The sequence below is a fragment of the Kribbella solani genome, from assembly GCF_014205295.1.
In the GTDB taxonomy this organism is placed as follows: domain Bacteria; phylum Actinomycetota; class Actinomycetes; order Propionibacteriales; family Kribbellaceae; genus Kribbella; species Kribbella solani.
On record NZ_JACHNF010000001.1, the window covers coordinates 1,945,983 to 2,868,728 of the forward strand.

Sequence of the window (922,746 nt, forward strand, 5' to 3'; positions counted from 1 at the left end):
TCGCCGACCAGGCACCGGCAGTGCCACCCCAGCCCTTCGCCCCCCTCACCGACCGCGAAGAGCAGGTCCTCACCCTGCTAGCCCGCGGCCGCACCAACGCCGAAATCGCCACCGAGCTCTACGTCGGCCTGAGCACCGTCAAGTCCCACGTAGCCTCCCTGATGACCAAACTCGGCGCCCGCAACCGCGTCGAAGTCGCAATGTGGGCCTACGACACCAAACGGAACTAATGGCTACCTGATGCGCATACCGCTGATCGCCGCGCGATCACCAACCTCTGAATCTCAGAGGTGCCTTGGCACAACGACCAGGTCCTCTCCCTGCCGTCGCTGGCAGTCTCCAACTCGCGCATGCGCGTGATTGGTCGAGATGACCCGCTCACTTTCCGCCGGAGACTTCGCGACGGCCCTGTTCCCGCGGTAGGTGGCCGGTTCAGGGGATGAACTCGATTTCCGGGTATCGCCTGGATGGTTGGGACAGTAGGTGGTGGTCGCGGTGGCGCAGGTGTAGGTCGAAGAATGCGCCCAGGTACGCGCGTTCTGCCGCGACGGCTCGATCGGCGTCGATTGTGCCGACGGCCTCGGTCAGCGCGGCGACAACCTGCGGCGGGATCGGGAGGGCCGCTTCCAGCTGCTGCACCAACGGAGACTGGTCCGTGAAGGTCTGATGCCCGGATTCGCGCAGGCGCAGGTTGAGGCGCCAGCCGCGAAGGTGTGACCAGAACAGTGCCCAGGACGGGTCGTTGTCGCGTCCGTGGCCGGCGTTGCTCATCAGCAAGAACGGCCGGTCGAGGCCGGTGGCAGCGACAGTGCCGCTGAAGCTACCGTCGAGATTCGCACCGGCGGCGATCCACGGGTTTTGCGCCATGGCCTCGGCGGCCGTGTCCCCGCCCAGGGAATGGCCGAAGACGCCGACCCTCGACAGGTCCAGAGAGCTTCGCAGGCCGGGTGGCAGCCGACGGTTCTCGGCGTCGGGGTTGCCCCCGGAGGCCAGCCTCGCGAGCTCACGCAGTACGAACCTGACGTCGCGTCGGCGTACGTCCAGCGCGGTGCTGATGTCCTGCTCCGTCGGCGAGGCCGGTTGCCGGCTGAGCTCCAGACGCCCTCCGGGGAACTCCACCATCGACGCCTCGTGCGTGTGATCGACTGTCACGACCACGAACCCACGGCTCGCCAGGTCCTCGACCAGCGCGGTTCCCAGCGCCCGCGGCGTACGGTACGCCGGAGAAAAGAGCACCACCGGATAGCCACGCAGACCGGCGCGAGCGGGGGCGTTCTCGTAGGCATGAGTCACCGGAAAGTCGACAGCGTCCAGCGACGTGTGCAGACCCGCGCTGACCTGCTGCCGGTAGAGGGCAGTCGCGGCCGGCGGAAGCCACGCCGCGCGCCGGAAACCGCGAGTGTGTTGCGCCGGATACCACAGGCTGACCATCAGTTCGCGCCGCGCCGGCGAGGTCCACGGATCCGGACGTGAGTGGTCGATCAGCTGCAGCGACATCGTCCCGACTGGCAGCCGGCCGTCCGGTCTCGGCAACGTCAACTGCACACGGCTGCTCCGTCCGATGGAAAGGGCACGCTCAGTGCCGTCCCCGCCGGCAACAGCAACGCCCTCGGTCGCGCACATCAGGCCCGCGGCCCCGGCCGCAGTCAGCACCGTTCGGCGCGAAGGCCGGAAAGTACGTCCGCTCATCTGGACTCTCCATAGTCAAACAATGCGACGACGATTATCCGCCCAGGATGGCACCGCGCCCGAGCGCCCGACGGACCGACAACCAAACCCCAGGGCATGACTGGGGATGGCCCTGACACCCGCTGCAGCGCGGTTGCACAAGGGTGCGTGTGAACCGCTGGAACCGCAGTACCTGCCGCACGGGAACCTGGTGATCTCCACTCGGTGATGGCCGCTTCCAACTCCGATTCCACGAGCTACCTCCGTTCGTCCTGTGCCGCGCCGAATCGCTGTAGATACAGCTGGAATTGGCGTACGTCGTCGGCGGGCCACCCGGCAGTGAGTTCGGCGAACACGGAGTCCTGCCAGCGATGAGCGAAATCGAGGAGTCTGTCCCCTTCATCGGTGACACGCAGGAGGCGGTGGCGGGCGTCCGAGGGCGAGGCAACCTTGTGCAGGTAGCCACGTTCGACGGCCTGACTGACGAATCGGCTGGCCCCGGACTGATCGATGCCGAGTTCGTCGGCGACCTGATTGACGGTTGCGCCGCTGCTGCCCTGAAGTCCCGCGACGGCCTCGGCGACCATCACGTCCCGCCCTCGCTCGACGTCGACGGCCTGGCCCGCGCTGGTCCACCTGCGCGACCAGTACCGCACCACGCGGAAGAGCGACTGGCCAGGGTTGTGGCCCGCTGGATTCGAGGTGCCCATGAGCCAAGTGTATGCGATTCGCATGATAATATGTATGTAACTCGCATGGATTGAGGAGATCATGGAGACGAGTTCGGAGCTGTCGAGTGGGCGCTCGGCCGTCGCGCCCAAAACAGAGCTTGCCTTCTTCGCGCTCATGCTGGGGATGCTGCTCGCACAGCTGGATACGAACATCGTCGTCGCCGCGCTCCCCCGGATCGGCGCCGACCTGCAGGCCGGATCGGCGATTGCGGGTGTGACCGCCGCATATCTGCTCACCGTCACCGTGACCACGCCGATCGCCGGCAAGCTCGGCGACATCCTGGGACGTCGCGCCGTGTTCGTCGGCGCCGTTCTGACGTTCGCGGTCGGTTCGCTCGCCTGCGCTCTGGCACCGTCAATGCTCGCATTGGTTGCCGCTCGCGCGCTTCAAGGCGTCGGCGGCGCGGGGCTGATCGTCACGGCCGTCAGCACCCTTGGCGTCCTCTTCGATCGGACCGAGCTGATCCGCCGGCAGATCTGGCTCACCGCCGTCATGGCGATCGCGGCATTGGCCGGGCCGCCGCTGGGCGGCTACCTGACCGAGTCCGCGGGCTGGCCCGCGATCTTCTTGGTCAATCTCCCCGTCTGCGTGCTTGCCATCGCGATCGGGTACCGCGGCCTGCCCGGCCGGGACGGCACAGCCGGCATGCGCGGCTTCGACATTCGCGGCGTGGTGTTGATGCTCGTGGCGACCTCCGGCATCGTCGTACTGGGATCGTTCGACAGCGTCGCCAGATCCGTCGTACTTGCCCCGGCCGTTCTGATCCTCGCAACCACCGCCGGTGTCGCGTTCGTCCGGCAGGAACACCGGGCCACCAATCCGCTTGTCCCGCCTGCCATCTTCGCCTCACCCGGTCTGGCGCGATCGATCATCGTCACCGGGATCAGCGGCACGGCCCTGTTCGGTACCTTCACGTTCGTGCCGTTGGCGGTCATCGCCGGGACGGGATACGGCATCTCGACAGTCTCGACGATGCTGGTCGCACTCACGGCCGGGCAACTGGTCATCACCGCAACCTTCTCGATCGTGGCCCGCAAGTTCCCCCGCGTGGCGGCGTGGGGGCGGCTCGGCCTCGTACTCGGCGTACTGGGCCTTGGACTACTTGCAGTCCTGCCACGTATCACCGCAGCACCAGGGCCTGTCGTCCTGGCGATCGCGATCACCGGTCTCGTGCTCGCGGGAGCCGCCCTCGGCCTCTCGATGCAGGCATACACCCTTCTCGGCATCACCACCGCACCACCAGAACACTTCGGCTCGGCAATGGCGACCCTCACACTTTTCCGGCTACTCGGAGGCTCGATCGGTGCCGCGATCTTCGGCTGGCTACTCATCACCATGTCAGGCTCGACAGCCGCTCTGACCGCCGTACTGGGCACAGCTGCACTCCTGCTCGCCGTCGCGATCCCCCTCGCGCCCCGGCAAGACCCCGAACCCCCAACAGACCTCGTCATCTGATGCGCATGCCGGACATCGCCTGGACGGCGAGGACAACCGGGTGGTGGTCACCGCGGCGCAGGTGAAGGTCGAGAAATGCGCACAGATACGTCCGTGCAGGTTTGATGCCCGGATTCAGCGGGCGCGGGTACATCACGAACAACGACCCACGGTCCCCGCGTCACACCGCGGAAAGGCGCGCGGGACACATAACGGCCGCTGTGAAGCAGCAGGCGGTCATTGGGCCGGTCGGGGCTTCAGAGGGCTGATGAGCCGACGAGTTGGCCGAGGGCGAAGGTGACGGCCATTGCGAGGGCGCCGCCGATCACGAGGCGGGCGACGGCCGGTGCCGGGCGCGACTCGCCCAGACGGGCACTCAAAGCTCCGGTTCCGGCGAGCGCGAGCAGCACGATGGCGAAGGTGACCGGCACCCGGATCCCAGGTCCGGGGAGGAGGATCGCAAGCAAGGGCAGCAGCGCGCCGACCGTGAATGCGAGCGCGGAGGCACCGGCCGCGTGCCAGGGGTTCGTCAGCTCATCGGGACGAATCCCCAACTCCGCCTCGGCGTGAGCCACCAACGGATCGCGTTCGGTCAGCTCCGCCGCCACCAGCTCGGCCGTCTCCGGCCGCAAGCCCTTGGCCACATAGATCGCGGTCAGCTCGGCCAACTCGTCCGCGGGCGCTTCGGCCAGCTCGGCTTCTTCCTTCGCCAGCAGGGATCGCTCGGTGTCACGCTGACTGCTCACCGAGACATATTCGCCCAGCGCCATCGACACCGCGCCGGCGCTCAGACCTGCCACGCCCGCGGTCAGGATCGCGGTCGACGAGGTGGTCGCGCCAGCTACTCCGACCACCAGTCCCGCCGTCGACACAATGCCGTCGTTGGCGCCCAGAACCCCGGCCCGCAGCCAGTTCAGTCTTCCGGCCAGCCCGCCACGATGCGGTTCGCCGGGATGTGCGGACACCTCATCGAAGTCAGCCACGTTCATCGACCTCCGGAAACGGCGCGGATGTGACACTACCGTCCCAGCAGACGCCGCTCCTCAACAACCGATCCCGTACCCGATGGTGAGGGACTTTCGGCCCTACTGCCGGCCGCGCCCGGCGGCGACGGTGGGTGGAGACCGCAGGAAAGGCCCACCGATGACTGCCGCGACGCACCGATTCGATCATTCACGCCTGGAGATCGTCAGCCGGGCCGAGTGCCTGCGGCTGCTGCGCTCGGTCCCGTTGGGACGCCTCGTCTACACCGCCGGTGGCCTGCCCGCGATCCGGCTCGTCAACTTTCTCCTGGATGCGGACACGATCGTGTTCAGCTCCGGGCAGGGTGACAAGTTCCGGGCCGCCGAACGAGGTGACGTGGTCGCATTCGAAGCGGACGATGTGGACCTGGACCGCCATATCGGCTGGACGGTCACCGCGATCGGTCACCTTTCGGTCGTCAGTCCCGATGAGGCCGCCGAGTTGCGCCGCACGCTGCCACTGCACTCCTGGCTGCCGATGGAGGACCCGCAACTGGTCCGGGTCGGAATGGAATCCGTGCACGGGCGGCGGCTGGTGCCTTGGGGCAAGCGCCCGCGGGAAGGCTAGACATATTGCGCGGAATCCGTAGGCTGGCTCCGTGGCAGGTGATGGGCAGACAGGCCATGGGACCTGGGACGAGGGGGCACTGGAGTACGGCGGCCTGTCCCGGGTGCGGCTCGATGCCCTCCTGCAGGAACTGCTCGGCCGGGTCGACGAGATCATGGAGTACCAGGAACGGCTGCGCGCGCTGCTCGACGCGGTCGTCGGTATCGGAACGGATCTCGACCTGAACAGCACCCTGGACCGGATCGTCAGCGCGGCCTGTGAACTCGCCGGCTCCCGGTACGGCGCCCTCGGCGTGGTCGGGCCGGACGGCAAGCGCCTGGTCCGGTTCATCACCCGTGGCGTGACCGACGAGGAGATCGCGGCGATCGGGCCGTACCCCGAAGGGCACGGCATCCTCGGTCTGCTGATCGAGCACCCGGAGCCGATCCGGATGCACGATCTCGCCGAGCACCCCAGGTCGTACGGCTTCCCGGCGAACCATCCGCCGATGAAGAGCTTCCTCGGGGTCCCGATCCGTACCCGCGAGCATGCCTACGGCAACCTCTACCTGACCGAGAAGACCGACGGTGCCGACTTCACCGAGGACGACGAACGCACGGTCACCGCGCTCGCGGCGGCGGCCGGGGTCGTGATCGACAACGCCAGGCTGTACGCCGATACCGAGCAACGCCGGCGCTGGCACGAGGTCAACGCCGAGATCAACCAGCTGATGCTCGGCGAGTACGACCCGGACCAGGCGCTGCAGCTGATCGCGCAGCGGGCCCGGGAGATCTCCGGTGCGCGGGTGTCCGGTCTGCTCGTCGCCGACGGTGACGAACTGGTGGTCCGTGCGGTCGACGGCCCGGCCGAGTTCGGCCGCCACCTCGGCCGGCGGGTTCCGGCCACCCTCCCGGTGCTCGGCGCGGTCGCGTCCGGGGACGAGCAGGTCGTCGTGATCGAGGACCTCGCGCAGGTCCTGAAGGATGTCGGCGCACTGACCGACTTCCCCGTCGGCGCCGGTCTCGGCCGGACGACCATCGCCCCGCTACCGGCCGGCCGAACCGGTACCGGTGGCATCCTGGTCGTGGCGCTGGGACAGGGTTCGAGCACCGGCGCCGGCGAAGGCGCCGACCTGGTCCGGATGTTCGCCGGCCAGGCCACCCTCGCGCTCGAACGGGCGCAGGCCCAGCAGGACCGCGACATGCTTGCCGTACTGGAGGACCGCGACCGGATCGCCCGCGATCTGCACGATCTGGTGATCCAGCGGCTGTTCGCGACCGGCCTGCAGCTGCAGGGCATGCACCGGCTGGCCCGCCCCGAGCACCAGGACCGCCTCAGCCGCGCGGTCGACGACATCGACACCACGATCCACGACCTGCGCGCCGCGATCTTCGAACTCCAGCAGCCACCGAACGCGAGCTCACTGCGTGGCGACCTGCAGGCCTTGATCTCGGAGTACGCCGGAGCGCTGGGCTTCCGGCCGCAGCTGACCTTGGCCGGGCCGATCGACACCGCCGTAGCTCCGAATGTCCGGCCACAGATCCTCGCCGCCGTCCGCGAATCGCTGTCCAACATTGTCCGCCACGCCGAGGCGTCGCAGGTGACCGTCGAGGTCGTCGCCGATGCGGCGCAGGTTGTCACGCGCGTCTCCGACAACGGCGTCGGCATCGGTGCCGAGACTCGTCGCAGCGGCCTGCGCAACCTGACCGAGCGGGCCCAGGCCCTCGGCGGATCGGTCCGGATCAGCGACAACCAGCCGCACGGCACCGTCGTCGAACTGACCGCGCCGACTGACTAACGGCCCCTCAGGTCGGGACTCTTGACCGCGGCGCCGCCTTCCTCCCGGCGGCCAAGCTGGAGTGGAGAACCAGCGGGAGGAGCCTCCAGTGTCCGATCAATTGCCGGCCGGCGACATCGACATCCTGCTCGCCGCCGCGGTCGCGGCGCCGAGCATGCACAACACCCAGCCCTGGCGGTTCGAGATCGAGGGGCACGTGATCGACGTCTACCTGGACGGGTCGCGGACACTCCCCGCCGAGGATCCGACCGGCCGTGCGATGCGGATCGCCGCCGGAGCAGCGAGCTTCAACCTCCGTTGCGCGGCCGAGACCCTCGGGTACGGCACCTGGTACGGACTGTCGCCCTACCCGGAGGAACCCGGCCTGCTGGCCCGGATCGTGCTCGAACCCGACGGCATCGGCAACGACGAACTGCGCGATCTCGCCGCCCAGATCCCGTACCGCCACACCGATCGCAAACCTTCCGACTCGGTTCCGCTGGCCGAGAACGTGCGAGTGGAACTGCTGCGGGCCGCGTACGCGGAGGGCGCTGAGCTCACCTGGTTCGGGGCGGCCGAGATCGACACCGTACTCGACCTCGTTCTCGACGCCGACCTGCGCGAGATCAGCGACTGGCACCGGCGCGCCGAACGGGCCCACTGGGTCGGCGGCGACCGTGCGGCCGACGGTATCCCCAGCTCCGCGCTCGGACCACGATCGGCCACCTACCCCGCGGCGGTCCGCGACATGGGTACCCGGCCGCTGGACCGGCTGCGCCCGGAGACCCGGTTCGAGGCCGAGCCCGACATCGCCGTGCTGTCCACGGAGCACGATGGGCCTGCCGACCAAGTGGCCGCCGGCGCCGCGCTCGAACGTGTGCTGCTGACCGCGACCCGGGCCGGCGTCAGCGCCTCCTTCCTCAATCAGCCGCTCGAGTACGAGGACCTGCGCCGAAAGGTGCAGCGCCTCACCCAGCGACCGGGGCACGCCGACATGATCATCCGCTTCGGCCGTACCCGGTCCCACCCCGCGACCGCCCGCCGGCCGATCGCCGACTTCGTCCCGAAGGAGCCGTCATGACCACACTGGGTCAGGAGCTCGACCGCTGGCAGGCCGACCTCGAAAACCTCGCCGAGACCAGCATGACCGACAACTGGTTCCTCGAAGAACTCCGGCTGGCCGAGGCACAGCACACCCTGGTCGCGTTCCGCGGCCGCATCCTGCCGGCCATCGCCGCGGAACAACCGCACGACGCGATCGTCGCCGACGAGATCGAACACCTGCTCGACGGCCTCGAGGACGTCCGCAACGACCTGTTCCGGACCGTCCACCCGAGCGACTCGCACCGCAAGATCGCCGAAACCATCGCCGCACTCCGTGCCCTCGCCAACGTCGCCCTCCGCTTCGAGCGAACGTCCGTCTAGCCCGCTACGAGCCGGACCTCAACCGCGTGGGTGTTTCTTCGCGTGTTCGACGGCGAAAACCGCGGCCTCGGTACGGCGTTCCAGCTCGAGCTTGCGGAGCAGGGACGACACGTAGTTCTTGACGGTCTTCTCGGCCAGGTACAGGGACTGTGCGATCTGGCGGTTGGTTTTGCCTTCGGCGATTTCGGCCAGGATGCGGCGCTCCTGATCGGTCAGGGACGCGTACCGCGGGTCCTCCGCCTCGGCCGGGTGCCGCAGGCGTTCCAGGACCTTCGCCGTCATCGACGGATCCAGCAGCGACTCGCCGGCCGCGAGGCGGCGCACGGCGTCGATCAGCGCCCGGCCGTTGATCTGCTTCAGCAGGTACCCGGCCGCGCCCGCCATGATCGCGGTGAACAACGCCTCGTCGTCGGAGAACGACGTCAGCATCAAACAGGCCGGCGGCTCGTCCATCCGCGAGCGAATCTCACGGCACACGCCGATACCGTCACCGTCCGGCAACCGTACATCGAGCACGGCGACATCCGGCCGGACAGCAGGAATCCGGGCGATCGCCTCCGCCGCGGTCCCCGCGTCCCCGACCACCTCGATGTCCGGCTCCGCGTCGAGCAACTGGTGCAGCCCCAACCGAACCACCTCGTGGTCGTCAAGCAGGAACACCTTGATCGTCATCACGTCTCCTTCGGCCGCACCGCGTACCCGCACCCGAGCGGGCGCCTCCCCAGCATGCCGCGCGGACCACGCTGCCCGCCAGGGACCACGGTCCCGGCCCATCCGGGACCTTCGGCGCGCGCCCCGCCGACCGGCCCGGGAATCCGTGACCTCGGACCCTGACCGGCCGGCCGTTCGGCTGATTGGCTGGAACTGGAAGCTCAACCGGAAAGGCGGATTCCCGATGGACACACAGATTGCGGGTGGGCCGGGCAACCTCGGTCTCCGGATCCGGCACCGTCGGCAGGCTCTCGGTCTCAGTACGAGGGAGGTGTCGAACCGCACCGGCCTGAGCACGGACCGCATCGAACACATCGAGACCCGGCCCTTCGCCCTCACCGGCGCGGAGCTGGTCCGGCTGGCCCACGCCCTCGATGTCACGGTCGACGAGCTGACCGGACCGCGGCACCCCGGACCTCCCCATCAGCCGCCGAGGGCGCCGGTCCTCGAACCGATGCGGAAAGAAGAGTGCGTCGTCCTGATCAAGTCCGGCACCATCGGCCGGATCGCGTACACCGGCGTGGACGAGGTCGTCGTCGTCCCGGTCAACTACTGCTACCGCGACGACCTCATCATCTTCCGGACGGCAGCCGACAGTACGGTCGCCCAGTACGATCTGGCCCCGATCGCGTTCGAACTCGACCACCTCGACGAAGGCATGCAGGACGGCTGGAGCATCCTCGTCAACGGCATGGTCCGCCCCGCCACCGATCTCGAGATCGAGGCCACCAAGGGCCAGATCACGCCCTGGGCCGGCGGCACCCGGGATACGCACATGGTGGTCGAACCCCGCCGTGTCACGGGCCGCCGCATCCGCTCCTGGTAGCCGTTGCGCTTCCAGGAGCGCCTCCTGACAACCCGCCGCTACGGCGCTGGTCGCAACGGAGCGGCTACGGCGGTACGGCGGGATGCGGGCCGCCGGGCTTGTTCGGCGGAGTCCGGGTGATGCGGCACGATCGCGACCGGGCAGGTCATCGCGGCCAGAGAGCGGCGCGCGACCGGGTCGATCGGGAGCGGGCCGGTGTGTGCGCCGACGACGACCAGACCGACATCGCAGCTCTCGTGTACGAGGGCCGCCGCCGGTGGCCGGTTGGTCAGATAGCGGGTCACCTTCACGGTCGGGAACCGGCTCGTCCACGGGTCCAGCGTCTCCGACAGCATGTACTCCGCCCGGCTGATCCACGAGCACTCCGGATCCTCTTCGGTGAACGGGCGTTCGGCCGGCAGTCCGGCGTGGACGACGATCAGCCCGCCCTCCCGTACGGTCGCCGCCGCGAACGCGAACTCCAGCGCCTCCACCGACAGCGACGTACCGTCGACGCCGACGGCAACCTTCCGGTCCAGCAGTGACGGCTTCCAGGACAGCGGTACGACGACGACCGGGCAGCCGGCCCGTGATGCCAGGGTCAGGTGCGCCTGCGTGTGCATCAGCCGCTGCGGACCGCGGCTGCGCGGCCTGGCGACCACCAGCATCCGTGCCTTCCGCGCCGCGCGCGCGAGGACGCGGCCACGTGGTCCTTCACCGGCGACGGCCGCGAGCTCGATCCCGTAGCCGTTCCGGTGCCGGACATGCGCGACCGCGGCGCGCAACGCCGCGTCGGCCAATTCGGCGGGCGGCTTCGGGGCGTACCCGGGCGTCATCGGATCGAACGCCGCGTGTGCCGAGTACGGCGCCACCAGCACCAGCTCGGCACCGGACCGTAACGCCTCGGCCGCGGCGTAGTCGACGACCCGCAAATTCTCCGCGCTGCCGTCCACCTCGACCACGACGGGCCCGGTCCGGTTCCAAGCAGACATCTTCCTCACCTCATTGCTGTAGACGGGCGACCAACGGATACGGCTACTCGAGCCCCTGCTCGCCGAACAGGGCGACCTTCAGGGCTCCGGTAGTGGCCGGGTCGGCGAAGACGTCGTACGCGTCCTGCATCTCGTCGAGGCCGAAGCGGTGGGTGATCAGGCCCGGCAGCTGCAGCCGGCCGGCGGCCAGCATGGACAGCAGCCGCGGCGTCGAGAAGGTGTCGACCAGGCCGGTCGTGATGGTCACGTTCTTGATCCACAGGTCCTCGAGGTGCAGCGTGGCGGGCGCGCCGTGCACGCCGACGTTCGCGACCGTGCCGCCCGGGCGGACCAGTCGCGTACACAGCTCGAACGTTGCCGGTACCCCGACCGCCTCGATCGCCACGTCCGCGCCGAGCTCACCCGTCAGCTCCCGGACCTGCGCCGGCACGTCCTCGTCCGGCCCGAGCGCGAGATCCGCGCCGCGTTCCAGCGCCGCCTTCCGGCGCGAGTCCGCAGAGTCGACGACGATCACTCGTGACGGCGTGAAGAGCTTGCTGGTCGCCAAGGCGGCGAGCCCGATCGGACCCGCGCCGACGATCACCACGGTGTCGCCGGGCTTGACCTTGCCGTTCAGTACTCCCACCTCGTACGCCGTCGGCAGGATGTCGGCGAGCAGCACGGCCTCCTCGTTGCCGACATTGTCCGGCAGCTTGTACACCGACCGGTCCGCGAACGGTACGCGGACCTGCTCGGCCTGCGTACCGTCGATGCGGTGGCCGAGGATCCAGCCGCCTCCGCCGAGGCACTGGCCGTAGCGTCCTTGCCGGCAGTACTCGCACCGGCCGCAGGCGGTGATGCACGAGATCAGCACCCGATCACCGACCGCGACACCGCGGACCCCGCTGCCGGCGGCCGTGATCGTGCCGACCGCCTCGTGCCCGAGGATCCGGCCCGGCCGCACCGTCGGCACGTCGCCTTTCAGGATGTGCAGATCGGTACCGCAGATCGTCACCGCGTCGACGCGGACGATCGCGTCCTCCGGGTCCTGGATCACCGGGTCCGGTACCTCGCGCCAGCTCCGCTGCCCGGGACCGTTGTAGACCAATGCCTTCATCGCAATCCTCCCTGAACGAGACTTTCCACCTTCGACACTGGTCCACCCGCCGGTTCCGCGCAGCGGCCGAAGACCATTCGTTCACCAGGACCTTCGGGTCTTTCCGGTCGGGACCTTCCGCCCTGCCCGTACGTCGCCGGCGCCCGTTGACTTGAAGTGCAGATGTACGAGCTCCGGGAGGTGCCCGATGGTGACCGAATCCGCGGAACTACCGGTACTGGTAGGAATCGACGGGTCGCGTGACGGCCTGATCGCGCTGACCTGGGCAGCCGCGTACGCCGCCGTCCAGAAGGCGCCGCTGCATGCGGTGTACGTGGTCGACGACGATCGGCACGTACCCGCTGCCGCACCGCCGGACGGACTCGACGACGGCAGCGAGGTGCTCCGCGACGCGCTCGACGAGCTCACCCGGCTCGGGTTCCGGGCCGCGTCACTCGAGGTCCGGCGCGGGCATCCGGCGCAACTGCTGCTCGAACTCTCCGAACGCTCTCAGGCGCTGGTCGTCGGCCGGCGCGGCATGGGCGGGTTCGCCGAGCTCGTGCTCGGCTCGACCTCCCAGATGTGCACGGCGCTCGCCACCGACGTCCCGCTGATCGTCGTCCCCGACACCTGGGATCCCGCCGCGCCCGCGCACGGCCGGTACGTGATCGGCATCGACGGTTCCGTCGACGGCCAGGACGCCCTCCGGTTCGCCTTCGAATTGGCGGACGCGACCGGCGCGGAGTTGCTCGGCGTGCACGCGATCGAGGTCCGCGAGACCTACCCGGACCCGAACAACTGGTTCGACCCGGCCCGGCAGCCGTGGATCACCACCGCCGACGAACTCCTCGGTCAAACCCTCGAAGGCTGGTCCGCGAAGTATCCGGACGTCAGCGTCCAAAGTCACGGGGTCGTCGACCACCCGGTTCTTGTCCTGGCCCACGAGTCCAAGGAGGCGGACCTGGTGGTGGTCGGCGGCCTCGGCCGGACCGCGTTCTCCGAACTGCGGATGGGATCCGTCGCCCGCGGCCTCCTGTACCACTCACACTGCCCGGTCGCCGTCATCCACCACCAGGGGCGCTGACGTGACGAACCACGAGACCGTCATCAAGACCCGTGGCCTGACCAAGCGCTTCGGCCGCCGTACCGCCCTCGACCGGCTCGATCTGGAGGTACCGGCGGGTGTCATCGTCGGGTATCTCGGGCCGAACGGCGCCGGCAAGACCACCACCATCAGGCTGCTCGCCGGCCTGATCCGCCCGAGTGCCGGGTCCGCGCTGGTGTTCGGCTTCGACGCCGCCGACCAGTACGACACGATCCAGCGCCGGATCGGCTACCTGCCCGGGGACTTCGTCGCCTATCCCGACCTCACCGGCGCGCAGTACCTGGAGTACTTCGCGCGCCTGTACGGCGGCGTCGACCGGAACCGGATCGAGTTGCTGGCCAAGCGTTTCGACCTCGACCTGACGGTCCGGATCGGGACGCTGTCGCGCGGCAACCGGCAGAAGGCCGGGATCATCCAGGCCTTCATGCACGAGCCGGATCTGCTGATCCTCGACGAGCCGACCGCCGGCCTCGATCCCCTGATGCAGCGGGAGTTCCGCGCGCTGCTGCGCGAGACGAGGCAGGCCGGGCGGACCGTCTTCCTCTCCTCACATGTGCTGTCCGAGGTGGAAGCAGTCGCCGACACGGTCGCGATCCTGCGCGCCGGCCGCCTGGTCACGGTCCAATCCGTGCAGGCGCTGAAGGACCGGGCTCGCCGCCGCCTCGACCTGACGTTCGCCGGCAGCCCGCCGGCCGGCCGCATCCACGCCGTACCAGGGGTTCAGCAGGTCACCCTGGACGGCCACACCGCCCACGTCGCGGTGACCGGATCGACGGCCGAGCTGATCAAGGCGGTCGCACCGTACGACGTGACCAACGTCCTCAGCCACGAAGCGGACCTCGAGGCCGTCTTCCTGGACTTCTACGACGACCCGGAGGCACCATGACCACGCTGATGTTCAGGAACGTCTTCCTGAAGTCGCTGTACGACGCGCGCCGCGGACTGATCGGCTGGTCGATCGCGATCGCTGCCCTCGTACTGCTGGAGTCCGCGCTGTGGCCGTCGATCCGTGACATGCCGAACCTGCATCAGCTGTACCAGTCGTTTCCCGAGGAGTTGCGGAAGTTCTTCAACCTGGACGCGATGACGACCGGCCGTGGGTTCCTCAACGCCGAGTTGTTCACGCTCCTGCTCCCCGGCCTGTTCCTCGTCTACGGGATCGGGCACGGTGCCCGCGCGCTGGCCGGCGAAGAGGAACGTGGCACGCTCGAACTGTTGCTCGTGACACCGATCTCCGGCGCCCGCGTCGTTGTCGACAAGGCGCTCGCACTGGCGGTGTCGGTCACCACGCTCGGCGTTGTCCTCTTCGTCGCGACCAGCATCGGCAGTCTGGCCTTCGGCCTCGGCATCTCCGTCCCGGACGCCGCGGGTGGTGCGCTCGCGATGACCCTGCTCGGCCTCGAGTTCGGTGTACTCGCGCTCGCGGCCGGCGCGCTGTTCGGCCGTCGTAGCACCGCCGTCGCGGTCGCGTCCGCGGCTGCCACCGCGGCGTACGTCGTGTACGCCGCGGGCCTCGTCCTGCCGCGCTTCGCGTCCTGGCAGCCCTACTCGCCGGTCCATCAGGCGTTCCACGACGGACCGCTCGGCGCCGGGTTCCAGGTCAGCTATCTCTGGTTGCTCGCCGGCTCGGCCCTGCTCGTGGTCGTCGCACTGCCGACTCTCGACGGCCGCGACATCTCCACCGCGCACGGCAGCTGACGACCACGCCCGGCGAGTGCGGGTCAGGGCTGCGAGGCCCAGTCGCTCCAGCTGGCCTTGGCCCCGGAGTCGCCGATGCGGACGACGTCGTACACGGCGGCGCCCGCGACCAGGACAGCGCCGACGGTCACGACCGCGGTCAGCGCACTCGAGCCGGGGACCAGGAACGTACGCCGCAGTGGCGTCCGGCCGGTGCTCTCCCGCTGGCGCCACCAGACGATCAGGGCGAGCACCGCGACGCCGATCGCCGCGTAGATCGCGGTGTCGCCCAGTTCGGTGTGCTTATGGATCAGCGGGTTCGGGGTGAGCCGGTGCTCCAGCCATTCACCGGCACTCGTCGTGATCGGCACCAGTACGACGACCAGCAGCGACAAGATCAGGTTCGGTCCGGCGAGTCGGCGTCTGGCGGCAGGCCACAGAGCGGTCAGCGCGAGCAAGGCGGCGGATAGCGGGAGCAGTACGACGACAGCGTGCACTAGCAGCACGTGGGCGGGGAGGCCGTTGACTGTCTGCATCACGTTCCTTCCGTTCGATCCGGTACGGAACGCCCAGGCTCGCAGCGAGTTCTTGGTGAATTCTTGGAACTCCACGGCTCGCACCGCGAAGACGCGGAGCTACCGACCGCTACGGCGCGTCGTCAATCCTGGTGCCGACGGACGATCGCGACCGGCGAGTCGGCGTGGTGCAGGAGGCTCTGGCTGACCGATCCGAGCAGCAGTCCGGAGACGCCGCCCCGGCCGCGGGAACCGACGACAACCAGCGACGCGGTGTCCGACAGCGCGATCAGCCGCGTACTCGCCCGCCCCTCGACGACCGAGGCACGGACCTTCACCGCCGGATACTTGTCCCGATAGCCCATTAGGCTCTCGGCGAGCCAGTCCACTAACAGCTCATGCGTACTCTCGGCCGGCGCAAGGTGGCCGGCCTGCGGCTGCCAGCAGTACACGACCTCCAACGGCTGACCGGTCCGGTCCGCCGCGTCGAATGCGAACTCGACAGCCTCCTCCGAGTCGGGCGATCCGTCCGTACCCACGACCACCGGGCCGGTCCGGTGCTCACCGCGAACGACAACGACCGGGCACGGCGCCTTGGCCGAGACCGACGTCGCGACCGAGCCGAGCACGGCGGCGGACATCTTGTTCCGCGACGTAGTCCCGACGACCACCATTTCGGCGTCGGCTGCCTCGAGCAGCAGCGCGCTCGAGGGATCGGAGTTCGCCAGCCATCCGGAGCCGCCATAGTAGCCGAGCCGGTCCCGCGCGTACCGCACCGCGTCGTCCAGTTCGTGCTGGTACCGGTCGAGCGGCATCGGCGGCGGGACATAACCCTCGACTCCGATCGCCGGCCAGCGGCTCGCTTCGTTCAGGTACGCGCGAATCACCCGAACCGGCGCGCCCCGCCCGGCAGCCGCCTCGACCGCCCAGTGCAATGCGAGCCGGCTCTCCGGCGTGTCGTCGACACCCACGAGAACGTACTTCTTCATCTCTCCACGTCCCTCTCTTGCCGATCCTGATCTCGTCGGTCACCGGAGCCAGCGCGGGGCGATCTCCCGCCACTCGGTGTCCCAGTCCTGGAGGCGGCGGCGGTTCAACGGCACGCAAGCGAGCCGGAACAGGCCCCAGAGCAACAGCCAGGAACCGAAGACGACGAAGAACCCGGCGGTGCCTCCGAACGCCCGGTTGTCGGATTCGCTCCGCGGCGCCGTCACCGGGTGACCCGAGCTGTCGAGCCAGACCGGCACCGTCGCACCCGCCGGCGTGCCGGTCACGACACTCGCGAGCACCTCGTGTTCGGTACCTTGCGGGTCGACGTACGAGACCTGCGTCAACGACAGCGGGCTCCCAGGCGCACTGGGAAGTGTGCCTTCGGTACCAACCACGGTCCGTCCCTGCACCTCGTGCAGGACCGCCCGTTGCCGGGCGGCGGACGCCTCGAGCGAGTGCGAGACACCTGTCCCGATCGCCGCGGCGGCCGGAATCATCAGCAGCGCCAGGACCAGCGCGCACCACAGCAGAACGGTCTCGGCGTGGTCTGACCAGCGCCGCAGCGGGTTCTTCCATCCGATCCCCAGCCGACGGACCTGCATGAGCACCCACAGCTCGCCGGCGCGTTGCTTCCCGGTGCTCATCACGGCCTCCTCCAGCTGGTCCGCTTGGATACAGGGGACCGGCTCTCCGGACCGGTGTCCGTCTTGACGACGGTGGGTCTTGCGGCTTGTCGCCGCCCCTTTGGGTCCGCTTCCGGCGAGCCGGTGATTCCCCTGTGAATCCAGAGTCGGCCTCCGCGGACGGCACCGGTCAGGGCCCAAGGTCCCGATCGTGCGGACCACCCGGCCCGGCCGGTCGCGGACCCGGAAGATCGCCAAGGTCCAAGGTCCCGCGAGCTGGGGACCGAACGGCCGGTGCGGATCGTGACTCAGCGGCCGATGCTCGGGTGAGATCGACTCGGAGGTGGACCGTGGGCACACAAGTCAGGGCGGTGCCGTGGGTCCGGCAGCTGGTGATCGACACCGGTCGCGCCGCCCGCCGCAGGCACGCCATCCACGGACTCTTCGAGGCTGATGTCACCTCGGCACGCTCGGCTCTTCGCCGTGACGACGCCACCCGGCTGTTCACCGCGTTCGTGATCCATTGCGTCGCCGCCGCGGTCGCCGCGGAGCCAGGCGTCCAGGCGTACCGCGACCTGCACGGCCGGGAGATCGTCTTCGACCAGGTCGACATCGGTGTCCCCATCGAGGTCGACGTCGACGGGAAACCGTTCGCGTTCACCCACGTACTCCGGGACGCGAGCCGGCGGACGGTCCGGGAGCTGAACGACGAGATCCACGCCGTGAAATCCGATCCGCACCTGAGCCCGTCGGTCCGCAAGGAGCCGTGGGTGCACGCGTATCTGTTGCTGCCCGGCTTTGCCCGGGTCGCACTGCTCGGCGCCCTGCACCGGCTGCCCCGCCGCCAGCAGTCGCTGGCCGGAACCGTCGGCGTCACCGCGGTCGGGATGTTCGGTGCCGGAGCGGGCTGGGGTATCGGCTTCCAGCTGCACACGCTGAGCGTCGTCGTCGGCGGCATCGCCCGGCGACCGATCTTCTTCCAAGGTGTGCTCGTCGAACGCGAGTTCCTGCAGCTCACCGTCAGCGTCGATCACGACATCGTCGACGGCGCACCCGCCGCCCGATTCGTCCGCCGGCTGCGCGAACTACTGCTGGCCGGCGACGGGCTGCACGAATCCAGCACCGCGAAGGAGCAGGTATGAAGCACAAACCGGTCGTCGTCGGTATCGACGGCTCACCCGCCGCCGGCATCGCGATCAGGTGGGGCGCCATCGAGGCCGCCGCGCTACGCGGTCCACTGCACCTGGTGTACGCGCTGACCCCGGGCGGCTCGCCCTCGCTCGCCGGCGACGTCGTCTACAAGGCCGTCGCGCAGGCACGTGGGCTGGAGCCCGGGATCGTCATCGACTCCCGGATCGAGACCGGTCCCCCATCCGCCGCCTTGGTCAAGGCGTCCGGCACGGCAGCCGTCGTGGTGATCGGCAGCCGCGGACTCGGTGTCATGCTCGGCGCGCTCGTCGGCTCCACCGGCCTGGATCTCGCCGCGAACGCCCACTGCCCGGTGGTCGTCGTACGCCCCGACCTCGGCACGATGGCCGGCATCCGCGTCGTGATCGGGTACGACGGTTCACCCGACGGCGACGCCGCCCTCGTCTTCGGGATCGACTACGCCCGCCGGCACAAGCTCGCCGTACGGGTCGTCGCCGCCCAGCCGGCCGGCACCGAACTACACCGGATCACCGAGCCGGAGCTCCGCGCCGCCGTCCACCGGCGCGGCGGGCACGACGCCGAACTCGTCCAGATCACCGGCCATCCGGCCGAACACATCCTGCGCCTGGCCGCGGACGCGAACCTGATCGTCCTCGGTGCCCGCGGCCGCGGCGGCTTCGCCGGCATGCTGATCGGCTCCGTCAGCCAAACCGTCCTCCATCATGCCGACTGCCCCGTCGCCATGATCCCGACCACCGCCGTCGGCGGCTGAGTGATCCGTCAGATGAAGAGGAGTTGGGCGCCGTTGGTCTTTTCAATGAAGTCGGCGGCGCTGATGATGTCCTCGACGTCCTCGTAGAGGTCGGACTCGTCGAGGTGCATCATGTCGGCCGACAGCCGGCAGGCCCAGAGGTGGCCGCCGGAGGCGACGATCTGCTCGAGGAAGTCCGGTACGTCAGGGACGCCGATCTCCTCGATCTGCTTCTTCATCTGGTGCGTCGCCATCGCCGTCATCCCGGGCAGCCCGCCGAGACCTTGCGGCAGGTGCGTCGCGGTGTTGCCGAGCATCGTGAACTTCAGGTCGTGCATCCGCGACTTCGTGATCATGTCGAAGCCCCAGAACGTGAAGAACAGGTGCGTCTCCACACCTTCGCCGAGCGCGGCGTTGGCCAGGATCAGGCCTGGGTACGCCATGTCCAGGTTGCCCTTCGAGCAGATGATGGCCAGCTTGCGGCCCTGCGTCGCCTCGTCGCCGAAATCGGGGACGGTCAGTGGTGCCGTGGTAGTCATACCGGTGCCTCTCTCACACGCAACCGCGTGGCTTCGGCAGGCCGGCGACGTACGCCATCTTCTTGGCCGGTTTGCCGGGGAACAGGACGAACAACTCCTTGACCGGGATCCCGGCCAGCGTCGACACCCGGCGCAACGTGGCGGTCTCGCCGTGCGTCAGGTAGTCGGCGCGCAGGAACCGGATCGCCTTCCAGTGCTCGTCGGTGAGCTCGATGCCGATCCGCGCCGCGAGCTCGACCGCGAGCTCCTCGGACCATTCACCGTACTGCGTCATGAAACCCTCGGAATCGACCTGAACGGTCGTCATGGCCGGACCTCCTCCTTCGGTCGGTACTTGCCTTTCATCGACATCGCCGTCGGCACCGGCAACCTGCGGCCCGGAAGCAGCAGGTTCCAGTAGATCCAGCGGAACGCGACCTTGCCCCAGTGGTTCGCCTTTGTCGGCCGGAGCAGCGACAGCGGTCCCAGCCAGGACAGCGGGAACCGCCCGGGCAGTGGCTCGGTGTCGTAGTTGAAGTCGATCAGCAGCCCTTTTCCGTCACCGGTCTCGACGAAGCAGTTCGCATGCCCGTCGAACCGATGCGTCATCGCCACACCGTCGACGTACTGCAGGAAGTTCTCGACGAAGACCTCGCTCGAGAAGTGCGCCACCGAACCCGCCTTCGACGTCGGCAGATCGTTGGCGTCACCAATCGCAAAGACGTCCGGGTACGCCGTCGACTGCAGCGTGTGCTTGTCCACGGCAACGTAGTTCAGCTCGTCGCCAAGGCCGGACGCCGCGATGAAGCCGGCGCCCATGTTCAGCGGGACGGTGACCAGCAGGTCGTACCCGATCTCGCGCTCGTCGTAGCTGACCAGCGTCTTGCGTTCGGCGTCCACCCGCTCCACCAGGAAGTCGGTCTCGACCGCGATCTTGCGCTCGTCGAGCAGCCGGCCAAGGTACCGCGACGCGATCGGTTTGGTGAACGCGCCGTCCAGTGGCGTCACGTACACGAGCTCGACCTGGTCCCGCATCTCGCGCCGCCGGAAGAACGCCTCCGCGAGGAAGGTGAACTCCAAGGGCGCGACCGGGCACTTGATCGGCTGGTCGACCACCTGGACGACCACCCGGCCGCCGGTGAATCCCTGCAGGGCGTCGCGCAGCGCGAAGGCACCGTCGTAGGTGTAGAAGTCGTGGATGCTGCGATGCCATTCGGGTCCGAGCATGCCCGGCGTCTGATCCGGCCGCGGACTCGTACCGGTCGCGATCACCAGGTAGTCGTAGCGGAGCAATTCCCCATCCGTGAGCCGGACGTGCTTGGCGACCGGGTCGACTCGCTCGATGTCGCCGTTCACCAACCGGATCCCGTCCCGCAGCAGCCGGCGGCGCGGCCGCAGCAGATCCTCGCGCCCGCCGAACGGAACGAACAGCAGACCCGGCTGGTACAGATGCTCACCGTCGCGGTCGATGACCGTGATCCGCCACTCCCCCGCCGGCAACCGGCGCCGCAACTTGTTGGCCACCATCGTCCCGGCCGTGCCACCGCCAAGGATCACCAACCGCTTCATCTTCAAGTCCTTTCGCGGATCCGGCCCGGTCAGGTACGCCTGGCCGGGCCGGATGTGAATCAGTCGGTACGTTCGATCGGGATCGTGCGCGTCTCGGCGGGCTGCGCCGAGATCGGCACGGTCACCTCGAGGATCCCGGCCGTGTACTTCGCAACGACCGCCTGCTCGTCCGCTCCGTCCGGCAGCAACACCCGACGGGTGAGGGCGCCGTAGTGGAACTCCGAACGAGCACCGTCGTGCTCTTCCTGCTGACGAGTCGCGGAGATGGTCAGCATCCCGTTCGCGATCTCGACCTTGATGTCGTTGGCCGGGTCCAGGCCGGGCAGCTCGGCCCGCACGACGTACTTGCCGTCGGCGGCGAACTCCTCGATCCGGACACCGCGCAACGAACCGGGCAGCATGGCCGGCGTGGTGAACAGGCTCGGCAGGCCCTCGGCCCAGTCGAACAGGTCCGCGAACTGCCGCCGACCGTCCCGGTGCTGCAACGTGGTCGCCATCGTGACTCCTTCCTGTCGCTTCCTTCCACCTCCAGCTCAGCTCGCCGGACGCGACGGCAGCAGGGCCCTCCGCACCGAAATCCGCCGGACTTTCGGCCCTGCCCGCGGGCCGCCGGAGCGGCGGTTCGGCCGGTCAACGGTGGACGTGTACGGGCCGGTGCGTGACTGCCTCGATGTCGGAGGCGGCCGCGTGCAGCAGCTTGTGGGCCAGATCCGACAGTGCGCGGGCCACCGCCAACTCGTCGCCGACCTCAGGGATCTCGGTGTCCTCGGGACTCCGGTGGGCCACGCCGCGCCCGATCAGGTGGGTCTTGTCGTTCGTGTGCAGGCGAGCTTCCGCGTGCGTGGTCCGATCGTCGTCGTGCTCGTCGACGTAGATGTCGACGCGCCACCGCCTGCTCGTGATCGTGGTGGTCATGGTCCTGTCCTTCCGCCCGGAGATTTCCCCTGTCGCGGCCATCGTCGGAAATCCACCGCCCGCCGGACAGGGCCGTCCGGTCCAACCGGCGCGGGAACTTCTGCCCTGCTTCCTGGGGTACCCGAGCACGATCCACCGGCTCGAAGCCGCCCAGCTCGGCGTCGCGGACGATGCTCGCCCGGTCCGCCGCGACCTCGTGACGCGGCCCGGACAAGGCGTCGTCCTGGCTGTCGTCGGCGGCGCGCTTGCTCAACTCCACGACCCGTCCCGCGCACAGCGTGGCGTCGGACCCGGCCTGAGCTGTCACCAGCACGGCGGCACCACCCGCGGCCGCTTCGTGCAGCAGAGCCGGCAGCACCTGGCGGGCGGCATCGTCCAGCTCGGTCATCGGGTCGTCCAGGACGACCAGCTCGGGCTCGTGCATCAACGCCTGGACGATGCCGAGCCGCCGCAGCTGACCGTGGCTCAGGACGCTCATCGGGCGATCGAGTTCCAGTCCCAGCCGGCCGGCAAGCTGGTGCGCGTGCGCCGTACCGCAGCCACGCACCGCCGCGCAGATGTCCAGGACGTCGCGGGAGGTCAACGACCCCATCGTCTCCAGATCCTTGACCAGGTAGCCGATCCGCCCTTTCAGGTCGGCCGTGACGGGGTCGGTGCCGAGCACCTGGACCGATCCGGCGACCGCCAGTTCGCCGACGACCGCCCGGCTGACGGTGCTCTTGCCGACGCCGTTCGGGCCCGTCAGGACGACGACTTCGCCGTACCGCACGACCAGGTCAGTGAACCGCGCGCCGTACACCGACACCGCTGCCAGCCGTACTGCGTTGTCCGACCGCTCCACCGTGTCCATCACAAGCCTCCCCATCGCTTGCTTCGAGTCTCTCCGGCGGGCTGTGAGCCGGGCCACAGCCATCCGGCCCGACTCCTTCGGACCCAAGCCCCCGCGCGGCACAGCCGGATGGACCGTCCGGTCAGGGTCCTTCAGCACCCCGGCAGAACTCTCGTCGCGAGGTGTCTGGGCGACCCGCGCGGCGTCAGCGGGTCAGGTCGCGACGGGTGAACCGGACGACGGCCGCCACCCCCGCGACCACGGGGATGGCGGCCAGTACGACGAGATCGCCTCCTGCTGCCGTGCCGCCCAGCAGGTCGACCGGCCGGAAGTAGTGGAACGGTGAGGCGAAACGCAGGCCGCTGATCCCGTCGATGAGCAGCGCGATGAAGTTCAGGAAGAACCAGCCGACCACGATGCCGACCGTGATCCCGATCGCCCGGCCGCGCAGACTGGACGCGGCCGAGACCAGCAGGCCGACCATCGCGACGCCGGCGAACAGCAACCACGAACCCGCGAACGCCCGCAGCACCGCGGCCATCGGCAAGGACGACACCCCGGTGATCGTCTGCCGGGCGACCAGGACGGCGGCCAGCCCGCCCGCCTCCGCGGCGGTCACGGCCACGATCGAGGCGGCGGCTTTCGCGGCCAGGAAGCGCACCCGCCCGACCGGCCGGGTAAGCACCAGGTCGATGGTGCCCCGCTCGATCTCGGTGGCGACCGAACCGGCCGCGACCAGCAGCGCCGACGAGGTCAGCAAGGCGAGGACGACCGGGTGGGTCATCCCGAGACTCAGCCATCCGCCGGGATGGAAGAAGTCGGCCGAGCCACCGAGGAACGCGGTCATCGCCTTCGGCGGGGACTGCAGGAACGGCACGCTCGGCGCGTCCTTGGTGAACGACGACGAGGCGAAGAGGACCAGGTAGAAGAACACTCCGGCACCGAGGCTCAGGACACCGATGGTCCGGCGTACCTGCCGAAGTGTCTGCCGGAACACCACCAGACTCATCGCGCGTCTCCGTAGATCTCGAAGAACATCCTGGCGAGATGTTCCGGCTCGCAGCTGAACTCCTGGACGGCGAACGTGCCGAGCCGCCGCATCAACGGCTCCATGTCCCCGCGGAACTCGAAGCGGTACGACCAGCCGTCCCCCTCCAGCGCCGAGACGCCCGCGATCGCGAGCTCTCCGGCGGGAACCGGCTTCTTCAGCACCAGCGTGCACCGGCGGACCCGTTCACCGGTCAGATCGGCCGTCGCCCGGGTCACGACGATCCGGCCGGCCTTGACCACCGCGACCCGCTCGGTCGTCTGCTCCACCTCGGACAGGATGTGCGAGGACAGGAAGATGGTGCCGCCGGCCCGCCGATGCTCGTCCAGCAGCCCCGCGAACCGCTCCTTCATCACCGGGTCGAGGCCCTCGGTCGGCTCGTCGAGCACCAGCACCCGCGGCTCGTGCTGGAACGCCTGTACCAGGCCGATCTTCTGCCGCATGCCTCGCGAGTACAGCCTGACCTGGCGCCGCAGATCGATCGACGACAGTTCCAGCCGGTCACACAGCTCCTGCCGGCGTACCGGCGGACGCCCTTGCAGGTCGCCGAGGTACTCAAGACACTCGATGCCGGTCAGCTGCGGCCACAGACCGAACTCTCCCGGCAGATGGCCGACGTCCGCCAGTACCTCGCTGAGATCGGTGGCCACATCCCGGCCGAGTACCCGAATCGTTCCGGCCGTCGGCCGCACCAGGCCGAGCATGCTCCGGATCGTGGTCGTCTTCCCGGCGCCGTTCGGGCCGACGTACCCGAAGGCCTCTCCCTCCGGCACCGTGAAGGACACACCGTCGACCGCCACCTTGTCGCCGTACCGTTTGACCAGCCCGGTCACCTCGATCGCTGCGCCCACCGGCCACCTCCGCCCCTGTCGGCAGCCATCGGCTTCCTGCTGCGCCGCGGCCGCGCGTGTCTCGGCCCTGCTATGTCGACGGAACCGCCGGCCGGACCGTCCCGACAGAGGCCGATTCCCCGATTCCGGTGGTCCGTTGGTCCCGCGGGCCGGGACTCTTGACCCCGGTGCAAGGTGCCGGTCCCGCGGCGAGCCTGGAGGAGAGCGAAGGAGTCAGCCATGATCAGAGCGCAGGACACGCCATGAGTACGCTCACGTTCCTCGGCGCGGCCGGGACGGTGACCGGCAGCAAGTTCCTGCTCGAACACGACCGGCAGCGGATCCTGCTCGACTGCGGCATGTTCCAGGGCGAGGCCCAGTGGCGCCGGCGGAACTGGGATCCGTTCCCGATCGACCCGGCGACGCTCGACGCCGTCGTCCTCACGCATGCGCACCTGGACCATTGCGGCTACCTGCCGAGCCTGGTCCGGCAGGGCTTCCACGGCCCGGTGATCTGCACCCCTGGTACGGCCGGGGTGGCGGCGATCGTGCTCCGCGACGCCGCCCATCTCCAAATGGAGGACGCCCAGCACGCTCGCGCCGGCGGCTACTCCCGGCACGATCCACCGCGGCCGCTGTTCGACACCGAAGACGCGGAGATGGCGATCCGGCTCTTCCGCCCCACCGACGGCCGCGTCGAGCTCGGCCCGGCCGCGGTGACGCTGCACCGGGCCGGCCACATCCTCGGCTCCGCGTTCGCCGAACTCGAACTCGCCGGACGGCGGCTCCTGGTCAGCGGCGATCTCGGCCGCCAACGGCACCCCTTGCTCCGCCCGCCGGAGACTCCCCCGGCCGTCGACACGGTGCTGATCGAATCCACTTACGGCGACCGCCGCCACCAACCGCTCGACCACGCCCAGCTAGCCCGGCTGATCAGCACCACCGCGGCCCGCGGCGGCGTCGTCCTGATGCCGGCATTCGCGATCGACCGGACCACCGTCCTGCTGCACGAACTGGCCGGCCTGATGCGAGCCGGCCTGATTCCGCACCTGCCGGTGTATGTGAACAGCCCGATGGCGCTGGCCGCCCTCAACGTCTACCGCGCCGCCGTCACGAACAAGTCACCCGAGCTCCGCCCCGAGATCCTCGGCGGCCCGGACCCCTTCGACCCCGGCACCCTCCGGCTGGTCCACTCCGTCGAGGAGTCGATGCGGATCAGCGATCCCGGCCGCCCGTCCATCGTCATCTCCGCGTCCGGCATGGCCACCGGCGGCCGCGTCCTGTACCACCTGGCGCGACTGCTGCCCGGCAAACGCAACACGGTCGTCCTGCCCGGCTTCCAGGTGCCCGGAACCCGCGGGCGCGCACTGCTGGACGGCGCTCGCACGGTCAAGATCCACGGCCGCTACGTCCCGGTCCGCGCCCAGATCACCGGTCTGTCCGAGTTCTCCGCACACGCCGACGCCGACGAACTGATCGGCTGGCTGTCCGCCGCGCCCGAGGCGCCGGAGACGGTGTACGTCGTGCACGGCGAGGACCACGCCCGCGCCGAACTCGCCCGCCGGATCCAGGACGAGCTCGACTGGACCGCCGTCACCCCGGCCCACCTCGAGCGGGTGCGGCTCTGATCCTGGCCTGTCTGATACCGGCCTGGGTGATTCCGGCCTGGGTGATCTGGTACGGGTGATCTGGTCCGGCCGTCGAAGGTCCCGCTGGGCCGGGCCGTTCGGCACTGCTCCAGGCACAGTACGGCCTGATGTGCTTGGTACGACTCGAAGGAGGCTGCGATGTCGAAGAAGGTACTCGTGGCGTACGCCAGCAAGATGGGCGCGACCGCCGGCATCGCCGAGGCGGTCGGGGCCGAGCTCCGGGCGCATGGGCACGACGTCGAGGTACTCGATGTCGCACTGGTCAAGGACGTCACGCCGTACGACGCCGTCGTCCTGGGCAGCGCGATCTACCTTCGGCGCTGGCGCCGCGAAGCCGTCCGGTTCCTCAGCCACAACGTCGAGGGGCTGCGGCACCGCCAGGTCTGGCTCTTCCACAGCGGACCGGTCGGCCCCGACAAGGACCAGGACCAGGTGATGCCACCGGCCGTCCGCCACCTCGCCCACGAGATCGGGGCCACCCCGGCCGTCACCTTCGCCGGCCGCCTCGAACCGGCGACCGCCACCGGCTTTCTGGCCCGCCGCCTGGCCTCCGGCAACCTGGCCGGCGACTTCCGCGACTGGGACCGGGTCCGCCGCTGGTCGGCCGACATCAGCGCCGCGATCGAAGCCACCCAGCGCAGCTCCTGGCACCGTCCGCCCGACGTGGCACCCAAACGCACCGGCAAGCACCCCGCCGGCCACTTCCTCGGCTGAGCCCGGTCGAACCCGCGTACGTCCCGCCCTGGCCCGACCGCCGCGCCGGCCCGGACGCGCCGGGCGGCTGCCGCGCGGTCAGGCGAGGGCGAGGAAGAGCTTTTCCAGCTTGGCGGTGTCGACGTCACTGTTCTCGTCGGTGAGGCAGCGTTGCAGGCCGGTGCTGACGATCGCGTACCCGGATCGCGAGAGCGCCTTGTTCACCGCCGCCAGCTGGGTCAGCACCGACTCACAGTCCGCGCCCTCCTCCAGCATCCGGATCACGCTGCCGAGATGCCCGTGCGCGCGCTTCATCCGAGTGACGATCGGCTTGATCTCGTCCGGCTCGAAGTCCATCGAAACCCTTCCCGTTCCGTCCGTCGCGGCGTCCGGCCGGGCGCCACCGGCCGCCATTCTATATCCCCCTGGGGGGATCTGTTAGCATCGTCTAGAACCCCCCAGGGGGATGCACCGCAGCCCAGCCAGTGAGGACACGATGCCCGGCCAGCACAGCCAGCCCGCGACCAGCCTGATCGTCCGGACCGTCGAGACGCCGTCGCTCGGCGACCGCAGCTACCTCGTCCACGACGGCGAAGTCGCGTTCGTCATCGATCCGCAGCGCGACATCGACAGGATGCTGGCGCTGCTGCGGGTCGAGGAGGTCCGGCTGACCCACATCTTCGAGACTCACATCCACAACGACTACGTGACGGGCGGACTGGCGCTGGCCGAGGCGACCGGGGCCACCTACCTGGTCAACGCCGACGACGAAGTCGCCTTCGAACGCACCCCGCTGCGCGGCGGCGACGTCGTCCGGATCGGCGACCGGATGCAGGTCCGCGCCATCCACACCCCCGGTCACACCTTCACGCACCTGTCCTACGCCCTCACCGACAACGACCAGCCCATCGCGGTCTTCACCGGTGGTTCCCTGCTGTACGGCGCAACCGGCCGGCCCGATCTTCTCGGCCCGGACCACACCGACGCGCTCGTACGCCACCAGCATGCCTCCGCCCAGGAGCTCGCCCGGACGCTGCCCGACGAGACCAGGATCTTCCCTACCCATGGATTCGGCTCGTTCTGCTCGGCAACCCAGTCCGAGGCCACCGAATCGACCATCGGGCAGGAGAAGCTCGGCAACCCGGCCCTGACTCAGGACGAAGCCGACTACGTCCACGATCTGCTCGCCGGCCTCGGCGCCTGGCCCGCGTACTACGCGCACATGGCCGCCGCCAACTCCGCGGGCCCGGATGCACCGGATCTCGCGCTACCGGAGCGCGCCGATGCCGCCGAGCTCCGGCGCCGGATCGAGGCCGGCGAATGGGTCGTCGACCTGCGGACCCGCACCGCCTTCGCGGCCGGCCACGCACCCGGCACCCTCAACTTCGGCCTCGACGGCGCGTTCGCGACGTACCTCGGCTGGCTCATCACCTGGGGCACCCCTCTGACGCTGCTCGGCGAGACCGCCGCCGACGTCACCCAGGCACAGCGCGAACTGGTCCGGATCGGCATCGACCGGCCCGCGGCGCACGCCACCGGCGACCCCGGGCAGTGGAGTGCCGGCGCTCCGGTTTCCTATCCGGCCGCCACCTTCGCCGACCTGGAGCTCGTCCGGCACCATCGCGACGTCGTGGTTCTCGACGTCCGCCGGGCCGAGGAACACCGCACCGCCCGGATCGTGGGTGCGGTCAACATTCCGGTGCATGAGCTGCCGCGCCGCCTCGGCGACGTACCGCCTGGCGAGGTGTGGGTGCACTGCGCCGCCGGGTACCGCGCCTCGATCGCCGCCTCGCTGCTGCACGCGGCCGGACGCACCCTTGTTGCCGTCGACGACCAGTTCGAGAACGCCGCAAAGGCGGGCCTTCAGCTGGTAGCCGGAGAACTCTGACCGGCGTACACCCCAACCCCAGAAGGAGAATCTCTATGTGCCGACCCGTCACCTGCAAGACCTGCTCCAAGACCACCTGGGCCGGTTGCGGCCAGCACGTCGGACAGGTCAAGGCGATGGTTCCTGCCGATCAGTGGTGCCCCGGCCACCCGAAGGCCGAGCGCCAAGGCAGCTGGCTCGACCGCCTCCGCGGACGGTGACCGCCACCGCCCGCGGAGCGCGCCCGTTGTTCGTCAGGTTTGGTGGCGGTAGTAGTTGCGCCAGATCAGGCGATGCACGGGCACCCAGCGCGGGATCGACCGTACGCCGGGGATGAACGGCACCAGGATCAGACCTAGGGTCAGGACCATCATCAACGCCCAGACCTGGGCGTCGGCGTTGTCGGAGGTCGAGAACGGCTTCACCTGGTACCAGAACGTGTACAGCCACATCCACGGCTGGCCGGGGTAGTTGCCGGTCTCGTTCATCATTCCCCACTGGTCGCCACCGAGGTTCCGGGCGCGGGCCTGGTCCTCCAGGTACGCGCCGTCGGACAGCAGCAACAGCCCACGGGTCGCATCGCCCTTGTAGAAGTTGCCGCTGGCATCCAACGCGCCCTCGAGCCCGCCGGCTCGCGCGAGCTGAAGGAACTTCGCGGCAAGCACCGGAACCGGACCGAACCCGGCGGACGGTTTCACCGCGGCGGGATTGCCGTCGGGCGCGGCGGTGAGCGCGTTGGCGTACGCGGTCGCCCACTTCGTCTGCTGATCGCCCGCCGCCGAACTCCAGGTGCTGACCGCGCCGGCAAGAGCGGCATCACCCTCGACCGCGCGCAGCGGTGTGATGACCAGGTCCTGCGCGGAGTCGACCGGGATCCGTACGCCGGCCCACTTCTGCAAGGCGATCGGTCCCAGCGCCTGCCCGGTCGCCGCGTTGTTGTACGGCGGCCCGTACCCGGCGCTGGTGGTCGTACCGGCGAGCTCACCGGCCGCTGTCGCCACCACGTCGTTCGGAGCCTTCTTGGCCCAGTCGGACAGCGTGATGGACTTCTCGTCCGGTGACGAGAACACCGCCGCCAGCACGGTCGTGAGAACAGCCACCACGATCAGGGCGACAACGAACTCCTTGACCAGGTCGTACGGCCGGGTCGGGAAGGTGTGGGCGTCCGGCGTACGCCGGCGGCGCGTGGTCGTCGCGGTCATGACGCACTCCCAGGGTCGTCGTGGGACGGGCCGTCGTGGGGCGCGTCCGCGTCGATCGGCGGTACGACCCCATGGCGGCGGACCAGGACGATGTGCAGCACCACCAGGACGCCGACCGCGGCCGGCAGCAGGGCGATGTGCCACATCAGCATCTGCCCCGGATCGAGGACGTTGAACCAGGCGCCGATGCCGACCGCGTTGAGCCCGTCCTTGGCCTGCGAACCGATCCATTGCGAGTCGAAGTTGGACTGCGACAGGTAGCCCGTGAACGCCGTTCCGATCGAACCGAGGAACGCGACCACCCCGGTCATCCAGGTCAGCGCGCGCCGGCCCCGCCACGCGGCCATGAAGAACTTGCCCCAGAGGTGAATGACCATGAACGCGAAGAAGAGCTCCACGCTCCACAGGTGCAACGAGTTCACGAAGTGCCCGGTCGAGGAGGTGTGCCACCAGGTCGCGCCACCGAGCGCGAGCACGGCGCCGGAGGCCAGCACCACCAGGAGCGCGGCCAAGGTCAGTACCCCGAAGACGTAGATCCAGGAACTCACGTACGCCGGTTGACGATCCGGGAGCAACTGTCCGGCCGGCACGGTCCGGCCGAGCCGCGTACGCAGCGCGGCTGTCCAGTTACTCTTCGCCGGATCGCTGTGTTCACCGGACGCCACGCGGCTGACGAAGGACGTCATGATTCGTCCTCACCCTCGTCGCCGGAGTGCGAACCCGGGAACGGGACGACGATCGCGAGGACGAACACCACGACCATCGCCACGATGATCACCAGGTTGGTCACCGAGATCTGAACAACTCCCCAGTGAATGTAACGGCCGGCCATCACGCCACCTCCGAACAGCTGATTTTCTCTCACCATCCGCACCGGCGCCGGGCCCGAACAGGGCCGTTCGGCCCGGCTCGGCAGGGCCAATGCCGAATTCGGCTGCCCGCTACTCGCTCCTGATGAACCTGGCCGGATCGCCGCCCGCGCTCGCCGCGGACGACAGCCACGCATCCAGGCCCGCTGGGTCCCGGCGGCCCAGCTCGTCCAGGCAGCGCTGGCGCTCCATCACGATCCGGAGGCGCTGGTTGTCGGTCTTCGCGTGGCGCAGTGCTTCGTAGCTGTCGCGCCATTGCCGGCAGAGCTCCGCGGTACTGCGATTCGGGACGTGGCGGCGCCGAACCTCCGGACCGAATCCCAGTCGCGCCGCGCTCCATTGCACGACCTGCGGCGAGCCGGCAGCCAGCAGTACGACCAGCCACACGATCGCCGGGCCGATCGCCACGGCGAGACTGACGACCAGCGTGGTCACCCCGGACACCGAGGTCACCGCGGTGACGACCTGCCGACGTGTCCAGCGTCGGCTGATCGCACCCTCGCCGTCGCCACTGCCGTACATGCTCGCGGCCGTCGTACCGGCCACGACGGCGATCAGAATCGCCAGCACCAAGGTTTCCGCGGGCAGCAAGAGGGCCGCGGCGATCACGGCGAAGACCAAGAACGCCCCGCAAGACACCCGCCAGACAGCTCGATAGACCGCCAATTGCGCGCCCAACGCCCCCGCACCATCGACTGCGCTCATCGCCGTGCCTCCGTGATCCAGGCTCGTCCCCTCCCTCCACTTTCGGCGGCAGACCCCGTCCCGGCCAGGGCCGAAAGTCCTGGCTCCGGGTCAGGACCTTCGGCTCTGGGGACGGATGCCGGGGTGCGGCAGGCTGGATCGGACGAAGGAGGTACCGAGATGACGACCACCACCGGCGGGCCGGTGACACTTCGCTCCTTCCCGGAGTTCGGGTGTTACCCCACGCATCATTGCGTGACCGGATCGCTGAAGCATGTGTACGGGTTCCACGGCTACCAGATCAGTGAGGAACTCCTGCTCGGCCTCGGCGCGGGGCTCGGGTTCGCGTACTTCCACTTCAAGGGCGGCGATCCCTTCTACGGCGGCCGCGCCAACAACGCGAGCCCGAAGAACGAGGGCTTGGAGAAGACCGTGGGCCGCCGTACGGGCGTCGCCGTCGCAGCGCACGTCACGACCAGTTCCCGGGTCGCACAGCAGGGACTCCGGCAGCTCCTGCTCGCCGGTGAGCCGGTACTGGTGTACGTCGACATGGGTCTGCTGCCGTACTTCGGTCTGCCGCCCGGCTACCACTTCGGTGGACACGTCGTCGTCGTGGCCGGCTACGAACCCCGGACCGAACAGGTCCTGATCGCGGATCGTGACGAAGAACTTCACCCGGTCGACTGGGACGTCCTGGAACAAGCCCGCGGCTCGGCCTGCCGGCCGTTCCCGCCGCGGCACACCTGGTACACCTTCGACTTCGGCAAGGCCCGCGACCCGCGTCCGGAAGACGTCCGGGCCGCGATCGCCGAGGTGTGCGACGGCATGCTCGACCCACCGATCGCCAATCTCGGTGTGCCCGGGATCCGGAAGGCGGCCGAACAGACGCTGCGGTGGCCGGAGGCGCTCGGCACGGCCGCGCTCCGCCGTACCTGCTTCACCACCGCGCTGATGATCGACGCTCGCGGCGGCACCGGCGGCGGCATCTTCCGTTACCTGTACGCGCGCTTCCTGGACGAAGCCGCGATCATCACCGGCGACGTGCACCTGGCCGAACTCGGCTACGAGCTGACCGCGATCGGCGACCGGTGGGAGGACGTCGCCGCCACCTTCGCCGCGGCCGCGGAACTCGACGACCCAGCCGTCGCCCTCGAGTCGGCCACCACCCCGCTGCACGACATCGCCGACCGTGAGGAGTTCGTCTGGCAGCGCCTGCGGGCCCTGGTCAACCGCGACATCACCTGACCTTCTCAGTCACCCGGGTCGATCGCGATCGATTGCCTGGGAACGCCGACCCGCAGCGCGGCAGCACCGGCGCCGGCCTGGAGCTGGATCGTCCCGCGCCCGACCCACTCGGTGATGTTGCTCAGCATGATCGCCACCACCTGCTGCGACGCCGCCGCCGGGGCCGGGAAATTCCAGTTCGCCGGGCACCGGCGGACCAGGAAGCAGCCGTACGCGAACGACGAGCCGTTGAACACCCGCGCTCCGGACGGCGCAACGAACGCGGTCGCTTGCATCGGAGCCGCCCGCCCGTTCGTCCGGCAGGTACCGGTGCCGCTGGCAACGATGTCGAGTCCTGGCTGTCTGTACAGTCCCGGCCAGACATAGTCGATCTCCCCCGCCAGGAACCCCGGCACCACGGTACCGGCCGCGATACCGCGGAAGAGCCAGCTGTTGCCGGTCCGCAAGGTGTTGCCCAGGTCCGCACAGACGTACTCTGCTCCGAGCAGCGGCTGCGACGCATAGCCGTCACCCAGGTACCGCCAGATCGTCGAGTCGTACCCGGCGGTGTACCGGTCGATGTCCCAGTACCGCCGGCTGCCATCGGTGAACGTGATCCGCCGGTACGCCGCGTTGGCGCCGAGGTTGGCGACATTGACGCCACGGGTGATCGCCTGGCTGAGCGCGGCCCGCATCTGCAGCGAGTAATACTCGTCGTGACCGGGCAAGTAGATCGTCCCGGCCCGCGCCGGCAACTGGCCACCGAACTGGTCCAGGTCGTTGTCGGTCCAGTAGGTCACGTCCAACCCTTTGGACTCGGCCCAGAACACGAGTCCCTGCTCCAGCGGCAAGTACTGCCCGGAGCCTTGGCCCTCGGTGTACGGACGGTCGAACGTCAGCCGGCCGGAGCCGGTGTTCAGGCCGCTGTAGAAGCTGACACCGCCCCAGCTGTTGTACGCCTCCCAGGTCGTGTTCGCCTGCTGGATCAGCAGCGCGTGCTTGGTCCCGGTGTCGTCCCGGACCGTCAGCGGCGCGTACGACGCGTACGTTCCGTCGCTGACCCTGATCAGGTACGTTCCGGGCACCCAGTCCTTCGTCACCGGAACCGTCAGCGTCTTCGACCACTGGGCCGCCGACGTCATGCGCAAGGGGTGACCGTTGGCCGTACCACCGGTGGTCGGCGCGGGCTGCACGACCGTCGGCACACCGTTCCGGCGCCAGATCTCCCGCGCTCCGAGGCCCTGGTAGTACCCCATCCGGTACGCCACCACGCTGACCGGCCGGCCGGAAGTCACCTTGAGGTCGACGGTGTCGCCACAGGTCACGGACACCTTCGTGAGGTAGGCCGACAACGGGCCGTTCATCGTGCTCGGGATCGCCCACTGGCTGGTTCCGGGCTTCGCGTTCTCGGCGACCGTCGACGGCCACGAGGACGGGCAGCCCGCGGGGATCGGCGCGAACGGCGCGACCGGGACCGCCGGCATCGGGGCCGGCGGCGCGATCAAAGCCAAGGTTCCGGTGCCGGACATCAGGGTGCCCGCCGACATCGCGAGGCTCAGGATGCCGCCGTACTTCGACAACAGCACTCCGTAGACCGGAATCGACAGCCGCGCACCGGCGCGAACGCGCAACGGAACACGCGGCTGCCAGATCGCGTACCCCTTGGACGTCGACAACGTCCCGTTCACGCTGGTGACCCGCCCAGCGGCACCCGTGGGCAATTGCATCCGGACCGCGGTCAGAACACCCGCGGTTCCGGCCGTCCCCGCGTAGTACAGCGCGGTCCGTTGTCCCGGGATCGGGTTGGAGGCGGTGATCCGCACGTTCGCGGCGATCGGGCGGCGCACGGCCGCCGTACCGGAGGACAGGATCGCTCCGGTCGTTCCGGTCGCCATGAAGCCCACTGTCCACGGCCCGCCGCTCGGCAGCCGTACGCCGTAGAAGGGGATCGCGAAGCGAGCACCTACCGCGACCCGCACGATCTTGCCCGGCACCCACCGAAGGACGCCGGGTGCCACGGTACGGACCGTGCCGTTCGCCGACGTGATCCGTCCGGCCGAGCCCCGGGGAATCGACACCGTGACGTCGCGCAGCTGCCCGGCACGGGTCGCCGTCGCGCGATAGGTCAAGGTCGCGGTGCTGCCCACGGCCGTCGCCGTGACGGTGACATTGGCGGCAACCGCGCTCGCGGGCGCCGCGATCAGACTCGCCGGAACAAGCAGAACAGCCGCGGCCAACGCGGCCCGGCGGCGTACCGGTGACGAGTTCGAGCGGCGTACCACCACGGTGACGATCTTCACGGTTTCTCCCCCAGGTCATTGCGGAGGAGCGTCAGACCGGACCGTCATCCCCCACCCGCACCCAGCCGATCCGTCCGACGGCCCCCTCCGGTGCGCTGTGGCAGCACCCTCGCAGACCAGCCCGCACCGGAACAGGGACCAACGGCCCTTTACGACGACCCGAAAGTCCCGCCGCCCGTTCCGCGGTGCAGCTTGGGACCAAAGGCCCTGTGCGGGTTTGGCGTGCGGGCTGAGGGTGGGAGGGTACGGAAGGGGTACGAGATGGGCAGGCTTGACGATCGGGTCGCGTCGGTGACGGGAGTCGCCGGCGGGTACGTGGCCCGCTGATGTTCTCCTGCGGGCGTGGGATCGCGGACATCACCGGCGAACCGGCGGACACCGGCATGCTCGGCTACGGCAAGTCGAGCCAGCGCAGCGACGGCATCCACCTCCGGCTGCGCTCCCGCGCCTTCGTGATCGCGACCGGTGAACGCCGGCTCCTGCTCGTCGTCAACGACCTGCCGATGGTGTTCGACAGCGTCCGGCGTGCGCTGCTCGATCGGCTCCGGGTGTTGTACGCGGAGCTGTACACCGAGCAGAACACCATGGTCACCGCGACCCACACCCACTGCGCGCCCGGCGGCTATTCGCATCATCACCTGTACCACTCGAACACCGGCGGCTTCCGCCCGAAGACGTTCACCGCGATCGTCGACGGTATGACCGAAGCCGTCGTCCGTGCCCACGACGACCTCGCCCCCGCCACCCTGACACTGATCCACGGCGAGCTGCGGGACGCGAGCGCGAACCGCTCGAAGGTTGCCTTCGACAACAATCCGGCGGCGGACCGGGACCGGTTCCCGGACGCGGTCGATCCGCAGACCACCGTGCTGCGGATCGACCGCGCCGGTACGCCGGTCGCGGCGATCAACTGGTTCGCCGTGCACAACACCAGCATGACCAACGCGAACACCCTGATCAGCGGCGACAACAAGGGGTACGCCGCGTACCACTGGGAGCGTCTCGTCGCCGGGGTGGACTACCGTGACCGCCGGCCCGGAGACTTCGTCGCCGCCTTCGCGCAGACCAACGCGGGCGACCTCACCCCCAATCTCGACCTGCGGCCAGGGCACGGTCCGACCGGCGACGAGGCCGAGAACACCCGGATCATCGGACTGCGCCAGTACGAGGCCGCCGCCCGCCTGATGACCACGAGTGGCACGGTGCTGACGGAGGACGTCGACTACCGACTGACGCATGTGGACCTCAGCGACGCCGTGATCCGGCCTGAGTTCACCGGTGACGGCCGGGTACATCGCACCGGTCCGCCGATCGGCGGCGCGGCGGCGCTGGCCGGCAGCGAGGAGGACGGTCCGGCGTTCCGCGGCTTCCACGAGGGCCGGAATCCCTTCTGGGACCGGGTTTCCAGCCTGATCTACAGCCGACGGCCAGGACTGCGCGACGTACAGGCACCGAAGGCGCTCGTTGTCGCCGGACTCCGCGGGCACTACGTGGCCCGGCGCGCTCCGGTGCAGCTCCTGCGCATCGGGCGGCTGTATCTCCTCGGCGTACCAGCCGAAGTCACGATCGTCGCCGGGCTCCGGCTCCGCCGCACCGTCGCGGCGATCGTCGGCGCCGACCTGGCCGACGTGCTGGTCGCGGGCTACAGCAACAGCTACCTGCACTACATCACCACGCCGGAGGAGTACGACACGCAGCAGTACGAGGGTGGCAGCACGCTCTTCGGCCGCTGGACCCTCCCCGCGCTCCAGCAAACCGCCAGTGACCTCGCGACCGCGATGCGGGACGGTAAGCCGATCCGGTACGGCGACGCGGAACCTGACGTACGGCGACCGCGCACCGCCCGCCCGCGAATCCCCCGCGACAAAGCACCGGCCGGCCGCGAGTTCGGCGACGTGCTGCTCGAACCACGACGCCGGTACCGGCCCGGGGACACCGTCACCGCGATCTTCGTGGCGGCGTACCCGAACAACGACCTGCGCCGCAACGGCAGCTATCTGGAGGTCGAACGCCGGACTGCCGACGGCTGGCAGCCTGTCGCCGACGACGGCGACTGGTCCACGACGTTCCGCTGGCGCCGGACGCGTACCGGGCAACTCGCCGTCGTCACGTGGGTCGTACCCGGCGACGCGACCGGTGAGCACCGGATCCGCTGTCACGGAAAGGCTCATCGGCAGGTCCTTCGGCCCTACACGGGCACCTCGCGGCTGTTCACCATCGAGGGCAGAGGAGGACGCCATGTGGACCAGATCTGACGGCCGGCGCGTCGTCGGCCTTCCCGACGAGCGGGCCATGATGCCGTTCATCATGCGCCGCCGGAGCGAGTCGGCGGTGTACTTCGAGCAACTGGTCGACATCGCCGCCGCGCGGGACTGGGTCGAACGCTGGAACGCGGCCGGCGGACCGCACTTGAGCTTGTTCGTCCTCGTCCTGCACGAACTCGCCGGCCTGCTGCACGCCCGGCCGCGGATGAACCGGTTCGTCGCCGGCCGCCGGCTGTACGACCGCGACGGTGTCCACCTGTCCTTCGGGGCCATGAAGGAGTTCTCGGACGACGCCCCGCTGGAGATGATCAAACGCCGGTTCGAACCGGGCGAGTCGCTCGCCACCGTGATCAGCAGCCTCGAGACCGCGGTTCACGCGGCCCGCGCACACGGCATCGGCGATCTGGACAAGGAAATGAAGTACTTCCTCGCGCTGCCGGCGCCGGTGCTCGACGTCGCCGTCTCGGTGTTCCACTGGCTGGATGCACGCGGGGTCCTGCCGTCAGCCATCACCCGGTCCGATCCGATGTACTCGTCGGCCGTGGTCTCGAATCTCGGCAGCCTGAAGACCGACGCGGCTTTCCATCACCTGTACGAACACGGCAATTGCCCACTGTTCCTGGTGGTCGGCAGGATCCGGCCGGTGCCGGTCGTCCGCGACGGGCGCATCGAAGCACGGCAGATTCTCCCGCTGCGCTGGACGTTCGACGAGCGGATCGAGGACGGTCTGTACGCCACTCGCTCGGCCGAACTGCTCCGCGACCGGCTGGAGGACCCGATCCGGTACCTCGGGTTACCAGAGGACGCGGTCCGGCCTGACGGCGTACGGAAACCGGCATGACGGCGCGGCAGGTCGACGATCTCGGCGCGATGTACCTGGCCGCCGAGAACGATCGCGTCCGTACCCACACGGCGGCGCTCATCACGATCGACCCGGCCGCGCTCCCCGGCGGTGTACTCACCGTCCAGCGGCTCCGCGCGTTGCTGCGCGAGCGCCTGGAGCTGGTGCCGGTGTTCCGCCGCCGGCTGGCCGGCGTTCCGCTCGGGCTGGACCGGCCGTACTGGATCGAGTGCGAGGCCGACCTGGAGTTTCATGTCCGGGAGATCGCACTGCCCGAACCCAGCAACGACGAACTGCTCCGCGAGCAGGTAGCACGCATCTTCGCGCGTCCGCTGGATCGCTCGCGCCCACTCTGGGAGATGTACCTTATCCAGGGCCTGAGCGGCGGCCGGGCCGCCGTACTGACGAAGATCCACCACGCCGCCGCCGACGCCGAGTCGGCGCTCGGGATCGTCGCCGCCCTGACCGACACCACGGCCCACCCCCGCCGCCGTCCACCCTCATCATCATCATCAGCTCCGCCGGCGAATCCGCCGGGCATGGGGGCAATGCTGTTGCGTGGCTTGGGTGCCGTCGTACGCCAGCCGGTCCGCGCCGTGACCGGACTGCCCGCCGCGCTGTCCGGCGTGGACGAGACGCCGGTCTTCGGCACCATGCCCGGAGCCCGTCTGATCGGAGCGACTACTGCCCTCCTGACCCGCCGGCGCCGGCATACACCGATGCCGCGGGCGCCCCGAACCTCGTTCAACCGGACGATCTCCCCGGATCGCCGGATCGGCATCTCCGACGTGCCGTTCGACGACGTCAGGCGCGTCAAGCAGCACTTCGCGGTCAGCGTGAACGACATCGTGATGGCGATCGCCGCGGGCGCGCTCCGCCGCTGGCTGCTCGACCACGCGGAGCTCCCCGACCGCTGCCTGACCGCGATCGTGCCGGTCTCGCTCCGGACTCCCGGCTCGGGGCCGGACGGCAATCAGCTCAGCGCCGTCGTCGTACCGATCCCGACGGACGTCGACGATCCGGCCGCCCGGCTCGGCGTCGCGCACCGCGCGATGCTGTCCGCCCTGCGGGACCTCGGCACCATCGCGCCGGACGCGTTGACCGACACGATCCGGATCGTCCCGCCCGCGTTCCTCGTCCGTACCGTCCAGTTCCTCACCCGCCTCAACACCTGGGCCCCGCTGACACCGGCGATGAACGTCAACATCTCGAACGTCCGCGGGCCCCAGCAACCGCTGTACCTGGCCGGCGCGAAGGTGGAGTCGATCGTCCCGCTGGCAGGTATCACCGACGGCCTCGGCCTGAATGTCACCGTGCTGAGCTACCACGGCCGGCTCTCGATCGGCGTCGTCGCCGACCGCCACCAGGTCCCCGACGTCCAACGGATCGCCGCCTGGATGGGCGACGAGCTCGCACTGCTGATCAAGTTCGCGCGCTGAACGACCGGACCTTGGCAGCGAGCAGGCGCTGGACGTGGCGGTCGGTACCCATGCCGTTGTGCGTACCGCCGACCTCGATGTGCTCGGCGGCCGGATCCAGGCACGCATGCCAGTCCACGACCGCGTCCTGGCGCGAGTACAGGGACACGAACGGCAGGCCGGCCGGCCACGGCGACTCGAGCAACGCGCTCGTCCGCTCCGCGCAGCCGCCGCTCAGGCAGTCCGTCGTCAGCAGCCACGGCCAGCCGCAGACGTTCAGCCTCGCCATCAGCTGGACCTGATGCACCAGCGCCTGAGTGGTCGCGAGCTGGTGCAGCAGCGGAGACGCCAGCGTGACCACACCGGCCAGCAACTCGGGCCGCCGTACCGCCACCATCCGGCAGAGCGTTCCACCGCGGCTCTGGCCGACGACCACCACCGGCCGCTCCGCCGCGGCGACAACGTCCTCGAGACGCCGCTCGAGCGACTCCACCAGCATCTCCGTACAGCCGGAGTTCACCGTGATACCGCTGGTGAACGTGGCATGCCCGGAGCGGCGCAGGTGCCGCGCCAACGGGATCATCGACCAGTCACCCGTCAGGAACCCAGGAACCGTCAGCACCGGAACCGGCCCGGACCGGGCGTCCACCGCCGGAACGCGCGGCCCGACCGCCTGCAGATAACCGAGCCAACCCAGCATCTCGCGCCGCCGCAACGCGGCCGGCGGACTGAACGGCTCCCAGACGTCAACCATCGCCCTCACACTCCTGTTCGAAGTGTAGATCGGATGGTCCCACGGTCCAGTGACGACGTACCGGCCGTGATCGGCGGACTGCAGACCCTCGGCGTTCGGGTCAGGCACGGCCGCGCCTGGACACCGCGTCGACCGTGACGGCAGCGACGAGGACCAGACCGGTGACGATGAACTCCCACTGCACCGACAGGCCCTGCAGATACATGCCGTTGTAGATGCCTCCGATCACCAGGCCACCGAGGATGCCGTGCACCGCCTTGCCACGGCCGCCGAACAACGAGGAGCCACCGATGACCGCCGCCGCCACCGCATACAGGACGAGCTGGCCGCCGTTGACGTTGTTGGACATGCCGCCCAGGTACGACGCGTACAGCAGACCGGCGACGCCCGCGGTCACCGAGCACAACACGAACGCCCACGTACGGATCACCGGCACGTTCACACCCGCCCGGCGAGCAGCCTCCGGATTCCCGCCGATGGCGTACACGTAGCGCCCGAAGCGCGACCTCTGCAGCAGAACGGTCCACGACACCAGTACCCCGAGCACGATGAACAACGCCCACGGAACACCCTGCAAGGTACCCAGCGCGGCCCGGTTGACGTTGCACACGGCAACAACCGCCGCACCCAGAACGGCGACCACCGCGACCTTGGCGAGCGTGACGCCGACCGGTGGCGCGACCAGCCCGTTCCGGCGGCGGCGCGCGTCCCGGCGATAGCTGTTGACGCCGAACACCGCCACGACCAGCGCCAGCGCGATCCAGCCCTGTACCGGCGTGACGTGCCCCCACATGAGGTCGTACAGCGCCTTCAGATTCGGCCCGACGCCACTCAGGCTCGGATAGCCCGAGAACGGCCCGAAGCCGAGCACGATCAGCAGTACGCCGTTGAACACGAGCAGCCCACCCAGCGTCACGATGAACGACGGCAGATGCAGCCGGGTGATCAGCGTGCCCTGGACGGCGCCGATCACGGCACACACCAGTAGCGCGACCGCGATCGCCGCCCACCACGGCCAGTGGGTCGTCGCCGGCTGGACGAGCTGCACGGCGATCACGCCACCGAGCGCGGCGACGTACCCGGTCGACAGGTCGATGTCGCCGAGCAGCAGCGCGAACGTCTCGGCCATCGCGAGCACCATGAACACGGCACTCTGCAGGAACAGGTTCACGATGTTGCCGGCGGAGAGGAACACATGCCCTGGGCTGACCGCCTGGAACACGATCACGATCGCCAGCAGGCCGAGCAGCACCGGCAGCATGCCGCTCTCGCCGCCCTTCAGCCGGGCGACCTGGGCCCTGCCGTACTCGCGAAGAGTCTGTGCGGTGACGCTGGGTGGCACCAGCGCCGGACTCACTTCGGCCGCGGTCTGGTCCGCCGCGGCGCCGAGGTCATCCTTCGGCATTGCCGTCCCCTCTCTGCACGACACCGGTCGTCATGTACTCGACGACGCGCTGCCGGTCGACCGTTGCCGCCGGCACCTGAGCGGCCATCCGGCCGAGGTGCAGCACGGCGATCCGGTCCGCGACCGCGAAGACGTCGTTCAGGTTGTGCGAGATGATCAGGACCGCGAGACCACGGGCGCGCAGGGCGCGGACGAGATCCAGCACCACCGCGGTCTGCTGGACCCCGAGCGCGGCGGTCGGCTCGTCCATGATCACCAGCTTGGAGTGCCACATCACCGCCTTGGCGACCGCGACCGACTGCCGCTGCCCACCGGACAGCGAGGCCACCGGCTGGCGGATCGACCTGACCGTCGTCACGCCCAACTCGCGCAAGGTGCCGGCCGCGGCCTTCTCCATCTCGTCCTCGTCCAGCAGCCGGTGCCGCAACTTCTCCCGGCCGAGGAACATGTTCTGCACGATGTCCAGGTTGTCGGCCAGCGCCAGGTCCTGGTACACCGTCTCGATCCCCAGCTCGGCCGCGTCCCGCGGACTGTGGATACGGACCGGCCGCCCGGCCCAGATGATCTCCCCGTGATCGGGTTCGTGGATCCCGGCGATGCATTTGATCAGCACCGACTTGCCGGCGCCGTTGTCACCGCACAACGCGGTCACCTGGCCCGCCGGGACCTCCAGATCGACATCGGTCAGCGCCTGCACCGCACCGAAACTCTTGGAGATGCGGCGCAGGCTCAGCAATGTGCTCATCGCTACGGCGTGATGCCCGCGGCCGTGCAAACGGACGCGCTGACCGTCGCGCACAGGGCTTTGGCATCGATGAACTTGTCCTTGATGACCGTCTTGGCCAAGTTGGCCGACGTCACCCACACCGGGGTCAGCAGCGACGCCGGCTGCTTGTTCCCGGCCACGCCCTTCGGCGGCGTCGTGGTCGAGTTGACCAGCGTGGCGGGCGGAGTCTGCTTCGCCCGCAGGTACGTCGCCAGCGCGACCGCGTCCTGCGCCTCCAGGTAGATCGGTTTGTACACCGAACCGCACTGGTAACCCTGCAGGATGTTGGTCATGCCTTGGATGGTGGCGTCCTGACCGGTGGTGGGGATCTTCTTCGCCCCGACACCCTTGTTCTTCAGGACCGTGACCACCGCGTTCGCCAGTCCGTCGTTGGCCTCGACGGTCGCGTTGATCTCGGGGTGCGCGGTGAACTGCTGCGTGAAGATCGTCGCACCGACGGCGTTCACCCACCCGGGCGTGATCTTGTCACCGATCAGCGTGTAGCCGGTGCTGCTCTTCGTACCGGCCGGCAGTGGCGTGGTCTCGGTCCCCCAGATCTTCGAGTTGTACCCCTGTGCGAACGACACCGCGTTCGGGTCGGTGTCCTGACCACCGTCGAGCTGGAACACCTTCGGCGCGGTCACGTGCCAGTCCTTCACACAGGCGTTGAATCCGGCCCCGATCAGCTTGCCCACCTGGACGTTGTCGAAGCTGACGTAGTACGTGTTCGTCCCGGTGAAGGTCGCGCGGTCGTAACTGATCAGCGCGACACCGTGCGACGCGGCGTACGCCTGAACCTGCGCGCCGACGGTGCTGTCGATCGGGTCGAAGATCAGCACCGACGCGCCCTGGGCGATGTCCGCCTGCGCCAGCGCCAGCTCGGTGGCGTCGACCCCTTGCGCGTTGTCGATCTTGTAGTCGCCGGCCGAGTAGCCCGCCGTCTTCAGTGCCTTCTCGATGTACGGCGCGTCGAAGTCGATGTATCGCGTCGACGACGTGGTGTCCGGCAGGATCACGCCGACCTTTCCCTTACCCGCCGCGGTGGTCGACGTCAGCTTCGACATCGCCGCGAACGACAGGTCGAACGAACTCACGCTCAACGCGGGGGGAGAGCTGGACGCGGACGGCTGTGACGACGGCGACGTACCGCCACCACCGCACCCCGCGACCAGCAACACCGACAGCCCGACCGCTGCCTGCCCCATCCTTTTGCTCACCCTCATGTCGTTGCCTTCCTCCCCTATCCGGCCGTACACCGGCCTGTACTCCGGATGGTCCGAGGCAACGGGCCGCGACCCTAGGGACCAAGGACCCGCGCGGAGCAGCCGATGGACCCGGACGGACGCGGCCGCCGGGTCCCGCGTAAACAGAACATCACTGTCCGAGTTCGTGCTAGGCTAAGTTGAACACCACTGTTCGAGAACGAGATCCCCGGGGGCACGATGACCGACTCGGAGCACTCGCCGCCGGCCGCCCGATGGCGCCGGGTGGTGCCCTGGCAAGGAAGCGCGGGCCCGGTCGACTTCGCGCTGATGAGCGCGATCCTCGGCGTGGTCCTGCTCGGGCTGGCGCTGCGGCCGGTCAAGCCGTTCCTGCTTGCCTCGCACCCGATTCTCCTGGAGTTCCTCACCGGCGATCTGACCGCGATCGGCGCCGCCGCTGCCTTCGCCCGGGTCGGCGACACACCGCTGTGGGTGGTCGTCGCCGTCGGCGCGGCGGGCATGGCGAAGTTCGACTGGATCACCTGGTGGACCGGCCGGCGCTGGGGCCTCGGCATCATCCGGATGTTCACCACCAGCCAGCGCGCCCTGCGGTTGGCCGGCCGGGCCACGGAGCTGAATCGCTGGACCGTCCGCGCGGCCGTCGTACTGGCCGTCTTGCCCGGCGTACCCACCGCGGTGGTCTACGCGATGGCGGGCTGGGCCGGGATGCGGCTGACCGTCTTCCTGCTCCTCGACCTCGCCGGCACCGCGCTGATGGCCGGACTGGTCGCGGCGATCGGCCACCAGCTCGGCCAGCGAGCAGTCGACGTCGTCCTGCTGATCGACCGCTACGCGACAGCAGTGAGCCTGACGCTGATCGCCGCCGCCGTACTCCTGCCGCTGGTCAAACGACTCGCTCGTCGGCGCGGCTGACGTTCTCCGGCCGGCCAGGCCGGCTACCGGACGGTGCCATTGGGCGGCGCGTTCGGGGTGAGTTGGCTGACGAACTGTGGAAACGCCTGGGCGAAGGCAGGCGCCGCGAACTGCCAGACGTGGCTGCCCGGCGAGATGATGAGCTGGGTCTTGATGCCGACCTTGGCCGCGGCGCGGGACAGGTCACCCGCCTCTCTGATGTGGATGGTCTCGGTGTTGCTGACCAGGAACAGGCCGGAGACGCCGGTGTAGGGGCCGTGGGTGCGCATGACGGTTTGCGGATCGTGCAGCGCACGATCCTTGGTCGATCCGCCGTAGAGGTCGGACAGGGTTTGGGTGGGGTTGCCGCTGTTGGGGGTGAGGTCTCCGGAGATGTCGACGAAGTGGCGGAAGGTGTTGGGGTGTTCGACAACGAGGCTGAGTGCGCAGGTGCCGCCCATGGAGAAGCCGGCGATGCCCCAGCGGTTGGGGTCGGTGGTGGTGTCGAAGGTTTTGGTGATGTAGTTGGGGATGTCTTTGACGAGATGGTCTTCGGCTTGGCCGCGGGGGCCGTTGACGCATTCGGTGTCGTTGGAGAAGCCGCCGGTGGCGTCCGCGAAGATCAGGATCGGGGCGTAGCCGTTGTGTTGTGCGGCGTAGGTGTTCGCGGTTTGCGGGGCGTTGCCGAGGCGTACCCAGTCGGGGGGTCCGCCGCGTTCGCCGCCGATGAGTTCGACTACGGGGAGTGTGTGCCGGAAGGCCGGGCCGCGGAACCAGGCGGGTGGGAGGTATACGTATTCCTCGCGGTGCGGGAAGCCGGAGTGGGTGGACGGGATCGTGACAGCGACCAGCTTGCCCTCGGCAAGTATTTTCCCGTCGGTTGGTGGCTGGTGCTTGATGCTGCTGATCGAGGTCACGCCGGGTAGTGGTGTATGTGTCCAGTCGTTCCAGACGGCGCCGATCGTCGGGTAGTACCCGGTGAACTGGTTCAGGCCGTTGGCGCAGACGAACGCGGCGAGGAGGGCGGCGAGGAGGGCCGTGCCGCGTCGCCACCATCTGGCGGAGCGCCAGCCGAGGACCAGGACGAGGACCGCGCCGATCGCGCACCCGGCCCAGATCCAGACAGTGGCGGGGAGTGGGTCCGTGATCCCCAGCAGCGCCACGCTCTCGCGCTTCAGAATCAGCGTCGCCACGACGGCAAGCACACCGGCGACCGGCAGCCAACGCACTCGCCAGCGCCGATCGCGCCACCCGATCGCCAGCAGCAGGACCCCCGCCGCGAGGATCTGCGCGACCACCGGCAGCCAGCCCCCCAGCAGCGAAACCCCCAGCATCAGCGATCCTCTCCCGGCACCTTCCCGGCACCGAAATCCAAGGTCACACCACGAGTATTTGACCACACACGCTGCCTTGCGCCGGCCTACCGTTCCAGGGCCGAACGGCCCTGCCGAACCGGAACTCCGGCACCAAATCTGGGGGTGTCAGCACCGTCGAAGGGACCGGAAATGATCATCGCGGGAGTCATCGTCGTCGCACTACTGTTACTGCTGCTGTCGTGCGTCCGGATCGTCACGCAGTACGAGAAGGGCGTCCTGTTCCGGCTCGGCCGGCTGAAGGCGGTGCGCGAACCGGGATTGCGGCTGATCATCCCGTTCGCCGACGTACTGCGGAAAGTCTCGTTGCGGGTCGTCACCCGGCCGATCCAGTCGCAGGGCATCATCACCAAGGACAACGTCAGCGTCGACATCTCCGCGGTCGCCTACTACCAGGTCGTCGACGCCGCGAAGTCGGTGCTCGCGATCGAGAACGTGGCCGCCGCGATCGACCAGATCGCCCAGACGACCCTGCGCGGCGTCGTCGGCCGGCACACCCTGGACGAAGCCCTGGCCGAGACCGAGGTGATCAACGCGAACCTCCGCGAGATCCTCGATCAGACCACCACCGACTGGGGCGTACTGGTCACGCTGGTCCAGCTGAAGGACATCCAGCTGCCCGACACCATGAAGCGGGCGATGGCCCGGCAGGCCGAAGCCGAGCGGGAGAAGCGGGCCAAGATCATCGCGGCCGAAGGCGAGGCCCTGGCCGCCGCGTCGCTCGGTGCGGCGTCCGACACGATGATGGCGCATCCGCTCGCGCTGCAGCTGCGCAACCTGCAGACCCTGGTCGAGATCGGTGTCGACAAGAACTCGACGGTCGTCTTCCCGGCCCCACTGATGAGCACCATCGGCGAACTCGGCACCTTCCTGAACCGCGAAGCCGCATCCGCGTCCCGGCCCGCCGCGGACAGCCTCAACGGCCTCACCTCCACGATCAACCACTGACCCCAGGGCAGCGGGCAGCGCACGCGGCGTGATCGACAAAAGGGAGCGAAAGCGACAGGGGAGGTCCGGTCACGGCGAGCTTCTGACATTCGGTGGATGAAGGTCACCGCCGGGGGAAACGAAGGTCCTTTGGCAGAGGGGTGGAACGGCCCTGTTTTCGGGGATCGGGGCTTCATACGGTCGAAGGACAAGACCGGATGACGAGGAGCTGGGGGAAATGAGACTTGGACAGAAGGAGGTCCTGGGCCGGACGGGCCAGGAGACCGAATGCGTCGGCGGCTGGCCGGAGCGGGCCTGTTGCTGCTCCGCCGCGCCAATGGTCAAGGTGTTGCTACCAAGCCCGCGGGGCACCAGCCACGTGGTCGACCTGTACCTGTGCGGCCACCACTACCGCCGGTCCTTCGGGACCCTGGTGGAATCCGGCGCGACCACACTCACGCGGGACCAGGCGACGGTGTCGCGCTGAGCACCGCCAGCCCACCGCGCTACTGGCCGGGATTCGGCTCAGTGGCGCGGTGTTCGTGGACGACGGCGATCGGGACAGTGGCGTGGTGCAGTACGCCCCGGGCGACCGAGCCGATCATCAAACCGGGCAGCCGGTGACGGCGGCCACCGACCACGATCAGCTGGGTGCCGGTCGCGTCCGCCGCGTCGAGCAGCGCGACGACAGGATGCGACTGCCGCAGTTCATGCCGCAGGTCGACGTCGGGATGCTTCTGATGCCATTGCTCGGCGACCGTGTCCAGCCACTGCCGCGCGGCCTGCTCCCATTGCTCCCGCATGCCATTCGCGACTGGGGCGTTCCACGTGTACGGAGCGGGTACCTCCCACGCGTGCACGAGCCACAGCGGTACGTGATGTACGGCCGCCATCTCGAACGCGAACTCCAGCGCGGCGTCGTTCTGGTCGTGATCGTCCACGCCGACGACGATCGGGGCGCTCGCGTGCTTGGCGGGCTGCCAGCCATTCGGTACGACGACCACCGGGCCGTCACCGTGGACAGCCGCGGACTCCGACGTGGAGCCGATCAGCAACCGGGCGAAGCCGCCGATACCGCGCCGCCCCACGACGGTCAGGCCCGCCGACGCGCTCCGCTCCGCGAGCCGATGACCCGGGGCTCCGATCATCAGGTCGGCGGCCAGGTCCAGTGCCGGGTCGGCGCCGGCCAGGTACTCTTCGAGCTCGTCGACCAGCCGACGGTCGTTCCTCGGGATCGGCGAAGGCCTGACCACCTGGCCGTCCAGCCTGATCGGCGCGAAGTCGTCACTCCGCAGGGACTCGTCCACGACGTGTACCGCCCGGAGTGGCCGCCGGCGAAGGCGGGCCTCGTGCAGTCCCCAGTCGAGTGCTCCCGACCTGCGCCAGGCAGCGTCCACACCGACGACGATCTCGTCCGGCTTCATGATCAGCTCCGTCTCAGGGGTCGGCCAGGGAAACGTCCGGCCCCGCGGCGCCGCCGTCGTCGGCGCCCCGCGAGGCCGAAGCGTCCCCCTGTGTCTTCATGACATAGCGGGCAGTGCCCGCGGCACTAGGGACGAAGGTCCCGGAGCCCCGGACCGAAAGCCCCACGGCGGGTCTGATCACCGGTTCGAGTGCACTGCCGACGGATGGCCGGCCGAGAGCGTGGTTGACCAGCCTGAATACGCGCATCGTCGCCTTGCACAGCTCGGATGCCTGGGTGTCCGACAGGACGTCACAGATCCAGTTCCAGTGCAGTGACACCACATCACCGGGCTGTACGTCGTACGCCAATCGGTAGCCGCGTGAACCGGTCAGCATCCGCTGTACGGCGGGCTCGCCGAGCCGGAGTCGGCCATGGTCGTACAGCAACGGGCGGACTCGGACGTCGGCCATCTCGCCGTCGACCGCGGTGACAGTCCCCCAGGAGATGCGGCAGCTGTTCAGCACCCGCAACGGCTCGGCCGCCGGGCCGGCCCGCAACAGACCGGTCCACGGATACACCGCGAATACATGGAAGTTGTGATGCGGTCGCCCACCGAGCAGCGCCAGCTGAACCGGGTCGGTGCGCGCGGCCGCGAGGCCGCGGCCGAAGCGGTCGCTCAAATGCGCCGCCAGCAAAGCGCCTGGTACGTTGCGGAGCAGCTGATTGCCCACCCAGTACGCCTCGACGACGTCCGTGTCGAGTGGCTGCCGGCCGGACGCGGCAGCGATCAGCGAGAGGTACGGCCAGGCTCCGAGGAACCGGTGCGCGATCGCCGCGAGACCACGGTCGACGACGCCATTGCCGGCGTACTCCAGCAGCTCGCCGGAGTCGCCCGGACCGCAGTAGCCCATGGAGTTCGGCGGATAGGCGTACCTTGCGAACAGCAACGGCCCGGGAGTCATCGGGCCAGTGCCGTCGTACGGCGGGACCGTGCGCCCATGACCAGCCCGGCACCTGCCGCGAGGAGTGTGATGCCAAGGACGGTCTGTGGCGTGACGGCTGTGCCGTTGACGACCGCATCGAGGGTTGCCGTGACGACGGCGGCGACCACGAGCACGGCGGTCACATCCACCGCGGGTGCCAGCGCCAGCGCGCGGTACCACGTCGCAACGTACCCGCCCAGCAGGATCCCGGTCAGCAAGGCCCAGCGCCAGCCTTCCGTCGTCAGCGCTGTCAACGCCGCCCAATGCCCGCTCACCGACACCCAGCCGACCAGGAGCACAACGCCGAGCCCCATTCGTGCCACCGCAAGGACATCAGGCGGAATCCCGCCGACCATCCGCTTCACCAGGATGACCTCGACGGCCCACAGCAACGTCGCGGCGAGAATCATCCACTCCCCGCCGCCGAAGCGGAACCCGGACAATCCACCGCCGAGCGCCGCCTGCCCGACGAGCAAGAGGCCGATCGCCGCGTAGTGCAGGACTCCGGGCCGTTCACCCAGAAGGGGTACGGCGAGCACCGCCACCCACACCACCAGGGTCTTCTGCACGAACGCCGCATGCACCGACGACTCCCGCGCCAAGCCGCTGAAGAACAGTACGAACGGCACCGACCCACCGATGACGGCAATCGCCAGCAAGCCCAGCCACGACCGCCGGGGCAGCCGAAGCACAGGTCTCGACGTGCTGGTACCGACCAGCAACAGCACCAGTACGACGGCGGCGACCAGGTTCTTCGCGGTCGTGTACACCGTGGCGTCCCGGACGGCGCGGACGCCGTACGAGTTGACGAACACCGACACCCCGCTGATCAGCGCCGTCGCGAACGCCAGTGCGATCCCACGTCCTCTGGAGCCTGTCATCGCATCCCCTCGTCGTCGTCCGCCAGCCGATCGAGCGCGTACCCGGCATGCACCAGCACGACGTCGCCGACGGCCGCATCCGGCAGATACACGAAACACACCTGCCGGCGCCCCTCCGTCGTTTCGACCGTGCCGGTGGGTGCCACGGGCGAGGCATCGGCGTCGAGCTCGACCACCCGCCCGACGATCCCCACACACATCTCAGCGGACCGCGGCTCGAGTGTCGTAGCTGCTGACCTCGACGACGCTGCCCGCGACGTCGCGGATCACGTGCCGGAACCCGTTCCAGCGGGCGACCTCGACGCCGATCGCGATCATCCGCTCCCGGCTCACCCCGGACGCGAACGGCTTCTCGGAGTCACCACGACGTGTGTGCCATCGGCCGTCGAGATAGTACGTCTCGACCTCGGCCGTACCCGGCGCGGGCTGTGCGGTCATCGGAAGCCTCCCCTCCCTGCTCGGAGTCAAGCAGCCGGCGCCAGGACCTGGCAGGGCCAAAAGTCCTGCATCCGGCTCGATCGGGCTCAGGGCCTTAGGGCCCGGTGCTTCGGGACTGTTGCCGCTGACGGTGCTGGTCCAGGGGGCGAGACGCTGCGGTCATGGTGCGGAAGGAGCGGCCATGAGTACGACGCAGTACCTGACGAGAGACGAGGTGGGCATCCTGCTCACCGCGGCGGCGCATGCCCCGTCGATGCACAACACCCAGCCCTGGAAGTTCGAGATCCAGGGGCCGGTGATCGACGTACTGCGCGATCCGGAACGCGCGCTGCCGGTGGCGGACCCGGGTGGACGGATGAGCCGCATCGGCCTCGGCGCCGCGGCCTTCAACCTGCGCGTCGCGGCGGCCCTGCTCGGCCATGAGACCACGCTGGCGCTCGAGCCCGATCCCGCGCGGCCGGCCGTCGCGCTGCGGATCTTCCTGGCCGGCCGGAGGGTCCCGGTGCCCGGCCTCAGTTCGCTGTACGGCGAAATCACCCGTCGGCACACGTACCGCGGCCCGCTGCTCGCTGTCCCGATGCCGCCCGTACTACGGCACGAACTCACCGTGGCGGCTCAGGCCGAGGAGGCTGAACTCGACTGGCTCGACGGCACCCGACGGACCCAGCTCGGGCGCATCATCCACGATGCCGACGAGCGTGAGGTTCATGACGAGGACCGGCTGCACGAACGGATGCAGTGGATCGGCGGCCGGCGCGACGACGACGGCGTACCCGCCGCGGCGCTCGGTCCGCTCCCCCAGACACCCGCCTCGGTGCGTGATCTGGCCGCGGGCTTCGAGGTACCGGACCGCGGTCGCGCGAGCTTCGAGACCAAGGCGGCGGTCGCGGTGCTCAGCACGCCGGCCGAAGACAGCCACGGCTGGCTCCTGGCCGGGATGGCGTTGCAGCATTTGTTGCTGACAGCAACTGCTCACGATCTCACCGCCTCGTTCCTCAACCAGGCGCTGGAGTACACCGATCTCCGCGACCAGGTCCGAACGCTGATCGGGCGCCGGAGCTGGCCACAACTGATCCTCCGCTGCGGCTATCCGGCGGACAGCGCCGGTCACACCCCGCGGCGGCACTGGAACGACACACTCGGCACCCGAGTTACCCCGGAAGGTTCGGAGCCATGGAACAAGTAGTGGGGTGGCCGGACTGGCCGACGGACGAGCTGGGGCCGCGGTCGGTGACGATCCTGCGGCTGGCCGGTGGAGTCCCGGCCGTCGTGGCGGTGGACAACACGACGCTCGGCCCGGCGATCGGCGGGGTCCGGATGCGGGCGGAGGTCACGCCCGCCGAGGTGGTCCGGCTGGCGCGTGGGATGACGTTGAAGAGCGCGGCCGTCGGGCTGCCGAACGGCGGTGCGAAGTCCGGGATCGCGGCACCGCCCGGGTTGCCCGCGGACCGGCGGGAGGCGCTGATCCGGTCCTTCGCGACCTGCATCGCGGGGATCACGGACTACCTGCCCGGACCGGACATGGGTACCGACGAAACCGCGATGGCCTGGGTGCACGACGAGATCGGCCGAGCGGTCGGACGCCCGGCCGCCTTGGGCGGGATCCCGCTGGACGTCCTCGGTGCCACCGGGTACGGGCTCGCCGTCTGTGCCGAAGTACTTCAGGAGCACGGCCTGCTGCGGCTCGACGGCGCCCGGATCGCGATCCAGGGCTTCGGCGCCGTCGGCCGGCACGCCGCCCTGCGGCTGCATCAGCGCGGAGCACGCGTGATCGCGGTCTCCGACATCGACGGCGCGGTAGCGAACCCCGACGGCCTGGACATTCCCAAGCTCACCGACTTCTGCCAGGACCACTCGCCGGCCGAGTTCCCGGGTGGCGCCGCGATCGACCGCGACGACCTGCTCGGGACAGCGTGCGACGTCCTGATCCCGGCGGCGCAACCCGACGTACTCGATCGCGTCACGGCCGGACAGGTGCGGGCCCGGATCGTGCTGGAAGGCGCCAACATCCCGGCGACCGGTGCGGCCGAGCAGGCCCTGCGCGACCGTGGGGTCCTGATCGTGCCGGACATCATCGCGAACGCCGGCGGCGTCATCTGCGCCGCCGCCGAGAGTCGTGGCCTGACCGCCACGCAGGCATTCACCGACATCGCCGAGCGGCTGCGGACGGCGACCACCGAGTGGCTCGGCCGGGTAACCGCCGGTGCCACACCCCGGCAGGCGGCACTGGACATGGCGACCGCCCGCCTCACGACCGCGGCCGGCTATCGCCGTTCCTTCTAGCTTCTGGGGAGTTGTCATGAATCTTCGCCGCACCCGGGTCACGCTGATCGCCGTGCTCTTCGCCCTGGTGGCGTCACTCGGTTTCGCCGCTCAGCCGGCCGGCGCATCGACGAGCACCGCCACCACGACCGCTGCGGCCACAACCACCAAGTACGTGTACCTCACGTTCGACGACGGGCCCTGGTATCCGTACACAGGACAGATCCTCAACATCCTGCGCCAGTACGGCGTCCACGCCACGTTCTTCGAGGTCGGCCAACAAGTCGCCCGGTACCCGTGGCTGACTCGGGGTGCGTATCTGCGGGGCATGAGCGTGCAGAACCACACCTGGTCGCATCCCGATCTGCGGTACGTGTCGTGGGCAACGTTCAAGTACCAGGTCCAGACCACCGACCGGTACATCCGGAACCAGACCGGCTACACGCCACGATGCCTGCGGCCGCCGTACGGTGCCGTGAACAGCAGGGTCCGCGGCCGCGCGGCGCTGCTCGGCAAGCAGATCCGGCTGTGGACGGTGGATCCTCGCGACTGGTCGCGTCCCGGTACATCGGCGATCGTCCAGCGCGTGCTCGGCAACGTACACAGCGGATCGATCATCCTGATGCACGACGGCGGCGGTAACCGCAGTCAGACCGTCGCCGCGTTGCCGACCATCCTCCGCACCCTGAAGGCCCGCGGGTACGTCTTCTACCGGATGTGGTGTGCATGACGGCCACCGCGTCGGCCGCGCGCTAGTGGCCACGATCTCGACGGTGGCTCAGCCGTCCGCCTTGACGGGGCGGGTGGCCGGTGCCCTCGCGGTGCCGGAAGTGCTGGACCGGCTGCGTACGACGCACGGCGGGCTGTCCAGCGCTGAAGCCGCCCGCCGCCGTGCCGTAGTGGGCCCGAACGCGCTCCGAACCCATCATGCGCAGGCATTCCTGGTCCTGGTCCGTCAGTTGCGGTCGCCGCTGCTCCTGCTGCTCGCGGTCACCGCGGTCGCGTCGTTCTTCGTGGGAGAACGGACCGACGCGGTGATCATCGGGGCCATCCTGTTCGCGTCCGTCGGCCTGGGGTTCGTGAACGAGTTCCGAGCGGAGCGGGCCGCCGAGGCCCTGCACGATCAGATGCGCCACCACACCCTGGTGATCCGCGACGGCGCGAGCGTCTCGGTGGACGTGGTGGATCTGGTCCCTGGTGACGTGGTGATCCTGCGCCTCGGGGCGGTGGTACCCGCGGACCTGCGCCTGCTGGCGGCCGACGACCTCGAGTGCTCGGAGTCGGTGCTGACCGGCGAAGGGCTGCCGGTCACGAAGACGGTCGAGCCGGTATCGGCCGAGAGCGGTCTCGCCGAGCTGACCAGTTGCGCCTGGATGGGTACTGTCGTGGCGGCCGGCGTCGGCCGGGGCGTGGTGGTCGCCACCGGTGGCCGTACCGAGTTCGGGCGGATCGCGGTGGGCCTGGGACAGCGGCAGCCCGAAACCGAGTTCCAGCGCGGCCTGCGGCGGTTCTCGATGCTGCTGGTCAAGGTCGCCGCGGTGCTGACCGTGGGCATCTTCGCCGTCAACCTCGCGCTGCACCGGCCGATCCTCGACGCGCTGCTGTTCTCGCTCGCGATCGCGGTCGGGATCTCACCCCAGCTTCTGCCCGCGGTGGTGTCCACGAGCCTCGCGTCCGGCTCCCGGTTGCTGGCTCGGCGCAAGGTTCTGGTCAAACGGCTGGTGTGCATCGAGGACCTCGGCGACATCGAGATCCTGTTCACCGACAAGACCGGCACCCTGACCGAGGGCCGGATCGAGTTCATGCGCGCCCTGGCACCGGACGGCGCTCAGGTCCAGCTGCTGGGCATGGTGTGCTGCGACATCCCCGACGGCAACCCGCTCGACGCCGCCCTCTGGTCCGCGCCGGGCGCACCAGTAGCGGAAGCACGCCGGTACACGAAGGCCGGAGTCCTGCCGTTCGACCACGACCGCCGTCTGGTTTCCGTGCTGACCGATCAGGGATTGCTCATCACCAAAGGCGCGCCGGAGGCAGTACTGAGTCGCTGCGCCGCCGTACCGCCTGAGGCTCTCGACCAGCTCCAGCACGAGTTCGAGGCCGGCCACCGGGTCATCGCCGTCGCCACCCGTGACGGCGTTCCCGAGCTCGGCCCGGACGCCGAGCGGGGCCTGAGTCTGCAGGGATTCCTGGTCTTCTCCGACCCACCCAAGACCACCGCCCGCGCCGCCCTGGGCGAGCTCGCCCGGCTCGGGATCGCGGTCAAGGTGATCACCGGCGACAACCCGGCCGTGGCCGCCCGCGTCTGCGCCGACCTCGGCCTTCCGGCCGGCGACGTACTGACCGGTCCCGATCTCGACGCGCTCGACGACGAGCACCTCGACGAGGTGGTCGCCCGGACGACGATCTTCGCGCGCGTCGACCCGGAGCAGAAGGCCCGCATCGTGCGGGCACAGCGGCACGCGGGGCTGGACGTGGCGTTCCTGGGCGACGGCGTCAACGACGCGCTGGCGCTGCACGCGGCCGACGTGGGCATCGCGGTGGACTCGGGCGCCGATGTGGCCAAGGACGCCGCCGACGTCGTACTCCTGGAGAAGGATCTGCAGGTGCTCGCCGACGGTGTCAGCCAGGGGCGGCGGGTCTTCGCGAACACCGTCAAGTACGTGCTGATGGGTACGTCGAGCAACTTCGGCAACATGTTCAGCGCGGCCGGAGCGTCGGCGTTCCTGTCCTTCCTGCCGATGCTGCCCTCCCAGATCCTGCTCAACAACCTGCTCTACGACAGCAGCCAGCTGGCGATCCCCACCGATACGGTCGATGCCGAGCAGCTCGCCCGCCCGTCCCGCTGGGACATCGGCCTGATCCGCCGGTTCATGCTGGTCTTCGGGCCGATCAGCTCGCTGTTCGACTTCGCCACCTTCTTCGTCATGCTCCAGCTCTTCCACGCCGGCCCGGCGCTGTTCCGGACGGGATGGTTCGTGGAGTCGCTGGCGACCCAGACCCTCGTCCTGTTCGTCATCCGCACGCGCCGCAGCCCTTTCACCCGCAGCCGGCCCAGCGTCCCGCTGCTGCTGGCCGCTTTGACCGTCGTCGCCGTCGGCGCCCTGCTGCCCGCGACCCCGCTGGCCGGCGACCTGGGATTCACCGCCCTGCCCGGCGGCTTCTTCCTGACGCTTCTGGCCATGGTCATTGCCTACCTGGCCCTCGTCGAACTCGGAAAGCGCCGCTTCTTCCGCGCGACGGCGCCCGCGCCGACGTCGCGCCCGCACCCACCCGGCCACCGCATCCATCGCCGCGCCGCCCGCTTCAGCACCACGCCGTGAGTGCCTTACCGCACCGTCCGACGGCTCGCGGCCCTGGCAACCCACTGCACGTGCCGAACCGACCGCGCCGACGGGACCTTCGGCTCTACGCGAGTACCGAGCGGCGGCGCAGAGTCAGGGACATGAACCCGTCGCCGGAGTGGATTCTCGCGTTCAGCGGGTACGACCCGGCCGACGAGCGCCGGCGGGAGGCGCTGTGCACGGCCGGGAACGGATACTTCGCCACGCGCGGGGCGTGGGCGGGGTCGACGAGCGGCGAGCACCACTGTCCGGGGACGTACCTGGCCGGTTACTACAACCGGCTGACCGACACGATCGGCGAAACGACCGTCGAGAACGAGAGCCTGGTCAACGTACCCGACTGGCTGCCGCTCACGGTCGCGATCGGCGACGGGGACTGGTGGACCCCCGACAACAGCGAGGTCCTCGACTACGGCCTCGAGCTGAACGCCCGGCGCGGCGTGGTGACCCGGCGCTTCACGCTCCGGGACGCGGCCGGCCGCGAACTGCGCGGCGTCGAGCGTCGCTTCGTCAGCATGGCCGACCCGCATCTCGCCGGGCAGACCCTCGCCGTCACGGCGGTCAACTGGTCCGGCCGGCTGCGGGTGGGTTCCGGCGTGTACGGCAACGTCACGAACTCCGGCGTCGAACGGTACCGCAAGCTCGGCGCCCGCCATCTGGCCGATCTCCGCCCACTGGCCGACGGCGATCTCCTGGTCACCGCGACCCTCAGCCAGTCCCGCCACCGAGTCACCGTCGGCACCCGAACCGTTGCCTCGCACAACGGATCTCCGCTGCTCTGGAGCACCTCCACCGACGGCACCTCGGCGTACGCCGAACTGTCGGTCGACGTGACGGCCGGAGACGTCGTCGGCATCGAGAAGGTCGCCGCGATCCACGGTTCCCGCGACGTCGGCATCTCCGAACCGAAGCTGGCCACCCGGCTCGCCCTCGACAACGCACCGGGTGTCGCCGGTCTGCTGGAGGCCCACGTACTGGCGTGGTCCCAGCTGTGGCGCCGGTTCGAGGTGGATCTCGAGGAGGCGTACGACGGGACCTTGGGCGCGCTCCGGCTGAACATCTTCCACCTGTTGCAGTCGGTCTCACCGCACAGCGGCGACACGGATGCCGGTGTACCGGCCCGCGGGCTGCACGGTGAGGCGTACCGCGGCCATGTCTTCTGGGACGAACTCTTCGTTTTCCCGGTCCTCACTCTCCGGCTGCCCGAGCTGACCCGCGACCTGCTGCGCTACCGGTGCCGCCGTCTCCCCGCCGCCCGGCTGGCGGCTCGCGAACTCGGCCTGCCCGGGGCGATGTTTCCCTGGCAGTCCGGCAGCGACGGACGCGAGGAGAGCGCGCGGATCCACCTGAACCCGCTGTCGGGGCATTGGACCGAGGACGCGTCCTGCCGGCAGCGGCACATCGGGCTCGCGGTCGCCTACACGATGTGGCAATACGTCGAAATCACTGGCGACCAGGACTTCCTGTCCGACCATGCCGCCGAGGTCATCGTCGAGGTCGCCCGGTTCTTCGCCGGTCTCACCGAGTACGACGCGGGCCGCGACCGGTACGTGATCCGTGGCGTGGTCGGCCCCGACGAGTTCCACCCGTCCGTCGACAACAACGCCTACACCAACGTGATGGCGGTCTGGCTGTTCGGCGTCGCGGCACGCGCCCTGGACCGATTGCCGTCCTGGCAGCGCATCGAAATCGCGGAGTCCCTCGGTCTGCGGCAGGAGGAGCGCAACCACTGGGACGAACTCACCCGCCGCATGTACGTACCGTTCCACGACGGGGTCATCAGTCAGTTCGAGGGCTACGAGCAACTGGCCGAGCTCGACTGGACGGCATACCGCCGGCAGTACGGCGACATCCGGCGACTCGACCGGATCCTCGAGGCCGAAGGCCATGACGTGGCGTCGTACCAGGTCTCCAAACAGGCCGATGTCCTGATGCTTCTCTATCTGCTGCCGCACAGCGACCTGTCCGCGTTGATGGATCGGCTCGGCTATCCCCTGTCCGCCGCCGTCGTCCGCAGAACCGTCGAGTACTACCTGGCACGCACCTGCCACGGTTCGACGCTCAGCGCACTCGTCCACGCCTGGGGGCTGGCGACGCTCGACCCGGACCACGCGCTGACCTTCCTGGAGCAGGCACTGCACAGCGACGCCGGCGACGCGGTGCGGACCGGTACCACCGCCGAAGGCATCCACCTCGCGGCGATGGCCGGCAGCGCCGACCTGATCCAGCGGTGTTTCACCGGGCTGACCACGACCAGCGACGTACTGCGCTTCCGCCCCCACTGGCCGTCCAAGCTCGGGACGCTCGGGATGGCGTTGCGCTACCGCGGCCGCCGTCTGGTCGCGGAGATCTCGAGCGCGGCCGTCACGCTCACTGTCGATCCCGAGCCAGGACCGGCCATCGAAGTCCGCTGCTACGGACGCTCCCGGCAGCTCAAGCCGGGCGACAGCCACACCTGGCTGCCGACAAGCTGAGGAGGGACCAGGAATGTTGCTTGCCGGATCCACACTGAGCAGCTACGACGAGGCCAGACAGGACTTCTCGTGGGCCGCCGCCACGCAGCTGCTCAGCGGGCTGCCGGAGGGCCGCGGCCTCAACATCGCGTACGAGGCCGTCGACCGGCACGTCGCCACCGGCCGGGGCGGCCACGTCGCGGTCCGGACCGTCGGGCGGTCGGGGACGCGCGACCTGACGTACCGGGAGCTCAGCCTGCTGTCCAACCGGTTCGCGAACCTGCTGCACTCGCTGGATGTCGGGCCGCGGGCGCGCGTCTTCACTCTGCTGGGCCGGCAACCCGAGTTGTACGTCGCGGCGCTCGGCTGCTGGAAGAACCTCAGCGTCCTGTCGCCGCTGTTCGCCGCGTTCGGCCCGGAGCCGATCCGCAACCGCCTCACGCTCGGCGATGCCCAGGTGCTGGTCACCACGACGGCCCTGTACCGGCGCAAGATCGCACCCCAGCGCGACCGGCTTCACGGGCTACGCCACGTACTCCTGATCGACGCGGCGGAGGACCCGCCGGACGGCACGCTCGACCTGACAGCCGCGCTCGCGTCCCAGCCCGACCACTGGACGATCCCGGCGACCAGCCCGGAAGCGATGGCACTGCTCCACTTCACCAGTGGAACCACCGGCACCCCGAAAGGCGCCGTGCATGTGCACGACGCCGTCGTCGCGCAGCACATCACAGCCGGCTTCGCACTCGATCTCCGGCCCGACGACGTCTTCTGGTGTACCGCGGACCCCGGCTGGGTGACCGGCACGTCGTACGGGATCATCGCGCCGCTCACCCATGGCGTGACGCTGCTGGCCGACGACGGTGACTTCGACGCGAACCGCTGGTACCAGGTTCTGGCCGACCACCACGTCACGGTCTGGTACACCGCGCCCACGGCGCTCCGGATGCTGATGCGGGCCGGCGCCGAGCTGGCCTCCCGCTACGACCTGTCCGCACTCCGGCACATCGCCAGCGTCGGTGAGCCGCTCAATCCTGAAGTGGTGGTGTGGGCACGGGAAGCGTACGGGATACCGGTGCACGACAACTGGTGGCAGACCGAGACCGGCGCGATCATGATCAGCAACTATCCGTCGATGCCGATCCGGCCCGGCTCGATGGGGCGTCCGATGCCCGGTATCGACGCCGCGGTACTGCGGTGCGGCGACGACGGACGTGCGGCGGTGACCGGCGGCCAGGTGTCCGTGCTGGGCACCGATCAGGTGGGTGAGCTGGCGCTGCGGCCAGGTTGGCCCTCGATGTTCCGCGCCTATCTGCACGACGACCTGAGGTACCGGCAGGCGTTCGCGGGCGGCTGGTACCTGACCGGTGACCTGGCCCGGGTCGATGCCGACGGCTACTTCTGGTTCGTCGGCCGCGCCGACGACGTAATCAAGTCTTCCGGGCATCTGGTCGGCCCGTTCGAGGTGGAGAGCGCGCTGCTCGAGCACCCGGCGGTGACCGAGGCCGGCGTGATCGGTGTACCGGACGAGGTCGCCGGCGAGATCGTCAAGGCGTTCGTGACGCTCCGGCCGGGGTACGAGCCGGACGATGCACTTCGGGCCGAGTTGATCGCGTTCGGCCGGCGCCGGCTCGGCGCGGTCGCGCCGCGGGACGTCGCCTTCGACCAGCACCTCCCGCACACCAGTAGCGGCAAGGTCATGCGCCGCCTGCTCAAGGCGCGCGAACTCGGCCTGCCAGAAGGTGATCTGTCCACATTGGAGCGACCACGATGACCACAGCTGTTGTCAAGCAACACACCGACCTGCTCCGCCAGATGCTGCGGATCCGCAAGTTCGAGGAGGCCTGCGCCGAGCTGTACAGCGCGGCCGAGATCCGCGGCTTCCTGCACCTGTACGTCGGCGAGGAAGCGATCGCGGCCGGCGTCCTGAGCGACCTGACCGCTGCCGACGCCGTGGTGACGACGTACCGCGAACACGGCCATGCGCTGGCCCGTGGGATCCCGATGGAGGCGGTACTGGCCGAGATGTTCGGCCGCACGTCGGGGTGCAGTCGCGGTCGCGGCGGGTCGATGCACCTGTTCGACGCCAAGCGGCGGTTCTACGGCGGAAACGCGATCGTCGGCGGTGGGCTGCCGCTCGCGGTCGGGATCGCGCTGGCCGACCGGATGCGCGCCGACCTGCACGTGACCGCATGCTTCTTCGGTGACGGCGCGGTCGCCGAGGGCGAGTTCCACGAGTGTATGAATCTCGCGGCGCTGTGGAAGCTGCCGGTGCTGTTCTGCTGCGAGAACAATCTCTACGCCATGGGTACGGCGCTCGCGCGGGCCCAGGCGCAGACCGACCTGGCGTTACGCGCGTCGTCGTACGGCATGCCGGCCTGGGCGGTCGACGGGATGGACGTCCTCGCCGTCGAGGAGGCAACGCGGCGGGCGGTCGAGACGATCCGCGGTGGCGGCGGGCCCGGCTTCCTGGAGTTGCGGACGTACCGGTTCCGGGCGCACTCGATGTACGACTCCGACCGTTATCGCGACAAGGCGGAGATCGCGCGGTGGAAGGAACGCGACCCGATCGAGGCGATGGTGCGGCGGATGCAGCTCACCGACGACGCGCTGAAGGCGTTGCACCGTGAGGTCGACGACGAGATCCAGCGGGCCGTCGCCGCCGCGGCGGAGGGGCCGCTCGAGCCGGTCGAGGACCTGACCCGCTTCGTGTACGCGGAGAAGTCATGACGACGTACCGGGAGGCGCTGCGGGAAGGGCTCCGGGACGCGCTGCGGCGCGACGAGCGGGTGTTCCTGATGGGCGAGGACGTGGGGGCGTACGGCGGGTGCTTCGGGGTCAGCCTGGGGCTGCTCGAGGAGTTCGGGCCGGACCGGATCCGGGACACCCCGTTGTCGGAGTCGGCGTTCGTCGGTGCCGGGATCGGGGCGGCGATGGCCGGGCTGCGGCCGATCGTCGAGATCATGACGGTCAACTTCAGTCTGCTCGCGCTGGATCAGATCCTGAACAACGCCGCCTCACTGCGGCACATGTCCGGCGGACAGCTGGGCGTACCCCTGGTAATCCGGATGACGACCGGCGCCGGCCGGCAACTGGCCGCGCAGCACTCGCACAGCCTCGAGGGCTGGTACGCGCACATTCCAGGGCTGCGGATCGTCGCGCCGGCCACACTGGCGGACGCGCGCGGAATGCTGTGGCCGGCGCTGACCGACCCGGACCCGGTCCTGCTGTTCGAACACGGCTCGCTCTACAACCTGGCGGGCGAGCCGGAGGCCGACGGGCCGGTCGATATCGATCATGCCGCGATCCGTCGCCCGGGGACCGACGTGACCCTGGTGACGTACGGCGGGACGCTCGGCAAGACCCTGGACGCCGCCGAACAACTCGCCGCCGACGGCATCTCGGCCGAGGTGATCGACCTGCGCACTCTGCGGCCGCTCGACGATGCGACGTTCATCGAGTCGGTACGCCGGACGCACCGTGCCGTCGTGGTCGACGAGGGATGGCGCAGCGGCAGCCTGTCGGCGGAGATCAGCGCGCGGATCACCGAGCAGGCGTTCGAGGACCTGGACGCGCCGGTCGACCGGGTGTGCAGCGCGGAGGTCCCGATGCCGTACGCGAAGCACTTGGAGGATGCGGCGCTGCCGCAGCCGGCGGGCATCGTCGCGGCGGTCCGGAAGGCGGTCAACGGCAATGGCTGAGTTCCGGATGCCGTCACTCGGCGCGGACATGGACGAAGGCACCGTGATCGAGTGGCTCGTCCAGCCCGGCGACATCGTCGGCAAGGGCGACCCGGTTGCCGTCGTGGACACCGACAAAGCCGCCATCGAAGTCGAGACCTTCACCGCCGGCACCATCGGCCAGATCCTCGTCCCGGTCGGCGAACGAGTCCACGTGGGCACCCCACTGGCCATCATCGACGGCACGGAGCCCAAGACCGGCCGGGCTCATCCCGCAGGGCAACAGCCTGGCCAGGCTGTGCATCCGCCGCAGTCCGAAGCCGGCACCCGGCCGCCGGCGGGAGCGGACGCGGCCCGCGGCGCGGCGCCGGAGCGGATCAAGGCGTCGCCGTACGCACGGAAACTCGCGCAGACGCTCCACGTCGAGCTCGCCGCCGTACCAGCAACCGGACAGCGCGGCCTGATCACCTCCGAGGACGTCCGCCGCTTCGCCGGGACTATCCCCGCCTCGGACCACCGCCGTACCCCTGTCACACCGCAGACCGGCCCGGCCGCGCAATCGACGAAGGCGGCACCTCAGCGGGCGCCCGCTGCGCGGCACGTCGTGGAGAAATCTCAGCGGGCGGCGATCGCGCGGCTGATGGCCCGGTCGGCGCGCGAGATCCCGCACTACCACCTGTCCGGCACCGTCGACCTCGCCACCGCCCTCGACTGGCTGACCCGGACGAACCGCGAGTTGCCGGTCACCGATCGCCTGGTTCCGGCAGCTCTGTTGCTCAAGGCAACCGCATTGGCCGCGCACCGGCATCCGGAGCTGAACGGGTTCTGGACCGAGCACGGGTTCCAGGCCGCCGGCCAGGTCCACCTCGGTGTCGCGATCTCGCTGCGCGGCGGTGGACTCGTCGCCCCGGCCCTGCACGACGCCGCTGACCTGCCGGTCGGTGAGGTGATGGCAGGACTCCGTGACCTGGTCGAACGCGCCCGCTCCGGGCGGCTCCGCCGTACCGAGCTGACCGACGCGACCATCACCGTCACCAACCTCGGCGACCAGGGCGTGGAGAGCGTGCACGGCATCATCTACCCGCCCCAGGTCGCGCTGGTCGGCGCCGGGCGGATCGTCGAGCGTCCGTGGGCGGTCGACGGCCTCCTTGGCGTCCGGCCGTGCCAGACCCTCACGCTGGCGGCCGACCACCGCGCGACCGACGGCTTCACCGGCGGCCGCTTCCTCGCCACCATCGAACACTTGCTGCAGACACCGGAGGAGCTATGACCCTGACCACGCAGGATGCCCGGGCACTGGTCGGCGACGCGTTGCTACGCATCGTCCCCGACGCCGACCTCGACGCGCTTCCGGACGACGCCGCGTTCCGCGACGAGCTCGAACTGGATTCCCTCGACTTCCTCAGTTTCGTCGAGTTCCTCAGCGCCGGCGCACATCGCCGGATCGACGAGGACGACTACCCGCGCCTCCGGACGATGGCCGGCTGCATCGCCTTCCTCAGCGCCTGAAGGGCCTGCCGGGGAGATGACCTTCGGCCCTTCGAGGTGGTGGCGGGACCGGATTGACTGGAGATGGGCGAGGGAAGTCAGGCGCCGGCGTACGGCGCTGCGGTTCCCCCAGGCCGTTCACCGTACCTCCCGGCTCGCCGCGGAAGCGCGCAGCCGGCTTCCCTCGTACCCCGTCGCCGATTCGGTCCGCCGGTCATCGTGCCACCGTTCTTGCCGACTTCAGTTCGGTCAGGACGGCGTCGACCAGCCTGGGCAGGGCCGCGGCCACCGGAGCAGAGAACTCGGTGCCGAAGGAGACGTCCGCCGCCTCGACCGCGTAGACGACCAGGCGTCCGGGAAGACGCTCGACGGCTTGCCCGAGGCGGAGCGCGTCCGGGATGCCGAGGCTGTGGGAGCCGGCCGAATGCGGGTGTGCCCCGGCGCCGGGCGGCTCGGTAGGGGCGGACGGCGCGGCGCCTGGGTGGTCGAGCGGAACCTCGGTGCGGTAGAACTCGCCCGGAGTGGACGGGTCGCACAGTACGGCGTCGACGACGATCGCGAGTGGTACGCCGGCCCAGTCGTCGATCAGCCGTGCGGGTTCGCCGTCCGACCCGATCAGCTTGACCGCGGGCAGCCACCGGTCTTCCAGCGCGGCCACCAGGGCGGGACCGATACCGTCGTCGCGGCGGTATTCGTTGCCGACACCGATCACCACCGCCGTCGTCACGACCGCTCCACGGTGAGTTCGAGGAAGTGCGTCGAACAGGAGATGCAGGGGTCGTAGTTACGGATCGTCCGCTCGCACAACCCGGTCAGCGGTTCGTCGCCGAGGTGCAGGTTGGCCGCCACCGTTCGCCGCAGGTCTTCCTCGATCGCAGCCTGGTTCTGCGCGGTCGGGGGCACGATCGTCGCCGACCGGATCAGCCCGTCGGCGCCGATCTCGTACCGGTGGTACAGCAGCCCGCGCGGTGCCTCGCTGAGTCCGTGCCCCACTCCGTCCCGAGCCGGTACGACGACGTACGACGGCTCCGGCGGCTGGTAGGACGCGATCAACCGCAGCGCCTCCTCGACCGCGTACACGGTCTCGATCGCCCGGACCACGATGCTCCGGAACGGGTTGCGGCACTCGCTGCCGAGGCCGGCGTCCGCCGCGAGCCCGAGCGCCAGTGGTGACAGCTGGTCGTGATTGAGCGTGTACCTGGCCAACGGCCCGGTCAGGTACCGCCCGCCGTCCAGGGCGGCGTGCAGCGCGGTCGAGTACGGGACCTGCTCCTCGACCACATGGTTGCTGAAGGCATCGACCTCGAAGTCCGGTCCGGCGCTGCGGCGCACCGTCGTACCGCCCTCGATCGCGTACCCCGCCGGGTCGTGGACGGCGAGCAGTTCATGGTCGGTCTCCAGGTCGGGGAAGCCGAATCCGGCCACCCAGCGCACGGTCTCGATCGCGGCGTCGAGCGCGGGCCGCAACTGCCCGGCCAGGTGGTCGAGCCGCGCCCGGCCCGGGGCCGCGTAGAACCCGCCGACGCGAACGTTGACCGGGTGGATCGCCCGGCCGCCGACCAGCTCCAGGATCGCGTTGCCGGCCTTCTTCAGCAGCAGCCCGCGCTCGACGATCTCGCGATGATCGGCCGCCAGCGCGATCGCGTCCGGGTAGCCGAGGAAGTCCGGCGCGTGCAGCAGATAGATGTGCAGCGCATGGCTGGAGATCCACTCGCCGCAGTACAGCAGCCGCCGCAGTTCCCGGATCGGGCCATCGATCCGTACTCCGCAGGCGTCCTCGATCGCATTGCACGCGCTCGTCTGGTACGCGACCGGGCAGATCCCGCAGATTCGCGCGGTGATGTCCGGCGGCTCGGTGTAGCCCCGCCCGCGCAGCAGCGCCTCGAAGAACCGTGGCGGTTCGTAGATCTGCAGGTCCGCGCGCTCCACCACGCCGTCCCGGACGGTGACGCGCAGCGCGCCCTCCCCCTCGACCCTGGCCAGCGAACTCACCTTCAACTGCCGCGCCCGGTGACTCACGACGACCAGCCTCCGGACGCGGCGTTGAAGGTACGGAAGACCCGACCCACCTCGTCTTCGGACATCCCCGCGGCCCGCAACCGCGGTACCAGCGCGGCCACGTTCGGCGAAGCCATCGGCCCGAAACAGCCGAAACAACCGCGCCGGTACGCCGGGCACAGCGCGCCGCACCCGGCGTGCGTGACCGGCCCGAGGCACGGCGTACCGTCCGCGACCAGCACACAGGTCAGGCCACGACGCTTGCACTCGGTGCAGACCGAGGTGTCCGGCAGATCCGGCTTCCGGCCGGCCAGGAAGGCGGTCAGCACTTCGAGCAACTGACGCCGGTCGATCGGGCACCCGCGCAACTCGAAGTCGACCGGGACATGGTCCGCGATCGCCGTCGAGGTGGCCAGTGTGTCGATGTAGTCCGGCCGCGCGTACACCACCGAGGCGAACTCGGCCACGTCGCCGAAGTTCCGCAACGCCTGGATCCCGCCGGCGGTGGCACAGGCACCGATCGCCACCAGCACCTTCGACTCGGCACGGATCTGCCGGATTCGCTCGGCGTCGGCCGGCGTGGTGATCGAGCCCTCGACCAGCGTCACGTCGTACGGACCGGGCCGGACCGCGCTGGACGCCTCCAGGAAGTGGGCGATCCGGACCCGTCCGGCCAGCGCGAGGAGCTCGTCCTCGCAGTCCAGCACGGTGAGCTGGCAACCGTCACACGAGGCGAGCTTGAACACCGCAAGCGTCGGAGTATCCATCGTCTGCGAGCACACCAGACGGGCCGCCCGGCCGCCAGGGACGGACGGCAGCAGCGGCCGGGACCTTCGGCCCTTGGCCGGTACGGCGGTCCTCGGCACGATCGCGCTATGAGCCAGGCGATCGTGGACGGACTGACCCAACTGGTCGAGGTACTGATTGCCGACGGGTACCAGGTCATCGGACCGACGGTGTCGGGCGGCGCGATCGTACTGGCCGAGCTCACCGGCGCCGGCCAACTGCCGGCCGGCTGGGGTGTCGAGACGGGTCCGGGGTACTACCGGCTGCGGCGCCGCGACGACGACGCGCTGTTCGCGCATTCGGCCGGACCCCAGTCGTGGAAGACGTTCCTGCACCCACCGCGGCGGAAGCTGTGGTCCACGGACACGAACGGCCCGTTCGAGCCGGCTGAGCCGGATCGGCCGCGGTACGCGCTGCTCGGCGTCCGCGGCTGCGACCTGGCCGCGATCGGCAAGCTTCGGGACGTGCTGCGGCTGGACGGAGCGTTCGAGGCCCGGCATCAGTCGCTGTTCGTCGTGGCGGTGAACTGCACCGAGCCCGGCGGGGTCTGCTTCTGCGCTTCGATGGGGACCGGGCCGGCCGCCGGCCCCGGCGCGGACCTGACACTCACCGAACTGACCGGCCACTTCGTCGTCGAGCCCGGTACGGACGCCGGCCGGGCGCTGCTCGACCGCATCGATCATCGCGACGCGCACGCGGACGAGGCCGGGAACGCGCGGGCGGCAGTCGACGCCGCGACGCAGCGGATGGGGCGCGCCATGCCCGAAGTCGACCTGCGGGCCTTGCTGGCCGGCAGCCGCGAGTCGCCGCACTGGGCGGACGTCGCCGAACGATGCCTGATCTGTGGCAACTGCACGATGGTGTGCCCGACCTGTTTCTGCACCACGACCGAGGACGTCACCGACCTGACCGGCGACCACGCCGAACGGTGGCAACGCTGGTCCTCGTGCTTCGAACTCGACTTCTCCTACCTGCATGGCGGCAGTGTCCGGGCCTCCGGCGAGAGCCGCTACCGGCAATGGATCACCCACAAACTCAGCACCTGGTACGACCAGTTCGGCGGCTCCGGCTGCGTCGGTTGTGGCCGCTGCATCGCCTGGTGTCCCGTCGGCATCGACATCACCGAAGAAGCCGGGCGGCTCGCCGATGCCTGACCTCTACGACGGCCTGACGGCGCACGAACGCGAGTACGTGCTGACGCGACAGCTGATGGCCGTACTCCTCGATCGGCTGCAGTCGACACGTGCGCGGTTGCTGGACCTGTACGCCGATCATGGCTGAGCCGATGCTTCCGGTTCGGTACCGGGTGGCCGGGCGCACGATCGAGAACCAGGACTCGGCGACGCTCCGGCTGGAGCCGGTCGATCAGCCGCTGGCTCCGTTCCGTCCGGGTCAGTTCGCGATGCTCTACGCGTACGGCGTCGGCGAGGTACCGATCTCGATCAGCGGCACCGCCGGCGGGACGCTGCTGCACACTGTCCGGTCGGTCGGAGCGGTCAGCCGCGCTCTGCACGACGCCACCGTCGGAACCGTGATCGGTGTCCGCGGACCGTTCGGTACCACCTGGGCGCCGGAAGATGCCATCGGCAACGATCTGGTCATCGTGGCCGGCGGCGTCGGGCTGGCACCGCTGCGTCCGGTCGTACTGGCCGCGCTGGCCGGGCGCCCGGCGTACCGCGGAGTGGTGGTGATCGCCGGTGCGCGGACCCCGGACGAGTTCTTGTTCCGCGCCGAACTGGACGCCTGGGCGGCACGCGACGACGTCGACGTCGAGCTCACCGTCGATGCCCCGGCGGCCGGATGGGACGGCACCGTCGGGTTCGTCACCGAGCCGCTGGCCCAGCTGCGGCTCGATCCGGAGCGAACCGTCGCGTTCCTCTGCGGCCCGGAGCCGATGATGCGCTTCAGCGCCCGCGTCCTGCGCCGCGCGCGGGTGCCCGCCGAGCGGATTCAGGTGTCGCTCGAACGGTCGATGAAGTGCGGAATCGCGCTGTGCGGGCACTGCCAGCTCGGACCGTTGCTCGTCTGCCGCGACGGTCCGGTCGTGACCTACGCCGTCGCCGCACCACTGCTCGCCGTACCGGAGCTGTGACCCGCCGAAGGTCCGCCGGAACCGGTGACGTTCGTCCCTACGGCCTTGCCCGCGGCCGGACCACGATCGAAATGAGGGGACCGATCGCTCCGGTCGGCCCGCCGGGAAAGAGAGAGGGAGATGAGCGACATGGCAGACATTCAGTCGACTGCCTGGACGCGCCCGCAGGACTGGCTGAGCCTGCTCGCGGGCCTGTACCTGGCTCTGTCGCCACTGTGGGTCACGGTTGACACCACCGGGACCTGGGCGATGTCCGTGATCGGAGGGGTGGTCGCCGTGCTGGCGCTGATCGCGCTTGCCATGCCGGGCGCCTACTTCGACGAAGGTGTCACCGCGGTCGGTGGGGTCGCGGCGTTCATCGCGCCGTGGGTGTTCACCTACACCGACGCGACAGCGGCCGCGTGGACCTCGTGGATCGCGGGTGGTGTGGTGGTTCTCGCCGCACTGGCCGCCATGCCGGCCAGCCGGTCGGTCTACCGCCACGAGCACCACCTCGCCTGACCGCGATCGGCCGGATGCGCCGGCGATCCGGCGCATCCGGCGCGGCCTGGGTCTACGGGGCCGTCGCTTGGCCGCAAAGAGTCGCTTGGCCGCAAAGATCTTTCACGATTCGTGCCCGCGACGGGCTGCCCAGCGCAGCCTGACGTTCTCCTCCCGTTCGGACTCGTCGAGGCGCTGAACGAGCACGGTCAGCTGCTGCTCCAGCTTCGGGATCCAGCGCAGCTGGAGCGCGCGCTGCTGCTGCCGGGTCAGCGCCAGCTCCGCCGACAGCAGGACGACGGCCCGTTGGACGGCCGCGAGTTCGAGCGCCGCCGCCAGCGCCGTACGGTGTTCCCGGATGGCCTGGACCAGAGCCGAACTACCGGCCGGGTACGGTTCCGGGCCGAAGGTCACGCCGACACCGGCCGGGTGCCTGATGCCCATCGTCACGTCGTACTCGACGGCGACCTCGACAGTTGCCTCCGGCAGCGACGCGAGCAGGGTCCGCTCGCCGTCCAGGGCATTGCTTCGGCGCAGCCACAGCGCCGCCGTCCGCGCCTTGCGTTCGAAGTCCTCGGCGGCGCGGCCCGCCACCAGCTCGAGCCGCTCGCATTCGACGGCGAGAGCACGCTGCTTGCGATCCAGCAGTTCCACCGCCCGCCGGGCCGTCGCCAGCCGGGCGGTGAGGACGAGACGCCCCGACCTTCCGCTGTTCATCGGTCCCCCAGATGCTCGTCCAGCAAGGCTTCCGAAACCATCGTCAGCTCGCGCCGCGGCAGTACCGACACCGCCGTCCACAGCCGGTCCAAGGTGTCGCCGAAGCCGCGCGCTTCGTCCGTTCGCTGGCGCAGCAGCGCGTCCTCGAGCGCGGTCGCGTACGTCAGATAGCCGCGATCGGTGCCGCTCAGCGCGCCGGTACCGATCAGATCGGCCAGCTCCGCGGCCTGCCGTGCCCGGGCCAGCGCCGCGATGGCCTGCGCGGCGAGCTCAAGATGATCGTCGCGGGTGCGGCCCGGCCCGGCGCCGTGCCGCATCAACCGGGACAGCGATCCGAGGACGTCCAGCGGCGGGTACAGGCCGCGGGCGTGCAGATCGCCGGCCAGCACGATCTGTCCCTCGGTGATGTAGCCGGTCAGATCGGGTACCGGGTGCGTGATGTCACCGGCGGGCATGGTGAGTACCGGCATGATCGTCACGGAGCCCGGCCGCCCACGGATCCGGCCGCACCGTTCGTAGAGCGATGCCAGGTCGCTGTACAGATACCCCGGGTACGCCCGCCGCGCCGGGATCTCCTGACGCGCCGCCGCGACCTCGCGGACCGCCTCGCAGTAGCTGGTCAGGTCGGACATCACCACCAGCACGTGGCTGCCGCCCACGAACGCGAGGTCCTCGGCGATCGTCAACGCGACCCGCGGCGTCAGCAACCGCTCGATCACCGGGTCGTCGGCGCTGTTCAGCACCATCACCAGTTCACCGGCGGCGGCCCGCGGCTCCAGCGCCGTCCGGACGAAGTCGATCTCCGCGTGCGGCAGCCCCATCGCCGCGAACACCACCACGAACGGATCGCCGCCGGCCGACGCCTGCGCCCCGATCTGGGTGGCTAGCTCGAGGTGCGGCAGTCCCGGTACGGAGAAGATCGGCAGCTTCTGGCCGCGGACCAGGGTGGTCAGCGCGTCGATCCCGGAGACCCCGGTCAGCACCGGCTCGCGCGGCGACTCCCGCTCGACCGGATTGAGCGGCCATCCGTTCACCGCGGCCGTCTCCGCGCCGGTGACCGGCGGGCCGCCGTCGAGCGGCTCGCCGCGTCCGTCGCAGGTCCGGCCGAGCCAACCCCGGCCCAGCGGTATCCGGAACGCGCTGCCGCTGAATCGGACGCCGGCTCCCCCGCGCCGCAGCCCCACCGTGCCCTCCAGGACCTGGACGACGGCGAGATCATCGGCCACTTCGAGGACCACGCCATGCCGCTCGCTACCGTCGTCGGCCTTGATCACGGCCGACTCGTCCCAGCCGACGCCACGGACGCCACGCACCACCAGGAGCGACCCTTCCAGGGACCGCACGTCGCCGTACTCGATGTCCGTCATGGCAACGCCTCGAGTGCCGCCATCACGGTGGCACGGCAGGTGGACAGGTCCGGCGCCTCCTCGCGCGCCCGCACCAGCGGGCCGAAGTCGAACTCCTCGATCGCCGCCGCGGCAATCCCCTGATCGATCAGAGCCAGACAGCGGTCGATCACGTCCAGGACGAGCTGCAGCAGAGCCGCGCCGCGCTCGGCGGAGCAGGTCGCGTCGACCGCACTCAGCGCGCTCTGTGCGAGGACGGCGTCCCGGATCAGCCGGCCGCCGAGGATCGTCATCCGTTCCCGGCCGGGCAGCGTTCGGGTCCCGACGATCTCGGCCAGTTCGCTCAGCCGCGCGGCCCCGGCGAGTACGTCCAGAGCACGGGCCCGGCGCGCTGCCCAGCCGGCGTTACCGTGGCCCGCGTGCCAACCGGCCACCGCACCGGCGTCATGCGAGTACGAGGCCGACCAGCTGACCGGGGGATAGTGCCGTGCGTACGCGAGGTCGCGGTCCAGGCACCACACGCCGCGGACGAACCGCTCGGTCGCGGTGGTGACCGGCTCGGTCAGGTCCCCACCGGGCGGCGACACCGCGCCGACGACGGTGACCGCCGCGGTGCGCCCGCCGTGGGTACGGACCCGGCCGGCGCGCTCGTAGAACGCCGCGAGCGACGAGGACAGGTCTGCCGGATACCCCTCCTCCGCGGGCAACGCGCCGGTCCGCGAGGCGAACTCGCGCAGCGCCTCGGCCCACCGCGAGGTCGAGTCGGCGACCACGACCGCGTGGTACCCCATGTCGCGGAAGTACTCGGCGACCGTGATCGCGGTGAAGACACTGGCCTCCCGCGCCATCATCGGCATGTTCGACGTGTTCGCCAGGATCACCGTGCGGTCGATCATCCGGCCGCCGGTCCGGGGGTCGGTCAGCTCGGCCAGATCGCCCAGTACGTCGGCCATCTCGTTGCCCCGTTCGCCGCATCCGACGTACACGATGACGTCCGCGTCGCACCATTTCGCGAGTTGCTGCAGCAGCACGGTCTTTCCGGTGCCGAAACCACCCGGTACGGCGGTACTCGAACCAGCCCCGATCGGGAACAGCAGATCCAGTACCCGCTGCCCGGTCCGCAGCGGCGCGAAGGACTCTTCCCGGGCGGCGAACGGCCGCGGCCGCCGGACCGGCCACTGCTCGAACAACCCGATCTCCGTGGCGCCGATCCGGGCGACCACCTCGTCCTCCGCCAGCTTGCCGGCGCTCGCCACGAACCGCAGCTCACCACCGGCGCCCGGCGGTACCAGCACGCGGTGCTCGATCGAGCCCGCATCGGCGACCGTGCCCAGTACCGCACCGGCCGCAAGCTCTTGCCCAGCCGCCGCACTCGGTACGAACTGCCACCGGGCGGACGACTGCTCCGCGGGGACCAGGGGCTGCGGGGAGAGCCAGATCGGTGCCGACGACAGCGGCCGCAACAGGCCATCGAAGACCCGCCCGAGCAACCCCGGCCCCAGCCGCGCCGACAGCGGGCGCCCGGTGCGGCGAACCGGATCGTCCGTCATCAGCCCGCCGGTGTACTCGAACGCCTGCAGTGTGACCGTTCCGCCGTCGATCGCGACCACCTCAGCCGGAATCCGCCGGTCACTCAGCTCCACCACCTCGTACATCGCCGCGTCCGGTATGCCCACCGCCTCGACCAGCGGCCCGTTGACCCGGCGAATCCGGCCCATCCGCTCTCCGTCCGGCCGCGTCATCGCGTCCACAGCCCGGCCACCTCCGATCCGGATCGAGCCAGCGCGCGATCGGCCAGCACGGGCAGGCTCAGGTCGATCCGCTCGCTGCCGGCGGACGCCACGATGCCTCCGTCCGGGCTCTCCTCGACGGCCGCCCCGGCGCCGAGCTGCCTGCGCGCCGCGTCGATCAGCAACTGGCGGAGGCCGGCGTACTCCGGCGTTCCGGCCAGTGCCGACGCGGCCGTGCGGCAGCGGCGACGCAACTCGTCGTAGAGTTCCCGCTGCGCGAACAGGGCCGACCGCCGGGACTCCCGCCGGGTCTGCGCCATTCGGGCCGCCAGCGACGCGTTGGCGTCGGCCGCCCCGGCCGCGCGCGCCTCCGCCACGAGATGGTCCGCGGTACGGCGCGCCTGATCGAGCAGCTCGTCTCGCTGCGACTCCGCCTTGCGCGACATGTCCGCGGCATCGGCGCGAGCCGCGGCCAGCAAGGCCGCCCGAACCGTATCCAGCGCCGCGCCGGCCCCGGCCGGCGCGACCGCGCGCGGGTCACTCATCGGGCAGCACCACCGTCAGCACGGCTGCTGTGCCGAGTCGCTCCGGACCGAGCGCATCGGCTGCCGCCGCGGTCAGCAGCACGACGCCGACCGCCGCGGGCAGCCTGGACCACTGGAGCCGCACCTCGTCAGGTGTGGTTGCCATCAGCAACCTTGCGCCCGCCAGTCCGTAGCCGGCCGCACGGCTCGGCGCACCGAGGACGGCCACCTGTGTCATCCGGGTCATCAGGGTCATCAGGCCTTCCCCACCAGGATGATCGCGACGATCAGGCCGTAGATCGCGATGCCCTCGGCCAGACCGACCACCACCATCGCACGGCCGAACAGCTCCGGCCGCTCGCTCATCGCGGCCAGCGCGGCCGCGCCGGTGTACGCGACCGCGACGCCGGCCCCGATCGCGGAGCCGGCCATCGCGATCGCCGCGCCGATCAGGGCCGAGCCGTTCGGCTGTCCGGCGGCCTGCGCGACCTGGACGGCCTGGACCGCGGTTGCCGCCGCGTCCGGCCGGCCCGCGGCGACTCCCCAGTCCGCGGTCACGACCGCGATCAGCACCGCGACCGCTCCGGTGAGCAGGACGACATTCAGCACAGCCAGCAGGACCGCCGCCCGCCGATGCCGGCGCAGGAATTCCTTCACGATGTCACCTCCGGTTCGTCCGCGGGCAGCCGCCACGGACGGAACGGCCGCCCGTCCAGGTCGAACACCCGCGAGAAGAGTTCGTAGTACTCGAGCCGCAGCGCCTGGATACCCGCCACCAGCGCCTCGAGAGCGAACGCGACGCCGGTGCCGGCGATCAGCACCAGCACCGCACCCAGCCGCTCCGGCACCGAACCGCCGTTCCACAACGCGACGGTGCCGGTCCAGACGATTGCCCCGAGCGCGGCGTGCGTCAGGCCGAACGCCGCCAGCCGGGCGAACGAGACCACGTTCGATCCCAGCCGGACAACGACGTCGAACAGTTCGACGATCGCCTGCAGCACGCCGGCGCCGCCGCCGTCCGACGCGGCGAGCAGTCCGGCGAACGTCAGCAGCAAACCGGCGATGCCGAGCAGGACCGAGCCGGCCAGCAACCAGTCGCTGCCGAAATAGATGCCCCCGGCAACGCCGCCCAGCGCCAGGAACAGCAACGCCCCGGCGATCCCGGTCCGGGCGTAGAGCGCGTACCCCCAACCGCCTTCACGGTACCGGTTGACGATGCCCAGGGCGTACGCTCCGGCGAGCAGCACCGCCCCGGCACCGATCGCGGTCAGCAGCAACGGGACGGCGTTGTCCACCGGCGACAACCACACCACCGGTACCAGGCCGGTCGGGCCGAACATCTCGCCGTACAGCACACCGAACACGACGCTCGCCGCGCCCGCGCCGGCCAGGAACGGCCACGCCGGCTTGAGCCTGGCCAGCCGGCCGACGCGGCCACTCCGGACGATCACCGCACCGAGCAGCAGCAACAGTCCGTGGCCGACGTCGCCGAACATCATCCCGAACATCGCGACGTAGGCGATGCCCGCGGCCAGCGCTGGATCGACATCGACATACGGCACCGTGGTGTACGTCCCCACCAGCACCTCGAACGACTGTCCGCGGCCCTTCTGCCGCAACAAGGTCGGTGGCTGCACGCCGCGCGGTGACGGAAGCGGTACGGCAGCGCCGCCGACGGGTGCCAGCGCATCCGCCAACTCGCCGAGCTTCGCCGCCGGCGTCCACCCCAGTAGCGCGGTCACCGGTCCGTGCGGGACTGCCTGAGCCGTGCGCCGGCGGAGCTCCAGCTCACGATCCGACCAGTCCGGCCGGCGCTCCGCGACGACCGCCGCCTCGATGTCGGGCCGTAGTGCGTCCAGTTCGACAACGCCCGCCGAACTCACCCGATCGAGCAGTGCCCGTTGGTGCATGCTCGGCACGACCAGCGCGATCCGCTGCATCCGTACCGGCCGGACGGCGTCACGCCATGACCCCGAAGACGTCGAGTGCATCGAGCACCTCCCCCGGGCCGGCGCCGTACGCCGCGTCTCCGAGTGCGACCCGCACCCGCCAGCCGTCAGCTGCCAAGACCGCCACCGCACCCAGAACCGGTGTCACGCCCGGCGTTCCGTCGCGGAGCAGCCGGAACCCGTCGGACTCGATCCGGGCTGCCAGCCTCGCCTCGGCCCGCCAGAGCTCGCCGGGTGTGGCGATGCCGTCCAGGACCCACCGGCCCGGGACCGGCGTCGCGGCGCGCAGGTCCGGGACCGACCGGGCCCGCTCCCAGCCCGATCCGATCAGCGGCGCGGCTGCCCGCACCAGCCTCCCGGCCGGGCCACTTGTTGCTACCAGCAACTGTTTGGCGATGATCAGGACCGCGGCGCCGGTCACCCATTCGGCCGTCTGCGGCGCCGCGGCCACGATCATCCCCAACCAGCGCAGGACCAGGACGTCGTGCAGATTCGCGGCCCAGTCGTCGCCAGGATCACCCCACGGCGAGGCAGCGAGCGCGGATCGCAACTCCACGGGCGACGTGGTGGCAGCGATCCGCGGCCAGGACAGCGCCAGGCTGCCCAGATCCTGGTACGCCGGCCACCGCCCCGCACCAGGCGACCCAGGTACCGCGGCCAGCACCCGGGCGTGTGCTTCGATGTTCATGAGTTCGTAGCGCGCGCCGAGCGCCCGGGCCAGACCGGCCGCGGACCGCGGCAGCCAGCCGGCCAGGACGCGCAACTGCCACAGCTCCACGGCCGCGACCGCCCATTCCACCTCCGGTAGCGTCGTACCTGCTGCTGCCGGACGTGCGTACGTCGTACCCGGGACACCCGCTCGTGCATACGCGGTGCCGTCAAGCAGACCGAGCGCGTCGGCGAAACTCTGGGCCGACGCGATCCGGCGGGCAGCGCCGGCGCCGAGTCGACGGCGGGCCATAGCCTTCGCGCGGACGGTCGCCGCAACCCAGCCCGCGCTCACCGGACCAGCCCTTGCACGTCGGCCCGCAACCGGTCCAGGACCAGTGCGACAAAGTCGTCCATCCGCTGCGAGCCGGCCTGCCGGAGGTCTCCGGTGTCCTCCGTCGCGGTGGCTCGCGTCCGCGCCACCTCCGCATCGCCACGGGCCTGAATCGCCGCGGCGATCTCTGCTCGCTCGCCGACCGCCTGGGTACGCGCGGCGGCCACCAGCGCGGCCGCGTCGGTCCGGGCGGCCGCGACCATGCCCGCGGCCTCGTGTCCCGCGTGGGCACGCACCTCATCGCACTCCGCGATCGTGGCATCGAGGGCCACGAAGACGCCGGCGAGTTCCGCCGGTACGCCGGAGCGCGCGTCCTCCGGTACCCCGACCGGACCCGCGCCACCCGGCGCACCGACCGGACGGAACCGCCACAACCGGTCCAGCATCGTGCTCATCGCGCGGCACCTCCGCGCAGGAGTTTGGCCGCGGTGTCGACGAGCAAGAGGACGATCGCCGCCGCACCGGCCAGCAACCAGCCCAGGGACGACGGCCAGCCGCCACCGAGCAATCGCGCCACCGGGGGCAGGCCGAGGAAGATCATCAGCAGGACGACCTCGATCGAGAGCGCCAGCAGCAGCGGCCGGTTGGTCGTGAAGCCGACTCTGAAGACGGTGCTCCGCTCGCTACGGCACGCGAACGCGTTCGCCTTCTGTGTCAGGGCGATCACCGCGAACGCCGTACCGGAAGCAACCGCCAGCGCGGCGCTGGACGGGTGGGCTCCGAAGTGCCAGCCATGACCGGACAGGATCAGCAGGAACGCCACCATCGTCAGCATTGCCTCGGTCATCCCGAGCAGACCGAACGCCCGGATCAGCAGCCCGCGATCGACCAGCCGACGATGCCGCGCGGGGCCGTCCAGGACCCGGGGACCGGGCCGTTCGACGCCGAGTGCCAGCGCGGGCAGCACGTCGGTGCCGATGTCCAGGGCCAGCACCTGCAGGACGCCGATCGCGAGCGGAATCGACCCTCCGGACAGCGCCCAGGCCACGAACGGAGCGAGTTCGGCCACGTTGTCGGCCAGGTGATAGGTGAGGAAACGCCGTACGTTCGAGAACGTCGCCCGGCCGAGCCGGATCGCGGTCACGATGCTGGCGAAGTGGTCGTCGAGCAGTACCAGGTCGGCACTGGCCCGCGCGACGTCACTGCCCGAGGCGCCCATCGCCACCCCGACGTCGGCCTCGCGCAACGCCGGGGCGTCGTTGACGCCGTCGCCGGTCATCGCGACCACGTGGCCGCGAGCCCGCAGCGCCCGCGCGATCCGCAGCTTGTCCGCCGGCGTCACCCGAGCGACCACGACACCGTCCGCGCGGTCGAGCAGCGCGCCCAGCTGCTCGTCGTCCGCCGGAAGTTCGTTGCCGGTGACAACCAGTCCGTCAGGTCCGAGCAGGCCGACCTCACGGGCGATCACCGCCGCGGTGGCCGCGTGGTCGCCGGTCACGACGGCGATCCGGACACCGGCCTGACGGCAGGTCGTCAACGCCGTGTGCACATCGGTTCGCGGCGGGTCCTCCAGCCCGACGACGGCCAGCAGCTCGAGGGCGCCCGGCGCCAGCCGCAGCCGGCCGTCCCGGACCAGCACTCCGGGCGCGGCCGCCACCGCGAGCACCCGGCGGCCACGCCCGGCCAGATCCTCGACCGCGGCCGCGGCGGCGCCGTTGGCCCGGCAGTACCGCAGCAGCGCGTCCGGCGCGCCGATCACCTGTGTGTTGCCATTGGCAACTACCGCGCTGTGCCTGGTCTCGCTGCTGAAGGTCACCCGGTGGCTGATCGCGTCCGGGTCGACGGCCGGTACGCCGAGCCGACGGGCCAGTACGTCGAGAGCGACCTCCATCGGATCGCCCTCCGCGATCCATCGGTCCTTGGACCGGACCGCCCGGCCCCGGATGCAGGCGATCGCCGATGCCGCGGCGCGGGCCGCCGCCTCGATCGCCGCCGGTTCCCCCGCGGCGGTACCCTGCGGGTCGTAGCCGTGCCCGTTCAGCGTGACCCGCCCGCGCGGGGTCCAGACCTCGAGGACCTCCATCTGGTTCATCGTCAGCGTTCCGGTCTTGTCGGTGCAGACGTACGTGGTGGCGCCGAGCGTCTCGACCGCGTCCAGCCGCCGGACCAGGGCATTGCCGTGCGCCATCCGCTGCGCGCCGCGGGCCAGCGACAAGGTCACGGTCGGCAGCAGGCCTTCGGGCACCAGGGCGACCATCACTCCGACGCCGAACAGGAACGCCTCGGTCAGGCGGAGGCCGAGCAGCATCGAGACCGCGGTCAGCGACACGCCGACCGCTACCGCGATCACCGCGATCACCCGGATCAGCCGATGCAGTTCGACGGTCAACGGGCTGGCCGGACGCCGCGCACTCTCGGTCAGCGACTGGATACCCGCCAGCCGGGTCTGCCCGGCCACCGCGGTCACGACCGCCTCGGCCTCGCCCTGGACGACGAACGTCCCGGCGTACACCTGGGCGCCGGCCGCCGGCCGGACCGGGACCGATTCGCCGGTCAGCATCGACTCGTCCACCGCGAGCGCGTGCACCGTGTCCAGACGCAGGTCCGCCGAAACCCGATCGCCCGCGCTCAGCAGGACGAGATCGTCACGAACCAGCCGCGTGGCGTCGATACTGCTGACCTGACCGTCCCGGATCACCTGCACCTTGGCCGGCAGCAGGTCGCGCAACCGCTCGGCGGCCCGGTCGGCGCGGTACTCCTGCGCGAACGCGAAGACGCCGTTCAAGATGATGATCAGCACGATCGCGATCGCCAGCGGGGCGAGTCCGCCGGCCAGCGCCAGCACCGCCGCCACCCACAACATCAGCGCGAACAGATGCGTCAGCTGCCCGGCGAGCAGTTTCCAGGGCGCGGGCCGCCGCGGCGCGGGCAGTTCGTTCGGCCCGTCGGCGGCGAGTCGTCGGACCGCATCCGCTGCCGACAGACCACGAAGGCTCGACGACTGGACGCTGACCATGCCGACAGCCTCGCGGCGCGCGTGGTACCCAGGTCAGGGCCTAACGTCCCGACCTCAGGGCCCGGAGTGCCTGCTCATGCCGGCGCGCCGGATCAGGTCGGAGACCAGTTCCTGGGCCTCGCCGAGCGTCGCGTCCAGGATCTTGAGGCCGGCCTCCAGCTGACCGGCCTCCAGCGACCACCGGGCCGCGGCCATACCCTGCACCAGCGAGTCGTTGATCTCGATCGCTTCCTGATGCAGCAGCGCGCCGGCCTCCAGCTGCCGGCGTTCCGCCTCGGCTTGACGCTGCCGGTCCGACGCCCTGCCCAGCAACAGACCGAGCATCACCAGCGGTACCACCCGGGCTCCCCAGCCGCCGGCACTCAAGGACACGTCCCGCAGTGCCACCCAGCCGATGACGAGGGCGACAGCGGACAGCCCGGCCACCGTCCCGGCGCGCGAACCGAACGTGATGGCGATCAGCGCGACCGGAAAGACGTACAGGAAGAAGTAGTCGTCGCCCGGCTTCCCCGTGAACACGGTCAGCGAAAGCACGCCTGCGGAGAGCGCGATCGCGACTGCGAGGGCCGTACGCGGGTGCAGCCGGAACCACGGATCACGCGGTGCCGGCAAGACCGGAGACCAGGCAGGGTTGGTCATACAGCAAGCTGTAGCCCGTCGCACGGTCCCGGCACAGGGACGAAAGTCCCCATCATCGCGGGGAACTCCGGAGCCACGCCGGTCCCGGTAAGACGGGCCCTTCGGCCCTGCGCTGGTTCGGGTTCGGGCCGTGTACTGGAAGTGGGCGGAGGAAGCCGCGGCAAGCAGGTACGGAGAAACGGACCCCAAGCCGTGCACCGTACAGCTCGGCCCGCTGCATCAGCGGCGGTTGACTTCCTCCGTCCCCCGGCCGGCAGGAGGGCACATGAAGCAGACGATTCGGTTCGGCCGCATCTCAGGCGTGGAGGTCGGAGCGAACTGGTCGCTGCTCGTGCTCATCCTGCTGGTCGCCGACGGGCTTGCGACCGCGGTCCTTCCGCAGCTGGCACCCGGCTATTCGTCCGGCGCGTACTGGACGGCCGGTGTGGTCTGCGGACTCCTGATCGCCGGCTCGCTGTTGCTGCACGAACTCGCGCATTCGGTGGTCGCGCAACGAGCGGGGATTCCCGTTCAGCGCATCACGCTGTGGATGCTGGGCGGAGCGAGCGTGCTCGACGGCGAGCCGGCCACACCCCGGACGGCGTTCTGGATCGCCGCGTCCGGCCCGCTCACCAGTCTCGGTCTGGGCCTGGGCTCGGGGACGATCGCGGTGCTGCTGAATCGCACCGGAGTGCCGGGGCTGATCGTCATGTCGCTGTGGTGGCTCGGAATCATGAACGTCTTCCTCGCCGTCTTCAACCTGCTCCCCGGGCTGCCACTCGACGGCGGCCGGATCCTGCGCGCCGCCCTCTGGTGGCGCTCGGGCGACCCGAACCAGGCCGCGATCTCCGCCGGGCGCGGCGGCCAGGTGATCGGCTATCTCCTCACCGGCCTCGGTTTCGCCGAGTGGCTGAGCGGCTCGCTCACCGGCCTCTGGCTCGTGATGATCGGCTTCGTCATCATCACGTCGGTGACCGCGGAGTCGCGGCTGACGCGGCTGCGGATCAGCCTGGGACAGACCACGGTGCGGGCGGCCATGTCGCAGCCGGAGGTGACGGCGTACGTCGCGATGCCGGTCGAGCGGTTCGTCACCGAAGTCGCGCCACGGACCCGGGAGGCCGTCTTCCCGGTCGTCGACCTCGACGGTGCACCGACCGGCACGGTCGCACTGCACCGGCTGGCGCGGGTTCCGGCCACCCGTCGTGCTTCGACCACGATCGCGGACGTCCAGCGGCCGCTGGCCGACGTACCCGTCGCGCACCCCGACGACCTGCTTGCCGACCTTGTCAGCCGGATGTCACCGGCCCCTGACGAACTGGCCCTCGTCATCGAGCACGACCGGCTCGTCGGCGTCTTCCGCGGGCAGGACATCGCCCGTTTGGTCCACCTCGCGGCCTTCCGCCCAGCGGCACAAGCCACCTGACCTACGGGCGGCGGCGGGATTCGGGTGACGGCTGCGGGTTCGGCGTGGCTGCCAGGTCGTCGTACACCCAGGTCAGCTGGTTGTCGACATCGACCACGCCGTCGATCTCCCGTGTCAGCTTCGCGGCCACCGCGGCCGTACTGCGCTGGTCGACCTCTCCCGACAACGTCACGACACCGTCGTGCACGGTGATCTCGATGCCGAACGGATCGTCCCAGAGCGCGTGCACGACGACATCGCGCCGGATCCGCTGCAGGATCCGGTCGTCCGGCTCCAGGAACGCCTTCAGCAGGTCCGACCTGGTGACGATCCCCGCCAGGACCTCGCCGTCGGCGGTGGTGACGACCAGCCGGGTGATCCCACGCGCCGCCAGCAACCGGGCCGCGTCGGGAATCGTCGCCGTCTCCGCGATCGTCACCGCCGGATGCGACATCACCTCGCCGGCCCGCGCGCCGGCCGCCTTGGACCGGGTCGCGGAGCCCCACCAGCGCAGCAGCCACGGTGACGGCCGGCGCCGGAACTCTTCCTTGCGGAGCAGGTCCGTCTCCGAGACCACGCCACCGATGCCGCCGTACCGGTTGAGTACCGGGACCGCGCTGATGTGATGGGTCGCGAGCAGCGACACCACTTCCTTGTACGGCGTGTCCTCGGTCACCGTGATCACCTCGCGGGTCATCACGTCCGAAACCTTCAACGGATGCCTCATCTCGGCCCTCCTTGTACCTCGTGCCGTCAGCCTGGCTGGTCGGAGCGGAGGTGGCGGGCGTACCAGTCGGGCTCGGGGGTGGCCGGGGTCAGCCGGACCCGGATGTCGACCGCGAAGGCGCCCGCCGGCGTCGCGGCCAGCGGGTTGATGTCGAGCTCGGCCAGCTCGGGGATCACGCCGGCCAGCCAGGCGATGCGGTGCATGACGTCCAGCACGGCCTCCTGGTCGGCAGCCTGGGCCCCGCGGTAGCCGGCCAGCAGCGGCGCACAGCGGAGCGAGTGGAGCATCTCGCGCGCGTCCAGATCCGTGAGCGGAAGACCACGCCACTGCCGGTCGGCCAGGACGTCGGTCAGTACGCCGCCGCTGCCGGCCATCAGCAGCGGCCCGAAGAGCGGATCCCGGACCACGCCGATCGCCAGTTCGGTCCCGGCCGGCGCCATCGCCTGAACCAGCACCCGGGGATCTCCGGCGGCCGCCGCGATCTGCTCGTACGCCTGCCCGAGCTCGACCGCGTTCGCCAGCCCGACCCGTACGCCGCCGATGTCGGTCTTGTGCAGTACGCCGGGCGCGGCGGTCTTCAGCGCGACCGGATACCCGGCCGCCTCCGCCGCCTTGACCGCCTCCGCGCGCGAAGCCGCCGCCCGGACCGCGAGCACCGGGATTCCGGCGCGCCGCAGCAGGCGGCTCGCTTCTTGTGGGTCCAGCCAACCACCCGCGGGTGATCGCCGGAAGAACCGTTCGGCCACCCGGCGGGTGCCGGCCGCGTCGACCCGAGCCAGCTCCGGTACGGTGCCCTGCGGCCGGGCGCGCCACTCGGCGTACCGCACCGCGTGGGCCAGCGCCCGGACCGCGTTTTCCGGGAACGGGAACACCGGCAGCCGCCGGCCGGCCGGCAGTGTGATCTCCGGGGCGGCGTGCCGCGACCCGACACAGTTCACGACGATCGGAAGCTCGGCCGCGTCCGCCGCGGCGGCGATCGCCCGGTAGATCTCGTCGACGTTGCCGGCCCGCGTCGCGGCGTAGTTCACCACCACGCTGTCGACCTCCCCGCTCGCCAGCAGCACTTGCAGGGCCCGCCGCAAGCTGACTGGTGACGCCGCCGCGCCGAGGTCGACCGGATTACCGGTGCCCACCGCTCCCACCTCGGCGAGCTGGTCCTGAACGGCCTGGCTCAGCTCCGGCAGTTCGAGGCCGAGACGCGCGGCCGCGTCGGCGGCCAGGATCCCGGCGCCACCGGCGTTGCCGACGACCGCGACCCGGCGGCCGCGCGGCAGCGGCGGCACGGCGAGGACCCGGGCCGTCTCGACCAGTTCCTCGACGGTGTCCATCCGCAACACCCCGGACTGCGCGAACAGCGCGTCGACCGCCGTCTCCGGGGTGGCGGCGGCCGCCGTATGGGAAACTCCGGCCCGCCGGCCACCGATCGAGCGGCCGCCCTTGACCACCAGGATCGGTTTGGTCCGGCCGATCATCCGGGCCAGCCCACCGAACTTGCGCGGGTTCCCGAACGACTCCAGGTACAGCCCGATCACCGCTGTTCGTGGGTCACCCCACCAGTGCAGCAGCACGTCGTTGCCGCTGACATCGACTTTGTTGCCCAGAGAAACGAATTCGGAGATCCCCAGTCCGGTCCGCCCGGCATGCTCCAGTACCGCGATCCCGACCGCGCCGGACTGTGCCGCGATGGCGAGCGTGCCCGGCGTCGGCGCGACCTCGGCGAAGGTCGCGTTCAGCAGCACGTCCGGTGCCGTGTTCACCAGGCCGAGGCAGTTCGGCCCGATCAGCCGGATGCTGTGCCGGCGGGCGATCGCCAGCAGCTCACGCTGCAGCTCGCGGCCGGTCGCTCCGAGCTCGGAGAACCCCGCGGTCAGGACCACCGTGCCGCCGACCCCGCACTTGCCGCATTCGGTCAGCACGTTCAGGACCTGCTCGGCCGGAACCGCGATCACCGCCAGATCGACGGGCCCCGGAACGGCCGAGATCGACGGGTACGCCGGCACGTCCGCGATCTCGTCCGCATGCGGATTGACGGCGTACGCCGAACCGGTGAAGCCGCCCTTGACGATGTTCCGCAGCAACTCGTGCCCGATGCCACCCGGCTGCCGCCCGGCTCCGATCACCGCGACGGTGCGGGGCGCGAACAACCGTTGCAACGAGCGGTTCTCGGCCGCCCGCTCGCGATCGGCCATCTTCTCCAGGGTCGCCGGATGGTAGGCCGTGTCGAGCACCAGCTCGACCACGCCGCTGTCCAGCTTGCGGACCTGCTCGAAACCCGAGTTGGTCAGCACCCGCAGCATCTTGGCGTTCTCGCCGAGGGTGTCGGCCCGCAAGCGCGCGATGCCGTTCTCGCGGGCCGTCGCCGCCAGCTGCTCGAGCAGCAAGGTGCCGATCCCCCGGCCGTGGACCGAGTCCTGCAGCAGAAAGGCCATCTCGGCCTCGCCCGTCCGCAGCGTCTCGTAGCTCGCGATCCCGACCACGTTGTCGCCGTACTCCGCGACCAGCGCGACGTGACCGTCGTGATCCGTGGCCAGATGATGCGTGTACTCGTCGGCCATGGTCCGGCTGATACCGAAGAAGCGCAGGTAGATCGACTCGTCCGACACCCGCCGGTTCATCGCCGCCAGCGCCGGTTCGTCCTCGTCCCGCACCGGCCGGATCCGTACCACCGACCCGTCCGACGCCAGTACGTCCCACCCCGCGCCCGGCCGGGCGTCCTGCTGCTCGATCGCCGTCATGGCTCTCCCTCCGCCTCCCGTCCACCCCACCTGACGACGGCCACGGCCGGCCAGTGCCGTTGGGGCCCTGCGGCCCGGGACCTTTGCCTCTAGGCCGTCACCGGTGGTCACCAGGACTCTGAGGACCATGGATGCGATCGATCTGGCTCGGTGGCAGTTCGGGATCACCACCGTTTACCACTTCTTGTTCGTGCCGATCACCATCGGCCTGTCGGCGCTCGTGGCCGGCCTGCACACGGCCTGGTACCGCACCGGGAAGATGAAGTACCGGCAGCTCACCCAGTTCTGGGGCAAGTTGTTCCTGATCAACTTCGCGATGGGCGTCGTCACCGGCATCGTGCAGGAGTTCCAGTTCGGGATGAACTGGAGTGCCTACTCGAAGTTCGTCGGCGACATCTTCGGCGCCCCGCTGGCGATCGAGGGCCTGCTCGCCTTCTTCCTCGAGTCCACCTTCCTCGGGCTCTGGATCTTCGGCTGGGACCGGCTGCCGAAGAAGCTGCACCTCGCCTCGATCTGGCTCGTTGCCATCGGCACCCAGCTGTCGGCGTACTTCATCCTGGCCGCGAACTCCTGGATGCAGTGGCCGGTCGGATACACGTACAACAAGGCCTCCGGCCGGGCCGAGCTGCACGACTTCGGTGCGGTGCTGACCAACAAGGTCGCGCTCGTGACCTTCCCACACACGATCGCGGCGTGCTTCCTGACCGGTGGCGCGTTCATGCTCGGGATCGCCCTGTGGCATCTGCTGCGCGGCGGCAAGGAGCGCACCGAGCTGTTCCGCCCGGCGGTCAAGCTCGGCGCGATCACCGTCCTGGTCGCCGCCGTCGCGGTGCTCGTGACCGGAGACATCCAGGGCAAGATCATGACCGAGACCCAGCCGATGAAGATGGCCGCGGCCGAGGCACTGTACGACACGGCCCAGCCGGCCGGCTTCTCGCTGCTGACCATCGGCTCGCTCGACGGGCAGCGCGAGGTGTGGTCGCTGACGGTGCCGCACGGGCTGTCGTTCCTGGCCACCGGCACCTGGAACGGCAAGGTCCAGGGCATCAACGACCTCCAGCAGGCGTACGAACAGCGCTTCGGCCCGGGCAGCTACAAACCGAACATCCCGGTCACGTACTGGACGTTCCGGTTGATGATCCTCTTCGGCGCCCTGTCGGCGCTGATAGCGCTCATCGCGCTGTGGTACATCCGCGCCGGCAGCCGTTCCCCGTCGAAGTGGCTGGTACGGTCCGCGATCGCGCTGCCGCTGCTTCCCCTGGCCGCGAACAGCTTCGGCTGGATCTTCACCGAGATGGGCCGCCAGCCGTGGATCGTGTTCGGCCTGATGCAGACCCGCGACGGCGTCTCACCGACCGTCGGGGCCGGCTCGGTCCTCACCTCGATGATCACCTTCACCGTGCTGTACGGCGTACTCGCGGTGATCGAGGTGGCCCTGTTGCTCCGCTTCGCGAAGGCCGTACCGGCGGCACCCGCCGGTCCGGAGTCCGAGCTCGCCGAACCCGACGCCGCCTTCCTGTACTGAGGAGTCTCCGTGCATCTCACCGACATCTGGTTTCTGCTGATCGCGGTCCTCTGGACCGGCTACCTGGTGCTCGAGGGCTTCGACTTCGGGGTCGGCATGCTGCTGCCCGCGGTCGCGAAGGAACCGGTCGACCGCCAGGTCACGCTCCGGACCATCGGTCCGGTCTGGGACGGCAACGAAGTGTGGCTGCTGGTCGCCGGCGGCGCCACCTTTGCTGCCTTTCCCTTCTGGTACGCCACGCTGTTCTCCGGCTTCTACCTGGCGCTGCTCGTCATCCTGGTGGCGCTGATCGTGCGCGGTCTCGCCCTGGAGTACCGCAACAAGCTGCCCGACGGCGCGTGGCACCGGCGCTGGGACCTCGCGATCACCATCGGCAGCGCGGTGCCGGCGCTGCTGTGGGGCGTCGCGCTGGCCAACATCGTTCGCGGCGTACCCCTGGACGCACAACACAACTTCACCGGCAACTTCTTCACCCTGCTGAACCCGTACGCCCTGCTCGGTGGACTCACCACGCTGGTGCTGTTCGCACTGCACGGCGCGATCTTCCTCGCCCTCAAGACTCATGGTCCGGTTCGCGACCGGGCCCGTGCCCTGGTACTGCCGCTGGGCGGCGCGACCGCGCTGCTGGCGGCCGCCTTCCTGATCTGGACGCAGTCGTACGACGGATCGTGGATCACCTGGACGCTCGCAGTGCTGGCGGCAGTGTGTCTGCTCGGCGGGATCATCGCCTCCCGCGCGGGCCGCGACGGCCTCGGCTTCCTCGGTACGGCGGCCACGATCGTCCTGGCCGCGGCGACGCTGTTCGTCACCCTCTACCCGAACGTCCTGCCCTCCACCACCGACCCGGCCTTCAGCTTGACCACCACGAATGCGGCATCGACGCACTACACCCTGACGATCATGACCTGGGTCGCGGCGGTGTTCACGCCGATCGTGCTGCTCTACCAGAGCTACACCTACTGGGTGTTCCGCGGGCGGCTGACCCGCGACGACATCCCCCAGGCCGCCCGGCAAGCCAGGGCGGCCTGATGCCGGCCGTCGATCGGCGACTGCTCCGGTACACCCGCGGCACCAGGATCTTCCTGGTGCTGTCCGGTGTGATCGGGACCGCGCAGGCCCTCCTCATCCTGCTCCAGGCCTGGCTGCTCGCCGGGATCATCGCCGGCGCCTTCCTCGACGGACTCGACCTCGGCCGGCTCCGCGGCCGGGTGATCGCGCTCGCCTGCGCCCTGCTCGGCCGGGCCGTCCTGTCCTGGGTCGCGGAAGTCGTCGCGCAGCGATGCTCGGCGGCGGTCAAGTCCGAGCTGCGGATGCGGTTCCTGGAGAAGATCACCGCCCTCGGCCCGCGCTGGCTGACCGGCGAGCGCAGCGGCGAGCTGACCACGCTGGCGACCCGCGGTATCGATGCCCTCGACGACTACTTCGCGAAGTATCTGCCCCAGCTCGTGCTGGTCACCGTCGTACCCCTGGTGGTCGCGGCCCGGATGCTGACGGCGGACTGGCCGAGCGCGCTGATCGTTCTCGTCACGCTGCCGCTGATTCCGCTCTTCATGGTGCTCGTCGGGCTCGCCACCAAGGCGGCGACCGCGCGGCAGTGGGCCACCCTGCAGACGCTCGCGCAGCACTTCCTGGACGTGCTCGCGGGCCTCGGCACGCTGAAGGTGTTCGGCCGTTCCCGCGCCCAGGTCGAGACCATCCGCCGGTTGTCCGACCAGCAGCGCCGGACGACGCTCGCCACGCTGCGGATCGCCTTCCTGTCGTCCCTTGTCCTTGAACTCGTCGCGACGCTGTCCGTCGCGCTCGTTGCCGTTTCGGTGGGCCTGCGACTGGTCGACGGGCGGCTCCCCTTGCAGACGGCGCTGCTGGTTCTGATCCTCGCGCCGGAGGCGTACCTGCCGTTCCGCCTGCTCGGTGCGCACTATCACGCGAGCGCGGAAGGCCTGGCCGCGGCGGACGAATTGTTCGCCGTCATCGAGCAGGCCGCGCCGCCGCGAGGCGGTCAGCTCGTGGCTCCGGCCGCCGGGCTCGTCCTCCGCGGTGTCACGGTGCACGGCCGGCCACGGGACTCCGGCCGCCCCGGGGAAGACAGGCTCGACGGGCCCGAGCAGCCGGTGCTCGACGAGGTCTCATTCGTGATCCCGGCCGGGCAGGTGACCGGAATCACCGGCGCCAGCGGCGGTGGGAAGAGCACGCTGCTCGGGCTCCTGCTGGGCACGATCCGTCCGGACCGCGGCCAGGTGCTTGCCGGCGGCATCGATCTCGTCACCGCCGATCCCGGGCACTGGCGGCGGGGCGTCTCCTGGATGAGCCAGGACCCGGTGTTGTTCGCGGGGACGGTCGCCGCCAATATCCGGCTCGGAGACGGTGGTCGTGGCGCCGCCGATGACGCCGCGGTCCGGCGGGCCGCCCGCGCGGCGCGGGTCGACGTACCGCTGGACCTTGTCCTGGGTGAACGCGGTGCCGGCGTCTCGGCGGGTCAGCGCCGCCGGATCGCACTGGCACGGGCGATCCTCCGCGACGCTCCGTTGCTGCTCCTCGACGAGCCGACCGAGAGCGTCGACCCCGGGACCGAGCAGGCCTTGCTCGAATCGCTTCCGGCCGCGTTCGCCGGCCGCACCGTCGTCATCGTCACTCACCGCCCGGCTCTGCTCGGCCTGTGCGACCAGGTCATCCAGCTCGACCGGACGGCGGTACCGGCATGAGTACGTTCCGCTGGCTGACCTCAGTCGTCCGGCCCGAGCTCAGGCGGCTCGCCGCCGCCGCCCTGCTGGGAGCGCTCGCGATGGCGTGCTCGATCGGCCTGATGGCGACCTCGGCCTGGCTGATCTCGCGGGCCGCCCAGCACCCGCCCGTGCTGTACCTGACGGTGGCGATCGTCGCAGTCCGCGCCTTCGGCATCGGGCGCGGAGCACTCCGGTACGCCGAACGGCTCGTCGGCCACGACGCCGCCTTCCGCGTACTGGGCCGGACCCGGGTGCGCGCCTGGATCGACCTCGACCGGGCCGCGCCGGCCGGCCTCGGTGGTACGCGCGCCGGCGACCTGCTCACCCGGGTCACCCGCGACGTCGACGCCATCCAGGACCTGCTCGTCCGCGCCCTGCTCCCGCTCGCGGTCAGCCTGCTCACCGGGATCGCCGCCGTCGCACTGCTCACCGCTCTGCTGCCGGCCGCCGGAGCCGTCCTGCTGATCGGGCTCGCGGTCGCGGGCCTGGGCGCGCCCGTGGCGGCGCTGCTGCTGCCGGCCCGCGCCGAGCACCGCTTCGCGTCGGTCAGGTCGCAGCTCACTACCGACGTCCACGAACTGCTGACCGGCCTGCCAGATCTCACCGCGTACGGCGCGACCGATCAGCGGCTGGGGCAGATCCGGCGGCAGGACGCCCGGCTCACCGGCATTCTGCGCCGCTCGGCGTTCTCCGACGGAGTCGGCGCGGCGGTGGCGAACGCCGCACTCGCGTGCACCGTGACAGGCGAGATCCTGGTCGGTGTCGCCGCGGTCCGCGACGGCCGGCTCGCGGGCGTCGTGCTCGCCGTACTGGTCCTCACTCCGCTGGCGGCCTTCGAGCTCGTCACTCCGCTGCCGGCCGCGGCAACGCACCTGGTCCGTGGCTGGCAGGCTGCTGGGCGGTTGCACGCACTGGCCGGCCTCCCGGCCCCATCAGTTGCCTGGGGCACCGACCCGGTCCCCGCCCAGGCACTGTCCGCGACCGCCGGCGCGCTGTCGGCGAGCCGGCTCATCGTCCGCTGGCCCGGTGCCGCCGCCCCGGCGGTGACCGGTGCCGACCTCGACCTGCGGCCGGGCCGGCGGGTCGGGCTGATCGGGCCGAGCGGCTCCGGGAAGAGCACCCTGGCGGCGGCCCTGATGGGCTTCCTCACGCCGGAGGCGGGCCAGGTCACATTCTGCGGAACCGGCCTGGCCGGGCTCGACGAGGCCGCGTACCGACGGCTTGTCGTGCTGTGCGGGCAGGACGATCACGTCTTCGACGCCACCCTCCGGGAGAACCTGCGGATCGGCCGCCCGAACGCGACCGACGGGGAACTGTTCGACGCCCTCGACCGGGTCCGCCTCGGCGCCTGGGTACGACGGCAACCGGGCGGGCTCGGCACCACCGTCGGCGAGCGCGGCGCCCGCCTTTCCGGCGGCGAGCGTCAGCGCCTCGTCCTCGCGCGCGCACTGCTCGCGGATCCCGCCGTGCTGATCCTCGACGAACCCACCGCGCACCTGGACGGCCCGACCGCCGACGACCTCATCCATGACATCACCCGCGCCACCGAGGGGCGGGCCACGCTGCTCATCACCCACCGCCACCGCGATCTCGAGGCGGTCGACGACATCGTCGGCCTCTCGGAGGAGAACCCATGCACGAACTCACCGGAAAGCCCTTGTCCGCCGAGGAAGCCGCCGATCTCGACGCGTACTGGCGCGCCGCCAACTATCTCTCCGTGGGCCAGATCTACCTGCTGACCAACCCGCTGCTGACCGAGCCGCTGCAGGCTGAGCAGATCAAGCCACGGCTGCTCGGCCACTGGGGCACCACACCCGGACTGAACCTGCTCTACACCCATCTGAACCGGGTGATCCGCCGCCGCGATCTGACCATGATGTACGTCATCGGCCCCGGGCACGGCGGGCCGGCGATCGCCGCCAACACCTGGCTCGAAGGCAGCTACAGCGAAACCTGTCCGGACGTCTCCCGGGACGCGGCCGGGATGGCGCGGCTGTTCCGCCAGTTCTCGTTTCCCGGCGGCATCCCGAGCCACGTGGCACCGGAGCTGCCGGGATCGATCCACGAGGGCGGCGAGCTCGGCTACTCACTCAGCCACGCGTACGGCGCCGTACTCGACAACCCGGAGCTGGTGGTCGCGTGTGTGATCGGCGACGGCGAGGCCGAGACCGGCCCGCTGGCGACCTCGTGGCACTCGAACAAGTTCCTCGACCCGGCGACCGACGGCGCGGTGCTGCCGATCCTGCACCTCAACGGCTACAAGATCGCCAACCCGACGGTGCTCGCCCGGATCGGGGACGACGAGCTGACCCGGCTGCTCGAAGGCTACGGCTACCGGCCGTACCTCGTCGACGGCGCCGAGCCCGAGCACGTACACCAGGCACTCGCCCTCACGCTCGACCAGGCCCTCGACGACATCACCGCGATCCAGCAGGAGGCACGATCCGGCCGGCCGGTGAAACGACGGCCCTGGCCGATGATCGTCCTGCGTACGCCGAAAGGCTGGACCGGGCCGCGCGAGGTCGACGGCGTACCGGTGGAAGGAACCTGGCGCGCTCATCAAGTGCCGCTGGCCGGTGTGCGTACGTCGCCGGAACACCGGCGGATGCTCGAGGACTGGCTGCGCAGCTATCGCCCGGAGGAACTCTTCGACGCCGCCGGCCGCCCGGTGGCACGGCTGCTGCAACAGGTGCCCGCGCACCCGATGGGTGCCAGTCCGCACAGCAACGGCGGACTGCTCCGGCGCGACCTCGAGCTGCCGCCGCTCACCGGATACGCCGTGCCCGTGCGGCATCCTGGCGAGTCCGAGCACGAGCCGACCCGGGTCCTCGGGTACTACCTGCGCGACGTGATGCAGGCGAGCCTTCCGTACCGCAACTTCCGGGTCTTCGGGCCGGACGAGACCGCCTCCAACCGGCTGGACGCGCTGTACGACGTGACCGGCAAGGCCTGGAACGCCGAGGTACTGCCGACCGACGAGCACCTCGCGGTCGACGGCCGGGTGATGGAGATACTCAGTGAGCACACCTGCCAAGGCTGGCTGGAGGGATACCTGCTGACCGGACGTCACGGCTGGTTCTCCTGCTACGAGGCGTTCGTCCACATCGTCGACTCCATGGTCAACCAGCACGCCAAGTGGCTGAAGGTCACCCGTGCACTGCCCTGGCGGCGACCGATCGCGTCGCTGAACTACCTCCTCACCTCCCACGTCTGGCGGCAGGACCACAACGGCTTCTCCCACCAGGACCCCGGATTCATCGACCACGTCGTGAACAAGAAGGCCGAGGTCATCCGCGTCTACCTCCCGCCGGACACCAACACCCTGCTGGCGACCGCCGAGCACTGCCTGCGCGGTACGGACTACATCAACGTCATCGTGGCCGGAAAACAGCCGCAGGCCGACTGGCTCGCGCCCGAGGCCGCCGCGCTGCACTGCGCCCGCGGCATCGGTGTCTGGGAGTTCGCGAGCAACGACGCCGGCGAACCCGACGTGGTGATGGCGTGCGCGGGCGACGTCCCGACACTGGAGACGCTCGCGGCCGTCAGCCTGTTGCACGAGCACCTGCCGGCGTTGAAGATCCGCGTCGTGAACGTGGTCGACCTGATGCGGCTGCAGCCGGCCAGTGAACATCCGCACGGACTGCCGGATGCCGATTTCGACGCGCTGTTCAGCACGGACAAGCCGGTCATCTTCGCGTACCACGGCTATCCCTGGCTGATCCACCGGCTCACCTACCGGCGGACGAACCACGACAACCTCCATGTCCGCGGGTACAAGGAGGAAGGCACCACCACCACGCCGTTCGACATGGTGGTACGCAACGACCTCGACCGGTTCCATCTCGCCCTCGACGTCATCGACCGGGTACCCGGCCTGGCCCAGCGCGCCGCGGACGTACGGCAATGGCTGATCGACCAGCGTGCCCGGCACCACGAATACATCCTCGAGCACGGCGAGGACCTGCCCGAGATCCGCGACTGGCACTGGCGAAGGAGGCCGGCATGACCGGGAGAAAAGTTGTCGTAGGCATCGACGGCAGGCCCGACTGCGAGAACGCGATCCGCTGGGGCGCGGCCGAGGCGGCCGCGCGCGGAGTCGAGCTGCAGCTGGTGCATGCGTTCGTGTGGGCCGAGTTCCGGGTGCCGCTCGGGCCGAGCGACCTGGCGCCGGGGCTGCGGGCCCAGGCCGAGAAGATCGTCGCGGATGCCGTCGAGCTGGCCCGGAGGTGCGAACCGGCCGTTTCGGTGACGGGTCGGTACGTCGATGGCTTCCCGCCGGCCGTACTGCTCGCGGAGTCGGCGACCGCCGGGCTGATCGTGATCGGCAGCCGCGTGACCGGACGTCTGCTCAGCCTGCTGGTCAGCTCGGCGGGCGTCGAACTGTCGGCGAACGCGCTGTGCCCGGTGGTCGTCGTACGGCCTGGTGACGACGCCCTCGCCGGCAGCCGGGTGGTGGTCGGGTACGACGGTTCGCCGGCCGCCGGCGCCGCCGTCGAATTCGGGCTCGCGTACGCGGACCGGCACGACCTCCCGGCCCGGATCGTCGCGGTCCTGGACGGCGAGGACGACGACCACGACCTGCTGGCCGGGATCCGCGCTCACGCGCAGGCCGGCCGGGCCGAGCTGATCGAGGTGGACGGGCACCCCTCGGAGTTGCTGCTCGAATGGTCCGCCGACGCGCAGCTGCTGGTAGTCGGCTCCCGCGGCCGGGGCGGTTTCGCCGGCCTGCTGCTCGGCTCCGTCAGCCAGACCATGCTGCACCAGGCACCGTGCCCGGTCGCGGTCATCCCCCAGGCAGCTCTCGAAGGTCCCGCCTAGCCGCAACGGCCGAAGCCACCCCCGGCACGATCACAGCTGCCGGCGCGCCACCGCTCCTGGTGCAGGCGCAGCTGCTTGTGCAATCGCAGCTGCTTGTGCAATCGCGGCTGCAAGTGCAAGCACAGCTGCTTGTGCGACCGCGGCTGCTGGTCGGCCGGCTCAGATGTCGAGCTCGTGCTCACGCAGCCGGGCCCGGGCGTCGTCGAACTGCTCCTGGGTGAGCTCGCCGGCCGCGAAGCGGCGTTCGAGGATATCCAAGGGTGACGGGAGCCGGACCGGCGGGTGCCGGCGGGACTGCCGGATCATCCGCACCGTCACCCAGCCCGCACCGCCGACGATCAGGAGCCAGAGCACAACCATGATCACGGACCAGAACACCGCGTCCGCCGTCGAATTCATCATCGCTGGTCCACTCCCCTCAGGCAGCCTTCGCCGTACCGGTCAGCAACCGGCCGAGCTCCGCGCCCCAGCTCCGCGCACGCTCCAGCTCGGCCGCTTCGATCGGTCCGGTGGTCTCGTGCACGAAGAAGCTCTCGGACGTGCTGAGCGGCCGGTAACCCAGCCGGCGCAGCAGCTTCGCCGCCGACCGCGCCGCCGAGCCCGGCAGCCGCCGGACCCGGGCGATCCGGGTGTCGAACGTGGCCACCCGCGGCGCCTTCGCGCCGGCCGGTGGTTTCAGAACCGCCAGCCACTCGCGGATGCCGACCTCGACCGGCATCACCAGGTCACCCTGTTTCACGGCTTCCTGCCGCGTCGACAACCGGCTCATCGAGAACGCGTGCGTCGGTCCCCCGACCACCACCAGCCGGACGCCGTCGGGTACGGCGTCCGGCGCGCGGTTGACCGGCACGGTCTCGGTCTCGACGTACTCCCGCAACCCGTCCCGGACCGCCCACGCGATCCGCTCGGTGTTGCCGAACATCGACTCGTACACGATCAGTGCACGGACAGCCATCGCTTGCTCCTCTCAATGCCTCCGCACGCACCGGCGGTTACACCGGCACGACGGCCAGTGGACAGGTGGCGTGGTGCAGTACGCCCCGGGTCACGGTGCCGAGCAGGGCGGCCGTGACGCGGGCGTGGTGGTGGGCGCCGACGACGATCAGCTGCGCGTCGGCCTTCGCGGCCCCGTTCAGTACGCCGTCGACCCGGTGGCCACGCCGGACGTCGACCTCGATGGTCACGTCCGGGTACTTCTGGTTCCACTCGGCGGCCACGTTCTCGAAGTGCCGCTCGGCCTGCTCGCGCATGTCGGCACTCACGCCCTCGGCATTCACTGCCTCCCAGCCATACAGGCCCGGCAGGTCGAAGACGTACACGATCCGGACCGGCACGTTCCGCTCGCTCGCCGCGGCGATCGCGAACTCCATGACCGGAGCGTGATCGTCACCCTGGTCGAGGGCCACCACCACCGGTCCGGCGTGGTCGGACGGCTTCCAGCGGTCCGGCACGATCACTACTGGAACCGTGGTCTGGGCGACGACCGCTTCCGACGTCGATCCGATCAGCAGCCGCTTGAACGTTCCCATCCCGCGACGGCCGACGACCAGCATCCGGCTGTCGGCAGCCGCGTCGGTGAGGGTCCGGGCGGGTGGGCCGAGCATCAGCTCGGCCTCGTGGTCGAGCAGACCCTGACCGTCGTCCGGGCTCGCGTCCAGTCCTTCGCCCAGGCCGGGACCTTGGGCTTCGTTCCGGTGCTCGTCCAGGTAACCCTGGACGGTGTTGACGAGCTCCGTCGCCTGGTCGTCGACCAGGTCCGGCGGAATGCCGGCGACAGTACGGATCCGCTCATCGATCACATGCACCGCCTGAAGCGGCTCCCGCCGGAGCAGCGACTCCTGCAGAGCCCACTCCATCGCACCGGTGTCGCGCCACGAGTCGTCGACGCCGACGTGGATAACCGCCTTGCTCATCGCACTCACCGCATCCACGGGTACTTGCGGACGAAGTCCTGGCTGCTCCACCACTTGCCGAAGCCCCACACGTTGCCTGCGGCAACAAGAGCCAGGACGACGACGGTGACGGCGCCGATGATGTGGTCGTCCAGCACCGGGTTCGTCGTCGGCGGCAGGTTCGAGGACCACATCATCAGGTACAGCAGGACGCCGCTGACCGCCGCGACGCGCATTCCGATGCCGAGAGTCAGCGCCAGCCCGATTCCCGCCAGCGCGATCATGAACAGCGGGCTGACCCACCAGTCACCGGCCAGCGAGTGGTAGAAACCCTTCAGCGGGCCGGTCGACCCCTTCAGGAAGCCGGCGGTCACGTCGGCGCCGTCGATCCAGGCCTTGCCGGACTTGGTCGAGTAGCCGAGGCCGAAGAGCTTGTCGAAGAACGCCCACAGGAACGTGAGCCCGTAGACGATCCGCAGTACGGCCAAGGCACGCCCGGCCGCGGTGGTGATGATCGGGTGCCGATCGCCGTCCGGTTCCATCGCGGGTGCGGGCAGGTGCTGCCGGTGCGCCCGGTGCGGCGTGGTGGTCATGATGTCGTCCTTTCGTTCGATTCCGACACCTTGATCGTCGAACGTCGCGGTCTTGACGGTCAGAGCCGTTGTCACCGTGTGCGGGAGCCGAACGGCCCCCTCGGCCCGGGACGTAGGTCGCTGCCGGGCGGGCCGGCCGCGGGCAAATGCTGGAGTCAACGGCTGAACACCCAGGAGGTCAGACCATGACGACACACCCTGCCCCGATCGTGATCGGGTACGACGGCTCGCCGGGAAGCGTGTCCGCGCTGGAATGGGCCGCGGCCCAGGCCGGCCGCGCGGCCGCGCCGCTGCGGATCGTCGAGGCCTTCGAAATCGTCATCATCACCCGCCCGTCGCCCGGCAAGGTCGTACCGCTGGAGGCGGTCCGGACAGCGCGCCGGCAGCGGCTCGACGAGGTGGCGGCGAAGATCCGGGTCGAGTACCCCGGTCTGCGCGTCGAGACTGCCCTGATCGGCGGAGCCGCCGCGAAGACACTGGTCGACGCCGCCCAGGACGCGCGGCTCGTGGTGCTCGGCTCCCGCGGACTCGGCGGCTGGAGCGGACTCCTGGTCGGCTCGGTCGCCGTCCAGGTGACCACCCACGCAGAGTGCCCGGTCGTGGTGATCCCGCACGGCTTTCAGCCCCGCGCCGCGCAGGCACCGACGGTGGTCGTCGGTGTCGACGGCTCCAAGTACTCGGCCCGGGCCATCGACTTCGCCTTCGAGCAGGCCGATGCGATGCATGCCGAGGTCGTCGCCCTGCACGCCTGGACGAGTCCCTACCTCACCTACCACGACGGCGAGTCGATGCTGGAGTTCGACGAGGACAAGGTTCGCGAAGAGGCCGCCCTGCTGGTGGCCGAGTCCGTTGCCGGCGCCGCCGCGGCACACCCCGACGTACGCTGGAGCACCGAACTGCCCGAGGGCTCCGCGGGCCTGGCCCTCATCCGGCACTCCGAATCAGCGGACCTGGTGGTGGTCGGAACTCGCGGGCACGGCGGATTCACCGGCCTGCTGCTCGGTTCGGTCGGCCAGAACGTCCTGCACCACACGCAGTGCCCGATCGCGGTCGTGCACTGATCGCCATGCCTCAGTTCAGGTTCCACAGCGAAGAAGCGACCGCCGTCCGGCGGTCGCTGCTGGTCCGCGGGGATCTGCGGGACTGGGTTCCGGCCACGTGCGCCCTGGTCGCCGAGCACCTGCGGCACCACGGCATCGCGCCGAACGGTTTCCCGTTCGCCCGTTGGCACGCCCTGCCGGCCGGAGTGATCGCGGTTGAGGCCGGGTTCCCGATCGCCGCGCGGATCACTGGCGCCGGCTTGATCGAGCCGTCCACGCTCCCCGCCGGGCCGGTACTGGCCGGCTGGCACACCGATCCGGACCAGCAGCTGGCCGCGACGTACCGGCTGCTCGACGAATGGCTGGAGACCGAGGGCGCCATCCGGGCCGGCGACAGCTGGGAGATCTACCACGATCTCCCAGCCTGTGAGGGCCTCGGCGTCCGGATCGAAGTCGTCCAGCCCATCACCTTCGCCCACGCCACGACCGCTCGGCGCTAGTAGAAGATGCCGCCCGGGGTGCGGGCGGTGTCGTCCAGGCGCCAGGTCAATTTGTTGTGCACGGCAACCACACCGTCGACGCCTTCGACCAGGGTGGTCGCGAACGCCACCGTACTGCGCCGCTCCACCTGGCCTGTCAGCGTCACCACGCCCTCCTGCACCGCGACCTCCACCGCCTGCGGGTCGTCCCACAAGTGGCGGTCGACGACGTCACGGTGGACCCGGGCCAGGATCTCCTGATCGGAGGCCACGTACGCGCTGAGCAGGTCGGAGCGGGACACGATGCCGACGAGTTCGGCACCGTCCATCACGACCAGCCGGGTGATGCCGCGGGCCGCCATCAGCCGGGCGGCCTCGTCCAGCGTGCAACCGCCCTCGATCGTGACCGCCGGACTCGTCATCAGCTGCCCGGCAGTCACCGCGTCCGCCTTGGCCCGCGCCGTCCGGTGCAGCCGGCCCGGCCGCTGCTTCGCTTCCTTGCGCAGCAGATCCGACTCGGAAACCACCCCGGTCACGCGGCCGTACGCGTCCCGGACCGGCATCGCGCTGATGTGGTGCTCGGCAAGCAGACCGGCGACGGTCTTGAACGGCGTGTCTTCGGTGACCGTGACAACGTCCTTCGTCATCACGTCGGAAACCACCAGGTAGTGACGCATCATGACTCCTTGTGCCGGCCGGCGATCACGACCGGCGAGTTCGCGTGGTGCAGCAGGCTCTGGCTGACGGAGCCGAGCAGCAGGCCCTTGACTCCGCCACGGCCACGGGAGCCGACCACGACGGTCGAGGCGGTGGCCGACAACTTGATCAGCTCGGTACCGGCCCGTCCCGCCAGAACCGCGGCCCGTACCTGCACGGCCGGATACTTGTCCCGGTACGGCGCGATGCTCTCGGCCAGCCAGTCCTTCAGCAATTGTTCGGTGCCGGCGACGGCCGCCGCGTACTCCGTTTGCGGCAGCCAGCAGTACACCACCCGCAACGGCTCTCCGGTCAGCGCGGCTTCCTCGAACGCGAAGGTCAACGCGTCGTCGGAGTCGGCCGAACCGTCGGTCCCGACCACAATCGGTCCGGGCCGCCGTTCGCCCCGGACCACTACCACCGGGCACAGCGCTTTGGCGGTGACCGCTGTCGCGACCGAGCCGAGGAAGGCTGCCGACATCTTGTTCGGGGATCTCGTCCCGACCACGACCAGCGCGGCATCGCCGGCCTCGCGCAAGATCGCGTGGGCCGGGTCCATGTCCACCAGCGAACCGGACACGCGATCCTCCCCGAGCCGGTCCCGCGCGATCCGGATCGCCTCGTCCAGCTCCTGCTGGAAGGTGTCCAGCGCTATCGGTGGCGGCACGTACCCGGCCATTCCGATCGCGGGCCACCGGTCCAGATCGTTCGCGTACGCCCGCACCACCCGGATCGCGAGATCGCGCCGGACGGCCGCGTCCACGGCCCAGCGCAACGCGGTCCGGCTCTCCGGGGTGTCATCCACCCCGACGAGGATGTAGTCCTTCATCACCGGCATTCCCTTCAGTCGCTCGGATGCTGCACGAGGATTTCTTTCAGGCCGTCGACGAACGCCAGCGATTCGTCGTACCCGCGCTGCCAGACGTTGCGGCCGAAGATCAGGCCCAGGCCGCCGGCGTCCATCGCCTGCTCGGCCTTGCGGTACATCGCCTCGTCACCGGCGCGCTCGCCCCCGGAGACCAGCACGAGGGTACGGTTCGCGGACCGGACCACACCGTCGATCGCCTGCTGCGGCGTGAAGATCTCCTCGTACGGCGGCTTGACGTTGTCGCGCTTCGACGGCTGCGGGAAGTTCACCTTCACCACGTCCGCGCCGAGCTCGCTGGCCACCCGCGCCGCGTAGTCGACGGCGTAGAAGGAATCCTTGCCACCCTTGCTCTCGATCGCCGCGCCGCGCGGGTACGCCCACACGATCACCGGCATGCCGAGCCGCTCGGCGTCCGCGCGGATCGTCCGGTACTGGGTGAAGTCGGTTTCCTGCGCGGGCGATCCGACGTACAGCGTGTAGCCGACCGCGTCCGCGCCGAGCCGGACGGCGTCCTCGACACTCGCGTGCACCGGCGACAACGCCGCGGCGTCCGGCGGGATGTCGGTCTTGCCGTTCAGCTTCAGGATCAGCGGGATCTCACCGGCGTAGTCCCAGAAGAACTTCTCCGCCAGCCCGATCTGCAGTACCACCCCGTTGAACTCGCCGGCTTGCGCCAGCTTCATCACGTACGCCGGGCCGGACGCCGCCGGGTTCGCGAAGAAGTCCCGCGGACCGTGCTCCAGGCCCTGGTCGTACGGCAGGAACAACGCCGTACCGTTCCGCAATCCGTGGTCGAACAGGATCCGGCGCAACCGGGCCTTCTTGCCCACGCTCAGACCGAGCTCGTTCAATGCCGCACGCTTCTGCATGGCTGTCATCTCCCTACTCCCACTCTCGGCACGCCGGCCCGGAGGCGGCAGAGGCGTCGGTCCCGGACCGGCCGGGACCTTCGCCTGATCCTTGTCAGTTGTGGTCAGTTCTGGTTCGCCTGCTGCCGGATCGCGGTGATCGCGAACGCCTCGACCCGCTGGTAGTGACCGCCGGTGGAGGCGACGATCGTCAGCGCCGGATCCGTCCCGCCGCGGAACGTCACCTGCGCCGACCACGGCTGCGCGGCTCCGCCCGCGGCCACGCAGCAGAAGGTCCCGAGCCGGTCTCCGGTGGAGGCCTGGCGTACGTCGACGCGGACCGCCTCGTCGACGCCGGTGATCCGGCCGCCGACTGTCAGCGGGGACCGGGCGACCGCGCCGTACGACGGACGCGTGAGTGTGAGACTGCTGTCGCGCGTCCCGACGACCTCCCAGGGCGCGTCGTCGCCCTGGCCCAGCCGGGCGAGGTGGATCGTCGCGGCGACCGCGGGCGGATTCTGCTCCGGCCGGTAACCGACCGAGACATAGGCCTCGTCGCCTTGGACGGACTGCGACACGACCAGGTTGATCTCGTCGAACTGCAGGAATCCAGTGGTGAACGAGAGCGCCGTCTGCCCTGGGTCGAGGTGCCAGGGCTGCTGTCCGCCGCTTCGGTACGCCTGCTGCCATCCGGCCGCCGCGGCTTCGGAAGTGAAGGGCCACAGCGGCTGGTACCGGAAGGTCCGGTGAACCGGCGTACTCGGGGCCGGCTTCGGGCTGGTGGTGACCGTCACCGTCGGACCCGGTTGGGTGACGGTGGTTCCAGGCGACGGCGACGTACCGGACGGCTGCCCCGAATCGTTGACCAGGACAACCATCGCGACCGCCAGCGCGATGATCGCCAGAACGGCGACGGCAATCGCCCACCGCGCCCTGACATCGGTGACCTGCCGCTCCGGGGGCCGCCCAGAACCGTTCTCAGCCATGTCCTTACTCCTCGCTCTCACGTTCTCCGGACCCCTCGTCCGCCGCGGACGAGACCACGACCGTGGCCTTCGCGCGGCGGCCGGAGCGCGCCCGTTCGCGCAGGTCGGTGAATTGACGGCGAAGGCGGTCGGCTGCCTCGTCGACGGCTTCGATCAGGGACGCGGCCGACGCGTGCACATGAAGGGGCACCCCACCGACGGCGGCCGCGGCCTCGACCGTGGCCGGTGCTTCGTTGGCCGGATTCGCGGCAACGGTCAGTACGACGTGAATCCGGTCGACGCTGGGCGTCCGGCTGACGGCGTGCTGGATCTTGCCAAGCGCGTAGCCGGCATCCTGCTCCGAAACCTCTCCCCGAACCGTCATTTGCACGTTGGTCATGGCTTCTCCCTCACCTTCGCTACGTAGACCGCCGCAACAACCAGCAGAGTCCCCACCGCGAGCAGCACCAGCGGCGCCGCCAGCTGCCCGGGAAACCATTCGGTGATCACGGCGGGCAAGATGTTCAGCGCACCGACCGCACCAACCACGAGCAACAGCAGGTCGCGAATCACGACCGCCACGACGACCACCGCGACGAGGGTGCAGATCGCCAGCACGCCTCCGGCGCCGGTGGGCAGTGTCATCAAAGTTCCGGTCAGGGCGACGGCCGCCGCGAGAGCCAATACCGGGCGCCGCGGCTTCACCTTGCCGAACCAGCCGAGGAGGAACCAGACCACACCAGTCCCCCAGACAGCCAGCCCCGGCAGGTGCGGACGGGTGACCAACTGCGCAACCGCCGTCGCAGCCACCAGCGCGATCGCGACGAAGAACGCCGTCTGCTGCGCGAGAACTGGCAACCGCCACCACAGCAGCGCTGCCAAGGTTGCAGCGCCCACGCTCGCTGTCAGCCCCACGGCAGGGCCGTCGAACCTCAGCACTCGGTCGGCGAACAGCGCGAAGAACCCGCCGGTACCCGCAGTCGCGAGCAGCCACAGGACAGCACGCAGCCGAACATTGGCGGGCCGGGGCGCTTCGGGTACGCCGAATCCGGCCAGCAGCAAGGCTGCAGCGGCTCCTCCGGCGATTCCGAGCCGCGCACCGTCCGCCAAGGAGCCCCAGTACCGCGCCGCGATCAGCGACGCGGCAACCAGGACGATCACCCCACCGAGGTACGCGAGCGCTTCGACCACCAACGCCGTACGCCGGTGTCCTTGGCCGGTTCGCCCAGTGACAGGTGCGGGCTCGGTCAGACCGAGGTCGCCACGCATCCGGCCGGCCTGCGCGGAGGTGATCAGCCCGTCCGCCACCCAGCGATCGATCAGCGCCGGCAGCGCCGCGCGCTCGTCGGTTGATGCCCTCATACCTTCACCGTCGAGTACGTGCCGCACCCCCGGCAGGGCCGAACGGCCTGTGCTGACCAGGGCCGACGGGTCAGCGCACGACCGCGATCGGACAGGCGGCGTGGTGGAGAACGGCGCGACTGACGGAGCCGAGCAGGAGGCCGCGCAGACGGCCCCGGCCGTGGGAACCGACCACCAACAGGGATGCGTCCCGCGATTCGTCCACCAAGACCGTCGCCGCGATGCCGTGCACCAGTTTCTCGGTGGTCTTCACGTCCGGGTGATCGACGGCTTGCCCCGCCACGGCCTCGCCGAGAACCGCGGCGCTGTCCTCCTCGAGGGCGTCCGGATCGGTCACCGGGAACCGCATGTCACCCGGCCCGGTGGACTGCGGATCGTGCCAGGCAAGCACGGCCCGGACGGACTCGCCGGCTTCTTCGGCGAACCGGAACGCGAACCCGATGGCGTTCCGGCCATGCGCCGACCCGTCCACGCCGACGACCACGTCGCCAGGACGAGGCGACCAGCCCGCCGGCACCACCACAACCGGGCCGGTGGCGTGGGTCGCGACGTGGGTCGTCACCGACCCCTCGGTGAGCTCACGTACCTCACCGAGTCCACGGGAGCCGAGCACCAGCATCGCCGCGCCGGCACCCGCCCGCAGCAGGCTCGGCACCAGATCGCCGATCGTCACCTCGGCCTCGATCGCCACCTCCGGGTACCCCGACCGGAGGCGCCGGCACGCCTTCTCCAGCAGCCGCTCGGCCGCGCGTTCGAGTACCTCCCGGCCGGCCAGCAGCGAGGCGCCACTCGTACTGCGAATGACCGGCCACGGCATCACATGAATCATCCGGACCCGCCGGCCGAGACGTTCCGCGGTACCGGCTGCCCAGCGCGCGGCCGCGTCACTCGCCGCCGACCCGTCGTACCCGACCACGATCGGTGGTCCAACCAACGGCCGGATCGTCCCGAACTCGTCCACGACGGCTCCTCTCGACCGCACCTGCTCCTACTCGATGCTGCACGCCGTACGGTGGTGTAGGACAGGGACGAACGGCCCTGCTTCAAGGCTCGATTGGCCTGTCCCGGACCCCTGCCGAGCTACTGAGTGGGCCGCTGAAACGCGGCGCGGATATCGGCGGCGGTCGCGGTGGTGGTGACGACCAGGACGGTGTCGCCGGGGGCGAAGCGGTAGTCGTTGCCAGGGACCACAGGTTTGCCGTCGCGGACGACGGCACCGACGACGGTGCCGCCAGGCAGGCTGAGCCCGCCGGGCGTCGTGCGGACGGCGGCCGAGTCTTCGTCGAGGTGAGTCTCGATCACGGAGACTCCCGCGGCAGCCAACCGGATCAGGCCGACCGTGTCGGTGGCGCCAGTTGCTTCTTCGATCAGCGAGATCAGCGAGGCCTCGGCCGGCAGCGCGACGTCGACTCCCCAGCGCTCGTCGAACAGCCAGGCGTTGCCGGGATCGTTGATCCGCGCCAGGGTGCGGCCGACGCCGAACTGCCGCTTGGCAAGCAACGCGATCACCAAGTTGTCCTCGTCCTCGCCGGTCGCCGCGAGGAGCAGGTCCGCGTTCAGCGCGCCCGCGGTTTCGAGGATCTTGGGCTCGCACGCGTCACCGTGGACGAGCCGGTACGGCGCGTCGCCGAGTTCTTCGAGCCGCGCCCGGCGCTGGTCGATGACAGTGACCTGGTGACTTGTCGCGGTCAGCAGCTGAGCGGCCTGGTCGCCGAGCCGTCCACCGCCCGCGATGAGCACCTTCATGTCCCGAGCTCCTTGTCCAGAAAAGACCGCAGCCGCCCGAGCGCCGTGGCCGCGACCGCGAGGCTGACCCGATCGCCGGGCTCGGCGGTGGCATCCCGGCGGGGCAGGAACGAGTGACCACCACGGGTGATCGCGACGACGCGCAGCTGGCCGTCGACTTCGAGCTCGTGGATCGGCCGGCCACCCAGCCAGGGCGGCAGAATCTCCGTGACGAGCAGGGTTTCACCGTTGCCGAAGCTGCTGTCGGGGTGCAGCTGGCGATGCTGCAGCATCTGATGAATGCGATCTGCCGTCCAGCGGACACTGGCCACGGTAGGGATGCCCAGGTCGTGGTAGATGTCGGCGCGGCGGGGATCGTAGATCCGGGCGATGACGTGCGGCACCCGGTAGTGCTCCTTGGCGATCCGGGCACCGACGATGTTGGTGTTGTCGCCGGAGGTGACGGCGACGAAGGCATCCGCGGTGGTGATCCCGCAGGATTCGAGCACGCTCCGGTGGAAGCCGTTGCCGACCCTGAAGTCGCCGGGGTACGACGCCGGCAGCAGCTCCCGCGATTCCGCGTCGCGATCGATCACGCTGACGTCGTACCGCTCGAGGGACAGTTGCTGGGCGAGGGTGGAGCCGACCCGGCCGCACCCCATGATAATGGCTTTCATCCGCTGAACTCCTTCCGGCGGTCGCCGTACCGGAGTACGGCCTTGCGTGTCTCGTCGGCGACGAGCACCAGCGCGCCGACCGCCGCGAGCAGCACCCAGTCCGACAGCGCCAGGGGCGCGGTGTGGAAGATGGTCTGCAACGGCGGCACATAGCTGATCGCGCACATGATCGCGACACCGGCGCCTTCGGCGACGACGAGTCGCGGGTTCGACAGCACACCGATCTGGAAGATGCTGAGCCGGTCGCTGCGGACCGTGAAACCGTTGAAGAACTGGCTGCAGACGATGCCCGCCTGCGTCATCGTGATGGCCTCGCGGTAGACCCGGTTGTCCGGGGTGAATGCATGGAAGCCGACGCCGGCACCGTGGAGGTGCCAGAAGAACAGCGTGGTGACACCTATCGCCTGGACGGAGCCGAGGAAGAGGAAGCGCCGGACGACCGCGCCCGAGAACAGGTGCTGGTCGCGCCGCCGGGGTGGCTGATCCATCACGCCGCGTTCGGGCGGTTCGGAACCGAGGGCGAGCGCCGGCAGGACGTCGGAGCCGAGGTCGATGGCGAGGATCTGTACGGCGGTCAGCGGGACGAGTGGGAAGCCGGCCAGCGTCGCGACGAGGATCGGCACCAGCTCGCCGATGTTGTGGCTGAACAGGTAGATCAGGAACTTGCGAATGTTCTGGTACACCGAACGCCCGAGCTCGACCGCCGTCGCGATGGAGGCGAACGAGTCGTCGAGCAGCACCATCACCGACGCCTCGCGGGCCACGTCCGTACCGGACCTGCCCATCGAGATGCCGATGTCGGCGCGTTTGAGGGCGGGCGCGTCGTTGGCGCCGTCGCCGGTGACGGCGACCACCTCGCCAAGACCGGCGAACGCGGCCACGACCCGCATCTTGTGCTCGGGTTTGACTCGCGCGAACAGCAGGTCGTCCGGTCCCGCCAGCACCGCGCGCAAGCCGGCGTCGTCCGTACGGTCCAGTTCTTCCCCGGAGATCGTCTTCGGGTGCCCTGGCGGCCGCAGGATGCCGACCCGGCGCGCGATGGCCTCGGCGGTGAGCGCGTAGTCACCGGTCACCATCACGATCCGGATACCGGCCCGGTGGCACGACTCGACCGCGGTGACAACCTCCGGCCGGGGCGGATCGAGCATGCCGACCAGGCCGAGGAAGGTCAGGTCGTTCTCGGCTTCCAACTGCCCGGCCTGCTCGCTGCCGACAGTCCGGACCGCCACCGCGAGCACCCGTAGCGCCGAGCGGGCCAGGTCGTCGTTCGCCGTCAGGATCTGCTTCCGGTCGAGGTCTTCCAGTCCGGCACAACGGGCGAGCACTTCCTGCGGTGCACCCTTGACGTACGCCCGGATCCGGCCGTCGTACCGATGCAGCGTCGTCATCAGCTTCCGGACGGAGTCGAACGGGAACTCACCGACCCGTGGTGCCAACGCCTGCTCGGCGTCCAGATCGATCCCGGCCTTGACCGCGGCGACGAGGAGCGCCCCCTCGGTGGTGTCACCGAGCACCCTCCAGCCTTCCTGGCCGGACGGTGGCAGCAACCGGGCATCGCAGCACAACGCGGCGACGCGCAGCAGGTCACGGACCGGTTCCGGGTCCTCGACCGTGCCGTCCGGCGCGTAGCCGACACCGGTGATCGCGTGGGCGTGCCCGTCGGCCCAGACCACCTGGGCGGTCATCTCGGCTTTGGTCAGAGTGCCGGTCTTGTCGGTACAGATGACCGTGGTCGATCCCAGCGTCTCCACCGCGAGGAGTTTCTTGATCAGCGCCTGCCGGCGCGCCATCCGCCGGACGCCGACGGCCAGCGTGACCGACAGCGTCGCCGGAAGCCCTTCGGGGACCAGCGCCACCATCACGCCGAGCGAGAAGACGAACGTCTTGACCAGTGGGTCACCGGCGGGCAGCCGGACGAAGAAGAGCAACGCGCCCAATGAGAAGGCCGCCGCGGCCACTCGTTTCGCCATCAACGCGACCTGCTTCTGCAGCGGACTGCGGTCGGACGAGGTCTGCTCGGTCAGCCGGAAGATCCCGCCGAATTCAGTCGCCGCCCCGACAGCGGTGACCACCGCTTTGCCGACGCCGTCGGTGACCGTCGTGCCCATCCACGCCAGGTTGCGGGCCTCCAGCTTGGGGACCTGCGCGCCGACCGGATCAGCACTCCGTCCGACCGGATCGCTCTCACCGGTGAGCGCCATGTTGTTGACCTTCAGGTCGTGCGCGTCGACGAGCCGGCAGTCCGCCGACACCGCGTCGCCGGCCTCCAGGGCGACCAGGTCGCCGACCACCAGCTCGACGGCCGGCACCTCGATCCGCTCACCGTCCCGGACCACGCGGCAGCGGTGCGGCACCATGGCCTGGAGTGCCTCGGCCGTGCGCTCGGCCATGTACTCCTGGCCGAAGCCGATGGCAGCGTTCAGCACGACGACCGCGACGATCGCGATCGCCAGCTGGAGGTTGCCGATGTCGGGCGGAGTACCGAGCAGATACGCCAGGAACGTGATCACCGCCGCGACCTGCAGCACCACGGCCATCAGATCGGTGAACTGGGCGGCGAACCGCAGCAGCAACGGCCGCCCTCGTGTCCGGGGCAACTCGTTGCGGCCGTGCTCCGCCAGCCGCGTCGCGGCCTCCGCGGCCGTCAGTCCACGGCGCCCCGACCCCAGCATGGTGAACACGGCGTCGACCGGCTGCCGCTCGACCGGTGCCGGCTCCGGCACCGCCGCGACCTTCCCGTCGGGTGCCAACGTTCCTCCCCAGCGATCAGGAGCGTTCACGGATCATCGTGATGGCTCCGCTGGGGCACTCGGCGGCGCAGAGACCGCAGCCTTTGCAGAAGTCCAGGTCGATCTCGTACCCGTTGCCGGGGCCGAGCTTGATGACGGCGTTGTCGGGGCAGACGCCGAAGCAGTTGTCGCACTCCAGGCAGTTGCCGCAGGACATGCACCGGCGGGCCTCGAACAGCGCGTTCTCCGCGGTCAGCCCGCCGGTCACCTCGTCGAAGGTCGTGATCCTCCGAGCGAGATCCAGCTGTGGCCGGAGCGTCGCCGGCGCATCCGCGTAGTACCAGGTGTTGAGGCGGTCGTACGACGCGGGTTCCGGCCGGTCCGGGTGTTCGTAGACCGCTCCGCTCAGCCAGGCGTCGATGTTCCGCGCGGCCTGCTTGCCGTGCCCGACGGCGACCGTGACGGTGCGCTCGCCCGGAACCATGTCGCCGCCGGCGAACAGCCCGGCCCGGCCGGTCATCATCCGCCCGTCGACCTGCACCACCCCGTCGGCAACCGCCACGTCCGGCAGGTCCCGCACCAGCGCGAGATCCGCTTGCTGCCCGAGCGCGAGCACCAGCGAGTCGGCGTCGAGGTCCTCGAACTCGCCGGTGGGTTGCGGGAACCCGGTCTCGTCGAGCCGCATCTTCTCGATCCGGATCCGGTCGGTTCCGGCATACACCACGGTCGACAGCCATCGCATCCGGACGCCCTCGTCGGCTGCTTCACGGACCTCGATGTCGTGGGCCGGCATCCGTTCCCTGGTACGGCGATAGACCACGACCGCGTCCGCCGCGCCGAGCCGCCGAGCGGTCCGCGCGACATCCATCGCGGTGTTGCCGCCGCCGTACACCGCGACCCGGCGCCCGAGCAGCGGCTGCTCGCCCTTCTCCAGGCCGGCGAGCAGCGACACCGCGTCGATGATCCGCGCCGAGTCACCGGCCGGGATGTCCGCGCGGCGGCCGACGTGCGCGCCGACCGCGAGAAACACCGCGTCGAACTCGGCGAGTGCGTCGTCCAGGGACGTCACCGGTGTCTCGAGTTCCAGCCGCACGCCGAGACCGGCGATGCGCTGGATCTCGGCCTCGACCACATCCCGCGGCAGCCGGTACGACGGGATGCCGTACCGCATCATCCCGCCGGCCCGCGGCGCGTCGTCCCGCACCGTCACCCGATGCCCGCGGAGCGCCAGGTGGTACGCCGCCGACAGTCCGGACGGACCGGCGCCGACGATCAGTACGCTCTTGCCGCTCGGCGCGGCCTCGACGGCGACCGACCAGCCTTGTTCGATCGCCTCGTCGCCGAGGAAGCGCTCCACCGAGTTGATCCCGACCGGCTGGTCCAGGGTCGCGCGGTTACAGGCGGTCTCGCAGGGCCGGTAGCAGACCCGGCCCATGATCGCCGGGAACGGATTGTCGGCCATGATCTGCCGCCAGGCCGCCTCGTAGTCGCCTTCCTCGGCTCGCGCGAGCCACTCCTGGACGTTCTCGCCCGCCGGGCACGCGTCGTTGCACGGCGGCATCCGGTCCAGGTAGACGGGCCGCTCGGTCCGCCACGAACCGGTCTTGTTCGCGCGGCTGGAACCTACGTCAAGAGTGATCGCGTACGGACGCTTACTTGCCTCGGGCATCTACTCCACCACCAATCCGAAGCTGCGGATGTTGCGATCTGCCTCTGCCTGGAGTCTGCTGACCACGTCCGCGGCAGGCGTCTCGCCGAAGCGGCCTTGCAGGCTCAGGTAGTCGGCGACCGGACGCGGACGGCGGATCGGCGTCACCTCCGTCACCTCGCCGTCGATCGCCTCGAAGACCGGGAAGAACCCGCTCTCCACGGCCATCCGGGCCACGGAGACGGTCTTGTCCGAGGCGGTCCGCCAGCCCAGCGGGCACGGCACCAGGACGTGCAGGTACCGCGCGCCGTGGAACTCCATCGCCCGGGCCGCCTTGTACTCCAGGTCGCGTAGGTCTGCGACGGTCGCGGTGGCGACGTACGGGATCCGGTGCGCCATCGCGATCAACGGCAGGTTCTTACCCTGCCCGAACGAGTTCCCGGCCGGGGTCGTGGTCGTCACCGCACCGTGCGGTGTCGCGCCGGACCGCTGGACGCCGGTGTTCATATAGCCACCGTTGTCGTAGCAGACGTACAGCACGTCGTCGTTGCGCTCGAACATCCCGGACAGGCACGCCAGGCCGATGTCGACGGTGCCACCGTCGCCGCCCTGGCCGACCACCCGAACGTCCGTCCGGCCCTTCGCCTTCAGCGCCGCGGCGACCCCGGTGGCGACGGCCGGAGCGTTGCCGAACAACGAGTGCAGCCACGGCACCCGCCACGACGATTCCGGGAACGGTGTCGAGAACACCTCGAGGCAGCCGGTCGCGTTCACCGTGACCGCACGGTTGCCGGTGGCACGCATCACGGCATCCAGCACGTAGCGGGCACCGAGCGCCTCGCCGCAGCCCTGACACGCACGATGACCCGTCGTCAGCGAGTTCGTCCGGCCGGCGTCGGACTGCACGGTCCGCTGCTCCGGTTTCAGCAGCCGGTTGCCGACCGCGAAGCTGCCGGTCTGGTAGAACTTGATCCGTTGTCCTGACATGACTAGGTCAGCTCCCTCTCGACGACGTCGCGCTTGAGGTCCAGGAAGGTCAGCGGCTCCAGCTGATCCGCTCCGGTCAGCAGCTCGCGAAGCGCCGCCCTGGTGATCGGGCGACCGCCCAGGCCGGCGATCACCGTCGAGATCCGCGCGGCCGGAACGCTCCCGCGGACGTCCGCGGTGACGATCCCACCCATCCCGGTCCCGAGGGCTCGCTCCAGCACGATCACGTGGCGCGCGTCCCGGAGCGCGGCCCGCACGGCGTCGTACGGGAACGGCCGGAACGTCGTCAGCCCGAGTACGCCGACGCGCACACCGCCGGAGCGCAGCTCGTCGACGGTGTCCTTCAGCGTGCCCAGCACCGAGCCGAGCGCGATCACCACGATCTCCGCGTCCTGGCAGCCGTACGGCCGAACGAGTCCGCCCGAGGTGCGGGCGAACTCACGGGCGAAATCGCCGGCCACCCGGGGGATCACTTCGAGCGCCTTCAGGTGTTTCGCGTGGGCCAGGTAGCGGACCTCCGTGAAGGCGTCCGGGCCGACCATCGCGCCGATGGTGATCGGTGCGTCCGGATCGAGCAGCTGCCGCGGCCGGTACGACGGCAGGAACGCGTCGACCTGTTCCTGGGACGGTACGTCGATGCCCTCGACCGCATGGGTCAGGACGAATCCGTCCATGCACACCATCACCGGCAGCGACAGCTCCTCGGCGATCCGGAACGCCTGCACGTGCAGGTCGGCCGCCTCCTGGTTGCTCTCCGCGTACAGCTGGATCCAGCCCGAGTCACGCTGCGACAGCGAATCGCTCTGGTCGTTCCAGATGTTGATCGGGGCACCGATCGCGCGGTTGGCGACCGTCATCACGATCGGCAGGCCGAGCCCCGAGGCGTTGTACAACGCTTCGGCCATGTACAGCAGGCCCTGACTGGCGGTCGCCGTGTACGCCCGGGCGCCGGCTGCCGAGGCGCCGATCGCGACCGACATCGCGCCGAACTCCGACTCCACGTTCACGAACTCGCACGGTGCCAGGGTGCCGGCGGCGACCAGCACGCTGAGTGCCTCGACGATGTGGGTCTGCGGCGAGATCGGGTACGCGCACACTACCTCGGGCCGGCAGCGCGCGACCGTCCGCGCGACCGCGCGTGAGCCTTCAATCTGTGCGCGCACGAGCGGTCTCCTCGAGGGCCAGGCCGTACGCCGAGCGCGCTGCGGTGATGTTGCCGACGGCAACCGCACCGGAGAACCGCTCGCGGATCGCCGCCAGCACCGAGTCGAGCCTCACCTGCCCGGTGAAGGCCGCGAAGGCACCCAGCAGCACAGCACCCGGCAGCGGGCGGCCGAGGTGTGTCAAGGCAAGCTCCGTCGCCGGGACGGTCAGCACCCGGGCACTGGGGTCCAGTCCCAACTCCGCCGGCGTCCGCGCGGAGTTGACGAGGAGATACCCGTCCGCCGCGAGCCCGGTCAAGACGCCGGGAAGACGAAGCAGCGTGGCGTCCTGGACGATCAGCGCGTTCGGTGCCGCGATCGGATCGTGAGAGCGGATCGGGTGATCGCCGATCCGGCAGAACCCGACCACCGGCGCGCCAGTCCGCTCCGATCCGAACGTCGGGAACGCCTGCGCGTGCCTGCCCTCGGCGAACGCCGCGACCGACAGCAGTTCGGTCGTCGTCACGACGCCCTGACCGCCGCGGCCGTGGAACCGGATCTCGAACATCGGTGTCACCCGTACTGTGGTTCGGGGACCGAGCTGCCGCGGTCCTGGATCGTCACCTCGGCTGCCACGCCCGGCCGGACCTCGACGACGTACAGACTGCCGGTCTGGCCGTCCTTGGCCCACTCGAGCGTCATCGGGTGCCGGAAGTGTTCGTCGGCGACGACCGACCACCGGGCGAGTTCTTGAAGCTCCTCGTCGGTGAGTACGAGGCCGGCGCGTTCGGCCGGTGTCGTCGGCACCGTGCGGGTACCGCGCGGGTCGGCGTACACGGTCTTCGTCAGCTTGGCGCCACGGTGCCGCACGACCAGCGGGCGGGCACCGGGATGGACCGAGTACAGGTCCGAGTCAGCGTGCGAACCGATCCCCCACGACGCGCGGACGCGGACGAAAGTGCTCTCGCCGCGCGCCGTACCGGACCCGCCGAGGCCGGAGCGCACCATCGGCTGGACGACCACCGGCATCGCGACCCGGAGCTGGTCCACTCCCAGCGCCTCACGGTTGCCGACCGCAACGGTTCCGTACAGCGAGGCGAAGCACCGCCGGCAGGCAGCCAGCACGTCCTGCACGGTCGTCAGGTGCAGGAACACCTCGTCCTGGACACCCTCGGCCGCCGTCCGCGGGCTGCACCGGACGGCGACGTCCGTGCCGTCGCCGCCCAGCTCCGCGTACGCGGCGACGATCTCGTCCACCACCACCGGCGGCAGCCACGCGTCGCGGAACGCGGTCCGGATCTCGGCCGCGGCCACCACCAGGTCACGCCCGGCCCGGAACCTCCGGATCGCCTGCGCGATCACGGGCCCCAGCCGGGAGTCGACGATGAACTCGCGGTACGCCGAGGCGGTGACGGCGAAACCCGCCGGGACACGGACTCCCTGCTGCGCCAGCTCCGCCAGCCAGGCAACCTTCAGGCCGACCCGCGCCGGATCGAGCGCTGCCTTGGCCTCGTCCGGGTCCACGTCGTCGTTCAGCCGCACAACGTACTCGCCGCTCATGTCTCCTCCTGCTTACAGCGCGGCGGCGACGAGCTCGGTCAGGTCGACCAGGCGGCTCGTGTAGCCCCACTCGTTGTCGTACCAGCCGAACACCTTGACCAGATGGTTCTGGACCTGGGTCAGCGACGCGTCGAAAATGCACGACGCCGGGTCGCCGATGATGTCGCGGGACACGATCGGATCGGTCGTGTACCGCAGGATCCCCTTCAGCGGGCCGGCGGCCGCGTCCGCGAACGCCTCGTTCACGATCTCGGCCGTGACGGCCTCGTGCAGCTGCACCGACAGATCGGTGAGCGATCCGTCCTCGATCGGAACCCGCACCGCGACGCCGTCGATCCGCCCGGCCAGCTCCGGAATCACCAGACCGATCGCGCGGGCCGCTCCGGTACTGGTCGGGATCACGTTGGCCGCGCCGGACCGGCCCCGCCGGATGTCCTTGTGCGGCGAGTCCAGCAGCACCTGATCGTTGGTGTAACTGTGGATCGTCGTCATCAGCCCGTGCTCGATCCCGAACGCGCTGTGCAGCACCGACACCATCGGCGCCACGCAGTTCGTCGTACACGAAGCGTTCGAGATGACGTCATGGGCCACCGGGTCGTAGTCGTCGTCGTTCACGCCGAGGACGACGGTCGCGTCCACGTCCTTTCCCGGCACCGACAGGATCACCTTGCGGGCCCCGGCGGCCAGATGCGCGCCGGCCGCCTCCCGAGTGCGGAACTTACCGGTCGACTCGATCACGATCTCGGCTCCGACAGCGCTCCAGTCGAGCTTCGCCGGGTCACGCTCCGCGGTCGCGCGGATCATCCTTCCGGCCACCTTGATCGCGTTCGGCGTGTACTCGACCGATTCCTTCAACGGCCCGTACGTCGAGTCGTACCGGAGCAGGTGCGCGAGCGTCGCCGGCGACGCGACATCGTTGATCGCCACCACCTCGATGTCACCTGCTCCTCGTTCGAGCAGGCAGCGCAGATAGTCCCGCCCGATCCGCCCGAACCCGTTGATCCCCACTCGCACACTCATGATCGATCCCTCTGCTCGCCGGCTTCCGTCGTACTCATTCCACCGGTGGCATCGGTGGTGCTTGCAGGGCCGAAGGTCCCTGGTCCGGCGGGCAGAAGCGGTTCGTGGAGTTCGGTCGTCCCCGGGTCGTCACCGCCCAGGTCCAGGCGGAACGGCGGGTACTGATCGACCATCAGACCCGCGTACGCCGCGACGCGCAGCGCCCAGCGGTTCATCCCGAGGACCAGGTCGAACACCGGCCGCGGGTACCGCCCGGTGAACAGCAGCACCACCGCCGCCACCACGACCAGCAGTCCGACGAGCCCGCCGCTCCAGCCCCACGCGCGATCGTCGGCCCGCGAGGCGTACGACGTGCCGGCGCCGACGAAGAAGCCGACCACGAGGTAGTGCGGGATCGCCAGCAACCACCACTTCACCAGCACCAGCCCGCGGGACAGGTGTTCCGGGTACTTCACCTCGAGATGCGCCGGGTACGAGGGCACGTCCCGCAGCGTGAACGGCGGGTACCTGTCCGTCCCCAGCGCGCCGTACGCATAGAACTGCACCCGCCACCACCACCGCAGGACCCCGACGTTGAAGTCGAAGATCCGCCGTGGATAGTGCCCGGTGAACAGAATCGCGAAGAACGCCACCACACTCAGTACCGCGAACGCGATCCACAGCAGGAACAGCACCAGCAGGTGCGGGATCGCCAGCAACCACTTGACCAGCCACAACCACCGGCTCAGCGGTTCCTCGAGTGTTCCGTCCACCCGAACCGGGTACGCCACCACACTCATCACGCCCTCCCGACACTCGTCCGTCCCAGCCAGCGTCGAACGGCCCGGGCCGCCGGAGCAGAGGCGAAGGTCCTGGTCGCGCCAGGGCACGGTCAGTCGGGGATCAGGACCTCCGCGATGGGGCGGCGCGGCGTCGGCGGTACGGGTGGGCCGTACCCGAACCGGATCACCGCCTGTGGACGCTGCCACGGTTCGAGCGGATCGCTGATCTGCGGACGGAGCTCCTCGTGCTCGACCGCCTGGTTCAGCAACGACGTCGCGACCCCGCGCGCGGTGGCTTCGAGCAGGACGTGCTCCAGCGCCTGCCCGGCGCGGAGCCACTCGATCGGGCCGTCGTACCGGGTCGCCAGCACCGCCAACTGCGGCTCCCGCTCGAAGTCGGCCACCGGTCGCGCCTCGTCGGCCACCGTCGCGGCGAGCTCACGGACGACCGGATTGCCGCCCGCGACTCGCGAACCGAGCGCGCTGGACGGCACCCCGTCGGACGCCCGATCGCCGCCGACCCACTGCCGGCGCTCAGCCGTCCGGGCCTCGTCGTCATCGTCCGCGGCCGCTGCCTCGTTCGTCGCGATCCGGGTCCACCACTGCCGGGACTTGGTGTCGAGCCATTGCAGGACGGCGCCTTCGACGCGCGCGCACAGGTCGAGCTCCACCCGGACCTGACCAGGTAGCCGCTCGGCCGCGAACGGTTCCCGGTTCGTCCGTCGCTGCGACAGGTACGGGGCGAGCCCGGCCATCGATTCGCTCGGCGGCCCGCCCAGTTCGACGACGGCGACCAGGTCCGGCCGTTGCTGATCGACCAGATGGCGTACTTCCGATCCGGACCCGCGGGCGGCCGCCGCGACCCGAAGGTTGAAGATCGCCGCCCCGAGCGACACGAACAGCATCCGCCGGGACGGATCCTCGGCCGGCAACTCCCGCGTCCGGTCCCGGTACACCTCGACCGTCTCCCCCACGAACCGGAACCGCCACGGTTGCGTGTTGTGCATCGACGGCGCCAGCACCGCCGCCCGCAGAAGCGCGTCTCTGTCCATCACCGTCTCCCTCGACTGGATGGTTCGAGCGAACGCCCGTCCATACTCCGCTCGTAGGGCCGAAAGACCCGTCCACGGTGTGACTGCCGTGATCCGCGCGACAGCCGGGGCGTCCTTGGGGAGGAGTGCCGGAGCAGCATGGACTTTCGGCCCTGCTGGGGAGCCGGCGGCGCACCGATGCTTGAAGTGCGGAAGGGAGCAAACATGTCCAAGCCGTCGACCGGAAGCCCAGCAACCGAGGCACGCCGGATGCCGCCGTCCTCCACCGGATGGTTCGTCTGGATGACCGGCTTGTGGATCGCATTCTTCGTGCTGATGCACAACGGCCGGCTGGACGGCCTCGCGTCCTGGATCCGTGATCTGCCGATCGTGGCCGAGATCCTCGTCTGGATCGTCTTCTTCCCACAGGTACTGGCCACCGCGGTCTGGACCAGTGGGTGGTCCGAAGGCCTCCGGGTCACGCTGGTCGTGCTGTTCGCCGCGGGCTGGACCCTGGTGTCGCTCCCGCGGCCGAAGACCACCGGCCGGAGGTGAGTGCGGTGCGCCTGCGTGGTCGCGATGTCGTCGCCCTGATCCTGCTCGGCTCCGTTCTCGCCACCTACTCCGGCTACCTCGGGTACGGCGAGATCGCGATGATCCACACCGCCCGCGCGATGGCGTCCGTCGGCCTGATACTCGGCGGGATCGCCTTCGTGGTGATTCGCGGCGGGCACCGCCCAGGGCGGCTGGGACGCGCCGAAGGCGGAGCAGCAGTGGTTGCCGTCGTGCTGTACGCCGTGACGGTCGGACTCGCCGAGACGAGCGCGGCCGAACTGCTGCTCGCGGCGTTCCTGCTCTGCCTGATCCTCGTGTTCGCCCTCGACCTGCTCGACAGCAGCGGCACGCGGCACGAGCTGGAGTTGCACCGATGACCGTTCAGCAGTCCGCGCCGCGCGGCCTCTCCACGAGCCAGGCCGCGGTCGCACTCACCGAACACGGGCCGAACACGAATCCCGCGCCCCGTCCGCCCTCGCCGTGGCGGCGCGTCCTCCTGCAGTTGCGGGATCCGATGATCCTGCTGCTCGTCGGAGCCGCCGTCCTGACCGCGAGTCTGCACGACTTCACCGATCTGACCGTGATCCTGGTCGTCGTCGTCCTCAACACGACCGTCGGCGTGGCACAGGAGATCCGCGCGGAGCACGCGCTCACCGCGCTGAACCGCTTGGCGGCGCCACAGGCCACCGTACGCCGCGACGGCCGCGCCACCGTCGTACCGGCGGCCGAGGTCGTGCCGGACGACGTGGTGCTGCTGCAAGCGGGTGACATCGTGCCCGCCGATCTGCGGTTGTTCGACGCGGTCCGGTTGCAGGCCGACGAATCCGCGCTCACCGGCGAGTCCGTTCCGGTCGAGAAGCAGACGCCGGACGAGCTCTACGCCGGGACGATCGTGACGCGGGGCCGCGGCTCCGCCGTCGTCACCCGCACCGGCCCGAACAGCGCGCTCGGCAAGATCGCGGCGCTGCTGTCCGGTCAGCGCCCGCGCGCCACGCCGTTGCAGCGCCGGCTGACCGGGCTCAGCCGGGTGCTGAGCATCGCGGCGGTCGTCCTGTCCGCGATCGTCGCCGCCGCCGGCCTGATCCGCGGGCTGCCGCTGCCGAACATGATCGTCACCGCCGTCAGCCTCACGGTCGCCGCCGTACCCGAGTCGCTGCCCGCGGTCGTCACCCTCGCCCTCGCGATCGGCGCGCACCGGATGGCACAGCGCGCCGCGCTGGTCCGCGCGCTGCCGGCCGTCGAGACCCTCGGCGCGGTCACCGTCGTCGCCACCGACAAGACCGGCACCCTGACCGAAGGCATCATGCGGGCCGAGCAGCTCTGGACCGAAGCCGGATCGCTGTCGGCGAGCGGCCCGGGCTACGACCCCGCCGGTCACCTCGCGCCGACTCTGCCGGCGTCCGTCGAGCGGCTGGACAGCGCCTCGCCCGCCGTCCGGCGGCTGCTCCGTGATGTTGCCCTGTGCAACGATGCCGGCCTGCGGCCGCCGACTGCCGACGACCCGGTCTGGCGGCCGATCGGTGACCCGACCGAGGCCGCCCTGCTCACCCTGGCGCACCGCGGCGCCGTCGCGCCCGAAGAGCTCCGGGCCGCGTACCCACGGACGCACGAGCTGCCCTTCGACAGCACCCGCAAACGGATGACCAGCTTCCACGAACAACCCGGCCGGGACGACCTGCTCGTGATCGGGAAGGGCGCGCCCGAAGTGATGCTCACGTCCGTCGTCACGCCGGACGGCGACGTCGATCGGGCGCAGGCGGTCGCCGCCGAACTGTCGGCGGCCGGGTACCGCGTCCTCGCCGTCGCCGACAAGCTGCTCGCGCCCGGTACGCCCCGTACCGAGGACGGCCTGCGCCTGGCCGGTCTGGTCGCGATCACCGACCCCGTACGGCCCAACGCCGCCGAGGTCGTCGCCACGTTCGGCCGCGCCGGTATCGACCTGCTCCTGATCACCGGCGACGCGCCCGGCACCGCACTCGCCGTAGCGAACCGGATCGGCGTCCACGACGGCGGCGTCGTCACCGGCGCCGACCTCGACGCCGGCCAGGACCCGGCCACCGGCCGCGTCTTCGCCCGCATCCGCCCGGAACAGAAGCTCGGCATCGTCCGCGCGTGGCAAGCGGCCGGGCACGTCGTCGCGATGACCGGCGACGGCGTCAACGACGCGCCCGCGCTCCGGCGCGCCGACATCGGCGTGGCGATGGGCAAAGGCGGGACCGAGGTCGCCCGCCAGGCCGCCGACCTGGTCCTTACCAACGACGACCTCGGCACGGTGGAAGCCGCGATCGAAGAAGGCCGGCGGATCTACGCCAACATCCGCACCTTCCTCCGCTACGCGCTGAGCGGCGGCCTCGCCGAGATCCTGGTGATGCTGATCGGGCCGTTGCTGGGTTTCGCCGTCCCACTGCTGCCCGGCCAGATCCTCTGGATCAACATGCTCACCCACGGCCTGCCCGGCGTCGCCATCGGCGCCGAACCCGCCGATCCCCGGACGATGCGGCAGCCACCCCGTTCACCCCAGGAACAGATCCTCGGTGCGGGCCTTTGGCAACGAATCGCCGGAACCGGAACCCTGATCACCGCCGTGACCCTGACCGCCGCCCTCTGGGCCCGAAGCACCGGCGCCGCCTGGCAGCCGATGACCTATCTCGTTCTCGGGCTGGCCCAGCTCGGGGTCGCGCTGGCACTGCGCCGGCCGAGTCCACCCGGTGGCCGACGGCTGCGCTTCCTCGATCTCGCCATCGCCGGAGCGCTCGTCGCCCAGCTGCTGCCGCTGGCGTTCGGCCCGTTGCGGAACCTGCTCGACCTGCAACCAGTAACCGGCACCGAGGCCGGGTACGCGCTGGTCCTCGCCTCGGTGCCGGGTCTGGTCACCGCACTCGGCCGGTTCAGCCGGCGCGGTACAGCGAGCCGCCGCCGGACACGGCGATCGCGGTGACCTTGCCGCCCACATTCAGCGAGACGACGAACGTCGTGCCGGACCAGCGGGTGCTGTAGGTGACTCCTCCGGTCGCGCGGACCGGTACGACGAACGACAGGATCGACGCGCTCTTGCCGGACCTGGCCATCATGACCGTCGGTGCGGACTTGCGGACGTAGCTGGTCGGGTACGTCCAGCCCTGGATCGGACTGCTCTGCCCCTGTTTCACCAACGTCGCACCGGCCGGCAACGCCTGCTTGAACGGCACCTGGAAGAGCACCGTCCGTGTGCTGTCGCCAGGGGCCATCGCGGTCGCGGTCGTTCGGGAGTACACCGTCGCGCGCTGATCCGCCGGAAGGTGCCACAGCGTCTGGAACGCCTGCGCGGTTCTTGCCGAGGCGGTGTCCCAGGTGACGATCAGGTCGGGGTCCTTCAGCACCAGCACACGCCGTACCCGGCTGATCCCCGTTCCCGGTACGTCACTGAACTGGTACGACTCCGCGTTCGCCTTCACCGCGTACGCGGTCAGTTTCGTCACCGGATTCAGATCGGTCGACATCGGCGTCGTCAGCATGCTCTGGGCGCTCGGGCTCACGGTCCAGGCCCGCCAGGCACCGGCGTTGTACGCGGCGTACCCACCGTTGATGATGATGTCCCGCCCGCGGGCGGTGTACGTGATGCCGGTGTGGTCGCTGTGCCCGTGGAACGCCCGCGCCGACCCGAACCTGATGCTGTACGCCGACTCGTCCCCGAACCCCCGCGCCGGGTCGGTCCCCCATCCCGTACGGCCGAACACGTAGCCGTTCGAGTAGACGCCGACGCGCCACGGCGGGACCGTACCTCGGCTGCCGAGCGACCCGGCGTACTCCATCGGCGTGCCCGCGTACGGGTAGGTCGCCTGCAGTTCGGTGTCACCGATCTGCGGCAGCTTGCCCAGCGAGTTCGTTGCCAGCGTCAACCACTTGGCCAGCAGATCCCGGCGCGCCGAGATGGTCGTCCCGGGATCGACACCGCCGTTCCGCAGCACCGTGATCGCACGGCCCCAGAGCGAGTAGTTGAAGGCGGCGTACCCGGCCGACTGTTCGTTCGTCGAGCCTTGCGCGTCGATCGACGTGGTGATCCCGGCGGCCAGCCGCTGCACCGCGAGGTTCTTGTAGTCGGCGCGGTTGAGTGTCACGCCCACGCCGAACAGCGCGATGCTCTCGTCGGTGCCGTGGTTCCACGCGCCGCTCCAGTAGTTCGTCAGGAACCGCGCATGGCTGAGCAGCGCCGTGTCGAGCCAGGCGTACCGCGTCGGCAGCGTGGTGACCTGCAGCCCGGACAGGATCGCCTGGCGCAGGCAAATCAGGACATTGGTCCGGTGCATGGTGGACTCCCAGGCGCCGACGTTCGCCTTCCACGAGTACGGGTTGTCGCGGTACCAGTCGTATGCGATCGTGTTCACCCGGGTCAACGCGGTCAGATCACCCTTGCCGGCGGCAATGATCCCCTGTCCCAGCCAGCGCAGCGAGTGGAACCACATATACCAGCTCGCGTTCTTGTACGGATTCAGTGACCAGTTGATGTTCCCGCCACCGTTGCCGACCCGGTACGGCGCGTACGGCGCCCAGGTGAACTTGTCGGCGTACAGGTTCGCCAGCGGGTTCTGGGCGTCCAGCCCGCTGAACCCCGGGCACGCGTAGAACGGTGCGGCCGCGGTCCGCAGCCTGACCTTGCCGATGTCGGTCGCCGGCGCGGCCGTCGCGGGAACGACGTTGCTCGCGCCGGGCACGAACTGCGCGTCACCCGGGCCGGCCGGTGCGGGCGCGATCGCGATGCCCGGTGTGGACACCGGAGTTGCGCCGGCCGCGGTTCCCGCCCCCAGCACCAGCCCGGCGATCCCCAGGACCGCCCCTGCCGTTCGGTTGAACCTCATCAGTCTTCCCCTCCCCCACCGCCGCCGGACGGCCGCGGTTCAATCGAGGGTCAGACTGATCAGCGGCGCTCTCCAGAGCCCAAAGTCCTCACCGGACCAGGCCGGTTAGCGATGGGCGCGCTCCTCGCGGCCGTCCGGCTGTGAGCCAGGGTCATCCGGTCCACCACGGCCGGGAACTTCTGCCCTGCCCGGCGGCCGGGATCCGGCGTGTGCTGGTACTGCGAGAAGGGAAACGGCCATGAGTGAGATCGAGAAGGCCCGCATCCAGCGCGACGCCCGCCGTACTTCCGCGGGCCGCCGGGCCACCGGTTCGTCCGGCCCGGCCCAGGCGGTGATCCGCCACCTCGGTGTCGAGCTGTACCGAGAGCGGCACCGCACCGAGCAGCCGCCGAGCGAACCCGGGCCCGGAGAGGCCCGCGAGGACCACGGGAACCCTGATGCATGAGCGCAAGCCCGACGACCTCCCGTGGTGGAGCGGCCTGGTACGCGTCGCGATCCTTGTCGTCGGGCTGGCCGTGGTCGGCATCTTCGCCGCCCTGACCGTCGTCCGCCTGCTCAACCCGTAGAGGAGCATCCGATGACCGTTCTGATCACCTACGCGACCAAGATGGGCGCGACCGCGAGCATCGCCGCGGCCATCGGCGTCGAGCTCCGCGCCGCCGGATTCACGGTCGACGTGCACGAACTCGGCGCGGTCCAGGCCGTCACGCCGTACGACGCCGTCATCCTCGGCAGTGCGATCTATCAAGGTCGCTGGCTGCCCGAGGCGGTCCGGTTCCTCCGGAGGCACGAGCGTCAGCTCCGTACCCGGCGGGTGTGGCTGTTCCACTCCGGTCCGATTGGAACGGGCAGCCGGCCGGACCAGCCCGTACCGGCCGATGTGGCCCGGCTGGCCCGCGAGATCGGCGCTCCCCCGGTCAAGACCTTCGCCGGCGACCTGCAGCCCGACGCGGTCCTGCATCACGCGGACCTCGAACGCCTCGTCGGCGACTCCAGGGACTGGCAGGACGTCCGCGCCTGGTCTCACCACATCGCCACCGCCCTCGAGACGCCCCCGGCCGACTGACCACGCCGCCGCTCGTCACCGCGTGTCGCTTCCGGCCGAACTGGAAGCCACCGCGACCCGCCCGGCCGTGAGCCGGGCGATCGGAATCCGGAACGGGGAGCACGAAACGTAGTCGAGTCCGGCCGCGGCGAAGAACTCGATCGACGCCGGGTCGCCGCCGTGCTCACCGCAGACGCCGACGACCAGACCGGGGTTGGCGTCGCGTCCCTCGGCGACCGCGAGCCGGACCAGCCGCCCCACGCCCTCGACGTCCAGCGACTCGAACGGCGAGACCTCGAAGATCCCGGCGTCGAGATAGCGCGGGAAGATCGACGCTTCGACGTCGTCCCGGCTGAACGCCCAGGTCAGCTGGGTCAGATCGTTGGTGCCGAACGAGAAGAAGTCCGCGTGCCGGGCGATCCGGCCGGCACCCAGCGCCGCCCTTGGTACTTCGATCATCGCCCCGACGCGAGTCGGGATCTGGCAACCGGTCCGGCTCCGCACTTCGGCCAGGACGGCCTCGATCTCCTGCCGTACGAGACGCAGCTCCGCGTCGCCCGCGATCAACGGGACCATGATTTCCGGCCGCACCGTCGTACCTTCCGCCGCGACGATCGCCGTCGCCTCCGCGATCGCCCTGGTCTGCATGGCGAACAATCCCGGAACGGCGATCCCCAGCCGTACGCCTCGCAGCCCTAGCATCGGGTTGCTCTCGTGCAGCCGCCGGACCGCGGCCAGCAGACCTTCCGCCTCCAGATCGGGAGCGGTGGTGGCCCGGCCGACGGCCGCCCGGACGGACAGGTCGGTGAGGTCCGGCAGGAACTCGTGCAACGGCGGATCGATCAGCCGCACCGTGACCGGCAAGCCGCCCATCGAGCGGAAGATCTCGATGAAGTCCGCGCGCTGCAGCTGCAGCAGGTCGTCGAGGACGGACTGCTGCTCGGTCGCCGTCCCGGCAAGGACCAGCCGCTCGACCAGCTTCCGCCGCGCACCGAGGAACATGTGCTCGGTCCGGCACAACCCGATGCCTTCGGCACCGAACCGGCGGGCCCGGGCGGAGTCCGCGGGGGTGTCCGCGTTCGCGTGCACGCCGAGCTTGCGGCAGGAGTCCGCGTGCCGCAGCAGCCGGTCGACCGCGCGGACCAGGTCGTCGGCCGCGGCGAGTTCGAGCCGGCCCTCGAAGTACTCGACGATCGGTGACGGTACGACCGGAACCTCGCCCCGGTGCACGACACCCGTCGTACCGTCCAGTGAGAGTAGGTCGCCTTCCTCGATCACCACGTTCTCCGCGGTGACGGCCCGGCGTGCCAGCGGGTCCACCGCCAGGCTTTCCACACCGCAGACACAAGCCTTGCCGAGACCGCGGGCCACGACCGCGGCGTGCGACGTCTTCCCACCGCGGGTGGTCAGGATGCCGCCCGCTGCCAGCATGCCCGGCAGGTCGTCGGGGTTGGTCTCGCGGCGGACCAGCACCACCTGCCGGCCGGCGGCGGCGAACCGTTTCGCCGCCGCCGAGTCGAACGCCGCGACGCCGACCGCGGCACCCGGCGAGGCGCCGACGCCACGGGCCAGCGCCGGTACGCCGTGCCCGGCGCGGAAGCGCGGAAACATCAACTGGCCGAGCTGACCGCCGGTGACGCGCAGCAGCGCCTCATCCAGGGTGATCAGGCCCTCGTCGACCAGTTGGACGGCGATCCGGAACGCCGCTTCGGCGGTACGTTTGCCGACCCGCGTCTGGAGGATCCACAACCGGCCACGTTCGACGGTGAACTCGATGTCGCACAGGTCGCGATAGTGCTGCTCCAACGTGGACATCGCGGCCATCAGGCCGGCGTGGCTGACCGGATCGATCGTGGCCAGCTCGGCCAGTGGGACCGTGTTGCGGACCCCGGCGACCACGTCCTCGCCCTGCGCGTCCTGAAGGTAGTCACCGTAGCTACCAGGCGCGCCCGAGGCGGGATCCCGGGTGAACGCGACCCCCGTTCCGCTGTCCGCGCCACGATTGCCGAAGACCATCGCCATCACGTTGACGGCGGTGCCGAGGTCGCCGGGAATGTGCTCCTGGCGCCGGTACAGCTGGGCGCGCGGAGTCGACCACGACCGAAAGACGGCGCGGACCGCCAGGTCCAGCTGTTCGCGCGGGTCCTGCGGAAACGGCCGACCGGCATGGCCGGCGATCGCCCGCTGCAGTTCCGCGCAGGCCCGTTCGATGGCAGCGGCGGGCAGTTCCTCCGGGGTTCCGGCACCCCACTCGGCGTACTCCGCGGACACCGCGGTCCGGAGCACCTCGTCCGGGACGTCGAGAACCGTGCGCGCGTACATCTGCAGCAACCGCCGGTACGAGTCCCAGGCGAAATGCTCGTCACCCGAGCGCTTCGCAAGCCCGTGCACCGACTCGTCGGTCAGCCCGATGTCGAGGATCGTCTCCATCATCCCGGGCATCGAGAACTTGGCGCCGGAGCGTACCGAGATCAGCAGCGGGTCGGCCGGATCGCCCAACCGCCGGCACATCACCTCTTCCAGCCGGGCCAGGTGCGCCGAGATCTCCGTACTCACCCCGGCCGGCAGATCGCCGGTCTCCAGGTACGCCCGGCAGGCCGTGGTGGCGATCGTGAATCCCGGCGGAACCGGCAACCCGAGCCGGGTCATCTCCGCGAGGTTGGCGCCCTTTCCCCCCAGCAGATCCTGCTCGTCCATGCTGCCTTCGGCGAAGTCGAACACGAAGCGGCCGGTCGGCAATGTCGTCATCAGTCGCACCTCCGCCTCCCAGCCTCACGAGCCCGCCCGGCCACCAACAGGGCCGGAAGTCCCACCCACACCGGGCCCACCACCAACTGGCCCCAATCGGACGACGGGACCGCAGCCGGTCACGTCACCTGATGCGCATACCAGAGATGGCGCGGGCGATTACCAGGCGCTGGCGCCACCCCTTGTGCAGCGACAGTAGGTCCAGTGCTCGGGTGACCTAGAGCCCGTCGCTGCCGGTGGTTCCTGGGTGATGCGAACAGGCAAAACTGGTGATAACCGGCTTCGATTTGCAGGCTCAGCCGCGGCTCCGTCACCCGGTGAAGTCTATCTGGAAGGGGTCGTGAGCGAGCACGCGCTGACTGCGGTAGAAGCCGATCAAGGTGCCCCCGGCGGACTGGTTCTGGGTTCTGTTGATGAAGCAGCGGCTGAAACCACTCGGCCCGCAGCCCGCCGGGTCGGGCATTTGACACCCGGGCCAGCTGCAGTGTCACCGTTCTTCTTGTTCAGCGCAGGATCGGTCAGTCGATGCAGATAGGTACCGGTACTGGCAAGGCCGGGCAGACCGGACAAAGTCGCGCGGGAAACGTGGTTGACGAACTCCGGCACCACCGCCCGATTGAACGACACAGTCGCCGGGATGTTCCAGTACGAGCCGGTGACGGCGCCGTACGACAGGTTCGACGCGACGCGGTTTGTCGGGCAGATGACGAAGGTCGCGGTCGTGCTGGTGGGCCGGCCGATCGGTGCGGTGGACGAGGCGACTCTCAGGTCGATCGGGATGGTCCAGTTGGCGGCTGTGGTGCTGGCGGTGACCGAGCGACACAGTTCTTCGGCGGGTCCTGCACGCGGCCGGCCTGCACCTTTGCGGCGAGCGCCTGGCAATCGGCCAAGGTCCGCGACGTCGGAGCCGGCGTAGCCGCCGTCGGTATGACCATCGAGCGCTTGCCCCTGGAACCCGGCTTCGCGCTCTTGTACGGCGTTGGCTGCGGCGGCTTCGGGGCTCCTGGCTGAACCGATGGCGACGCTGATATCGACGCTGTTGCAGGTGGCGCTGCCGGCGATGCCGCAGCTGCGGCGCAGCTGGGTACCGCTGCCGTACTGATCAAACCTGCTGTCACGAACAGGGCCATCAAATGTCGGCGCACAGAATCCTCCCCAGATCCCGGATGTGCCCATCCGGATCTCCGTAGAACCCTGCCGCCCGATGTACGGGGGCGATTGTGGGCGATGTGCAACTGGCAGATGGCGAGCCTCAGCTGTTCGTTGACTGGAACGGCGGGGCGAGGTGGGCTGACGATCCGGACCACCTACTCCCATCGCGTCAACTGCCCCGCCAACAGTTGAAGCATAGGACTCGTTACCAGCCGCGTTCGGCGTACGGCGGCTTCGGACGGGACATAACTCTGCCTATGTCCCGCCGCACTCGCGGCCTGAACCACCAAACAACGGCTGGGGAAGCAATTCGTCTTCGCGCTGCGGTTGTACACGCACATGCTCCCGTCCTCCTACGACTGCGCGCGGCAAGCTGTCGACCGGCGGTTGCGGGCACTGGCGTCAGGGCTGACGGAGCAGTCACGGAGCAGGGACCTCGGGAGGCCCGATGACCCGGACCCCGAAGGAGGTCCGGGACTGGTCTGAGGAATGCGATCGCGGACGCTCAGGGCCCTTGCGGAGCGGGGTTCCGCGTCATCTGATGCGCATGCCGGAGATGGCGCGGGCGATTACCAGGCGCTGGATTTCGGAGGTGCCTTCGAAGATTGTGTAGATTTTGGCGTCTCGGTGCATGCGTTCTACCGGGTATTCGCGGGTGTAGCCGTTGCCGCCGAGGATTTGGATGGCTTCTTCGGTGGTTTTCACGGCTACTTCGCCGGCTTTGAGTTTGGCCATGGAGCCTTCGCCGTGGCGGTAGTCGGGGGTTTCGCCGCGCATGAGGGCGGCGGACATGTTGGCCGCGCGCCAGACGAGGAGGCGGGCGGCGTCGATTTCCAGGGCCATGTCGGCGAGTTTGAAGGCGATGCCCTGGTTGTCGATGATCGGGCGGCCGAACTGTTCGCGGGTCTTGGCGTAGTCGAGGGCTACCTCGTACGCGGCGCGCGCGATGCCGATCGCCTGGGCGCCGACGATGTGGCGGGTCATCTCGAAGGTCGCCATCGAAGCGTTCCGGCCGGCGGCGCGAGCGGTCCCGGCGGCGGCTTCGCGGGCGCGGGCCAGGCGCTCGTCGAGTTTCGGCTTGCCGCCGAGGACGTTGGCGGCCGGGATCCGGACGTTGTCGAAGAAGACGTCGGCGGTGTGCGACGCGCGCAGACCGTGCTTGCGTAGCTTCGTGCCCTGTTCCAGACCGTGGACCTCGGACTTGGGTACGACGAACGCGGCCTGACCCTTCGTACCCAAAGCAGGATCGACCGTGGCGACCACGACGTGGATGTCCGCGATCCCGCCGTTGGTGGCCCAGGCCTTCTGGCCGTTGATCACCCACTCGTCCGCGGCCTCGTCGAACACGGCGCGGGTACGGATCGCGGACACGTCCGACCCGGCGCCGGGCTCCGACGAGCAGAACGCCGCGACGCGTACGTCATCGGGGGTGCCGTAGCAGCGCGGCATCCACTGGCTCCACTGTTCCGGCGTACCGTTCGAGAAGATCGCCGACGATGCCAGCCCGGTGCCCTTCAGCGACATGCCGATACCGGCGTCGCCCCAGAACAGTTCCTCGTGGACGAGCGGCATCAGCAACCCGGACGGATCGACGAAGAGGTTGATGTTCGCGTCAAGCCCGTACAGGCCGATCTTCGCGGCCTCCTGGATGACCGGCCACGGCGTCTCTTCGCGCTCGTCCCATTCGGCGGCCGCCGGGCGGATGACGTCGGCGGCGAAGGCGTGCGCCCAGTCGCGGATCTCCCGCTGCTCGTCGTTCAGCGCGAGCGAGAACGGGCTCCAGCCCGGCTTGGACCGTTCGGCCCCGAGCTCTCCGGCCAGCGCCATCACGTCAGCCGAAACCTCCGGCGTGGCAGGCTTGGGATCCGTCATCAACATCCTCCAACAGCGGCGGAACAACATCAGCGGAACAACACCGGCAGGACAACAGCGCCAGCGCAATGTTACCGACGAGTGTAACTGTCGTTTGCACCAGGTGGTACCGGTGTGGCTAAGATCGATCCATGAGCTCCGCGCTGCTCGCGATCGGACGCCGCCGGACCACGGCGGAGCGTCGTCGCGACCGGGAGCGGGACATCATCCGCGCCACCCGCGAGCTGTTCGACGAGCGCGGCACGATCGACGCCCAGATCGACGACATCGCGAAGCGGGTCGGGATCAACAAGGCGCTGATCTACCGGCACTTCGCCGGCAAGGAGGAGCTGTTCGCGCTCACCCTGGTCGATTATCTGGCCGAGCTCGACACCCAGCTCAGTAGTCAGGACAGTCCGCGCAAGGCGCCGCTCAACCGGCTCCGCCAACTGAGTGAAACGTTCGTCGACTTCTGTCTCACCTACCCGGCGTTCACTGACTGCGCAATGAGTCTGCTGCGCCGGACCGGCGAGGAGCTGTTCGGCGAGATCACCGAGCCGGTGATGGTCAAGCTGGGTACGGCGATGGCCGCGCCGCTCGGCCGGATCGCGACCGTCCTCGAAGCCGGTCAGCGGGCCGGCGTGTTCGACCAGGTCGACACGGCGTACCTGGCCAACCACCTGTACACGCAGACGCTCGGATCGTTGCACATGGCAAGGGTCGGGTTGATCGTGTCGGGCAATGGACCAGGCCACCCGGTGGTGCATCATGCCGATGTCGGTACCGTCCGCTCGACTGCCATCACCGCGACCCTGGCCACCGCGGTGGGCCGCAAAGCACTCGCGGGCCGAACCACCCGCTCCACTAGAGCAGGAGAGAAATCGTGACCGAGACCCGCAAGGTGGCCGTCGTCGCCGGCAACCGGATTCCGTTCGCCCGGCAGGACAAGACGTACCGGCACGCCTCGAACTCCGACATGCTGACCGCCGCCCTGAACGGTCTGGTCGACCGGACCGGGCTCGGTGGGCAGGAGGTGGGCGAGGTGGTCGCGGGCGCGGTGCTCAAGCACGCCCGCGACTGGAACCTGGTCCGCGAGGTGGTCCTCGGTTCCAAACTCGCGCCGACCACCCCCGCGTACGACCTGCAGCAGGCGTGCGGCACCGGTCTGGAGGCGGCGATCCTGGTCGGTAACAAGATCGCGCTCGGCCAGATCGATGCCGGTATCGCGGGTGGCGTCGACACCGCGTCGGACGCGCCGCTGAGCGTCAACGACCATCTGCGCGGCGTACTCCTCGACCTGAACCGCGCCAAGACGTACCCGGATCGCCTGAAGGTGCTCGCCCGCGTCCGCCCGAAGGACATCGTGCCGGAGATCCCGCGCAACGCCGAGCCGCGTACGGGCAAGTCGATGGGTGAACACGCCGCGCTGACCGCGCTGGAGTGGGGCATCACCCGCGAGGCCCAGGACGAGCTCGCGTTCAATTCCCACGTCAATCTCGCCAAGGCGTACGACCGGGGTTTCCAGCAGGACCTGATCACCCCGTACCTCGGGCTGGAGAAGGACCAGAACCTCCGCCCCGACACGACGCTGGAGAAGCTGGCGAGGCTGAAGCCGGTGTTCGGCAAGGGCGAGACCGCGACGATGACGGCCGGCAACTCGACTCCGCTGACCGACGGCGCGTCGACCGTGCTGCTGAGCACCGACGAGTGGGCCGCCGAGCACGGTCTCCGGCCGCTCGCCTACCTGACGCACTCGCAGACGGCCGCGGTCGACTACGTGAAGGGCGCCGAGGGGCTGCTGATGGCACCCGCGTATGCGGTGCCGCGGATGCTTCAGCGGGCCGGGCTGACCTTGCAGGACTTCGACTACTACGAGATCCACGAGGCGTTCGCGTCGCAGGTGCTGGCTACGCTGAAGGCCTGGGAGGACCCGATCTTCTGCAAGGAGCGGCTCGGCCTGGACGCGCCGCTCGGCGAGATCGACCGGGACAAACTGAACGTGAACGGGAGCTCGCTGGCCGCGGGCCACCCGTTCGCAGCGACCGGCGGGCGGATCGTCGCCGCGCTGGCCAAGCAACTGGACGAGAACGGCGGCGGCCGGGGCCTGATCTCGATCTGTGCCGCGGGCGGCCAGGGTGTCGTCGCCATCCTCGAGAAGTAGGAGCTGAGATGACGGATCGCTACCAGACCTTCACCCGGACGCCGCTCGGCAAGACCCTGGTGAAGAACCTCGGTCTGCCCGACCCGCTGCCGCTGCCCCGCTGGATCGAGGGGTCGCCGGTGATCGACGGGCCGGTCGTCTTCGGCGCGATCGGCGAGACCGACGCCGGCAAGGCGATCCAGGCGCTGCTGCGGGACATCGGCGCCGCGTTCAGTACGGCGAACGAAGGTGTCGCGTCCAGCGAGATCCGGCCGAAGGCGCTCGTCTTCGACGCGACCGGAGCGACCTCGACGGCCGATCTGTCCAGCCTGCAACGGTTCTTCTCCCCCGTCGTCCGCCAGCTCGCGCCGGCCGGGCGGGTCGTGGTCGTCGGCCGGACGCCGGAGCTGTCGAGCAGCCCGGAGCAGCAGATCGCGCAGCGCGCGCTCGAAGGCTTCACCCGGTCGCTCGGCAAGGAGGTGAAGCGCGGCGCCACCGTCAACCTCGTGTACGTCGCGCCGGACGCGCATGAGCAACTCGACTCGACGCTGCGCTTCTTCCTCTCCCCCAAGTCCGCGTACGTCGACGGTCAGGTGGCGAGGATCGGCACCGGCCCACTCGTCAGCAACGACCCGAACCGGCCACTCGCCGGGCGTACCGCCCTGGTCACCGGCGCGGCCCGCGGTATCGGCGCCGCGATCGCGGACACACTCGCCCGTGACGGCGCGACCGTCATCGGTGTCGACGTACCGCAGAACGCGGACCCGCTGCGCAAGGTGATCTCCCGGATCGGCGGTACGGAACTGCTGCTCGACGTCACGTCGGTCGATGCCGCGCAGCGGATCGCGGCGCATGCGCAGGAGCAGCACGGCGGCCTCGACATCGTCGTACACAACGCCGGAATCACCCGGGACCGGCGGCTGGTCAACATGCGTACGGACGTGTGGGACGCCGTCCTCGACGTGAACCTGCGGGCGCCGGAACGAATCACCAAGCACCTGGTCGACACCGGCGCGCTCCGCGACGGCGGGTCGATCGTGGGCGTGTCGTCGATGGCCGGGATCGCCGGGAACAACGGCCAGACGAACTACGCGACCTCGAAGGCTGGTGTGATCGGGCTGGTCCAGGCGCTGGCGCCGAAGCTGGCCGAGCGGCAGATCCGGATCAACGCGGTCGCGCCGGGGTTCATCGAGACCGAGATGACCGCGAAGATCCCGTTCACGATCCGCGAGGTCGGCCGCCGGCTGAACTCGTTGCAGCAGGGCGGTCTGCCGATCGACGTGGCCGAGACGATCGCCTGGTTCGCGGACCCGGCGTCGGCGGGCGTGACCGGCAACGTGGTCCGGGTCTGCGGCCAGAGCCTGCTGGGCGCCTGACATGCCGACCCGGCGGTACGACGACTCCCCCGGCCTCGGTTCGCTGTACGCGCGGACCGTCAAGGCGACCCTGCGCCGCGCCGACTACGAGCCGAACGAGGACGGCCTGACGCTCGAGCTGCCCCGCTCGGCGGTCAACCAGGACCACCTTTCGACCTACCGCGACGTGACCGGGTACGCGGCCGGTCCCGCGCTGCCGGTCACCTACCCGCACGTGCTGGCCTTCCCGCTGCACCTGGACCTGATGTCCGACCCCTCGTTCCCGTACAAGCCGATGGGGATCGTGCACCTGTCCAACACGATCACGCAGCACCAGCCGATCCCGCTCCACGCGGAGCCGTCGATCCGTGTGCACGGTACGGCCGAACGCCCGCACCCGAAGGGCACCGTCTTCGACGTGATCAGTGAGGTTTTCGTCGATCACGAGCTGGTCTGGACCGATCTCACCACACTGCTCAGCCGCTCCTCCGGTGATCCCAACGCGCATGCCGACCTGCTCACCGACCCGGTGCTCGGGCCGAACGCGTGGTGGGACCTGCGCGGCAACCTCGGCCGCCGGTACGCCGCCGCGTCCGGCGACCGGAACCCGATCCACCTGTTCAAGCTGACCGCGCAGGCGTTCGGGTTCCCGCGCCAGATCGCGCACGGGATGTGGGCGAAGGCGGCCGCGCTCGCGTCGCTGGAGCGGGCCGGCGAGTTGCCGGACGCGTTCACGGTCCGCGTGGACTTCCGGAAGCCGTTGCTGCTCCCGTCCCGGGTGCAGTTCGGCCACCAGCGCTCCGGCAAAACCCTCGACTTCGCGCTGTACGACGAAGCGCACGAGCTGACTCACCTGGTCGGTCAGCTACAGGGCTGAATCCGCGGGTCCGCGCAGGCTCAGCTCGCCAGGGCTTCGTCGATCGCGATGGCCCGGGGAATCGCCTCCCGCCGGATTTGATCGAGCACGGACCCGATCGCGGCGGCCGCCCAGCGGCTGCCGTCGCGTTCGCGGACGGCCAGCTCACCGGCGGCGTCCTCGCGGGCGCCGATCACTGCCTGGTACGGCGCCAGCCGGTTCTCGCGGATCCGCGCGCCCAGGCTGCCCTCGTCCGCGTGCGCGACCTCGACCCGCAACCCGCGGTCCGACGCCCGCCGCGCGACCTCGGCGGCCCGCTGCTCCTCGTCGTCCGAGATCGGCAGCACCACCACCTGCACCGGCGCCAGCCAGGCCGGGAACGCCCCGCCGTGTACCTCGATCAGCTGCGCCATCGCCCGCTCGATGCTGCCGACGATCGCCCGATGCACCATCACCGGCCGATGCTTGTTGCCATCGGCACCGATGTACTCGAGCCCGAACCGCTCCGGCTGATGGAAGTCGATCTGTACGGTCGACAGACTGAACTCCCGGCCGGCCGAATCCATCACCTGGATGTCGATCTTCGGCCCGTAGAACGCCGCGTCGCCCGGCGCGTCCTCGTACTCGACTCCGGCGTCCTTCAACACGTCGCGCAACAGGTCGGCAGCCGCGGCCCAGCTCGCCGCGTCCCCGACGTACTTGCTGGCCGGACTGTTGAACTCCGCATCCAAAGCCGGCAAGGCCAGCACGAATCGGGACGCGACGATCCCCAGGTCGGCGTAGGCAGCATTGATCAACCCCAACGCGGCAGCAGCCTCGGCGGCGACCTGGTCGAGCCGGCAGAAGATGTGCGCGTCGTTCAGCTGCATCGCCCGGACGCGGCTCAGCCCACCGATCGCGCCCGACAACTCGGCGCGATACTGCCCACCGAGCTCCGAGATCCGCAGCGGGAGTTCGCGATAGCTGTGCGACCGCGACCGATACATCAGCGCGTGGTGTGGGCAGATACTCGGGCGCAGGACCAGTTCCTCGCCACCCATTTCCATCGGCGGGTACATGTCGTCGTGGTACTTCGCCCAGTGGCCGGAGATTTCGTAGAGCTCGCGCTTGGCCAGCACTGGTGAGTACACCTGCTGGTACCCGGCGCGTCGTTCTACTTCGGCGATGTAGCTCTCGAGCGCGTGGCGTACGGCGGCGCCGGCGGGCAGCCAGTACGGCAGTCCGGCGCCGATCAACGGGTCGGAGTCGAACAAGCCGAGCTCGCGGCCGATCTTGCGGTGGTCGTACATGGTGGTCTCCTCATTGAGAAGGGCGAGGGACCACGGGAACGTCACTGCATCTATTGATGACTGGCCCGGGGCACTCGCCCCGGGGCTTCGGTCAGACAGTCAAGTGTCAGCGCGCCGGGACATACTCCGGCGTCGTCGTCACAACAGCGCGCTTCAACATGCTTTTACGGTAGCAGATCGGCGTCCAGGCCGACCGGGCGAATGAGTCCCTCCTGCGCCACGGAGGCGATCAGGCTGCCGGACTCGGTGTACAACCTGCCGGTCGCGAAACCACGTGCGCCGGACGCGGACGGCGACGACTGGTCGTACAGCAGCCACTCGTCGGCGCGGAACGGGCGGTGGAACCACAGCGCGTGGTCGAGCGACGCGGGCTGGATGCGGCGGTCGCCGATGACGATGCCGTGCGGCAGCAGGCTGGCGCCGAGCAAGGTGAGATCGCTGGCGTACGCGAGCACGCACGCGTGCAGCGCCGGCTCGTCCGCGAGTTTCCCGGCCGCGCGAATCCAGAACTGACGACCGGTCACGCCGGCCAGCCGGACATCGAGCGAGGACCACTCCCGATCCCAGTCTGCGGCGGGACGACCCGACTGCGCCTCCAGTACGGTCGCGAGCCGCGGCGCTTCCTCCGGCGGTACGACGTCGTCCGGCATCGGATCCTGGTGGTCGAGACCCGGCTCCGGGCGCTGGAAGGACGCCGACATGTAGAAGATCGGCTTGCCGTTCTGCGACGCGACCACGCGGCGGCTGCTGAACGAACCACCGTCCCGCGTCGCCTCCGCCCGGTACACGATCGGTACGGACGTGTCGCCGGCGCGCAGGAAGTATCCGTGCAGCGAGTGCACGACCCGCTCCGGGTCGACCGACCGGCCGGCGGCGGCGAGCGCCTGTCCGAGCACCTGCCCGCCGAACACTCGTTGCATCGAGGTCTGCGGTTGCCGTCCCCGGAACAGGTCGACGTCGATCATCTCCAGGTCGAGCAGCTCGACCAGGTCCTCCAGCGACTCAGGCATGCCCTATCTTGACAGGCCGGGCCTGTCAGTCGTCATCCCGGTTCAGCTCGGCGAGGAACTGCTCGACCTCGGCACCGAGCTCGTCGGCCGATGGCGTCGAGTCCGCGAGCAGGCTCTTCCGGCTGACCGAACCGGCGGCCGCGTCGTACTGGGTCTCCAGCGACTTCACCACCGCGCTGGCGTCGTCCGACGCCTCGACCTGCTCGTCGACCAGGCGGCCGGTGACCGCTGCCTCGTCGAGCAGGGCCTTGCTAGGGAGCAGCAGGCCGGTGGCCGCGGAGATGGCGTGTACGAGGGCCAGCGCCGCGCCGGGGAAACGGTTCTCGGCGAGGTAATGCGGCACGTGGACGGCGAAGCCCATCGCGTCCCGGCCGGCCTCGCCGAGGCGGACCTGGAGCATCGTGCCGGCGCTCGCGGGCAGCCGCATCTCGCCGTCCCAGATGTTCGAGCGGGTGACCAGCTCGGGCCGGGTGGCGTGCGCGGTCAGGCCGAGCGGCCGGGTGTGCGGCACGCCCATCGGGATGCCGTGGACGCCGATGGTCAGCGTCACGTTGTACTGGTCGATCAGCTGCCGCACCGCCCCGGCGAACCGGTCCCAGTGGTTGTCCGGCTCGACGCCTTCGAGCAGCAGGAAGTCGACGCCCGCGTCATCGGTGACCAGGTGCAGGCTCAGGTGCGGCGGGGTGTAGTCGGTGAACCGGTCCTCGGCGAACGTCACCTCGGGCCGCCGGGCCCGGTAGTCGTGCAGGAGGTCGACGTCGAAGCGTGCGAGCAGCCGGTGCTCGAGCACCTCGAGCAGATGGTCGGCGGTCACCCGGCCGGCCTGACCGGCGTCCATGAACCCGTCCAGCGCGTGCACCAAGACCTTCGGCGTCGCCGCCGGGCCGGTCGCCACCGACTCGTCGACGATCTCGTAGAGGTCGTCCGGTCGCAGCATCGTCGTTCTCCTTCGCAGTGGCCGACAGGGCGGGTAGGCCCCACTATCCTGCCCTTTCCGAGGTCAACGCCCCGCGGCGGCGGACAAATTCCGGCGCCGAGAAGATTTCCGGAAATACCAAGACCCGGTCGTCGGCGCGACAGTTCGGAAAGCGCTTGCTAAGTTGTCTGGCGTGAGTACCGAACCGACTTCCGCCCTGACCGTGATGCTGGCGATGAACGACACCAGCCGGGAGCGCGTGCTGGTACCGCGGGTCCGCGCGCGGCTGGAGGCCGTCGCCACCGTGCTGCCGGTCGGGCCCGGGACCAGCTTCCTCGCCGATCCGGCGGTCCGGGCGGCGCTGCCGGACGTGGACGTGCTGCTGACCGGCTGGGGCTGCCCGCGGATCGGCCCGGACGTACTGGACGCGGCACCCAAGCTCCGGGCCATCCTGCACGCCGCGGGTTCGGTGAAGGCGATCGTGGACCCGGCCGCGTTCGACCGTGGCATCCAGGTCTCGTCAGCGGCCAGCGCGAACGCCCTGCCGGTCGCCGAGTTCACCGTCGCGGCGATCGTGCTGGCCGGGAAGCGGGCGTTCCGGCTCGCGGCGCAGTACCGGCTGGAACGGCGCAAGAGCGACCCACACTCGATGCCCGGCAGCTACGGCTCGACCGTCGGCCTGCTCGGCGCCTCCCGGATCGCGAAGATGGTCGCCGAGCGGCTGCGTACGCTCGACCTGAACGTCCTGATCAGCGACCCGTACCTGACCAGCGGCGAGGCGGCGTCGCTTGGCGCGGAGCTGGTCGACAACGACACGTTGTTCCGGCGCAGCGACATCCTCAGCGTGCACGCGCCGCTGCTGCCCGAGACCACTGGTTTGGTGGATGCGCGGCTGCTGGGCCTGCTCAAGGACGGCGCGGTCCTGATCAACACCGCCCGCGGCAAGATCATCGACCCCGGGGCGCTCCTCAGCGAATGCGCCTCCGGCCGGATCGACGCCGTCCTCGATGTCACCGAGCCCGAGCCGCTGCCGCCGGACTCACCCTTGCTCGACCTGCCCAACGTGTTCATCACCCCGCACGTCGCCGGTGCCGTCGGCAACGAGATCGCCCGTCTCGGCGAGCTCGCCGTCAGTGAACTGGAGCACCTCGCCGCCGGCCGGCCGCTCGACCACGCCATCAGCGCCACCGAACTCGGGAGACTCGCATGAGCCGTCTGATCCTGCCGGACACCGACCGTGAGCTCTCCCGCCAGACCGGTTGGGCGCGGGCGCACTGGGAGGCACTCGCGGACCACCTGCTCGACTCGCTGGTGCCGTACTTCTCCCCCGGCGCGTCGCTGGTCGAGCTACCCGGCCGGGCGAGTCGGTCCGGTACGGCGTCGGACGCGCTCGAAGGTTTCGCGCGGTCGTTCATGCTGGCCGCGTTCCGGATCGCCGGCGTACAGGGCAAGGGCTGTGAACAGCTGATCGAGCGGTACGCGCGCGGCGTGGCGAACGGTGCGAATCCGGATCACCCGGAGGCGTGGCTGCGCCTCACCCCGAAGTCGCAGCAGATGGTCGAGGCGGCCGCGATCGCGGTGTCCCTGCACGAGACCCGCGAATGGATCTGGGACCGGCTCGACACCCGCGCCCAGGAGCACGTCGCGGAGTGGCTCGGTGGCTTCAACGGATCGACGACGCACGACAACAACTGGCGGTTGTTCCAGGTGGTCAGCGAGCAGTTCCTCGCGTCGGTCGGGGCGCCGTACTCCCAGGACGACATCGACGGCGGGCTGGACCGGATCGAGGACTGGTACGTCGGTGACGGCTGGTACTCGGACGGCGACGGACAGAACTTCGACAACTACATCGGCTGGGCGATGCACCTCTATCCCGGGCTGTGGGCGCGGATGGCAGCCGCGACGCCCGGCGCGCAGTACGAGGACCGGCTGAAGCTCTACAGGGAGCGGATCAACCTCTTCCTCGCGGACGCGGTGCACCTGGCCGGGAACGACGGCGCGCCGATCTACCAGGGCCGCTCGCTGACGTACCGGATGGCTGCCGCGGCGCCGTACTGGATGGGTGCGCTGCTCGACTCCAGCCCGTTGACTCCCGGCGAAACGCGCCGCCTGTGTTCGGGGATCGCGCGGCATTTCGTACAGCGCGGGGTGCCGGACGAGCGGGGCGTACTGACGCTCGGCTGGTACGACACGTTCTTGCCGACGACGCAGCAGTACTCCGGACCGGGATCGCCGTACTGGGCCTCGAAGGGTTTCGTCGGGCTGATCCTGCCGCCGGAGCATCCCGTGTGGTCGGACCCCGAAGACGCGATCCCGCTGGACAACGCGGATCAGGTCCGGGCGATGCCGAAACCCGGCTGGATCGTGCACGCGAGCCGGCACGACCAGGTCGTTCAGTTGGTGAACCACGGCGCCGACCATGCGCCTGTCGCGGAACCGTCCGGCGTGGAGCCTGACGGCGATCCGCATTACAACCGCCTGGCGTACGCGAACCACGCGGGACCGGACCTGTCCGACCACGAGCCGCCGGTGGACAACCTGATCTCGCTTGTCTCCCCCGACGGTCCGGTCAGTGGGCGCGGGCGCATCCGGCGACTCGGGGTCGATGAGCGGACGGCGTCCTCGTGGCACCGCGCCTGGCTCGGAACCGACGGTCCTTGGGCGATCGAGATCACCTCCGTGGTGCACAACGGGTGGGAGATCCGGTGCGCGCTGGTCGAAGGGCCGGACGGCGCGCTCGTACGCAGCGGCGGGTTCGCGGTCGCCGGCGAGTCCTTGCCGGGGGCAACCACCAGCGCGACGGCCGCGACCGTACGTAATGCGGACGGGTTGGTGTCGGCGGTCGTCGGCCTGCACGGGTACCACACGGCCGGCGTGCATCGCGGGCTGGGCGTCAATCCGTTCGGGGTCCATTCCGGTACGCCGTACCTGACCGCTCCGCATCGCGGTGCGCCGTTGGTGCTGGTGAATGCCGTGCTGCTGACCCGGGACGCGATCCGCCCGGAAGCACTTGCCGAGGGCATCGATGTGGCCGTCGAAGGCAGCACGGTACGGCTCGACGGGGGCCGTACGGTGGTCGAACTCGGGCGGTCCCGACACGGTTAGGTCAGGCTCGCCAAGCGTGTACATTCCGCCGGTGGCGTCTAGATTGACGGAATGAGCACGTACGAGAAACTTCTGCAGGAGCAGATCCGGAACGAATTCACGGCGTCACAGCAATACGTGGCCGTCGCTGTCTGGTACGACGAACAGGATCTGCCGCGGCTCGCCGCGCACTTCTACAAGCAGTCGCTGGAAGAGCGCAACCACGCGATGATGATGGTCCAGTACCTGCTGGACAAGGACGTCCGGCCCCAGATCCCGTCGGTGGATGCGGTCGAGTCCGACTTCAAGTCCGCGCTGGAGCCGCTCGAGCTCGCGCTGGCCCAGGAGATCACGGTCACCAAGCAGATCGAGACCCTGGCCCGCGCCGCCCGGGACGAGAGCGATTACATCGGCGAGCAGTTCATGCAGTGGTTCCTGAAGGAACAGGTCGAAGAGGTCGCCGCGATGAAGACCCTGGTCAACGTCGCCAAGCGCGCCGGCGACAACCTGTTCAACCTTGAGGACTTCCTGGCCCGCGAGGTCGTCGGCGACGCCGGCAACGACCCGACCGCGCCTGCCGCGGCCGGCGGCAGCGTCTAGTCACCAACTGCCGCCGCCACCGCCACCTCCGCCACCGCCCGATGAGGAGGAGGACGAGGACGAGCTGGAGAAACCGGAGGAGGACCCTCCTCCGGTGGACTGGCTCGGCGGCTGCGCGAAGCTGGTCGAAACCGTCGACGTGATGCTGCTCGCGGACCACGACGAGTCGTAGTAAGAGGTCGTGCCCGCGTACCAGGCCGGCGACGCGGTCAGCCGGCCGGACTGGACCAGCTGGTGGCAAACCTGCTGCCAATGGTCGGCCAGGCCGAGGACGAGCGCCCACGGCAGGTACTTGCTGAAGATGTCCTCGCCGTCCTCGAACCGGAGCTGATCCGCCTCCGCCGTGCTCAGGTACTGACGGAAGCCGAGCACCTGGTCGGTCAGCGCCCGCCCCAGCGCCGTACGCCGACCCGCCCGCCGCGCGAGCACCACGTCGAGGAGACCGTTCAGTAGCGCGATCGCCGGTACGCCGAGCACCAGCGCCGGCCCGAGCCAGGTTGGCGCACCGAACTTGATCATCCAGGCGATCAGCGAGATCAGCCCGACCAGCAGCGCGAGGAACACTCCGCAGCCCAGCGGGACCCAGCCGTACCCAGCGGACTCCACAACCTTCACGCGGCGTGGCATCCGGACGTACCAGTTCTGCCGCTCGACCTGCTCGCGGAGCCTGTCGACCATACTCTCCGCCGCCTTCGCGGGTCGGGTGTCGCCGACCGCGGGCGCGACCAGGCGGGCCTCCGAGCCGGGCTGCTGTTTCGGGAACAGGCCCTTGAGCAGCGCGGACTCGTGCGGGGCGGTCGCGCGGCTGGGATCGACCAGGACGGCCGTCTGCAGGTCGTCGGTGCCGTCGATCCGGATCGCACCTCGGACCGCCAGGTCGACCAGCGTCGCCGCGACCTCGGTGGTGTCCGCCTTGCCGTCCACCAGCAGGCCGCCCTCGGCAGCGGTGATGGCCGGCGGCGCGAAGGCCACGGGGAGCAACTTGTCGGCCAGCCGGTTCCGGACCGTACGCGGCGCGAGGCCTTCAGGCGGTACGGTTCCCGGCGGCAGGTCGGCGTACCGCAGATCGCCGTGGCGACGGGCGAGCAGTTTCCCGGCCGCGACCAGGATGAGCGTGACCAGCGCGGACAGCAGCACCACCGGCAGGGTCAGGCCGTAGCGGGCCAGGAAGCCCGGCGGGTCCACCACGATCGGCTGATCGTTGCTGACGGCACCGGCTGCGAGACCGGCGACGATCGTCAGCCCTTGGCCGCGGGGAACGGCGGCCTCCTGCTTGTACATACCCTTGCCCGCGCTGACGGTCGCCGTGTCGCACGGCTTCGTCGAACCGGGCGGTCCGGCGTAGCAGGCCACCTTCCGTACGCCCTGCGGAGCGGTGACCGTGATCGACGCTTGGTAGATCGCCGCGTCCCAGTTCAGTCCGGTCGCGTCCCAGTACAACTCGCTGTGGTCGGCGAAGTGCCGGAGCGCGCCGCGGACTTCATAGCTGATCTTGTACGTCGCGTCGCGGCCGGCCACGGTGTCATCCGACGAACCGATCTTGATCCGCAGCACCTGGTCGCGCCGCTTGTTCTTGTAGTCCGTGGAGGTGCTGAACTTGCTCGGCGCGCCGGACGGCGACGACACCTGGATGTTCGACACCTCGTACTTCTGGTCCTTGGCCTTGTCGTCGACGTACGGCTCCCGGATCACCAGATCGCGATAGATCCCGTGCCGATCCGGGTCGCCGAAGTGGTACTCGATCGTCTCGGTGACCTGCAGTACGCCGTCGGGAGTGACCGTGTAGTCGATCGTCATTGCGTTGACCCAGTCACCGGGCGCGGCCGACGCGGGTACGGCGAAACCGGCCAGCGTCAACGCGACCACGAGCATGCTGACAACTACCCCGAGAGTACGACGCATGCTCGCGACACTACCGAGAGTGGGGGCCTACCAGCTGCCGCCGCCTCCACCGCCGCCACCGCCGCCGGACGAGCCGCCGCCACCGAAGCCGGAGGAGCTTCCGCCGCCACCGCCCGAGCTGGACGGGGTGGGCGGCGGGTCGAAGCTGTGCGCGACGGTCGAGCTGACGGCGCCGGCGGTCCAGCCGGAGGTGTAGTAGGACGGGCCGTAGTACCAGACCGGGTCGGGGGTCAGTTGGCCTGCCGCGACCAGCTGCTGGCAGACCTTCTGCCAGCGGTCGGCGAGGCCGAAAGCGATGGCCCAGGGCAAGTACTTCGAGAAGATGTCCTCGCCCTCCTCGAACCGCAGCTGCTGGGCCTCAGCGGTGGCCAGGTACTTACGGAAGCCAGCCACCTGGTCCGTCACCGCGCGCCCGGCCGGGTTGCGCTGACCGCGGCGGCGGATGGTGATCCAGATGCCGATGGCAACGACCACGGCGATCAGTGGCACCGCGAGCACGATCTTCCGGACCGGCAGGCCCGCGCCCGCCCCGGCGGCGACCGTACTCATCAGACCGGCCCCGACCACCCAGATCGCGACCATCCCCAGGCAGGCGCCACGGAAGCCGTTCTTGAACAGCGAGCCACCGGCGGCGCGCGGCATCCGCAGGTACCAGTTGCGCTGCCGCACCTGGTCCCGCAGCGCGGCGATCATCGCGTCGTGCGCCTTCCGCATGGTGTGGTCGCCGACCGCGCCGCGCTCCAGCGTCACCTCGGAGCCGGGCTGCAGGTTGGGGAACAGGCCGGACATCAGCGCCTGCTCGTGCGGCGCGGTCGCGACCGCCGCGTTCAGCAGGACCGCCTTCTGCGCGTCGCCGGAGTTGTCGATCCGTACGCCGCCGCGGACCGCCAGGTCGATCAGGGTCGCGGCGGTTTCGGTGGTGTTCGCCTTCGCGTCGATCAGCAGACCGCCCTCGGCGACCGGGATCTTCGGCGGCGCGAACGCGACCGGGAGCTGGTCCTCACTCAGGTCGTTCTTCACCGCGGGCGCCGCCGCGCCGGCCGGCGGGAACGTACCCGGGGGAAGCCCCGCGAAGCGCTGGTCCTTGTTGCCGAGTTTCGCGTACAGCGTGGCGAGGACGAGCGCGACCAGGCTGACCAGGCCGGAGCCGATCAGCGACGGCCAGGACAGGCCGTTGCGCTGCATCCAGTTCGGCGGGTCGACCACGATCGGCGTGTCGTTCTGTACGGCGCCGGCGGTGATGCCCGCGACGATCGTCAGCTGCTGTCCCCGGGCCAGGCCGGTCGCGCCGAAGACGCCCTTCTCCCCCAGTACCGACTTCCGCGGGCAGGTGTCCTTCGATCCGGCCACGCCCGCGAAGCAGTCGACCCGCGTGACGCCCTGCGGGACCTGCACGTTGACGGTGACGTTGTTGATCGGCGCCTCCCAGGCGCTTCCGGTCGCGTCCCAGTACAGCTCGCTGTGGTCGGCGAAGTGCCGCAGCGCGCCTCGTACGTCGTACGAGATCACGTAGGTCGCCTGGGTACCGCGGACCGTCTCGTCGGCGGAACCGATCTTGATCTGGAGGTTCTCGTTGCGGCCGTTCTTCGACGTGAAGGACGTCTCGGTGAACTTGGCCGGCGCTCCGGTCGGTGACGACACCTTCAGGTTCGTGACCTGGTACTCCTGGTCCTTCTTGTCGTCGTCCTTGTACGGCTCGCGGACCACCAGGTCCCGGTAGATGCCGTGCCGGCCGCTGGTCGCGAACCGGTAGTCGATCGTCTCGCTGACGTGCAGCACGCCGGCACCTGACACGGTGTAGTCGATCGTGTAGTTGCTGATCTCGTCACCGGTCTCGGCCGGCCCGGCTGAGGCCGGCGCCGCGAAACCCGCTACGGCCAGCACGGCGACAAGCGTGCTGATGACTACCCCGAGTGCCCTGCGCATGGCCGCGACCCTACCCACCGTGAGGGTCCGCGGCGTGGCGGGCCTTGTGCGAAGTGGCCGCAAGGGGAATCGTGGGTGGACCAGGAGGAAACGTCATGGCAGACAAGACGAACACTTCCCAAGGCACCGGAGCCGCGCCCGCTGTGGACAGCCCGGCCGCCATCCGCAACGTGGTGCTGGTCGGCCCGTCGGGCGCCGGCAAGACCACTCTGGTCGAGGCCCTGCTGGTGGCCTCCGGGGTCCTGAACAGACCCGGCACCGTCCTGGACGGAACCACGGTGTGCGACTTCGACGACGCGGAGATCCGGCAGCAGCGCTCGGTCGGCCTGTCGCTGGCCTCGCTGCCGTCCGACGGCGTGAAGGTGAACCTGATCGACACGCCCGGGTACGCGGACTTCGTCGGCGAGCTCCGGGCCGGGCTCCGCGCCGCCGACTGCGCGCTCTTCGTGGTCGCGGCGAACGAAGGCGTCGACGAGCCGATCCGGGCACTCTGGCAGGAGTGCGACGAGGTCGGGATGCCACGCGCGGTGGTGATCACCAAACTGGACCACGCCCGGGCGAACTACGAGAACGCGCTGGCCACCGCGCGAGCCGCGTTCGGCGACAAGGTGCTCCCGCTGTACCGGCCGGACGGCGACGGGCTGATCAGCCTGCTGAGCCAGTCTGACGAGGCGCTGATCGAGGGCATCATCGAGGAGTCCGAGGACGAGTCGCTGATGGACCGGTACCTCGGCGGCGAGGAGATCGACCGGAAAGTGCTGATCGACGACCTGGAACGGGCGGTCGCGCGCGGCTCGTTCTTCCCGGTCATCCCGGTCTGCAGCGGCTCCGGCGTCGGTACGGCCGAGTTGCTCGAAGTGATCACCAGCGCCTTCCCGTCACCACCCGAACACCCCATCCCGGACGTGTTCAACCCGCACGGCGTCCCCCGCAAGGGGATCACCTGCGACACCGGCGGCCCGCTGCTCGCCGAGGTGGTGAAGACCACCTCGGACCCGTACGTCGGCAGGGTCAGCCTGGTCCGGGTGTTCTCCGGCACCATCAGGCCCGACACGACGGTTCACGTGTCGGGCCATTTCACGTCCTTCTTCGGCGAACACAACTCCCATCAGGACCATGACGAGGACGAACGGATCGGGACGCTGTCGTTCCCCCTGGGCAAGACGCAGCGGCCGGCCGGTCAGGTGGTCGCCGGTGACCTGTGCGCGATCGGCCGGCTGACCCGGGCCGAGACCGGTGACACGCTGTCCGACAAGGCCGAGCCGTTGCTGCTGAAGCCGTGGAGCATGCCCGAACCCTTGCTGCCGATCGCGGTCCAGGCGCACGCGAAGACCGACGAGGACAAGCTCGGGATCGGCCTGCAGCGGCTGGCCGCCGAGGACCCGACGCTGCGGATCGAGCAGAACCCGGAGACGCACCAGATCGTGCTCTGGTGCATGGGCGAGGCACATTCGGACGTCGTCCTGGACGCGCTCGCGAACCGGTACGGCGTGACGGTCGACACGGTCGAGTTGCGGGTGCCGCTGCGGGAGACGTTCGGCGGCGCGGCGAAGGGTCACGGACGGCATGTGAAGCAGTCCGGCGGCCACGGTCAGTACGCGGTCTGTGACATCGCGGTCGAGCCGTTGCCGGAGGGTGGCGGGTTCGAGTTCGTCGACAAGGTGGTCGGTGGCGCGGTGCCGCGGCAGTTCATCCCGAGCGTGGAGAAGGGCGTCCGGGCGCAGATGGAGAAAGGCGTCGGCGCCGGGTACCCGATGGTCGACATCCGGGTGACGCTCCTGGACGGGAAGGCGCACAGCGTCGACTCGTCGGACATGGCGTTCCAGATGGCCGGTGGGCTGGCGTTGCGCGAGGCCGCGGCGGCGTCGCGGGTGGCGATGCTGGAGCCGGTGGACCTGGTGTCGGTGCTGGTGCCCGACGAACTGGTCGGCGCGGTGATGAGCGATTTGTCCGGGCGGCGCGGGCGGTTGCTGGGTACGGACAAGATCGGCGACAACCGTACGCTCGTGAAGGCCGAGGTGCCCCAGGTGGAGATCACCCGGTACACCATCGACCTGCGTTCGCTGTCGCACGGCGCGGCGTCGTTCACCCGTCACTTCAGCCGGTACGAAGCGATGCCGGAGTCGGTGGTGGCGAAGCTGAAATGATCAGGTCAGCCGGCGGCGTACGTCACGGGACTTGAGGTACGCCGCCACGTCGTCGTAGCGCTCGCTCTGGTTGGCGAACTCGATGTACGAGCGGACGCGGTGCAGCCAGTCGAGCGTGGACGGCTTCACCGCGGTCAGCGCGCCGGCGAGGTGCCGCATCGCGAGCGGCGGCTCGCCACCGGTGGACAGCGCCTCGTCGATCACCTTGTCCACGCCGCGCTCGATCAGCGCGCGCAGGTCCGCGCCGCTGAACATCGGCGTCTGGCCGGCCAGCGCCTTCAGATCGAGGTCGTCCGCCGGTACGTCCTTGGTCAGCACGCTCAGGATGTCGGCGCGGGCCGGTTCGTCCGGCGGCGGTACGAAGATGACCCGGTCGAAACGGCCCGGCCGGAGCATCGCCTCGTCCACGTCCCACGGCGCGTTCGAGGCCGCGAGCACCAGCAGGCCCTCGTTGTCGGAGCCGATCGCGTCCAGCTCCTGGAGCAGTACGTCGACCAGCCGCCGCGACTCGGAGCCGCCGTGCTTGTGCCGCGCGAACGCGAGCGCGTCCAGCTCGTCGAGGAAGAGTACGCACGGACCGTTCGCCCGGGCGCGCTCGAACGCGGCGTGCAGGTTCCGCTCGGAGACGCCGAGGTACGGGTCCATCACGTCCTCGATCCGGACGTTGACGAACGGCAGACCGCACTCCCCCGCGGTCGCGCGGGCGAGCAGCGTCTTACCGCAGCCGGGCGGGCCGTAGAGCATCACGCCGCCGCCGGACTTCCGGCCGTACTTCTCGTAAAGCTCCGGCCGGCTCAGCGGGAGGATCACCATGCGGTGGATGATCCGCTTGATCTCCTCCATGCCGCCGACCTGGTCGAAGGTGGTGCTCTCCTTGATGGCGTCAGCGGTCAGCGGGTCGTACTCGGACTCCGGGCCGACCTTGATGCGTACGCCGCTGCGCTCCGAGATCATCCCGTCGACGAGTTGCTGCAGCCGACCGGTCCCTTCGACGATGCCGCGTTGCCGAGCCGCCTCAAGCAGGTTCCGCAGCAGCGCGAGCCGTCCGTTCGCCGCGGCCAGCTCCCCGACCGGTACGAACTGGTCGTCCGGCAGCCCGTGCTGGTCGAGCAGCACCACGTACTGATCGAGCGCCTCCTCGATCTCGGCGGCCGCGGTCAACGACTCGGCGAGTACAAGGCGCAGCAGCACGTCGTCGGGATTCGTGTCGACGGCCTTGCGGAGGGCCTCGATCCGGTCGTTACTCACTCACGATCCCCATTTCCGGTTGAGCCAGCGGCGGACCAGTGGTGGGACCACCCAGGAGTACACGCAGAATGCCAGCCAGATCATCGCGAACGCGAACGACAGCGGCGCCAGGCCGGCCGCGCGGAGGCCGTAGATGACCGCGACCGCGCCGATCCAGACGATCAGCGGATTGATCCGGGCGAACGGGCGCAGCGGACGCATCAGCGGGTGGTTGATCAGCTTCGCCTCGCGGGCGGCGGCGCGCAGGTCCGGGTCGCCGGGATGGGAGGCGGCCGCGGAGGCGAGCGACGTGTACCCGGAGCGCGGATCGCCGGTCAGCATCGCCGCCGTACCGTGCAGCGCCCGCGCGTTCGGGTCCTCGGGATCGTGCGACAGCGCCTCGGCACTGTGCCGGTGCATGTCACGGTCGTTGCCGAGCGCAAACGCCACCTGCGCGCGGGCCGCGGACACCGCCGCGCTCTCCGGCGCGTGCGACGCGGCCCGCTCGACCAGCGCGCTCGCCTTCTGCGCCTGGCCCGCGGTCAGGCACACCAGCGCGTAGCCGATCAGCAGATCCGGGTCGTTCGGGTCCAGGCTCAGCCCCTGCAGGAACGCCGCCTCCGCCTCGGGCAGGCGGCCCTCCGACCGGAGCGCCGAGCCGAGGATGTGCAGCATCCCGAGGAACGGGCCGTGCAGCGCAAGACCATCCCGGAGTACGTCGATGGCCTCCTGGTTCCGGTCGAGCGAATGCAACGCGGCACCACGGAACAAGTACGCCCGGTAGTCCAGCGCTGCCTCGCCGGTCAGCCCCTGGAGCTCGTCCAGGGTCCGCTCCGGGTGGCCGATCCGCAGCCAGTGGCCGGCCATCCGCAGGCGGGCCTCGGTCGGTTCGCTCACAACACCACCATCACCAGGATCAGTACCTCGACCAGCGCGCCGCCGACCGTCGCCGCGATCCCGACCACCCACAGCGAGCGGTATTCGGAACCGCGGAGCTGGAACGCGCGATCCATCGGCCGCTGCAGCCGCAGCTGGGCTATGCAGCAGACGACCGCGACCACCCGCGTCAGCACCCGCAGCTCCGTGGTCACCCCGGAGTCGTCCGCGAGCAGGGCGACGATCCCGATCACCGCGGCCAGACCGCCGAGCCCGGACAACAGGATCAGCCTGCGCTTCGCCGCGTCCACGCCCAGCCGGCCCGCGTTCAGGTACGCGACGACCGTCGACGCGATCACGCCACCGAAGAACGCCACGTACGTCTGCGACATCAGCCGCCACGGGCGTACGGTCAGGTCCACGCCGGTGCCGATGGTCGGGCGCAGAAGATCGTCCGGCATCGGGCTCCTCGTGTCGCGTGGGGGGCACTGTACAGCTCGCGCAGTGTATAGCCTGTGGCGATGAGCGAGAACTGCATCTTCTGCGGGATCGTGGCCGGCACCATCCCCTCGACCCGGGTCGAGGAGACCGACCGGGCGATCGCGTTCATGGACATCTCCCCGGCAACCCCCGGGCACCTGCTGGTGGTCCCGCGTACGCACTCCACCGATCTCCGCGAAGCAGCGGCCGAGGACCTGACCGCGGTGACCCTGCTCGCACAGTCTCTGATCGGCCGGGTGATCGACCGGCTCCCGGAGGCCACCGGCGCCAACCTGCTCAGCTGTATCGGGGCGGACGCGTGGCAGTCGGTCTTCCACACCCACCTGCATGTGATCCCCCGCTACCCGAATGACCCGATGGTGCTGCCGTGGAAGCCGGAGGCGGGCGATCTGGACGAGATCAACGCGGTACACGCCAAGCTGATCTAGCGCGCCACCAGCTCGTACACCGAGAGCAGCTCCGGTAGCAGCGCCGACCAGTCGTAGCGCGGCACTGCAGCCAGCCCGGCGGACAGCAGTTCTTCCCGCTCGGCCGGCCGCCGGAGCAGCCGCAGAGCGCGCGCGGCCAGTTCACCAGAGTCGCCCGGGTCGAACAGCTCCCCCAGCCGGCCACCGTCCAGCACCTGCCGGAACGCTGCCAGGTCGCTGGCAAGCACTGGTGCACCAGCCGCCATCGCCTCCAACAGCACGATGCCGAAGCTCTCCCCGCCGAGGTGCGGTGCGACGTACACGTCAGAACCGGCCAGCATGTCGGCGCGCGCCTCATCGTCGATCGCACCGAGGAACAGCACGCGGTCGCGGTACCGGGCCGGTAGCGACCGCCGCGCCTCGTCCGCCTGCCCCGCGCCGGCCACCAGTACCTTCAGCCCGGGGCGCTCCGCCAGCAGCGCCGGCACGGCGTCCAGGAGTACGCCGAGGCCCTTGCGCGGCTCGTCCAGCCGCCCGAGGAAGCTGATCGTCCCGTCCTCGCCCATCCACTCCGAGCGCGGACTGCCCTTGAAGCGGGACGTGTACAGGCCGTTCGGGATCACCACCGCCTCGCCACCGATGTGCTGCACCATCATCGAGCGGGCGTTCTCACTGACGGCGATCCGGGCGTCGATCTTCTCCAGCGCCGGCCGCAGCAGGCTGGACGCGGCGCTCATCGCCCGGGACCGGACCTGCCAGGTGTGGAAGGTCGCGACGAACGGCCCGTCGGAGGACCAGAGCGCGATGATCGACGCGCTCGGCGTGGTCGGCTCGTGCACGTGCACCACGTCGAAGCCGCCGTCGGCGAGCCAGCTCTTCACCCGCGCCGCGGTCCGCGGGCCGAACGTCACCCGCGCCACCGACCCGTTGTACGGCACGCCGACCGCCCGCCCGGACGAGACCACGTACGGCGGGACCGCGTCGGTGTCGTCGACCGGCGCCAGCACCGAGATGTCGTGACCGAGCGAGAGCAGCGCCTCGGCCAGGTCGCGGACGTGGTTCTGCACCCCGCCGGGCGTGCCCAGCGAGTACGGGCAGACCACGCCGATCCTCACGGGACAATTGTCCCTCGGTGGTTGCTAGTTCAGGAAAATCCGTTGCAGCATGTGCCAGTCCCGCGGGTGCGCGGCGATCCCGATCGCGAACGCGTCGGCACAGCGCTGGGTCATCTCGGCCGCGGTGTCCGGCTCGATGGTGTCGTGGAAGGTGATGACGAGCTCCGGCCCGTCGTAGTGCAGGGTCGCCGGGATCAGCGGCGCGCCGGTCTTCAGGCTCAGCGCGGCCGGGCCGACCGGCATCCGGGACGGTTGGCCGAAGAACGTGACGGGTACGCCGCGCTCGGACAGGTCCCGGTCGGCTACCAGGCAGACGAAACCGCCCGCACGCAGGCGATCCGCCAGTACGCCGGTGACGTCCTGGTCGCTGCCGGTCAGCGGGAGCACTTCCATGCCGAGCCGTTTGCGGTACTCGATGAAGCGGTCGAACAGAGATTCCGGTTGCAGGCGTTCGGCGACGGTCGACACCGGCATGCCGGTCAGTCCGGCCCAGGCGCCCGCGTGGTCATAGTTGGCCAGGTGTGGCAGCGCGCAGATGACGCCTCGTCCGGCCGCGTGGGCGTCGCGGAGCAGTTTCTCGTTGACCGTGCGTACGCGCCCGACGACCTCCGCGTCGGTCCACTCGGGCAGGCGGAAGGCTTCCTGCCAGTAGCGCAGGTACGAGCGCATGCCCGCGCGGGTGAGGTCGTCCAGCTCGGCGTCGGTGGCGTCCGGGCAGACGATGGCGAGGTTGCCACGCAGCCGCCGTACGCCCCGGCCGTTGCGGCGGTAGGTGCGGTCGGCGGCTTGCCGGAAGAGCCAGCTGACAGTGCTTTCGGGCAGCCTGCGGACCAGGGTCCAGGCGAGCGCGAAAGCCAGGTCGACCGCCCGGTGCCTCAGACCGTCCATCGTCAGTCGGTCTTCGGCTCCGCCGGCGGGGTGTCGAGCCCGGCGTTCGCGGGGTCGGCCAGCACCTGCTTGCGGACCGACAGCGAACGCTGGACGACGGTGATTGTGCTCGCCGCCGCGACGTACCAGATCACCAGCTCGAGCAGGATCGGCAGGTTCAGCAGGTCGGAGAAGAAGGCCAGAATCAGCGTGAAGACCAGCCGGTCGGCCCGCTCGGCCAGCCCGCCGCTCGCCTTCAGCCCGAGGCTCTCCGCCTTGGCTCGCGCGTACGAGGTGACGGCGCCCATCACCAGCGCCCACAGCGTGACGGCGGCCATCAGGGTCGAGTCACCGGCCCGCGAGTTCGCGTAGTACAGCACCAGGCCGCCGTAGATCGCGCCGTCGGCGATCCGGTCCAGCGTCGAGTCGAGGAACGACCCCCACTTCGACGACGTACCCGAGGTCCGGGCCATGTAGCCGTCGATCAGGTCCGAGAAGACGAAACAGGTGATCACCACCACGCCGATCCAGAGCTGACCGCGTGGGAAGAAGATCAGCGCTCCGGCGGACACACCGATGGTGCCGACCAGCGTGACCATGTCGGCACTCACGCCGAGCTTGAGCAGGAGGGTGGCGATCGGCGTGATCACCTTGGTCCAGAACTGCCGGAATCTGTTAAGCATGGCGACGCGATCGTAGTCCAGCCAGATCACCATCCGGTGACAGGCTCCCCGCCGCGGCCAACTTTCCGGTCCAGACCAGCATCCAATCTCCATTCACACAGTGGAGGGGGAACCATGAACACCTGGACCAAGTACTCCGGCCTGCTGGCGGTCGGCGTACTCACGACTGGGCTGCTGCAGGCGACGCCTGCGACGGCGGCCCAGTACACGACGACGGCGACGGCCTGCCGGATCTCGGCCGGCGCGATGACCGCTCAGGGCGACCACCGGATTCAGACCTTCGCCGCGACCAAGCCGATCACCCGGACCGAGAACCGGACGGTCGCGAAAGGCCTCTGGCCGGCCGGACTGGTACGGCTGAGCAGCAGCTGGTTCAAAGGACGCGGCGCCGAGAATCCAGACATCGGCCATCACGGGCTGGTGGTCGACACGCAGAACACCCTGTACGACGGGCAGTACGCGATCACCAGCAACGGCGGGCTGTACCCGCACTGGGAACGGATCGGCGGCGGCTGGGGTGGGTACCGCGCGATCGAGCGATCGCAGGTGCTGCTGTCGCCGACAACCGAGCGGCAGACGGCGTACGGCCTGGCGGGCGACGGCACCTTGCACCGGTGGAACATCACGTCCACCGGCGGCCGGCAGTCCTGGAAGCCGAGCGGGACGGCCGGTGGGTACGCGGGGGTGAAGAGCATGGCGCTGATCAGTCAGACCAAGACGTACGACACGTTCCTGATGAACGGGAAGGACGGCGCGCTGCTGACCGTACACATCCCGACGACATCGCCGATGAAGCCAGTGGTGAAGAAGGTCAGGACCGCCACGTGGCAGGGCTTCGAGGCGATGATGGGCGCCCGGTGCGGCACCAACGGCACGCTGCTACTCGGCATCGACAAGGACACCGGCGCCGGCTACCTGTACGCGGTCGGGCATGGCGCGACCGTGATCCAGGGCCTCGGCAAGGCACCGGGTACGTTCGCCGACCCGGTGCCGTTCGCCTGGCACGAGAACAGCGACCCGAAGCTGTTCGGTGAGTAACTAGGGCCAGGACTTCGCGAGCAGGGCGCGGGTGTCGGACAGCAGTTGCGGCAGGACCTTCGTGTGCGCGATCGCGGGCATGAAGTTGGTGTCACCGGCCCAGCGCGGTACGACGTGCTGGTGCAGGTGCGCGGCGATCCCGGCACCCGCGATCTCGCCCTGGTTCATGCCGATGTTGAAGCCGTGCGCGCCGGAGACGGTGCGTACGGCCTGCATCGCCTGCTGGGTGAGCGTGGCGACATCGGCAACCTCCGCGCCGGACAGCTCGGTGTAGTCGGCCACATGCCGGTACGGCACGACCATCAGGTGACCCGGGTTGTACGGGTAGAGGTTGAGCACCGCGTACGCCGCCTCGCCCCGATGCACGATCAGCGCATCGGCGTCCGGCTGACTCGGAAGCCGGCAGAACGGGCAACCCGATCCCGCCTCGGCGCTGGTCGGCTTGTTCTCACCCTCGATGTACGCCATCCGGTGCGGCGTCCACAACCGCATGAACGGATCCGGCACCCCGACCCCGTCCTGCCGCACCAACTCCTCCGGCTGGTACGGCGAGGCGGGACGGTCTTCGGTCATACCTGGACGCGCTTCTTGACGGCCTCGACGATTTCGGCGACGGCGGCCGCAATCGGTACGCCGTTCTTCTGGGTGCCGTCGCGGTACCGGAACGAGACCGAACCGGCGGCCATGTCCTCGTCACCGGCGATCAGCATGTAGGGCGTCTTGGCCCTCTGCGCGTTCCGGATCTTCTTCTGCATCCGGTCGTCGGAGGCGTCCACCTCGACCCGGATGCCTTCTGCCTTGAGCTGCTTGCCGATCTCGAACAGGTAGTCGACGTGGCCGTCGGTGATCGGGATGCCGATCACCTGGACCGGCGCCAGCCAGGGCGGGAAGGCGCCGGCGTAGTGCTCGGTCAGCACCGCCACGAACCGCTCGATCGAACCGAACAAGGCCCGGTGGATCATCACCGGCCGCTGCCGGGAGCCGTCCGGCGCGGTGTACTCCAGCTCGAACCGCTCCGGCAGGTTGAAGTCCAGCTGGATCGTCGACATCTGCCAGGTCCGGCCGATCGCGTCCTTGGCCTGGACGGAGATCTTCGGGCCGTAGAAGGCCGCGCCGCCCGGATCCGGGACCAGCTCGAGACCGGAGCCCTCGGCAACCTCCCGGAGCGTCTCGGTCGCCTCCTCCCAGACCTCGTCGGAGCCGACGAACTTCTCCGGGTTCTTGGTGGACAGCTCGAGGTAGAAGTCGTCCAGACCGTAGTCGGCGAGCAGACCGAGCACGAACGTCAGCAGGTTCCGCAGCTCGTCGCGCATCTGCTCACGGGTGCAGTAGATGTGCGCGTCGTCCTGCGTGAACCCACGCGCCCGGGTCATCCCGTGCACCACACCGGACTTCTCCAGCCGGTACACGGTGCCGAACTCGAACAGCCGCAGCGGCAGCTCCCGGTACGAACGGCCCCGCGCGGCGAAGATCAGGTTGTGCATCGGGCAGTTCATCGGCTTCAGGTAGTAGTCCTGGCCCTGCTTGCGGATCTGCCCGTCCGCGCCACGCTCCTCGTCCAGGTGCATCGGCGGGTACATGCCGTCGGCGTACCAGTCCAGGTGGCCCGACGTCTCGAACAGCTGGCCCTTGGTGATGTGCGGCGAGTACACGAACTCGTAGTCGTCCTCGACGTGGCGCTGGCGGGAGTAGTCCTCCATCACCTTGCGCAGCACGCCGCCCTTCGGATGGAACACCGCCAGCCCGGAGCCGATCTCGTCCGGGAAGCTGAACAGGTCGAGCTCCGTACCCAGCTTGCGGTGGTCGCGCTTGGCGGCCTCCTCCAGGCGGCTCAGGTACGCCTTCAGCTCGTCCCTGCTCTCCCAGGCGGTGCCGTAGATGCGCTGCAGCTGCGGGTTCTTCTCACTGCCCCGCCAGTACGCCGCGGCGGTCCGCATCAGTTTGAAGTTGCCCAGGTAGCCGGTGGCGGGCACGTGCGGCCCACGGCACAGGTCCTTCCAGGCGACGCTGTCATCGCGGCGGATGTTGTCGTAGATGGTCAGCTCGCCACCGCCGACCTCGACACTCGCGCCCTCGGCCGCGTCCGCCGCGGAGCCCTTGATGCCGATCAGTTCGAGCTTGTAAGGCTCCTTGGCAAGCTCGGTGCGCGCGTCGTCGTCGGAGACCACCCGGCGGCTGAACCGCTGCCGCTCCTTGATGATCTGCTGCATCTTCTTCTCGAGCGTGGTCAGGTCCTCGGGCGTGAACGGGGTCTCGACGTCGAAGTCGTAGTAGAACCCGTTCTCCACCGGCGGGCCGATGCCGAGCTTGGCGTCCGGGAAGACTTCCTGGACCGCCTGCGCGAGGACGTGCGCGGTCGAGTGCCGGATGATCGCCCGGCCGTCCGCCGAGGCGGCCTTGACCGGCTCGATCCGGTCGCCGTCCGCGACCACCCGGGACAGGTCCCGCGGCTCACCGTTGACCCGGGCGGCGATGGCGGAGCGGTCCTGGCCGAAGATCCCGGCGAACAGCTCCCCGATCGTCGTCGTCTCGGTCACACTCCGCTCAGCCTCGCCCTCGACGCCGACCAGCTGGACCTTGACTTCCGACACGTTCACTCCTCAGGTCTCGCCCGGCGGAAATGCCGGTCACGCACAGATGGTATCGACTGACCTGACGAAAGTAGGGGTCGGGACCAGCCGCTCGTCCGATGTGCCGACCTGCTCTCTCTTCATAGGTTCGTTGCTATGAGCGAGCGAAGCGAGGTCATCATCCAACACAGCGTGACTCGTGCCTCATCCGCGCCCGGAGCGAAGCGAGGACGTGGATGAGTTCCGCGATCCTGCACTTCGCCGGGGAACTGATGTCTTCGTGGTGGATCTATCTCGCGCTGTGGGGGTTCGCGGCGCTGGACGGGTTCTTCCCGGCGGTCCCGAGCGAGACTCTCGTCGTCACGGCCGGTGTCTTCGCCGCGTCGACCGGCGAGCCGAACCTGTTCGCGGTGATCGCGGTCGCGGCGATCGGCGCGTTCATCGGCGACCACATCTCGTACGCGCTCGGGCGGGGTGCCGGTGGGCGGATGCTCGACCGGGTGAAACCGGGGACCAAGCGGCACAACGCCGTGATGTGGGCACGTACCGCACTCGCCGAGCGCGGCGGGCTCGTCCTCGTGGTCGCGCGGTACGTGCCTGGTGGCCGGACCGCCGTCACGCTGACGATGGGCTCGGTGCGGTACCCGCTGCGCCGCTTCTCGCCGTACGCCGGCCTCGCGGCGATCAGCTGGGGCGTGTACTGCACGCTGGTCGGCTACATCGGCGGGAAGGCGTTCGAGGACAACCCGTTGAAGGGCGTCATCCTCGGCATCGGCCTCGCCCTCGGCGTGACCCTGGTGGTCGAACTCGTCCGGCACCGCCTGAAGAAGAGTCAACCTAAGGTCGAGCCTGAGCCCGAGATGACCTCATCCCAAGCCTGAGCGAACGACTCCTCCGCCAGCGGTTTCAGGTCAGCCAGGCTGTCGACCAAGCCGGTCAGCGTGAGCTCGGCGCGGATGAACGTGACGTGCTGGACGCCGTGGTTGGTGAAGTACGCCCGCAGGTACGGCGTCTGGTGATCCCAGCCGGCCCGTGGGGTCCCCGCGCCGTAGGCTCCCCCGCTCGCCGTGATCACCACAACCTTGGTGTCGTGGAGTGCTCCACCGGCGAACGCCCCCGGGAAGCTGACCCTGTCGATCCACGCCTTCAGTGCCGCTGGCAGCGAGTAGTTGTACAGCGGCGTCCCGATCAACAACAGCTCGGCCGCTCGTATCTCATCGATCAACGGACGAGTGAGCTGCCACGCCTCCCTCTCAGCCGCTGTCTCCACGAGCTGATCGACTGCCGGCAGCGGAACCGTGCCAAGGCTCTCGGAGCGGCGGCCGAGCTGGCAGTACGCGGTGTCGATCGGGGCGATCGGCTCGGCGGCGAGGTCGCGGTAGCGGTAGTCGGCCGAGCTGTGTGATGCCAGCCAGCGGTCCGCGTACGCGCGGGTCAGCTGCCTGGTCACCGACTCGGCGGTGTCATTTGCACTGCAGTCCAGGTGGAGCACGGTGGTCACCTTCGTTGTCTCGTGGTCGTCAGACTGGGTGACGGCATACGGCGTGGAAAGGTGACCGGTGAGCGACGGACTGATCGAGGCGTTCGAGGCGGAGCGCGGCAAGCTGAAGGCGGTCGCGTACCGGCTGCTCGGATCGCATGCCGAGGCTGAGGACGCGGTGCAGGAGGCGTGGATTCGGCTGCACCGCACCGATGGTGTGGACAACCTCGGCGGCTGGCTGCGCACTGTGGTCACCAGGATCTGCCTGGACGAGCTGCGTGCGCGCAAGATCCGTCCGGAGCAGTTGTCCGGTCCTGAGGAGCTGCAGGAAGTGCCCGCGCTACGTAGTACACCGGAAGACGAGGCGCTGGTCGCGGACTCTGTCAGCCGCGCGCTGCTCGTCGTACTGGACACACTCGAACCGGCAGAGCGGATCGCGTTCGTACTACACGACATGTTCGCCGTACCGTTCGCGCAGATCGCTCCCATCGTGGAGCGGACACCAGTGGCCACCAAGAAGCTGGCCAGCCGCGCGCGGCAGCGCGTACAGGGCACTCCGGCCGTTTCACCAACTGAACTGGCCCGGCAGCGTCGGGTGGTGTCTGCGTTCCTTGACGCGGCCCGGGCAGGCGACCTCGCCGCCGTACTCGCCGTGCTGGCTCCGGATGTCGTACGACGCGTTGACGCGGCCGCACTGGCTCCTGGAATGTCGGCGGAGCTGCGCGGTGCACGGGCAGTCGCAGAAGGGACCGTGCTGCTGTCGAGCCGCTCTCAGCTGGCAGAACTCGCGCTGGTCAACGGCCAGGTCGGACTGGTGCTGGCACCTGGTGGACGGCTGTTCTTGGCTATCTCGTTCACCAGCGAGGCGGACCGGATCACGTCGTACGACGTGGTAGCTGATCCGGACCGCCTCAGCCGGCTGCGGCTTGCTGTTCTCAGCGCGGAGTGTTCAGCGACTTCGTGATCTGCTCGGACACCCTGGCCGCCAGCTCCAGTGCGGCGCGCCGGGTGGCCGGCTGCAGCGCGGAGTGGTCCAGCGGACCTTCGGCGGCGATGTGCATGTCGGTCGGGATGTCCACGACAGCGGCAGCGCGGGAGTCGAAGTACGGCCGGAGCTGCTTCTCGACCTCCTTGTTGACGTCGCCGGGACCGTTCGACACCGCGATCACGGCACGACGGATCAGCCGCTGCGCCTCCGGGCCCTGGTTGTCCAGCTCCTCGAGCATCTGCACGGCCGCGGCGCAGGACAGGCTCTTCCACTTGATCGGGATGACCAGGGCATCGGCCGCCTTCATCGCCTCGCGCCAGTTGCTGGAGCCCTCGTTGTTCCCGGTGTCGATCACCAGGACCTTGTAGAACCGGCTCATCAGGCGGTGGATCTGGTCGAAGTCCTTGGCCTCGATCTGCGCATACGTCGTGGTCGCCGAGGTCAGCACGTCGTACTGGCCCGACACCTGGTGCCGCAGGTACGCCGCGACGTCACCGAGCCGGGCGTCCGGCTGGGTCAGCATCGGCATCGCCTGCAGCATGTCCGTGACGGTGGACCGCGAGTTCGTGTCGTGCGTACGCAGGTGCATGTTGCCGCGCAGCTCGTTGTTGTCCCAGGCGACCACGCCGCCGCCACGGGCCTGGCCGAGCGCACCGGCGAGCAGCAGCGTGGTCGGCGTCTTGCCGGAACCACCCTTCGGGTTCGCCACGACGATCGTCACCGGGCGACGGAACGCGGTCGCCGCGGTTGCACGGGCGATCCGCTCGGAGCGCTCCGAACTGCCCGGGCGTAGCTTCAGTACGCTCCGGACACCCCGCTCAGCCGGAGCCTCCCGCGGCAACGGAAGCGCCTGCAGCAGCTCGTCCGACCGGTACGAAAGGTTCTGCGGCTGCTGATGCTGCTGCCCCGGCACCCCCTGCGGGAAAAACGCCTGCGCCGCCGGCGACAACCCCTGCCCACCAGCCCCGGCCTGCCCGGCCTGCGCGCCTTGCCCGGCTGCACCAGCCGCAGCACCTGAACCAGCCTGTCCGCCTTGCCCAGCCAGACCGCCCTGCCCAGCTTGCGCGTCTTGCCCAGCCAGACGGCCCTGCGTGTCTTGTCCTGCCAGTCCGCTCTGCCCAAGCTGCGCGTCTTGTCCGGCCGGACCGCTCTGCCCGGGCTGCCCGCCATCGCCGGTCAGGCCGCCTTGGCCGGCCTGGGTGTCCTGCCCAGCCAGACCGCCCCGCCCGGACTGACCTGCCTGGCCGCCTTGGCCAGGCTCGCCACCGGCGGGCTGCCCGAACCCCGCATCGTCCGGCCCAAGACCGCCGCCCGCGCCGCCCCCGGTCGAGAACGACGAACCGCCGAACGCAGAGCCACCTGCCCCGTGCTCACCGTCCCCGTCCTCCCCGGCCCGCGCGCCAGCGCCGCCAAGCCCATCGGCCGCCCGCGACAGCGCGTCGTCTTCTTCCTCCGGCTGCGTCCACGACGCGGCAGTGGGGTCCGCGGCGGGCTGCGCCCACGACGCGGTCGGCGCGGCGGGAGCCGGCTGGTTCGGCTGCGTCCACGGTGCCGGCTGATTCACCGGACGGGACCAGTTGGTGTCACCGGAGGAGAAGTCCTCCGACAGCGCGTCGGTCTCGGTGTCCTCGGCGGACTCGGCGTCGGCGTTCGGGTCCGGCTGGGTCCAGGAGGGGGTCGGCTGCCACATTCTCCGGACCTCGGCCGCCGCCGCTTCCCGGTCCTTGTGCTGTCCGGAGTTGTGCGAGTCGGTCACGACCTGGGTCCCCGATTCTGCTAGAGGGGGCGGGTTGGGCCCCTGAGGCTTGCTGGTGGTCCGGAGGGTGAGGTCTCCGGGAGGGTCCACTATCCCATGACCCGGTGTCCTCACAACGTCACCACCCGGAGCGTTTGTTCAGGTCACCAGTCCGGCCTCGTACGCCACGATCGCCGCCTGGACCCGGTTCTTCACACCGAGCCGGAGCAGTACAGCGCTGACGTACGCCTTCACTGTCCCCTCGACCAGATACAACCGTCTCGCGATCTCCCCGTTCGACAACCCCGCTCCGACCAGTCCGAGTACCTCTAGCTCCCGTGGCGTCAGTGCGCTGACCTGCTCCTTCGCGGCAGCAGCCCGTGCCATCGCACCACCGCCTGCACCCGAGCTGAGCTCAGCGATCACTCGTTGCGCGACCCGCGGCGACAGGTACGCGGCACCTTCAGCAACCGCCTTCAGCCCGGCAATCAGCTCCCGCGGATCGCCTGACTTCAACAAGAACCCACTGGCGCCGTCACCGAGGGCTCTGGCGATGTACGCGTCTTCGGAGAAGGTCGTGAGGATGACCACGGCAGTGTCCGGACAGGTACGCCGGATCTCGGCACCGGCTGCCAGACCGTCCATTCGCGGCATCCGGATGTCCAGTACGGCCACATCGGGCCGATGCTTCAGTACCGCGTCAACCGCTTCGGCCCCGTCGGCTGCCTCGGCAACAACGTCGATCTGGTCGTCAGTACCGAGAATCGCGCGCACACCGGCTCGTACCATCGCCTCGTCGTCGGCCAGTACCACCCTGATCATCTGTTTCCTTCCGGCGTCGGTGTGACCGATCCACTCTGTACAACTGCCTTGTCAACCAGTGCGCCGTCCGAGAAGCACAGCCGGTACACGTAGGTGGCGGAGAACGGTGGCGCCGGCCTGTAGTACCTGCAGCTCCACGCGGCCGGCGGTCGCTCGCGCTCCGCTGGCGGATCGACCATCTCCATTCGTGGCAGTACTTTCGCCACGTCAGCCTCCGACTGGCCGACGGTCAGCCCGGCGTACTCGGCCGGTCGCAGGATCGCGCTGTAGCCGGCGATCAGGTAGTAGCCAAGGGCAACCGCCCCAACAGCCGCACCGAGTAGTGCGGGCGCGGCGATCGCAGTGATCAGACCGCGCCGCGCACTCCGTCGTACCGTGGCGCGTTCTACCGCAGCGGTCTGCGGCTCCGGTCGGCCACCGGCACGCGGCATGGTTGCCGTCACCGCGAACCCACTGGGCGTACGCGGTCCAGCAGTGAGCGTGCCTCCGGCCAACCGGACCCGCTCACGCAGACCGGCCAGACCGTGTCCACCGGACGGTGCGTCTACCGAACGCGTCGCACCGCTGTCCAGGACCTCCACCTGTACGGCGTCCTCACGCGAGGTCACGGTGACAGTGACCGCGGCGCCGGGCGCGTGCTTACTCGCATTGGTCAACGCCTCCTGTACTACCCGGTGCACGGCGCGGTCCACCATCGGCGCCAGCTCACCGTCGGCCTCGTCGACCAGCTGCACGGCCAGCCCGGAGGCGGCTGCTCGCTCGACCAGTGCCTGCACTGATTCGTCGTGCGGCATCGTCGGTGCGTCCTGATCACGGAGCACTCCTACGATCTCGCCCAGCCGCTCTGTCGCCATCGCAGCGGACTCCCGCAACTCCCCCGCCGCCCGGCGGTGCTCCTCGGGCAGTGTGGGGTCCAGCTCCAGTGCAGCTGCGCGTAGCGCGATCAGACTCAGCTCATGACCGACGGAGTCGTGCATGTCTTCCGCGATCCTGGACCGCTCGCGCAGCCGTTCCTGACCGATCTCGAGCTGCTGCTCGCGTTCGATCCGCTCCGCCCGCTCCCAGCCCGCAGTAGCCAGTAGGGCCTGCTGCGCCCGGTAGCGCCCGATCAGCCACGGCAGTACAACCAGTAGCAGTGCCAGCAGGAGCATCAGCAGCCACGTCAGTACGGCCTCAGTGGCTTGCGCGTCCTTCCGCATGGTCAGGGAGAGCACCAGCATGCCAACCAACGAGCCGACACAGAGCTGTACGAAGTGCCGGAGCTGTGTCTCCCGCCGTCCGGCCAGATAGCTCAAGAGACTGATCGCTGGAACCAGTGCGATCTGCACACCGCTCGCCGTACCGAGTGCGAACGCCAGAATGATGATTTCGGTCCAGGCGACCAGTACGAGCGCTGCCAGTGGCCATCTACGCCGAGTGACAACCGCAACTGCCAGCACAGCGAGACAGGACGCCCGGAACCAGAACGGGTCCTGCCGCGCGCCGCTCTCCGCGAGTACGAGCAGACTGGCCGCGGCCCACAGACCCACGTCCCCCAGGCGCCGCCACATCATGGCGTAGACGCTACACAGCCGCGGCGACCGCCTCCTACTGCCGAAAGTCAGGTTCGCTCCGGGTCAACCAGCTCGAACGGTACGTACGAGAGGTTCTGCACCGGTTCGTCACGCAGCTGCGCGAGTAGTAGGTCGACCGCTCGGCGTCCCATCTCGGTCTGGTTCTGCCGTACGTGCAGGAACGGCGGTCCGCCGATGGAGTCACCCGGTGAGTCGAAGCAGGCGACCACGCGGTCACCCCCGAGCGCCCGGTCGACCATCCGGGCCAGGTTGTACTCACACGCGAAGTACGCGGTCACCTCCGGGCGGCTGTCGCGGAATGCACGTAGTACATCCATGTCCGCTCGGACGCTGTCCGTGGTGGTTGAGCCGGGGAGAGTGCTTCGCAGGTCAGTCAGCTCGTACGGGTGACCACGCTCGCTGAACGCCGTACGGAAGCCCTCCAGCCGGTCCTCGATGGAGGACGTGTTCACGGGAGGCGGGGAGACAAAGGCGATGTGCTCGTGGCCCTGGTCGAGCAGGCGGGTTGTCAGCGCGCGGGCGGCTGCCACGTTGTCTGTCAGTACGGCTGCCACGGGGATGCCGGACAGGTGGCGGTCCACGAGCACCACCGGGTACCCGTCGAGCACCTGCCGCAGCAGACTGGCGTTGTAGAAGTCACCGTGCACCGGGAAGACGATCAGACCGTCCACAGTCGAGACCAGCGAGTCAACAGCCTTCTCCTCGTCGGACTGGCGTCCATGCGTACGCCGAACGACCAGGTGCGCGCCGTACTCCGCGCAGCGCTCTTCGATGGCGTTGAGCAAGTCCAGCCCGTACGCCTCCGACATGTCCGGGACGATCAGTGCGATCGACCGCGCGTCCCGGCGCGTGCCCGGCCGGAGCGGCACGCTCAGATCGGTCAGGTCAGGCAGCCGGCGTACGACGAACGTGCCTTTGCCACGGATGCGCTCCACCAGCCCGGCCTCGCGCAATACCTCCAGCGCCCGCTTGGACGTGATCCGGCTGACCCCGAACTGCGCCGCCAGCTCCATCTCCGACGGCACCCGGTCCCCCGGCCGCAACGCCCCACGCCGGAGCTGCTCCAGCACATGACCACAAACCCGCTCGTACAGCAGCACCACGCCAGCGGTCCCCTCACGAGTAATCCGGTCAACCCATCCAATCATCCCTCCACGCTCCAGCCGGCTCTCAGCCCTTCGGCTTTTGATCTGGCGGCGGGACCTGTCGGCTGACAACATTCCGGGCATGACCCGCCTGTCGGTGCCTGCTTTTGCCGCTCGGCCCGTGCTGGCCGTGGCTGTAGTCTTCGGTGCCGTGCTGACCGCGCTGTCCGGCCGGTACGGCTACCACCGCGACGAGCTGTACTTCCTGGTCGCCGCACACCATCTCGGCTGGGGGTACATCGACCAGCCGCCGCTGACGCCCCTGATCGCCCGTGTCTCCACCACGCTGTTCGGTGACACCGTGATGGGCCTGCGGGTGCTGTCGACGCTGAGCGCGGTCGTGACAGTCATCGTGGTCGCGCTGATCGCCCGCGAGTTCGGCAGCCACCGGCGTGGACAGGTGCTGGCCGCCGTCTGTGCGGCCGTGTCCGGGTACGTGCTCGGCGTCGGGCACATGGTGTCCACCTCCACGTACGACCTGCTCGCCTGGATGCTGATCGGTCTGTTCGCGGTCAAGCTGCTGCGCACCGGTGACGGGCGCTGGTGGCTCGCGCTCGGCGCTACTGTCGGTATTGCGCTGGAGAACAAGTACCTGGTCGTGCTGCCAGTCGGTGCATTGCTGATCGCGCTCCTGGTCGTCGGACCGCGCGGCGTACTCCGGTCCTGGTGGCTGCTCGCCGGGGTCGCGCTAGCGGGCCTCATCGCGCTGCCGAACGGCCTCTGGCAGTTCCAGCACGACTGGCCGCAACTGAAGGTGGCCGGCGGCATCAGCGAAGACGACGGCACCGAGAACCGCATCATGTTCATCCCACTGCAGATCCTGCAGCTGTCGCCGTTCCTCGTACCCATCTGGATCGCCGGCTTCCTCCGTATCTGGCGCCACCTCCCCTGGGCCCGCTCCATCGCGTTGGCGTACCCGGTGCTGTGCATCGCCGTACTGGCCACCGGCGGCAAGTCGTACTACGCCCTGCCCCTGTTGCTCGTGCTGGTCGCGGCCGGCTGCGAGCCGCTCATCGGCTGGGGCGACCGGCACCGCGTACGGGCTGTGGTCGGGCTGGTCCTGACCGCGCTGACGTCAGCGCTCTTCACGCTCCCTCTTCTACCTGCATCGGCGGCTGATCTCGTCATCCCGGTCAACAAAGAGCAGGGCGAGCAGATCGGCTGGCCGGCGTTCGTGTCGACCGTCGCCGCCGCCTGGGCGAAGGTCCCGCCGTCGGAGCGGTCGACCGCGACACTCTTCGCCGGTAACTACGGCGAGGCCGGGGCCGTGGTGCGCTACGGCGCCTCGTACGGGCTGCCGCAGGTGTACTCCCCGCACATGAGCTTCGCGGACTGGGCCCGCCCACCGGACTCCAACACCGGCCCGGTCCTACTCATCGAACTCGACCGGACCCCTCGCTTCGAGACGTACTTCCGCAACTGCACCCAGGTCGGCAAGATCGACAGCATCGTCTCGAACGACGAGGACGGCACCGCACTGGTCCTGTGCGACGGGCCCACCGAGCCGTGGTCCACGCTGTGGCCGAAGGTCCGCCAGTTCTACTGACCGCCGTACGGCTGGACGATGCTCGACCTGGTTGACATCCCAGCCGGCCTGATCTTCCTCCGCGACGACCGCACCGGCAGACGCTGGCACATCGACCTGCCACCGTTCCGGCTCGCCCGCTACCCGGTCACCCGGCCCGACGGACTGCCCCGTACCGACATCAGCTGGTACGAGTCGATTGCCCTATGCAACCAGCTGTCGAAGGACGCCGGCCTGTCCCCCGCATACACGATCGACGGCGAGGACGTGCACTGGGACACCACGTCCACCGGCTAACGCCTCCCCACCGAAGCCGAATGGCAACACGCCTGCACCGCCGGCACCCCCGCCTGCCGCTACGGCCCCCTGGACGACATCGCCTGGTACGCCACCAACTCCGCCGGCCACCTCCACCCACCCGGCCAGAAACTCCCCAACCCCTTGGGCCTCCACGACATGCTCGGCAACCAATGGGAATGGTGCTGGGACCTCTACGACCCTCACACCTACGGCCCCTACCGAATCTTCCGAGGCGGCGGCCACGCCGACCTCCCCCGCTCCATCGGCTCCACAGTCCGCCGCCGCTCCCACCCCACCCTAAAAATAGAAGACCTAGGCCTCCGCCTGGCCCAATCCATCCCCACCCCCAACACCCCTAACCCCAATCCCCACCAACGCCAGCCTCACGCTCACGCCTGACGCCATTCCCCACGCCAACCGCCGAACGCCTACCCCAACGCCATTCCCCACACCTAACGCCTAACGCCTAACGCCTAACGCCTAACGCCTAACGCCTAACGCCTAACGCCGCGATCATCACCCCCACCCGGCCCCAGCCCAACCACCCTCAACCAGCAGGTGTCCGCGCGTACACCCCGGTGTACGCCACGCGCACCGCCCACGGACCGGAAGCCCGACCACCCCGGCCAACCACAACCAGCAACCACACGCGGGAACCTGACCGCGATGAGCAACCTCCGCGGGAGAGCCGACCGCGACGAGTAACCACTGCCGGAGAGCCGCGCGTGATGGGTAACCACCGCGGGAAGCTGACCGTGGCGCCCAGCCACCGTCTGGGGGGTGCCGAGCGAAGCGAAGGCACGAACGGGGGTGCGGGTGGCGGAGCCCCCGCCCGCGGCAAGCGAAGCGCAGCCGCACAAACGACGAAGGCGAGGCGGCGAGCATCCGTAAGGATGCCGCACACCTCGCCCATCGCCTTCGTGGACGATACTGGGATCGAACCAGTGACCTCTTCCGTGTCAGGGAAGCGCGCTACCGCTGCGCCAATCGTCCAAGCTGTTGGAGCTGATGTAGCTGTTGGAGGTGGAGACGGGATTCGAACCCGTGTACACGGCTTTGCAGGCCGTTGCCTCGCCTCTCGGCCACTCCACCACAGAGGCCGTGCCATCTTCGAGGAAGGTGACTCGCCGAATCCTCTCCGAGCGGACGACCGGGTTCGAACCGGCGACCTCAACCTTGGCAAGGTTGCGCTCTACCAACTGAGCTACGTCCGCATCACTCCGGGCTGTACTTCGTGCTGTCCAACTCGGTGCGAGAGCAGAACAGTAGCGCACTTTTGGCCGGGTTAAAAACCGGATTCCGCAGCACCCGGCGACCCCCACGCCGAGCCTGGAAATCGCCTCTGAAGTCACACTGGTCCCACCCGTTCTGTCCACTCGCCACGCCGCCGTTTCAGCCCTTCAAGGGCACCAGATCGACGTTCTCGAGGTACGCCGGATCGCCTCGGAGTTCGAGCTTCGCGACACGCCCGCCGGCGACCGTGAAAGAGAACACAATCAACGGTTCGCCGCGCCGCATCCAAACCAGGCCAGGGATTCCGTCCACGAGTACGAGCCGGGCGGCCGCGGCCCGGCCGAGGAACATCCGGGCGACGTCGGCGGCACCGGACAGCGTCGTCTCGGTTCCGTACTGCGCGGCGCCGGCGTCGGCGTGCAGGACGATCTCGGGGTCGAGGACTTCGAGCAGCGCGGTGAAGTCGGCGTGGCGGGCGGCGGCGAGGAACGCGTTCACGACTTCTTTCTGCCGGAGCAGGTCGGCGCCGGCCGGTTCGGGCGTACCGCGAACCCGGCGCCGGGCCCGGCTGGCGATCTGCCGCGCGGCGGCCGGTGTCTTGCCGATGATCGGCGCGATGTCGTCGAACGGTACGGCGAACAGATCATGCAGGACGAACGCCAACCGCTCCGCCGGCGTCAGCGTCTCGAGTACGACGAGCAGCGCGAGCCCGACGGAATCGGCCTGTACAGCGGCGAGTTCGGGGTCCGGCGCCACCTCGTCGGCGATCGTCGGCGAGTGGTCGTGCACGGGTCGCTCGGGCCGGACGCGACGGGACCGGAGCATGTCGAGGCAGATCCGCCCGACCACTGTCGTCAGCCAGCCGCCGAGGTTGTCGATGGTGGCGGTCTCGCTGCGGCTGAGCCGTATCCACGCCTCCTGCACCGCGTCCTCCGCTTCGGGCTCGGAGCCGAGGATCCGGTACGCCACGGACCGCAGGTGGCTCCGGTTCGCTTCGAACCGTGTCGCCAGCCAGTCCTCGCCACTCATTTGAACCACTTCCTCCGCATGTCACACTGACCGGCCGAGCGCCGTCATCCGATTGACGGAGTACCGACGCCAGATGTGACACCGGAGGATCAGTTGATGACGGCATCACCGCGCCCGCTGCCAGCACGCAAGCAGGACACGCTGCACCGGCTGGAGCAGGACGTCGACGCCTGGATCTCCACAGCCGCGCCGGACGGCACGCCGTACCTGATGCCGCTCTCGTTCTTGTGGAGTGCCGGGACGCTGTTGCTGTCGACGGCCAGGACCAATCCGACCGGCCGGAACCTGCTGGCCAATCCGGTGCTGCAGCTGACGCTGGGGGAGGTGCGGGACGTCATCCACGTGAGTGGCACTGCCGCTGTGGTCGAGCCGACGGAGGCGGAGGGCGAGGCGTTCGCTGTGAAGGCCGGCTTCGATCCGCGTCCGCTGGCGAACTACCCGTTCTTCCGGGTCACGCCGACGCGCATCATGGCCTGGCGCGAAGTGAACGAGCTGAAGGAGCGCGTACTGATGGATGGCGGCCGTTGGCTGGTGTGACCTCTGTCCTGCGACAGATAGGTGAGTAGGTCGCGGGACAGAGCCGCAGTGCCGAAGTTAGGTCTGCGCACCGATGAGTTGGAGTGTCTGCCGTACCTACGCTTCCGGCGTCATGTACCGACGTAGGAGGCTCGAGATGCGCATCATCGGCACGGCTGTGGTCGCTGGGTTGTCCCTGTTGCTACCAGGGACTGCACCCGCGCAGGCGGACCAGCTGGCGTGGCACAAGTGCAGCACAGGACCGGAGGACGAGGTCGGCACCAGTCTGGACACAGCGGGAGCGCAGTGCGCAGAGCTGCAGGTGCCACTGAACTACTCGGCTCCAAACGGCCGCAAGATCACTCTGGCGATCGCGCGGCGCAGTGCGACCGACACTGCGCACAAGCAGGGCACGCTAGTGGTGAATGTCGGCGGACCGGAGGCGTCGCGGCAGGGCGTGACGTGGTTCCTGGACAAGAACCCGTCGCTGGCCGCCAAGTACGACGTAGTAGGTATCGATCCACGCTTCTTCGGCCGTAGTACGCCGCTGGAGTGTGGCTACCCGACCAATCTGTACCTGCAGAGCGTCCAGTACGGCAGTCCGACCCGGGTGGACTTCCGGAAGAGCACCGCGGTCGCGCGTGACCTGGCCGCGCGATGCGCTCCGTACAAGGACCTGCTGCCGTACGCGTCGACTCGGAACATTGCGCGCGATCTGGATGCCGTACGCGAGCAGCTTGGCGTACCACGGCTCTCGTACTTCGGCGTCTCGTACGGCACGTACCTCGGTGCGGTGTACTTGCAGATGTTCCCGGACCACGCCGATCGTTTCGTACTGGACAGTGCGCACGCACCAGACAACTACGGGCCGAACTGGACCCGCGAGACCGCACCGGCCGATGCAGCCGCGCTGGCGGACTGGGCCGGTTGGGCAGCTCAACGCAACGCGCAGTACCGGCTTGGTACTACCAGAGCTGCGGTACTCGCCGCAGTCGACCGGATCGCAGCAGCCACCAGGCGGGGACCAGTGCAGGTCGGTACGCACCAGGTGACCGCTGCGATGCTGCCTGGTCTGTTGCTGACCGTTGACGACACTGATGCGTCGTACGCCGAGTTCAGCGCCCAGGTACGCGTACTGCGTGATGCTGCTGCCGGACTGGTCGTCACACCGACGCCGTCACAGGAGCAGCGCTTCCAGCTGTACGACCTGACCGATGTGATCCCGGAGTTCAGCTTCAGCGCAAACACCGCCAACCAGTGCGCCGACCGGGCCACCTCCCGCGACCCGGAGACGTACTACCGCGACATCCAGGCACACCGGACAACCGAACCGCTCTACGGCCCGCTGGCTAGGGACATCAACCCCTGCGCGTTCTGGCCGACCAGTCCGGTCGAGCAGCCGACCACCATCGCCAACAGCCGTCCGGCCCTGATCCTGAGCGCCTCCGGCGACCCAGCACTGCCGTACCCCGGCCAGCTAGCCATGCACCATGCCCTACGCGGCTCCCGCCTGATCACCCTCCAAAACAGCTACCGCCACGGCGTCTACGGCGCCTCCCCCTGCGCCGACACCCCCACCAACAACTACCTATCCAACGGCCACCTCCCACCACGAGACCTAACCTGCTGACAACTCATGCTCGGCCGGGACTGACCAGTCCGGACTCATAGGCGAACACCACGGCCTGTACGCGATCCCGCAGCCCGAGCTTCGCCAGCACACTGCTCACATGTGTCTTGACCGTCCCGGCCGACACCGTCAGCCGCTCGGCAATCTCCGCGTTCGACCAACCACGCGCGATCGCCTCTAGTACCTCCCGCTCACGCGCAGTCAGCCCCGCCAGCGCCCGCGCGGAGACCGGGTCAACGGCAGGCGCAACCTGCTGAAGCAACTGATCCAGCAACCGCCGCGTAGTAGACGCAGCAAGCACCGCATCCCCCGCATGCACAGTCCGAATCGCCGCCAGCATGTCCTCCGGCGGCGCATCCTTCAACAAGAACCCACTGGCCCCCGCCCGAACAGCAGCCAACACATACTCATCCAAGTCATAGGTAGTCAACATCAACACAGCCGGCCGCCCCCACCCCAACCCACCCTTCCCACCGTCACCCACATCCAGCCGCCCACCACCCACACCAACATCCAGCCCACCATGACCACCTGCACGGACACCCAGCCCGCCCCAACCGCCAGCACCGGCACCAGCGCCTGGCCCGCCCGGACCGGCGGCACCTGCATCGCCACCACCGCCCTGACCGGCGTCCCGACCACGGGCGCCCGGCCCACCTTGACCGGCACCGCCGCTACCGCCCTGACGAGCGTCCCCGGCACCGCCTTGACCGCCGGCACCGCGTTGACCGCCGGCACCGCCTGGACCGGCGCCGCCGCCACCACTCTGACGAGCATCCCCGGGGTTCGGCTGGGGAAGATACGGCTCGCCCGCCATGATGCGCGCAGTGGCTTGAATCCCATCCAGCTTGGGCATCCGGACATCCATCACAACCACGTCCGGCCGCAACCGCCGTACCGCCTCAACCGCCGCCAGCCCATCACCGGCCTCACCAACCACGGTCAGATCCGGCTGCGAGTCAATCACCATCCGAAACCCGGCCCGCACCATCTCCTGGTCCTCAACCAGCAACACCCGCGTCATGCCGCGATCATGACCCCCCGCCCGCCTCAGACCAACCCCGCCACCCCGCCGACCCCTCAGCCACCGGAACAGTAGCCATCAGCAACCATCCCCCCGCCCCCTGCCGCCGTACCCCAACAGACCCCCCATACACCGCAACCCGCTCCCGCATCCCAACCAACCCATGCCCCCCACCAACCCCAGCCCCCACCTCAACCCCAACTCCCGCCCGGGCCCCCGCCCTTGCTCCCACCTCGGCTCCTGCTCCAGCTGCTACCTCGGCTCTTGCTCCGGCTGCCGCTCCGGTGTCCGCCTCTGCTCCAACTCCCGCCTGCGACCCGCCACCGTCGTCCGCGACCGCAATCTCCACACCCTCCGCAGTCCAGCGAACCGTCACTTCAGCCGTCGCCCCCACCCCGGCATGCTTCATAACGTTCGTAAGCCCCTCCTGCACGATGCGATAAACCGTCAGCCCCAGCCCCGCCTCAACCGGATACGGCGGCTCCTCCACCTCCGCCACCACCGTCCACCCACTAGCCCGGACCTGCTCAATCAACCCACCCAACTCCCCAACCCCAGGCACAGGCCCCACCAGGCGCCCACCATCAGCCCCCACCACACCCCGCGCGCGAGATGCCGGACGTTCACTGCCAGCGCCCACCACACCCGCTGCGGGAGATGCCGGACGGCCGCCGTCGGTGCGCAGTACGCCGAGGATCTGCCGCGTCTCAGCCAGCGCCTCACGTGCGTGTTTGCCGATCGTGCCAAGAGCAGTCATAGCCGGATCATCAGCTGCATGGGTCGACGCGTACCGTCCGCCGTCCGCCTGCGCGATCACCACCGCCAGCGAGTGCGCCACCACGTCGTGCATCTCCCGCGCGATCCGAGCCCGTTCAGCCAGTACGGCGAGCTGGTCGCGCTGCCCACGCTCCACCTCGAGCAACTGCGCCCGCTCGACAGCAGCAACCGCCTGCCCGCGCCGTACCCGCCCCAGCGACCCAACCGCCCACGCCGCCACCACAATGCTCGCGAACAGCCCACCAATCACCAGATGAGCAACTACCGAATCCACTAACCGCGGCCAAGCCACCCCACCAAGCACGGCACCCACCAGCCCAGCCACCAGCCCCGTACGCGCCACCCACACCGCCCCGTACGCAGCAGCCGCATGCACCGCAATCGGCACCGCCACATCAGCCGGCAGCGCCCCCACCGTGTCCCGAACCACCACCCACTGCGCTAGCCCCACCACCCCCACCACAACCAAACAAACCCCCGGCCACCGCCGCCGAACCCCCACCGCCCCCAAAAGCAACACAGAGAACAAGTAGTAGGCACCAGGAGCCCGAACCGCCCACCCAATCCCCAAACTCACCCCCACCAGCACCCCAGCACCTACACCATCAACAACACCCCGATGCGACCCCAACCACCCCTCAACCCGCTCAACCAGCATCCCGCCACTATAAAAGCCACCCACCACCCCAACCCGTTCCAACAGAACGACGCCCCGCCGGCCGACGAAGTGGACCGCGAGGGGAAACCACCGCAGTACGCCACTCCCTCCGAGCACCCCAAAGCCAAGCGAAGGCACGACACACTTGCGACGCTGCCTCGATGTACGGAAGGACGGGTAATGGCCCCCGACCCACACACCTCCCACCTGCCCACCACCCCCGCGCGACACCCAGACGACCAACCACTACCCGTCCGTCAGTACATGGCGGCCATGACACGGAACTGACCGCAACGGGACGCACCACCGGGAGGCCAACCATGGTGAGGAACCATCGCCCGAGAGCTGACCGCGAGGGCAAACCACCGCGGGTAAGCCGACCGCGAGGGTGAACAACCGGCGGAACCCAACCACGACGCAAACCACCGCCGAAATGCCGATCGCGAAGGCAAGACACCGCCGGTGACCCAGCTGGGCTGGCCAACCACCGCCGGAGAGCCAACTGCGCGGGCGAACCACCGCCGGAAACCTAGCCGCGATGCCCGGCCCCAGCAGCCGAGCCAACTGCGCGGGCGAACCACCGCCGGAAACCTAGCCGCGATGCCCAGCCCCAGCAGCCGAGCGAAGCGAAGGCGAACGGGGGTGCGGGTGGCGGAGCCCCCGCCCGCGGCAAGCGAAGCGCAGCCGCACAACACGACGAAAGGCGACCCGCTCCGCGCTCTCCGCGGACACGAGTCGCCATCGACTTTCGTGGGCGATACTGGGTTCGAACCAGTGACCTCTTCGGTGTGAACGAAGCGCGCTACCACTGCGCCAATCGCCCAGCGTGGTGCTGGTGTTTCTGATGTGGTGTTGCGGGTGAAACCATAGCGCATGATGCAGCGACGATCTAATCGGGCCGGGCTACTCTTGGCGCAGGACGGAGATCCCGTCGCGTTGGAGACGTGATTGTGACTTTCTCGCACGACACCGAGCAGGCGCTCGGGACGCTGGTCCGGCTGGTCAACACCATGCCCGGGCCGAACAGCCAGGTCGATTCGCTGGAGGCACTCGAGGAGCTGGAGAAGTTCGTTCACGAGCGGGAGTTCAGCGCGGTCGAGTCGCTGTCGGAGAAGGACCTGGCCGAGGTACGGGATCTGCGGCCGTTGTTCGCGCCGGTGTTCACCACGGAGTCGGATGCGGAAGCGGCGTCGATGATCAACGCGATCATCGCCCGCGGTACGTCGACGCCCCGGCTGACGAACCACGACGGGCACCCGTGGCACATCCACTATTCGCGGGCCGGCGCGTCGCTGGCGTGCCGGATCACGGTGGAGTGCGGGATCGCGCTGGCGCAGGTGATCTCGGCGGGGGAGCGCGAGCGGCTTCGGCGCTGCGAGGCCCCGGACTGTGACGACGCGCTGATCGATCTCTCCCGAAACCGCTCGAAGCGGTACTGCGATGCGCGTACTTGTGGCAACCGTTTGCACGTGGCCGCGTACCGCGAACGCCGCAAGGCTTCCGGCGAGTAGGCGCCGCGGGCGTTTGCACCGCCGCACACCACACGGCGCTGGGCGGAGGCCGGGCGGAGGATGTGGCGACGCTGCGCGGGATCAGGACGTGCGAGCAGCTGGCGCGGCCGATCGCGTCGGCTGGCTCTGGCTTCCGGTTAGCCCTCTCACGGCGGTCGCGCCGGCCACGCCGTTTTCCAGCAAGCCCTCTGACCGGCGATCGCGCTGGATGGTTCGCGGTGTGGGCGAGGTGCCCGGACCGCATCACCGTCGACGACAGCGAGGCCCAGCGGATCCAAGGAAGAGGGCAAACCGATCGCCTTGGTCGTCCGTCCAGGTCTTCGGCCCCGGCCGTGTGTGGTTATGGGTTGGGGTTGGTGGCTGAGCAATCGGTGAAGACTTTGGCTACCTGGGATGTGATGGTGCCGGGGGCCGTCAGGATGCGGGTGTCGGCGCGGTGGATGGCCTGTACGTCGCGGGTGGTGGATGTGAGGAAGATCTCCTCAGCCTCGGCGAGCATTTCCATGGGTACGTCGCGCTCGACGCCGCCGAACCACTCCAGTACGAGACCGCGCGTGACGCCCGCCAGCGCGCCTGAGTCGAGCGTTGGTGTGATCAGCTCGCCGTCGTAGACGCAGAAGATGTTCGAGCCGGTGCCTTCGGCCAGGTTGCCGATCGTGTTCGCGAAGATCGCCTCGCTGCCGCCGCGCTCCTTCGCGTACGCGAGCGCGCGGACGTTCTCCGCGTACGAGGTCGTCTTCAGGCCGGCGACCGCGCTGCGCTCGTTGCGTACCCACGGGACGGTGACGATCGCCGACGTCGCGGCCGGGCGCTGGATCTGCTGGGACGCGATCAGCACCGTCGGGCCGGCGGTGCCGCGGTCCGACGACAGCGGCGACACGCCGCCGGTGTACGTGATCCGCAGCCGCCCGAACGGGATACCCGGGTCGGCCGCGACCACCGCGTCGATGCCGGCCTCGATCGCCGCCACGTCCGGGGTCGGCAGGCCGAGCCCGACCGCCGAGCGGACCAGCCGGTCCAGATGCCGGCGGACCGCGAACGTGCGGCCGTTCTCGAGCTTCAGCGTCTCGAAGACGCCGTCGCCGGTGGTCAGCCCGTGGTCCAGCGGGGAAACCGCCGCCTCGTCGTCGAGCAAGGCGCCGTTCAGCCAGATACGCATGTGGTGCTCCTTCCGCCGAACACCTTAGTGCGCAGGCGATCGGGTACCGCGAGGGTGCCCGCGGGTGGCCTCGCAGGTGACCGGGTGATGACCGTACGTCGACGGCCCGGTGGACCCCGATTTTTGAAGTCGGGCGTCGATGGGCTAATGTTCTTCTCGCGCCGGGGAGACAAAAAACCGGTCGCAACGCGGACGTAGCTCAGTTGGTAGAGCGCAACCTTGCCAAGGTTGAGGTCGCCGGTTCGAACCCGGTCGTCCGCTCGGAGAGGATTCGGCGAGTCACCTTCCTCGAAGATGGCACGGCCTCTGTGGTGGAGTGGCCGAGAGGCGAGGCAACGGCCTGCAAAGCCGTGTACACGGGTTCGAATCCCGTCTCCACCTCCAACAGCTACATCAGCTCCAACAGCTTGGACGATTGGCGCAGCGGTAGCGCGCTTCCCTGACACGGAAGAGGTCACTGGTTCGATCCCAGTATCGTCCACGAAGGCGATGGGCGAGGTGTGCGGCATCCTTACGGATGCTCGCCGCCTCGCCTTCGTCGTTTGTGCGGCTGCGCTTCGCTTGCCGCGGGCGGGGGCTCCGCCACCCGCACCCCCGTTCGTGCCTTCGCTTCGCTCGGCACCCCCCAGACGGTGGCTGGGCGCCACGGTCAGCTTCCCGCGGTGGTTACCCATCACGCGCGGCTCTCCGGCAGTGGTTACTCATCACGGTCGGCTCTCCCGCAGTAGTTGCTCGTCGCGGTGGCTCTCCCGCAGTGGTTGCTCTTCTCTTGTTTCTTCTTCTGTGGGGGTTACATGCGGAGGTGGGAGGCGCCGTTGAAGTCTAGGATTGTGCCGGTGGCGAATTCGGCTGCGGGGGACGCTAGGTAGAGGATGGCGGCTGCTACTTCGGTGGGGGCCGCGATGCGTTCGAGGGGGCTTTCCAGACGGCGGCGGTCGTAGTCGGGGCCGGTTAGGTTGGGGGCGGCCATGTCAGTCAGGGTCCAGCCGGGGGCGATGGCGGTTACGGCGATGCCTTCGGGGCCCAGGGCTCTTGCGAGGGACTGGGTCAGGGAGACCAGGGCTGCTTTGGAGGCGCCGTAGGCGGGCTGGTTGGGTTCGCCACGGAAGGCGCCTCGGGAGGAGACGTTGATAATGCGGCCGCCGCGCGGCATGTGGCGGACGGCGCACCAGGTGGTGTTGGCGGGGCCGAGCAGGTTCACGGACAGGGTGTCGGTCCACGCTTGTTGCCATTCGGCGTACGTGGTTTCGCGGATGCGGTGCGGGTGGTAGACGGCGGCGTTGTTCACCAGTACGTCGATACTGCCCAATGCGCGCGCGGCGTCGTCGACCATCTGTTCTGTCGCCGCCGGGTCGGCCAGATCGGCTTGCACCATGACATGTCCGGTGCCGGGGAGATCCTTCAGTAGCTGGGCTGCCGCGTCGGCGGAGGCGCCGTAGTGGATTGCTACGCGATCACCTGCCTCGGCGAATGCGCGGGCGGTTGCCGCACCGATGCCGCGGGAAGCTCCTGTCACCAGCACTGATCGGTTCATGCGACCGATCCTGTCATCAGGAGCGGGGCTTCCAGTCGCGCCGGTACGACTTGGTGGCACGCACTGCCTCCTCCTTCGCCTCAGTGCGTGCCCGTACGTCCGCCCGGCGCGCCATGTACGCCGCCTCGCGCCGCAGCTTCACCCAGCTGTCGTAGCGCCGGTACGGCAGCGAGCCGTCCTCTAACGCGTCCCGTACCGCGCAGTCCGGCTCCATGACATGCGAGCAGTCCTTGAACTTGCACTGCGCCGCCAGTGCGGTGATGTCCGGGAACGCAGCTGCCAGCCCCTCCCCTGACTCCTGCAGTCCGATCCCCCGCAGCCCAGGCGTGTCGATGACGACCCCACCGCTCGGCAGCACGATCAGCTCACGCCGTACGGAGGTGTGCCGGCCTTTCCCGTCTTCACGGATCGCCTGTACGTCCAGCAACTCCACGCCGGCCAGTGCGTTCACCAGCGACGACTTGCCGGCACCACTGGAACCTAGCAACGCCAGAGAGGCATTTCCATCAAGCAACGTGCGTACGGAGTCCATGCCCGCACCGGTGGTCGCACTGCACACCAGCACGTCCGCACCGGGCGCAGCCAGTGCCACGTCCTCGGCCAGTGCATCCGCGTCGCCAACCAGGTCTGACTTGGTCAGTACGACAACAGGACGCGCACCGCTCTCCCAGGCCACTGCCAGGAAGCGCTCGATCCGTACGATGTTGGGCTCTGGTACCAGACCTACGACGATGGCGATCACATCGACGTTCGACGCGAGCACCTGCCCACGTGACGATCCGCCGACCTCCGCGCGAACGATCGCGGAGCGACGGGGCAGTACTGACTCGACGGTGATCCGGTCGTCCGGCCAGTAGCGCAGTACGACCCAGTCCCCCGTACATGGACCGGCCTGTGCGTCGGCAGCGATCGTGGCGAGCAGGGCACCGGACCAACTGGCGCGGACCGGACCATCGGCGGTGAGAACCACCGCCAGGCCCTTGTCGACCCGGGCGACGCGCCCCGGCACCAGGTCCGCCGGAACGGACTGCAGAACCTCGGCCGTGGAACCGTCGAGTCCCAGGGCCTGGAGTGTGGCTGACATGCGGCGAACCTTTCGGAGGGTCCGGCCGCGAGATCAGCTCAGCGGACGGACGGTGTGGGAGACAACGGCCCGTCGGGCCACGTCGTAGCTCATGGCGGGCTGCCTCCCTTCCAAGTCCTTGGCCCGAGCAAAGGGCCGGTTTCGCGATGCCCTCAGCCTAGGTCGTCGGTATCCGCCTGCGCACCGGATTTTCCAACCGCCGCCCGCTTCCGCTCCGCCGCGGGCACATCCTCCGGCTCCTCCCGCCGAGCGGCCTCCTTCGAGTCCCGCGGCGCCTCCGCCGGCAGGTCCTTCGCCGCCGGCTTCGCGGCGGTCTCGGCGGGTGCGGGAGTCCCCTCCGCCAGCTTCTCCACCTTGGCGGCCGCCGCGACCCCCGGGTGCTCCGCCGCCTCCAACGGAGTCAGCGGGTGTGCATGGTGCTGCTCCGGCTCGGCCTTCATTACCGGCTCGACGGCCTCGGCCTCTTCCTTCACCTCCACCACCTGCGCCTTGTGCGGCCACAGCCGGTCCACCACCGCGTTCAGCGCGGCACCGATCAGTACGGCGATCGCGGTCATGTACAACCACATCAGCACCGCGATCGGCGCGGCCAATGGCCCGTAGATCGACGTACCGCCGACCGTGCTCTGCAGCACCCACCGCAGTACGAAGCTGCCCAGAATCCAGATCGACAACGCCAGGAACGACCCAGGCAGATCGGACACCCACGGCGTCCGGATCGGCACCGACAGGTGGTACAGGGTGTTCAGGAAGCCCGCGGACAGGATCGTGACCACCGGCCAGTAAAGCTGGTTCAGGAAGTCCAGCCGGTGCGGCAGCAGGGCGTCGACGGCGCTCGGACCGGCCAGCACCAGCGGCAGCACGATGACACCGATGACCAGCGCGGCGCAGTACAGCGAGAACGACAGCGCGCGGGTACGGATGATGCCGCGCTTGCCGCCCATCCCGTACATGATCGTGATGGTGTCGACGAACACGTTCAGCGCGCGGCTGCCGGACCACAGCGCCAGCAGGAAACCGATCGAGATGACATCGGGCCGGCCACCGTTCAGTACCTGGTCGAGGGTCGGCGTGATCACGTTCTTGATCGAGTCGTCGGTCAGCGCCCGCGCGGCCAGGTCGACGATCTGCTGCTTGACGTCGTTGATCGTCTCGACCTCGAACCACTTGCTGGCGATGTAACCGAGACTTCCGGCCAGCCCGAAGATCAGCGGTGGCAGCGAGAGGATGGCGAAGAACGCCCCCTCGGCGGCGAGCCCGGTGACGCGGTAGCGCATGCAGACGCCGATGGTCTGGGTGAGCAGCTTCCAGGTCGTCGCGGGGATCCGGCGAACCCATGAGAGGGAGCTCCCACCAGTGGGTCCTGCCCCGATACGTGCCATACCGCTTACCGTACTGACATGGCGGACCCATTCGCGGTAACGAATCAGGCTCCCCCACTGCGGGGCGTGAACTTCTTCACCCAGGACGTCGGCCTCGGTGACGCTCTGCGATCGTACGCGGACCTGGCCGAGGATCCGGGCCTGCGCCGGATCGGCGAGCTCGCCGGGTCCGAGGAGGCCCGCGCGCACACCCTGCCGGCGAACCAGAACCCGCCGGTCCTGCGCACCCACGACCGGTACGGGAACCGGATCGACGAGGTGGACTTCCACCCGTCCTGGCACTGGCTGATGACACAGGCCGTCGGCTTCGGGTTGCAGGCCGCGCCGTGGACCAGCGACCGCCCGGCGCCGCATCTGACCCGCGCCGCCGGGTTCTACGTATGGTCCCAGGTGGAGGCGGGGCACGGGTGCCCGATCTCGATGACGTACGCCAGCGTGCCGGCACTGCGCGCCGACGAGCGGCTCACCGCCGAGTGGGTGCCGCGACTGGCAGCCACCGAGTACGACGTGCGCCGGCTGCCGCCCGCGGCGAAGACCGGCGTACTTGCCGGGATGGGGATGACCGAAAAGCAGGGCGGGTCGGACGTACGCGCCAATCTGACCACCGCGACACCGATCGGCGACGACGGCACGTACCAGCTGAACGGCCACAAATGGTTCTGTTCCGCGCCGCAGGTGGATGTGTTCCTGGTGCTCGCGCAGGCGCCGGACGGGCTGAGCTGCTTCGTCGTACCGCGCGTCCTTGCCGACGGCAACCGGAACCCGTTCGCGCTGCAGCGGCTCAAGGACAAGCTCGGGAACCGGTCGAACGCGTCCTCCGAGGTCGAGTTCCACGGCACGATCGGCCACCGGCTCGGCGACGAGGGTGCCGGGGTGCGGACGATCATCGAGATGGTCGCGGCGACCCGGCTGGACTGTGTCCTGGGGTCGGCGGCGCTGCAGCGGCGGGCGCTGGTCGAGGCGATCTGGCACGCGCGGCACCGGTCGGCGTTCGGTGGACCGCTGATCGACAAGCCGGCGATGCAGAACGTACTGGCGGATCTGGCCATCGAGTCGGAGGCGGCGACGGCGCTCGGAATGCGGTTGGCATCAGCTGTCGATGCCTCGGGAGCGGGCCAAAGCGATCAGGCAGCAGCGTTCCGGAGGATCGGATTGCCGCTGGCGAAGTTCTGGGTGTGCAAGCGGACCCCGTTCATGGTGGCCGAGGCGATCGAATGCCTCGGCGGGAACGGGTACGTCGAGGAGTCCGGGATGCCGCTGCTCTACCGGGAATCCCCGCTGAACTCGATCTGGGAGGGCTCGGGCAACGTCAACGCCCTCGACGTACTGCGCGCGCTGCGCCGGCCCGAGTCGCTGGACGCCTGGCTGCTGGAAGTCGCCTCGGTGCAGGGCGCCGACGCCCGCCTGGACGCGGCGGTCCACGACGTACTGCAAGCGCTTGCAGATCTGGACAACGCCGAAGCCGGCGCGCGCAGGCTGGCCGCGCGGATGGCCCTGTGCCTGCAGGGATCGCTGCTGATCCGGCACTCGACGCCCGAGGTCGCGGACGCGTTCGTGGCGTCCCGGCTGGCCGGGGACTGGGGTGGCGTGTTCGGTACGTTGCCGCGGACGACGCCGTTCGAGCGGATCGTCACGCGCGCGATAGGGTGAGCGTGCCTTTTCAAAGGGGCAGCGACTGGCGCGCTGAAGGTGGAGAACCACCGGGGAGCGAAACCCGTCGGCACCGTGCGCCTGGGTGCCGTCGACCCACTGCGACCGCAGGAGACAACGATGACTCAACCCTTCGACGCCGCCGCCGCGTCGGCCGCGTACAACAACGCGCTGCAGGTGATCGCCGCGGTGGAGCCCACCATCGCCGGTGCGATCCGGTCCGAGCTGGCCGACCAGCGCTCGTCGCTGAAGCTGATCGCGAGCGAGAACTACGCTTCCCCGGCGACGCTGCTGACGATGGGTAACTGGCTCTCGGACAAGTACGCCGAAGGCACCATCGGGCACCGCTTCTACGCCGGCTGCCAGAACATCGACACCGTCGAGCAGACCGCCGCGGACCACGCGCGGGCGCTGTTCGGGGCGCCGCACGCGTACGTGCAGCCGCACTCCGGGATCGACGCCAACCTGGTCGCGTTCTGGGCGATCCTGGCCCAGCGGGTCGAGTCGCCGGCGCTGGCCGAGGCGAGCGCGAAGCACGTGAACGACCTGTCCGAGGAGGACTGGACCAAGCTCCGCAAGGCGCTCGGCGACCAGAAGATGCTCGGCATGTCGCTCGACGCCGGCGGTCACCTGACCCACGGTTTCCGGCCGAACATCTCCGGCAAGATGTTCAACCAGCACTCGTACGGCACCGACCCGGAGACCGGGCTGCTCGACTACGACGACGTCGCCCGCAAGGCCCGCGAGTTCAAGCCGCTGATCCTGATCGCCGGCTACTCGGCGTACCCGCGCAAGGTGAACTTCGCGAAGATGCGCGAGATCGCCGACGAGGTCGGTGCCACCCTGATGGTCGACATGGCGCACTTCGCCGGCCTGGTCGCGGGCAAGGTCTTCACCGGCGACTTCGACCCGGTGCCGCACGCGCACGTCACCACCACCACCACGCACAAGTCGCTGCGCGGGCCGCGGGGCGGCATGGTGCTGTGCCAGCCGGAGTACGCCGAGTCCGTCGACCGCGGCTGCCCGATGGTCCTCGGTGGGCCGCTCAGCCAGACGATGGCGGCCAAGGCGGTCGCGCTGGCCGAGGCGCGGCAACCGCAGTTCCAGGACTACGCGCGGAACGTCGCGGACAACGCGGTCACGCTGGCCGAGGGCCTGATGAAGCGCGGCGTGAAGCTGGTCACGGACGGTACTGAAAACCACCTGGTGCTGCTGGACGTGTCCTCGTACGGGATCACCGGCCGGCAGGCGGAGTCCGCGCTGCTGGACGCCGGCATCGTCACCAACCGCAACGCCGTGCCGCGCGACCCGAACGGCGCCTGGTACACCTCGGGCGTCCGGATCGGTACGCCGGCGCTGACCACGCGGGGCTTCGGCGCCGACGAGTTCGACCGGGTGGCCGAGCTGATCGTGGACGTGCTGTCCGCGACCACCCCGACCACGACGTCCGCCGGTGCGCCGTCGAAGGCGAAGTACGTACTCGCCGACGGCGTCGCCGACAAGGTGAAGGCCGCCTCCGCAGAAATGCTCGACAAGCACCCGTTGTACCCGGGCCTCGAGCTCAACTGACAAAGCACAGCGCCCGCTCCTCCACGGGAGCGGGCGCTGCTGGCGCTCGGTCAGGTGTCTGAGGGGACGCCCATCAGCGCGTCCCGCGGTGCCTTGGTAGCTCGCTTCGGCATCAGGAGCGCGGCGAGTACCGCGCCTGCGAGCGCGATCCCACCGGACACCCACATCGTGGTGTTCAGGCTGCTCATGAACGCATCTCGTACGTTCGCGAGCAGCTCCGGCGAGCCGGTTTGTCCCGCCACCGCGAGCCCGCCGCCGAGGCTTCGTTCAACTACGTCGGCGGCGGCCGCGGGCAGTCCGCTCGTGTCGACGCCATGCCGGTACACCGAGTTCAGGATCGTACCGAGCACCGCGACTCCGACCGTGCCACCAACCTGGCGGAACGCCTGCAGCAGCCCCGATCCGGTACCTGCCCGCTCGGGATCGAGTACGCCGAGCGCGGCGTTCATTGCCTGTGGCATCGAACATCCAAGACCGAACCCGACCACCACGAACCAGACCGCCGTGTACCCGTAGCTGGTGCTCAGATCGGTGAACGCGCCGAGTACGAACCCAACCGCCATCACCACGAATCCGGTCATCACGACCAGCCGGGTACCGACCTTCGCCTCCACCGGCTCGGCCAGCTTCGCGCCGACCGTCATTCCGCCGATGAACGGCAGCAGCTTCAACCCGGTGTGCAGTGCATCCGATCCGTTGATGCCCTGGAAGTACTGCGGCATCGTGAACAGCAGTCCGAAGATCGCGAACACCGACACTGTCAGCAGTACGGCTCCCCCGGTGAACACCCGCTCGCTGAACAACCGCAGCTGAATCAGCGGTTCGCGGGACCGGCGCTGCCAGAACAGGAAGCCCGCGATCAGTACGACGGCAAGGCCCAGGAACAGTACGGTCGTGGCGTCGCCCCAGGAAGACTCGCCCGCCTTGGTCACGCCGTACACCAGCGCGGCGAGGCCCGTACTGGACAGCACGATGCCCAGCCAGTCGATCGCCGGGCGGTTCGTACTGCGCGATTCCGGGATCAGCAGCGTGACCGCGACCGCGGCGATCAGCGCGATCGGGACGTTCATCAGGAAGATCCACTCCCAGCCGGCGTGGTCGAGCAGCAGCCCGCCGACGATCGGGCCGAGCGGCATCCCGATGCTGTTCGCGACCACGAAGAACCCGATCGCCTTCTTCCGTTCGCCCTCGCTCCGGAACAGTACGGTGATCAGCGACAGCGCGACCGGCACGATCATCGCGGCGCCGATCCCGAGGAACGCCCGCGCCGCGATCAGCGCGCCGGCCGAGGTGGCGAGGGCGCAGGCCAAGGACGCGGCGCCGAAGAGGGTCAGCGCGATCGCGATGATCTTGCGCCGCCCGTACCGGTCGCCGAGCAGACCGGCCGGCAGCAGCAGCGCCGCGAGAACCAGGTTGTAGCTGTTCGCCATCCACTGCAACTGGCTGGTCGAGGCGTCGAGGTCCTTGGCCAGGGTCGGCAGCGCGACGTTCAGCACGGTGGTGTCCAGGCCGAGGACCAGGACGGCGAGGCACAGCGCGATCAGTACGCCGAAGCGGCGCCCGCCGGTGAGCGCCGGCGCCGTGGTGTCGAGAGAGGAGGTCATGAATTCAAATTATCAGAACTTTGTGATAGTTGCGATAAATCAGATTACTGTAAGCTTCAACCATGACGGCGGAACCCAGTCCGGAGGCAGTGAGCCAGTTCGTCGAGCGCTTCGCGGGCGTGCTGGCGAACAGCGGCGTCCCGACCATGTCCGCCCGGGTGATGGGCGCGATGCTGGTCAGCCCCACCGGCACGATGACCGCCGCGGAGCTGGCCGAGGCGCTCACGATCAGCCAGCCCGCGGTCTCCGGCGCGGTCCGGCAACTGCTCCAGGTCTCCTTCATCTCCCGCGAACGGCTGCCCGGCTCGCGCAAGGACCACTACCGCATCCGCGAGGACGTCTTCGCTGCCATCCTGGAACGCCGCAACCAGGCGCTGAGCGAATGGGAGTCGATCAGCCGCTCCGGCGCGTCCCTCTTCGGCTCCGGCTCCCCCGTCGGCACCCGGCTGACCGAGGCCGCCGACTTCTTCGCCTTCATCCACACTGACATGGAGCAGATGATCAAGAACTGGCGCACAGAGCATCCGCGGTGAACCGCCGCGAGGCCAAGCGCCTCGTCGGGCCGGAGTGGCTCGACAGCGCGTCCGGGCGACCGGCCGGCGTCCTCGGGGCGCGACCCACAGTCACGATGACGCGACCGACAGCGAGAACCTCGGCATCCTGGCCACGGGTTGGCAAGAGCTCGGACGGCCGTGTGAGCCATCTCTCGGTCACGGACCGTTCGGACCGCCGAAGCGCTCGAATCAATCTCCAGCAGGCTGGTACACATAACCACATCGTGAGATTAGATCTCAGGATGTAGGAATGGGAGTTGATTTGTCAGGCGTTGGCGCTGACGCTTGTGGACATGCTCGCTGCCCGATCCACCCACCTCGTAGGTCGCATTCATGTCGACCTCGGGCGGATGCGCAGTGCCATCTGTTGTCCTTCGATGTTCTGACAGCCACCCTGCCCGGGCCACTGACGGCCCCCTGATCTCTCCCGATCACCGCTGGGTGCGCACCGCGCGGAACGCATCGAATCGACGACGCTTCGATCTCGCCGCCCGCCGGTGGGCACCTGTCACGAGGACAAGGACACGCCCCCGATGACTGCTGGCGTCACCGCACCTGCCCGCAAACCGGCCCGCCCCCGCAAGGGCAAGAGCGAAGGTCAGTGGGCGCTCGGCTACCGCGAGCCGCTGAACAAGAACGAGGAGAACAAGAAGAACGACGACGGCCTGAACGTCCGGGCCCGGATCGAGAACGTGTACGCGCACCGCGGCTTCGACTCGATCGACCCGGCCGATCTGCGCGGGCGGTTCCGCTGGTGGGGGCTGTACACCCAGCGCAAGCCCGGGATCGACGGCGGCAAGACCGCGACGCTCGAGCCGGAGGAGCTGGACGACCGCTACTTCATGATGCGGGTCCGGGTCGAGGGCGGGCAGCTGACCACCGAGCAGCTGCGGGTGATCGCGGAGATCTCCACCGAGTACGCGCGGGACACCGCCGACATCACCGATCGGCAGAACATCCAGCTGCACTGGATCGCGATCGAGGACGTCCCGGCGATCTGGCAGCGGCTCGAGGCGGTCGGCCTGTACACCACCGAGGCCTGCGGTGACGTACCGCGGGTGGTGATCGCCAGCCCGGTCGCGGGGATCGCGGCCGACGAGATCATCGACCCGACGCCGGCGATCGACGAGATCGTGTCGAAGTACATCGGGTCGGACGAGTTCTCCAACCTGCCGCGAAAGTTCAAGACCGCGCTCACCGGGCATCCGTCGCACGACGTCGTACCGGAGGTGAACGACATCGCGTTCGTCGGGGTCGTACACCCCGAGCACGGACCGGGCTTCGACCTCTGGGTCGGCGGCGGCCTGTCGACGAACCCGATGCTCGCGCAGCGGCTGGGCACGTGGATTCCGCGCGAGGAGGTGGCCGAGGCGTGGTGGGGTGTCACCAGCATCTTCCGTGACTACGGCTACCGCCGGCTGCGGAACCGGGCCCGGTTGAAGTTCCTGGTCGCCGACTGGGGCGTGGAGAAGTTCCGTGAGGTGCTTGAGGAGAAGTACCTGAACCGGAAGCTGATCGACGGGCCGGCGCCGGAAGTGCCTGCGGTGCAAGGCGACCACATCGGCGTACACAGGCAGCAGGACGGGAAGTACTTCGTCGGCATCGCGCCGGTCGTCGGCCGGGTTTCCGGTACGTCGCTGGCGAAGGTCGCGGACGTGGTCGCACGACACGGGTCGAACCGGATTCGTACCACCGCGCAGCAGAAGCTGCTCGTACTGGACGTGGACGAGGCGCAGGTGGACTCGCTGGTCGCCGAGCTGGACGCACTGGGGTTCCAGGCGAACCCGTCGGCCTGGCGGCGGAACACGATGGCCTGCACCGGAATCGAGTTCTGCAAGCTGGCGATCGTCGAGACCAAGGCGAAGGCGGCCCGGCTGATCGAAGAGCTCGAGGAGCGGATTCCGGAGCTGGACGTACCGATCACGGTGAACCTGAACGGCTGCCCGAACTCCTGCGCCCGGATCCAGACCGCCGACATCGGCCTCAAGGGCCAGCTGGTGCTGGATGCCGACGGCAACCAGGTGCCCGGGTACCAGGTGCACCTCGGCGGCGGCCTCGGGCTGGACGCCGGCTTCGGCCGGAAGCTGCGCGGTCACAAGGTGACCGCCGACGACCTGACCGACTACGTCGAGCGGGTCACCCAGAACTACCTGAAGGAGCGCAACGAGGGCGAGCGCTTCGCCCAGTGGGTCACCCGAGCGGACGAGGAGGCACTCCAATGAGTGAGCGGGCTGCACCTCTGTACTGCCCCTATTGCGGAGACGAGGACCTCCGGCCCTCCGACGAAGGCCACGGTGCGTGGGAGTGCCGGCCGTGTGCGCGGGTGTTCCAGCTGAAGATGATCGGACTGCGGGTGACGGTGGAATGAGTACGGACCTGAAGACGCTCGCCGAGGAGGCGAACGAACGGCTCGCGGACGCGTCGCCGGTGGAGGTACTCACCTGGGCGCGGGAGACGTTCGGCGACCAGCTGGTGGTGACCGCCTCGATGGCCGACGGCGCGCTCCCCCACCTCGCCGCCGCCGCGGCGCCCGGCGTGGACGTGCTGTTCCTCGACACCGGCTACCACTTCGCGGAGACGATCGGTACCCGGGACGCGGTCGCCGCGACGCTGCCGATCCACCTGATCAACGCGCTGCCGAAGCAGACCGTGGCCGAGCAGGACGCCGAGTACGGCGAGAAGCTGCACGACCGCGAACCGAACAAGTGCTGCGCGCTCCGCAAGGTCGAGCCGCTGAACCGCTACCTGTCCGGGTACAAGGCGTGGGTCACCGGCATCCGCCGCGAAGAGGCGCCGACCCGCGCGAACACTCCCGTCGTCGAGTACGACGAGAAGCGCGACATGGTGAAGCTCAACCCGATCGCGCCGTGGACGCAGGACGACCTGGACACGTACATCCAGGACAACGGCGTACTCGTGAACCTGCTGCAGTACGACGGCTACCCGTCGATCGGCTGCGAGCCGTGCACCCAACGCGTCGCCCCGGGTGAAGATGCCCGCAGCGGGCGCTGGGCCGGTACCGGCAAGGTGGAATGCGGGTTGCACACATGACCGCGACGGTGACAGAGCTCGACGCTCTGGAGAGTGAATCCATCTTCGTGTTCCGCGAGGTGGCGGCGGAGTTCGAGCGGCCGGTGATCCTGTTCTCCGGTGGCAAGGATTCGATCGTGATGCTGCACCTGGCGCGGAAGGCGTTCGCGCCGGCCGGCGTGCCGTTCACGTTGCTGCATGTGGACACCGGGCACAACTTCCCCGAGGTGCTCGCGTACCGCGATTCCGTGGTCGAGCAGCTCGGGTTGCGGCTGGAGGTCGCGCGGGTCGAGGAGTACCTCGCCGACGGCCGGCTGCGGGAGCGTACCGACGGGACGCGGAACCAGTTGCAGACGATTCCGTTGCTGGACGCAATCAACGGGCACCGGTTCGACGCGGTGTTCGGCGGCGGCCGGCGGGACGAGGAGCGGGCCCGGGCGAAGGAGCGGATCTTCAGCCTGCGCGACGAGTTCGGGCAGTGGGACCCGCGGAACCAGCGGCCGGAGTTGTGGTCGCTGTACAACGGCAAACACCGGCCGGGCGAGCACGTCCGGGTGTTCCCGCTGTCGAACTGGACCGAGCTCGACGTCTGGAACTACATCGAGCGCGAAGGCATCCCGTTGCCGTCGATCTACTACGCGCACGAGCGGGACGTGTTCGAGCGCGACGGCATGTTGCTTGCCGTCGGCCCCTACTCACGGCCGCGCGACGGCGAAACAGTTGCCCAGCGCACCGTCCGGTACCGGACCGTCGGCGACATGTCCTGCACCGGCGCGGTGGCCAGCGACGCGACGACGGCGGCCGAGGTCGTGATCGAGGTCGCGGCCAGCGAGATCACCGAACGTGGCGCCACCCGCGCCGACGACCGGGCCAGCGAGGCCGCGATGGAAGACCGCAAGCGAGAGGGGTACTTCTAATGGGCGCCGCTGAGCACACCCTCTTGCGTCTTGCGACCGCGGGATCGGTCGACGACGGCAAGTCCACGCTGGTCGGCCGGTTGCTGCACGACTGCAAGGCGATCCTCGCCGACCAGATCGCGCACGTGAAGACCGTGTCCGAGGCGCGCGGCGGCGACTTCGACTTCGCGCTGCTCACGGACGGTCTCCGAGCCGAACGTGAGCAGGGCATCACGATCGACGTCGCGTACCGGTACTTCGCCACCGACAAGCGGTCCTTCATCCTGGCCGACTGCCCCGGCCACGTGCAGTACACCCGGAACACCGTCACCGGCGCATCCACCGCGGACGTCGTGATCATCCTCGTGGACGCGCGGCACGGCGTACTCGAACAGACCCGCCGGCACCTCGCGGTCGCCGGCCTGCTCCGCGTACCGCACGTGGTGCTCGCGGTGAACAAGATCGACCTGGTCGGGTACGACGAGGCGGTGTACACCAAGATCGCCGAGGACGTCGGCGAGGTCGCCGACCAGCTCGGGATCGCGGACCTGCAGGCCATTCCGGTGTCCGCGCTGGTCGGTGACAACGTGGTGGAGCGGTCCGCGCAGACACCCTGGTACGACGGGCCGACACTGCTCGAGCTGCTGGAGAACGCAGGAGGGCGTACTGACACCTCGCAACAGCCGCTGCGCTTCCCGGTTCAGTACGTGATCCGGCCGCAGACCGACGACCAGTACCGCGACTACCGCGGGTACACCGGAACCGTTGCCTCCGGCACCGTCACGGTCGGCGACCAGGTGATCGTGCTGCCGGCCGGCCGCCGTACCTCGGTCGCCGGCATCGACCGGCCCATCGTCACCGCGACCAGCACCGCGGTGGCCGAGCGGCCGTCCGCGGTCGCCGGCGAAGCGGTCACGGTCCGGCTCGCCGACGACATCGACGTCGCCCGCGGCTCGGTCATCGTCGCCGCGGAGGCCTCCCCCGGTACGCGCCGGGAGCTGGCCGCCACCGTCAGCTGGCTGTCCGACCGGCCACTGACCGTCGGGGCCCGGGTGCTGATCAAGCACACCACCACCAGCGCGCAGGCGATCGTCACCAAGATCACCGGCGCGCTGGACCTCGACACGCTCGGCGTCATCGACGCCGCCGAGCTCCACCTGAACGACATCGGCAAGGTGCAACTCAAGATCGCCGCGCCACTCGCCGCCGACCCGTACTCCCGCAACACCATCACCGGATCATTCCTGCTGATCGACGCCCACGACGGGTGGACGCTGGCAGCCGGCATGATCGACGACGAAGAAGGGGAACTGCTGTGACTGCTCCAGCGCTCGTGATCCTCGCCCACGGCAGCCGCGACCCGCGCTCGGCCGCCACCGTCCACTCGCTGGTGAAGTGCCTGCGGGAGATGCGTGCCGACCTGCGGATCGAAGCCTCCTTCCTCGACCACTGCCCGCCGACGCCGTTCCAGGTCCTCGGCAAACTCGCCGCCGAAGGTGTCGAGGAGATCGTCGTCCTGCCGCTGCTGCTGTCGGCCGCGTACCACGCGCGCACCGACGTACCCGCCGTCATCGACGAGGCCCGCGCCCGGTACCCGCACCTGCGGATCATCGCGTCCGACGTGCTCGGGTACGACGAGACGCTGCTCGAGGTCCTCGACCGGCGGATGCGCGCCGAGCTGAAGGACGGCCGCGTACGCGAGCTGGACGCGCTGGTCCTGGCCTGCGCCGGTTCGAGCGACTCGCACGCGAACGCGAGCGTCACCCGCCTGGCCCGCCTGTGGGGCCAGCGGCACAAGCTGCCGGTCACCGCCGCGTTCGTCTGCGCCGCGTCGCCGTCACCGGCCGAGGCCGTCCTGCAGTGGCGGCTGGAGGGCCGTCGCCACGTGGCGGTCGGTTCCCTCTTCCTCGCGCCTGGTGTCCTCCCGGACCGCGCCGAGTCCACGTCGCGTCGAGCCGGCGCGGTCGCCGTCTCGCGCCCGCTGGGCGTCAGCACCGAGGTGGCCCGCCTGGTCCTGCTCCGCTACGGCGTGGCCGGCCTGGACCTGCTCACCCTGGAGCCGGCGCCGCGCCCGGTCCTCGCCCGCCCCGAGCTGGTGCGTACCGCCTAGAACCGGTGTGGATCGACGAAGGAGGCGTCCGCGAATGGCGTCTCCTTCGTCGTCACCTGGGCGAGCAACTCGCCGATCCCGGCGCAGTGCTTGAAGCCGTGCCCGTTGTCACCGCCGGCGATCACCAGCCGCTCGTCGTACCGGCCGACGAGGAACTGCCCGTCCGGCGTGTCGGTCACCATGCACGGAATCGCCTTCACCGGCGCCGGATCGAGCCCCGGAAACGCCCGGCCGACCGCGGCCGCGAGCTCCGCGATGTCCGCCACCGGATGGATGTACCGATCCAGCTCGTCCGGGTCGAAACCGGTCCGGTGTGACCCACCGTCGAGTCCGACCTTCACACCGAATCCGTCGTCCGACCCGTGCCCCCACAGCCCGCGGCCGTCCGCGAGCTCCCAGATGAAGGACGGGAAGTTCGCCAGCCGGAACGCCTCCGACTCCGGGTCAGCCGGCTGGAACCAGAACAAGGGCGTACGTCGCGGGGTCGCCGGCAGACCCGGAACCAGCTTGCCGAGCCATGCACCGGCGCAGACCACGACCTGTTCGGCCGCGATGTCCACGGTCGGCGTCCGTACGATGACCTCGTCCGCGCGTACGTCGATCTCGGTGACCATCGTGTGTGGGTAGACGGTCGCGCCCAACCGCCGCGCCTCGGCAACCTGCGCGCGTACCGTCGGCTCCGCGTAGCAGATGCCCGCGCCCGGGTCCCACACGGCGACATCGCCAGGCTCCAGGTTGTACTGCGGGAACCGGGTCCGGAGCTCCTGGTGGGACAGATCGCCGGTCGACGCGCCGATCGCGGCCGCCTTGCGCGCGCCCGTCACCGGTGCGCTGGTAAGGCTGCCGACGTTGAGCGATCCGGTCTGGCGGACGTACGTCTCTCCCGTACGCTCACCCAGCTCGGTCCACAACGCGAGCGACTTGCGAGCGAGCTCGGTCAGCCCCGGATGCTCCATACACGCGACCCGGAACAGCCGCGTCGTCCCGTGCGACGACCCGAATGCGTGCCCGATCGCCTGCCGCTCGATGCCGACCACCCGCACCCCTCGCGCCGCCAGCCGCCACAACGCCGCCGATCCGAACGCCCCCAACCCGACAACCACCACATCAGTCCGCATCCCCTTACCCTCCCCCACCCGGCGCGGACGCGTAAACCTAAGGTGCTGCCGGTCAGGTTGCCGCCAGGCGCTTCTTCTCCTTGGCGACGTCGAAGTCCGCGGTCGGCCAGTCCGGGTTCAGGTCCTTCAGGGTTTCCAGAAGGATCGTCGTGACCGCCCAGTTGCGGTACCACTTGCGGTCGCTCGGGATCACGTACCAGGGCGCTTCGTCGGTGTTACAGCGCTCGATCGCCGCGTGGTACGCGTCCATGTAGTCCGGCCAGAGCATCCGTTCGTCGACGTCACCGGGGTTGTACTTCCAGTGCTTGGTCGGGTCGTCGAGCCGGGCCTCCAGCCGGGTCTTCTGCTCCTCCGGCGAGATGTGCAGGTAGCACTTCACGATCGTCACGCCGCTCGCGGTCAGCTCGGCCTCGAACTCGTTGATCTGGTCGTACCGCCGGTTCCACACGTTCGGCGTGACCAGCTCGCGGACGCGCGCGATCAGCACGTCCTCGTAGTGCGACCGGTCGAAGATACCGATCATGCCGTGCCCGGGAACGGCCTGCCGAATCCGCCACAGGAACCCGCGCCGCTTCTCCGCCGGCGTCGGCGCCTTGAACGACGTGATCTTCAGACCCTGCGGGTCCATCAGCCCCGCGCCGTGCCGGATCACCCCGCCCTTGCCGGAAGTGTCCATCCCCTGCAGGACCAGCAGGATGCTCCGCTCACCACCGCTACGGCCCTCGGCGAACAAGCGCTCCTGCCAGTCCGACACCTCCGCGCCGAGGTTCCCCAGCGCGACCTTGCCGTCGTCCTTGCTGCCGTCGAACCCGGCCGTCGAGCGGGTGTCGTACGTCGTCAGGTCGATCTCGCCGAGCGGTACGCGCAACTGGTCCCGGAGTCCCGCGGCCTTCGCCTTCTTCTTCGCCATCTCCACATCGTGCCTCATCCGCGGCCGAGTTCCACGGAAGTCAGGACGCGCGGGCGAGTGCGATCAATCGGGACAGCGCGCGCAGGTACTTCTTCCGGTACCCGCCTTTCAGCATGTCCGCGGAGAACAGCTGATCCAGCGGTACGCCACCGGCGACGAGCGGGAGGTCTCGGTCGTACATCCGGTCCGCGAGTACGACCATCCGCAGCGCCACGTTCTCGTCCGTGAGTGGACGGATGTCGGTGATCCCGACCGTTTCGACACCGTCCAGCAGCGCGCCGTACTTGCTCGGGTGCAGCTCGGCGAGATGACGGTGCAGGTCGACAAAATGGTCACACGACGCGTACGGGCGCTCGGCCGCCGTCCGCTCGACCTTCTCGTCCGGCCAGGGGTCCGGCGCGACGGGCAGTCCGCGATGGCGATAGTCGGGGCCGTCCACCCGGCGTACGTCGAAATGCGCCGCTAGGCCCTGGATCTCGCGCAGGAAGTCGACCGCCTGGAACCGGCCCTCGCCGAGCTTGTCCGGCAAGGTATTCGACGTCGCGGCGAGCTCGACGCCGGCCGCGACCAGCTGGCCGAGCAGGCGCGAGATCAGCATCGTGTCACCGGGGTCGTCCAGCTCGAACTCGTCGATGCAGATCAGCCGGTACGACGACAGTGCCTCGACCGCCGTACGCAGACCGAGCGCGCCGACCAGGTTCGTGAGCTCGACGAACGTGCAGTACATCTTCGGGCCGGACGACTCGTGCCACAGCGACGCGAGCAGGTGCGTCTTGCCGACGCCGAAGCCGCCGTCCAGGTAGATGCCGGGCTTGCCGGGGTCGGCGCGCGGCGCACGGAAACGGGACCAGAGCGACGGTGCCCGCCGGGGCGTCGCCAGCTTCGCGGCGCGGTCGGTGAGCAGCTCGAGTGCCGCGGTCTGCGACGGCTCGTCCGGATCCGGGCGGTACGTGGCGAAGCGCACGTCCGCGAACCGGGGCGGCGGCACGCACTCCGACAGCAACCGCTCCGGTCCGACCTCCGGCCACCGCTCGCTCAACCGGATCACCATGCCGCAACCCTAGATCACCCTTGACCTCAACTATCCTTGAGGTCCTAGCGTTCTGGCTGTGAAAGCAATCAGACTGCATGAGTTCGGTCCGGCAGAGAACCTGCGCTACGAGGACGTACCCGACCCGGTACCCACTGCCGGGATGGTGCTGCTGGACGTGGAGGCGGCCGGGGTACACCTGGTCGACACGATGATCCGGACAGGTCCGGTGCCGGACAGCCCGTTCCCCGTACCCGAGTTGCCGACGATCCCCGGTCGCGAGGTCGCCGGGCGGGTCAGCGCGGTCGGGCCGGACGTCGACGAGGCGTGGATCGGCAAGCGGGTCGTGGTACATCTCGGGATGGTGCCCGGCGGGTACGCCGCACGCGCGGTGGCGAAGGTGGAGTCACTGTACGAACTGCCCGGCCATGTCGACGCCGCCGACGCCGTCGCCGCGATCGGGACCGGGCGTACGACGGCCGGCATCTTGCGGGAGGCGAACCTGACCGCCGACGACGTGGTCATCGTCACGTCCGCGGCCGGCGGGATCGGGAGTTATGCGATCCAGTCCGCACGCAACGTCGGCGCGGTCGCGATCGGGCTGGCCGGTGGACCGGCGAAGGTGGAGATCGTGCGGTCGCTCGGCGCGCAGTACGCGGTCGACTACCGCGATCCGGACTGGGTGCAGGTGCTCAAAGGCGAGCTTGGTGATCGGGAGCCGACCCTGCTGCTCGACGGCGTCGGCGGCGAGAACGGGCAGCGGGCGTTCGAGTTGCTGGGGCATGGTGGCCGGGCGTTGCTGTTCGGCGCTTCGGGTGGCGGGCCGATCCAGTTCACGCAGGACGACCTGATCGCTCGCGGTTTGAGTGTGAGCTGGACGCTCGGCGCGAAGATGGCCCGCCAACTCCGCTCGCTCGAACGCGAGGCGGTCGACGAGACCGTAGCCGGACGATGGAAGGCGCTCACCACCCCGTTCCCCCTCGCCGAAGCAGCCGCCGCCCACCAAGCCCTCGAAACCCGCGCAGCCACCGGCAAGGTCGTCCTGATCCCCTGATCCAGGCGAGTACCACGACGGCTGGCCGGTTCGGGTGACTACTGCGGTTGGTCGGTCCAGGTGAGGATGTATTCGACGGCGCCGAAGCTGATGTGGTCGCCGGGGCGGACTCTGACCGGTGTGGTGATGCGTAGTCCGTTGACCTCGGTGCCGTTCATGGAGCCGAGGTCGCGGACCATCCAGCCGTCGCCGGAGTGCCGGAGCTCGGCGTGGAACCGGGACACGGAGATGTCAGCCATCCGCAGCGTCGCCCCGGCGCCCCGTCCGATCCGTACCGTCGGAGAACCTGGCGCGGGAAGAGCCAACGCGGGCGGCGGAGCCGGATCAGCAGCACGCAACAACCGCAACCGCGGCAACTGCAACTGAGGCAACCGAAACCGCCGAGCCGCTGACCTCGGCCGGTACGACGCGGACGAAGCAACCGGCTCGGCAGCCAGCGAGCCACCCGGTGCGGAACCGGACGAAGCACCCGGCGTGGAACCTGACGAAACACCCGATGCGGCACCCCAAGCGGCACCTGGCGAGCCATTCAGTTGGATGTCCCGCGAGGCATTCGGCGGGGCCTCCCGCGAGACAACCGGTCCAGCTACCGCCGCGTACGGATCGAACTCTTGCAGAACCCCGCCGCCGACGGCCGGCCCACCGTACGGAACGTCCGGCGCGCCGTACGAGGTGGGTGGGGTTAGGGCGGTGGTGGGGTGGTTGGGGGTGCGGTCGAGGGTTAGGCGGGGGACGTGGGTGCGGAGGGTGCGGAGCCAGATGCGGGCGCGAGGTTCGGGGTGGGGTAGGTCGCGGATCGCGTCGGTCAGTTCGCCGCGGCTCTGGGCGTTCAGGACGAAGTTCATCCGGCGGACGAACGTGTCGTGCGACAACCGGCCGGAGCCCGCGCCGTCGCGGAGGACGGCGAGCGCGCGGTCCCGTTCGGCGTCCGACGGACGCGTCCCCACCGGTACCGAGCTCATACCGTATTGTCCGTGCCGCGCCGGTCCACTGTCCACCACCCCACGCTGACGGCGCGCGCACACCGAGTGACCTTTCTGGCCGGTGCCGGCTCGGTGGGACAGAATGGCGGGATGCGACTGCCTGTGATGCCGCCGGTGAAACCGATGCTTGCCAAGCCGGTGAAGGGGATTCCGCGCGGGGATCTGTCCTACGAGCCGAAGTGGGACGGGTTCCGGTCGATCATTTTCCGCGACGGCGACGAGGTGGAGATCGGCAGCCGGAACGAGAAACCGATGACGCGGTACTTCCCGGAGCTGGTCGAGGCGGTGAAGGCGAACCTGCCGGACCGGTGCGCGATCGACGGCGAGATCATCCTGATCGGCGGCTCCGGTGACCGCCTCGACTTCGAGCTGCTGCAGCAGCGCATCCACCCGGCGGCGAGCCGCGTGAACATGCTGTCCGAGAAGACCCCGGCCCGCTTCGTCGCGTTCGATCTGCTCGCGCTCGGCGACGAGGACTTCACCGAGCGCCCGTTCGCGGAGCGGCGTACGGCCCTGCTGGACGCCCTCGCCGACGTGCAGGCACCCATCCACGTCACGCCCGCGACCGCTGATCATGACGTCGCGGAGCGCTGGTTCGAGCAGTTCGAGGGCGCCGGGCTGGACGGACTGATCGCCAAGCCTCTGGACGGTCCGTACCAACCGGACAAGCGGGCGATGTTCAAGGTCAAGCCGGAGCGTACGGCCGACTGCGTCGTCGCGGGGTACCGCCTGCACAAGAGCGGCCCGGACCGGATCGGCTCGTTGCTTCTCGGCCTGTACAGCACCGACGGCACGCTCGCCAGCGTCGGCGTGATCGGCGCGTTCCCGATGGAGCGGCGCAAGGAGCTCTTCACGGAGCTGCAGTCGCTCGTCACCACGTTCGACGAGCACCCGTGGGCGTGGGCGAAACAGGAGGAGGGCGTGCGTACGCCGCGCAACGCCGAAGGTAGTCGCTGGCAGGCGGGCAAGGACCTGTCGTTCGTACCGTTGCGCCCGGAGCGGGTCGTCGAGGTGCGGTACGACCACATGGAAGGCATCCGGTTCCGGCACACCGCGCAGTTCGTCCGCTGGCGCCCGGACCGTACGCCTGAGTCCTGCAACTACGAGCAGTTGGAGGAGCCGGTGAAGTTCGACCTGGCCGACGTACTCTCCAGCGCGCGCCGCTGATGCTGTACGGGCTGTACACCCGCCGCCTGCGCCGCCAGCTCCGCGGTCTGCCGGTCCCCCGCCATGTCGCGATCGTGATGGACGGCAACCGGCGCTGGGCCCGCGGCGCCGGGTACGAGGACGTACGGATCGGGCATCGCTTCGGCGCCAATCACCTGGAGCAGTTCCTGCTCTGGTGCGCGGATGCCGGCATCACCTGTGTGACGGCCTGGGTCGCGTCCGCGGACAACATGCGCAAACGCGACTCGGCCGAGGTCGGGTACCTGATGGAGCTGACCGAGAGCGTGCTGGCGGCGCATGTCCGGCGCGACCACCGCTGGCGGCTGCATGTCGCGGGCCGGCTGGATTTGTTGCCGGACACAACGGCCCGGGCGCTGAAGGAAGCGGCCGAGCTGAGCCGCGACCGGACCGCCGGTGACCTGACGCTGGCGATCGGTTACTCCGGCCGGCTCGAGGTGCTGGACGCGGTCCGCTCGGTGCTCGACGACGCGGCCGCGGCCGGCCGGTCACTGGACGACGTCGCCGACACGCTGTCCGAGCAGGACATCAGCAGCAACCTGTACGTGCCTGGGTTGCCCGATCCGGACCTGGTGATCCGCACCAGCGGCGAGCTGCGCATGTCGGACTTCCTGCTCTGGCAGACAACCGGCTCCGACATCGAGTTCTGCGACCTGTACTGGCCCGCCTTTCGCGAGGTCGACCTCCTCAGAGCATTACGCACTTATGGACACCGCAGACTAGAACGATCCAGATGAATACTTCGGCCGCGTCCGGGGGCACTATGTAGGCAAGACCGACCCAGGAGGTGGCGCGATGTACGACGTCGTACTGCTCGTCGAACAGGAACTGTCCGAGCCCGACGCCAAGCGCGTCGTCGAACTCCATCAGGACATGCCCGAGCCGGTCCTGTACCACGTGCTCGTGCCCTGTCACAACGCCGAAGCCGGGGTCGAGGCCTCGATCAGCGCGCTCGGCACCGCGGATCTGTACGGGCCCGGGCTGGCCGGTCAGCGCGAGGATCTCGCCGAGGCACAGAAGGCGATCGACAGCGAGGCCAAGGGCTGCACCGGCCGCAGCGTGCAGCGGCTCCGGGACCTCGGGTACCAGGCCGAGGGCGGCATCTCGCACGACCGGCCGATCGACGCGCTGGTCGCGACCGTCCAGGCCTCCGGCGGCCAGGAGGTCATCATCCTGACCCGGCCGCACATCGTGGCGGAGTTCTTCCATCTGGACTGGACCAACTCGGCCCGCCGGCACCTCGGCGTACCCGTCCTGCACCTGCTGGAGCACGACCCGCAGGAAGCCGCCGCGGGCTAACCGCTCGCTCCCCTAAACTCCGGCCGCGGACCCGCTCTCGCTGAACTGCGTGTGGTACAGGTCGGCGTACTCACCGCCGGCCGCCAGCAGCTGCTCGTGCGTACCGCGCTCGACGATGTTGCCGTGGTCAACGACCAGGATCAGGTCCGCGTCCCGTACCGTCGACAACCGGTGCGCGATCACCAGCGACGTACGCCCCTCGAGCGCGCTGTCCAGCGCCTGCTGAACGGCGACCTCGGACTCGGAGTCCAGGTGCGCGGTCGCCTCGTCCAGCACGACGATCTTCGGTGCCTTGAGCAACAACCGGGCGATCGCGAGCCGTTGCCGCTCGCCACCGGACAGCCGGTGACCACGGTCGCCGACGACCGTGTCGAGCCCGTCCGGCAACGCCGCCACCAGCTCCCGGATCTGCGCCGCGTCGAGTGCGGCGTACATCTCGTCGTCGGTCGCATCCGGCTTGGCGTACCGCAGGTTGGCGCGGATCGTGTCGTGGAACATGTGCGCGTCCTGCGTCACGTACCCGATCGTGTCGTGCAGGGACTGCAGCGTGACGTCGCGGACGTCCTGCCCTGCTACCCGCACCGCTCCCCCGGTCACGTCGTAGAGCCGCGCGACCAGGTTGGTGATGGTGGTCTTGCCGGCGCCGGACGGACCGACCAACGCGACCATCTGACCGGGCTCGACCACGAAGCTGACGTCCTCGAGCACCTGCGCGGAGACGCGCTTGTCCAGCACGGCGACCGACTCCAGGCTCGCGAGCGACACCTGGTCGGCCGTCGGGTACGCGAACGCGACGTGATCGAACTCGACGCTCGCTCCGTCCGCCGGTAGTTCGCGTGCGTCCGGGGCGTTCTTGATCATCGGCTCCAGGTCGAGCACCTCGAAGACGCGCTCGAACGACACCAGCGCGGTCATCACGTCGACGCGCACGTTCGACAGCGCGGTCAGCGGCCCGTACAGGCGGCCGAGCAAGGCAACCAGGGCGAGCAAGGTGCCGACGGTCAGGGTTTGGCGTACGGCCAGGTTGCCGCCGACGCCGTACACCAACGCGGTCGCCAGCGCGGCGACCAGAGTCAGCGCGGTGAAGAACACCCGGCCGAGCATCGCGATCCGGATGCCCAGGTCGCGGACCCGCCCGGCGCGCTCGCCGAAGTCGCGGTTCTCCAGCGCCGGGTGGCCGAACAGCGTGACCAGCAGCGCGCCGCCGACGCTGAACCGCTCGGTCATCGCGGTCGACATCTCCGCGTTCAGGTTCATCTGCTCCCGGGTCATCGCGGCCAGCCGGCGGCCGAGTACGCGGGCCGGGATCAGGAAGATCGGCAGCATCAGGATCGCGACCACGGTCAGTTGCCAGCTCAGCGCCAGCATCGCGCCGACGACCAGGATCAGGCTGATGATGTTCGAGACCACGCCGGACAGCGTGGTGGTGAACGCCTGTTGCGCGCCGATCACGTCGTTGTTCAGCCGCGACACCAGTGCGCCGGTCTGCGTACGCGTGAAGAACGCGACCGGCATCCGCTGGACGTGAGCGAACACCTTCGTCCGCAGGTCGAAGATCAGCCCTTCGCCGATCCGCGCCGAGAACCAGCGCTGGACCAGGCCGAGCAGCGCCTCGACGACCGCGAGCAACGCGACCACCAGCGCGAGCGCGGTGACCAGACCGGCGTTCCCCTTGGCGATGCCGTCGTCGACGATCTTCTTGAACAACAGCGGCGAGGCGATCACCAGGAACGCCGAGCCGACCACCAGTACCAGGAACAGCGAGATCTGCAGCCGGAAAGGCCGCGCGAACCGGAAGATCCGCCGCAGCGTGCCGCTGGCCAGCTTCCGGTTGACCACCGACGCGTCCTGCCGCCGCCACCCGGGCATCCCGCCACCCATCATCGGTCCGGACATCCGGCCCCCTCTCGCTCCTGCTGGTGCAACACCTGACGGCCGACCCTGCTTCCCGCAACTTATGGTTGCGCGTTCGGCCGGCCCTGGTCTAGAGTCACATGCAACCAAAGGTTGCGAAAGGACGAGGGCATGAGCAGGAGCATCGAGCGGGAGATCCAGGTACAGGCCAGCCCGGAGGTGGTGTACGAGGTGATCAGCTCGCCGAAGCACCTGCGGGAGTGGTGGCCGGAGGAAGCCGACCTGGTGGCCGAACCCGGCGCGACCGGCACGGTCACCTTCCGGCGGCCGGAAGGCGACAAGATCCAGCCGGTGACGGTCATCGAGGCCGACCCGCCGCGGCGGTTCGCGTTCCGCTGGTCGTACACCGACGAGCCGGCCGTCGAGGACAACTCGCTGCTGGTCACGTTCGACCTGATCCCGGCCGGCGGCGGCACGCTGCTCCGGTTCGCCGAGAGCGGGTACGACGTGGCGAACAAGCCGGACGAGATGCTCGCGGACCACACCAGCGGCTGGGACTACTTCCTGCCCCGGATCTCGCCGTACGCCGCCGGGCTGGCGCAACGGCCGTGATCGACGACGAGCTCTGGTCGGCGATCGGCGACCCGACCAGACGGCGGATGCTCGACCTGCTGCTGGCCGACGGCGGCGGCACCGCGACCGGGCTCAGCGAACGGCTGCCGGTCACCCGGCAGGCCGTCGCCAAGCACCTCGGCGTACTCGACCGGGCCGGGCTGGTGCACTCCAGCCCGTCCGGACGTGAACGCCGCTACATCGTGGACGAGGACCGCCTCGCCCACGCCATCAGTCAACTGGCCGACGTCACCGCGGCGTGGGACCGGCGACTGAACCGGATCAAGCGGATCGCCGAGGCGATCGAGCGCGATCGGCAATCCTGAATCGAGAGGCAAGTTCCATGAGCGACATCCTGCACAGAGTCGGCATCATCGCGTCCCCCAAGGACGTGTACGACGCACTCACCACGATCGACGGCCTGGCCGGCTGGTGGACCGAGGACACCACCGGCGACGTCGACGGCGTGATCGCCTTCCGCTTCGCCACCGCGGGCGGCGACGGGTTCGACATGTTGGTCCTGGAGAAGACCCCCGGCGAGCTGGTCCGCTGGGAGGTCGTCGCCGGTCCGGAGGAATGGATCGGCACGCACGTCAGCTTCCAGCTCTCCCAGACCGACGACTACACCATCATCCTGTTCAAGCAGGAGGGCTGGCGAGAGCAAGTCGAGTTCATGTACCACTGCAGCACCAAGTGGGCCACGTTCCTGATGAGCCTCAAACACTACGTCGAAACCGGCAAGGGCGAGCCCGCCCCCAACGACGTACAGGTCAGCAACTGGCACTGACACGAAAGGACGAGCATTGACGAGAAGCATTGAGCGGGAGCTCCAGGTAGACGCCGCCCCGGAGGTGGTCTACGAGGTGATCAGCTCACCCCGGCACCTGCAGGAGTGGGGTCCGGACCAGGCCGAGTTCGAGCCCGTGCCTGGGGCGACCGGCGTGGTCGTCTTCCGGCGCGACGGCGACAAGGTTGAGCCGCTGACCGTCGTTGACGCCGATCCACCGCGCCGCTTCTCGTACCGCTGGAGCTACACCGGTGACGCCCCCACCGAGGCCAACTCGCTGCTGGTCAGCTTCGACCTGACGCCGGCCGCCGGCGGGACAGCACTGCGGTTCACCGAGATTGGGTACGACGAAGCCGGCAAGTCCGGCCAGACGCTCGCCAATCACATCGCCGGCTGGGACCACTTCCTCCCGCGACTCGCACCGTACGCGGCCCGGCTCGCGCGGTCCTGGCCAAGCGGGCTCTAGCCGTTGAGTGTCGCCAGGAGGTCTTTTAGGCGGCGGGTTTGGGCCTCGCGTTCGGCCTTTAGTTGGTTGTCGTATGAGCGGTCCGCGGCGCTGAGGAGTAGGGCCTTGGTTTCGCGGATCGCTCCTGGCAGTGGGCCGAGCAGTGCGTCGGACAGGTCCTTCACGGTCGCGGCCAGCTCGTCGGCCGGTACGACGATGTTCGCGAGACCGAGTTCCTTCGCTTCGGCCGCCTCGACCCAACGCGAGGTCGCGCAAATCTCCAGCGCCCGCGAGTAGCCGATCAGCTCCACGAGTGGTTTCGTACCGCCGAGGTCCGGGACCAGGCCGAGCGCGGGCTCGCGCATGCTGAATCGCGCGTCCGGGGTGACGACCCGCAGGTCACAGGCCAGCGCGAGCTGGAACCCGGCGCCGACCGCATGCCCTTGCACTGCCGCGATGCTGACGATCTCCGGCCGCCGCAGCCAGCAGAACCCGGACTGGAACGTCGCGATCAGCTCCAGTACCTCGTCGGTCGGCTTGGCGCCGAGGGTCAGCAACGGCTCCTGACCCAGATCGTTCTCACCCATGATCAGGCGCCGGTCGAGTCCGGCCGAGAACGACTGCCCCTCCCCCGACACGATCACCACCCGGACGTCGGCCGGCAGCGCCGCGCCGAACTCCGCCAAGGCGCTCCACATCGCAGGTGTCTGCGCGTTGCGTACCTCCGGCCGGTCCAGCACCACGCGCGCCACCGGGCCGTCCACCGTGAACCGCAGTCCGAGATCCGTCATACGCCGGATATTACTGGGAAGTAATCAGGCGAGCGAGACCAGGTCGGCGTAGTCGTTCGTCCACAGGTCCTCGACGCCGTCCGGGAGCAGTACGACCCGCTCCGGCTCGAGCGCCTCGACCGCGCCCTCGTCGTGGGTGACCAGGACGATCGCGCCGGTGTACGAACGGATCGCGTTCAGCACCTCGGCGCGGGAAGCCGGGTCCAGGTTGTTGGTCGGCTCGTCCAGCAGCAGTACGTTCGCCGCCGACACCACGAGCGTGGCCAGGGCGAGCCGGGTCTTCTCGCCGCCGGACAGCACGCGAGCAGGCTTGTCCGCGTCGTCGCCGGTGAACAGGAACGAGCCGAGCACGCTACGGGCCTGCGTTTCGTTCAGGTCCGGAGCGGCGGACTTCATGTTCTCCAGTACGGTCCGGTTGACGTCGAGCGTCTCGTGCTCCTGCGCGTAGTACCCGAGTTTGAGGCCGTGGCCGTCGAGCACCTGCCCGGTGTCCGCCTTCTCGATCCCGCCGAGGATCCGGAGCAGGGTCGTCTTGCCGGCGCCGTTCAGCCCGAGTACGACCACGCGGGAGCCCTTGTCGATCGCCAGGTCGACGTCGGTGAAGATCTCCAGCGACCCGTACGACTTGGACAGCTCGCGCGCCATCAGCGGCGTCTTCCCGCACGGCGCCGGGGTCGGGAACGCGATCTTCGCGACCCGGTCCTGCGCGCGCACCTCGTCCAGCGACGACATCAGCTGCTCGGCGCGGCGCAGCATCTGCTGCGCCGCGGTCGCCTTGGTCGCCTTGGCACGCATCTTGTTCGCCTGGTCGACCAGCTGGGTCGCCTTCTTCTCCGCGTTCGCCCGCTCGCGCTTGCGGCGCCGCTCGTCGGTCTCGCGCTGGCTCAGGTACGCCTTCCAGCCGACGTTGTAGATGTCGATCTCGGCCCGGTTCGCGTCCAGGTGGAAGACCCGCGTGACGGTCGCCTCCAGCAGGTTCACGTCGTGGCTGATCATGATCACGCCACCCGGGTACGACTTGAGGAAGTCGCGCAGCCAGACGATCGAGTCCGCGTCCAGGTGGTTGGTCGGCTCGTCCAGGAGCAGCGTCTCGGCCTGCGCGAACAGGATGCGGGCCAGCTCGACGCGGCGGCGCTGACCACCGGACAAGGTGGCCAGCGGCTGACCGAGTACGCGGTCCGGGAGACCCAGGTTGGCCGCGATCCGGGCGGCTTCGGACTCGGCCGCGTACCCGCCGGCGGCGTGCAGGTCGGCCTCGGCCCGCTCGTACCGGCGCATGCCCTTGGCGCGGGTCTTCTCGTCCGTACTGCCCATCGACTTCTCGGCGCTGCGCAGGCGGCGTACGACGTCGTCCAGGCCGCGGGCGGAGAGGATGCGGTCGCGGGCGAGCACCTCCAGGTCACCCGTACGCGGATCCTGGGGCAGGTAGCCGATCTCGCCGGAGCGGGTCACCGAACCGTCGGCGGCCAAGCCCTCGCCGGCCAGGATCTTGGTCAGCGTGGTCTTGCCGGCACCGTTCCGGCCGACCAGCCCGACCTTGTCGCCGGGACCGACCCGGAACGACGCGGGCGCGAGCAGCTGGCGGGCACCGACGCGAACCTCGAGATTGGAAACAGTGATCATCGGGGTTCGGGGGCGTCCTTACGCTGGGCTACTGGCTGGCTTGGTGGTCACGGGGCGTCACGGGGTGTCCCAAGGTGTTACGGCACGCCGGAATCCCCCGCTCTCAGGACTAGTGTATGTGCCGTGAAATTCAACCCGGATGCGGATCTCGACACCAGCGGTATCGAGGACACCCGCGGCAGCGGCGGCGGCCGTGGCGGCGGCGGTCTGCCCGGCGGCATGATCCCGGTCGGCGGCGGCATCGGCGGCATCATCCTGCTGGTCGTCATCCTGCTCCTCACCGGCGGCCTGCCGGGCGGAGGTGGCAGCGACCAGCCGGCCGTACAGAACACGGCCGCCGGCAACCTCAACTCCTGCAAGAAGGGCACCGACCTGCAGTCCAACTCGGACTGCAGGTTCGTCTTCTACCAGAACTCGATCCAGACCTTCTGGGCGACCGAGCTCCCGCGGCGCGGGAAGAAGTACACGCCGGCGCCGATGCGCGTCTTCAGCGGCTCGGTGAACACCGGCTGCGGTCCGGCGACCAGCGCGGTCGGGCCGTTCTACTGCCCGCCGGACAAGCGCGTGTACCTGGATCTCGGGTTCTTCCAGACCCTGCAAACGGACCTCGGCGCCCGCGGCGGCGAGTTCGCGGAGGCGTACGTGATCGCGCACGAGTACGGCCATCACGTCCAGAACCTGTACGGCATCCTGAACCGGATCAAGTCCCGCAACGGCCCCACGTCGGACTCCGTACGCTCCGAGCTCCAGGCCGACTGCCTCGCCGGCGTGTGGACCCACCACGCCACGACGGTCCCCGGCAAGAACGGCAAACCGCTGATCACCGACCTCACCCAGGACGACATCGCCCGCGGCCTCGACGCCGCCGCCTCCGTAGGCGACGACCGAATCCAGCAGAAGACCCAGGGCCAGGTAACCCCCGAATCCTTCAGCCACGGCACCGCGGCCCAACGCATGCGCTGGTTCACCAAAGGCATGGACACCGGCGACATGACCGCCTGCGACACCTGGACCGCGAGCTCCCTGTGACCATGGACAACGAAACCGCCAAGGACGTGGTCCGCCGCGGGTACGACACGCTCGGCCGCCGGTACGACCTCGTGTACGACAGCGAGACGAAGTACCGCGACTGGCTCGACGAGATCCTCGACCGCTTACCCAGCAACGGCCAAGTACTCGACCTGGGCTGCGGCTCAGGCGTACCAGTGGCCCGCGCCCTGACCGAGGCGGGTCACCAGGTGACCGGAGTCGACCTCAGCGAGATGCAGGTGAACCGAGCACGATCTCAAGTGCCAACGGCAACCTTCATCCACGCCGACGCCACCAAACTCGACCTACCCCCGGCGTCCTTCGATGCGGTGCTGTCGTTCTACACACTCATCCACATCCCACTCGACGAACAACAAGCCCTGCTTCGCCGCGTGGCCAGTTGGCTCCGCCCCGGCGGATTCTTCGTCGCAACCGTCGGCTCCACAGCCTGGACCGGCACCCAGGACAACTGGCTCGGCGGCGACATCCCCATGTGGTGGAGCCACCCCGACGCCGCCACCACCCGAACCTGGCTCAAACACGCCGGCCTCCTCGTACAAACCGAAGACTTCATCCCGGAAGGCACCAACGGCCACACCCTCTTCTGGGCCAACCGCTACTGAGGCAACAGAAAACCGCCCCACACCTGTTGGTGTGGGGCGGTTTGTGGTCTTAGGCGACCTGGGCGGGGCGGTGGTAGCCCGGGAGTAGTTCGTCGATGAGGGCGTCGGTTTCGGGTTCGGGGCCTCGGGGGGCGCCGTGTTTGGTCAGGGCGGTGTAGAGCTGGGTGGCGACGTTGGTTACGTCGGCGGTGGTGCCGAAGTGGGAGGCCAGGCGGAGGGTGGCTCGCCAGAGGTCCTCCGAGGCGGGGGCGAAGCTGAGGCCGGTTTGGAGGGCGGTGCGGGCCAGGTTGCCGTCGTTGTGGTTGAGGGAGGCTTCGGCCAGGCGGAGGGCGGCGTCTACTACTGCCTCGGCCATCCGGCGTTCGATTCCGGACGCGGCGAGCCAGGAGTAGCGGCCGCCGGGCAGGTTCGACCAGGCGGGGCCGTGGACCAGACTGAGCGCCGTGGACAGTAGGCCGCGTGGGTCGTCGACCATCGTCGCCTGCTTGGCGAGCGTACGGAACACGTCCCAGTCGACCCGCACGATGCTCCGGTTCAGCATCCAGCGGCCGGACTCGTCGGCGTACATCGCGTCCACGCCGACCCAGCGCCGGGTGTGCTCCAGCGCCGCGTCCCGCAGTTCCTCGCTGATCCCGCGCGGCCAGATCGCCCCGGCCAGTACGTTCGGGTGTACGCCGTAGTCCTGGCTCGCCAGGAACGCGATGATCTCGCTCGACAGCGCCACCCGGCCCTCGTCGATGACACCGCGCGCGTCCACCTCGACCGGACCGAGCAGATCGACCTCGACCGGCGCCGGCTGGCTCAGGTCGGTGGTCGAGAACTCGTACGCCGGCATGTCCTGCTCCGAACGGCGCTTGTCCCGCGCATCCGCCTCGGCCGCGTCGAACAGCGCGACCAGGTTGGCGAACTGCTCCGGGTTGACGCTGTGCGCGTCCACCTCGAGACCGAGCAGCCGGCAGACGGCCTGGTTCTTCTCGTCCACCACGAACCGCCACGGCGAGTTCATCACGTCGCCGACCACGACCACCGCGATGCTGCGCTTGGTGTCGGCGGCCAGCCGGTTCAGCTGGTCCTCCTCCTCCGGCGACGGCGGCGCGGACACGAAGATGATCTCCGCGCCCCACAGCGCCGCGTCCGGGTGCGACAGCCGCGCCTCGGCGACCGAGCCGGCGTTCCGCCGCTGACAGGCCTGCACCTGCGCGTCGGTCCGCCGGGTCACCTCGGCCAGCGCGTCGTCCAGGCGAATCCAGTAGCTCAGCCGCGTCGGCGACAGCGACGACAGGTCGTCACCGAAACCGACCATGCTGATGTGCGCGCCCTCGGACCACAGGTTCGTCGCCAGCTCGACCGCGAGCGAACCGACCACGTCCCGGGACGCGTTGTTCACGCCGCCGAATGCGACGATCCCGTTCGCGGTGTCGAGGTCGATCAGTACGGTCGCGCCGTCCGCGTTCTGGCCGACCGTCACCAGCGTCGGGTACGGCGCCGGGGCGTTCACCTCGCCACTCGGACCGTACGCCCGCCGCAACGTCCAGCGCGTACCGTCCGCGATCGCCTGCCACGGACCGGGCGGCGCGGGCTGCGCACCGTACGGGTCGAGTACGAGCGTGAGCGCGCGATCGGTCGCCAGCGCGGCGACCACCTTCGGCATCGTCCGCTCGAGCTGCGCCATGTCGGAACCGAGCTTGCGCAGCGAGTTGTCGACGAACTGCGCCGTCGGCACGTCGGACGCCAGCCGCAGACCGATCTCGGTCTGCCGGTGACCGGCGGCCTTCGGGCCGGGACCCTGCGCCCAGCCGCGGCGCCGCTTCAGCGCCAGCGCCAAACCGGCGGCGAGCAGCGTCGCGCCGAAGCCGAAGATGCCGGCTTCCTTGAGGCCGATCCCGCCGTCGTGGGCCGCGACCGGAACCGCCGTCGGCACCCGGACACCCCCGCCAGCGGGCTCACCCTGCTCGGGCTGCCCGGCACCCGGGCCGTGCGGCTCCACGGTGACGTTCGGCTGGCCCGGCTTCGCGTTCTTCGCGCCCGGGTCGGTCTTCGCGGTCCCGATCACGACCTTCGAGCCCGGCTCGATGCCCTGCTCGGAGAACCGGCTCGGGCCGGACTTCCCGGCACCCGACTTCGCCGTGCCCGACTTCTCGGTGCCGATCGCCGTCCGGGCCTTCGACTCGGTCGTCGTCTTCGCGGACGGCTTGACCGACGGCCTCGCGGTGCTCTCGGTGGTGGTCGTCTTCGGCATCACCGTCGTCTTCGTGGTGCCGTGGTCGTCGACGCTGACGCGCACCGTGTGTACGCCCGGGCCCTTCGCGTCGCTCGGCAACCGCACCTGCCAGCCCGGCATGATCAGATCCGGGTTGGTCAGCCGGCGGCCGTCGGGCTGCAGCTTGTTCTTGTTGAGGTCGTAGATCTCCTTGTACCGGCGGCCCTCGCCCAGGTACCGCTCCGCGATGTCCCAGAGGCAGTCGTAGTTCCGGCCCTGCGGCGGACGGACCTCCGTGTACTTGACGACCTGACCCTTGTGATCATGGTTCGTCCGCACGCCGGTGGTGGTCTTCGTACCCGTCATCAGCTTGCTGGCGGCCTCGGTCTGGCGGAACTTCGCGGTGTCGCTCTGCTCCTCGCCGTGCCGCTGGCTGACCGAAACCGGAGCGGCCGGACCGCTGGTGGTGGCCGCGCTCGCCACCGGCAGGCTGACGCCCGCGCCGGCGGCGATCAGTACGACAGTGCCGATCAGGCGGCGAGCGAGGGCCTGCGAGCCGCCGCCCAGTGGGACGCGTGGAGACAGGCCATGGCCGCGGATCTCGGCCACCGCCTCGGCGATCAGGCAGACCACGAAGTGCAGCCAGGCCAGCCAGATCACGACCGCGATGATCCCGAGCACCGTCTCGATGCTCAGCTCACTGAACAACATGTCCCGGCTGGGCATCTTGTCCGGCCACGGCGCACCGAAGAACCGCACCAGCACATACGGCACCCCGCCGACGATCGCCAGGATCGCGAGCAGCGCGACGAACCCCTTCAGCCGGTCCGCCCCCGGACTCCCCTGCGCCCGCTGCGGCAACCGCGCCGCCCGAACCGGCTCGTTAGTCCTCACCATCGCTCCTCCATACCCCCACGCATACCCCGACGATCAGCCACCGATGGCCTGAACTTCCTGCACCGGCAGCCGCTGTACGGCGGTGACGTCCGCTGTCCCGATCGACTTCCAGCCACCCGCGTCCTTGCCGATCCAGTAGAAGGCTTCCCAGGTAATCGTCAGCTTGACCGTGTACATCCCGTCCGGCTGACTCGCGCTGGACTTCTTGTAGATGTGCTTGCACGGGTTGATCTGCTGATCCGGGTCCTTGGTCTCGTCATATCCGTCGGGATCGTCCACCGACGTCACGCCCATCGGGCACTTGAACGCCGGAGTGCCGTCACCGGGATCGACAATCATCTCGACGACCAGCGCGCGCATCGACAGGTTGTGCGTCGGGTTGATGTACCCGCTGTAGGCGCCTGGGTTCGCCTTCGGGTCCGCCTCGACCTTCGCGCTCTCCGCGGTCAGGGAGAAGTAGGCAGGTATGTTGACCCGGGGTGAGAACGTCGGCATGACCACCAGCGACGGCGGCGGGTAGTTGCTCTTGAAGTAGTACCAGAACGGTTCCATGTAATCCGGGAACGGGCACTGCGCTTCCTCGGCCGGACCGACCGGGACGTAGGCACGCTCCAGATGCGCGTCCTTACCACCGTCGTACGTGTTCAGCTTGTAGTCGGTGATCGTGACCCGCAGAACCCACTTCTTGCCCTCCGGCGCCTGCGGAAGCCGAATGCCGGGCGGGATCGGGAAGTCCCGGCACGGGACGAACGGCCGGCCACGCAACCGCTCCTCCCACGTGGGCGGAGGCTTCGCAGCACCGCCCAAATAGGGTTGGCCGTTGCTGCAGTACGCGCCGAAGCCGATCGAGTTGATGTACATGTTGCAGACCGAAGCGCCGGTCTGGATGGTGTCGGCGAAGGCGGTGGAAGTGGGGCCGACCGTCAACAGGGCAAGCACAGTGCCCAGAGTGAGTAGTGTGCGGGCGACTCGGTTGTGCATCCTCACTCCCCAGACTTGGCTATTCGCAGATTATCTTCGACCAGGGGCATCATGCCCGTTGGCGAGTACCCCGTCACCTATTCGGAATGTTCAATTCAATGTTCCGAGCTAGGCCGGATAGTGCACCTTCGCGCAGTTCACGCCCTGGGCCGACGCCAGGCGGTACGGGAGCCAGCCGACGCCGGTCTTGATCATCTCGATCACCTCGGCGGAACCCTTCGGTGTCACCACCGTCCAGCGTTTGCCGCGCGGATCCCAGTACTGCGTGGTCTGCGAGCGGCAGGTCTGTACGGCGATCGTGTCGTCCTTCGTGCTGTGCGCGCCGACGACGACCACGCTGCCGGGTGGACGCATGACCCAGCCGTTGCGTTGCGCATCGAAGATGCCCTGGGACACGTCGGAGTAGAAGAACGACGGGAACCGTTGTTTCAGGATCGTGTCGTCCTTCGAGACCAGGGCCTGGAAGTAGAGCGGGTAGCTGCTCACGAGGCCTTGGACGGCGGGGTTGGTGGCGTAGTTCCCGGCGACCACGATCACCTGGTCGGCCTTGGCGGTGGGTTTGGTTGCCGTGGGCTCGGGTGGTTCGGTGGGGGCGGCGCTGGTCTTGGTCGGCGCGGCGGTGGGCGTGGCCGAGGTCGTGACCGGGCCGGCGTCGCCGCCGGCGGGCACCGGGAGGCCGCCGTCGTTCGAGCCCTTGCTGCACCCGGTGACCAGTACGACCCCGGCGAGAAGTGTGGCCGGAAGGGCAAACCTACGCACGAAAGAACAGTCCTCCGGTGTCTAACGCCGGCCGGTCGGCGGGCTCGAGGGTGGCGGGGTGCCGGTGGACGGGCCGCCGGTCGGTGGCGTGCCGGACGGCGGGGTCTCGGACGGGTCGGGCGTCGGGGTGATGTTCGGCGAGCAGGTCGCCGGGAACGGGAACGGCGACAGCGTCCAGGTCGGCGTCGGTGAGCCGACGGTCCAGCTCGGGCAGGGCAGGTCGATCGTCGGCGGCCGTGCGGTGGTGATCGGCGCGCCGGGTCCGTCGGTCGTCGGGTTGACCACGATCGGCGGAATGGTCGGGCTGTCGTCGGCCTTCTCCACGCCCTGTTCGGCGTGCGCCTGCCCCGTACCGGATGCTTTCAGCGAGGTCTTGCCGATCAGCCCGAGGAACGTGGTCTTGTTGGCGATGTCGACCTGGATGTCGATCTCTTTGTCGGTCAGCACGGTCGGGCCGCAGTTGGTGACGGCCGGGTCGTTGGCCCGGACCTGGCCGCAGAACGCGGCGACCGCCGCGGCTGCCTTCGCCGGGTCGATCTTCGCCTCGGCCACGTTCAACTGGATCGCGGCCGCGCCGACCCGGGCGGCTTCCTGGGCGTACCCGACCGCGCGCGACCGGGCGCCGAGCTGCCGGCCGCCGTCGATGACGAGGCCGGCCAGGGTGAAGATCATCACCGCGAGGATCGCCACCGCCGGGCTGAGCGCGCCCCGGGCGAACAACCGATGGTTGCCGGGCGCATCGATCCGCAGAAACTCGACGAGCCGCGACCGGTGCCGCTCCCCCGGCCCGGCGGGCGTGCAGGCAGTACGGGACCGCCGCGCGCCGGGCGTGCTGTCAGGAGCCGTCACCGCGCACCCCCCGGTACGGGTCGAGGGATGACGTGAAGCGCTTGGTGATGGTGGTGTCGCCGCCGAGTCCAAGCAGGCCGAGATCCTTGTAGTTGATCGTGCAAGTGACCTCGACGGACAGCGGCTGCCCGGCCACGAAGCCGGTGGTGATCGACCCCGCCGCGGTCGCCTTGCAGGACTTGACCCCCTGGCCCATCGCGTCGCTGACGGCCTGGTCCACCCGGCTCTGGGCCTCGGGCAACGATCTCGCCTGGCTGGCGCCGCGGGCACCGTCGCGGGCCGCGCTCTCCAGCAGCGACGAGGTCTGGAAGTACCGCCCGCAGGCAAGCAGGAACATGAACAGCAGGAGCAGCACCGGCGCCAGGATCACCATCTCCAGCGCCATCGTGCCGCGCTCGCGGCTCCCCAGCGTCATCTGTTCGCTCACTTGTCGGCTTCGAACTGTTCTATCCGGCCGGTCGCGGTCCGGCTCACCTTCAGCGTCAGTCCTGGTACGAGCGACACGGTCTCACCGGTGACGGTGAACGAAACCATGCCTTCCGGGCTGTTGTACGACGGGAACGGCACCTCCGTGTGCTGCAACGTGGTCCCGCCCAGCTGCGCCGCGTACGACTGGATGTCGGACCGCACCTTCTCCCCAACCCCGGTCGTGTACACGGGTGGCTGCACCAGCCGCAGCCGGGAAACGCCTTCCTGGGCGGCGTTGAGCGCGACGGACCGCCCGTACAGCCAGAGCGCGGTCTGGATGGACAGGAAGATCAGCGTCAGGATGGCCGGCGCGAGAATCGCCAGCTCCAAGGTGCTGACCCCACGCTCCGACCGCCGTCGCCCCCGCCACCAGCGGGTCGGGCGGGTCCGTCGTCCCAGCCGCATCGGTCGAGCCGTCAGCCCTGGTCGATGTCGGCGGTGTGCTTGCTGATGACCTTCTTCACCACCACGCCGATCGCGAGCGCGGCGACCACCAGGATGCCGGAGATGATCGCCCACTCCAGGGCGGACGCGCCCAGCTCGGTGTGCCCCTGCCGGGCCCGGGCCCGCTGGGCCTTCGCCCGCGCGACCGCGTAGCCGGTCATCGCGCGCCAGAACATCAACTCCGAGGTCATCCGCATGCCTTCCAGATCGTGAGGCCGAAGCAGGCCCCAGTATGCCGTGTTGGACGGGCGACTCGGCCCGAAAGATCCCTTCTCCAGATCACTGTTCGGCCTAACTTCCGAGGATGGCCACGCCGGCCGGGAAGGCCAGGAACAGGAAGAACGCCGCGATCATCACCAGCTGCGCGACGAGCATGGACTGAGAGCGCTCTCCGGCCTTGCCTTCGACGTCGGCGAGCTCCTTCCGCCGCAGCGACGCGGCCCGGGCCAGCAGCGAGGCCCGGATCTTCGCGCCCTCGTCGCCGGCCAGCGCCAGCGCGGAGGCGAGGTCGCGGAGCTCGTCCACGCCGAGGTCCTCGCCGAGCCGGGCCATCGCGTCCCAGGGCGTGATGCCGATCAGCCGCGCGTTCGCGAGCGCCTGCCGGATCCGCGCCATCGCCCAGTGATCGCCGATGGTCGACGCGGTCATCAGCGCCTCCGGCAGGCCGCGGCCGCCGGCCAAGTTCATCGCGACCAGGTCCAGGAAGCTGCCGACCACGTGCCGGAAATCCCGCCGCCGCTTCTCCGCCTGCTGGCGCAGCGTCAGGTCGGGCAGGAAGAACGCGAGCGCCATGAAGGCGACCGTCACGATCGCGGGCGCCGCGCCCGGTGCGCTGAACCCGATCGCGGCGAACAGGAACAGCACGATCGGGATGAAGATCAGCGCGCCGAGCGCGAAGAACACCTTGGTCGCGAGCATCGCGGCGAACGGCTGGTTCATCACCGCGAGGTCGCGGCGCAGCTTCCCGAACGCCCAGCCGCGCGCGTTCGCCTCGGCCTCGAGCCGCCGGCCGAGCGTCTCCCGGGCCCGGTCGACGCCGCCCAGTACGCGCTCGCCGGCCGCGCTGGTGGTGGCGCCACTGGTGTACCCGCCGCGGCCGGCGTCGATCCGCGCGATCGTGGACAGTACGTTGGCCCGCGGTTTGATGAACATCCGCACCAGCACGTACACGCCGAGTCCGGCCAGGCCGCCGGTGATGAAGGCCCAGGTCATCCGCTCACCACCTCCATCCGCTGCTCGCCACTCCCGTTCATCCGCTGGTCCTTCGCCGTACCGATCAGGAACCGCTCCGGTACCTCGATCTTCGCCAGCCGGCGCAGCCACAGCAGGCCGAGGGCGTACAGGCCGATGACGATGCCGAGTACGACCTGCCCGATGAAGCTCGTGTACGGGGCCATGTACGTCGGGTTGAACAGCACCAGTCCGGCGGCCATGATCAGCGTGATCGCGACCACCACCTGGACGCTGCGCCGGGTGGATCGACGCTCCGCCGCGACCTTCCGGCGTACGTCCAGCTCCTCGCGGGCCGAGTCGGCCAGCGCGCTGAGCACCTCGCGCAGACCGGGTCCCCGGAGCCGGGCGTTCAGTACCAGGGCCGCGACGATCAGGTCCGCGGACGGGTCGTCGAGGTCGTCGGCGAACCGCATCAGGGCCGAGGGCAACGGTTCGCGGATGCGCAGCCGGTCGACCAGCAGGTTGAGGCTCGGCTTGATCGCGGGGGCGGCGTTCACCGCCGTGGCCGGGATCGCCTGCTCCAGGCCGACCGCGCCGGCGATCGTGTCGCGGAGCGCCTCGGTCCAGGTGGCGAGCGCGTCGAGGCGGTCGATCGCGCGCCGTTCCTCACCGGTACCGCCGAAGAAGCGGTCGGCCATCGCGGCCAGCAGACCAAGGGCAACCGCGAGTACGAGCCAACGCGTCACCACCAGTACGAGCAGCCCGACCGCGACGCCGGCGCCGAGGCGGATCAGGTTCCGGCGGTGTTCGGTGCTCCGGTTGCGGAACAGCGACGGGGTGTCGTCCTTCGGTTCCGTACCGCGGAGCGCGACGATCAGCAGCATCACCGCGCCACCAGCTACTGCCCCGCAAAGCAAGGCCGCCAACGTACTTGGGCTCATCGCATCACGCCCAAGTTCCGTGAACCAGCGGCTGGTAGCCGAAGTGTTCGAGCTCGTCCATGCAGGCGATCGGCGCGTGCGCCGCGGCCCGGCCGTCCGGTCCGGCCGCGAACACCTCGCCGGACAGCACCCGGCCGTCCCAGCCGGTGACCTCGCGGATGCTCTCCACGTACCGGCTCAGCCCACCGCCGCGCTGGTAGTCGTTGTGCTTGCGGATGAACACGACGAAGTCGAGCGCACCGGCGATCAGCATCTGGGTGGCGTCCATCGGCAGCCGTTCCATCGCCTGGATCGCGTACGTGCTGATCCGGTTGAACACCTCCATCGAGCTGTTCGAGTGGATCGTCGACAGCGAGCCGTCGTTGCCCTGGCTCATCGCGTTCAGCATCGTCACGATCTCGTCACCGAGCACCTCGCCGACGATCACCCGGGACGGGTTCATCCGCAGCGATCGGCGGACCAGGTCGGCCATCGTGACCTCACCGACGCCTTCGGAGTTCGGCAGCCGTTCCTCGAACGCGACCACGTTCGGGTGCAGGTCCTTGAACTCCCCCAGGCCGAGCTCCAGCGAACGCTCGACCGTGATCAGGCGCTCGTGCGGCTGGATCTCGTTCGCCAGCGCCCGCAGCAGCGTGGTCTTCCCGGAGTTCGTGGCGCCGGCGATCATGATGTTCTTCCGGGCCGCGACCGCCGCCCGGAGGAACGAACCGACGTCGTCGGAAATGGTGCCGTTGGTGACCAGGTCCTTGAGGAACACGCGGCCGAGCCGGGCCCGCCGGATCGAGATCGCCGGCCGCGACGTCACGCCCATCACGGCCGACAACCGGGAACCGTCCGGCAGCCGGAGGTCCAGCTGCGGGTTGGCCGAGTCGAACGGGCGGCTGGTCAGACCCGCGTGCGCGGCCAGCACCTGGATCAGCTCGACCAGTTCCTCGTCGCTTTCGGCGACCGGGCCGGGCGTCTCCTCGCGGCCGTCGCCGTACTGCACGAAGACCTGGTCGCAGCCGTTGATGTCGATGTTCTCGACCTCGGGGTCGTCGATCAGCGGCTGCAGCCGGCCGACCCCGAACAGCGCGGAGTGGATCGCGCCCGCGATCTGCGCGTCGTCGTCCGGCGTCGGCGGCGTCCGGCCCTCGGCCAGCTCGTACCGGGCGTGGTCCTCGAGTACCTGCACGATCAGCGACCGGGCGTACTCCCGCTCGTCCTCCGCGCTCATCGGCGGTACGCCGTTGACCTGGTCCCGGCGGCGCTGCTCGTTCAGCCGTTCCGCCACCTGCACCCGCAGCTTGCGGACCAGCTCCTGGTCAGCGCTCATCTGTGCTCACCCGGCGGAAAGGCGGCGTTCGCCATGTCGTAGTCCTGCGGCGCCGGGGCGGCGACCAGGGACGCCAGCTCGGCGGTGATTTCGGTAGCAGTCCGAATCAGGGGTGTCTTGTCCAGCCGGCCGTAGCCGCGCCCGTCGAAGAACGCCGCGCCGGCCGGGTCGTACGCCAGGTGCCAGCGGTGCCGGACGGGCACGGACATCGCGTCCAGAACGGACCACACCTGCTTGACCGCGTCGCGCTGCTTCGGATCGGCGACCACGACCACACCGAGCTGCGCGTCGACGTGATGGACCAGGCTGGACAGCCGCTCGCGCAAGTGGGCCACCGACGAGCCGGTCGCCGTACACACCATGACCACGAGGCGAGCGGACTGGATCACCGGAAGCTGCGGCGACGACGCGCCGATCCGGCCACAGTCGGCCAGCACGTCACCGTGCTGCATCTGGTTGAACGTGATGCCGAGCGGATGCCACAGGCCACCCATGCCACCGACCTGCTCCGGCGAGCGAACGCCGAGCAGTACGTCGAGACCGCCGTCGAGCTGCTGGCTGTGCGCGAGGATCACCTCGTCGCCCAGACCCTTCCGGCTCGCGGCGGCCAGGCTGACCAGGCCGCGGTCGGAGTTGAGTGCCGCGCCGCCCGGCCCGGTCATCCGGATCGCGACGTCGCTGCCGGCCGGGTCGCACTCGGCCAGCAGCACCTGCCGCGGCCAGAGCGCGCCGAAGACCAGTCCGGCCGTGGTCACTCCGGGCGAGCCCTTCGCGCTCGCCAGTGCCACCAGTGCCATCAGTTCGACCCGCTTTGCGGTACGTCGGGCGGCGTACCCGGCGGGAGCTTCGCGAGGATCAGCGACTTCGCGGCGGCGGCCGCGCTGACCACGGTGATCTTGTTGTCCGGAACCAGAATCGTCACGTTCAGGGAGCTGTTCGCGGACGTCTTCGCGTCAGTGATCGCGCCGGACACCGACGTCACCGTCGCGGCCATCACCAGCGGCGTGGCCGCGGTCTCCGAGTTCGCGGTCGGTACCCGGACCACCCGGACGATGTCGCCGACGAGCAGCCCGTCGGACGGCGCCCGGCCGGCCTCCAGGGTGACACCGACCAGCGCGCCACCCGGCGGGATCGGCTGCGTCGCGTCCTTGGTGAAGTTGTTCTTGGTGATGAACTGGTCCTTGTACAGCCAGGTCGTCGTGTACCGGCCGATGTACTTGCTCGCCTCCGACCACGGGACCAGTCCACCGGTCGCGCCGGCCAGGTCACCGCGAGACAGGTCCTTGGCCTCGAGCTTGTGGCCGGGCGGCAGCGCGTCGGCCGAGATGGCGACGAAGTCGGACCGGTTGCCACTGTTCAGCGCGATCAGCGCGGAACCGGCCGCGCCGAGCAGGATCAGGATCACCGCGAGCGCGGCGAGGGCGGGACGGCGCTCTCGGCTGCTCGGCAGGCGGGTCGAACCACCACCCGCCGATCGGCCCGCTGCGCGGGCGCCTTGGGCAGGGGTACGCGTGGAGGACGAGAGACTCACGCGCCTACCGTAATGGCAGTGAGGTACCAACCATGCACGTACGTGGGTGCTGTTACCGGGCCGCGACGCGACTGCGCTCTGTCGTAGTCAGCAGCTCGTCGAAAGCACCTGGTCCGCCGTACAACTGGTCTAGATAGCTGTACAGGGCGTGCAGCGCCTTGCCGAGCTCCTGCTGCCATCCGTCCCGCTCCTCCAGCCAGGTCGTCAGGGCCCGCCCGTCGGCCAGCGTGACGGCGGCGTTCACCGGCTGGACCAATCGCTCCCCCAGCGGGTCCGGTACGGGGTTCGGGCCGCGGACCGCACGGATCGCGGCCGTCAGTGCCTGCTGCTCCGGGCCGGTGCGGACGTAGTCGAATCCGGCCCCGCCGTGCAGCTCGTCCAGATAGTCACACAGGGCCAGAAAAAGCTCGACGCCGTCGTACTCCGGGCCGTCGTCCGCGACATGACGGAACCGTGCGACCCAGCCGCGCGCCTCACTGACGGACCACTTCGACGTACCCAGCTGGTCGACCATGCCGCGATCTTAGGTAACAGATCGTCGTGAATCGTTAACATTTCGGGTGGAAGGAGTAGCTGGCGAGTAACCAAAAATTTGCTAAGTTCCGGAACTAGACGGTCCGGGTGACACTGGTGAGCACCCGGACCACCTCAATGGGGAGGGGTGTGTCTGGTGACCACGCCCACGATTTCCGCCGCGGATGCGCTGCTGCGCGCCCGCTGGGCGGCGGGAACCGCGCTCGCGATCGTGCATCCGTCCGCCGTGCGGCTACGCAACGGCCAGGTCTGGCTGACGAGTCGCGACGACACGTTGTCCGCGCACACGATGCGCGGGCTCGAGGAGCTGCTCAGCCGCCGGGCGGCCGACCGGGTCTCGGACGAGCGCCTGCTCGCGGAGGCGGTCGGCGTACTCGGCTCCGAGGTGGCCCGGGCGCGCGGTGACCTGCCCGCCCGTGGCGCGACCGAGGCGCTGGACCGGTTCCTGCGGGCGCCGGGGCAGGATCAGAACCGGCGGACGGAAGCGGAGGCGATGCTCCGCGTCGCGCTCAGCGCGGCCGCCGCCGACGACCGGCAAGCGGCCGAACGGCTGCGCCGGCTGCCCGGGTCACAGGCTCCGGTGTCCTTCACCCGGATCGTGTCGGCCTCGGCCGAGATCGAGCGCGACGCGCAACTGCTCGGCGCCGCTCTCGCGCAGAATCCGGCCCAGAATCCGTCGCACCACCCGGGCCAGGCTTCCGGGCCGAACACGGGACGGTCCGGTCCCCGTCCGCAGGTCGGCAGCAACCACCGCCGCGCCGAGGGCCGGCGGGTCTTCACGCCGCGGGTCCGTGGCACCAGCCTGAACGCCGGCGCCAACCAGCGCCCGGCCACCGATCCCGTACTGGCCGCGACCACCGCGCTGCACACGCTCGGCGGGATGAGCCAGGTGGACCTGGCGTCCGCCTCGGTGACCGAGCCGCCGATCATCGATCTGCGAACTCAGCAGGCGATCCTGCAGACCACGGTCAGCGACGTGCCGCAGCACGTACACATCGAGGTCGGTTCGACCACTCTCGGCGCGACCGCGGAGGGCATCGTCCGGGCCGGCACGGCGCGGCAGCCGCACGTGCTTCGGCTCCCGCCCGGCCTCGGTGACGCCGAGGTCCGGTACGCACTGACGCATCAGCTGGCACTGCTGACCCAGGAGATCTCGGCCGCGCAGGCCGAGCGGCCGCGCGGGGTCTTCGGCCGGCTGCGGTCGGTCTTCGGCCACGATCGCCGGGACCGCCGGCTGCACGCCGACTACGCCGCCTTCCAGGTGACGGTCCGGGACTGGCACCAGACCCGGAACGAGACACTGGCGCACGGCCGCCCGAGCGGTCCGCGCAACCTCGCGGACCTGGAACGCGACCTGAACGGCCTGGCGCGGACGATCAAGCGCCGCGGCGGTGCCGCGCCGACGCTCCCCTGGGAGCCGGAGGCGATGATCGGCGCGGACGTGGCCGCCTTCGGCGTCGCCGCCGCGCGCGCCGACCAGAAGCCGCCGCGGAACTCCATCGCGCACCTGCGGGCGGAGGTGGTCAGTCAGGTCGAGTCGCTCGAGGCCGCGGTCGCGGAGCTGAAGCAGCAGTCGGAGACCAAGGCGACCACCTCCGAGGTCGCGACGGCGGAGGCCGACAAGAACGACGCCGACGCCACCGCGGAGGACCAGCAGCTCGATCGCGGCGCGCCCGAACGTGCCCGCGCCCTCCGTGGCACCGCCACCACCCAGCGGAACAAGGCCCGTCGCCACACCGAGATCAGCGGGGCGTACGCCGCGGCGGCCGGCGAAGCACAGCGTGCGCTGGACGCGTACCGCGACCTCCTGAGCGGTATCGACGCGGGCGACCCGCAGCTCCGCCTCAGCGCCCTGGCCGGTGCGGCGCACCGGCAGGTCGGCGTGTACGAACGCAGCCGCGAGGCCGCGCTTCCGGTCAAGGACATGCTGCTGACGGGCGCGCCCGAAGGCCGGCCGCTCGACCTACCGGTCGACGACATCAACCGCGCGCTGGCCGCCAACGGCATCCAGCGCCGGATGCCGACCCGCGGCCCGCTGCCGCTGATGGCCGCGGAGTACCGGCGGCTGCTGTCGGAAGACGGCATGGTGTTCAGCGTTCCGGGCGACGGTGACGGCGACATCGACCAGATGCCGCAGGTACGCCTCCGGATGCGGCCGCGCAACATCCGCGAGATCACCAACCGCGACTTCGACATGGCCGAGCAGATGTCCGGCACGCTCGGCGAGGGCGGTACGTCGGTCGGCACCACGAACACGCACTCCAGCGCGATCAACGTCGGCGTGAACCTGCAGCCGCTGCTCGCGCTGGCCGCGCCGGGTACACCGATCCACGCCGCCGCGCAGGTGCTTTCGCCGAAGGTCACGCTCAGCCAGGGCCGTACGCTGTCCGAGTCCGGCGGCGCGACGGGGCACTACCAGTCCGGCTGGGTCAGCGACAACCGCGGTGAGTCGGTGCTGTGCGAGTGGGACGGCGTCCTGGAGGTGGAGGTCCGCAGCTCGCCGTTCGCGGAATGGTCGCCGGTCGAGAGCATCGACGCCGGGACGCAGCAGACCTGGGTGTCCAGCGCGTACACCGTCAAGGCACCGGCCGAGACGGTCACGCTGGCCGAGGCCGGCTTCGGTCAGCACGTCACCGGCGAGTTCCCGCGGCACACCGTCGACAGCATCGACGGACTCCAGGGTGTCGCCGAGCGCCTGACCAAACGGGCCCAGGCACAGTACGGCGACCTGGACGAGGTCGCGTACAGCCACATCGCCGGCCTGATCGTGAACGACAGCCCGCGGCTGCTCCGTGAGCTGAGCCAGCCAGGCGGAATCACCCGGAGCTTCAACGGCCAGGACGGCACCGAGTACGAGCTGAGCTGGGAGCTCGAACCGGTCTGGAGCGATGTCCAGCTCAAGGGCGAGTCCAGTACCGAGATGTGGATGGAAGAGGTACTGGTCGACTTCGCCGGCAACAGCGCCGGTCAGACGTACGGCGCCTCCCTCACCGGCACCGGCTCACTCGGATTCCCTGGCGTCCTCGACAAGAAGCACCCGCTGGCGGCAGCGACCGCGCTGAACAACGTCTTCGGTTCCGGCGTGAACCTGGGGCCGAACGTGTCGGCCGGGCGGAACGTCACCCGGCAGGGCGGCCAGAGCGCCAGTACGACCACGATCACGCCGTTCGTCCACCGGTTCCAGGGGCCGACGCAGGGTGTCGTGGTCGGCTTCAAGGCACGCGCGTCGCTGCGCAAGGTCGGCGACGAACGGCCGCCGATCGTCGAGCGGGACCTGTGCAAGGGACACCTGCGGGTCGCGGAGAACGACCTGCTCCGGGCCGGTGGCCGCGCCGACGCGAAGGCGATCCAGCGGGACGCCTCGAAGGCGATCCTGACGGACGAGCACGGCCGGCCGCTGCTTCGCGGTGACGCGACGCCGGCGACCGGTCCGCAGACCGCGCCGCCGTGGATGGGCCGGGGCGAGAACAAGATCCGCGGCGTCGGCAAGGCGCTGGCACAGAACGTGACCGGCGCCGACGAGGCCCGGAACGACGCGCTGGCCAAGCTACGGGATCTCGGCCTGGTCCCGCGGATCGACGAGCACGGCCGCCCGGTCGGCAATGCCACCCGGGCGCAGCACGCGAACTACGAACGCGTGCTGACGAACATCAACGCGCCCCGGCTCGAGGCAGGTATCGACCAGGCCTGTCAGGGCGGCCTGATCGTGATGCTGGAGGACACCGGTTTCGCCGGCACGCCGCGCTGGCGGCCGTTCCGGCTGACGGTGACGCAGGACCACGACGAGGCGACCGGCGCGTTCCAGACCGAGGGTCTGGGCACCAGCACGAACGAGAACATCGTCAAGCTGGCGATCAGCTCCCAGGCCACCGGCCGGTCCATCACCCGCTCCAAGTCGGTCCCGTTGTCGGCCGGCGTCGGCGGTTCGCACGGCCCGGACACCGGGGTTCGTGGCTGGATCGGGAAGCTCGGCGTCAAGTTCAGCAAGACCGCCGTCGGCCGGGTGATGAGCTGGTCGGCGGACGACCGGATCAACCAGGCGCCGCTGACCGAGAGCGCCGAGCCACTCGACCGGGTCCGCGAAGGCATCCGGATCAAGTTCGCCGAGATCACCGACCAGGGCGACGCCGAACCCCTGGCCAACGTCCGCGGCACCATGGACGTCGCGTACGAGGCCTCGCTGGCGCGGGCGGCCGAGCCGGTGTTCGAGCAGAACCCGGCCAAGCCGAACGAGCTGGCGGTCCAGGAGGCGCTCCCGGTCGCGATCGACGCGGGCAACATCGCCGACGAGATCTGCGCGGCGATCCCCGCGATCCGGTCCGACTCGACCGCGCTGCCGGCGCTGCACGCCGCGCTGGCACCGACCAGCCTGGTCGCGAACCGGGAGTGGATGAACGGGAGCTACCGGCTGCCGTTCGTCGTCACGCAGGCGCCGGGCAACCCGGTGCATGCGTTCAAGGACGGCACGATCCTGCCGCAGGAGTACCAGGTCGTGATCCGCGGCGAGGCGGCCAGCCTGACCCATGTCGCGATGACCAAGCAGGTCACCGTCGACATCAACTTCACCATGAGTGCGGTCGGGCATACGTCCGGCACCGAAAAGTCCGGCAAGATCAGCGGCAATCTCGGCGGCGGGATGGGTGGCGCCGACGGCTCCGAGACCACCGGCGGCCTGTCCCTCGGCCGGAGCACCGGCACGTCCCAGTCGACGACAGTCAGCGAGACCTCGGGTGAAGAGCGGCTGCTGATCAACCCGGGGATGCACCACGAGTTCCTCGAGCGGCACAAGATGTACGCGGACATCACGCACAACGGCCAGGTGGTCCGGACCGTCGAGCTTCCGGACGCGCTCGTGCAGAAGGCGATGGCCGAGCGCCGGGCACTGGAGCTGTACGCGAGCCGCAAACTCGACCTGCCACTGTGGGTGGCCGAGGACGCCTGCGAGCGGTACCTGAACGGCAAGCTCGAGCTGCCGGAGCGGACCGCGAGCGGGTTCGTCCGCCGGTACAAGCTGGAGAAGGAAGGCACCACCACCGGGCTCGCGGCGACCCACACCACCGAGCGGCTGACCGCGAAGCTGCAGGAGCAGTACCGCACCGATCCGGACGAGAGCCTGACCGAGGACGATCGCCTCACCGCCGCCCTCGACAAGGCCGATGACATCGCGCGGCAGGTCCGCGCGATGCATGCGTCCGGCGCGTACGAGGACAGCCTCGGCGGCGCGGACATCGAGTCACTGGTACTGGCCGACGACCCGGACAAGATGGTCGACCTGCGGACCCAGCTCGAGCCGCAGATCGACCAGGTCGCCCCCGGGCTGCGCGAAAGAAGCTACGTGCTGCAGAGCGCGCTGGACGTCAACTTCAAGCCCCGCGGCTTCCACGGGCACCTCGAGAACATGCTCGGCCCCGACGGGGACTACAACCCGATCGAGGTGCCGATCCGGGGCCAGGCCGGATCCGACGTACTGCTGAACCATGTCACCGCGCGCTTCACCGGCGAGATCAAGGTGCACGCGGTTCTGGCCGACGAGGACGGGAACATCCTCCGGGACAAGGACGGCAAGCCGCGGCTTGCCAAGGAGGACGCCGGCGGGGTCGAGCAGGGTTACGACTACATGCAGATCGACCGGTCCGCGAGCAACACCAAGTCGATCACCGGCGGCATCGAGGGTGGCATGCCCGGCGCGACGGGGGCCGGCTCGGCCGGCCTTTCGACCGACCTGACCACGACCGACGGCCGCGGCGACGGCATCCAGAACACCGAACTGCGCCGCGGCGGTGTCTTCGTCCGGCACCTGGTCGAGCGGGAGGTGGTCTTCACCACCGAGGTGATCCGGATTCGCAACGCCGGCGCGGCGGCGATGGCGAGCGCCCGCTGGAAGCTCGGCAAGATCGACCCGAACGACGTGACGAGCAGCTCCGGCAAGCGCGAGCTGAAGGCCACGCTGTCGCTGATGATGCCGAAGGGCGAGCTCGCCGACGGCCCCCGGCCGGCCGAGCAGGAAGCCGCCCAAGCGGTCGAGACGGCGGCAGATCACCGGTCGTTCCGGCTGCCCGAAGGGGCGATCGCGCTCCGGTACGTACCGCACGGCCGGGGCGCGGCGAAGCAGGACCAGCTGTACCGGAACCTGACCGCGGTCCTGCGCCGGCCCGAGTACCTGGGCCGGCGGGGGATGGCGGAGTTCCGGCACTTCGTCCGGCCGATCCTGAAGCCGACCTCGCTGAAGGCGAAGATCGGGCGGCTGATGCACGGCGGGATCAAGCTGCCGCCGCTGGCCCGGCCCGGCAACGGGAACTCGATGGTCAGCGTCACGATCAGCGCCGAGCCGACCGGCCTGGAGCTCGACGGCGTGGACCACGACGGCGCGCCGACGGAGGGCCAGGAAGGTCACGTCTGGCGTAGTCAGCGGGTGGCACGGAAGTCGCACTCACGGAATCGGCGGACCCCGGTGGCCGCGAACGGCGGGATCGACGCCGGCCTGGTCTCGGTCGGCGGTTCGATCGGTGAACAGGTCAAGGAGCAGTCCTCGGACGGGTACGGCACCCGGCTCGAGGAGAGTCGCTTCCTGGAGGGCCAGCTGGTGACGGTCCGGATCCCGGTCCAGTTCGCCGCGACCGTCCGGACCACCAGCGACAACGGCCGTGGTGAGCAGGTGGTGCGGAACACCGACCGCTTCCCGAACCTCGCCCAAGGCCAGATGTACGTGAAGATGCTCGGCCACCGGTACCTCGAGGCGCTCCGGCAGATGGAGCAGGGCGTTTCGCTGGATGCCGTCCTGGCCGGCGCCCGCTTGCAGGCCGTGCCGGACAAGCTCGGTAAGCCGGAGCTGCGGGCGACCGAGTACAGGCAGGGTCAGGCAGGCACCGAGTACCGGCCGTACCGGCCGCTGCTGGACGCGATCGAGAAGGCGAAGGCAGAGCGCCGGGCGGTGGTCCTGCAGGTCACCGAATCGTACGGGATCGAGCGGCTGTACCAGGCCCTGCCCAACGGCACGATGCTCGGCGTGAACGACGGCGGTTACGCGGCCGCGTTCTCCAGCCTGCATCCGCACCTGGCGATGATGGCCGAGGGCAAGATCGACCTGCGCACGCTCTACAACACGTCGTCACCGGACGGCAGCTTCAGCGCGAAGGTCGCCGCCGAGCTGGAGCGGCAGGGCGTACCACGGGAGATACTGAAGCAGCTCGACTACACGACCGCGAAGGCAACCATGCCGAAGGCACCGCAGCACGGCGCCCGCCCATCGGCGGGTGGCGCGGCCGGGCACACCGTGACGACAACCAGTCACGGCCAGTCGATCGGGGGACCGTGATGACGAAAGGGGCGGAATGGCATTCGCGGTAGCGCGGACGCGGGACGAGGCACAGCTCTACCTGGAGTTGCATCCCTGCCCGGACTGCGGTTCGGACGAGGCGGACTGGGAGCAGTCACTGGTCCGGGTCAACGGCGAGCTCCACAGCCAGTACGCCGCCGTCTGTCCGGGCTGTTCGGCCGAACGTGAGTACCTGTTCGGGTTGCCGGAGCACGAGACGCCGGTGCACGGCTGGCCGACCTTCGGCGGTCCGGAGCCGTCCGAGATCCTCGATGCCGGGCAGTGGCTGGACGTCGCCGACCGGGCCGCGTCGGATGTACCGACGGATCCCGCCGAGGCCGGTAAGGTGCTGGCCGTCGCGTACGCGGCGGTCGTCGAGGTGATCAAGTTCGTCCCGGCCGGCCGGGACGCCGTACCGGAGGACGAGTTCTGGACCCCGGAAGGGCAGGCGGTCCTGGCGGCCGAACCCGGACGGTTCCGGCTCGAGCGGCTGCTGATCGCCCGCGACACGTACCAGGAGCTGGGCTCGGACATTGGCGACACAGGAGCGAGATAACCGATGCTGACCGCGAGGACCCTGACCGAAGCCCAGGTTTACGTGAGCCTGGTGACCGCCGCGGACCCGGACGTACCGGCGGTGCCGCCGGCCGGGCCGCAGCCGGGCGTGAACGTGACCGAAGGGCCGGAGGCCTGGACGTTCGCGTCCCAGGCCGGTGACATCACCATCCCGTACGACTCGGAGCGCGCGGCGACCACGATCGGCGCCCGGTTCGGGCTCGGCAAGTCGCGGCTGATCGACGCGGCCCAGTGGGCGGTCGTGTCCGCGTCGTTCGCCCGCCGCGCGCTGGACGCCGACATGGCGTACACGGGTGCGCCCGGGCAGGACGGGTCGGCGGTGGAACTGAACTGGGAGTTCGCGGCCGACGCGGTCGCGGAGGCGATCAAGTTCCTGCCGGACGGCGCCGACGAGGTGCCGGACACGGAGATCTGGACCGAGTACGGCCGGCAGGCGAAGGCCCGGCACCCGCACCTGGTCAGCCGGGCCAAGCTGTACGACGACCTCGAGTACTACCGCGGCACGCTGGAAGATTTCCGCGCCTTGTACAAGCGATCCTGATGTGAGAAACGGCACCGGCGATTGTTAACTCTTCTACTGAGATTTGTAGCGAAATATCGAAGAGTTGATTGCTAATGTCCCCGTCCACAGCAGCCGGTGACCGTTCGGTGGTGCCGGCGTGACGGACGGGGAGTACTGCCTTGGTATCTGCGGCGGCAGCCTCCCGCGCGCGGGCGCGGGAGGCGCTCGGGGCGGCGCTCGGACTGCTGGCGCCGGAGGCAATCGCGCTTCGCGATGGCTCGCTCCGCCTCTCGCACTCCAGCGAACGCCTCGCCGGTAAGACCCTCCGCAGGCTGGAACGCCGCCTGACCCGGCGCGCCGCGGGTTCTGCTGACACTGACGACCGGCTGGTCGGGGAGGCGGTCGCATTCCTGGGCGCGGAGCTGAGCCGTGCTCGCGGCGGCTCCCCTGCCGACGGCGCGACCGCCGCGCTGGACACGCTGCTGGACCTCCCGAGCCTCCCGGAGCTCCGCCGCGCCGAAGCCGAGGTGCTGTTGGAGAACGTCCTCGGCGGCAACCCACTGACCACCGACGCCGACCTCCAACGCCTCACGAACGCCCGAGGCCGCCGCCCCGGCACCCACCGGCCGTACACCGCGGACCTGCTGGCCACCGCACACTCGCTCGCCCGGGAGGGCGTCCGCGCCGCGGACCGCATCCCCGTACCCACCCCCGCGCCGATCCGCGATACCGAACTCCCGAGCGAATCCTCCTCGCCGCGGTTCGGCTCCCGGCGGCAGGCTTACCGGGCGGCCCGCGAACGCCGGGCCGAGGAGCAGTACGCCCAGTTCCGTGAGCTGAGCCGCGAATGGCACGAGGTACGGGCCGGCCTGCCCGGACGCCAGGTCGCGGCCATCGAGCAGGAGCTCGCGAGCCTGTCCCGCGCGATCCGTCGCGGCGGTCACCCGGCTCCGAGCCTCCCGGGTGCCGATCAGGTCCACCCCACATCCCAGGAACAGACGCCGGTCGGCGCGGAGGCGCAAGATCGCGTGCCCTCCGCGGCCGAGGCGCGGAGTCACGGCCGGTTAGGTCTGCTGGTCGGTCAGCTGGAGGCGGCGGCCGCGGATCATGCGCAGCGGGCCGAGGTGCGGACTGCCAGCGCGGCAGCGGCTCGGGGGCAGGCGGCTGGGCTGTTCGAGGAGGCGGACCGTCAGGGCGCTATGAAGGACGGCGCCGCGGGTGAGCGGGCGCGGCGGCTTCGGGTACGGGCGGTGGCGCGCGTTCGCGTTGCCGAGCGCCATACCGAGATTGCCGCCGCGTGTACCACCGCCGCCGAGCTGGCTCGCGCGGCCGCTGCCGCCTGCCAAACAGGGGACCAGACCGCCCAAGGCCAAAATTTCGGGGCGGTCGTTGAAGCGATTCAAGCGTACGAGCGAGCAAGCGCCGCGACCCTCCCGGCGGCGGATCTGCAGCACAACGGGCTGCCGTCCGGTCGCCTACCCCACCTCAGCGCGCTGTGCGGGCAACTGAACGCCGCGCTGGCGCAGCGCAAGGTGGCCTTCCAGTTCACCCCGGACGTACTGCACCGGACGTTGCGTGGTGAGAGCCGGCGGATGCTGTCGCCGGACGGCATCATCCTGACGATCGGCAACGACCCGCGCGCGAACGTCGACAAACTCGTCCAGATCCAGCTGCAACTCGACGTCGGTGAGCTGCACGAAGTGCTCGACAGTCCGCTCGTGTTCGACGAAGCGCAGGTCGGCCAGGTGGTTCAGGGCGGTTTCAGCGTCACCACCGCCTCGGCGCGGAACCTCGGCTCGTCCACCGACACCAGCCTGCGCGTACTCACCAACGCCCTGCCCGACGACAGCAAACTGAAGGCCGCGGCCGCGATCGTCTCCCCCGGCATCGAGGTCGGCGCCGGGCGTGGGCGTACGGTCAGCGGCGGCGCGACCGAGTACGCGCAAACCGGCGCGGTGGAAGCGCTCCGCGGCGAGTTCCTGCGCTACCGCTCGACCCGGCCGCGCTGGAACTGGCGGATCCGCGAATCGCCGACCGCCGAGTGGTCCGAACCCCACGTCGTCGACACGGGTACGGATCGCGACCGGACGACGCTCGAGCTCGGGTACATCCACACGTACACCGTGCCGCCGCCGGCCGAGACGGTCGACCTGAAGCGGCTCGGGCTGTCCGCCGAACGCAACCCGCGGATGCCGGAGGGGATGGCGACGCGGGTCGACGGCCTCGAGGAACTGTGCGACCAGGCCGTCAGGGAGCTGGATCGGCGGCTCGGCTCGCTGGATCGCGTCGGGCACGACCGGGTCCGGAGCCTGATCGTCGAGGACGGCACGATCCGGCTGGACGAGACGACCCGGCCGGGTGGGGTGTGGCGGCTGATCACGAACGGCGGCCGGCCGGTGGCTTGGGCGCAGCTGGAGACGGTCGCCGATATCGACGCGGCCGAGCTGACGAGCGACAGCTCACCGGACCACAAACTGGAGCTGTGGCGGGTCGGCAACTCGGGTGCGTCCGGCAGTCAGTCGTTCAGCAAGTCCCGATCCATCGGCGTCAACGCCACCTATGCCGGAACGGCGATGTCGAACCTCGGATCGACCACCGCTGACCTCAGCCCGGGCGTACGCGCCGGGCGGAGCACCAGTCAGCAGGACGCCGCGTCGACCGCCGATCTCGGTAGTCGTTGGAGCACCCAACGGATCGCGCCGACCGTCGGCGTGAAGGTGCCGCTGCGGCACAAGGTCACCATGCACCGGCTCGATCGGCCCGAGTCGTTCTCGGCCGACGGTGCCGGCGACGCCTGGCTCCGGCTGGCCGAGCGCGAGGCGTTCCGATACGGCCTGCCGGTACCGGCGGCGGCGCTCGTCCGCGACCCGAACGGCGAACCGAAGCGCGGCGCCGACGGCCGGTTGCTGCTGCGCGGCGATCCGCAGCCGCTGGAGGTACCGCTGCGGCTGCCGACCTGGCTGGGCTCCGGGCCGGGTCAGTTGCGGGGCGCCGGTCCGGCGATGATCCGCGAGCTGACCGGTGCCGATGAGGCCTTGCGCGGCTTCCTGCAGCATCTGTCCGACGAAAACCTGATCCCGCCGCTCGACGCCGACGGCAATCCGGTGCCGTCGGCACTCGCGGGCGAGGACCCGGCAGTGATCCTGAGCCGGACCGAGAACTGGGAACGCGCCTGCCAGCAGATCGCCAAACATCGGCTGGAGACCGGGTACGACCATGCCGCGCAGGACCGGCTGACGTTCCAGCTGACCGAGCACCGGACCGGGTACCCACCCCGGATCCGGTCCTTCCAGCTCAACCTCGAACAGCACTTCGACCGGGCCACCGCGCTCGGCGCGGCCGACAGCGACATGGTCGTCAACGTCGACATCGGCGTGAGTACGTCCGGCCGGTCCGGCAGCCAGTCGCAGAGCCTGCCGTGGTGGGCGAAGCTGAAACTGAGCAACGCACCGGCCGCGGGTCAGGCCGGGAGTACACCGAACGCGGGTGCGACGGTCGGCCGGACCTCGCGCGGCCGGACTCTGGGCTGGTCGGCCAGCCGCGGGGCGTACCGGATGACGGTGGCCGAGTCGAGTTCACCGGTCGCGGTGTTCGACATTCCGCACACGATCACGATCAGCGAGCTGACGTCGAAGGGTGCCTCGGTGCCGATCGCGTCGTCGGAAGGCAGCGCGCAGGTCTGGCTGGACAGCGAGTTCTGCGCCCGGCCGGAGCCGGCCGAGCTCGCGCTGCGCGGGCGGGTCGCTCCGAAGGTGATGGACACGGCGACGATCCACCACGTCGACGCCCGGGATCCGATCAAGAAGCTGACCGAGGCCATTCCGGACCTGCGGCGTGGGGACAGCTCCGCGCTGCATCACCTCAGCGCGTTCCTGGCGCCGCGGAACCTGATCGGCCGGCCGGAGCTGCTGACGTCGGAGTACCGGACCGCGCTGGCGGTCGGGAACGCGCCGTCCGATCCGCTGGAGACGATCCGGCAACGCGGCTTCGTGCCACGCCAGACCACGCTCAATGTCACGACCCGGGTGGAGAACCTCCGGTACGTCGGCAGCGGGCAACCGATCCTGGCCGAGCTCAACCTGACGCTGGCGTCCACCGGAAGTTCGTCGGGGACGTCCAGTGGCGTGACCGGCGGGGTCAGCGGCGGCTCCGGCTCGGCCGCGGCCGACGGGCATTCGTGGGCGGCGGCGCTCGGATTGACCCGGTCGAAGTCGGTTTCGTCGAGCGAGTCCCAGACCGCGAGTACGGCAGTCGAGCGGACGCTGATGCGGGACGGACGGCACTACCAGTTCTGCGGCGACCTCGTCTTGGAGGCGCAGCTCCGTTCCGGCGGCGCGGCTCCGCAAGCGATCCCGTTGGAGACCGGTGCCGTCGTACTCACGCTCCCGGAGCGCGATGCCCTGCGCTCGTACGGACGGCGGGAGCTCGACCTTCCGCTGCATCAGGTGTCCGACGCTGTTGAACGGATGCGGAACGGCAACCTGGTACTCCCCCGGCGTACGACGGTCGCGCTGCTGCGCCGGTATCAGTCCGAGCAGGGCAGAGCGCACGCCGACGAAGTACTGACGAACCTGGCCCACGAGGCAACCGGCCGCTCCGGACAGGTCTTCGGGCCGCTCGACCAGCGCCTGAACAGCGCACTGGCCGAGGCCGAGGCGCTGGCCCGGCAGCGGATCGAACCGCAACTCCCCCGGCACTACGAACGGATGCTCGGTCGCGCCCAGGTCGACTGGGCTTCGCTGCAGGACCAGGACGGCAACGACACGGACATGTTCCCCGAGGCGTGCATCGCGCTGGCGCAGCACGCCCCCGAGGCGCTTGACGACCCGGTCCTGCTGAACGCGCTCCGCGGTGACCTTTCCGGTACGCGGTCGCGCAACACGATGGACGACATGCTCGATCCGCGCGGTTTCGTCCGTGAGTTCCCGGTGCAGCTGGGGATGACCACGCGGAACGTCCGGGTTCGCGTCCGGCTGAGGTTCGTCGGGCCGCCGAGCACCGAGCCGGACGGTGCGACCGGTCAGAGCGGCAACGGCTTCGGGCTCGTCCAGTTGTGGAACTCGCGCGATCGTTCGCGGAGCGCCACCGAAGGCACTTCGTACGGTGGCACGCTCGACATCTCCGGCACCGGCGGAGCGTCCGTCTCAGGCTCGGCCGGTGCCGAACTGGGTACGTCGACGACCGCCGCGAGCAGCGAGATCAACTTCCGGATCAACACCGGACTGGCGGTCGCCACGGCTCGCGTCGAGCGCGACTTCGAGCTCATCATCGAGGTCGAGGACTCGGCGGCTCCTGGCGGTCCGCCGTCCGACAAGCGCGGGGTCACCCGGCGGGTGTCGACCGGGCGGATGAGTTTGGCCGTGGCGGAGTCGGTGCTCGACTCGGTACCGCCCGCGCCGGAAATCGACGCCCCGGACCACCGCGCGCCGGAGCTGCCCGACGGCAACTACCTGGTCGAAAGCACCCAGCCGTACCGGACCGGCGACGCGGAGGAGAACACGCTGGTGACGGCCGCCGCCACGTTGCTCGGGAAGAAGCAAGCGCTGACCGCGGCGGGCGTTCAGCGACATCTCACCACGCTGGAGTCGGCGCTCGGCGCGGCGAACCGGATGGTGACCTTCCCGGAAATGGTCAGCGAGTCAGGGTACGAACTGGTGCCGATGGCAATTCCGGACCAGACCTCGCGGGTCGTCGTGACCACGGTCAAGGCCGAGGTGTCAGGACTCGAGCTCGTCTCGGACCCTAAGGAAGGCGCGACCACGCAGCTGGGTGAGAACACGCGTCAGCTGCTGATCAGCCAGCTGACCGCGCGGAGCAACAAGGTGCTGCCCGGCTCACGTACCGTCGGTGGCACGACGCCCGGTGGTGAGTTCAGCGCGAACGTCACGGCGAGCCGGATGGTCAGCGACCAGGACACCGGCACGGTCGGCGCGCGGCACGAGACGGGCGTGTACGAGTCGGGCGAGGTCGTCACGGTCAAGGTGGACGTCGCCTATCACCTGACCTCCGAGCGGCTCCGGATCACCCGGCGCAACCGGCCGAAGCTCGAATGGTCCGAGACGGTACCGAACGCGGCGGCCGGCGAGACGTACCTGACGATGTTCCGGCACGAGTACGACGCGATGCGAGCGCAGATGGAGGCCGACCGCGCCCCCGAACGGCCGGCCGGGCGGGTGCGTACCGTGCAGGTGAATGTCGTTGGTGACCAGGACCATCCGTACCAGCCGCTGGTCGATGCACTCGCGCAGGCCCGGCGGGATCACGTGAACGTCCGGCTGACGGTGCGCGCACCGGAAGGCGGGCGGACCACGTACGTCGCGCGACCGGACGGGACGATGACGAGTCGGGGCGACGGTGGTTTCGCGGCCGCCTTCGCGACGCTGCACCCGCACCTCGCGGTGCTCGCCGAGGGACGGGTCGACCTGCGCGCGCTGCATGCGGCCGGCGCCGGGTCGCGACGGTTCACCGGCACGGTCGTCGACGCCCTGCAGCAGCACGGCATCCCGGCGTCCGCCCTCGCCGAAACCGACTCCCGGATGGGCAGATCCCACACCGGCGAAGACACCCCCAAAACCCCCGCCCGCCGAGGCCACACCGCCAACCCAGCCAACGGCATGACGATCTGACCACCGCGCGCCCACCTGCAACTCATCCGCCCGCCCAACTCACCTGGACGCGCCGACGGCCGAACCCTCCACTCGCGGGGGCATCCCCTGAGATGCAGGGTTGCCCCCTCGAATATTCAGGGGGCAACCCTCCCGTTGAGCGGGCAAGCTCGACCTACTCCGGCTGGTCGACCGTGATGCGGATGGCCAGCGCGTCGACGCCGGCCTGTTCGAGTACCTTCTGCTTCGGGTCGGCCACGCCGAGGAACGGCGGCCGCACCAACCCAGCCAGCTCCGTCAGCCGGGGATCCTCCAGCACGGTGTCGATCGCCCGCCGATCACCCCCACAAACGACCACATCCAGCCGCGCCGGCGCCAGCACCCGTACGGCCACCTCGGTAGCCGCCGCGAACGCCTCCCGAGCCTGATTGTCCCGCCGCCGCGCATACCGCTGCTGCGACCACCCACCGGCCTTGGTAGTCCCCTGCACATGCCGAGACCCAACCTTCGAGTCCAGAAGCTTGCCCCCAGCAAACACCCCGGCCCCGTACCCCCCACGCCGAACCAGCAAAACCCCCACCCGCCGCTCAACCAACACATGCGCGACCAGCCCGTCCCGCGAAAGCACCACCAGAGGCCCGAACGGCACACTCACAACAGCAGTAGCCCCATCCGCGGCCACCGCGGTCAGGCTCGCCGGCTGCACCTCGTACCGGACCGCCCCGTGCCGCTCGCCGAACCCGGTCAGCCACCTGTCCAACCGGGCCGGTGCGACCGAGACGATCCTGGTCACACGTTGAAGCCGAGGGCTCGGAGTTGGTCTCGGCCGTCGTCGGTGATTTTTTCGGGACCCCAGGGGGGCATCCAGACCCAGTTGATGCGGAAGTCGTTGACCAGGCCGTCGAGGGCCATCCGGGTCTGGTCCTCGATCACGTCGGTGAGGGGGCAGGCCGCGGAGGTCAGGGTCATGTCGATGATCGCGGTGCTGGTGTCGTCGACGGTGATGCCGTAGATCAGGCCGAGGTCGACGACGTTGATCCCGAGCTCGGGGTCGACGACGTCCTTCAGGGCCTCGTTCACGTCCTCCACCTTGGGTGGGGCGGAGCCGGTCTGAGCGGCCGTCAGGTCGACCTCGGGCAGCTCGATCTTCTCGTCCGTCTGGTCAGCCATTGCTCACTCCTTCTCTCGTCGCCAGGGCCTGGGCGGTGGCGTCGCGCCACGCGGACCAGCCCAGCAGCGCACACTTCACCCGGGCCGGGAACTGGGCGACGCCGGCGAACGCCACGCCGTCCTCCAGAACCTCTTCGTCCGGTTCGACATTCCCCCGGCCCTGCATCAGTTCCAGGAACTTCTCGTACGTGGCCATCCCCTCGGCCACCGGCTTGCCGATCACCAGGTCCGACATCACCGACGTCGCCGCCTGGCTGATCGAGCAGCCGACGCTGTCGTGCGTGACCGCCTTCACGGTGTCGCCGTCGAGCTCGACCCGGAGCGTGACCTCGTCCCCGCAGGACGGGTTCACGTGGTGCACCTCCACGTCGTACGGGTCCGCGAGCCCGGCGTGATGCGGGCTGCGGTAGTGATCCAGGATGATCTCCTGGTACAGGCTGTCGAGCTGCATATCAGTCCACCTTGAAGAAAGATCGGACGAACCCGAGACCGTCGACGAGCGCGTCGATCTCCTCGGGAGTCGTGTACAGGTAGAAAGACGCTCTGGTCGACGACTGCATTCCGAACCGCTCGTGCACCGGCCGCGCGCAGTGGTGCCCGGCTCGGACGGCGATCCCCCGGGTGTCCAGTACGGTCGACACGTCATGCGGGTGTACGCCGTCCAGCGCGAAGCTGATCGCGCCGCCGTGATCGGTCGCGTCGGCCGGCCCGAGCAGCGTCAGCCCCGGCACGGTCTTCAGCCCTTCCAGCGCGTACGAGACGATCGCGTGCTCGTGCGCGGCGATCTTGTCCATCCCGATCCCGGACAGGTAGTCCAGCGCGGCACCGAGCCCGACCGCCTGCGCGATCGGCGGCGTACCGGCCTCGAACCGAGCCGGCGGCGGCGCGTACGTCGAACCGGTCATCCGGACGACCTCGATCATCTCGCCACCACCGAGGAACGGCGGCAGCGACGCGAGCAGGTCGTACCGGCCCCAGAGCACGCCGATACCGGTCGGGCCGACGGCCTTGTGCCCGGTGAAGACGAGCAGGTCCGCGCCCAGCGTGGACACGTCGACCGGGAACTGCGGCACCGCCTGGGACGCGTCCACGACCACGGTCGCGCCGACCGCGTGCGCCTTGGCGGCGAGGTCGCTGATCGGGTTGATGGTTCCGAGCGCGTTCGACACCCAGGTCAGCGAGACCACCTTGGTGTTCTCGGTCAGCAGCTCGTCGAGGTTGCTGACGTCGAGCCGGCCGTCCTCCGTCACGCCGAACCACTTGAGGGTGGCGCCGGTCCGCTCGCAGGCCAGCTGCCACGGGACGATGTTGCTGTGGTGCTCCATCTCGGAGATCACCACCACGTCCCCCGGTTTCAGCCCGGCGCCGAGCGTGTGCGCGGCCAGGTTGAGCGCCTCGGAGGCGTTCTTGGTGAAGACGATCTCGTCCCGGTTGGTGGCGCCGAGAAAGGCGGCCACCTTGTCCCGGCCGCCCTCGTACGCGGCGGTCGCCTCGGCACCGAGCTGGTGCATCGCCCGGGCGACGTTCGCGTTGTGCAGCAGGTAGTGGTCCTCGATCGCCTGCACCACCTGGCGCGGCTTCTGCGACGAGTTCGCCGAGTCCAGGTACACCAGCGGGAACCCGCCCGCGAGCTCACGGGACAGGATCGGGAAGTCCGCCCGGACCGTGCTCACGTCCAAGGGACTAGAGAACCCAGTCAGCGGACTGCTACCTGAGGAGGTCCGGGCAGAGGTCACTTCGCGCCTGCCTTGAGGAAGCGCTCGTAGCCGTTCGCCTCGAGCTCCTCGGCCAGCTCCGGTCCACCCTCCTCGGCGACCCGGCCGTCGACGAAGACGTGGACGAAGTCCGGCTTGATGTAGCGCAGGATGCGGGTGTAGTGGGTGATCAGCAGGATGCCCTTGTCGCCCTGGCCGGCGAACCGGTTGACACCCTCGGAGACGATCTTCAGCGCGTCGATGTCGAGGCCGGAGTCGGTCTCGTCGAGGATCGCGATCTTCGGGTTCAGCAGCTCCAGCTGGACGATCTCGTGCCGCTTCTTCTCACCACCGGAGAAGCCCTCGTTCACGTTCCGGGTGGCGAACTCCGGGTCCATCTGCAGGTCGGCCAGCGCGGTGTTCACGTCCTTGACCCAGGTCCGCAGCTTCGGCGCCTCGCCGTCGATCGCGGTCTTGGCGGTCCGGAGGAAGTTCGCCACCGAGACGCCCGGCACCTCGACCGGGTACTGCATCGCCAGGAACAGGCCGGCCCGGGCCCGCTCGTCGACGGACATGTCCAGCACGTCCTCGCCGTCCAACGTCACCGAACCACCGGTGATGTTGTACTTCGGGTGCCCGGCGATCGAGTACGCCAGCGTCGACTTGCCGGAGCCGTTCGGGCCCATGATCGCGTGCGTCTGACCACCGGCGATGGTCAGGTCGACGCCGCGCAGGATCTGCTTCGGTCCGGCTTCGGTGTCGACCGACACCTGCAGGTCGCGAATCTCGAGTGTCGCCATGAGTGTCTATCTCCGTCGTTTGTTACAGGACTGTGCTTACAGGTTTGGTTGGTTGATGGGGTTCTTCACGTCGACCAGCAGGTCGCCGCCGTCGACCCGGACCGGGTAGATCGGCACCGGGTCGTACGCGGGCAGGCTGGTCGGTTCACCGGTGCGCAGGTCGAAGCGGGAGCCGTGCAGCCAGCACTCGATCTCGCACTCGCCGACGTCACCCTCGGACAGCTGGATCTGCGCGTGCGAGCACTCGTCCCGGACCGCGAAGTACTGCCCCTCGCTCTTCACGACCGCGACCTCCACCCCGCCGACCTCGACCGGGACCACGCCCTCGTCGGGTACGTCGGCGGTGGCGCAGGCGCGCTCGAAGGTGTCGCTCACTTGCCGACTACCGCCTCTTCGCCCGATGGGCGCAGTGCTGCCTCACTCAGCTCGGCGGCGCGGGCGAGCTTCTCCTCGATCACGTCGTGCAGGTGCTCGCTGACCTCGGCGACGCCGATCTTGCCGATGATGTCGTTGAAGAAGCCGGCCACCACCAGCCGGCGGGCGGCGTCCTCGGGGATGCCACGGGCCTGCAGGTAGAACAGCTGCTCGTCGTCGAACCGGCCGGTCGCGGACGCGTGCCCGGCGCCCTCGATCTCGCCGGTCTCGATCTCCAGGTTCGGCACCGAGTCGGCGCGGGCGCCGTCGGTGAGCACCAGGTTCCGGTTCAGCTCGAAGGTGTCGGTGCCTTCGGCCGCGGCCCGGATCAGGACGTCGCCGATCCAGACCGAGCGGGCCTGGTCACCGGCCAGCGCGCCCTTGTAGAGCACGTTGCTCTTGCAGTTCGTGGCCTCGTGGTCGACGAACAGCCGGTGCTCGTGGTGCTGCCCGGACTCGGCGAAGTACACGCCGACCAGCTCGGCGTCGCCGCCCGGTCCGGCGTACCGGACGTTGGTGCCGACGCGGACGACCTTGCCGCCGAGGGTGACGGCGACGTGGTGCAGCCGCGCGTCCCGCCCGACCAGCGCGTCGTGCTGGGCCAGGTGGATCGACTCGTGGTCGCCCTGCTGGATGGAGACCACCCGCAGGTCCGCGCCGTCGCCGACCTTGATCTCGACGTTCGTGCTCAGCTCACCGGCGCCGGTGTGGTCGACGATCACGATCGCCTTGCTGTGCCGCCCGGCCTCCACGATCAGGTGGCCGAAGCCGCGACCGCCCAGGCTCGCGACGTTCACGTGCACCGGCTCGGTCAGCTCGGCCTCGACCGGGATCCGTACGGCCAGCGCCTCGCCCGCGTGGTTCCAGGCGACCGCGGCCGACCGGTCCTGCGGGGTGAGCACCTTCAGCGTGTCAGCGGCGACGGTCTCGATCACCACGCCGTCCGGGCCGGAGGCGTCCAGCTTCGGCGTCTCGGTGCCGGCCGCGTCCTCGAACAGTGCCTTCAGCTGCTTGACCGGGGTGAAGCGCCACTCCTCCTCGCGCCCGTTCGGCACCGGGAACGCGTTGACGTCGTACGACGTCGGCCGCTCGCTCCGGGCCTGGAGCGGGACCGGGGAACCCGGCCCGTGCGAGTGCGCCTTGTTGCCGGTAGCAACAAGCGTTTCAGCGGACGACATCAGCCGACGGCCCCTTCCATCTGCAGCTCGATGAGCCGGTTGAGTTCCAGCGCGTACTCCATCGGGAGCTCGCGGGCGATCGGCTCGATGAAGCCGCGGACGATCATCGCCATCGCCTCGTCCTCGGCCATGCCCCGGCTCATCAGGTAGAAGAGCTGGTCGTCGCTGACCTTCGACACGGTCGCCTCGTGTCCCATCGCCACGTCGTCCTCGCGGACGTCGACGTACGGGTACGTGTCCGAGCGGCTGATGGTGTCGACCAGCAGCGCGTCACAGCGGACCGTGGACTTGCTGTGGTGCGAGCCCGGCGCCACCTCGACCAGACCACGGTACGAAGTACGGCCGCCGCCACGGGCCACCGACTTCGACACGATCGAGCTGGACGTGTACGGCGCGTTGTGCACCATCTTCGAGCCGGCGTCCTGGTGCTGGCCCTCGCCCGCGAACGCGACCGACAGCGTCTCGCCCTTGGCGTGCTCACCCATCAGGTAGACGGCCGGGTACTTCATCGTCACCTTGGAACCGATGTTGCCGTCGATCCACTCCATCGTCGCGCCCTCTTCACAGGTGGCGCGCTTGGTGACCAGGTTGTACACGTTGTTCGACCAGTTCTGGATCGTCGTGTACCGGCAGCGGGCGCCCTTCTTCACGATGATCTCGACCACCGCGGAGTGCAGCGAGTCCGACTTGTAGATCGGCGCCGTGCAGCCCTCGACGTAGTGCACGTAGGCGTCCTCGTCGACGATGATCAGGGTCCGCTCGAACTGGCCCATGTTCTCGGTGTTGATCCGGAAGTACGCCTGCAGCGGGATGTCCACCTTGACGCCCTTCGGGACGTAGATGAACGAGCCGCCGGACCAGACCGCGGTGTTCAGCGAGGCGAACTTGTTGTCGCCGACCGGGATCACCGAGCCGAAGTACTCCTTGAAGAGCTCCGGGTGCTCCTTCAGGCCGGTGTCGGTGTCCAGGAAGATGACACCCTGCTCCTCCAGGTCCTCGCGGATCTGGTGGTACACGACCTCGGACTCGTACTGCGCGGCGACGCCCGCGACCAGGCGCTGCTTTTCCGCCTCCGGGATGCCGAGCTTGTCGTAGGTGTTCTTGATGTCCGGCGGCAGGTCCTCCCAGGAGGTGGCCTGCTTCTCGGTCGAGCGGACGAAGTACTTGATGTTGTCGAAGTCGATCCCGGACAGGTCGGCACCCCAGGACGGCATCGGCTTGCGGCCGAAGAGCTTCAGGCCCTTCAGGCGCAGCTCGAGCATCCACTCCGGCTCGTTCTTGAGGGTGGAGATGCCTCGCACCACGTCCTCGCTCAAGCCACGCTGAGCGACCGCGCCGGCGGCGTCGGAGTCGGCCCAGCCGTACTGGTAGTTGCCGAGGCCTTCCAGTTCGGGGTGAGCGGTTTGCGTCATCGGGTAGTCCTCGCAGATTCGCCGTCGGTTACAGGGGCCACAGGGGCAGGGCCCGGGATGTGTGTCGTACAGACACCGTCGCCGTGGGCGATGGTGGCCAGGCGCTGCACGTGCTTGCCGAGGAGTCTCGAGAACACCTCGGTCTCGGCCTCGCACAGCTGGGGGAACTGCTCGGCCACGTGCGCGACCGGGCAGTGGTGCTGGCAGAGCTGGGCGCCGTGGCCCGCCTCCGCCGTGGAAGCGGCGTACCCGTCGGCCGTCAGGGCCTGCGCGAGCACTTCCGCCTTCCGGCTCTCGGGAGCCAGTGCGACCTGCTCCCGGTACCGGTCCTCGACCTCGGCGACGCGGCGCCGGGCGAACTCCGCGACCGCGTCGTCACCGCCGGCTTCGGCGATGAACCGCATCGCCGTCGCGGCCAGGTCGTCGTACGCCTGGTGGAACGCGTGCCGGCCGGTGTCGGTCAGCACGAACACCTTCGCCGGGCGGCCGCGGCCGCGCGGGCCGTAGACCCGCTCCTCGCGGGCCTCGACCAGGCCCTGGTCGAGCAGGTGGTCGAGGTGCCGGCGGACCGCCGCCGGGGTGAGCTCGAGCCGCTCGGCCAGCACCGCGGCGCTGGACGGGCCGTTGGTCAGGATCGAGCGCGCGACCCGGTCCCGAGTGGACTCGTCCCGCGCGCTGCCGGTGCCGTGGGAGGCGGCTCCGCCGGTCGCAGGATTTTTCACAACATCAGTGTCGCGTAATTCCCCGGGGCCTTCAAATAAGGCTCACCTAACCGGTTCGCGTCCGCAGGCGGGGCTCAGGGGGAGGCGTGAGCGAGGTCACTCCGGGGTGTTCTCTATGCTCAGCACGTGCCAGTCGCGGTGGAGATCGACAAGCTCGTCGTGCGGTACGGCGAGAAGACCGCGGTCGACGGCCTGAGTCTCACCGTAGCCGCCGGCACGGTGACGGCCGTGCTCGGCCCGAACGGGGCCGGCAAGACCACGACCGTTGAGACCTGTGAGGGCTTCCGGCGCCCGGATTCCGGCCGCGTCCGGGTCCTCGGCCTGGACCCACTCGCCGACCACGACGAGCTGATGCCGAAGATCGGCGTGATGCTCCAGGAAGGCGGAGCGTGGTCGGGCGTACGGGCGGTGGAGATGCTCCGGTACGTAGCGACGCTGCACGCCCATCCGCTCGACCTCGACGGACTGGTCGAGCGGCTCGACCTGGGCAGTTGCGGTCGCACCCCGTACCGCCGGCTGTCCGGTGGCCAGAAGCAGCGGCTGTCGTTCGCGCTGGCGATCGTCGGCCGGCCGGAGATCGCGTTCCTGGACGAGCCGACCACCGGGCTGGACCCGCACGGCCGCCGGGAGATCTGGCAGCTGATCCGCGACCTGCGCGACGATGGAGTCACGGTCGTACTCACCACGCACGCGATGGACGAAGCGGAGCAACTGTCCGACCAGGTGCATGTGGTGTCGGCCGGCACGGTGATCGCCTCCGGAACGCCGGAGAGTCTCACCGAGCACCACACCAAGTCCCTTGAGGACGTGTTCCTCGAGCTCACGAAGCCGGATGGCCGATGACCACGTACGCACCGCAGCCCGGCAGCGCGCCCTGGCCGCGCAAGGTGCTGAGCCACACCCGGATGGAGTTCAAGCTGCTCATCCGCAACGGAGAGCAACTGCTACTGGCGCTGGTCATCCCGATCGGCATCCTGTTGCTGCTCGGCGGTACCGGTCTGGGTGAGCGGCTGCCGCTCGGCAGCGGGCGGCCGATCGACGAGGCCGTCCCGCGCGTACTGGCGCTGGCGGTGCTGTCGTCTTCGTTCACCTCGCTGGCGATCGCGACCGGCTTCGAGCGCCGCTACGGCGTGATCAAGCGGCTCGGCGCCTCTCCCCTGTCCCGTACCGGTCTGCTGGCCGGGAAGATCGGCGCCGTGCTGATCGTGCAGGTGATCCAGCTCGCGGTCCTGATCGGCACCGGCTTCGCCCTCGGTTGGCAGCCGACCGGCGGCGCCCGGGCCGTGGCCGGTGTGATTCTCACCATTGTCTGCGGTACGGCGGCGTTCGCGTCGCTCGGGCTGCTGATGGCCGGCGTACTGCGCGCCGAAGCGACGCTCGCCGCCGCCAACCTGCTGTACCTCCTGCTGCTGGTCGGCGGCGCGGTGATGACACCGGTGGACGAGTACCCGGGCGGTATGCAGGGCGTCGTCCGCGTACTGCCGAGCGCCGCGCTGGCGAACGGCCTGGCCAACTCGACCGTGGAAGGGGTGATCCCGTGGGCCGCCGCGTTGTCGCTCGCGCTCTGGGCGGCGGTCCTCGGGTACCTGGTCTCCCGAACGTTCCGATGGGACTGAGCGTGATTCTGAGCTTTAGAGTGTGCCGGTGATGACGACGGAAACCCCGCCCCAAGAGACCGAGCCAGTGACCGGATTCTGGCGGCTGGTGCCCGAACCGAGCCTGGACGTGGTTCGGCGCTGGGGCTGGGCGTCGGTGGCGGTCAACATCGGCATCGTGGTCACCGGCGGCCTGGTCCGGCTGACCGGTTCCGGTCTGGGTTGCCCGACCTGGCCGTCGTGCACCGACGAGTCGTACGTGCCGCATGCCGCGCTCGGCGTGCACGGCGCGATCGAGTTCACCAACCGGATGCTCGGCTTCGTGGTCGCGATCGTTGCCATCTGCACCTGGCTGGTCGTGATGCGGTACCGGCCGATCCGGCGCGACCTGCGCAGGCTGGCGACGGCGGCCGCGCTCGGCGTACCGCTGCAGGGCCTGATCGGCGGCGTCACGGTGCTGACCGGGCTGAACCCCTGGATCGTGTCGGCGCACTTCATCGTCTCGCCGATCATCATCACGCTCGCGGTGTCGATGCTGCGCCGGTCGCGCAACAGCCCGTACCCGCACACTCCCCCGGTGGTCCGCGCGCTCGCTACCGCTGCCGTGGTGGCGGTCTGGCTGACCGTTGCCCTCGGCACGGTCACGACCGGCGCCGGCCCGCACTCCGGTGACCCGGAGACCGGCCGGAACGGGTTCAACCCCGAGCTGGTCAGTCAGCTGCACTCGGACGTCGTGTTCGGTCTGTTCGGCATCACGATCGCGCTGGTGATCGCGACCCGCGTCACGGCCACCTCACGTACGCTCCGCAAGCTGGCCGCCTGGTTGCTGGCGATCGAGTTGGTGCAGGGCGCCGTCGGCTTCACGCAGTACTTCACCGGGCTGCCGTGGCCCGTTGTGCTCGTACACATGTTCCTGGCCGGCCTGCTGATCGCCCTGGTCACCGCCGTGTACGGCGAACGCGGTACGCCCGCAACGTAGTACGGGCCCACCATCGGTCGAGGCCCTTGCCGGGTCGAACGAAGGGTTGCCCCCTGAAAATTCCAGGGGGCAACACCCTTCAGTTCAGGGGATGCCGCCTCAAACGGAGGGTTCGGCCCGGTTACCGCAGCCGGCCCCACGTCGTACACCCATCGGGCACGCCCAGAGCGGCGGGTACACGGGGCGGGGCAGGTGGGAGGAGCGCAGGCGGGGCAGGCCAGGAGATGAGCGGTAGCTGGTCGCCGGGGATGTTCGCCGGGGTGACAGTACGTAGGCCCACTGCCTCTCCAACACATACCCCGTACTGCTGACGTCCTAATGCAGCAATGGGTTCAGGACCGCGGAAGGTCAGCGCAGCTCAGAGCGTTCAGCGCAGCAGCGGGTCGATCGCGGCGGCGATGAAGAGCAGCGCCAGGTAGATGTTGGAGAAGTGGAACAGGCGCATCGGGCGCAGCGCCGCGCCATCGGCGCCGGTGTGGGCCCGCAGCAGCAGCCGTCGGGCTTCGCGGAGGAAGGCGAAACCGAGCACGATCGCGGCCAGGTTGTACACGAAACCGGTGCCGGCGACCGGCCAGAGCGCGAGCGAGGTCAGCACCATCACCACGGAGTACGCCATGATCTGCCGCGCGGTGGAGATCGGGGTGGCGACCACCGGGAGCATCGGCACGTCGACCGACGCGTAGTCCTCGCGGTAGCGCATCGCCAGCGACCAGGTGTGCGGCGGCGTCCAGAAGAACACCACCAGGAACAGCACGACCGGCGTCCAGGCCAGCTTGCCGGTGACCGCGGTCCAGCCGATCAGGGTCGGGAAACAGCCCGCGATCCCGCCCCAGACGATGTTCTGCACGGTACGGCGCTTCAGCAGCATGGTGTAGCCGAAGACGTAGAACAGGTTCGCCGCCAGCGCCAGGCCGGAGGACAGCCAGTTCACGAAGAAGCCGAGCTCCAGCGTCGCCAGCACGCCGAGGACGACGCCGAACGCGGTCGCCGAGCGCGGGCTGACCGCGTGCCGCGGCAGCGGGCGGCGCCTGGTCCGGCGCATCTGCTCGTCGATGTCGCGGTCGAGCACGCAGTTGATCGTGTTCGCGCTGCCGGAGGCGAGCACGCCACCGATCAGCGTCGCCACCACCACCTTCAGCCCCGGCACGCCGGCCGCCGCCAGGAACATCACCGGCACGGTGGTGATCAGCAGCAGCTCGATGATGCGCGGCTTGGTCAGACCGACGTACGCCTTCACCACGTCGCGCACTGACGGCCTCACCACGGCGGTGGCGTCCGGCAGCGGCGTCGGGTACGACGTCGTCGCGGCGGGACGCGGGTCGACGGCGGTCACGAACACCTCGAACATCTTCTGAGTTGCCGCCGGAGCTCCGGCGCTGACGATTCAGCAGTCTACGACGCCCCGTAGGAGGGGTTCTCGCACCCCCCTCATACCGGGCGCGGATCGGGGAACAGGCGGAGGTGCCGAACGGTTGACAAACAGTCGAGAGGTGCGCGGCGGAGGAAGCCCGTCACAGTAGGCTCATCCTTGGACCGAGTACTCAGAACAGCAGCATCGAGAGGAGCGCCGGCGGCGTGACGGAGAAGACCAGCCCCAAGCTTGAATGGACCGAGCTCGACCAGCGCGCGGTCGACACCGTGCGGGTGCTCGCGATGGATGCCGTGGAGAAGGTCGGGAACGGTCACCCGGGCACCGCGATGAGCCTGGCGCCCGCGGCGTACCTGCTGTTCCAGAAGGTGATGCGGCACAATCCGGCGGACCCGCACTGGGCCGGCCGCGACCGGTTCGTGCTGTCCGCCGGTCACTCCAGCCTGACGCTGTACATCCAGCTGTACCTGGCCGGCTTCGGCCTCGAGCTGGACGACCTGAAGTCGCTGCGGACCTGGGGCAGCAAGACCCCGGGCCACCCGGAGTACCGGCACACCAAGGGTGTCGAGACGACCACCGGCCCGCTCGGCCAGGGCGTCGGCAACGCGGTCGGGATGGCGATGGCGGCCCGCCGCGAGCGCGGCCTGCTCGACCCGGACGCGCCGAAGGGCGAGGGCCTGTTCGACCACAACATCTACGTGATCGCGTCCGACGGTGACCTGGAGGAGGGCGTCTCGGCCGAGGCGTCGTCGCTGGCCGGTCACCAGCAGCTCGGCAACCTGACGGTGATCTGGGACGACAACAAGATCTCCATCGAGGACGACACGAACATCGCGTTCTCCGAGGACGTCGCGGCGCGCTACGCGGCGTACGGCTGGGATGTCCGGACGGTCGACTGGACCGACGGCGGCACCGGCTACCACGAGGACGTGCAGGCGCTCTACGACGCGATCGAGGCCGGGAACGCGGTCACCGGCAAGCCCACCTTCATCAAGCTGCGGACGATCATCGGCTGGCCGGCGGCGACCAAGAAGGGCACCGGCAAGGTGCACGGGAACGCGCTCGGCGCCGAGGAGGTCGCGGCGACCAAGAAGATCCTCGGCTGGGACCCGGAGCAGAGCTTCCAGGTCGCCGACGAGGTGATCGCGCACACCCGCGAGGCACTCGGCCGCGGCAAGACGATCGAGACCGAGTGGACCGCCAAGTACGACGCGTGGAAGGCCGCGAACCCGGAGCGCGCCGCGCTGCTGGACCGGCTGTCGAAGCGGGAGCTGCCGGCCGGCTGGCAGGACGCGCTGCCGAGCTGGGACGCCGACGCCAAGGGTGTCGCGACCCGCGCCGCGTCCGGCGAGGTGCTGACCAAGCTCGCGCCGGAGCTGCCGGAGCTGTGGGGCGGTTCGGCCGACCTGGCCGGCTCGAACAACACCACCCCGAAGGGGCAGCCGTCGTTCATCCCCAAGGAGCACTCCACCGAGGAGTTCCAGGGCGACGAGTACGGGCGGGTGCTGCACTTCGGTATCCGCGAGCACGCGATGGGCGCGGTCCTGAACGGCATCGCCCTGCACGGCCTGACCCGCCCGTACGGCGGTACGTTCCTGGTCTTCTCCGACTACATGCGCCCGTCGGTCCGGCTGGCCGCGCTGATGCAGCTGCCGGTCACGTACGTCTGGACGCACGACTCGATCGGCCTCGGCGAGGACGGTCCGACGCACCAGCCGATCGAGCACCTGTCGGCATTGCGCGCGATCCCGGGTCTGGACGTCGTACGCCCCGGTGACGCGAACGAGACGGCCGCCGCCTGGGCGACGATCCTCAAGCACACCGACCGCCCGGCCGGCCTGGCGCTGACCCGGCAGAACGTGCCGACCTTCCCGCGTGGCACCGACGGCTTCGCCACCACCGAGAACGTGCACAAGGGTGGATACGTCCTGATCGACAGCGACGGCACGCCGGACGTGGTGCTGATCGGCACCGGCTCCGAGCTGCAGATCGCGGTCGAGGCCAGGACCAAGCTGGCCGAGGAGGGCGTCCAGGCCCGGGTCGTGTCGATGGTTTCCCGCGAGTGGTTCGACGAGCAGGACGACGCGTACCGCGAGTCCGTGATCCCGGCCGATGTCCGCGCCCGGGTCTCGGTCGAGGCCGGGATCGCGCAGAGCTGGCACGACATCGTCGGTGACTCCGGCCGGTCGGTCAGCCTCGAGCACTACGGGGCCTCGGCCGCGTACCAGACGCTGTACAACGAGTTCGGGATCACCACCGAAGCCGTCGTGCAGGCCGCCAAGGACAGCATTGCCGCCGCCGCCCGGATCAGCGGACCGGGCGTACCGCCGGGCCGTGCCGCCGCCGGGCCGGTCGGACCTGCCGACGCCCACGCCGCCAACTGACACCCGACAACAGAACATTCCGGAAGAAGGCATCGGAACCATGAACGATCGCTTGAAAGCACTCGCCGACGCGGGTGTCTCCATCTGGCTCGACGATCTGTCCCGGGAGCGGCTGACCAGCGGCAGCCTGCAGGCGCTGATCGAGGACAAGCACGTGGTCGGCGTGACCACGAACCCGACCATCTTCGCCAAGGCCATCTCGGACGCGGACGCGTACGCCGAGAAGGTCGCGCGGCTGGCAGCGCAGGGCGTCTCGACCGACGAGGCGATCCGGGTGATCACCACCGACGACGTCCGCGACGCGGCGGACGTGTTCAAGCCGGCGTACGACGACAGCGAGGGCCAGGACGGCCGGGTCTCGATCGAGGTCGAGCCGACGCTGGCGCACGACACCGCGAAGACGATCGAGCAGGCCAAGCAGCTCTGGGAGATCGTCGGCCGGGAGAACGTGTTCGTGAAGATCCCGGCCACCAAGGCCGGGCTGCCCGCGATCACCGCCACGCTGGCCGCCGGGATCAGTGTGAACGTGACGCTGATCTTCTCGCTGGAGCGCTACAAGGCGGTTGCCGCCGCGTTCCTGGCCGGGATGGAGCAGGCGGTCGAGAACGGCCACGACGTGACCAAGATGGCCAGCGTCGCGTCGTTCTTCGTCAGCCGGGTGGACACCGAGGTGGACAAGCGGCTGGACGCGATCGGTACCGACGAGGCGAAGGCACTGAAGGGCAAGGCCGCGATCGCGAACGCGCGGCTCGCCTTCCAGGCGTACGAGGAGATCTTCGCGACCGACCGCTGGCGCGAGCTGGAAACGGCCGGCGCGAAGCCGCAGCGTCCGCTCTGGGCATCCACCGGCACCAAGGACCCGGCGTACTCCCCCACCCTCTACGTCGACAACCTGGTCACCCGCGGCGTCGTCAACACGATGCCAGAGGCAACCATCAAGGCGGCCGAAGAGCACAGTGAGTTCAGCGGTGACACGGTGCGCGGCGACTACGCCGGTGACCGCAAGGTGATCGACGAGCTCGAGCGGCTCGGCATTTCGTACGACGAGGTGGTCCAGGTGCTGGAGGACGAGGGCGTGGCGAAGTTCGACGCGTCCTGGTCGGAGCTGCAGGACACCGTGACCGCCGCGCTGAAAGGTGCCGCCAAGTGACCGCTGTAACCACCCAGAACGGCGACTGGACCGAGGTCGTCGACAAGCTCGTGGCGGCGAAGATCGCCTCCCGGATCGCCGCCAAGGACGCCACCATCTGGGGTCCCGACGCCGAGGCCGAGGCGTCGATCCGGCTCGGCTGGGTCGACCTGCACGAGACCTCGCGGCCGCTGCTGGCCGAGGTCGAGGCGCTCGTCGCGGACCTGCGGTCCGAGGGCCTGACCCGGATCGTGCTGTCCGGCATGGGCGGCTCGTCGCTGGCCCCCGAGGTGATCACCCGGACCGCGGGCGTCGACCTGGTCGTACTGGACTCGACCGACCCGAGCGTAGTCGGGCGAGCGCTGGCCGGTGACCTGTCGAAGACCGTCATCGTGGTGTCCAGCAAGTCCGGTGGAACGGTCGAGACGGACAGCCACCGGCGTACGTTCGCGAAGGCGTTCACCGACGCGGGCATCGACGCCGCGTCGCGGATCATGGTGGTGACCGACCCGGGTTCGCCGTTCGAGAAGCTGTCGAAGGACGAGGGGTACCGCAAGACGTTCCTCGCCGACCCGAACGTCGGTGGCCGCTACAGCGCGCTGACCGCGTTCGGCCTGGTGCCATCCGGTCTGGCCGGCGCCGACATCTCCGAGCTGCTGGACCAGGCCGCCGAGGCCGCGCCGGCGTTGCAGGCCGATTCGACCGGCAACCCGGCCCTGTGGCTGGGCGCGGTGATCGCGGCCAGCGCCGGCCGGGACAAGGTGATCATCACCGCTGACGGTTCGGACATCGTCGGGTTCCCGGACTGGGCCGAGCAGCTGATCGCGGAGAGCACCGGCAAGCAGGGCACCGGCGTGCTGCCGGTGGCCGTCGAGGCCGGCGCGCCGGAGCTGCGCAGCGAGGCGACGGACCTGACCAACGCGCTGCTCGCGGAGAAGGCGACCAGCGGCGTCCCGACGGCGCTCACGTCGGGATCGCTCGGTGGTCAGTTCCTGCTCTGGGAGATGGCGACCGCGGTCGCGGGCTACCTGCTCGGCATCGACCCGTTCGACCAGCCGGACGTGGAGAGCGCGAAGAAGGCCGCGCGCGGTCTGCTCGACGCGCAGCCGGAGCCCGAGGCGGCCGCCTTCACCGACGGCGCGGTCGAAGTACGCGGCTCGGAAGGTCTGCTGGACGGCGTGGATTCGCTCCAGGGCGCGGTGGACGCGCTCCTCGGCAAGCTGGACGACATCGGGTACCTGGCCGTGATGGCCTACCTCGACTCCGAGCGGGACGCCGACCTGCTCGGCGTACGCCCGGCGCTGGCGGCCAAGACCGGTCGTCCGGTGACGTTCGGCTGGGGACCGCGGTTCCTGCACTCCACCGGCCAGTACCACAAGGGTGGCCACCCGGAGGGCGTGTTCCTGCAGATCACGGGCGCGCACCCGGCCGACGTGGAGATCCCGGACCGGCCGTTCACGTTCGGCACGCTGATCTCGGCGCAGGCAGCCGGGGACGCGAACGTACTGGCCGAGCGTGGCCGTCCGGTGCTGCGATTGCACCTCACGGACGTCGCGGCCGGCGTACGGCAGCTGCTGTCGCTGATCAAGTAACCGTTCAAGTAACTCTTACTACTCGGAGGAAGCGGCAATGACCGCTGAGCTCAACGAAGAGCCGGCCGCACCGGTGAACCCGCTGCGCGATCCGCAGGATCGCCGGCTGCCGCGGATCGCCGGGCCGTGTGGCCTGGTGATCTTCGGGGTCACCGGTGACCTGGCCCGGAAGAAGCTGATGCCGGCGGTCTACGACCTGGCGAACCGGGGGCTGCTGCCCCCCGGTTTCGCCCTGGTCGGGTTCGCCCGCCGGGACTACAGCAACCAGGACTTCGCTCAGATCGTGCACGACTCGGTCAAGGAGCACGCCCGGACGCCGTTCCGCGAGGAGGTCTGGCAGCAGCTCGCCGAGGGCTTCCGGTTCGTACCGGGTGACCTGACCGACGACGAGGCGTTCAAGCGGCTCCGGGAGACCGTGGACGAGCTGGACATCACCCGCGGTACGGGTGGCAACCACGCGTTCTACCTGTCCATCCCGCCGGGGCTGTTCCCGGAGGTGGTCCGGCAGCTGTCCGAGCACGGGCTGACCGACGAGAAGCCCGGCTCGTGGCGGCGGGTGGTGATCGAGAAGCCGTTCGGGCACGACCTGAAGAGCGCCCGCGAGCTGAACCACGTGGTCGAGTCGGTGTTCCCGCCCGAGGCGGTGTTCCGGATCGACCACTACCTGGGCAAGGAAACGGTCCAGAACATCCTCGCGCTGCGGTTCGCGAACGCGATGTTCGAGCCGATCTGGAACAGCAACTACGTCGACCACGTCCAGATCACGATGGCCGAGGACATCGGCATCGGCGGCCGCGCCGGGTACTACGACGGCATCGGCGCCGCCCGTGACGTGATCCAGAACCACCTGCTCCAGCTGCTCGCGCTGATCGCGATGGAGGAGCCGGTCAGCTTCGACGCCTGGTCGTTGCGCCAGGAGAAGAAGAAGGTCCTGAACGCGGTCCAGCTGCCGGAGCGCCTCGACCTGCACACCGCCCGCGGCCAGTACGCGTCCGGCTGGGCCGGTGGCGTCAAGGTCAAGGGCTACCTGCAGGAGGACGGCATCCCGTCGTCGTCCGCGACCGAGACGTTCGCCGCGTTGCGCGTCGACGTCGACACCCGGCGCTGGGCGGGCGTTCCGTTCTACCTGCGGACCGGCAAGCGGCTCGGCCGGCGCGTCACCGAGGTCGCGGTGATGTTCAAGCGGGCGCCACACCTGCCGTTCACCAAGACCGAAACCGAGGAACTCGGGCAGAACGCGCTGGTGTTGCGGATTCAGCCGGACGAGGGCATCACGCTCCGGTTCGGCGCGAAGGTGCCCGGTACGTCGATGGAGATCCGCGACGTGAACATGGACTTCCAGTACGGCGGTTCGTTCACGGAGTCCTCCCCGGAGGCGTACGAGCGGCTGATCCTGGACGTACTGCTCGGTGATCCGCCGTTGTTCCCGCAACACACCGAAGTCGAGCTGGGCTGGAAGATCCTCGACCCGGTGCTCGACTACTGGGCCCGGCACGGGAAGCCGGAGCAGTACGCGTCCGGCGACTGGGGACCGGACTCGGCGCACGCGATGCTCGCTCGTGACGGACGCGCCTGGAGGCGGCCTTGATCATCGACCTGACCGACACCACGTCCAGCGGGATCGCCTCGGCGCTGCTGAAGGCGCGCCGGAACGCCGGTTCGCCGGCCATGGGCATGGTCGGCACGATCGTGGTCGTCGTCGACGAAGCCTCCCATCACGACGCGATGAAGGCCGCGAACGAGGCCGGCCGCGAACACCCGTCGCGGGTCCTGGTCGCGATCCTGCGGCCCGGCAAGGGCGCTCCCGGGCTGGACGCGGAAGTACGGATCGGCGAGGGCGTGCCGGGTGAGGCAGTGTTGCTGCGGCTGCACGGTGAGCTGGCCAAGGTGCCGGAGTCCGTGGTCACGCCGCTGCTGCTGCCGGACTCCCCCGTCATCGTTTGGTGGCCGGGTGGCGGGCCGCGCGTACCGGCCGAAGATCCGCTCGGACGACTCGGGCGGCGTCGGGTGACCGATGCGGCGGCGACGCGGCGGGCGTCGGTGGACTACAGCGCGCGGGCCGAGGGGTACGCGCCGGGCGACACCGACTTCGCGTGGACGCGGCTGACGCCGTGGCGCGCGCTGATGGCGGCCGCCCTCGACCAGTACCCGACGAAGGTGACCGGGGCCGAGGTGTCCGCGGCCCGCGGGAACCCGAGCGCGGATCTGATGGCTGCCTGGTTGCAGTCGCGGTTGAAGGTGCCGGTCGAGCAGCGGAACACGTGCGGTCCCGGGGTGACGGCGGTGCGGTTGTTCACGCCGTCCGGGCCGATCGCGCTGACGCGGCCCGATGGTGCGGTCGCGACGTTCAGCGTGCCGGGGCAGCCGGATCGCCCGGTGGCGTTGAAGCGGCGTACGACGTCGGAGCTGCTCAGTGAGGAACTGCGCCGGCTCGACCCGGACGACGTGTACGCGAAAACGCTGGCGTGCATGGTCGAGCGGGACGCGCTTCCGGCCGAGCAGAAGAAGGTCGACGCGAACGCCCGGAAGTCGACCGCGGCGAAGGTCACCGCGGCCGGCCAGAAGGTGATCGAGCCGAAGAAACCCGCTCCGGCCCGGAAGACCACCGCGAAGAAGACCGTGGCTCCGAAGAGCGTTGCCAAGAAGGCTGCGGACAAGAGGACCGTGGCGAAGAAGGCGGCTGCCAAGCGGGCGGTGAAGAAATGAGCGAGCCGTTGGTTTTGCGGCATCCGGACGCCGATGCCCTGGTGCACGCGGTGGCGGCGCGCTTCATCACCGCGCTTGTCGATGCCCAGAGCAACGATCGGGTCGCCCAGGTGGTGCTGACCGGTGGGCGGGTGGCTGCCCGGGTGTACGCGGCGGTGGCCGAATCCCCCGCCCGGTTGGCGATCGACTGGCGGCGGGTCGAGTTCTGGTGGGGCGACGAACGCTTCCTCCCGGACGGTGATCCTGACCGCAACGAGACGCAGGCCCGGGACGCGTTGCTTTCACACGTAGACGTCGATCCGGCGCGGGTACACCCGATGGCTCCCGATACCGGGCAAGGCGCGGAGGCGGCCGCGGCGGCGTACGCGAAGGAGTTGGCCGCGGCCGCGAGCACGTCGACCAGCACTGCCGGCACCTCGACCAGCGCCGCTGCCGGTGCGGGCGGCGACGCCAGTCCCGTCTTCGACGTCCTCATGCTCGGGGTCGGGCCGGACGGGCATGTGGCGTCGCTCTTCCCGGGGTATCCGCAGTTGGCCGTGACGGATGCGTCGGCGGTTGCCGTGCACGACTCGCCCAAGCCACCGCCCACGCGGGTTTCGCTGACGTTGCCGGTGCTTGACCGGGCGCGGGAGGTTTGGTTCGTCGTCTCCGGTGAAGACAAGGCTGAGGCAGTCGGCAAGGCACTCACGGGCGGAGACGTACCCGCCGCCCGGCCGAAAGGTCAGGAGCGGACGCTGTGGCTCCTTGACGAGTCCGCGGCACAACAGCTGGGCTGACAGGCGGCTGACTTCGGCGTTGGCCGAAGTGTTGGGGTGGCAGACTCGCGGGTATGACTAGCTTCCGGGAGTTACACGACGGCCGGTTCGTGATGCCGAACGCTTGGGACGCGGGGAGCGCGGTGATCCTCGCGGCGGCCGGGTTTCCGGCGATCGCGACCACCAGCGCGGGCATCGCGTTCTCGCTGGCCAAGGGCGATCACACGCTCCCTGACGGCGCGCCGGCGGTGTCGCGGGAGCAGATGTTCGATCGCGTCCGGGCGATCACGGCCGCCGTCGACGTACCGGTGAACGGCGACCTCGAAGACGGGTACGGCGCCGCGCCGGAGCGGGTTGCCGAGACGATCACGCTGGCTCGCGAGGCCGGTCTCGCCGGTGGAAACATCGAGGACTACGACGGCCGCGAGCTGTACGACCTACAGCTCGCGACCGATCGCATCACCGCCGCCCGCGAAGCAGCCGGTCCCGACTTCGTCCTCACCGCCCGCACCGACGGCCAGCTGCTGGGTACGCCGCCCACGCTGGCCGAGTCGATCGACCGGGCGAACCGCTTCCACGCCGCCGGCGCGGACTGCGTGTACGTGCCGGGGGTGAACGACCTGGAGACGATCGGAACCCTCGTACGCGAGCTCGACGCCCCGCTGAACGTCGTCCTCGGCCTGGGCCGATCAACCCTCACCGTCGCCGGCCTGCAATCCGTAGGAGTCACCCGCATCAGCCTCGGCGGCTCGATCGCCCGCTCCGCCCTGGCCTTCATCCGCCGCAGCGCGGAAGAACTGGCAACCCACGGCACCATCACCTTCGCCGCCGACCAGATCCCCCAAGCCGACCTGAACCAGCTCTTCGCCCGGCCCCGCACCACCACTCACCAACCCTGACCCACAGGCGGCGCAGATGGGTGAGCGGCCCCAGACGCCGTCGCGGGTACGCGCCTGGGCACCCCTGGTTCGGCGTGCCTGCACACGCACCGGTCGGTGCATGCCCACCCGACCGCTGGCTCGTGCGTGCCCGCCGGGCCGGTGGTTGGTGCATGCCAGCCGGGCCGGTGGTTGGTGAGTGCCCGCCGGGCCGGTGGTTGGTGCATGCCAGCCGGGCCGGTGGTTGGTGCATGCCAGCCGGGCCGGTGGTTGGTGAGTGTTGGAGGTCCGGGGGCTCAGCGGAGGTTTGCCTTGTAGACGGCGGGCATCGGGCCGCGGCGGGTTGTGCCTGCGCTTGTCGCGGCTGGGGCGGTGCTGGTGGTGGCTGGGGCGGGGCTGGTGGTGGCCGGGGCATCGTCGGTGGCGGCGTTGTCGGTGGCGCCGAGGAGGCGTCTGGTGAGGGCGTCGCGGGATGACAGGAGTTCAGCGACGGCCGCGCGTAGGTGTTCCGCGCCGGGCGTCTCGTCCGCTTGAGCCGCAAGCAGAACGGTCCTCCGCACCAACTCCTTCATGAACGAAGCAGTAGTGCCCTCCGTCAGTGCCACGATCTCCTCGACGACCCCGTCGTCCAACGTCAACGCGGGCCCGTACAGCTCCAGCAACCGCGCCCGACCAGCCCCATCCGGCAACGGCACCTCAACAGCCATGTCCACCCGCCCCGGCCGCTGCATCAGCGCCGGCTCCAGGAGATCAGCCCGGTTCGTGGTCAACAGGAACGCGACATCCGCATCCTGCGCCAGCCCGTCCATCTCGTTCAGCACTTGGAACAGCAGCGGGTTGTCCATCCCATGCGAGAAGTCCCGCGCCTCCGCGACCAGGTCACAGTCCTCCAGTACGACCAGCGCCGGCTGCAGCATCCGCGCCAGCGCACACGCGGACGAGATGAAATGAATACTCGACCCCGCCAGCAGTACGACGGTGACCTCGGGCATCCGCGACAGCAAATACCGCACGGTGTGCGTCTTCCCGGTACCAGGCGGCCCGTACAGCAGCACGCCCCGCCGCAGGTGCTGCCCGGCCGCCAGCAACCGCTCGCGATGCTCGGCGATCCCGACGACCTCCCGCTCGATCCGATCGAGCACACCATCCGGGAGTACGACATCAGCCCGCGTAATACCGGGCCGCGGGTGCAACTTGAACGGCCCCGCGCCCTGCCCGAACTCATGCCCCTCGAACGACACGACCTTCCCGCGGAACACGTTGTGCGCGCGGATCAACTCCGGCAGCGCGGCCAGGAACCGCTCGCCGGCTGACCGCTCGGCCGCAAGCACCTCGAGCTCGACGTTTCCCCGCCCGTACTGCTCGTTCGGCGCCCGGAGCAGTACGACCAGCCGATCGCCGTCCCGTACGCCGAGGTAGAACCCGAACGCGACGCAGTCCATCTCCTCGTCGATGTCGATCTGCATCCGCCGGTAGTCGACCGGCCCGATCCCGAACCGGTCGTACTCGGCCAGCTCCAGCAGCTCACCGAGCGAGTGGTGATCCCGGTTCGTCCCGGCCAGGCCGACCAGGTCGTACGAGTCGAAGCACGCTTCCAGTGCCCGTTGTACGTTGGGCAGGTCGTACGCCGGGTGCGCCGACGACACCACCGGCACCTGATCGGGCTCCACGCCGAGATGCTCACGCAACCGGTCCAGCAGGCTCTCCCGGCGCGCCCGCGGCTCCCCCGCCGCCCGCATCCGCTCCAGGAACCCCGTGAACAACCGCGCGAACTCGTCAACGTCATCCGGCATGGCAGCCGCACTCCTCTCGAAGCCCGGCCATCCGAAGGATTTCGCGAAGCCGGACAGAACTCACAGCATGCCAGCTCCCACGTTCACTGACGCCCTCTTCTTCATCCGCCCGCTTGAATGCGAAGGCCAGGCCAGCGCGACCACCGCGAGAGCAAACGAGCCGAACGACGCCCAGGACCGCACCAGGTTGAAGCTGTTCCACCGACCCTCGAACGCGGCCCGATCCCCATCGCTCGCCAGCGCTTCGTTCAGCGGCACATTCACCGACGCCGTCACCACGATGACCCCGACCAGGTAGACCACCGCCGCGACCGCGAACAACCACCCCGCGGGCGGCCGCCGGCGCATCAGCACCGCGGCCAGTACGGCAAGCACCGGCGGCGCCGCGAAGACCACCATGAACAACGGCGTCCGCACTTCCTCGTTGATCCGCTGAAACGCCGCCACATACACGTCATCCGAGGTCCGTGCCAGGCCGCGCGTGACGGAATCCGCGTAGGTGTAGAAGAACCCGGCCGAGAGTCCCGTCACCAGGACGGCGGCGGCTCCGGCGATACGCGACCACATAGGCGCCTCCCTAATCGAACTAGCTGGTTCCTTTTCAGGTGTTATATCGTACCCACGGGTTCGAATACAAGGAGGATCAGGTGCCCGGTACGCGACGTGGCCGGCCGAGTGCCGACGAGTCCGCCCGGCGGCGGGCGATCGTCCAGGACGCGGGGCGGGCGGTGCTCGAGGAGCGTGGATACGCGGCGACGACGATGCAGGAGATCGCGGCGCGGGCCGGGGTTTCGAAGGAGTCGCTCTACTCGTGGTTCGGCAGCAAGCAGCAGTTGTTCGCCGACATCGTCACGGCTGAGGGCAAGCAGACCGTGGAGCGGCTGAACCAGGCCCGCGCCGACGGACCGCCAACTGCCGAGTTGTTGCAGACCTTCGCCCGCGCGCTGCTCGAGTTACTGTGCGGTCCTTGGTCGGTGACGGTCAATCGGGCCGGGATGGCGTCGCCGGAGCTTGCAGAGGTGGTGCTCACGCACGGCAGGTATGCGGTTGGGCCGGTGATCGAGGAACTGCTGGCGGATCTGCACGCCGCGCGAATCCTCGACCTGCCTGACCCGGCAGCTGCGTTTACCGAGCTCTTTGGGTTGGTGGTGCGGGACAGCCAGATCCGGGTACTGCTGGGTGAACCGGCACCGGCGGTGCGGGCGTTGCGCAGGCAGGCCGATGATGGTGTGCGGATGTTCAGTCAGTTGCACGCGCCGGGCTGACGTTACCGGGTGGGCTATCCGGAGGGTCCTCCGCAATGCCGGATAGGATCGGGGCATGACAGCTTCCGAGTCCACCGATCGTCCGTACGGCGCTTTTCCGGTCCGGATCGGTTTGCAGGTTCAGCCCCAGCACGCTCAGTACGCGGATATCCGGCGAACCGTCGCCGCGGCCGAGGAGCTGGGTGTCGACGTCGCGTTCAACTGGGATCACTTCTATCCGCTGAGCGGTGCGGCCGACGGGCTGCACTTCGAGTGCTGGACCATGCTGGCGGCCTGGGCCGAGGCCACCGAGCGGGTCGAGATCGGCGCCCTGGTCACCTGCAACTCCTATCGGAACCCCGATCTGCTCGCCGACATGGCGCGGACGGTCGACCACATCAGCGACGGCCGGCTGATCTTCAGCATCGGGGCCGGCTGGTTCGAGCGCGACTACGACGAGTACGGGTACGAGTTCGGCACCGCCGGCCGCCGGCTGGACGCGCTCGGCGAGGCACTGCCGCGGATCGAGCAGCGCTGGACCAAGCTCAACCCACCGCCGACCCGCGACATCCCGGTACTGATCGGTGGTGGCGGCGAGAAGAAGACGCTCCGCCTGGTCGCCCAGCACGCGAACATCTGGCACGGTTTCGGCGACGCGGAAACGATCGCGCACAAGCACGCCGTACTGGACGAGCACTGCAAGGCGATCGGCCGCGACCCGGGCGAGATCGAGCGCTCCGCCGGCGTCGGCGACAAGTCCCCCGAAGTCATCGGCAAGGGCCTGCTGGACGTCGGCACCCGCCTCTTCACGGTGTCCTCGTCCGGCCCCGACTACGACCTCGGCCTGCTCCGCGAGTGGATCACCTGGCGCGACGAGATCAACTCCAAGTAACACCTCCACCCCGTACCCCCCACCCCTCCGCCCCGAGCCATTTCAGGGGTGAACCTCGCCGGTTGCCCGTTCATACCCCGCATGCGCGGGGTGAACGGGCAGGTTCAGAGGTGAACCTCTCAAATGGTTCGCCGGGTGGACAGCTAGGATTTCGGGCATGTCTACGTTGCCTGGGAATGGTTCGGTGCGGGCTATCACTCGGTGGGGTGAAGATGTCATGCATCGGCTCAATCAGCCCGTCACCGACTTCGGTGCCGAGTTGCAGACGCTGGTCGCGGACATGGTTGCCACGATGAACGCCGCCGAGGGTGTCGGCCTGGCCGCGAACCAGGTCGGCGTGGATCTGCAGCTGTTCGTGTTCGACTGCCCGGACAAGGAGGGCAATCGCGTACAGGGCGTGGTGTGCAATCCGGTGCTCGAGTTGCCGGAGGGCAAGGACCGGAACCTGGACGAGGGCGACGAGGGCTGCCTGTCCTTGCCGGGCGCGTTCACCAAGTGCGCCCGGCCGGACTACGCGAAGGTCACCGGGGTCGACCAGCACGGTGCACCGGTGACGTACGAGGGGAACGGCCTGCTGGCGCGCTGCCTGCAGCACGAGACCGATCACACGCAGGGGATGGTGTTCGGCGACCGGCTGTCGCGGAAGTACCGCAAGCGGCTGTTCGCGGAGGCCGAGGAGTTCGCGCCCGACTACCCGTCCGACTGGCCGGTGACCCCGATGGTCGACCACGACCACGAGGAAACCCCCGCCACCTGAGGCCGTTCCACCTGAGGCCGTTCCACCTGGCGCCCGCCCCCTGACGCCGTTCCACCTGGAGCGCGGCCGGCTGGGGCCGTTCGACGGTTACCAGCGGGCGGCGGGGAGGTCGGCGAGGATCTTGTCGACGGTCTGGGCCGGGGTCTGGCCGGTGGTGTCCAGCCACAGGCCCCGGCGCGGGATCTTGGCGAGCTCGGCTTGCAGCGCGCGGACCCCGTCGGCCAGCGAAGCGCCTTGTTCCTGCCAGTCGCGGTACGAGTTCGCGCCGCCGCGGCCGATCTCACGTTCCACGATCGACGCCACTGACGGCGTCAGCACGACCAGGTACGGCTCGACGCCGCGCAACCGCTCGAACCAGCGCTCGACGTCCGCGCCGAGGATGATGTCGCTGCAGACGAAGTCGAATCCGGCGTCGGCGTAGTGCTGCGCGACCATCGCGGTCGAGTCGTACCGCAAGGCGAGCTGCCGCAGCGCCTCCGGTGACGGGTCCGGCGTCATGTCGGCGGCGCCCGCGACCACCCCGCGGTAGAACACGTCGCCGTCGAGCGTGGCCGCCGGTGGCCCGAGCCGCTCGGCCAGCATCGGCGCGATCGTGGACTTCCCGGCGGCCTGCATACCGGTGACAAGAACTACTTTCCGCATGCGGCCTATTGGATCAGTGTCGTCCAGTGATTTACGGACGCGTCGCGTAGAAGGCGACGGCTGCCGACGACGCCACGTTCAGGGAGTCGACGCCGCCGGACATCGGGATCTGTACGGTCAGGTCTGCCTGGTTGAGGACGTTCGGTTTCAGGCCGTGGCCTTCGGTACCGAAGATCAGTACGAGCTTCTCGTCCTTCCGGGCGGACAGTTCGTCGAGGGTGATCGAGTCGTCGGTGAGCGCCATCGCGGCCGCGACGTACCCGTTGTCCTGCAGGTGCCGCAGGTCGCCGGGCCAGCTGTGCAGGCGCGTCCACGGGACCTGGAAGACCGTACCCATCGAGACCTTGATCGACCGGCGGTACAGCGGGTCCGCGCAGGTCGGGGTCACCAGGACGAGGTCGACGCCGAGCGCGGCCGCGGCCCGGAACCCGGCGCCGACGTTGGTGTGGTCAACGATCTCGTCGAAGATCGCGATCCGGCGGACGTCCGGTGTCAGCAGGTCGGTCAACGGGACCGGCGCCCGGCGTTTGTACGAGGCGAGCGCGCCGCGGTGGACGTGGAAACCGGTCACCTGCTCGGCCAGTTCCTCGGACACCACGTACACCGGTTTGTCCGGCCAGTGCGCGATGACGTCCTGCAACGAGTCCAGCCAGCGCGGCGCGAGCAGGAACGACCGCGGCTCGAACCCGGCGGCCGCGGCCCGGCGAATCACTTTGTCGCCCTCGGCAATGAACAGCCCATGCTCTTCCTCGAGCAACCGCCGCAGACTCACCTCCCGCAACCGCACATAGTCCGCCAGCCGCGGATCAGCGGCACCATCAACCGAAACCACCGTCACGCCGGTCCCCGCTTCCCCACACCGGCCGACCCCGACTCACCCGCACCAGCCGACCCCGGCTCCCCCGAACCCGCCACGCCCGACCCCGATTCCCCCGCCCTAGCCGACCCTGGCTCCCCCGAGCCCGCCGCGTCAGCGGCCGGTTCGGTTGCCTCGCGGGCGACGTCGACGACGTTGCCGATGACAACGATTGCCGGGGCGCCGACGCCTGCCTCGGTCATCGCCTCGGCGATCCCGGCGAGGTCCGACGTCACCATCCGCTGGCCGGGAAGGGTACCGTCGGCAATTGCCGCGGCGGGTGTGTCCGCCGGCCTTCCGGCCTCGATCAAGCGGGCCGCGATCGCCGGCAGGTTCTGCACCGCCATCAGCAACACCAGCGTCCCGTGCAACTGCGCCAGCGCGTCCCAGTTGATCAGCGAATCCGGATGCGACGGCGGAATATGCCCCGACACCACCGTGAACTCATGCGTCACCCCGCGATGCGTGACCGGAATCCCCGACACCGCCGGCACCGAGATCGAGCTGGTGATCCCCGGCACCACGGTCCACGGCACACCCGCCGCCGCGCACGCCAGCGCCTCCTCGAACCCGCGCCCGAACACGTACGGGTCCCCGCCCTTCAACCGGACGACGACCTTCCCCTCGCGACCGCGCTCGACCAGGATCCGGTTGATTTCCTCCTGCTGCGCCGCCCGCCCGCGCGGCAACTTCGCCGCGTCGTACAGCTCGACGTCCGGATGCAGCTCGTCCAGCAACTGCTGCGGCGCCAGCCGGTCCGCCACCACCACATCCGCTTCGGCCAACAGCCTCCGCCCGCGCACCGTGATCAGATCCGGATCACCAGGCCCGCCACCGACCAAGTACACGCCCGGTCGCCGGTCCACGTCCCGCGCCGCGAGCTCACCGATCCGCAGCCCTTCAAGAATCGCGTCGCGTACGGCCGCCGACCGCCGGTGGTCACCACCGCCGAGTACGCCGATCGTGACGTTGTCGTGCTGACCCGAAGCCGGCGTCCACGCGGTCGCACGGGACCGATCGTCGGACCGTACGCAGAAGATCCGCCGTTCTTCGGCCTCCGCCGAGACCTGGTCGTTCACGTCAGCGTCGTCGGTCGCGACCACCACGTACCAGGCCCCGTCGAGATCACCGGTCTGGTACCCGCGCTCGATCCACGTCAGCGAAGAGGTGCCGAGCAGGCCCTCGATCGTCGGCGTGATCGACGGCGAGATCAGGTCGATCCGGGCGCCCGCCTCCAGCAATCGCGGCAGCCGCCGCTGCGCGACCCCGCCGCCGCCGACGACGACCACGCGCCGCCCGTCGAGTACGAGGCCGGACAGGTACTGGTGCGTCACGAACTGATCCCCGCGTCCTCGAAGGTGGCCATCTCCGCGAGTGCACGTACCGCGCACGACAGGATCGGGTACGCGAGCACCGCGCCCGTACCCTCGCCGAGCCGCAGGTCGAGATCCACCAGCGGCTGCAGGCCGAGCGTCTTCAGCGCGACCGCGTGACCCGGCTCGGCCGAGCGGTGTCCGGCGACGCAGTAGTCGACCGCGGCCGGGTGCAGCGCCTGCGCGACGAGCGCGGCCGCGCCGGCGATCACGCCGTCGAGGATCACCGGGACCTGGTTGGCGGCGGCGCCGAGGATGTACCCGGCAAGCGCGGCGTGTTCGAGGCCGCCGTACGCCTGCAGGGCCTTGAGTGGTTCGGTCGGCGGCACGGCGTGGCGTACGAGAGCGGCTTCGACGATCGCGGTCTTGTGGGCCAGCGTGGCGTCGTCGATGCCGGTGCCGCGGCCGGTCACCACAGCGGCGGTGGCGCCGGTGAACGTGGCGATCAGGGCGGCCGAGGCGGTCGTGTTCGCGATGCCCATGTCGCCGGTGAGCAGGCAGCGGTACCCGTCGCGGACCAGGCTCTCGGCCAGCTCGAACCCGACCGCGACGGCGGCGCGGACCTCGTCCTCGGTCAGGGCCTCGGTCTGGGACAGGTCGCGGGTGCCGGGGCGTACGTTGGCGTGCACGATGTCGAGTTGGTCGACCGGGGTCGCGACGCCGACGTCCACCACGCGTACGTCGACGCCGTTGTTCTTCGCGAACGCGTTCACGGCGGCGCCACCGGCGGCGAAGTTCGCCAGCATCGCGGCGGTCACTTCCTGCGGCCAGGGCGAGACGTTCTGGGCGTGGACGCCGTGGTCGGCCGCGAAAACGGTCACCACCGCCGGGGCGGGTACGGCGGGCGGGCAGGTGCCGGTCATCCCGGCCACCCGGACGGACAGTTCTTCGAGTACGCCGAGCGAACCGGCCGGTTTGGTGAGCGCGGCCTGCCGCTCCTCGGCGGCCCGCATCGCCGCCGGATCCGCGGGGCGGATCCGCTCCAGGTACTCCTCCACCAGGTCCTCCACTCGCCTACGCCGGCTCATCGCACTCACCCCGCGGTCTCTCGCGGTTCTCGGATCGATCTTCGCATCTCTTCCGCCCGGCCCCGGGACAGCCCAGCGGTCCGTGGACAGTAATGTCGGACTCACCACACGTCACTCGCCGTTGGAGGGCTCACAGATGTCGCTCGATCGACCCGTCGCACCCGATCCGTACACGCTGCTCCCGAAGGCCGGTGCGTTCACGGTCACCAGCACCGATGTCACCGACGGGCAGCCGCTGGCGGACGCGCATGCCTTCGCGGGCGGGAACACGTCGCCGCAGCTCAGCTGGTCCGGGTTCCCGGCGGAGACGAAGGGTTTCGTGGTCACCTGCTTCGACCCGGATGCGCCGGTCGTGTCCGGGTTCTGGCACTGGGTGCTGGTCAACCTCCCGGCGACCGTCACGGAGCTACCGACAGGCGCCGGCGGCACGGATCGGCCCGACAACGGCGGTTTCCACGTCCGCAACGACTTCGGTACGAAGAACTACGGCGGCGCCGCGCCACCCGCGGGCGACCAGGTTCACCGGTACTACTTCGTCGTCCACGCGATCGACGTCGAGGCACTGGACGTGGACGCGGACGCCACCCCCGCGGTCGTCTCCTTCAACCTCGCCTTCCACACCCTGGCCCGCGCGATCCTGACCCCCACCTACCAGGTCACCGAGTAGCCCGAGGCCCCTGATACTCCTCAGCCCAGCGAGTGATCTGATACGCCGCACTGTCCACGGCCGGCGGACCACCGCTGAGCTCCGTCGACGACTGCTTGGGTGAGAAGTGCAGCCGATCGACAACGCCCGAGTACCGGTGGATCTCCAGGACGACGACACCGGGCGGCCTGTAGTCAAAGCGCGCCGACTTCACCGCCGCCCGCGGGATGCGCCTGGTGCCGACGACATCCCGGAAGATCAGCTCCTCGTCGGTCAACCGGAGCTCGACGCGCAGTATCGCGACGAGGAGGAACAGGGCGACGAGGATCGTCGGCCAGTACTCGGGCAGGATCGCGGTCGTCACGATCGCCGCCACCAGCGGAACCACCGCCAAGGCTCGGGTCACTCGGCCGGCGCGCCAGTGGTGGGGGTCAGAGGGCGGCGACATAGACCCATTCGCCGGCTTCGCGGGTGAAGGTGCTGTTTTCGTGCTGGATGCCGGTGGTGTAGTGGGCGTTGAACTCGACTGTGCCTTCGGTGTGGAAGGCGCTGCCGCCGGTTGTGCCGAGGATCTCCAGGCCGGTCCAGATCCGGTTCGGGAAGTCGATCCGCGCGGGGCGGGTCGTACGCGACCAGGTCTTCTGCAGGTATGCCGCGTCATGCCGTACGAAGGCGCTGTACCGCGACCGCATCAACTCCTCCGCGGTCGCCGCCGTCACCACACCCCGATGAAGCCGCCCACAGCACACGTCGTACGAGACACCACGCCCGCAGGGACAGGTTGGAAGAGCAGCCATGGCGTCGATTGTCCCTGATCCCGGATTCAGAGGGTGGTGCCGGTGACCATGTACAGGCCGATTGCGATGGCTAGTACGGAGAGGGTGGCGCCGGTTATCGCGAGGGGTTTGGCGGGGCGGCGGCCGGTTAGGGCGATGACGGCGAGAGCTATGCCGGGGAGGGCGAAGGGGAACGGGGCGTACTGGCGGAAGCCGGTCATGTCCGCGGGGACGAAGGGCGCGACGAGAGCGGCGAAGCCGAGAAGGAGTGCGAGGGCGGCGAATATCCCGGAACCGACGCGCTCCTGGGCCGCCGGCACCACCGCCCACTGCAAACCAGCCTGCGGCTGCGCATAATCAGGCCAAAGATGCTGCGGCGCCCCGTACTCGGCCGCACTGTGCTGATGCGGCGGGTACCGCGGCGCGCCGGGCTGGGGTTTCGCGGGCCACGGGGCGGGGTGATTGGGATCGGGTTCTGGTTGCGTCATGCCTTCTCCACGCTTGAGTTCGCCAACTGCCCGTCACCACCCACGGACACCAACAACCACCCAGACGCGCCAACCCCAAGCCCGGTTCCCCCACACAACCCCAAGGGCGCTGGCGGGCGGGGGTCAGGCGGACGCCAGCGTGGGTGTCACGGCGGCGGTGTCGCGTTTGAGGGCGGCCAGGACGTCCAGTTCGCGGTTGATTTCGCGGCGCTTGTCTTCCAGGCGCTGGACCTGTTGCGCGAGGAGCACTTCCAGTTCGCCGGTACGCTCCTCGGCCGGCGCTTCCAGGCACGGGAGCAGTTCACCGATCGTCACGGTACCCAGCCCGGCCGCCAGCAGGTGCTGGATCATCACGACGCGCTCGATCATCGTCGCGTCGAAGTCCCGCCACCCGCCCGGCGTACGTCCGGAGCGGATCAGGCCCTGTTCTTCGTAGTACCGCAACGACCTGGTACTGACACCGCTCGCCGCCGCGAGCTCACCGATGCGCATGCTGCCTCCCAGCGCCAAGTCTTGCACCTGACACCAATGTGAAGTTGCACAGTCTGAGGGTCGGGCTTCCATCGAAAGGACCCTCATGCACTGGCTCTACCTCGCCGTCGCCGTCGGCTTCGAGATCGCGGTCGCGATCTCGGCCGGCAAGGCGAACGGTTTCACCCACCGTGGCTGGACGATCACGACGCTCGTCACCGGCGCGCTCGGTACGTACGCGCTCAGCCGCGCCCTCCTGACCTTCCCGATCGGCACCGGGTACGCCCTGTGGACCTCGCTGGCCGGCGTGGGCATCACGCTCCTCGGCGCCCTCGTCTTCCACCAGCAGCTCAGCTGGCGCAAGGCCGTGGGCATCGCCCTGGTCATCACCGGCGTCGTCGGCCTCCAACTCTCCAGCTGACCCACCCGAAGGACCCACCCATGAACACAAAACCCTCCCCCACCACCCCCGACCACCCAACCAACCAATCCGCCACCCACCCCGCCACGACACCCACCGACCCCGCCGGCGCCACACCCACCAGCCCCCGCGCCAGCCGTTCTCAGGGCTGGCCGATGCTCCTGCTGGCCGGTGGGTTCGAGATCGGGTACGCGCTCTCCGTCGGCGGCAGCCACGCGTTCACCGTCTGGCAATGGTCGATCACGGCTGCCGTGTTCTTCCTGCTCACCCTCTGGGCCCTGAGTCTCGCCCTCCGGACCATCGACGTCGGCCTCGGGTACGCGGTTTGGGCGGGCACCGGCGCCGCCGGCACCGCCCTGCTCGGCCCCGTCTTCTTCCCGGAGTCCCTCACCCTGCCCAAGGCCCTGTGGCTGACCGTCATCATCACCGGCGTCGTCACCCTGAAGCTCGCCGACCGCCCGAAGGTCAGTCCTTGATACCCGATTGGGTGACGCCCTGGATCAGATAGCGCTGGAGGAAGGCGAAGATCAGCACCAGCGGCAGGATCGAGACCGCGACCGCCATGAAGAGCTCGTGGATATTGATGGTCTGCGCCGTGATGAAGGTGGACATCGCCACCTGGATGGTCCAGGACGACGAGTCCTGCCCGATCACCAGCGGCCAGAGGAACGAGTTCCAGTTGCCGATGAAGGTGATCGCGGCCAGCGCGGCGAAGAACGGCAGCGAGTTGGGTACGACGATCCGCCAGAACACGCCGAAGTACCCGGCGCCGTCCACCCGCGCCGCCTCCTCCAGCTCCTTGGGGAACCCGAGGAAGTACTGCCGGAACAGGAACGCCGCGAACCCGCTGAACAGGGTCGGGATGATCAGCCCGCGCAGCGACGAAACCCAGCCGAGCGACGACACCACGATGAACGAAGGGATGAACGTGACCGCGCCGGGAATCATCAGCGTGGCGACGATCGCGTAGAAGATCTTGTCCGCGTGCTTGTACGGGATGCGCGCCAGCCCGTACCCGGCCATCGATGCCAGCAGCAACTGTCCGGCCGTACCGAGAATGCCGACGACGGCGGAGTTGTACAGCGCCCGCGCCATCGGTACCTGGGTGTCGCTGAACAGCTCCTTGATGTTCCCCCATTGCAGGTGCGACGGGAACAGCGTCCACGACGGCGCGGTGATGTCGCCTTCGGTGGACAGCGCGTTGCGCAGGATCAGGTAGAACGGCAGCAGGAACAGCACCACCGCGACGAACAGCGCGATCCAGCGCAGCACCATCCCGACCCGGCCGAGCGGGCTGCGGCTGAACCCGATCGGCTGCGGGGTTCCGCTGGTACGTTCGCGGTTCCGTCCGGCTTTGACCGCCATCAGTCGCCCGCCTTTCCGAAGCCGAACAACCGGCTCTGCAGCAGTGTCACGATCATGATGATGGCTGCCAGGATCAGCGCGCCGGCCGAGCCGTGGCCGAGGTCCTGGATCTGGCCGAGCGAGATCCCGTACAGGTAGACCAGCGGCGGCCGCGCGTAGTTGACGTTGCCGATCAGGTTGTAGAACTCGTCGAACGCCTGGTACGCCGCGATCAGGTTGAGGATCAGTACGGCCACCGAGGTCGCCCGAAGTTGCGGCAACGTGATGTACCGGAACACCTGCCAACCGGGCTTCGCCCCGTCCACGTACGCGGCCTCGTACAGCGTCGGCGAGATCCGCTGCAGGCCCGCGATGAACAGGATCATGTAGAACCCGAGCTGCAGCCACAACCGGACGGTGATCAGCGGAATCCAGTACCAGGGTGGGCTGACCGTCGACAGCCAGGCGATGTTGTCGACGCCGAACCAGCCGAGCACCGTGTTCGCGAGACCGAACCGGACGCCGTTGAAGATCGACAGTTTCCAGATCAGCGACGCGACCACGTACGAGCACGCGGTCGGCAGGAAGAACACCGACCGGAAGAAGGCCCGCGCGATCTTGACCTGGTTCACCAGCAACGCCAGCAGCAGCGAGAGCGCGAACGTCAGCGGCACGATGAACACCGCGAAGATCGTGAACGTGCCCAGGCTGGAGAGAAAGTTGCGGTCGGTGAGCATGTCGACGTAGTTCTGCAGCCCGACGAACTTCGACGGCGTGACCGTGTTGTACGCCTCGAAGAAGCTGAGGATCAGGCTCCAGATGATCGGCAGGTAGGAGAAGACCAGCAGGCCGATCACGAACGGGCCGACGAACACCCAGAACCACAACGCGTTCCCGGCGATGCCCTGCTTCCGCCGCCGCGAACCGCGCCGCGTACCGGTCCCGGCGGGTTCGGTACGGGTCTTGGCCGGTGCGCTCATCCGAACAACCGGGAGAGCTCGGCGTTGACGGTCTTCTCGGCGTTGGCGATCTCGGCGGCGGGGTCGGCTCCCTTCTTGACGATGTTCGTCAGCATGTCGTTGTACGCGGTGTTCATCTTCGGCGTCCAGGCTGGGTCGTCGGTGTGCCCGTAGTCGGCGGTCAGCTTGACCGTATCGGCCGCGACCCCGCTCTGCAGCTTCGACGCCTTGGCCGCGAGGCTCTTCCGCGGCGGGATGTGGAAGCCGTAGTTCAGCGCCCAGTCCTCCTGGAAGTCCTGCTTGTCGAGCCACAGCCACTTGACGAACTTCTTCGCCGCGTCGATGTTCGGGCTCTTGGCCGAAACGAACTGGGTCCAGCCGCCGGAGTACACGGCCGGTTTGCCTTGCGCGTCAAGCTTCGGGAACGGGATCACCCCCAGATCATCGCCCAAAGCCTTCTGCATTCCCGGCACCGCCCACATACCGATCCACTGCATCGCGACCAGACCCTGGTTCAGCGCGCTCGGATCGGTCCAGTCGGTCGGCGAGCCGAGCAGGATGCTCTTGTCCGCGTACAGCTGGTGCAGCTTGCCGAAGGCCTGGGCCGCGCGCGGCGTACCGAAGCCCGGCTTGTGGTCCGCGGTCAGCCGGTCCCCGCCGGACGACCACAGCGCCGGCCCACCCATCGCCAGGCCGGCGTCGTTGCCGACGAAGATGCCCTTCACCTTGTTGGTGGTGAGTTCCTTGGCCGCGGCGATCAGGTCGTCGAGCGTCTCCGGCGGCTTGATGCCGGCCTTGTCCAGCAGCGACTTGCGGTAGTAGATCACTTGCGGGTCGACGATCATCCGGATGCCGTAGATCTTGCCGTCGACGGTATTGGTGGCCAGGTCGCCCGGCTGGAAGTCGTCCTTGACGTCGGCCATGATGTCGTCCAGCGCGACCACCTGGTTGCTCTTCACCATGCCGATGTTCAGCTGGCTCTCGAAGACGTCCGGGCCCTTGCTGGAGAGCAGTCCGGAGGAGAGCTTGGCGCCGTAGTCGCCGGGCGTCCACTGCACGGTGACATTCGCATCGGTGTACGCCTTGGCGTACTTGAGCGCCGCCTGCTGCGTACCGGTCTCACCGTACTGGTGGTACCACTGCGACAGGTTCACCTTGTCGCCGCCGCTGCCACCACCGGACGAGGGGCGGCCGGTGTTGCCGCCACAGGCCGCGGTGAACGCGGCCAGCGCGGCCAGGCCGCCGGTCCGCTTCAGCAGGTCGCGCCGGGTGAGTCCGGCGTTCGGAACATGAGCAGGCATGAGTTTCCACCTTCCCGGGGGCACACGGGGTAGGGCAGGTCAATCGTTGTAGAAGTGCCAGCACCATGGCGCAAAAGCGCGCCCGGCGCAAGACCGGGCGCGCTGTTCTTTGTTCGAATGTGTGGAATTTGCTTGAGTTGGTATCGGCTCGTGATCAGCCGAAGATCTCCCCCGCGGCCGCCTTCCGGACCAGCGCGGCCGGCGGCTCGAAGCGCGTCCCGTACGCCGCTGCCAGCGCACGCGCCCGGTCGGCAAAAGCGGCCGGGCCGTACGCGTTCACGTACTGCAACGCGCCACCGTGCAGCGGCGGGAAGCCGATGCCGAAGATCGAGCCGATGTTCGCGTCCGGCACGGACCGCAGCACGCCTTCGTCCAGGCACTTCACGGTCTCCAGCGCCATCGCGAACAGGAACCGCTCCTGCAGGTCCACGAGCGGAATCGCACCTGCACCCGCCGCCGGCTCGCGCTGGCCGAAGTGCTCCCACAAGCCGGGCCACAACCGCTTCGGGCCTTCGGCCGGGTAGTCGTAGAAGCCGGCGCCGGCCGCTTTCCCCCGCCGGTCGAATTCGTTGACCAGCCGGTCCGTAACAGCCATTCCCGGATGGTCGTCGAAGGCGCCCGCGCTGTCCCCGGCCGCCCGGGCCGCGGCACGGATCTTCTGCGGCAGCGTCAGCGTGACCTCGTCCAGCATCGCCAGCGGCGGCGCCGGGAACCCGGCCTGGGTGGCGGCCCGCTCGATCATGACCGGGTCGACCCCCTCGGCGACCATCGCGGCGCCTTCCATCACCAGCGTGCCGAACACCCGCGAGGTGAAGAATCCGCGGCTGTCGTTCACCACGATCGGCGTCTTCCGGATCTGCCGGACGACGTCGTACGCCTGCGCGATCGCCCGATCGGACGTCTTCGCGCCGACGATCAGCTCGACCAGCGGCATCCGATCCACCGGCGAGAAGAAATGCATCCCGACGAAGTCGTCGGGCCGGTCGATCCCGTCCGCGAGCGAGGTGATCGGCAGCGTGGACGTGTTCGAGCAGAGCAGCGCGTCCGGCTCGACCACGCCGGCGATCTCGGCGAACACCTTCTGCTTCAGCCCGGTGTCCTCGAACACCGCCTCGATGACCAGATCGCAGCCGGCCAGATCGTTCGGATCGCCGGTCGGCGTGATCCGGCTGAGGAAGGTTTCCACGTCCGCGGGAGTCGTACGCCCCTTCGCGACCTGCTTCGCCAGCAGTTTCTCGGAGTACTCCTTGCCGCGCGCGGCCGCCTCCAGCGAAACATCCTTGAGTACGACATCGATGCCCGCCTTGGCGCAGACGTACGCGATCCCGGCGCCCATCATCCCCGCGCCAAGGACACCGACCTTGCGGGCACGATAGGAGGGTACGCCGTCCGGTCGCGACCCGCCCGCGTTGATCGACTGCAGGTCGAAGAAGAACGCCTGGATCATGTTCTTGGCGATCTGTCCGGTGGCGAGCGAGACGAAGTACCGGGACTCGATCCGGGACGCGGTCCCGAAGTCCACCTGGCTGCCCTCGACCGCCGCGCTCATGATCGCGCGCGGTGCCGGGTACGGGGCGCCCTTGAGCTGTTTGCGCAGGTTCGCCGGGAAGGCGGGCAGGAAGGCGGCCAGCTTCGGCGAGGACGGCGTGCCGCCGGGGATCTTGTAGCCGTCGCGGTCCCACGGCTGCTTGGCGTCACCTTTGTACGTCGTGATCCAGCGGCGGGCCGCATCCAGCAGCTCGGCCGCCGGTACCACCTCGTCGATGATTCCGACCGACAGCGCCTGCGCCGGCTTCATCCGCTGGCCCTGCAGCAGCACCTTCATCAGCGCGTCCTGCAAACCGAGCATCCGGACCGTACGCGTCACTCCCCCGCCGCCGGGCAGCAGACCGAGCGTCACCTCGGGTACGCCGAGCTCGATGCGGTTGTCATCGGCAACGATCCGGTGGTGACAGGCGAGTGCGATCTCCAGGCCGCCACCCAGTGCCGACCCGTTGATCGCGGCAACGACCGGTACGCCGAGCGTTTCCAGCGTACGCAGTTGCCGCTTCACCTCTTCGATCATCCCGAACGCCTCGGCGGCGTCCGCCGGCTGGATCCGGGACAGCTGCCGCAGGTCGCCACCGGCGAAGAAGGTCTTCTTCGCGCTGGTCACGATCACGCCCTTGAGCAGCGCCTTCTCGGCCACCAGGCGTTCCACGATCGACCCCATCGCGGCGACGTACGCGTCGTTCATCGTGTTCGCCGACGCGCCGGGGTCGTTCAGCGTCAGGGTGACCACACCGGCGTCGTTCTTCCACTCGATCATGCCGCCAGCCTCTCGATGATGGTCGCGACGCCCATCCCGCCGCCGACGCACAGGGTCGCCAGGCCGTACCGGAGTTCGCGGCGCTCCAGCTCGTCCAGCAGCGTGCCGATCAGCATCGCGCCGGTGGCGCCGAGCGGGTGGCCGAGCGCGATCGCGCCGCCGTTCACGTTCACTTTCTCGTGCGGTACGCCGAGGTCCTTCATGAAGTGCATGACCGCGGCCGCGAACGCCTCGTTCATCTCGAACAGGTCGATGTCAGAGACGTCCAGACCGGCACGCGCCAGCGCCTTCCGCGCGGCCGGCGCCGGGCCGGTCAGCATGATCGTCGGGTCCGCCCCACTGACACCGGTCGCGACCACTCGGCCGCGCGGCGCCTGCCCGAGTGCCGCACCCGCCTGCTCGTTGCCGACAGCAACCAGAGCGGCGCCGTCGACGATGCCGGAGGAGTTGCCCGCGTGGTGTACGTGGTCGATGCGCTCGACGGTCAGGTACTTCTCCAGAGCGACCGAGTCGAACCCGCCGTGTTCACCGATCGCGGCGAACGACAGCGGCAACCCGGCCAGCGTCTCCACCGACGTACCCGGCCGGACCAGCTGGTCGTGGTCGAGGATCCGTAACCCGTTGCGGTCCACGACCGGTACGACGGAGCGCGTGAAGTAGCCGTTCGCCCAGGCCTTGGCGGCGCGGGCGTGCGACTCGGCCGCGTACGCGTCGACGTCGGTCCGGGTGAATCCGTCCAGGGTGGCGATCAGGTCCGCGCTGATGCCCTGCGGGACGAAGCCGGTCGCGAGCGCGGTCTCCGGGTCCATCGCCCAGGCGCCGCCGTCGGATCCCATCTTCACCCGCGACATCGACTCGACGCCGCCGGCCAGGATGAAGTCCTCCCAGCCGGACCGGACCCGCTGCGCTGCCTGGTTGACCGCTTCCAGGCCGGACGCGCAGAACCGGTTCAGCTGCACGCCGCCGGTGGTCTCCGGGTAGCCGGCCATCAGGACCGCGGTGCGCGCGATGTCCATGCCCTGGTCGCCGATCGGGGTGACCACGCCGAGTACGACGTCGTCGATCGCGGCCGGATCAAGCTCGGGATGCCGGGCCCGCAGCTCCTGCAACAGCCCGGTGATCAACTGGATCGGCTTGACCTCGTGCAACGCGCCGGCGGCTTTCCCTTTCCCGCGCGGCGTCCGGATCGCGTCGTACAAGAACGCTTCACTGGTCATGTAGCTGATTGTGACAGTAGAGCTGTCATGATGGTCAAGGACGGATCGTTATGATCTCCGCCATGTCGGATGCTCCGGGGGACGCGACGCTGACGGTGGACGAGTTGTCGGTGCGGGTCGGGATGACCGTACGGACCTTGCGCTTCTATGCCGGGCGCGGGTTGATCCCGCCGCCGATCAGGCGCGGGCGGGTCGGGTACTACGGCCCGGAGCACATCGCCCGGCTCGACCTGGTCCGTGAGCTGCAGGCGCATGGCTTCACCCTGCAGGCAATCGAGGGGTACCTGGAACGCATCCCCACCGACGCGACCCCGCAGGACATCGCGCTGCACCGGACGCTGCTCACCCCGTGGATGCGCGATCTCCCCGAAACCCTCGACCGGACCGCGCTGGTACGCCGCACCGGCCGCGACCTGACCGACGACGACATCGAGATGCTGGTCGCGCTCGGCGTGGTCGAACCGACGCCCGACGAGGACGTGTTCCGGGTCGCGACCGCGCACCTGAGCCTCGGCGTCGAACTGCTCGACCTGGACCTCCCGGTCGAGGCCGTCCAGGACGCCGGCCGTATCTTCACCGACCACGGCCGCGCGATCGCCGAGGAACTGACCGAGGTCTTCCGCACCAAGGTCTGGCCGCACTACCGCGACTCCGGCGGCCCACCCGAACACATCCAGCAACTCGTCCAGCGCTTCAAACCGGTCACCATCCAGGGCCTGGTCCTGGCCTACGAACGCGCCGTCGGCGAAACGCAGCGCGACACCATCCGCCGTACCAGGAACAAGCCCCGCTGACCGTCACACCCCGAGCGTGCGCCCCACGATTTCCTTCATGATCTCCGTGGTGCCGCCGTAGATGGTCTGGATTCGGGTGTCCAGGTACGCCTTGGCGATCGGGTACTCGGTCATGAAGCCGTAGCCGCCGTGGAGCTGGAGGCAGCGGTCGACGACCTTCTGCTGCAGTTCGGTGGTCCACCATTTCGCCATCGCGGCCTCGGCGACGGTGAGCGTACCGGCGTTCAGCTCCTGGATGCAGCGGTCGACGAAGACCCGGGCGATCTGGGTCTCGGTGGCGAGCTCGGCCAGTACGAAGCGGCTGTTCTGGAAGGACCCGATCGGGCGGCCGAACGCCTTCCGGTCCTTCACGTACGCGAGGGTGTCGGCGAGGACGTTCTCGCAGGCAGCGGCCGCGACCACCGCGATGGTCAGGCGCTCCTGCGGCAGCTTCTCCATCAGATAGCCGAAGCCTTTCCCCTCCTCGCCGAGCCGGTTCGCCACCGGCACCCGGACGTTGTCGAAGAACAGTTCGGCGGTGTCCTGCGCCTTCAGCCCGATCTTGTCCAGGTTCCGGCCGCGTTCGAAGCCGGGCATGCCGCGCTCGACCACGATCAGCGAGATCCCCTGCGCGCCGGCGTCCGGGTCGGTCTTGGCCACCACGACGACCAGGTCCGCGAGGATGCCGTTCGAGATGAACGTCTTCTGCCCGTTCAGTACGTAGTGGTCGCCGTCGCGCCGCGCGGTGGTCTGGATGCCCTGCAGGTCACTGCCCGCGCCGGGCTCGGTCATCGCGATCGCGGTGATCGTCTCCCCCGAACAGAATTCCGGCAGCCAGCGCGCCTTCTGCTCGTCGTTCGCATAGTCCAGCAGGTACGCCGAGTTGATGTCGGTGTGGATGGTGAAACCGACCCCACTCGCGCGGACCCGGGTCAGCTCCTCGATCAGTACCGTGTTGAACCGGAAGTCACGGGCGCCGCCACCGCCGTACTGCTCCGGCATCATGAAGCCGAGCAGACCCGCGGCGCCCGCCGCCGTCCACAGCTCGCGCGGGACGATGCCGGCCTCCTCCCAGCCGTCGTGGTGCGGCACGATCTCCTTCTCGCAGAACGCGCGGACGGACTCCCGGAAGGCATCATGATCGGCGTCGAAAAGCTGACGTTCCACGGGCGGATTCCTTTCAGAGGGTGTTTCCCAAAGACCCTTTCAGTTCTGGACGGCTGCGCCGGAGTCCAGCAGTGCGTCGAGGTTGGTGATACCCCAGTCGGCCAAGGCCTCGCGGGTGTGTTCGCCCGGGCGCGCCGGCGGCCGGTCCAGGCTGGTCGGCGTACGGTCGAACCGTGGCGCGGGCGCGGCCTGCCGGACGCCGCGATGCTCGACAAAGGTGCCGCGGGCAACGAGATGTGGATGCTCGCCGGCAAGGGGCAGCACCGGCGCGACGCAGGCGTCCGATCCGTCGAACAGCGCGGTCCACTCGGCCTGCGTACGCTGCCGGAACGTTTCCGTCAGCGCCTTCCGCAGCTCGGGCCACTGCGCCGGGTCATTGCGATCCGGCAGGTCGATCCCGAGTTTCTCCACCAGCTCGGCGTAGAACTGCGGTTCGAGCGCACCGACCGCGACGTGCTTGCCGTCGGCGGTTTCGTACACGTCGTAGAACGGCGCGCCCGTGTCCAGCAGGTTCGTCCCGCGCTCCTGGCGCCACGAACCGGCCGTCAGCGCGCCGAGCAGCATCGTGGTCAAGTGCGCCGAGCCGTCCACGATCGCCGCGTCCACGACCTGCCCGCGCCCACTGGTTCGCGCCTCGTGCAGCGCGGCGAGTACGCCGATGACCAGGTACAGCGAACCGCCCGCGAAGTCGCCGAGCAGGTTCGCCGGCACCTGCGGTGGGCCACCGGCGCGGCCGATCAGGTGCAGGGCGCCGGAGATCGCGAGGTAGTCGATGTCATGCCCGGCCGACTGCGCGAGCGGGCCGTCCTGACCCCATCCGGTCATCCGCCCGTAGATGAGCCGCGGGTTCAGGGCGTGACAGTCCTCCGGACCGAGTCCGAGTCGCTCCGCCACGCCTGGGCGGAATCCCTCGACCAGTACGTCGGCCTGCGCGACGAGGCTGCGTACGACCCCGACCGCCGCGGGCTGTTTCAGGTCCAGCGCGACGCTCCGGCGACCGCGGTTCAGCAGGTCCAGCTCCGGCGGGCCGAGCGACACGTTGCCGCCGGGACGGTCGATCCGCAGCACCTCGGCGCCGAGCTCGGCCAGCATCATGCAGGCGAACGGCGCCGGACCGATCCCGGCCAGCTCGACCACCTTCACGCCCTCGAGTGGACCCATGCCGGCTATTGTGACAGTTCCACTGTCAAAGTCGTCAAGTGGTCTTACGCACCCCGGCCAACGCCGTCAGCGGGACGAGCACCATCAGCCCCAGCACGATCGCAAGCGCGATCGACCAACCCCGCTGACCGCCCTCCAGATGACCGAGATGGAAGAACAGGTGCGGTCCGGCATAGCACCAGTCATGCGGGTGGTCCGGCGTCGCGTCCGGCGGCCACCGCGCGATCGTCCTACCGCTCGCGGAACGCCTCCGCTGCCCGCTGGATCGTCGCGTAGTACTCGCTCCAGCCCGCCGCGTCGAGCATATCGGCGTCCTTGCCGCCCTGCCCGTCGATCAGCTCCCGGAGGATGTCCGCGTGCCCGGCGTGATGTGCCGTCTCGTCCACCACCCGCACGAGCAGCGCACCGAACGTCGTACGCCGCTTCTCCTCCGCCCAGTGCGGAACCTCAGCCGGATGATCCAGCTCGAACTCGGCAATCGACTGATCGCCGCGCGCACACGCATCGCGGTACAACCCAGTCAGATACTCGGTCGACTCACTCGGCTTCGCCCACATGTCGGCGCCCTCCCAGACCGACCCGTCCGCCTCCCACGGCAGTATCTCGGCCGGCGGCCGACCAACGCTCGTGCCGAGATACACGTACTCGACCCCGGTCAGGTGCTTCACCAGCCCGAGCAGATTGGTCCCGGACGGCACGAGCGGGCGGCGGCGGTCGTACTCGCTGAGGCCGTCGAGCTTCGCGAGCATCAGCGCGCGCGTACTTTGGAGGTATTCCTGCAGCACGTTCTTCACGGGGCTCCTGGGGGTACGAAGGGCGCGGTGGGTGCGCCGTGTTCTATCAGCCGCAGCAGGGCCGCGGTGTCGGCGTGTTCTTCGATCAGGTCGGCCAGCCGGTCCAGCCGGTCCTCGCGCAGCGCGGTGAACGAGACGGTGCCGTCGGGCGCGGGTTTGCCGGTCAGAGCAGCCACCTCGGTCAGAAACGTGTGCCGGGCGGTGTCGTCGTCCAGCAACCCGTGCCAGATCGTGCCCCAGATGTTGCCGCGCCGGCACCCACCCGGGAACTCGTCGGCATCACCAACGACCTCGACCACCCCGTGATGGATCTCGTACGCGGTCGGCGCCGGCCGGGCCAGCGTCTTCTCCGGACGAAACACTGTTGTCACCGGCAACAAATCCAGCCCGGGATGATCGCCACCGGTCTCCACCCCGTCCGGATCGGAGACCAGCGAGCCGAGCGCCTGGTACCCACCGCAGATCCCCAGCACCGGAGCACCCCGCTGCGCGCGAGCGACCAGCGCGTCGGCCAGCCCGTGCGTACGCAACCACTCCAGATCCGACACCGTCGCCCGCGAGCCGGGCAGCACGACGAGGTCCGCGTCGCGTACTTCGGCCGCGCTGGTCGTGAAGAACACGCTGTTCGTCGGCTCGACCGCCAGCGCGTCCAGGTCGGTGAAGTTGCTGATCCGCGGGAACCGCACCACCGCGATCGTCAACAGGTCGGTCGGCGCGGTCCGGCGTACCGGGATGTCGAGCGCGTCCTCGGAGTCGAGCCAAAGATCGGGCAACCAGGGCAGCACGCCGTACGTCGGCCGCCGGGTGACAGTACCGAGCATGTCGATCCCGGGCTGCAGCAACGACACGTCACCACGGAACTTGTTCACCAGGAACCCGCTGACCAACGCCTGATCCGCGGCGTCGAGCAGCGCGACCGTGCCGAACATCGACGCGAACACTCCCCCGCGATCGATGTCACCGACAACCACCACCGGCGCGCGGGTGTGTTGCGCGAGCCCCATGTTCACGTAGTCGGACTGCCGCAGGTTGATCTCGGTCGGACTGCCCGCGCCTTCGCTGATCACCACGTCGTACCTGGACGCGAGCTCGTCGTACGCCGCGAACGCCGCCTTCGCCAGCTCCGCCCGTTCGGTCAGGAACCCACGCGCGGACAACTCGCCCCACGGCTGCCCCATCAGCACGACATGGCTGCGCCGATCACTGCCCGGTTTGAGCAGCACCGGATTCATCGCGGCCTCGGGTTCGGCCCGCGCGGCCACCGCCTGAATCCACTGCGCCCGCCCGATCTCGGTACCGTCCGCGCACACCATCGAGTTGTTCGACATGTTCTGCGCCTTGTACGGCGCCACCCGCACGCCCTGCCGAGCCAACCACCGGCACAACCCGGTGACAACCGTCGTCTTCCCGGCATCCGACGTCGTACCGGCAATCAGCAGCGAACCCACCCGGTCATCTTAGGGTTCCGGACGGGGAAGACGCGGTGCCGGACCTGCCGTCGGTGATCGTGGTTACAGTGGCGGGCATGGAGAACGAGATCGTCGTGGTGGACGCCAAGGAGCACAGCCGGTACGAGGCGCGGGACGCCGGCGGGCAGCTGATGGGATTTGTCGACTACCACCTGCACCCGGGCCTGATCACCTTCGTGCATGCCGAGACGCTGCCTGAGTTCCGCGGTCGCGGCGTGGCCGGGCGGATCGCGACCAAGTCGCTCGACGACGCGCGGGCGGCTGGTCTCCAGGTGAAGCCGGCCTGCCCGTTCTACCAGAGCTTCGTCGCGGAGCACACCGAGTACGCCGACCTGGTCAAGGACGCCCGATGACGGCGCCGGTGCTGGGCAAGCCCGAGTGGAAACCGGCCGCCGACGTACCGGAGCTGCTGGCCGCGCCGGTGCGGGACGCGCTCGGCGACCGCGCGGCGTACGCGACCCCGATCGATGCCGAGCTGGCCGACACGGCGGCGTTCTGCGCGGAGTACGACGTGCCGATGGCCGCCTCGGCGAACTGTGTGATCGTGCTCGGCAAGCGCGCCGGCGAGGAGTCGTACGCGGCCGTGATGGTGCTGGCGACCGACCGGGCCGACGTGAACGGCGTGATCCGCAAACATCTCGGCGTCCGGAAGATCTCCTTCACCGCACAGGACGACGCGGTCGGGCGGACCGGCATGGAGTACGGCGGGATCACCCCGATCGGCCTGCCGGCGGACTGGCCGGTGCTGGTCGACGAGGCGGTCGTGGCGGCCGGTCCGGTGGTGATCGGCAGCGGTATCCGCGGCTCGAAGCTACTGATCGACGGCGCCGACCTGGCGAAACTGCCGACCGCGACGGTCCTCGACCTGGCCCAGCACTGACCGGCACCGACCAGCACTGAGCTGTCTCCGGCCCACCGCCGGAGTGCCGATCGACGGGTAGCCGTGGACAGGCGGTAGCATCGCGGGCTGAAATGGGTAGATGACCGGGTGCGGGTCGAATGAGTGAGCAGGTGACGGTGAGCGGCGGTGGAGGCGACGGTGGGCCGACCGCGCTCCGGATCATGCTCGGTGGGCAGCTGCGGCGGATGCGTGAAGCCGCCGGGATCAGCCGTGCCGACGCGGGCTGGCAGATCCGCGCCTCGGAGTCGAAGGTCAGCCGGATGGAGCTCGGCCGGGTCGGCTTCAAGGAGCGCGACGTCAGCGACCTGCTCGAGCTGTACGGGATGGACGACGAGGACGAAGCCGCCCGGCTGATGGAGCTGGCCCGGGCCGCGAACAACCCGGGCTGGTGGTCCAGGTACGGCGACGTGATGCCGACCTGGTTCGCGAACTACGTCGGTCTCGAGGTCGCCGCGTCACTGATCCGTACGTACGAGGTGATGTTCGTCCCCGGCCTGCTGCAGACCGAGGAGTACGCCCGCGCGGTCGTGCAGCACGGCAAGTCGTTCCTGCCGCACAAAGAGGTCGCCCAGCGGGTCGAGCTGCGGGTGACCCGGCAGCAGATCCTCACCCGGCCGAACCCGGCCCGGCTCTGGGTGGTCATCGACGAGTCGGTACTGCACCGCCCGGTCGGCGGCGCGGCCGTGATGCGGTCCCAGATCGAGCACCTGATGATGTGGGCCGAGCAGCCGAACATCAGCCTGCAGGTGATGCCGTTCAGCAGCGTCGGCTACCCCGGCGCGGGCGGCGCGTTCAGTCTGCTCCGGTTCGCCGACGGCGATCTGCCGGACATCGTGTACATCGAGCACGCGGCCAGCGCGCTGTACCTGGACAAGCTGGAAGAAGTCGACGAGTACGTCGCGATCATGGAGGGCCTGACGATCGCGGCCACCCCGGTGTCGCAGACCGAGAGCCTGCTGAAAGAGGCCCTCGGCCGGTTGTAGCAGCCCGGTTGCAGCTCAGGCCGCCTCTCAGGCCACCTTGAGGTCCACGGCGATGTTGCCGCGGGTGGCGTTCGAGTACGGGCAGACCTCGTGCGCCGCGGCGACGAGCTGCTCCGCGACCGCGCGGTCCAGGCCGGGCAGGCTGACCACCAGGGCGACCTGCAGTCCGTACCCGGCGCCGCCGTTGATCGGGCCGATGCCCACCTCGGCGGTGACGGTCGACGCGTCGACATCGTGGCGGGCCTTGCGGGCCACCACCTTCAGCGCGCTGTGGAAGCAGGCCGCGTACCCGGCCGCGAACAGCTGCTCGGGGTTGGTGCCGTTGCCGCTGCCACCCATTTCCGCGGGCGGCGCGACGACGACGTCGAGCTTGCCGTCGTCGGTGGCGACCTTCCCGTCCCGGCCGCCGTCAGCGGTTGCACGAGCGGTGTAAAGAACCTTCTCGACAGCGATTGTCATATGGCTTCTCCTAGCGAGTGGGGTCGAGCAGGAGCTTGCCCACCGTACGGCGGGCGCGCATGTCCTCGTGGGCGGTCGCGACGTCGGACAGGCCGTACTCGCCGCCGACGATCGCCCGGAGCTTGCCCGCGGCGGTCAGGCCGAACAGCTCGGCGAGCGGATCGCCGAGCAGCCGCGGGTCCTGGAAGCAGTCGGCCAGCCAGAAGCCGGCGATGGTCTTGGAGCCCTTCATCAGCCGGCTCGAGTCGATCGGCGCGGCGGCCTGCCGCGACGCGGCGCCGAAGGTGACCAGCCGACCGAAGCGCCCCAGCGCGTCGAACGACTCGTCGAAGGTCGGTCCACCGACCATTTCCAGCACGATGTCGACCGGCCGGCCGTCGTTCGCCGCCAGGATGCGGTCCTTCAAACCTTCCGGCGTACCGTCGATGGCCGCGTCGGCGCCCAGCTCCCGCACCTGCCGGCGCTTCTCCTCGGTCGACGCGGTCGCGATCACGCGGCCGGCGCCCCAAAGCTTGGCGAGCTGGACCGCGAGCGAACCGACTCCCCCGGCACCGGCATGCACCAGGACGGACTCGCCCGGCTGCAGGTGGGTGGAGGTCTTCAGCAGGTGCCACGCCGTGGTCCCTTGCAAAACCAGCGCGAGTGCCTGGCCGTCGGTGACGCCCTCCGGCACCTCCCAGGCGTACGCCGATTGTGCGACCGCCTTTTCGGCGTACCCGCCGGAACCCACCAGCGCGACCACGCGGCGGCCGTCTTCGGTCCGGCCGACGACCTCGCCGCCCGGGATCAGCGGCAGCTGGGTGGCGGAAAGGTAGCTGTTCTCCACCTGGTGTGTGTCCGCGTAGTTGATGCCCGCGCGGTCGACCGTGATCAGGACCTGCCCGTCGCCGGCCACCGGCTCCGGGACCTCGCTGACCTTGAGGACCTCCGGCCCGCCGAACTCAGTGATCTGAATGGCTCGCATACACCGTACTATACACTGTACGTTACGAACGTAGAAGGGAGCTGGGTCACATGGCGCGGACGCCGCGGAACACCTTGAGCGCCGACCTGATCGTGCGTACGGCGCTGGAGCTGATGGAGGCGAAGGGCGCCGGCGCGTTCAGCCTGCGCGGGGTCGCGGCCGAGCTCGAGGTCGGCCCGATGGCCCTCTACACGTACTTCCGGAACAAGGACGACCTGTACGACGCGGTCCGGAACCACCTGATGTCGCTGCTGCCGCCGGTACCGCCCGAGGTGCCGTGGCCGGACCAGGTGCGAGCGGTGTGCCGGTCGCTGCGGCTGCTGATGCTCCAGCATCCTTGCCTGGTGCAACTGCTCGGCGGGCGGCCGTTGAGCGGGCACGAGACGGCGCGCGTCGCCGAAGGGCTGCTCGGCGTACTGCGGGCAGCCGGCTTCGCTCCGGAAGCAGCCGCCCGGACGCACACGACCCTGTTCACGTACGTGCTCGGGTCGGCGTCGTGGGAGATCCAGATGGCCGCCGAGCGGCGCGATCCGGAGGCCTGGCGGCGGCTGCGGGTGTCGATCGAGTCGCTGTCGGCACGCGAGTTCCCGGCCGTGGTCGAGCTGGCGCCGGAGCTGGCCCGGACCACCGGCGGCGACGAGCAGTTCGACTACGGGCTGGACCTGCTGCTGTCCGGGCTGCAGGCCAGGACAGCCTGACTCAGAAGAGCATCGTGACGATGGCGAGGATGCCGATGCAGACGATCAGCGCGCGGAGCGCGACGGGTGGCAGCCGACGGCCGTAGCGGGCGCCGATAAAACCGCCGATGGTGGAACCGACCGCGATCAGTACGGCGGCGAGCCAGTCGATCTCGTGCACGATCACGAACAGGATCGCCGCGACCGTGTTCACGACGGTGGCGAGGACGTTCTTCAGACCGTTCATCCGTTGCAGGTTGGAGTCCAGGCCGAGGCCCAGGATCGCCATCAGCAGTACGCCCTGGGCGGCGCCGAAGTACCCGCCGTACACGCCGGTGGCGAAGACCGCGGGGATCACCCACCAGGCGCCGCGATGCTGATGCGACGGCGCGCTGACCCAGCGCTTCAGCCACGGCTGGAACGCGACCAGGAGGCAGCCGAGCAGGATCAGCACCGGGACGACCGCATGGAACGCCGAGTCCGGCAGGGTGAGCAACAGCACTCCCCCGACGATGCCGCCGGCCAGTGACGCCGGGACGAGCCGCACCATCCGGCCGCGCTGCCCTTCGAGCTCACGGCGGTAGCCGATCGCGCCGGCCGCCGTACCGGGAGCGAGACCGACGGTGTTGCTGACGTTCGCGAGCACGGGCGGGACACCGACGGCGAGCAGCGCCGGGAAGGTGAGCAGCGTGCCCGATCCCACCACGGCGTTGATCGTCCCCGCGCCCATCCCCGCCACCAGAATGAACGCCGCCTCGAACCATGTCATCGCTGACCGACTCTACGCACCCAACCCCGCCCCCGCAGAACCCGTCCAACCGCCGAACACCACAACCTCGCCACCCCACCCCCACCCCTCCCCAAACCGGTTCGGGGAGCAAAGTCACCCGGACCGGGGAGTCCTGCTACCCGTTTCGGGTAGGTGGGATTCCCCGAACCGGTTTGGGGAGCGGGGTGGTTCAGCGCTGGGGTGGGTTGACGGACGGGGGTTCGGGAGCCGAGGGCTCCTGGGACGGGATGCTCGGCGTGGCCGGGGGCACCGCGGCGCGGTTGTTGCCGACGGCGGCTGATTCGGCGGCGGCGATTGCCTCGCGGACCGCGTTGTCGGCCTCGGCCACGGCGGCACCACCCGCACCCTCGCCGGCCGCGGCCGCGTCGAGCTCCGGCACCTCGCCGTCGCTCAGCTCCGGCGCCTTCCAGTCACCCTGCGCCTGCTGCGTGATGCCGGCCACCTGGCCGACCGCGCTGCCCAGACCCTTCAGCGCGTCACCGATCTCGCTCGGCACGATCCACAGCTTGTTCGCGTCACCCTGGGCGATCGACGGCAGCATCTGCAGGTACTGGTACGCGAGCAGACCCTGATCCGGCTTGCCGGCGTGGATCGCGTTGAAGACCGTGGTGATTGCCTGCGCCTCACCCTGCGCCTTCAGGATCCGCGCCTGCCGCTCGGCCTCGGCGCGCAGGATGCGGGACTGCTTGTCACCTTCGGCGGTCAGGATCGCGGACTGCTTCTGGCCCTCGGCGGAAAGCACGGCCGACTGCCGCATACCTTCCGCGGTCAGGATCGCGGCGCGCTTGTCCCGGTCGGCGCGCATCTGCTTCTCCATCGAGTCCTGGATCGACGGCGGCGGGTCGATCGACCGGAGCTCGACCCGGTTCACCCGGATCCCCCACTTGCCGGTCGCCTCGTCCAGTACGTAGCGGAGCTTCTCGTTGATCTCCTCACGGGAGGTCAGCGTCTGCTCCAGGTCCATGCCACCGATGATGTTCCGCAGCGTGGTCATGGTCAGCTGCTCGATCGCCTGGATGTAGTTCGAGATCTCGTACGTCGCGCGGACCGGGTCGTTCACCTGGAAGTAGATGACCGAGTCGATCGACACCATCAGGTTGTCCTCGGTGATGACGCCCTGAGGTGGGAACGCGACCACCTGCTCACGCATGTCGATGGTGTAGCGGACCTTGTCGACGAACGGGGTCAACAGGTTCAGGCCCGGCTGCAAACCGGTCTTGAACTTGCCGAACCGTTCGACGATCCCGACGGTCTGCTGCTGCACCACCCGGACGGACTTGATCAGTGTGACGATCACCAGTAAGGCGACCAGCGCCAGCACTATGAGGAACGCGGTCACTTCGACCCTCCACTCGGCAGAACCCGCAAGACACGGACAGTCTTTCCTATCGACGGGCCATCCGCCGCACCGGTTCCCCGCGCGCCGGATACCGATCCCGCAACTACTCCGGTCCCGCTTCCGACAGTACTGCGACCCGACCGCAGGACAACGGCCGGCCAGATCGGGGCCGGATCCAGGGTCCGGCCGCGGTCAGCCCTGCGGCGGGTCGGTCGGATTCGGCTGTGGCGGGTCGGTGCTCTCCAGTTGCCGGTCCAGCGGCTCGGCCACCGGGTACACGACCGCGGTCGCGCCGTCGATCGACATCACCTCGACGCGGGTACCCGGCGCGATCGTCGACACGTCGTCGTACGGCCGGGCCGTCCACAGCTCACCGCCGAGCCGGATCGAACCACCGCCGTCCGGGTGGATCTCCTTCACGACCGTGCCGGACCGGCCGATGACGTGCGCCGAGCCGGTCTTGAGCTCCTGCCCGTGATGGATCTTCCGGACGATCATCGGCCGGATCGCGGCCAGCATCGCGGCGGCGGTCACCAGCCCGACCACGATCTGCAACCAGAGCAGCCCCGGGAAGAACGCCGCCACCCCGGCCGCGGTGAGCGCGCCGGCGGCCAGCATCAGCAGCGTGAAGTCGAGCGACGCAAGCTCGGCCAGACCAAGCGCGGCGGCGACGATCAGCCACCCGGCCCACATGTTCTCCCGCAGCCAGTCCATCATCACCCAAGCCTATCCACCCCAAGGCCATCCCGCCCCACCACGCCGCCGCACCCCGCCCACCAACACCGGTGGATATCCACTGCTGTGGCGCCTTCTCCACCGTTACACCAGTGGAGAACTCACTAGCCGAGTGGATATCCACTCGTGTTGCCAGGCAGGTCAGAAGGCTCGGGCGGTGTAGCGGGAGTCCTGGTGGTGGAGGGTGAGGGCCAGGTCGAAGGTTTCGCTGAGGGTTTCGGCGGTCAGGGCCTGGTCGATCGGGCCGGCCGACACCAGGCGGCCTTGCTTGAGCAGCAGGGCGTGGGTGAAGCCGGGTGGGATTTCCTCGACATGATGGGTGACCAGGACCATCGCGGGCGCGCCGGCGGCGGTGGCGATCGAGCTGAGCGAGCGGACCAGCTGCTCGCGGCCGGTCAGGTCGAGGCCGGCGGCGGGCTCGTCCATCAGCATCAGCTCGGGGTCGGTCATCAGCGCGCGGGCGATCTGTACGCGCTTGCGCTCCCCCTCGGACAGCGTGCCGAACGTACGGTCCGCGAGGTGCGCGATCCCCAGCTCCGAAAGCAACGCGGTCGCCCGCTCGTGGTCGAGTTCGTCGTACTCCTCGATCCACCGGCCGAGCACCGCGTACGAGGCGGAGACGACCACATCGGACACGCGCTCGCTCTTCGGCAGCCGGTCCGCGAGCGCGGCGCTGGTGAGTCCGATCCGGGGGCGCAGCTCGAACACGTCGACGGTGCCGAGTACGTCACCGAGCAGGCCGACGACGCCGGCGGTCGGATGCATCTGCGCGGCCAGGATCTGCAGCAGCGTGGTCTTGCCGGCGCCGTTCGGGCCGATCACCACCCAGCGGTCGGCCTCGTCGATGGTCCAGTCGATCCCGTCGAGCAGACGCGCGTCCCCACGTACGACCGACACCCCGGCCAGCTCCACCACTGCAGTCATGCACAAAACCTAAGGGGTCGCCGTTGGCACCCGGCAGTTGGGTGGTGCGAGACTTGCGGGCGTGCTGACGACCTCCGCCTCCGTCCGGTTCACGGTCTGGACGAACGCGATGCTGACCGGCGCCTGCGACCCGGACACCGCCGCCCAGAAGATCCTCGGTGACGACGTCGGTCATCACGTCGCCGGGCTGGCCGGTCATCCCGAGCCGGCCACGCTGCCGGTCGCGCTGAACCTGCTGCGCGCCGCTGGTACGACGCAGGCGCACCTCGCGCTGCCCGTACCTGGCGATCCGATCGGCCTGGCCGGGCCGCCGCCCTTCAACGAGGCCGCGCTGGAGACGGGCGAGGCGGTGGTGCTGACCGGGCCGGAGATCGGGTTGATCCCGGCGTACGTCGGCCCGGCGGTGCAATGGTCCGTACTGCCGGCCGCGAGTCCACTGCCCGCGGACTTCGGCGAGGCGGATCGTGCGTTGCGGCTGGCGCTGATCGATGCGGCCGAGTCGCTGGCCGCGCTCGATGTGGCGCGGTGGAAGCCGGAGGTCGCCGATGCGCTGATCGACATCCGGAAGATCGGTCGGGGTAGTGGCGACGAGTTGGCTCCCGGGTACGAACCGCGGGCGGTGAAGGCGGCCGCGACGGCGCGGCGGTGCCTGGCGATCGCGGACGCGGCGCTCGAAGACGACGGCGCCGCGGTCACCGGCGCCGAGGCGGACGCCCGCCGCCGCGCACTGCTCGACCTGGCCGCCGCGGCCCGCCGAGCCCTCGTAGCCGCCTGCGCGCCACCCCCACTCACCTAACCCACCCACGCCTGCTCCGACCAGCGCAGCCGCCATTTGGGTGGTTAACCCCGTACGTTGCCCCTTAGCACCTCGCAGGCGGGAGGTGAAGAGGCGATTTGCGGGGTTAACCACCCAAACGGTGGGCGCGCTGGGTGACTGGGATTCGGACCGGGCGGCGGGGGTTCCGGGGATTTGGGTAGCGTTCGGGGTGCGATGACTGATCCCGGTGAGGTTGAGAACGCGGCCGAACGGCCGACGCTGCTGGTGACGTTGACGGGTACCGACCGGCCGGGGCTGACGTCCGCGGTGCTGTCGACGCTCGCGACCCGTGGGCTCGAGGTGATCGACGCCGAGCAGGTCGTGCTGCGTGGCCGGCTGGTGCTCGGCGTGCTGCTGTCGGCACCCCGCGACCACAAGAACCTGAAGGAAGAGCTGAAGGCGCTCGCCGACGTGCTCGACGTCGACATCTCGGTGAAGAAGGGTGTCGGCGACAACGAACCCCGCCGGCAGGGCCGCAGCCAGGTGACCGTGATCGGGCATCCGCTGACCGCCGCCGGGCTGGCCGCGGTGGCCGGCCGGATCGCCGACACCGGCGCGAACATCGACCGGATCAGCCGAATGGCCCGGTACCCGGTGACCGCGATGGAGATCGCCGTGTCCGGCGCCGAGCCGGAAACACTTCGCAGCGTGCTCGCGCAGGAGGGCGTACGCCAGCACCTGGACATCGCCGTCCAGGACGGCGGCCTGTACCGGCGGGCGAAGCGGCTGATCGTGATGGATGTCGACTCCACGCTGATCCAGGGCGAGGTGATCGAGATGCTCGCCGCCCACGCGGGACGGCTGGAAGAGGTCGCCGCCGTCACCGAGAAGGCGATGCGTGGCGAGCTCGACTTCGCCGACTCGCTGCGGCACCGGGTCGCCGCACTCGAAGGCCTGCCGGCGACCGCGCTCGACGAGGTGTACGCCGCGATCGAGCTGGCGCCCGGCGCGCGGACCTTGGTGCGTACGTTGAAGCGGCTCGGCTACCAGTTCGCGATCGTCAGTGGCGGATTCAGCCAGATCACCGACAAGCTGGCCGCCGAGCTCGGCATCGACTACGCGAAGGCGAACGAGCTGGAGATCGTCGACGGCAAACTCACCGGCCGCGTGGTCGGCGAGATCGTCGACCGTCCCGGCAAGGCGACCGCGCTGCGCGGCTTCGCGGTCCGGTCCGGTACGCCGCTGACGCAGACGGTCGCGATCGGCGACGGCGCGAACGACCTGGACATGCTCGCCGCGGCCGGTCTCGGCGTCGCGTTCAACGCCAAACCGGTGGTCCGCGCGGCCGCCGACACCCACCTCAGCGTCCCGTATCTGGACACCATCCTCTACCTCCTCGGCATCACCCGCGAGGAAGTCGAAACCGCCGACGCGGACACGCCGGCCTGACCGGCCGGTTGCCCCCGGCGGGCCCCTACGATCCGTGATCGTGACCGAAACCGCCGCTGCCGAGCAGCAGTCCGATCGACGACGGAGGGCGGTCACCGTGACCGGCCCGAACCGGCCGATGGTGCTGTCAACCGTCGTGAAAACCTTTGCCGACGAGGGCCTCGCGCCCACCGGGATCAACCACATGGTCGTCGGGGACCAGCTGATCTTCAGCCTCGAGGTCAACGAATCAACCGCCGGCGCCACGCCCGGCGGGGGTACGGCCGGCGGGGGTGCTGCCGCCGGCGGCACGGTGCAGGGCGCTTTGGACCGGCTTGCGCTCGGGCCGGAATTCACCGTCAGCGTGTCGGATGCCGGCGTGTCCGGCCAGCGACCAGTGGATCGCCATCGGGTGACGGTGTTCGGCGACCAGCTGAGCTCCGCGGGCGTGGCCGCGATCACCGGACGGCTGGCCGGTGCCGGTGGGCAGTTGGACCGGATTCAATCGCTCGCCGCGAACAACGCCGCGTACCAGCTCGACGTGTCCGGCGTCGACCCGGCCACGATCCGGCGGATCGTCCGCGGATTGCCCGAGATGGACGGGATCGACGTGGCGGTCCAGCCCGGCGCGCCGTCCGGACGGCACCTGATCGTGCTCGACGTGGACCAGACGTTCATCCAGAACGAGGTGATCGAGCTGCTCGCCGCGGAGGCCGGACCGGAGGTCGAGGCACGGGTCAAGGAGGTGACCGCGCGGGCGATGCGCGGCGAACTCGACTTCGCGGAATCGCTGCACGAACGGGTCGCCCTGCTCGAAGGGCTGGACGAGGGCGTGTTCGACCGGGTGTACGACAAGATCAAGCTGACGCCCGGCGTGGCGATGATGGTGATGACCGCGCAGGCGAACGGTGACGAGATCGGGCTGATCAGCGGTGGCTTCACCCAGATCACCGACCGGCTCGCGGACGAGTACGGCATCAACCGCGCGTACACCGCGGCGAACACGCTGGAGGTCGTCGACGGGAAGCTGACCGGGCGGGTCACCGGCGAGGTGATCGACCGGGCCGCGAAGGCGCGGAAGCTGCAGGAGTTCGCCGACCGGGCGAACATCCCGATGGACCGGACGATCGCGATCGGCGACGGCGCGAACGACCTGGACATGATCCAGGCGGCCGGCGTCGGGATCGCCTTCCACGCCAAGCCGATCGTCAACGCGGCCGCTCCGGCCACGATCACACCGAAGGACATGCGCGGGGTGCTGTACGTCCGCGGCGTACCGCAGGACCGTCACGCACGACCCAACCCCACCCACCCCACCACCGCCCCGGCCGCCGCATCCACCACCTCCCGCCCACCCCACCGCCCCGCCGACCGCACCGCCCACCAACGCTGACCAAGCCGACTTCGGGAAGCCACCGCGCATTTCCGGTGCCGAAAAGTGCGCGGTGGCTTCCCAAAGTCGGGGACGGACGCGGGGGGCGGGGCGGGGTTGGTCGGTGGGGGGTGGGATTGGAATTAAGCTTCGGGTATGTCTGATCTGCAGGGTGGGCCTGGTGCCCTGTTCGCCATCGGTGGTGCCGAGGACAAGCTGAAGAAGCGCACGGTGCTGCAGGAGTTCGTGCAGGCGGCGGGTGGGTCCAAGGCGCGGATCGTGGTGGTGCCGACGGCGTCCGCGCTCGGGCCGGACGTGATCGACGTGTACCGGGCGCTGTTCGCCGCGCTCGGCGCCGAGAGCGTGGTCGGCGTCCGCCCGGAGAACCGGGAGGACGCCGACGACCCCACCTTCATCGCGCCGCTGCACGACGCGACCGGGATCTTCATGACCGGCGGCAATCAGCTGAAGCTCGCCGGCGTCGTCACCGGTACGGCGTTCGGCCGCGCGGTCACCGCCGCGCACGCCCGCGGCGCGACCGTCGGTGGTACGTCGGCCGGCGCGAGCATCCTGGCCGAGCACATGATCGCGTTCGGCCGGTCCGGCGCGACGCCGCGACAGCGGATGAGTCAGCTGTCCGGCGGGCTCGGCCTGGTTCAGGGCGCGATCGTTGATCAGCACTTCGCCCAGCGCAACCGGTACGGCCGGCTGCTGTCGCTGGTCGCGCAGTCCCCCGGCCTGCTCGGGATCGGCGTCGACGAAGACACCGCCGCGGTCGTACGAGGGAGCCATCTTGAGGTCGTCGGCCGGGGCGCGGTGACGATCTTCGACGGTACGCGGATCAAGTCGAACGCGCACAACGCGAAGCGCTCCGAGCCGATCCTGGCCTCCGGCGTCGTACTGCACGTGCTGCCCGCCACCGCGACCTTCGACCTGCAGAACCGGGTGCTGCTGTCGTACGGCCCGCAGCCGCCTGCCGCGGAGATCGCCGAACTGGCCGCCGCCGAAGCGGACCTGCGGAAGCTCGCGAAGGAGATCGCCGCCGAGGGGGTGTCACCCAGGTACTACGCGGAACGGAAGCGGCGCGAGGACCGCCGGACCCGAGCGATCCGTCCGGTGGCCGCTGGGGAGTCCAGACCGGAGGCGACCGAGCCGATCCCGGCCGGCGCCGACCCCGACCTCCCCGACCGCACGCACCCAGGACAGTGAAGCCTCCGAATGACCGACACGCACGCCCCCGCCCAAGTTCCCGCGCCTGACCTGAAGATCATCGAGACCCGCGTCTACCGCGGCCCGAACATCTGGAGCTACGACCCCGCGATCCACCTCGTGGTCGACCTCGGCTCGCTGGAGAACTTCCCTTCGAACACCATCCCCGGCTTCACCGAGCAGTTGCTCGCCGACCTCCCCCGGCTCGACCAGCACCACTGCTCGCGGGGCCGACGCGGCGGTTTCATCGAGCGCCTGCACGAGGGCACCTGGCTCGGCCACATCGCCGAGCACGTGGCGCTGCAGTTGCAGCAGGAGGCCGGCCACGACATGCGTCGCGGCAAGACCCGCCAGGTCAAGGGCTCGCCCGGCATCTACAACATCACGTACGCGTACGCGGACGAGGCCGTCGGTCTTGCCGCCGGTGAACTCGCCGTCCGGTGCGTGAACCAGCTCGTCCAGCCGGACCCGGAGTTCGACTTCACCACCGAGCTGGAGAAGTTCATCAAGCAGGCGGAGCGGACCGCGTTCGGCCCGTCCACGCAGGCGATCGTCGACGAGGCGGTGTCCCGCGACATCCCGTGGATCCGGCTGAACAAGGCCAGTCTGGTGCAGCTCGGTCAGGGCGTACACGCGAAGCGCATCCGGGCCACGATGACGTCGGAGACCGGGTCGATCGCGGTGGATGTTGCCAGCGACAAGGACCTGACCACCCGGCTGCTCGCGTCCGCCGGGTTGCCGGTGCCGCGGTCGGAGTCGGTGCGTACGGTCGACGAAGCGGTCGCGATCGCCGGCAAGATCGGGTACCCGGTGGTGTGCAAGCCGCTGGACGGCAACCACGGCCGTGGCGTCTGCCTGAACCTGCAGGACGCCGGCGCCGTGCGCGAGGCGTTCCCGATCGCCGCCGAACAGTCCCGGCGCGGCTGGGTGATCGTGGAGAACTTCGTCACCGGCAAGGACTACCGGTGCCTGATCATCAACGGCCGGATGGAGGCGATCGCCGAACGGGTCCCCGCCCATGTGGTCGGCGACGGCGTACACACGGTGGCCGAGCTGGTCGACATCACCAACGCCGACCCGCGCCGTGGCGTCGGCCACGAGAAGATCCTGACCCGGATCACGATCAACAACGCGGCCCGGCAGCTGGTCCGCGATCAGGGCTTCGAGCTGGACGACGTACCGCCCGAGGACGAGATGGTGAAGCTGACGCTCACCGGGAACATGTCCACCGGCGGGATCTCGATCGACCGGACCTGGGAGGCGCACCCGGAGAACGTCGAGATCGCCGAGGAGGCGGCCCGGATGATCGGGCTGGACATCGCCGGCATCGACTTCATCTGCCCGGACATCACCCAGCCGGTCCGTGAGACCGGCGGCGCGATCTGCGAGGTGAACGCGGCGCCGGGGTTCCGGATGCACACCAACCCGACCATCGGCGAGCCGCAGTACATCGCCAAGCCGGTCGTGGACATGCTGTTCCCGCCCGGCGCGACCAGCCGGATTCCGATCGTCGCGGTCACCGGTACGAACGGCAAGACCACCACCGCGCGGATGATCAGCCACGTCTTCAAGGGTCTCGGCCGCAAGGTGGGGATGACGTCCACCGACGGCATCGTGATCGACGAGCGGCTGGTGATCCGGCAGGACGCGTCCGGCCCGAAGTCGGCGCGGATGGTGCTGCAGAACCCGCGGGTCGACTTCGCCGTGTTCGAGGTGGCGCGCGGTGGAATCCTGCGCGAAGGCCTCGGGTACGAGCGCAACGACGTCGCGGTGGTGCTGAACGTCCAGCCGGATCACCTCGGCCTGCGCGGGATCGAGACGCTCGAGCAGCTCGCCGACGTGAAGGCGGTGCTGGTCGAGGCGGTACCACGGACCGGGTTCGCCGTCCTGAACGCGGACGACCCGCTGGTACGCAAGATGCGGCGGAAGTGCTCCGGCCAGGTCGTGTGGTTCAGCATGGCCGAGCCGGGCAGCGAGGTCCGTGACTACATCGACGGGCACTGCCGTCGCGGCGGGCGGGCCGTCGTCCTGGAGCGGTCCGACCTGGGCGACATGATCGTGGTGAAGCACGGCCGCCGGTCGATGCAGCTGGCGTGGACTCATTTGCTGCCGGCAACCTTCGGCGGGCGGGCGATGATGAACGTGCAGAACGCGATGGCCGCCGCCGCGGCCGCGTTCGCGGCGGGTGCGCCGTTGCACGACATCCGGCAGGGGCTGCGTACGTTCAGCACCTCGTACTACCTGTCGCCTGGCCGGCTGAACGAGATCGACGTCGACGGGCGGAGCGTGATCGTCGACTACTGCCACAACGCCCCGGCGATGCGGATGCTCGGCGACTTCGTCGACAGGCTCGGTGAGAGCCTGAGCGCGTCGTCGGAGCTCGGCCGGCCGTCGCGGATCGGCGTAGTCGCGACGGCCGGCGACCGGCGCGATGACGACATTCGTGAGTTGGGTGAGGTCGCGGCACAGCACTTCGATGTGGTCGTCGTGCGCGAGGACGCGCGGTTGCGCGGGCGGAAGCGCGGCGAGTCGGCGGAGCTGGTGACGGCCGGGGTGCGGGCCGCGATGGCGGACGGCGCCCGGTGCCGGCGGGTTGAGGTCGTGCTCGACGAGCTGGACGCGGTCCGGTACTCGCTCGGGCTGTCCAATCCGGGCGACCTGGTTGTGTTGTGCGTCGACCAGCATCAGTCCGTACTGACCGAGCTGGAGTCGGTTTCGCACCTGGCCCAGGCCGGCGCGCGGTCCGGCGACGAAGGCGGCGACCCGGACTTCGTCCAGCCGGACGAGGTTGTCCAGCCGGACGAGGGGTCCGAGTCGCCGAGCCTTGCCGCGCCAACGGTCGTCTAGGCCGCCAGCGCGTCGACCGGAGGCGTCCAGAGGGTGCGTACGGTCGTCGGGAGCGTGGCGACGAACGCGAGGACGAACGCTCCGCCGACCACGCCGAGGTAGATCGCGAGCGGACCGCTCGGCAGCAGCGATCCGGTCCGCACCATGCTGTACGGCGCGACCATGACCGCGGCTGTGATCGTGCCGAGCACGGTCGCCAGCGCCCCGGTCAGGACGCTCTCGGCCAGCACCATCCCGAGTACCTGACCGCGAGTCGCCGCCGTCAGCCGGAGCAGACCGAACTCCGGCTTGCGGCGACGCGTGGCCGCGATCAGTGTGTTCAGGACCAGGATCGTGCAGAACGCCACGATCATCGCGACGACCAGGTAGTTCACCGATGACAGCTGGGCGGCGTCGTTCGCGGCGCCCTGGTTGACGCTGTCCTCGGTCGACTGCTGGTACAGCGTGCCGGTCGCGATGCCGATCAAGAGCACCAGTGGGGTCACGACCACGGCCGCCCGCCCGGGCTGTACGACGAGGGTGCGACCGGCGAGCCGGAGCGGCGCACCGGGCAGCCGGGTGGCGAGGCGGCCGAGTGCCGGGATCATCGCGGGGCTCAGGAGTGCGAGACCGACGGCCAGCGCGACTCCCGCGGGTCCTGCCGTGCTCGACAACATCGGTCCGTTCGGCATCGCGAAGGTGGTGCTGCCGAGGGCGACGCCGACGACTGTGCAGACCAGGCCGGCATTGCGGCGTACCCGGCCGAGTGCCTTTCCGCGGGTCATGGTCGCGGCGGCAATGGCGCGTACTGGTGGTACGGCGCCTGCCCGGCGGCCGGCGACGACTGCCGCCAGCACCGCGGTCGCCAGGGAGAGCACCGCGCCGGTGGCGATCGTCAGCGCGCCGACCTGCGCATCGAGGCCGTCCGGGACGAAGCCGGCGGTGCTCAGGCGGGACAGGACGAACGTACCCAGGCCGATGCCGGGGATGATGCCCAGGGCAATCATCGGGACGGCGACCGTGAGTACCTCGGCCAGGACGATGGTGCGGACCTGACCCGATGACGCCACGATCGCCCGGAGCAGGGCGAGCTCGCGTTCGCGCTGCTGGACGGTCAGGGCGATGGTCGACGCGACGCCGAAGGTGACGATCAGGACGGTCCAACCGCCGAGGATCGAAGGCAGGATGACCAAGGTGTCGGTGCCGTCAGCACCTGGTGAGAGTCCGGTTTCGAGGAGCAGGGCGAAGGCGGTCAGGAGCGTGGTGCCCGCGAAGAGCACCGCGCCCGCGGCGGCGTACGCGGTCCACCGCTTCCGGACCGTACGAAGAGCAAAGCGGATCATCGGGTCGCTCCGGTCATTGTGGAGTGCGGCGCGGGGCGGGCGCCTAGTTGCGTGAGGCGGGTGGCGATGGCTTCTGGGCCTGGGGTGTCTACGACGTCGGCGATCCGGCCGTCGGCGAAGAACACCACCCGGTCCGCGTACGCGGCGGCGACCGGGTCGTGGGTGACCATCACGACGGTCTGGCGGGACGCCGACTCACGCAGCAGCGCGAGGACCTCCCCGGCCGCGGTGGTGTCGAGGGCGCCGGTTGGTTCGTCGGCGAAGATCACGGCCGGTTCGGTCAGCAGGGCACGCGCGATCGCGACGCGCTGCTGCTGGCCGCCGGAGAGTTCGCTCGGGTAGTGGTCGGCACGCTCGGCCAGACCGAGGCGTTCGAGTAGCTGGTCGACGGCACCCGCGCGGGTACGCCGTCCGCCGAGCTCCTGCGGTAGGAGGACGTTCTGGCGGACGGTCAGCGTCGGAAGCAGGTTGAACGCCTGGAAGACGAACCCGAGCCGGTTGCGGCGGAGACGGGTCAGCGACCGGTCGTCCAGGCTGGTGAGTTCCACGCCGTCCACGACGACGGAGCCGGAGGTCGGCCGGTCGAGGCCGGCGGCGCAGTTCAGCAGGCTGCTCTTGCCCGAGCCGGACGGTCCCATCACGGCGGTGAAGCTGCCGGCCGGGAAGGCGATGGATACGTCGTCCAGAGCGGTCACGGCGCTGGGGCCTTCGCCGTACGTCTTGACCGCGTGACGCAGCTCGACGGCGGGTCCTGCGTATGGTGTACGAGTCATGAGTACACCGTACGCAGCGGCGGTTGCGTCACTCAGGCGTCGTAGCTCTACAAGCTTGGTGGTGGTAGGTCTACTGGGTCGCGCCGCTGGCGTGACGAAACTATAGTTGGTGGTGGTTTCGTCACGGGAGAGGTGCGGGATGGATACGTGTCAGGTGTGCGGGCGCGAGTTGGAGCGCAGCGAGGTGGGGAGACCGCGGCGGTACTGCAGCCGGGCCTGCCGATCGAAGGCGTACCGGCAGCGGGTCGCGGCGGCACCCACCAACGCCGACACAATGCATGTAGTAGGTGGCTCGGCGCCCGCTGCGGGTGGGTTGACGGTTTCGGGGATTGTGGGGGCGGCGGTCGCGCTTGGGGATCTGGAGGGGGCGGATGCGGTGTCGATGCGGCGGATTGCCGAGCGGCTGGGGGCTGGGGTGATGTCGTTGTACCGGCATGTGCGGAGTCAGGTGGAACTGGTCGACCTGATGGTCGATCAGGTGTTCGGCGAGCGGGAACTACCGGATCTCGCGCATTGGTCAGGCCCACCCGGCTGGCGGGCCAAACTGGAGCTGTCGGCGCGCACCGAGTGGGACGTGTACCGCGCCCACCCGTGGGTCGCCCGCCTGGTCGCCTCCACCACCCGTCCCCCGCTCGCGCCGAACCGGATGGCCTACACCGACTGGCGCATCCGCGCGCTCGACGACACCGGCCTCCCCTTCGCCACGATGGCGCAGATCTCCTTCGTCGTCAGCACCCAGGTACACGGCGCCGCGCTAGGCCTGGAAGCCGAGACGGAAGCGCTCCGCACCAGCGACCTGTCCCGCGACGAGTGGACCGCGAACCGTCAGGGTGCCGTCGAGCTTGCTCTCAGCACCGGCCGGCTCCCGATGATCGCCCGCTTCGGCCGGCCCGAGTACGAGGCCTCCACCCCGGACCGGATCTTCGACTTCGGCCTCACTCGCCTCCTGGACGGCATCGCTGCCCTGATACCCGGCGAGGCACCGGCTAGGTGACCGGATCGCGCCGAGCCAGGAGCCGCCGGCGAGGTTCCTGTTCGTCGATCCAGTCGAGGTCTTCGGAAAGGACGGCGTCGTTGGAGCGGTCCGCGTACGGGTCGGCCGGCGGTGGTGGCGGCGGAAGGGCACGGAGTTTGAGCGCGACCATCGGGATCGCCAGAAGTACGCCGACCACCATCCACGGCCAGTACTCGCGCAGCAGCGGCTCGAAGGACTGGAAGAACGCTTCGGTGGACGCGTTGCCGACGGCATCCATCGGCTTGCCGGACTGGCGGCTGACCAGCTGGATCGCATCGACCAGGCCGAAGCACACCAGGTAGGCAGCGGCGAGTGGCAGCCAGTACGACGCCGAGCGCCAGCCGCGCTTCCAGCACGCGAGGTACAGCAACAGCGCGAGGCCCGCGCCGACCAGCAACCCGTTGAGCTGCCACAGCCACTTCCAGTCGGCCAGTTGCTCAGCCGGGCGCAAGGCGTACCAGGCAACCGGAAGCGCCAGCGCGAACGCCGCAACCACCGTGCTCCGGCTCCCCCACGCGCCGAACGCTCCGCCGAGTGCGCTTGCCACCAGCAACGTGATCAGCAGGTTCCGCTCCGCGAACGAGTTCCCGGTCAGCCACCACATGCCCCCGGCAACGATGAGCACGATCGGTACGGCGATCCGGATCCGCCCGATCAGCAGCCCCGCCAGTACGCCACCGGCGAAGCCACCGAGGACGAGCAGGTCGACGCGCAACGGCACGAAGGCGGTCGTACCCTCCGGGAGACCCTTCAGGTACGTCGCGGAGAAGCCGCCCACGAACCAGGCGACCACCGCGGCCGGAATCGACCACAGGTAGCGCATCACAAACCCCGTTCCCACCCCGCCGATCCCATCGGAAGGGGCGGACGGGGTCAGTGCTGGGCTCTCTCGACCTTGCTCTTCAAGACTTCCGGTGTGTCGACAGTAGCTCCCTCGGACCGCAACCAGCTGTCAAGACTCGCCCGATCCTGCAGAGTCATGACGGCCACCACGTCCCCGGCCCGCGCCTCGGCGACCAGTGCCTGCGTCGCGGCCAGCTCGGTCGGGTACGCCGGCACGTCCTCGACGCCCACCGAGGCGGCACCCGCCCGGAACACCGCCTCCAGCTCCTCCGGCGGCCGGCCGCGCAGGTACTCGCTCTTGTGCCCGAGCGTGACCCGGTCCGCCGCCCGCGCACCCATCGCGCCGAGGGTCGCGACCATCTCGTCGGCCCGGTCCCCGGGCGAACCCATCGCCAGCATCAGCCGGCCGCCGGGCGGACGGACGCCGTTCATGATCTCGATCAGCGCCTCCAGCCCGGCTTCGTTGTGCGCGAGGTCGATCACGACGGTGAAGTCGCGCAGCGAGTACATGTTCATCCGGCCGGGGTTGTTCTCGTTCGGCGCGAACGTGGTCAGGCCCTCGATCACCGCCGCCCGCGGCAGCCCGAGCCCGAGCGCCGCCGACGCCGCGGCGAGGGTGTTCTCGACGTTGTAGTGCGACAGCCCGGACAGCGTCATCGGTACGTCGACCACCTTGACCAGCGGCTCCGGGTCGCGGGCCTGGTCGAGCACGGTGACGAACCCGTCCAGTACGGTCGTCGCCCGGCCGCCCTCGTCCAGTACGGTCCGGATCGACGGCGCGTCGGGGTCACGGGAGAACACCCAGCACTTCGCCGGCGAGCCGAGCCGCATCGCGAACGTCCGCGGGTCGTCGCCGTTCACCACGCACCAGCCGCGCGGCCGGGTGATCTGGGTGATGACCGCCTTCACCTCGGCGAGCTGGTCGATGGTGTCGATGCCGCCCAGGCCGAGGTGGTCGGCGGTCACGTTGGTGACGACGGAGACATCGTTGTACGCCACGCCGATGCCCCGGCGGAGGATGCCGCCGCGCGCGGTCTCGGTGACCGCGAGCTGGATGCCCAGCTGGGACAGCACCTGCCCGGCGCCGCTCGGCCCGGAGAAGTCGCCGTACTTGACCAGTTCGCCGTCGAAGTACACGCCGTCGGTGCTCGACCAGCCGACGTGCAGCCCGGCGGCGCGGCCGATGTGCGCGATCATCCGCGAAGTGGTGGTCTTGCCGTTCGTCCCGGTCACCGCGACCACCGGGACCTTCGGCCGCAGCGTCGGCGGCGCGTTGCCCGGCGGCTCGTTCCGGACCCGGTCGCCGACGGTCGCGATCAGGTCGCTCAGGTCGGCCTCGTGATCGGGGCGGAACGCGTCCAGTACCTCGACGATCCCGGCGCCGAGCGCGCGGGCGCGGCCCTCGTGCGCCCACGGGAACGCGACCACCAGCCGCCGGACGTCGGTCTCCGGGCGGACCCGGACGCCGATCCGGCCGATGCCGGCGGCGCGGGCGATCCGGCGGACCACGTGCCCGGCGACCCGGATCGCGAACCGCTGCCGGAACCCGGACCCGATCCGGCCCGGCCGGGTACTACCAAGCCCGATCGCCTGCGCGTACACCTTCGCGGCCGGCGCGGGCGCGTCCACCAGCGCCGACACGTCCAGGGTCAGCTTCACCGCGGCACGACTGAAGTACAGGTTGGCACCGTCGAGAACCCGGAGCTCGACCAGAGCTGTGGCCATCAGGCACCCATCGCGTGGTAGCCGCCGTCGACGTGGACGATCTCGCCGGTGGTCGAGGGGAAGAAGTCACTCAGCAGCGCCACGATCGTCCGGCCGGTCGGCTCCAGGTCGGTCGGGTCCCAGCCCAGCGGAGCGCGCTCCAGCCACGGGCCCTCGAACTTCTCGAACCCCGGGATCGCCTTCGCGGCGAGCGTCTTCAGCGGCCCGGCCGAGACCAGGTTGCACCGGATGCCCTGGGCACCGAGATCACGCGCCAGGTACCGGCTGGTGGACTCCAGCGCCGCCTTCGCGACCCCCATCCAGTCGTACCCGGGCCAGGCGACGGTCGCGTCGAAGGTCATGCCGACGACGCTGCCACCACGGCTCATCATCGGCGCGCACGCGACCGCGAGTGCCTTCAGGCTGTACGCCGAGACGTGGACCGCGTGCGACACGTCGTCCCACGGGCCGTCCAGGAACTTGCCGCCGAGGATCGTCTCCGGGTTCCCGTACGCGATCGAGTGCACCACCCCGTCCAGACCGTCGACGTGCTCGCGGACGGCATCCGGAAGGGCGGCCAGGTGGTCCGGATTCGTGACGTCGAGCTCCAGTACCGGCGGCTCGGTGGGTAGCCGTTTGGCGATCCGTCTGGTGATGCCGAGCGCGCGGCCGAAGTTGGAGATGAGCACGGTCGCGCCCTGCTCCTGCGCGACTTTGGCGGTCGCGAAACCGATCGAGGTGTCGAGCGTGACGCCCGCGACCAGGATGCGCTTGCCGTCGAGGATGCCCACCGGCGGGACCTTTCTAAGAACGAAACGGGATTGTCAGTTGCCCATGCCGATGCCGCCGTCGACCGGGATCACCGCGCCGGTGATGTAGCCGGCCTCCTCGGACGACAGCCAGCGGACCGCGTTCGCGATCTCCTCGGTCCGGCCGAACCGGCCGAGCGGGATCTGGCCCAGGTACTGCTTCTGGGTGTCCTCGGGCAGCACCGCGGTCATGTCGGTCTCGACGAACCCGGGCGCGACCACGTTCGCGGTGATGCCACGGCTGCCGAGCTCGCGGGCGATCGAGCGGGCCATCCCGATCAGGCCGGACTTGCTGGCCGCGTAGTTCACCTGGCCCGGCGAACCGAGCAGGCCGACCACCGAGGAGATGAACACGATCCGGCCCCTGCGCAGCCGCAGCATGCCCTTCGCGGCCCGGCGCGCGACCCGGAACGAACCAGTCAGGTTGGTCTCGATGACCGCGTCCCAGTCGTCGTCGGACATCCGCAGCAGCAGCGTGTCGCGGGTGATGCCGGCGTTCGCCACCAGTACCTCGACCGGGCCGTGCTGCTCGGCGATGGTCTCGAACGCGGCATCCACCTGCTCCTGGTCGGTGATGTCGCACTTCACCCCGAGGAACCCGTCCGGTGGCGGGCTGGTGTTGTACGTGACCGCGACCTGATCGCCGGCCTCCTTGAACGCCGTCGCGATCGCCAGCCCGATCCCCCGGCTGCCGCCGGTCACCAACACAGACCTACCCACGAACTCCTCCTCACACGTCACCAGTCGGCACGAACGGTATCGCGCCAGGGTTGCCCCTTCAGGTGGCGGGTTGCCCCCCGTGAATTCGAGGGGGCAACCCTGCGGCCGAGGGGATGCCCTCTGGAGTGGAGGGTTGTGCGGTCAGGAGTCTTCGAGGCGGAAACCGACCTTCATGCCGACCTGGTAGTGGTCGATCTGGTTGTCGACGACGTGCCCGCGGATCTCGGTCACCTCGAACCAGTCGAGATGCCGCAGCGTCTCACCGGCCCGCGCGATCCCGTTCGTGATCGCCTGGTTCACGCCTTCCTTGGAGGTGCCGACGATCTCGGTCACCCGGTACGTGCGATCCGTCATGAATCCAACCTTCTTCCATCCTGGCTGCGCCCGGGCGGAGGACGCGGCGTACCGTTGGTCCTGGTGAGGAGGATAGATGTCGAGACGCCATGAGCGGAGCGACGCGGACGTCATTTCGGTGACCAGCGCCCAGCCTGGCCGGTCCGAGGACCTGGACAGCCGGATCGTCAAGTACGCGTGGATGATGTCGATCCGGATCGTCTGTTTCGTGCTCGCCGTGCTCACCCCGTCGCCGTGGCGCTGGCTGTTCGTGGTCGGCGCGATCGCCTTGCCGTACTTCGCGGTCGTCCTCGCGAACGCGCACCGGTCCGCGGCTACCCCCGCCGCGGACCCGTACCTGGCCCCCGCGCGGCCCGCGATCGGGGAACGTCCGACGGTGGTCGTGCCCACGGATCAGGACGTGAGTGATGCTCGGGAAACCGACACCGAAAAGTGATCTGGGTCGGGACTGGAAAACATGTGCCAATCCGTGTCAGAATCTCCCGCGTGCTCTGAAGTTCGAGATAGAAATTCAGGGACTTGATGCGGCGTCGGACGGCTCCCCCCGTGGCTGTCCGACGTCGCTTCATTTTGTCCGGCGCTCAATTTGTCCACGCTATTGATTATTGAGGCATCAGGAATGCAGAGGAATGGCAGCGAAGTCTGCTCCGCGCGTGGCTGCGGCAACCCGGCCACCTGGGCCTTGCGCTGGAACAACCCGAAGATCCACACGCCGGACCGGCGGAAGACCTGGCTCGCCTGTGACGAACACAAGGAGAGCTTGTCCGACTTCCTCGGCCGGCGGTCATTCCTGCGCGAGACCGAACCATTCAGCTGACGAATGCACTGACCACCGGATAGCGAAAAACCGCATTTCCGGATTGGTCCGGTCTGGTCTCAACCGCCGATCGCGGACATCGGCCGGACCGGTTGCAGGAAGCTCGGGTCGTTGATGCCATGGCCGGGCAGTTTGTTCGCCATCGCGCGCCGCCACCGATCGGCAAGTTCGGCATCGTCGGCGCCGTCCCGGAGCGCGGTCCGCAGATCCGATTCGGTCCGGGCGAACAGGCAGTCCCGGACCTGGCCGTCGGCGGTCAGCCGGACCCGGTCGCAGTCACCGCAGAACGGCCGGGTGACGGACGCGATGATTCCCACCGCCCGCGGCCCGCCGTCGATCACGAACGACTCGGCCGGCGCGCTCCCCCGCTTCGACGCGTCGTCCGGCGTCAGCGTGAACCGCTCCGACAACTTCGCCAGGATCTCGTCGGCGGTGACCATCGTGGCCCGGTTCCAGCCGTGCTGCGCGTCCAGCGGCATCTGCTCGATGAACCGCAGTTCGTACCCGTGGTCGAGGCAGAACTCCAGCAGCTCCGGTGCCTCGGTGTCGTTCACGCCGCGCATCAGGACCGCGTTCACCTTCACCGGCGTCAGGCCCGCCTCCCGCGCGGCGGCGAGCCCGGCGAGTACGTCCTTCAGCCGGTCCCGGCGGGCGAGCTGCTGGAAGGTGTCCGGCCGGATCGTGTCCAGGCTCACGTTCACCCGGTCCAGACCGGCTTCCTTCAGCGCGGCCGCCTGCCGGGCCAGACCGATCCCGTTGGTCGTCAGCGAGACTTCCGGCCGCGGTTCGAGTGCCGTCGTACGCGCCACGATGCCGACCAGGCCGCGGCGCAGCAGCGGCTCGCCACCGGTGTACCTGACCTCGCGGACGCCGAGGTGCGTGACCGCGACCGAGACCAGCCGGATCACCTCGTCGTCGGTGAGCAGCTCGGGCTTGCCGAGCCAGTCCAGCCCTTCCTCGGGCATGCAGTACGTACAGCGCAGATTGCAACGGTCCGTGAGCGAGACCCGCAGGTCCGTGGCGACCCGGCCGTACCGGTCGGCCAGACCGTGCTGTGTCGTCTCCTGGATCGCCGTCATCACTCCAGCCTACGTGCCGAGTGCAGCTCATTTCAGGGTATGGCTTAAGTTCGAGATGTGGGTCGCATCCTGAATGTCCGCTGGATCACCGCCGCGCTGGCGATCCTGGTACTCGCCGCCGTCTGCATCGCGCTCGGCCGCTGGCAGCTGCACCGGCTCGACGAGCGCAAGGCGCGGAACACCGTCACCCGGACCAACCTGGCCGCGGCGCCCGCGCCGCTCGACCAGATCCTCGGCCCGCGGGGCGTCGTCGGCGACCAGCACGCCTGGCGTACGGCTACGGTGACCGGGAAGTACGACGCCTCGAAGCAGATCGTGCTCAAGTACCGCAACGTCAACGACAAGCCCGGCTTCGAGATCGTCACGCCGCTGATGCTGCCGAACGGCAAGGCGGTCCTGGTCGACCGTGGGTTCCTGGCCCGGCAGAGCTCCGAGCTGATGCCGCAGCACGTGCCCTCCGTTCCCGGCGGCGAGGTGACCGTGACCGGCCGCCTGCAGCGCAGCGAACGCGGCGGCCACACCTCGGGCGGCACGCCGGAGGACGGGACGGCGCGCCTGATCAACGGACCGGACTACGCCAAGGTCCTCGGCCTGAACCTGTACGACGGGTACCTGACGATCGACAAGCAGGAACCGGCCAACGACGCGGCGTTCGGCGCGTTCCCCGGACCGGAGATCGACGACGGGCCACACTTCTTCTACGCGCTGCAGTGGTTCTTCTTCGCCCTGCTCGCGGTCGGCGGACTCGTCTACTTCACCAGACAGGGAGGGCGCGATGACAAGTCGGAGGACGACGAAGTCGTCGAGCGGTCCGAAGCCCGTGCCGGAGCGGCGGATTGAGGACTACGCGCTGATCGGTGACCTGCAGACCGCCGCGCTGGTCTCGAAGCAGGGCTCGATCGACTGGCTGTGCTTCCCGCGGTTCGACTCGCCGGCCTGCTTCGCCGCCCTGCTCGGCAGCGACGACAACGGGCACTGGCGGATCGCGCCGCGGGACGCCGACGCCGTGAGCAGCAGGCACTACCGGGGCGACACGCTCGTACTCGAAACCGAGTGGTCGACGCCGTCGGGTTCGGTCCGGGTGATCGACTTCATGCCACCGCGGGACGCGGCCCCGGACGTCGTACGGATCGTGGAAGGCGTCAGCGGCTCGGTCGAGCTGCGGTCCGAGCTGAAGCTGCGGTTCGACTACGGTCACGTGGTGCCGTGGGTACGGCGATCCGATGGGCAGATCGACGCGATCGCGGGGCCGGACGCGGTTTCGTTGCGGTCCGACGTGCATCAGTACGGGCGGGATCTGACCACGTACAGCGACTTCCGGATCGGCGCGAACGACCGCGCGTGGTTCGTACTCACCTGGCATCCGTCGCACCACACGGTACCCGAGCCGACCGACGCGCTCGGGTCGCTCGAACCGACGGAGACGTTCTGGACCGACTGGATCGGGCGTACGAGCCGCGCGACCGATGTCAGCGAGGAAGTCACCCGTTCCGTGCTGACGCTCAAGGCACTCACGTACGCGCCGTCCGGCGGCATCGTCGCGGCCCCGACCACGTCCTTGCCGGAGGCACTCGGCGGCGGCCGGAACTGGGACTACCGGTACTGCTGGTTGCGCGACGCAACGATGACGCTGTCCGCGATGCTGCGGGCCGGCTACACCGACGAGGCCGAAGCCTGGCGGAACTGGCTGCTCCGCGCGATCGCCGGCTCCCCCGAGGACCTGCAGATCATGTACGGCGTGACCGGTGAACGCCGGCTGACCGAGTTCGAGGCCGGCTGGCTGCCCGGGTTCGGCTCGTCGGCGCCGGTCCGGATCGGGAACGCGGCCGCCGAACAACTGCAGCTCGACGTGTACGGCGAAGTGATGGACGTACTCGCCCTGGCCCGCGAGGCGCAGATCGGGGCGACCGACGAAGCCTGGCAGGTGCAGCGCGGCCTGATGCGCCACCTGGAGGACGTCTGGGACCAGCCCGACGAAGGCATCTGGGAGGTCCGCGGCGGCCGGCAGCACTTCACGTACTCGAAGGTGATGGCGTGGGTCGCGTTCGACCGGGCGGCGCGCGCGGTGGAGCGGTTCGGGCTGAGCGGTCCGGCGGCGGAATGGAAGGCGCGCGCGGCCGAGATCCACCAAGAGGTCTGCGACCAGGCGTACGACCCGGACCGGAACTCGTTCACCCAGGCGTACGGCAGCAAGGCGCTGGACGCGGCCGTACTGCTGATCCCGCAGGTCGGCTTCCTGCCGGCCGACGATCCGCGCGTGGTCGGGACAGTGGACGCCGTGCAACGGGAGCTGGCGTCGGACGGGTTCGTCCGGCGGTACCTCACCGAGCACACCGACGACGGCCTGGAAGGCGACGAGGGCACGTTCCTGATTTGCTCGTTCTGGCTGGCGGACTCCTTGGCGATGATCGGCCGGGTCGGCGAAGCCCGGGACCTGTACGAGAAGCTGGTTGCCCTGCGCAACGACGTCGGCCTGCTGGCGGAGGAGTACGACGTGAACTCCGGCCGGATGCTCGGCAACTTCCCGCAGGCGTTCTCACACCTCGGCCTGGTCAACACCGCCTGGCACCTGACCACCGCCGAATCACCGCTGCGCCGATCGGCCTACTGAGCACTTCTTGCCGTCGGCCACTGTTCGAGGTGCGCGGCCGGGGGTGGTGCGGCAGGATGGTGGTGTGGACCTTGGACTGCGCGACCGCACCTACATCGTCACCGGCGCCAGCGCCGGGCTCGGCTTCGCCACCGCGAAGGCGCTGGCCGGCGAGGGCGCCCGGCTGGTGATCTCCAGCCGGAACGAGGAGTCGATCGCGCGCGCCGCCGCCGAGCTCGGCGAGAACGTCGTCGGCATCCCGGTCGACAACGCCGACCCGGACAGCGCGGAGCGGCTGGCCGCGACCGCGATCGCCAAGTGGGGCGCGCTGCACGGCGCGCTGATCAGCGTCGGCGGCCCGCGGCCCGGCAGCGCGCTCGAATCCACCGAGGACGACTGGCGGGCGGCCTTCGACAGCGTCTTCCTCGGCGGCCTGCGGATCGCCCGCGCGGTCGCCCGGGCCGGCTCGGAGGATACGTCGATCGCCTTCGTACTCTCCTCGTCGGTGAAGGCACCGATCAGCGGCCTGGCGATCTCCAACGGCCTGCGCCCCGGCCTGGCGATGGTGGCGAAGACGCTGGCCGACGAGCTCGGCCCGAAGGGCATCCGCGTCAACGGCCTGATGCCCGGCCGGATCGCCACCGCCCGCCTGACCGAGCTGGACGGCAAGTCCGGTGACCCCGACGCGGCCCGGCGCGCCGCCGAGAAGACCATCCCGCTCCGCCGGTACGGCACCCCCGACGAGTTCGGCCGCGTCGCCGCCTTCGTCCTCTCCCCCGCCGCGTCGTACCTGACCGGCACGATCCTCCCGGTCGACGGCGGCGCCCTCCGCTCGCTCTGAGCACACCAGCGGATATCCACTGCTCTTGTGGGTTCTCCACCGGTGTACGGGTGGAGAACCCACGACACGGGTGGATATCCACTCGTGTTGTGGCCCGGGGTGCGGGGCCGGGTCAGCCCCACTGGCCGGGGACGTAGTCGCCGGCCGGTTGCTGGGTGAGGACGTTCAACCGGTTCCAGGTGTTGATTCCGGCGATCGCGACGACCAGCGCGGCCAGTTGCTCCTCGCTGTAGTGCTTGCTCGCGTTCAGCCACACGTCGTCAGGAACCCCTCCGGCCCCGTCGGCGATCCGAGTGCCGGCCTCGGCCAGCTCCAGGGCGGCGCGTTCCGCATCGGTGTACACGGTGGCCTCGCGCCAGGCAGCGACCAGATTGATCCGCACCGCGGACTCACCGTGGTGCGCCAGGTCCTTCGAGTGCATGTCGACGCAGACGGCGCAGCCGTTGATCTGGCTGACCCGAAGCTCGAGCAGCTCCAGCGTGGCGAGCGGGATTCCAACATCCATCGCGACCCGCGCACCGGCGTTGAAGTGCTTGACGAACTTCCCCAGCACCGGGTTGGTGAACAGGTCCAAACGGGCGTTCATAGTGATGTCTCCTTCGCGTTTTCGCTGACACCACTACGACGGGACACCTCCGCGAAGTGTCAGGTCTCGATCCGGTTGCCCTGCTCGTCCCAGTGCTCGGCGACCTTCTTGCTCGGCTGCACGCGAGGCGGTTCGCCCGGCATTTTCGGATAGTCCGGCGGGAAGTTCAGCTCGCCGCCCGGCAGGTCCTCCCACAACCGGAGCAGTGCATCCAGCGCGTACGCCGTGTCGTCGATGTCCGACCACGGATCACCGTCCGACAAGTACTCCGGGACCGTGTGCAGGTTGTACTTCCGCGGGTCGTCCACCTCCGCGAGGTGCGCCCAGCTCATCGGCGTACTGACCGGTGCTCCGGGTCGCGGACGCAACGACCAGGCGCCGGCCACGGTCCGGTCGCGGAGGTTCTGGTTGAAGTCGAGGAAGATCGACGCATCGCCCCGCTCCTCTTTCCACCAGGCGGTCGTCACCCGGTCGTCGCGGCGCTCCAGCTCCCGGCCGAGACCGATCGCCGCGTGCCGGACCTGGTCGAAGCTCCACTCCGGCTGAATCCGGACATAGATGTGAATCCCCCGGTTCCCACTGGTCTTCGGGTACCCTCGCAGGCCCAGCTCTTCGAGCAGCTCCTTGGCGACGCCGGCCACCTGCCGGGCGTCCGCGAAGGTCGCACCTGGTTGTGGATCGAGGTCGAGGCGCAGCTCGTCCGGGCGGTCCAGGTCGGTCTTGCGCACCGCCCACGGGTGAAAGGTCAGCGTGCCCATCTGCGCCGCCCACACCACGGCCGCGAGCTCGGTCAGGCACAGCTCGTCGATCGGGCGGCCGTTCGGCGTCAGTACGCGACAGGTTTCCAGCCAGTCCGGCGCGCCTTTGGGCAGGCGCTTGGAGTAGAACCCGTCACCGGTCTGGCGGCCGATCGAGTCGACCGACAAGGTCATCCCCTCGCGCCAGCCGCCGGGCCAGCGCTCCAGCGCGACCGGACGGTCGCCGGACGCGTGCATGAACGCCGGGCCGACGGCGATGAAGTACTCGCAGACCTGCTGCTTGGTGACCGCCGGCGCCCATTCGGTCGCCTCGTACACGACCCGGTCCGGGCTGGTGACCCGGACCTCCCGCTCGCCGACGGGGACCATCACGGCTGTGCTCTTCGCCATGCCGAGACGGTATCTCCCCGGGCCGACAAACCCCGGCAGCTCAGCATCTCGGCACCCGGGCCGGTCGGAAAGGGCAAATCTTCTTCACCTCTGGCCACGGTAGGTGACCGGGCGGTAACGTTCCATCACCTCGTTCCTGGGGCGTGAGGCCCCCGGGACACCTGACAAGGAGCGCGAGGATGAACAGATCCGCCCTGTTCGCCGCTGCCACCGCAGTGGTGACCACTACCACCCTCGGACTGACCAGCGCCACCACGGCAAGCGGTGCGCCAACCGGCTCCGCAGCCGCGAAACCCTCCCCGGCCGCGGCCGTCGCGGACGCGCGGGCAGCGATCAGCAGCAACCTCAACGCGTTGCGGGCCACCACGGCCGACGCGTTCGTGGTCAAGGACGTGATCGTCGACGCCGACGGCGCCAGCCACGTCCGGATGGACCGGACCATCGGCGGCCTGCCCGTACTCGGCGGCGATGTCGTCGTACACCAGGCCAAGGACGGCGCGTTCAGGAGCGCCAGCCTGACCCTGACCCGGAGCGCCGACGTCGGCCGTGCGCCCAAGGTGAGCGTCGCGACCGCGACCGCCAATGCAGTCGCGAAGGGCCTGACCGCGCAGGGCAAACCGAGTCTGGTGATCGAGGCCCGCAAGGGGGCCCCGCGGCTGGCCTACCTGGTCACCACCGCCGGCACCCAGAAGGACGGTACGCCGAGCCGCATCACCACCACGATCGACGCCCTGACCGGTGCCAAGCTGGTCAGCGAGCAGCACATCGAAACGGCCACCGGTGATGGCAAGAGTCTGTACTCCGGCACGGTCCCGCTGGAGACGAGTGCGGCGACCGGCGGCTTCACACTGACCGACGCGACCCGCGGCAACGGCTTCACCGCCGACGCGAACAACAAGACCGACTCGATCCTCTGTCAGCTGTTCCAGCTCGGCTGCCCGACGCCGACCCGGTTCACCGACGCGGACAACCACTGGGGTACGGGTACCAACGCCGACCGCGCTACTGCCGCCGTCGACGCCCACTACGGCGCCGAGACCACGTTCGACTACTACAAGAACGTGCACGGCCGGAACGGCATCTTCGGTGACGGCAAGGGCGTACCGAGCCGCGTGCACTACGGCACCAACTACGTGAACGCGTTCTGGGACGGCAAGCAGATGACGTACGGAGACGGTGACAACGTCGCCGCCGGACCGTTGGTCTCGCTCGACGTGGCCGGTCACGAGATGTCCCACGGCGTCACCGAGCACACCGCGAACCTCACGTACTCCGGTGAGTCCGGCGGCCTGAACGAGGCGACCAGCGACATCTTCGGCACCCTGGTCGAGTTCTCCGCGAACAACGCGTCCGACCCGGGCGACTACTACATCGGCGAGAAGATCATGAAGGACCGCCCGGCGCTGCGCTTCATGGACAAGCCGAGCAAGGACGGCAAGTCGCCGGACTGCTACTCCTCCGGCGTCGGCAACCTGGACGTGCACTACTCGTCCGCGATCGCCAACCACTTCGCGTACCTGCTCGCCGAAGGCACCGGCGCGAAGACGATCGGCGGGCTGCCGCACGACTCGACGGCCTGTGACGGTTCGACGCTCACCGGCATCGGTCACGACAAGCTCGGCAAGATCTGGTACCGCGCGCTGACCACGTACATGACCAGCGGCACCACGTACGCCCAAGCCCGAACCGCCACCCTCAACGCCGCCACCGACCTGTACGGCGCGACCAGCCCCGAGCGCGCCGCCGTCGCGGCCGCCTGGACCGCCGTCGCGGTGAACTGACCGAATGACGGGTTGTGTGACCGCTGGCGCGTTGCAGCAGGCCAGCGGTCACACAACCCGGTAGCGGCTGAGTGAATGATCACCCGTGCGTTCCGTGGCATCGCCGGGTGTTCATGTGTTGGGGCTTGGAACGGTCACTGGCCGGTGTGAGAATCCGGGCCATGTCTGCCCTGAACCGACCGCGACGCCGCCTGGGCGCCCTCGCGGTCACGACCAGTCTCTTCGCCTCCGGGCTCGCGGTGGCGATCGCCGCCGCGCCCGCGCAGGCCGTTTCGGCCGATGTGGTCATCACCGAGGTGTACGGCGGTGGCGGCAACAGCGGCGCGCCGTACACCAACGACTTCGTTGAGCTGACCAACAACAGCTCCGCCCCGGTCGACGTGAGCGGCTGGTCGATCCAGTACGCGTCCGCGGCCGGCGCGTCGTGGCAGGTCACGAAGCTGACCGGCAGTATCGCGCCGGGCGCCGCGTACCTGATCCAGGAGGGCGGCGGCGCCAACGGCCAGCCGATGCCGACGCCGAACGTGACCGGCACGATCCTGATGTCCGCCACCGCGGGCAAGGTCGCCCTGGTCACCAACCAGACCGCGCTCGCCTGCGGCTCCGGCTGCCACGCCGACCCCGCCGTCCGCGACTACGTCGGCTTCGGGACGGCGAACGACTCCGAGACAGCGCCCGCGCCCGGCCTGTCGAACACGACCTCGGCCGCCCGGTCGAACCCGAAGCAGGACACCGACAACAACAGCGCGGACTTCGTCGCGGGCAACCCGTCGCCGGGTACGCTGACCGGCGGGCCGGCCGAGCCGCCCGTGGACGCGAAGATCCACGACATCCAGGGCGCCGCGCACCGCTCGCCGTTGGAAGGCAAGCGGGTCGGCAACGTCACCGGCGTGGTCACCGCGAAGAGCGGCAACGGGTTCTGGTTCCAGGACACCCAGCCGGACGGCAACCCGGCCACCAGCGAGGGCATCTTCGTCTTCACCAGCTCCGCGCCGACGGTCGCGGTCGGCGACGCGCTGAACATCGAGGGCACGGTCGCCGAGTTCCGCCCCGGCGGCTCCGGCGGTACGACGAACCTCACCACGACCGAGCTGACCAACCCGAAGGTCACGGTGACGGGTACGGCCGCCGTGCCGGCTCCGACCATCGTCGGCGCGGGCGGCCGGGTGCCGCCGTCGACGGTCATCGACGACGATTCGAAGGGTGACGTCGAGACCACCAGCACCGCCTTCGACCCGCGGAACGACGGTCTGGACTTCTGGGAGTCGCTGGAGGGCATGTGGCTCGGCATCAACCAGCCTGAGGTCACCGGTCCGACCAGTTCGTTCCGGGAGATTCCGGTCGTACCGGCCGGTTCCGGCGTACGTACGGTCCGCGGCGGAATCCTCTTGCAGAAGACCGACAGCAACCCCGAGCGGGTCATGCTCGACGACGTACTGGCGCCGATGCCCGACGCGAAGACCGGCGACAAGCTGGCCGGCGTGGTGACCGGCGTGCTCGACTACTCGTTCGGTAACTACAAGTTCCTGCCGCCCACGACGCCGGCGGTGATCGACGGCGGGCTGAAGCGCGAGGTCACCAAGCCGTCATCGCCGGCGCAGTTGTCCGTGGCCACGTTCAACGTGGAGAACCTGGACCCGAACGACGGGGACGCCAAGTTCGACGGGCTGGCGCAGGTCGTCGTCCGTAACCTGGCCGCGCCGGACATCGTCGGGCTCGAGGAAGTGCAGGACAACGACGGCGCGATCAACTCCGGTACCACCGCCGCCGACAAGACCCTGAACCTGCTGACCGCCGCGATCGTGAAGGCGGGCGGACCGAAGTACGCGTGGCGGCAGATCGACCCGGTGAACAACGCGGAGGGCGGCGAGCCGGGCGGCAACATCCGGGTCGCGTTCCTGTACCGGACCGACAAGCCGCTGAAGTTCGTCGACACCCCGGGCGGTGGCTCGACGGTCGCGACCACGATCACCACCGACCGGGCCGGCCGCCCGCACCTGAGCGCGTCACCGGGCCGCGTCGACCCGGCCAACCCGGCCTGGGCCGCCACCCGGGTGCCGCTCGCGGGCGAGTTCAAGTGGCACGGCAAGACGGTGTTCGTGGTGGTCAACCACTTCAGCTCGAAGGGCGGCGACGACCCGCTTTGGGGCCGGTTCCAGCCGCCGGTTCAGTCCAGCGCGCCGAAGCGGCACCAGCAGGCCACCGCGGTCCGCGGGTTCGTGGACCAGATCCTGGCCAAGGACAAGGGCGCCAACATCGTCGTCCTGGGTGACCTGAACGACTTCGACTGGTCGCAGACCGCGGACATCCTGGTCGGCTCCGGCAAGACCGCGCTGGTCGACCTGCCCCGGACGCTCCCGCTCCCGGAGCGGTACAGCTACGTCTTCGAGGGCAACAGCCAGATCCTGGACCAGATCCTGATCTCGCAGAACCTGCGCCTGGCCGCGTCGTACGACGTGGTGCACATGAACGCCGAGTTCCCGGACCAGATCTCCGACCACGACCCGCAGGTGGTGAAGCTGATCCCGTTGCCGTCGTGGGTCCACTGACCTGACGGGACGCTTACGTCGTGGGGCCCGGACGTGCTTCGGCTTGTCCGGGCCCCGATACTTGAGACGTGACAGATTCCACCAAGGACTACGCCGTACAGAAGTCAGACGCGGAGTGGAAGGCGCAGCTGTCCCCTGCCGAGTTCCAGGTGCTGCGCAAGGCCGGTACGGAGCGGGCGTTCACCGGTGAGTACACCGACACCAAGACGGTCGGCGTGTACAAGTGCCGGGCGTGTGACGCGGAGCTGTTCCGCAGCGAATCCAAGTTCGAGTCGCACTGCGGCTGGCCGTCGTTCTTCGCACCGCTCGCCGAGGACCGGGTCGAGTACATCGAGGACTCCACCCTCGGCATGAAGCGCGTCGAGGTCCGCTGCGCCAACTGCGGCTCGCACCTGGGCCACGTCTTCGAGGGCGAGGGCTACGAAACCCCCACCGACCTCCGCTACTGCATCAACAGCATCAGCCTGACCCTCGGCCCAGCCTGAGTCAGACCACCGGTCACCCGGTCTGGTCCTAGACTGGGTCGGCTGGTGGCTCCTCGGAAGGGAAATTGGTGGCTGACGACATCCGTACACCGCGGGTTCTGGATGTGCTGGCGGCGGCGGAGCCGTGGGAGGTGCCGGCCGAGTGGATCGCGGGAGTCCGGGCCCGGTTGCAGGCCTGGGCGGGCGATCCGCACTCGCTCCGGCCGTTGCGCGGCGACGCGTTCCCGGATTTCGTCAAGGGCACCCCGGCCGCGGTCTGGTTCACCCATCAGGTGGCACCGCTGCTGACCGGCTGGATCCCGGTGCTGCACGGCGACTACGCGGACATCTCGTCCCACCTGACCCATGACTTCCACCGCTCCGCGACGCGGTTGGGTGGCTCCGGCCACGTCATCTACACGGCGCCGACCGACTGGCATCTGCAAGCGATCGCCGGCGCCCGCGGCTTCCGCGAGGCCGGCCGCAAGCAGGCACTGCAGCTGTCCCGCGACGTCGTCAGCCAGTTCGTGGACGCCCCGCCGATGGCGGCCCGCGCCGCCGCTCTGACGGCCGCCTTCGACCGCGCGCTCACCGACCGGCAGAGCGCCCACCTGCACATGACCGGCGAGTACGAGGAGATCGTCAGCTACTGGCGAAACGACGCGCTGAAGGACAGTGAGCGCGCCGTACTCCCCGAGCTGGCCGGCCCGACCGCCGCGCTGCGGTACTCACTGAACGCGATCCGCGACGCGCACGCCCGGCTGCTGATGACCACCCCGGACGAGTACGCGGGTGACTTCGCTCAGCTGATGGCCGAGCTGATCCTCGCCACCCGGCTGCGCGGCATCCCGCAATCGGTCGCGACGATCCTCGGCAGCGCGACCCAGGACGTCGAGAAGGCACTCAGCGACATTCACCAGACCTTCAGCGCGCAAACGTGGTTCGGTCATGTCCACCAGTGGCTGTCGCGCGCGATCCGGCACGACCAGGCGGACCTGGCGCGTACGTGGGGTGCCGCCGCGACCCGCGTTTCGATCCACCTGGCCGGCGTACTCAGCAAGGGCGCCTGGCCCGAGCCGGAGGTGCCGGACCTGACGTCACTGTTCCGCGTCCTCGACCGGGAGCGCTGGAGCATGGAGACCGCGGCCGGAGCGGATCAGGCCACCTCACTGTCGGATGCCTGGCACACAGTCCACGACGAGCCGGCGACCGGTTCCGCGGCGAGCGGCGGCGAGCTCGACGAGCCGCTGCCCGCGCCGGTCGACTTCAGCGAGAACCCGCTCGCCGAGCTCGACTCACTGATCGGCCTGGAGTCGGTCAAGGACGCGGTCCGCCGGATGGTGGCCGAGGTGAAGACCAACCTGCGGCGTACGGAGCTGGGCCTGCCCAGTCATGAGCGCGCCCGGCACATGGTGTTCGTCGGCAAGCCCGGTACCGCGAAGACCACGATCGCGCGACTGCTCAGCCGGATCTACCACCAGCTCGGCGTACTCGAGAAGGGCCATGTGGTCGAGGTCGACCGGTCCGATCTGGTCGGGTCCAGTGTCGGTACGACCGCCCCGATGACGGCCGGCAAGTTCCGGGACGCCCTCGGCGGCGTGCTGTTCGTCGACGAGGCGTACACGCTGGTCCCGGAGAACACTCCGGGTGACTACGGCCTGGAAGCGGTCGCGACGATCCTGAAGCTGATGGAGGACCACCGCAACGACTGCATCGTGATCGTCGCCGGGTACCACCGCGAGATGCAGCGGTTCATGGAGTCCAACACCGGTCTGCAGTCCCGGTTCCCGAAGCTGCTGTCGTTCAGCGAGTACGACACCGATCAGCTGGTCGCGATCTTCGAGCTGCAGGCCCGGCAGAAGGGCATGATCTACGGCGAGGAAGTGCTGGACAAGGTCCGCAGCGTGATCCCGCCGGCGCCGCGTGGGCACAACTTCGGCAACGGCCGGTTCATCCGGAACATCCTTGAGGAAGCGATCTCGAACCAGGCCACCCGGTTGTCGACGCGTAATCCGGACAGCCTGACCGAACGCGACCTGCGCGAGCTGATCCCGATCGACGTCAAGCCGCCGACGTCGATGCGCGCCGAGGACTACCTGCTGCAGAAGCCCGGGACGTAAACCTCCCCAAACCGGTTTGGGGAGGTTTACCCACCCGATTCGGGCAGCGGCACTCCCCGGTCCAAGTGGCACCCCTCCCCGAACCGGTTTGGGGAGGGTGGAGATGCGGGGGTGGGGTGGGGTCAGACCGGGGTGGCGAGGGCGACCGGGTTGCCTTCCGGGTCGGCGAGGTAGCCCTGGCGTTCGCCCCACGGCATCGTGGCCGGCTCTTGCAGGACCGGGTGGCCGGCCGCGCGGAAGCGCTCCACCTCGGCGTCGACGTCATCGACGTACACGAACAGCTCGAACCGCGGGCCGGTGCCGACGGTGATACCGAGTTGCGCCTCCGGCCAGTCCGCGACCGCGATGCCCAGCGACGAGTCGCCCCGCTCGAGCCCGACGTAGTGCGGGTCGCCCTCGAGCGGGAACTGGTACGTCGACTGGTAGCCGAGCAGCGTGTAGAACTCGACGGACCGGCGTACGTCGCTGACGTACAGGACCGGAAACGCCTTGCGGGTCATCAGACGAGATTGGCGATCAGTTCGGCGACGCCGGTGCGCTTGCCGGTGTAGAACGGCGTCTCCTCGCGGACGTGCCGGCGCGCCGTCGACGCCCGGAGGTCACGCATCAGGTCGACCATCCGGTGCAGCTCGTCGGCCTCGAAGGCGAGCATCCACTCGTAGTCGCCGAGCGCGAAGGACGCGACCGTGTTCGCACGGACATCCGGGTAGCCGCGGGCCTGCTGACCGTGCTCGGCCAGCATGAACCGCCGCTCCTCGTCCGGCAGCAGGTACCACTCGTACGAGCGGACGAACGGGTACACGCAGACGTACGCCCGCGGCTCCTCGTCGGCCAGGAACGCCGGGATGTGGCTCTTGTTGAACTCGGCCGGCCGGTGCAGCGCGAACTGCGACCAGACCGGAACCAGGTGCCGCCCGAGCCGCGAGCGGCGCAGCTGGTGGTACGCCTGCTGGAGCGCGTCCGAGGTCGGCGCGTGCCACCAGATCATGAAGTCGGCGTCGGCGCGGAACCCCTCCACGTCGTAGATCCCGCGGATCACCACGTCCTCGGCGGCGAGCTTCCCGACCAGGTCGTTCAGCTCGGCGGTCAGTTCGTCCCGGTCGGCGTCACCGAGCGGTGTCTCGACCTTGAACACCGACCACAGCGTGTACCGGATGACGTTGTTGAGTTCACGTGCTTTCGGCTTACCAGTCACGACTTCATTGTCTCCAATGCCTCCAGGTGCGCCCGCACCCGGGTGGCCGCCTTACCACCGGACGCGATACACGCGGCGATTCCGACACCACGGTAGGCCGCTCCGCAGACCGCCAGGCCGGGTACGCCGGCAACCGCGGTCTCGACCCGATCGACCCGGTCCAGATGCCCGACCGCGTACTGCGGAAGGCCGCCGCCCCAGCGCGTCACCAGGGATCCGATCACGGGTGTGTCCAGCCCGATCGCCTGCTTCAGATCCGACACCGCGAGCGCGACGAGCTCTTCGTCGGAGCGTTGCAGCACGTACTCCTCACCGAGCCGGCCGACCGATGCACGCAGTACGGCCAGGTCTCCCCCGGCCTCGGCCGACCATGCCCACTTCGCGTGCGAGTAGGTGGACGCCTTGATCGTGCGCCCTTCCACGGACGGCACCAAGAACCCGGACCCGGTCGCGCCGTCCGGCCAGTCGGTCTTACGTACCGCGAGCGTGACGATCGCCATACTCGCGTACTCGATGGTCGCCAGCTCGGTCGACGCGGCCGGCACCAGGTCCGTCAGCATCCGCGCCGCGGGCGCCGCCGGCACGGCGACGATCACCGCATCCGCGTTCAGGTACGTCGGCGCGGGCACCGGACCTGCCTCCAGTACGTAGCCGTCGGCGTCCTTGGTGATCCGGCGCACCGCGAGCTTGCGGCGGATGTCGACACCACGGGCGGTCAGGTCCTGCTCCAGGGCACTGATGATGCGATTCACGCCGCCGACCACGCCCGCGAACACGGGTTGACCGGCGCGTGTCTGACCCAGCTCACGCAGCTCGGCGGTGGCGGCGAGCAGGCTCGGCGCAGTGCGCAATTTCGCGTACAGGTCGGGCACCGCGGCCGCGAGGGAGATCTCCTCGGCCTTGCCGGCGTACACGCCGCCGAGCAGCGGGTCGATCAGCTTGTCGGTCACGGATGCGCCCATCCGCTCGGCGACAAACCGGCCGATCGCGACATCCTCGGTCAGCGCAGGCGCCGGCAGCTCGGCCTCGTGCGCGACCTGCTCCGCCGCATCCGTCCCGAGTACGTCGGTGGTCGCGGCGGGGTCCACGGGTACGCCCATCACGGTCGGCGGGATCGCGCGGATCCGGTCGCCGACCCACAGGCCCGCCGAGGTGGTCGCCGGGTGCACGACCTCGTCGCCGAGCCCGAGCGCGCGGATCAGCTCGATCCCCTCGGGCCGCCGGGCCAGCACCGACTCGGCGCCCAGGTCGACCGGTACGCCCGCGACCTCGCCACCGGCCAGCTTCCCGCCGAGCCGCGGTGAACCTTCCAGCACGGTGATCCGCGGCGGATTCGGTCCCGTCGCCAGTGCGTGCGCGGCGGCCAGGCCGCTGATCCCGCCGCCGACGACCACTACCCGGCTCACATGTCCGCCAAGATCAGCTCGTACTTCGTACCCGGCCCGAGGCTGGTGTGGGTGGACGCGACCGGCCGGAACCCGGCCTTGGTCAGGACCGCCTGGGAGGCCGCGTTGTGATTCGAGGCACCGGCCCACAGCGCGGTCAGCCCGTACTCGGTCGCGGCGATTCCGATCAGCGCCCGGACCGCTTCGGACGCCAGCCCCTGGCCGGTCCACTTCTCCGCGATCCGGTACCCGAGCTCGGCCGCGCCGTTCTCGAGATCGACCAGGTTCACCCGGCCGGCCACCGCGCCGGAGTCATCCACCAGTACGTGGAAGCGGCAGACGCCTGCCGCCTGCTCCGCGAGCAGGGCCGCGTGCCGGGTTGCGAAAGTGGCGAAGTAGTCGTCGCCACGGTCCGTGATCCAGGACGCGAAGTACGCCCGGTTCTCCTGCTCGAACGCAAGGACCGCCTCGGCGTGCTCCGCCGTCAGCAGTTCCAGGGTGACCGGGTGATCCGGCAGCCGGATCACTTCTTGGACTGGACGTACTTGACCACGCGGGTCAGCACGTCCGGGTCGGCGTTCGGGGGGACGCCGTGGCCGAGGTTGAAGATGTGGCCGGGCGCCGCCTTGCCCTCCTCAAGGATGCGGTCCAGCTCGGGCTCGATCGCGTCCCAGCCCGCGAACAGCAGCGCCGGGTCGAGGTTGCCCTGCACCGGCTTCGGCGCGCCCCCGGCGGCGGTGATCCGGCGGACGGCCTCGTCCAGCGGAACGCGCCAGTCGACGCCGACCACATCAGCGCCGGCCGCGCTCATCAGGCCGAGCAACTCGCCGGTGTTCACGCCGAAGTGCACCCGCGGCACGTCGTACGCCTTCATCGCGTCCAGGACCTTCGCCGAGTGCGGCAGCACGAAGCGTTCGTAGTCGCGCGGTGACAACCCACCGGCCCACGAGTCGAACAGCTGGATCGCCGACGCGCCCGCCTCGACCTGCACCGACAGGTACGCGATCGCGACGTCGGCCAGCCGGTCCGCCAGCGCGTGCCACAGCTCCGGGTTGCCGTGCATCATCGCCTTGGTCTTCGCGTAGTCCTTGCTCGGCCCGCCCTCGACCAAGTACGACGCGACCGTGAAGGGGGCGCCCGCGAAACCGATCAGCGGCGTACCCGCGAGCTCGGTGACGAGCTGTTGCACCGACTCGGTGGTGAACGTCACGTCGGCCGGGGTGACCGGGCGGACCGTGGCGACACCGGCGGCGTCCCGGATCGGGTCCGCGACCACCGGGCCGACGCCCGGCTTGATCTCGATGTCGAACCCGGCCGCCTTCAGCGGCAGCACGATGTCGGAGTAGAAGATCGCCGCGTCGACGCCGTAACGGCGGACCGGCTGCAGCGTTATCTCGACGACGAGCTCCGGCCGCAGACACGACTCGAGCATGCTGATCCCCTCCCGTACCGCCCGGTACTCGGGCAGCGCCCGGCCCGCCTGGCGCATGAACCACACCGGCGTGTGCGGCGGCCGCTCACCCCGGGCGGCCAGCAGGTAGGCGGAACGGTCGGCGAGCGGTAACGTCGAAGGCACACAGCGATGATCCCACGCGGTCCCCGGCGCCCGGACGGCTGGTCGCGCCCAGTTACCGGCGCGTCGTCGCAGGCGTCGGTGCGTAATCAGTCGTAGGCTGCCGATATGGGTGCCCGCAAGCAGGTCGACGCGCCACCCGCGGAGTTCGCCGAGGCAGTCTCGCAGTTACGAGGTGCCCGGTTCCGGCCCGAGGTTTTCGTCGAGGAGATGCCCGCACCGCAGCGGATAGCACCGCACGCGGCCGCGGTCAGCGCGGACGTGACGGTCGACGGTGACGATGTCGCCACCGGCCGCTTGGTCGTCCTCTACGATCCCGCGGGGAACGACGCCTGGCAGTCGACCTTCCGCTGTGTCGCGTACGTGCGTGCCGCCGTCGAACCGGAGATGGTGACCGACGCGCTGCTCGGCGGCGTGGGCTGGACCTGGCTGATGGAGGCGCTCGCCGACCGCGGCGCCGACTACCTGGCACCGAGCGGTACCGTGACCAGGGTGGTATCGGAGAGCTTCGGCGGGATGGCCGACGACGACGCGACCGCGGAGATCGAGATCCGCGCGTCCTGGAGTCCCGTGCCCGGCGCCGGTGGGCTGGTCGACGTGACCAGGCACGCCGAGGCCTGGGGCGAGGTGCTCTGCACGGCGGCCGGGCTGCCGCCGGTTCCGCCGGGGGTGGTCGCGATGCCGACCCGGCGCGGACAGCGGGGCCGATGAGTTCAGCCGACCCGCAACCGTCCACGCCCGCCATGCCGTCAGCGGCGGACGACCCGATCGCGAACCTGCCCCTGCTGGAGCTCAGGGACGGGCTCTCGGAGGTCGTCGACAGCGATCCCGCGCTCGAAGACACGGTCGAGGCGTTCCGGTCCGGCAGCGGCCCGGTCGCCGTCGACGCCGAGCGCGCCTCCGGCTACCGCTACTCGCACCGGGCGTACCTGGTGCAGCTGCGCCGCGAGGGCTCGGGCTCCGCGCTGGTCGACCCGATCCCGTTCGGGGACCTGTCCGCGCTGGGTGACGCCATCGTCGACACCGAGTGGATCATCCACGCCGCCAACCAGGACCTGGCCTGTCTGGCCGAGGTCGGGATGGTGCCGCGGAAGGTGTTCGACACCGAGCTCGCCGGGCGGCTGCTCGGCTACCCGAAGGTCGGGCTCGCCTCGCTGGTCAGCGAGGTCCTCGGCTACCGGATGCGGAAGGAACACTCCGCCGCCGACTGGTCGTCGCGACCGCTGCCGGCCCCCTGGCTGGTGTACGCGGCGCTCGACGTCGAGATGCTGATCGAGCTGCGGAACGCGATCGAGCAGGAGCTGCGCCGCGAAGGCAAATGGGAGTGGGCCGAACAGGAGTTCACCTCGATCCTGGACGCGCCACCGCGAGAACCGAAACCCGATCCGTGGCGGCGTACGTCCGGGATGCACCGGGTCCGCAACCGCCGCAGCCTGGCCGTCGTCCGCGCGCTCTGGGAGGCCCGGGACCAGATCGCCGAATCCGCTGACATCTCCCCCGGCCGGATTCTCCCGGACGCCGCCATCGTCGAGGCCGCGTCCGCGATGCCGGTCGACCGGGACACTCTGCAGCGCCTGACCGCGTTCAAAGGCCGGGGCGCGCACCGCCACATGCGTACCTGGTGGGAGGCCGTCGACCACGCGCGCCGGCTGCCCGAATCGCAACTCCCCAAACAAGGCCCGAGGTACGACGGCCCGCCGCCGGCTCGCGCCTGGGCCGACCGCGACCCGGACGCCGCCGCCCGCCTGTCGGCCGCCCGCGCCGCCGTCGCCGAGATCGCCGAGGCGCACCGCCTCCCCACCGAGAACCTGCTGGCCCCGGACACCATCCGCCGCCTCGCCTGGTCACCTCCCGAAGAGGTGAACCTCGAGGTGATCACGGCCTTCCTCCGCGACCACCACGCCCGCCCTTGGCAAATCGGCCTCACCGCCGAGGTCCTCACCGCCGCCATGACCTCCGAAGCCGCACCCCTCGACTAGACCACCTCCGCCTGCTGATCGCCGGTCGTCAGGTCCGCGCGGATCTGGGTACGAAGGGTCAGGACGATCTGGAGTACGCCGAGCAGGATGACCGTCGCGATGATCGCGAAGATCTGCCGGTAGCTGAGCAGACCGACGAGCAGACTGCCGAGCGCCAGCGAGATGGCTTGTGGGGTGGACACGAGCACATCGACCGCGGTCGACACCCGGCCGATCAGGTGCCGTGGTGATCGTCGCTGCATCAGCGTCGTGAAGGACACGAACGTCCACGGCAACCCGACCCCGCAGATGGCCGCGCCGACCAGTACGACGGTCATCGTCGGCGCGACGATACACACGACGGTCGAGGCGGCCAGGGCGGTCAGGCCGGCCGCACAGACGACGATCGCACCGAAGCGCCGGACCGCGGGCCCGGCCGTCAGCCCGCCGGCGATCGCGCCGACGCCCTGACAGGTCACGAAGACGCCGGAGAACGTCGGCGGCTTGCCGAAGGCATCCATCAGCGCGTAGATCGACGACTCGAAGAAGCCGATGACGAGGATCGAGATCGCCATCCCGGTGAGTACGTGCCGGAGTACTCGGTCGCCGGCCAGGAACCGTACGCCACCCATGACCTCATCGCGGAAGCTGTGCCGCTCCGGGGCCGGCGCCTCGGTCACCTTGATGGTCGCGATCAGCAGTCCGGCGATGGTGAACGTGGCCGCGTCGACCACCGCCACCAGCCAACCACCGGCCGTCGCGAAGATCGCGGCACCGACCAGCGGGCCGAACAGGCGGTACCCCTCCTTGATCGTGGCCAGGCTGGAGTTCGCGTCGACGAGCAGCTCGTCCGGCAGCAAGTCCTTGAGCAGTCCGTTCACCGCCGCGGGCAGTACGACGAACGAGACGCCGTACAGGAACGCGACGACCCAGATCAGCCAGACATCGCCGGCATCGCGGACAAGCACCAGCGGGAGCACCGCCACCGCGCTGGCGAAGTTGCCCCAGACCAGGATCGCCTTGCGCGGCAATCGGTCCACCCAGAGACCGAGCAGCGGCGCACCGAGCGCCGGCAGCACCATGAAGAAGAACGTCAGGCCGGCCATCGCGTTCGACCCGGTCAGGGTCTTCACCCACATGCTCAGCACGAGCAGCATCACCGAGTCGCCGAGCATCGACGTACTCAGCCCGCCGAAGAGGAGCGGGAATCCCGGCTGCGCGAACAACTTCCTCATGCCGGCTCGACCCCGGGAAAGTACACGGGTACGCCCCAGGAGACGAACTCGCACAGCCGGGCGCCCGCCGGCCGCTGCGCCGGATCGGTGAGCCGCTGCACGTGCCGATCCAGGACGGTGTTGATCGCGTCGTTCATCTCTTTGAGCTCGTCAGCGGTCAGCCAGGCGACCATCTCGACATTGCTCCGCGCCGCACGCCACTGCTCGGACTCCTCCGGCGCACGCTGCTGCGACTCCCGCAGCCGGTCGATCGCCCGGCTCATCACCACCTCGGACAAGGCCTGCGCCGCTCGCCGCTCTTCAAGGGAGGCCGCCGCGTGCTCCTCGTCCCAGCGAAACCCCAGCCCGGGCACCTGCCACGGCCGCTGCCGCCCCTTCCCACCCTCGGCCTCGACGACGAACCCGTGCTGCGCCAGCTTGCGCAGGTGCCACGAGCAGTTGGCGGGCGTCTCGTCCAGCCGCTCGGCCAGCTCGGACGCGGTCAGCGGTCCGTCGATCGACAGGATCTCGACGATCGCCATCCGGACGGGATGCGCCAGGGCATTCAGCTCGCGCGGGTCACTCAAACTCCGATGCGGTTCCGGCATGCATCGAAACTACCCTTTCGAAAGAGCTGTTGCAATGCATCGCGGCAGGCGTACAAATGAAGATCCCCGCCACGATGGACGTGGCGGGGATCCTGGAGCTGACGGGCTCAGCTGGTCGGGAGCTGGGCTTCGATCGCGGTGGTGATCTCGGTCGACTCCGGCTCGGTGCGGGGGCGGAAGCGGGCGGCGACGGTGCCTTCGGGGGTGATCAGGAACTTTTCGAAGTTCCACTGGATGTCGCCGGATTCGCCTTCGGCGTCGGGGGTCAGGGTCAGTTCGGCGTACAGCGGGTGGCGGGCGTCGCCGTTGACCTCCAGCTTGTCCAGCATCGGGAAGGTGACGCCGTACGTGGTCGAGCAGAACGTCTCGATCTCCTCGGCCGAACCTGGCTCCTGGCCGCCGAACTGGTTGCACGGCGCGCCGAGGACCGTGAAGCCGCGGGACCCGTACTTCTGCTGCAGCTTCTCCAGACCTTCGTACTGCGGCGTCAGCCCACACTTCGACGCCACGTTCACCACCAGGACCGCCTTGCCCTTGTACTCCCCCAGCGACGTGGCGGCACCGGACAAGGTGGTCAACGGAATGTCGTACAGGCTCATGCTCATCCTTCGGAGATAGGGAGATGACGGGCGAGAAAGTCCTCGGTACGGCGCCAGGCCAGCGCCGACGCCGCCGGGTGATGGAACATCGGCAACGGGTTGTCGAACGCGTGCCCCGCGCCGTCGTACCGGTGCACCTCGGCGCCGTTCAGGGCCGGCACGATCGCGTCGACGTCCAGGTACGCGTCGGCGTTGCCGAAGTGGTGCAGGCTGGTCGTACGCGGTCGCAGCTCGAGCAATCGCGGCAGCGCGGAACCGTAGTAGCTGACCAGTACATCAGGCGACGACACGGCGGCCACGTTGTACCCGAGCCCGCCACCGAAGCAGAACCCGACCACGCCGGTGGACCGGTCGCGCGCCCGCAAGTACTCCAGCGAGGCGACCGAATCACGCACGGCCTGATCCCAGTCGAGCCGGTTGACGGTATCCATCGCGCGCGGCAGCAGCTCGGGCGAGGACTCGTCGAGCTCGGTGTCGTCGAGCCGCCAGTAGATCTCCGGGGCGATCACGTAGTACCCGAGCGCGTGCAGGTCCGCCGCGCGCTGCTTGATGTAGCCGGAGACGCCGAAGATCTCCTGCAGTAGCAGGATTCCCGGCGCGCTACTGCCGGCGGTTCCCCACTCGTGGACTGGTATCAGACCCGTGCCGGTGTCGATCTCCCGTTGCTTCTGGGCAGTCACACCGTGAAGCGTACGGCCTCGGTGGTGACCGTTCGCGGCGCGGGTGCCGGCATCCAGGCCTTCGTTTCCTCGATCGCGTCGACCAGCAACTGGTACAGCCGTTCGTCCGGGTTCGGTACGCACGCCTGCGAAATGCCCTCGACGGCACACGACACCGCTCGGGGCGCGGTCCGGCGGGCGAAATCAGGCGTGGTACGACGGGCCCGGTGGGTGAACGAACGCGCCCACTTGGTCGCCGCGGGCACCGACTCGAGCGCGGCCAGCGACTCCGGCTGGATGTCGTGCAGCGGGCGGCCCTCCACCAGCGCGAGCTGCTTCTCCCCCACCAGCAGCGCGACGGCCAGGATGTACTGGCGCTCCTGCGACACGATCGGCAACGCGTGCCGGATCGTGCGCGCGGTCACCCGGGGTACGACGTGCGGGTCGTCCGGGGTCAGCCCGATCACCGACGGGATCAGCGGCGCGAGCCGGGACCGGCCGGCGTCGGTCGTGCAGTCGTTGACGTCGCGCGCGACGCCCGCGAGCAGTGGATGAGTACAGGCTGGGTGGTCCGACCACGGCTCACCGGCCAGGTACGACGCGAACTCCATGAAGCAGGCGCCCTTGCGTGGACTGCGGTGCTTCCCCCGGCTCAGAACCGGCACGGACAGATCGACATTGTTCATGGAACAACTCCTGTAGCGCGGTGAATACCAGCATGCGCCGAATCGCGGCCGGACGCTACGGGTAGCCGGATCCTGCTGTGAGCTCCCACACAGGCGGGGGTGCTTTGGAGTACTGTTACCGACGGGTAGCATCTAGCTAGATTTCCCGAACCCCACAGAGGAGGGCCGCTGTGCCCCGTGAGATCCGCGACGTCGTCTTCGTCGACGGCGTGCGCACCCCGTTCGGCAAGGCCAAGGGCCAGTACGCCGAGACCCGCGCCGACGACCTGGTGATCAAGTGCATCCGGGAGCTGCTGCGGCGCAACCCGGGTCTCCCCCCGGAGCGCGTGGACGAGGTCGCGATCGCGGCCACCACCCAGATCGGCGACCAGGGCCTCACCATCGGCCGCACCGCCGCCCTGCTGGCCGGGCTGCCACAGACCACCCCCGGGTACGCGATCGACCGGATGTGCGCCGGTGCGATGACCGCCGTCACCACCACCGCCGCCGGGATCGCGTTCGGCGCGTACGACGTGGTAGTGGCCGGCGGGGTCGAACACATGGGCCGGCACCCGATGGGCGAGGGCGTCGACCCGAACCCGCGGATCATCGCCGAGAAGCTGGTCGACACGTCCGCGCTGGTGATGGGTTCGACCGCGGAGAACCTGCACGACCGGTTCCCGGGGATCACCAAGCAGCGCGCCGACGCGTACGCGGCGGCATCCCAGGAGAAGGCGGCCAAGGCGTACGCGAACGACCTGATCCAGCCGGACCTGGTACCGGTCGCGACCCGGTCGGCCGAGCAGGGCTGGGGGTACGCGAACACCGATGAGCCGATGCGGCCGGGCACGACGGTCGAGGACCTGGCTGGTTTGAAGACGCCGTTCCGCCCGCACGGCCGGGTCACCGCGGGCAACTCGGCGGGTATCAACGACGGCGCGACCGCGTGCGTACTCACCTCGGCCGAGGCCGCGGCAGAGCTCGGGCTGACACCGAAGATGAAGCTGGTGTCGTACGGGTTCGCCGGGGTGGAGCCGGAGGTGATGGGCGTCGGACCGATTCCGGCGACCGAGAAGGCACTGAAGCTGGCCGGGCTGACGATCGACGACATCCAGGCGTTCGAGGTGAACGAGGCGTTCGCCGTGCAGGTGCTGGCGTTCCTGGAGCACTACGGGATCGCGGACGACGATCCGCGGGTGAATCCGTACGGGGGCGCGATCGCGTACGGGCATCCGCTGGCGTCGTCGGGGGTGCGGCTGATGAACCAGCTGGCCAAGCAGTTCGAGCAGCGGCCCGAGGTGCGGTACGGCCTGACCACCATGTGCGTCGGCCTCGGCATGGGCGGAACCGTCATCTGGGAAAACCCGAACTGGGAAGGTGCCGCGTGAGCGCAGCGAACCATTTGTACAGCAGTCACCAAGCTCACTTGAGCTCGGAGCGAAGCGGAGAGATCAAGTGAGTTTGAAGGAACTGATCGACAGCGCTGCTGAGCTGTCGACCGATGAGATCGTCACCGTTGCTCACTCGCGGGACATCGTGCTGCCTGGCAAGGCGGGAGTGATGGCGCTGATCACGCTGGACAACGGGCACGACCACACCAAACCGAACACGTTCGGGCCGAAGGGTCTCGGCTCGCTGAACACGGCACTGGACGCCGCGCTGGCCCGCGACGAGATCGTTGCCATCGGCATCACCGGCAAGCCGTTCATCCTGGCCGCGGGCGCGGACCTGACCGGCGTACCGAAACTGACCGATCGGGAGCAGGCGCTGGCGCTCGGCAAGATCGGGCACGGCGTACTGCGGAAGCTGGTGGACGGCGGCAAGCCGTCGTTCGCGTTCGTGAACGGGGTGGCGCTCGGCGGCGGACTGGAGGTCGCGCTGCATGCTTCCTACCGGACCGTCTCGGTTGCCGCGGGCATGCTGTCGACGCCGGAGGTCTTCCTCGGACTGATCCCGGGCTGGGGCGGCAACTTCCTGCTGCCGAACCTGATCGGCGCCGGCAACGCCGTGAAGGTCGTGGTCGAGAACGCCCTGAACCAGAACAAGATGCTCAGCGGACCGGACGCGGTGCAGCTCGGCATCGGCGACGTACTGCTCGACTCGGCCGACTTCCTGGAGCAGTCGTTGCTCTGGGCATCGAAGGTACTGACCGGCGCGGTCGTGGTCGAGCGCCCTGAGATCGATCGCGGCGAGGCGTGGGACGCGGCCGTCGCGCGGGGTAAGGCGTTCGCCGATCTGAAGGTGAGTGGCGCGGCACCGGCCCCGTACCGGGCGCTGGAACTGATCGCGGCGGCGAAGGACAACGACCGGGACCGCGGGTTCGCGGCCGAGGACGACGCGCTCGCCGACCTGATCATGAGCGAGGAACTGCGCAGCGGCCTGTACGCGTTCGACCTGGTGAACAAGCGGGCCAAGCGGCCGGCCGGTGCGCCGGACAAGTCGCTGGCGCGGCCCGTGACGAAGGTCGGCGTAGTCGGTGCCGGACTGATGGCCGGGCAGTTGGCGCTGCTGTTCGCGCGGCGGCTCGAGGTACCGGTCGTACTGACGGATCTTGATCAGGAGCGGGTCGACCGCGGGGTCGGGTACGTGCACGGTGAAATCGACAAGCTGCTCGGCAAGGGCCGGCTGCGCCCGGACAAGGCGAACCAGCTGAAGGCACTCGTGACCGGGTCGGTCGACAAGGGCGCGTTCGCGGACGCCGACTTCGTGATCGAGGCGGTGTTCGAGGAACTGCAGCTGAAGAAGACGATCTTCGCCGATCTGGAGAAGATCATCCGGCCGGACGCCGTCCTGGCGACCAACACGTCGTCGTTGTCGGTGACCGAGATGGCCGCGGACCTGGAGCACCCGGAGCGGGTCGTCGGGTTCCACTTCTTCAATCCGGTCGCGGTGCTGCCGTTGCTGGAGATCATCCGCGCGGACCGTACGGACGACGCGACGCTGGCGACCGCCTTCGCGGTCGGAAAGACGCTGAAGAAGTCGTGCGTACTGGTGAAGGACGCGCCGGCGTTCGTGGTGAACCGGCTGCTGACGCGCTTCCTCGGTGAGGTCAGCGCGGCGGTGGACGAAGGTACGCCGATCCCGGCTGCCGACAAGGCCCTGTCGGCGCTCGGTCTCCCGATGCCGCCGTTCGTACTCCTCCAGCTGGTCGGCCTTCCGGTCGCGCTGCACGTCGCGGAAACCATGAACCGCGCGTACCCCGACCGTTTCGCGGTCTCCCCGAACCTGGCGAAGGTAGTTGCCGCAGGCAAGACTTCCTTCTACCTCTGGCCCGACGGCAAGCCGGTCGTCGACCCCGAGGTCGAGGCGCTGGTAACGGTCGGCGACACCCCCTCCACCCCCGAGGACCTCCGTACCCGGGTGCTCACCGCCCTGGCCGAGGAAATCCACATCATGCTCGCGGAAGGCGTCGTCGCCGAACCCCAGGACATCGACCTCTGCCTGCTCCTCGGCGCCGGCTGGCCCTTCCACCTGGGCGGCATCACCCCGTACCTGGACCGCACCGGCCTGGCCGAGAAGACCAACGGCACCCGCTTCCTCCCCAAGGGCGTAGCCACCCTCCCCTAATACCGCTGGGGGGCGGTGCAGAGCCGGAAGCCCGCTCCGTCCCCCAGCACTCAACCCTTGAAAGACTTGGTGGCTTTCACCAGTTGGGCTGGGGTGAGGCCGACCGTTTTCAGAGCGGGGTCGCCTTTTTGGGACATTGCCGTGTAGAGGGCGGCGAGTTTCTTTTCGCCCAGGTGGTCGGCCAGGTATTCGACGATCCACCAGCTGGTGCCGTACGCGAGGTTCGGGTCGGACTGGAAGGTGGCGTTGGTGGGGAGGGACTTGAGGCCGGGGAGGTACGAGGTGCGGACGCGTTTGCGGTACGGGTCGACGGACCAGTGCGGGTCGTCCTCGATCGAGCGGCAGCGAACGTATTCGGCCAGGCCTTCGACCATCCAGATCGGGGCGGCCTGACCCAAGGTCGCGGTCGCGACGTGAGTCATTTCGTGGACCAGCAGGTCCTTGTCGAGTTTCTTGCGCAGGGCGGGATTGACGACGATCCGGCTGCCGATCGGGCGGCCGGCGGGCTTTCCGACCTGTTCGCCGTCATAGAGCGTCACCGCCTTTGCCGCGATCGTCCAGCCTTCGCCCGTACCGGTCGTCCACAAGGTCGAAAGCACCTGTACGTCAGGCATCGCAACGACCAGAACAGCGCCGTTCCACGGGCGTTTCCAGTGTTTCTGTACGGACTTCACGGCCCGCTGCGCCACCTGCGCGACCTTCGTACCGAGCGCCGCTTCGCGTTTGTCCACGACAACGACGACCGTGCCACGCCGTACCACCGCGACCGGTTCGAAATCCCACGGCTGCCGATGCCCGTCGCGGCTCAGGTAGTCGTCGGTCGACGTGTCGTCAACCAGCACCCACGCGCCACGCCGTTGCACGAACGTGTACCCGAGATCGGTCTGCACCGGCCGGGGGTCAAGCCCTTTCAGCTGGTACCGCATCATCACCCGCGTCGAGTACGTCGTCGGACCGTACTTCCCGACCAGCCCCGGCACCGGGCCCAAGGCATCCGCGGTGGCGTACTTCAACGACGCGAATCCGAACGTCCGGAGATTCACGAACAACAACCGCTGCCGCGCGACGAGTGCGGTCTGCTTCGCGTCGACAGGAGCCAGAAACCCGTTCAGGTCACCCTTCAGAACCGCCACGGCCCGGCGCGCAAGTACAGCGTCGATCCCCCGCGTACGCGCCGCCTCTTGATCCGCGGGCCCTTCCACGGCCGCGGCAGTGCTGCCGGGTGGCGCGTCACCATGCCGTACCCGGACAGCGACAACAGAGGCCGACGCGGTGAGTGCCAGCGCGGCGACGCCCGCGAGCAGGCGTTTCGGGTGCTTCATTGGTGATCCCCTCGAATGGTCGGCTGATCCTAGCGCCGGCCGGCCATTCGAGGGGTTCGGCCTCAGGCCTTCTGTACCTCGCCGGTCTTCTCTTCCAGACCGACCCGGCTCTTCTTGTAGCCGTACAGGAAGTAGATCCCGAAGCCGAGCGCCATCCAGATCAGGAACCGGATCCAGGTCTCCACCGACAGGTTCACCATCAGGTACACGCAGATCAGCGCCGCGACGATCGGGATCACCGGGTTCCACGGCACCGTGAACGAGCGCTTGATGTCCGGCCGGCTCTTGCGCAGCAACGGAACCGCGATCGACACCAGCGTGAACGCCGCGAGCGTGCCGATGTTCACCATTTCCTCAAGCTTGCCGATCGGCGTCACGCCGGCCACGATCGCCACCACGATGCCGATCCCGATCGTCAGGCGGTACGGCGTACCCCACTTCGGGTGCGTCTTGCCGAGCTGCCGCGGCAGCAGGTGGTCGCGGCTCATCGCGAACACGACCCGCGCCGCACCGATCATCAATGTCAGTACGACAGTGGTCAGACCGGCGACCGCGCCGGCCGAGATCAACGTCGCGAACCCGCCCTTGCCGACCGACTTGAACGCTTCCGCGAGCGCCGCCTTCGGATCGATCTCGTTGTACTTCACCATGCCCGTGATCACGATGCAGACCAGGACGTACAGCACCGTGCAGATGACGAGCGAACCGATGATGCCGCGCGGCAGGTCACGCTGCGGGTTCTTGGCCTCTTCCGCGGTCGTCGCGACCACGTCGAACCCGATGAACGCGAAGAACACCAGCGCGGCGCCGGACACCAGACCCGCGACACCGAAGGTGGACGGCGTGAACCCGAGTACGGCCTGGATCAGCGGCGTGGTCAGCTCCACCTTGCCGCCCGGGGACGGAACACTCGCCGGGATGAACGGCGACAGGTTCGAGCCCTTCACGTAGAACAGGCCGGCGACGATCACGAACAGCACCACGAACAGCTTGATACCGACCAGCACCAGGTTGACCCGCAGCGACTCCTTGATGCCGACCGTCGCCAGGATGGTCAGGGCGATCACCAGCAGCATCGCGAGAACGTTCACGCTGCTGCCGGGCCCGATCGACGACGGCCAACTGATGCCGATCTGGTCCAGGAACAGCGCGGCGTACTCCGACCAGCCCTGAGCCACCACGCTCGAGCCGAGCATCAGCTCCAGCAGCAGGTCCCAGCCGATGATCCAGGCGAAGATCTCGCCGAGGGAGAAGTACGAGAACGTGTACGCCGACCCGGACACCGGGACCGTCGACGAGAACTCGGCGTAGCACAACGCGGCCAGACCACAGCAGATCGCGGCCAGGACGAACGACACCGCGATCCCGGGACCAGCGTACTGAGCGGCTGCCTTACCGGTCAGCGTGAAGATACCGGCACCGATGATGACGCCGATGCCGAACACCGTGAGATCGATCGCGGTGAGGCGCTTCTTCAGCTGGTATTCCGGCTCGTCGGTGTCCGCGATCGACTGCTCGATCGTCTTCTTCCGGACAAGACTCACTTTCGCCTCCTCAACTCTGCCCTGATCGAGGGCATGGACGGAACCAGGAGGAAGACTGCACTCTCTGACAGTCCGAGGTCAATCCACCACTCAGCGTTGAGGCCGGTATGTTGCGAGTGCGTTCCAAAGTCCCGCTTCACTCAGGCCGGTGCGGCTCTGCAGGATACGATCGCGGGCAGCTTGGTCCGTACCGTTACGTGCCAGGTCCTCGTACAGTTCCTCGATCCGGCCGAGACCAAACCGTTGTACCAGGTAGCGCACGGCGATCCAGCTGACCCCGTAGACGTCGGCCGAGTTCTGGTAGAAGCCGGCGTCGGTCGGCAGCGCGGTCAGCTGCGGCAGCGCGTCGTCGATCACCTCTTGCTCCCACTTGCCGACGCCGGCCGGTCCGCTGAGTGCCTCGATCCCCCGCCAGGACACGTATTCCGCCGCGCCTTCGGCCAGCCACAGCGGTTCGTACCCGCCGAGGTCCGCGGTGGCGACATGGGTGATCTCGTGGGAGAGAAGTATCTCGTCGACCCGGTCCCGCTCGTTCGGGTTGACCACAATGTAGCCGCCGGCAACAGTTCCGTCGGCGGTGTCCTGACCGGGGAGCGAGGAGAACGTCGATCCGGTACTGGCCGCCGACTCGATGTCCTCATCGGCGAACCGCGCGTCCCGGACGTCGGTGTCGTCGAGTGCGATCACGAACACCGACCCGGCCCACTTCCGCGGCCAGTACGCGGCCACTTCGGCAATGCCTTCCTTCGCTGCCGCGACGATCGCCCGGCCGCGCTTGGTGTCGCCCTTCTCGACCACGACCAGCACCCGCGGCCCGCGCTGCACCTCGATCCGGCCCAGGTCCCACGCCTCGCGATGCGCGCCCGGGCCGAGGTCGGTGTCGAGCTCGTTGTCGGCCGTCAGCAGCCAGTGCCCGTCCCGGGCGACGAACGTGTACCCGAGCTCGGTCGTCACCGGCACGTGATCGACCTTCGGAATCTGGTACCGCATCAAGATCCGGACCAGGTACGTCGTACGCCCGTGGGCCTTCATGATGGCCGGGTTGAACCGCTCCTCGGCCTGGCTGTACCCGAGCTCGGTGAAGCCGATCTCCATCAGGTTCGCGAACAGGATCTTCTGCGCGGCGCGGAGCTTCGCGTTCGCCGGGTCCACGTCGGCCAGGAACATCGCCTCGTCGCCGGTCAGCACGGCCTGCGCGCGCCGGATCAGGATCGTGTCGATGGCAACCCGGCGGGCGGCGATCGCGGTGGCCAGGCGGGACGGCTTCGAAGTGGTCGACGGGGCCGGCGTGGGCGTCGCGGTGGCCGTCCGGGCGCGCGCGTCCTGCTGCCGGTCTTCAACGGTGTAAACCACTCCGCCCGAGACCAGCGCGACCGCCAGCAGCAGCCCCAGCCAGCGGCGGGGTCCGTGCGTGGGCGCGGATCTGGGCGTGTTAATGCTCACTTCGGGTCGTTCCCTCCGAGTACCCGATGGTCGCAGCCGGGCCACCCTACTCGACCGCCGCGCGTTCAGGCTGCCGCGGCAGCCTGCAGCGCGCGGAAAAGTCCGGCTTCGGTCAGGCCGAGATGCTCGGTCATGATCCGGTCCCGTTGCTGCTGCGTCGTGCCGAGCGCGGCCAGCTCGCGGTACAGGGTGCCGACCTCCGTACCCCCGAACCGGCTGAAGAGGTAGTCGAGCGCCAGCCAGGACAGCGGGTACGAGCTGTCGGCCTGGTCGAAGAACGTCGCGTCCGCGGGCAGGCTCTTCGCCTTGGCCAGGTACTTGGTCCGGACATCCAGCTTGTACTGGGCCAGGGCCAGCGGTTTCGCGCCGTCCATCGGCAGGAACTCGATGTACGTCGCGGCGCCCTCGACCAGCCAGCGCGGCGCGTACGGCCCGTACGGCGCGGTCGCCACATGGGTGAACTCGTGCGCCATCGTCCGCGCGTCGACCTTGTCCCGGTTGCGCGGGTTCACCACCACGTACGAGTCGGCGCGCTCCCCCGCGCCGGTCACTTCACCGGGCAGCGTGCGGTACACGAACGTCGCCATCGCCAGCGCGTCCTCGGCGTTCTTCGGCTGACTGTAGTCGGCGCCACGGACAATCTTGCTGTCCAGCGCGATCACGACGCCGGAACCATTCCAGCCGCCCGGCCAGCTCTTCGACACGGCCTTCACCGCGCTGACCGACATCGTCACCAGCCGGTCCGCGAGTGCCTCCTGCCCCTTGTCCACGACTACCAGGACGCGGGGCGCGCGCTTCACCAGTACGAGACCCTCGTCCCACGCCTCCTGATGCGACCCGCGCGGGAGACGCTTGTCGAGATCGGAGTCGGAGACCAGCATCCAGGTGCCGTTCGGCCGCTGGGTAAAGGTGTAGCCGAGCATGGCGCGTACGGGCACCAGGTCGATACCGCTGATCTGGTACGTCATCGCGACCGCCACCAAGTAGGTCGACGGGCCGTACTTCTGGGTGATGCCGTCGTCGTACTGCTGGCCGAGCTGCTGGTACGCGAGCTTGGCGAAACCGAACAGGCGAAGGTTCGTGTACAGGGTCTGCTGACGGCTGACGAGATCGGCGTCACCGGGATCGACGTCGGCCAGGAACTCCTTCACGTTGCCGCTCAGCACAGCCTGGGCACGCCGTTTCAGCACCTGGTCCACGGCGGCCGCGCGGGCAGCCAGGTCGACACTTGGCGTACCCGCCGCGGCATTCGCCGTACCGTCCGAGTGGTCGGTGGAGTGATGCAGCGCGAGCCCGCCGGCGACCGCGGCCGCCACCAGGACCAGCGAAATCAGCACCGGCCAGACCCGCGACCGGCGCCGCGCGGACGCATGCCTGCTGTGCCGACCTGCCTCCGCCACGACTCCCGTCCAGTACCGGGCTAGGCGTTACTCTGGCTCTGGTGGCCGCTGGCCGACTCGTTCAGCGCGTCGCCGTGCTGTTGTGTCATCAGTTCGGTGATCTCGCGGGCCAGCTCCTGACCGGTCAGACCGATCTGCTGCAGCACTGCAGCGCGCTTGGCGTGATCGAGGAACTGCTGCGGGATGCCGAAGTCGCGCACCGGCGTCTGAACACCGGCGTCGCGAAGCGCCTGCGCGATCATCGAACCGCACCCGCCGGCGCGGCCGTTGTCCTCGATCGTGACCAGCAGCTTGAACTTCCCGGCCAGCTCGACCAGCGCCGGATCGACCGGCTTCACCCAGCGCGGGTCGACCACGGTGACGCCGAAACCGTGCTGCTCGAGGCGCTGCCCGACATCCATCGCGGTCGCCGCCATCGCGCCGATCCCGACCAGCAGTACATCGTTACCGGAGCGCTTCAGTACATCGGCCGCACCGACGCGGTCGATCGCGTCGATGTCCGGGAACACCTCGCCCTTCGCGTACCGCAGCGCGGTCGGTCCATCCATCTCGACGGCCTCGGCGAGCAGCTCCTCGACCCGCTTGCCGTCCCGCGGCGCGGCCAGCCGGAGACCGGGCACGGTCTGCAGGATCGACATGTCCCACATGCCGTTGTGGCTCGGACCGTCGTCACCGGTAACACCGGCCCGGTCGAGTACGAAGGTGACGCCGCACTTGTGCAGCGCGACATCCAGCAGCAGTTGGTCGAACGCGCGGTTCATGAACGTGGCGTACAGGCAGACGACCGGGTGCAGACCACCGATCGCCAGGCCGGCCGCGCTCGTGACCGCGTGCTGCTCGGCGATACCGACATCGAAAGTCCGGTCCGGGAACTCCTTCGAGAACGCGTGCAGGCCGGTCGGGTGCAGCATCGCCGCGGTGATCGCGACCACGTCCTGCCGGCGGTGGCCGATCCGGACCAGCTCGTCGGAGAACACGTCGGTCCAGCCGCGCGGCTTGTTCGCCGGGCGGATCTGGTGGAAGTTGTCCTCCTCGTCCTGCTCGGCCGCGAGGTACCCGAAGCCCTTCTTCGTCACCGCGTGCACGATCACCGGGCCGCCGAAGGACTTCGCCTTCCGCAGCGCGTCCTCCATCGCCACCCGGTCGTGCCCGGCGACCGGGCCGATGTACTTCAGGCCGAGATCCTCGAACATGCCCTGCGGGGCGAGCATGTCCTTCAGGCCCTTCTTCACCCCGTGCAGCACCTCGTACATCGGCGGTCCGACATACGGCGTACGCGCCATGTTCTTCTTGATCAGGTCGAGGACCTTCTCGTACCGCGGGTTGGTGCGCAGGCTGGTCAGGTGCGTCGCCAGGCCGCCGACGGTGTCGCTGTACGACCGGCCGTTGTCGTTGACGATGATGACCAGCTTCAGGTCCTTCGCGGCGGCGATGTTGTTCAGCGCCTCCCAGGCCATCCCGCCGGTCAGACCGCCGTCGCCGATCAGCGCGACCACATGCCGGTCCTCGCCACGCAGCCGGTACGCCTTGGCCAGCCCGTCCGCGTACGACAGCGCGGTCGAGGCGTGGCTGTTCTCGATCACGTCGTGCTCGGACTCGGCCTGGTTCGGGTAGCCGGACAGGCCGCCCTCCTGACGCAACGTGCTGAACTCCGGCGCCCGGCCGGTGACCAGCTTGTGTACGTACGCCTGGTGGCCGACGTCGTAGAGCAACCGGTCCCGGGGCGAGTCGAACACGCGGTGCATCGCCAGCGTGATCTCCACCATGCCGAGGTTCGGACCCAGGTGACCGCCGGTCCGGGACACGGTCTCGACCAGCACATCCCGGATCTCCGCCGCAAGATCGGTGAGCTGCTCATCAGTCAGCTTCTTCAGGTCCGCCGGACCTTCTACCGCCTCCAGCACGCGCATCGAGCTCCTCCCGCCGGGTCGTCCTCGAATGCTTGAGTCTATGCACGGCCCGCCCGGATCCCGAACTCGGCCACGGCACGCTGTGGATAACTTGGTGTCTCACTGGTCAGGACGCGCGCCGCGACCGGCCGGTTCGGGGCCGGCCGCCTCTTTCACTTAGGGTAACCGCATGGAGATGGTGACGACGCTGTTCCGCAAGTACGACGGACAGCCGCACCGCCTGGTCGAAGCGATCCGGCTCGGCGAGGACGAACACGGCCTCTGGGTAGGCTCCCTCCCCGGCACCCGCGGCCAGCGCGCCGACGGCAGCTGGACCACCATCGACCACCACCGGGTACGCCTGTTCCCACACGGCCAGTGGTGGAGCGCCCTGTTCAACGACACCCCCCACCAGACCGCCATCTACTGCGACATCACCATGCCCGCCGAATTCGGCGTCGACACGGTCACCGCCGTAGACCTGGACCTGGACATCCGCCTCCTGCGCGACGGCACCGTACACGTCATGGACGAAGACGAATTCAGGGAACACCAGCTCCGCTACAACTACCCACCCCAAATAGTCGCCACCGCCCGCGCAGTCTGCGACCACCTGGCCACCACAATCACCACCACAGAACCCTTCACCACCGCCTACAAGCCCTACCTAGCCCAAATCCACACCCTCAGCACCTGAACGGCCCGCGATCGGCCCTCGCCGGCTAGGAGCCCCCCTGAACCGGCAAGGACCGACCAATGACGACCCGTGGCCGACACCTCACCCATGCTCCGCCACCCCCGTCACCCGGTCCACACCCATCCGCGAAGTTGCACGAACCTGCAGTCACGCACCCGTGACGGGATAGGTTGGCAGCCATGCGGGATGTTCGGGTGGTTTATCGGAAGTTTGACGAGAAGCTGCACTGGCATCAGTGGATGCGGTATTTGGGGGAGGATGGGTACGGGGTTTGGCTGGGGGCGCCGGGTGGGGCGGTTTCGCAGCGGGGGGATGAGCCGGAGGTTACGCAGGAGCAGGCTCATGTGCAGTTGTTTCCGCGGGGGAAGTGGTTCACGGCGATCTTCAACGACGAGCCGCGGTACACCGAGATTTACGTGGATGTCACCACGCCGGTGGAGTTTTCGGATGATGTGGTGACGATGATCGACCTCGACCTGGACGTGATCAAGCGCCGGGACGGGACGGTGTTCATCGACGACGAGGACGAGTTCGCGGAGCATCAGGTGAAGTACGGGTATCCGGCCGAGGTGATCGTCACCGCGCGGCAGACCTGTGACTGGCTGGTGGGCGCGGTGTCGACGGAAGAGCCGTTCCTGTCGGTTTACAAGACCTATCTCGACAAGGTTCGCTGAGGCCGGGGTGCTACCGAGCCAGGTGTACGCGCAGCGTGCCGTTTTTGAGCATCAGCATTCCGGGGAGTGGGCCGCGTTGGCCGGCGTACATGTCTGCTACCGGGGCGACCGTGAGGTAAGGTTCTGTCCGGCTGGTACGTCGACCGCGATCGCGGGCAGTTCGATGGTCCGGCGTACTCCGCGTGCGGTGTGCTTTTCCCGTAATGGCATTGTGTTGTTCTGAACGACTTTTGCGGTCAGTGCTGTTTTCCCGACGCTGAGTGCGAAGTAGGCCGCCGACCGCGGGATCACCGTGTACACGTCGGCGGTCACCGTCGGCGTACCGGCGATCGTCAACGGGCCTTTCGCGATCGGAAGGTTGACGGGCAGGCCGACCCCGGTCGGTACGACGATCTTGCCCAGTGGATAGCGCTTGTTCGCGGTCAGACTGTGTTGCGTCAGGCAACGACCATTGGCGGTCGACAAGTGGTACGTGCCGAACCCACTCAACCCGGTCGCCTGGTGCAGCAGTTGCAAGCGCATGAACCGGATCGACAAGGCGGAGAAGTTCGGCGAACCGAGCGCGATCGAACAGGGATCACCGGCCGCCGCATACCCCGGCGGTACGACGGCCGGCAGCGTGTGCCCGCCGTTGTACCCGACGAGGATCGACTTCGCCCGGGCTCGCGCGGTGAGCGCACGATCGAAGTTCGCGAGCCCCTGGTTCAGGTTGAACAGATTGTCCGGGATCCCCTGCCCAAGCAGTACGGGTATGTCCAGCCGGCGCCCCTGCTGCACCTGCCAAGCGGGCCCGTTGTGGGCGAAGAACGCGGTCAGGTCGCGGCCCGCCTGCCCGCTCGGCCACGCGCCCGTCGCGATCAGCGCGACGAACGCCTTCGACACCGCGGGCGGCAGGTGCGTACCGCCGCCCGCGAACAGGATCGACAGCCACATCGTCCGGGCGGCCTCCTGCGGCGCGAGGCTCTGCTTGAGGTCCCACCAGGTGATCTCCGGCGCGAGCGCGTCGAACCGGGTCCGGCCGGAGTCGCGCAGCTCGGTGAAAGCGCCCGCGAACTGGTACCCGCCGCCGTACGAGCCGCCGATCGCCCCGATCAGCGGATCACCCGGTCGTTGCTTCGTCACCCAGTCCAGTCCGGCGACCAGATCGACCAGCTTGACCACGTCGCGGCCCTCGTAATCCGGGTTCATCACGTGCGCGACGCCCGTACTCTCGCCGAAACTGCGCTGGTCGAAGCTCAGCACCCCGAACCCAGCATCCAGCCAGTCCTTGAACGCGGCCGGGTCCTTGGTCCGGCTCCCGCCCCACCCGTGGCTGTGGAAGATCAGGGGTACGGTGTGCCGCGCCGACGCCCCGGCTGGCTCGAACAGGGTGTAGCAGATCCGCACCGGCGTACTCGACCCAGGCTCCGGCACCGAGTCGACGCAACCGTTGGTGGCCGTACTGGTCGCGGCGGCCGGAACAACCGGGGTCACCAGCAACGCCACCACACCGAGCAGAGCAAGCACGCGACGCCGCATCAGTCACTCCCAGTGATCGATGAATCCCGCTTCGCACACGGTAGATGACCGGTACGGCACTGACCAGACCCCGCGATCAGCCGTCGGCGAACCGATGAGCGGAATCCGGCCCACGCTGCGACACTGTGGCCGTGCATATCGCGATCGAGGTTGTCGCCCTGGTCGCCGTGGTCGCGGCAGGTGCCGCGCTCGCGCGGCGGATCGGGATCTCGGCACCTTTGCTACTCGTGGTGATCGGCGTCGCCGTCTCGTACCTGCCGTTCATCCCGCGAATCCACCTCAGCCCCGAGGTGGTACTGGTCGGGTTCCTGCCACCGCTGCTCTACTCGGCCGCGATCAAGACCAGCCTGGTCGACTTCGCCAAGCACCGGCGTTCGATCGGGCTGCTGTCGGTCGGGCTGGTCGCGTTCACCGCGCTCGGGGTCGGCGTCGTCACCTGGTGGTTGCTGGGCCGGGTCGCGGAGTCGATCGGCCAGGAGCCGCTCCCGTTCTGGGCCGCGTTCGCGATCGGCGCGGTGGTCGCGCCGCCGGACGCCGTCGCCGCGACCGCGATCGCCAAACGGGTCGGGCTCCCCCGCCGGGTCGTGACGATTCTGGAAGGCGAAAGCCTGCTGAACGACGCGACGGCGCTGGTCTGTCTGCGTACGGCGGTAGGGGCCGCACTTGTCGCACCGACCGTGCTGCACGTCGGCCTGGACTTCCTGCGCGCGGCTGGAGGTGGCGTACTGATCGGCATCGTGGTGACCTTCGTGCTGGCCAAGATCCGCCGCCGCTTCACCGACCCGGTACTGGACACCACGCTCAGCCTGACCGCGCCCTTCGTCGCGTACATCGCGGCGGAGAACCACTACGTCCACGCATCCGGCGTACTCGCGGTCGTCGTCACCGGTCTGCTGCTCGGGCACAAGGCGCCGATCATCCAGTCGGCCAAATCCAGGATGTCGGAGCGGACCAACTGGCGTACGTTCCAGTTCTTGCTGGAGAACACGGTCTTCCTGCTGATCGGACTGCAGACCCGGTGGATTCTCGACGACCTGTCCGCGAGTCCGCTGCCGACCTGGCTGATCGCCGTCACGACGATCGCGGTGTTCCTCGCGGTGGTGTTGCTGCGGCCGATCTGGGTGATCCCGACAACGTTCCTGTCCCGCCGGTTCCTCGGACCGTCGCGGCCCGGGCCGGTGAAGTTCCCGGCGCTGATCGTCGTCTCATGGGCGGGGATGCGCGGCGTGGTCACGCTGGCCGCGGTTTTCACCCTGCCGGAGAACACCCCGCATCGCGAGGTGCTCGTCTTCATCGCGCTCGCCGTCACCGCCGGCACGCTGCTGGTCCAGGGCTCCACACTCCCCTGGCTGGTCCGGCGGCTGCGACTGCCCGGGCCGGACCCGGCCGAAGACGCGTTGCAGGAGGCAGCCGTACTGCAAGGTGCGCACCGGGCCGCGATCGAGCGGCTCGCCGAGGTCAGTACCGCGGACGATCCACCCGCGGTTCTCGACGTACTGCGGCAGCGTGGTGAAGCGCGAGCGCAGGCCGCGTGGGAACGACTCGGGCGGCCGGAGAGCGAGTACGAAACACCGAGTGAGGCGTACCGGCGGTTGCGGGTCGCGATGCTCGAGGCGGAGCGCGCACACATCCTGAAGGTACGCGACGCCGGCCTGGTCGCGGACGAAGTACTGCAGCGGGCGCAGAACGCACTCGACATCGAGGAATCGATCCTGGACCGGGACGAGGACGACGACGTCGGCGGCCGCTCCGAGAACCTGCGGCCGAAGGTACCGCCGGGCGGAGCGTGCCGGCACCTCGAGGAGGCACCGCTCGTGGTCACGCCGAACACGCCGGACGGTTGCGAGGAGTGCCTGGCAATCGGTCACGGCTGGGTGCATCTACGGTTGTGTCTCGGCTGCGGCCACGTCGGATGCTGCGACTCGTCGGAGCTGAAGCACGCGAGCAAGCACCACGACCAGACCAAGCACCCGGTGATGCGCAGCTTCGAACCGGGCGAAACCTGGCGCTGGTGCTTCGTCGACGAGAAGCTCGGCTAGTGTCCGGCTCAGGACACGAGGGAGCACTTGAGATGGCGGATTGTCTGTTCTGCTCGATCATCGCCGGTACGACGCCGGCGCAGATCGTCCTGGACACACCCGAGGTGGTGGGCTTCCTGGACGTACGGCCGGTGTTCAAGGGGCACACGCTGATCGTGCCGCGGACCCATGTGGACACGTTGGTCGAGTTGCGCGATGAGCTGATCGTTCCGCTGTTCGGGGCGGCGCGGTCGGTCGCGGCCGCGGTCCGTACGGCGTTCGACGCGCAGGGGTCGTTCGTCGCGGTGAACAACGTCGTGTCGCAGTCGGTCCCGCATCTTCACGTGCACGTCGTGCCGCGTACGAAGGGCGACGGGCTGCGCGGGTTCTTTTGGCCGCGTACCAAGTACGCCGACGCGACCGAGGCCGGGGAGTACGCGGGGAAGTTGCGCGCGGCGCTGGATGGATGCTCCTATGGATGGTCAAGGGGTTTGTGGTTTGGTGAGGACGTAGTAGATCTCGCGTGCGATGAGGCGTTTGAGGCATCGGATGATGTCTTTCTTGGACAGTCCGTTGGTTGTGCGGCGTTCGAGGTAGGCGCGGGTGCGTGGGTCCCAGCGGAGTCGGCTGATGACGATGGTGTAGAGGGCTGAGTTGGCTTGGCGATCGCCGCCGCGGTTGAGTCGGTGGCGGTGGGTCTGGCCGGATGATGCGGGGATGGGGGCGACTCCGCAGAGCATCGCGAAGGCGCCTTCGGAGTGGATGCGTTCTGGGTTTTGTCCGATGGTGACCAGGAGTTGGCCGGCGACATCGGGGCCGACGCCGTTGAGGGTGAGCAGTTCGGGGTTGATCGTGTTGATGAGTTCGGTGATGAGTTGATCGAGCTCGGCGATCTCGTGCTGGGCTGCGAGGTGACGGCGGGCCAGGGAGCGTAGCGCGGTTTTGACGGCGTGTTGTGGGATCGCGATCTGATTAGGGTCGGGTCGCAGGTTGTGGCAGGTGTCGATCAGGCGCGGGTTGGTGAGGCCGCGTAGTTGCTGGCGCAGGTCGTGTGGTGCGGTGACGATCAGGGCCTTGATTCTGCGCAGGCAGTCAGCGCGCTGGCTGACGGCGCTGTTGCGGGCGATGCGCAGGTTCCGTAGTGCCTCGACCTGCCCGTCACGGTTCTTGGGGATGCCGGTGCGTACTTTGCCCAAAGCGGCTCGGGCGGCTGCTTCGGCGTCGATCGGGTCGGACTTGCCTGCTGTCCGGCGGGTTTTACGACTGGGCCGGTCGATCTCGACCACGGTCACACCCTGCCCGGTCAGGTAGCCGGTCAGGCCCGACCCGTAAGCGCCGGTGCCCTCGACACCGATCAGAACGACCGGCCCGAACGAGCCCAGCCAGGCCAGCAAAGCCGCATAGCCGGCACCAGTGGCGGGAAAGGTCTGGTGACCGAGCATCCGGCCCGTCTGGTCGATCGCAGCCGCCGTATGGGTATCGCGGTGAGTGTCGACACCACCGGTGATCTCGGCCTGGGACACGGCATCTGGCTGTGCGATGGTAGACATCGCCGTCCTTCCATTCGACACGGTCAGGGCGGCACGCACCAGCCGAGCGACGGACAAAACAGTGATGGGTGCCTGCTGGCACAGGCTCCTATGAAGTCACGAGTTCTCGCCGAGTGAGTGCAAGCGAACCCCGCAGCAGGTCGACCGACAGATCCCGTTCAAGACCCGAAGTCAGTTAGGGGCCGAGTCAGGACGACCACTGCGGGGTCCACGCCTACATCCTCACTGTTAGGTGCTGCGCTCGTACTCGACTTGGGGAAGCAGGTTGTTGTCGCCGAAGTCGCGGATTTGGGTGGCGCCGGTCTCGGTGAAGCCGCATTTCAGGTAGAACCTGCGGGATTGTGGGGTGTCGCGGAGGGTCCAGAGATGGACCTGCTCGTAGCCACTCGCTTTGAGCTGCCGCAGGGTCGCGTGCATGAGCGCGGCCGACACTCCGGAGCCCCAGCCGTTCGGGTGGGTGTAGAAGCTGTAGATCTCGGCCAGGCCGGTGCGGCTCTCCGAAGGCACTGACCAGGACATCGCGAGCGGCCGGTCGTCGAGCGACCCGAGCATGATGATCCCTTCCCCCGCGGCGATCCGCGGATGCCATCGGGTCCGCCGATCCGCGATCCCTTCCTGCGCGAAGTCCGCCGGGAAGCGCGGCGCGTACGCGGCCGCCCAAGAGGCGGCATGCACCTCCCCCACCGCTTCCCCGTCAGCAGTGGTCGCGACGCGCGCGGCAAAGCCGGTGGGTGCAATCGGATCGCTCGAACCGCCAGATGTGGCACTGGTTGGGTTGTCAGGGGATGGGGCGGTCAAGGCGGGCCTCCAGTGTGGTTTGGGCCCGTTGGACGGCAGTGCGGACCGAAGGGTCTGGGTCGTCTGTCAGCGTCCGGATCGCGGCGGCGTGTTCGTATTCGCCGGCGGCGCCGATCGCTCGTACCGCGGCGGCGCGGACTCGGGGCAGGTCGTGAGTGAGCATCGGGAGCAACGCATCCACGAGTTGCCCCAGCTCGCGCTGGGCGGTGATCTTCGCGACATGCTCACGTACGCGCCAGGCTGGATCGTTCGCCGCGAGCAGCAACGTGTCGACCACGTCGTCGCGCCACACGTACAGGAAGACGCGCGCCGCCCACACCCGGATCCAGTAGTAGTTGACCGGATCAACCGGCGTCTTCCACCCGCCGGGATTGTCCGATCCCGTCAGGGCGACCAACCGCGGAAGCGCAACCCCGTACGCGTCCTCTCCGGAAACGTCGCCCCGGAGGAACGCCACCGCCCAATCCACCACGGTGTCCTCGCCGTACGCGGCACAAGCTGCCCGCACAACCTCCCGAGGTGATTCTCTGTCCGATCCCACACCCCCACCCAACCACCACCCACCGACACTTCTGTCAGCGCCGGGGGTAGTGGAGTGTCAGCGGGCCCAGGTCGCCAGGTAGTCGTAGCCGTCTTGGCCTGGGGACTCCCAGCGGACGTGAACGGTGTCGCCTGGGGTGAGGGAGCGGAATCCTTCGGCTTCGATGACGGAGAAGTGGGTCCAGCAGCCGCCGGGAGTGCTGGGGCAGTCGATGACGCCCCAGCCCTCGTCGTCGTACCAGACCCGGACGACGCCGTCGTCCTCGCCGGTGCGGTGGTCCATCAGCCCGCGATCAGCGACCGCAGGACGTACTGCAGGATGCCGCCGTTGCGGTAGTAGTCGGCCTCACCTGGGGTGTCGATGCGGACCACCGCGTCGAACTCCTGCACCGCTCCGTCAGGCGCGGTCGCCTTGACGTGGACGGTGCGCGGGATCGAGCCGTCGTTCAGCTCGGTCACGCCGGTGATGTCGAACGTCTCCTCGCCGGTCAGCCCGAGCGACTCCGCGGTCTCGCCGTCCGGGTACTGCAGCGGCAGCACACCCATACCGATCAGGTTCGACCGGTGGATTCGCTCGAAGGACTCGGTGATGACGGCCCGCGCGCCGAGCAGTGCCGTGCCCTTCGCGGCCCAGTCACGCGACGAGCCGGAGCCGTACTCCTTGCCGGCCAGGATCACCAGCGGCGTCCCGGCGGCGGCGTACGCCTGGGCCGCGTCGTAGATCGTGGTCACCGGCGCGTCGGCCTGGGTGAAGTCGCGGGTGAAACCACCCTCGGTCCCCGGCGCGATCTGGTTCCGGAGCCGGATGTTCGCGAACGTACCGCGGATCATCACCTCGTGGTTGCCGCGGCGCGAACCGTACGAGTTGAAGTCCTTGCGCGCGACGCCGTGGTCAGCCAGGTACGTACCCGCCGGGCTGTCCGCCTTGATCGAGCCGGCCGGCGAGATGTGGTCGGTGGTGACCGAGTCGCCGAGCTTGGCCAGCACCCGCGCGCCGGCGATGTCGGTGACCGGCACCGGCTCCTTCGCCATGCCGTCGAAGTACGGTGGCTTGCGTACGTACGTCGACTCGCTGTCCCACGCGAACGTCTTGCCCTCCGGCGTCGGCAGCGACTGCCAGCGCTCGTCACCGGCGAACACGTCGGCGTAGTCCTTCGCGAACATCTCCTTGTTGATCGAGGTGGCGATCGTCGCCTCGACCTCGTCGGCGCTCGGCCAGATGTCCTTCAGGAAGATGTCGTTCCCGTCCTGGTCCTGACCCAGGGCGTCGGTCTCGAAGTCGAAGTCCATCGTCCCGGCCAGCGCGTACGCGATCACCAGCGGCGGCGAGGCGAGGTAGTTCATCTTCACGTCCGGGTTGATCCGGCCCTCGAAGTTACGGTTGCCGGACAGCACCGAGACGACGGCCAGGTCGGCCTCCTGCACACCGGCCGAGATCGGCTCGGGCAGCGGGCCGGAGTTGCCGATACAGGTCGTGCAGCCGTAACCGACCAGGTGGAAGCCGAGCTTCTCCAGGTACGGCGTGACGCCGGCCTTCTCGTAGTAGTCGGTGACGACCTTCGAACCCGGCGCCAGCGACGTCTTCACCCACGGCTTCGAGGCCAGGCCCTTGTCCACCGCGTTCTTCGCGAGCAGCGCGGCGGCGAGCATGACCGACGGGTTCGAGGTGTTGGTGCAGGAGGTGATGCTGGCGATCACGACATGGCCGTGGTCGAGCTCGAGCTCCTGGCCGTTCAGCGAGACCGTGGTCTTCTTCGAGCGGCGGTCCGCGACGCCCGTGACCTCGTGCGGGTTGTCGTCCACGCTGCCGTGACCGTTCGGCGCGTCGCTGGCCGGGAAGCTCCCGGTCTCCGACGGGTCGACGTTCTTCTCCTCTTCCGCGTAGTCCGGCAGGACGGCGCGGAAGGACTCCTTGGCCTTGCTCAGCTCGATCCGGTCCTGCGGCCGCTTCGGGCCGGCGATCGACGGAACGACGGTCGAAAGGTCCAGCTCCAGGTACTCGGAGTAGCGCGGCTCGACGGACGGGTTGTGCCAGAGGCCCTGCTCCTTGGCATACGCCTCGACCAGCGCGACGTCGTCGTCCGAGCGGCCGGTCAGCCGCAGGTAGTCGAGCGTGACGTCGTCGATCGGGAAGATCGCGCAGGTGGAGCCGAACTCCGGGCTCATGTTGCCGATCGTCGCGCGGTTCGCCAGCGGCACCGCGGCGACGCCGTCACCGTAGAACTCGACGAACTTGCCGACCACGCCGTGCTGGCGCAGCATCTGGGTGATCGTCAGCACCACGTCGGTCGCGGTCGCGCCGGCCGGCACCGCGCCGGTCAGCTTGAAGCCGACGACCTTCGGGATCAGCATCGACACCGGCTGGCCGAGCATCGCGGCCTCGGCCTCGATCCCGCCGACACCCCAGCCGAGCACGCCCAGGCCGTTCACCATCGTGGTGTGGCTGTCGGTGCCGACGCAGGTGTCCGGGTACGCCTGGCCGTTGCGGACCATCACCGTCCGGGCCAGGTGCTCGATGTTCACCTGGTGCACGATGCCGGTGCCGGGCGGGACGACCTTGAACTCGTCGAACGCGGTCTGGCCCCAGCGGAGGAACTGGTACCGCTCGCGGTTCCGCCCGTACTCGAACTCGACGTTGCGCTCGAAGGCGTCCGGCGTGCCGAACACGTCGATGATGACCGAGTGGTCGATCACCAGCTCGGCCGGCGCCAGCGGGTTGATCTTGGTCGGGTCGCCGCCGAGCTCACCGACCGCCTCGCGCATCGTGGCCAGGTCGACGACGCACGGCACGCCGGTGAAGTCCTGCATGATCACCCGCGCCGGGGTGAACTGGATCTCGGTGTCCGGGGCCGCGTTCTGGTCCCAGTTGCCGAGCTTGCCGATGTGCTCGGCGGTGATGTTCGCGCCGTCCTCGGTGCGCAGCAGGTTCTCCAGCAGGATCTTCAGCGAGTACGGCAGTGTGTCCGCACCCTCGATGCCCGCCAACCTGAAGATCTCGTACGACTGCCCGTTGACCTCGAGTGCACCTTTGGCACCGAAGCTGTCGACGCTCGCCATCAACCCGCTCCTCTGTCAGTCCTTGTTCGCCCGGTCCGTGTCGGCTCAGGCCCATCCTGCCGAGCGTGCCTGCCGGCCCGGAGGTCAGGTTCCCCTAACCTCCGGCCGCAAAACTCTCTCGACATCAAGATACACGACATCGAGCCACCCTCGGCAGGCGTTATGAAACCTGTGGACAAACCTCGGCCGCGATCAGATCCAGGTGATCCAGGTCGTGCAGGTCCATGATCTGCACGTACTGCCGGTCCGATCCCGCCGCCGCGAACCGCCCGAGCCGATCCACCACCTCAGCCGGCGTACCCGCGATGCCGTTCGCCTTCAGCTCTTCGACGTCCCGGCCGATCGCCTCGGCACGCTGCTTCACCTGCGCGTCGTCCTTACCGACCACGACCGTGTGCGCGGTGGACAAAGCCAGTGTCTTCGGGTCGCGGCCGATCGCCGCGCAGGCCGCCCGTACCCGCTCGAACAGGGTCTGGGATTCCTCGACGCTACGGAAACCCGCGTTGAACTCGGCCGCGTACTGGGCCGCCAGCGCCGGCGTACGCTTCTTGCCCGCGCCGCCGATGATGATCGGCGGATTCTGCTGCACCGGCTTCGGCAGCGCCGGCGAGTCGGAGATCTGGTAGTGCTTGCCCGCGAAGTCGTACTTCTCCCCCACCGGCGTGTCCCAGAGGCCGGTGATCAGCTCGAGCTGCTCGGTGAGAAGGTCGAAACGGCCCGGCGTGTCCGGGAAGTCCAGTCCGTACGCCTTGTGCTCCGCCTCGTACCAGCCCGCGCCGAGACCGAGCTCCGCGCGGCCGCCGCTCATCTGGTCGACCTGCGCGACCGAGATCGCGAGCACACCCGGGTGCCGGAACGTTGCCGAACTGACCAGGGTGCCGAGCTTGATCCGTTGCGTCTCCCGGGCCAGACCGGCAAGCGTGATCCAGGAGTCGGTCGGGCCCGGCAGTCCGTCATTCGGACCCATTACCAGGTAGTGGTCCGACCGGAAGAACGCGTCGAAGCCGTTCTCCTCGGTCTTCTTGGCCACGGCGAGCAGGTCGTCGTACGTGGCGCCTTGCTGGGGTTCGGTGAAGATCCTGAGAAGCATGACCGCAACGCTATCTCGCGCTCGTGTACAGCTTCTCCAGATACGACGGCTGCCACTCGGGACCACGGTCGTACAAGCGGCGTACCAGACCGTTGACATCCAGGCGCGGCTCGATCGGGTTGTCCCACCAGTCCGGCACCTGGTCGTACCAGCGATCCACCCGCAGCGTACGGCCGGCCGCGTCGATCCGGGCGAACAACCAGCCGCCCTGCTCGCTTTGCGACTCGGTCAGCCACAGGTCACCGAGCAGCCCACTGAGCTTGTCCGCCGCGAACTCCGGGTCGTCGATCTCTGGCGGCTCCAGATCGAACCGGTACGAAGGCGCGCGCGGATCCAGCACCTGCACCTGAATCGTGAACCCCGAAGGCACCACCGCCGTCCGCGCCCGGCACCAGTCATGCAACGCCCGCATCGCCGCCGACTCCTCCGGCCGCGGCCGAGGCCGCTCAGCCTCCGCCCGCATCGCCTCCTCCAACGAGCCCGCGAGCGGCACAACCCTCGGCCCATCCCCGCCGACGAGGCCCAGCCCCGGAATCGACATCCCGCCAAGACCGACAGCAGCCGCGACCGCACTCATCCCCGCGGCCGCATCCACCCCATCCCGAACCTCCGCCGAATCGGCCGCATACACACGACCAGACTCCGCGGGCGCGCGATCATCCGACCCGACCGCCGGCTCCGGGGTGTCCGACGCGGCGGCGGGGTCGTCTGTGAGCGAGGGCTCCGGCTCGGCCGTGAGCTCCGGGTCCGGGTTGGGGGCGGGTTCTGGCGGCGGGATGTGGCTCGGGTCGGGGTGCGGGTCAGGCCAGGGCTCACGATCCGGCTCGGGACCTGGCTGAGGCTCAGGCTCCGGCAGCGGACTCGGTGCAGGCTCCGGCTCGGGCTGCGGCTCCGGCTCGGGTTCCGGCCACGGGTCGGGGTGTGGCTCGGGTTGAGGTTCGGGTTCTGGGCGCGGTTCGGGTTCTGGGCCTGGCTCGGGGAACGGGCGCGGCTCGGGCTCCGGGAACGGATGTGGCTCCGGGCGTGGGTCCGGATCTGGGAACGGGTGCGGCTCGGGGCTTGGTTCCGGGTCCGGGAACGGGTGGGGCTCCGGGCGCGGGTCCGGGGCCGGGTACGGGTCTGGACCTGGGACGGGGCCTGGGGTTGGGCCTGGGATCGGGCTGGGGGTGGGTAGCGGGTTGGGGGTTGGTTGTGGCCAGGGGTCGGATTGGGGCGACAGGGTGGGTTGAGGGTGAGGCTCTGCTTGAGATTTAGCTTCGGGGTAGGTGTTCGTGGGCTCGTACCGGCTGGACGTGGGCTCGTACCGGCTGGATGTGAGGGCGTCGGGTGCCTGGTACGGCTCGGGGTCGTCGATGACGGCGGGGATTTCGGCGGTCAGGTCGTCGGTGAGTTCGTCGACAGCCTCGCCCGTGGGGGCAGCAGTTTCCGTGGTCAGATCCGCATCCGCGTACGCACCGCTGAGCGCCGACGCGGACTCCGGGTACATATCCGCGGACGCCGCCTCAGTTCCGTACACGTCAGCGTGCGGCGCGGCAGCCGGGTACGAGCCGGGCGGTGGCGCAGCCGTGTACGAGTCGGCGGGTGGCGCTGGCGTGTACGAGTCTGTGGGCGACGCGGGCGGGTACGCGTCGGCGGGTGTGTACGGGTCCGGGGGCGGCGCGAAGGGGGACGGGCCCGTGAAGGACTGGGGCTCGTTGTCTTCGGTTGGGGTGTCTAGGACCGCGGCGATCTCGGCGGTGGGGGCGTCGTCGTCTTCGAGGGACGCGGCGGATGACTGCGGAGGGGTGGCGGGGTCCGACGAGGCGGCGGGGTGTGGCGAGGCGGCGGGCGAGTCCCCCGACGCGAAAGGGCTGGGCGGGGCGGACGGGTTGTGCGAGGCGGCGGTGCTCGGTGAAGTGGGGAGGTTGGGCGAGGCCGAGAGGCTCGGTGGGGTGGGGAGGTTGGGCGAGGCCGAGAGGCTCGGTGGGGTGGGGAGGTTGGGCGAGGCCGAGAGGCTCGGTGGGGTGGGGAGGTTGGGCGAGGCGGAGAGGCTCGGTGGGGTGGGGAGGTTGGGTGGGGTGGTCAGGGGCTGGGTGCGGCTGTTGGGGTCTTCTACCCATTCGCCGTTGATCCAGGCTGGGCCGGTCCAGTCGGCTTCGCGGGGCGAGGGGTAGGGCGCGCCGGGGAGATCGGTGGGCGTGCGGTGCCTGTCTCCAACGGCGGCGGAGGGTGCGGCGGCCGGGGCTGCGGCTGGGGCGGCGGAGGCTGGAGTGGCGAAGGGTGGAGTGGCGAAGGGTGAGGCGGTTGGGGCGGCGGTAGCTGCGGGTTCGGGTGGGAAGGGGTTGTATTCGCTGGTCGGGGGTTGGTCGGACCAGGCTGGGTGTTCGGCGGTTTCCCAGTCTTGTTCGTCGGACGGGAGGGGGGTGGCGGGGGCAGTGGGGGTGTCGGCGAAGAGGCTGTTGTAGAAGTCTTCGCCTTCGTAGCGGCCGCCGCCTACGCGTGGGGGTTCCGCCGATGGGAGGTCCGGGTTGTACGGCGGGTGGGCCGTCGGGAGGCCGTTTCCGGAGAGATTTTCCGGCAGGTAGGTGCCGGGCGCGGGGGGCGGCGTGTACCCACCGGGACGACCCCCAGAGGTCTCACCCGGCTGCCCGAACCGCCCAACGTCACCCGCCTGCCCAAATCCCGCGGCATCACCCGGCTGGCCGAAGTCGGCGGTGGGGGATGGTTGGGTGGAGGTGGTTATGGGTTGGCCGGTGAACGGGCTGATTCCTGGGGGGACGACGTATGACTCCTCGTCCTGGGTTGGCCAGTTCGGGTCGGGTGCTCCAGTCACGTTTGGTTCAACGACTGAGACCTCGGCCGTGTCAGGGTCGGGCGGGAAATTTTCCTGGATCGCAAAGTTTCGGGTGAAATCGGCAGCGGCGGTGACCCCGGCCGGTACGTCGGGCTGGACGGGTGAGCGGGGATCGATCCCGAACGGCGCGAAGAACGCAGCTAGCGATTCCGGGCTGATACCGGTGGTGCGGGCGGTCTGGATCAGCGAAACACCGTACGGGCGCAACTCGTCCAGCCCGCCCAAGTAGTCGGCCCATTCGGCGACCCACTCGATCATTTCCTCGGCGGTGGCCTCGTCGGAGGTGATCCACTGGCCGATCGGCGCGAAGCCGTCCTCGGCTGCGTCCCACGGGTCGCCGGGGTACGAAGCGCGCGCCCACGTCCCGTTGAAGGCGCCGTACACGAAGCCGAGCTCGCCCGCGTCCTGCCGGCGCCGAACCTCCGGCTGCCCGATCCAGTCCGGTGAGCCGGCCAGCAGGTCGGAGCCCGCGGTGCGGCTGTGCTGGGTGTGGAATCCCCACAGCACGGCCCGCCCGTCGCCCAGGCGGCTCATCCGGAGCACGGACGCGGTCTCGTCCTGGTGGTGGTACCCGTCGGCGTCGGCGTACCAGCGCCGGTCGAAGCCCGTGGCATGGGCGACCGCGGACAGAGCGGTCCAGCGGGCCCGCAACTCCTCCGGGTCGTCCAAATCAACGAGCGGCATCAGGTCTCCAGCGCATTGGAATCCAGCCCCAGACGCTACCCGAGGCCTCCCTGACGCACCAGTTAACTGTCCACAGGTGAACTGTCCACCGGCTCGAGGATGGCGACGCATTCGATGTGGTGGGTCATGCCGAACAGGTCGAAAGCGCGCAGGGACGCGATCCCGTACCCGAGTCGGCCGAACGTCTTCAGGTCACGCGCCAGCGCCGCCGGGTCGCATGCCACGTACGCGATCCGCCGTGGGCTCAGCGCGGCGATCCGGCGTACGACGTCCTTCCCCGCGCCAGTACGCGGCGGGTCCAGTACGACCAGGTCCACATGCTCCAGTCCATGACCAGCAGCAGTGTTCAGTACGCGGTCGACGTCGCCGTTTTCGAGGGTGACGCCGTCCAGGTCGTGCAGGTTGCGCCGAGCGTTCCGGACCGCGTCCTTGTCCCCCTCGATCGCCAGCACCGGGCAGCCGGCCTCTGCCAGGAACGCCGCGAACAGTCCGACCCCGCAGTACAGGTCCAGTGCGGTCTCCCCCGCCACTGGCTCCAGACCGCTCAGTACGGCGTCCACCAGCGTCTCCGGTGCAGCCGGATGCACCTGCCAGAACCCGCCGGCCTCCACCAGGAACCGCCGCTCCCGTACTACCTCCACCAGACGCTCACCAGCTTCCTGGTCGGTCTGTATCGCTGTCTTCCCCTCCGACGACACAACAGCCTGAACAGACGACACACCGGGCCACTGCGTGCTCAGTACGTCCGGAGTCCCCGGGTGGGCGATCAGACACCGGTCGATCGGTACCAGATCGTGCGACCGGTGCGCGTACATGCCGGGCCGACCGTCCACCACCGCGTACCGCATCCGGGTACGCCAGCCGAGACCGTCGTCACCAGGCGACTCCATGACGATGGTCCGCTCGATCCCACCGATCCGCCGCAACGTGTCCGACACCACAGTGGCCTTCAACCGGCGCTGCTCGACGATGTTGGCGTGCTGGAAGTCGCAGCCACCACAGAGACCCGGTCCGGCGTACGGGCACGGTGGATCGATCCGCTGGGGCGACGGCGTCAGCACCTGAACCGCATCAGCTCGCAGGTACTTGGCGGTCTGCTCAGTGATCCGCGCGTGCACCAGCTCCCCCGGCAGCGCATGCCGGACGAACACCACCTGTCCCTCGTGCCGGGCGACACAGTGTCCCCCGTGCGCTACTGGTCCTACTTCCAGCTCAACAACCGTCCCAACCAGACTCTCGTCGTGGCTGTCGCCGTTGCTGACCCCGTTGTCGCCTGTCACCGATCTCCTGTCGACTTGCGGGCGCCACGCCGTACCTGGCCGGCCACCCGTTCCACCCGGTCCTGCCGCTCCTCGGCCCCCTGCGACGAGAGCAGTTGGTAAGGAACGGACGTAACCATCACACCAGGTGTGAACAAGAGCCGCCCCTTGAGCCGTAGTGCGCTCTGGTTGTGCAGCAGGTGCTCCCACCAGTGCCCGACCACGTACTCAGGGATGTAGACCATCACCACATCCCGCGGCGACTGCCTGCGGATGTCCCGGACGTACTGCAGGATCGGCCGGGTGATCTCCCGGTACGGCGACGCGAGCCGCTTCAACGGGATCGGGATGTTCCGGGCGTCCCAGTCCGCCTGGAGCGCGTCGGCCTCGTCCCGATCGACGTCGACGGTGACTGCCTCCAGCGTGGACGGGCGGGCCGCCTTGGCGAAGGCCAGTGCCCGCAGTGTCGGGCGGTGCAGCTTCGACACCAGCACGATCGAGTGCACCCGCGACGGCAGCATCAGCGGCTCGTCGCCTTCCGCCGACATCTGCTTGCGTACGGTCTCGTAGTGCCGGCGGATGCCCTTCATCAGCAGGAACAGTGCCGCCATGGCGATGATCGCGATGTACGCGCCGTGGGTGAACTTGGTCAGCAGCACGATCACCAGCACGACCGACGTCATCGTCAGGCCGACGGTGTTGATCACCCGCGAGCGGTACATGTGCCGTCGTTTGGCGCCGTCGGTTTCGGTCTTCAGATGCCGCGTCCAGTGCCGGATCATGCCGAACTGGCTGAGCGTGAAGCTGACGAACACACCGACGATGTACAGCTGGATCAGCTTGGTCACCTGGGCGTCGAACGCGATGGTCAGCGCGGCCGCGCAGAGCGCCAGCAGGACGATGCCGTTGCTGTACGCGAGCCGGTCGCCCCGCGTGTGCAACTGACGCGGCAGGAAACCGTCGCGGGCCAGGATCGAGGCGAGGACCGGGAAACCGTTGAAGGCGGTGTTCGCGGCCAGAACCAGGATCAGCATGGTCGCGCCGATCACCACGTAGAAGGCCGGCTGGAAGTTCGAGAACACCGCGTCGCCGATCTGGCCGATCACGGTCTTCTGGGTGTAGCCCGTGCCGACCGGTTGGCCGTTCAGGTACAGCTGGGTCGCGGGGTTCTCGGCGTACCGGAGTTTCATCTTGCCGGCCAGGAACAGGATGCTCATCAGCATCGTGACCGCGATCGTGCCGAGCAGCAGCAGCGTGGTCGCGGCGTTCCGGCTCTTCGGTTTGCGGAAGGCGGGTACGCCGTTGCTGATCGCCTCGACGCCGGTCAGCGCCGCGCAGCCGGACGAGAACGCCCGGGCCAGCAGGAAGACCGCGGCCAGCCCGGTGAACAGCTCGTGGCCAGGCTCGGCCCGGACCTCGAAGTTGGCGCTCTCCGCCAGCGGCAGATTGCCGGCCGCGAGCCGGACCAGGCCCCAGATCGCCATCCCGATGATCGAGAACATGAAGATGTAGGTGGGGACCGCGAAGATCCCACCCGATTCGCGGACGCCGCGCAGGTTCATCGCGGTCAGCAGCAGTACCAGACCGACCGCGAGTGGAACCTCATGCCCTTCCAGGAACGGCAGCGCCGATTTCGCGTTCTGCACGCCGGACGAGATCGACACCGCCACGGTCAGCACGTAGTCGACCATCAGCGCGCTCGCCACGGTCAGCCCGGCGGTCGGGCCGATGTTGACGGTCGCGACCTCGTAGTCACCCCCACCCGACGGGTACGCGTGCACGTTCTGCCGGTACGACGCCACCACCACGAGCATCACGAACGCGACCAGCAGGCCGATCTTCCACGAGTAGCTGTACGCCGCCAGCCCGGCGATCGACAGCGTCAGGAAGACCTCGTCCGGCGCGTACGCGACCGACGACAGCGCGTCACTGGCAAAAACCGGCAGGGCGATGCGCTTCGGCAGCAGCGTCTCACCCAACTGGGTGCTACGTAGTTTGCGACCGAGCAGCAGTCGTTTGCCGATATCGCCTAGAGCGGGAGTCACACCGTGATGTTAGAGGCACCCCGGTCCGGTGTAGCGTCTATCCCTGCCGAACGAGACAGCAGCCCTTCCGGGCGAGGAGTGATCACGGAGTGCACGTCGTCATCATGGGCTGCGGCCGCGTCGGTTCGACGCTCGCCCGCGGTCTGGAGAAGCGGGGCCACACGGTCGCGATCATCGACCAGGCGGCCGACGCGTTCCGCCGGCTGAGCCCGAACTTCACCGGCCGGACCATCGTCGGGATGGGCTTCGACCGGGAGGTACTGATCGAGGCCGGGATCGAGGACGCCGAGGCGTTCGCCGCGGTCTCCAACGGCGACAACTCGAACATCCTGGCCGCCCGGGTGGCGCGGGAGACGTTCGGGATCGGCAACGTGGTGGCCCGGATCTACGACCCGGGCCGCGCCGAGGTGTACCAGCGGCTCGGCATCCCCACCGTCGGCACGGTCCGCTGGACCGTAGACCAGATGATGCGCCGGCTGTTGCCCGAGGGTTCCGAGCCGGAGTGGCGCGATCCGTCCGGCACCGTCCGGCTGGCCGAGGTGCACGTCCACGCGGAGTGGATCGGCCGGGTCGCCCTGGACATCGAGAAGGCCACCGGTGCCCGGGTCGCGTTCCTGACCCGGCTCGGCGAGGGCGTCCTGCCCCGGGCCGACACGGTCATCCAGGAGGGTGACCTGGTCCATGTCGTGATGCTGGAGCGGGACGCCGCCGCGATCGAGTCCCAGCTCGGCACGAAGCCTGAGGAGCTGTGATGCGGGTAGCTATCGCCGGGGCCGGACAGGTCGGCCGGTCGATCGCCAGCGAACTGCTGGACAACGGCCACGAGGTGCTGCTGATCGACAAGGACCCCCGCGCGATCAAGGCCGAGTCCGTGCCGCGGGCCGAGTGGCTGCTGGCTGACGCGTGCGAACTGTCCTCCCTGGAGGAGGCCGCGCTGCAGCGCTGCCAGGTGGCGATCGCCAGCACCGGCGACGACAAGGTCAACCTGGTCGTCTCGCTGCTCGCGAAAACCGAGTTCGGCGTACCCAGAACCGTTGCGCGAGTCAACCATCCGCGGAACGAGTGGATGTTCAACGAGGCGTGGGGCGTCGACGTGTCGGTGTCCACGCCGCGGATCATGTCCGCGCTGGTGGAAGAAGCGGTCTCGGTCGGCGACCTGGTCCGCCTGTTCACCTTCCGTCAGGGCGACGCGAACCTGGTCGAGCTCACCCTCCCCGAGGACTCCCCGATGATCGGCCGCCGCGTCGGCGACGTCGACTGGCCGCTGGACACCGCCCTGGTCGTCATCCTCCGCGAAGGCCGAGTGCTCCGGCCCGACCCGGAAGGCACCCTCGAGCTGAACGACGAGCTCCTCTTCGTAGCCGCCGACGAAACCGAAGAACAACTCGAAGACATGCTCTCCCCCCACCACCGGAAGTAGCCTGCCTGCTCGGATGCAGGGTTGCCCCCTGGAAATTCGAGGGGGCAACCCTGTGCTTGCGGGGATGCCCTGTCAAAGGGAGGGTTCGGCGGCTTACTTCTTGGGGCGGAGGAGGTGGGTGATGGCGTCGCGGGTTTCGGACCATTTTTCGGCGGGCATCGAGCCGCGGAGGACGGTGTACGCGCACCAGATGGCCAGGGCGTAGAACGGGAGGCCGAGGCCGATCTTGGCGATGCCCAGGGCGTTCAGGCTGCCGGTGAAGTACAGCGGGACCTGGACGATCAGGCGGATCGCGAACAGGCCGACGAAGACCATCGTGGCGCGGGAGAAGCCCTTGAGCAGGGCGGGGTCGCGGCGCCAGGCGGTGCCGGTCTGGGTGATCACGCCGTACAGGACGCCGAACAGCGGCCAGCGGAACAGTACGGTCAGCAGGTACAACGCGCCGTACCCGAGGTTCGTCAGCAGGCCGGGGACGTAGAAGTCCTTAGCGTTACCGGTCCGGTTGGCGACGAAGGCCGAGATCAGTACGCCGATGAAACCGCCGAACACGTTCCGCAGCGGCTGTTTGCGGACCAGCCGCACTACCGCGATCAGTGCCGCGATGCCGACCGCGATGAGCAGTGCCTGCTGCAGTTTGTGGTCGGTGGCGGCATACGCGACCAGGAACGCGATCCAGGGCAGCCCGATGTCGAGCAGCGCACCCCAGCCACCGAGCGCCTGGAAGAAGTCCTTGTCCGAACTCGGCGCCGGCTTCGCGGGCTCCGCCGCGGCGGGCTCCTCGGCGGCGGGCTGCCCAGCGGCCAGTTGCGTCGCGGCGGCCTCGACCTCGGGCTGGAGGATCTCGACCAGTTTCTCCTGCAGGTCGTCCTCGACCTGGTCCCGGCGGGACGTCGGCTCAGCCATTCGCGGCCTGCGGACGCAGCTCGTAGCGCGGGTTGAACATCACCCGGTCGCCGTCGACGACGCCGATCCGGCCGGAGGCGATCAGGTCGGAGCCGGCGTGGATGCCGCCGATCTTCCGCCGGCCGAGCCAGACCAGCTTGACCGTGCCGGTGCCGTCGTACAACTCGCCCTCCAAGGCCGGTACGCCGCCGCGTGGGCTGAACGTGATGGTCCGGAGGGTGCCGTACAAGGTGACCACCTCACGGTCGTGGCATCCGGTGATGGACCGCGCGCCACAGTCCTGCGCGAAGTCCTGCAGGACCTCCGCGTCCTGCTGATCGCGGTCCCCGGCGAGCCCTCGGAAGGCGCGCTTCCAGAGCCCCGCGGGTTTGCTGCTGCCCATGATGTCGAGTGTAGTCCGCTCAGACCTGTTCCTCGTCCGGGTTCGGCTCCGCGCCCGGCGGCAGCCGCAGCGGCAGCGATTCCCGGACCGCCATCGGCTCGTCACCGCGGACGACGACGGTGTTGCGCAGGGTCGCCTCCATCGGCTCGGCGGCGTCCGGCTCGACCGCGGCGCGGCCCAGCACGGTACCGCGGAGCAGCCAGCGCGGGCCGTCCACGCCGATCACCCGGGAGGTCTGGCTGAAGATCTGGCCTTCGGGGTCCTCGACCGGCACGACCAGCACCAGCTCGGTACCGAACGGGCCGTCGGTCTCGGTCGCGGTGCCGCCCATCCGGCTGGCCTCGGCCGCGATCTCCTGGCGGACCTCGTCCCAGATGCCGCTCTTCTTCGGCGCGGCGAACGCGCGCAGCTCGAGCGCGGAGTCCTCGAGCATCAGCAGCACGGCCTGCACCACGCCGCTCTGCTCGTCGACCTGCAGGCCCAGCTCCATCCCCGGCATCCCGGTGACGACGAGCGCGCCGAGGTCGATCCGGTCGTCCGCCTCCAGCACCTCCGCGTCGACCTCGGTCACGTCGAACGGACCCTCGGCACGGGGCTCCACCGCCTCGTCCGGACCGCCTTCGGTCTCCAGATCGGCGTCTTCGTTCCTGCCCTTGCGGCGGAAGATCACAGCTGTTGCCTACTTCCTAGATGTTTGTACGGCCGCCGTAGTTTCGCAGCCCCGCCAGGTCAACGGATGTACCTGCTCAGCGTGTCACATCGCCGAAACCACCGGTCGAGCCGTGTCCCCCGTCACCACGCGCGGAACCGGGCAGCGTGGTCACCTCGACGAACCGTGCCTTCGCCACCTCCTGGATGACGAGCTGGGCGATCCGGTCGCCGCGGCGAACCGTCACTTCGGCGTGCGGGTCCAGGTTGATCAGGCAGACCTTGATCTCGCCGCGGTACCCGGCGTCGACGGTACCGGGCGCGTTCACGATCGAGACACCGTGCTTCGCGGCCAGTCCGGAGCGCGGGTGTACGAAGGCCGCGTACCCGTCCTGCAGAGCGATCGCGATCCCGGTCCCGACCAGGCCGCGTTCACCCGGCTTCAGGGTCAGGTCGGTGGCCGCCACCAGGTCCGCGCCGGCGTCGCCGGGATGCGCGTACGCCGGGATCGGCAGGTCGGGGTCGATGCGCTGGATCAGTACCTCGGTCACGAGAGGTGACCCTATCGAGGCCGATCGGCCGGCGACGTGCCAGGCTGGTGCCGTGGGTACGTATCGCGAGAGTCTCCGGGTCCCGGTGTCGTGGTGGGTCATCGCCGCCGCGACCGTGATCACGCTGTTCGTCATCACCGCGGTCCCGGCCGGCAAGGTCGCCGGCCTGGTCGTCGGTGGCCTGTCGGCGGCGCTGCTGGTGCTGCTGTTCCTCCGGTACGGGGGCGCGCGCGTGGAGGTCGACGCCGACCGGCTGCGGGCCGGTCGCGCCGAGATCGACCGGTCGTACCTGGGTGCCGTCGAGGCGCTCACCGGCGACGCCGCGCGGCAGGCGTTCGGCCGCGACTGCGACCCGAAGGCGTACCTGGTGCTGCGCAGCTATCTGCCCGGCGCGGTCCGGGTGCAGATCACCGATCCGGGCGACCCGGCGCCGTACTGGCTGATCGCCACGCGCCACCCGGACCGCTTGGCTGCGGCGCTGGACGGGCACGGCGTGGGAAGATCCTGACTGTCAGGGAGTCGCAGGAGGAGGGTTTGCGGTGGTCGGAGCGAAGATCGGCTGGAAGCTGGTACAGGCCGCGTTCACGGTGGCGGTCGGTCTGGCGGCGAGCAAGGCCGTGAGCACGGCCTGGAAACTCGGTTCCGGCGGGAAGCCGCCGAAGGACGGCCAGGGCGAGTACCTGGAGGTCGTCACCTGGGCCGCCGCGAGCGCGGCCGCCGCGGCCGCCGCGAAGCTGTTCGCGGAACGCCGCGCCGCCGCGTACTACCTGAGGTCGACCGGTCACGCCCCGCCCGGCTACGTCCAGGACGCGACGGCGGGCCTGATCCGGGGCACCGACACCGGTCTGGTCAAGAAGGAAGACTGAAACGTTCGTCAGCGGGGCCGTCCCACCGAGGTGGGCCGGTCCCGCTGACGTTCTGACGAAGTAGGGCGCTCGGTCAGGCGGCGCAGTCGCGGCAGATCAGCTGCCCGTTCTTCGTTTCGGCGAGCTGGCTGCGGTGGTGTACCAGGAAGCAGCTCGAACAGGTGAACTCGTCGGCCTGGCGCGGGAGCACCCGGACCGCCAGCTCCTCGTGACTCAGGTCGGCGCCGGGCAGCTCGAAGCTCTCCGCGGCCTCGGCCTCGTCCTCGTCGACCTTGCCGGAGTTCTTGTCGTGACGACGAGTCTTCAGCTCCTCGATCGACTCTTCGGAAGCGTCCTCGTCTGTCTTGCGCGGGGCGTCGTAATCAGTCGCCATGGTGTTTCCCTGCCCTCTTCGTACCCGTGGTGTTGCCTGCTGAGCCCTGAACGGGTGGAGCGGCCGAGAAATTCCGCGTCGGCGCACCGCGCTGAATCTTCGTCCCCCGAAACCCTTGACAGCCAGGCCAGGATCGGCAATCACCGTTCCCGAGGACGGGATTGTGCCCTATTACGCTCCGCAATGCACGACTGGGTCCACGCTCTGACCCGCGTGTCGCGACAAATGTCAGCACCGAACACAGAAATGCTCATTAGTGCGCGCTACTGCGCAGAAACGAGCACTCAGGAGATTCTAAGCGCGCAACGGGCTTGCACCGGCCAGCAGATCGTGGAACGGAGCGAAGAGGGCCGGGGTGGCCGCGATCGACATCTCCGGTGACACCGGTGCCCCGTTCAGCCCGCCGACGGCCGCGCCGGCCTCGGCCGCGATCAGCGCGCCGGCGCCGTAGTCCCACGGGTTCAGGCCGCGCTCGTAGACCACGTCCAGCCGGCCGCAGGCGACGTAACAGAGGTCGATCGCGCCGACGCCGATCCGGCGGATGTCCCGGACCTTGGTGATCAGCTGCTGCACCACCTCGGCCTGGACCTGGCGGCGCGCCGGGTCGTACCCGAAGCCGGTGCCGACCAGTGCCTTCGCCAGCTCGGTCTCGCCGGACACCCGGATCGGCTTGCCGTCCGCGAAGGCGCCACCACCCTTCGTCGCGGTGAACACCTCCCCCTTGGGCGCGTCCACGACCACCCCGGCGACGGTCTCGCCGTCCACCTCCACCGCGATCGAGACGGCGTACGTCGGGATGTCGTACAGGTAGTTGACCGTCCCGTCGATCGGATCGACCACCCAGCGCACGCCGCTCGTACCGTTCACGTCGTCGCCCTCTTCGCCGAGGAACGAGTCGTCCGGCCGGGCCGCCAGTACCCGGGCCCGGATCAGCTCCTCGGACTCCCGGTCGACGGCGGTCACGACGTCGGTGACGGTGCTCTTGGTGTCGGCGACGGTGATCTGGCCGCGACGACGCTCGACGATCAGCCGCGCCGCCTCCTCCGCCACGTCAACAGCCAGCTTCAGCAACTCATCGGGGGAACTCATACAGATTCCTTAACTGGCGTCGGTCGGCGGAGGGGTGGGCAGCAGTCGTGGCGGCAGTCGTCCCAGGCCGCGCCGAGCTTGCCGACGCAGGGCCGGGCCGGCTGCTCGCCACGCTCGGCGGCGGCCCGCTCGACGACCAGGTCGCGGAGCATGGTGACGAACTTCTCGTCCGTCCCCGGCGTCGCGGCCCGCGCCATCGGCAGCCCGAGCTTCTCGGCGGTCTTCGCGGCCTCGGTGTCGAGGTCGTAGATGACCTCCATGTGGTCGCTGACGAACCCGATCGGCACCACCGCCACCCCCGGTACGCCGTCGGCGGCGAGCGCTTCCAGGTGGTCGTTCACGTCCGGCTCGAGCCACGGCACCTGCGGCGGACCGGACCGCGAGCAGTACACCAGATCCGTCCGCCTGGTCTGCCCGGTCCGGCGCTCCAGCTCCGCGGTGATCTCCGCGGCGACATCAAGATGCCAGTCCAGGTACCCGTTGCCGTCCGGTCCGCTGGTCGCGTTCATCGCGGTCGGGATGGAGTGCGTCACGTACGCGATCGCCGATCCGGCCGGCAGCTTGCTCAGCGCCGCCGCGGTGGACTCGACGAACGACCCGACGAAGCCGGGGTGGTTCGCGTAGTGCCGGAGCTTGTCGATCCGCGGCGCGTCCGGCACCTCCCGCGCGGCGTCCTCGAGGTTCTCCCGGTACTGCCGGCAGCCCGAGTACGACGGGTACGCCGACGTGACGATCACCACTGCCCGGCGGACACCGTCGGCGGCCATCTCGCGCATCGTGTCGGTCAGGTACGGCGCCCAGTTGCGGTTGCCCCAGTAGATCGGCAGCGCCAGGCCCAGCTCGTCGAACGACGCCCGCAGCGCGGTGAGCAGCGCCCGGTTCTGGTCGTTGATCGGGCTCTTGCCGCCGAACGAGTAGTAGTGTTCGCCGACCTCCTTCAACCGCTCGTCCGGGATGCCCCGGCCGCGGGTCACGTTCTGCAGGAACGGCAGCACGTCCTCGGGCTTCTCGGGTCCGCCGAAGGAGAGCAGCAGGACCGCGTCGTACGGAGCGGTGTCGATCGGGGTGGGGGCAAGCGACATATTCCAAGCTTCTCAGACGTCGATGCCCTAAGCTCTTCCCGGTCTCTCATGCTCAAGCCCTACGCACATCTGCTCCGCCGTCCCGGTGCCGGAGCCTTCGTCACCGCCGGGGTACTCGGGCGTATGCCGATCTCGATGATCGGTCTCGGCATCGTCATCCTGATCGCCAAGGAGAGCGGCTCGTACGGGCTGGCCGGCGCGGTCTCCGGAGTGGCTGTCATCGCCGGCGCACTGACCGGACCGGTGCAGGGCCGTCTGGTCGACCGGTTCGGTCAGCGGATGCTGATCCTGGTCGGCGCGGTCACCTGCACTGTCGGACTGGCCGGTCTGCTGATCGCTGTCCGGAGCGATTCACCCACCTGGCTGCTGTACGTGCTGTCCTTCATCACTGGTGGCACTCGCCCGCAGGTCGGTTCGTTCGTACGCGCTCGCTGGACGCACTTGCTCGGTAGGGGTCGTGCGCTCCAGACAGCGTTCGCGCTCGAGGCAGTCGGTGATGAGGTCGTCTTCATCGTCGGTCCGGTTCTGGTGACCATGCTGGCAACACAGTGGAGTCCGTACGCCGCACTGATCAGCGCCGGCGTGCTGGGCCTGGCTGGTGGCATCTGGTTGGCGTCACTTCGCGCTACGGACCCACCTGGTCGTGGCAAGTCCGCGGACGGCACACAGCCGCCACTCCCCTGGCTGTCGATCCTGCTGCTCAGTCTGATCGGTCTGGGCCTTGGTGCGACGCTCGGTGGCACAGAGGTCATCACGGTGGCGTTTGCAACCGAGAAGGGACAAGAGGGGCTTGCGGGCGTCGTACTGGCCATCTGGGCGTTCGGCAGCCTGTTGGCCGGCCTCTGGTACGGGTCGGTGCGCTGGCGGGCTCCAGTCGAACGCAGGCTGCTGATCGGTACGATCGCGCTCGCCATCACGCTGGCACCACTCCCCTGGGTCAACAGCGTGTGGATGCTCGGCGCGGTGCTGTTCTGCTGCGGCATGACGATCGCACCGACGAGTGTCGCGGTCACCGCATGTGTAGAAGAGTGGGTACCACCGGAGCGGCTGACCGAGGCGATCACCTGGACCGTCACCGGAATCCTCCTCGGCGTCGCACCAGGCAACGCGGCTGCCGGACACGCGGTGGACCTCTGGGGACCCTCCAACGCGTACTGGGTACCGGTCGGCGTCGGCATCGCATGCGCCATCGTCGCCGCCTTCGCAACCGCCTTCGCCCGCCCCAAGGAACACTTCGCGCACAACTAGGCTTGTATCTCCGGTTACGGGAGATGTGAGGCTGTGCACATGGACCACTCGATCGGCGCGGTCGCACGGCTCGCGGGCGTTTCGGTGAAGGCCGTGCGGCACTACTCCGATCTCGGGTTGCTGCCGTACACCCGGACACCCGCCGGCCACCGCCGCTACGACGACGCGGCCGTTGCCCGGCTGCGGCTGATCCGGACGTTGCGTGCGCTGGACGTCGACCTACCGACCATCCGCGCGGTGCTGCACGACGAACGCTCCCTCGCGGAGGTCGCGGCCACCCATGCGGAGGCGCTGGCGATCCAGATCCGTACACTGCAGCGGCAGCACGCCCTGCTCAAGGTCCTCGCCAACCACCCGGAGGACAGGGAACTCATGGACGAACTCACTGACCAGACAGAGCAGCGTGCCTTGGTCGCGGACTTCTTGCGTACGACACTCGGCGACACCGATCCGGCCGTCCAGCAGAACCTCACACCCGTACTGCCCGACGACCCCACGCCAGAGCAGTTCGAGGCCTGGATGGAGCTGACCGCGCTGATGGCCGACGAAGACTTCCGAGCATCGGTACGGCGGATCGTAGTGGGCTACCACGCTCTCGCCGGTGACGACCCACTACGAGCTGACCCGGAGCTGCGTGGCCGATTGATCGAGTTGTGGCGTGCGGAGGGCGGGTCGCGCTGGCTGCGCTACGTGGAGTTGGTTGCCGTGGTCAACGGCTGGGTGGCGCCGTCACGGGTTGCGGGGTAGCGGGGCGTTCCAGCCGCGGCGGATCGCGAGCAGCCGGATGCCGAAGCAGGCGAGTGCCGCGGCGATCGGTACCCACGACGCGTGGTACCCGAGTGCCGCCGCGACGACCACGATGCCGGCGCCGAGTAGCGCTGGTGTGGCATAGATCTCGGAGCGCAGTACTACCGGTACGCGGCCGCTGAGGACGTCACGGAGTACACCGCCGCCGATGCCGGAGAGGACGCCGAGCAACGCGGCCGAGATCGGCGAGAGGCCGAAGTCGATCGCCTTCAGCGCGCCGGTCACGCAGAACAGCGCGAGGCCGGCCGCGTCGAACAGGTTCACCAGCCGCTCCAGCCGGCCGATCCCCGGATGCAGGAAGAACGTCAGCAGCCCCGCGACGATCGGGACCACCAGATAACGCCAGTCCCGGAGCGCGGCCGGCGGGGTCTGCCCGATCAGGACGTCGCGGATGAAGCCACCGCCGAGCCCGGTGACCAGCGCCAGCACCTGGATCCCGAACACGTCGAGCTTCTTCCGTACGCCGACCAGCGCGCCGGTGATCCCGAACACGAAGATCCCGATCAGGTCGAGTACATGCAGCACAGCCGATCCGTCCACAGCCGCACGCTAAACCACGAGCGCCGAGTGGCTCGTACTTCTAGGGTTGGTGGACATGAGCCGCGCTCCCGATGTCGACTACGCCGCCACGTCCGCGCGCCCGGACTGGACGTCCGTCCCGGCCAGCCTGCGGGAGGCGCTCACGGTTGCGCTCGGCACCGGGATCAAGTCGGTGGCACGTCCGGTCAGCTCCGGCTTCACCAGCGGCTTCGCGGCCCGCGCCACGCTCGACGACGGGCGCCAGGTCTTCCTCAAGGCCGCCCCGGACACGGTGCATGCCTTCAAGGCGTACCGGCGTGAGGCGGAGGTGGTCGCCAAGCTACCCGCGGCGATCCACGCCCCGGCGATTGTCACCACGGCAGTCAGCTCCGACGCCGGCGTGCAGTGGTTCGCGGTGGTGTCGGAGTGGGTTGACGGGCGGATGCCCGGGACGCCGTGGACGGCGGACGACTTCGTACGGGTGACCGCGAGTTGTGAACGGATGGCGGACGCGTTGCATCCCAGCCCTTTGGACGGTTTGGGAGCGTTCGGGGACTTGGCGGCCGGCGACCTCGCCGTGCCGCGGCAGATCCTCGCCGGTGAGCTGCCGCTGCCGAGCGGGCTGCAGGAGTGGCTGCCGCGGGTCCTGCCCGAGCTGGCTGACCTGGCCGAAGCCGCGCCGGAGGTGATCGTCGGCGACAACGCGGCGCACTCCGACCTGCGCCCGGACAACCTGCTGATCGACGGATCCGGCGTCTGCTGGGCAGTCGACTGGAACTGGCTGACGCTTGGTCCCCGCTGGGTGGACTGGGCCGGCCTGCTGCCGCTCGCCCAGCATCACGGCATCGACACCTTCACGGCCGTGCGGCGCAGTCCGCTGACCGCCGACGTACCGAACGATCATCTAGACACCTTCGCCGCCGTCATCGCCGCGTACATGATGAACCACCTCGACAACCCACCCCCACCAGGCTGCACGCCGGCCCTCCGCCAGCACCAGCGCCTCTCCGCCTGGACCTTCCTCAACTGGCTCGCGGTACGCCGTGAGTGGTGACGGCCCGGGGGGTGTCTGATGGTTCCACGCCGTAGCGAGGAGGTGCTCGGCGCGGTAGCTCGGTGCGCGGGAGGGGAGGCCTCGATGTGGTTTCATCGTGGCCTTTCCTCCCGTGCGGCGAGATGCCGTGCCGAGTGCCCCGCAGTAGGTGTGGGACCACCAGACACCCCCTACTGTTGAAGTTATGACGAAGGGGCCGACTAGCAGGTTCAAGGTCGAGGTGCTGGATGGGGACCGGACCTCGCGGCGTGAGGATCTGGTCACCACCGAGGAGCCGCTGGAGTTGCGGCTGGAGTGGCCCGGGCGGCCGCCGGAACCGCTCGTCGTCACGATGCGCACGCCGGGCGCGGACTTCGAGCTCGCCGCCGGGTTCTGTCTCGGTGAAGGTTTCGCCGTCCGCCCGGACGCGATCCGGACTGTTGCCTACTGCACTGATGTCGCCCTGACCCGGGAGCAGCAGTTCAACACCGTCACGGTCTCCCTCGACGCTCCCCCGGACCGCGAACCACCCCAGCGGTACGGCGTCACGTCCGCGGCCTGCGGCGTCTGCGGCCAGCAGAGCCTGGACGAACTCGCGGACCGTGACTACGCCCCGGTGGACCCGGTCGAGATCACGGTCGACGTCGTACGCCGCCTGCCCGACCTGCTCCGCGACGCACAGCCGATGTTCAGCCGTACCGGCAGCCTGCACGCCGCCGGCCTGTTCAGCACCGGCGGCGGCAAGATCGTGGTGAAAGAGGACGTCGGCCGCCACAACGCGGTGGACAAGGTGGTCGGCTGGACCGTCCTGAACCAGCACCGCCGCACCGGGCTCGTCCTCGCCGTCAGCGGCCGGATCGGCTACGAGATCGTCCAGAAGGCCGTCGCCGCCGGCCTCGGCATGATCGTCGCGGTCGGCGCGCCGTCCAGCCTGGCCGTCGACCTGGCCCGCCAGTATGGCGTCACCCTGGTCGGCTTCGCCCGCGGCGACCGCTGCGTCGTCTACTCCGCCCCGGAGCGCGTCATCCGTCCAGCTTGATGAACGTGGCCTTTGGTACGTACTCGTAGCGATCCGGCATGCAGGTGAGGACTATTACCTGCCCGTGATCGCCGGCCCGGCCGAGGAGTGCGCCCATGTCGCGCAACCGGGCCTTGTCGGACCAGCCGAGCGCGTCGTCGAAGATCACCGGCACGCTGCCCTCGCCGGTACTGACCAGGTGGCTGATCGCCAGCCGGGTGATGATCGCCAACTGCTCCTGCGCGCCCGTCGACAGTGCATCGACCCGGAGGCGTACGCCGTCCAGCTCGCGCTCCGCCACGGCGAGATCGTCATCGAGCCAGACCCGGAAGGTCGGCCCGTACACGCTGCGGCCGAGTGACTCGATCCGGGTTTGCAGCGGCTCGGAGTACTTGGTCTGCGCGGCGGCGCGATGCCGGCTCAGCGTCTCGTACACCCGCTGGGCCGCTTCCGCGCGGCGCGCGAGACTCTCGTGTTCGGCGCGTACGGCGGCCAGCTCCAGCTCCGCCAGGTCTCGCCGGGTGGCCAGCCCGTCACGCCCGGACTGCTCCAGGCGGCCTTCCGTCGTACGCAACGCGTCCCGCAAGGTGTCGCGCTCGCCCTGCAGCCGGGTCGCGACCGCCAGCGCATGCGTCAGCTCGCCCGCGACCTGATCCGCTCCGGCCTCGTCCGCCTGCTCTTGGACGACTGTCAGCTCCTCCAGCACGGCCTCGACCTCCGTGGTCGCCTCGGCTTCGGCGGCGGCCACTGCGTCGTCGTCGAGTACGGCCCGTGCCGCTTCCAGCTCCTCGACCGCCGCGGCCAGTCGCTCGCCCGCCAGCTCCGACCTGGCCCGCGCGTTCTGCGCTTCCGACCGGTCCTCGTCGGCCGCCTTGCGTGCCTGCGCCACCGCGAACTCGGCGTCCGACAGCAACCGCTCAGCCTCGGCGAGCGCTTCGCGGGCCGCATCCAAGATCCGCTGCGCACCGGCGAGATCGTCCGGCTTCGGCTCGGGCACCTCGAAGTCATCGAACAATGTGCCGTGCGGCGAAGCGACCTCATCGAACAGCGTGTCGTGCGGTGAGGCGAATTCCTCGAACAGGGACATCTGCCCAGGTACGCCCTCGACCGCCGGCTGTTTGTCACCGGCCGCCTCGGTCTCGGCTTCATCGTCGACGCCGAGCCGGGCGGTCAGGACGGCGATCCGCTCCCCCGGGTCGCCACCGGAGGTCAGCGACTTCTCGGTGCGGCGCGCCTCGTTCAACTCGGCGGTGGCGGTGTCCGCCTTACGCAGCAGGTCGCGGGCGGCCGCTACATCCTTCACGCCGGCCTTCTTGAGCAGATCCGTCTCACGGCGTACCGCGTCGTCGACCCGCGACCGCAACGTCGCGGCCTCACCGCCCGCGCGCACGGTCACCTCCACCTGACCCGGCACGCCGACCACGAGCTCGCCAGACACCAGCAGCTCGGCCGACTCGTCAAAACCCAACTCCGCAGGCGCCGACCCACCACCGTCCAGGCCGGCCGAGGACAACGCTGCCCCGGACGCTCGGGCCGCCGAAGACCCGGCCCGGGGCGACCCGGCCGCAGGCATCCCCGCGCCGGACGACCCGGCCCCCGACGACCCGGTCGCGGATAACCCGGTCCCGGTCAGCTCGACCGGTTCCGGGCCGAGGCGGCGTACCGTTACCTCTGGGACGCCGGCGGCGAGGGCCGCGCGGGCCTCGACCACGGCCGCGCGGGCGTCCTCCAGCCCGGCGACGATCGCGTCGTCGACCTTGATCCGGTCCAGGATCGTGCCGGCCGCCGCGATCCGGGCGCGGACGTCGACCAGTTCGGTCTGCTGACCGATCAGCCGATCCAGCTCGGCCCGATCCATCAGATCCGCTACCCGGCGCTCGGCCGCCTGCACGTCCGTACGCCGCAGGTCCTTCAGCTCGACGACCTCCGCCAGCGCGGCCTCCGCCGCCTGCACGGTCTCGGCCGCGGTCCGCGCCACCAGCTCGGCGTCACCGCGCCGCGCGGCCAGCTCGGTCTCGTACTTGGTGAATCGCTCGACCTCGTCCAGCAGCCGCTCCCGATCCAGCCGCGTACGCGTGTGGTTCTCCAGCCGGGCGCGACCGGTCTCGGCCCGGGACCGCACCGAATCGCGGCGGAGCAGGATCTCGTCGGTCGCCTGCTTCCGCTCGCGCAGCTCTTCGACCCCGGCCAGGTGATCGGTCAGCCGCGCGGTCACGTCCTCGAGATCCAGGTTCAGCCGCTCGGCGCGGCGGATGTCGGACCGGACCTCGTCCATCGCCTGCAGCGCCTGCGCCGCGCCCAGCTCGGCCGCCGAAACCGCCTTCGCGGACCGGGCGAAATCACCGGTCGGCTTGCCACGCGGCGTCCAGTACCGCAGGTACTCGTGCTCGACCGCCGTCACCAAGGGCATCGACGCGCCGTCGACCGGGGTACCGGACTCGGCCGTCACGGCGGTGATCAGCGGCTCCGCGTCAGCTGGCGTTGGCAGCACCAACGACTGGCCCTGACTGACCATCAGCGTCTGCCAGAGCACCGGGTCGACGTTCTGCTTGAACAGCCGCTCGGCCTCGTTGTGCGCCTCGCGCCCGGTCCAGGACTGCCGCCGGCCGTCCGGCTCGACGATCGTCAGCTCGGTGGACCGGTTCTTCAGCCAGCGCTTCGTGTAGGTGAGCTCGCGGCCGCCGAGGCTCAGCTCGGCGGTGACCTCCGGCCCGACATCCTGACCGACCGGCTGAATGTCCTTGATCCGGGTCGATTTCGAGTCGTCGGGCAGGTCGAAGATCAGCCCGAACGCCTCCACCAGGCTGGACTTCCCGACCTCGTTGTCACCGACCACCACGGTGGTACCGAGCGCGCGGAACCTGACAATGCGGTCCTTGACGCCACGGAAGTCCCGTAGCGCCAAGCTGTGTAATCTCATCCCGCGTCCCGCGCCAATCGATGCATCAGCGAGAGCGCCGCGCCGGCACCCTCGTCGCCGCCGGCCAGCGCCTGCCGCAGCTCCTCCATCGCGGCCCGGGCCGGACCGCTCAGCTGCAGCGACTCCAGGTCCGCCGCGTCCGGCGCCGGCCGCACGGTCCAGAACTTGGTCCACCGTTCGACGCTCGCGAACACCTCGCCCTGCGCGTCGATGATGGTGTCCAGCCGGGTCAGCAGCGGCAGCGACAACGAGCCGTCACCGGCGAGTCGTACGTAGGTCCGCTCCTTGTCCGGAAGCTCCGCGAACCAGTCCTCCAGCGCCGTGATCGACTCCTCGTCGAACAGCTCGACCCGGTGGTCGACCATGTGCCAGGCACCGACGCGGATCGGCTCGACCTCGATACCGTCGCCGATCGTCACCTTCAGCACGTTGCCCGGGGCGTCCTCCTCCGGCGACGTGACCTCCTGCGTGCCAGAGAACCAGATCCGGTCCGTGACGCGCGTCGTCGAGTGCCGGTCGCCGAGTCCGACGTACTGCAGCCGGCCGTCCGTGACCGCCGCCTCCATCGCCGCCTGATCGATCGTCGGCACCTCGGACATGCCGCCGGACAGGCTCGTCAGCTGCCCGTGGGCGAGCAGGATCCGGATCGTGGCTGGGCCGGCCGCTGAGTCAACCGCGGGATCGACTTCGAGGCCGGCGTACCCGGGCGCGGCCGGATCGGAGAGCGGGCGGCGCGAACGCCAGGGCGCACCGACGATCTCGACGCCCGGCAAGATCCGGAACGGCGTCGTTTCGGTCAGGACCGTGACGTGGCCGGGCGCGTGCGCGAGCCACTGGCTCGACGTCCACAGCGACCCCGGCTCGAGTGCGTCGTGGTTACCCGGCAGCAGCACCACCGGGACCGGAATCCGCTTCAGCGCCTCACAAGCGCGCAGGATGGTTTGCCGCTCGACCTGGTTGTGCTCGAACACGTCCCCGGTGACGACCACGAACGCCGCCCCGGTCCGCTCCGCGACGGCGCCGATCCGCGCGACCGCGTCCAGGCGCGCCTGACCCCACCGGGCCTGGCCGTCCGGCCCCAGGAACCGGCGCATCATGCCGAGCTGCCAGTCCGAGCTGTGCAGAAACGTGAGCGAGTCCATTGCGGACAGAACGCTAACCCGAGCCACCGACACTCGCACCCTCAACACACACAATCTCCCCACACCGCCCACACTCCGGACAGTCGCCGGCCGCCTACCATTCGGTGGTGACCGTGTATCTGGAGACCTCCCGGCTCGTACTGCGGAGGTTCACGCCCGACGACCTGGACCTGCTGGTCGAGCTGGACTCCGATCCGGAGGTGATGCGGTACCTGACTGGTGAGCCAACTCCGCGCGCCGAAGTTGCGGACGTGGTGCTGCCGGAGATCCTGAATGTGTACGCCGAGCACCCGCGGCTGGGGACGTTCAAGGCCGAGTCGGCCAAGGGCTTCATCGGGTGGTTCGGGCTGCAACCGACGGATGAGCTGGGTACCGCGGGCGTCGGCTACCGGTTGAACCGGGCCGCGTGGGGCAAGGGGTACGCGACCGAAGGCACCAAGGCGCTGATCGCGCACGCGTTCACCGAGCTCGGGATGGAGCGCGTGGTCGCTGACACGATGGCGGTGAACCACCGGTCGCGGGCGGTGATGCGGCGGTCGGGGCTGCGGTTCCTGAAGGTGTACCACGAGCACTTCGACGACCCGCTGCCCGGAACCGAGTTCGGCGAGGTCCTGTACGGGGTGGACCGGGCCACCTGGGAAACTGGACGCCATGGGTGAATCCGCGGACGACCGGCCGTACGCCGTGCTCGACATCGACGCGACCTTGTCCGACACCAGCCAACGGGTGCACTTCCTGCAGAAGAAGCCGAAGGACTGGGACTCGTTCTTCGCGCACGCCAAGGAGGACGCGGTACTCGACGAGGGCCTCGCGGTCGCGACCACGCTGGCGGCTGACCACGAGATCGTCTACCTGACCGGGCGGCCGGAGCGGCTGCGGCGGGACACCGTCAAATGGCTGAAGGACAACGGCTTTCCGGACGGGAAGCTGTACATGCGCGGCAACACCGACCGCCGGCCGTCGATGCTGATGAAGCTCGGCCGGCTGCAACGCCTCGCCGAGCAGCGCCCGGTCGCCGTACTGGTCGATGACGACGTGAAGGTGATCGCGGCGGCGGAGAAGGCCGGGTACCCGGTGCTGAGGGCCGACTGGGGACTCGATGCCGAGACCCAGCCGGCCCTCTTCGAAGCTCAGGAATCCGAAGGACGGACCTGAGGCACTACTTGCCCGGTTACTTGCTCAGCCCGACGATCAGCACGTTCGCGTACGGCGGGTACGGCGGCAGGTAGAAGTTCTGCACCTTCGACCCGTGCAGGAACGCGTTCCGCGCGTAGATCAGCGGCACCAGCGGCGCGTCGGCCATCGCCTGCTTGTCGACCGCCGCCCACAGGGACGCCGACTTGTTCAGGTCCGGCTCGGCCGTGGCCGCCGCGATCGCCGAATCCACCGCCGGGTTCGAGTAGCGGGAGATGTTGTACCCGCCGTTGCCGATCTCCGAGGATGCGATCAGCGGCTGGATGTTGCCGATCGCGCTCGGGAAGTCCGGCAGCCAGCTCGACACGGTCAGGTCGAAGTCCGGCTTGTTGCCCGTGATCAGGTCCGTCAGCGGGGTGTTGTCCATCGGCTTGATCGTGACCGTGATTCCGGCCCGCTTCAGGCCCTGCTGGATCGCCTGCGCGACGCCGAGGCCGGCCGCGCCGCTCGAGGTGCTGTCGGCGACGAGCACCAGGTTCAGGTTGCTGACGCCGGCGGCCTGCAGCAGCTGCTTCGCCTTCTCCGGGTCACCGGCCGGCGGTGCCTCGTACAGGTTGTACTTGTTGTAACCGTTCATCCCCGGCGTGATCAGCGTCGAGGCGATCTCACCGCCGTACTCCGGGCCGCCCTGCGCGACCTGGACGGCCTGCTTGTCCACGGCGTACTCGATCGCCTTGCGGACCTGCGGGTTCGACAGCGCCGGCCGCTTCGTGTTCATCGCGAGGTACGCGAGCGCACCGGACGGCGACGTGGCCACCCGCGCCTTGACGGCCGGGTTGCCCGAGATCGTCGGGATCAGCGCGGCAGGTACGGAAACCCCGGTCGTGGCGGCGAACTTGTCGTCGCCGGAGTCCGCGATCAGCCGCTGGTTCACCACATCCGGCTGCAGGCCCATGTCGGTGACGATCGAGTCCGGCAGACCGGTACGGGCCTGGTCGGTCGACTTGTCCCAGTTCGGGTTGCGTACCAGCACCAGCTTCGAGCCCGGCGCGTACGACTGCACCTGGTACGGACCGCTGGCCACCGGCTTCTCGCCGTAGTGCGCCGGGTCGGTGTCGGCCTTCTTCGGCACCGGGGAGAACGCCGGCATGCTGACGATCCACGGCCAGTCGCCGTACGGCTTGTTCAGCTTGAAGATGATCGTGGTGTCGTCGGGCGTCTCGATCGACGCCAGCTCACCACCCTTGTACGGGCCGGTGTACTTGTCGCCACCGACCAGCAGCGACTTGTGGTAGCCCAGTCCACCGGACAGCTCCGGGGCGAACGAACGCTCCACGCCGTACTTGATGTCGGCGGCAACGATCGGCGAACCGTCGGAGTACTTCAGGCCGGACTTCAGCTTGTACGTCCAGGTCTTGCCGCCGTCACTCACCTTGCCGGTGTCGGTGGCCAGGTCCGGTACCAGCTCGGCCGCCTTGTCCGGCGAGGTCTTCCACGAGGTCAGGCCGCGCAGCACCAGGTGGATGCTGCTGACGCCGAGGTTCTGGCTCTTGGCCGGGTCGAAGCTGATCTCCTTGGCGGTGCTCAGCACATGGAACGTACCGCCCGGCTCGGCGGCGGACGCGCTGCTGCCGGCGTTGGGCGTGGACTTGTTGTTGGCGTTGCAGGCGGCCGCCGCCAGGGCGAGTACGGCCGCTAGCGCGACCGCTCGGGATATGCGTTTCATGACGTCCTCTCAGAGGTGGGGGGCTCAGGGAAGTAGCAGGCGGCCCGGTGTTCGGTCGACCCCGCCACGGGCTCCAGCACCGGTCGTTCGGTCGCGCACACGTCCTCGGCCTTGTAACAGCGGGTCCGGAACGGGCAGCCGGACGGCGGCGCGATCGGAGTCGGCACGTCGCCGGTCAGCACGATCCGGTCCCGGACCACGCCCGGCTCCGGCACCGGCACCGCGGACAGCAACGCCTTCGTGTACGGGTGGGCCGGCGCCGCGTACACCTGGTCGGCCGGCCCTTCCTCGACGATCGTGCCGAGGTACATGACCGCCAGCCGGTCCGCGACCTGACGAACCACGGCGAGATCATGGGCAACGAGCACGTACGACAGGCCGAGCTCGTCGCGCAGGTCGGCCAGCAGGTTCAGTACTTGCGCCTGCACCGACACATCGAGCGCGGAGACCGGTTCGTCACACACCAGCAGCTCCGGCTTGACCGAGAGCGCGCGGGCAATGCCGATGCGCTGACGCTGACCGCCGGAGAACTCGTGCGGGTACCGCTCCAGCTGCTGCTCGGCCAGACCGACCTGCTCGAGCAGCTCGACCAGTTGGGCACGCGTTGGCTTGATCCCCTGCGCGCGGAACGGCGTACTGAGAATGGTTCCGACCGACTGGCGTGGATTCAGCGACGCCTGCGGGTCCTGGAAGACCATCTGGATCTGCCGGCGCACCGGCCGGAGCCGGCGGCCGCGCAGCTTCGTCACGTCCTTGCCGCCGATCTCGACCCGGCCGGTGGTCGGGTCGAGCAGCCGGGTCGCGACCCGGGCCAACGTCGACTTGCCGGAACCGGATTCGCCGACCAGGCCGACCGTTTCGCCCTTCCGGACCACGAGGTTGACCCCGTCGACCGCACGGACCGCCTGCGCCTTCTGCCACGGCACCCCGCGCAGACCGAAGTGCTTCTTCACGTCCTTGAGGTTCAGCAGCTCAGTTGTTGTCATAGCAGCGGCTCCGGACGGCGGCCCAGATGGCAGGCGGCCTCATGATCGCCTTCGCCCGGCCGCGGCGTGAGCTCCGGGCGCTCCGTGACGCACCGCTCACCGACCAGGTGCGTGTACGCGCAGCGCGGCTGGAACGGGCAGCCGGTGCTGATCGACCCCGGACTCGGTGGACTGCCCGGAATCGTGGTCAGCCGGCGCTTCGGCGGCACGTCCACCCGTGGCATCGCGCCGAGCAGTCCGAGGCTGTACGGGTGCGCGGCCCGGAAGAACAGGTCGCGGACCGTACCACGCTCGGCGGCGCGGCCCGCGTACATCACCAGGACGTCGTCGGCCACCTCGGCGACCACACCGAGGTCGTGCGAGATCAGTACGAGTGCCGTACCGAACTCTTCCTGGACGTCGTCCAGCAGGCGCATGATCTGCGCCTGGACGGTGACGTCGAGTGCGGTCGTCGGCTCGTCCGCGATCAGCACCCTCGGGTTGTTCACCAGAGCCATAGCAATCACGACCCGCTGCCGCATTCCCCCGGAGAACTCGTGCGGGTAACTTTCCGCGCGCCGGGCCGCGTCCGGGATGCCGACCTTGTCGAGCAGCTCGACCGCGCGCCGGCGCGCGTCCTTCTTCGACACGTCGTGGTGCAGCCGGTACGCCTCGGCGACCTGCCAGCCGACGCTGTAGTACGGATTCAGGGCCGACAGCGCGTCCTGGAACACCATCGCGATGTCGTTGCCGCGGACCTTGCGCAGCTCGTCGTTGGGCAGACCGACCAGTTCGCGGCCGTCCAGCAGCACCTCGCCGGTGACCGTCGCGTTCGACGGCAGCAGGCCCATCACGGCGGCCGAGCTGACGCTCTTGCCGGAACCGGACTCGCCGACGATCGCGAGCGTCTCCCCCGCCGCGACCGCGAAGTCGATCCCGTCCACGGCCGGCACCGGACCGCCCTCGGTCGCGAACGTGACGTGCAGGTCGTGCACCTCCAGCACCGGGTCAGCCATGACTCACCCTCGGGTCGAGCACACCGTGCACTATGTCCACCACCAGGTTCGCGAGGATGATCAGGAACGCGGCGAAAAGCGTCACGCCGACGACCACGGCAACGTCCAGCTGATTGACGGCACTGATCAGCAGGTCACCGAGACCCTGCATGCTGAACACCTTCTCCGTCAGGATGGCACCACCGAGCAGCGTGCCCAGGTCCAGGCCGAACAACGTGATCACTGGTACCAGTACGCCGCGCAGGCCGTGTGTCAGCACCACTCTGGTCTCGCCGGCACCCTTGGCCCGTGCAGTGGTGATGTAGTCGAGGTTCAGCTCCTCCAGCATCTGCGAGCGCGTCAGCCGGATGTACGAGGCCGCCTGTAGTAGTGCCAGCACGATCCACGGCGTGACCAGGTGCCACACCCAGTCCACCGGGCTGTCGCCGAACGGTACGTACCCGTTGACCGGGACCATGTTCAGCCAGAAGCCGAACACCAGGATCGCCAGTAGACCCAGCAGGAACGACGGGGTCGAGACACCGACCAATGCGACGCCGATGGCGAGGCGGTCGAGCAGGCGGCCGCGGTTGAGTGCGGCGATCACACCTAGCGAGACGCCGATCAACAGCCACAGCACGGCGGCACCGAGGGTGATCGAGGCGGTGATGGGCAACCGGTCCAGGATCAGCGTGGTCACCGGGCGCGCCAGCGGGAACGAGTAGCCGAAGCAGGGCGCGTTGCAGTGCACGGCCGCCGTACCCTCGCCGAACGTACGCCCGGCGAAGATGCCCTTCAGGAACTGCAGGTACTGCTGCAGGGTGCTCTGGTCGAGCTGCATGAAGTGGCGGGCCTGCTCCAGGCGGTCCGGCGTACACGGCTTGCCGCAGGCGAGGTGCGCCGGGTCGGCCGGGATCGCGTAGAAGACCAGGTAGACGGCCAGGCTGAGCGCGAGCATGACCAGTAGCGCGGCGAACAGGCGCCGGACGATGAACCAGACGAGATCAGGCATCAGTTCGTCCTCCGCAGCCGCACGTCGAACGCGTCCCGTACGCCGTCGCCGAGCAAGGTGAAGCCGAGTACGGCGAGGAACAGCATCGCGCCGGGGAACAGCAGGAACCACGGGTCGGCGCCCGTGTACACCCAGGCGATCGAGTCCGCGATCGAGCGGCCGAGACTCGGTGTCGGTGGTGGTACGCCGACGCCGAGGAAGGACAGTGCGGCCTCCGTACCGACGTAGCCCGGGATGGCCAGCGTGGCGATCACCAGGACCGGGCCGAGCAGGTTCGGCAGGAGCTCGCGGGTGATCACCATCCAGCCGGACGAACCGACGCTGCGGGCCGCCTCGACGAACTCACGGGCGACCAGCGAGCGGGCCTGGTTCCGGATCAGGCGCGCCAGGGCGGCCCAGCCGAAGAAGCTCAGCACCAGGATCAGCAGCAGCCAGCGCGGGAACCTGGCCGGCACGATGATGCCGAGGGCAATCATGAAGACCAGCTGCGGGAAACCGAACAGGAAGTCCAGCAACCGGGACAGGATCGCGTCGTACCAGCCGCCGAAGTACGCCGCGCTGATGCCGGCCAGGGTGCCGACCACGGCCGTGATCACGGTCACCACGACGGCGATGAACAGCGACGTCCGCAGGCCGAGCACCACGATCGAGAACAGGTCCCGGCCGGTCAGCGGCTCGACGCCGAACCAGTGGCTGCCGCTCACGCCCCCGAGCGCCCCACGCGGCGCGTTCCCACGGGCCGGGTCGAGCAGGTCGATGTGGTACGTGGTCGCGTCCTGGCCGGCCAGCTTGACCAGCAGCGGCGCGGCCGCGGCGATCACGACCAGCAACACCACCAGCACCAGACCGACCCGCGCGCTCCGATCACGCCGCATCCGGCGCAACGCCTGCCGGGTGGGCGATACGGTCCCGGCGACCGAGGAAGTCACAAGCACTCCTGAGGTTCGAATCACACAGCCGACAAAACCTAGGCCGCATCCTTCCACCACCCCGACCACATCTCGAATCCCGAGAATCTCAGGTTGATAACTGCGGATTCGGGTTAGCTCTAGCCAATTGGTTACGCTCCGCTGATGCCGCGGATCGGTGAACGCATCCTCGGTACTACATAGGTGGGCACATCCCGCCAGTAAACGCGTACCGGGAACTGCTTCGGTGGCTGACACTGGCGTGATGGACATTGCGCTGGAACTCGTACACGAGCTCTACCCCGACGCCCGGGCGGCTTGGCTTGGCGGGAGTGTGGTGCGGGGAGATGCGGGGCCTGGGTCCGACTTGGATGTCACCGTGCTGCTGGACGGACCACCGGCGCCACGACGGAAGTCGCTGATGTACGGCGGGTGGCCGGTGGAGTTGTTCGTACACACCGAGAAGTCGTTGCGGTACTTTGCCGACAAGGACCGGGAGCGGCACCAGCCGACGATGATGCGACTGGTCGGGGAATCCGTGGTTCTGGTGGACACCGACGGCTCTGGCGCACGGCTGCAGGCGGAGTACCTGGCCGAGGTCGCGGCTGGTCCACGTGCGCTGTCCACCGACGAGCTGAATCTCCTTCGGTACACGATCACCGACCTACTGAACGACCTACCCGGAGCCGCGCCAGACGTCCGGCTGGCCATCAGATCAACCCTCTGGCAGGAGGCAGCCCGCCTGCTACTACTAGGCGCCGGCCACTGGGCCGGCACCAGCAAAGGCCTACTACGCGAGGTCACCCGCTACGACGCCACCCACAACACCACCCACGCGACCGCCCTGATCGAAGGCCTAAGAGCCGACGACAACCAACTAGCCCACGAGGCAGACACCATCCTGGCCGCGTACGGCGGGCGGCTGTTCGCCGGGTTTGAGCTGGCGGCTCCGGAGCTACCCGAGTAGCTCGCAGCGGCGTTTGGGGAACAGGCGGGTAAGCACCAGAGCGAGGGCGGCGCCGACGGCAACGCCGGGGAGTGCCCAGCGCCAGCCGGTGAAGAAGCCCGCCTGACCGGGCCCGGTGAAGGCTGACGGTTGAGCAGCCAGTGCCGTCTGGTCCGTCGGTGGGGTTGTCTGGCCAGCGGGTGGAGCTGTCTGACGGGCGGGTGGAGCTGTCGGCTCGGCCGGTAACGCTGGTGCGGGCTGAGTCGGTTTCGGGCCGGTCAGGAGGTTCAGCGACCTGAGCAGGGCCGTGAGCTGAGCTGGGTCGGTTGGGCGGTGCCAGGTCGGCTTGGTGAGGGTGGGTGCCGTACCGGACAGGTTGTCCTGGCTGGCGATCAACGGGCCGCCCGGCGCGTCCGGGTAGATGACGTCGACCCGCCACACCGACCTGTCATAGAGCCTCCAGGTGGCGCGTACGAACCGCGCGCCCAGCGCCGCACGAGGCGGATCAACTGCCGGCGGCGACAGCAGTAGCTTCTGCAGGTCGCCGTACCGGCTGTCGTTGTAGTCGAATGTGACCACTGTTGACGACGCACTGAGCGTGACACTGGTCGGACCGCCCGCCGACGCGGGCGCGGCAGTGAGTGCGAACAACAGAACGACCAGTGCGAAGGTACGGCGGACCATGGCTGCTCCCAACTGACAGTGGTGAACTCACACGGGGTACACCGCCACCACTCAGGAGGTTCCGCCCGCCAGCTCGACCGCACGCTCCCGGCCGACCCCTTCAAGCCGGAACGTCACGCCATCGCGCTCCCAAACCAGCGTCGGCCCAGCGATCCGGACGACCTGCTGATTCACCAGCACCAGCTGATGTGGCGTCTCGAACCAGTACCCGCTGACCTCCTCCACGTACTGCAGCCCCGAGTAGTACTGCTTCAGGTACGTCGGCGAGATCCCGGACCGGAACTGCTCAAGCCGCACCTCACTCCAGCTCGTCGCCACGAACCCATCCGACGCCTGGACGCCCGTCGGCGTACCCAACTGCTTCGGAAGCGCCGGTGTGAACCCAGCAACCCGGGCAGCGTCCTTCAACGACATGCCCGGTGAAACCGCAGGGACCGAGGGCCTACCAGTTGGCGGTGTCCCGACCGGCTGCGCCTGCACTCCCCCGATCCGCAGCCACTCCGCCACCTGCGCTCGTACCGGCGGCGTCAGCACCACACCAGCAACAACCACCAACAGCCCTGCAAAGAACACCCGCCACCTGTCGCGCAGCCGTTTCCGTACCGGCAGGTCAGCAACCCGCTGCAACACAGCGTCCGTCAGCCCGGAGTCAACCGGCGGCACGACGACAGACCGGCCGAGTGCTCGTAACTCATCGTCCAGGTTCATCGCTGCACCTCCTTGTCCGGCAGTGCCTCGCGGAGCCGTCCCAGTGCCCGGTGCAGCCGCGACTTGACCGTTCCACGCGGCCAACCGAGCACCGCAGCGGTCTCGGCCTCATCGAGATCCAGCAAGTACCTGCACGTCACCACCAGCCTCATCGGCTCCGGTAGCGCCCGTACCGCACTCAACAGCTCGGTCCGCCGCTCCAGCGACACCGCCTCCTCCGCCGGGTCCAGGACGACATCCAGTGGCGCCGCCAGCTCCTCCCGCCGCGACCGCCGCCCGCGCGTACGCATCAGGTTCCGCGTCTCATTGGCGACGATCCGGAGCAACCACGGCCGGAACGGCGCACCGTCCCGGAAGCCGGCCAGCCCTCGGTACGCCTTGACGAACGCCTCCTGGACCACGTCGTCCGCGTCGGCGCCCGCGCCCAGGAACACGGCCGTCCGCTTCGCCACCGGGGCGTGCCGGTTCACCAGCTCGCCGTACGCGGCGGACTCCCCGGCGCGTACCCGAGCCACGATCGCGGCTTCCTCACCCGGACTGATGCGGACCTCCTGTCACCTTCCAGTCATGTCACCACACCGTCACTACACCGCCGAGGATTGTCGGGTTCCGGCGATAAGGTCGGGTTCGTGCCTGATATCGATGAAGCGTTTCTTGATCTTCCCCGGCGGGAGTTGGCTGAGGCCGCTTTGCAGCGTGCTCGGGATCTCGGTGTGGTGTTCGCCGAGTTTCGGCTGGAGCGGATTCGGTCGGAGTCCATTTCGTTGCGGGACAGCGTGCTGGAGAGTGCCAAGGACGACGAGGATCTCGGTCTTGCCGTTCGGGTCATCCACGACGGGACCTGGGGGTTCGCCGCCGGGGTCGCGCTGACCGTCGACGAGGCGGTCCGGGTCGCCGAGCAGGCGGTGAACATGGCGCAGGTGTCGCGGCCGATCAATGCCGAGCCGATCGAGCTCGCGGACGAGCCGGTGTACGACGACGTGACCTGGGTCTCGGCGTACGAGATCGATCCCTTCAGCGTCCCGCGCGCGGAGAAGGTCGCGCTGCTCACCGACTACAGCGACCGGCTGCTGAAGGCGGACGGCGTCGCGCATGTGAGCGTCCACGTCGCCACGGTGCACGAATGCAAGTACTACGCGAACACCGCGGGCACTTCGTACACGCAGCAGCGGGTGCGGATCGGTCCGGACATCACCGCGCACGCGGTCGCCGAGGACCGCTTCGACTCGATGTCGTCGTGCGCGCCGCCGGCCGGGCGCGGCTGGGAGTACCTGACCGGTACGGGCTGGAACTGGGATGACGAGCTGGCCCGGATCCCCGGCTGGCTGGCCGAGAAGATGGCGGCGCCGAGCGTCGACGCGGGGACGTACGACGTGGTCGTCGACCCGACGAACCTCTGGCTGACCATCCACGAGTCGATCGGCCACGCGACCGAGCTGGACCGCGCGCTCGGCTACGAGGCGAACTACGCGGGCACCAGCTTCGCCACCCTCGACAAGCTGGGCACGCTCGAGTACGGCTCGCCGGTGATGCACGTGACCGGCGACCGGACCGCGGAACACGGCCTGTCGACGGTCGGGTACGACGACGAAGGCGTCGCCGGACAGCAATGGGATCTCGTCAAGGACGGTGTCCTGGTCGGGTACCAGGTCGACCGCCGGATGGCGAAGAAGAACGAGGACGTGCTCGGTACGCCCCGGTCGAACGGCTGCGCGTACGCGGACTCGTCCGGCCACATCCCGATCCAGCGGATGGCCAACGTCTCGCTGCAGCCGGCGCCGGACGGCCCGTCCACGGAGGAACTGATCAGCCGGGTCAAGAACGGGATCTACATCGTCGGCGACAAGTCCTGGTCGATCGACATGCAGCGGTACAACTTCCAGTTCACCGGGCAGCGGTTCTTCAAGATCACCGACGGCAAGCTCGACGGCCAGCTCCGCGACGTCGCGTACCAGGCCACCACGACCGACTTCTGGGGCTCGATGGAGGCGGTCGGCGGTCCACAGACGTACCTGCTCGGCGGCGCGCTGAACTGCGGCAAGGCCGAGCCGGCCCAGTCCGGCGCGGTCACCCACGGCTGCCCGTCCGCGCTGTTCCGCAACGTCCGCATTCTCAACACGACGCAGGAGGCCGGCCGGTGACGGGCATCCAACTCACCCCGCAGGACACGATCGAGCGGGGACTCGCGCTGGCCGCGGCCGAAGGCGCCGACGGCTGCGTCGTACTGGTAGCGGAGACTTCGAGCGCGAACCTGCGCTGGGCCAACAACACCCTGACCACGAACGGCGCGATGCGCGGCTCGAGCGTGACCGTGATCACCACGGTCGGGGCCGGCGAGGGTACGGCGGCCGGCGTGATCGGCCGTTCGTCGGTCACCGAGGACACGCTCCGTGAGATCGTCGCGGCGGCGATCGCGACCGCCCGCGCGGCCGGCCCGGCCGAGGACGCGCGCCCGCTGGTCGAGGGCACGACCGGCGCCGACTGGGCGCTGGAACCCGAGGAGACCTCGGTCGGCGTGTACGAGAAGTTCGCGCCGGCGCTCGGTGAATCGCTGCGGCGCGCTACCCAGCAGGACCGCCGCCTGTACGGTTTCGCCGACCACGAGGTCGTCACGCTGTACGTCGGCTCGTCCGCCGGGCTGCGGCTGCGGCAGGCGCTCCCCCGCGGCTACGTGTCGTCGACCGGCAAGAACGCCGACCTCAGCCACTCGGCCTGGGTCGGCACCGCCACCAGGGACTTCGCCGACGTCGACCCGCTGGCGCTGGATGCCGAGCTGACCCGGCGGCTCGGCTGGGCGACCCGGACCGTCTCGGTGGACGCCGGCCGGCACCCGACGATCCTCCCGCCCGCCGCGGTCGCGGATCTGATGACGTACTTGTTCTGGCAGCTCGACGGCCGGGACGCGTTCGAAGGCCAGACCGTCTTCTCCAAGTCCGGAGGCGGCACGCGGCTCGGTGACACGCTGTCGCCGCAGCCGGTGAACCTGCGCTCCGACCCGTCTTTGTCCGGCCTGGAGGCGTTCGCGTTCGCGGTCGCGCGTACGTCGGGTGGTTCGTCGAGCGTGTTCGACAACGGGCTGACGCTGGCCGCGACGGACTGGATTCGGAGCGGGAAGCTGGAGAGCCTGATGACCAGCCGGCACACCGCCGACCTGATCGGCGTACCAGCGGCAACGCCGAACATCGGCAACTACGTACTGTCAGTGGACGCCGCGACCGGTACGACCGACGACCTGGTCGCGGGGCTCGGCAACGGCCTGCTGCTGACCTGCCTCTGGTACATCCGGATGGTGGATCCGCAGACGCTGCTGCTGACCGGGCTGACCCGCGACGGCGTCTACCTGGTCGAGAACGGCGAGGTGACCGGCGCCGTGAACAACTTCCGCTTCAACGAGAGCCCGGTCGACCTGCTGGCCCGGTTCACGACCGCGGGCGCCACGGTGCCGGCGTTCTCGCGGGAGTGGGGCGACTACTTCTCACGGACCGCGACGCCGCCGCTGCTGGTGCCGGACTTCAACATGTCGAGCGTCAGCCAGGCAAGCTGACGCTGGACATGAGAACGCCCCGCGGAGTGATCCGCGGGGCGTTCTGCTGTCTGGTGTGATCAGACGGTCGGGTAGCCCGGCTCCGTCGGACCAGCCATGCCCGGGCCGCCGAACCGCTCGGCCGCCTTCGGGTCCGGACCGTACTGGTTGTCACCGGCGTTGCCCTCCTGGGCGGCCAGCACGATGAACCAGATGAAACCGACACACGGGATCAGGTTGATCAGGACCCACCAGCCGGAACGCCCGGTGTCGTGCATCCGCCGGATCGCCACACCGATCCCCGGCAGCAGGATGGCCAGGCTGTAGATCGTCTGCAGCCAGCCACCGGAGTTGCTCGAACTGAAGTCGAGCCCGAGGATCCGGTCCAGGGTGGACAGGATGATCGAGACGATCGTGCTGAAGAGCACGAACAGCCAGTACTCTTTGCGCCGGGCCCGCCCGGTGAACACGGCGTACTTCTTGAGAACGTCGATGTACCACTGCATTGCTGTATCTCCGATTGTCGAAGGTGAGACGCGGACAGAGCTTGTCGGAACAGGTTCATTTCGTCAATGCAAGTTTTCGCTTTGGTGACCACACCGCAATCTGGCACGCCGGTTCCGCAGGCAACGTCACCAGTTCGGGACCGTTGCACCTAGAGCCGGCTTCAGCTTTCGGCGCCGGTTTCCGCTGGTGCTTCCATCGACGTTGCCGCGGTGGTTCCGGTTCCGTCGGCCTTGGTCATCGTGACCCGCCACATCCGCCGCCGGCCTTCCTCGTACGGCGCGGTCTCGTCCAGCCGCCAGTTCGCGCCGAGCTCGGCCACCAGGGTCTCGTCGAAGAACCGGCCGACGAAACCCTCGTGGACGGACAGGCCGTCGTCCAGTTGCTGCCAGTGTCGCGAACACGGGTCGTCCGTCGACCACACCGCGTACACGAATCGCCCACCAGGACAGAGCACGCGGTGGATCTCGGCGACCAGCGAGCGCAGCTCGGACGGCGCGAAGGCCATGTTCAGCAGGAGATTCGCGAACACCGCGTCGACAGTCGCGTCCGCCGGCGGCAACGGGTCGCGGACGTCGTGCAACGCCGCGGTCACCCGGTCGTCGAGCCCGTCCCGCTGTGCCTGCAGCCGCAACTGATCGAGCGCCGTCTCGCTGAAGTCGGTCGCGTGCACGCTGAAACCCTGCCTGGCCAGGAAAAGCGCGTCCCGCCCATGACCTGCCCCCAGTTCCAGCACGTCATCGATGCCCGCGGCACCGAACGCCTCGACCGCCCAGCGCGCCGCGGACGACGGCTCCACCCCGTGCAGCAACGCTTTCCGCGCGTACGCCGAGTCCCAGCGTTCCTGCTGAGCTCTGGCGAGCTCAATGTGACCGCTACTGCCCGAATGCCCAGTCTGCATGGTGGTGCTCCCCGTGTTCGTCCCACCGATCTGGACGATCGACGGACCGCAGCAGCCTACGTCAACAATGCTCGTGCAGTCACTTCGCTGTGTGTAACGGATTCGGGATGGTTCCGGTGCTGGGGATCGGCGGCCGGGTGTCGAGGTCGGCGTAACCGAGCGTGAGCCGGTAGCCGTTCAACGGAAAGCGCAGGAACGTCTCGGCGGTCAGCGCGGTGGCGGCCAGCCGGTCGGCGTACTCGGGGTGGGCGTCGGCGTAACGGTCGGCTTCGGCGCGGGCGATCGACCAGAAGGCCGGCTCGGGGATCAGGTCGCGGGCGGCAAGCGGGTTCAGTACGCCGAGGAGCAGCGCGTCGACGACGTACTGGCGGAGGATGTGCCACGGTTTGCGCGGCAGCACCCGGTCGTGCGAGTCGGGCTCGATGCCACGGGCAACGACGGGGGTGGTGGAGACGTTGACGTCGTCCACCAGGTCCTTGATCACCAAGCGTGCGGGCAGGCCGTGGGAGTCGCAGATCACGGCCAGGTTCTCACCGTGGGGGTTGACGGTGATGCCGTAGTGGTGCAGGACGTGCAGCAACGGCCGCAGCAGCGTCGAGAGCAGATGGGTGAGCCAGGTCTCCGCGTCGACGCCGGCCCGGGCGATCAGGGCGTCGGCGAAGCCGGGATGGAGTACGGCGGCCAGCGGCCAGACGGACTCGCCTTCGCGCAGCCGAGGGTCCATCGGGTCGCGCCAGATGCAGCCGAGCGTTTCGGTCCACTGGTACGGGATGCCGCGGTGCCCGGACAGCTGCGGGTGGCGGACGGTGACGGAAGCAACCTCGCCGAGGAGTTCGGTACCGAGCTCGCGGAGGACTTCGTCGCGGGACCAGAGGCCGCGGAGCCACTGGGTGATCATGGGTGCGGCCAACGTACAGTGCTCCGGGATGCCCCGGTAGACGGACGTGTTGAGGATCTTCAGCGGCAGTTTGACCTGGTACCGGTTGTCGTGGTCGAGGTTCACCATGGTCCGGATCGACTGCGTGGGCAGGTAGTCGTCAGGGCTCTCCCCCAGTACGACGATCTCGCCGGTGGCCAGTTCACGGGCCCACTGGGTCCGGACGACATGGTCGAGTTGCCACGGGTGGCATGGGAGCCAGACGTACGCGTCGGGGTCGTCCAGCCTGGAACGGAAAGCCGCAATGACTTCCGGTGGTAGCTCATGATCGCGGACAGCCTGCTCCGAGAGGTCCGGCGTGCCACGGAACTCGGCCAGACCGCGGCGTACGGCCAGCCAGGTGAGGCGGAGCGGCGTACGTGCTTCCGGAGCGTAGCGCTCGCTGTCAGCAGCAGAGAAGCCCAGGCGGCCCTTGTTTGCCACGAGTAGCGGGTGGCCGGTCAAATGCCCTTCCAGGCGGCTGTGGTGGAGGTTCAGGAGTTCAGCCACCGGTACGGCCGTGGAGGCCATGCGCACGTCGGCTGCGAGCGTGCTGGTGAGCTCGGCGACGTACCCGGCGACCGTCGGCCCGTCGACGCCCAGTACCGCAGCGGCTTCGACGAAGAACTGGATCGGGTCGGTGGCCGGCTCGCTCTCGTCGTTGCCGAGGATGCCCGCCGTCGTACGCCGAATGGTCGCCGGATCGACCCGCCAGCTGCCGAAGCCGCCGCGGGTCGCTTCGAACGTGTACGCCACTGGCCCGAGATCCAGGCGATTGTCGACCGGTTGAAGCAACCCCTCGGTGCAGAACTGGCCGATGAGCTTTGCCAACAGGTCAGCTGAGCACGTGGACCATGCGTTCATGATGCTCCGGGGACGGCGAACGTGGTGAAGGCGGTGGACTTCGGTAGTCGGTACACCTCGCGTCCGGCGATGCTGTTCAGGATGCCCGCGTTCCGGATCGCTCCGATGCCCAGGTCGGGCGCCGCGACGCCGTGGCTGTGCAGGTCGGCGTTCGCGACGAAGATGCGACCGGCCAACTGCTCGTCGGCAGCGTGGACGCTGTGGTCGCGGTTGATCACCCAGCGACCAGCCGCGTCGTGCTGGATCTGCTCCTGCAGTGACTCCATGAACGGCAACGGCCGATTCCGGTACCCAGTGGCAGCCACTACCGCATCAGTCGTGTGCTGGAAGGTCTTGCCGCTGTCAGCATGCAGCATGGTCAACTCAAGCCCGTCAGCACGTGCCACTGCCGACACCACGGCCACGCCGCACTGAAGGTCAGCCGGAAGATCCCTTGCGTACAAGACGTCGTGGATGTCGTCAAGCGTCTCGGAGGAGATGCCCTTGTAGTGCCGCCACTGTTCCTTCACCAACTTGTCACGTACGGGTTCATCCAGTGCGTGGAAGTAGTCGACGTACGACGGCGTGGTCATCTCCAGCACCAGCTTGGAGTAGTCGAGCGGCGCGAAGGACGGCGTACGCGTCAACCAGGACACGGCCGGACTGTCGGCGCGCAGCAGGTCCAGTGCGCACTCGGCACCGGACTGACCCGAGCCGACCACAGTCACCCGACCAGTACGCAGTAGGTCGTCACGGCGGAACAGGTAGTCGGCCGAGTGCAGGAACCGCTCCGGCGGGAGCCCTGCTAGTGCAGCTGGTACGAATGGCTCGGTGCCGACACCTACTACCAGGTGCCGCGCTTCGAACGTCTCCAGTACGTCCCCGCGCTCTACCGTCAGCTCGAAGTGCGATCCGTTCCAGACGGCGTCCCGTACGTGGTGGCCGAAACGCAGTGAGTCCAACTGGGCGGCGCACCACCGTAGGTACGTCTCGTACTCCCGCCGCGTCGGATGGAACTTCTCGCGGACGTAGAACTGGTACAACCGGTCGTTGTCCTTCAGAAACGACAGGAATGACAGGTGGTGCGCTGGCTCGACCAAACTGACCAGATCCGCCAGGAACGACACCTGGAGCATCGCGTCCTCGAACATCAGTCCGCGGTGCCAGGTGAACTCGGGCCGGCTGTCCAGCACTGCGAGCTGCACGTCGTCCACACCGTCGGCCAGTGCGGCCAGACCGAGGTTGAACGGTCCTGCGCCGATCGCGATCACGTCGTACATCTATTGCCTCCTACGGACCATCAGCAGTGCCTTCTTGTCGGGCAGCTGTAGCTCCCCGGACGCTTCGAAACCGGCGGCACCGAACGCGCGTACGGACGGGGTGTTCTCGAGGTCCGGCTCAGCCACTACGCGGCTACAGGACGGGTCCGCGTCCAGTAGTGCGTCGGCGAGCGACCGGAGCAGTCGCCGGCCGAGTCCGTGTCCGACTCGGGTAACGTCGCCGATCGCGACATGCATGCCCCAGTCGTTCTCCTCGTACGCGTAGTACTCCGCCAGCTGGTCATGCCGTACGCGGTACAGCTCGACGTACCCGAACTCCTCCGCGTCGACGGACGCCACGCAGGGCGCGGAATGCACGCCGGCTGCCTGCTGCTCGATCTCCTGCGCCCAGCGCTCCACCGACCAGTCCTGCAACCACCAGCGCTGGACATGCGGCTGAGCCATCCACAGCGCGATCCGGGGCGCGTCGGACGAGTCAGCTGGACGCAGTGCGAAACCGGCGTCCAGGTTGAGGTCGCACCTCACCGGAGCGGGTTCGGGATGTCGAGGTACACCGACTGAGCATCCAGTGGCGCCACTACCTCGTCGATACCGCGCAGCCGGGTCAGCATGTTCGCCTTGCAGGGCAGGGTGTCCGCTTCGAGCCAGCGACGGGCCAGCCGGTCGCCGTCCGGACCAGCGGACTTCAGCAGCGGCAGCGCGGCCGCGAGGCGCTCACGGACCACACCGAGCAGCTCCTCCTCGTCCGCGATCCCGTCCGCTGCCAGACAGCCGACCACAGCCAGCGCCTGGTTGTGCAGCAGGTAGTAGGTCAGGCGATCGTCGACAATCGGATCGTCCACCACCGCCAGCGTCGAGTCACGCAGTCCGGTTACTCCCAGCAGGCTCCGGAGGTACGACGACGCCAGGTAGTACCCCTGGTTGTCGCGGTACGCGCCGCCCTTGATCCGCCCGAGCCCGTCCAGCCGTACCAGCGTGTTCTGCTGATGCGCTTCCAGACCGATACCGGTCTCGGCGTAGAGGTGCAGCATCGGGATCAGTACGTTGTCGATGTACTCCCCCACCCACCCGGCCGGATCCTCGGCTGCGAACGCACTGAGCCGACTGATCCCGCCGGGGCGTGGCGCGACCAGACCGGCCAAACATGCATAACTGTTGACGTCTGCCGGCACTTCGCGGACAGCAACGTCAAGACCAGTCAACGTTGGTCCACCTTCGTCAAGAGCAACCCAGGCCGGGTCGCGGACGATGCTGAACCGCGGATGCGCCGTCGCCGTACCGGCGTTGTACGCCGCGTCCAGCAGGCGGTTGATCTCCAGACCGCGCCGCAGCTCGGTCGGCGTCGACTCCCGCCGCGAGTTGGTGATCCGCAAACCGAGCGACAGCTTCAGCATCACCGGCAGATCCGGGTGGAAGAGCGTCCGCAGGCTCGACGTCGGATACCACTGCGCGCCCTGCGGGCCAAGGGCCTTCACTCGTCCCGCCGCGACCAGCTCCGCGACCCGCGGTCGCTGCAGCACCGCGGCCGCCTGCCACGGGTGCGCGGGAACCAGCACCCGGCCGGCTGACGGAGTGACACCGGCCAGCGCGCCCATCAGCTGTAGAGCGTCCAGTCCCTGCAGTGAGGGCGCGCCGGCCACCTGGTCCGACGACACCAGCTCGGCGTCGGCTTCGAACCAGTGCACCGCGAAACGGCCACCGAGCTCAGGCGAGTACGCCGCCAGCTCAGCGCCGCTCAGTCCGTCCCGGCTCTTCGGCGCCGGGTGGTTCAGATGCCCGTACAGCAACGCCTGCTCGAACTCCAGGAAGCGCCCGGGACCACGCTCCCCGTCGGCTTCCTCGACGAACAGCGCGACGTTGCGTACGGACTCCGCCGTACGCGCCGCCAGATCGTCGACCTCCGCCGGGTCCGCGTCCGCGGACAGCACCCGCACCAAGTCCTCAGGCGCCGCCGGTACGCCGTCCAGCAGCACGTCCGCGAACTGATGCAACCCCGTACGCGACGCATGCTCGACCCGAGCCGTCACGGTCGACGCGCCGACCGTCAGCGTCAGCGGTCCAGCCGCCACCGGAACAGCGGCCTCCCGGGTGTAACACCGCAGAATCGCGTTCAGATGGGCATCGACAGCTACTTCGGCTGCTACTGGACTCACGCCGCTCCCTCGCCGGTCAGGACGTCGAGGCCGGTGGCCACGACCTGGTCGAGCAGATCCTCGATGTCCGCCGCGGTCGCGTTCGGGTTCAGCAGCGTCAGCTTCAACGCGACCGCCGCCGGCCGGCCACCACGGGCCGGTAGCTTGGTCCGGCCGATCAGCACCCGGCCGGACGTCAGCAACCGGCGCCGGACCTCACCCTGGACCGCGTCCACGCCGACCGGGTCCAGGCCCGGCGCGGCGAACCGGAACAGCACCGTGGTCAGGGTCACCGGCGCCACCAACTCAAGGTTGCTGTCGGCAACGACCCGGGCCGCGGCGGCGTGCGCCAGCTCGTGGCAGGTGTCCAGCATCGTGCCCAGCCCGGACCGGCCGTAGGCCGTCAGCGTGGTGGCAACCTTGACCGCGTCCGGACGGCGAGTGGTCTGCAGGCTGCGCCCGAGCAGACCGTCCAGCCCGGAGTCGATGTCGTCGGCCGGGTTCAGGTAGTCCACCGACCGGCCGAACGCGGCGAACCTGGTGCGATCCGCGACCAGCAGCACGCTGGTCGCGGCCGGCTGCCAGCCGATCTTGTGCAGGTCCAGCGTGACCGAGTCCGCCAGCGACACGTCGGCCAGCAACGGCGCGAGCCGCTCGGAGAACAGTGCACCGAACCCGTACGCCGCATCGACGTGTACCCAGGCGCCGTGCTTGCGAGCCAGCTCGGCGATCGGCGCGATCGGGTCGATCGACCCGAAGTCGGTCGTCCCGGCGGTGGCGATCACGGCGATCGGAGTCCGGCCCGGTATCGCCAGCTCGTCCGCGAGTACATCCGTACGCATCCGGAAGTTCTCGTCCGACGCGATCGTGATGACCGCTTCCTCACCGAGCCCAAGCGCGGCGCAGGCCCGCTGGACCGAGAAGTGCGCGAGCTCGGAGCAAAACACCACTGAGCGATGCAGTCCTTGCAGACCGTTCCGCCGTACGTCGATCCCTTGCGCGGCGGCGGCGCTGTCACGGGCGATCAGCACCGCGAGCAGGTTCGAGATCGAACCGCCCGGGGTCAGTACGCCATCCGCTTCGCGCCCGAAGCCGGCCAGGTCAGCCAAGGCGCGTACGACCCACTGCTCGATCGCCAGCGTCGCCGGACCGGAGTCGTACGTGTCCATCGAGGCGTTGCTTGCCGACGCCAGCGCGTCCGCGTCGACTGCCACCTGCAGCACCGGGGGCTGCAGGTGCGCGGCCGCGTGCGGGTGGCTCAGGTCGATCCCACTCTCCGCCAGCAGGCCGGCGACCAGGTCCAGCGCGGCGGACTCCCCCACGCCTGTCGACGGCACCCGTGGCTCACCCAGTACCTCTGCCGCGCGCCGCAGCACCGCGCCCGGCGAACCGTGCGGCAACGGACCCCGATCCCGGTCCGCCACCGTCGAGGCCAGCGGCCACCGAGCGGCGAACGGATCACGGACAGGTGCGGGCAGCGCGGTCAGACGCGCGGGCTGCGACATCCAGTACTCCCGGGAAGTTGTCGAGTAAGGCAACCCTTACTAAGGCAGCCCTAACCTTTGCCCGCCGCACCCACCGTGTCAACTCGACTACCGCCGAAAGTGGTAATCCTCACCCCGCGATCTCACTCCGTGGGCCACCCCCCCAGCCGGCGCGGCCGTGCCTGAGCCGCACGGCCGCGCCGGGGTATCAGGACCGAGTGACCGGCTCCGGCGATTTCTGCTCGGCGGCGTCCTCGGGTAGCTGCTGACGGTCCTGATGGCCCGGCCACCAAGCGGCGTGGCCGATCAGGGCGGTCAGGCTCGGGGTGAAGAACATCGCCATCACGAACGCGGCGACCACGATGCCGAAGGAGACCGCGAAACCCATCTCGGTCAGCAGGGAGTTGCCGGCCAGCATCAAGGTGGCGAAGGTCGCCGCCAGGATGAACCCGGCCGCGGCGACGGTCGGACCGGCGTGCCGGACCGCCATACTCGCCGCCTCGCGCGGATCGCGTCCTTCCCGCGCCTCCTCGCGGAGCCTGGCGATCATCAGGATGTTGTAATCGGTGCCGATGGCAACGACGAACAGGTACATGATCACCGGCAGCATGAACATCAGGCCGGAATGTCCCAGGCCCTGCTGGAAGATCAGTACGGTCGCACCAAGCGTCGCGCCGAAGCCCAGACCCACCGAAACCATCAGGTACCAGGGCGCCACCACGCTGCGCAGCAACAGTCCGAGGATGATCATGATCAACAGCGCGGCCAGCGGGAACACCGTCCGGTAGTCGTGGTTGACCGCGGCGTTGATGTCCTTGTAGATCGACGACATACCGCCGACCAGCGCCTTCGTACCCGGCGGCGCGTCCGCGTGCGCGACGTCGCGGACGGTACCGACCGTACGCAGTGCCTCGTCGGTCGCCGACCCGTAGCCGAGGGTGACCGTGATGTTCGCGGTCCGGCCGTCCTTGCTGATCGCCGCCGGCAGGACGTCGGCGACGCCCGCGACCGCGGCGAGCTTCTTCTCGTACGCGGGCAATGCCGACGGATCGAGCCGCCCGTCGCCGGTCGATGTCACCAGTACCGAGGTCGGTTCGGCCGCACCGGCCGAGTACGCGGACTGCATCTCGGTTTGGACGACCATCGACTCCTTGGTCTTCGGCATCGAACCGGACGCCAGGTCGAAGGTCGCCTTGAAGCCGAGCGTGCCGAGCGCCAGCGCGACCATCACGATCCCGGACACCGCGGCGAACAGGGCGGGCCGGCGCTGGACGCCGCGCCCGAGCGCCGCGAACCGCGCGTTCGTGGGCTCGTTGCGCCATGCCTTCGACGGCCAGAACAGCACCCGCGGCGGGATCAGCGAGCAGATCGCGGGGAACAGCGTCAGCGCGGCGACCAGCGTGACCGCGACCGTGATCGCCAGCGCCGGCCCCATCTGCTTCAGGAAGCCGAGCGTGGACAGGAGCAGCGCGAGGAACGCGATGATGACCGCACCGGCCGCCGACGCGATCGCCTCGCCGACCCGTCCGACCGCGCTGATCATCGCCTCCTTGGGCTCCTCACCCGCCCGTAGCCGCTCGCGATAGCGGAACATCAGGAACAGGTAGTAGTCGGTACCGACCCCGAGCAGCACCACGATCAGCAACGCCGAGATCGAACTGCTCGCCTCCAGCCCGAAGAGCTTCGTAGCGTCGGCGATCAGCCCGTTGGCCGTCGTGGACACCAGCGCGAGCAGGACGATCAGCGGCAGCAGCGCGAGGATCGGCGACCGGAAGATGATCAGCAGCGTGATCAGGATGATCGCGAACGTACCCACGAACGTCAGCTTGTCGGCCTGGGTCGACGACTCCTGCTGATCCAGACCCTGGGCCGCCGAACCACCGAGCTTGGCGTCCAGCCGCGTACCCTTCGTCAGCGCCTTCGCGTCGTCGCGCAATGTCTTCGCGGCGTCGAGCTGACTTTGCTGACCGGCGTTATTGGTGTCCATCGACACCAGCCCGAGCACATACCGGCCGTCCTTCGACGGCGGCCCGGGTACGACCTGCTCGACCTGGTCGAGCTTCTTCGCGCCGAGTTCGGCGGTGATCTTCGCGGCGTCCTTCAGATCGGCGGGCCTGAGCCGCCCGCCGTCGGAACGCGAGTACAGGACGATGGCCGACGGGGTGAACGCGGTCGGGAAAGCGCTCTGCTGGAGCTCCGCGGCCTGGATCGACTCGTAGCTCTTGGGCAGGAAGCTGCTCTGGTCGCTGCTCGACGGCAGGCTCGGTGCGGTCGCCACCACGGCGACCGCGATCACCAGCCAGGCCACGATCGTCCAGATGGGATGACGGACGGCAACGCGCCCGATGCGATGGAACATTTCGGTCTGCCTCCGGGCAGGAAAGGACGGTCAGGCGTCCAGGGCGTTGGTGATCTTGCGGATCATCTCGGTCATCGCGGGGCCGGTGCCGCCGCGTTCGGCGCGGGAACCGGCTTCCACGGCAGCGAGCACGGTGCCGCGGAAGTCGTCGGCGGTGGCCGCGTCCTGGTCCTTGAGCAGGTGCATGGCCGCGGTCAGCGCCGGGAAGACCTGGTCGGCGAGCTCGGCGGTGGACTTGCCGTCGAGCTTCAGGCCCTTCTGGTTCTCGTCGAGCGCGTGCCCGACCGGTCCGGTCGCCGAGGCCAGCGCGAGCGAACCGGCGACGGCGATCTTGCCGGCGGACTTCACGCCGGCGGCGGCGATCAGCGCGATCGAGCCGTGGGCCGCGACCGCGAGCGTGGTCTTGTCCTGAGCGGTGAGAGCGATGGAGTTCGTCATGCAATCACCATCACAGGGCATGCTGACACCGCCCTGACATCGGACTGACAGCCCCTGACGCGGTCACCTCACCCTCCCCGGTCCGCCACGACCGGCCGTACACTGCCGTTCGCCGCCCGCCAACCGGCTCCGGAAAGGACCACGTATGCCCGATCTCCCCAAGGCCCTGCATGTCGGCAGTCTGCTGCGGCCGCCCGCCCTGCTCGACGCCCGCGCCGCGCACGCGGCCGGCACGCTCGGCCCGGACGAACTCCACCGGATCGAGGCGGAGTCGGTCCGGCTCGCGCTCGACGTGCAGCGTGACGCCGGCATCGGCGTGTACACCGACGGCGAGTACCTGCGGACCGACTTCATGAGCCATCTGACCGAGAACACCGACGGATTCGTGAGCCAGGCACCCGTACTGGAGTGGCAGGACGGCGACGAGAGCCAGGCCGACAACGCGATCCTGAATCTGATCGGCGACAGGCTGGCCTACCGGGACCGGTTCACCGCGCGGGAGGCGGCGCTGCTGGCCGAGCACGCCCCCGGGCCGTACAAGGTGTCGATGCCCGAGGTCACCAACTTCGTGGTGGCGAACTGGGATCAGCAGGTCAGCGGCCCGCACTACCCGTCCCGGGCCGACCTGGTCGAGGACCTGGCCGCGGTCCTGCGCGCGGAGGCCGAGGCGCTGATCGCGGACGGCGTGCGGTGGGTGCAGATCGACGCGCCGTGCTTCACCAGCTTCGTGAATCCGCGGATGCTGGCCGTTTACGAGGCGGAGGGTCTGGACCCGGCCGCGCTGCTGCGGCGGTGCATCGACGCCGACCGGACCGTCGTCGACCTGCTGCGGTCCCACGGCGTACGCGTCGGCATGCATCTGTGCCGGGGCAACTATCGCGGCCAATGGTTCAACGAGGGGACGTACGACGGGATCGCGGCCGAACTGTTCGGCGGCCTCGCCGTGGATCATTGGCTGCTCGAGTACGACACCGAGCGCGCCGGGACGATCGAGCCGATCAAGCACGTACCCGCCGGCGTGGACGTCGTACTCGGCCTGATCACCACCAAGTCCGGCGAGCTGGAGGATGTCGGCGAACTGCTCCGCCGGATCGACGAGGCGGCACGGCTCGTCCCGATGGAGAACCTCGCGATCAGCCCGCAGTGCGGGTTCGCGTCCGAGGTGGTCGGCAACCCGCTGACCTGGGACGAACAGCGCCGCAAACTCGATCTGACCGTCGCGGTCGCCGAAGGAGCCTGGGGCTAGGCGCCGTAGGGCGTCCGGGTGAGAACGAAGGTGGCGACGTTCAGGTGTGTGATCGTGCCGCCGTCGCGGATCACCCGGAGGCGTTCGCCGGCGAGGTAGCCGTCGCGCCCCTGGTAGAGGTCGGGACCCAGGGGCGCCAGGCGGGTGCTGAGGCCGCCGGACAGTTGCAGGATGCCGCCGGAGACGGTGATGGTCATCGGCGTGTTGCCCCAGTACCAGTGACCGAGCAGGTCCGCGCCCTGAGCCAGCGACGGTTCGGGCACCCACTCCTGCGTGAGCGGCGGTTCGTACTTGGCCAGGATCCGGATCAGGTCCGGCGCCAGCGAGGCGACCCGGCCGTACGTCGCGTTGCCGAGGGTGACCGCGCCGACGCGGCGATCACGATCGACGAACAGACCGGCCAGGAAGCCAGGCATCGAGCCGGTATGACCGACCAGCAGGTGCGGATCATCCGCGATCAGGCGCAGCCCCAGCCCGTACGACGCGGTCAGCGCTTCCTGCGGATCGGACGCCACCGGCGCGGCCATTTCTTCGACCGAGTCGCGGCTCAGTACGTCATGCACCGGGTCGATCCAGAACGCCGCATACCGCGCCAGGTCCTCGATCGTGCTCCACAACTGGCCCGCCGGTGCCATCGCGCCGGAGTCGTACGCCGGCTCCGGAACGAGCTGCCCACTGAACGGATGCACCGAAAACCCATCCGCCTTCGGGGCAGTCGGGAAGTACGTCGTACGCGTCATCCCGAGCGGAGCGAGAATCCGGGACCGCACCAGCTCCAGCCACGATTCACCGCGTACCCGGCTGACGATCTCGCCGAGCAGCCCGTACCCGAGGTTCGAGTAGTGATGCCGCCGATCCGCCGGCCCGGCCGCGTGCGCGTCGTCCATCGCCGCGACCAGCTCGTCGTACGAAACCCCCGGATTCCGTTCCCACCAAGGGCCTTCCGGCTCGGCGTTCATCCCACCACTGTGCGCCAGCAGCTGCCGTACGGTCAGATCCCCGAACGCGACGCCGGGCAGATGCTTGCCGACAGCATCATTCAGCCCGAGCAGCCCGTCGTCCCGGCACTGCATGATCAGAACCGCCGTCAAGGTCTTCGTGATCGACCCGATCCGGTACTGCACGTCCGCACCCGGCAGGTCCCCACCGGCGGTGGCGAACCGTCCGCGTTCACCCGTCCACACCAGCGCTCCGTCCCGCAACACGCCGGCACAAACCGAAGGCACCTTGAACTCACCCTGCGCCGCCGCCACCTCGGCGAACAGGGCAGCGGCGGTGTCAGAACGCAAGGACATTACTGGAAGGCCTCCGGGGCTGGGCAGGAGCAGATCAGGTTGCGGTCGCCGTGGGCGCCGTCGATGCGGCGGACCGGGGGCCAGTACTTGCTGCTGCGGTCCACGGAGCGCGGGAAGGCGGCTTCCTCGCGGGTGTAGCTGTGGTCCCACTTGTCGTTGATGACGGACTCGGCGGTGTGCGGGGCGTTCACCAGCGGGTTGTCGGTGGCGGGCCATTCACCGGCGGCGACCCGGTCGATCTCGTGCCGGATGGCGATCATCGCGTCGCAGAAGCGGTCGAGCTCGCCGAGGTCCTCGGACTCGGTCGGCTCGACCATCAGCGTGCCGGCCACCGGGAACGACATCGTCGGGGCGTGGAAACCGTAGTCGATCAGCCGCTTCGCGACGTCGTCGACGGTGATGCCGGTTTCCTTCGTCATCGGGCGCAGGTCGAGGATGCACTCGTGCGCGACCAGGCCGTTCTCGCCGGTGTACAGCACCGGGAACGCGCCCTCGAGCCGCTTCGCCACGTAGTTCGCGGTCAGCACGGCCGCCTTCGTCGCGGCGGTCAGGCCCTCGGCGCCCATCATCCGGATGTACGCCCACGAGATCGCCAGTACGCCCGCGGAACCGAACGGCGCGGCGCTGATCGGGCCGACGCCCGACTCCGGCCCGGCCTGGTCGAGCAGCGGGTGGTTCGGCAGGTACGGCGCCAGATGCGCGGCGACGGCAACCGGGCCGACGCCGGGACCACCGCCACCGTGCGGGATGCAGAACGTCTTGTGCAGGTTCAGATGGCTGACATCGCCGCCGAACTCACCCGGCTGCGCGAGACCGAGCAGCGCGTTCAGGTTCGCCCCGTCGACGTACACCTGGCCGCCGTGGTCGTGGACGATCTTGCACACCTCGCGGACGCTCTCCTCGTACACGCCGTGCGTCGACGGGTACGTGATCATGATCGCCGCGAGTTGTGCAGCGTGCTCGGCCGCCTTCGCGCGCAGGTCGTCCAGGTCGATCGTGCCGTCATCGTTGCCCTTGACAACGACCACCTTCATCCCGGCCATCACCGCGGAGGCCGCGTTGGTACCGTGCGCGCTCGCCGGGATCAGGCAGACGTTCCGCTCGAGGTCGTCGCGGCCGTGGTGGTACCCCCGGATCGCGAGCAGCCCGGCCAGCTCGCCCTGCGAACCGGCGTTCGGCTGGATCGACACCTTCGCGTACCCGGTCACCTCGGCCAGCCAGCGCTCCAGCTGACCGATCAGCTTCACGTACCCGGCCGCGTCCTCCACCGGGGCGAACGGATGCAGATCCGCGAACTCCGGCCAGGTGACCGGCTCCATCTCGGTGGTCGCGTTCAGCTTCATCGTGCAGGACCCGAGCGGGATCATCCCCCGGTCCAGCGCGTAGTCCATGTCGGACAGCTTGCGCAGGTACCGCAGCATCGACGTCTCGGACCGGTGCGTGTTGAAGACCGGGTGCGTCAGGTACTCGCTCGTCCGCGGCACCGTGATCGCGGCGGCGCCGAGCGTGTCGTCGTACTGCACGCCGAACGACTGGCAGACCCGGGTCAGCGTGGCGACGTCGGTCTTCTCGTCACAGGAGATGCCGACATGGTCCGCGTCGACGAGCCGCAGCCAGATCCCGTTCTGCCGGGCGGCGTCGACGACATCCGCGGCACTGCCCGGTACGCGCGCGAGCACCGTGTCGAAGAAGTCGCCGTGCACGACCTCGACACCGCCGGCCCGCAGCGACGCCGCGAGCTTGCCCGCGTACGAGTGCACCCGCTCCGCGATCGCGCGCAGCCCCTCCGGTCCGTGGTACACCGCGTACATCGAGGCGACCACGGCGAGCAGGACCTGCGCCGTACAGATGTTGGACGTCGCCTTCTCACGCCGGATGTGCTGCTCGCGTGTCTGCAGCGCCAGCCGGTACGCCGGGGCGCCGTCGGCGTCGATCGACACGCCGACAAGGCGACCGGGCAACGACCGCTCCAGACCGGAGCGTACGGACATGAAGCCGGCGTGCGGACCACCGTAGAAGAGCGGTACGCCGAAGCGCTGCGACGACCCGATCACGATGTCCGCGCCGGCCTCACCCGGTGCCTCCAGCAACGTCAGCGCGAGCAGATCGGAGGCGACGGCAACCAGCGCGCCACCCTCGTGCGCCGCCTCGATCAGCGGATTCAGGTCACGGACGGCGCCGTTCGAACCCGGGTACTGCACCAGGAACCCGAAGAAGTCACCCGCCGGCAGACCGTCGGTCGTGTCGGCGACGACCACCTCGATCCCAAGGGCCTCGGCGCGCGTACGCACCACCGCGATCGTCTGCGCGAAGCAGTCGGCGTCGACCAGGAAGCGGTCGGACTTACTCTTCTTGTTCGAGCGGTGCGCCAGCGTCATCGCCTCGGCGGCCGCGGTGCCCTCGTCGAGCAGGGACGCGTTCGCGGTCGGCAGGCCGGTCAGGTCGGAGACCACGGTCTGGAAGTTCAGCAGCGCCTCGAGCCGTCCCTGGGAGATCTCCGGCTGGTACGGCGTGTAGGCGGTGTACCAGGCCGGGTTCTCGACCAGGCGGCGGACGATGACGGACGGGGTGAAGGTGCCGTAGTAGCCCTGGCCGATCATCGAGGTGGCGACGTTGTTGCGGGCGGCCAGCTGGCGGAGCTCGGTGAGCGCGTCGACCTCGGAGGCCGGCTCCGGCAGCCGCAGCGGCTCGGCGGAGCGGATCGAGGCAGGGACGGCGGCGTCGACCAGCGCGTCCACATCCGCGTACCCGAGGAGGTCGACCATCCGGGCGATCTCGTCCGGGCGCGGCCCGATGTGCCGGTCGGCGAAGGTCGCCGAAAGCTGCGGTGAGTTGTTCATCTAGAGGCTCCGTTGCTGGCAAATGCGTCCGGTCGCCTCCCCCTCTGTCACGCCGGCACGGTCACCCGCGCGCGCTCCAGAGTCGCCTGTGACACTCGGTCCGTGGGCCTGAGAGGTTCCGGGGAGGAATTGCCCCTTCGGCGCCCGATGACACGGGTCTCTCCCGAGTGTTGTGTACGGCTGTCCCGAGGCTACCAGGAATCCGGGAACAGTTCGGGCAGCAGCCTGCGGGCGTCCGGCCGCGCCGCCGCGACCTGCTCCGGAGTGGCCGACTGCATCGGCCAGCGCACCCGGGTGCCGGCGTCCGCCCAGTCCCCCACCGCGGCCAGGAACTTGTCCAGCGCCGGGTTGGACAGGCCGGCCTTCTGCAGCGGCGCGACGTGGGCGGCGAAGAACTCGCCGATCCGGCGCTCGACCTCCAGGTCGGTGGCGTACTTCACCGCGCCGTTCGGTGAGAGGGCTGCCACGTTCGAGTAACTGCCATGCGCGCCGAGTGACGTCATGCTCGCCAGGAAATGACCCGGCACGAAGATCGACAGCCCCGACCGCAGCGCCTCGTCGAACCAGGCCTTGTCACCGCCGGCCGTCTTCAAGCCGATCAGACTCGGTACGTCCTGCGCGAGCTCGCCCAGTTGCCGCGGACCGATCGCGGTCTTCGCGTGCGGCGGGTTGTACAACACCAACGGCACGCCGTCCGCCGCCGCACTCACCCGCCGCAGAAACTCCAGCATCTCAGCCGGGTTCAGGGGTAACCAGTCGGGGGCGATCACCTGGATTGCTCCGGGCGCGAGCTTCGCGGCCCGCTCCACCCGTGACAGCTGCACCTGAGCCGACGGATGCGAGGCCCCGATCTGGAACGGCTGGCCGACAGCGGCCAGCACCTCGTTCACCCGGTCGAACTCGTCCTCGGTCAGGGTCTGGAACTCCCCCGCCGTCCCGTGCGCGTAGATACCGGCCAAGCTGCCGGCGCCGAGCGCGTCGGCCTGAGCCTGTAACCGCACCCAATCGATCGAGTCGTCCGCGTTCAGGGGCAGCAACAACGTCGCCCACACACCGCGGAGCGAGTCGGCAGTGAGTGGGCGCACGGAACGAACGTTACGTCAGCCTGTCATCCGGGCGCGACGGCGCGCGGCGAGTTCATCGGTGTGGGACTCGGAATCGCCGTCGTCGTGACCGTCGGCCCGCTCGGTCGGCAGCTCGGACAGCGAACCCTCGACCTCGCGCCAGACACCGCCGAGCGCGATCCCGAACACACCCTGGCCACCGGCCAAGAGGTCGATCACCTCGTCCGGCGAGCTGCACATGTACACCGACGCGCCGTCGCTCATCAGCGTGATCTGCGTCAGGTCGTCGAAGCCGCGCTTGCTCAGGTGCGCGATCGCGGTCCGGATCTGCTGCAGCGAGATCCCGGCGTCGAGCAGCCGCTTGATCACTTTCAGCAACAGCACGTCGCGGAACCCGTACAAGCGTTGCGTGCCGGAGCCGGTCGCCGGGCGGACCGAGGGCGAGACCAGACCGGTCCGCGCCCAGTAGTCGAGCTGCCGGTAGGTGATCCCGGCCGCGGCGCACGCGGTCGGGCCGCGGAACCCGACGTCCTCCGGCATCGGCCGCAGGTCGTCGTCGAACAACAGACCCTGGACCCCGGCGGAAGCCTCGGCAGCCGCCATGGCCTCGGCGTGCGCGTCGGACGTCGACTGCGCCGTCAGATCCGTGTCGCCGGTGCGTGTCACGCCTGAGCCTCCCTGGATACCGCCTGGATACCGACTGGAACGAGCCATCCGCGTGGAGTGACAGCACCCCACGACTTCTTCACGGTAAGCCGCCGCCCGAACCGGGTCAACGACAACCGCATCGAGCCGCGAGCGTGTCGCGACCGCCGTACGAATCGTTACCTGGCCGATCTTGTACCGCGGCCCGGCAGATCACGCTCGGCGCGGGCGGAACCGGCGGGCTCAGCTCTTGTCGAAGTCCTCCGGAGTCACCTGGTCGAGGAACTCCCGGAACCGCTCGACCTCCTCTTCCTCCACCACCTCGTCGGTGCCGTCCGTCTCACTCTCCGGGACCGGGATCCCGGCCTCGGCCAGGATCTCCTCGGTGCAGAACACCGGCGTACCCGTACGCAGCGCGAGCGCGATCGAGTCCGACGGCCGCGCCGAGATCTCGGTCTTGTCGTCGAACACCAGGATCGCCTCGAACACGCCGTCGGTCAGGTTCACGATCCGGACCTGACTCAGGGTGTGCCCGAGCACCCGGAGCGTCTCGGCGAACAGGTCATGGGTCAGCGGCCGGGGTGGTTCCATCCCCTGCTGGGCGAAAGCGATCGCACTCGCCTCGGCCGCGCCGATCCAGATCGGCAGGTATCGCTCCCCACCGACCTCCCGCAACAGCACGATCGGCTGACTCGAGGGCATCTCAACCCGGACTCCGACCACGTCGACTTCGCGCACACCACCACCCTACTCCGCGCCGACACACGAGCGGATATCCACTGGCGTTGTGGGTTCTCCACTCGTACACCGGTGGAGAACCCACAAGAGCAGTGGATATCCACTCGTGTGTCAGCGGGGTAGGCGGGAGCGGACCAGGGCGGTGTGGAGGCGGACGGTGAGGGCGGCCAGCTCGGCGGTCTGGTCGGTGCGGCGTGGGCCGGTGACCTGCTCGATCAGGCCGACTTCCCGATCGGCGGCGGTACGGAACGCGCGCAGGTGCCGCGGCTCGAGGCCGTACCCGGCCAGCTCGGCGGCGACCTGGGCGATCACGATCGCGTCGCCGGAGTAATGGTTGCCGCTGGCCACCACCAGGCCATGGCTCTCCAGCTCGCCGAGCAACTCGGCGGAGACGCCCGCGGCAGTACGCAGCTCCTCGCGGGTCAGCCGCAACTCGGTGCTCGCGGCACCGAAATCGTCAGCGACCGGCTGACCAGGGGTCTGCGGCAACGAAGCCGGCGCGACCGGCGGACCGGCGGCGGCCGGACGCAGCCCCCGGTCGATCGCGCCGAGGTGTTCCTTGATCACCTTCAGCGGCAGGTACTGGTCGCGTTGCGCGGTCAGTACGTACCGGAGGCGCTCCACGTCGGCAGCACTGAACTTCCGGTACCCGGAAGCGGTCCGGGCCGGCGTGACCAGCCCTTCCGCCTCCAGGAACCGGATCTTGGAGATCGTGACATCGGCGAACTCGGCCTGGAGCAGCTGCAGCACCTCGCCGATGCCACGGCCGTCGGCGGGCCCTTCGGTGCTGGGCTCAGGCCTGGCCACTGGCGTAGTAGACCAGCCGGTACTTGCCGATCTGGACCTCGTCGCCGTTGTTCAGCCGCACCTCGTCGATCCGGTCCCGGTTCACGTACGTGCCGTTCAGGCTGCCGACGTCGCGGACCTTCACGCCGTACCCGTCCCGGCGGAACTCGGCGTGCCGGCGGGACACCGTCACGTCGTCGAGGAAGATGTCGCTGTCCGGGTGCCGGCCGGCGGTGACCACGTCGACGTCGAGCAGGAACCGGCTGCCCGCGTTCGGGCCCCGCTGGACGATCAGCAGCGCGGACCCGGCCGGCAGCGCGCCGACGGCGGCCTCGTCGTCGGCGGTCAGCGGCTCGCCGGTCTGCTCCGGCTCCGGCTCGGCCCCGATCGGGGTCAGCATCGCGGTGTCGGTGACCCCAGGCTGAGGCATCGGCTGAGGAGTCGCCGGGGCTGCCGCCGGGCGGTCCGCGCCAGGCAGCATCGCTCCGCACTGCGAGCAGAACCGGCTGCCCTCGGAGTTCTCGTGCCCGCACTGGTTGCAGAACGGCATGCTGTGATCCTCCCGATCGCCGGCGGTCCGGCGACGTTTTCGATAGACCCCGTATTGACAGTGTGGACATAGGCCTCAACCCTCGACCAGCGGTTGAGGCCCGGTAACGCTATCAGTTGGCTGTCAGCTCTGGTCGAGCTGTCCCTGATAGGTGTCGGCATCCATCAGCGCCGCCACCTCGGCGGCGTCCTCGACCTCGATGTCGAGCAGCCAGCCCTCGCCGTACGGGTCGGTGTTGACCAGGTCCGGCTGGTCGCCGAGCGCCTCGTTCACCGCGCGCACGGTGCCGTTCACCGGGGCGAACAGATCGTTCACGCTCTTGGTCGACTCGAGCTCGCCGCAGGAGTCACCGGCCCGCACCACGGTGCCGACATCGGGCAGCTGCACGTACACGATGTCGCCGAGCTGCTCCTGCGCGAAGTCGGTGATACCGACCCGCACCGGTCCCTCCTCAGCGGCCTTCACCCACTCGTGCTCGGCCGTGTACTTCAGGTCTTCGGGGTACACCGTCGTTCCCTTTCGTCGAAACTGCAGTGCCGTTGCGGACTGCAGGGGCAGCTACTTCGTCGGGCTGGCCGCCGGGCGAGCGTAACGATGCTCCTCCGGCGCGTGCAAGGCGGTGATCTGGAGGGCCGGCAGCTCGGTCACCTCGGCCGTTCCGCCGACCTGCGGACCGGTCACCTCGCTGACCAGACCACCCGGGAAGTTCGCCGCCCCGGACAGGTTGTGCGACTCCCCGATCGCCTCCACCACGTACGGGGACGTCACCTTCTTGCCGTCGACCGCGATTCCCGGCGCGTCGTCGACGAAGTCGGTACTCGCCACCACCCGGACCGCGCCGTTGATCTGGATCGCCTCGGCGCCCGCGTCCCGGAGCTCCTCGATCGCGTCCAGCAGGTTGCTCGAGGTCATCTTGCCCTGCGGGTCGTTCAGCGTGATCCGTACCCCCGGTCCTTGCGCCGGCAGCGTACCGGCCAGGATGCCGAGGGTACGGACCTGGGCCTCGGCCTGCTCGCGGGCGGTCTGGGCCTTGTCCGCGCTGGAGGACAGCGAGTTCTTCCGCTCCTCCAGGTCGGTGATCTCGCTCTCCAGCCGGCGGGTGTTCTGGCCGAGGCCGTCCAGGATCGCGATCAGGTCCTCGCGGCGGGCGTTCTGGTACCCGTCGTCGGCCCGGTTCACCCGGACCTGGACGACCGCCATGCAGGCCACCAGCGCGAGCACCAGGGCGACGATCGCCTGGCCGCGGGACGGCTTGAACCCGGTCCGCAGCCGGCGCAGCGCCAGGTTCGGCGTTTTCGGCTTCGGTTTGGGCATCGGGGTCGGCACGGGCTTGGCGTCCGCCTTGAGCTTGGCGTCCGGCTCGGGCTGCGGTTCGGGCTTCGGTTCCGGTCGCGGGGGCGGCGGCTGGTCCGGTTGCTTGTCCGGCGTCTGGTCCGGGGTCTGGTCCGGTTTGTCGTCGGTCATGTCAGGCCCGGAAGATGTGCCGGCGGATCGCCGCCATGTTGGTGAAGATACGGATACCGAGCACGACGACCACGCCGGTGGACAGCTGCGAGCCGACCCCGAGCTGGTCGCCCAGGTACACGATCAGGGCCGCGATCAGCACGTTGGACACGAACGACACCACGAACACCTTGTCGTCGAAGATCCCGTCCAGGAACGCGCGCAGCGCCCCGAACACCGCGTCCAGCGCGGCGACCACCGCGATCGGCAGGTACGGCTGCGCCCACTCCGGTACGTCGGGCGCGACCAGCAGGCCGATCACGACCCCGGCAACGAGTCCGAGTACGGCGATCATTTCGGACCCACCTTCGCGTAACGCAACGCGATCGTCGCATCGGCCGGCACCAGCAAGGAGTCCTCCGTCGTGATGGTGGATCGAACATCGAAGTTGCTGACCAGGTACTGCACCCACTGCCCGCCCGAGCTCTGCGCGAACCGGGCCGGCATCGTCGCGGTGTCGCCGATCGCGAGCACCGTGTACGGCGGGGTGAGCGAGCTGTAGTCGACCGTGATGGCGCTGCCCGCGCCGCGAATCGCGGTCAGTGAGGTGATCCGGTGACCGTTCACCGAGATCGCCTCCGCGCCGGCCGTCCACAGGCCGTTGACCAGCTGCTGCAGATCGACGTCGAGGATGCGGCCTTCTTTGGCGTCGGCGTTCTTGGCGTCGTCGATGACCGCCTTGATGCCGGGCCCGGTGGCCGCGATCGCCCCGGTCTGCAGCTCCAGGTCGTCGAGCTTCTGCTGCAGGGCCGCGCCGCTGCTGTCGTTGCTCAGTCCGCTCGCCTGCAGGCCGCGTACCTCGTCGGCGAGCCCGGACTGCCGGTTGCGCAGGTCGGACAACCGGGTGTCGGCCTGGTTGATCCGGGTGATCAGCTCCTTGCGCTGCTTCTCCGCCTCCGGCGCGGCACGGTAGTTCTGCGCGGCGGCGACCGCGAGCAGGAAACCGAGAACGACAGTCGCGGCGACCAGCATCGCCCGGTAGCGGTAGCGGGACCGGGCGGACTTGCCGTCCTGGTTCGGCCGGGTCCTGGCGGCAGCGGCGTACCCCTCGTCGATCGGGTGCGCCATCAGGTTGTTCAGCAGCGACATCGACGCGTCGACGCGCCGTGGCTTGGACGGGGCTTGCTGGGTCACCTGTCTACCCGGCCGTGTCCTTGATCGGTTTCACCGTCTGGATCAGGTGCCGCAGCTGCGCGAAGTACAGCGCGCCGGCCCAGTAGTACAGCCCCGTACCCCAGATCGCGAACGCCCAGCCGAACACCCGGGCCAGCATGTTCAGCGTGCTGTCGCCGTCCCCGAGCAGGAGCAGCGGGAACGCGTACAGCAGGCAGAACGTCGCGGACTTGCCGAGGAAGTGCACCGGCAGCGCGTTGAACCCGCGGCGGTGCAGCGCCGGCAAGGTGAGGGTCAGCAGTACGTCCCGCAGCGGCAGCGCGATCGCCAGCCACCACGGGATGATGTCGCGCAGCGCCAGACCGATCACGGTGGCGAAGATGTACAGCCGGTCCGCGACCGGGTCGAGCATCTGGCCGAGCCGGGTGGTCTGGTTCATCCGGCGGGCGATCTGGCCGTCGGCCCAGTCGGTGAAGCCGGAGATCGCCAGCACCAGCAGCGCCCAGCCGTCCGCCTTCGGGCCGAGAACCAGCCACAAGAACAGCGGCACGCCCAGCAACCGAAGGAAACTGAGCGCGTTCGGGATCGTCCACACCCGGTCGGACACTTCCAAGTCCGGCACGCGACCCCTCCCTCTCTCACCCTGAGTACCCGTCGTAACTGTACTGGGGCATGCCGACAGGTTTGCCCCCGGCCATGCCGGGGCATGCCCTTCCATTCCCCTGATACCTGAACGCGGCGGGCGCGGCGTTGCTATGGGCGGTATGAAGCGGTGACCCGATCGATACCCCTTGGTGATGCTTACGCTGAGCAGATGAAGTTCCTGGTACTGATCTACGGCAACCCGGAGTCACGCGCGGTCTGGGACACGCTGACGGACGAACAGAAGCGGGAAGGGATGGCTGGGTACGCCGCTCTGCACGAGGCACTTGCGGCTCGCGGCGAGCTGGTGGCGTCGGAGTCACTCGACGATCCTGGGCTGACCAAACAGGTGCTGGTCCGCGACGGTCAGGCACTGACCACGGACGGACCGTTCGCGGAGGTGAAGGAGCAGCTGGCCGGCTTCTACCTACTCGACTGCGACACGCTGGATCGTGCTGTGGAGATTGTCACGCAGATCCCGGAAGCGCCGTTCAGCGTGGTGGAGGTACGTCCGGTCCGCGATCTCGGCGCGTTCGCTTGATCGAGCGACGCTTGATCGAGGACATGCTCCGGGAGCTGACTCCCCAGGTTCTGGCCGCGCTGGTACGACGGTACGGCGACTTCGACGCGTGCGAGGACGCCGTACAGGAAGCTCTGTTGGCGGCGGCGCGGCAGTGGCCGGGTGAAGGTGTTCCGGACAACCCACGCGGCTGGCTGGTCACGGTCGCTTCCCGGCGGCGGATCGAGGTACTGCGGAGCGACACCGCCCGCGTACGCCGGGAGGAGACCGTAGCGTCGTGGACCCCGCCCGAACCGGCCTCGTCCGCCGACGACTCGCTCACGTTGCTGATGCTCTGCTGCCACCCCGCACTGACCGCGCAGTCGCAGGTCGCGCTGACACTGCGCGCGGTCGGCGGACTGACGACCGGTGAGATCGCCCGGGCGTTCCTGGTGCCGGAGGCAACGATCGGGCAGCGGATCAGCCGGGCGAAGGCGAAGCTGCAAGGTGCCCGGTTCGCGATGCCGCCGGTGGCTGAGCAGGCCGAGCGGTTGGCGGCCGTACTGCATGTGCTCTATCTGATCTTCAACGAGGGCTACACGGCGTCGTCCGGCGCATCGCTGCACCGGGTCGAGCTGAGCGCGGAGGCGATCCGGCTGACCCGGCAGCTGCGGACGCTGCTGCCGGCGGAGGGTGAGGTGGCGGGGCTGCTCGCGCTGATGCTGCTGACGGACGCGCGGCGACCGGCACGAACCACCGCGGACGGCGCGCTGGTGCCGTTGCCGGAGCAGGACCGTACGTTGTGGGACACCGCTGCGATTGCCGAAGGCACTGAGCTGATCACGTCAACGTTGCGTACGGCGCCAGTCGGGTCGTACCAGCTGCAGGCCGCGATCGCCGCGGTACACGACCAGGCGCAGCGTGCCGAAGACACGGACTGGCGCGAGATCCTGATGCTGTACGAACTGCTCGAAGCGACCGCGCCCGGGCCGATGGTGACGTTGAACCGGATCGTCGCGGTCGCGATGGTGCATGGTCCGGCGGATGGACTGGCGTTGCTTGACGCGGTTGATCCGGCGTTGAAGAACCATCACCGGCTGGCCGCCGTACGAGCACATCTGCTCGAGCTGGCCGGTGACCGCGCGGCGGCGCTGGCCGCGTACGAGCTGGCGGCCCGGCTTACGCAGAGCGTTCCGGAGCAGCGGTATCTGCAGGCCCGGGCTGCTGGATTGGGCGGCCCCAGCTGAGTTGGGCCTCGATGGACAGGTCGAGGACGCCGTCGTGCGCGTACGGGCGGAGGGTTTGCTCGACGCTCTGATCGAATGCGACTGCTTCGTCGGCCGTCATCAGGTCGCGTGCCAGACTTGACGTCGAGTGCAACTTCTCGATGTAGTCGGCGACCGATTGCCGGTACGTGACCCGCGCGGTTCGCGCCGTACCGGTCAGCTCGAGCAGCCCGCGGTCCCGGATCGCGTCGACCACGCTGAACGACGGGTCGTGGTTCTTCTTCCGCGAATGCCGCTCGAGGATCGGCAGCAACTCGCCCAGCCACGGCTCGTCGACCGCGCCGTGCTCGATGACGACCAGCTGGGCCTTCGGGGTCAGGTGCGGGACGATCCGGGCGAACGTCTCCGCCCAAGGCATCCAGTGAATACTCGCGCCCGCCGTCACCAGGGCGTACGGGCCGTCGAGGTCAGCGGTCTCGATCGGGCTGACCTGCCAGCTGAGATTCGGACGGTCGCCGCCGGGGCGCCGCCGGCCCGCGTCGACCATGCGCTGGGAGAAGTCGATCGCGTCAACCCACTCGACCCGCGGCGCGAGCGGACGCGCGATCGCGCCCTCCCCCGCGCCGATATCGAGCACCCGCCGAGGCTCGTCACCGATCAGACCTTCGAGCCGATCGAACACTTCATCCGGGTACGGCGGCCGGTACTGGTACGCCGCCGCCACCGCCTCGTACTGGAACGTCGCCGCAAGCTCGGTCATTCTTCAGACCTTAGCCCCCTGGATCCACGCGAACCGGCGCTTCCACCTGGCCGATCAGCTGCCGTTCTGCACCGGATAGTGGATGACGACCACACCACCGGTGGCGTAATTGGCTACATCGGCCGACAGTTCCTGGCCCTGCGGAGACGCGCTCGCCGCCGCGTACGCCGCGGCATCCGCGAACTCGGCCTCGAACACCGCGAAGTACGGCGTCTCTCCCCGCGCCGCCGCCACCTCGAAGCTGTAGCGCCACGCCAGCACGCCCGGCCACCGCTCGACCAGCGGGAGGTGTTTGCTCACGTAGTAGTCGCGGAAGTGGTCGGGATCGACGGGCTCGGGATACAGCACCAACACCTTGTGCACAACAGCCTCCGTTCAGCGGCGAGCGCCCACAACATCCTGGCCGTCGCCATCCAAATGCTTCGAAAATCGAAGCACTGAGGAACACGATAATGTGTCGGATATCGAAGCAGCAAGAGGGAACGGAGCGACGATGGCGACACCCAGACCGGGACAGGCAGTCCGAGGATCGAGCACCGGCCGGCCACTGATGGCCGCCCTCGACCTGTTCGGCCGCAGATGGAACCTGCGCATCGTCTGGGAACTCCGGCAAGGCCCGGTCGGGTTCCGTGCGCTGCAGGAGCGCTGCGACAACATGTCCTCCAGCGTCCTCCGCCAACGACTGACCGAACTACTCGACGCAGCCATCGTCGAACAACACCCCGACACCACCTACGCCCTCACTGACCTCGGCCACAGCGCCCACCGCGCACTACGCCCCCTGGCCCGCTGGTCCACCGAATGGGCCGAAACCCTCTCTCCCACCAACCCCGACTAACAACCTCCAGCCCCCACCATTTTGAGTGGTTGACCTCCACGGTTGCCCCGTCACCCCTCGCAGGCGGGAGACCCCCGCCAACGCAGCGCGCACCCTGCACCACCAACCCAACCGAGGGGGGCGAGTTGCGCGGTTCTTTCTTCCGAAACCGATCCGATCCCAAGCCCCACCGCCGTACGCCCGATCGCAGCATCAGCGAGCCATCGCGGCATCACGCGGGAATCCTCGGGTTCGGGTCGTAGCCAGGCACGGCGGAGAACAGCACGTCTTCACCAGCAGCCGGCTGGAGTCTGCCGACAGCGAACACCGGGCGGCAGGCCCTCACCATGACACGCCCGCGCCGGACGACAACCACGTTGTGCAACCACCGACGAGTTGCAACCCGCCACCAGTGAAACAACCCGCCAGCCATACGACCGGGCCGCAGGCTCGGTTGGTCAACCGCAGGTTCGGCTGAGCACCGCACGTTGGACAGCCGCACGTTCGACTGAGCACCGCAGGTTGAACAACCGCACGTTCGACTGGGCAGTCGTAGGTTGGTTGGTCAGTCGCGGGTTTGGTGTGGGTCAGTCGTAGGTTGCCTCGGCCAGCCAGGTGTTTTCTCGGAGGATGAAGAGCCAGGCGCGGGTGTCATCGGCCTGGAACTGAAACCGGGCCTCCCGCGAACCACCGGCCTCATCCCACCACCGCTCAACACTGATCCACGGCCCGGCCCAGTCAACAATCCCATAAATCTCGTTGCCCTCAGCAACTTCCCCTTCACCTCCAGAACCCCCAACCAGACGCATACGCGAACCAAGGCCGCCCCTACGAGCCCGAGACCCAACCGTCAACCCCCCGAACCCGGTCCGCCGAACACCGGAAGCGAGCTCGGCACCGGAAGTGAGCGGAGTGACTGTTCGCGGGGAGCCGGTGCGCGGGGTACTGAAGGCGTTGGGTGGGGTGTTGGAGGTGCTGGGTGGGGCGTTGAGGGGGGTGGGTGCGGTGGGGGTTTGGGGAGGGTGCGGGGTGGGGGTTTGAGGGAGGGGGTTGGGGGCGGTGGGGTTGAGGGTGAAGGTGGTGGGGGTTGCTGAGAGGGCGCCTCGGGGGGTTATTGAGATGGGGGTGCCGTCGGCGGACAGGACCTCGGCGGGGATGGGGGTTGGGAAGACCGTGGTGGGGGCGAGGGTTGGCCAGCGGCTGGGGTTGGAGCTGAAGGCGAACGCGGGGTTGGAGCTGGGGGCGGAGTTGAGGCCGGAGCTTGAGCCGAGGTTGGAGTTGGAGTTAAGGCTTGAGCTGGCGTTGGGGGTGGGGTCGGCGCGGAGGCCGGGGTCGCGGTTGGAGCTGAGGCTTGAGCTGGCGTTGGGGCTGGGGTCGGCGCGGAGGCCGGGGTCGCGGTTGGAGCTGAGGCTTGAGCTGGCGTTGGGGGTGGGGTCGGCGCGGAGGCCGGGGTCGCGGTTGGAGCTGAGGCTTGAGCTGGGGTCGGCGCGGAGGTTGCGGCCGGAGCTTGAGTTGGGGTTGCGGTTGGAGCTGAGGTTGGGGTTGCGGTTGGAGCTGAGGTTGGGGTTGCGGTTGGGGGTGGGGTTGGGGGGTGGTGGGTGGGTGGTGGTTGTTGTTCCGGGCCAAGGGTGGGTTGGGGGGCGGGGTGGGGTTGGGGGGTCGCCCCAGGGGATCAGGGATTGGCGGGTGGTGGGGGTGCGGCCGCCGCCTAGGACGGGTGAGACGACCGCGCCGTGGCCGAGCATGCTTTGGACTCGGGACAGGGCGCGGTGGATTCGTTCGTCGGGGCCGCCGCCCCACAGTCCGTCGGCGTGCGTACCCAGGGGGTCGGCCTGGTCGGGGATCAAGCGCACCCGGACTACCGGTGAGGTCAGTTCGCTGGTTGCCGTGCCGCTCCCCTGCAACTGCCAGCGGACCCGGTCGACGACGTCCGCGGCGGTGAACCAGCGTGGGTGCAGCCAGTCGCGCTCGTGGATCCGGCCGGACTCGGTGCCGACCTCGACCCGCAGCGTCGTACACACCAGGCCGAGCTCGGTCAGCCGGGCGATCAGGTCGTCGGCGATCGCCCGGACCGCGAACGCGACCTGGTCGACCCGGTCGACGGCCGGCTCGAAGTCGAGGACCCGGGTCAGCTCCGGCGGGATGTCGCGGCCGGTCACCGGACGGTCGTCGCCGCCGCGGGCAAGGCGGTGGGCGAACGCACCCTCGGGACCGAACCGGGTCAGCACCTCCGTCCCGGACAGCCGCGCGAACGCACCCAGCGAACGCAGGCCGAGCCGGCGGAGCAGATCGGTGAGCACCGGCCGTTCCAGCAGGTCGACCGACAACGGCGCGAGGAACCCGGGCGACCCACCCACCGGAACCACGTGCACCCGCGTACGCGCGGAGCTCGCCCGGGCGGCCTGCTCCGCGGCGAACGGACCGTCCGCGATCCCGACCCGGCTGCCGTGCACGTCGAACGTCTCCAACCGGTCCAGCAGCTTCGTCGCGGCCGCATCCTCACCGCCGTAGAACCGGGCCGGGCCGCGCGCCTTCAAAGCGCACATTCCCGGCCGGATCACTTGTACGCCCGGAGTGATCGCCTCCAGGCACGTGATCACCGGATCGAACGCCCGCGCGTCGGTCACCGGGTCGTACTTGAGCACGACCAGCTCCGGGCACCGGGACTGCGCGTCCCGCGCCCGCTGCCCGCGCCGCACCCCCTCGGCCCGCGCGGCGGCGGAGGTGGCGAGCACTTTTCCCTTCTCCAGTACGGCGATCGGATCGTCCGGCGATCGTCCCGCCGCCACCGCGGCAGCAACAACCGGCCAGTCCGGCACCCAAATCACCATTGCCCGAGTCAACCCCCGCCGATCCGTCATCCGAACCACCTCATCCGCTTGTCCCGGACCGCCCCGGCAACCTTCTGTCGGCCCGTCACCCGACTGCCTCGATCTGTTCTGGCCAGGTGGTTGTGTTGGGCGTTTCGGTTGGGGTGGCGGGGTGGATGGTGCCGTCGGGGGCAGGTAGCCAGAGGTGGTGGCGGGTGGGGGTGGCGGCGCGGCGGCCGGTTACCGCGACGGTTGCCCGGCGGGCGGTGAGCAGTCCTTCGCCGGCGCCGAGGCCGGTCCAGGTGCTGCTCTCGATCTCGAACCTGGCTTCACTGCCGGGCCAGGAGCCGGATGCGATCAGCATCGCGCCGCGGGTCCGGAGCCGGGCCGCCAGCCGGGACGCCTCCCCCGGTGTCACTTCGCCGGGTGGGCGGACGACCACGACGGTCAGCGCGTCGACCAGGGCGGCGACGACGCTGAGCCAGTCCGGGCCCGGGTGCGGGACGAGCACCAGGCGCTCCAGGTCGACGCCGAAACCGTGCGCTGCCTCGGCCCCGAACGACGGGATGCCGACGACTCCGCACCAGGCGCCGTCCGCGGATGGTCCGGCCATCAGCGCCATCACCAGGGCGGCGCTGCCACGCACGGAGTACACCGATCCGCCGCGCAGGCTGGCGCCTGCCAGTAACCCGCTCACGGCGGGGTGGGTGGGGAGGTCGCGGTCCACCTCGGCGGTGTCGAGGGCCTGCTGCACCCGTTGCGCCGAGGGGATCCGGGTTCCGCCTGCTCCGCTCACACCACTCACCGAAGTCAGCCGCACCTCCGCACTCTCCGAACCGAGCCGAGTGGGGTCGAGGTCGGACGAACCGGCATGAACGGAGCCGAGCCGGGTGAGGTCGGCATGGGGGTTGCTCGGGTAGGGGAAATCGGGGTCGAAGCTGGTGACTGTTGGTTGGGGGTTGGGGTCGGGGGGTGGTGGGGCGGGAGTGGTGGTGGCTTTTTGGGCTTTGGCTCGGGCCAGGAGCTGGCGGGCCTGGTCGAGTGCTTTGGCTCGACTTGTGGGTGTTCTGGTTCCCGCCATGACTCCATGTTCGAACACCTGTTCGAACATGTCAATCCGGTCGTCCACAGGCCTCCCGGCGGCTAAGGTCTGGGGTGTGCTGCGCTCCGAACACTCCCGGCTCCGGTCCGCGATCCGGCAGGTCGAGGACAGTCTCGACGTCGCCTGGGACAGTTTCTGTGCCGATTCCGGCGTCCGCCCGGAGACACCGGAGGCCAGGCAGTTGGCCGAGGTCGTGCTCCAGGATCCTTCCGAGTTCGACTGGCGGGTGGTGGACGCGGCGATGGATCGGCTGATCTGCCCGGACTGTGGCGCCGCGCTCGGCTCGGGCGACACCGGATGCGTGAGCTGCGACAAGGCGAACGGCTTCCGGTTCGGAGCGCGGGAGACCGATCGCCCCGCCGTACCTCCGGGTAACGAGCACGCCATCCGCGTCTCGTCGGCAGTCGCCCGTACCCGCCACCGCTACTCCCCGCGTGCCCGCACCGGCTACGAGTTGCTCCTGCCCGATCTACTCGACGGCGCGCTGCCGACAACCGCAGAGGCCCAGCGCATGAAGCACCTGATCAACCAGCTCACCGACGACAAGCTGGAGCTCCTCATCACCCCGGCAGACCTCAACCGGAACACCTGATTAACGCGCTCAACACCTCCCGCGGCGCGGTGCCGGGGCTGACGATCAGCATCGAGCAGCTCGAGCAGGTGGTGGCGACAGACGATCTCGTCGTGTGCAGGTCGTGGAGAACCACTCGGTCACCCGGCGTACCCCGGGTGACCGCCGTACTGGCAGCGAACACGCACCAGTGGCTGACCGTGCACGAGACTTCAGTGCGCTAGGCCGACGCATAGGGTGGTGGTATGCCACGGACTATTGCCACCAACACCAAGGTCCAGATCGACGAGTTGCTGGAGTTTGTGCGGCCGCGTCACCACATGCTGCTGCTCACCACGCGGGCGGACGGTACGGCGCAGGCGTCGCCGGTGTCCGGTGGCGTGGACGCGGAGGGGCGGATCGTCATCTCTTCGTACCCGGAGCGGGCCAAGAGCAAGAACGTGAAGCGGACCGGTCAGGCCGGTGTGGTCGTGCTGTCGGACGAGTGGAACGGCGCCTGGGTCCAGGTGGACGGACGGGGCGAGGTGATCGAGCTGCCGGACGCGGTGGAGCCGCTGGTCGACTACTTCCGCTCCATCTCCGGTGAGCACCCGGACTGGGACGAGTACCGCGAGGCGATGGTGCAGCAGGGCAAGTGCCTGATCCGGATCACCCCGGAACGCTGGAGCCCGATCGCGACCGGCGGCTTCCCGGCCCGCCTGGCCGACTGAAGTACCTGGACGTGACCGAGCAACAGACGCGTACGGCGCTGGTCGTGCATGCTCACCCGGATGACGAGGTGTTCACCACCGCCGCGGCCACCGCGCTACTGAAAGAGCAGGGCTGGCATGTCGTACTACGCGTCGCGACCGCCGGCATGCATGGTTCCGCTGACCACCTCACCGCTTCCTGCGCACTACTAGGGATCGACGAGTGGGACTGGCTCGGCGCACAGGACCAGTGGATCGACGACGGTGGACAAAGCGGACCACGCACCCTGGCCGCTGCAGCTACGGGCGAAGCAGCGCTGGACGGCGTCGCCCAAGCCGTCGAACAGGCAGCAATCGCTCTCAACCCACAGCTCATCCTCACGGTCGGCAGAGACGGACTGACCGGTCACCCGGACCACATCGCCATCTCACAAGGCGTCCAGCGAGCACTCCGGCGCATCGACTGCCGGGCACTGGGTGCACGAGTGAGAGCTCAGGACGTACGCGCAGGTGAGGCACTGGTCCAGCGACTCGCACCGGGTGAGCGGATCGGGTCAGGCCAAGTCACCGGCTGCCCGGACGGCACTCTGCTCAACGAAATGAGCGGAGTGTCCGAGCAGCGACGAAGGCAGGCCATGGACGAGTACTACCCCGGTCTTGGCAGCAAACCGCTCGCCGAACTGATCGGCGTTCACCGGGCGAGCAGTGACGGGCTGCTGCTCCGGGCGGTGTTCGATGCGGCCGGCTGGCAGCAGGACCGGTTCGAAGAACTCAGTGCTTCCCCGGCTCGGGCGAGTCACCCGAACGGCCCGAGCGCCGCTCCATCGTCTCGGTGATGCGCTGCATGGCGCCTTCCAGGTGCTGCCGCAGTGCCGCCTCGGCGCCCTCCTCGTCGTGCGCCACGCACGCGTCGAGGATCGCCTGGTGCTCGCGGCGGGTCTGCTCGATCCGGGCCTTGGTCTGCCGGGAGCCGAACCGGTAGCGCTCGCTGTTCTGCCAGACCGGTTCGATCGCGCGCGGCAGCCAGCGCGAACCGCCGGACCGGTAGATCGCGAAGTGGAACTCGGTGTGGGCCTGCCGGGACGCGATGTTGTCGCCCAGCTTGGACAACCGGACGTGTTCGGCCAGTGCGCTCCGGGCGCTGGCCGCGTCCGAGTCGGAGAACCGGGTGGCGGCGGCACGGACCGCCAGCGATTCCAGCGCCAGCCGGGTCGCGTGCGTGTCGCGCAGGTCCTCCATCGACAGCTCCCGGACCCAGGCGCCCTTGTGCGGGACGATCTCGACCAGGCCGAGCGCGGCCATCCGGCGGAGCCCTTCCCGGATCGGCATCTGGCTCATGTCCAGCCGTTTGGCGAGCTCCTCGAGCCGGAGCGCCGTCCCGCTGGGAAGCTCGCCGGACAGGATCAGCTCGTGCAGTTCGGCGGCAGCTTCCTCAGCGAGCGTACGACGGCCGGTCGGCCCCCCAGGCGTAAGCTCGAGTCGTCGGATCATCAGTAGCAGGCTGCCTCTCTCCTCCACGCGCACACAATGTTGCATACAACTCTGGAGGTACCGTAGCCGCCGACCGGGTTTCCGGAGGCCATCCGACGACAGATTGCTCAGCTGAGACCTCACAAACCGTGTGGTCTAGGCCACGCGTCGCACTGGCAGCAGCTCAACCCAAAGTTGTCAGGTCCAGCAGAACTCGCCCTGCTTGCCGTTCCAGGATCTCACCAGCGCGGTCCGCGGGCAGCACTTCGTAGTCCGCTCGCCAGGGAACCGATGCGATGTCCGCCAGCGCCTGACCGACCGCATCCGCTGCCAGTACGGTCCGTTGCAGATTCACCGGCAGTACGCGGAGGTCTCGGCCGATCAGCTGGTGCAGATCGATCGTGGTGAACTCACCGGCCTTGTAGCCGAGTACCGCGATACGCCCGCCGGGGGTGATGTGACCGAGTACTCCACCGGCAACCGGTCCGCCCATGGTGTCGATCGCCGCATCGCACCAGGACAGCTCCCGGCCTACCTGTCCCAGACCGTCCACTCTGACGAGCTGGTCGACCAGTCCGGTCGCGCTGTCCACCAAGTCGTGCTCCGACACCAAACCGATCACCCGAGCTGCTCCGGCCGACCGTGCGATCACAGCACACATCCGGCCGAGTAGCCCGGTCACTCCGGTGACCACGACGGTCTCCCCCAAGCCAACCGCTGCCACCCGGCGTACGGCGGTATGCGCGGTCAGAGCTGGTGTCAGCAACGCCAGCGCGGTGCCCGGCTCGAGTGAAGCCGGCACCTGATGTACGGCGGCATCCGGCACGACCGCGTACCGCCCCCAGACACCGGAACGCGTCACGCCGACACCTGCACCCCGAACCACAACAGCCGTACCAGCTTCGAAGCTGTCCGAGCTGACCACCACACCGGCGCCTTCAGAGCCTGGTACGAACGGCACGGCCGGCTGTTTGCCCGCCAGCGTCGACCGGTCCTGCGACGTGACAGCAGCCAGCCGCATCTCCACCAACGTCTCACCAGGGCCAGCAGTCAGCTCGACCACGTCGGTCTTCAGCTGCTCCCCCGGCCCATGACTGTGCAACACAGTCCCCCGCAAGCTCATTCCTCTTCTTCCCCGTTCACCACGATTTGATATCTGATCACGGCCTCGACCAGAAAGAACACCTGTCCCACTACCCGGTGACCTCCCGCGCGAGCGGCCGGGTGAGTTCCCCGGCCGTCGCGGAGCGGACGGCGGACACCTCGTCACTGCCCATCGGGAACGGCCAGTCGCTGCCGGCCAGCACCCGGTCGGGCCCGAACGTCTTCGTCAGCAGGTCCAGCACGGCACCGTCGTGCACCAGGTCGTCGACGTAGAACCGGCGCAGTGCCTCGGCCACCGGCAGCGTCAGCGGCTCGATGCCAGGCCGGTCCTGGTCGATCCCGCGCTGCCACCGCCCGGCGACAGCCGCCGTCACACCACCCCCATGGCACAGACAGAACCGGATACCCGGGAACCGCCCCGGCACGTCCGCGAAGACGAGCGAAGCCGCCGCCACTCCAGTTTCGTACGGATTTCCCAACAGGTTCGACAGGTAGAACGAGTCAAGCCGCTTGTCGTCACTGGCACCGGGGTGGATCAGCGTGAACGCCGCCACCTCGTCCAGCACCTGCCAGACCGGGTCGAGCCCGGCATAGCTCGGCGTACCAAGGGCAAACCCGCTGAACACACCCTCGCCGGCCAGTCCGGCCGCTACACCAGGGGCGGCCGGGTCCAGCAACGGCAGGTGGGCAAGCACGCGCAGCTGCGGTGTAGCGAGCTCGCGGAGCCCTTGGTTCACCAACTCGACCCAGTCAGCCCCAAGGTCGTACCGGAACAACGCCGGCGGCACTGACACGACAGCGCCGTCCAGGTCCTGCTCCGTGATCCAGCGCAGCAGTGCGGTCGGGTCAGCGAGCCGGCGCAGCGGCAGCCGCCCACCGTCGACGACCAGCGAACCACTGTCGACGGACAGCCCGAACTCACCCCGATGCGCCGCCGCCAGTACGGTCGGCGGGATCAGGTGGGTGTGGACGTCCCAACCAGCCATGTCAGTGCGCGTCCTCGTCGTTGTCGTAGAAGTCCGGACGCTCCGGGTAGTGCGGACCGTCGTACACCTCCAGCAGTACGGAGGTCTCCTCGGCCCGGGTCGGTCCGTGCACCACGCCCTTGGGGTTCCAGTAGAAGCTGCCCTTGGTCAGCGTCGTACCGGTCGGCAGGTACACGTACCGACCGGACAGGCAGAACATGAACTGGTTCGATGCGTGCTTGTGCTCGGACGGGATACCGGAGCCCTGCTCGAACCGCACCAAGGCGATCGACGCCTCAGTCACCGGGTCGCGCCAGAGCATCTTGTGGGAGAGGCCGTCCAGCGACTTCTCCACCCACTCCAGGTCGTCCGTCTGCAACAGGATCTCGTGCAGCGGCTCGCCGAACGAAGTCACGCGTCCTCCCGAGGTACAGGTCTTCCGGTGATCCGGGTGTACAACTCCTCCGCCACCCCGGTACCCAGGGGTGCAACAGCAGCGATGTGGCCGTCCGGCCGGATCAGCACGATGGTCTCAGGTGGTACGCCGTACCGCTTGGTAGTCACACTGCCCGGGTCGAACAGAGCGCGGTCACGCAGACCGGAGTCGTGCGGCGCGTCCCACCGGGAAACGGCGTAGTGCTGCAGCGCCGGCGAATCGTTCACCGGGATCGACGGGCGCCGGCGTACGTCGGTGAAGTACAGCGCGACGAACGAGTCCCGGCACAGCTCGTGGATCGTCGTACGCCCGGTCGGACTCTGCAGTACCAGGTCCGGCGCGCGATCCCCGGCGCGTACGGTCGGCGGAGCGCCCGCGGTAGCCACCATCGACCAGTCGCCGGAACCGTCCACGTCCAGACGCACCCCGAGCAACGTACGCGTGTAGGCCGTCGCCCAATCGCTGGTCCCCTCGGTGACAGCACCCTGCTGGAACGACATGTACTTACGTGCCGCCTCAGCCATCTCACCGGAGCCCTCGATCGCGACCGGGCGCTGCTCCTGCTCGTACCCGTCCAGCAGGGCAGGCTCGGCCCAGCCACGCAGTACCCAGGCCAGGCGCCACGGCAGGTTGGACGCGTCCAGTGCACCGGTGTTCAGGCCCAGCGCCCACATCGGCGTGATCAGGTGCGCCGCGTCGCCCATCAGGAACACCTTGCGGTCCTTGGTCCACTGCTCCGCGACGCGGTGGTGCACGTTGTACACGACCGTGCCGAGCAGCTCGATCCGGTCCACCTCACCGATGAACTGCTTGACCTTCACCAGCAGGTCCTCGTCACCAGGCGCGTCCGCGCCGGGCGGCAGCGGGAACAGGAACCGCCAGTTGTCCGGCTGCCGGATCAGCACCATCCACTCGGACTTGTCCGCGAAGTACGCGAGGTACGGGTAGTCGCGCGCGTTGTTGACGTCCAGGTCGACCACTACGTCGATCAGCATGTACCGCTCGGCCAGCGTCTCGCCGACGACCTTCACACCGAGCGCGTCACGGATGCGGCTGCGCCCACCGTCGCAGGCGAGCAGGTACGACGCCTCCAGCTCCTGCGGCCCGTCCGGCGTCTCGAGCTGCAGCACCACCCGGTCGCCACGTACCTCGAACGACGTCAACCGGCGCTGCGTCAGTACTGGCTCCGGCAAGGCCGCCGCCAGCAACGGCTCCATCTTCTGCTGCGGCAGGTTGATGACGAACGGGAACTGCGTGTCGTTGACCAGCTCGGCGAGCTGCACCGAAGCACGTGGCGTGTTGGTGGCCCGGTCGATGTCACCGATCTCGTCGATCCGCAGCGCGGCGCCGAGGATGCCGTCCAGCGCGTCGTACCGGTTCCAGATCTCCAGCGTCCGGCTGAGCGTCGTACCGGCCTTGGTGTCGGACGACAGCACCGCGTCCTCCTCCAGCAGCACGTACGGGATGCCGTAGTGCGCCAGACCAAGAGCAGTGGTCAGACCGATCGGACCGGCACCTACTACTGCTACAGGCAGCTGTTCAGTCACAAGTTCACTCCGGGCAGCTAGTCGAGGCAGCTAGATAAAGCTCGTGAGCTTGGCAAAGGCACGTTCCCTGGGCAGTACCGACCCGGTGATCGCAGCCGCGTCGGACAGCAGGAACAACAACAGGCCGACCACGTCGTCGGGGTCGCCGATACCTATGGTGTCCTGCCAGTGGTCCCGGTCCGCACCGGCGTTCGCACCGCGGAACTGCACGGTGTCGATCACGCCTGGCGCGACCACGTTCACCCGGACTCGATCAGCAGCCACTTCTGCCGCCAGCGACTTGGCGAACGCCACCAGCGCCGCCTTACTCGCCGCGTACCCCGCTGCGCCCGCGTAGCCAGTGGCTGCCAGCCCAGACGTGAACACCACGACCGAACCGGACTGCCGCGCGACCAGGTGCGGTACGACCGCCTGGCATGCCCACACCACACCGTCAAGGTTCACTTGCAGCGTCCGCGTCCACTCCGCGGCGTCCATCTCCAGTACGGACGACCGCGGCTGTACGGCGGCACCAGCCACCAAGCCGTCGATCCGCCCGTACTGCTCCAGTACGCCCTGGGCAGCAGCTTCGACGGCAGTACGGTCCGCGACGTCCACTTCGACGTACTCGATCCCGGCAGCCGGTGGTGTCACATCGAAGACAACCGCCGTACCGCCGACTGCGTTGACAGCAGTAGCCAGCGCCGCACCGATGCCCTGTGCGCCGCCGGTGATCACCACGACTTCACCGGTCGCGTCGAACTTCACCTTCATGACGTCTCCTTCTTTGACGTCATCGTCTCGGTGATCCGCTGGAACGCGCCAGCCAGGTGACTACGCAACGCCTGCTCGGCGGCATCCGGGTCCTGTGCGACGCACGCGTCCAGGATCGCCTGATGCTCCTGCCGGCTCCGCTCGATCAGGAACGCGGTCGGTCGGCTCCCGAACCGGTAGCGCTCGCTGTTCTGCCAGACCGGCTCGATGGCCCGCGGCAACCACTGTGAACCGCTGGCCCGGTAGATCGCGAAGTGGAAGTCAGCATGCGCTCCACGGGCTCCTGCGGAGTCCTCTGCCCGCGACATCCGCAGGTGCTCGGCCAGTGCGGCAGCAGCTTTCTCCAGGTCCTCACCGGTGAACCGCGCGGCCGCGGCGCGTACGGCGAGACTCTCCAACGCCAGCCTGGTCTCGTGCGTGTCCCGCAGGTCCTCCAGCGACAGGTCACGTACCCACGCGCCTCGGTGCGGGATGATTTCGACCAGCCCGAGCGCCTCGAGCCGCCGCAGGCCTTCGCGTACCGGCATCTGGCTCATCTCGAGCCGACTGGCCAGCTCAACCAGGCGCAACGGTGTACCGCTCGGGAGCTCTCCTGACAGGATCAGCTGGTGCAACTCGGCCGCCGCGTGCTCAGCGAGCGTACGGCGACCACCTTTGCCGCCACCCGGCAGCAGCTCCAACGGCCCGCTCATCCGCGAGTCACGTAGTTCACGGGGTCTACACGAGTAACCCGGTTGCGCAACGAACCCAGCTTGTCGGCGCGAGTGATGACCTCATCGCCCTCCTGCAAGAACACCTGCGGCTCGCGCGCATTACCGATACCGGCCGGCGTACCCGTCAGCAGCAGGTCACCCGGCCGCAATGTCATCCCGAACGACAACTCACTGATCAGCGTCGCCACGTCGTACGCCATCTGCTTGGTGGACGCGTCCTGACGGACCTCACCGTTCACCAGACACTGCAGGTGGATGTCCTGCGGATCGCCCAGCTCGTCGGCGGTCACGAGCCACGGGCCGAGCGGCATCGTGTCGTCGATGCTCTTGCCCTTCAGCCACTGCCCGCCATGCGCCCGTTGCAGGTCCCGCTGGGACACGTCGTTCGCGAGCAGGTACCCCCAGACGTGGTCCAGCGCCCGCTCGACCGGGATGTTCTTCCCGGTCCGGCCGATCACCAGCGCGACCTCCGCCTCGTAATCCCACTTGGCGGAGATCTCCGGATCCCAGGCGATGTCGTCGTACGGACCGATCACCACGTCCGGGCCCTTGGTGAAGAAGGTCGGATGCTCGGGCCGGTCGACGTCCTGCCCCTCGCGTTTGCCCTTGCTCTCCTCGAAGTGATCCCAGTAGTTCCACCCGGTACACAGAATGTCCCGCCGGAACCGGCGCAGTGGCGCCCGCAGCATGCCTTCGTGGTAAGGGATCTGCTCCCCCGACAACGAAGCGCCGGACTCGATCACCTCGGTCAGATCCGTTGCTGTCAGCAATGAGACCGTGTCTCCCGAGAGCACGCCGGGCACTTCCCGCCCGGCGTGCTCCACCATCACGTACCGCATCTCAGGTCCACTCGACGCCGCGCACGGAATCACCCCTCACTCGTCCACGTCCTCGCTCCGCTCCGGGCGCGGACGAGGCACCAAGCGGGCTGTGTTGAATGATGAGCTCGCTCCGCTCGCTCATGAGACCACCGCGATGGCGCTGATCTCGATCAGATAGTCAGGATGGGCGAGCTTGCTGACCTCGACCATGGTCGAGGCCGGCAAGGGTTCCGTGAAGTACCGCGCCCGGATCTCGTGGATCTTGGCGAAGTCCTCCATGTTGCGTACGTACACGTCCACCCGGCAGATGTCCGCGAGCGTGCCGCCGGCCGCCTCGACCGCCGACTTCACGTTCTCGCAGACCTGCCTGGTCTGTTCCTGGACATCGCCGACGCCGGCGATCCCGCCGTCCGGCCGGCGCGCCGTCATCCCGGAGACGAACACCAGCCGCCCGGTCGCCTCGATCGTGGTGGCCTGCGAGAACACCCCGTTCGGGCTCCGCAGCGCATCCGTCGAAACCTGTGTCTTCGGCATCAGTTCAGCTCCCCTCCGGCCGGGATGACGGCGCCGACGGCGCGTGCGGCCGCCAGTAGTCCGTCCAGTCCCGGCTTCTCGATCAGTACTCCGTGCCGGCGCTGCTGTGCCGCGCGCTCGGCCTCGATCTCACCCGGCAGATACAGCCGGTCCACCCCTGGTGCCGTCGCGCTTCCGCGGACCCGTGCCGCCAGCCCGGACGAGCGGCGGCGGAACGCCTCCACCCCGCCCATCAGCTCCGGGTCGATCGCCAGGAACAGGTGCGCGCAGTCGTTCGGCCGGTCCGGCTCGCGGTACAGCGGGCGTACCTCGTCGCCCCAGCCGCCACCACTGAGTACACCGGTCAGCACGTCGATCATCAACGCCAGACCGAATCCCTTGTGCCCGGCGGCCGGCAACAGCATGCCGAGCACCGCCTCGTCCGGGTCGGTGGTCGGCGTCCCGGAAGCGTCGGTGGCCCAGGTGTCCGGAATCGAACGCCCGGCCGACGCCGCCAGCCGGATCTTGCCCAGGGCAACGGCCGACAGGGCCATGTCCAGCACGATCTCCACCCCGGCCGTGGTCGGTACGGCGATCGCGAGCGGGTTGTTGCCGACCAACCGTTCCGCGCCGCCCGGCGCGGGCATCAGCGGAGTCGTGTTGGACATTGCGATACCGATACACCCGGACTCGGCCGCCTGCGTCGCCCAGCGGCTCGCGGCGCCGAAGTGATGCGCGTTGCGGACCGAGACCAGACCGATGCCGTATCGGCCGGCGCGCTCGATCGCATGTCCCATCGCCTGCGGGCTGGACAGTTGCCCCATGCCACCACGGGCATCCACCACCATCGCGGCGCCGGCATCGAACAGTACGTCCAGTTCGCGTTCCCGGGTGACACCGCCGGCGTTCAGCCGCTCGACGTACATCGGGACCAGCATCACGCCGTGCGAGCTGACCCCGCGCAGATCGGCCTCGACCAGCGCGGCAGCGATCCCGTCGGCGTCCGCGGCCGCGAACCCGAGCTTGCCGAAAACAGCAGCCACGGTCGCCTGCAACCATTCCGGCCGAACCAGCACCCGCTGATCGGCGTCTGAAGCTTGTGCTGTCATCGGGTCTCACGCGCCCAGGGCAGCAGGAGGTATTCCAGCAAGGCCAATCCGTAGAAGAGGACGATGCTCATCACGCTGAGCAGGGTGATCGCGGCGAAGGCCAGGGTGGTGTCGGCGCTCGCGCCGGACTGCTGGATGATGTACCCGAGTCCCTTGGTCGCACCAACGAACTCGGCGATCACGGACCCGATCACGGCCAGCGAGATCGCCACCTTGAAGCCGGTGAAGATCTGCGGCATCGCGTACCGCAACCGGAGTTTGAAGAACTCCTGCGTCCGGCTCGCGTTCAGCGACCGCATCAGCTCGACCAGTTCGCTCGGCGTCGACTTCATTCCCTGCGCGGTCGAGATCACGATCGGGAAGAAGCACATCAGCAGTACCATCACCACCTTCGGCCACTGGCCGAAGCCCATCCAGACCACCAGCAGCGGCGCGACCGCGACCTTCGGGATCGAGTTCACCATCAGCAGCAACGGGTAGACCAGCCGCTCCAGGATCACCGACCGGACGATCAGCAGCGCGATCGGTACGCCGATCACGATCGCCAGCAGGAAACCCTCGATCGTCTCCAGCAGCGAGGTGCCGGTCTCGGTCAGCAGCATGCCGGGCTGCTCGGAGAACTTGACCACCACGTCCCACGGACTCGGCAGCAGGTACGGCTCGATCGCGAACACGATCGTCGCGCCCCACCAGAGCGCGACCGTCGCGGCCAGACCGATGATCGGCAGTACGACGGCGGCGGCCGGCGAATCCTTCAGCCAGGATCGTCTCGTCATCAGCCCCGCACCTCGTCCACCGTACGAACCTCGTCGCCGGACTTCTCCGCGAGCAGCGCGTGCAACCGGGCGCTGATCGTCGCGACCTCGGTGACGTGCGCGTCCTGCCCGAGGCTGCGCGGCCGCGGGATGTCGATGTCGACGACCTCCCGCATCCGCCCCGGCCGCGGTGTCAGCACGACGACCCGGTCGGCCAGTACGACGGCCTCCTCGATCGAGTGCGTGACGAACACGATCGTGGTGGAAAGCTCCATCTTGATCCGTTGCAGTTCCTCGGACAGCTCGGTCCGGGTGAGCGCGTCCAGGGCCGAGAACGGCTCGTCCATCAGCATCACCTGCGGGTCGCGGATCAACGACCGGCACAGCGACACCCGTTGCTGCATGCCACCGGACAGCTCGTGCGGCAGCCGCCCCTCGAACCCCTGCAGCCCGACCAGCTCGAGCAGCTGATGAGCACGGTCCCGGTACGAAGCCTTGCTGCCCTTGTCGATCTCGACCGGGAGCATCACGTTCGACAGCACCGATCGCCACGGCAGCAGGGCCGGGCGCTGGAACATGAAGGAGACGTCCCGGCGCGGCCCGGTGACGGGTTCGCCCGCCACCTGGACCGAGCCGGACGTCGGGGGCAACAGTCCCGCGATCAGCCGGAGCAGCGTGGACTTGCCACAGCCGGACCGGCCGATCAGCGTGACGAACTCACCACCCTGAACGTGCAGGTCGATCTCCTCCAGGGCGGTCACCCGGCCCTCGCGTCCGTCGAAGACCTGCCCCACGCCGTCCAGGCGAATCATCCGGTTCCAGTTCTCCCTTGCCAGCTCTTCGGAGCGCTAGCTCTTCGGAGCCAGGCTCATCGTGACCACGTCCTCCGGCTTGATCGCACCGGGCGTGATCGCCTTCGACTGCTCCAGCAGCGCGATGATCTTCTGCACCCGCTCGACGCTGACGTCACCCAGCGGGCCGTTGAAGCTCTTCGGCTTGACGTAGTCCTTCATGATGTTCAGCTCGGCGGTGGCGACGGCGACATCCGTGGTCGGCACGTACTTCTTCAGCGTCTCGGCGGCCCCGGCCGGGTCGTCGATGGTGTCCTGCAGACCCTTGAGCAGCGCCGCGGTGAACTTCTTCACCTGGTCCGGGTGGTCCTTGGCCAGGTCCGTCCGGGTGATGATCGCGTTCCCGTACAGGTCCGGCAGCACGTCGCCGTACGGCAGCGTGACCGCCTTGCGGTGCTTCGGGTCCGCCTTCTCGATCAGCGGCTGACCGACCACGAACTGGCCGATGCCCTGCACCTTGCCGGCCGCCAGCAGGTTCGGCAGCGCGGGCGGCGGGGACGGCAGGAAGGTGACCGACTTCGGGTCGATGTGCACCGCGTTGGCGTACACCGGGAACATCACCGTGTTGGTCGAACCCGGCTGGTCGCCGATGGTCTTGCCGGGCAGGTCCTGCGGGCCCTTGATGCCCAGACCCTCCAGCGACATGATCGCGGCCAGTGACTTCTGGTGGATCATCCCGACCGTGGTCACCGGCAGCTTCTGCTTACCGAGCGTGATCGCGGTCGCGGTGAAGTCGCCGATGCCGTAGTCGGCCTGGCCGCCGGCCACCAGCTTCATCACGTCGACGGTGCCGGTTCCGGGCGAGATCTTGACGTCGAACCCGGCGTCCTTGAAGTAGCCCTTCTCCAGCGCGACGTACGCGTACGCCTCCCGGCCGAAAGTGTTGAACGACGTCAGATAGCTGACCTTCTGCAGGCCACCGTCGTCCGCCGACTTGTCCTTGCTGCCGCCGTTGCACGCACTCACCGCGGCGAGCCCCAGGACCGCCATCAGGGCGATGACGGAACGCCTCAACCTCATATCGACCTCTCTCGTCCCGATATTTGATCAAACATCAAATATGGAAAGGTGGTCAATCCGCCCGCGGGGACTTCACAGGGATTTGACGTCCGCTGCGCCGGGTCCTCGCGGTACCGCTGGCCACCCGTCCTGGAGCTGTTCCCCATACCTGTCCGTAACCGGACGGGCACCCGCCCCGACCACAGACCGTACCTGCCTCGGCAGCAGATCGCGACGGTCCTGAGCGCCGAACCTTTAGCTGCAGCGTCAAATTTGCGTAAACCCTCACCTTTGCCGTGATCCTGCCCACTCCGGCGCGGGTTTCCGGCCGCTGGCAAGGGGCTCACTCCGGCGAGGGAGGTGCCACTCCCCTGGCTTTTGACACCATGTGACAGTGAGCGTGATCAGCAGCCTCTGGCGCCCGTCGACGTACCTGCGCTGGGTCTACCTGCTGCTGGGCGCGGCGCTGGTGCTCGCGTTCATCCTGGTCGACAGCGCGCTCGGCGCCGTGGTCCACGACCTCGACCTGCCGAACGTTGCCACCGGCATCATCTGGGTGGTGTTCGGGCTGCTGCCACCGATCGTGCTCGGGCTGCTGCCGGCCGTTCGCGAGGTGGAGGGCATCGCGGTCGAGTCGCTGCTCGGCGTCCGGTTCGACGAGCGGCCGCTCGGACCGGCGCGGACCTGGGCGCAGCGCCGCCGGACCGCGCTCTGGTTCGTCCTGCACCTGGTCGCCGGCGGCATCGTCGGCGTACTCAGCACCATCGTCATCGGGCTGGGCGCGATCTGGCTGGCGGCGCCGTTCCGCTCGCCCGGTACCCGTGATCTCGTCCCCGGCACCACCTATGTAGTACACGGCAACTGGACCGATCTGTGGATGCCGGCCGCGGCGATCGCCGGTTTGATCCTGCTGTTCCTGCTGTCCGCCGCCGTCGGCGCGCTGCTCGCCTACCTCGCCCCGCGTGTCCTCGGGCCGACCGCGGCGGAACGAATCGAGCTGCTCGAACAGCAGACCGCGACGCTTGCCGAGCGCAACCGTCTCGCCCGCGAACTGCACGACAGCGTCGGGCACGCGCTCAGCCTGGTCACGATCCAGGCCGCGGCCGCCCGGCGGGTGCTGGCGACCGATCCGGAGTTCGCCGAGACCGCGCTGGCCGCGATGGAGACCTCGGCCCGGGCCGCGCTTGCCGACCTCGACCATGTCCTCGGACTGCTCCGCGACGATCGTCGCCCCGGCTCCCGGACCGCACCACAGACCACGCTCGGCGCGCTGGACCGGCTGGTCGAGGCGACCCGGGCCGGTGGCATCACGATCAAGGTCGAGCGGTCCGGCGATCTGGACCGGTTGCCGGCCGCGGTCTCCCGCGAGGCGTACCGGATCGTGCAGGAAGGTTTGACCAACGCGATCCGGCACGCCGGGCGCCCGGCCGGCGAGCTGACCGTCGACCTGTCGATCCGGCTCGACACGAACGGACTGCTGCTCGCGGTGACGAACCCGGTCAGCGGGAAGTCCGAGTCGCTGGGTGGCGGGCGTGGACTGTCCGGGATCCGTGAAAGAGTCGCCGTACTCCGTGGCACTGTCGACGCCGGACCGGTCAGTTGGCACGACGGCCCGGCCTGGCGCCTCGCCGTGGGGCTGCCGGTCAGCATGACGAAGGGATGACATGAACCTGTCGGTGGTCGTGGTCGACGACGAGCCGCTGATCCGCAGCGGCCTGCGCGCCATCATCAACGCCGAGCCCGGCCTCACCGTCGTCGGCGAGGCCGGCGACGGCGCCGAGGTGCTCCCGGTGGTCCGCCGGACCGGCGCCGACGTCGTGCTGATGGACGTCCGGATGCCCGCGGTCGACGGCATCCAGGCCACCCGGCTCCTGCTGGAAAGCCTCGACCCGGCCCCGCGCGTACTGGTCGTCACCACCTTCGAGAACGACGACTACGTGTACGAAGCACTGCGCGCCGGCGCGTCGGGGTTCTTGCTGAAGCGCACCCCACCGGACGACATCATCGCCGCGATCCGCACGGTCGCACGAAGCGAGTCGTTGCTCTTCCCAGAGGCGATCCGGGCGCTGGCACTCGTACACGCCGGTTCACAGCCGGGGCCGACCGGGCTGGACGAGTATCAGCTGACCGAGCGTGAGCAGGAGGTACTGCGGCTGATGGCGCGCGGTCTGTCCAACGCGGAGATCGCCGCGGAGCTGATTCTCGGCGTACAGACGGTGAAGACGCACGTCGCGAACGTGCTCGCCAAGCTCAACGCCCGCGACCGTACCCAGGCCGTGATCCGGGCGTACGAGTCCGGCTTCGTCCCACTGCGTTAGCAGTCGGCGGCGTCCTCGGCCTCGGCCAGGGCGCAGGCGTTGTGCAGCGGGTCGATCGCGTTGGCCTTCATTGCCACCCGCTGCAGAAGCATCCGGAAGCTGGCCCGCTCGGGCTCGTCCAGGATTCCGAGGACCTCCTCCTCGGTCGCGCGCAGGCGGCGCTCCAGCTCGCACAGCGTCTGCTTGCCCTGCTCGGTCGGCACGATCAGGCGCGCCCGCCGATCGGCCGGGTCCGGGCGGCGCTGCACCAGCTCAGCCTTCTCCAGGTCGTCCAGCAGGTACGTCATCACGGTCCGGTCGACGTCGAGCTGCGCGGCCAGATCCAGCTGCCGCTTCGGCCCTTCCGACATCGTCGTCGCGAGCACCTGATAGCCGCGCGGCCCACCGGGCAGTCCTTCGAGCGCGGCCGCCGACGCCTTCGCGTACCGCCGGAAGACGACGCCGAGCGCCCAGCCCAGATCGGCTTCCACCGGCGCGCTGCCGTTGCCGGACGGCTCGACTCCGCGAGCGGTCCCGGCCGCGAGCTCAGGCGACGTACTGGACATGTCCCCATCCTACGGGGTGTACGCCACATGGAATACGTTCTGACTTGAATATGTTCTGCTCCACAGATTATCTTCAGAACAGCTCAACCCGAGCCCCTTCAACTGATGGAGACAGAACAGATGAGCACCCTGCTACGCGTCGACGCCAGCATCCGGCTGGACGGTTCGGTGTCCCGCGCGCTGGCGGACAGCGCCGAGGCCGCCTGGAAGGCGGAACACCCGGACGGTGTCGTGGTACGGCGTGACCTCGGGCAGCACCCGCTGCCCGCGACTCTCTGGCCGACCCTGGCCGCGGCGCAGGTCGGTCAGGAGCCGGTCGCCGACTCCGACCGGATGCCGCTCGCGGACGCGCAGGCGATCGCGGCCGGCCTCGCGACCGAGATCCGGAACGCCGACGCCGTCCTGCTCGCCGTACCGCTGTACAACTACGGCATCGCCCAGCACGTGAAGACCTGGATCGACGTCCTGCTGATGGACAAGGACTTCGCCTTCGGTACGCGCCCGCTCACCGGCCGGCCGGCGATCTTCGCGCTCGCCCGCGGCGGCGGGTACGGACCAGGCAGCCCGAAGCACGGCTGGGACCACGCCACGCCGTACTTGGAGCGGGTCTTCGCCGACCTGTTCGGCATGAACATCCGCACCGCCGCGGCTGAACTCACCCTCGCCCCGATCACCCCCGGCATGGAGGAGCTGATCGACGCCGCCAAGGTATCGGAGTCAGCCGCGCACGTCGAGGCCGAGACCCACGGCACGGTCGTCGCCCGCGAGCTACACGAACACGCCGCCTGACCCGTCGCCGCAGTCCTCCCCAAACCGCTTTGGGGAGGACTACCCGCCCGAATCGGGAGGTAATCCTCCCCGAACCGGTTTGGGGTTCACTTCTCCCAGGCGGACACCGTCACCGACAACGTCACCACCGCGGGCTCCGGCAGGACGGCGATGCGCTGCAGCAGGTCGCGGTAGTCGAGGTGCCGCGCGCTCGGCGTCATCAGGACGAGCTGCTCCACCGCCGACCGGTCGAGCGGCATCGTCTCCTCGACCACCTCACTGCCGGTCCGGACGAACTCCCCCGCCAGCGATTCCTCAAGCCGGCGTTCCTTGTCGGCGTCGACGCTGACCATTCCCAGTACGTCGATCAGCTCCGCGAGATGCTGCTGATTCGGCGTGACCACCAGGAGCCGTCCGGTCGGTGACAGTACGCGTGCCATCTCGGCGGCGTTGCGTGGCGCGAACACGTTCAGCATCAGCTCGGCCGCGCCATCCACCAACGGCAGCTCGCGCCACGCGTCGCACACCACCGACGCGATCCTCGGATCGGCCTTCGCCGCACGCCTCGCCGCGTACTTCGACACGTCCAGGGCGATCCCGCGACGATGCGGCGACATGCCGAGTACGCCGGCCAGGTAGTACGCGGTGCCGGCGCCGACCTCGACGACCAGGTCGTCATCGCCCAACTCGGCGCGCAGGATCAAGGCGTCCCGGATCGGCGCGTAGTGGCCGGTACCCAGGAAGACCGTGCGGGCGCCGACCATCGCCGCCGAGTCACCGTCGATTCCGTTCGAGGACGCGGGCAGCAGGTTCAGGTAGCCCTGCTTGGCCAGGTCGTACGCATGCCCGCGCGGGCAGCGGGCCGTACGGTCGGTCAGCGTCAGCCCGTCACCACAGACCGGGCAGCGGAGGGCGGCGACAAGATGGGCTTCCACCGCCTCAGGTTATGTCGCGACTCGTCAATCTCGCCCACGCCGCGGCATAGAAGACCACCAGATACCCGGCTTGGAGCAGCAGGTTGCGGCCGATGTCGTGCCAGTACGGCGGGTCGCGGAGCAGGTCGGCGAAGGACTGCCACCGGTACATCAGCAGCCACGGCTGGATCGCGTGCAGCTGCGGAATCGCGGTCATGATGCCGAGCACGATGAACGTGCCGAACGTCGCCGCCATCGCGGCCAGCGGGGTCGAGGTCAGCGACGAAACGAACAGGCCGATCCCGGCCAGACCGAGCAGCGACAGCGCGATCACGATCGCGATCCCGAGCGCGCGGAGCAGGCCGTCGCCGAGCGAGACCGTACTCCCGGACAGCAGCAGGACGTCGCCGACCGGGAACAGGATGAAGCCGACGATCAGCCCGGAGAGCCAGATCGTCAGCGTGGCGGCCAGGCAGAACACCGCGAGCGCGACCATCTTGGCCGCGAGCAGGCGGGACCGGCCGGCCGGCGCGGTGAGCATGCTGCGCAACGTGCCGAGACTGGACTCGCCGGCCAGGGACTCGCCCGAAACCACGGTCACCGCGGTCGGCAGGAAGAACGGCAGCGACAGGCCGAGACTGGCGACGATCAGGAACAGGCCGTTGCCGGCGATCTGCCCGATGAACCCTTCGGTACCGCCGCTGGAGCCGGTGATCTTGATCGCGATCCCGATCAGCAGTGGGACCGCGGCCAGTACACCGAGACCGACTTGGGTGCGGGCGCGGCCGAACACCAGCCGGAGCTCCGACAGGAACAACGCAAGCGTGTGCCGCCCGGCCCCCGGTTGGGCCGTCACAACGGCAGCGGGTGCGGTGTCGGGGACTGCTTCATTCGGCGACATCGAAACCCTCCCCGGTCAGGGCTACGAAGGCGTCTTCGAGGCTTGGGCGTTCCAGGCCGAAACCGTGGATGCGGACGTCCGCAGCGACCAGCGCGGCGGCGAACTTCTCGATCGGGACCTCGCCGGGGTCGCCCTCGACCGTCTCCTCGGTGGTCTTCAACTCAGTCACGCCGAGGCCCTGCAGCGTCTCGGCCGCCGGCCCGAGATCAGGCGTACTCACCACCAGTCGCGGGCGCAGCTCCGACCGGAGATCCGCCACCGTCGACTGACGCAGCAACTTGCCCCGGCTCATCACGGCCGCGTGCGTACAGACCTGTTCCACCTCGGCCAGCAAGTGCGTCGACGTGAACACCGTCGTACCGTCCTGAGCCAGCTCTCGGATCAGGTGCCGGACCTCGCGAGTGCCCTGCGGGTCGAGACCGTTGGTCGGCTCGTCCAGTACGAGGAGCTCGCGCCGCTGCATCAGCGCGACGGCGATCGCCAAGCGCTGACGCATACCCAGCGAGTACGCGCGGACCTTCTTGCCGGACGCGTTCGACAATCCGACTCGCTCCAGCGCCTCCCCCGCGCGTGCCTTGCGGGTCTTCGGGTCGGCGGTGCGGTCGGCGGCGTCGAAGCGCAGCAGGTTCGCCTGGCCGGTCCAGAACGGGTAGAACGCCGGTCCTTCGACCAGGGCGCCGACCCGCGGCAGGACGCGGAGGTGTGCTTTCGGCATCGGCTCGCCGAGCAGCTCGACCGCGCCCGCGGTGGGCGCGATCAAGCCGAGCAGCATCCGGATGGTGGTGGTTTTACCCGACCCGTTCGGTCCGAGGAAGCCGTACACGCTCCCGGCCGGGACCTCCAGGTCGACCGCGTCCACCGCGACCTGCCCGCTCCGGAACCGTTTGGTCAGGCCGTGGGTGACGACCGGCGCGCTCACGGTCAGCGCGGGGCCTTCGCCGCGGCGGCCTGCAGGGTGTCCGGAGTGACCAGACCGGCGAAGATCCGGCCGTCGTTGGTGATCAGCGCGCTGACCATCTTGCTGGTGACGATCTTGCCCGAGCCCCACGGACCCTGCACGGTCGGCGCCTTCGCCAGCAGCTGGCCGAGCTGACCGAGCTTGCCGTTACCACCGGTCAGATCCGCCGTCTGGGCGCCGCGGATCATGACCACGCTGTCCCAGCCGGTACCGATCACGGTCGGCTTGTCCGCGTTCGCCGAACCCGGCTTGCGCGGCAGCAGCTTCGGGGTGGTCTTAGGGTTCACCTGCTTCGGCAGCTCGGTCTTCGGCAGCCCGCTCTTCGCCGGCGCCTTCTGCTCGGTCACCTTCACCCCGGCCGGCGGCGTGAACGTGAAGCTGCTCGCCGACGGTACGTCGAACGACACCGAGGTGAAGCCGAGCTCGACCGCCGGGTTGCCACCGGACCGCGGCATCACCGTCACGTCCAGCGGGACCCAGGTCTTGGAGTCGACCGCCACCGTCACCGAACCGACTGTCGTCTTGTCGGTCTTCGGCACCAGCTTCAGCTTGTACGCGTCCCGGCCGGCGACCTTCTCGGTGCCGCTGACCTGGACCTGGGTGCTCGGGTCGATCGCGGCCAGGAACTGCTTCGCGACCGCCTGCGGGTTGTAGTTCTGCTGCGGCCGCGTCTTCTGCGGCGTGCTCGCCGAATGCGCCGGCAGGGTCAGCTTCGTGGCTTCACGCTTGGACGAGTCGTACGCCCAGGCGGACTTGCCGTCGGTGGTCCAGAGCTGCTCGGCCTGGTTGTCCAGCAGCGAGACCCGCGCCTTGTCCGGCGTCGCGAACGCGACCCGCGCGGTGTGCTGGCCACTCAGCAGGTCGGTGAGCTCCCGGGTGCCGGGTGCCATCCCGGGGATCGCAGGCAGGCCGAGGTCGGCACTCGACTGCACGGTGCCGCTCAGGCCGTCGACCTTCGCCGACTGCACCTTCGTGAGCAGGTCCTGCGCGGAGATGTTCGGCAGCTTCGGTGAGGCGTCTGCCATCACCGGGCCGATTGCCCCCACTCCCGCCACCACGGCGACTGCCGCGACCGGAACCAACCACCGTCGACTGCGCTGCGCTACGCCCATGGATACAGCCTCGCACCGCGTGCGGACGGAACCAAGTGCCCTCGGGGTAGGTTCACCCGAAAGAGTGAGGCCGGCGTACGACCGTGGTCGTACGCCGAACACTCAGCGTGACTGCAAGGCGTCCAGCGCGACCGTCATCGCCGCGGCGACGCGGAAGTCGAGGCGCTGGTCCTGGACGTCGATGCGGTACCGGTCGCGGACCGAGACCTTGCGCTCGACCGACAGGACCGGCCGGCCGGAGCCACGGTCGGTGAAGTCGAAGTGGAAGATGAACGGCAGCGGGATCTCACCGACGAACGGGACGAACTCCCAGACCCGGCGGACGATCGCGATCGTCGCGTTCCGCTCGGTACCGTCCGCCTCGACGCCGGCCGCGCTCAGCTGCCAGCTGGACCGGAGCAGGCTCTTCCCGAACTCCTTCTTGAACCAGCCGATCGGCTGCCCGTTCGCGTCGTACACGTCGTAGCCGGAACCGAGGTCGATCGTCTTCCGCGCCTTGAACGAGAACACCGGCTGGGTCTTCGTGTCGTCGGTGTAGAACGTCACCTGCTCCTTGAACGCCATCCGCTTCTGCTGCGCGAACGCGAGCAACGCTCCGTCGCTGCCGTCCGGGTTGGTGGCGATCAACTCGTACTTGTTCGCCATCAGGGTGATCCGCTGTTTCATCGAGAACTTGGGTACGTACATGGGGGACGGCTGCTCAGTCATGCGGAGGAGTGTCGCAGACCGGAGGCCGACGCGCCGGTGGCGATGCCCTGGGCGAACGCTTCCGCGTGGTCGGTGCGGTCGGCGATGCGTACGTGGAGGTGGCCGATGCCCTGGAGGGCGAGGTCGCGGGCCAGTTCGATGCCGAACTCTGTTGCTTCAGGCGCGGTGCGGGCGTGCCGCCAGAGGACGCCGAAGTTGGCGGGTGGTTTGGTGGGGCCCAGATCGACGGCCAGGTCTTCGGGGTGCCGCAGGCTGGACGCGTCGCCGCCGATGATCACGTGGACTGTTTGACCAGATGTCGCGCCCTCGCCCGGCTCCCCCGCCCGCGCCGGCTCTCCCGCCTGTCCCGCTTGTCGCGTCACTCCCGGCTCTCCGGCCTCGAGCGCTTCGTTGACGATCGACACGTCTCGGTTGCCCCAGGTTTCGTGGTGTACGGCCCAGGTGAGCGGCCGGCGTTTCGCCCAGCCCGTACGGACCAGCTCCGGCGCGGTCGCGAACTCGGCGACGTGTCCGACGCAGAGGTACCCGACCAGCTCGATGTGCGCGGGCAGACCGAGGACGCCCGCGACCTCTTCGGGGGTGAAGAACGAGACCCAGCCGACGCCCAGCCCTTCGGCGCGGGCGGCGAGCCAGAGGTTCTGGATCGCGATCGCGGCGGAGAACCAGGTCGTACGCGGATCGGCGTGCCGCCCGAGCACGTGCCTTCCACCGCGGCCGGGGTCGCAGGTGACCGCGAGGTTCACCGGCGCGTCCAGGATCGCCTCGATCTTCAGCCCGTCGAACGCGGCGCGGCGATCGTCCGGAAGTGACGCGGCGAAGGTGTCGCGCTGGGCGGTCGCCAGGTCGTGCACCTTTCGCCGGAGGTCGCGGTCGCGGATCACCAGGAAGTCCCACGGCTGGCTGAGGCCGACACTCGGCGCCCGGTGCGCGGCCTCCAGAACCCGGGTCAGCAGAAGGTCGTCGACCGGCAGATCGAGGAAGCCCCGGCGTACGTCCCGGCGCTCGGCAATAACCCGATGCACTGCTTCACGGGCCGAGCCGTCGTACGCGGGGGCGGGTGTGATGCGCTCGCCCGTCGACTCGTCGTACGCGGGAGCGGGTGTGGTGTGCTCGCGGGCCGGCTCGTCGTGCTCGGGGGTTGGGAGGTGGCCGATGGCTACTGTTGCGTTGGGGCTTTGTTGTTTGGTGCGGATGAGGCGCGCACCGGCGGCCAGGACCGCGGCTTCGGCGACGCTGGGTGTGCCGATGTGGTGCTGCACCTTTTCGCTGGGGGTCGGAGGCGATTGGGTGGCGAGCTCGCTGGTCTCGAAGGTGCGGAGCTCGGCGTTCAAGTCTTGGGCCAGACGTTTTAGAGCAGGTTCTTGCTCACGGCCGGTGCGGGTCGCGACCACGTGAACGTCTCCGGTGACGTCGTGGAGTCCATCGCGTACGAGCGCGGTCAGCTCTTCGTACGAGGTGCCGCCGCGGAGGCCGATGCCGACGACGAGCTTCATCGGCTTCGGGCGGCCGCGACGAAGCGGACCGGGACGTCGGGCGTGGCAGTCCAATGGACGTGCAGGTAGGACGCGTGGACGTGTGGAAGCGTCATGCCCTCCGCACCGGCCGGCAGGTACCAGGCTGGTGTGAGTTCTTTGGTACTTGGCGTGATCGTGGTGCGGTGGAATTCATGACCGCGGACGCGACGCCCTTCGTCGTAGAACGCGGTGGTCGTGGCGGCGACGGCGGTGCGGTAGCCGAGGGTCAAGCGGGAGGTCATCCGCGCCGTCGCGGGGAGGACGCCGGTCATCGGGTGGCCGTCGAGTTCGCGGCAGAGGTAGAGCAGGCCGGCGCATTCGGCGATCACCGGGAGACCGACGGAAATCCCGGCGGCGACCTGGTCACGGAGCTTGGTGTTCGCGGACAGGGCTTCGGCGTGCAGCTCGGGGAAACCACCGCCGAGGTAGAGCCCGGCGGTTGCCTCGGGCAACTGATCGGTGAGTGGGTCGAAGGTGATCACCTCCGCACCGGCCGCCTCGAGCAGCTCGGTCGTCTCGGTATACCGAAAGGAAAACACCGGCCCACCCGCAACCGCAACAACCGGCCGACCGCCACGCCCCAAACCGGTTTGGGGCGGCCTACCGCCCTGGATCGGCAGGTGATCCTCCCCAAACCGCTTTGGGGCAGCTTGCCTTCCCAAATCAGGAGGTGGTGCTCCCCGAACCGGTTTGGGGAGGATGGCGGTGGTGGGGTTCCAGGGGGTCGCGTTGTGGTGGGGTGCGGCGTGGGCGGCCGTGACTACGGATTGGAGGTCTACGCCCTGGTGGACGAGTTCGGCGGCTGCCGCGACGGCTTGCTCGGCCTGGGCTTGTTGTTCGGGTGCGGGGACCAGACCGAGGTGGCGGCTGGGTACGGTCAGCCGCGCGTCGCGGCGCAGTACGCCGAGCACGGGTACGCCGGTCGGCGCGACACCGGCGCGTACTTCGGTCTCGTGCCGTTCGGACCCGACCTTGTTCAGGATCACGCCGACGATGCGTACCTCCGGGTCGTACCCGACGAACCCCTGCACCACCGCGCCGACGCTCCGTCCGGCCGCGGACGCGTCCACCACGAGTACGACCGGCGCGCGGAGCAGCTTCGCGACATGCGCCGTCGAGGAGAACCCTTCGGTGCCGAGCGCGCCGTCGTACAGGCCCATCACGCCTTCGACGACCGCGAGGTCCGCCCCGGCCGCGCCGTGCTGGAAGAGCGGCGCGACCCGCTCCTCCCCCGACAGCATCGGGTCGAGGTTCCGCCCGGGCCGCCCGGTCGCGACCGCGTGGAACCCAGGGTCGATGTAGTCCGGCCCGACCTTGAACCCGGCCACCGTGTGCCCGGCCCGCCGCAACGCCGCCATCAACCCGACCGCGACGGTCGTCTTCCCCGCCCCCGAAGCCGGCGCCGCCACCACCACCCGCGGAATCAACCGACCCACCAGCCCATCACCCACCCCGGCACTCGAGCCCGCCCCAACACCCGGCCACTGCCCACCCCGACACCCGGCCCATCACCCGGCCACTTGCACACCCCAGCACTCAGGCATGCCCCAACACCCGGCCGACCGCTCGCCGCACCACCCGGCCGACCGCTCGCCGCACCACCCAGCCGACCGCTCGCCGCACCACCCGGCCGACTGCTCGCCGTATCACCCGGCGCGGTCACCACTCGATGCCTTTCTGGCCTTTCTGGCCGGTGTCCATCGGGTGTTTGAGCTTGGTCATCTCAGTGGCCAGATCGGCCGCCTCAACCAACTTGGGATGCGCGTCCCGCCCAGTGATCACCACGTACTGGTGCCCCGGCCGATCGCTGAGCGTCTCGACCACCTCGTCCACGTCCACCCAGCCCCACTTCATCGGGTACGTGAACTCGTCCAGCACGTAAAGATCGTGCGCCTCGGCCGCGATCCGGCGCTGGATCTCCCGCCACCCCTCCAACGCGTCGGCCGCGTGATCGGCATCCGTACCAGGCTTGCGCGACCAGCTCCACCCTTCACCCATCTTGTGCCACTCGACCGGTCCGCCCTCGCCGGTCTCGTCGTGCAGCCGCCCGAGCGCCTTGAACGCGTTCTCCTCGCCGACCTTCCACTTCGCGCTCTTCACGAACTGGAAGACCCCGATCCGCCAGCCCTGGTTCCACCCGCGCAACGCCATTCCGAACGCGGCGGTCGACTTCCCCTTCATCTCCCCGGTGTGCACCATCAGCAACGGCCGGTTCCGCCGCTGCCGCGTGGTCAGGCCGTCATCCGGTACGGCGACCGGCTGCCCTTTCGGCATCAGGCCGCCTTCCGTTCGCTGACCGTACGGACAAGGTTGCCGGCGGCAACATCCCCGAGATCGAGGTACTCCGCGCCGAGATCGCCCGCGAGCTCCGCGGCCAGCCCGAGCCGTACGCCGCGACGCGGTTCGCAATCGACCACCACCGTCGCGATCCCCCGCTGTCCCAACCACCCGGCCGCCTCCCGGGCGCGGGCGAACGCGTTCTCGCCGTACGTCGCGCGACCGTCGGTGACGAGTACCAGCAACGGTCGCCGGCGCGGATCGCGGATCGCGGCGACCCGAAGCAGCTCGGCCGTCTGCAACAAACCTTCCGCGAGCGGCGTACGCCCACCGGTCGGCAATGATTCGAGCCGTCGCACCGCGGTTTCCACGCTGCCCGTCGGCGGGAGCGCGACCGTCGCGCCGGCGCCCGCGAAGGTGACCAGCCCGACGGTGTCGCGGCGCTGGTACGCGTCCAGCAGCAGCGAAACGATCGCGGTCTTGACCTCACTCATCCGCTTCTTCGTACCCATCGATCCGGATGCGTCGACGCAGAACAGGACGAGGTTCCCTTCGCGGCCTTCGCGTACGGCGAGCCGCACGTCCGCCGCCCGTACCGTCAGCCCCGGACCGCTCCGCCCACGCGCATGCTGATGCGGCGCCGCGCTCCGAATCGTCCCAAGCAAATGCGGCCGCCCGGCTTCCCGCCCGACCCGAGCCCGGTCCCCCACCACGCGCCCCACCTCGGTCAGCGCCCGTGACCTCCGCCCAGCCACACCCACCCCAGCAGCCCGCACACTCAACAGCCGCGCCTTGTACGGCTCGCCACTACCCGCGACGTCGCCGCTCGGAGCAGGACCAGCAGTCGCCTCACCAGGTACTTGCTCATCACCATCAGCTGAAGTTGAAGGGTCGACGCCCCCGCCCGGCCCGCCACTCGGATCATCGGGCCCGTCGTCATCCGGGTCTTCTTCTGGGGTGGTGTTGTTGATGGCGTCTTCGAGTTGCTGGTCGTCCAGGCCGGGTGCGTCGAAGGGGTTTCGCCTGCGCCGATGTGGCAGCGCGAGCTTCGCGGCCGCGCGTACGTCCTCGACTTCCACGACCGTACGACCGCACCAAGCCGCGTGCGCGACCGCCGTCCGCGCGGTGACCAGATCGGCGCGCATCCCATCAACGTCGAACGACGCGCAGATCTCCGCGATCTGCCGCAACGCCGCGTCGGTCAGGATCACGTCCGGCAACAACCCCTGCGCCTTCACGATCCGCTCGGCCAACTCACGTTGCGCGCCGTCGTACCGCTCGGCAAAGTCGGCCGGACCTGCCTCGTACGTGAGCCGCGCGCGCATGACCTCGACCCGCACGGCCGGATCCCGGCTGGCGACGACATCAACCGTCAGACCGAACCGGTCGAGCAGCTGCGGCCGAAGCTCGCCTTCTTCCGGGTTCATCGTCCCGACGAGTACGAACCGCGCCGGGTGCGTCACCGAAACACCATCGCGCTCAACCGTTGCCCGGCCCATCGCGGCGGCATCCAGGAGTACGTCGACCAGGTGATCGTGCAGGAGGTTCACTTCGTCCACGTACAACAGCCCACGATGCGCCGCCGCCAGCAACCCCGGCTCGTACGCGGTGACGCCCTCGGCCAGCGCCTTCTCCAGATGCAGCGAACCGAGCACCCGGTCCTCGGTCGCCCCCACCGGCAACTCCACCAACCGAGCCGCCCGCCGTATCCCACCACCAACCGAGCCATCACGCGAGGCGTCGGTGCCGTGTGGGGCGTTGGCGGCAGCACCGTGCGGGGTGTCGGCGGAGGTGCGGTGCGGAGCGTCAGCGGCAATGCCGTGCGGGGTGTCTGGGCAGGTTGGGTCGGGGTGGTCCGGGTCGCAGGAGAAGCGGCAGTTCGGGATCACGTCCACGGGCGGGAGGATCTCGGTCAGGGCGCGGACGGCGGTCGACTTCGCCGTGCCCTTCTCGCCCCGGATCAGCACCCCGCCGATCGCCGGCGACACCGCCGCCAGGATCAGCGCCAGCTGAAGATCGTCCATCCCGACGATCGCGGTGAACGGAAACCCGGCATCAGATCGAGCAGCCCGCATCGGCGGAAGTCCCTTTCGTCGAGCGGGTGTCCACGCCCGCTACGGCACTGGTACGCCGGCGTACCGGCGGACGGCCGTAGATGTCCTGGCTTCCGGACCCCGAAGGCTCCGGTCACAGTGGCGGGACCGCCCCGGACTCCCAGCAAGCTGGTCACCGGTGTTCCTCCACAACCGTCGCCCCGATCATGGCACACCGCCCGGCAACCAACAGGAGGTGGTGGACCGAACAACGGGTACTGGTCGCCCGAACCGACCCGTTCCACCCACGCGCGGGCGCAACCGCCCAGCCCACCACCAACCACTACCCGCCCGCCGGTACCGATCAGCAGTCAGGCGTAACCGGGTGAGGGCTGCCAGGTGGTGGTGTTGGGTGCGGGTTAGCGGGTTAGGTGTTTGTCGAGGGTGGTTGCGGCGGTGTCGTCTTGGATTTCGCGGATGCCGAGGATCGGGGTGACGGTGACGAAGCCGGCGTTCAGGAGGGCCTCGTCGGTGCCGGGGAGCGGATTTGGGCGGGCGGGTTCCAGTTCGATCATCGGGTCGCCGGTGGGAGCGGTCGTGCCGATGACGCGGGATCGGTTGATCGGGGCCAGGGTCGCGTGCCGGACGCCGGCGAGCTGATTCAGCGGGCGGTCGGGGACGTTGATCGTCAGGACGGTGCCGACAGGTTCGGGCGCGATCCAGCCGAGCGCCTCGCCGGCGACGGTCGCCGCGGTCACCCAGTGGTCCGGGTCCTCGGAGTCGATGCTGACCGCGACCGCCGACGTGTTCTGACCGGCGGCGGTGAGCGCGGCCGCGACGGTTCCGGAGTGGAAGATCGGCACGCCGATGTTGGCGCCCCGGTTGATCCCGGACAGCACCAGATCCGGCGTCCGCCCGAACGCACCGACCGTGGCCAAGGTCACCGCGAGCGCCGGCGTCCCGTCGATCCCGGTGTACGTAACACCGTTCTCCTGGTCGGACTCGCTCCGGATCGGCCGGTCGAGCATGCCGGCGCGGGCAGATCCGACCCCGCTCTCGTCGTTCAGCGGCGCGACCACCAGCACCTCGTACCCGAGCCCGGCGATCACCGGCGCGAGCGCCCGGATTCCCGGCGCGAGGTAACCGTCGTCGTTGGTGATCAGGACCCGGAGCTGCTCTGGCGGCATGGCTCCACCCAATCAGCCCCGGTCTTCGATGTCACCCTCCGTCTCAAGGACGGCGCCGCGCAGCGTCTCCAGCGCCTCGTCGGACGGCTCCGCCCACAGACCGCGCTGGGCCGCCTCGAGCAGCCGTTCGGCGATCCCGTGCCGGGCCCACGGGTTCGACTTCCGGAAGAATTCGGCCATCTCCGGGTTCGCGACGTACTCGGTGGTCAGCGTCTCGTACATCCAGTCGTCGACCACGCCCGCGGTCGCGTCGTACCCGAACAGGTAGTCGACGGTCGCGGCCATCTCGAACGCACCCTTGTACCCGTGCCGCCGCATCGCCGCCATCCAGCGCGGGTTCACCACCCGGGCCCGGAAGACCCGCTTCGCCTCCTCGTCCAGCGTCCGCGTCTTCACCTGCGCGGGTACGGCCGAGTCGCCGACGTACGCCTTCGGGTTGGCGCCGGTCAGGTGCCGCACCATCGCGATCATGCCGCCGTGGTACTGGAAGTAGTCGTCGGAGTCCATGATGTCGTGCTCGCGGGTGTCGGCGTTCTTCGCCGCGACCTGGATCCGGGCATACGCGCGTTCCATCGAGCCACGTGCTTCCGCGCCGTCGAGGCCCTTGCCGTACGCGTAGCCGCCCCACACCGCGTACACCTCGGCGAGTTCCGCGTCGGTGCGCCAGTTTCGCGCGTCCACCAACGGCAACAGCCCGGCGCCGTACGAGCCGGGTTTCGATCCGAACACCCGGGCCGTCGCCGAACGTATACCATTGCCCTCGGCAACGTCGGCGTCGACGTGCGCGCGCAGATAGTTGTCCTCGGCAAGTTCATCCAGCGCGGCGACCGTACGGACCGCCTCGTCGAGCAGCGCGACCACGTGCGGGAACGCGTCCCGGAAGAAGCCCGAGATCCGGATCGTGACGTCGATCCGCGGCCGGCCGAGTTCGTCCCGATCGACCACCTCGAAGCCGGTCACGCGGCGCGACGCCTCGTCCCACACCGGGCGGCAGCCGAGCAGCCAGAGCACCTCGGCCAGGTCGTCGCCCTGGGTGCGCATCGCCGACGTACCCCAGACGGTCAGGCCGACCGAGCGCGGCCACTCGCCCGTCTCGGCGCGGTGCCGGGCGAGCAGCGAGTCAGCGAGCGCGACGCCGACGTCCCACGCGTTCCGGCTCGGGATCGCCTTCGGGTCGACGGCGTAGAAGTTGCGGCCGGTCGGCAGTACGTTCACCAGGCCGCGCGTCGGCGATCCCGACGGCCCGGCCTCGACGAATCGGCCGTCGAGGGCACGGAGTACGTTCGCCACCTCGTCGCCGGTTCGCGCCAGCCGCGGCACGACCTCGGTCGCGGCGAAGGTGAGCGACGACTCGACACCCGCGGACTCCTGACCGAGCACCTCGCCGACGACGACCGGGACCTTCGACGCGTCCCAGCCGAGCGTCTCCATCCCGACCACGAGCTTCCGCGCCAGGGACTCCAGCAGGTCGACGCCGTCCGCGCCACTGACCGCGGGAAGGTCGGCAAGCGTCGCAAGCCCGGCCAGCTCCGGAACGGCCCGCCCGGGGTCCGCGAGCAGCGCCGCCTCGTCCACGCCGAACGTCGCACCCAGCGCGGTCCGCAGGCCGGGGATCGAGTACGAACCACCCCAGAGCTGCTTCGCCCGCAGTACGGCGAGCACCAGGTTGACCCGCGCCTCGCCCGCCGGCGCACCACCGAGTACATGCAACCCGTCCCGGATCTGCACGTCCTTGATCTCGCACAGGTACCCGTCCAGGTGCAGCACGAACTCGTCGAAGTCGTCGTCCTCCGGCTTCTCGTCCGTGTGCAGGTCGTGATGCAGTTGCGCCGCCTGGATCAGCGTCCAGATCTGCGCCCGCAGCGTCGGTACCTTCTCCGGATCCAGCGCGGACACGGTCGCGTACTCGTCGAGCAGGTACTCCAGCTTCGCCATGTCGCCGTACGTCTCCGCCCGCGCCATCGGCGGGACGAGATGATCCACGACGGTCGCGTGCGCGCGGCGCTTCGCCTGCGTACCTTCGCCGGGATCGTTGACGATGAACGGGTACACCATCGGCAGGTTGCCGAGCACCGCGTCCGGCGCGCAGCCGGCCGCCAGCCCGATGCCCTTGCCCGGCAGCCACTCCAGCGTGCCGTGCTTCCCGAGGTGTACGACGGCCTGCGCGCCGAAACCGCCGTCCGTCGGCGATGCCTCCAGCCAGCGGTACGCGGCGAGGTAATGGTGTGACGGCGCCATGTCCGGGTCGTGGTAGATCGCCACCGGGTTCTCGCCGAAACCACGCGGCGGCTGGATCATCAGGACGACGTTCCCGAACCGCAGCGCGGCAAGTGCGATCGCGGGTTCGTCGCCGGAGGTGTCGACGTACAGCTCGCCGGGCGCCTCGCCCCACGCGTCGGTCATTGCCGTACGCAACGAATCGGGCACGCGGCCGAACCAGGTCGCGTACGTGGACAGCGGGATCTTCGCGACCGCATCGGCCAACTGCTCGTCGGTCAGCCAGTCGACGTCGTGCCCGCCCGCGGCGATCAGCCGGTGGATCAGCCCGTCGGCGCCGTCCGCGCCCTGCAGCTCGCTCAGGTCGAGTCCGCCGAGGTCGTACCCGGCTGCTTCCAACTGTCCGAGCAGGACGACCGCGGACGCCGGGGTGTCCAGGCCGACCGCGTTCCCGATCCGCGCGTGCTTCGTCGGGTACGACGACAGGACCAGCGCGATCCGCTTCTCGGCGGCAGGGATGTGCCGCAACCGCGCGTGCGCGACCGCGATCCCGGCCAGCCGCGTACAGCGCTCGAGGTCCGGCGCGTACCGGGCCAGGCCGTCCTGGTCGTACGCCTTGAACGAGAACGGGATCGTGATCAGCCGGCCGTCGAACTCCGGGATCGCGACCTGAGTGGCCGCGTCCAGCGGGCTCACCGCCGCGTCGCTGTCCACCCATTGCTCGCGGGTCGAGGTCAGCGCGAGTCCCTGGATCAGCGGGATGTCGAGCGCGGCGAGCGCGCCCGCGTCCCAGGCGTCATCCGCGCCACCCGCGCTGGCGTCGGCGGCGACCGATCCGCCGGCCGCGAGCAACGTCGTGACCAGGACATCGCATTTCCTGAGCAGGTCGAACAGGCCGGTGTTGTCGGCGCTGGTCGGGTCGAGCCCGCGGAGCGTTCCGCAGTACACCGGCAGTGGTTGCGCGCCTGCCTCCTCGACCGCCGCGGCGAGGGCGTCGACGAAGGCGGTGTTGCCGGAGATCTCGTGGGCGCGGTAGTACACGATGCCGACGACTGGGCGGTCGTCCGGTGTGTACGTGCCGCGGACGCCGTACGCCGGGAGTGCGTGCGGCGGGTCGAATGCGTCGCCGGTGAGCAGGAGGGTGTCGCGCAGGAAGCCGGCCAGGTTTCGGAGGTTGTCCGCGCCGCCCTCCCTCAGGTAGGCGAGTGCCTCGGTGACCGCACCGGCCGGGACTGTCGACAGCGACATCAGCTCGGCGTCGGGCGCCGCCTCACCGCTGACGACGACGGCAGGTTTCCCGGCTGCGAGTACCGCGTCCAGCCCGTCTTCCCAGGCGCGTCGACCGCCGAGCAGCCGTACCACGACCACCGCGGCGTCGGCGAGGAGTGCGTCCAGTGCGCCCAGTTCCAGGCGGGACGGGTTGGCGACCTTCCACCCGGCATCAGCCTGAGCGGCCGCGAGCAGATCGGTGTCAGCAGTCGAGAGCAGCAACAGCTCCGCGGCGACAGGCATGAGCGACCGTTCCTTTCCGGGGTGTCCACGCCCCGATTCCAGGTACGACGGCGGCAGTTCCTGACTCACTCCAACACGGAGCTCACAGTGGCGGGACCGCCCCGGACTCACACCGGGTTCCTGCTGATGCCATCGCTTACACCCCGGACTCTACCGGCTCTTCCACGACACCTCGCACTCCCCGACGGTTCGGGAAGGAAGAGCGAGGAGGAGAGGGGGTCTAGCGGTGCATTGTGTAGTGGGCTGCTAGGAGGTCGGTGGCCCAGTCGTTGCGTATGTCTCGCCAGACTGAGTGGATGTGGTTGGCGTTGTCCTGGGTGTTGTCGTATTCGGCCAGGAAGGTGGGGCCGGCGATCGAGTAGTAGTGGCGGTGGCCGGGGCCGGGGGTGGTTTGGCCGGCCCAGGCGAACGTCAGCTGTTCGATGCCGTGGTCGGTGATGTCGTGCCAGGTCTGCAGGCCGATCGGTCCGGCGGCGCGGCCGACGTACTGGCCGATCAGCAGGCTGAAGAGCTGGCGCTGGTCGGCGGACATGTCGCCGTACGACAGACCGCGGTGCAGCAGGGACGGATCGGCCACCGGATCGTGGCGGGTGAGGATGTCATCCGGTGCGTCGGGTGAAACCACAGCGAGCTCCAGCTGACCCGGCTCCAACGAATGCAGTAACTGGAAGCCGAGGTCCTGTTCACCAGCCAGGAACCGCCGCCCAGCCTTCGGACCGGTACGCACCTCCGCCGGGTTCGACCCGAAGAACTGCGGTGTGAATGCGACCGCACCTTCCACCACGGTGACATGCAGTGCCAGGTGGTGACCGTTCAACCGCCACGCCCACGGCTCAGTACCGTTCGGGTCGCCCAGCACGCGCAGGAAGTACCGATCGCCGACGATCGACCCCTCCCACTCCCCCGACTCCGGAAGCTCAGGCAGACCGCGTACGACCACCTCCGCGTCCAGTACGGCCCACACGTCCGCCGCACCTCGTGCACTGCAATCGGTCGCGACCAACCGCTCCACCAGCTGCTGCTGCACCGGTGTCAGCTCCGTCAGCGCCAGACCGGGAACCGAACCCGGTAGGTACGTCCACTGCTGATGGTCCGGCGTGTCGAACGGCGCACGGATCTTCTCCGTCTGCGCCGGGGTCAGACTCGCCAGCAGCTCGAGCACCGTGTCCCGCGTCTGCGCTACAACCATGCTGATCGCTCCCGCTCCGTTGGCTCGTAGGGTGTCCACTGCTCGAACGGCCGGTCCAGCTTGTACCGGAAATCGGGTTGCCGCAGCAGCACGCGTGTTTCCGCGTTGTCCGGGTTCCGCAGCGACTCGAAGAACCGGACCGACCAGTGGAACCAGCGCGTACAGAACAGCCGCATGGTCAGCCCGTGTGACACCAGCAGCACGTTCCGCGGCGCGTCCGGGCTGTCGAAGTCGCGGTGCATCGTCTCCAGGAACGTCGACACCCGGTCGTACACGTCCGCGCCGGATTCACCATGCGTGAACCGGTAGAAGAAGTGCCCGAACTCGTCGCGCAGCTGCCGTTGCCGCTCGATGTCAGCGGTGTCCTGGAAGTTCGCCCAGTCCTGCTCGCGCAGCCTGGGTTCCTCGCGCGCCAGCCCGATCAGGTCGTTCAGTCCGAGCGACTCGAGTGTCTGCAGTGCCCGGAGGTACGGCGACACGTACACGCGGACCGGCTCGTTCTCGAACAGCTCACGCAACTGCTTGCCGGTCCGCGCCGCCTGCTCGTGGCCGTGTGCGGTGAGCGGGATCGCGTGGTCGGGCACCCGCTCGAACACCGACTTGTCCAGGTTCGCCTCTGACTCACCGTGCCGCAACAGCACGATCCGCAGCGGCCGTCGGCTCAACCCCATCCCCGCCCCCTTCCATTGCATACGCCAACCACAGCCGCGAGTACAGCAGCCGCCACACCGACCCGGCGGGCCAGCGTGGCGGTTCGGCGTACGTCCGCGACCGTCGGCGTCGGTCCGTCACCGAGCGTGCCGCGATTCTCCGCGTACGTCCCGTAGCTGTTCGTGCCACCGAGGGTCAGGCCGAGCGCACCCGCGTACGCCGCCTCGACCGGGCCGGCGTTCGGGCTCGGGTGCTTGCCCGCGTCGCGCCGCCACACCCGTACGCTCTCCCGCGCCTGACCGGCCGCGACACCGGTCAACGCCGCGCATACCCGAGCCGGTACGAGATTCACCACATCATCCAGCCGCGCCGACGCCCAGCCGAAGTTCACGTACTTGGGCGACCGGTAGCCGACCATCGCGTCCAGCGTGTTCACCGCGCGGTACGCCAGCAACCCGGGTACGCCGAGCGCGCCGCCCCACAACAGCGGCGCTACACACGCATCGGACGTGTTCTCCGCGACCGACTCCACCGTCGCCCGCGCTAGCTCGTCCGCCTCCAGCGCACTGGCGTCCCGCGCACACAGGTGACTCAGCCGATCCCGCGCCGCCGGAATGTCCTTCTCCTCCAGCAGCCCGGCCATAGCCTCCGCCTCACGCTCAAGACTCCGGGCGCCCAGCACCGTCCAGGTCGCCGCAGCCGTGACGGCCGTGTGCAGTACCGGGTGTCTCCGCGTGGCCCGCTCGGCCAACAGACCAGCCGCGGCCGTAGCACCGACAAGGAGCGTCGTGTACGCGGCACCGCTCGCGCGCGAGTCGGCGTACAACGGCCGCTCCAACCGCGCCGCCGCCTGGCCGAAGCCCGCCACCGGATGGAACCGCTGTGGATCGCCGAGCACGCGGTCGGCGGCGAAGCCGAACGCGAGGCCGAGCGCGCGGGACACGCCAGGACCGGCCCAGGTACGGCGCGACGGGCCGCGTCGCCGGCGGGGATTCGTCAGGCGCACCCTCAGCAGTCTGCCAGGTGGCTCTCTGTGATTGGACCAGCCTGTGATTGGGTAACCGGCATGGGAATCGCGGAGCTGCTGAAGCAGGTCGACGGGAGCGGGGAATTCGGCGTCTGGCTGGGCCGCCTGGACGGCACGCCGGTGTTCGAGTACGAGGCGGAGCGGCCGCACTACTCGGCGAGCACGATGAAGCTGCCGGTGGCGATGGCGATGATGCGCAAGGTCGAAGCCGGTGAACTGGCGCTGGAGCAGCCGGTGACCGTACACAACGACTTCGCGTCCGCGGGCAGCGGCCGGTTCGGAGTGAACCCGGACGAGGACGAGGCGCCCGCGACCTGGGACGCGATGGGCACGCCCGTACCGCTGACCTGGCTGGCCACCGAGATGATCACCCGGTCCAGCAACCTCGCCACCGACCTCGTACTCGAGCAGGTCGGCGTTCCCGCGGCGCATGCCGCGCTGGCCGAGGCCACGCTGCCGACTTCGTCCTCCCCCGCCTCGAAGATCGAGCGCGGCATCGACGACATGCCGGCGCGGGCAGCCGGGATCAGCAACCTGATGAGTCCGGCCGGGCTGGCCGGCGTGCTCGTTGCGGTTGGCAACCAGGCTGGCCCGTCCGGTGCGTACCTGCGCGACCTGCTGGCCGGCAACCAGTGGAACGGCGAGATCCCCGCGCTACTGCCGCCCGGCACCCGCGTCGAACACAAGAACGGCTGGGACACCCGAATCCGGCACGACGGCGGTATCGTCCGCCCGGCCGACGCCGACCCGTTCGTCCTGGTGGTGTGCACGACGTCCGACCTGCCGGACCCCGAAGCACAGAAGCTGATCGCGTCCATCGCTCTGGAGGCGTGGAACCACCGGCACGACCTGGAGGCCGTGCAGTGAAACTCACCACCCACCTCGTCTCGGCGCCGCTGCACACGCCGTTCGTCACGGCACTGCGGACGGCGACCCACGCCGAGTCCCTGCTGGTCGAGCTCAGCGACGGCGACCAGAGCGGCTGGGGCGAGGCGCCGCAGGTCTGGAAGGTGACCGGCGACTCACTCGCCGGTTCACAGGCCTGCATCGAAGGCCCGATCGCGACCGCGCTGGAAGGGCTCGGGCCAGATGATCTGACCGAGGCGCTGCGCCGCGTACAGGGCGCGGCCGTCGGCAACTTCGCTGCGAAGGACGCGGTCGACGTCGCGCTGCACGACCTCGCGGCGCGCCGGCACGGTCAGACCTTGCACGGTTTCCTCGGGTCGAGCGTCGACGTGGTCCGTACGGACATGACGTTGTCGGTCGGCGACCCGTCGGCGCTGGCTCAGGCGGCGCGGGACCGGGTCGCGGACGGGTTCGACGTACTCAAGATCAAGGTCGGTACGGACGCGGCCGGCGACATCGAGCGGGTGAAGCAGGTCCGGGCAGCGGTCGGGACCGGGCCCAGGCTGCGGCTGGACGCCAACCAGGGCTGGACGCGCCGCGACGCGGTCACCGTGATCCGCGCGCTCGAGGACGCGGGGTGCGCGATCGAGCTGGTCGAGCAGCCGGTCGCCGCGGCCGATCTGGACGGGATGGCGTGGGTCACCGACCGGGTCGGCACGCCGATCCTCGCCGACGAGTCCGTGTTCGGCGTCCGCGACCTGGTGAACGTGATCCGGCGCGGCGCGGCCGACCTGGTGAACGTGAAACTGGCGAAGTGCGGTGGCCTCGCACCCGCCCGTACGCTGCTCGAACTCGCCCGCGCGCACGGTGTCGGCGCGATCGTCGGCTGCATGATGGAGGGCCACGTCGGCGTCGGCGCGGCCGCCGCGCTGGTGTCCGCGTACCCGACGACGGCCGTCAACGACCTGGACGCCGCCTGGTGGCTGCGCGAGCCGGCGGTGACCGGCGGGATCCGGTACGAAGGGTCACTGATCCACCTGCCTTCTGCTCCCGGACTGGGCGTGACAGGCTTGGCCGCATGAAGTTAGCTGCCACGAAGGTCCCGGTCAGCACGGTCTGGACCTCCCCCGACGCTCCCCGTGACATCGACGCGCCGGCCACCGCCGCGCAACCCGACGTGGCGGCCTGGGCAAAGTTGATGGACACCGAGACCCGCCTCGGCCTGCACGGACGTACGCTGACCCAACTGCTGTTCGCCGAGCCGGTCCTGGTCCGGTCGGAACGCGACGGCTGGTCGGAGATCACCGCACCGTGGCAGCCGTCGTCCCAGGACGAGCTCGGGTACCCGGGGTGGGTGCCGTCGAGTCACCTCGGTGAGTTGCCGGAGAGCGCTGCAGATCCGGTCGCGATCGACGTACCAAGCGCGTCCTTGCTGGCTGAGCCGGACGGTCGCGAGGTGGCTGAGTTGTCCTTCGCGACTGTGCTGGCGTCGATCGAGCACGCTGACGGGTACACGCGGGTGGCGACGCCCGACGGTGGGTCCGGGTGGCTGGCCGACGACGCACTGCGCGCCGTGATCGAGCCGTCTGGTGCGGACGATCGGCTGCGGCTCGGTGAGTTGTTCCTGGGGCTGGAGTACCTGTGGGGCGGCACGTGCGCGTACGGGCTGGACTGCTCCGGGCTGATTCACACGGTTGGCCGGGTGCTCGGTCTGCGTACGCCGCGGGACGCGCATGATCAGGCGGCGGCACTGCCGAACATTCCGCTGGATGAGGCTCGGCCGGGTGACCTGTACTTCTTTGCTCGTGATGGGAAGCCGATCCACCACGTGGGGTTCGTGTCGGCGGCGGGCATGCTGCACGCGTCCGAGACCGGGAAGCGGCTGGAGAACGGGCCGCTCACCGACGAGCGGCGCGCGACCCTCGTCGCCGCCGCCCGCTTCTGACCACTTCCTGCCGCTTCCTGCCGCTTCCTGCCCCTTCCTTCCCCTTCTTGCCCCTTCTTGCCGCTGAGACCTGCGGGTTGCAGGTCTCAGCGGGTTGGGGGTCTCAGCGGCCGGGGGTCAGGACTCCTTCGGGTGCAGCTCCGGCTGCTCCTGCGCCTGCTTGGCCTCGGCAGCCCGCATCGAGCGGGACTTCAGCAGGCTCAGCACGGTGGTGACGGCGAGCGTGACCACGATGAAGCCGAGCGAGAACCAGATCGGGATCTCCGGCGCCCAGTCGATGTGGTGACCGCCGTTGATGAACGGCAACTCGTTCACGTGCATGGCGTGCAGGACCAGCTTCACGCCGATGAACACGAGGATCACCGACAGGCCGAGCGACAGGTAGACCAGGCGCCGCAGCAGGTCACCGAGCAGGAAGTACAGCTGGCGCAGGCCCATCAGCGCGAACACGTTCGCGGTGAAGACCAGGAACGGCTCCTGCGTCAGGCCGTAGATCGCCGGGATCGAGTCGAGCGCGAACAGCAGGTCCGTCGTACCGAGCGCGATGATGACCAGCGCCATCGGGGTGACCAGCCGCTTGCCGTTCTGCTTGACCGTCAGCTTGACGCCGTTGTACTCGTCGGTCGCGTTCAGCCGCTTCTTCGCGAACCGGATCATCGCGTTCTCTTTGAAGTCGTCGTCGTCGTTCATGCCTTCCTTGGCCATGTGCACCGCGGTGTAGACCAGGAACGCGCCGAAGATGTAGAAGATCCAGGAGAACTCGTTGATCGCGGCCGCGCCGACCGCGATGAAGACGCCGCGGAACACCAGCGCCAGGATGATCCCGACCAGCAGCGCGGTCTGCTGGTACTTCCGTGGCACCCCGAACCTGCTCATGATGATCAGGAAGATGAACAGGTTGTCCACGCTCAAGCTGTACTCGGTCAGCCAGCCGGCGAAGAACTGCCCGGCGTACTCGCCGCCGGAGAACCACCAGACGCCGAGGCCGAACACCACGGCCAGCCCGACGTAGAACGCGATCGCGGTGGCCGACTCCCGCGTGGTCGGCTCATGGGGCCGACGGCCGATAACGAAGACGTCGAAGGCCAGCAGCGCGAGCAACAGCCCGACGGTGATGTACCAAACGTAGTCAGCAACGTGCACAGAATCCTCCGGAGCTCAGACGAAATCCACTCCGAAGGTCTCTTCCATCTCACTCCAAGTAACCGTGAGACCGGCGCACCGGGTCGGGCAACCGACCGTGATGACGATGCCACCGCGAGGGAATACTCCCCTTCCGTACCCCCATTCTGACGGCTGAATGTCCACAACTCCAAATCCACACTCCGCCGTCCTCATCACAACCGCGTGATACCCCCATCACAATCGGTCCCCGATTGATTACGTGAAGTCAGCCGCGTGGTCCTGGGCCCAGGCGCTGAACTGGAGCGGCGGGCGGCCGAGAAGGTGCTCGGCCGTGTCGGTCCGGTACCAACCGCCTGGCTCGGTCCCTCGCCGCACGAAGTGCAGAACCGCCTCCATCAGCTCCGTCTCGACCGTCCCACCCATCCCGAACATCTCGTGGGCGCGGGTCTCGTCGATTTCCTCGACGGCGATCGGGGCACCGATGGCCGCGGCGATCAGCCCGACCTGCGTACGCAAGGTCAGCGGCTCGCCGCCGGTCAGCAGCGCGGACACGGCCCGGGGATCAGCGCCGGAGAGTGCCGCGACCGCGACCTCCGCGATGTCGCGCTCATGGATCGGCGCCGAGACGGACTCGGGGTGAACGAGCCTGACGATCCGTTCGGACCTGATCGACCACGCCCAGCTCCGGGCGTTGTTGGCGAGCGCAAGCGGGCGGATCGGCACCAGTTCCGGACCATTCGCGGACAGCAACTCCTCGGTCAGCCGGTGTTCCGCGGTGATCCGGTTCGACGTTGCCCAGGGCACCAGAACGCTGCCCGACGACAGCAGCACCACCCGCTCGACACCCGCCGCCGACGCGGCCTTCCCGAAGTCGGCCGCGCCGCTGGGCTCGGCGTACAGGAAGACCTGGCTGACACCGTCGAGTGCAGCGGGCAACGTCTCCGGGAGAGTCAGATCAGCTTGTACGACCTCGATGCCGGGGCCGAAGTCGGCTTTGGCCAGATCGCGAACGGAGGCACGTACCGGCCGGCCTGCGGCGCGCAGGCCGGCGACGACCTGCCGCCCGACCGCGCCGCGAGCTCCGATGACGAGGATGGTCATGAACAGCGAACTCCTCACGCTTTGACAGTTTCCACCGCCCAGCCTGCCTAGGAAGCGCGTGAAACCCCGCAAACCCGGTCAGAACTGTGCGCATCTCGACAGCCAGGCACGGTCCGACGTCGACATCCGACATGACTTCCATAGTCCGGCCAGTTGGGGTAGCTGATCGGGTGGGTTCAGCCGGCTGGGTGGTGGGGGCCGTAGTGGGTGGTCGCGGCTTTGACCGTGCGTAGGACTGGGGTGGGGCTGACCTGGGTGATGCCCGAGAGGGCGGCGATCTCGGTGGTCAGGTAGTGGTACAGACCGCCAGGTGAGTAGCTGCCGATCGCGGCGTAGAGCGATGTCGAACCAGTGGTCGCGGCCACGAAGGCGACCTCGGTGTGCTCCGCGAGGGCGCGGCCGGTCGCGTCGAGCCGATCGGGCCTCACCGCCAACCGCAGCATCGCGCGTGCGGGCAGCCCCATCAGGCGCGGATCGGCATCGATGTCGAAGCTGATCACACCATCAGCGACCAGCGCCCGCAGGCGACGGCGGACGGTCGGGCCGGACACGCCTCCAACGTTCGCCAAGTGGTCGACAGACGCCCGACCATCACTCCGCAGCTCCTCGTAGAGCCGCAGGTCAAGCCCTTCAAGCACGCCGTCACCACGGGGCGTACTGGAATCGGCGCCGGCAGCAGGTTGAGTTAGGGCGGCGATCTGGTCGGGGGTCAACGGGCCAGGTTTGGCGTACGGGGAGCCCGCGCCGCCGTAGAAGACGTGCAGGACCTCCGCGGCCTCGACGTCGATCACCTGACGAGTGCGTGGGAGTACTTCGAGAAGGAGCGGGCCCACGTCCGTGCCGTACACGGTGCATTCGATTTCGGTGCCGCCGGCGCAGAGGTTCACCCAACTGGTGTCGGGGCGGCGGGCGAGGGCGTCGGCGACCTCGCCCGCGGCGCTCGGCACGGCGCGTACCCGGAGCAGCCACTGCACCTCGCGAACCGGGCCGGCATGACGCAGCACCGTCACCCTCAGCGCGCCGCGCTGCCGCAGGCGCGCGTAGCGGCGGGCGACGGTCTGATCGGAGACGCCAAGAACCTCCCCCAACCGCCGGAACGGCGCCCGGGCGTCGAGGTGCAACGCCTGCAGCAGCGCCCGGTCGAGCTCGTCGTACGGATCAGTTGACGCGTTCACTCAGGACGGGAGTGGCTGTCAGGCGTGGGTGACGACCTCGACGTTGTTGCCGTCGGGGTCGCGGACGAAGACGGCGTAGTAGCCGGGGTGGTACTCCGGCCACTCCCTCGGGGCGTGCAGGACCTCGGCGCCGAGCGCGGTGACGGCCTCGTGCACCGTCTGCACCGTCGCGCGGTCCGGGGCGGTGAAGGCGAGGTGGATCTCGCGCTGCGTACCACCCGTCGTCTGCTTGCCGAGCCAGAGCTTCGGGTCGCCGTCCGGACCGGCCAGCCCGAGCGCGTCCCCGAAGTCCATCGCCACCGTGATGTCCAGCGCCCCGAGCAGAGTCTCGTAGAACCGCCGACTGGCAGCCAGGTCGTCGCACTGCAGCGATACGTGGTCGATCATCGCCTGTCCTTACTTCGCGCCGGCGTTGGTCATCTGGCGGAGCTCCTTCTTCAGCTCGGAGATCTCGTCCCGGAACCGGGCGGCGACCTCGAACTGGAGCTCCGCGGCCGCGTTGTGCATCTGGTCGGTCAACTGCTGGATCAGATCGGCCAGGTCGGACGACGGCAGGCCACCGGCCAGCTCCTTCGCCTTCTCACCGGCACGCGCCTTGCCACCACCCGGCACCGGCGCCTTGCCGCGCGACTGCGTCCGGCCGGAGCCGAGCAGCTCGGCGGTGTCCGCGTCCTCCCGCGCCAGCATGTCGGTGATGTCGGCGATCTTCTTCCGCAGCGGCTGCGGGTCGACCCCGTTCGCCTCGTTGTACGCGTTCTGCTTCGCGCGCCGGCGGTTCGTCTCGTCGATCGCCTGCTCCATCGACGGGGTGATCTTGTCCGCGTACATGAACACCTGACCGGACACGTTCCGGGCCGCTCGCCCGATGGTCTGGATCAGCGACCGCCCGGACCGCAGGAAGCCTTCCTTGTCCGCGTCCAGGATCGCGACCAGTGACACCTCCGGCAGGTCAAGACCCTCCCGCAGCAGGTTGATGCCGACCAGGACGTCGAACTCGCCCATCCGCAGCTCGCGCAGCAGCTCGACCCGGCGGAGCGTGTCCACCTCGCTGTGCAGGTACCTGGTCCGGATGCCCATCTCCAGCAGGTAGTCGGTCAGGTCCTCGGACATCTTCTTGGTCAGCGTGGTGACCAGGACCCGCTCGTTCCGCTCCACCCGGAGCCGGATCTCGTGGATCAGGTCGTCGATCTGGCCCTTGGTCGGCTTCACGATCACCTCGGGGTCGACCAGACCGGTCGGCCGGATGATCTGCTCCACGAACCCGTCGGACTTGTCCTGCTCGTACTGCCCCGGCGTCGCGGACAGGTACACGGTCTGCCCGATCCGCTCCAGGAACTCCTCCCAGCGCAGCGGCCGGTTGTCCATCGCGGACGGCAGCCGGAACCCGTGCTCGACCAGGGTCCGCTTCCGCGACATGTCGCCCTCGTACATCCCGCCGATCTGCGGGACGGTCACGTGCGACTCGTCGATGACCAGCAGGAAGTCCTCGGGGAAGTAGTCCAGCAGACAGTGCGGCGCGGTCCCGGGCTCGCGGCCGTCGGTGTGCCGGGAGTAGTTCTCGATCCCCGAACAGGTCCCGATCTGGCGCATCATCTCGATGTCGTACGTGGTCCGCATCCGGAGCCGCTGCGCCTCCAGCAGCTGCCCGTTGCGCTCCAGCTCGGCCAGCCGCTCCGCCAGCTCGGCCTCGATCGAGGTGATCGCCTTCTCCATCCGCTCCGGCGCGGTCACGTAGTGCGTGGCGGCGCCGATGTAGACCTCGTCCTCCTCGCTCAGCACCTCACCGGTCAACGGGTGCATCGTCATCACCCGCTCGATCTCGTCACCGAAGAACTCCACCCGGACGGCGAGCTCCTGGTACACCGGGAACACCTCGAGCGTGTCGCCGCGGACCCGGAAGGTGCCGCGGGTGCCGGCCAGGTCGTTGCGCGCGTACTGCACGCCGACCAGCTTCCGGAGCAGACCGTCACGGTCCATCTCGGTGCCGACCTTCACGTGGATCATCCGGTTCAGGTACTCGTCCGCGGAGCCCAGGCCGTAGATACAGGACACGGTCGCCACCACGACCACGTCCCGGCGGGTCAGCAGCGACCAGGTGGCGGAGTGCCGGAGCCGCTCCACCTCCTCGTTGATCGACGAGTCCTTCTCGATGTACGTGTCCGTCTGCGGCACGTACGCCTCGGGCTGGTAGTAGTCGTAGTACGAGACGAAGTACTCGACCGCGTTCTCCGGGAAGAAGTTGCGCAGCTCGTTCGCGAACTGGGCGGCGAGGGTCTTGTTCGGCTGCAGGATGAGCATCGGCCGCTGCACCCGCTCGGCCAGCCACGCCATCGTCGCGGTCTTGCCGGTACCGGTCGCGCCGAGCAGGACCACGTCCTGCTCGCCGGCGTTGATCCGCCGCTCCAGGTCCGCGATCGCGGTGGGCTGGTCGCCGGCCGGATCGAAGTCCGACACCACCTTCAGCGGGGCGACCATTCGCTGCAGCTCAGACACCTGTCTCATGTCCCCCACCGTACGACCTGGCACGGACATTTTTCGTCGCCCGCCCCACCGCCCCGGTCAGGCAGTTTCTGAAACCCCAGGTCAGAAGCTCTTCACGACCGAGTTGTTCATGTACTTCAGCTCGTTCACCCGGCGGTCGTACACCCGCGCCTCGAGCGCCGCGTCGGTCGCCGTCACGCGGTCGAACTGGTCCTGGTACGCGGTCACGAAGCCGCGCATCTTGATCTTGATCGTCTTGTTCTTCGGTGACACCCAGAGACCGTCGTACGACACCGCGTAACAGGACTTGATCTTCGGGTTGTCCGGCTTGCACTCGATCGTCTTGCCGATCCGGACGCCCTCGTAGCTGGACGTCTCGATGTCGGCCAGGTGCTCGGCGAACCCCTTGGCGTCGTACAGCGTGGTCTGCCGGACCCAGTAGTACCCGTCGATCAGGCCGCGGGAGTTGAACTGCTGCAGGATGTAGTTCTGGCCGGAGATCTTCGTGTCCGGTGACCGCAGCCAGCCCTTCGACGGCGTGAACCAGATCCCGTAGCCGACCTCGACGCCGACGTCGTTCGGGCCCTTGGAATCGTCCGGTGACGGAGTCGGCGACGGCGTGTACAGCGTGCCGGTCGGGTCCGGTGTCTGCTCCGCGGCGGGCTTGCCGTCCTTCCCGGTCACCAGCAGCACCACGCCACCGGCCACCAGCAGCACCGCGACGATCGCGCCGACCATGATGATCCAGGCCGTCCGGCTCGCCTTCTTCGGCTGCTGGTTCGGCGGCCGCATCGGACCCGGTCCCCAGCCGCCGGGCGCGCCCGGGCCGCCGGGAGCAGGGGCGGGCGGTGGGCCCGGCGCATGCGGACCGGGACCGTACTGCTGGCTCATAGCTGTTCCTCGCGGTAGTTCCGGTGGTACGTCACAGACTGTCGATCACGGACTTCTTCATCGTCGCCGCGTCCGCCTCGGCCTTCTGGGCGAAGTCGGTGCGGGTCCGGAAGTCGAGCGCGGTGACCACGTTGTCCTTGCGCCGGTACGCCTCGACCGTGCCCTTGACCTTCACGTCCGCACCGGACTTGTCCTTGGTCGTGGAGGTGTAGTCGATCGCGACGCACTCCACCAAGACGTCCTTGGGGCACGGCAGGTTCCGTACGTTGCCGAGCTGCGCGACCTCTTCCGCGGTCTCACCCTCGACGATGCCGAGCAGGTACGCCTGCGCGGTCACGTTCTGTTTCTGGCGGACCCAGTAGAACGCCCGCGGTTCCCCGTTCGGCGCGTAGGTGGCGACCTGCTTGCCCTTGGTCTCGGCGGTCACCAGGCTCCAGCCCTCGACCGGGACCAGCGACACGCCGAAACCGACCGCGAGCGCGTTCGGCGGCGGCTGGTACGACGACTTCGGCGCGGCCGGCGTCGACTGGGTACTCGGCGCCGGGTTCGGGCCGGCCTTGTCGTCGCCGCCGGACAGCAGGATCAGCGCGACCGCGACCAGCACCACGACGACCAGGCCGGCGCCGATCGGGATCAGGATCGGCGGGAACCGCGGCCCCTGCTTCGCCGCCGGCGGCCGGCGTAACGAAGGCGGGCCGACCTTCTCACCCCAGGCCGAACTCGTCTCGGTCGCCGGCCCCGGCGCCCCGCCGGGACCCGAAGGCCCGCCCGGACCCGGCGCCCCGCCCCGACCCCGGTTCCGGCCTCGACCTTGCCCAGCACCAGGGCCCTGGCCGGGACCGGGACCTTGGTCAGAAGCTTGGTCGGGCGGGTCGCCCCAGGGTGACGGTGGTGGCGGCACCTCGAGGTTCCAGGGTGACGGCGGCAGCTGTTCCGTCGGCTCGTTCGTCTGGTCCGGCTCCGGACCGGACGGACTGACCCACGGGTTGCCGCCGCCGGCGCCCTTGTCGCGCTTTCCGCTCACTGACTCTTGACCACCGACTGCAGCATCGCCGACGAGTCCGGCTCGAGCGTCTGCAACTTGTCCTTGCGCCCGTACACCCGGACGACCGTGATGACGCCGTCGTTCCGCTCGACCACGGCCACGAAGCCGACCACCGCGTAGCTGCCGTTCTGGCTGCTGGACACGGCGCTGTAGCTCTGGGTCATCATGACCTTGACTGGTGTCTTGTCATCCGGCCCCGGCGTGTTCGTCTTCGGCTGGTTCGCGTTCACCGACGACAGGCCCTTGGTCTCCGCTTTGAACAGGTCCGGCAGCACCGACGCGGCGGTGTCACCCTGGCCCTTCGCGGTAGCCACCATGAAGTAGCCCTCGCCCTGCTTGAGCAGGTACACACCGCGGAAGTTGTCGAGGCTCTTCCGTACGTAGCCCGGCCGCGGCTTCACGTAGACGCCTTCGGCGACCTCGATGCCCTCGTCGGTGTTCGTCGGCTCCGGGCTCTCGCCGTTACTCGGCTCCGAGGTCGGCTGGGAGGTGGTCGGTGTCGGGTCCGGCTCGGCCTTCTTGTCGTCACCGCTGAACACCAGTGCCAGTACGACACCGATGACCGCGACCACGGCGAACGCGCCGCCGGCGATCAGCAGAGTCTTGCTGCCACCACCTTTGCGCGGCGGCTGCTGACCACCCCACTGCTGCCCGGGGTACTGCTGCTGGCCCGGGTAGCCCTGCTGGTACTGCTGCTGCCCTGGGTACTGCTGCTGCGGGTACTGCTGTTGTTGCTGGTACTGCTGCTGCCCCTGCTGCGGGTACTGCTGCTGACCGTAACCAGGCGGCGGCGGCTGCTGCCCGTACCCAGGCTGCTGCCCAGGCGACTGCTGCCCCGGCGGCTGCTGCCCGTACCCGGGCTGCTGCCCATAACCGGGCTGCCCCTGCGGAGGCTGCTGCTGTGGTTGTTGTTGCTGTGGTTGTTGCTGCTGGGGCTGTTGCTGCTGGGGCTGTTGTGGTTGCTGGCCCCAGCCCTGCTGGCCTGGCTGGCCGCCGCCGTAGGGCGGTTGCTGGTTGCTCATACCTGCGTCTCCCCAGTCGTCGCTTCGTACCCACTGGCGCCGGTCGCCGCGGTCACTCCACGGGCGGACTTCGGTACCGAACGCACCGAGTTGCCACAGGCGGAGCAGAAGTCGGACTGCGGAAGCAGCGGCATCTCACAGCGCGAGCAGAAGGCCAGGTCGCCCGAAGCGTGGTTCGAGCCGCCGCGCGCCGCGGACTCCAGCGCCGCCTCCAGCAGGCCCTTGTGGAGCACCGTACGGACCCGGATGATCAGTGCGCCGAGCAGCAGCAGGCCCCAGACCACGCCGAGGACCGAGCCGATCGTCGAACCGTGGCCGCCGACGAAGCCGAGCAGGTACACCCCGCCCTGGAACAGCGCGTTCACCGCCATCGCCTGGATCAGTCCGGCCACCCAGCGGGGCGTGAAGCCGTCGTACCCGGCGCCGAGTCCGGAGAACTCCGCACCGGCAAGTCCGGTCGCCGATCCGTACACCAGTGGCTTGATGAAGCCGTGCAGCAGCACGATGGAGATCCACGTACCCGCGCTGCTGCCCGGACCGGCGAAGCCGCCGCTGATCCAGCCCCAGTGCAGTACGAGCGTCTCGAAGCAGGCGTACCCGACACCGGCGACGACACCGAACGTGAAGCCGTCCATCAGGTCGTCGTAGCGCGGGCGGGACGCCAGGTAGAGCGGACCGATCTGGCGGATGAGCTCCGACACGACCGGAACCAGCAGGAGCAGGATCAGCAGGTCCCGCCCGGACGGCGCGGCGCTGTTGGCGCCGATCGTGTCCAGGGACAGTGACAGCTTGTCCTTCCACAACCAGGTGAACACGGCCGCGAGTACGCCGGTCAGCACGAAGGCCGCGGCGACCACCGGGATCGGCTCGTCCTCCCACAGGTTCACGTCGTACAAGTAGATGATGTAGACGATCGGGATGGCGAAGGCCGCGATCATGATGGCGACCGGCAGCGCGCCGAGCGCGGCGGTCAGCACGGTCAGCAGCAGGGCGATGCCGAGCGCGACCTTGTAGGTGTACGGCTGTTTGCCGGACCCCTGCGGCATGATCGTGGACACGAGCTTGAACGACGCCACGGGCTCATCGGGCCTGGCGGCGTACGCATTCTTCCGCTCGGCATCCCCGGTACGCAGGTCGTTGCCACAGTGATGGCAGAACCGCGAGACCTCGGGGACGTCAGAGCTGCAGCGCGGGCAAACCACGCCTTCCTCCCAACCTCGGACGTCCGGACCGGCGCGGGCCGCGCCGTCGGTGGCCGGCCCCACATCTCCCGGGCCGGACCGGGACAGATTCTCGTACAGCCGGTCCCAGATGCATCATTTCCCGCGCAAGGGTCACCTTTTCGTGTCCGGACCGTGCCCTGCGGGGTGTTCCCACTCGGCCCAGAGCGCATCCACTCGCCGGTCCAGGTCGGCGCGGCTGCCCGAGTTGTCCACGACCACGTCCGCGACCGCGAGCCGCTCCTCGCGGGACGCCTGGCTGGCGATCCGCCGCGTCGCCTCCGCCTCGGTCATCCCGCGCTGCGAGGTGAGCCGCTCGACCTGCACCTCCACCGGTACGTCGACCACCAGTACCAGGTCGAACTTGTCCGCCTGACCGGTCTCGACCAGCAGCGGAATGTCGTGCACGACGACCGCGTCCGCCGCCGCGTCCCGCTCGATCTCGGCCGCCCGGGCGCGTACGCGTGGGTGGATGATCCCTTCGAGCTTGCGCCGTGCGGTGTCGTCACCGAACACGATCCGCCCGACCGCGGGGCGATCCAACTCACCGTCAGCGGTCAGCACGCCCGTACCGAACGCGGCCACCACTTCGGCCAGGCCGTCGGTCCCCCGCGCGACCACCTCACGCGCCAGTACGTCGGAGTCGATCACCACCGCGCCCCGCGCCGCCAGCCGCGCCGACACCGCGCTCTTCCCCGCGCCGATCCCACCGGTCAGTCCCACTCTCAACACACCGGCACCCTACTCACCAACCCGCGGACGGAGCGATTCCGGACGCCGAAGCCCCCGCACCCAATCGGATGCGGGGGCTTCGGATGGAACCGAATCAGCTGATCAGCCCTGGCCGGTCAGCTTCTCGCGGAGTGCCTGCAGCGCCTCGTCGGAAGCGAGCGCACCCTCGACCGGGGCGTCGTCCTTCGGGGCAGCGGCCGAGGAGTACGTCGACGCCTCGCCGGCTTCGACGTCCGCCGTCTTGGCGTCCTCGATCTGCTTCTTGTGGGCCTCCCAGCGCGTGTGGGCCTCGGCGTACTGCCGCTCCCACTCCTCGCGCTGCGCGTCGAAGCCCTCGAGCCACTCGCCCGTCTCGGGGTCGAAACCCTCGGGGTAGATGTAGTTGCCCTGGTCGTCGTACGTCGCGGTCATGCCGTACAGCGTCGGGTCGAAGTCGTCCGAGACCGGGTCGACACCCTCGTTGGCCTGCTTCAGCGACAGCGAGATCCGGCGCCGCTCCAGGTCGATGTCGATGATCTTGACCATCACGTCGTCGTTGACCTGGACAACCTGCTCCGGGATCTCGACGTGCCGCTCGGCCAGCTCGGAGATGTGCACCAGACCCTCGATGCCCTCCTCCACGCGGACGAACGCACCGAACGGAACCAGCTTGGTGACCTTGCCGGGCACGATCTGGCCCATCTGGTGGGTCCGGGCGAACTGCTGCCACGGGTCTTCCTGGGTCGCCTTCAGCGACAGCGAGACGCGCTCGCGGTCCATGTCGACGTCCAGCACCTCGACGGTGACCTCCTGGCCGACCTCGACCACCTCGGTCGGGTGGTCGATGTGCTTCCAGGACAGCTCCGAGACGTGCACCAGACCGTCGACGCCGCCGAGGTCCACGAACGCACCGAAGTTGACGATCGAGGACACGACGCCCTTGCGGATCTGGCCCTTCTGCAGCTGGGTGAGGAAGTTCATCCGCACCTCGGACTGGGTCTGCTCCAGCCAGGCGCGGCGGGACAGAACCACGTTGTTGCGGTTCTTGTCCAGCTCGATGATCTTCGCCTCGATCTCCTGGCCGACGTACGGCTGGAGGTCGCGGACCCGGCGCATCTCGACCAGCGAGGCCGGCAGGAAGCCGCGGAGGCCGATGTCCAGGATGAGTCCACCCTTGACGACCTCGATGACGGTGCCGGTGACGACGCCGTCCTCTTCCTTGATCTTCTCGATCGTGCCCCAGGCCTTCTCGTACTGGGCGCGCTTCTTCGAGAGGATCAGGCGGCCTTCCTTGTCCTCCTTCTGGAGAACCAGGGCCTCGACGTGGTCGCCGACGTTGACGACCTCGTTCGGGTCGACGTCGTGCTTGATCGACAGCTCGCGGGACGGGATCACGCCTTCGGTCTTGTAACCGATGTCGAGCAGGACCTCGTCCCGGTCGACCTTGACGATGGTGCCCTCGACGATGTCGCCGTCGTTGAAGTACTTGATGGTCTGATCGATCGCCGCGAGGAAGTCTTCCTCCGACCCGATGTCATTGACCGCTACCTGCGGGGTGCTGCGAACTGCTGGGTCGAGGGGAGCCTCGATGCTGGCCGTCATGTGGTGGGTTGCTCCGTGGACTGGTGGTGTCGTGCGGTTGCGCCATGTTCCTTTGGATCGCACCAAACCGCGGGATTGCCGGACACGACAGATTCACCACCGACTGCTGCGAGCACGAGCCTGCTCCGTCCGAGGTCGCGCGGGCCCATAGCGCATCTCACAGAATACCGGGCTTGACGGAGGCAGCACAACCTGGGGCACCCGGTCGGCACCGGCCACCCGCCGGGGACTCCCGGCGCGCCATCGAACTCCGTCGGTTTTCGCTGATTTCACTGTACGACCGTTCTACCGTACGGCGCTCAGGTCCGGCCGGCCGCCGGCGAGCGTGCCGGTGTCCGCCATCCGCGTGACCAGGCGTTTCGCGGCGGCCGCGACCTCGTGCTCGGCCGCGCGCCCGGCCAGCTCCAGGAGCGCCCACAGGTCCGCCGCCCGGCCGAGGTCCACCAGCGGCTCCCCCAGGTCCAGCCCACCGCGGCCGAGCCCGTCGAGGGTCGCGCCGGCCAGGACCGGGTCGGTGCAGAACCGGAACAGGTTCCCCAGATCGGTGTACGGCGACCCGGCGTGGGCGAACTCCCAGTCGATCAGTCCGGTGATCCGGGCCGTCGCCGGGTCGACCAGGAGGTTCTTCGGGTTGAAGTCGCCGTGCACGAGGCAGACCCGGTCGACGCCGCCGGCCAGTACGTCCTCGGCCGCCGCGACCACGTCGGCGAACCCGTCCTGCTGCCTGGCGTCGAACCCCAGAACCTGCCCGGCGGAGTACTCGGACAGGTCACCGAGGTCGAATGGCTCGATGACCAGATCGCTGTCCCGGAACATGCCGGTGCGGAGGAAGGGCATGCCGCTCAGGCACGCCAGCAGCTCCCCCAACTGCGATCCGACCGTACGCCGCTGGTCGTCCGTTGCCGACTGCAGGAACTCCTGCAGGTTCACTCCCGGCAGCCGCTCGGTCAGCAGGTACGGAGGGTCGTCGAACGTACCGTCGCGCTTCAGGTCCAGCACCCGCGGCACCGGCAGCAACCCGCGTACGAGCTGGAGCAATGCGGCGTCCACAGCCGCCCGCTCGGGGTCCTTGACGTAGAGCTTGATGACCGCGTCCTCACCGCCGGCGCTGACCGCGAACGTCTGCCCGCCGTACCCACCGGCAAGCGGAACCGCACTGGCTGCCATGTCGCTCATGCATTCGACACTAGAGTGTGCGCCGTGAACCAGCCGGTACGGGTAGAGCTGAGTGAGGCGCAGACCTCTCGGGCCAGTCGGGCGTACTGGGACTCGGCGGCTGATGAGTATCTGGCCGAGCACGGGGAGTTCCTCGGGGACGACCGGTTCATCTGGTGTCCGGAGGGTGTTGACGAGGAGGCGGCTCAGCTCCTCGGACCAGTACGTGGCAAGCGAGTCCTTGAGGTCGGCTGCGGCGCGGCGCAGTGCTCGCGCTGGCTGGTCGGTCAGGGCGCTGATGTGGTCGCGTTCGACATCTCCGTCGAGCAGGTCCGAGTCAGCAGAGCGCTGGACGCTCGTACTGGCACAGCCGTTCGCACCGTCGCAGCAGACGCGGTAGCGCTCCCGTACCGCGACAGCACGTTCGACCTCGCCTGCTCGGCCTTCGGCGCGCTCCCGTTCGTCGCAGACGTGGGTACTGCGTTCGGCGAACTGCACCGAGTGCTGAAGCCCGGTGGGCTACTGGTCTTCTCAGTGACCCACCCACTGCGCTGGGCGCTGCCGGACGACCCGTCGGAAGTTGGTCTCCGCATCACGCAGTCCTACTTCGACCGGCGGCCGTACGTCGAGCTGGACCCAGCAGGCACACCTGTGTACGCCGAGCATCACCGGACGCTCGGCGACTGGGTACGCGAGCTCACCGGCGCTGGTTTCGTGATCGACGACCTGCTGGAGCCCGAGTGGCCGGCCGGGCACGACCTGGTCTGGGGTGGCTGGGGACCGGTCCGCGGCCGGGTAGTCCCTGGTACAGCTATCTGGACCGCTCACAACGGACACCAGCCGTGACGCGCTTCCCGGCGGCTGACGGGCTGCGGGCGCTGGCGGCTCTCGCGGTGGTCGTGTCGCAGGTCGGGCTGCACACCGATGCGCCGTTCGCCGCGGCGGTGTCCCGGCTGGACGTCGGCTGGGCCGTCTTCTGCGCGCTCTCCGGCTTCCTGCTCTACCGCCCGCATGTGCTGGCGTGGTTCTCCGGCACGCTCCCGCCGCTGACCCTCCCCTACCTGCGCAACCGCGCGCTCCGCATCCTCCCCGCGCTTGTACTCACTGCGGTCCTGTCGATCGCGTTCGTCCCGCATCCGGCGACCAGGTACCTCCAGTGGGCCGCCCAGACACCGCTCCTGTTCTACCTCCTCCTCCCTGGTCTCGGCAGGTTGCTGACTGGCTATGAGCGCCCCACCCGTCGCAGCGTGCGCTGGCGGCTGCTCGTACTCCTCGCACTGACTGTTCTCGGACCAGTCTGGATGGCTGCAGTGACAGCCACCGGTCAATCAGCAGCTGCTCTCTGGCTGCCCGGCTACCTCGGCTGGTTCGCGGTTGGCATGGGACTGGCGCTCTGGCAGGTCGCCCGCGCCACTGGTCGTCTCGGTGCATCCACCCTGGACACGCTGACCAGAGTCCCTGGCACGCTCTGGGGCATCGCCGCAGCACTCATCCTGATCGCGGCGACCCCGCTGGCCGGTCCGTACGATCACTCCACGCCCACTCCGGCGCAGGCACTGCTCAAGAACCTCGTGTACACGGCAGTGGTCGCGTGCGTGCTCTTCCCGGTACTGACACCGACTGCAGCAACAGTCCGCGTACTAGGCGGTCGACCGGCTCGGTACGCGGCTCAGCTCTCGTACGGCGTGGTGGCGTACCAGTTCGTCGTACTAGGCGTTCTGCATGGACCGTTTGCGGTACAGCTCCCGGTGGCGCTCGTGGCGTCGGTAGCGATCGCCGCGATCAGCTACCGCCTGATCGAGCGACCAGCTCTGCGCCTAGGCAGACGCCTTGAGAACACGGCCGCGACGAAGACCGACACCAAAGCAATCAGTCCGAGCAGCAGCCCCGCGCGGTAGAACCTGTCCGGCATGAACGCCGCCGTGACCACCTGCTCCGGACCCGCCGGGACGATCCACCCCTGCTGCCAGCCGCCGATCCGGATCGGCGTCAGCTTGTTGCCGGAGCCGTCGTACGCCTCCCAGCCCGCGTTGTAGTTCTGGGCTACCGCCAGCACCGACTGCTCACTCGCGGACGGCACCTCGACGGTCAGCTCGGCCGGAGTCACCCGCCACACCTCCACGCCCTGGACGGGAGCCGCCGCCACGTCACCGAACCCAGCCTTGGTCAACGTCGCTTGAATCGGTACGACACCCGCGTTCGGCTGGACGACCACCTCGTGCCGTCCGGAGCGCAGCGGCATCGTCACAGCCTGCCCACAGAGGCTGTACGGCACCGGCCGCCGCTGCAACAGATCCCCCACTGTCGCCGCCAGCTGGGTACGCGCCGGCACTCCGTCGATCCGGACGTTCGGTCCATTGCCGCAGTACGACGGGAGGCGCCGGTTCCGGTCCACCGCCTTGCGCAGCTCATCCGCGCCGAGTACCGCGACCTCGGTGACGCCGACCGGTGTACGACGCGCGTCCTGCACCGGTTTCGTCGCGGTGAAGTCGATTTGGATGATCCGCGCGCGCCGCTGCGGGAACCGCACGGACCCGTCCGCATCGACTGTGGTCCGGGTCGGCACGCTGCCATCGAAGTGCAGCAACACCTCGGCGGGCCGCGATCCGCCCAGGTAGGGCCCGGACTCGAAGCGCAGACCACGTACCTCCCTTGCTGCCGGCAACGTCAGCGTCAGCGTCGGCGCCGCGTCGTCCGGATCGGCCAGCCAGCCGGTGCCGCGATCCCGGTCGACGGCCGCGCCGGGCCGGGCGTCCGGTGCGCTGACGGCTCGCGACGAGGCTGTCGCGGTGATGGCGTCCGGCAGGAGCATCAGCCGCTCGAGCGCATCGCCGTCCTGCGGCAGCGCCGCACCGCGCAGTTGGTACGAGGCGGCCGGCAACTGCACCGTACGAGACAGACCGTCCTGCTCCCCCGCTGCCTCCGCCTGGTCCGAATCGCACACCGCCTGCACTCCGACGTGCAGGCACGCCGACCGGCCAACCCGGTTGTTCCGCAGCACCACCGCACTCGGCTGCTGCTCGGCTGCCTGCTCCTGAGTGTCCGTCTGGACCAGAGGCAACCCATCGAACTTCCCCACCGCATCCGCACCGAGCACCGCGTCGCCGGCACTACCCAGCGCGGTCACCACCGCCGGTACGTCATCAGCCGTGCCTGCGACTGCTACCAGCCTGGACTGCGGTATCAGCCGGCCCGGAGTGGTCGCTCCGACGTCGAAGATCTCCACACTCGGGTACGGCAGGCGGGTCTCCCCCGCCGGGCCGAAGTACGCCACCCGGCCGATCCCCGCGTCGGCGAGACTCTCGTGCAACGCCAGCGCGGGCGTGCCGTCCACGCGGTCGTTGCGCACCACTACGTACCGCACGCCTTGGCGGTTGAGCTCCTGCCGCAGCGCCTGGTCGCCAACTCCAGAGTCAACCCGTCGCTTCACGTCGTCCGTCAGCGTGGCCATCGACCGCTTCACCAGCGCGGACAGCGGCTCGGTCGTACTCGACAGCAGCAGCACACTGCCCGGCGCTGACTGCTCGTCCAGCCAGGTCGCAGCCTGCTCCCACTGGTCCGGGATCGCCGTGACCGCGCCACTCGGCCGGGCGAGCACCGGTGCGGCCGCGCCTACTGCCAGACAGGTGACGAGCACGGGTACGAGTCGGCGGTGGACACCGCGTGACACGGCCAGACCGCTCAGTCGACGCAGATAGTGGACCGCAGCGAGCGCCAAAGGCAGTCCGGCGACCACACCGACGACGGGTAACCACCGTGGCCCGGGCGGCGCTCCGCCGTACCGGATGAGCGACGCCAACGGAAGGAGCCACCAGAGGGAGGCCGCGACGACAAAGCCGAGCCAGCCGAGGAGGAGCTTCAGCCGCGCGCGGCTGACCAGCCAGACAGCCGGTACGACCAGCGTGGCCGCGGCGGCCACCGGATTGGCGCCACCGATCAACGCGAAGGCCACGGCCGACCAACTGATCCGCCACCAACCGGAGCGAACACGCGGCGAGACAAGCGGCAGCAGCACCCATGGGGCCATCGCCAGCGGCCACACCTCGGTCGGGAGCTCACCGAAGGTCCGTGGCAACAGCGCATACAGCAGTGCAACAGCGAAGCGGGTCCACGGCACGCCGTACTGCAGCACGTTGCTGAGCTTCCAGACGCCGACGAAAGCGACGCAGAGAACCAGCGACCACCACAGCCGCTGGCTGATCCAGTCCGGTACGGACAGCGTGTCCAGCAACCAGTGGAACGGGCCGATCGGCAACAGGTACCCGTAGACGTCGGACTGCAACTGGCCGAACCCACTGTGCGGGTCCCACAAGTGCAGCGCGCGAGCCAGGAATCCACCCGGCTCAGCTGTCAGCTCCAGCTTGCCGTCCGGCACGATCCTGCCCGGAGCTTGCTGAAGGCACAGCGCGACCAGAGCCAAGCATCCCAGCACGAGCCTTGCTCGCCAGACCACTTGCTCCGCACTGCCTGCCTTCAACCTCCTCACCGGCGGGACACTAACCGATCCGGCGGCTTCGCAACGGCAACGTTGCCGTACCGTGAGGTCCGGCAACATCACACCACTGATCCGAGGCACGCAGCATGAGTTCTGGCACCACCCCGGCGCCGCATCCCCAGGCTCCCCGCCGGGCCTTCCTGCGCAGTGCCACGGTCGTTGCCGTCGCCATGGCGATCATGAACGTGGCCGCCTACGGGTTCACGCTGATCGGCTCCCGCCGGCTGCCGCAGGAGCAGTTCGGCGCGATCACCGCGCTGCTGGGCCTGCTGCTGATCGGCAACGTCGCGTCACTCGGACTGCAGGCCACCGCGGCGCGTCAGCTCGCCACCCACACCGGCACCGGTGCGGCCACGCTGGCCGACGCGATGCTGAAGGCGGGCCGCCGGTCGGCTGCCGGGCTCACTGTGCTCTGTCTGCTGCTGACACCGGTGTTCATGTGGCTGCTGCACATCGACTCGATCGTGGCCATCCTGCTGCTCGCACCGACACTGGGCGGCCTCACACTGATGGGCTCACAGCTCGGGGTTCTGCAGGGCAGCCAGCGGTGGACCGAGCTGGCCGCTGTCTACACCGCCGCGGGTGTCGGGCGGCTGCTGCTGGGTGGCGGCGCGCTGATCCTGCACCCGTCGCTGGACTGGGCGATGGCCGGTCTGGCTGTCGGTGCCGCCGTACCAGCTGTGATCGGCCAGTTCTTCCTCCGTGGCTCCGGCGGTGCGACCGGCAAGGACATCAAGGACGTACTGCGGGAGACAGTGCACGGTACGCACACGCTGCTCGCCTTCTTCGCGCTGGCCAACGCGGACGTACTGTTCGCCCGCTCACTGCTCGACGAGAAGGACAGTGGGTACTACGCAGCCGGTCTGATCATCGCGAAGGCCTGTCTGTTCCTGCCGCAGTTCGTCATCGTGCTGGTGTTCCCCTCCCTGGCCAACTCCCCTGGTGACACCGTCCGGCTCCGGCGGGCGATCATGGCGGTCGCCGGCCTCGGAGCCTGTGCTGTCATCGGTACGTTGATCCTGCCCGGCATTGTGGTCGAGGTGATCGGCGGCAAGGACAAGTACGCGCCACTCGGGCCGTACACCTGGCTGTTCGCGGTCGCCGGTTCCGCGTACGCGGTCCTGCAGCTGGTCGTGTACGCGGCGATCGCACAGCAGGAGAAACGCGCTGCCCTGGCCATCTGGCTCGGTCTGGTCGTGCTGGCAGTAGCTGCCGGGATCATCCTCGGCACTGGTACCGCTGCCGGGCTGACCGGGGTGAAGGTGCTGGCCGCGATGACCAGCACCTGCGCCCTCCTCCTGTCAGCCGGCTTGGCAACCGGGTTGCACCGGCAGTCGACCTGACCTCACCACAGACTCGACTTGGCGAAGCGGCGAGCGATCGTGTTGGCCAGCACCAGCAGCACCAGGCCGATCAGTGAGCGGAACAGTCCGATCGCTGCGGCGTAGCTGAACTGCGGCACCTGGGACGCGAAGCCCAGCTTGTACACGTAGGTGTCGATGACCTCCGACGTCTGCAGGTTGAGCGTGTTCTGCAGCAACAGGACCTTCTCGAACCCCCCGGACATGATCGACCCGATGTTCAGGATCAGCAGGATCACCGCGACCGGCCGGATCGCGGGCAGGTCGATGTGCCAGATCCGCCGCAGCCTGGACGCGCCGTCGACGATCGCCGCCTCGTGCAGCTCCGGCGACACACTGGTCAGCGCGGCCAGGTAGATGATCGCCGAGAAGCCCATCGTCTGCCACGCGCCCGACCAGACGTACAGGTGCCGGAAGTAGCTCGGATCGTTCAGTACGTCCAGCGGCCCGATGCCGAAGTGCCCGAGGAACTGGTTCAGTACGCCGGTGTTCGGGTCGACCAGCACCACGATCAGTCCGACCACGACCACGGTCGAGATGAAGTGCGGCGCGTACGTGATCAGCTGCACCGAGCGGCGGTACCAGCGCCGCCGGGCCATGTTCAGTCCGAGCGCGAGCAGGATCGGCGGCCAGAACGTCGCCAGCAGCTCGTACGTGTACAACACCAGCGTGTTCTTCAGCAGCCGCCCGAACTGGTACGACTCCACGAACCGCTCGAAGTGCTTGAACCCGACCCAACGGCTGCCGAAGATGCCGTCCACCACGTTGTAGTCCTTGAAGGCGATGATCGCGCCGTACATCGGCCAGTACGCGAAGATCGCCAGCCAGATCAGCGGCAGCGCGAGCATCGCGTACAGCTGCCAGTGCCGGCGCAGCCGCTCGCCCAGGCCGAGCTTCTTCTTCGCCGGCCGGGCGGCGCCCTGCGTCGGCGTACGTCGTACCAGAGTGTCGATGGCCATGGCGTCAGCCCTTCAACGAGCCGACCATGGCCCCCTTGACGAAGTGCTTCTGCACGAAGGGGTAGATCAGCAGTGGCGGAATGGTGGCGATCACGATCAGCGAGAACTTCAGCTGCTGCTGGAGCTCGGTCATCCGGATCAGTTCGGCGGTGTCCCGGACCTGGGACGGGTCGAAGTTGTTCTGGATCAGGATCTGCCGCAGCACCAGCTGCAACGGGAACAGGTGCTCGTTGGTCAGATAGATCAGCGCGCTGAACCAGGAGTTCCATTGCGCGACCGCGTAGAAGAGCAGGTTCACCGCGATGATCGGCTTGCTCAGCGGCAGCACGATCCGCCAGAAGAACCCGAAGTCGGCACAGCCGTCAACCTTCGCGGCCTCGACCAGCTCCTCCGGGATGGTGGCCTGGAAGAACGTCCGGGTGATGATCATGTTCCAGACCGCGAGCGCGCCGGGCAGGATGATCGCCCACCGGCTGTTCATCAGCCCGAGCCGGTCCACCACCAGGTAGGTCGGGATCAGGCCGCCGCTGAACATCATCGTGAACACGAACAGCGCCATGATCACGCCCTTGCCCGGCAGCCCTTTCCGGGACAGCGGGTAGGCCGCCAGCAACGTCAGCGCGGTCGCCAGCAGCGCGCCGCCGATCGCGTACACGACCGAGTTGCTGAACCCGCTGACGATCGAGTCGTAGTCGAAGATCGCCTTGTACGCGTCCGTGCTGAGCCCGACCGGCCAGAGCCAGACCTTGCCGGAGACAACGTTCTTCGGATCGCTGAACGAGGCACTGAGTACGTAGACCAGCGGATACAGCACGGCCAGCGTGAACAGACCGAGCGCGGTGTAGTTGCAGATCATCACGATCCGGTCGGACCGGGTCTCGCGCACCGGAGCGGGCGTACCGGCCGCGGCGGCTTGAGCAGAAGGTGTCGCGGTGGCCACGGCCATCACCCCTGGTAGGTCTCGTAGGCGGCCTGCTGGATCTCCAGGTAGGGCTTGAGACCGATCTGGTTGATGCGGTCCTTGTAGTCGCTCCACTGCCCGTCGTCGGCCGGGTCGAGCTTCCCGGTGACGAACTTGGCCAGCGACGTAGTCACCTCGCTCTTGAGGTTCAGACCGATCTCCGCGTCCTGCGCGGCCTGGTCGGCTTCCAGCGTGACCGGCGGGAACTGCTGCTCCAGCGGCTGCCGGTGCGGGTACAGGTAGTCCCTGGTCTGCTCGTACAGCGGTGACTCGAACGTCGGCTGTTTCGGATCGACCCGCTGAGCGAGCCGGAAGTCACCCGAGCGGTACATCACCCCGTACTGGTCCCAGGTCTTGCCCTTGGTCGCGTCGGTGTTCCAGGAGTCGTACCCGTAGATGGCCTGCTTCCCGTTGATGCCCTTGTCACCCTTGGGCGACCAGCGGATGTCCGGACCGGCGTACGAGCGCAGTACTACCTCCAGATCCATCTGGTAGTCGGCCCACCGCACCAACAGGTCGGGACGCTTGCACTTGCGCGTGACTACCAGAGTCGACACCTCGAGGCCGACGCCTAGGTAGTTCCACGGCGCGACCTGTACGCCATCGGGTCCTTTGAGCGGCTCCAGCGTCCGGTACTGCCGCCAGCGCGCTTTCGGGTCGACCAGGTCAAGCGTCATGAACGAACCCCAGTAGTACGCCCTTGCGCCGCCTAGCAACGGTCCGCCCGGGTTGTCGCCGTACCGCTTGATCTGGTCGGCCGTCGCCGTCAACAGGTCCTTGCCGAGCAGACCGTCCTTGTACAACCCGTTCAGGTACTGCAGCCCCTGCCGCCAACCATCCTGCACATACGTAACCCCGACCTTGCCGTCATCGACGACCAGCCACGGATCACCCGGGTTGTAGAGGAAAGCGTTCATGAAGTACGTGTCCAGCGGTGCGTCCTTGTACCCACCGAACGGGATCGTGCGGCCACCACCGGCGGGGTCCAGCTTCTTGAAGGCGGTCAGCACCTCGCGGAACTCGTCCGTCGTGGTCGGCATCTCCAGGCCGGCCTTCTGCACCCAGTCGGCGTTCAGCAGCGCCCGGCCGTTCGAAGCGCGGCAGTGGTAGCAGTCGTTGATGTCCGGAAAGCTGTAGATGCCCTTGTCCGGCGACACCATCAGCTTGCGCGCTTCCGGGTAGTCCCGCATCGCCTCGTGCAGGTTCGGCGCGTACTTGTCCAGGTACGGGTTCAGGTCGACGAACAGGTTCTGCGCGCCGTACAAGTAGAGCTGTGAGCGGGTGAAGGTGATGCCGAGGAACGCGTCCGGTACGTCGCCGGCCGCGATCATCGCGTTCACCTTCGTCATCGTCTCGGCGTCGTTGCCCTTGCCGGCCACCTGGCGCCAGCGGATCCGGATGCCGGTCTGCTGTTCCATCCAGCGGGTGAACTCGTTCTTGGCCCAGTCGCCGACCGTCAGGCTCTGGGGTACGACGATGGTGAAGGTCTCCGGTTCGGTGACGATCGCGCGCCGTTCGCGGGCGCGCGGGCCGACGTACCCGGGTGGGTAGTTGATCCCGGTCTTGAGCCGGCCGAGCTCGGTCGGTGGCGCGCTCAGGCTGTTCGGCGCGGCACCGGCCGCGGCCTCGCCGGAGCTGCAGCCACTCAGCAGACCGCTGCCGCCGGCCGCCGCGATCCCGAGCGCGCCGGCCACCACGGCCCGGCGCCGAACCGGCGTGGTCCTCACGTCCTCACGCATCCCGCCTCCCGGTTCCAGATAGGGGATATCCGATAGGATCTCGGATCTTTGCCCGGGAGGATGACACAGAACCCAGCGGCACGGAAGAGGTCGGCGATCACTACCCGCGCCCGGCCGGTCACTGTCAGGATCTTGCGTGCAAGCGATTTCCACTGAACGTTTCACGACGATTTCTTGCAGCCGGAACCCGGGCCGGACCGGCTTGTAGGGTTTCCGGTATGCCGACCCCGAAGTTCATCCTCGAGCTGCGCGAGAAGATCGGGCACGACCTGCTGTGGCTGACCGGGCTGACCGGGGTGGTGCTGAACGACGCCGGTCAGGTGCTGCTGGTCCAGCGCGCCGACAACCACCGCTGGAGCCTGCCGGCCGGCATTCTCGAGCCGGGCGAGCAGCCCGCGGTCGGGCTGGCCCGCGAGATCCAGGAGGAGACCGCGATCGAGGTCGAGGTCGACCGGCTGCTCAGCATCGAGTCACTGCCGCCGGCCGCCTACCCGAACGGCGACCAGGTGCAGTTCCTCGACCTGACCTTCCGCTGCCGGCCGCTCCGGCAGTCGGCCGAGCCCCGGGTCAACGACGACGAGTCCCTGGACGTCCGCTGGTGGCCCCTCGACACCATCGTCGACCTGGCCGACCTGACCGCCCGGGACCACGTCAGCATCCGCCGAGCGCTCTCGCCCGAACCCCAGCCCGCGTACGCCCGCCCGCTACCGTAAGCCGCGCTGCAGGTCGCGTAGCCAGCGTTCGCTGATCGCCGGCTCCCGGGTCAGCAGCTCCGCGAGCCGGCGCCGCACCTTCGGGGTCCGCGCCGCCGCGACCAGTCGCACCGCCTCGGCCAGCGCCATCCGCGTCTTCTCGTCCCGGCGCGGGTCTGCCACGTCGGGATCGGTCCAGCGGGTCCGGCGGAACGAGGCGGCGGTCTTGTACTGATAGTCGCCGAAGTACGACCAGATCCGGGCGTCCAGCGAGACGTTCCGGATCGCCGCCGCCGGCAACTCCGCCGCGAACTCGGCGTGCTGCTGCCATCGCCAGGTGTTCGGGCTGGTCTCCGTCCGGCTCGTGATCCCGACGAACCGCAACTGCCGCCGAACCACGTCCCACTGCGCGCGCTCGTCGTCCACCCACCGGCGCAGGACGGCGTACAGGTTCTCGAACGTCGAGCCCTCGTGGACCAGGTCGACGAACACCGTCGGCCGCCCACGCATCAGCTCGGCCGGGGCCAGCCCTGCCGCGGCCAGGTTCGTCCGGAGCTGCCGCAGCTCGCCGTCGGTGAACGCCGCACCGTCCCGGCCGAACATCGACAACGGCAGCGGATGCAGCCGCGTACTCCATTCCGTGTCGGCCAGCGCGCCGCTCAGCAGATCGAACAGGCTGTCCACCGACCGCCCGACGAAGTGCAGTTCGCCGTCGCCACTCTGCCCTAGCACCCGGGCCGCGCAGCGGACCAGGTCATCGAGGAAGAACAGCTCCCAGATCTGCACGTCGTCGAGCAGCGAGCCGAGATTGTCGGGCCGGATCAGGTCCCACCGGAACGGCCGGTTCGCCTCCACCAGCTCAGTGCGCGGCTTCGTGCCAGGTGCGGCCGACGCCGACGGACACGTCCAGCGGGACGGTCATCTCGACGGCGTGGCCCATGTCCCGGCGGACCAGCTCCTCCAGCGCCTCGCGCTCGCCAGGGGCGATCTCGAAGACCAGTTCGTCGTGGACCTGGAGCAGCATCCGCGACTTCAGGCCGGACTCCCGCAGCGACGCGTCGACCTTGAGCATCGCCATCTTGATCACGTCCGCCGCCGAGCCCTGGATCGGCGCGTTCAGCGCCATCCGCTCGGCCATCTCGCGGCGCTGCCGGTTGTCGCTGGTCAGATCCGGCAGGTACCGCCGCCGGCCCAGGATCGTCTCCGTGTACCCGGTCTTGCCGGCGTCGACGACGATCGAGCGCAGGTAGTCCCGGACCCCGCCGAAGCCCTCGAAGTACTCGTCCATCAGGCCCTTGGCCTCGTCGACGCCGATCTTCAGCTGCTGGCTCAGCCCGTACGCCGACAGGCCGTACGCCAGTCCGTAGTTCATCGCCTTGATCTTGGCCCGCTGCTCCTGGGTGACCGCGGCCGGCTCGACCGAGAAGACCCGGGACGCGGTGACCGAGTGGAAGTCCATCCCGGAGTTGAAGGCGTCGATCAGGCCCTGGTCCTTGGACACGTGCGCCATGATCCGCATCTCGATCTGGCTGTAATCCGCCGACATCAGCGACTCGTTGCCCGCGCCGACCACGAACGCCTGCCGGATCCGGCGGCCCTCCTCGGTCCGGATCGGGATGTTCTGCAGGTTCGGCTCGGTGGAGCTGAGCCGGCCGGTCGCCGCGATCGTCTGGTTGAAGGTCGTGTGGATCCGGCCGTCGCGCGGGCTGATCGTCTTCAGCAGCCCCTCGACCGTCTGCCGCAGCCTGGTCGCGTCCCGGTGCGCCAGCAGGTACGCGAGGAACGGGTGCTCGGTTTTCTCGAACAGCGCCTGCAGCGAATCCGCGTCCGTCGTGTACCCGGTCTTGGTCCGCTTCGTCTTCGGCATCTGCAACTCGTCGAACAGCACGACCTGCAGCTGCTTCGGCGATCCGAGGTTGATCTCCTTCCCGATCACCTCGTACGCCGCCGTGGCCGCATCGCGGACGCCGGTCGCGAACCGCGCTTCCAGCTCCTGCAGGTACGGCTGGTCGACCGCGATGCCGTCGCGCTCCATCGACGCGATCACGTGGATCAGCGGCAGCTCGACCTCGGCGAGCAGCGGCGTACCGGCCTGCTTCTCGAGCTCGGCGTCCAGCGTGTCAGCCAGGTCCGCGATCGCGCGGGCGCGCAGCATCGTGTGATCCGCCGCCGGACCACCTTCGACGTCGTCGAAACTGAGCTGCCCGTTCTCGGCCTCTTCGTTGCGCAGTTCACGCTTCAGGTACCGCACGGTCAGGTCGGCGAGGTCGTACGCCCGCTGATCCGGACGGACCAGGTACGCGCTCAGCTGCGTGTCCGAGCTGAGCCCGGCGAGCGTCCAGCCACGCTCCAGGAAGCCGAGCAGCGGACCCTTCGCGTCGTGCAGCGCCTTCGGGACGGCCGAGTCGGCCAGCCAGGCCTTCCAGGCCTCCTCGTCATCCGGAGTCATCGCCTCCGGGTCGAACCAGGCCGCCGCGCCGGTCGCGTTCGCGAGCGCGAGCCCGGTGATCTGACCGGTGCCACCACCCCAGCTGCCCTGCACCGCGACGCCGACCCGGTCACCGGTGCTGACGTGCTCCTTCAGCCACGCGCCCAGCTCGCCAGCCTTCAGCTGCGCGCCGTCCAGCTCGAACCCGTGATCGACGGTCGCATCGACTTCTTCGTGCTCGGCGACCAGCCGCTCCCGCAGCACCCGGAACTCCAGGCTGTCGAACAGCGTGTGCACCTTGTCGCGGTCCCACGGCGTCCGGATCAGGTCGTCCACCGCGACGTCCAGCGTCAGATCGCGGACCAGCTCGTTGATCTGCCGGTTCCGGATCACGTCGGCGAGGTGCTCCCGCAGCGACTCACCGGCCTTGCCCTTGATCTCGTTCACCCGGTCGACCACGTCGTTCAGCGAGCCGAACTGGTTCAGCCACTTGGCCGCCGTCTTCGGCCCGACCCCGGGCACGCCCGGCAGGTTGTCGCTCTGCTCCCCCACCAGCGCGGCCAGGTCCGGGTACAGCCGCGGGCCGACACCGTACTTCTCCTCGATCGCGGCCGGATCCATCCGGGCGATCTCGGACACGCCACGCTTCGGGTACAGCACCGTGACGTTCTCGTTGATCAGCTGGAACGAGTCCCGGTCGCCGCTGCTGATCAGCACCTCGAAACCCTGCTCGGAGGCCTGCGTGGCGAGGGTGGCGATGATGTCGTCGGCCTCCCAGCCGTCGATCTCGGTGGTCGGGATCCGGAGCGCCTCCAGCACCTCCTTGACCAGCGAGATCTGGCCGCTGAACTCGTCCGGCGACTTCGACCGGCCGGCCTTGTACTCCGCGTACTGCTCGGTGCGGAAGGTCTTGCGGGACACGTCGAACGCGACGCAGATGTGCGTAGGCTGCTCGTCCCGGAGCATGTTGATCAGCATCGAGGTGAACCCGTACACCGCGTTGGTGTGCTGGCCGGTGGTGGTGGAGAAGTTCTCCACCGGGAGCGCGTAGAACGCCCGGTAGGCCAGCGAGTGCCCGTCCAGCAGCAGGATCCGCGGTCGCCCGGTTTCCGGGGTCGCGGTGTCCTTGGTCATCGTCGTCGTATCCGTTTCTGCAGCCACACACCGACTCTAGTGGTTCCCTGGGACAGTTCTTACAAAGCCGCGTACTCTCTGGTCCGTGGCTGATGAATCGAACCTCGGACCCGGCATGAGCATGACGGGTACCCTGCTGGAGCTGATGGGAATCGTTGTCACCGAAGCGGCGGCGGAGCGGGTGGTCGCGACGATGCCGGTGAAGGGCAACACCCAGCCGTACGGGCTGCTGCACGGCGGAGCGTCCTGCGTACTGGCCGAGAGCCTCGGCTCGATCGGCTCGGCGCTGCACGCGGCGACGCACGGCAAGGTCGCCGTCGGAGTCGACATCAACGCCACCCACCACCGGGCGGTCCGGGACGGGATCGTGACCGGCGTGGCGACGCCGATCTACCTCGGCCGCACCACCACGTCGTACGAGGTGGTGATCACCGACGAGCGGGACAAGCGGGTCTGCACGGCGCGGATCACGTGCCAGCTGATTCAGGCTCCGCCGGGGAGCTGACCGGCGCGACCGGGCTGGTCGCGGTGCCGCCGGTCCCGGTGATGCCGGGCGGAGTGACACCGAGCGCGGCCCGGCGGGCGACCGCGGAGCGGCGGGACGAGAGCAGGGCGAGCAGGTTCGGTGCGTGCTCGGCGGCGAGCCGGCGACGGACCGTGTGCGTGGTGGCGAACCGCAGCACCCCGGCCTGCCCCAGCCCGAGCCGGGCCAGGAACCGGTTCGCCTCGCGGGCGATCGCCGGCGCGACCACGGCCAGGTGGGCGCAGCTCTCGTGCTCGGCCCAGGTCACCGCTTCGGCGATCAGCGCCTTGCCCAGGCCGTGCCGGCGGCTGGAGTCGCTGACATGCAGGTACTCGACCGTGATCGTGCTGTCGTCGTGCAGCGGGCTGATCGCGGTCCGGCGCAGGTACGCCATCCCGTGCACGGCGCCGTCCAGCTCGACCACCAGCAACCGGCCGGCCGGATCGGCCAGATGCTTGCTGACGGCAACTTCCGCGGCGGCGGCCGACGGCGGTGCCGGCAACCGGGAGGGCAGCCCGGCGGTGGTCAGCTCACGCCACAGCGCGACCAGCGCGCCGCCGTCACCCGGGCGTGCGTCACGCACCTCGATGGCAGCCACGGCGACCTCCCGCTCCGGTCCACCCCCGAGGTGAACAGACGGGCCGATACGCTCGTCCTCGCGCAACAGTAGGCCCTCGGGGGTCACCTGCAAAGTCGAGTTGGAGACCAGTTTGTTCATCGGAATCGGGACCGCCGTGAATGTGGCGACGGTGCTCATCGGTTCGGTACTCGGCGTGCTCGTCGGCCACCGCCTCAGTCACCGGACCAGGGACCTGGTCACGGACGCGATCGGCCTGGTCACGCTGCTGATCGCGATCTCGTCGGCGCTCACCGTCAGCGACCAGGCGCTCAGCGACGCGGTCGGCGGCAGCGCGCCGATCCTGCTGGTCCTGGGCGCGATGCTGATCGGCGGGATCATCGGCTCACTGCTGCGGATCGAGCAACGGCTGGAAGGGTTCGGCGGCTGGATGCAGCGCCGGTTCGACCGCGGCGAGGGCCGGGGGACGTTCGTCGAGGGGTTCGTGTCGGCGTCGATGGTGTTCTGTGTCGGGCCGCTGACGTTCCTCGGCGCGCTGTCCGACGGACTCGGCCGGGGCGCGGACCAGCTCTTCCTGAAGGCCGTGCTGGACGGGTTCACCTCGATCGCCTTCGCTGCCTCGTTCGGCTGGGGCGTGGCGGCCTCCGCGCTGGTCGTACTGGTGGTCCAGGGCCTGATGACCGCGGTCGGCGCGGTCCTCGGCGACGTACTGCCCGAGGCGCATGTCACCGCGTTGGGCGCGACCGGTGGGGTGATGCTGATCGGCGTGGCGCTCCGGTTGCTGAAGCTCAAGCAGGTAGCGGTCGCCGACCTGCTGCCGGCACTGATCGTTGCACCGCTGCTGGTTCAGTTGCTCGTGGTGATCCGCAACTGAACCAGCAGCTAGCGCGTCAGTCCTCGCCCAGATAGGCCTTGCGGACCGAGTCGTTCACCAGCAGGTCCTGCCCGGTGCCGGACAGCACGATCTTGCCGACCTCCAGTACGTACCCGTAGTCGGCGCGCTTCAGCGCCGCCTGCGCGTTCTGCTCGACCAGCAGGATCGTCGTACCCTGCGACTGCAGCTCGGTCACCGTCGACATGATCCGCTTCATCATGATCGGCGACAGCCCCATCGACGGCTCGTCCAGCATCAGCAGCTTCGGCCGGCTCATCATCGCCCGGCCCATCGCCAGCATCTGCTGCTCACCACCGGAGAACGTCCCGGCCGGCTGCTTGCGCCGCTCCCCCAGGATCGGGAACAGGTCGTACGCCGCCTGCAGGTCGGCGCGTACGCCGGCCGTGTCCTTGCGGGAGAACGCACCGAGGTGCAGGTTCTCCTCGACCGAGAGCCGCGGGAAGATCCGCCGCCCCTCGGGCGAATGCGCCAGGCCGCGGGTGACGATGTCATGCGCGGCCATCTGGTCAATCCGCTCGCCCTGGAACCAGATCTCGCCACCGATCGGCCGGAGCAGCCCGGAGATCGTCTTCAGCGTCGTCGTCTTGCCGGCGCCGTTGGTGCCGATCAGCGACACCACCTGCCCCTGCTCGACACTGAAGCTGATCTTCTTCACCGCAAGGATCTTGCCGTAGGCAACTTCCAGGTCACGCACTTCCAGCATGGCGGTCATGGCGTCTCCCCAGCAGCGGTGTCTTGCGGGCGGTCGTCATCGTCGTCCTCGCCGGTGCCGATGTACGCCTCGATCACCCGCGGGTCGGACTGCACCTCGGCCGGGGTGCCCTCGATCAGGGCCTGGCCCTGGACCAGGCAGAGCACCCGGTCGCAGAGGTTGAAGATGAACCGCATGTCGTGCTCGATCACCACCACCGACAGGCCGGCGTCCCGGATCTTGAAGATCAGGTCCATCGCCTGCCGGGTCTCCTGCGGGTTCATCCCGGCCGTCGGCTCGTCCAGCAGGATCAGCTTCGGGTCGGTGGCCAGCGCCCGGGCGATCTCCAGCCGGCGCTGGTCGCCGTACGGCATGTTCCGGGCCAGGTTCTCGGCGGACCGGCCGAGGCCGACGAAGTCGAGCAGCTCCTGCGCCCGCTTCCGGGTGGCCGCCTCCTCGTGCCGGAACTTCGGGCCGTGCAGCACCGAGGTGAGCGCGCCCGCGCTGGTCCGGCAGTACCGGCCGACCATCACGTTCTCCAGCGCGGTCATGTTCGCGAACAACCGGATGTTCTGGAACGTCCGCGCCATCCCGGCCCGGACCACCGCCCGCGGCTTCGGCGGCAGCGGCGCCAGCACGCCCGGCTCCGGCCGGGTCAGCCCCGGCGACTCGTTCAGCAACGGCACCTGCTCGGTCTTTGCCCCGAGCACCGACTGCCGCGACAGGAACCGGGTCTGTTCCTTCCGCCGTGGCGACGCGGCGAACCGGACCTGACCGCTGGTCGGCTTGTACAGCCCGGTCAGGCAGTTGAAGAAGGTCGTCTTGCCGGCGCCGTTCGGCCCGATCAGGCCGACGATCTCGCCTTCCCGTACGGTCAGGTCGACGCCGTTCACCGCGAGCAGACCACCGAACCGCATGGTCACGCCGGACGCTTCCAGTACCGGCTCGCCGATCGGCCGCTGGACGCGGTCCTGAGTTTCGGTCACCGTCATTTCGCCTCCCCGACAGCCAGCCGTTCCTCTTCGATCTCGACCGCCAGCGCCTCGTCCTCTTCGTGGAACTCCAGCTGCCGGCGTTTGCTCGCCACCAGACCCTCCGGCCGGAAGCGCATCATCAGTACCAGCAGCAGACCGAACAGCAGCAACCGGTACTCGGAGAAGAACCGCAGTTTCTCCGGCAGCAGCTTCAGGATCGTTGCACCGAGCAACACACCGGCGATGGTGCCCATGCCGCCGAGCACGATCGCGGCGAGCAGGAACGCCGACTCCAGGAAGATGTACTGGTCCGGGCTGACCGCGCCGTCCTGGTGCGCCTTGATGGTGCCGGCCAGACCGGCCAGGAAGGCACCGATCGCGAACGCGAGCAGCTTCAGCCCGAACACGTTCACGCCCATCGCCTCGGCGGCCTTCTCGTCCTCCCGGATCGCCACCCAGCCACGCCCGATCCGGCTGTCGTTCAGCCGGGAGAACGCGAGGACGACGCCGCCGACCAGGATCAGCAGCAGGAAGTAGTAGTTCGAGAACCGGCCGAGCTCGATGCCGGCGATGGTGTGCCCGGAACCGAAGTTGAAGCCGAACAGCTCCAGGTCCGGGATGCCGGGGATACCGTTCGGGCCGTTGGTCAGGTTCGGGCCGTTGTTGCCGTCCAGGTTGAACATCGAGAACCGGAAGATCTCACCGAAGCCGAGCGTCACGATGGCCAGGTAGTCACCCGACACCCGCAGCGTCGGCGAACCGATGATCAGGCCCAGTACCGCCGCCACGCAGGCGCCGAGCAGGACGACCAGCAGGAACGGCGGCTTCCAGCCGATGGTCGCGAACGCCGACGTCGACAAGGTCGCCGCCACGTACGCGCCCGAGCCCAGGAACGCGATGTACCCGAGGTCCAGCAGGCCGGCCAGGCCGACCACGATGTTCAGCCCGATCGCGGTCGCGCTGAAGACCAGCACCGAACCCGCGATCGACATGTTCGCGTCCGAACCGTTCTGGGTGAACGGGAACAGGAACGCCGCCACGAACGCGCCGAGCGTCAGCACCTTGCGATGCCGCTGCCCGACATGGCCGACGAACGTCATCGCCCCGGACCGGAACAACGCGGTCGCCGCCGTGGCGATGAACAGCAGGCACAGTACGAACGACCAGGCGTCCGACAGCCCCAGCGCGTACGCGGCCATGAACAGCAGCGCGGCCATCAGTACGCCGATGGTGAGGATCTCCATCCAGGCGGGCAGCCGCGCCTGGCTCATGTCACGCAGTTGCCGCAACGGCGACATCCAGCCGGACACCGCCAGCAGTACGGCGCCGACGGTCGTCACGTACCCACCTGGGTTGACGTTGATCAGACCATGCGCCTGCACCGTGATCGCGACCAGTACCAGGGCCATGTACAGGGCCAGACCGGTGCCCAGGGCCCGCAACCCGAGGGTCGCGTCCAGCCACGAGCCCAGCTTGGTCAGCGGACCCTTCTCGGCGAGCAACAGCACCAGGGACAGCAGCGCGATGATGATCGCGAGGATCTGCAGACCGCCTGGGTAGAAGTTGATCGAGAGGTCGTTCAGGATCTGCCCGTTGTAGCTCCAGGACAGGAACGAACCGGCGATCACGAGCGCCACGCCGGCCAGGCCCAGCGGCCAGGCGATCGGCTTGGCCGGCTTCGTCACCGGAGCCTCAGCTGCCGTTTCGGCAGTCTTCACGTCGCTCATGCCCGGTCCACCACCCTCGCGCCGAGCAGGCCCTGCGGCCTGAACACCAGAACCAGAATCAGAATGACGAACGCCCAGACGTCCTTCCAGGTGCTACCGCCGAACTGACCCGGGATGTACTGCGTGGCCATCGCCTCGACGACGCCGAGGACCAGACCACCGACGACCGCGCCGTAGATGTTGCCGATACCACCGAGGACCGCGGCGGTGAACGCCTTCAGACCGGCCAGGAAGCCCATCCGGAACTCGATGTTCGTGTTCTGCAGACCCTGCGACACACCGGCGATCGCGGCCAGTACCGCACCGAGCGCGAACGCGACCACGATGATCCGGTCGACGTTGATCCCCATCAGCCGGGCGGTGTCCGGGTCCTGCGAGACGGCCTGCATACCGCGGCCGATCCGGGTCCGGTTGATGAAGAACCAGAGCAGCACGGCACACACCGCGAGCGCGGCGACCGTGAAGATCGCGGACCGCTGGATCGTCACACCGCCGACCTGCAAGGCCTTCCCAGTCACCACGTCGATCTGCGGGAACGGGATCCGCAGCTTGGCGCTCGGCCACTCGACCTTGGTGATCAGCGCCTTGAAGATCACCCAGCCGAGCTCGGCGACCACGGCGCCACCAAGAGCGGCGGCGGCGACCGACCGCATCGGCAGCGTGGTGCGAGCGTTCTTGCGGACGGCCAGGCTTGTCAGCCAGCCGATTCCGGTACCGACCAGCGCACCGACCACGACCACGCCGATGATCAGCAGCGGGTTCAGCTCACGGTTGATCAGCCGCGCGACGATCCACAGCGCGACGGCGCCACCGGCACCACCGAGCAGCGGGCCACGGTCGTACCACTTGGAAATCGGGTGGTTCAGGTCGGTCCTGGCGACCAGCCGGCCGGCCAGGTAGCCGACGGCAACGGCCAGGCCGGCGAACACCACGACCGTCCAGGCGGGCTGCTCGTAGAACAGCCGGATGAACTCCTGCAGGAAAACGGAGATGCCGATCGCCGTGATCAGCGGTGCGAGCCGTGGCGCGTTCCGCAGGGGACGGTACGCGACACGTTCCATCAGCACCGCGGTGCCGACCGACGCGATCATCGCGCCGATGATCATCACCGGCAGGATCAAGATGCTGGTGTGACCGTTGAAGAACAACAGGTACGTCGACAACGCGCCGAACGCACCGATCATGAACACCTCGCCATGCGCGAAGTTGATCAGCTGCACAATGCCGTACACGACCGTGTATCCGACCGCGATCAGCGCGTACAGCGAGCCCAAGGTCAGCCCGTTGACGAGTTGCTGGATGAACTGGTCCACGTCGACCTCCCATCTGCCTCGGTTGTGACACGCCACGGGGGTGGGAGGATCGCTCCCACCCCCGAGACATGAGGTCGACTGCGGTTACTTGTCCTCGAACGCCTTGGTCTCGACGGTGGACCACTTGCCACCGGCAACCTTGTAGACGGTCAGCACCTTGGAGGTGGTGTCGCCGTACTGGTCGAAGGAGACCTTGCCGGTGACGCCCTCGAAGGAAACCTTGCTCATGGCATCGACCGTCGCCTGCCGGGCGGACTCGACGTCCTTGGCGTCCTTCAGCGAGGTCTTCAGCGCCTCGATGATCGCGTTCGCGGCGTCGAACGAGTAGCCGCCGTACGCGGCGTACGGCTCCTTGTAGTTCTGCGCGTTGTAGTCGGCAACGAACTTCTTCGCCGACGCCAGGGTGTCGACCGGAGCGCCGACCGAGGTGGCCAGGTCACCGTCGCTGGTCTTGCCGGCCAGGGTGATGTACTTCGGGTCGAAGATGCCGTCGCCGCCCATCAGCGGGACGTTCAGGCCGGCGGCCTTCATCTGCTGCGAGAGCGGACCGGCGTTCGGGTACTCACCGCCGTAGTAGACCGCCTGCGGGTTGGACGGCTTCACCGCGGAGATGACCGCCTGGTAGTTCGAGTCGTCCGGGTTGATCGTCTGCGCCGCGACGACCTGACCACCGAGCTTCTTGAACTCCTCGGTGAAGGTGCCGACCAGGCCCTGGCCGTACGCCTTCTTGTCGTGGATCGTGGCGACCTTGGTGATCTTCGCGGTCTCGTACAGGTAGCGGGCCGCGAACGGGCCCTGGACCGCGTCCGTGGTGCAGGTCCGGAAGTACGTCGGGTACGGCCGCTTCGGGTCGGTCTGCCAGTTCGCGCCCTGGGTCAGGCCCGGGCCGGTGTTCGCCGGCGAGACCTGGACGATGTTCTTCGGCGCGAGCACCGGCTGCACCTGCTGGCTGGTGCTGGTGTTCAGGGTGCCGACGACGCCGATCACGTTCGCGTCCGAGGCGAGCGCGGTGGCCGCGTTCTTACCCGGCTCGGTCTTCGCCTCGTCGTCCTTCGCGTCGACCTCGAGCTTCCAGCCCGGGATCGCGTTCGAGTCGTTTGCCTGCTTCACGGCGAGTTCGACGGAGTGCTGGATACCCAGACCCAGAGCCGACAAGTCTCCGGACAGCGGCGCGATGACGCCGATCTTCGCGGTCTTGGTCGAGCCTCCGGAGCCCCCGCCAGAGTCGTTGCCACTGCGTGAGCCGCAGGCAGTCAGGGCCAACGACGCAACGATCAGCGACGCGCCGACCCGTACTACGGAACGCTGGTGCACTGTTCCTCCCATGTCTGGATAGTCCCAGCGGAGCCGGGACCCTCGCGCATTGCCGCGAGCACCGGCAGGTTAGACCCGCCGGGAGGCACAAGCGAACAGCCCACAGGCTGTGTTGTGAGGTCGTTACCGCGGTAAGTATCGTCCGATCACCTGGTTACTGACGCGTTGACGAAAAGGTGACTCAGCGTCAGTACCCGGTGGTTTTCGGTGAGAATCGCCGATGGGAGCGCTTCCCTCGGGTACGGGTTGTCACGAACGTACGCCGCGGTTCACCCGAGCGTCACCGGACGACCGCGATCAGGCGTCGCCGGCCTCGTTCACGACCAGCTCCGCGACCTGGCGCATCGACACCCGCTTGTCCATCGCGGTCTTCTGAATCCAGCGGAACGAATCCGGCTCGGACAGCCCGAACTTGGTCTGCAGGATCGACTTCGCCCGGTCCACCAGCTTGCGGGTCTCCAGCCGCTCGGACAGGTCGGCGACCTCCCGCTCCAGCTCGGCCAGCTCCACGTACCGGGACGCGGCGATCTCGATCGCGGGCAGCAGGTCGGCCTTCGAGAACGGCTTCACCAGGTACGCCATCGCGCCCGCGTCCCGGGCCCGCTCGACCAGCTCCCGCTGCGAGAACGCGGTCAGCATCAGCACCGGCGCGATCCGCTCCCCCGCGATCTTCTCGGCCGCGCTCAACCCGTCCAGCTTCGGCATCTTCACGTCGAGAATGACCAGATCCGGCCGCTGCTCGATCGCCAGCCGAATCGCCTCCTCGCCGTCCCCCGCCTGCCCGACGACGTCATACCCCTCTTCCGCGAGCATCTCAGCCAGATCCATCCGAATCAAAGCCTCGTCCTCAGCGATCACCACACGCTTAGCAGTCACACCCGACACCTTATCGACCCACCATCACGACTTCGGCCCGACAAACCCATCCAGCACCACCACACCTTCCTTCCGGCTGACGGCGACCACGTTGGCACGCGGCTGCCGCCAACCAATCCCCAACAGATCGAGCGCATCCGTCAGTATCTTCCGAATGTCACCAGACTCGTTCGAGAACATGTACCGGACGTAGAAGTACCGCTTGCCACTCGGCTTGCTCGCCCAGTTCACGAACCGGCACCCGTCCGAGTGAAACAACCCACGCAGCAACTGCTCGGGGTACTTGGCAACAATCTCCCGCTGCCACCCCGTCAGTTCGATCTTCCGCAGATGCTTCCGCCCCGGCCCATGCTGAGGAAACACACAAGGCCAGTGCTTCCACCGCGCCTCGACCCGAACGGCCCCATTCCCGCCACGCAGGCATGGGCTCGCAGTCGGCTTCACCCGCTTGATCGTCTCCGCAATCTCCCGGTTGAGGTCCGAGTACCGCGCGTCGTTGATGATCTGCAGCGTGAACACACCCCGCCGCGCCCGCGCGATCGACCCGTCTCCCAAGTACCACCCCAGCAACAACGCGTACGCCGCCTCGTCCAACGGAGCCCCGTCGCACCTGGGACACGGCGTCGCCGCGTGCTGGCGAGTCCGCCCTTCTCGCAGATACCGGCGCCGCCACGTCCTGATCGTTCGCAGCGCGACGCCGTGGAGCTCAGCGTTGACGCGATCCGGCACACCTTGGCCGGACATCCGCAGCGCTGACTCGACCGTCTCCCGGGACCTGAAGTGAGCCATGAGACAGGCTTGCACTGTCCGCCGACAATTTGTGCCGAGTGTGGGATTCGAACCCACAAGCCCTTGCGGGCAATGGTGTTTGAGACCATCGCGTATGCCGTTCCGCCAACCCGGCGAGGTTGCAGGAGAACTCTAGCCGGTCGGTCGGCAGATCAATGCATCGACCCTCTCGGCCGCGGCGCTCCTCTTCCAATCCTCCCACAGACGTCGAGGTGGGCAACCCGGTTCCGGCTGCCCACCTCGTGCTGAAGCGTCTGCTTACGGGTTGGGACTGCGGTAGGCGGGGGCGATGCCTTCGATGGCGTCGCCCATGCGGTGGACTCGGAGGGCGTTGGTGGAGCCGGGGATGCTAGGTGGGGAGCCGGCGACGATTACCACCAGGTCGCCCTTTTGGACCTTGCCGAGTTCGAGCAGGCGCTGGTCGACCTGGCGGACCATTTCGTCGGTGTGGTCGACGGTGGGGACGATGTGGGTCTCGATGCCCCAGACGACGCTCAGCCAGGAGCTGACGGACGGGACGGGGGTAAAGGCGAGCAGCGGGACCTCGGTGCGGTACCGGGCGAGGCGCAGCGCGGTGTCACCGGACTGGGTGAACGCGATCAGGTACTTCGCCTCCAGCCGCTCCGCCACGTCGGCGGCCGCCCGGGCGATCACGCCGCCCTTGGTCTTCGGCTCCCACTCGATCTCCTGGACCCGGCCGAGACCGTGCTCCTCGGTGGATTCCACGATCCGCGCCATCGTCTTGACGGTCTCGATCGGGAACCGGCCGACGCTGGTCTCGCCGGACAGCATCACCGCGTCGGCACCGTCCAGGACCGCGTTCGCGACGTCGGACGCCTCGGCCCGGGTCGGTCGCGGCGCGGAGATCATCGACTCCAGCATCTGGGTGGCGACGATCACCGGCTTCGCGTTCAGCCGGGCCTGGTCGATGATCAGCTTCTGAACCAGCGGGACCTCCTCCAGCGGGAGCTCCACGCCGAGGTCGCCGCGGGCCACCATGAACCCGTCGAACGCCTCGATGATCTCGTCCAGGTTGGCGACCGCCTGCGGCTTCTCGATCTTGGCGACGACCGGGAGCCGCAGCCCCTCCTCGTCCATGATCTTGTGGACGAGCTGGATGTCCGCGGCGTCGCGGACGAACGACAGCGCGATCATGTCGGCCGGCAGGTGCAGCGCCCAGCGCAGGTCCTCGGCGTCCTTCTCGGACAGCGCCGGCACGCTGACCGACACGCCGGGGAGGTTGATGCCCTTGTGGTTGGACACCGGCCCACCGACGGTGACCCGGCAGATCACGTCGGTCTCGGTCACCTCCTCGGCGACCAGCCCGATCCGGCCGTCGTCGATCAGCAGCTGGTCGCCCGGCTTCACGTCTCCCGGCAGACCGTCGTACGTCGTACCGCAGATGGTCTGGTCACCCGGCACCTCCCGGGTGGTGATCGTGAAGCGCTCGCCGTAGGTCAGCGTTGCCTTGCCCTCGGCGAACTCCGCCAGCCGGATCTTCGGGCCTTGCAGGTCGACCAGGATGCCGACGTTCTTGCCGGTCTCCGCGGCGGCGGTCCGAATCCGCTGGTAGATGCGCTCGTGCTCGGCGTGGGCGCCGTGGCTCAGATTGAGCCTGGCGACATCCATGCCAGCTTGGACAAGTTCCATGATGCGCTCCGGGGCGGCCGTAGCCGGGCCGAGCGTACAAACGATCTTAGCGCGACGCACGTCACACAACCCTACTCCTGCAAACCACTGGTCCCGCTGGTCCGCCCCCCTTACCGGCGGGTGAACACTCGATGGCGCACCGCCGCGGGAGCCGAATCGTCAAGAGGACAAGGGGGTGTAGGCCCCGACGGTGACGTCGCCGGTGAGCTCGGCGGTGACGGTCTGCAGGCCGACCGGCTGACCTTTGAGGTACGTGATCAGGGTGACCTCACCCGGCCGGCGCAACGTGTAGCCGAGCGCGAACGCGTACGCCGCTCCCCCGGTCGTCCCGTTCGTGTACGTGGTGACCGGCCGCCCGTCCACCACCTTCGTCTCCGGACCCACCTGCCGGTGCAGGTGCCCGGACAGCAGCAGCGTCGCGCATCCGCGCTCGGCGGTGGCGGTGAACGACGCCGGGTCGTGTACGACCATGGTGGAGATCCGCTTGTCGTCCGGCTGCGAGCAGGCGATGTCGGCGAGCCGCTTGGACTGGTGGTCGACAGTCTCGTCACCGGGCTGATCGGCGCTGCCGAGCCCGGTCTTGGTCGGATCGCTGTCGCCGAGGAAGCGAATCCCGTCCACTTCGACCGGTTTACTGTCGAGTACGGTGAACCCGCTCTTCCGCATCGCGTCCTTCACGTGCCCGCCGGCGTCGTGATTGCCGGCCACCGCGACCACCTTGAAGTCCTTGAAGTGCTGGCGCAGCGAGTTGATGCTGAACAGTTCCCACTCCTGCCCGGACGACGTGTCGTCACCGGCGTCGATCAGCAGCTTCGCGCCGGCCGCCTTCGCCACCGCGGCCGCGAACGGGTCCATCCCGATGTTGTCGTGCCGGTCGTTGACCTGGATCGCGACGGTTTCGTCCTTGCTGGGCTGGTGGATCTGGCTGCTGACGCCGCCGACCTTGTCGGTCAGCTGACCGTAGAACCGGGTGGAGCGCTGGTACGTCTCGACCGCGGTCTTGATCACGCCGACGCCACCGGTGGTGGAGAACCCGGACGCCACCTCGACGCCCTGCAGCCGGGCGTCCAGGTCGAGCTCGGGCAGCAGCTTGGCGAGCGGGGTCCATTCGGTCGGCGGCGCCTCGATCCGGCGCATCCGGCCCGGCCCGAAGATGGACGCGATCGTGATCAGCATCGCGACCAGTACGACGATCGCCCGGTGCTCGACGCGCCGCTCGTGCCGGTGCACCAGATGCCACAGTTCGCGGCGGCGCCGGTACCCGATCATCGCCCACAAGGTCGCGACCACGACCGTGACCAGTAGCCCGGACCCGGCGCCGGCCAGCGCGTCGTCGACCGCCATCTCCTGAACGGCCTGCTGGATCCGCGCGATCTCGCCCTCCGGCTGGGCGGCGATCAGGGCGTCCCGGTTGATCAGGTCGGTGAGGTTCGCGGCGTTGGTTTCCTGGACGTCGATGTTGACGCCGAGCCCGAACGGGTCCGTGCTGGCCAGCCGCAGTCGCGGCAGTACCGCGCCGAGATCGACCGTCGCGTGCCCGTCGAACGTCGGCGAGACCGTCGCCGCGTGCGCGCCGATCGTGACCCGCTGCGAGTCGTTCACGAACGCGAGCAACCCGATCAGCACCGAGGTCGACACGAACACCAAGCTCAGCGCGACCCACGGGGCAATCGCCCTGAGTCGCGCCTTCGTCACCAGCCGCTTAACCACCGTTCCACCGTATTGGCCCGATCAACCGCACGCACCTCGCACCGCCGACGACTCCCGAGCCCCTCGCCCCATTTCGGTAGTTAACGTGCGAAGGTGCCCGTTCACGCCCCGCATGCGGGGTGTGAAGGGGCACCCGCAGAGGTTAACCACCGAAATGGCGCCGACGCGCAGGGCGCCGGGGGCCAGCGCGGGGCGGGTGGTGCGGGGCGGGGGCCGCCCCATCCCCGGCGCGGCGCGGGGGCCGTGCCGGGGTGGGTTAGACGGCTAGGGGGCGGGCGGTGGGTGGGATGGGGGTGGGGAGGGTGGACGAGCCGGTGAGCAGGGTGTCCACGCCGTTCGCGCAGGAACGGCCTTCGGCGATGGCCCAGACGATCAAGGACTGGCCACGGCCGGCGTCGCCGCAGGCGAAGACACCCTCGACCGAGGTCTGGTACTGCTTGTCCCGCCGTACGTTGCCGCGCTCGTCCAGCTCGACGCCGAGCTGTTCGAGGAAACCCTCGCGCTCGGGGCCGACGAAGCCCATCGCCAGCAGCACGAGCTGCGCCGGAATGGTCCGCTCGCTGCCCTCGACCGGGTTGAACTTGCCGTCCTTGAACTCGACCTCGACCAGGTTCAGCCCGGCAACGTTGCCGTCGGCATCGGCCTCGAAGTTCACCGTCGAGACCGCGTACACCCGCTCGCCGCCCTCTTCGTGCGCGGACGCGACCCGGTAGATCATCGGGTACGTCGGCCACGGCTGGCTGCCCGGACGGTCGTCTCCCGGCCGCGGCATGATCTCCAGCTGGGTCACCGACCGGGCGCCCTGCCGGTGCGCGGTACCGAGGCAGTCGGCGCCGGTGTCGCCGCCGCCGATGATCACCACGTCTTTGCCAGTGGCAACGATCTGGTCCTCGACCGTCCGGCCGAGCGCGGTCCGGTTCGCCTGCGGCAGGTACTCCATCGCCTGATGGATTCCGCCGTACTCGCGACCAGGTACCGGAAGATCACGCGCCGCCGTCGAGCCGGTCGCGATCACCACCGCGTCGTACCGCTGCTTCAGCTGGGTACCGGTCACGTCCACGCCGACGTTGACGCCGGAGCGGAAGACGGTGCCCTCCTCCTTCATCTGCTGAATCCGGCGGTCGACCTGTTCCTTCTCCATCTTGAACTCGGGGATGCCGTAGCGCAGCAGACCGCCCGGGGCGTCGGCACGCTCGTACACCGCGACGGTGTGACCCGCGCGGGTCAGCTGCTGCGCGGCGGCCAGGCCGGCCGGGCCGGAGCCGACGACGGCGATCGTCTTACCGGTCAGCCATTCCGGCGGCTGCGGCTTGACGTCACCGGTCTCCCAGGCCTTGTCGATGATCGCGACCTCGACGTTCTTGATCGTCACCGGGTCCTGGTTGATCCCGAGTACGCAGGAGGTCTCGCACGGCGCCGGGCAGAGCCGGCCGGTGAACTCCGGGAAGTTGTTGGTCGCGTGCAACCGCTCGATCGCGCTCGACCAGTCGTCCCGCCAGACCAGGTCGTTCCACTCCGGGATCAGGTTGCCCAGCGGGCAGCCGTTGTGGCAGAACGGGATGCCGCAGTCCATACAGCGCCCGGCCTGCTTGGTGATGATCGGCAGCAGCGCCTTGCCCGGCCCGCCGGGGTACACCTCTTTCCAGTCCTGGACGCGCTCCGCGACCGGCCGCCGGTCGGCGACCTCCCGGCCGGTGGTCAGGAATCCCTTCGGGTCAGCCATCAGATGGCCTCCATCATCGCTCGCGTGGTGGCGTCCTCGTCCAGCCCGTCGCGCTCGGCGGCCGCCTTGGCCGCCAGCACCCGGGCGTAGTCGCGGGGCATCACCGTGGTGAACCTGGCGGCAGCGGCGGGCCAGTCGGCGAGCAGCTTGGCGGCCCGTTCCGATCCGGTCTCCTCGAAGTGCCTGCGGACCAGGTCGTGCAGCAGTTCGGACTCGTCGGTGGTGACCGCGTGCAGGTCCACCAGCTCCGGGTTGACCAGCGCCGGGTCCAGGTCGATCACGTGGGCCACGCCGCCCGACATGCCGGCCGCGAAGTTCCGGCCGACGGCGCCGAGTACGACGACCCGCCCACCGGTCATGTACTCGCACGCGTGGTCGCCGACGGCTTCGACGACCGCGGTCGCGCCCGAGTTGCGTACGCAGAACCGCTGCCCCGCGCCGCCGGAGATGAACAGTTCGCCGGACGTGGCGCCGTACGCGATCACGTTGCCGGCGATGATCTGGTCGGCCGCGTCGAACCGGGCGTGCCGGTCCGGACGGATCACCACCCGCCCACCGGACAGGCCCTTGCCGACGTAGTCGTTGGCGTCGCCCTCGAGCCGGAGCGTGACTCCGCGCGGTACGAAGGCGGCGAACGAGTTACCGGCCGACCCGGTGAAGGTCAGGTCGATGGTGCCGTCGGCCAGGCCGGCCGCGCGGTACCGCTTGGTGATCTCGTGGCCGAGCATGGTGCCGACGGTCCGGTTCACGTTCCGGATCGCGAGCTGCGCCCGGACCGGTTCGCCGTTCTCCAGCGCGGGCGCGCAGATCCGGATCAGTTCGTTGTCCAGCGCCTTGTCCAGGCCGTGGTTCTGCTCGACGGTCTGGTGCCGGGAAGCGCCCGCGGGCAGCGCCGGTACGTGCAGGATCGGCGTCAGGTCGAGACCGTCGGCCTTCCAGTGGTCGACCGCGCGCCCGACGTCCAGTACCTCGGCGTGCCCGATCGCCTCGTCCAGGGTCCGGAAGCCCAGCTCGGCCAGGTACTCGCGGACCTCCTCGGCGATGAACTCGAAGAAGTTCACCACGAACTCCGGCTTCCCGCTGAACCGCTCGCGGAGCACCGGGTTCTGGGTGGCGACGCCGACCGGGCAGGTGTCCAGGTGGCAGACCCGCATCATGATGCAGCCCGACACCACCAGCGGAGCGCTCGCGAAACCGTACTCCTCGGCGCCGAGCAGCGCGGCGATGACGACGTCCCGGCCGGTCTTCAGCTGACCGTCGGTCTGGACGACGATCCGGTCCCGCAATCCGTTCAGGAGCAGGGTTTGCTGGGTTTCGGCCAGGCCAAGCTCCCACGGACCGCCGGCGTGCTTCAGCGAGGTCAGCGGCGCCGCGCCGGTACCGCCGTCGTGACCGGAGATCAGGACGACGTCCGCGTGCGCCTTGGAGACACCGGCGGCGATCGTCCCGACCCCGACCTCCGACACCAGCTTCACGTGGATGCGGGCGGCGGGGTTGGCGTTCTTCAGATCGTGGATCAGCTGCGCCAGGTCCTCGATCGAGTAGATGTCGTGGTGCGGCGGCGGCGAGATCAGGCCGACGCCGGGCGTCGAGTGCCGGGTGCTCGCCACCCACGGGTACACCTTCGGGCCGGGCAACTGCCCGCCCTCGCCGGGCTTCGCGCCCTGCGCCATCTTGATCTGGATGTCGTCCGAGTTCGTCAGGTACTCGGCGGTGACGCCGAAGCGGCCGGACGCGACCTGCTTGATCGAGCTGCGCCGGGCCGGGTCGTACAGCCGCTCGGCGTCCTCGCCACCCTCACCGGTGTTCGACTTGCCGCCGAGCTGGTTCATCGCGATCGCCAGCGTGGTGTGCGCCTCGGCGCTGATCGAGCCGTAGCTCATCGCGCCGGTGGAGAACCGCTTCACGATCGCGCTGACCGGCTCGACCTCGTCGATCGAAATCGGTGCCCGGTCACTGTTGAAACCGAACAACCCGCGCAGCGTCATCAGCCGCTCGGACTGCTCGTCCACCTTCGCCGTGTACTGCTTGAAGATGTCGTACCGCCCGGTGCGGGTGCTGTGCTGCAGCCGGAACACCGTGTCCGGGTCGAACAGATGCGGCTCACCCTCGCGGCGCCACTGGTACTCGCCGCCGATCTCCAGCTTGCGGTGCGCCGGCAAGATGCCATCGGCCGGGTACGCGCGCAGGTGCCGCCGGCGAACCTCCTCGGCGAGCGTGTCCAGCCCGATCCCGCCGAGCTTCGACGCCGTACCGGTGAAGTAGCGATCGACCAGCTCCGGGGCCAGCCCGTTCGCCTCGAAGATCTGGGCACCCGTGTACGACGCGACCGTCGACACACCCATCTTCGACATCACCTTGAGGACGCCCTTGCCGAGCGACTTCACCACGTTGCGTACGGCCTGCTCCGGCTCGACGCCCGGCAGGTACGTGCCCTGGCGGCACAGATCCTCGACCGATTCCAGCGCCAGGTACGGGTTGATGGCGGCCGCGCCGTACCCCATCAGCAAAGCGACATGGTGCACTTCGCGGACATCTCCGGCTTCGACCACCAGGCCGACCTGCGTACGCGTCTTCTCGCGGACCAGGTGGTGGTGGATCGCGGAAGTCAGCAGCAGCGACGGGATCGGCGCGTGATCGGCGTTCGAGTGCCGGTCGGACAGCACCAGGATGCGGGCGCCGTCATTGATCGCGGCGCTCGCCTCGGCGCACAGCTCGTCGAGCCGTGCCTTCAGCGCATCGCCGCCGCCCTCGACGTCGTACACGCCGCGCAGGACCGTGGTGGCCAGGCCGGGCATGTCACCGTCGAGGTTGATGTGCCGCAGCTTGGCGAGCTCGTCGTTGGTGATCACCGGGAACGGGATCACCACCTGGCGGCAGGACGCCGGGCTCGGGTTCAGCAGGTTCGACTCGGGGCCGAGGCTGGACGACAGCGAGGTCACCAGCTCCTCGCGGATCGCGTCCAGCGGCGGGTTCGTGACCTGGGCGAACAGCTGCGCGAAGTAGTCGAACAGCAGTCGCGGGCGGTCGCTCAGGACGGCGATCGGCGTGTCCGTACCCATCGAGCCGATCGGCTCCGCGCCGGCCTTTGCCATCGGCGTCAGGATGACCCGAAGCTCCTCCTCCGTGTACCCGAAGACCTGCTGCCGGCGGGTCACCGACGCGTGGCTGTGCACCACGTGCTCCCGCTCGTGCAGGTCCTCGAAACGGATCAGGCCGCCGTGCAGCCATTCGTCGTACGGGTGCTCGCCGGCGAGGGCGTTCTTCACCTCGGCATCGGTGATGATCCGGTGCGCGCCGGTGTCGACCAGGAAGATCCGGCCCGGCTCCAGGCGGCCCTTCTCGGTCACGGTCGCCGGGTCGATGTCGAGTACGCCGGCCTCGGACGCGAGTACGACCAGGCCATCGTCGGTGACCCAGTAGCGCGACGGGCGCAGGCCGTTGCGGTCCAGTACCGCGCCGACCTTCGTACCGTCGGAGAACACGACCGACGCCGGGCCGTCCCACGGCTCCATCAGCGTCGAGTGGAACTCGTAGAACGCGCGCCGCTTCGCATCCATGGTGGCGGCGTTCTCCCACGCCTCCGGGATCATCATCAGCATCGCGTGCGGCAGCGAACGGCCACCGAGGTGCAGCAACTCCAGCACCTCGTCGAACGACGCCGAGTCCGAAGCACCCGGCGTACAGATCGGGTAGAGCTGCTCCAGATCACCTGGGATCACGTCACTGGCCAGCAGCGCCTCGCGGGCACGCATCCAGTTCCGGTTGCCCTGGACGGTGTTGATCTCGCCGTTGTGCGCGATGTACCGGTACGGGTGCGCGAGCGGCCAGGACGGGAAGGTGTTCGTCGAGAACCGGCTGTGTACGACACCGATCGCCGAAGCGAGATCCGGGTCGGTCAGCTCCGGGAAGAACTTGTCCAGCTGGTCGGTGGTCAGCATCCCCTTGTAGGTGATGGTCCGGCTGGACAGCGACGGGAAGTACGTCGCGGTCTCCTTCTCGGCGCGCTTCCGCAGCCGGAAGGCCATCCGCTCCAGGGCCAGGCCGAGTACCCGGCCCGACTTCGCGGCCACGAACAGCTGCTTGAAGGTCGGCATCACCGAACGGGCGGTCGCGCCGAGCAGCTCCGGCGTGGTCGGGATGTCCCGCCAGCCGACCACCGACAGCTGCTCCTCGGCGGCGAGCTCCTCGATCCGCTTCGTCGCCTTCGCGGCGTCGTCCGCGTCGGCCGGGAGGAACGCGATACCGGTCGCGTAGCTGTGCGGCCCGGGCAGCTCGAACTCGCACACCTTGCGGTAGTACGCGTCCGGTACCTGGATCAGAATGCCGGCACCGTCACCGGAGTCCGGCTCGGCACCGGACGCACCACGATGCTCGAGATTCCGCAGGGCGGTCAAAGCTTTGGCCACGATGTCGTGGCTCGGTTCACCGGTCAGGGTCGCGACGAAAGCCACACCGCACGCATCGTGCTCATGCTTTCCGTCGTACAGACCCTCGCTCGGGAATGGCGGGCTACCAAACATTCAGGAGCTCCCGTCGTCCTACGGTCAAAAACAACTGGCCGCGGGACAACACTGGCCCAAGCCGGGTACCCCGAGACTACCTCATGACGCCCGCCAGCTGGACTTCCTGTCCACCGCGCAACGCCCTGCTAACTCTAGGTAAGCAAGCGCTCACTACCCGCCCCATCCTCCCAGCCCACCCGACGCCCGAACCACCCAAACCACCAGAAATTCACTTGCCGAGCCCGTGGAGCTACCCGTTCGTCGGTACGTGGCGGCTTCGGTGGGAGCGGGTGAAGATGGGGGCTACCTGACTAGTGGAGGACCTGATGGGGCTGAGTGACTATCCGCGGTACCCGCTGCTGTTCGGACCGAGTCCCGTGCATCCGTTGGAGCGGTTGTCGGCTTATCTGGGTGGGGCGAAGATCTGGGCCAAGCGGGAGGACTGCAACTCGGGGCTGGCGTACGGCGGGAACAAGACTCGGAAGTTGGAGTACCTGATACCGGACGCGCTCGCGCGAGGGGCCGACACGTTGGTTTCGATTGGTGGGTATCAGTCGAATCACACGCGTCAGGTCGCCGCGGTCGCCGCCAAAGTGGGGATGAAGGCGGTGCTGGTTCAGGAGAACTGGGTGAACTGGCCGGATGCGCTCAACGACCGGGTCGGGAACATCATGCTCAGCCGGATCATGGGTGCCGAGGTGCGGCTCGATCCGGCCGGGTTCGGGATCGGGTTCAAGGACAGCTGGAAGCAGGCGCTCGCGGATGTCGAAGCGCGTGGCGGCTCCCCGTACGCGATCCCGGCCGGCGCCTCGGACCACAAGCTCGGCGGGCTCGGGTTCGCCAACTGGGCGGACGAGGTCGAGCAGCAGGAACGCGAACTCGGGATCTTCTTCGACACCATCGTGGTCTGCTCCGTCACCGGCTCCACCCACGCCGGGATGATCGCCGGGTTCGCCGGGCAGGACCGCCCGCGCTGGGTGATCGGCATCGACGCCAGCGCCAAGCTCCAGGAGACCCGCGACCAGGTCGAACGGATCGCCCGCGCCACCGCCGCCCTGATCGGCCTCGACCGCGACCTCCGCCCCGACGAAATCACCGTGCTGGCGGGCTGGGCAGGCGACGAGTACGGCGTACCCGTCCAATCCACCTTGGACGCGATCCACCTCACCGGCGCCCTCGAAGGCATGATCATCGACCCGGTGTACGAAGGGAAATCGATGGCCGGCCTGATCGACCTGATCCGCACCGGCGACATCCCCAAGGACTCCACCGTCCTGTACGCCCACCTCGGCGGCCAACCCGCCCTGAACGCCTACAGCAGCCTGTTCACCCAGAGTCAGCCGATGCCTGGGCCGACGAGGGTCCGACGAAGTAGGTGAGGGCGGCGGCTGCGGCGCCGAGGAGGAGCTGGCGGAGGCCTGAGTACCACCAGGAGCGGGAGGTGACTCGGGAGACGACGGCGCCGCAGACGAAGAGGGCCGTCAGGGAGAGGATGAGGGACGGGAGGACGTTCTCGGCGCCGAGCAGGTACGGGGCGAGCGGGATGAAGGCGCCGACGGCGAAGCAGATGAACGACGAGGCGGCGGCGACTACCGGGTTCGGGAGGTCGGTGGGGTCGATGCCGAGTTCTTCGCGGACGTGTTCTTCGAGGGCCTGGTCGGGGTCGGCGTGGAACTGCTTGGCGACCTTGCCGGCGAGATCCGGGTCCAGGCCTTTCGCGCGGTACGTTTCGGCGAGCTCGATCTCTTCGTCGAGGGGGTGTTTGTCGATCTCGCCGCGTTCGACCTCGATCTCGGCGTGGGCGAGTTCGCGCTGGGAGGCGACCGAGGTGTACTCGCCGGCGGCCATCGAGAACGCGCCGGCGGCGAGACCGGCCAGGCCCGCCAGCACGATGAACTTCGAGCCGGAGCTGGTGCCGCCGTCCATGCCGGCGATCAGGGCGAAGTTGGAGACCAGTCCGTCCATCGCCCCGAACACCGCCGGCCGAAGCCAGCCGCCGGTCACATCACGGTGAGTGTGATCCCCATGATGCTCCGCCGACACCTCCGGGAATTCAGTCACGCGACCCATTCGCCGGCGACGCCTCGGCGGCCGGTTCTCCAGCCGGATCTGCCGAGGCGGAGGGGGTTGGGCCGGGGCCGTCGGCTGTGGTGGGTGTCGAGTCGCCCGAGCTCGCGTCGGCGGCAGCTGTCCCGGCGGACCGCGCGTCGGCGGTGGTGGGGTCGCCGTCTGTTGGGTGGGGGGCGTCTGGGGTGGGGGTTGTGTCTGGGGTGGGTTTGCCGGCCGCGGGGCCGGTGGTGAGGTTTTCCTGGCCGGGGTGTTTGCGGGCGCTGAGGATGAAGGCGGCTACCGCGAGGACGAACAGGATGAGGGCCGTCCACACGTTCAGTCGGAGGCCGAAGATGTGGTTGACGGTGTCGATGCGGAGGTTCTCGATCCAGGCGCGGCCGGCCGTGTAACCGGCTACGTACAGGAAGAACGCGCGGCCGTGGCCGAGTTTGAAGCGGCGGTCGGCGAGGAGTACCAGGGCTACGACGCCCAGGTTCCAGACGGCTTCGTACAGGAAGGTCGGCTGGAAGGTGGCGAAGTTCGCGTACCCGTCGGGGCGGTGCTCCGGCGAGATCTCCAGGCCCCACGGCTTCGTGGTCGGACGCCCGAAGAGTTCCTGGTTGAAGTAGTTGCCGAACCGCCCGAAGATCTGCGCCAGCGCGATCCCGGGCGCGATCGCGTCCGCGACCGCGAGGAACGGCACCTTGGCGCGCCGGCAGGCGATCCACGCGCCGAGCGCGCCGAACCCGACCGCGCCCCAGATGCCCAGCCCGCCGTGCCAGATCTTCAGCGCGTCGATCGGGTGCCGGCCGTCGCCGAAGTACAGCTCGTTGTCGGTGATGACGTGGTAGATCCGCGCCCCGACCAGCCCGAACGGGATCGCCCAGAACATGATGTCGGCGAGTACCGGCGCGGACCCGCCGCGCGCGATCCAGCGGCGCCGGCCGAGCCAGTACCCGGCGAAGATACCGGCCAGAATGCACAGCGCGTACGCGCGGATCGGCAGGCCGAGGACGTGCCAGACACCCTGGCTTGGGCTGGGAATGAACTCCGGAACCATCACGGCAGCAATCAAACTAGACATGGCAAGGGGGAACGCTACCCGCCCCGGCTGGGCACTGCCAGAAACGGAGGGTCACGATGGGGACTCAGCTCGCGATCGCGGCGACGGCCTTCTGCAGCCCGTCGGCGTTCAGCTGGTCGGCCGGCAACTGCTTGCCGTTGACATAGACCGTCGGCGTACCGGTCACGCCCCGGTCGTCGGCGGCCTTGGAAACGGACTCCAGCCAGCCCGCGTACGTGTTGTTCTGGATCGCCTGCTGGAACTTGTCGTCACCGACACCCAACTGCTTGCCCAGGTCGAGCAGTTGCCCAGTGGTCCAGGACTTGGAGAAGTCGCCGTACAGCTGGTCGGCGAAGCTGAGCGCCTTCCCGTTCGCGGCCGCCGCGGCGAAGGCGTTGGCCAGTCGCGGCGAGGCGTCCGGGTTGACGAACTGCATCGGCCAGTACGTCAGCGTGGCCGTCCCGTCCTGGACGAGCTTGTCGATGGTCGCGCCGGTCGCGTCCTCGAACTCGGCGCAGTGCGGGCACCGGAAGTCCAGGTACAGGTCGATGTTCACCTTCGCGCCGGACTTGCCGACCATCACGCCCTTGCCGGTGCTACCCGGCGCGGTGATGACCGCGGGCTCCGGCCGCCCGTTCGCGCTCACCTCGACCTTCGAGTGACCGCGCCAGTACTGCACGCCGACCCCGGCGCCGAGGGCAAGCACCAGGACGATCACCACGATGATCCCGGGCGCGATCCGGCGCTTGTTCTGCTGGAGCAGCGGATTCGCGGGGGGTTTGTTGCTCACGACGCGGTGACTCCTGTCGGGGATGAAGTGTCGGAGGGTGTTTCGGATGCGACGGCGAACTTGCTGGCCGGGAACCGCCACAGCCAGACGGCCAAAGCCAGCAGCCCGATATCGCGGAGGATCTCTTGCAGGTACTTGGTCTGGCCCGGCGCGACCTGGCCGCCACCGCCGAAGCAGCCGCAGTCGATCGACAGCCCACGCGCCCAGGCGGACGCGACCGCGACGATGAACGCGAGCATGAAGATCCCGGCGGCGACCGCGGACGCGCGGACGCCGAAACCGACGATCAGCAGCAGCCCGATCGCGACCTCCAGGAACGGCAGTCCCCAGCCGACCGGCGCGGCCAGCGACGACGGCAGCAGTTCGTACGCGCGAACCGCCTGCGCCGCTGTCTCCGGGTCGGTCACTTTCAGCGCGCCGGCGACCAGCATCACGCCGCCGAGCGCCAGCCGAGCGACCAGCGACGCCCAGGCGAACCAAGGTCGGCGCTTCACCGGTTTTCCTCCACCAGCTTCCCGAAGTCGTGCGCCAGGTCGCCGATGGCGGCGTTCGACAGCCAGAGTACGTGTGCCTTGTCGTCCTTGCCGAAGCCGATCACCTGCGCTCCGTGCCCGACCTCGTACCCACCGGAGGGGAGTTTCTGCATACCTTCCACCGGTACGCCGACGGCTTTCGCGACGTCCTTGATCGTGGTCAGCGAACCGGTCAGCCCCGCGAACGACGGGTCGAACCGGTCCAGGTACTTCCGCATCACCGGCCCGGTGTCGCGGGCCGGATCCGTGGTGATGAACAGCAGCTGCACCTGGTCGCGGACCTGCTGGTCGACCTTCGTCAGCGCGGACGCCACGTCGGCCAGCACGGTCGGGCAGACATCGGGACAGTTGGTGTACCCGAAGAACACCAACGTGACCGGTTTCTTGGTCGAGGTGACCAGGTTGAACGGGTTCCCGTTGGTGTCCGTCAGCGTGGTCGCGGGCATCGAGTACGGCCGGTCGAGCGCGGCGCCGCGGAACCCGTTCGGGTCCTGGCTGCTGCGGATGATCGCGCCGCCGGGGTTGTCCGCCTTCTGTTCCTTGCCACTGCAGCCCGCGAGGGCGAGCAGAGCCACCGCCGCGAGCAGAAGCGCGGCGTTCCTGGTTCGACTCACAGACGTACTAACGATCGCCGGGCGCGCCGGGTTCCCGGCGGACGCCTTCGGCCAGGTCCTCCGCGAGCGCGCGTACGCCGGCCGGGCCGCCGTCGCCGAGCGCCTTGACCAGCGCCGCACCGACGATCACCGCGTCCGCGAACGCCGCCACTCCAGCCGCCTGGTCCCCGTTCGAGATCCCGAGGCCGACACCGACCGGCAGACCGGTCACCGCGTGCGTACGAGCGACCAGCGGCGCCGCCAGCTCGGACGGAGTGTCCCGCGCGCCCGTGACACCCATCACCGCGGTCGCGTACACGAAGCCGCGACAGGCCGCGGTCGTCATCTTGATCCGGGCATCGGTCGACGACGGCGAAACCAGGAACACCTTGTCCAGGTCGTGCTTGTCGGCGGCCGCGATCCACTCGGCGCCTTCGTCCGGGATCAGGTCGGGCGTGATCAGCCCCGCTCCCCCGGCGCCGGCGAAGTCCGCCGCGAAGCGATCCACGCCGTACCGCTCGATCGGGTTCCAGTACGTCATCACCAGCACCGGCACGTCCGAGTACGCGGCGATCTTCTCGACCGTACTGAGTACGTCGCGGGTGCGCAGCCCGCCGGCGAGCGCGGTTTCGGTGGCGCGCTGGATGGTGATGCCGTCCATCACCGGGTCGCTGTACGGCAGGCCGAGCTCGATCACGTCGGCGCCGCCGTCGACGAGCGCCTTCACCCCGTCGATCGCGCCGTCGTACGTCGGGTAACCGGCCGGCAGGTAGCCGATGAAGGCCTTCCGGCCGGTGTCGGTGGCTTTCCGGATCGCGGCGCCGGCGTTGCCCAGGGCAACTTCAGTCATCGGTCCGATCCCTTCTCGTTCAGACCGAACCAGGTCGCGGCGGTGTCCATGTCCTTGTCGCCACGGCCGGACAGGTTCACCAGGATGGTTGCCGCTGGCCCCAACTCACGGGCGATGTCGAGCGCGCCGGCGACCGCGTGCGCGGACTCGATCGCCGGGATGATGCCCTCGGTCCGGGACAGCTGCCGGAACGCCTCCATCGCCTCGGCGTCGGTGATCGGCCGGTACGTCGCCCGGCCGGTCTCGGCCAGCCACGCGTGCTCCGGCCCGACGCCGGGGTAGTCCAGCCCGGCGGAGATCGAGTGCGACTCGATCGTCTGCCCGTCCTCGTCCTGCAGCAGGAACGAGCGGGCACCGTGCAGTACGCCGACCTGGCCCGCGCTGATCGTGGCCGCGTGCCGGCCGGTCTCGAACCCGTCGCCGCCCGGCTCGATGCCGTACAGCTTGACGTCGTCGTCGAGGAACGCGGTGAACAGGCCGATCGCGTTCGAACCGCCGCCGACCGACGCGACCGCGGCGTCCGGCAGCTTGCCGAGCAACGCGAGCGACTGTTCGCGGGCCTCGTCGCCGATGCCGCGGACGAAGTCCCGGACCATCGCCGGGAACGGGTGCGATCCGGCCGCCGTCCCGAGGATGTAATGGGTCTTGTCGACGCTCGCGACCCAGTCCCGCAGCGCTTCGTTGATCGCGTCCTTGAGCGTCCGGCTGCCGGTCTTGACCGAGATCACCTCGGCGCCGAGCAGCTTCATCCGGGCCACGTTCAGGGCCTGGCGTTCGGTGTCGACCTCGCCCATGTAGACCACGCACTCGAGGCCGAGGTACGCGCACGCGGTCGCGGTCGCGACGCCATGCTGGCCGGCCCCGGTCTCGGCGATCACCCGCGGCTTGCCCATCCGCTTGGTCAGCAGGGCCTGGCCGATCGCGTTGCGGATCTTGTGCGCGCCGGTGTGGTTCAGGTCCTCGCGCTTCAGCAGGATGCTCGCGCCGGCCAGGTCCGACAGCCGGGTCGCGTCGTACAGCAGGCTCGGGGCGCCGATGTACTCGCGCAGCATCCGCTCGAACTCGTCGGTGAACTCGGCGTCGGCCATGGCGTCCCGCCAGGCCTGGGTGAGTTCGTCCAGCGGCGCGATCAGCGCCTCCGGCATGAACCTGCCGCCGAAACGGCCGAAGTGCCCGAACTGGTCGGGCAGCACAGTACTCATCCGACAAACCTTCCGACCCGGCCCAGACGGCACGGGAGAGTTACTTCCCGGTGCCGTTTGGACCGGCCCGGATGTTCTGGTGCTCTAGGTGGGGCGTAGGTCGAGCGATAGCGGTGCGCAGGTGCGTGCATCGGGGTGCTTGAGCAGTGGGCTCGATGCGGAGCATCGTGGGCGCTGCTCAAGTGCCGCGAGGTGCGTGCCTGCGCACCGCTAGCGCCGACCTACACCCCACCTAGAGCACTCTAGTGCCGCTGCTGGATGGCGGGATGCGATCCGGCGGCGACGAGGTCGGCGACCGAGGCGCGGGGATCGCGGCCGGTCACCAGAGTTTCACCGACGAGGACGACATCGGCCCCGGCGCGCGCGAACTCGATTACATCATGCGGGCCGCGGACCCCGGACTCCGCCACCCGGACCAGCTCGGTCGGGATCGTCGGCGCCACCCGGGCGAAGGTGTCCCGGTCGACCTCGAGGGTCTTCAGGTTCCGGTTGTTCACGCCGATCAGCTGAGCTCCGGCGTCCACCGCACGCCGGGTCTCCTCCTCGTCGTGCACCTCGACCAGCGGGCACAGGCCGATCGACTGAGCTCGCTCGATCAGCGAGACCAGCGCCTCCTGCTCCAGCGCGGCGGCGATCAGCAGCACCATGTCGGCGCCGGCCGCGCGCGCCTCCCAGAGCTGGTACGACGAGACCACGAAGTCCTTGCGCAGCACGGGCACGTCGACCCGGCCACGGACCGCGCGCAGGTCGTCCAGGCTGCCGTTGAACCGGCGCTCCTCGGTCAGTACCGAGATCGCCGCGGCGCCGCCCAGCTCGTACTCCCCGGCCAGCGCGGCCGGATCGGTGATCTCGGCCAGCTCGCCCTTGGACGGGCTGGACCGCTTCACCTCGGCGATCACCGCGATCCCGTCGCCGCGGAACACCGGCATCGGGTCCTTGGCGTCCGGCTTCCGCTGGGCCTCCAGCTTCAGGTCGTCCAGGCTGACCCGCGCCTGGCGCTCCGCGAGGTCCTCCCGGACCCCGGCGAGAATGTCGTCAAGCACAGTCATGTCCGTACCCCTCAGTGGTCGCCGTCGGCCGGAACCCCGAAGCCGAGCAGCTGCAGCACCTTGCCGGCCAGCGCGCCAAGCACCGCGATGCCGACGGAGATCCAGAACAGCACCCAGTTCGGGCCGAGCACCATCGCGATGGCTCCGACCGTGAACGCGACCAGCACGATCGCCACCGCGGTCCAGGCCGCCGGGCTGTTGCCGTGCAGGTCGTGCGGGACCTCCTCGTCGATCCGGTCGACCCCTTGATTCGCCACCGTATTGTTCATATGGCGCCACTCCTCCTCGTCGTCCCGTCCTATTGTGGCGGTAGCCCGCCGCGATCAGAGAGTCGGGTCCTCCCCGGCGTCGATCGCCTTCCACTGATCCGCCGGCGCGGCGGCCGGATCCCGCTCGTACCTGGCGGTGGCGCGCCGCCAGTGCCGCGCCGTCAGCAAGGTGATCAGCCCCGCTCCGGCCAGTGCCAGCCCACCGGCCAGCGCGAACCACGGCGCCGGGCCGAGGGTTTGGGTCACCTGGTCGGCGACCACGTCACTCAGTGCCGGCCGCAGCCGGCTCAGCTCGGGACCACCGGGGCGTACGGTCAACGCGACCACGACCGCACCTGCGCCGAGGAGCGCGACCAGACCGCCCAGCACCCGGCGCAACGCCGTGCCGGCGAGTTTGGTGACCACGATCGCGACCACGCCGGCGAGCGCGAACGTGACCGGCGCCTTGGTGATCGTGTAGCCGTTGAAGGTGATGGCCACTCTGCCGTTGCCGGGATCGGCCGACACCCAGGTGAGATACCCGGACAGGCCGAGCAGCACCAGCGCCACCAGCGCGAGCAGGTCTACCAACCGTTGCGGTTTCATACGTCCCTCATAACGTCCCTCATATAACGTCCCTCATACGTCACTGAAGGTTCCCGCGACCGCGATCGCGTTCAGTACGGCGGCCGCCTTGGTCCGGCACTCGGCGTCCTCCGCGGCCGGATCGGAGTCGGCGACGATCCCGGCCCCGGCCTGTACGTACGCGGTGCCGCCGCGCAGCACCGCGGTCCGGATCGCGATCGCGGTGTCGGCGTCACCGGCGAAGTCCAGGTAGCCGACCACGCCGCCGTACACGCCGCGCCGGGTGATCTCCAGCTTGTCGATGATCTCCATCGCCCGCGGTTTCGGTGCCCCGGACAACGTTCCGGCCGGGAACGCGGCGGTGAGCGCGTCGAACGCGGTCCGGCCGGCCGCCAGCTGACCGGTCACCGTCGACTCCAGGTGCATCACGTGGCTGTACCGGCGGACGTCCATGAAGTCGATCACCTCGACCGTGCCCGGCGCGCAGACCTTGCCGACGTCGTTGCGGCCGAGGTCGACCAGCATCAGGTGCTCGGCCCGCTCCTTGACGTCGGCGCGCAGCTCCACCTCCAGCGCGTGGTCCTCCTCCGGCGTCGCGCCGCGGCGGCGGGTGCCGGCGATCGGGTGCAGGATCACCTTGTTCTCGGTGACCTTGACCAGCGCCTCCGGGCTGGAACCGACGATGTCGAAACCGTCCAGGCGGACCAGATACATGTACGGGCTGGGGTTCGACCGGCGCAGCACCCGGTAGATGTCCAGCGCCGACGCGGTGGTCTGCAGCTCGAACCGCTGGGAGACGACGATCTGGAACGCCTCACCGGCCCGGATCTCCTCCTTGGCGTGCTCGACCGCCTCCCGGTACTCGGCGCTGGAGCGCTGCCGGTGCGGGTCCGGCTCGGCCAGGCGGTCGGCCCGGACCACATAGGACGGGGTCGGCCGGGCCAGGTCCCGTTCCATCGCGTCCAGGCGGCGTACGGCGTCCGCGTACGCCTCGTCGACGCGCTCGTCGGAGTCGTCCCAGTTCACCGCGTTCGCGATCAGCCAGATCTCGCCGGTCTCGTGGTCGAGCGCGGCCAGGTCGGTGGCGAACAGGAAGGTCAGCTCGGGCAGGCCGAGGTCGTCGGTGGTTGTGTCCGGCAACCGTTCGATCCGGCGGACCGCGTCGTACCCGAGGAATCCGACCATGCCACCGGTCAGCGGGGGCAGGTCCGGCAGGCGCGGGGTGTGCAGGATCTCCAGCGTCTGGCGGAGCACCTGCAGCGGGTCACCGCTCTGCGGCAGGCCGACCGGCGGGTTGCCGGTCCAGATCGCCTCGCCGTTCCGCTCGGTCAGCGTCGCGGCGGAGCGGACGCCGATGAACGAGTACCGCGACCAGACGCCGCCGTTCTCCGCCGATTCCAGCAAGAACGTGCCTTCACGCTCGGCGGCCAGCTTCCCGTACACCCCGATCGGCGTCTCGGCGTCACCCAGCACGCGCCGGGTGACCGGGATGACGCGGCGGTCCTTCGCGTACTCGCGGAAGGTTTCGAGGTCCGGAGTGTTCACGCCTTCACCTCGAACTCGCCGTGTTCGAAGCAGCTGCGGGTGCCGGTGTGACAGGCGGGCCCTTCCTGGTCGACGAGCAGCAGGAGGGCGTCGGCGTCGCAGTCGACGAGGATCTGCTTGACGTGCTGACGATGGCCGCTGGTCTCACCCTTGACCCAGTACTTCTGCCGGCTCCGCGACCAGAACGTACCCCGCCCGGTCGCCGCGGTCCGGCGCACCGCCTCCGCGTCCATCCAGGCCATCATCAGGACCTCGCGGGTGTCGTACTGCTGCACCACGGCCGGGATCAGCCCGGCCGCATCGAACGTCAGCTCGTCGATAGTCACCCACCCATTGTCGCCGATCCGGGGCAGCGGTCCGACCACGGTCCCGAACTGCGAGGATGACCGGATGACGCGGATCGAGGAACTGCTGCGGGAGTATCCGGTGATCGACGGGCACAACGACCTGCCGATCGCGTTCTACGAACTGTGCGGGTACGACCTGGACGCGCACGATCTGGCCGGGCCGGTGCCCACGCTCAACACCGATCTGCCGCGGTTGCGGGCCGGGCGGGTCGGCGGTCAGTTCTGGTCGTTGTGGGTGCCGCAGGACGAGCACGCCGTACTCCGTACGTTCGAGCAGCTGGACTTCGTCCGGCGGCTGGTCGAGCGGTTCCCGGCGGACCTGGAGCTGGCGTCCACGGCCGACGAGGTGGAGGCCGCGATGAAGGCCGGCCGGGTCGCCTCGCTGATGGGCATGGAGGGCGGCCACTCGATCGGTGAGTCCCTCGGCGTACTGCGGGTAATGCGCGCGCTCGGCGTCCGGTACCTGACGCTCACGCACAACCACAACGTCTCCTGGGCGGACTCCGCGACCGACGAGCCGGTGCTCGGCGGGCTGAACGAGTTCGGCGAGGAGGTGGTCCGGGAGATGAACCGGATCGGCATGCTGGTCGACCTCTCGCATGTTTCCGCGGACACGATGCGGCACGCGCTCCGTGTCACCCGGACGCCGGTCATCTTCAGTCATTCGTCGGCGCGGGCGGTGTGTGACGTACCGCGGAACGCTCCGGACGACGTGCTCGAGACGCTCGCACGGAACGAGGGCGTGTGCATGGTCACGTTCGTACCGGCGTTCGTGTCGGCCGCGTACGCCGAGTGGGTCGAGGAGGCGGTGACCAAGGCTCGGCAGGCTGGGCTGGAGCTGCACGGGCCGGAGAACCGGGCTGAGGTGGAGGCACTGGTCGGGCGGCCGCGGCCGGAGGCGACGCTCGCGGACGTGGTCGCGCATGTCGAACACGTCCGCGAGGTGGCCGGGATCGAGCACGTCGGGATCGGCGGGGATTACGACGGCTGCCCGGAGTTCCCGGCCGAGCTGCCGGACGTGGCGTCGTACCCGGTGCTGTTCCAGGCGCTGGCCGACCGGGGCTGGAGCACGGACGACCTCGGAAAGCTTGCCAACGGCAACATCCTCCGGGTACTCCGCGCCGCGGACGAGGCAGCCGGCTAGCCGCCGGCCGCACCCGAGCGTGACGAGGCCGGGTCGCCCGGCGCGCACCCGCGGCGGCTCAGGCGTTGCGGCTCGGGCGTTGCGGCTCGGGCGTTGCGGCTCAGGCGTTGCGGCTCAGGCGTTGCGGCTCAGGCGTTGCGGCTCGGGCGTTGCGGCCCGGGCGTTGCGGCTCGGGCGGTGCGGCTCGGGCGTTGCGGCTCGGGCGTTGCGGCTCGGGCGGTGCGGTTCAGGCGTTGCGGCTCAGGCGTTGCGGCTCAGGCGTTGCGGCTCGGGCGTTGCGGCCCGGGCGTTGCGGCTCGGGCGGTGCGGCTCGGGCGTTGCGGCTCGGGCGTTGCGGCTCGGGCGGTGCGGTTCAGGCGTTGCGGTTCAGGCGTTGCGGTACTGGGCGCGGATCTCCGGGAGCCGCTTCATCCCGCCGGCCTCGTACGTCGCGACCGCGCCGACGTTGAACCCCGGCGTACACATGTACACGCTCGACGCCCCCATCTCCCGCAACGCCACCGCGCACGCCTGCACCATCGCGGTCCCGTACCCACGCCCGCGGTGCATCCGATGCACCCCCATCGGCTCGATGTACCCCGGCCGCCCCGCACCCGCCGACCAAACCGTCGCCGCCGCGACCGACTCGCCGAGCTCATTGCGCAACACGAGACAGCGCGCGTCCGCGTACGGCACCCCGTCGGCCATCGCGAACCAGCGATCGTTGCTGAACGTCGACCCGTCGAACGACGCCCGCTGCACCCCGGCCCGTTCGTGCGCTTCCTCCGCGCCGATCACATCCACGCGTACGCCCGGGTCCGGCACCGGTTCGGTCAGATCCCGCCGGAGCGGAATCCACGGCTCGTCGGCGTTCCACCCGGCCTTGAACAGCACCTCCTGAACCAGCGCGCCCATCGGCGTCTCGACGAAAACCTTGCCCTCGATCAGTACGCCCCGCGCCGGGTCGGCCACATCGGCGGCAATCCGCTCCGCGAGCTCTTCGTCACGCTGTGCATCCGGCGCGATCGACATCCGTACCCAGTCCGCTTCGTCCAGCATCCCGACCGCGACGATCTCCCCGTCCCGCCGCCAGACCCGCGTCGCCGCCGCGGTCCGCTCCGCCCCGAACCGCCAGAACCACCCCAGATCCCCCGGATGCAACTGCAACGGCAGTTCCTCGCCCTGCCACCCCCGCAAAACCTCGACAACCGCCCCCAACTCCCCCACACCCGCCGTACTCATCCCAATCACCATCCCCCCATCCCACACCATCCGTCCCCGTTTCCGGGACCACCCGAAACTGCCGGGTGTGGCGGGGGTTTGGGGTTTGGGGAGGGGGGCACGGGGCGGGGGCTAGTGATAACCGACGGATGGAGTGGGCTGTGTTGACCCTGACTGAGAACGCGACGCTGGTGATCAAGAGCATCACCGGGGTCGAGGGTGCGCCGGAGGGGGCCGGGGTACGGATCTCGCAGGAGAATCCGGCGGATCCGGCGCTCGCGGTGACGACCACCGAGGCACCGCAACCGGGTGACCAGGTGGTCGAGGAAGCCGGCGCGCGGGTGTTCCTCGAGCACAACGCCGCGAACGCCCTGGATGACAAGATCCTGGACGCCGCGGTCGACGACAAGGGCGGTGTCGAGTTCCTGCTGGTACCGCAGCCGGGTGCCGGGCACGAGAACGGCGCCGCCCCAACCCCGTAACACCCCGGAGCTGGGGCGTAACCGAGGAGGCCTGCAACCTGGTTGCAGGCCTCCTTGCATTGCGCCCAGGGTCAGAGCGCGGAGCGTTGGGCGATCCAGCTGTCGTGCAGGCGGGTGTAGACACCGCCGGCGCCGACCAGCTCGGCGTGCGGGCCGCGCTCGACCACCTCGCCGTCGTCGAAGACCAGGACCTCGTCGGCCGCCTCGGCAGTCGACAGCCGGTGCGCGATCGTCACCGACGTGCGACCGGCCATCAGCCGCTCGAGCGCCGCGTTGACGCGTACTTCGGTACCCGGGTCGACCGCCGAAGTCGCCTCGTCGAGGACCAGCAGATCCGGGTCCGCGATGTTCGCGCGGACGAGCGCGACCAGCTGCCGCTCCCCCGCCGACAACGACTCGCCGCGCTGACCGACCGGCGAGTTCAGCCCGTCCGGAAGCGACTCCAGCCAGTCCGTCAGACCGAGCGAATCGAACGCGGTGACCAGCTCCGCGTCGGTCACCTCGGGCCGGCCGAAGCGTACGTTCTCGGCCAGCGACGCGTCGAACAAATACCCGTCCTGCGGCACCATCACGACCCGCTCACGCAGCGAGCCGAACGCGATCTCCCGCGCGTCCACCCCGTCCAGCCGGACCGCGCCGGAGGTCGGGTCCATCAACCGGGTCAGCAGCTTCGCGAACGTCGTCTTCCCCGACCCGGTCTCGCCGACGACCGCGACCCGCCGGTGCGGCTCGATCCGTACGTCGACGTCGCGCAGGACCAGATCCCCTTCCGGATAAGCGAAATCCACGTCCGCGAACTCGACCGTGATCGGCCCGCGGGCCTGCGTCACGCCCGACTCGCCCGGGTCGACCACGTCCGCCGGAGTCGCGATGACACCGAGTACGCGCCGCCAGCCGGCGAACGCGCTCTGCGCGTCCGTCAGCACCTGCGTGGCGATCTGGACCGGGTCCGAGAACAGGGCGACCAGGAACATGAAGGCGAGCAGCTCGCCGAGCGTCGCCTGCTTGTCCACGCCGAGCAGCACGCCGACGGTCAGTACGCCCGCGTTCGCGAGACCGGCCGCCAGCCCACCGATCGAGAACGTCACCCCGGTCAGCGCCTGCGCCTTCGTCGACGTCTTCCGGTACGCCTCGATCGACGCGTCGATCCGGTCCTGGGTACGCTGCTCGATCGCGTACGAGCGGACCACCTGCGCGCCGACCACCGGCTCCGCGATCGCGGACAGCATCTCGCCGACCTTCGCCCGGACGATCCCGTACGCCGCCGACATCGCCCGCTGCAGGTACTTCAAACTGCCGAACAGCGGCAGGAAGCAGATCAGTACGACCAGCGCGAGCTGCCACGAGTAGAAGAACATCACGATCGTCGCGAGCAGCATCTGCCCGAGACTGACCAGGAAGATGAACCCGCCGAACTGCAGGAACTGCGACACCGTGTCCACATCGGATGTCACCCGGCTGACCAGCGCGCCACGCCGCTCGGTGCTCTGCGTCAGCACCGGCAGATCGTGGACGTGGCGGAACGCCTTGATCCGCATCGTCGCCAGCCCGTACTCGGAGTTGATCGCCAGCCGCACGGTCGTCAGGTACGAAGCGCCCGCGGTCAGGATCACGCCCACCGCGCAGACCAGGCACATCCAGGCGACGTACGACATGTTCGGACCGTTCGGCCCGGACAGGCCCTTGTCGATCGTCTGCTGTACCGCGATCGGTACGACGATCCGCCCGGCGGTCATGGTCAGCGCGAGGATGCCGGTCAGCCACCACCCGCGCGCGAGCTCCGGCGAGACCTTCAATCCGTCCTTGAGCGTCTGCAGACCACCCGCGTTGTCACCGTGGTCCAGCCGGCTTGCCTCCGCGGCGCTCACGCCGTCGCTCCTTCCGAGTCCAGCTCGTTCTGTGCGGCCTCTTCCTCGCGCCGCTCGGCGTCCTTCTCGTACGCGTCGACCAGGTCCCGGTACGCGGGCGTGGCCGCCTGCAGCTCGGCATGCGTACCGTGCGCCTGAATCCGGCCCTCGTCGAGGAACAGCACCTCGTCCGCGAGCGAGATCGTCGCCTTCCGGTACGCGATCACCAGCACCGTCGTCGCGGCGCCGGAACCGTCCTGAACCGCGGTCCGCAGCCCGGCCAGGATGCGGGCCTCGACCTGCGGGTCGACCGCGCTGGTCGCGTCGTCAAGGATCAGCAGCCGGGGTTTGCGGACCAGCGCCCGGGCCAGCGCGATCCGCTGCCGCTGCCCGCCGGACAGGGTCGTACCCCGCTCGCCGACCTTCGCGTCCAGGCCGCCCGGCAACTCCTCGATGAAGGCGGCACCCTGCGCGATCCGCAACGCGGCCCAGACCTCGTCGTCGGTGTACGCGCCACCGAGCGTGATGTTGCCGCGGATCGTGTCGTCGAACAGGAACGCGGTCTGGGCCACCAGCGCGACCGAACCGGCCAGTTCGTCGCGGGCCAGCTCCCGCAGGTCGATCCCGTCGATCTTCACCGCGCCCTGCTCCGGGTCGACCAGCCGGGTCAGCATCGTGGTCAGCGTGGACTTGCCCGCGCCGGTCGGGCCGACCACCGCGACCGTCCGGCCGGGCTCGATCGCGAAGTCGACGCCGGCCAGGACGTCCCGCTCGGGCAGGTACCCGAACCGGACGCCCGCGACCTGCAGCCGGGCCGCCTTCGCCGAGGTCAGCCGCGCGGCGCCGTACTCCATCCCGCCCTCCGCGGTCAGCACCCGATACACCCGGTCCCAGCCGACGACGGATCGCGGCAGTTCACCCAGCACCCAGCCGAGCGCCCGGATCGGGAAGCCGATCAGCGTGAACAGGAACGCGACCTGGACCACGTCACCCGCGTCCGCACCGCCGGACCGGACCCGGCCGACCCCGACCAGCAGCACCGCGAGCACGCCGAGCCGCGGCAGGCCGTCGATCACCGGGTCGAACAGGCCGCGGGCCTTGTTCACCGCGATGTTCGCGTCCCGGAGCGCGTACGTCGGGGCGCGGAACCGCTCCGTCTCGGCCGCCTCCCGGCCGAGCGTCTTCACCACCAGCGCGCCGTCGAACGACTCGTGCGCCACCTCGGACACGTCCGCGCGGAGCTGCTGCGCCCGGGTCGCGAGCGGCTGCAGGTAGCGCTGGAAGATCACGTTCACGATGAAGACCAGCGGGAACACCAGGCAGCCGACCAGCGCCAGCCAGACATCGGCCGCGAACATCGCGATCGTCGCGAACACCAGCATCGCGACCACGCCGATCGCCATCGGCAGCGGCGCGATCACGAACCAGGTGGACTCGACGTCGGCGTTCGCATTCGAGAGCAGCATCCCGGTCGAGTGCTGGTGGTGCCACTCGAGCGGAAGTTTCAGGTACTGCCGGGTGACCCGCTGCCGGTACGTCGCCTGCAGCCGGAACTGCATGATGCCGGCGCCGAGCCGCCGCCCGACCACCCCGATCGCGTTCAGGATCGCGATCCCCATGAACAGCGAGATCAGCGCGATCAGCGCGCCGGTGGTGGTCTCACCGCGCTCGAACGCGGGCCGGATCAGGTGATCGGTGGACCAGCCGAGGGCCCAGCCGCCGGCCACCGTCATCGCGCCGTACAGCATGCTGGCGAGCGCGGCCAGCGCGAAGATGCCCGGCTCCTCCCAGATCGCGACCCGCAGCACCCCGAACCCCCGCCGGGTGACGCTGCCCTTGTCGGGGACTTTCGGGACAGGCAAGACACACTCCAGGCAAGTCAGGTGCATAGGTAGGGCACAGGCATGACAACGATTGACATTCTGCCACCCCCATCCGACAACTACGATCGAGTTGTGACCGACTACAGCCAGGTAGAACGACGCGCGCTCTGTGATCTGTTCGACGAGGTCGGGCCTGCCGCGCCGACGCTCTGTGAAGGCTGGGACGCGTACGACCTGGCGGTTCACCTGTACGTACGCGAAGCCGATCCGGTCGCCGGGCCGGGGATCATGATTCCGGCGCTCGCGGACACCACCGAGCGGCGGATGAAGCGGATCAAGGAACGGTTCGGGTACGCCGAGGTGGTGGACAAGGTCCGGAACGGTCCGCCGCCGGTCTCGATCTACGCGCTGCCGAAACTCGGTCACCAGCTGAACACGACCGAGTACTTCGTCCACCACGAGGACGTCCGCCGCGCCCAGCCCGCGTACGAGGTGCGGACGCTGCCCGGCGAGCAGCAGGACGGTCTGTGGAAAGCGATCCGGCTGGCCGCGAAGACGATGACCCGCAAGGCACCGACCGGCCTGGTGGTCGCGCGCCCGGACGGCACCGCGGCCGTCGCGAAACGGCCGAACGAGAACGGCTCCGTCACCGTGGTCGGCGAACCGGCTGAGCTGGTGCTGTTCTGCTTCGGCCGGCAACAGGTCGCCGACGTGCAACTGGAAGGCGAGCCGGAAGCAGTCGAGCTCCTCCGCAACACCTCATTCGGCGTGTGACCCGGCGGCTGCCTTTGCCTCGGAGCGTTTGCGGCGGGCGCGCTGGACCAGCGAGCTGACCGCGGTGGTCAGGATGACGAGCACGATCGCGGCGAGCACACCCTGCCACGGTTCGTCGAACAGCGCGTAGCCAAGGAGCCCAATCGCCATGTAGACACCCGCCCACAACGACGACGCGGCCAAGTCGACAAGCGCGAACCGCTCCCACCGGTACCCGGCCAGGCCGGCGGCGAGCAGGACCGGCACCCGGCCGCCCGGGATCAACCGGGAGGTCAGCAACACGGTGATCTCGTGCTCGGCCAATCGGACCCGGAGCGCGTCGAGCGAGGCGTTGTCACGCAACCACCCGATCCGCTGGGCCAATCGCTCCCCGCCGAAGCGGCACCCGGCGTACACGATCAGATCACCGACGTACGCCCCCGCCGCGCCCGCGATCAGTACACCGACCAGCCCGATCGGATTGCTGTGCGACGCGAGCACCGCGCCCGCGGACACGGCCGCACCGGTCGGCAGCACCGGAAGTACGGCCCCGATCAACACCGCCCCGGCCAGCGCGAACAAGTACCAGAGATCGAACTTCGCGTCGCCGCTCACGCAGCCACCTCGATCGACTCACCGGGTGTCAAGAGCTCCACCTTCACCGCCGGGTCCACCTCGGCCATCGCAGTCCGGAACCTGTCCCCCGGTGGCAGGAACAACTCCGGTTTGAGCCAGTCGCAGCCGATCGGCCAGAACGTCCCGAAATGCACCGGCACCGCCGTCGACGCGCCGACCCGGCGTACGGCTTCCGCCGCGCGCACCGGATCCAGATGACCGGGACCGAGCGACGGCCCCCAGCCACCCACCGGCACGAGCGCCAAGTCGACCGCGCCGGTCTCCGCGGCCAGCCCGTCGTACAGATCGGTGTCTCCGGCGAACCACACGCTCGGCGCGCCGTCGACCCGGTACCCGACCGCCGGACCCTCGTACGAGGACCAGGGCAGCCGTCGCCCGTCGTGGTGCGCGGTGACGACCGTGATCTCCAGCGACCCGATCCGAAGCTGGTTGCCCGGGGCAACTTCGATGCAACGGTCGGAGTACAGCGGTCCGCTGTCGGCGTGGATCAGTTTCGCGGCGCCGCGCGGAACGACCAGCGCGGCCTCCGGCGAAATGAACGGCAGCGAGGTCAGATGCAGATGATCGGCATGCAAATGCGAAACCAGCACCGCATCGCAGTCACCCGCCTCGGGCCGCGGCGCCGGGCCGCGGCGCCGGCGCAGGTGCGCGATCCGCGACGTCAGCACCGGGTCGGTGAGGAGCCGCGTACCGTTCGCCTCGATCGTCGAGGTGGCGTGCCCCCACCAGGTGACTCGCACGCGTCAGACCTCCACCTTTTCGATCGGTTCCTTCAGGCCCTTGCGGTGGCCGAGCTTCTCCAGCCAGCCGATCAGCACTTGGTGGACCGCGTCGGAGCCTACGGGAGCCTCGTTCAGTACCCAACGGCTCGGGTGCACCAGGACGGCGTCGGTCTGCCAGCCGCCGATCCCGCCGTGGCACCCGACCAGCTCCTCGAACGCCGCCACCTCATGCGTGTACTCGTCCAGCCGGCTGACCACGACCAGGTCCCCGTTGTGCGGCATCTGCGCCTGCCGCAGCATCGAAGCAGTCGCATGCTCGCCGTACGGCGTGAGTGGGTCCTCACCTTCCACCCGGCCGGTCCGCAGCACGTGTACGCCGGCCCGCCCGATCGCGACCGGCCCCTCGGCCAGCGAGTCGACCACGACGAAACCGATCCCGGGATGCGTCGCCAGACCGGGGATGAGCTTCGGGTGCAGTGCCTCGATCTCCTCCAGCGGCACCCGGCCGGGCGTCGTCGCGAGGTAGATCAGCGCCAGGTTGCCGGACGAGGTGACGACCATCTGCTCGTCGGGCGCGACGGCCGGCTCGCAGTCCTTCGGCCCGAGCTCGACCTCGCCGCCGCGCGACTTGCCGTGCAGCGCCTTCCGGGTGACCGATCCGGCCACGCTGCGGCGCATGCTCAGCTCGGTCAGGAACGCGTTCACCGGCCCCCAGCCCTCCGACTTGCCGACCGCCTGCACCGGCTCCTTGGTGGTGTCGACCAGGTCGTCGACCACCTCGGCGAGCGTCCGCCCGTACCGCTGCAGGAACGTCGCCCCCTGGCTCTGACCGTGGTCGGACAGCACGACGATCTCGTACGAGTGCGGGAGGATGTCGATGATCCGCTGCAACGCGCCGAGCACCCGATCCAGGCCCTCCAGCGCCTGCAGCGACTCGGCGCGGGTCGGGCCGGCGTGGTGCGCGACCTCGTCGTAGTCGACGAAATCGCAGTAGATCACCGGCGTACCCTTCACCAGCTCGTCGGTGATCAGCGAGACGTTCAGGTCGCGGAGGAGGACGTTGGTGATCGCGCGCAGGAAGATGTACGCGCCGCCGCGCTTCACTCGCGGCACGAGGTGCCGGACGCGCTGCCGGCGGGCCTGGTGGAGCTCCTTGATCATCTCCGCGACGCTCAGCACCAGACCACGCGCGGCGCCCTGCGGGCTGGAGAAGAACCGGACGTACCCGCGGCTGCGACTGTTCGGCAGCGACGCCCGGCTGAAGACCAGCTCGCACTTGTCGGCGTCGCCGGACCAGTTGTTGCTGATGCTGACGCCGCCGTCCGCGAGCAGCCCGCGGCCAGTGGACATCCGCGCCTCGATCTCGGCGGCGTCCCGGCCCCGGTTCGTGACCATGACTCGGCCGGTCGACTTCTCGTACCACCGGAAGGCGGGGATGTGTTTCGAGCCACCGTGCAGGATGCCGGCCTGACTGGCCGGGGTCGTGGCCGGTACGCCGGTGTGCCAGGACAGCATCGAGTGCTTGCCATCCCGGATCCAGCCGCCGAGGTTCGGCAGGTTGCCGGCCAGAACCATCCAGTTCAGCAGGGGCGCGGACAGGCCGTCGATCTGGATGATCAGCATCCCGGTCTTCGGCGCGGCCTGGATCCGGCGGGCCCGGCGGTGTACGACGCGCATCACCTCGGCCACGTACGCATCGTCACTGCCCGCGTACGCGATCCAGCCGACGAAGGCGCTCACCGACGACATCACGATCGAGACCAGCAGCGGCGTCTCGACCCCACCGTGCAGCCGGACGCCCGGGTCGACGGTGATGCCCAGATAGACGACCGCGAACTGCGAGAGCAGCCCGCCCACCAGTACGCCGACCGAACCGATCAGCACCGCGACCCCGGCCAGCACCCAGCGCATCAGCACCGAGAACACGGCGAGCAGCACGACCAGCCGGAAGATCGGCAGCCGGCCGTCGCTGCTGACCTGCGGCAGCAGCCAGAACGTGACCACGAGCGAGATCAGCGACGCGAGACCGCCGTACAGCATCGCCTGCAGTCCGCGACCGGTACGGCGCAGGTCCAGCCACACCGGTCGTCGCCGCCGGTCGCCGGACATCTGTTCTGGTGGTTTCGCCATTGCCTGTTTCGTGCTCCCCGTCCTGTCCTGCTGGTGCAGTACGAGAGTACGGGGTCGCGCGGACAGTTCCCCGACCGTGTTCCAGCCGGCGTTGTTGCCGTTGACAACGAGACCGGTGACTGGCGGCGGACGGGCGCAGCGCGGTGTTGCCGCCGACCAGGGGAGAAACGGCGAGAGTTCGGCGCTGATCCCTGGACCGGGGACGTCAGGAGGTGGAGACTCCCGCTAGTTGTTTTCCGCCTGGATTGAGGGAGTGTCTCGTGAGTCATTTACCGAGAGTGTCGGGACGCGGGATGATCGCCGCCATCGCCGCGGTCGCGGCGGTGGCCGGCGGTGCAATTGGCCAGTCGGTCGCCGCCCCGACAGCTGTATCGTCCACTGCTTTGCAGCAACGCCTGGACGGGTTGCTGAACGACAGCCGGTACGACGGTTCGCAGGTCGCGCTCGTGGTCCGGGACGCGACCACCGGCGAAACCCTGTACGACCGGAACGGCGGCGAACGGCTGCTGCCCGCGTCGAACACCAAGCTCTTCACCTCGACGGCCGCCATGCACACGCTCGGCCCGTCGTACCGGTTCCACACCGACGTACTCGCCACCGCACCCGTCCGCGGTGGGAAGCTGCGCGGCGACCTCTACCTGAAGGGGTACGGCGACCCGACCGCCCTCGAATCGGACTACACCGGCCTGGCCAAACAGCTCAAGGCCGCGGGCGTACGCCGGGTCGACGGCAATCTGATCGCGGACGACACGTACTTCGACCACGTACGCCTCGGCGACACCTGGTCCTGGGACGACGAGACGTACTACTACAGCGCCCAGATCTCCGCGCTGACCCTCGCGCCGAACACCGACTACGACTCCGGTACGGCAATCGTCGAGAGCCGACCGGGCGCGGCGGCCGGCGCCCCGCTGAAGCTCAACCTGGTCCCGGCGAACGGCGCCCTGAAGCTCGTCAACACCGCGAAGACCGGCGCGGCCGGAACGTCGAACACCCTGACCGTCGAGCGGGACCACGGCACGAACGTCGTCCGGGTGAGCGGGTCGATGCCGCTCGGCGCCTCGGTCGACCAGGAATGGGTGACGGTCTGGGAGCCTGAGCTGTACGCGGCCGACGTGTTCCGCCGCGCGCTGGCCGCGCAGGGCATCTCGGTCAGCGGCCAGATCCGGAACGCGGGTACGCCGGCCGGCGCCACCCGACTGGCCCGGGACGAGTCGATGACCGTCGGCGAACTGATGACGCCGTTCCTCAAACTGTCGAACAACATGCACGCCGAGACCCTGGTCAAGGCGATGGGCGCGGTCGCCGAAGCCGACGGCAGCTGGCCGGCCGGGCTGGACGTGGTGACGAACTACGCGAAGAGCCTCGGCGTCGACACCAGCCGAATCCGCCTCTCCGACGGCTCCGGCCTGTCCCGCAAGGTGAACGTCACCGCCGACTCGATCACGGACGTACTGATCGGCGCGCGGAAGGAGTCCTGGTGGAAGCAGTGGTACGACGCGCTGCCGATCGCGGGCAACCCGGAGCGCATGGTCGGCGGCTCGCTGCGCAGCCGGATGCTGAACACTCCCGCCGTGAACAACCTGCACGCCAAGACCGGCTCGCTCACCGGGGTCACGTCGCTGTCCGGGTACGTCAGCACGAAGGACGGGCGCAAACTGGTCTTCTCGATGATCAGCAACAACTACCTGGACAGCCCGCGCTCGGTCGAGGACGCGGTCGGCATCACGCTCGCCTCCTGGTCCGACCAGGCACCGCCGGCGGCTGTCTCCACGCTGAAGAAGTCCGCGCCCGGTTGCGAGTCGGAGTGGGACAAGGCCTGCTGAAAACCCGGTCGGCCCGGCTCGGCAACCTGGCCGGCACGGCTTAATCACTTGGCTGGTGCGGTGGTCGTCCACGACGATGCGTGGATGACCGCCGTACTGCCTGTGGGCCATACCGTCCGGCCGCCGACGAAGGAGGACGCGCAGGCGATCCTCGACCTCGCCTCGGCGTACAACATCTCCGTGATCGGGATCGCCGACTGGACACTCGACGACGTCACGGACGCCCTGACCGACCCGGACTTCGATCCGGCGAAGGACGGCTGGCTCGTGTACGCGGCCGACCGCCTCGCCGGATTCGGCTGGGTCTTCGGCAAGGGCGATCGCCGGCAGCTCGACCTGGACGTGATCACCGACGATCCAGAGGTCGAGCGCTGGCTGCTGGACCGTCTCATCGAGCGATCAGGCGAGCTCGGGCGTACGCACAACCAGACGTCGGTGCAGTTGGACGTCGTCGTGTACCAGGCCGATGCCGCGCGGCAGGATCGGTTCGCGGGCTATGGATTCGCCCGCGGGACGGTCTTCCACCGGATGCGGATCGACCACGACGGCGCGGTTGAGGCACCGGAGGTTCCGGCCGGCATCACCGTACGGCGCGGGGCTCCGGACGAGGCGAGTCAGCGCGCGGGGCATGCCGTACTCAATGCCGCCTTCGACGGGCAGTTCGGGTTCACGCCGCGGCCGTTCGAGGAGTGGCAGGCGTCGCAGGACAACTTCTCGGCGTTCGACTGGTCGCAGCTGACTGTCCTGGAGCAGGACGGCGAGCCCGTCGCGATGCGGGCGGTCAACGATCAGTTCGTCGAGGACGAGAACTGCGGGTACATCGGCCGGCTCGCCGTACTGGAGAAGGCCCGCGGAAAGGGCCTGGCCAAGTACCTGCTCCGCGACCAGTTCGCCCTCGACGCGGCCGCCGGCCGTACCGGCACCATCCTTCACGTCGACACCAACAACCCGACGCCGGCGCTCGGCTTGTACACCTCGGTCGGCATGAAACCCGTACTCGTCATGGAGGTCTGGCGCCGCGAGCTGTCCGTCCGATGAGGCCGTCGGATGAGCGTGGTCGGATGAAGCTGCCGGACGGATACGCCGCCCGGCCGATGCGACTGGCGGATGCCGCGTTGATCGCGGACCGGTCCGCGGCGTACACCACCGCCCTGCTCGGCTTCGCGATGCACAGCCCCGAGGACGTCGCGAACTACCTCCGCGACCCCGCCATCGACCTGGCCACCGACGGCTGGGTGGTACTCGACCCGAACGGCGAATTCGCCGGGTCAGCCACGGCAGTCGCGAACAGTGATGGCTCCCGCGTCAACGTCGACATCCTGAGCGACACCGCACTCATCCTCAACTGGCTCCTCGACCAAGCCGAACAGAGGGCGGCTGGATGCGCTGGCGGTCCAGCAGCTGATAGGTCGGGGGTTGGGGTGCGCGTTGGCGTGGTCCGGCAGGACGTTGGGCTGAGGGAGGTTGTTGCCGCGCGGGGATCTGCGGTCGACACCACGATCCACCGGATGCGGATCGGCTTCGACGGCGCGGCGCCGGCGCCGGCCGTACCCGATGGCGTCGTCGTCCGGCGGGGCGCTCTCGACGAGCCGAGCCGGCGGGCGGTACACGCCGTGCTGATGGAGGCCTTCGCCGAGCAACCCAGCGCGCTGCCGCGGCCGTTCGAAGAGTGGGTGGCGTCGCGGGAGAGCCGATCGACGTTCGACTGGTCGCAGGTCACGATCGTGGAACTGGACGGCCGGCCGGTCGGCGTGACCGAGTGCAACGACAACTTCGTCAGCACCGACAACTGCGGCTACGTCGGCCGGCTCGCCGTCGTTCCGTCCGCGCGCGGCCTCGGCCTGGCCAAGTTCCTCCTCCGAACCGCGTTCGCCACCGACGCCGCCGCCGGCCGCTCCGGCACGATCCTGCACGTCGACACCCACAACCCGACCCCGGCAGTCGCCCTGTACACCGGCCTCGGCATGCGCCCGGACCTGATCACCGACAGTTGGCTCCGCATCCTGAATCAGGTACCTGGAGCTTGCCGTTCGGAGATCTGAGAGATTACTCTCGAAAGATGTCTCTCAGGAATCCGTACGGTGATTTCGAGGTCACCGATCCGCAGGCGATGCGGGCGCTGGCGCATCCGGTGCGGCTGGCCGCGCTCAGTTATCTACAGAAGAACGGGCCGGCGACGGCGACCCAGCTGTCCGAGCATGTCGGCGCGTCGCCGTCGGTGACCAGTTGGCATCTGCGGCATCTCGCCGGGTTCGGGCTGGTCGCGGACGGGCCGCCGCCGAGCGGGTCGGACCGGCGGCAGCGGTGGTGGCATGCGGTGGCGCGCGGGTTCCGGTTCGAGATGCCGGACACTCCGGACGGGGCGGAGGCGGCCCGCCTGCTGCGTACCGAGTTGATGAACCAGGCGCTCGAGTCGGCCCAGCAATGGCTGGCCGAGACCGAGCCGCACCTGAAACCGGAGTGGAGCCGCCTGGCCGGATCGGCGAACACGCTGATGGTCGTCACCCCCGCCGAGGCCGAGGCACTGGAGACCGCGATCGAACAGCTGTTCGCGCCGTACGTCCAGCGCCGCGACGCCGGTCAGTCACCGGACGACGCCCGCCCGGTCCGGTACCTGCGCATCTCCTTGCCCGAAGCAACGGACTGAGGCGGACCCGTGAGGACAGCCGCCGGCCTGTGGCGCGACCGCAGGTTCCGTACCTTCTGGTCCGCGCAGGCCGTCTCCGAGTTCGGCGACCGGATCACCGAGCTCGGCCTGCCGCTGATCGCGGTCACCCTGCTCGACGCCTCCCCCAGCCAGGTCGGCTTCCTGACCGCCGCGGTCTGGCTGCCGAACCTCGCGTCGCTGTTCATCGGCACCTGGGTCGACCACCGCCGGGACAAACGCCCGCTGATGATCGCGGCCGACCTCACCCGTACCGTCCTGCTGCTGTCCTTGCCGATCGCGTACTGGCTGGGCGCGCTCGCGCTCGGGCATTTGTACGCGATCGCGATCCTGGCCGGTACGGCGCATGTCGTGTTCAACACCGCGTACGCGTCGTTCTTCGTCCGGCTCGTCGAACGTGACCAGTTCCTGGAGGCGAACAGCAAGCTGTCCGCGACCCGGTCGATCTCGTACATGGGCGGTCCGGCGCTCGGCGGGCTGCTCGTCCAGGTGCTGACCGCGCCGGTCGCGATCGTCGCCGACGCGCTGACCTTCGTCTTCTCGGCCGTGCAACTCGGCCGGCTCAAGGTCACCCCGGCGCCGTCCGAAGAGCCGGCTGAACCACTGTTGCGCCGTGCCGCCGCGGGCATGCGGTACGTACTCAAGCATCCGTATCTCAGTCGCAGCCTGGCCTGTGCGACCACCGTCAACTTCTTCAACCTGATGAGTACGGCGCTACTCGTACTGTTCGCGAGCCGGAGCCTCGGACTGTCCGCGGGGACGATCGGACTGGCGTTCGGCGTCGGCGCGTCCGGCGGACTGCTCGGCGCGGTCGCCGCCGCACCGCTGAGCCGCCGCTTCGGCGCCGGTCCGGTGATCGCGGCCGGTGCGATCGTCTTCCCCAGCTCGATCGCGATCGCCGCGCTGGCCGACGGGCCGACCTGGCTCAAGGCGGTCGCGCTGGCGGCCGCCGAGTTCGTCGGGGCGTTCGCCGTGATGTGTTTCGACGTACCGCTGAACTCGTTGCAGGCGGCCGTCGTCCACGACCACATGCGCAGCCGGGTCGCGGGCGCGTTCAGCAGTATCAACTACGGAATCAGGCCGCTCGGCGCGATCGCCGGCGGGTTTCTCGGCACCTGGATCGGTGTCCGGGAAACCCTCCTGATCTCCGCCGCCGGCGGCCTGCTTTCCGTACTGTGGCTGATCGGCTCACCGATCATCCGCACCCGCGAGCTGAGCGATCTCGAACCGCCTCAGTTGGTGAACTCGTAGCTCAGCTCTCGACGGGCTCCTCGACCGGGTCGAGCTTGGCGACCGTCTTGCGGAGCGGGACCTCCTTGATGAAGATCACCGCGATCAGACTGACCAGCGCGCAGGCGGCCGCGATCAAGAAGATCCGTCCGGTCGCGTCGCCGTACGCGTGCCGTACCAGCTCCGCCAGCTGCGGCGGCAGGTGGTTGACGTCCAGCAGACTGGTGCCACCGGACCCGCCCTCCTGCAGCTTGCGCGCGGCCTCGGCACCGTTCGGGCCGGCCAGCAGGCCGGACACGATCAGGTCCTTGACCCGTACCGCGAGCACCGCGCCCAGCGCCGAGACGCCGACCGCACCACCCAGGCTGCGGAAGAACGCGACGGTCGCGGAGGATGCACCGATCTGGGTCACGTCGACGGTGTTCTGGACGGCGAGGACCAGGTTCTGCATCGTCATGCCCATGCCGAGACCCATCGACAGCATGCCGAGTCCGACGAACCAGTACGGCGAGGTGTGGTCGATCGTGCCGAGGATCAGCAGACCGACGAGGAGCAGTACGCCGCCGGACACCAGGTACCGCTTCCACTTGCCGTAGCGGGTGATCAACTGCCCGGACCCCGCCGAGCCGATGAACGAACCGAGCATCATCGGGATCGTCAGCAGGCCGGCCTGGGTCGGGCTGTAACCGCGGGCGATCTGGAAGTACTGGCCGAGGAACAGCGCGCTGCCGAACATCGCGACGCCGACCGCCAGGCTGGCCACGATCGCCAGTGCGGTGGTGCGCTCCCGTACGACCTTCAGCGGGACCAGCGGCTCCGCCACCCGGTTCTCCACCAGTACGGCAAGGAAACCGACCAGCAGCGTGCCACCGACGAACAGCGCGGACTGCCAGGACACCCAGGCGAAGTCGGAGCCGGCGAAGGTGACCCAGAGCAGCGGCAGGCTGGCCGCGATGCTGATCAGCACGGCGCCGAGATAGTCGATCTGAACCTTGCGCTTGAGTACGGGCAACCGCAGGTACTTCTGCAGGATCACCAGACTGACCACGGCCAACGGTACGCAGACGTAGAAGCACCAGCGCCAGCCGAGCCACGGGGTGTCGACGATGACGCCACCGATCAGCGGGCCGCTGACCGTCGCGACCGCCATCACCGCGCCCATGTACCCGGAGTACCGGCCTCGCGACCGGGGCGGAATCGCGGCGCCGATGATCGCCTGCGCGAGCGCCATCAGACCGCCCATCGCGAGCCCCTGCAGTACCCGGGCACCGATCAGGAACGTCACGTTGTGCGCCAGACCGGCCAGCGCGGACCCGATCACGAAGACCGAGATCGCCAGCTGAACCAGCAGCTTCTTGCTCATCAGGTCCGAGAGCTTCCCCCAGATCGGGGTGGACACCGTGGTGGCCAGCAGGCTCGCGGTGAGCACCCAGGTGTACTGCGTCTGGGAACCCTCCAGGTCCGCGATGATCGTCGGCAGGGCGTTGCTGACGATGGTCGAACTCAGCATCGCCGTGAACAGCGCGGCGAGCAGCCCGATCAGGATCTCGAGGATCTCGCGGTGAGTGAGTTCCGGCGCACTGGGCAGTTGGCGCCGGGTCTCGGTGACAGTCATTACTCTCCAGTCTTAAAGGGCGTTTGAGGGTGCTGTGCCGTAGCGAGGAGGTACTCGGTGCGGTAGCTCGGTGCGCGGGAGGGGAGGCCTCGATGTGGTTTCATCGTGGCCTCCCCTCCCGTGCAGCGAGATGCCGTGCCGAGTACCCCGCAGTAGGCTCAGCACCCTCAAACGCCCTCTGCGGGTTTTGCCTCACGAGCTGGTTGGCCTCGACGATCGCGTGGGCGACCCGCTGCATGGTGGCAGCGGCCGCGACCATCGCGTCGTCGTCGAGGTCGACCAGGGCGGCTCTCAGTTGCTGGGTGTAGGACGCGTACAGGGCCTCCAGCTGGGCCTTGCCCCGGGGCGACAGGCTGACCAGCCCGACCCGCGCGTCGGCCGGATCGGGCCGGCGGCTCACCAGGCCGTCGGCCTCCAGCGCGGTCACCTGCCGGCTCACCACGGACGCGTCGACGCCGAGCTTCGCCGCGATCTCGCCGCCGCGCTGCTCACCGTCCTTCATCAGCACCTTGAGCACGCTCGCGTCCGACCGGCGCAGCCCGCCGACCCCCGCCAGCTGCCGATGCTCGATACACCGCACCGCCCGCACCAGGGAACTGACCCCTTCGAGCAGCTCCTGCGCGGCCGCGTCCCGGCCCACCTCCAGGCCTTCCCGAGCTAGTTGCATAACCCAACTATACATCGATAGTTGGTTTCTGCAACCATATGCAAGGCGGGTAAAGCCCCGCTCACGGCCCGTGATCGAGCCGGGAGCGGGGCGAGGTCAGCCGAGGTCGGTGTTCAGGCGGGCCAGGAGGCGGGCGAGGTCGGCCAGGTCGGTGGGGTTCCAGCGGTCCAGGATGGCGCGGAACTCGGTCTGGCGCTGGGTGCGCATCGCCTCGTACCGTTCGGCGCCGGTGCTGGTCAGACGGAGCAGGCGGGCGCGGCCGTCGTCGGGGTCGCCGACGCGTTCGATCAGGCCCAGGTTCTCCAGCTGGGTGATGCCGCGGCTGACGGTCGACTTGTCCAGGCCGAGGATCTGCGCGACGTCGGAGGCGCGGGTTCCGGTACCTGAGGTCCCGGTGCCGAGTTCGATCTGGGAGATCAGGGCGTACCCGGCGGCGTCCATGTCGGGGTGAACCCGGCGAGCCAGCCGAAGCGACGCGGAGCGGGAGCGGCGGAAGAGAGCAGACAGCTCCTGCTCGATCGCCGCGACCCGCGGCTCGGAGTCCTCGATCGGCCCGCGCGCCGGCTCGGCGTCCGTGGGCGCGCGCGCCGGCTCGGGGTCCGTGGGTGCGCGCGCCGGCTCGGCGTCCGTGGGCGCGCGCGCCGGCTCGGGGTCCGTGGGTGCGTGCGCCGGCTCGGGGTCCGTGGGCGCGCGCGCCGGCTCGGGGTCCCTGGGTGCGTGCGCCGGCTCGGCGTCCGTCGGTGCGTGCGCCGGGGTGGTCATCGGACCACGATTCCGGCGTCGCGGAGTGCCTTCTTCACGTCGGCGATGCGGAAGTCGCCGAAGTGGAAGACGCTGGCCGCGAGCACGGCATCAGCACCGGCGTGTACGGCCGGCGGGAAGTGTTCCGGTGCACCCGCTCCCCCGCTGGCGATCAGCGGTACGTCCACCACCGCGCGTACCGCCTTGATCAGTTCGAGGTCGAAGCCCTGCTTGGTACCGTCCGCGTCCATCGAGTTCAGCAGGATCTCGCCCGCGCCCAGCTCGCAACCGCGTTGCGCCCACTCGATCGCGTCCAGCCCGGCCGACTTCCGGCCACCGTGCGTCGTCACCTCGAACCCGCTCGGCTGGTCCGCGGCCCGGCGTACGTCGAGCGACAGCACCAGCACCTGGTTGCCGAACCGGTGCGCGATCTCGCGGATCACCTCCGGCCGGGCGATCGCGCCGGTGTTGATCCCGACCTTGTCCGCGCCGGCCCGGAGCAGCCGGTCCACGTCGCCGGCCTCGCGTACGCCGCCGCCGACCGTCAGCGGAATGAACACCTGCTCCGCGGTCCGGCCGACCACGTCGTAGGTCGTCTCGCGGGAGCCGGACGACGCGGTGATGTCCAGGAAAGTCAGCTCGTCGGCACCTTCGGCGTCGTACACCTGCGCCATCTCGACCGGGTCGCCCGCGTCGCGCAGGTCGGCGAAGTTGACGCCTTTGACCACGCGCCCGGCATCGACGTCCAGACAGGGAATGACTCGTACGGCGAGGCTCACGTAGCCAAGCGTAGCGGTCAATTCGAAGCCAACAGTCCCATGACCACGCCAACCACCAGCGCACCGGCCAGAACACCCACGATCACCGGTACGAAGCTCGCACCGGTCCGTGGCGCACCGGGGATGTCCGGCAGGTTGAACAACCGCGTGACCCGTTGCGGAACCAGTACGCCCCGCGTGGCCGCCGCGTGCAGCGCGTCCTTCAGGTGCGGATACACCTGTGCCGGGACTGGGATGCTCACGATCACGGCCGTGCGGTCGTCCTGCAGCCGGACCGACACCGACCCGCTCCGGCCACGCTCCCAGCGGGCGCCGGACAGCGCGGCCAGATCCAGCGATTGGCGGCCGATCGCCGTCGTCACTTCCAGGTAGCGGTCCCGGACCCGCGGGCTGAAACCGTAGTTGCCGAGCGTGAGAAGGATCCACAGCAGACCGAGCGAACCGATCACGATCGCGGCCGCGGTGATCCCGGCCCGGATCGACACGATCACCAGAACCGAGGCCACCGCCACGAATCCAGCGGCAACGGCGTACCGGACAGTCGCGGAGATCCGCCGGGGCGTGAGATCACTCATCGGCGAAACGCTAGCCGATCAGCGTTCCACCCGGCCGCCCGAGCACCGCCGGCCCGCCCATCGGCCGGTCGGCGTTCCACCCGACGGCCCGAGCACTGCCCATCGGCCGACCACGGATCTCGCGGCCGGCCGGCGGAGTGCACTTGTTGCTGCCGACGGCGGTGTACTACTTCCAGGCGCGGCGGCGGCCGTCTGTTGACTTCATTGGGCGGGTGGTTTCCCAGACGCGGCGCCAGCGGGCGGCCTCCGGGCCGGTTTGGGACGGCGACGCGCCGATCGCGGCGCGGCGGCGCGACTCGTACCAGGTGGTCGACTCCTCGTCGAGCAGCGCGGACACCGCGGCCGCGATCCGCGGCGCGAAGTCACGGGCGCTCTCACCCTCCGCGGGGCGCAGCGGGTCGCCGTACCGGACCGTGACCGCCGGGCGGCCCGGCACCGGCCAGCCGCGACCACGCGGCATCGCGGCGTACGAACCCTTGATCCCGACCGGGACAATCGGCACATCGTGCTCGACAGCCAGGTACGCGGCGCCCATCCGGAACCGCTGGATCCAGCCGTCCGGCGAGCGAGTGCCCTCCGGGAACACGACCACGTTCCAGCCGTCCGCGAGCAGATCGCCCGGGGTCGAGCTCATCTTGCCGCCGCGGCGCTCGATCGGGAACGTGTTGAACACAATCGCCGAACCGGCCGCCCGCCACCAGGTGTCGAAGAAGTAATCCGCCGCGGCCGCGAACGCCGTCCGGCGCCGGATCGCGTCCGGCAGCGACAGCAGCAGCAACGGGGTGTCCAGGTGCGACGAGTGGTTCGCGACGATGATCGCCGGGCCGTCGAGCTTCAGCAGCGAGTCCAGCCCGCTGACCCGCGGGCTGACCTCGAAGTTGAGAACCGCGTTCAGCGGGCCCTTCTGGATCAGGTCGCGGACCGCGATCGCGGCCGGCGTCCGGGCCCACCGGGTCGGGAAGACCGTTGACTCCTTCGGGACCACGTACGGCTCGGCCGAGCGCGGCACCTGCGGCCGCCGGCCCCAGCGCCACCCGCGCGCGACCTGCTTCACGTCGCGCGCGGTGTCCCGGCCGAACTTCACCAGGCTGGTCCCCATCAGCGCACGTCCGCGAGCAGGTGCGGCGGGTTGTGCAGGTAGGTGATCGACGGCGACCGGCCGACCGAGTGACTGACCATCTCCAGCGCGTCCTGCAGCGTCGACGCGGACCGGAAGCCCATCCGCTCGACGGTCTTGCGGTTCGCGCCGACCCAGACGATGTCACCGCAGTGGTCCAGCGCGTGCGAGATCCAGTACCACATGTAGAACGGGTGCACGCCGTGGTACGCGTACGACGTCCGGTACAGGTGGATGTACCACGGGTCCTCGGCGTACTGCTTCTCGAACTTCGCCTCGATGGTGGCCGGGTCGGTGCTCTCCGACAGCACCTCCTCGAAGAAGTCCACGTACGACGGGTGGTGCAGCTGGTTGAACTCGTAGTCGACCGGGTGGTACAGGATCACCGCGCCGTCCTTCCGGACGACCGGGTTGCCTCGGTACGAGTTGAAGTAGTACCCGAGGCCCATGCACGCGGCCAGGATCGGGTTCATGATCGAGTTCACGTTGTACGGGCCGACGAACGGTACGCCCATGATCGCGACGTCGGACTGGCCCTGTACCTCGACCATGTGCTGGCGGTGCACGTTCTCCAGCGTCTTGTCGTGCACCGGCTCGATCTTGCCCGCGTGCACGCCGGTCAGGCCGTAGTTCGACCGGGTGTCGGTGAAGATCTTGTGCCGCAGCTTGTTCGGTGCCGCCGCCAGGCCGCGCTTGGTCGCCAGGAACGACGCCTGGTCCTTGATCGACCACTCCCACTCGCGCTTCTGGAGGAACTCCAGCGGACCGCCGAAGATGTCGTTGTTCAGCGTCGTCTCGATCTGGAACACCTTGACGTGCTGGGTCAGCACCTCGCCCATCCGCCAGGCGGAGTGGTGCATCTTGGACGCCTTGTGGTCCATGAACGACCGCGAGTGGATCATCGTGTGGCTGTTGTGGTGGTGCTTCAGCGACTTGTACGACGCCAGGCCGATGGACGTGGACTTGTGGCCACCGTCCATCGCGACCAGGTTCACGTTCACGTAGACGAGCAGGTCGGACTCGGCCGCCCGCTTGGAGATCTCGACGTCCTCGCCGTGCTTGGTCTGACCGAGGTGGGTCAGGTTCGCGGCGTCCTCGGCGTCGAAGTTGTAGAGCTTGCCGTCCGGGAAGAACGACCGGAAGACCCGCTCGCCGACGATGTCGCGGAGCTCGTTCGGGGTCAGCCGGCGGTGCAGCGCGTTCGCCGAGATCAGCTCGACATCGTCGACACCGGCCGACGCCGCCATTTCGAGGACCGCCTCGATGATGCGCTGCCGGATGTCCGGCTTCTTCATCGGCGGCAGCGGGATCGAGATGTCGTCGAACGCGATCGTCAGCCGCATCCCGGCGCGCAGCAGCTCCGGCAGCGGCTCGGACTCGAGCGGGTTCAGCAGCGCGTTCTGGATCGCCTCGTCGACGTCGCGGACCGGCGGCAGCGCCTCCGGCGGGTACACCACCCGGGTGCCCTGCGGGAAGCGCTCCAGCAGGAAGCCCTCACCGTTGTGGACGAGCAGGGGTGGCGTCCGGTCGTCCACCTCGAGCACGAAACCTGGCCGAGACATGTCAGAACCTCTCTCGTCGTACGTTCAGCATCGTCACAGCCCTCATGAGGCCCTCACATCGAATGCGACCTTGACTGTTCCCAGTCGGCCGGCGGAGTGCGCGTGGTCGAGCGCCTCGCGCCAGCGGTACAGCGGGTAGCGGGCGCCGACGATCCCGTCCAGCGGCGCCCGGCCGGCCAGCTCCAGCGCGGTCTCGAAGGCCGGCCGGCCGTTCGGTTCCTCCCGCGCGGACGCGTACGTGCCGGTCACCTCGAGCTCGCGGAACCACACCGGCGACAGGTCGGCGCCGCTGGCCGGCATCCCGGACAGCACCACCCGGCCGCCGGCCTTGGTGACCCGCAGCACGGTATCGATCGAGTCCTTGCTGCCGACCGCGTCCACAGCGACGTCCACGCCACCGAGCAGGAACTCCCCCGCCCCGAAGTCGGGCTTCAGCCGGAACGCTCCGGTCGACCGGCGAACGCCGCGGAACACCTCGTCGGGCGCCACCACGTCACTCGCGCCGAACGCCCGCGCCAGCTCCCGCTGTTTCGCGTGCTTGGCGACCACGGTGATCCGCCCGGCCTGCGTCAGCTCGCGCAGCGCGAGGGTGGCGAACAACCCGACCGCACCTGCGCCACTCACCAACACCGACTGACCCGGCTCGACCTTCGCCCGCAGCGCCGCGTGTACGGCTCCGGCGAGCGGTTCGACCAGGACCGCACGGTCGTTGCTGAGTGTCTCAGGTACGGCATACAGCTGACTCCGATGCGCGACGAGCAGGTTTCCCCACCCGCCACCGGTGTCCTGGCAGAAACCGGTCTGCAGACCGGGCGCCACGTGGCCGACCGTGATCCGGTCGCACCGGTTGGTGTTGCCGGTAACGCATCCCTCACACGGCTCGACCCCACGGGCAGCACAGGTGAGGACGGAGTCCAGTACGACGCGGGTGCCCTTCGGCAGGTCCTCGCAGTCGTCGAGCAGCTCGCCGACCACTTCGTGACCGGGTACGAACGGCATCGAGACGACAGCGGAGAAGTACAGCTTGGTCGAGCCGGTCACCATGCCGAGGTCGGAACCGCAGATACCGGACAGGATCGGCCGGATCCGCGCCCAGCCCGCCCGCTCGGCCTTCGGCTCGTTGATGGTGACGAGCCGCAGCGGCGCGGCCGGCCCGGTCAGCACGCCGGGGATCCGGCCGCCGACCGCCTTGGCCGCCAGGTACTTGGCCGGCGAACGGTACATCTCTAGCGCGAGCATCATCTTGCCAAGCCTCCAGAACGCTGCACCCCAGGGAGTTCGAGACGGGACGAGGTGGACGGGGTCTTCCAGTCGACGATCTGCCAGCGCGCGGCCCGGGCGGCCCGGAACAGCGACACGTCCGGCGAGACCGCGACCGGGTTGCCGACCGCGGCCAGCATCGGCAGATCCGAGTGGCTGTCGGCGTACGCGAACGACTTCGACAGGTCGATGTTCGTCTGCCGGGCGTGATGCTTGATCCACGCGGCCCGGGACTCACCGACCAGCGGCGGACCGGACAGGAAGCCGGTGCAGCGACCACGATCGTCGACCGCCAGCTCGGCCGCGACGATCTCGTCGAACAACGGCTCCAGCGGCCTGGTCAGCGGCCGGACCGCGCCGGTGATCAGGATCGTCTTGTGCCCGGCGGCGCGGTGCTCGCGAATCCGGCGCACGGCCGCTCCGCTCAACCGCTCCAGCACGTGCTCGGCGAGGATCTCGTCGACGATCTGGTTCAGCTCTTCCAGATCGGCGCCCTCGTACCGGCGGTAGATCGTCCGCAGGAAAGTGCCGCGATCCTTCCGCTCGGCCGCGATCAGCTTCGGCAACCGGCGCAGCATCTGGCCGATCTCACCGGCCCGCTGCGGGCTGTCCAGCTCCGGCAGCCGCATCCACAGGTAGGTCTCGATCACGTTCGAGGACAGCAGTGTGCCGTCCATGTCGAACGCCGCGATCACCTGGGATTCCTGGTTCGGCTCGACCTTCTTGAGCACGCCCGCGGACTCGGCCAGCGCCTTGTTCCGCTTCTTCCGGACCACGTCGAGGCGGCGCATCGACTCGGTCACGCTCGGGCAGTGCAGTTCCTGCAGGTAGTACTGCCAGTCGACGACCGCCGTGTCACAGGCGAACTTCTCCCGGTCGTCACCCTCGAGACTGTTGTGCAGGGCAAGGACATTGTCGTCGATGAACTGCAGCTCGGCCTGCGCGTACTCCGAGTACAGATCCATGTACCGGCGGAGGAAGTCCAGCCGGCGCTTCTGGACGTCCAGTTCGCGGGCGTACTTCCGGGTCCGCTCGCCGCGCGGCACCCGGGTGATCACCGCATCGGCGATCTTGTGCGCGCGCTCGCCGTACCTGAGCATCGTCTCGACCGAGTCGCCGCCGGGGAACTTCCACACCGGCAGCCGGACGGCGCCCCGCTCACCCAGGTCGAACGGGTGCTTCGAGAAGTACTCGCGCACGCCCGCGTACAGCTGCTCGAACGTCAACGGGTTCCGGGCGCCGGAGCCGATGTGGTAGTACTCCGGCTTGTTCAGCTCGGGCTCGGTCGCCATCACCGCGCAGATCGCGCCGACCACGTGGTCGACCGGGATGATCTCGATCACCGAGTCCGGCGAGGCCGGGAACTCCGGCAGCTCACCCCGGCCGTACGCCAGGATCAGCGGCTCGGCCATCTTGAAGCCCTCGATCCAGCCCGGGTGCGGGCTCTGCACCGCGGACTCGATGATGGCCGGCCGGACGATCGACGTCGGCAACGTACCCGCGAACTCCTCCACGACCCGCTCGCCGAGCGCCTTGGTGAAGGTGTAGCAGTCGGTCCAGCCGAGGCTGCGGGCCCGCTCGGTGCCGGTCTCCACCAGCTTCTTCGCGACCCACTCGATCCGGCGCCGCTCGGTGTCCGCCGCCGCGGTCAGGTGACCCGCCCGGCGGTGCAGCTTCTCGGCGTCCTTGCGGAACTTGGCAAGCATCCCGGCCGACCGGGACTGCTCCTCGATCCGGGCCTTCATCGCCATCCCGGCCTCGGCCTCGGTCCGCCAGTCGACGGTGTGCTCGACCGGCGCCTCCGGGATCGCGCCCCGCCGGCGGCCCGCCGTGTACGCGGTGGAGATGTGTACGTAGTGCACCGGCCGCCCGGTCTCGACGATCCGCTCCAGCAGGCTCTTCGTACCGAGCACGTTGGTCGTGAACGCCTCGTGGATCGGCGGGTCGAAGCTGACGTCGCCCGCGCAGTGCACGACGATGTCGAGATCCTTCGGCAACTCCGGTACGTCGGCCAGGTCGCCGTCGATGACCTGAATCCGGGCCGCGGTCAGCGCCTCGGCGTCCGCGTGCTCGGTGCCCTCGCCGTAGAACGGCTTGAAGATGTCCTTGCGGAGCAGCTGCGCCATCCGGTCGGTACCGGTCAGCGAGCCCTTCGGCCGGATGATCGCGACCACGGTGGTACCGGGGAGCTCGCCGATGATCCGGTGCAGCAATGCTTCACCGACGAAGCCGGTGACGCCGGTGACCAGGACCTTCTTGTCCTGGAGTTTGTCCTTGAGCTTGCCGCCCAGACTCACTTGTCGCCTCCACGCGTGAGCTCGAGTGCCTCGGTCAGGGTGAACGCGCCCGCGTACAGCGCCTTGCCGACGATGACGCCCTCGACCCCGTCGGCGACCAGCGTGCTCAGCGCCTTCAGGTCGTCGAGGCTGGAGACGCCACCCGAGGCGATGATCGGCTTCTCGGTGCGCGCGCACAGATCGCGGTACAGGTCCAGGTTCGGGCCCTGGAGCATGCCGTCCTTCGTCACGTCGGTGACCACGTACCGCTCGCAGCCGGCCGTCTCCAGCCGGTCGAGCACCTCGTACAGGTCGCCGCCTTCCTTGGTCCAGCCACGGGCCGCCAGCGTCCGGCCGCGGACATCCAGGCCGATCGCGACCCGGTCGCCGTACTGCTGGATGATCCGGTCGCACCACTCCGGGTCCTCGAGCGCGGCGGTGCCGATGTTTACCCGGCGGGCACCGGTCCGCAGTGCCGCCTCGAGAGACGCGTCGTCGCGGATGCCGCCGGACAGCTCGACCTGTACGTCCAGCTTGCCGGTCACCTCGGCGAGCAGCTCCCGGTTGCTGCCGCGGCCGAACGCCGCGTCCAGGTCGACCAGGTGAATCCACTCCGCGCCCGCGTCCTGCCAGGCCATCGCCGCCGCCAGCGGGTCACCGTACGACGTCTCGCTGCCGGCCTCGCCCTGCACCAGCCGAACCGCCTGACCGTCCGCGACATCGACAGCGGGCAGCAGCACCAGGTTCGGCGGTGGAGTAAGGACGGAATCCGGGGGAGCCATGGGCCACACCTTAAAGGGCGATCCGGAAGGTTTCGTAACCCGGACGCCCGCTGAGTCGTTGAGATCCAATCTGTCTCAGCAATACCACGGGGGTTAGTGGTCTCATCATTAGGCTGGCCTGGTGGAGACCGTTGCGCAACTCGAGACCGACCCGCACCCGACCTTGGCGGCAATCCGCCCGATCGGCTGGGTGGAGCCACTCAACGCCTGGCTGGTCACCGGCCGGGCACTCGCGTTACAGGTACTGCGCGACCCGGAAACCTTCACCGTCGACGATCCGCGCTTCTCGACCGCCCAGGTGGTCGGCCCGTCGATGCTCTCCCTCGACGGCAACCCGCACAAAACCCACCGGGACCCCTTCGAGTCCCCCTTCACCCTCGCCGAAACCCGCCGCCGCTTCACCACCCCCGTCCAGCAAACCGCCACCGCGCTCATAACCACCCTCCAACAAACCGCCACCCGCACCACCGCCGGCACCCAGCCCGCACCGCCCGCGCCCGCCCCTTCCGGTGCCTCCCCCACCCACACCTCGCCACCCGGGCCCGGCGCTCCGGCTTCCCCCACCTCGCCGCTGGAGCCTGGCTCTGGTGCCTTGCGTGTTTCCGCGGATCTGCGGACGACGCTTGCGGGACCGTTGTCGGTTGCCGTGGTCGCGCTCTCGCTCGGGCTGCCGCCGGCCTCGGCCGACACCGTGCTCGGGTGGTACACGGCGATCTCGACTTCCGTGTCCGGGATCTCCGCCGGTCAGCCGGCCACCGCCGACGGCGCCACCGCCTTCGCCGAGCTGCACAAACATGTTGCCGCCGGCATCGACTCCTCCGACTCCCTGCTCGCCACCGCCGCGCACGCGGGTCTCGGCATCAGCGAGGTGGTCGCGAACGCCGCGGTGCTGATGTTCGGCGGCATCGAGACCACCGAGGGCATGATCACCAACGCCCTCTGGCACCTCCTCACCAACCCCGACCAGCTCGCCCTGGTCCGCGCCGACCCCACCCTGCTCCCGAACGCGATGGAAGAATCCCTCCGCCTCGAACCAGCCGCCGCCGTCGTCGACCGCTACGCCACTCGCGACCTCGAACTCGCCGGCGCGACCATCCGCCGCGGCGACATGGTCACCGTCTCCCTCGCGGGCGCCGGCCGCGACCCGGAAACCTTCGCGTCACCGGACACTTTCGACGTACGCCGCGGCAACGCCCGCCGCCATCTCGCCTTCGCGAGCGGACCGCACATCTGCCTCGGCATGCACCTGACCCGCCTGGAAACCATCACCGCCCTGGAAGCCGTCCTGAACCTCCCCGACCTGGAGCTGTCCCCGGATTCCCCACCCCCACACGGCCTGGTCTTCCGCAAACCCACCGCCCTCAACGTCACCTGGGCCGCATAACCACCACTGCGATCATCCACGGAACTGCCGGTCGCTCACCTGGGCCGTGTGAGCACCAGCATCGTCGCCGTGTCCACCGGAATCACCCGCTCCGGGTCACGCTCCGCGTCCTCGGCGAGCCGCGCGAACCCAGGCTCAACCTCGCCCTCCGGCAGGTACTCGAACGTCGAGAACGCCCGCACCCGAAGCCGCTCATAACTCTCCCGCAACGTCCGCGGCACCCCCGCCACCACCCGCACCACGTCCTCCTCCGGCTCCAACCCCGCTGCCCGAGCCAACTCCCGTACCTCACCCAACGCCCTGAACATCCCGGCATCAACCACAGCCGCCGACGGAAAGTATTCGTACCAGAACAAATCCGGCATCAGATCCGAGAACTGACTCCGCATCAACGCCACTCCCCCGGGCCGCAACACCCGCCGCACTTCCCGCAGCGCCCGCTCCGGGTCCGGAAAGTGATGGAACGACAGGAACATCAGCACCACGTCAACCGATGCCTCAGGCAACGGAATCTCCTCCGCGCTGCCCGGCAGATAGCTGACTCCCGGATGTGGCACCTGCTCGGCCACCAGGCGCATCTGCTCCGACGGCTCCACCCCGTACACCCGGCCCTGGAACTCGGCTGCCAGCCCAGGAGTGAACCGCCCGATCCCGCTGCCCAGGTCGAGTACGTCCAGCGGCCGCCGCTCCGGCGCCTGCGCCGCGAAAGCCGCGGTCCATTGCCGAACCACCTCCGCCGGCATCGCCCGCCCCGCCGCGTACACCCTGCCCATCCGACCGTCGTAGTCGACCATCCCGTCAACCTATGTGCGGAAGAACTGTACGTATAGACCTAGCACCTAGTGCACCCAAGCGCAGCCGGGCCGCCGCGTACGGCGTACACCGGGTGCACTACCTGTCGAACCGCACGTCATCCGGCCAGGAACACGTCGTACGCCAGGCGCAGGATCAGCGCCGACACGACGATCAGGAAGATGACCCGGACGAAGCGGCTGCCGCGGGCGACGGCGGTGCGGGCGCCGAGCAGGCCGCCGAGCATGTTGGCGGCACCCATGATCAGGCCGAGACGCCACAGCGGCGCGCCGTGCAAGGCGAACACCAGGATCGCGCCCAGGTTGGTTGCCACGTTGGCGATCTTCGCCTTCGCGCTGGCCTGCAGGAAGTTGTACCCGAGCAGGCCGACCAGCGCGAAGATCAGGAACGACCCGGTCCCCGGACCGACCGCGCCGTCGTAGAACCCGATCAGTACGCCGACCGCGCCGGCCGCCAGGTAGTGATCGCGGCCGTCGAATCGCAGCGCCGTCCGTGCGCCGAGCGACGGCTTCAGCGCGGTGTAGATCGCGACCGCGACGAGCAGTACGAGCACGATCGGCTTGAACCACGACATCGGGATCTTCGTCGCCACCAGCGCACCGCCCGCGGCACCGATCCCGGCCAGGATCGCCAGCGGCAGTACGGTCTTGCGGTCGGGGCGCACTTTCACGCCGAAGGTGACCGCGCTGGTCGTCGTACCGCACAGCGACGAGATCTTGTTGGTGGACAGGATCTGCGCGGGCGACGCGTTCGGGAGGCCGAGCAGCATCGCGGGCAGTTGCAGCAGACCACCACCTCCGACCACCGCGTCGATCCAGCCGGCCGCGAAGGCGGCGATCACCAGGAACACCAGGGTCAGCAACGAAACATCAGGCACGAAGGCACATCCTCACGGGCCCGATGATCGGGTAAGGGCATAGTACAGATCAACCCTTACGCCACCGAGTGAGAGCTATGACACCCGGTCCGGGACAATGGTGCGGTGAAGTTCCTACTGCTGATCCACAACAATGCCGAAGCACTCGAAGGTCTGACCGAGGAGCAGCTGACCGAGATGTCCGGCGGGCGCGAACACGTCGCGGCGACCGCGCGAACGTTACTGGCCAGCGGCGAGCTTCTGTCGGTACTCGCCCTGAAGGAACCGGGCGAGACGAAGGACATCCAGGTCGTCGCCGGTACGCCGGTGATCTCGGACCGGCCACTGCTGGAGACGAAGGAGTACCTGGCCGGCGCGATGGTCCTCGACTGCGCCTCGATCGAGCGGGCCCTGGAGATCGTGACGCTGATCCCCCTGGTCAACTACCGCCGGGTCGAACTCCGCGAAATCCGCCTCGACGAACAGGCCTTCCTCGCCGAACTCGGCGAACAATGACCAATCCCCCACCCGAGACCGATCACCCGCCGCAGGATGATCGGCCGGCGGCAGGCGAGGTGGATGGGGCGGTTGAGGCTGCTATTCGGGGGGCAGCGCCGCGGGCGTTGGCGGCTTTGGTCCGGCGGTACGACGTGTTCGATCAGTGCGAGGACGCCGTCCAGGAAGCGCTGGTCGACGCGTTCGTGCGGTGGCGCGCGAACGGCGTACCCGAGCATCCCGTCGGGTGGCTGATCAGCGTCGCGTCGCGGCGGCTGATGGACGGCTGGCGGCGCGACAACGCCCGCCGGCAACGCGAATTCAACGACTTTCTGCGCGCGCCCGCGGACGAGTTCGATCCCGACGACTACCACGAGGACGCCGACGACACGATCCGGTTGCTCGTACTCTGCTGTCATCCGGCGCTCACCCCCGGCTCGCAGATCGCGCTGACGCTGCGTTCGGTCGGCGGCCTGACGACGGCCGAGGTCGCGGCCGCGCTGCTGGTCGGCGAGAGCACCGTCGCACAACGGATCAGCCGCGCCAAGCGCACCATCCAGGGCGAACGGTTCGAACTACCCACAGCAGACCAGTACTACGTCCGCCTGCGCGCCGTACTACACGTCCTCTACCTGATCTTCAACGAAGGCCACACCGCGAGCGCCGGTGAGGCACTGCAACGCGTGGACCTGGCCGAAGAAGCACTCCGCATCACCCGCCTGCTCCACCACGCCCTGACCAACTCCCCCAGCCCGCGCGGCCCGCACCCCTCCGGCACCGGGGGCAGCTCTGGTGGGTTTGGGGATGTCAGTGGATTGCTGGCGTTGATGGTGCTCACGCATGCGCGGCGGGATGCGCGGACCGGGGCGGGCGGGGACCTGATCCCGGCCGACCGCCAGGATCGGTCCCGGTGGTACGCGGACGAGATCGCCGAGGGGACCCGCCTGGTCGAGGACAGCTTGCGTACCGGCGCGGTCGGCCCGTACCAGTTGGAGGCCGCGATCGCCGCCGTACACAGCGAGGCAACCTCGGTCGAGTCAACCGACTGGCGCCAGATCGCCGGCCTGTACCGAATCCTCGAGCAGATCGACCCCAGCCCGATGGTCACGCTCGGCTCAGCCGTGGCGATCGCGATGACCGACGGGCCCGAGGCAGGCATCACGATCGTCGAAGGACTGGCCGGCGACCGGCATCTCGGCGACCACCACCGCCGCCTGGCCGTCCTCGCCCACCTGCACGAACTGGCCGGCCGCCCGCGGGTCGCGCGCGAGCACTACCTCGCCGCACTCGCGCGTACCCGCAACACCGCCGAACAGAACTACCTGCGCGACCGCATCGCCCACCTCAGCAAGTGACGCGGCCCACCGGCCCACTCCGGCCGCGGCGGCACACTCAGCGGCCCGCGGAACACGTGCCCCGGATCAACCGCCTGCTTCAGCGCGGCCAGCCGAGCCCGGTGCGGCTCCGGGTAACACGCGTCCAGATCGGCTTCGGTCGGGTCGGACAGGAAGTTCACGTACGCCCCGTTCGGCCGCAGGCCCCGCCAGAGTTCGGCGAAATCCTCCGGCTGTGAACCCTGCTGCTCCGGCGAACCCATCACCACCGAGTTCACCAGGAACCTCGCGTCCCGGTGCGCGAACGCCGTCGCGTCCGCCGGCATCGCCCCGAACGTACCGCCGAGCGCGCGAATCTCGATCGCCAGCCCCGGAATCCGCGGCCGCGCCGCCAGCAACGAACCGGTCAGCTCCGGCGTCATCGCGTCGAAGAACCCGTTCCGGATCTTCGGCCGCCACTCGGCCGGCATCGCCATGTCCGCGAACACCTCCGCGTACGGCACGTCCCGCACCTTGTCGGTCAGCAACGACCCGAGCTGCCGCAGCGGTTCGATGATCGCGTCCCGCCGGTCGGCGTCACCGGCAACGCAAACCGTCACCGCCACCGGTACCTGCCGATCCGCCATCATCGTCGGCGCCAACTGGAACGAGGAGGTCAGGTCATCCGGAGCATCAGCCGCGTACGCCGCCCATCCGGCCAAGACCTGCTCGGCCTGCGTCCACGGGTAGAGCAGGCTGCCGTAGTGCACGGTCGGTTGGCGTACGGCGCTGATGTCGTACGACGTGACCACACCGAGGCTGCCGGCGGCGCCGCGCAATCCCCAGAAAAGTTCAGGCGCGCTCGCGGCATCGACCCGGCGTACCGAACCGTCCGCGGTGACCACCTCGGCCGAGACCACGTTGTCGATCGCCAGACCGTGCTTACGCACCATCCACCCGATCCCACCGCCGGCCATCAACCCACCGACACCGACCGTCGCCGTATCCCCCGACGAGATCGCGAGCCCCACCCTGCTGAGCCGCGCGGCGACCTCACCCCAGGTGGCGCCGGTGCCGACACGAACGACATCATCCTGCAGCAGACGCACCTCGTTCATCGGGCGCACGTCGATCACCACGCCGCCCTCGTTCGTACCCAGCCCCGCCGCGTGATGCCCACCGCTCCGCACCGCGACCGGAAGATCCCGCGCCTCCGCATACCGCAGCGCGGCGACCACATCAGCCGCCCCCGTACACCGCACCACCACACTCGGGCGACCCGCCGCCATCATCACGCGCCCCGCTTCCAGGTGACCCACGTCCCCGTCCGCAAGCACCTCCCCCGCCACCGCCGTACGCAACCCCCGAAGCTCCTGACCCCCAGCAGCCACCACAGATTCCCGCATCATCCATTCCTCCATCCAGGCACCCCCACGAGCACCCACCCCAAGATCGAACCCACCCCCCTCCCCTCGACACCCTTCCCGCAACAAACTTCAGACACCCCCGCTGACGCCAAGCCAGCACCCAGTCAGACGTCCACCTCCCACCGCGCAACCCCCGCCGTGTATCTCCCGCCGAGCAACCGTCACCGCGCCGCCGCTGTGCAGCCGCCACCGTGCAGTTCCCGCCGTGCAGCTCCCGCCGCGCGAGAGCCGCCGTGCGAGAGCCGGCGCTCGGCGAAGAACTGGGTGCCAGGCCGAGGACCGCGTACCCAGCGAAGAACCGGGGGCTCGGCGGAGGAGCAGCCGAAACCTCCACTTGAATGGGCATCCCCGGAAGTGCAGGGTTGCCCCCTGGGAATTTCAGGGGGCAACCCACCATCCGAGCGGGCAAGGTGAGTAGGAGGACCGCGGGAGCGCGTGCGGTGTCGCGATCGGGCTGAGCGAGCGGACCGGTTCGCCGGACGCCTCAGGTGCTGGAGGAGCGGCGCCGAGTCAGTCCGATGCGCGGGGATGAACCACTGGTGGAGAAGTGCAGGTCCCGGTCGAACGACGGTTAGGTGACCAGGGCTGTCGGGTCAACTGACGCTTGGGGGCGCCGGGGATGTCAGATGTCAGGTTCCCGCCGACGGCTGGGTTGGGTGGAGATCTGTGGTACATGGGTGGACCAGGCGGTGGGCCAGCACCTAAAGCGGTGCCGGCCGCCGGGTGGTGCCGGCCGCCGGGTGGTGCCGGCCGCCGGGTGGTGCCGGCCGCCGGGTGGTGCCGGTCGCCGGGTGGTGCCGGTCGCCGGGGAGTGATGGGTGATGCAGTGGGGGACCGCGCGCCGGTTGCCAGACACCTGGTGGTGGGTATTCGCGATGCGTAGCCGGGGAAGTGCGTGCCCGGAGACGTGTACCCACCCGCGCGCACGCGAAGGTGCACCCGGTCACTCGTACCCGGTGGTGTACCCGGCCGCGCGTACGCGGTGGTGCGTGCCCGGCCGTGCGTACGCGGAGGTGTACCCGGCCGCGCATACCCGGTCGTGCGTACGCGGCGGTGTGCCAGGTCGCGCGTACCCGGTGCTGCGTGCCCGGTCGCACCTACCCAGTGCTGCGTACCCGGTCGTGGGGTTACGAGCGGACGGTGGTTACCAGGTGGTTGGTGATTTCTTGGAGGGGGACGTCGGTGCGGGTGCCGGTGCGGCGGTCTTTTACTTCGATTGTGCCTTCGGCGAGGCCCTTGCCTACTACGGCGATGGTGGGGATGCCTAGTAGTTCGGCGTCCTTGAACTTGACGCCTGGGGAGACCTTTTCGCGGTCGTCGTAGATGACGGACAGGCCGTGGGACTCCAGGTCGGCGGCCAGTTCGGCGGCCTTGGTGAAGACCTCGGGGTCCTTGCCGGTGGCAACCAGGTGTACGTCGGCGGGGGCGATTTCGCGGGGCCAGACCAGGCCGAGTTCGTCGTGGTTGCCTTCGGCGATGGCGGCGACCGCGCGGGTGACGCCGACGCCGTACGAGCCCATGGTGACCGTGACCAGCTTGCCGTTCTGATCAAGAACCTTCAGGTCCAGGGCGTCCGCGTACTTCCGGCCGAGCTGGAAGATGTGGCCCATCTCGATCCCGCGGGCGGTCTCCAGTACGCCGGAACCGTCGGGTGCCTGATCGCCGTCGCGTACCTCGGCTGCCTGGATCGTGCCGTCGGCCGTGAAGTCACGCCCGTGCACCAGGTTGATCACGTGGAAGCCGGGCTTGTTCGCGCCGGTCACCCACGCGGAGCCCTCGGCCACTCGCGGGTCCAGCAGGTACCGGATGCCGGACGTGTTGTCCTTGCCGAGCACGCCCGGGCCGATGTAGCCCTTCGCCAGTGTCGGGTGCTTCTCGAAGTCCGCCTCGTCGAACGCGACCACCTCGGCCGGCTCGACCTGAGCGCCGAGGCGCTTCTCGTCGATCGCCCGGTCCCCCGGTACGCCGATCGCGAGCGGCTCGCGGGTGCCGTCCGGGTGCAACAGCATCACGAGCACGTTCTTCAGCGTGTCCGCGCCGGTCCAGTCCCGGCCGTCGGTCCGCGCGTGCTTCGCGTTCAGCGTGTCCACCAGCGTGTCGATGGTCGGCGTGTCCGGCGTGTCCACGACCTCCGCGGCCGGCACGGCGGAGGCATCCACCGGCGCGGACTGCGGCACCACGACCGCCTCCACGTTCGCCGCGTACCCGCCCGGCGAACGGACGAAGGTGTCCTCACCGTTCTCGGCGATCGCCAGGAACTCCTCCGATCGCGACCCGCCCATCGCGCCGGACATCGCCTGCACGATCACGTAGTCGAAGCCGAGCCGGTCGAAGATCTTCACGTACGCGGCCCGGTGCGCCTCGTACGACGCCGCGAGCCCTTCGTCGTCGACGTCGAACGAGTACGAGTCCTTCATCACGAACTCACGCCCACGCAGCACGCCGGCCCGCGGCCGCGCCTCGTCGCGGTACTTGTTCTGGATCTGGTAGATCGACAGCGGCAGGTCCTTGTACGACGAGTACAGGTCCTTCACCACCAGGGTGAACATCTCCTCGTGCGTCGGGCCGAGCAGCATGTCCGCGCCCTTGCGGTCCTTGAGCCGGAAGATGTTCGGCCCGTACTCGGTCCAGCGGCCGGTCGCCTCGTACGGTTCGCGCGGCAGCAGCGCCGGGAACACCAGCTCCTGCGCGCCGATCGCGTCCATCTCTTCCCGGACGATCCGCTCGACGTTGCGCAGCACGCGCAAACCGAGCGGCAACCAGGTGTAGACACCGGGTGCGGCCCGGCGGATGTAGCCGGCGCGGACGAGCAGCTTGTGGCTCGGGACCTCCGCGTCCGCCGGGTCCTCGCGAAGGGTGCGGAGGAACAACGACGACATACGCAGAATCACGGGAATCTCCAGGCGTGCGGAAAGGGCAAAATCAATGGACGTCAGAGAGAATATCCGTCCGGTGGCAATGGTCTCACGTTATCCACAGGCCAACTGCTACCGGCCCGGCTCAGAACAGGATCGTCGCGAACGTCTCCACGGTCCGGAACCCGACCCGTTCGTACGCGGCCCGCGCGGGCAGGTTGAACGCGTTCACGTAGAGCGTCACCACCGGCGCGATCTGCCGGGCCAGCTCCACCACGGCCGCCATCCCCGGCGCCGCCAGCCCGCGCCCGCGGTACGCCGGATCGACCCAGACGCCCTGGATCTGGCACACCCCGGTCCCGACCGAGCCGACTTCCGCCTTGAACACGACCCGCCCGTCCTCGATCCGCGCGAACGCCCGCCCGGCCCGGATCAGCTCCGCCACCCGCGACCGGTAGAAGGTCCCGTCCGGCCCGGTCTGCGGCGGTACGCCGACCTCCTCCGTGTACATGGCGACGCACGCCGGGTAGAGAATCGGCAGCTCGACCGGCTCGACCGCCCGGACCAGCGGATCCGGAGTGATCCGCGGCAGCCCTTCGATCACCATGAACGGCTGGTCGTCGCGCACCTCGCGCGCCGGGCCCCACTGCGGCTCGAGGATCTGCCACAGCTGCTCGACCGCGCGGGCCTGGCCGAGGATCTGGAAACAGTTCCGCCCACGGCGCAGCGCGTACGCGGCGAACGCCCGGAGCGCGGCGTCGCCGGCGCCGACCGGCACCATGTTGCCGCCCGCGTGGCAGAGCGCCTCCAGCGCGCCCTTCTCGACGTATCCCCAGACCTCGGCGCCGCGCCGCGGGTCGAGTCCGGACGCCTGCACCAGGCTGTCGACGAACACGTTGACCACCGGATCGCGAGCGATGACCGCGCGCGCCGCCGCGAGGTCGCGAGGACCGAGAACCCGTACGCCCACGCGCAGAACCTAGCGGATGTTTGCCCACTCCTGGTAAAGCAGGGCCGGTCAGGCGAGCTCGGGCGCGTGACCGGCCGCGATCCGGCGCAGCGGTGACGTCCACGCGAGTACGACCCCGGCGAAGCAGCACAGCCCCATCAGCACCATTCCGGTCCGCGGTCCGTACGCGGTGCCGAGTACGCCGCCCAGAACCGCGCCGAGCGTCGAGCCGATGCCCCAGGACAGCATCCGGCCGGCTGTGTTGACCCGGCCGAGGAGGTGCTCAGGCGTCACCTGCTGGCGGTACGAGATCGCGTTGACGACCACCATCACGTACGCCGAGCCCCACACGAGCAGTGCGAGCGCGGCGATCGTCCAGTGCGGTGCCAGTGGTGTGAGTACGCCTAGCAGAGCCGACATGGGCAGTGCGTACAGGGTGATTGCCGCGGGCGACATGCGTTTCAGTAGTCGCGGCAGGCTCAGTGCGGCGATCAGACCGCCGATCCCCCACGTACCCCAGACCAGTCCGAAGCGCAGCCCGGACGTACCGACGTGGAGCACGCGGTCGCACCAGACCACGATCAGCGCCATGAAGCCACCGCCGGTGAACGACTGCACGCCGCCGACGATCGTCATCGTGCGTACGCCCGCGTGGTGCACCAGATAGTTGATGCCATCGCCGATGTCGCGCAGTACTACCTTGAGCCGCAACGGCGGTCTGCCGTCGCGGGTCTCCGACAGCGCCCTGACAATCCCACGGACAGCAAACGCCGACGCGGCGAAGCTGAGCGCGTCCAGAGTGAGCAGACTGGCCGGATCGAGTGCCGCCAACAGCAGGCCTGTCAGTGGTGGTACGAACAGCTCGATCAGACTGGACGCTGTCCAGACCGCCGAGTTGGCCTGGGCGACACGGGCGCGGCCGACTAGCACTGGCAAGGCACCGAAGTTCGCACCGTCGAAGAACGTGTAGACGGCTTGTACGGTGAATGCGACTACTAGTACGTGTGCGACCGTCAGTACGCCGAGGAGATGCGCTACTGGCACCGATCCGACTAATACGGCGTTCACAGTGTCCGCGGCGACCATGACGCGCCGCCTGTTCCACCGATCCGCCAGGGCGCCCGCGAACAGACCGGCGACCAGGTACGGCGCAGACTCCAGCGCTGTGACCACTGCAGTCAGAACAGTCGACCCGCTAAGCCGGTACACCAGCACGGGCAGCGCGATCGCTGTCACCATCGATCCGGTTACCGACAGGGCACGGGCCAGCCAGTACCGCCGGAAGTCCGGATCGTCACGCAGCCGGTCGGCCGCCACCACAGTCATGGGCGGAATCCTGCAACTTCATCACCTGTTGAGGTCAAGGCTCATCCAGGTCACATCCTCGCCGAGATCACGGTGCGGCGTACGGCGTGGGGTTCCGAAGCCCCGCGAACGGTAGAACGCGATTGCCTTCTCGTTGGTGACCAGAACGTTCAGGAGCAGCTCCGGAGTACCGTCCGGGAGCGCTGCGATGGCGGCGTTGAGCAGTGCCTTGCCAGCGCCGGCCTTCTGGTGAGTGGGTAGTACATACAGCTTCCACATCACCCAGAAGTCGTCCTGCTTGCCCAGACCGACCATGCCGACCACCTGCGTGCCGTCGGTGGCGACCAGGGTGATGCCGTTGGTGATGCCGCGTTCGACTGCCTCTGGTGACCACCACTTGGCCAGGCCGTCGGTGATGAACTCGTCCGGTACCAGTCCGGCGTACGCGGCCGGCCAGGTGGTCAGACCGATACGCCGGACCGCTTCGGCGTCGGAGAGCGTGGCAGGGCGTACGGCGATCATCCGCGCACCACCACGAGCTGACCGTCCGGGTCGGTGATCTGGAGGGTGTTGTCCAACCGGGTCACTTGCAGGTCAGTGAGCCTGTTGTGTACCTCAGTCAGGTCCTCTGTGGTCGTGAGCTCCAGCCCAACCGCGAACGGCTCGTCAGGCGAGCTGAACCGAAGAGGTAGCTCGATGCCAAGTCCATGCAGGAAGCGGCGCCAGGCCGGCTCCTCCGCTCCGGTCAGTGCTGGTGTGACCGACCAACGCTCGTCCGGGCGTACGTCGTGCACTTTGTAGCCGTACAGGTCATCGGATCGTTCGTCGACCCAGATCACTACGCCGTCCGGTGCGGTCACGGACAACACCCGCCCGTACGCCTCGTCGAACACGGTCACGTCGACGAACCCCACCTGTTCGAGACGGTCCTTCACCTCGTCCAGCTTGTCCGCTTCGAACGACAGCGTCGTCTGACCGGGACGCCCGCCGGTCGAGCTCGTGGCCGCGTCATGCAGCGCGACCATGCCGTGACCGGCCAGCATGTCGACCCAGCCGCCCCGCTCCGACTCGATCCGCGACCGCAACCCCAGCCGCTCCAGGAACCCGCGCATCGCGTCCACGTCGGTCGTGAACCGCAACGGCCTGATCACCACGTTCATCCGCGGGCCTCCCCATGGTTGTCCAGGTACTCCGACAGCGCCTGCTCGACCAGCGCGGACAGACTCGCCCCGTCGTCGATCGCCTTGTGCTTCACCCGCCGCACCAACTCCGCCGGCAAGTACACGTTGAACTGCACCTTCTTCCCTGCATCGTCCACCATGGCTATATTGCTAGCATCCTAGATAGCCAAGAGTCAACGACTGGACCAGCTTGTCGGGTAGGACTGGAGTTGGCCTAGGTGGGTTTCAGGATGGGTTCATGTCGTTGTCGATGGCAACGAGCAGCGGTTCCGGTCGTACGCGAGCACGCAGCCGGCGTCCGCGAGTGAAATGCGGAACGCCGGCCGCTGGACGAACAATCAGGAGCTGCCGGGCTACACCGCCGCGAGTAGGGCGTCGTCGAGTTCCTTGAGCAGTCTGGCCTTGGGGCGGGCGCCGACTACTGCCCAGATCATTTCGCCGTGGTGGAACAGGATCAGGGTGGGCATCGCCATCACCCGGTAGCGGGCGGCGATCGCCGGGTGTTCGTCGGCGTTCAGCTTCACCACCGTGAGCTGGTCGTTGCGCTCGGCACCGATCTGGGCGAGTACGGGGGCGATCTGGTGGCACGGCGGGCACCACTCGGCCCAGAAGTCCACCAGTACGGGCTTGTCCGAGCGCAGCACCACCTCGTCGAAGGTGGCTTCGTCGACGGCGCGCAGGTCAGTCATGGTTGGTTCTCCTCCAGCTCTCGGCATCGGTCAGGAGGTCGGTCAGCCGCGATCGCAGCGCGGTCAGCTCCGCGATCCGATCGTCCACTTCGGCGATCCGGGTCCGGTACGCGGTCAGGGACGCCGGGCAGACGTCCGCGCGGTCGTTGCCGGCGCGCAGACATTCGATGAACGGGTACGTCTGCTCAGCCGTCAGTCCGAGGCTCAGCAGCGCTTTCACCTCGCGTACGACCAGCACGTCGTCCGACTCGTACGCCCGGTACCCGTTGGACTCCCGCCGGGGTTTGAGCAGCCCCTGCGACTCGTAGTACCGCACCGCTTTGACCGTCACACCGGCCGCCGCCGCCAGATCGCTGATCCGCATCACGCCTCCTTCACCCCGACGCTAAACCTTGCCCTCAGGGTCAAGGTCAAGCCAGGATACGGCCACTCAGCGGAGATAGTCGGTGAGCCACTCCCCCAGCACCTTCGCGCTGGCGTCGACCTGACCGGGCCAGTCCAGCGCGGATTCGTCCGCGGTGTCGGACACATGTTTGATCACTCGCACCGGTACGCCATGCTCGCGGCAGGCGTACACGACCGCGTACGCCTCCATGTCGACGAGATGCGCCCGCTCCGCGAGACGCGCCCGTACCACCGGGTCCGTGACGAACACATCACCCGACGCCAGCACCGTGCCGTCACCACCGTCGACCGGCAACTCGTCCCGCGGATCAAGACCGATCGCACGAAGCGCGTCGCCGTTCACGTCGTGGTTGATCACGGTGCTCGGAAAGTACAACCCAGCCAGCCCGTCACGCAGCGCACCGGTGGTACCGACGTTCAGTACCACCAGCCCCGCGGTGTCCCGCCCCGCCAACGCCCGACTGACCGCCACCGCGGCCGCCGTCTTCCCAACCCCGGTAACCACAACCGGCACCCCCACCGGCACATACCGAGACTCCCCAGCAACAGCACTGATCACCAAGTACTCAGGCACCTGTGTGGGTCAGCTGACTGTAACGGTGGGCTGGCCGGGGTCTGTGGTCTCCATCTTCTCGGCGATGCGCATCGCTTCTTCGATCAGGGTTTCGACGATGGCGGATTCCGGGACCGTCTTGATCACCTCGCCCTTGACGAAGATCTGGCCCTTGCCGTTGCCGGAGGCGACGCCGAGGTCGGCTTCGCGGGCTTCGCCGGGGCCGTTCACGACGCAGCCCATGACGGCGACGCGGAGTGGGACCTCCATGCCCTCGAGGCCGGCGGTGACCTGCTCGGCGAGCGTGTACACGTCCACCTGGGCGCGGCCGCAGGACGGGCAGGAGACGATTTCGAGCTTGCGTTCGCGCAGGTTCAGCGACTGCAGGATCTGCAGGCCGACCTTGACCTCCTCGACCGGCGGCGCGGACAGCGAGACCCGGATGGTGTCGCCGATCCCCCGCGACAGCAGCGCGCCGAACGCGACCGACGACTTGATCGTGCCCTGGAACGCGGGCCCGGCCTCGGTGACGCCGAGGTGCAGCGGCCAGTCGCCGCGCTCGGCCAGCATCTCGTACGCCTGCACCATCACGACCGGGTCGTTGTGCTTGACCGAGATCTTGAAGTCGTGGAAGTCGTGCTCCTCGAACAGCGACGCCTCCCAGACAGCGGACTCGACCAGCGCCTCCGGCGTCGCCTTGCCGTACTTCTCCAGCAGCCGCTTGTCCAGCGATCCCGCGTTGACACCGATCCGCAGCGACGTACCGTGGTCCTTCGCCGCCTGGGCGATCTCCTTGACCTGGTCGTCGAACTTGCGGATGTTCCCCGGGTTCACGCGGACGGCGGCACAACCGGCCTCGATCGCGGCGAACACGTACCCGGGCTGGAAGTGAATGTCCGCGATCACCGGAATCTGCGAATGCTGCGCGATCTCGGCCAGCGCGTCGGCGTCCTCCTGGCGCGGGCAGGCGACCCGGACGATGTCGCACCCGGCGGCGGTCAGCTCGGCGATCTGCTGCAGCGTCTTGTTGACGTCGTTCGTCGGAGTGGTCGTCATCGACTGTACCGAGACCGGCGCGTCGCCGCCGACCAGCACGCTGCCGACCTTGATCTGGCGGGTCTTGCGGCGCGGCGCGAGGGTCGGAGGCGGCAGCGCGGGCATGCCCAGGTTGATGCTCATGTGTCCTTACCAGTGAGAGGTGAGAGGTCAGCCGTTGAAGAGTTTGATCGGGTTCACGATGTCGGCGATGACGAGCAGTACGCCCATCACCACGATCACGCTGGCCGCCACGTACGCGATCGGGAGCAGCTTGGCGACGTCGACGTACCCGGGGTCCGGCCGGCGGAACAACCGGGCCAGCCCGCGCCGGACGCCCTCCCAGATCGCGCCGATCATGTGCCCGCCGTCCAGCGGCAGCAGCGGGATGAAGTTGAACAGGGCAAGGAACAGGTTCAGCGCGGCGAGCAGGGAGACCAGCGCGGCGCCCTTCTGGGCGGTGGTCATGCTGCTGGACGCGACCTCACCGGCCACCCGGCTGGCGCCGACGATGCTCATCGGGCTGTCCTGGTCGCGCTTGCCGCCGACGATCGACTTCGCCACCCCGACCAGCTTCTCGGGGAACTTCCCGAGCGCCTGCACGGTGCCGACGGTCAGCTTGCCCATCTGGTTGACGACGAAGCCGAAGTCCTGCCGGACCACCTTCTCGGTCGGCGAGATGCCGAGGAAGCCGACCGACACCAGCTTGTCCGAGGTGGCGCTCTCCTGGACCTGGTTGACGATCGTGTGCGTGGTCAGCGTCTTCTGAGCGCCGTTGCGCTCGACAACGATCGTGGCGGGCTTGTCGGTGTTGGCCCGGATCAGCGGGGTGAGCTGGTCCCAGCTGGTGATCCGCGTCCCGTTGAAGGAGAGGATCTTGTCGCCGACCTGGAAGCCGGCCTCCTTGGCCGGCGACAGCTTGTCGGTGTCGGTGCACTTCCGGTTCGCCGACGCCTGACTGGCCGGGACGACGCAGTCGGTGACGGTGCTGACGGTGGTCTGCGCGACCGGCGTCCCGTACATCATGTAGAGGCCGCCGAACAGGACGAACGCGATCACCACGTTCACCAGCGGGCCGGACGCCATCACGATCAGCTTCTTCCACCATGCCTTCTGGTAGAAGAGCCGGCCTTCGTCCTCGGCCGAGATCGTCTCGTACTCGGCGGAGCGGGCGTTCTCGATCATCGACTGGATCGGGCCGGTGTTGGCCTTCCGGATCTTGCTCGGGTCCTGCCCCTTGGCCGGCGGCATCATGCCGACGATCCGGACGAACCCACCGGCCGGGATCGCCTTCAGCCCGTACTCGGTCTCGCCGCGCTTGATCGACCAGACGGTCCGGCCGAATCCGGCGAAGAACTGCGTGACCTTCATCCCGAACGCCTTCGCCGGGAGCATGTGGCCGAGCTCGTGCAACGAGACCGAGATCAGCACCCCGGCGACGAAGAGCACGATGCCGACGATGGTGAGAAGCACGCTCATGCTCGCTGGTTCTCCTGGCTGCTGTCGGTGGTGTCGGTGAGCTCGTGGGCCCGGCGCCGGGCCCACGCGTCCGCGGCGAGCACGTCGTCGACGGACAGTTCCACATACGAGGGTACGTCGTGCTCGGTCACCACCTGGGCAACCGTGTCGACGATCGCCAGGAACGGCAGCCGACCGTCCCGGAACGCCTGCACGCAGACCTCGTTCGCCGCGTTGAACACGGCCGGCGCGGTGCCGCCGCGGGTACCCGCCGCGCGGGCCAGCCCGACCGCCGGGAACTCCGCGTCGTCGACCGGCTGGAACGTCCAGTTGCTCGCCGCGGACCAGTCCCACGGCGGCGACGCGTCCGCTATCCGGTCGGGCCAGCCGAGCGCGAGCGCGATCGGCACGGTCATCGTCGGTACGCCGACCTGCGCGATCGTGGCTCCGTCATGGAACTCGACCATCGAGTGGATCGCCTGCTGCCGGTGGATCACCACGTCGATGCGGTCCATCGGAATCCCGAACAGCAGGTGTGCCTCGATCAGCTCCAGGCCCTTGTTCACGAGCGTGGCGGAGTTGATCGTGACCACCGGACCCATCGCGAAGTTCGGGTGCGCCAGCGCCTGCTCGACGGTCACGTTCTCGAGCTCGGTGCGCGAGCGGCCGAGGAACGGGCCGCCACTCGCGGTGAGCAGGAGCTTACGGACCTCGTCCGGCGCGCCGCCGCGCAGGCACTGGGCGATCGCGCTGTGCTCGGAGTCGACCGCGACGATCTGGCCCGGCTTGGCCCGGCGGGTGACGATCGGGCCGCCGATCACCAGCGACTCCTTGTTCGCCAGCGCGAGCGTGTTCCCGGCGTCGAGCGCGGCCAGCGTCGCGTGCAGGCCGACCGAACCGTTGATGCCGTTCAGTACGACGTCGCACGGCATCGCCGCCAACTCGCTGGACGCGTCCGGCCCGGTGACGATCTTGGGTATCCGGAACTCGCCCTGCGCGTACCCCTTGCGCTGCGCCTCCGCGTAGAACGCCAGCTGCAGGTCCTGCGTCACCGTCGCCTTCGCCACCGCGACGACCTCGACCCCGAACTCCAGCGCCTGCGCCGCCAGCAGCCCGACGTTGTCGCCACCGGCGGACAGCGCGAGGACGTGGAAGCGGTCCCGGTTACGCCCGATGAGCTCGAGCGCCGTGGTACCGATCGAGCCGGTCGAACCGAGAATGACGACACTTCGGGAGTTCACGGCGCCATTGTTCCAGGTGCACACCGATCGTGACGATCCCGGTGCGGTCAGCCGACGTACAGACGGAACGGAACTCCGCCGAGCCGGATCTCGTCGCCGTCACCGGCCATTGCGGTGTCAACAGGTACGCCGTTCAGCTGGGTGCCGTTCGTGGAGCCGAGATCGCGTAGCTCATAGCTGGCCGGGTCGATGCGCAGGAGCTCCGCGTGGTGGCGGCTGATCTCTGGGCGGTCCAGGATCAGGTCGCAGTCCGGTGCGCGGCCGATGCGGACCAGGTCGAGCACCGGCACGACATCACCGTCCGGTCCGACGAGTACCGGCTGCGGGCCCGTCTCCAGTGCAGCGGCGATCTCTGTCACACCGGCAGTGCGGATCGGCATCGAAACGATCAGGTCGTCGCCCTTGTCGACGTGCAGGTTGTGCTGGGCGCCGTACGCCTGGAGCAGGTCGTTGCGCTCGTCTACGACCACAACGGAGACGTGGTAGTACCCCGGGGGCAGTTGCGCGTACGCGGCCGAGCCCAGCGTGGTCGTCAGCACGATGGCGTCGTACTCCCGGTGGCTCACGTCCGTGATCGTGATCAGCACCGGGTTGTTAGCAGTGAGATGCGCCTCCGCGCCGGTGTCCCCCGGAGTGAACTCCACGGTGAGCATCGGCGCCGGACGGATCTCGTCGAGTCCGACCAGGCGGCCGATCGCCGGCACAGTACCGACAGGCACGGACAGCGGCACGTACTGGCCGTGTGACCGCACTAGTACATCCAGCTGTGGTCGCGGGACGCCGCGACGTCGGGCGAGCAGGTACGCGTTCACGACGCCCTTGCCGAAGATGAAGGCGACATCGCCGACTACGGCACGGACAAATCCACTGACAGGCTCCATCGGCACCCCCAGTGCATCAGTATCCAGGAATCATGACTTCGGTACGGCGGTACCCGGTGTGCCGCCGTACGGTTGCCCAGTGACTACCGTGCTGATCGTCGAGAACGACAAAGACAGCGGCCCCGGCAGACTGCTCGACTGGCTGGACGAACGCGGCATCGCACCGGTCGTCGTCCGGGCTTGGGACGGCGAACCAGTACCGGCGACTGTGGACGGCCACGCGGCGCTGATCCTGCTCGGTGGCGGGATGCTGCCCGACGAGGACGAGCGGTCCCCCTGGCTACCGGCCGAGCGCGCACTGCTGCGAAACGCGCACGGCCAGGTGCCAGTACTAGGTATCTGTCTGGGTGGGCAACTGCTCGCCCATACCTTCGGTGGTGAGGTACGCGGTAAGCACGGCCTTCCGGAGAAGGGTGTGACCGAGCTGACTGTCCTACCGGCTGCTGCGGACGACGAACTGCTTGCAGGTCTACCGCCCACTGTCCGTGCAGTGGAGAGTCACCAGGACCAGATCACTCGGCTGCCGGCTGATGCGGTGCTGCTGATGTCCAGTGAGCGCTGCACCAACCAGATGCTGCGTATCGGCCGCAGTTGGGGTACGCAGTTCCATCCGGAGGTCACTGCGGAACGAGTACGACGGTGGGAGCCGGAGCGACTGCGCTCGCTCGGCTTCGTACCGGAGCAGGTCGCGGCGGACGCGGAGCAGTACGCCGCCGAACTGGACAAGACCTGGTCAGCCGTCTTCCACCGCTTCCTCGACCTCCTCGACTGAACAGCCAGGGTGCGGTCGGGGTTTCGCCGGAGGTCGTGTTGTTCTGGTCGGACCGGTAGCGGCGCTACGGTTGGTGCATGAGTCTGCAGCAGCCGCCGCCCGGTCACCGGGCATCCGACAACGACCGCGAGCGTGCCGCCGCCGTGGTCCAGGAAGCACACACCGACGGGCGGCTGGACTTCGAGGAGCTAGACGAGCGACTGACGCAGGTCTACTCCGCCAAGACACAGCTCGAGCTGCGCAACGCCACTGCCGACCTGGTGCCGGTAGCGCATGGCAGCGCGCAGGAGCTGACGCTGCGGGCCCGGCACAGTGCACAGAAGCGCGAGGGCGCCTGGAACGTGCCGGAGCGGCTGACCGCGATCGCAGAGCACTCGTCGGTCAAGCTGGACTTCACCGACGCCCAAGTGCACTGGGCCGAGATCCACGTCGACGCGCACGCCGTACACAGCTCTGTGGTGATGGTGATCCCGGAGGGCTGGATCGTCGACCTCGATCGGGTCGACGTGCAACACAGCAGTGCGCGGAACAAGGCCGGCCCGCCGCGGCCCGGCGCGGTACGCCTCCGTGTCACCGGCGAGGCCCGCCACGGCAGCGTGGTCGTCCGCCACCCGCGCAAACGCCACTGGTGGTGGCCCTGGTACAGCAAGTGAGCCGTACCTCGATTCGGTGAGCTGGTCCACAGCCCGTTCGGGCGCGGACCGGCTAGCGTGAGCGCATGAGTGCTTCGCTGGATCTGGTGGACGTCGACTCGCTGCTCAGCGAGGAGGAGCTCGACGTACGAGCGGCCGCCCGGCGGTTCGCGGACGAGCGGTTGCGGCCTTCGCTGCCGGAGTGGTTCGAGAGCGCGTCGATTCCGGCCCGGGAGCTGGCCAAGGAGCTCGGGGCGCTCGGGTTCCTGGGCATGCACCTGACCGGGTACGGGTGCGCCGGCCTCGGCCCGGTCGCGTACGGGCTGGCCTGCCTGGAGATCGAGGCGGCGGACTCGGGGATGCGGTCGCTCGTGTCGGTGCAGGGATCACTGGCGATGTACGCGATCTGGAAGTACGGCAGCGACGAGCAGAAGAACGAATGGCTGCCCCGGATGTCGGCGGGCGCCGCGATCGGCTGCTTCGGGCTGACCGAGCCCGACTTCGGCTCCAACCCGGCCGGGATGCGTACGAACGCCCACCGCGACGGCGAAGACTGGGTGCTGAACGGCTCGAAGATGTGGATCACCAACGGTTCGGTCGCCGATGTCGCGGTGGTCTGGGCGCGCACCGACGACGGCGTCCGCGGCTTCGTGGTCCCGACGTCGACACCCGGTTTCTCCGCGCCGGAGATCAAGCAGAAGATGTCTTTGCGCGCATCGGTCACGTCCGAGCTCGTGCTCGAGGACGTACGGCTGCCGGCCGCCGCGATGCTGCCGGAAGCACGCGGCCTGTCCGGTCCGCTCGGCTGCCTGAACGAGGCCCGGTTCGGGATCATCTTCGGTGCGCTCGGCGCGGCGCGGGACTGCCTGGAAACCACGGTCGCGTACGCCGGTGAGCGGATCGTCTTCGACAAGCCGCTGTCCGCGTACCAGCTGACCCAGGCGAAGCTCGCGGACATGGCGGTCGAGCTGAACAAGGGCATGCTGCTCGCCGTACACCTCGGCCGGTTGAAGGAGAAGGGCACGCTGCGCCCCGAGCAGGTGTCGGCCGGCAAGCTGAACAACGTCCGCGAATCGATCGCGATCGCCCGCGAGTGCCGCACGATCCTGGCCGCGAACGGCATCAGCGGCGAGTACCCGATCATGCGGCACGCCAACAACCTCGAATCGGTCCTCACCTACGAGGGCACCTCCGAGGTCCATCAACTGGTCATCGGACAGGCCCTGACCGGCGAGTCCGCCTTCCGCTGAGGGCTCGGACGGCCTTGGGTGGGGTTAGGCTGCCGCGCGTGAATGCGCGGGTAGTGGTCTCTGGTGTTGTCGCGGTCCTGCTGGGCGTGGCCGGGTGCGGTCTCGTCGGTCAGTCCGGCGGTGGGAGTGCCGACCGGCCACCTACCGTCGCGGCCGAGACCACCTCCTCACCGTCGCAGTCCCAGTCCCAATCACCGTCGCCTTCTCCGACCGTGTCGACACCGAGCCCTTCCCGGACCACGCCGACTGTCGACTCGACCGCACAGTTGCTGGCGAAACAACAGCGGGTCCTCGCGCAGAACCCGCTGTACCGGGTCGGACGCCTGCCCGCGTCGCGCTGCAAGGAGCCCGCGGTCCGCCCGACCTCGGTGGCGAACGTGCGCAAGTACTACGCCGAGTTCCTCCGATGCCTGGACAAGGTATGGAAGCCGGTCGTCGAGAAGGCCGGATTCACCTTCCAGCCCGTTCGGCTCGAGGTGTTCACCGGCAAGACCCGCACACTGTGTTCCGTACAGGACTCGGCCGCGTACTGCGGACAGGGCACGATCTCGATGAGCGCCGACTTCGACATCCGGAACTACCGCAAGTCCGACAAGCTCTGGACACGCGCGACGATGGCGCATCTGGCCGCGCACGAGTACGCGCATCACATCCAGCGATTGACCGGCATCAGCGCCGCGTCCTCCATCCGTACGAACTACCTGAACGGCGTCGACGCACCGCTCCAGGAAAGCCGGCGGCTGGAACTGCAGGCCTCGTGCCTCAGCGGCGCGTACCTCGGGGCGGACCGGAGCTACTTCCCGGTGAGCGGGGCGTGGCGGGAGCGCTGGCGATGGGCCATCAGCCACCGCGGCGACGAGTGGGGCACGCAACGTGACCACGGCAGCAGCAAGAACCACAGCCGCTGGACCCGCCGCGGCTTCGACGCCGCCGCCCCATCAGCCTGCAACACCTTCACGGCCTCCGCCGCCACCGTCTCCTGATCGGCTATCGCCCCGCTCGGTCCCGCGGCTCTGGTCGCACCCACGCCGCGACTGCCCCGCTGAGCCAGCGCGGTTCTGCCCGCTGGCGGCGATCTACTTCGCGACCTCGGTGGCGCGGGACTCGCGGACCACGGTGACGCGGATCTGACCTGGGTACGTGAGCTCTTCCTCGACCTGCTTCGCGATGTCCCGGGCCATCACCTGCGCGGCGATGTCATCGACCGCATCCGGCAGCACCATCACCCGGATCTCCCGACCCGCCTGCATCGCGAACACCTTCTCCACACCGTCGTGGTGCATCGCGATCTCCTCAAGGCGTTCGAGCCGCTGCACGTACGCCTCCAGCGACTCCCGACGCGCGCCCGGACGGCCACCACTGACCGCATCCGCGGCCTGCGTCAGCACCGCCTCGACGGTACGGACCTCGACCTCGTTGTGATGCGCCTCGATGCAGTGCACCACGTCGTCGTTCTCGCCGTACTTGCGGGCCAGCTCCGCACCGACGATCGCGTGACTGCCCTCCGACTCGTGCGTCAGCGCCTTGCCGATGTCGTGCAGGAACGCACCGCGCTTGCACAGCTTCGGATCGAGTCCGAGCTCGGCCGCCATCATTCCGGCGATGTGCGCCGACTCGATCAGGTGCTTCAGTACGTTCTGGCCGTACGAGGTCCGGTAGCGCAGCAGGCCCATCGTACGCACCAGCTCCGGATGCAGATCGGTGATGCCGACCTCCGCCATCGCGTCCTCGGCGGCCCGCTCGCACAGCTCGGCGACCTCGCCCTTGCTGCGCTCGTAGATCTCCTCGATCCGGCTCGGATGGATGCGGCCGTCGAGCACGAGTGAGTCGAGCGTCAGCCGCGCCGTCTCCCGCCGGACCGGGTCGAAACAGGACAGCAGCACCGCTTCCGGAGTGTCGTCGATGATCAGGTTCACGCCGGTGGTCTGCTCGAACGACCGGATGTTGCGGCCCTCGCGGCCGATGATCCGGCCCTTCATGTCGTCGCTCGGCAGGTGCACGACCGACACGACCGACTCGCTGGTCTGTTCCGACGCGAGCCGCTGCACCGCGCCGGTGATGATCTTGCGGGCCTTGATCTCGCCCTCGTCCTGCGCCTGCCGCTCGATGTCGCGGACGATCGTGTGCGCGTGCCGTTTGGCCTCCGCCTCGATCGCGGCGACCAGCTCGGCCTTCGCCTGCTCGGTGGTCAGGTTCGCGACCCCTTCGAGGATCCGGCGGCGCTCGTCCTCGAGGTCCTTGATCTCGCTCCGGCGCCGGTCCAGCTCGCCCAGCCGCGCGGTCAGGTCGAGCTGCCGCTCCTCGATCCCGCGATGCTGCTCGTCCAGCCGCTCCTCGCGTTCGGTCAGCCGGTGCTCGCGGCGCTCCATCTCCAGCCGCTGCTCCCGCAGGTCGTCCCGGATCGACTGCGCCTCCGCCTCGGCCTCCCGGCGTACGTCGGAAGCGCGCTGCTCGGCGTCCCGGCGCACCTCGGACGCGCGGTCCTCGGCGCCGCGGCGAATCTCCTCGGCCCGTTGCTCGGCCGCCTCGGCGCGGGTCCGCAGTACGGCCGCGTGCTCTTCCGTCTGCCGCACCTGCTCCGCCTGGCGCTGGACGGCGTCCTGCTGCGCCGCGGTCGTGCCGGCAGCCTTTCGACGGGAGAGAGTCAGGCCGATCCAGGCCAGCAGTCCGGCGATCAGCAAGCCGATCAGGGCCAGGCCAACGTACATCGCTGTCATCGGCGTCCCCTCTCCATCGAGTCCCACGCGGGACTGTGACATCGGTCGAAGGGATTCACCACGTACGGGCGGAAGACGGTACGCCTCGGTAGGTCTCGGTACGCGTACCGAGACTTGGGGAAGTACTCCGCGGCGTGCGGCCGGGTTGGCCGTACCACTGCGTGCTGTCCTTGCCGAGCACCGCCGGACGACGAGCGCCCGGGTCAGCATGCTCCGGTACAGCCTCGCAACCAGCACCATCTATCCGACGACCCGGTCCGGCGCCGTCGTACTGCCTTCAGCTCACACGAGCGTGGTTACACGTTCAGCCGACCGGCCTGATCACACCGACCGGCAGCACTTGGTCCATCCCTTTCTTGATCCCGAGGCTAGGCGCGGCCCCCCACCCGGTCAAGACGGACACTCACCCACGCCGACCCGATCCCCGATCAGACCACCCAAAACTCTGGTCCACTCCAGATCACCAGCGAGCCGGCCCGATCACCAGCGTGCCGGTCCCATCGCCAGCATGCCGGCCTGGGCCCAGCTGCTTGTAGCCAGCGCGCCGGTCCGATGGCCGGCGTGCCCGGCCTGGGCCCAGCTGCTTGTTGCCAGCTGGGCCAGGCGGATGGTCCTGTTACTACTGGCCGGTGGCTGTGCTGCCGGCACCTGTCCCCTGGGCACTCGAGCCCGCCGAGCTGTCGGGCCGCGCCGCCGGGTCAGGCGCCTCACCACCGACAACCGAGCCCGTAGCATCCGCACCAGTCGCGTCCGCCGCGCCCGGCTCACTGCTCGTACCTTCCGCCGCGTTCTCCGCGCCGGCGCTCCCCGCCTGCTGCCCTGCCTCCGCGGGACCGTCGGACTGCGCGCTCTCCGCCGCAGCGGCGGTCGCGGAATCGGAAGTGGTGTCCGCGGGTGCGCCTTCACCGGAGGACTGCGCCGGCTCCCCGGTCTGCTTGTCCACGAAGCTGCCGACCTTCTGCTGGACCGCGTCGACCCTCTCCGCGTACTTCCCGCCGGTCTGCTTGTCGATCAGGTCGCCGGCTTTCTCGACGCCGGCCTTGATCTTGTCCGGGTTCTGCTTGACGACATTCCGGAGCCAGTTCTTCGCCTGTTCCTGGAAATCGTTCATTGCACCCTCCGCGGTGTGTCTGGGGCGGATCGACGGAAAACTCCAGCCTACGGACCGGCCCAAATACCGGTCCTACCTGGGATAACACACCGTCACACCGCACCCGTCAACGCCCCTCGCCGCTCACCGGCCCCGAATCCAGGTCACGCTCCGTGACGAAGCGCCCGGCCGGTCGGCGTATCCCGGCCTGGGTAGTCCGCCACGTACCCCTCGAACAGCACCCGGCCACCGTGCCGGCCGGGCCCGGGACCGAGGTCGATCAGCCAGTCGGCCTGCCGTACGACCGCGAGATCGTGCTCCACGACGACCACCGTGTGTCCGCGATCCACGAGCCGATCGATCACGCCGAGCAAAGTACCCGTGTCATCCAGGTGCAGCCCGGTCGTCGGCTCGTCCAGCACGTACGTCGTCGCCTGCCCCGCCGCGCGCAGTTCCTTCGCGATCTTGACCCGCTGACACTCACCGCCTGACAGCGTGTTCAGCGACTGGCCGAGCCGCAGGTACCCGAGACCGACTGCCGCGAGCTGCCGCAGCCCACGGTCGACGCCCGCGTCCGGCAGTTCCCCGATCGCCTCCTCGATCGTCAACGCGTCCACGTCCGCGATCGAGTGCCCGTTCACCGTGTACGCGAGCACCTCCGGCGTGAACCGCTGCCCGCGACAAACCTCGCAGACAATCTCTTGGCCCTCCATGAACGCCAGATCGGTGTGGATGATCCCCAGCCCGTTGCACTCCGGGCAGGCGCCGGCCGAGTTCGCGCTGAACAGCCGCGCGTCCACCTTGTTGCTCCTGGCAAACAGATTGCGAATCGCGGGCGCGATCCCGGTGTACGTGATCGGCGTCGATCTCCGGCTCACACTCACCGGCTTCTGATCGATCACGATCGCCTCGTGCTGCGCGACCAGTTCCTGCGCGAGGCTCGACTTTCCCGATCCCGCGACACCGGTCAGCACGGTCAGTACGCCCGTCGGCACCTGCACCGTCAGCCGCTGAAGATTGTTGCGATCGGCATCCTTGATCGTCAGCGATCCGCTCGCCGACCGCGGCGTACGCTTGATCGGCCGCTGCTCCGTCAGCGCGTTCGCGGTCGGCGTGTCGGCCCGCGACAACTCGCCGTACGTACCCTGGAACACCAGCCGCCCACCGTCCGCGCCCGCGCCAGGACCGATCTCGATGATCTGGTCGGCATGCCGCATCACCGCCGGATCATGTTCGACGACGAGCACGCTGTTGCCGTTGTCACGCAGGCGTTCGAGCAGCTCGATCATCGACTCGACGTCGGTCGGATGCAGTCCCACGGTCGGCTCGTCGACCACGTATGTCATCTCGGTCAGGCTCGATCCGAGGTGCTTCACGCTCTTGATCCGCTGCGACTCGCCGCCGGACAGCGTGGTCGTCGCCCGGCCGAGGTGCAGGTACCCAAGGCCGATCGTGACCATCGCGTCCAGCCTCGCCGTCAACGCGGCCACCGCCGGCGTGACGGCCGGCGCGTCGATCGTCCGGACAAACTCCAGCAACTCGGTGAGCTCGAGGCGCGCCAACTCACCGATCGTGCGGCCCTCCACCGTCGCCGTCCGCGCCGCCTTGGTCAGCCGGTCCCCCGCGCAATCGGGACACGCCGAGGCGCGGGTGAACTTCCGGATCGTTTGCTGTTTGCGATCGGACAGGTTGTCGGACGTGTGCAAGTAGATCCGCTCGAACCGCTCGACGATGCCCTCATAGTCCTTGGGGAGTTCCCATCCGAGCGCGTCGACGGCCTCCCCGCCGTACAAGAGAGCGTCCCGCTCGTTGTCCGACCAGTCGCGGACCGGCGTGCGTACGTCGAAGGTGCCGAGATTCGCGTACTGCCGGTACCAGTACGCGCCGTTCCCGAAGCCCGGCAGGCGTACGGCGCCGTCGGCCAGTGACTTGTCCAGATCGAGAAACCGGTCGACCGCGCTCACCACGACCTCGCCCAAACCCGAGCAGACCGGGCACATCCCGGCCGGATCGTTGAAGGAGAAGTGTGTCGACTCGCCGACGTATGGTTCGCTCAGCCGGGAGAACAGCAGCCGGAGGTACGTCCACGCGTCGGTGACCGTACCCACCGTCGACCGCGCGTTGCCCCCGATCCGGCGCTGATCGATCACGATCACCGGGGTGATCCCGTCGATGTGCTCGACCTCCGGCCGCGCCCACTTCGGCAACCGGTTGCGCGCGAACGGCGGGAACGTCTCGTTCAACTGGTACCCCGCCTCCGCCGCGATCGTGTCGAACACCAGCGACGACTTCCCCGACCCGGACCGGCCGACGAACACGACCAGCTGATTCCGCGGTACGACCAGCTCGAGCCCGGCCAGATTGTTGGTCCGCGCGCCACGCACGGTGATGTTCCGATTGGTCATCACCCGACCGTACGCACAGATGTGGCCGGATTGTGACCGCATTTCTTGGCATCATGGCCCGATGGCAGATGTGACCGCGCGGATGCTGGCACTGCTGTCCGCCTTGCAGACCGGCCGGTCGTTCAGCAGCGCCGAACTCACCCGCCGGCTCGACGTCAGCGCCCGTACCCTCCGCCGCGACGTCGACCGCCTCCGCGGCTACGGCTACCCGGTCGAAACCCAGCCCGGACCAGGCGGGTACTACCGGTTGACCGCAGGCCGCACGATGCCGCCGCTCGTACTGGACGACGACGAAGCCGTCGCGACCCTGCTCGCGCTGGCCTCCCTAGCCTCGGTCGGCGCCGCGTCCGGCGACGGGATCGACGACGCGGCGCTGCGTGCGTACGGCAAACTCGACCAGTTCCTGCCCGCTCACCTCCGCGGCCGCGCGGTCTCACTCCGATCGAGCCTCGAAACCAGTCGCCAGCCCGCACCCCGCGTCACCGCCGACCAACTCGGCCTCCTCGCCGACGCGATCGCCCAGTCGGAAACCATCTCGTTCGCGTACGAGAACGCGCGCGGCGAGCGCACGAACCGCCGCGTCGAACCGTACCGCCAGGTGCAGCACCTGCTCCGCTGGTACCTGCTCGGCTGGGACCTGGATCGCGCCGACTGGCGAATCTTCCGAGTCGACCGCATCCGCGACGAGCGCCGTACGTACAAGTCCTATTCGCCGCGCCCGCTACCGGCCGAATCGGCCACCGCGTACCTGCGTCAGGGTCTGAACAAGTCCAAGCAGACCATGGTGCTGATGATCGAGGCCCCGATCGGCACCGTGCTCGACACGCTGAAGTACTTGGACGCCGAGTTCGAGTCCGTCACGCCGACGAGCACCCGGGTCACGATCGCCCTCGACACCTGGCAATGGTTGCTCCAGAGCCTCGCGTTCATGGACGCCGACTTCAAACTCCTGCAGGCGCCACCTTCGTTCCGTGCCGCCTACCGAACCTTCGCCACGCGCCTCCACAACGCCTGACCCATCGTCGCCTGGGCAACCTAATCCTTCGCCAGGTAGTCGTTCGCGACCTCCGCCGGCGCGTGCACCAGCCACGCGTCAACCAACGCTTCTTTCAACACGCCTTCGGAGACTTTCTCCAACTCCACCAGCACCGCCGAAAACCCGTCGAAGTGCGGAATCGTGAAGAACCCATCCCCCACGCGAGCCGCCAGTACCGCTTCCTTCTCCGCCAGATCCTCAACCACCAAAGCCAGGATCTCGCCCGCCGGCGGCACCTCATCCCCGAACCGCTTCAGATCCGCCTTACTGAACGGCCGCTCCCACGCGTACGCCTTACCCCCGACCTTCCAGGTCCGCATCCCGTACCGAACCCCCTCTTCGGTACCCGGCAACCCCACGACAACCCGCTCCACAACCCCCAAGTCCGCCATACCCGCCAACGTACCCCCACCCCGACCCGCCACCGCCTACTCCGGTTCCAATCCGGATGAATCGAGGAGCGGAAACTCTTCGTGGCCCGCGTCGAGCTCCTCTTTGATGATGCTCATCGCCATCCCACCCGGGTATCCCTTGCGCCCCAGCATCCCGAGCAACCGCCGCATCGCGACCTGCCGATCAAGCGAACGCATCGACCGCAGCTTCCGCCGTACCAGCGCCCGGGCCGTGTCCTCTTCCTGCTCGGGATCAAGCTCCTCCAACGCATCCCGCGCCAGCTGATCATCAACCCCACGCCGCCGAAGCTCCTGCGCCAGCGCCCGCTTCCCCAGCCCACGCCCCCGATGCCGCGACTCCACCCACGCATTCGCGAACGCCGCGTCATCAATCAACCCGACGTCGGTAAACCGATCCAGTACCTGATCAGCCACCTCATCCGGTATCTCCCGCTCAGCCAGCACCCCCGCCAACTCAGCCCGCGTACGCGGCTGCCCCGTCAACTTGTCCAGCAAGATCGTCCGAGCCACCGCATACGGATCAGAAACCCCATCCACCGCCGGATCCGCAACCCCCTCCGCCCCATCCACCCCCGACCGCTTCCCCCGCCGCCCCCCAAACCCCCGCCCCCCAACAGTCCGCCGCTTACCCCTACTCCCAGTACCGCCCCCGCCACCCACACCAGCCGCGGAAACACCACCCGCCCCGCGCCGCCCATCGGACAACTGCACGCCCACCTCAGCGTCAGCGTCAGACGAGGGCACAGCCGCCCCAGACTCACCTTCCAAGGGCCGCACCCCCACCCCGGTACCACTCCGAGACAACCGCACATCCGCCTCGGCGTAACCTTCGGACGACGGCACACCCGCCTCGGAAGCACCCCCGGACAACCGCACATCCGCCCCGGCGTGACCTTCGGACGACGGCACACTCGTCTCGGAGGCTCCCTCGGGCAACCGCACCTCCGCCTCGGAGCCACTCCCGGGCAACCGCATGTCCGTCTCGGAGACACCCTCGGACAGCGGCGGGTTCGCCTCGGATTCGCCCTTAGACAACTGCTGGCTCGCGGTGGGTGTGTTGTTGGCGTGGAGGTCGTCCGCTGGGACCTTCGCCGTACCTGCCGCCCGGCCAGGCGAAGTACGCCGGGACCGAGCACCGCTCGACTGATCCTCTTCGCCCCAGATGGAACCTTCTGACAACTGTTCGCTCTTCACGGGGCGATCAGGCGAGGGCTGGGTAGGAGTCGGAGTGGGGGTGGGGACGTGGTTTGGGGTCGGGGATGCGAGGTCGTCGGCGAAAGCGCGGGCTTCGGCGAGGCGGCTGGACGCGTTCTGTTGGTGAACTTGCGCGGTGCCGTCGTCGACGTCACCCCAAGGATCTGCCTGCGCGCCACCCGAACCACGCGAGGAGCGCCCGCGATGCACCGACTGCTCGTCTGACTGCTCGCCCGCCTGTTTGCCTGACTGTTTGCCCGGCTGGCGTGCTGCGGGCGCGTCGCTCACATCCGGGGCATCGCCGGACCGCGAGTCCTCAGCCGACGTACGGGTGCCCGATGGACCGGAGCCGGTGGATGCGCTGCCTCCCGTGCTGCGGACCGCAGACGAGGCGAGGTCTTCGAGGTCTTCGGGGCGGTCTGGTCGGTGGCCGTCAGTCGTTGCCTGGTCTGGCTCGTCCCAGGGGTCGAAGGTGCCGGTGGTTCTTCTGATGGAGCCTGGCCGACGGCGTACGCGATCCGTGCCTGGCTGATCGTCGGTGAACTCATCGTCGGGATCGCCCCACGGATCGGTCGTACGAGAAACCGAACCGCGACCCGCCCTGGATGTTCGCCGCCCGCGACCACGCTCGACCGAAGGACCATCGCTCGGGGAGGCATGACCCGCAGCTGAAACGTCCTCGGCAACGCCGGAATCATCCGCAGACCAGTCACGAGGCGAGCGCCGCCGACCAGCACCACCGGACGCCCCGCCACGCCCCGATCGGCCAGTACGCCCGCCACGGGACGACCAGCTGTGGTCCGGGTTGTCGGCGCGTTCGTTGCCCGGCAAGTTGCCGTCGGCGCGGTTGTCGGTGCGGGTGGGGGCGTTCTCGGAGGGTGGGCCTTGGGCCAGGAGTTTGCGGGCCAGGGCCAGGCGTTCTTCGCGGGGTAGGGACAGCGCCGCGGGGGCAGCGTCGTCGGCGCCTTGGGAGGGCCGGGGGACGCTGCCGCCCGTGGTGGGTCGATCAGAAGTCGACATCGACCTCGGCCGTGGCGTCAGCCGGGGCGTCCAGGGTCGGGCCGATGCCCATCTTCTCCTTGATCTTCTTCTCCAGCTCGTTCGCCAGGTCGGGGTTGTCGCGGAGGAAGTTCCGCGCGTTCTCCCGGCCCTGGCCGAGCTGGTCGCTCTCGTACGTGAACCAGGCGCCGGCCTTGCGGACGAAGCCCTGATCCACGCCGAGGTCGAGCAGGCTGCCCTCGCGGCTGATGCCCTGGCCGTAGATGATGTCGAACTCGGCCTGCTTGAACGGCGGAGCGACCTTGTTCTTCACGACCTTGACCCGGGTCCGGTTGCCGACCACGTCGGTACCGTCCTTCAGGGACTCGATCCGGCGTACGTCCAGCCGCACCGACGCGTAGAACTTCAGCGCCTTACCACCGGTCGTGGTCTCCGGGGAGCCGAACATCACGCCGATCTTCTCGCGCAGCTGGTTGATGAAGATCGCGGTCGTGTTCGTCCCGCTGACCGCACCGGTCATCTTCCGCAGTGCCTGGCTCATCAGCCGGGCCTGCAGACCGACGTGGCTGTCGCCCATCTCGCCCTCGATCTCGGCCCGTGGCACCAGCGCGGCCACCGAGTCGATCACGACGATGTCGATCGCGCCGGAGCGGACCAGCATGTCGGCGATCTCCAGCGCCTGCTCACCGGAGTCGGGCTGCGAGACCAGCAGCGCGTCGGTGTCGACGCCCAGCTTCCGCGCGTACTCCGGGTCGAGGGCGTGCTCGGCGTCGATGAACGCCGCGATCCCGCCGGCCCGCTGGGCGTTCGCCACCGCGTGCAGGGCGACCGTCGTCTTACCGGAGGATTCCGGCCCGTAGATCTCCACCACGCGACCGCGCGGCAGACCACCGATCCCGAGCGCGATGTCGAGCGCGATCGACCCGGTCGGGATGACCTCGATCGGCGGCCGGTTCTGCTCCCCGAGGCGCATCACCGAACCCTTGCCGCACTGCCGCTCGATCTGCGTCAGCGCGGTCGCAAGCGCCTTCTCGCGATCGGCCGCCGCGCGCTCCGCACTCGCCGCACTCGCTGCACCCGCCATGTGACTGCCACCTGACCCATCTGATAATCCGGGGCCGCCCACCGGCCGCCCGAAGGAAGTTCGTTGTCGCCAGAGAAGGTATTCGTTGCCGCCGACAGTTTTCGCCGCCACTTCGAAGCTGTGGACAAACCGGCCGCCACGACCACCTTCCGGAGACCAAAGTATCCCGAACACGTGTTCGAATCACAACTGACACGCCGAAGCCTGTCCGGGCAACCACCCTGGCCCGGGCGTTCCCTACTCTTGCGGCGTGACAGACCGTCCCGACGTACCCGATTCCGCCGTCGTACTGGCGCTCAGCCGGGTCGAATTCGGCATCGACACGGTACTCGACGCGCTCCGTACCCAGGACCCGTTCGGGGCTCGCAGCGTGCTGACCGAGTACTCCGCCCAGGAGCAGCCGAATCTGGCCGAGAAGGGCCTGATCCTGGCGATCGACCGGCTGCTGCGGATGAAGGTGCCCGGCCACGCGGAGTGGCCGACGCTGCCGCTCGCCGAGCGCTGCGACTGGTGGGTGGCCCGGCTCGGCGGGTTCGCGGCGGTCGTCGCGGCCCTCCCCCGGATCAGCGGGGCGGCGGCCGACCGGCTTCCGATCAAGGACACTCTCGGCGCGGCGGTGCAGGCGATGGTGATCGGTGCCGTCTGCCGCGAGTACGGCGTCGAGGCACACGCCGACCGGACGGCGATCATCGCTCGGGTCCTGACCGATCGCCCGATCACCCCGGACGACGTCCTCAAGTACGACGACCCGACCCTGGCCGGCCAGGACGTGGCGAAGCAGCTCGGTCTCGGCGATGCGGACGAGGAGGGCGGACTGCGCCACGGCATCCGGCTGGTGTGGCGGATCAGCAAGCTGTTCGGCGGGCTGACCGACGTGTTCGAGGAGCGGCCGCGCGGCAGTCTCGGCGCCCGGTTCGTCGGCATGTTCCCCGGCGTCGGCGTGGTCGGCGGATTCTTCGACGAGCGCAAAGGCATCCGGAAGGCGGCGTACGCGGCGGCCGACCTGCTCACGAACGGCACGTTCCGGATCAAACCGCTCTGACGACCGTCAGCGTTCGCTGGCCGGGAGGTTGAGGTGCGCCCAGACGGCACGCCAAACCATCTTGGCGTGCTCACCATCGGCCAGAGCCTCGACGACCGTACGGCCGTCGAGTCCCTTGACCACCTGGGTCTCCGCCCAGGTCCGTGCATACGCGGGCCCGAGATGCTCATCCATCCGGGCCCAGAACTCCGTCAGTCTCATGCCTGCCCGTCATCGTCCTTCGGTGGCGGTCCCCAACCACCCTGCTGACCCTGCTGGGGTGCCGGCGGACCACCTTGCTGCTGGCCCCAACCACCCTGCTGCCGCGGCGGTTGCTGACCGTACGGCTGCCCCTGTTGCGGAGGCTGCTGCCCTTGCCCAGGCTGCTGACCCCAACCACCAGGACCCTGCTGAGGCGGCTGCTGACCTTGCTGAGGCGGCTGCTGGCCCTGCTGTGGTCCCCACTGGCCTTGTCCCGGCTGAGGCTGCCCAGGGTACTGGCCCTGGCCAGACTGCCCTGGCTGACCCGAGTACGGCGGCTGGCCCTGCTGACCCGGGTACTGCCCCGGCTGGCCACCGTACTGACCAGACTGCCCCGGGTACTGACCAGGCTGACCGTACTGCTGTCCGGGCGGCCCGTACCCCTGCTGCCCCTGGTACTGCCCCGGCCCGCCGTACTGCCCAGACTGACCCGGCTGACCTGGGTACTGCCCCGGGAACTGCTGTCCGTATCCCTGCGCCCCCTTAGCCTTGCGACCGCGCAGGACGAAGAACACGACCGCGGCGATGATCAGCAGGACGAGCACGACGATGAGAATGATCGCCCACGCCGGGAACCCGCCGCCGGCCTCGGAGGTCAGCGAGATGTTGCCGACCTTGTCCAGACTGTCGTACGTCGCCGTCCGCCCGCTGACCTTCGCGCCGTCGTCGTGCTCCAGGATCTTGCCGGGCATGGTGATCTTGAAGTTCACCTGCGGCCGGCTGCCGCCGGACGGAACGTTCAGGTTGCCGGCCTTGACCGTCACCTTGACCTTGTCGCCGTCCTTGCGGAACCCGACGCCGTCGCCGCTCGAGCTGCCCATCTTGTCGAACGGGACGCTCTCGAAGGTGCAGTTCGACCCGACGTACTGCCCGTCCTCGAAGGATTTGCAGGTCACCCCGTCGGTGGTCGTCTGCTTGATCCCGCTCTCGATCTGCTGGCGGACCTTGTCGAGCGACTGACCGCTGGACTGCAGCAGTTGCTTGTCGACGCCGATCTTCATGGTGCCGGAGACGGTTTCGTTCGATCCGACCTTGAGGTCGCCGTCGAGCTTGACGCAGCCGGTCAGGCCGACCAGGCAGGCAACGACGACGACCGCTGCACGTACGCGGTTCATCATGCCGCCGATCATTCCAGACGCGAGGGACACTTCGCGCGGCGGACGGAAAGCGCCCGCTCACGGTCGGCGACCGCGGGTCCGCGACGCCCCCGTGAAAGGTTCCGTGAAAGGTCCCGTGAAAGCTCCCGTGAATGGTTCCGTGAAAACTGTCGGCGGTACCCGGCAAGATGGTCGGCGTGAAGAAAGCCAGCGCGTTGAGCCGGTTCTCGCCCGCGACCCGGGCGTGGTTCGGCGACGTCTTCGAGGCGGCCACCCCGGCCCAGCTCGAGGCGTGGGACGCCATCACCGCGGGCCGGGACGCGCTGGTGGTCGCGCCGACGGGTTCGGGTAAGACGCTGGCGGCCTTCCTCTGGGCGCTCGACCGGCTGGCGACCACGGCACCGCCGGATGACGCGAAGCTGCGCTGCCGGGTGCTGTACGTCTCGCCGCTGAAGGCGCTGGCGGTCGACGTCGAGCGCAACCTCCGCGCGCCGCTGATCGGTATCCGCGAAACCGCGCGGCGCCTGGGTGCGGCGCCGATCGACGTCGAGGTGGCGGTGCGATCCGGCGATACGCCGGCCGCCGAGCGGCGACGGTTCGCGACGCGGCCTTCGGACGTACTGATCACGACGCCCGAGTCGTTGTTCCTATTGCTGACGTCGCAGGGCCGCGAGTCGTTGCGTGGCGTCGAAACGGTCATCGTCGACGAGGTGCACGCGGTCGCGGGGACCAAGCGCGGAGCGCATCTGGCGCTGACCCTCGAGCGGCTGGACGGGTTGCTGCCGAAGCCGGCCCAGCGCATCGGGCTCTCGGCGACGGTACGGCCGGTGGAGGAGGTCGCGCGTTTCCTGGGCGGCGAGCGGCCGGTGACCGTGGTGCAACCCAAGTTCACCAAGCAGTGGGATCTGAGCGTCGTCGTGCCGGTCGAGGACATGGCCGAGCTGGCGGCGACCGAGATCGAAACCTCCGGTTCCGCGGCCGGCCCGGCGCAGCACGCGTCGATCTGGCCGCATGTCGAGGAGCAGGTCTTCGACCTCATCGCCCAGCACAACTCGACCATCGTCTTCTCCAATTCGCGGCGGCTGGCCGAGCGATTGACCGCGCGGCTGAACGAGATCGCCGCCGAGCGCGCCGAGCTGGAGCTGCCCGAGCTGGGTTCGCCGGCACAAGTGATGGCCCAGTCGGGCGGTTCGCTCGCGGCACCGCCGCTGGTCGCGCGGGCGCACCACGGCTCGGTCAGCAAGGAGCAACGGGCGCTGATCGAAGCGGATCTGAAGTCCGGCCGGCTGCCGTGCGTGGTCGCGACGAGCAGCCTCGAGCTCGGCATCGACATGGGCGCCGTCGATCTGGTCATCCAGGTCGAAGCGCCGCCGTCGGTCGCGAGCGGGCTGCAGCGGGTCGGTCGGGCGGGCCACCAGGTGGGCGCTGTGTCCCGCGGCGTGCTGTTCCCGAAGTTCCGCGGCGATCTGATCGACACGGCCGTGGTGGTGCAGCGGATGCGTGATGGACTGATCGAGAGCCTGCACATCCCGGCCAATCCGCTCGACGTGCTCGCGCAGCAGATCGTGTCGATCGTCGCGCTCGACTCGATCGATGTCGACGAGCTCTTCACTTTGGTACGCCGGTGCGCGCCGTTCGCGACACTGCCACGCTCGGCGTTCGACGGCGTACTCGACATGCTCTCCGGCCGTTATCCGTCGGACGAGTTCGCCGAGCTGCGGCCGCGGATCGTGTTCGATCGGGTCAGCGGTGAGATCTCCGGTCGCCCGGGCGCGCAACGGCTGGCCGTGACGAGTGGTGGAACCATTCCGGACCGTGGGCTGTTCGGGGTGTTCCTGGTCGGCGAGTCGACCAACCATCGCGTCGGCGAGCTCGACGAGGAAATGGTGTACGAGTCGCGCGTCGGCGATGTCTTCACGCTGGGAGCATCGAGCTGGCGGATCGAGGACATCACCCACGACCGCGTGCTGGTCTCCCCCGCGCCGGGCCAACCGGGCCGGCTGCCGTTCTGGAAAGGCGACGCGGTCGGTCGCCCAGCGGAGCTCGGTGCCGCGACCGGTGCCTTCATCCGGAAAATGGCCTCGCTGCCCGCGACGAAGGCGATCGACCGCGCACGGACCGCCGGGCTCGACGAGTACGCCGCCGCGAACCTGGTCGCGTACCTGGCCGAGCAGCGCGACGCGACGAGCCGGATTCCTGACGATGTGACGATCGTGGTCGAGCGGTTCCGCGACGAGCTCGGCGACTGGCGAGTCTGCGTGCACACGCCGTACGGCGGCCAGGTGCACGGGCCGTGGGCGCTCGCGATCGCCGCCCGGCTGCGCGATCGGTACGGGATGGATGCCCAATCGGTGTCGGGTGACGACGGGATCGTGCTGCGGCTGCCGGAGACGGACGAGCCGCCGCCGGGCGCGGAGCTGGTGCTGTTCGACCCTGCTGACATCGAGGATCTGGTCACGACCGAGGTCGGTGGCTCGGCGCTGTTCGCGGCACGGTTCCGGGAGTGCGCGGCGCGGGCGCTGTTGCTACCGCGGCGCAATCCCGGTCGGCGATCGCCGCTGTGGCAACAGCGGCAGCGGGCGTCGCAGCTGCTGAGCGTGGCGAGCAAGTACGGCTCGTTCCCGATCGTGCTCGAGACGCTGCGCGAGGTTCTGCAGGATGTGTACGACCTGCCCGCTTTGAAGGATCTGCTCACCGGCATCAGCGAGCGCCGGATCTCGGTGGTCGAAGTGGAGACGCCGGAGGCCTCGCCGTTCGCGAAGTCGCTGCTCTTCGGCTACATCGGCGCGTTCATGTATGAGGGCGACAGCCCGCTTGCGGAGAAACGTGCCGCCGCGTTGGCGCTCGACCAAAGTCTGCTGGCCGAGCTGCTCGGGCGGACCGAGCTGCGCGAGCTGCTCGACGCCGAGGTCGTGCTGCGCACCGAGGCCGAGCTCCAGCGGCTCGCCGAGGACCGCCGGGCGCGGGACGCGGAAGGCCTCTTCGACGTGCTGCGCCTCGTCGGCCCGTTGTCGTTACCGGAGGCGACACAAAGATCCGTCGACGGATCTGATCCGGAGTCCTGGCTGACTTCGCTGGCAGCGGCACGCCGAGTCGTGCGGGTACGAATAGCCGGCGAGCACCGGTGGGCCGTCGTCGAGGACGTGGCCCGCTTACGCGACGCCCTCGGCGTACCGCTGCCGCCTGGCGTCGCGGAGGCGCATGCCGAGCCGGTCGCCGATCCGCTCGGCGATCTCGTCTCCCGGTACGCGCGAACGCATGGACCGTTCCGTGCGATCGATCTGGCCACCCATCTCGGGATCGGTGTCGCGGTCGTCACGGACGCGCTACGCCGCCTCGCCGCGGCCGGCCGGGTCGTCGAAGGTGAGTTCCTGCCCGGCGGAATCGCGCTCGAATGGTGCGACAGTGAGATCCTCCGGCTGCTCCGGCGGCGATCCCTGGCAGCGCTGCGCAAGGAGGTCGAGCCAGTCGATCCGTCCGCGCTGGCGCGCTTCCTTCCGGCGTGGCAAGGGATCACGAGCAGCCGCGGCCGTGGGTACGACGTACTGCTCGGCGCGGTCGAGCAGCTCGCGGGCTGCGCGGTGCCGGCGTCCGCGTTGGAGTCGATCGTGCTGCCGTCCCGGGTGCCTGGATATCAGCCGTCGATGCTGGACGAACTGACGGCGACCGGTGAGGTGGTGTGGGCCGGGTCAGGTTCGTTGCCGGGGACCGACGGGTGGGTCTCGCTACATCTGGCCGACAACTGCGATCTGACCTTGCCGGACCCGGATCCGGCGCTCGAGCTGGGTGAGACGCATCAGGCGGTCCTGGACGCATTGTCGGGTGGCGGGGCGTTCTTCTTCCGGCAGCTGAGCGATGCCGTCGGGGCCGCGTCCGGCACGGTCGAAGACGAGGCTCTGGTCGGCGTTCTCTGGGATCTGGTCTGGGCCGGGTACCTGACGAATGACACGCTGGCACCGGTTCGATCGCTGGTCGGCGGCGGTCGAGGCAGCCACCGCGCCCGTCGTACGACGCCACGCGCTCGGCCTGGACGCCCAATGCGACCCGGGCGGCCGGCGATGCCATCGCGGAGCGGTCCCCCGACCGCGGGCGGGCGATGGTCGCTGCTGCCGGAACGCAGTTCGGACGCGACCCGGCGTGCGCATGCGGCCGCCGAAACGCTGCTCGACCGGTATGGCATTGTCACCCGCGGGTCGGTGATGACGGAGCGTACGCCCGGTGGGTTCGCGGCCGTGTACAAGGTGCTCAGTGCTTTCGAGGAATCCGGTCGGTGCCGGCGCGGGTACTTCGTGGCTGGATTGGGTGCCGCGCAGTTCGCGCTACCCGGCGCGGTCGATCGGCTCCGGGCGCTGGCTGAGCTACCGACTTCTCGACCATCCGAACCCGAGGGGCCGTTCGGTCCGCCTGGGCGATTCGGCGCGGGCGGTGCGCCAGCGGGCCGTGCGCCAGCAGGTGCTGCGCCAGCAGGTGGTGCGCCAGCAGGTGGTGCGCCGGCGGGTGGTCGCGGGCGGAAGGACGAGCAGTTGACCGCGCGGGCCGTCGTGCTGGCCGCATCCGATCCCGCGAACCCGTACGGCGCTGCCCTTCCGTGGCCTGAACGCGAAAGCGCGGGCGGCCATCGCCCCGGCCGGAAAGCGGGCGCGCTGGTCGTGATGGTCGACGGGCAACTCATCGTGTACGTCGAGCGTGGCGGCCGTACCGTGCTCAGTTTCACCGAGGATGCCGAGGTGCTTCAGCCGGCCGTCGACGCCCTGGCGCTGTCGATCCGGGACGGTCAGCTCGGGAAGCTCAGCGTGGAGACCGCGGACGGTGAGCAGGTCCGGCACACGGCGTTCGGGGACGCGCTGGCGAAGGCGGGCTTCCATGCGACGCCCAGAGGCCTGCGGCTGCGCGCGTGAAAACGGGGTGATCGATCATGCCTGAGGGAGACACCGTCTGGCGGGCCTGCAAGCGCCTGAACCAGGCGCTCGCGGGACAGGAGCTCGCGCGGACGGACTTCCGGATCCCCGCGCTCGCGACCACCGATCTGAGCGGCCGGACCATGATCGAAGTCGTTGCTCGTGGCAAGCATATTCTGATGCGGATCTCCGGCGGGCTGACGCTGCACAGCCATTTCCGGATGGACGGCAGCTGGCATCTGTACCGGCCCGGTGAACGGTGGCACGGTGGGCCGGATCATCAGATCCGAGCGGTGCTCGAGACGGCGCCTTGGACAGCAATCGGGTACCGGTTGCCGGTGCTCGAGCTGGTCGCGACCGACGACGAGGACAGCGTGGTCGGGCACCTCGGACCCGACCTGCTCTCGCCGGCCTTCGACCGGTCGGTCGCGATCGCCAACGTCGGGTCCGTACCGGAGCGAACGATCAGCGAAGCGTTGCTCGACCAGCGGAACTTGGCCGGAATCGGCAACTTCTACCGGATCGAGGTCTGCTTCCTGCTCGGTCTGCACCCATGGCGCCCGGTCGCGGACGTCGACGTGGCGGCCGCGGTCGATCTCAGCCGCAAGCTGCTGAAGCTCAATGTCCGCAACGGCACCCAGGTGAGCACCGGAGTCGATCGTCCCGGGCAGCGCTCCTGGGTGTTCGAACGCGGCGGCAAACCATGCCGCCGCTGCGGTACGACGATCCGCACCGGCGAGCTCGGCGAACCGACCCGGCAGCGGATCACCTACTGGTGCCCGGCCTGCCAACCCCAGACCCGCCGACCACAGACCCGCCAACCCCAGACCCGCCGACCCGAGGCCGGCCAACCCGAGGCCTGAGCTGCCGGCCGAACTCGCCGGTGGACGACTCCGGCGATCGGTCCGTGCTAACTTCATACGAAAGCGCGAACTCAGTTTCGTTTGGGGCGCAACGGCGCAGGACGCCGAAAGGGCAAGGCCCACCTACTCCAGCTCAACTCGTGGAGGAAAGCCATGCCTACGCTCGAAACGTACAAGAAGCAAGCCAAGCAACTCCTGCGCTGGCAGCGCGACCGCAACCACTCTGTCGGTGGCCGCATCCGCCAGCTGCCGCGCTACCGCGATGTGACCGATCACGAATCACTTGCGCTGAACTTCAAGCTCACCGAGGCACAGGAGATCATCGCGCTCGAGGCGGGCTACGACAGTTGGGCCACGCTGCGGGCGGCCGTCGAGGATGCCTCGCCACAACCACCCGAAGGTTCGCGGCCCGTCGTACTCAACGCCGCGCGGCCGGTCCTGTTCGTTCGCGATGTCCAGGCGGCCGCCGAGTTCTATTGCGATCGCCTCGGGTTCGGGGTCGACTTTCTGCACGGGCACCCGCCGTTCTACGGCTCGGTGTCGCGCGACGACGCCACCTTGCACTTGCGGTTCGTACATGAGCCGGTGCTGGCTGCCGGCGCCGCGCGCGAGGAAGGGCTGATCATGGCCTTCATCGAAGCTCGGAACGTCAAGGAGTTGTACGCGGAGTACCTCGCGTCGGGAGTGGACCTGGCGCAGAAACTCACCAAGCAAGCCTGGGGCGGCACGGACTTCATCGTGCGCGACCCGGACGGCAACACGGTCGCCTTCGTCGGCTGAACGAAGTCCCGGCCCGGATATCTTCGCCGGCATCGAATGCTTGTTCGATGCCGGCGGAGCTGGGGTCAGGCCGCGGAGGCCACGACCTCGGGCTCGATGGCCGGGTGCGCGAGGACCAGCGCCTCTTCGCGGGCCAGATCCTGGCTGACCTCGGCGAAAACGGCCGACAGCGGCACGTCGAGCGCCGTGCAGATCGCCGCCAGCAGCTCGCTGGAGGCTTCCTTCTGGCCGCGCTCCACCTCGGACAGGTAGCCGAGGCTGACCCGGGCGTCGGCGGATACCTCGCGCAGCGTGCGCCCCTGGCGCAGCCGCTTACGCCGCAGCACGTCGCCCAGCAGGCCACGAACCAGCACCATGAGGTTTCTCCCTTCCGCCTGTCCGGCCGCGTCTACTCGCACGGTAGCTCGGCCGTAGGAACCAACGGTACCCGTTGCTGGGTCACTACCTCTCGCAATGTCCACCTTCGGTGCGCCGCGCCAGTCTGCCTTACCTGTCACCATGCTGGTCTCAACACCTCGTTCAGTCGAGTTCTTCCGCCACCAGGGCGGCTCCGAGTTCCAGGACGGCCTGCACGCTCGCCCGGCGGATGGTCTCCCGGTCACCGTTCAGTTGCAGTTTCCGTACCTGAACGCTGCGGGCGCCCGCCGCCGCGACGTACACGGTCCCGGCCGAGACACCCGCCTGCGGGTCCGGACCGGCCACACCGGTCGTCGCGAGCCCGTAGTCGGCCCCCAGACGCATCCGGACACCCGTCGCCAATGCGGCGGCCGTATCCGGGTGAACCGGCCCCACAGCGGCGAGCAGGTCCTCCGGCACGCCCGCGAGCTCGGCCTTGAGATCAGTCGCGTACACCACGACGCCGCCCCGATACACAGCCGACACCCCCGGCACACCCGTCAGAACCGCCCCAACCATCCCTCCAGTCAACGACTCAGCAGTGGCAACCGTCACGCCCCGCTCCCCCAACAACGTCACCAACCGCTCTACAGCCGACTGAACCCCGTCACCACTCACTGCCGCCTCCACCATGTCCACCTGTTACCCATACCCAACACCGACCACCACATCTACACCGCCACACCGCTGCACGACCGCACCGCGCCGGACAGCTCAGGAGGGCCAGTGGTGCGCGAACGTCCAGGTAGTGATGACGACCGGGAGAACCTCGGACGGCAGGCGTGGAACCGGCAGACTTCGGCTGGGCGGTTATGGCAGGGGGCGTTTGGCGGCGGCGCGGAAGCGGAGGGCTCGGCCTACGTAGTCGAGGCCGGTGGCGATGGTTACCAGGACGGCGGCGGCCATGATGGTCACGGCGGTCCAGTGCAGGACGGCGACGTGTTGCCACGGGAGCAGGTAGAGGCCGAGGGCGATCGCCTGGAGGACGGTTTTGAGTTTGCCGCCGCGGCTGGCGGGCATCACGCCGTGGCGGATCACCCAGAAGCGGAGGGCGGTGACGCCCCACTCGCGGACCATGACGACGACGGTTACCCACCACGGGAGCTCACCGAGGTACGACAGCGCGATGAACGCCGCGCCGGTGAGCGCCTTGTCCGCGATCGGGTCGGCGATCTTGCCGAAGTTGGTGACCAGGTTCCAGCGGCGGGCGATGTCGCCGTCGAAACGGTCGGTGACGATCGCGACCACGAAAGCGGTGGTGGCGAGCAGGCGGTTGCTCTCGATGTGACCGCCTTCGCGTACCAGCAACCAGACGAACAGCGGGACCAGGACGAGACGCAGGACCGTCAGCGCGTTCGGCAGGTTCCAGGCGCTGGGCGCGTGGATGTGCCCGCCGGCTGCGCGCGGCGCCGGGTTCGTCGGGGGGTTGGTCACGCGGTCAGGTTAGCTGCCGGACGGGCGTCCGGGGTGCTCACGAGTGCCGCGAACTCGGCGATCAGGTCCACTCCGTCGCTCGCCACCACCTTCGCGGAGACCAGATCACCGACCCGTACCCCTTCCGGGAGCCCGGTCACGGTGGTCGTGCCGTCGACCTCGGGACCTTGGTGAGCGGCGCGCCCCTCGGCGGTCCGCCCACCCCTGCCCAGGACGTCCGAGGCCGGCTCAAGCGCGGTGTGATCGGCGTCGTCCCCCTCGTCCAGGTTGCCGTCGGGGTTGATGGCTTCGACCAGGAACTCGATCAGTTCGCCGATCCGGGACTCGGCCCGGGCCGAGGTCAGGTCCTCGGCGAGGCGGGTGACGCGGTCCAGGCGGGCGGCGATCGTGTCTTCGTCGAGCTTGCCGTCGTACGTTTCGGCTTCCGTACCGTCCTCGTCGGAGTAGCCGAAGACGCCGATCGCGTCCAGGCCGGCCCGGGAGAGGAAGTCGCAGAGGACGTCGACGTCTTCCTCGGTCTCGCCCGGGAAGCCGACGATCACGTTGCTGCGGATGCCGGCGGCCGGGGCGGCTGCGCGTACCTGGGCGATCAGTTCGAGGAACCGTTCGGCGTCGCCGAAGCGGCGCATCCGGCGCAGGAGCGGGCCGGAGGCGTGCTGGAAGGAGAGGTCGAAGTACGGGACGACGCCCGGCGTGGAGGTCATCGCGCTGATCAGGGTGGGGCGCATCTCCGCGGGCTGGAGGTACGAGACGCGGACGCGGGTGATGCCCGGTACCTGGGCGATCTCCGCGACGAGGGTTTCGAGCAGCCGGAGGTCGCCGAGGTCCTTGCCGTACGAGGTGGAGTTCTCGGAGACGAGGAAGAGTTCGCGGACGCCGTTCTCGGCCAGCCACTCGGCTTCGCGGAGGACCTCGGCGGGGCGGCGGGACATGAACGCGCCGCGGAACATCGGGATCGCGCAGAACGCACAGCGGCGGTCGCAGCCGGAGGCCAGCTTGAGCGGAGCCATCGGGCCACCGTCGAGGCGGCGGCGCATGACGCGCGGGCCGCTGGCGGGGGCGGTCGCGAGGTCCGGGGCGTCGATCTTCAGCTCGGCCGGGGTGGTGGTGACGAACCGCCCCTTCAGCTCAGCTGCCGCCGGAGCCTCGTCCGGGACAACAGCACCCGGCACGACGCCTGCGGCCGGTGCACCCAACTCAGCGCCACCCTGCTGCGCGGCGGCGATGGTGGTCGTAGCTGGCCGCTCGGCGGCGGTTGGCTGGGGAGCGGTGGGGTGGGTGTTGTGGCCGGGGATGGCTGTGGTGGGGGTGGTGTGGCGGTCGGCGGGGGCCAGTGGGAGGAGTTTGCGGCGGTCGTGGGGGACGTGGGGCTGGTGTTTGGTGCCGGCCAGGATGGAGCGGAGGCGGTCGGAGATGTCGGTGTAGTCGTCGAAACTGAGGACCGCGTCAGTTTCCGGGAGGGCCTCGGCGAGTTGTTCGCCGTAGCGTTCGGCCAGGCAGCCGACCGCAACCACCGCTTGCGTACGGCCGGACTCCTTGTAGTCGGCGGCGGCGAGCAGCGTGTCGACGGAGTCCTTCTTGGCGGCCTCGACGAAACCGCAGGTGTTCACCACCACCGTGTCGGCCTCGGCCGCGTCGTCGACGAGCCGGAAACCACCGGCTTCGAGCCGGCCGGCCAGTTCCTCGGAGTCGACATCGTTGCGGGCACAGCCCAGCGTGACCAGGGCGACGGTGGTGGGTGGCGTAGTCATCCCCACGAGTATGACGCGCCGTACACTCCCCCGCCTAACTCACCAGCAGATCTCACACCACATCCGTACCCGGCCTGGTCGCGCCGGGTCAGGAGTTCGTGGACTGGTTGGTGGTTTTGGTGACGGTGCCGTCGGGGTGGGCGGTGAAGCGGGTGAGGGTGGTGGACTGGCGTTTGCCGTTCAGGGTGACGATCAGGTTGCCGGGGTTGCCCGCGGTGACGCGGATGTCGCCGGCGCTGGTGACGGACTGGGCGATGCCGGGGCTGAGGTGGCCCTGGAAGAGGCGGTTGCCTTTCCGGTCGCGGACGGTCAGGTACGTACCGGAGTCGCGCGCCGTCAAAGTCAGCTCGGTCTTGAGAACCGGCGGCTTCGCCTTCGTCGGTGTCCGCGTCGGCTTGGCGGCTGTCGGTTTCGGTGTCGCCTTGGGAGTCGGCGTGGTGACAGTCGCGGACGTGGTCGCGGTCTTGGACGCGTTCGCCTCGATGTCACTGGGCAGGGTGAACAGCCGGACCATGCCCCAGCCCATCAAGCTGACCAGGATCGCCCCGACCACGACCGCCCAGCGCGGGCGCGCCGGGTGCAGGGTCGGTGCCTTGACCGCGGCCCGTTCCTCGCGGCGCGACTTCTCCTCCTCGACGGCGTGCTCGGCGTCGAAGGTGGCGAGCAGTGGCGCCGGGTCGGCCTTCACCACCCGGGCGATCGACCGGATGTGCCCACGGGCGTAGAAGTTCCCGCCGCAGCGGGAGAAGTCGTCGGCCTCCATGGCGGTCAGCAGGCCGGTTCTGATCCGGGTCGCCGAGCTCAGCTGCTCGATCGTCATGTCGGCCCGTTCGCGGGCCGCCGTGAGCTCGCTGCCGATGCTCACGTCCCCACCATCCTCTCCATCGTCCGGACTGTCTGCCGGACCGTCGACGTCCCCGAGCCGGTGGCCTGGCCACCGACATCAACACAACGGCCGTGGTCGGACGGGGTCACGGACGAGTCAGAGTTGTTCCCTGACCGGGCACCTGGCATCGGCCAGCATGTGCAGTGCCTGCACCACTTCCCCGTTCGACGGGCGTGCCGTCAACCCGAACGGTATCGCGAGTGAGGACCCCGTCAGTCGGCGGTTCGCATCGGTCGTCTTGCGGGTCGAACTCGGCAACGCGCCGAGCACCGGCCCAGGATCCTGCAGGTGTACGGCGATCCGCCCGTCGTCGAGCGGATGCCGGCGCTGCAGCACCGTCACCTCTTCGATGTCTTCCCACCGGGTACCCACCCATTCGTTCCCGATGCGCAGCCGGATGCCGGTCTGGTCGGCGACCAGCATGTCCCCTACGGTCAGCGCGCGGGCGCACACCACCGCGAGAGCGGCGAACGCGAGCGCGACGATCCAGCGCAGGATGCCGGTCGGGCTGCCGGAACCCGAGGCGGCGAAGCCGATCGCGACCAGCGCGGCGCCGGCGGCGATACCGCCGTGCACGCGCTGGGACGAACGGACTGTGAACGGCGTGGGCTCAGGTTCGGCGTCGAAATGTTCCTGCCTGGGCGCTGCGCTCGCGGCGGTCACGTCTCACTCTCCTCGGAGGGTGCTGATGAAGTCCTCTAGATCATCGGGTTTGACCAGCACGTCCCTGGCCTTCGAACCTTCACTCGGACCGACCACGCCGCGGCTCTCCAGGATGTCCATCAGCCGGCCGGCCTTCGCGAAGCCGACGCGGAGCTTACGCTGCAGCATCGACGTCGAACCGAACTGGGTGGAAACGATCAGCTCGGCCGCCTGCACCACCAGGTCGAGGTCGTCGCCGATCTCGTCGTCCAGGTCCTTGCTCGGCCCCGGCGCCGCGGTGACGTCCTCCCGGTACGTGGGCTGCAATTGCTCCTTGCAGTGCTCGACGACGCCGCGGATCTCGTTCTCCGTGACCCAGGCGCCCTGGATACGCATCGGCTTGCTCGCGCCCATCGGCAGGAACAGGCCGTCACCCTGACCGACCAGCTTCTCCGCGCCGGGCTGGTCGAGGATGACCCGGCTGTCGGCCAGCGACGAGGTCGCGAACGCGAGCCGGGACGGTACGTTCGCCTTGATCAGACCGGTGACCACATCCACCGACGGGCGCTGCGTGGCGAGCACCAGGTGGATACCGGCGGCCCGGGCCAGCTGGGTGATCCGGACGATCGAGTCCTCGACGTCGCGCGGCGCGACCATCATCAGGTCGGCGAGCTCGTCGACGATCACCAGCAGGTACGGGTACGGCGTGAGTACGCGCTCGGACCCCGGCGGTGGTTTCACCTTGCCGCCGCGGACCGCCTTGTTGAAGTCGTCCACGTGCCGGAACCCGAACGCGGCCAGGTCGTCGTACCGCATGTCCATCTCGCGGACGACCCACTGCAGCGCTTCGGCGGCCTTCTTGGCGTTCGTGATGATCGGCGTGATCAGGTGCGGGATGCCCTCGTAGTTGTTCAGCTCGACCCGCTTCGGGTCGACCAGGATCATCCGTACCTCGTCGGGGGTGGCCCGCATCAGGATCGAGGTGATCAGCGAGTTCACGAACGACGACTTGCCGGAGCCGGTCGCGCCGGCGACCAGCAGGTGCGGCATCTTCGCCATGTTCGCGACCACGAAGCCGCCTTCGACGTCCTTGCCCAGCCCGGCCACCATCGGGTGGTGGTCGTTGCGGGCGGTCGCGCTCCGGATCACGTCGCCGAGGCTGACGATCTCCTTGTCGGTGTTCGGGATCTCGATCCCGATCGCCGACTTGCCCGGGATCGGCGACAGGATGCGTACGTCGGCCGATGCCACCGCGTAGGCGATGTTCTTCGACAGCGCGGTGACCTTCTCGACCTTCACCGCCGCGCCGAGCTCGACCTCGTACCGGGTGACGGTCGGGCCACGGGTGTAGCCGGTGACCTGGGCGTCGATGCCGAACTGCTCGAACACCTCGGTCAGCCGGTCGACGACCTGGTCGGAGGCCTTGGTGCGCGCCTTGTGCACCGAGCCGGGCTTGAGCATCTGCCCGTCCGGCAGCGTGTACGTGATGTCGCCGGACAGGCTGAGCTGCTCGACGCGCTGCGGCAGCGGGGTGTGCGGGGGCGGCTCGGGCGCGGACGGCTTGCTCGCCGCGGCCGGCGCCGGCTCGCCGGCGGCCATACCGGCGGTGGCAAACGCACTCGGGCCGTCCGAATCGGCGGACTCGTCCGAGTCGGAGTCGACGTCGTACGCGTCCGCGTCCGCCGGGCGGGCCTTCGCCTTGCGGCCGCGCTTGGAGATCTCGCGGCCCTCGAGCACCGGCGAGTCGTACGGCTTGACCGTCGGTTCGCCGTCCTCGTCGAGCTCGGCGGCCTTGGCGCGCCGCTGCTTGCGGGTCAGCCGGACGGTGTCCTCGGTCGATCCGGCGGCCGCGACGGACGGTGCGTCCTCGGGTAGCTCGGTCCGGCCCATCAGTACGTCGAAGGCGGCCCGGAAGCGCAGCGGGATCGCGTACACGGGCGTGCCGGTGACGACCAGCGCGCCGAAGATCGCGAGCAGTACGAGCAGCGGCGCCGCGACGTACTCGGTCAGCAAATCGGAGAGGAAGGACGAGATGAAGTACCCGATCGCGCCGCCGGCGTCACGCAGCGGGCCGTCGGCCGGGTTGTTCGGCCGGGGCAGACCGTTCGCGATGTGGATCAGGCCGAGTACGCCGAGGCAGACGGCTGTCCAGCCGATCACCTGCCGGCCGGCCGGGCCGTTGCGGTCCGGGTGCCGCAGGGTGCGAACCGCGACCAGGAGGAGCAGTAGCGGCAACGCCCAGCCGAGCATGCCGATGCTGCCGCCGACCACGGTGCGGACGCCGTTGCCGACCGAGCCGGGCAGGTCCCACCAGACCGCGGCCGCCACGACGAGCGACAGGCCGATCAGGAACAGGCCGGCGCCGTCGCGGCGATGCTCCGGGTCCAGGTCGCGGGCGCTGTGGCCGATGCCGCGGACCATGCTGCCGAGCAGGTGCGCGATGCCGATCCACACCTTCACCACGCCGCGACCGAGAGCGATCATGGCGGCCGCGAACGGACCCGATCCGCTGTTTTTGGGCGTACTGGTCCGCGCTGCGGAGGATCCACCGCCGCGCTTTGCGGTCTGCCCACGCTTCTGGGCACCGGACGAACGAGGGCGTCCACCAGCGGCCGAACGGGCCGTGCTCGGCCGCTTGGCTGCTGACTTCTGCGCCCGCGCCGGGGAAGACGTGCGGGTCGCCATATTCCTCAGGCTACCCCGATCACCCCTCGAGTCCCACGTGTCACACGCCGATCACGCTGCCCCATCCGTAGCGTCACGACGCAGGCGTTCTTCTCCGTAACCGGTTCAGATGCCACCACACCACGTACACACCGAGCGCCAGCAGGCCGCCTGTCACCACACCGGACAGCACCGTGCGTACGGCGGTTTCGCCCGCGAGTCCACCTTCGACCCGCCCGAGCTCCCGCACCGCGCCCCAGCCGGCCAGCACCACGCCGGCGGCGTACGCGACGTACCGTGCCTTGGCCGGGATGTGGTCACCGGGAGCAACGGAGCGGGCCTCCGCGCGGCGGTACCAGCGGTACAGCCAGATCGCGAGGATGATGCAGCCGCCGACGGTGCTGACGTACTGGAGGATGCGGTTCACGTCCCACGCGCCGGTCACCGAGGCCCGGAAGAACCCGGGGAACCGGCGGACGAAGTAGCCGTCCCAGTGCGTGAACGAGTCCCAGATGACGTGAGTCAGTGCGCCCGGGACTGCCGAGACCGCAGTCCACAGCAGCCCTATCCCACCAAGCCGCTGTGACTCCGGCAGCCGGGCCGCCACTGCAGGTGGCGCCAGTGCGATCAGCGGGCGCTTCAGCACCAGGTTGAAGACCGCTAGCAGTAGCAGCGCCAGTAGTGGGTCCAGCCAGAGGGCTGAGGTGAGCTCATGCGTGAGAGTCAGTGTGAAGTTGCCGTTGATGTGCTGCGTGGCGAACCGGTAGAGCGGACCGACGTACAGCAGGTCCGGCGCCACTGCACCGGCTACCAGTGCGGAAGCCACGAGCGGCCGGCGGATCAGCGGGAGGACAGCCGCGGGATGGGCCAGCGTGAAGGGCACACCCGCACCCTATGGGAAGGTCGGCCAACTCCCGGCTGGACGCTGCTGTCCGACGCCCTGTGCCGACCAGTCACACACTCCGCCGCGGAACGTCTGCCGGAGCGCCTTCCACTGTGCAGAGGTCAGCTTGACCTTGTAGTCGGACCGTGTCGGCGGACGGAGCCGGCACTTGATGATGTCGTTGGCAACGGATGCACCCGCCACCTGTCGCGGAGACGGCCACACCGGGTAGTACGTGTTGCACTTCGTCGTACCGATGCCATCCACCTGCTTCTCGACGATCTTCTGGTTTGTCGGGCTCCAGCACGCATCGGCCAGTGCGCTGGGCTTGTTGCGCATCAACCGCGCATGGGGCGAGCCAGAACCGTGGTCCGCGTCCGTAGCGTCCATCCATCGGTTCAGTGCAGCCAGCGCACCGGTCAGCACCGGGTTGGTCGTACTGAAGCCGCCTGGCGCGTCGGCCGCCTGTACGAGCATCACCTGGTTGTCCGCGTCACCGTTTGCCTTACGCAACCGTTCCCGCAGCGAGAACGAGTGAAAGAACAGGTGGATGTCACCATTCGGCAGCTCATCCCAGTACTGGCGGTAGTCGATGATCGGCGTACTGGCGAGTCCCCCGCCGCCGTTGATCAGCTGACCAGTCCGGTACGCCGTACTGATCGCCCGCGGATCAGCCACTGTCCTGGAGGGTACGAAGTTGGCGTCGTGGTCGAAGCCACCGATCGCCTTGTTCAAGTCGACGAACTGCGCTGCAGTGATCTTGCCCGCGTTCAGCGCGTCCAGGCCGTACTGGATGCCCACGTTGTCCAGCGGACGTCGCGCGGCACCTGTCCGCGGGTCCTTGCCCCAGATGTTGACCTGGTGGTCGTAGACGTCGCAGCGTGCACCACTTGGGTTGTTCAGTGGGTCGTAGCGCTGTTCGACGGGCAGCTGCGCCGGGCAGTACACCCGCGGGTCTATCCGGCGGCCCGCACCGGCCAGGTTGGCGATCGTGGTGACCTTGCCGAAGCCTGCGGCGGCGCGCTTCTGTTCGGCAGTCCACCCGGTCGCGGACTGGAAGTAGTGGTCCAGCAGGAGTGAGTCAGTGATCGTGTGCAGAGTGGCGAAACCGACCTCCGGGAACACACAGGACGCCACGATCCCGTCCAGCAGTCCCGGATAGTCGTCGGCGATCTGGAACACCTGGTACGAACCGCCGGAGCAGCCCCACCCGATCGTCTGCTTCGGTACGCCGATGGTCTCCAGAATGTGCTCCCGGGTCATCGACATGGTTTCGGCAGCCAGTACGCCGTTGCAGTTCACCCCGAACACGTTGAGGCTCGACGACGCCACCGCGTACCCCTGCCCGAGCAGTACGTCGTCGTTGATCCCGCCGGTGCCACTCCCCTGCTGGTACCACCCGCCGGGACAGCCACCACCGAACGTGTAGACCAGCCGGCCGTTCCACCCGCTCGGCGCCTTCACCACAGTCGGTTCACCACCGGCCGGGTCGTTGAGTACGGCGTACTCGTAGATCGACCTGTTGATCACACCAGTCTCGACTCGGACGATGTACGGCACCGTGCGGCCGTCTGATGTCGTTGCAGTGGCCAGATCGGCCGGGCGCGTCGCCGGAAGCACTTTCAGCGACCGGTCGATCGTCGAACGGTACAGGTAGTCGATGCGGGTAGGCACCGAACAGTTCGTATCCGTCGGTGGGCCGAGCTTGACCTTGGCGAGCGTGATGAAGCCGGCTGTGCCGCAGATGAACGGTGTCTCGTGCGGACCGGCCAGCATCGGACCCGTACGCGGGTGGTTGGTGACCACGAGCCGCGCGTTCGCCGCGGTGATGCTGTTGCGGCCGTTGACCAGGCCCTTGACGACGCCGATCAGCCGGTCGGACTGCCGGGTGAACGCGTCGGTCACGTCCTTCCCGTTCAGCTTGACCGTCAGCTCGTCCAGGCGCCGCCCGGTGATCCCGAGCAGCACGTTGCCGTCGCTGACCATGTCAGCACGTGGCGTGGACAGTACCTCGATGCGTACGTCGGACGTCGCGCTGGCGGGCGGCACCAGCACGGCGGCGAGCAGAGCGGTCAAGACGGCTGTCAGCAGGACAACCAGGGCGGCTGGTCGCTTCATGTCATGAGTCGAGCACAGTAAGTCCCGAACCGGAAGACCGAATGGTAATCGGTTTCCAAGGCGGGTGGACCACCGCCGTCAGGCGAAGTCCAGGTAACCCTGCAGCAGCTCGCGTTCGGGCGCGTTGTCCCACGATGTGTTCGGCTATCTCATCATCTGAGATTCGCACTGGCGACCGGCGTGGCCTGTTCGTTACCGTTCTCGGCAGGTCATGAGCGCCAGCGTCAAGCCCCGGCTCGCTGGCCGGCAACCCTCCGCCGCGGTGGGGTGCCCCGGGTGAGGACCAGGCCGTGCGGATACCCCGCTCGGCAAGTGCGGACTTCCGGGAGCAGCAGCATGTCGATTCTCTCCATCCTCGAACCGGCCGGCACCACGTCCCCGCGGCCCACGGTCGCGCGGCTCGTCACCGGCAGCATCCCGGCCACGGTCGGTTCGGACCTGCTGGTACCGCTGGCCGACGGCCGGGTCACCGACTACGCCAACTTCGACCACGGCGCCAGCGCGCCGTGCCTGGAGTCGGCCCGGGCCAGCGTGGAGGCGGCGCTGCCGTCGTACGCGTCGGTGCACCGCGGCAACGGGTACGCGTCCCGGATCACCACCCAGTGGTACGAGCGGGCCCGCGCCGAAGTACACGCCTTCGTCGGTGCTCGTGCGGACGACCAGGTGATCTTCACCCGGCAGACCACCGACGCGCTCAACCTGCTCGCCCGGGCCGTACCGGCTGATGCCACCGTGATCGTGTTCGAGTCGGAGCACCACGCCGCGCTGCTGCCCTGGCCGGCCGAGCGCACCGTACGCCTGGCCGCGCCGTCCACCCCGGCCGGTGCCGTGACCGCCGTCGCCGACGCGCTCCGGCAGGCGCCCGAGGGTCCGCGACTGGTCGTGGTCACCGGCGCGTCGAACGTCACCGGTGAGATCTTCCCGATCGCCGAGCTCACCAAGGTCGCGAAGGCGCACGGCGCACGGGTCTGCGTGGACGCCGCGCAGCTGGCGCCGCACCGGACGGTCGACCTCGCCGCGCTCGGCGCCGACTGGGTCGCGCTGTCCGGACACAAGCTCTACGCGCCGTACGGCGCGGGTGCCCTGATCGGTCGGGCCGACTGGCTCGACGCGGCCGAGCCGTACCTGTACGGCGGTGGCGCGACGCACGCGGTGACCGAGGACACCGTGGTGTGGTCGACCGGTCCGGCCCGGCACGAGGGCGGCTCGCCCAACGTGATCGGCGCGATCGCCCTCGCTTCGGCCTGCGCCGCGATCAGCAGGCACCGGGACGCCATCGAGCAGCACGAGCGCGGTCTGCTGGCTCGTCTGCGCTCCGGGCTCGCGCAGATCGACGGCGTCACCACTTACTCGCTGTTCGGCGACGACGCGGACCGCGTCGGCACCGTCTGTTTCACCGTTGCCGGGCTGACCTCGACACTCGTCTCGGCCGCGCTCAGCGCCGAGTACGGGATCGGTGTCCGGGACGGCAAGTTCTGCGCCCACCCGCTGGTCGGCCGTCTGCTCGCCGACTCCCCCGAGCACGGCACGGCGGTGCGCGCCAGCCTGGGCCTCGGGACGACCCGCGAGCACGTGGACCGGCTGGTGGACGCCGTCCGTACGCTCGCGACCAGCGGGCCGCGGACGGAGTACGCGGAGACCGCGAACGGCTGTCAGCCGTCCGTCGATCCCCGCGACCTGCACGCCCCGCGCATCTGGTGAAACAGCGGTTCGCGAAGCGGCCCTCCTACTGCTCGGGAGGTACGAGACCTACATGGTGAGCAGCGAACGCCAGTAGGTCAGCCCACTCCGACGCGATCATCGCGGCCGGTTTTCCGAAGCCATGGCCAGTGTTGACCTCAACCCGAGTCAAGACGGGCCGCGGACCGGACTGGGCATGCTGCAGCGCCGCGATGAACTTGTGGCTGTGCAACGGCACCACGCGGTCGTCATGATCACCTGTGACCACCAGCGTCGCCGGGTACGCAGTGCCTGCGCTGACCCGGTGCAGTGGCGAGTACGCCAACAGGTCCTCGAACTGGTCCGGGTCGTCGGGCAGTCCGTAGTCGGACGCCCACGCCGCTCCCACTGTGAACTTGTGGAACCGCAGCATGTCCAGCACACCCACACCGGGCAGTGCGACTGCGAACAGGTCCGGCCGTTGGGTCATGACCGCACCGACGAGCAGTCCGCCGTTGCTGCGGCCGTGGATGACGAGCTGCTCCGGCGTGGTCACGCCGCTGTCCTGCAGGTGCTCTGCGACGGCGATGAAGTCGTCGAACACATTCTGCTTGTTCTTCAGCCGTCCCGCGTCGTGCCACTCGGCTCCGTACTCGCCGCCACCGCGCAGGTTCGCGATCACGAGCACTCCGCCGGCTGCGAGCCACGCCGGCCAGCCGGGGCGGTAGTCGGCATGGATCGGGATGCGGAAGCCGCCGTACCCCCACATCAGCGTCGGTCGTGGTGTGGAGAAGTCCAGGTCGGAGCGGGTGATCAGGAAGTACGGGACGCCGCGCCCCGGAGCAGTCCGGCGAGTCACCGTGACCTGTGGTGGTGTGAAGCCTCCAGTGCCGCGGACCAGCTCCGGCAAGGCGCGTACGTCGCCTGTGTCTGTTGAGACGACGTACGACAGGGTTGGGTCTGTTGTCGTTGACAGACCGATGAACAGCTCGTCGTACTCCGGTCCAGCGTTGAGACCTACGACTCCCCCGCCCGGTACGTCGATCACGCGCTGACCAGAGCCATCCAACGCGTACAGCGTGAGCACCGGCTGGGCGTCGACCAACGTCAGCGCGGCCAAACCGGACGCCGTGCCGCGAACTGCCTGCAGTGTGGCGTCGCCCTCCGGGATGAGGTCAGTGAACGAACCGTCGAGCGACGAGAGCACCACGCGGCCGCGCGGCGCGTCCCGGTCGGTCCGTAGCACCAGCTGGTCGCCAGACATCCGTACGAACGTGATCTCGTCGGCAAACGTGTCCACCACCTTCACCGGCTCGCCCAGCCCGTCCGACGTGATCGGATAGACCCAGAGCCGCGTGGCGTAGTCGGTGCCTTCGGTGATGTGTACGACGACGTACTTGTCGTCATCGGTCACTTCAGGTGTGTAGAAGTACCGGTCCTTGCCTGGGAACGTCAGCACCAGCTCGTCGTCCGACTGCGGCGTACCGACCTTGTGCAGCGTCAGCCGCCCACCGGACAGGGAGGTAGTCGTCGTGCCCTCGCTACGCCCGCTGGTCGGGTAGTGCAGGTACAAGTACGCGGAACTGTCCGGTAACCAGATCGCCTCGGAGAACTTGGCCTCTGACACCACGTCGTCGACCGGCGTGCCAGTGGCGATGTCGAGCAACCGGAAGGTCGTCCAGTCGCTCCCGCTCTCGTTCACGCCGTACGCGAAGTACTTCCCGTCCGGGCTGACAGTGAACGAACCTAGTGAGTCCGTCCCGTCCTCGGAGAGGGTGTTCGGGTCGATCAGCACCCGGCCGCCGGACAGCAGCTCGTCCAGTGACTCGGCGACGTAGATGACGTCCTGTGCCTGGCTGCCGTCGTTGCGGCCGACGAAGTACCAGCCGGCCTTCTTGACCGGTACGCCGGCGCGCGGCCGGGCCAGGATGTCCGACAGCGTCCGCTGGAACCACGCCCGCTCGGCGTACCCCTCCAGCTCGTTCTGGGTGAACTCGTTCTGCCGACGCACCCAGTCTTGGGTCTCGGTCGCGTCAGGGTCTTCCAGCCAGCGATACGGATCAGCGATCTCGCGCCCGTGCAACAACTCGACCAGATCGTCGCGGCGGCTCTCCGGATAGGTCATGCGGACAAACCTAACCGGCTACGGCTGTACTCGCCCGGCTCCGGTGGGCGGCATCCCGCACAGGCGCCGGAGCCGGGGAGTACAGCGGGCCCCTAGTGCCGGGCCGGGGGGATGTCTTTGGTCCAGAGGACCTGGCCGAACAGGTTGCGGAGGGACACCGTGAAGACGCCGGTGCGGGGGTCGATCCGGGTGTGGCCGAAGAACTGGTTGCCGCTGGCCGGGGACTGGCTCGGGAAGTCGGCGGCCTTCGAGAACACGACCTCCGGACCGAACGTGCTGTCCAGCGAGTTCGGGCCAAACACACCCGCGTTGATCGGACCGGCGACGATCTCCCAGAACGGGTCGAAGTCCGTGAACGCGGCCCGTGACGGGTCGTAGTGGTGCGCGGCCGCATAGTGCACGTCGGCGGTCAGCCAGATCGCGTTGCGTACCTTGCGCTTCTTGAACTGGCTCAGCACCCAGGCGATCTCGTGCTCGCGGCCGCCAGGCGCACCGGGCAGTCCGTTCGCCACCGCCTCGATCAGGTCCCCGTCCGGGACCAGCAGACCGAGCGGCATGTCGCTGGCGATCACCTTCCACGTCGCCCGCGAGGCGGCGACCTCGCGGACCAGCCAGGCTGCCTGCTCCGCACCGAGCATCGCCACCGGTCCGGCCGTTGACGGCACCGGGTTCGCGCCACGGTACGTACGCATGTCCAGGCAGAACACGTCGAGAAGCGGACCGTGGCTGACCTTGCGGTAGATCCGGTCCCGTCCGCCGACGTGCCCCATCGGCAGGTACTCAAGGAACGCCTTCTTCGCGCGCGCCGCCAGTACGTCGACCCGGCGCTCCGTGTAGCGGCTGTCGGTGAGGATCTCGCCCGGGTACCAGTTGTTCAGGGTCTCGTGGTCGTCCCACTGCGCGATCAGGGGTACGTCCGCGTACAGGGAGCGCACGTTCTGGTCCAGCAGGTTGTACTTGTACCGGCCGCGGTACTCGGCCAGCGTCTCCGCGACCTTCGACACCTCCTCGGTGACCACGTTCTTCCAGACGGTCCCGTCGGCGACCTTGAGCGACGCCTCGATCGGGCCGTCGGCGTAGATGTTGTCGCCGGAGTGCAGGAAGAAGTCCGGCCGGGTCTCGTGCATCGTCCGGTACGCGACCATGCCGCCGAGTTCCGGGTTGATCCCGTACCCCTGGCCGGCGGTGTCACCGGTGAACACGAAGGACACCGGCCGGTTGCGCCCCGGCGTACTGAACGAACCGTCGAGCGTCTGACCGATCCGGCCGTTCGTGTCCTCGAAACCGATCCGGTAGTCGTAGCGCTGCCCCGGGCGCAGGCCACGCAGCGGCAGCTGAGCGGTGAAGTCGTCGCCCGCGCTGGTCTTCGGTCCGCGCAGGCAGATGGCCCGGTCGAAGCGGCCGTGGCTGGTCAGCTGGACGACCATCCGGCCGGGCCGGTCGGCCCGGGCCCAGACGACGGCCGAGCTGGGCGTCACGTCGGCACTGGCGATCCCGGACGGCAGCGCGGCGCGGTCGCGGCGGACGAGGTTCGGAGCGGCCGCGGCGACGCCCGGTACGGCGAACGACGCGCCGGCGGCGGTGGATGCGGCCAGGAGCTGGCGGCGACTCAGTTTCATGACGTGAAGGTGCTCCGCACGGATGACTGCCAGGTGACGGCCGGGCTAACTCGGCGGCAAATCAGGCCAGGGGTTGCGCTGGTCCGGGATGATGGTGGCGTGCCTGCCCCGCAGAAGCCCGCGCAAGCGTACGTAAGCCTGTACACCGACCTCCTCCAGACCGTTCGCGAGCTGGGGCTGCTGAAGCGGCGCCAGGGGTACTACTACACGCGCATCAGCGTCGTACTGAGCGCACTGGCCGCCGTAGCGGTCGGCGTGGTGCTACTGGGCGACTCCTGGTACCAACTCGCCCTGGCCTTCGTACTGGCGCTCGTGCTGGTGCAGGTCGCGTTCTTGAGTCACGACAGCGCCCACCAGCAGATCTTCCGCTCCAAGGCGTGCAACGACTGGACCGCACGCATCCTGGCTGGTGGCGTACTGGGTATGAGCGTCAACTGGTGGCGTACGAAACACAACCGCCACCACGCCGCGCCCAACCAGGCCGACAAGGACCCGGACGTCCAACTGGACGTACTGGCATTCACACCGGAGGCAGTCGCCAAACGCGGTCCGGTCGGCAAGTGGTTCGCCGCGCGGCAGGGGTGGCTGTTCTTCCCACTGCTGACGCTGGAGGGCGTGGGACTACACGCGTCCAGCCTCCGGCACCTCGTACGCCGCAAGGCCACTGCACTGGAGCGAGTGGACCTGGCTGTCGTGCTGACTCGGCTGGCCGCGTACGTAGCCGCGCTGTACCTCCTACTGCCACCTGGAAAGGCCAGTGCGTTCCTGGCCGTGCAGCTCGCGGTGTTCGGCGTCTGTCTCGGTGCAGCGTTCGCACCGAACCACAAGGGCATGCCGATCGTCCCGGCCGGGATGAAGCTCGACTTCCTCCGTCGCCAGGTGCTGATGTCACGCAACGTCCGGGGCGGCGTGTTCACCGACTTCGCCATGGGCGGCCTCAACTACCAGATCGAGCATCACCTGTTCCCGAGCATGCCGCGACCGACACTGCGGCGGGTCCAGCCGATCGTCCGCGAGTACTGCGAGCTGCACGGCGTGAAGTACACCGAAGTCGGCCTGTTCACGTCGTACGGGATCGTCGTCACACATCTGAACGAGGTCGGCCTGGGCGCCCGTGACCCGTTCCAGTGCCCGCTGGCCGCACAGCTCCGCGGGTAGCGCTGATCTACAGTAGCCAGCATGTGGTGGGGTCTGGCGGGCGCGTTGGCAGCAGCCGTCGCGTACGGACTGGCCTCCATCTTGCAGGCGTCAGCCGCCTCGGACAGCTCCGCTGACACCAGCGCGGCCAACGTAGTAGTCAAACCGCGCTTCGTGATCGGCATGGGACTGGACGGCGTCGGTTTCGCGGTACAGGTCGCTGCACTGCAGGTACTGCCGCTGTTCGTGGTCCAGTCCGCTCTGGCAGCCAGTCTGGCCGTCACCGCGGTCGCAGCACGCACACTGGGCGTCCGGCTCGGCCAGCGTGAGTGGATCGCAGTAGGCATCGTCTGTCTCGGGCTGGGCCTGCTGGGCATGTCCGCCGGCAGTGAGGGCAGCCCCAGCGTCGGGAACGGCTTCCGGATCGCGCTGGTCGTTGCCGTTGCGCTACTGGGTCTAGCGCGGCTGTCTGTAGGCCTGGTGCCCCGCCGGCTGCACGGACCGCTGCTTGGCCTGATCGCCGGTCTCAGCTTCGGCGTGGTCGCCATCTCCGCGCGTACGATCCCGAGCCTGCGGCCGGCGGAGCTGATCACCGAGCCGGCCACCTACACGGCCATCGCCAGCGGCGCACTGGCCATGCTGACGTACGCCTCGGCGCTCCAACGTGGTGGAGTCACCGCCGCCACCGCGATGCTGGTCGTCGGCGAGACCGTCTTCCCCGCGCTCGTCGGTCTGCTCGTACTGGGCGACCGTCCGCGACCGGGATACGCCGCGTTCGCCGCGATCGGCTTCGTACTCGCCGTGGCCGCCGCGCTCGTCCTGGCCCGGTTCGGCGAACCAGGACAGGCCGTCAGTACGCCGGCGGGATCTCCCCCGAACCGCGAATCGTCAACTTGACCGGCACCCGGACCGTACGGCTCGGCCGATGCGGTTCCGGCAGCCGCTCGGTCATCAACTGGATCGCCGTCCGCGCCATCACGTCGGCCGACTGCGCGACCGCCGTCAGCCCCGGGCTGAGCAGATCACCCAGCGCCAGGTCGTCGAACGACACCAGCGCGACCTGATCCCGGCGCCCGGCCAGACCGCGCAGCACCTCCGCGGTGGTCATGTTGTTTGCCGACAGCAACGCGGTCGCCGGCTCGGCCCGGTCCAGCACCGCGGACAGCGTGATGCCGATGCCCTCCGTGGTCGGCTCGGACAGGTGCACCAGGTCCTCGTCGACATCGATCCGGTGCCGGGCCATCGCGGCCCGGTACGCGACCACGCGCTCGCGGGCGGTGAAGATCCGCTCGTCATCACCGAGGTACGCGATCCGCCGATGCCCTTGCCGGACCAGATGGTCGATCGCCTGATCGATCCCGCCGGCGTTGTCCGCGAGTACCGCATCGGCCTCGATCCCGTGCGCCGGACGGTCGATCGTGACCACCGCCATCCCGGCGTCGACATGCGGAGCCAGGTAGTCCTGGGTCTCGCCGATCGGCGCCATGATCAGCGCGTCCGGCCGGCGGGCGACGAACTCGAGGCAGACGTCCTTCTCCCGCTCCGGGTCCTCGTCGGTCAGCCCGATCATCACCACCGAGCCGGACGACCGGGCCCACAGCTCGACCGCCCGGCCGAGGGAGGCGAAGAACGGGTCGCCGATGTCGCGGATCACCACCGCGATCGTCCCGGTCTTGCCGCGGCGCAGCATCCGGGCGCTCTCGTTCGGGGTGTAGTTCAGCTCCTTGATCGCCGCCTGCACCTTGGCGGTCAGCTCGGGGCTGACGTTCGGTTCCTCGTTCACCACCCGGGACACGGTCTTCAGCGCGACCCCGGCCCGGGCGGCGACCTCCTTCATCGTCGGCCGGCGCTGACCGATCCCGTTCGTTCCGTTGATGCTCATCGCCGGCCCACTCCCCTGTCTCAGCTCTCCACGACAACCGGAATGATCATCGGGCGGCGGCGGTGGGTGTCACTGACCCACTTCCCGACCACCCGGCGGATCACCTGCTGCAGCTGGTACATGTCGTCCACGCCGCCGCCGATCGCCTTCTCGATCTCGGCCTCGATCTTCGGCTTCAGATCGTCGAACACGGTGTCGTCCTCGGCGAATCCACGCGCCTGGATCTCCGGCCCGGCGGTCAGCTTGCCGGTGACCGAGTCCATCACGGCGATCACCGAGATGAACCCCTCGTCGCCGAGGATGCGCCGGTCCTTCAGCGACGTCTCGGTGATGTCACCGACGGTCGAGCCGTCGACGAACACGTACCCGCAGTCGACCTTGCCGGCCACGACCGCCTTCTTGTCGATCAGATCGACAACCACGCCGTCCTCGACGACCACCACGTTCTCCCGCGGTACGCCGGTCTGGACGGCCAGGTCCGCGTTCGCGTGCAGGTGCCGCACCTCGCCGTGTACGGGCATCACGTTCTTCGGCTTGACGATGTTGTAGCAGTAGAGCAGCTCGCCCGCGCTGGCGTGCCCGGACACGTGGACGAGCGCGTTGCCCTTGTGGATCACGTTCGCGCCGTGCCGGATCAGGCCGTTGATCACCCGGTACACCGAGTTCTCGTTGCCCGGGATCAGCGACGACGCGAGGACGACGGTGTCGCCCGGCTGCAGGTGTACGACGTTGTGGTCGTTCGCCGCGATCCGGGACAGCGCCGACATCGGCTCGCCCTGCGAACCGGTCGACACCAGCACCACCTGCTCCGGCGGGTAGTTGTCCAGCTCGCGCATGTCGATCAGCGTGTCGCCGGGTACGTTCAGGAAGCCGAGGTCACGGGCCACACCCATGTTGCGGACCATCGAGCGACCCACGTACGCGACCTTGCGGCGATGCTTCACCGCGGCGTCCATCACCTGCTGGACCCGGTGCACGTGCGAGGCGAAGCAGGCGACGATGATGCGCTGGTTCTTCGCCTTGGTGAAGACCCGGTCCAGCACCGGCGCGATGTCGCGCTCATGGGTGGTGAACCCGGGCACCTCGGAGTTGGTGGAGTCGACCATGAACAGGTCGACGCCCTCCTCGCCGAGCCGGGCGAACGCGCGCAGGTCGGTGATCCGGTTGTCCAGCGGCAACTGGTCCATCTTGAAGTCACCGGTGTGCAGTACGACGCCGGCCGGGGTCTTGATCGCGACCGCGAGCGCGTCCGGGATCGAGTGGTTCACCGCGACGAACTCGCAGACGAACGGACCGATCTGGAGCTTCTCGCCCTCGACCACGGTCTGCTGCGGCACGTTCCGGTGCCGGTGCTCCTTCAGCTTGCCCTCGAGCAGCGCGAGCGTGAGCTGCGACCCGACCACCGGGATGTCGCCCCGCTCACGCAGCAGGTAGGGCAACCCGCCGATGTGATCCTCGTGTCCGTGCGTCAGCACCACCGCGACGATGTCGTCGAGGCGGTCCCGGATCGGTTCGAAGTCCGGCAGGATCAGGTCCACGCCGGGCTGGTTCTCGTCCGGGAAGAGTACGCCGCAGTCCACGATCAGCAGCTTGCCGTCGTACTCGAACACCGTCATGTTCCGGCCGACCTCGCCGAGGCCGCCGAGCGGGATGACCCGCAAAGCGCCCGGAGCGAGAGGTCCGGGCGCGTCGAGATCTGGATGGGGATGGCTCATGCAATCAGTCCTGCCTGTTTCAAGTCGGTGGTGAGCCGGTCCACTTGCTCGGCCGTCGCCTCGACCAGCGGCAACCGGAGGGTCGCGTGCTCGATGACGCCGGCCAGCTTGAGCGCGGCCTTCACCATGATGGCGCCCTGGGTCCTGGTCATGATCGTCTCGACGGCGGGCACCAGCCGTCGATCAATATCCTGTGCGGTGGCGAGGTCGCCGGCCACCACGGCGTCGATCAGCTGCCGGTACTCCGGGCTCGCGACATGCGCGACGACACTGGCGATGCCGACGGCACCGATCGCGAGCGAGGCGAGGTTCAGCTCGTCGGCACCGCAGTAGTAGAACAGATCGGTGTTCGCCAGCACCTTGGTGGTCCCGGCGAGGTCGCCCTTGGCGTCCTTCACCGCGACGATCCGCGGGTGCGCGGCGAGCGTGATCAGCGTGTCGGTCCTGATCTCGACCCCGGCGCGGGCCGGGATGTCGTACAGCATGTTCGGCAGGCCGGTGGCGTCCGCGACGGCGGTGAAGTGCGCCAGCAGACCCTCCTGCGGCGGCTTGTTGTAGTACGGGGTGACGACCAGCAGGCCGTCGGCGCCGGCCGCCTCGGCCTGCTTGGCGCACTCGACGGTGTGCGCGGTGTCGTTCGTGCCGACCCCGGCGACCAGCTTGGCGCGGTCGCCGACCGCGTCCCGGACCGCCTCGATGATCCGGACCTTCTCCTGGTCCGACGTGGTCGGCGACTCGCCGGTGGTCCCGTTCAGCACCAGGGCGTCGTTGCCGTGATCGACGAGGTAGCCGGCCACCTTCTGCGCGGCATCCAGGTCGAGGGAGCCGTCGGGCCGGAACGGAGTGACCATCGCGGTCGTCAGCCGGCCGAACGGCGGCGACGAGGGCGTGGATTCTGGCGAGGACATGAGCCTCAGATTACCGCTCCTGGACCCTGAAGAAATGGGTAGGCCTGGTGGCTGTCCGCTCGGGGGTCCGGGCAGCCACCAGGCTCACTCGTCCTATCGGGGGTGGCCCGGTAGGCGTTACAGCTTCCCCGAAGAAATTCCGAAAAAACTTCTGTGAATACTCTGCGTGTTCGAATGGCTGCGGTTTGTCGATATACCGATGACTTTCCGAACCGATACGCTCGTCGGCGTGTCGACACCTGCCGCCGTCCCCGCCCCTCGGCAAAGCCTGACGATCGTCTGCGCGGCGCTGGCCGGCGCGATCCCGATGATCACCCTCGTGCTGTGGTTCGTGCTCGGCGCCGACGGCATCGGCCCGTTCCCCGCGTCGTGGGCGCCGATCGCCGTGATCGCGGTCGCCGGCGGGGCGTACGCGTGTTGTGAGCTGGCCGGGTTCCGTACGCCGCCACTCGAGTACGCCAACCGGTCGGCGGCGGAGATCGAGGCGGATTCGTGGCGACGGTTCACCGCGTCCACGTTCACCCGGTTCGCGTTGTGCGAGGCAGTGTTCCTGGTGTCGGTGGCGCTGGCGTTCTCGGTGCACAGCTTCTGGGTCGTACTGATCGGTGCCGTGATCGCGCTGCCACTGTTCTTCTTGGAGGCCTGGCCCGGTGAGCGCAATCAGCGTCGCTTCGCCGCGGCACTCGAATCGCGGGGCATCCCCTCGTACCTGACCGGTGGCCGGCTTCAGGACTGACCGGCCAGCCAAATGCTGGTGGCGTCGAAGAGACGTTGCACTGCTTGAAGCGCGCCGGGCAGGAGCAGTACGCCGCCGAGGGTCAGCAGCGGGACGATCACCATCCGCTCGCACCAATGACCAGTACTGAAGCGGAGCGGCTTCGGGAGGCGGAGCTCGTACCAGGTCTCGCCGCGGATGGGGAGCGGCCAGAGCCAAGGGCAGCCGGAGCGGGTCAGACTGTCACCCAGACAGTGCACGAACATGCCGAGCGCGACAGCCACCCCGATCCAGCCGCCGATCTGGGTCAGTCCGGCTTGTACGGAGTCGGCGGCGCCCGTACCGGGTAAGGCTGCACCGAACACGGACCATCCGGCCGCGGCTAGTACGACCAGGACGATCCAGTCGCCCAGCGCGTCGGCGGCCAGTACCAGACCCGCGACAGCGATCGCCAGGACCGCCCATTTGCCGCGGTCGCCGAGGCTCGCGGTCAGCATACCGAGGAGGACGGCGGCGACCAGGGTGTGCGTGGCGTGGCGGTGCTTGCCGGTGCTGTCCTCGTCGCGGGGGCCCTTGGTCAGCTTGTAGAGCACGCTCGAGAAGGCGCGGATCGCGGCCGAGATCAGGCCGGTCACCGGACCGAGCAGGCGTGAGGCGCTGGCTCCCGGATGATCCAGATCCGGCAACAGGGCGTACCCGGCGGTGGCGGCCGCGAACGGCACCACCTCCGCGACCGACGTCAGCCCGACCAGCGGCGCCACCGCCAGCCCGGCGCACCACCCCGACAACGCATGCGACCGCCCCATCATCCCGAGCCTCACTCCCTTCGGGTACATCCAACCCCACCAACCCCACCAGCCCCAACCGCCTCGGCGCTTGCCCCCTCAGGTGGCGGGTTGCCCCCTCGAATTTCCAGGGGGCAACCCTGCGCCTCCGGGGTCATCCCCTGAAGTGCAGGGTTCGGCGGCTTTGCATAATCATGCAGAGTGATGCATACTCTTCCTGTGTCCAAGGTGCTTACTTCTTTGCCAGTCGGTGAGCGGGTCGGGATTGCCTTCTCGGGTGGTCTCGACACGTCGGTCGCGGTCGCGTGGATGCGCGACAAGGGTGCGGTGCCGTGTACGTACACGGCAGACATCGGGCAGTACGACGAGCCCGACATCGCCTCGGTGCCGGAACGTGCGACCGCGTACGGAGCGGAGATCACCCGCCTGGTCGACTGCCGCGCGGCGCTCGTCGAGGAAGGACTCGCGGCGCTTGCCTGCGGGGCGTTCCACATCCGCTCCGGCGGCCGGACGTACTTCAACACCACGCCGATCGGGCGCGCGGTGACGGGTACGTTGCTGGTCAAGGCGATGCTCGACGACGACGTGCAGATCTGGGGCGACGGGTCGACGTTCAAGGGCAACGACATCGAGCGGTTCTACCGGTACGGCCTGCTGGCGAACCCGCAGCTGCGGATCTACAAGCCGTGGCTGGACGCGCAGTTCGTGCACGAGCTCGGTGGCCGGAAGGAAATGTCCGAGTGGCTGGTCGCGCACGGGCTGCCGTACCGGGACTCCACCGAGAAGGCGTACTCCACCGACGCGAACATCTGGGGCGCGACGCACGAGGCGAAAACCCTCGAACACCTCGACACCGGGATCGAGAACGTCGAACCGATCATGGGCGTACGGCACTGGGACGCCGGCGTCGCGATCGAGACCGAAGACGTCACGATCGGGTTCGAGCAGGGCCGGCCGGTGACGATCAACGGCAAGGAGTTCGGCTCCGCGGTCGACCTGGTGCTCGAGGCGAACGCGATCGGCGGACGGCACGGGCTGGGCATGTCCGACCAGATCGAGAACCGGGTCATCGAGGCGAAGTCGCGGGGCATCTACGAGGCGCCGGGGATGGCGCTGCTGCACGCCGCGTACGAGCGGTTGGTGAACGCGATCCACAACGAGGACACGCTCGCCAGCTACCACACCGAAGGCCGCAAGCTCGGCCGGCTGATGTACGAAGGTCGTTGGCTGGACCCACAATCGCTGATGATCCGTGAGTCGCTGCAGCGGTGGGTCGGCACGGCCGTCACCGGTACCGTCACGCTGCGGCTGCGGCGGGGCGAGGACTACTCGATCCTGGACACCACCGGGCCGGCGCTCAGCTACCACCCCGACAAGCTGTCGATGGAACGGATCGAGGACTCAGCGTTCGGGCCCGTCGACCGGATCGGTCAGCTGACGATGCGGAACCTGGACATCGCCGACTCGCGCGCGAAGCTGGAACAGTACGCCGGGCTGGGGATGTTCGGTTCGTCCAACCCCGCGCTCGCGTCCTCCACCGACCTGATCGGCGAACTCCCCAAGGGCGGCGCCGAAGCCATCGCCTCCCGCGGCGAAGCCCCCGAAGAAGAGGCCCTCCTGGACCGAGCCGCCATGGAATCCGGCACGGACTAACAGCAGAACACACCATTCACTCCCCTGGCCGGCCCGCTCCCCTGCGGCCGGCCAGGCTCATTCATCACCCCGCCGCTGCGGCCGAAGTTGGTTGAAAACCCAGCCCGACACACCTACCTCCGCCGCCGAACCTCCGGCGGCACCTGCATCTCCCCTGGCGAACCTCCATCGGCACATGCATCCGCCCGAGTGAACCTCCGCCGAACCTCCATCGGCACATGCATCCGCCCGAGTGAACCTCCGCCGAACCTCCATCGGCACATGCATCCGCCCGAGTGAACCTCCGCCGAACCTCCGGCGGCAGATGCACCCGCCCGACTGAACCTCCACCAGCAGCCCCCGCCGGTACGTGCACCCGCCCGAGTGAACCTCCACCGGCAGCCCCCGCCGGTACGTGCACCTGCTGCTGCTCAACCGCGCCCGCGAGTCCAGGGCTCGGTGTTTGGTGGGTGGGGTGGGGTCAGGCGTCGTAGTCGAGGGTGAGGGTGGGGGTGGTGGGGTGGGACTGGCAGGTGAGGACGTAGCCGGAGTGGAGTTCGTCGGGTTCCAGGGCCCAGTTGGTGTCCATCTGGACGTTGCCTTCGAGAACCTTGGCTCGGCAGGTGCCGCAGACGCCGCCTTTGCAGGCGAAGGGGGCGTCGGAGCGGACGGTCAGCATCGCGTCGAGCACCGGTTGGGCGTGCTGGGACAGGCGGAAGGTTGAACGGCGACCGTCTAGGATGACGGTGACCTCGGCGGCGTCCGCGTCGTCGGCGGGGGTTTCGACCGGCGCCTTGGGTGCCTCGTCGCCTAGGTGGAAGAGCTCGGCGTGTACGTGTTCCCGCGCGACGCCTTCGCCGAGGAGCAGGTTCTGCGTGCCGACGACCATCGTGTACGGACCGCAGAGGAACCACTCGTCGACCGAATCCAGCGGAAGGATCGTCGCGAACATCCGCTCCAACCGGTCGGTGTCGATGCGCCCGCTGAAGAGCTCGACCTCGGTGCTCTCGCGGGACAGCACATGGACGAGGTGGAAGCGTTCGGCGTACCGGTCCTTCAGGTCCGCGAGCTCGTCCGCGAACATCACCGAGCCCGCCGTGCGGTTTCCGTACAGGAGGGTGACGCGGCTACCAGGTTCGACCGCGAGGACCGTGGCGACGAGGGACAGTACGGGCGTGATGCCGCTGCCCGCCGCGACGAACGCGTAATGTTTCGCGTTCGCCGGGTCGAGGGTGGTGCCGAAGCGGCCAAGTGGCGTCATCACCTCGAGTTCATCGCCGACTTTCAGTTCGTGCGCGGCGTACGCGGAGAATTCCCCGCCGGGGATGCGTTTCACGCCGATCCGGAGGACGCCGGAGCCGGCCGGTGAACAGATCGAATAGCTGCGGCGTACGTCGTCGCCGGCGCGCCGTATCGTCAGGTGCTGACCGGCCGTGAAGTCGTATTCCGCCGAGAGTTCGGACGGTACGGCGAAGGTGATCGCGACCGAGTCGTCGGTGATTTCGTCGATCGCGGCGACTTTCAGCGGATGAAAGGTCGCCCGGCGGCGCGGGACCGTGGTCGTCATCTAGATCGCCTTGAAATGGTCGAAGGGTTCACGGCAGGAATTGCACCGCCAGAGCGCTTTACACGAGGTAGAACCGAACCGACTGAGCTCGGTCGTATCCGGCGACCCGCACAAGGGGCACCGAATACTCACCTGCAGAAAGACCTTGGAAGATCGCGGCGGCGCTATGCCGTAGTCGACGAGTTTCGCCTTGCCCGCATCGGTCATCCAGTCGGTGGTCCAAGCAGGTGACAGGGTCGTCTCGACCCGGCCGTCAACCTGCAATGAGCGCAGCGTCAGCTCGACCTCGTGCCGGATCAGGTCCATCGCCGGGCAACCCGAGTACGTCGGCGTGATCGTGACAACCACTTCGTCGCCTTCATGCCGAACGCCGCGCAGTACGCCCAGGTCCGCGATGGTCAGGACCGGGATTTCCGGATCCGGGACCTCGCCAACGGCTTCGAGGATTGCTTCGTCGGTCACCATGTCGCACCCGGATGTGAACGAGCGATGTGCTGGAGTTCGGCGAGGAGATAGCCCAGATGCTCCGTGTGTCTGCCCTCACGGCCGCCGGTGTGTTGATAAGAGGACGACGGCCGCTCACAAGTGGACTCGTCGACCACACCCAGCACCCGATCGGTCCAAGCATCCTGCAATCCAGCCGGATCAACAGCAACCGGCAATCGCCGCACAAGCTCGTCCGACGTGAACATTTCCGCCGTGTACGGCCACAATTCATCCAGCCCGGCCTGCATCCGCCGATGACTTTCCTCGGTCCCGTCACCCAGCCGCAAAACCCATTGCGTCGCATGATCGACGTGGTAAGCGACTTCCTTGACGGCTTTCCCCGCCACTCCGGCCAGCGTTTCGTCAGTACTTGACCGCAGTTCGTCGTACAACAAATGCTGGTACGTCGCGAAGTACAGCAACCGTGCCATCGCGAACCCGAAATCACCGTTCGGCAGCTCACAGATCAACAGGTTCCGGAACTCACGCTCGTCCCGGAAATACGCGAGCTCATCCTCCGTACGCCCGGCCGCCGAACCCGCGTACTGCAGCAGCGACCGCGCCTGCCCCAGCTGATCCAGCCCGATGTTGCCAAGCGCAACATCTTCTTCGAGCTGGGGCGCCGCGGCGATCCACTCGCCGGTACGCTGCGCGGCGATCAGCGCATCGTCACCGAGCCGGAGCGTGTACTCGAACAGGTCGTGGTTCACAGGTGGTCGACACCTTCCGGGACCTGGTAGAACGTCGGATGCCGGTACACCTTGTCGCCGGCCGGGTCGAAGAACTCGTCCTTCTCGTCCGGGCTGGACGCGGTGATGTCGGTCGCCCGGACCACCCAGATCGACACGCCTTCCTGCCGACGGGTGTACACGTCGCGCGCGTTCCGCAACGCCATCGTCGCGTCCGGCGCGTGCAGACTGCCGACATGCGTGTGCGACAGCCCGCGCCGCGACCGGACGAAAACCTCCCACAACGGCTCGACGCTCATGCCGCACCCGCCTTCACGGATTGCTTCGCCGCGTACGCCGCGGCCGCCTCGCGAACCCACGCGCCGTCCTCGTGTGCCTTCACCCGGTGCGCCAACCGCTGCTGGTTGCACGGACCGTTACCCTTCACAACTTCGTACAGCTCGGTGTAGTCCGGCTCGGTGAAGCGATAGTGCCCCGACTCGTACACCAGCCCGTCATCGGGTACGCGCAACCCGAGCACGTCCGCCTGCGGAACCGTCATGTCGACGAAGCGCTGCCGCAGCTCGTCGTTGCTGTGCCGCTTGATCCCCCACGCCATCGACTGCTCCGAGTGCGTGGACGCGGAGTCCGGCGGACCGAACATCATCAGCGACGGCCACCACCAGCGGTCCAGCGCGTCCTGTGCCATCGCCTTCTGCGCCTCGGTCCCGTTGCACAGCGTGTAGAGGATCTCGAACCCCTGCCGCTGATGGAACGACTCCTCCTTGCAGACCCGGACCATCGCCCGCGCGTACGGCCCGTACGAGCAGCGGCACAACGGCACCTGGTTGACGATCGCGGCACCGTCGACGAGCCAGCCGATCGCACCGATGTCGGCCCAGGTCAGCGTCGGGTAGTTGAAGATGCTGGAGTACTTCTGCTTCCCGCCGTGCAACAGGTCGAGCAGGTCCGCCCGGTCCACGCCGAGGGTCTCCGCGGCGGCGTACAGGTACAGCCCGTGGCCGGCCTCGTCCTGCACCTTGGCCATCAGGATCGCCTTCCGGCGCAGCGACGGCGCGCGGCTGATCCAGTTCCCCTCCGGCTGCATGCCGATGATCTCGGAGTGCGCGTGCTGGGCGATCTGCCGGATCAGGGTCTTGCGGTACCCGTCCGGCATCGCGTCCCGCGGCTCGATCCGGCCGTCCGCCGCGATGGTGGCCTGGAAGCTGTCCATCTGCCCAGCATATGTGACACTTTTTGCCCGAATCAACAACAAGTGTCACAAAGATGGTGCTGGACCCACCCCGCGAGTGGGGGTGAGGCACTGGGGAGCCCGAAGCGGCGGCAGGATTGCCGTAACAGCACTTCCTCAAACTCACCTTCGTCGACGCCCGGGCGTACCCGGTGTTCGCGGTGACGTTCGGTTACGGCCTCGTTCACGCGACACTGCCTGTTCACCGCCGCGCAAGCAGGCATCGCCGTACTGACCAGCTCGGGCCCGGCGCACGCACTGACCAACGACCCGAACCCATCGCTGGCCGCGACCTCGTACGGCGCGAGTCTGCTCGACCGGCTGCACGAGTACCCGATGCACACCGCCGGCGTGCTTGGCTTCATCATGGTTGTCTGGCTCGGCATCTGGGCCGCCCGCAAGCAGATCCTGGAGAACCCGGCCGCCCACAAGCAAGTACTGTCCTGGACCGCCGGCATCGGACTCGGCACCGTTCACGCTGGACCTGCGCATCGGCAGCACCGCGTACACAGCTGCTCTGGTGGCGATCGGTGTCTGGATCATCTCGGTGCTCGGCGCGTACGCGATGAGCAAGCGTTCGTACCGTGGTCCGGCCGAGACCCTGCTGCGCCGGCTCGTGTACTGACTTGGGAGGATGACTTTCATGAGTGACTTCGGCGTACCGGAACCCGCCAACCTCTCCGAGCTGTCCGGCGAGAGCCCGGTGGCCGAGACCAGCGTACGGCTCGCGCTCCCGGCGGAGGCGAACGAGATCGGCGAGATCCAGGTGACGGCCTGGCGCACGGCGTACGCCGGTCTGCTGCCCACCGATGTCCTTGCCGACCTGAACTCTGCGCAGTTCGCCGCGCAGTGGCGGGCCGCGCTGATCGCGCCGGGCGAGGCCCGGAACCGGGTGATGGTCGCGCTGGCCGGCCGGACGCTGGTCGGCTTCGCGGCGATCACGCCGTCGGACGACCCGGACGCCGACGCGCAGCGGGACGCCCTGATCGCCGAGCTGGCGGTGCTGCCCGAGGCGACCCGGGCCGGCCACGGCTCCCGGCTGCTGAACGCCGTCGTCGACACCATCCGCGCCGACGGTTTCGCCCGGGTGACGGTCTGGGTCAACTCGACCGACGACGTGCTCCGGGCCTTCTACACCGAGGCCGGCTGGGCGCCGGACGGCGCGCACCGCGAGCTCGACCTGTACGGCGACGAGTCGGTCCGGATCAAGCAGATCCGGCTGCACACCGACCCCGGCCCGGCCTGAGCCTCTCGCACTAGCAGGCAGTCGATCCGGGACAAGCCGGGGGTGGTGTTCGACCGGTCGAACCGCGCATGACACATTGTCACGGTCCGATCACGCAATGCCATCCGCTGGAGTCTGCATGAAGTACCTCACCCTGGCCGTCGGCCTAGGGATCTCCGCCGCTGCCGTGCTCGTCGTTCCCGGGTCCGGCGCGAGCGCGTCGATGCAGTCGTCCGCCGTCGACCGCCCGCATCCGGTCGCCACCAAGTACCTCAAGCAGAGACCGACGTGGATTCCGTGCGGTGATCCCGAGCTGCGGACGTACTGCGCGAAGGTGACCGTCCCGCGGGACTGGGCGAACCAGTACGCGGGCAACGACCTGCAGATCGCGGTCAGCAAGGTCGCGCCGGCGAAGGGCAAGCCGACCCGGGTCGTGTTCGGCAACCCGGGTGGTCCGGGCGGCGCCGGGCTCGGGATGGCGCCGTACCTGGCCAGTCAGGCGGCACTCGCGAAGGACTTCCTCACCGTCGGCTTCGACCCACGCGGCACCGGGAGCAGCACCGACGTCAGCTGCGACGGCAGTCCCGGGTACTCGATGGACGCCCGCGACCGCGACCCGGCGAACCGCGATCTGATCGCCGAGGCGTCCGCGATGACGCAGGCGTACTGCAAGCAGCAGTCGCACGGCCTGCTCCCGTACGTCACCACCGCGCAGACCGTGCAGGACATGGACCTGATCCGGCAGCTGCTCGGCTTCGACAAGATGGACTACCTCGGGTACTCCGCTGGTACCTGGCTCGGCGCGTACTACCAGACGTACTTCCCGCGGCACGTCGGCCGGTTCGTACTCGACTCGAACACGGACTTCACCAAGACCTGGCTGGACACGTTCGTCAGCCAGCCGCAGGCGTTCGAGCGCCGGTTCCGCGAGGACTTCGCGCCCTGGGCGGCCAAGTACGACGACCAGCTGCACCTCGGTACGTCACCGGGCGCGGTCATCCGCACCTACGAACGGTTACGGCGCGCGCTCAAGGAGCAGCCGGCGGTCGAGGAGTTCATGGAAGCCTCGGTGAAGATCACGTACGACCAGAACACCCTCGACCAGATGGTCGCCGGCGATATGTACTCGAAACTCGATTTCCAATCCCTGGCCGCGGACCTGGCATTTCTTCGGGACCTTTCCGCGGCGCAGGCAAAAGGCGGACCGCGGGCGGCACAACGGCATGTCGACGCGTTGCCGGTGGCCCGGCAGCGGCAGCTCGTGCAGCGGGCGAACCGGACGCCGATCGGGATGCGCCTGCTCGGCGCGGAAGACGACTCCGAGAACGCGACCTTCACCGCGATCACCTGCAACGACACCCCCTGGCCGCAGGGCCGCGAGTACGGCGAGCAGCTCGCCGCGCGGCTCGGACCGCACTTCCCGCTGGTCGGCTGGACGATGACCGAGAACCCGTGCTTCTACTGGGACCGGCCGAACCTGACCATGCCGACGCCGACTGGAAACGGCTTGCCCACAACGCTGATGGTGCAGTCCGTACACGATCCGGCGACCAACTACGCCCTCGCCGCGTCGGCCCACGGCCGGTACGCCGGGTCGCGGCTGGTGACCGTCACCGGCGAAGGTGACCACGGCGTGTACGGCGGGGTGAACAAGTGCGCCGACCAGATCGTGAATGCCTTCCTCACCACCGGCAAGGCACCGGCGACGGACGTCAGTTGCGCCGGGCAGGGCATCCCGGCACCACACAAGGTCGCGCCGGGACTGGACGACCCGTCCGGGTACGCGAAGGGTGCTCCTTTACGGCGGATCGCCGGATTCACAAAAGCAATTTCCGGTTATCTGCATTGAGCCAACGCGGGCCCGCGCAGGTTAATTGTTCGGTACACGCACTGGTGTTTTCCGGTCACGGTCGGCGAAATCCGGCCGGGCCGGCGCCGGTGCTTTCGTTGTCAGGATCGAGTTGTCAGGGGAATGTCAGGGTTGCGTCCCTGTGCGACGGAGCGTGATCACGGCAACCTTGAGTCAGCGCGGGAGGAGCCGGGCGTCGACCGGGAGGGCTCGACGAGGGTGACCAGCGCAGGGCGTGACTACGGCCGGCTGTGAGGTGGGGGACTGCCTGGGGGGTCAGACAGAGGGCACAGCCGGTCGGGTCACGCGTGTCGTCACCCGCGCCACCAGATCCCTCGCGGGGCACCGTCGATCCCCCAGGTCATGGTGCCTCGCGAGGCACCACGCGAAGCGGTTGCCATCAGAGCGGATCCCGCCCAAACGGATCATGCGGCGACGGGTCGCGGCCGAGTGGATCGTGCGGCAGCGGAGCCCGGCCGAGCGGGTCGTGCCGGACTGGTTCGTTCTGAAGCGGGTCGTGGGTTCGGCCAATGGTTGGGGTGCCGCGGGGTGGATAGCCGTCGGCGACGGCGGCCAGTGGGGCGGCTCTGCCGGCGGACCACGCGGCCCGGAAGGCCCGCCGGTCCAAGGCTGCTTCGACCGCGGTTCGGGTGGCCCGATGATCGGCCTTCTCGATCTCCGGCACCGGTGCCCGGATCACCTCGCGCACCTCATCCGCGGCACCGAGCAGAAACGCGGCGTACTCACTGCGCCCCCGCAACTGCGCGACAGCCGCCAGCTCCTCCAGCACACTGGCCGACCGCCACCGATCACCCAGATCGCGATGCTCGGCCAGACTCTCGTCCAGCAAGTGCACGGCGCGCTCGGTCGATCCACGCCGTCGCTCGATGATCCCCAGCTGGTTCAACGACCAGGCGACACCTTCGCGGTACCCGAGCCGCTGCGACAGCGCCAAACTCTCCTGCAACAGATCCTCGGCTTCGACGAGCTCACCGTCGTACTGCGCGATGGTCCCCAGGCTGATCAGCGACCAGGCCAGTCCTTCACCATCGCCGACGACCCGGAAACTGTCCCGCGCCCGACGGCACCGCCGCGCCCCGATCTCGACGTCCCCACGCAACCACGCCACAAACCCCAAGTGGTTGTGCGCCCACGCCATCCCGGCCCGGTCACCAAGGCTCTCGTACAGGTCGTAGCTCTCGCAGTGCAGGTCCTCCGCGGCGCCGTAGTCGCCGCGTTCGCGGGCCACTCCCCCAAGCCGTTGCAGCACCAGCGCCGTACCAGCCTTGTCGCCCAGCTCCTTGTACTGGCCCAGCGCGGTCTCCAAGCGGACGGTAGCGGCGTCATAATCGCACTGGAGGAACGCCAACGTGCCGGCACCGAGGTTTGCCTTGGCGCACGCACCGGCGAGCTCACTCGGCTGTGTCGTAGCTGCCAGTGTCAGTGCACGCTCCAGCCACTGACTGCCCTCCGCGTAGTGGCCGCGCAGGCTACAGAACAGCCAGAGCCCACCGGCTAGCCGCAGTGCCTCACCGACCGAGTTGGTCCGCAGTGTCCAAGCTATAGCGGCTCGCAGGTTGTCCAGCTCGCTCTCCAGCCGGTCGAGCCACTGCCCCTGCTCCGGCCCGCGCAGATGCTTGTCAGCCTCTTCGGCGAGACTGAGGTAGAACTGGGCGTGTCGCGCCGCCGCCTCGTCCGCATGCCCTTCGGCAGCCAGTCGGTCACCGGCGAACTCCCGGATCACGGCAAGCATGTAGTACCGAGCGACACCGCCTCGGCGGATCACCCGGATCAGCGACTTGTCCGCCAGCCGACCAGTCAGGTCCAGTGCTTCGGACCGTTCCGCTGGACCGGGTGACTGCTGCCCCGACATGACCGTCGCGGCCGCGTTCAACGTCCACCCACCGACGAACACCGACAGCTGCGCGAACACCTCCCGCTCGGTCGGTGTCAGCAGCGCGTGGCTCCACTCGATCGCTCCGTACATGGACTGTTGCCGTGGTGACGCGGTCCGCGAGCCGCCGGCCAGGATGCCGAACGACGACTCCAGCTCAACCGCCAGCTCGTCGATCGTCATCACGTTCGTACGCGCCGCCGCCAGCTCGATCGCGAGTGGCATACCCTCCAGCCGGCGTACGACTCGGGCAACCTGGTCCAGCTCACCGGTCGGGTCGTAACCGCGAGCAGTCGCACGCTCTACGAACAGTTGCACGGCAGCGGATGACGCCAGTTGATCCGGGTCGTGCGGGAGCGCCAAGGCGGGTACTACGTACACGCTCTCGCCGGGGAGGCGTAGTAGCTCCCGGCTGGACGCCAGGATGGACAGGTTCGGGCAGGACTCCAGCAGGGCGGCGCAGAGCTGACCGACCGCGCCGACGAGGTGCGAGCAGTTGTCGAACACCAGCAGCATCGAGCCGCGGCCGATCTGCTCGGCGATCTCCTCGACGACCCGCGTGCTCTCCAGCGGATGCAGCCCGATCGCAGTGGCGACAGCCGGCACGACCGTTGACGGATCGGCCAGTGCGGCGAGCGGCACCCAGCAGACCCCGTCGTGGAATCCGTCCGCCAGCTTGGTGGCCAGTGCCATCGTCAGTCTGGTCTTGCCAACGCCGCCTGGCCCGGTGACAGTGAGCAGCCGGGTGATTCGCTGACCAAGCAGACGACTGGTGGCGGTCAGCTCGGTGGTCCGCCCGATCAGTTCATTGGGGGGTGCCGGTGGCCGGCGCATCGGCGGGCGCGACGGGTCGGACTCCCGGCGGGCGGCCGCCGTCAGCATCGAACGGTCCTGGTCGGCGAGCCGCAGCGCATCGGTCAGCAGGCGCAGCGTGTGCGCCCGTGGCGCCCTTCGGCGCCCCCGCTCCAACGCCGCGATCGCGTCGACGCTCAGACCGGCGAGCTCCGCCAGCGCTTCCTGCGACAGCCCGGCCTCTCGCCGGTGCCGGCGCAGCAGGCCACCGAATCCAGCCCCCTGCACGTCGTCCGAGCCGCGGCGAGACCCGTCTGATGGCACAGGACGGCCCCACCCAGTCTCCGACCCTTTACGTGGCTGCTGCCACGTACCTTCACAGTCGAAAATATCGCGTTCTGGCCCGGATTGGCAGGCTCACCGGCTTGTTGCCAGCGAACTCGAAGGTAACTTCAGCTGGACCGGGTACTTCGGCCGGGCAACGTCAGCTGGATTGGGCGTGCTGGGCGATCGCGGTCCGCATGCTCTGCCGGGCCCGTTTCCGGTCCCCCGCCGCGTCGTACGCCGTCGACAGCCGGAACCAGACCCGCCAGTCGTCCGGGGCCGCCTCCGCCTCCGCCCGGTACCGCCTGAAGGCCTCGTCGGCCGCGGCCCGGTCGATCCGCCCGGACGGCCGGCGCGGCAGATCGTCGACCGGAAGCCCGCCGGACGCCTCCAGCTCCCGCGCAAGCACCTCGGTCTGCCGGCCGAACTGCAGTTCCCGCCAGACCAGGTACGCACCCAGGAGCGGGATGACCAGGACCGCGATTCCGAGCACGATCGCCACCGGGTCGCCGGTGCCGATCAGGAGCACGCCACGCCAGCCGAGCAGTCCGGCGTACGCGACGAACACCACCGCCAGCAGAATCGCGGTCCGCTTCGCCGTCATCGTCAGGACAGGTCCATGAAGTGCTCCAGGCCGACGGTCAGGCCAGGCGCGGTGCCGATGCTGCGCACGCCGAGGAGGACGCCCGCCATGAACGACGTCCGGTTCATCGAGTCGTGCCGAATGGTCAGCGTCTCGCCCTCGTCGCCGAACAGCACCTCCTGGTGCGCGACCAGTCCACGCAGCCGGACACCGTGTACGCGGATGCCGTCCACGTCCGCGCCCCGAGCCCCCTCCAGCGCGGTGGTCGTCGCGTCCGGGATCGGCCGGGCATCGGCCTCGCGCCGGGCGGCCGCGACCAGCTCCGCCGTCCGCCGGGCCGTACCGGAAGGCGCGTCCACCTTGTCCGGGTGGTGCAGCTCGATGATCTCGACCGACTCGTAGTACCGCGCGGCCTGCGCGGCGAACTGCATCATCAGCACCGCACCGATGGAGAAGTTCGGCGCGATCAGGATGCCGGTGCCCGGCTGCGCGTCGAGCCGCGTACGCAACGTGGCCAGCCGCTCGTCGTCGAAGCCGGTGGTCCCGACGACGGCGTGGATGCCGTGCTGGATGCACCAGGCGAGGTTGTCCATCACGACCTCGGGCCGGGTGAAGTCGACCACGACCTCGGCGCCCGCGCGGGTCAGCTCGTCCAGCTCGTCGCCCTGGTCGAGCCGCGCGACCAGCTCGGTGTCAGCGGCCTCCTCGACCGCGAGGCACGTCTGAGCCCCCATCTTGCCCTTGGCCCCCAGCACCCCGACCTTGATCATCCGCATCCATCCTCTAGTCCGACGGCCTCAAGGATCTCATCCGGCCGGGACGGCGGGATGCTCGGCCTTCGGTACCCACACCTGCAGCCCGATCGTCTGCGGCGGCGGAGCGAGCAGCACGTACTCGGTGTCGAAGATCAGCCCGCAGAAGCGCAGCGCGACGATGTCCTCCGCGCTGATCAGCCGGTTCAGGATGAGCACCGGCGGCCGCGGCGACGGGTTCTGCCGGCAGGCCTCCTCGATCCCGGCAGCGGTCCGGTCGCGTTCCTTCGGCGCGATCCAGGCCTCCCCGAGCGGCCGGCCGTCGAGGATCAGCACCAGTCCGGCCATCTTGTCGAACGCCAGCATCGGGCGTCCGCCCGGCTCGGTGTACGGGCGCAGTTCACCAGCCAGCTTGGTGAAGTTCTGCTCCATGGGTTCCGACACGTACATGCCATGCAGGGCGGGCAGCGTCGCGGCATACGTGAGCTGTGAGCGACCGACCGAGCGGTACGGGTAGTCGATCAGACCCGTGTACGCGATGAACGTGGTAGCGACCAACGTGCCGACCAGAGCGAGACCAACCGTCGCCCGGGCGGCTACTGGAGTGGCCCAGATGCCGGTGAGCACCGCGATCATCACCGCGGTCCAGGCGGCGAACGCGTTGAAGCCGATCGTGTACAGCGGGGTGTTCGTGCCGAATGCCTGCGCAAAGGGCAACAGAACGAGCAGGGCGAGGATCACCCAGGTCCTGCTGTTCTCCCGGCTCAACCGCGAGCACTCGGTGACGCCAACGCGATGGGTGATCAGTGCACCAGCAGCAGCAACCACAGCCACCAGTACGGCGGCCAGCAGCGTCTGTGCGTACGCGGCGGTGTGCTGCGACCCGCCCAGTGCCCCGTCGTCGACAAGCACGTGCCGTACGGACACGATCAGTCCGCCCACGGCGAGGACGGCAGCGACGATGCGGAGCCAACGCCAGCGGGCGATGGTAGTCAGTGCGGTCGCCAGCAGGAGCAGTCCGTGTGCTTGCAGTGTTTGGCCGAGTAGCTTGATCCCGCTCGACCAGTAGATCTGTAGCAAGTCGGTCGGTGTGTACGAGGTACCGGCGATGAACTTGTTGACCGTGACGATCCCAGGTATCGCCACGTTCAGCCGTACTACGAACAGCTGCACGACCAGCGCCGTCACCGCCAGACCGCCGAGGGCCAACAGGATGCCGCGGGCAACTGAGCGCCAACCCCGGGCCGCTAGTACAACCACTGCCGCGACCACGATCAGGCCGATCACCACGACTGAGGTCCACTTGGCCAGCACCATCACGCCGATGACCAGGCCGGCCACCACCGGTACCCAGAACGGCACCTGCCGGTCGCGGTCGACCGCTGTCGCCATCCACAGCACGCACGACACCAGTGTCAGCGCGCCGAGCAGGATCACGTCGTTGTACCCGGGTGACAACGGCAACCACGCGAAACACATCCCACCGGCCGCCAGGATCAGCGCCGTACCCGCCAGCTCGAACAGGATCGACCGTGGCATCCCCGGGCGCCGTCCGCGCAGCCAGCGCATGAAGCTGTACCCGAAGAGCAGGTGTACGACGACCACGGTCACCAGCCGGAACAGCCGGAGCTTCACGATGTCGTAGCCGAACCACTCGAACAGCGGCCCGTACAAGTACTGCACACCGGTCAGTGCGAGCGGATTGCTGTCCCACCACCGGTACGAGAGCAGGTAGTACCCCTCGTCGGTGATGTCGAAGCCCCTGTTGGCTGACAGGGCCGCCGCGACGATCCACCACGCCGCTAAACCGGCCGCAACCACCAGTACGCCTATGAGCAGCACAGAACGCCGGTCTGGCAGTACGACCCGCTGCGTGCTCACGGCCGCCACACTAGCGGTCGGTGTCTCAGGTGGCTGAGTAGGCGGCTTGGGCGTCCTCGGCGAAGTGGCACGAGACGGTCTGGCCGGAGCTGATCTCCCGGAGCTCCGGTACGTCGGTGTGGCACTTCTGTTCAGCACGCAGGCAGCGGGTGTGGAAACGGCAGCCACCCGGCGGCATCACCGGCGACGGCGGGTCACCGGCCAGTACGATCCGCTGCCGCCCCTGGCGGGCCAGGCCGGGCTCCGCGGACAGCAGTGCCTGCGTGTACGGGTGCGCGGGCCCGTCATACACCTGCTGGTGCTCGCCCAACTCGGCCACCTTGCCCAGGTACATCACCGCGACCCGGTCCGAGACGTGCCGGACCACCGACAGGTCGTGGGCGACGAAAATGATGCTCAGACCGAGCTCTCGCTGCAGCCGCATCAACAGGTTCACCACCTGGGCCTGGACCGACAGGTCGAGCGCCGATACCGGCTCGTCGCAGAGCAGGACGTCCGGGTTGAGCGCGATCGCCCGCGCGATCCCGATCCGCTGCCGCTGACCGCCGGAGAACTGATGCGGGAACTTCGTCTCGTCCTCGGGCCGCAGACCGACCAGTTCGAGCAGCTCCCGGACCCGGGACCGGATGTCGATCTTCTTGCCGACGTCCGGGTGCACCTCGAACGGCTCGGCCACGATCTCGCCGACCCGCAGCCGCGGGTTCAGGCTTGAATACGGGTCCTGGAACACGACCTGGACGTTCCGCCGCCAGCGCCTCAGCTCCCGGCCGCGTAGCTTGCCGACGTCCACGCCGCCGTACTCGATCCGTCCCGCGGTCGGCTGCTCCAGGGCGGCGAGCAGCCGGACGAGCGTGGACTTGCCGCAGCCGGACTCGCCGACGATGCCGAGCGACTCCCCCTTGCGCAAGGTCAGATCGACGCCGTCGACCGCGCGGACGAGCGTCTTCGCGCCGAAGTTCAGCGCCGGGCTGATGTCGTAGTGCTTCACGACGTTCGTTGCCACCAGCAACTCATCGGCCATCAGACGGCCTCCTTGGCCTGGAGCGTGGTGCGGCGGATGCAGGCGGCGTCCCGGCCCGGCGCGACCGTCAGCAACGGCGGCACGGCGGTGGCGCACTCGTCGATCGCGATCGGGCAGCGGGTCCGGAACGCGCAGCCGGACGGGATCGCGCGCAGCGACGGCGGCGTACCCGGGATGGTCGGCAGCTCGCGGCCCTTCAGCTCGGCCGACGGCATCGAGCCGAGCAGACCTTCGGTGTACGGATGCACCGGCCGATCCAGCGCCGCCGCCGTGGACGCACGTTCGACGACATGACCCGCGTACATCACCACCACGTTGTCGGCGACATCGGAGACCACGCCGAGGTCATGGGTGATCAGTACGACACCCATCTGCCGCTCGGCCTGCAGCTCCGCGATCAGCTCCAGGATCTGTGCCTGGACGGTCACGTCGAGCGCGGTGGTCGGCTCGTCGGCGATCAGTACCTCCGGGTCCAGCGCGAGCGCCATCGCCAGCATCACCCGCTGCCGCATCCCGCCGGAGAACTCGTGCGGGTAGTCCCGGACCCGCTTCGCCGCGGCCGGAATCCGTACCTGGTCGAGCATCTCCGCGGCCCGGCGCATCGCGTCCTGCTTGGACATGCCGCGATGGACGCGGTAGCACTCGGCGATCTGGGTCCCGACCGACTGCACCGGGTTCAGCGCGGACAGCGAGTCCTGGAACACCATCGTGATCCGGTCGCCGACGATCTTGCGCCGCTCCTTCGTGGTCATCGCGATCAGGTCGGTACCGCGGTACTCGGCCGTACCCGAAACGATCCGGCCCGGCGGCATCTCCAGGATCCCGGTCAGCGCCTGGGTCGAGACGCTCTTCCCGGACCCCGACTCACCCAGGATCGCCAGCGTCTCGCCGGCCCGTACCTGCCAGGACACGCCGTCCACGGCCCGTACCGAACCGTGCGGGGTGTCGAACTCGACGGTCAGATTGTCGACTTTCAGCAATATTTCGCCGTGGTTGTCTGTCATCGCATCAACTTCGGGTCCAGGGCGTCGCGGATCGAGTCGCCGATGATCATGAACGAGATGGTCATCGTCGAGATGAACAGCGCCGGCCAGATGAACAGGTGCGGCGTTTCCCGGTACGAGGTGGCGACGCCGAACTGGGAGCCCCACGAGATCGACGGCGGTTGCAGGCCGACGCCGAGGAACGTCAGGACGGCTTCCAGACCGATCAGGCCGCCGATGCCGAGCGTCGTCATCGCCAGCAGCGGCGCCATCGCGTTCGGGAACACGTGCTTGCGCAGGATCCGTACCGGCGTCGCCCCGATCGAGCGGGCGGCCAGGACGTACTCGCGGTTGCGGACCGAGAACACGGTCGAGCGCATCACCCGCATCCCCTGCGGCCAGCCGGTGACCATGATGATCGCGACGATGATCCAGATGCTCCGGTTCGGCACCGAGTTCAGGATCACGATCAGCGCGATCAGGCCGGGCAGCGCGAACAGTACGTCCGCGATCCTTGAGATCACGGTGTCGACCAGGCCCGGGAAGTACCCGGCGAGCAGACCGAGGATGCCGGCGACCACGAAGCCGCCGACGCCCGCGACCAGGCTGACCAGGACCGACGGGCGCGCGCCGTAGATCACGTTCGCGAAGTAGTCGCAGCCCTGGATGTCGAAGCCGAACGGATGCCCGGGTTCGCGGCCGTGCTGGCTCTTGGTCAGCTCGCAGAAGCGCGGGTCGGCGGAGGTGAACAGCCGCGGTACCGCCGCCATCAGGAAGAAAGTCAGCACCAGGACCAGGCAGATGTCGAACTGCGGTTTGCGCAGCAGCGCGCGGAGCAGCTCCCGGTTCGAAAGGGTCCGGCCCTCGAGGTCCTGCGACTCGGCCCCGAAGACCTGCTGGGTCTCAGACATTACGCACCCTCGGATCGATCGCGCCGTAGACGACGTCGACAATCAGATTGATGACAATAAACATCAGGAACGCGAGCGTCGACAGCAGTACCACCACGCCGCCCTCCTTCAGCTTGATCGCCTGGAACATGAACTGACCGAGCCCGGGCAGGTTGAAGATGCTCTCCGCCAGCACGGCACCGCCGAAGATGCCGGCGAGGTCGATCCCCATCAGCGTCACCACCGGCAGCAGCGCGTTCGGCAGTACGTGCCGCCAGAGGATCCGCTGTTCGCCGAGACCTTTCGCCCGCGCGGTCTTCACGAAGTCCGCGTTGGCGGTGTCGACAATCGACGTCCGGGTCAACCGGGCCAGGCCGGCGAATCCGGTGATGCCGATACACACGGCCGGCAACAGGTACGACAGTGGCCAGCCGTCGCGGATACCCGAAACCGGCAGCCACTTCAGCTCGACACCGAGCAGGTACTGACCGGTGAAGTACAGCACCAGGCCGGGCACCGCGAGCACCACCAACGTTGCCAGCAGCAACATCCGGTCCACCGTGCCGTTGCGGCGGAAGCCCGCGTACAGCCCGAACAGCAGCCCGGCGATCCACTGGAAGACCAGCCCCATCGAAGCCAGCTTCAGCGTCACCGGGATCCGCAGCCGGAGCTGATCGGCAATGTCGGCGCCGGCGAACGTCGTACCGAAGTGACCGGTCAGGATGTCCTTCATACTCAGCAGGTACTGCACGATGAACGGATCGTCGAGGTGGTACTGAGCCCGCTTCGCCGCCAGCACCGCGGCCGGAATCGGCTTGTCACCGGCCAGCTCCCGCAGCGGGTCCCCAGGCATCGCGAACACCAGCGCGAAGACCCCCAGCGTGACAATCACCCCGATCGGAACCGCCGCAAGAACACGACGGAGCACGAAACGGATCATTTGAACGTGGCCCAGAGGGCGGATACGCCGACGTATTTGGAGACTCGGGGGGCGATCTTGGCTGAGTGCAGGTAAGCGTTCGACTTGGTGTACAGCGGGATCAGGGGCAGGTCTTCGAGGGCGATGTCCTCGGCCTGCTGGTACACCGCGATCGCCTTGTCCGGGTCCGGTTCGGCGTCGCCCTTGGCCAGCAGCGCGTCCAGGGCGGGGTTCGCGTAACCGGCGAAGTTCGCGTCACCGTTGGACTTGAACATCGGGGTCAGGTAGTCCTCGATCGACGGGTAGTCGTGACCCCAGCCGCTGAACCGCAGCCCGTCCAGCTTGCGGGTGTCAGCCAGCTCGGTGATCTCCGAACCCTGCTTGCCGGTGTACTTCACCTGCACGCCCAGGTTCTGCCGGAGCATGTTGCCGATCGCCTCGGCGTAGATCTGCCCGGTCGCGGACGTGGTGTTGTAGTTGATGTTCAGTACGCCGGAGAAACCGCCGGCCTCCTGAAGCAGTTGCTTCGCCTTGGCGGCGTCGAAATCGCAGTACTTGCAGGCGTCGTCGCGGTACCCGGCGATGTCCGGCGCGATCAGGCCCTTCGCCGGCTCGGACAGTCCGACCAGGTCGGCGAACGCCTTCCGGTCGATCGCCGCCGAGATCGCGTACCGCAGCTTCGGGTTCTTGAACCGCGCGTCCCAGGCCGGGATCACCAGGTAGTTGGCGCCCGAGCTGACGCTGGTCACCCACTGGTCCGGCGCGTCGGTCTTGAAGCTCTTCACCTTGGTCGACGGGACGTCGACGAAGTCCAGGTTGCCGGCCAGGAACTCGTTGTACGCGGTGTCCGCGTTCGGGATGAACCGGTAGGTGATCTGGTCCGCCTGCGGAATCGTCGGGCCCTTGTAGCCGTCCCACTTCGTCAGCTTCAGGTCGTCACCGGCGTTCCAGTCCGCGGCCAGCTTGTACGGCCCGTTGCCGATCGGCTTGCGCTTGTACGCGTCCGGGTTCTTCCGGACCTCCTCCGGAAGTGGCGCCAGGCCGTAGTACTGCAAAGTCAGGCCGAACTGGGAGAACGGCACCTTCAGCTTCACCGTGAAGGTCAGGTTGTCGACCTGCTTCAGGCCGCTCAGCGCCTTCACCGACGTCGGCTTCGGCGTCGCGCCGTCCGGGGCCGGCGGGTTCATCGCGTCGTACCCCTCGACCTTGGAGAAGAACCCGTTGTTCTTCCAGCCGTTCGAGCCCTCGGCGGTCAGGTTCCAGCTGTCCACGTAGTCCTTCGCGGTCAGCGCCTGACCGTTCTGGAAGGTGTTGCCAGGCTTCAGCTTGATCGTCCAGGTCTGGCTGTTCTGGTCCGGGGTGACCGAATCCGCCATCACGTTCTGCAGCTTCCCGGTCTCCGGGTCGGTGGTCACCAGCGGCGCGAAGATCGCCATCGACACCCCGATCCCCGCGGTGCCGTTGTCGTTCAGCGGGTTGATGTACTCCAGCGGATCGGCGGCGATGCCGATCACCTCGCTCTTGCTGCCGGCGTCCCCACTGCCGCCGCTGCTCTTGCCGTCACCACAGGAGGACAGCAGCAGCGCGAGCCCGGCTGCCACCCCCACAACCCCAGTCAGACGTCGCACGGTCAAACCAACTTCCTCGGCGGGAGGGCCGTTAGGCGGGCGGATCAAGCGTCATGGTTGCTGGTCGAAACTGCGCATGTCAACGTTGTCAGGCGCAAAGCGGTGGCGCGTAACGCTAGCGTTACCTAGCCAAGACCTCAGATGACCAGACGCTGATCACCGATTGCGGGCGGTGGTTGATCGGATCAGCTCGCCCTAGTCATCAGATGACAGGGGCGCTATGGTTCAAACCGTGCGGATGCTCACAGTTGCGCGTTTTGGAGCGCATCGATCAGTGCGCTGAGTGTTCGGGTCCAGGCGTGCTGTGCTGGGGCGCCGTAGCCGATCACCAGCGCGGATGGCAGGCCGGAGCCGAAGTGGGACATGCCGAAGGTGTTGATGCCGTGGTCGTGGAGGGTGCGCAGGACGGCGGATTCGTCGCGACCGGGGAGGTCGATCACGAGCTGCAGGCCGGCGGCGATCCCCCCGGGCTGACGGCCGGCGCGGTCGCTGGCGCCGGGGTAGTGGTTGGCGCCGGCGTGGTGGTTGCCTAGGGCATGGATGAGGTCGTCGCGGCGGTGTCGGTAGCGCAGTCTGGCGGCGCGGACGTGACGGTCGTACGCGCCGGACTCGATCAGCGCGGCCAGGGTCAGGTGCGTGAGCGTGTCGCTGTGCCGGTCCGTCCAGGTCTTCTCCTCGATCACGGCAGCAAGCAGATGGCGCGGTACGACCAGCCAGCCAAGGCGCAGACCCGGCGCGAGAGTCTTGCTCGCGGACCCGGCGTACGCGACCACGTCCGGCGCGAGGCCCTGCAACGCACCGATCGGTTGGCGGTCGTACCGGACTGCTGACCACCGCCGCGCTCATCTTCTGCACCGGACTGCTCATTTTCCGGCTGCCCCGCGTACCTGCGGCGACGAGCGGCGCGTCCGCCTCCTGGACCGTACTGCGGGACCGTCCTTTCGTCCTGTTCATGGGCCTCAACGGCGTACTGAACATCCACAACACCATGCTGACCGTAGCCCTGCCGCTCTGGATCGCGACCCGAACCAACGCACCCCATTGGATGGTCTCGGTCATCCTTGTCGTGAACGCCGCGACGGTCGTCCTCTGTCACGACCTCGACCCCCGTCACCATCACCCTGCTGATCCTCGCCGCCCTGGCCCACGTCACCGGCGAAATCCTCGAATCAGCCAGCGGGTGGTCCACCAGCTACGCCCTCGCCCCACCCGGCCTGATCGGCCAGTACCAGGGCGCCCACGCCATGGGCCGAGGCACCGGAAACCTCCTCGGCCCAACTCTCTTCACCGCCATCGCGCTCCCCCTGGGCCCCACCGGCTGGCTCCTGACCGCCACCCTCTTCACTGCCGCCGGCCTCCTGACCCCCGTCATCCTCCGACGAGCCCAGCCCGCCGTACCCGAGCATGAGACTGCCACGAGCTAGGCCGTTCGGGTTCTGGTGGTGAGGGTGAGGAGGAGGGCGGCGGTGGTGAGGGTGATGGCGAAGTAGATGGTGGTGTTGATGCCGGTGTGGTCGGCGAGGAGGCCGCCGAAGAGGGCGCCGAGGGCTATCGAGGTGTTGTACGCCATCGTGTTGAGGGACATCGCCGCTTCGAAGGTGTCGGGTGCGGCGGTTTGGGTGAGGTTGACCTGGGACAACTGCACGATGCCGAACGACATACCCCAGAGGACGAGCGTGATGACCTGACCCGCTGGTGAACTGCCGGCCAGCAGCAGTAACACCAGGGCTCCGGCGACGCCGGTGGTTCCCAGCATGAAGCTTGCGCGGGCGTTCCACGCGACCAGGCGGCCGCCGACGAAGTTGCCGGCGGCGGCAGCCGCGCCGTATGCCATCAGGACCGCGGTGATGAACGCCGGGCTCACCGACGATTCACCTTCCAGATAAGGCCGGACGAACGTGTACGCGCCGAAGTGCCCGAGCACGAACAGCATCACCATCACCATCACGAGCCGGAGCCGCGCGTTGTGTACCGGCAGCGCGAACACCGCGCGCACCGGAACCGCGTTGTCGGACGGCAGCGACGGGATCGCTGCCACCACCGCGATCAGCACGACCAGACTCAGGCCCGACCAGATCAGGAACGTCGTACGCCAGTCGGTGTGGCTCTCCACGAAGATCCCGAGCGGGATGCCGACCACGGCGGCGACCGAGATGCCGGACATGACGGTCGCGGCGGCCCGGCCGGCGTCGCGCGGCGCGACGAGCCGCATCGCCATGCTGACCCCGATGGCCCAGAACACCCCGCTCGCGAACCCCATCGACAGCCGGGTCGCCAGCATCAGCAGGAAGTTCGGCGCGATCGCGGTCACCAGGTTGCCGATGGTCAGCACCGACAGGAGTACGGCCAGCAGTACGCGGCGGTTGACCCGGCGGCTCCACGCGACGATGAACGGTACGCCGAGGCCGGCCGAGACGCCGTACAGCGTCACCATCAGGCCCGCGATGCCGACGGCGACGCCGAGACTGCTGCTCAGCGGGGTGAGCAGGCCGACCGGCATCAGTTCGGTGGTGAGGAACACGAACAGGCTGGCGGTGATCGCGGCGACCCCCAGCCAGGAGCGCGCCGTCGTGGCGCGCTCGTCAAGTACGACGGATTGATTGGTCACCCTGATAGCTTCCGGACCCGCGATCGATGAGTCCAACACATGTTTGTCACCACATCGATCGTGATTCAAGATAGATCCATGGAACTCCAGCAACTCCGGTACGTCGTCGCGGTGGCCGAGACGAGCAGCTTCACCCGGGCCGCCGAGCGCTGCCTGGTCGTCCAGTCCGCGCTGAGCCACCAGATCGCGCGGCTGGAACGCGAGCTCGGCGCCCGCCTGTTCGACCGCACCAGCCGCAGCGTCCGGCTGACAGCGGCCGGTACGGCGTTCCTCCCGGCCGCGCGGCAATGCCTGGACGCGGCCGAACGCGCCGCGGCGGAAGCAGCCGCGGCGGTCGGCATGGTCCGTGGCCGGCTCGCCGTCGGCCTGATCCCGACGGTCGCGGCGGTCGACATCCCGGCGGCGCTGCGCGACTTCCGCCGCGACTACCCGGACGTACGGATCTCGATGCGGGTCGGCGCGAGCGAGAAGCTCGCCGACCAGGTCAAGGAAGGTCTTCTCGACGTGGCGTTCCTCGGCCTGCCCACCAGCATCCAGCCGCGCGGCGTGGCAATGCGCGAGCTTGCCCGCGACCGCCTCGTCGCGGTCGTACCACCGGACCACCCGCTGGCCGCCGAGCCGACGGTCACACTGAAGCAGTTGGCGAGCGAACCGTTCGCGGACCTGCCGCCCCGTACCGCCGGACGACTGCAGAGCGACCAGGCCTTCGAAGCCGCCGGACTCGTCCGTGACGTCGCGTTCGAGGTCAGCACCGCCGAGTTGATGGCGCGGCTCGTCAGCGAACGGCTCGCCGTCGCGTTGTTCGCCTCGACGTACGCACCGCAGTTGCCCGGCGTCGCGACCGTCGAGATCGAGGACGCGCCGGACCGGGTCGAGTACGTCGTCTGGAGCGCGGCCGGCCGCTCACCCGCGGCGGCCGCGTTCCTCGCGCTCCTCGGCCTTACAAACTGAAAGCCGTGGTGTCCTCGTCGAACGGGCCCATCACGGTCAGCGCCGGGTTGGTCGCGTACAAGTCGGTGGCCAGGGCAGTGACGTCGTCCAGAGTCACCGAATCGATCCGGTGCAGGAGTTCGTCGACCGTCGGGAGCTCGCCGTAGACGAGCTCGGCCTTGGCGATCCGGGTCATCTTGGCGCCGGTGTCTTCCAGGCCCATCACCACCGAGCCACGCATCTGGCCCTTGCCACGAAGGAGTTCCTCGGGCGTGATGTTGCCGTTGGCAATTGATTCGAGTTCGGCGCGGATCACGTCGAGTACCTCGGGGGCCTTCTTCGGCAGGCAGCCGGCGTAGACGCCGACCATCCCGGCATCCGCGTACGCCGAGCCGAACGTGAACACGGAGTACGCCAGTCCGCGCTTCTCCCGCACTTCCTGGAACAACCGCGACGACATCCCGCCGCCGACGATGCCGTGCAGTACGCCGGCCACGTACCGCCGCTCGTCGCTCCGCACCAACCCCGGCATACCCAGTACGAGATGCGCCTGCTCGACGTCGCGATGATGCACCCGGACCCCACCGTACGTAGGCGTCCGCCGCGCCGCCGCCGCACGTACCGGCGCCGGCGAATCCTCGGCGGTCACCCAATGCCGCTCAAAAGCCTTACGGACAAGACGTACGACGTCCGCATGATCCACATTGCCCGCGACCGAGACGACGATGTTCGACGGCTTGTACCGACGCCGGTACCAGCCGGTCACCTGTTGCCGGGACAGTCCGGCGACCGATTCGGGCGTACCCGTGATCGACCGGCCGAGCGGCGACCTGCCCCACAACTGTTCCGCGAACAGGTCGTGGATGTGGTCCGACGTCTCGTCGGCGTGCATCGCGATCTCTTCGTCGATCACGTCCCGCTCGCTTTCCACGTCGGCGGACGTGAGCGTCGCGGAGGTGATCATGTCGCAGATGACATCGACCGCAAGCGGCAGGTCGGTGTCCAGCACCCGCGCGTAGTAGCAGGTGTACTCCTTGCCGGTGAACGCGTTCATCTCGCCGCCGACCGCGTCGATCGACGCCGAGATCTCCAGCGCGTCGCGCCGCTCGGTGCCCTTGAACAGCAGGTGTTCGAGGAAGTGCGTCGCGCCGGCCAGCTGCTCCGGCTCGTCGCGGGAGCCGACGCCGACCCACACGCCGAAAGTGACCGAGCGGAAGCCCGGTACGGACTGGGACAGAACCCGGAGCCCGGAGGGCAGGACGGTCCGTTTGACCGGACCGCCCGCCTCCGGGCTCAGCAGGGTGCTGGTGATCGCTCGGGTCACTCGGCGGACTCGAACGCCTTCTTCTCCTCGGTCGGCTTGCCGCCCTCTTCACCCTCGATCACCGGGATCAGCGAGAGCTTGCCGCGGTCGTCGATCTCGGCGATCTCGACCTGCAGCTTCTGGCCGACCGACAGCACGTCCTCGACCGCCTCGACCCGCTTGCCACCGGCCAGCGGACGCAGCTTCGAGATGTGCAGCAGACCGTCCTTGCCCGGCAGCAGGCTGATGAACGCGCCGAAGTTGGTCGTCTTCACGACCGTACCCAGGTAGCGCTCGCCCTTCTCCGGCATGGTCGGGTTCGCGATCGCGTTGATCGCGGCCCGGGCCGCCTCGGCCGACGGACCGTCGGTGGCGCCGATGTACACGGTGCCGTCGTCCTCGATCGAGATGTCGGCGCCGGTGTCCTCGGTGATCTGGTTGATCATCTTGCCCTTCGGGCCGATGACCTCGCCGATCTTGTCCACCGGGACCTTGACCGAGATCACCCGCGGCGCGAACTCGCTCATCTCACCCGGCGCGTCGATGGCCTTGGCCATCACGTCCAGGATCGTCAGCCGGGCGTCCTTGGCCTGGGTCAGCGCGCCCGCGAGCACGCTCGCCGGGATGCCGTCCAGCTTGGTGTCCAGCTGCAGGGCGGTGACGAAGTCCTTCGTACCGGCGACCTTGAAGTCCATGTCGCCGAACGCGTCCTCCGCGCCGAGGATGTCGGTCAGCGCGACGTACTGCGTCTTGCCGTCGACCTCACCGGAGATCAGGCCCATCGCGATACCGGCGACCGGCGCCTTCAGCGGGACACCCGCGTTCAGCAGCGACAGCGTCGAGGCGCAGACCGAACCCATCGAGGTCGACCCGTTCGAGCCGAGCGCCTCGGACACCTGACGCAGCGCGTACGGGAAGTCCTCGCGGGACGGGAGCACCGGAACCAGTGCCCGCTCCGCCAGCGCGCCGTGACCGATCTCGCGCCGCTTCGGCGAACCGACCCGGCCGGTCTCACCGGTCGAGTACGGCGGGAAGTTGTAGTTGTGCATGTAGCGCTTGCGCGTCTCCGGGGAGAGCGTGTCCAGCTGCTGCTCCATCCGCAGCATGTTCAGCGTGGTGACACCCATGATCTGGGTCTCGCCGCGCTCGAACAGCGCCGAACCGTGCACCCGCGGCAGGATGCCGATCTGTGCCTTCAGCGGCCGGATGTCGGCCAGCCCGCGGCCGTCGATCCGGACCTTGTCGGTGAGCACGCGCTGCCGGACCAGCTTCTTGGTCAGCGAGCGGAAGGCCGCGGACAGCTCCTTCTCGCGACCCTCGAAGTCGGCGGCCAGCTTGTCCACGGTGGCGGCCTTGACCGCGTCGGTGGCGTCCTCGCGCTCGTGCTTGCCGGCGATGGTCAGCGCCTGCGCCAGCTCCTCGGTCGCGGCGGCCTCGACCGCGGCGAACGCGTCGTCGGCGTAGTCCGGGAAGACCGGGAACTCGCCGGTCGGCTTCGCGGCCCGGGCGGCCAGGTCGGCCTGCGCCTCGACCAGGGTCTTGATGAAGCCCTTGGAGGCCTCCAGACCCTCGGCGACGATCTCCTCGGTCGGCGCCTGGGTGCCGGCCGCGACCTTCTCGAACGTACCCGGGGTGGACTCGGCCTCGACCATCATGATCGCGACGTCACCGGACTCGGTCACCCGGCCGGCCACCACCATGTCGAAGACCGCGTCCTCGAGCTCGGTGTGGGTCGGGAACGCCACCCACTGACCGTCGATCAGCGCGACCCGGACACCGCCGATCGGGCCGGAGAACGGCAGGCCCGCCAGCTGCGTCGACATCGACGCCGCGTTGATCGCGAGCACGTCGTACAGCTTGTCCGGGTTCAGCGCCAGGACGGTGATGACGACCTGGATCTCGTTCCGCAGGCCGGACACGAACGACGGCCGCAGCGGGCGGTCGATCAGCCGGCAGGTCAGGATCGCCTCTTCCGAGGGCCGGCCCTCACGGCGGAAGAACGAGCCCGGAATCCGGCCCGCGGCGTACATCCGCTCCTCGACGTCGACCGTCAGTGGGAAGAAGTCGAACTGGTCCTTGGGCTTCTTGCTGGCCGTGGTGGCCGAGAGCACCATCGTGTCGCCGTCGAGGTAGGCGGCGGCGGAGCCGGCGGCCTGCTGGGCCAGGCGGCCCGTCTCGAAGCGAATGGTGCGGGTGCCGAAGCTGCCGTTGTCCAGCACGGCCTCAGCGAATTCTGCGCCGTCCATCGGCGCGTTGGTGGATCCCGACACGGGATACCCCTCTCTCACAGTGTGACGACTGCGAGGCGCGAGCTTCCGGGGTGCCGGTCTTCGATCGAGGCCCGCGGGTCCGTCGCCAGCTGAGCTGGCCCGACCCGAAAGCCACTACCGAGGACCGGTCGTCCTCCCGCCACGCGCTTCGCGTCGCCTCGTTCGTCTACGTATTCAGTTGTCGCTATTCGGTTGTGTCCGCACCCGGGCGCGGATACGCCAAGAGCGGCCACCCGAGTCCGGGGGCCGCTCCTCGCGACGTCATCGACGAAGGCCGAGCCGCTCGATCAGGGACCGGTAGCGGTTGATGTCCTTCTTCGCCAGGTAGTTCAGCAGCCGGCGGCGCTGACCGACCAGAAGCAACAGGCCACGACGGCTGTGGTGGTCGTGCTTGTGCTCCTTCAGGTGCTCGGTCAGGTGCGAGATGCGGTACGTCAGCAGCGCGACCTGGACCTCGGGGGAACCGGTGTCACCCTCGGTCAGGGCGTACTCACCCATGATCTTCTTCTTCGTAGCAGCGTCAACAGCTGACACAGGCTTCCTCTCGATTTCCGTTGCGCGGCGCACCGGGGCATTCTCCACCCGAGCACTCTCGATCCGCGGCCGTTCAGACGGCAGCAGCCAGCGTATCAGTCCGTGGACGGCGCCCCTAATTGCCGGTGAGGATCCGGCGTGCCCCGTCGACGTCGGCCTTCATCTGTACGAGCAGCTCGTCGATGCTGTCGAAGCGGATCTGGGTGCCGCGCAACCGGGCCACGAAGTCGATCGCGACGGTCGCGCCGTACAGCTCCAGGTCGTCGCGGTCCAGCACGTACGACTCGACGCGGCGGTCGACGCCGTCGAAGGTCGGGTTGCTGCCGACGCTGATCGCAGCGGGCAGCGGCTCCGGGTACGCGGGTGCGCCGGGCGCGGACGTCAGTACGGTCAGCCAGCCCGCGTACACACCGTCCTGCGGGACTGCCGCGCCGGGGTCGGCCGGGATGTTCGCGGTCGGGTAGCCGAGCTCGCGTCCGCGCTTGTCGCCCTCGATCACCACGCCGGTGACCCGCGGCGGCCGGCCGAGCGCCACCGCGGCGGCCTCGACGTCACCGGCGGCGAGCCGCTCGCGCACATAAGTGGACGACCAGGGCTGCTGCTCCCCCGCCAGGCTCAGGCCCTCAACCTGGAAGCCGTACTGAGTGCCTGCCTGGACCAGCGTGTCGACGTGCCCGGCCGCCTTGTGACCGAAGCGGAAGTTCTGACCGACGACCACCGCCTTGGCGTGCAGCGCGTTCACCAGGACCCGCTCGATGAACTCCTCCGGCGACCAGCCCGACACCTCTTTGGTGAACGGGAGGATCAGCACCGCGTCGGCGCCGTGCTGCCCGAGCAGCTCGGCCCGCTGCTCCGGCCGGCTGAGCATCAGCGGCGCGTGGTCCGGCCGCAGCACCCGCATTGGGTGCGGGTCGAACGTCATCGCGACCACCGGCAGCCCGCCCAGCTCGGTCGCGCGCGCCTTGGCGTGCGCGAGCACCTCCTGGTGACCCCGGTGCACGCCGTCGAAGTTGCCGATGGTGACGACCGACGGCCCGAACTCCGGGCCGATCTCGTCCACTCCGTGCCAGACACGCATAGGAAGAGGATTCCATGCTTGTTGCTACCCCGCCCCACCGCCCCGGTCGGCCCGTGGGGACATTCCACGCAGCAGGTCCACGATCACCCCTTGTAATCGCAAGGTAACTCAACTTAAGGTGGGCCGCGCACTGCCGGAGCCTGGGGAGGTCTCGTGAAGCTACGCCGTCTGGTCGCCGCCTGCGCGGCCGTGACGCTGGTGGCGGGTATGCCGGTCGCCAACGCCGCGGCGACGCCTGGATTCGCCAAATACGTGGCGCTCGGCGACTCGTACACGGCCGCCCCGTTCGTACCGCTTCCCGACGTGCTGTCGCTCGGGTGCTTCCGGTCGTACAGCAACTATCCGAAGCAGCTCGCGGAGAAGTTGCACGTCCGCGAACTCACCGATGTCAGCTGTGGCGGCGCGGACACGACGAACATGACGAAGCCGCAGAGCACCCTGCTGGGTACGGCGGCGCCGCAGTTCGACGCCCTGACGCCGGACACTGATCTGGTCACGGTCGGGATCGGCGGCAACGACTTCGGCGTGTTCGGCAGCATCATCGGCACCTGCCCGGCGTTGCGCGCCTCCGATCCGGCCGGCGCGCCGTGCAAGGCGCACTTCACCGTCGACGGCGTGGACACGCTGCTGGCGAAGATCGCCCAGACCCAGACCCGGATCACCGGTGTCGTCGAGGGCATCAAGGCACGGTCGCCGAAGGCGAAGATCCTGCTGATCGGGTACCCGAAGATCGCGCCGGAGCACGGCACCTGCCCGTCGATCCTGCCGTTCGCGACCGGCGACTACGCCTACCTGTACTCGATCGAGCAGGCCCTGAACCAGGCCGTCGGCAATGCGGCGGCCGCGGGCGGCGCGACGTACGTCGACACCTTCGGCCCGTCCACCGGGCACGACGCCTGCGCGCCGGACGGTCAGGCGTGGATCCAGGGCAAGGACATCAACCTGCTCCGCGCGTTCAGCTACCACCCGCGTTACGAGGGTCAGGCCGGCGTGACCGCGCTGACCTACAAGACACTGACCGGCGTACCGGCCGTGGTGACCGCCGCCGAGCAGTCCGCCTGGGCCACTCAGGCGCGGAAGCTGGCCAAGCAGGCCGCCGCGGCACCACGCCTCGCACCCCAAGGACTTTCACCCCAGGCCGTCGAGGCCTCCCTGAACCGCGGACGGACCAGCGCGCAACGCTGACCCTTTCCAATCCGTACCGCGGACCTCGGGCCGAGCCACCTCACGCGTGGCTCGGCCCGCTGGCTTTCCGTACCAGTTCGCCCAGGGCCTGGCCCAGCGGCAGATCCACGCGGACGGTCGCGTACGGGTCGCCGCGGGTCAGTCCCTGGTTGATGATCAGCACCGGCGTACCGGCCTTGGCCGCGTACCGGACGAAGCGGAAGCCGGACATGACGGTCAGGGACGAACCGAGGACGAGGACCGCGTTCGCGTCGTCGATGAGCGAGTAGCAGCGCTCGACGCGGCTCTTGGGTACGTTCTCGCCGAAGAAGACCACGTCCGGCTTGAGTACGCCACCGCAGACCGTGCACGGAACGACCGTGAACGTCCGGACGACGTCGTCCGGGAGCTCGACGTCGCCGTCGGGGTTGATCCGGGTCGCTTCGGCCGTGAACGTACGGTTCGCGTCACGGAGGCGCTGGTCGAGGATCTCGCGCGGCGACGTCGTACCGCAGTCCAGGCAGATCACGCGGTCCAGGTTGCCGTGCAGCTCGATCACGTCGCGGGCGCCGGCGGCCTGGTGCAGCCCGTCGACGTTCTGGGTGATGACGCCGCTGACGAGACCGCGCGCCTGCAAGGTGGCGACGGCGGCATGGCCGGAGTTCGGTACGGCGCGGGCGATCGTACGCCAGCCGAGGTGACTGCGCGCCCAGTACCGCTGCCGGCCGGACTCGCCGGCCACGAAGTCGCCGTACGTCATCGGGGTGTGCGTACGCAGGCTGCCGGTCTCACCGCGGTAGTCCGGAATCCCGGACTCGGTCGACAGACCGGCACCGCTCAGTACGACGACTCCCCCGGCCGCGACCAGGCCCGCGATCGGCCCCACGTCCGTCGACCCCGGCTCCAACGCCAGCACCTCCGGGCCCGGGGCCCACTCCAACGTCGGACGAGAACGCACCCCACCAGCGTACCGGCGGCGATCAGGCTGCCCTTGTCTCCGCCTCGCGCGTGGCGGTCAGAGCGGGAACCAGCCGGTGCGGAACTTCCACGGCCGGCCGGCCTGGATGTGATCGACGACGGCGCGCTGCAGCGTCGTTGCCTGTGGCAACGTGTCGAGTTCCGCCAAGGGGCGCTTGAAGAGGAACTCGACGACGGTCCCGCTGTCGTCCTGGTCCGCCGCCGGCAGCAGCGCGAACCGCCGCTGGAAGCGGATGATGTTCGTACCGGCGTCCAGGTACTCGGTCAGCTGGGGATCGAGCACCCAGGAGACACAGGTGGCATACCGGTACTGTTCGTCGGCGTAATGCGCCCGGAAGAAGGCCCGCGCCCGGTCCAGGGCCGCGTCAACCGACTTCGGGGTGAGTCGCCCCTCCGGGATGTGCAGCCCGAGCACGGGTTCGCCCGGCCCGGGACCGCCCTGGTCGCGCGCGTCGAACCAGCAACGCTGGCGCTCGAAGTGCAAGCGGTCGAGCGCGTAGATGGCGCCGCGGAAGTGATGGGTGACCCAGTTCCGCGTATGCAGGCCGCCTTCGCCGTACAGCGCCCGCCGGTTCGCCATTTGCGCGCCGAGTACGGCGAGGATCGGCCACGAATCTTCGTCCGGGATGCCGCGATCGGCGTGGTAGGCGCGGACCGCGGGAAGGGTGGCGAGGAACGCCCACACGTAGACGAACCGGCCGACCGCGCCCGTCTCCGGTGGAAGATCCGGCCAGGGCGGCAACGGCCCGGTCGTACCCATCCCGCGTACCAGCTGGTGATGGCACCGTTCCAGCAGCCACCACAGCGCGGCGTCACGCACTGGATCGGGTTGACTCGCCAGCGTGTCGCTCTGGTCGTCGTCGCCCAGCTCAAGCCGACCGAGTACGCCGTCCAGGCCGGCCAAGTTGATCGGTACGGGCGGCGGGCCGAGCTCCGCGAGCACCCGTAGGTGCGCCAGCGCGGCACCGCTCAACCCCAGTTCGGCCGCGACCCACGCGACCTCGGCGTCGGCGTCTGCTCCGATCATGGACGGCTCCAATCCTGTCGGTTACCTGACATCTCAACTGATTGGGCAGGACCACTTGTCACCGCGCCGATCACACCATGTAATGGGGCCCCACGGCTCCACGACGTGCCTCCTTCGGCAGTAAAGGGATGACATGACGACAACGCTCCCGGCCTTTCCCGATCTCGGCGAGAACCCGCTCGACACCTGTATCCGGCTCCGCGAGATCGGTCCGGTCGTCGAGGTCGAGTTCCCCGGCGGCGTGCCCGCCTACCTGGCCCTGACCCACAACGCGGTCCGGGAGATCCTGGCCGGTGACAACACGACGTTCCTGCGCGATCCGCGGCACTGGCCCGCGCTGCACGACGGCACGATCCCGGCGGACTGGCCGCTGCGCGCGATCATTCAGGGCGGCCACCTGGCCACCGTGGACGGCGGCGATCACCGGCGGCTCCGCGGCCTGGTCGGCAAGGCGTTCACCCCGGCCCGGGTACAGATGCTCGAACCGCGCATCCAGGCGATCATCGACGGTCTGCTGGACGACGTGGTGGCAGGCGGTGACGCGGTCGATCTGGTGCCCGCGTTCACCGAAGCCCTGCCGATGTGGGTGATCTGCGAGCTGTTCGGCGTACCGAGCGAGGACCGGTCGCGGCTACGGAACTGGACGTCGACCCTGCTCGCGCACACGACTCCGCCGGAGCAGGCGTTCCAGGCCCAGAACGAGCTGCAGGCCTACCTGCACGCGCTGGTCGTACGCAAGCAGCAAGAGCCGACCGATGACCTCACCAGCGCTCTGGTCAAGGCCCGCGACGACGGTGACGCGCTCAGCACCGACGAGCTGGTCGGCATCCTCTGGCTGATGCTCGTCGCCGGTCACGAGACCACGGTGCACCTACTCGGGTACGCGATCGTGGCGCTGGCGCGGAACCCCGATCAACTCGCCAAGGCCAAGGCGGAGGACCGCTGGGCGGACGTCGTCGAGGAGACATTGCGCTACCGGCACTCGGTGATGATGACGTCGTTCCGGTTCACCGCGGCGGACGTGACCGTCGCGGGCGTGGACATCCCGAAGGGCAGCGCGGTCGGCGTCGTCTACCAGTCGACCGGGATCGACGAGGACGAGTACGGCGAGTCCGCGAACCGGTTCGACATCACCCGGGTCCAGACCGGCCACCTCGGCTTCGGGCACGGACCGCGGTACTGCATCGGCGCGCCGCTCGCCCGGCTGGAAAGCCGCCTGGCCCTGGCCAGCCTCTACCGCCGCCTACCGGACCTGACCCTGGCCATCGACCCGGACGACATCCCGTACTCCCCGTCCTTCTTCACCATCGGCCCACTCACCGTCCCGGTCAGCCTCGGCCCGGTCCGCCACTAGCGGCCGTCAGCCAACGCGGGGAGGCCGGCCGTATCGGGGGCGGCCGGCTGTCAGTCGATGCGGGGTGGGCCCGCCTTCAGGCGGCGCTCGGCGGCTGGGCGGGTCGCGTCGCGGTCCAGGGATGACCAGTCGGCGTCCATCCACCAGGTGGCGCCGGCGTCCGCCCACGCGCGGACCGTATCCGCCGCCTTGGGATCGTCCGCGCGGGTAGTGCCCTCGGCGACCACGTCGTAGTCGTCCATCGTCAACCCGTGCGTACGCCGCTCGGTCGCGATCCATTCCACACCTTGCGCGAGCAGCTCCGGCGTCAGCTCGGCGCCACCGACCACGTTCGGCAGCCAGCCGTCCTGCAGCGCGGCGCGGCGCATCGACTTCGGCGCCGGCCAGCCACCGACCACCCAGGTCGGCACCCGCGGTTGCTGTACGGCCGGTGGTGGCGCCGGCGGCGTCAACTCAGCCGGCACGCTGGCCCGGAAGTGCTTGCCGGTGAACTCGAACGGCTCGTCGCGCCACAGGTGCGGCAGCATCGCCAGCGATTCGTCCATCAGCTCCGCGCGGACCTTCCGCCCCGGATCGTCCTCGAACAGCCAGAACCGCTGCTCGCCGGTCACCCCCAGGCCGACCGACAGGATCACCCGCCCGTTGCTGAGGTTGTCGACGGTCGAGACCTGCCCGGCGACATCCCACGGTTTTCGCCGTGGCAGCGGCGTCAGCATCGTCCCGAGCCGAATCCGCTCCGTCGTCATCGCGGCCGCCCCGAGCATCACCCAGGCATCGATCCCCCAGATCGACTCCCAGACGAAGAACCCGTCCCAGCCGTGCGCTTCCGCGAGCACCGCCAGCTCGGCCGCGTCGCGGGCATCACCGTACGCCATCACGAATCCGTATTTCATGGCTCAGCACCGTACGCCGGGCCACCGACAGTTCTCAGCTGACGAAGACCGCCGTCGGTTTCGCCACTGGCCCGTGCAGTTCGTACAGGGCCAGGAACGTACCGTCCGGGGCGAACATCGCCGTCTGCCCGGCCGCCAGCGCCACCCCGGTCAGCGGCCGGCCGGTACGAATTGCCGCCGCCTGCGCGTCATCGGCGTCGTACCGGGGAAACGTACCGGCGGCGACCTCCGCGATCGGCAACCAGTCGAACGACCCGGCCAGCTCCTCCAGCGTGTGCGCCGTACTCAGGCCGAACGATCCCACCCGCGTACGCCGCAGTGCCGTCAGGTGACCACCGACCCCGAGCTCGGCGCCCAGGTCACGGGCGAGCGCCCGGATGTACGTACCGCTGGAGCAGTCCACCGAGACATCGACCGAGATCCCGGCCGCGTCGGGGCGTACGTCGAGAATGTCGTACCGCGACACCGTCACCGCCCGTGCCTTCAGCGCGACCTCCTCCCCCGCGCGCACCCGCTCGTACGCCCGGCGGCCGTCCACCTTGATCGCGGACACCTTCGACGGCACCTGCGAGATGTCACCGCGGAACCCGGTCACGGCGGCCGCGATCGCCGCCGCGGTGACACCGCCGACGGGTGCGGTCTCGACGATCTCGCCCTCGGCGTCATCGGTCGTCGTGGTCGCGCCGAGCCGGATCGTCGCGTCGTACGACTTGTCGGCCAGCTGCAGATGACCGAGCAGCCGGGTGGCGCGGTTGATGCCGACCACGAGCACGCCGGTGGCCATCGGGTCCAGCGTGCCGGCGTGGCCGACCTTGCGAGTCCCGGCCAGCCGGCGAATCCGGGCGACGACGGTGTGTGAGGTCAGACCGGCCGGCTTGTCGACGACAACGATCCCGTCCGACCCCGGCGTGAATTCCAGGCTCAAGGCAGTACTCAGTCGTCCTCGTCCGTGTCCTCGTCGTGCGGCCGCTTGTACGGGTCCGCGTCACCGGCCGGCTTGGCCCCGGCGGCCGACTTCGCCACCTCGGCGTCCGCGGTCCGGGCCTTCTCGAGCAGTTCCTCGATGTGCCCGGCCGTCTCCGGCACGGCGTCCAGGAAGAACGCCACGCTCGGCGTGTGCCGGAGCCCGAGCGCCTTGCCGACCTCGCTGCGGATCAGGCCCTTGGCCGACTCCAGCGCCGCGGCCGTCGACGTCCGCGCCTGCTCGTCGCCGTACACCGTGTAGAAGATGCTGGCCTCGCGCAGGTCACCGGTCAGCCGGGCGTCCGTCACGGTGACGAATCCCAGCCGCGGGTCCTTCACCCGGCGCTCGAGCAGCTCCGCGACGAGCACCTGGATCCGGTCGGCCAGCTGCTTCGCCCTTGCTTCACCCATCAGGGCTCACTCCCTCGTTCATGAACAACGTCCGGAGAGACCGCGGTCTCTCCGGACGCTACTCCTCGGCGACCCGGACCGGGTCACCGCCTACCTGTCACTGCTCAGCTGCGCGGCTTCTCCCGAAGCTCGAACGCCTCGACCACGTCGCCGACCTTGATGTCGTTGAAGTTGTTGATGGTCAGACCACATTCGAAGCCCTCGCGGACCTCGGACGCGTCGTCCTTGAACCTCTTCAGCGACGACAGCTCGGTGTTGTCGACGACCACCGCGCCGTCCCGGATCAACCGGACCTTGGCGTTCCGCCGGATCAGGCCGCTGGTCACCCAGCAACCGGCGATGTTGCCCACCTTCGAGGAGCGGAAGATCTCCCGGATCTCCGCCTGGCCGAGGGTGGCCTCCTCGTAGATCGGCTTCAGCATGCCCTTCAGGGCCGCCTCGATGTCGTCGATCGCCGAGTAGATGACCGAGTAGTACCGGACATCCACGCCCTCGCGCTCGGCCAGGTCACCGGCCTTGCCCGCCGGCCGCACGTTGAAGCCGATGATGACGGCGTTCGACGCGATGGCCAGGTTGACGTCGTTCTCGTTGATCGCACCGACGCCGCGGTCGATGATCCGCAGGTTGACCTCGTCGCCGACCTCGATCCGGACCAGCGCGTCCTCGAGCGCCTCGACCGAACCGGACACGTCGCCCTTGAGGATCAGCAGCAGCTCCTGCGCCTCGCCCTTCTCCATCGAGGCCATGAAGTCCTCGAGGGTACGCCGGGCGCGGCGCTTGGCGTTGGCGGCCGCCCGGGCGCGGGCTTCGCGCTTCTCGGCGATCTGCCGTGCCATCCGGTCGTCGTCGACCACCAGGAACTTGTCACCGGCACCCGGCACCGCGGTCAGACCGAGGACCAGGACCGGCCGCGACGGGGTCGCTTCCTCGACCGGGTCGCCGTGCTCGTCGAGCATGGCGCGCACCCGGCCGTACGCCGGACCGACCACCATCGAGTCGCCGACCCGGAGGGTTCCGCGCTGCACCAGCACGGTCGCCACCGGACCACGGCCCTTGTCCAGGTTCGCCTCGATCGCGATGCCCTCGGCGTGCATCTTCGGGTTCGCCCGCAGATCCAGCGCCGCGTCCGCGGTCAGTACGACACCCTCGAGCAGGCCCTCGATGTTGATCCGGGACTTGGCCGAGACGTCGACGAACATGGTGTCGCCGCCGTACTCCTCGGGGACCAGGCCGTACTCGGTCAGCTGACCGCGCACCTTGGTCGGGTCCGCCGCCGGGACGTCGATCTTGTTCACCGCGACCACGATCGGGACCCCCGCCGCGCGGGCGTGGTTCAGTGCCTCGATCGTCTGCGGCATCACGCCGTCGTCGGCCGCGACCACCAGGATGACGATGTCGGTGGCCTGCGCGCCACGGGCACGCATCGCGGTGAACGCCTCGTGACCCGGGGTGTCGACGAAGGTGATCGCCCGCTCCTGGCCGTCCACCTCGGTGGTGACCTGGTACGCACCGATGTGCTGGGTGATGCCACCGGCTTCCTTGGCCTGGACGTTCGCCATCCGGATCGCGTCCAGCAGCTTCGTCTTACCGTGGTCGACGTGACCCATCACGGTCACCACCGGCGGCCGGGCCGCCAGGTCGCCCTCGTCGCCCTCGTCGTTGCCGAAGTCGATGTCGAAGGACTGCAGCAGCTCACGGTCCTCGTCCTCCGGCGAGACGATCTGGACGTCGTAGTTCAGCTCGGTACCGAGCAGCTCGAGCGTCTCCTCGTTCACCGACTGGGTAGCGGTCACCATTTCACCGAGGTGGAACAGCACCTGCACCAGCGACGCCGGGTCGACTCCGACCTTCTCGGCGAAGTCCGTCAGCGAGGCGCCGCGCGGCAGCTTCACTACCTCGCCGTCACCGTGCTTGACGCGGACGCCACCGACCGCCGGGGCCTGCATGTTGTCGAATTCCTGACGCTTCGCGCGCTTCGACTTGCGGCCACGACGAGCCGGACCACCCGGACGCCCGAAGGCACCCTGGGTCCCGCCACGGCCCCGGTTGCCCGGACCCGGACGGCCACCGCCACCACCGGGAGGGCCGCTCGGGCCGCCGCCGGGACGGAAACCGCCGCCGCCACCGCCGCCACCGCGCGGACCGCCACCCGGGCCTCCGCCCGGACGGCCGCCACGGTTACCACCGGGGCCACCAGGACCGCCGGAACCGCCACCGGGACGACCGGTGAAGGTACCCGCGGAGGACTTCGGCATCATCGCCGGGTTGGGGCGCGGAGCGCCCGGCACGCCACCACTCGGGCGCGGCCGGTCGTTACCGCCGCGGCCACCGTCCTGCCGGTTCTGCGGCGGGCGCGGCGCCATCCCGGCCGGGCTCGGAGCCTGCCGGTCGCCGCCACCCTGGCCACCCGGACCCGGACGGCCACCACGCTGCATGCCCTGGGTCGAGCTGAACGGGTTGTTACCCGGACGCGGTGCACCCGGACGCGGGGCACCACCGGGACGAGGCGCACCCGGACGCGGCGCGCCGCCACCCTCCCCGCCCTGCTGCGAGCCACCCGGGCGGGGTGCGCCCGGACGAGCGCCGGCACCCGGTGCACCCGGACGCGGAGCCGAACCACCTGGACGCGGCGCGCCGGCCTGACCGCTCGGGCGCGGGCCGGAGCCCTGACCACCTGGACGCGGACCCGGACGGGCCGAGCCGTCGCCACGGGCAGCGTCGCCACCCGTGCGGCGCGGACCCGGAGCCGGAGCAGCCTTCGCGGCCGGAGCCTCGAACGACGGCGTCGCGGACGACGCGGCACCCTCGCGCGCGACGTCACCCGAGGTAGCCGAGCCGGCACCTGGGGTTGCCGAGCCGATGCCCGAACCGGCCGAGCCGGCGCTCGAGCCTGCGCCCGGGGTTGCCGAGCCGGCACCGGGCGTGCCCGGGGCAACCGAGCCGGCCGAGCCGGCACCCGGGGTGCCTGGAGCGGCGGAGCCGGTGCCGACCGGGGCAGCCGAACCGCCTGCGGCCGGAGCGGACCCACCCGGAACGGCCGAGCCGGAGCCCGCGGCCGAGCCTGCCGCAGCCGCCGAGCCGGAGCCCGGAGCAGTGGCCGGAGCGTCGGTGGTGCCGGTCGCCGCCGCGATCGAATCGGCCGGAGCGGCCTCCTGACGCGGACCCGGCTTCGGGCCCGGACGCGGACCCGGGCGGGCGCCCGGCGTCGCACCGGAAGGTGCCGGCCGGCCGGAAGCACCGGAGCCGGACGAAACCGGCGCGCCGCTCTGCGCGGCCGCGTCGGAGCCGGACTGCGTCGCCGCACCCGGCTGGGCCGCGGCGCGATCGGCCGGAGCCGCCGGCGCGGACTGTGCCGGCGCGCCAGGGACCGGTGCGGTCGCCTGCGGCGCGGCGGACGTGCTGGCAGCGGCCTTCTTGGCCGCACGCTTCTTCGGCGGGTTCTTCTCGAACTCCTCCGCCAACCGCCGGACGACAGGTGCCTCGATCGTCGAGGATGCCGACCGGACGAACTCGCCCATGTCGTTCAGTCTGGTCAGAACGACCTTGCTGGTAACTCCGAGCTCTTTCGCGAGCTCGTAGACCCGGACCTTTGCCACTACTCTCCCTCTGGTCCGAGCCTGGGCGCGGACCGTTAGTTGACGTACATGCTCATCGCATTGCACTCATCGTTCGACACTCATCGAGTGGTCATGAGTCGATGACCCGCCTTCATGTCGGTCACACGGTCCGGTCAGACCGTGCGTACATATTGACTATCACGCTGTGCGAGGTACTCCTGCAGCCCGGTCACATTCAGCGGCCCCGGGACCTTGAAGGCCCGGGGGAACGCCTTGCGCCGGACGGCAAGCTCGAAACACTCGGTCGTGGGGTGCAGATGCGCTCCACGACCAGGCGCCCGATGCCCGGAATCCGGAAGCACGAGGCCTCCGGACACCGTCATCCGCAGCAGGTCAGCCGGGCTGGACCGCTTCCGGCACCCGATACAGGTACGCGCCCGAATCTTGCCAGGACGCGCGTCTGTCACTTCTTCCTCAGGGTGTGGTTGCGACTCAGTCGACCGACCGAGGTATCAGTCTACCTTCTCGTCCGGAGCAGTCACATCGGTATCCGGCCGGATGTCGATCCGCCAGCCGGTCAGCCGGGCCGCGAGCCGCGCGTTCTGGCCTTCCTTGCCGATCGCGAGCGACAGCTGGTAGTCGGGAACGACCACCCGCGCCGCCCGGGCCGCGGCGTCGACGACCTCGACCGACGTGACCTGCGCCGGTGACAGCGCGTTCCCGACGAAGGTGGCCGGGTCGTCGCTGTGGTCGATGATGTCGATCTTCTCGCCGTGCAGCTCGTGCATGATGTTCCGGACCCGCTGGCCCATCGGCCCGATGCAGGCACCCTTGCCGTTCACGGACGGGTTCAGCGTACGGACCGCGATCTTGGTCCGGTGCCCCGCCTCGCGCGCGATCGCGGTGATCTCGACGGTGCCGTCGGCGATCTCCGGGACCTCGAGCGCGAACAGCTTCTTGACCAGGTTCGGGTGGGTCCGGCTGACCGTGATCTGCGGGCCCTTGAACCCCTTCCGGACGCCGACGACATAGACCCGGAGCCGGGAACCGTGGTCGTACTTCTCCCCCGGCACCTGCTCCGGTGCCGGCAGCACGGCCTCGATCTTGCCCAGGTCGACCATCACCGAGCGCGGATCCCGGCCCTGCTGGACCACGCCGGAGACGATGTCGCCCTCCTTGCCGGAGAACTCGCCGTACCGGACCTCGTCCTCGGCGTCCCGCAGCCGCTGCAGGATGATCTGCTTCGCGGTGGTGGCCGCGATCCGGCCGAAGTCGGCCGGGGTGTCGTCGTACTCGCGAGCCACCGTGCCGTCCTCGGCCAGCTCCCGCGCGAACACGGTCACGTGCCCGGTCTTGCGGTCCAGCTCGGCCCGGGCCTGCTGCTGGGCACCCTCGGTCCGGTGGTACGCGACCAGCAGCGCCTGCTCGATCGCCTCGACCACGACGTCCAGGGAGATGTCCTTCTCCCGCTCCAGTGACCGCAGCACGGCCATGTCGATGTCCATGTCAGTTCTCCTCCACCGTGCCGTCGGCAGGTGATTCTTCGCCGGCAGATGTCTCAGTGTCGTTGCCGGCAGCCCGGTTGAATTCGATCTGGACCTTGGCCTTCGCCACGTCCGCGTACGCGACGCTCTGCCGCTTGCCGTCCACGTCCAGCTCGGCCGCCTCGTCGGAGACGGCCTTGATCCGGCCGGTCAGTTTGCCGCCCTCGGTCAGCGTGACCGCGACCAGCCGGCCGATGTTGCGGCGCCAGTGCCGGGGCAGCGTGAGCGGCCGGTCCACGCCGGGGCTGGAAACCTCCAGCGTGTACGCGCCCTCGCCCATGATGTCGTCGGTGTCCAGCGCCTTGGAAATGCCGCGGGTCACCTCGGCGACGTCGTCGAGGCTGATCCCGCCGTCGCGGTCGACCAGCACCCGCAGCAACCGGCGGCGGCCGGCCGGGGCGACGTCAGCGGCCTCCAGCTCGCAGCCGAACTGTTCGACGATCGGCCGCAGGAAGTTCTCGAGGCTCGTGGTGTCCGTGTGGCCCGGAGGGGTTTGCTTTCGGCTCACAGGTTGACCTGCCTCTCTCCAGTTGTGCACCCGTTCCGTCCCCGGCGGTCCGGCCGAGGGCAGTAGCCCACCCTATCCGTCCGGTCCTCCGATCCGGGTCACCGGCTCGTCCCAGGCGGTGATGGGCGCGTCACCGGGTATCGTTCCGGCGTGCCCGAACGCCGCCTGCTCCAGCTACCACCGAGTCGCCGAACGCTCAGCCGGCGCGCTCTGACCCGGGCAGCCGTCGTGACCGTCGCCCTGGTGCCCAGCGCGGCCGCGCTGGCCGGTTGCAAGGACGATCCCTCCGCCGGTACCGGTGGGTCCGGGAACGGCGGCGGGGCGAACGGAACGACCACTTCACCGGGGCCGACCGGGGAGACACCGACCGTCGACCCGGCAGTCGTCGCGGCGCTCAGTACAGCGGCTACTCAGGTGACTCAATTGTCCCAGCTCTACGCAAACGTAAGCCGGAAGTTCCCGGCGCTCCGCGCGCAGCTGGCCGCGGGCGCGAAGTACCACGTGAGTCATCTGGCCAAGCTGAAGGAGACCGCGGGCGTGACGACGAAGGCGGCCGCGCCGCTCGCGGTCGCCACCACCTCGCAGGCCGCCCTGGCCGCGATCGCGAAGCAGGAGAAGGCCACCGCGGCGATCCACGCCACGGCCGCCGCCAAGCTGTCCGGCGCACCGGCCCGCCTGCTCGCCGAGCTCGCCGCCGCCGAGACTCAGCTCGGCATCACCCTGACCCCGGCAAGCAAGAAGGCCAACGCATGAATCAGTTGGATGCCCTGCAGGCGGCGCTCGCCGGTGAGCATGCCGCGCTGTACGGGATCGGGGTGGCCGGTGGGAAGTTCAACGGGGCGCGGTACCGGGATGCCAACGATCTCTTCGGGGAGCACCGGGACAGCCGGGACCAGCTGAGCGCGCTGGTCGTCGCCGCCGGCGCGACCCCGGTCGCGGCCGAACCCGCGTACGACCTGCCGGCCGCGGTCACGAACGTGGCGACCGGCGCGGCGCTGATCCTGGTGATCGAGCGCCGCATCGCGGCCGTCTACGGCGACCTGGTGGAGGCCGCCGAGCAGGCACCGGTGCGGGCGTTCGCGGTCGAGCGGCTGCTCGCGTCCGCGACCGCCCAACTCGCTTGGGGCGGCGCCCCGGTGGCCTTCCCCGGCGCGGTGAGCTAGCAGGTTGTTTCACCACTGGCCGGTTGCAGCCCGTCAGTGGTGAAACAACCCGTCAGCGGCGGCGGCGCCAAGGGCCGGTGATCGCGTAGGTGATGCCGGGGGCGTAGACGTTGAAGAACATCGTGCGGCCGTCGGCGGCGAAGCCGGCGCCGGACAGTTCGCCGTACGACGGCTGGTCCGCGGTGCCGGTGTTCACCCGGTTGCGGGCGAACTTGAACACCTCGCCATCCTCGGTCGTACCCAGGATGTGCTGCTCGCCGAGCCCGTCCTCGCACATCATCAGCCCGCCGTACGGCGACATCGTGATGTTGTCCGGGGCATCGAACTCGGGATCGTCCGAACCCGGTTTCGGCCGGGTGAAGATCACTTCCAGCCGGAGCGTGCGCTTGCGCGGGTCGAGCCGCCAGACCTGACCGTCGTGATCGACCTTCGGGCCGAGCTCGGTCCGGGCGAAGGACGAGACGAAGTACACGCAGCGGTCCAGGTCACCCCACCAGCACCCTTCGAGCTTGTACCCGCCGGTGATCGGCTTGGCGTAGTCCTGTGCCCGGACCGACTCGCTCTTCGCCAGCGGATCCGGCACGGTCACCCACTGCACGTCGTGGAACTCGGTGCCGGCTTCCTGCACCACCGACAGATCCGGCAGACCCGGGATGTGCATCGCCTGCAGCTCGCCACCCGCGCGGAGCGTGCCCCAGCCGCCGCGTGGACGGTTCGGGAGGAAGCGGTAGAAGCCACCCAGCGGCGCGACGAACGCGTCCTCGGTCTCGTAGACGATCCCGGTCCGCGGGTCGATCGCGACCGCCTCGTGCTGGAACCGGCCCATCGCGGTCAGCGCGACCGGACTCGCGTTCCGGCGGTCGTCGTACGGGTCGACCTCGAAGATGAACCCGTGGTCCTTGGTGTACCCGCTCTCGCCCGCCTTGAGCTCGGTCTCCTCACACGTCAGCCAGGTACGCCAGGGGGTGTGCCCGCCGGAGCAGTTGATCGCCGTACCGCCGAGGCTGACGTACTCCTTGCTGGTCGCGTTGTGCCGATCCACGACCAGCGTGCTGGTCCCGCCCGCGGCGCCCGGGTCGTACGTCCGATCGGCCGGCGCGACGACCTTGATCTTCGTCGTCGGGCTGCATTCGTGGTTCCGGACCAGGCGCGAACCGCCGTGCCGGTCCGGGAAGACGCCCATCCCGTCGAACCGGCTCGGGATCTTCAGGCCGTCGGGGCGGACGGTCCCTTCGCGGGACAGGATCCGGTAGCTGAACCCGCGGGGCAGGTCGAGCATCCCGGCCGGGTCCTCGATCAGTGGTCCGTACCCGATCTTCGGCCCGGACGTGCCGAGCGCGGGCTGTGCCGTGTACAGCGCGTCGACCGACCCGGCCACGCTGACCGCCACTCCGGCCGCGGCGGCGCGGCCGACGAACTGACGCCTGGACAGGGAACTGGAGCTTTCGGGCATGGGCGGTCTCCTCGCTCGATGACAAGCAGTGGTGACCAGTGAACGTACGGTAAACAACAACCCAACGGCAACTGAACGAGTGTCAGCAACTCACCGTGAGCTACAGGGAGCGGACCCAGTTCTCCAGCAGAGTGGCGCCGGCGTCGCCGGACTTCTCCGGGTGGAACTGGGTAGCGGTCAGCGGGCCGTTCTCGACCGCGGCGACGAACTTGTCGCCGCCGTACGTGGTCCAGGTGACCCGCGGCGTGACCGACGCGCGGGTATCGGTCAGCTCCCAGCGGCGGACGCCGTACGAGTGCACGAAGTAGAACCGCTCCTTCTCGATGCCCTCGAACAAGGTGGTGCCGGCGGGTACGTCGACCGTGTTCCAGCCCATGTGCGGCACCGGCTGGGCGTCCTCCGGCTGCAGCCGCTCGACCGTACCCGGCCACTGCTCGCAGCCGTCGGTCTCGACACCGTGCTCGATCCCGCGGGCGAACAGGATCTGCATACCGACGCAGATCCCGAGCACCGGCCGGCCGCCGGTCAGCCGCCGGTCGACCACGACATCACCGCGGACCGCCGTCAGCCCGGTCATGCAGGCCGCGAAGGCGCCGACGCCCGGCACCAGCAACCCGTCGGCGTTACAGGCCGCGTCGAAGTCCGCGGTCACGGTGACGTCGGCGCCGACGCGTTGCAGCGCCCGCTCCCCCGACCGGATGTTGCCCGACCCGTAGTCGAGCAGGACCACCTTCTTCGTCACCGCGCCGACCTCACCGCTACCGGCATCCCCTCTACCGGCGTCACAGGGCGCCCTTGGTGGACGGGATGCCTGGCTGCCGCGGGTCCAGCTCGGCCGCGGCCCGCAGCGCCCGGGCGAACGCCTTGAACTGGGCCTCGACGATGTGGTGCGGATCGCGCCCGGACAGCACCCGGATGTGTACGCAGATCGCCGCGTTGAACGCGAGCGTCTCGAACACGTGCTGGGTCAGCGATCCCGCGTAGTCGCCGCCGATGATCGCGTACACCTGTCCTTCCGGCTCGCCGGTGTGTACGCAGTACGGCCGGCCGGACAGGTCGACCGTGCAGTGTACGAGCGCCTCGTCCAGCGGTACGGTCGCGTCGCCGAAGCGGCGGATGCCGCGCTTGTCACCGAGCGCCTCGCGAAGCGCCTGGCCGATGCCGATCGCGGTGTCCTCGACGGTGTGGTGCGCGTCGATCTCCAGGTCGCCGACCGTATTCACGTGCAGGTCGAGCAGCGCGTGCTTGGCCAGCGCGTTCAGCATGTGGTCGTAGAACCCCACGCCGGTGGAGATGTCGGCCCGGCCGGTGCCGTCGAGCTCCAGCTCGACCAGCACCTTGGACTCACTCGTCTCACGGTCGATCCGCGCACTGCGCGTCATGTCTGCCTTCCCACGTCGGACTTGAGGATGCGCTCCAGTGAAGCGCGGAACGCGGCCATTTCCTCGCCGGTTCCGATCGAGACCCGGAGCCAGCCGGCCGGGCCGGTCTCGCGAATCAGTACGCCGTCGTCCAGCAGTGCCTGCCAGACCGCGTGCCGGTCCGCGAACGTACCGAAAAGAACGAAGTTCGCGTCCGAGTCGACCGCGCGCAGCCCGACCGACCGCAGCCAGTCGACGGTCTCGTCGCGCTCGACCCGGAGCTGCTCGACCCGGCCGAGCAGCTCGTCGGAGTGCCGCAGCGCGGCCCGCGCGACCGCCTGCGTCACCGCGGACAGGTGGTACGGCAACCGGACGATCCGCAGCGCGTCGACGAACTGCTTGCTGGCGGCAAGGTATCCGACCCGGCCGCCGGCCATCGCGAATGCCTTCGACATCGTCCGCGCGACCGCGAGATTCGGGTACGCGGGCAGCAACGAGACCGCGCTGGGCGTACCGCCGCGGCGGAACTCCGCGTACGCCTCGTCCACCACGACGACCGATCCGAGCGCGGCCGCCTGCGCGACGATCGCCTCGGTCACGTCGATCGGCAGCGCCGTACCGGTCGGGTTGTTCGGTGAGGCGAGCAGCACGACCGACGGGCGGTGCCGGGAGATCGCGGCGATCGCCTTGCTCCGGTCCAGCGTGAAGTCCTCGGCCCGGCGGCCGGCCACCCAGGCGGTGTTGGTGTCCCGCGCGTACTCCGGGTACATCGAGTAGGTCGGGGCGAAGGACAGCGCCGTCCGCCCCGGGCCGCCGAAGGCCTGCAGGATGTGCAGCATCACCTCGTTCGACCCGTTGGCCGCCCAGAGCTGCTCGGGCTCGAGGTGTGCGCCGGACTCACGAGCCAGGTACGCCGCGAGGTCGGCGCGCAGCCCGAGGAAATCGCGGTCCGGGTAGCGGTTCATCCCCCGGGCGGCGACCGCGACGTCCGCGGCGATGTCCGCGACCGCGTGCTCGCTCGGCGGGTACGGGTTCTCGTTGACGTTCAGCAGCACCGGGACGTCGAGCTGTGGGGCGCCGTACGGCTCGAAGCTTTTCAGCTCCTCGCGGATCGGCAGCCCGTCGAAGGCGCCCATCAGCTCTCCCCGGGGAAGCGCGCCGACACCGCCGCGCCGTGGGCCGGCAGGTCCTCGGCGTGCGCCAGCGTACGCACGTGACCGGCGACCTCGTGCAGCGCGTCCCGGGTGTAGTTCACGACGTGTACGGCCTTGAGGAAACTGCGCACGGACAGACCGGACGAGTGACACGCGCAACCGGCCGTCGGGAGGACGTGGTTGGACCCGGCGCAGTAGTCACCGAGCGAAACCGGCGACCAGCTGCCGACGAAGATCGCGCCGGCGTTGGTGATCCGGCCGGCCCGCTCCTCGGCGTCGACGGTCTGGATCTCCAGGTGCTCGGCTGCGTACGCGTCCACGAACGCGGTGCCCTGATCGAGATCGTCGACCAGCACGACGGCAGACTGCTGCCCTTCGAGCGCCTCGGTGACCCGATCGGCGTGCTTGGTCCGGGCAACCTGGATCGGCAACTCGGCGGCCACCTGAGCGGCCAGAGTTTCCGACGGCGTCACCAGGACGCCGGCGGCCATCGGGTCGTGCTCGGCCTGACTGATCAGGTCGGCCGCGACGTGCTTCGGGTCGGCGGAGTCGTCGGCCAGGATCGCGATCTCGGTCGGGCCGGCCTCGGAGTCGATCCCGACCTCACCCAGCAGCGCGCGCTTCGCGGCGACCACATAGATGTTGCCCGGGCCGGTGATCAGGTTGACCTTGCGACAGCCGTCGAAGCCGTACGCGAAACCGGCGATCGCCTGCGCGCCACCCATCGCGTACACCTCCTCGATCCCGAGCAACGCACAGACCGCGAGCACGGTCGGGTGCGGCAGGCCGCCGAAATCCTTCTGCGGCGGCGAGGCGATGGCCAGCGACGGCACGCCCGCGACCTGCGCCGGCACGACATTCATCAGCACCGACGACGCCAGCGGCGCGCGGCCACCGGGTACGTACAGGCCGACGCGCTGAACCGGAACGTACCGCTGGGTCACCCGCCCGCCGGGCGCGGGCTCGGAGACGACATCCGCGGTGAGCTCGTCCTCGCTGACCTCGCGGACGCGACGGATCGACTCCTCGAAGGCGCTCCGCACCACCGGGTCGAGCTCTTCCAGGGCAAGCTTCAGGGCGTCGGCCGGGACCCGCGGGTCCTCGACCCGGACATGGTCGAACTTCTCGCCGTACTCCCGGATCGCCTCGAGGCCGCGATGGCGGACGTCCAGGCAGATGGGTCGGACGACGTCGAGAGCCTTCTCGACGTCGAACACGGCTCGGGGGACGAGGGCATGCACTTCGGCTTGGAGGTCGGTAACCTCTCCGGCCGCCACTCGGCCCCGCAGGTCGACGCGGCGAATCATGCCGTCAGTCTAGTGCCGCCCGGCACCCGGCCCGACCGGGATATCCACAACCCGGTCGTGCCGGACGTCAGCGACCGCTCTCAGCTGAAGCGGATCGCGTCCGTGACCGTCTGCTCGGTCTGGTTACCGTCGCCGTCGACCACCTTCGCCCGCAACGACACCGACGCTCCGGCCGGCGCCGGGAACTGCGCGACGTACTGGCCGGCAGCCGTGCGCACGAGTTTGACCGGCTTCCAGTCCGCCGCGGCACCATCGGCGTACTCGACGGTGAACTTGTCGATCCGCGGCAACGAAGCCCCGGTCTGGTGATCGATCACGACCGGCACCGACAACGTCTTCTTCCGGGGTGTCAGGTTGTGATCGTCGACCACCGGCCGGTACCGGATGCCGAGCGCGGGCAACAGAACCTGTTCGGTACTCGCACCTGAGCGGAACGTCCAGGAGTGCTCGACCTTGGTACTGAACCGCGACACCGAATGCCGGTCGAGCGTACTGACCAGCTTGTAGGTAGCCGGCTCCGGCGGCAGACCGATCGGGTTGGCCCAGCCGAAGCGGTTGTCGTAGTCCGAGATCAGGACCCCGTCGCGATACAGCTTGCTGGTCCGGGAGTCGGCCGCGGCGGTGATGCCTCCGCCGCCACCCCCGCCCGCGTCCGCGAGCGGCGAGATGACGAGCCCCAGCACGTCGGCCTCGCGGAACGCGTAGCTGGGCGCCGGCGCGAAGGCGGCAACGTTGAACGCTTCCCGGTAGTGCCGTCCGGCCTGGTACGGCGCTACCGTCCGGTTCATCTCCGTCAGCAAAACGTCCGGAGCCCCGGCATCGAACTCACTGACACCCGTGTTGACCTCGCTCCGCGGGGTGTTGTCCGGAGCCGGATCGTGGAACAACGTCCGCTTGGCCGGCAGGTCGTACGCGATCTCGTCGGCGTAGCCGAAGCCCCACCCGCTCGAAACCAGGCCCCGGCGGCCGGAGGTGGCGTTGAAGGTCTGGTCGACCCGGACCATCTTCGCCGGGTCCAGCGTCCGCCGGATCCCGGTCGGGTACCGCCCCGGCAGTTTCTCCACCTGGACGAAGCCGTACGGCGAGTTGTCGAACGTACCGTCCGCGTTCCGGCGCGCCCACCGCGTACTCAGGTCGCCGGTCACGCCCGGCGCGGGTGGTCCGATCTGAGCGGTGAAGATCGCGGTCGGGTCGTCGAAGCCGTAGCGCAGTCCGAAGTACCAGTCGCCCGGCATGGTAAGCCCGGCCGCGCCGACGGTCAGCACGGCGTCGCGCCGTGGCACCGAGATCTGGATCGGTCGCGCCAGCCGGGCGTCCATGACCACCGTCGTGTCCTCGGTGAGGTGCAGCATCGGCCGGACCATGCGGTACTTGGCCGGTTCGTCCTTCCCTGGCCTGGCGACTTCGAGCGTGCCGCTGAGCATGTAGTCGTCCTTGGGCAGCCGGATCTTGACCGTCCCGCTGGGGTCCTGCAGGTCGATCGGCCACTGCTCCTTGGTGAAGACCGAGCTGTACGCATCCGGAGCCGGCTTTCCGTCCAGGCCCAGGTGCTTGACGGTGAGGGTGTGGTGCTCGATCTCCTTGTAGATCGCGAGCGTCGTACTGACGGATTGTCCGCCCGCGGAAGCGGTCACCCGGCCGCTGTAGTAACCGTTCGGGCCGGCGTTGTTCGTGGCCAGCGTCACCGGGACCTCAGCCGTACCGCCGACCGGTACGGTCAAGGTGGTCGCGCCGAGCCGCACGGCTCCCTCCGGCGCCGGCTTCCCGTCCTGGTCGACCAAGGTTGCGGCGAGGCTCAACTCGACCGGTGCGGAACCGTCGTTGCGGTACCCGAGAGTCTTGGTCACCGGCTGGTCGTCGTCGTGCGGGTAGGACGCCGTACCGAACGACAGCGAGTTGACCGTGGGTCCGAACGACACCGAGATGGCCTTCGCCACATCGACGCGGCCGTTGCCCTGCTCGAACGTCGACTGACCATCGAGCTGCTTGGCGGTCGCGGCGAGCTGCGCCTTCAGTTTCGGCGCGGTCCAGTCCGGGTGCTGCTGGGCCAGGATCGCGGCCGCACCGGCGACATGCGGCGTCGCCATCGACGTACCGTTCAGCGACGAGTAGTTGTCGTCGACCGGCGTCCCGATCCCGCCGTCCTTGGCGCGGGCGGCGACGATCCCGACGCCCGGGGCGGTCACGTCCGGCTTCACCGCGCCGTCGAGCCGCGGGCCGCGGCTGGAGAACGTCGCCAGCCGGTCCTGCTTGTCGACGGCACCGACGGTGAGGGCGGCGTCCGCGCTCCCCGGCGACTCGATCGTCCGCGTTCCGTCCTCGCCGGAGTTGCCGGCGGCAACGACGAACAGGGCGCCGGTCTGCGCGGTGAGCCGGTTGACTGCCTCTTCCACCGGATCGATCTCGGGATCGTCGGGGCCACCGATACTCACGTTGATGACCTTCGCCTTGACGTCGGTGGCGGCCCACTCCATCCCGGCGATCATCGCGGACATGCTGCATCCGTCCAGTTCGCAGACCTTGGCGTCGTACAGCTTGGCCCCCGGCGCCACGCCCTTGTACTTGCCGTTCGACGCGGCCGCGCTGCCGGCGATGATGCTCGCCACGTGCGTACCGTGCCCGATCTGGTCACCAGCCGGGTCGGTGCTGAAGTTGCGTGCACCAGCCAGTACCGGCTTGAGGTCCGGGTGGTTCGCGTCGACCCCACTGTCGACCACCGCGACGCGTACGCCGGAACCGGTGTACCCGGCCTGCCACGCGGCGGGGGCGCCGATCTGCGGTACGGACTGGTCGAGCGTCGGCCGCAGCTTCGCGTCGAGCCAGACCTTCTTGACTCCGGCCACGGCCCGGGCGCCGGTCAGTTGCTTCAGAAAAGTCGTCGCGGACCGCTTGCCGACCTTGACGGCTGCCCCGTCGATGGCCGGCAACTGGCCGGCCGATTTCGCGCCCGCGAGTGCCTTCGGCTTCGCGGCGTACGTGACGATCAGCGGGATCTCCGCCGTACTCCGGTCGTCCAAACCCTGCTTGATCAACCCGGCGACATCGAACAGCGACCGGTCCAGCTTGCCGGTGGCAACGTCCCGCGCGACGTCCGACGGGATCACGAAGAGCTGGTCCTTGCCGACCCGCTGCTCGAACTGCACCCTCCGCCCGGCACCCGGCGTCACCTGCACCTGCCCACCCGCGCCGACGGCGACCCGATCACCGGTCAGCAACGTCACCCGCCCCATCGGCAACTTAGGCTGCCCGGCCGGCTGCTCCGGCGGCTGTGCGGTTGGCTGCCCACTCATTTCCCCGGCCCGCGCGGATGGCGCGCCGGCCAGCCCGGCGATCAGCGCGGTCACCACCACGCCGGCCCGCACCCTCGATCTCCGTCGATTCCGCATATGTCCCTCCAGATCGCGACGTCCTCACCTGCAAGGACGCGCGACCGCCCGAATCGCTGTGTGAGCCGAAGCGAATACCGGCCGTGAACCAGGTTGGTGCCGACCAGGCCTGGGACTGCCGGCCATGCCCTAGGCTCGTCGTATGGACTCCCGCCTGCCGTTGCTCACTGTCGACACGGTGGTCTTTCCCGGGCTGGTGCTCTCGATTCCGGTCACCGACGTCCAGGGCCGCGCGGTGGTCCGGGACCTGGTCGAGAACGGTGGCGAGCTGGTCTGCGGCGCGCTCGCCGTCCGGGACGGGTACGAGCTGGGTGAGCGCGTCTTCCGGTCCTTGTACGGGACCGGGTGCGCGGCGACGATCTCCGAGGTGGCGCTCGACCCGGACGACGACGGACCGGTCGAGGTGACACTGACCGGCAACCGGCGGTTCAAGGTCGCCGAGCTGGACGGCAGCGGCGACTACCTGGTCGCCGACGTCGAGTGGCTGGAGGACGATCTCGGCGACGACCCGCTGGGTACGGCGACGATCGCGCTGGCGCGGTTCCGCAAGTACGCGGAGGCGATCAGTGAGATCAGCCTGCCCGGACTGCATCTCGGCGAACTGCCGGACGATCCCGGCACCCTGTCGTACCTGATGTCGGCCGCGATGAAGCTGATGACGCCGGAGCGGCAGAAGCTGCTGGAGGCTGCGGACGTGACTACCCGGCTGGCCCAGGTGATCGGCCTGATCGACAGCGAGCTGGCGGCGATCACCGCGCTCCCGTCGCTGCCGGCCGCCGACCTGATCAGCTGGTCGAGCCTCTCCCCCAACTGACCGCTACCAGATTGAATCCCACGGCGGTATGGTCGTGGTATGAGCAAACAGATCACCGTCCGGTTGCCGGACGACCTGGTCGACTTCATGGACGAGCTGGTCGCCACCGACAAGGCGACCAGCCGGGCGTCCGTGGTCGCCCGGGCGATGGAACGTGAACGCCGCCGCGAGCTCGCCGCCCGCGACCTGGCCATCCTGACCGAACACGGCGACTACCCCGACTTCGACGGCCTCGCGCCCGCGGCGGCCGGCACCGTCCTCAGCGACCTCGACTGAGGGGCTGCCGTGCGCCCGCTCCACATCGCCCGGCTCGACAAACCGCGGCCGGTGGTGGTGCTGACCCGCGAACTGATCCGCCCGCGGCTCGGCAACGTGACCGTCGCCCCGATCACCAGCACGATCCGTGGCCTGTCCACCGAGGTGCTGGTCGGCCCGGACAACGGCCTCGACCACTCGAGCGCGATCTCCTGCGACAACATCCAGACCATCCCGAAGGCGCGGCTCGGCCGCCTGATCGGGTACCTCCACCCCGACCAGGAACCGCTCCTGGCCGAGGCGGTGAACCTGGCCTTCGACCTCGAGTTCTAGCGTTCGGGGTCTGGCTATCGAGGGGTACTAGCCCAGCTTGGAGACGTCGCGGACCGCGCCCTTGTCGGCGCTGGTCGCCATCGCGGCGTACGCCCGCAGCGCCGCGCTGACCTTGCGATCCCGGTTCTTCGGCGCGTACACCCCGCCGAGCGCGGCCTCCCGCGCGGCCAGCTCCGGCTCCGGCACCAGCAGCTCGATCGACCGGTTCGGGATGTCGATCCGGATCCGGTCGCCGTCCTGGACCAGCGCGATCGTGCCGCCGGACGCTGCCTCGGGCGACACGTGGCCGATCGACAGCCCCGATGTACCGCCGGAGAAGCGGCCGTCGGTGACCAGCGCGCAGACCTTGCCCAGGCCGCGGCCCTTCAGGAACGACGTCGGGTACAGCATCTCCTGCATCCCCGGCCCGCCCTTCGGACCCTCGTACCGGATCACGACCACGTCGCCGGGGGTAATCTGCTTGGCCAGGATCTTCTCGACGGCTTCGTCCTGCGACTCACACACCACCGCGGGGCCTTCGAACGTCCAGATCGACTCGTCCACACCGGCCGTCTTCACGACACAGCCGTCGACGGCCAGGTTGCCCTTCAGTACGCCGAGACCGCCGTCCTTCGAGTACGCGTGCTCGAAGTCACGGATGCAGCCGCCGGCCGCGTCGGTGTCCAGCGTCTCCCAGCGCTCGGACTGCGAGAACGCCTGCGCGGACCGCTTGCAGCCCGGCGCCGCGTGCCACAGCTCGACCGCCTCCGGCGACGGCGAACCACCGCGCACGTCCCAGGTCTTCAGCCAGTCGTCGATCGAGTCGCTGTGCACGGTGTGGATGTTCTCGTTCAGCAGGCCGGCCCGGTGCAGCTCGCCCAGGATCGCGGGGATGCCGCCGGCCCGGTGCACGTCCTCCATGTAGTACGTGCCGCCAGGGGCCACGTTCGGCGCGACCTTCGCCAGGCACGGCACCTTGCGGGAGACCGCGTTGATGTCGTCCAGGTCGAAGCCGACCTCGGCCTCCTGCGCGGCGGCCAGCAGGTGCAGGATCGTGTTGGTCGATCCGCCCATCGCGATGTCCAGCGCCATCGCGTTCCCGAACGCTTCCTTGGAGGCGATGTTCCGCGGCAGCACGGTCGCGTCGTCGTTGTCGTAGTACCGCTTGGTGATCTCGACGACGGTACGGCCGGCGTTCTCGTACAGCGCCTTCCGCGCGGTGTGGGTGGCCAGCACCGAACCGTTGCCGGGCAGCGACAGGCCGATCGCCTCGGTCAGGCAGTTCATCGAGTTCGCGGTGAACATGCCGGAACAGGAACCGCAGGTCGGGCAGGCGTTCTCCTCGATCCGCAGGATGTCGGCGTCGGAGACGTTCTCGTTCACGGCCTCGGACATCGCGTCGATCAGGTCGAGCTTGCGCACGGTCCCGTCCACCAGCGTCGCCCGGCCGGCCTCCATCGGGCCACCGGAGACGAACACGGTCGGGATGTTCAGCCGGAGCGCGGCGTTCAGCATGCCGGGCGTGATCTTGTCGCAGTTCGAGATGCAGACCAGCGCGTCCGCGCAGTGCGCCTCGACCATGTACTCGACCGAGTCCGCGATCAGGTCCCGGGACGGGAGGCTGTAGAGCATGCCGCCGTGGCCCATCGCGATCCCGTCGTCGACGGCGATCGTGTTGAACTCACGGGCGATCCCGCCGGCCGCGTGGATCGCCTCGGACACGATCCGGCCGACCGGGGCGAGGTGGGTGTGCCCGGGGACGAACTCGGTGAAGCTGTTCGCTACCGCGATAATCGGCTTCCCGAAGTCCTCCCGGGCTACCCCGGAGGCCTGCATGAGCGCGCGGGCGCCCGCCATGTTGCGGCCGTGGGTGACAGTTCGGGACCTCAGAGCAGGCACGACTACATCTCCTCGCTAAGTTCTTACGTATCTCCCGATAGTGCCACGCTCGTCCGGATGGCGGTATGTCGGTCCCGGATTCTGGAGCGGGTGTTTCTGTCCGTGGATCGCTCTAGCCTGGTGGCATGGTGGGCATGGAGCATCGGACGCGGCCGGTGCATCCTGCCCTGCGCCCGTACCTGCACGACCTGATCGGGTACGCGTACCCGGGTGCGGCGCCCGAGTTGCACCGTGGTCTGCCGTCGCGCTACCTCACGCTCGTGATCACTCTCGACGGCCCGCTCGGGGTGGCCTGGCCGGGCGGCCCGCTGCAGACGTACGACGCGGTGGTGGGCGGGCTGCGTTCGACCGCCGTGCATGTCGGCGCGACGCCGAGCCGCGCCGGGGTGCAGGTGTCGCTGACGCCCGCCGCCGCCCGTACGCTGCTGGGTCTGCCGCCGGGTGAGCTCGCGTCGCTGAACGTCGGGCTCGACGAGGTGCTCGGCCGGCCCGCGCGGGTGCTGACCGACCAGCTCCGGGAGGCGGGGAGCTGGGACGAGCGGATGGATCTGATCGAGCGTCTGTTCCTTGAACACCTGGCCCGCGAGCGCGCGCCGGGCGGCGTACGGCCGGAGGTCGGCTGGGCCTGGCGGCGATTGTGCGGGACCGACGGGACGATCGGGGTGCAGGAGCTGGCCGCGGAGGTCGGGTGGAGCCGGCGGCATCTGACCGACCGGTTCACGTCGGAGTTCGGGCTCGCGCCGAAGGTGGCGGCGCGGGTGCTGCGGTTCGAGCGCGCCACCCGGCAGCTGCGGTTGCGGCCGCAAACCCGGCTGGGCGAGCTGTCGGCCGCGGCCGGGTATGCGGATCAGGCGCACCTGACCCGCGAGTTCCAGGCGATCGCGGGCTGTTCACCGCGGCAGTGGATGAGCGAGGAGCTCCCAAATCTTCAAGACTGCCCGCCGCCCGGAGCGGCAGAGTCGGAGGTATGGACAAGCAGAATGTGATCGGAGTTTGGCCCACCTTGCACTACCGCGACGGGCAGGCGGCGCTGAAGTTCCTCACCGAGGGACTCGGCTTCACGCTGGTCGCGTCCTACCCGGGCGCCGCGGCCGGATCGATCGCGCACTCCGAGCTGGCCTGGGCGGCCGGCGGCGGCGGAATCATGATGGGCTCGGCCGACGCCAAGACCGAGCCGGACGACTTCAGTGCGCTGGCCGGGCAGACGCAGTCGGTCTACTTGGTACACGACGATCCGGACGCGCTGTACGGCCGCGTGGTCGGCGCGGGCGCGGTCGTGGTGCGCGGTCTGGAAGACGCCGACTACGGCTCCCGCGGCTTCACCGTCCGCGATCCGGAGGGAAACCTGTGGAGCATCGGCACGTACGCGGGTGAGCTCGGCAAGTAATCCACAGGTTCGGGTGCGCGGGTCTGCATCGGTGCCGTGAGCTCACTAGACTCGCCTGGGTGAGCGAGACAACCGAACTGCCCGATTCCGAAGCCCTTCAGGTCCTGCGGCGGGTGTTCGGCTACGACGCCTTTCGCGGCGAGCAGGCCGACATCATCGACACCGTGATCGCGGGCGGCGACGCGCTGGTGCTGATGCCGACCGGCGGCGGCAAGTCCTTGTGCTACCAGATCCCGTCGCTGGTTCGGTCCGGCGTCGGCGTGGTGATCTCGCCACTGATCGCGCTGATGCAGGACCAGGTCGACGCGCTCACCGCGCTCGGCGTCCGGGCCGGCTTCCTGAACTCGACCCAGGACTTCGAGCAGCGGCGCGAGGTCGAGCAGGCGTTCCTGGCCGGTGAGCTCGACCTGCTGTACCTGGCGCCGGAGCGGCTGCGCGTCGAAGGAACCGTGCGGCTGCTCGATCAGGGCAAGATCGCGCTGTTCGCGATCGACGAAGCGCACTGCGTGTCCCAGTGGGGCCACGACTTCCGGCCGGACTACCTGATGCTGTCGGAGTTGCACGAGCGCTGGCCGGACGTACCGCGGATCGCGTTGACCGCGACGGCGACCGAGGCGACGCATCAGGAGATCGCGACCCGGCTGAAGCTGGACGACGCGAAGCATTTCGTCGCCAGTTTCGACCGGCCCAACATCCAGTACCGGATCGTCCCGAAGGACAGTCCGCAGAAGCAGTTGCTCGACCTCTTGCGTACCGAACACGCGGGCGACGCGGGCATTGTGTACTGCCTGTCCCGGAACAGTGTGGAGAAGACAGCCGCATTTCTGACCCAGAACGGGATCGAAGCAGTGCCGTACCACGCCGGCCTGGACAGCCGGACCCGCGCGACGAACCAGTCGCGGTTCCTGCGTGAGGACGGGTTGGTGGTGGTCGCGACGATCGCGTTCGGGATGGGGATCGACAAGCCCGACGTGCGGTTCGTCGCGCATCTCGACCTGCCGAAGTCCGTCGAGGGGTACTACCAGGAGACCGGTCGCGCCGGGCGGGACGGGCTGCCGTCGACCGCCTGGCTGGCGTACGGGCTGCAGGACGTGGTGCAGCAACGCAAGATGATCGACACGTCCGAGGGTGATCTCGCGCACCGGCGTCGGCTCAGCTCGCATCTGGACGCGATGCTCGCGTTGTGCGAGACCGTGCAGTGCCGGCGATCGCAACTCCTCGCGTACTTCGGTCAGCACGGCGACGCGTGCGGCAACTGTGACACCTGCCTGACCCCGCCGGAGTCGTGGGACGGCACGATCGCGGCCCAGAAGCTGCTGTCGACGGTGTACCGGCTGCAGCACGAGCGCGGGCAGAAGTTCGGCGCCGGACAGCTGATCGACATCCTGCTCGGCAAGGAAACCGAGAAGGTCAAACAGTTCCGGCACGAGCAGCTGACGGTGTTCGGGATCGGGACCGAGCTGAAGGACCCCGAGTGGCGGGGCGTGATCCGGCAACTGCTGGCGCTGCGGCTGCTCGCGGTCGAAGGTGACTACGGCACGCTGGTGCTGACCGACGACAGCGCCGAGGTGCTCGGCCGGCGGCGCGAGGTGATGATGCGGCGCGAGCCGGAGCGGATCCGGTCCAGGTCGTCGGCCAAGTCGGGCGGCAAGAAGGCCGCGGTTGATTTGTCACCCGAGGCGGCGCCGGTGTTCGAGCGGTTGCGCGCGTGGCGGGCCGCGGCAGCGAAAGAGCAGGGCGTACCCGCGTACGTCATCTTCCACGACGCGACGCTGCGACAGATCGCTACCGACATGCCGTCCTCGCTGGCCGAGCTCGGCACGATCAGCGGCGTCGGCGAGAACAAGCTGGCCAAGTACGGCGAAGGCGTACTGGAGGCTCTGGCAGCTGAGGAGTGAAAGGTCATGTCCGCTGCGGTGTTGTTGATGTCGATGTCCGTCGACGGGTACGTCGCGGGGCCGAACGACCGGCCGGGTAATCCCGGTGGCGACGACTTCATGCGACTGCACGAGTGGTACCAGGACGCGTCCGGCGCGGTGGGCCGGCCGGAAGGTGCTGCCGGGGCGATCTGGGACGAGTTGAATGCCACCGGGGCGGTCGTGGTCGGGCGGCGTACGGCGGAGCAGGTCAACTACTACGGCGGCGACCATCACGGCGTACCGATCTTCGTCGTCAGCCATGCTCCGGCGCCGGATGCCGTTGCCGGGCACGAGAAGGTGCGGTTCGTGACCGATGTCGAGACCGCGATCGCGCAGGCGAAGGCGGTCGCCGGGGAGAAGGACGTGCTGGTCCACGGCGCGGTGACTGCCCGAAGTGCGTTGGCGGCGGGCGTACTGGACGAGTTGCAGATTGATCAGGTGCCGGTGTTGTTCGGTGGCGGCGTGCGGTTGTTCGAGGTGTTGCCGCGGCGGGTCGAGCTGGAGATCGTTCGAGTGATCGACACGCCGCGGGCAACACACCTCCGCTACCGGATTCGCCAGAACTGATCGGGGTCAGAACAGACCGGGCAGAACCGGTCGGTCAGAACTGGGAGACGTACAGGCGGTTCCCGTCGGGGTCGCGGAGGCTGAACATCGGCGGTACGCCGGGCCATTCGAGCAGCTCGGTGGTGGCTACGCCGGTGTTGCCGAAGTGCTCGTGGGCGGCTTTGGCGTCCGGGCTGCTGAAGCGGATGCCGGTGTCCACGCCGGCCGGGAGGTCGTCCTTCGCGGGCACCAGGGCGAGGTTCGTGGCTGAGTTGGGCGGCGCGACCACGAGCCAGCGACCGCCGAACCGCGGCAGCGGCGCATCCATCACCAGCTCGAAGCCGAGGGTTTCGGTGTAGAACTTCAGGGCCCGGTCCTGGTCGGTGACGGGGATTCCGATGGTGCGGATCTCGGTCAGGTGGTTCATTGCCGTACTCCTTCGGGTGAGGTGCTTTCACTCAGGAGGTAGCGGCTGGTTCGGGGATTTCGACATCGCCCAGCCCGTACACGACGAGAAATTGATCCGGCTGGTCGAGTACGGCGAGCACCTCGTAGTCGACGGTGAGCCGGCCGAGTACTGGGTGGTTGAGGTACTTCTCCCCCGACACGTGCCGCCGTACGTCCCGCCGCTGCCACCGCGCGGCGAACTCCGGACTGGTCGCCAAGAGGTCATCGACCAGCTCGCGGAACCCCGGATCATCCACCAGATGCCCCGCCGCCGCGCGCAGATGCGCAACGGTGTCGTCGGCAACCTCTTCCCAACGCGGAAAGATCTCCCGGGCCCGCGGATCGCAGAACACGTACCTTGCGTTGTTCGACCGCGCTGACGGGTGGCGTTCTTCGGTGGGCAGGCGGCCGGGGAACAAGCGCGGGGCGTACTCGTTCCACGCCAGCACGTCACCGATCCGGCCGAGCACGATCGCGGCCGTCGGCGGCCTGAGCATCTCCATCACTCGCAGCGCCGAACGTGACACCTGCTCGATCACAGCACCATCGTCCCGAACCCCGGCAGACACCGCGGCCCCGGCAGGCACCGCTCCAGCGCCGGCAGGCACCGCTCCGGCCCCGGCAGGCACCGGTCCCGGCCAGGCGGCCAGCGCCCGCAGGTGCCGCTCTTCGTCGGCGGTGAGCCGGAGAACCCTGGCCAGCGCAGCCAGCACGCTCTCCGACGGATGCGGCGCACTCCCCTGCTCCAGCCGCGCGTAATACCCCGCGCTCACCCCCGCAAGCTCAGCAATCTCCTCCCGCCGCAACCCCGGCGTACGCCGCGGTGGCCCCGCGATCAGCCCCACATCCCCCGGCGTCAACCGCCCGCGACGCTCCCGAAGGAACGCCCCCAACTCACCCCGAGCCGCCGACCCCACCACACACCCCGTCCCAATCCAAACCATCCAAACCCAATCACCGTACCGAAGGACAGGAAGTGGTAGGAGCCGCGCCGACCCGTCACGCCTAAGCGCAGGTCGCTCGAGGCTGGTTCGCCCTACCACTACCTGTCCTTCGGTACGGCACCACCTGACAGATGTACCCAAGCTGTCCGGAGAGCGGTCACCTTGGTGCCTATGTCTGTTCGTTCTTCCGCGCTGGTTCCGTCGGCGTTGTCGTTCTTTCTGGTCACTCTGAATGCCTCGATGGCGACCACCGCGCTGCCGGCGATCGGCCGGGAGCTCGGCAGCGGGCCCAGCCTGCCGTGGGTACTCACCGGGTACTCGCTGGTCTTCGCCGTCTGCCTGCTCCCCGCCGGCGCCTGGGCCGATCGCATCGGGCCACACCGAGCCTTCACCCTCGGCACCGTCGTCTTCGCCGCCACGTCCGCACTTTGCGCGCTGGCCCAAAACCTTCCGGTGATGCTCGCCGCCCGCGGCCTTCAAGGTGCGGCGGCCGCCCTGCTGCTCCCTGCTGGTCTGTCCCTGCTCAACACCGAGATCACTCCGGGTCCCAGCGGGCGCGCCCGAGCGATCGGGCGCTGGACGGCAGCCGGCGCGATCGCCCTGGTAGTCGGCTCACCCCTCGGCGGCGCCATCACCTCAACCATCGGCTGGCAAGGCACCTTCTGGCTGAACCTCCCTCTGAGCCTCCTGACCCTCGCCACCACAACCCACACGACCTCGCCGTCGCCCTCGCGGCTTCGGCGTGCAGGTGTTGGCGAGCTCCTCCGGTCCGGGTCGGTGCTGGTGAGTTCGGTCACCGGGTTCGCGCTCAACTTCGCCTCGTACGGTGCGATCTTTGCGGTCACGTTCCTGCTTCAGGACAACCTCGGCCGGTCCGCCTGGGTCACCGGACTCGTCTTCGTCCCGATGACCCTCCTGATCATCCCCGCGAACCTGCTCGCCGGCCGGCTCACCAGCCGCCTCGGCGTACGCCGCACGCTCCTCCTCGGCCAATCCCTGATGATCCTCGGCCTGCTCGGCCTCATCATCACCAGCGCGGCCGGCAGTTCCGCGATCTACCAACTGACCGCCTGGCTACTTCCGATCGGCGCCGGCGCGGGACTCGTCGCACCGGCCGTGACCACGTTGATGCTCGACGGCATCCCGCCGGACCGCGGCGGCCTCGGCTCGGGCGTACTGAACGCCGCCCGCCAACTCGGCAGCGGCGCCGCGCCGGCGATCTTCGGCGTACTCCTCAGCGCCGGCCAGTTCAGCACCGGTTTCCGGATCAGTCTGCTCCTCGCCGTACTGGTCATCGCGGCGCCGGCCACGCTTCGTACGAGAGAGTTGGTGACATGCGCATGACCCACTACGAAGACGCCGGCGGCCCGGGGCAGCCGGTGCTGGCCCTGCACGGCACCTTCGGCCGCGGCCGTACTTTCGCGGCGCTCGCGGACCGCCTGCGACCCGACTACCGCCTGATCGCCCCAGACCTCCGCGGCCACGGCGCCACCCCGGACCGGACCGGCGACTTCAGCCGGGAGGCGTTTGTCGCGGATGCTGCCCGGTTCATCGAAACGCACGACCTGGCACCCGCGCTGGTGATCGGGCATTCGCTGGGCGGCGTGACCGCGTACCAGCTGGCCGCCCGGCACCCCGAGCTCGTACGCGCGGTGGTCGTGGAAGATGTCGGCGCGATGCCCGGTGACGCGATCCTCGACGTCACCGGCTGGCCGACCCAGTTCGCCGACCGGACCGAAGCGGCGGCGTTCTTCGCGGCGACCCCGGCACCGGAGTACTTCCTGGAAAGCGTCGACGCCGACGGCCGATTGATGTTCGACCTCGACGCCATGATGGCGGCCCAGCGCGGCAACGTCGGCGACTGGTGGGCCGACTGGCTCGCCGTACGCCAACCACTCCTGTTGCTGCGGGCAACCAACAGCTTTCTGCTCGGCGCGGACCACGCCGCCGAAATGGTCCGGCGCCGACCCGGCACCCGCCTCGTCACGTTCGCGGACACCGGGCACTGGATCCACAGAGAAGCCCCGGACGCCTACGTCGAGGCGGTCCGGGGCTTCTTCAGGTCGTTGCCTGGATCAACTACTTCGCGACCACCCGCAGGCTGAACTCGGCCTGACCGTCACCGGTCGACCGCGCCACGATGCCGGCCGAGCGGAGCGCGTCGACGTCCTTGCCGCCACCGAACCGCTCGCTGATCGACCGCGCCGCCTCGAAGTCGACGTACCCGATCAGCACCGCGCCCTTGGTGTCCGGCAGCGCCTGCTTGAAGTTCTCGCTCTGGCCGAGGTTGCCGCCCTTCAGCACCTGCTCGGCGTACTCCTTGCTGGTCGCCACCACGTAGGACTTGTCGTCCTTCGCGGTCTCGATCGGAATGTTCGCCGAGGACCGCTCGCGCAGCAGCGAGGTCAGCTTCTGGACCACCGGCTCGGCCTTCGCCGGGTCGGTCTCCATCCGGGCAGCGATCTTCGGGCCCTGCTCGGAGTTCTTGTCGATCCCGATCGCGACGTTCTTGCCGAGCAAGGTCTTCAGGTCGTCCGGCAAGGTCAGCCCGGTCTCCTGCTTGATCTTGTCGATCATCGGCGTCAGGTTCTCGCCGCCGGCCTGCTGCAGCTGCTTCCAGGCGGTGTCGATCAGGCTGTCACCGCCGGACAGCGCGATCGCGCCGGCCGTGGTGTCCGGCAGCTTGGAGATCAGGTCACCGGCGTCGGCACCGTTGACCTTGACGCTCTTGTCGCTGTTCCCGACGCCCTTCAGCTCGACGTACGACGCGTCGAAGCGGAGCGCGAGCGCGGTGGTCGCGTCGCCGAGGCCGGCCAGCTGGCTGGAGTCGACCTTGCCGGTGATCGACGCGAGGCTCTTCGCGTCGGCCCAGGCGGAGACGAAGCCCTGCTCGCCGAGCTTGTCCATGTCCGCGCTGAACTTGGCGTTCTTGCTCAGCGGGCTGTCCTTCGCCGCGGACACCGCGGAGTCGACCGTCGCCTGGTCCTTGGACAGCAGCATGTACCCGTCGCTGAACGCGCGGCCCGGCTTCTTGTCCTCGTTCGCGAGCAGCTTGTCCATGCCCTTGTTCGCGGCGTCCTGGTTCTTCACCTGGACGGCCAGCACCGGGACCGGCTCGCGGTCACCGTCGGCCGGCGGCAGCGCCGCGACCCCGGCCCGATCGCCCAGCCACGGCTTGATGTCCTTGTCGAAGTCGACGTCGGCGAGGTCGGAGCCGGCCGACTTCTTGACCAGGTCGAACAGCTTCTGCCGCAGGTCGTCCTGCTCGCCGCTGAGACCGAGCCGGTCCTTCACCGACGGGAACTTCAGCAGGAACCGGATCGCCGCGACCTTCTGCCCGGCCGACGGGTTCAGGTCGACACGGGCGTACGCGACCGCGCTACCGGGCAGCACCTCGGCCGGCTGCTTGCCGCCGTTGAGCTTCCCGTACGCGAAGATGCCGCCGCCGGCCAGCACCAGGACCATCGCCAGCGCGGCGACGATCGGGATGACCTTGCCGCGCTTCTTCTTCGGTTCCGGCTGCCACTGCTGCTGCCCACCGAACCCAGGACCCTGCGGCGGCTGCCCGCCGACGTGCAGCTGCTCGTACGAGGCCTGCTGCCCGTACTGCTGCCCCTGCGGCCGCGGACCGCCGTACTGCTGACCACCGTGCTGGGGCGCCCCGTACTGCTGACCACCGTGCTGGGGCGCCCCGTACTGCTGACCACCCTGCTGCTGACCACCCTGCTGCGGGCCGCCCTGGTGGGGCGCGCCGTACTGAGGACCGCCCTGTTGCGGAGCGCCGTACTGGGGGTCAGTCTGCTGCGGGCCACCCTGCTGGGGGCCGCCGTGCCGCGGACCGCCCTGCTGCGGCTGCCGTGGGTACTGCTGAGCATTCGGCTGACCCTGCTGGGGCCACTGCTGCCCCTGCGGCGGACCGTACTGCGGCTGCGGACCGCCGGCACCCGGGTACTGCGGTGCGGGCGGCTGGTTCTGGTCGGACATATGCTCCCTCGCTGGCTCCGGTGGCCTCACCCACCGGACCTGCAAAGGTTAGTCGACCGGCGGTGCAGGCTCTGACGCACCAGGTTTCGAAGTGGTTGCAACCGGCTCCGCGCGCCAGGTGGTCGCCGCGATGATCGCACAGGCCAGCGCCGTACCGATCAGCCAGGACACCAGCGGGGTCCAGGTGTGCAGCTCCAGCGGCGCCGCGACCAGGTCACCCGGCCGGGCCGCCCGCAGCCGCGGGTTCAGCGGGTCGTGCCCGAGCAGCATGCCGACACCCCAGCAGACGCCCGACCCCAGGCAGGAGCCCAGGGCAACGATCGCGACCGACCACGGACCGTAGTTGCGCAGCCACCAGAACAGCGCCGCGCCGAGCACCAGCGCGGCGACGAACCCGATCGCGGTGTACGTCCCGTCCGGGCCGAAGATCCGCGTCATCTGCTCCTCACCGAGCGCACCGCCCTGCTCATCCACGGTGTACTTCGCCAGCGGCGAGAACTGCTGCCACGCCCACCCGGCCACCACGCCGGCGACCAGGAACACCACCACCGTCACCACGATCGCCTTGGCCCACGGCATCCGCGGCTCCGCCACCGGCGGCGCCCCGAACTGCTCGTACGACGAAGGCGCCACGTACGGCGACGGCTGGGGAGACTGCGATTGACTCACGCCGACAGTGTGCCGCATCACCCCCAGCAACACTCACCTGACCGGCCGCGGCACCCCAAGTCGGTACGGGATGCGCGGCCGGCTGATCAGTTCTGCAGGGCCGACGGGCCGAGCAGTTGTTTCATGTCGGCCATGAACGAGCTGCCGCCGTCGACCTTCCAGCCCGGCAGAGCGAACTTCAGCAGACCGCCCTCACGTTGCCGCAGGTGAATCTGGACCGGGCGGTCGCCCTGGTGCGCGCCGAGGATCTCCTTGATCTCGTTGACCAGATCCGGAACCACCTGCTGCGGCCGCATGGTCAGCACGATCGGCGGGTAGGCGGCGTTCTCGACGCTGGAGATGTCGAGCGGGTTCAGCTCCTGGCCGTAGATGTTCAGCGACCCGTCGCGCTCATTCAGCTTGCCACGCACCGAAACGACCGCGTCTTCCATCAGCTCGTACGAGACCGCCAGGTACGTCGACGGGAAGAACAGGATGTCGATACCGGTGTCGTGATCCTCGATGGTCACGATCGCCCAGGTGTCGCCGCGCTTGTTCACCCGGCGGTCGACCTTGGTGATCATGCCCGCGACCCGGACCTCACCCTCGGTCCGGTCCCCGTCGACCAGGTCGATCAGCCGGACGTCCCGGTTGCGCTCGAGGATCGGCTGCGCGCCGTCCAGCGGGTGCGCCGACACGTACAGGCCGAGCATCTCGCGCTCCTGGCTGAGCAGGAGCTTCCGGTTCCACTCCTCGACCGACTCGTCGATCTCGACGCCGAACTGCTCGGAGTCGGTGGCCTTGCCCTCCTGCTCCTCCATCGAGGCGAACAGATCGTACTGACCGTACTGCTCCGCGCGCTTGACCTCGACGACCGAGTCGACCGCCTGCTCGTGACACGCGATCAGCGCGGACCGTTTGTGCCCGAGCGAGTCGAACGCGCCGGCCATGATCAGCGACTCGATCACGCGCTTGTTGCAGACCACCAGCTCCACCTTGGAGAGGAAGTCCGCGAACGAGGTGAACTTGCCCTTCGACTCACGCGTCGCGACCAGCGACTCGATCACGTTCGCGCCGACGTTGCGGACCGCCTTGAGCCCGAACCGGACGTCCTTGCCGACCGCGGTGAAGTCCGCGATCGACTCGTTGATGTCCGGCGGCAGCACCTTGATGCCGACCCGGCGGGCATCCGCCAGGTACACACCCATCTTGGTCTTGTCGTCATCGACCGAGGTCAGCAGCGCGGCCATGTACTCGGCCGGGAAGTTGGCCTTCAGATAGGCGGTCCAGTACGAGACCAGTCCGTACCCGGCGGTGTGGGACTTGTTGAACGCGTACCCGGAGAACGGGAGCATGACGTCCCACAGGGCCTGGATCGCTTCGTCCGAGTACCCGTTGTTGCGCATGCCGGCCTGGAACTCGACGAACGAGGCCTCCAGGACTTCCTTCTTCTTCTTGCCCATCGCCCGGCGCAGAATGTCCGCGCCACCCAGGCTGTAGCCGGCCAGCTCCCGGCTGACGGCCATGATCTGCTCCTGGTAGACGAGCAGATGGAAGGTGGTACCAAGGATCGGTTCGAGCGCCTGCTCCAGCTCCGGGTGGATCGGCGTGATCGTCTGCCGGCCGTTCTTGCGCTCGGCGTAGTTGATGTGCGCGTTCGCGGCCATCGGGCCCGGCCGGTACAGCGCCAGGACCGCGGCGATGTCCTCGAACCGGCTCGGCTCCATCAGCTTCAGCAGGTTCCGCATCGCGGTGCCGTCGAGCTGGAACACGCCCAGCGTGTCGCCGCGACCGAGCAGTTTGAAGGTCGCCTCGTCCTCGAGCGGGATGTTCTCGGTCTGCAGCTCGATGCCGCGGTTCTCCTTGACCACCTTGATCGCGTGGTCGATCACACCGAGGTTGCGGAGCCCGAGGAAGTCCATCTTCACCAGGCCCATGGCCTCGCACGACGGGTAGTCGAACCCGGTGATGATGGTGCCGTCCTTGTCCCGCCGGTGCAGCGGAATCAGGTCCAGCAGCGGCGTCGACGACAGGATCACCGCGGCCGCGTGCACCCCGGTGCCGCGGATCAGGCCCTCGATCCCCTTCGCCGTGTCGATCACCTTGTGCACGTCGGGATCGTTCTCGTACAGCTGCCGGATCTCGCCGGCCTCGACGTACCGCGGGTGCGAGCTGTCGAACATGCCGGTCAGCGGCATGCCCTTGCCCATCACGTCCGGCGGCATCGCCTTGGTGATCTTGTCGCCGACGGCGAACGGGTACCCGAGGATGCGGGACGCGTCCTTCACCGCCGCCTTCGCCTTGATCGTGCTGAAGGTGTTCACCTGCGCGGTGTACTCGGCACCGTACTTGTCGGTGACGTAGCGGACCATCCGGTCGCGCTGGCGGTCGTCGAAGTCGAGGTCGACATCGGGCGGCGAGATCCGCTCCGGGTTCAGGAACCGCTCGAACAGCAGTCCGTGCTCCAGCGGGCACAGCTCGGTGATCCGGATCGCGTACCCGATGATCGAACCGGTGGCCGAACCGCGGCCCGGTCCGATCGGGATGCCGTTGTCGCGCGCGTACTTGCAGATGTCCGCGACGACGAGGAAGTACGAGTCGAAGCCCATCGGCGAGATGACCGCGAACTCGGTCTCGACCCGGTCCAGCACCTCCTGGCTCGGGTTGTCGCCGTACCGCAGCTGGATGCCCTTTTCGGTCTCCTTGCGCAGCCAGGACGACTGCGTCTCGCCCGGCGGCACCTCGAACTGCGGCATCCGGTCGACGTAGTCGAACGCCTCCGAGTAGTCCCCCACCCGCTCGGCGATCCGCAGCGTGTTGTCGCAGGCCTCCGGCAGCTCGGAGAACAGCCGGCGCATCTCGTCGGCGGTCTTGATGTAGTAGCCCGCGCCGTTGAAGCGGAACCGGTTCGGGTCGTCCTTGTTCTTGCCCACGCCGACGCACAGCAGCGAGTCGTGCGCGTCGGCCTGGTCCTCGGTGACGTAGTGCGAGTCGTTCGTCGCGAGCAGCGGGATGCCGAGTTCCTTGGCGATCTTCAGCAGGTCGGTCCGGACCGTGCGCTCGATGTCGAGGCCGTGGTCCATCAGCTCGAGGAAGTAGTTCTCCTTGCCGAACATGTCCTGGTAGTCCGACGCCGCCTGCAGCGCCTTGTCGTACTGACCCAGTCGCAGTCTGGTCTGCACCTCACCCGACGGGCAGCCGGTGGTCGCGATGATGCCGGCCGAGTGCTCCGCGATCAGCTGCCGGTCCATCCGCGGCTTCCCGTAGTACCCCTCGTACGACGCGAGGGAGGACAGCCGGAACAGGTTGCGCAGACCGGCCAGGTTCTCGGCCCACATCGTCATGTGGGTGAACCGGCCGCCGCCGGAGACGTCCTTGCCGCCCTCGCCGTCGTCCTGCCCGCTGCCGCGCGAACTGTCCGCCCAGAAGACCGGCTTCTTGTGGTGCCGCGACTCGGGCGCGACATACGCCTCGATGCCGATGATCGGCTTGACGCTGCTCTTCTTGGCCGACTGGAAGAACTCGTACGCCCCGAACATGTTGCCGTGGTCGCTCATCGCGACCGCGGGCATCCCCAGCCGCTCGACCTCGGTGAACAACTTGCTGTTCTTCGCGGCGCCGTCCAGCATCGAGTACTCGGTGTGCACGTGGAGATGCACGAAACTGTTGCTGGACGCCATATCGACGCAGACCTCCCAGGGCGCGATTCAGGTGGACCGGTACAGACTATGCGGGCCCGTGGACAGTTCTGAATCGGCTCACCGGCGGGCCCGATCGCCGCCCGCTATCCGGGCGTGGAGCACACCAGTTGCACACCACTGGGTGCGCACTGGGCGTCCTGCCGAGCCGTTCTACTGGACGTCTCTACTGGGCGTCTCTACTGGGCGTCGGCGAGGAGGTCGAGCGCCTGGTCCAGATCGGCCGGGTACTCCGAGGTGAACTCGACGTACTCGCCCGAGCCGGGGTGGGTGAAGCCGAGCCGCATCGCGTGCAACCACTGCCGCGTCAGCCCGAGGCGCTCGGCCAGTACCGGGTCGGCGCCGTAGGTGAGATCGCCACAGCACGGATGACCGATCGCCGACATGTGGACGCGGATCTGGTGCGTACGCCCGGTCTCGAGCGTGATCTCCAGGAGCGTCGCGTACCGGAACGCCTCGAGGGTCTCGTAGTGCGTGACACTCGGTTTGCCGCCGGCCACCACGCCGAACTTGTAGTCGTGGTGCGGATGCCGGTCGATCGGCGCGTCGACCGTACCGGTGAACGGGTCGGGATGACCCTGCACCAGCGCGTGATAGATCTTCTTGACCGTACGTTCCTTGAAGGCACGTTTCAGTACGGTGTACGCGTACTCGGTTTTCGCGACCACCATCAGGCCCGACGTACCGACGTCCAGTCGGTGCACGATGCCCTTGCGCTCGGCCGCGCCGCTGGTCGAGATGCTGAAACCGGCGCCGGCCAGGTGACCGATCACCGTCGGGCCGGTCCAGCCGGGTGACGGGTGCGCGGCGACGCCGACCGGTTTGTCGACGACCACGATCTCGTCGTCGTCGTGCACGATCCGCAGGTTGTCGACCGTCTCCGGGACCACGGTCACCTCGGACGGCGGTGGCGGCAGCTCGACGTCGAGCAGGACGCCGGCGGCGACCCGGGAGGACTTCGGCGCCGGGGCGCCGTCCACCTGGACCAGGCCGGACTCGATCAGCTCGGCGGCCTTGGTACGGGAGACGCCGAACAGGCGCGAGAGCGCAGCGTCCAGCCGCTCGCCCGCGAGTCCGTCCGGCACCATCACGGTCCGGGAGCTCACTTTCGCGGCTCCCGGGTGCCGTCCAGCCTGATACCGCGCAGGGTCTGGATCACGAGCAGGATCGCCGCCGAGGTGACGGCCATGTCCGCGACGTTGAAGATCGCCCAGTGCGGGGTCTGGAGGAAGTCCACGACGTGCCCGTGGAAGGGCGACGGGGCGCGGAAGATCCGGTCCAGGATGTTGCCGACCGCGCCACCGAACAGCAGGCCGAAGGCGAGCGCCCAGCCGGCCGATCCGAGCCGCCGGGACAGGTACACGACGCCGATCGCGACGATGATCTGAACGGCGCTGATGTACGGCGTGTAGCCGGCGCCGAGGCTGAAGGCCGCTCCCGAGTTCCGGATCAGGTTGAACTTGAGCAGCGAGCCGATCACGTTCACCGGTTCCCCAGGCGTCAGATGCGCCAGCGCCAAAGCCTTGGTGAGCTGATCAAGCAACAACACCACCAACCCGACCCCACCAAACACCAGGGTCCACTTCCACGACCGGCGTCCCGCCTCGCCGCCAGAGGCGGCGGCCTCGGCGGCAGCGGAGGGAGCAGCCGTCAGGCCGTCATCCCCCCGAGGGGGCGAGGTGGTGCTCCCATCGGCATCCAAGCGCGGGCCATCGTCCTCCTCGGCACGCGAGCCGGTACTACCGGCACCCAGGCGCGGGCCATCGTCCTCCTCGGCACGCGAGCTGGTACTAGCGGCACCCAGGCGCTCGCCGTCGTCCTCCTGGGGAGGTGACGTGGTGGTTCCGGTCGCGGGGTGGTTTTCGTCGGGTGCCGAACCCGTGGCGTCGTCGCGCACAGTTACTGCCGCGCGGGTGGTGTGTTCGTCGGCTGTGGACGACGGCGAACCGGCCGACGGGGAGTCGGCCGGTTCGGGGGTGTCCACGTCCTCCGCCGGGGTTGGGGCGGCGGGGTCGTTCAGCGGCGTTCCTGGCGTTCTTTGCATGACACGCACAGTGTCGCACGCGGGAACGCCTGCAGCCGACCCTTGCCGATCGCGTTGCCGCAGTTGTCGCAGACGCCGTAGGTGCCGTCGTCGATCCGGGACAGCGCGAACTCGATCTGGTTCAGCATGTCCCGGGCGTTGTTGGCCAGCGTCAGCTCGTGGTACCGCTCCAGCGTGGTCGAGCCGACGTCCGCCTGGTCGTTCCCGGCGCCGTCGCTGCCGTCCCGGAACAGGCCGGCGATCTCCTGCTCGGCGTCCTTGATCTCCTGCTTGAGGTGCTCGACCTCACTCTCCAGCTCCGTCCGCAGTTCGGCCAGCTCGGCCGCCGTCCACGGATCCTCACCTGGCTTCACCTTGAAGGTCTCGGCCGTATGCGCCGCGGACTTGGCCGGCGCCGTCGCCGGAGTCCTGTTCTCGTTCGTCTTCATGGCCACCCTCTTCGTCGGAGCTTTCTTGGCAGGGGTCTTAGCCGCTGTTCGTTTCGCCGCGGTGGTCGAGGCCGACTTCTTCATCGCGGTGGTCTTCTTGGCCGGCGATTTCTTCGCCGGGCTTTTCCCCGTCGTCTGCTGCTGCTTGACCGGCTCGGACTTCTTGGCGGCACTCTTCTTGGCCGCGGCAGATCGTTGGGGGGCGGACTTCTTGGGTGCCGATGTAGCCATGCTCAGCTACCCCCTGCCTTCGTCGGAGACTGAAGCGGACTGGTCGCAAGACAGTAGGCCACGCTTTGGTCACGGGCCAGCCTGACGCGCAGACCGTGGGGATAAGGTAGTCGGTTCTTCAAGTCCGCTCGATGTTCGGCGCGTCACAACCGTGTTGCAGACATCACTGTCCGTAACACTTCCCAGGTCAGGCCCATAGTCGCTCGAGTCGTTCCCGGAGCTTCATCTCATCCCCCTCCACCTCGACCAGCTTGTCCCGGCTGGTCGCGCCACGAACCAGAGTCACCGCGGACCGCCGGACCCCGAACTCCGCCGCGACCGCCGTCAGGACAGCCTTCGTCGCCTGTCCTTCCACCGCACGGGCCGCCACCGCGACCACCAGCGCCGGCCCGGACGGACCGTCGTACCGGCCGCCGACCGCGGTTCTGGAGGCCCCCGGCCGGACCCGCAGCAGAATTCTCATGGCCGAATTCCTACCGCACCACCGATTAACGATTCGTAGTCACCCGGTACGACGCCGTACACTGACAACCGCGAACCGCAAGGCAGTGATGGGGCCATCACCCCGGAGCCGCCGGAAGAACAGTCCGTCAGGGACCTATTAGAACCGGCAGCGTCGCGGCAAGGAAGTGGGTGACCACAACTGAGGGTCACCAAGGAGGGTGGTACCGCGCGGTAACCGGCTGAGTCCGGTCACTTCGTCCCTCGTCAGCGGCGGCAGATGCGACGAAGGACACACGAAGATGGCGGCAGACACCCCGGCAGTTCCCTCGGCAGTCCCCTCTCCGGGCCCGTGGCGGCAGGTTCCGGCCCAGGTCGACTTCCCGGCGCTCGAGCGCGAGGTGCTGGCACTCTGGGACGAGCACGACACGTTCGCGAAGAGCCTCGAACAGTCCACCGGCGGTCAGCCGTGGACGTTCTCCGAAGGGCCGCCGACCGCGAACGGCATGCCGGGTACGCACCACATCGAGGCCCGCGTCTTCAAGGACGTGTTCCCGCGCTACAAGACCATGAAGGGCTTCTGGGTCGAGCGCAAGGCCGGCTGGGACTGCCACGGGCTCCCGGTCGAGGTCGCGGTGGAAAAGGAGCTCGGCTTCAGCGGCAAGAACGACATCGAGGCGTACGGCATCGCCGAGTTCAACGCCAAGTGCCGTGAATCGGTCCTGCGCCATGTGGACGCCTTCAAGGAGCTCACCGTCCGGATGGGCTACTGGGTCGATCTCGATCACCCGTACAAGACCATGGACCCGCAGTACGTCGAGTCGGTCTGGTGGTCGCTGAAGCAGATCCACGACAAGGGCCTCCTGGTCGAGGACTACCGGATCACGCCGTACTGCCCGCGCTGCGGCACCGGACTGTCCGACCACGAGCTGGCACAGGGCTACGAGACAGTGGTCGACCCGTCGGTGTACGTGCGCTTCCCGCTCACCTCTGGTCCGCTGGCCGGCAAGGCGTCGCTGCTGGTCTGGACGACGACGCCCTGGACGCTGGTGTCCAACACCGCGGTCGCTGTGCACCCAGACGTCGAGTACGTCGTAGCTACTGATGGCACCGAGTCACTGGTAGTGGCGGAGCCGCTGCTGGAGAAGCTCGGTGAGGGCTGGACCGTCACGGAGCGCTACACCGGCCGCGACATGGAGCGCTGGGCGTACCAGCGTCCGTTCGAGCTCGTGCCGTTCGACGAGCCGGCGCACTACGTCGTGCTCGCGGAGTACGTGACCACCGAGGACGGTACTGGTCTCGTGCACCAGTCCCCCGCTTTCGGCGCGGACGACCTTGCGGTCGGGCGTGCGTACAACCTGCCCGTGGTGAACCCAGTGGATTCCAGCGGTCACTTCAACGCTGAGGTACCGCTGGTCGGCGGGCAGTTCTTCAAGAAGGCCGACGAGGACCTGGTCAAGGACCTGTCCGAGCGTGGCGTGCTGTTCAAGCACGTGCCGTACGAGCACCCGTACCCGCACTGCTGGCGCTGCCACACCCCGGTCATGTACTACGCGCTGCCCTCCTGGTACATCCGCACCACTCAGGTGAAGGACGCCCTGCTCCGGGAGAACGAGAAGACCAACTGGTACCCGGAGTCGGTCAAGTGGGGCCGGTACGGCGACTGGCTGCGCAACAACATCGACTGGGCGGTCTCCCGGTCGCGCTTCTGGGGTACGCCGCTGCCGATCTGGCGCTGTGGTGAGGACCACCAGGTGTGCGTCGGCTCACTCGCCGAGTTGGGTGAGCTGGCCGGCCGGGACCTGAGCGCCACCGACCCGCACCGGCCGTACGTGGACGACATCACCTTCGACTGCCCGGCCTGTGGTGCCGAGGCGCGCCGCGTGCCCGAGGTGATCGACGCCTGGTACGACTCGGGCTCGATGCCGTTCGCGCAGTGGGGGTACCCGTGGGCGGAGGGCTCGAAGGAGAAGTTCGAGCAGACGTACCCGGCCGACTTCATCGCCGAGGCGATCGACCAGACCCGTGGCTGGTTCTACACGCTGATGGCGATCGGCACGCTGGTCTTCGACGAGTCGTCGTACCGGAACGTGGTCTGTCTCGGGCACATCCTGGCCGAGGACGGCCGGAAGATGTCCAAGCACCTGGGCAACATCCTGGAACCGATCCCGCTGATGGACAGCCACAGCGCGGACGCGGTGCGCTGGTTCATGGCCGCCTCCGGGTCGCCGTGGAAGGCACGGGGCATCGGCCCGAACGTACTGAACGAGATCGTCCGGAAGGTGCTCATCACCTACTGGAACACGGTCGCGTTCCACGCCCTGTACGCACGCCTGGCCGACTGGTCTCCGGCCGACGCGCCCGCCGTCGGGGAGCGTTCGGTGCTGGACCGCTGGCTGGTCAGCGAAACGCACCGGCTGGTCCGGGACACCGACGAGGCCTACGCGGCGTACGACACGCAGCGCCTCGGTCTGCTGATCAACTCGTTCGTCGACGTGCTCTCGAACTGGTACGTCCGCCGCTCGCGCCGCCGGTTCTGGGCCGGTGACGCCGGCGCGCTGGCGACGCTGCACGAGACGCTCGACGTACTCACCCGGGTGATGGCGCCGCTGATGCCGTTCGTCACCGAGCGGGTCTGGCAGGACGTGTTCCGTCCGGTCACGCCCGGGCTGCCCGAGTCGGTCCACCTGAGCAGCTTCCCGGCGTACGACGAGACGCTGATCGACGACGTACTGGCCCAGCACATGTCGATGGCCCGGCGGGTGGTCGAGCTCGGCCGGTCCGCCCGTGCCGAGGCGAAGGTGAAGACGCGGCAGCCGCTCGCCCGCGCGCTGGTCGGGTCGGCAGCGATCGCCGACCTGTCCCCCGAGCTGCTGCAGGAGATCGCCGACGAGCTGAACGTCGGCACGGTCGCGCCGCTGTCGTCGGCGGGAGCGGACCTGGTCGAGTTCTCCGCGAAGGGCAACTTCCGGGAGCTGGGGAAGCGGTTCGCGAAGCAGACTCCGGTCGTCGCCGCCGCGATCGCCGCGGCCGATGCCGGCGCGCTCGCCGCCGCGTTGAAGGCATCCGGCACGGCCACCGTGGTGGTGGACGGCGAAGAGGTTCAGGTCGGCGAGTCCGAGGTGCTGCTGTCCGAGCGGCCGAAGGAAGGCTGGTCGGTGGTGAACGAACAGGGCGAGACCGTTGCCCTCGACCTCGAAGTCACACCGGAGTTGCGACAGGCCGGTCTGGCGCGCGAGGTGGTCCGTACGCTGCAAGAGGCGCGGAAGAACGCCGGGCTCGAGGTGTCGGACCGGATCCAGGTCTGGCTCACCTCGACCGACGCCGAGCTGACCGATGCCCTCGGCAAACACGCCGACGAGATCGCCCGCGAGGTCCTGGCCACCACACTGACCCAGTCGGCCCCGTCAACTCCGGCCGACCTGGTCACCGGCACCGAAGCCGACCTGCAGCTCACCTACTGGCTCACCAAGGCCTGACCGGCCCCAGCTATTTGAGAGGTTCACCCGCCGAATCGCCCCTTCACCACTCGCATCCGGGTGGTGAAGGGCACATTCGAGAGGTGAACCTCTCAAATGGCGTTCAGGGGTACGGCCGGTGGTGACGGCCGGGGGTGTTACTGGGTGTTGTTCCGGCGGGACACTGGGTGAGAAGTGCCCGGACATGCCGAAGGGCGGTGCCGCCGGAAAGCACCGCCCTTGCGAGCTACTTACAGCTCAGTGATCTTTAGACGCCGTGGCCGTGAGCCTGGGCGCGGGCCTCCGGACGGAAGCCGTTCCGCGGGCTGAGCGTGTCGTCGCCGTTGCCGAGCGCCTTCAGCTGCTCGGTGAAGTACGTCTTCAGGCGGCTGCGGTACTCCCGCTCGTACGCGTGCAGGTCGTCGATGGTGCGCTCGAGCTGGCCCTTCTGCTTCTCCAGGGTGCCGAGCATCTGGGCGCGCCGCTCGGCGATCTCGCCGTCGAGCTTCTCGGCGCGGGCGCGGGCCTCACCGGTCATCCGGTCGGCCTTGCCACGAGCCTCGTTCTCCAGCCGCTCCGCCTTGGCGCGGGCCTCGCCGATGATCTTGTCGGCGGTGTCCTTCGCCTCCTGGACCAGGTCGTCGGAGTGCTTGGTGGCCATCTCCAGCAGTCGGACCGCGGAGCTGGACGCGTCACCGACCGTGCCGGCCGCCGCGGCCGCGCCGGGAGCAGCTGCCACTACCGGCGGCTTCTCCTCGACCTTCTCGACCACGACCGGCGGCTTCGGCTGCTGCACGACCGGCGGCAGCGCGGCGGTCTGGTCGACCGGTCGCTGCTGCTGCTCGGCACCCGCGCGCTGAGCCGCCGCGAGCTTGGCCCGCAGCTCCTCGTTCTCGGCGAGAAGGCGCTCGAGCTCGGCTTCCACCTCGTCGAGGAAGGAGTCGACCTCTGTGACGTCGTAGCCCTCCCGTAGTCGGACGGGCGTGAACTGCTTCGAGCGGACGTCATCCGGCGTCAGCGGCATCTTTCACCTCGTTTGTCTGTGTCTTGGCGGAGTCCCCGTGGCCCTCGCCTTGGCGACTCAGTAGATCACGTTATCGCTTCGTTGTCTTATGACGGAATCGGGGCGGCCGACAACGGTCGCCGGGCCGGTCCGGCCCGAACGTTACGGGCCCCCGAATTCCCTCGACTCTACCTACCCAGTCCGTGCCGTCCTCACCCTCACAACGAGCGCAGGGCCGTCGAGTTGATGGACATCGCCACCGAGATGATGACGAAGAGCATCAGCATGGACAGGTCGATCCGGACCCCGCCGGCCCCGATCGGGGGCAGGATCCGCCGGAGCGGTTTCAGGAACGGATCGGTGACCGAGTAGACCAGCTCGAAGAAGAGCAGCACCGGGCCTTTCGGGTGCCACTGGGGCGCGAACATGACGATCAGGCTGAGTACGAACCTCGCCACCAGAATCAGGAAGAAGGCGAGCAGCACCCAGCTGAGAACACTGAGGACGAGCGCTAGAGCAACCATGTCGACAAGCAGTGTAGAAGACGCCGGAAACGGCTGTCCTCAACTCTGGTTGTAGAACCCGTCGGCAGCGATCTTTTCCTTCTCCTCGGCGGCCACCGTGACGTTCGGCGGGCAGACCAGGAACACCTTGGTGGTGATCCGCTCGATCGAACCGCGGCAGCAGAAGATCAGGCCGGCCGCGAAGTCCACCAGCCGCTTGGCGTCGGCGTGGTCCATCTCGGTCAGGTTCATGATGACGGGCGTACCGTCGCGGAAGTGCTCACCGATCACGCGCGCCTCGTTGTAGCTGCGCGGATGCACGGTGGTGATGCGGGCCAACTCGGTAACCTCCGGGGACGGCGCGACTCCGCGCCGGTCTGGGAACTTGCTCACCGTTGCACCGCTCGGCTCCGGACGCTCCTCGCGGTGTTCGCGTGGCTCGCGGGACTCACGGCTCTCCCGGCCGGCGGGTACCGGCTCGGTCTGGGAGTCCCCGTCGACGGCTTCGTCCTCGTACTCGTCGTAGTCGTCGTACTCGTCGTCGTACCGCGCGTTGTAGCGCTCCCCGTCCTCGACCAAGCCGAGGTACACACCCATCTTGCGCAGTGCGCCGCTCATGGCCCCTCAGCACCTCGATCCGGCTCGACGACAACAGTTGAACAAGTAGCGAAACCCGTTCGATGTCGACACTAACCCAGCCGGGGGCGCGTACCGAGTAATGCGCGCCCGAGCCGAACGTGTGTCGCACCCTGCTGGATCGCGGCCTCCAGATCACCGGTCATCCCGGCCGAGATCCAGTCCGCGCCGGGGTGTTCGGAGCGTAGCCGGGACGCTACTTCACGCAGTCCGGCGAAGGCTTCGGCCGGTTCCGATCCCAGCGGCGCGACCGCCATCACGCCGCCGAGTTCGAGCCCGTCGGCGGTCGCGATCGCAGCCGCCAGCTCGGGTACGGCGGACGGTTCGACCCCGCCACGGCTCGCGCCGGTCGCCGCGTCCGCCGGGCCGTACGCCGCGAGGCTCACCTGGATCAGGCAGCGCACCGTCTTCTCCTCGGCGACCGCGGCCTTCGACAGCGCGCTGACCAACGACAGCCGGTCGACCGAGTGCACCGCCGAGGCATATCTCACGATCGAGCGGGCCTTCTTCGACTGCAGCTGGCCGACGAAGTGCCACCTCAGGTCCGGGCAGTCCGGCGCCTTCTGTTTGAGTTCCTGCTCGCGGTTCTCGCCGGCGTCGCCGATCCCAAGGGCCGCCAGCGCCCGTACGTCGCTGACTGGGAAGGTTTTGGTGATCGCTACGAGGGTCACCTCGTCCCGGGACCGGCCGGCCGCCTGACAGGCCTTCTCGATCCGCTCCTGGACCAGCTGAAGATTCGACCGCAGCTCGTCGGTCCGCTCGGTCATGAGCCGGCCAGCTTGATCAGCCCGGCCAGCCGGCCGCTTTCCGGGCCTTCGCGGCGATAGGAGTACAGGTTCCCGGACTCGATCGTGCACGCCGTCGCGTCGATCACCTCGACGTCGAGCTCGGCCAACTGCGCTCGCACCCCGGCCGCCACGTCGATCGCGGGTGTCCCCCAGCTGGTTTCGGAGTACGACGCCGGCACCTGCGCGCTGACTTCGGCGCGCATCTCTTCCGGCACCTCGTAACACTTCCCACAGGCGTACGGTCCGAGGACTGCGGTGATCCGGGACGCACCGAGCTTTCGCATCGCGTCGACCGTGGCCGGAACAACGCCGGCGTACATCCCTCTGCGCCCGGAATGCGCGGCACCGATCACGCCATCACCGGCGAGCAGTACGGGCAGACAGTCGGCGGCGCGCACCGCGAGTACGACATCGGTCCGATCGGTGACCAGCGCATCGGCCTGCGGGTGCGGGTTCAGCGGAAGCTCGTCGCCCGGGCGGACGACGTGTACGTCGCGGCCGTGCACCTGGTGGAGGACAACCACATGCTCGGTTCGTACGCCGAACTCGGTCGCGACCTGCTGGAAGTTCGTCCGTACGCCGTCAGCGTCCGGGCCGGCCGCTGTCCCGAGATTGAACTCGCCGTACGGTGGTTTGCTGGCGCCGCCGTACCGATCGGTGAACGCGACCCGGGCGGCGGTGAGTACCTCGTCATAGCCGAACACGACTGAAGATTACCCAGCCGTGACCACCACACCCAGCACCGCGCGCGCCTCGTCGGTCACAGCGTTCCGGACCGGATCCGCCGGCATCCCGAGAACGTACTCGGCCGCCAGGCGGTACGCCTCGTCGAACGCCTGCTCCGCCGATACCTCGACATCGGGGGCGACGCCGGTGCCCTCCCAGTTGGTGCCCGAGACCTGGTTGACCGAACGCGCCACCGGCACCGAGGCCTCGAGTTGTTCGTGCAGCTTGAACCCACGACGCGGATGCGCGCCGCCGCCGGTCCGCTCCCCCACGACGACCCCGCGCTTGAACTGCTGCAGGTTGTACGACAGTTCCTCGCCGCCGGAGAACGTCGCGGAACTGGTGAGTACCCAGATCGGCTTGCTGCTGTCGTATGGCGGAGCCGCCAGATACGGCGAGGTCCAGAACTGCCGTGTCCTTCCTTCGGACGGCGAGACCAGGTCCTGCAGGTGGACCGGTTCGTCGGAGCCGAGCAGATAGCTGCAGACCAGGGCGACCTGATCGGGCGATCCGCCGAGGCAGCGCCGCAGGTCGAGGAGCAACGCGTCGGTCGAAGCCAAGAGCGACATCGCGGCCGCGACGGCGGCACCGGCGAGCTCGGGCGGATACAGCAACGGCCGCAGCTCCAGCAGCCCGATGTTGCCGTCCAGCCGTTCGATCCGGGCGAAGCCACCCGCGTCGAGTGCGGCCCGGCGCTGCCAGTACGCCTTCTCGGCCACCGGATCGGTCTCGTCAGGCAGTCCGTCGCGGTGGAACTTGAGCCGCAAATGCTTGTCACGGTTGCCGACCTGCAGGTCAGCCGTGACTCGTTCGGCCAGGTCGACCGGGGTCCGGAGCTCGTCGTACGCACCGTCGGCGACCGCCGCCGCCAGCCGGCCGGCGATCTCGGTGCCGACCTCCGGAAAGACATAGTGCTCGCCGACCAACGAACCCAGCCGACCGAGGACGGACCTGATCTCTTCGGTTTCCATGGCAGGAGTAGAGCATCCGGATTGACTAAGCGTCAAGAAAACTCGACACTTGATTCATGGCTGAGATCGTCGACCACCTGGAAGTGTCGAGCGCCGCCCAGTTCAAGGCGCTCGGGCACCCGCTGCGGCACCGGCTGCTGTTCGCGCTCGGACAGGAAGCCGCGACGATCAGCCAGCTCGCTGCCGCGCTCGGGACGGCGAAGGGCAACGTTGCTCATCATCTGGGCGTGCTCCGCGACGCCGGGATGGTGCACGTGGCCGAGACCCGGCAGGTGCGTGGTGGGACCGAGCAGTACTACCGGCGGTCCGTCCGGCGCTTCGGCTTCACCGGCGAGGGGGCGCGGGCGAACAACACCGTCGCGCTCCAGGCGGTCGCGGCCGACCTGGAAACGGCCGAGGGCGACCCACTGTTCACGGTGCGGAACCTGCGGCTGACGGCAGCCCAGGCCGAAGAACTGGCCACTACCTTGAGCGAACTGGTCGACGGGCTCACCGACGCCGGCCCGGACGAGGCACGGTACGGCGTCGCGATCTCGGTATACCGCCCACGCCAACCACACCACTAAAACCAAAAACACCCACCAACCACCCTCCCGGAAGGAGGCTGGTGGTGGGTGGGAGGTTGGGGCGACTGTGGTTGTTACTTGAGGAAGTCGGGGATGTCGAGGTCTTCTTCCGGCTCCTGCTTGCGGGGGCGGTTCGGGGTGGTGGGCTGCTGGGTGCCGGCGTTGCTCGGGCCGTGGGTCGGCCAGGAGTGCTGGGTCGACGGTGAGGTCGGAGACGCGGGCGTGTGCGGGGCCGGCTGGGCCGACTGCTGACCGGACTGCACCGTGCGGACGCCCTCGCCGGCCTGCGGGCGGGCGGAGTTCGTCGTACCGGCGCGGGGCTCGGTCGGCGCCGGAACCGGAACCGTGTCATCGGTCGGCGTACCGGCCGGCGGCTGGTTCGGGACCGCGTGCGGCTGGCCGGCGGCCTGCTGGTTCGGTACGGCGTGCGACTGACCGCCCTGCCCCTGCACCGACTGACCCTGCACCGACTGCCCTTGAACCGGTTGGCCGTGGACCGACTGACCCTGACCAGGCTGCCCCGGCACGGACTGCCCCGGAACCGCCTGACCCGGAGCGGACTGGTCATGCGCGGACTGACCCGCGCTGAACTGCCCCTGGGCGGGCTGGCCGGTGCCGGCCTGACCCTGAGCAGGCTGACCGGTACCCGGCTGGCCCGTACCCGGCTGACCGGACTGCTGGCCGAACTGCGGGGTCGAGCCGCCGGACATCGGGGCCGAGTAGTTCTGCGCGGCCGGCCGGGAGGACTGCGGGCGGGCCTGGTTCATCGCCTGCTCGCGGCGCTTCGGCATCCCGCCGTCGAAGCCGGCCGCGATCACCGTGACCCGGACCTCGTCACCGAGCGCGTCGTCGATCACCGCGCCGAAGATGATGTTCGCGTCCGAGTGCGCGGACTCCGACACCAGCTGGGCCGCCTCGTTGATCTCGAACAGGCCCAGGTCGGACCCACCGGCGATCGACAGCAGCACGCCGTGCGCGCCCTCGATACTTGCCTCCAGCAACGGAGACGAGATGGCCGCCTCGGCGGCCGCGACCGCGCGGTCCTCGCCGCGGGACGAGCCGATGCCCATCAGCGCCGAGCCGGCGTTCGACATCACTGCCTTGACGTCGGCGAAGTCCACGTTGATCAGGCCGGGCGTGGTGATCAGGTCGGTGATGCCGGAGACACCCTGCAGCAGCACCTGGTCGGCCTGCTTGAACGCGTCCAGCACCGACACGGCGCGGTCGGAGATGGTCAGCAGCCGGTCGTTCGGGATGACGATCAGCGTGTCCACCTCCTCGCGGAGAGTGGCGATCCCGTCCTCGGCCTGGGTGGCGCGGCGCTTGCCCTCGAACGAGAACGGCCGGGTCACCACACCGATGGTCAGCGCGCCGAGCGAGCGGGCGATCCGGGCCACCACGGGCGCGCCGCCGGTGCCGGTGCCGCCGCCCTCGCCGGCGGTGACGAAGACCATGTCGGCGCCCTTGAGCGCTTCCTCGATCTCCTCCGCGTGGTCCTCGGCGGCCTTCTGCCCGATCGCCGGGTTCGCGCCGGCGCCGAGGCCGCGGGTCTCCTCGCGGCCGATGTCGAGCTTCACGTCCGCGTCGCTCATCAGCAACGCCTGGGCGTCGGTGTTGATGGCGATGAACTCAACGCCCTTCAGACCGTGCTCGATCATCCGGTTGACGGCGTTCACGCCGCCTCCGCCGATGCCGACGACCTTGATGAGTGCCAGGTAGTTCTGCGGTGCCGCCACGTCCGCGCCTCTCGCCTCGTTCGTTTCCCGTTGTCCAGCGAAAAGACTGAACCTCAAGTGAATGCTTAGACTTATGTCAACTTTAGATTACGACGCACGGTACGGGACGTTTTCCGACGCTGTCCACGCGCCTCGCCGCACAGTCCGGGATGTGATCGATCATCGCTTTTCGCCTTTGGTGACAGGGAGATCGGGCGCCGACACGTCGTACACCTTCGCCTGCCGTTTCATCAGCACGCTGAGTACGCCCGCCTTTTGCGCGCTGTTATCGGCGCTGCCCCAGACCACCTTCACCCCGGAGCTGAGGTTGAGGGTGATCGAGTCCGGCGAGGTCGCCGTGATCGAGCCCACCTGGGACCGGAGCGTGTCCGGCAGCGCGGCCGAAACCGTCACCACCGAATGGATCGTGACGTCGCGCCGGACCCCGGTCACCTTCGCCTCCGGCAACCCGGCCGGCCGGTCCGGGACGGTCCGGTACGAACTGCCGGTCGCGTCCACCAACTCGTACCGCGAACCGTCCGTGACCACCACCACCGCGACCCGTTCGGTGACCACGATCACGATCTTCCGTGGCCAGGAGCGGGTCACCTGGACGTCGGCGACCGCGGGGATGCCGCGGACCCGGTCCGCGATCGCGCGCAGGTCGACCTTCGCCAGCGGCGTACCGATCGGTGCCGCCGCGGTCTGCTCGATCGTTGCCACCGGCACCGTGTCCGCGCCGCTCACCCGGACCCCGCTGACCGCGAACGCGGAGGAGAAGTAGAACAGCCAGACGATCAGCCCGGACAGCACGACGATCCCGCCGCCGATGGCCCAGGGCAGCCAGCTCCGCCACCGCACCAGCCGTTGCCGGCGCGCGAACTTCTGCTGTGCCCGAGCCAGATCCACGCTCTGGGTCATTCAACGAACCCCACCCAATTACTCCACCACAGGAGAGAGCGGGTCTTGGGAAGGCTCGCGGGTGAGGCTTCTTTCGGCCAGCAAAGCGACGACTTCCGGGCCGATCAGGGTCACGTCGCCCGCGCCGAGGGTCACCACCAGGTCGCCCGGCGCGGCCAGCCCCGCGACCAGCTTCGGTACGGCGGACCAGGACGGCTCGAACCGTACCTGCTCGGGCTTCAGCGGCACGTGGTTCGCGATCAGCGCGCCGGTGACACCAGGCTCCGGGTCCTCGCGCGCGGCGAAGACATCCATCACCACGACCTCGTCGGCCAGCGCCAGCGCCTCGGAGAACTCGGCCGCGAAGATCCGCGTCCGGCTGAACAGATGCGGCTGGAAGCACGCGATCACGCGCCCCTCGCCCGCCACCGTCCGCGCCGCGGTCAGGTCGACGGCCAGCTCGGTCGGGTGATGCGCGTACGAGTCGAACACCCGCACGCCGTCCTCGAGCCCCTTGAACTCGAACCGCCGGCCGGTGCCCGTGAAGGCGGCCAGCCCTTCAGCGAGATCGGTCGCGGAGAACCCCAGCCCGAGACCGACCGCGAGCGCCGCCGAAGCATTCAGCGCATTGTGCTTGCCCGCCTGCTGCAGGTGTACGACCGGCAGCTTCCGCCCGCGATACACCGGCACGAACGACTGCGTCGCACCCTCAGCGGTCAGCTCGGTCACGCGCAAGTCGACATCATCGGACTCGCCGTACGTACGAACCTCGATGCCCTGCTCGCGGGCAAATGTGGTCAGCTGCCGAGCGCCCGCGTCATCACCACAGATCACCATGAATCCGTCCGGCAGCACCCGCCCGCAGAACTCCTCGAACGCCTTCCGGTAACTGGCCTCGTCGCCGTAGTTGTCCAGGTGGTCCGGCTCGACCGACGTGACGATCGACACCTCGGGCGTGTACGTCAGGAAGGACCGGTCCGACTCGTCCGCCTCGGCGACGAAGAGATCGCCGCTGCCGTCGTGCGCGTTCGAGCCGGATTCGTTCAGGTTGCCACCGATCGCGTACGACGGGTCGGCGCCGCAGTGCTGCAGCGCGACGGTCAGCATCGACGTGGTGGTGGTCTTGCCGTGCGTTCCGGCGACGGCGAGCGTACGGCGGCCGACCATCACCGACGCGAGCGCGGCGGCCCGGGGCAGGATCGGGATTCCGGCGGCGCGGGCGGCGACCACCTCGGGGTTGGTCTCGCGGATCGCGGTCGACACCACCACGGTGTCGACGGCCTCGACGTGCTCGGCGGCGTGCCCGACCCAGCAGGTCGCGCCGAGCGCGCGGAGCGCGGCCAGCACCTTGCCGTCCTTGGCGTCCGAGCCGGACACCTCGATCCCGCGGGCGGCCATGATCCGGGCGATCCCGGACATCCCGGCACCGCCGATTCCTACGAAGTGCACCCGGCCGAGCTTCTCGGCCGGTAACAGCGTGTCCGGAGCGGTGACGATCACGACGCAGACCCCACCACATCGAGGATGATCCGCGCCAATCGGTCGTCGGCATCCGTACGGATCACGCCGGTGGCAGCGGTGGACATAGCTGTCAGACGCTCCCGGTCGTGCAGAAGTTGGGGCACGTTCGCGCGCACCCAGTCCACGGTCAGGTCGGCGTTGCCGATCAGGATGCCGCCGCCGGCGTCGATCACCGGCTTGGCGTTCAGCCGCTGCTCACCGTTACCGATCGGCAGCGGTACGTAGATCGCGGGCAGCCCGACGCCGGACACCTCGGTGACGGTGTTCGCGCCGGAACGGCAGACGACCAGGTCGGCCGCGGCGTACGCGAGGTCCATCCGGTCGATGTAGTTCAGCACCCGGTACGGGTAGCGGCCGGTCTGCGGTACTTCGAGGGAGTTCTTCGGGCCGATCGCGTGCAGCACCTGGATGCCGGCCGCCTGCAGGTCCGCGGCGGCGCCGGAGATCGCCTCGTTGATCCGCTGCGCGCCCTGCGAACCACCGGTGACGAACAGCGTCGGGGCGTCCGGGTCCAACCCGAAGAACGCCCGCGCCTCGGCCCGGAGCGCGGCCCGGTCGAGCGTCGAGATGGCCTGCCGGATCGGCAGCCCGACGTACTCGGCGTGCGGCAGGTCGGACCCTGGGAAGGAGGTTTTCACGTGCTGGGTGCAGTACCGGGCGGCGAACTTGTTCGCGATTCCCGGCACCGCGTTGCCCTCGTGGACGACGATCGGGGTCTTCCGCCGCCAGGCCGCGACGTACGCCGGCGTGGACACGTACCCGCCGAAGCCGACCAGGACGTCGGCCTTCGCCTCGTCCAGGACCCGCCGGGCGGCGCTGACCGAGGCCAGCATCTTGCCCGGGACGGCGAGCAGCGCGGGCGTCGGTTTGCGCGGCAGTGGCACCGGCGGAATCAGCTCCAGCCGGTACCCGGCCTCCGGGACGACCCGGGTCTCCAGGCCGCGCTCGGTCCCGAGCGCGAGGATCTCCACGGTCGGGTCGATCCGGCGCAGCGCGTCAGCGGTGGCGATCAGGGGTGAAGTATGACCGGCGCTACCGCCACCGGCCAGAACAATGCTGGGCACAGCTTTCAACGCTCCCGCGGGTTCACTTGTATGACAGACGCCGCGAAGGCAACCAGCCGAAACGGGACCGCCGGGTTTCTTTCAGGGCGGCCTGCGCGCCGGGCTCGGCCTTCGCGAAGGACAGCAACATACCGATCGCGATCAACGTCGGCAGCAGTGCGGAACCACCGTACGACAAAAGTGGGAGCGGGATCCCCACGATGGGTAGCAGTCCGATCACGGCACCGAGGTTGACCAGCGTCTGCGCCATCAGCCAGATGGTGATTCCGGCCGCCGCGTACCGCACGAACGGCTGCGTGTTCCGGGTCGCGATCCGCACCCCGGCGTACGCCAGCGCGAGAAACAGCGCGAGCACGGTGAGTGAGCCGACCAGGCCGAGCTCCTCGCCGATCACCGAGAAGATGAAGTCGGTGTGCGCCTCCGGCAGGTTGCCCCACTTCTGCCGGCTGTTGCCGATCCCGACGCCCCACCAGCCGCCGGTGGAGAGCGCGTAGAACGAGTGGTACGCCTGCCAGCCGACCGAGGTCGGGTCCGCGAACGGGTCCAGGAACGAGGTGACCCGCTGCATCCGGTACTTCTCCGCGTTCACGAAGTACGTCGCCACCGCGCCGACGACCACGATCGTCGCGACGAACAACCGGGTCGGCGCGCCGACGATCCAGATCATCCCGATCATCACGGCCATCAGCACCAGCGCCGTACCGAGGTCGTGCTGGCCGACCACCAGTGCGATCACCAGACCGCATACCGGCACCATCGGTACCAGCAGGTGCTTCCACTGGGTGAGCAGTTTCTCCTTGCGGGCGTACAGATCGGCGCACCACAGCACCATCGCCAGTTTGGCGAACTCACTCGGCTGGATCTGCAGCGGTCCGCCGAGGTTCAGCCAGTTCGTGTTGCCGTTCACGCCGACGCCGAGACCCGGGATGTACGTCAGCACCAGCAGGAACATCGAGCCGAGCAGCGCGATGTACGCAAGCATCCGGAAGTGCCGTGGGGTCATCCGGGAGGCGACGTACGCCATCGGGAGACCGACCGCGACCCAGATCGACTGCCGGACGAAGATCGTGTAGCTGTTCCCGGTCGTCCGCAGCGCCAGCACGCTGGACGCCGACAGCACCATCATCAGCCCGAGGACGAGCAGCAGCCCGGTCGCGCCGAGGACGATGTGGTACGACGTGAGCGGCCGATCCAGGACGTCCCGGATCGCTGCCACCCAAGCGCGTTCGCCGGCCTTCCGCCGGGCCGGCTGATCCGGTACCGACGTCACCCGATCACCCCCGGCTCATTCGGCCAGGGAGCGAACTGCTTCGGCGAAGGCGTCGCCGCGGGCTCCGTAGTTGGCGAACATGTCCCAGGACGCGCAGCCGGGCGCGAGCAGCACGGTGTCACCCACCCGTGCGAGCTTCGCCGCCTCCCCCACCACGATCCGCATGGCACCAGTGTCCGTCGCGTCAACCACGATCCTCGGCACATCCGGTGCGTGTCGCTCGAGGGCTTCGATGATCACCTGTTTGTCCTGCCCGAGCAGCACCACCGCGCGCAACCGATCGCGGGCGGCGATCACCAGTTCGTCGAAGGTCGCGCCCTTCGCCTGGCCGCCGGCGATCCAGACCACGTGCTCGTACGCCAGCAGGGATGCCTGCGCGGCGTGCGGGTTGGTCGCCTTCGAGTCGTCGACATAGTTGACTCCGGCAACCTCCGCGACGTGGGCGATCCGGTGCTTGTCCGGCCGGAAGCCGCGCAGCCCGTCCCGGACCGCGGTCGCGGGGACGCCGAACGACCGCGCCAGCGCCGCGGCGGCGAGCGCGTTCGCGACGTTGTGCGGCGCGGCCGGGGTGATGTCGGCGAGACTGGCGAGCTCCTGGGCCGACGTGGCGCGCTCCTCGATGAACGCGCGGTCGACGATCAGATCGTCGACCAGACCAATCATCGACAGTCCCGGCGTACCCAGCGTGAAGCCGATCGCGCGGCAGCCTTCCACCACGTCCGCGTCCGCGACCAGTTGCTCGGTGGCCGGGTCGGCGACGTTGTACACGCACGCGACCTGGCAGTTCGCATAGATCCGGCCCTTGTCCAGCGCGTACGCCGCCATCGAACCGTGCCAGTCGACATGATCCGGAGCGAGGTTCAGTACGGCGGCCGAATGCGCCGACATCGAATGGGTGAAGTGCAGCTGGTAGCTGGACAGCTCGACCGCGATCACGTCGTACGGCTCCGGGTCCATCACCGCCTCGAGCAACGGCAGCCCCACGTTGCCCGCGGCAACGGCCCGGTGACCGGCGGCCTGCAGGATCGCGGTCAGCATCTGCACCGTCGTGGTCTTGCCGTTGGTCCCGGTGATGCACAGCCAGGGCGCCGCGTTCGCCGGGTCACGCAGCCGCCAGGCGAGCTCGATCTCGCTCCAGATCGGTACGTCCCGCTCGGCCGCCTGCGCCAGCAAAGGCGCGTGCGGCGGTACGCCGGGCGAGGTGACGACGACGTCGACCTCCTTCGGCAGCTCGGCCGTACTGCCCGGACCGAGCGTGATGGTCGCGCCGAGCGTTTCCAGGATCCGCGCTTTCTCCCGCAGCGCCTCGTTGTCCCGGTCGTCCAGTACGACGACATGCTCCGACCCGGCCTGGATCAGCGAGTCGGCGCACGCGTACCCGGCCGTACCGAACCCGAGCACCACGAACCGGGTGGTGGCCCAGCCGTCGGCGGTCCGTGACTCCAAACTCATCCGGTCACCCATTCCGCGTAGAAGATGCCGAGGCCGATCACCACGCACAGGCCCTGGATGATCCAGAACCGGATCACCACGTTCACCTGTTCCCAGCCGAGCATCTCGAAGTGGTGCTGTAGTGGCGCCATTCGGAACAATCGTTTACCGACGCCGGCGGTACGTTTGGTGATCTTGAAGTAGCCGACCTGCAGGATCACCGACGCGGTGACGATGACGAACAGGCCGCCGAGCACCAGCACCAGCAGCTCGGTCCGGGTCATCACCGCCATCCCGGCCAGCGCGCCGCCGAGCGACAGCGAACCGGTGTCACCCATGAAGATCTTGGCCGGCGACGCGTTCCACCAGAGGAAGCCGAACAGCGCGCCGGTCAGACACGCCGCGACCACCGCAAGATCACGTGGATCGCGTACCTCGTAGCATTTCGCGCCGACGCCCCGCTCGGTCGCGCAGCTCTGGTTGAACTGCCAGATGCAGATCAGCGTGTACGCGCCGAACACCATCATCGACGCGCCGGTGGCCAGGCCGTCCAGACCGTCGACCAGGTTGACGCCGTTGGACATACCGGCGATCAGCAGCAGAATCCAGATCACCACCACGATCAGTGGCAGCTCCAGCCAGCCGATGTCGCGGATGAACGAGATGAACGGCGACGCCGGCCGCTGCCCACGGTCGTCCGGGAACTGCAGCGCGAGCACCGCGAACACCACCGCGACCATGGTCTGGCCGGCCAGTTTCGCCTTGCTCCGCAGGCCCAGGCTGCGCTGCCGGAAGATCTTGATGAAGTCGTCCAGGAAGCCGACCGCGCCCATCCCGGCGAACAGGAACAGCACCAGGATCGCGGACGCGCTCGGCCCGCTGCCGGCGCCGGTGGTGAGCATCGCGAACAGCTTCGCGCTGAAGTACCCGACGATGGTCGCGATGATGAACACGGTGCCGCCCATCGTCGGCGTACCGCGCTTGATCTGGTGCGACTGCAGACCGTCGTCACGGATCTCCTGACCGTACCCGCGCCGGGCCAGCCACTTGATCGCCCAACGGGTGCCGATCAGGGTCAGCACCATCGAGACGGCACCGCCGAACAGGATCGAGATCACTGCACGTCCTCCAGCAAGGCGTCGGCGAGGCTGCGCAGTTTCGCCGCCTTGGACGACTTCACCAGGACCACGTCACCGGCGCGCAACTCGGACCGGAGCAGCGCGAGCGCGTCCGGGATGGTCTCCACGTACGCCGACTCGTTGCCCCACGAGCCTTCCAGCGAGGCACCGAGATGGATCGGTTTCGCGCCCGCGCCGACCGTGACCAGCCGGTTCACGTCCAGCCGGACGGCCAGCCGGCCGATCGCGTCATGTTCGGCGGTCGAGGTGTCGCCGAGTTCGAGCATCTCGCCGAGCACCGCCCAGGTCCGGGCGCCGCGGGACCGGCCGATCGCGGCCAGCGACTTGAGCGCGGCGCGGGTCGACTCCGGGTTCGCGTTGAAGGCGTCGTTGATGATCGTCACGCCGTCCGGCCGCTCGGTCAGCTCCATCCGGGCCGCGGACAGCGGCGTCGCGGCGTTCAGGCCGGCGGCGATCTGCTCCGGCGTCAGCCCGAGCGCCACCCCGACCGCCGCGGCGGCCAGCGCGTTCGAAACGTAGTGCTCACCAATGAACCGCAGCGAAACAGAAGTGCTGAAGGCCGGCTGGTCGTCGGCGGCTGATCCTGCTCCGACGTGCAGTGTGAAGGTCGGGCGGCCCTCGCCGTCGATCTTGAGCTCCGTCGCGCGTACCTCGGCCTCAGCCGCCTCGCCGAAGGTCAGCACCTTCTCCCGGGTCCGGCCGCGCATCCCGGCGACCCGGTCGTCGTCCGCGTTCAGGATCGCGGTACCACCGGCCCGCACGGCTTCGATCAACTCACCCTTGGCGAGCGCGATGTTGTCCTGACTACCGAGCTTGCCGATGTGCGAAGTACCGACATTCAGCACCAGACCGATCGCCGGCGGCGTGATTCCGGCCAGGTAGGTGATGTCGCCGAGGCTGCGTACGCCCATCTCCGCGATCAGGTACTTCGTCGACCCGGTCGCCTGCAGCGCGGTCAGCGGATGCCCGATCTCGTTGTTGAACGAGCCTTCCGGCGACACCGTCTCGCCGTACGGGCGGATCACCTGGGCGATCAGGTCCTTCGTACTGGTTTTTCCGGATGACCCGGTCAGCGCGATCACGGTCAGGTCGGGCAGCTTCGCCACCACGTACCGGGCCAGATCGCCGAGCGCGCGCTGCGCGTCACCGACGACGATGCACGGGCTGCCGTCGACCGGGCGGGTGGTGAGCGAGACCGTGGCGCCGGCCGCGGTCGCCGCGGCGACGAAGTCGTGCCCGTCGACGCGCTCGCCGGGCAGGGCGACGAACAGTCCGCCCGGTCCGGCCTTCCGCGAGTCGACGACTACCGCGCCGTCCACGACGGCCGTGGGCTCGGCGCCCACCAGCTCGCCGCCGACGACCTCGGCGATCTCTCCGCAACTGACAGGGATCACCGGTCTGCCTCCAACAGCTCACGCACGGTTTCGCGGTCGTCGAACGGGTGGATCACACCGCCGACGTCCTGGCCTGTTTCATGTCCTTTACCCAGGACGACGACGGTGTCGCCCGGGCCGGCCAGCCGGATCGCGGTCGCGATCGCCTGCCGCCGGTCGCCGATCTCCTGCAGGTCCGCAGCCGGCACTGCCTCGCGGGCGCCGGCCAGCGCGGCGGCCCGGATCGCGGCCGGGTCCTCGCTACGCGGGTTGTCGTCGGTGACGATCACGGCGTCGGCGGCGCGGGCCGCCTCGGCGCCCATCGCCGGCCGCTTCCACGGATCCCGGTCGCCGCCACAGCCGACGACGGCGAACAGCCGGCCCTTGGTCGCCGTCCGCGCGGCGGTCAGCGCCAGCGCGACCGCGTCCGGCGTGTGCGCGTAGTCGACGATCACGGTCAGTCCGTCCGCGCGCGTGAACGGCTCCATCCGGCCGGGTACGGCCGCCATCCGCAATCCCGCGGCGATCGCCTCGGCGGGTACGTCCAGCTGACGCAGCATCGCGGTGGCGAGCAGCGCGTTGGCGACGTTGAAGTCACCCGGCAACCCGATCTCCACGGTCAGGGTCTCCCCCGGCCCTTCGATGTCGAACACCGTGGTGCTCCGCTGAATACCTTCCCCACCCCACCGCCCCGGTCGCTCGGAGCGGTGCTTGTTCGCGACCGTCCAGTCCGCGTCGCCGGTGGTGGACACCGTGACCAGCGGTACGACGGTCTGCGCGGCCAGCCGGCGCCCGTACGCGTCGTCGATCGTCACCACGGCGACATCACACCGCTCCGGAGTGAACAGCGCGGCCTTCGCCTGGAAGTAGTCCTCGAACGTCTTGTGGAAATCCAGGTGGTCCTGCGAAAGGTTGAGGAAACCCGCGACCGCGAACCGCGCGCCGTCGACCCGGCCCATCGCCAGCGCGTGACTGGACACCTCCATCGAGCACCACGGCACCGCCTGCTCGCGCATCACCGCGAACAAGGCCTGCAGATCAGTGGCCTCGGGAGTGGTTCGTACGCTCGGCACCACCTCGTCGCCGATCCGCGTTTGAATCGTGCCGATCAACGCGGTCGGGCCGAGCTGCCGAAGTACGGAGTCGAGCAGGAAGCTGGTCGTGGTCTTGCCGTTCGTACCGGTGACGCCGATCAACCGCAGTTCGCTGGTCGGCTCGCCGTAGATCCGGGACGCGACCGCGCCGAGTATCTCGCGCGGGTTGCCGGCGATCAGTGTCGGCAGGCCGCTCGCGGCGGCCCGGTCGGCTCCGGTCGAGTCGGTCAGCACGGCGACCGCGCCGGCCGATCGCGCTTGCGCGACGAACTCCGCGCCGTGCGTGACCGCGCCGGGCAGAGCGGCGTACAGATCACCGGGAAGGATGGAGCGCGAGTCTAGGGAGACGCCGGTCACGGCTACCGGCGACGCTGCCGGTGGTTGGGTGCGGGCGACGGTCGCGAGGTCGGCGAGGCCGACCGGCACGACATGCCGGGGCCGGATCGCTGCGACCGCGCCGCCGGCGGCGGTAGGGGTGGACACGGGCCCTGAGGCTACCGCCACGGACCCTGTGACTCCTACCTGACCCTGCGTCACGAAGCCGGACTTCACCAGGTCAGTGGGATGTTCGGCTGCTGCGCGCCCGTCGGCGGCACCACGTACTTCTGCAGCGCGTAGCTCATCACATCGCGGAACACCGGTCCTCCTTGCAGGCCACCACCCCGAACGCCGTCGCTCGGGTCGTGCAGTACGACGTACGTCACGAACCGTGGGTTGTCTGCCGGCGCGAATCCGGCGAAAGAAGTCGCCCACTTGCCGTACTTGCCGGTCTTCGGGTCGACCTGCTGCGCGGTACCGGTCTTGCCGGCCACCAGGTAGCCGTCGATCGCGGCCTGCGGGGCGGTGCCCTTCTTCGCCGTCACCGCCTCCATCATCGTGGTGACTTCCTTGGCCGCCTTCTCGCTGACCACCCGGCGCGGCGCGCCCGCCTGGTTCGGTACCACGGTGCCGTCGGCCTCGACGTAGTTGCGGACCAGCTGCGGCGGCACGTACACGCCGCCGTTCGCGACCGCGTTCACCGCGGCGGTCTCCTGGATCGCGTTCACCGACAGGCCCTGACCGAACGCGACGTTCGACCGGGTCAGCTCGGGCCACTCGTCACCCGGCGTCAGCAGGCCCTTCGTCTCGCCCGGGAAGTTCAGCCCGGTCGGCTCGCCGAACCCGAAGTCGTGCAGGTACTTCACGAACTGCGCGATCGGCATCTGCTGCGCGGCGATGATCGTACCGACGTTCGAGGACTTCGCGATCACGCCGGAGATGGTCAGGTTCAGCTCGCCGTGGTTCCAGTGGTCCTTGATGATCCGGCGCTGGACGTCGATGCTGCCGGGCACCTTGAGCTTCGTGTTCAGGTTGATCTTCCCGGCGTCGGCCAGCGCCGCCATCGTGACCACCTTCTGCACGCTGCCCGGTTCGTAGCTGCGCTCCAGCGCCGGGTTGGACAGGTCCGCCGAGGTGTACTTCTTCTTGTTCGGGTCGAACGACGGGTAGTTCGCGACCGCCATCAGCTGGCCGGACTTCACGTCCATCACGACCACGGTGCCGGAGCTGGCCTTGTACTTCTCGACCGCCTCCTGGATGCGCTTCTCGGCGAAGTACTGCAGGTCGGTGTCCAGGGTCAGCTGGACGCCGACACCGGGCTTCGGGTCCTGCACGGTGTGGTTCGCGTTCGGGATCTTGTTGCCGTTCGAGTCGACCTCGTACATCGCCTTGCCGTCCTGGCCGGACAGCTTGTCGTTCAGGCCGTACTCCAGCCCGGACTGGCCCTTGCCGTCGTGGCCGGTGACGCCGACCAGGGACGCGGCGACGCTGCCGATCGGGTGGCTGCGAATCGGGTCCTGCTCGGTGTACAGGCCGATCAGCAGCGGTGCCTGCTGCTCCTGCGGCTTGCCCTTGTTCTGCTTGGTGATGGCCGCGTTCTGCGTCTTGATCTCGGCCTGGATCTCACTCCACACCGGCGGCGTGACCTGGCGGGCCAGGTACGTGAAGCGGCCCTTGCCGGTCATCGCGGCGATCAGCTTCGCCGAGGTGGTGCCGGTCAGCTTCGGTGCGAGGATCGCGGCCAGCTGCTGCGCCACCGGCTTGGTCTGGCTCGGGTCGGCGGTGATCGCGACCGCGTCCTCGGTGACCGCCAGCTCGACGCCGTTCCGGTCCTCGATGCTGCCGCGGGAGGCGGGCAGGATGAAGGTCCGGGCGTTCTCCCGGGTCGCCGCCTGCGCGTAGCTGTCCGGGTCGACGCCCTGCAGCAGTACGAGTCGGCCGGCGAACAATGACAGTACGAACGCCATCACGCCGAGCGTGACGCGCAACCGCACCATCGGACGCCCCAGCCGCAACATCCGCGGCGGCTTCCGTACCTTCTTCTTGGGCCGCGGCGCCGGCCGGTTGGCCACCGGCCGCTTGGCAGCCTTCTTCACCGGCCGCTTGGCAGCTGTCCTCGCCGGCGCGCCGCTCGTCCGGCCCGTCGCTGCGCCGCCCGTCCGGCCCGCCGGAGCCTGCCTCCGTGCCCCTGCGGCGCGCTGCTTGTCCCCAGCTCCCCGCCCGCCGGTGGCCGGACGGCGCCGTGCGCCGTCTCTGTCAGTTGTTGGGCGGCGGGGAGTGTCTTCTTCTGATGGGCGGCGGTTGCGGGTGGGGTTGCTACGAGTACTGTCCGTAGCGGACGGACGACGGGGCTGAGCCTTGCGCGGCGGGTTGTTGCCCCGGTCCGATGCGGCACCACGTTTGCGTGGCGGCTCGTTTCCCCGTCGGTCCGTCATCCGATCATCCCCGTGTGGTCGTGGCGGGTGGCTTCGTCGTGGCCGCCGGCGGCTTGGTGGTACCGGTCGGCGGTTTGGTCGTGCTGGTCGGCGGCTTGGTAGTGCCGACCGGCGGTTTGGTGGTGCCGGCCGGCGGCTTGGCCGTGCCGGCTGGTGGCGTGACCGCGGTGCTGGCCGGTGGCTTCACCGCGGTGGTGGGTGGCTTGACCGCGGCTGGTGGCTTCGTGGTTGCTGTTCCGGTCGGCGTACCAGGACCGAACATCGTCGTCCCGGTACCGGCCTTGCCTTCCGCGGGCACTCCCAGTACGCGCCCGTCGGACAACCGCAGGAACACCGGGTTCGGGTTCGGCACCATGCCCATCCGGAGCGCCCGGTCGGACAGGTTCTGCGGCGACTCCAGCGTGCGGACCTGCTTCTCCAGCGCCTCCTGCTGGTCCTTCAGCTGGTTCGCCTGGTTGTTCAGCTTGGTGATGTCGAACGTCCCGCTCTGCAACTGCGTGTTCAGCAGCAACAGACCGACCAGCCCGGCCGCCAGCAGCGACACCACGAAGATGACGAAGGGCATCCGCGGCGGCCGGAACGGCGCCCCGTACACGACTCGCAGCCGCGGCTGCGCCTTCTTCGCCGCCTTCGCGGGGACCGGCGTCACCCGCGCCTTCTGCGGGCTGAAGACAGTGCTCATCAGGCCACCAGTCCCTTCTCCCGGACGCGCTCGGCCGCCCGCACGCGAGCGGAGGCGGCCCGCGGGTTCACCGCGACCTCCTCCTCGGTCGGCCGTTCGGCACCCCGGGTCAGCAGTTTCAGGTACGGCTCGTGTCCGGCCGGAATCACCGGCAGGTCATCGGGCACGTCGGTCTTGGTGGCGGCCGCGAACACCTGCTTGGTGATCCGGTCCTCCAGCGACTGGTAGCTCATCACCACGATCCGGCCGTGCAGGGCGAGCGCCTCGAGCGCGGCCGGCAGCGCGCGCCGCAGCACCTCGAGCTCGCCGTTCACCTCGATCCGCAGTGCCTGGAAGGTGCGCTTGGCCGGGTGCCCCCCGGTCCGGCGGGCCGCCTGCGGGATCGCGTTCCGGACCAGCTCGGACAGCCGCGCGCTGTTCGTGAACGGTTCGGTCTCGCGCTCCCGGACGATCCGATCCGCGATCCGGCGAGCGAACTTCTCCTCGCCGTACTGGAACAGCACGCGGGCCAGCTCGGCCGCGCTGTATGTGTTCACGATGTCGGCCGCGGTGACCGGCCCGGTGGAGTCCATCCGCATGTCCAGCGGCGCGTCCTGGGCGTACGCGAACCCGCGCTCCGCCTCGTCCAGCTGCATCGAGGAGACCCCGAGATCGAACAGGATGCCGTCGATCGCCGGTACGCCCAGCTCGGCAAGTACGCGCGGCAGCTCGTCGTACACGGCGTGCACGAGCGTGATCCGCTCCGCGAACGGGGCCAGCCGCTCGCCGGCCAGCCGCAGCGCGGCCGGATCGCGGTCCAGCCCGATCAGCCGGACGTCCGGGAACTGCCGCAGGAACGCCTCGGAGTGACCACCGAGGCCGAGGGTGGCGTCGACGAGGACCGCGCCGGGCCGGGCCAGCGCCGGAGCCAGCAGCGCGACCACGCGCTCCAGCATCACCGGCACATGCCGCTCCGCAGCGTTCATCTCGACCCTTCCCGTCACTTCCCCTGCCATCGCGGGAGCGACCCTGCCCCCGCAGGTCCTGTGTTCCGGCCGGCGTCGCGGTGCCGGTCCGGGTGCTGCCTTGCTCGCTACTGATCGGTGCTGCCTGGCCATCGCTGATCGGGGTGCGGAGGTAGACGACACCGTCCGGTCAGATCGCGGGTACGCCTTCCGGGGAAGTACCTGCTGGTCTTGGCGCCGGGGAAGTGGCGTCAACACTCCAGGTCGGAAGTCGGACCCGTGATCTCACCGGACGGTCGGTGTGTCGCGGTTCGCACTGTTCAGCTGAAAACTCGTCGCGCTCAGAAGATGCCTGGCAGTACTTCCTCGGAGAGGTCGGCGAACGCCTGCTCCTGCTCCGCGGAGTACCTGTTCCAGTTCTCCGTGTTCCAGATCTCCACCCGATTCATCGCCCCGATGACGACACAGTCGCGATCCAGCGTTGCGTAATCGCGCAGCATCGGTGGGATGGTGACCCGGCCCTGCTTGTCCGGCATCTCGTTGGAGGCACCGGCGAACAACATCCGTAGGTAGTCCCGCGCACCCTTGTTGGTGATCGGAGCCTGCTTCAACTGCTCGGTCAGCTGGACGAACTCACGCTCCGGCCACACCGACAGCGATCGCTCCTGCCCGCGTGTGATCACCAGACCGTCGGCCAGCTCGTCCCGGAACTTCGCCGGCAGGAACAGCCGGCCCTTGTCGTCGAGCTTGGGGAAGTGAGTTCCGAGGAACACGCTCCACCTCCCCGTTGCGGACCTTCCGACTCAGGCGAGTGTTTCCACCACTTCAGTTCCACTGCGCTCCACCTTACTCCACTTTGCCCCACCGTCAACCAACTTGCGCCCCATTCCGCCCCCGTGCCGCCTGGAATCCGCTACCCGAACCCGCGTGTCGCTGCCGCCTCAACCGGTTGCCGGGTGGTCCCAGCGGGGTCGATCCAGGCGTGAAACAGGCTTGATCCGGGCGCTGTGGAGCGAAGTGGAGGAGGCGGTGGAGCGGAATGGAGGGTCCGGGTGGAGCAAAGTGGAGGACGCCGGGATGCAACCCGGACGACCGGTTGAACCGTCAGGCGTTCGGGGCCGTGTCCGGAACAAGGCCCGAACCAGTTCGGCGTTCCTGGCGTCGTACGCCGCACGCACGCTTTTTCCGCCCGTACGCTTGGGGGGACGACTTCCGACTCCCGCCGTGAGGGCGTGTGCCGATGAACATCGAAATGCCAGGTAACGAAACCTCCGCCGCGCTGGGCCCGAGCCCCGCGGCGGGTGAGAATGTGTCGGCAGTCAACGAATGGAGTGGACCCAGAGTGAGCACCACCGCGACCAGCTCGCCGCTGGCAGGAGCCGGGGACTTCGACGAGCTGTCCGAGGTGGCGGGCCGGGTCCGCCGGGCCATGGAGCAGGTGATCGAGGGCAAGCCCGACGTGGTCGAGGTGGCCGTCACGGTCCTGCTGGCCGAGGGCCATCTGCTGATCGAGGACGTCCCGGGCGTCGGCAAGACGATGCTGGCCAAGGCGCTGGCGAAGTCGATCGACTGCAGCGTGCGACGGATCCAGTTCACGCCGGACCTGCTGCCGTCCGACATCACCGGGGTGTCGGTCTTCAACCAGGAGATCCGCGACTTCGAGTTCAAGCCCGGCGCGGTGTTCGCGAACATCGTCGTCGGCGACGAGATCAACCGGGCCTCGCCGAAGACCCAGGCCGCGCTGCTGGAGTCGATGGAGGAGCGTCAGGTCACGGTCGACACCACCACGTACCACCTCGAGTCGCCGTTCATGGTGATCGCCACCCAGAACCCGATCGAGATGGAAGGTACGTACCCGCTGCCGGAGGCGCAACGCGACCGGTTCATGGCGCGCGTCTCGATGGGGTACCCGGAGCCGGCCGCCGAGCTGCGGATGCTCGACGGGCACGCCGCCGACGATCCACTGCTGAGCCTGCAGCCGGTGACCGACGGGCAGCAGATCCTGCGGCTGGTGAAGACGGTGCAGTCCGTGCACGTGTCCGAGTCGGTGAAGGAGTACGCCGTCGCGCTGGTCGGCGCGACCCGGCGGTCGCAGGAGCTCCGGCTCGGCGCCAGCCCGCGGTCGACGCTGCACCTGGTCCGGGCGGCACGGGCCGCGGCGGCATTGGACTCACGTGAGTTCGTGCTGCCGGACGACATTCAGGAGCTCGCGGTGCCGGTGCTGGCGCACCGCGTGCTTCCGGCGGCTGAGGCGCATCTCGGTGGGCGCGGTGCAGCCGAAATCATCTCCGGGTTGGTGTCCAGCGTGGCCCTTCCCCGTACGCGTCGGGACTGAACCATGCGGCAGGCACTGCGCGGACTGACCACCAGAGGGCGGGCGTTCGTCGCGGCCGGTATCACCGCGTCGTTGTGCGCGCTCCTGCTCGGCCAGAAGGACCTGCTGCGGGTCGGCATCCTGCTGGCCGCGCTGCCGGTGGTCGCGGCGCTGGTCGTCGGCCGGACCCGGCTGCGGCTCCAGGTGCGGCGCAGTCTGTCACCGGACCAGGTACCGGTCGGCGTCCAGGCGAACGTCGAGCTGACGTTGAGCAACGAGGGCCGGATGCCGGCCGGGCTGCTTCTGCTGGAGGACCGGATTCCATACGTACTCGGGCACCGGCCGCGGTTCGTCGTCGACCGCGTCAGCCCGAACTGGCGGCGTACGGTCACGTACCCGGTGAAGTCGGACGTGCGTGGCTTGTTCCAGGTCGGGCCGTTGATGCTGACCGTGGCTGATCCGTTCGGGCTGGTGGAGACCAGCCGGACGTTCACCCGGAGCCACCACCTGCTGGTGACGCCACGCGTGCATCGGCTGCCGGAGATCCGGCTCGGCGCGGACCGGGCCGGCTCGGGCGAGAACCGGCCGCGGGCGATCTCGTCGGCCGGCGAAGAAGACGCGACGGTGCGCGAGTACCGCGATGGTGACGACCTGCGCCGGGTGCACTGGCGGTCGACCGCGCGCCGGGGTGAGCTGATGGTGCGCCGCGAGGAACAGCCGTGGCAGAGCCGGTGCGCGTTGTTCCTCGACGCGCGGACGATCTCACACCACGGGCACGGTCCGTCGTCGAGTCTCGAATGGGCAGTGAGCGCGGCGGCGTCGATCGGCATCGACCGGGTCCGCCGCGGGTACGCGACCACGATGCTCGGCGGACCGACCACGATCTCGGCGATCAACCATCGTTCGTCAGCCGCGGTACATCAGCCGCTCACGCAGCAGCAGCTGCTGACCGAGTGCGCGACCGTCGAAGAACACCGGTACGCCGAGCTCAGCCCACTGCTGACAGTTGATCGGCATGCGCAGGAGCCCAGCCTGGTGATCGCGATCCTCGGCGCTTGCAGTTCTGATGACGTGACCTCCCTGAACCGCTGGCGGACCAGCCAGGCGACCGGAGTCGTGCTGCTGCTGGACGCGGCCAGCTGGGCGGTGGGCGCCGAGGCGACCGAGAAGGCCGCCCGCCTGACCGCCACGACAGACGCCACCGAACACGAGCTCCGCCGCAACGGCTGGCGAGTAGCCCGAGTCCGCCGCGGCGACCATCTACCTACTGTCTGGTCCGGCCTCGGCTTACGAAGCGGGAGAATCGCATGACTGGTCACGCCCGGATTTCCATCGCTGCCTGGGGTGCGACCGTGCTCGGGTCGCTGGTGCTGACGCCGGTGTTCTCCGGGCCGTTCCTGTTCATCAGCGCGTTCCTGTGTGCCCTGATCACTGGGATCGGCGTGCTGCTGCAGAACCTGCGTACGCCGCGGGTCATCGTGCCGATCGTCCAGCTGGTCGCACTGGTGGAGCTGCTGTCATTGTTCTTCCTGCACGGGACGATGAAGTTCGGTGTACTCCCCTGGCGGGCGACCGCTGTCGAGTTCAACTCGCGGATGGTCGACGCGATGGACTCCATCAACCGGTTCAGTGCACCGCTGCCGCAGGACTCGCATCTGACGCTGTTCGCGGTCACGGTGATCGCGGTGACCGGGCTGCTGATCCATGTCGTCGCCGTGCAGCTCCGGCAGGCCGCGTGGTCGGGCCTGCTGCTGCTGATCATGTACACGGTGCCTGCCGCTACCGTGCACGGCGGTCTGCCGTGGCTGCTGTTCATCCCACCGGCCGTCGGCTACATCCTGCTGCTGTCCGCCGAGGGCCGCAGCCGGCTCAGCCGCTGGGGCCGCCGGATCTCCGGTGTCTCGCACCTGGACGCGGCCGAGCCGGTGGAGGCGTCCGCGCTCGGCCAGGCCGGTCGCCGGATCGGCCTGACCGTAGTAGCGATCGCCGCGCTGTTGCCCGCGTTGCTGCCGTCCCTGCCGGAAGGTGTCATCGGCAACGGTCTGGCCGGCGGCGGCACCGGTCCCGGCATCGGCGCGTCGATCTCGTCGACCGACCCGATGCTGGACATGGGCAAGAACCTCAAACAGGGCGAGAACGTGGTCGCGCTGACCTACAAGGGCGGTCCGTCCGGCGGTTCGTACATGCGGCTGACCGCGCTCGACCTGTTCGACGGCAACACCTGGCGGATCGCGCCGCGCCCGGAGGGCCAGAAGATCACCGGCGACCTGAACCCGCCACCCGGGTACACCGGTGACCTGTCGACGGTGCAGCAGGACAGCATGCAGGTCGATGTCAGCCGGAGCTTCCGGTCCCAGTTCGTCCCGGTGCCGTACCCGCTGCACTCGATCTCGCTCAAGAAGGACTGGCGCTACGACCCGAACTCGCTGGACGTGGTTTCCGCCAACGGGTCGATCATCGCCGGCAAGAAGTACGACCTCACTTCGTACGACCTGCAGCCGACGCCGGACCAGCTGCACGAGTCGGTCACGACCGCAGCGCCGGACGCGTACACGATGACGGTGCCGAAGAGTACGCCGCTGGACATCAAGCAGAAGACCAACGAGATCACCGCGCCGGCCGCGGGCAACAAGTTCGAGATGGCGGTGCTGATCCAGAACTGGTTCCGCAGCATCGGCGGGTTCACGTACAGCACCGCGAACGCCAAGGGCAGCGGGATGTCCGCGCTCGAAGACTTCCTGCTGAAGAACAAGGAAGGGTACTGCGAGCAGTTCTCCACCGGGATGGCGCTGATGGCCCGGCTGGTCGGGATTCCGTCCCGGGTCGGCATCGGCTTCCTGCCCGGTCAGGCCGGCAAGGACGGCGTGTACACGGTGCGGATGCACGACATGCACGCCTGGCCGGAGCTGTACTTCCAGGGCATCGGCTGGGTCCGGTTCGAGCCGACCCCGTCCGCCCGGGTCGCGAGTACGCCGAACTGGACCGTCGCCGCCACCGGTGACCCGACCAGCCCGACGACCGCGCCGACCAACGCGCCGGCGACGCCGGGCAGCACGAACACGCCGGGCATCGACAAGCCGCGCCACGACCCGAACCTGCCGGACCAGAGCGGCGCTCCGGTCGTTGGCTCCGGCAACTGGTTCACCAACGGTGGCGGGCAGGTGCTGGCCGGCGTCTTCGGGGCGTTGCTGGTGCTGTCGATTCCGTGGCTGATGCGGATGCTGACCCGGCGGCGGCGATTCCTGCGACCGCCGGGACGTACGGCGGCTGAAGGTTTGTGGTCGGAGGTCCGGGACACGTCGCGTGACCTTGGGCTGGACTGGTCGGAGGTATCGACACCTCGGCAGACCGGTCAGTGGCTGGTGTCCAAGCTTCCCGCCGACACGCATACCGCGGCTCGGCGGTTGGCTCGGGGCATCGAGGCATTGCGGTACGCGGAGGGTACGAATCCCGAGCTGGACCTCCGGCCGGAAGCAGCCGCGGTACGGAAGGCGCTCTGGGCTCAGGCGCCGGCCCGGCGGAAGTGGCGGGCGCGGCTGTTGCCGCCGTCCTGGCGCTGGTACGTACGCCGCGGCACCACCGAGGCATCGGACCTACTCGACGACTTCGACCTGCTACTCGCCCGCCTCCGGACCCGGCTGCTCCCAACCCGACGCCCCCACACAAACTAATCCCCTCTCCCACCACCTCTACCTCCTTCACCCTCAACCTCCCCAAACCGGTTTGGGGAGTGTTATCCCCCCAAATCGGGCAGTAACGCTCCCCGGTCCGATGACAGAGCCTCCCCAAACCGGTTTGGGGAGGCTCTGTGTCAAGGGCAGGGCGTGGCGGTGGGGACAAACGAACACACCCGTACCGGTTCGGTACGGGTGTGATGAACCAGAACGCTCAGGCGGTCAGAGGTCCTCGTCGCGGCGGCGGCGCCAGCGGTCTTCCATCCGCTCCATGAAGGTGCCGGACGAGTCGTGCTTCGTCCGGTGCCGTTTGGTCGGCGGCGGCGGTGGGATGTCGTCCGACTCCCCCGCGTTGCTGATCCGTTTCATGCTCAGCGCCGCGATGTACAGACACGCGACCATCATCACGAACCCGATCACACCGATGATCGTGTTCGGCAGGATGGCACCGGTCATCAGCACCGCGATACCCAGCACGAACCCAGCGCCGGCAAGCACTGCCCGGCGCTTGTAGTACAAGCGCACATTGGTCCCACGCATGGCGGAAACGAACTTCGGGTCTTCCGCAGCAAGGGCACGTTCGAGCTGCTCGAACTGGCGCTGCTCTTCTTCCGAGAGGGGCACCGTCGATCCCTCCATGATGAGCGCGATCTCGATAGGCCGCCTCCAGTCTAGGCCGCGTGTGCGTCACACGAAACCCTGACCGCCTGTCCAGCGCGTCACGGTCCGGCAACTGCCCCACCAAGGTCGGTCCCAAACCCATGTCCATCGGCGTGTCGCTCACAGCCCGTTCACAGCAACAGGCGTTCAACCGTGCCGGAGGTAACCTCGCCATCACCCTCCGTGCAGGGATCGGTCGGCCACCAAGCGATTTTGCGCGGCAGCGGATGCCGATTCCGGGGCAGCGGTCAGCGGGTGGCGAGGATGTGGAGTTGGGTGGCCAGGGCCCGGAAAGCGGGGTGCTGGCTGGCGGCGCGTTCCAGATCGGCCAGGGACTCGGCCGCGCCCGGCTCGGAGTCGACGAACGCGGACGGCACCAGATCGGCGAACGTACGCACCCCGTGCACCGTGTGCACCATGAACCCGGCATCGGCCAGCTGCCCGGTGATACCGGCCTCGTCGAACCGGCGCGGCATCGGATCGGTGGCACCCCACCGGCCGTCCGGGTCCTGCAAAGCGATCCGCGCCTCGGCCAGATGGCCGGCCAGCGCCCGCGCGAGGACCACGGCGTTGCGCTGGGCAACCAGCAGACTCAGTACGCCGCCCTCCCGCAGCACCGACGCCATCGCCTGCAACGCCTGTACCGGATCGTCCACAACCTCAAGCACGCCGTGACACAGCACCGCGTCCGCGCTCGACTCCCCCGCCAGACCCGGCAGCTCGGCCGCGTCGCCCTGGACGCCACGGATCAGGTCGCTGACCCCTTCGTCACTGGCCCGCCGCTCGAGCGACGCCAGCGCGTCCGGGCTCGGATCGACGACCGTCACCCGGTGCCCTTCGACCGCCAGCGGCACCGCGAATCCACCGGTACCGCCACCGAGGTCGACGATGTCCAGCCCGGCGCCCGGATCGGTACGTTCCCGGCCGGCCAGCGCGACGCGTAATGCCTCCCCGATCAACGCAGTACGCACACTCCGCCGCCGCCGATCCACCATCAATCCTCCTGCCGATCCCCCGACCCGAACCCTGCCCCCATACCCGACTCCAGCCACCACACCGGCCCAGAGTCACCACCGCGCCACACCCTACTTCCACCCCAACCACTCACCCGGCCCCCGGGTCACGTGGCACCAACCTCAGGCTCCCCAAACCGGTTCGGGGAGCCAAGCTGCCCGATCCGGGTGGGTTGGGCTCCCCAAACTGGTTTGGGGAGCGCGGGGGGCTGGATGTGCTGGGCGGGGTGTGGTGGACCGGGGTGTGGTGGACCGGGGTGTGGTGGACCGGGGTGTGTCAGGCGGGGTTGCGGGCGATGACGTACAGCCGGCGGGTGGATTCGGCACGGGTGGTGATCGGGCCGCGCAGGTACCACTCGACGTCGGTCAGTCCAGCGGCCTCCAGCATCGCGACGACCTGAGCTGGATCATGCAAGACGTAGTCCAGGTTGACTTCATGCCCGAGGAACTCGTCGACGTGCCGGACCTCAGCGCCCGCGTGCAGCGCCAGAACCAGCCATCCACCGGGATCGAGCGGCCGGGTCAGCGCCGCGATCGCCTCGGGGAGCTCGGACGCGGCCAAGTGGATCAGCGAATACCACCCGAGCACGGCAGCCCACCCGGAACTGGTCGGCGGCCGACCGAGCCGGCGCAGATCCCCAACGTCGTAACTGTGCTCCGGAAACCGCCGGCGCGCCTCGGCGACCATCTCGGCCGCGATGTCGATCCCGGTCGCCGCGGCACCACCTTCGGCCAGGTACGCGGTGATGTGTCCCGGCCCAGAACCGACTTCCACGACGGGCCGGCCATTGGCATGGGCAATCACCCGGTCCAGCAACCAGGTCTCGAACGGCAACCCGGCAAGCTCATCGAGCAGTTGGTCCGCGTACGCCGTCGCGACCGCGTCGTACGCGGCCCGCACCCGAGCGTCTCGTGCCTCCGCGCCATCGGCGATCACCTGGTCACGATCGACAGACTCGGTGACGGTGGCCTCGTCCTCGTCGCTGACCGGGCCGAGGAGATGAGTCCATCGCCGATCGTGCTGGCCGGCGCGCCGCTCCAGCTCCCGCACCAGCGGCTCGGGCCGCTCGGCCATCCGCCGCAGGCACGCCTCGACGTCACCGCGGTCCTCGAACTTGTGCAGCCGCTCCGTCCGCGTACGCAACTCGCCGGGCGCTTGCGCACCGCGCAGCAACAACACGGTGATCAGCGCACGCTCGTCCGGCGCGAGCTCCAGCTTCTCGTCCAGGATCTGGTGGTACTTCAGCGTGCGCCGCCCGGTGTCGACCCAGACGATCCGCAGCAGCTCCCGGTCCCGCAGCGACCGCGCGACCCGCTCGACCGTGCCTTGGTCGTAGTCGACGACCGGCTCACGATTACTGGTCTGATTGCACGCCGTCCGCAACGCGTTGGCAGTCAACGGGTACGACGCGGGGACGGTCGCCTGTTTCTCCAGCAAGCTCCCGAGGACCCGCTGTTCCTCGACATCCAGCACAGGAAGATCGCTCACACCCGCGACCTTAATGCCCACCCGGGACCTAGGGAGCTACTGGCGGGTGGTCCGGTCAGCCTGGTTGGTAAGTCTCCGGGAGGGTCAGTGGCTCGAAGGCGGTGCCGTTGCAGGTTGGGCAGAGGGCATCGTCGGAGAGTCCGGAGCCGGCGCACTGGGTGCAGAGACCGTCGTGCCAGGACTCACCGGACAGGGAGTGGTGTGGGCGCGGGTAGTGGGTGTCCGGCAGGTAGCACTCGGCGCCGGTCAAGGCGTGCAGGCGACCGCACAGGTCCTTGCCCAGGCCTCTTTGTTCGGTCACGGTCGGGATCTCCTCAGTGCTGGGTGTTGCTGGGTGACGCTCGATGGCTCAGCTGGCTTGCATCCAAGGTTGGGTCAGCACCGACCGCGGGTCGGTGGTGGCGGTGAGGACAGGACTCGTGGACAGCCGCAGGCTCGCTTCCACCTGGGTGTAGAAGGTTTCGGCGGCACGGATCAGGTCGTCCGCCTCGCGGGTGCTGACGGCGCGCTCCAGCCCGGCCTCGGCGGCGGCACGCTGCGCGGCGCCGGCGGCGAAGAACGTCGCCCACTCACCGAACTCGGGCGCGACCTCGGCGAGCAGAACCCACGCGTTCTTCTGCACGCGGCGGCGGCTGCCGGACCGGACCGGGCGGGCCCGGACGGCGAGCACCGCGGCCGCGACCCGGAGCGCCGCGACATGGGCGCTGGAGTAGCGGATCAGGCGGTCAGTGGTCTCGGTCGCCTCGGCCAGGGCGGCCCGGGCGCGGGACAGCTCACGGCTGGCCGCGCCGGCGGCTACCGGGGACACCGGTGAAACGGTCATCGGTCGGTCACCCTCTCCAGTTGCCAACGGCCCGAGTGCGGGTCGTGGGCGAGATCGAAAAGCTCCCTGCGTCCGTGCCGGCCACAGCCGGCCTCGACGCGGTACACCGCGCGCTGTGGACCCCAGTCAGCGTCCAGCACCCCGACCGCCGCCGCGGACACGCCCGCCTCAGCCACCGCGGTACCAGCAGCGGCACCGGCGGCGACAGCACCGGCAGCAGCGGCAGCGGGGTGGGGATGCGTGGCAGCGGGGCGTGAACGGGGGTTCGCCGCCGCTGCCACGCCGTTCAGGTGGGCTCGGGTCGTGCGCTGGGCCACGTGGGCGTCGTAGGTCGAGCCGGTACCGATGACGCCGCGCTCCCACCAGGCGGCCGTCTCGGTCCACTGGGACCGAAGCTCGCAGACCCGCCAGAGCCGGCCGCGCCAGAGGAACTGGTCAGGGGTCTCGATGCCGTCCACGAACACCGAGTGCACCTCAACGGCGTCGTCGATCTCCCACATGATCCATGTCCTCCTCTGGAAGTGCTTCCCCTGGGCGACGGCCCGGCGGGGAGCACCAGGGTGGGGGTCGAGGTCCACCCCGGTGCCCGGCCCGCCGGGACCACCGGATTCCGATGCGGCCGCAACTCCGCACCGGAGCCGTCCAGCTGTCCGGCCCACCTCGGCCTGGCCTCCCGACGAAACCGGGGCCGAGGTAATCGAACATCTGTTCGAACACTGGAAGCGTAGCGCCGTCCACCGACAGTCGTCAACGGCCGGGGCACCCGGCGCGCCGGGCTCCCGGGCCGCCAGGCCGGCGACGATGCCTTCGATCCACATGCCACTGATCGTGCCGGACGCCACCGACAGTTTTCGGTCCCGGCCTTCCGCGCGGTATCCGGAGCGTGGTATTCGGATGCTCGCGGGCAGCCGGGCGAATAGGCTGCCCGGGGTGAGCAGTCATCCCAACGTGCAGAAAGTCGCCGCCGCCCTGCGGGCCGCCGGCGCGACCGGTGAGATCAAGATCCTGGACGAGGCGGTACCGACCGCGGCCGCCGCGGCCGCCGGCCTCGGCTGCGAGGTCGGCGCGATCGCGAACAGCCTGATCTTCGACGGTGACGGCGTCCCGGTGCTGATCCTGACCTCGGGCGCGCACCGGGTGGACACGGCGAAGGTCGCGGCCGAGCTCGGGATCGGCAAGCTTAAGCGGGCCACGCCGGAGTTCGTCAAGGAGCACACCGGCCAGTCGATCGGCGGCGTCGCCCCGGTCGGCCACCCGGGGCAGGTCCAGACCTACGTCGACACCGCCCTGGAGCAGTACCCGGTGGTTTGGGCCGCCGCGGGCATCCCCCACTCCGTCTTCCCGACCACGTACGCCGAGTTGCTCGGGCTGACCAACGGCACGCCGATCACCGTCAACTGAAACGACGAAGCCGTCCAGCGGGTCGCTGGACGGCTTCGGCTACTCCAAGAGCTACTGCAAGAGCTACTGCAGGCAGGTCAGATGGCGGGGCGTACGTCCACGTCTGCCGCGCGTACGTAGGCCATCCGGTGCCCGAACCAGATCTGGTAGTACCTGTCCTTGCCGATGACCTGTACGTGGTCGGTCGGCGGCTGGCCGTCGAACGTGACAGCCCGGTAGTAGTCGGTCTCGATGTTCAGGTCACCCACCGGGTACGCCTGTCCGGCGCCGATCGTGTACTGCAGCGGCGTCACCGTCTGGTACGGAATACCGGCCGGGTACGCGGACTGCTCCGGGTACGCGCGCCCGTACACCGGAACGGAGGTCTTGCCCGCCTTCGGCTTCACGACCAGGCCGGGCTTCACGAACGCGTCCGGCGCGGACGCCGGGCTCTTGAACCAGCCCAGCGCGCCCAGGTACCAGACAGCCACCCAGTCGCCTTGGCGCTGTGCCACGACGTACTGCGAACCCGCGGCGGCCCGTGAACCCATGTCGGACACGTCAGTGGTGCCGTTGGAACCGTCCGGGTGCAGACCGAGGTCCTTGACCAGCGGCGCGTTGTCGTCCGGTGCTTGGCGCAGGTAGACGAAGTTGGTGCCCTGCGGCTTGCACGGCGTACCAGGGGTGTCGCAGTTGTCGACGACCTGGACGTTGCCCTGGAAGCCCGGCTTGATGGTCACGATCGACCCAGCCCGTACCGGCAGCACCGACTTGCCCCAGATCGGCGCACCGACCAGGTCCATGTAGTGCTCCCAGTCCCAGTACGGTCCCGGGTCCCAGTGCATGCCACGGACCGTACTCGGGAGCGTGCCCGGCACCTGGTCGTGGCCGATGATGTGTGCCCGGTCGAGCGGGATGTTGTTCTTGACCGCCAGGTAGCGCACCAGCTTGGCCGAGTTGCGGTAGAGCGACTCGGTGAACCAGGTGGCGCCCTGCGGCGCGAACCCTTCGTGCTCGATGCCGATGCTGTGCTGGTTCACGTACCAGTTGCCGGCGTGCCAGGCGACGTCCTTGGCCTTCACGTGCTGCCAGGTGTGCCCGTCCGACGACCGCATCGTGTACTGCCAGCTCACGTACGTCGGGTCCTGTACCAGGTTCAGTACGCCCTGCCAGTGGCCCTCGGTGTCGTGGATGACGATGTAGTCGATCTTGCCGGTCTTCGGCCGGTTCGCGAGGTCGTGGTTGCCGTAGTCGCCGTCACCGAACTGTGAGTACGGCGCCGGCAGCCACTCGCAGCCGAGCGACACCGGGCACTCCACGTCGGACTTGGACGGCTGCACACCAGCCGGCAGCGACAGCTTGTCGACCTGTGACTTGTCCGGCTTCACTGCCAGCGCCGGCATCGCGATCTGCTGACCCGTGTTCGTCGTACGGGCCGCGCCGCGCGCCATGATCGAGTAGACGTCGTCGGCGAACCCAGCCGCGCCGACCTTGTCCCCTGCTTCTGCATACGACGCAACAGCGCCGTACCAGTCAGCCGGTGAGGTACTGGCGCCAACCGGAAGCCCCAGCGACTTCTGGTACGCCGCCAGCACCGCGGCGCCACCATTGATGTTGTCGGTGACGTTGTTACGCAGTGAGCTCTGGTCGAGCCCGGTCAGCTCGGACGCCTTCTTCAGCGTCTGCAGTGAGTCGGCTGTCGCGACCTTCTGTTTACCGGACAGGTCAGCGACCTCCGACGCACCCAGTCCGGTGAGGTGCATCGGGCCGTACCCACCGGTCGTACTCGGTGCGCCGGCGTGGTCGTCCCAGCGGGACTCGGCGTACGAAACGGCCAGCAGGACGGACTCCGGCACGCCGTACTTCGCGGCGGCCGTCTGGTACGCCGTAGCGGCGACCGCGGCCGGCGCGGGCGCTGGTGACGCCGCGGCGGGTGGACCTCCCAACGACACGCCGACCAGTGCGGCCGGCAGCGCTACCGCACCCAGTGCGGCAAGAATTCTCGGACGACGCAGCATGATGTTCTCCTGAACCCGTGGGCGGGGTGCCGGTCACACAGACTGGCAGCCTAGTCACTGTGAGTCGAGGCGACGCGGATGTCAACGGTTAACCAAAGTTCGCGTCCATGGGTTCGATACTGACGAAAACGTGCCGGGCGACGCGCGGCGACTGACGGTTACGGAGCACGGGGATGGAAGCACTGCCGCTGGCGGTGACGACTGGCTGGGCCAGTGGCATCAACGCCTATGCCTGCGTGCTGATCCTCGGTCTGCTCGGCCGGTTCGCCGGAGCCGGTGACGTACCGCATGCGCTGACCACCACGCCGGTGCTGATCGCCGCTGGTGCACTCTTCGCGTTCGAATTCGTCGCCGACAAGATCCCGTACATCGACTCCGCGTGGGATGCGATCTCCACCGTGATCAGGCCGACGATCGGCGCCGTACTGGCCGCCCTGATGTCCGGTCAGGCAAGCACGCTGCACCAGGCGCTGATCGCTACTACTGGCGGCCTGGTGGCGCTGCTGTCGCATGCGGTGAAGTCGAGTCTGCGGCTGGCGATCAACACCTCCCCCGAGCCGGTCACCAACATCGCCGCGTCCTCCGGGGAGGATGTAGCGGTTGCCGGTGTGGTGTCACTGGCCGCCTTCCATCCGGAGGCGGCGCTGATCATCGCCGGTGTCCTGCTGCTGCTCGGTCTGATCGGTGTGTACTTCGCGTTCCGGTTCATCCGGCGCGGGTACCGCCGCTTCAAGGCCTGGCGAGCGCAACGAAGTAGTACCCCTGCTACCGGAAGCGGCAGTGCCTTGCCTGAGGAAAAGTAATGGCCAATGTGATTGTCATCGGGGCCGGCCTGGCCGGTCTCGCCAGTGCCGTGCGGTTGGCCAAGCTGGGCCATCAGGTCACCATCTGCGAACAGGACGAGCACCTGGGTGGAGTACTAGGTCGTGTCGAGGCGGACGGGTTCAGTTGGGACGCCGGTGCGGCCAGTACGACGCTCCCGGCCGCGCTACGCGATCTGTTCCGCAAGAGCGGCCGGCCGATCGAGAGTCTGGTCCAGCTGGACCCGGTGACCGAGCCACGTCGCCACATGTTCGCTGACGGCTCGGTGCTCGACCTGCCGGTCAGCGACCGCGGCGCGCAGGAGGAGGCGTGGACCGGCTTGGCCGGTGCCGCTGTGGCCGAGCAGTGGACCGCGCTGGTCGACAAGTACGGCGACACCTGGCAGATCCTTCGTAAGACCTCACTGGAGCCGCCGCTCGAGGACAAGCTGCCGATCAAGACGGTCCGCGCGCTCAAGCCGTGGCAGTCGTTGGAGAAGGTCGCACAGCGCGAGTTGACCGACGAACGGGCCCGTGCGGTGCTCCGGCACTTCGCGGCACAAGGCGGTTCGGATCCCACGCTCACCCCGGGGTACATCGGCGTCTGGTCGTATCTGGAGCGGACGTTCGGCCGCTGGACGATCGCTGGTGGTTTCGGCGCGCTGGCGGATGCGCTGGCGAAGCGCGCCGACGAGCGGAAGATCACCGTGCGTACCAGCGCCGAGGTGGCTGCCATCTCGACAGCTGCCGGCGCGGTCACTGGCGTACGCCTTGCCGACGGAACCGAACTGCCCGCTGACGTCGTGGTGAGTGACATCGACCCGCGGGTGCTCTACGAGAGCCTCATCGAGGACCCGGTGGCCAAGAAGGTACGCAAGAAGATCCGGTCGACGCACCAAGCACAGGCGGCGTACGTAGTACACCTCGGCCTGAAGGAGCCAGTACCGGAGCTGCCGTTCGAGACCGTGCTGCACGGCACACCGACCGTGGTGGTGCGGACAGGTGGCACAGCACCAGCCGGGCACCAGGCCTGGTCCGTACTGGTCCACGGCTACCCCACCGATGACGTACTGGACCTGCTGGTCGCCCGTGGACTGCACGTACGGGAGAGCGTGGTGTCCCGGCAGACGTCGCCGTCCTGGTGGGCCGGTGTGGCCTGGGAGGGCTACAAGACCGCCCGCCGCCGCGCCTCGAACGTGTCACCGGTCAAGGGCCTGTACTGCGTCGGTGCGGGCGCCCACCCCGGCTCCGGCGTGCCCGCGACGACGCTGGGCGCCGCGATCGTCGCCGACGCGATCGGGAAGGCCTGAGACCCCGGTGGGGTTGGACATGGGAGCGAACTAAGATTGGTTGTTCCTGTGTTCTGAGTCGGGACAGTGCCCGGCCGTAGAGAGGACCTCGGTGGACCAAACCCCCACATCGGCCGATCACAACTCTGATGGCGCCGACGGCGCCGACAGCATGGAGCGGGCTGAGCTGGCGGCTGAGCAACAACATGTCGACCGGGTGTACGGCCGGGTCGAGGAGGCCGCCCGGTCGGCGTCCCGGATCGCCGTCGACGGCTACCAGCGCGGCCAGGCGCAGAACGTCGGCCGGGTACGCGAGGAGGAGCAGACCGGTCTGTACGAGCGGGACGTGCTCGTGTTCGCCGCCGCTCGCCGGATCGCAGAGCTGGACGCGGAGCACGAAGGCCTGGTGTTCGGCCGGCTGGACTCGGACCGGGGTGACGACGAGCCGCAGGCGCCGGCCGCGGCCGGGCTCGACAAGTTGTACGTCGGCCGGATCGGGGTCCGTGACGCCGAGTACGAGCCGCTGGTGATCGACTGGCGCGCGCCCGCCGCGGAGCCGTTCTACCGCGCCACCGCGACCGACCGGCAGAAGGTCGTCCGCCGCCGCGTACTGCGTAACAAGGGGCCGCGGATCGTCGGCCTCGAGGACGACCTGCTGGCGCCGGAGCGCGCGCCGGAGGACCTGCCGGTGATGGGCGAGGGCGCCTTGATGGCGTCGCTGTCGCGGGCTCGCGGTCACACGATGCGCGACATCGTCGCCACCATCCAGGCCGAACAGGACAAGGCGATCCGGTCGACGGCCCGTGGGGTCACGGTGATCGGCGGTGGACCCGGCACCGGCAAGACAGTGGTCGCGCTGCACCGCGCCGCGTACCTGCTGTACAGCGACCGCAGGCGCTTCGAGCGTGGCGGCGTACTGGTGGTCGGACCGTCAGCGGCGTTCATGGCGTACATCGAGCGGGTGCTACCCAGCCTAGGTGAGAACACCGTCTCGCTCCGCGCCGTCGGCGAGCTGGTCGATGGCGTGAAGGCCACTGCGGTCGACGAGGCCGAGGTAGCGGCGATCAAGGGCTCGCTGCGGATGCGCGGCGTCCTGTCGCGTGCTGCTCGCGACCGCGTGCCAACCGCACCGACCACGCTGCGCGTGTTCATCGGTGGCGCCACGGTAGAGCTGGACGCCAACCAGCTCGACAACGTACGCCGCAACGCACTACGCCGGACTGCACGCAACCGGGCAGCTGCCGAGGCCCGTAAGGGGCTGATCGCCGCGCTGTGGCAGCGGTTCCCGGAGGACCTGCGTACTGGGCCGCTGGGCGACCGTGAGGCGTTCGGTGACCGTGCCACAGACACGCCGGCGTTCCGGACGTTCTTCGGCCAGTGGTGGCCGGTGGTGACTCCGGAGGCGGCACTGCGCTGGCTTGGTGACCCACGTCGGCTGCAGCGCTGGGCCCGGAACGAGCTGACGCCCAGAGAGGTCGATGCACTCGCGAGAGGTATCCGTACGACGGATGAGTTCACCATCGCCGATGTGGCGTTGCTGGATGAGCTGACCACTCTGCTCGGCCGGCCCCTGGCAACTGAGAACACCGACGAGGAGTTCGACTGGCTGGAAGGTCTCAGCGAGGGGGTGAACGAGGTGCTCACCAGCTCGGAGCGCAGGGCGCGCGCCGCGGCAGCCCGCGAGGCAGAGGAGCCGGAGGAGTACGCGCATGTGCTGGTGGACGAGGCGCAGGACCTCTCCCCCATGCAGTGGCGCATGGTCACGCGCCGCGGTCCGCAGGCCAGCTGGACGATCGTCGGCGACCCGGCACAGAGCTCCTGGCCGGATCCGGACGAGGCCCGCGGGGCGATGGACTCGATGTTGTCGCACCTGCAGCGGCACACGTACCGGCTGTCCACCAACTACCGGAACTCGGCTGAGATCTACTCGTTCGCCGGTGAGGTGATCCGGCAGTCGATCCCGGACGCCGACCTGCCGAACGCGGTCCGCAGTACCGGGGTCGAGCCGGACCACCGGGTCTTCGACGACGGCAAGGTGTCCCAGGCTGCCGGTGAAGCGGCCGCTGAGCTGCTGCAGCTGGTCGAGGGCACCGTCGGCGTCATCGTGCCGCCGGCACTGCGGCCGATCGTGGAGCCGGTGCTGGCCGAGCTGGGCGACCCCCGGGTCGTCGCGGTGAGCCCACTGGACTCGAAGGGCCTCGAGTACGACGGTGTCGTGGTGGTCGAACCGGATCGGATCGTCAGCGACACACTGGGCGGCGTACGCGCGCTGTATGTCGTTCTGACCCGAGCGACGCAGCGGTTGATCACGATCAACAGCACCACCCAGTGGTTGCCCACCCGCGACTCCTGACCGGGCAGCTGATGGCAACTGCCCGGCGCCGAGTCAGAGGGTGTTTGGGAACTCTGTGCCGTAGCGAGGAGGTGCTCGGTGCGGTAGCTCGGCGTGCGGGAGGGGAGGCGTCGATGTGGTTCATCGTTGCCTTTCCTCCCGTGCGGCGAGGTGCCGTGCCGAGTGCCCCGCAGTAGGCGCAGAGTTCCCAAACACCCTCTCAGCCGCGGGGCACGGAGTACTGCACCAGGTCGGCCTCGTTCGCCGCGAGGTCGGCCCACTTGCAGGTGAGGTGCAGGATCGCCAGACCGGTGGTCGGGTACTTCTGGGTGAGCTCGATCCGCTCCGGGCTGGTGCCGTCCAGCGCCAGCTCGTCGGCCAGCCATGGGATGCCCGGCGCGTGACCGACCACGACCACCGTCCGTGTCTCCGCCGGTGCTTCGTGGACGACGTCCAGCAACTCGTCCGTGCCGGCGTTGTAGATCCGCTTGTCGTACCAGACGTCGCCGGCGCCGACGCCCGCCTCGGCGACCTGCTTCCAGGTCTCCCGGGTGCGCTTCGACGGCGAGCACAGGACCAGGTCCGCTTCGATGCCTTGGGCAACGAGATGCCGGCCGGCCGCCGCGGCGTCGGCGCGGCCGCGGTCGGTCAGTGGACGCTCGAGGTCGGGCATCGACTCCGGTGGCACCGCCTTGGCGTGCCGGAGCAGAACGAGGGTTCGGTCGATCAACAGGTCCGACGGGTCAGCCATTGCGTCAGGATACGACCGATGCGCCGAGGTTGCGGAACACCTGCCGCGTCGCGGTCGATCTGTTCAAGGTAATGAAATGAATCCCCGGCGCGCCGCCCGCCAGCAGCCGCTCGCACAGCTCGGTCGCGATCTCGATCCCGGCCTCACGGACCGCCCTCGGATCGTCCTCGACCGCGAGCAACCGCTCGGTGACGGCGGTCGGCAGTGCCATCCCGGTCAGCTCGGCCATCCGCTGGATCTGCTTGATGTTCGTCACCGGCATGACGCCCGGCAGCACCGGCATGTCACAGCCGAGTGCCGCCGACCGGTCGACCAGCCGGAAGTAGTCGTCCGCGCCGAAGAACATCTGGGTGATCGCGTAGTCCGCACCGGCCCGCGCCTTGGCGGCCAGCACGGCAGCGTCCGCCGCCAACGACGTCGCCTCCGGATGCTTGTCCGGGAAGGCAGCGACGCCGACGCAGAAGTCACCGAGCGAGCGGATCAGCTCGACCAGCTCGACCGCATGGTTCAGGCCCTCCGGATGCGCGACCCACGGCTGGTTCGGCCCGCCGGGCGGGTCGCCGCGAAGTGCGAGCAGGTTGCGTACGCCCGCGCCCGCGTACGCGCCGATCACCGAGCGGAGCTCGTCCCGGGAGTGCGCGACGCAGGTCAGATGGCCGAGTGGGGTCAGCGAGGTGTCCTGCGCGACCCGCTCGGTGACGCGGATGGTGCCGTCCCGGGTAGTGCCACCGGCGCCGTACGTGATCGAGACGAAGGTCGGCCGGAGCTGTTCGATCTCGCGGATCGACCGCCACAGCACCTCCTCCGCCTCCGGCGTCTTCGGCGGGAAGAACTCGAACGAGAACGACCGGCCGCCGGACCTGAGCAGCTCGCGGATCGTCGGCGCGCCACCGGGCAGCGTCGAGGGAAGTCCGTTCGCCATGCGTTCAGGTTACCCGCGGTGCCCGGCCGCGTCCGCGTACCGACTACGCTCCGAGACGTGGATGGCGATGTAGATGTCGCGGCCGAGATCCAGCGCGCGCTGAGCGGGTTTCTCGACCGGCAGGAGGGGCGGCTGGCGGCGCTCGGCCCGGAGCTGGCCGAGCAGGTACAGGCCGCGCGGGACGCGACCAGCGGAGGCAAACGGCTGCGGCCGGCCTTCTGCTACTGGGGTTTCCGGGCCGCGGGTGGTGATCGGTCGCTGCCGATCCTGACCGCCGCGGCGAGCCTGGAGATGCTGCACGTCAGTGCCCTGGTGCACGACGACGTGATGGATTCCTCCGACGTACGGCGCGGCGCCCCGTCCGCTCATCGCCGTTTCGAGGCGCTGCAGCGCGAGCGCGGCGAGAAGAGCGGGTACGGCGGCGACCCGGTCGGCTTCGGCGTCGGCGCCGCGATCCTGCTGGGCGACCTGTGCTTGATCTGGGCCGATGAGTTGCTGCACACGTCAGGCTTCGACGCCGCGGCATTGGCTCGGGCGGAGCAGTTCTTCGACGCCGTACGAGTCGAGGTGACGGCCGGTCAGTACCTCGACCTGGTCGCCCAGGCGAGCGGCCAGTCGGATATGGACCTGGCGTTGCGGGTGCTGCGCTACAAGTCGGCGACGTACACGATCGAACGGCCGCTGCACGTCGGCGCGGCGCTGGCCGGTGGGGACGCCAACCTGATCTCGGCACTGTCCGGCTACGGGCTACCGCTCGGCGAGGCGTTCCAGCTGCGCGACGACCTGCTCGGGGTGTTCGGCGACCCGGCGGTGACCGGCAAGCCGGCCGGTGACGATCTGCGCGAAGGCAAACGGACGGTGCTGATCGCGTACGCGGTCGACCGCGCTTCCGAGGCCCAGCTGACCGAGTTCGACCGGCTGTTCGGGCGGCCGGACCTGGACGACGACGAGATCCAGCTGCTGCGCGAGATCCTCCAGGACTGCCGCGCCGTCCAGGCGTGCGAGGACCTGATCACCAACCGCACCGAGGACGCGCTGGACGCGCTGGACCGGGCACCGCTCGCCGACGACGCCACCCGCAAGGCCCTCACCGACCTGGCCGTCGCCGCCACCGCCCGCGACGTCTAGCCCAGCCACGCGCCCAGCGCCGGCCCCCAGCAGTGGTCTGGGTGCTCGGCTAGTGCTGGTCCTGGCCGGCCATCAGGTCGATCAGGCGGAGCAGCTCGGCGGTGCTGGGGAGATCGCCGACGACGATCACCTTGAGCACCGCCCGGTCCTCGTCGTAGATCGTCTCGGCCCGCAACCGCACCGCCTCCGGCTGGTTCAGCGCGCCGAAGATATGCGTACTGAGCCGGTCCGCGGTCGCCCGGTCGACCGAGTCGATGTGCACGATGCTGGACGCCTCGACGTGCCGGTCCGGCCGATCCACGGCCGCCAGCGGCGCGGGCGCACCGGTGAACTCCTCCAGATCCGCCCGGCTGATCCGGTACTGCTTGCCGATCCGCACTGCCTTCAGCCGCCCATCGCGGACGTAGTTGCGGATGGTGCGGACGTGCAGGCCCAGCCGGCTCGCCACCTGCTCGACCGAGTACAGCTCCTGCGCCATGCGGCCAGCCTAGGGCACTTCCTTAGAATTCCCTATAAATGGCCAGATAGGGATGTTTAAGGTAGTTTGAGGTACATGGTGATGTTGGCCGGGCTACAGGTACACGTGAGCGAGTCGCCGCTCCACGACGAGAGCGAAGTCGTTCAGGCGATCGTCGACGCGTACTACGGGCATCAGGCCGAGTGGATCGCGTTCACACCGGAGCAGTTGGGTGACGAGTTCTTCGAGCTGCGCACCGGTCGGGCCGGCGCGATCACGCAGAAGTTCGTCAACTACAAGATGGGTCTCGCGGTAGTCGGTGACATCGCGGAGCGGGTCGCGCGGAGTACGCCGCTGGCCGACTGGGTGCGAGAGAGCAACCGCGGTCACAACCTGCTGTTCGCCGCGGACCTGGACCAGCTGGCTGAACTGCTACAGCACCGGCAGTGAGCTGAGCAGATCGGGCGTACGCGCGCCGGCTTGCTCGCGGATCAACACCCGGAGCTGACCGGAGTTCGTCGTGTCCTCGGCGAAGATCTGGAGCGCTACGTCGACAGTGTCGTGGTCGTGCTCGAGCAGGTTGGGCAGGCCGGTCCACAGCACGACCTCAGGCGCACCTGTCGACCTGTCGCTCAGTGAGTCGGCCAGTGCGTCCCAGTTCCGGCCGAACCAGCGCGGCAGGTCGAACGCGGTCGCGCAGAGGTCCAGAAAGCCTGTCTTGTCGTGGATCTCCGCGGTGTCCAGTAGGACGAAGCCGAAGCCCGCGGCGGTCGCGTCACGCCGTACACCGTCCACCGCGGCCTTGGACGGCCAGCGGTACACACCAGGGCGCAGACCCTCCGTCAGCAGCGTACGCAGGTCCGTCATGAGGTTCCCCCGTTCTCCGCGATCCGGCGGAACGACTTGTAATGGTCATCCGTGTAGTAGCGCTGTCCACCGTTGCCGGTCACGATCCGCCGGGCACCACGGTCCTTCGCACCCGGCGTCGGCACGGTGTACTCGTGGTAGTACCCGCGGTCGTGCTTCGGCAGGACCTTCTCGAAGTTGCCGAACACGACACCGTCCCGGCTGTACGGGTACGGTCCACCCTGGTCGATCAGCTTCAGCGTGGACTGCGCCTCCTTCGGCAGGTCCTTCACCGCGACGACCTTCAGCCCGCTCTCCGGGTCGACGTCCGCGGAGGTCTTCGGGTCGGCGGAGCAGCCGAACAGCGAGGCCGCCAAGGTGATCACCAGCATCGCGACCACCACGGCCGCGACGATCCGCGCGGCCTTCGGGTTGTTGATCACCCGGCCTCCCGCAGCCGCCGGGCGAACGCCGCGGCCGCCGCGCCCGGGTCGTCCGCCGCCGTGATCGCGCGGACCACCACCACTCGGGTCGCACCGGCTTCCAGTACGTCGTCCAGCCGCTCCAGATCGATGCCACCGATCGCGAACCACGGCTTCGACTGAGTCCGGCTCGCGGCGTACGACACCAGCTCCAGACCGGCGGCCTTGCGGCCCGGCTTGGTGGGCGTCTCCCAGGTCGGCCCGACGCAAAAGTAGTCCGACCCCTGCTCGTCCACCGCCGCGTTCACTTGACTGAAGGTGTGCGTGGACCGTCCGACGATCGGCTCCGGTCCGATGATCGCCCTGGCGGCATGCACCGGCAGGTCCCGCTGGCCCAAGTGCAGTACGTCCGCTCCGGCCGCGAAAGCGATGTCCGCGCGGTCGTTCACCGCCAGCAGCTTCCCGTGCCGCTTGCAGCTGTCCGCGAACACCTCCAGCGCGGCCAGCTCGTCGGCAGCCTCCATGTCCTTCTGCCGGAGCTGCACGATGTCCACACCGCCAGCCAGCGCGGCGTCGAGGAACTGCTCGAGGTCACCCTGCTTCTCGCGCGCGTCGGTACACAGGTAGAGGCGGGCATCAGCCAAACGATCGGTGTGGTCGCTCACACCCCAAAGCCTGCCATGTCTCTCCAGAAGTAGGCTGACGGCATGCCTGAGCACACATCCGATGTAGTAGTGATCGGCGCCGGGCTGATCGGGCTTTCCGTTGCCTGGCGGCTGGCTACGGATGGCGTGCGGGTGACGGTGTGCGATCCGACTCCCGGTGCGCAGACCTCGAATGTCGCAGCCGGCATGCTGGCGCCAGTCACTGAGGTGGAGTACGGCGAGGACGACCTGCTCGCGCTGAACCTGGCATCCGTCAACGCCTGGCCGAGGTTCGCCGCCGAGCTCGAGGAGTTCACCGGACTACCGGCCGGACTGCACCAGACCGGCACTCTGGCGGTCGCGTACGACGTGGACGACGCGGCTGCACTACGCCGACTCGCGGAGTACCAGCGGCGACTCGGACTCGAAGTGGAAGAGCTGACCGGCCGCGACGCCCGCCGCCGCGAGCCACTACTCGCTACCGGTGTGTCAGGCGGCGTATGGGTTCCGGGTGATCACTCAGTCGACAACAGGCAGGCAGTGACCACTCTGCTCGAAGCCGTCGACCGCTCCGGCGTGCTGCTACTCCGCCGGCGCGTGACACGCGTACTCACTTCCGGTACGACCGCCGTCGGCGTACAACTCGACAACGGCGACACTATGCACGCCGGTCAGATCGTCGTCGCGGCCGGGCCGTGGTCGCCGCAGCTGGACGGCGTACCGGAAGAGCTCCGTCCACCAGTCCGGCCAGTCAAGGGCGAGCTACTACGACTGCGAGTCCCAGAAGCGTACCGACCGGCGCTGCAGCACACTGTCCGCGCAACAGCCCGTGGCTTCTCGGTCTACCTGGTCCCACGACCAGGCGGTGAGCTCGTAGTCGGTGCAACCACCAGTGAGCTCGGCTACGACACCAGAGTGCTTGCCGGAGGCGCATTCGCATTGCTCCGCGATGCACGGACCGTACTGCCGATCACTGACGAGCTGGAACTGGTGGAGACCATCGCCGGTCTCCGTCCGGCCACTCCGGACAACGCGCCGGTGCTCGGCCCGTCCGGTCTGGATCGGTTGCTCTGGGCAACCGGTCACTACCGGAACGGCGTCCTGCTGACACCGGTCACCGCCCAGGTGATCGCCGACACGATCCGGACCGGCAGCGTGCCGGAGCTCGGCAAACCGTTCCTCGCCAGCCGCTTCGGCCGCTGACTCACGGTTGCCATCGGCAACCGGAAACCTTGTGAACGACAACGGTGTAGTTCAGCCTTGAATTGTAAACATTGAGTTACAGGCGTAACACTCACCCCATCCACCCCTGTTGTCACATCAGTAACAGCACATACGGTCAGATGACGTTCACACGGGGAGTTGGATGCCATGCGCAACGTCTTACGGGTCCTCAGCGGACTCGCCGTACCGGTTCTCGCCGCTGCCGTGATCACCGCCGGCGCACCCGGATTCGGTGCCTACAAGGTCAAACAGGGTGACACCCTGAGCCACATCGCCGACCAGTACGGCACGTCCGTCCGCCGGCTGGTGGCGCTGAACAACCTGCCGGGCAACGGCAACGCGATCTACGCCGGCGAGCTGCTGAAGGTGCCGACACCAGGAACCGCGGCCAAACCCGCCCGGCCCGCGCAGCCGGCCAAGCGGTCCCAGCTCGGCCGGGTGACGTACGTCGTGAAGGCCGGCAACACGATCTCCGGCATCGCCAAGCGGTTCAAGTGCTCGCAGGCCAATCTGCTCGCCGCCAACGGGCTGAAGCCGAGCGACCACATCTACATCGGCAAGCCACTGCAGGTCCCGGTGAAGATCCGGCCGAAGGCGCGCACCGACAACACCTTCGCGGGGCGTACGTACGCCGACCACGTGGTCGCCCAGGCGAACCGGAACCGGGCGATCCTGAAGAAGCGCAAGCTGCCGACCCGCTCGCACATGCGGTCACTCATTGTCACCACCTCGAAGCGCTACGGCGTCGATCCGGAGCTCGCCCTCGCGGTCAGCTGGCAGGAGTCCGGCTGGAAGCAGCGGGTCGTCTCCCCGGCGAACGCGGTGGGCGCGATGCAGGTGATCCCGTCGACCGGCAAGTTCGCGTCCCAGATCGTCGGCCGGGACCTGGACCTGCTGAAGCCGGCCGACAACGTCACCGCCGGAGTGGTCCTGCTCAGCCGCCTCACCGGCGCCGCCGAACTGGACATCGCGGTGGCCGGCTACTACCAGGGCCTCGGCGGCGTGAAGAAGAACGGGATGTACCCGGACACCAAGCTGTACGTCCAGAATGTCCTCCGCATCAAGGCCCAGCTGGAACGCGGGTGGGACCCGCTGCGGTGAGCCTGGCGCAAGCGGGCTGAGACGTTATCTACACTCTCTGAGCAGACGGTTTGGGGAGAGGCGGCTCACCGCAAGTGACGGACGACGTGGACACGCAGGTCAGCGACCGCCTCGTCGGGCGCGTGCTCGACGGTCGGTACCGCGTGGGCCCGCGCGTCGCCAAGGGCGGGATGGCCACCGTCTACCAGGCGCTGGACATGCGGCTGGACCGGACCGTAGCGGTCAAGGTGATGCACGACGGGCTCGGCGACGACGCGCAGTTCACCCGCCGGTTCGTGGCCGAGGCCCGGGCCGCCGCCCGCCTGTCGAACCCGAACGTGGTGGCGGTCTTCGACCAGGGCGACGACGGCGGCACGCTGTTCCTGGCAATGGAGTACGTGCCCGGCCGCACGCTGCGGGACGTCATCCGAGAGGAGGCACCGCTCTCCCCCGCCCGCGCGCTGGACCTGCTGGCACCGGTGCTGTCCGCACTGTCGGCCGCCCACGACGCGGGCATCGTGCACCGCGACATCAAGCCAGAGAACGTACTGATCTCGACCAAGGGCGAGGTGAAGGTCGCCGACTTCGGTCTGGCCCGTGCGGTCAGTGCCAGCGGCAACACCGCCACCCAGGGCCTGCTGATGGGCACAGTGTCGTACCTGGCACCCGAACTGGTCACCGACGGCAGCGCCGACGCCCGCTCGGACGTGTACTCGGCGGGCATCCTGCTGTACGAGATGCTCACCGGCAACAAGCCGCACTCGGGTGACACCCCGATCCAGGTCGCGTACGCACACGTGCACGCCGACGTACCTGCACCGTCGCTGGAACAGCCGGCCATCCCGCCGTACGTCGATGCACTCGTGCAGCGCGCTACTGCACGCGACCGGGACCTACGGCCAACCGACGCGCGGGTGTTCAGCCGCCAGGTACACCGAGTGCGCAGTGCGCTCGACGAGGGACTACCGGATGACCCGGAGCTCACTGGCGATCTCACTGTGCCGATCCAGCAGATCCGGCAGGACAGTGGGTACGACGACGGGTACACCCGCGGCGTCCCCACTGAACAAGGGCCTCTCCGCCACGACACGATCGTCGTACCGGTAGAGCAGGGTCGGCCGACCGGAGCACCGGCGACCGGTACACACCCACCGAAGCAGACAGCACCACCAGTACGCCGCAGGTCGCGTGGACCGATCGCACTGATCATCGTCCTCGCTGCGGCGATCGCCATCGGTACAGCAGCCTGGTACTACGGAATCCACCGCTACACGACCACACCGAACCTGGTGAACATGACAGCGGCCGTAGCCTCCGCTGACGCTGAGAAGGTCGGTCTGCACACCAATCTGGCCAACCAGGACTACTCCGAGGACGTGCCCGTCGGTGAGGTCATCCGGACCGACCCGGCGGCGGGTGACCGGATCCGGAAGAACGGCGACATCGGACTGACCGTGTCGAAGGGGCCGGAGCGCTACCGCGTACCGCAGCTCGTCGGTCTGCAGCTCGATGCCGCGCAGCAGGCGCTGTCGCCGATCAAGCTGGTCACCGGCCAGATCAACGAGCAGTACAACGAGACCGTGCCGCAGGGCCGGGTGATCGCGATCAGCCCGAAGTTCAACACGGTCGTCAAGCCGGGTACCGCGGTGAACTTCGCCGTCAGCAAGGGCAAGCGGCCGATCGGCGTACCCGACTTCACCGGCAAGTCGTACCGGGACGCGAACAAGGCGCTGAAGAAGCTCGGCTTCGTCGTCAGTCGCAGTCAGCAGTACGACGACAAGGTCGCCGAGGGCGACGTGATCAGCCAGACCCCGAACAACGGCAACCTGTTCGCCAAGGACAAGGTCTCGCTGGTGGTGTCGCTCGGCCCGCCGCTGGTCGCGGTACCGGACGTGAAGCGAAAGACCACCGCGGACGCACAGAAGACCCTCGGCGACGCCGGTTTCCAGGTCCGGGTCCAGAAGGCCTCGTTCAACCTCGGCCTGAACATCGTCGCCGCCCAGAGCCCCGGCGCCGGCCAAAAGGTGAAGCCCGGCACGACGATCGTGATCACCGTTCTTTAGGTCTCGTTTTGCCTTGTGTTCAAGGCGTCTGATGGGATGTCCGGCGTGAACCACCCGCGGATCGCCGTCGTCGCCCTGCTGTCGGTCGCGGCCGCGTGGGGTTCGACGTTCTTCCTGACCAAGGACCTGCTCACCAGGATGGACGTCGCCGACTACCTGGCGTTGCGGTTCCTGATCGCGTCGGTCGCGCTGATCCTCGTCCATCCACCCGCGATCGCCCGGCTGAGCCGCCTGGACCGTGGCCGCGCGGTGGTGCTCGGCATCACCTACGGTGTCGCGCAGCTGGTCCAGACCGAAGGTCTGCGGCACACCTCGGCGAGCGTCTCCGGCTTCATCACCGGCATGTACGTCGTCCTCACCCCGCTGCTCGCCGCGGTCATCCTGCGGCACAAGATCGGCCGCTGGGCCTGGCTGGCTGTGATCCTCGCCACGACCGGCCTCGGCGTTCTGTCGCTCCAGGGCCTGAGCCTCGGCACCGGTGAGCTGCTCACGCTCGCCTCCGCCGGCCTGTACGCGCTGCACATCATCGGCCTGGGCGCCTGGTCCACGTCCCGGAACGCGTTCGGCCTGTCGGCGCTGCAGATGATCGTGATCACCTGCGTCTGCGCGATCGGCGCGCTGCCGGGCGGGTTCTCGGTGCCGAGCAACGGCCGCGACTGGGTCAGCGTCGTGTACATGGCGCTGATCGCCGGGGCGCTCGCCCTGATCGTCCAGACCTGGGCCCAGGCACACCTGACGCCGACCCGCGCGGCGATCGCGATGACAATGGAGCCGGTGTTCGCGTCGACGTTCGCCGTGCTGTTCGGATCGGACAGTCTGACCTGGCGGATGCTGGTCGGCGGCGCGCTGGTGGTGTCGGCGATGTACCTGGTCGAGCTGGCGCCACGGCGTAAGTTCGAAGCCGAAGTGCAGCACCTGGCGCAGTAGGAGGATCCGATGCGGGACGACACCCGGCGGCGCGACCGGTGGTACCCGCCGGTCGTGATCGCCGTCCTGCTCGCGATCATGGCCGTCGGCACGATCAACAACCTGGTCCGCAACCCGCAACCCCGGTTGGTCGCGGACGGCATCCCCGGCGTGGTGGCAAGCCGCGCGGAGTCGTCACTCAGCAGCAGCGACCTCAAGTACGCCGACCTGTACCAGCACGCGCTGGCCGACCTGGACGGGCTGACTCTGCCGAACGGCGCCACTCTGGCCGGCTGGAACGGCCCGTGGCGGTACGTGTGGCCACGAGACGCCTCGTTCGTAGCGGTCGCCCGTTGCGCGATCGGCCAGTACGACGAGGCGCTGCACGTGCTGTCCTTCCTGGACAGCGTCCGGCCGACCAGTGGGCGCTGGGAGGCGCGCTACACGGAGACCGGCGGCCGGGTCAACGACGGACGTCCCAAACAGCTGGACGGCTCTGGCTGGGTGCTGTGGGCCACCTGGTTCTGCCACGCGGGCGGCAAGTACTGGGACCTGGTACGCGAGTCTGCTGATCAGATAGTCGACGAGCTCGGGCCGAACGGCCTGCCTGGTGCATCGTCGGACTACTGGGAGCGCCCAGAGACACAGGTGACGCTGGGTACGGTCGCACCGCTGCTGACTGGTCTACGAGCAGCCGTCCGCATCGCTACTGACCAGCAGCATCCCGCAGAGGCTGCACGTTGGCGGACTGCGGCGGAGACCTTGTCGAAAGCAACAGATCGAGTTTTCGGACCGGACTACCCAAGGACGCCACCAGTAGCGACCAGCTTCGTCGCACCGGGTGTCGAGCCGATCGGGCTGAACGGTGGCGCGGACGCGATCGTCACGGTCCTCGGCCCACCATTCGCTCCGGCTCGTCCGGTTGTCACGACGGCGATTGACGACGCCCATGCCGTACTGACCCAACCGAACGGCGGTGTGACGCCAGGCGAGGTGTGGCGGGCGGACGGGGTGTCGTGGACTCCGCAGACCGCGTTGTTCGCGCTCAGCGCCGCGGCACGTGGTGACCGCGCCACAGCGGACAAGCTGTTGTCATGGCTCGACGAGCACCGGACGAGCACCGGTGCGCTGCCAGAGAAGGTCAACCGGGACCTGGAGCCGGCCGGCGAGGCACCACTTGCGTGGACCGCCGCGCTGGTCGTCCTCGCCGACTCGGCCCTACAGAACCCGCTGCCTATCCCCTAGTCAGCAGATCTCCATTACGTCATGCACCGGCGCCTCCGGACGAGCCGTACTCGTCTTACTGGAGTAGAAGAACGCTGTTGAAGCGATGTCGTCCTGAAGGGGTAGATAGCGACCACCAGAGCGCCAGCCCAGTGCCTGTACGTCCACGCGCAGCTTCTCCTTGAACCGGATCGGGTCTGGGAGGTGGAAGCGGTACATGCCGAACCGCTGCTGGCTCTGGTACTGCCCGTCCGGCCGGATCACCTGCGGCATACCCAAGTACGGCGTGCTGAACTCGGTGTAGCCGCCCAAGTGGGGTACGTCGAAGTTCCACGCGCCGCCGAAGTAATCCTCGGTGCCAGTACCGCAGATGCTCGGGAACTCGTCGTCACTGTCCACGTAGAACTTGACCTCGCCCTCACCCCACCAACCGGAGCTGTTCACGCCCCACGCGATGTACGTGCCGACGTAGTGCCCTGGCCCCTCTACTCCGTCGAGCAGAGTGTGCACAGTGGCCGACTGGAGCGGGTTGCTCCGCCGCCATTGCGCGTGCAAGTACGCCGACTTGTCCGGTACCGCACCGAGCCAGTAGTCGACCTGGAAGTACACGATCACCGGCTCGTCGTGGGTGTTCTCGATGGTCAGCTGTGCTTGCGACTGGAACGGCATCTCCCAGTAGCAGTTGAAACCGCCGTTCGGGTTCACCGCGACCGGCAGCGAGTTCACCTGCGCGAACCGGCCCCAGCCGGAGCAGAAGAAGTCACCCACCGGTGTCTCGATCGCCGGCGCCGCGTCGCCGTCCCAGTACCCGCGGAACACCAGCCGCCGCCAGTGGTCGACGTGGGTGGTCAGCCAGATGTGCGTGATGCAGCCGGACCCGGCGATGTCGGCGAGCGTCGCGGTCTCGCCCGGACCGATCTCGATCGACGGCGAGACCTTCCAGCCCGGGCCGAGGTCCCGGGCCGCGTGCGCGCCGGTCCCCTCGGTCCGCCGCCCACCCTGACCGGGCTCGCCGGTCGGGTTCTCCGCACTGATGGAGCGCGACTCGACGTCGGCGAGCGCACTGATGCCGGTCAGATTCCCAAGAGTCATACCGGGACCATAAGACGGACCGGGTCCGGCAAGAAATCGATTGCCCAGCAACTGGGACCGGGCTGACGTATCGAACTGGACCACTGCCCGTCGTTCGGTACGCCATCAGGGGAGGTGGTACGCGGGTGTGGCTTCAGCAGGCGGTGACTTTGGCGTTCAGGCCGGTGAAGGAGACGCAGGCCCACGGGCGGCCCTGGTCGTGCTTGGCGCGGACGATCAGCGGGTACGCGGTCGCGCCTCGTACCTCCGGGCTCTTCTCGGTCGGGAGCGACCCGACAGCTCCCCCACGCGCCTCAGCCGCTGCCTTCACCTGGTCCACCGTGACGCCGCGCGCGGCCGCCTTCTCTGCCGCGCTCTTCGCGTCAGTGGCGACCTGCAGCGCGAACTGGATCTCCGGCGGCTTCGACCAGTTCGTCTGCGTCAGCGGAATGACCAGCCCGAACATCGCCAGCCCGACAAGTGTCACGATCTGCCGAAGCCGGCGCGTCTGATCGCTCAGCAGCAGCGCCGCACAGCACAGTGCGAGTACTGCCGTCGCCCCGCGCAGTACCCAGTGCCGGTCGAGCCGACTGTCCACCGCGAGGCCGGCCCCGACAGCGATCACCAGACAGAGCACGGCCGCACCGAGCGCCCGCGCCCGTGGAGACAGAGATTGCATGCCGCAGACGATAGACGCCCACCGTTCGGCGCACGGTAGCGGCCGTTGGGCGCGGCGTACGCCGGTCAGGATCGTGCTACCCGAACGCTCCTGGCACATTCAGCCACATCCCACCGCCCCCGAGGGACTGGAGCCACACCGTGACCGACGACATGACCACTAGCCCAGCCGATCAGAACAACCCGACCGACCAGGTGAACGACCAGCCGGGCGACCGCGAGGCTGACGGGATTGAGCGGCCCGGCTCGTGGAGCATTTCGCGGCGGCGGGCACTACAGCTTTCCGGTGGGATCGCGGCCGTCGGGGCCGTCAGCGCCGTCGAACTGCCGGCAGCGGCCACTGAAACCACGCCGGACAAGTTGGGCCAGTCCGGCGCCACTGAAACCCGCGAGAACCAGGCGGTACTCCGGGAAGGCACCAACTTCATGGTGTCGGTCTCCCCGGACGGGAACTGGCTCGCGCTCGACCTGGTGACCGCGATCTGGGTACTACCGTCCGCCGGCGGCACGGCCCGCCGCCTCACCGACGACCTGCAGGACGCGACCCGCCCACGCTGGTCGCCGGACGGGCGGTCGATCGTCTTCCAGTCGTACCGCGACGGCAACTTCCACTTGTGGACAATCCGACCAGATGGCAGCGGCCTGCGGCAGTTGACGAACGGACGGTACGACCACCGCGAGCCACACGTCGCACCGGACGGACGGTCGATTGTCTTCTCGTCCGACCGCGGCGGGAACGGCAGCTACGGCATCCACCGCCTCGACCTCGCGACCGGCACCATCACCAAACTCACCGACGACACCAGCGAAGAGGCCGAGCCAACCATCTCCCCGGACGGCCGGAAGATCGCCTTCACCGTCGACACGAGCTCGATCGTCGAGCTGGACCTCACGTCCGGCGCCCGCAGCACGCTGGTCGCCGCCAAGACGGGCATCACCGTCTTCGGCCCGTCCTACTCCCCGGCCGGCAAACTCGCGTACGTCCGCCTGACCGGACCGGCCTGCGCACTGATTGTTGACAATCAACAATTGACATCCGACCAGGACGTCTTCGCCGTACCCCCGTCCTGGTCGTCCACAACCGACCTCTACTACACCGCCGACGGCACCATCCGCCACCATCACACCGGCACCGCAAGCACCGGTCAGCGGATTGTCGACGGCCGGAGTGCCAGTGGGCAGATTGCCGACGAACGGATTGTCGACGAACGGGGCGCCGGTGGGGAGCACGCCGTCGTGCCGTTTGCGGCGGTGGTGCCGGTGACGCGGAAGCGGCCTCGGGCCAAGAGTCCGGATCTCGAGTCGACCGCGAAGCGGCCGGTCCATGGGATCGCGAGTCCGACCTCGTCGCCGGACGGTCGCCTGCTCGCCTTCCGGGCGCTGAACGCGATCTGGCTCGCCACGAGCGACGGCCGGACCACTCCACGCAAACTAGTTGCCGACGGCTACTTCAACTCCGACCCGGACTTCTCCCCCGACGGCAAGACCTTGCTGTACGCAAGCGACCGCGACGGCACCGCCGACCTCTGGCTGCACGACCTTTCGACCGGCAAGAACACCAAGCTCTCCGGCCTCCCCGGCGCCCAGACCGCCCCGCGTTTCGCGCCGGACGGCAAGCGAATCGCGTACCAGGACCAGGACGGCGTCGCCTGGATCCTCGACCTCGGCTCCGGCCAGGTCCGTCAAGTCACGCCGACGCTGTTCCAACCCGGCCGAGTCAGCTGGTCGCGCGACGGCAAGACCCTCGTCCTAGCGGCGGTCAAACCGTTCTCGAAGCGCTTCCGCGAAGGCACCAGCCAGCTCCTGTACGTCGACGTGGCGACCGCCGCGCTCGAGTACGTCGAGCCGATGCCATTCCGTTCACTCGCCACTCGCGGCGACGACGGCCCGGTGTTCTCCCCGGACGGCAAGCAGCTCGCGTTCGTCGTCGAGAGCCTGCTGTACGTCGTACCCGTCGATGCCCGCGGCCGCTTCACCGCCGAACCGCGCGCGATCACCAAGGAGGTCACGGACTCCCCCGTCTGGCAGGACAACCGCACCCTGCTCTACCTCCACAACGGAACGTTGCGCAGGACAACAATCACCGGCGGCCGGCCCGCAACCGTCAAACTCGACCTCTGGTACCGGCGCGCGACGATCAAGCAGCACGTCACGATTCACGCCGGCGCACTCTGGGACGGCCGCGCCAGCACGCTTCGCCGCGACGTCGACATCGTCCTCGACGGCGCGCGGATCGCCGCCGTACGCGACCACGACGGCCGTCGCGGCAGCAAAACCGGCAGCACGGCCGGGAGTACATCCGGCAGTACGGCTGACATCGACGCGTCGAAGCTGACCGTGATGCCGGGCCTGATCGACGCCCACAACCATTGGCATCTGCGCGGCCGTGCCTGGGGCGCGCGCCAGGGCAACCTCTGGCTGGCGTACGGAATCACGTCGACGCGATCACCCGGCGACCCGGTATACCAAATGCAGGAGACCCGCGAAGCGCTGGCCGGCGGATCATTGCGGGGACCGCGCTACTTCGCCACCGGCGAGGCGATCGACGGATCCCGCGTGTACTACAACTTCATGCGCCCGACCCTGTCCGTACAGCAACTCGCGCTCGAACTCGATCGCGTCGAAGGACTCGCGTACGACCTGGTGAAAACGTACGTTCGGCTGCCGATCGAGTACCAGCGGCGCGCGATCGCGTACGTCCATCGGCTCGGGCTCCAACTGTCGTCGCACTACCTTTACCCCGCCGAGCATCTCGGCATGGACGGCATGGAGCACACCGGCGCGACGAATCGGCTCGGGTACTCGCACACGGTCAGCCGACTGGGACGCGCGTACGCGGATGTGATCACGCTCTTCACCCAGGCCGGGCTGTCCGTGACGCCGACGTTGTTCAACTCGACGATGGCGCATGTCGACGATCCGAGTCTGCTGACGGACCGCCGGACGACCACGCTCTATCCGTCCTGGGAGTACGACTACCTGATCGGCGAGGTCGAGACCGCGAAAGGACCGGCCGGCGTCACCACCCGCGAACTCCTCCGCGGCAACGTCGACATGGTCCTCCGCATCCACCGCGGCGGCGGCCTCGTCATCGCGGGCACCGACACCCCGCTCGACAACATGGCGATCTCACTGCACGCCAACCTCCGCTCGATGGTCGCGGGCGGTTTCACCCCGTACGAGGCGCTCACCACCGCGACCCACAACCCCGCGAAGTGGCTCCGCGTGGAAGACAAGCTCGGCGTCGTACGCCCCGGCGCGCAGGCCGACCTGTCCTTCGTCACCGGCGACCCACTGTCCGACATCCGCGCGGCCGCCGCGGTCCAGCAAGTGATGATTGCCGGCAATCTACATTCGGTCGACGCGCTGCTCGCCCCGTACACCCACACCACCCGCACCACCCCAACCCTCCAAACCGCCAACGCCCCACAACCCCTGACCCGCCCCCAAGCCCACGCCACCACCCCCACCCACTGGTGGCACGAACCCGAATGGCTCCACCGAGCCTGCTGCGAAGGCTGACAACCGACCAGCAAGGAAGGTCACGATCGACCCCCAGGAGATCGCCAGGAGTCACTGCCGCGCTACTGGATCTCGTCCTCGGCCTCGGCGAGTAGCCACTCGGCACGAGCGAGCAGCTCATCGAAAGTGAGGATCTCCGGCTCATAGAGGTTACGGCGATATAGCTCAAAAGAACGCTGTTTGTCGTCCATTACTCCGCCACCGCTGCTGAGGAGCTGGCTGAGATGGCCGACGATTAGGAATGAGCGCGGCCGAACCAGGTATGTGTCGGTGCCGAGGTTGCCGCCATCCGTGTCTTTGTCGGCGAACTTGTCTGAGAGCTCCTGGACTGCACGGTAGACGGTTTGCTGCACCTGAGTCACACCACCGGCCAACTCCTTGCTCGGCGCCCAACACCCTGATCGATATGGAGGACCACTCTCTAAGAGCTGCGTGCGGTGGTGCTTGATCTCGGCGAACACCATCGACCGGACAACTCCGGTTGTTCGGAGCATTCCGTCTGCACGTTTGCCCGCGCCGGCAACAGAGGGGCCCGCCACTACCTGCTCTAACCGCGTTTGGTCCCATGACATCAACAGTTGACCAGCGAGTCCGATGCCGAGCACCCAAGGGTTGCGCTCCAGAAAGTCCTGCCAGACTCTCTCGGGGCCACGCAGGCGCTCCGCCTCGGCATCGAAGCGATCATCTTCCTCCAACAGCATGCGGAAGTTCTCGAGCTGCTCCCGTCGATGGGCCAAGGCGATGACGTCACGGGCTGACGAGTCATTCTGGATCAGCTCGGTCAGCTGCCCGCGGTCTTGGCGGTACAGCTCCTCCAGTCCGCGGGGGTCTTCGAGAACCGCTCGCAGGATGTCATCGTCAACAACGGTCCGGTCATCACCCTCGATCGGGATGTGATCCAGCATCTTGATGGTGTCGATGAACTTGCCGGTCTGCTCCCGGTTCAGCGAGAGGAGAGTCTCCAACTTTGATACCCAGTTGGTGGTCTTGACCTTTTGGATGATCAGCTGACGTGCAACACCTTGCTCGCGGGCCAGCATGATACGGACCTGCGTGCGGGCGCTCTCGGACAACGTGATGACCTCCCACTCGAACTCGCCCAGATCGAGCGGCTCCTCGTCGAACACTTTGTTCACATATCGGGCGAGATGTCCGAAGTCACGTGAGGTTGGAAATTTGAGGCGGAAGCTCTTTGAGACGTACGTGCGGGTCGTCAGGCGGCCGAGAGCGTAGTCAGCGTCGCTCATCGGTTCGTCCGGATCGCTGAATGAGTCGCTCACGCCGTACCTTGTCTGTCAACTCCGCACAGGCTGACTGCTCCGTGGTGAATGGGCCAGCGAGGGCACATTACTCCCCGTTGACGGTTCAGCGCGAGCGGTGGGAAACACAAGTATGACGTTGAGATGTGAATAACGCGCCCGGTGCATTTCCTCCACGCCCTAGCCCGCATAGCTCGTTGTGCCCGCCGACGGCAGGCTAGCGGAGTGGCGTACAGAGGCGCTTCATTACCGTGGGATCCCCCAAGGCGCCTAGGCTGCCTCGTCTTCCCAGAGAGGCCCACACGGCGATGGGTGCCCTGATCTTGGTAACCAAGGCACTCCGGTCGGCTGGAATGAATTCAATCAGCCGATGTCGGTCGGCCACACAGCCCAGTCGAGCGATGCCGGACGTTCTCCACCATTCTGCAAGAACTCCTTGATCGCCCTCCGGATGTCCTCGCCGGGCAGCTCCGAGTCTTGCGGATACCCCTCGTCGTGACCGGTGTAGTAGTAGAAAACCTCTTCACGGTGGCTGTGCTGACCGCGTGCGTACCAGGCGCCGGCTTCGCCGTCGACATTGCGGGCGTAGCGCAGGCTGCCGACTTTGCCCTCAGGGTAGAGACCGACGCGCAGCTCGTGGTCTGGGTAGCCGCGGTCGCTGCGTGGTCGTTCTTGGATGTAGAGCGTGGCGACCGAGTTCTCAAACGGCTCCGCCAGCATTGCGTCGACGAGTGCGTCGACATCGGCGGCGGAGGTCACCAGCACGCCGCCGTCGGTGTGCTCGTGCTTGTAGTAGGCCTTCAGCGAGTACGTCATGCTGACTCTGTCCCTTCGGGCTTTGTCGGCTTTGGGTAGGTCTCTTTGAAGTTGTTCGGTCCGAAGATGGTCAGTTTGGCGCCCTTGGGCAGGAAGTCCTTCAGCATCTCATCACAGCCGGCTTCACCGGGGCAGGGACGTTTGTTGACAACCAGTGTTGCCCGCCGCAGGCCTCGTTCGCGCATGAACATGGCGAACTTGATCTCGACGTGTGAGGTGATCTGCAGCAAGTGCGGCGCGTTACCGATCTTCTCGGCGACGGCGAACCGATCGGCCTTGTCGCGCCACTCGTCGAAGCCACTGACCCACTCATCTTCCATGCCGTCTTCGTTGCGCCACAAGCCACGGGTCTTCTCACGGTGGCCGGGCTGGTCGAGGCGGACGGGCAGCTTGGCGAACAGTCGCCAGGCTTCCTCGTCTTCGATGTCCGGGCCTTCATCCTCCAGGCTCGCGTCATCGTCGACCCCCGCGGTCTTGTCTGGCTTGTCTGCTTCTCGCTTGTCGTCGCTGTCCTCCTGCCGGCGTTCTCGAGGTCCTGGACCGAGCGGTCGTTCGCAAGTCGAACCGCCGCCTGGCTCCGCGGTTCGGATGCCGCTGACCATCTGCTCGACCCACTGCTTCGCGCGGGCCTCAGCCAGCGTCAGGAAGTGGGCTGCTTCCTCGCAGCGTCGCGCGGCGTCGTCCAACTGCATGGCAGCCATGCGTGCACTCGGATTGTTGCTCTGACTGCCGATCCATCCTGCGGCCTCGCGGCACTGCCTGCCTCGGTCATGCAGATAGCCAATCGCCCGCGGTGCCTCGTTCAGGCAGGCGAGCAGCTCTGCGGCGACCCGCTGCAGCTCGGACGGCATCCGTACGGCCTCGGCCGGCTAGATCTGGTCGGCGTAGCTGCGGCAGCCCGCCTCGGCGATCTGCAACGACTGCACTGCCTGGTCGAGCGACTTCGCGGCCGCGTCAAGCATGGTCACGATGTCCTGGTCGGCGCGGGTGGCCGTGCCGCGTATGAGGGCCTGCACCTGCTGGCTGGATTGCTCGAAGCGCTGCTTGAACCCGGCCAAACTCGCTGCCCCTTGGCGCGATTGGTCAGCGAGGCCGTGCAGTTGCATCTTCATCTGTTCGACTTGGGACATCGAAGCTCCTCACTTGGTCGGACAATCAGCGATCTGCTGAGCACCCGGATTGACAAGCCGCGCGGTAGCGCGGCAATGATGTTCCCGATATGGAAGGACGATCAGGCACATGATTCGACGCAAGAACGCCATGTTGGACACCGCTCTCGCCTGTGTGGAGCGCGGCATTCTGGTGCGGTCGGCAACCTTTTCCGGCGTGCCGGACGGCGACTGGATCACTGATGCCAACGAAATTCGCGCGGCGTGGAACGTCGCCGAGCCGCCGAACCTGGCGATCACGTCCTGTCCGGCTGTGGCGATCTGGCGCCTGCCGCGCATCGCCGGCGCCTATGGCAAGCGGCTGTACGAGCAGGAGCGTCCTAGCGTGTGGCCGCCGATGACGCAGCTGCCGGACGGCGGCTGGATCACCTGCACGCTGCAACCTGACACCGAGCTTGGCCCGCTGGCTTCTGGCGTCGAGTACATCGAGCCGGGTAGACCGGTGGTCATTCCGCCGTCGACGACCGCGGATGGCCGGCTGCGGTGGGACGGGTCGAAGTTCCCACTGCACCCGTTGCCCAGCGCCGAGGCGGTGCTGTCGAAAGTTCTGCGCGCCGAACAGGAGTACGTCGAGCTGCACGGCCAACTCGGCTGAGCTCGCGCCAGCCTCGTAGCGGGACACCACGCCTCAGCTCTTCTGACCAACGGCCAGGAACAGCGAACTTGATGCCACCAGTTCGGGCATGCGGTCGGCCAGGCGCGAGCACTCCAGTGCTGTGTCGAGCGGGTCATGCTCGGCCAACTTGTCGGTGTAGGGCTGACCTTTGAAGTGAGCGTCGATCATGACGGTGAGCCAGCCGCCAGGGCCGGTGAGACCGAAGATGTTGACCGGCCGCAGGCCAGCGCTCACCAGCTCACTACGCAGCTCGCTCTCGCGGTGGTAGTAGCAGTGCGCCATCCGCTCGTTGTCAGCACTGTGGCCGGTCTCCAAGATGTCGCGCACGATGCCGTGACGGGTGAGAAGCGTGTTGGCTAGCGTCGAACCGATCAGGTTGGCTGCGCGGTTGATCGCCACTGCGGCCAGCACGCCGCCCGGTCGCAGCACCCGCACGGCCTCGCGCAGAGCCAAGCGACGGCCGCTGGCGTCCGGGAGGTGATACAGCGGCCCGGCCATGAGTGCGGCATCGAACGACTCGTTGGACCATGGCAGCCGGCGACCGTCGCCAAGCTCAGCCGTAATGCCCGCCACGTTGGCCTGGTCGACGTGCCGCTGGACCGGATCGAGTAGGACGACGTCGTGCCCCTGCTCCTTGAGCCAGCGAGCGTGCACACCTGGTCCGCCGCCGATATCGGCGACACGAGCTGGAGTCGGCGGGAACCACTGGCCAAGGAAGTCGTAGAGCCGGGCTTGCTCCAGGCGGCCTTTGACGGTGGAGCTCAGCCGGGCGGCTTCGTCCCAACGGCTTGAGTAGTGCGTCTCGATCGCTGGATCGACGGTCGGCCGATCCAGCGGGATTACAGGCGTATCCACTGCGCTCCTATCTCCGAGGTGGAACAGCGGGCGGGCGTCCGCTTCTACTGGCTGTGCGCCCGCCCGCTGGTCTTGAGCTGCGCTGGCCAGGTGGTTGCTCGCCCAGGCGTGAACGCGCCCAACCACCCAGCCAACTGGGACCGAGCACCCGTCCGCGCCTCGGTGCTCGAGCGGCTGACACGGAACGGACTCGCTTTCGCGTCCCGTGCCAGCCGGCATCTGAGCGGGCCCTGGCCGAGTCCTCCACGGGGGAGGACGACTCGGACAAGGACCGCGCCGTGGCGGAGCGGATGGGTGTGCAGCGATCTTCTGCATGTGAGGGCTGAGGACGATGACTGCCCACCGACTCCGCCAGTGCATGTGTAATCTCGTAGCGGTTAGCCGAAGCAACCAGTGCCTCGAATGCCTGAGGGCAGTTCAGGGTCTTCGACGTACACCGAGCCCATGAGAAGCCTTCGAGTTGCGCGAACTCGCTGAGTTCGGTTTCCAGAGCCGGGACCACCAGCCACGTCTGTGCTCGCCGTTCACGAGTCGCCAGCACTCGGTCTCACCGCCGTGACGGCCGGCTCGATGGTCACACGGAGACTGGCGAATCGTCGTGTCATTCCCGCCTGGTACTTCATGGCCAGCGCTGGTTCGGCGGTGTAGTCCGCGATGACATGTTCACCGAACCAGACCCGAACGCGGCAAACAGCTGGTTGCGGAACCGCAGCAACGGTTGTCATTCGCCGCGCACCTCCTCCATGATGTCGCGGATCATGAAGCCGTAGAGAACCACTGCAACGAGGGTGAGGACCCATGTACTCGCTGTCATGGCGACCACCTTCCCGTTCGGGAGGGATCCCGGGAAGGGAGGTTGGGAGGGATGCCAGAGGGAGGAATTGGGGAGGAACGTCGCCGTTAGGTGCCCACTGGTCACAGCCTGTGCCACCATCGATGGGTGACGGAGGCGAATGATCAGCTTCGCCACGCGCGCGAGCGCGTGGAGTCGCCTCACGCTCCGGGCCAGCCGGCGTCCCGCCAGGACCTCGCCGAAATGGTCAACGAATGGGTCTGGCAGCATCGTGGCCGCCGGACCGACCTTGACGCCAACTACATCGGCAAGCTCGAACGGGGACTGATCAGGAGCCCTCAGGCCGACTACCGAGCGGCCTTGAGAGCTATTACTGGCGTGCGCACGGACCCAGAGCTGGGCTTTCGGGTGCGGCGCCACTCATCCCCAGCGGTGGAGAACGTGGATCGAAAAGGGTTCATCCGAGCAGTCATCGGCGTTGGCGCCGCAGCGGTCAGCTCAGCGCCACTCCTCGAGTTACTGACACCCGATCAAGCCACGCCGGTACCGAACATCGTGACGCAGACCGATATCGACGGCGTCCGCACGGCAGCACAGGTCTTCGGCTCTTGGGACAACCATTACGGCGGCGGGCTGGCGCGCGAAGCAGTCATCGCACAGCTGCGCCACTCGGCCGAGATGCTGGACTCGCGCTGCCCCGAGAAACTGCGTGGCGAACTGTTCTCCTCGGTCGGCTTCCTCGGCCACGTTTGCGCCATGATGGCCTTCGATGCGTATGCACACGACGACGCGCGGCGGATGTTCCGCTTCACCCAGGCCTGCGCCGATGAAGCTGGCGACTGGAACCTGCGCGCCAAGACCCTGTCCTCGATGGCTCGTCAAGCCATCTGGTGCGGCGATCCGGACCAAGGCCTGACCCTTACCGAAATGGCCTTGGTGCGGGCCGACCGCCTGACAGCGACCGAGCGGGCCATGCTGCTGGCGGCTCGCGCTCGCGCCCTGGCCAAGCTCGGCCACGTGCAGGAAACACTGCGAACGGTCGGACTGGCCGATGAACAGTTCTCACAAGCCGATCCGGTCAACGATCCCGCTTGGATGCGTTACTACGACCAGGCGCAGCACCTCGGTGACACCGGGCACGCATTGTGGGACCTCGCTATTCGCCAGGGTGAAGCCGAACAAGAAGCGGCCTCCAGGTTGGCTAGCGCGGTCGCCGGCCATACCGAAACCTATGTGCGCTCGCGCGCTATGAGCGGGATCAAGCTGGCGTCCCTGACTATGACGGTCGGTGATCCACGGGAAGCCGCGGCAATCGGGACGCAGGCGCTGAAGGACGCGCGGTCTCTTCGCTCGCGCCGGGCCGCCGACGACCTTCGCGACCTAGGACACCGCGCCACGGTGTTCGAGCGGGTCGCCGAGGTTGCCGAGCTGCGTAACGACATTCGCAATGTGCTGGCCGCCTCGTGACCGTGCCACTGTCAGAGGTTGTGCTCAAGCAGGCCTGCGCTCAGGTCGGCCTATCCTCATCTGGCGCCGAACCAATCCGGCTTGGTGAGAACGCGATTTACCGCCTCCCTGGCCAGGTGGTGGTGCGGATTGGGCGGAGTGGGCAGCTCGAAGCTGCTACGAAGGAGGTAGCTGTCTCGCGTTGGCTCGCATCTATGGAGGTGCGAGCAGTCGAGACCGTTCCGGGCATCGATCAGCCAGTCGTGATCGAGGGCGCACCAGTGACCTTCTGGCGAGAACTTCCCGAGCACCGCCACGGCACGCCGCCCGAGGTTGCCGCCGTGCTCAAACGACTGCACGCCGGCCCACTGCCGACCAACCTGGAGCTTCCACCAGTCGCACCGTTTGTTCGTCTGCGTGAGCGCATCGATGGCGCGACGACACTGAGTGAAGACGATCGGACGTGGCTACGTGAGCAACTCGCCCGACTCATGGAGGCGTTCGACGACCTGCCAGCCAGCCTGCCGCAGAGCGCAATTCATGGCGACGCCTGGGCGGGCAATGTCGTCGTGAGTGATAACGGCCCTGTGCTGCTTGACCTCGAACGCTTCGCACTTGGACCGCCCGAGTGGGATCTGGTGAGCACCGCTGTGCGGCTCAGCACGTTCGGCACGATGACAGCTGAGGAATACCGAGCCTTCGCGGCCGCCTACGGCCATGATGTGCTCGAGTGGGACGGATTCGAGGTGCTGCGCGACATCCGCGAGCTGCGAGTGACCTGCTATGCAGCTCAGCGCGCGAGTGAGGAGCCGTCACTCCGACCGGAAGCCGAGCTGCGAGTTGCCTCCATTCGCGGTCTACGCGGGCCGCGGCCTTGGCCAGACTGGACGCCCCTGAGTTGAGAGTCAAAGCCCGTCACGCAAGGTTCCGCCGTTCGAACGTATGTTCCATCCTGGCCATGTGGGCATGAACCGGCGCTATCCGTTCGCCGAGCACGGGACGGACGTCCGTCAGGGGACGACCTGATGTGCGATTGAGTTGGGTCGGAGCATCACAGCTCACGATGCCCCGGCCCCAGGCATCGACCTGCATGGGCGTACGTGCGACTGCTTCTGGTGCAGGTATGGATTAGAGCAGTCCGTGTAGTCGCGGGCGGTGCGGTTACGTACTAGGCGCGCAAGCGCCGACTGTCCGGCGACAGCCCGGAAGCACCGGCGCTAGCCGGGGGCGGGTGGGAGCGCGCACAGCGGGCGCGGGAGGAGCGGAGCGACGGAGTGCGCGCAAAGCACGCGTGGGGTGTACGCGCGGCTACTTCTGGTGCAGGTGTTGATAGAGCAGTCCGGGTGGTCGCGGGCGGTGCGGTTGCGTACGAGGCGCGCTAGCGCCGACTGTCCGGCGACAGCCCGGAAGCACCGGCGCTAGCCGGGGGCGGGTGGGAGCGCGCATGGCGGGCGCGGGAGGAGCGGAGCGACGGAGTGCGCGCAAAGCACGCGTGGGGCGTACGTGTGGGGTGCGCTGGGCGGGGCGTACGCGTGGGTGCGCCGGGCGGGGCGTACGCGTGGAGTTAGAACGGGAGTTTGGGTTGGGGTGGGGCGTGGGTGGGGTCTACGCCGTCGAAGAGGCTGCTTACTGATTCGCCGTCGTGGATTCGTTTGATGGCTTGGGCGAAGAGGGCGGAGACCGAGGTGACCTGGAGTTCGGGGAAGCCGGCCGGGCGGGGGACGGTGTCGGTGCTGATGACCTCGGTGACGGAGGGGTGGGTGCGGAGGCGGTCGACGGCGGGGCCGGCGAACAGGCCGTGGGTGCAGGCGACGGCGGCCTGGGTGCAGCCGCGGTCCTTGAGGCGGTCGAGGAGTTCGATGATCGAGCCGCCGGTGGCGATTTCGTCGTCGAGGATGATGGCGCGTTTGCCGGCCACCTCGCCGACGATCGCGTCGATCACCACGCGGTCGTCCGCGAGCCGCTGCTTGCTGCCGGCCGCGACGGGTACGCCGAGCAGGCGCGCGAACTGGGTCGCCGTCTTCGCGTTGCCGAGGTCGGGGCTGACGACGACCGTGTCGGACAGGTCGCGGCCGCGGAAGTGGTCGGCGAGTACGCCGATCGCGGTCAGGTGGTCGACCGGCACCGAGAAGAAGCCGTGTACCTGCGGCGCGTGCAGGGCCATCGTGAGTACGCGATTGGCACCGGCGGTCGTGAGCATGTCCGCGACCAGCCGCCCACCGATCGAGATCCGGGAGGCGTCCTTCTTGTCGGAGCGCGCGTACGCGTAGTGCGGGATGACGGCCGTGATCTGCGCCGCCGACGCGCCACGCGCGGCGTCGATCATCAGCAGCAGCTCCATCAGGTGTTCCTGCGTCGGCGGTACGAGCGGTTGCACGATGTACACGTCTCGTTGCCGGCAGTTCGTCTGGAGTTGGACTTGTAGGCAGTCGTTGCTGAAACGATGGATTTCCACCGGTGACAGCGGAACGCCAAGATCACTGCAGATCTGCTCCGCCAACTCGGTGTGGGCACTTCCGCTGAACACGACGATTTCTCGCACGGCTCTCCCCGAAACGCTGCGACCCGAACAGCTGCACCCTATCCCGAGGTGTTCATCCGGCGATGATCCGGGCCAGTGTTTCGGCCGCGGCACGGCAGTTCGACGCCGACGCGTCGAGATGTGTGACCACCCGCAACTGCGTGGCGCCGACCCCGCCCACCAGCACGCCACCACCACGAGCGGCCTCAACCACCTCCGCCACCGACTTCCCGGTACCGGCGAGGTCCGCGACGACGATGTTCGTCTCGACGTGATCCGGCTTCACCGACCCAGGCGCCGCGTCGGCGAGCACACTCGCGATCAACCGGGCATTCGCATGGTCCTCAGCCAGCCGCTCCACGTTGTGCTCCAACGCGTACAGCCCGGCCGCGGCCAGCACGCCCGCCTGCCGCCACCCGGCACCGAGCCGCTTCCGCCAGACCCGCGCCTCCCGGATGAGCTCCGCCGGCCCGACCAGAACCGAGCCGACCGGCGCTCCCAGTCCCTTCGACAGGCAAACGCTCGCAGCCGCCGCCCGGGACGCGAAGGAAGCGGGTGTACGCCCCGTGGCCACCGCCGCGTTCCACAGCCGCGCGCCGTCCAGATGCAGCGGCAGACCGCGCGCGTCGAGCTCATCGGCCAGCGCGTCGTACTCGTGCTGGATCGACCCGCCGCCGAAGTTGTGCGTGTTCTCGACCGAAACGGCCGACGTCTGTACGAAGTACGGCCCGAGGTCCGGCGCGATCAGCGCCCGGATCTGCTCGAGATCGATCAGTCCGGCCGGCGCGCTCCAGGTCCGGGTGGTGACGCCGCTGGCGGCCGCGTGTGAGCCGAGCTCGGCGCGGACGATGTGGGCGCTCGCCTCGCACAGCACCTCGCCGCCGCGCGGCACCAGGGCGCGTACGCCGAGCACGTTCGCCAGCGAACCGGTCACCGTGAACAGACCGGCTTCGTGCCCGAGCAGACCGGCGACGTGCTCTTCCAGGGCGTTGACGGTCGGGTCCTCGCCGTACACGTCGTCGCCCAGCGGCGCAGACGTCATCGCCGCCAGCATGCCCGCCGAGGGCCGCGTCACGGTGTCGGACCGAAGATCGATCACGCCGGTCGCGCCGGCCGCACCGGTCATGCCTGCGCGCCCCGCAGCCGCTCGGCCACCAGGAACGCCAGCTCGAGCGACTGGTGCCGGTTCAGCCGCGGGTCGCAGGCGGTCTCGTAGCGGTTCACCAGGTCCTCGGCGACCAGCTCCTCGCCGCCGCCGAGGCACTCGGTGACGTCGTCACCGGTGAGCTCCATGTGTACGCCACCCGGCCATGTCCCGACCTGTTCGTGCGCGTCGAAGAAGCCCTGGACCTCGTCCATCACGTCGTCGAAGTTGCGGGTCTTGTACCCGTTCGGCGTCTCGTACGTGTTGCCGTGCATCGGGTCGCAGACCCACGCGATCGGCGAACCGTGGTCGCGGACGGCCTCGAGCAGAGGAGGCAGCGCGGACCGGATCTTGCCGGCGCCCATCCGGGTGATGAAGGTCAGCCGGCCTTCGATGCCCTTCGGGTTCAGCTTGTCGGTCAGCGCCCGGATGTACTCGGGCGTGGTCGTCGGGCCGATCTTCACGCCGAGCGGGTTCGACAGCGAGGCCAGGAACTCGACGTGCGCGCCGTCCAGCTGCCGGGTCCGCTCCCCCACCCAGAGCAGGTGGCCGGACACGTTGTACGGCTGCTCGGTGCGCGAGTCGATCCGGGTCAGCGCGTGCTCGTACTCCAGGATCAGCGCCTCGTGCGACGCGTAGAAGTCGACCGTCCGGAACTCGTCGGAGGTCGCGCCGCAGGCCCGCATGAAGGCGAGCGCGCGCTCGATCTCGGACGCCAGCTGCTCGTACCGGCGGCCGACCGGCGAGGACTTCACGAAGTCGGTGTTCCAGGCGTGCACCTGGTGCAGGTCCGCGTACCCGCCGGTGGTGAACGCGCGGGTCAGGTTCAGCGTCGCGGCGGCCGCGTTGTACACGCCGCGGAGCCGGTTCGGGTCCGGAATCCGGGACTCGGGGGTGAAGTCGAAGCCGTTCACGGCGTCACCGCGGTACGACGGCAGCGTCACGCCGTCGCGGGTCTCCTCGCCGGAGCTGCGCGGTTTCGCGTACTGGCCGGCGATCCGCCCGATCTTCACCACGGGCACGCTCGCGGCGTACTGGAGCACGACCGACATCTGCAGCAGCACCCGGAGTTTGGCGCGGATGTTCTCGGCGGTCACGCCGGCGAACGTCTCGGCACAGTCGCCGCCCTGCAGGATGAACGCCTCACCGCGGGCGACCGCCCCGATCTTCGTGGTCAGGTCGTCGCACTCACCGGCGAACACCAGCGGCGGCAGCGTCCGGAGCTCACCGATCACCTGGTCGAGCACAGCCGGGTCCGGCCATTCCGGCTGCTGCAGCGGCTTGAGCGCCCGCAACTCGTCAAGAGTCGGAACCCCAGGCACCTCACCGGTCGTCAACGTCGCAAATTGCATGCCCCAACTCTAGGCGAACCCGTCCAGCGGGCCGCGATCGTCTCAGGTGAGTGAGCCAGGATCCGGGGGTACGTCGACGGCATGGCTGCGGAGTACGCCGAGGGGGACGGTTTCGAGGGAACGGACGTGGGTGGCGGCCAGGACGACCGGGGTCGCGGCGCCGGCGCGGTAGGACTGGAGCCAGCGGGCCGCCACGACACACCAGCGGTCGCCGGGCTCCAGGCCGGGGAAGCCGTACTCGGGGCGTGGGGTGATCAGGTCGTTCCCCACCGATGCCTGATGGGTCAGGAACTCGGCGGTGACGACCGCGCACACGGTGTGGCTGCCGAGGTCCTCGGGGCCGGTGGTGCAGCAGCCGTCACGGTAGAAGCCGGTGACCGGATCGGTGCCGCACTCCTCCAGCGGCTCGCCGAGCACGTTCAGGTCGCGGTCCATGGCGGCAGCGGTCAGCTGGCCTTCGTGTCGCCGAGGCGGAGGTGCTCGTCGACCGACTCGCCGGCCTTGATCAGTTCCTTCGCCTTGTCCGCGTACATGTCGACGTACTCCTGGCCGGACAGGTCCATCAGCGCGTACATGATCTCGTCGGTGACCGAGCGGAGCACGAACCGGTCGCGCTCCATGCCCTCGTACCGGGAGAAGTCCATCGGCGTGCCGAACGCCACACCCGGACGGACCAGGCGCGGCAGCAGCCGGCCCTTCTCGCGGTAGAACCACTTCGGCCAGATCCGGCCCGGCGGCTGCAGCTTCTCGGTGCCGATCATCGCCACCGGGATCACCGGTACGCCGGCCACGATCGCCATCCGGGCGACGCCGGTCTTGCCCTTGTACAGCCGGCCGTCGGGCGAGCGGGTGCCCTCCGGGTAGATCCCGAACAGGCCGCCCTGCTCGAGGATGCCGAGGCCGGTGTTCAGCGCGGCCAGCGAGGCCCGGCCGCCGGAGCGGTCGATCGGGATCTGGCCGACCGAGCGGAAGAACGTCGCGACCAGCTTGCCCTTCAGGCCGGGCGCGGTGAAGTACTCCGACTTGGCCGGGAAGACGATCTGCCGCGGCACCGAGACCGGCAGGAAGATCGAGTCCGAGAAGGCCAGGTGGTTACTGACCAGCAGCGCCGGGCCCTCGGTCGGTACGTGCTCGACGCCGGTCACCTTCGGCCGGAAGAACAGCTTGACCAGTGGCGCGACCAGGAACCGTCTCAGGAACAGGTACAGCATCCGCCTCGACCTCCGTCATTCGCCGGCACATTCCGACTCGCTCACCCGACAACGCTCACCGACCCATAGTCGGTCAGTACCCACTTCCGGCACCAGTGCCCGCCGGTGGCGGTCCGGCGACGACTTCGGCACCGACCGTTCCGGACCGGACACTACGTTCCAGCTTCCCTCTCAGGCAATGTCACCGCCAGGAATGTAGGCGTTGCGCACCGTGTTGTCACCTCGATGCAGACTGGATGCAGACTGGGCGCGACCCAGATGCGACGATTGACACAACGCGCCGGCCGCCCCCGGTCCGCGCGTTGTGAGGACCGTGACCCGGCGAGGAGTCGAGCGTGCCAGTGCAAGCCCACGCGGAGGAGTTTCGCAGTCCCGGGACCGGGGAGAACGCGGCCGTCGGCGTGCTGCTCAGCCATGGGTTCACCGGTTCGCCGATCTCGATGCGGCCGTTCGGCGAGCACCTGGCCGCGCAGGGGTACGGCGTCGCGATCCCCCGGCTGCCCGGGCATGGGACCAGCTGGCAGGAGATGAACACCACCGGCTGGCCGGACTGGTACGCCGTGCTCGACAACGAGCTGGCGCGCCTGCGCAAGGAGCACGACCAGGTGTTCCTGGTCGGGCTGTCGATGGGCGGCTGCCTGGTGCTCCGGCTGGCCGAGCAGCACGGCGCCGACATTTCCGGACTGGTCCTGATCAACCCATCGGTCCGCACGGACGACAAGCGGCTCGTACTGCTCCCGGTGCTGGCCCGCCTGCTGCCGTCCTTCCCGGGCATCTCGAACGACATCAAGAAACCGGGCGCGAACGAGTACGCGTACGACCGGATGCCCTTGCGCGCGCTGCACTCGCTGTCCCAGCTGTGGAAGGTCACCCGGGAGGATCTGGCCAAAGTCACGCAGCCGGTGCTGTTGTTCCGCAGTACTGTCGATCATGTGGTGGAGCCGAGCTCGGGGCGGACGGTACTGTCCTCGATCTCGTCCCGCGACGTGACCGAGACCCTGCTCGAGGACAGCTATCACGTGGCAACTCTGGACAACGACGCACCGCGGATCTTCGCGGACTCGGCAGCCTTCATCGAGCGGCTGAGCGGGTCGGTGAGCGGTAGCGATGATGCGTGACAACGGACTGACGGCGGCGTCGTACACGTCGCTCGGCGGGATCGACCCGTTGGTGGCGGAACCGGTGCTGGACGCGCTCGCGGCGGCCGGGATCGCGGCGTACTGCGAGAACCAGTCCGAAGCCCGGACGCCGGAGGAGGCCGCCGAGCCGCCGGTCCGGATTCCGGTCGGGTACGAGGTGATCTACGTCGACGCGGAGGCGGTCGAGCAGGCCCGGCCGGTGATCGACCGGAGCACCGAGGACGCGGAGTGGAAGTCGCTGGTCGAGCAGTTCAACCAGCCGTCCGCGCCCGGACACGACGGCGCCGAGGACCCGGTGCCGCGCTGGCCGGTCAGTGAGGACGTCGACGACAAGTACGAGCCGCTGATCGACGTACCCGCCGGACTCGCCATCGAGGCCCCGGCCGAGGACGAGGACGAGGAGCCGGCGAAGAAGCCGGCCGACGACCCGCACGACCACTTCGTCCCACCGGAGCCGCCACGCGGTCCGCGACTGGACTGGATCAGCCGGGCCGCCTGGCTCGGGCTGCTCGGCGGTCCGTTGCTGCTGATCGTCGCCGCCCTGTTCGACTTCGGGACCGGCCGGATCACCACGCTCGCGGTCGCCGGGTTCATCGGTGGTTTCCTGACCCTGGTGCTGCGGATGAAGGACCGGCTGCCCCCGGGAAGTGGCGGTGACGACGGCGCGGTCGTCTGACCCTCGGAACCCTCCGAGTCGCCGCGGCGCTTCTGAGTTAGAGTGCACATCGTCGGACAATCCGACGACTGCAGTCCGATAGTTGGGGAGGTACCCGTGCAGGTCACCGAGACCGTCGAGATCACCGGCCACCTGATGGACTCCGGGCTGCTGTCCCGGGTCCTCGACGACATCCGCGGGTACGGCGGCGAGTACACGCTCGACAAGTTCGACCTCGGCTACGACAAGGACGATCCGTCCACCGTCCGGATGACCGTCGGCGCCGAGGACGAGGAATCGCTGCAGCGGCTGCTGATGCGCATCCAGACCAAGGGCGCGAACCTGGTCGACCCCGGCACGCCGGAGATCACCGAGGTGACCCAGGACGGCGTGTTCCCGGACGGGTTCTACTCGACCACGAACCTGCCGACCAGCGTACGGCTCGGCGGCCACTGGGTGCAGGTGCGGAACCCGGAGATGGACTGCGGCCTGCTCGTCGACGGTGACGTCGTCCGCACCATCCCGATGTCGGACGTACGCGCCGGGATGCGGATCATCACCAGCGCGCAGGGCGTCCGCGTCACGCCGCCGATCGTGGTGAACACCGAGGAAGGGTTCGGCTTCATGGAGTCGGACGTGTCGTCGGAGAAACCGCAGCGGGTACTGGTCAAGCAGGTCGCGGACGGGATGCGCGAAGCGAAGGCGAACGGGCAGAAGGTGCTCTGGGTCGGCGGCCCGGGCATCGTCCACACCGGCGCCGCGCCGGCCATGGTCGCGATCGTCGAAGCCGGGTACGTGGATGTGCTCTTCGCCGGGAACGCACTTGCCACGCACGACATCGAGTCGTCGCTGTACGGCACGTCGCTGGGCGTCGACCTGGCCCGTGGACGTGGCGTCGAGCATGGTCACGAGCACCACATCCGGGCGATCAACACGATCCGCAAGGCCGGGTCGATCGCGGACGCGGTCCAGCAGGGCGTACTGACGTCGGGCGTGATGCACGCGCTGGTACGGAACGGGAAGTCGTTCGTCCTGGTCGGATCGGTGCGCGACGACGGGCCGCTGCCGGACGTGTACACCGACGTGCTCGAAGGGCAGCGCGCGATGCGGGCCGAGCTGGACGGCGTCGGCTACTGCCTGATGGCCGCGACCATGCTGCACTCGGTTGCTACCGGCAACATTCTGCCGGCGTCGATTCCGCTGACCTGCGTGGACATCAACCCGGCGACGGTGACCAAACTCGCCGACCGCGGCTCGTCCCAGGCCCGCGGCATCGTCACCGACGTCGGCCTGTTCGTCGAACACCTGGCCCGCGAGCTGTCCCCGGAGTACGCCGCCGGGAAGTGACCCTGAGAAGTGACCCTGGGTGACCCCGTCGACGGTCAGGCTAGGCACATGATCGAGGATTTCGCCACGTTCCTGCGCCGTTTCGAGGAGGCGAACACCGCGTTCGTGAACGGTGACCCGTCGTTGTGGATGCCGTTGGTGTCACACAGCGAACAGAGCTCGATCTTCGGCGGGTTCGGCGGGCAGGAGATCGGCTGGTCGCAGATCGGGCCGCGGTACGAGTGGGCATCGGAACAGTTCCGCGAGCTCGGGGCGAAGGTCGAGTTCGAGTACCTGGTGAAGCACGTCGGCGCCGACACCGCGTACACGGTCGCGATCGAACGCTGCACGGTTCAGCACCGCACCCAGCCCGAGCCGGTCCCGCACGTACTCCGCGCCACGATGATCTTCCGCCTCGAAGCCGGCACCTGGAAAATCACCCACCGCCACGCCGACCCCCTCAACCCAAAGTCAGCCCCCTCCGGCCCGTGACGCCGGATGCCCCGTGGCAACGGGCGTCAGGGTCGCGCGGCACACCGGCCGTGCGGTGCACCAGCTCCCCCACCAGCGACAGCGTCTCGCGCGGGTCGCCGAACGATGAGCAGCGCCGGCGTCAGCCGCGGCTCAGGTTGTTGCCTGGACGGTGGGTGTGGCCACGCGGTGGTCCGGGAGGTGCTTCGCCGCGGCTGTTCGCGGGTTCGTCGTCGCCGCGGCTCTCGGCGGGACCGGACTGGCGGGCGGAGGCGCTTCGGGTCGGGTTCCGGGCCGTGCGGCCGGCGTCGGCGAGTTGTTGCTCGCGGCGGACGTTCCGGTCGAGGCGGTTGGCGAACTCGCCGACCGCCGCGGCCTCCTGGTCGGGGCCGGGGATCGCCGGGAAACGCATCTGCCCAGGTACCGGGTTGTGGTGCTTCGCGACGATCACCTCGTCGTACGCGAGGTTCGGATCGATCATGCCGGCACCACCGACCGGTACCACCACCAGACTGTGCTGTTCCAGCCCGGAGCTCTGCCCGACAACCACCCCGGACGTCGTACCGTCGGATGTCTCCGCCTGGTAGAAGTCCGTGCCGTACATCTCGTCCTTTACACAGGACGCCTCGACCGCGGCGATCACGTCCCGCCCCATCGTCGGCCGGTCGAACGTCACCGGCTGACGAGTGGCCGACTCACCGAGCACCACCGGCCGTACGCCGAGCTCCCGCTCCGAGCCACGCCCAGCCGCCACCGCCGCCTCGCGCTGCAGCTCGGTGCCGTAGTCCTTCAGCGAACGAACCACGTTCTCCAGATCGACGGCGCCTTGCGGCCGGATCTCCGGTCCAGGCAGCTGGTGCTGCACGGCCAGAACCGACTCATACGTCTTGTCCCACTCCACGTACGGCCGCGCGAGGTCCTCGGCGAGCACCACGTTGCGCTCGAGATTCCTGGAGGCGCGGCCGACCGTACTGAGGTAGCGGTCGTGATAGGCGTCGTCCTGGTAGTGCTCATCGCCGGACTTCTCGCTGACAGCCTTCGACGCGGCGATGAGTTGCGCGCCGGTCAGCGGCGGAACGAGCTTGACCGTATGCCAGGCGTTGGAGTCGCTCAGGTCGATCATCGGTCTCCTCGCAGGGGTTTTGGCTCGAGCGCGACGATCCTAGTGACGGAAGGGGTCCAGGGATGTGGGGCGACGGGTGGTGGGTGTTGGATGGGGCTCATGACCGAACTCGTGCAGCTGGTGGTGGCCGACGGCGTGGCGACGATCACGCTCAACTCGCCGCACAACAAGAACGCCCTCTCGCAGCAACTGACCGGTGAGCTGCTCGCGCACCTGGAGACGGCGGGTACGGACGACGCGGTGCGGGTGATCGTGGTGCGGTCCGCGCTGGAGGTGTTCTGTTCGGGCGCCGACCTGTCCGAGGCGACCACGGTCGGGATGAGCGTCGGCGCGCGGCGGATGGTCGACGTCCAGCGGGCGATCGTGGCGAACCCGAAGCCGGTGGTCGCGCGGGTCGCCGGTCCCGTCCGCGCCGGTGGGATCGGGATCGTCGCGGCGGCCGACGTCAGCGTGGCCGGTGAGAGCGCGTCGTTCGCGTTGACGGAGGTCCGGCTGGGGCTCGCGGCGGCGACGATCTCGCTGACCGTACTACCGCGGCTGACCGATCGCGCGGCCGCGTACACGTTCCTCACCGGCAACGCGTTCGACGCTCTGGAGGCGGCGCGCCTCGGCCTGGTCACGCTCACCGTGCCCGACGCTGAGCTCGGCACCGCCGTCGGTACGGTGCTGGAATCCCTCCTGAAGGGCGTTCCGCAGGGGTTGCGGGAGACCAAGAAGCTGCTGAACCGTACGCTGCTTGCCGACATCGATGCCCGTGGCAACGACCTCGCCGAGCTGTCGGCCGGGCTGTTCGGCTCCCCTGCCGCTCAGGAAGCCATGCTTTCCTTCCTCAATCGGAAGCAGAAAGGCTGAGTTCGACCAGCATCGGGAGGTGGTCGGAGGCAGCAGCCAGATCCTCGCGGGTGGCCGGGACGTGGCGGAGGCGGGCGGTCAGCGGTGGTAACGCGTTCCGGCTGCTGGTCCGGGTCGGGCCGGTGCTGAGCAGGGCGCCGTCGATGCGTTTGTACGGGGTGCTGGAGTTGAAGGTCGGGCCGGCGTCGGCGCCGAGGTCGGTCAGGCCTTCCTCGGCGAGGCGTTTCCAGATCGGGCCGTCGGGTTCTTCGTTCAGGTCGCCGGTCAGTAGGTAGGGCGTGCCGAAGGAGTTGCACAAGCTCAGTATCTGGGCTAGTTCGTGGATGCGGCCGCGGGGGTGCAGGCCGAGGTGGCAGACGACCACCGCCACGCGGGTCGAGCCGAGGTGTACGACGCCGCCGACCGTGCCGCCGGGGAGCTGGGTGGCGATGAAGTCGAGCCGGCGGCGGACGAACGGGCGCCAGGTACGGCGGCCGCGGATGCCGGTCAGTTCGATGCCGTCGGCAACCAGGATCGCGTTCCGCGCGGACGCCGCCACGTACCGCATCCCGAAGCTCGCCGCCATCGCCCGCCGCTTCCGCCGCGTCCCCCACCAGGTCGGCGCCTCCTGCACCAACATCACATCCGGCCGGCACCCCCGAACCACCCGCTCCAACGCAACCCGATCATCCCCCCACCGATGCACGTTGTACGACAAAACCCGAAACCCACCCCGCGGCTCCACCCGCTCTTTTCCCTTGGGTGTATTTGGCGGCAGCCCTTCCCCCTCGGGTGTTGCTGTCATGCTTCGTTGTCGGCGTTGGCGTCGGCTGGGTGCAGGTCGGCTTCCTGGGTGGCGGCACGCATGCCCGTACGCCGTCCGGTGCTCTTCCGGGCAGCGCGTTCCGTCCGGGTGGACCGGCCTCGGGCCGCGGCCGTCTTCGCCGTGACCGCGGTCGTCTTGACCCGGACACGCCGCAACCAGGTCGCCTCCTCGCGGGCCAGATCGGCCGCGCCGACCATCCCGGCCTCGGGACCGAGCACCGCGCGCACGATCCGCGCCTCCGGCCGGAACCCGCGCCCGGTCAGCGTCCGCTTGAACGCCTCCCGCGCCGGCGCCAGCAGCAACTCACCCGCGTCCGACACCCCACCACCGATCACGAACGTCCCCGGGTCCAGCGCGGCGGCGAGATTCGCCAGCCCGATCCCGAGCCAGCGCCCGACGTCCTCGAGCAGCTCGACCGCGACCGGATCGCCGTCCTTCGCCAGCTCGGTCACCATCGGGCCGTTGATGTTCCGCGGGTCACCGTCGGCCGCCCGCATCAGGTTGTGCGCCACCGGCGACCCGGACAGCGCCAGCTCGCGCGCCTCCCGGGTCAGCGCGTTACCCGACGCGTACTGCTCCCAGCAGCCCCGGTTCCCGCATTCGCACCGATGCCCGCCAGGCACCACCTGCATGTGCCCGAACTCGCCCGCGATCCCGAACTTCCCACGCTGCAGCGCGCCGTCGTTCAGGATCGCGCCACCGATGCCGGTCCCGAGGGTGACACAGACCAGGTGGCTCTCGCCCTGGCCGCCACCGAACCGCCACTCCGACCAGGCGGCCGCGTTCGCGTCGTTCTCGACCACTACCGGCAGCCCGAGCCGGCGCTCGACCGCGTCCCGGAGCGGTTCGTGCCGCCAGGCGAGGTGCGGCGCGAACAGCACCGACGACCTGGTCCCGTCGACGAACCCGGCGGCGCCGATCCCGACCGCGATCACGTCGTGCCGGGACTCCAGGTCGTGGACGATCTCGGCGATCGCGTCCTCGGTCTCCTTCGGGTCCTTGGTCGGCGTGTCCCGGCGCAACCGGTCAAGGATGTTGCCCTCCGGGTCGACCACGCCGGCGGCGACCTTGGTGCCGCCGATGTCGATCCCGATCGTCAAAGCCTGCGTCAGAGCCAAGGTTCGACCTTCCTCGCACCACTCCCGGCCCCCGCCGAAACAACCCCAGTATCCCGCGTCACCCTCCGCGACCACAGCACCGCCCGCTCCCGGGACAGAACCGGGAAGGCGGAGGTCACTGGTGGGGCTCCGGGGTGGTGGCGGCTGGGTGGCGGGCCAGGTCGGCGGCGCCGATCAGGCCGGCGTCGTTGCCGAGTTCGGCGAGGGTGAACTCGGCGTGTGGCCGGTTCGACCTGGCCGGCAGGTTCTTCTCGAACGCTGCCTGCGCCGACTTCATCAGCAGTCCCTTCGCCGCGCTGACCCCGCCGCCGATGACGATCTGGGTCGGGTCGAACATGGTCGCCAGGCTGGCCAGCCCCTCGCCGAGCCAGCGGCCCAGATCCTCGAGCAGCTCGACCGCGCACGGGTCGCCGGCCATCGCGGCCTCGGTGATCATCGGTCCGGTCAGTTGCGCCGGGTCGGAGATCCCGCACACGCTCAGCATCTGCGCGGCCGCCAGCGATCCCGATTCGGCCTGGGCGCGGCCTTCACGGACCAGCGCCGTACCGGACGCGTACTGCTCCAGGCAGCCGCGCGCTCCGCACCCGCAGCGATGCCCGCCGGGTACGACGCGCATGTGCCCGAGCTCGGCCGCGACACCGTGCGCGCCGCGCAGCAGCTCACCGTCGATCACCACGCCGCCACCGATGCCCGTACCGACAGTGATGCACACCATGTGCTCGACGTTCTTGGCCGCGCCGAACGCGAACTCGCCCCAGGCGGCCGCGTTCGCGTCGTTCTCGACCACGACCGGAACGTTCAGTTTCGCCGCCACCCGGGCGCCCAGCGGCTCGTCCCGCCAGGCCAGGTTCGGCGCGAACAGTACGGTCGAGCGGTCCGCGGAGACGAACCCGGCGGCGCCGATCCCGACCGCTTCCACGTCGTGGCCGGCGATCAGTTCGGCGGCCGCGTCGCAGATCGCGTCCGCGGTCGCGTCCACCGAGCTCGCCGGGGTGTCGCGGTGCGTCCGGACGCCGATCCGGCCGTCCTCGCCGACCACGCCGGCCGCGATCTTCGTACCGCCGACATCGATGCCGATCGTCAGTCCCATGGTTCGGGGTCCTCACTCACGTCGATCCGGTCCACCCGGGACCGGGCCGGTTCCTCGTCTGGTGGCGAGGATCGCGACGCTGCGTCCTCCCGCGCCTGCCGGGCCGCGTCCGCGGCGGCCTCGAGCAGAGATCTGACCGAGCCCAGGACGTGCGCGGCAGCGGTGGTCAGCTGCTCGATCGTCTCCGGGCTGGTGTTCCGTACCTTGTGGATGAGCTGACAGACCGGGCACCAGACACAGTCCGGCCCCAGCTTGTGCTCATGCGGGTCCTCGGGCCGGTCCTCCGGCTTGTGGCTGGGCTCCGGCGGGTCGTCGTGCTCCGCCGGCGCGTCGCTCGCCGCGTTCTGCAGCACCGCGAACAGCTTCGCGGCCTCTTCCGCCAACGAACCCACTGGCTCTTTACTCATGGAGCCTTCCCGAGCGCGGCTTCACGGCGGGCCAGCTGTTCGTGGTACTCGGCGGTCAGGCCCTGCGCCAGCTCCTGCGCCGACTCCAGCGGACCCGCTCCGCTCGGCACCTCGGCCGCCGGTACGGGACGCGCTGTCTCACGTGGCGCGAACCGGACCTGCAGGCGGCCGTCGTCCAGCCGGGCGCCCGCGACCACACCGCGCGCCAGCGCCGCCGGCAGCGGCAGCACCCGCCGGTACGAGCCGACCGTGATGATCAGCTCGTCGCCATGCCGGGCCAGCTCCAGCTCGTCGGCCGATGCCAAGGGCAACGGCATCGTCAGCGTGTACGTCCGCCCGTCGGTGTCGATGTGCCGGTCGACCCAGAGCGAAGTTTCGTCGGTGGCCCGCGCGAACGGGTCGTCACCGCCGTACATCTCGACCGCGAACGCGGCCAGCTCCTCGACGCCGACCGGCTCACAGACCCGGTACGGCGACTCCCAGATCGGCAGTGGGCGGAACGAGTCCGCCACTTCTTCGAGGATGCCGCGCTGCGCGGCGACCCACTGCCGGCGCCAGGTGTCGGCGCCGGCGGCCGGGAACACCCGGTTCGCCACGACGCCGTCGACGCGGTAGCCGTACAGGGACAGGCGGGTCAGCGACCGCCGCGCCTCGGCCACCACGACCGCCTCCGGCGTCAGCACCAGCCGCACCGAGGCGTCCGGCCCGGCCAGCAGCGTACGGATGTCGGCGAGATCGTTCTGCAGCCGGCGGAGCGCGTCGAAGACGGTGTCGTCCGGCATCGGGAGACTCGACCCGCGGCTCAGGAACGGCCGGAACGTCCGCATCATCTTCCGCTCGGCGTTGAAGATCCGGTCCAGGTACCAGTTCAGGGCCTCGGGCAGCGCGAGCAGCCGCAGCGTCTCCGCGGTCGGCGCGCAGTCGACCACGATCACGTCCCAGCGGCCGGACCGGACGTGGTCGCGAACCTCGAGCAGCGCGAGCACCTCCGCGGCGCCGGGCAGTACGGTCAGCTCCTCGGCCTCGATCGGGTCCACCCCGACCATGTGCAGCACCGACCGCAGGTACGCCTGGATGTCGCCCCAGGACCGCTCGAACTTGCGCTGCGCGTCGATCTGCTGGACGAACAGCAGATCGTCGATCTCGGTCGGCTCCGGCCCGACCTGCGAGTCGAACGCGTCCGACAGCGAATGCGCCGCGTCCGTCGACAGCACCAGCGTCCGCAACCCCCGCAACGCCGCCAGCGTCGCGGTCCCCGCGGCCGAAGTGGTCTTCCCGACGCCGCCTTTACCCGTGTACAGCAGAACCCGTGTCACCGGACACTCACGACTCGACGCGCTTCTTGAGGCCCTTCAGGGCGGTGTCGATGATTACCTTTTCTGCCTTGCGTTTCAGCATGCCGATCATCGGGATCGCCACGTCCACCGCCAGCCGGTACGTCACCTCGGTCCCCCCACCGTTCTCCGTGCCCAGGTCGCGGAGCACATACGCGCCGTCCATCCCCTTCACCATCTTCGCCTCGACCAGCGTCCAGGTCACCTCGTTCCGGGACCAGACGTAGGCCAGCGTGTACTCGTCGGAGATCGCCCCGGCGTCGACCTTGAACCGTACCCGATTGGGCCGGCCGGCCTCGTCGGTGGACAGCACCTCGGTCTCCCGCATCGAATCGGCCCACTCCGGGTACGCCGCGAAGTCCGCGATCACCGCCATGATCTCTTTGGGGGTCGCGTTCACGACGATCGTCGAGGTGGTCTGTTCCGCCATCAATTCACCTCTTAGCTGGGACGACTGCTGTGCGTGTTGGCCGGGCCTGTTGTCTTACCTGGTAACTCCTGCGCGCCGGGCGTACTGCCCTCCCCGGAGACTATCGCGGGATCGGCTTGGACACGGCGTTCGCCTGCCGCCCGGCCCGCTTCGGCCGCGTCCTTGAACCGCCAGATCCGCTCCCGGTACGCCGCGACGTACCGTTCCTTCAGCCGGGCCAGCGCCCGCCCACGGACCGGCCTGGCCGGGTCGACCCGCAGGTACCAGTGCACGACCACGCCGTCGCGGACCGGCTCCAGCCACCACTCGGCCGTACCGATCGCGGCGCCCGTGACGGCCCACCGCACCCCCTTCGCGCCACGCCGCTCGGTGGGGGTCAGGGTGAGTTCCGGCCACCATTCACGCCACAGGGTGTCCGTACCGAGCCGCTCGGCGACGTAGGCTGGATCAGCAACGACGAAGTCGTCGCAACTGATGTCGAGCGTGGGCATGGCTAGAACCTAGTTCCCTGGGTCACATAAACCTGGCTACTTGTGGGTAGGTGACTGTAGCGTGCGCCGGAAGTCGACAATTCGTGACCGACTGAGGAGACGCGGATGCGTGAGTACACCGTTCCTGCAGTGACCGAGCCGCCCGCCGGTAGCTTGAGCGACCCGGTGTGGGCGAACGCGTCCTCCCATCCTGGCACCGCGGTGTTCAGCCGCCGGACCGGGGCCGGTTCGGGCGCGACCTGGACCGACGTCACGGCCGCCGAGTTCGCCGAGCAGGTCACCGGCGTCGCCAAGGGCCTGATGGCGGCCGGGGTCAAGCACGGCGAGCGGGTCGCCCTGCTCAGCCCGACCCGGTACGAGTGGACGCTGATCGACTACGCGATCTGGAGCATCGGCGCGGTCACCGTACCGATCTACGAGACCTCCTCGCCCTCGCAGGTGCAGTGGATTCTGAGCGACTCCGAGGCAGTCGTCGCCGTGGTCGAGAACGCGACCCACGGCGCGGTGGTGGAGTCCGCCCGGACCGAGTCGCCGGCGCTGCGGGAGGTCTGGCAGATCGAGGCGGGCGCGGTCGACGAACTGACCGCGCTGGGTCAGGAGATCACCGACGCCGAGTTCGACAAGCGCCGGTCCGCGGTCACTCCGGACGATCTGGCCACGCTGATCTACACCTCCGGCACGACCGGCCGGCCGAAGGGCTGCCGGCTCACCCACGCGAACTTCATGGAAGAGCTCAACCCGGCCGTCAAGATCCTGGACAACCTCTTCGACACCACCGGCGCCAGCACGTTGCTGTTCCTGCCGCTCGCGCACGTGTTCGCCCGGATCATCCAGGTCGGCTGCGTGATGAAGCGGGTCAAGGTCGCCCACAGCGCGGACGTGAAGAACCTGGTCGACGACCTGGGCGCGTTCCGGCCGACGTTCATCCTGAGCGTGCCGCGGGTGTTCGAGAAGGTGTACAACTCGGCCGCGCAGAAGGCACACGCGGACGGCAAGGGCAAGATCTTCGACGCCGCCGCGGAGACCGCGATCGCGTACTCGCAGGCGCTGGACAAGGGCGGCCCGTCGTTCGGCCTGAAGGCCAAGCACCTGCTGTTCGACCGGTTGGTGTTCGGCAAGCTGCGCGCGGTCCTCGGCGGCCAGGTGCAGTACTCGGTGTCCGGCGGCGCGCCGCTCGGCGACAAACTCGGCCACTTCTTCCGCGGCATCGGCGTACCCGTACTCGAGGGGTACGGGCTGACCGAGACCACCGCCGCGGTGTCGGTGAACCTGCCTGACGACATCCGGATCGGTACCGTCGGCCGGCCGCTTCCCGGCGTCACCGTCGCGGTCGCGGACGACGGCGAACTGCTGTTCAAGGGCGGCCAGGTGATGCCCGGGTACTGGAAGAACGACGAGGCGACGGCTGCCACGATCGACGCCGACGGCTGGTTCCACAGCGGCGACCTGGGCGAGTTCGACGTCGACGGATTCATCCGGATCACCGGCCGGAAGAAGGAGATCCTGGTGACGGCAGGCGGCAAGAACGTCGCGCCGACGCTGCTCGAGGACCAGATCCGGCTGCACCCGCTGATCAGCCAGTGCATGGTCGTCGGCGACGGCAAGCCGTTCATCGCCGCGCTGATCACGATCGACCCGGAGACCGTGGTGCCGTGGGCGACCGAACGCGGCAAGCCGACCGACGTCGCGTCGCTGACCAAGGACCCGGACCTGCTTGCCGAGGTACAGAAGGCGATCGACGAGGCCAACAACTCGGTGTCGCACGCCGAGGCGATCAAAAAGTTCGCCGTCCTCCCGACCGACTGGACGCAGGAATCCGGCGAGCTCTCCCTCAAACTCTCCCTGCGCCGGCACGTGGTGATGAAGAACCACGAACCCGACGTCGAGGCCCTGTACGCCAAGTAGGCCCGGTACGCCAAGTAGGCGGAGGCCCGGCATCAGCCGAATGGTTGATGACGAGATGGGCTGGTTGGGCGATGTGAGCAGGCGGCCTGGTCGGCGAGGCTGTTGGCATGATCAAGAGTCTCGGGGCCGGCGGACGTGGGCCGATCGTCGAAGTCAGCGGGTTGCGCAAGGCGTACGGCGACAGGGTCGTCGTGGACGAGGTTTCGTTCGCCGTGGACGAAGGCGAGATCTTCGGGATTCTCGGGCCGAACGGGGCCGGGAAGACGACCACGGTCGAATGCGTCGAAGGGCTGCGGATTCCCGACGGCGGGCGGATCCGGGTTGCCGGGCTGGACCCGGTCGCGGACCACGCCGCGGTCACCCAGGTGCTCGGCGCCCAGTTGCAGGAGAGTGAGCTGCAGGCGAAGCTCACTGTCCGGGAGGCGCTGGAGCTGTACGCGGCCTTGTACCCGAACCCGGCGGACTGGCGGCCGCTGGCCGAACGCCTCGGCCTGACGAGTCACCTGAAGACGCGATTCGGCGTACTGAGCGGTGGCCAGAAGCAGCGCCTGTTCATCGCGCTCGCATTGATCGGCAACCCGCGAGTGGTCGTGCTGGACGAGTTGACCACCGGCCTCGACCCGCGCGCCCGGCGCGACACCTGGGAGATCGTGGAGGACATCCGCGACCGCGGGGTCACGGTCCTGCTGGTCACCCATTTCATGGCGGAAGCGCAGCGGCTGTGCGACCGGATCGCGCTGATCGACAGGGGCCGGATCACCGCGCTGGACACCCCGCAGGGCCTGATCAGCCGGACGGCGGGCGCGACGATCATCTCGTTCACCCCGTCGGCACCGCTGGACGACGAGGACCTGGCCGCGTTGCCGGCGCTCGCCTCGATCGAGGACAAGGACGGCCGCCTCACCCTCGGCGGCTCCGACGAAACCGTCACCGCGCTGCTGTCGTTGCTCGCTCGCCATCGCATCACCGCGCATCAACTCCGCGTCACGGACGCGACTCTCGACGATGCCTTCCTCGACCTGACCGGAGCCACCAAATGAGTACGCTCGCCAGCACCGCGCCCGTACGCCGCCCGTCGCCGCGGCTTGCCGTGTTGCGCACCGAGACGCGGTTGTTGCTCCGCGAGCCCGGCACGCTGTTCTGGGTGCTCGGGTTTCCGCCGTTGCTGCTGGTGATTCTCGGGTCGATCCCGAGCTTCCGGCAGGTCAACGCGGACCTCGGCGTCCGGATGATCGACGTGTACGTGCCGGTGCTCGTGCTGGTCGCGCAGATTGTTACCGGGCTGCAGGCGATGCCGCCGATCATCACCGGGTATCGCGAACGCGGCATCCTGCGCCGGATGTCCGCGACCCCGGTCCGGCCGTCCGCGCTGCTGACCGCGCAGATGGGACTGAACGGCGCGGCCGGGCTCGTGTCGGCGCTGCTCTGCCTGACCATCGGCCGGCTCGCGTTCGACGTACACCTCCCCGATCAGCTCGCCGGGTACGTGCTGGCGCTGCTCCTCACCGCCGCCGCCGCGCTCGCCCTCGGCGCGCTGGTGTCGGCACTCGCCCCGACTGCCCGGCTCGCGACCGCCATCGGCATGGTGGTGTTCTTCCCGAGCCTGTTCTCAGCCGGTCTGTGGGTTCCGGTGCAGTCGATGCCACACGTACTGCGCGAGATCGTCGTGCTGCTGCCGTTCGGTGCCGCGTCGCGGGCGCTCGACCAGGCCGCGGCCGGGCATTGGCCGGACTGGTCGCACCTCGGCGTACTGGCCGCCTGGACGGTCGTCCTGTCGGCAGCGGCCGCACGGTGGTTCCGGTGGGAGTAGGAACGGCTTCGTGCACACTGGGCGGGTGACGACGGCCGACAACGAGCTGGACCGGCGCGAGGCGGCCTTCCACCGCTGGGCGCCGTACTTCCTGCTCGGTCTCGGCTCCTTACTAGCGGCCGCGACGGCCGAGCTGCTCACGCCGTGGACCGGCCAGCGGGTGGCGGCGGCCGTGCTGGTGGTCGCGGCGCTCGCGATCCAGTTGTGGTGGAGCTGGAGCGGCCGCCTGCACCGCGGCCCGAACGCCGTCTCGGTGACGTACTTCGTGGTGCGCTGGGCGATCGCCTCAGCGCTGACGGTCCTGAACGGCTTCTTCTCGTTCTACGTCGTGGCCGGGTACTTCGACACTGACGAGACGATCCCCGGCCGGCGGCGGAAACGGCTGGCGTTGTTCGCCTGCACGATCCCGGTGGCGATGGCACAAACCGGTGGTGTGCCGTTCCACAGCGGGACCGGCTGGCTGGTGTTCGCCGGCCTGCTGATTGCCAACAACCTCCTGCTGACGGTGATGAAACATTTCGCCGATCAGCAGGCGGCCCGGTCGGAAGCACGAGCCACGACCATCGCCGAGCTGGAGCAGGCGCACGAGGAGAACGCCGCGCTGCAGGCTCAGCTCCTGGTCCAGGCCCGCGAGGCCGGGATCGCGGACGAGCGGCGGCGGCTGGCCGCGGAGATCCACGACACCATCGCGCAGGGCCTGACCGGCATCATCGCCCAGCTCCAGGTGGTGGCGAACACGTCCGACCCGGCAACCATCCAGGACCATGTCGGCCGCGCCAGCGATCTGGCCCGGCACAGTCTCGGGGAGGCCCGCCGCTCGGTGCAGAACCTGGCGCCGGCCGGCCTGTCGTACGACGGTCTGCCGGAGGCGCTGCGCAAGACCGTCGACCAGTGGTCGGAGCGTACCGGTGTGCCGGCCGAGTTCACCCTGACCGGTACGGCGCAGCATCTGCACGGTGAGTTCGCGGCGACCATCCTGCGGATCACCCAGGAGGCGCTGGCGAACGTTTCGAAGCACGCGGCGGCGACCCGCGTCGGCGTGACGCTCAGCTTCATGGACAGCGAGGTGACGGTGGACATTCGCGACGACGGCAAGGGCTTCGACCCGCTGGCGCTGCCGGCCCGGTCGGGTACCGGCGGGTTCGGCCTGGAGGGGATGCGCGCCCGGGCCGAGCGGATCGCCGGCTCCCTCACCATCGAAGCCGAACCAGGCTTCGGTACGGCCGTGTCGGCTCGCGTACCGTTGGTGCTCCATGCCTGAGATCTCACTGCTACTCGTCGACGACCACCCAGTGGTCCGGAACGGCCTGCGCGGCATGTTCGAGTCGACCCCCGGCTTCGCCGTACTCGCGGAGGCGTCGAACGGGGTCGAGGCGGTCGAGCTGGCCGCGGAGCTGGACCCGGACGTGATCTTGATGGACCTGCGGATGCCGGGTGGCGGCGGTCTCGACGCGATCACCGAGCTGGGCCGCCGGGGCCTGCGGTCGAAGGTTCTGGTCCTGACCACGTGGGACACCGACACCGACACGTTGCCCGCGATCGAGGCCGGCGCCACCGGGTACCTGCTCAAGGATGCGCCGCAGGAGGACCTGTTCAACGCGGTGCGCCAGGCGGCGGCCGGGCGGACGGTGCTCTCCCCCGCTGTCGCGTCGCGGCTGGTGTCGGCGGTTCGGTCGCCGGCGCCCAGTCCGTTGGCTGCTCGTGAGCGTCAGGTGCTGGAGCTGGTCGCGAAGGGGACGTCGAACCGGGACATCGCGCGCGAGCTGTTCATCAGCGAGGCGACGGTGAAGACACATCTCAGTCATGTGTTCACCAAGCTCGGGGTGACCGACCGCGCGGCCGCTGTCGCCAAGGGCTACGACCAGGGCATCCTCGGCCGGGACTGACATCGGGCCAACTGCCGGGTTAGGTGCCGGGCACGCGCCGGGTTAGGTGCCGGGTGGCGGCGGGTTAGGTGCCGGGTACAGGTCAGGACATGAAGCCATCTCCAGGACCTCAGGTGGTCAGCTCCGCTCGCCCGCCGCGGGCCGCCGGGCCGGCCTTCGTCTGCAGTTGGAGCGCGGTCGGCGACTGCGCGGTCATCCGCATGGCCGGCGCGATCGACGTCGCCACGCTGCCCACGCTCGCCGACGAGTTGCGGCATGTGATCACCACCAAACTGCCCCGGGTCGTCGTCGACCTGCGCCGCATCACCGGCATGGACTCGGGCGGCCTCGACGTACTCGCCGACGCCCACGACCTGGCCGTCGAACAAGGCGGCTGGCTCCGCGCTTCCGGCGCCGGCCAATGGCTCGCCGACCTGATCCGGAGCACCGGCAGCAACCGCCCGCTGGACCACTACGTAACGCTCGCCGATGCCTTGCCGTCCTACCGGAGGGCCTCCGTCAGCGGCTGACGGGTCTCGGTCGCGAGGGCTCGGCGGGCGATCAGCAGCGTCGTGATCGTGCCGAGCACACCGGCGGCGGCGATGGTCAGGTTCGGCGCGATGAAAGAACCGACCACCCCGCCGAGCGCGATGCTGACACCTTGGATCGCCATCAGACCACTGCTTTGTACGGTGAACAGCCGACCGCGCCGCGACGGCTCAACCGCCTCCAGAATCAGCGGATCAATGCCCTGGTTGAACGCATACCCGGCGCCGGACACCGCGAGCAGGCACGCGGCGACCGGGATCGGCGGCTCGGCCAGGAACGCGATCGCCGGCAGCTGACTCGCGATCAGGAACGGGACGACGAGCCGTCGCCGCACGGAAGGGGTGAACCGTGCGACGACGAGCTCGCCGAGTACACCGCCGACCGCGTATCCGGTGAACATCGCACCGGCCGCGGCGGCCGCCGTACCGACCTGAGCCGTGTACGCCACCGCGAGCCCGTCCGGAAGGGACGAGAACGCCGGCGCCACCCAGGTCAGCAGAATCAGGTTGCGGAGCCTCCGATCGGCGAACAGGTACTTGATCCCGGTCCACGAGTCGCGGACCGCGTTGCCGGTGCGCTCCCCCGCCGGCGTCCGCGGCGTACCGGTGCCGATCAGCACCGCCGACAACAGGAACGTGACCACCTCGACCACCAGCAGTGACTTCGCGCCGATCGCCGCGACCGCGATCCCGCCGGCCGCGAACCCGGTCAGGACGGCCGTCTGACCGATTGCCCGCAGCAACGATCTGCCGACCGGGAACAGCTCCGCCGGCAACAGGTAGGCGAGGCTCGCGGCCCGGGCGCCGGCGAAGATCGGCGCGATCATCCCGATGCAGAGCAGCAACCCGAGCAGCCCGGCCACCGGCATCCCCGGTACCAGCATCGCGGCCACGCCGGTCGCGCTCAGCAGGTTGCACGTGACCAGCACCCGGCGGGCCGGAAACCGGTCGGCGAACGACGAGAACAGCGTGCCACCGATCGCGTACGGCAGAAACGAGCAGACCAGCACCAGCGCCGACAGCAGCGGCGACCCGGTCCGCTCGAAGATCAGGATCGAGAGCGCCACCTCCGCGCCGATCGTCCCGAGCATCGACACGGCGTGGGCGGCGAAGACGGCCCGCATGCCGGGCAGGCTGAGTACGGCTCCGTAGGACCTCACGGCGTGAGCCTGCGGCACCGGGGTCGCGGCGGCGTAAAGTTTTGGTTGTGGCCGAAAGTTCCTGTCGATGAGCGTGCTCCGGTTCACCCAGGCGGACGCGCTGCGCTGCCGGTTCGGCGCGTCGCCGTTGTGGGAGACGATGTCCGCGGTCCGGGTCCTGCAGGGCTCGCGGCACCGGGCGCTGTACCGCGACTGGATCGACGCCCGCCGGGAAGCCGCGGCGACCCTCGACCTGCGCGGGCTGAAGGCGGTGCAGCCGCGGGTCGGCTTCACCCCGGACTTTCTGACCCCACCTCCGAAGGCGTCGCGGGCAAAGTTCGGCACCGAGATCGCGCGCGTACGCAGTACGCCGCTGGAGCGGGTACGGACCGAGCTGATCCGGTCGCGCGACGACCTGAAGAACCCCGGCGCGCCGATCATCAACAAGATGCTGACCGACCTGGCCGGGGCCCGGGAACGGTTGGCGGACGAGATCGAGAGCGCCTGGGAAACGCTGATCCGGCCGGACTGGCCGTTGATCAGCCGCGTACTCGAGGACGACATCGCGTACCGCGGTCAGCAGCTCACCGACGGCGGCCTGGCCGGGCTCTTCGATGATCTGCACCCGGCGCTGGCTTGGGAGGACGACCGCCTGATCGCCACCAGGTACCGCTCCGAGGACCGTGATCTGACCGGGCAGGGCCTGCTGCTCGTACCGGGTGTCTTCGCCTGGCCGTACCTCGTGATCGTCGCGGACCCCGCGTACCACCCGACGCTCGTCTACCCGGCCCGCGGCGCGGCCCGGCTCTGGTCCGACGCGCCCGCTCCTCCGGACCCGTTGGCGCGCCTCCTCGGGCGTACGCGCGCGACGCTCCTGGTCGCGCTCGATCCGCCCGCGACGACCAGTGCGCTCGCGGCCCAGTACGGCCTGGCGCTGGCCACCGTCGCGGAACATCTCTCCGCGCTGTCGGACGCCGGCCTCGCGACGCGGCGGCGTACCGGGCATCAGGTGCACTACCGCCGTACCGAGGTGGGACAGGCCGTCGTCGACGCATCCGTCGGCTGACGCCGGATCGGCGTCAGAATGCTGTGGTGAAGACGCATACGCGGCATACCCGGCGGTGGCCGGCCTCGGTGGCCGTGATCGCGGTCCTGATCCTGCAACTGCTGGTGCCGACCCAGGTGAACGCGCTGCCGCGCTGGCTGATGCCGACGCTCGGTCTGCTGCTGCTGATCCCGCTGATCTGGATGAACCCGTTCCACCTGCGCCGGGACGAACCGTGGCTGCGGTGGGTCGCGCTGGTCCTGGTCGCCGTACTGGTCGCGGTGAACGCGTACTACCTGGCCGGGATGATCTTCTTCCTGAACCACGGCGACGCGAACCAGGGCGCGGTGCTGGTGAAGAGCGCCCTGCTGATCTGGGTGACGAACGTGGTCGCGTTCGCGGTCTGGCTCTGGGAGATCGACCGCGGCGGGCCGTTCGCCCGCGCGCCCGAGCACGAACGGGAGGCCGAGCGGGCCGATCTGCTGTTCCCGCAGATGACCGTCGACCTGGACGGCTGGAAGGGCTGGCTGCCCGGATTCACCGACTACCTGTACGTGTCGTTCACCAACGCGACCGCCTTCAGCCCGACCGACACGATGCCGCTGACGGCCCGGACGAAGACGCTGATGGGGATCGAATCGGCGATCGCGCTGCTCACCGTCGCGGTCATCGCGGCCCGCGCGATCAACGTGCTCTGAGATCTCCCTCGACAGCCATGTAATGGGCATGAGACCGTTATGCCCGTGTACAGCACGAAATCGGTGGGGCTGGCGTTCGCGATCTTTTCCGCGGTCACGTTCGGCGGCTCCGGCCCGTTCGCCAAGGCTCTGATCGCGGCCGGCTTCAGCCCGCAACAGGCGGCCTGGGTCCGCATTCTCGGCGCCGCCGTCGTGCTCGTGCCGCTCGTCCTCGTGTTCCGCGGCCGGGCCGGTCTGCGCGCCGCCCGGACGTCCTGGAAGGCACTGGTGCTGTACGGCCTGACCGGGATCGCCGGGTGCCAGACGCTGTTCTTCGTCGCGGCCAGCCGGCTGCCGGTCGGAGTCGCGCTGATGCTCGAATTCTCCGGGCCGGTGCTGGTGGTGGCCTGGCTGAAGTTCGGTTCCAAGGTCGCCGTACCGCGATCGGCCGCGATCGGGGTGAGCATCGCCGTGGTCGGGCTGGCGACGGTTGCCGAGATCTGGTCCGGGCTGCAGATCGACCCGATCGGCCTGCTCGCCGGACTCGGCGCGGCCGCCTGCCAGGCGACGTACTTCATCCTGATCGACAAGCTGACCGGTGCCGCCGATCCACTGGTGATGACCGCGGCCGGCAGCGTGGTCGGCGCCCTCGTACTGACCTTCATCGCGGCGCCGTGGAGCACGCCGTGGCACGTGCTCGCCGACACGATCGCGATCGGCCACCGGCACGCGCCCGGCTGGATGATGGCCGCGTGGCTGATCCTGGTCAGCACGGTCGTCGCGTACCTGGCCGGCGCGGCCGCCGTGCAGCGTCTGTCGGCGCCGATCGCGGGCGCGGTGGCGTACGTCGAGGTGGTCGCCGCCTGCGTGTTCGCGCTGATCCTGCTCGGCGAGACCTTGCGTACCAACCAGATCATCGGCGGCGCGATCGTCCTGGTCGGCGCCTTCGTCGCCCAGTCGTCGGTCGGCAAGGTCGCCCCGCCGGAGATCCCGGTCACTCCCCCGGCCGATCTCCTCGACCCGGCCGGCGTCGGGCCCGTACCGAAGAACGGGTAGTGGTCACCGCGCCGGCTTGGATCTCCGCCGCGCCCGGCCGACAAGCAAGCCGGCGGTGGCACCAGTACCCGTCCTTCGGTACACCAGCGGTCACCGGAGTGAGTCGACCAGCTCGCGCGGCAGGCCGTGCGTGTCGTGCAGGTACTCGTAGTCGGTCTCGTCGAGGGACTTGTGGAACCGTTCGTGGCTGAGGACCTTCCGGCCGCGGTCAAGCAGGTTGCTGAACCGGATCTCCTCGTCGATCAGGATGCGCCGGACCAGCGTCACCGTCTCGCCCTGGTGGAAGTGGTTCAGGGTGTGCTCGAACAGTTCGGTCGGCAGGTCCGCCAGTGACCGGGACTCGTCGTCGCGCCACAGGATGGTGAGCATCCGGCGGATCAGCCGGCGCAACACGTACCCGCGGCCGGTGTTCGACGGGTGCACGCCGTCGCCGACGATCACGATGCTGGAGCGCAGGTGGTCGATGACGATCCGCCGAGATCGCTCGTCCAGCTTCCACAGCCGCGGAATCGTCCGCATCCACGGCTCGAACAGCGACGTCTCGTACACCGAGTCCTTGCCCTCGAGCAGCATCGTCAGCCGTTCCAGACCTAGCCCGGTGTCGATGTTCTGCTGCGTCAGCTCTTCCAATGAACCGTCGTCGTGCCGGCGGTACCGCATCATCACGTGGTTCCAGACCTCGACCCAGCGGTCGTCGGTGGTCGGCGTACCCTCCGGCTCACCTTCTCCGGTCCAGACGAAGATTTCCGAGTCCGGACCGCATGGACCGGTCGGGCCGTTCGACCACCAGTTGTCCTCGACGGTCAGCTCGACCGGCAGACCGAGCTCCTGCCAGGTACGCAGCGATTCCTGGTCCAGCGGCACCTGATCGTCACCGCCGAAGACGGTCACGTACATCCGCTTCGGGTCCAGGCCGAAGCGCGTGGTGAGCAGCTCGTACCCCCAGCGCAGGGTCTGGTCGCTGCCGTAGTCCCCCAGCGACCACGAGCCGAGCATCTCGAACACGGTCAGGTGGGTCTGATCACCCACTTCGTCGAGGTCGGTGGTCCGCAGGCATCGCTGCACGCCGGTGAGTCTGCGTCCGAGTGGATGGGGTTCGCCTTCGAGGTACGGCGTGAGTGGATGCATCCCCGACGTGGTGAAGAGCACCGGATCACCGAGCCGCGGAATGAGCGTGGACCCGGTGGTCGGAACGTGGTCACGGTCGAGGAAGAAGTCGATGAAAGGCCTGCTGATGGTGGTCATGTTCTGGTCCTTGTCAGATCGGACCGGAACCAGACCACCGGGCTACGGAAACAACAACACCGGCGAACCGTTTCCGGTCGCCGGTGGGAAGTTCAGGATGTCAGGCAGCGGCAGCCGGAGAGCATGAAGCTCGTACGGCTGCGGCAAGTCGGAACATCCGGTGCATGTCGGCCAGAGTACACGACCGGCGGCATCAAATGTCCAGCAGTTCTCTCAGTACGGCGCCGGAGCGGGTCCAGGTCCACTCCTGCTCGACCCAGGTCCGCCCGGTCGTACCCAAGGCCTTCGCGTGTACTGGGTCGGTCAGCAACTGGATGATCCGCGCCGCGACGGCCGCCGGGTTGTACGGGTCGACCAGGTAACCGGTCTCGCCGTGGCGGACCGTGTCGGGCGTACCGCCGGAGTCGCCGATGATCACCGGCTTCCCGGTCGCGGACGCCTCCAGCGTGACGATGCCGAGCGCCTCCGGCTCCAGTCCGAACCGCCGCGTACGGCACGGCATCGCGAATACATCACCGGCATCGACGTACGGCGGGATGTCCGCCCACGGGACCGCTCCGGTGAAAACCACCGACTCCGCAACACCCGCAGCCAACCCTTCGAGGCGTTCACGGTCCGGCCCGCCACCGACCAGGAGCAACTTCGCCGCCGGCACCGCCGCGAGCACCCGCGGCCAGGCCCGGATCAGCGTGTCCTGACCCTTCCGCGGGATCAGCCGGGACACACAGACGGCGACCGGAACCCCTTCCAAACCAAGGCCTTTACGGATCTGCTCTCCCCCACAACCGGGATGGAACCGGCTCGTGTCGACCCCTGGGGTGAGCCGCCGCATCCGCGCGGCCGCCGCCGGCGAAAGCGCCGGCGTGATCTGTTCCGCGCACCACGACGACACCGTGGTGAGGGTGTCCGCCGCGTCGCCGATCCGCCGCAACGCCCGCCGGGCACCCGGTACGCCGGCCCACCAGGTCTCGTGGCCATGAGTCATCGCGACGATCCGCCGCGCGCCGGCCCGGCGCAGCGCCGGGCCCATCAGCCCGAGCGGCGCGGCCGCGCCGAACAAGACCCGGTCGGCGTTGTGCGTACGTAGCAACTGGGCGGCGCGGCGCGTGATGCGTGCTGTCGGCAACAACATCGTTGCCCGGTCGCGGATCACCGGGAACGGGAGCGTCGCGTCGTACGCGCGATCGCCCGGCTCGTGCGACGTGTACACGACGACGTCGGGCAGTTCGTCGCAGAGTGCGCGGACGAAGGTCTCGATCCCGCCCTGCCGGGGCGGGAAATCGTTGGTGACGACGAGGACGGTCACTTCTTCGCCAGCGGCGGGATCGTGCCACCGTTGTCGCGGGCCCAGGCCCGGCCCATCGCGATCCGCTCCGGCGGGGTCGGGTGGGTCGCGAACATCCAGTACCGCCAGGGGCTCGGGTCCAGGCCGGAGATGTTCCGGACGGCCAGGTCCTTCTGCATCGCGGCGAAGTCCCGCGGATCGTTGGTCAGCCGGAGCGAGTGATAGTCGGCCCGGGCCTCGATCTTGCGGCTGACCAGGTTCTGCACCGGGGCAGCCAGGGTCGCGCCAACCACGATCAGCGCCACCACCGTACCGGTCCGGCGCGGATCACCCATCCGGGCCCCGAGCAACAACCGGAGCAAGGTCACGCCGAACGCCGCGCCGAGTACGCCGATCAGCGTCCCGTGCAGGACATCGTCCTCGGCCGCGTGACCGAGTTCGTGCGCGACCACGAGGCGTACCTGCGCCGGTGGCACGTCCTTCAGCAGCGTGTCGTACACGACCAGGCGACGGGTCGAACCGAAACCGGACACGTACGCGTTCAAGGCGGTCGTGCGTTTCGACGCGTCCGCCACCAGCACGTCCTTCACCGGTACGCCGTCCCGCTCGGCGAGCTGCATGAAGTCGTTGCGCAGGGCACCGGCTGGGAGTGAGGTGAACTGGTTGAAGCGCGGCTCGACCAGCACCGGGTACGCGAACGAGACGCCGAGCACGAGCAGCGCCGTGACGATTGCCCCAGGCAACCACCAGCCCTGTTTCCAGCGTTTCGCCAGCGCCATCAGGATGACCACCAGCACCGACACCCCGAGCGCGGTCAGCGCCCAGTTCACGCCGCGGTCCCAGACCCAGAGCCGCCAGTCGGTGACCGACAGGCCGTACTTGCGGCTGATCCGCTCCGCCATCACATCGGTCGGCACGGCCAGCAGGTTCGCGATCAGGGCGATCCCCGCGACCAGTACGAGCGCGCGAAGGAACCACGGACGGATGCCCAGGCGGTCGTACAGCTTCCGGCCGAGCGGGGTGAAGCCGATCAGCAACGGGACCACGATCGAGATCACCCAGGATGCGGTCGACCAGGGCAGGATCTCGTGCCGGAACGCGTTCTGCCGGGCGATCTGGGCGGCGGAGAAATCCAGGGTGGCATCGGGTTTCGGCAGGTCGATCAGGTGCCACGGGGTAGTGACGGCGATCGTGAACACCAACGCGAGCGCCAGCACGCCGCCGGCGACGCGCGGCGCCCAGCGGCCGGGAGCCTTAGGCACCGGCAAGCCGCTTCAGGTACTTCTGCCACTGCACCACGAACTCGGCCTCGGTCATCCCCAGCACCGACCGGAACGCGTCCGCGAGCCCGGTCGCGCTCTTCGACGTGTGCACCGCCCGGTAGAACTTCACCAGCTTGTCCTGCCCTTCACGCTCCGCGATCAGCCGGCAGGCCAGCCACGCCGACTCGTACGCCTGCGGCAGCTCGGTCGCCGACGCCGCGAATGCCTCCGGCGTCGGCAGCGTGGCCGGCATCTTCCCGGCCCGGACCGCTTTGAACAGTTCCTTCGCCGCCGACTCGTCCTGGACGGGTACGGCGGTGAACGCGACGTAGTCCGCGAACCCTTCCGCCAGCCAGAGCGGCACCGGCGAAGCGGTCGCGTTCGACGCGACGTGGGTCGTCTCATGGGTGAGCACGATCCGGCGGCCCTGCTTGCCGAGCTCCTCGAACAACTTCGGGTTCGCCACGATCCGTACCGGCGCGCCGACGGCAGGCGTGTCCAGCTCGGCCATCGTGACGGCGGCGATCTGGGTGTACGTATTCGGCTGGGCGCCGAGGACGCCCTCCATCTGCGCCTGCTTGGCCGGCAGGTACACGACCACCTTCTGCCGCCAGCCCCGGCCCCACACCTTGGACACCGACTCGACCGCCTTGTCGGCGACGCTGACGTAAGTCTTCGCGTTCGCTTCGGAGTCGAGGCTGATCACCAGGCTGTGGTCACCCTTCGCGACCTCGATCGGCCCGAGCGCCCACACCGGCCGCCGCTGCCCGGCGACGAACCGCTCCGAGAAGGACGCGGCGTACGTGGTCCCGTCACGCGTCACGAAAGTGACCGGCAGAGTCTCGCGGGCGGGCTTCAGGTCGTACCCGGCGAGTTGCCAGGAGACCTCGACCTGCGCCAGCCACGACTGCGTACCGCCGAGCTGGGACTGCCGCTCGGGGGTGAGCGCGGCGGTGTCGTCGCTCACGTAGCGCAACTGGAACGTGCCGAGCGGAAGGGTGGTCAGGTTCGCGAAGATCGTCCGCGCGCTGGCCCGGAAGTCAGCGCCCTTCGGATCGATCGCTTTCATGAACTCGCCGCGGTCGTCATTGTCGACCGCGGCCGTCATCTTCTGCAGGACCGCGTCACCCAGGGCGGCCCGTCGTACACCGGCCTCGGCCTCGTCCGGGGTGGCGGACGTACTCGGCTGGTGCGCGGTCGGGGCGTGCGGGTCGGCCGGGGCGTTGGCTACCCGCTGTAGCCCCACGTACCCGGCGCCCGCGACCAGGCAGATCGCGACGCCGACGGCGACCTTCTTCAGGATCGGGGCGAACGGCGGCCGCGGCGGGTCGCCGCCCGAGTCGCCGTTCTGGTGGACCACTGGCAACGGAACCGTGTCGCCCTGTTCGTCGATCACCTCGGCCCCTCGCTGCTCACCTGCCCCAGTCAGGCGTGACACCCGGCCTGCACCGACCCTACGTCACCGGAGTCGCGGAGTACGCCAAGGGTACGGATCAGCCGGGGCGGACGGCGGTGTTGTACGGGTTCTCGTCCAGCGGACTGATCTCGACGCTCTTGCCCGGCCGCGGCGCGTGCACGATCCGGCCGTTGCCGAGGTAGATGCCGACATGGCTGATCGGCGTGTTGAAGAACACCAGGTCACCGGGCATCAGGTCGGACCTGCTGACCCGGCGGCCCTCACCGGCCTGCGCCTTCGACGAGTGCGAGAGCGAGACACCGGCCTTGCCCCACGCGTACATGGTCAGGCCGGAGCAGTCGTACGAGTTCGGACCGGAGGCGCCCCACACGTACGGGTCGCCGAGCTGGGACAGCGCCGCGTTGATCGCGATCTGGGCGCGGCCGCTGGCCGGGACGTTCGGCAGGTTCTTGTCTTCGCTGGTCCGGTCGCCACCGCGGGTCGGGCGCTGGGCACGCGACTTCTCCGCTTCCTTGGCGGCCTCCTCGTCGAGCCGCTTGCGCTCGTCGGCGGTGAGCTTGTCGAGCACCTTCTGCGCGGCGTCCAGGTTGTCCTGGATCTGCTTCTTCAGCGCGTCCTGCTTCGACTGGACCGCTTGCAGCGCGGCCAGCTCGGTCTGCTCGCTGGCCTGCAGGTCGGTGAGCTTGCCCTGCGCGACCTGGTAGCGGCGGAGCGCCGAGTTCTGCTGGCCGGCGAAGGCCTGGGCGGTGGACGCCTGGCTGAGGAACTGGTCCGGGTTCGTCGAGAGCAGCAGCTGGGCCGTCGTCGAGATACCCGAGGTCTGGTAGCCGGCCACCGCGAGGGAGCCGATCTGCCGCTTCACGCCGTCGACCTGCGTCTGCTGCTTGGCGATCCCGGCCTTCAGCGCGTTGACCTTGGTCTGCGCGGCGGTGATCTGCCCGGTCAGGTCGTTCGCGTCCTCACCGATCGCGCTGGCCTTCTCCTGCAGTGCGGCGACCTGCTTCTTCGCCTGGTCCAGTGAGGGCTTGGGGTCGGCGTCGGCCGCTCCCTGGATGAAGAACACACCCGCGGCGACAGCCGTGCTGGTGATGGCGGCGAGGGCGATTCCCTTGGTGCGGTTGACGCGTCCGATGGACACAGCCCGGTCGGTCCCTTCCTCTGCTCGCGCCGTCCCCGTTGACCAGGCCTTCCGCGGACGATTCCGTCCGCGTGATCCGCCGGATCACTCCCTCGGCTTGCCGCTGCCCGGTCGGCCGGAGCGGCCGACACCCTGAGGCAACGAGAGGTAACAGTAGTGACCGTTTCGTGACCAGTGCAATTCGCCCCTCTGGTTTGATCGAAAATTAACGAAGAGATCCAGGATCCGAACGCCCGTTTCGCCTGTGCTGCAACCGATCCGTCCGTCCTGGTCCTGACATGACTACCCGCAACGCTGGTTGACCGCAGCGTGGATTAGGGTCGCTTCAACTCTGAAAGAGGTGACGTGACCACGATCGGCCAGCAGGTCAAAGGGTTCCGGCAGCGGTCCGGCCTGACTCAGGAGGAACTGGCCGAGAAGGCCGCGCTGTCCGTCCGGTCGCTCCGCGACCTCGAGTCCGGCCGAGTCACGAAACCGCGAACCCGGTCGATCCGGATGATCGCGGACGCGCTGGAGCTGACCGACGACGAGACCAGGCAGCTGCTCGCGCTGCTCGCCGACGGTACGCTCCCGGATCCCCCGGCCGCCTCACACCCGACGGCCGCGGCGCGCATCTCTCAGCTTCCGGCGGACGTCTCCAACTTCACCGGCCGGTTCACCGCGCTACGCGAGCTGGACGAACTGCTGATCGAGTCCCCGGCTGCCCGGACCGCGGTGATCTCCGCGATCGGCGGAACCGGAAAGACCGCCCTGGCCGTGCACTGGGCCCATGGCGTCGCGCCACGTTTCCCGGACGGCCAGCTGTACATCGACCTGCGCGGGTTCGATCCCGAGCAGGAACCGCTTGCTCCCGTGGATGCGCTCGGCACGCTGCTCAGCGGCCTGGGGGTGCCCCCGGCCGAGCAGCCGACGACCCTGGACGAGCGATCCGCACGCTTCCGGTCGCGGATCGCGGACCTCCGGCTGCTGGTGATCCTCGACAACGCGGCATCCGCTGCTCAGGTACGCCCGTTGCTGCCCGGTTCGGCGACGTGCCGGACGATCGTGACGAGCCGGGACCGGCTACCAGGTCTGATCGCCCGCGACGGCGCCGTACCGATCCAGCTCGAGGCGATGTCCGAGTCCGAAGCCGGCGAACTGCTGCGAGGAATGATCGGCAACACCCGCGTCGACGCGGATCGGCCGGCGACCGCCGACATCATCGCGCTCTGCGGACGGCTGCCGTTGGCAGTTCGCGTCGTCGGAGCCAACCTCGCACTCGTACCTCGGCAAACCTTGCGCACCGCCGCCGACGCGCTGGCCGCGACGGACCGGCTGGACAGTCTGTCGCTGCCCGGCGATCCCGGCGCTTCGGTGCTGCCCGCGTTCGAACTGTCCTACCGCCCCCTTCCGGACGAGCTGAAGGTGTTGTTCGGACGCCTGGGATTGTTGCCCGGTACGACGTTCGGCGTCGGGGTCGTCGCGTCGGCAATGTCGACCTCGGCCGACGTCGTCGTCCCGCAACTGCGGCACCTCGTCAGCCTCAACCTGGTGCAGCCGCTGAACGAAACGCGTTTCACCATGCACGATCTGGTGAAGTTGTTCGCCCGCAGGTGCGCCGACGGTGACGACGAGCCCGTACGTCGCGCGCTCGACTACTACCTGCAGTCCGCCGACGCGGCCAATCATCGCCTCATCCCAGCTCGGGTCAGAACCCCGGTCGATCCGCCGATGTCCGGGGTCGTCGTCGAGCAGTTCCGGACGCCGGAGTCGGCGATGGAGTGGTGCGGTGACGAACTCTCCAACATCGCCGATGCCGTGGACCTCGCCTTCAGAGCGGGCCACCACCGGCAGGCCGCTCAGTTGCCGACGGCGATGATCGACTATTTCCAGCGGTACAAGCATTACTCCACCTGGCTCGCCACCCACGATCGCGGCTTGCAGGCAGCCAGACTGCTCGACGACAAGGAGCGCGAAGGCATCCTCCTTCGCGATACGGCTCTCGTCTACCGGGATCTCCGGCAGTTCGACCGATGCCGCGAGCTCCTCGACGCCGCCGCATCGATCGCCCGCACCCATGGCCACCGGCTGCCGCTCGCGCGTGCGCTCAGCGCCCTGGGCGTCCTGGTGATGGAGCTCGGTGACAACGAGTCCGCGATCAGATACCTCGACGAGTGCGCGCGGATCGCCGCGGAGGACGGCGATCGGTACGCGGCGATGATCGCTACCCTGAACCTTGGCTACGCCGCGATGCGGTCCGGCCGCCTTGACGATGCCCGCACGGCGTTCGAACGCGCGATCGCGATGAGTAGCGAACTGTCCGCACCCATGGTCGAGGCCTCGAGTACCGGTGCGCTGGGCGAGATCTACCGGCTGAGCGGCGACCTGACGTCGGCGCTCGCGCACTTCCGCAAGTCCTTCGCCGTGGCCACGCGAATCAACGAGGCCAACGGTCAGCTCGCGGCCCAGGAGGCGGTGGCGCAGACCCTCGCCGCGCTCGGCCGGACCACCGAGGCGCGGGTGGCGTACCGGGCCGCGGCCGAACTCGCCGCCCAGCTCGGCGATCCGCGCGAGCGTGAGCTTCATGCCGCGCTGGAGGACTTGGACAAGGACGGCGCCGGCGAGTGACTGCCCGTCTGTCAGCCCCAGTCCCACGCCAGGGAGGGGCAGTCAGGGTCAGTAGCGCCGGCCATCGTCGCCCTCTCTCGGAGTGGGAATCACTGTGCTCCGAAACTACTGACGGGAGTCGGCGGGTGACAGGCGGCTGACCGGCAGTTCGGAGGCAGTCTCAGCCGGTTTGTTCCTTGGGATCGGTGGTTGGGTCCAGGCTGTTCACGGCGTGGACGAGGCGGAGCGGTGGGACCAGGCCCGAGTCGGCGAGGGCGTCCAGGGCCGCCTTCTCGTCGTCGTCGAGGTGCAGAGTGCCGGCCCGTTCGGCCGAGAACCCCAGCACCACCGAGACGACACAGTCCTGACAGCCCGGACCCCTCATCACGCAAGCGTCGCAGTCGATCAGCACAACATCCTCCAAGTGGGGAAGCACCCGGACTTGCATCCGGCTGAGAAGGACGCTAAAGACCCCCACCGACAGTTTTCGTCGACCGGGCTGCTGGACGCTGCTTCGGCCCAGGATCGGTTCAGGCTCGATTCAGGCTCGGGCGACGCGGGAGATCAGGCCCTGGCGATGCGGGCGATCAGGCTGGTGGCCGAGAGCGCGCGGGCGCCGAGTTTGATGATGCTGTCGGCCACTCCCCGGTCCGTCGACACGACCACGACCGGGCGGCCGGGAGGTTCGGCGCGGACCAGTTGCCGGATGACGTCGTCGGCAATCACACCGGCCGGGCTGAAGCGCACCCGTACGCCGCGTGGTGGGTTCAGCTGGACGGGACCGGACAGCTCCGCGCCGTCGAACACGACGGTGACTTCGATCCGGCGCTGAGCCACCAGCGCGCCCAGCGCCGTCACCAGCCGCTGACGCTGCGAGTGCAGAGGTGAGTTCGGCCAGGCGGTCTTGGTCACGTTGTAGCCGTCGATGATCAGGTGTACCTGCGGCAGCGCCAGCAACTCGTCGAACAAAGCCGGATCGTCCTCAGGCGCCGTACGCCCGACGGGAGCCGCGTCTGGCTCGGAGCCGGCCACCGTGTCGGCCGGACGGAGCTCTCCCCCGGGCGGCAGCGCCAGCTCACGGCGCAGTCCGCCCGCGGCTTCGAGCAGCGTGTCGAGCAACAGCCGCGTACGCGTGGAGGCAAGCTCCCGCTCCTGCCCCGCCGTCCGCCTCGCCGCGTGCTCGACTGCCTCCAGCTCGGTGATGCGGGCGCGGAGTCTGCGCAGCTCACGCTCCACTTCGGCGCGCGCGGCGTCGACCCGCTCGTCGGCGGTCTCGGCTTCCTTGGTGCGCTGCTCGACCTCGGAGTGCAGGCCGGTGATCCGTTGCCTCGCCTCGTTGAGTTTGCGCCGGAGCGTGACGTTCTCGGCCTTCAGCTCGTTGACCTGTTCACGAAGCCGTTCACGGACCTGACGGGTTTCGGTACGAGCCTGGTCGAGCTGGTCCGCGAGCCGGTTGACCGTGCCTTCGTCGGTGCGCGGATTCTCCACCGGGAGCTGCGCCGCCGCCGCGACATGCTGCTCCCAGTCGTCGGGCCGGAGCAGGTAGGCCAGCGCGGCGACCTCGATCGGGTCGGCGGCCGGCACCGGCACCCCGTCCGCGACGGCATCGCCGAGCTCCGGGTGCTCGCGCCGTACCTCGAACGCCGTCAGCCGGCGGAAGTGCTCGTCGGTCTCCAGGATCGGGCCGAGCACCGAGGCGGACAGCTTCGCCCGTTTCGCCGGCGCGAAGCTCGCGAACCGGCGCAGCGGCGCCGGGATGTCAGTGGCCGGGAGCTGGCCGAGCGCATGCGCGGCAAGGGTCAGGACGCGTTGCCGGACCGGTTCAGGCAGAGTCGTAGCAGCGGAGCTCGCGGCGGTGCCGGCCTCAGTCACCGGTCCGCAGTCCGGCTGGGACGACGTGCTGGCAGCTGCTGCTGGGCCAGTGACGCAGACCACAGCGAACGGGCCCACGGCCCTGATTCACGGTGATCGCCTGTGTACGCATACCGAGAGCCTAGTCGACTCGCAGGCGTGTCACCTGCGGAATTGTCGGTGGCGGCTCCTAGCGTCGTGGCCATGACCAGCCCAGCGCGCGCGGCGGCCGGGGATTCGGCAGCGCCTTCGCCGTCGCCGATCCGCGGTGTCCAGCACAGCTTCGACGACCTGGGCACGCTGCTGCGGGACGTCACGTTCTGCGTCGTCGACCTGGAGACGACCGGCAATCCACCCGGCGAGGGCGGGATCACCGAGATCGGCGCGGTGAAGGTGCGGGCCGGTGAGGTGGTCGCCGAGTTCCAGACCCTGGTCAATCCGTCCGAGCCGATTCCGTCCTTCATCGCCGTCCTGACCGGGATCTCCGACCGGATGGTTGCCTCCTCGCCACGGATCGAGTCGGTGCTGCCGGCGTTCCTCGAGTTCGCGCACGGGTGCGTGATGGTCGCGCACAACGCGCCGTTCGACATGGGCTTCCTGAAACACGAGAGCCTCGTCCACGGGTACGACTGGCCCGACTTCACGGTCGTCGACACCGCCCTGCTGGCCCGGCGCGTGATCACTCCGGACGAGGCGCCGAACTGCAAACTCGGCACGCTGGCGAAGCTGTTCCGGACCACGACCACCCCCAACCACCGCGCGTTGTCCGACGCGCGCGCCACCGTCGACGTACTGCACGGACTGTTCGAGCGGGTCGGGTCGTTGGGCGTGCAAACGTTGGAGGACCTGCAGACGTACTCGTCCCGGGTCGCGCCGGCGGTCCGGGCCAAGCGGCATCTGGCCGAGTCGCTACCGCACGCGGCCGGCGTGTACCTGTTCGCCGACGATCGCGGCGAAGTGCTGTACATCGGCAAGTCGAAGGACCTGCGGACGCGCGTCCGGTCGTACTTCACCGCCTCCGAAACCAGGAACCGGATCGGCGAGATGGTCGGCATCGCCACCACGGTCCGCGGCATCGAGTGCGGTACGCCACTGGAGGCCGAGGTCCGCGAGCTGCGGCTGATCGCGGAACACAAACCGCGGTACAACCGGAAGTCGAAGTTCCCCGAGCGCCAGCACTGGCTGAAGGTCACGGTCGAACCGTTTCCGCGGTTGTCGCTGGTCAAACAGGTGCGCGACGACACGGCCGAGTACCTCGGTCCGTTCAGTTCACGGAAGACCGCCGAACGGGCGATGGCCGCGCTGCACGAGGCGTTCCCGATCCGGCAGTGCACCGCGCGGATGTCGCGTACGCCACGCCTGTCGCCGTGCGTGCTTGCCGAGATGGGTCGTTGCGTCGCGCCCTGTGACGGACGGATCTCGATGGACTCGTACGGCGATTTCGTCACCGGTCTGCGAGCGGCGCTGACCGGCGATCCGACGCCCGTCGTCGAGGCGCTCGACCGGCGGATCGACCTGCTGTCGGCGGACGAGCGGTTCGAGGACGCCGCCGTACACCGGGACCGGTTGAGCGCGTTCGTCCGGAGCTCGGCGCGGATGCAGCGGATGGCATCGGTGACCGCGTGCGCCGAAATCTGCGCGGCCCGGCGGACCGACGACGGCGGCTGGGAGCTGCACGTGATCCGCCGCGGCCGGCTGGCGGCGGCCGGGTTCAGCCCGCGCGGTACCGACCCACGCCCGCATCTGGAGATGCTCCGCGCGTCGGCCGAGACCGTACTGCCCGGGATCGGGCCGGTCGCCGCCGCGTCGCCCGAAGAGATCGAGCTCATCCTGCGCTGGCTCGAGCTGCCCGGCGTACGGCTGGTCGAGATGGACGGCACCTGGACCTGCCCGGTCGGCGGTGCTGGGCGGCACGTGAACCGGCTCGAGAACGCGCACACCGACGTACACCAGCACCCCGGCGAACGCCGCCGCCACCTCCGGCCGCTCGGACCGGCCCGGGCCGGGTGACCCGAGGCGCCGCCGTGAGTCCGATGCCGCACTATGCTTCAGCGGTCGAGGAGTACGAGTACCAAGGAGAGGACGGCATGGTCACCGCGATCGTGTTCATCAAGGCCGACGTCGCACGGATTCCCGAGGTTGCCGAGCAGGTGGCGGCGATCGACGGCGTCAGCGAGGTGTACTCCGTGACCGGCGGACTCGACCTGATCGCGCTCGTCCGGGTGGCCCGGCACGACGACCTGGCCACCGTCATCCCCGAGCACGTCAACCGCGTACCCGGCGTGATCAGCACCGAGACCCACATCGCGTTCCGCGCGTACTCCAGCCACGACCTCGAAGCCGCCTTCAGCCTCGGCCAGGAGGACGGTGCCTGAGGACCGGCCGGCACCGATCCCACTGCCCCGAGTCCTGACACGACCTGACGTTACGGTGAACCCCATGATCGACCGGGCCCACCTCCGCCCCGCCACGCCCCACGCGCGCGTGCGCGAGACCTGTGCCTGCGTGCTTGGTGCCTGTGCGGCGGCGGCGAAGCGGAGTCACGGATGACGAACCCACCCGCCGGCTGGTACCCCGACCCCACCGGCCAGCCACACACCATCCGCTGGTGGAACGGCGAGAAGTGGACAAACAAGACGGACCACGAATCCGCCTTGACCAACCCCCCTGAAGCCAACCCCGGCTCGACATCACCCGCCGGGGTTTCAGCCGCCACCCCGTCCGCGCCCGCTGACTCCGCTTCGCCCTCGGCTCCGTCCGCCCCGGTTTCTCCAGACCTGCGGCCCGTCGACCCCAACTCCACCCCGAACGAACAAGGGGGCTGGTGGCAACAACCCCCCTCCCCCGACCTCTGGGACACGGCAACCGACACCCCGCGCCTCCGCGCCGTCACCCCCGACGACGCAAGCCAATCCGCACCGGCTCCGCAACCCCCTGAAGCCACCGAACCCGCGCCCCCCACCGCCGCCGCCCGAGCCCAAGCAACCTGGGGCGCCCCAGAGCTGGCCCCCGCACCCCCAGAACACTGGACCCAACGCGAGCCCACCGAAGAGGACCTCGCGTACGAAGACCCCGACCCCATCACCCCAGAACCCGAGCCAACCCCCGCCCGAACCCTAAGACTCGCCCCCGCCCCCACCCAGCCAGAAACCGGTACTACCGCCGACAGCACCACCGACGCGACTACAGCAGCCGAAGCCGACAGCACCGACGTGACTGCAGCAACCAACAACGGTGCAGCCGTCGACCCGTCAGCCACTGGCAGTGCAACTGCCGCGGGTAGTACAACCGCCGGAAGCACAGCCGGCGCCAGTACGCCCACCGCCGACGCCAGCGCTGGTACGCCCAACGCTGATGACGTGGACGTGGACGGGGACGCGGATGGGTGGGCCAACGTCAGCTGGACTGAGGAGCCGCGGTTCGCGCCCGTGCCGCGGGAGGACGCGCAGCCGGAAGACGACGACCTGGAGCTGTCCGCGCAGCCGGACTGGGGCAGCCAGTCGGACGACCAGCAGGACGACCAACCGCACGAGGACCTGGCAACCGACGAACCCGCCTGGGGCGTCGAGGCCCGCGACGACCACAATCCGCAAACGCCCGAGCAGGACCAGGGACCGCTGTGGACCATGCCGTCCCAGGACGACGCCACCCAGGAACAGCCCGTCTGGAACCCGCAGGCCTCCAACAACAACCAGCCACCCGAGCAGTACCAGCTCTGGGGCGAGTCCCCACAACAGCCCGACAACCAGCAGCCGGACCAAGGCCAGGCATGGGGTACGGGCCAGCAGCCTGCACAGGAACAGCAGTGGGGCTACGAACAGCAACCCACTGACCAGAACCAGCCGTGGCCTGAGCAGGACCAAGCCCAGGGCTGGGGCGACCAACAGGACGGTCAGCAGAACGGCTGGGGTGTAAGCCAGCAGGCCGCACCCGACGCGGACCCGTGGGGTCAGCAGAACGGACAGCCAGTCGCAGAACAGACCTGGGGCGGCCAGAGCTGGCCGTTGCAGCAGTCCGACACACAGCAAACCAGCAACTCCTCGCAGCCGGCCCAGCACACCCCCCAGCAGTCATGGACCGCGGTCGAGGAGAACGGCCAGCAGGCTTGGGCCGGCAGTCAAGGGAATGGCGGTCAGGGGAATGCTCCTCAGCAGGCCTGGGGTGACGTACCGCAGCGTGCCTGGGGTGATGAAGACGAGAGCTGGGGCGGGCAGGCCGACCTCAGCTCCGGCGTGGGCAAGCGCGACAAGGACAAGAAGAAGCCCAAGGGACCAGGCGGCGGCGGTCCGCTGAGCGGGAAACTGCCGTTGGTGATTGCTGGTGGTCTCGCGCTGGTGATGCTCATCGCCGCCGCGATTTACCTCATCACGAGTGGTAACGACAAGACCGCCGACCCGACGCCGACTGGTACGCCGACCCAGGCCTCACCCACGCCGACGAACCAGAGCAGCACCAAGCCAGGCCAGTCGAAGAACCCCAAGCTGCACGAGGGTGACGGCCGGATCTCGTCGGACGCGATCTCGTTCCCGCGCCGTACTCCGCCGTGGTCGGATCACAAACTGTTCGTCCGGCAGGTGCTCGACTCCAGCGGGCAGCGGATCGTGCTGCAGCGCGACGTGAACGGTACGGATGACTGGACCGCCGACATCTTCGTCGGCGCGCTCGGTACCGGCTCCGGCTTCAACGGCGACCCCAAGGCGACCGCTGCGGCGCTCGCGATCCAGCTGCGGACCAACATGTACGGGAACATCCCGGCGACGTACCAAACGGTCGCGAACGGCGCGGTGAAGAAGTCCGGCAAGTCCGGCTGGTTCTTCAAGCAGTCAGTGACCGCGACGTCGGCCGCGGTGACCGATCGGGTGCTTACGCTGACAGTTGCCGTGTTCGACCTCGGCGACGGCACGGCAGTCGCGTACGTCAGCGGCATCCCCACCAACCGACCTGATCTCCGCACCGCCGAGACCCAGGCCTACCAGGGAATCAACGTTGGCTGAAAACGAGAACCAGACCCCACCCCCCAAACACAGCGCACCCCCAAACCCCCAAGCCGACGAAACCGGCACACCTGAAACCGGCCAGACTGGTTCCGGTGGAACCGGTGCACGTGGGACTGGTGAGGTTGGTTCTGGTGGGATTGGTGGTGGGGGTTCAGACCCTCTGTTCGGACAGTCTCCCGCGCCTGCACCGCCTCCCCCGGCGCCGGTACGCCCGCAGCACGCGGCACCGCAGCAGGGCGCTTCACAGGAGTGGGGAACACAGCACTCCCAGCAGAACCAGCCCAACTCCCCACAACCACAGCAACCACAGTCAGGCCCGCAGCAGGCTGGTTCGTACGGCGCTCCGCAGGCGGGGCTGCAGTCGTCGGGGGCGTACGGCGGAGGTGCTTCGCAGGCCGGACATGCCCCGCGGCCTGAGCGTGGGCAGCTACCGGGACAGCAGGCTGGGCCGGTGCAGGGACAGCAGGCTGGGCCGGTGTGGGGTGGGCAGGGTAGTCAGCAGGGTGGTTCGTACGGCACTTCGCAGGCGGGGCAGCCCGGTGGTCAGCAGCAGGGTGGTCGTCGGATTGGATGGCAGGTACAGGCAACTGGGCCTCAGGCTGGTGGCCCGCAGCCAGGGCAGGCACCCCGCGGCGCTGTCCCAGGGCAAGCTGGAGCCCCCGGGCAAACCCCTGGACCAGCTCAGTCTGGAGGACCCGGTCAGGCCCCTGGACCAGGTCAGGTAGGTGCGCCTGGTCAGGCTGGTCGACCTGGTCAGGTAGGTGGGCATGGTCAGGCTGGTCGACCTGGTCAGGTAGGTGGGCATGGTCAGGCTGGTCGACCTGGTCAGGTAGGTGGGCATGGTCAGGTAGGTGGGCCGCAGCAGGGCGGGCGTGGTGGTGTGCTGGGGCAAGGGGCGCAGGCTGGCGGGTATCAGCAGGTGGCTGGTGGTGGCCGGCATGCTCAGGCGGCGCAGGCTAGTGGGCCAGGCCCGCACGCTGGTGGGCCAGGCCCGCACGCCGGTGGAGCGGTGCCAGGCGCGCCGGCCGGTCGGGTGGGACAAGCGGGTGGTGGGCGGGCTCGGATGGTGGGGGCCTTGGTGTTGGTGGTGGCTGCGTTGGCGGCTACTGGGCTGAGTGTGGGGTGGATCTGGTCGAAGGCGGATGCGGTTTCGCCGGTTTCGTTGCCTTCGGCGGGGAAGCCGTTGGAGACGGTCAGTCCTTCGGTGCAGCCGTCGGAGACGCCTACTCCGCGCGGCCGGGTGATCGGGACCGATCTGGTTGCGGCGAACAAGGACAAGATGCCGATCATGAGTTCGGCGTGGTCGAACGACTTCGATCGGGTCGAGTTGGCCGGTGGGACCGGGATCTGGTTGACGGTGCACAAGAACTACGACGGCAAGAAGAACGACTGGGGCAACTACGTCGGGTTCGGGCAGTTGCCGGCGGACATCCCGTACAAGAACACGCCGGCCGGTTTGAAGGCCGCCGCGGTGCAGGTCGGTGGGCGCACGATCGTCAACCTGTACGACAAGAACGCGACGCTGCTGCCGCCGAAGCCGACGCACCGGGTGATCACCGTCAACGGTCACCCCGGGCATGAGATCGTCGCGCGGGTGGCAGTGAAGCGGCCGAAGCTCGCCGAGACGTTCTCCACGGTGATGATCGCGGTGATCGACCGCGGTGACGGTACGGCGGCGGTGTCGATCGCCGACATCGCGGGCTCGACCCCGGCCTGGCAGAACGTCTGGCGCTACAAGGTCAGCCAGATCACCATCAACTGAAGCGGACCGCCACCACTCACCAACCGCCGCGGGACGTCGGTCGCCCACCACGGACGACCGACGTCCACACAGGAACAAGCAGGGCGAGGCCACCCTCAGGTCGTGGAGTCCGCCGGTTGGTGAGTGCCGCAGGTCCGCCTCAACCGGCAACCCCAGCGCAACGCGACACTCAGCCGCGTACCTCAGCGCACGCGGCGATCCACCGGTCCAGGACGTCCTTCGCCGCGCCGGAGTCGATCGCCTCGGCGGCGCGGTCCATCCCGACCCGGATCCGCGCGGTCACGCTGCCCGCTTCAGGCGTGTACGCCGCCAGCGCCGCGCCCGCGTTGAGCAGTACGACATCACGTACCGCCCCTTGCTCACCATCCACCAACGCGCGAACGACCTTGGCATTGTACGTAGCGTCCGCGCCCTTCAGCGCGTCCGACGAGACCGGCGTGATCCCCAGCTCGCGCGGATCAAGCGTGACCGGCCCTTCGACCTTTCCGCCGCCAACGACCCAGACCTGCGACGTCGTACGGGTCGTCAGCTCGTCCAACCCGTCGTCACCGTGGAAGACCAGCGCGTCGATCCCGCGCCGCGCGAGGACGCCGGCCATCAGCCCGGCCACGCGCCCGTCCGCGACTCCGACCGCCTGCGCGGACGGGTCGCCCGGGTTCGCCAGCGGGCCGAGCAGGTTGAACGTCGTCGGTACGCCGAGTTCGCGCCGCGGGACCGCAGCGTTCCGCAGCGCCGGGTGGAACGCGGAGGCGAAGCAGAACGTGATGCCGGCCCGCTCCCCCACCTCGGCGACCTGTGGGCCGGTGAGGTCGAGCGGGATGCCGAGTTCCTCGAGTACGTCGGCCGCGCCGCAAGCGGACGACGCGGCCCGGTTGCCGTGCTTGACGACCTTCGCGCCGGCGCCGGCCGCGACGATCGCGGACATGGTGCTGATGTTCACGGTGTGGGCCTGGTCACCACCGGTACCGACCACGTCCAGTGTCCGCCCCGGAACGCTGATCGGGGTGGCGAAGTCACGCATCGTCCGGACCAGGCCCTCGACCTCGATGACCGTCTCGCCCTTGGACCGCAGCGCGATCACGAAACCGGCCAGCTGGGCCGGGGTCGCGGCGCCGGACAGGATCTGTTCCATCGCCCACGCGGTGGCGGCGGCCTCCAGGTCCTCGTGCCGCAGCAGCGGTCCGAGAACCTGCGGCCAAGTGTAGGCGCCCACCAGGTCAGGCAGTCGTGGCGGGGAGCTTGGCGATGCGCTGGCGGAGCAGATCGGCGGTGACCTCGGCCAGCCGGATCGGGTCGATCGGGTGCGAGACCGCGCCCTCGGCCCGTGACCAGGTGGCCAGCCAGGCGTCCTGCGGACGGCCGGTGATGACCAGGATCGGCGGGCACTGGAAGATCTCGTCCTTCAGCTGCCGCGCGATCCCGAGGCCGCCGGCCGGCACCGCCTCGCCGTCCAGGACGGCCAGGTCGATCCCGCCCTTGTCCATGGTCTTGATCACGGCCGGCTCGGTCGCGCATTCGACGTACTCGAGCTCGGGCAGGTCGGCGGCCGGCCGCTTGCCGAGGGCCAGCCGGACGGACTCCCGCGTCGTACGGTCGTCGCTGTAGACCAGGACCTTCAGCGGACGCTCTGAACTCATCGATCCATCCCAAGCTGTGTGTCTGTGACGAGTGGACAAGCCGAATGCTACCGGGGCGCCTGTCCGGTCCGGCGAGCCTGTTCCTCCAACCGGTCCAGGCGCCGGTCCTCACGGCGTGCTTCACGCTGCGACTGACGCACCCACTGGACGAACAGAACGGCGAAGAACGCCACCCCGACGAGGTCGCCCGAGCCCCAGAGCAGACCGCCGGCGATGTACTGGTCGCGCAGCGGCGACGGCGGCCAGGCGCGGCCGAAACTCGTGTACCAGTCCTCCGCGATCAGCTTGTTCGCGGACATGATCGTGATCCCGAGGAACGCGTGGAACGGCAGCGTGAGGAACGTCAGCATCAGCCGGAACGGATAGATCACCCGCCCGGGCACCGGGTCCAGTCCGAGCAGCGGCCAGAAGAACAGTGATCCGACCAGGATGAAGTGCAGGTGCAGCAGGTCGTGCAGCGCGGTGGACCGCAGCGTCGCGTCGTACCAGCCACTGAAGTAGAGCGCCCACGGGCTCAGTACGAACAAGGTGAACCCGATCAGCGGGAAGCACATCACCTTCGCGAGCCGTGAATGCAACACGGAGAGCAACCACTTTCGCTGCCGTTGCGGGAGCGTACGAAGCGCCAGCGTGATCGGCGCGCCGAGCGCCATCGCGAGCGGGGTCAGCATCGACAGGATCATGTGCTGGACCATGTGCACGCTGATCAGCACGGTGTCGTACGTGCCGAGCGCGGACTGGGTGGCGATCACCGCGCTGCCCAGACCGACGCCGACGAACGCGAACGTACGCCCGCGGGACCATTTGTCACCCCGCGCGCGCAGCCGGTGGACGCCGTACAGATAGAGCCCGGCCAGCACGATGATCACACCGAGTAACACCGGCTCGAAGGTCCAGCCGGTCAGCAGCCGCAGCGGCGTCAGCGGCTCGATCCGGTCGCCCGGCGTGGCGTGAAGGGGAAGCACGCTTCCACAGTAGAAACAACGGTTGGGCGACATGCACGGGGGTGGTCGTGGCATTCAAGTAGCGGACCGACATAATGACCGCGTGGCCACTGCAACCGCGCTCCCAGCGTCTCGTGAACACGGACACCACGACCGTCCCAGCATGGTCAGTGTCGGCACGATCGTCTGGCTCTCGAGCGAACTGATGTTCTTCGCCGCCCTGTTCGCGGCGTACTTCACGATCCGGTCGGTGACGACCGCGACCGCGCCCGCGGGCACGGAGACGCTCTGGCAGGTGATGACGGAGCACCTGAACGTCCCGTTCGCCTCGGTGAACACGTTCATCCTGGTGGCGTCGTCGTTCACCTGCCAGGCGGGCGTGTTCGCCGCCGAGCACGGCAAGGTGGGCCGGTCCGGCTCGCTGGCGAACATCCGCGCCTGGGGCATGCGTGAGTGGTTCATCCTCACGTACCTGATGGGCGCGGTCTTCGTCGCCGGTCAGGTCACCGAGTACGCCGAGCTGGTGCACGAGGGCATCACCATCTCGGCGAACGCCTACGGCTCGGTCTTCTACCTGGCCACCGGGTTCCACGGTCTGCACGTCACGGGCGGTCTGATCGCCTTCGTGTTCGTCCTGGCCAGGACGTACATGGCCCGCAAGTTCACCCACGAACAGGCCGTCTCGGCGATCGTCGTGTCGTACTACTGGCACTTCGTCGACGTGGTCTGGATCGCCCTGTTCGCGACCATCTACCTGCTCAAATGAGTGAGAAGAGAACTTCCTTGTCACCGGCGCGTTTTCTCTCCGCGCGACGACGGCACCGGTCCGCCGGCCTCGTCGTGCTCCTGTTCGGCCTGCTGGCAGTCGGCTCGGCGTACGCCGCCTTCGCCCCTGACAACGCGGTCGCGGACAACTCGGCCCAGTCCCAGAAGATCGAGGAGGGCAAGAAGCTCTTCGCGGTCGGCTGTTCCAGCTGCCACGGCCTGAACGCCGAGGGCGGCGGGAACGGCGGCGGCAAGATGGCCGGTCCGTCGCTGATCGGTGTCGGCGCGGCCGCGGTCGACTTCCAGGTCGGCACCGGCCGGATGCCGGCGATGCAGCCGGGCGCGCAGATCCCGCGCAAGACCCCGGCGTACTCGGAGCAGGAGATCGAGGCACTGGCCGCGTACGTCGCCTCGCTCGCTCCGGGCCCGGCGGTCCCCGCGTCGGACGCGTACGACGTGAGCAAGGCCACGGACGAGCAGATCACCCGCGGTGGCGAGCTGTTCCGGACCAACTGCACGGCCTGCCACAACTTCGCCGGCAGCGGTGGCGCACTGCCGAACGGCAAGTACGCGCCGTCGCTGATGGGCGTCAGTGAGCGGCACATCTACGAGGCCATGCTGACCGGCCCGCAGCAGATGCCGGTCTTCTCCGACCAGGTGATGCAGCCGGAGGACAAGCGCGACATCATCGCCTACCTGAAGGCGCTGGAGACGCAGAAGAACCCGGGTGGCTTCGGCCTCGGCCGGCTCGGCCCGGTCTCCGAGGGTCTGTGGGGCTGGATCGTCGGAATCGGTCTGCTGGTGGGCGTAGCGGTGTGGATCGGCGCCAAGGGCGTCAAGGCCAAGGGAGTGAAGGCCAAGTGAGTAGCGACAACCTTCCGGTGAAGCCGGAGGAAGAGCAGCACGGCGTCGTCGAGGTCGCGGAGCCGATCCCGGACCCGGGTCTGGAGCCGCACGAGCCGCGGATCACCGACATCGACCCGACGGCGGCCGACCGGGTCGAGCGCCAGGTATCGGCGATGTTCGGTCTGGCCACCCTGCTCGTCCTCGGCGCCTGTGTGGCGTACTTCGCCGTACCGCGGGACGCGACCATCGTCTTCGGCCCGCTGACCGGCAACGCGAACAACATGCTGATCGGTATCGGGCTCGGGCTCGCCCTGTTCCTGATCGGCGCCGGCGCGATCCAGTGGGCCAAGAAGCTGATGGTCGACGAGGAGATCGCCGAGGACCGGCACGCCGCGCACTCGTCGCCGGAGCAGATCGCCGAGATCACCGAGGCGTTCAAGGAAGGTGCCGCGGAGTCCGGCTTCGGCCGCCGCAAGATGATCCGCAACTCGCTGATCGGCGCCCTTGGGGTGCTCGGCCTGCCGGCCATCGTGCTGCTCCGCGACCTCGGTCCGCTGCCGGGCCGGGCGCTGTACAACACGATCTGGGCGAAGGGCATCCGGGTCGTCAACGACGTCACCGACCGCCCGATCAAGCCCTCCGACCTGGTCGTCGGCCAGCTGGTGAACGCCGCCCCGGCGAACCTGGCGCCGATCCAGGAACATGACCCGGTCGAGTACCAGAACGCCAAGGCGAAGGCCGCGGTGATCGTGGTCCGGATCAAGCCGAGCGAGATCCGCACCAAGCCGGGCCGGGAGAACTGGGGTGTCGACGGCATCCTCTGCTACTCCAAGATCTGCACCCACGTCGGTTGCCCGATCTCGCTGTACGAGCAGACCACGCACCACGTGCTCTGCCCGTGCCACCAGTCGACCTTCGACCTGGCCGACAGCGCCAAGGTCGTCTTCGGCCCGGCGGCCCGGCCACTACCTCAGCTACCGTTGACGGTGGACAGTGAGGGCTACCTGGTTGCGCAGAGCGGCTTCGACGAGCCGGTCGGCCCGAGCTTCTTCGAACGAGGGTGACAGCAGTGTCAACAAACACAGAGTTCCCTGGACCGGTCAAGTGGGTCGACGATCGCCTCGGCATCGCCAAGATCGGGAAGAAGAACCTGCGCAAGATCTTCCCGGACCACTGGTCCTTCATGCTCGGCGAGATCGCGCTCTACAGCTTCATCATCCTGATCCTCACCGGTACCTTCCTGACCTTCTGGTTCAAGCCGTCGATGGCCGAGGTCGAGTACCAGGGCTCGTACAGCCTGCTCAAGGGCCTGCACATGTCGGAGGCGTACGCCTCCACGCTGGACCTCTCGTTCGACGTCCGTGGCGGTCTGCTGATGCGGCAGATCCACCACTGGGCCGCGATCCTGTTCATCGCCGCGATGATGGTGCACCTGCTCCGGATGTTCTTCACCGGCGCGTTCCGCAAGCCGCGCGAGCTGAACTGGGTGATCGGGTTCGCGATGCTGTTCCTCGGCATCATCGAGGGCTTCCTCGGGTACGGCCTGCCGGACGACCTGCTGTCCGGTACCGGTCTGCGCATCACCAACGGCATGATCCAGGCGTCACCGGTGATCGGCACGTATCTGAACTTCTTCATCTTCGGCGGTGAGTTCCCCGGCGGCGACTTCGTCTCCCGGTTCTTCATCGTGCACGTGCTGCTGATACCGGGCATCATCCTGGCCCTCGTCACCGTGCACCTGTTCCTGGTCGTGTACCACAAGCACACCCAGTACGCGGGTCCGGGCCGGACGCAGAAGAACGTGGTCGGCTACCCGCTGTTCCCGGTGTACACGGCCAAGGCCGGCGGCTTCTTCTTCGTGGTCTTCGGCATCACCGCCCTGATGGGGGCGCTGATGCAGATCAACCCGGTCTGGCTGTACGGGCCGTACAACCCGGCCGAAGTGACCGCCGGCGCGCAGCCGGACTGGTACATGGGCTGGCTGGAAGGTTCGGTACGTATCTTCCCGGGCTTCGAATCGCATTTCTGGGGTATCACGCTCAGCTGGAACCTGATCATCCCGGCGCTGATCATTCCGCCGGCGTTCGTCACGCTGGTCGCGGCGTACCCGTTCATCGAGGGGTGGATCACCGGCGACAAACGTGAGCACCACCTGCTCGACCGGCCCCGGGACGTACCGACCCGGACCGGTATCGGCGTCGCGTTCATCACCTTCTACGCGATGCTGTGGATCGGTGGCGGTAACGACCTGATCGCGACCCACTTCCACCTGTCGCTGAACAACGTGACGTGGTTCCTGCGGTTCGCGGTGATCCTGGGGCCGATCCTGGCGTTCTGGATCACCCGGCGGTGGGCGATCTCGCTGCAGCGGGCCGACCACGAGCGGCTGCTGCACGGTCTGGAGACCGGCGTGATCATGCGCGACGCGGACGGCAAGTACACCGAGAAGCACCAGCCGATCTCGACCTTCGAGGCGTACTCGCTGACCGCCCGCGACCGGGTCGTACCGCACGAGCTGGGCCCGGAGACGGACGAGAACGGTGTCCGCGCCCCGCGCCGGGCGCTGAACAAGCTCCGCGCCCGGCTGTCCCGCTTCTACTTCGCGGACGCGGTGCAGAAGCCGACGGCGGCCGAGATCGAGGAGGCGCACGAGCACGCTCACGACGCCGACGAGATCCACGAGCTGACCGAAGAGACCGAAACCTACCGAGAGGTCACGAGCGACCGCTCCTGATCACTCAACACCTCGAAGGGCCCGCGGCTACGTGCCGCGGGCCCTTCGTCGTTCAGTCGATCGCTTCGGTGAGGGCGGTCAGGTACTTCGTGATGGTCGCCTGGTCGTCCTTTGTGAAGGTGCTGGTGGTGGCGACCAGCTGGTCCAGGAGTGGGCCGAAGAACTGCCAGCCGAGCGCGATCGCGCTGTCGGAGACCTGAAGCCGGCTGCTGCGGCCGTCCGTACGGCTTCTGCGGCGTTCGACGTGACCGGCGGCCTCTAGACGGTGGATGACCGCCGTTGTCGCCTGGGAGGTCATTCCAAGCTGTTGGGCGAGCCAGGTGGGCGTGGCTTCCACTCCGGCGCGTTCGGCGTCCAGGAGGCGTACCAGGGCGCGTACGTCGGTGTTGTGCAGTCCGGTCGTCTTCGCGAACTCCCCGATCGCCAGGTCGAGCCGCAGCGCGACGTCCCGCAGGCGGTGCACCAGCTCCAGGGCAGCGGCTCGTTCCGGGTCCCGGGGCCTCACTCCTTCACGCATACCCGGCAATTTACCTCACTCAGTGAGCTATTGTCGGGATCATGAGCTTCGAGGACGCGTACGCCGCCCTGCTCCGCAGGTGGGAGGTCCCGGTCGAGCAACTCGACATCGCCGGCACCCATGTGAACGTGTGCGGGCCGGTCGACGGTCCGCCGGTAGTACTTCTGGCCGGGCACGGCGCCACCGCTCCGGTCTGGTTCGCGGTCGCACCTCGGCTCGCTGAGCGTTACCGGGTATACGCGCCCGACCTCCCCGGCGACGCGGGCCTCAGCACCGCTCCCCCACCCCGTACGGTCACCGATCTGATGACCTGGCTCGCAACAGTCCTTCACGGGCTGAAGGACCCGTGGCTGGTGGGCCATTCGTACGGCGCGTGGATCGCCCTTACGTACGCACTCCGGTCCCCCGTCGGGAGACTGACCCTGCTCGACCCCACGGACTGTTTCACCGGCCTGAAGCCCACGTACGTAGCGAGAGCCCTCCCCATGCTCCTCAAACCGTCAGAGCCCCGCTACAAGTCCTTCATCCAGTGGGAAACCCAGGGCCTCCCCATAGACCCCGACTGGCTGAACCTGTCCGCCCTGGCCACCCTCCGACCCACCACCCGCCCCGTAAAACCCCACCGCCCCCACACCTTCAAAAACCTCCCGCCCACCACCGTCGTAGTGGCAGACCGCTCAAAGGCCCACAACCCCCAAACCCTCACCCAACAAGCCCACACCACCGGCGCAACCGTCGTACACCTCCCCCAAGCCACCCACCACTCCCTACCAGCCCTCCACGCCAACGAGCTGATAGCCGCACTACTCAGTCAGTAGCCTTCGGATGCCCACAGCCAGCCACCCGAATCCACACCGTCTTCTTCGCGGCGTCGACCAGGTACCAAATGCGACCACCAGCGGTCACTTCGTACTGCCACTGCTCCATGCCGTCGACAGTCCCCAGAGCCCCCTTCAAACGGTGATGGCGCTTCTTCGGCGGGAACGGGGCTGGGTCCAGCCGGATCGCCTCGTAGGCCTCCCACAGGTTCGAAGCCGCTTTCCGGGATAGATCCTCCCAGCCCTTCGCGGCGTCGTTCGTACCGAACTTGAGTAGCCATTGCCCGGGCTGGGCCGGTGGGGCGACCCGGTCGCCCCGCTTCGCCGGCGTCACGTGGGCGGAGCAGGCGGAGAGACCGCCCCGCCGTCTTCGACAATCTGCGAGCTCAGCACGCGCAGCAGCTCGGGATCGGCGTAAACCTCGGCGGTGTTGCGCCATTCGGTGATCAGCTGCACGACTGGCGCGGGATTGCCGAACTCGGCGCCGGCGCCCATCACCTCGATGAAATCGCGGACGAATTCGATCTTCTCGTCAGTGGGCAGGAACCTGATCCAGGGGAAAACCTGGGGCAACACATCCAGCAGGTGCTTCGAGCGCAGCACCGGGTCACCGGCGATGGCACCCAGCAGCCGGATGGCCAGATTCACCACCACCTCGTCCTGCTCCGCCTTGGACGCGGTGGTGAGGATCAAATCCTCCTCCACGCCTCGCCGACGGACACGCAGCGCCCGGGCACGACTCTGCTTCAGCTTCTCAACTGTCTCGTTGGAACGCTGAAGCAGGTCGCTGAACGTCACTTCCTGCAGGCCCATACTTCAAAGGTAGTTCAAAGGTATCGCGATCACAACCTGGCTCTGACGCGCGTCAGGACAGGGCTGAGCCGGCCTTGTAGGTGGCCCAGGTGGTGTTCCAGTCGGTCCAGCCGTTGCCTGGTTCCATGTGGCGGGAGGTGCCGGTGACGATGACCGGGTCGCCGCGGAGGGTCTGGTTGTAGTACCACTGGGCGTCCTTGAGGCTCATGCCGACGCAGCCGTGGCTGACGTTGGCGCTGCCCTGGCTGCCGGTGGACCACGGGGCGCCGTGGATGAACTCGCCGGAGCTGGTGACCCGCTGGGCCCAGCGCACGTCGCTGATGTTGTAGTAGTTCGGGTCGCCGGGCTTGATGCCGACGGTGGCGGCGTCCATCCGCTTGGTCGGGAACTTCTCCATGATCACCTTGACGCCGCTGCGGGTGGTGAACCCGTCCTTGCCGGCGGTGATCGGGATGGACCGGGCCAGTTTGCCGTTGATCGTCACGGTCATCACGTGCTTCTTCACGTTCACGTTGCTGACCACGGACTTGCCGATGTCGAAGGCGATCGTCCGGCTGGACGTACCCCAGGTGTTGTTGCCCGCGTTCACGCCCTGGGTGTCGATGTTCACGGTCACCTTGGTACCGGCCGGCCAGTAGTTCTTCGGGCGGTAGTTGACCTGCTTGCTGTTCACCCAGTGCCAGCTGCCGTCGACCGGGACCGAGGTCTTCACGGACAGCTGCTTCTCGACCGCGGCACGGTCCTTGACCGGGTTGTTCCAGTAGATCTGGATCGGCAGCGCGACGCCGACGGTCTCCCCGTTCAGCGGGACCACCGATGCCTTCAGGCTCTTCGTCGCCTTCAGCGTCTTGAAGGTCGAGCTGATCGGTACGCTCGCGCCGTCCGTACCCTCCGCGGAACCACTGACCGTGTACGTCGCGTTCGGCTTGAGCAGCGCGGCGGAGGTCCACTGGGTCTTGTCGGTGTTGAAGCTGCCGGTGACCTTGTCGCCGTCGTCGTCCTTCAGCGTCACGTCGTTGAGCTTGCCCGCCGTCGTGCTCACGGTGACCGGCTTGTCCGGCTGCACCGCGGTCGCGCCCTTGGCCGGCACCACCGAGATCGCCGCCGCGGCGGACTCCGACGGGGTGGTCGACGCGCCTGGCGTGTTCGAGGCACCCGGGGTGCTGCTCTGCGAGCTCGACGCACCCGGCGTCGACTGGCCGTTGCCACCGCTGCCGGCCTTCGTGTCACTGCAGGCCGTCCCGGCCACCAGCAGCACGCAAATGCCGGCCACGGCCAGGCCGTGCTTCCTCACCGAACCGCTTACCATTCCCCAGCTCTCCCCTGTTTAGTCAAACCGCGGTAAGGGTAACGTGCCGCGGCGACATTTCTCAGCATCGCATCACCAGGTAACCGGTACGGACCATAACGATCGCACCGGCTACGCCTCTCAGACATCCTCTAAGACGCACGAAAGCGCCGCCCGGTTCGTTCCCGGACGGCGCTTTTCGTACGATTCTCAATCAGTGCGCGTGGTCACCGCGGTAGTACTCGAAGATGAAACCACTCAGCGTGATGATGCCGACCCCGCAGCCGACGATGAACAGCCACCAGCCGACGGCGATGCCGAGCACCACCACCGACAGCGACAGCGCGCACCACAGCGGCCACCAGGAGTGTGGCGGGAAGAAGCCGAGCTCACCGGCCCCTTCGACGATCTCCGCTTCCTTGCGGTCCTCCGGACGGGCGTCCATCCGGCGGGCGGTGACGCTGAGGTAGAACGCCACCAGCAGTGCCAGGAAGAACGTCATCACCAGCGCGGTGGTACCGGTCGGATCTTCCGACATCAGCCAGTAGATCGGCGTGACCACCAGCAGGAACACACTCAGGATCCCGAAGACCCAGGCTTCGACCTTCACGCCTTGTCCTTCCCTTCGGTCCCGCTATCGCCGGAGTCGTCAGCCTGCTCGACCTGCTCGGCCAGCTGGTCGACCCGGCCCGCGTCGTCACCCGCGTCCAGCAGGTTGTCCTTGCCGGCCTTGTTGTCCGGGTACTCCGCCAGGGCGATGTCCGCGTGGTGCAGATCGAACGCCGGCGACTCGGAACGGATCCGCGGCAGCGACACGAAGTTGTGCCGCGGCGGCGGGGAACTGGTCGCCCACTCCAGCGAACGGCCCCAGCCCCACGGGTCGTCGACACCGACCTTGGGCGACTTACGGGACTTGTAGACGTTGTAGAAGAACGGCAGCATCGACATGCCGAGAATGAAGGCGCCAATGCTGGAAACCTCGTTCAGCGTGGTGAAGCCTTCGTTCGCGCCGTAGTCGGCGTACCGCCGCGGCATGCCCTCGACACCCAGCCAGTGCTGGACCAGGAACGTGGTGTGGAAGCCGATGAACAGCAGCCAGAAGTGCAGTTTGCCGAGCCGCTCGTCGAGCATCCGCCCGGTGAACTTCGGCCACCAGAAGTAGAACCCTGCGAACATCGCGAACACGACCGTACCGAAGACGACGTAGTGGAAGTGCGCCACCACGAAGTACGAGTCGGAGAGCTGGTAGTCGAGCGCCGGCGAGGCCAGGATGACGCCGGTCAGACCGCCGAAGAGGAAGGTGGTCAGGAAGCCCACCGACCAGAGCATCGGTGTGTCGAACGACACCGATCCGCCCCAGATCGTGCCGATCCAGTTGAAGAACTTCACTCCGGTCGGTACGGCGATCAGGAAGGTCATGAACGAGAAGAACGGCAGGTTCACCGCGCCGGTGACGAACATGTGGTGCGCCCACACCGCCACCGAAAGGACCGCGATACCGAGCGTCGCGCTGACCAGGCCGATGTACCCGAAGACGGGCTTGCGGCTGAACACCGGCAGGATCTCGGTGACGATGCCGAAGAACGGCAGCGCGATGATGTACACCTCTGGATGCCCGAAGAACCAGAACAGGTGTTGCCAGAGTATGGGTCCGCCGTTTGCCGCGTCGAAGACGTGTGCCCCGAGTGATCGATCCGCCTCCAGCACCAGCAGCGCCGCCGCCAGGATCGGGAACGCGATCAGTACCAGGATCGACGTGACCAGGATGTTCCAGGTGAAGATCGGCATCCGGAACATGGTCATGCCGGGCGCGCGCATGGTGATGATGGTGGTGATGAAGTTCACCGCGCCGAGGATCGTACCCAGACCGGCCAGGTACAGGCCCATGATCCACAGGTCGCCGCCGACACCCGGTGAGCGGACCGCGTTGGACAGCGGCGCGTACGCGAACCAGCCGAAGTCGGCCGCGCCGCCCGGAGTGAAGAAGCCGCTGATCGTGATCGTGCCGCCGAACAGGAACAGCCAGTAGCTGAACATGTTCAGCCGCGGGAACGCGACGTCCGGGGCACCGATCTGGATCGGCATGATCTCGTTCGCGAAGCCGACGAACAGCGGCGTCGCGAACAGCAGCAGCATGATCGTGCCGTGCATGGTGAAGAGCTGGTTGTAGACCTCTTCGTTCACGATCTGCAGGCCCGGCTTGGCCAGCTCGGCGCGGATCAGCAGCGCCATCACGCCGCCGATCAGGAAGAACACGAACGACGTGACCAGGTACATGTGCCCGATCAGCTTGTGGTCGGTCGTGGTCAGGTACTTGACCAGCAGCTGGCCCTTGGTACGCCGCCGGGGCAGCGCGGTGGTACCGATAGCGCCGGTGCGCTCGGCGAAGTCGGTCACTTGTGACCCCCGGTCCCGAGAATGGTCGTGGCGTCGGCGCCACCTGTTGCCGCGCCGGTCTGGCCCTTGGCGGCCAGCTCGCGCAGGTGTGCGTCGTACTCGTCGCGGCTGACCACCTTGACGCTGAAGACCATCCGGCTGTGGTACAGGCCGCAGAGCTCAGCGCACTTGCCGGCGAAGGTGCCGGTCTTGGTCGGGGTCAGCTCGAACTTGTTGGTCTTGCCCGGGATCACGTCGAGCTTGAAGTAGAACGACGGCACCCAGAAGGAGTGGATCACGTCCTGCGCGGTCAGGTCGAAGTGCACCGACTCGTTCACCGGCAGCCACAGCGTGGCCGGCTTGTCCAGGGTGCCGGTCTCCCAGACGCCCTGCTTGCCGTCGACGGTGTCCTTGTAGTTGAAGGTCCACTGCCACTGCTGGCCCACCACGTTCACGGTGTGCTGCGGGTTGGCGTCCATCTTGGTCACCTGGTTGCCGTGCTCCACGGTGTAGAAGAACAGCACACCGATGATCGCGAACGGTGCCAGCGTGTAGAGCACCTCCAGCGGCAGGTTGTAGCGCACCTGCCGGGGCGCTTCCTCGTTCCGCTTGCGGTACCGCACCACGACGAACAGGATCAGGCCCCAGACCATCACACCGATGATCAGTGCGGCCGTCCAGGCGCCGATCCAGAGGCTTCTGATCGCCTCGGTCCGGTCAGATGCACCCTCGGGCAGACCGAGTCGTTTCCACTGCTCAGTGGTCGCCGACGAACAACCGGTCAGCAACAGGGTGCCGAGCACCACTGCCGCACCGACCAGTAGGCGTCGCTTCGCCGGACGTGTGGCACCAGCAGAACCTGCCGGTCGCTCATCCACTCCGGGCGTGCCGTTCGAACCCACGGGGCGCCTTTCCCTTCCCAAGTGAGACTGACGACCAAACACTACTGGACACCCTCCCGGCTTCCGCGCATAGGTAGGGCTTAGCGTTTCCCGTGTGAGTGAGCGTGCGTATCTGGACGCCGCGTCGGCCGAGCCGATGCACCCCGCGGCGCGGGAAATGTTGCTGTCGGCGGTGGATTCCGGCTGGGCCGATCCGGTCCGTCTGCACCATGAAGGACGGACTGCCAGACTGCTGCTGGACAACGCCCGCGCAGTGCTTGCTCAGGCCGTTGGAGTGCGTCCTGACGAGCTGTACCTGACCACGTCCGGCACAGCGGCCATCGAGGTCGGTCTGGCCGCTCTGACGGCCGCACGGCGCCGCGTCGGTACGACAGTGGTGCACAGTGCGGTCGAGCACTCCGCTGTACTGCACAGCGCCGGTGACGCGGGTGTGGAGATCGGTGTGGACATCCGCGGCCAGGTGGATCAGGAGGCGTTCGCCCATGCCGTACGCGAGCCGGGTGTGGCCGTGGCTGCTGTCCAGTCGGCCAACCATGAAGTGGGTACGAGGCAACCGATCGCCGCGATCGCCCAGGACTGCAACGACGTACCGCTGTTTGTTGATGCATCAGCGTCGATAGGACATGACCCAGTCCCCACCGGCTGGTCGATGCTGGCGGCCAGTGCGCACAAGTGGGGCGGTCCGGCCGGTGTAGGACTACTGGCGGTACGGAAAGGCACGCGGATCGCTCCGCCCTGGCCGATGGACCAGCGCGAGGACGGCCTGTCCCCCGGCTTCCCGGACGTACCGAACGCACTGGCGGCCGCTGCAGCTCTGCAAGCGCGTCTGAGTGAAGCCGATGAACTCAACAAACAGCATCGGACCTGGATAGACGAGCTGCGGCACCGGATCGCCACCGACGTACCGGACGTGGAGGTAGTAGGTGATCCGGACGATCGCCTGCCGCACATCCTCACGTTCTCGTGTCTGTACGTAGACGGCGAGGCCCTGGTGACTGCATTGGATGCTGAGGGCTTCGCTGTCTCCAGCGGTTCGGCGTGTACGTCCAGCACGCTCCGCCCGTCGCATGTACTGGCAGCCATGGGCGTACTGACTCATGGCAACGTACGGGTGTCACTGAGCCGCGAGACCAGCCACGAGGACGTCCAACGGTTCAGTGCGGTGCTCCCGGGCATCGTGCAGCGGATCAGAGCAGAGGTGGGGATGTGAACGTCGAGCTGGACTGCCGCGGCCTGCTCTGCCCACTCCCGGTGATCAAACTGGCCAAGGCGCTACCGACCGTTGCCGTCGGCGACACCATCACCGTGCTCGCCGACGACCCAGCCGCGGCGACCGACATCCCGGCGTGGTGCCGGATGCGTTCCCAGGAGCTGGTGTCGGCCGGGGAAAATCAGTACGTCGTACGCCGGGTCGGCTGACACACTCCGCGCTGTGACTGATTTCGCGTACAAACCGACCCTCACCGGCGAACTGGTCGTCCTGCGGCCGATGGATGCGGGGGACTACGAGGCCCTGTTCGCCGCGATGAACGACCCGGAGGTGATGCGTTTCACGGGCAGCCACGGGGAGATCGGCGAGGAACGCGCCCGGGAGTGGTGCCGGACGCGGAAGGACCAGACCGACCGGCTGGATCTGGTTGTCATCGACCGCCAGACCGATCAGGTCGTCGGTGAGGTCGTACTGAACCAGTGGGACCCCGACAACCAGAGCTGCAGCTTCCGCATCCTGATCGGCCCGGCCGGCCAGGGCCGTGGCCTGGGCAGCGAAGCGACCCGGATGATTGTCGGCTATGGCATCGAGCAGCTCGGCCTGCACCGGATCAGCCTCGGCGTCTTCGCGTTCAACCCGCGCGCACAGCGGGCGTACGAGAAGGCCGGCTTCAAGCGCGAGGGCGTACTCCGGGACGCGCTGCGCTGGGACGGCGAGTGGCACGACGAGGTGGTGATGTCCGTGCTGGCCACGGAATGGATACCGTCTGAGGTGTGATCGACGCCGAACGCATCGCCGTACTGACCGGAGCCGGGATCTCGACTGCCTCGGGGATCCCGGACTTCCGTGGACCGGAGGGTGTCTGGACCAAGAACCCGGGCGCGGAGGCGATGTTCGACATCGACGAGTACGTCGCGCACCGGGACGTACGGGTGGCGTCATGGAAGCACCGGCTCGCCGTACCTGCCTGGCTGGCTGAACCGAACGCCGGCCACCACGCACTGGTCGAACTGGAGCGACAAAGCCGTCTGACCGGCCTGGTGACTCAGAACGTCGATGGACTGCACCAGAAGGCCGGATCGTCGCCGGAGCTCGTCCATGAGCTGCACGGCACTGTCTGGTACGTCGACTGCCTGCAGTGCGACCGCCGCATCCCGATGGCCGACGTACTCCCTCGGCTAGAGTCCGGCGAGGAGGACCCGGCCTGTGCGGTCTGCGGCGGCATCTTGAAGTCCGCGACGATCTCGTTCGGCCAGTCGCTCGACCGGGCCGTACTGGATCGCGCTGTTGCGGCTACTGCCACTGCCGAGGTCTTTCTGGCCATCGGCACGTCACTGCAGGTCTACCCGGCCGCAGGTCTCTGTGACCTGGCACTGAGCGACGGCAAGCCGCTGATCATCCTGAACGCCCAGCCGACCCCGTACGACGACCAGGCGACCACTGTGCTGCGTACGCCGATCGAAACGACGCTCCCAGGCCTCCTGGGCCCTGCATGAAGCTGGGCCCTGCCTGAAGAACAGACAGGGCCCAGTACTCCGATCAGCGGTTGAGCTTCAGATCCAGTGCCTGAACCTCGTCCTTCGGGGTCTGGTACGAGATGAGCAGCCGGCCGTCCTTCAGCAGGGCGCTGCGCTGAGCCGCCGTGATCGGGATCGACAGGTGCTTCGTCTTCGACGTGATCTGGCTCGCCGTGTGGTTCACGACGTGCCCGCTCATGTCCGGCGACCAGGCCGGGTAGCCACCGTCGGACACCGCGCACGGCGTGAAGCCGTAGTCCGGAGCCGGGTCGGCAGCAGGTGAGCAGCTGGTCGTGTACACCGGAATCGCACCGATCAGACCGGTCCACAGGAACAGCTGTGCACTACCCGAACCGGTCGACGACACATCCACCTCGACAGTGGACTTCTCGACCGACACCTTCTTCACCTTCAGCGAGTTCGACGCCGGTGCCGGCACCCGACCGGAGATCGGTACGCCGTTGCGCGCCGACTGGGCGATCGTCTGCGGCGACAGCACGCCGTTCAGGTTCGGGTTCGACACGTTCGGCGCACTCGGCTTGGTCGGACGATCCGCCGGCGGGGTGTAGCCCGCGACGGTCGCCTGACCCCAGCGGTACGGGTCGGACTGGACACTGCCCAGCGCCGACCAGCCGAGCCGGGTGCTCATGTCGATGTGCCGCAGCGTCGTGGTGCCCGCTGCCGAGGTGTCGTCGTTGTCGTACGGCGTGATGTTCAGACCCAGCTTCGCCGGGTCCACCGCGGCCGGCAGGTTCGACAGCGGGATCTTCACCTCGAGGTCGTACCCACCACCGGTGTACGCATGCGGCACCGTGGTCTCGTTCGACCCGACCCACTTCGCGGTCGAGGCGACCTGGACGCCCGGAGCGTTCGGCGCGTCGCTGACGTTCTTCGCCAGCGGCCCGGTCGAGTAGCCCTGGTGGTTGTCGGCGTCACGCGACCAGCAGGCGCCGTTGACGCCGTTGCCGTTCTTGTTCGTGGGGTCGTTCGTGAACGGGAAGATCCCGAGCTTGAACGTGTTCGCGGTGTCCATCAGGTCCTGCGAAGCGGTACCCCGCGGGTCGAGCAGGATCTCGACCGAGTCCGCCTGCCAGTGGCCGACGCACTCTTCGGGAGTGACGGCGTACGACTGGTAGTCGTCCTTGATGTGGATGAAGAAGTACAGCGCGTCGTCGGACCAGCTGACCTTCGCCGTGGAACCCTCACCGGTCGGCGAGACACCACAGTCGTCCACACCCGTACATCCCGACGCGCCCTGCCAGATGCGGCCCAGGTCGAGCGACGGACCGGTGTACTCACCAGGAGAGGCCACACCGTCCACCTTCGGCGTGGTGGTCGCCTTGGCGATGGTCGTGTTCGGTACGAGCGACAGCGTCAGCACCTCGTTGCCAGTACCAGCGGGGGCGCTGTACGTGGTGGTGATCGGAATCGACACGTTCTGGTTCTGCGGCAGCGTGGTGTCGCTGTTCGTCACCTTGAACGTCACTGTGGTCTCAGCACCGGCAGCCAGGTTGCTGTACGGCTTGGAGACCGCGTCAGCAGTGAAGTTGGCCGGCAGCGTAAGGCTGACCGCGCCACTCTGCGGCTGGTTCGACCAGTTGTGCACCACTACCGGTACGTCGATGGTCTTGCCGATGCCCATGGACTGGATGGCAGGCGAACGACCGAGCCGGGTGGCCTGCGGAGCAGTCTTGTCCAACCAGTCGTCGTACTCCTTCCAGTTGCCCCAGCGCTCGAACCGGCCCTCGGTCGCGGACACGATCCGAACCAGGTTGTCGGTGTACCCGGTCTTGTTGCCGGTGCTGTACAGCGCCGACACCTTGGCGTTCTGGTTCACAGCCGCGGTCGGGCTGGGCGTAACAGTGAAGGTGACCGTGGTCTCCTTGTTTCCCTTCACCACACCGACCCGCTGCGGCGGGCTGACCTTCCAGCCATCCGGAACGGTCAGCGCGGCCGTACCCGGCTTCAGCGGACCAGCACCGGAGCGCAGGTGCAGCGTGGCCTGGAACGGCGTACCGGCAACGTTGAGGAACCGGTCGAAGGTCAGGTACTCCAGCGTGCCGAGCGGAAGGCCGCCCGGGTCCGGCTTGGTCGCACCGAACAGGATCGCGTCGTCCTGACCAGCAGCCGTGTTGCTGTTCGGCTGGAACGGTACGAACGACTCCGTCATACCGAACCGGGAACAGGCAGGCGCCGACGTGCCCTTGTACATCACGCGGCTCTGCGTCGGGTACGCGGCGCGTCCCTCGTCAGCCACCTGCTGCCAGATCTTCGGCGTACCGGCAGGCTGACCCTGCAGATTGCCGGCCGGCCACTTGTACGGCGAGTTGTACCCGGTCCACACACCGGCAACGGTGTCGAGACCAGTCGGCGTGAAACCGGTCGTACAGTTCGCGGCAGTGGTCGTACCGCCCGTACCCGCGGTGGCACCGCCGGAGAAGACCTTCTTCACCTGCCAGGTGCTGAGCGCGTCCTTACCCTTCAGCTGCTCCGGGAACATGCTCGGGTCGGCCGCAGCGAGTACGCCCTCCCAGATCAGCCGCCCGGCCTGCTGGTGGTTGCCGTGACCCGCGGCGAGCGTCGGCGTGAAGCCGATGTACACCTCGGGCTGCGTCTCCCGGATCACCCGGGTGACCCGGCGCAGCGTCTCCTCGTGGTTCCAGAAGTACTGCGTCAGCGGCGCGCTCTGGTTGTAGAAGAAGTCGACACGGTCCAGGTTGAAGATGTCGATCGTGCCGGACCGGTAGTGCGCGACCCGGTCCTCGTTCTCGCGGCGCAGACCCAGGTCGGGACCCAGTTCGGTACCGGCCGAGTTCCCGCCGCCCTCACCTCGGGTCACCATGATCACGCCGCATTTGGTGCCGTACCGGTCGTGCCAGACGCCACAGGGGCCGATGATGCTGGTGTCGTCGTCGGGGTGGGCCCACTCCCCCATGACGTCGATCTTGGTCGCCCGGTCGGCGACGTACTTGGCCGGACCGGGATCGGCCTGGGCCATCCCGGTCGCCGCTACGCCTCCGAGCGGAATCAGGACAGCGGCTGCCAGCAGGGCAACCATGGTGCGGTAACGCTTCATTCTGCGCTCTCCCTATGGCGGATGTGACGGATATCCCCCGAACGGGTGGTGCTACTCCCTGACCGCGCCCTCGAGCATGCCCGCGATGAAATGGCGCTGCAGGAAGAGATAAAGGATCACGACCGGCGTCGCGACGATCACCGCGCCGGCCGCGAGCAGGGTGAACCCCTGGCTGTACTGGCCCTGGAAGAAGGCCAGACCGAGCGGCGCGGTCCGCAGGCTCTCGTTGGTGACCATCACCAGCGGGATCAGGAACTCGTTCCAGGTCCACATGAACACCAGCACGATCATCGTGACGATGGCCGGCCGGGCCAGCGGGACCTGGATCTGCCAGAGCATCCGCCGGGTGGACGCGCCGTCCAGCCGGGCCGCCTCGACCAGGTCGCGGCCGCCGGCCCGGAAGAAGGTCCGCATCCAGAAGGTGCCGAAGGCAACGGACTGCGCGACCTGCGGAAGCGCGACCGCCCAGTACGTGTCGGTCAGCCCGAGCGTCCGCAGATCGAAGTACAGCGGCACCACGATCGCCTCGCTGGGCATCATGATGCCGAGCAGGAACAGGTAGAACAGGATGCCGGAGCCGCGGAACCGCATGGTGCCGAAGGCGAACCCGGCCAGTACCGACAGCAGCACGCTGATCACCACGACCGACACCGACACCGCGAGACTCATCCGCAGGTAGGTGCCGAAGTGGCCGATCTTCCAGGCCTCGGCGAAGTTGCCGAAGCCGGACGTGTCACCGGCGTCGTTCGGTCCGAGCGCCGCCAGCACGACGGTCACGATCGGTCCGAGCGCGAAGGCGGCGAAGGCCAGCAGGATGACGTAGTTCGCCGCCTTCTCCGTACGCGAGATCATCGACTCCCCTCCCGGTCGCCGATCTTGTTGATGACCAGCGAGATGAGCAGGATCAGGACGGTCAGGGTGACGCCGATGGCCGCGGCCGAGCCGACCCGGCCGAGCTCGAAGGCCCGGTGGTACACCTCGTACGAGGGCACCGACGTCGAATTGCCCGGTCCGCCGCTGGTGGTCACGTACACCAGGTCGAAGGTCCGCAGCGCGGCGATCACGGTCAGCGTCAGCGCGACCGCGATCTCACCGCGGACCGACGGCAGCGTCACCGCGAAGAACTCCTGCACCGGGCCGGCGCCGTCCAGCCGGGCCGCCTCGTAGAGGCTCCCGCTGATCCGGCTCATCCCGGCCAGCAACAGCACGGTGACCAGACCGGTCTCGAACCAGGACCCGATGAACCCGACCGCCGGCAGCGCCAGCGCGTAGTCACCGAGCCAGCCGCGCGCGACCGAACCCAGGCCGATCGCGTGCAGCAGGTCGTTGATGGTGCCGTCCGGCGCGTACATCCGCCGCCAGGCGACCGCGACGACAACCATCGCGATCACCTGCGGCAGGAAGACCACCGTCCGGAAGAACGGCAGCCCGCGGACCTTCGCCCGGTTCAGGATCGACGCCAGCAGCAGGCCGACGCAGACCGGGATCACCGCGAAGAACAGCATCAGTACGAGCGCGTGCCCGAACGCGGACCGCAGTCCGGCGTCGCTGATGATCTCCTGGTAGTTGGCGAACCCGGCCCACTTGCCGAGCGTCAGTCCGTCCCAGTCGTAGAAGGACAGCTGGACCGAGCGCAGCAGCGGGTAGAGCAGGAACGCCGCGTAGACGGCGAACCCCGGCAAGATGTACAGGTAAGCGATCTTCCGGGGCTCGCCGGGGGGACTACCCGTTGGCTTGTGAGAACGCGCCATAGTCCTTCTCTAGCCGCTCGGCGAACTGGTCCGGGGTGGCCTTGCCACCCAGCAGGTCCTGCAGGGCCGCACCGATCGTGTCCGGCATCGTCGGCGTCGCGTAGTCGAGGTACGGAACCAGTCCGTCCGCCTCGACCACCTTGCCGAACGCCGCGAACACGTCCTTCTGCAGCGACCCGCTGACTTCCTGCTTGGCCGTGTCGGCCACCGGCAGGTTGCCGGTCTTGGTCAGGATGTTCATCGCGTCCGCGCTGGTGATGAAGTTCAGGTACGCGGCGGCCGCGTCCGGGTTCTTGCTCTTCGTGGTGATCGAGAACGGCAGCCCGGTACCGCCGGTGGCGATCGGCGCGGCGTCGGCGGCGGTACCCGGCGGCAGCATGAAGCCGACGTCGTCGCCCATCGCCTTGCCGAGGTCCTCGGCCAGCCAGGTGCCACCGATCAGGTACGTGCCCTTGCCCTTGCTGAAGGCCTGCCACGCCGGGTCGTAGTCCTGCCCGTTGAAACCGGCGTTGAAGTAGCCCTTGCCGACCCAGTCGGTCAGCGTCTGCGCGGCCTTCTTGTTCTCGTCGGTCGTCCAGGACGCGCCCTTGCGGCCGAAGCCGAGCTGCTTGATCGTGTCCGCGGGCGTGGTGCGGCCCTGGACCGTACCGAAGACGTGGATGGCCGGCCACTTCTCCAGGTTGCCGAGCACCAGCGGCGCGTCACCCTTCGCCTTCAGCGTGGCCAGCGACGACTGGAACTCGTCCCAGGTCTTCGGCTGCTGCACCCCGGCCTCGGCGAGCTTCTTCTTGCTGTAGAAGATGCCCACGACCTCGCCGACCTGCGGCATGCCGTAAAGGTTGCCCTGGCCAAACGTCTTCCCGTCCGGCGTGTACTGCGAGTACTGCCGAACCGACTGCGGGTAACGCTGATCCCAGTTGTACGCCTTCGCGTACGGGTCCAGCGGCACGAGCTGGTTCGCCTTGACGAACGCGCCCATGTCCGAGCGGCCGTTGTTCGCCTGGACTACGTCCGGCGGCTCGTTGCCGCTCAGCGCCAGCCGCAGCGTGGTCTTCAGGTCGTCGAACGACCGCGACACCCGCTTCAGCTTGATGTTCGGGTACTTCGCCTGGAACGCGTCGTTCAGCTGCTTCATCTGCGCTGCCTGGCCGCCACGGACCTCTTGGTCCCAGACCACCAGGTTGACGTCGCCGAGCTTGGCCGCGTCGGTCTGTACGGATGACGGGGTCGCCTGTGACGACGGGGCCGAGTTCTCGGCCCCGGGTGTACAGGCAACCGTGCTGACCAGGCCGAGCAGGCCGACAGCCGCGACGATCCCGAGCCGGGGATTGCGTGACATGGGGGTACTCCCTCCGACCTGACGGTCAGTTGTTGGTGACGTCGGCGTTCCGGGCGATGGTCGCCACGGCCCGGCGTACGGCGCCGACCGGCACACTTGGGACGATTTCGTCCAGAAACTCATACCTGCGGCGCAGCGATCGGGTGTAGCTGCTCTGATCACCGCTGGTCCGCAGATCCTGCCACCAGTCGGCGATGTCGCCCCAGCCGGGGGCGGCGAGTGAGCCACCGAACTGCTGGACCGCGAGGGCCGAGCAGAGGGTGGCGAAGGCCAGCCGATCGGCCAGCGCCCAGCCCGCGAGCGTACCGAGAACCAGGCCGGCGCCGAACACGTCACCGGCTCCGGTCGGGTCCAGCGCCGGTACCCGCAGGGCCGGCACCCGGGCTTCCTCACCGGTCTTCGCGTCGATGCCCATGGCACCGGCCGCGCCGTCGGTGACGATCGCCAGCGGGACCCGGTCGGCCAGCGCGTACAGCGCGTCCTGTGGCGACCCGGTCCGGGTGTACGCCATCGCCTCGCCCGCGTTCGGCAGGAAGGCGTCACAGTGGTCGAGCTGGGCAAGTACTTGCGGTGACCAGGTCCCGGTCGGGTCCCAGCCGACGTCGGCGAACACCAGGCCGCCGTCCTTGCGGGCCAGGTCGACCCAGGTCGACCGGGACGGGTCGCCGAGCGGCTCGATGTCGCCGAGGTCGACGATCACCGCCCCGGTCCGCGGCGGCTGCCCGATCAGTTCGGTGGCCGGCAGTGGTGACGGGTGCCCGTGCGTGACCATGCTGCGGTCACCGTCGTAGGCGACCGACATGGTCACCGGCGAGTGCCAGTTGTCGAACCGGCGGGACCGGCTGAGGTCGACGTGCTCCTGCTCGGACAGGGTGCGCCAGCAGAAGTCCGCGTAGTTGTCGTCACCGAACGCGGCCGCGAGCGAGGTCCGCAGGCCGAGGCGGGAGGCCGCGATCGCCAGGTTCGCGGTGCCGCCCGGTGACGAGCCCATCCCGTCCGCCCACACCTCGGTGCCGCCGGTGGGACGGTCGGCGAGCCCGGTGAAGATGATGTCGAGAAAGACCGTGCCCCACAGGAAGACGTCGAAGTCGGGTGTCCCGGGGCCGCGCAGACCAGCGAGCGGGTCGTAGGTCGTATCAGGCATGCCGGTCATCTTGCTCCTGACAAAGTCCCGTGGCAAGCATTTATGATCAAAAATATTCAGGACTTGCTCACTTCTGAGCGGATTTGCCTGCTATTGTTCGGGCCGTGCGACACCAGCGGCAACTCGAGATCGTGCAGCGGCTGCGGACCGATGGCGCCACTTCGGTGGAGGAGCTGGCCCAGCTGCTCGGGGTCAGTTCGGCGACCATCCGCCGCGACCTGCAACAGCTGGACGAGTCCGGTCAGATCACTCGCGTGCACGGGGGCGCGATCGTTCCGGCCGGCGACTCCGAGGACGCCGACCGGGACTACCCGTTCGCCTCGGTGGCCGCGGACGCGACCCCCGAGAAGCGGCAGGTGGCCCGGCTGGCGGCGACGCTGGTCCAGGACGGTGACGTGGTGCTGCTGGACGTCGGCACCACCACCCAGTTGCTGGCCGAGGAGTTGCGTACGCGGCCGGTGACCGTGATGACGACGAGTCTCGCGGTCCTGGACGTACTGCGTGACGATCCGGTGGTGGAGCTGATCCTGCTCGGCGGCTGGGTCCGCCGGGCGTACCACTCGCTGGTCGGCGTACTGACCGAGGATGCACTCCGCCAGGTCCACGCGGACGTGGCGTTCCTCGGTGCCAGCGGCGTCCGGCGGGACGGTTACGTGCTCGACACCACCACCATCGAGGTACCGGTGAAACGAGCCGTGATCGAGGCGTCCGACAAGACCGTCCTGCTCGCCGACCGGAACAAGTTCCCCGGCAACGGCAAGCTCAAGGTCTGCGGCGCCGACGATCTCGACGTACTGGTGACAAACCCCGGGGCCGACCCGGCAACACTCCAGAACTGCATCGACCACGGCGTGGAGGTACTAACCATATGAAGCTGGCGATCCTCGGTGGCGGAGGCTTTCGGGTTCCGCTCGTGTACGGGGCGGTGATGCGTGACCGGGGTGGCCAACGAGTCGATCAGGTCTGCCTGTACGACGTCGTGCCGGAACGGCTCGAGGCGATCGGTGAGGTACTGCGGCAACTGGCCGCGGAGCAGCCGGACGCGCCGAAGGTCGAGGTGACCACCGACCTGGATGTCGCGCTGGACGGCGCCGACTTCATCTTCTCCGCGATCCGGGTCGGCGGGTTGCCGGGCCGGACGGCGGACGAGCGGGTCGCGCTCGATCTCGGGCTGCTCGGTCAGGAAACCACCGGCCCGGGCGGACTCGCGTACGGGCTGCGTACCGTACCGGCCGCGATGCACGTCGCGGAGCGGGTCGCGGCGATCTGCCCGCAGGCGTGGGTGATCAACTTCACCAACCCGGCCGGCATGATCACCGAGGCCATGCAGCGCGTCCTCGGCAACCGGGTGATCGGGATCTGCGACTCCCCGATCGGCCTCGGCCGGCGCGCCGCGCACGCCCTCGGCCACGACCCCGACCGGGCCTCCCTGGGGTACGTCGGCCTGAACCACCTCGGCTGGCTGAACGAGCTCGGGTACGACGGCCGCGACGTACTTCCGGACCTGATCGCGAACGATGCGCTGCTCGGCACGATCGAGGAAGGCCGGCTGTTCGGCGCCGAGTGGATTCAGACGCTTGGCAGCATCCCGAACGAGTACCTGTACTACTACTACTTCACCCGGGACGCGGTCGCGTCGATCCGGGGCAGCGCCGAGACCCGTGGTGAGTTCCTGCTGAATCAGCAGCGCGCGTTCTACGACGCGGTCGCGGCCGATCCGGCGTCGGCGCTGGGCCGCTGGCGCGCGGTCCGCGAAGAGCGCGATTCGACGTACATGAAGGAGACCCGCGAGGCCTCCGAGGCTCGCGACGCGGCGGACGTGGCCGGCGGCGGGTACGAAGGGGTGGCGGTCGCGATCATGGCGGCGATCGCGCGGAACGAGCGCAGCACGATGATCCTGAACGTACGCAACGGCAGCACTGTCCCTGGCTTGCCGGCGGACGCGGTGGTCGAGGTGCCGTGCACAGTGGACGCGGACGGCCCGCATCCGCTCGCGACTTCGCCGCTGGCTGGTCATCAGCTCGGGCTGGTGCAGCAGGTGAAGGCCGTTGAGCAGCTGACCATCACGGCTGCGCTGGAGCACTCCCCCCGGTTGGCACTGGAGGCGTTGGCGCTGCATCCGCTCGTTGACTCGGTTACTACCGCGCGCACACTGCTCAGCAACTACCGGAGTCGCCACGCTGATCTGGACGAGCTGTTGCGGTAACTGCTCCTGTAGCCGCTCCCGTGCTCGTGACCCTTCCGTGACGTCCAAGCCCTCCTCAGCGTAAGGAGCGGACGCTACCCTCCCGGCAACGTACGGCGGCGGGAGGGGACCGTGATGCGCGGGTTCAGGCGTTGGACTGCGGGGATCACTGCTGGTGCTGTGGTGGTGCTGGGATTGGCGACAGCACCACCTGCTCCTCCCGCGGTGGCTCAGCAGGTGCCGCCAGTGGAGGTGGCTGGTCCGGCGGTTACCGCGGCGGACAAGGCGCTCGCGACGCCGAGCCTGCGCGCCGATCTGACCAAGGAGCGGTTCTACTTCCTGATGGCGGATCGGTTCGCCAACGGTGACAAGTCCAACGACGCGGGCGGACTGACCGGTGACCGGCTGCAGACCGGGCTGGACCCGACCGACAAAGGCTTCTACCACGGCGGTGACCTGGCCGGGGTGATCCAGAAACTCGACTACATCAAGTCGCTGGGTACTACCTCCATCTGGCTCACGCCGTCGTTCAAGAACCGGCCGGTCCAGGGCACTGGCACGGACGTCAGCGCCGGGTACCACGGGTACTGGATCACCGACTTCACCCAGATCGATCCGCATCTCGGTACGAACGCGGACATGAAGCGGCTGATCGACCTGGCGCATCGCAAAGGGATGAAGGTCTTCTTCGACATCATCACCAACCACACCGCGGACGTGATCTCGTACCAGTCCGGCAACTACGGGTACGTCCCGAAGTCCACCAGCCCGTACAAAGATGCGGCCGGCAACGTGTTCGACGACAAGCAGTACGCCGCCGGTGACACGTTTCCGCCGCTGGACAAGAACAGCTCGTTCCCGAACGTACCCGTCTTCCGGATGCCCGCCGACGCTTCGGTGAAGGTGCCGGCGTGGCTGAACGATGCGACCCAGTACCACAACCGCGGCGACTCGACGTTCGCCGGTGAGAGCGCCGAGTACGGCGACTTCGTCGGGCTGGACGACCTGTTCACCGAGCAGCCGAAGGTCCGCGACGGGCTGATCGACGTGTACAGGACCTGGGCCGAGTTCGGTATCGACGGGTTCCGGATCGACACCGTCAAGCATGTGAACCTCGAGTTCTGGCAGAAGTTCTCACCGGCGGTGCTGGCGGCCGCGCGGGCCTCGGGTACGAAGAAGTTCTTCATGTTCGGCGAGGTGTACGACGCGAATCCACAGTTCATGTCGACGTACACGACCAAGGGAAACCTGCAGGCGACGCTCGACTTCGGGTTCCAGCAGAACGCGGTCGCGTACGCGAAGGGCGATCCGGGTACGAAGCTGCGCGACCTGTACGCGAACGACGACTACTACACGGACACCGACTCGAACGCGTACCAGCTGCCCACTTTCCTTGGTAACCACGACATGGGCCGAGTCGGTACGTTCCTGAAGCAGAGCGGGGCGTCCGGCAAGGAGCTGCTCGCGCGGGACGAGCTGGCGCACTCACTGATGTACCTGACTCGCGGCCAGCCGGTCATCTACTACGGGGATGAGCAGGGCTTCACAGGCGCGGGCGGTGACAAGGACGCGCGGCAGGACATGTTCGCGACCAAGACAGCCGACTACGCGGACGACGAGGTTGTAGACGGTACTGGCACTACCACGATCGGCAGCAAGGACCGGTACGACGTCAATGCGCCGCTGTACAAGCACATCGCCGCGTTGGCTCGGTTGCGGTCGAAGTACCCGGCACTGTCCGATGGGCGGCAGGTGCACCGGTACTCGTCGAACAGCAACGGGCTCTATGCGTTCAGTCGGCTTGGCAGCGACAACGTCGAGTACCTAGTAGTGGCAAACAATTCGAAGACGGCTGCTAATGCGACTGTGGCGACGTACGGACCGCGCACCTGGCTGCGGCCGGTCTATGGCGGCTCCACCGCTGTTAAGACGGACCGCGAGGGACGGGTCCTCGTCAGCCAGCCGCCGCTGTCCGTCACCGTGTACCAGGCGCAGAAGAAGGTGCCAGCGCGCTCCAAGGCACCAGCTGTTTACATGAGCTCGCCGGAGCTGGGTGCGACCGTCAGTGGGCGCGCTGAGATCGCCGCGGCTGTTCCGGAGAACACTCCGGCCACTGTGACCTTCGGCTACCGCCCAGTGGGTACCAAGGAGTGGAAGCGGCTCGGTTCGGATGACAGTGCGCCGTACCGGGTGTTCCAGGACGTATCCGGGCTGCCCAAGGGCACGCAGCTTGAGTACCGCGCCGTACTACGTGATGCCTCGGGCAACTACTCCGCATCCAGCTCGTACGGGGTCGTGGGTGACGCGCCGCCACCTGGCGGGGGTGGGAACACCGGACTGGTCGTGCAGCCGGCCAACGTGTCAGTACCGGGCGACCACAACAGTGAGATGGGCTGTGCGGCTGACTGGTCGCCGGACTGCTCTCAGGCGCAGCTGACACTCGACCCTAAGGACAAGGTGTGGAAGGGGACGTACACACTCCCGGCGGGTGAGCATGCCTACAAGGCGGCGATCAACAAGAGCTGGGACGAGAACTATGGTGCCGGCGGTACGTTGAACGGCGCCAACATCTCGTACACCGCACCGAATGGGCCCGTCACCTTCTACTACGAGCACGGGCGGCACTTCGCCACGTCCAACGCGCAAGGGCCGATCATCACGGTGCCCGGGTCGTTCCAGTCCGAGCTGGGCTGCCCTACTGACTGGGACCCGTCCTGTATGCGCCCCTGGTTGACCGACGAGGACGGCGACGGGACGTACACCTGGTCGACGAGTGAGTTGGGCGCGGGCAGCTACGAAGCGAAGGTCGCACACAACCTGTCGTGGGACGAGAGCTACCCGGCCGCCAACGTACCGGTGACAGTGCCGCGCGACGGGTTGATCGTCACGTTCTCGTACGTGCTGGCGACGCACCAGTTCACGGTAACCACCGCCAAGCCCGGCGCGCAGCCGGACCTTGGCCAGGCGAAGGCACAGTGGGTCAGCCGGGACACTCTGCTCGTACCGGCCGTCGACCACCCGGAGCGGTTCCGGTGGCGGCTGCACTGGTCGGCGACTGGCGCGCTGAAGATCGATGCGGATGACATCGGCGGGGCGTCGATCGGGCTGCGGTACGACCCGCGCGAGGTACGTCCTGGGTACACGACGCTCCGCCTGTCGCACTTGGGGGCGTTGCATGGCGTGCGGTTGGGGACGGCGCAGTTGGGTCTGGCCCAGTACGACGACACCGGCCGGCTGCTGGACGCGACCGGAGTTCAGCGCGGGGGTTGATGACGCTCTGCGGTTGATCGGGTGCTTTTCGTTGCCAGGCTGAACGGTTCGAGATTAACGTGTGCAATGACAGGTTGGGAAACTTTCTTTCCAACCAGCCTCGAGCACAACCCGAGCAGTCCAGACCCGAGCAGCCCCAGACCCGATCAGCCCAGACCCGATCAGATCCGGCTTGTTCAGCCCAGGCCGGATCAGCCCCAGCCTCCAGGAGGCCGCCCCCGATGAGCGCCCGCATCGCCCGATTGTTGACCATCACTGCCCTCGCCACCACCCTCTGCACCGCAACCGCAACCACCCGAACCGCAACCCCACCCGCCGTCGCGGCGGAATCCCCCACCTCAGCCGCTGACCGTTCCTCAGCCGCTGACCGTTCCTCACCCGCTGACGCTGGCTCCCCCGCCGGCTCTTCCGCTGCCGCAGGTTCCGCCGCCTCACCCACCACACCTAGTGCGGTGGCAGCGCGTGCCGCCGAGCGCAGCGTGCACGCGAAGACAACTCTCCGCGCCACCGGCTCCGCGACCCCGATCCCCGGCTTCCTGATCCAGTCGTCCAAGCAGGTCCCCGACGACGCCGCGGTCACCAAACCCGGCTTCCCAACCGCCGGCTGGCTGCCGGTGGCCGCGCGGACAACCGTCCTGGCCGGCCTGCTGGCGCACGGGAAGTACCCAGATCCGTACTTCTCCACAAACATGAAGAGCATCGACAAAGAGCAGTTCACCGTCCCCTGGTGGTACCGCTCAAACCTCGACCTCACCGACACCTCGAAACGCACCTACCTCGACTTCAGCGGCATCCTCTCCCGCGCCGATGTCTGGGTGAACGGCGTACTGGTCGCGGACAAGAACCAGATCGCCGGCACGTACACGCGCCACGACCTCGACATCACCGACCTGGTACACAAGGGCAGCAACGCGATCGCCTTCAAGATCTACCCGAACAACCCGAACCGCGACCTGACCATCGGCTGGCTCGACTGGGTGCAAACTCCACCGGACCGGAACATGGGCATGGTCCGCGACATCCTCGTACGCCGCAGTGGGCCGGTCGCCCTGCGCGGCGCTCACGTGGTCACCAAGCTGACCGTCCCGTCTCTCGACCGCGCCACGCTCACCGCGAAGGTTGACGTACGCAACGACTCCACCACCCCGGTGCGCACCACGGTGTACGGTCACGTGGCCGGCGTGGCGATCAGCAAAACGGTCGAGCTGGCAGCCAAGGAGAAGAAGACCGTCAGCTTCGACACCGTCGAGCTGCGGCATCCGAAGGTCTGGTGGCCGGCGCAGCTGGGCGGGCAGCCGATGTACTCGCTCGCGCTGACCGCGTCTGTCTCCGGCCGATCGTCCGACGTCGCGCGTTCGAGTTTCGGCGTACGGGAGGTGACGTCCACGCTGACCAGCGCCGGCGGTCGCCTCTACAGCATCAACGGGAAACCGCTGCTGATCCGCGGCGCCGGGTACAACGCGGAGATCTTCCTGCGGTGGGATCAGCAGTACGTGCAGGACAAACTCAACTATGTAAAGGACCTCGGCCTGAACGCGATCCGGCTCGAGGGTCACCTGGAACCGGACGAGTTCTTCGAGATGACCGACCGGATGGGCCTGCTGGTCATGCCTGGCTGGGAATGCTGCGACAAGTGGGAAGGCCAGGTCCACAGCGGCGGCGAGAGTGGCGAGCGCTGGGTCGAAGCCGATTACCCGATCGCCAAGGCGTCGATGACCGGCGAGGCCGAGCGGCTGCGTGACCATCCCAGCGTCTTCACGTTCCTGATCGGCAGCGACTGGGCACCGAACGAACGGATCGAGAAGAACTACCTGGACGCGCTCGCCGCGGCCGACTGGCAGACGCCGGTGATCGCGTCCGCGTCCGGGCGGAAGTCGCCGCAACTCGGCTCCGGCGGGATGAAGATGAACGGGCCGTACGACTGGATTCCGCCGAACTACTGGTACGACAAGGCACATTCCGACAGTGGCGGCGCGTGGGGTTTCAACTCCGAAACCAGCGGCGGGCCGGGCATCCCGACGATGGACACCCTGAACCGGTTCCTCACTCCGGCCGAGCTGGAGATCCTCTGGAAGGACCCGACCGCGGCGCAGTACCACCGCTCGTCGTCGAGCACTTTCAACAACTTCAAGCTCTTCGGCAACGCGCTGGCCGGCCGGTACGGCGCTCCGAAGGATCTGGACGACTATGTCCGCAAGTCGCATCTGGCGCAGTACGAGAACGTGCGCGCCGAGTTCGAGTCGCATGCCCGCAACTTCACGGACGCGACGAATCCGTCGACCGGGCTCATCTACTGGCAGCTCAACAGCGGCTGGACGTCCTTGAACTGGCAGCTGTTCGATGTCTACCTGGATCAGAACGGCGCGTACTACGGCGCGAAGAAGGCGAACGAGCCGTTGCACATCCAGTACTCGTACGACGACCAATCCGTTGCCGTGATCAACCAAACCCCGACGGCGAAGAACGGGCTGAAGGCAACGGTCAAGGTCTACAACATCGATGGGACCGAGAAGTTCAGCGAGACCGCGAAGGTTGCCGTACCCGGTGGTGGCGGCAAGGCCACGGCACTGACGATCCCGGCAATCGAAGGATTGTCGACAACCTACTTGGCCAAGCTGGTCCTCACCGACGCGGCCGGCCGGGAGCTCAGCCGCAACGTGTACTGGTTGTCGACAAAACCCGACACGCTCGACTGGTCGAAGACCGACTGGTGGTACACCCCGACCACCAGCTACGCCGACCTCTCCGGCCTGTCCAACCTGGCACCGGCCACCGTACGAGCCGACAATCCCCGAACCGTCCGCTCCGGCGACTCGGTAACCACCACCGTCACGCTGAAGAACACCTCCACCGGGAAGTCCCCCGCGTTCTTCGTCGACACCGACATTGTCAACAATGCCGGCCACCCGATCCTGCCCGTGCAATGGACCAACAACGCCATCACCCTCTGGCCCGGCGAATCCACCACCCTCAAAGCCACCTACCGAGCCTCCGACGCAGGCCCCACCAACCCATCCATCCGCATCACCGCCTGGAACACCCCCACCCAAACAATCCCAACCCCCTAACCAACCCCCGCCCTACCCTTCCAGAGCCCCCAACCCACTCCCGCCAGCCTGCTCCTCAATCGCCTGCAACGCCACGTCCGAGCGACCGGTGGTGGCGGTGCACCTGCTCCTCGCGAAGACGGCGAACCTGCTCCCTCCAGGCGCGGCGAGCCTGCTCCTCCGGGGGCGAGCCTGCTCCTCGAAGGGTGGCGTGCCTGGTTCTCAGAGGGTGGCGAAGCGGGAGGCGGCGACGAAGGCGGCCAGCGCCAGCAGCACGGTGTTGGCCGCCACCGCCCGCGGCTCCCGAAGCGACGCATGCGAGGTCGCCGCGCCAATCATCACCACCGAAAGACCAACCGCGGCCAGCGGCGTGAGTACTCGCGCCGTCCCAACCAGCCACGGCACGAACAATCCAAGCACCGCCAGCAGTTCACACCCCGCGACACAGCGGACCAACGGCATCGGAAACGGCGCGATCCCCGTCTGCCCACTCGCCAACAACCGCGCGCGTGACATAACCGACTTCGCCACCCCCGAGATCGCGAAAACAATCGCCAGCACACCGGTAAAGATCCACGTGATGATGTCCATACCAATCGCAGACGATCAACACCCCCACCCCGTGACACCCGCCCCCACTCCACCTTCTCGACCCGCCTGCGCCTGTGATGCAGTGGATGCGTCACTGGGTGATGGTGTGAATCGTCTGAGAGGGAGTGATGGAGGAACTCAGGCCGCTGCTGCTGTCGATCGCGTACCGGATGCTGGGCACGTTCGGTGACGCGGAGGACGTCGTGCAGGAGGCCTACCTGCGGTTGCACCGTGAGCGTGACGTCACCTCCCCGAAAGCCTTCCTGACCACCGTGACGACGCGGTTGGCAATCGACCAGCTGCGGTCGGCGCGGCGTCAGCGCGAGCAGTACTTCGGGCCTTGGCTACCGGAGCCCGCGGTCGACGAGTACGTCGATCTTGCCGACCGCGCCGCGCTCTCGGACTCCCTGTCCACCGCCTTTCTCGTGGTGCTCGAACGGCTCACGCCGGACCAGCGCGCCGTCTTCCTGCTCGGTGACGTCTTCGGCTACTCGTACGAGGAGCTGGCCGGCTTCCTCGGCAAGTCGCCGGCCAACTGTCGCCAGCTCGCGGTCCGGGCTCGTCGTAGGATTGCTGACAATCGACCACGCTACGATCCGTCGCCGCAAGAACGCGACGAACTCGTCCGCCGATTCGTCGCCGCCGCCCAGAACGGCGAACTCGCCGGGCTGGTCGCACTGCTGACTCCGGACGTGACCTTCACCGGCGATGGCGGCGGCAAGGGCGGCTTCCCCCGTCCGGTACATGGCGCGGACAACGTCGCCCGGTTGATCATCGGCGCCTTCGCCAAGTTCCAGCACCTCGCCACCGAGCCCGTACACGTCGGCGGCCAGCCCGCGCTGCGCGTACACACCCCCACCGGCCACACCGTGGCGATCTGGTCCTTCACGATCGCCGAAGCCCAGGTCACCGCCATCCACGGCGTCGTCAACCCCGACAAGCTGACCCACCTCCAACCGCCGCCCAACCACCGCCCCTGACTCAGCCACACCACACCCACCGGCCGGCGTTCCGGCCGCCATCCAGCGATCTCCGGAAAGAATCTGCCGATAGTTGCCAGTCATGTTCCGCAAAGCCGCTGGCGCGGAAGCTCACATCCGTACGCGTCCACGCGGCGCCGAACGCCCGTGACCCCGACCCCGACCAGGGTGAGCACGTCGGCACCCCGCCCGCTCAACCAACGCGACCACAGCGAGCCCGCCGACACCCCGCCCGCTCAACCAACGCGACCACAGCGAGCCCGCCGACACCCCGCCCGCTCAACCAGCGCGACCACGGTGAGCCCGTCGGCCGGGGGCGCTCGGCCAGCAGGATGCGCCTTGTCCCGATCGGCAGTTGCACCTTGTCTTCGCCCGCAGGATGCGTCTCGTCTTTTGCCGGCAGGATGCGCCTCGTCTTTGTCGGCAGGATGCGTCTTATTTTTGTCGGTGTGGGGAGATAGCGTGCTGGGGGTGAGCCGACTTCCACGGAGTACGCCAGCTGCCCAAGGTTTGTCCGTCGCGGCGCTCGACAGTTTTGTCGGGGCGCTCGATGCCGCCGAGCCCGAGATCCAGACCTTGATGCTGCTGCGCCACGGGCACGTCGTACTTGAAGAGGCCTGGGCGCCGTACCGGATCGAGGACCCGCACCTGCTGTTCTCCGTGTCGAAGAGCTTCACCTCGACCGCGATCGGGCTGGCGATCGACGCCGGCCTGCTGACGCTGGACGACCCGGTGGTCTCGTTCTTCGACGCGGAAGAGCTGCCGGAGACGATCAGCCCCAACCTGGCCGCGATGCAGATCCGGCATCTGCTCACGATGACGACCGGCCATTCGCAGGACACGGTCGAGGCGCTCAGCCGGGATCGCCGGATGGTCAAGATCTTCCTCGGGCTCGAAGTGCAGCACGAGCCAGGCACGGTGTTTGTCTACAACAGCGGCGCCACGTACATGCTGTCCGCGATCCTGCAGCGGCTGACCGGCGAGCGGCTGGTCGACTACCTCCGCCCACGGCTGTTCGAGCCACTCGGTGCGACCGAGGCGAGCTGGCAGGCATCGACGGAAGGCATCACCACCGGCGGCTGGGGGCTGAGCATCAACACCGAGTCACTGGCGTGTTTCGGGCAACTGCTGCTGCAGAACGGTGAGTGGAACGGCACCCAGCTCGTACCAGCCGAGTGGTACGCCGCGGCCACCTCAAAGCAGGTGCCGAACGACAACCAGGACAACCCGGATTGGAAGCAAGGGTACGGCTTCCAGTTCTGGCGCGGGCGCCACAACACCTACCGTGGCGACGGGGCCTTCGGGCAGTACGTGCTGGTCCTCCCGGAGTACGACGCCGCGCTGATCGTCACGAGCGCGACCGGCGACATGCAGGCCATCCTCAACACGGCCTGGGAGTACTTGCTCCCGGCGCTGGAGGGTAAAGAGGTGCCGACGGTCGCGCGCCCGGAGCGCCTCCAGGTGCCACCGCCGACCGGAGCAGGGCCGACGGGTGGCGACGGGACGACGTACCGTTTCGCCGACAACCTGGCTGGACTGACCGCGGTCCGGCTGGACGCCGACGGTTCCGGGACGTTCACCTTCGCCGGGCTGGAGCCCGGTGCGACCGACCCGGTCGACATCGTCGTTCGCGCCGGCGATTGGGCCGAGCTCGACTCGGTCGGGGTGCTCAAGGAGGCCGATCCGCAGACCACGCAGCGGGTGGTGTCGAGCGCGTCGGCCGGCCAGCAGTCCGGCCAGACCGGGCTCGACGGTGTCGCGTTCGTGGCGACGATCCGGTTCGTCGAAACGCCGTTCGTACTCACCCTCAGCTGCCGCACCGAGGGCGGCGTGATGACGGTCGACGCTGAGCAGAACGTCTCCTTCGGGCCAACACAACTCACGATCACTTCGGAGGTGTGATCTACCTCATGTCACACGGAAGCAGGTGGTGCGTGTCCTCCGGGTCGTAATCGCAGACGACGGAGGACGAAATGAAGGTCTTGGTGGCAGGCGCGACCGGCGGGCTCGGGCGGTCGCTGGTACCGCAGCTGGTGGCGGCCGGGCATGACGTGACCGGGATGATCCGGTCCGAGTCGGGCGCGGCCGGCGTACGCGCGTTCGGTGCGGACGTCGTACTCGCGGACGGTCTCGACGCGGCCTCCGTACGCGACGCGGTGGAGTCCGTACGACCGGAGGTGGTCGTGCATCAGATGACGGCGCTGAAGGGCGGGATCGACTTCAAGCACTTCGACGAGAGCTTCGCGATGACGAACCGGCTGCGTACCGAAGGCACCGACAACCTGCTCGCGGCATCACGCGCGGCCGGTGTCCGGCGGATCGTCGTCCAGTCGTACGCGGGCTGGAATCTGCAGCACGGTGGTTCGGCCACGAAGACCGAGGCGGACCCGTTCGAAGCACAGCCCGCGCCGTCGCAGCGCGAGACGATGGCCGGGCTCAAGCACCTGGAGTCGGTGGTCACGGGCGCCGAAGGTATCGAAGGCATCGTGCTGCGGTACGCGAGCTTCTACGGCCCGACCGGCGACATCGGCAAGGGCGGTTCGATGGTTGAGCTGGTACGCAAGCGGCGGCTGCCCATCATCGGCGACGGCACCGGCGTCTGGTCGTTCATCCACTACGACGACGCGGCCGCGGTGACGGTGAAGGCGATCGAGAGCAGCGCCACCGGCGTGTACCAGGTAGCGGACGACGACCCGGCGCAGGTCGCGGTCTGGCTTCCCGAGCTGGCCCGCATCCTCGGCGCGAAAGCACCGCGGCGTGTACCCACCTGGATCGGGCGCCTGGCCGCCGGGGACGCCGGGGTCGCGGCGTTCACCGAGATCCGCGGCGTCGACAACACGCTGGCGAAGACCACCTTCGACTGGCAGCCCGGGTACGCATCCTGGCGGGAAGGATTCCGGAACGGGCTGTGACGCCTAAGGTTGGTGGGCATGAGCCTGACGCCCGCCGAACAGAAAGTACTGGACCGGATCGACGCGGATCTGCTGGTCCGGATCACCCAGGACCTGGTCCGCGCTCCCGGTCAGAACCCGCCCGGTGAGGAGGCCGCGACGGTCGCCGCGCTGACCGCCGCGGCGCGCGACCTCGGCCTGGAGGTTCGTACGTCACCGGTCGAACCTGGTCGTGACAACGCCTCGATCACGCTTGCCGGTGGCAACAATCCGGGCCTGTTGCTGCTCGGGCACACGGATGTCGTACCGGTCGGCGACGGGTGGACAGTCGACCCGTACGGCGGCCTGCTCCGCGACGGGCGCGTGTACGGCCGGGGCGCGACCGACATGAAAGGCGGCCTGGCAGCAGCTCTTGTCGCGATGGCCGCCCTCCGCGAAACCACCCTCACCGGCCCGGTCGAACTAGCCGCCGTCGTCGACGAGGAGGAGACGGGAAAGGGCATCCGCGCGTACATCGAACAGCACCGCTCCGCCGGCCAGATCGAGACGCCGAGGTCGGCCGCCGGCGGGATCGAGCAGCAAGGTTCTGGTGCACGGCCGCTCGACGGGAACAGTTCCGGCGCGCGGCAGTACGTCGGGTGCATCACCGCTGAGCCGACCGACCTGCAGACGATCGTCGCGGCCCGCGGTGACTCCTACCTGCAGGTGTCCGTACACGGCCGCGCGTCCCACGCCGGCAACCCGGACGGCGGCGCGAACGCAATCTACGGCGCCGCCGCGATCGTCGCGGAAATCGAGAAGCTGCACGCCGAACTGGCCGCCGCGCCGCACCCGCTGCTCGGCCCAGCCACCTGGAGCGTCGGCCAGATCAACGGCGGCACCGGCGGCTCCATCGTCCCCGCCGACTGCGTGGTCGTCGCCGACCGCCGCCTTCTCCCGGGCGAGGTCCCCGCCGAGGTACTCGCTGACCTGAGCCGCCGCGTCGCTGCGCTGCACTTGGAGGACCGCGGTCTGACCGTTGAGCTGGCAATGCCGATGGAAATGCCCGCCTTCGAAACCCCCGAGGCAGCCGACCTGGTCCGCATCACCGAGGCAGCCCGTACTGACGCCGGCGGCCAGCCGATGCCCTTGGCCGGCTGGACGGCCGCCTGCGACGGCGGCTACATCGCCCGCGATCTGGGCGTCCCGGTCGTTGTCCTCGGGCCCGGTTCAGTCACCACCCAAGCTCACCGCGCCGACGAGTCGGTTCCGCTGACCGACTTACTGACCGCGGCGCGCGCGTACACCCTCGCTGCCCTCCGGCTCCTCACCTGACCCAAACCCCGTTGACCTGAGGGTGGTTCGGGTCTCAGGTCAACGGGGTTCGCGCTAACGGGGTTCGGGGCTGAGGGCTCCGAGGTGCCGGCTAGAGCCGGCTGAACGTGAGGGTTTCGCCGCGGGCGCCGCCCATCCAGAGGTCCTGGCAGGCGGCGGCGAATTCTTCGAGGTTCTCGGTGACCGCGCCGAAAACGTTGCCCGGTACCCAGCCCTGGTCGCCGTTGATCAGCAGGTTGTTGCGCCCGTAGAACATCGCAAGGTCGACAATCGCACCCGTGGTGCCGGTGCCGGTCGTGTTCTCGTACCCGTAGGCGGGGTTGCCCAGGTCGTCGGAGTCGAACGAGAACCAGCACAGGTCACCGGGGATCGGCGTGACTGTCGTGTTCTCCTTGCCAGGATCGGTGGGTGCGAACGCGGGCAGCAGCGTGTAGATCTCGTTCCGCGCGTACTTGCCGTGGAACACCGGCGCCGACAAGGGCAACGCGTCCCAGACCGCCGTACATGTCCGCGGCGCCACGTCTTCCAACAGCTTCGCCACGCAGCTCACGCCACGCTTGTCCAGGCTGACGGTGATGTACTTGCTCACTGTGCCTCCAGGGTGGGGGTGCGGAGATGCCAGTCGGTCGCGGCCTGGTACGCCTGCCCGACCCGCAGTGTCAGTGCGTCGGCGTGACGCGCCGCGACCACCTGCAAACCGGCGGGCAGCCCGGCCTTGGTGAAGCCGCACGGCACGCTGAGCGCCGGCTGCTGCGTGAGGTTGAACGGATAGGTGTACGGCGTCCAGTCGGTCCAATCCGGCGACGCGGACCCGTCCGGTACGTCCTGGCCGACCGGGAATGCGGTGATCGGGAGCGTCGGCGTGACGAGTACGTCGTACTGCTCGTGGAACTTCCCCATCAACGTGCCGAGATCCATCCGGATCGTGGTGGCGTCGAGGAAGTCGGAGGCCGAATACGCCGAGCCGAGCTCCGCGACCCGGCGCAGTCCTGGATCGACCCGATCGTCGACCTCGTATGACGACAGCACCTTTGCCGCGCCCGACCACCACAGCACGTTGAACGCGTCGATCGGGTCGGTGAAACCTGGATCGACCTCGGTCACTATCGCGCCGGCGTCCGCGAGTACGCCGACCGCGGCCCGGACGAGTGCCTCCACCTCCGGGTCATTGTTGACAAAGCCGAGATCGGCCGAGAACGCGATCCGCAGTCCGGCGACGCCGTCGTCGATACCGTTCAGGAACGAGGTCGGTGGCGTCGGCATCGCGGACCAGTCACGCGAGTCGAAGCCGCTGACCACATCGAGCAGCGCCGCCGTGTCGCGTACGGTCCGTGTCATCGGTCCGGCGTGCGACAACGTACCGAACGCGCTCGCCGGGAAGAGCGGGATCAGTCCGTACGTCGGCTTCAGCGCGACCGTGCCGGTGAACGCGGCCGGGATCCGGACCGATCCACCGCCGTCGGTACCTAATGACCACGCACCCATGCCGAGACCGACCGCGGTCGCCGAGCCGCCGCTCGATCCGCCGGAAGTCTTGGTTGCATCCCACGGGTTGCCGGTCGCGCCGTACGTGTACGAGTCGGTGACGCCCTTCCAGGAGTACTCCGGGGTAGTCGTCTTGCCGAGGATGACCGCGCCGGTCTCGCGGAGCCGTGCGACCGAGGGCGCGTCCTGGTCCCACGGTCCGGCCGGATCGATCATCGTGCTGCCGCGCATTGTCGGCCATCCGATTGTCCACAATGCGTCCTTGATCGATGTCGGTACGCCGTCACCCGGACCGAGCGGCGTACCCGCACGCCAGCGGGCCTCCGATTCCTTGGCCGCGGCCAACGCGCCTTCGGCGTCCACGAGGACGAACGCGTTGACCTGTTCGTCGTACTTCTCGATCGCGTCCAGCGCATACTGGGTCGCTTCGACCGGGGACAGTGCCCCGGTCCGGTAACCCTCGACCAACTCGGTTGCCTGTGTCATCGATGTTGCTTGTGTCATCGATCTCCTGTCGGGATGTAGCCGAGCTTTTTGTCAACAATGTTCAGGAGGGGCTCGCCGGCCAGCCAGCGTTGTGCATTGTCTGCAAACTGCGCCGCCAAGGTGTCCCGCCAGCCGATGACGTCGCCGGACATGTGGGCCGTGACCGTTACGTTCGGCGCCGTCCAGAGTGGATGGTCGGGCGGCAGCGGTTCGCGATCGAACACGTCCATGGTGGCCGCGATGTGTCCGGCGCAGACGGACGCGAGGAGCGCGGTTTCGTCGACAATCGGACCACGAGCGACATTGATCAGGTGGGTGCCCGGCCGCATCGCGGCCAGAACAGGATTGTTGACAAGGTGGCGGGTCGCGTCGGTCAGCGGCGCCGCGAGGATCACGTGGTCCGCCCAGCCGATCTCGTCCCGCAGGTTGCTGCTGGCAACGACCTCGCCGAAGTCCGGATCGCCCGAGCGAACCGTCCGGCCCGCGCCACGAACCTCCAGACCGGCCGCCCGGAGCAGGCGAGCGATCGTCCGGCCGATGCCGCCGGTACCAACGACGAGCGCCTTCGCGCCGAGGATGCTCTGGGTCTCACGATGCTGCCATTGCCGCGCGCGCTGCAGATCGAAACTGCGCATACTGTCTTTGGCGTGTGCGATCACCGCGCCGAGCACATACTCCGCGATCGGCCGGTCGAACACGCCACGCGCGTTGGTCACCACGACCGCTGAATCGCGCAACTCGTCGAAGAGCAACGTGTCCACCCCAGCCGCGGTGACGTGAATCCACTCGAGCGCGCCGGCGTCCGCCCAGACGTCCCGGACCGCAGTGGAGAAGAAGTCCCACAGCAACAGCGCCCGCGCCCCACGCACCGAGTCACGCAAACCATCCGCGTCGCAGTACCGAAAGTCGACCGCCAGCCCGCCCAGCCCCGGCGGCCGATCAGTCACCCGCTCACAAAGCACCGCCACAACAGGCCGCTCACCACCCACCAACGCCCCACCTCCCCGAGCCAACGGCACAGATCCCGCACCCACCAACGCCCCACCTCCCCCAGCCGCCGGCACAGATCCCACACCCACCGACACAGGTCCCGCGGCCGCCGGCCCCTCTCCCCCAGCCGCCAGCGCAGATCCCGCATCCGCCGGCACAGGTCCCACACCCGACAGCACCGGCCCCACAGCCGACGGCACAACTCCCACACCCGACAGCACAGGTCCCACACCCGCCGGCGTAGGACTCGCGGCCGACGGCGCAGCTCCCCGAACCGCCGCCGAGCTGACCGCCGAGGCGCCGGCACGCACACCAGCCGAGACGACCGCGGAGGCGCCTGCGGCGTTGGCAGAGTCACCGCTCACCGACTGCGCGACCGGAGCGGTCGCCGGAGTGACAGCGAGGGTGCCTGCCGGGGTGACAGCGGGGGTGACAGAGTCGCCACTCCACGCCCGCTCACCAGTCACCGACTGCGCGACCGGGGCAGTCGCCGGGGCGACTGCGGGCGTGACCACTGGCGTGACCGCGGGCGTGACGGCGGGCGTGACGGCCGAGGTGACGGCGGGGATGACAGCGTCGCCACTCCGCTCCCGCTCACCAGTCACCGACTGCGCGGCCGGCGTGGCTGCTGGGGTTGTTGCCCAGGTGGCGGGCGTGGCTGCCGGGGTGGCGGGTGAGGGGTTGGGCGGGGTGGCTGGCACGCATCGAGGCTAGGAACTCGCTGGTAGGATTGTCAACAATATCCCTGGGACCGCACACTGACTCGCATGAGTACGCGTCCTCCCACTCACCCGTTGCCGGCCGCGGTGCCGACGCTCCTGCAGACGGGTATCGGCGTCGTCGCGCCGTACGACTTCGCGCTCGACCGCGAACTGTGGCGCTGGGTACCCGACGATGTCACCCTGCACCTGACCCGGATGCCGTACGCCCCGATGGCCGCGACCGTCGAAATGGCCGTACACATTTCGGACCCGGAACTGGTCGCACGAACGACCTACAACGTGCTCCCGGTCGCCCCGCTGGCGGTCGCGTACGCCTGTACGTTCGGGAGTTTCGTCAGCGGGCTGACCGGTGAGGCCGCGCTCGTCGACGCGATGGTCGCGGCCGGCGCCCCGGCCGCGGTGACCACCAGCGGGGCGTTGCTGCTCGCGCTCCGCCGGCTCGGCATCAACCGGATCGCGACAGTCACGCCGTACACGAACGACCTGACCGCCGGGCTGAGCAGGTTCCTCGGCGAGGCCGGGGTCGAGGTGGTCGCGACCGCCGGCCTCGGGCTGATCGCACAGATCTGGGCGGTCCCGTACGAGACCACGGTCGAGCTGGTCCGCGGCATCGACAGTGACTCCGCGGAGGCGATCTTCATCAGCTGCACGAACCTGCCGACGTACGACGTGATCGCCGGTCTGGAAGCCACCCTCGGCAAACCCGTACTGACCGCCAACCAGGTCACGATGTGGTCCGCGCTCGAACTCGCCGGCCACACCGCGATCGGGCCGGGGCAGCGCTTGCTCGCATGACCGGCGCCACCCGGCGCGCACCTACCTCAGTCGACAACACCACACGGCAGCACCACGCGACAACAGCATCCCCAAGCGAACCGGAAAGAGGTGACGTAGGTGTCCGACCTGCTGGAGCAGGCGGTCGAGCCGGACGAGTACTCCGGCCGGCTGACCCGGGTCCGCGCCGTCCTGGCCGAACGTGGCCTCGGCGCGCTGGTCGTGAGCGATCCCGCGAACCTCTTCTACCTGACCGGGTACGACGCGTGGTCGTTCTACACGCCACAGTGCCTGCTGGTCCCGGCCGACGGCGAAGTGCAGTTGTTCGCGCGGGCGATGGACGCGGCCGGGGCGTCGTACACGTGCAACCTGCGCGCCGACCAGATCCACGGGTACCCGGAACATCTCGTGCATCGACCGGACATTCATCCGTACGACTGGATCGCCGGCGTATGCCGGGACTTCGTACCGGTTGGCGCGGATGTCGCGGTGGAAGCGGACGCGCACTACTTCACGCCCCGCGGTTATCTTGCTCTTGGCAACGGACTGCCCGGCCGCCGGCTGCTCGACTCGGCCGAGTTGGTGAACTGGGTCCGGCTGGTGAAGTCGGAGCACGAACTGCGCCAACTGCGGATCGCGGGCGGGATCGCCGAGCAGGCGATGCGGATCGCGCTCGATCAGCTCCATCCCGGCGTACGGCAGTGCGACCTGGTCGCCGAGATCCTCGCCGCGCAGGCGACCGGTACGCCGGAGCACGGCGGCGATTACCCCGCGATCGTGCCGATGCTGCCGACCGGCAACGCCGCCGGTACGCCGCACCTGACCTGGACCGACCGTCCGTTCGTCGCAGGTGAAGCGACCACGATCGAACTGGCCGGCGTATTCGGCCGGTACCACGCGCCGCTGGCCCGGACGATGATGCTCGGCGATCCGCCGCGTCGGCTCCGCGAGACCGCCAAGATCGTTGCCGACGGCATGAGCGCCGCATTGTCGACAATCTGGCCAGGTGTCACCGGCAGCGCCGTTCACGCCGCGTTCAACGACGTGATCGCGGCGCACGGACTGGTGAAGGAATCCCGGATCGGGTACTCGATCGGCATCGGGTACCCGCCGGACTGGGGCGAACGCACCGTCAGCCTGCGCCCCGAGGAGACCACCGTGCTGACCGCGGGGATGGCGTTCCACGTCATCCTCGGGATGTGGATGGACGGCTGGGGATACGAGCTGTCCGAGCCCGTTGTGGTCACCGCCGACGGAGTGGAACGTCTGACCGGACTGTCCCACGAACTGACAATCAGGAGGTAGCCACTGTGCCAGCACTCCCCTACGCCGCTCGCGCCACCGGACTGGTGGGCTCGGTGATCGACTCGAGCACCTCGCTGCTGCACAAGCAGACGCACGACATCGTCCGCTTCGCGATGGGTTCGCCCGCCGCCGAGGCGGTGCCGGCGCGGATCTTGTCGACAATCGCCGCCGACGAGCTGAGTCGCCCGGCCGCGTACGACTATGCGGCGACCGAGGGTGATCCGCCTTTGCATGCGGCGTTGCTGGACATGTTGCGTGGCACCAGCGACGAAACGACCGCCGATCGCCTCACCGTCACCGCGGGCGGTATGCAAGGACTCGATCTGTTCTGCAAGATCTTCGTCGACCCGGGCGATCTCGTCGTCGTCGAGTCGCCGACGTACACCAACGGCAGCGCGACCGCGCTCTCATACGGCGCCGAACTGCTCGAGGTCCCGGTCGATGGCGACGGTATGATTGTCGACGATCTACCACGCCTGCTCGACGGGCGGACCCCGAAGGCGATCTACACGATCCCGACCTTCCAGAACCCGTCCGGCGCGACGCTCTCGCTCGAACGCCGGCATCGCCTGCTCGAACTGGCCCGATCCTGGGGATCGATGGTGATCGACGACGATCCGTACGGGCTGCTGCGCTTCGAGGGCGATCCGCTTCCGACGCTGCGGGAGCTCGGCGCGGGTGATCCGCTGGTGTTCGCGGTCCGCACGTTCTCGAAGATCATCGCGCCCGGTCTGAGGGTCGGCTGGGTCGACGCCGACCCGGAGTTGCAGCGGCTGCTGATCAACGCGAAGCAGGCGATGGACACCTGTACGAACCTGCCGGCGCAGCGATTGCTCACTGGTTTCCTGGCCGGTGGACATCTGGAGGCGCACCTGGTCACGCAGCGGGCGGAGTACAAGCGCCGCAAGGAGGCGATGCACGCGGCACTGACCGAACACTTCGACGACATCGCGCACTGGACCGATCCCGAAGGCGGCTTCTTCCTCTGGGTAACGCTTGAGAACGGCGTCGACACCGAGAAACTCTTCGAGGTCGCGCTGGCCGAGGGCGTCGCCTTCATCCCCGGCCCCGCCTTCTCCCCCACCGGCCGCTTCACCGACGCCTTCCGTCTCTGCTTCGCGTCCACGCCCCCCGACCGAATCCACGAAGGCATAACCCGCCTCCGCCGCGCCACCGCCAAACTATCTCCCGCCTGACAACACCGATTCCCCCAACCACCCGGCAACCATCCCCCAGCGACAGCTCCACCACCGATCAGCCGTCCACGGTGCCGTGCGGCGGGGGTCCTCGGTGCCGGGTGCCGATGCTGGGGCGCTCGGTGGGGATGCTTGGTGGAGGTAATCCTGGGTGACAGCAGCGGAGGGCAGAGCGTGCGGCTGCTCAGCTTGAGGCCTCACCTCGGCCGGTGCCGGTGCCGGTGTCAGCTCCGGTGCTGGTGTCGGCTCCGGTGCTGGTGGGGTTGGGGTTGGGTAGTGCGGTGGCGAGGAGCTCTGCCAGGTGGTGGGGGCGGCGTGAAGTGCCTTGAGTGATTTGGGTACGGCAGCTGAACCCGTCAGCAAGGACGGTTGTTGCATCGGGCAACGAGCGCACGGCCGGCAGCAGCGTACGCTCGCCAACCGCCTTCGAGAGCTCGTAGTGATCGCGTTCGAAGCCGAAGTTCCCCGCCAGGCCGCAGCAACCGGGGTCGGCGACGCGGGCGTCGATTCCGGCGGCTGACATCAGTTCACGATCAGCATCGAAGCCGAGGACGGCGTGCTGATGACAGTGCGGCTGCACGTACGCCTCGCCTCCGACCCGCGGCGGTTTCCAGCCGGCCTCGACGAGCAGCTCCGCAAAGGTCCGCGTGTTCGCCGCCAGGCTGTCAACAAGAGGATTGTCGACCATGAGCCGCCGCGCATCATCGCGCAGCGCGGCCGTACAACTAGGTTCAAGACCAACAATCGGCGTACCCGCGGCCAGGTGCGGCGCAAGTGCCTGCACCGAACGGTTGAGTACGCGCCGGGCGGTTGTCAGCTGCCCAGTCGAGATCCAGGTCAGCCCACAGCAGACCGGCTTGTCCGGCAACACGACCTCAAACCCGGCCGCCTCCAACACCTCCACCGCCGCCCGCCCAACCTCAGGCGCCAGGTAATTGGTGAAAGTATCCGGCCAAAGCACAACCTTCCGCCCACCACGTTCCCCCTCAGATCGACTACGTGAGGACGATCCCTCTCGGCGGTTGAACCATTGCGCGAAGGTTTCGGTGGCGAAAGGTGGGACGGCTCGCTCGGCCGCGATTCCGCCGAGGCGTTTGGTCAACTGCAGACCAGCGAAGCGGTTGGCGAGCTTCGGCGCCCGGGACGCGAAGCGCGACCACAACGGCAACCACCCCATCGACCAATGCGACAACGGCCGGGCCCACGGACGTCGGGCGTAGTGATGGTGCGTGAATTCCGCCTTGTACGTCGCAACGTCAACGTTCACAGGACAATCCGACAAACATCCCTTGCAGGACAAACACAGATCCAGCCCGTCCCGTACTTCCGTCGACCGCCACCCATCCGTGATCAGGTCGCCCTGCAACATCTCCCACAGCAGATGCGCCCGGCCGCGGGTTGAATGCAATTCCTCGCGGGTGACCTGATAGCTCGGGCACATCACGCTGCCCGAGGTCTGCCGGCATTTGCCGATCCCGACGCACCGGCGCTGCGCCCGGGCGAAATCGTGCTCGTCATCGGGATAGTCGAACAGCGTCGCCACATGCCGGTTCTTCGCCACGCCGTCGTGCCGGATCGCCAGGTCGAGCCGCGGCGGGTCGACAATCATCCCAGGGTTCAGTACGCCTGCCGGGTCCCAAATGCGCTTCAGTTCACCGAAAAGCGCAACACCATCGGCGCCGTACATCTTGCTCAGCAGTTCACCGCGCGCCCGCCCGTCACCATGTTCGCCGGACACCGATCCGCCGAGCTCGACCACAAGATCCGCGGCTTGGTCGACAAAATTCCGGTACGTCGCGACGCCGCCCGTACTGAGCAGGTCGAAGTCGATCCGCATGTGCATACAGCCTTCGCCGAAATGCCCGTACGACGCGCCGGACAGACCGTGCCGCCCGAGTAGTTCGTCCAGTCCGCGCAGGTACGCGCCGAGTCGCTCCGGTGGTACTGCCGCGTCCTCCCAACCGCCCCACGCCTCGGCGCCATCCGCGCGGCGGGTCGCCAGGCCGGCGGCATCTGTGCGGCACCGCCATAGAACGGCCTGCGCCTTGGGATCGGTGACGAGCGAGGCGGTGGCGGGCGAGCCAGAGTCGCGCAGTTCTTCCAGCATCGTGCGAGCCGCGCCGCCGGCGGCCGGCTCGTCGTCGGCGCCGACCTCGACCAGCAGCCAGGCGTTTCCGGGCGGGAGCCCCGCGCTGACGGCCGCGTCCCGGACCTCGGCGGGCAGCCGGTCGACCAGCTTGTTGTTGATGGATTCCATCGTGAGCGGGTGGTGCCGGAGGACGACGGGTACGCAGTCGGCGGAGGTGATCGAGTCGGTGAAGCCGAGTACGCAGAGAACCTTTGCCTTGGGCAACTCGGTCAGGCGCACGGTGGCGCGAAGCGTCGCGGCGAGTCCGCCTTCGCTACCGGCCAGCAATCCGGCCACGTTGTAGCCGTACTCGGGCAGCAGCCGGTGTAGTGCATAGCCCGAGATCTGGCGAGTGAACTGGCCGAACCGGCGCCGGATCAGCAGTTCGTTCCGATCCACAAACGATTGGAGCGCCCGATGCAGCTCGCCCTCCCGCCCGGGCCGAGCGGCCAACACCTCCCGTCCTGCCAACCCGTCGCGGCCGCCCGACGCCCCCTGGTCGGCCAACGCGTCACGCGCGGTCAGCCCGTCGCGGCCGGTCAGCGTGTCGCGGGTGGCGGCGAAGGTCAGGCGGGTGCCGTCGGCGAGGACGGTGTCCAGAGATTGCAGATTGTCGGCAGTCGTACCCCAGGCAACCGAGTGCGCGCCGCACGCATTGTTGGCAATCATCCCGCCGAGCGTGGCGCGGCTCGCGGACGACGGATCGGCGCCGAACGCCAGCCCGTGCGGACGCCCGGCAGCCAACAGATCAGTCAGTACTACCCCCGGCTCGACGATCGCGGTTCGCGCAACCGGGTCGAGCTCGAGAATGCGGTTCACATGCCGCGAGGTGTCGATGACGACTCCCCCGATCGCATTGCCGGCCATCGATGTACCACCACCGCGGACCACGACCGGCGCCCCGGCCGCGGCGGTCAGCGTGACGGCAGCGGCCAGTTCGTCCGCATCCGCCGGTACGACAACCAGGTCCGGCACTGCCCGGTAGTTCGATCCGTCCGCCGCGTACAGCGCCCGCGTACGCCGGTCGTTGGCCACTTCGCCGCGCAGTTCCCGGCGAAGCGCGGCGACCAGCCGCGAGATGTCGTACCCGGTGGAGCCGATTGTTGGATCGTCTGGGGTTAACATTGTCGACAATCTACTCATTTCGGTTGACGTCAGCCAGGAGGTCGGATGGTCACGGTAGGGCTGCTCTATCCCGGACACAGCGCGGAGGACGACTACCCGACGCTCGAGGCGCGGCTGGACGGGACCGTGAAGCTGCCGGTGGTGATCACCTCCGTCGGTGAGGACGCGCACCGGGTGGACGCGCTGCTCGACCTCGGTCGCGCCGAGCGGCTTGCCGAAGGCGCTGCCGAGCTCGCGCCGGCCCAGCCGGACGCGGTGATGTGGGCCTGCACGTCGGGCAGCTTCGTGTTCGGCCGGGAGGGCGCGAACATCCAGGCGGCCGGCGTGGCGCAGGCGCTCGGCGTACCGGCGTCGTCCACCTCGATCGCCTTCGTCGACGCCTGCCGGGAGCTCGGCCTGCGGCGGGTCGCCGTGGCCGCCTCGTACCCGGAGGAGGTGGCGCAGCACTTCGTCCGCTTCCTCACCGGCGGCGGCGTCGAGGTGGTGTCGATGGGCAGCAACGGGATCATCACCGCCGCCGAGGTCGGCACCCTGGCGCCCGAGCAGGTGGTGGCGATGGTGAAGGCCGCCGACCACCCGGACGCCGAGGCGATCCTGGTCCCCGACACCGCGATGCACACGCTGGCGATTGTCGACGATCTCGAGGCGGCGGTCGGCAAGCCCGTACTGACCGCGAACCAGGTGACGGTCTGGAAGGGCCTCCAGTTGACCGGCGTTGTACCGTCATTGCCACATCTGGGGACGCTGTTCGCCACAAGGGGGAAGCAAGAGTGACCGATTACATCGAGCCGCTGGTTCAGGAGTCGACGCCGAGCATCATCGCCGACAAGCTGCGCAAAGCCATCGGCTATGGCGAGATCAAGCCTGGCTCGCAGCTCGCCGAGGCCGACCTGGCCCGCAAGCTGGGCGTCAGCCGGGGACCGCTGCGCGAGGGCATGCAGCGGCTCACCCAGGAAGGGCTGCTGATCTCCATCCGCAACCGCGGGCTGTTCGTCGTCGACCTGACGCCGGACGACATCCGCGACATGTACGTGGCCCGGCAGGCGATCGAGCTGGCCGCGGCCAGGCAGATCCTGGCCGGCGAATTCGAAGCGGCCGGCAAGGCGCTGTCCGCGTTCGGCCACGCGATGCTGGATGCGGACGGCGATCCGGGTGCCATCGGCGAGCTGGATATCGAGTTCCACGAGACCCTGGTCCGGCTGTCCGGCAGCCCGCGGCTGATCCGGATGCATCAGACGTCCATCATCGAGACCCGGATGTGCATCCACGCGCTGGAGGAGACGTACCTCGCGACCGACGTCCGCGCGATGGAACACTCCGATCTCGCCGAAGCGATCGGGGCCGGCAACGTGGCCCGTACCGAGATGCTTCTGCTGGCGCACATGGACGACGCGATCGAGCGGCTGGTCAACCGCTGACGGCAATCCCGATGTACTTCGTCTCCAGGAACTCGTCGATCCCGACGGCACCGCCCTCCCGGCCGAGCCCGGACTGCTTCACCCCGCCGAACGGTGCCGCCGGGTTCGACACCACCCCCTGATTGAGGCCGACCATGCCGGTCTCGATCGACTCCGCCACCCGCAGCGCCCGGCGCAGGTCGTTCGTGAAGACGTACGCGACCAGCCCGTACTCGGTGTCGTTCGCGGCCGCGATCACCTCGTCCTCGGTGCTGAACGGCGTCAGCGGCGCGACCGGCCCGAAGATCTCCTGATCCGCCATCGCGGCGTCCCGCGGTACGCCGGTGAGCACCGTCGGCGGGTAGAAGTACCCGTCGCCCGGCGCGATCTCGCCGCCGGTGAGTACGGTGGCGCCCCGCCCGACCGCGTCCGCTACGAGCGAACGCACTTTGTCCCGGCCGGCCTCGTCGATCAACGGCCCGACCTTGATGTCCGGTTCGGTGCCCCGCCCGACGGTCAGCGCGCCCATCCGGTCCGCTAGCCGGCGACCGAACTCGTCGATCACCGCATTGTGAACAAAAATACGATTGGCAGCCGTACACGCCTCGCCCATGTTCCGCATCTTGGCCGCGATCGCGCCGTCGACCGCCTCGTCAAGGTCGGCGTCCTCGAAGACGATGAACGGTGCGTTGCCGCCCAGCTCGAGGGAGGTACGGAGCACCTTCTCAGCGCATTGTTCGAGCAGGACGCGACCGACTCGAGTGGACCCGGTGAAGGACAGCTTGCGGGCCAGCCCGGACCGAATCAGTGGCTCCATCACACCGCCCGCGTCCATCGCGGTGACACAGTTGACCACGCCCGCCGGTACGCCGGCCTCGGCCAGGATGCCCATCAACGCGAGCATCGACAGCGGCGTCTGGTGCGCGGGCTTGATCACGCTCGTGCAGCCGGCCGCGATCGCCGGGCCAAGCTTGCGGGTTCCCATCGCCATCGGGAAGTTCCACGGGGTGATCAGCAGACAGGGGCCGACCGGTTGCTTCGTGATCAGGAAGCGCGCGTTCCCAGCCGGCGCGGTCTGGTACCCGCCGTCGATCCGCAGCGCTTCACCGGCAAAGTGCCGGAAGAACTCGGCCGCGTACGCGATCTCACCACGGGCCTCGGGCAACGGTTTGCCCATCTCCAGGGTCATCAGCAGCGCCAGCTCGTCGGTGCGCTCGATCAGCAGTTCGTACGCCGCGGTGAGCATGTCGGCGCGTTCGCGTGGCGAGGTACGGGCGAAATCCGGCTGCGCCGCGACCGCCGCGTCGAGTGCGGCGCGACCGTCCGCCGGAGTCGCGTCGGCGACCGCGCACAGGACCTGACCGGTGGACGGATCGACGACATCGAAGGTCGCGCCGCCACTGGACTCGATCCATTTGCCGTCGACGAACAACCGCTTCTCGACGGCATCCACGACGCGTACTTCGTCCTTGGCGTGTGCTTCGTCCGGCCGGTTCATGCACGACCCCGCTTCGCCGCAGCCGCTGAGGTCTCCCGGCCACCGACCGGAAGCTGCCCACTCCACCGCAACGGGATCCCACCACCCGCTCCCGGGCTGGGATTGATGATGCACTCGTTCCGGTCGTCCATGAGCACCCCTTCACCGGCTTCGGCAGCTGAGATACGCTGATTGTCAACAATCTACCATTTGACGTTCAGAGGGGAAGTCCGTGGCCGAGCTCTCGCAAATCCTGAAACAGGCGACCGGTGTGGTCGCCGCCCGCGGTACGGGCGTGCAACTGTTCGACGAGGACGACCGCCGATATCTGGACTTCACCGCGGGCATCGGCGTCACGTCGACGGGGCACTGCCACCCGCGTGTGGTCGCGGCCGCCCAGGAGCAGGTCGGCCGGATCATCCACGCGCAGTACACGACCGTCATGCACCGGCCGCTGCTCAACCTGGTGGAGCGGCTCGGCGACGTACTCCCCCAGGGTCTGGACCGGATGTTCTTCGCGAACTCCGGCAGCGAAGCGATCGAGGCCGCCCTGCGGCTGACCCGCCAGGCGACCGGCCGGCCGAACGTGATCGTGTTCCACGGCGGATTCCACGGCCGGACCGTGGCCGCGGGCTCGATGACGACCTCCGGTACCAAGTTCCGGTCCGGTTTCAGCCCGTTGATGGCCGGCGTCCACGTGTCGCCGTTCCCCGACCCCGGCCACTTCGGCTGGCCGGTCGAGCAGGCCACCGACTTCGCGCTCAGCCAGCTGGACTACGTACTGCAAACCCTGAGCGCGCCGGCCGACACCGCCGCGTTCTTCGTCGAACCGGTGCTCGGTGAGGGTGGGTACGTGCCTGCGAACGAGCGGTTCTTCGCCGGCCTGCGGGAGCGCGCGGACGCGCACGGGATTCTGCTGGTTGTCGACGAAGTACAGACCGGGTTCGGGCGTACCGGGAAGTTCTGGGGCGGCGACCACTTCGGATCGCGACCGGACGTTGTCGTCACGGCGAAGGGGCTGGCGTCCGGGTTCCCATTGTCTGCAATCGCCGCGTCGTCGGAGTTGATGGAGAAGGCCTGGCCTGGTTCACAAGGTGGGACCTACGGCGCGAACGCGGTGGCGTGCGCGGCCGCGCTGGCGACACTCGACGTGATCCAGGACGAAGGCTTGGTACAGAACTCGGCCGAGCGGGGCGCGCAGCTCAAGCAGGCATTGCAGCTGGTCGCGGACAAGCACGAGCGGATCACCGACGTACGCGGACTCGGCCTGATGATCGGCAACGAGTTCCGTGACGCGAACGGGAAGCCGGACCCGGTGACGGCGGCAGCGGTTCAGCAGGAGGCGGCGCGGCGCGGGCTGCTCCTGCTCACGTGCGGCGCCTGGGGCCAGGTCGTCCGCTTCATCCCGGCGCTGGTCGTCTCCCCCGACGAGATCGACGAAGCCGCCGCCCTCTGGTCCGACGCGGTAACCGCCGTAGCCGGCTGATCCACGGTCCTCGGCCTGACGCCGCGTCCCATCGGACGCGGCGTCTTCGGTTGCTCAGCTGTGTCCGTACACAGCAGGAGGCCGGCCAGCGGTTTCCGGAACAAATAGTGCGCCAGCTGGCGAATTGTTTCCGGAGATCGGCGGGCCGGCCTCCTGCTGTGGTTCAGATTCTGGTTCAGGCCTTGGTGGCGGCCGGTTCCAGGTCCACCGGCGGCAGCGCGTCATCAGTACCGGGGATTTCTGTGCCGTTCAACGGGCACCGGGAAGTCTCCGGGACCTTGATCAGCGCGATCGCACCGACCACGCAGGCCGCCATCATGTAGTACGCAGGCACCAGCGAATCCCCGAGTTTCGCCGTCAGCCAGTCGTTCACCGCGGGCGCCGTACCACCGAAGAGCGAGGTGGACACGTTGTACGCGATCGCGAACCCGGCGTACCGCACATGGGTCGGGAACATCGCCGGGAACGTCGCCGAAATGGTCGCGAGCTGCGGTACGTAGAGCAGCCCGAGCACCGCGAACCCGATGATCGCGCCGAGCATGTTCGTACTCATCAGCATGAACATCGGTACACCGAACACGAACAGCCCGCCGAGCGAGACCCACCACAACGGTTTTCGGCCGACCCGGTCGGACATCCGGCCGGCGAACGGAACGAACACCATCATTGTCAACATTCCTATGATCGGCACCACCAGCGACTTGTCGGAGCTGAGCCCGATCTCCTTCTCCAGGTACGTCGGCATGTACGTCAGCAGCGTGTAGTTGACGACGTTCAGCGCGATCACCATGCCACCGAGACGCAGGATCGGCGCCCAGTACCCGGCCAGCAGGTCCCGGAACTGATGCGAGGTCTGCTCTTCCTTCTGGCCTTTCGCCTCGAGCTCGCGGAAGACCGGCGTGTCCTCGAGCTTGGACCGGAGGTACACCCCGACCAGACCGAGCGGCGCGGCAACCAGGAACGGCAGCCGCCAGCCCCAGGAATGCATCGCCTCGTCGCCGAGCAGCAGCGAGAAGCCGAGCATCAGCAGCGCGCCGAGCGAGAACCCGGCGAGCGTCCCGAACTCCAGGAAGCTGCCGAGGAACCCGCGCTTGCGGCTCGGCGCGTACTCGGCCATGAAGGTCGCGGCGCCGCCGTACTCACCACCGGTCGAGAAGCCCTGCACCATCCGGAGCAGCACCAGCAGCACCGGCGCCCAGTACCCGATCGTGTGGAACGAAGGCACGAGTCCGGCGCACAGGGTCGCGCCGGACATCAGGATGATGGTGATCGCGAGTACGTGCTTACGGCCGAGCCGGTCGCCGAGCGGTCCCCAGACCAGGCCGCCGAGTGGCCGGACCAGGAACGAGACGGCGAACGTCATCAGCGCGAGCAGGGTCTGGCTCTCGGTGTCACCCGGGAAGATCGCGGCCGAGATGTACGTCACGCCGTACGCGTAGATGCCGTAGTCGAACCACTCGGTGGCATTCCCGATCGCCGACGCGGCGATCGCCTTCTTGAGCACTCCGGGCGGCGGTTCCGCCTCAACCGTGGGGGTCGCCCCGGGCGGCGGGGTGTCCACGGGTCGTCGGTTCTCGGGCTCCACAGTGTTCCTCCTGTCGTTTACGGCCTCACCCGAGTGCCCACCTCGCACAAATCAACACGCCCCACGGGAAGGTCGTAGTTTTGTTGACAATCCGAAGGTTAACCATGTGCATTCGTGAACCACAAGAAGTAACTCGCAGTTGATCCGCTGTCAGCAGGCAGTACCCCGGTTCCCCGCCGGCACCATCGCAATCGCCCGATAGCACGTACCGGCACGGCGCGGCACGGCACGGCACGGCACGGCACGGCACGGCACGGCACGGCGCGGCGCGGCGCGGCGCGGCCGATCGGCCGGGTGGCGCTCAGGTACGCGCCAGGTTCGCGACCAGGAGCCGAGTGAACCCCAGGTGCGGTGAACCCAAGGCTGCGGCGATGTGGGGGCGCGGTCGGCCCGAGGCTGCGGTGCGGCCGGGCGCGGTGGGCCCGGGTGCGGCGGGGCACGCGAACCCGGGTGCGGGGAACCGGTGTGCGGCTAAGCGGGGTGGGTGGTCCGGGTGCGGTGGACCGCAGCGTGGTGGACCCGGCGCGTGCACCAGGGCGCGGTGGACGGAAGCGTGATTGGCCGGGGCGCCCGGGGCCAGGGGTGCAGGCCCGAAGGAGACGGTGGACCGGCGAGGCGGTGGGCCGAGGGGTGTGCGGAGCGAGAGGTGTGCGGAGCGAGAGGTGTGCGGAGCGAGAGGTGTGCGGAGCGAGGGGTGTGAAGGGAGGGTTATGGGGTTGGGGCGAGGGTGGCTAGGCCGGCGGTGATTACGGTGATGCCGAATTCGAAGCGGGCGTCGCCGTCGGCGCCGGAGGTGAGGGGGGCGGCCAGGGCGACTGTGAGGGGGAAGCGGTCGGCTGGGAGGGCCTCGAAGTAGGTTCGCAGGTTGCTGACGAAGCGCTCCACGTCTTCGGGGGTCCAGTCCGAGGCGCTTTGGACCGTCTCCTCGAACGCGACCGCCGTCACGTACAGCGGGATCAGGTCGACCGCCCACGCCGCCGCCTGGTCCGGCACGTTGCCGGCTTTGAGCAGAGTCAGGATGCGTTCAGTGGTACGCAGGGCGCGCTCCCCCACCGGCACCGCGCCGATCGCGGCCCGTGCCACGCCGGGATTCGCCCGCATCGCGCGGAGCATCTCGCGCATCGTCGCCTTCAGCTGCGCCTGCCAGCGCGCAGGGTCGATCGGGTCGTCGAACACCATCTGCTCCGCGGTGCGCTCCACCAGTAGCTGGTCGAGTTCGCGTTTGTTGGCGACATGCGCGTACAAGGACGCCGGCCCCGTACCGAGTTCGGACGCGACTTTGCGCATCGAGACCGCCTCGTACCCGCTCTGGGTCAGCACCCGCATGGCGGCGTCGACAATCCGGTCCCGGGTCAGCGGCTCCTTCGCCTGCCGAACGGGTTTCGCGGGAGTGATCGGCTGCCACGGAGGTTGGCTCATACGAACACTGTACTTGACGCGAACACCGTTCGCGAGTAGAACGGTGTTCGTCAACGAACGGTGTTCGAATCTCGCGAGGGGGCCATCATGAGCAACACAACCGCGGCACAAGACCCACCAACCACCCCAAACGCCACCACCGCAACGCCGGCGCTGCCGATGCCCCCGGGTCGTGCCGCAACCGCAACACCAGACCCCGCCAGCACCCAAACCACCGCTCACACCACGGGCGTTCACCGGTGGCGGTGGGTGGTGTTGGTGACGATCTTGGTTGCTGAGGTGATGGACCTTGTCGACGCGACGATTGTCAACATTGCGGCGCCGTCGATTCGGGCTGACCTTGGTGGGTCGGAGTCGGCCATGCAGTGGATGCTGGCCGGGTACACGTTGGCGTTCGCGATCGGGCTGATCACGTTTGGGCGGCTGGGCGATCTGGTCGGGCGGAAGCGGCTGTTCGTGATCGGAGCGATCGGGTTCACGGTCGCGTCCGCGGTGTGTGGATTGTCGACAACCCCGGAGCTGCTGATCGGCAGCCGGGTCGCTCAAGGGCTGCTCGGGGCGGTGATGATCCCGCAGGGGTTCGCGATTCTGAAGGCGATCTTCCCGGCGGAGGAGCTCGGCAAGGCGTTCGCGATGTTCGGCCCGGTGATGGGATTGTCTGCAGTGGCAGGGCCGATTCTGGCCGGCGTACTGATCGATGCGAACTGGCTCGGCGCCGGCTGGCGGACGATCTTCTTCATCAACCTGCCGATCGGCCTCGCCGCTCTGGTCGGCGCGCTCCGGTTCATGCCCGAGGTCAAGACCCCAGGGGCGTCCCGCCTGGACGCGCTCGGCGTACTGCTGGTCAGCGCCGCGTCCGGCCTGCTGATCTACCCGCTGGTCCAGGGTCGTGAGCTCGGCTGGCCATTGTGGACAATCCTGATGTTGACCAGCTCGATCGTCGTCTTCGCGCTCTTCGGCTGGCGGGAGCGCCGGTCCGCGAACCCGGTGATCGACCCATCGCTGTTCCGCAACCGCGGATACGTGGCCGGGCTCGGCGTGATCACCACGTTCTTCCTCGCGATGAACGGCTTCATGCTGGTGTTCAATCTGTTCACCCAGCTCGGCCTGCACTACAGCCCGCTCAAAGCCGGCCTCGCGATGGTGCCGTTCTCGCTCGGGATCGCGATCGGCGCACCGGTGTCCGGCGCCGTACTGGCACCCCGCCTCGGCCGCGGCGCGCTTCAGCTTGGCATCGCGTTGATGACCGTGGCGATGGGCGGTGTCTGGTTCACCCTGCACACGTACGGCGACGCGACCACGATCTGGAACCTGGTCCCGGCGACGCTGGCCACCGGGATCGGCGCCGGTCTCGTGTTCGCGCCGCTGTTCGACATCATCCTGGCCTCGATCGACGATCAGGCCGCCGGTTCGGCATCGGGCGTCCTGACCGCCATGCAGCAGTACGGCGGCGCGGTCGGAGTCGCGGTGATCGGCACGGTGTTCTTCCAATTGCTACCGGCCCACGCGTTCCTCGGCGCCACCAAAACGTCCGTCCTGCTGGCGATCGGGCTGTTCGTGATCAGCCTCGCCGTCAGCTACCTCCTCCCGAAAAGAGCCCGGGAATCAGCAATCGGCCACGGCTGACCCACCGGCCACAGCCAGCGCAGTCAGCCACAGCCAGCGCGGTCAGTCGCGGCTGACGAAGCCTTCCTTGACCAGCCAGTCCATGGCGACGTCGGCGGGTTCGCGCCCCTCGACGTCGACCTGGGCGTTCAGGTCGATCAGTACCGGATCGGTCAGCTTGTCCGACACCGGCTGGAACAGATCGCGCAGCTGCGGGTACTTGTCCAGCACCTTCTTACTAACCACCGGAGCCACGTTGTACGCCGGGAAGTACTTCCGGTCGTCCTGCAGCACAACCAGATCGAGCGACTTGATCCGCCCGTCAGTCGTGAAGATCTCGCCGAACCGGCAGTCCCCATGACTGGTTGCCGCGTACACCGCACCCGTGTCCAAGGTCCTGATGTTGTTGCGCGGCACGCCCGTACCGATCGGGATCCCGTAATGCTTCAGCATCGGCTCGAACCCGTCGTTCCGGTTCGCGAACTCGGATTCGACGCAGAACGTGTGCTCCTTCACCGGCAGCGACGCGACCTGGGACAGCTTGGTGATGTGCAGCCGGTCCGACTCCTTCCGGGTCATCGCGAAACCGTAGCTGTTGTTCATCGGCGCCGGTTTCAGCCAGATCAGCCCGTACTTCGCCTCGTCCTCCTTGCGTACGGCCTCGTACTGCTCCTGCTTGTCGGGGATCCCGGTGTCATGGCCCAGGTACGAGATCCACGCGGTCCCGGTGTACTCCCACGACATCTGAATCTGGTCTTGCAGCATTGCCTGCCGGGACGTGTCGCTGCCCGGCATGTTGGTCAGATCCTTGACGTGCGCGCCGGCGGACTGCATCAGGATCGCCGCGATCTTGCCCAGGATCAGCTGCTCCTGAAAGCTCTTCGAGCCGATCCCGATGGTCAGGCCGTCCAAGTTCTTCACCGAGCGCAGCGGTCCCTCGAGCGCGCCAGTCGGTACGAAACCGCCGCTAGTACCGAGCCCGCAACCGGACAGGACGAGGAGTAGCGCGGCGCCTGCCGCTACAAGCCGCTTCATCCGAGTCCCCTCGGTCGGGTTACTTCTTCGAGTACGCGGCCGGCCCAATCGATCAGCAGAGCCAGCGCCGCGACGAGTACGGCGCCGCTGATCAGCACCGGGTACCGAAGCAGGCGGATGCCCGTGGTGATCAGACTGCCCAGTCCCCCGGCGTCGATGAACGTCGCGAGGGTCGCGGTGCCGACGACGAGAACGAGCGCGGTACGGATGCCGGCCATGATCACCGGCACCGCCAGCGGCAGCTCGATCCGCCCGAGGACCGCCACGTTCGACATCCCCATGCCACGGCCGGCCTCCACGAGCGTACGGTCGACACCTTGCAGGCCGACGATCGTGTTTCGCAGCACGGGCAGGATCGCGTACAGGCAGAGTGCGAGGATCGCGGTCCAGAAGCCGAAGCCCAGCCAGATCGCCAGCAGCACGATCAGCCCGATCACCGGCGCGGCCTGACCGGCGTTGGCGACCGCGACGACGATCGGTGCGGCGCGGCGGGCCCGGGGGCGGGTCAGCAGGATGCCGAGTGGGACCGCGACCACGAGCACGATGATCGTGGCGACCGCGGTGAGTTCGAGGTGCTGGACGGTCAGCTGTCCGACTAGTTTCCAGTCGAGCTGGCGCTGTTCGATCGAGTCGAGTTCGGCTCGGGATCGCCAGATTGCCCACAATCCGACAACGATCGCGACGAACAACGGCTGGCCGATCAGCAGGCCCCACGACGGCCGCCGGGCCCGATTCGACGCCAGCCCCGCCGCGGTCGCCTTCGCGTCGGCGAGGTTCTCCTTGGCGCTGGTGTCGGGTCCAGGATCGATCACGGTCATTGGACCTCCCCTGCCGAAGCGAGGAGCGGACGGAGCATCGGCATCGTCACGGGGCGACCTCCGGCTCGGGATCGGAGCCACTCGGCGCGGGACCCAAGCCGTTCGGGGCGGGGTCGGAGCCGTTCGGGGCGGGGTCGGAGCCGTTCGGGGCGGGGTCGGAGCCGTTCGGGGCGGGGTCGGAGCCGTTCGGGGCGGCGTCCTGGATTCGGGCCAGGACTGACTGGAAGTCGACGACGCCCAGGTATTCGTCGCGGCGCCCGGTGACGACCGCGCTGCCGTGACTGGAGGTCAGCATCGTGTCGAGCGCGTCGTTCAGCGTCGCGCGCCGGTCGATCGTGACCAGGTCGGTGTCCTCGTGCGGCGCCGGCACATTGTCAACATTCGACAAATCTCTTGTCCACATCCAGTCGACCGGGCGGCGGCGGCGATCCAGTACCACCACGCAGTCGTCGCCGGCCGCCTCCGCGGCCCGCAGCACCGCGGGCGCCGGATCGCCGATCTCCGCGACCGTCCGCTGGCACAGCTCGATCTCGCTGACCCGGCTCAGCGTCAGCTGCTTCAGCGCCGCGCCGGCCCCGACGAAGTCGGCGACGAACCGGTCCGCCGGACTCGCCAGGATCGCCTCCGGGGTGTCGTACTGCGCGATCTTCGCGCCCTCGGTCAGGATCAGGATCCGGTCGCCCAGCTTCACCGCCTCGTCGAAATCGTGGGTCACACAAACGATCGTCTTGCGCAGCTCCTCCTGAATACTGAGCAATTCGTCCTGCAGCCGCTGCCGGGTGATCGGGTCGACCGCACCGAACGGCTCGTCCATCAGGATCACCGGCGGATCGGCCGCCAGTCCGCGAGCGACGCCGACGCGCTGCTGCTGCCCGCCGGACAGTTCCCTCGGGTAGCGGTTGCGGTACCGGGCCGGGTCGAGGCCGACGAGTTCGAGCAGTTCGTCGACACGTTCAGCCGTACGCCGCTTGTCCCACCCGAGCAGGCCCGGTACGAGCGCGATGTTCTGCGTCACGGTCATGTGCGGGAACAGGCTGCCGCCCTGGATCACGTACCCGATCCGGCGCCGCAGGTCGTCGTCGTCCTGGCGGCTGATGTCCTCGCCGCCGATCCGGATCCGGCCGGATGTCGGCTCGATCAGCCGGTTGATCATCTTCAGCGAGGTGGTCTTGCCGCAGCCGGACGGTCCGACGAACATCACGATCTCGCCGGCCGGGATGTGCAGCGACAACCCCTCGACGGCTGCCTTCTTCTGCCCCGGGTACCGCTTGACGACATCGGTCAGCTCGATGTCGACGCCGCTGATCTCGCCGGCGGCGGCCGGGCTGCTCGTACTTGCGCCGGTGCTGCCCTCGGTCACGGTGGATTCAGACACGGATACCTCTCGAGGTGGTCAGGCGGCCGACGAGCAGCAGCAAAGCGTCAAGGATCAGAGCGAGCAGGACAACGCCGATCGTGCCGACCAGCGCGGAGTTCAGGGCGTTCTTGCCGCCGATCTGGGTCAGGCCGGTGAAGATGAAACTGCCCAGACCAGGCCCGAGCACGTACGCCGCGATGGCCGCGATGCCCATCGACATCTGCGCCGAGACCCGGACGCCGGCCAGGATCACCGGCCAGGCCAGCGGCAGCTCGATCCGGAGCAACGTCCGGACCGCGCCCATGCCCATCCCGCGGGCCGACTCGATCAGCGTCGCGTCAACGCCGGCCAGGCCGACTACGGCGTTCCGCAGGATCGGCAGGCTCGCGTAGAAGGTCACCGCGACGACGGATGTGGCGGTGCCGATACCGGCCACCGGGATCATCAGGCCGAGCAGCGCGAACGACGGGATGGTCAGACCGACGGCGCTGATCGCACCTGCCAGTGACGCGATCCGCGGGTTGCGGTGCACGAAAACCGCCAGACCAACCGCGATCACGGTCGCCAGCAGTACGCATTGGATGACCAGGCTGAGGTGCTGATAGCTCTGGTAGAGCAACTGCGAGTGACGCTCAGTTATGTAGTCCCACACAGCGAAAGCCGTACCCAACAAGCGTTGGATTCACACATTGGGACGATCGCTTCCAAACTGCGGACATGCCAAAACCCCTGGTCACCGCGGTGACCAGGGGTTTTGAAAAAGTTTCAGCTCAGTTGAACGAGTCGCCGCAGGCGCAGGAGCCGGTGGCGTTCGGGTTGTCGATGGTGAAGCCCTGCTTCTCGATCGTGTCGACGAAGTCGATGCTCGCACCCTTCAGGTACGGCGCGCTCATCCGGTCGGTCACGACGCTGACGCCGTCGAAGTCCGCGACCACGTCACCGTCGAGCTGACGCTCGTCGAAGAACAGCTGGTACCGCAGCCCGGAGCACCCGCCCGGCTGCACGGCCACCCGCAGCGCGAGGTCGTCGCGGCCTTCCTGGTCCAGCAGCGCCTTCACCTTGGCGGCGGCCCCGTCGGTGAGGAGTACACCAGTGGCGACGGCCTGCTCGGTCTGCGCTTCAGTCATCCCTGACTCCAGTCATCTCTCAAGTGCCGCCGCACACGCTCCGCCGGCACGGAAGTCTCATGTCAACACGGGTCAACAACGGCCGTCCCGCGCTCATTCCCATGGTCGCACACCAATTTCACAGATCAACCATCCCGCCGGGCCGTCCCACCCGCTGACTCACGCGGCCCGGCCCGGCGCTGGTCGAGGCGGTCAGCGCGCCCAGGTCTTCGCGACCCGCTCGGCGACTACAGCGAGTGAACCGTGCGGGTCCGCGAACGCCTGCTCCTCGCCGACCGCGTCCACCAGCGCGTACGCCGACTCGACGCCCATCGAGCGCATCTCGCGCGAACCGATCAGTACCTTTCCGGCCAGTACGACGCAGGGCCGCATCGCGTCGTTCGCCACCTTCGCGACGCCGGCGATCACCTTGCCGTCGCGGGACTGGAAGTCGAACGCGCCCTCACCGCTCAGAACCAGATCCACCTGCGCGGCCTTCTGCTTCAGTCCGGTCAGCTCGGCGACCAGGTCGATACCGGAAACCCGCTCGGCGCCGAGGAGCAGTAGCGCGTACCCGAGCCCGCCGGCGGCGCCCGCGCCTTTCTGATCGGCGGTCTTGCGGTCCGCGAGCTCGGCGAACCGCGTCAGCCAGCCATCGACCTCGGGTTTGCGCTCGTCCGGGATGCCCTTCTGGCTGCCGAACACGTTGGTCGCGCCGCGCAGCCCGAGCATCGGGTTCTCCACATCACTCGCCGCGACGAACTCGATCCCCGCGACCCGGTCCCGAGCCGGCTGCAGATCAACCGCCGCCAACCCGGCAAGCCCCGCCGCCCCACCATCCAGCCGCGCCACCTGCCCTTCCGCCGCGGCGCCGGCGGACGCCTGGCCATCGGCTGCCGTCCCACCGGCGCCGGCGGGCGCAGGGTCGGTCCCAGGGTCGGTCGCGAGGTCGGTCGCAGAGTCGGTCGCGGCGGTTGCGCCGAGGGCGGCGAGGAGGCCGGCGCCGGCGTCGTTGGTGCCGGAGCCGCCGAGGCCGAGGATGATCCGCTTCGCGCCCGCATCCACCGCGGCCGCGATCAGCTGCCCGACCCCGTACGTCGACGCCTCTTCCGGCCGCCGCTCGTTCGGCTCGACCAAGTGCAGCCCGCACGCCTGCGCGGTCTCCAGGTACGCCGTCTCCCCCGCGAGCAGGATCGTCGCCGGAGTATCCACGCCGAGCGGTCCGCGTACCGTCACCGAGAGCAACTTCCCGTCGACCACCGCCGACAGCACATCGATGAACCCCGGCCCACCGTCCGCCATCGGCGCGACCAGCACCTCGGCCTCCGGGTCGCGCCGCCGCCACCCCTCCTCGATCGCCGCCGCCGCCTCAACCGCCGTCAGCGTCCCGGCGAACTTGTCCGGCGCAATCAGAATCCGCATGCCCACATCCTCCCCTACCGCGCCCCGGCCGCCCATCGCCCGCCCACTTCGCGAACCTAACGACAGGACGTAGTCGTCTACGTACATGTCTTGGCCCCGCCTGAACGCCGCACGAACCAGCCCCGATCACCGACCACTACCTGTCCTTCGGTACACAGTTGGCAAGAAGTCAGTTCTGTTCGAGGTACCGCAGCTACGACTCGGGGCGGTCGCGGCGGTTCTGGACGGCGGTCGGCTGTTGCTGACCAAGCGGACCGACAACGGCGAGTGGTGCCTGGCGGGCGGCGCAGTCGAACCGGGCGTGCGGCCGGCTGAGGCGGCCGAGCGGGAGGCGTACGAGGAGACCGGGTTGTCGGTACGGGTGACTGGGCTGATCGGGGTGTACTCGAACCCGGATGTGGTCGTGGTCTATCCGGATGGGAAACGAGTGCAGGTCGTCGGGATGGTGTTCAAGGCCGAGGTGGTTGCCGGTGAGGCGGGGTGTTCGGCGGAGGTGAGCGAGTCGGGCTGGTTCACCTCGGAGGAGGCCGCAGAGCTGGTCGTGGTCGCGGGACATCGACCTGTACTGCCGGCTGTCTTCAGTGGGCAGCCGTGCTTCGACCCGTCAGTGGCGGATGAGGCGGCGGAGGATCAGGGCTAGGGTCGCGCCGATCAGGTACGGGGCGGCGCGGCGGGCCAGGAGCGGAAGGACTGTGCCGACGAGGTCCAGCGCGACCGCGTCCTCGGGCTGCGGAGAATCGTCCGGCAGCGCATCACCGTGCTTCCCCGCATCAGGTTGGGCAGATGAGCTCCCCTTGGCATCGGACGGCGAGCCTCGCCCGAGCGAGGGGTCCGGCGTGGCCGATCCGTCCGAGGTCGGCGACCCGCCAGGTCCCTGGGGTGTCGCTGCCCCGCCGGGTCCCTGGGGTGTCGCTGCCCCGCCGACGTCAGTCGACCCCACCGACTCCGTGGATGTGGTGGGTTCGGTGGTCAGTTTGGATTTCAGGCAGGTGGTGAATTGGTTGAGGAGTTTGGTTGAGACGTCCTGGATGAGACCTCGGCCGAACTGCGCGGGACGGCCGGTGATGGTCAGATCTGTGTCGACTGTTACCCGGGTACTGCCGGGCCCGGCTTCCGTCAGCTTGGTGGTGACTCGCGCCGTCGCCGTACCGTTGCCGCGCTTGTCCTTGCCCTTGGCATCGATCACCGCGTGATGATCCGCGGCGTTGCGCTCCACGAACGTCCCGGTGCCGGTGTACAGCAACGACACCGGGCCCAGCTTCACCTTGCACGAGCCGGTGAAAGCATCACCCTCGTACGAGTCCAACGTCGCGCCGGGGAAGCATGGCACCACCCGTTCGAGGTCGTTGAACGCGTCCCACACCTCCCCGATCGGCGCGGGTACGACGAACGCGTGCTCGAGCTTCACGCCGTACCTGCCGCTGCCAGCACCGCGCGCCTGGTCAGTACCGTGGCCAGATGCCGGCGGTAGTCAGCGTCACCGTTGAGGTCAGTCGTCGGCGCCGTGCCCTCCGCCGCCCAACCCGCGGCCGCGCGTACGGCTTCGGCAGTCGCCGGCTGTCCGACCAGCGCCTGCTCAACCGCGGTCGCACGGATCGGTGTCGCGCCCATGTTGCCCAGGGCAACGCGCGCCTCCGCGATCGCCCCACCGTCCAACCGAACGGCCGCCGCGACGGAGACGATCGACCACGCCTGCGCGACCCGGCTGAACTTCTCGTAGTGCGCACCCCACCCGGTGTACTTGGGTACGCGCACCTCGACCAGCAGTTCATCCTCGTCGAGCGCCGTACTGAACACGCCTTGGAAGAACTCCCCCGCCGGCACCGTACGCCGCCCAGAACTGCCCGCGATCACGAACGACGCGTCCAGCGCCACCGCCACCGCAAGCAGATCAGCGGCCGGATCGGCGTGCGCCAACGAACCACCGAACGTACCGCGATGCCGGATCTGCGGATCACCAATCGTTGCCGTAGCCAACGAAATCAGCCGCGTGTGCGCGCCGATCAGCGGATCGGCCTGTACGGTACTGTGCGGCGTCATCGCCCCGATCACCAACGCGTCGCCGTCATCGCGTACGCCGCGCAGCTCGGCGATCTTTCCCAGATCGACGACCGTTTCCGGCGCCGCCAGCCGCAACCGCAGCGCCGGCATCAGACTTTGCCCGCCGGCCAGAACCTTCGCGTCGGTGTGCTCGCGCAACAACGCCAGCGCCTCGTCGACACTCGCCGGGCTGAAGTACTCGAACGCCGCCGGAATCATGAGCGCGTCCCTTCCTGAATCGCCTTCCAGACCCGGTACGGCGTACATGGCATCGTCACGTCCGTGACGCCGAGCGGCCGGAGCGCGTCGACGATCGCGTTCACCACTGCGGGTGTCGACGCGATCGTGCCGGCCTCGCCAACGCCCTTCACTCCGAGTTGATTCGTGGTCGCGGGCGTCTCCGTGCGGGCAGTTTCGAAGCTCGGCAAATCCGGTGCCCCCGGCAACAAGTACTGATCGAACGAGCCGGTGATTAGCGTACCGGCATCGTCGTGCACCGCTTCTTCGTACAGCGCCTGGGCGATCCCTTGCGCCAGACCGCCGTGTACTTGTCCTTCGACGATCAGCGGATTGACTACAACGCCGACATCGTCGACGCTCACGTACGATCGGATTGTCGACCATCCGGTCTCGGTATCGACCTCGACCGCGCACAGGTGCGTACCGTGCGGGAACGAGAAGTCCTCCGGGTCGAGCGTCGCGTCCGCATCCAGCGAACCGTCGCCGGCACCGTCCAGCTTGTGCCCCTGGAACACCGCGAACGCCAGCTCGGCCATCGTCATCCCGGCATCCGTTCCGCGCACGCCGTACCGACCGGCGGAGAACTCCAGGTCGTCGGCGTTCGCCTCCAGCAGTTGCGCCGCGATCGGCTTCGCCTTCTCGATCACCTTGTCCGCCGCGGCCAGCACCGCCATCCCGCCGACCGCCAGCGAGCGCGATCCGTACGTGTCCAGTCCGCGCACCGCGACCTGCGTGTCACCGTGCAGCACTTCGACGTCCTCGAACGCCACGCCCAACCGGTCCGCGACCAGCTGACTCCAGGCGGTCTCGTGGCCCTGGCCGTGCGGGCTCGTGCCGGTGACCACCTCGACCTTGCCGGTCGGCAGCATCCGGATCGATGCGTGCTCCCAACCTCCGCCGACGTACCCCATCGAGCCCAGCCAGCGCGACGGCGCCAGACCGCACATTTCGGTGTACGTCGATACGCCGATCCCGAGTTGCACCGGGTCGCCGGATTCCCGGCGTCGCGCCTGCTCGGCGCGCAGTTCGTCGTACTTGAACAGCTCGCGCGCCTTCGCGGTCGCGGCCTCGTAGTTGCCGGAGTCGTACTGCAGGCCGGCGACTGTCGTGAACGGGAACTCCTCGTGCTTGATCCAGTTCCGTTCGCGGATCTCCAGTGGGTCGACGCCGACGCGGGCGGCCAGCTCGTCCATGGTGCGTTCGATCGCGTACGTCGCCTCGGGCCGGCCGGCGCCCCGGTACGCGTCGGTCCACGTCTTGTTCGTGAACACGTTGGTGATGCCGAGGTGGTACGCCGGGAACTTGTAGATCCCGTTGTACATAAAGGCTCCGAGCAACGGGATCGCCGAGGTGACCAGACCCAGGTATGCACCCATGTCTGCCGTCAGCTCGACCTTCAGGCCGGTGACCGTACCGTCGGCGTTCGCCGCCAGCGTGACCTGCTGCCACTGGTCCCGCCCGTGATGCGCGGACATCAGCGACTCGGACCTGGTCTCGCTGTACTTACAGGGTTTCCCGGTCCGGCGGGCCGCGATGACGGTCAGTACCTCCTCCGGCGTGAACTGCAGTTTGCCGCCGAATCCGCCGCCGACGTCCGGTGCGATCACCCGGATCTTGCTTTCCGGGATGCCGAGCACGAGCGCGATGAAGATCTTCACGAAGTGCGGTACCTGTGTCGACGACCAGACAGTCATCTGTTCGGTTGTAGGATCGACGACAATCGACCGCGGCTCCATGAACGCCGGAATCAGCCGCTGCTGGCGGAACGCCTCCTCGATCACGATCCCGTCTTCACGGGCGGCCGCGATCGCTGCCTCGACGTCACCGCCGGTGCCGGATTCGGCCGAGTCGTACGACCAGACCGCGGACACGTTCGTACCGAGATCCGGATGCGCGAGTACCTCGTCGCGCGCGGCGGCGCGGAGCTCGAGCGCCGCGGGAAGTTCGTCGTAGTCGACGTCGACCAGCTCCGCCGCGTCGTTCGCCGCGGCCGCCGAGCGGGCCACGACCAGCGCGACGATCTCGCCCGCGAAGGCGACGTGATCGACTGCCATCGACGGGTGCGCCGGCGCCTTTTGGTCCGGCACGACCGCCCAGGCGTTGGGCAGCGCGCCTTGCTCGTTGGCGATGTCCGCACCGGTGATGACGGCAACCACCCCGTCGGCAGCCCGCGCCGCGGTGGTGTCGATACCGGTGATCCGAGCGTGCGCGAACGGGCTGCGCACCATCGCAAGATGCAGCATGCCCGGCAGCACGATGTTGTCCGTCCAGCGCGTCCGCCCGGTAATCAGCCGCGCGTCCTCCTTACGCCGCCGCGGCGCCCCAACTTCCCGCGCCGCCCGCTCCTCGGTAGCAGTCACCCCACACCCCCAACCGCCGCCGGCGCGTCTGCCGGCCGCGCGTCTACCGCCTGCGCGCCTGCCGGCTGCGCATCTGCCGGCCGTGTGTTCGCCTGCGCGTCTGCCGGCCGCGCGTTCGCCTGGTGGGCGGCGGCGCGGACGGCTTTGACGATGTTCTGGTAGCCGGTGCAACGACAGAGGTTGCCTTCCAGCCCGAGCCGGATGTCCTCGTCGCTCGGATCAGGATTGTCAACAATCAGATCGATCGATTGCATGATCATCCCCGGCGTGCAGTACCCGCACTGCAGAGCGTGGTTCTCGTGGAACGCCTGCTGCATCGGGTGCAGTTGTCCGTTCGTAGACAATCCTTCGATCGTCGTCACCGCGTGCCCGTCCGCCTGCACCGCCAGCAGCGAGCAGGACTTCACGCTGCGGCCGTCGAGATGAACCGTGCAGGCCCCGCAGTTCCCGGTGTCGCAACCGATCACGGTGCCCGTCTTCCCCAGTTGCTCGCGCAGATAGTGCACCAGCAGCGTGCGCGGCTCCACCTCGTCCGTGAAGCTGCTTCCGTCGACCTTCACCGTGATCCGGGTCATCGCCCCGCCTCCAGATGTCAGCACTCGCCGTACCTTCGATCCTGCGCCCGTTGTGATCTCGACCACAACCCCCGACCGACAGGTACATCCACACCAAACCAGCCCACCACCACCGAATCGATCCGTCGGAGCTGGATCGATTCGGCGCTGGACCAGTCAGCAGCCAGCTGCTCCGCCAGCGATGAACCGGTCAGTCGCGGATAAGTCAGCGGTTGACGGCCAGCGGCCAGCCGTTCCGTCAGCGGTGAATCGGTCAGTCCTGGCCAAGCCAGTCGTGGATCGCTCCGCGCTGGACCGGTCAGCCGACCGGCCAGTCGTGTACCGGTCCGCGGTCGACCCGTCAGCCGTGGATCGGATAGTCGTGGAAGGGTCAGCGGCGGACCCGACAGCCGTGGTTGCTCAGCCGTGGTTGCTCAGTCGTGGACCGGTTAGTCGTGGAGCGGTCAGCCGTTGACCGGTTAGTCGTGGAGCGATTAGTGGTTGAGCGGTCAGCCGTTGACCGGTTAGTCGTGGGTTGGTTGATGGTGGATTGGGCCGGCTGCGGTTGATAGGGGTTGGCCGGCGCCGCCCCAGCGTTGGGCGATGAATTCGGCGGCGATGCTGACCGCTGTCTCCTCGGGGGTGCGGGCGCCGAGGTCCAGGCCGATCGGACTGGACAGCCGGGCCAGTTCGGTCTCGGTCAGTCCGGCCTCGCGGAGCCGCTTCAGCCGGTCGTCGTGCGTACGCCGCGAACCCATCGCACCGATGTACGCGAGCGGCGGGAGCCGGAGCGCGACCTCGAGCAGCGGTACGTCGAACTTCGGGTCGTGGGTGAGCAGGCAGATCACCGTCCGGTCGTCGATCCGTCCGGCCGCCGCCTCACCGGACAGGTACCGGTGCGGCCAGTCCACGATCACCTCGTCGGCCGACGGGAACCGGGACGCGGTCGCGAACACCGCGCGGGCGTCGCACACCGTCACCCGATAACCCAGGAACGAGCCGATCCGGGCAACTGCAGCTGCGAAGTCGATCGCCCCGAAGACCAGCAACCGCGGCACGGGAGCGTACGAGGACACGAAAACGCGCATGCCTTCGCCACGCCGCTGCCCGTCCGGTCCGTACTCCAGCGTCTCCGTCCGCCCGTTCGCCAGCAGCCCCCGAGCGTCGTCAAGCACAGCGTCGTCCGCCCGCTCCGATCCCAGGCTCCCACCAACACCGCCCGACCCCTCCGAACCCAGGCTTCCACCGAAACCGCGCCCCCGCTCCGAACCCAGGCCTCCACCGGCACCGCCCGACCCCTCCGAACCCACGGTTCCACCGACCGCGCCCGGCTCTTCCGAGCTCGGGGTTCCACCGGTGCTGTGCGGGCGCTCCGAGTTCGGGGTTCCGGCGGCGTTGTCCGGGTGGATGATCAGTCGGCGGCCGAGTCGGGTCGGGTCGGGGTGGGCGACCACCGTCGCGACGGCGACTGGGCGGCCTTCGGCGATGTCGGCCGCGACCTCGGCCAGTTCCGGGAACGACGTCCGGTCGACGCGTTCGACGAACACGTCGATGATCCCGCCGCAGGTCAGCCCGACCGCGAACGCCGACTCGTCGCTCACGCCGTACCGCTGCAGGACCGGCTTGCCGGACGCGAGGATCTCCTCGCCGAGCTGGTATACCGCGCCCTCCACGCAACCGCCGGACACACTGCCGACCGCCTCGGCGCCCGGCCCGACCAGCATCACCGCGCCCGGCGGCCGCGGCGCCGACTCGAACGTCGCGACAACAGTGCCGACGGCAACCGATTCGCCTGCCTTCCACCACGTCAGCAACCGATCCAGCACATCACGCATCGCCCACCACCACCAGCAATTCCGCCTGCCTCCACCACATCAGCAACCGACCCACCCCGTCACACATCGGCCACCACCCTGGCAACTTCGCCTGCCTCCACCACGTCGGCAACCGACTCAGTACGTCAAGCATCGGCTACCGCCTCCAGTAACTCGGTGAAACCGGCCAGGCTGTGCCCGGCGACGAGGTCGTCCAGGTACGGCAGCACGGCGACGATGCCGGACTGCACGGGCGCGTACCCCGGCTTGCCGCGGTGTGGGTTGAGCCAGATCACCCGGTACGCGAGCGCGGCCAGCCGTGCCATCTGCGCGCCGAGCAGCGCGGCGTCACCGCGTTCCCAGCCGTCGCTGCACACGACCACGACCGCGCGCCGGGCCGTACCCCGCTGACCCCAACGATCCAGGAAGACCTTCAGCACCTCGCCGAGCCGGGTGCCGCCCGACCAGTCGGGTACGACGTCGCCCGCGGATCGCAGCGCGAACTCGGCGTCGCGCCGGCGCAATGCCGGGGTCACGCGGGTGAGCCGGGTGCCGATTGTGAACACTTCGACGGTTCGAGGCGCGCGTTGGACGAGCGTGTGGGCGAGCCGCAGCAGATTGTCTGCATATGGACGCATCGAACCGGAGACGTCGATCAGGAACACGACCCGCCGCGGCCGAACGCCACGGCGGCGGTACTGGACCCGGGCCGGTTCGCCGACCTGCCGGAGCTGGGCGCGCAGCGTACGCCGCGGGTCGATCTCGCCGCGATGCGACGGGCGGCGGCGGTGCGCCCGCCGGACCGGGAGCCGCGGGTGCAAGGTGCCGAACATGCGGGCGAGCTCGGCACGGTCTTTTGTTGACAATCCTGCGATATCGCGGTGACGCAGCACCTCGGTCGTACTGGCAGAGACGGTGAGCGTCCGATCGGCCTCCGCGCCGCCGGCGGTGTCGTCGTCGGCGAGAGGTGCCTGGACGAAGGACCGAGGTGTACGAGGGACCGCGCCGCGCGGGCGCTCTCCGGCGAACCAGGCCGCGAACACCTCGTCGTACCGGGCGGTGTCGTCGGGGCCGCTGCACAAGGCGGCGCGACCGGCCCAGTACACGTCCGCGGTGCGCCCGGGGTCGAGCGCGGCGACGGCACGGAGAAAGAGGTGCACCCGGTCGGCCGTCACCGCCAGACCAGCCTGTCTGAGCGCCGCTCCGAACCCAGCCAAAGCAAGATCTGGCGCCGCCCCGAACCCGGTCGAGGCATGACCTGGCGCCGCTCCGAACCCGGTCGAGGCAAGATCTGGTGCCGGCATCGTGGCTCAGCTCGCGAGCAAACGGTCGAGGGATTCGCGGACCCGGTCGGTGTCCTCGCGGTATTTGAGGACCGCTCCGAGCGTGGCCGCCGCCGTTTCCACGTCCAGTACGCCGGTGCCGAGGGCGTCCAAAGCGCGGGCCCAGTCGAGCGTCTCGGCGACCCCGGGCGGTTTCAGCAGGTCGAGCTCGCGGATCCGCTGCACCGACCGCGCGACCTGCTCCGCGAGCCGGGTGGACACCTCTGGCAGCCGGGTGCGGACGATCTCGATCTCGCGGGCCAGGCCCGGATGGTCGATCCAGTGATACAGGCAGCGGCGCTTCAGAGCGTCGTGGACCTCGCGGGTCCGGTTCGAGGTGAGCACGACGATCGGCGGTACCTCCGCGGTGACCGTCCCGAGCTCCGGAATCGTCACCTCGTACGTCGACAGCACCTCCAGCAGGAACGCCTCGAACTCGTCGTCGGCCCGGTCGATCTCGTCGACGAGCAGGACCGCCGGACTCTCCCGCAACGCCCGCAGCACCGGACGCGACAACAGGAATCGCTCGTCGAACAGGCTCTTCTCGACCTCTTCCACGGCCGCGTCCGAACTCGTCGCCTCGACCGTCCGCAGGTGCAGGATCTGGCGCGGGAAATCCCAGTCGTACAGCGCCTGGGACGCGTCGATACCCTCGTAACACTGCAACCGGATCAGCTCCAGCCCGAGCGCCTCGGCGATCGCCGCCGCCAGCGAGGTCTTCCCGGTTCCTGGCTCTCCTTCAAGCAGCAGCGGCCGTTTCAACGCCAATGCGAGGTACCCGACCGTGGCCAGGCCGTCGCCGGCGAGATATCCGGTCGCCCGCAAACGCTCGCCCAACTCCCCCGCCGACCCAACGGCAGCCACCCACCCAGCATCACCCGCCACCCGCCCATTGCCAACCCTCACCCACCCAAGCCTTCCTGTACCTGGGTGGAAGTGGGTCAGCCGTGGCCGGGTGGGAGGGAGTCGGGGGTGTCCACGTCGGCGCCGTCGGCCAGGTCGGCGCATTCGATGCGTACGGGTTGGTGGCTGCGCAGGTACGGGCGGGCGCCCTCGTCGCCTCGTGCGGTGGCGAGGACGCCGGCCCAGTGTTCGCGGCCGATCAGGACGGGATGTCCGGGTGCGCCTTCGTACGTTGCTCGGGCCAGGGCGGTTGGGGCGGAGTGGGCGGCGACCCGGCGTACGGCGTTCTCGGTCAGGCCTGGGACGTCGACCGGTACCACGAGTACGGAATCAATCGGCGCGGAAGTTGCGTCGTTATCGAGGTCGGTTTGGAGGGCGGCCAGGGATTCGAGCGCGGTCAGGCCGGCGCGGAGGGAGGCGCCCATGCCTTCGGACCAGTCTTTTGCTTCGGCGATGTGTACTGGCTCGGAGGTGAGTTTGCCGCGGACGTCATCCGCGGCGGCGCCGATGACGACGACAACCGGCGAACAGCCCGACGCGATGAGCAAGCGGGCTGCACGGACGACCCACGGGATACCGGCGGCGTCCGGTACAAGCGCCTTCGGCGAACCGAACCGACGCCCCGCACCCGCCGCCAGCACCAAACCCGCAGCCGCAAATCCAAATCCCGCCGCGGAGGAAGCGGAATCCGGCGTGGACCCCGTACTCGGCTCAGAGCCGGAGTTCGGCGGTGGTTCGGGGCTGGTGGGACTGCCAGGGGTGGTCACAACGGCAGGGTACTTATTTCATAGTTTGGGCAGTGACGTGTACCACGTGGTGGGGACGTGGTGGCGTGGGACGATATTGACGTGACGACGATCGCAGACGGCTCGAAGTCCCTTCCGTTGTTGTTCCTGGGGCAGAACACCGACCCGCATTCCGAGCGTGGGGTCGAGTGCCCGGGCGCGCTTCCGCCGGCCTCCGACCCGGATCTGGTGGAGCGGGCGCTGAAGGCGAAGGCAGCACTGGGCGACCAGGTGTTCGTGCTCGGGCACCACTACCAGCGGGACGAGGTGATCCAGTTCGCGGACGTCACCGGTGACTCGTTCAAGCTGGCCCGGGACGCGGCGAACCGGCCGGACGCGCCGTACATCGTGTTCTGCGGCGTGCACTTCATGGCGGAGTCCGCGGACATCCTCACCAACGATTCGCAGACGGTCATTCTGCCGGATCTCGCGGCCGGCTGCTCGATGGCGGACATGGCCCGGATTCAGCAGGTCGAGGCGGCCTGGGACGCGCTGGCCGACGCGGGCGTCGCGGACGTGACGGTCCCGGTCACGTACATGAACTCGAGCGCCGACATCAAGGCGTTCTGCGGCCGCAACGGCGGAGTGGTGTGTACGTCGAGCAACGCGGAGACCGCGCTCGACTGGGCGTTCGAGCAGGGCGAGAAGGTGCTGTTCCTGCCCGACCAGCACCTGGGCCGCAACACCGCCGTGCTGCAGCTCGGCCTGTCGCTCGACGATTGCGTCGTGTACGACCCGCACAAGCCGGGCGGCGGACTGACCCGTGAACAGCTGGCGGCCGCGAAGATGATCCTGTGGCGCGGGCACTGCTCCGTACACGGCCGTTTCACCGCGGAGTCGGTCGACGACGTCCGCGCCCGGGTACCAGGCGTGAACGTGATCGTGCACCCGGAATGCCGCCACGAGGTCGTCACGAAGGCCGATCTGGTCGGCTCGACGGAGTACATCATCAAGACGCTGGAGACGGCCGAGCCGGGTACGTCGTGGGCGGTCGGCACCGAGCTGAACCTGGTGCAGCGACTGGCGAAGCAGCACACCGACAAGAACATCGTCTTCCTGGACAAGACGGTCTGCTACTGCGCGACGATGAACCGCATCGACCTCCCGCACTTCGTCTGGGCGCTGGAGAACCTGGTCGCCGGTCACGTCGTCAACCCGATCAAGGTCGACGCGGACACGGAGAAGTACGCCAAGGTCGCCCTGGACCGGATGCTCGCCCTTCCCGGCAAGACGGCCCGCGACTAGCAGTCAATTACCTGGAAGGAACAGGCAGAACAGGTGGCCGTGCGGGTCGCGCATGACGCGAACTCCGCCCGGCTGCGGCTGGTGTGACTCGACCGACGCGCCCAAACCGACGGCACGCTGGGTTTCAGCGTCGAGGTCGTCCACCTCGATGTCGAGGTGCGCCTGCATCTGCTGGGCGTCCGCGCGCTGCGGCCAGACCGGCGGCTCGTGGTCGGTTTCCAGCTGGAAGCTCAGGCTCGGTCGCTCCCGCTCGGGGTGGCGCAGCCGGACCCAGGTCGGATCGCGGCTGACCTCGACCCAGCCCAGCAGCTCGCGGTAGAAGTCGGCGAGTTGGGGCGGGTCGGGCGTACCGATGACGGTGGCAGCGAGATTCGCGGACATGGCACGGCCTTTCACCTGAACGGACTGGCTCCTGCAAGTACCCCGTCAGTCGGCGGTCACGCGTGCCGAGGTGTACCACTCGGAGAGCAGGTCCGGCAGCCGGTCGGGGCCCCAACGGTCGACGGGCGTGATGCGGCCGCGGAGCGAGCCGAGGCCCTTGGCGAGCTCGCCGACGACGTCGCCTCGCCAGGGCACGGTGACGCCTTCGTCGGGGCCGACGATGACGGCCGGACCGCCGCGGTCGACGCAGACCACAGGGCACCCGGACGCGAGCGCCTCGGTGACTGCCCAGCCCGCGGCTTCGCGCAGCGCGGGCGCCAGCAGCGCGTCCGCGCGGAACATCGCCGCCAGCACGTCCTCACGCGGCAGCGCGCCCATGAACTCGACGCGGTCCCGAACACCGAGCTGCCAGGCGAGACTTTCGGCGCGACCCCAGTCCGGCCCGTCGCCGATGACGCGCAGCTCCCAGTTGGCCGCCTCCGGCCGGGCGAGCGCGCTGATCGCCAGCAGCACGCCCTTCCACGGGATCAGCCGGCCGACGAACAACGCCGTCTTCACGCCGTGATCGCCGAACGGCTCGTACGGCCCGGAGGCGGTGAACCGGCGGATCGCGACATTCGGCTCGACCACGATCTCACGCGCGTACGGCCGGAACGCGTCGGCCACATCGTTGTTCTGGGCAACCATCAGGTCGGCGGTCTGGGCCATCTTCCGGCCGGTCAGCCGGCGCCGCAGCCCGGTGTACGCGCGGCGCACCAGCTCTCCGGTCATCCCGCGCGGCCCGAGCCAATGTGCCATCGACAGTGGCGCGGTCGTGGATCCGCCGACCGGGCCCCAGATCACCTTCGCCGACGAAGCCTCGATGACGCCCGCGCCCATCCAGTCCACCGCGAACGTCAGATGGTGGATCACGTCGAACACGTGCTCGGCATGCAAGCGCGCCGCCGTACGCCGCGCGAGCCCTTGCCAGAGCGGGTAGTACCAGTACACGTCGGCGGGACGGCGGCGCAGGCGCAGCACCCAGCGCGGCATCTCCAGCGGCACGACGGTCAGCCCCGGCACCGGTCGCTGCGCCAGCTCCTCGGTGATTTCGTGCGCGAACTTGCCGCGGGTGAGCAGCCAGACGTCGTGGTCCCGGGCCGCGGCCTTCGCCCAGGCCCAGCCGGCGCCGGGCTCGGACCCGCCCTGCGGCCGGCAGGCGTAGGCGCTGAGCAGTACCTTCGGCCGGCCAGGCATCAGCTCATCCCCTCCAGAAGCCTGCGCAGATCGGTGCTCGAGGTGGAGGCGGTGTACGGGAAGTAGTGCACCTGTGCGCCGACCTCACCCAGCAGCCTCTCCAGTCTGATCCCCTTCTCCGTTCCCTTCCAGTCGTCGCCTTTGAAGAGAACGTCGTACCGCACCTGTTTCCACATCTCGAACTTGTCGCTCGACCAGTCCCGGACCACCTCGTCGACCAGGTCGAGCGCTCGAATGACGTCCATCCGTTCGTCGAGCGGTACGACCGGCGGGCGGCCCTTGATCCGGGCCACCACCTCGTCCTCGACCACGCCCGCGATCAGGTGATCGCAGTGCTCGCGGGCCCGGCGCAGGATGTTCAGGTGGCCGATGTGGAACATGTCGTACACCCCCGGGGCGTACCCGATCACGGCCATCAGGCCCGCGCCCCGAGCAGTGCCATCTCGCGGTACCACTTGGCGATCGCGGCGATCAGGAAGAGCAGGTTCAGGGCGAGCAGCGCGCCGTACAGCGCGACGAACACCGACGGGTTGCCGAAGGCAAGGAAGACCAGGCACAGTACGCCGTAGTCGGTCGGTGCGATGAGCAACGATTTGAGCACCGAATCGCCACGTACGTTGGGCTTTCCGGCGTCACCGTGGCGCCGGCGCAGCTGGTCGATCAGGATCAGGCCGAAGAACAGCACGGATGACATACAGACGTACGCCAACGGTACGAGCAGCAGCGAATCGTTGTCGAAGGCATCGAACCGGTAGAACGAGATCAGCACGGCGCTGTGCAGCAGCACGATCTTCACCGCGTCGATCATGTGATCGAGCCACTCACCGAGCGGCGAACCGCCACCGCGCAGCCGGGCCAGCTGCCCGTCCGCGGAGTCCAGGCCGTAGCCGAGCACCAGCAAGGCCGTGACGCCGAGCGCCAGTCCGAACGACGGCCGGACGGTCGCGACCAGCACGATGCCGGCCAGCGAGCAGAACCCACTCGCCAAGCTCACCTGGTTCGGTGTCCGGCCCGCGTGGAACGCCGCCGCGGCGAACACCCGGCCGATCCGGCGATTCACGAACCGGGAGTAGGCGGGGGTACCGGCCGACGGCTTCTGCGCCTGCGACAGCTGCGCGACCGTGGCGCGGAGTGAACTCATGCGACCGAGCTTCGGGATTGGCGCTGGTCGATCGCGGCGCGGAGGATCGGGCTGCGGGAGGTACGGCCGGCCGGCAGGATCGTGAGCAGCGCGGGCGGAATCCGGTCGAGCTCGGCCGCGCTCAGTACACCGTCCATCGCGCTGGCCGCGAACACCGTCTGTACACCGGTCAGCCACGGCGGGCGTACGTCGCCGACGGCAACCATCTCGCTCGCCGCCATCTCGCTCAGGGCAGCCATCTCGCTCGGGGCGATCGTCTCGCTTGTGACGATCGTCTCGCTCGCGGGGATCAGCTCGTCGACGGAAATCACCTCGTCCACGCAGCGCAGGTGCTCGACGATCCGGGCCCGCTCGGGCAACGGTACGAACGGGCGCGCGCCCCAGGCGTCCAGCGCCCACTCGTCCGACAGCACCGCCACCACCAGCCGGTCGCAATGCCGGCGGGCCCGTTCGAGCACGTCGATGTGGCCGACGTGGAACAGGTCGAAAACCCCCACCACACATCCGGTTCGCGGCACGCTGACCACGTTTGCATCCCCCAACACGAATTCCCGCACCTCTTCCGGCGCGACGCCGCCCCCTGCGTCCCGTTGCGCGACTCTATCTGGTTTATACCTGTCTGGCACGACCCACTCAGCGTTCCGTACGGCGCCGGCCGCGGTCGGCGTGCCGGGCGATCGCATCGGTGTAGATCCTCTCCGTGGCGGCGAGGTCACGCTCCGGTGTGAAGCGGTCCAGGTACGCCTGTCGGGCTCGTTCGCCGAAGGCTACCGAAGTCCCGGGATCAGCCACCAACCCGATCGCCTTTCGCAGCGCCTCGGGGTCGCCGGGCGCGGTAAGTACACCGGTTTCGCCGTCGTCGACCAGTTCCTCGAGCGCGCCGAGCCGGGACGCGACCACCGGGATGCCGTACGCGAAGGCCTCCACCACCACGAGTCCGAAGCTCTCATACGAACGCGCCGGGACGACGACGGCGCGCGCGGACCGGAGGACATCCATCCCGTCCGCCCACGGTAGTTGCCCGAGCACCCGGATCGACGGGTCGCGACCGGCCCGTTCCTCGGCCGCGCCGCGCAGCGGTCCGTCGCCGACGACGACCAGCGTGCCGAGCTCGGCGTCCCACGCCTGCAACAGATCCGCGAATCCCTTGTCCTCGCTCAACCGCCCGAGGAACACGACGCTCTCCCCGGCACCGTCACGGACCGGGCTCTCGTTCTGTCCAGGGTTCGGTACGGGGTGCGGTACGGCATGTGGTTTGACCACGAACCGCTCCGGATCGAACCCGGCCGCGACGTACCGATCCCGGACAAATGCTGACGGTACGACGAACGTGTCGACGTAGCGCCGCCAGGTGTGCAAGGTGTTGTGTACGCCGATGCTCGTCGCCAGCGGCAACGTCTGCACCCGGGACTCGCGGTAGCAACCGTGCTTGATCGCGGGCAGCGGCAGCCGGCCGACGCAGGACTCACACGGCCGGCCGTCCCGCTGCAGGACCGCGTTCGCGCAGATCAGCCGGAAGTTGTGCAGGGTCGCGACGACGGGCAGGCCGAGTTTGCTCGCCGCGCGCAGCACCGAGGCGCTGAACAGCGGGAACGTGTTGTGTACGTGGACGACGTCGGGGCGTTGCTCCTGCAATAGCTGTGTTAAATCGCGTTCGGCCGAAAATGACCATACGGAGCGAAACGGTAACAGCGCGCGATCTTTTCGGCCGAGTTCGGCGATATCGTCGCTGTTCCGGGCGTACAGATCGACCTGGTGGCCCGCGTTCCGCAACAAATCAACTGTTTGCGCGACAACGGTGTTCTCGCCACTGGGTTGACCGGTCCGGTAACGGTTGTGCAGCATTGCGACCCGCATGGCATTACCTTAAGTGATCGCCCACTCCCCCGGAGAGTGCATTGAGGAAGTCGTGGACCGCCGCGCTCGTTGTCGCGGGGCTGGCCGTTGTCGCGGTCGCCGTACCGGTGATCGCCAACGAGAACAAGGCGAACACGACAGCGAAGGCTCCGGACGCGGAGGAGGCAGCCACTCGTACGCTGCCCTCGCACCGGGCCACGGCCGGCAAGGGGCAGCCCAAGGTCACTGCCAGTCCGGGGCAGCCGTCGAAGCCCGGGCGTGGTGCGCATCCCAGTACGCATCCCAGCGCGAAGCCGACGGCCGGGAAGCCGTCCGCGCGGCCGTCTGGCAAGCCGGTGAAACCTGTTGAGCCGAAGGTCCCGGTCAAGCCGGCGGTGAGTTCGGATCAGGCCGGTCCGGCGGTTGCCGGTCCGTGCAGCGGCGTGGTGATCAAGCCCGGTCAGAACGCGCAGTCGATCGTCAACTCGAAGCCGGCCGGTACGACGTTCTGTTTCGCTGCCGGTACGCATCGGATCAGCAGCACGATCCGGCCGAAGGCCAACCAGGTGCTTGCCAGCTCGCAGCGCGCGGTGCTGACCGGATCGGTCCGGTTGACCGGTTGGGTCGCGTCCGGGTCGCGGTGGGTTACGCGTGGCGCGTTGCCGGCCGCGTACGGCAAGAGTGGCGAGTGTGAGGACAACAAGGCGAACATTTGCTATCTGCGGGAGCAGTTGTTTGTGGATGGCGTACATCTGACCCGGGTTGCGTCACTCGCCGCCGTGAAGGCGGGGACGTTCTACGCGGACTACGCGGCTGACGCGATCTATCTCGGCAGCAACCCGGCCGGGCGGGACGTGGAGATGTCGCGGACGGCGACCGCGATCGAGTCCGGCGCCAAGGGCGTGGTCGTTCGCGGGCTGACCATCGAGCACTTCGCCAGCGCGCCGCAGGCCGGGGCGCTGGTGTCCGGTCCGGGGTGGAAGGTGACCGCGAACGACGTCCGGTGGAACCACGCCGTCGGCGTGATGCTGGTGGACGCGGACAGCACGAAAGTGGATCGGAACCTGATCCATCACAACGGGCAGCTCGGCCTCGGTCAGTACTCCTCCGCCGCCGCGGCCGTGACCCGGAACGTGATCAGCTCCAACAACACCGACGGATTCTGGATCGCCGACTGGGAGTCCGGCGGGATCAAGTCCACCCGGTCGTCCGGCACGGTCAGCGGGAACGTGATCAAGGCGAACAAGGGCATCGGGATGTGGGCCGACGTCGCGGACGACGGCCGGTCGATCATCGGCAATCAGATTGTCGGCAATTCCGCGGACGGCATCCGGTACGAGATCAGCCGGAACGGTGTGATTGTCGACAATACGGTCACCGGCAACGGGTTCGGGACCGGACGCGGGTCTGGTACGTCGCTGTGGGACGGCGGCGGGATCAACGTGAACACCTCCACCGGCGTGACGATCAAGGGCAACCGGGTGGCCGGCAACGTCAACGGCATCACGATCCAGTCCCGGACGCGTGGCAGTGGGCCGTGGGGCACGTACCTGTTGCGCGATGTGCAGGTGAGCGGCAACACCGTCGAGATGACCGGCGGCAGTCAGGCCACCGGCATGGTGCAGAACTCCGGCGCCACCGTGCCCGCCGGCGAGGTCGTGTTCACCGGCAACAAGTACGTACTCGACGACCTGGCCACCCAACGCTTCTCCCGCTTCGGCGCCCGCCTGACCCCCGCCGGCTGGCGCAAAGCCGGCCTCGACCAAGTCAGCACCTTCGCCGCCAACTAACCCCCGCCCCAACACCGCGAACCCTCCCTCCCCCAACACCACCCGGCCGCCCGTTCGCCCGGCGCGACGTAGCTGACTGCGTGATTTGGGTGGCCGTGGTTGTTGGCTGGGGGTGGTTGATCGCTTGCTCATCGCAACATGATTGTGCGCTACGTATTGCCATGACTACGTGCCGTAGGGGTAACCTGCGAAGCGAAGCCGCGCCATGGGGGGTGCGCTCAGGGCTCACCTGTGCCACCGGAGGCTCCGCTATGAAGACAGGATTTCTGGCAGTCGTTGCAGTCGGCACCAGCCTGGTTGCCGTCGGCCCGTTACCCGCGACCGGTTCGCCGGCGCCCGATGATCTGCTCTCTGCCCTGCTGTTCGGCGACACCGACGCCACCACGCCACCGTCCGACGGTTCGTTCCGTACCGGACCGGCACTGGCGCCGGCGTGCGACGGGGTCACGATCAAACCGTCCGATGACGCCGCGCGAGTGATCACCGACTCGCCGCCCGGCACCACGTTCTGCTTCGCGTCCGGGCTGCACCGGATCGGCGAAACACTCCGGCCGAAAGCCGATCAGGTACTCGCCAGCGACGAGGGCGCGGTGCTGACCGGATCGGTCCGGCTGAAGCGCTGGGCCGCGAACGGCGGCGCCTGGGTGACGACCGGCGCCCTCCCGCCCGCGTACGCGCAGACCGGGCAATGCGAGGACAACAAGGCAAACATTTGTTACCTGGCCGAGCAGGTGTTCCGCGACGGCCGGCATCTGACCCGGGTCGCCAGCCGCGACAAGGTTGCCCGTGGCACCTTTTACGCGGACTACGCGGCGAACGCGATCTATCTCGGCGACGACCCGGCCGGGCACGACATCGAGATGTCGAGTACGCCGACCGCGATCGAGCCCGGCGGGAACAACGTGACCGTACGCGGCCTGACTGTTGAGCACTTCGCCACTCCCCCGCAGGGCGGGGCGGTCGTGCTCGGGCTCGGTTGGCGGGTGTACGCGAACGACATCCGCTGGAACCACGCGGTCGGCGCGATGCTGGTGAACGCGGACAACGCGGTACTGGAGAAGAACCGCATCCATCACAACGGGCAGCTCGGCGTCGGGCAGTACAGCACGTTGAAGGGAACGATCGCCGCCAACGAGGTCAGCGACAACAACACCGACGGGTTCTGGATCGCCGACTGGGAGTCCGGCGGGATCAAGACCACCTGGTCGAGCGGTGGCTGGGTTGTCGGCAATCTGATTGCGGACAACCTCGGCGTCGGGTTGTGGAGCGACGCGTACGACGATCGCCGGACGTTCAGCAACAATCAGATTGTTGACAATGCCGCGGACGGGATCCGGTACGAGATCGGCCGGAACGGGGTGATTGCCGACAATACGGTCAGCGGCAACGGGTTCGGGACCGGGCGCGGGTCTGGTACGTCACTGTGGGACGGCGGCGGGATCAACGTGAACACGTCGTCGAACGTGCAGGTCCGGGACAACGTCGTCGCGAACAACGTGAACGGGATCTCGATCCAGTCCCGGACCCGTGGCTCCGGGCCGTGGGGCACCAATCTGCTCCGGAACATCGTTGTCTCCGGCAACCAGGTGACGATGCGCGGCGGAACCACCGCGACCGGCATGGTGCAGAACTCCGGCGCGGCGATCCCCGACGGCACGGTCACGCTGAACGAGAACGTCTACATCCTGGACAGTCTGACCACGGACCGCTTCCAGCAAACCGGCCGGTGGTTCACCGCCAAGCAATGGCAAACCACCGGCCAGGACAAAACCAGCACCTTCACCACCGGCCGAGCCATCCTGAACACAACCGGAATCCTCACCATCCTCCCCACCCCCAACTAACCCCACCCCACCACCGCGCGCGCACCGCGCCCACCGCCGCGCCCACCGCCGCGCCCGCCGCCGCGCTTTGAGAAGCCACCACGCAGAAATCGCGACCGAAAGTACGTGGTGGCTTCTCAAAGCCGAGTTCGTCACGTGCTCCCGCGGTTCGGCTGCCGTGGTCGGCGCGTCATGGATGCGTGGTGAGGGCGGCCACGTGGTCGACGAGGAGGTCCCGGAAGACTGTCGAGTCGCGGAGGTCCGGGGTGAAGACCGAGTCGACCGCGAGCAGGGCGTCGACCAACGCGGCGGGTGGTGGGCTGGTGGTGGGGAGGTTGGCGATTGCGGATTTCAGGCGGGGAGCCTGGGGGTCGTCCAGGTTGGGGGTTTGGTGGACGTAGACCATCCAGGCGGCGACGGCGAGGGTGATGGTTCGGGGTTCGGCGCCGGCGGTCAGGCGGTCGCGGACGGTGCCTAGCATGCGGACGGGGAGTTTGACCGAGCCGTCCATGGCGACCTGGCGGGTGCGGTGTTTGAGGGCTGGGTTTGCGAAGCGCTCCAGCACGGTCTCGCCGTACGCGGCCAGGTCCAGGCCGGCGGGCGGCGACAATGTTGGTACGACGTCGTCGGTCATCAACTGCTGTGCCAACCGGGCTAGTTCCTCGTCGCGGACTGCCTCGGCGATGGTTTCGTACCCGCGCAGGGCGCCGAGGTAGGCGAGCATCGAGTGGCTGGCGTTCAGCATCCGCAGTTTCGCCTGCTCCCACGGCGCCACGTCCCGGGTCAGCACCGCGCCGCCACGTTCCCACGCGGGGCGGTCGCCGGCGAAGTCGTCCTCGATCACCCATTGCAGGAAGGGTTCCGCGACCACGACGGCCTCGTCGCGTACGCCGAGCAGCCGCGCCGCCTCCGCGCGGTCCGCCTCGGTCGTGGCTGGAACGATCCGGTCGACCATGCTGGCCGGGAAGCGCGTCGCCTCGAACACCTCCGGCACTTTGCCAAGCGCCTCGAAGTACTCGCCCACCAGCTTGCGCAGGAACGGGCCGTTGGCAACCAAGTTGTCGCAGGAGACGATTGTCAACGGTTCGGGCCGCCGGGCGATCGCGGCGGCGAGCTGGCCGACCACCGTACGCGGCGGGCGGCCGGCCAGGTCGGCCTGGATCTCCGGGTCGTTCAGGTCGAGCCCGGTGCCGGCCGCGCGGTAGCCCTTCTCGGTCACGGTCAGCGTCATTACCGACACCGCTGGGTCCGCGATCCGGGCGACGACTGCTTCTGGGTCGTCAGGTGCGGTCAGTACGTCACGGATGCTGCCGATCACCTGGATGGACGGTTCGCCGAGTCCGCGCTCGAGTACGGAGTACAGGCCGTCCTGTGGTGCGAGCTGGTCGCGTACTGTGGCGGAGCGCTGGCTGACGCCGGTGATACCCCAGCGGGTGTCGCCGGTTGCTACTGCTGCGCGTTCGGTGACTACAGCCTGGTGCGCGCGGTGGAAGGCGCCGATCCCCAGGTGCACCATGCCAACCGACAGCGCATGCGGATCGACCTCGGGGGCGACGGGCAGGTTGGTGAAGCTAAGCCGGCTCAAGCGACAGCACCTTTCACTGGATCATTCAGGGCCTTGGCATTCAGTTCAGTGGCACCGGACCAGTCACGGGCACAGGGCGGGTCGCGGACACTGGGCGGGTCACGGGCACCAGACCGGTCATGGCTGTCGGTCCGGCACGGGCACTGGCCCGGTTGAGGCTCGGACGATCAGCTCGCCGTGCAGTTCACTCCGCGTACCGGATGCACCCTGCTGGCTGTCTGGGTTGTCCAGGAGCGCCAGTAGTAGTTCCACCGCGATCCAGCCGGCTTCCTGCTTGGGGAGGCGGATCGTGGTCAGGGCCGGGTGGGCCATGCCGGACATGGCGATGTCGTCGACACCGACCACGCTCAGCTCGCCCGGTACGGAGATGCCACGACTGTGCAGGCGGGCCAGTAGGCCGATAGCGACCAGGTCGTTGTACGCGACCACCGCCGTGGCTCCGGTCGCGATTACCTGATCCGCGGCCGCCATCCCACCCTCGTAGGTCGGCGCGAAGTTGCCGACCGGCACCAGTACGGCGTGCAGCTCCTCGGTAGCGTTGCGCAGGCCCAGGCCGCGGTGCTGGGTGGACCACGAGCTAGCCGGACCACCGACCCAGGCGATCCGACGGTGGCCGAGAGCAACCAGATGGGCGACGGCCTGGCGCATGCCGTCCTCGTTGTCGTAAGTGACGCCAGGGATGCCTGCCGCGGCCCGGTTGACCAGTACGACCGTGGTGTCCGCCGCGAACGCGGCCAGGTCGTCGTCACTCGCGCGCGGCGAGCAGAGCACGATGCCGTCGACCTGCTTCGACAGGGCGCGTACCAGACCCGCTTCGGCTCCCGGGTCCTCGTCGGTGTCCGCGACGAACACCGCCACGTCATGCCGGCGTGCTCGTGCCTGGATCGCCTTCGTGAGGCTCGCGAAGAACGGGTTGGCCAGGTCCGGTACGACCAGGCCGATCGTGCCGGTGCGGCCGGTGATCAATCCACGGGCGGCGCGGTTCGGTTCGTACCCCAACTGTTCGACGGCTGCCGCTACTCGGGCACGGGTGGTGGCGTTGACCATCTCCGGCAGCGAGATCGCCCGCGAGACCGTGGACGGCGAAACCCCGGCCAACCGCGCCACATCCCGAATCGTCACCGGCACACTCATCTCCTGACCCCCGCCACCCGCTCCACTCCGCTGGGACCAGTCGAGTTTGCAATCGGTTGCAGATTGTGTCAAGTGAGGCGTCATGGACGCCGTCTTGTGCTGACAAGAAGCGACTGCAATCCTTTGCAGATCTGTTTCAGGGTTGTTGATCGGAGGATTCATGCCGAAGGCTCTGCAGCCTCATCCGGATCGCGCGCTGCCGGCCGGCCCGGCGCGGGACGTTGCTCGCCGCATCCACGACTCGACGAAGGACCTGCCGCTGCTGTGCCTGCACGGACACGTCGACATCGGGCTGTTCGCGGCCGACGCGCCGTTCGGCGACCCGGCTGAGCTGCTGGTGGTTCCGGACCACTACGTGACCCGGATGCTGATCTCCCAGGGCGTCGGCCCGGACAAGCTCGGTCTGCCCCGGGTCGACGGTGGGCAGACCGCCGGACCGCGGGAGATCTGGCGCGAGTTCTGCGCGAACTGGCAGCTCTTCCTCGGCACCCCCAGCCGGTACTGGCTGGAGCACGAGTTCGCCGAGGTCCTTGGCCTCACGGTGCACCCGTCCGCTGAGACCGCCGATGAGCTGTACGACCAGATCATGGCCCGCATCGCCGAGCCGGACTTCCGCCCGCGCGCTCTGCTCGACCGGTTCAACATCGAGCTGATCTCCACCACCGACGCGGCCACCGACGACCTGGCGCAGCACGCTGAGCTCGCAGCCGACCTGCCTGGACGCGTAGTACCGACCTTCCGGCCGGATGCGGTAGCGCATGTCAACCGGGCAGACTGGCCGACCCTAGTCGCGCAACTGGGCGCTCTAGCCGACGTAGACACCTCCACGTACGACGGGTTCCTCGCAGCACTCCGGCAGCGCCGGCAGGCGTTCGTAGCGGCAGGGGCGCGCGCCACCGACCACGGTCACCTGAGCGCGGCCGCCACGCCGCTGTCCGACGCCGAGGCGTCGCGGATCTACAGCGGTGCGCTGAAGGGCGATGTCACCACTGACGACGCCGCAGCGTTCGCGGGACACATGCTGTACCAGTCCGCAGTCATGTCTGCAGAAGACGGTCTGGTCATGCAGCTGCACCCGGGTGTCCTCCGGGACCACCATTCAGAGATCTTCGCCAAGTACGGACCGGACAAGGGTCACGACATCCCAGTGGCAGCTGAGTTCACTCGGTCGCTCCGACCGTTGCTGGAGCGGTTCGGTCATGCGGATGGCTTCCGGCTGGTGCTGTTCACCGTGGACGAGACGGTGTACTCGCGTGAGCTCGCTCCACTCGCCGGTGTATACCCGGCGGTGCGGCTCGGTGCGCCCTGGTGGTTCCTGGACAGCCCGGACGGCATGCGCCGGTTCCGCGAGCTCGTCACCGAGACAGCCGGCTTCTACAACATGTCCGGCTTCGTCGACGACACCCGCGCGTACCTGTCGATCCCCGCGCGACATGACCTTGCGCGGCGCATCGACGCCGGGTACCTGGCCAATCTGGTCGTCCAGCACCGCCTGGACGAGGACGACGCGCTACAGGTCGCGAAAGCCCTCGCGTACGACCTGGCGCGGGACACCTACCTCAGCTGAAGGAGTGCCCGCGGTCAGCGATCGCGGGCGTCCGGTTCCCGTTTGGGGCCGTTCTCCGGCGGTCGGCCGTCCGAGCGGGAAGAGGCAGATGTTCCGGTCGCGGAACCGGGCGGCACGTTACCGAGCGTGGATTTGTCTACAGCCTCGGCAGCGGAGAAGTACGCGTCGACCTCTGCCACGACTCGCCTGACCTCGGCTTCGCCGCCGGCCTTCTCCGTCAGATCCGAGAAGGTGCGGATGATGTCCTCCGGCGCCGTCCGATACGGCGAGCCAGGACCTTGGTAGAAGCCGTACTTGCTGATCATCGGCCCGCCCAGGTCCGAGACCGCGACGGAGGACCCAGTCCGGTCGTTCGTGATCTGGTAGTCGGAACTCCCGCCCGTCCCGTCCCAGAACGGTGATAGCTGCTGCCCCATGCTCCCCCGAGCCGTGATCGAGTAGCGGTGATCACCTGGCCCGACGTAACGCGAGACGCCGAAGCCGCCCGCCGCCCAGGTCGCCATCCGCACGGTGTCGCCGACCTCGGTGTGTGTCAGGCCGAGCCTCCGGACCACCTCGTTGTCACGGGCCAGCGTCCGGAGCAGACCGTCCTTCGGGCCGAGAAAGCCGGCCTGTGAACGGTGATGGTCGACCGGTTCCAAGGGTCGGTCAGGATCGAAGGGCCGCATCCAGGCCTCGAGTTCCTGGATCGGCCGTCCGCCGAGCTCGGTCAGGCGGCGGATCACTTCGGTTTCATTGGCGCCGCCGATCACGAACCCATCGGGCTGCGTCGACCGCGGCACCGGCCGCATGCCGATCTCCGCCGGGGTGATCGCCCGCGTCATCTCGGCGTCCCGGGGATAAGGGACGGGCGCGACCAGCGTGTACGACATCCACTCGCCGCTGAATCGGAGTCCCTGCTCCGATCCGGCGGACGTCTGCACTACACCGAGCATCTGGGAAGCCCGAATCACGTCCGCCATCCGACGGTCATGCACCGGGGTGTAGAACGCCACTCCATTACCGTCCCGCACCACGGTGATCGTGCTGTCGCTGCCATGGAAGCGCCAGGCGCCCTCGGCCAGCTTCTCGAAGTTGGCATCCGCCAGTTGGCGATCGAGCGAATGGCCGCGCTTGGCCGCGGCTTCGAGCCGCGCGCCGACGGTCTCCTGCTCGTCGCTCCCTAGATCGCCGTAGCCACGCACGCTCCAGTCCATGTCCGCTGCCGGTCCGCCAGGGCTGATCAACCGGTACGCGATCCTCGGACGACGATCGTCAGGCACGACCACCAACGCCTTCAACTGGTCTGCCGGCACCTCGAAGTCCGACGTGTACAGGTACAACCCGTCGGCTTCGATGTCGACCAGGAATCCCGCCGCGATCGCCAGCCGGGAGCCATTCGGGAAGGTTCGCGGCGCGGCCCCAGTGGCTGAAGCGGCGGCGTCGCGCGCCCTTGAGCGCCAGAACCTAGGTCGGCGTGGCATGACCGATAAAGGTATCAGATATCGAGTGTTCGGACGGGCACCTAGCGTGCCCGGACCGTAAGCCAAGTAGGGTCCCGGTGATCAGTACGCCGGGGGTGGGTGGAAGGGACGCGGATGAGGGGTCTGGTTGTCACGGCGGGTGCTGCCGTGGTTGGGCTGTTGCTGACGGGCTGCACCGACTCGGGTGATCAGCCCGCGCAGCAGTCGGCTCCGCCGGCTACCACGACTGTCACCGTGCCCACTGCTCCTCCGACCGCGGCGGCTGCTGTACTGGGCCCGACCGGACCGAGTACGGCGAAGCCCTGTCAGGGCACTGCGATTCCGGTCGGCACTGACCCGCAGCCAGTCATCGACGCCGCTCCACCAGCTACCACGTTCTGCTTCGCGAAAGGCGTGCACCGGCTGACCAGAGCGATCCAGCCGCGCTCCGGCGACACACTGGCCGGCGGACCCGGCGCGGTACTGAGCGGTGCGGTCCGTCTGACCGGCTGGAAGCGCTCCGGCGGCGCATGGGTCGTCCGCGGCGCGCTACCGGCCGCGTACCCGCTGAAGGGGCAGTGTGAGGACAACAAGACCAAGCCGTGCCAGCTGGGCGAGCAGGTGTACGTCAACGGCAAACACCTGACTCGGGTGATGAGTCTGAGCCAACTGAAGCCGGGCACCTTCTTCGGGGACTACCAGGCCAACGCGCTGTACCTGGACGACAACCCGACCGGTCAGCTAGTAGAGATGTCCAAGACCCAGACCGCGATCGACAAGACAGCTGACAACGTCACGGTCACCGGACTGACCGTCGAGCACTTCGCCAGCCGCCCGCAGGCCGGTGCGGTGCAGGCCGGTCGTGGCTGGACGGTCACCGCGAACGAGGTGCGCTGGAACCACGCCGTCGGCATCATGGTGATCGAGGGCGACGACGCCGAGGTCAGCCGGAACACTGTCGCCGACAACGGCCAGCTGGGCATCGGCCAGTACAAGTCGGCCGGCGTCCGGATCACCGCGAATCTGGTGACCAGGAACAACACCGACGGCTTCTGGATCGCCGACTGGGAGTCCGGCGGCATCAAGTCGACCCGCTCGTCCGGAGAGGTCAGCGGCAACGACATCATCGCCAACCGCGGTATCGGCATGTGGAGCGACATCGCCGAGTACGACCGGCGGATCACCGGCAACCGCATCCGGGACAACGCGGCGGACGGCATCCGGTACGAGATCAGCTACCAGGCGCTGATCGACCAGAACGTCGTCGAACACAACGGCTTCGGTACGGGCCGTGGTTCCGGCGGATCGCTCTGGGACGGTGGCGGTATCAACGTGAACACGTCATCCGGCGTGCAGGTTCGCGGCAACCTGGTCAAGGACAACCGCAACGCGCTGTCCATCCAGTCGCGTACCCGCGGCGAGGGGCCGCGCGGTACGTACGTACTGCGCGATGTCCTAGTCGAAGGCAACCAGTTCGTGATGACGGACGCGACGTCGACGCTCGGCGTGGTGGAGAACAAGGGCTCCCCCACCCAGCCAGGAGCCATCACCTTCCGCCGGAACAGCTACACAGTTTCCGGCTCGCCGGCGGATCGGTTCTCCTACCGCGGCAAGACGATGTCCTGGAGCGAGTGGCAGCAGTCCGGCTTCGACAAGGACTCAGTCAACAGCTAAACAGGCTGCGAGCAGCCAGAACGTGCTACGAGCAGCTAGTGCGCCGGCTGAGCAGCTAAGGCGCGTTTTCGATGGCGTAGCCGGTCCGCGTCGCAGATCGCGGCCGCGACCAGCAGGTGCACGGTCATGGACGACAGATCGGACAGTCCACTCTCGTTGAGCGAAGCGGCAGTGACGTACCCGAGCAGCAACGCCCCACAAGCCCGGACGTACGGCGTCGGCGCACGCACCACGGACACCCAGGCCACGATCAGTGCGATCGCCACGATCGCGACGGCTAGCAGACCGGTCTCCCAGTACAGACCGAGCCAGCTGTTGTCGATCGCCATCACGTCGATGTCGCCTTCGCCCCGGCGGAGCAGTACGCGCTTGTTGCCGAGGCCATGTCCGATGATCGCGGTCTGGATCGACACCTTCTCGTCCAGTACGGCGTGCCAACTCGTCGTACGCCCACTGAGCGAACTGATCTGCTGGGTGCCTTGCCCGCGCAGCAGCCAGTCATGCAGCGATCCGATCATCAGGAACGCTAGTCCGAGCACTGCGGGGAAGGCGAAGCTGGCTATCCGCCCCGCCCACGTCTTGCGGGTCAGGATCAGTGCCAGCAACAGCCCGAACGCGAGCGCCGCCGCCGACGTACGTGTGCGGCTGGCAGCGATCAGGACGCCGCCCAGCCCGATCAGCGTCACCGCGGGCAAGGTCGACAGCTTGCGGCACACCAGTCCGATCAGCGCCAGGCCCAGCAGGATCGCACCGACTTCACCGACGCGCGGTGGCAGCATCGGGATGATGACACCTTGCAGCCGGTACCCGGTGCCAAGTGAACGCAACGGCCGCCACGCCTGCGACGGCGAGTAGGCCAGGCTCAGTACGACGGTTGCACCCAGCAACAGGTGCGCCCACAGATGCGCACGTACCAGCCGCTCTGGCACCTGCACCAGCGGCCGCCAGAGCAGGAACAGAAACACCAGCCCGATCAGAAACCGGGCCAGTCGGGTCAGTGGACCCATCGGCTCGGCCAGCAGGAACGCCGTCGCGCAGGCGAACAGCACGTACATCACGTACAACCAGCTCGCCGGATTCACCCGTGTACGGAACCCCGGTTTGGTAGCGGCCAGCGCGACCAGGAACACCGCACCGAGCAGCAGGCCCTTCGCCAGGCTGTTCGTGGAACCGGTCGTACCTTGTGGCGACGCGACCCGTGACGACCAGGGCTGTACGCCGAGCACGAACAGGCACCACAGCATCAGCCAGAACCAGGCCGGCCGTTCACTCGGCGTCTCGACCGTCCCCGGCACCGCCGGGGCCAGCCGCGTCCTGTGAGCGTAGGTGCCGGACATCAGCGCGTCGGCTGCGTACCGGCGTCCAGCGGCTTGTAGTTCAGCGGGATACCGAGCGTCTCGTCCTGCGCCGAAGCGCCGATCAGAACCACGCCCAGCACCGGAGCGCCCGCGAACTGCAGCGCGCCGGTCAGCCGCGCGACATCCATCTCCTTGTCCAGACCGACCTGGACGACCAGTACCGACGCGTCCACGGCGGCCGCCAGCGGCGTGATCCCGTGCCGGCCGACCGATGCCGGACCGTGGATCACCACCGAGTACCCCGGCGGCAGGTCCGCGACGATGCCCGGGACGAGCGACGGGCCGACCGCCTCAGCGGTCTCCTCGTGGTTCAGTCCGGGCGGCAGTACGTACAGATCCGCGACCGTGCCGGGGCGGAACAGCTTGCGGGCCCGGATCGCCCGGGTCGCGGCCGGCTCCATCACCAGGTCGGTGAGTCCTTCGTGACCGGTCAGGTGCGGAAGGACCGGAGTGCCTTCGATGTCGGCCAGCACCAGCAGCGTCTCCCGGCCGTCCCGCGCGTTCGCCTCGGCCATCGCCAGCGCGATGCCGGCCGAGTTCGGCGTCGGTGACGCGGAGACCACCAGCAGCGCGCCCGGGCCGCCACCGGCGAAGGCCCGCGGGTTCAGCTCGCGGCGGGCCAGTGCCCCGCTCGCCTCGGCGCCCAGCGCGGTGATCTCGTACTGCGGCAGCTCCGGAGCCGACCGCTGCCAGAACCGCCGCCGCTTGCCCTCCGAGGCCGCCATCACGGGCGCGCTCGCCGCCCGCGCCGCCTGGTCCCGGGTGAGGATGTACGGCGTCAGGTGCGACCGCAGCAGCGCCAACCCGAAGCCGAGCACCAGACCGAGAATCCCGCCGACCAGGATGTCGCGGGCAACGATCGGCGATGAGGTCGCCGTGTCAGTCGTTGCCGGTGTCACCAACTGGCTGCCCGCGCCGACAGCCGAGAGCGCCTTCAGCATCGCGGCCGCGTCGTCCGCCGCCTGCCGAGCCTCAGTAGCCAGACCCACGCGCTGGTCGCGCAGCGCCGCGGCGGTCTGGTTGTCGCCCCGGCCAACGGCTTCGTCGATCTGGTTGACCAGGCTCTTGGACTGGGTCTGCGCCGTCTTCGACCGGGCCTGTGCCTGCTCGGCCAGGTTGGTGATCAGCGCCTTCGCCTCGTTGTTGCGCTGCGTCAGGTAGATGGTGGCGATCGTGTTCGCCCGGTCCACCGCCTGCTGGGCGGTCGGACCGTCGGTGGTGACCAGGTACGCGTTGTCCGTGACTGCTTTCACCCGGGTCACGGCCGCCAGGTCCTGAATGGTCTGGTCGTTGTTCGGCATGCCCAGCGCCTTCACCACTGCCTTCAGCAGCGTCGGACTGGCCATCACCCGGGCCTGGGTCTCGGCCGGCAGGTCCATGCCGAGCGGTCCGGTCTTGTCGGCGCCGCTGCCGGACAGCTTCCCGACCAGGGCCGGCGGTACCGCCGGACCGATCACCAGCTGGCTGGAGGCCGTCCATCTGGTGGTCTGTGAGAGCGCGAACACCGAGGCGCCGAGCAGTCCGAGCAGGATGCAGCCGAGTATCAGCCATTTCTGCCGTAGCAGGGACTGTGCGGTCTCCCGCCAGACCACGGTGCCCGGTTCCATCTAGTCCCTCACTCCTTCGGCGCCAGCGCCCCAGGATATCCACAGCCGTGGACGTCCCGCTCCCGGGATCTTGCCGCGTGCCCTACTCTCTACCTCGGGGGAGTTCTCGGGGATCAGGAGAATCAAGGGGACGGCGTTCGTGAGGGACGCCGTTGTGTCCGAGGGGGACATCGCAGGATGAAGAAGAGACGTCTGTTCACGCGACTGGGGATCGTGGGCACTCTGCTCGCAGCCGGCCTGGTCGTGACGCTCGCGCCGCCGGCGCAGAGCACCGAGTCATCGCTCTCGGCGGTCAACGGCCCGGCCTGGCAGACCAACGCCAGCGTGCAGGGCCTCGCGGTCGCCAACGGCAAGGCGTACGCGGGCGGCCGCTTCACCAGCGTCCGGCCGCCGGGCGCGGCAGCTGGTACCGGTGAGGTCGGCCAGGCGTACCTGGCCGCGTTCGACGCGTCCACCGGAGCGCTGGTCAGCTCGTTCAACCCGGTGCTGAACGGCCAGGTGTACGCCGTGGCCGCCTCCGCCGACGGTTCCCGGATCTTCGTCGGCGGCGACTTCACCACCGTCAACGGCCAGACCCGCAACCGGATCGCCGCGTTCGACACCGCCACCGGCGCCCTGGTCGCGAACTGGAAGCCCTCGGTGTCCTACCGGGTCAAGACGATCGCCGTCTCCGGCACGACCGTGTACTTCGGCGGCTCGTTCGGCCTGGTGAACAGCCAGACCCGCAACCGGCTGGCCGCGGTCAGCACCGACAACGCCACGCTGTTGCCGTGGGCACCGTCGGTCAACGGCGACGTGTACGCGATCGACGTGGCCGACAACGGCTCCAAGGTGTACGCGGGTGGCCAGTTCAGCGCGGTCAACGGCACCAACCAGAACACCGTGACCAGCCTCGACCCGGTGAGCGGCGCCGTGCTGCCGTTCCCCGGCGCGTCCGCGGTGCCGCCGCCGAACGGGTCCTGCACGACCCGGGTGAAGGCGATCGACGCCAGCGGCGACACCGTGTACTTCGGCAACGGTGGTGACGGTGGCGGCTGCTTCGACGGCACCTGGGCCGCCGACATCGCGACCAACACGCTGAAGTGGAAGAACCAGTGCCTGGGCGCCACCGAGGCGGTCAAGGTCGTCAACGGCTGGCTGTACAAGGGCTCGCACGCCCACGACTGCGCCAACCAGGGCGCCGGCGGCTTCCCGCAGGGCTTCGGGTACCGCTTCCTGCTGAGCGAGAAGCTGTCCGACGGCACGCTGGGCTCCTGGTTCCCGAACACCGACGCGGACCCGAACAGCGTGACCAACGTCGGCCCGCTGGCGTTCGCGACCGGTGGCAACGACCTGTGGGTCGGCGGCGACTTCCTGAACGTCAACGGCTCCGGGCAGCAGGGCCTGACCCACTTCACCAACGCTGCTCCCGGCGCGGCTCCGGCCAAGCCGGCCAAGCTGCAGCCGTACAGCGTGAAGCCGGGCGCCGTGGAGATCCACTTCCCGACCGTGGTCGACAACGACGACAGCACCCTGACGTACCGGCTGCTCAAGGGCTTCACCAACACCACCATCGCGACCTGGACCGCCAAGTCCACGCCGTGGGACCGGCCCTGGCTGCACTACACCGACACCAACGTGACACCTGGTGAGCAGACGAACTACCGGATCGAGGTCACTGACGGCAGCACGACGATCCGGGGCAACTACTCGGACCCGATCACTGTCGCGACCACCGCATCGACCGCGTACGACCAGATCGTCAACGCGGACGGCCCGCAGGCGTACTGGCGGCTGGGTGAAGCAGTCAACGCCACGTCCGCTGTCGATGCGTCCGGGCAGAGCAACACCGGCGCGTACTCCGGGGTGACGCTGGGCGGCGCTGGTGCGATTGCCGGCAACACCGCGATGACGACCAGTAGTAGTACTGGCCGGATGGTCGGTGCGAAGGCGTACAGCATGCCGCAGCAGTTCACCGTCGAGGCATGGGTCAAGCAGAGCGGTTTCAACCGTGGCGGCCGGATCATCGGCTTCGGCAACTCGAAGACCGGTAACAGCGGCAGTGGCGGCGACCGGATGCTGTACATGCGGACCAACGGCTCGATCGTGTTCGGTGTGAACGACGGCAGCCAGCGCACGCTGACCAGTACCTCCGGCAAGAACAACGGCCAGTGGCACCACGTCGTCGGTACGTACGACAACGGCGCCATGAAGCTGTACGTCGACGGAGTACTGTCCGGTAGCGCGCTGGTCGGTTCCGCCTCGCTGTACTACGGCTGGTGGCGGGTCGGCTACGACCTGACCAACTCCTGGCCCGGTGGCGGCGCGACCCAGACCGGAATGGCGATCGACGAGGCGGCGGTCTACCCATACGCACTGTTGCCGACTCAGGTTCAGTCTCACTACTCGGCCAGATAGCTGGGAGTTCCGCCACAAAGTCATAACGCGGGCTGGAGGCCCGCTTCCAGTGGGCCTCCAGCAGCGCTAGTGTCCGACGCTGGCGCGTGATGAGGCACGCGCTGTACTCCCCCGCCTTCGAAGGACATAAATGAAGAAGTTAGTAGTGGCTCTTGTCACCGGCGCGGCCGTGGTGGCCGCGGCGTTGATCCCGTCCGGACCGCCGGTGGAGGCGGCGACTCCGGGCTTCGCCTCCGCGGTATCCGCGATCAAGCAGTCGTCGTGGCAGACCAACAACAGCGTGAACGCGCTGGCGATCGCCGGGAACACGGTGTACGCCGGTGGGCTGTTCACCAGAATCCGTCAGCCAGGCAAGGTGGCCGGTCAGGGGGAGACCGTCCGTACCTACATCGCCGCGTTCGACCGGACGACCGGCGCGCCGACCTCGTTCGCGCCGACGCTGAACGGTCCCGTCTACAGCATCGCCACCAGCCCGGACGGGAAGTGGGTGGTGATCGGCGGTGACTTCACCACCGTGAACGGCATCCGGCGCAGCAAGATCGCGATGTTCAGCGTCGCCACCGGCAAGCTCGTCGCCGCCTGGGATCCGGTCGTCGCGGCCCGGGTGAAGGCGCTGGCGATCTCCGGCAGCAGCGTGTACATCGGTGGCGCCTTCCGGGCCATCGACGGCACCACCCGGAACCGGCTCGGCGCGGTCCGGCTGCTCCAGGGCGACCTGCTGCCGTGGAACCCGAACGCGAACAACGACGTGTACGCGCTCGACGTGTCCGACAACGGCACCCGGGTCTTCGCCGGCGGTCCGTTCAGCACCATCAACGGCGCCAGCCACTACTCGCTGGCGATGCTGAACACCACCACCGGCGCGGCGTACGACTTCCCGGCCGCGGCCGCGATCCCGAAGCCGACCGTGACCTGCACCACCCGGGTGAAGGACATCGACACGCTCGGCGACAAGGTGTTCGTGTCCAACGGCGGTGACGGCAAGGGCTGCTACGACGGCGTGCTGGCCGCCCAGGTGTCGACCGGCAAGCTGCTCTGGAAGAACAACTGCCTGGGCGCCACCGAGGCGATCAAGGCGATCGGCAACTGGGTCTACAAGGGCTCGCACGCGCACGACTGCAGCTCCTCGCCGAACGGCTTCGGGGACGGCACCGGCACGCACTACCTGCTGGTCGAGAGCGCGATCGACGGCAACCTCGGCCCGTGGTACCCGAGCACTGACGCCAACCCGAAGAGCACCACGAAGGTCGGCCCGCTGGCGATGGCCGGCACCGACACCGACCTGTGGGTCGGCGGTGACTTCCTGCACGTGAACGGGACCGTCCAGCAGGGCATTACCCGGTTCACCAACGCGCCGGGCGGCGCGGCACCGGGCGTACCGAAGGCTCCGACGCTGACGGCGACCTCGGCCGGACGGGTGTACGTGAAGTACAACGACGTGTACGACGTGGACAACCTGTCGCTGACGTACAACGTGTTCCGTGGTTCGCTCAGCATCGGGTCGAACAAGTACGTCTCGTACTATTGGCAGCCGCGGAAGTCGTACCAGGTGATGGACCGTGGGCTGAAGCGCGGTTCGACGTACACGTACCACGTCGAGGTGCACGACGGGCGGAACATCAAGAAGGGCCCGGCCGTCAGTGTGAAGATTCCGTAGCAGCGTCCTGAGCGGCGGCGCGGCGGTGGGCGGCGATCGCCCGGTGCGCCTCGTTCCACCACAGCAGCAAGGTGGCGAACGAGGCACCGGCCAGCCCCCACGCCGCGCCCTGCGGCCCCCACAGGTACGCGCCGCTGACGCCGCAGCTGATCAGGATCGCCGACGAGATCAGCCGGACGCGGAGGCCGCGGGTGGCGGCCGTCAGCGCGCGGAGGATGGCGAAGGCGCCGGCGTTAGAGGCGCCGAGGGCCTGCAGCAGGATGACCGGGATCAGCACGTGATGGGCCTGGGTCCAGACGCCCGGCCCGAGTAGCTCGCGGCCGACGAAGGCGGGCAGCAGCAGGAAGACGGCGCCCCAGGCCAGCGCGCCGGCGCCGATCCCGAACGAGATGGCCAGGCCGACCAGCCACAGCCGCCGGTACGAGTGTTTGAGAGCGCGCGCGGCTTCGGGTACGGAGATCATCCGGATGCCCTGGTTCAGTACGTTGACCGGCCCGAGCAGTACCTGGGCGCCGCGGATGCCCGCGGTCGCGACCAGACCGGCGGCCGCGGTGATGCCGAGCATGTACACCTGGATGGTGCCGGAGACCGCGAGCATCTCCCCCACGTACTTCGGGCTCAGGTCCCAGTTCCGTTTCACCCATTCACGAATCAGCTGGCGGCGCGGCGCCACGCCGGCCTGGAACCGGCCGGCGATCGCGGCGACCACCGCGCCCAGTCCCCAGCCGAACGTCAGCGTGAAGGCGGACGCGGTGCCGGTGAGGTACAGCCCACCGAAGATCGCCAGCATCACCAGCAACCAGATCAGGTCGTTGACAAAGGCTTTCCGGCCCTCGCCGACGACGAAGAACGCCCAGCGCCAGGCGTCCTGCAGGAGCAGGCCGGGCATCGTGACGGCGAACGCGATCAGTACACCCCGGGACGGGATGGCCGGGAACGCGGCGATCGCGAGACCGAGCACCATCGCGAGCAGGCCGGTCAGCAGAGCCGTGGCCGTGCTGGCCCGGACGGCTCGCTCCCAGTCGGGGGTTCGGGTGCCGGAGTGGCGTACGGCGAGTGGTTCGGTGGCGACCGCCCGCGACACGTTCAGCGCGATCGTGTACCCGCCGAACGCCAGCGCGTACACGCCGAAGTCGGCCACCGTGCTCGACCGTGCCACGACGACGCCGACCGCGAGATTGCTGAGGCTGGACAGGCCCTGGTCGGCCAGACCCCAGCCCGCGCGACCGGCCGGTCCGGCCAGTCGACGCAACTTCGGCCGCCGGAGCTTCACCACCGCACTCTAGAGCGCGCGTGGCGGGTGGCGAAGGATGCCGGCCAGGAAACGCGGGATGCCGAGCAGGTAGCGGCGCCAAAGGCGCTTCGGCTCCTTGTAGAGCCGGTAGCTCCACTCCAGGCCGGAGCGCTGCATCCAGGCCGGCGCGCGGTCGAGGCGGCCGGTGTGGAAGTCGAAGGCCGCGCCGACGCCGATCAGGATCGTCGCGTTCAGCCGGTCGCGGTGGTCGGCCATCCAGCGCTCCTGCTTCGGCGCGCCCAGGCCGACCCAGACGATGTCCGGCCGGGCCTCGTTCATCCGGTCGACCGTCTCGGCGTCCTCGGCGTCGGTCAGCTCCCGGTACGGCGGACACTCCACGCCGACCACCTTCAACGCCGGGTGCCGCTCCTGGAACCGCTCCCGCAGCTCCTCGGCCACGCCCTCCGCGCCACCGTAGAAGTACTGCGTCCAGCCGCGCTCCGCCGACTCCGCGAGCACCCGCTCGAGCAGGTCCGGACCGGCGACGCGGGACATCTGCTCGAAGCCGGCCTTCTTCCCGGCCCAGACCAGCGGCATCCCGTCCGGGACGGTCAGCCCGGACGTGTTGTAGACCTCGGTCAGCCGCGCGTCGGCGCGGGCGTGCAGCAGCGCGTTCATGTCGGAGACGCAGACCAGCTGCCGCTCCTCGGCGTCGATCCAGTCCGCGAACGTGGCGACGGCCGCGTCCAGGTTCGTCACGCTGACGTGGATGCCGAGAACGTCGACCCGTGTCATGAGTCCTCCCCGGTCAGCTGGGCGAGGTCCGCGTCGACCATGATGCGGACGAGCTCCGGGACGTGAACCTGAGCCTTCCAGCCTAGTTCCGTGGTGGCCTTGGACGCGTCGCCGATCAGCGAGTCGACCTCGGTGGGCCGCTCGTACCGCTGGTCATGGTCGACGTACTTCTCCCAGTCCAGCCCGACGTGCTCGAACGCCAGCTCGACGAAATCACGCACCGAGTACGACGTGCCGGTCGCGATCACATAGTCGGCCGGAGTGTCGTGCTGGAGCATCCGCCACATGCCCTCGACATACTCCGGCGCGTACCCCCAGTCGCGGCACGCGGACAGATTGCCCAGGTACAGCCGGTCCTGCTGACCACACTTGATCGCGGCCACCGCGCGGCTGATCTTCCGGGTCACGAACGTCTCACCGCGCCGCGGCGACTCGTGGTTGAACAAGATCCCGTTCACGGCGAACATGTCGTACGCCTCGCGGTAGTTCCGCGTCATCCAGTAGCTGTACAGCTTCGCCGCGCCGTACGGCGAACGTGGGTAGAACGGAGTCTCCTCGTTCTGCGGCGGCGGTGTCGCACCGAACATCTCCGACGACGACGCCTGGTAGAACCGGCAGTCGAGGCCGATCATCCGGATCGCCTCGAGCAGCCGCGTCGTACCCATCCCGGTCGTGTCACCGGTGTACTCCGGCTCGTCGAACGACACCCGTACATGTGACTGCGCTGCCAGGTGGTACACCTCGGACGGTTGAATCGACGCCAGCAGCGTCACCAGGCGCGAACCGTCGGTCAGGTCGCCGTAGTGCAGGAACAACCGCTTGTCCGACGCATGCGGGTCCTCGTACAGGTGGTCGATCCGCTTCGTGTTGAAGGTGCTGGCACGACGGATCAGCCCGTGTACCTCGTACCCCTTGGCCAGCAACAGCTCCGCCAGGTACGAACCGTCCTGACCCGTGATCCCGGTGACGAACGCCTTTTTCACGAGACATGCTCCTGATACCAGGCGTAGGTGGCGGCCACACCTTCTTCGAGACCGATCGACGGCTTCCAGCCCAGCGCGGTCAGCCGGCTCACGTCGAGCAGCTTGCGCGGGGTGCCGTCCGGTTTGGACAAATCGTTGCTCAGGGCACCGGTGTACCCGACGACGCGGGCGACCAGCTCGGCCAGCTCCCGGATCGTCACGTCGTCGCCGACCCCGACGTTGACCGGCTCCGGCGCGTCGTAGCGCGCCAGCAGGTGCAGGCACGCGTCGGCCAGATCGTCGACGTGCAGGAACTCACGCCGAGGCGTGCCACTCCCCCACAGCACCACTTCCGCCGCGTCGGCCGCCTTCGCTTCGTGGAAGCGGCGGATCAGCGCGGGCAGGACGTGCGACGACGTCGGGTCGAAGTTGTCGTTCGGACCGTACAGGTTCGTCGGCATCGCGGAGATCCAGCGCAGACCGTACTGCCGGCGGACCGCCTGGACCTGCATGATGCCGGCGATCTTGGCGATCGCGTACGCGTCGTTGGTCGGCTCCAACTCACCGGTGAGCAGGCTCGACTCGCGGATCGGCTGCTCCGCGTACTTCGGGTAGATGCATGACGAGCCGAGGAACAGCAGCCGCGGCGTGCGCACTTCCAGCGCCGCGTCCATCAGGTTCACCTGGATGCGCAGGTTGTCGCTGAGGAACTCGGTCGGGTGGTCCCGGTTCGCCAGGATGCCGCCGACCCGCGCGGCCGCGTCGATCACCACGTCCGGCCGGTGCTCGGCCAGGAACGCGAACGTCGCGTCCCGGTCGCGGAGATCCAGTTCCTTCGAGCTCGCCCCGATCAGCTGGGTGACGCCCGCGGCCTGCAACCGGCGCCAGATCGCCGATCCGACCAGACCGCGATGGCCGGCCACGTAGACCCGGGTTTCAGAATTCATCAGTACGCTCCCGCGCCATAGATCACCGCGCGCACGGTCTTCCAGAGGATCAGCAGGTCAAGGGTCATCGACCAGTTGTCGACGTACCGCAGGTCGAGCCGGACCGACTCGTCCCAGGACAGGTCGCTGCGGCCGCTGACCTGCCACAGACCGGTCATACCGGGCTTCACCAGCATCCGGCGCGAGTCGTCGGCCGCGTACAGCGCGACTTCCTCGGCCAGCGGCGGCCGCGGCCCGACCAGCGACATGTCGCCGCGGACCACGTTGAACAGCTGCGGCAGCTCGTCCAGCGAGAAGCGCCGAATCCACCTGCCCAGCGGGGTCATCCGCGGGTCGTCGCGCATCTTGAAGATGACGCCGTTGCCGTCGCTGAGCGAGTACAGGTCCCCGAGCCGCTCCTCGGCATCGGAGTACATGCTGCGGAACTTCAGCATGGTGAACTCGATGCCCGCGCGGCCGACTCGCTGCTGCCGGAACAGGATCTGGCCGGGGCTGGTCAGTTTGACCGCGATCGCGAGGCCGATCAGCAACGGCGACAGCAGCATCAGGATGCCGAGCGCGACCACCCGGTCGAAGACGGCCTTCATCAGGTGCGGACCGCCGCTGACCGACGGCCGCTCCAGGTGCAGCAGCGACAGACCGGCGACCGGGCGGACCGAGATCCGCGGGCCGGCCACCTCGATGATGCCGGGCGAGACGATCAGCTCGATGCCGCGCTGCTCCAGCGCCCAGGACAGCCGCCGCAGCGACTGGCCGGCCAGCTCCGGATCGGTCGCGATCGCGACCACCTCGACCGCGTGCCGGTCGGCGGCGGCGAGGATGTCCGGCTCGTCCAGCTCCTCGGGCTGCAGCGGCCCGGACTCGGCCGCGACGTGCTGGTCGCCGCGCGGGCGGCAGGTCGCCACCACGCGGAAACCGTCGGTCGGCCGGCTCTCAAGGTGCTCACACAGCGTCGCGGCCGGGCCACTGCGCCCGACCACGAGAACCCTGTGCATGCAGCGACCTCGGACCCGGTGGCGGTGCAGATCCTTCCGCAACGCGTACCGCAGCAGCAGCGCCGAGACGACCAGGACCGGAATCGCGAGCACCACGAAGCCACGGGCGATCTCGGTCTTGGTGACATAGGACGTCATCGCGACCAGCGCGGTCAGCCCGACGCCGGAGCGCAGCAACGACCGGAACTCGTCCGGCCCGGCGCCGAAGTAGCGCGAGTCGTAGCCCTTTGAGAGCGCGACCACGCCGATCCAGGCCAGTGGGAGCAGACTGCTCACGACCAGGTAGCTGGAACCGACGTGGTACCCGAAGCGGGTCAGCAGCGCGACGGACACGCCGAACATGGCGGCCAGCAGGTCACCGCCGACGGCGGCCCAGCGGTACACCCCGACCCAGCGTGGCTCGGTCGACCGGGACGGCAGCGGAACAATTGCCGGGACCTCGTGCGGCACGACCCAGAGCGGCCGGTGCCCGTCCACCCTGTCCGGCGCCTCAGCTCCGTTCACGACCGCCCCTCGGTTCCACGCTGCGACCGACCGGGCCGTTGCGTGCCCTCGGCGTTCCCCAGCTTGCCGTCCCCAGAATTCACCCGCGCGTTGGCGACGAGTCACCGAAGATTACTACGTGACCAAGCCGGGAGCGACCGCCGGGCCGCGAGCTTGTGGAGAACTTGGCCAGGTCCTTACAAGGCCGCGACCTGCCGAATCGCTGCGCCCGCAACGAAATCCCGCAACCGGCGGCCGGCGATTCCGGCCGCGAACCGGGCCTGAACCCCTTCAAACGCTGCGGTTGCCATCTGTTCCCGGGCCGCTGGGTCCGACATCAGGCTGATCAGTACGCCGGCAGCGGCTGACGGATCGTCCAGCGGCCAGAACAGGCCGTCCGTGCCCGGGCGGACGATTTCGGGTACTCCACCGACCGCTGCCGCGATCACCGGAAGCCCTTCCGCCATTGCCTCGACCAGCACGATGCCAAAGCTCTCTGTTGTCGAGGTGTGACAGTAGAGGCGGTGTGACCGCATCAGTTGCCGCGGGTTCGATTGGTAGCCCAGGAAGGACACCTGGTCTGCCAGACCCAGTTCGGCTGCCCGTGTCTGCAGTGCGCGCCGGTCGACGCCGTCACCGACCACGGACAGCGTGTAGCGATGGCCACGGGCAGCTGCTTCGGCAAGTACCTCCAGCAGATACCGGTGGTTCTTTCGCGAGTCCAGACGCCCAACAGTGATCAGATCTGCCTGTACTACTGGGCTGTCCGTTGTCGGTACGTCCGTCGTCACCGCATTGGGTACAACAGCATGCGGTACGTCGCGTAGCGCGGGGATCCGCTCTTCCAGCCCGTTCCTGGTGTACTCCGACACGTACACGATGCCGTCGAGTGCACCTAGTACACGGGCCTCGAAGGAGCGGATCGAACGGTACAGCCGGCCGTCGCGTGGGATCTCGCCCTCGTCGGCCCATTCATCCGCCTGCGAGACGTTGAAGTGAGCAACCATCACTACTGGTTGCGTCGTCCGTACTTGCAGTGCGACACCGGCGGAGATCGGGCACTGGGCGTACACCACTGCATCCGGTCGGTCTTTGAGCTGTGCCGCCAGTGCGGACCGCAAGTACCGCGCGTGCCAGTACTGGTGCCACCACACCGCCGCAGGGCGACTGAACGGCCGGATGCCCAGGCGGGCGGCGAATACGGGTAGTACGAAGGGCGACCGCGCCATGAACGGACTGACCACGCTGACTGGCTCGTCTATCGCCTGCAGGTGCTCCCTGAACGTACGGACATGTGCCTGTAGCCCTGACCCGCCCTCAGGCCGCATCAGGGTGGCGATCACGATCTCTGGTTCGCTCATGCGGTCGCGGCCTCAGCCACCGCGGGGACGTGTACGCGCTGCGCTTTGGCCAGTCGGCTCCACCAGATCGCGATCCCGAGTACAGAGGCGATCGCACTGCCCCAGACGACGCCCTGTGCATTCCAGAAGAAGCCACCGATCGCAGCGAACCCGACGAACAACGTAGTGACGGTGATCTGGCACTGCATCGTCTGGTCCGCGCGGCCGAGTGCACGTAGCCCCGCGGACGGTCCGACGTGGAGACAGCCCGCTGCTGCGCTGACGATCACACCTAGTACCAGTACATGTGCGTCCGGCCAGACGCTGCCGAGCACCAGGTCGCCGATGCCCAGCGGGAACAGCACCAGGATCACCAGGCCCCAGCCAAGCGCTATCACGGACAGTCCACCGCTCAGTCCGGCGCACAGCCGCCACAGTGAACGCCCACCGCGGCTGAGCGCCCGTGCTGCTTCCGGAACTGCTACCTGTCCAACTCCCATCAGCAGTGCGGCAACAGGTCCGACCAACATCTCCGCACCGCGAATGGCGCCGGCTGCAGCCAGGCCGCCACTGGCAGCGACGATCAGCGTCCGCACCTGGCCGCCGGCACCCAGAACGACGTTCTCGACCAGGAACCGCGGTCCGAGATCGCTGTGCTTGCGCAGCCACCCCAGCGCAGCCGCCGGACGGGGCATGACTCCTGCCTGCCGGATCCCGTAGATCCCTGCCAGAGCGGCCGTGCCGCCAAAGGCCAGCAGGGCCGCGGTAATACCGAAGTCCAGGAAGCGACCGACGAACAGAGCGGTCAGCATCAGGACCGTCCACACGGCGTCGTTGACGAACGTCTTCGCACCTTCGCCAGCAGCGAAGAACGCGGACCGCCAGCTGTCCTGCAGTGTCAGTCCTGGTAGCACGATGCCAAGAGCAACGAACGCGGCACCGGCCTCGGAGCCTGGTGTCTGCTGCTTGAGCAGTAGTCCGATCAGTACGCAGAGCAGCCCGCCCACGACACCGACCAGCAACGCCACACCGCTGGACGCCGCGACCGCCTCATGTCGGCTGTCCTTGCCGCTGACGCTGTAGCGCACCATGAGCGCATCGGTCGACAGCGCACGTGAACAGTTCAGTGCGACCGAGTACGCGAGGAACGCCAGACCCAGTGCTCCCAGACCGGTTGCTCCGAGCAGCCGTGCGACGAACACACCGAGCAGGAAGTTGCCCAGGCTGGACACTGCCTGGTCAGCGATCCCCCAGCCCAGCCGGCCGGCTACTTGTCGTCGCAGCGTTCCGCGATGACCTCCTGTGTGCCGCCCGGTCATCGCCGCGACCTGGTGCCCTGGCTGAACAGTGCGGCGGTCAGGTCCCTGAACTGCTCGTCGAGACGCGCGCGGCAGTCATCGGACCGTTCGCCAAGCGTCTTGACGATAGTGTCCTCGTCGGCTTCGAGTGCGGCAACCTGCTCGACCAGACGCTCCACCTCGAGGGCTTTGACGTCCTGTACGAAGTCAGCGAGGCCCATTTGAGCCATCAGTGCGTCGTGCTTGCCGCCGTAGCTCAGTGCAAGCGTTGGACGACCAACGGTCAGTCCGGCGACTACACAGTGGTAGCGCAGGGCAACGACCGTCTGCACTGATGCGACCCGCTGCATGAGCTCTTCGAACGACGTGAACGGCTGGTAGCTCACAGGTGGTTCGCCCGGCCCGGTCCAGTACGTCCTGGCGTCCGCCACGATGCTGTCGGCAACTCCCTCGTCCAGCCGGTCACCGATCAGCAGCCGTACGCTGCGACCGGACTCGACCAGTAGCCGGACGAACTGCTTCATCTGGTCGACGTAGCGGGCGTGGATCTCGTCCGCCCGGCCCCGGTCGCTGGGCGAGCCGTAGTAGGACATCACGCCGACTCCAACCGATTTCGGTTCAGGCAGTGGGTCCGACGGCACAGGCAGGCCGAAAGCCAGGTCGGCGTACGCCTTGTCCTGTGCTGCAGCCACACCGGTCTCACGGCCGACACCGAGTGAGTACTCGTCGCGGAACGACCTGTAGTCGACGACGCGCGCTGCAGTACGCAGTAGGACGCGGATGGCGCGTTCGCGTACACGGGAACCACCTACGCAGACCAGGCCGGTCCGGACGCCGAACAGCTGGCCGGACAGCGCCATCACCAGCATGCTGTACGGGAGCTCCCACGGTCGCTCCGGCAGCGTCGCTTCTAGTACGCCGGCGCCGGGGATCATCACCACGTCGTGCTGCCGCACCCACCGCGCCGTACGCCAGGTGTCGATCAGTGCGGCCGGTGGGATGCGCAGCAGCGTCAGGGCCTTCTGGGCCAGCCGGGACCGTGCGGGCTTGCGTGACTGCATCCAGTGCAGTTGGACGGCCGGTACGCCGTACCGCTCGGTGATCTCCTCCGGACCCTCGCACATGAAGTCGAGTACCGCCTGCGGCTGTTCGTTGCGCAGGTACTCCAGGACGGTGTCGAGCATCGCGTCGTTGCCGATGTTGCCACCACCAAGGCGGCCGTACAGACCGACCTTCATCGGTGGCCGTCCGATCCGGCTACCAGCGCCTGTACGGACAGGGCGTCCACTGCACCGAAGTACTGGATCGGTGCCGGCTTGGACTGACCCGGCAACCGGCGAGTGACCCGACTGGTCAGCCAGCGGCGGATCTGCCGGTTGCACTCGCTCCGCTGCGCCGCTGTCAGCGGAGCACGCCGTACGGCGGCGAAGTAGCCGAGGATGTACTCCGCAACCAGCCGCACCGGCGGATGCACCAGCTTGTTGGCCCGCTTCGGGTCCAGGTTGCGTGACCAGCTGCTGATCGTCGGGTTGGCCTGTAGTGCGCGGCCGTCGTGGTGCCGGCGGAAGTACAACCACTCCGGCACCTGCAGGAACCGGCCGTGCAGCGCGACCTCGGCCATGAACACCTGATCGGCGTGGTAGAAGCTGTTGTGTGGCTTGACCGCACGCAGTACATCCGCACGCATAACGCCGTAGAAGTCGTCCGCCTGGATCGCGCCGGGCAGGTCACCGTCGAACAGCATGCTGCGCAGCCTCTCGGCCGGCTCCGACGCATCGGTGTGCAGCGGGTACTCCAGCGCCTGGATGACCTTGTTGTCACCGTCGATCGCAGCTGTGTAGGTGTGCGCGAGGATCGCGTCCGGGTGCTGGTCCAGCAGCTCCACACAGCGCGCTACCAGGTCACGGCCCCACAGGTCGTCACCGGACGCCCACTTGAACAGCTCGCCCCGGCTCTTCCGGAACACGAAGTCGTGGTGCGGCGCTGCACCGATGTTGCGTTCCTGCCGATAGAACGTGATCCGGCGGTCCTTGGCCGCGTACGCACGGCAGATATCGTCGGTGCGATCCGTGGACGCGTTGCTGGACAGGATCAGCTCGAAGTCGGTGAACGTCTGGCCGAGTACCGCGTCCAGGGACTGTTCCAGGTAGTCCGCACCGTTGTAGACCGGCAGACCGATGCTGAGTCGCGGCTGTGTCATGTTGGACTCCCAACTGAGGCTGGCGTGGTACGGCCGGTCCGGTGCACCGGACCGACGAAGCGAGGCGAGGCAGCGACAACGAGGAGCGGTACGGCGAGCAACGCACCGCCCGCGACGTCCGTGAACCAGTGCATCGACAGCAACAGCAGCGAGAAGCCCATCGTCAGTCCGGCCAGTGCGACGAGCGCCCAGGCCCAGACCGGCGGGTGCTGGCGCCACACCAGCAGCACACCGCCCAGACAGACCAGCAGAATCACCATGTGACCGGACGGGAACGATCCACTCAGCGTTCCGACGTCACCGTGCGGATCAGCTCGTCCAATGAGTGCCTTGGCTACCTGTGTCACCAGTGCGCCGGTCAGTGCGAGAGCAGCTACGTACACCAGTGGCCGCCAGCTAGTTCTTAGTACAGCGGCCAGCGCACCGGACACCGCGAGCACGGCCAGGGAGACACGTGGCGCCGCGCCGTCGACCACGTTGCCGAAGACCAGCTGCCACGGTCCCCACACGTCATCCGGGCGGAACACCTGCCGGAGGTCCTGGTCGAGCGCATCGACCTGGCCGGCCGAGGCGATCACGGCAAGCACCAGGAAGGCCACCGAACTGGCCACTGCCAGCAGCTGGACCCACGTCACTCCGCTGCGCTGCATCTCGTCCCTTCAGACGTACGTACGGAACACCGGCTTGACCGGGCGGCCCTGCAGGAACGCAGCCACGTCCTGCGCGTCCAGTGCCTGCCGGTAGACCTTGCAGGCGTTGCCGACCACTTCGACCGTTCGATCGATGTCGGCGTCAGTCAGCGCGCTGCTGACCACGAAGGACGGACCGATGACGCCGCCGAGGATCAGTTCGCGGAGGAACAGCGTTCGGTACGGCTGCGACGGTGCGAGCTGCTCGTCCAGCGTCGCGAACACCAGGTTGCTGGCTCGTCCGCGTACGACCACGTGGTCCTGCACTCCGGCAGCAGCCGCGACCGCGCGTACACCAGCCGCGAGTTTGTCGCCGATGACATGCAGACGTTCCGCGATGCCCTCCTCGGCATAGACGTCCATCACCGCGATCGCCGCCGCGAGCGAGTGCGTCTCGGCGCCGTGCGTGGTGGACAGCAGGAACACCCGCTCCCGGCTGTCACGCAGACCGCCGCGTTCCAGGTACTCACGTTTGCCCGCCAGCGCTGACACCGCGAAGCCGTTGCCGAGCGCCTTGCCGAAGGTGGAGAGGTCGGGCGTCACGCCGTACAGGCCCTGGGCGCCGGAGGCGGAGAAGCGGAAACCGCTGATCATCTCGTCGAAGATCAGCAGCGCGCCGTACCGGTGCGCCAGGTCGCGCAGGCCCGCCAGGTAGCCGGCCGGCGGGTCGTGCTGGGTGGCCGCTTCCAGAATCAGGCAGGCGATCTCGCCGTCGTGGCGCTGGAACAGCTCCTCGGCGGCGGTCAGGTCGCCGTACGGGAAGCCGACGGTGAGGCCGCTGATCTCGGCCGGGATGCCGGCCGCCATCGGGGTCCGGGCGATGAACCAGTCGTCGATCGAGAAGAACGCCTGGTCGCTGCAGAGCGCGACCAGCCGCCGGCCGGTGACCGCGCGGGCCAGCTTGACCGCGGCCGTGGTCGCGTCCGAGCCGTTCTTGGCGAACTTCACCATCTCCGCGGTCGGCACCGCCGTGAGGAACCGCTCGGCCGCCTCCAGTTCGACGATGCTGGGCCGGACGAAGTTGCTGCCACGGTCCAGCTCGCGCCGCACCGCCTCCAGTACCTTCGGGTACCGGTGGCCGAGACTGACCGCGCGCAGCCCGGCGCCGTACTCGATGTACTCGTTGCCGTCCACGTCCCACACATGCGCGCCGTCGCCCCGGTCGATCACCGGCGCCAGGTCCTCGGGGTACTGGTCGTCGCCCTTGGCGTACGTGTGCGCGCCGCCGGGGATCACGTCGTGCAGCCGCTTGTTGGCGGCGACGGACTTCTCGAAGGACTTGGTCAGGTGAGCCTTGGTCACGTCAGCCTTGGTCACGTCAGCCTTGGTCACGTCAGCCTTGGTCACGTCAGCCTTGGTCACGTCAGCCTTGGTCACGTCAGCGTTGGTCAGGTGAGCGTTGGTCATGTGAGCCTCGCGGTTGCCAGAGCGAACGTGGAGGCCGCCTTGTCCCGCTCCGACATCAGCGTGATCGGGAGCGGCCACGGGATGTCCAGGTCGGGGTCGTCGAACCGGATCGCCACGTCCTCGGACGGGTCGTGCGCACGGTCGATCCGGTACGAGACGTCAGCCGGGTCGGTGAGCGCCTGGAACCCGTGTGCACAGCCAGCCGGCACGTACACCGTCACCTGGTTGTCACCAGTCAGCTCGAACGTCTCCCGGTTCCGGTACGTCGGCGATGCGGGGCGCAGGTCGACGACTACGTCGAACACCGCGCCGTACGAGCAGCGGACCAGCTTTGCCTCGCCCTGGCCGGACCGGGTGTGCATGCCACGAACGACGCCCTGCCGGGACCTGGAGATGCTGTCCTGCACGAACGCATCCGGGTCGAGTCCTGCCTTGGCGACCACGTCCCGGTCGAACGTACGCGAGAAGAACCCGCGCTCGTCCCGGTGCGGCGTCGGGCGGAACAGCAGCGCACCGGCGATCCCAGGTACCTCTACGACCTCCATCAGAACCCCCGCTCGTGTGGCTCGGGCAGTGGGACCAAGTACGTGGCTCCCCAGCCGCCGTCCGCTTCCAGCTGGGCAACTACCTCGTCGGCGATGTCCCAGGTGAGTACGAGCACGACATCCGGTTGTGCAGCTGTCAGGTCCGCTACTGGCCGGATCGGGACCATGCAGCCGCCGGGGATACGGCGTCCGTGCTTACCCGGGGCTATGTCTACAGTGAACGGCAGCAGGTCGGTTGTGACCTTGCTGAGGTCCAGTAGTACGGGTGCCTTGGAGGGAGCTCCGTACGCGAGCACTGTGCGGCCGGCGTCCTTGTGGCGGGTCAGCTCGGCGTGCAGCGCGTCAGCGGCGTGCCAGGCGGCTTCCTGGAGACTGCCTAGCTGTACCTCGTCGGCGATGCCTGCTGCGTCTTCGTCAGCGAGTACTACGTCGACAGATGCGTCTGGTTCGGCATCGGCGGTGTGGCGGAGCATCACCATCAAGCTGCCGCCGTACATCTCCACCTGCTTGACTGACTCGACGGCCAGGCCGTGCAGCGCCGCGACGTTGCGCAGTGCGCGCAGCGAGACGTACGCCCAGTGCCCGTGCCGGATCGTGTCGAATTGGTTGCCGATGAACAGCGGGAGCAGGTGGTGGAACTCCATCACCAGTAGACCGCCTGGCGCCAGTCGTTCCGCCCTGAGCTTCAGCATGTCGCCGTACTGGGGCTCGTGCACTATGCCGTGTACGTCTATGACCAGGTCGGCCTGCTGACCTACTGCGGCCAGCTGTGAGCCGGCAGCGGACAGGTGGCCGAGCCAGGAGCCGCCGTGGTGGCTGGCGAACTCGCAGACCACCTTGCCGGCGAGCTCCGGGTAGTCGCGGAGGATCTCCTTCACCGAAGCCTCAGCGTGGGCGAGGCTGGTCGCGGACTCGACTGCCAGCGGTTCTTCCGGCAGCTGGGCTTCTACCGGACCTAGCTGGACCAGAGTGCAGTCGCGGCACAGCCACAGCTCCAACGGCCAGCGCGGATCGGGTCCTGGGGTCTCGGCTGCCGGGAAGTAGTCGGCACACGGCTGCGCACCCAGGTCAACGACCAGTACGACGTTCTCCCCCGAACAGCCACGACAGTTGAAGCTCACTGGTTCCCCCTGATCACCATGTCAGCGTTGCTTTGGCGGTGGTGAACGCCTCGGCGTACCGTGCCCGGCACTCCATGCCGCGCATCCTGGCCAGCCCGGCGAACACCTCTTCGTCGAACCAGTCGTGCGGGACCTGCGACGGGTACGCCTTGTGCAGCAGTGCGATCTTGTCCCGCAACTGCTCCTCGGTCAGTTCGACGTACAGGAACGGGCGGCTGAGGTCGCCGTCCCACTTGGGGATCTCGTAGTGCAGGACCAGGTGGTCCCGCCACACCGTCGGTGCCAGTTCGGCGATCAGCCGGTGGTCCTGATGCGCGTCGGTGCGGCTCGGCGCGAGTACCAGGTCGGGGCGGCGGCTTCCGCGGGCGGTTGCCTCCAGCAACTCCTTGGTCTGGTTCCAGTACGCCGGCAGGCGTCCGTCCGGGAGCTCGGCCGAGGTCACCGTCACCTCGCAGTCCGGCAGGAACAACTCGGCTGCCCGGCGGGCCTCGTCAAGCCGCAACGGAGTACCGGTCGCGATCACGAACTCGGCGGTCAACTCCGGTACGGACTCGGCCAGCTTCAGCAGCGTGCCGCCGCAACCGATCTCGATGTCGTCCGGATGCGCGCCGAGCGCGACCAGATGAACGGGCCCGTCGATCAGGCCGAGCTGAAACGGCAACATCAGATCGCCACCACCACGGGACCATCCGACTCCGGCGTTTTGTTGACAATCCGATTGTCGTGGTGCGGACTGTCGGCAACCTGATGGTGATTGTCCGGCGGATCGCCGCGATGCCGGTTGTCATGGCTCCACAGTGCCCACGGCTTCTTGCCGGACCGGTACAGGTCCTCCAGCTGGCTGCGTTCCTTCAGCGTGTCCATCGGCGCCCAGAACCCGTGGTGCGGGATCGCCTCCAGCTTTCCCATCGCCGACAACCGCGGGAACGCGTCGCCGACCAGGTCCTCGTCCTCGTGCAGTACGTCGAAGATGTCCTTCTTGATCACGAAGTAACCGCCGTTGATCCACACGTTCAGGTCCGCCGCCGACCGCAGCCCGGTGACCCGCGAATCGGTCCCGAACTCGACCACGTGGAACGACGCCTGCGGCGGCACCGCGAGCAGACTGGCGGTGATGTCACTGGTCATCACATGGTCGACAATCCGATCCATCGGCGCGTCGGTCAGTACGTCGCCGTAGTTCGCCAGGAACGCGTCGTCGTCCTCCAGATACGGCCGGACCCGGCGCAACCGCTCACCGATGCTGGTGTCGATCCCGGTGTCGACGAAGGTGATCTTCCACTCGCTGATGTCGGAGTCGAGCAGTTCGATCCGCTGCCCGCCCTTCGTCATCACGAAGTCGTTCGACACCGTTTCCTCGTAGCGCAGGAAGTACTCCTTCACCGCGGAGCCGCCGAAGCCCAGGCAGAGGATGAACTCGGTGTGGCCGAAGTGCGCGTAGTACCGCATCACGTGCCACAGGACCGGCCGGTCGCCGATCGTCATCATCGGTTTCGGCGCGGAGTCCACCCCGCTGCGCATCCGCAGCCCGTACCCCCCGCAGAAGATCACGACCTTCATCTGACTTTCCTTCCCCCCAACGCGTTCAGATCACTTCGAGGCGTGGGATCGGGACCACGAACTTCGCGCCCCACTCCCGGGCGTACCCGAGCTGATGGACGATCTCCGCGCGCAGGTTCCACGGCAGGATCACGATGTAGTCGGGCCGCGTCTCGGCCAGCCGCTCCGGCGCGAAGATCGGGATGTGCGTACCGGGCAGGTACATCCCGTGCTTGTGCGGGCTGCGATCCACCGTGTACGGCAGCAGGTCCTCGCGGATGCCGCAGTGGTTCAGCAGCGTGTTGCCCTTCCCGGGCGCGCCGTATCCGGCGACCGACTTGCCGGACCGGGCCGCCTCGACCAGGAAGGTGACCAGCTCCGCCTTGATCGCGAAGACCTCCGCGGCGAAACCGGCGTGGCCCTCGACCGAGTGCAGGCCGGCGTCCGCCTCGTCCTGCAGCACTTTGCCGACAATCTCGGTCGGCGCGCCGGCGGTCTCGATCGGCGTACTGAAGACCCGCAACGATCCACCGTGGCTCTGCAGTTCCTGAACGTCGACAATCTGCAATCCGGCCTTCTCCAGCGCCAGCCCGGCCGTCTTCAGCGTCAGGTACGAGTAGTGCTCGTGGTAGATCGTGTCGTACTGGCGGTTCTCGATCAGCCGCAGCAGGTGCGGGAACTCCAGTGACACCAGGCCGTCGTCCTTCACCAGCGCCCGCAGGCCCTTCGCGAAGTCGACGATGTCCGGGACGTGCGCGAACACATTGTTGCCGACGACAAGGTCCGCCTTGCCGTGCCGGCTCGCCGCGTCCGTACCGGTCGCCTCGCCGAGGAAGTAGCTCTCGGTCCGGATGCCCTTGTGGTTGGCGATTTCGGCGATGTTCGCGGCCGGCTCGATCCCGAGTACCGGGATGCCGAGGGCGGTTGCGTGCTGCAACAAGTACCCGTCGTTGCTCGCGGCCTCGACGATCAGGCTCTCCGCGCCCAGGTCCAGCCGCTCCTGCATGTCCACGACGAACCGGCGGGCGTGCTCTACCCAGCTGGTCGAGTAGGAGGAGAAGTACAGGTAGTCGCTGAACACGTCGTCCGCCGCGACGTACGCGGGGAGCTGGACGAGCAGGCAGTTGTCACAGATCCGGACGTGCAGCGGGTAGAACGTCTCGCCGGAGTCCAGCTGGTCGGCTCGCAGATAGCTCTCGCACGGCGGCGACATGCCCAGGTCGACAAACGTCCGCGTCAACACCGCACCACAAAGCCGGCAACCAACCGAATCCACCACATCCACCACATCCACCACCTCGGCCTCCGCCACATCCGCCACGGGCACATCGGTCGCTGACACATCGGTCACCGGTGCATCCGCCAGGCGCACATCGGTCGCCGGTGCAGTTCCTTCGGCCATCACTGGAGCTCCTTCGGGCCGGGGAACTGTGCTTCGGTCTGGCGGCGTAGCTGTCCATCGACCAGCCCCGCACCCAGCAACTGCTGAATGCGCCGCAACCGGACGAACTGCGCGGAGTTGAAGTCATCCAGCGTCAACCCGTGCCGCCGGTACGCGTCGCGCAGCTCGTCGACACCGGTACGAACCGTCCACTCCAGCTTGAGTTCCGGGAACGTGTCGTTCAGCTTGCTGAAGTCGACCTTGTAGTTGCGCAGATCCGGACCGGCATTGTCTGCAATCGACAACGTCGACCCAGGCACCGCTTCGCGCACCATCTCCGCGATGTCGCGGACCTGGACGACGTCCTCGGACCGCCCGACGTTGAACGCCTCGTCGTGGATCGTCTCCCGCGGCGCCTCCAGCACGGTCAGGAAGGCCCGGCTGATGTCCTCGATGTGCACCAGCGGCCGCCACGGTGTCCCGTCGCTCTCCAGCCGTACCTGCCCGGACGTCAGCGCGATCGCTGTCAGATTGTTGACAACAATGTCGAGCCGCAGCCGGGTCGAGGCGCCGTACGCGGTCGCGTTCCGCAGGTACGTCGGACTGAACACGTCATCGGCGAGCTTCGACAGCTCCTGCTCGGCAAGCGCCTTCGTCTCGCCGTACGCCGTCACCGGGTACATCTCCGCGTCCTCGGCGACCGCCTCGGAACCGGCCGCGCCGTACAGGCTGCACGACGACGCGAACAAGAACCGTTCGACGCCGGCGTCCTTGGCCGCGCGCGCAAGGTTCAGCGTGCCTTCCAGGTTGACCGAGTACGTGGCCTGCTTGTCCAGGTTGCCGAGCGGATCGTTCGACAGGGCAGCCAGACAGACCACCGCGTCGTACCCCGCGAGCTCCCCCGCCGTCACGTCCCGCAGATCCCGCGGCACCCGCGCGCCGATCGGCTCCGGACCACCCAGCAGATCGCACCCTTCGTACAAACCGGTGTCGAGCCCGTCGACCTGATGCCCCGCTCCCCGCAGGAACGGCACCATCACCGCGCCGATGTATCCCCGATCCCCAGCGACCAGAACCCTCATCCGCCGTCCCCTCACCCCAGTACTGGCCTGTCGCCCAATACAGATCACCGGACAGCCCCGGTGATACAGCGAGTTTCAAGACCAATGCTGACAGTCGGTCACCGGCAACACCTGCCGGAGACCGGGTGTACCCGCCGAACCATTACTGACGTTCCGAACCCCGCCCAGCCCCGGAGCCGTCCGGCCGGTTGATCGTCGCCTCCGGCGCACCCGCCGACTGCGGACCGGTCCCGGCCGGCGGACCGTCCCGCAGAATCCGTGCCAGCCGCAGCAAGTCGCTCGGCACCGGAACCCGTTCCGGCGTGATCTGCTCATCTTTCCCCGGCGGCCCAACGGACGGCCGCCTCGCACCCGTCACCCCACGTAGCTCCGCGAGCGGGTATCCGCGCGCGCGACCCACCCGCCTGCCGGTCACAGCCGCGGGATCGGCCGCGCGGTGCACAAAGGCAACGACGTATCGGTAGGGCAAGGCATTCGGCTCCTCGACCGCCCGGCTGCCCTCGGCCGGCGGCAGCGGGTCGAACTCTTGATAAGTGAGCCGGTGCGACGCTCCCAACCGCTTGTGGCCCCGGTATTCGTCGAAGACCTCGATCTTGATCTGCGCGAAGTCCCTCAGGTCGTAAGACTGCAACCCGAAGCCGAGTTGCTTGCCCTCGTACTCTGTCTCCCTGCCGTCCTGCAGTGCCCTCAGCGCCTTCATGACCGCGACGTACTCCTTGGCTTCGTCGCTCCGTGGATCACGCTTGCAGGCCGCGTTGAGGGCGGTGATCTGGGTACGAAGCTCGTCATGGAGGATCAGGTGATAGCGCATCAGGCCCGGCGGTTCCCGGAGTCACCGGCACTCTCGCCGTCCTCGACATCCAGGTCCCAGTCGCCCTCGCGCGCGGCGTCCTCGAACGGTACCCAGTCCTCCGGGCGGGCAGTGGCCAGACGCTCGCGGGTGATGTCCTCGACGCGGCGATCGGCCTCGGCCTCCGCCTTCCGCGCTTCGTACTCGGACCATTGGCCGAAGGAGATCAGTACGCCCTCCGGGCGGCGGGCCTGGTCGCCGAAGAAGACCGGCTCGGTACCACCGGCGCGGAAAAGTTCGAGCACCTGGGGAAGTAACTCGCTCACGGTGGCGGTGTCGACCAGGTGCAGCGAGTCGCCGTTCGGGAGGTTGTAGAGGGATTCCATCTGGACGGCTCCGGGGTCGAGGTGCGAGGTGGCAACAGGATAGGTACTGACGTTCGGCCGGCTCAGCTCCGTGCGAGTCGGCTACTGAGCCGGAAGTTTCTCGGGGGAGATTTCCACGGGGGTGTATCAGCGGGGTGGGGTGTGCGCTCTCCTGGGCGCTGCGGTACGTGGCGGAAAGCCACGTCATGAGCCTGTGGGGGGCGTTATGAAGGTTGCCGTGTTCGGCTTGGGCTATGTGGGGTCGGTGACGGCTGCTTGTCTGGCTGCGGCTGGGCATGAGGTGTGGGGGGTGGATGTCGACACCGCGAAGGTCGGGCCGATCACCGAGGGGCACAGTCCGGTCGTCGAGCCGGGGCTGGACGAGCTGGTGGCGGCGGGGGCGACGGCCGGGCGGCTGCGGGCGACCACCGATCCGCGGCTCGCGCTGGAGCGGGCCGAGGTTTCGCTGATCTGTGTCGGTACGCCGTCCACGCCCGCGGGGAGTACTGATCTCGCCTACATCCGGCGCGCGGTACGCGATATCGCGGAGGCGGCGCGGGTTGTCGTACCGCCCGCATCGGGGTTCCACAGCATCGTGATCCGCAGCACCGTGCCGCCGGGGACCGTGGACGAGGCGGTCGCGGAGGTACTGGCCGAGGTGCCGACACCGGACGGGCTCACGTTCGGCACGGCGATGTGCCCGGAGTTCTTGCGGGAAGGGTCCGGGCTGGCGGACTTCTACGCGCCGCCGTTCGTCGTCGTCGGTACCCGGGATGCCCGGGTCGGTACCGCTCTGACCGACCTGTTCCGCCCGGTCTACAAGGACAACGATCCGATTGTCGACGTGCAGATTGTCGACGTTCGGACGGCGGAAGCACTCAAGTACGCCTGCAACGCCTTCCACGCCACCAAGGTGTCGTTCGCGAACGAGATGGGCCGGATCCTCCGGCACTTCGGCGTGGATTCGCGGGAGGTGATGCGGATCTTCGTCCAGGACACCAGCCTGAACATCTCGCCGTACTACCTGAAGCCCGGCTTCGCGTTCGGCGGATCGTGCCTGCCGAAGGACCTCCGCTCCGTACTGCACCTGGCCCGGATGAACGACACCGAGCTGCCACTGCTGGCCGGTGCGCTGGCCACCAACGAGCGCAGCGTCCGCGATGTCGTCGACCGCGTGATCGCCGGTCCCGGGCGGGAGATCGCACTGCTCGGGCTGAGTTTCAAACACGCCACCGACGATCTCCGCGAGAGCCCGAACGTCGAGGTCGCGGAGCGCCTGATCGGCAAGGGCTACAACCTGCGCATCTACGACCCGATCGTGAATCCGGGCCGCCTGGTCGGCGCGAACCTCCGCCACGTGACCTCGAAACTTCCCCACCTGCAACGGGTTCTGACCGACAATCCGTCCGCCGCGCTCGACGGCGCCGACGTCGCGATCGTGTCGGCGACCGACACCGCCGCGATCAACGCGCTGCTGTCCGCGCCGCCGGCACGGACCATCGACCTGAGCGGCCGGCTGGGCGCCGAGGCCGAAAGCCTGCCCGGGTACGAAGGAGTGGGCTGGTGACGGGTCCGCGGGTACTGATCATCATCCAGAACCTCTGGGTACCGTTCGACCGCCGCGTCTGGCTGGAATGCCAGGCTCTGGTGGCGTCCGGGTACGACGTGACCGTGGTCTGCCCGAAAGGCCCGAACGACCCCGCGTATCAGGTGATCGACGGCGTCACCGTGCACAAGTACAAGGCGTACGCGCCGGGTGGCAGCAAGCTCGGGTTCGTCTGGGAGTACGCGTACTCGTTCCTGCTGACGCTCCGGCTGGTGTTCCGGGCCCGTAAGGCCGGCCGTTTCCAGGTGCTGCAGGCGTGCAACCCGCCGGACATCTTCTGGCCGATCGCGATGCTGCTGCGATGGCTCGACCGCACCCGGTTCGTCTTCGATCACCACGATCTGTGCCCGGAGCTGTTCCAGTCCCGGTTCGGTGGTACGGGAAGCCTTCCGTACAAGGGATTGCGGTTCCTGGAACGGATGACGCACCGCCAGGCCGATCACGTGATCTCCACGAACGACTCGTACCGCCGGATCGCGATCACGCGGAGCGGGAAGGCGAATCACGACGTGACGGTCGTTCGTACCGGACCCGATCCGGACAAGCTGCGTCGCGGCGTACCGGACGAGTCGCTGCGTCGCGGGCATCGCTACCTGGTCACGTACATCGGCGTGATGGGTCCGCAGGACGGTGTCGACATTGTCGTCCGGGCTGCCGATCATATTGTCAACAATCTGCACCGGACCGATATCGCCTTCACGCTGATGGGTGCCGGCGACTCGTTCGACGACGTCATCGCGTTGCGGGACCGGCTCGGGCTCGGCGAGTACGTCGAGTTCACCGGCCGGGTCCCGGACGAGACCGTCCGGGCGGTGATGTCGACAGCGGACCTCGGCCTCTCCCCCGACCCGAAGAACCCGCTCAACGACGTGTCGACAATGAACAAAACCATGGAGTACCTGGCGTTCGAGCTTCCGGTGGTCGCCTTCGACCTGATCGAGACCAAGGTGTCGGCCGAGGACGCCGCGGTGTACGTCGAGCCGAACGACGTCGCGCGGTACGGCCAGGCGATTGCCGACCTTCTCGACGACGAGATGCGCCGCCGCCGGATGGCGAAGCTCGGCCGGTCCAGGGTCGAGCAGGTACTCGCGTGGAAGCACCAGCAGAAGGCCTACCTCGGCGTGTACGACCAGCTCACCGGTCACGTCAGCCGCGCCGGTGACGTGGCGCGGGCCGCGGGGTCCTGAGGTGTGCGGCATCGCCGGCTGCTATCAGCAGCACGACGGCCGGTTGCTCGCCCGGACCATGAGCGACCGGATCGCACACCGCGGCCCGGACGCCGAGCAGGTGTACAGCTTCGAGGACGGTGAGGTCAGCGCGCACCTCGCACATCGCAGATTGTCGATCATCGACTTGTCGGCCGCCGCGGACCAGCCGTTCAGCAAGCGCGGTCTGACCATCTGCTACAACGGCGAGCTCTACAACTACAAGGAACTGCGTGCCGAGCTGTCCAAGAGCGGGGTGCATTTCTGGACCAGCTCCGACACCGAGGTGGTTCTGGAGGCCTGGCGCCGCTGGGGCCCGGACGCGCTGAAGCGCTTCCGCGGCATGTTCGCGTTCGCGATGCTCGACGAGGACAGCGGCAGCATGTACCTCGCCCGCGACCCGCTCGGCATCAAGCCGCTGTACTTCCTCCGCCGCCAAAGCGGTGTGCTGTTCGCCTCCGAACTGAAGGCGATCGTCGCGGCCGTCGGCTCTGAGCTGCGTACCGAGCCAGGCGCGCTGATCGCGTCGATGCTCTACTACTGGCTGCCCGAACAGCGCTGTGCGATCGATGGCGTCGAGAAGCTGCCGCCCGGTTCGTGGACGGAGTTCCGGCCCGACGGAGCCAGCCGGCACGAGACGTACTGGCGGGTGACCGAGGTCGCGACCGAGGCGGCAGCCGGCCCGCGCGCCGATCTGCGCCAGGTGATCGAGGAATCGGTCGCGGCGCACCTGGTGGCCGACGTACCGGTGTCGACCTTCCTCAGCGGCGGTCTGGATTCGAGCCTGGTCACCGTGCTGGCGAAGCGGATGGACCCGGGCATCGACTCGTACACGATCACCTTCCGCGCGCAGGACCAGAAGCTCGAGGCGATGCCGGACGACGCGGTCTACGCGCGCAAACTGGCTCGGCAGTTCGGCATCGATCTGCACGAGATCGAGATCGCGCCGGACGTCGTCGAGCTGCTGCCGCGGATTGTTGACATTCTGGACGAGCCGATCGGTGACCCGGCCGCAATCAACACCCTGCTGATGTGCGACACGGCGCGGGACGCCGGCGTGAAGGTGCTGTTGTCCGGGATGGGCGCGGATGAGCTGTTCGGTGGCTACCGCAAGCACTTGGCCTGTGTGATGGGCGCGCAGTACCAACGGCTGCCTGGCGTACTACGGAACGGCGTGGTCGGCCCGGCCGTACGGCGGCTCCCGGTGACTGTGAACGGACGTGGACTGCGGTACGCGCGCTGGGCGAAGCGGTTCCTCACCTTCGCCGACCTGTCCGAGGAGACCGCGTTCCGGCGCAGCTACACCATGTACGACGCCGACCAGCTCGCCGGACTGATCAGCCCGGACCTGGACCCGTACGTAGCGAAGCTGCTGGCCGAGCACAGCGACATCTACCACGACACGACTCTGGACGACCACGTCAACCGGATGTGCCTCGCTGACGCGCGGATGTTCCTGCCCGGACTCAACCTCGCGTACACGGACCGCTCCAGCATGGCGGCGTCCACCGAGGTACGTACGCCCTTCGTCGACCCGGTGGTTGCCCAGGCGGCGTTCTCGATCCCGGGCAGCGAGAAGATCCACCGCCGGGTGTCCAAGCTGGCGCTGAAGAAGGCAGCGGAGGCCTGGCTGCCGAAGGAGATCATCTACCGGCCGAAGGCATCGTTCAGTGCGCCGCTGCGCGCCTGGGTACGAAACGACCTGCGCGAACTGGTGGACGACGTGCTGCTGCGCGGTGAGCTGGTGCAGAGCGGGTTCCTGCGGCAGACCGCCGTACAGAAGCTGGTCGACGACGAGCGGGCCGGCCGGGAGGACTACTCGAAGCAGATCTGGCAGTTGCTGACGCTGGAGACGTGGACGCGGCACATGCGCTCCCTGGGCGTGACCATCACCTCTCTCTGAAGGACGGACATGAAGCAGGTTGCACAGAACTACAAGTCCGGTGAGCTGGCGGTGCTGGACGTACCGCCGCCCGGGTGTGCGCCGGGTGGGGTGCTGATCCGCTCGCTGTACTCACTGATCTCCACTGGCACCGAGCTGATGAAGGTCGGCGAGGCGAAGTTGTCGATGCTCGGCAAGGCACGGGCACGGCCGGACCAGGTCAAGAAGGTACTGGACACGGTCGCGCAGCAGGGCATGGTCAACACGTACAAGAAGGTGATGAACAAGCTCGACTCGTACACGCCGCTGGGCTACTCGCTGTGCGGTGTGGTGGTTGAGGTGGGTGCTGGTGCGGAGGAGTTCAGTGTCGGGCAGCTGGTTGCGGCCGCCGGAAACGAGTTCGCGCTGCATGCGGAGTACAACTGGGTGCCGTTGAACCTGTGCGTGCCGGTACCGGATGGTGTGCCTGCTGAGCAGGCGGCGTTCTCTACGGTCGGTGCGATTGCCATGCAGGGCGTACGGCAGGCTGAGGTGCAGCTGGGTGACACCGCGGTGGTCATCGGGCTCGGTCTGGTCGGGCAGCTCGTGGTGCGGTTGCTGGTCGCGGCGGGGGTGCGGGTGTACGGGATTGACACCGTGGAGGACCGGTGCCGGTTGGCGGAGAAGGCCGGGGCGCTGCACTGCTCCTCTCCTGATGAGGCTGGGGTCGCTGCGCTCGAGCGGTCGTTGCTGGCGGCGTCCAACGGGCTGGGTGCTGACCACATCCTGCTGGCGGCTGGTGGTCATTCCAACGGGCCGGTGGAGACCGCGGCGCGGCTGGCACGTGACCGGGCTCGCGTGGTCGACATCGGCAAGACCAAGCTGGACCTGCCGTGGAACGCGTACTACGACAAGGAGCTGGATCTACGGTTCTCCCGGTCGTACGGCCCGGGGCGGTACGACGACCGGTACGAGCTGGAGGGCATCGACTATCCCGCCGGCTACGTACGCTGGACAGAACGACGCAACCTGGCCTGCTTCATCGACCTGATCGCCCGCGAACAGATAGACGTCGGTTCCCTGATCGCCGGCCAGTTCCCGATCACGGACGCCACCAACGTCTACCAACAACTAAGCACCAACACCCTCCCCGGAGTCGGCTTCCTCTTCGAGTACCCGAACATCCCACCGGAGACGACACCTCCAGCACCTGCTGCCATCAGACCCGCGACACCAACGAGCGCTGGGGTTCGGGTGGGGTTTGTGGGGGCTGGGAACTATGCGTCGAGCATGTTGTTGCCGCGGTTGCAGAAGGGCTCGGGGGTGGTGCTGGGGCGGGTGGCGACCAACAGGTCTTTGTCGGCGGCGAACGCCCAGCGCCGGTTCGGGTTCGGCGCCGTGTCCACGGACGCGGACGAGGTACTCAACGACGCGAGCCTGGACGCGGTGTTCGTGGTGACCAGGCACAGTTCGCACGCGGAGCTCGCCTGCCGGGCGCTGGCCACCGGGAAGGCAGTGTTCGTCGAGAAACCACTGGCACTGACCGACGACGAGCTGGACCAGATCGTCGCCACCGTGGAGACCACCGGCAACGACCGGCTGATGGTCGGCTTCAACCGCCGGTTCGCCCCGCTGCTCACCGACCTGAAGGACCGCTTCGGTGACCCGGGCGGCAACCTCAGCCTGCGCTACCTGGTGAACGCCGGCAAACTCGACTCCACCAGCTGGTACCTGGACGCCGGCAAGGAGGGCAGCCGGTTCGCCGGTGAAGGCGGTCACTTCATCGACACCCTGGGCTGGTGGCTGAACAGCCTCCCCACAGAGGTGTACGCCGTGCCCGGCCCGGACGCCGGCGACGTACTGGTGACACTGCGGTTCGCCAACGGCTCCGTCGGCACGATCAGCTACGTTGGCGGCGGCAACGCCCGCTTCCCGAAGGAAACGATCGACATCACCGGCGGCGGCCGCAACGGCAGGCTGGACAACTTCCAGAGCGCATCGGTGTGGACCGGCCGTAAACCGTCCACCCGCAAGAGCCGTAGTACGGACAAGGGTCAGCAGCACGAGCTGGAGCGCTTCATCGCCGCCGTAAGGACAGGTGGGCCGATGCCTATCCCGTTCGACTCACTGGTCGCTACTACCCGCGCCACCATCGCAGTAGACCGCAGCATCGCCTCCGGCAAGCCGGAGCGCGTATGAGCCGCCAGCCCCTGGGCTGGTACCTCCGCCGCCTGCGCCGGATGTCCCCCGCCGAACTGCTCTGGCGCGTACGCGACACCGGACGTCGCACTGCCTGGGCCTACCAACAGGTTCGCCCTGGGCAGGATGCGGCTGTCCACGTCCCACTCCGCAAGGACCTCTCCTTCAGTACGACCCTCCCGCCCGACGCGGCGCGCCTCGTACCAGAGGATGCCCGCAAGGCGATCATCGCCACCGCGGACGCCATCCTGGCCGGCCACTTGGAAGTACTAGGGGTCGAACGCACTGACCTACGTACACCGGACTGGTTCCGTGACCCGGTCACCGGCCGACGGTCCGACCCGGCGCAGTACGTGTTCAAGCTGAACCACCGGAACGAGGAGGTGGTCGGCAACATCAAGCAGGTGTGGGAGCTGTCCCGCCACCACCACCTCACCCAACTGGCCGCGGCCTGGTACCTGACGCATGACGACAGGTACGCCGAACGGGTAGCCGACCACCTGACCGACTGGTGGCGTACGAACCCGTTCTTGTCGGGAGTGCACTGGGCTAGCGGCATCGAGATCGGCATCCGCTTGATCAGCTGGACCTGGATACGCCGGCTGCTCAACGACTGGCCGGAGATCACCGACCTGTTCGAACACAACGAGCTGGCACTACAGCAGATCTACTGGCACCAGCGGTACCTTGCCGCGTTCCAGAGCCGTGGTTCGTCAGCCAACAATCACGTCATCGCAGAGGCAGCAGGTCAGCTGGTAGGAGCCTGTGCGTTCCCGTGGTTCACCAAGAGCAACCGCTGGCGTCAGGACGCGGCTGACCTACTGGAGCAGACGTTCTACGCCAACACCTTCCCGTCCGGAGTGAACCGCGAGCTGGCGACCGACTACCACCGCTTCGTCTCCGAGCTCGTCCTGTACGCCGCTCTGGAAGCAGACAGCGCCGGGCACCCGCTGAGCCAGCAGACCTGGGCGCTGCTCACTCGTACGCTCGACGTTGCCGCGGCCGTCGTCGACAACACCCTCCGCCCGCCGCGGCAAGGTGACGACGACGAGGGCATGGTACTGGTCCTCGACCCGCCAGACATCAGCACCTGGTCGGCGTACCTGTCGCTCGGTGCTGCTGTGGCCGGCAGTGTCTCTTGGTGGCCGGGCAGCCAACCTACTGCCACCTCCGCACTAGTTGGCTCGCTGGTCAACGGCCGGCAACCGGATCGGCCTGCTGAGCGACCAGAGCACTTCCAGGACGCCGGTCTGACCGTTCTGCGTAGCCGCGACGCCGGTCCGGAGATCTGGTGCCGTGCCGATGCCGGTCCGCACGGTTTCCTCTCCATAGCGGCCCACGCACACGCTGACGCGCTCTCATTGGAGGTACGGGTCGACGGCGTCGATGTCCTGGCCGACCCCGGCACGTACTGCTACCACGGTGAAGCGGAGTGGCGGAACTACTTCCGTTCCACCATCGCGCACAACACCCTGGAGATCGCCCACACTGAGCAGTCCACCTGGGGCGGTCCGTTCCTCTGGCTGCGCGGTGCACGCGGCAAAGTACTCAGCCACAGCAGTAGTACCTGGGATGCGGAACATGACGGGTACGCACCGATCACGCACCGGCGTACCGCCACGCTGGACCACGGAGTGCTGCAAGTCGAGGACCGGGTCGATGCAACGGCTGACGTACGCATCGCCTGGCACCTGGGACCGGATGTCACAGCCGAGCTGAACCACTCGATCGGACGGCTCACCTGGTCGACAGGATCCGCAGTTGTCGAGCTGCCGGCCGGACTGACGTGGACAGCGCATCGCGGCGCCGACGATCCGTTGCTGGGCTGGTACTCACCGCGATTCGGCCACAAGGTCCCGATCACCACGCTGATCGGCTCCGGCACGCTGACACCGGACGCGGCAGCTACCAGTACGTTCCGCTTCCGCTCCTGACACCGCGTGGTGTATCAGAGCCACGGACAGCGCCTCTATTACTCCGTACCGGTAGACGTTCGCCTGGAGGGGGCCTGTGAGCGCGCAGCAGTTGGATGTGAAGAAGTCGTGGCAAGCCATCCGGCGGCATCGCTTCCTGGTGGCAGCAGTGGCTGCGGTCGGCCTGCTGGCCGGAGTCGGATATGGGTTCGTGCAGCCGCCGATGTACAACGCGTCCGCCCTCGTCGTGCTCCCACCGCCGCCGCAGTCGTCCGATGGCTCGACCGCCAGCGCGCAGAGCATCGACACCCAGGTGTACATCGCGGAGAGCGGACCGGTGCTGCTGAGCGCCGGACAGAACGTGTCGCCGCCGCTGACGCCAGACATCGCCCGGGCCCGAGTCAAAGCGACAGCCGTCACCGAGGACGTCATCCAGATCGACGCGCAGGGCACTACTGCCAAGCAGGCCGTCCAGCTTGCCAACGCGGTCGCACAGGTCTACCTGGTGTTCATCACCACCGACCAGAAGCTGCCGGGTGACCTAGGCAAGCGCACCGGTGCGCGCATCCTCGAAACAGCCACTGAAGCGCACGGCGGCAGCATGCTCGTACATTCGGTGATCTACGGCGGTATCGGTGCGCTGCTCGGTGCGATAGCAGGTGCGGTCTTCGTACTCGCCAGGGCACGTGGTGACCGCCGGCTCCGGCTACGCGACGAGATGGCTGACGCGGTCGGACTTCCAGTACTCGCGTCGGTCTCCTCGTACCGGGCGAATGATCCGTCGGACTGGGCGAACCTACTCGAGCACTACGCGCCGACAGCGGTAGATGCGTGGGCGTTGCGCAAGGTACTGCACAACCTCGCACTGGACGTACGCAGCGGCCAGGACGCTTCGCTGACAGTCATTTCGTTCGCGGACGACAACAAGGCGCGTCCGCTCGGCCCGCAGCTGGCCGCGTTCGCGCACTCGGTCGGCATCCCGACCTCATTGGTGATCGACCAGAACCTCGAGTTCCCGGCCGGTCAGCCCGCGCTGGAGATACACCTCGTACTGGTCGACCGCGCCGCGCCGCAGCTGACCGGCACCGAGCGGACCACCCGTACCGTCATCGCGCTCTCGGCAGGCACCGTCACGGCCGAGGAGCTCGCCCGGCTGGCCGTTGCCACGGTCGCCGACGACCGCACGATCGACGGGCTCGTGGTCACCGATCCTGACCCGTTCGACCGGACCGTCGGCCGGGTCGCGCAGGCACAGCGCCGGACCGGGCCGCGGCTCCCGACGCTTCTCACCGGCACGGCAAGGCGGACGCGATGACGAACCAGCACTTCGACGACCAGCTTCCAGGCAAGCTCCCGGGCCAGCTGTCGGGACACTCCGGCCAGGTCGGACCGTCGCCGAACGGGTGGGCCGAGGACAACGACGGCCTGTTCGACGAGCTGTCGCCGTCCTACCCGCCGGACAGCCTGGTCACGTTCCGGTTCCTCCGGGACGCTGTCGTACGGCACGCACGGATCTGGCTCGCGCTGGCACTCGTCGGGTTCGTCGGCGGCCTGGCGTCGTACCTGGCCCTGCCGGCACCACATCAGGCAGCGGCCCGGCTACTGATCACCACTCGCGAAGGCGACGACCCGGTGAAGGCGATGGCGACGGAGATCAGCCTGGCCACCACCCGCACCGTGGCAGAGCGAGTGATCACGCTGCTGAAGCTACCGGAGTCACCGGACGACCTGCTGAAGCAGTACTCGGCGACGAAGCTGACCGACCGAGTACTGGAGATCCAGGCGTCTGCCAAGACCGACGAGGAGGCCACCAAGCTGGCCACCATGGTCGCGCAGACCTACCTGATCTTCCGGCGCGAACAGCTCGGACTGGACGACGCGCCACTGCGCAAGGACCTGACAGCAGCACAGAACGAGGTGACTGTCGCGCGGCAGGCCGTCGTCGATGCAGGCGACAACCCGGACAATCCGGCACACCCGAGCAGTCCGGAGATGGCCAAGCTCAACGCGGCCGGTGACAAGGTCCGGTTCGTTCAGCAGCAGTTGCTGGACCAGTCGGTCTCGGCGTCGAAGATGAACGCCAGCCGGATGCTCGACGTCCCCGGACCGGTGATCGTGTCGGCCAAGCGGGCCATCGTGCTCAAGGCCGGTACCGGCCTGGTCGGCGGACTGTTCCTGGGCATTGGCTTCGTGATCGTACGGGCGCTGATCTCGGACCGGCTGTGGAAACGACAGGACATCGCCAACGCACTTGGTGCACGCGTCCGGCTCAGTACTGGCCGCCCGCCCCGCAAGTGGCTGCCGTTCACCCAACAGGTGCGTCCAGCACAGGCACCGCACCGGGAGATCCGGTTGCTGTCCCAGCACCTCGGACAACGCATCAGCTGGAGCAGCCTGCCCACTCCGGCCCTGGCAGTGGTCAGCGTGGATGACGTACCGTCCTGCGCGCTAGCAGTGGCAGCTCTGGCAGTCAGACTGGCCGACGAGGGCAACCAGGTACTCGTAGCGGACCTGACTAGTACCGGAGTACTGGCAAAGAAGCTCGGTGTGAAGGAACAGGGCACGCACACGTCCCAGCTGAGCGAGCCAGGCCGACGGATCGACGTGTACTTGTCCGACCCGAGCGGTCTACCAGCGGAAGGCTGCTACAACAGCCGCCCGAACGGCTCCGGCGATCCGGAACTCGACGCCGCGTGGGAGTCCGCCGACCTGGTCCTCTCCCTGGCCACGCTGACGCCGGCCATCGGCGCCGACCACCTGAGCAGCTGGGCCGCCCAGGCCGCCGTCGTGGTCACGGCCGGCCGGTCCACGGCTGCCAAGGTTCGCGCCACCGGCGAGATGCTCCGCCTGGCCGGTCTGGAAATCGACACCGCGATCGTGCTGAACGCCGACCGCACCGACGAAGGCGTCGGCGTCACGGACGCCGAGGCCGCGGCCACGACGGTCGATCTGGAGATGTTCTCCCGATGACCACCCCTGTCGCGATCCGGACTCCGGCCGGGCCGAAACCGGGCTTCCGGCCGGTTCCGGTCGAGCGCCGGCGCCGGCGTCGCGTCCAGCTCGTCTGGGCGATGCTGACGCTGAACGTGCTGACGTTCTTCCCGGACTCACGGCTGCTGCTGCCGATCCCCGGATCAGTCGGCAAGCTGATCGCCCAGGGCTCCTTGCTGGTCGCCGCGATGCTGGTGCTGTCGGTGAACCGGCCGGTGCGAGTACGCCGCAGTGTGTACATGTTCCTGGCCGCACTGCTCGTCTGCGAGGCAGTGGTGTCCAGCATGCACGCCGAGTTCCTGCTCGGTGCGATGTACCGATCGGCGCGGTTGTTCCTGTTCGTCGCCGTTCTGTGGATGCTGTCGCCCTGGTGGACTCGCAAGGACCTGCTGCTGGTACGTACGCATCTGAAGGTGCTGTGGTTCGTCATCGGCACCATCGCCCTCGGACTGCTCGTCTCGCCAGGTACGGCGATGGCCGACAACCGGCTGGCCGGCATCATTTGGCCGATCCCACCGACCCAAGCAGGTCACTACTCGGCCATGGCCATCGGACTTACCGCAGTGCTGTGGATGTCCGGAGTACTCAAGCGCTGGGTCGCACTGACCAGCGTGGTCGTGTGCGTACCCGTCCTGTTGCTCACGCACACCCGGACCGCGCTGGTCGCTCTACTGGCCGGAGCACTGATAGCCGGGCTCAGCCTGTTCACGTACCGCTCCCGCGTGCGCAAGGTGTTCGCGATCGGCATCGGGGTGTTCTCGGTCGGCACGCTGACCCTCAGCTCAGTGGTCACCACCTGGCTGGCCCGTGGACAAGACGCCAGCCAGGTCGCCGCACTGACCGGACGCCGTGCCGTGTGGGATTCCATCCTCGCTCAGCCGCGTTCGACCTTCGAGACGCTGTTCGGCTTCGGCCTGTCCAACAAGTCGTTCAACGGCTTGCCGATCGACAGCAACTGGCTGGGCACCTACTACGACGTCGGAGTGCTCGGTGCGGTCTTCTGCATCGCCATGGTGCTCTTCGTACTCATCGCCGCGTGGTTCACCCCGCAGGGACCACGGCGGGCGCTCGCCCTGTTCCTGGTCGCGTACTGCGTGGTCGCGTCGTTCACCGAGACAGGGCTCAGTGAAGCCTCTTCGTATCTGCTCGAGCTCACGCTGGCGGCCTCGCTGGTGTACTCGCGGACGCCCCAGGAGGACACGTGATGAAGATCCTGTTGGTGCACAACAGGTACAGGTCCACCGCACCGAGCGGCGAGAACCGTGTCGTCGACCAGGAGCACGCCGCGCTTGCGGAGCTCGGTCATGACGTCCAGCTGTTCGAACGGCGCAGTGACGAGATCGAAGACTGGTCTGCCTGGCAGAAGGCGACTCTACCGGCCCGCGTGGTCTGGAACCCGACCAGCAAACGCGACCTGACCGCCGTACTGCGCGACTTCCAGCCGGACGTCGTCCACGTACACAACACGTTCCCAGTACTCAGCCCATCGGTGCTGTACGCGTGCCGCCAGGCCAACGTGCCAGTGGTCATCACTCTGCACAACTACAAACTGCTGTGCGCTAGCGGGGACTTCTACCGCGACGGTGCGGTCTGCCACGACTGCGCTACTGGCAGTCCGCTACCTGCCGTGTCGCACAGTTGCTACCGCGGGTCCAAAGTGGCGACAGCGACCACTGTGCTCAACACCCGCTCCCACCGGCGCAGCTGGCGCAAGCTGGTCTCGGCGTACCTGTTCCTGTCCGACTCACAGCGCAGTCTGCTGGCAGGCATGGACTTCGACCCGGACCGCAGCTTCGTACGCCACAACTACGTCCCGTACGACGGACCGGTCGGCGGAGCGAAACAGCATCAGGTCGCGTACGTAGGCCGGCTGGATGCGGCGAAAGGCGCTCCCCTGCTGATGAAGGGCTGGGACGCGTACCGGGCCATCGCCGGTGACGATGCACTACGACTGGTCATTGCTGGTGGCGGACCGATGCTGGATGAGGTCACCGCCTGGGCAGCTGCTCGGCCGTCGGTCGACCTGCGCGGTCTGATGACCAAGCCGGAGGTGTTCGAGCTGATCGACGCCTCGCGGGCCGTCGTACTCCCGTCCGAGTGGGAGGAGACGTTCGGACTGGTCGTGGTCGAGGCAATGGCGGTCGGCGTACCGCTACTTGCCTCCGGCCACGGTTCGTTCCCGGAGCTCGTGTCAGACGGAGTGGACGGCGCACTGTTCGATCCACGCCGTCCGGAAGAGCTGGCGAAGCTCCTGCTCGACGTAGACACCAACCCAGACCGGTACGAAGAGCTGGGCCGCGCGGCGCGCTCGACGTACGAGACCAAGCACCACCCACGGCACAACCTGGAGCAACTGCTCGACGTGTACCGCTTTGCGATCGCGAACCCGGTGCAGTGATGATCAAGCAACACCGCAACCGGCTGGCCGGTGGTGCCGCTCTGGTGGTTGGCGCGCTGGTCGTGGCCGCACTGGTGACAGACCGGGCGACCTCACACCGGGACGCTGACAACGCACCAGCTCCGACACCGACCGTGAAGCCGGTCAAGGCACCCACAGCACCACCGGCCAAGATCTGCGACAACGCCAAGGCCCTGGACGGTCCAGCCACCGCTCCAGACGGTGCAGTCGTCGTCACGCCCAAGCAGGACCTACAGGTACTCACCGCTCAGTCCCCCGCCGGTACTACGTTCTGGCTGGCTCCCGGTCGGCATCGGCTGAGCAACGGTGCGTTCGTCCAGGTCATCCCGAAGGACGGCAACCACTACATCGGAGCGCCCGGTGCGGTACTGGACGGCGCGAACCGCAACCGGTACGCCTTCACGGGGTACGCGTCGGATGTGGTGATCAGCCACCTGACCATCCAGAACTTCGGCACCAAGCGCGGCAACAACGACGAAGGCGTGGTGAACCACAACTCGGCCAGCGGCTGGATGATCGAGAACAGCACCATCCAGCGCAACGCCGGCGCGGGCGTGATGATCGGCACCAAGAACGTCGTCCGCGGCAACTGCCTGCGCGACAACGGCCAGTACGGGTTCAACGCGTACAACCCGCAGCGCGTCGCGAGCGTCCTTGTCGAGGGCAACGAGATCACCGCCAACAACACCGACAACTGGGAGGCGCTACGGCCTGGTTGTGGTTGCACCGGCGGCGGCAAGTTCTGGTCGGTCGCCGGCGCGATCGTGCGCGGCAACTGGATTCACGACAACCACGGTCCGGGGATGTGGGCCGACACCAACAACTCGGCGTTCGCGATCGAGGAGAACTACATCTCCAGCAACTTCGCCGAAGGCATCATCTTCGAGACCAGCTACAACGCGTCCATCCGGGGCAACACCTTCGTCCGGAACGGGCTCGGCAAGGGCGTGGACAACCAGGGCTTCCCGGTACCCGCGCTGTACATCTCCGAGTCCGGCGCTGACAAGCGCGTACCCGGCATGTTCAACCAGACGTTCGAGGTGAGCCAGAACGTCTTCAGCGACAACTGGGCCGGCGTGATCCTGTGGGAGAACGCGGACCGGTTCGCCGGCTCGGCTGCCAACACCAGTACCGGCTCCGGCACGCTGGTGAACCCGTCTGTCGTCACCACGACCTCCTGCAACGCCACCAACATCCGCAACCCGCCGTACCTGGGTGACTGTCGCTGGAAGACCCAGAACATCCGTGTGCACGACAACTTGTTCAGCCTGGACCCCGACAACCTCGGTGACCGCTGTGCGTCCCGGAGCGGCTGTGGCTACAACGGCATCTTCTCCAACTGGGGTACGTTCCCGGACTGGTCGCCGTACAAGGCCAGGGTGGTGGAGGACGCGATCACCTTCCACCAGGGCAACCGGTTCTTCTCGAACACCTACAAAGGCCCGTGGAAGTTCATGGTGCACGAACAGGGCAACTCGGTGAACTGGGCCGCCTGGCAGGGCGCGCCGTACGGTCAGGACCAGGACAGCGTGATCAAGGTGACCGAGGACCGGTGACAGACGATGATCGGTCCTCCGGAGCACGCGCCGAGTCAGCAGATCGCATTGCTCCGCTCGGTCGGGTACGCGGCCTTCGGCCGGCATGAGAAGGACCTGGACGTACTGGATGTCGTGTACGACAGCCTGGTCGACGCACCGGACAGCTGCGACCGCCGCGCACGCCGACTGCGCTTTGCGGGCCATGGAGTCACGCTGGACGTCGACGTACGCGGCCGGACCGACCTGACCGTTGAACTACGAGTCAGCCCACCCGGCCCGGTAGTAGTCGAGTCCCGCGGTGATGACACCGGCCGGCCCAAACTGGTCAGCTTCCTGCTCCGCTGGCCCAGCAGCACCCAACAACCGGTCCGGACCGCCTGGATCATCCTCTGACCCAACCAGCCCGGACCGGGCACCCTCTTAGGAGGCAAGCAGCAGTCTTAGTTTTTCCAGGCAGCGGCCGCGGATCGGGCCGATGCTGCCGATCGGGATTCCGATCGTGGCGGAGATCTCCGCGTACGGAGCGGGTGGGTCGGCCATCAGCATGCCTAGCAGTTGTTGCCACCGGTCCGGCAGGCTTTCCAGTGCTCGCCGTACGTCATCTGCCCGCTCGCCGGCGAGTAAGTCGGCGTCCGGCTCCGGCTGGTCACCGGCCACGTCCTCGAACGCGGTCGCCTCGTACGTCAGCAGCACCCGCTTCCGGAACGCCAGCACCCGCAGGCACTCCCGCCGCGTCGTCACCACGAGCCACGCGCCGACCCGCTCCGGATCGACCCGGTTGATGTGCTCCAGCAACCGCAGCCACACCATCTGCGAGACGTCAGCAGCGTCGCTGTCACTCAACCGGAAGCTTCGCGTCACCGCCCAGACCAACCGCGCGTAGTGATCGACCAGCCGGCTCCACGCCCCCTGATCCCCCGCCCCGGCCCGCACGACCAGGGTGGCCGCATCGGACCGGACCGCACCTGGACTTTTCACTTCATCCACAACGACAGTCACAAATTCCCCCCTTGGGAATGCACAGCTTTGAACCAGCACCGCCGTGAAACAACCCCGAACAGCACCGCTCAGTACGCGCCGTCACTCCCCAGTACGGCGCGTGCGGTCTTCCACAGGATCAGCAGGTCCAGCGCGATCGACCAGTTGTCGGCGTACCGCAGGTCGAGCCGCATCGACTCTTCCCAGGTCAGATCGCTACGACCACTCACCTGCCACAGCCCGGTCAGACCGGGCTTCACGAGCATCCGCCGCGCGTCGTCGAGCGCGTACCGCGCGACCTCCGCCGGCAGCGGCGGCCGGGGCCCGACCAGTGACATGTCCCCCCGGAGCACGTTCACCAGCTGCGGCAACTCGTCGATCGAGAACCGGCGCAGGTACCGGCCGATCCTCGTCACCCGCGGATCGTCGCGGAGCTTGAACAGCACCTCGTTGCCCTCGTTGAGCGCGTGCAACTCGGCCTTGCGTTCTTCGGCGTCCACGACCATCGTCCGGAACTTCAGCATCCGGAACTGCTCGCCGCCGCGGCCCACCCTGGTCTGCCGGAACAGCACCGGCCCACGGCTGGTGAGCTTCACCAGGACCGCGGTGACCAGCAGGATCGGTGCGACCCCGAGCAACAGCAGGCAGCCGACCACACGATCGAAGATGTTCTTCAGCACGTGCGGCCCGCCACTCACCGACGGACGCTCCAGGTGCAGCAGCGACAGCCCGGCGACCGGCCGGATCGAGATCCGCGGACCGGCGACCTCGACGATGCCCGGAGACACGATCAGCTCCACGCCGCGCTGCTCCAGCGCCCAGGACAGCTTGCGCAGCGAATGCCCCGCCAGCTCCGGGTCAGTGGCCACCGCGACCACGTCGACGCCGTAGTCGTCGACCGCGGCCAGGATGTCCATCTCGGCCCGGCCCAGGCTCTCCGACCCCGGCTCCTCGAACGCGTCACCGCGCGGCAGACAGCCGGCCACCACCACGTACCCGTCCGTCGGCCGCTCCTCCAGGTGCCGCCGCAGCGTACGCACCTGGTCGTTGCGCCCGACCACCAGTACCCGGCGCATGCACCGCCCGGCGAACCGCCGCCGGGAGATCTGCCGGTGCAGCAGCCAGCGGGCGAACATCGCCGCCAGACAGGTGATCGGCACCGCCACCACGACGAAACCACGAGCCACCTGACTCTTGGTCGCGTACGACGCGATCGCGACCACCGCGGTCAGCGCCACCGCCGCCCGGATGATCGACCGGAACTCCTCCGGGCCGGTGCCGAAGTAGCGGGACTCATAACCCCGCTCCAGCGCGACACAGACCAGCCACGCGATCGGCAGCGCGGCCCCGAGCAGAACGTAGCCGAGGTTGATCTGGGCCCCGAACCGGATCAGCAACGCCAGCGAGACGCCGAACAGCGCCGCCGTCAGGTCACCGCCGAGCGCGGCCCACCGGTACTTCGCGACCCAGCGCGCTTCGGTGAACCGGGCCGAGCGCGGCACGATCCCCGGCACCACGTCCGGCACCACCCAAACCGGCCGACGACGTTCCCCCGAAGCCGCCGGCCGGAGATCGGCCGGTTCGGCCAACCCCTCGGACATGACGAATTCAGTCACGCACAGTCACCCCCCACAGGTGAAAGCTTGAAACCCGTGACCAACCCACACCCCGTCACGGACCTCACCAAACGCCGCCCCCACAACGGCGTGAACCAGAGAGTACTACGTGGACGCGGCGGGCAACAGCACTGACGACGAGTGTTTACCCGCCTGCCAGGAGACTGACAGCAAAGACTCCCGGACCCCATTTGCGGGGTCCGGGAGTCTCGAATGGCTACTCGAGGTGATCAGCGCCGCCGGGTCGGGGACGGGGTGATCCGAGCAAGGGTTTGCCGGCGGTCAGCCGCCGATCGAGCTGTCAGCCGGCGATCAGGCCGTCGCCGCTGATCAGCTCCCGCATCTCGGCGAGCGAGCTGTCCGACGGCGGCAGGATGGCGTCGGAGTCGTGCAGCTCGTCGTCCGGCACCTTCTCCCCGGAGCGGACGAAGTCCAGCAGCGCCGCGAAGGCCGCCTGGTAGGCAGCCTCCTCGCCGGACGAGACGGCCTTCTCCAGGTCGCCGTCGACGGCGTTGAGCGCGTCCAGCTTCTCGTCGGCCAGTCGCCACTGACCTTCACCCATGATGCGAACGATCACCGAACATCTCCGTCCTGAGGTCGCACCGGCTCCGTCACGGGTTGTGCGGCCGGCTGAACTGGCTGCTGGGCGGCCTGCTGGGGCTGGGCGGACTGCTGAGTTTGAGCGGCTTGGGGTGCCTCACCGGAGATCTCCTTAGGCGCGCTGCCTCCGGACAGCTGGGCCTTCATCGCGGCCAGCTCGTTCTCCACGTCGGAGCCGGACGACATCCGGTCCAGCTCCAGGCTGATGTTGTCCTTGACCGTACCGCTGGCGTCGTCGAGCGCGCCGGAGGCGAGCAGCTCGTCGATCGCGCCGGCCCGGGCCTGCATCTGCTGGGTCTTGTCCTCGGCCCGCTGGACCGCCAGACCGACGTCGCTCATCTCCTCGGAGATGCCGGAGAAGGCCTCGTTGATCCGGGTCTGCGCCTCGGCCGCCGTGTAGGTGGCCTTGATCGTCTCCTTGCGGGTCCGGAAGGACTCGACCTTCGCCTGCAACCGCTGGGAGGCGAGCGTCAGCTTCTCCTCCTCACCCTGCAACTGGGCGTGCTGCGTCTGCAGGTCGTCGATCTGGCCCTGCAGCCCGGACTTGCGGGTCAGAGCCTCCCGGGCCAGGTCCTCGCGGCCCATCGAGAGCGCCTTCTGCGCCTGCTCCTGCAGCTTGGCCGACTGGGACTGCAGCTGTGACGCCTGCAGCTCCACCCGCTTCCGGCTGGTGGCCACGTCGGCCACGCCCCGCCGTACCTTCTGCAGCAGCTCGAGCTGCTTCTGATACGAGTAGTCAAGGGTTTCGCGAGGATCCTCGGCCTTGTCCAGGGCGGAGTTCGCCTTGGCCTTGAAGATCGTCGACATCCGCTTGAAGATGCTCATCGATATCCGTACCCCTTCTGTGCCGGACTGACGACCCGGCGTGCGTGCCATCCACCCTATGTCCCTATGGGTCACCACACCATCAGGACAGGCCCCGATAAAGTGGTATATGAGTCCGGGGACCACCCCGACCCGCGACCTGCCCTTGCGAATGAGGTTCTGACCCCGTGTTCCGTCGTACCAAGACTGAGACAGCTACCACCGTACCCGCCGAGCCCCAGGGCAAGCCGGGCGGGAAGGGCCGCCCGACGCCGAGCCGCAAGGACGCGGAGGCGGCCCGGAAGGCGAGCTTCAAGAAACCACGTAACCGCAAGGAGGCCTCGGCGATCCGCCGGGACAAGGTCCGGACCGAGCGGGCCAAGATGCAGCAGGCGATGCAGACCGGCGACGACCGGTACCTGCCGGCCGCCGACAAGGGCCCGATCCGGCGGTTCGCCCGCGACTACGTGGACGCCCGGTACTCGGTGATGGAGTTCGCGCTGCCGATCCTGCTGGTGGTGTCACTGGTCGGCGTGGTGTTCTCCTCCCAGTTCCTCTGGCTGGCCGGCGTCGTCAACCTGCTCTTCCTGGCGATGATCCTGCTGATCGCGGCGGACTGGTTCCTGCTCACCGCCGGGCTGAAGAAGCTGATCGCGATCAAGTTCCCGAAGGAGTCCACCAAGGGCATCGCGTTCTACGCGGTCCGGCGGACCATGCAGATGCGCCGCTGGCGGCTGCCCAAGCCGATGGTGAAGCGCGGCGAGAAGCCGAGCTGACCGCAGGCAGTAGGGTCGGGTCATGGACTTCCGCTATCTGGGCAACAGTGGTTTGAAGGTCAGCGAGATCTCGTACGGCAACTGGCTGACGCACGGCTCGCAGGTGGAGAACGACCAGGCCAAGGCCTGCGTACGGGCCGCGCTCGAGGCCGGCATCACCACGTTCGACACCGCCGACGTGTACGCCAACACCAAGGCCGAGTCGGTGCTCGGTGAGGCGCTGGCCGGCGAGCGGCGCGAGTCGCTGGAGATCTTCACCAAGGTGTACTGGCCGACCGGTCCGGGTGGACCGAACGACACCGGCCTGTCCCGCAAGCACATCCACGAGTCGGTGAACGCGTCGCTCAAGCGGCTCGGCACCGACTACGTCGACCTCTACCAGGCGCACCGGTACGACACCGAGACGCCGCTGGAGGAGACGATGGAGGCGTTCGCCGACGTCGTCCGGCAGGGCAAGGCGCTGTACATCGGAGTGTCCGAGTGGACCGCCGAGCAGCTCCAGGAGGGCCACCGGCTGGCCCGTGAGCTGCGCATCCCGTTCGTCTCGAACCAGCCGCAGTACAGCATGCTCTGGCGGGTGATCGAGGCCGAGGTCGTACCGGCGTCGGAGGAGCTCGGGATCGGCCAGGTGGTGTTCTCACCGATCGCGCAGGGTGTGCTCACCGGCAAGTACGTGCCCGGTCAGCAGCCGCCGGAGGGCTCCCGGGCCACCGACGCCAACGGGGCGAACTTCATCAAGCGGTTCCTCACCGACGACGTGCTGACCCGGGTGCAGGAGCTGAAGCCGCTGGCGGCGGAGGCCGGGCTGTCGCTGTCCCAGCTGGCCGTCGCCTGGGTGCTGCAGAACCAGAACGTCTCCTCGGCCATCATCGGCGCCTCCCGGCCCGAGCAGGTCACCGAGAACGTCAAGGCGTCCGGAGTGAAGCTGGACGACGGCCTGCTGAAGCGGATCGACGAGGTGCTCGGTCACACTGTCGAGCGCGACCCGGCGAAGACCGTGCAGAACTCCCCGCAGACTCGGCCGGGCTCATGAGCTGGAGCTGGCGGTTCGAGACCGCTACCGGAGCCGTCGTCGACCCCGGAGAGGTCGGCGGCGCCGAGTTCTCCGCCCAGGGCGACGCGGAGAGCTGGCTGGGCGAGGTCTGGCGGGACCTGGCCGACCACGGCGTCGGTCAGGTGTACTTGCTGGAGGACAACCGTGAGGTGTACGGGCCGATGAGTCTGTCGTCGGCGGAGTAGAGTTCGGTCGAACCAAACGCCCGCGTCACAGGGAAGCCGGTCCGAGTCCGGCGCTGACCCGCAACCGTAGGCCACCATGCAGCAGCTGAACGGCGACTGCATGGTGGCGAGCCGGAACACTGTGCCGCAGGCGGTCAGGCTCACCTACCCGCCGTGGCCCGCGGGTGGAGCCCCCACCCTGCCGGTTGCAGGCGGGACCTCCTCCACCGGGCCGTGGCCCGACCGAGGACACCACATGACTGCACACCGGACCAAGCACCTGGCGAGGCTGGTTCTCAGCTTGCTGGCGGGTTTCCTGCTGGCTGGAACCGTCGCCACCACCGCCGGAGCGAGTACGACCGAGGACGGCTACCGCTTCTGGGGCTACTACCAATGGAGCAACGGCCAGTGGGCCTTCTCACAGAAGGGCGCTGACGCCTTCGTACCGGCCGACGGCGGCGTGGAGGGCTGGCGGTTCGCCCTCGGCGGCGCGAAGCCCCGCGTACCGCGGGCAGCGGGCGACTTCGAGGCGATCTGCGGCAAGACCCCGGCCGAGTCCGGCAAGAAGCGTGTCGCCCTGGTGATCGATCCGGGTACGCCGGAGGACGCGCTCGCCGGCGAAACGCCAGGCGAAGCCACCGGTACGTGTGTGGTGACCGCACCGAAGTCGACGGGCGCACAGGTACTGGCCGCGGCCGGACCGGTCCGGATCGAGAAGGGCCTCACCTGCGGCGTCTCCGGCTATCCGGCGAAGGGCTGCGGCGACCAGGTCAAGAACATCAAGGTACCGGCCACGGATGCGCAGGTGACGCTGAAGATCGACGCTGCTGTCGGCTCCAGCGCCCCCGCCTCCGCACCGGCGAAGCAGGACGAGAGCAGCGGGCCGTGGGCTGTTCTGATCATCGCCGCGGCCGTGGTCGTTCTGCTGGCCGGCGGTGGCCTCCTCCTCAACCGGCGTCGGTCCGCGGTCAAGTAAGTGCGCGCTGTCAACCGCCTCACACTCCCCCGGGCACTCCACCCGGGGGCCTGGTGGTTGTGGGCGCTCTGCATGGCCGTGGCCGCCAGCCGGACCCGCAACCCGGTGCTGCTGGTGCTGATCCTCGCAGTGACCGGGTTCGTGGTTTCGGCTCGCCGCAGCGACGCACCGTGGGCACACAGCTTCACAGCGTTCTTGAAGCTCGGGCTGCTGGTCATCGGCGTCCGGGTGGTTCTGCAGGCCTTGCTGTCGACCCGCTCGCAGGGCAACACGATTCTGTTCACGCTGCCACAGATTCCGTTGCCGGACTGGGCCGCGGGCGTCAAGCTCGGCGGTGACGTGACGGCTGAGGCTTTGATCACCGCCCTGTACGACGGTGGTCAGCTGGCTGTGATGCTCTGCTGTGTTGGCGCGGCCAATGCACTGGCCAGCCCACGCCGGCTGCTCAAGTCGTTGCCAGGAGCCCTCTACGAGATGGGGGTTGCCTGTGTGGTCGCGCTGACCTTCGCGCCCCAGCTGGTGACCGACGGCCGCCGGATTCGTGCCGCCAGGCGATTGCGCGGCCGTACGCGCGCCTCCTTCCGTACGACGGCCATGCCCGTACTGGAAGGCGCACTGGACCGATCCGTCGAGCTGGCTGCAGCGATGGACTCCCGGGGCTACGGGCGTACGGCGCAGGCTCCACGAGCGCAGCGTCGTCTCACAGCCGCTTGCGTACTACTGGGCCTGCTGGGCATCCTCCTCGGCGTCTACGCCCTGCTGACCGACTCCATGGCCTTCCCGTTCGCCGCCGGCGCCCTGGCGATCGGTGTACTACTAGCAGTCGGCGCCATGGCAGTTGGACGGCAACGAGTCAGCCGTACGCGCTACCGCCCGGACCCGTGGGCGCTACCCGAGTGGCTGGTAGTAGGGGCCGGAGTGGTTGCCGCAGGTGCCATGGTGACCGCAGCAGTCCGTGGAGTGAACGGACTGCTCCTGGCTGGGCCGCTGGTCGTCCCGCCGGTGCCAGTGCTCCCGATGATCGGGGTACTGGTCGGACTGGTGCCCGCACTGGTCGCACCTCCGTTGAAGAAGCCGACGTTGAAGCAGGCGGAGCTGAGGAAGGCGGCGGCATGATCGAGTTCGACCGGGTGACAGTCAGGTACGACGGCACGCCCGCGCCCGCGCTGCAGGACGTCAGCTTCGCGGTGCCGGAGGGTGAGCTCGCGCTGGTGATCGGGCGGACCGGCTCCGGCAAGTCGACGTTGCTGCGAGCAATCAACGGCCTGGTCCCGCATTTCACCGGTGGCACGCTGTCCGGTCGCGTGCTGGTCAGCGGGCGGGACACCCGTGAGTACCGGCCGCGTGACCTCGCGGACGTGGTCGGAATGGTCGGACAGGACCCGATGGCCGGTTTCGTCACGGACACCGTCGAGGACGAGCTGGCGTACAGCATGGAGTC

The 922,746-nt window shown here is 68.8% G+C and carries 833 protein-coding genes, 8 tRNA genes, 7 pseudogenes and 5 riboswitches (2 of these 853 running past the window's edge); of the genes and pseudogenes, 305 read left to right on the forward strand and 543 right to left on the reverse strand.

What is annotated here, in order from left to right; genetic code table 11:
* Positions 1-230, forward strand: the end of a protein-coding gene (locus tag HDA44_RS08620; RefSeq protein ID WP_184832774.1) for a response regulator. Its footprint begins 418 nt before the window's first position; 230 of the gene's 648 nt are visible here — the last part of the coding sequence; the start codon falls outside the window, past its left edge; the stop codon is at positions 228-230.
* Between the two features lie 202 nt (positions 231-432).
* Here the strand turns inward: HDA44_RS08620 and HDA44_RS08625 are convergent, their stop codons facing one another.
* Together HDA44_RS08625 and HDA44_RS08630 are read right to left on the reverse strand one after the other, a co-directional pair.
* A complete protein-coding gene (locus HDA44_RS08625) occupies positions 433-1,689 on the reverse strand; it encodes an alpha/beta hydrolase family protein (RefSeq protein WP_184832775.1) in 1,257 nt (418 codons plus the stop codon).
* 236 nt (positions 1,690-1,925) lie between these two features.
* Complete coding sequence (locus tag HDA44_RS08630) at positions 1,926-2,378, reverse strand: MarR family winged helix-turn-helix transcriptional regulator (RefSeq protein ID WP_184832776.1); 453 nt, start codon at positions 2,376-2,378, stop codon at positions 1,926-1,928.
* Positions 2,379-2,439: 61 nt separating this feature from the next.
* Between HDA44_RS08630 and HDA44_RS08635 the strand changes: the two genes are divergently transcribed.
* Positions 2,440-3,855 carry an MFS transporter gene (locus tag HDA44_RS08635; protein ID WP_202887269.1) on the forward strand — a complete coding sequence of 472 codons (1,416 nt, stop codon included), beginning with the start codon at positions 2,440-2,442 and terminating at the stop codon, positions 3,853-3,855.
* A gap of 236 nt (positions 3,856-4,091) precedes the next feature.
* Here HDA44_RS08635 and HDA44_RS08640 read toward each other — a convergent pair whose 3' ends face one another.
* Positions 4,092-4,817: a VIT1/CCC1 transporter family protein gene (locus tag HDA44_RS08640; protein ID WP_408954240.1), complete on the reverse strand. Its 726-nt coding sequence runs from the start codon at positions 4,815-4,817 to the stop codon at positions 4,092-4,094.
* A gap of 160 nt (positions 4,818-4,977) precedes the next feature.
* Here HDA44_RS08640 and HDA44_RS08645 point away from each other — a divergent pair, with 160 nt between their 5' ends.
* The 4 genes from HDA44_RS08645 (at position 4,978) to HDA44_RS08660 (ending at position 8,605) form a co-directional block, all read left to right on the forward strand.
* On the forward strand, positions 4,978-5,424 hold the full coding sequence (locus HDA44_RS08645; RefSeq protein WP_184832780.1) for a pyridoxamine 5'-phosphate oxidase family protein: 447 nt from the start codon (positions 4,978-4,980) through the stop codon (positions 5,422-5,424).
* A gap of 31 nt (positions 5,425-5,455) precedes the next feature.
* Positions 5,456-7,201, forward strand: a complete 1,746-nt coding sequence (locus HDA44_RS08650; protein WP_202887270.1) for a GAF domain-containing protein — start codon at positions 5,456-5,458, stop codon at positions 7,199-7,201.
* A gap of 88 nt (positions 7,202-7,289) precedes the next feature.
* Positions 7,290-8,261 (forward strand): Acg family FMN-binding oxidoreductase, encoded by a 972-nt coding sequence (locus tag HDA44_RS08655; protein WP_184832781.1) that lies wholly within the window; start codon positions 7,290-7,292, stop codon positions 8,259-8,261.
* Positions 8,258-8,605, forward strand: coding sequence for a hypothetical protein (locus HDA44_RS08660; protein WP_184832782.1), 348 nt, complete (start codon positions 8,258-8,260; stop codon positions 8,603-8,605). The genes HDA44_RS08655 and HDA44_RS08660 overlap by 4 nt, the downstream gene beginning before the upstream one ends.
* A gap of 18 nt (positions 8,606-8,623) precedes the next feature.
* Here the strand turns inward: HDA44_RS08660 and HDA44_RS08665 are convergent, their stop codons facing one another.
* Entirely contained in the window at positions 8,624-9,277 is a 654-nt protein-coding gene (locus tag HDA44_RS08665) for a response regulator (RefSeq protein WP_184832783.1), read from the reverse strand.
* 223 nt (positions 9,278-9,500) lie between these two features.
* Between HDA44_RS08665 and HDA44_RS08670 the strand changes: the two genes are divergently transcribed.
* Positions 9,501-10,142, forward strand: coding sequence for a helix-turn-helix domain-containing protein (locus HDA44_RS08670; protein ID WP_184832784.1), 642 nt, complete (start codon positions 9,501-9,503; stop codon positions 10,140-10,142).
* A 38-nt stretch (positions 10,143-10,180) separates the two neighbouring features.
* On the opposite strand, the gene HDA44_RS08675 is transcribed toward HDA44_RS08670, so the two are convergent.
* Positions 10,181-11,113 carry a universal stress protein gene (locus HDA44_RS08675; protein WP_184832785.1) on the reverse strand — a complete coding sequence of 311 codons (933 nt, stop codon included), beginning with the start codon at positions 11,111-11,113 and terminating at the stop codon, positions 10,181-10,183.
* 43 nt (positions 11,114-11,156) lie between these two features.
* Positions 11,157-12,209 carry a zinc-dependent alcohol dehydrogenase family protein gene (locus HDA44_RS08680; RefSeq protein ID WP_184832786.1) on the reverse strand — a complete coding sequence of 351 codons (1,053 nt, stop codon included), beginning with the start codon at positions 12,207-12,209 and terminating at the stop codon, positions 11,157-11,159.
* 187 nt (positions 12,210-12,396) lie between these two features.
* Here HDA44_RS08680 and HDA44_RS08685 point away from each other — a divergent pair, with 187 nt between their 5' ends.
* The 3 genes from HDA44_RS08685 to HDA44_RS08695 are packed head-to-tail and all read left to right on the forward strand — an operon-like array spanning position 12,397 to position 14,991.
* Positions 12,397-13,272 (forward strand): universal stress protein, encoded by an 876-nt coding sequence (locus HDA44_RS08685; RefSeq protein WP_184832788.1) that lies wholly within the window; start codon positions 12,397-12,399, stop codon positions 13,270-13,272.
* 1 nt (position 13,273) lies between these two features.
* Positions 13,274-14,179, forward strand: coding sequence for an ABC transporter ATP-binding protein (locus HDA44_RS08690; protein ID WP_337905741.1), 906 nt, complete (start codon positions 13,274-13,276; stop codon positions 14,177-14,179).
* A complete protein-coding gene (locus HDA44_RS08695; protein WP_202887271.1) occupies positions 14,176-14,991 on the forward strand; it encodes an ABC transporter permease subunit in 816 nt (271 codons plus the stop codon). The genes HDA44_RS08690 and HDA44_RS08695 overlap by 4 nt, the downstream gene beginning before the upstream one ends.
* A 23-nt stretch (positions 14,992-15,014) precedes the next feature.
* Here HDA44_RS08695 and HDA44_RS08700 read toward each other — a convergent pair whose 3' ends face one another.
* Genes HDA44_RS08700 through HDA44_RS08710 form a run of 3 tightly spaced genes read right to left on the reverse strand, consistent with a single transcriptional unit; the run spans position 15,015 to position 17,119 of the window.
* Positions 15,015-15,581, reverse strand: a complete 567-nt coding sequence (locus HDA44_RS08700) for a DUF2231 domain-containing protein (protein WP_202887272.1) — start codon at positions 15,579-15,581, stop codon at positions 15,015-15,017.
* Positions 15,582-15,628: 47 nt separating this feature from the next.
* Complete coding sequence (locus tag HDA44_RS08705) at positions 15,629-16,474, reverse strand: universal stress protein (protein ID WP_184832790.1); 846 nt, start codon at positions 16,472-16,474, stop codon at positions 15,629-15,631.
* A 39-nt stretch (positions 16,475-16,513) separates the two neighbouring features.
* The gene (locus HDA44_RS08710; RefSeq protein ID WP_184832792.1) at positions 16,514-17,119 is read right to left on the reverse strand and encodes an Rv1733c family protein; all 606 of its coding nucleotides are present in this window, start codon (positions 17,117-17,119) and stop codon (positions 16,514-16,516) included.
* Between the two features lie 329 nt (positions 17,120-17,448).
* On the opposite strand from HDA44_RS08710, the gene HDA44_RS38455 reads away from it, so the two are divergent.
* Positions 17,449-18,240: a 2-oxo acid dehydrogenase subunit E2 gene (locus tag HDA44_RS38455; protein WP_184832794.1), complete on the forward strand. Its 792-nt coding sequence runs from the start codon at positions 17,449-17,451 to the stop codon at positions 18,238-18,240.
* Positions 18,237-19,019, forward strand: a complete 783-nt coding sequence (locus HDA44_RS08720) for a universal stress protein (RefSeq protein WP_184832795.1) — start codon at positions 18,237-18,239, stop codon at positions 19,017-19,019. The genes HDA44_RS38455 and HDA44_RS08720 overlap by 4 nt, the downstream gene beginning before the upstream one ends.
* An 8-nt stretch (positions 19,020-19,027) precedes the next feature.
* Here the strand turns inward: HDA44_RS08720 and HDA44_RS08725 are convergent, their stop codons facing one another.
* The 8 genes and pseudogenes from HDA44_RS08725 to HDA44_RS08755 all read right to left on the reverse strand — a co-directional run bounded on the left by HDA44_RS08725 (position 19,028) and on the right by HDA44_RS08755 (position 24,728).
* Positions 19,028-19,537, reverse strand: a complete 510-nt coding sequence (locus HDA44_RS08725) for a DsrE/DsrF/DrsH-like family protein (RefSeq protein ID WP_184832796.1) — start codon at positions 19,535-19,537, stop codon at positions 19,028-19,030.
* A 13-nt stretch (positions 19,538-19,550) separates the two neighbouring features.
* The gene (locus HDA44_RS08730; protein WP_184832797.1) at positions 19,551-19,844 is read right to left on the reverse strand and encodes a TusE/DsrC/DsvC family sulfur relay protein; all 294 of its coding nucleotides are present in this window, start codon (positions 19,842-19,844) and stop codon (positions 19,551-19,553) included.
* Positions 19,841-21,085: a type III sulfide quinone reductase, selenoprotein subtype gene (sqr, locus tag HDA44_RS08735; protein ID WP_184832798.1), complete on the reverse strand. Its 1,245-nt coding sequence runs from the start codon at positions 21,083-21,085 to the stop codon at positions 19,841-19,843. Before sqr ends, HDA44_RS08730 begins: the two co-directional genes overlap by 4 nt.
* Before the next feature lie 59 nt (positions 21,086-21,144).
* Positions 21,145-21,582 carry an Hsp20/alpha crystallin family protein gene (locus HDA44_RS08740; protein WP_184832799.1) on the reverse strand — a complete coding sequence of 146 codons (438 nt, stop codon included), beginning with the start codon at positions 21,580-21,582 and terminating at the stop codon, positions 21,145-21,147.
* Between the two features lie 133 nt (positions 21,583-21,715).
* Positions 21,716-22,042: a DUF1876 domain-containing protein gene (locus HDA44_RS08745; RefSeq protein ID WP_337905744.1), complete on the reverse strand. Its 327-nt coding sequence runs from the start codon at positions 22,040-22,042 to the stop codon at positions 21,716-21,718.
* A gap of 355 nt (positions 22,043-22,397) precedes the next feature.
* Positions 22,398-22,913 (reverse strand): annotated as a pseudogene (locus tag HDA44_RS37075) (ATP-binding cassette domain-containing protein); the annotation flags it as partial.
* Between the two features lie 121 nt (positions 22,914-23,034).
* Positions 23,035-23,838, reverse strand: coding sequence for an ABC transporter permease (locus tag HDA44_RS08750; RefSeq protein WP_184832802.1), 804 nt, complete (start codon positions 23,836-23,838; stop codon positions 23,035-23,037).
* Positions 23,835-24,728: an ATP-binding cassette domain-containing protein gene (locus HDA44_RS08755; protein ID WP_184832804.1), complete on the reverse strand. Its 894-nt coding sequence runs from the start codon at positions 24,726-24,728 to the stop codon at positions 23,835-23,837. Before HDA44_RS08755 ends, HDA44_RS08750 begins: the two co-directional genes overlap by 4 nt.
* A gap of 242 nt (positions 24,729-24,970) precedes the next feature.
* Here HDA44_RS08755 and HDA44_RS08760 point away from each other — a divergent pair, with 242 nt between their 5' ends.
* Positions 24,971-26,335 (forward strand): MBL fold metallo-hydrolase RNA specificity domain-containing protein, encoded by a 1,365-nt coding sequence (locus HDA44_RS08760; RefSeq protein ID WP_184832806.1) that lies wholly within the window; start codon positions 24,971-24,973, stop codon positions 26,333-26,335.
* A 159-nt stretch (positions 26,336-26,494) separates the two neighbouring features.
* Entirely contained in the window at positions 26,495-27,070 is a 576-nt protein-coding gene (locus HDA44_RS08765) for a flavodoxin domain-containing protein (RefSeq protein WP_184832808.1), read from the forward strand.
* 78 nt (positions 27,071-27,148) lie between these two features.
* Here HDA44_RS08765 and HDA44_RS08770 read toward each other — a convergent pair whose 3' ends face one another.
* A complete protein-coding gene (locus tag HDA44_RS08770) occupies positions 27,149-27,463 on the reverse strand; it encodes a metal-sensitive transcriptional regulator (RefSeq protein ID WP_425557125.1) in 315 nt (104 codons plus the stop codon).
* A gap of 82 nt (positions 27,464-27,545) precedes the next feature.
* Here HDA44_RS08770 and HDA44_RS08775 point away from each other — a divergent pair, with 82 nt between their 5' ends.
* Positions 27,546-28,937, forward strand: coding sequence for an MBL fold metallo-hydrolase (locus tag HDA44_RS08775; RefSeq protein ID WP_184832810.1), 1,392 nt, complete (start codon positions 27,546-27,548; stop codon positions 28,935-28,937).
* 35 nt (positions 28,938-28,972) lie between these two features.
* Positions 28,973-29,137: a hypothetical protein gene (locus HDA44_RS08780; protein WP_184832811.1), complete on the forward strand. Its 165-nt coding sequence runs from the start codon at positions 28,973-28,975 to the stop codon at positions 29,135-29,137.
* A gap of 33 nt (positions 29,138-29,170) precedes the next feature.
* Here HDA44_RS08780 and HDA44_RS08785 read toward each other — a convergent pair whose 3' ends face one another.
* The 4 genes from HDA44_RS08785 to HDA44_RS08800 all read right to left on the reverse strand — a co-directional run bounded on the left by HDA44_RS08785 (position 29,171) and on the right by HDA44_RS08800 (position 31,692).
* Positions 29,171-30,118, reverse strand: a complete 948-nt coding sequence (locus tag HDA44_RS08785; protein WP_184832812.1) for a hypothetical protein — start codon at positions 30,116-30,118, stop codon at positions 29,171-29,173.
* Positions 30,115-30,804, reverse strand: a complete 690-nt coding sequence (locus HDA44_RS08790; protein WP_184832813.1) for a cytochrome b N-terminal domain-containing protein — start codon at positions 30,802-30,804, stop codon at positions 30,115-30,117. Before HDA44_RS08790 ends, HDA44_RS08785 begins: the two co-directional genes overlap by 4 nt.
* On the reverse strand, positions 30,801-30,950 hold the full coding sequence (locus HDA44_RS08795; protein WP_184832814.1) for a hypothetical protein: 150 nt from the start codon (positions 30,948-30,950) through the stop codon (positions 30,801-30,803). Before HDA44_RS08795 ends, HDA44_RS08790 begins: the two co-directional genes overlap by 4 nt.
* 109 nt (positions 30,951-31,059) lie before the next feature.
* Complete coding sequence (locus HDA44_RS08800; RefSeq protein WP_184832815.1) at positions 31,060-31,692, reverse strand: hypothetical protein; 633 nt, start codon at positions 31,690-31,692, stop codon at positions 31,060-31,062.
* Between the two features lie 159 nt (positions 31,693-31,851).
* On the opposite strand from HDA44_RS08800, the gene HDA44_RS08805 reads away from it, so the two are divergent.
* Positions 31,852-32,916, forward strand: a complete 1,065-nt coding sequence (locus HDA44_RS08805; protein WP_184832816.1) for a BtrH N-terminal domain-containing protein — start codon at positions 31,852-31,854, stop codon at positions 32,914-32,916.
* A 5-nt stretch (positions 32,917-32,921) separates the two neighbouring features.
* On the opposite strand, the gene HDA44_RS08810 is transcribed toward HDA44_RS08805, so the two are convergent.
* Complete coding sequence (locus HDA44_RS08810; RefSeq protein ID WP_184832818.1) at positions 32,922-35,195, reverse strand: N,N-dimethylformamidase beta subunit family domain-containing protein; 2,274 nt, start codon at positions 35,193-35,195, stop codon at positions 32,922-32,924.
* Between the two features lie 326 nt (positions 35,196-35,521).
* On the opposite strand from HDA44_RS08810, the gene HDA44_RS08815 reads away from it, so the two are divergent.
* From HDA44_RS08815 to HDA44_RS08825, 3 genes are read left to right on the forward strand one after another with little or no spacing between them, the layout of a single operon-like run.
* Entirely contained in the window at positions 35,522-37,450 is a 1,929-nt protein-coding gene (locus HDA44_RS08815; protein ID WP_184832820.1) for a neutral/alkaline non-lysosomal ceramidase N-terminal domain-containing protein, read from the forward strand.
* Entirely contained in the window at positions 37,434-38,300 is an 867-nt protein-coding gene (locus HDA44_RS08820; RefSeq protein WP_184832822.1) for a 2-oxo acid dehydrogenase subunit E2, read from the forward strand. Before HDA44_RS08815 ends, HDA44_RS08820 begins: the two co-directional genes overlap by 17 nt.
* Complete coding sequence (locus tag HDA44_RS08825) at positions 38,297-39,739, forward strand: wax ester/triacylglycerol synthase family O-acyltransferase (protein ID WP_184832824.1); 1,443 nt, start codon at positions 38,297-38,299, stop codon at positions 39,737-39,739. Before HDA44_RS08820 ends, HDA44_RS08825 begins: the two co-directional genes overlap by 4 nt.
* Here the strand turns inward: HDA44_RS08825 and HDA44_RS08830 are convergent.
* From HDA44_RS08830 to HDA44_RS08845, 4 genes are all read right to left on the reverse strand, one after another.
* Positions 39,723-40,472: an esterase/lipase family protein gene (locus HDA44_RS08830; protein ID WP_184832826.1), complete on the reverse strand. Its 750-nt coding sequence runs from the start codon at positions 40,470-40,472 to the stop codon at positions 39,723-39,725. The genes HDA44_RS08825 and HDA44_RS08830 overlap by 17 nt on opposite strands.
* Positions 40,473-40,572: 100 nt before the next feature.
* Positions 40,573-41,877 (reverse strand): sugar ABC transporter permease, encoded by a 1,305-nt coding sequence (locus tag HDA44_RS08835; protein WP_184832828.1) that lies wholly within the window; start codon positions 41,875-41,877, stop codon positions 40,573-40,575.
* Positions 41,864-42,622 (reverse strand): ATP-binding cassette domain-containing protein, encoded by a 759-nt coding sequence (locus HDA44_RS08840; RefSeq protein WP_184832829.1) that lies wholly within the window; start codon positions 42,620-42,622, stop codon positions 41,864-41,866. Before HDA44_RS08840 ends, HDA44_RS08835 begins: the two co-directional genes overlap by 14 nt.
* A gap of 2 nt (positions 42,623-42,624) precedes the next feature.
* The gene (locus HDA44_RS08845; RefSeq protein ID WP_184832831.1) at positions 42,625-43,848 is read right to left on the reverse strand and encodes a substrate-binding domain-containing protein; all 1,224 of its coding nucleotides are present in this window, start codon (positions 43,846-43,848) and stop codon (positions 42,625-42,627) included.
* Between the two features lie 237 nt (positions 43,849-44,085).
* Between HDA44_RS08845 and HDA44_RS08850 the strand changes: the two genes are divergently transcribed.
* The gene (locus HDA44_RS08850) at positions 44,086-44,778 is read left to right on the forward strand and encodes a DedA family protein (protein WP_184832833.1); all 693 of its coding nucleotides are present in this window, start codon (positions 44,086-44,088) and stop codon (positions 44,776-44,778) included.
* Positions 44,779-44,801: 23 nt separating this feature from the next.
* On the opposite strand, the gene HDA44_RS08855 is transcribed toward HDA44_RS08850, so the two are convergent.
* Positions 44,802-46,091, reverse strand: coding sequence for an alpha/beta hydrolase (locus HDA44_RS08855; RefSeq protein WP_184832835.1), 1,290 nt, complete (start codon positions 46,089-46,091; stop codon positions 44,802-44,804).
* A gap of 171 nt (positions 46,092-46,262) precedes the next feature.
* On the opposite strand from HDA44_RS08855, the gene HDA44_RS08860 reads away from it, so the two are divergent.
* Both HDA44_RS08860 and HDA44_RS08865 read left to right on the forward strand, forming a co-directional pair.
* Positions 46,263-47,078, forward strand: coding sequence for an SPFH domain-containing protein (locus tag HDA44_RS08860; protein WP_184832837.1), 816 nt, complete (start codon positions 46,263-46,265; stop codon positions 47,076-47,078).
* Between the two features lie 217 nt (positions 47,079-47,295).
* Positions 47,296-47,544 (forward strand): DUF7455 domain-containing protein, encoded by a 249-nt coding sequence (locus tag HDA44_RS08865; protein ID WP_184832839.1) that lies wholly within the window; start codon positions 47,296-47,298, stop codon positions 47,542-47,544.
* 19 nt (positions 47,545-47,563) lie between these two features.
* Here the strand turns inward: HDA44_RS08865 and HDA44_RS08870 are convergent, their stop codons facing one another.
* The 5 genes from HDA44_RS08870 to HDA44_RS08890 are packed head-to-tail and all read right to left on the reverse strand — an operon-like array spanning position 47,564 to position 50,764.
* The gene (locus HDA44_RS08870; protein ID WP_184832841.1) at positions 47,564-48,481 is read right to left on the reverse strand and encodes a universal stress protein; all 918 of its coding nucleotides are present in this window, start codon (positions 48,479-48,481) and stop codon (positions 47,564-47,566) included.
* Positions 48,482-48,494: 13 nt separating this feature from the next.
* Positions 48,495-49,424 (reverse strand): DUF6390 family protein, encoded by a 930-nt coding sequence (locus HDA44_RS08875; RefSeq protein ID WP_184832843.1) that lies wholly within the window; start codon positions 49,422-49,424, stop codon positions 48,495-48,497.
* A complete protein-coding gene (locus HDA44_RS08880) occupies positions 49,421-50,326 on the reverse strand; it encodes a DMT family transporter (RefSeq protein ID WP_184832845.1) in 906 nt (301 codons plus the stop codon). Before HDA44_RS08880 ends, HDA44_RS08875 begins: the two co-directional genes overlap by 4 nt.
* Complete coding sequence (locus HDA44_RS08885; protein ID WP_184832847.1) at positions 50,323-50,520, reverse strand: HypC/HybG/HupF family hydrogenase formation chaperone; 198 nt, start codon at positions 50,518-50,520, stop codon at positions 50,323-50,325. Before HDA44_RS08885 ends, HDA44_RS08880 begins: the two co-directional genes overlap by 4 nt.
* A gap of 7 nt (positions 50,521-50,527) precedes the next feature.
* The gene (locus tag HDA44_RS08890) at positions 50,528-50,764 is read right to left on the reverse strand and encodes a hypothetical protein (protein ID WP_184832849.1); all 237 of its coding nucleotides are present in this window, start codon (positions 50,762-50,764) and stop codon (positions 50,528-50,530) included.
* A gap of 181 nt (positions 50,765-50,945) precedes the next feature.
* Here HDA44_RS08890 and HDA44_RS08895 point away from each other — a divergent pair, with 181 nt between their 5' ends.
* The 10 genes from HDA44_RS08895 (at position 50,946) to HDA44_RS08940 (ending at position 64,009) form a co-directional block, all read left to right on the forward strand.
* A complete protein-coding gene (locus HDA44_RS08895) occupies positions 50,946-51,950 on the forward strand; it encodes an Acg family FMN-binding oxidoreductase (RefSeq protein ID WP_184832851.1) in 1,005 nt (334 codons plus the stop codon).
* Positions 51,938-53,047, forward strand: coding sequence for a Glu/Leu/Phe/Val family dehydrogenase (locus tag HDA44_RS08900; protein ID WP_184832853.1), 1,110 nt, complete (start codon positions 51,938-51,940; stop codon positions 53,045-53,047). The genes HDA44_RS08895 and HDA44_RS08900 overlap by 13 nt, the downstream gene beginning before the upstream one ends.
* Before the next feature lie 16 nt (positions 53,048-53,063).
* A complete protein-coding gene (locus tag HDA44_RS08905) occupies positions 53,064-53,756 on the forward strand; it encodes a polysaccharide deacetylase family protein (RefSeq protein WP_184832856.1) in 693 nt (230 codons plus the stop codon).
* A 43-nt stretch (positions 53,757-53,799) separates the two neighbouring features.
* Entirely contained in the window at positions 53,800-56,346 is a 2,547-nt protein-coding gene (gene mgtA, locus HDA44_RS08910; protein WP_337905747.1) for a magnesium-translocating P-type ATPase, read from the forward strand.
* A gap of 122 nt (positions 56,347-56,468) precedes the next feature.
* Positions 56,469-58,841, forward strand: coding sequence for a glycoside hydrolase family 65 protein (locus HDA44_RS08915; RefSeq protein WP_184832858.1), 2,373 nt, complete (start codon positions 56,469-56,471; stop codon positions 58,839-58,841).
* Between the two features lie 13 nt (positions 58,842-58,854).
* On the forward strand, positions 58,855-60,594 hold the full coding sequence (acsA, locus tag HDA44_RS08920) for an acetate--CoA ligase (protein WP_184832860.1): 1,740 nt from the start codon (positions 58,855-58,857) through the stop codon (positions 60,592-60,594).
* A complete protein-coding gene (gene pdhA / locus HDA44_RS08925; RefSeq protein WP_184832862.1) occupies positions 60,591-61,550 on the forward strand; it encodes a pyruvate dehydrogenase (acetyl-transferring) E1 component subunit alpha in 960 nt (319 codons plus the stop codon). Before acsA ends, pdhA begins: the two co-directional genes overlap by 4 nt.
* Positions 61,547-62,521, forward strand: coding sequence for an alpha-ketoacid dehydrogenase subunit beta (locus HDA44_RS08930; RefSeq protein ID WP_184832864.1), 975 nt, complete (start codon positions 61,547-61,549; stop codon positions 62,519-62,521). The genes pdhA and HDA44_RS08930 overlap by 4 nt, the downstream gene beginning before the upstream one ends.
* Positions 62,514-63,770 (forward strand): dihydrolipoamide acetyltransferase family protein, encoded by a 1,257-nt coding sequence (locus HDA44_RS08935; RefSeq protein ID WP_184832866.1) that lies wholly within the window; start codon positions 62,514-62,516, stop codon positions 63,768-63,770. Before HDA44_RS08930 ends, HDA44_RS08935 begins: the two co-directional genes overlap by 8 nt.
* A complete protein-coding gene (locus HDA44_RS08940; protein ID WP_184832868.1) occupies positions 63,767-64,009 on the forward strand; it encodes an acyl carrier protein in 243 nt (80 codons plus the stop codon). Before HDA44_RS08935 ends, HDA44_RS08940 begins: the two co-directional genes overlap by 4 nt.
* Before the next feature lie 193 nt (positions 64,010-64,202).
* Here HDA44_RS08940 and HDA44_RS08945 read toward each other — a convergent pair whose 3' ends face one another.
* Genes HDA44_RS08945 through HDA44_RS08955 form a run of 3 tightly spaced genes read right to left on the reverse strand, consistent with a single transcriptional unit; the run spans position 64,203 to position 66,753 of the window.
* Complete coding sequence (locus HDA44_RS08945) at positions 64,203-64,715, reverse strand: hydrogenase maturation protease (protein ID WP_184832869.1); 513 nt, start codon at positions 64,713-64,715, stop codon at positions 64,203-64,205.
* Complete coding sequence (locus tag HDA44_RS08950; RefSeq protein WP_184832871.1) at positions 64,712-66,007, reverse strand: nickel-dependent hydrogenase large subunit; 1,296 nt, start codon at positions 66,005-66,007, stop codon at positions 64,712-64,714. Before HDA44_RS08950 ends, HDA44_RS08945 begins: the two co-directional genes overlap by 4 nt.
* Positions 66,004-66,753 carry an NADH-quinone oxidoreductase subunit B family protein gene (locus HDA44_RS08955; RefSeq protein ID WP_184832873.1) on the reverse strand — a complete coding sequence of 250 codons (750 nt, stop codon included), beginning with the start codon at positions 66,751-66,753 and terminating at the stop codon, positions 66,004-66,006. The genes HDA44_RS08950 and HDA44_RS08955 overlap by 4 nt, the downstream gene beginning before the upstream one ends.
* A gap of 108 nt (positions 66,754-66,861) precedes the next feature.
* Here HDA44_RS08955 and HDA44_RS08960 point away from each other — a divergent pair, with 108 nt between their 5' ends.
* The 4 genes from HDA44_RS08960 to HDA44_RS08975 all read left to right on the forward strand — a co-directional run bounded on the left by HDA44_RS08960 (position 66,862) and on the right by HDA44_RS08975 (position 69,365).
* Positions 66,862-67,926, forward strand: a complete 1,065-nt coding sequence (locus HDA44_RS08960) for a 4Fe-4S dicluster domain-containing protein (protein ID WP_184832875.1) — start codon at positions 66,862-66,864, stop codon at positions 67,924-67,926.
* A complete protein-coding gene (locus HDA44_RS37945) occupies positions 67,919-68,053 on the forward strand; it encodes a hypothetical protein (protein ID WP_272956407.1) in 135 nt (44 codons plus the stop codon). Before HDA44_RS08960 ends, HDA44_RS37945 begins: the two co-directional genes overlap by 8 nt.
* Complete coding sequence (locus HDA44_RS08970) at positions 68,046-68,864, forward strand: FAD/NAD(P)-binding protein (RefSeq protein WP_202887275.1); 819 nt, start codon at positions 68,046-68,048, stop codon at positions 68,862-68,864. The genes HDA44_RS37945 and HDA44_RS08970 overlap by 8 nt, the downstream gene beginning before the upstream one ends.
* 129 nt (positions 68,865-68,993) lie before the next feature.
* A complete protein-coding gene (locus tag HDA44_RS08975) occupies positions 68,994-69,365 on the forward strand; it encodes an SPW repeat protein (RefSeq protein WP_184832877.1) in 372 nt (123 codons plus the stop codon).
* A 102-nt stretch (positions 69,366-69,467) separates the two neighbouring features.
* Here HDA44_RS08975 and HDA44_RS08980 read toward each other — a convergent pair whose 3' ends face one another.
* The 11 genes from HDA44_RS08980 to HDA44_RS09030 are packed head-to-tail and all read right to left on the reverse strand — an operon-like array spanning position 69,468 to position 80,247.
* A complete protein-coding gene (locus HDA44_RS08980) occupies positions 69,468-70,061 on the reverse strand; it encodes a V-type ATP synthase subunit D (protein ID WP_184832878.1) in 594 nt (197 codons plus the stop codon).
* Positions 70,058-71,428: a V-type ATP synthase subunit B gene (locus HDA44_RS08985; protein WP_184832879.1), complete on the reverse strand. Its 1,371-nt coding sequence runs from the start codon at positions 71,426-71,428 to the stop codon at positions 70,058-70,060. Before HDA44_RS08985 ends, HDA44_RS08980 begins: the two co-directional genes overlap by 4 nt.
* Positions 71,425-73,149, reverse strand: a complete 1,725-nt coding sequence (locus HDA44_RS08990) for a V-type ATP synthase subunit A (protein WP_184843197.1) — start codon at positions 73,147-73,149, stop codon at positions 71,425-71,427. The genes HDA44_RS08985 and HDA44_RS08990 overlap by 4 nt, the downstream gene beginning before the upstream one ends.
* Complete coding sequence (locus tag HDA44_RS08995) at positions 73,146-73,682, reverse strand: V-type ATP synthase subunit E family protein (RefSeq protein WP_184832880.1); 537 nt, start codon at positions 73,680-73,682, stop codon at positions 73,146-73,148. Before HDA44_RS08995 ends, HDA44_RS08990 begins: the two co-directional genes overlap by 4 nt.
* A complete protein-coding gene (locus HDA44_RS09000; protein WP_202887277.1) occupies positions 73,675-73,917 on the reverse strand; it encodes a hypothetical protein in 243 nt (80 codons plus the stop codon). Before HDA44_RS09000 ends, HDA44_RS08995 begins: the two co-directional genes overlap by 8 nt.
* Positions 73,917-74,318, reverse strand: a complete 402-nt coding sequence (locus HDA44_RS37950) for an ATP synthase subunit C (RefSeq protein WP_202887278.1) — start codon at positions 74,316-74,318, stop codon at positions 73,917-73,919. The genes HDA44_RS09000 and HDA44_RS37950 overlap by 1 nt, the downstream gene beginning before the upstream one ends.
* Entirely contained in the window at positions 74,315-75,652 is a 1,338-nt protein-coding gene (locus HDA44_RS09010; protein WP_202887279.1) for a V-type ATPase 116kDa subunit family protein, read from the reverse strand. The genes HDA44_RS37950 and HDA44_RS09010 overlap by 4 nt, the downstream gene beginning before the upstream one ends.
* Positions 75,621-76,613 carry a serine/threonine-protein kinase gene (locus tag HDA44_RS09015; RefSeq protein WP_184832881.1) on the reverse strand — a complete coding sequence of 331 codons (993 nt, stop codon included), beginning with the start codon at positions 76,611-76,613 and terminating at the stop codon, positions 75,621-75,623. The genes HDA44_RS09010 and HDA44_RS09015 overlap by 32 nt, the downstream gene beginning before the upstream one ends.
* A complete protein-coding gene (locus HDA44_RS09020; RefSeq protein ID WP_184832882.1) occupies positions 76,610-77,047 on the reverse strand; it encodes a hypothetical protein in 438 nt (145 codons plus the stop codon). The genes HDA44_RS09015 and HDA44_RS09020 overlap by 4 nt, the downstream gene beginning before the upstream one ends.
* Entirely contained in the window at positions 77,044-79,608 is a 2,565-nt protein-coding gene (locus HDA44_RS09025) for a cation-translocating P-type ATPase (protein WP_184832884.1), read from the reverse strand. The genes HDA44_RS09020 and HDA44_RS09025 overlap by 4 nt, the downstream gene beginning before the upstream one ends.
* A gap of 54 nt (positions 79,609-79,662) precedes the next feature.
* Positions 79,663-80,247, reverse strand: coding sequence for a hypothetical protein (locus HDA44_RS09030; protein ID WP_184832885.1), 585 nt, complete (start codon positions 80,245-80,247; stop codon positions 79,663-79,665).
* 265 nt (positions 80,248-80,512) lie between these two features.
* On the opposite strand from HDA44_RS09030, the gene HDA44_RS09035 reads away from it, so the two are divergent.
* The gene (locus HDA44_RS09035) at positions 80,513-81,649 is read left to right on the forward strand and encodes a site-2 protease family protein (protein WP_184832886.1); all 1,137 of its coding nucleotides are present in this window, start codon (positions 80,513-80,515) and stop codon (positions 81,647-81,649) included.
* Position 81,650: 1 nt separating this feature from the next.
* Here HDA44_RS09035 and HDA44_RS09040 read toward each other — a convergent pair whose 3' ends face one another.
* Together HDA44_RS09040 and HDA44_RS09045 are read right to left on the reverse strand one after the other, a co-directional pair.
* Positions 81,651-82,355, reverse strand: coding sequence for a CBS domain-containing protein (locus HDA44_RS09040; protein ID WP_184832887.1), 705 nt, complete (start codon positions 82,353-82,355; stop codon positions 81,651-81,653).
* A 26-nt stretch (positions 82,356-82,381) separates the two neighbouring features.
* Positions 82,382-85,090 carry a bifunctional acetate--CoA ligase family protein/GNAT family N-acetyltransferase gene (locus HDA44_RS09045; protein ID WP_184832888.1) on the reverse strand — a complete coding sequence of 903 codons (2,709 nt, stop codon included), beginning with the start codon at positions 85,088-85,090 and terminating at the stop codon, positions 82,382-82,384.
* Between the two features lie 127 nt (positions 85,091-85,217).
* Here HDA44_RS09045 and HDA44_RS09050 point away from each other — a divergent pair, with 127 nt between their 5' ends.
* From HDA44_RS09050 to HDA44_RS09075, 6 genes are read left to right on the forward strand one after another with little or no spacing between them, the layout of a single operon-like run.
* Complete coding sequence (locus tag HDA44_RS09050; protein ID WP_184832889.1) at positions 85,218-86,615, forward strand: cytochrome ubiquinol oxidase subunit I; 1,398 nt, start codon at positions 85,218-85,220, stop codon at positions 86,613-86,615.
* Between the two features lie 9 nt (positions 86,616-86,624).
* Positions 86,625-87,644 carry a cytochrome d ubiquinol oxidase subunit II gene (gene cydB / locus HDA44_RS09055; protein WP_184832890.1) on the forward strand — a complete coding sequence of 340 codons (1,020 nt, stop codon included), beginning with the start codon at positions 86,625-86,627 and terminating at the stop codon, positions 87,642-87,644.
* The gene (gene cydD / locus HDA44_RS09060) at positions 87,644-89,317 is read left to right on the forward strand and encodes a thiol reductant ABC exporter subunit CydD (protein ID WP_184832892.1); all 1,674 of its coding nucleotides are present in this window, start codon (positions 87,644-87,646) and stop codon (positions 89,315-89,317) included. The genes cydB and cydD overlap by 1 nt, the downstream gene beginning before the upstream one ends.
* Positions 89,314-91,077, forward strand: coding sequence for a thiol reductant ABC exporter subunit CydC (gene cydC, locus HDA44_RS09065; protein WP_184832894.1), 1,764 nt, complete (start codon positions 89,314-89,316; stop codon positions 91,075-91,077). Before cydD ends, cydC begins: the two co-directional genes overlap by 4 nt.
* Positions 90,972-93,344: a phosphoketolase family protein gene (locus HDA44_RS09070; RefSeq protein WP_184832896.1), complete on the forward strand. Its 2,373-nt coding sequence runs from the start codon at positions 90,972-90,974 to the stop codon at positions 93,342-93,344. Before cydC ends, HDA44_RS09070 begins: the two co-directional genes overlap by 106 nt.
* Entirely contained in the window at positions 93,341-94,156 is an 816-nt protein-coding gene (locus tag HDA44_RS09075; protein ID WP_184832899.1) for a universal stress protein, read from the forward strand. The genes HDA44_RS09070 and HDA44_RS09075 overlap by 4 nt, the downstream gene beginning before the upstream one ends.
* A 159-nt stretch (positions 94,157-94,315) precedes the next feature.
* On the opposite strand, the gene HDA44_RS09080 is transcribed toward HDA44_RS09075, so the two are convergent.
* From HDA44_RS09080 to HDA44_RS09095, 4 genes are read right to left on the reverse strand one after another with little or no spacing between them, the layout of a single operon-like run.
* Positions 94,316-94,558 carry an SHOCT domain-containing protein gene (locus HDA44_RS09080; protein WP_184832901.1) on the reverse strand — a complete coding sequence of 81 codons (243 nt, stop codon included), beginning with the start codon at positions 94,556-94,558 and terminating at the stop codon, positions 94,316-94,318.
* Positions 94,559-94,574: 16 nt separating this feature from the next.
* Positions 94,575-95,111, reverse strand: coding sequence for a flavodoxin family protein (locus tag HDA44_RS09085; RefSeq protein WP_184832903.1), 537 nt, complete (start codon positions 95,109-95,111; stop codon positions 94,575-94,577).
* A gap of 37 nt (positions 95,112-95,148) precedes the next feature.
* Positions 95,149-96,069, reverse strand: a complete 921-nt coding sequence (locus HDA44_RS09090; protein ID WP_184832905.1) for a universal stress protein — start codon at positions 96,067-96,069, stop codon at positions 95,149-95,151.
* Positions 96,070-96,074: 5 nt separating this feature from the next.
* Positions 96,075-96,716, reverse strand: coding sequence for a hypothetical protein (locus tag HDA44_RS09095; protein WP_319041695.1), 642 nt, complete (start codon positions 96,714-96,716; stop codon positions 96,075-96,077).
* A 110-nt stretch (positions 96,717-96,826) separates the two neighbouring features.
* Here HDA44_RS09095 and HDA44_RS09100 point away from each other — a divergent pair, with 110 nt between their 5' ends.
* Positions 96,827-97,702 (forward strand): universal stress protein, encoded by an 876-nt coding sequence (locus HDA44_RS09100; RefSeq protein WP_184832907.1) that lies wholly within the window; start codon positions 96,827-96,829, stop codon positions 97,700-97,702.
* Between the two features lie 5 nt (positions 97,703-97,707).
* Positions 97,708-98,181 carry a GyrI-like domain-containing protein gene (locus HDA44_RS09105; protein ID WP_184832909.1) on the forward strand — a complete coding sequence of 158 codons (474 nt, stop codon included), beginning with the start codon at positions 97,708-97,710 and terminating at the stop codon, positions 98,179-98,181.
* Here the strand turns inward: HDA44_RS09105 and HDA44_RS09110 are convergent.
* The 18 genes from HDA44_RS09110 to HDA44_RS09195 form a co-directional block, all read right to left on the reverse strand.
* Positions 98,178-98,840 (reverse strand): CBS domain-containing protein, encoded by a 663-nt coding sequence (locus tag HDA44_RS09110; RefSeq protein ID WP_202887280.1) that lies wholly within the window; start codon positions 98,838-98,840, stop codon positions 98,178-98,180. The genes HDA44_RS09105 and HDA44_RS09110 overlap by 4 nt on opposite strands.
* Positions 98,837-99,685 (reverse strand): universal stress protein, encoded by an 849-nt coding sequence (locus tag HDA44_RS09115; RefSeq protein ID WP_184832911.1) that lies wholly within the window; start codon positions 99,683-99,685, stop codon positions 98,837-98,839. The genes HDA44_RS09110 and HDA44_RS09115 overlap by 4 nt, the downstream gene beginning before the upstream one ends.
* A 14-nt stretch (positions 99,686-99,699) precedes the next feature.
* Positions 99,700-100,593: a class I fructose-bisphosphate aldolase gene (locus tag HDA44_RS09120; protein ID WP_184832913.1), complete on the reverse strand. Its 894-nt coding sequence runs from the start codon at positions 100,591-100,593 to the stop codon at positions 99,700-99,702.
* 104 nt (positions 100,594-100,697) lie between these two features.
* Positions 100,698-101,558, reverse strand: coding sequence for a hypothetical protein (locus HDA44_RS09125; RefSeq protein WP_184832915.1), 861 nt, complete (start codon positions 101,556-101,558; stop codon positions 100,698-100,700).
* A 4-nt stretch (positions 101,559-101,562) separates the two neighbouring features.
* Complete coding sequence (locus HDA44_RS09130; RefSeq protein WP_184832917.1) at positions 101,563-101,937, reverse strand: HPF/RaiA family ribosome-associated protein; 375 nt, start codon at positions 101,935-101,937, stop codon at positions 101,563-101,565.
* Positions 101,934-102,899, reverse strand: coding sequence for a DUF2157 domain-containing protein (locus tag HDA44_RS09135; protein WP_184832920.1), 966 nt, complete (start codon positions 102,897-102,899; stop codon positions 101,934-101,936). The genes HDA44_RS09130 and HDA44_RS09135 overlap by 4 nt, the downstream gene beginning before the upstream one ends.
* 70 nt (positions 102,900-102,969) lie before the next feature.
* Complete coding sequence (locus HDA44_RS09140) at positions 102,970-103,860, reverse strand: universal stress protein (protein ID WP_184832923.1); 891 nt, start codon at positions 103,858-103,860, stop codon at positions 102,970-102,972.
* 119 nt (positions 103,861-103,979) lie between these two features.
* On the reverse strand, positions 103,980-104,645 hold the full coding sequence (locus HDA44_RS09145) for a potassium channel family protein (protein WP_184832925.1): 666 nt from the start codon (positions 104,643-104,645) through the stop codon (positions 103,980-103,982).
* A complete protein-coding gene (locus HDA44_RS09150) occupies positions 104,642-105,301 on the reverse strand; it encodes a potassium channel family protein (RefSeq protein ID WP_184832927.1) in 660 nt (219 codons plus the stop codon). The genes HDA44_RS09145 and HDA44_RS09150 overlap by 4 nt, the downstream gene beginning before the upstream one ends.
* On the reverse strand, positions 105,298-108,051 hold the full coding sequence (locus tag HDA44_RS09155) for a cation-translocating P-type ATPase (protein WP_202887281.1): 2,754 nt from the start codon (positions 108,049-108,051) through the stop codon (positions 105,298-105,300). Before HDA44_RS09155 ends, HDA44_RS09150 begins: the two co-directional genes overlap by 4 nt.
* Positions 108,052-108,067: 16 nt before the next feature.
* Complete coding sequence (locus HDA44_RS09160) at positions 108,068-109,699, reverse strand: NAD(P)-binding protein (protein WP_184832929.1); 1,632 nt, start codon at positions 109,697-109,699, stop codon at positions 108,068-108,070.
* Positions 109,700-110,665, reverse strand: a complete 966-nt coding sequence (locus HDA44_RS09165) for a thiamine pyrophosphate-dependent enzyme (RefSeq protein WP_184832930.1) — start codon at positions 110,663-110,665, stop codon at positions 109,700-109,702.
* A gap of 2 nt (positions 110,666-110,667) precedes the next feature.
* The gene (locus HDA44_RS09170) at positions 110,668-111,828 is read right to left on the reverse strand and encodes a transketolase C-terminal domain-containing protein (protein ID WP_184832931.1); all 1,161 of its coding nucleotides are present in this window, start codon (positions 111,826-111,828) and stop codon (positions 110,668-110,670) included.
* Positions 111,812-112,375 (reverse strand): 2-oxoacid:acceptor oxidoreductase family protein, encoded by a 564-nt coding sequence (locus HDA44_RS09175; protein WP_184832932.1) that lies wholly within the window; start codon positions 112,373-112,375, stop codon positions 111,812-111,814. The genes HDA44_RS09170 and HDA44_RS09175 overlap by 17 nt, the downstream gene beginning before the upstream one ends.
* Positions 112,376-112,380: 5 nt before the next feature.
* The gene (locus HDA44_RS09180) at positions 112,381-113,367 is read right to left on the reverse strand and encodes a PEP/pyruvate-binding domain-containing protein (protein ID WP_184832933.1); all 987 of its coding nucleotides are present in this window, start codon (positions 113,365-113,367) and stop codon (positions 112,381-112,383) included.
* A 12-nt stretch (positions 113,368-113,379) separates the two neighbouring features.
* Positions 113,380-114,387: a type I glyceraldehyde-3-phosphate dehydrogenase gene (gene gap / locus HDA44_RS09185; RefSeq protein WP_184832934.1), complete on the reverse strand. Its 1,008-nt coding sequence runs from the start codon at positions 114,385-114,387 to the stop codon at positions 113,380-113,382.
* Complete coding sequence (locus HDA44_RS09190) at positions 114,384-115,166, reverse strand: DUF4389 domain-containing protein (RefSeq protein WP_184832935.1); 783 nt, start codon at positions 115,164-115,166, stop codon at positions 114,384-114,386. The genes gap and HDA44_RS09190 overlap by 4 nt, the downstream gene beginning before the upstream one ends.
* A gap of 92 nt (positions 115,167-115,258) precedes the next feature.
* The gene (locus HDA44_RS09195) at positions 115,259-116,200 is read right to left on the reverse strand and encodes an Acg family FMN-binding oxidoreductase (RefSeq protein WP_184832937.1); all 942 of its coding nucleotides are present in this window, start codon (positions 116,198-116,200) and stop codon (positions 115,259-115,261) included.
* A 204-nt stretch (positions 116,201-116,404) separates the two neighbouring features.
* Between HDA44_RS09195 and HDA44_RS09200 the strand changes: the two genes are divergently transcribed.
* Genes HDA44_RS09200 through HDA44_RS09210 form a run of 3 tightly spaced genes read left to right on the forward strand, consistent with a single transcriptional unit; the run spans position 116,405 to position 119,672 of the window.
* Entirely contained in the window at positions 116,405-116,734 is a 330-nt protein-coding gene (locus HDA44_RS09200) for a hypothetical protein (protein ID WP_184832938.1), read from the forward strand.
* A gap of 5 nt (positions 116,735-116,739) precedes the next feature.
* A complete protein-coding gene (locus HDA44_RS09205; RefSeq protein WP_184832941.1) occupies positions 116,740-117,111 on the forward strand; it encodes a hypothetical protein in 372 nt (123 codons plus the stop codon).
* Complete coding sequence (locus HDA44_RS09210) at positions 117,108-119,672, forward strand: cation-translocating P-type ATPase (RefSeq protein WP_184832943.1); 2,565 nt, start codon at positions 117,108-117,110, stop codon at positions 119,670-119,672. The genes HDA44_RS09205 and HDA44_RS09210 overlap by 4 nt, the downstream gene beginning before the upstream one ends.
* Here HDA44_RS09210 and HDA44_RS09215 read toward each other — a convergent pair.
* On the reverse strand, positions 119,623-121,569 hold the full coding sequence (locus tag HDA44_RS09215; RefSeq protein ID WP_184832945.1) for a heparinase II/III domain-containing protein: 1,947 nt from the start codon (positions 121,567-121,569) through the stop codon (positions 119,623-119,625). The genes HDA44_RS09210 and HDA44_RS09215 overlap by 50 nt on opposite strands.
* Positions 121,570-121,807: 238 nt before the next feature.
* On the opposite strand from HDA44_RS09215, the gene HDA44_RS09220 reads away from it, so the two are divergent.
* From HDA44_RS09220 to HDA44_RS09225, 3 genes are read left to right on the forward strand one after another with little or no spacing between them, the layout of a single operon-like run.
* Complete coding sequence (locus tag HDA44_RS09220; RefSeq protein ID WP_184832947.1) at positions 121,808-122,014, forward strand: hypothetical protein; 207 nt, start codon at positions 121,808-121,810, stop codon at positions 122,012-122,014.
* A complete protein-coding gene (locus tag HDA44_RS37955; RefSeq protein ID WP_272956408.1) occupies positions 122,007-122,135 on the forward strand; it encodes a hypothetical protein in 129 nt (42 codons plus the stop codon). The genes HDA44_RS09220 and HDA44_RS37955 overlap by 8 nt, the downstream gene beginning before the upstream one ends.
* Before the next feature lie 11 nt (positions 122,136-122,146).
* A complete protein-coding gene (locus HDA44_RS09225) occupies positions 122,147-122,635 on the forward strand; it encodes a flavodoxin domain-containing protein (RefSeq protein WP_184832948.1) in 489 nt (162 codons plus the stop codon).
* Positions 122,636-122,650: 15 nt separating this feature from the next.
* On the opposite strand, the gene ppdK is transcribed toward HDA44_RS09225, so the two are convergent.
* From ppdK to HDA44_RS09240, 3 genes are all read right to left on the reverse strand, one after another.
* Positions 122,651-125,362 (reverse strand): pyruvate, phosphate dikinase, encoded by a 2,712-nt coding sequence (gene ppdK / locus HDA44_RS09230; protein ID WP_184832949.1) that lies wholly within the window; start codon positions 125,360-125,362, stop codon positions 122,651-122,653.
* A 375-nt stretch (positions 125,363-125,737) separates the two neighbouring features.
* Entirely contained in the window at positions 125,738-126,538 is an 801-nt protein-coding gene (locus HDA44_RS09235; protein ID WP_184832950.1) for a hypothetical protein, read from the reverse strand.
* Between the two features lie 510 nt (positions 126,539-127,048).
* Positions 127,049-128,386, reverse strand: coding sequence for an acyl-CoA dehydrogenase family protein (locus HDA44_RS09240; protein WP_202887282.1), 1,338 nt, complete (start codon positions 128,384-128,386; stop codon positions 127,049-127,051).
* A gap of 131 nt (positions 128,387-128,517) precedes the next feature.
* On the opposite strand from HDA44_RS09240, the gene HDA44_RS09245 reads away from it, so the two are divergent.
* From HDA44_RS09245 to HDA44_RS09260, 4 genes are read left to right on the forward strand one after another with little or no spacing between them, the layout of a single operon-like run.
* Positions 128,518-129,252 (forward strand): TetR/AcrR family transcriptional regulator, encoded by a 735-nt coding sequence (locus tag HDA44_RS09245; RefSeq protein ID WP_184832952.1) that lies wholly within the window; start codon positions 128,518-128,520, stop codon positions 129,250-129,252.
* Positions 129,249-130,526, forward strand: coding sequence for an acetyl-CoA C-acetyltransferase (locus HDA44_RS09250; RefSeq protein ID WP_184832953.1), 1,278 nt, complete (start codon positions 129,249-129,251; stop codon positions 130,524-130,526). The genes HDA44_RS09245 and HDA44_RS09250 overlap by 4 nt, the downstream gene beginning before the upstream one ends.
* 8 nt (positions 130,527-130,534) lie before the next feature.
* Positions 130,535-131,881, forward strand: a complete 1,347-nt coding sequence (locus tag HDA44_RS09255) for a 3-oxoacyl-ACP reductase (protein WP_184832954.1) — start codon at positions 130,535-130,537, stop codon at positions 131,879-131,881.
* Position 131,882: 1 nt separating this feature from the next.
* Positions 131,883-132,737, forward strand: coding sequence for a MaoC/PaaZ C-terminal domain-containing protein (locus tag HDA44_RS09260; protein WP_184832956.1), 855 nt, complete (start codon positions 131,883-131,885; stop codon positions 132,735-132,737).
* Between the two features lie 20 nt (positions 132,738-132,757).
* Here the strand turns inward: HDA44_RS09260 and thrS (HDA44_RS09265) are convergent, their stop codons facing one another.
* From thrS (HDA44_RS09265) to HDA44_RS09275, 3 genes are all read right to left on the reverse strand, one after another.
* On the reverse strand, positions 132,758-134,104 hold the full coding sequence (thrS, locus tag HDA44_RS09265; RefSeq protein WP_272956510.1) for a threonine--tRNA ligase: 1,347 nt from the start codon (positions 134,102-134,104) through the stop codon (positions 132,758-132,760).
* A gap of 65 nt (positions 134,105-134,169) precedes the next feature.
* The gene (locus tag HDA44_RS09270; RefSeq protein WP_184832960.1) at positions 134,170-135,015 is read right to left on the reverse strand and encodes an acyl-CoA thioesterase; all 846 of its coding nucleotides are present in this window, start codon (positions 135,013-135,015) and stop codon (positions 134,170-134,172) included.
* Positions 135,016-135,040: 25 nt separating this feature from the next.
* Positions 135,041-135,952, reverse strand: coding sequence for a proteasome assembly chaperone family protein (locus HDA44_RS09275; RefSeq protein WP_184832962.1), 912 nt, complete (start codon positions 135,950-135,952; stop codon positions 135,041-135,043).
* 172 nt (positions 135,953-136,124) lie between these two features.
* Here HDA44_RS09275 and HDA44_RS09280 point away from each other — a divergent pair, with 172 nt between their 5' ends.
* Genes HDA44_RS09280 through HDA44_RS09290 form a run of 3 tightly spaced genes read left to right on the forward strand, consistent with a single transcriptional unit; the run spans position 136,125 to position 139,615 of the window.
* Positions 136,125-137,141 (forward strand): hydroxyacid dehydrogenase, encoded by a 1,017-nt coding sequence (locus HDA44_RS09280; protein ID WP_337905775.1) that lies wholly within the window; start codon positions 136,125-136,127, stop codon positions 137,139-137,141.
* Positions 137,138-139,036, forward strand: a complete 1,899-nt coding sequence (locus tag HDA44_RS09285) for a DUF2264 domain-containing protein (protein ID WP_184832964.1) — start codon at positions 137,138-137,140, stop codon at positions 139,034-139,036. The genes HDA44_RS09280 and HDA44_RS09285 overlap by 4 nt, the downstream gene beginning before the upstream one ends.
* A 51-nt stretch (positions 139,037-139,087) precedes the next feature.
* Complete coding sequence (locus HDA44_RS09290) at positions 139,088-139,615, forward strand: ferritin (RefSeq protein ID WP_184832966.1); 528 nt, start codon at positions 139,088-139,090, stop codon at positions 139,613-139,615.
* Here the strand turns inward: HDA44_RS09290 and HDA44_RS09295 are convergent, their stop codons facing one another.
* Together HDA44_RS09295 and HDA44_RS09300 are read right to left on the reverse strand one after the other, a co-directional pair.
* Entirely contained in the window at positions 139,616-141,517 is a 1,902-nt protein-coding gene (locus HDA44_RS09295) for a DUF2207 domain-containing protein (protein ID WP_184832968.1), read from the reverse strand.
* A gap of 27 nt (positions 141,518-141,544) precedes the next feature.
* Complete coding sequence (locus tag HDA44_RS09300; protein ID WP_184832970.1) at positions 141,545-143,443, reverse strand: DUF2207 domain-containing protein; 1,899 nt, start codon at positions 143,441-143,443, stop codon at positions 141,545-141,547.
* 95 nt (positions 143,444-143,538) lie between these two features.
* Here HDA44_RS09300 and HDA44_RS09305 point away from each other — a divergent pair, with 95 nt between their 5' ends.
* On the forward strand, positions 143,539-145,590 hold the full coding sequence (locus tag HDA44_RS09305) for an elongation factor G-like protein EF-G2 (protein WP_184832972.1): 2,052 nt from the start codon (positions 143,539-143,541) through the stop codon (positions 145,588-145,590).
* Here the strand turns inward: HDA44_RS09305 and HDA44_RS09310 are convergent, their stop codons facing one another.
* Genes HDA44_RS09310 through HDA44_RS09320 form a run of 3 tightly spaced genes read right to left on the reverse strand, consistent with a single transcriptional unit; the run spans position 145,591 to position 148,154 of the window.
* A complete protein-coding gene (locus HDA44_RS09310) occupies positions 145,591-146,838 on the reverse strand; it encodes an AAA family ATPase (RefSeq protein WP_184832974.1) in 1,248 nt (415 codons plus the stop codon). It lies immediately after the preceding gene.
* Entirely contained in the window at positions 146,839-147,714 is an 876-nt protein-coding gene (locus tag HDA44_RS09315; RefSeq protein ID WP_184832976.1) for a tetratricopeptide repeat protein, read from the reverse strand.
* Positions 147,711-148,154, reverse strand: a complete 444-nt coding sequence (locus HDA44_RS09320) for a hypothetical protein (protein ID WP_184832978.1) — start codon at positions 148,152-148,154, stop codon at positions 147,711-147,713. The genes HDA44_RS09315 and HDA44_RS09320 overlap by 4 nt, the downstream gene beginning before the upstream one ends.
* 60 nt (positions 148,155-148,214) lie before the next feature.
* Here HDA44_RS09320 and HDA44_RS09325 point away from each other — a divergent pair, with 60 nt between their 5' ends.
* Positions 148,215-148,622, forward strand: a complete 408-nt coding sequence (locus HDA44_RS09325) for an HIT family protein (RefSeq protein ID WP_184832979.1) — start codon at positions 148,215-148,217, stop codon at positions 148,620-148,622.
* On the opposite strand, the gene HDA44_RS09330 is transcribed toward HDA44_RS09325, so the two are convergent.
* The 3 genes from HDA44_RS09330 to pgsA (HDA44_RS09340) are packed head-to-tail and all read right to left on the reverse strand — an operon-like array spanning position 148,619 to position 151,266.
* Positions 148,619-149,716, reverse strand: a complete 1,098-nt coding sequence (locus tag HDA44_RS09330; protein ID WP_184832980.1) for a glycosyltransferase — start codon at positions 149,714-149,716, stop codon at positions 148,619-148,621. The two genes, HDA44_RS09325 and HDA44_RS09330, sit on opposite strands and share 4 nt — an antisense overlap.
* A 24-nt stretch (positions 149,717-149,740) precedes the next feature.
* The gene (locus HDA44_RS09335; RefSeq protein ID WP_184832981.1) at positions 149,741-150,604 is read right to left on the reverse strand and encodes a phosphatidylinositol mannoside acyltransferase; all 864 of its coding nucleotides are present in this window, start codon (positions 150,602-150,604) and stop codon (positions 149,741-149,743) included.
* Between the two features lie 2 nt (positions 150,605-150,606).
* Positions 150,607-151,266: a phosphatidylinositol phosphate synthase gene (gene pgsA, locus HDA44_RS09340; RefSeq protein ID WP_184832982.1), complete on the reverse strand. Its 660-nt coding sequence runs from the start codon at positions 151,264-151,266 to the stop codon at positions 150,607-150,609.
* Between the two features lie 114 nt (positions 151,267-151,380).
* Between pgsA (HDA44_RS09340) and HDA44_RS09345 the strand changes: the two genes are divergently transcribed.
* Positions 151,381-152,304: a hypothetical protein gene (locus tag HDA44_RS09345; protein ID WP_184832983.1), complete on the forward strand. Its 924-nt coding sequence runs from the start codon at positions 151,381-151,383 to the stop codon at positions 152,302-152,304.
* Here HDA44_RS09345 and HDA44_RS09350 read toward each other — a convergent pair whose 3' ends face one another.
* On the reverse strand, positions 152,305-152,877 hold the full coding sequence (locus HDA44_RS09350) for an HIT family protein (protein WP_184832984.1): 573 nt from the start codon (positions 152,875-152,877) through the stop codon (positions 152,305-152,307).
* Positions 152,874-154,895, reverse strand: coding sequence for a threonine--tRNA ligase (gene thrS / locus HDA44_RS09355; RefSeq protein ID WP_184832985.1), 2,022 nt, complete (start codon positions 154,893-154,895; stop codon positions 152,874-152,876). Before thrS (HDA44_RS09355) ends, HDA44_RS09350 begins: the two co-directional genes overlap by 4 nt.
* A 215-nt stretch (positions 154,896-155,110) precedes the next feature.
* On the opposite strand from thrS (HDA44_RS09355), the gene HDA44_RS09360 reads away from it, so the two are divergent.
* Complete coding sequence (locus HDA44_RS09360) at positions 155,111-155,755, forward strand: DedA family protein (RefSeq protein ID WP_184832987.1); 645 nt, start codon at positions 155,111-155,113, stop codon at positions 155,753-155,755.
* On the opposite strand, the gene HDA44_RS09365 is transcribed toward HDA44_RS09360, so the two are convergent.
* On the reverse strand, positions 155,707-156,375 hold the full coding sequence (locus HDA44_RS09365; protein WP_184832989.1) for an NAD(P)H-dependent oxidoreductase: 669 nt from the start codon (positions 156,373-156,375) through the stop codon (positions 155,707-155,709). The genes HDA44_RS09360 and HDA44_RS09365 overlap by 49 nt on opposite strands.
* 58 nt (positions 156,376-156,433) lie before the next feature.
* Between HDA44_RS09365 and HDA44_RS09370 the strand changes: the two genes are divergently transcribed.
* Positions 156,434-157,318: a sigma-70 family RNA polymerase sigma factor gene (locus tag HDA44_RS09370; RefSeq protein WP_184832991.1), complete on the forward strand. Its 885-nt coding sequence runs from the start codon at positions 156,434-156,436 to the stop codon at positions 157,316-157,318.
* On the opposite strand, the gene HDA44_RS37085 is transcribed toward HDA44_RS09370, so the two are convergent.
* From HDA44_RS37085 to HDA44_RS09390, 4 genes are all read right to left on the reverse strand, one after another.
* The gene (locus HDA44_RS37085) at positions 157,290-159,098 is read right to left on the reverse strand and encodes a MinD/ParA family ATP-binding protein (RefSeq protein ID WP_337905782.1); all 1,809 of its coding nucleotides are present in this window, start codon (positions 159,096-159,098) and stop codon (positions 157,290-157,292) included. The genes HDA44_RS09370 and HDA44_RS37085 overlap by 29 nt on opposite strands.
* A 138-nt stretch (positions 159,099-159,236) precedes the next feature.
* Positions 159,237-159,899: a response regulator gene (locus HDA44_RS09380; protein WP_184832993.1), complete on the reverse strand. Its 663-nt coding sequence runs from the start codon at positions 159,897-159,899 to the stop codon at positions 159,237-159,239.
* Entirely contained in the window at positions 159,896-161,452 is a 1,557-nt protein-coding gene (locus HDA44_RS09385) for a sensor histidine kinase (protein ID WP_184832995.1), read from the reverse strand. The genes HDA44_RS09380 and HDA44_RS09385 overlap by 4 nt, the downstream gene beginning before the upstream one ends.
* A 47-nt stretch (positions 161,453-161,499) precedes the next feature.
* Complete coding sequence (locus HDA44_RS09390; RefSeq protein WP_184832997.1) at positions 161,500-162,576, reverse strand: GntR family transcriptional regulator; 1,077 nt, start codon at positions 162,574-162,576, stop codon at positions 161,500-161,502.
* A 124-nt stretch (positions 162,577-162,700) separates the two neighbouring features.
* Here HDA44_RS09390 and HDA44_RS09395 point away from each other — a divergent pair, with 124 nt between their 5' ends.
* The 3 genes and pseudogenes from HDA44_RS09395 to HDA44_RS37095 form a co-directional block, all read left to right on the forward strand.
* A complete protein-coding gene (locus HDA44_RS09395) occupies positions 162,701-164,164 on the forward strand; it encodes an ArnT family glycosyltransferase (RefSeq protein WP_184832999.1) in 1,464 nt (487 codons plus the stop codon).
* Between the two features lie 18 nt (positions 164,165-164,182).
* Positions 164,183-164,440: a hypothetical protein gene (locus tag HDA44_RS37090; protein ID WP_238352398.1), complete on the forward strand. Its 258-nt coding sequence runs from the start codon at positions 164,183-164,185 to the stop codon at positions 164,438-164,440.
* Between the two features lie 12 nt (positions 164,441-164,452).
* A pseudogene (locus tag HDA44_RS37095) lies at positions 164,453-164,842 on the forward strand (formylglycine-generating enzyme family protein); the annotation flags it as partial.
* 522 nt (positions 164,843-165,364) lie between these two features.
* On the opposite strand, the gene HDA44_RS09405 reads toward HDA44_RS37095, so the two are convergent.
* The 4 genes from HDA44_RS09405 to HDA44_RS09420 all read right to left on the reverse strand — a co-directional run bounded on the left by HDA44_RS09405 (position 165,365) and on the right by HDA44_RS09420 (position 166,705).
* A tRNA-Val gene (locus tag HDA44_RS09405) sits at positions 165,365-165,436 on the reverse strand.
* Between the two features lie 25 nt (positions 165,437-165,461).
* Positions 165,462-165,535 (reverse strand) — tRNA-Cys (locus HDA44_RS09410).
* A 49-nt stretch (positions 165,536-165,584) separates the two neighbouring features.
* Positions 165,585-165,657, reverse strand: a tRNA-Gly gene (locus tag HDA44_RS09415).
* Positions 165,658-165,835: 178 nt separating this feature from the next.
* Positions 165,836-166,705, reverse strand: a complete 870-nt coding sequence (locus HDA44_RS09420) for a sigma-70 family RNA polymerase sigma factor (protein WP_184833001.1) — start codon at positions 166,703-166,705, stop codon at positions 165,836-165,838.
* 96 nt (positions 166,706-166,801) lie between these two features.
* On the opposite strand from HDA44_RS09420, the gene HDA44_RS09425 reads away from it, so the two are divergent.
* Both HDA44_RS09425 and HDA44_RS09430 read left to right on the forward strand, forming a co-directional pair.
* On the forward strand, positions 166,802-167,242 hold the full coding sequence (locus HDA44_RS09425) for a pyridoxamine 5'-phosphate oxidase family protein (RefSeq protein ID WP_184833003.1): 441 nt from the start codon (positions 166,802-166,804) through the stop codon (positions 167,240-167,242).
* Between the two features lie 136 nt (positions 167,243-167,378).
* Positions 167,379-168,851, forward strand: coding sequence for an alpha/beta hydrolase (locus HDA44_RS09430; RefSeq protein ID WP_202887284.1), 1,473 nt, complete (start codon positions 167,379-167,381; stop codon positions 168,849-168,851).
* A 4-nt stretch (positions 168,852-168,855) separates the two neighbouring features.
* Here HDA44_RS09430 and HDA44_RS09435 read toward each other — a convergent pair.
* From HDA44_RS09435 to HDA44_RS09455, 5 genes and pseudogenes are all read right to left on the reverse strand, one after another.
* A pseudogene (locus HDA44_RS09435) lies at positions 168,856-169,290 on the reverse strand (LuxR C-terminal-related transcriptional regulator); the annotation flags it as partial.
* Positions 169,284-169,616: a hypothetical protein gene (locus HDA44_RS09440; RefSeq protein ID WP_184844895.1), complete on the reverse strand. Its 333-nt coding sequence runs from the start codon at positions 169,614-169,616 to the stop codon at positions 169,284-169,286. The gene HDA44_RS09440 and the pseudogene HDA44_RS09435, both read right to left, overlap by 7 nt.
* A gap of 37 nt (positions 169,617-169,653) precedes the next feature.
* Positions 169,654-169,875, reverse strand: a pseudogene (locus HDA44_RS09445) (response regulator); the annotation flags it as partial.
* 7 nt (positions 169,876-169,882) lie between these two features.
* Positions 169,883-171,310: a sensor histidine kinase gene (locus HDA44_RS38845; protein ID WP_202887285.1), complete on the reverse strand. Its 1,428-nt coding sequence runs from the start codon at positions 171,308-171,310 to the stop codon at positions 169,883-169,885.
* A gap of 751 nt (positions 171,311-172,061) precedes the next feature.
* Positions 172,062-172,133: transfer RNA gene (locus HDA44_RS09455), tRNA-Val, on the reverse strand.
* 127 nt (positions 172,134-172,260) lie between these two features.
* On the opposite strand from HDA44_RS09455, the gene HDA44_RS09460 reads away from it, so the two are divergent.
* A complete protein-coding gene (locus HDA44_RS09460; RefSeq protein WP_184833007.1) occupies positions 172,261-172,821 on the forward strand; it encodes a CGNR zinc finger domain-containing protein in 561 nt (186 codons plus the stop codon).
* 340 nt (positions 172,822-173,161) lie between these two features.
* Here HDA44_RS09460 and HDA44_RS09465 read toward each other — a convergent pair whose 3' ends face one another.
* Positions 173,162-173,980: an aminotransferase class IV gene (locus HDA44_RS09465; RefSeq protein ID WP_184833009.1), complete on the reverse strand. Its 819-nt coding sequence runs from the start codon at positions 173,978-173,980 to the stop codon at positions 173,162-173,164.
* A gap of 188 nt (positions 173,981-174,168) precedes the next feature.
* Here HDA44_RS09465 and HDA44_RS09470 point away from each other — a divergent pair.
* From HDA44_RS09470 to HDA44_RS09480, 3 genes are all read left to right on the forward strand, one after another.
* Positions 174,169-174,241 (forward strand) — tRNA-Gly (locus tag HDA44_RS09470).
* A gap of 49 nt (positions 174,242-174,290) precedes the next feature.
* Positions 174,291-174,364, forward strand: a tRNA-Cys gene (locus HDA44_RS09475).
* Positions 174,365-174,389: 25 nt separating this feature from the next.
* Positions 174,390-174,461 (forward strand) — tRNA-Val (locus HDA44_RS09480).
* A gap of 309 nt (positions 174,462-174,770) precedes the next feature.
* On the opposite strand, the gene HDA44_RS09485 is transcribed toward HDA44_RS09480, so the two are convergent.
* From HDA44_RS09485 to HDA44_RS09495, 3 genes are all read right to left on the reverse strand, one after another.
* The gene (locus HDA44_RS09485) at positions 174,771-175,514 is read right to left on the reverse strand and encodes an SDR family NAD(P)-dependent oxidoreductase (RefSeq protein WP_184833011.1); all 744 of its coding nucleotides are present in this window, start codon (positions 175,512-175,514) and stop codon (positions 174,771-174,773) included.
* 16 nt (positions 175,515-175,530) lie between these two features.
* A complete protein-coding gene (gene rsgA / locus HDA44_RS09490; RefSeq protein WP_184833013.1) occupies positions 175,531-176,598 on the reverse strand; it encodes a ribosome small subunit-dependent GTPase A in 1,068 nt (355 codons plus the stop codon).
* Between the two features lie 152 nt (positions 176,599-176,750).
* Entirely contained in the window at positions 176,751-177,980 is a 1,230-nt protein-coding gene (locus HDA44_RS09495; protein ID WP_184833015.1) for a YihY/virulence factor BrkB family protein, read from the reverse strand.
* Positions 177,981-177,998: 18 nt separating this feature from the next.
* On the opposite strand from HDA44_RS09495, the gene HDA44_RS09500 reads away from it, so the two are divergent.
* Together HDA44_RS09500 and HDA44_RS09505 are read left to right on the forward strand one after the other, a co-directional pair.
* Complete coding sequence (locus tag HDA44_RS09500) at positions 177,999-179,630, forward strand: acyl-CoA dehydrogenase family protein (protein ID WP_184833017.1); 1,632 nt, start codon at positions 177,999-178,001, stop codon at positions 179,628-179,630.
* 13 nt (positions 179,631-179,643) lie between these two features.
* Positions 179,644-179,724: riboswitch (ZMP/ZTP riboswitch) on the forward strand.
* Between the two features lie 26 nt (positions 179,725-179,750).
* Positions 179,751-181,199, forward strand: coding sequence for a glycine hydroxymethyltransferase (locus tag HDA44_RS09505; protein WP_184833019.1), 1,449 nt, complete (start codon positions 179,751-179,753; stop codon positions 181,197-181,199).
* Between the two features lie 50 nt (positions 181,200-181,249).
* Here the strand turns inward: HDA44_RS09505 and HDA44_RS09510 are convergent, their stop codons facing one another.
* On the reverse strand, positions 181,250-182,803 hold the full coding sequence (locus tag HDA44_RS09510) for a DHA2 family efflux MFS transporter permease subunit (protein ID WP_184833021.1): 1,554 nt from the start codon (positions 182,801-182,803) through the stop codon (positions 181,250-181,252).
* A 62-nt stretch (positions 182,804-182,865) separates the two neighbouring features.
* Here HDA44_RS09510 and HDA44_RS09515 point away from each other — a divergent pair, with 62 nt between their 5' ends.
* The 6 genes from HDA44_RS09515 to HDA44_RS09540 all read left to right on the forward strand — a co-directional run bounded on the left by HDA44_RS09515 (position 182,866) and on the right by HDA44_RS09540 (position 189,393).
* Positions 182,866-183,336, forward strand: a complete 471-nt coding sequence (locus HDA44_RS09515) for a GbsR/MarR family transcriptional regulator (protein WP_184833023.1) — start codon at positions 182,866-182,868, stop codon at positions 183,334-183,336.
* 554 nt (positions 183,337-183,890) lie between these two features.
* The gene (locus tag HDA44_RS09520) at positions 183,891-185,579 is read left to right on the forward strand and encodes a nitrite/sulfite reductase (protein ID WP_184833025.1); all 1,689 of its coding nucleotides are present in this window, start codon (positions 183,891-183,893) and stop codon (positions 185,577-185,579) included.
* 142 nt (positions 185,580-185,721) lie between these two features.
* Positions 185,722-186,408: a phosphoadenylyl-sulfate reductase gene (locus HDA44_RS09525; RefSeq protein ID WP_184833027.1), complete on the forward strand. Its 687-nt coding sequence runs from the start codon at positions 185,722-185,724 to the stop codon at positions 186,406-186,408.
* The gene (gene cysD / locus HDA44_RS09530) at positions 186,405-187,304 is read left to right on the forward strand and encodes a sulfate adenylyltransferase subunit CysD (RefSeq protein WP_202887286.1); all 900 of its coding nucleotides are present in this window, start codon (positions 186,405-186,407) and stop codon (positions 187,302-187,304) included. The genes HDA44_RS09525 and cysD overlap by 4 nt, the downstream gene beginning before the upstream one ends.
* A 23-nt stretch (positions 187,305-187,327) precedes the next feature.
* A complete protein-coding gene (locus tag HDA44_RS09535) occupies positions 187,328-188,602 on the forward strand; it encodes a sulfate adenylyltransferase subunit 1 (RefSeq protein ID WP_425557169.1) in 1,275 nt (424 codons plus the stop codon).
* Positions 188,599-189,393: a sirohydrochlorin chelatase gene (locus HDA44_RS09540; RefSeq protein WP_184833033.1), complete on the forward strand. Its 795-nt coding sequence runs from the start codon at positions 188,599-188,601 to the stop codon at positions 189,391-189,393. Before HDA44_RS09535 ends, HDA44_RS09540 begins: the two co-directional genes overlap by 4 nt.
* Here the strand turns inward: HDA44_RS09540 and solA are convergent.
* Genes solA through zapE form a run of 3 tightly spaced genes read right to left on the reverse strand, consistent with a single transcriptional unit; the run spans position 189,390 to position 192,472 of the window.
* A complete protein-coding gene (solA, locus tag HDA44_RS09545; RefSeq protein ID WP_184833035.1) occupies positions 189,390-190,511 on the reverse strand; it encodes an N-methyl-L-tryptophan oxidase in 1,122 nt (373 codons plus the stop codon). The two genes, HDA44_RS09540 and solA, sit on opposite strands and share 4 nt — an antisense overlap.
* Before the next feature lie 52 nt (positions 190,512-190,563).
* Positions 190,564-191,439: a polyphosphate kinase 2 family protein gene (locus tag HDA44_RS09550; RefSeq protein WP_238352400.1), complete on the reverse strand. Its 876-nt coding sequence runs from the start codon at positions 191,437-191,439 to the stop codon at positions 190,564-190,566.
* Positions 191,440-191,461: 22 nt separating this feature from the next.
* Complete coding sequence (gene zapE, locus HDA44_RS09555; protein ID WP_184833039.1) at positions 191,462-192,472, reverse strand: cell division protein ZapE; 1,011 nt, start codon at positions 192,470-192,472, stop codon at positions 191,462-191,464.
* A 58-nt stretch (positions 192,473-192,530) separates the two neighbouring features.
* On the opposite strand from zapE, the gene HDA44_RS09560 reads away from it, so the two are divergent.
* A complete protein-coding gene (locus tag HDA44_RS09560) occupies positions 192,531-193,505 on the forward strand; it encodes a zinc-binding dehydrogenase (RefSeq protein ID WP_184833041.1) in 975 nt (324 codons plus the stop codon).
* A 38-nt stretch (positions 193,506-193,543) separates the two neighbouring features.
* Here HDA44_RS09560 and HDA44_RS37105 read toward each other — a convergent pair whose 3' ends face one another.
* On the reverse strand, positions 193,544-194,467 hold the full coding sequence (locus HDA44_RS37105; protein WP_238352401.1) for a DUF1707 and FHA domain-containing protein: 924 nt from the start codon (positions 194,465-194,467) through the stop codon (positions 193,544-193,546).
* A gap of 111 nt (positions 194,468-194,578) precedes the next feature.
* On the opposite strand from HDA44_RS37105, the gene HDA44_RS09575 reads away from it, so the two are divergent.
* The 3 genes from HDA44_RS09575 to HDA44_RS09585 are packed head-to-tail and all read left to right on the forward strand — an operon-like array spanning position 194,579 to position 196,972.
* A complete protein-coding gene (locus HDA44_RS09575) occupies positions 194,579-195,655 on the forward strand; it encodes an ATP-dependent DNA ligase (RefSeq protein ID WP_184833043.1) in 1,077 nt (358 codons plus the stop codon).
* Positions 195,655-196,410 carry a polyprenyl diphosphate synthase gene (gene uppS, locus HDA44_RS09580; RefSeq protein WP_184833045.1) on the forward strand — a complete coding sequence of 252 codons (756 nt, stop codon included), beginning with the start codon at positions 195,655-195,657 and terminating at the stop codon, positions 196,408-196,410. The genes HDA44_RS09575 and uppS overlap by 1 nt, the downstream gene beginning before the upstream one ends.
* A gap of 58 nt (positions 196,411-196,468) precedes the next feature.
* The gene (locus tag HDA44_RS09585) at positions 196,469-196,972 is read left to right on the forward strand and encodes a hypothetical protein (RefSeq protein WP_184833047.1); all 504 of its coding nucleotides are present in this window, start codon (positions 196,469-196,471) and stop codon (positions 196,970-196,972) included.
* A gap of 12 nt (positions 196,973-196,984) precedes the next feature.
* Here HDA44_RS09585 and HDA44_RS09590 read toward each other — a convergent pair whose 3' ends face one another.
* A complete protein-coding gene (locus HDA44_RS09590; RefSeq protein WP_202887287.1) occupies positions 196,985-198,868 on the reverse strand; it encodes an ABC transporter ATP-binding protein in 1,884 nt (627 codons plus the stop codon).
* 129 nt (positions 198,869-198,997) lie between these two features.
* Between HDA44_RS09590 and HDA44_RS36670 the strand changes: the two genes are divergently transcribed.
* The 4 genes from HDA44_RS36670 to HDA44_RS09605 are packed head-to-tail and all read left to right on the forward strand — an operon-like array spanning position 198,998 to position 200,691.
* Positions 198,998-199,438 (forward strand): SRPBCC domain-containing protein, encoded by a 441-nt coding sequence (locus tag HDA44_RS36670; protein WP_202887288.1) that lies wholly within the window; start codon positions 198,998-199,000, stop codon positions 199,436-199,438.
* The gene (locus HDA44_RS36675; protein WP_337905787.1) at positions 199,435-199,764 is read left to right on the forward strand and encodes an ArsR/SmtB family transcription factor; all 330 of its coding nucleotides are present in this window, start codon (positions 199,435-199,437) and stop codon (positions 199,762-199,764) included. The genes HDA44_RS36670 and HDA44_RS36675 overlap by 4 nt, the downstream gene beginning before the upstream one ends.
* A gap of 17 nt (positions 199,765-199,781) precedes the next feature.
* Positions 199,782-200,225, forward strand: coding sequence for an SRPBCC family protein (locus HDA44_RS09600; protein WP_184833051.1), 444 nt, complete (start codon positions 199,782-199,784; stop codon positions 200,223-200,225).
* A gap of 16 nt (positions 200,226-200,241) precedes the next feature.
* Positions 200,242-200,691: an SRPBCC domain-containing protein gene (locus tag HDA44_RS09605; RefSeq protein ID WP_184833053.1), complete on the forward strand. Its 450-nt coding sequence runs from the start codon at positions 200,242-200,244 to the stop codon at positions 200,689-200,691.
* On the opposite strand, the gene HDA44_RS09610 is transcribed toward HDA44_RS09605, so the two are convergent.
* Positions 200,688-201,461 carry an enoyl-CoA hydratase/isomerase family protein gene (locus HDA44_RS09610; RefSeq protein WP_184833055.1) on the reverse strand — a complete coding sequence of 258 codons (774 nt, stop codon included), beginning with the start codon at positions 201,459-201,461 and terminating at the stop codon, positions 200,688-200,690. The genes HDA44_RS09605 and HDA44_RS09610 overlap by 4 nt on opposite strands.
* A 24-nt stretch (positions 201,462-201,485) precedes the next feature.
* Positions 201,486-203,084 carry a ribosomal protection-like ABC-F family protein gene (gene abc-f, locus HDA44_RS09615; RefSeq protein WP_184833057.1) on the reverse strand — a complete coding sequence of 533 codons (1,599 nt, stop codon included), beginning with the start codon at positions 203,082-203,084 and terminating at the stop codon, positions 201,486-201,488.
* A gap of 123 nt (positions 203,085-203,207) precedes the next feature.
* Between abc-f and ypfJ the strand changes: the two genes are divergently transcribed.
* Together ypfJ and HDA44_RS09625 are read left to right on the forward strand one after the other, a co-directional pair.
* Complete coding sequence (gene ypfJ / locus HDA44_RS09620) at positions 203,208-204,113, forward strand: KPN_02809 family neutral zinc metallopeptidase (protein ID WP_184833059.1); 906 nt, start codon at positions 203,208-203,210, stop codon at positions 204,111-204,113.
* Between the two features lie 2 nt (positions 204,114-204,115).
* Complete coding sequence (locus HDA44_RS09625; RefSeq protein WP_184833061.1) at positions 204,116-204,736, forward strand: class I SAM-dependent methyltransferase; 621 nt, start codon at positions 204,116-204,118, stop codon at positions 204,734-204,736.
* A gap of 49 nt (positions 204,737-204,785) precedes the next feature.
* On the opposite strand, the gene HDA44_RS09630 is transcribed toward HDA44_RS09625, so the two are convergent.
* From HDA44_RS09630 to HDA44_RS09690, 13 genes are all read right to left on the reverse strand, one after another.
* On the reverse strand, positions 204,786-207,833 hold the full coding sequence (locus tag HDA44_RS09630; protein ID WP_184833063.1) for a hypothetical protein: 3,048 nt from the start codon (positions 207,831-207,833) through the stop codon (positions 204,786-204,788).
* Between the two features lie 33 nt (positions 207,834-207,866).
* The gene (locus tag HDA44_RS09635) at positions 207,867-208,772 is read right to left on the reverse strand and encodes a hypothetical protein (protein ID WP_337905789.1); all 906 of its coding nucleotides are present in this window, start codon (positions 208,770-208,772) and stop codon (positions 207,867-207,869) included.
* Positions 208,773-208,922: 150 nt separating this feature from the next.
* On the reverse strand, positions 208,923-209,573 hold the full coding sequence (locus HDA44_RS09640; protein ID WP_319039513.1) for a hypothetical protein: 651 nt from the start codon (positions 209,571-209,573) through the stop codon (positions 208,923-208,925).
* Between the two features lie 21 nt (positions 209,574-209,594).
* The gene (locus tag HDA44_RS09645; protein WP_184833067.1) at positions 209,595-210,422 is read right to left on the reverse strand and encodes a TadE/TadG family type IV pilus assembly protein; all 828 of its coding nucleotides are present in this window, start codon (positions 210,420-210,422) and stop codon (positions 209,595-209,597) included.
* Positions 210,409-210,837, reverse strand: coding sequence for a TadE/TadG family type IV pilus assembly protein (locus HDA44_RS09650; protein ID WP_184833069.1), 429 nt, complete (start codon positions 210,835-210,837; stop codon positions 210,409-210,411). The genes HDA44_RS09645 and HDA44_RS09650 overlap by 14 nt, the downstream gene beginning before the upstream one ends.
* An 8-nt stretch (positions 210,838-210,845) precedes the next feature.
* Positions 210,846-211,295, reverse strand: a complete 450-nt coding sequence (locus tag HDA44_RS09655) for a TadE family protein (RefSeq protein WP_184833071.1) — start codon at positions 211,293-211,295, stop codon at positions 210,846-210,848.
* 11 nt (positions 211,296-211,306) lie between these two features.
* The gene (locus HDA44_RS09660) at positions 211,307-211,525 is read right to left on the reverse strand and encodes a hypothetical protein (protein ID WP_184833073.1); all 219 of its coding nucleotides are present in this window, start codon (positions 211,523-211,525) and stop codon (positions 211,307-211,309) included.
* Between the two features lie 100 nt (positions 211,526-211,625).
* Entirely contained in the window at positions 211,626-212,546 is a 921-nt protein-coding gene (locus HDA44_RS09665; protein ID WP_184833075.1) for a type II secretion system F family protein, read from the reverse strand.
* A complete protein-coding gene (locus HDA44_RS09670) occupies positions 212,543-213,448 on the reverse strand; it encodes a type II secretion system F family protein (protein WP_184833077.1) in 906 nt (301 codons plus the stop codon). The genes HDA44_RS09665 and HDA44_RS09670 overlap by 4 nt, the downstream gene beginning before the upstream one ends.
* A gap of 4 nt (positions 213,449-213,452) precedes the next feature.
* Entirely contained in the window at positions 213,453-214,763 is a 1,311-nt protein-coding gene (locus HDA44_RS09675) for a TadA family conjugal transfer-associated ATPase (protein ID WP_184833079.1), read from the reverse strand.
* On the reverse strand, positions 214,760-215,560 hold the full coding sequence (locus HDA44_RS09680) for a CpaE/TadZ family protein (protein ID WP_184833081.1): 801 nt from the start codon (positions 215,558-215,560) through the stop codon (positions 214,760-214,762). Before HDA44_RS09680 ends, HDA44_RS09675 begins: the two co-directional genes overlap by 4 nt.
* Entirely contained in the window at positions 215,560-216,294 is a 735-nt protein-coding gene (locus HDA44_RS09685) for a hypothetical protein (RefSeq protein ID WP_184833083.1), read from the reverse strand. The genes HDA44_RS09680 and HDA44_RS09685 overlap by 1 nt, the downstream gene beginning before the upstream one ends.
* A gap of 52 nt (positions 216,295-216,346) precedes the next feature.
* On the reverse strand, positions 216,347-216,808 hold the full coding sequence (locus HDA44_RS09690; RefSeq protein ID WP_184833085.1) for a hypothetical protein: 462 nt from the start codon (positions 216,806-216,808) through the stop codon (positions 216,347-216,349).
* Between the two features lie 156 nt (positions 216,809-216,964).
* Between HDA44_RS09690 and HDA44_RS09695 the strand changes: the two genes are divergently transcribed.
* The 4 genes from HDA44_RS09695 (at position 216,965) to HDA44_RS09710 (ending at position 231,847) form a co-directional block, all read left to right on the forward strand.
* Positions 216,965-224,143 (forward strand): hypothetical protein, encoded by a 7,179-nt coding sequence (locus tag HDA44_RS09695; RefSeq protein WP_184833087.1) that lies wholly within the window; start codon positions 216,965-216,967, stop codon positions 224,141-224,143.
* A 16-nt stretch (positions 224,144-224,159) separates the two neighbouring features.
* On the forward strand, positions 224,160-224,699 hold the full coding sequence (locus tag HDA44_RS09700) for a hypothetical protein (protein ID WP_184833089.1): 540 nt from the start codon (positions 224,160-224,162) through the stop codon (positions 224,697-224,699).
* Positions 224,700-224,702: 3 nt separating this feature from the next.
* Positions 224,703-225,260 carry a hypothetical protein gene (locus HDA44_RS09705; RefSeq protein ID WP_184833091.1) on the forward strand — a complete coding sequence of 186 codons (558 nt, stop codon included), beginning with the start codon at positions 224,703-224,705 and terminating at the stop codon, positions 225,258-225,260.
* A 140-nt stretch (positions 225,261-225,400) separates the two neighbouring features.
* On the forward strand, positions 225,401-231,847 hold the full coding sequence (locus tag HDA44_RS09710; protein ID WP_184833093.1) for a hypothetical protein: 6,447 nt from the start codon (positions 225,401-225,403) through the stop codon (positions 231,845-231,847).
* Positions 231,848-232,001: 154 nt separating this feature from the next.
* On the opposite strand, the gene HDA44_RS09715 is transcribed toward HDA44_RS09710, so the two are convergent.
* Genes HDA44_RS09715 through HDA44_RS09755 form a run of 9 tightly spaced genes read right to left on the reverse strand, consistent with a single transcriptional unit; the run spans position 232,002 to position 239,216 of the window.
* Complete coding sequence (locus tag HDA44_RS09715) at positions 232,002-232,619, reverse strand: acVLRF1 family peptidyl-tRNA hydrolase (RefSeq protein WP_337905791.1); 618 nt, start codon at positions 232,617-232,619, stop codon at positions 232,002-232,004.
* Positions 232,616-232,996, reverse strand: a complete 381-nt coding sequence (locus HDA44_RS09720) for a metal-sulfur cluster assembly factor (RefSeq protein ID WP_184833095.1) — start codon at positions 232,994-232,996, stop codon at positions 232,616-232,618. Before HDA44_RS09720 ends, HDA44_RS09715 begins: the two co-directional genes overlap by 4 nt.
* On the reverse strand, positions 232,989-233,447 hold the full coding sequence (gene sufU / locus HDA44_RS09725; RefSeq protein ID WP_184833096.1) for a Fe-S cluster assembly sulfur transfer protein SufU: 459 nt from the start codon (positions 233,445-233,447) through the stop codon (positions 232,989-232,991). The genes HDA44_RS09720 and sufU overlap by 8 nt, the downstream gene beginning before the upstream one ends.
* 1 nt (position 233,448) lies before the next feature.
* A complete protein-coding gene (locus HDA44_RS09730; RefSeq protein ID WP_337905793.1) occupies positions 233,449-234,675 on the reverse strand; it encodes a cysteine desulfurase in 1,227 nt (408 codons plus the stop codon).
* A 53-nt stretch (positions 234,676-234,728) separates the two neighbouring features.
* The gene (sufC, locus tag HDA44_RS09735; RefSeq protein ID WP_184833098.1) at positions 234,729-235,490 is read right to left on the reverse strand and encodes a Fe-S cluster assembly ATPase SufC; all 762 of its coding nucleotides are present in this window, start codon (positions 235,488-235,490) and stop codon (positions 234,729-234,731) included.
* Between the two features lie 36 nt (positions 235,491-235,526).
* Positions 235,527-235,865 (reverse strand): Rieske 2Fe-2S domain-containing protein, encoded by a 339-nt coding sequence (locus HDA44_RS09740; RefSeq protein ID WP_184833100.1) that lies wholly within the window; start codon positions 235,863-235,865, stop codon positions 235,527-235,529.
* Entirely contained in the window at positions 235,862-237,082 is a 1,221-nt protein-coding gene (sufD, locus tag HDA44_RS09745) for a Fe-S cluster assembly protein SufD (protein WP_184833102.1), read from the reverse strand. Before sufD ends, HDA44_RS09740 begins: the two co-directional genes overlap by 4 nt.
* Positions 237,082-238,494: a Fe-S cluster assembly protein SufB gene (gene sufB / locus HDA44_RS09750; protein WP_184833104.1), complete on the reverse strand. Its 1,413-nt coding sequence runs from the start codon at positions 238,492-238,494 to the stop codon at positions 237,082-237,084. The genes sufD and sufB overlap by 1 nt, the downstream gene beginning before the upstream one ends.
* Positions 238,491-239,216 carry a helix-turn-helix transcriptional regulator gene (locus tag HDA44_RS09755; protein ID WP_184833106.1) on the reverse strand — a complete coding sequence of 242 codons (726 nt, stop codon included), beginning with the start codon at positions 239,214-239,216 and terminating at the stop codon, positions 238,491-238,493. Before HDA44_RS09755 ends, sufB begins: the two co-directional genes overlap by 4 nt.
* 126 nt (positions 239,217-239,342) lie before the next feature.
* Here HDA44_RS09755 and HDA44_RS09760 point away from each other — a divergent pair, with 126 nt between their 5' ends.
* The 3 genes from HDA44_RS09760 to HDA44_RS09770 are packed head-to-tail and all read left to right on the forward strand — an operon-like array spanning position 239,343 to position 241,790.
* Positions 239,343-240,059, forward strand: a complete 717-nt coding sequence (locus tag HDA44_RS09760) for an ABC transporter ATP-binding protein (protein ID WP_337905794.1) — start codon at positions 239,343-239,345, stop codon at positions 240,057-240,059.
* Positions 240,056-240,832, forward strand: a complete 777-nt coding sequence (locus HDA44_RS09765) for an ABC transporter permease (protein WP_184833108.1) — start codon at positions 240,056-240,058, stop codon at positions 240,830-240,832. Before HDA44_RS09760 ends, HDA44_RS09765 begins: the two co-directional genes overlap by 4 nt.
* Positions 240,833-240,863: 31 nt before the next feature.
* Complete coding sequence (locus HDA44_RS09770; protein WP_184843247.1) at positions 240,864-241,790, forward strand: COX15/CtaA family protein; 927 nt, start codon at positions 240,864-240,866, stop codon at positions 241,788-241,790.
* Positions 241,791-242,157: 367 nt separating this feature from the next.
* Here HDA44_RS09770 and HDA44_RS09775 read toward each other — a convergent pair whose 3' ends face one another.
* Positions 242,158-243,138: a heme o synthase gene (locus HDA44_RS09775; protein WP_184833111.1), complete on the reverse strand. Its 981-nt coding sequence runs from the start codon at positions 243,136-243,138 to the stop codon at positions 242,158-242,160.
* 227 nt (positions 243,139-243,365) lie between these two features.
* On the opposite strand from HDA44_RS09775, the gene tkt reads away from it, so the two are divergent.
* The 7 genes from tkt to HDA44_RS09810 are packed head-to-tail and all read left to right on the forward strand — an operon-like array spanning position 243,366 to position 252,624.
* Positions 243,366-245,543: a transketolase gene (tkt, locus tag HDA44_RS09780; RefSeq protein WP_184833113.1), complete on the forward strand. Its 2,178-nt coding sequence runs from the start codon at positions 243,366-243,368 to the stop codon at positions 245,541-245,543.
* A gap of 40 nt (positions 245,544-245,583) precedes the next feature.
* Positions 245,584-246,693: a transaldolase gene (gene tal, locus HDA44_RS09785; RefSeq protein WP_184833115.1), complete on the forward strand. Its 1,110-nt coding sequence runs from the start codon at positions 245,584-245,586 to the stop codon at positions 246,691-246,693.
* The gene (locus tag HDA44_RS09790; RefSeq protein ID WP_184833117.1) at positions 246,690-248,264 is read left to right on the forward strand and encodes a glucose-6-phosphate isomerase; all 1,575 of its coding nucleotides are present in this window, start codon (positions 246,690-246,692) and stop codon (positions 248,262-248,264) included. The genes tal and HDA44_RS09790 overlap by 4 nt, the downstream gene beginning before the upstream one ends.
* A gap of 37 nt (positions 248,265-248,301) precedes the next feature.
* Positions 248,302-249,852, forward strand: a complete 1,551-nt coding sequence (gene zwf / locus HDA44_RS09795) for a glucose-6-phosphate dehydrogenase (RefSeq protein WP_184833119.1) — start codon at positions 248,302-248,304, stop codon at positions 249,850-249,852.
* A complete protein-coding gene (locus HDA44_RS09800) occupies positions 249,849-250,970 on the forward strand; it encodes a glucose-6-phosphate dehydrogenase assembly protein OpcA (protein ID WP_184833121.1) in 1,122 nt (373 codons plus the stop codon). The genes zwf and HDA44_RS09800 overlap by 4 nt, the downstream gene beginning before the upstream one ends.
* Entirely contained in the window at positions 250,967-251,746 is a 780-nt protein-coding gene (gene pgl / locus HDA44_RS09805) for a 6-phosphogluconolactonase (protein ID WP_184833123.1), read from the forward strand. Before HDA44_RS09800 ends, pgl begins: the two co-directional genes overlap by 4 nt.
* A 53-nt stretch (positions 251,747-251,799) precedes the next feature.
* Positions 251,800-252,624 carry an isocitrate lyase/PEP mutase family protein gene (locus tag HDA44_RS09810; RefSeq protein ID WP_184833125.1) on the forward strand — a complete coding sequence of 275 codons (825 nt, stop codon included), beginning with the start codon at positions 251,800-251,802 and terminating at the stop codon, positions 252,622-252,624.
* Between the two features lie 275 nt (positions 252,625-252,899).
* Here the strand turns inward: HDA44_RS09810 and HDA44_RS09815 are convergent, their stop codons facing one another.
* Together HDA44_RS09815 and HDA44_RS09820 are read right to left on the reverse strand one after the other, a co-directional pair.
* Entirely contained in the window at positions 252,900-254,396 is a 1,497-nt protein-coding gene (locus HDA44_RS09815) for an AAA family ATPase (protein ID WP_184833127.1), read from the reverse strand.
* 60 nt (positions 254,397-254,456) lie between these two features.
* Positions 254,457-254,963, reverse strand: a complete 507-nt coding sequence (locus HDA44_RS09820; protein WP_184833129.1) for an anthrone oxygenase family protein — start codon at positions 254,961-254,963, stop codon at positions 254,457-254,459.
* An 80-nt stretch (positions 254,964-255,043) separates the two neighbouring features.
* Between HDA44_RS09820 and HDA44_RS09825 the strand changes: the two genes are divergently transcribed.
* From HDA44_RS09825 to def, 3 genes are all read left to right on the forward strand, one after another.
* Positions 255,044-255,661, forward strand: a complete 618-nt coding sequence (locus HDA44_RS09825) for a TetR family transcriptional regulator (protein WP_202887291.1) — start codon at positions 255,044-255,046, stop codon at positions 255,659-255,661.
* 55 nt (positions 255,662-255,716) lie between these two features.
* Positions 255,717-256,532 (forward strand): LLM class F420-dependent oxidoreductase, encoded by an 816-nt coding sequence (locus HDA44_RS09830; RefSeq protein ID WP_184833130.1) that lies wholly within the window; start codon positions 255,717-255,719, stop codon positions 256,530-256,532.
* A gap of 157 nt (positions 256,533-256,689) precedes the next feature.
* A complete protein-coding gene (gene def, locus HDA44_RS09835) occupies positions 256,690-257,289 on the forward strand; it encodes a peptide deformylase (RefSeq protein WP_184833132.1) in 600 nt (199 codons plus the stop codon).
* Positions 257,290-257,376: 87 nt separating this feature from the next.
* Here def and HDA44_RS09840 read toward each other — a convergent pair whose 3' ends face one another.
* The 4 genes from HDA44_RS09840 to cobT are packed head-to-tail and all read right to left on the reverse strand — an operon-like array spanning position 257,377 to position 261,188.
* Complete coding sequence (locus HDA44_RS09840; RefSeq protein WP_184833135.1) at positions 257,377-257,931, reverse strand: AAA family ATPase; 555 nt, start codon at positions 257,929-257,931, stop codon at positions 257,377-257,379.
* A gap of 31 nt (positions 257,932-257,962) precedes the next feature.
* On the reverse strand, positions 257,963-258,769 hold the full coding sequence (locus tag HDA44_RS09845) for an RNA methyltransferase (RefSeq protein WP_184833137.1): 807 nt from the start codon (positions 258,767-258,769) through the stop codon (positions 257,963-257,965).
* Positions 258,766-260,121 carry a uroporphyrinogen-III C-methyltransferase gene (gene cobA, locus HDA44_RS09850; protein WP_184833139.1) on the reverse strand — a complete coding sequence of 452 codons (1,356 nt, stop codon included), beginning with the start codon at positions 260,119-260,121 and terminating at the stop codon, positions 258,766-258,768. Before cobA ends, HDA44_RS09845 begins: the two co-directional genes overlap by 4 nt.
* Positions 260,118-261,188, reverse strand: a complete 1,071-nt coding sequence (gene cobT, locus HDA44_RS09855; protein ID WP_184833141.1) for a nicotinate-nucleotide--dimethylbenzimidazole phosphoribosyltransferase — start codon at positions 261,186-261,188, stop codon at positions 260,118-260,120. The genes cobA and cobT overlap by 4 nt, the downstream gene beginning before the upstream one ends.
* Positions 261,189-261,324: 136 nt before the next feature.
* Here cobT and HDA44_RS09860 point away from each other — a divergent pair, with 136 nt between their 5' ends.
* Complete coding sequence (locus HDA44_RS09860; protein ID WP_184833143.1) at positions 261,325-261,855, forward strand: YbhB/YbcL family Raf kinase inhibitor-like protein; 531 nt, start codon at positions 261,325-261,327, stop codon at positions 261,853-261,855.
* Here HDA44_RS09860 and HDA44_RS09865 read toward each other — a convergent pair.
* From HDA44_RS09865 to HDA44_RS09880, 4 genes are all read right to left on the reverse strand, one after another.
* Complete coding sequence (locus HDA44_RS09865) at positions 261,845-262,210, reverse strand: PH domain-containing protein (protein WP_184833145.1); 366 nt, start codon at positions 262,208-262,210, stop codon at positions 261,845-261,847. The genes HDA44_RS09860 and HDA44_RS09865 overlap by 11 nt on opposite strands.
* A gap of 55 nt (positions 262,211-262,265) precedes the next feature.
* On the reverse strand, positions 262,266-262,631 hold the full coding sequence (locus HDA44_RS09870; RefSeq protein WP_184833147.1) for a YchJ family protein: 366 nt from the start codon (positions 262,629-262,631) through the stop codon (positions 262,266-262,268).
* Positions 262,632-262,657: 26 nt separating this feature from the next.
* Positions 262,658-263,098 (reverse strand): hypothetical protein, encoded by a 441-nt coding sequence (locus HDA44_RS09875; protein ID WP_184833148.1) that lies wholly within the window; start codon positions 263,096-263,098, stop codon positions 262,658-262,660.
* Positions 263,099-263,221: 123 nt separating this feature from the next.
* On the reverse strand, positions 263,222-263,590 hold the full coding sequence (locus tag HDA44_RS09880) for a MerR family transcriptional regulator (RefSeq protein WP_184833149.1): 369 nt from the start codon (positions 263,588-263,590) through the stop codon (positions 263,222-263,224).
* A gap of 85 nt (positions 263,591-263,675) precedes the next feature.
* Between HDA44_RS09880 and HDA44_RS09885 the strand changes: the two genes are divergently transcribed.
* Positions 263,676-263,990, forward strand: a complete 315-nt coding sequence (locus HDA44_RS09885; protein ID WP_184833150.1) for a DMT family transporter — start codon at positions 263,676-263,678, stop codon at positions 263,988-263,990.
* A 20-nt stretch (positions 263,991-264,010) separates the two neighbouring features.
* Complete coding sequence (locus tag HDA44_RS09890) at positions 264,011-264,466, forward strand: DMT family transporter (protein WP_184833151.1); 456 nt, start codon at positions 264,011-264,013, stop codon at positions 264,464-264,466.
* On the opposite strand, the gene HDA44_RS09895 is transcribed toward HDA44_RS09890, so the two are convergent.
* The 5 genes from HDA44_RS09895 to HDA44_RS09915 form a co-directional block, all read right to left on the reverse strand.
* Complete coding sequence (locus HDA44_RS09895) at positions 264,456-265,355, reverse strand: carbohydrate ABC transporter permease (RefSeq protein WP_184833152.1); 900 nt, start codon at positions 265,353-265,355, stop codon at positions 264,456-264,458. The genes HDA44_RS09890 and HDA44_RS09895 overlap by 11 nt on opposite strands.
* Positions 265,355-266,314, reverse strand: coding sequence for a carbohydrate ABC transporter permease (locus tag HDA44_RS09900; RefSeq protein WP_184833153.1), 960 nt, complete (start codon positions 266,312-266,314; stop codon positions 265,355-265,357). The genes HDA44_RS09895 and HDA44_RS09900 overlap by 1 nt, the downstream gene beginning before the upstream one ends.
* Positions 266,311-267,594 carry an ABC transporter substrate-binding protein gene (locus HDA44_RS09905; protein ID WP_184833154.1) on the reverse strand — a complete coding sequence of 428 codons (1,284 nt, stop codon included), beginning with the start codon at positions 267,592-267,594 and terminating at the stop codon, positions 266,311-266,313. Before HDA44_RS09905 ends, HDA44_RS09900 begins: the two co-directional genes overlap by 4 nt.
* 154 nt (positions 267,595-267,748) lie before the next feature.
* Positions 267,749-269,902, reverse strand: coding sequence for a 3-hydroxyacyl-CoA dehydrogenase NAD-binding domain-containing protein (locus tag HDA44_RS09910; RefSeq protein WP_184833155.1), 2,154 nt, complete (start codon positions 269,900-269,902; stop codon positions 267,749-267,751).
* A complete protein-coding gene (locus tag HDA44_RS09915; RefSeq protein ID WP_184833156.1) occupies positions 269,899-271,119 on the reverse strand; it encodes an acetyl-CoA C-acetyltransferase in 1,221 nt (406 codons plus the stop codon). Before HDA44_RS09915 ends, HDA44_RS09910 begins: the two co-directional genes overlap by 4 nt.
* Before the next feature lie 62 nt (positions 271,120-271,181).
* Between HDA44_RS09915 and HDA44_RS09920 the strand changes: the two genes are divergently transcribed.
* On the forward strand, positions 271,182-271,913 hold the full coding sequence (locus tag HDA44_RS09920; protein ID WP_238352402.1) for a MerR family transcriptional regulator: 732 nt from the start codon (positions 271,182-271,184) through the stop codon (positions 271,911-271,913).
* Positions 271,914-271,916: 3 nt separating this feature from the next.
* Here HDA44_RS09920 and HDA44_RS09925 read toward each other — a convergent pair whose 3' ends face one another.
* From HDA44_RS09925 to HDA44_RS09940, 4 genes are all read right to left on the reverse strand, one after another.
* Complete coding sequence (locus HDA44_RS09925) at positions 271,917-273,059, reverse strand: acyl-CoA dehydrogenase family protein (RefSeq protein WP_184833160.1); 1,143 nt, start codon at positions 273,057-273,059, stop codon at positions 271,917-271,919.
* 39 nt (positions 273,060-273,098) lie between these two features.
* Positions 273,099-274,220 (reverse strand): CaiB/BaiF CoA transferase family protein, encoded by a 1,122-nt coding sequence (locus HDA44_RS09930; RefSeq protein WP_184833162.1) that lies wholly within the window; start codon positions 274,218-274,220, stop codon positions 273,099-273,101.
* 230 nt (positions 274,221-274,450) lie between these two features.
* Positions 274,451-275,014, reverse strand: a complete 564-nt coding sequence (locus HDA44_RS09935) for a DinB family protein (RefSeq protein ID WP_337905797.1) — start codon at positions 275,012-275,014, stop codon at positions 274,451-274,453.
* Positions 275,011-276,462: a cobyric acid synthase gene (locus HDA44_RS09940; protein ID WP_184833164.1), complete on the reverse strand. Its 1,452-nt coding sequence runs from the start codon at positions 276,460-276,462 to the stop codon at positions 275,011-275,013. The genes HDA44_RS09935 and HDA44_RS09940 overlap by 4 nt, the downstream gene beginning before the upstream one ends.
* Positions 276,463-276,539: 77 nt before the next feature.
* Between HDA44_RS09940 and HDA44_RS09945 the strand changes: the two genes are divergently transcribed.
* The 3 genes from HDA44_RS09945 (at position 276,540) to HDA44_RS09955 (ending at position 278,367) form a co-directional block, all read left to right on the forward strand.
* Positions 276,540-276,836 (forward strand): GNAT family N-acetyltransferase, encoded by a 297-nt coding sequence (locus HDA44_RS09945; protein WP_184833166.1) that lies wholly within the window; start codon positions 276,540-276,542, stop codon positions 276,834-276,836.
* Positions 276,833-277,363 (forward strand): YbaK/EbsC family protein, encoded by a 531-nt coding sequence (locus HDA44_RS09950; RefSeq protein WP_184833168.1) that lies wholly within the window; start codon positions 276,833-276,835, stop codon positions 277,361-277,363. Before HDA44_RS09945 ends, HDA44_RS09950 begins: the two co-directional genes overlap by 4 nt.
* 119 nt (positions 277,364-277,482) lie before the next feature.
* The gene (locus tag HDA44_RS09955) at positions 277,483-278,367 is read left to right on the forward strand and encodes a helix-turn-helix domain-containing protein (protein WP_408954237.1); all 885 of its coding nucleotides are present in this window, start codon (positions 277,483-277,485) and stop codon (positions 278,365-278,367) included.
* 27 nt (positions 278,368-278,394) lie between these two features.
* On the opposite strand, the gene HDA44_RS09960 is transcribed toward HDA44_RS09955, so the two are convergent.
* Together HDA44_RS09960 and HDA44_RS09965 are read right to left on the reverse strand one after the other, a co-directional pair.
* On the reverse strand, positions 278,395-278,826 hold the full coding sequence (locus HDA44_RS09960; protein WP_184833169.1) for an organic hydroperoxide resistance protein: 432 nt from the start codon (positions 278,824-278,826) through the stop codon (positions 278,395-278,397).
* Positions 278,827-278,836: 10 nt separating this feature from the next.
* A complete protein-coding gene (locus HDA44_RS09965) occupies positions 278,837-279,790 on the reverse strand; it encodes a quinone oxidoreductase family protein (RefSeq protein WP_184833170.1) in 954 nt (317 codons plus the stop codon).
* Positions 279,791-279,840: 50 nt separating this feature from the next.
* Between HDA44_RS09965 and HDA44_RS09970 the strand changes: the two genes are divergently transcribed.
* A complete protein-coding gene (locus HDA44_RS09970) occupies positions 279,841-280,488 on the forward strand; it encodes a TetR/AcrR family transcriptional regulator (RefSeq protein ID WP_184833171.1) in 648 nt (215 codons plus the stop codon).
* A gap of 1 nt (position 280,489) precedes the next feature.
* Here HDA44_RS09970 and HDA44_RS09975 read toward each other — a convergent pair whose 3' ends face one another.
* From HDA44_RS09975 to HDA44_RS09990, 4 genes are all read right to left on the reverse strand, one after another.
* Positions 280,490-281,236 carry a sulfite exporter TauE/SafE family protein gene (locus tag HDA44_RS09975; protein WP_184833172.1) on the reverse strand — a complete coding sequence of 249 codons (747 nt, stop codon included), beginning with the start codon at positions 281,234-281,236 and terminating at the stop codon, positions 280,490-280,492.
* Positions 281,237-281,426: 190 nt separating this feature from the next.
* Positions 281,427-282,596, reverse strand: coding sequence for an SPFH domain-containing protein (locus HDA44_RS09980; RefSeq protein ID WP_184833173.1), 1,170 nt, complete (start codon positions 282,594-282,596; stop codon positions 281,427-281,429).
* Between the two features lie 192 nt (positions 282,597-282,788).
* On the reverse strand, positions 282,789-283,313 hold the full coding sequence (locus HDA44_RS09985) for an NfeD family protein (protein ID WP_184833174.1): 525 nt from the start codon (positions 283,311-283,313) through the stop codon (positions 282,789-282,791).
* A gap of 159 nt (positions 283,314-283,472) precedes the next feature.
* Complete coding sequence (locus HDA44_RS09990) at positions 283,473-284,255, reverse strand: ABC transporter ATP-binding protein (protein WP_184833175.1); 783 nt, start codon at positions 284,253-284,255, stop codon at positions 283,473-283,475.
* A gap of 61 nt (positions 284,256-284,316) precedes the next feature.
* Here HDA44_RS09990 and HDA44_RS09995 point away from each other — a divergent pair, with 61 nt between their 5' ends.
* From HDA44_RS09995 to cphA, 5 genes are all read left to right on the forward strand, one after another.
* A complete protein-coding gene (locus tag HDA44_RS09995) occupies positions 284,317-285,051 on the forward strand; it encodes a hypothetical protein (RefSeq protein ID WP_337905799.1) in 735 nt (244 codons plus the stop codon).
* A 195-nt stretch (positions 285,052-285,246) separates the two neighbouring features.
* Positions 285,247-286,461 (forward strand): phosphoserine phosphatase SerB, encoded by a 1,215-nt coding sequence (gene serB / locus HDA44_RS10000; protein WP_184833176.1) that lies wholly within the window; start codon positions 285,247-285,249, stop codon positions 286,459-286,461.
* Between the two features lie 40 nt (positions 286,462-286,501).
* Positions 286,502-287,833, forward strand: coding sequence for a phosphoserine phosphatase SerB (serB, locus tag HDA44_RS38460; RefSeq protein WP_202887292.1), 1,332 nt, complete (start codon positions 286,502-286,504; stop codon positions 287,831-287,833).
* A 135-nt stretch (positions 287,834-287,968) separates the two neighbouring features.
* On the forward strand, positions 287,969-289,021 hold the full coding sequence (locus HDA44_RS10010) for a cyanophycinase (protein WP_184833178.1): 1,053 nt from the start codon (positions 287,969-287,971) through the stop codon (positions 289,019-289,021).
* Between the two features lie 9 nt (positions 289,022-289,030).
* Positions 289,031-291,868, forward strand: a complete 2,838-nt coding sequence (gene cphA / locus HDA44_RS10015) for a cyanophycin synthetase (protein WP_184833180.1) — start codon at positions 289,031-289,033, stop codon at positions 291,866-291,868.
* Here cphA and HDA44_RS10020 read toward each other — a convergent pair.
* Both HDA44_RS10020 and HDA44_RS10025 read right to left on the reverse strand, forming a co-directional pair.
* Positions 291,865-293,190, reverse strand: coding sequence for an ABC transporter permease (locus HDA44_RS10020; RefSeq protein ID WP_184833182.1), 1,326 nt, complete (start codon positions 293,188-293,190; stop codon positions 291,865-291,867). The two genes, cphA and HDA44_RS10020, sit on opposite strands and share 4 nt — an antisense overlap.
* Positions 293,187-293,963 (reverse strand): ABC transporter ATP-binding protein, encoded by a 777-nt coding sequence (locus HDA44_RS10025; protein WP_184833184.1) that lies wholly within the window; start codon positions 293,961-293,963, stop codon positions 293,187-293,189. Before HDA44_RS10025 ends, HDA44_RS10020 begins: the two co-directional genes overlap by 4 nt.
* A gap of 139 nt (positions 293,964-294,102) precedes the next feature.
* Here HDA44_RS10025 and HDA44_RS10030 point away from each other — a divergent pair, with 139 nt between their 5' ends.
* The gene (locus HDA44_RS10030; RefSeq protein WP_184833186.1) at positions 294,103-294,957 is read left to right on the forward strand and encodes a TetR/AcrR family transcriptional regulator; all 855 of its coding nucleotides are present in this window, start codon (positions 294,103-294,105) and stop codon (positions 294,955-294,957) included.
* On the opposite strand, the gene HDA44_RS10035 is transcribed toward HDA44_RS10030, so the two are convergent.
* The 5 genes from HDA44_RS10035 to HDA44_RS10055 form a co-directional block, all read right to left on the reverse strand.
* Positions 294,950-295,819 (reverse strand): hypothetical protein, encoded by an 870-nt coding sequence (locus HDA44_RS10035; RefSeq protein WP_337905801.1) that lies wholly within the window; start codon positions 295,817-295,819, stop codon positions 294,950-294,952. The genes HDA44_RS10030 and HDA44_RS10035 overlap by 8 nt on opposite strands.
* 32 nt (positions 295,820-295,851) lie before the next feature.
* A complete protein-coding gene (locus HDA44_RS10040) occupies positions 295,852-297,546 on the reverse strand; it encodes a Mur ligase family protein (RefSeq protein WP_184833188.1) in 1,695 nt (564 codons plus the stop codon).
* On the reverse strand, positions 297,546-298,316 hold the full coding sequence (gene fabI, locus HDA44_RS10045) for an enoyl-ACP reductase FabI (protein ID WP_184833190.1): 771 nt from the start codon (positions 298,314-298,316) through the stop codon (positions 297,546-297,548). The genes HDA44_RS10040 and fabI overlap by 1 nt, the downstream gene beginning before the upstream one ends.
* Positions 298,317-298,349: 33 nt before the next feature.
* Positions 298,350-299,054 carry a 3-oxoacyl-[acyl-carrier-protein] reductase gene (gene fabG, locus HDA44_RS10050; protein WP_184833192.1) on the reverse strand — a complete coding sequence of 235 codons (705 nt, stop codon included), beginning with the start codon at positions 299,052-299,054 and terminating at the stop codon, positions 298,350-298,352.
* A gap of 141 nt (positions 299,055-299,195) precedes the next feature.
* Positions 299,196-299,408 carry a dodecin gene (locus HDA44_RS10055; RefSeq protein ID WP_184833194.1) on the reverse strand — a complete coding sequence of 71 codons (213 nt, stop codon included), beginning with the start codon at positions 299,406-299,408 and terminating at the stop codon, positions 299,196-299,198.
* Between the two features lie 76 nt (positions 299,409-299,484).
* Here HDA44_RS10055 and HDA44_RS10060 point away from each other — a divergent pair, with 76 nt between their 5' ends.
* Together HDA44_RS10060 and HDA44_RS10065 are read left to right on the forward strand one after the other, a co-directional pair.
* Positions 299,485-299,844, forward strand: a complete 360-nt coding sequence (locus HDA44_RS10060; RefSeq protein WP_184833196.1) for a DUF3099 domain-containing protein — start codon at positions 299,485-299,487, stop codon at positions 299,842-299,844.
* A gap of 183 nt (positions 299,845-300,027) precedes the next feature.
* A complete protein-coding gene (locus HDA44_RS10065) occupies positions 300,028-300,225 on the forward strand; it encodes a hypothetical protein (protein ID WP_184833198.1) in 198 nt (65 codons plus the stop codon).
* A 59-nt stretch (positions 300,226-300,284) separates the two neighbouring features.
* On the opposite strand, the gene moaA is transcribed toward HDA44_RS10065, so the two are convergent.
* Positions 300,285-301,304 carry a GTP 3',8-cyclase MoaA gene (gene moaA, locus HDA44_RS10070; protein WP_184833200.1) on the reverse strand — a complete coding sequence of 340 codons (1,020 nt, stop codon included), beginning with the start codon at positions 301,302-301,304 and terminating at the stop codon, positions 300,285-300,287.
* Between the two features lie 57 nt (positions 301,305-301,361).
* Between moaA and HDA44_RS10075 the strand changes: the two genes are divergently transcribed.
* The 3 genes from HDA44_RS10075 to HDA44_RS10085 all read left to right on the forward strand — a co-directional run bounded on the left by HDA44_RS10075 (position 301,362) and on the right by HDA44_RS10085 (position 304,735).
* Positions 301,362-302,144 (forward strand): SURF1 family cytochrome oxidase biogenesis protein, encoded by a 783-nt coding sequence (locus tag HDA44_RS10075; protein ID WP_337905803.1) that lies wholly within the window; start codon positions 301,362-301,364, stop codon positions 302,142-302,144.
* The gene (locus HDA44_RS10080) at positions 302,080-303,915 is read left to right on the forward strand and encodes a glycoside hydrolase family 15 protein (RefSeq protein ID WP_184833202.1); all 1,836 of its coding nucleotides are present in this window, start codon (positions 302,080-302,082) and stop codon (positions 303,913-303,915) included. The genes HDA44_RS10075 and HDA44_RS10080 overlap by 65 nt, the downstream gene beginning before the upstream one ends.
* A gap of 64 nt (positions 303,916-303,979) precedes the next feature.
* The gene (locus HDA44_RS10085; RefSeq protein ID WP_184833203.1) at positions 303,980-304,735 is read left to right on the forward strand and encodes an SDR family oxidoreductase; all 756 of its coding nucleotides are present in this window, start codon (positions 303,980-303,982) and stop codon (positions 304,733-304,735) included.
* Between the two features lie 112 nt (positions 304,736-304,847).
* On the opposite strand, the gene HDA44_RS10090 is transcribed toward HDA44_RS10085, so the two are convergent.
* Both HDA44_RS10090 and HDA44_RS10095 read right to left on the reverse strand, forming a co-directional pair.
* On the reverse strand, positions 304,848-305,321 hold the full coding sequence (locus HDA44_RS10090; RefSeq protein WP_184833205.1) for a carboxymuconolactone decarboxylase family protein: 474 nt from the start codon (positions 305,319-305,321) through the stop codon (positions 304,848-304,850).
* Positions 305,322-305,380: 59 nt separating this feature from the next.
* Positions 305,381-306,469, reverse strand: coding sequence for a DNA polymerase domain-containing protein (locus HDA44_RS10095; RefSeq protein WP_184833207.1), 1,089 nt, complete (start codon positions 306,467-306,469; stop codon positions 305,381-305,383).
* A 179-nt stretch (positions 306,470-306,648) separates the two neighbouring features.
* Between HDA44_RS10095 and HDA44_RS10100 the strand changes: the two genes are divergently transcribed.
* The 4 genes from HDA44_RS10100 to HDA44_RS10115 all read left to right on the forward strand — a co-directional run bounded on the left by HDA44_RS10100 (position 306,649) and on the right by HDA44_RS10115 (position 313,383).
* The gene (locus HDA44_RS10100; protein WP_184833209.1) at positions 306,649-308,250 is read left to right on the forward strand and encodes a M4 family metallopeptidase; all 1,602 of its coding nucleotides are present in this window, start codon (positions 306,649-306,651) and stop codon (positions 308,248-308,250) included.
* 161 nt (positions 308,251-308,411) lie between these two features.
* A complete protein-coding gene (locus HDA44_RS10105) occupies positions 308,412-310,799 on the forward strand; it encodes a lamin tail domain-containing protein (protein ID WP_184833211.1) in 2,388 nt (795 codons plus the stop codon).
* 68 nt (positions 310,800-310,867) lie between these two features.
* Entirely contained in the window at positions 310,868-311,284 is a 417-nt protein-coding gene (msrB, locus tag HDA44_RS10110) for a peptide-methionine (R)-S-oxide reductase MsrB (protein ID WP_184833213.1), read from the forward strand.
* A 68-nt stretch (positions 311,285-311,352) separates the two neighbouring features.
* Positions 311,353-313,383 carry an AAA family ATPase gene (locus tag HDA44_RS10115; RefSeq protein WP_337905805.1) on the forward strand — a complete coding sequence of 677 codons (2,031 nt, stop codon included), beginning with the start codon at positions 311,353-311,355 and terminating at the stop codon, positions 313,381-313,383.
* A gap of 122 nt (positions 313,384-313,505) precedes the next feature.
* Here the strand turns inward: HDA44_RS10115 and HDA44_RS10120 are convergent, their stop codons facing one another.
* Genes HDA44_RS10120 through hemE form a run of 5 tightly spaced genes read right to left on the reverse strand, consistent with a single transcriptional unit; the run spans position 313,506 to position 317,539 of the window.
* On the reverse strand, positions 313,506-313,883 hold the full coding sequence (locus tag HDA44_RS10120; RefSeq protein ID WP_184833215.1) for a VOC family protein: 378 nt from the start codon (positions 313,881-313,883) through the stop codon (positions 313,506-313,508).
* Positions 313,883-314,578 carry a hydrogen peroxide-dependent heme synthase gene (gene hemQ, locus HDA44_RS10125; protein ID WP_337905806.1) on the reverse strand — a complete coding sequence of 232 codons (696 nt, stop codon included), beginning with the start codon at positions 314,576-314,578 and terminating at the stop codon, positions 313,883-313,885. The genes HDA44_RS10120 and hemQ overlap by 1 nt, the downstream gene beginning before the upstream one ends.
* A complete protein-coding gene (hemG, locus tag HDA44_RS10130) occupies positions 314,575-315,984 on the reverse strand; it encodes a protoporphyrinogen oxidase (RefSeq protein WP_184833217.1) in 1,410 nt (469 codons plus the stop codon). The genes hemQ and hemG overlap by 4 nt, the downstream gene beginning before the upstream one ends.
* Positions 315,981-316,490 carry a GNAT family N-acetyltransferase gene (locus tag HDA44_RS10135; protein WP_337905807.1) on the reverse strand — a complete coding sequence of 170 codons (510 nt, stop codon included), beginning with the start codon at positions 316,488-316,490 and terminating at the stop codon, positions 315,981-315,983. Before HDA44_RS10135 ends, hemG begins: the two co-directional genes overlap by 4 nt.
* Entirely contained in the window at positions 316,487-317,539 is a 1,053-nt protein-coding gene (gene hemE, locus HDA44_RS10140) for a uroporphyrinogen decarboxylase (RefSeq protein WP_184833219.1), read from the reverse strand. The genes HDA44_RS10135 and hemE overlap by 4 nt, the downstream gene beginning before the upstream one ends.
* Before the next feature lie 105 nt (positions 317,540-317,644).
* Between hemE and HDA44_RS10145 the strand changes: the two genes are divergently transcribed.
* Complete coding sequence (locus tag HDA44_RS10145) at positions 317,645-318,247, forward strand: DUF3000 domain-containing protein (RefSeq protein ID WP_184833221.1); 603 nt, start codon at positions 317,645-317,647, stop codon at positions 318,245-318,247.
* The gene (locus tag HDA44_RS10150; protein ID WP_184833223.1) at positions 318,244-319,515 is read left to right on the forward strand and encodes an HRDC domain-containing protein; all 1,272 of its coding nucleotides are present in this window, start codon (positions 318,244-318,246) and stop codon (positions 319,513-319,515) included. The genes HDA44_RS10145 and HDA44_RS10150 overlap by 4 nt, the downstream gene beginning before the upstream one ends.
* Here the strand turns inward: HDA44_RS10150 and HDA44_RS10155 are convergent.
* The 5 genes from HDA44_RS10155 to HDA44_RS10175 form a co-directional block, all read right to left on the reverse strand.
* Positions 319,512-320,729 (reverse strand): MFS transporter, encoded by a 1,218-nt coding sequence (locus HDA44_RS10155; RefSeq protein WP_184833225.1) that lies wholly within the window; start codon positions 320,727-320,729, stop codon positions 319,512-319,514. The two genes, HDA44_RS10150 and HDA44_RS10155, sit on opposite strands and share 4 nt — an antisense overlap.
* Entirely contained in the window at positions 320,726-321,316 is a 591-nt protein-coding gene (locus HDA44_RS10160; protein ID WP_184833227.1) for a winged helix-turn-helix domain-containing protein, read from the reverse strand. Before HDA44_RS10160 ends, HDA44_RS10155 begins: the two co-directional genes overlap by 4 nt.
* A gap of 107 nt (positions 321,317-321,423) precedes the next feature.
* Positions 321,424-321,915, reverse strand: coding sequence for a glutathione peroxidase (locus HDA44_RS10165; protein ID WP_184833229.1), 492 nt, complete (start codon positions 321,913-321,915; stop codon positions 321,424-321,426).
* Positions 321,916-321,917: 2 nt separating this feature from the next.
* Entirely contained in the window at positions 321,918-322,595 is a 678-nt protein-coding gene (locus HDA44_RS10170; RefSeq protein ID WP_184833231.1) for a dienelactone hydrolase family protein, read from the reverse strand.
* A complete protein-coding gene (locus HDA44_RS10175) occupies positions 322,592-323,260 on the reverse strand; it encodes a hypothetical protein (protein ID WP_184833233.1) in 669 nt (222 codons plus the stop codon). Before HDA44_RS10175 ends, HDA44_RS10170 begins: the two co-directional genes overlap by 4 nt.
* 170 nt (positions 323,261-323,430) lie before the next feature.
* Between HDA44_RS10175 and HDA44_RS10180 the strand changes: the two genes are divergently transcribed.
* A complete protein-coding gene (locus tag HDA44_RS10180) occupies positions 323,431-324,627 on the forward strand; it encodes an acetyl-CoA C-acyltransferase (protein ID WP_184833235.1) in 1,197 nt (398 codons plus the stop codon).
* A 67-nt stretch (positions 324,628-324,694) separates the two neighbouring features.
* Positions 324,695-326,806 carry a 3-hydroxyacyl-CoA dehydrogenase NAD-binding domain-containing protein gene (locus HDA44_RS10185; protein WP_184833237.1) on the forward strand — a complete coding sequence of 704 codons (2,112 nt, stop codon included), beginning with the start codon at positions 324,695-324,697 and terminating at the stop codon, positions 326,804-326,806.
* Positions 326,807-326,856: 50 nt separating this feature from the next.
* Here the strand turns inward: HDA44_RS10185 and HDA44_RS10190 are convergent, their stop codons facing one another.
* The 5 genes from HDA44_RS10190 to dxs form a co-directional block, all read right to left on the reverse strand.
* Positions 326,857-328,128, reverse strand: a complete 1,272-nt coding sequence (locus tag HDA44_RS10190) for a basic secretory protein-like protein (protein ID WP_184833239.1) — start codon at positions 328,126-328,128, stop codon at positions 326,857-326,859.
* Positions 328,129-328,190: 62 nt separating this feature from the next.
* Positions 328,191-329,672 carry an amino acid permease gene (locus tag HDA44_RS10195; protein ID WP_184833241.1) on the reverse strand — a complete coding sequence of 494 codons (1,482 nt, stop codon included), beginning with the start codon at positions 329,670-329,672 and terminating at the stop codon, positions 328,191-328,193.
* Positions 329,673-329,762: 90 nt separating this feature from the next.
* Positions 329,763-331,115, reverse strand: a complete 1,353-nt coding sequence (locus HDA44_RS10200) for a gluzincin family metallopeptidase (RefSeq protein WP_184833243.1) — start codon at positions 331,113-331,115, stop codon at positions 329,763-329,765.
* 65 nt (positions 331,116-331,180) lie between these two features.
* On the reverse strand, positions 331,181-332,515 hold the full coding sequence (locus HDA44_RS10205) for a hypothetical protein (protein ID WP_337905808.1): 1,335 nt from the start codon (positions 332,513-332,515) through the stop codon (positions 331,181-331,183).
* 20 nt (positions 332,516-332,535) lie between these two features.
* On the reverse strand, positions 332,536-334,425 hold the full coding sequence (gene dxs, locus HDA44_RS10210) for a 1-deoxy-D-xylulose-5-phosphate synthase (RefSeq protein WP_184833246.1): 1,890 nt from the start codon (positions 334,423-334,425) through the stop codon (positions 332,536-332,538).
* Between the two features lie 169 nt (positions 334,426-334,594).
* Here dxs and HDA44_RS10215 point away from each other — a divergent pair, with 169 nt between their 5' ends.
* Positions 334,595-335,101 carry a ribonuclease FAU-1 family protein gene (locus HDA44_RS10215; protein WP_238352403.1) on the forward strand — a complete coding sequence of 169 codons (507 nt, stop codon included), beginning with the start codon at positions 334,595-334,597 and terminating at the stop codon, positions 335,099-335,101.
* A gap of 239 nt (positions 335,102-335,340) precedes the next feature.
* Positions 335,341-335,775, forward strand: coding sequence for a DUF402 domain-containing protein (locus HDA44_RS10220; RefSeq protein ID WP_475584084.1), 435 nt, complete (start codon positions 335,341-335,343; stop codon positions 335,773-335,775).
* Between the two features lie 96 nt (positions 335,776-335,871).
* Here HDA44_RS10220 and HDA44_RS10225 read toward each other — a convergent pair whose 3' ends face one another.
* Positions 335,872-337,293 (reverse strand): CocE/NonD family hydrolase, encoded by a 1,422-nt coding sequence (locus HDA44_RS10225; RefSeq protein WP_238352404.1) that lies wholly within the window; start codon positions 337,291-337,293, stop codon positions 335,872-335,874.
* Positions 337,294-337,424: 131 nt separating this feature from the next.
* Between HDA44_RS10225 and HDA44_RS10230 the strand changes: the two genes are divergently transcribed.
* Positions 337,425-339,332 carry a Na+/H+ antiporter gene (locus tag HDA44_RS10230; RefSeq protein ID WP_184833251.1) on the forward strand — a complete coding sequence of 636 codons (1,908 nt, stop codon included), beginning with the start codon at positions 337,425-337,427 and terminating at the stop codon, positions 339,330-339,332.
* A gap of 32 nt (positions 339,333-339,364) precedes the next feature.
* A pseudogene (locus HDA44_RS10235) lies at positions 339,365-339,667 on the forward strand (HIT family protein); the annotation flags it as partial.
* 126 nt (positions 339,668-339,793) lie between these two features.
* Here HDA44_RS10235 and HDA44_RS36680 read toward each other — a convergent pair.
* The 7 genes from HDA44_RS36680 to HDA44_RS10265 form a co-directional block, all read right to left on the reverse strand.
* On the reverse strand, positions 339,794-340,900 hold the full coding sequence (locus tag HDA44_RS36680; protein ID WP_475584080.1) for an IS110 family RNA-guided transposase: 1,107 nt from the start codon (positions 340,898-340,900) through the stop codon (positions 339,794-339,796).
* A 189-nt stretch (positions 340,901-341,089) separates the two neighbouring features.
* Positions 341,090-341,536, reverse strand: a complete 447-nt coding sequence (locus HDA44_RS37965; RefSeq protein ID WP_337905810.1) for a GNAT family N-acetyltransferase — start codon at positions 341,534-341,536, stop codon at positions 341,090-341,092.
* 103 nt (positions 341,537-341,639) lie between these two features.
* Positions 341,640-342,128 carry a HEAT repeat domain-containing protein gene (locus HDA44_RS10245; RefSeq protein ID WP_337905811.1) on the reverse strand — a complete coding sequence of 163 codons (489 nt, stop codon included), beginning with the start codon at positions 342,126-342,128 and terminating at the stop codon, positions 341,640-341,642.
* Between the two features lie 129 nt (positions 342,129-342,257).
* Positions 342,258-342,482, reverse strand: a complete 225-nt coding sequence (locus tag HDA44_RS10250) for a cold-shock protein (RefSeq protein ID WP_184833265.1) — start codon at positions 342,480-342,482, stop codon at positions 342,258-342,260.
* The gene (gene acnA / locus HDA44_RS10255) at positions 342,482-345,256 is read right to left on the reverse strand and encodes an aconitate hydratase AcnA (protein WP_184833267.1); all 2,775 of its coding nucleotides are present in this window, start codon (positions 345,254-345,256) and stop codon (positions 342,482-342,484) included. The genes HDA44_RS10250 and acnA overlap by 1 nt, the downstream gene beginning before the upstream one ends.
* Positions 345,257-345,416: 160 nt before the next feature.
* On the reverse strand, positions 345,417-346,346 hold the full coding sequence (locus HDA44_RS10260; protein WP_184833269.1) for an LLM class F420-dependent oxidoreductase: 930 nt from the start codon (positions 346,344-346,346) through the stop codon (positions 345,417-345,419).
* A 10-nt stretch (positions 346,347-346,356) separates the two neighbouring features.
* A complete protein-coding gene (locus tag HDA44_RS10265) occupies positions 346,357-346,977 on the reverse strand; it encodes a hypothetical protein (RefSeq protein WP_184833271.1) in 621 nt (206 codons plus the stop codon).
* Between the two features lie 634 nt (positions 346,978-347,611).
* On the opposite strand from HDA44_RS10265, the gene HDA44_RS10270 reads away from it, so the two are divergent.
* Both HDA44_RS10270 and HDA44_RS10275 read left to right on the forward strand, forming a co-directional pair.
* A complete protein-coding gene (locus HDA44_RS10270; RefSeq protein WP_184833273.1) occupies positions 347,612-348,499 on the forward strand; it encodes a hypothetical protein in 888 nt (295 codons plus the stop codon).
* Between the two features lie 732 nt (positions 348,500-349,231).
* Positions 349,232-349,408 (forward strand): hypothetical protein, encoded by a 177-nt coding sequence (locus tag HDA44_RS10275; RefSeq protein ID WP_184833275.1) that lies wholly within the window; start codon positions 349,232-349,234, stop codon positions 349,406-349,408.
* Positions 349,409-349,925: 517 nt separating this feature from the next.
* On the opposite strand, the gene HDA44_RS10280 is transcribed toward HDA44_RS10275, so the two are convergent.
* Both HDA44_RS10280 and HDA44_RS10285 read right to left on the reverse strand, forming a co-directional pair.
* On the reverse strand, positions 349,926-351,143 hold the full coding sequence (locus HDA44_RS10280) for a class I SAM-dependent RNA methyltransferase (protein WP_184833277.1): 1,218 nt from the start codon (positions 351,141-351,143) through the stop codon (positions 349,926-349,928).
* Positions 351,140-353,167, reverse strand: coding sequence for an amino acid permease (locus HDA44_RS10285; RefSeq protein WP_184833278.1), 2,028 nt, complete (start codon positions 353,165-353,167; stop codon positions 351,140-351,142). The genes HDA44_RS10280 and HDA44_RS10285 overlap by 4 nt, the downstream gene beginning before the upstream one ends.
* A gap of 89 nt (positions 353,168-353,256) precedes the next feature.
* Here HDA44_RS10285 and HDA44_RS10290 point away from each other — a divergent pair, with 89 nt between their 5' ends.
* Both HDA44_RS10290 and HDA44_RS10295 read left to right on the forward strand, forming a co-directional pair.
* Positions 353,257-353,919, forward strand: coding sequence for an NAD-binding protein (locus tag HDA44_RS10290; RefSeq protein WP_184833279.1), 663 nt, complete (start codon positions 353,257-353,259; stop codon positions 353,917-353,919).
* A complete protein-coding gene (locus tag HDA44_RS10295) occupies positions 353,919-354,587 on the forward strand; it encodes a potassium channel family protein (protein ID WP_184833280.1) in 669 nt (222 codons plus the stop codon). Before HDA44_RS10290 ends, HDA44_RS10295 begins: the two co-directional genes overlap by 1 nt.
* A 93-nt stretch (positions 354,588-354,680) precedes the next feature.
* Here HDA44_RS10295 and HDA44_RS10300 read toward each other — a convergent pair whose 3' ends face one another.
* The 4 genes from HDA44_RS10300 to dut form a co-directional block, all read right to left on the reverse strand.
* Positions 354,681-355,490, reverse strand: coding sequence for a DUF3159 domain-containing protein (locus tag HDA44_RS10300; protein WP_184833281.1), 810 nt, complete (start codon positions 355,488-355,490; stop codon positions 354,681-354,683).
* Positions 355,483-355,872 carry an OB-fold nucleic acid binding domain-containing protein gene (locus HDA44_RS10305; protein ID WP_184833282.1) on the reverse strand — a complete coding sequence of 130 codons (390 nt, stop codon included), beginning with the start codon at positions 355,870-355,872 and terminating at the stop codon, positions 355,483-355,485. Before HDA44_RS10305 ends, HDA44_RS10300 begins: the two co-directional genes overlap by 8 nt.
* Positions 355,873-355,891: 19 nt before the next feature.
* Positions 355,892-356,542 (reverse strand): DUF3710 domain-containing protein, encoded by a 651-nt coding sequence (locus tag HDA44_RS10310; RefSeq protein ID WP_184833283.1) that lies wholly within the window; start codon positions 356,540-356,542, stop codon positions 355,892-355,894.
* A 76-nt stretch (positions 356,543-356,618) separates the two neighbouring features.
* Positions 356,619-357,071 (reverse strand): dUTP diphosphatase, encoded by a 453-nt coding sequence (gene dut, locus HDA44_RS10315; protein WP_319035970.1) that lies wholly within the window; start codon positions 357,069-357,071, stop codon positions 356,619-356,621.
* A 52-nt stretch (positions 357,072-357,123) separates the two neighbouring features.
* Between dut and HDA44_RS10320 the strand changes: the two genes are divergently transcribed.
* The gene (locus HDA44_RS10320) at positions 357,124-357,579 is read left to right on the forward strand and encodes a DUF3093 domain-containing protein (protein ID WP_184833286.1); all 456 of its coding nucleotides are present in this window, start codon (positions 357,124-357,126) and stop codon (positions 357,577-357,579) included.
* 31 nt (positions 357,580-357,610) lie between these two features.
* A complete protein-coding gene (locus HDA44_RS10325) occupies positions 357,611-357,937 on the forward strand; it encodes a DUF4235 domain-containing protein (RefSeq protein WP_184833288.1) in 327 nt (108 codons plus the stop codon).
* A 73-nt stretch (positions 357,938-358,010) separates the two neighbouring features.
* On the opposite strand, the gene HDA44_RS10330 is transcribed toward HDA44_RS10325, so the two are convergent.
* From HDA44_RS10330 to HDA44_RS10340, 3 genes are all read right to left on the reverse strand, one after another.
* Positions 358,011-358,310, reverse strand: a complete 300-nt coding sequence (locus tag HDA44_RS10330) for a DUF4193 domain-containing protein (protein ID WP_130379292.1) — start codon at positions 358,308-358,310, stop codon at positions 358,011-358,013.
* 294 nt (positions 358,311-358,604) lie between these two features.
* Positions 358,605-359,399 (reverse strand): inositol monophosphatase family protein, encoded by a 795-nt coding sequence (locus HDA44_RS10335; RefSeq protein WP_184833289.1) that lies wholly within the window; start codon positions 359,397-359,399, stop codon positions 358,605-358,607.
* Positions 359,396-360,481, reverse strand: coding sequence for a ferrochelatase (locus tag HDA44_RS10340; protein ID WP_184833290.1), 1,086 nt, complete (start codon positions 360,479-360,481; stop codon positions 359,396-359,398). Before HDA44_RS10340 ends, HDA44_RS10335 begins: the two co-directional genes overlap by 4 nt.
* Before the next feature lie 48 nt (positions 360,482-360,529).
* On the opposite strand from HDA44_RS10340, the gene HDA44_RS10345 reads away from it, so the two are divergent.
* Positions 360,530-361,729: an MFS transporter gene (locus HDA44_RS10345; protein ID WP_184833292.1), complete on the forward strand. Its 1,200-nt coding sequence runs from the start codon at positions 360,530-360,532 to the stop codon at positions 361,727-361,729.
* A gap of 39 nt (positions 361,730-361,768) precedes the next feature.
* Positions 361,769-362,476 carry a MerR family transcriptional regulator gene (locus HDA44_RS10350; protein ID WP_184833294.1) on the forward strand — a complete coding sequence of 236 codons (708 nt, stop codon included), beginning with the start codon at positions 361,769-361,771 and terminating at the stop codon, positions 362,474-362,476.
* Here the strand turns inward: HDA44_RS10350 and HDA44_RS10355 are convergent.
* Complete coding sequence (locus HDA44_RS10355) at positions 362,459-363,076, reverse strand: trimeric intracellular cation channel family protein (RefSeq protein ID WP_337905815.1); 618 nt, start codon at positions 363,074-363,076, stop codon at positions 362,459-362,461. The genes HDA44_RS10350 and HDA44_RS10355 overlap by 18 nt on opposite strands.
* A gap of 55 nt (positions 363,077-363,131) precedes the next feature.
* Between HDA44_RS10355 and HDA44_RS10360 the strand changes: the two genes are divergently transcribed.
* Positions 363,132-364,109, forward strand: a complete 978-nt coding sequence (locus HDA44_RS10360; RefSeq protein ID WP_184833295.1) for a phosphotransferase family protein — start codon at positions 363,132-363,134, stop codon at positions 364,107-364,109.
* A gap of 184 nt (positions 364,110-364,293) precedes the next feature.
* Positions 364,294-365,127 carry a formate dehydrogenase accessory sulfurtransferase FdhD gene (gene fdhD, locus HDA44_RS10365; RefSeq protein WP_184833297.1) on the forward strand — a complete coding sequence of 278 codons (834 nt, stop codon included), beginning with the start codon at positions 364,294-364,296 and terminating at the stop codon, positions 365,125-365,127.
* On the opposite strand, the gene HDA44_RS10370 is transcribed toward fdhD, so the two are convergent.
* Both HDA44_RS10370 and HDA44_RS10375 read right to left on the reverse strand, forming a co-directional pair.
* Complete coding sequence (locus HDA44_RS10370; RefSeq protein ID WP_184833299.1) at positions 365,111-368,026, reverse strand: AAA family ATPase; 2,916 nt, start codon at positions 368,024-368,026, stop codon at positions 365,111-365,113. The two genes, fdhD and HDA44_RS10370, sit on opposite strands and share 17 nt — an antisense overlap.
* Entirely contained in the window at positions 368,023-369,168 is a 1,146-nt protein-coding gene (locus HDA44_RS10375; protein WP_184833301.1) for a metallophosphoesterase family protein, read from the reverse strand. The genes HDA44_RS10370 and HDA44_RS10375 overlap by 4 nt, the downstream gene beginning before the upstream one ends.
* A gap of 107 nt (positions 369,169-369,275) precedes the next feature.
* On the opposite strand from HDA44_RS10375, the gene HDA44_RS10380 reads away from it, so the two are divergent.
* Positions 369,276-369,827, forward strand: coding sequence for a GNAT family N-acetyltransferase (locus tag HDA44_RS10380; RefSeq protein ID WP_184833304.1), 552 nt, complete (start codon positions 369,276-369,278; stop codon positions 369,825-369,827).
* Positions 369,820-370,323, forward strand: coding sequence for a phosphatase domain-containing protein (locus HDA44_RS10385; protein ID WP_184833306.1), 504 nt, complete (start codon positions 369,820-369,822; stop codon positions 370,321-370,323). The genes HDA44_RS10380 and HDA44_RS10385 overlap by 8 nt, the downstream gene beginning before the upstream one ends.
* Before the next feature lie 16 nt (positions 370,324-370,339).
* Here the strand turns inward: HDA44_RS10385 and HDA44_RS10390 are convergent, their stop codons facing one another.
* From HDA44_RS10390 to HDA44_RS10410, 5 genes are read right to left on the reverse strand one after another with little or no spacing between them, the layout of a single operon-like run.
* Complete coding sequence (locus HDA44_RS10390; protein ID WP_184833308.1) at positions 370,340-372,028, reverse strand: ABC transporter substrate-binding protein; 1,689 nt, start codon at positions 372,026-372,028, stop codon at positions 370,340-370,342.
* Positions 372,025-373,014: an ABC transporter ATP-binding protein gene (locus HDA44_RS10395; protein ID WP_184833310.1), complete on the reverse strand. Its 990-nt coding sequence runs from the start codon at positions 373,012-373,014 to the stop codon at positions 372,025-372,027. The genes HDA44_RS10390 and HDA44_RS10395 overlap by 4 nt, the downstream gene beginning before the upstream one ends.
* A complete protein-coding gene (locus HDA44_RS10400) occupies positions 373,011-374,009 on the reverse strand; it encodes an ABC transporter ATP-binding protein (RefSeq protein WP_184833312.1) in 999 nt (332 codons plus the stop codon). The genes HDA44_RS10395 and HDA44_RS10400 overlap by 4 nt, the downstream gene beginning before the upstream one ends.
* Entirely contained in the window at positions 374,002-375,000 is a 999-nt protein-coding gene (locus HDA44_RS10405; protein ID WP_184833314.1) for an ABC transporter permease, read from the reverse strand. The genes HDA44_RS10400 and HDA44_RS10405 overlap by 8 nt, the downstream gene beginning before the upstream one ends.
* Positions 375,000-375,929, reverse strand: coding sequence for an ABC transporter permease subunit (locus HDA44_RS10410; protein ID WP_184833316.1), 930 nt, complete (start codon positions 375,927-375,929; stop codon positions 375,000-375,002). Before HDA44_RS10410 ends, HDA44_RS10405 begins: the two co-directional genes overlap by 1 nt.
* A 244-nt stretch (positions 375,930-376,173) precedes the next feature.
* Here HDA44_RS10410 and HDA44_RS10415 point away from each other — a divergent pair, with 244 nt between their 5' ends.
* Complete coding sequence (locus HDA44_RS10415; protein WP_184833318.1) at positions 376,174-376,875, forward strand: nucleotidyltransferase domain-containing protein; 702 nt, start codon at positions 376,174-376,176, stop codon at positions 376,873-376,875.
* Here HDA44_RS10415 and HDA44_RS10420 read toward each other — a convergent pair.
* From HDA44_RS10420 to HDA44_RS10430, 3 genes are read right to left on the reverse strand one after another with little or no spacing between them, the layout of a single operon-like run.
* Positions 376,864-377,538 carry a hypothetical protein gene (locus tag HDA44_RS10420; RefSeq protein WP_184833319.1) on the reverse strand — a complete coding sequence of 225 codons (675 nt, stop codon included), beginning with the start codon at positions 377,536-377,538 and terminating at the stop codon, positions 376,864-376,866. The two genes, HDA44_RS10415 and HDA44_RS10420, sit on opposite strands and share 12 nt — an antisense overlap.
* Before the next feature lie 51 nt (positions 377,539-377,589).
* A complete protein-coding gene (locus tag HDA44_RS10425; RefSeq protein WP_184833320.1) occupies positions 377,590-378,246 on the reverse strand; it encodes a hypothetical protein in 657 nt (218 codons plus the stop codon).
* Complete coding sequence (locus HDA44_RS10430) at positions 378,243-378,761, reverse strand: RNA polymerase sigma factor (RefSeq protein WP_337905819.1); 519 nt, start codon at positions 378,759-378,761, stop codon at positions 378,243-378,245. Before HDA44_RS10430 ends, HDA44_RS10425 begins: the two co-directional genes overlap by 4 nt.
* A gap of 114 nt (positions 378,762-378,875) precedes the next feature.
* Here HDA44_RS10430 and HDA44_RS10435 point away from each other — a divergent pair, with 114 nt between their 5' ends.
* Positions 378,876-380,387 carry a metallopeptidase TldD-related protein gene (locus tag HDA44_RS10435; protein ID WP_184833321.1) on the forward strand — a complete coding sequence of 504 codons (1,512 nt, stop codon included), beginning with the start codon at positions 378,876-378,878 and terminating at the stop codon, positions 380,385-380,387.
* Positions 380,384-381,790, forward strand: a complete 1,407-nt coding sequence (locus tag HDA44_RS10440; protein WP_184833322.1) for a metallopeptidase TldD-related protein — start codon at positions 380,384-380,386, stop codon at positions 381,788-381,790. The genes HDA44_RS10435 and HDA44_RS10440 overlap by 4 nt, the downstream gene beginning before the upstream one ends.
* A 59-nt stretch (positions 381,791-381,849) precedes the next feature.
* Here the strand turns inward: HDA44_RS10440 and HDA44_RS10445 are convergent, their stop codons facing one another.
* The 9 genes from HDA44_RS10445 to HDA44_RS10485 all read right to left on the reverse strand — a co-directional run bounded on the left by HDA44_RS10445 (position 381,850) and on the right by HDA44_RS10485 (position 392,626).
* Positions 381,850-382,275, reverse strand: coding sequence for a DUF805 domain-containing protein (locus tag HDA44_RS10445; RefSeq protein ID WP_184833323.1), 426 nt, complete (start codon positions 382,273-382,275; stop codon positions 381,850-381,852).
* Positions 382,276-382,436: 161 nt separating this feature from the next.
* Complete coding sequence (locus HDA44_RS10450; RefSeq protein WP_184833324.1) at positions 382,437-383,174, reverse strand: class I SAM-dependent methyltransferase; 738 nt, start codon at positions 383,172-383,174, stop codon at positions 382,437-382,439.
* Between the two features lie 79 nt (positions 383,175-383,253).
* On the reverse strand, positions 383,254-384,921 hold the full coding sequence (locus HDA44_RS10455; protein WP_238352406.1) for an IucA/IucC family protein: 1,668 nt from the start codon (positions 384,919-384,921) through the stop codon (positions 383,254-383,256).
* A gap of 29 nt (positions 384,922-384,950) precedes the next feature.
* Entirely contained in the window at positions 384,951-386,213 is a 1,263-nt protein-coding gene (locus HDA44_RS10460) for a lysine N(6)-hydroxylase/L-ornithine N(5)-oxygenase family protein (protein WP_184833327.1), read from the reverse strand.
* A complete protein-coding gene (locus HDA44_RS10465) occupies positions 386,214-386,738 on the reverse strand; it encodes a GNAT family N-acetyltransferase (protein ID WP_184833329.1) in 525 nt (174 codons plus the stop codon).
* On the reverse strand, positions 386,735-388,366 hold the full coding sequence (locus tag HDA44_RS10470; protein ID WP_184833331.1) for an IucA/IucC family protein: 1,632 nt from the start codon (positions 388,364-388,366) through the stop codon (positions 386,735-386,737). Before HDA44_RS10470 ends, HDA44_RS10465 begins: the two co-directional genes overlap by 4 nt.
* Positions 388,363-389,850 carry a pyridoxal phosphate-dependent decarboxylase family protein gene (locus HDA44_RS10475; protein ID WP_184833333.1) on the reverse strand — a complete coding sequence of 496 codons (1,488 nt, stop codon included), beginning with the start codon at positions 389,848-389,850 and terminating at the stop codon, positions 388,363-388,365. The genes HDA44_RS10470 and HDA44_RS10475 overlap by 4 nt, the downstream gene beginning before the upstream one ends.
* Positions 389,851-390,037: 187 nt before the next feature.
* Positions 390,038-392,188 (reverse strand): MMPL family transporter, encoded by a 2,151-nt coding sequence (locus HDA44_RS10480; protein WP_184833335.1) that lies wholly within the window; start codon positions 392,186-392,188, stop codon positions 390,038-390,040.
* Between the two features lie 30 nt (positions 392,189-392,218).
* Positions 392,219-392,626 carry a hypothetical protein gene (locus tag HDA44_RS10485; RefSeq protein WP_184833338.1) on the reverse strand — a complete coding sequence of 136 codons (408 nt, stop codon included), beginning with the start codon at positions 392,624-392,626 and terminating at the stop codon, positions 392,219-392,221.
* A 145-nt stretch (positions 392,627-392,771) separates the two neighbouring features.
* Here HDA44_RS10485 and HDA44_RS10490 point away from each other — a divergent pair, with 145 nt between their 5' ends.
* On the forward strand, positions 392,772-393,872 hold the full coding sequence (locus tag HDA44_RS10490) for a cobalamin-independent methionine synthase II family protein (protein WP_184833340.1): 1,101 nt from the start codon (positions 392,772-392,774) through the stop codon (positions 393,870-393,872).
* On the opposite strand, the gene HDA44_RS10495 is transcribed toward HDA44_RS10490, so the two are convergent.
* The 12 genes from HDA44_RS10495 to clsA form a co-directional block, all read right to left on the reverse strand.
* The gene (locus HDA44_RS10495) at positions 393,869-395,167 is read right to left on the reverse strand and encodes a serine hydrolase domain-containing protein (protein WP_184833342.1); all 1,299 of its coding nucleotides are present in this window, start codon (positions 395,165-395,167) and stop codon (positions 393,869-393,871) included. The two genes, HDA44_RS10490 and HDA44_RS10495, sit on opposite strands and share 4 nt — an antisense overlap.
* The gene (gene gcvP, locus HDA44_RS10500) at positions 395,167-398,007 is read right to left on the reverse strand and encodes an aminomethyl-transferring glycine dehydrogenase (protein WP_184833344.1); all 2,841 of its coding nucleotides are present in this window, start codon (positions 398,005-398,007) and stop codon (positions 395,167-395,169) included. Before gcvP ends, HDA44_RS10495 begins: the two co-directional genes overlap by 1 nt.
* Before the next feature lie 86 nt (positions 398,008-398,093).
* Positions 398,094-398,183, reverse strand: a riboswitch (glycine riboswitch).
* Positions 398,184-398,198: 15 nt separating this feature from the next.
* Positions 398,199-399,092: a dihydrodipicolinate synthase family protein gene (locus HDA44_RS10505; protein ID WP_184833346.1), complete on the reverse strand. Its 894-nt coding sequence runs from the start codon at positions 399,090-399,092 to the stop codon at positions 398,199-398,201.
* A gap of 15 nt (positions 399,093-399,107) precedes the next feature.
* The gene (locus HDA44_RS10510; protein ID WP_202888070.1) at positions 399,108-399,674 is read right to left on the reverse strand and encodes a MerR family transcriptional regulator; all 567 of its coding nucleotides are present in this window, start codon (positions 399,672-399,674) and stop codon (positions 399,108-399,110) included.
* A 285-nt stretch (positions 399,675-399,959) separates the two neighbouring features.
* Positions 399,960-400,454, reverse strand: coding sequence for a bifunctional nuclease family protein (locus tag HDA44_RS10515; RefSeq protein WP_184833350.1), 495 nt, complete (start codon positions 400,452-400,454; stop codon positions 399,960-399,962).
* Between the two features lie 111 nt (positions 400,455-400,565).
* A complete protein-coding gene (ftsR, locus tag HDA44_RS10520; protein WP_184833352.1) occupies positions 400,566-401,261 on the reverse strand; it encodes a transcriptional regulator FtsR in 696 nt (231 codons plus the stop codon).
* Entirely contained in the window at positions 401,248-401,790 is a 543-nt protein-coding gene (locus HDA44_RS10525) for an FHA domain-containing protein (RefSeq protein ID WP_184833354.1), read from the reverse strand. The genes ftsR and HDA44_RS10525 overlap by 14 nt, the downstream gene beginning before the upstream one ends.
* 123 nt (positions 401,791-401,913) lie before the next feature.
* Entirely contained in the window at positions 401,914-402,297 is a 384-nt protein-coding gene (gene gcvH, locus HDA44_RS10530; protein WP_184833356.1) for a glycine cleavage system protein GcvH, read from the reverse strand.
* 51 nt (positions 402,298-402,348) lie between these two features.
* Entirely contained in the window at positions 402,349-403,254 is a 906-nt protein-coding gene (locus HDA44_RS10535) for a DUF881 domain-containing protein (protein WP_184833358.1), read from the reverse strand.
* A gap of 1 nt (position 403,255) precedes the next feature.
* Positions 403,256-403,588 (reverse strand): small basic family protein, encoded by a 333-nt coding sequence (locus HDA44_RS10540; RefSeq protein WP_184833360.1) that lies wholly within the window; start codon positions 403,586-403,588, stop codon positions 403,256-403,258.
* Complete coding sequence (locus HDA44_RS10545) at positions 403,585-404,427, reverse strand: DUF881 domain-containing protein (protein ID WP_319035936.1); 843 nt, start codon at positions 404,425-404,427, stop codon at positions 403,585-403,587. The genes HDA44_RS10540 and HDA44_RS10545 overlap by 4 nt, the downstream gene beginning before the upstream one ends.
* Before the next feature lie 4 nt (positions 404,428-404,431).
* Positions 404,432-405,028 carry a cardiolipin synthase ClsA gene (clsA, locus tag HDA44_RS10550; protein WP_184833362.1) on the reverse strand — a complete coding sequence of 199 codons (597 nt, stop codon included), beginning with the start codon at positions 405,026-405,028 and terminating at the stop codon, positions 404,432-404,434.
* Between the two features lie 192 nt (positions 405,029-405,220).
* Between clsA and HDA44_RS10555 the strand changes: the two genes are divergently transcribed.
* Positions 405,221-405,589 carry a YciI family protein gene (locus HDA44_RS10555; protein WP_184833364.1) on the forward strand — a complete coding sequence of 123 codons (369 nt, stop codon included), beginning with the start codon at positions 405,221-405,223 and terminating at the stop codon, positions 405,587-405,589.
* Positions 405,590-405,612: 23 nt separating this feature from the next.
* Entirely contained in the window at positions 405,613-406,794 is a 1,182-nt protein-coding gene (locus HDA44_RS10560) for an RNA polymerase sigma factor (protein WP_184843297.1), read from the forward strand.
* On the opposite strand, the gene HDA44_RS10565 is transcribed toward HDA44_RS10560, so the two are convergent.
* Positions 406,727-407,533 carry a class I SAM-dependent methyltransferase gene (locus tag HDA44_RS10565; RefSeq protein ID WP_184833366.1) on the reverse strand — a complete coding sequence of 269 codons (807 nt, stop codon included), beginning with the start codon at positions 407,531-407,533 and terminating at the stop codon, positions 406,727-406,729. The genes HDA44_RS10560 and HDA44_RS10565 overlap by 68 nt on opposite strands.
* 54 nt (positions 407,534-407,587) lie before the next feature.
* Entirely contained in the window at positions 407,588-407,896 is a 309-nt protein-coding gene (locus HDA44_RS10570; protein WP_184833368.1) for an EthD family reductase, read from the reverse strand.
* 130 nt (positions 407,897-408,026) lie between these two features.
* On the opposite strand from HDA44_RS10570, the gene HDA44_RS10575 reads away from it, so the two are divergent.
* Positions 408,027-408,371, forward strand: a complete 345-nt coding sequence (locus HDA44_RS10575) for a winged helix-turn-helix transcriptional regulator (RefSeq protein ID WP_184833370.1) — start codon at positions 408,027-408,029, stop codon at positions 408,369-408,371.
* 566 nt (positions 408,372-408,937) lie between these two features.
* On the opposite strand, the gene HDA44_RS37125 is transcribed toward HDA44_RS10575, so the two are convergent.
* Both HDA44_RS37125 and HDA44_RS10585 read right to left on the reverse strand, forming a co-directional pair.
* Positions 408,938-411,211 carry a Y-family DNA polymerase gene (locus HDA44_RS37125; protein ID WP_238352407.1) on the reverse strand — a complete coding sequence of 758 codons (2,274 nt, stop codon included), beginning with the start codon at positions 411,209-411,211 and terminating at the stop codon, positions 408,938-408,940.
* Between the two features lie 55 nt (positions 411,212-411,266).
* Entirely contained in the window at positions 411,267-412,241 is a 975-nt protein-coding gene (locus HDA44_RS10585; protein WP_238353599.1) for a hypothetical protein, read from the reverse strand.
* 76 nt (positions 412,242-412,317) lie between these two features.
* Between HDA44_RS10585 and HDA44_RS10590 the strand changes: the two genes are divergently transcribed.
* From HDA44_RS10590 to HDA44_RS10600, 3 genes are all read left to right on the forward strand, one after another.
* On the forward strand, positions 412,318-412,854 hold the full coding sequence (locus HDA44_RS10590) for a hypothetical protein (RefSeq protein WP_184833372.1): 537 nt from the start codon (positions 412,318-412,320) through the stop codon (positions 412,852-412,854).
* A 224-nt stretch (positions 412,855-413,078) separates the two neighbouring features.
* Positions 413,079-413,543: a PPOX class F420-dependent oxidoreductase gene (locus HDA44_RS10595; protein ID WP_184833374.1), complete on the forward strand. Its 465-nt coding sequence runs from the start codon at positions 413,079-413,081 to the stop codon at positions 413,541-413,543.
* A gap of 11 nt (positions 413,544-413,554) precedes the next feature.
* Positions 413,555-414,358, forward strand: coding sequence for a PIG-L family deacetylase (locus HDA44_RS10600; protein WP_184833376.1), 804 nt, complete (start codon positions 413,555-413,557; stop codon positions 414,356-414,358).
* Here the strand turns inward: HDA44_RS10600 and HDA44_RS10605 are convergent.
* The 13 genes from HDA44_RS10605 to HDA44_RS10665 all read right to left on the reverse strand — a co-directional run bounded on the left by HDA44_RS10605 (position 414,294) and on the right by HDA44_RS10665 (position 425,579).
* Complete coding sequence (locus HDA44_RS10605; protein WP_184833378.1) at positions 414,294-415,013, reverse strand: GntR family transcriptional regulator; 720 nt, start codon at positions 415,011-415,013, stop codon at positions 414,294-414,296. The genes HDA44_RS10600 and HDA44_RS10605 overlap by 65 nt on opposite strands.
* A gap of 163 nt (positions 415,014-415,176) precedes the next feature.
* Positions 415,177-416,109 (reverse strand): alcohol dehydrogenase catalytic domain-containing protein, encoded by a 933-nt coding sequence (locus tag HDA44_RS10610; protein WP_420488497.1) that lies wholly within the window; start codon positions 416,107-416,109, stop codon positions 415,177-415,179.
* 76 nt (positions 416,110-416,185) lie between these two features.
* Positions 416,186-417,082 carry an amidohydrolase family protein gene (locus tag HDA44_RS10615; protein ID WP_184833382.1) on the reverse strand — a complete coding sequence of 299 codons (897 nt, stop codon included), beginning with the start codon at positions 417,080-417,082 and terminating at the stop codon, positions 416,186-416,188.
* A 1-nt stretch (position 417,083) separates the two neighbouring features.
* Entirely contained in the window at positions 417,084-417,476 is a 393-nt protein-coding gene (locus HDA44_RS10620) for a cupin domain-containing protein (protein WP_184833384.1), read from the reverse strand.
* A complete protein-coding gene (locus HDA44_RS10625; protein WP_184833386.1) occupies positions 417,473-419,044 on the reverse strand; it encodes an FAD-dependent monooxygenase in 1,572 nt (523 codons plus the stop codon). The genes HDA44_RS10620 and HDA44_RS10625 overlap by 4 nt, the downstream gene beginning before the upstream one ends.
* A gap of 30 nt (positions 419,045-419,074) precedes the next feature.
* Positions 419,075-419,797, reverse strand: a complete 723-nt coding sequence (locus tag HDA44_RS10630) for an SDR family NAD(P)-dependent oxidoreductase (protein WP_184833388.1) — start codon at positions 419,795-419,797, stop codon at positions 419,075-419,077.
* Positions 419,794-420,489 carry a GntR family transcriptional regulator gene (locus HDA44_RS10635; protein WP_184833390.1) on the reverse strand — a complete coding sequence of 232 codons (696 nt, stop codon included), beginning with the start codon at positions 420,487-420,489 and terminating at the stop codon, positions 419,794-419,796. The genes HDA44_RS10630 and HDA44_RS10635 overlap by 4 nt, the downstream gene beginning before the upstream one ends.
* Positions 420,486-421,349, reverse strand: coding sequence for a fumarylacetoacetate hydrolase family protein (locus tag HDA44_RS10640; protein ID WP_184833392.1), 864 nt, complete (start codon positions 421,347-421,349; stop codon positions 420,486-420,488). Before HDA44_RS10640 ends, HDA44_RS10635 begins: the two co-directional genes overlap by 4 nt.
* Before the next feature lie 120 nt (positions 421,350-421,469).
* Complete coding sequence (locus HDA44_RS10645; protein WP_184833394.1) at positions 421,470-421,865, reverse strand: RidA family protein; 396 nt, start codon at positions 421,863-421,865, stop codon at positions 421,470-421,472.
* Positions 421,865-422,953, reverse strand: coding sequence for an Ldh family oxidoreductase (locus HDA44_RS10650; protein ID WP_184833396.1), 1,089 nt, complete (start codon positions 422,951-422,953; stop codon positions 421,865-421,867). Before HDA44_RS10650 ends, HDA44_RS10645 begins: the two co-directional genes overlap by 1 nt.
* Positions 422,950-423,729 (reverse strand): ABC transporter permease, encoded by a 780-nt coding sequence (locus HDA44_RS10655; RefSeq protein WP_184833398.1) that lies wholly within the window; start codon positions 423,727-423,729, stop codon positions 422,950-422,952. The genes HDA44_RS10650 and HDA44_RS10655 overlap by 4 nt, the downstream gene beginning before the upstream one ends.
* The gene (locus tag HDA44_RS10660) at positions 423,729-424,520 is read right to left on the reverse strand and encodes an ABC transporter ATP-binding protein (RefSeq protein WP_184833400.1); all 792 of its coding nucleotides are present in this window, start codon (positions 424,518-424,520) and stop codon (positions 423,729-423,731) included. Before HDA44_RS10660 ends, HDA44_RS10655 begins: the two co-directional genes overlap by 1 nt.
* Before the next feature lie 36 nt (positions 424,521-424,556).
* Positions 424,557-425,579, reverse strand: coding sequence for an ABC transporter substrate-binding protein (locus HDA44_RS10665; RefSeq protein WP_184833402.1), 1,023 nt, complete (start codon positions 425,577-425,579; stop codon positions 424,557-424,559).
* Between the two features lie 373 nt (positions 425,580-425,952).
* On the opposite strand from HDA44_RS10665, the gene HDA44_RS10670 reads away from it, so the two are divergent.
* On the forward strand, positions 425,953-427,221 hold the full coding sequence (locus tag HDA44_RS10670; protein WP_319035921.1) for a sensor histidine kinase: 1,269 nt from the start codon (positions 425,953-425,955) through the stop codon (positions 427,219-427,221).
* A gap of 1 nt (position 427,222) precedes the next feature.
* A complete protein-coding gene (locus tag HDA44_RS10675; RefSeq protein ID WP_184833404.1) occupies positions 427,223-427,876 on the forward strand; it encodes a response regulator transcription factor in 654 nt (217 codons plus the stop codon).
* On the opposite strand, the gene HDA44_RS10680 is transcribed toward HDA44_RS10675, so the two are convergent.
* Positions 427,873-428,421, reverse strand: a complete 549-nt coding sequence (locus HDA44_RS10680; protein ID WP_184833406.1) for a MarR family winged helix-turn-helix transcriptional regulator — start codon at positions 428,419-428,421, stop codon at positions 427,873-427,875. The genes HDA44_RS10675 and HDA44_RS10680 overlap by 4 nt on opposite strands.
* 120 nt (positions 428,422-428,541) lie before the next feature.
* Here HDA44_RS10680 and HDA44_RS10685 point away from each other — a divergent pair, with 120 nt between their 5' ends.
* Positions 428,542-429,210 (forward strand): FMN-dependent NADH-azoreductase, encoded by a 669-nt coding sequence (locus HDA44_RS10685; RefSeq protein WP_184833407.1) that lies wholly within the window; start codon positions 428,542-428,544, stop codon positions 429,208-429,210.
* Between the two features lie 86 nt (positions 429,211-429,296).
* Here the strand turns inward: HDA44_RS10685 and HDA44_RS10690 are convergent, their stop codons facing one another.
* The 14 genes from HDA44_RS10690 to HDA44_RS10755 all read right to left on the reverse strand — a co-directional run bounded on the left by HDA44_RS10690 (position 429,297) and on the right by HDA44_RS10755 (position 447,368).
* Positions 429,297-430,124 carry a putative RNA methyltransferase gene (locus HDA44_RS10690; protein ID WP_184833408.1) on the reverse strand — a complete coding sequence of 276 codons (828 nt, stop codon included), beginning with the start codon at positions 430,122-430,124 and terminating at the stop codon, positions 429,297-429,299.
* A gap of 4 nt (positions 430,125-430,128) precedes the next feature.
* Positions 430,129-431,004, reverse strand: a complete 876-nt coding sequence (locus HDA44_RS10695) for an ABC transporter permease (protein ID WP_184833409.1) — start codon at positions 431,002-431,004, stop codon at positions 430,129-430,131.
* Positions 430,991-431,923, reverse strand: a complete 933-nt coding sequence (locus tag HDA44_RS10700) for an ABC transporter ATP-binding protein (RefSeq protein WP_319035917.1) — start codon at positions 431,921-431,923, stop codon at positions 430,991-430,993. The genes HDA44_RS10695 and HDA44_RS10700 overlap by 14 nt, the downstream gene beginning before the upstream one ends.
* 2 nt (positions 431,924-431,925) lie before the next feature.
* Complete coding sequence (locus HDA44_RS10705; protein ID WP_202887299.1) at positions 431,926-433,074, reverse strand: LolA family protein; 1,149 nt, start codon at positions 433,072-433,074, stop codon at positions 431,926-431,928.
* Positions 433,075-433,176: 102 nt separating this feature from the next.
* Positions 433,177-433,782 (reverse strand): LURP-one-related family protein, encoded by a 606-nt coding sequence (locus HDA44_RS10710; RefSeq protein WP_238352408.1) that lies wholly within the window; start codon positions 433,780-433,782, stop codon positions 433,177-433,179.
* The gene (bluB, locus tag HDA44_RS10715) at positions 433,779-435,275 is read right to left on the reverse strand and encodes a 5,6-dimethylbenzimidazole synthase (RefSeq protein WP_184833410.1); all 1,497 of its coding nucleotides are present in this window, start codon (positions 435,273-435,275) and stop codon (positions 433,779-433,781) included. The genes HDA44_RS10710 and bluB overlap by 4 nt, the downstream gene beginning before the upstream one ends.
* Entirely contained in the window at positions 435,272-436,732 is a 1,461-nt protein-coding gene (locus HDA44_RS10720) for a cobyrinic acid a,c-diamide synthase CobB (RefSeq protein ID WP_337905826.1), read from the reverse strand. The genes bluB and HDA44_RS10720 overlap by 4 nt, the downstream gene beginning before the upstream one ends.
* A 223-nt stretch (positions 436,733-436,955) precedes the next feature.
* Entirely contained in the window at positions 436,956-437,570 is a 615-nt protein-coding gene (gene cobO, locus HDA44_RS10725; RefSeq protein WP_184833411.1) for a cob(I)yrinic acid a,c-diamide adenosyltransferase, read from the reverse strand.
* Positions 437,570-439,648, reverse strand: a complete 2,079-nt coding sequence (locus HDA44_RS38850) for a magnesium chelatase subunit D family protein (protein ID WP_184833412.1) — start codon at positions 439,646-439,648, stop codon at positions 437,570-437,572. The genes cobO and HDA44_RS38850 overlap by 1 nt, the downstream gene beginning before the upstream one ends.
* Positions 439,649-439,706: 58 nt before the next feature.
* Positions 439,707-439,836, reverse strand: a riboswitch (cobalamin riboswitch).
* 189 nt (positions 439,837-440,025) lie between these two features.
* Positions 440,026-440,793: a 5'/3'-nucleotidase SurE gene (gene surE, locus HDA44_RS10735; protein WP_184833414.1), complete on the reverse strand. Its 768-nt coding sequence runs from the start codon at positions 440,791-440,793 to the stop codon at positions 440,026-440,028.
* Between the two features lie 12 nt (positions 440,794-440,805).
* Positions 440,806-444,522 (reverse strand): cobaltochelatase subunit CobN, encoded by a 3,717-nt coding sequence (gene cobN / locus HDA44_RS10740; protein ID WP_184833416.1) that lies wholly within the window; start codon positions 444,520-444,522, stop codon positions 440,806-440,808.
* Positions 444,523-444,554: 32 nt separating this feature from the next.
* Positions 444,555-444,695, reverse strand: a riboswitch (cobalamin riboswitch).
* 47 nt (positions 444,696-444,742) lie between these two features.
* Positions 444,743-445,711 (reverse strand): DUF3500 domain-containing protein, encoded by a 969-nt coding sequence (locus HDA44_RS10745; RefSeq protein WP_184833418.1) that lies wholly within the window; start codon positions 445,709-445,711, stop codon positions 444,743-444,745.
* Positions 445,702-446,382 (reverse strand): phosphoglycerate mutase family protein, encoded by a 681-nt coding sequence (locus HDA44_RS10750; protein WP_184833420.1) that lies wholly within the window; start codon positions 446,380-446,382, stop codon positions 445,702-445,704. The genes HDA44_RS10745 and HDA44_RS10750 overlap by 10 nt, the downstream gene beginning before the upstream one ends.
* A complete protein-coding gene (locus HDA44_RS10755) occupies positions 446,373-447,368 on the reverse strand; it encodes a cobalamin biosynthesis protein (protein WP_337905828.1) in 996 nt (331 codons plus the stop codon). The genes HDA44_RS10750 and HDA44_RS10755 overlap by 10 nt, the downstream gene beginning before the upstream one ends.
* 60 nt (positions 447,369-447,428) lie before the next feature.
* Between HDA44_RS10755 and HDA44_RS10760 the strand changes: the two genes are divergently transcribed.
* From HDA44_RS10760 to HDA44_RS10770, 3 genes are read left to right on the forward strand one after another with little or no spacing between them, the layout of a single operon-like run.
* A complete protein-coding gene (locus tag HDA44_RS10760; protein WP_184833422.1) occupies positions 447,429-448,256 on the forward strand; it encodes a serine hydrolase in 828 nt (275 codons plus the stop codon).
* Complete coding sequence (locus tag HDA44_RS38475) at positions 448,253-449,317, forward strand: dipeptide epimerase (protein WP_184833424.1); 1,065 nt, start codon at positions 448,253-448,255, stop codon at positions 449,315-449,317. Before HDA44_RS10760 ends, HDA44_RS38475 begins: the two co-directional genes overlap by 4 nt.
* Entirely contained in the window at positions 449,314-450,180 is an 867-nt protein-coding gene (locus HDA44_RS10770) for a C40 family peptidase (RefSeq protein WP_184833426.1), read from the forward strand. Before HDA44_RS38475 ends, HDA44_RS10770 begins: the two co-directional genes overlap by 4 nt.
* Positions 450,181-450,297: 117 nt before the next feature.
* Here the strand turns inward: HDA44_RS10770 and HDA44_RS10775 are convergent, their stop codons facing one another.
* The 12 genes from HDA44_RS10775 to HDA44_RS10830 all read right to left on the reverse strand — a co-directional run bounded on the left by HDA44_RS10775 (position 450,298) and on the right by HDA44_RS10830 (position 463,729).
* Complete coding sequence (locus HDA44_RS10775; RefSeq protein WP_184833428.1) at positions 450,298-451,323, reverse strand: TerC family protein; 1,026 nt, start codon at positions 451,321-451,323, stop codon at positions 450,298-450,300.
* Between the two features lie 237 nt (positions 451,324-451,560).
* Entirely contained in the window at positions 451,561-452,406 is an 846-nt protein-coding gene (locus tag HDA44_RS10780) for an SDR family oxidoreductase (protein ID WP_184833430.1), read from the reverse strand.
* 176 nt (positions 452,407-452,582) lie between these two features.
* Positions 452,583-453,581: an AsnC family transcriptional regulator gene (locus tag HDA44_RS38480; protein ID WP_184833433.1), complete on the reverse strand. Its 999-nt coding sequence runs from the start codon at positions 453,579-453,581 to the stop codon at positions 452,583-452,585.
* A gap of 18 nt (positions 453,582-453,599) precedes the next feature.
* Positions 453,600-453,968, reverse strand: a complete 369-nt coding sequence (locus tag HDA44_RS10790) for a VOC family protein (protein WP_184833435.1) — start codon at positions 453,966-453,968, stop codon at positions 453,600-453,602.
* A 9-nt stretch (positions 453,969-453,977) separates the two neighbouring features.
* Positions 453,978-456,083: an excinuclease ABC subunit UvrB gene (gene uvrB / locus HDA44_RS10795; protein ID WP_184833437.1), complete on the reverse strand. Its 2,106-nt coding sequence runs from the start codon at positions 456,081-456,083 to the stop codon at positions 453,978-453,980.
* An 81-nt stretch (positions 456,084-456,164) separates the two neighbouring features.
* Positions 456,165-456,953, reverse strand: a complete 789-nt coding sequence (locus HDA44_RS10800; protein WP_184833439.1) for a flagellar basal body-associated FliL family protein — start codon at positions 456,951-456,953, stop codon at positions 456,165-456,167.
* 31 nt (positions 456,954-456,984) lie between these two features.
* Complete coding sequence (locus HDA44_RS10805) at positions 456,985-457,977, reverse strand: hypothetical protein (RefSeq protein WP_184833441.1); 993 nt, start codon at positions 457,975-457,977, stop codon at positions 456,985-456,987.
* Positions 457,974-459,020 carry a hypothetical protein gene (locus HDA44_RS10810; protein ID WP_184833443.1) on the reverse strand — a complete coding sequence of 349 codons (1,047 nt, stop codon included), beginning with the start codon at positions 459,018-459,020 and terminating at the stop codon, positions 457,974-457,976. Before HDA44_RS10810 ends, HDA44_RS10805 begins: the two co-directional genes overlap by 4 nt.
* On the reverse strand, positions 459,017-460,285 hold the full coding sequence (locus tag HDA44_RS10815; protein ID WP_337905829.1) for a zinc ribbon domain-containing protein: 1,269 nt from the start codon (positions 460,283-460,285) through the stop codon (positions 459,017-459,019). The genes HDA44_RS10810 and HDA44_RS10815 overlap by 4 nt, the downstream gene beginning before the upstream one ends.
* 69 nt (positions 460,286-460,354) lie before the next feature.
* On the reverse strand, positions 460,355-460,972 hold the full coding sequence (gene coaE / locus HDA44_RS10820) for a dephospho-CoA kinase (RefSeq protein ID WP_184833445.1): 618 nt from the start codon (positions 460,970-460,972) through the stop codon (positions 460,355-460,357).
* A 102-nt stretch (positions 460,973-461,074) separates the two neighbouring features.
* Positions 461,075-462,553, reverse strand: coding sequence for a 30S ribosomal protein S1 (gene rpsA / locus HDA44_RS10825; RefSeq protein ID WP_184833447.1), 1,479 nt, complete (start codon positions 462,551-462,553; stop codon positions 461,075-461,077).
* Between the two features lie 285 nt (positions 462,554-462,838).
* Positions 462,839-463,729, reverse strand: a complete 891-nt coding sequence (locus tag HDA44_RS10830) for a phosphotransferase family protein (RefSeq protein WP_184833449.1) — start codon at positions 463,727-463,729, stop codon at positions 462,839-462,841.
* A 24-nt stretch (positions 463,730-463,753) separates the two neighbouring features.
* Here HDA44_RS10830 and HDA44_RS10835 point away from each other — a divergent pair, with 24 nt between their 5' ends.
* Both HDA44_RS10835 and HDA44_RS10840 read left to right on the forward strand, forming a co-directional pair.
* Positions 463,754-464,554 carry a methyltransferase domain-containing protein gene (locus HDA44_RS10835; protein ID WP_184833451.1) on the forward strand — a complete coding sequence of 267 codons (801 nt, stop codon included), beginning with the start codon at positions 463,754-463,756 and terminating at the stop codon, positions 464,552-464,554.
* Complete coding sequence (locus HDA44_RS10840; protein WP_184833453.1) at positions 464,551-465,606, forward strand: acyltransferase; 1,056 nt, start codon at positions 464,551-464,553, stop codon at positions 465,604-465,606. Before HDA44_RS10835 ends, HDA44_RS10840 begins: the two co-directional genes overlap by 4 nt.
* Here HDA44_RS10840 and HDA44_RS10845 read toward each other — a convergent pair.
* Positions 465,495-468,194: an alpha-(1->3)-arabinofuranosyltransferase domain-containing protein gene (locus HDA44_RS10845; RefSeq protein ID WP_337905830.1), complete on the reverse strand. Its 2,700-nt coding sequence runs from the start codon at positions 468,192-468,194 to the stop codon at positions 465,495-465,497. The two genes, HDA44_RS10840 and HDA44_RS10845, sit on opposite strands and share 112 nt — an antisense overlap.
* A gap of 95 nt (positions 468,195-468,289) precedes the next feature.
* Here HDA44_RS10845 and HDA44_RS10850 point away from each other — a divergent pair, with 95 nt between their 5' ends.
* Positions 468,290-469,546 carry an MATE family efflux transporter gene (locus tag HDA44_RS10850; protein ID WP_184833455.1) on the forward strand — a complete coding sequence of 419 codons (1,257 nt, stop codon included), beginning with the start codon at positions 468,290-468,292 and terminating at the stop codon, positions 469,544-469,546.
* Between the two features lie 2 nt (positions 469,547-469,548).
* Here the strand turns inward: HDA44_RS10850 and HDA44_RS10855 are convergent, their stop codons facing one another.
* Genes HDA44_RS10855 through HDA44_RS10865 form a run of 3 tightly spaced genes read right to left on the reverse strand, consistent with a single transcriptional unit; the run spans position 469,549 to position 473,223 of the window.
* Positions 469,549-470,523: an ABC transporter permease gene (locus HDA44_RS10855; protein WP_184833457.1), complete on the reverse strand. Its 975-nt coding sequence runs from the start codon at positions 470,521-470,523 to the stop codon at positions 469,549-469,551.
* Between the two features lie 4 nt (positions 470,524-470,527).
* Complete coding sequence (locus HDA44_RS10860; RefSeq protein ID WP_184833459.1) at positions 470,528-471,469, reverse strand: carbohydrate ABC transporter permease; 942 nt, start codon at positions 471,467-471,469, stop codon at positions 470,528-470,530.
* On the reverse strand, positions 471,469-473,223 hold the full coding sequence (locus HDA44_RS10865; RefSeq protein WP_184833461.1) for an extracellular solute-binding protein: 1,755 nt from the start codon (positions 473,221-473,223) through the stop codon (positions 471,469-471,471). The genes HDA44_RS10860 and HDA44_RS10865 overlap by 1 nt, the downstream gene beginning before the upstream one ends.
* A gap of 218 nt (positions 473,224-473,441) precedes the next feature.
* On the opposite strand from HDA44_RS10865, the gene HDA44_RS10870 reads away from it, so the two are divergent.
* Positions 473,442-473,936 carry an NUDIX hydrolase gene (locus HDA44_RS10870; RefSeq protein WP_184833463.1) on the forward strand — a complete coding sequence of 165 codons (495 nt, stop codon included), beginning with the start codon at positions 473,442-473,444 and terminating at the stop codon, positions 473,934-473,936.
* On the opposite strand, the gene HDA44_RS10875 is transcribed toward HDA44_RS10870, so the two are convergent.
* Positions 473,928-474,770: a hypothetical protein gene (locus tag HDA44_RS10875; protein WP_184833465.1), complete on the reverse strand. Its 843-nt coding sequence runs from the start codon at positions 474,768-474,770 to the stop codon at positions 473,928-473,930. The two genes, HDA44_RS10870 and HDA44_RS10875, sit on opposite strands and share 9 nt — an antisense overlap.
* A 4-nt stretch (positions 474,771-474,774) precedes the next feature.
* A complete protein-coding gene (gene polA / locus HDA44_RS10880; RefSeq protein WP_184843325.1) occupies positions 474,775-477,477 on the reverse strand; it encodes a DNA polymerase I in 2,703 nt (900 codons plus the stop codon).
* 85 nt (positions 477,478-477,562) lie between these two features.
* Between polA and HDA44_RS10885 the strand changes: the two genes are divergently transcribed.
* Complete coding sequence (locus tag HDA44_RS10885; protein ID WP_319035889.1) at positions 477,563-477,982, forward strand: hotdog fold thioesterase; 420 nt, start codon at positions 477,563-477,565, stop codon at positions 477,980-477,982.
* On the opposite strand, the gene HDA44_RS10890 is transcribed toward HDA44_RS10885, so the two are convergent.
* Positions 477,945-478,757, reverse strand: a complete 813-nt coding sequence (locus HDA44_RS10890) for a GNAT family N-acetyltransferase (protein ID WP_238352409.1) — start codon at positions 478,755-478,757, stop codon at positions 477,945-477,947. The two genes, HDA44_RS10885 and HDA44_RS10890, sit on opposite strands and share 38 nt — an antisense overlap.
* Here HDA44_RS10890 and HDA44_RS10895 point away from each other — a divergent pair.
* The gene (locus HDA44_RS10895) at positions 478,750-479,451 is read left to right on the forward strand and encodes a DUF554 domain-containing protein (protein ID WP_337905834.1); all 702 of its coding nucleotides are present in this window, start codon (positions 478,750-478,752) and stop codon (positions 479,449-479,451) included. The genes HDA44_RS10890 and HDA44_RS10895 overlap by 8 nt on opposite strands.
* A 16-nt stretch (positions 479,452-479,467) precedes the next feature.
* Here the strand turns inward: HDA44_RS10895 and HDA44_RS10900 are convergent, their stop codons facing one another.
* The 12 genes from HDA44_RS10900 to gltB all read right to left on the reverse strand — a co-directional run bounded on the left by HDA44_RS10900 (position 479,468) and on the right by gltB (position 496,762).
* The gene (locus HDA44_RS10900) at positions 479,468-480,184 is read right to left on the reverse strand and encodes an ABC transporter ATP-binding protein (protein ID WP_184833471.1); all 717 of its coding nucleotides are present in this window, start codon (positions 480,182-480,184) and stop codon (positions 479,468-479,470) included.
* Positions 480,181-481,155, reverse strand: coding sequence for an ABC transporter ATP-binding protein (locus tag HDA44_RS10905; protein WP_184833473.1), 975 nt, complete (start codon positions 481,153-481,155; stop codon positions 480,181-480,183). Before HDA44_RS10905 ends, HDA44_RS10900 begins: the two co-directional genes overlap by 4 nt.
* Positions 481,152-482,864 carry a branched-chain amino acid ABC transporter permease gene (locus HDA44_RS10910; RefSeq protein WP_184833475.1) on the reverse strand — a complete coding sequence of 571 codons (1,713 nt, stop codon included), beginning with the start codon at positions 482,862-482,864 and terminating at the stop codon, positions 481,152-481,154. Before HDA44_RS10910 ends, HDA44_RS10905 begins: the two co-directional genes overlap by 4 nt.
* The gene (locus HDA44_RS39080) at positions 482,861-484,177 is read right to left on the reverse strand and encodes a branched-chain amino acid ABC transporter permease (RefSeq protein ID WP_337905836.1); all 1,317 of its coding nucleotides are present in this window, start codon (positions 484,175-484,177) and stop codon (positions 482,861-482,863) included. Before HDA44_RS39080 ends, HDA44_RS10910 begins: the two co-directional genes overlap by 4 nt.
* A gap of 84 nt (positions 484,178-484,261) precedes the next feature.
* Positions 484,262-485,503: a branched-chain amino acid ABC transporter substrate-binding protein gene (locus HDA44_RS10925; protein ID WP_202887300.1), complete on the reverse strand. Its 1,242-nt coding sequence runs from the start codon at positions 485,501-485,503 to the stop codon at positions 484,262-484,264.
* A 285-nt stretch (positions 485,504-485,788) separates the two neighbouring features.
* Positions 485,789-486,376, reverse strand: coding sequence for an ANTAR domain-containing response regulator (locus HDA44_RS10930; protein ID WP_184833477.1), 588 nt, complete (start codon positions 486,374-486,376; stop codon positions 485,789-485,791).
* 15 nt (positions 486,377-486,391) lie between these two features.
* Positions 486,392-487,156, reverse strand: a complete 765-nt coding sequence (locus HDA44_RS10935; RefSeq protein ID WP_184833479.1) for a transcriptional regulator — start codon at positions 487,154-487,156, stop codon at positions 486,392-486,394.
* A 32-nt stretch (positions 487,157-487,188) separates the two neighbouring features.
* Positions 487,189-487,271 (reverse strand) — tRNA-Leu (locus tag HDA44_RS10940).
* 143 nt (positions 487,272-487,414) lie between these two features.
* The gene (gene pyk, locus HDA44_RS10945; protein WP_184833481.1) at positions 487,415-488,866 is read right to left on the reverse strand and encodes a pyruvate kinase; all 1,452 of its coding nucleotides are present in this window, start codon (positions 488,864-488,866) and stop codon (positions 487,415-487,417) included.
* 99 nt (positions 488,867-488,965) lie between these two features.
* A complete protein-coding gene (locus HDA44_RS10950) occupies positions 488,966-490,516 on the reverse strand; it encodes a metallophosphoesterase family protein (RefSeq protein WP_337905839.1) in 1,551 nt (516 codons plus the stop codon).
* A gap of 256 nt (positions 490,517-490,772) precedes the next feature.
* The gene (locus HDA44_RS10955; protein ID WP_184833483.1) at positions 490,773-492,239 is read right to left on the reverse strand and encodes a glutamate synthase subunit beta; all 1,467 of its coding nucleotides are present in this window, start codon (positions 492,237-492,239) and stop codon (positions 490,773-490,775) included.
* Positions 492,239-496,762: a glutamate synthase large subunit gene (gltB, locus tag HDA44_RS10960; RefSeq protein WP_184833485.1), complete on the reverse strand. Its 4,524-nt coding sequence runs from the start codon at positions 496,760-496,762 to the stop codon at positions 492,239-492,241. The genes HDA44_RS10955 and gltB overlap by 1 nt, the downstream gene beginning before the upstream one ends.
* Positions 496,763-497,070: 308 nt before the next feature.
* Here gltB and HDA44_RS10965 point away from each other — a divergent pair, with 308 nt between their 5' ends.
* Complete coding sequence (locus tag HDA44_RS10965) at positions 497,071-498,123, forward strand: 1-aminocyclopropane-1-carboxylate deaminase (protein ID WP_184833487.1); 1,053 nt, start codon at positions 497,071-497,073, stop codon at positions 498,121-498,123.
* On the opposite strand, the gene HDA44_RS10970 is transcribed toward HDA44_RS10965, so the two are convergent.
* The 12 genes from HDA44_RS10970 to hisI all read right to left on the reverse strand — a co-directional run bounded on the left by HDA44_RS10970 (position 498,071) and on the right by hisI (position 507,577).
* Positions 498,071-498,805 carry a VIT1/CCC1 transporter family protein gene (locus tag HDA44_RS10970; RefSeq protein WP_337905840.1) on the reverse strand — a complete coding sequence of 245 codons (735 nt, stop codon included), beginning with the start codon at positions 498,803-498,805 and terminating at the stop codon, positions 498,071-498,073. The genes HDA44_RS10965 and HDA44_RS10970 overlap by 53 nt on opposite strands.
* A complete protein-coding gene (gene lgt, locus HDA44_RS10975) occupies positions 498,798-499,877 on the reverse strand; it encodes a prolipoprotein diacylglyceryl transferase (protein WP_202887303.1) in 1,080 nt (359 codons plus the stop codon). Before lgt ends, HDA44_RS10970 begins: the two co-directional genes overlap by 8 nt.
* A 64-nt stretch (positions 499,878-499,941) precedes the next feature.
* A complete protein-coding gene (locus tag HDA44_RS10980; RefSeq protein WP_184833491.1) occupies positions 499,942-500,646 on the reverse strand; it encodes a thioredoxin domain-containing protein in 705 nt (234 codons plus the stop codon).
* Entirely contained in the window at positions 500,643-501,140 is a 498-nt protein-coding gene (locus HDA44_RS10985; protein ID WP_337905841.1) for a DoxX family protein, read from the reverse strand. The genes HDA44_RS10980 and HDA44_RS10985 overlap by 4 nt, the downstream gene beginning before the upstream one ends.
* Positions 501,137-501,793 (reverse strand): SCO family protein, encoded by a 657-nt coding sequence (locus HDA44_RS10990; RefSeq protein ID WP_184833493.1) that lies wholly within the window; start codon positions 501,791-501,793, stop codon positions 501,137-501,139. The genes HDA44_RS10985 and HDA44_RS10990 overlap by 4 nt, the downstream gene beginning before the upstream one ends.
* Positions 501,794-501,800: 7 nt before the next feature.
* Entirely contained in the window at positions 501,801-502,622 is an 822-nt protein-coding gene (gene trpA / locus HDA44_RS10995; protein ID WP_184833495.1) for a tryptophan synthase subunit alpha, read from the reverse strand.
* Positions 502,619-503,824 (reverse strand): tryptophan synthase subunit beta, encoded by a 1,206-nt coding sequence (trpB, locus tag HDA44_RS11000; protein ID WP_184833497.1) that lies wholly within the window; start codon positions 503,822-503,824, stop codon positions 502,619-502,621. Before trpB ends, trpA begins: the two co-directional genes overlap by 4 nt.
* Before the next feature lie 242 nt (positions 503,825-504,066).
* Positions 504,067-504,873, reverse strand: coding sequence for an indole-3-glycerol phosphate synthase TrpC (gene trpC / locus HDA44_RS11005; RefSeq protein ID WP_184833499.1), 807 nt, complete (start codon positions 504,871-504,873; stop codon positions 504,067-504,069).
* A gap of 11 nt (positions 504,874-504,884) precedes the next feature.
* Positions 504,885-505,142 (reverse strand): HGxxPAAW family protein, encoded by a 258-nt coding sequence (locus HDA44_RS11010; protein WP_238352411.1) that lies wholly within the window; start codon positions 505,140-505,142, stop codon positions 504,885-504,887.
* Positions 505,143-505,196: 54 nt separating this feature from the next.
* Positions 505,197-505,727 (reverse strand): Trp biosynthesis-associated membrane protein, encoded by a 531-nt coding sequence (locus tag HDA44_RS11015; RefSeq protein ID WP_184833501.1) that lies wholly within the window; start codon positions 505,725-505,727, stop codon positions 505,197-505,199.
* 33 nt (positions 505,728-505,760) lie between these two features.
* Complete coding sequence (locus HDA44_RS11020) at positions 505,761-507,251, reverse strand: anthranilate synthase component I (protein WP_184833503.1); 1,491 nt, start codon at positions 507,249-507,251, stop codon at positions 505,761-505,763.
* The gene (gene hisI, locus HDA44_RS11025) at positions 507,248-507,577 is read right to left on the reverse strand and encodes a phosphoribosyl-AMP cyclohydrolase (RefSeq protein ID WP_184833505.1); all 330 of its coding nucleotides are present in this window, start codon (positions 507,575-507,577) and stop codon (positions 507,248-507,250) included. Before hisI ends, HDA44_RS11020 begins: the two co-directional genes overlap by 4 nt.
* A gap of 64 nt (positions 507,578-507,641) precedes the next feature.
* Here hisI and HDA44_RS11030 point away from each other — a divergent pair, with 64 nt between their 5' ends.
* Positions 507,642-508,742 (forward strand): dipeptidase, encoded by a 1,101-nt coding sequence (locus HDA44_RS11030; RefSeq protein WP_184833507.1) that lies wholly within the window; start codon positions 507,642-507,644, stop codon positions 508,740-508,742.
* 366 nt (positions 508,743-509,108) lie between these two features.
* Here the strand turns inward: HDA44_RS11030 and HDA44_RS11035 are convergent, their stop codons facing one another.
* The gene (locus HDA44_RS11035; RefSeq protein ID WP_202887304.1) at positions 509,109-509,963 is read right to left on the reverse strand and encodes a GNAT family N-acetyltransferase; all 855 of its coding nucleotides are present in this window, start codon (positions 509,961-509,963) and stop codon (positions 509,109-509,111) included.
* A 140-nt stretch (positions 509,964-510,103) separates the two neighbouring features.
* On the opposite strand from HDA44_RS11035, the gene HDA44_RS11040 reads away from it, so the two are divergent.
* Entirely contained in the window at positions 510,104-510,424 is a 321-nt protein-coding gene (locus HDA44_RS11040) for a Fe-S cluster assembly protein HesB (protein ID WP_134098608.1), read from the forward strand.
* 71 nt (positions 510,425-510,495) lie between these two features.
* Here HDA44_RS11040 and HDA44_RS11045 read toward each other — a convergent pair whose 3' ends face one another.
* Together HDA44_RS11045 and HDA44_RS11050 are read right to left on the reverse strand one after the other, a co-directional pair.
* Positions 510,496-512,292 (reverse strand): ABC transporter ATP-binding protein, encoded by a 1,797-nt coding sequence (locus HDA44_RS11045; RefSeq protein WP_184833511.1) that lies wholly within the window; start codon positions 512,290-512,292, stop codon positions 510,496-510,498.
* On the reverse strand, positions 512,289-514,133 hold the full coding sequence (locus HDA44_RS11050) for an ABC transporter ATP-binding protein (protein ID WP_202887306.1): 1,845 nt from the start codon (positions 514,131-514,133) through the stop codon (positions 512,289-512,291). The genes HDA44_RS11045 and HDA44_RS11050 overlap by 4 nt, the downstream gene beginning before the upstream one ends.
* A 93-nt stretch (positions 514,134-514,226) precedes the next feature.
* Between HDA44_RS11050 and HDA44_RS11055 the strand changes: the two genes are divergently transcribed.
* Complete coding sequence (locus HDA44_RS11055; RefSeq protein ID WP_184833515.1) at positions 514,227-514,868, forward strand: TIGR03085 family metal-binding protein; 642 nt, start codon at positions 514,227-514,229, stop codon at positions 514,866-514,868.
* Here HDA44_RS11055 and HDA44_RS11060 read toward each other — a convergent pair.
* From HDA44_RS11060 to HDA44_RS11070, 3 genes are read right to left on the reverse strand one after another with little or no spacing between them, the layout of a single operon-like run.
* Positions 514,854-515,462: a VTT domain-containing protein gene (locus tag HDA44_RS11060; RefSeq protein ID WP_184833517.1), complete on the reverse strand. Its 609-nt coding sequence runs from the start codon at positions 515,460-515,462 to the stop codon at positions 514,854-514,856. The genes HDA44_RS11055 and HDA44_RS11060 overlap by 15 nt on opposite strands.
* Positions 515,459-516,223 (reverse strand): MBL fold metallo-hydrolase, encoded by a 765-nt coding sequence (locus tag HDA44_RS11065; protein WP_184833519.1) that lies wholly within the window; start codon positions 516,221-516,223, stop codon positions 515,459-515,461. The genes HDA44_RS11060 and HDA44_RS11065 overlap by 4 nt, the downstream gene beginning before the upstream one ends.
* Before the next feature lie 3 nt (positions 516,224-516,226).
* The gene (locus HDA44_RS11070; protein ID WP_184833520.1) at positions 516,227-518,335 is read right to left on the reverse strand and encodes an alkaline phosphatase family protein; all 2,109 of its coding nucleotides are present in this window, start codon (positions 518,333-518,335) and stop codon (positions 516,227-516,229) included.
* 293 nt (positions 518,336-518,628) lie between these two features.
* Between HDA44_RS11070 and dacB the strand changes: the two genes are divergently transcribed.
* The 5 genes from dacB (at position 518,629) to HDA44_RS11095 (ending at position 524,077) form a co-directional block, all read left to right on the forward strand.
* The gene (gene dacB / locus HDA44_RS11075; protein WP_184833521.1) at positions 518,629-520,161 is read left to right on the forward strand and encodes a D-alanyl-D-alanine carboxypeptidase/D-alanyl-D-alanine endopeptidase; all 1,533 of its coding nucleotides are present in this window, start codon (positions 518,629-518,631) and stop codon (positions 520,159-520,161) included.
* An 84-nt stretch (positions 520,162-520,245) separates the two neighbouring features.
* On the forward strand, positions 520,246-521,199 hold the full coding sequence (locus HDA44_RS11080) for a GNAT family N-acetyltransferase (protein WP_184833522.1): 954 nt from the start codon (positions 520,246-520,248) through the stop codon (positions 521,197-521,199).
* A gap of 23 nt (positions 521,200-521,222) precedes the next feature.
* Entirely contained in the window at positions 521,223-522,203 is a 981-nt protein-coding gene (locus HDA44_RS11085) for a GNAT family N-acetyltransferase (protein WP_184833523.1), read from the forward strand.
* A gap of 17 nt (positions 522,204-522,220) precedes the next feature.
* Positions 522,221-522,808 (forward strand): ArsR family transcriptional regulator, encoded by a 588-nt coding sequence (locus HDA44_RS11090; protein WP_184833524.1) that lies wholly within the window; start codon positions 522,221-522,223, stop codon positions 522,806-522,808.
* Positions 522,809-522,817: 9 nt separating this feature from the next.
* The gene (locus HDA44_RS11095; protein ID WP_184833525.1) at positions 522,818-524,077 is read left to right on the forward strand and encodes an MFS transporter; all 1,260 of its coding nucleotides are present in this window, start codon (positions 522,818-522,820) and stop codon (positions 524,075-524,077) included.
* Position 524,078: 1 nt separating this feature from the next.
* Here the strand turns inward: HDA44_RS11095 and HDA44_RS11100 are convergent, their stop codons facing one another.
* The 10 genes from HDA44_RS11100 to priA form a co-directional block, all read right to left on the reverse strand.
* Positions 524,079-525,671, reverse strand: coding sequence for an MDR family MFS transporter (locus tag HDA44_RS11100; RefSeq protein WP_184833527.1), 1,593 nt, complete (start codon positions 525,669-525,671; stop codon positions 524,079-524,081).
* A 100-nt stretch (positions 525,672-525,771) separates the two neighbouring features.
* Entirely contained in the window at positions 525,772-526,338 is a 567-nt protein-coding gene (locus tag HDA44_RS11105) for a MarR family winged helix-turn-helix transcriptional regulator (RefSeq protein WP_184833529.1), read from the reverse strand.
* A gap of 96 nt (positions 526,339-526,434) precedes the next feature.
* The gene (locus HDA44_RS11110) at positions 526,435-527,100 is read right to left on the reverse strand and encodes a MarR family winged helix-turn-helix transcriptional regulator (RefSeq protein WP_184833531.1); all 666 of its coding nucleotides are present in this window, start codon (positions 527,098-527,100) and stop codon (positions 526,435-526,437) included.
* Positions 527,097-527,858 (reverse strand): imidazole glycerol phosphate synthase subunit HisF, encoded by a 762-nt coding sequence (hisF, locus tag HDA44_RS11115; RefSeq protein WP_184833533.1) that lies wholly within the window; start codon positions 527,856-527,858, stop codon positions 527,097-527,099. The genes HDA44_RS11110 and hisF overlap by 4 nt, the downstream gene beginning before the upstream one ends.
* A gap of 17 nt (positions 527,859-527,875) precedes the next feature.
* Positions 527,876-528,433, reverse strand: coding sequence for a hypothetical protein (locus tag HDA44_RS11120; protein ID WP_184833535.1), 558 nt, complete (start codon positions 528,431-528,433; stop codon positions 527,876-527,878).
* Positions 528,434-528,599: 166 nt separating this feature from the next.
* Positions 528,600-529,532, reverse strand: coding sequence for a lysophospholipid acyltransferase family protein (locus HDA44_RS11125; protein WP_184833537.1), 933 nt, complete (start codon positions 529,530-529,532; stop codon positions 528,600-528,602).
* Positions 529,532-531,112 carry an NPN-dependent hydroxyacid isomerase, LarAH14/15/16 family gene (gene larAH / locus HDA44_RS11130; protein ID WP_184833539.1) on the reverse strand — a complete coding sequence of 527 codons (1,581 nt, stop codon included), beginning with the start codon at positions 531,110-531,112 and terminating at the stop codon, positions 529,532-529,534. The genes HDA44_RS11125 and larAH overlap by 1 nt, the downstream gene beginning before the upstream one ends.
* Before the next feature lie 42 nt (positions 531,113-531,154).
* Positions 531,155-532,354: a zinc-dependent alcohol dehydrogenase gene (locus tag HDA44_RS11135; RefSeq protein WP_184833541.1), complete on the reverse strand. Its 1,200-nt coding sequence runs from the start codon at positions 532,352-532,354 to the stop codon at positions 531,155-531,157.
* Positions 532,351-534,669, reverse strand: a complete 2,319-nt coding sequence (locus HDA44_RS11140; protein ID WP_337905846.1) for an HAD-IB family hydrolase — start codon at positions 534,667-534,669, stop codon at positions 532,351-532,353. Before HDA44_RS11140 ends, HDA44_RS11135 begins: the two co-directional genes overlap by 4 nt.
* Positions 534,666-535,430 (reverse strand): bifunctional 1-(5-phosphoribosyl)-5-((5-phosphoribosylamino)methylideneamino)imidazole-4-carboxamide isomerase/phosphoribosylanthranilate isomerase PriA, encoded by a 765-nt coding sequence (priA, locus tag HDA44_RS11145; protein ID WP_184833543.1) that lies wholly within the window; start codon positions 535,428-535,430, stop codon positions 534,666-534,668. Before priA ends, HDA44_RS11140 begins: the two co-directional genes overlap by 4 nt.
* Positions 535,431-535,551: 121 nt before the next feature.
* Here priA and HDA44_RS11150 point away from each other — a divergent pair, with 121 nt between their 5' ends.
* Positions 535,552-536,814 (forward strand): cytochrome P450, encoded by a 1,263-nt coding sequence (locus tag HDA44_RS11150; protein ID WP_337905847.1) that lies wholly within the window; start codon positions 535,552-535,554, stop codon positions 536,812-536,814.
* A 35-nt stretch (positions 536,815-536,849) separates the two neighbouring features.
* Here HDA44_RS11150 and HDA44_RS11155 read toward each other — a convergent pair whose 3' ends face one another.
* Both HDA44_RS11155 and HDA44_RS11160 read right to left on the reverse strand, forming a co-directional pair.
* Positions 536,850-537,608: a class I SAM-dependent methyltransferase gene (locus HDA44_RS11155; protein WP_184833545.1), complete on the reverse strand. Its 759-nt coding sequence runs from the start codon at positions 537,606-537,608 to the stop codon at positions 536,850-536,852.
* 116 nt (positions 537,609-537,724) lie between these two features.
* Positions 537,725-538,504 (reverse strand): TSUP family transporter, encoded by a 780-nt coding sequence (locus HDA44_RS11160; RefSeq protein WP_184833547.1) that lies wholly within the window; start codon positions 538,502-538,504, stop codon positions 537,725-537,727.
* Positions 538,505-538,609: 105 nt separating this feature from the next.
* Between HDA44_RS11160 and HDA44_RS11165 the strand changes: the two genes are divergently transcribed.
* Both HDA44_RS11165 and HDA44_RS11170 read left to right on the forward strand, forming a co-directional pair.
* Complete coding sequence (locus HDA44_RS11165) at positions 538,610-538,999, forward strand: YciI family protein (RefSeq protein ID WP_184833549.1); 390 nt, start codon at positions 538,610-538,612, stop codon at positions 538,997-538,999.
* Positions 539,000-539,106: 107 nt separating this feature from the next.
* Positions 539,107-540,333 (forward strand): RNA polymerase sigma factor, encoded by a 1,227-nt coding sequence (locus HDA44_RS11170; protein ID WP_238352412.1) that lies wholly within the window; start codon positions 539,107-539,109, stop codon positions 540,331-540,333.
* Here HDA44_RS11170 and HDA44_RS11175 read toward each other — a convergent pair.
* From HDA44_RS11175 to HDA44_RS11240, 14 genes are all read right to left on the reverse strand, one after another.
* On the reverse strand, positions 540,297-541,700 hold the full coding sequence (locus tag HDA44_RS11175) for an FAD-binding oxidoreductase (RefSeq protein ID WP_184833553.1): 1,404 nt from the start codon (positions 541,698-541,700) through the stop codon (positions 540,297-540,299). The genes HDA44_RS11170 and HDA44_RS11175 overlap by 37 nt on opposite strands.
* A gap of 1,145 nt (positions 541,701-542,845) precedes the next feature.
* Positions 542,846-544,609, reverse strand: coding sequence for a proline--tRNA ligase (locus HDA44_RS11180; RefSeq protein ID WP_184833555.1), 1,764 nt, complete (start codon positions 544,607-544,609; stop codon positions 542,846-542,848).
* A 109-nt stretch (positions 544,610-544,718) separates the two neighbouring features.
* Positions 544,719-545,543, reverse strand: a complete 825-nt coding sequence (locus tag HDA44_RS11185) for a GNAT family N-acetyltransferase (protein ID WP_184833556.1) — start codon at positions 545,541-545,543, stop codon at positions 544,719-544,721.
* A gap of 48 nt (positions 545,544-545,591) precedes the next feature.
* The gene (locus HDA44_RS11190) at positions 545,592-546,848 is read right to left on the reverse strand and encodes an MFS transporter (protein ID WP_184833557.1); all 1,257 of its coding nucleotides are present in this window, start codon (positions 546,846-546,848) and stop codon (positions 545,592-545,594) included.
* Between the two features lie 21 nt (positions 546,849-546,869).
* A complete protein-coding gene (locus HDA44_RS11195; protein ID WP_184833558.1) occupies positions 546,870-547,349 on the reverse strand; it encodes a GNAT family N-acetyltransferase in 480 nt (159 codons plus the stop codon).
* The gene (locus tag HDA44_RS11200; RefSeq protein WP_184833559.1) at positions 547,346-547,987 is read right to left on the reverse strand and encodes a VOC family protein; all 642 of its coding nucleotides are present in this window, start codon (positions 547,985-547,987) and stop codon (positions 547,346-547,348) included. Before HDA44_RS11200 ends, HDA44_RS11195 begins: the two co-directional genes overlap by 4 nt.
* Entirely contained in the window at positions 547,984-548,148 is a 165-nt protein-coding gene (locus HDA44_RS11205) for a ribbon-helix-helix domain-containing protein (RefSeq protein WP_184833560.1), read from the reverse strand. The genes HDA44_RS11200 and HDA44_RS11205 overlap by 4 nt, the downstream gene beginning before the upstream one ends.
* A 213-nt stretch (positions 548,149-548,361) precedes the next feature.
* The gene (trxA, locus tag HDA44_RS11210) at positions 548,362-548,697 is read right to left on the reverse strand and encodes a thioredoxin (RefSeq protein ID WP_184833561.1); all 336 of its coding nucleotides are present in this window, start codon (positions 548,695-548,697) and stop codon (positions 548,362-548,364) included.
* Positions 548,690-549,061, reverse strand: coding sequence for a MerR family transcriptional regulator (locus HDA44_RS11215; protein WP_184833563.1), 372 nt, complete (start codon positions 549,059-549,061; stop codon positions 548,690-548,692). The genes trxA and HDA44_RS11215 overlap by 8 nt, the downstream gene beginning before the upstream one ends.
* A 66-nt stretch (positions 549,062-549,127) precedes the next feature.
* Positions 549,128-549,676 (reverse strand): nucleosidase, encoded by a 549-nt coding sequence (locus HDA44_RS11220; RefSeq protein ID WP_184833565.1) that lies wholly within the window; start codon positions 549,674-549,676, stop codon positions 549,128-549,130.
* Between the two features lie 9 nt (positions 549,677-549,685).
* On the reverse strand, positions 549,686-550,834 hold the full coding sequence (gene ispG, locus HDA44_RS11225) for a flavodoxin-dependent (E)-4-hydroxy-3-methylbut-2-enyl-diphosphate synthase (protein ID WP_184833567.1): 1,149 nt from the start codon (positions 550,832-550,834) through the stop codon (positions 549,686-549,688).
* A 27-nt stretch (positions 550,835-550,861) separates the two neighbouring features.
* Positions 550,862-552,169 carry a M50 family metallopeptidase gene (locus tag HDA44_RS11230; protein WP_184833569.1) on the reverse strand — a complete coding sequence of 436 codons (1,308 nt, stop codon included), beginning with the start codon at positions 552,167-552,169 and terminating at the stop codon, positions 550,862-550,864.
* Positions 552,166-553,389, reverse strand: a complete 1,224-nt coding sequence (dxr, locus tag HDA44_RS11235) for a 1-deoxy-D-xylulose-5-phosphate reductoisomerase (RefSeq protein ID WP_184833571.1) — start codon at positions 553,387-553,389, stop codon at positions 552,166-552,168. The genes HDA44_RS11230 and dxr overlap by 4 nt, the downstream gene beginning before the upstream one ends.
* A 47-nt stretch (positions 553,390-553,436) precedes the next feature.
* The gene (locus HDA44_RS11240; RefSeq protein ID WP_202887310.1) at positions 553,437-554,270 is read right to left on the reverse strand and encodes an FHA domain-containing protein; all 834 of its coding nucleotides are present in this window, start codon (positions 554,268-554,270) and stop codon (positions 553,437-553,439) included.
* A 79-nt stretch (positions 554,271-554,349) separates the two neighbouring features.
* On the opposite strand from HDA44_RS11240, the gene HDA44_RS37985 reads away from it, so the two are divergent.
* From HDA44_RS37985 to HDA44_RS11260, 4 genes are all read left to right on the forward strand, one after another.
* On the forward strand, positions 554,350-555,042 hold the full coding sequence (locus HDA44_RS37985; protein ID WP_184833573.1) for a type 1 glutamine amidotransferase: 693 nt from the start codon (positions 554,350-554,352) through the stop codon (positions 555,040-555,042).
* 77 nt (positions 555,043-555,119) lie between these two features.
* The gene (locus tag HDA44_RS11250) at positions 555,120-555,695 is read left to right on the forward strand and encodes a DUF1707 SHOCT-like domain-containing protein (RefSeq protein WP_184833575.1); all 576 of its coding nucleotides are present in this window, start codon (positions 555,120-555,122) and stop codon (positions 555,693-555,695) included.
* A gap of 65 nt (positions 555,696-555,760) precedes the next feature.
* A complete protein-coding gene (locus HDA44_RS11255) occupies positions 555,761-556,924 on the forward strand; it encodes an acyl-CoA dehydrogenase family protein (RefSeq protein ID WP_184833577.1) in 1,164 nt (387 codons plus the stop codon).
* Between the two features lie 38 nt (positions 556,925-556,962).
* Positions 556,963-557,907: a neutral zinc metallopeptidase gene (locus HDA44_RS11260; RefSeq protein ID WP_184833579.1), complete on the forward strand. Its 945-nt coding sequence runs from the start codon at positions 556,963-556,965 to the stop codon at positions 557,905-557,907.
* A gap of 93 nt (positions 557,908-558,000) precedes the next feature.
* Here HDA44_RS11260 and rny read toward each other — a convergent pair whose 3' ends face one another.
* From rny to HDA44_RS11275, 3 genes are all read right to left on the reverse strand, one after another.
* On the reverse strand, positions 558,001-559,641 hold the full coding sequence (rny, locus tag HDA44_RS11265; protein WP_184833581.1) for a ribonuclease Y: 1,641 nt from the start codon (positions 559,639-559,641) through the stop codon (positions 558,001-558,003).
* A gap of 619 nt (positions 559,642-560,260) precedes the next feature.
* Entirely contained in the window at positions 560,261-560,752 is a 492-nt protein-coding gene (locus tag HDA44_RS36685; protein ID WP_202887311.1) for an antitoxin, read from the reverse strand.
* A gap of 143 nt (positions 560,753-560,895) precedes the next feature.
* Positions 560,896-563,136, reverse strand: coding sequence for an ATP-binding cassette domain-containing protein (locus HDA44_RS11275; RefSeq protein ID WP_184833582.1), 2,241 nt, complete (start codon positions 563,134-563,136; stop codon positions 560,896-560,898).
* 61 nt (positions 563,137-563,197) lie between these two features.
* Here HDA44_RS11275 and HDA44_RS11280 point away from each other — a divergent pair, with 61 nt between their 5' ends.
* A complete protein-coding gene (locus tag HDA44_RS11280) occupies positions 563,198-564,151 on the forward strand; it encodes a helix-turn-helix transcriptional regulator (RefSeq protein ID WP_184833583.1) in 954 nt (317 codons plus the stop codon).
* A 20-nt stretch (positions 564,152-564,171) separates the two neighbouring features.
* Here the strand turns inward: HDA44_RS11280 and HDA44_RS37990 are convergent, their stop codons facing one another.
* From HDA44_RS37990 to recA, 3 genes are all read right to left on the reverse strand, one after another.
* A complete protein-coding gene (locus HDA44_RS37990) occupies positions 564,172-564,564 on the reverse strand; it encodes an MmcQ/YjbR family DNA-binding protein (RefSeq protein ID WP_184833584.1) in 393 nt (130 codons plus the stop codon).
* Positions 564,565-564,600: 36 nt separating this feature from the next.
* Complete coding sequence (locus HDA44_RS11290; RefSeq protein WP_337905851.1) at positions 564,601-565,095, reverse strand: regulatory protein RecX; 495 nt, start codon at positions 565,093-565,095, stop codon at positions 564,601-564,603.
* Positions 565,096-566,785: 1,690 nt separating this feature from the next.
* Complete coding sequence (recA, locus tag HDA44_RS11295; protein ID WP_184833585.1) at positions 566,786-567,862, reverse strand: recombinase RecA; 1,077 nt, start codon at positions 567,860-567,862, stop codon at positions 566,786-566,788.
* Positions 567,863-568,112: 250 nt separating this feature from the next.
* On the opposite strand from recA, the gene HDA44_RS11300 reads away from it, so the two are divergent.
* On the forward strand, positions 568,113-568,904 hold the full coding sequence (locus tag HDA44_RS11300) for a hypothetical protein (RefSeq protein ID WP_184833586.1): 792 nt from the start codon (positions 568,113-568,115) through the stop codon (positions 568,902-568,904).
* A 6-nt stretch (positions 568,905-568,910) separates the two neighbouring features.
* Here the strand turns inward: HDA44_RS11300 and HDA44_RS11305 are convergent, their stop codons facing one another.
* Together HDA44_RS11305 and HDA44_RS11310 are read right to left on the reverse strand one after the other, a co-directional pair.
* Positions 568,911-569,105 carry a DUF3046 domain-containing protein gene (locus tag HDA44_RS11305; RefSeq protein ID WP_184833587.1) on the reverse strand — a complete coding sequence of 65 codons (195 nt, stop codon included), beginning with the start codon at positions 569,103-569,105 and terminating at the stop codon, positions 568,911-568,913.
* Positions 569,102-570,262 (reverse strand): LppM family (lipo)protein, encoded by a 1,161-nt coding sequence (locus HDA44_RS11310; RefSeq protein WP_184833588.1) that lies wholly within the window; start codon positions 570,260-570,262, stop codon positions 569,102-569,104. The genes HDA44_RS11305 and HDA44_RS11310 overlap by 4 nt, the downstream gene beginning before the upstream one ends.
* A gap of 167 nt (positions 570,263-570,429) precedes the next feature.
* Here HDA44_RS11310 and HDA44_RS11315 point away from each other — a divergent pair, with 167 nt between their 5' ends.
* The 3 genes from HDA44_RS11315 to HDA44_RS11325 all read left to right on the forward strand — a co-directional run bounded on the left by HDA44_RS11315 (position 570,430) and on the right by HDA44_RS11325 (position 576,782).
* A complete protein-coding gene (locus HDA44_RS11315) occupies positions 570,430-575,139 on the forward strand; it encodes an ATP-dependent helicase (RefSeq protein WP_184833589.1) in 4,710 nt (1,569 codons plus the stop codon).
* A 17-nt stretch (positions 575,140-575,156) separates the two neighbouring features.
* The gene (locus HDA44_RS11320) at positions 575,157-576,002 is read left to right on the forward strand and encodes an Fpg/Nei family DNA glycosylase (RefSeq protein ID WP_184833590.1); all 846 of its coding nucleotides are present in this window, start codon (positions 575,157-575,159) and stop codon (positions 576,000-576,002) included.
* Positions 576,003-576,155: 153 nt separating this feature from the next.
* On the forward strand, positions 576,156-576,782 hold the full coding sequence (locus tag HDA44_RS11325; RefSeq protein ID WP_184833591.1) for a bleomycin resistance protein: 627 nt from the start codon (positions 576,156-576,158) through the stop codon (positions 576,780-576,782).
* A gap of 65 nt (positions 576,783-576,847) precedes the next feature.
* On the opposite strand, the gene HDA44_RS11330 is transcribed toward HDA44_RS11325, so the two are convergent.
* From HDA44_RS11330 to HDA44_RS11370, 9 genes are all read right to left on the reverse strand, one after another.
* The gene (locus HDA44_RS11330; protein WP_184833593.1) at positions 576,848-577,138 is read right to left on the reverse strand and encodes a helix-turn-helix domain-containing protein; all 291 of its coding nucleotides are present in this window, start codon (positions 577,136-577,138) and stop codon (positions 576,848-576,850) included.
* 163 nt (positions 577,139-577,301) lie between these two features.
* A complete protein-coding gene (locus tag HDA44_RS11335) occupies positions 577,302-577,811 on the reverse strand; it encodes a CinA family protein (RefSeq protein WP_184843362.1) in 510 nt (169 codons plus the stop codon).
* 177 nt (positions 577,812-577,988) lie between these two features.
* On the reverse strand, positions 577,989-578,612 hold the full coding sequence (gene pgsA, locus HDA44_RS11340; RefSeq protein ID WP_184833595.1) for a CDP-diacylglycerol--glycerol-3-phosphate 3-phosphatidyltransferase: 624 nt from the start codon (positions 578,610-578,612) through the stop codon (positions 577,989-577,991).
* Positions 578,609-580,363: a 30S ribosomal protein S12 methylthiotransferase RimO gene (gene rimO / locus HDA44_RS11345; RefSeq protein ID WP_184833597.1), complete on the reverse strand. Its 1,755-nt coding sequence runs from the start codon at positions 580,361-580,363 to the stop codon at positions 578,609-578,611. The genes pgsA (HDA44_RS11340) and rimO overlap by 4 nt, the downstream gene beginning before the upstream one ends.
* Before the next feature lie 88 nt (positions 580,364-580,451).
* A complete protein-coding gene (locus HDA44_RS38485; protein ID WP_319035815.1) occupies positions 580,452-581,228 on the reverse strand; it encodes a helix-turn-helix domain-containing protein in 777 nt (258 codons plus the stop codon).
* 117 nt (positions 581,229-581,345) lie between these two features.
* Complete coding sequence (locus HDA44_RS11355) at positions 581,346-581,912, reverse strand: hypothetical protein (protein ID WP_238352413.1); 567 nt, start codon at positions 581,910-581,912, stop codon at positions 581,346-581,348.
* Between the two features lie 3 nt (positions 581,913-581,915).
* Positions 581,916-584,375 carry an FtsK/SpoIIIE family DNA translocase gene (locus tag HDA44_RS11360; protein ID WP_184833599.1) on the reverse strand — a complete coding sequence of 820 codons (2,460 nt, stop codon included), beginning with the start codon at positions 584,373-584,375 and terminating at the stop codon, positions 581,916-581,918.
* 274 nt (positions 584,376-584,649) lie between these two features.
* Positions 584,650-585,438: a DUF4184 family protein gene (locus tag HDA44_RS11365; RefSeq protein ID WP_184833601.1), complete on the reverse strand. Its 789-nt coding sequence runs from the start codon at positions 585,436-585,438 to the stop codon at positions 584,650-584,652.
* Between the two features lie 9 nt (positions 585,439-585,447).
* Positions 585,448-587,556, reverse strand: a complete 2,109-nt coding sequence (locus tag HDA44_RS11370) for a DUF6351 family protein (RefSeq protein ID WP_184833603.1) — start codon at positions 587,554-587,556, stop codon at positions 585,448-585,450.
* Positions 587,557-587,763: 207 nt separating this feature from the next.
* A riboswitch (SAM riboswitch) is annotated at positions 587,764-587,877 on the forward strand.
* A gap of 15 nt (positions 587,878-587,892) precedes the next feature.
* On the opposite strand from HDA44_RS11370, the gene HDA44_RS11375 reads away from it, so the two are divergent.
* On the forward strand, positions 587,893-589,257 hold the full coding sequence (locus HDA44_RS11375; RefSeq protein WP_184833605.1) for an aminotransferase class V-fold PLP-dependent enzyme: 1,365 nt from the start codon (positions 587,893-587,895) through the stop codon (positions 589,255-589,257).
* A 25-nt stretch (positions 589,258-589,282) separates the two neighbouring features.
* Here HDA44_RS11375 and HDA44_RS11380 read toward each other — a convergent pair whose 3' ends face one another.
* Both HDA44_RS11380 and HDA44_RS11385 read right to left on the reverse strand, forming a co-directional pair.
* Positions 589,283-591,340 (reverse strand): prolyl oligopeptidase family serine peptidase, encoded by a 2,058-nt coding sequence (locus HDA44_RS11380; protein WP_184833607.1) that lies wholly within the window; start codon positions 591,338-591,340, stop codon positions 589,283-589,285.
* Between the two features lie 92 nt (positions 591,341-591,432).
* Positions 591,433-592,959, reverse strand: coding sequence for an alkaline phosphatase D family protein (locus HDA44_RS11385; protein WP_184833609.1), 1,527 nt, complete (start codon positions 592,957-592,959; stop codon positions 591,433-591,435).
* A 99-nt stretch (positions 592,960-593,058) separates the two neighbouring features.
* Here HDA44_RS11385 and HDA44_RS11390 point away from each other — a divergent pair, with 99 nt between their 5' ends.
* Both HDA44_RS11390 and HDA44_RS11395 read left to right on the forward strand, forming a co-directional pair.
* Positions 593,059-594,117 carry a fatty acid desaturase family protein gene (locus tag HDA44_RS11390; RefSeq protein WP_337905855.1) on the forward strand — a complete coding sequence of 353 codons (1,059 nt, stop codon included), beginning with the start codon at positions 593,059-593,061 and terminating at the stop codon, positions 594,115-594,117.
* Between the two features lie 21 nt (positions 594,118-594,138).
* Positions 594,139-594,993, forward strand: a complete 855-nt coding sequence (locus tag HDA44_RS11395) for a DMT family protein (protein WP_184833611.1) — start codon at positions 594,139-594,141, stop codon at positions 594,991-594,993.
* Here the strand turns inward: HDA44_RS11395 and HDA44_RS11400 are convergent.
* From HDA44_RS11400 to dapA, 3 genes are read right to left on the reverse strand one after another with little or no spacing between them, the layout of a single operon-like run.
* Complete coding sequence (locus tag HDA44_RS11400) at positions 594,947-595,978, reverse strand: LacI family DNA-binding transcriptional regulator (RefSeq protein ID WP_202887314.1); 1,032 nt, start codon at positions 595,976-595,978, stop codon at positions 594,947-594,949. The two genes, HDA44_RS11395 and HDA44_RS11400, sit on opposite strands and share 47 nt — an antisense overlap.
* Positions 595,979-595,998: 20 nt before the next feature.
* Positions 595,999-597,693: a ribonuclease J gene (locus HDA44_RS11405; RefSeq protein WP_184833612.1), complete on the reverse strand. Its 1,695-nt coding sequence runs from the start codon at positions 597,691-597,693 to the stop codon at positions 595,999-596,001.
* Positions 597,690-598,601 carry a 4-hydroxy-tetrahydrodipicolinate synthase gene (dapA, locus tag HDA44_RS11410; protein ID WP_184833614.1) on the reverse strand — a complete coding sequence of 304 codons (912 nt, stop codon included), beginning with the start codon at positions 598,599-598,601 and terminating at the stop codon, positions 597,690-597,692. The genes HDA44_RS11405 and dapA overlap by 4 nt, the downstream gene beginning before the upstream one ends.
* Positions 598,602-598,800: 199 nt before the next feature.
* Here dapA and HDA44_RS11415 point away from each other — a divergent pair, with 199 nt between their 5' ends.
* A complete protein-coding gene (locus HDA44_RS11415) occupies positions 598,801-599,337 on the forward strand; it encodes a hypothetical protein (RefSeq protein WP_184833616.1) in 537 nt (178 codons plus the stop codon).
* Here HDA44_RS11415 and HDA44_RS11420 read toward each other — a convergent pair.
* The gene (locus HDA44_RS11420; protein WP_238352414.1) at positions 599,328-600,125 is read right to left on the reverse strand and encodes a metal-dependent hydrolase; all 798 of its coding nucleotides are present in this window, start codon (positions 600,123-600,125) and stop codon (positions 599,328-599,330) included. The two genes, HDA44_RS11415 and HDA44_RS11420, sit on opposite strands and share 10 nt — an antisense overlap.
* A gap of 195 nt (positions 600,126-600,320) precedes the next feature.
* Here HDA44_RS11420 and argG point away from each other — a divergent pair, with 195 nt between their 5' ends.
* Positions 600,321-601,754 carry an argininosuccinate synthase gene (argG, locus tag HDA44_RS11425; protein ID WP_184833618.1) on the forward strand — a complete coding sequence of 478 codons (1,434 nt, stop codon included), beginning with the start codon at positions 600,321-600,323 and terminating at the stop codon, positions 601,752-601,754.
* Between the two features lie 460 nt (positions 601,755-602,214).
* Here the strand turns inward: argG and paaE are convergent, their stop codons facing one another.
* From paaE to paaA, 5 genes are read right to left on the reverse strand one after another with little or no spacing between them, the layout of a single operon-like run.
* Positions 602,215-603,300 carry a 1,2-phenylacetyl-CoA epoxidase subunit PaaE gene (gene paaE / locus HDA44_RS11430; protein WP_184833620.1) on the reverse strand — a complete coding sequence of 362 codons (1,086 nt, stop codon included), beginning with the start codon at positions 603,298-603,300 and terminating at the stop codon, positions 602,215-602,217.
* Complete coding sequence (paaD, locus tag HDA44_RS11435; RefSeq protein ID WP_184833622.1) at positions 603,301-603,765, reverse strand: 1,2-phenylacetyl-CoA epoxidase subunit PaaD; 465 nt, start codon at positions 603,763-603,765, stop codon at positions 603,301-603,303.
* Positions 603,759-604,496, reverse strand: coding sequence for a 1,2-phenylacetyl-CoA epoxidase subunit PaaC (gene paaC, locus HDA44_RS11440; RefSeq protein ID WP_184833624.1), 738 nt, complete (start codon positions 604,494-604,496; stop codon positions 603,759-603,761). Before paaC ends, paaD begins: the two co-directional genes overlap by 7 nt.
* The gene (paaB, locus tag HDA44_RS11445; protein ID WP_184833625.1) at positions 604,493-604,774 is read right to left on the reverse strand and encodes a 1,2-phenylacetyl-CoA epoxidase subunit PaaB; all 282 of its coding nucleotides are present in this window, start codon (positions 604,772-604,774) and stop codon (positions 604,493-604,495) included. Before paaB ends, paaC begins: the two co-directional genes overlap by 4 nt.
* Positions 604,771-605,688 carry a 1,2-phenylacetyl-CoA epoxidase subunit PaaA gene (paaA, locus tag HDA44_RS11450; protein WP_184833628.1) on the reverse strand — a complete coding sequence of 306 codons (918 nt, stop codon included), beginning with the start codon at positions 605,686-605,688 and terminating at the stop codon, positions 604,771-604,773. Before paaA ends, paaB begins: the two co-directional genes overlap by 4 nt.
* Before the next feature lie 538 nt (positions 605,689-606,226).
* Here paaA and HDA44_RS38865 point away from each other — a divergent pair.
* The 3 genes from HDA44_RS38865 (at position 606,227) to HDA44_RS11465 (ending at position 608,780) form a co-directional block, all read left to right on the forward strand.
* Positions 606,227-606,331: a DUF418 domain-containing protein gene (locus tag HDA44_RS38865; RefSeq protein ID WP_202887316.1), complete on the forward strand. Its 105-nt coding sequence runs from the start codon at positions 606,227-606,229 to the stop codon at positions 606,329-606,331.
* An 18-nt stretch (positions 606,332-606,349) separates the two neighbouring features.
* Positions 606,350-606,952, forward strand: coding sequence for a GNAT family N-acetyltransferase (locus tag HDA44_RS11460; RefSeq protein WP_184833632.1), 603 nt, complete (start codon positions 606,350-606,352; stop codon positions 606,950-606,952).
* A gap of 118 nt (positions 606,953-607,070) precedes the next feature.
* Complete coding sequence (locus HDA44_RS11465) at positions 607,071-608,780, forward strand: alpha/beta hydrolase (protein ID WP_184833634.1); 1,710 nt, start codon at positions 607,071-607,073, stop codon at positions 608,778-608,780.
* 400 nt (positions 608,781-609,180) lie between these two features.
* On the opposite strand, the gene HDA44_RS11470 is transcribed toward HDA44_RS11465, so the two are convergent.
* From HDA44_RS11470 to HDA44_RS11520, 11 genes are all read right to left on the reverse strand, one after another.
* Positions 609,181-611,790 carry a tetratricopeptide repeat protein gene (locus tag HDA44_RS11470; RefSeq protein ID WP_184833636.1) on the reverse strand — a complete coding sequence of 870 codons (2,610 nt, stop codon included), beginning with the start codon at positions 611,788-611,790 and terminating at the stop codon, positions 609,181-609,183.
* A gap of 160 nt (positions 611,791-611,950) precedes the next feature.
* A complete protein-coding gene (locus HDA44_RS11475) occupies positions 611,951-612,394 on the reverse strand; it encodes a hypothetical protein (protein WP_184833638.1) in 444 nt (147 codons plus the stop codon).
* 2 nt (positions 612,395-612,396) lie between these two features.
* Positions 612,397-613,143, reverse strand: a complete 747-nt coding sequence (gene dapB / locus HDA44_RS11480) for a 4-hydroxy-tetrahydrodipicolinate reductase (RefSeq protein WP_184833640.1) — start codon at positions 613,141-613,143, stop codon at positions 612,397-612,399.
* A gap of 36 nt (positions 613,144-613,179) precedes the next feature.
* Positions 613,180-615,006 (reverse strand): hypothetical protein, encoded by a 1,827-nt coding sequence (locus tag HDA44_RS11485; protein ID WP_184833641.1) that lies wholly within the window; start codon positions 615,004-615,006, stop codon positions 613,180-613,182.
* A gap of 25 nt (positions 615,007-615,031) precedes the next feature.
* Positions 615,032-616,027: an ABC transporter ATP-binding protein gene (locus HDA44_RS11490; RefSeq protein WP_184833643.1), complete on the reverse strand. Its 996-nt coding sequence runs from the start codon at positions 616,025-616,027 to the stop codon at positions 615,032-615,034.
* Entirely contained in the window at positions 616,027-617,031 is a 1,005-nt protein-coding gene (locus HDA44_RS11495; protein WP_184833645.1) for an ABC transporter ATP-binding protein, read from the reverse strand. Before HDA44_RS11495 ends, HDA44_RS11490 begins: the two co-directional genes overlap by 1 nt.
* Entirely contained in the window at positions 617,028-617,921 is an 894-nt protein-coding gene (locus HDA44_RS11500) for an ABC transporter permease (RefSeq protein ID WP_184833647.1), read from the reverse strand. Before HDA44_RS11500 ends, HDA44_RS11495 begins: the two co-directional genes overlap by 4 nt.
* Positions 617,914-618,828 carry an ABC transporter permease gene (locus HDA44_RS11505; RefSeq protein ID WP_337905858.1) on the reverse strand — a complete coding sequence of 305 codons (915 nt, stop codon included), beginning with the start codon at positions 618,826-618,828 and terminating at the stop codon, positions 617,914-617,916. The genes HDA44_RS11500 and HDA44_RS11505 overlap by 8 nt, the downstream gene beginning before the upstream one ends.
* Positions 618,829-618,836: 8 nt before the next feature.
* Entirely contained in the window at positions 618,837-620,447 is a 1,611-nt protein-coding gene (locus tag HDA44_RS11510) for an ABC transporter substrate-binding protein (RefSeq protein WP_184843375.1), read from the reverse strand.
* Between the two features lie 242 nt (positions 620,448-620,689).
* Positions 620,690-621,241, reverse strand: coding sequence for an aminotransferase class I/II-fold pyridoxal phosphate-dependent enzyme (locus HDA44_RS11515; protein WP_184833651.1), 552 nt, complete (start codon positions 621,239-621,241; stop codon positions 620,690-620,692).
* A gap of 626 nt (positions 621,242-621,867) precedes the next feature.
* Positions 621,868-623,055 (reverse strand): MFS transporter, encoded by a 1,188-nt coding sequence (locus tag HDA44_RS11520; RefSeq protein ID WP_337905859.1) that lies wholly within the window; start codon positions 623,053-623,055, stop codon positions 621,868-621,870.
* A gap of 78 nt (positions 623,056-623,133) precedes the next feature.
* Here HDA44_RS11520 and HDA44_RS11525 point away from each other — a divergent pair, with 78 nt between their 5' ends.
* Positions 623,134-624,006, forward strand: coding sequence for a LysR family transcriptional regulator (locus HDA44_RS11525; RefSeq protein WP_184833653.1), 873 nt, complete (start codon positions 623,134-623,136; stop codon positions 624,004-624,006).
* Here HDA44_RS11525 and HDA44_RS11530 read toward each other — a convergent pair.
* From HDA44_RS11530 to HDA44_RS11545, 4 genes are all read right to left on the reverse strand, one after another.
* Positions 623,996-625,309, reverse strand: a complete 1,314-nt coding sequence (locus tag HDA44_RS11530; RefSeq protein ID WP_184833655.1) for an insulinase family protein — start codon at positions 625,307-625,309, stop codon at positions 623,996-623,998. The genes HDA44_RS11525 and HDA44_RS11530 overlap by 11 nt on opposite strands.
* Positions 625,306-627,534 carry a polyribonucleotide nucleotidyltransferase gene (locus HDA44_RS11535; protein WP_184833657.1) on the reverse strand — a complete coding sequence of 743 codons (2,229 nt, stop codon included), beginning with the start codon at positions 627,532-627,534 and terminating at the stop codon, positions 625,306-625,308. The genes HDA44_RS11530 and HDA44_RS11535 overlap by 4 nt, the downstream gene beginning before the upstream one ends.
* Before the next feature lie 285 nt (positions 627,535-627,819).
* Positions 627,820-628,092 (reverse strand): 30S ribosomal protein S15, encoded by a 273-nt coding sequence (rpsO, locus tag HDA44_RS11540; protein ID WP_184833659.1) that lies wholly within the window; start codon positions 628,090-628,092, stop codon positions 627,820-627,822.
* A gap of 115 nt (positions 628,093-628,207) precedes the next feature.
* Entirely contained in the window at positions 628,208-629,170 is a 963-nt protein-coding gene (locus HDA44_RS11545) for a bifunctional riboflavin kinase/FAD synthetase (RefSeq protein WP_184833661.1), read from the reverse strand.
* A 153-nt stretch (positions 629,171-629,323) separates the two neighbouring features.
* Here HDA44_RS11545 and HDA44_RS11550 point away from each other — a divergent pair, with 153 nt between their 5' ends.
* A complete protein-coding gene (locus HDA44_RS11550; protein ID WP_337905861.1) occupies positions 629,324-630,355 on the forward strand; it encodes an SGNH/GDSL hydrolase family protein in 1,032 nt (343 codons plus the stop codon).
* A 40-nt stretch (positions 630,356-630,395) separates the two neighbouring features.
* Here HDA44_RS11550 and HDA44_RS11555 read toward each other — a convergent pair whose 3' ends face one another.
* Both HDA44_RS11555 and HDA44_RS11560 read right to left on the reverse strand, forming a co-directional pair.
* Complete coding sequence (locus HDA44_RS11555; RefSeq protein WP_184833663.1) at positions 630,396-631,292, reverse strand: NAD-dependent protein deacetylase; 897 nt, start codon at positions 631,290-631,292, stop codon at positions 630,396-630,398.
* Between the two features lie 57 nt (positions 631,293-631,349).
* Positions 631,350-632,339 (reverse strand): acyltransferase domain-containing protein, encoded by a 990-nt coding sequence (locus HDA44_RS11560; protein WP_184833665.1) that lies wholly within the window; start codon positions 632,337-632,339, stop codon positions 631,350-631,352.
* Positions 632,340-632,472: 133 nt separating this feature from the next.
* Here HDA44_RS11560 and HDA44_RS11565 point away from each other — a divergent pair, with 133 nt between their 5' ends.
* Complete coding sequence (locus HDA44_RS11565; protein ID WP_184833667.1) at positions 632,473-633,693, forward strand: cytochrome P450 family protein; 1,221 nt, start codon at positions 632,473-632,475, stop codon at positions 633,691-633,693.
* 50 nt (positions 633,694-633,743) lie between these two features.
* Here HDA44_RS11565 and HDA44_RS11570 read toward each other — a convergent pair whose 3' ends face one another.
* From HDA44_RS11570 to rimP, 7 genes are all read right to left on the reverse strand, one after another.
* Complete coding sequence (locus HDA44_RS11570; protein WP_184833669.1) at positions 633,744-634,586, reverse strand: LLM class flavin-dependent oxidoreductase; 843 nt, start codon at positions 634,584-634,586, stop codon at positions 633,744-633,746.
* Positions 634,587-634,620: 34 nt separating this feature from the next.
* Positions 634,621-635,511, reverse strand: coding sequence for a tRNA pseudouridine(55) synthase TruB (truB, locus tag HDA44_RS11575; RefSeq protein ID WP_238352416.1), 891 nt, complete (start codon positions 635,509-635,511; stop codon positions 634,621-634,623).
* A gap of 8 nt (positions 635,512-635,519) precedes the next feature.
* Complete coding sequence (rbfA, locus tag HDA44_RS11580; RefSeq protein ID WP_202887319.1) at positions 635,520-635,960, reverse strand: 30S ribosome-binding factor RbfA; 441 nt, start codon at positions 635,958-635,960, stop codon at positions 635,520-635,522.
* A gap of 104 nt (positions 635,961-636,064) precedes the next feature.
* Entirely contained in the window at positions 636,065-639,556 is a 3,492-nt protein-coding gene (gene infB / locus HDA44_RS11585; RefSeq protein ID WP_184833671.1) for a translation initiation factor IF-2, read from the reverse strand.
* Between the two features lie 134 nt (positions 639,557-639,690).
* Positions 639,691-639,984, reverse strand: a complete 294-nt coding sequence (locus HDA44_RS11590) for a YlxR family protein (RefSeq protein ID WP_337905864.1) — start codon at positions 639,982-639,984, stop codon at positions 639,691-639,693.
* Between the two features lie 45 nt (positions 639,985-640,029).
* Complete coding sequence (gene nusA, locus HDA44_RS11595; RefSeq protein WP_184833673.1) at positions 640,030-641,022, reverse strand: transcription termination factor NusA; 993 nt, start codon at positions 641,020-641,022, stop codon at positions 640,030-640,032.
* Position 641,023: 1 nt separating this feature from the next.
* Positions 641,024-641,569: a ribosome maturation factor RimP gene (gene rimP / locus HDA44_RS11600; RefSeq protein WP_184833675.1), complete on the reverse strand. Its 546-nt coding sequence runs from the start codon at positions 641,567-641,569 to the stop codon at positions 641,024-641,026.
* Between the two features lie 150 nt (positions 641,570-641,719).
* Between rimP and HDA44_RS11605 the strand changes: the two genes are divergently transcribed.
* Positions 641,720-642,322, forward strand: a complete 603-nt coding sequence (locus HDA44_RS11605) for a cell division protein FtsK (RefSeq protein ID WP_184833677.1) — start codon at positions 641,720-641,722, stop codon at positions 642,320-642,322.
* Entirely contained in the window at positions 642,319-642,732 is a 414-nt protein-coding gene (locus HDA44_RS11610) for a ferritin-like domain-containing protein (protein ID WP_184833679.1), read from the forward strand. Before HDA44_RS11605 ends, HDA44_RS11610 begins: the two co-directional genes overlap by 4 nt.
* A 52-nt stretch (positions 642,733-642,784) precedes the next feature.
* On the opposite strand, the gene HDA44_RS11615 is transcribed toward HDA44_RS11610, so the two are convergent.
* The 6 genes from HDA44_RS11615 to HDA44_RS11640 all read right to left on the reverse strand — a co-directional run bounded on the left by HDA44_RS11615 (position 642,785) and on the right by HDA44_RS11640 (position 651,393).
* Positions 642,785-644,185, reverse strand: coding sequence for an alkaline phosphatase PhoX (locus HDA44_RS11615; RefSeq protein WP_184833681.1), 1,401 nt, complete (start codon positions 644,183-644,185; stop codon positions 642,785-642,787).
* Between the two features lie 100 nt (positions 644,186-644,285).
* Positions 644,286-644,927, reverse strand: coding sequence for an imidazole glycerol phosphate synthase subunit HisH (gene hisH, locus HDA44_RS11620; RefSeq protein ID WP_184833683.1), 642 nt, complete (start codon positions 644,925-644,927; stop codon positions 644,286-644,288).
* A gap of 40 nt (positions 644,928-644,967) precedes the next feature.
* Positions 644,968-645,567: an imidazoleglycerol-phosphate dehydratase HisB gene (gene hisB / locus HDA44_RS11625; RefSeq protein ID WP_184833685.1), complete on the reverse strand. Its 600-nt coding sequence runs from the start codon at positions 645,565-645,567 to the stop codon at positions 644,968-644,970.
* Positions 645,564-646,682, reverse strand: a complete 1,119-nt coding sequence (locus tag HDA44_RS11630) for a histidinol-phosphate transaminase (protein ID WP_184833687.1) — start codon at positions 646,680-646,682, stop codon at positions 645,564-645,566. The genes hisB and HDA44_RS11630 overlap by 4 nt, the downstream gene beginning before the upstream one ends.
* Complete coding sequence (gene hisD / locus HDA44_RS11635) at positions 646,682-648,007, reverse strand: histidinol dehydrogenase (protein ID WP_184833689.1); 1,326 nt, start codon at positions 648,005-648,007, stop codon at positions 646,682-646,684. Before hisD ends, HDA44_RS11630 begins: the two co-directional genes overlap by 1 nt.
* A gap of 80 nt (positions 648,008-648,087) precedes the next feature.
* The gene (locus tag HDA44_RS11640) at positions 648,088-651,393 is read right to left on the reverse strand and encodes a S8 family serine peptidase (protein ID WP_184833691.1); all 3,306 of its coding nucleotides are present in this window, start codon (positions 651,391-651,393) and stop codon (positions 648,088-648,090) included.
* A 142-nt stretch (positions 651,394-651,535) separates the two neighbouring features.
* On the opposite strand from HDA44_RS11640, the gene HDA44_RS11645 reads away from it, so the two are divergent.
* The 3 genes from HDA44_RS11645 to HDA44_RS11655 are packed head-to-tail and all read left to right on the forward strand — an operon-like array spanning position 651,536 to position 652,795.
* Positions 651,536-652,207, forward strand: coding sequence for an LON peptidase substrate-binding domain-containing protein (locus HDA44_RS11645; protein WP_184833693.1), 672 nt, complete (start codon positions 651,536-651,538; stop codon positions 652,205-652,207).
* A gap of 39 nt (positions 652,208-652,246) precedes the next feature.
* Complete coding sequence (locus HDA44_RS11650) at positions 652,247-652,483, forward strand: ribbon-helix-helix domain-containing protein (RefSeq protein ID WP_184833695.1); 237 nt, start codon at positions 652,247-652,249, stop codon at positions 652,481-652,483.
* Positions 652,484-652,492: 9 nt separating this feature from the next.
* Positions 652,493-652,795 carry a type II toxin-antitoxin system PemK/MazF family toxin gene (locus tag HDA44_RS11655; RefSeq protein WP_184833697.1) on the forward strand — a complete coding sequence of 101 codons (303 nt, stop codon included), beginning with the start codon at positions 652,493-652,495 and terminating at the stop codon, positions 652,793-652,795.
* A 27-nt stretch (positions 652,796-652,822) separates the two neighbouring features.
* On the opposite strand, the gene ilvD is transcribed toward HDA44_RS11655, so the two are convergent.
* Entirely contained in the window at positions 652,823-654,673 is a 1,851-nt protein-coding gene (gene ilvD, locus HDA44_RS11660; protein ID WP_184833699.1) for a dihydroxy-acid dehydratase, read from the reverse strand.
* Between the two features lie 125 nt (positions 654,674-654,798).
* Between ilvD and HDA44_RS11665 the strand changes: the two genes are divergently transcribed.
* From HDA44_RS11665 to HDA44_RS11680, 4 genes are read left to right on the forward strand one after another with little or no spacing between them, the layout of a single operon-like run.
* Positions 654,799-655,659 carry an AraC family transcriptional regulator gene (locus HDA44_RS11665; RefSeq protein WP_184833701.1) on the forward strand — a complete coding sequence of 287 codons (861 nt, stop codon included), beginning with the start codon at positions 654,799-654,801 and terminating at the stop codon, positions 655,657-655,659.
* Positions 655,641-656,060, forward strand: coding sequence for a VOC family protein (locus HDA44_RS11670; RefSeq protein WP_184833703.1), 420 nt, complete (start codon positions 655,641-655,643; stop codon positions 656,058-656,060). The genes HDA44_RS11665 and HDA44_RS11670 overlap by 19 nt, the downstream gene beginning before the upstream one ends.
* Before the next feature lie 59 nt (positions 656,061-656,119).
* Positions 656,120-657,958, forward strand: coding sequence for a DNA helicase RecQ (recQ, locus tag HDA44_RS11675; RefSeq protein ID WP_184833705.1), 1,839 nt, complete (start codon positions 656,120-656,122; stop codon positions 657,956-657,958).
* A 6-nt stretch (positions 657,959-657,964) separates the two neighbouring features.
* Positions 657,965-658,546 carry a dihydrofolate reductase family protein gene (locus tag HDA44_RS11680; protein ID WP_184833707.1) on the forward strand — a complete coding sequence of 194 codons (582 nt, stop codon included), beginning with the start codon at positions 657,965-657,967 and terminating at the stop codon, positions 658,544-658,546.
* Positions 658,547-658,580: 34 nt separating this feature from the next.
* Here the strand turns inward: HDA44_RS11680 and HDA44_RS11685 are convergent, their stop codons facing one another.
* Positions 658,581-658,952 (reverse strand): VOC family protein, encoded by a 372-nt coding sequence (locus HDA44_RS11685; protein WP_184833709.1) that lies wholly within the window; start codon positions 658,950-658,952, stop codon positions 658,581-658,583.
* Between the two features lie 31 nt (positions 658,953-658,983).
* Positions 658,984-659,916: a helix-turn-helix transcriptional regulator gene (locus HDA44_RS11690; protein WP_238352417.1), complete on the reverse strand. Its 933-nt coding sequence runs from the start codon at positions 659,914-659,916 to the stop codon at positions 658,984-658,986.
* Positions 659,917-660,087: 171 nt separating this feature from the next.
* Here HDA44_RS11690 and HDA44_RS11695 point away from each other — a divergent pair, with 171 nt between their 5' ends.
* Positions 660,088-661,260: an MFS transporter gene (locus HDA44_RS11695; RefSeq protein ID WP_184833713.1), complete on the forward strand. Its 1,173-nt coding sequence runs from the start codon at positions 660,088-660,090 to the stop codon at positions 661,258-661,260.
* Positions 661,257-662,021, forward strand: coding sequence for an alpha/beta fold hydrolase (locus HDA44_RS11700; RefSeq protein ID WP_238352418.1), 765 nt, complete (start codon positions 661,257-661,259; stop codon positions 662,019-662,021). The genes HDA44_RS11695 and HDA44_RS11700 overlap by 4 nt, the downstream gene beginning before the upstream one ends.
* Here HDA44_RS11700 and HDA44_RS11705 read toward each other — a convergent pair.
* The 7 genes from HDA44_RS11705 to HDA44_RS11735 form a co-directional block, all read right to left on the reverse strand.
* A complete protein-coding gene (locus HDA44_RS11705; RefSeq protein WP_184833717.1) occupies positions 661,996-663,900 on the reverse strand; it encodes a DUF3352 domain-containing protein in 1,905 nt (634 codons plus the stop codon). The two genes, HDA44_RS11700 and HDA44_RS11705, sit on opposite strands and share 26 nt — an antisense overlap.
* A 48-nt stretch (positions 663,901-663,948) precedes the next feature.
* Positions 663,949-664,569 carry a hypothetical protein gene (locus HDA44_RS11710; protein WP_184833719.1) on the reverse strand — a complete coding sequence of 207 codons (621 nt, stop codon included), beginning with the start codon at positions 664,567-664,569 and terminating at the stop codon, positions 663,949-663,951.
* Positions 664,570-664,655: 86 nt separating this feature from the next.
* Positions 664,656-668,228 (reverse strand): DNA polymerase III subunit alpha, encoded by a 3,573-nt coding sequence (gene dnaE / locus HDA44_RS11715; RefSeq protein ID WP_184833721.1) that lies wholly within the window; start codon positions 668,226-668,228, stop codon positions 664,656-664,658.
* 197 nt (positions 668,229-668,425) lie between these two features.
* A complete protein-coding gene (locus HDA44_RS11720; protein ID WP_184843397.1) occupies positions 668,426-669,334 on the reverse strand; it encodes an RluA family pseudouridine synthase in 909 nt (302 codons plus the stop codon).
* 14 nt (positions 669,335-669,348) lie between these two features.
* Complete coding sequence (lspA, locus tag HDA44_RS37140; protein WP_238352419.1) at positions 669,349-670,290, reverse strand: signal peptidase II; 942 nt, start codon at positions 670,288-670,290, stop codon at positions 669,349-669,351.
* Complete coding sequence (locus HDA44_RS11730) at positions 670,263-670,949, reverse strand: TraR/DksA C4-type zinc finger protein (RefSeq protein ID WP_184833723.1); 687 nt, start codon at positions 670,947-670,949, stop codon at positions 670,263-670,265. Before HDA44_RS11730 ends, lspA begins: the two co-directional genes overlap by 28 nt.
* A gap of 187 nt (positions 670,950-671,136) precedes the next feature.
* A complete protein-coding gene (locus tag HDA44_RS11735) occupies positions 671,137-671,412 on the reverse strand; it encodes a DUF167 domain-containing protein (protein ID WP_184833725.1) in 276 nt (91 codons plus the stop codon).
* Between the two features lie 280 nt (positions 671,413-671,692).
* On the opposite strand from HDA44_RS11735, the gene ileS reads away from it, so the two are divergent.
* Positions 671,693-674,869: an isoleucine--tRNA ligase gene (gene ileS / locus HDA44_RS11740; RefSeq protein WP_184833727.1), complete on the forward strand. Its 3,177-nt coding sequence runs from the start codon at positions 671,693-671,695 to the stop codon at positions 674,867-674,869.
* Positions 674,870-675,116: 247 nt separating this feature from the next.
* Here the strand turns inward: ileS and HDA44_RS11745 are convergent, their stop codons facing one another.
* The 6 genes from HDA44_RS11745 to HDA44_RS11770 all read right to left on the reverse strand — a co-directional run bounded on the left by HDA44_RS11745 (position 675,117) and on the right by HDA44_RS11770 (position 679,475).
* Positions 675,117-675,872, reverse strand: a complete 756-nt coding sequence (locus tag HDA44_RS11745) for a DivIVA domain-containing protein (RefSeq protein ID WP_184833729.1) — start codon at positions 675,870-675,872, stop codon at positions 675,117-675,119.
* 197 nt (positions 675,873-676,069) lie between these two features.
* A complete protein-coding gene (locus HDA44_RS11750) occupies positions 676,070-676,375 on the reverse strand; it encodes a YggT family protein (RefSeq protein WP_184833731.1) in 306 nt (101 codons plus the stop codon).
* 39 nt (positions 676,376-676,414) lie between these two features.
* On the reverse strand, positions 676,415-676,972 hold the full coding sequence (locus HDA44_RS11755) for a cell division protein SepF (RefSeq protein ID WP_184833733.1): 558 nt from the start codon (positions 676,970-676,972) through the stop codon (positions 676,415-676,417).
* 71 nt (positions 676,973-677,043) lie between these two features.
* Positions 677,044-677,757 carry a YggS family pyridoxal phosphate-dependent enzyme gene (locus HDA44_RS11760; protein ID WP_184833735.1) on the reverse strand — a complete coding sequence of 238 codons (714 nt, stop codon included), beginning with the start codon at positions 677,755-677,757 and terminating at the stop codon, positions 677,044-677,046.
* Entirely contained in the window at positions 677,754-678,482 is a 729-nt protein-coding gene (gene pgeF, locus HDA44_RS11765; RefSeq protein WP_184833737.1) for a peptidoglycan editing factor PgeF, read from the reverse strand. The genes HDA44_RS11760 and pgeF overlap by 4 nt, the downstream gene beginning before the upstream one ends.
* A gap of 9 nt (positions 678,483-678,491) precedes the next feature.
* A complete protein-coding gene (locus HDA44_RS11770) occupies positions 678,492-679,475 on the reverse strand; it encodes a S41 family peptidase (RefSeq protein WP_184833739.1) in 984 nt (327 codons plus the stop codon).
* A 56-nt stretch (positions 679,476-679,531) separates the two neighbouring features.
* Here HDA44_RS11770 and HDA44_RS11775 point away from each other — a divergent pair, with 56 nt between their 5' ends.
* Positions 679,532-680,041, forward strand: coding sequence for an ArsR/SmtB family transcription factor (locus tag HDA44_RS11775; protein WP_184833741.1), 510 nt, complete (start codon positions 679,532-679,534; stop codon positions 680,039-680,041).
* 560 nt (positions 680,042-680,601) lie between these two features.
* Here HDA44_RS11775 and ftsZ read toward each other — a convergent pair.
* From ftsZ to mraZ, 13 genes and pseudogenes are all read right to left on the reverse strand, one after another.
* Positions 680,602-681,777, reverse strand: a pseudogene (gene ftsZ / locus HDA44_RS37145) (cell division protein FtsZ); the annotation flags it as partial.
* A gap of 159 nt (positions 681,778-681,936) precedes the next feature.
* Positions 681,937-682,677, reverse strand: a complete 741-nt coding sequence (locus tag HDA44_RS11785) for a cell division protein FtsQ/DivIB (protein WP_184833745.1) — start codon at positions 682,675-682,677, stop codon at positions 681,937-681,939.
* An 18-nt stretch (positions 682,678-682,695) separates the two neighbouring features.
* Complete coding sequence (gene murC / locus HDA44_RS11790) at positions 682,696-684,156, reverse strand: UDP-N-acetylmuramate--L-alanine ligase (protein ID WP_184833747.1); 1,461 nt, start codon at positions 684,154-684,156, stop codon at positions 682,696-682,698.
* Positions 684,153-685,241 (reverse strand): undecaprenyldiphospho-muramoylpentapeptide beta-N-acetylglucosaminyltransferase, encoded by a 1,089-nt coding sequence (gene murG, locus HDA44_RS11795; RefSeq protein WP_184833748.1) that lies wholly within the window; start codon positions 685,239-685,241, stop codon positions 684,153-684,155. The genes murC and murG overlap by 4 nt, the downstream gene beginning before the upstream one ends.
* A 22-nt stretch (positions 685,242-685,263) precedes the next feature.
* A complete protein-coding gene (ftsW, locus tag HDA44_RS11800; protein WP_184833750.1) occupies positions 685,264-686,511 on the reverse strand; it encodes a putative lipid II flippase FtsW in 1,248 nt (415 codons plus the stop codon).
* A gap of 15 nt (positions 686,512-686,526) precedes the next feature.
* Positions 686,527-687,963, reverse strand: coding sequence for a UDP-N-acetylmuramoyl-L-alanine--D-glutamate ligase (gene murD / locus HDA44_RS11805; RefSeq protein WP_184833752.1), 1,437 nt, complete (start codon positions 687,961-687,963; stop codon positions 686,527-686,529).
* The gene (gene mraY, locus HDA44_RS11810) at positions 687,960-689,060 is read right to left on the reverse strand and encodes a phospho-N-acetylmuramoyl-pentapeptide-transferase (RefSeq protein WP_184833754.1); all 1,101 of its coding nucleotides are present in this window, start codon (positions 689,058-689,060) and stop codon (positions 687,960-687,962) included. Before mraY ends, murD begins: the two co-directional genes overlap by 4 nt.
* Entirely contained in the window at positions 689,057-690,475 is a 1,419-nt protein-coding gene (locus tag HDA44_RS11815) for a UDP-N-acetylmuramoyl-tripeptide--D-alanyl-D-alanine ligase (RefSeq protein WP_184833756.1), read from the reverse strand. The genes mraY and HDA44_RS11815 overlap by 4 nt, the downstream gene beginning before the upstream one ends.
* Positions 690,472-692,031, reverse strand: coding sequence for a UDP-N-acetylmuramoyl-L-alanyl-D-glutamate--2,6-diaminopimelate ligase (locus tag HDA44_RS11820; protein ID WP_184833758.1), 1,560 nt, complete (start codon positions 692,029-692,031; stop codon positions 690,472-690,474). The genes HDA44_RS11815 and HDA44_RS11820 overlap by 4 nt, the downstream gene beginning before the upstream one ends.
* A 65-nt stretch (positions 692,032-692,096) precedes the next feature.
* A complete protein-coding gene (locus HDA44_RS11825; protein ID WP_337905870.1) occupies positions 692,097-693,962 on the reverse strand; it encodes a peptidoglycan D,D-transpeptidase FtsI family protein in 1,866 nt (621 codons plus the stop codon).
* 343 nt (positions 693,963-694,305) lie between these two features.
* Positions 694,306-694,983, reverse strand: a complete 678-nt coding sequence (ftsL, locus tag HDA44_RS11830; RefSeq protein ID WP_238352420.1) for a cell division protein FtsL — start codon at positions 694,981-694,983, stop codon at positions 694,306-694,308.
* Positions 694,983-695,948, reverse strand: a complete 966-nt coding sequence (gene rsmH, locus HDA44_RS11835) for a 16S rRNA (cytosine(1402)-N(4))-methyltransferase RsmH (protein ID WP_184833760.1) — start codon at positions 695,946-695,948, stop codon at positions 694,983-694,985. The genes ftsL and rsmH overlap by 1 nt, the downstream gene beginning before the upstream one ends.
* Positions 695,949-696,268: 320 nt before the next feature.
* On the reverse strand, positions 696,269-696,700 hold the full coding sequence (gene mraZ / locus HDA44_RS11840; protein WP_184833762.1) for a division/cell wall cluster transcriptional repressor MraZ: 432 nt from the start codon (positions 696,698-696,700) through the stop codon (positions 696,269-696,271).
* Positions 696,701-697,356: 656 nt separating this feature from the next.
* Between mraZ and HDA44_RS11845 the strand changes: the two genes are divergently transcribed.
* From HDA44_RS11845 to HDA44_RS11855, 3 genes are read left to right on the forward strand one after another with little or no spacing between them, the layout of a single operon-like run.
* Positions 697,357-698,262, forward strand: a complete 906-nt coding sequence (locus tag HDA44_RS11845; protein WP_238352953.1) for an AAA family ATPase — start codon at positions 697,357-697,359, stop codon at positions 698,260-698,262.
* Positions 698,263-698,265: 3 nt separating this feature from the next.
* Positions 698,266-699,552, forward strand: a complete 1,287-nt coding sequence (locus HDA44_RS11850; protein WP_184833764.1) for a DUF58 domain-containing protein — start codon at positions 698,266-698,268, stop codon at positions 699,550-699,552.
* Complete coding sequence (locus HDA44_RS11855; protein WP_184833766.1) at positions 699,549-701,912, forward strand: transglutaminase TgpA family protein; 2,364 nt, start codon at positions 699,549-699,551, stop codon at positions 701,910-701,912. The genes HDA44_RS11850 and HDA44_RS11855 overlap by 4 nt, the downstream gene beginning before the upstream one ends.
* A gap of 225 nt (positions 701,913-702,137) precedes the next feature.
* Here the strand turns inward: HDA44_RS11855 and HDA44_RS11860 are convergent, their stop codons facing one another.
* The 6 genes from HDA44_RS11860 to HDA44_RS11885 all read right to left on the reverse strand — a co-directional run bounded on the left by HDA44_RS11860 (position 702,138) and on the right by HDA44_RS11885 (position 706,400).
* Complete coding sequence (locus tag HDA44_RS11860) at positions 702,138-702,539, reverse strand: DUF3040 domain-containing protein (RefSeq protein ID WP_319035738.1); 402 nt, start codon at positions 702,537-702,539, stop codon at positions 702,138-702,140.
* Positions 702,540-702,823: 284 nt separating this feature from the next.
* Positions 702,824-703,570, reverse strand: coding sequence for a class I SAM-dependent methyltransferase (locus tag HDA44_RS11865; RefSeq protein WP_184833768.1), 747 nt, complete (start codon positions 703,568-703,570; stop codon positions 702,824-702,826).
* Positions 703,571-703,865: 295 nt separating this feature from the next.
* Positions 703,866-705,077, reverse strand: a complete 1,212-nt coding sequence (locus tag HDA44_RS11870) for a DUF480 domain-containing protein (protein WP_337905872.1) — start codon at positions 705,075-705,077, stop codon at positions 703,866-703,868.
* Between the two features lie 55 nt (positions 705,078-705,132).
* The gene (locus HDA44_RS11875) at positions 705,133-705,378 is read right to left on the reverse strand and encodes a hypothetical protein (RefSeq protein ID WP_184833770.1); all 246 of its coding nucleotides are present in this window, start codon (positions 705,376-705,378) and stop codon (positions 705,133-705,135) included.
* A gap of 48 nt (positions 705,379-705,426) precedes the next feature.
* Positions 705,427-705,900 (reverse strand): SAV_6107 family HEPN domain-containing protein, encoded by a 474-nt coding sequence (locus tag HDA44_RS11880; RefSeq protein WP_184833772.1) that lies wholly within the window; start codon positions 705,898-705,900, stop codon positions 705,427-705,429.
* Positions 705,897-706,400 (reverse strand): DUF6504 family protein, encoded by a 504-nt coding sequence (locus HDA44_RS11885; RefSeq protein WP_184844896.1) that lies wholly within the window; start codon positions 706,398-706,400, stop codon positions 705,897-705,899. The genes HDA44_RS11880 and HDA44_RS11885 overlap by 4 nt, the downstream gene beginning before the upstream one ends.
* Positions 706,401-706,830: 430 nt before the next feature.
* On the opposite strand from HDA44_RS11885, the gene HDA44_RS11890 reads away from it, so the two are divergent.
* Positions 706,831-707,301, forward strand: a complete 471-nt coding sequence (locus HDA44_RS11890; protein WP_184833774.1) for a YbaK/EbsC family protein — start codon at positions 706,831-706,833, stop codon at positions 707,299-707,301.
* Positions 707,302-707,378: 77 nt separating this feature from the next.
* Here HDA44_RS11890 and HDA44_RS11895 read toward each other — a convergent pair whose 3' ends face one another.
* Positions 707,379-709,298, reverse strand: a complete 1,920-nt coding sequence (locus tag HDA44_RS11895; protein WP_184833776.1) for an N-acetylmuramoyl-L-alanine amidase — start codon at positions 709,296-709,298, stop codon at positions 707,379-707,381.
* 173 nt (positions 709,299-709,471) lie between these two features.
* On the opposite strand from HDA44_RS11895, the gene HDA44_RS11900 reads away from it, so the two are divergent.
* The 3 genes from HDA44_RS11900 to HDA44_RS11910 all read left to right on the forward strand — a co-directional run bounded on the left by HDA44_RS11900 (position 709,472) and on the right by HDA44_RS11910 (position 713,740).
* Positions 709,472-710,101, forward strand: a complete 630-nt coding sequence (locus HDA44_RS11900; protein WP_184833778.1) for a DUF4126 domain-containing protein — start codon at positions 709,472-709,474, stop codon at positions 710,099-710,101.
* Positions 710,101-711,408 (forward strand): phytoene desaturase family protein, encoded by a 1,308-nt coding sequence (locus tag HDA44_RS11905; protein WP_184833780.1) that lies wholly within the window; start codon positions 710,101-710,103, stop codon positions 711,406-711,408. The genes HDA44_RS11900 and HDA44_RS11905 overlap by 1 nt, the downstream gene beginning before the upstream one ends.
* Positions 711,409-711,499: 91 nt before the next feature.
* Entirely contained in the window at positions 711,500-713,740 is a 2,241-nt protein-coding gene (locus HDA44_RS11910) for a HelD family protein (RefSeq protein WP_337905873.1), read from the forward strand.
* A gap of 199 nt (positions 713,741-713,939) precedes the next feature.
* Here HDA44_RS11910 and HDA44_RS11915 read toward each other — a convergent pair whose 3' ends face one another.
* Both HDA44_RS11915 and metF read right to left on the reverse strand, forming a co-directional pair.
* The gene (locus tag HDA44_RS11915; RefSeq protein WP_184833782.1) at positions 713,940-714,470 is read right to left on the reverse strand and encodes a SixA phosphatase family protein; all 531 of its coding nucleotides are present in this window, start codon (positions 714,468-714,470) and stop codon (positions 713,940-713,942) included.
* A gap of 4 nt (positions 714,471-714,474) precedes the next feature.
* On the reverse strand, positions 714,475-715,392 hold the full coding sequence (gene metF, locus HDA44_RS11920) for a methylenetetrahydrofolate reductase [NAD(P)H] (protein ID WP_184833784.1): 918 nt from the start codon (positions 715,390-715,392) through the stop codon (positions 714,475-714,477).
* 57 nt (positions 715,393-715,449) lie between these two features.
* Between metF and HDA44_RS11925 the strand changes: the two genes are divergently transcribed.
* Complete coding sequence (locus HDA44_RS11925; RefSeq protein WP_184833786.1) at positions 715,450-716,520, forward strand: polyprenyl synthetase family protein; 1,071 nt, start codon at positions 715,450-715,452, stop codon at positions 716,518-716,520.
* 49 nt (positions 716,521-716,569) lie between these two features.
* On the opposite strand, the gene HDA44_RS11930 is transcribed toward HDA44_RS11925, so the two are convergent.
* Positions 716,570-716,998 (reverse strand): helix-turn-helix domain-containing protein, encoded by a 429-nt coding sequence (locus HDA44_RS11930; protein WP_184833788.1) that lies wholly within the window; start codon positions 716,996-716,998, stop codon positions 716,570-716,572.
* A gap of 75 nt (positions 716,999-717,073) precedes the next feature.
* Here HDA44_RS11930 and HDA44_RS11935 point away from each other — a divergent pair, with 75 nt between their 5' ends.
* On the forward strand, positions 717,074-717,427 hold the full coding sequence (locus tag HDA44_RS11935; protein WP_184833790.1) for a DUF4180 domain-containing protein: 354 nt from the start codon (positions 717,074-717,076) through the stop codon (positions 717,425-717,427).
* Here HDA44_RS11935 and HDA44_RS11940 read toward each other — a convergent pair.
* The 3 genes from HDA44_RS11940 to thiE are packed head-to-tail and all read right to left on the reverse strand — an operon-like array spanning position 717,410 to position 718,910.
* Entirely contained in the window at positions 717,410-717,844 is a 435-nt protein-coding gene (locus tag HDA44_RS11940; RefSeq protein WP_184833792.1) for a barstar family protein, read from the reverse strand. The two genes, HDA44_RS11935 and HDA44_RS11940, sit on opposite strands and share 18 nt — an antisense overlap.
* A complete protein-coding gene (locus tag HDA44_RS11945) occupies positions 717,841-718,266 on the reverse strand; it encodes a guanyl-specific ribonuclease (protein ID WP_319042804.1) in 426 nt (141 codons plus the stop codon). The genes HDA44_RS11940 and HDA44_RS11945 overlap by 4 nt, the downstream gene beginning before the upstream one ends.
* Positions 718,263-718,910 carry a thiamine phosphate synthase gene (gene thiE / locus HDA44_RS11950; RefSeq protein ID WP_184833794.1) on the reverse strand — a complete coding sequence of 216 codons (648 nt, stop codon included), beginning with the start codon at positions 718,908-718,910 and terminating at the stop codon, positions 718,263-718,265. Before thiE ends, HDA44_RS11945 begins: the two co-directional genes overlap by 4 nt.
* A gap of 42 nt (positions 718,911-718,952) precedes the next feature.
* Between thiE and thiO the strand changes: the two genes are divergently transcribed.
* From thiO to HDA44_RS11975, 5 genes are all read left to right on the forward strand, one after another.
* The gene (gene thiO / locus HDA44_RS11955; RefSeq protein ID WP_184833796.1) at positions 718,953-720,092 is read left to right on the forward strand and encodes a glycine oxidase ThiO; all 1,140 of its coding nucleotides are present in this window, start codon (positions 718,953-718,955) and stop codon (positions 720,090-720,092) included.
* A gap of 168 nt (positions 720,093-720,260) precedes the next feature.
* Entirely contained in the window at positions 720,261-721,214 is a 954-nt protein-coding gene (locus HDA44_RS11960; protein ID WP_184833798.1) for a lytic transglycosylase, read from the forward strand.
* A gap of 74 nt (positions 721,215-721,288) precedes the next feature.
* A complete protein-coding gene (gene pknB, locus HDA44_RS11965) occupies positions 721,289-723,256 on the forward strand; it encodes a Stk1 family PASTA domain-containing Ser/Thr kinase (protein WP_184833800.1) in 1,968 nt (655 codons plus the stop codon).
* A gap of 36 nt (positions 723,257-723,292) precedes the next feature.
* Positions 723,293-724,183, forward strand: a complete 891-nt coding sequence (locus tag HDA44_RS11970; protein ID WP_184833802.1) for a DMT family transporter — start codon at positions 723,293-723,295, stop codon at positions 724,181-724,183.
* Positions 724,184-724,192: 9 nt separating this feature from the next.
* The gene (locus HDA44_RS11975) at positions 724,193-725,407 is read left to right on the forward strand and encodes a glycoside hydrolase family 15 protein (RefSeq protein ID WP_184833804.1); all 1,215 of its coding nucleotides are present in this window, start codon (positions 724,193-724,195) and stop codon (positions 725,405-725,407) included.
* On the opposite strand, the gene HDA44_RS11980 is transcribed toward HDA44_RS11975, so the two are convergent.
* Both HDA44_RS11980 and HDA44_RS11985 read right to left on the reverse strand, forming a co-directional pair.
* The gene (locus tag HDA44_RS11980; protein WP_184833806.1) at positions 725,408-726,478 is read right to left on the reverse strand and encodes a glycoside hydrolase family 172 protein; all 1,071 of its coding nucleotides are present in this window, start codon (positions 726,476-726,478) and stop codon (positions 725,408-725,410) included.
* A 133-nt stretch (positions 726,479-726,611) separates the two neighbouring features.
* The gene (locus HDA44_RS11985) at positions 726,612-727,136 is read right to left on the reverse strand and encodes a hypothetical protein (RefSeq protein ID WP_184833808.1); all 525 of its coding nucleotides are present in this window, start codon (positions 727,134-727,136) and stop codon (positions 726,612-726,614) included.
* A 152-nt stretch (positions 727,137-727,288) separates the two neighbouring features.
* Here HDA44_RS11985 and HDA44_RS11990 point away from each other — a divergent pair, with 152 nt between their 5' ends.
* The gene (locus HDA44_RS11990; RefSeq protein ID WP_238352421.1) at positions 727,289-730,657 is read left to right on the forward strand and encodes a DPP IV N-terminal domain-containing protein; all 3,369 of its coding nucleotides are present in this window, start codon (positions 727,289-727,291) and stop codon (positions 730,655-730,657) included.
* Between the two features lie 62 nt (positions 730,658-730,719).
* Here HDA44_RS11990 and HDA44_RS38010 read toward each other — a convergent pair whose 3' ends face one another.
* From HDA44_RS38010 to HDA44_RS12010, 4 genes are all read right to left on the reverse strand, one after another.
* A complete protein-coding gene (locus HDA44_RS38010) occupies positions 730,720-731,937 on the reverse strand; it encodes a Shedu immune nuclease family protein (RefSeq protein WP_337905875.1) in 1,218 nt (405 codons plus the stop codon).
* Positions 731,938-732,279: 342 nt separating this feature from the next.
* The gene (locus HDA44_RS12000) at positions 732,280-732,732 is read right to left on the reverse strand and encodes an Imm1 family immunity protein (protein WP_184833810.1); all 453 of its coding nucleotides are present in this window, start codon (positions 732,730-732,732) and stop codon (positions 732,280-732,282) included.
* Positions 732,729-733,583 (reverse strand): DddA-like double-stranded DNA deaminase toxin, encoded by an 855-nt coding sequence (locus HDA44_RS12005; protein WP_238352422.1) that lies wholly within the window; start codon positions 733,581-733,583, stop codon positions 732,729-732,731. Before HDA44_RS12005 ends, HDA44_RS12000 begins: the two co-directional genes overlap by 4 nt.
* Before the next feature lie 18 nt (positions 733,584-733,601).
* Positions 733,602-733,862, reverse strand: a complete 261-nt coding sequence (locus HDA44_RS12010) for a hypothetical protein (RefSeq protein ID WP_184833812.1) — start codon at positions 733,860-733,862, stop codon at positions 733,602-733,604.
* Positions 733,863-733,971: 109 nt separating this feature from the next.
* On the opposite strand from HDA44_RS12010, the gene HDA44_RS12015 reads away from it, so the two are divergent.
* A complete protein-coding gene (locus tag HDA44_RS12015) occupies positions 733,972-734,496 on the forward strand; it encodes a hypothetical protein (protein WP_184833814.1) in 525 nt (174 codons plus the stop codon).
* A gap of 33 nt (positions 734,497-734,529) precedes the next feature.
* Here HDA44_RS12015 and HDA44_RS12020 read toward each other — a convergent pair whose 3' ends face one another.
* Positions 734,530-735,372 carry a class I SAM-dependent methyltransferase gene (locus tag HDA44_RS12020; protein WP_337905877.1) on the reverse strand — a complete coding sequence of 281 codons (843 nt, stop codon included), beginning with the start codon at positions 735,370-735,372 and terminating at the stop codon, positions 734,530-734,532.
* A gap of 940 nt (positions 735,373-736,312) precedes the next feature.
* Between HDA44_RS12020 and HDA44_RS12025 the strand changes: the two genes are divergently transcribed.
* Both HDA44_RS12025 and HDA44_RS12030 read left to right on the forward strand, forming a co-directional pair.
* Positions 736,313-737,632 (forward strand): NsdA family TPR-like regulatory protein, encoded by a 1,320-nt coding sequence (locus HDA44_RS12025; protein WP_337905879.1) that lies wholly within the window; start codon positions 736,313-736,315, stop codon positions 737,630-737,632.
* 122 nt (positions 737,633-737,754) lie between these two features.
* Entirely contained in the window at positions 737,755-738,513 is a 759-nt protein-coding gene (locus HDA44_RS12030) for a phosphotransferase family protein (protein ID WP_337906817.1), read from the forward strand.
* Positions 738,514-739,175: 662 nt separating this feature from the next.
* Here the strand turns inward: HDA44_RS12030 and HDA44_RS12035 are convergent.
* From HDA44_RS12035 to HDA44_RS12055, 5 genes are read right to left on the reverse strand one after another with little or no spacing between them, the layout of a single operon-like run.
* Positions 739,176-740,153: a ribose-phosphate diphosphokinase gene (locus HDA44_RS12035; RefSeq protein WP_184833820.1), complete on the reverse strand. Its 978-nt coding sequence runs from the start codon at positions 740,151-740,153 to the stop codon at positions 739,176-739,178.
* 52 nt (positions 740,154-740,205) lie between these two features.
* Positions 740,206-741,258 (reverse strand): threonine aldolase family protein, encoded by a 1,053-nt coding sequence (locus HDA44_RS12040; RefSeq protein ID WP_202887327.1) that lies wholly within the window; start codon positions 741,256-741,258, stop codon positions 740,206-740,208.
* On the reverse strand, positions 741,255-742,628 hold the full coding sequence (locus tag HDA44_RS12045; protein ID WP_184833821.1) for a class II 3-deoxy-7-phosphoheptulonate synthase: 1,374 nt from the start codon (positions 742,626-742,628) through the stop codon (positions 741,255-741,257). Before HDA44_RS12045 ends, HDA44_RS12040 begins: the two co-directional genes overlap by 4 nt.
* A gap of 42 nt (positions 742,629-742,670) precedes the next feature.
* Positions 742,671-743,063 (reverse strand): DUF2237 family protein, encoded by a 393-nt coding sequence (locus tag HDA44_RS12050; protein ID WP_184833823.1) that lies wholly within the window; start codon positions 743,061-743,063, stop codon positions 742,671-742,673.
* An 11-nt stretch (positions 743,064-743,074) separates the two neighbouring features.
* On the reverse strand, positions 743,075-743,839 hold the full coding sequence (locus HDA44_RS12055) for a lysophospholipid acyltransferase family protein (protein WP_184833825.1): 765 nt from the start codon (positions 743,837-743,839) through the stop codon (positions 743,075-743,077).
* Positions 743,840-744,174: 335 nt separating this feature from the next.
* On the opposite strand from HDA44_RS12055, the gene HDA44_RS12060 reads away from it, so the two are divergent.
* From HDA44_RS12060 to HDA44_RS12075, 4 genes are all read left to right on the forward strand, one after another.
* Positions 744,175-744,957 carry an alpha/beta fold hydrolase gene (locus HDA44_RS12060; RefSeq protein ID WP_184833827.1) on the forward strand — a complete coding sequence of 261 codons (783 nt, stop codon included), beginning with the start codon at positions 744,175-744,177 and terminating at the stop codon, positions 744,955-744,957.
* Positions 744,947-745,654 (forward strand): hypothetical protein, encoded by a 708-nt coding sequence (locus tag HDA44_RS12065; protein ID WP_238352424.1) that lies wholly within the window; start codon positions 744,947-744,949, stop codon positions 745,652-745,654. Before HDA44_RS12060 ends, HDA44_RS12065 begins: the two co-directional genes overlap by 11 nt.
* A gap of 96 nt (positions 745,655-745,750) precedes the next feature.
* Positions 745,751-746,980, forward strand: coding sequence for an ornithine cyclodeaminase, nickel-pincer nucleotide-dependent (locus HDA44_RS12070; protein ID WP_184833829.1), 1,230 nt, complete (start codon positions 745,751-745,753; stop codon positions 746,978-746,980).
* Between the two features lie 48 nt (positions 746,981-747,028).
* The gene (locus HDA44_RS12075; protein WP_184833831.1) at positions 747,029-747,451 is read left to right on the forward strand and encodes a YybH family protein; all 423 of its coding nucleotides are present in this window, start codon (positions 747,029-747,031) and stop codon (positions 747,449-747,451) included.
* Positions 747,452-747,572: 121 nt separating this feature from the next.
* Here HDA44_RS12075 and HDA44_RS12080 read toward each other — a convergent pair whose 3' ends face one another.
* Positions 747,573-748,553 carry a hypothetical protein gene (locus HDA44_RS12080; protein ID WP_184833833.1) on the reverse strand — a complete coding sequence of 327 codons (981 nt, stop codon included), beginning with the start codon at positions 748,551-748,553 and terminating at the stop codon, positions 747,573-747,575.
* 99 nt (positions 748,554-748,652) lie between these two features.
* Between HDA44_RS12080 and HDA44_RS12085 the strand changes: the two genes are divergently transcribed.
* Complete coding sequence (locus HDA44_RS12085) at positions 748,653-749,405, forward strand: enoyl-CoA hydratase-related protein (RefSeq protein WP_337905883.1); 753 nt, start codon at positions 748,653-748,655, stop codon at positions 749,403-749,405.
* Here HDA44_RS12085 and HDA44_RS12090 read toward each other — a convergent pair.
* From HDA44_RS12090 to HDA44_RS12120, 7 genes are all read right to left on the reverse strand, one after another.
* Positions 749,383-750,189 (reverse strand): endonuclease/exonuclease/phosphatase family protein, encoded by an 807-nt coding sequence (locus tag HDA44_RS12090; protein WP_184833838.1) that lies wholly within the window; start codon positions 750,187-750,189, stop codon positions 749,383-749,385. The two genes, HDA44_RS12085 and HDA44_RS12090, sit on opposite strands and share 23 nt — an antisense overlap.
* The gene (locus tag HDA44_RS12095) at positions 750,186-751,328 is read right to left on the reverse strand and encodes an ROK family glucokinase (RefSeq protein ID WP_184833841.1); all 1,143 of its coding nucleotides are present in this window, start codon (positions 751,326-751,328) and stop codon (positions 750,186-750,188) included. Before HDA44_RS12095 ends, HDA44_RS12090 begins: the two co-directional genes overlap by 4 nt.
* Before the next feature lie 115 nt (positions 751,329-751,443).
* Positions 751,444-752,418, reverse strand: coding sequence for an ROK family glucokinase (locus tag HDA44_RS12100; protein WP_184833843.1), 975 nt, complete (start codon positions 752,416-752,418; stop codon positions 751,444-751,446).
* Positions 752,409-752,825: a hypothetical protein gene (locus tag HDA44_RS12105; RefSeq protein ID WP_184833845.1), complete on the reverse strand. Its 417-nt coding sequence runs from the start codon at positions 752,823-752,825 to the stop codon at positions 752,409-752,411. The genes HDA44_RS12100 and HDA44_RS12105 overlap by 10 nt, the downstream gene beginning before the upstream one ends.
* Positions 752,822-754,141, reverse strand: a complete 1,320-nt coding sequence (locus tag HDA44_RS12110; RefSeq protein ID WP_184833847.1) for a TRC40/GET3/ArsA family transport-energizing ATPase — start codon at positions 754,139-754,141, stop codon at positions 752,822-752,824. Before HDA44_RS12110 ends, HDA44_RS12105 begins: the two co-directional genes overlap by 4 nt.
* Before the next feature lie 7 nt (positions 754,142-754,148).
* The gene (locus HDA44_RS12115; protein WP_184833849.1) at positions 754,149-754,589 is read right to left on the reverse strand and encodes an SRPBCC family protein; all 441 of its coding nucleotides are present in this window, start codon (positions 754,587-754,589) and stop codon (positions 754,149-754,151) included.
* 11 nt (positions 754,590-754,600) lie between these two features.
* Entirely contained in the window at positions 754,601-755,080 is a 480-nt protein-coding gene (locus HDA44_RS12120; protein ID WP_184833850.1) for a polyketide cyclase / dehydrase and lipid transport, read from the reverse strand.
* A 105-nt stretch (positions 755,081-755,185) separates the two neighbouring features.
* Between HDA44_RS12120 and HDA44_RS12125 the strand changes: the two genes are divergently transcribed.
* The 6 genes from HDA44_RS12125 to HDA44_RS12150 all read left to right on the forward strand — a co-directional run bounded on the left by HDA44_RS12125 (position 755,186) and on the right by HDA44_RS12150 (position 761,190).
* Positions 755,186-756,985, forward strand: coding sequence for an AMP-dependent synthetase/ligase (locus HDA44_RS12125; RefSeq protein ID WP_184833852.1), 1,800 nt, complete (start codon positions 755,186-755,188; stop codon positions 756,983-756,985).
* Between the two features lie 107 nt (positions 756,986-757,092).
* Positions 757,093-758,025, forward strand: a complete 933-nt coding sequence (locus HDA44_RS12130) for an ABC transporter ATP-binding protein (RefSeq protein ID WP_184833854.1) — start codon at positions 757,093-757,095, stop codon at positions 758,023-758,025.
* Positions 758,022-758,795, forward strand: coding sequence for an ABC transporter permease (locus HDA44_RS12135; protein ID WP_184833856.1), 774 nt, complete (start codon positions 758,022-758,024; stop codon positions 758,793-758,795). The genes HDA44_RS12130 and HDA44_RS12135 overlap by 4 nt, the downstream gene beginning before the upstream one ends.
* A 25-nt stretch (positions 758,796-758,820) precedes the next feature.
* Positions 758,821-760,056 carry a histidine kinase gene (locus tag HDA44_RS38490; protein WP_184833858.1) on the forward strand — a complete coding sequence of 412 codons (1,236 nt, stop codon included), beginning with the start codon at positions 758,821-758,823 and terminating at the stop codon, positions 760,054-760,056.
* Positions 760,049-760,681 carry a response regulator gene (locus HDA44_RS12145; RefSeq protein WP_184833860.1) on the forward strand — a complete coding sequence of 211 codons (633 nt, stop codon included), beginning with the start codon at positions 760,049-760,051 and terminating at the stop codon, positions 760,679-760,681. Before HDA44_RS38490 ends, HDA44_RS12145 begins: the two co-directional genes overlap by 8 nt.
* 89 nt (positions 760,682-760,770) lie before the next feature.
* The gene (locus HDA44_RS12150; RefSeq protein WP_184833862.1) at positions 760,771-761,190 is read left to right on the forward strand and encodes an STAS domain-containing protein; all 420 of its coding nucleotides are present in this window, start codon (positions 760,771-760,773) and stop codon (positions 761,188-761,190) included.
* Here the strand turns inward: HDA44_RS12150 and HDA44_RS12155 are convergent.
* Positions 761,163-762,368: an MFS transporter gene (locus HDA44_RS12155; protein ID WP_337905888.1), complete on the reverse strand. Its 1,206-nt coding sequence runs from the start codon at positions 762,366-762,368 to the stop codon at positions 761,163-761,165. The genes HDA44_RS12150 and HDA44_RS12155 overlap by 28 nt on opposite strands.
* A gap of 67 nt (positions 762,369-762,435) precedes the next feature.
* Here HDA44_RS12155 and HDA44_RS12160 point away from each other — a divergent pair, with 67 nt between their 5' ends.
* Genes HDA44_RS12160 through HDA44_RS12170 form a run of 3 tightly spaced genes read left to right on the forward strand, consistent with a single transcriptional unit; the run spans position 762,436 to position 765,125 of the window.
* Positions 762,436-763,413 carry an ArsR/SmtB family transcription factor gene (locus HDA44_RS12160; protein ID WP_202887328.1) on the forward strand — a complete coding sequence of 326 codons (978 nt, stop codon included), beginning with the start codon at positions 762,436-762,438 and terminating at the stop codon, positions 763,411-763,413.
* A gap of 26 nt (positions 763,414-763,439) precedes the next feature.
* Positions 763,440-764,090: a hypothetical protein gene (locus HDA44_RS12165; RefSeq protein ID WP_184833864.1), complete on the forward strand. Its 651-nt coding sequence runs from the start codon at positions 763,440-763,442 to the stop codon at positions 764,088-764,090.
* A gap of 45 nt (positions 764,091-764,135) precedes the next feature.
* The gene (locus HDA44_RS12170) at positions 764,136-765,125 is read left to right on the forward strand and encodes an EamA family transporter (protein ID WP_319035692.1); all 990 of its coding nucleotides are present in this window, start codon (positions 764,136-764,138) and stop codon (positions 765,123-765,125) included.
* 90 nt (positions 765,126-765,215) lie between these two features.
* Here HDA44_RS12170 and HDA44_RS12175 read toward each other — a convergent pair whose 3' ends face one another.
* The 5 genes from HDA44_RS12175 to HDA44_RS38495 all read right to left on the reverse strand — a co-directional run bounded on the left by HDA44_RS12175 (position 765,216) and on the right by HDA44_RS38495 (position 771,472).
* Positions 765,216-766,370: an alanine--tRNA ligase-related protein gene (locus HDA44_RS12175; RefSeq protein ID WP_184833867.1), complete on the reverse strand. Its 1,155-nt coding sequence runs from the start codon at positions 766,368-766,370 to the stop codon at positions 765,216-765,218.
* Positions 766,371-766,563: 193 nt separating this feature from the next.
* Positions 766,564-767,676: a glycosyltransferase gene (locus tag HDA44_RS12180; RefSeq protein WP_184833870.1), complete on the reverse strand. Its 1,113-nt coding sequence runs from the start codon at positions 767,674-767,676 to the stop codon at positions 766,564-766,566.
* On the reverse strand, positions 767,673-768,917 hold the full coding sequence (locus HDA44_RS12185) for a M48 family metalloprotease (protein WP_184833872.1): 1,245 nt from the start codon (positions 768,915-768,917) through the stop codon (positions 767,673-767,675). Before HDA44_RS12185 ends, HDA44_RS12180 begins: the two co-directional genes overlap by 4 nt.
* Positions 768,910-770,313, reverse strand: coding sequence for a hypothetical protein (locus HDA44_RS12190; protein ID WP_337905891.1), 1,404 nt, complete (start codon positions 770,311-770,313; stop codon positions 768,910-768,912). The genes HDA44_RS12185 and HDA44_RS12190 overlap by 8 nt, the downstream gene beginning before the upstream one ends.
* Positions 770,314-770,410: 97 nt before the next feature.
* Positions 770,411-771,472: an NlpC/P60 family protein gene (locus HDA44_RS38495; protein WP_184833876.1), complete on the reverse strand. Its 1,062-nt coding sequence runs from the start codon at positions 771,470-771,472 to the stop codon at positions 770,411-770,413.
* Between the two features lie 345 nt (positions 771,473-771,817).
* On the opposite strand from HDA44_RS38495, the gene HDA44_RS38500 reads away from it, so the two are divergent.
* A complete protein-coding gene (locus HDA44_RS38500; RefSeq protein ID WP_184833878.1) occupies positions 771,818-774,079 on the forward strand; it encodes a tetratricopeptide repeat protein in 2,262 nt (753 codons plus the stop codon).
* A 160-nt stretch (positions 774,080-774,239) separates the two neighbouring features.
* Here the strand turns inward: HDA44_RS38500 and HDA44_RS12205 are convergent, their stop codons facing one another.
* Both HDA44_RS12205 and HDA44_RS12210 read right to left on the reverse strand, forming a co-directional pair.
* On the reverse strand, positions 774,240-774,443 hold the full coding sequence (locus HDA44_RS12205; protein ID WP_238352426.1) for a hypothetical protein: 204 nt from the start codon (positions 774,441-774,443) through the stop codon (positions 774,240-774,242).
* A 179-nt stretch (positions 774,444-774,622) separates the two neighbouring features.
* Positions 774,623-775,930 carry an NYN domain-containing protein gene (locus HDA44_RS12210; RefSeq protein WP_184833882.1) on the reverse strand — a complete coding sequence of 436 codons (1,308 nt, stop codon included), beginning with the start codon at positions 775,928-775,930 and terminating at the stop codon, positions 774,623-774,625.
* A 183-nt stretch (positions 775,931-776,113) separates the two neighbouring features.
* Here HDA44_RS12210 and HDA44_RS12215 point away from each other — a divergent pair, with 183 nt between their 5' ends.
* The 4 genes and pseudogenes from HDA44_RS12215 to HDA44_RS12225 all read left to right on the forward strand — a co-directional run bounded on the left by HDA44_RS12215 (position 776,114) and on the right by HDA44_RS12225 (position 780,903).
* A complete protein-coding gene (locus HDA44_RS12215; RefSeq protein ID WP_184833884.1) occupies positions 776,114-777,919 on the forward strand; it encodes a DEDD exonuclease domain-containing protein in 1,806 nt (601 codons plus the stop codon).
* 77 nt (positions 777,920-777,996) lie between these two features.
* The gene (locus HDA44_RS12220) at positions 777,997-778,284 is read left to right on the forward strand and encodes an Lrp/AsnC family transcriptional regulator (protein WP_184843443.1); all 288 of its coding nucleotides are present in this window, start codon (positions 777,997-777,999) and stop codon (positions 778,282-778,284) included.
* A gap of 171 nt (positions 778,285-778,455) precedes the next feature.
* Positions 778,456-778,542 (forward strand): annotated as a pseudogene (locus HDA44_RS38870) (DUF2510 domain-containing protein); the annotation flags it as partial.
* A 579-nt stretch (positions 778,543-779,121) separates the two neighbouring features.
* Positions 779,122-780,903 (forward strand): hypothetical protein, encoded by a 1,782-nt coding sequence (locus HDA44_RS12225; protein ID WP_184833886.1) that lies wholly within the window; start codon positions 779,122-779,124, stop codon positions 780,901-780,903.
* A gap of 430 nt (positions 780,904-781,333) precedes the next feature.
* Here the strand turns inward: HDA44_RS12225 and HDA44_RS12230 are convergent, their stop codons facing one another.
* Positions 781,334-781,846, reverse strand: coding sequence for a hypothetical protein (locus HDA44_RS12230; protein WP_184833888.1), 513 nt, complete (start codon positions 781,844-781,846; stop codon positions 781,334-781,336).
* 147 nt (positions 781,847-781,993) lie between these two features.
* On the opposite strand from HDA44_RS12230, the gene HDA44_RS12235 reads away from it, so the two are divergent.
* Positions 781,994-782,668, forward strand: a complete 675-nt coding sequence (locus HDA44_RS12235) for a hypothetical protein (protein WP_337905892.1) — start codon at positions 781,994-781,996, stop codon at positions 782,666-782,668.
* Positions 782,669-782,837: 169 nt separating this feature from the next.
* Here HDA44_RS12235 and trpD read toward each other — a convergent pair whose 3' ends face one another.
* From trpD to HDA44_RS12250, 3 genes are read right to left on the reverse strand one after another with little or no spacing between them, the layout of a single operon-like run.
* Complete coding sequence (gene trpD, locus HDA44_RS12240) at positions 782,838-783,884, reverse strand: anthranilate phosphoribosyltransferase (protein ID WP_202888140.1); 1,047 nt, start codon at positions 783,882-783,884, stop codon at positions 782,838-782,840.
* 1 nt (position 783,885) lies between these two features.
* A complete protein-coding gene (locus tag HDA44_RS12245; RefSeq protein ID WP_184833892.1) occupies positions 783,886-784,305 on the reverse strand; it encodes an Rv3143 family two-component system response regulator in 420 nt (139 codons plus the stop codon).
* Between the two features lie 47 nt (positions 784,306-784,352).
* A complete protein-coding gene (locus HDA44_RS12250) occupies positions 784,353-785,270 on the reverse strand; it encodes a cytochrome c oxidase assembly protein (RefSeq protein ID WP_184833894.1) in 918 nt (305 codons plus the stop codon).
* A gap of 31 nt (positions 785,271-785,301) precedes the next feature.
* On the opposite strand from HDA44_RS12250, the gene ctaE reads away from it, so the two are divergent.
* The 4 genes from ctaE to qcrB are packed head-to-tail and all read left to right on the forward strand — an operon-like array spanning position 785,302 to position 789,594.
* Entirely contained in the window at positions 785,302-786,015 is a 714-nt protein-coding gene (gene ctaE / locus HDA44_RS12255) for an aa3-type cytochrome oxidase subunit III (protein WP_184833896.1), read from the forward strand.
* Positions 786,012-786,878 (forward strand): cytochrome bc1 complex diheme cytochrome c subunit, encoded by an 867-nt coding sequence (qcrC, locus tag HDA44_RS12260; RefSeq protein ID WP_184833898.1) that lies wholly within the window; start codon positions 786,012-786,014, stop codon positions 786,876-786,878. Before ctaE ends, qcrC begins: the two co-directional genes overlap by 4 nt.
* Before the next feature lie 17 nt (positions 786,879-786,895).
* Positions 786,896-787,924 carry a cytochrome bc1 complex Rieske iron-sulfur subunit gene (gene qcrA / locus HDA44_RS12265; protein WP_337906818.1) on the forward strand — a complete coding sequence of 343 codons (1,029 nt, stop codon included), beginning with the start codon at positions 786,896-786,898 and terminating at the stop codon, positions 787,922-787,924.
* Positions 787,925-787,929: 5 nt separating this feature from the next.
* Positions 787,930-789,594: a cytochrome bc1 complex cytochrome b subunit gene (gene qcrB / locus HDA44_RS12270; RefSeq protein WP_408954178.1), complete on the forward strand. Its 1,665-nt coding sequence runs from the start codon at positions 787,930-787,932 to the stop codon at positions 789,592-789,594.
* Positions 789,595-789,646: 52 nt separating this feature from the next.
* Here qcrB and HDA44_RS12275 read toward each other — a convergent pair whose 3' ends face one another.
* Positions 789,647-790,111, reverse strand: a complete 465-nt coding sequence (locus HDA44_RS12275) for a MarR family winged helix-turn-helix transcriptional regulator (protein WP_184833904.1) — start codon at positions 790,109-790,111, stop codon at positions 789,647-789,649.
* Positions 790,112-790,152: 41 nt separating this feature from the next.
* Between HDA44_RS12275 and HDA44_RS12280 the strand changes: the two genes are divergently transcribed.
* Positions 790,153-790,929 carry an alpha/beta fold hydrolase gene (locus tag HDA44_RS12280; protein ID WP_184833906.1) on the forward strand — a complete coding sequence of 259 codons (777 nt, stop codon included), beginning with the start codon at positions 790,153-790,155 and terminating at the stop codon, positions 790,927-790,929.
* On the opposite strand, the gene HDA44_RS12285 is transcribed toward HDA44_RS12280, so the two are convergent.
* The 6 genes from HDA44_RS12285 to ctaC all read right to left on the reverse strand — a co-directional run bounded on the left by HDA44_RS12285 (position 790,919) and on the right by ctaC (position 796,212).
* Positions 790,919-791,263 (reverse strand): hypothetical protein, encoded by a 345-nt coding sequence (locus HDA44_RS12285; RefSeq protein WP_184833908.1) that lies wholly within the window; start codon positions 791,261-791,263, stop codon positions 790,919-790,921. The two genes, HDA44_RS12280 and HDA44_RS12285, sit on opposite strands and share 11 nt — an antisense overlap.
* Positions 791,260-791,742 carry a hypothetical protein gene (locus tag HDA44_RS12290; RefSeq protein ID WP_184833910.1) on the reverse strand — a complete coding sequence of 161 codons (483 nt, stop codon included), beginning with the start codon at positions 791,740-791,742 and terminating at the stop codon, positions 791,260-791,262. The genes HDA44_RS12285 and HDA44_RS12290 overlap by 4 nt, the downstream gene beginning before the upstream one ends.
* Before the next feature lie 52 nt (positions 791,743-791,794).
* Entirely contained in the window at positions 791,795-793,036 is a 1,242-nt protein-coding gene (locus tag HDA44_RS12295; protein ID WP_337905893.1) for a L,D-transpeptidase, read from the reverse strand.
* 208 nt (positions 793,037-793,244) lie between these two features.
* Entirely contained in the window at positions 793,245-793,640 is a 396-nt protein-coding gene (locus HDA44_RS12300) for an aa3-type cytochrome oxidase subunit IV (protein ID WP_184833914.1), read from the reverse strand.
* Positions 793,637-795,397, reverse strand: coding sequence for an aa3-type cytochrome oxidase subunit I (ctaD, locus tag HDA44_RS12305; RefSeq protein WP_184843450.1), 1,761 nt, complete (start codon positions 795,395-795,397; stop codon positions 793,637-793,639). The genes HDA44_RS12300 and ctaD overlap by 4 nt, the downstream gene beginning before the upstream one ends.
* 26 nt (positions 795,398-795,423) lie before the next feature.
* Complete coding sequence (ctaC, locus tag HDA44_RS12310) at positions 795,424-796,212, reverse strand: aa3-type cytochrome oxidase subunit II (RefSeq protein WP_337905894.1); 789 nt, start codon at positions 796,210-796,212, stop codon at positions 795,424-795,426.
* A gap of 190 nt (positions 796,213-796,402) precedes the next feature.
* Between ctaC and HDA44_RS12315 the strand changes: the two genes are divergently transcribed.
* From HDA44_RS12315 to HDA44_RS12330, 4 genes are read left to right on the forward strand one after another with little or no spacing between them, the layout of a single operon-like run.
* The gene (locus HDA44_RS12315; RefSeq protein ID WP_337905896.1) at positions 796,403-797,518 is read left to right on the forward strand and encodes a cysteine desulfurase family protein; all 1,116 of its coding nucleotides are present in this window, start codon (positions 796,403-796,405) and stop codon (positions 797,516-797,518) included.
* The gene (locus tag HDA44_RS12320) at positions 797,515-797,727 is read left to right on the forward strand and encodes a sulfurtransferase TusA family protein (RefSeq protein ID WP_184833918.1); all 213 of its coding nucleotides are present in this window, start codon (positions 797,515-797,517) and stop codon (positions 797,725-797,727) included. The genes HDA44_RS12315 and HDA44_RS12320 overlap by 4 nt, the downstream gene beginning before the upstream one ends.
* Positions 797,728-797,740: 13 nt before the next feature.
* Positions 797,741-798,295 (forward strand): GNAT family N-acetyltransferase, encoded by a 555-nt coding sequence (locus HDA44_RS12325; protein WP_184833920.1) that lies wholly within the window; start codon positions 797,741-797,743, stop codon positions 798,293-798,295.
* Positions 798,292-799,014 carry a Sir2 family NAD-dependent protein deacetylase gene (locus HDA44_RS12330; RefSeq protein ID WP_184833922.1) on the forward strand — a complete coding sequence of 241 codons (723 nt, stop codon included), beginning with the start codon at positions 798,292-798,294 and terminating at the stop codon, positions 799,012-799,014. Before HDA44_RS12325 ends, HDA44_RS12330 begins: the two co-directional genes overlap by 4 nt.
* 43 nt (positions 799,015-799,057) lie before the next feature.
* Here HDA44_RS12330 and HDA44_RS12335 read toward each other — a convergent pair whose 3' ends face one another.
* Genes HDA44_RS12335 through HDA44_RS12355 form a run of 5 tightly spaced genes read right to left on the reverse strand, consistent with a single transcriptional unit; the run spans position 799,058 to position 806,345 of the window.
* Positions 799,058-802,111 (reverse strand): PIG-L family deacetylase, encoded by a 3,054-nt coding sequence (locus HDA44_RS12335; protein ID WP_184833924.1) that lies wholly within the window; start codon positions 802,109-802,111, stop codon positions 799,058-799,060.
* A gap of 51 nt (positions 802,112-802,162) precedes the next feature.
* Positions 802,163-802,963, reverse strand: coding sequence for a carbohydrate ABC transporter permease (locus tag HDA44_RS12340; protein WP_184833926.1), 801 nt, complete (start codon positions 802,961-802,963; stop codon positions 802,163-802,165).
* The gene (locus tag HDA44_RS12345; RefSeq protein WP_238352428.1) at positions 802,960-803,793 is read right to left on the reverse strand and encodes a carbohydrate ABC transporter permease; all 834 of its coding nucleotides are present in this window, start codon (positions 803,791-803,793) and stop codon (positions 802,960-802,962) included. Before HDA44_RS12345 ends, HDA44_RS12340 begins: the two co-directional genes overlap by 4 nt.
* Positions 803,794-803,833: 40 nt before the next feature.
* Positions 803,834-805,201 carry an extracellular solute-binding protein gene (locus tag HDA44_RS12350; protein WP_184833930.1) on the reverse strand — a complete coding sequence of 456 codons (1,368 nt, stop codon included), beginning with the start codon at positions 805,199-805,201 and terminating at the stop codon, positions 803,834-803,836.
* 25 nt (positions 805,202-805,226) lie between these two features.
* Positions 805,227-806,345 (reverse strand): carbohydrate kinase family protein, encoded by a 1,119-nt coding sequence (locus tag HDA44_RS12355; RefSeq protein ID WP_238352429.1) that lies wholly within the window; start codon positions 806,343-806,345, stop codon positions 805,227-805,229.
* 104 nt (positions 806,346-806,449) lie between these two features.
* On the opposite strand from HDA44_RS12355, the gene HDA44_RS12360 reads away from it, so the two are divergent.
* The 4 genes from HDA44_RS12360 (at position 806,450) to HDA44_RS12375 (ending at position 814,868) form a co-directional block, all read left to right on the forward strand.
* The gene (locus HDA44_RS12360) at positions 806,450-807,217 is read left to right on the forward strand and encodes a DeoR family transcriptional regulator (RefSeq protein WP_184833934.1); all 768 of its coding nucleotides are present in this window, start codon (positions 806,450-806,452) and stop codon (positions 807,215-807,217) included.
* On the forward strand, positions 807,214-808,551 hold the full coding sequence (locus HDA44_RS12365; RefSeq protein WP_184833936.1) for a 6-phospho-beta-glucosidase: 1,338 nt from the start codon (positions 807,214-807,216) through the stop codon (positions 808,549-808,551). Before HDA44_RS12360 ends, HDA44_RS12365 begins: the two co-directional genes overlap by 4 nt.
* Before the next feature lie 225 nt (positions 808,552-808,776).
* Positions 808,777-811,800 carry an alpha-amylase family glycosyl hydrolase gene (locus HDA44_RS12370; RefSeq protein WP_337905898.1) on the forward strand — a complete coding sequence of 1,008 codons (3,024 nt, stop codon included), beginning with the start codon at positions 808,777-808,779 and terminating at the stop codon, positions 811,798-811,800.
* A 452-nt stretch (positions 811,801-812,252) separates the two neighbouring features.
* On the forward strand, positions 812,253-814,868 hold the full coding sequence (locus HDA44_RS12375; protein ID WP_184833938.1) for a glycosyl hydrolase 2 galactose-binding domain-containing protein: 2,616 nt from the start codon (positions 812,253-812,255) through the stop codon (positions 814,866-814,868).
* 201 nt (positions 814,869-815,069) lie between these two features.
* Here HDA44_RS12375 and HDA44_RS12380 read toward each other — a convergent pair whose 3' ends face one another.
* Positions 815,070-815,438, reverse strand: a complete 369-nt coding sequence (locus HDA44_RS12380) for a DoxX family protein (RefSeq protein WP_184833940.1) — start codon at positions 815,436-815,438, stop codon at positions 815,070-815,072.
* A 128-nt stretch (positions 815,439-815,566) separates the two neighbouring features.
* Between HDA44_RS12380 and sigJ the strand changes: the two genes are divergently transcribed.
* The 4 genes from sigJ (at position 815,567) to HDA44_RS12400 (ending at position 820,623) form a co-directional block, all read left to right on the forward strand.
* On the forward strand, positions 815,567-816,418 hold the full coding sequence (sigJ, locus tag HDA44_RS12385) for an RNA polymerase sigma factor SigJ (protein WP_184833942.1): 852 nt from the start codon (positions 815,567-815,569) through the stop codon (positions 816,416-816,418).
* 471 nt (positions 816,419-816,889) lie between these two features.
* Positions 816,890-818,320 (forward strand): serine hydrolase domain-containing protein, encoded by a 1,431-nt coding sequence (locus HDA44_RS12390; RefSeq protein ID WP_337905900.1) that lies wholly within the window; start codon positions 816,890-816,892, stop codon positions 818,318-818,320.
* Between the two features lie 71 nt (positions 818,321-818,391).
* Positions 818,392-819,330, forward strand: a complete 939-nt coding sequence (locus HDA44_RS12395) for an NAD-dependent epimerase/dehydratase family protein (protein ID WP_184833946.1) — start codon at positions 818,392-818,394, stop codon at positions 819,328-819,330.
* Between the two features lie 18 nt (positions 819,331-819,348).
* Positions 819,349-820,623 (forward strand): M20 family metallopeptidase, encoded by a 1,275-nt coding sequence (locus HDA44_RS12400; RefSeq protein ID WP_184833949.1) that lies wholly within the window; start codon positions 819,349-819,351, stop codon positions 820,621-820,623.
* Between the two features lie 91 nt (positions 820,624-820,714).
* Here HDA44_RS12400 and HDA44_RS12405 read toward each other — a convergent pair whose 3' ends face one another.
* From HDA44_RS12405 to HDA44_RS12415, 3 genes are read right to left on the reverse strand one after another with little or no spacing between them, the layout of a single operon-like run.
* Positions 820,715-821,212, reverse strand: coding sequence for a DUF3830 family protein (locus tag HDA44_RS12405; RefSeq protein ID WP_184833951.1), 498 nt, complete (start codon positions 821,210-821,212; stop codon positions 820,715-820,717).
* Entirely contained in the window at positions 821,209-822,594 is a 1,386-nt protein-coding gene (locus HDA44_RS12410; RefSeq protein WP_238352430.1) for an amidase, read from the reverse strand. Before HDA44_RS12410 ends, HDA44_RS12405 begins: the two co-directional genes overlap by 4 nt.
* 14 nt (positions 822,595-822,608) lie before the next feature.
* Positions 822,609-823,541 (reverse strand): D-2-hydroxyacid dehydrogenase, encoded by a 933-nt coding sequence (locus tag HDA44_RS12415; RefSeq protein WP_337905901.1) that lies wholly within the window; start codon positions 823,539-823,541, stop codon positions 822,609-822,611.
* An 810-nt stretch (positions 823,542-824,351) separates the two neighbouring features.
* Here HDA44_RS12415 and HDA44_RS12420 point away from each other — a divergent pair.
* The 3 genes from HDA44_RS12420 to HDA44_RS12430 all read left to right on the forward strand — a co-directional run bounded on the left by HDA44_RS12420 (position 824,352) and on the right by HDA44_RS12430 (position 827,581).
* On the forward strand, positions 824,352-825,101 hold the full coding sequence (locus HDA44_RS12420; RefSeq protein WP_184833957.1) for a maleate cis-trans isomerase family protein: 750 nt from the start codon (positions 824,352-824,354) through the stop codon (positions 825,099-825,101).
* 99 nt (positions 825,102-825,200) lie between these two features.
* Positions 825,201-826,385 carry a M24 family metallopeptidase gene (locus HDA44_RS12425; RefSeq protein ID WP_184833959.1) on the forward strand — a complete coding sequence of 395 codons (1,185 nt, stop codon included), beginning with the start codon at positions 825,201-825,203 and terminating at the stop codon, positions 826,383-826,385.
* Positions 826,386-826,390: 5 nt separating this feature from the next.
* Positions 826,391-827,581 carry an aminotransferase class I/II-fold pyridoxal phosphate-dependent enzyme gene (locus HDA44_RS12430; RefSeq protein ID WP_184833961.1) on the forward strand — a complete coding sequence of 397 codons (1,191 nt, stop codon included), beginning with the start codon at positions 826,391-826,393 and terminating at the stop codon, positions 827,579-827,581.
* 184 nt (positions 827,582-827,765) lie between these two features.
* On the opposite strand, the gene HDA44_RS12435 is transcribed toward HDA44_RS12430, so the two are convergent.
* Positions 827,766-830,834, reverse strand: coding sequence for an FAD-binding and (Fe-S)-binding domain-containing protein (locus HDA44_RS12435; protein ID WP_184833963.1), 3,069 nt, complete (start codon positions 830,832-830,834; stop codon positions 827,766-827,768).
* Between the two features lie 45 nt (positions 830,835-830,879).
* Between HDA44_RS12435 and HDA44_RS12440 the strand changes: the two genes are divergently transcribed.
* Together HDA44_RS12440 and HDA44_RS12445 are read left to right on the forward strand one after the other, a co-directional pair.
* The gene (locus HDA44_RS12440) at positions 830,880-831,608 is read left to right on the forward strand and encodes a maleate cis-trans isomerase family protein (protein WP_184833966.1); all 729 of its coding nucleotides are present in this window, start codon (positions 830,880-830,882) and stop codon (positions 831,606-831,608) included.
* Positions 831,605-832,252, forward strand: a complete 648-nt coding sequence (locus HDA44_RS12445; RefSeq protein ID WP_184833968.1) for a GntR family transcriptional regulator — start codon at positions 831,605-831,607, stop codon at positions 832,250-832,252. The genes HDA44_RS12440 and HDA44_RS12445 overlap by 4 nt, the downstream gene beginning before the upstream one ends.
* On the opposite strand, the gene HDA44_RS12450 is transcribed toward HDA44_RS12445, so the two are convergent.
* Entirely contained in the window at positions 832,242-833,729 is a 1,488-nt protein-coding gene (locus HDA44_RS12450) for an NAD-dependent succinate-semialdehyde dehydrogenase (protein ID WP_184833970.1), read from the reverse strand. The genes HDA44_RS12445 and HDA44_RS12450 overlap by 11 nt on opposite strands.
* 211 nt (positions 833,730-833,940) lie before the next feature.
* On the opposite strand from HDA44_RS12450, the gene HDA44_RS12455 reads away from it, so the two are divergent.
* A complete protein-coding gene (locus HDA44_RS12455; RefSeq protein WP_184833972.1) occupies positions 833,941-835,194 on the forward strand; it encodes an aspartate aminotransferase family protein in 1,254 nt (417 codons plus the stop codon).
* A 175-nt stretch (positions 835,195-835,369) separates the two neighbouring features.
* On the opposite strand, the gene HDA44_RS12460 is transcribed toward HDA44_RS12455, so the two are convergent.
* Positions 835,370-836,779, reverse strand: a complete 1,410-nt coding sequence (locus HDA44_RS12460) for an MFS transporter (RefSeq protein ID WP_337905904.1) — start codon at positions 836,777-836,779, stop codon at positions 835,370-835,372.
* 708 nt (positions 836,780-837,487) lie between these two features.
* Positions 837,488-838,198 carry a TetR/AcrR family transcriptional regulator gene (locus HDA44_RS12465; RefSeq protein ID WP_184833974.1) on the reverse strand — a complete coding sequence of 237 codons (711 nt, stop codon included), beginning with the start codon at positions 838,196-838,198 and terminating at the stop codon, positions 837,488-837,490.
* A 258-nt stretch (positions 838,199-838,456) separates the two neighbouring features.
* Between HDA44_RS12465 and HDA44_RS12470 the strand changes: the two genes are divergently transcribed.
* Positions 838,457-839,824, forward strand: a complete 1,368-nt coding sequence (locus tag HDA44_RS12470; RefSeq protein ID WP_202887335.1) for a DHA2 family efflux MFS transporter permease subunit — start codon at positions 838,457-838,459, stop codon at positions 839,822-839,824.
* Positions 839,825-839,866: 42 nt separating this feature from the next.
* On the opposite strand, the gene HDA44_RS12475 is transcribed toward HDA44_RS12470, so the two are convergent.
* The 6 genes from HDA44_RS12475 to HDA44_RS12500 all read right to left on the reverse strand — a co-directional run bounded on the left by HDA44_RS12475 (position 839,867) and on the right by HDA44_RS12500 (position 845,541).
* On the reverse strand, positions 839,867-840,838 hold the full coding sequence (locus tag HDA44_RS12475) for a glycine betaine ABC transporter substrate-binding protein (protein ID WP_184833976.1): 972 nt from the start codon (positions 840,836-840,838) through the stop codon (positions 839,867-839,869).
* Positions 840,835-841,656: an ABC transporter permease gene (locus HDA44_RS12480; RefSeq protein WP_184833978.1), complete on the reverse strand. Its 822-nt coding sequence runs from the start codon at positions 841,654-841,656 to the stop codon at positions 840,835-840,837. The genes HDA44_RS12475 and HDA44_RS12480 overlap by 4 nt, the downstream gene beginning before the upstream one ends.
* A 46-nt stretch (positions 841,657-841,702) precedes the next feature.
* Positions 841,703-843,031, reverse strand: a complete 1,329-nt coding sequence (locus tag HDA44_RS12485) for an ABC transporter ATP-binding protein (protein WP_337905905.1) — start codon at positions 843,029-843,031, stop codon at positions 841,703-841,705.
* Complete coding sequence (locus HDA44_RS12490; protein ID WP_184833980.1) at positions 843,024-843,665, reverse strand: ABC transporter permease subunit; 642 nt, start codon at positions 843,663-843,665, stop codon at positions 843,024-843,026. Before HDA44_RS12490 ends, HDA44_RS12485 begins: the two co-directional genes overlap by 8 nt.
* A 118-nt stretch (positions 843,666-843,783) precedes the next feature.
* Positions 843,784-844,140 (reverse strand): iron-sulfur cluster insertion protein ErpA, encoded by a 357-nt coding sequence (gene erpA / locus HDA44_RS12495; RefSeq protein WP_184833982.1) that lies wholly within the window; start codon positions 844,138-844,140, stop codon positions 843,784-843,786.
* A 192-nt stretch (positions 844,141-844,332) separates the two neighbouring features.
* Positions 844,333-845,541: a glycerate kinase family protein gene (locus tag HDA44_RS12500; protein WP_184833984.1), complete on the reverse strand. Its 1,209-nt coding sequence runs from the start codon at positions 845,539-845,541 to the stop codon at positions 844,333-844,335.
* An 85-nt stretch (positions 845,542-845,626) separates the two neighbouring features.
* On the opposite strand from HDA44_RS12500, the gene HDA44_RS12505 reads away from it, so the two are divergent.
* Positions 845,627-846,181, forward strand: a complete 555-nt coding sequence (locus HDA44_RS12505; protein ID WP_184833986.1) for an NUDIX domain-containing protein — start codon at positions 845,627-845,629, stop codon at positions 846,179-846,181.
* On the opposite strand, the gene HDA44_RS12510 is transcribed toward HDA44_RS12505, so the two are convergent.
* The 8 genes from HDA44_RS12510 to HDA44_RS12545 form a co-directional block, all read right to left on the reverse strand.
* Entirely contained in the window at positions 846,146-846,949 is an 804-nt protein-coding gene (locus tag HDA44_RS12510; protein ID WP_184833988.1) for an SRPBCC domain-containing protein, read from the reverse strand. The two genes, HDA44_RS12505 and HDA44_RS12510, sit on opposite strands and share 36 nt — an antisense overlap.
* On the reverse strand, positions 846,946-847,800 hold the full coding sequence (locus tag HDA44_RS12515; RefSeq protein WP_184833991.1) for an FAD binding domain-containing protein: 855 nt from the start codon (positions 847,798-847,800) through the stop codon (positions 846,946-846,948). Before HDA44_RS12515 ends, HDA44_RS12510 begins: the two co-directional genes overlap by 4 nt.
* Positions 847,797-850,181 (reverse strand): molybdopterin cofactor-binding domain-containing protein, encoded by a 2,385-nt coding sequence (locus HDA44_RS12520; protein ID WP_184833993.1) that lies wholly within the window; start codon positions 850,179-850,181, stop codon positions 847,797-847,799. The genes HDA44_RS12515 and HDA44_RS12520 overlap by 4 nt, the downstream gene beginning before the upstream one ends.
* Positions 850,178-850,741, reverse strand: coding sequence for a (2Fe-2S)-binding protein (locus HDA44_RS12525; RefSeq protein WP_337905906.1), 564 nt, complete (start codon positions 850,739-850,741; stop codon positions 850,178-850,180). The genes HDA44_RS12520 and HDA44_RS12525 overlap by 4 nt, the downstream gene beginning before the upstream one ends.
* 518 nt (positions 850,742-851,259) lie before the next feature.
* Positions 851,260-852,570, reverse strand: a complete 1,311-nt coding sequence (locus HDA44_RS37170) for an XdhC family protein (protein WP_184833995.1) — start codon at positions 852,568-852,570, stop codon at positions 851,260-851,262.
* Positions 852,571-852,695: 125 nt separating this feature from the next.
* Positions 852,696-853,853 carry a vWA domain-containing protein gene (locus HDA44_RS12535; protein ID WP_184833997.1) on the reverse strand — a complete coding sequence of 386 codons (1,158 nt, stop codon included), beginning with the start codon at positions 853,851-853,853 and terminating at the stop codon, positions 852,696-852,698.
* A gap of 6 nt (positions 853,854-853,859) precedes the next feature.
* The gene (locus HDA44_RS12540; RefSeq protein WP_337905908.1) at positions 853,860-854,735 is read right to left on the reverse strand and encodes an AAA family ATPase; all 876 of its coding nucleotides are present in this window, start codon (positions 854,733-854,735) and stop codon (positions 853,860-853,862) included.
* A 77-nt stretch (positions 854,736-854,812) separates the two neighbouring features.
* On the reverse strand, positions 854,813-855,541 hold the full coding sequence (locus HDA44_RS12545; protein WP_420488502.1) for a nucleotidyltransferase family protein: 729 nt from the start codon (positions 855,539-855,541) through the stop codon (positions 854,813-854,815).
* Between the two features lie 81 nt (positions 855,542-855,622).
* Here HDA44_RS12545 and nadA point away from each other — a divergent pair, with 81 nt between their 5' ends.
* Complete coding sequence (gene nadA, locus HDA44_RS12550; RefSeq protein ID WP_184834001.1) at positions 855,623-856,804, forward strand: quinolinate synthase NadA; 1,182 nt, start codon at positions 855,623-855,625, stop codon at positions 856,802-856,804.
* Positions 856,805-856,807: 3 nt separating this feature from the next.
* On the opposite strand, the gene HDA44_RS12555 is transcribed toward nadA, so the two are convergent.
* The 6 genes from HDA44_RS12555 to HDA44_RS12580 all read right to left on the reverse strand — a co-directional run bounded on the left by HDA44_RS12555 (position 856,808) and on the right by HDA44_RS12580 (position 861,419).
* The gene (locus tag HDA44_RS12555; protein ID WP_184834003.1) at positions 856,808-857,185 is read right to left on the reverse strand and encodes a VOC family protein; all 378 of its coding nucleotides are present in this window, start codon (positions 857,183-857,185) and stop codon (positions 856,808-856,810) included.
* A gap of 45 nt (positions 857,186-857,230) precedes the next feature.
* Positions 857,231-858,421 (reverse strand): glycosyltransferase family 4 protein, encoded by a 1,191-nt coding sequence (locus HDA44_RS12560; RefSeq protein ID WP_184834005.1) that lies wholly within the window; start codon positions 858,419-858,421, stop codon positions 857,231-857,233.
* Entirely contained in the window at positions 858,421-858,837 is a 417-nt protein-coding gene (locus tag HDA44_RS12565) for an FAD synthase family protein (RefSeq protein WP_184834007.1), read from the reverse strand. The genes HDA44_RS12560 and HDA44_RS12565 overlap by 1 nt, the downstream gene beginning before the upstream one ends.
* On the reverse strand, positions 858,837-859,562 hold the full coding sequence (locus tag HDA44_RS12570; RefSeq protein ID WP_184834009.1) for a CDP-alcohol phosphatidyltransferase family protein: 726 nt from the start codon (positions 859,560-859,562) through the stop codon (positions 858,837-858,839). Before HDA44_RS12570 ends, HDA44_RS12565 begins: the two co-directional genes overlap by 1 nt.
* A complete protein-coding gene (locus tag HDA44_RS12575; protein WP_337905910.1) occupies positions 859,559-860,107 on the reverse strand; it encodes an adenylyltransferase/cytidyltransferase family protein in 549 nt (182 codons plus the stop codon). Before HDA44_RS12575 ends, HDA44_RS12570 begins: the two co-directional genes overlap by 4 nt.
* A gap of 88 nt (positions 860,108-860,195) precedes the next feature.
* Complete coding sequence (locus tag HDA44_RS12580; RefSeq protein ID WP_184834011.1) at positions 860,196-861,419, reverse strand: glycosyltransferase family 4 protein; 1,224 nt, start codon at positions 861,417-861,419, stop codon at positions 860,196-860,198.
* A gap of 41 nt (positions 861,420-861,460) precedes the next feature.
* On the opposite strand from HDA44_RS12580, the gene HDA44_RS12585 reads away from it, so the two are divergent.
* Both HDA44_RS12585 and HDA44_RS12590 read left to right on the forward strand, forming a co-directional pair.
* Positions 861,461-863,188, forward strand: coding sequence for a right-handed parallel beta-helix repeat-containing protein (locus HDA44_RS12585; protein ID WP_238352431.1), 1,728 nt, complete (start codon positions 861,461-861,463; stop codon positions 863,186-863,188).
* Positions 863,189-863,439: 251 nt separating this feature from the next.
* Entirely contained in the window at positions 863,440-865,032 is a 1,593-nt protein-coding gene (locus tag HDA44_RS12590) for a right-handed parallel beta-helix repeat-containing protein (RefSeq protein WP_238352432.1), read from the forward strand.
* Positions 865,033-865,201: 169 nt separating this feature from the next.
* On the opposite strand, the gene HDA44_RS12595 is transcribed toward HDA44_RS12590, so the two are convergent.
* Together HDA44_RS12595 and HDA44_RS12600 are read right to left on the reverse strand one after the other, a co-directional pair.
* On the reverse strand, positions 865,202-866,596 hold the full coding sequence (locus tag HDA44_RS12595; RefSeq protein ID WP_238352433.1) for a mannitol dehydrogenase family protein: 1,395 nt from the start codon (positions 866,594-866,596) through the stop codon (positions 865,202-865,204).
* 117 nt (positions 866,597-866,713) lie between these two features.
* Positions 866,714-867,730: a LacI family DNA-binding transcriptional regulator gene (locus HDA44_RS12600; RefSeq protein ID WP_202887340.1), complete on the reverse strand. Its 1,017-nt coding sequence runs from the start codon at positions 867,728-867,730 to the stop codon at positions 866,714-866,716.
* A gap of 160 nt (positions 867,731-867,890) precedes the next feature.
* On the opposite strand from HDA44_RS12600, the gene uxaC reads away from it, so the two are divergent.
* Positions 867,891-869,297 carry a glucuronate isomerase gene (uxaC, locus tag HDA44_RS12605; protein ID WP_184834015.1) on the forward strand — a complete coding sequence of 469 codons (1,407 nt, stop codon included), beginning with the start codon at positions 867,891-867,893 and terminating at the stop codon, positions 869,295-869,297.
* A 14-nt stretch (positions 869,298-869,311) separates the two neighbouring features.
* Here uxaC and HDA44_RS12610 read toward each other — a convergent pair whose 3' ends face one another.
* The gene (locus HDA44_RS12610) at positions 869,312-870,760 is read right to left on the reverse strand and encodes a hypothetical protein (RefSeq protein ID WP_184834017.1); all 1,449 of its coding nucleotides are present in this window, start codon (positions 870,758-870,760) and stop codon (positions 869,312-869,314) included.
* A 114-nt stretch (positions 870,761-870,874) separates the two neighbouring features.
* Here HDA44_RS12610 and HDA44_RS12615 point away from each other — a divergent pair, with 114 nt between their 5' ends.
* A complete protein-coding gene (locus HDA44_RS12615; RefSeq protein WP_184834019.1) occupies positions 870,875-872,413 on the forward strand; it encodes a right-handed parallel beta-helix repeat-containing protein in 1,539 nt (512 codons plus the stop codon).
* Positions 872,414-872,448: 35 nt separating this feature from the next.
* Here the strand turns inward: HDA44_RS12615 and HDA44_RS12620 are convergent, their stop codons facing one another.
* Positions 872,449-873,750 (reverse strand): hypothetical protein, encoded by a 1,302-nt coding sequence (locus HDA44_RS12620; RefSeq protein ID WP_184834021.1) that lies wholly within the window; start codon positions 873,748-873,750, stop codon positions 872,449-872,451.
* A complete protein-coding gene (locus HDA44_RS12625; protein WP_184834023.1) occupies positions 873,750-875,378 on the reverse strand; it encodes a Wzz/FepE/Etk N-terminal domain-containing protein in 1,629 nt (542 codons plus the stop codon). Before HDA44_RS12625 ends, HDA44_RS12620 begins: the two co-directional genes overlap by 1 nt.
* Before the next feature lie 177 nt (positions 875,379-875,555).
* Here HDA44_RS12625 and HDA44_RS12630 point away from each other — a divergent pair, with 177 nt between their 5' ends.
* Complete coding sequence (locus HDA44_RS12630) at positions 875,556-877,775, forward strand: LamG-like jellyroll fold domain-containing protein (protein WP_184834025.1); 2,220 nt, start codon at positions 875,556-875,558, stop codon at positions 877,773-877,775.
* A 130-nt stretch (positions 877,776-877,905) separates the two neighbouring features.
* Complete coding sequence (locus tag HDA44_RS12635) at positions 877,906-879,432, forward strand: WD40 repeat domain-containing protein (protein ID WP_184834027.1); 1,527 nt, start codon at positions 877,906-877,908, stop codon at positions 879,430-879,432.
* Here the strand turns inward: HDA44_RS12635 and HDA44_RS12640 are convergent.
* The 19 genes from HDA44_RS12640 to HDA44_RS12730 all read right to left on the reverse strand — a co-directional run bounded on the left by HDA44_RS12640 (position 879,413) and on the right by HDA44_RS12730 (position 898,626).
* Positions 879,413-880,705, reverse strand: a complete 1,293-nt coding sequence (locus HDA44_RS12640; protein ID WP_319043106.1) for an MATE family efflux transporter — start codon at positions 880,703-880,705, stop codon at positions 879,413-879,415. The two genes, HDA44_RS12635 and HDA44_RS12640, sit on opposite strands and share 20 nt — an antisense overlap.
* A 9-nt stretch (positions 880,706-880,714) precedes the next feature.
* The gene (locus HDA44_RS12645) at positions 880,715-881,461 is read right to left on the reverse strand and encodes a WecB/TagA/CpsF family glycosyltransferase (protein ID WP_184834029.1); all 747 of its coding nucleotides are present in this window, start codon (positions 881,459-881,461) and stop codon (positions 880,715-880,717) included.
* Positions 881,458-882,444, reverse strand: a complete 987-nt coding sequence (gmd, locus tag HDA44_RS12650) for a GDP-mannose 4,6-dehydratase (RefSeq protein ID WP_184834031.1) — start codon at positions 882,442-882,444, stop codon at positions 881,458-881,460. Before gmd ends, HDA44_RS12645 begins: the two co-directional genes overlap by 4 nt.
* Positions 882,441-883,370, reverse strand: a complete 930-nt coding sequence (locus tag HDA44_RS12655; RefSeq protein ID WP_184834033.1) for a GDP-L-fucose synthase family protein — start codon at positions 883,368-883,370, stop codon at positions 882,441-882,443. The genes gmd and HDA44_RS12655 overlap by 4 nt, the downstream gene beginning before the upstream one ends.
* The gene (locus HDA44_RS12660) at positions 883,370-884,869 is read right to left on the reverse strand and encodes an exopolysaccharide biosynthesis polyprenyl glycosylphosphotransferase (RefSeq protein ID WP_184834035.1); all 1,500 of its coding nucleotides are present in this window, start codon (positions 884,867-884,869) and stop codon (positions 883,370-883,372) included. Before HDA44_RS12660 ends, HDA44_RS12655 begins: the two co-directional genes overlap by 1 nt.
* A gap of 176 nt (positions 884,870-885,045) precedes the next feature.
* Positions 885,046-886,209: a glycosyltransferase family 4 protein gene (locus HDA44_RS12665; RefSeq protein WP_184834037.1), complete on the reverse strand. Its 1,164-nt coding sequence runs from the start codon at positions 886,207-886,209 to the stop codon at positions 885,046-885,048.
* Positions 886,206-887,507 carry an MATE family efflux transporter gene (locus tag HDA44_RS12670; RefSeq protein ID WP_184834038.1) on the reverse strand — a complete coding sequence of 434 codons (1,302 nt, stop codon included), beginning with the start codon at positions 887,505-887,507 and terminating at the stop codon, positions 886,206-886,208. The genes HDA44_RS12665 and HDA44_RS12670 overlap by 4 nt, the downstream gene beginning before the upstream one ends.
* Complete coding sequence (locus tag HDA44_RS12675; protein ID WP_184834040.1) at positions 887,504-888,724, reverse strand: polysaccharide pyruvyl transferase family protein; 1,221 nt, start codon at positions 888,722-888,724, stop codon at positions 887,504-887,506. Before HDA44_RS12675 ends, HDA44_RS12670 begins: the two co-directional genes overlap by 4 nt.
* Positions 888,721-889,686, reverse strand: a complete 966-nt coding sequence (locus tag HDA44_RS12680; RefSeq protein WP_184834042.1) for a glycosyltransferase family 2 protein — start codon at positions 889,684-889,686, stop codon at positions 888,721-888,723. The genes HDA44_RS12675 and HDA44_RS12680 overlap by 4 nt, the downstream gene beginning before the upstream one ends.
* A complete protein-coding gene (locus HDA44_RS12685; protein ID WP_337905913.1) occupies positions 889,683-890,321 on the reverse strand; it encodes a phosphatase PAP2 family protein in 639 nt (212 codons plus the stop codon). The genes HDA44_RS12680 and HDA44_RS12685 overlap by 4 nt, the downstream gene beginning before the upstream one ends.
* 24 nt (positions 890,322-890,345) lie before the next feature.
* Positions 890,346-891,782 carry a glutamate-1-semialdehyde 2,1-aminomutase gene (locus HDA44_RS12690; protein WP_184834046.1) on the reverse strand — a complete coding sequence of 479 codons (1,437 nt, stop codon included), beginning with the start codon at positions 891,780-891,782 and terminating at the stop codon, positions 890,346-890,348.
* Positions 891,779-892,327 (reverse strand): dTDP-4-dehydrorhamnose 3,5-epimerase family protein, encoded by a 549-nt coding sequence (locus HDA44_RS12695; protein WP_184834048.1) that lies wholly within the window; start codon positions 892,325-892,327, stop codon positions 891,779-891,781. Before HDA44_RS12695 ends, HDA44_RS12690 begins: the two co-directional genes overlap by 4 nt.
* Positions 892,327-893,448, reverse strand: coding sequence for a methyltransferase C-terminal domain-containing protein (locus HDA44_RS38505; RefSeq protein ID WP_184834050.1), 1,122 nt, complete (start codon positions 893,446-893,448; stop codon positions 892,327-892,329). The genes HDA44_RS12695 and HDA44_RS38505 overlap by 1 nt, the downstream gene beginning before the upstream one ends.
* A 13-nt stretch (positions 893,449-893,461) precedes the next feature.
* Complete coding sequence (locus tag HDA44_RS12705) at positions 893,462-894,112, reverse strand: PIG-L deacetylase family protein (RefSeq protein ID WP_184834051.1); 651 nt, start codon at positions 894,110-894,112, stop codon at positions 893,462-893,464.
* Entirely contained in the window at positions 894,112-895,008 is an 897-nt protein-coding gene (locus HDA44_RS12710; RefSeq protein ID WP_202887341.1) for a sugar phosphate nucleotidyltransferase, read from the reverse strand. The genes HDA44_RS12705 and HDA44_RS12710 overlap by 1 nt, the downstream gene beginning before the upstream one ends.
* Before the next feature lie 25 nt (positions 895,009-895,033).
* The gene (locus HDA44_RS12715; protein ID WP_184834053.1) at positions 895,034-896,389 is read right to left on the reverse strand and encodes a class I SAM-dependent methyltransferase; all 1,356 of its coding nucleotides are present in this window, start codon (positions 896,387-896,389) and stop codon (positions 895,034-895,036) included.
* The gene (locus HDA44_RS12720) at positions 896,389-897,450 is read right to left on the reverse strand and encodes an NAD-dependent epimerase/dehydratase family protein (protein WP_184834056.1); all 1,062 of its coding nucleotides are present in this window, start codon (positions 897,448-897,450) and stop codon (positions 896,389-896,391) included. The genes HDA44_RS12715 and HDA44_RS12720 overlap by 1 nt, the downstream gene beginning before the upstream one ends.
* A gap of 142 nt (positions 897,451-897,592) precedes the next feature.
* Complete coding sequence (locus tag HDA44_RS12725) at positions 897,593-898,261, reverse strand: hypothetical protein (RefSeq protein WP_184834058.1); 669 nt, start codon at positions 898,259-898,261, stop codon at positions 897,593-897,595.
* Entirely contained in the window at positions 898,261-898,626 is a 366-nt protein-coding gene (locus tag HDA44_RS12730; RefSeq protein WP_184834060.1) for a hypothetical protein, read from the reverse strand. The genes HDA44_RS12725 and HDA44_RS12730 overlap by 1 nt, the downstream gene beginning before the upstream one ends.
* 205 nt (positions 898,627-898,831) lie before the next feature.
* On the opposite strand from HDA44_RS12730, the gene HDA44_RS12735 reads away from it, so the two are divergent.
* The 11 genes from HDA44_RS12735 (at position 898,832) to HDA44_RS12785 (ending at position 914,730) form a co-directional block, all read left to right on the forward strand.
* A complete protein-coding gene (locus tag HDA44_RS12735; RefSeq protein WP_184834062.1) occupies positions 898,832-900,172 on the forward strand; it encodes a UDP-glucose dehydrogenase family protein in 1,341 nt (446 codons plus the stop codon).
* Positions 900,169-901,398 carry a glycosyltransferase gene (locus HDA44_RS12740; RefSeq protein WP_202887342.1) on the forward strand — a complete coding sequence of 410 codons (1,230 nt, stop codon included), beginning with the start codon at positions 900,169-900,171 and terminating at the stop codon, positions 901,396-901,398. The genes HDA44_RS12735 and HDA44_RS12740 overlap by 4 nt, the downstream gene beginning before the upstream one ends.
* Position 901,399: 1 nt before the next feature.
* Complete coding sequence (gene asnB, locus HDA44_RS12745; protein ID WP_184834064.1) at positions 901,400-903,319, forward strand: asparagine synthase (glutamine-hydrolyzing); 1,920 nt, start codon at positions 901,400-901,402, stop codon at positions 903,317-903,319.
* 9 nt (positions 903,320-903,328) lie between these two features.
* Entirely contained in the window at positions 903,329-905,476 is a 2,148-nt protein-coding gene (locus tag HDA44_RS12750) for a bi-domain-containing oxidoreductase (protein WP_184834066.1), read from the forward strand.
* Positions 905,473-907,410: a heparinase II/III family protein gene (locus HDA44_RS12755; protein ID WP_184834068.1), complete on the forward strand. Its 1,938-nt coding sequence runs from the start codon at positions 905,473-905,475 to the stop codon at positions 907,408-907,410. Before HDA44_RS12750 ends, HDA44_RS12755 begins: the two co-directional genes overlap by 4 nt.
* A gap of 76 nt (positions 907,411-907,486) precedes the next feature.
* Positions 907,487-908,704 carry a Wzz/FepE/Etk N-terminal domain-containing protein gene (locus tag HDA44_RS12760; RefSeq protein WP_184834070.1) on the forward strand — a complete coding sequence of 406 codons (1,218 nt, stop codon included), beginning with the start codon at positions 907,487-907,489 and terminating at the stop codon, positions 908,702-908,704.
* Positions 908,701-910,359 (forward strand): YveK family protein, encoded by a 1,659-nt coding sequence (locus HDA44_RS12765; RefSeq protein WP_184834072.1) that lies wholly within the window; start codon positions 908,701-908,703, stop codon positions 910,357-910,359. The genes HDA44_RS12760 and HDA44_RS12765 overlap by 4 nt, the downstream gene beginning before the upstream one ends.
* Complete coding sequence (locus tag HDA44_RS12770) at positions 910,356-911,585, forward strand: O-antigen ligase domain-containing protein (RefSeq protein WP_184834074.1); 1,230 nt, start codon at positions 910,356-910,358, stop codon at positions 911,583-911,585. Before HDA44_RS12765 ends, HDA44_RS12770 begins: the two co-directional genes overlap by 4 nt.
* Positions 911,585-912,778, forward strand: a complete 1,194-nt coding sequence (locus HDA44_RS12775) for a glycosyltransferase (protein WP_184834076.1) — start codon at positions 911,585-911,587, stop codon at positions 912,776-912,778. Before HDA44_RS12770 ends, HDA44_RS12775 begins: the two co-directional genes overlap by 1 nt.
* On the forward strand, positions 912,778-914,355 hold the full coding sequence (locus HDA44_RS12780) for a right-handed parallel beta-helix repeat-containing protein (protein WP_184834078.1): 1,578 nt from the start codon (positions 912,778-912,780) through the stop codon (positions 914,353-914,355). Before HDA44_RS12775 ends, HDA44_RS12780 begins: the two co-directional genes overlap by 1 nt.
* A 6-nt stretch (positions 914,356-914,361) precedes the next feature.
* A complete protein-coding gene (locus HDA44_RS12785; RefSeq protein WP_184834080.1) occupies positions 914,362-914,730 on the forward strand; it encodes a hypothetical protein in 369 nt (122 codons plus the stop codon).
* A 27-nt stretch (positions 914,731-914,757) separates the two neighbouring features.
* Here the strand turns inward: HDA44_RS12785 and HDA44_RS12790 are convergent, their stop codons facing one another.
* The 4 genes from HDA44_RS12790 to HDA44_RS12805 all read right to left on the reverse strand — a co-directional run bounded on the left by HDA44_RS12790 (position 914,758) and on the right by HDA44_RS12805 (position 918,356).
* Complete coding sequence (locus HDA44_RS12790) at positions 914,758-915,324, reverse strand: RNA polymerase sigma factor (RefSeq protein ID WP_202887343.1); 567 nt, start codon at positions 915,322-915,324, stop codon at positions 914,758-914,760.
* A gap of 80 nt (positions 915,325-915,404) precedes the next feature.
* Entirely contained in the window at positions 915,405-916,931 is a 1,527-nt protein-coding gene (locus tag HDA44_RS12795; protein WP_337905918.1) for a sugar transferase, read from the reverse strand.
* Positions 916,932-917,232: 301 nt separating this feature from the next.
* Positions 917,233-917,508: a PspA-associated protein PspAA gene (gene pspAA / locus HDA44_RS12800; RefSeq protein WP_184834082.1), complete on the reverse strand. Its 276-nt coding sequence runs from the start codon at positions 917,506-917,508 to the stop codon at positions 917,233-917,235.
* The gene (locus HDA44_RS12805; protein WP_184834084.1) at positions 917,505-918,356 is read right to left on the reverse strand and encodes a PspA/IM30 family protein; all 852 of its coding nucleotides are present in this window, start codon (positions 918,354-918,356) and stop codon (positions 917,505-917,507) included. The genes pspAA and HDA44_RS12805 overlap by 4 nt, the downstream gene beginning before the upstream one ends.
* A gap of 167 nt (positions 918,357-918,523) precedes the next feature.
* On the opposite strand from HDA44_RS12805, the gene HDA44_RS12810 reads away from it, so the two are divergent.
* The 6 genes from HDA44_RS12810 to HDA44_RS12835 form a co-directional block, all read left to right on the forward strand.
* Positions 918,524-919,111, forward strand: coding sequence for a DUF3043 domain-containing protein (locus tag HDA44_RS12810; protein WP_184834086.1), 588 nt, complete (start codon positions 918,524-918,526; stop codon positions 919,109-919,111).
* Positions 919,112-919,133: 22 nt separating this feature from the next.
* Entirely contained in the window at positions 919,134-920,144 is a 1,011-nt protein-coding gene (locus tag HDA44_RS12815; protein ID WP_184834088.1) for an aldo/keto reductase family protein, read from the forward strand.
* A complete protein-coding gene (locus HDA44_RS12820) occupies positions 920,141-920,350 on the forward strand; it encodes a hypothetical protein (RefSeq protein ID WP_184834090.1) in 210 nt (69 codons plus the stop codon). The genes HDA44_RS12815 and HDA44_RS12820 overlap by 4 nt, the downstream gene beginning before the upstream one ends.
* Positions 920,351-920,585: 235 nt before the next feature.
* Positions 920,586-921,305: an SCO2322 family protein gene (locus tag HDA44_RS12825; RefSeq protein ID WP_184834093.1), complete on the forward strand. Its 720-nt coding sequence runs from the start codon at positions 920,586-920,588 to the stop codon at positions 921,303-921,305.
* Entirely contained in the window at positions 921,306-922,421 is a 1,116-nt protein-coding gene (locus HDA44_RS12830; protein ID WP_184834095.1) for a CbiQ family ECF transporter T component, read from the forward strand.
* Positions 922,418-922,746: the 5' portion of an ABC transporter ATP-binding protein gene (locus HDA44_RS12835; protein ID WP_184834097.1), read on the forward strand. The gene runs 1,282 nt beyond the window's last position; 329 of the gene's 1,611 nt are visible here — the first part of the coding sequence; the start codon lies at positions 922,418-922,420; the stop codon falls past the right edge of the window. Before HDA44_RS12830 ends, HDA44_RS12835 begins: the two co-directional genes overlap by 4 nt.

Bases quoted from the DNA above. Each gene is read 5' to 3' on its own strand.
- HDA44_RS12735 (WP_184834062.1), top strand. From the start codon at position 898,832: ATGAAGGTTGCCGTGTTCGGCTTGGGCTATGTGGGGTCGGTGACGGCT.
- HDA44_RS12400 (WP_184833949.1), top strand. From the start codon at position 819,349: ATGAGCCTGACGCCCGCCGAACAGAAAGTACTGGACCGGATCGACGCG.
- HDA44_RS09945 (WP_184833166.1), top strand. From the start codon at position 276,540: ATGGAGAACGAGATCGTCGTGGTGGACGCCAAGGAGCACAGCCGGTAC.
- HDA44_RS09875 (WP_184833148.1), bottom strand. From the start codon at position 263,098: ATGACGCAACCAGAACCCGATCCCAATCACCCCGCCCCGTGGCCCGCG.
- HDA44_RS11205 (WP_184833560.1), bottom strand. From the start codon at position 548,148: ATGGTGGACGATGCAGGGAAGAAGGTGCAGTTCAACGTGTACTTGCCG.
- HDA44_RS11080 (WP_184833522.1), top strand. From the start codon at position 520,246: ATGACCGCCGTACTGCCTGTGGGCCATACCGTCCGGCCGCCGACGAAG.
- HDA44_RS12120 (WP_184833850.1), bottom strand. From the start codon at position 755,080: ATGCCCACGCTCGACATCAGTTGCGACGACTTCGTCGTTGCTGATCCA.
- HDA44_RS10330 (WP_130379292.1), bottom strand. From the start codon at position 358,310: ATGGCGACTGATTACGACGCCCCGCGCAAGACAGACGAGGACGCTTCC.
- HDA44_RS11275 (WP_184833582.1), bottom strand. From the start codon at position 563,136: ATGACCAATCGGAACATCACCGTGCGTGGCGCGCGGACCAACAATCTG.
- uppS (WP_184833045.1), top strand. From the start codon at position 195,655: ATGCTGTACGGGCTGTACACCCGCCGCCTGCGCCGCCAGCTCCGCGGT.
- trxA (WP_184833561.1), bottom strand. From the start codon at position 548,697: ATGACTGACCTGCGCGCCGTCGACGAAGCCACCTTCGACGAGGTGGTG.
- trpB (WP_184833497.1), bottom strand. From the start codon at position 503,824: ATGAGTACTGTGCTGCCCGACCAGTTCGGGCACTTCGGCCGTTTCGGC.
- HDA44_RS09650 (WP_184833069.1), bottom strand. From the start codon at position 210,837: ATGACGCTGGGGAGCCGCGAGCGCGGCACGATGGCGCTGGAGATGGTG.
- HDA44_RS12775 (WP_184834076.1), top strand. From the start codon at position 911,585: ATGAAGATCCTGTTGGTGCACAACAGGTACAGGTCCACCGCACCGAGC.
- HDA44_RS12335 (WP_184833924.1), bottom strand. From the start codon at position 802,111: ATGAAGCGTTACCGCACCATGGTTGCCCTGCTGGCAGCCGCTGTCCTG.
- HDA44_RS08825 (WP_184832824.1), top strand. From the start codon at position 38,297: ATGACGGCGCGGCAGGTCGACGATCTCGGCGCGATGTACCTGGCCGCC.
- HDA44_RS10655 (WP_184833398.1), bottom strand. From the start codon at position 423,729: ATGACGAGACGATCCTGGCTGAAGGATTCGCCGGCCGCCGCCGTCGTA.
- HDA44_RS09010 (WP_202887279.1), bottom strand. From the start codon at position 75,652: ATGCACTCGACGTCTTCGGGGTCATGGCGTGACGCCGTCCGGCCGGTA.
- HDA44_RS10510 (WP_202888070.1), bottom strand. From the start codon at position 399,674: ATGGCGGCTGCCGAGGCTTCCGCCGGGGTCCAGGGTCTGTTGTTCGAC.
- HDA44_RS10640 (WP_184833392.1), bottom strand. From the start codon at position 421,349: ATGCGGTACGTGATGGTGGAGCACGCCGGGCGGGAAGTGCCCGGCGTG.
- HDA44_RS10335 (WP_184833289.1), bottom strand. From the start codon at position 359,399: ATGAGTTCCCCCGATGAGTTGCTGAAGCTGGCTGTTGACGTGGCGGAG.
- HDA44_RS10190 (WP_184833239.1), bottom strand. From the start codon at position 328,128: ATGAAGCACCCGAAACGCCTGCTCGCGGGCGTCGCCGCGCTGGCACTC.
- HDA44_RS09110 (WP_202887280.1), bottom strand. From the start codon at position 98,840: ATGATGCGTCACTACCTGGTGGTTTCCGACGTGATGACGAAGGACGTT.
- HDA44_RS11865 (WP_184833768.1), bottom strand. From the start codon at position 703,570: ATGGTGGATCGGCGGCGGCGGAGTGTGCGTACTGCGTTGATCGGGGAG.
- HDA44_RS11615 (WP_184833681.1), bottom strand. From the start codon at position 644,185: ATGCCCGAAAGCTCCAGTTCCCTGTCCAGGCGTCAGTTCGTCGGCCGC.
- HDA44_RS08720 (WP_184832795.1), top strand. From the start codon at position 18,237: ATGAAGCACAAACCGGTCGTCGTCGGTATCGACGGCTCACCCGCCGCC.
- HDA44_RS11010 (WP_238352411.1), bottom strand. From the start codon at position 505,142: ATGAACAATACGGTGGCGAATCAAGGGGTCGACCGGATCGACGAGGAG.
- HDA44_RS11700 (WP_238352418.1), top strand. From the start codon at position 661,257: ATGACCCACTACGAAGACGCCGGCGGCCCGGGGCAGCCGGTGCTGGCC.
- bluB (WP_184833410.1), bottom strand. From the start codon at position 435,275: ATGAAGCTCGTCGTCGGCATCGGCCTCCGCGGCGGCACCTCGTACGAA.
- HDA44_RS12785 (WP_184834080.1), top strand. From the start codon at position 914,362: ATGATCGGTCCTCCGGAGCACGCGCCGAGTCAGCAGATCGCATTGCTC.
- HDA44_RS10175 (WP_184833233.1), bottom strand. From the start codon at position 323,260: ATGAACAATGTCGATCTGTCCGTGCCGGTTCTGAGCCGGGGGAAGCAC.
- HDA44_RS08905 (WP_184832856.1), top strand. From the start codon at position 53,064: ATGAATCTTCGCCGCACCCGGGTCACGCTGATCGCCGTGCTCTTCGCC.
- sufC (WP_184833098.1), bottom strand. From the start codon at position 235,490: ATGGCGACACTCGAGATTCGCGACCTGCAGGTGTCGGTCGACACCGAA.
- trpA (WP_184833495.1), bottom strand. From the start codon at position 502,622: ATGACTGAAGTTGCCCTGGGCAACGCCGGCGCCGCGATCCGGAAAGCC.
- HDA44_RS09050 (WP_184832889.1), top strand. From the start codon at position 85,218: ATGGATGCGATCGATCTGGCTCGGTGGCAGTTCGGGATCACCACCGTT.
- HDA44_RS12565 (WP_184834007.1), bottom strand. From the start codon at position 858,837: ATGGCCGTGATCGGGTACGCCCCGGGGGTGTACGACATGTTCCACATC.
- HDA44_RS12275 (WP_184833904.1), bottom strand. From the start codon at position 790,111: ATGCGTGAAGGAGTGAGGCCCCGGGACCCGGAACGAGCCGCTGCCCTG.
- HDA44_RS09465 (WP_184833009.1), bottom strand. From the start codon at position 173,980: ATGCGTATCTGGCTGAACGGCGCCTTGCTCGACGACGAGGCGGCGGTT.
- HDA44_RS10595 (WP_184833374.1), top strand. From the start codon at position 413,079: ATGCCACGGACTATTGCCACCAACACCAAGGTCCAGATCGACGAGTTG.
- HDA44_RS10400 (WP_184833312.1), bottom strand. From the start codon at position 374,009: ATGGCTGACCCGGTGCTGGAGGTGCACGACCTGCACGTCACGTTCGCG.
- HDA44_RS11980 (WP_184833806.1), bottom strand. From the start codon at position 726,478: ATGACTCTTGGGAATCTGACCGGCATCAGTGCGCTCGCCGACGTCGAG.
- HDA44_RS09920 (WP_238352402.1), top strand. From the start codon at position 271,182: ATGTCGGATGCTCCGGGGGACGCGACGCTGACGGTGGACGAGTTGTCG.
- HDA44_RS10780 (WP_184833430.1), bottom strand. From the start codon at position 452,406: ATGACCATCCTCGTCATCGGAGCTCGCGGCGCGGTCGGGCGGCAGGTC.
- HDA44_RS08645 (WP_184832780.1), top strand. From the start codon at position 4,978: ATGACTGCCGCGACGCACCGATTCGATCATTCACGCCTGGAGATCGTC.
- HDA44_RS12040 (WP_202887327.1), bottom strand. From the start codon at position 741,258: ATGACCGGTGCGGCCGGCGCGACCGGCGTGATCGATCTTCGGTCCGAC.
- HDA44_RS09000 (WP_202887277.1), bottom strand. From the start codon at position 73,917: ATGACCCTGATGACCCGGATGACACAGGTGGCCGTCCTCGGTGCGCCG.
- HDA44_RS11250 (WP_184833575.1), top strand. From the start codon at position 555,120: ATGAGTCTGCAGCAGCCGCCGCCCGGTCACCGGGCATCCGACAACGAC.
- HDA44_RS10540 (WP_184833360.1), bottom strand. From the start codon at position 403,588: ATGATCGCCGTACTCGGACTCGTTGCCGGGGTCGTGATCGGCCTGCTG.
- HDA44_RS09335 (WP_184832981.1), bottom strand. From the start codon at position 150,604: ATGGACGGTCTGAGGCACCGGGCGGTCGACCTGGCTTTCGCGCTCGCC.
- ispG (WP_184833567.1), bottom strand. From the start codon at position 550,834: ATGAGCATCAACCTGGGCATGCCCGCGCTGCCGCCTCCGACCCTCGCG.
- HDA44_RS12645 (WP_184834029.1), bottom strand. From the start codon at position 881,461: ATGACACGGGTCGACGTTCTCGGCATCCACGTCAGCGTGACGAACCTG.
- HDA44_RS12615 (WP_184834019.1), top strand. From the start codon at position 870,875: ATGAGGGGTCTGGTTGTCACGGCGGGTGCTGCCGTGGTTGGGCTGTTG.
- HDA44_RS09625 (WP_184833061.1), top strand. From the start codon at position 204,116: ATGGACAACGAAACCGCCAAGGACGTGGTCCGCCGCGGGTACGACACG.
- HDA44_RS08990 (WP_184843197.1), bottom strand. From the start codon at position 73,149: ATGACGCGGCCGGACGGAGAGCGGATGGGCCGGATTCGCCGGGTCAAC.
- HDA44_RS10460 (WP_184833327.1), bottom strand. From the start codon at position 386,213: ATGTACGACGTGATCGCGATCGGCGCAGGACCGTTCAACCTCGGTCTG.
- HDA44_RS12355 (WP_238352429.1), bottom strand. From the start codon at position 806,345: ATGCCTGATACGACCTACGACCCGCTCGCTGGTCTGCGCGGCCCCGGG.
- HDA44_RS08775 (WP_184832810.1), top strand. From the start codon at position 27,546: ATGCCCGGCCAGCACAGCCAGCCCGCGACCAGCCTGATCGTCCGGACC.
- HDA44_RS38850 (WP_184833412.1), bottom strand. From the start codon at position 439,648: ATGCGGGCTGCTCGATCTGATGCCGGGTTTCCGTTCACCGCGATCGTC.
- HDA44_RS09260 (WP_184832956.1), top strand. From the start codon at position 131,883: ATGCCGACCCGGCGGTACGACGACTCCCCCGGCCTCGGTTCGCTGTAC.
- tal (WP_184833115.1), top strand. From the start codon at position 245,584: ATGAACGATCGCTTGAAAGCACTCGCCGACGCGGGTGTCTCCATCTGG.
- HDA44_RS09195 (WP_184832937.1), bottom strand. From the start codon at position 116,200: ATGGACAGAGACGCGCTTCTGCGGGCGGCGGTGCTGGCGCCGTCGATG.
- HDA44_RS11280 (WP_184833583.1), top strand. From the start codon at position 563,198: ATGGCAGATGTGACCGCGCGGATGCTGGCACTGCTGTCCGCCTTGCAG.
- HDA44_RS12290 (WP_184833910.1), bottom strand. From the start codon at position 791,742: ATGGGCCTGCAGGAAGTGACGTTCAGCGACCTGCTTCAGCGTTCCAAC.
- HDA44_RS12115 (WP_184833849.1), bottom strand. From the start codon at position 754,589: ATGGCGGAACAGACCACCTCGACGATCGTCGTGAACGCGACCCCCAAA.
- HDA44_RS10645 (WP_184833394.1), bottom strand. From the start codon at position 421,865: ATGCCGAAGACACAGGTTTCGACGGATGCGCTGCGGAGCCCGAACGGG.
- HDA44_RS08635 (WP_202887269.1), top strand. From the start codon at position 2,440: ATGGAGACGAGTTCGGAGCTGTCGAGTGGGCGCTCGGCCGTCGCGCCC.
- HDA44_RS10870 (WP_184833463.1), top strand. From the start codon at position 473,442: ATGCCGACCCCGAAGTTCATCCTCGAGCTGCGCGAGAAGATCGGGCAC.
- HDA44_RS10535 (WP_184833358.1), bottom strand. From the start codon at position 403,254: ATGACCGACGACAAACCGGACCAGACCCCGGACCAGACGCCGGACAAG.
- HDA44_RS11305 (WP_184833587.1), bottom strand. From the start codon at position 569,105: ATGAGACTGACGGAGTTCTGGGCCCGGATGGATGAGCATCTCGGGCCC.
- HDA44_RS11500 (WP_184833647.1), bottom strand. From the start codon at position 617,921: ATGTCTGAGACCCAGCAGGTCTTCGGGGCCGAGTCGCAGGACCTCGAG.
- metF (WP_184833784.1), bottom strand. From the start codon at position 715,392: ATGGCGAACGGACTTCCCTCGACGCTGCCCGGTGGCGCGCCGACGATC.
- HDA44_RS09225 (WP_184832948.1), top strand. From the start codon at position 122,147: ATGACCGTTCTGATCACCTACGCGACCAAGATGGGCGCGACCGCGAGC.
- HDA44_RS08680 (WP_184832786.1), bottom strand. From the start codon at position 12,209: ATGAAGGCATTGGTCTACAACGGTCCCGGGCAGCGGAGCTGGCGCGAG.
- HDA44_RS11670 (WP_184833703.1), top strand. From the start codon at position 655,641: ATGGACAAGCAGAATGTGATCGGAGTTTGGCCCACCTTGCACTACCGC.
- HDA44_RS11335 (WP_184843362.1), bottom strand. From the start codon at position 577,811: ATGGTGGAGGCGGCAGTGAGTGGTGACGGGGTTCAGTCGGCTGTAGAG.
- HDA44_RS10585 (WP_238353599.1), bottom strand. From the start codon at position 412,241: ATGGCGGGAACCAGAACACCCACAAGTCGAGCCAAAGCACTCGACCAG.
- HDA44_RS10385 (WP_184833306.1), top strand. From the start codon at position 369,820: ATGGGTGAATCCGCGGACGACCGGCCGTACGCCGTGCTCGACATCGAC.
- HDA44_RS11360 (WP_184833599.1), bottom strand. From the start codon at position 584,375: ATGATCGCTCTCGGTCGCGGCGTGGTGAAGGTGTGGATCGGCATCGCG.
- pgl (WP_184833123.1), top strand. From the start codon at position 250,967: ATGAGCGAGCCGTTGGTTTTGCGGCATCCGGACGCCGATGCCCTGGTG.
- HDA44_RS09145 (WP_184832925.1), bottom strand. From the start codon at position 104,645: ATGAAGGTGCTCATCGCGGGCGGTGGACGGCTCGGCGACCAGGCCGCT.
- HDA44_RS11320 (WP_184833590.1), top strand. From the start codon at position 575,157: ATGCCTGAGGGAGACACCGTCTGGCGGGCCTGCAAGCGCCTGAACCAG.
- HDA44_RS11070 (WP_184833520.1), bottom strand. From the start codon at position 518,335: ATGGCGAAACCACCAGAACAGATGTCCGGCGACCGGCGGCGACGACCG.
- HDA44_RS10560 (WP_184843297.1), top strand. From the start codon at position 405,613: ATGCTCCGGGAGCTGACTCCCCAGGTTCTGGCCGCGCTGGTACGACGG.
- HDA44_RS12440 (WP_184833966.1), top strand. From the start codon at position 830,880: ATGGTCACGGTAGGGCTGCTCTATCCCGGACACAGCGCGGAGGACGAC.
- HDA44_RS11650 (WP_184833695.1), top strand. From the start codon at position 652,247: ATGAGCAAACAGATCACCGTCCGGTTGCCGGACGACCTGGTCGACTTC.
- HDA44_RS10750 (WP_184833420.1), bottom strand. From the start codon at position 446,382: ATGGGGTTGAGCCGACGGCCGCTGCGGATCGTGCTGTTGCGGCACGGT.
- HDA44_RS12675 (WP_184834040.1), bottom strand. From the start codon at position 888,724: ATGAAGGTCGGTCTGTACGGCCGCCTTGGTGGTGGCAACATCGGCAAC.
- HDA44_RS10145 (WP_184833221.1), top strand. From the start codon at position 317,645: ATGGGTGCCCGCAAGCAGGTCGACGCGCCACCCGCGGAGTTCGCCGAG.
- HDA44_RS12380 (WP_184833940.1), bottom strand. From the start codon at position 815,438: ATGGACATCATCACGTGGATCTTTACCGGTGTGCTGGCGATTGTTTTC.
- HDA44_RS08865 (WP_184832839.1), top strand. From the start codon at position 47,296: ATGAGACTTGGACAGAAGGAGGTCCTGGGCCGGACGGGCCAGGAGACC.
- HDA44_RS08930 (WP_184832864.1), top strand. From the start codon at position 61,547: ATGACGACGTACCGGGAGGCGCTGCGGGAAGGGCTCCGGGACGCGCTG.
- ppdK (WP_184832949.1), bottom strand. From the start codon at position 125,362: ATGACGACATTGCCGACCGGCCGCTTCGTGTTCGACTTCGCCGAAGGC.
- HDA44_RS09840 (WP_184833135.1), bottom strand. From the start codon at position 257,931: ATGCGGAAAGTAGTTCTTGTCACCGGTATGCAGGCCGCCGGGAAGTCC.
- dacB (WP_184833521.1), top strand. From the start codon at position 518,629: ATGATCGCCGCCATCGCCGCGGTCGCGGCGGTGGCCGGCGGTGCAATT.
- HDA44_RS12010 (WP_184833812.1), bottom strand. From the start codon at position 733,862: ATGTCCCAAGTCGAACAGATGAAGATGCAACTGCACGGCCTCGCTGAC.
- HDA44_RS09165 (WP_184832930.1), bottom strand. From the start codon at position 110,665: ATGTCAGGACAACGGATCAAGTTCTACCAGACCGGCAGCTTCGCGGTC.
- sufB (WP_184833104.1), bottom strand. From the start codon at position 238,494: ATGACGCAAACCGCTCACCCCGAACTGGAAGGCCTCGGCAACTACCAG.
- HDA44_RS11135 (WP_184833541.1), bottom strand. From the start codon at position 532,354: ATGATGCTCGCGCTAGAGATGTACCGTTCGCCGGCCAAGTACCTGGCG.
- HDA44_RS11960 (WP_184833798.1), top strand. From the start codon at position 720,261: ATGCGCAACGTCTTACGGGTCCTCAGCGGACTCGCCGTACCGGTTCTC.
- HDA44_RS11885 (WP_184844896.1), bottom strand. From the start codon at position 706,400: ATGTGGGAGATCGACGACGCCGTTGAGGTGCACTCGGTGTTCGTGGAC.
- HDA44_RS08980 (WP_184832878.1), bottom strand. From the start codon at position 70,061: ATGAACAGCGGAAGGTCGGGGCGTCTCGTCCTCACCGCCCGGCTGGCG.
- HDA44_RS10100 (WP_184833209.1), top strand. From the start codon at position 306,649: ATGAACAGATCCGCCCTGTTCGCCGCTGCCACCGCAGTGGTGACCACT.
- HDA44_RS09970 (WP_184833171.1), top strand. From the start codon at position 279,841: ATGGCGCGGACGCCGCGGAACACCTTGAGCGCCGACCTGATCGTGCGT.
- HDA44_RS10630 (WP_184833388.1), bottom strand. From the start codon at position 419,797: ATGAAGGTGAAGTTCGACGCGACCGGTGAAGTCGTGGTGATCACCGGC.
- HDA44_RS11475 (WP_184833638.1), bottom strand. From the start codon at position 612,394: ATGACGGCGAAGCGGACCGCGATTCTGCTGGCGGTGGTGTTCGTCGCG.
- HDA44_RS11385 (WP_184833609.1), bottom strand. From the start codon at position 592,959: ATGAAACTGAGTCGCCGCCAGCTCCTGGCCGCATCCACCGCCGCCGGC.
- HDA44_RS09700 (WP_184833089.1), top strand. From the start codon at position 224,160: ATGGCATTCGCGGTAGCGCGGACGCGGGACGAGGCACAGCTCTACCTG.
- HDA44_RS37990 (WP_184833584.1), bottom strand. From the start codon at position 564,564: ATGGCGGACTTGGGGGTTGTGGAGCGGGTTGTCGTGGGGTTGCCGGGT.
- HDA44_RS10095 (WP_184833207.1), bottom strand. From the start codon at position 306,469: ATGGCGAAGAGCACAGCCGTGATGGTCCCCGTCGGCGAGCGGGAGGTC.
- HDA44_RS10485 (WP_184833338.1), bottom strand. From the start codon at position 392,626: ATGACGAACTCCATCGCTCTCACCGCTCAGGACAAGACCACGCTCGCG.
- HDA44_RS10685 (WP_184833407.1), top strand. From the start codon at position 428,542: ATGAGCACCCTGCTACGCGTCGACGCCAGCATCCGGCTGGACGGTTCG.
- HDA44_RS12015 (WP_184833814.1), top strand. From the start codon at position 733,972: ATGATTCGACGCAAGAACGCCATGTTGGACACCGCTCTCGCCTGTGTG.
- HDA44_RS11570 (WP_184833669.1), bottom strand. From the start codon at position 634,586: ATGAAATACGGATTCGTGATGGCGTACGGTGATGCCCGCGACGCGGCC.
- HDA44_RS12655 (WP_184834033.1), bottom strand. From the start codon at position 883,370: ATGAATTCTGAAACCCGGGTCTACGTGGCCGGCCATCGCGGTCTGGTC.
- HDA44_RS09680 (WP_184833081.1), bottom strand. From the start codon at position 215,560: ATGGCACTGGTGGCACTGGCGAGCGCGAAGGGCTCGCCCGGAGTGACC.
- HDA44_RS08890 (WP_184832849.1), bottom strand. From the start codon at position 50,764: ATGACCGCACAGCCCGCGCCGGGTACGGCCGAGGTCGAGACGTACTAT.
- HDA44_RS10120 (WP_184833215.1), bottom strand. From the start codon at position 313,883: ATGACCCGCAAGGCGTTTCCGGTCCTGTACGTCAGCGACGTACGCCGG.
- HDA44_RS09190 (WP_184832935.1), bottom strand. From the start codon at position 115,166: ATGAGTGTGGTGGCGTACCCGGTTCGGGTGGACGGAACACTCGAGGAA.
- HDA44_RS12670 (WP_184834038.1), bottom strand. From the start codon at position 887,507: ATGACCGGGCGGCACACAGGAGGTCATCGCGGAACGCTGCGACGACAA.
- HDA44_RS08675 (WP_184832785.1), bottom strand. From the start codon at position 11,113: ATGTCTGCTTGGAACCGGACCGGGCCCGTCGTGGTCGAGGTGGACGGC.
- HDA44_RS10375 (WP_184833301.1), bottom strand. From the start codon at position 369,168: ATGGACTCGCTCACGTTTCTGCACAGCTCGGACTGGCAGCTCGGCATG.
- HDA44_RS09125 (WP_184832915.1), bottom strand. From the start codon at position 101,558: ATGGCTGAGAACGGTTCTGGGCGGCCCCCGGAGCGGCAGGTCACCGAT.
- HDA44_RS10865 (WP_184833461.1), bottom strand. From the start codon at position 473,223: ATGCGTGAGGACGTGAGGACCACGCCGGTTCGGCGCCGGGCCGTGGTG.
- HDA44_RS10090 (WP_184833205.1), bottom strand. From the start codon at position 305,321: ATGAACGCCCGTTTGGACCTGTTCACCAACCCGGTGCTGGGGAAGTTC.
- HDA44_RS09500 (WP_184833017.1), top strand. From the start codon at position 177,999: ATGGCGGACCCATTCGCGGTAACGAATCAGGCTCCCCCACTGCGGGGC.
- HDA44_RS11940 (WP_184833792.1), bottom strand. From the start codon at position 717,844: ATGACGGACCTGCGTACGCTGCTGACGGAGGGTCTGCGCCCTGGTGTG.
- HDA44_RS11750 (WP_184833731.1), bottom strand. From the start codon at position 676,375: ATGGTTGCTCTAGCGCTCGTCCTCAGTGTTCTCAGCTGGGTGCTGCTC.
- HDA44_RS09910 (WP_184833155.1), bottom strand. From the start codon at position 269,902: ATGATCGAGTGGAAGAACGACGCCGGTGTGGTCACCCTGACGCTGAAC.
- polA (WP_184843325.1), bottom strand. From the start codon at position 477,477: ATGACCAAGGACACCGCGACCCCGGAAACCGGGCGACCGCGGATCCTG.
- HDA44_RS10155 (WP_184833225.1), bottom strand. From the start codon at position 320,729: ATGAGGAAGTTGTTCGCGCAGCCGGGATTCCCGCTCCTCTTCGGCGGG.
- HDA44_RS12130 (WP_184833854.1), top strand. From the start codon at position 757,093: ATGATCAAGAGTCTCGGGGCCGGCGGACGTGGGCCGATCGTCGAAGTC.
- HDA44_RS09600 (WP_184833051.1), top strand. From the start codon at position 199,782: ATGAGCGACATCCTGCACAGAGTCGGCATCATCGCGTCCCCCAAGGAC.
- HDA44_RS10810 (WP_184833443.1), bottom strand. From the start codon at position 459,020: ATGAGCAACCAGCAACCGCCCTACGGCGGCGGCCAGCCAGGCCAGCAG.
- HDA44_RS08745 (WP_337905744.1), bottom strand. From the start codon at position 22,042: ATGGCCGCGACAGGGGAAATCTCCGGGCGGAAGGACAGGACCATGACC.
- HDA44_RS08815 (WP_184832820.1), top strand. From the start codon at position 35,522: ATGTTCTCCTGCGGGCGTGGGATCGCGGACATCACCGGCGAACCGGCG.
- HDA44_RS12515 (WP_184833991.1), bottom strand. From the start codon at position 847,800: ATGATTCCGGCGGCGTTCGAGTACTTCAGCCCGGCGAGTGTCGACGAG.
- HDA44_RS10925 (WP_202887300.1), bottom strand. From the start codon at position 485,503: ATGGGAGGAACAGTGCACCAGCGTTCCGTAGTACGGGTCGGCGCGTCG.
- HDA44_RS11030 (WP_184833507.1), top strand. From the start codon at position 507,642: ATGACGCGGATCGAGGAACTGCTGCGGGAGTATCCGGTGATCGACGGG.
- zwf (WP_184833119.1), top strand. From the start codon at position 248,302: ATGACCGCTGAGCTCAACGAAGAGCCGGCCGCACCGGTGAACCCGCTG.
- HDA44_RS10250 (WP_184833265.1), bottom strand. From the start codon at position 342,482: ATGGACCACCGCACCGGCGAGGACGACGGCGTCGTCCGGGTCTGGTAC.
- HDA44_RS08660 (WP_184832782.1), top strand. From the start codon at position 8,258: ATGACCACACTGGGTCAGGAGCTCGACCGCTGGCAGGCCGACCTCGAA.
- sufD (WP_184833102.1), bottom strand. From the start codon at position 237,082: ATGTCGTCCGCTGAAACGCTTGTTGCTACCGGCAACAAGGCGCACTCG.
- HDA44_RS37955 (WP_272956408.1), top strand. From the start codon at position 122,007: ATGCATGAGCGCAAGCCCGACGACCTCCCGTGGTGGAGCGGCCTGGTA.
- HDA44_RS10350 (WP_184833294.1), top strand. From the start codon at position 361,769: ATGGACCACTCGATCGGCGCGGTCGCACGGCTCGCGGGCGTTTCGGTG.
- HDA44_RS08995 (WP_184832880.1), bottom strand. From the start codon at position 73,682: ATGAGTGACCCGCGCGCGGTCGCGCCGGCCGGGGCCGGCGCGGCGCTG.
- HDA44_RS12725 (WP_184834058.1), bottom strand. From the start codon at position 898,261: ATGCGCTATCACCTGATCCTCCATGACGAGCTTCGTACCCAGATCACC.
- HDA44_RS12765 (WP_184834072.1), top strand. From the start codon at position 908,701: ATGACGAACCAGCACTTCGACGACCAGCTTCCAGGCAAGCTCCCGGGC.
- HDA44_RS12090 (WP_184833838.1), bottom strand. From the start codon at position 750,189: ATGACAGCAACACCCGAGGGGGAAGGGCTGCCGCCAAATACACCCAAG.
- HDA44_RS12505 (WP_184833986.1), top strand. From the start codon at position 845,627: ATGTCTTGGCCCCGCCTGAACGCCGCACGAACCAGCCCCGATCACCGA.
- HDA44_RS11090 (WP_184833524.1), top strand. From the start codon at position 522,221: ATGTCTCTCAGGAATCCGTACGGTGATTTCGAGGTCACCGATCCGCAG.
- HDA44_RS09235 (WP_184832950.1), bottom strand. From the start codon at position 126,538: ATGGGCACATCCGGGATCTGGGGAGGATTCTGTGCGCCGACATTTGAT.
- fdhD (WP_184833297.1), top strand. From the start codon at position 364,294: ATGACGAAGGGGCCGACTAGCAGGTTCAAGGTCGAGGTGCTGGATGGG.
- HDA44_RS09395 (WP_184832999.1), top strand. From the start codon at position 162,701: ATGACCCGCCTGTCGGTGCCTGCTTTTGCCGCTCGGCCCGTGCTGGCC.
- HDA44_RS09360 (WP_184832987.1), top strand. From the start codon at position 155,111: ATGAGTTCCGCGATCCTGCACTTCGCCGGGGAACTGATGTCTTCGTGG.
- HDA44_RS10890 (WP_238352409.1), bottom strand. From the start codon at position 478,757: ATGAGCACCGTCGCCACATTCACGGCGGTCCCGATTCCGATGAACAAA.
- HDA44_RS37105 (WP_238352401.1), bottom strand. From the start codon at position 194,467: ATGAGCTCGGTACCGGTGGGGACGCGTCCGTCGGACGCCGAACGGGAC.
- HDA44_RS10415 (WP_184833318.1), top strand. From the start codon at position 376,174: ATGGACATTGCGCTGGAACTCGTACACGAGCTCTACCCCGACGCCCGG.
- HDA44_RS09345 (WP_184832983.1), top strand. From the start codon at position 151,381: ATGAACACCTGGACCAAGTACTCCGGCCTGCTGGCGGTCGGCGTACTC.
- HDA44_RS09775 (WP_184833111.1), bottom strand. From the start codon at position 243,138: ATGTTCGAGGTGTTCGTGACCGCCGTCGACCCGCGTCCCGCCGCGACG.
- uvrB (WP_184833437.1), bottom strand. From the start codon at position 456,083: ATGAGACAGGTGTCTGAGCTGCAGCGAATGGTCGCCCCGCTGAAGGTG.
- murD (WP_184833752.1), bottom strand. From the start codon at position 687,963: ATGAGTTTGGAGTCACGGACCGCCGACGGCTGGGCCACCACCCGGTTC.
- HDA44_RS11985 (WP_184833808.1), bottom strand. From the start codon at position 727,136: ATGCAATCTCTGTCTCCACGGGCGCGGGCGCTCGGTGCGGCCGTGCTC.
- HDA44_RS10425 (WP_184833320.1), bottom strand. From the start codon at position 378,246: ATGAACCTGGACGATGAGTTACGAGCACTCGGCCGGTCTGTCGTCGTG.
- HDA44_RS36670 (WP_202887288.1), top strand. From the start codon at position 198,998: ATGAGCAGGAGCATCGAGCGGGAGATCCAGGTACAGGCCAGCCCGGAG.
- uxaC (WP_184834015.1), top strand. From the start codon at position 867,891: ATGCCGAAGGCTCTGCAGCCTCATCCGGATCGCGCGCTGCCGGCCGGC.
- HDA44_RS11545 (WP_184833661.1), bottom strand. From the start codon at position 629,170: ATGCGTGTCTGGCACGGAGTGGACGAGATCGGCCCGGAGTTCGGGCCG.
- HDA44_RS11565 (WP_184833667.1), top strand. From the start codon at position 632,473: ATGACGACAACGCTCCCGGCCTTTCCCGATCTCGGCGAGAACCCGCTC.
- HDA44_RS12085 (WP_337905883.1), top strand. From the start codon at position 748,653: ATGACCGAACTCGTGCAGCTGGTGGTGGCCGACGGCGTGGCGACGATC.
- HDA44_RS11420 (WP_238352414.1), bottom strand. From the start codon at position 600,125: ATGATGGGGCGGTCGCATGCGTTGTCGGGGTGGTGCGCCGGGCTGGCG.
- HDA44_RS09495 (WP_184833015.1), bottom strand. From the start codon at position 177,980: ATGGCACGTATCGGGGCAGGACCCACTGGTGGGAGCTCCCTCTCATGG.
- HDA44_RS08935 (WP_184832866.1), top strand. From the start codon at position 62,514: ATGGCTGAGTTCCGGATGCCGTCACTCGGCGCGGACATGGACGAAGGC.
- HDA44_RS10225 (WP_238352404.1), bottom strand. From the start codon at position 337,293: ATGCGGCGTCGCGTGCTTGCTCTGCTCGGTGTGGTGGCGTTGCTGGTG.
- HDA44_RS11735 (WP_184833725.1), bottom strand. From the start codon at position 671,412: ATGAGAATTCTGCTGCGGGTCCGGCCGGGGGCCTCCAGAACCGCGGTC.
- HDA44_RS09525 (WP_184833027.1), top strand. From the start codon at position 185,722: ATGAGTACGGACCTGAAGACGCTCGCCGAGGAGGCGAACGAACGGCTC.
- HDA44_RS09285 (WP_184832964.1), top strand. From the start codon at position 137,138: ATGAGCCGTCTGATCCTGCCGGACACCGACCGTGAGCTCTCCCGCCAG.
- HDA44_RS12205 (WP_238352426.1), bottom strand. From the start codon at position 774,443: ATGAGGGGTCCGGGCTGTCAGGACTGTGTCGTCTCGGTGGTGCTGGGG.
- HDA44_RS09245 (WP_184832952.1), top strand. From the start codon at position 128,518: ATGAGCTCCGCGCTGCTCGCGATCGGACGCCGCCGGACCACGGCGGAG.
- HDA44_RS10360 (WP_184833295.1), top strand. From the start codon at position 363,132: ATGAGCCGCGCTCCCGATGTCGACTACGCCGCCACGTCCGCGCGCCCG.
- paaD (WP_184833622.1), bottom strand. From the start codon at position 603,765: ATGGTGACCGACGAAGCAATCCTCGAAGCCGTTGGCGAGGTCCCGGAT.
- HDA44_RS08845 (WP_184832831.1), bottom strand. From the start codon at position 43,848: ATGGGGCAGGCAGCGGTCGGGCTGTCGGTGTTGCTGGTCGCGGGGTGC.
- HDA44_RS12695 (WP_184834048.1), bottom strand. From the start codon at position 892,327: ATGGAGGTCGTAGAGGTACCTGGGATCGCCGGTGCGCTGCTGTTCCGC.
- serB (WP_184833176.1), top strand. From the start codon at position 285,247: ATGACTGATCCCGGTGAGGTTGAGAACGCGGCCGAACGGCCGACGCTG.
- cobT (WP_184833141.1), bottom strand. From the start codon at position 261,188: ATGAGCCGGCGTAGGCGAGTGGAGGACCTGGTGGAGGAGTACCTGGAG.
- HDA44_RS11685 (WP_184833709.1), bottom strand. From the start codon at position 658,952: ATGAACCACCTGACCGAGATCCGCACCATCGGAATCCCCGTCACCGAC.
- HDA44_RS11785 (WP_184833745.1), bottom strand. From the start codon at position 682,677: ATGACCCAGAGCGTGGATCTGGCTCGGGCACAGCAGAAGTTCGCGCGC.
- HDA44_RS11105 (WP_184833529.1), bottom strand. From the start codon at position 526,338: ATGCAACTAGCTCGGGAAGGCCTGGAGGTGGGCCGGGACGCGGCCGCG.
- HDA44_RS08790 (WP_184832813.1), bottom strand. From the start codon at position 30,804: ATGACGTCCTTCGTCAGCCGCGTGGCGTCCGGTGAACACAGCGATCCG.
- HDA44_RS09630 (WP_184833063.1), bottom strand. From the start codon at position 207,833: ATGGTGAGGACTAACGAGCCGGTTCGGGCGGCGCGGTTGCCGCAGCGG.
- HDA44_RS12350 (WP_184833930.1), bottom strand. From the start codon at position 805,201: ATGTCACGCAATCCCCGGCTCGGGATCGTCGCGGCTGTCGGCCTGCTC.
- paaB (WP_184833625.1), bottom strand. From the start codon at position 604,774: ATGAGCGTCGAGCCGTTGTGGGAGGTTTTCGTCCGGTCGCGGCGCGGG.
- HDA44_RS09075 (WP_184832899.1), top strand. From the start codon at position 93,341: ATGACCGGGAGAAAAGTTGTCGTAGGCATCGACGGCAGGCCCGACTGC.
- HDA44_RS12230 (WP_184833888.1), bottom strand. From the start codon at position 781,846: ATGCCGGCCACCACCAGCCACCTGCTGATACCCGCCAGCCTGCGCCCC.
- HDA44_RS11560 (WP_184833665.1), bottom strand. From the start codon at position 632,339: ATGATCGGAGCAGACGCCGACGCCGAGGTCGCGTGGGTCGCGGCCGAA.
- HDA44_RS12705 (WP_184834051.1), bottom strand. From the start codon at position 894,112: ATGTTGCCGTTTCAGCTCGGCCTGATCGACGGGCCCGTTCATCTGGTC.
- HDA44_RS10220 (WP_475584084.1), top strand. From the start codon at position 335,341: ATGCGGTATTTGGGGGAGGATGGGTACGGGGTTTGGCTGGGGGCGCCG.
- HDA44_RS10695 (WP_184833409.1), bottom strand. From the start codon at position 431,004: ATGTCGCCGAATGAAGCAGTCCCCGACACCGCACCCGCTGCCGTTGTG.
- HDA44_RS09675 (WP_184833079.1), bottom strand. From the start codon at position 214,763: ATGAGCGCTGACCAGGAGCTGGTCCGCAAGCTGCGGGTGCAGGTGGCG.
- hisB (WP_184833685.1), bottom strand. From the start codon at position 645,567: ATGACGCGCAGTGCGCGGATCGACCGTGAGACGAGTGAGTCCAAGGTG.
- HDA44_RS12125 (WP_184833852.1), top strand. From the start codon at position 755,186: ATGCGTGAGTACACCGTTCCTGCAGTGACCGAGCCGCCCGCCGGTAGC.
- HDA44_RS10215 (WP_238352403.1), top strand. From the start codon at position 334,595: ATGGAGATGGTGACGACGCTGTTCCGCAAGTACGACGGACAGCCGCAC.
- HDA44_RS11375 (WP_184833605.1), top strand. From the start codon at position 587,893: ATGTCGATTCTCTCCATCCTCGAACCGGCCGGCACCACGTCCCCGCGG.
- HDA44_RS10935 (WP_184833479.1), bottom strand. From the start codon at position 487,156: ATGGCTCACTTCAGGTCCCGGGAGACGGTCGAGTCAGCGCTGCGGATG.
- HDA44_RS09690 (WP_184833085.1), bottom strand. From the start codon at position 216,808: ATGGTCGACCAGCTGGGTACGTCGAAGTGGTCCGTCAGTGAGGCGCGC.
- HDA44_RS11610 (WP_184833679.1), top strand. From the start codon at position 642,319: ATGAATCAGTTGGATGCCCTGCAGGCGGCGCTCGCCGGTGAGCATGCC.
- HDA44_RS08685 (WP_184832788.1), top strand. From the start codon at position 12,397: ATGGTGACCGAATCCGCGGAACTACCGGTACTGGTAGGAATCGACGGG.
- def (WP_184833132.1), top strand. From the start codon at position 256,690: ATGTCTACGTTGCCTGGGAATGGTTCGGTGCGGGCTATCACTCGGTGG.
- HDA44_RS12780 (WP_184834078.1), top strand. From the start codon at position 912,778: ATGATCAAGCAACACCGCAACCGGCTGGCCGGTGGTGCCGCTCTGGTG.
- HDA44_RS09820 (WP_184833129.1), bottom strand. From the start codon at position 254,963: ATGTGGTCGCGTATCGCCGGAGCCGCCGCCGTCCTGGTGACGGGACTC.
- HDA44_RS09830 (WP_184833130.1), top strand. From the start codon at position 255,717: ATGACAGCTTCCGAGTCCACCGATCGTCCGTACGGCGCTTTTCCGGTC.
- HDA44_RS10390 (WP_184833308.1), bottom strand. From the start codon at position 372,028: ATGAAACGCATATCCCGAGCGGTCGCGCTAGCGGCCGTACTCGCCCTG.
- lgt (WP_202887303.1), bottom strand. From the start codon at position 499,877: ATGTCTAGTTTGATTGCTGCCGTGATGGTTCCGGAGTTCATTCCCAGC.
- HDA44_RS11240 (WP_202887310.1), bottom strand. From the start codon at position 554,270: ATGGAGCCTGTCAGTGGATTTGTCCGTGCCGTAGTCGGCGATGTCGCC.
- HDA44_RS09085 (WP_184832903.1), bottom strand. From the start codon at position 95,111: ATGGCTGTCCGTGCACTGATCGTGTACGAGTCGATGTTCGGCAACACC.
- dxs (WP_184833246.1), bottom strand. From the start codon at position 334,425: ATGCGCGTGCTGGAGGCGGTAGAAGGTCCGGCGGACCTGAAGAAGCTG.
- HDA44_RS09505 (WP_184833019.1), top strand. From the start codon at position 179,751: ATGACTCAACCCTTCGACGCCGCCGCCGCGTCGGCCGCGTACAACAAC.
- HDA44_RS12580 (WP_184834011.1), bottom strand. From the start codon at position 861,419: ATGCGGGTCGCAATGCTGCACAACCGTTACCGGACCGGTCAACCCAGT.
- HDA44_RS12410 (WP_238352430.1), bottom strand. From the start codon at position 822,594: ATGACACAGGCAACCGAGTTGGTCGAGGGTTACCGGACCGGGGCACTG.
- HDA44_RS09300 (WP_184832970.1), bottom strand. From the start codon at position 143,443: ATGCGCAGGGCACTCGGGGTAGTCATCAGCACGCTTGTCGCCGTGCTG.
- moaA (WP_184833200.1), bottom strand. From the start codon at position 301,304: ATGACGGCGATCCAGGAGACGACACAGCACGGTCTGGCCGACCGGTAC.
- HDA44_RS11395 (WP_184833611.1), top strand. From the start codon at position 594,139: ATGTGGTGGGGTCTGGCGGGCGCGTTGGCAGCAGCCGTCGCGTACGGA.
- pgsA (WP_184832982.1), bottom strand. From the start codon at position 151,266: ATGCTTAACAGATTCCGGCAGTTCTGGACCAAGGTGATCACGCCGATC.
- HDA44_RS10305 (WP_184833282.1), bottom strand. From the start codon at position 355,872: ATGGGCAGCAGCAAACCCGCGGGGCTCTGGAAGCGCGCCTTCCGAGGG.
- HDA44_RS11745 (WP_184833729.1), bottom strand. From the start codon at position 675,872: ATGCCGCTGACGCCGGATGACGTCCGCTCGAAGCAGTTCACGCCCGTC.
- HDA44_RS09040 (WP_184832887.1), bottom strand. From the start codon at position 82,355: ATGAGGCATCCGTTGAAGGTTTCGGACGTGATGACCCGCGAGGTGATC.
- HDA44_RS09420 (WP_184833001.1), bottom strand. From the start codon at position 166,705: ATGAGTGGCGAGGACTGGCTGGCGACACGGTTCGAAGCGAACCGGAGC.
- HDA44_RS08750 (WP_184832802.1), bottom strand. From the start codon at position 23,838: ATGAGTCTGGTGGTGTTCCGGCAGACACTTCGGCAGGTACGCCGGACC.
- HDA44_RS08955 (WP_184832873.1), bottom strand. From the start codon at position 66,753: ATGGATACTCCGACGCTTGCGGTGTTCAAGCTCGCCTCGTGTGACGGT.
- HDA44_RS08795 (WP_184832814.1), bottom strand. From the start codon at position 30,950: ATGGCCGGCCGTTACATTCACTGGGGAGTTGTTCAGATCTCGGTGACC.
- HDA44_RS10490 (WP_184833340.1), top strand. From the start codon at position 392,772: ATGCCCGATCTCCCCAAGGCCCTGCATGTCGGCAGTCTGCTGCGGCCG.
- HDA44_RS12340 (WP_184833926.1), bottom strand. From the start codon at position 802,963: ATGATCTCGCGTACGGAGAAGGCGGCGAACTACGTCATCCTGCTGGCC.
- HDA44_RS10710 (WP_238352408.1), bottom strand. From the start codon at position 433,782: ATGACTGAGCAGCCGTCCCCCATGTACGTACCCAAGTTCTCGATGAAA.
- HDA44_RS12245 (WP_184833892.1), bottom strand. From the start codon at position 784,305: ATGAGTTCAGAGCGTCCGCTGAAGGTCCTGGTCTACAGCGACGACCGT.
- HDA44_RS12050 (WP_184833823.1), bottom strand. From the start codon at position 743,063: ATGGACCGCGACCTGAACGTGCTCGGCGAGCCGCTGGAGGAGTGCGGC.
- HDA44_RS12150 (WP_184833862.1), top strand. From the start codon at position 760,771: ATGAAGCCATCTCCAGGACCTCAGGTGGTCAGCTCCGCTCGCCCGCCG.
- trpC (WP_184833499.1), bottom strand. From the start codon at position 504,873: ATGACTGTGCTTGACGACATTCTCGCCGGGGTCCGGGAGGACCTCGCG.
- HDA44_RS09885 (WP_184833150.1), top strand. From the start codon at position 263,676: ATGCACTGGCTCTACCTCGCCGTCGCCGTCGGCTTCGAGATCGCGGTC.
- HDA44_RS36685 (WP_202887311.1), bottom strand. From the start codon at position 560,752: ATGAACGATTTCCAGGAACAGGCGAAGAACTGGCTCCGGAATGTCGTC.
- HDA44_RS08630 (WP_184832776.1), bottom strand. From the start codon at position 2,378: ATGGGCACCTCGAATCCAGCGGGCCACAACCCTGGCCAGTCGCTCTTC.
- HDA44_RS12500 (WP_184833984.1), bottom strand. From the start codon at position 845,541: ATGCGGATTCTGATTGCGCCGGACAAGTTCGCCGGGACGCTGACGGCG.
- HDA44_RS09810 (WP_184833125.1), top strand. From the start codon at position 251,800: ATGACTAGCTTCCGGGAGTTACACGACGGCCGGTTCGTGATGCCGAAC.
- HDA44_RS09020 (WP_184832882.1), bottom strand. From the start codon at position 77,047: ATGAGCACGATGCTGGACCGGTTGTGGCGGTTCCGTCCGGTCGGTGCG.
- HDA44_RS09915 (WP_184833156.1), bottom strand. From the start codon at position 271,119: ATGACCAGTGAAGCGTTCTTGTACGACGCGATCCGGACGCCGCGCGGG.
- HDA44_RS08960 (WP_184832875.1), top strand. From the start codon at position 66,862: ATGAGCCAGGCGATCGTGGACGGACTGACCCAACTGGTCGAGGTACTG.
- HDA44_RS11990 (WP_238352421.1), top strand. From the start codon at position 727,289: ATGACCACTAGCCCAGCCGATCAGAACAACCCGACCGACCAGGTGAAC.
- dnaE (WP_184833721.1), bottom strand. From the start codon at position 668,228: ATGGCGTCCAGCAACAGTTTCGTGCATCTCCACGTGCACACCGAGTAC.
- HDA44_RS10160 (WP_184833227.1), bottom strand. From the start codon at position 321,316: ATGCCGGAACCGCATCGGAGTTTGAGTGACCCGCGCGAGCTGAATGCC.
- HDA44_RS09275 (WP_184832962.1), bottom strand. From the start codon at position 135,952: ATGCTGCGACCGGACGACCTCTACGAGATCGTCGACGAGTCGGTGGCG.
- HDA44_RS12135 (WP_184833856.1), top strand. From the start codon at position 758,022: ATGAGTACGCTCGCCAGCACCGCGCCCGTACGCCGCCCGTCGCCGCGG.
- HDA44_RS11155 (WP_184833545.1), bottom strand. From the start codon at position 537,608: ATGGTCGACTACGACGGTCGGATGGGCAGGGTGTACGCGGCGGGGCGG.
- rsmH (WP_184833760.1), bottom strand. From the start codon at position 695,948: ATGAACGCTGCGGAGCGGCATGTGCCGGTGATGCTGGAGCGCGTGGTC.
- cysD (WP_202887286.1), top strand. From the start codon at position 186,405: ATGACCGCGACGGTGACAGAGCTCGACGCTCTGGAGAGTGAATCCATC.
- HDA44_RS10615 (WP_184833382.1), bottom strand. From the start codon at position 417,082: ATGGCTGGTTGGGACGTCCACACCCACCTGATCCCGCCGACCGTACTG.
- HDA44_RS08765 (WP_184832808.1), top strand. From the start codon at position 26,495: ATGTCGAAGAAGGTACTCGTGGCGTACGCCAGCAAGATGGGCGCGACC.
- HDA44_RS10850 (WP_184833455.1), top strand. From the start codon at position 468,290: ATGAGTTCTGGCACCACCCCGGCGCCGCATCCCCAGGCTCCCCGCCGG.
- HDA44_RS11905 (WP_184833780.1), top strand. From the start codon at position 710,101: ATGGCCAATGTGATTGTCATCGGGGCCGGCCTGGCCGGTCTCGCCAGT.
- rbfA (WP_202887319.1), bottom strand. From the start codon at position 635,960: ATGGGTGAAGCAAGGGCGAAGCAGCTGGCCGACCGGATCCAGGTGCTC.
- HDA44_RS10965 (WP_184833487.1), top strand. From the start codon at position 497,071: ATGGGGCTGAGTGACTATCCGCGGTACCCGCTGCTGTTCGGACCGAGT.
- HDA44_RS11085 (WP_184833523.1), top strand. From the start codon at position 521,223: ATGAAGCTGCCGGACGGATACGCCGCCCGGCCGATGCGACTGGCGGAT.
- HDA44_RS11755 (WP_184833733.1), bottom strand. From the start codon at position 676,972: ATGAGCGGCGCACTGCGCAAGATGGGTGTGTACCTCGGCTTGGTCGAG.
- HDA44_RS10565 (WP_184833366.1), bottom strand. From the start codon at position 407,533: ATGACCGAGCTTGCGGCGACGTTCCAGTACGAGGCGGTGGCGGCGGCG.
- HDA44_RS09290 (WP_184832966.1), top strand. From the start codon at position 139,088: ATGAGCACGTACGAGAAACTTCTGCAGGAGCAGATCCGGAACGAATTC.
- HDA44_RS12715 (WP_184834053.1), bottom strand. From the start codon at position 896,389: ATGGCCGAAGGAACTGCACCGGCGACCGATGTGCGCCTGGCGGATGCA.
- HDA44_RS10055 (WP_184833194.1), bottom strand. From the start codon at position 299,408: ATGACGGATCGCACGTACCGGGTGACCGAGATCGTCGGCACCTCCAAG.
- HDA44_RS09585 (WP_184833047.1), top strand. From the start codon at position 196,469: ATGTACGACGTCGTACTGCTCGTCGAACAGGAACTGTCCGAGCCCGAC.
- HDA44_RS08695 (WP_202887271.1), top strand. From the start codon at position 14,176: ATGACCACGCTGATGTTCAGGAACGTCTTCCTGAAGTCGCTGTACGAC.
- HDA44_RS09295 (WP_184832968.1), bottom strand. From the start codon at position 141,517: ATGCGTCGTACTCTCGGGGTAGTTGTCAGCATGCTCGTGGTCGCGTTG.
- HDA44_RS12475 (WP_184833976.1), bottom strand. From the start codon at position 840,838: ATGAAGCGGCTTGTAGCGGCAGGCGCCGCGCTACTCCTCGTCCTGTCC.
- HDA44_RS09070 (WP_184832896.1), top strand. From the start codon at position 90,972: ATGCACGAACTCACCGGAAAGCCCTTGTCCGCCGAGGAAGCCGCCGAT.
- HDA44_RS09105 (WP_184832909.1), top strand. From the start codon at position 97,708: ATGCCTCAGTTCAGGTTCCACAGCGAAGAAGCGACCGCCGTCCGGCGG.
- HDA44_RS10790 (WP_184833435.1), bottom strand. From the start codon at position 453,968: ATGATCGACCACGTATCGCTGCAGTGCGACGACCTGGCTGCCAGTCGG.
- abc-f (WP_184833057.1), bottom strand. From the start codon at position 203,084: ATGATCACTGTTTCCAATCTCGAGGTTCGCGTCGGTGCCCGCCAGCTG.
- HDA44_RS12435 (WP_184833963.1), bottom strand. From the start codon at position 830,834: ATGTTAACCCCAGACGATCCAACAATCGGCTCCACCGGGTACGACATC.
- HDA44_RS12175 (WP_184833867.1), bottom strand. From the start codon at position 766,370: ATGACCACCATCAGCAGGCCTTTCATCGACTTCTTCCTCGACCGTGAC.
- HDA44_RS11460 (WP_184833632.1), top strand. From the start codon at position 606,350: ATGAGTGACTTCGGCGTACCGGAACCCGCCAACCTCTCCGAGCTGTCC.
- HDA44_RS08705 (WP_184832790.1), bottom strand. From the start codon at position 16,474: ATGAAGAAGTACGTTCTCGTGGGTGTCGACGACACGCCGGAGAGCCGG.
- larAH (WP_184833539.1), bottom strand. From the start codon at position 531,112: ATGTCTCGGCCAGGTTTCGTGCTCGAGGTGGACGACCGGACGCCACCC.
- HDA44_RS10635 (WP_184833390.1), bottom strand. From the start codon at position 420,489: ATGAGCGGGCCGTTGGAGCTGCTGCCGGGTGGCGGCAAAGGTGGTCGC.
- lspA (WP_238352419.1), bottom strand. From the start codon at position 670,290: ATGCAAAGAACGCCAGGAACGCCGCTGAACGACCCCGCCGCCCCAACC.
- HDA44_RS09965 (WP_184833170.1), bottom strand. From the start codon at position 279,790: ATGCGAGCCATTCAGATCACTGAGTTCGGCGGGCCGGAGGTCCTCAAG.
- HDA44_RS37125 (WP_238352407.1), bottom strand. From the start codon at position 411,211: ATGACGGATCGGCGGGGGTTGACTCGGGCAATGGTGATTTGGGTGCCG.
- HDA44_RS10340 (WP_184833290.1), bottom strand. From the start codon at position 360,481: ATGTCGCTTGCCCCCACCCCGATCGACACCGCTCCGTACGACGCGGTC.
- acsA (WP_184832860.1), top strand. From the start codon at position 58,855: ATGTTGCTTGCCGGATCCACACTGAGCAGCTACGACGAGGCCAGACAG.
- HDA44_RS12005 (WP_238352422.1), bottom strand. From the start codon at position 733,583: ATGCCGTCCGAGCTGCAGCGGGTCGCCGCAGAGCTGCTCGCCTGCCTG.
- HDA44_RS11490 (WP_184833643.1), bottom strand. From the start codon at position 616,027: ATGGCCGATGAGTTGCTGGTGGCAACGAACGTCGTGAAGCACTACGAC.
- HDA44_RS08895 (WP_184832851.1), top strand. From the start codon at position 50,946: ATGAGTACGACGCAGTACCTGACGAGAGACGAGGTGGGCATCCTGCTC.
- HDA44_RS10955 (WP_184833483.1), bottom strand. From the start codon at position 492,239: ATGGCTGACCCGAAGGGATTCCTGACCACCGGCCGGGAGGTCGCCGAC.
- HDA44_RS10525 (WP_184833354.1), bottom strand. From the start codon at position 401,790: ATGCCGTTCTGCAACCAGTGCGGGCACGAGAACTCCGAGGGCAGCCGG.
- HDA44_RS08830 (WP_184832826.1), bottom strand. From the start codon at position 40,472: ATGGTTGACGTCTGGGAGCCGTTCAGTCCGCCGGCCGCGTTGCGGCGG.
- HDA44_RS11525 (WP_184833653.1), top strand. From the start codon at position 623,134: ATGGAACTCCAGCAACTCCGGTACGTCGTCGCGGTGGCCGAGACGAGC.
- erpA (WP_184833982.1), bottom strand. From the start codon at position 844,140: ATGACTGAAGCGCAGACCGAGCAGGCCGTCGCCACTGGTGTACTCCTC.
- HDA44_RS10680 (WP_184833406.1), bottom strand. From the start codon at position 428,421: ATGTCCAGTACGTCGCCTGAGCTCGCGGCCGGGACCGCTCGCGGAGTC.
- HDA44_RS11315 (WP_184833589.1), top strand. From the start codon at position 570,430: ATGGTCGGCGTGAAGAAAGCCAGCGCGTTGAGCCGGTTCTCGCCCGCG.
- HDA44_RS09325 (WP_184832979.1), top strand. From the start codon at position 148,215: ATGAGCGAGAACTGCATCTTCTGCGGGATCGTGGCCGGCACCATCCCC.
- HDA44_RS09115 (WP_184832911.1), bottom strand. From the start codon at position 99,685: ATGAAGGACTACATCCTCGTCGGGGTGGATGACACCCCGGAGAGCCGG.
- HDA44_RS09575 (WP_184833043.1), top strand. From the start codon at position 194,579: ATGCGACTGCCTGTGATGCCGCCGGTGAAACCGATGCTTGCCAAGCCG.
- HDA44_RS09160 (WP_184832929.1), bottom strand. From the start codon at position 109,699: ATGCCCGAGGCAAGTAAGCGTCCGTACGCGATCACTCTTGACGTAGGT.
- HDA44_RS10860 (WP_184833459.1), bottom strand. From the start codon at position 471,469: ATGGCCGTGGCCACCGCGACACCTTCTGCTCAAGCCGCCGCGGCCGGT.
- HDA44_RS11845 (WP_238352953.1), top strand. From the start codon at position 697,357: ATGGAGCAGGTGATCGAGGGCAAGCCCGACGTGGTCGAGGTGGCCGTC.
- HDA44_RS12555 (WP_184834003.1), bottom strand. From the start codon at position 857,185: ATGTCCGCGAATCTCGCTGCCACCGTCATCGGTACGCCCGACCCGCCC.
- HDA44_RS11680 (WP_184833707.1), top strand. From the start codon at position 657,965: ATGTCCGCTGCGGTGTTGTTGATGTCGATGTCCGTCGACGGGTACGTC.
- HDA44_RS12535 (WP_184833997.1), bottom strand. From the start codon at position 853,853: ATGCCGGCACCAGATCTTGCCTCGACCGGGTTCGGAGCGGCGCCAGGT.
- HDA44_RS08915 (WP_184832858.1), top strand. From the start codon at position 56,469: ATGAACCCGTCGCCGGAGTGGATTCTCGCGTTCAGCGGGTACGACCCG.
- qcrC (WP_184833898.1), top strand. From the start codon at position 786,012: ATGAGTGAGAAGAGAACTTCCTTGTCACCGGCGCGTTTTCTCTCCGCG.
- hisD (WP_184833689.1), bottom strand. From the start codon at position 648,007: ATGATTCGCCGCGTCGACCTGCGGGGCCGAGTGGCGGCCGGAGAGGTT.
- HDA44_RS10105 (WP_184833211.1), top strand. From the start codon at position 308,412: ATGTCTGCCCTGAACCGACCGCGACGCCGCCTGGGCGCCCTCGCGGTC.
- HDA44_RS12825 (WP_184834093.1), top strand. From the start codon at position 920,586: ATGACTGCACACCGGACCAAGCACCTGGCGAGGCTGGTTCTCAGCTTG.
- HDA44_RS11330 (WP_184833593.1), bottom strand. From the start codon at position 577,138: ATGGTGCTGGTTCGTGGCCTGCTGGGCGACGTGCTGCGGCGTAAGCGG.
- HDA44_RS09130 (WP_184832917.1), bottom strand. From the start codon at position 101,937: ATGACCAACGTGCAAATGACGGTTCGGGGAGAGGTTTCGGAGCAGGAT.
- HDA44_RS10420 (WP_184833319.1), bottom strand. From the start codon at position 377,538: ATGGTCCGCCGTACCTTCGCACTGGTCGTTCTGTTGTTCGCACTCACT.
- thiO (WP_184833796.1), top strand. From the start codon at position 718,953: ATGCCTGAGCACACATCCGATGTAGTAGTGATCGGCGCCGGGCTGATC.
- HDA44_RS12620 (WP_184834021.1), bottom strand. From the start codon at position 873,750: ATGTCCGGCACCTACGCTCACAGGACGCGGCTGGCCCCGGCGGTGCCG.
- HDA44_RS09215 (WP_184832945.1), bottom strand. From the start codon at position 121,569: ATGAGGTTCAACCGAACGGCAGGGGCGGTCCTGGGGATCGCCGGGCTG.
- HDA44_RS09240 (WP_202887282.1), bottom strand. From the start codon at position 128,386: ATGACGGATCCCAAGCCTGCCACGCCGGAGGTTTCGGCTGACGTGATG.
- HDA44_RS09430 (WP_202887284.1), top strand. From the start codon at position 167,379: ATGCGCATCATCGGCACGGCTGTGGTCGCTGGGTTGTCCCTGTTGCTA.
- HDA44_RS08875 (WP_184832843.1), bottom strand. From the start codon at position 49,424: ATGACTCCCGGGCCGTTGCTGTTCGCAAGGTACGCCTATCCGCCGAAC.
- HDA44_RS09200 (WP_184832938.1), top strand. From the start codon at position 116,405: ATGTCCAAGCCGTCGACCGGAAGCCCAGCAACCGAGGCACGCCGGATG.
- HDA44_RS09900 (WP_184833153.1), bottom strand. From the start codon at position 266,314: ATGAGCGCACCGGCCAAGACCCGTACCGAACCCGCCGGGACCGGTACG.
- HDA44_RS11900 (WP_184833778.1), top strand. From the start codon at position 709,472: ATGGAAGCACTGCCGCTGGCGGTGACGACTGGCTGGGCCAGTGGCATC.
- HDA44_RS10260 (WP_184833269.1), bottom strand. From the start codon at position 346,346: ATGCTTCTCAGGATCTTCACCGAACCCCAGCAAGGCGCCACGTACGAC.
- HDA44_RS12075 (WP_184833831.1), top strand. From the start codon at position 747,029: ATGATCGAGGATTTCGCCACGTTCCTGCGCCGTTTCGAGGAGGCGAAC.
- pdhA (WP_184832862.1), top strand. From the start codon at position 60,591: ATGACCACAGCTGTTGTCAAGCAACACACCGACCTGCTCCGCCAGATG.
- HDA44_RS09665 (WP_184833075.1), bottom strand. From the start codon at position 212,546: ATGACCTGGGCCTTCATCACCGGCGGCCTGGCCGGACTCGGCGTGTAC.
- HDA44_RS08970 (WP_202887275.1), top strand. From the start codon at position 68,046: ATGGCTGAGCCGATGCTTCCGGTTCGGTACCGGGTGGCCGGGCGCACG.
- HDA44_RS09080 (WP_184832901.1), bottom strand. From the start codon at position 94,558: ATGATGAATTCGACGGCGGACGCGGTGTTCTGGTCCGTGATCATGGTT.
- HDA44_RS08710 (WP_184832792.1), bottom strand. From the start codon at position 17,119: ATGAGCACCGGGAAGCAACGCGCCGGCGAGCTGTGGGTGCTCATGCAG.
- HDA44_RS09960 (WP_184833169.1), bottom strand. From the start codon at position 278,826: ATGACAATCGCTGTCGAGAAGGTTCTTTACACCGCTCGTGCAACCGCT.
- HDA44_RS11665 (WP_184833701.1), top strand. From the start codon at position 654,799: ATGGTGGGCATGGAGCATCGGACGCGGCCGGTGCATCCTGCCCTGCGC.
- HDA44_RS12820 (WP_184834090.1), top strand. From the start codon at position 920,141: ATGAGCTGGAGCTGGCGGTTCGAGACCGCTACCGGAGCCGTCGTCGAC.
- HDA44_RS11255 (WP_184833577.1), top strand. From the start codon at position 555,761: ATGAGTGCTTCGCTGGATCTGGTGGACGTCGACTCGCTGCTCAGCGAG.
- HDA44_RS08835 (WP_184832828.1), bottom strand. From the start codon at position 41,877: ATGCCGAAGGATGACCTCGGCGCCGCGGCGGACCAGACCGCGGCCGAA.
- HDA44_RS09550 (WP_238352400.1), bottom strand. From the start codon at position 191,439: ATGAGGCACGATGTGGAGATGGCGAAGAAGAAGGCGAAGGCCGCGGGA.
- HDA44_RS08760 (WP_184832806.1), top strand. From the start codon at position 24,971: ATGAGTACGCTCACGTTCCTCGGCGCGGCCGGGACGGTGACCGGCAGC.
- HDA44_RS11405 (WP_184833612.1), bottom strand. From the start codon at position 597,693: ATGAGCCATCCCCATCCAGATCTCGACGCGCCCGGACCTCTCGCTCCG.
- rpsA (WP_184833447.1), bottom strand. From the start codon at position 462,553: ATGACGGCCAGCATCGAGGCTCCCCTCGACCCAGCAGTTCGCAGCACC.
- recA (WP_184833585.1), bottom strand. From the start codon at position 567,862: ATGGCGGGTGCAGCGAGTGCGGCGAGTGCGGAGCGCGCGGCGGCCGAT.
- HDA44_RS11770 (WP_184833739.1), bottom strand. From the start codon at position 679,475: ATGGAAACCGAAGAGATCAGGTCCGTCCTCGGTCGGCTGGGTTCGTTG.
- HDA44_RS11880 (WP_184833772.1), bottom strand. From the start codon at position 705,900: ATGACCGTTTCACCGGTGTCCCCGGTAGCCGCCGGCGCGGCCAGCCGT.
- HDA44_RS10555 (WP_184833364.1), top strand. From the start codon at position 405,221: ATGAAGTTCCTGGTACTGATCTACGGCAACCCGGAGTCACGCGCGGTC.
- HDA44_RS10370 (WP_184833299.1), bottom strand. From the start codon at position 368,026: ATGAGATTACACAGCTTGGCGCTACGGGACTTCCGTGGCGTCAAGGAC.
- gcvP (WP_184833344.1), bottom strand. From the start codon at position 398,007: ATGAACAACTCACCGCAGCTTTCGGCGACCTTCGCCGACCGGCACATC.
- HDA44_RS09380 (WP_184832993.1), bottom strand. From the start codon at position 159,899: ATGATCAGGGTGGTACTGGCCGACGACGAGGCGATGGTACGAGCCGGT.
- HDA44_RS09120 (WP_184832913.1), bottom strand. From the start codon at position 100,593: ATGCAGAAGCGTGCGGCATTGAACGAGCTCGGTCTGAGCGTGGGCAAG.
- rimO (WP_184833597.1), bottom strand. From the start codon at position 580,363: ATGACTACGCCACCCACCACCGTCGCCCTGGTCACGCTGGGCTGTGCC.
- HDA44_RS11495 (WP_184833645.1), bottom strand. From the start codon at position 617,031: ATGACAGACAACCACGGCGAAATATTGCTGAAAGTCGACAATCTGACC.
- HDA44_RS08985 (WP_184832879.1), bottom strand. From the start codon at position 71,428: ATGACGGACATCGAGTACGGCGACGTGCGGTCCCTGGAAGGGTCGCTC.
- HDA44_RS11915 (WP_184833782.1), bottom strand. From the start codon at position 714,470: ATGGCTGACCCGTCGGACCTGTTGATCGACCGAACCCTCGTTCTGCTC.
- HDA44_RS10905 (WP_184833473.1), bottom strand. From the start codon at position 481,155: ATGACGGTGACCGAAACTCAGGACCGCGTCCAGCGGCCGATCGGCGAG.
- HDA44_RS09975 (WP_184833172.1), bottom strand. From the start codon at position 281,236: ATGACATGGTTCGAGGCGGCGTTCATTCTGGTGGCGGGGATGGGCGCG.
- HDA44_RS12610 (WP_184834017.1), bottom strand. From the start codon at position 870,760: ATGCCACGCCGACCTAGGTTCTGGCGCTCAAGGGCGCGCGACGCCGCC.
- HDA44_RS12450 (WP_184833970.1), bottom strand. From the start codon at position 833,729: ATGAACCGGCCGGACGAAGCACACGCCAAGGACGAAGTACGCGTCGTG.
- HDA44_RS11690 (WP_238352417.1), bottom strand. From the start codon at position 659,916: ATGGTTTGGATTGGGACGGGGTGTGTGGTGGGGTCGGCGGCTCGGGGT.
- HDA44_RS08880 (WP_184832845.1), bottom strand. From the start codon at position 50,326: ATGACAGGCTCCAGAGGACGTGGGATCGCACTGGCGTTCGCGACGGCG.
- HDA44_RS11535 (WP_184833657.1), bottom strand. From the start codon at position 627,534: ATGGACGGCGCAGAATTCGCTGAGGCCGTGCTGGACAACGGCAGCTTC.
- HDA44_RS12665 (WP_184834037.1), bottom strand. From the start codon at position 886,209: ATGAGCGAACCAGAGATCGTGATCGCCACCCTGATGCGGCCTGAGGGC.
- HDA44_RS10605 (WP_184833378.1), bottom strand. From the start codon at position 415,013: ATGATCCGACGACTCGAGCTTACGCCTGGGGGGCCGACCGGCCGTCGT.
- HDA44_RS09045 (WP_184832888.1), bottom strand. From the start codon at position 85,090: ATGACGGCGATCGAGCAGCAGGACGCCCGGCCGGGCGCGGGGTGGGAC.
- HDA44_RS09425 (WP_184833003.1), top strand. From the start codon at position 166,802: ATGACGGCATCACCGCGCCCGCTGCCAGCACGCAAGCAGGACACGCTG.
- HDA44_RS12365 (WP_184833936.1), top strand. From the start codon at position 807,214: ATGAAGCTGGCGATCCTCGGTGGCGGAGGCTTTCGGGTTCCGCTCGTG.
- ftsL (WP_238352420.1), bottom strand. From the start codon at position 694,983: ATGAGCACTGTCTTCAGCCCGCAGAAGGCGCGGGTGACGCCGGTCCCC.
- solA (WP_184833035.1), bottom strand. From the start codon at position 190,511: ATGCGGACTGATGTGGTGGTTGTCGGGTTGGGGGCGTTCGGATCGGCG.
- HDA44_RS11100 (WP_184833527.1), bottom strand. From the start codon at position 525,671: ATGACTGTCACCGAGACCCGGCGCCAACTGCCCAGTGCGCCGGAACTC.
- HDA44_RS09720 (WP_184833095.1), bottom strand. From the start codon at position 232,996: ATGGCTGACCAGACGGACGAGAAGATCGAGCTGCCCGAGGTCGACCTG.
- HDA44_RS12720 (WP_184834056.1), bottom strand. From the start codon at position 897,450: ATGAGGGTTCTGGTCGCTGGGGATCGGGGATACATCGGCGCGGTGATG.
- HDA44_RS12710 (WP_202887341.1), bottom strand. From the start codon at position 895,008: ATGAAGGTCGTGATCTTCTGCGGGGGGTACGGGCTGCGGATGCGCAGC.
- HDA44_RS11775 (WP_184833741.1), top strand. From the start codon at position 679,532: ATGGCTGAGATCGTCGACCACCTGGAAGTGTCGAGCGCCGCCCAGTTC.
- sqr (WP_184832798.1), bottom strand. From the start codon at position 21,085: ATGAAGCGGTTGGTGATCCTTGGCGGTGGCACGGCCGGGACGATGGTG.
- HDA44_RS10020 (WP_184833182.1), bottom strand. From the start codon at position 293,190: ATGATCCGCTTTGCTCTTCGTACGGTCCGGAAGCGGTGGACCGCGTAC.
- HDA44_RS11760 (WP_184833735.1), bottom strand. From the start codon at position 677,757: ATGACCGAGCGGACCGACGAGCTGCGGTCGAATCTTCAGCTGGTCCAG.
- HDA44_RS09485 (WP_184833011.1), bottom strand. From the start codon at position 175,514: ATGAACCGATCAGTGCTGGTGACAGGAGCTTCCCGCGGCATCGGTGCG.
- sufU (WP_184833096.1), bottom strand. From the start codon at position 233,447: ATGCAGCTCGACAGCCTGTACCAGGAGATCATCCTGGATCACTACCGC.
- HDA44_RS10650 (WP_184833396.1), bottom strand. From the start codon at position 422,953: ATGACAGCACAAGCTTCAGACGCCGATCAGCGGGTGCTGGTTCGGCCG.
- HDA44_RS09655 (WP_184833071.1), bottom strand. From the start codon at position 211,295: ATGCGGCTGGGACGACGGACCCGCCCGACCCGCTGGTGGCGGGGGCGA.
- HDA44_RS08780 (WP_184832811.1), top strand. From the start codon at position 28,973: ATGTGCCGACCCGTCACCTGCAAGACCTGCTCCAAGACCACCTGGGCC.
- HDA44_RS12160 (WP_202887328.1), top strand. From the start codon at position 762,436: ATGAGCGTGCTCCGGTTCACCCAGGCGGACGCGCTGCGCTGCCGGTTC.
- priA (WP_184833543.1), bottom strand. From the start codon at position 535,430: ATGGCTCCCCCGGATTCCGTCCTTACTCCACCGCCGAACCTGGTGCTG.
- HDA44_RS08900 (WP_184832853.1), top strand. From the start codon at position 51,938: ATGGAACAAGTAGTGGGGTGGCCGGACTGGCCGACGGACGAGCTGGGG.
- HDA44_RS12145 (WP_184833860.1), top strand. From the start codon at position 760,049: ATGCCTGAGATCTCACTGCTACTCGTCGACGACCACCCAGTGGTCCGG.
- HDA44_RS11720 (WP_184843397.1), bottom strand. From the start codon at position 669,334: ATGGTGCCGGACGGACTCGCGGGCGAGCGGCTGGACGCTGCGCTCTCG.
- HDA44_RS10800 (WP_184833439.1), bottom strand. From the start codon at position 456,953: ATGAGCCAGCAGTACGGTCCCGGTCCGCATGCGCCGGGCCCACCGCCC.
- HDA44_RS09090 (WP_184832905.1), bottom strand. From the start codon at position 96,069: ATGAGCAAGGCGGTTATCCACGTCGGCGTCGACGACTCGTGGCGCGAC.
- HDA44_RS12570 (WP_184834009.1), bottom strand. From the start codon at position 859,562: ATGAGTTCACTCCGCGCCACGGTCGCGCAGCTGTCGCAGGCGCAGAAG.
- HDA44_RS12280 (WP_184833906.1), top strand. From the start codon at position 790,153: ATGAGCTTCGAGGACGCGTACGCCGCCCTGCTCCGCAGGTGGGAGGTC.
- HDA44_RS12590 (WP_238352432.1), top strand. From the start codon at position 863,440: ATGAAGACAGGATTTCTGGCAGTCGTTGCAGTCGGCACCAGCCTGGTT.
- HDA44_RS37945 (WP_272956407.1), top strand. From the start codon at position 67,919: ATGCCTGACCTCTACGACGGCCTGACGGCGCACGAACGCGAGTACGTG.
- HDA44_RS10665 (WP_184833402.1), bottom strand. From the start codon at position 425,579: ATGAGGTTGAGGCGTTCCGTCATCGCCCTGATGGCGGTCCTGGGGCTC.
- HDA44_RS09765 (WP_184833108.1), top strand. From the start codon at position 240,056: ATGACCACGTACGCACCGCAGCCCGGCAGCGCGCCCTGGCCGCGCAAG.
- HDA44_RS11230 (WP_184833569.1), bottom strand. From the start codon at position 552,169: ATGAGCGTGCTTCTCACCATCGTCGGCATCGTGCTCTTCGTCGCCGGG.
- HDA44_RS08820 (WP_184832822.1), top strand. From the start codon at position 37,434: ATGTGGACCAGATCTGACGGCCGGCGCGTCGTCGGCCTTCCCGACGAG.
- HDA44_RS09270 (WP_184832960.1), bottom strand. From the start codon at position 135,015: ATGCCTGAGTCGCTGGAGGACCTGGTCGAGCTGCTCGACCTGGAGATG.
- HDA44_RS12220 (WP_184843443.1), top strand. From the start codon at position 777,997: ATGGTCACCGCGATCGTGTTCATCAAGGCCGACGTCGCACGGATTCCC.
- HDA44_RS10060 (WP_184833196.1), top strand. From the start codon at position 299,485: ATGTCGAGACGCCATGAGCGGAGCGACGCGGACGTCATTTCGGTGACC.
- HDA44_RS08730 (WP_184832797.1), bottom strand. From the start codon at position 19,844: ATGACGACCGTTCAGGTCGATTCCGAGGGTTTCATGACGCAGTACGGT.
- gap (WP_184832934.1), bottom strand. From the start codon at position 114,387: ATGAGTGTGCGAGTGGGGATCAACGGGTTCGGGCGGATCGGGCGGGAC.
- HDA44_RS11640 (WP_184833691.1), bottom strand. From the start codon at position 651,393: ATGCGGAATCGACGGAGATCGAGGGTGCGGGCCGGCGTGGTGGTGACC.
- HDA44_RS09135 (WP_184832920.1), bottom strand. From the start codon at position 102,899: ATGAGGGCATCAACCGACGAGCGCGCGGCGCTGCCGGCGCTGATCGAT.
- HDA44_RS12815 (WP_184834088.1), top strand. From the start codon at position 919,134: ATGGACTTCCGCTATCTGGGCAACAGTGGTTTGAAGGTCAGCGAGATC.
- HDA44_RS09210 (WP_184832943.1), top strand. From the start codon at position 117,108: ATGACCGTTCAGCAGTCCGCGCCGCGCGGCCTCTCCACGAGCCAGGCC.
- HDA44_RS37170 (WP_184833995.1), bottom strand. From the start codon at position 852,570: ATGCGTGATGTGCTGGATCGGTTGCTGACGTGGTGGAAGGCAGGCGAA.
- HDA44_RS10030 (WP_184833186.1), top strand. From the start codon at position 294,103: ATGGATACGTGTCAGGTGTGCGGGCGCGAGTTGGAGCGCAGCGAGGTG.
- HDA44_RS09590 (WP_202887287.1), bottom strand. From the start codon at position 198,868: ATGTCCGGACCGATGATGGGTGGCGGGATGCCCGGGTGGCGGCGGCAG.
- cydC (WP_184832894.1), top strand. From the start codon at position 89,314: ATGAGTACGTTCCGCTGGCTGACCTCAGTCGTCCGGCCCGAGCTCAGG.
- HDA44_RS12465 (WP_184833974.1), bottom strand. From the start codon at position 838,198: ATGAGCCAACCTCCGTGGCAGCCGATCACTCCCGCGAAACCCGTTCGG.
- HDA44_RS11325 (WP_184833591.1), top strand. From the start codon at position 576,156: ATGCCTACGCTCGAAACGTACAAGAAGCAAGCCAAGCAACTCCTGCGC.
- HDA44_RS09955 (WP_408954237.1), top strand. From the start codon at position 277,483: ATGAGTGAGCAGGTGACGGTGAGCGGCGGTGGAGGCGACGGTGGGCCG.
- HDA44_RS09880 (WP_184833149.1), bottom strand. From the start codon at position 263,590: ATGCGCATCGGTGAGCTCGCGGCGGCGAGCGGTGTCAGTACCAGGTCG.
- HDA44_RS12395 (WP_184833946.1), top strand. From the start codon at position 818,392: ATGAAGGTCTTGGTGGCAGGCGCGACCGGCGGGCTCGGGCGGTCGCTG.
- HDA44_RS09705 (WP_184833091.1), top strand. From the start codon at position 224,703: ATGCTGACCGCGAGGACCCTGACCGAAGCCCAGGTTTACGTGAGCCTG.
- HDA44_RS09890 (WP_184833151.1), top strand. From the start codon at position 264,011: ATGAACACAAAACCCTCCCCCACCACCCCCGACCACCCAACCAACCAA.
- HDA44_RS09985 (WP_184833174.1), bottom strand. From the start codon at position 283,313: ATGATGGACTGGCTGCGGGAGAACATGTGGGCCGGGTGGCTGATCGTC.
- HDA44_RS09770 (WP_184843247.1), top strand. From the start codon at position 240,864: ATGACGACGGAAACCCCGCCCCAAGAGACCGAGCCAGTGACCGGATTC.
- dapA (WP_184833614.1), bottom strand. From the start codon at position 598,601: ATGTCCTCGCCAGAATCCACGCCCTCGTCGCCGCCGTTCGGCCGGCTG.
- acnA (WP_184833267.1), bottom strand. From the start codon at position 345,256: ATGGCGAGCGTCGACAGCTTCGGTGCCAAAGGTGCACTCGAGGTCAAC.
- HDA44_RS10675 (WP_184833404.1), top strand. From the start codon at position 427,223: ATGAACCTGTCGGTGGTCGTGGTCGACGACGAGCCGCTGATCCGCAGC.
- cobO (WP_184833411.1), bottom strand. From the start codon at position 437,570: ATGCCGAAAGGGCAGCCGGTCGCCGTACCGGATGACGGCCTGACCACG.
- gltB (WP_184833485.1), bottom strand. From the start codon at position 496,762: ATGTTTGGTAGCCCGCCATTCCCGAGCGAGGGTCTGTACGACGGAAAG.
- HDA44_RS09510 (WP_184833021.1), bottom strand. From the start codon at position 182,803: ATGACCTCCTCTCTCGACACCACGGCGCCGGCGCTCACCGGCGGGCGC.
- HDA44_RS09385 (WP_184832995.1), bottom strand. From the start codon at position 161,452: ATGATGTGGCGGCGCCTGGGGGACGTGGGTCTGTGGGCCGCGGCCAGT.
- ileS (WP_184833727.1), top strand. From the start codon at position 671,693: ATGGCGGCAGACACCCCGGCAGTTCCCTCGGCAGTCCCCTCTCCGGGC.
- HDA44_RS09025 (WP_184832884.1), bottom strand. From the start codon at position 79,608: ATGGTCAGCGTCCAGTCGTCGAGCCTTCGTGGTCTGTCGGCAGCGGAT.
- HDA44_RS10150 (WP_184833223.1), top strand. From the start codon at position 318,244: ATGAGTTCAGCCGACCCGCAACCGTCCACGCCCGCCATGCCGTCAGCG.
- HDA44_RS12680 (WP_184834042.1), bottom strand. From the start codon at position 889,686: ATGACACAGCCGCGACTCAGCATCGGTCTGCCGGTCTACAACGGTGCG.
- HDA44_RS11705 (WP_184833717.1), bottom strand. From the start codon at position 663,900: ATGTCCGACCAGAACCAGCCGCCCGCACCGCAGTACCCGGGTGCCGGC.
- HDA44_RS10395 (WP_184833310.1), bottom strand. From the start codon at position 373,014: ATGACAACAACTGAGCTGCTGAACCTCAAGGACGTGAAGAAGCACTTC.
- paaA (WP_184833628.1), bottom strand. From the start codon at position 605,688: ATGGACAGCTTCCAGGCCACCATCGCGGCGGACGGCCGGATCGAGCCG.
- HDA44_RS09350 (WP_184832984.1), bottom strand. From the start codon at position 152,877: ATGACCGAAGACCGTCCCGCCTCGCCGTACCAGCCGGAGGAGTTGGTG.
- HDA44_RS10010 (WP_184833178.1), top strand. From the start codon at position 287,969: ATGTCTGATCTGCAGGGTGGGCCTGGTGCCCTGTTCGCCATCGGTGGT.
- HDA44_RS12000 (WP_184833810.1), bottom strand. From the start codon at position 732,732: ATGACGTACTCGCTGAAGGCCTACTACAAGCACGAGCACACCGACGGC.
- HDA44_RS11695 (WP_184833713.1), top strand. From the start codon at position 660,088: ATGTCTGTTCGTTCTTCCGCGCTGGTTCCGTCGGCGTTGTCGTTCTTT.
- HDA44_RS11465 (WP_184833634.1), top strand. From the start codon at position 607,071: ATGAAGTACCTCACCCTGGCCGTCGGCCTAGGGATCTCCGCCGCTGCC.
- HDA44_RS11935 (WP_184833790.1), top strand. From the start codon at position 717,074: ATGGTGATGTTGGCCGGGCTACAGGTACACGTGAGCGAGTCGCCGCTC.
- HDA44_RS12065 (WP_238352424.1), top strand. From the start codon at position 744,947: ATGATGCGTGACAACGGACTGACGGCGGCGTCGTACACGTCGCTCGGC.
- HDA44_RS09860 (WP_184833143.1), top strand. From the start codon at position 261,325: ATGTCGCTCGATCGACCCGTCGCACCCGATCCGTACACGCTGCTCCCG.
- HDA44_RS12100 (WP_184833843.1), bottom strand. From the start codon at position 752,418: ATGGGACTGACGATCGGCATCGATGTCGGCGGTACGAAGATCGCGGCC.
- HDA44_RS08785 (WP_184832812.1), bottom strand. From the start codon at position 30,118: ATGACCGCGACGACCACGCGCCGCCGGCGTACGCCGGACGCCCACACC.
- HDA44_RS11015 (WP_184833501.1), bottom strand. From the start codon at position 505,727: ATGAAACCGCAACGGTTGGTAGACCTGCTCGCGCTGGTGGCGCTGGTG.
- HDA44_RS12690 (WP_184834046.1), bottom strand. From the start codon at position 891,782: ATGACCAACGCTCACCTGACCAACGCTGACGTGACCAAGGCTGACGTG.
- rsgA (WP_184833013.1), bottom strand. From the start codon at position 176,598: ATGTCAGCCACACTCCAGGCCCTGGGACTCGACGGTTCCACGGCCGAG.
- HDA44_RS11195 (WP_184833558.1), bottom strand. From the start codon at position 547,349: ATGATCGCCGTACGCCCTGCCACGCTCTCCGACGCCGAAGCGGTCCGG.
- HDA44_RS12055 (WP_184833825.1), bottom strand. From the start codon at position 743,839: ATGCTGTACCTGTTCCTGAGACGGTTCCTGGTCGCGCCACTGGTCAAG.
- dapB (WP_184833640.1), bottom strand. From the start codon at position 613,143: ATGATCAAGGTCGGGGTGCTGGGGGCCAAGGGCAAGATGGGGGCTCAG.
- HDA44_RS09030 (WP_184832885.1), bottom strand. From the start codon at position 80,247: ATGACCAACCCTGCCTGGTCTCCGGTCTTGCCGGCACCGCGTGATCCG.
- HDA44_RS11380 (WP_184833607.1), bottom strand. From the start codon at position 591,340: ATGACCTATCCGGAGAGCCGCCGCGACGATCTGGTCGAGTTGTTGCAC.
- HDA44_RS10745 (WP_184833418.1), bottom strand. From the start codon at position 445,711: ATGGTTGTAGCGCAGACGCGGGACACGGTGCTCGAGCTGCTGGCGAGT.
- HDA44_RS11400 (WP_202887314.1), bottom strand. From the start codon at position 595,978: ATGAGCATCAACGGAACGAACGGGATCGGTCAGCGCCGGCCGACGATG.
- HDA44_RS11125 (WP_184833537.1), bottom strand. From the start codon at position 529,532: ATGGGGACCAGCCTGGTGAAGTTCGGCCGGGACACCGCGCGCGACGTG.
- HDA44_RS10165 (WP_184833229.1), bottom strand. From the start codon at position 321,915: ATGAGCCTGTACGACATTCCGTTGACCACCTTGTCCGGTGCCGCCACG.
- HDA44_RS10295 (WP_184833280.1), top strand. From the start codon at position 353,919: ATGCGGGTAGCTATCGCCGGGGCCGGACAGGTCGGCCGGTCGATCGCC.
- HDA44_RS12560 (WP_184834005.1), bottom strand. From the start codon at position 858,421: ATGCCTGGCCGGCCGAAGGTACTGCTCAGCGCCTACGCCTGCCGGCCG.
- HDA44_RS08870 (WP_184832841.1), bottom strand. From the start codon at position 48,481: ATGAAGCCGGACGAGATCGTCGTCGGTGTGGACGCTGCCTGGCGCAGG.
- HDA44_RS10575 (WP_184833370.1), top strand. From the start codon at position 408,027: ATGGCGACACCCAGACCGGGACAGGCAGTCCGAGGATCGAGCACCGGC.
- HDA44_RS08940 (WP_184832868.1), top strand. From the start codon at position 63,767: ATGACCCTGACCACGCAGGATGCCCGGGCACTGGTCGGCGACGCGTTG.
- HDA44_RS09255 (WP_184832954.1), top strand. From the start codon at position 130,535: ATGACGGATCGCTACCAGACCTTCACCCGGACGCCGCTCGGCAAGACC.
- HDA44_RS10855 (WP_184833457.1), bottom strand. From the start codon at position 470,523: ATGGCCATCGACACTCTGGTACGACGTACGCCGACGCAGGGCGCCGCC.
- HDA44_RS09515 (WP_184833023.1), top strand. From the start codon at position 182,866: ATGACGGCGGAACCCAGTCCGGAGGCAGTGAGCCAGTTCGTCGAGCGC.
- nusA (WP_184833673.1), bottom strand. From the start codon at position 641,022: ATGGACATCGACATGGCCGTGCTGCGGTCACTGGAGCGGGAGAAGGAC.
- HDA44_RS10475 (WP_184833333.1), bottom strand. From the start codon at position 389,850: ATGTCGCAGCCCGCGCGTCTGACCGCGCTGCCCGCACCTGTCCGTGAT.
- HDA44_RS10445 (WP_184833323.1), bottom strand. From the start codon at position 382,275: ATGCAGTGGTACATCGACGTTCTCAAGAAGTACGCCGTGTTCACCGGG.
- HDA44_RS09175 (WP_184832932.1), bottom strand. From the start codon at position 112,375: ATGTTCGAGATCCGGTTCCACGGCCGCGGCGGTCAGGGCGTCGTGACG.
- HDA44_RS09670 (WP_184833077.1), bottom strand. From the start codon at position 213,448: ATGAGCCCAAGTACGTTGGCGGCCTTGCTTTGCGGGGCAGTAGCTGGT.
- sigJ (WP_184833942.1), top strand. From the start codon at position 815,567: ATGGAGGAACTCAGGCCGCTGCTGCTGTCGATCGCGTACCGGATGCTG.
- HDA44_RS11215 (WP_184833563.1), bottom strand. From the start codon at position 549,061: ATGCGGATCAGCGATCTGGCGGCGGCGGCCGGTGTGACGGTCAAAGCG.
- HDA44_RS08860 (WP_184832837.1), top strand. From the start codon at position 46,263: ATGATCATCGCGGGAGTCATCGTCGTCGCACTACTGTTACTGCTGCTG.
- cobN (WP_184833416.1), bottom strand. From the start codon at position 444,522: ATGCCTGTCGCCGCGGAGCTGTTGCTGCTCTCGACTGCTGACACCGAT.
- HDA44_RS12770 (WP_184834074.1), top strand. From the start codon at position 910,356: ATGACCACCCCTGTCGCGATCCGGACTCCGGCCGGGCCGAAACCGGGC.
- HDA44_RS11175 (WP_184833553.1), bottom strand. From the start codon at position 541,700: ATGATGCGGGAATCTGTGGTGGCTGCTGGGGGTCAGGAGCTTCGGGGG.
- HDA44_RS12600 (WP_202887340.1), bottom strand. From the start codon at position 867,730: ATGAGTGTGCCGGTGACGATTCGGGATGTGGCGCGGTTGGCCGGGGTT.
- HDA44_RS12480 (WP_184833978.1), bottom strand. From the start codon at position 841,656: ATGACCGTGATCGATCCTGGACCCGACACCAGCGCCAAGGAGAACCTC.
- HDA44_RS09035 (WP_184832886.1), top strand. From the start codon at position 80,513: ATGAAGCAGACGATTCGGTTCGGCCGCATCTCAGGCGTGGAGGTCGGA.
- HDA44_RS11190 (WP_184833557.1), bottom strand. From the start codon at position 546,848: ATGACTGTGGTGGCGGCCGACCGGCTGCGTGACGATCCGGACTTCCGG.
- rny (WP_184833581.1), bottom strand. From the start codon at position 559,641: ATGACAGCGATGTACGTTGGCCTGGCCCTGATCGGCTTGCTGATCGCC.
- HDA44_RS08805 (WP_184832816.1), top strand. From the start codon at position 31,852: ATGACGACCACCACCGGCGGGCCGGTGACACTTCGCTCCTTCCCGGAG.
- ctaE (WP_184833896.1), top strand. From the start codon at position 785,302: ATGCACGGGGGTGGTCGTGGCATTCAAGTAGCGGACCGACATAATGAC.
- zapE (WP_184833039.1), bottom strand. From the start codon at position 192,472: ATGGTGATCCGGTTGAGCGAGCGGTGGCCGGAGGTCGGACCGGAGCGG.
- HDA44_RS09610 (WP_184833055.1), bottom strand. From the start codon at position 201,461: ATGACGGATCTCGGACTGCGGTTCACGGTGGACGGCCCGGTGGCGCGC.
- HDA44_RS10345 (WP_184833292.1), top strand. From the start codon at position 360,530: ATGCTCAAGCCCTACGCACATCTGCTCCGCCGTCCCGGTGCCGGAGCC.
- HDA44_RS12080 (WP_184833833.1), bottom strand. From the start codon at position 748,553: ATGATCGACCTGAGCGACTCCAACGCCTGGCATACGGTCAAGCTCGTT.
- HDA44_RS10300 (WP_184833281.1), bottom strand. From the start codon at position 355,490: ATGGCTGAGCCGACGTCCCGCCGGGACCAGGTCGAGGACGACCTGCAG.
- HDA44_RS12215 (WP_184833884.1), top strand. From the start codon at position 776,114: ATGACCAGCCCAGCGCGCGCGGCGGCCGGGGATTCGGCAGCGCCTTCG.
- HDA44_RS09815 (WP_184833127.1), bottom strand. From the start codon at position 254,396: ATGCCGGATGACGTTGACGAGTTCGCGCGGTTGTTCACGGGGTTCCTG.
- HDA44_RS09660 (WP_184833073.1), bottom strand. From the start codon at position 211,525: ATGACCTCGGAGTTGATGTTCTGGCGCGCGATGACCGGCTACGCGGTC.
- HDA44_RS12625 (WP_184834023.1), bottom strand. From the start codon at position 875,378: ATGGAACCGGGCACCGTGGTCTGGCGGGAGACCGCACAGTCCCTGCTA.
- HDA44_RS09520 (WP_184833025.1), top strand. From the start codon at position 183,891: ATGACTGCTGGCGTCACCGCACCTGCCCGCAAACCGGCCCGCCCCCGC.
- HDA44_RS12805 (WP_184834084.1), bottom strand. From the start codon at position 918,356: ATGAGCATCTTCAAGCGGATGTCGACGATCTTCAAGGCCAAGGCGAAC.
- HDA44_RS12045 (WP_184833821.1), bottom strand. From the start codon at position 742,628: ATGCAATTTGCGACGTTGACGACCGGTGAGGTGCCTGGGGTTCCGACT.
- HDA44_RS12105 (WP_184833845.1), bottom strand. From the start codon at position 752,825: ATGAGTAAAGAGCCAGTGGGTTCGTTGGCGGAAGAGGCCGCGAAGCTG.
- HDA44_RS09150 (WP_184832927.1), bottom strand. From the start codon at position 105,301: ATGAAAGCCATTATCATGGGGTGCGGCCGGGTCGGCTCCACCCTCGCC.
- HDA44_RS12630 (WP_184834025.1), top strand. From the start codon at position 875,556: ATGAAGAAGAGACGTCTGTTCACGCGACTGGGGATCGTGGGCACTCTG.
- surE (WP_184833414.1), bottom strand. From the start codon at position 440,793: ATGCCGCCAGAGCAGCTCCGGGTCCTGATCACCAACGACGACGGTTAC.
- HDA44_RS37090 (WP_238352398.1), top strand. From the start codon at position 164,183: ATGCTCGACCTGGTTGACATCCCAGCCGGCCTGATCTTCCTCCGCGAC.
- HDA44_RS09180 (WP_184832933.1), bottom strand. From the start codon at position 113,367: ATGAGCGGCGAGTACGTTGTGCGGCTGAACGACGACGTGGACCCGGAC.
- HDA44_RS12755 (WP_184834068.1), top strand. From the start codon at position 905,473: ATGAGCCGCCAGCCCCTGGGCTGGTACCTCCGCCGCCTGCGCCGGATG.
- HDA44_RS08725 (WP_184832796.1), bottom strand. From the start codon at position 19,537: ATGACTACCACGGCACCACTGACCGTCCCCGATTTCGGCGACGAGGCG.
- HDA44_RS10770 (WP_184833426.1), top strand. From the start codon at position 449,314: ATGAAGTTAGCTGCCACGAAGGTCCCGGTCAGCACGGTCTGGACCTCC.
- HDA44_RS11200 (WP_184833559.1), bottom strand. From the start codon at position 547,987: ATGAACGTGGTGATCAGGCCGTTGCGGTTCACGACCGACGTGGACGCG.
- HDA44_RS11035 (WP_202887304.1), bottom strand. From the start codon at position 509,963: ATGAGTACGGCGGGTGTGGGGGAGTTGGGGGCGGTTGTCGAGGTTTTG.
- HDA44_RS09320 (WP_184832978.1), bottom strand. From the start codon at position 148,154: ATGCCGGACGATCTTCTGCGCCCGACCATCGGCACCGGCGTGGACCTG.
- HDA44_RS08855 (WP_184832835.1), bottom strand. From the start codon at position 46,091: ATGCTGGGGGTTTCGCTGCTGGGGGGCTGGCTGCCGGTGGTCGCGCAG.
- HDA44_RS10760 (WP_184833422.1), top strand. From the start codon at position 447,429: ATGGGAATCGCGGAGCTGCTGAAGCAGGTCGACGGGAGCGGGGAATTC.
- paaE (WP_184833620.1), bottom strand. From the start codon at position 603,300: ATGACGACCACGGTCCCGCGCCGCCGGGCGACCTTTCATCCGCTGAAA.
- HDA44_RS08625 (WP_184832775.1), bottom strand. From the start codon at position 1,689: ATGAGCGGACGTACTTTCCGGCCTTCGCGCCGAACGGTGCTGACTGCG.
- HDA44_RS12750 (WP_184834066.1), top strand. From the start codon at position 903,329: ATGAAGCAGGTTGCACAGAACTACAAGTCCGGTGAGCTGGCGGTGCTG.
- HDA44_RS11370 (WP_184833603.1), bottom strand. From the start codon at position 587,556: ATGAAGCGACCAGCCGCCCTGGTTGTCCTGCTGACAGCCGTCTTGACC.
- HDA44_RS08665 (WP_184832783.1), bottom strand. From the start codon at position 9,277: ATGACGATCAAGGTGTTCCTGCTTGACGACCACGAGGTGGTTCGGTTG.
- HDA44_RS12420 (WP_184833957.1), top strand. From the start codon at position 824,352: ATGAGTACGCGTCCTCCCACTCACCCGTTGCCGGCCGCGGTGCCGACG.
- HDA44_RS09990 (WP_184833175.1), bottom strand. From the start codon at position 284,255: ATGACTGCAGTGGTGGAGCTGGCCGGGGTGTCGGTCGTACGTGGGGAC.
- HDA44_RS08670 (WP_184832784.1), top strand. From the start codon at position 9,501: ATGGACACACAGATTGCGGGTGGGCCGGGCAACCTCGGTCTCCGGATC.
- cphA (WP_184833180.1), top strand. From the start codon at position 289,031: ATGACCGACACGCACGCCCCCGCCCAAGTTCCCGCGCCTGACCTGAAG.
- HDA44_RS08770 (WP_425557125.1), bottom strand. From the start codon at position 27,463: ATGGCGGCCGGTGGCGCCCGGCCGGACGCCGCGACGGACGGAACGGGA.
- HDA44_RS12730 (WP_184834060.1), bottom strand. From the start codon at position 898,626: ATGGAATCCCTCTACAACCTCCCGAACGGCGACTCGCTGCACCTGGTC.
- HDA44_RS09220 (WP_184832947.1), top strand. From the start codon at position 121,808: ATGAGTGAGATCGAGAAGGCCCGCATCCAGCGCGACGCCCGCCGTACT.
- HDA44_RS11930 (WP_184833788.1), bottom strand. From the start codon at position 716,998: ATGGCGCAGGAGCTGTACTCGGTCGAGCAGGTGGCGAGCCGGCTGGGC.
- HDA44_RS10495 (WP_184833342.1), bottom strand. From the start codon at position 395,167: ATGTCCTTGCGTTCTGACACCGCCGCTGCCCTGTTCGCCGAGGTGGCG.
- HDA44_RS11850 (WP_184833764.1), top strand. From the start codon at position 698,266: ATGCGGCAGGCACTGCGCGGACTGACCACCAGAGGGCGGGCGTTCGTC.
- HDA44_RS08740 (WP_184832799.1), bottom strand. From the start codon at position 21,582: ATGGCGACCACGTTGCAGCACCGGGACGGTCGGCGGCAGTTCGCGGAC.
- HDA44_RS11110 (WP_184833531.1), bottom strand. From the start codon at position 527,100: ATGACCACCCCGGCGCACGCACCGACGGACGCCGAGCCGGCGCACGCA.
- HDA44_RS08850 (WP_184832833.1), top strand. From the start codon at position 44,086: ATGACCGACTCGGAGCACTCGCCGCCGGCCGCCCGATGGCGCCGGGTG.
- HDA44_RS09870 (WP_184833147.1), bottom strand. From the start codon at position 262,631: ATGGCTGCTCTTCCAACCTGTCCCTGCGGGCGTGGTGTCTCGTACGAC.
- HDA44_RS10830 (WP_184833449.1), bottom strand. From the start codon at position 463,729: ATGAGCGACATGGCAGCCAGTGCGGTTCCGCTTGCCGGTGGGTACGGC.
- HDA44_RS11730 (WP_184833723.1), bottom strand. From the start codon at position 670,949: ATGGCTACATCGGCACCCAAGAAGTCCGCCCCCCAACGATCTGCCGCG.
- HDA44_RS11895 (WP_184833776.1), bottom strand. From the start codon at position 709,298: ATGCTGCGTCGTCCGAGAATTCTTGCCGCACTGGGTGCGGTAGCGCTG.
- HDA44_RS10065 (WP_184833198.1), top strand. From the start codon at position 300,028: ATGCAGAGGAATGGCAGCGAAGTCTGCTCCGCGCGTGGCTGCGGCAAC.
- HDA44_RS09100 (WP_184832907.1), top strand. From the start codon at position 96,827: ATGACGACACACCCTGCCCCGATCGTGATCGGGTACGACGGCTCGCCG.
- HDA44_RS10450 (WP_184833324.1), bottom strand. From the start codon at position 383,174: ATGCAGACTGGGCATTCGGGCAGTAGCGGTCACATTGAGCTCGCCAGA.
- HDA44_RS09950 (WP_184833168.1), top strand. From the start codon at position 276,833: ATGACGGCGCCGGTGCTGGGCAAGCCCGAGTGGAAACCGGCCGCCGAC.
- HDA44_RS11310 (WP_184833588.1), bottom strand. From the start codon at position 570,262: ATGATGAACCGCGTACGTGCAGCGGTCGTCGTCGTTGCCTGCCTGGTC.
- HDA44_RS11645 (WP_184833693.1), top strand. From the start codon at position 651,536: ATGGACTCCCGCCTGCCGTTGCTCACTGTCGACACGGTGGTCTTTCCC.
- HDA44_RS10025 (WP_184833184.1), bottom strand. From the start codon at position 293,963: ATGACTCGTACACCATACGCAGGACCCGCCGTCGAGCTGCGTCACGCG.
- HDA44_RS10405 (WP_184833314.1), bottom strand. From the start codon at position 375,000: ATGCCTGATCTCGTCTGGTTCATCGTCCGGCGCCTGTTCGCCGCGCTA.
- HDA44_RS08800 (WP_184832815.1), bottom strand. From the start codon at position 31,692: ATGAGCGCAGTCGATGGTGCGGGGGCGTTGGGCGCGCAATTGGCGGTC.
- HDA44_RS08840 (WP_184832829.1), bottom strand. From the start codon at position 42,622: ATGAGCACATTGCTGAGCCTGCGCCGCATCTCCAAGAGTTTCGGTGCG.
- HDA44_RS38845 (WP_202887285.1), bottom strand. From the start codon at position 171,310: ATGCTGGTTGAGCGGGTTGAGGGGTGGTTGGGGTCGCATCGGGGTGTT.
- HDA44_RS12635 (WP_184834027.1), top strand. From the start codon at position 877,906: ATGAAGAAGTTAGTAGTGGCTCTTGTCACCGGCGCGGCCGTGGTGGCC.
- HDA44_RS10040 (WP_184833188.1), bottom strand. From the start codon at position 297,546: ATGGCCACAGCTCTGGTCGAGCTCCGGGTTCTCGACGGTGCCAACCTG.
- HDA44_RS11630 (WP_184833687.1), bottom strand. From the start codon at position 646,682: ATGGGCGCCTTCGACGGGCTGCCGATCCGCGAGGAGCTGAAAAGCTTC.
- HDA44_RS11975 (WP_184833804.1), top strand. From the start codon at position 724,193: ATGCGGGACGACACCCGGCGGCGCGACCGGTGGTACCCGCCGGTCGTG.
- HDA44_RS10660 (WP_184833400.1), bottom strand. From the start codon at position 424,520: ATGATTCGCCTGGACGGCGTGGGGCAGGTCTTCGACGGACGCGAGGGC.
- HDA44_RS10900 (WP_184833471.1), bottom strand. From the start codon at position 480,184: ATGACCGCCATGCTGGAAGTGCGTGACCTGGAAGTTGCCTACGGCAAG.
- HDA44_RS10705 (WP_202887299.1), bottom strand. From the start codon at position 433,074: ATGGGCGTAGCGCAGCGCAGTCGACGGTGGTTGGTTCCGGTCGCGGCA.
- HDA44_RS09905 (WP_184833154.1), bottom strand. From the start codon at position 267,594: ATGCCTGCTCATGTTCCGAACGCCGGACTCACCCGGCGCGACCTGCTG.
- HDA44_RS11415 (WP_184833616.1), top strand. From the start codon at position 598,801: ATGACTTTCCGAACCGATACGCTCGTCGGCGTGTCGACACCTGCCGCC.
- HDA44_RS08975 (WP_184832877.1), top strand. From the start codon at position 68,994: ATGGCAGACATTCAGTCGACTGCCTGGACGCGCCCGCAGGACTGGCTG.
- HDA44_RS10910 (WP_184833475.1), bottom strand. From the start codon at position 482,864: ATGAGCGACGTGAAGACTGCCGAAACGGCAGCTGAGGCTCCGGTGACG.
- HDA44_RS09930 (WP_184833162.1), bottom strand. From the start codon at position 274,220: ATGGGTCCACTCGAGGGCGTGAAGGTGGTCGAGCTGGCCGGGATCGGT.
- HDA44_RS11120 (WP_184833535.1), bottom strand. From the start codon at position 528,433: ATGAGTGATCTCACGCCCCGGCGGATCTCCGCGACTGTCCGGTACGCC.
- HDA44_RS11970 (WP_184833802.1), top strand. From the start codon at position 723,293: ATGTCCGGCGTGAACCACCCGCGGATCGCCGTCGTCGCCCTGCTGTCG.
- HDA44_RS09895 (WP_184833152.1), bottom strand. From the start codon at position 265,355: ATGGCGGTCAAAGCCGGACGGAACCGCGAACGTACCAGCGGAACCCCG.
- HDA44_RS09305 (WP_184832972.1), top strand. From the start codon at position 143,539: ATGGCAGACAAGACGAACACTTCCCAAGGCACCGGAGCCGCGCCCGCT.
- HDA44_RS10080 (WP_184833202.1), top strand. From the start codon at position 302,080: ATGACAAGTCGGAGGACGACGAAGTCGTCGAGCGGTCCGAAGCCCGTG.
- HDA44_RS11855 (WP_184833766.1), top strand. From the start codon at position 699,549: ATGACTGGTCACGCCCGGATTTCCATCGCTGCCTGGGGTGCGACCGTG.
- cydD (WP_184832892.1), top strand. From the start codon at position 87,644: ATGCCGGCCGTCGATCGGCGACTGCTCCGGTACACCCGCGGCACCAGG.
- HDA44_RS10480 (WP_184833335.1), bottom strand. From the start codon at position 392,188: ATGTTCCATCGCATCGGGCGCGTTGCCGTCCGTCATCCCATCTGGACG.